Genomic DNA, 922,746 nt, shown 5'->3' on the forward strand with positions numbered 1-922,746 from the left:
GTTAGATACTGGTATTGCAAAAACAGTATTATCAGAAGATCAATAGATAAAGCAGCGAAGGCGATGAAAATACATCTTTGGCAAAATAAAATGCTTGATGTGAAAAATCATCGCCTTCTATTTTCAAAAAAGATATTCCACTCATCGTAGACGAGCATAAGCAAAAAGCTATGAAAGCCGAATGATAGGGGGATACATATGGAGAAAACGAAGTTACCATGGGATGAATTCTTTTCACTTAATAAAGATATAAATCATACTTACTTTACACCAGAAGATTTTTCAGGTGATGAAGATTTAATCGCAAAAACGACAGAACAATTCGTTAAACAAGAAATTGTTCCACAAATGGAGAATATTGAACAACATAACTATAAAGTTTCTCGTCAATTATTTGAGAAAGCTGGGGAACTTGGATTATTAGGCATTGAGGTACCAGAAGATTATGGCGGGTTCGAGTTAGGAAAGGCTGTCTCAGGTCTTGTAGCAGAGAAAATGGGTTACGCTGGTGCGTTTAGCGTTTCTTTTAATATACACGCTGGTGTCGGTACATTGCCTTACATATATTATGGAACGAAAGAGCAAAAAGAAAAATATTTACCGAAAATCGCATCGGGAGAATGGATTGGGGCTTATGCTTTAACAGAGCCAAATGCTGGTTCGGATGCATTAAGTGCAAAAACAAGCGCCGTATTGAATGAAGAGGGAACAGCTTGGAAGTTAAATGGTGAGAAGCAATGGATTACAAATGCTCATATGGCAGATGTATACGTTGTTTTTGCGAAGACAAATAAAGGAATGACAGCGTTTATTGTCGAAAGAACATGTGAAGGTGTATCTATTGGATTAGAAGAAAAGAAAATGGGGATTAAAGGTTCTTCAACAGCGACTCTTATTTTAGAAGATGTTGTCATCCCTGCTGAAAATGTTTTAGGGGAAGTTGGGAAAGGGCATCACGTAGCCCTTAATATTCTTAACTTTGCTAGACTTAAACTTGCTTTTGGAAATATTGGAACAGCAAAACAAGCAATTGGTTTGTCGGTTCAATATGGAAAAGAGCGAAAACAGTTCCAAACGGAATTAGTAGACTTTACGATGATTCAAGAGAAAATTGCAAATATGATCATTGCTACATATGGAGCCGAAAGTGCAGCTTATCGTACGGCAGGTGTAATCGATGAAGCAATTCATGAGAGCGATGAAGATCTTATGAAGAAAATGTCCCAATTTGCAATTGAATGTGCACTGAATAAAGTAAATGCTTCTGAAACACTTGCTTATATCGTAGATGAAGCTGTACAAATTCATGGTGGTTACGGTTATATGCAAGAGTATGAGGTAGAACGATTATATCGTGATGCTAGAATTAGTCGTATTTTTGAAGGAACGAACGAAATTAATAGATTAACAGTTGCCAAAATGTTAATGAAGCAAATCGAACAATTAGAAGATACTGAAGTAGAAAGTGATGTAGCAAATGTAGAAAGAAACCATCGTTACATTTTATTAGCGAAAAAATTGTTGAAACAATCTTTGAAAGCGCTCTCTAAAACTCCAGGTCTAAAAATTGACCAAGAACAAGAATATTCACGTGTAATTTCAAATATGTTGACGGACGTGTACGTCATGGAATCAGCGTTTTTACGTACGAGAAAAGCGGTAAGTAAAAATGGTGAGGAAAAAGAACGTACGAAGCAATTAATAACGGATGTTATTTGTGAAGAAGGATACCGTAAAGTAGAAGAAGCGGCGATTTCTGTACTTTCAGCGGCTGTCACAGAAGAACAAGATAGACATGTGATTTTAGCTGAAATCCGTCAATTATTAGTGCCTTTATACACGAACGTATTTACGAAGAAGAGAGAAATTGCGAAAGCTATTATAAATCGCGGGAAATATATTGTGTAAATAGGAGGAAAGCGATATGAAAAAGATTGGTTTTATCGGTTTAGGTAACATGGGCCTTCCAATGTCAAAAAATCTAGTTAAATCAGGTTACACAGTGTATGGCGTGGACTTAAATAAAGAGGCGGAAGCGTCCTTTGAAAAAGAAGGCGGAATTATCGGTCTATCAATCTCAAAACTAGCAGAAACATGTGATGTAGTTTTTACAAGTTTACCTTCACCTCGCGCTGTTGAAGCGGTATATTTTGGAGCAGAAGGATTATTTGAAAATGGTCACTCGAATGTAGTTTTCATTGATACAAGTACGGTATCGCCGCAGTTAAACAAACAGTTAGAGGAAGCTGCAAAGGAAAAGAAAGTAGACTTTTTAGCAGCACCTGTGAGCGGTGGTGTAATCGGAGCCGAAAACCGTACATTAACGTTTATGGTTGGTGGATCAAAAGACGTATATGAGAAAACGGAATCTATCATGGGCGTACTAGGCGCGAACATTTTCCACGTTAGTGAGCAGATTGATAGTGGTACAACTGTTAAGTTAATTAATAACTTATTAATTGGTTTTTATACAGCTGGTGTGAGTGAAGCTTTAACATTAGCGAAAAAGAATAATATGGATTTAGATAAAATGTTTGATATTTTAAATGTAAGTTACGGTCAAAGTAGAATTTATGAACGTAATTATAAAAGTTTTATAGCACCTGAAAACTACGAGCCAGGATTTACTGTGAACTTATTGAAGAAAGATTTAGGATTTGCAGTTGACTTAGCTAAGGAAAGCGAACTCCATTTACCGGTAAGCGAAATGTTATTAAACGTATATGACGAAGCGAGTCAAGCTGGATATGGTGAAAACGATATGGCTGCTTTATATAAGAAAGTTAGCGAGCAATTAATTTCTAATCAAAAATAAATTATACAAAGGAGAGAATACAATGATTACAACTGAAATTAAACGAGTAAAAAATCACATTAACGGTGAGTGGGTTGAATCGACAGGTACGGAAGTAGAAGCAGTTCCAAATCCAGCGACTGGAAAAATTATCGCTTACGTTCCACTATCTCCAAAAGAAGATGTTGAAAAAGCTGTTGAAGCGGCAAAAGCAGCATTCGAAACATGGTCTAAAGTACCAGTTCCAAATCGTTCAAGAAATTTATATAAATATTTACAGCTATTACAAGAAAACAAAGATGAGCTTGCAAAAATCATTACGCTAGAAAATGGTAAGACGCTAACGGATGCAACAGGTGAAGTACAGCGTGGTATTGAAGCGGTAGAACTTGCAACATCTACGCCAAATTTAATGATGGGTCAAGCACTTCCGAATATCGCTAGCGGAATTGATGGATCGATTTGGCGCTACCCAATCGGAGTTGTTGCTGGTATTACACCGTTTAACTTCCCGATGATGATTCCGTTATGGATGTTCCCACTTGCAATTGCTTGCGGTAATACATTCGTATTAAAAACATCTGAAAGAACGCCACTTTTAGCAGAGCGACTTGTAGAATTATTCTATGAAGCAGGTTTCCCAAAAGGCGTATTAAATTTAGTGCAAGGCGGAAAAGATGTTGTAAATAGCATTTTAGAAAATAAAGATATTCAGGCTGTTTCGTTCGTTGGCTCTGAGCCGGTAGCTCGTTACGTATATGAAACAGGTACGAAACACGGAAAACGTGTACAAGCATTAGCAGGTGCGAAAAACCATGCGATTGTAATGCCAGATTGCAATCTTGAGAAAACAGTACAAGGTGTAATTGGATCTGCATTTGCAAGTAGTGGAGAGCGCTGCATGGCATGCTCAGTAGTAGCAGTAGTGGATGAAATTGCTGATGAATTTATTGATGTATTAGTAGCAGAAACGAAAAAATTAAAAGTAGGCGATGGCTTTAACGAAGATAACTATGTTGGACCATTAATCCGTGAATCTCATAAAGAGCGCGTTTTAGGCTATATTAATAGCGGTGTAGCAGATGGGGCAACTTTATTAGTAGATGGCCGTAAAATTAATGAAGAAGTTGGAGAAGGTTACTTTGTAGGTGCGACAATCTTTGATGGCGTGAATCAAGAAATGAAAATTTGGCAAGATGAAATTTTTGCTCCAGTATTAAGTATTGTACGTGTTAAAGATTTAGAAGAAGGTATTAAACTAACAAATCAATCTAAATTTGCAAATGGTGCGGTTATTTATACGTCAAATGGTAAACATGCACAAACATTCCGTGATAATATCGATGCTGGTATGATTGGTGTAAACGTAAACGTTCCAGCACCAATGGCATTCTTCGCATTTGCAGGAAATAAAGCTTCATTCTTTGGTGATTTAGGTACAAATGGTACAGATGGCGTTCAATTCTATACACGTAAAAAAGTTGTAACTGAGCGCTGGTTTTAATATAGAGTAAACAACCAAATCAGTTATTAGATGAAAACCACCACTATTAATAGTGGTGGTTTTCGTCTTGTTAATTATTTTTTTCAAAAGCTAGTTTAATACCAAATCCAATTAGGACGACTCCTGTTAGCCCTTGAATATAACGTTGCGTCTTCGGTTTTTTCATAAAAGCACTAATTTTATCAATTAAAAATATATAAAATGCAAACCAAATGACTGTTAAAACGAGGTAAGTAAGGCCCATTACAAGAAGTTGAATAAATGTATTATGATTTGGATTTAAAAATTGTGGTAAAAAAGTTAAAAAGAAGACTGCTACTTTAGGATTTAATAAATTTGTAAGAAATCCTTGGCGAAAGCAAGAAGTATGTTCGTTTTCATTATTCAAAGATAGATCATTTGTATCTAAGTTTTCTTTGTTTCTTACTGCTAAAAGGGCTTTAATACCGATATATATTAAATAGAGAGCCCCAACGTACTTGAAAATAGAAAATAAAAGAGCTGACTTTACAATAAGTGCAGAAAGACCAATTACAGCAGCTAAAGTATGAATTAATAGTGCAATACATGTACCAAACACTGTTTTCACTCCACCGACTTTACCAGCAACCAATGTATTTTTCGTAGCCATTGCTGTATCTGGACCAGGTAAAATGATAAGGCAAATAGACATAATGATGAAAAGAAGATAATTTTCTATCATAGCCGCCCCTCCTTTTTATTTTTAGAATATTTGATTAAAATCAGTGTAGCACAAAAATGGATTTAATAAAATTAAATTTTATTAAAAATAATTAAATAAAAAAGGCTATATAGTAGCTGTAATTACACTACTATATAGCCTCGATTTTATACCGCTATTTGCGGGTAGTAAGATTTTCACCACACAAGATTTAGCTGAAGCAAAGAAGTTAGGTGGGGGATGAACAAAATATCCCCTCATGCCAATTTCATTTTATGCATTAAGTAAGTTAAAGAAACGATTCACATCTTCTTCTGAAACGTCACTTAACTGTTTATATTTATAATTCGGATTTTGATCTTTATCAACGACAACGGAGCGTACTCCTTCGAAGAAATCTTCATGTCTCATGAAGTTTTTAGCAAGTATAAGGTCCGTAGCGAAACATTCTTCAACGGATTTATCTTGTCCATCAATAAACTGTTTTAATGTTACTTTTAGTGAAATAGGGGATTTTGATAACAGTGTTTCTTTCGTTTTTAGAGCAAAGGAACTTTCATCTTTCTCCAATGAATGGATGATTTCTTCAATTGTATCGAAAGCAAAATGTGAATTGATTACTTCTAATGAAGGAGCGAGCTCGCTTTCTAAGTTTTGAGCAGTTGCAAATGTACGAATAACTTCTTTTAAATTAGTATGTACATCATCTTCTTTATGCCAATTTACACTTTCAAGTTCAGTAAGAAACTCTGGTAATGAATCAGATGTCATAAAGTAATCTGCAGCATTAATAAATAATACGTCAGAAGCTTTTAAAATAGATGCTGTTAAAGCAACGAATCGTCCTGTATATCCAGGCGCTTTATTTAAGAAATATGCAGCTCCGACGTCTGGGAAGAAGCCGATATTCATCTCTGGCATTGCCCATTTCGTACGCTCAGTTACAATGCGATACTTCGCACCATTTGTAAGACCGACACCGCCGCCCATTACAATTCCATCTAAACAAGCAATAATCGGTTTTGTATATTGATAAATATATGTATCAATTTCATACTCTTCTTCAAAAAAACGTTCTGCATGTTGCAATGCCACTTCATTGGAACGCGCTTCATAAAGAGTTTTAATGTCGCCACCTGCACAAAAACCTTTTGTGCCAGCTCCTTTTAACACGATAAGTGCAATACGCTCATCGTGTTCCCACTCTTTAAGTTTTTGTCCGATAGGTTGTAACATGTCATAAGATAAAGAATTAAGTGCTTTTGGACGGTTTAAAGTAATTGTCGCAACGCCGTTTTCACTAACAGAAAATAAAACTTGTTCAGTCATAATGCATCCTCCCTTACATATCTTCTTATTCTTAATTCTTGATATGTACTGAAATGTCCTTTATAAATTTTGTCAAAAGTTGACGGTAAATATTAATTTGGTCACTGCATATTTTGACGAGTTATCTTTGCAGGATTTCAGAGACTGAGGGGGAATATTACAACATTACTGTAAGTGTAATTATTTGAAGTTATAATGATAAAAGCGCTATTATATAGGTGTGAAATGTTCATTATCAATTCTAAAAGTGTGTTTGAAGAAAAAATAAATCGTACAATTGTAATAAAAAATTTTACATTGAATTAGAAATAGAGAAAGGAGAAATCGGAATGCCAGGACCTTTACTATTGTCGGTTATTATTTTGTCTTTTTTAATGATAGGAATAACGCAGTATTTTCATCATACAGATACGACAGAAGAAGTGAAGGATAAAGTACGTCTCGTATTTCCGATTTTTATAATATCTATTTCATTCTGTATTTTATTAAATAAAGATGGCTACATTGTCGCAGTGTTCTCATTTTTCGTCGCAATCGTCTTAATTACCGTTTTATATTATGTAATGAAAGACTTTATACAAAAATAAAGATGTCACAATAGGCATTTTTATTTTGGGGGAAATATAAAATTTCACATACCGTATTTTATATAAAATACATAAAGCATATAACAATAGAAAAGTGTGTACTTTGCTGTGTATGTACTTGTCAATCTTGCATAGCCACTATACTATTAAAATGTAGAGATTATAAAAAGGGGTTGTATCTATCATGAAATTTGAGATGCACACAAAAATTATTTCAAATGAAAAAGAAGTAAGATTACATATTGAAGAAAATATATTTCAATTAATATTGGATGGTTACCACTTATTTACAATTAAAGAAATATTGCCTTTATATAAATCAAATGAAGAAAGAATTGGAAGTGCAACGATATTGAAACTAGAGTGGGAGAACGGAAAAACTACAATAAACTATCAACTCGTTTCACTAAAATCAGTAAATTAAAAGGAGTAGAAAAATATGAAGTTATTTCATACAGCGGATTGGCATTTAGGAAAGCTTGTTCATGGCGTGTATATGACTGAAGACCAAAAGATTGTATTAGATCAGTTTGTACAGGCTGTTGAAGAAGAAAAACCAGATGCTGTAATTATTGCAGGGGATTTATATGACCGAGCAATTCCACCTACAGAAGCAGTAGACTTATTAAATGATGTGCTGCAAAAAATAGTTATTGATTTACAAACACCAGTTATTGCAGTAGCTGGTAATCATGATAGTCCGGATCGTATCCATTTTGGAAGTAGTTTAATGAAAAAACAAGGATTACATATTGCAGGTCAATTTCAATTCCCGTACGAACCTGTTGTACTAAATGATGAATATGGAGAGGTTCACTTCCATCTAATACCGTATGCAGACCCAAGCATAGTTAGACACGTGTTGAAAAATGAAGACGTACGTTCTCATGATGATGCGATGCGCATTTTTATGAATGAGCTCTCTGAAACGATGGATAAAGAAGCTAGACATGTATTTGTTGGACATGCATTTGTAACTTCTTCAGGAGAAGCGGAGGAGAATACAAGTGATGCAGAACGACCACTTTCAATTGGTGGTGCTGAATATGTAAATAGTCATTATTTTGATAAGTTTCATTACACAGCGCTTGGACATTTACATCAAGCGCATTTTGTACGTAATGAGACCATTAGATATTCAGGTTCACCACTTGCCTATTCAATTTCTGAAGAGAAACATAAAAAAGGTTATTACATTGTAGAACTGAATGAAACTGGTGAAGTAGCAATTGAAAAAAGGTTACTTTCACCACGTCGTAAAATGCGAACAGTAGAAGCGAAAATAGATGAATTATTACAGCATCCAGTAAGTGAAGATTACGTATTTGTAAAATTATTAGACGAAAACCCTGTCTTACAGCCAATGGAGAAAATACGATCTGTATATCCAAATGCAATGCACGTTGAAAGAGCGATGCAAAGGCGAGAACTCACAGATACAAATGAAGTAACGGTTTCAAGACATAAAACGGATGATTTATCTCTTTTAAAGGCTTTCTATAAAGAAATGAAAGGGTTAGATTTATCAGAAGAGAAAGAACGCCTATTTATAGATGTATTACAAACAGTGCAAGAACGGGAAGGTGAACGAGGATGAGACCGATTCAGCTTATTATGACAGCATTCGGGCCATATAAACAGAAAGAAGTAATCGATTTTGAAGATCTTGGAGAACATCGTATTTTCGCTATTTCTGGGAATACGGGAGCTGGAAAAACAACGATTTTTGATGCGATTTGTTATGTGTTATATGGTGAGGCTAGTGGAGAAGAACGTAGTGATACGAGCATGCTTCGAAGTCAATTTGCTGATGATAATGTTTATACAAGTGTTGAATTAACCTTTCAGTTAAAAGGGAAACGCTATGAAATAAAACGGCAACTTGGACATAAAAAACAAGGGAATAAGACCATTACAGGACATGCAGTAGAATTATATGAAGTTATTGATGGAGAAAACGTTCCAGCCGTCGATCGTTTTCATGTAACAGACGTAAACAAAAAAGTGGAAGATTTAATTGGGTTAAGTAAACATCAATTTAGCCAAATTGTTATGTTACCCCAAGGGGAATTCCGAAAACTATTAACATCTGAGACGGAAAACAAAGAAGAGATTTTACGTCGTATTTTTAAAACGGATCGTTATAAATTAATGCGTGAGTTACTTGATCAAAAGAGAAAACAATGGAAAGATGTCTTGCAAGAAAAACAAAAAGAGAGAGAGCTCTATTTCCGTAATGTTTTTAAATTACCAATCCGTGATGGAGCATTATTAGAGACATTAGTGGCACAAGAACATGTAAATACGCATCAAGTAGTAGAAGCGTTAGAACAAGAAACAACCGTGTATAAGGCAGAGGTTGAGCAATTACAAGTAGAACAAGATGTTCAAACGAAGCAATTAAAGGATGCAGAAACACGTTTTCATGCAGCAAAATCTGTAAATGAGAAATTTATAGATTTACAACAAAAGAATGAGAAATATAACACTTTACAAGAGAACCGTGCAGCAATTGAAAAGAAAGAAAAATCCTTTAAACGTGCGGAACAAGCAAAGCGCTTATTACCATTTGAACAATGGTATGAAGAAGCGATGGAAAATGAGCAGAAAGCTGAAAGTTTGTTAAAACAGATAAGCGTCAAACAAGAACAGATAATGAATAGCTTTGAACTTGCTCAGGAGAAGTATGAAGTAGTAAAGAATAAAGAAGCTGAGCGAGAAGAGGCTAAAAAACTTGTTCAAAGATTAGAAGAGTTACAAGCGATTATTGAATCATTAGCTGAGAGAAAGCTGAATTTACAAAATACCGAAATCCAAATAGGGAAATTAAAAGAAAGTATGCAAAAGTTAGATCAACAACTAGAAGAGCATACAAACAAAAAACAGAGAATGTCTGATGAATTGCAGCAATTAGAACAAGCACTTGAGCAATATGTAGCTAAAGTAGAAGAACTAACGAATATGCGAGAAGATGCAAAAGTTTTAAAGCAAGCATATGATGTTTGGCAAGAAAAACAAAAATTCGAGCAAGAAAAAGAAGCGGCAAATAATAAAATGCAAGTGGCAGTTCGTGCATATGAAAACATGGAGCGCCGCTGGTTAAGTGAACAAGCTGGTATATTAGCTCTTCATTTACATGACGGTGAATCTTGTCCGGTATGTGGTAGTACGAATCATCCGCAAAAAGCTACAGAGCAAAGTAATGCGATCGATGAAAAAGAGTTAAACGATTTAAGAGATAAGAAGAACATTGCTGAAAAATTACATGTGCAAGTAGAGGAGAAATGGAATTTCTATCGACTACAATATGAACAAGTGATAGAAGAAGTTGTGAAGCGCGGCTACAACTCGGAAAAATTAGCTGAAACATATAGTGCACTTGTTCAAAAAGGAAAACAATTAGCTGCAGACGTTAATACGTTAAAAGCAAGTGAAGAAACACGTAAGCAGATTGCTGCGAACATGAAAAGCGTAGAAGAAAAAATAGAAGAACTTCAGAAACAAAAACGAGAAGTGGAAACAATGCAGCACCGTACAGAAATGGAGTGTATGCAACTTCGTACGTCATATGAACATGATAAACGAAATATTCCAGAAAACTTACAAACAGTACAAGCTTGGAAAGCACAGTTTGACCAAGCTATGCAGGAACTTAGGTTAATGGAGGACGAATGGAAGAAAGTGCAGGAAGCGTATCAGCATTGGCAAAATGAAAATATACGTATTCAAGCAGAACAAAAAGGTGCTTCTAATCAATTTGAAAGTGCAAAATTAAAGAAAGAAGAGACTTTCGCACGCTTTATGAAAGAGCTAGAACAAAGCGGGTTTACAGACGAATTCACGTATAAAGAAGCCAAATTAAGCGATCACGAGATGGAAATGTTACAAAAAGAAATTCAAGGTTATTATTCATCGCTTGAAGTGCTTGCAAAACAAATTGAAGAGTTACAAGCTGAATTAAAAGATAAAGAGTATATGGATATTACAGCGTTAGGTGAACACATAACAGAATTACAAATTAATCTCGATATCATTAAAGAAAAACGTCAACGTGCGCAAAATGCGGTAACATATATTTCTGATTTACATGAAAACATTAGACGTATTGATGAGCAAATTCATGAGGAAGAAAAAGCTTTCCAAGAACTTGTTGACTTATATGAAGTAATGAAAGGTGATAACGAGAGCCGTATATCATTTGAACGTTACATCTTAATTGAGTATTTAGAACAAATTGTTCAAATTGCAAACGAACGATTACGTAAATTATCAAACGGACAATTTTATTTAAAACGAAGTGAACGAGTTGAAAAGAGAAATCGTCAAAGTGGATTAGGCTTAGATGTGTACGATGCATATACTGGCCAAACACGCGATGTAAAAACACTATCCGGCGGAGAGAAATTTAATGCATCACTTTGCCTAGCGCTAGGAATGGCAGATGTCATTCAAGCATATGAAGGTGGTATTTCCATCGAAACGATGTTCATCGATGAAGGGTTCGGTTCATTAGATGAAGAATCATTAACGAAAGCAGTAGACGCCTTAATTGACTTACAAAAATCAGGCCGATTTATCGGTGTCATTTCACACGTACAAGAGCTGAAAAACGCAATGCCAGCTGTATTAGAAGTAACGAAGCAGAAGGATGGGTGTAGTCAGACTAGGTTTGTGGTGAAGTAAGCTTAGAAAATGGAGTAGGGAATCTATCGATACTTTTAGTGTCATATGTATGAATAATAAAACGTCGTCTCTTCATTGGAGGCGACGTTTTATTTTATAAAATATCTATGAATTATCTGTAGAAGGCGGCGTATTCTCCAAACGATTATAAGCTTTAAAAGCTGAAATTGCCGATATAACCCCGCCTACTAAAAATAAAGTCGATCCTCCAACTAAGATGATACGACTGACATATGTTTCCCGTGCTTCTTCGACTTCTTCTTGTAACGCTGTAGGCATATGAATCCCCCTTTATAAAAGTTGTGTTATCTCGCTATTTGCCGTGCAGTAAGACCCACATCTAAAAATTCAGGGGAAGCAAAGAATTTAGGTGGGGCCCTGCTGCCCGTAAAAGCCCGATTGGTGAGGGCTGATAAGCAGTGGGGGATGAACAAAAGCCCCACTGATTAAAGTTTCACTTTATAAATAGTATATACAAACGCCTAAAATGTGTTAAAATAACTGATGATTTTACGCAGTGAGTAATTAGATGAGTAGGATGCGAGTGGCTAAGTAAATCTTCATCACAAATTTATGTGAACTTCACATAGAGCACATATTAACATTGTATTATGTATATGTACCAAATAAATAAATAAATAAAGTGAATGTAAGTTCTGTTTTCAAAAATTTAAAATCCTTTTATTTCTATATGAAAGTTTTAATCAAGGGTTTTAAAAAATTTGGAAATAGATCTTATGAATATGGAATTCATATAAAAGGGGAATGTCTTATGACAACATATACGAGTGAAATGAGAAAAACTTTAGTTTCAGAAGAAGATGTAGATATTTTAAAAATTATGGCGCATCCAATCAGACTGCAAATTGTAAATGAATTAAGTACGAGAAAAACTTGTAATGTAACACAATTAACAGAGTTACTGAATATTCCGCAATCTACTGTTTCACAACATTTATCAAAAATGAAGGGTAAAGTGTTACGAGCAGAGAGAAGAGGTTTAGAAATTTATTATCATATTAACAATTTAAAAGCGAGTAAGATTGTTAATGTTTTAGGGTATATAAACTAGTGAAATATTTTTATATAAAATAGCCCCTGCTGTTGAGCAGGGGCTATTTTGTGTTGTTTTATGTATTTGTATTTAAAACTTTATAGTTTTTATGATTTACAATTGTTCGATCAAATTCAAAAGTACCACCGCTTACATTTGTAATTTCAACTAAGACCGATTCAGTATAAAGTTTTAATACAGATCCTGTAATCTTTAAATTATTTCGTTGAAAAAGTATAGTATCCCCTACGTTTGCTTTCATAGTACCTCCTCATTAAAGACAGAAATATTTTTTTATTATATATATTAAACCACGGATAGATATATTAGTGAATATTTAGTTTTATTTATTGGGAAAAAATTTGTTCTCTAATAGAAGAGTATAAAGTACTCTTATGTTAAAAGTTATATTTTATTTAAGTTTATCCCGCTATTTGCTGGGCAGTAAGACCCCCACCTCAAAATTCAGTGGAAGAAAAGAAGTTAGGTGGGGGCCCTGCTGCCCATAAAAGCCCGATTGGTGAGGGGTGATTAAAGTTTCACTTTATTATAAGTAAATTGTTTTCAGCATTAGCGAAACAATATTTCTATGTAAATACTGCAGGGAAGCAAATTATTCAAAAAACAGACACTATGTAGCACAAAACGTAAAGTAGATAAGTAAAGTTTTTTTCAGGAGTATAAGAAAAATATACGTTTATTAATAAGATCTCTAATTGGTAAAATTCCAATTAAAAACATAGAAAAACTTTAATATAAAAAGGTAATCAATTAAAAATGGAGAAGTAATATATACGAAAGGAGAGATTTATATGAATAAAGGGAAAAAACAAGTTAGTCAACTTAGTTTTCTGGTGAATTTTATGAACGACAAGGGGAGTCTTGTGAAAATTTAATAGTATTATAGTATCCCCTTGTGAAAAAATGGTTGGGGGAATATATAAATGATAACAGAAATGAATATTAAAGTAGTTTGTGAAGAATCGTTTTCAAAAAGAGAAATAAAAATTTTAGAGACGTTTCTTTCAACTTTATCGGGGCATTCTAATGCTCTCGTTACAAAAGAGGGGATGTTTTTAAACCCATTAAGTAAAGAGAAGAGTGTGATTTATTATCACAACTTTGTATTTGTAAAATCACTTACAGAAGAAATGTGTGCAGAATTAAAAGAAGTTTTAACAAGACGTATTAAAAATGCTTTCATTATGATGGAATTTGTAGAGCCAATTGTTACATTTGAAGAAACAATTATAAACGTATAAAAAAAGTCAGGCTTATGAATTGACCTAATAAAACCGTCTCTTTAATAAATAGTAAAGAGACGGTTTTATTGTTTCACTTTTAAAAAAAGAGTTCAAAAATAAATGTAAATCGATCTTATACAAAAACTACTTATTAAATAAGTGTTACGTATTTAATAAGTAGTTTTTGTATTTCATCCTTCGTTTTTTGTAACTGATTCTACGTTTTTGACGCTCTGTCTTGTAAGTGCTTACATAAACAAAAACATCTTATACAATGAAGGTGTCAAATCAAAAGAGGTGACCAAAATGAACATAAAAAAAGTAAATTTAGCGAATAGCATTGAAATAGAAAGAGGAGGCGGAAAGGTATGAAAAAATCAACTGTTAATCCATGGTTTGTTGTCCTTGGCACAGTTATAGTACAAATGGGGCTTGGGACGATATATACATGGAGTTTATTCAATCAGCCTTTAGTTAGTAAATACGGTTGGAGTCTTAACGCTGTTGCGATAACTTTCTCAATTACTAGTCTTTCTTTAGCATTTTCAACTTTATTTGCGAGTAAATTGCAAGAAAAATGGGGACTTCGTAAACTTATTATGATAGCTGGATTAGCATTAGGACTAGGATTAATACTTAGCTCACAAGCATCCTCATTAATATTACTTTATGTACTAGCGGGAGTTGTTGTAGGTTATGCAGATGGTACAGCATATATCACTTCACTATCAAATTTAATAAAGTGGTTTCCAGAGCGTAAAGGTTTAATTGCTGGTATTTCTGTCTCTGCATATGGTTCAGGTAGCTTAATCTTTAAATACGTTAACGCACAGTTGATTGAATCAGTTGGTGTATCGCAAGCATTTATATACTGGGGTTTAATTGTTACAGCTATGATTGTAATTGGTGCTTGTTTAATCCATCAAGCTGCAGATCAAGGAGCAGTTCATGAAACAAAAACTAAGGAATACACAACGAAAGAAATGTTAGGCACAAAACAAGTATACTTATTATTTATCATGTTATTTACATCATGTATGAGTGGCTTATACTTAATCGGTATGGTAAAAGACATTGGTGTTCAACTTGTAGGACTTAGCGCAGCAACAGCAGCTAATGCGGTGGCTATGGTTGCAATCTTCAATACATTAGGTCGTATCATTTTAGGACCGTTATCGGATAAAATTGGGCGTTTAAAAATCGTTACTGGTACTTTTGTTGTTATGGCGAGTTCAGTCTTAGTTCTAAGTTTTGTAGATTTAAATTATGGTATTTACTTCGTATGTGTAGCAAGTGTAGCGTTTTGCTTTGGTGGAAATATCACTATTTTCCCAGCTATTGTTGGTGATTTCTTCGGTATGAAAAACCATAGTAAGAACTACGGAATTGTGTATCAAGGATTTGGATTTGGGGCGCTTGCAGGTTCCTTTATCGGTGCACTTCTAGGTGGATTCAAACCAACGTTCATGGTGATCGGTGTATTATGTGTCGTGTCATTCATTATCGCAATTTTAATTCAAGCACCTAAACAGAAAAAAGAACAAGAAGAAGAGTATCGCAGCGTAGCATAAGTATACAAATCTTCTATAACACTATGATTACGAAAAAGCATCCTATTCTATTAATTAGGATGCTTTTTTTATGAGTTATTTTAACAAGGTTAAATTACTTTTGTGATTTTTATAGATGTAAAAGTGAGTGGAATACCCATTTGGATTATATTGGAATATGATAAATTGATACATCATATTCGAAATATATATTAAATCTTAAATGATAAAGAAGACATTCATTAGTATTTGTAAGATATATTTTCAGAAAAATATTGAGAAAATATATACTTGAGTTTTTCATAAAGCATTGTAAATGAACGTATCTCTAGTTTATCTTCTTCAATTTTAAAAAGAGGAGTTTGAATTTTATTTATAATATAAGTACATTTAATGCGTTTAGGTATGATTTTATTAAGAAGCATTAAAATACTTTATCTGAAAAATAAAAAAAGATTGACAAGTTTATTGAGAAACATTATCATTTCGGTGTAAGATAGTAAATGAAAAACATTATCAATAAAATGGATTTTAAAGTAATGCGCACTTGACCAATTAGTTTAGTAAGTGTATTATTTTTTACAACATGAATGATAATGAAAATCAATATCATTTATGTTACTTAATGAAATTAATGTTTATGTGAAAGGATAGAGAAAATGAACTTAGGGGAATTTGATGGGCAAACAGTTTTAGTAACAGGTGCAGCACAAGGCATAGGCAGTGTTGTTGCCAAAATGTTTTTAGAAAGAGGAGCCACAGTTATTGCGGTCGATCAAAATGAAGAGGGGTTAAATGTACTCTTAAATCAAAATGAATTAAATAAAACACGTATGAAAACGTTTCGTTTAGATGTGAGTAATAGCGCTGCTGTTGAAGACATGGTAAATCATATTGCAAATGAAATAGCGCCAATAGATATTTTAATAAATGTTGCAGGGGTTTTACGTATGGGACCAATTCATTCGTTAAGTGATGAAGATTGGAATAAAACATTCTCTGTAAATACTACAGGGGTTTTCAATATGTCCCGAGCGGTAAGTAAAAATATGATGTTAAGAAAATCAGGGGCAATTGTTACAGTCGGTTCAAATGCGGCAAATACGCCGAGAATGGAGATGGCTGCGTATGCTGCGTCAAAGGCTGCAACGACGATGTTTATGAAATGTTTAGGACTAGAGCTTGCGGCATACAATATACGCTGCAACTTAGTTTCTCCAGGTTCTACTGAAACTGAGATGCAAAGATTACTATGGGCTGATGAGAATGGAGCTAAAAATATAATTGCTGGTTCTCAAAATACATATAGACTCGGAATTCCATTACAAAAAATTGCACAACCTTCAGAAGTTGCTGAAGCCGTGTTATTTTTAGCCTCAGATAGAGCAAGTCATATTACAATGCACAATTTATGTGTCGATGGCGGTGCTACGTTAGGAGTTTAATCAAAATTCAGGAGGTTATTATATTATGAATGAACATATAGCTGTAAAGGAATTGTCAGAAAAACTTTTAGGAGATTATAAGACTGAATCTTCATTCTTTTTTGCTTCACCAACTCGAACGATATTAGCAGAAGGAGAGTTTACTACAGTAAAGCATCGTGAAATTGAAAATTTCCCAGAGCTTGTGCAAGCGACATTAAGTAATGCGAAACAAGCTGGAAATCCAAATCCTATCGTTGTGGGTGCTTTGCCATTCGATCGTAGAAAAGAAGTCCAACTTATCGTACCCGAATATAGTAGGATTTCTGAGCGTTTACAATTGGATACAACAAATCAGCTTGAAACAAATGAGAACGTAACATTTGAAATGACGCCAATGCCAGACCCTGAAGTTTATATGAATGGTGTGAAGCAAGGAATTAAAAAAATACAGGACGGTGATTTAAAGAAAATCGTTCTATCTAGATCGTTAGATGTTAAATCTTCGGAAAAGATTGATAAGCAAAAACTTCTGCGAGAATTAGCAGAGCATAATAAGCATGGTTATACATTTGCTGTGAATTTACCGAAAGATGAAAAAGAGAACAGTAAGACGCTAATTGGAGCAAGTCCTGAATTACTTGTTTCACGTAATGGTATGCAAGTTATTTCTAACCCGTTAGCTGGTTCAAGGCCACGTAGTGAGGACCCAGTAGAAGATAAAAGAAGAGCAGAGGAATTACTTTCTTCTCCAAAAGATTTACATGAACATGCGGTAGTAGTGGAAGCGGTTGCCGCTGCACTTCGTCCGTATTGTCATACATTACATGTTCCAGAAAAGCCATCAGTTATTCATAGTGAAGCGATGTGGCATTTGTCTACAGAAGTGAAAGGTGAACTGAAGGATCCAAATACTTCTTCTTTACAATTAGCAATTGCCCTTCATCCTACGCCAGCAGTTTGCGGAACTCCGATGGAAAAAGCAAGAGAGGCTATACAGCATATTGAGCCATTTGACCGCGAGTTCTTTACAGGAATGCTAGGATGGAGCGATTTAAATGGAGATGGAGAATGGATTGTTACAATTCGTTGTGCTGAAGTACAAGAAAATACACTGCGTTTATATGCAGGAGCTGGAGTTGTTGCTGAGTCAAAACCAGAAGATGAGTTAGCAGAAACATCAGCTAAGTTCCAAACAATGCTAAAAGCTTTAGGGTTAAGAGATAGTTCACTTAATGAAAAATAGGGGGAAGAAAGAATGCTAGTAGGTTATACAGAATGGCCAAAAGAATTTGCCGATCGTTACCGAGAAGAAGGATGTTGGCTTGGTGAAACATTTGGAGGAGTGTTAAGAGAGCGGGCTGAGAAATATGGAGATCAAATCGCGGTTGTAAGTGGTAAGAAGCATATAACATATAGTGAACTTAATAAAAAGGTAGATCGTTTAGCAGCAGGTTTACTGAATTTAGGAATAAAGAAAGAGGACAGAGTTGTAATCCAGTTACCTAACATTATCGAGTTTTTCGAAATATGTTTTGCACTATTTCGAATTGGAGCGCTTCCTGTCTTTGCACTGCCGTCACATCGAAGCAGTGAAATTAGTTATTTTTGTGATTTTGGCGAGGCGAGCGCTTACGTTATTTCAGATAAGGCTCTCGGTTTTGATTATCGAAAACTAGCAAGAGAAGTGAAAGAGAAAGTGCCAAATTTACAACATGTAATTGTAGTGGGAGAAGAAGAAGAGTTTGTGAACATAAATGATCTGTATATGGATCCCGTCTCATTACCAGAAGTTCAGCCAAGTGATGTTGCGTTTCTCCAATTATCAGGAGGCACAACAGGTCTTTCTAAATTAATTCCTAGAACACATGATGACTATATTTATAGTTTACGTGTTAGCGCTAAAATTTGTAATTTGAATGCAGAAAGCGTCTATATGGCAGTTCTTCCAGTAGCACACAATTACCCAATGAGTTCTCCAGGGACATTTGGAACTTTCTATGCGGGTGGAAAAGTGGTATTGGCAACTGGTGGTAGTCCAGATGAGGCATTTGCTCTTATCGAAAAAGAAAAAGTTACAATTACAGCGCTCGTTCCGCCATTAGCAATGATTTGGCTTGATGCTGCATCTTCTCGTAATACCGATTTATCGAGCCTAGAGGTTATTCAAGTAGGTGGTGCTAAGTTTAGTGCTGAGGTAGCAAGACGTATACGCCCTACATTTGGATGTACGTTACAGCAAGTATTCGGTATGGCGGAAGGATTAGTGAACTATACAAGATTAGACGATCCGGAAGAAATTATTATTCATACACAAGGTAGACCAATGTCTGCACTCGATGAAGTACGAGTTGTTGATGAAAATGACAACGATGTACAACCGGGCGAAGTAGGTAGTTTATTAACACGAGGTCCATATACAATTCGTGGTTACTATAAAGCCGAAGAGCATAATGCACGATCATTTACAAAGGATGGGTTTTATCGCACAGGTGATCTTGTAAAAGTAAATGAACAAGGATACATCATTGTAGAAGGAAGAGATAAAGATCAAATTAACCGTGGTGGTGAGAAAGTTGCTGCGGAAGAAGTTGAAAATCATCTATTAGCACACGATGCGATCCATGACGTAGCAATCGTATCTATGCCTGACGATTATTTAGGTGAACGCACCTGTGCTTTTGTTATAGTTCGCGGACAAGTTCCGGCAGTAAGTGAATTAAAAATGTTTTTAAGAGAACGTGGTATAGCGGCTTATAAAATTCCAGATCGAATTGAATTTATTGAATCATTCCCGCAAACAGGAGTCGGAAAAGTCAGCAAAAAAGAACTACGTAAAGTCATTGCTGAAAAACTTATTACAGTAAAACAATAATAAAAATCGGAAGGAAGTGATTAGATGGCCATCCCATCTATTTCAGTATATAAAATGCCAATTGAATCAGAACTACCAAAAAATAAAGTGAATTGGACACCAGATCCGAAACGTGCAGTACTTTTAATTCATGACATGCAAGAATACTTTCTTGATGCATATAGCGATAAAGAATCACCAAAAGTAGAACTTATTTCAAATATTAAAATGATAAGAGAAAAATGCAAGGAACTTGGTATACCAGTTGTTTATACAGCACAACCTGGTGGGCAAACGTTAGAACAACGAGGTTTATTACAAGACTTTTGGGGTGACGGTATACCTGCTGGACCAGATAAAAAGAAAATTGTTGATGAACTTACTCCTGATGAGGATGATATATTCCTAACAAAATGGAGATATAGTGCATTTAAAAAGACAAATCTATTAGAAATTTTAAATGAACAAGGAAGAGATCAACTCATTATTTGCGGTATTTATGCGCATATTGGCTGTCTTTTAACAGCTTGTGAAGCATTTATGGATGGTATAGAGCCGTTCTTTGTAGCAGATGCAGTTGCTGATTTTTCACTAGAGCATCATAAACAAGCATTGGAGTATGCATCTAATAGATGTGCAGTAACGACATCAACAAACCTACTGTTAAAAGATTTACAAAGTGTAAAAGATGATGAGAGTGAAGGAATTACTATACAGGAAGTGCATGAACTAGTTGCACAACTACTTCGTGAGCCAGTAGAGAGTATTGATATTGATGAAGACTTATTAAATAGAGGGCTTGATTCGGTCAGAATTATGAGTTTAGTAGAAAAGTGGCGTCGTGAAGGGAAAGAAATCACTTTTGCAGATTTAGCAGAACGTCCAACTGTTGCAGGTTGGTACAGTTTACTATCTTCACAAACAGCACAGGTGCTGTAACAAATAGACTACATAATAAAGGGGTAGTAAAGAATGCCTAACAGTCAAAAGATTCGTCATTCGTTATCATCTGCGCAGTCTGGTATGTGGTTTGCGCAACAATTAGATCCGCTTAATCCAATTTATAATACTGGGGAATATGTAGAAATAAACGGAAATATTCATCAAGACATTTTTGAATTAGCTGTACGTAAAGTTGTAATGGAAACAGAAGCACTTCATGTTCGCTTCGAAGAGGATGAAATTGGCCCATGGCAAGTTATTGAAGAATCACAGTTTCATATGCATTTTATTGACGTTCGTAAAGAAGAAAATCCTGAAGAAGCTGCTAAAGTATGGATGAAAAATGATTTATCTATGCCAGTCGATTTGAAAAAAGATACTTTATTTACTGAAGCACTTATTCAAGTTGAAAATAATCGTTTCTTTTGGTATCAGCGCATCCATCACATTGTGATGGATGGCTATGGATTTTCACTTCTTAGCCAAAAAGTAGCGAATGAGTATACATCACTTATAGAAGAAACAAACAAGAATGAAAAACCATTTGGTTCTCTTGCAAAAGTCGTGCAAGAAGATATTGAGTATCGTGAGTCTAAACAATTTCAGGAAGATCGTACTTTTTGGTTAGAAAAGTTTGCAGATGCCCCAGAAGTTGTAAGTTTGGCAGAACGAGCACCGAGAACATCAAATGGATTTTCACGAGAAACAGCTTATTTATCTAGTTCTAGCACGAAAACTTTACTAGAAGATATCAATATTTCGTTAACAAGTTGGCCGGAATTCATTGTGGCTGTAACAAGTATTTATATGCATAAATTAACAGGTGAAAATGATATTGTTTTAGGTTTACCGATGATGGGACGTCTAGGTTCTGTATCTATTCATACACCAAGTATGGTAATGAATTTAGTTCCACTTCGTATTACAGTAACTCCAAATATAACTCTTGCGGAATTATTGCAGCAAGTTTCTAAAGAAATCCGAGATGTACGTCGCCATTATAAATACCGTCATGAGGAATTAAGAAGAGATTTAAAGTTACTAGGTGAAAATCAAAGGTTGTTTGGACCGTTAGTGAATGTTATGCCTTTTGATTACGGGCTTAATTTTGCTGGAAATCGTGGTATTACGCATAACTTATCAGCAGGACCTGTCGATGATTTATCGATAAATGTATATAAACGTTTTGATCAAAATGAGATAATGATTCATTTTGATGCAAATCCTGAAGTATATAATAACGCGGATCTAGCATTGCATAAAGAAAGATTTATGAATCTATTTGAATTAGTAATAAATAATTATGAGAAAAACGAGTCGATTGGAAAAATAAACATTACTCTGCCTGAAGAAAATCATAAAGTTTTATTGGAATGGAATGAAACGAAGGAAGACGATGAATTAATCAGTCTGCCTATATCATTTGAAAAACAAGTGAAAAAAAATCCCAATAAACTAGCGATTACTTGTGACGGTGTAATCCTTACGTATAAAGAGCTAAATGAACGAGCGAATGAACTAGCACATTATTTAGTAGAAGAAGGAATACGACCAAATCAGTTTGTAGCTTTAGTATTCCCTAGATCAATAGAAATGGTAGTTAGTATGCTAGCAGTCTTAAAGGCTGGTGCAGCGTATTTACCAATAGATCCAGAATACCCAGCAGATAGAGTTACTTATATAGTAAATGATGCAAAACCAGTTTGTATCATAACACATTCATCTGTTTCATCTAAGTTAGTTATAGAAAAGGATATGAAAAAAATTGTATTAGATGACGAAGAAACGAAACTAGCGTTACATACATATTCTCGTATGAATATAGCATGTAAGAATGATGTATCACTGTTAAACCCAGCCTATACAATATATACTTCAGGCTCAACAGGAAACCCAAAAGGTGTAATTGTTCCTATGAGAGGTTTAAGTAACTTTTTAATGGCTATGCAACAAAAGTTTTCATTAAATGAAAATGATCATTTATTAGCAGTTACAACGTTTGCATTTGATATTTCTGCACTAGAAATTTATTTACCTCTTATTAGTGGTGCAAGTTTAACAATTGCGCAAAAAGAAGACATACAAGAGCCTTCTGCATTAACGACACTTTTACATGAAGAAAGAGTGACCATTATGCAGGCTACACCGACGCTTTGGCAGGCGTTAGTAACTGATTATCCAGAGAAGCTACAAGGGCTAAGCATACTTGTTGGTGGTGAAGCTCTTCCAGCGCATTTAGCAAATAAATTACGAGAATTAGGTTGCTCAATAACTAATTTATATGGACCAACTGAAACGACGATTTGGTCTACTTTCATGAACATTGATGAAGGTGAAAAGGGCATACCTCCTATTGGAAAACCAATTTGCAATACAGAAGTGTATGTATTGGATGCAGGGTTACAACCAGTGCCACCTGGAGTTATTGGGGAATTATATATTGCAGGGGAAGGACTTGCAAGCGGATATTTAGGAAAACCTGAGTTAACAGCTGAACGGTTTGTTGCAAATCCTTATGGAGAATCAGGGAAGCGCATGTACCGTACAGGAGATCTTGTGAAATGGCGTAGTGATGGTGCGTTAGAGTACATTAGTCGCGCAGATCATCAAATTAAAATTCGTGGATTCCGAATTGAATTAGCTGAAATTGAAACGGTATTACAACGACATGAAAATATTCAACAAGCGGTAGTAATGGTACGAGAAGATCGTGCAAATGATAAACGCATCATTGCGTATATCGTTGCAGAAGAAAAGGAACCGATTAATCTTTCAGAAATTCGTTCTTATGTTTCAGAAAGTTTAGCGAATTATATGATACCATCGACATTTGTTGTGCTAGAAGTATTACCATTAACGCCAAATGGTAAGGTTGACAGAAAGAAATTACCTGCTCCTGATTTTAATGGAATGAACAATGAGAGAGTTGCTAGAAATCCGAAAGAAGAAATATTATGTGATTTATTTGCAGAAGTACTTGGTGTTTCTCGAATTGGCATTGATGATAATTTCTTTGAAATGGGTGGACATTCACTTCTCGCATCTCGTTTAATGGCAAGAATTCGTGAAACGTTAAGTGTGGAATTAGGAATTGGGAAACTATTTGAATCACCAACTGTTGCCGAACTGGCGAAACAATTAAACCATGCAAAAAGCGCAAGACCAGCTATTCAGAAAGCAAGTAGGCCAAATGAAGTTCCACTTTCATTTGCACAGCGCAGGTTATGGTTCTTAAATTGTTTAGAAGGTCCAAGTCCTACTTATAATATTCCGCTAGTCATTCGTATGAATGGAATATTGAATCGGGAAGCATTACAAGGTGCTTTTTATGATGTAGTTGAGAAACATGAAACACTTAGAACAATTTTCCCTAACGTATTAGGTAGTTCCTATCAGAAAATTTTAGATATGGAAAACTTAAATTTAGAAATGGTTATAACTAATACATGTAAAGATGAATTAGAAAGTGTACTTTCAGAGGCGGTAAGATATAGCTTTAACCTCGATTTTGAGCCGGCAGTTCGTTTGCAACTTTTTACAATGAGTGAAAACGAACATGTATTATTAATTCTATTACATCATATTGTAGGTGATGGCTGGTCATTACAGCCGTTAACGAGAGATTTTACAGCGGCGTATAAAGCGCGAAGTCAAGGTGACAGAGTTCAGCTGGAGACACTACCAGTTCAATACGCAGATTATGCACTTTGGCAACAGCAATTGCTAGGTGATGAAACGACACAAGAGAGTCTTATTTCAACACAATTAGATTTTTGGAAAGAAGAACTTAAAGGTTTACCAGACCAAATGGAGTTACCTACAGATTTCCAGCGTCCAATTGAGACGAGTTACCGCGGGGAAACAATTCATTTTCATATAGATGAAGGTATGCATAGTAGGTTAGTAGAGCTTGCACGTAAAAATGGAGTTAGTTTGTTTATGGTATTGCAAGCAGGGCTTAGTGCACTATTTACAAGATTAGGTGCAGGCACTGATATACCAATTGGAAGTCCGATTGCTGGAAGAAATGATGATGTACTTTCAGATATTGTTGGTTTATTTGTAAATACATTAGTGTTACGTACAAATACTTCAGGAGATCCAAGTTTTAAAGAATTATTAAATAGAGTGAAGCAGGTAAATCTTGCAGCTTATGAAAATCAAGATGTTCCATTTGAAAGGCTTGTTGAAGTATTAAATCCAGTACGTACTCGAAACAGCCATCCGTTGTTTCAAGTTATGTTAGCTGTTCAAAATACACCAGAAGCAACGTTTCATGTACCAGATTTAGAAGCGAGCCTTGAAATTCAAAGCGTTGGTTCTGCAAAATTTGATTTAACATTTGAAATTAGTGAGAGTAACGGGGTTGATGGTACTCCGAACGGTTTACATGGATTACTAGAGTTTAGTACCGATTTATATAAACGTGAAACGGTTCAAAAACTAATAGAACGATTCATTTTGTTATTAGATGATGCAACTACAAATCCAGATCAATCCATTGGCAGATTAGAAATATTAACTTTAGCAGAGAAAAATACAGTGTTAGAAAAGTGGAATGGTGGTTTTCAAATTGCACCAGAAATGACATTGCCACAATTGTTTGAAAAGCAGGCTCATATAAATCCAAATTCTATTGCTGTTGTCTTTGAAGATAAGAAATTAACTTATGAAGAGTTAAATAGAAAAGCAAATAAAATAGCTCGATTCCTAATAGCAAAAGGGATTGGTCCTGATCAACTCGTTGCTTTAGCGATGCCAAGATCATTAAACATGGTTGTAAGCTTATTAGCTGTTCTTAAAGCTGGTGCTGGATACCTTCCGTTAGATCCAGATTACCCAGCAGACCGTATTTCATTTATGCTACACGATGCGAAACCATCATGTGTTTTAACGAATTCAGAAGTGGAAATTGAATGTAATGAGGCACTAAAAGTTTTAGTTGATGATGTGAAAGTAATAGCAGAGGTTGAGAAATATAGTGAAGACAATATTGATGAAGTGGAACGAATTAAGCCATTATCTCCATCACATATTGCTTACGTTATTTATACGTCAGGGTCAACGGGCAGACCGAAAGGCGTTATGATACCTCATCAAAATGTAGTGAGACTTTTAGGAGCAACTGATCATTGGTTCCAGTTTGACGGAAACGATGTTTGGACGATGTTCCATTCATATGCTTTTGATTTCTCGGTTTGGGAAATTTGGGGACCTTTATTATACGGAGGGCGTTTAGTTGTAGTCCCACATACTGTAAGTCGCTCGCCGAAAGAATTTTTACAGCTTCTTGTTAAAGAAAAGGTTACGGTTTTAAACCAAACTCCATCAGCGTTCTACCAATTGATGCAAGCAGATCGTGAAAATGAAGAGATTGGCCAAAAATTATCTTTACGATATGTTGTTTTTGGAGGAGAAGCACTTGAGCTAAGTCGCTTAGAAGATTGGTATAGTCGACATCCTCATAACGCACCAAAGCTTATTAATATGTATGGTATTACAGAGACGACAGTACATGTTAGTTATATTGAATTAGATGAAACTATCGTCTCTTTACGGGCAAATAGTTTAATTGGGTGCAGTATACCTGACCTTAAAGTGTATGTGTTAGACAACTATTTACAACCAGTCCCACCTGGAGTAGTTGGAGAAATGTATGTTGCAGGTGCAGGACTTGCGCGTGGATATTTAGGAAGAGCAGGATTAACGGCTGAACGCTTTATCGCAGATCCATTTGGCAAGCCAGGTACAAGAATGTATCGTACAGGAGACTTAGCTCGCTGGCGTAATGATGGGACGCTAGATTATATAGGACGTGCAGATCATCAAATCAAAATTCGTGGATTCCGAATTGAATTAGGAGAAATAGAAGCAGTCATAATGAAGCACCCTAAAGCTGAGCAAGTAGCCGTTATTGTACGTGAAGATCAACCAGGGGATAAACGGTTAGTTTCTTATATCGTTGCATCAAATAATGAAGCAATTGATACGAATGAAATGCGTCAGTTTGCTAGTGGTAGTTTACCAGATTATATGGTTCCATACGCTTTTGTAGTAGTAAATGAGTTACCTTTAACTCCAAACGGTAAATTAGATAGAAAGGCATTGCCAGCTCCAGCATTTATCGCATCATCTTCTAGTCGTGGTCCAAGAACACCGCAAGAAGAAATGTTATGTGACTTGTTTACAGAAGTGCTAAGTGTACCTCAAATTGGAATTGATGACGGATTCTTTGATCTTGGTGGTCATTCACTCCTTGCAGTGCAGCTTATGAGCCGCATGAAAGAGGCGCTTGGAGTGGAACTAAACATTGGTACTTTATTTGCAGCACCGACTGTTGCAGGGTTAGCTGAAAGACTTGAGATGGGGAATGGTCAAAGTGCACTTGATGTGTTGCTTCCATTACGAGCAAGCGGGGATCAATTACCACTATTTTGTGTACATCCAGCAGGTGGATTAAGTTGGTGCTATGCAGGACTTATGAAATCTTTAGGAACAGATTATCCAATTTATGGTGTGCAAGCACGTGGTATTGCTAAAAATGAAGAACTTCCAAAAAGTTTAGAGGAGATGGCGGCGGATTACTTGAAACACGTTCGTGAAGTACAGCCTCATGGACCATATCGTTTATTAGGTTGGTCGCTTGGAGGAAATGTTGTGCATGCAATGGCGGCGCAATTACAAAATGAAGGGGAAGAAGTAGAATTACTCGTTATGCTTGACTCTTATCCTGGACACTTCTTACCGAATACGGAAGCGCCTACTGAAGAGGAAGCGTTAATTGCATTACTTGCTTTAGGCGGATATGACCCAGATAACATGGATGGTAAACCACTTACAATGGAAAGTGCAGTTGAAATCCTTCGTAAAGATGGAAGTGCATTAGCAAGTCTTGAAGAAGAGACTATATTGAACTTGAAAGAAACATATGTAAATTCAGTAGGGTTGTTAGGGAAATATGTACCGAAAGTTTATAACGGAGATATCCTGTTCTTTAGATCTACTGTTATACCAGACTGGTTTGATCCTATTTCTCCAAATACGTGGCTAAATTATTTAGACGGGCAAATTGTGCAGCACGATATTGATTGTAGACATAAAGATCTATGTCAGCCAGGTCCGCTTACGGAAATTGGACAAGTATTAGCGAAATATTTGCAGAATAAGAAAGGGGTAAGTAGAGTATGACGAATCCATTTGAAAATGATAATTACACATATAAAGTATTAATAAATGAGGAGGGCCAGTATTCTCTCTGGCCTGCTTTTCTCGATGTACCTATTGGCTGGAATATCGTATATGAAGAAGCTAGTAGGCAGAGCTGCTTAGAATATGTTGAATATAACTGGAAAGATTTGAATCCAAAAAGTAATCAAGTTCGCGAAAAAACATTAGCAGGAAAACGATAATGAAAGAAAAACTAAATCCAAAAGTAGTTGTAAGTATCGTTTATATAACTGCGATGTTTATGGCTGCGATGGACGCAACGATTGTAAATGTAGCACTGCAAACGATAAGTAGAGAACTACAAGTACCTGCATCTGCAATGGGGACGGTTAATGTTGGGTATTTAGTTAGTTTAGCTGTTTTCCTTCCGATTTCTGGTTGGTTAGGAGATCGATTTGGTACGAAAAGAGTATTTTTAATTGCTCTTTTCGTATTTACAATTGCCTCTGCTTTATGCGGAATGGCTAACGATATTACTTCATTGAATATTTTCCGTATTATTCAAGGTGCTGGTGGAGGGCTTTTAACGCCGGTCGGAATGGCAATGTTATTTCGAACATTTTCACCAGAGGAAAGACCGAAGATTTCTCGGTTCATTATACTTCCAATTGCTGTAGCACCAGCAATTGGTCCTATCATCGGTGGTTTCTTTGTAGATCAAATGTCTTGGCGTTGGGCATTTTATATTAATCTACCGTTTGGAATCGTTGCATTGCTATTTGGACTTCTATTTTTAGCAGAGCATGTTGAAAAATCAGCTGGTCGCTTTGATTCGCTCGGCTTTATTTTATCAGCACCAGGATTTGCGATGCTCATATATGCGCTCAGCCAGGGACCATCAAAAGGGTGGATTTCTCCAGAAATTATGAGTACTGGGATAGCTGGGGGGGTATTCATTACATTGTTTATAATCGTAGAACTGAAAGTAAAGCAACCGATGTTAGATTTACGTTTATTAAAAGAACCAGTGTTTAGAAAGATGAGTCTTATATCATTATTTTCATCAGCTGGTTTACTAGGAATGTTATTTGTTTTTCCACTTATGTATCAAAATTTGATAGGAGTTTCCGCGCTGGAATCAGGACTTACGACATTTCCAGAGGCGATTGGATTAATGATTTCTTCACAAATTGTGCCATGGTCATATAAAAAATTAGGAGCGCGAAAGGTAATTTCTATTGGATTAATTTGTACCGTGGTTATCTTTGTTTTATTAAGTTTTGTAAATCACGATACGAATCCGTGGCAAATCCGCGCATTATTGTTTGGTATCGGTATTTTCTTAGGTCAATCTGTCGGTGCGGTTCAATTTTCTGCCTTTAACAATATCACGCCGCCTTCTATGGGGAGAGCTACTACTATATTCAATGTGCAAAATCGATTAGGTTCAGCAATAGGAGTAGCTGTTTTAGCTAGTATACTAGCTGATTTTGGAAGTAATAACGCTCAATCCGATTTTTTACCATATCAAGCAGCATTAATTGGATCAGCAATATTTTTGCTCATAGCACTACTATTTTCTTTACGTATTTCGGATAAAGAGGTAATGTCAAAGAAGAAAGAAAAAACATTATCTGTATCAGAAAAAGAGAAAGTACTTGTCAATGAATAACAATATACGCATGCTTTCTTATGAAAATTGATATTCGTTGAATAAAGGAGAGTTTACATGATAGAAAGTAAAGTTGTAGATTCTATTCCAACTTTGAATGAGAATGATTGTCAAATATGGTGGGCAAGAATTTCGGATTTACAATCATGGCATTACAATTTACTAAATGATATAGAGCGAGAGAAAGCAAATTCGTATCATCATTCGGCAGATCGAGCTCGTTTTATAATAGGTTGCGTAATAAGTAGATTAGTTCTCGGTAAGATACTTTCTATGTCACCAGTCCAAGTACCAATCGATCGAATGTGCTCAGTATGTAAAGTGCAGCATGGAAGACCACAATTACCAGAAGGTATGCCGCAATTATCCGTTTCGCATTCAGGTGAGTGGGTTGTCGTTGCTTTTACAAAATCTGCACCTGTTGGCATAGATGTAGAACAAATGAATCCAAATGTAGATGTTATGAAAATGGCAGAAGGTGTATTAACAGACATTGAAATAGCGCAAGTTATGAAACTGCCAAATGAACAGAAAATAGAAGGATTTTTAACATATTGGACTCGAAAAGAAGCGGTGCTGAAAGCGACAGGTGAAGGACTAATGATTCCGCCAGTACATATTACAGTATCAGCTCCAAATGATCCTCCAAACTTGTTGGTTTTTAAGGATAGACAAGAGTTATTAAATAATACAATGATGGAAGATGTAAAGCCTAGTTTAGATTATAGGGCCTCTGTTGCAATATTCAGTAAGGAAGTAACTGAAATTACGCAATTAGATGCGGCAGCACTTTTAAATCTTAAATAAAAAAATTATAGAAGAGGTGTTCCTCATGTTAGTAGCGGAAAATAGAAAGAATGAATTCACTTATAACGTACAAGTAATTAAAAATATTTTATTTTCTGGAGATACATCATCCATTCATGCTTTAGAAAAGCTTTTAAATGATACAGTTCAGTTTGATGTTCTTGAACAAGAGGCACTTGGTAGACAGTACATTCCGAAAGAAGCAAAGAATTTCTTTGATAAAGATGGAACATTTCTTTACCGTGTATCTAATGTTAGTTATAAAGGCAAGGTGTTATCTGAAAATCTAATTTTTGCAGACACTTCGTTTTTACCGGACGCAATAAAGAGTGAATTAGAGAGTGGAAATATTCCTGTTGAAAAGCTTATAGAAAAGATGGAAGTAAGAAGAAATGTATTATATGAAGGATATCAGCCATCTGGAAATATTATTGAATTGTTTGATGGATGTTCTGTTACAGCGAATGTGTATCCAACTAGAAAGTATCAAATTGTAAGTAAATGCAAATGTGTATTTTATATTTGTGAAGTGTATCATGCAGAGAATATAAAGCAATTGCTTAAATAAAAACAAGAAACCAGCCTATAAAATGGCTGGTTTCTTGTTTATTTAACAGCTTCTTTTAATTCTTTACCTGCTTTAAATGCAGGAACTTTACCAGCGGCGATTTGAATTTCTTCGCCAGTTTGCGGATTACGTCCTGTACGAGCAGATCTTTCGCGCACTTCAAAAGTTCCAAAACCGATTAGTTGAACTTTATCTCCAGATTGTAATGCATTAGCAATTGTGTCAAATACGGATTGTACAGCTGCAGAAGCGTCCTTTTGAGAAATATCAGCTGATTGAGCTACGTTTTTAATTAATTCTGTTTTGTTCATGTTTTCACCTCATAAAAAAATTTTTGGAATGAATGTTTTAGTATAATAGATAGTAAAGATAAAGCTATCACTATGATTAGATAGAATACTATATAATTATGTTAATTTCGTTGCAAGAGACTGAATCCCTTCTATTATTTAGGGATTAATTAAGAATCGATGCATATAAAAAGCTTTAATATGAGGATGAGGGGGAATATATGAATGATTTTTCGTGAAAAAAATGAGAAGGAAAGTATATTAATTCGTCAACATGATCATGGTTTTTTAGCTGGAGAGATTGCAAAACATATAAAAGAAGACTTTTTTGAAAGTAAAACATATTTAAAAGAAACAGTTGATGCAATATATGAGCATGACAGAGGATGGATAGAGCTTGATAAAGTACCAATTTTGAATGATGCTAAAAATATTCCATATACATTTATGGATTGTCCAAGCCCATTACGTTTTGTTTTTTATGCGATTGGTTTGAATGAAATTGAAAATTCTAATCCATACGGGGCATTACTTTGTAGTAAACATTTTTTATCATTTCCACTAAACGAGGAAGATGAAGAGATGATGTCATTTTATAAACATGAATTAGAACGACAAAAAAGAATCTTGAAAACGTTAACAAAGGAACAGTTTGCGATGTTCGATAAACATTATAGATTATTAAAGTTTTGTGATGAACTTTCTTTATACGTATGTATGAATAAGCCTGGTGTCAAAAAGAAAGATGAAATTGATTTATTTAAAGATGGTTTTGAAGGAACAGAAATGTTTAATGGTAAAGAGGAGAAACTTATTCAAGCTGAATGGGTGGACGAGGAAACAATTCGGATTACACCATTTCCATTTCAAACGGAATTTTATACGTATGTAAAATATAAAACGATAAATGAGCATGAAATGAAAGAAAAAGGGATTGCAAAGGCTGATAGAGAATCAGAAATGAAGAAACAAACCATTCGTTTCATACAATAAGGAGGTAATATAAATTGAAAGATTATATATTAAAACAGTGTGATTATCATGCTTGGGCTAATACAAGATTATTCAATCGATTAAAAGAGTTACCAAACTATGAGACAATTTTTAAGGAGCAGATACAGAGTGTATTTCCATCCATTAAGGATACTTTTGTGCATATTTATATTACAGATCAAGTGTGGTTACATATATTGCATGGTAAAAGTATGAATGAAGCAATACAAGACCGAGAAGATTTACGAAAACAAATTGAAACTAAATCGTTACATGAATTAGAAAAAATGTTTGAAAACATGGCAAATCAATATAAAGATTTTTTAATTACAATACAAGATGTGAATGCTGTATTTGTTATTGAGAATCCATATGTAGGGAAATTAGAAACTTCGATTTTAGAATTAGTGCAACATGTCGTAAATCATGGTACATATCATAGAGGAAATATAACAGCGATGATCCGTCAACTTGGTCATTCGTCGACAATGATGGATTTTGTACTGTATTTACATATGGTTAAAAAGCAGGGAGAGTAATATAGTTTGTAAGAAGGAGAGGCTTTAATTATAGAAGTCTCTCCTTCTATTTTATTCCGCATTCATGGTAGATCGACTGATTAAAGTTTTCTTAAGAAGCTTTATTTTCTTGTAATTGCTTAGCGTATTGTACAGCCTTATATGCATTGACTCTACCGTTTTTCCAGTACGTACCTGTACCACTAATTTTATCAGAAGTTGACTCAATAATTTGGCGAATTTGTGTATTACTATATCCTTGATTTGCTAAAAGAGCAGCGACTCCTGCAACATGAGGTGTTGCCATAGATGTACCACTTAATGATTGATACGTGCTTCCTTTATATGTTGAATATATATTTGAACCTGGTGCTGCAACATCTACCCAGCTACCATAAGTAGAGAATGAAGATTTTCTATCTGATTGATCTGTAGAACCAACTGCAATTACTTCGCTGTAATAAGCAGGGTAATTAGCTTTTGTATTTCCAGCATTTCCAGCAGCTGCAACTATAACAGAGCCTTTATTCCATGCATATTGAACGGCTTGTTGTAATGCAGTACCACCATTTGGAGCTCCTAAACTTAAACTAATTACTTTTGCACCCGAATCAGCAGCTTCTCGAATACCTTGCGCTACAGCATCAAGAGTACCACTTCCTTGATTATCTAATACGCGGACAGCATAAATTGAAGTTTGTGGGGCAACACCAGCAATTCCGACGCTGTTATTCGTAAGTGCTCCAGTAATTCCAGCGCAATGTGTACCATGACCATTACCATCATCAGATGTATTGTCGTTATCAACATAATCATGCCCGTAAATTACTTTCGAAGCCAGATCAGGGTGTGAGCCTTGAACTCCTGTATCAATAATAGCTACTTTTACACCCGGATCACTTCGTTGGCTATCCCAAGCTTGTGGAGCTTGAATCTTTTGTAATCCATATTGATTATTAAAATATGGGTCGTTTGGAGTCCAAAAGGCGTGAACGTAATAATTTGGTTCTGCATATTCCACATCTGGATTATTTTTATAACTCTTTATTTTTTCTTTTACAGTACCTTTTGAAAATTGTACGACTTCAAAACCTAACTTATCATCTTTAGATAAGACATTAGCTCCGACAGATTTATGAAAAGATTGCACATTACTTAAAGATGCATTTTGTTTGAACTTAACGATTAATTGGTTAGGAACATAATCAGTAGATGATGTTTCAGCACTTGAAGTATTCGTGTTAAAGAAGAAACCACCAATAATAAATGATAAAACAGATAGGAAAACAATGATTTTGTTTTTCAAAAGATTTTTCCTCCCTTTTCTTGGATGAGTTTTTCAGCGACACTTTAATGTCGCATTCCTTTTCAACTATATAGTTAGACCATACGATTTATGACATTTATGTGAAAAACTTTTGGAGGAATAAAAAGGAGTAAATATTGATATAAATATATTTTTAATGATAGTAATTAAGTAAAAGAGGGGATGAAAAAAGGAATGCTCATCATGTATGAGTCATTCCTTTTTTCATAGATTAACTTGCCTGTTTTTTATTATTTTCTTTCAATTTCTCTGCTTGTAAAAAGCGATTCGTTTCAGCAACAACAATACTACTTAATCCAATCAGACCAATCAAGTTTGGAATTGCCATAAGTCCATTTGCAATATCAGCAAATGTCCATACGATTCCTAGCTTTAAATTAGCACCAATTGCAATCATGAAAATAAAGATTGCTTTATAATATTTAACTGCACTTTCTCCGAATAAATAAGCTACACATTTTTCTCCATAATACGACCAGCCTAAAATAGTAGAGTAGGCAAATAAAATAATTGCGATACCGAGAATCATACTACCAGCAGTACCGAATACAGATTGGAATGCAAGTGTTGTAGCTTCAACACCAGTTTTACCTGATTTCCAAGCGCCTGTAGTAATTAATACTAGTCCTGTAATTGTACATACAATAAACGTATCTAGAAAAGTACCAGTCATTGAAACTAAAGCTTGCTTTGCAGGCGAATCGGTTTTTGCCGCCGCCGCCGCAATTGGTGCACTCCCTAAACCAGCTTCGTTCGCAAATACACCACGCGCCATTCCGATTTGGATAGCTGATGCAACTGTTGCCCCAATAAAACCACCAGCAGCTGCTGTACCATTAAATGCACCAGAAAAAATAAGTGAAAATGCTTCTGGAATTTGGTCGTAGTGATAGAAAATAATTATAAGACCAGCAATTATATAAAAGAAAGCTTTAATAGGAACGACATATCCCGTCACTTTCCCGATTTTTTTTACACCGCCTAAAATAACAATTGCGATTAAAAATGACATTACTATACCAGTTAAAGCAGGAGGGAAAGAGAAATTAATTCGCATTGCCTCTGCAACTGAGTTAGATTGCACCATATTACCAATACCGAAAGAAGCAGTTGTACCAAATATAGCGAATAATATAGCAAGCCATTTCTTACCTAAACCACGCTCTAAATAATACATTGGTCCACCTGAATATTCACCATTTTCATTACTAACACGATATTTCACTGCAAGTATTGCCTCTGCATATTTTGTTGCCATACCGAATAAAGCGGTAATCCACATCCAAAATATTGCACCAGGACCACCAATTGTAACCGCTGTTGCAACACCGGCTATATTACCCATACCAATCGTTGCGGCCATAGCTGTCATGAGTGCTTGGAAGTGACTAATATCTCCAGAAGAAGAAGTATCTTCTGATTTTTTAAACGCTAGTTTGTGAGCGTATAATAGTTTACTAAACTGTAAACCTTTCAAACGCACTGTGAGAATGATACCTGTTCCAACGAGTAGCAACAAAGTTGGTAATCCCCACACGTATTGATTTAGTTGTTCTAATACTTTACTTACTGTCTCCATCTTTATTCTCCTTTTTTAGAAAAAATAAAAACCACTTCAAGTAAATGAAATGGTCTCTGGAGAAACAAGGGATAGAAAAATAAACCGATACAATCGGCTTTTTCTTTCGCTTGTCTCTGTCCTTTTACCTGAGAGATTATCCGCTAAAGTAGCGGATTTGCTCCTTCGGTGCTCGTTTTCCTCCGCGCTCTATGAAAGCGAGAGGGAGTCTCTCCAGAGATTCGTCCCCATGCAGTTCTACTTGTAACCAAGACCTGAGAGTTTCAAAGCTGGTATAACAACTTTTTGCCCCGTCGGTAGATCAATAGACCTTCTCCTGAATGGTTCATCCGAATTATAAAATTTATAAACACATTGATTGTAAATCAATAAAAACATTATAGACATACAAATTGTGAATTGCAATCATTTTTTATTTTAAAATAGTAAATAGTTTTATTTTTTTGTAAGTCCTAATTTATCTTCAACTTCATTTAAAGTAGATAAAGCGATGACAATATGTTGATCCGCAAGTCCTAAAGCTTGTTTTGTTTTTTCAATAGTTTCATTGGTTGGAGTAGAGTTATTTGCTCCGTCTATAATCAAATTTGCTGCATTTTTCATGAAATTTGATGCGGATTTAAACTGAGTTGTGAATTGAAGTAGTTGTTTTTGTATATCTATATCTGTTATGTTTTCTTCAATTTTAAGCGTGTCTATTTCGTTCATAATTGTTTCGTACTGTTTGGAAACAGCACTCATTGTAACTAATAGTTTATTTCGATCTACTGAATCTCCATTCGTGTTAATCTCTTCCCAGGCAGGTAACCAATCTTTTTCGATGATGTCATTATAATGAGTAGTCAATTCATGAATTTTAGGTTGTAATTTCGTTTTGAAAGTTTTTGTCTCCGCTGTTTCTACAGTTGCTTTTTCGTTGTTATTTTTAACATTAGTAACATAGAAAATCGTACCGAAAATGATGAAAATAGAAATAACAACTGTCCATTTAGTAAAAAGTAATTTCTGCAATATGTAACGCCTCCAAAATTTAAAAACTTATAATTATAATATATAACAATAATGTTGTTTAAAGTAGAGAAAATAGGTTAGAAATAATTTAAATTATGTCTTTTCTATACACGAATAATTAAATTTAGTAAAATGATGAAAGCTATATGCGAGAAAAGAGGGTTTTTAGTGAAAATGAATAGAAGAAAACTGGTTTTAAGTATTTCAATGGCTATGTTATTAGTTGGTTTATTTGCACTCATATATGTAGACAAAGAATCTAAAATTAAAGATTTTCCAGTGCCAATGTCAGCAATCCATATTAACGATGATAATGAAGAGGACTATCAATATATAAGTGTAATGCCTATTACAAAGGCAAATGGATGGGAGAACTTAGGGGAAAACGGGCATACTGTTAGTTTTAAAAAAGGGGAAAGGAAGGTAGCAGTAGTACATTATCCGGGAGAAATTACGTATTATTTATTTGAGAAAAAGATGAATAAGGGAGATTAGCTAAAGATGTAATTCATTAAGAGTTACATCTTTTTTTATTCTGAATCATTTGAAATTAAATTCGATAGATGTTTTGATAGATGTAGTGATAAATATGATTAGTTCTATATGTCTATAAAGAGTATTAGGGTGATTATAAAAATATTATGTGAACTAATTATTGTGAGAAGAAGATAAATTATATGCTAAAGGGGGAATTAAAAATGTTACTAAAAACAATCTACTGTAAGGTGGAAGAAGAGAAAAAGGAATTGTTTTCAAATGCGCAAGAAAAATGGAGTGATATACGGCATCTAGATGGTTTTCATGGACAATTTGGTGGATGGTATGAAGATGAGGCATGTGTATTTACTTTATGGGAAGATAGAAGTACATATCAATCATTTATGAATGGTGCTCACGATACAATTTATTTAAATAGTAATCAAGAGGATACGTTTCTTTCGTGTGAAATTGAATTATTCCAAACGTTGTATGATATAACTGATACGCATTTGAAAGACGTTGTTACAGAAGGATCATTCGTAAGAGTTGCTATATGTGATGTAAAGGTGGAAAAGGAAAAGTATTTTTTACATAAGCAAGAAACAATTTGGAATAAAGGAATGGAAAAAGCAAAAGGAATGTTAGGTGGAGTAGTTGGGAAGTCTTTAAAAAATGAAAATCGTTACATAGTGTTAACGTATTGGAAAGATGAACAGACGCATCAACATTATGTGGAAGAGATTTTCCCAGATTTATATAAATTAGCTAATATTCATGAAGATATAGAAGAGATAAAAGGAAAACAAGCTGTATGTAAGGAAGAATGGCTTGTATATTAAACGCTGAAAAAGTGTATAAATGAATGTATAATAAAGATATTTTCTTATAAACAAGTAATTAATAGAAGACGTTATATACCCTTCCATGTTAATATATTTAAGTTATAATAGGAGGCTTACCCTTTTGTATTGTACGGTAGAAGCAGTGTGAGCTTGAAATTTTTTTAGAAAAGGATGTGCCTAATTTGCGTATCAATAAATTTATTAGTGAAGCTGGAAAAGCGTCTCGACGTGGAGCGGATAAACTAATTAATGAGAGAAGAGTAATTATTAACGGTAAGGTTGCAAAAATTGGTGACCAAGTGAACCCAGGTGATGATGTACGAGTAAATGGAGAGCAGCTTCGAATTGCTCGAGACCACGTATATATCGCTTTAAATAAACCAGTAGGTATTACATGTACGAGTGAAAAATCAGTAAAAGGTAATATTATCGATTTAGTGAATCATCCTTTAAGAATTAGTCACATTGGACGTCTTGATAAAGACTCTGACGGTTTAATTTTGTTAACGAATGATGGCGATATTGTTAATGAGATTTTACGTGCTGAAAACAAACATGAGAAAGAATATATCGTTTCAGTAGATAAGCCAATTACACCTGATTTCTTAGAGAAAATGGCAGCGGGTGTTAAAATTTTAGGAACAAAAACGCTTCCTTGTGAGGTTACACAGTTATCAAAATATGAGTTCCAAATTATTTTAACACAAGGGCTAAATCGTCAAATTCGCCGTATGTGTGAAGCTTTAGGTTATCAAGTATACACGTTAAAACGTACGAGAATTATGAATATTGAATTGAATAATTTACCAGTTGGGCAGTGGAGAGATTTAACAAAGAAAGAGAAAAGACGTCTATTTGCAGACTTAAATTACGAACCACAAGATTGGTAAAATTGTGAAGTGAAACCAAAAAAATTTGGTTTCACTTTTTTAATTAAATAAATAATTTTTTTAAACACTTGCAAAAATAAAATGAATAAGATATATTAAATAACAATAAATGGATGTTTTACAAAAAGCAAAGAAAAGGACACGAGTTATTTTACCCGGTTATACAGAGAAGGAAGGAAAGCTGAGAACTTCCTAACGCAGAAAAATAACTTACCACCTTAGAGCTGCACTAGGGAAATTAAGTATCTAGTGCCGTGTATGCGACGTTATCGCAAAAGAAGCCATTATGTTTTTTGTGATGGGAATCTGGGTGGAACCACGGATATAAGCATATTCGTCCCTATATTTAGGGATGAATATGCTTTTTTGCATTCAATTTCATAATAAGCGAAGAAAAGGACACGAGTTATTTTACCCGGTTATACAGAGAAGGAAGGAAGGCTGAGAACTTCCTAACGCAGAAAAATAACTTACCACCTTAGAGCTGCACTGGGGAAATTAAGTATCTAGTGCCGTATAAACGACGTTACCGTAAAAGAAGCCATTGCATTTTGTGATGGGAATCTGGGTGGAACCACGGGTAAAAGCACGCTCGTCCCTATGTTAGGGATGAGTGTGCTTTTTATTATGAAATGGAGAGATGAAAAATGAAAGAACAAATGATTGAAATTAAATTTCCAGATGGTAGCGTGAAAGAATTTGTAAAAGGAATTACTTTAGAAGAAATTGCGGGATCCATTAGCAGTAGTTTGAAAAAGAAAGCAGTCGCGGGGAAAGTGAATGATGGGTTATATGATTTACGCCGAAATATTGAAGAAAATGCGGAAGTAGAAATCATTACTATAGATTCAAATGAAGGTGTAGAAATTACAAGACACTCTGCGGCACATATTTTAGCGCAAGCTGTAAAAAGAATGTATGGTGATATAAATCTTGGGGTGGGGCCTGTTATTGAAAATGGATTTTATTATGATATGGATCTTCCAAGTAGTGTAAACGTAGAAGATTTACGAAAAATCGAAAAAGAAATGAAAAAGATTATAAATGAAAATATAAAGATAGAACGAGTTGAGGTTTCTCGAGAAGAAGCAGCAAAACTGTTTCAAGAAATGAACGATCGCTTGAAATTAGAACTTTTAGAAGCAATTCCTAGTGGGGAAAGTGTAACACTATATAAACAAGGTGAGTTTGTAGATTTATGTAGAGGGCCACATTTACCATCAACAGGTTATTTGAAAGCATTTCAATTAACTCACGTTTCCGGTGCATATTGGCGAGGTGATAGTAATAACCAAGTGCTTCAGCGCATATATGGTGTTGCATTCTCTTCTCAAAAAGAATTAGAAGAGTATTTACATTTCGTTGAAGAAGCAACAAAAAGAAATCATCGTAAGTTAGGCAATGAGCTTGAGTTATTTATGTTTTCTGAAGAGGCTCCGGGAATGCCGTTTTATTTACCGAAAGGACAAATGATTCGTAACGAATTGGAAGCATTTTTAAGAGAAATTCAAAAAGAGTACAATTATCAAGAAGTACGCACTCCGTTCATGATGAACCAAGAAGTATGGGAGAGATCAGGGCACTGGGGACATTATAAAGATAATATGTATTTCTCTGAAGTAGATAATAAAAGTTTTGCATTAAAACCGATGAACTGTCCAGGGCACATGCTTATGTTTAAAAATAAATTGCATTCTTATCGTGAATTACCGATTCGTATGTGTGAATTCGGTCAAGTACATCGCCATGAATTTAGTGGTGCGTTAAACGGATTATTAAGAGTACGTACTTTCTGCCAAGATGATGCACATTTATTTGTAACTCCAAAACAAATTGAAAATGAAATCAAATCCGTAATGGCGCAAATTGATTACGTATATAAAACTTTTGGATTCGAATATGAAGTAGAGCTTTCTACTCGTCCAGAAGATTCAATGGGTGACGATAAATTATGGGAGCAAGCAGAAGCAGCATTAGAAAATGTATTACAATCGCTAAATTATAAATATAGACTAAATGAAGGTGACGGTGCATTTTACGGGCCGAAAATTGATTTTCATATTAAAGATGCTTTAAATAGAAGTCACCAGTGCGGAACAATCCAGCTTGATTTCCAAATGCCAGAGAAATTTGATTTAAATTATATAGATGAAAATAATGAAAAGAAAAGACCAGTTGTTATTCACAGGGCAGTTTTAGGGTCATTAGATCGCTTCTTAGCAATATTGATTGAGCACTTTGGAGGTGCGTTCCCGGCATGGGTGGCACCAGTTCAAGTGAAAGTAATTCCAGTTTCAAATGCAGTACATGAACAATATGCCAATGAGATTGCACTTAAATTAGCACAAGCTGGAGTTCGTGTTGAACAAGATGCACGAGATGAAAAATTAGGATATAAAATAAGAGAAGCACAAATGCAAAAAGTACCGTATGTTCTTGTTATTGGGGATAAGGAAATGGAAAACGGAGCTGTAAATGTACGTAAATATGGAGAAGAGAAGTCAGAAGTTATTGCACTAGATGTATTTGTGGCAACTATTGAAGAAGAAATAAAGAATAGAAAATATTGATTGTAAAGAAAACACACTATTAGAAATTAGCGTGTTTTCTTTTTTATCTTACAAAAATGTAAGGTAAATGTAAGCGAAATCGAGGGAACGAGTTGTAGAAAAATGAGAATATGAAGTAGGAAATATGTTCATGTTACAGGTGTAACTCTTATTGAATGAATAATTAAAAAAATCTTAAGGATTTACATGACAAAATAATAAGAAATATGTGAGAAATTAATTTTATACAAAAGGGATGGAGTGAAAGAGATGTCAACAAATGTAGTTACTGTAGAAAGTGTAGAAAAAACGTATGGAAAAAGAAATGAGAATCAGTCAAAAGCATTAAGGGGTGTATCGTTAAGTATTAAAGAAGGAGAATTTGTCGGGATTATGGGTCCTTCTGGGTCTGGAAAAACGACTTTACTTAATGTGATAAGTACACTTGACCAAGCGACAGGTGGTAGTGTGACGATAGCTGGTACAAATATTACTTCTATGAAGGGCAATGCGTTATCTGATTTTCGCTCTCAAAAATTAGGTTTCATTTTTCAAGATTTTAATCTACTAGAAAACTTATCAATTTATGAAAATATAGCTTTACCACTTTCTCTGCAAGGCGTACCATCAAGTGAGATTACTGGAAAGGTAAATGACGTTGCGAAGAAATTAGGAATTACTGAAATTTTAACAAAATATCCAACTGCTGTTTCTGGTGGACAAAAGCAAAGAACAGCGGCGGCAAGAGCTTTAGTACATAATCCAGCAATTGTATTAGCAGATGAACCGACAGGTGCGCTTGATAGTAAAAACGCAAAAAGTTTATTAGAAGCAATGCAAGATTTACATGAAAATCACAATGTAAGTATTTTGATGGTTACACATGATGCATTTAGTGCAAGTTATTGTGAGCGTATTTTATTTATTCAAGATGGTCTTCTTTATAAAGAATTAAATCGTCAAGGCACTAGAGAGAATTTCTATCAAGACATTTTAGGTGTGCTCGCTCATATGGGCTCAGCTGCTGAGTCTAAGTAGGGGGCGAAACTATGTTATTTAAATTATCACGTCATAGTATGAAAAAAATGTTAAAAGATTATATGGTTTTACTTATTGGCCTCGTTTAGTATTAGTATTTTCTATATGTTCCAAACGATGGCGATGAATAGTGAATTTACGAAAGATAATAGCCTAATTAGTAGTATTAGACTCGTCTTTTGGGTAGGTGCAATACTATTATCTTTCATTACTGTATTTTATATTATATATGCCAACTCTTTCTTACTCACGTTAAGAAGAAAAGAACTCGGTATGTACATGATGCTTGGTGCAAAAAAGAAAAAAGTAGCACAGTTATTATTTATTGAAACATTCGGTATGGGTATTGTCAGTATTATTATCGGTATTTTAGTAGGGATGTTACTTGCAAGTGTAGCAGGAAACTTTTTAATGAATGGAATGGAAATTTCAGCAAAAGGTAGTTATGCATCTGTATACACACCAGCAATTTTAGTTACAGCTATTTTCTTCTTAATACTATTTTTCATTACTGGCTTAATGAACAGTGTCCGATTGTTACGTAAAACTGAACTAGAGTTAATTCGTGAAGATGAAACACTAGATGAAGTCAAGAAAAGTAAAACTCGCATTATTATAATGACAGTACTTGGTGTATTACTAGTAAGTATAGGGTACTATTTTATGATGAATGTAAAAATATATGCTGAATTAGGTTTTATTATAGCAACCATCGTTACAACACTTGGAACATATTTTATCTTTAGTTCATTACTCCCATTTTTTGTGATGAAAATTAAGGGGAATAAAAAACGAAATGAAACTGGTCTAAATAGTTTTACATATGCACAGCTACGCTTTCGAGTAAATAGTTTATCGAGAGTATTAGGTACTGTAGCGATGTTAATTGCATTAGGCGCAGGTGCGATGACGGCAGGTATGGCTTTCCAAAAAAATGTAGGTATTATGACAGACTTTTCTCGTGTATATGATGTTGTAATTCATGATCCGAATGATCAAGACAAAGCTGCCTTAAAAAAAATGGAAATTGTTGAAGAAAGCAAGTACAACTATAAAGTAGATGGAGAAGCGGTTTATTATTTACGTAACGACTTAACTGCGAAACCACCACTTGTTTCAGACCATTTTGATACAAAAACGTTAAAAGAGCCTGTTCGTAAACGTGTAACTGAACCTTTAACAGAACCTGTATATTCAGCTTTAGAGGCTCCTGAATTAGCAAAATTCCCTCGTATGCCAAAGGATTGGGAAGACGCAGTTGTAAGAGAGATACAAATTACGCATAATCAATTTAACGGAAAACCAGTAAGAATTGCAGACGAAGAGCATTATAAAGGAATTCAAGGAACAGAACACACTGTAACATTAGCAAAAGTAGATGATATGAAAAAATATAAACCGTTATTGATCGAAATAGACAAGAGACAAAAAGCACAAATTGAAAAAGCAACAGGTGAAAAGGTAGACTTATTTACGAAAATGACAATTTATCAGTTTATGAACAGCTTCATGAGCGGAACAATGTTTATGGGATTTTTCCTCGGAATTGCCTTTTTAGCAATGATGGCAAGTTCCCTTATGTTCAAGATATTAACAGGTGCTTCTCGCGACGTACGCCGTTATGAAATGTTACGAAAAATTGGTGTGAGACGCAGTATGTTAACGAAAAGTATATATAAAGAAAGTTCATATTTATTTATCTTCCCAGCAATCATTGGCATTTCTCACGTTTTAGTAGGGCTTAACTTATTCAGCTTTATATTAGTTGACCCGTTTGTAAAAGTGTGGGTGCCAATTGGGATATTCTTAGTCATTTATTTCATCTATTACTGGATAACTGTTCAACTTTATAAAGGTATGGTAATGCCGAAAGAAGAGGTAGCTAAATAGTTTATGAAAAGAGTCCTTGTGTTGAGAATAAGGGCTCTTTTTTTATGTTTTTTATAAAGAAGGAAAAGATTGGATAATGGTCGAAAAATATATGTAACTTCCAATAAATGACTAAAACAATACTATTTTGTCGAGAGGAAGGATACGAAGTATGAAAGAAATGCTACAGTTATTTCGCAACAAAGTGTATGCACGTTTTTTCTAGCAAATATTTTAGAGCGACTCGGTTCTATGATTGCTGGAATTTCTTTAATGTTTTACTTGTTAGATCAATACGGAAAACAACCAGTTTACGCAACGATGACAAAAATTATGATTGCATTACCTGCATTAATCTTTTTTCTATTAGTAGGGACAGTAGTGGATCGATTTGATAGACAACGTATTTGTACAGTAAGTAACATATGTTGTTCGCTCTGTAATATTGGAATCCTAATTTCGCTTTATTACGGGATGATTATACTTGTCTTTATATTTTTATTTTTGGAAAATGCATGTATACAATTTTTCTCTCCATCAGAACAATCGATGATACAGGGAGTAGTTGAATCAGACCAATATGGTGCAGCAGCGGGTATTAATCAAATGGTAAATAGTTTGTATGCTTTGTTTGGTGTAGGAATTGCAACGATGGTGTACTGGACTTTTGGAATTTACGGGAGCATTTTAGTAAATATACTTACTTTTATTACGAGTGGTATTTTGATTCAAACGATCTCCATTCCAGAAAAAGTTCGTTTACCAAATGGTAGAACAAAATGGAAAGAAGTTAATTTGAAGATGTTAATAACAGAGTTTAAAGAAGGGATTAGGTATATATACCTAAATGAAACTTTAAAAAAATTACTTTTGGGATTTATCGTGTTTGGTTGATTATTTTTTGTTACGTGTTTATTCCAAGCTATTTTACTAAGTGGGAAAAAGAGAATTCAAGGTGTGGTTAAAGAGGTTTATTTTTTCTGAATATTCTTTTTAAAGGGGGTAATAGTTATGTTGATGCGAACTGCTAAGTGGTGTGGGATTACTTGTTTACAATTATTCGCTGCAATTCTATGTATAATCTGTTTAGGTGCGCTTCCTCGATTATTTAAGGGATTACAAATTGATTTAATTGGTTTTTGGAACACGATTGTGTTTATTGGAGGAAAGTTACTCCAACCTTGGGAAATTACATATGGATTTCGAGATTCGAGGAAATTATTTCCGCAAATATGGATTCATTATTTAGAGACAATGTTTGTATTTATTTCGGCATTTTTACTGTCATTACTTATTGCGTATGTTCTCGTTGTGTGGGTATTACAACGGTCTCAATCAAAGCAACGAATGTGGAATGGGATTTTTGTCGTACTTGAAAGCATCCCAGATATTTTAATAATTTTATTATCGCAACTTCTAGTCGTAATAATCTTTCAAAAGACAGGCTTTATGCCAGTGAAACTAGCGGGGATTGGGGAGGAAAGGGCTCACCTATTGCCAATAATATGTCTAACTTTGCCTACAACACTATTATTTATTAAGCTACTACTATTACGTTTCAGAGAAGAATTAGAGAAAGATTATAGTATATTTGCTAAAAGTAAAGGGCTTAGTTTACGACATATTTTAACAAATCATATTTCAAGAAATGTTTTGTTAACAACAATCTATTATGCAAAAACAAATATTTTATTTATGTTATCAAATTTATATATTATTGAATGGATATTTAATACGTACGGTATGTTTGTTTTTGTAAAAGAAAATTCAAAATTAGAAATATTTACAGTAAGTTTAATTATATTATACGTACCGCTTTTTATACTATTTCGTTTATTACATACGTTTTTACAAAATGTAATAAAGGAGCGTGTTTAGCATGTGGCAAGTTGTAAAAAGAGATGTGAGATTTTGGTTTGGTGTTACTTTTTTAAGCGTACTTATGATTGTTAGTATTGGAAATACTTTATTTTTCGATGGGAATATCCGTGAACTTACGATGATGTATAACGAAAAAGGAGAACTAGAGGCTGCTCCGTTTTCACCGTCGAATAAATTTTGGTTCGGTAGTGATGAGAAAGGACGCGATCTTTTCCAGCTAATAATAGAAGGAGCGAAATGGACAGTTGGTGCGAGCGTAATTATAGCGATTCTACGAGTTATAGTTGGAGGAGGTATTGGTTTGCTTCTTGGTATGTATAGCAAACGTTCTTTTCCAGTTATAGCATCTTTTTTTGATCCGTTCAGCATTGTACCTATGGTTATGATTTCTTTTTTTGTGTTAAAGGAAGTTTTAGTGTTTGAAAATGGGACAGTACCAGAGCCGTTTCATTTAAGGGTAATATTTCAAATGGTTATCCTTACATGTTTAGCGGTACCAACAATTATGTTATATACAGCGCAGGAAGTCCGTCGGATAAAAAGAGAAGAATTTATGATGGCAGCAACTGTGCTTGGGGGCAGTAAATGGCATAGAGTGAAAAATCACGTATGGCCACACGTATTACCATCATTTTTTTTACTTGTTGCTCAACAATTTGTGAGTACTTTATTACTTCTCTTGCATCTTGGCTTGTTAGAGTTATTTTTTGGTGGAACAATTATCTTTGGTACAGAGGCAGATAGTGTAACAAAAGAATGGACCGGCCTAATTGGTCAAAACTTCCGTCATTTAACTACTCATACATGGATTGTACTTATACCGATTGCTTTTTATAGTATGACAATTTTAGCTGGAAATCTAATTAGTAATGGCATGCAAGATGCGATTAAGTTAGGAAATGTGAGAAAGCTAGAGAGGGAAAGTAAAGAATTACAAGTAGAGAAACAAGTACAACCAACTATGAATGACTTTTCTTTTTATAGAGAGATACAAAAATAAAAAAGATAGCTGAAGACAAATTGTTTTCAGCTATCTTTTTTCGATTAAAGTGGAGGTAAATCAATCTTACCTTCTTCAAATAATTCTTTTATCATATGCTTCGTATAACCAGCGGCTTGACCAAATGTGATTTTTGCTGGCATTGGTGCTTCGTTAGCATCTACAACTACATCAATAATACACGGTTTATTTTGTTTTACTGCATTTTCGAAAGCGGGAAGGAGTTCATCTAAATTCTCAACACGGTATCCAATACCTCCACACGCCTCTGCATATTTTGCAAAATCAGGGTTCGTTAAATCTGTTTCGAATTCGATATTACCCATAACTTCTTGCTCGAATTTAATCATCGCAATTTTATTATTGTTTAATACGACGACAACGATTGGCAATTTATATTTTACAGCTGTTACGAAGTCATTCATCGTCATTCCAAATCCGCCATCACCACAAACTGCAAATACTTGTTTATCCGGGAATGCAATTTTTCCAGCAAGAGCACCAGGTAAACCGCAACCAAGTGTTGCGAGCCAGCTAGAAATGACAAATTGCTGGTTTGTCATACGGAAGTGTCTTGCGGTCCATACTGTTACATTTCCGACATCGACTGATAGAATTGCGTCATCATGTGCTACTTGCTGCAGAGCATGCATAACGCGTTGTGGTTTAATTGGAATGGAAGAGTCTTCTTCTTGATCGTGTAATTTTTCTTCCCACTTTTTCATCATTTCTTGGTGATGTTCTAAGAAGGAATGGTCTGTGTGTTCTTCAACATTTTCAATTAACCATCGTAATGTTTTATCAGCATCACCAGCTAAACCAATATCTGTCGCATAACGTTTCCCGATTTGGGCAGGATCTGTATCGATATGAATTGTTTTTGCTTTTTCAGGTAAGAAGCCGGTGAACGGATAAGAAGTACCGACCATAATTAAAGTATCTGCATGCTTCATTGCTTCATAAGAAGGTTTCGTTCCAATTAATCCTAATCCACCAATACAAAGAGGGTGTTCATCAGGAATAATTCCTTTAGCTGGTAATGTAAGTACGATTGGAGCACCAATATGTTCTGCCAATGCAAGTAAAGATTCTCTCGCATGTTTTGTTCCTTTTCCAGCTAAAATCACAGGCCTTTTCGCTTCATTTATTGCGAGTTTCGCTGCATCTAAATCGTTTTTTTGTGGAAACAACTCAGGCAAAGTAAAAGAAGTATTTGTAACACGGGCACCATTTTTTACTTCGAATTTAGGGACATCATCTGGAATTGTAAGAACGGATACACCTTTTTTCGTATAAGCCATTCGAATTGCTTGATTCACTACGGCAGGTAGTTGCTCTGCTGACATAATACGCTGGTTATAAACCGCAACATCATCAAACATTCTTTCTAAATTTACTTCTTGGAAAAAGTCCGTTCCAAGTAAATCGGTTTCTACTTGACCTGAAATTGCTAGAACAGGGGCTTTATCGAGTTTCGCATCATATAAACCATTTAATAAATGAATAGCACCAGGTCCTGCAATTGCCATACAAACGCCAAGTTTTCCTGTTAATTTCGCATAGGCAGCCGCTGCTAATGCACCAGCTTCTTCATGGCGAACTTGAATGAATTTAATTTTATCTTGTTTTTTTCTTAAAGCTTCAATGATAGAATTAATGGAATCTCCAGGCATGCCGTATATGTGTTCTACTCCCCAGTCAATTAATAAATCAACTAATGCTTCACCGGCTGTTTTCCCAAACATAATTGTTCCTCCTTATAATAGGTAGATAACATTATGTTTTGGAAAAATAGGAAAAATATACAAATAAGAAAATTTATCTGGTTATTTGTAATCCAAGAATCAGTGTGGGAGGAACAAAAGTTTCACTTTAGCAACTTTAATGATGACCAGCGAATAAAGTGAACACTGTTATTAGTAAAAAACCACTAGTTGCCCACATTAGAAATGTAAGGAAAGAGAGCTGTTTCTTAGCTTTCCAAAGCATTTCATGAATTGTGACATATCCAAGTGAACCAATAGCACTTCCCATAATGAGGCCTTGCAGGTGAAGAGCTTTTCCTTCCATCAAAATGCCAAAAACTGTGCCAGTACCGAGAATAAGAGAAAGTAATAAAGTCGTTAATAAAAAGGAAATATATTTATGTTTTGTAAAAAGAAATGGAATAATTAAAGCTAATCCTTCTGGAATATGGTGAACGACGATTGCTATTAAAAAGGGAATGGCAGAGTCATTATGATTTATAAAAGCTGTACCTAACGCAAATCCACTCGGTATATTATGAATAAATATAGCGAAAGAGAGAAAAAGAAAGGTTTGCCATGCTTGTTGATCTTTTTTATGTATCATTGGATGGTGACAATAGTTATCTAATAAGCCCATAACTAAAATACCGATAGCTATACCAAGTATAGGTCCAATCATTTCATAGCTTGAAAATGTTTCAGGAATAATTTCAAGTGACAATAACCCAAACAAAATACCGCCACATAATGCGTATAAACAATGCATCTTTTCTTCAATGAGTTGGCGTGTTGCTACTCCAACAGCACCGCCTAATAGTAATCCACCGAACGAAAAAAATGTTACAATCATTGGGATCCATAAACGTTCCATAGTATCACACTCCGATTCTATTCCCTTATTTTTAGCTTACGAAAAGAAAAGTTAGATTAGTCCAAGTAATTGTGTTTGAGTATAGAGAAAAAAGTAGTGATTCGTTATAATCTATATATTAAACTTAAGTGAGGAAATGAAAAGGGGAATTGGTTATGCAACAAATTAAAAAAATAGGAAACTCATTTTGGTATATGACACCTGTTTCTGAAACAGATAGACCTATATTAGGAATGGTTGTTGGAAAAGAAAAAACGTTAATGATCGATGCAGGGAATTCAGAAGAACATGCACAATTATTTTTAGAAATGTTAAAAGAACAAAATGTATCAAATCCTGATTTTGTAGCACTAACGCATTGGCATTGGGATCATATTTTTGGATTATCTGTATTACGGAATGCATTAACTATTTCGCACGCTGAAACGAAAAAAGAAATGCAGACAATAGTATCTTATGAATGGACAGATGAAGCGTTGGATGCACGCGTAAAAGAGGGTACTGAAATTGAATTTTGTGCGGATTGCATCAAGAAAGAGTTTGAAGAAAAAGCGAGAAATATTAACATTATTCCTCCGGCCTTAACGTTCCAGGATCAAATGGAATTAGATCTTGGTGAGGTGACATGCGTGTTAAAACATGTGGGCGGAGATCATGCACATGATTCAGTTGTTATGTACATAAAAGAAGAAAAGATATTGTTTTTAGGGGACTGTATATATGCAGATATTTTTTCCTCGAAGTGGAACTATACGACGAAAAGAACGTTTGCATTAATAGATGAATTAGAAAAATTTGATGCTGAGACATATATTCTTTCTCATGGGGAAGCGATAAATCGAGAGGAGTTTTTACAAGAGATTCGCATGTTAAAAGCAGTAGGAACTTATACAGAAGCTCATAAGGGCGATGAAGAGAAGATAAAGGCAGCGTACAAACAAGAACTAGATAGAGAATTAAATGAAGATGAGTTAGAAAAAATAACGTATTTTGTCAATGGTTATGAAATGAATAATCTGTAAGACACTACATTAATCAAATATAATTAAATTGCACAAAAAGAGTATTGAAATTTAATTCAATACTCTTTTAAATATTAAGTCCCAAGCAATTTCTAAATTTTTTGGCTGGTTCATCATCTGGATTTATACCACTTTCAAAACTGGTAGTGAAAGGTAACCACTGCCAATCTTCGCATCCTACAAAAGCTATTCTTGACCAATTCTCAATGAATTCAATGAAATTATTCGCAATCTTATACCCATGTCCTTCTCCATCGTCGTGGCTTAGGTAAATTATTGGAGCATCTATATCATCTTTCATATCAAATGCTAAATAATCTCCATTTCCCACTTCACAAAATGCTAATTTGTTGTGCCAAACTACATCATATTCATCATCTAAATTTGAAAAAAACTCGTCAACCAAGTCTTTACGTTCTTTTTCGAATTTAGAAAGACTTTCTAAACTCCAGTGGGGTGTTCCGCAAAAAATATCAGTAAATTCATTTGGTAGCTCTACATCGTCAGGTAAAAACCAGCGTAAGCTAAAATTTCCTGAGAACTCTAAAAGTACTTTTTTGAAGCTATTTGGTAGTTTAATATCCAGTTTTTCTTCTACTTGGATTATTTGTTCAAGGGAAGATGGTTCATCTATACAAACTTCTTGAACTTCACCACCTATGTATTTAATTCTAGAAGTTATAATTTCTATTCGTTCTTTTAGTAACTCATAATCCATCTTATCACCTCATGTTATATTAATTAAAGTATATCATTCTTAATAAATTTTTTTCGTGTTATTGAGGTTTCAAGTAGCAGCTTTTTTAGCTAATTTAGTAATATATTCAAAGAAAACATCGTGTTTTACATCGTAAACGACATTTACAGGTCGTCCATCAGCAGTTTCCTCTGTACGTCCTTGGCTTGGTCCGTATGTATGAACAATACTATTAATTGTTTCAGTTTTTGCAAGGTTAGTGTTTCCGACAAGCGCGGTAGTTAGTACATCCCATAAATAGTAGGTAGAGTTCGTTGAGAAGTGAACGAGAGGGGGAACCATTGCATAGCATTGACCAAGGAAATCCATACCAATATACTTTCGTTCTTTTGCCCATTGTTCACGTATGTTTATAGTTAACGGAACTTGGTTTGTACTTTCTAGTGTCACTAAGTCGATTTTAATTTTTGCATCCCATACACGAGCCACTGCTTCAGGGTCCCAAAACGAATTCCACTCAGCTGTTCCATCATGCTCTGGTTCATGTACATTGCCTGCTGTAAGAAATGTACCACCCATCCAAACGAGACGTTCAATTTTATCTTCGATGATGGGAGTTTCATATAATGCACGAGCAAGGTCAGTTAGGGGCCCGGTAAATAATAAAGTTGTTTTTCCTTCCGTTTGTAGGAGTGTTTCTATTAAATGGTGATGTGCAGGCTTTGCCACCACGGGTGTTACAACTTTTCCAGACTCATTTAAAATTGGTAAAGCATCTACATAAAATGCATGCATCCGCCAGTCTTTCGGAAACGGGTTTTGCCCGCGAGAGTTTGAAGCGGCTACGGCAATATTACCTTTGCCGAAACGATCGATAATTTTACGACTGGCAGACATTGCGGGTTCTAAATAGCAGTCTGCTGGGATAACAGATACACCGGTAAGTTCAACGTTTTCCATTTGAAGTAATAAAAATAATGAAATTAAATCATCTACGCCGCCATCATGATTGAAGTACACTTTTTTCTTCATTGTAATCTCCATCCTATATGATTTAGTTAGAAATTAAATATGAATTGAGGAGAAGTCATCAATAATTTCCACAACTTCAATTTCGCCATTAATCAGTAGCTCAGGAAGCTCATTTCTAATATTTCCTTTCCAATACTCTCTAGCTTGTTCGATTTTTTGAGAAAAAGGAATGCCATCTTCTTTCGGTAAAAGATTACCGTCACCTTCAAAAGAACTTCCGATTACTCGTAGTTTAACAATCTGTAAAACTTCTCGATTGTAAGAATCAAATAGCGCTCTCCATTTCAAAGCATCCTCATAGCTTTTAGCAGCGTATAAACAAGATAACCTGGAAGGGTATTCAGGGAATTCTTGTAGTCTAACCATTTCTACTATTGTTTCTCTAACTGCTCTAATTGTTTGATCCATATAACTCATAACTACTTTAGCATTTTCATTATTTATATGTAATTCGTCATTTTTATAGTGATTATTTAAAATTTGTATGCCATCTTCACCATTAGCATTTAATTGTTCTCTTTCAAAAAAGAAGTGATATAGAGTATTGTGTTGATTTTTGTTAAAAGGAATCATTTGTCCGATATGCATTTTTTTCCTTGTTACGATGTGATATGCGTAAAATTCTGCTTCATTCATGGTTATCCTCCTAGTAATAATGTAATGCAATGTTAAATTTAGTAATTCAACATTGAAATATATAAAACCTTTATAAGTAAAAGTGAGAATTTGAGTTGAAAGTAAAGAAAATACATGAAAACGTTTTAAATTTGTTCACAAAATGTTCACTTACGAAGGGGGTTCCAATGTCGATATAATGACAAAGACTCAAAGAGAGAGGATGATGAAATTCGCCAACAACAAGAAAGGAAAACCTCCAATTTGGCATGATGATGTGCCTTGGAATGGTTATCGTAATGACGTTTTACAATTTACTAATGAATGAAACAGGAGGATCAATTTATATTAAAGAGATTGCATTAGAACTATTAATTGGCTTTATTATTGCGCTATTAATTGAAATGTGTATAGTTGGACCTTGTGCGAAAAAAATTGTATTCATGTTGCCATTTGATAAATCTAAGAAAATAAATATTATCGTTGCAATGGCGACAACTATGGTAATTGGAATGGTGTTCTTTATGTCATTTTTTGGTATGGCTATGATGCATTTACATGGTGGACTACAAGGAGATTCATTTGTTTCAATTTATTTTTCGATTTTTATTAAAAATTTCATAATGGCATATCCATTACAATTAATTATTATGGGACCGCTTGTACGTTTCTTATTTGCAAAGTTTGTTATGAAAAAGAAATCTTTTAATGTAGCGTAATTTTTATTCGAAAAACATTATATACAAATAACCAAAAACACATCTCGCATTTTTGAGGTGTGTTTTTTTTCATTCCAAGTTATTTTCATAGTGATGTGACATTTGTCCTTTTGCCATTATAGGATTATAGCTTTTAATTAAGTCAGAAATAAAAGATGAGGAGATGATTTTTTGAAAGGTATTATATTTGCTGTTTTTGCGGGGATATTTATAACACTTCAAGGAACCTTTAATGCGAAACTTAGTTCACATATCGGTATATGGTCGACAAGTATTATAACCCATTTAATTGGATTCCTTATTGCAACAACTGTATTTTTGTTAAAGAAAGAAGAGAAAGTAACAGATTTAAAGAGTGTGAAAAAAGTATATTTAGCAGCGGGTGCATTTGGTGGATTCATTATTTGTGCAGAAACGATGGCGATATATTCACTAGGAGTTACATTGACAGCTGGCACACTAATGGTTGCTCAATTGTTAGCGGCAACAGTTATTGAAATGAAAGGACTGTTTCATATAAAAAAGATACAGATGGAGAGATATCATATTGTGGGAACAATAGTAATGATTATAGGTATTGTTGTATTTAATATGTAAATGAAAGGAGAAATGAATATGGAGGATAAATCAGGTTTAATTACGCATTATTTGAGAACCAATAAAACGCTCGAGATTTTTTCAGAAATAGATACAGCTTATTTTCAATTAAATCACTTTGAAAAAGGCGAGCTTATTTGCAATATAGATGACGAAATGGATCGTTTATATTTTGTTGTTAAAGGTAAAGTAAAAGTTTACACGATTACACCTGAAGGGAAGAAACTAATCCTTCGCTTTATCAATCCATTGGCCATTGTTGGTGATATTGAATTAATTCAAAATAGCAAAGCACATAATGTCGTTGAGGCTTGTTCAGATGTTGTAGCAATCTCTATTTCTAATACGGTTATTAGAAACAAGTTATTACATGATCCTATATTTATGAAGTTCTTGCTTGAAAATATTTCCAACACGTTAAAAATATCGACTCGTTTTACTGCTCTTAATTTACTTTATCCTGTAGAAGTACGTGTAGCTAGTTATTTGCTTTCAATTTCAACAGATAGTAATGGGAATATGTATAAAGGGGATTTGGATGCAACTTCAGTAACGAGTATTGCAGATTTTATAGGGGTAAGTTATAGGCACGTAATTCGGGTATTACAAAGATTTTATAATGAAAAACTAATTGAAAAGAGTAATGGAGTTATTGTAATTAAAGATTTTTCTAGAATGAAGGAAGTCGCTAAAAATAATATATATGAGCAATGAAAGGGAGAGGAAGATTTTGATTGGATTTAGTTTAGCTATATTAGCAGGAATATTAATTAGCGTACAATCTGTTTTTAATGCAAAAGTAAATGAAAATGTAGGACAGTGGTTAACAACTACATGTGTCCTTGGAATAGGTCTCATTAGTTCTATTCTATTTTATATCATTACAGAAAACAGTATTAACATTAAAGTGTATACTACAAATTATTTGTTTTATGTAAGTGGACTGTTTGGTATCGGGTTAATTATTTGTATAATGGGTGCAATAAAGAGCTTAGGCCCAGCATATACGGTGCTAATTAGTCTTATTACTCAATTGGTCGTTGCGTTATGCATTGATACATTCGGATTATTTGGAATGGAGAGTGTTCCATTACAAGTAAATAAATTAGTTGGTATAGGTTTATTAATTGTGGGAGTAGGAATTTTTAAAAATCTATTTTTGAATAAGAAAGCTATTCATATAAGAAAGGATAGGGTTTAAAGAATTTAAAGGTAAAAGCTGTTAATGGTCAGAACATATACATATAAATAGTAGTAAGTGATTCAATATATGTTGCAAGATGGTGTACATGATTTGAAAATCGATGAGATTCAACATTTTAGCTCCCACGTAAAGCGCATGCAAGATTTTATCCCGCATTAACGGGCAGTAAGACCCCCACCTGAAAATTCAGCGAAAGCAAAGAAGTTAGGTGGGGAGCGGGCTGCCCGTAAAAGCCTGATTGGTGAGGGCTGATAATCAGTGGGGGATGAGCAAAGCCCCATTGATTAAAGTTTCACTTCACAATTATGTTTCTGCCTTTGATTTTATTAAAATTAACATTTATGACCTAAGTATAAATGTATTGAGCTCTTCTTTACTTTTTATTTTTTGAACCGTAAATGAACAAACTTCAACATTTTTATTAAGTTTACAATTCTCATCATTATACGCGTACTACCGTCCCAATCTTTATTTGTAGCTATATCTTTAAAGAAAGGGGAGCAGCTCAATACTTTTATTGTAGAGGACCATTTTTCTATTGATTTTGGATTATTTACGTAAAAATACATCATAGCACCGTTATTACCAGATTTCTTTACAGTAGCATTCGAAAGATTCAGTGCGAACTTTGATTCAGCGTCAAAATATAATTCTCCTCCAGGGAAACGTTTTGACATAGCGACTACGATCTTTTTTAAATCTTCTTCTTTAAAGTAATAAAACACACCTGCTGATATAAAAAGAATACCGTCGTTTGGATTATATTTTATATCGTCAAACCAAGAAGTATCAAAAAATGATTTAGCAATGCTAATGTTTCTAGGGGTATCTTCAATTAAAGTTTTGCGAAAAGAGATTGCATCGGGCAAATCAAGATTGTACCAATGTATTGTACCGTTATCGATTCTTGAAAAAGTAGTGTCTAGTCCGGAACCGATGTTTACAATAGTAGCATTCGGGTGTTTTATTATAAATTGTTTTATCGTATCGTCAATTTTTCGTGCACGGGTAATGTATGTGATACATCCGTATTCGCCAAATGTATTTGCTATTGTTGAGAAGTCAAAATCACATTCTTTAATTATTCGAATAGCTTCTATATCATCTAAAATATCCTTATTTTTCTCACTGCCATATGCTCTTCCCCATAGTGGAATAAGCATTGTACCTTGTACAGATTGCAAATCTAATTCTTTAACCATGAAACATCCTCCGTTTAATAATAAACAATATATTTAGTCGTTATTTAACATTTTTGAGAGCATTGTATTTGTTTTATATAGTCCATAAGTTAAATCCCGCCTATCTTCTTCAGATAACTTTTCGAGGTTTACTGTGAAATTATTATATATTTGTTTCCATCTCTCATAATGTACTTTTTCAGCTTTTTCTGTCAGAGAGATTAATATAGCTCTTTTGTCTACCAAATCTTGCTTTTTTATGATGTATCCGTTTTGTTCTAAGTTACGCACTGTTACACTTAATTGTTGTTTAGGGATGTTTAAATAACTAGCAATCATTTTTAAGTTTACAGGCACCTTTTGCTGGGCGATATACTCTACTACGTGTTGTTCTAAATGTGTAAATTCTGAGGATTTCTCCGATAGTAATTTAAAAGTACCTGACATATTTAATAATAAATTCATGTATTCGTTTAATAATTCGTTTTGGTTCATTGTTTTTGATTCCTTTATGAATTTAGTTATTATTTTATTACTAAATTTACTATAAATCAATTGAAATTACTCTTTATAGTAAATGAACGTTTACTAATAACTGTTTTTTTGAATTTATGTGGAATGAATTATGGAGGTGCGAGAAGTGGTTTTAGGGAACGAGAATATAACCGAATATAAAATATTACTAAACATATATAACTAATGAATACAATGTCTTTTTCAGTTATTAAGTTGTAAAAGATTTTATGATAAAATCTTTTACATAATTTAATAAAGGGGTAGTTTTCAATGGGTTATTTCTCAAATGGTTTATTAGTTTTGTTTGTGCTAATCGTATGCAGTTGTATATTTTTTGGTTGATAATATAATGAGAGTCTTATATAAAAGAAGTTATCTTAAGTGAGATAACTTCTTTTTATTTTATGTTGAGAAGGAATTCTATCTTTCTTATTGAAGTTTGTTCTAGTTATTTTTACATCGATCAGATTTGTGTAATGGGAATTTTATGAAATATAAACAAGCCAGAGAATAGGGAGTATTTACATGGAAAATAGTATACGCTACACAAGTGAACAACCTACAGATTTTAATGGATTATTATCCTTATACGAATCTTTAGAATGGAATTCTCTTAAATTAACGGTTAACGAGTTAGAACGAATGTGTAAGCAAAGTTGGTATGCAATTTATGTTTTTGATGATAAGAGGTTAGTAGGGATGGGGCGTGTCATATCAGATGGAGTCATAACAGGCATTATTTGTGGAGTTGGTGTATTGCCAAAATATCAGTCTAGTGGCATCGGAAAAGAAATAGTGAAACGATTAATCCAGCACTGTGAACAAAACAAGGTTATTCCACAACTTATGTGTGTAGAAAAATTGCAATCTTACTATGAATCTATAGGGTTTGAGGCATTCTCTATTGGTATGACAAAACATATTATAAGATAGAGGTGCTTTATTCCGCTATTTGCCGGGCAGTAAAACCCCCACTGATTAAAGTTTCACTTTATATTTTCAGTTTACTCGTACATATTTTCAAACTTCAACATAAAGGAGAGTGGCTGTATGGAGATTGCTAAAGGGATAGAAATGTTACAAGTTGAATTTCAAGAATTTGTTATTCATCCAATTCTTTTATGGGATGATGAAATGGCAGTATTAATAGATACGGGTTTCCCAGGACAAATTGAAGATATACAAGTAGAGATGGAAAAGGTTGGGGTATCATTTGATAAGTTAAAAGTCGTGATTTTGACGCATCAGGATATTGATCATATAGGTAGTCTTCCGGAGTTGTTGCAGCGCTGTCGAAGTAATATTAAAGTTTATGCGCACGAACTAGATAAGCCATATATCGAGGGGGATTTACCTTTATTGAAGGACGGAAATGTAGAGAACCGACCAAAAGGAAAAGTGAGTGATACTATGATTGACGGGCAAGAACTTCCGTATTGCGGTGGAATACTAATTCTTCATACTCCAGGGCATACCCCGGGTCATATTAGTTTATATTTGAAACAAAGTAAAATTCTTGTTGCAGGAGACTCTATGTATAGTGTGAATGGGATGTTAGGAGGAATTCACGCCCCAACAACTATAAATATTAAGGAAGCACAGCAGTCTTTGAAGAAGTATTTAAATCTAGATATTGAATCTGTAGTTTGTTACCATGGGGGATTAAGTAAGGGGAATATAAAGATTCAACTTCAAAATTTATAAAAGTCGAAGATAATAATTTTTAGATAATGGATGCTAAATTATAAAAAAACATGTTTGAAAAAAATTCAAACATGCTTTTTTATTAAAGGAAATCTGTTTAATATGAATGACCTAATCCGTTCCAATAAAAAGAAACGATTTCTTGTGCTAATTTATCTATATTTGCAAGAATAGGATTGTGATTTTCATCTTTAAAATTCCCAATAGATAATAAAGATACGAAAGCATGAGCCGCAAATTTAGCGTTTCCTTTCGGAATTTCTCCGATGTGCATAGCATTATCGAGTGCTTTTTCTAGTACTTCATACATATTATCTTCAGCATTTTTTAATTGTTTCAATTGTTCTTCAGATAACGACAGTTTTGCATCTTTCATAAAATTTTTCATATCAATATCCATCGTTGCGTGTAAGTAAACTTTAGCGAAGTCTAATAATCTTTCTTCTAAAGTTTTGTTTGTAGAGAGTATTTGAGACATATTCTCACGTATACGTACCATCATTTCGATCATAGTAGCGGTAAATAAATCGGCTTTTGTTGAATAGTAATAGTAGACAGTTGCTTTCGTAACACCACAAACTTTTGCTACTTCCTCCATAGAAACGACTTGATAATTTTGAGTAAGAAATAACCGAGTTGCAACTTCTAAAATGGTTTCTTTTGTAGATTTTGTATTTTTATTTTGACGAGGCCTTCCAAGAGTGCGTTGTTTTTGTTCCAAATCCATTCGCTCCTGACATGTATTGTTTAGATAATTATAACATAATTTTTATTCATTCTTGATTAATTAACCGACCAGTATATATAATTAATAGTGGAGGAAAAAAGGAAGGTGGGTTTTTTATGAAAAAGCACCCGTTACATATGTTAGGGAGGCTTGTAGCAGGTAAAAATACGCAATGGATCACTTTATCGGTATGGATTCTTATTACATTATTACTTTCATTTACGTTACCACAAGTAAATAGTACGAAAGAACCGAACCCGAAAAATTTACCCGAAACAGCTATGTCGCAGCAAGCGGAAGCACTTATGAAAAAAGAGTTTCCGAATAATGCAGGGAATCCTTTATTAGTAGTATGGTATAGAGATGGTGGATTACAGTCGCAGGATTATAAACTCATACAAGACGTTTATAAAGAGTTAAAAGCTAGTCCTTTAAAGGAACAATCAACGTTACCACCATTTGATACAATCCCGGAACAAGTATTATCAAAAAGTGCGTCAAAAGATGGTACATCATTTGTTACACCGGTATTTTTTAATAAATCTGCTGGTACGGATATATTAAAAGGAAATCTTGAAGAGTTTAGAAAAATAGTGAATAGTAAGGTGGATGAAGATCCATTTAAACAAAAAATAAGTGAATCTGGTTTACATGTTCGATTATCAGGACCTGTAGGTATTCAAACAGATGCAGTTAGTTTATTTAGTCAAGCAGATGTGAAATTGTTAGTGGCTACTGTACTACTAGTGTTAGTTTTGTTAATTTTACTGTATCGTTCACCAATTTTAGCGATTTTACCTATACTTGTTGTTGGCTTTGCATACGGTATTATTAGTCCTACACTCGGTTTTTTAGCTGATCACGGATGGATTAAAGTAGATGCCCAAGCGATATCAATTATGACAGTATTATTGTTTGGCGCTGGAACGGACTATTGTCTATTTTTAATTTCGAGATATAGAGAGTACTTGTTAGAAGAAGAAAGTAAATATAAAGCGCTGCAACTTGCGATTAAAGCATCTGGCGGTGCAATAATAATGAGTGCGTTAACTGTTGTACTTGGATTAGGAACATTACTACTTGCTCATTATGGTGCCTTTCATCGATTTGCAGTACCATTTAGTGTTGCTGTATTTATAATGGGAATCGCGGCTTTAACAATTTTACCAGCACTATTATTAATTTTCGGTAGAATTGCATTTTTCCCGTTTATACCGAGAACAACTTCAATGAATGAGGAGTTTGCAAGAAAGAAAAAGAGGGCTGTAAAAGTTAAAAAATCAAAAGGCTCCTTTAGTAAAAAACTTGGAGATATTGTAGTACGAAGACCATGGACAATAATTATGCTAACTGTATTTGTATTAGGCGGATTGGCTTCATTCGTACCACGTATTCAATACACATATGACTTATTAGAGTCGTTTCCAAAGGATATGCCTTCTCGTGAAGGGTTTACGTTAATTAGTGATCATTTCTCAGCTGGTGAACTAGCACCAATAAAAGTTGTTGTTGATACGAAAGGCAAAGAGCTTCCTATTAAACAAGAACTAGAGAAATTTTCTTTCGTAAATACAGTGAAAGAGCCAAAAGAGGGAAAAGAAAATAAGCAAATACAAATGTATGAAGTTTCTTTAGCGGAAAATCCATACGCAATTGAAGCATTAGATCAAATTCCTAAATTGAAAAACCGTGTGGAAAAAGTATTAAAAGATGCTGGGATTAGTAATGCTGAAGAGCAATTGTGGATTGGTGGAGAAACAGCTTCATTATATGATACAAAGCAAATTACTGAACGTGATGAATCAGTAATTATTCCAGTAATGATTAGCATTATCGCGTTACTATTACTTGTCTATTTACGATCGGTTGTTGCAATGGTTTATTTAATTGTAACTGTTGTCTTATCATTCTTCTCAGCGTTAGGAGCAGGATGGATATTACTTCATTACGGTATGGGAGCGCCGGCCATTCAAGGTGCGATACCATTGTACGCATTCGTATTTTTAGTTGCTTTAGGTGAAGATTATAATATCTTTATGGTTTCAGAAATATGGAAAAACAGAAAGACACAAAATCACTTGGATGCAGTAAAAAATGGTGTAATACAAACAGGTAGTGTTATTACATCGGCAGGTTTAATTTTAGCAGGAACTTTTGCAGTGTTAGGTACACTTCCAATTCAAGTATTAGTTCAATTTGGTATTGTAACTGCAATTGGAGTATTATTAGATACGTTTATCGTAAGACCGTTACTTGTACCCGCGATTACAGTAGTTTTAGGCCGATTTGCTTTTTGGCCAGGTAAACTTTCAAGAAAGAGTGAAGAAATACAAAAGGTGGATGCATAGTTAAAAAAGCCAAGGATATTTTCCTTGGCTTTTTTCAATGTAGTTAATTAATTTTTTGAAGTCAAATCATCAGCTGCAGCGTGATCAGCATCTTCAATTGTTGTTTCGGGCATCCCGTATAAGCCGTTCATTGCTTGTTCTTCGATAGTAAGATTTGCAGTATTATTATTTTGAATAGATGTAGTGTTTTCAGTAACATTTTCTTTTTTATTCATATTTTTGTTATTCATGTATGTATCCTCCAAATTTCATTTGATTTATCTATAGTATGTGAATGGATTTCCAGAAATATGTGAATTGATTCTTACATATGTTATATAATTAAATGAATAATTAGGGTGAGTTGTAAACTGTTAGGAGTGAACAAGTATGGTAAGAGCAAGGGAATTAGCCTTCTAAAATAAAAAGAAAATTTTAGGAGGCTATTAGAATGAAGTTTCATGTAATTGATAGAGAAGATTGGAATAGAGAGCGGTATTTTGAGCATTATTTTAAGTTGAAATGTACATTTAGTATGACTGTGAATGTTGATATCACGATGTTATTAGAGGAAGTATATCAAAAGGGAATAAAATTTTATCCCGTTTTTATATATTTAATTTCTAGAGTAGTAAATAATCATAAAAAATTTCGAACATGTTTTAACGATGAAGGAGTTTTAGGCTATTGGGAGGAAATGATACCGAGTTATACAATCTTTCATAAAGATGATAAGTCTTTTTCAAGTATATGGACGGATTATTCAGGTGATTTCCGCACTTTCTATAAAAATTATGAAGACGATATGAGATGCTATGCTAGTGTTCATGGTTTTTTCATGAAAGAAAATATTCCGCCTAATGTATTTCCGATTTCTAGCATACCTTGGACTAGTTTTACTGGATTTAATCTTAATATTAATAATGATGAAAATTTTCTATTGCCAATTATAACTTGTGGGAAATATTTTAACGAAGGAAACAAGGTTATGCTACCAGTTTCATTGCAAGTACATCATTCGGTTTGTGATGGATATGATGCGAGTAAATTTATAGAAGATTTACAGCAGTTAAGTAATACTTGCAACGATTGGCTTAAGTAATATCTAATTTTTAATTATATAAAGTGAAACTTTAATCAGTGGGGTGTCAGCCCCCGCTGATTATTAGCCCGACCCCCACCTAACTTCTTTGCTTTCGCTGAATTTTGAGGTGGGGGTCTTACTGCCCGGCAAATAGCGGGATAAAATTGAAAATGAATAAAAGAAGAGAACATGTTTATATTACATGGTCTCTTTTTATTATTCATTAATACTAAGTAATCGTGGAAAATATAGGGTGATTTGTAGTTTAATAGTAAAGAGGGTGATTAGTGTTAATTTTCTTTGTTTTTAAAAATTTAATGATATAAATGTTTTAATAGGGGGTAATAAAGTGAAATTCATAAGCATTGAAAAAGATGAGATCCTAATTGAGAATATGGCAAAATTGTATTGTAAAGTATTTGAGAAAACAAATTTCAATGAAATGATCGAGCGAATGAACAGGCATATAGAATATACAGGTTTTAAAGGGATAGTAGCAATAAATGATGAAAATGAAGTAGTTGGTTTTACCTATGGTTATCGCTCAATCGAGGGACAGTACTATAACCAATTAATGAGAGAAGCGTTACATCTAGAACAAGTAGACGAATGGTTACAAGATTGTTTTGAATTTGTAGAGTTAGCAGTCCATCCACAATATCAAAATGAAGGTCTTGGAACGAAATTACATAATGAATTACTAGAAGGGATTCCAAATAGAACGAGTGTTTTAACAACACAAATAAACAATGAAAAAGCACGTTCGTTATATGAAAGATTAGATTGAGTAAATGTATTAGAACCATTTCATCCAAGTAAAAATGATGTTCCATATGTAATAATGGGAAAAGCATTAAAAACAAAAGTGAATTGATAATTATGCCATTCACAAAAATGGTTGGTTTGTAATAATGAAGGGGAAAACGAAAATGACGAAAATATCTATAGAAAAAGTTACAATTTTAGATGCTGAGAAATTAACAGAAATAATGAAAAGAACATTTGATGCAGAAGCAAAACAATGGCTATATGGCCAAGATGATGTCATTGATTATAACATTCAACCGCCAGGATATTCTTCAGTTGAAATGATGGAATATTCCATTGAAGAATTGGATTCTTTCAAAGTTGTAATGGATAAAGAAATAATCGGAGGGATAATAGTTACGATTTCTGGTAAGTCGTACGGTCGAATTGATCGTATTTTTGTAGATCCTGTTTATCAAGGAAAAGGAATTGGATCACATGTTATGAAATTAATAGAAAAGGAATATCCGAACATAAAGATTTGGGATCTCGAAACATCTAGTAGACAAATTAACAATCATCACTTTTATAAAAAGATGGGTTACCAAATGATTTTTGAATCGGAAGATGAGTATTGTTACGTGAAAAGAATAAAAACAAGCTCAAACAAAGCGAGTGTAGTTACAAATAAAGATATGAAAAATAGTCAATACGAAAACTGTAATTTAGCAAATACAGAGTATTATCAAGTGAATTTAAAAAACAGTTCATTTGTTGGTAGCAATATAATGAATATGAATATGAGTAATTGTAATGTAAGTCAATCCAAGTTTAGAAATATAAATTTTAGATGGTCATCATATGCAGATTTAAATCTTTCTGGTAGTAAATTTAATTTGGTGACTTTAGGTGGAGTGCAATTTAAAAATACAAGTCTCGGAGATGAGAAGAAACCTATTTTATTCGATAAATGTGATTTGGAAGGTAGCACCATAAGTAATAGTAATCTGAAAAATATTGAAATAGAAAATTGTGATATAGTCGGCATGAAACTAAATGGTATTCCAATTGAAAATTTGCTTAATTTATATAATAAAGTGAAAAGTTAACCATATATATATAGTCTTTAATCTTTTTGGAAATTAAGTATTATATCGAAATAATTATGTAAAAATGACATAAAGAAATACGGACGAGAAGGTCATTCATGAACGTTTCTAGAATACACACAAATATATTGTTATTTATATGGAGGAGAGAAAGATGGAGATCAACGTTAGAGCAGTAGAAATACAAGATGCTAGAGCAATTCATCGTATATGTATACAGGATGACGTTTTACCGTATATGGTTTTCTTACCTAGCATGCGTGTAGAAGCTATGGAAAATAGAATTCGAAATTTAGCACCAAATCAATTTGAATTTGTTGCAGAATATGATGGAGAAATTGTTGGGTTTGTAGGTTTAACACAAAGTCCGGGACGAAGATCTCATTCAGGCGATTTATTCATTGGGGTTGATAGTGAATATCATAATAAAGGAATTGGGAAAGCACTTCTTACGAAGATGCTTGATTTGGCTGATAATTGGTTAATGTTAGAGAGAGTAGAACTAGGTGTGTTAGAAACGAATCCAAAAGCAAAAGCTTTATATGAAAAATTTGGATTTGTAGAAGAGGGAGTAAAGATAGGGAATTTGAAAGCTCACGGAAAGTTTATTAATGAAATTATGATGAGTCGTTTTAGACCGGATGGTTTAATTGTACATAATTAGTAGTTAAAAGCATGACAGTATACTGTCATGCTTTTTTATTAGAATTTGGCTGTATTAAAAATAATACTAAACCAATAAAAATAACGGTAATTCCTAGTCCTTGTTGTAAAGAAATGGTCTCATGTAATATAAAGTACGCTAGTATACAAGTGCCAATTGTTTCACCTAAAATACTCATTGAAATTACAGTAGCACTTATCCATTTTAATAACCAATTAAAAATGGTTTGTCCTAAAATTGTAGCAATGAAAGCTAATCCAATAAAGCACAACCAAGTTTGTGTAGAGTAATGGATGAAAGATTCTTGTTGCGTGAAAGCAAATATGCCAAGAAAGCCAGCACTACTTCCATAACTAATTACCGAATATGGTATAAGTGACAAATCTTTACGAACGTGTTGGCTAATGAAAAAATAAGCAGTAATGATACCGGCAGCGATAAGTGCTAAAATATCTCCATATAAAGCTTCTCCACTAATTTGGAAATCTTGCCAGCCAATGATGATACTACCTGAAATAGCGATGAGGCAACCAATAACCGCTCCTTTCGTAAATCTCTCCTTAAATAAAAAATAACCACCAATCATTGAGAACAAAGGTTGTAACGTTACGATAACTGTAGAGCTTGCTACAGAAGTATATTGTAATGATTCAAACCATAGTACATAATGTGCAGCTAAAAATAGCCCAGATACGAATCCAAGTGCCCATTGTTTTTTCGTTAAAGTTTTTAGCTCATTTCGACTATTTTTATTAAATAGTAATAACGGTAACAGAATTAGTGTGGCAAAGAATAATCTGTAAAAAGCAATGATTGTCGCAGGAGCATCTGCCAATTTTACAAAAATAGCTGAAGTTGATAAGGCGAATACACCAAAAAATAAGATGCAATATGAAAGAATAGGTGATTTCAAAGTTTGTCCCTCCGATAGAATGTTTATTATAATAAACTTAATACGATATAATGTACAAAGGTAAGTATATAAGTCCCGAAGATAATAGGAAAGGATTATTTGCCTTTGTTTAGTATGTCAGCACAAAGACAATGAAATATGCATTATGATGGATGAAAGGAAGTTTTACTATGATACATGATAGGCTTGGACAAACAGTATTAAGTTATCGTAAGAAAAATAATATGACAATTCGTGAATTCGCTGATTATGCAGGAATTAGTACATCACTAATTAGCCAAATTGAAAGAGGACATGCTAATCCTTCTTTAAATGTTTTGGAGTTAATTGCAAAAGCATTAAATGTACCGCTGTTTACACTTTTTATTAACGATATCGATACAGATTCGCTCATTTCTAAGAAAAAAGATCGAAAAAAAGTATATCGGGAAAACAATGATCACATTGTATATGATGTATTAACACCTGATTTTATGAAAGCACGTATTGAAATGTTAATGATGGATTTAAATAAACAAGCAAACACAACAGAAAGCCATTATTCCCATGAAGATAAGGAAGAGATTGCTGTTATTATGAAAGGGGAAGTGTATGTGGAATTGGAGGGAAAAGAATATTTTTTAGAAGAAGGCGATGTTGTACGTATTCCACCGAATGTGAAGCATCGATTTTTGAATAAAAGTGATGAATCGAATCACATTTTATTTGTACTGACACCATCTTTAGGATGAAAATATAGTGATTTTTAATAGGGGAGAAAGAAAATGGAAAAAAGTATTTTGAAAGGCGGTCTTTCAATTATTTCTCAATGTAAAAAAGAAACAAATGATATTTGGCATGCACATTTTGGAGCAGCTGCAATTGCTAGTTATTTTTTTATGAAAGATAATAATATTGATGAAGAAACAGCTCGTAATATGTATTCGCAAACAAGGATGATGCTGAACAAGAAAAAAATTGGTGAGATGATTGATGATAAAAAAGAAATAGATTTTAAAATTGCGGAAAATATGATTATAAAATCTTTAGAACAAACGATTGATGAGCTTCATTGGGTGGGGCATAACGTCATTTATGCGTCATTAAGTTTATTAGCTATGAAAGAGCTACAAAAATGGGGTGATAATCAAGCAATTGAAGGGATTACTACTCTTATTTTATCATTTCGAAAAACAATTCCAGGTAGATCGTGGATTGGTTATACGACGAAAGAAGTAAAACAATTAAGTTTTGAAGAGGAGATACAAAGTGAATTGAGTAATCCAACACAAGTATCTCAGTTCATTTTAAATGAGTTATCGAAATTTAATAGTATTTATCGAGCGGAATCACATCATGATTTAATTGGGCATTTGCTTACATACTCCCACGCAATTAATATAATGTACGATTTAGGACATATAGATATATTTCAACGAGGGATACGTCCGCTGTTAAAACTAGTATACGTACTAAGAGCTAGCCAAAAGCTCAAGCTGAATACGGAAATAACTTTACACTCACCTATAGATCGATTACCTTTAATTCAATCTAAACGTGCAAATATTTTACCAACTGAAAATATATTTTGGATAAAAGACTATAGTGAATTCGATTGGGATTTTGGTCATGTATTTAAATTCTCATATAGTTATTTTAATCATATACAGAGAGCTCCAAATTATAAAGATATCACATTAGAAAAATTCCGTTATGTTATTCATTCTTAATGAACGTTAATGATCTGTAAAAGGATGTTTAATCTAGTTTCTTTTTTTGTTAGTAGTATATTATTTTTTCAAATATGTAAGATTTTACATGCGTATTTTACTTTTACTAATTATGTAAGTAGGCTATACTGAAATACATACATTTTATTTTTGGAGAGATGTAAAACGACATGGAACTAGCGAAATTGGAAAAAGTAATTGAAATAAAAAAAGAAGAACTTTTATATTTAGTATCGGATTATGGAATTCAACATGAAAAAGTATTGGCATCGAGTCAAGAACTAGACAAATTAATCAATTACTTTATGTTTTTAAAATAAAGAGAACTATGACGGGGTTTGTAAATGTTATAGTTCTTTTTTATTAGGTAATTAGACAATATATTAAAATATATTGTCTAATTTCTTACAGAATGCGCAACTTGCTAGTCGAATATAAGGACTTTTGGTTATAATAAAAAGGAATTATTAATTGTATCGGTTAGGAGCACAGCACATATGAAAACAGTTGTTGTTATCGGTGGAGGTATAACGGGACTTTCTACTATGTTTTATTTAGAAAAATTAAAAAAGGATTATAATATCGATTTAAATTTAATTCTTATTGAGAAAGAAGAGTATTTAGGTGGTAAAATCCATAGTGTGGAAGAAAAGGATTTCATTATGGAGTCAGGGGCGGATTCAATCGTTGCTCGTAATGAACACGTTATGCCACTTGTAAAAGATTTAAATTTAGAAGATGAAATGGTATATAATGAAACGGGTATTTCTTACATATATTCTGAAAACATGTTACATCCGATTCCTTCTGATACTATATTTGGGATACCGATGAGCGCCCAGTCGTTGTTTAGCAGTACGCTAGTCTCAACGAAGGGGAAAATCGTAGCTTTAAAAGATTTCATAACGAAAAATAAAGAGTTTACGAAAGATACATCACTTGCTTTATTTTTAGAAAGCTTTTTAGGGAAAGAGTTAGTGGAAAGACAAATTGCTCCTGTGCTTTCAGGCGTATATTCTGGTAAATTGAATGAGCTTACAATGGCATCTACATTACCGTATTTACTGGATTATAAAAATAAGTATGGAAGTATTATTAAAGGTTTTGAAGAGAATAAAAAACAATTTCAATCAGCAGGAAATAAAAAATTCGTATCATTTAAAGGTGGACTATCTACGATAATTAATCGCTTAGAAGAAGTGCTGACTGAAACTGTCGTAAAAAAAGGTGCTATAACGACGGCTGTAAGTAAACAAGAAGATCGATATGAGATTTCTTTTGCGAATCATGAAACAATACAAGCTGATTATGTTGTTTTAGCAGCTCCACATGATATTGCACAAACTTTATTACAGTCTAATGAGTTAAATGAGCAGTTTAATACATTTAAAAACTCATCTCTTATAAGTATTTATTTAGGATTTGACATACTAGATGAACAACTACCAGCTGATGGTACGGGGTTTATTGTAACGGAAAACAGTGATTTACATTGTGATGCTTGTACATGGACAAGTCGAAAGTGGAAACATACATCGGGTAAACAAAAATTATTAGTTAGAATGTTTTATAAGAGTACCAATCCGGTATATGAAACAATCAAGAATTACAGTGAAGAAGAATTAGTACGAGTCGCTTTATATGATATTGAAAAGAGTCTCGGAATTAAAGGTGAACCAGAAGTAGTTGAAGTTACAAATTGGAAAGATTTAATGCCGAAATATCATTTAGAACATAATCAAGCGGTTCAAGCATTACAAGAAAAAATGACGAATCTTTATCCAAATGTATATTTAGCTGGTGCCTCATATTATGGTGTTGGAATTGGTGCGTGTATTGGAAATGGAAAGAATATAGCCAATGAAATAATGGATACATTAAATAAATAATACTGTAGAATAAATAAAAACTGTCCCTTCAGCAAAATGGAGGAACAGTTTTTATTTATTTTATTTGAATGGAAATTGTATTGTTTTTTACATTGTTTTCTTTTATTGTTAATATTATTTCTCCAGACTCTTTAAATGAATACGGTGATAGTTGATAAATATCTTTTATATCAAGTTTTTCTTGTAATTTATTTACCGGTATTGATACGATATTTGGCTTCCATGTTTCTTGTTTTCCTGAAGGATATTCTATAAGTATTACCGGATTTTTTAACTTTATTGTTTTCCAAGAGACGAGATATAGTTGTACTTCTGTATCTTTTTTTAATAATTCTTCGGAGAAATAACCGAATTCGCCTACATTACCGAAAACAGTATAGTTTTGATTTTTTAATTTAATATCTAAATAACTAGGTTGATATGTTACTGCATGATAAGTTCCATATGAAAGTGAGAGTATGGCAGCGATTAAAATACCGATTGAAAATGTCTTAAAGCTATTGCCTTTAAAGCTAGTCATCATGAATGAGTTTGGTGTGAATTTTTTTGCGAATAAAAAAATAAGTAATATGAGTAAGAGGGATAAGCCGATGAATATATACATAGATTTTTACACCTCCATAGCGTAAAATAGATTAACTATATTTTACCATAAATGTATGGGTTAGGGTGGTTGTTTAGAAGGAAAAAATGAAGGAACAAATTCTTTACAGTTCTTGATAATTTAAAATTTGATTTATGGAAATTATAGCGTCATGTTTGAGTCGCAATCAGAAGGTATCCAATTCGTGTATATAGAATAAAGAGGGAATGCGCCATTAGAAATGTTTGACTTATGGAACAATAAGGACTTTACTAATTATACATATTTTTTCTGATATAATGAATGAGTAGAGAGAAAGGAGTGATCCTATGGCATTTCCTATATTAGAAACAGAACGCTTACGTTTAGTTGAAATAGAACAATCTTATTGTCAAAAAATATATGAAATCTTTTCATTGGATGAAGTGACGTGTTATTACGGTATGAATTCTTTTACGGAGTTTGGACAAGCTTCACGTATGATCGAATCTTTTTCAAAAAATTACTTTGAGAAAAAGGCAATACGATGGGGAATTGTGTTAAAAGAAACGAACGTTTTAATAGGAACAATTGGACTAAACAATTTACAATTATGGAGTAAACGATCTGAGATTGGATATGATCTGCATCCTCGTTATTGGGGAAATGGTTACGCTTCGGAAGCAGCTCGAGAAATTATTGATTATGGATTTAAAGATTTAGGTTTGTTTAGAATTGGAGCTATTACATATCCTGAAAATGATACTTCTTGTAGAATGTTATCTAAAATTGGCTTCCAAAAGGAAGGTCTATTGCGTGGATATATTCATCAAGGAAATAAGCAACACGATGCATTATTGTATTCTATAGTACGAACTGATATTGAGAACATAAATTTATAATAAAAAAAACCTCTTAATTAAAAGAGGTTTTTTTTATTATAAATTAACCTAATTTAGGTAATAAACGTTCTCCGCTTTTCATGCTACTTTTACATAAAGGGCATTTAGGCTCTTCTTCAAATGAAAAGTTCTTTCTCATCCATCCTAAACAATCCTCTGATTCACATTCCCAAACAGGGGTTTGTTCTGGTGGTACTTCTGCTACATCGTTCTTTCGATTGCGATACATGTAACCACTCCTTTTATGTAAAAAATTTTAGTTATATATTAAAAAGGTTGTTAACCTTGCTGGTAACAACCTTTTTATTGTTTGAATTATAGCTTTACAACGTTTTTAGCTTGAGGTCCGCGGTTACCTTCTTCAACTTCGAAGCTAACTTCTTGACCTTCGTCAAGAGACTTGAAACCGTCGCCAGTGATAGCTGAGAAGTGAACGAATACGTCGTTACCGTCTGCAACTTCGATGAAACCGAAACCTTTTTCGCTGTTAAACCATTTTACTTTACCTGTTAATGTCATGGTAATGCCTCCTAAAAGTAGAAAAATTACAATATGATCGGCCTTATTTGAATGAAAATAAAAGTTCACATATTATCAAAAACCCATAAGGAGTACAAAATGTCCCTGATTGATACTTGATAATATGCAAAGAAAATATAGTGTTAAATTGACCTTAATTACTATCTTACAACAAATGGTTGGAAATAGCAAGTGCTGGTAATACCACTGAGTAATCTGGGTGATAATAGTAAAGGCACAAAGGCACCTCTTTTATTTATATATTATTCCTAATTTGAATTTATTCCAAACAAAAATCATTTATATGAAAAAATAAGTTTAAATAAAAGGCTAAATATTATTTTAATATTGCTGATGAGTACCATAATTAGGAGGATAGAATATTGCAAAATAAACAATTTAAAATAATTGAAGCAGCAAAAGAAGGAAGAAGAAAAGTTCATCCTGTTTTTGCTGTCATACTCGCGATTATATTTTTAACTTTAGGTGAATTATTTATGTTGTTTATGCTGATTTTACCGAAAGCAGAAACAACTTTTATGAAGGCGATTTATAGCGACATTGAGATGATATTAATGTTTGGCGGCGCAATATTTTTTGTGTTTTTATGGATTAGATTTGTAGAGAAAAGATCATTTTCATCCATTGGTTTTTGGAGAAATCAATGGATAAGAAAATATTTGAGAGGTACATTAATAGGATTTGTTTTCATTTCAATACCAGTCATGCTACTTTTATTAACTGGAAATGTACAACTACAAATGCAACACATTACACCAACCGCTATACTTGGAATTGTGGGATCTTTAGTTGCTTTTTTAATACAAGGTGCAACAGAAGAAATTGTTGTTCGGGGTTGGTTATTTCCAGTTCTTTCTGTTAGAAGCCGTATATGGATCGGTATTGTTGTAACTTCATTTTTATTTGGTTTTCTTCATTTACTAAATCCAGGTATTACAATTCTTTCAATATCGAATATAATATTAGTTGGTGTGTTTGCAGCTTTTTACGTTTTGAAAGATAGTAGTCTTTGGGGGATATGCGCATGGCATTCCATTTGGAATTGGGCACAATATAACGTATTTGGTTTTGCAGTTAGTGGAATGACAATGTATTCTACACCACTTTTTAAACCTGTAACAACTGGATCGGAATTCCTTCATGGAGGCACGTTCGGAATTGAAGGTAGTATCATTACAACAATCATGCTCACTATCGCTTCAATTGTTTTATGGAGAAAGTTATGGGGAAGAAAAGCGAAACAACGAAATTTTAGTTAATGAAAGAGGGGGAAACTATGGGGATAATAGCATTTGAGGGAGCAAGCGCTGTTGGTAAAAGTACCACGTGCCGTGAATTAGAAAAGAATTATGGTGCTTATATAATACCTGAAGTGAATTTTTTATTTGAAAGGCCAAAAAATGAACATAGAACATGGTATTTTGAAAAACAAGTTGAGCGCTGGAATATAGCTGTTCAGAAGTCAGAGCAATATGAATTAGTAATACTCGATGGGGATATATATCAACCACTTAGTTATAATTGGTGCTTTCATTTTGATATATTTAATCAGCCATTATCTTTAATAGAAAATTTTTATAAAGAAAAGATGATAAATAGGGAAATTGGTTTTCCGGATCAATATTTTTATTTATATACGAACGATGAAGAACTTAGAAAGCGGAAAGTATCTGATGAGACGAAAAGAAGAAGAAACTTTAAAAAACATTTACATATATCAAAATCGTTTCAGCGTTATTATGAAAATTTAAATACTGTTACAGATGGGTATTGTAAATTAATTGAGGCGAAAAGTGTAAGAAATAATGAATTAGAAATAGTGAGAAACTCAAAAAATTTGAATGTGTGTGAAGAAAGACGTTTTGATGTTTCGAGGTTAGATGCTATTACGAAGTGGTTAGAAGAAAATCGTGCATAAAGTAAAAACAACGAGTGTTGTAGAACGCGCTCGTTGTTTTTTTTGTTTCTTTATAAATATAAAGGAAAAATTTGTAGAATATTTTCATTATTTAACAGAATAATCTTTCAATTTTAAAGAAAAAGAAATACAATATGAGGAAGTATATATAAATAATATGATAGGGGATGCGATATTTTGAATGAAGTAACAGTTTTTATATAAGAAATAATTAGGTAGTCAGAACAGAGATATTTGGGAGGAAACAAGCGAGATGAAAACATTTTTGAAAATAATAGGTGTTATAGCTGGTATGGCGGTAATCGGAGTAGGTTTAACATATGGTATGCTACATTATTTAAATAATAGTAAACCAGCTGCGAAAAAGGCATCACCAGCTGCTCCAGCAGTAGAAGTATTAGCTGATAGTAACGTAAAAGCAGAAGATGCAAAGCTTTTAGAAAATGGCAATTATTCATTGCCAAATAGTGGTTTTAATAAAAATTTTAAATGGACAGATGAGAACATACAGACAGCATTACATGAAATGGCACATCAAAAAGCGAAAGCTGATCAAAAGTGGGGCTATATTTTTATTACACAAGAGCGGATTGAAAGCTTAATTGATATTGTAAAGAGTAATGATCTTGTGCAGGGAAGTACATATGTAGAAATTTTAGAACGATGGAAACAAGGAAAATATGAAAAGGTTGATGGGGATCACAATAAGATTTGGAAATTACAAAGTGGGAATTTAGGAGAAGGAAAAGGAGTAATGTCGGAAGCTGAGCAAAAAGAATTAATTAATCAAGTGTTTATGAACAAAGGTACATATTCAGGTAGTAAATTAATTGCAGGTGGCGGACAGACTAATAAATAATATACTAATTAATGTAAGAGAGTAATTGCTTATTAGGCAATTACTCTTTTTAAATGTACTTCTTAATATCTTAATCTCGTTCAAGTAAGGAAAGAAACGACTGTAACACCGGGGAAATCCATCTGGATTTATGATAGATTACATGACTTTGAATAACGGATGGAGTTTCGATAGGCTGAAAACATAGTTGTTCTTTTTGACAACTTTCCTGTACAACGATATAAGGAAGAATTGAAATGCCTAACTCACACATGACGGATTGTTTAATGACTTCAACATTGGAAGTTTCAAATGTTTTAGCTGGAATATTTCCGCTTTGACGTAAAAAACGATCTACCATTGTCCTATAGCCGCAGCTTTGTTCTGTAAAAATGAACTGGGTTTCCTGTAATAACTGGAATGGATTTGTATGTGCAGCGGAATAAGCTGGTAAAATCCATCCAAATGTTTCATTACTAAAAGTACGCGTAATAAAATCATTATGTTCTATACTTTCTCCAATTATGAAGACAACGTCTGTTTCTCCTTCACGTAATTTTTGTAATGCTTGTTCATTTGTGTTCGTTTCAAGTACGATATTTACTTTCGGATTTTTCTGTTTGTAAGTACGTAATAATTGTGGTAATCGGTATACCGCTAATGATTCATTAGATGTAATACTTAATGTACCTTCTAAATAATCTGTATTTTGGGGGATTTCTTGCGCTTTTTCATATATTGAAAGTAATTCTAATGCATAAGGATGAAATTGATGACCGGCTTTTGTAAGTAGCACTTTTTTCCCTAACCGATCGAAAAGAGGAATATGTAAATCGTTCTCTAAAGCTTTCATATGTGCTGTAACAGTAGATTGCGCATAACCTAGCGCGTGCGCAGCTTTAGAAAAATTACCATACTTCACAATGGCGCAAAATGTTTTAACATGTCTCATTTCCATAAGCGATCCCTCTTTTATTATCATGATTTGTGAATGATTATATCATGTATTTTAATTTTCCAAATGATTAAATTCTGTATAAAATGAAATTGTAGAAATATTCATTCAGGTGATATTGGAGGAGAAAAGATGATCAAAAAGGGCTATCATGTAGCTGTTGTTGGGGCTACAGGTGCGGTAGGGCAAAAAATTATTGAACTGTTAGAGAATGAAATGAAGTTTAATATAGTTGAAGTTACATTGCTTTCGTCAAAACGATCCGCTGGTAAGAAAGTAAGATTCAAAGGACGAGAGATAATTATACAAGAGGCAAAAACAACTAGTTTTGAAGGTGTAGATATTGCCTTTTTTAGCGCTGGGGGAGAAGTATCTAGACAATTTGTAACTCATGCAGTTTCTAGTGGTGCGATTGTAATTGATAACACAAGTGAGTACCGAATGGTGCAAGATGTACCGCTCGTTGTTCCGGAAGTGAATGCGCACACTTTAAAACAGCATAAAGGTATCATTGCAGTTCCAAATTGTTCAGCATTACAGATGGTAACAGCACTTCAGCCGATTCGAAAATCATTTGGTTTAGAAAGAATTATCGTTTCAACATATCAAGCTGTATCGGGTTCTGGCATTCATGCGATTCATGAATTACGAGAGCAGGCTAAGTCTATACTTGCAGGTGAAGAAGTGAAGAGTGATATATTACCGGTGAAAAAAGATAAAAAACATTATCCAATAGCATTTAATGTACTGCCTCAAGTAGATATATTTACAGACAATGATTTTACTTTTGAAGAAGTCAAAATGATTCAAGAAACGAAGAAAATATTAGAAGATGAAAACTTGAAAATGGCAGCTACTTGTGTACGTGTTCCAGTTGTATCGGGGCATTCAGAATCGGTTTATATAGAACTGGAAAAAGAAGCAAGCGTTGCGGAAATCAAGGGAATACTAATGGATGCACCAGGTGTTATTTTGCAGGATAACCCTAGTGAACAGCTGTATCCAATGCCATTATATGCAGAAGGGAAAATAGATACATTTGTCGGAAGAATACGTAAAGATCCTGATACGCCAAACGGATTCCACCTCTGGATTGTTTCCGATAACCTATTAAAAGGTGCGGCTTGGAATTCAGTTCAAATTGCAGAGACTTTAGTGGAAAAGGGGATACTTTAATATAGTTTAAAAAACTGGGGAATCGTTAATGACTCCCCAGTTTGTATTTCATAATTGTTTTCTTTATTTCGGCCGACTTTAATTAAAATTAGTCGTTATTGAATTTTTATAAATGTCTACTTTATGTGCAGTGAAGCGTAAGGTTTTGGATTCTGCATGAATTGTAAGATTAATAATAATCGATAACGGCATTTCGACCGTTTTCACAATATCTTCTATAGCAATATACTCATTTTTTGCTTCCTTATAATAAACAACAGAACGAATTACGGCCTCGTCACCTTCAATATCAATTTCACACATCATAGGGAATTTTTCACCATTATGTAAGAATAATTCGCCTAGTACGATTGAACCGTTTAATTCTTCTGTAAAATTAGTAGTTGCCGCTGGTTTTACCCATGTTTCGTCATGTTCTTCGTGTTCCTCTTCATCTATTCCCCATTCCCAAATGGGGTTTTGTTTTAGGTCCTCAATAGTTAATTTATCAATTGGTTTGCAACTACTCATACATAAATTCTCCTTTTATTTTGATAAATAAGTTTTTTGATTTCATGAATTAGATGATTGCTTATAAGTGGGTTTAACAAAGTATTTTGCTCATTTGATATCCAAACTACTTTATTTTGAAATAAAGCTATTACAGCAATATTAACAAAACTTTAATTGTCTAGTAAATAATTATTAGTGGAGATATTAAAATGGGATGGTGTTAAAGAAAGATAGTAAAAAACATCAAGGATGAATGAAATCCATTTGGTACGATATGGATATATCCAATGTGAGGGGGAGTTTGATGTATCAAGTAAAGGGGTATTTTTCATCATTAAAAGGAAGTTATTATGAGATTGGAAAGCAACAAGGGGAATTCGTGAAACAAAATCCGTATCTCATCCCGCAATTTATACACGAAGAAAATGTAATATCTAATAACCATTGGACAGAATCGAGAAATATACTAAACAAACATTGTCCAGGCATAAATGAAGAAATTGAGGGGTTTTGTGAAGTGTTAAAAATTCCTTCAAAAAATATGATGTATTACTATCAAACACTATTGAAAGCAGGTTGTAGTCATTGTGCAGTATTACCTAAAAAGACCGATTTAGAGCACACATATGTATTAAGGAATTATGATTTGTCACCAGTAATAGATGATATGCGTTTTTGTTCAACTCATGTTGAAGGTGCGTATGCACATAGTGGCTTTTCTACTCAATATTTTGGCCGAACGGAAGGGATAAACGAGCATGGATTAGCTGTTACATTTTCAGCATGTGGTCAACCAGTAGGAAATATTGCAGGTTTAAGAAAGCAAATGGTGAGTGGTTTACAATGTTTTGCGGTAATTCGATTGTTGTTGGAGAAATGTAAAAATGTGCAGGAAGCTAAGTTACTAATAGAAGAAATCCCAATTGCTAGTAATATTAATTTAATAATAGCTGATCCTTTAAATGCAGCATATATTGAAATATTTGACGGTCATAAATCCACAATAACGATTGATGATGAAAAACAAGCTTTTATTGTATCAACAAACCATGCAGTTAGTTCATCAATTCAGAAATTAAATAATAGGAAATTAGAACAATCAACAAAGAGATATTACCTTTTACATGAGCATTTAAATAGATGTGAACAAGTAAGCATAGAGTCTTTAAAAAAGTTAGTAGAAGAAGAATATCCTGCTGGACTTACTGTGCATAACTATGAAGAATGGTTTGGAACTTTACATTCTGTATTATTCGATTTACATGATCGTACAATGAAGATTTGTTTCGGATCACCACTTTTAAACGACTGGTATTCATTGAAAGTTGGAGGAAGTATGCCGTTTTCTGAGGTGAACGTGAACTTTAAAAATAAAACTTATACTGACTTTTGGAAGGAAGATAAGAATGAATTGATACCTAAAAGATAAATGGGATAAGATGGTGATGTAAAGAGTGCATTTATACTGGAGGGATTATCAATACTAAAGGTTATGTTACCATTTGTTCTTATCTTTTTTCTTGTCATTGCGATGTATATTGCTTATCAAAAGAGAAAAAAGTCTGGGATAAAAGGATTGAAAAGTGCGGTAACTTCTATTTGCTTCTTTTCACTTGCAATCTTAAATATGTTTGCATATTGGTTTCATTTTGGCGGTGCTTTTACTTGGTTATTTTCAATTGTATTATTGCTAGTTGGTGCATATTTTACTAAATATATTCCAATATCTAAAAAGGTACATTAAAGTTTATAAGAGTTAAATATAATGTTTACTTTGTTTTGAAAAGAGATTATTCTACTAAATTGTTGTGAAACGGTTTCATAGGATAATCTCTTTTGTTTAGTTTTGGAAAGAACGTACTGTGATTTTTAGTTGCTCAATAAATTCTCGAGTTGCAGCACACATATATTTATCTTTTCTATAAATTAGCCCTATTTCAATTATTGGAGTAGGGTTTTCTATTTTAATAGCTTGAATGTTTTTATTTTGTAAAAAGTCTATATATGGTTTGGGTAACACTGTAATTCCCATTTCTTTGGAAACCATTTGGATTAAAGATTCCATCGTACTAATTTCTAAAATTGGCCTTGGTTTAAAGTTTAACTTTTGACAATGAGATGTAATTAGTTCGGTTAAAAAGAAATTTTTAGGTAAAAGAATTAAAGGGTAGTTCTGTAATTCAGCAATAGATACATGATTACGTTCAGCTAATCGATGACCAGTGGGCACGACCAATGTAAGATCGCTTTTGTATAGAGGGATGGAGATAATCTCTTTATCTTGCACCGGGAGAAATGTAATTCCAATATCTAGTTCGTTTTGTAATAATTTTTCACGAATATCTCCTGTACGAAGCCCTAATACAGAAAGCTCTATATTAGGATATAAATTATTAAAATTTAAAATAGCTGGTGGTAGTAAATAATTTACGACGGTTAACAAAGCCCCTATTGTTAAGGAACCTTGCTGTAATCCGTTTAGGTCTTGAATAGCTGAACGAGCTTGTTCGACTTCATGAAAAATGGTTTTACTATGTGATAATAAAACCTTCCCTGCTTCAGTTAAAGATATTTTTTTACCAATTCGATCGAAAAGTGGCATTCCTACTTCATGCTCTAATGCACGTATTTGTTGACTTAGTGAAGGCTGTGAAATATTTAATTTCTCAGCTGCTTTTGTGAAATGTAATTCTTTTGAAACAGCTAAAAAGTATTCAAGTTGTCGTAATTCGATTGGAATCACCTCAAGTATAATAATAGGTTATACCTATCATTATTATATAAATAATTGAATTGAACAATGATTTTAGAGGTTTTATAATCATCTTTATATAACAGAGAGGTTTGTAAAAATTAATCGAGAGAAAATACATGTAACACCTTTAAAGGAGGAAATAGAATGGCTAATGAATATCAATTATTATCTTTAAATATAGGATTACCAAAAGAGGTTACATACGGCGGAAAAGTAATTCATACAGGCATAAATAAGAAACAAGTAAAGGAACCGGTATATTTATCCTTTGTAAAATTTAATGGGGATGGACAAGCTGACTTAGTTCATCATGGAGGAGTAGATAAAGCAGTTTGTGTTTATACTGGTGATCACTATCCATATTGGGAAAAAGAATTGAATCAAGATTTTGTATATGGGGCTTTCGGAGAAAATATAACAGTTAGTGGTATGCGCGAAGAGGATGTTTGTATTGGTGATACGTTTGAGCTAGGACAGGCAATCGTACAGGTAACACAACCAAGGCAACCTTGTTTTAAATTAGCAAAAAAATATAATATTCCAAAGTTACCACTATATTTTCAAGAAACAGGATATACAGGATTTTATTTTCGTGTATTAAAAGAAGGATGGGTATCATCAGTCGATACCTTAAAAAAACTACAGTCTGATCCAAAAGGTGTTTCAGTAGCGTTTGCTAATCGTATCATGCATAAGGAAAAACAAAATATTGAAGGGGTAAAAAGGATATTAGAAGTAAATGCACTTTCATGTAGTTGGAGAAAGTCTTTTGAAAAGCGTATAAGTGGAGAAGAAATTAATACGAAGGAAAGACTTGAAGGAATAAAAGACTAAAAATATTTTATTATAAATAGTGTAATTTCTATTAGTAAAAGCTAATTAGAAAGCGCTATTTTTGTATAATAAACTAATTAATATCCAAAAATCTTAATATCGTTTTATTCGACTTATTTTCAAATAGTCAAAACATAAAATTAATTAGACTTTTTTTTTATGTTTTGTGATAGTATATTGATTGGTAAGACCTCTATTTTTAAGAGTAGGTCATATAAGTATATCTAATTTAATGGAATTTAACATTTGGAGGTACAACATGGGGAATGTTGAAAAATTGGCAAGTCTTCTAATAGAAGAACCGAAAAGAGAGCAGTTATTTCCTTTATTTGAAGAAGTGTTTGGAATTACAACTCAAACATTGAATGATTTTTCGGATAAAGGATATTGGGATGATACATATAAAGCTTTATCATTTTTACAAGAAGATAAAGTGATTGCAAATGTTGCGGCATTTTCACTCCCATTATTAATTAATGGTGAAAAAATAAATGCAGCGGGTATTCAATCAGTAATGACACACCCTAATTTTCGTAGACAAGGGTTAATGACACAATTAATGGGTAAAATGATAGAAGAAATCGATAAGAAATGTGAATGTGCATTATTGTTTACGGAAAACCCTGAACTATATACAGCATTTGGATTTAAAGTTGTGCAGGAATATTTGATGACTATACCATATGATAAAAATATTAATAATAACGATTCACTACTTAAAAAGTTAGATTACTATAATATAGAGAATAGACAGTTAATACATGAAACTATTGATAGTAGCCAAAGACTTTCAAATAGTTTTTCAACTTTAAACTTCCATCCTTCATTTTATTTGAATATGTATGATTCGGAATGGAATGAGAAATTGTATTATTCAGAGAAACTAGATGCTCTAATCGTTTATGAAGTAGAAAATGAAAAGTTGAAATTATTTGGAGTATTTGCGCCAGTACTTCCGGTTTTAGATGAATTATGTGGAGAAATCAATGAAAGGTTTACGGAAATCGAATTTTATTTTTCTCCGGATCAATTAGGGGTTGAGGAAGTACAGTTTACAGAAGTACAGTCTAGCAAGTATTTAATGGTTCGAAGTGATAAAGAGTTAGATTTTAAAGGTTATAAATTCCCAGTATTAGCGGAGTTTTAAATGTCTATATAAATGCTTTATTATGGAGGAGCTATGAATATATCGTATATACCAGAACATATTGAGCAACTCACTATAATGAATGTACCTGAATACTATAAAATTAATGATAATCATGCGTTTATTGTCCGTTCGAAAGCAGAAACTGATTTTTGGCTTAAAACACATTATGGTTTTGAAGTAATGAATGGTCATGTATTTTATAATGAGATGATGACAGACTTTCAAGCTGAAGTTCAGTTACGTATGAATCCAAATTCAAAATTCGATCAAGCAGGTCTTTTTGTTATGATTTCGGAGAACTGTTGGCTAAAAACATCTTTAGAATATATCCCCGAAGGGCCATCTCACTTAGGTGCTGTCGTAACGAATAATGGATATTCTGATTGGTCAACGCAAGATTATCCAACTGAAGCAGCTAAGCAACAACTTCGTTTTCGAATTATTCGAAAACGCGGTGATTATACAATATATGTGAAAAAGAGACATCAATGGGAACAAATAAGAATCGCTCATTTAATGGAGGATATAGGAAATGAGCCTATTAAAATAGGTTTTTACACGTGTAGTCCTTCTAAAAATAAGGGATTTGAGACTGAGTTTTTACATTTTACAATTGAAGAATTATAGATGAAAAACCGTATTCTTTTCATTAAGAATGCGGTTTTTGTATTTACATAATATAAAGCATATGTATTGACCAGAAAGTCATTAATACTTATCATTTAATAATGTTAAATATTAATTTACATAATATAATAGAAGTAATGAAGAAATTACAAAAAATATCGCTTAAATAAGGAGGGATATGAATTATTCAGTGGTAATTTCATGGGAAAAGGAGACTATGTATGAAATCATTTCGTAAGTTATTACAGTATTTAAAACCATACATGTTCTTCGCTATTATTGGACCGCTATTTATGGTACTTGAGGTTGCGATGGACTTAATTCAACCGACTATTATGCAACATATCATTGATGTTGGGATTGCAAATCGGGATTTAAATTATGTAATAAAAATGGGGCTTCTTATGATAGGAGCAGCAGCACTCGGTTTAGTTGGAGGGCTTGGGTGTATGATGTATTCTACAAAAGCAGCTGTTAATTTCGCTACTGACATACGAAAAGATGTGTTTGCGAAAATAGAAACATTTTCTAGTAATAATCGTGATTCATTTGGAACAGGTAAATTATTAACGATCGTGACGAATGATATCACTTCCATTCAATCAGCAATGACGATGACATTACGTGTTCTCGTTCGTGGTCCGCTGTTATTTATCGGAAGTATAATTATTGTTTTTGTAACAGCAAGAGAGTTATTTCCAATATTACTTGTAGTTGTTCCGATTTTATTACTTGCGATTATTTTAATTGCAAGTAAAGCAAGTGGTACATTTAAAAAGGTGCAAGAGGCATTGGACAAAGTGAATACAAAGTTACAAGAAAATTTATCTGGTGTACGTGTTATAAAAGCGTATGTAAGACAAAAATATGAAATCGCTCAATTTGGAAGTGTAAATACAAATTTAACGAAGATAAATATTCGAGCTGTGCAGCTTATTTCTTTAATGATGCCAATCATTATGCTAGTTGTAAGTGGCGGGATTGTCGCAACATTATGGATTGGTGGAGAAAAAGTATTCAATGGAACGCTTCAAGTAGGAGCGATTTTGGCATTTATTAATTACTTGAATATCATTTTAATGTCACTTATGTCGATTAGCATGGTATTTATTCAAATTGCGAGAGCTTTTCCATCTGCGGATCGTGTACAGCAAGTGTTAAATACCGAGGTTGATATAATAAGCGAAGCGAATGCAATCGAACCTGAGAAAATCGAGGGGAATATCGAATTTAAAAATGTTAGTTATAGCTATACGAAAAATAATGAATACGTTTTAAAAGATATTTCGTTTAACATACAAAAAGGTGAAAAAGTAGGGATTATTGGATCAACTGGAAGTGGTAAATCTACCTTAGCGAAACTGTTACCACGTCTATATGATGTGGATCAAGGTGAAATATGTATAGATGGAATAGATGTTAAAACATATGATTTGCAAAAACTCCGTGCTTCAATAGGGTTTGTACCTCAGAAGGCTTTGTTGTTCTCAGGTAGTATAGAAGAGAATTTACGTTATGGTAAAGAAAATGCAACACATGATGAGCTGGAAGTAGCAGCTGCATCAGCTTGTGCGACTGAGTTTATCAATAAGCTGGAAGAATCTTATCAATATAATTTAACACAAGGTGCGACAAATCTATCAGGTGGACAAAAACAACGTGTATCAATTGCAAGGGCACTTGTGAGAAAACCACCGATTCTCATATTAGATGATTCTACATCAGCAGTTGATGCAAAATCAGAGGCTACTATTCAAACAGCTTTAAAAACAAAATATAAAGGCACAACGACTTTATTAATCGCGTCCAAAATTTCTTCCATAATGGATGCGGATAAAATACTTGTATTAGATAATGGTGAATTAGTTGGCAATGGTACACATGAACAATTGTTAGAACGAAGTGAGGTTTATCAGGAAATTTATCTTTCCCAAGGTGGTAATTTAGATAAAGAAGGTGGGGAAGAACATGCGTAATTTTCAAGGGCAATTTGCTAATAAAGGTGGACGAAACACCCCAAAGATGGGAAAAGCTAAAAATGCTCAAGGAACTGTAATGCGGGTATGGAACTATATGGGCTATCAAAAAGCTGCTCTTATGTTTGTTATATTTCTAGTCGTTGTTACTACATTACTTGGATTATTAGGTCCCTATTTTATGGGAGTTATTATAGATCAATATATTGTACCGAAAGATTTAAGTGGTACAGCAAGAATGTGTATGTTACTTATCGCGATTTATGGTGTAACTGTACTTTTAACATGGTTACAAACGTTTGTCATGATTAACGTTGCATTAAAAACAATTCAAAAAATACGACAAGATATTTTTGAGAAAATCCAAACGCTTTCTTTACGGTTCTTTGATGTGCGTTCTCAAGGTGATTTAATGAGCCGTGTGACAAATGATATAGATAATTTGAATCAAGCTTTGACACAAAGCGTTGTACAAATTATTTCATCAGCATTAACTTTTATAGGTGTAACGATTGCAATGTTCGCCTTAAATTGGATTTTAGCAATTGTAACTTTAATTACAGTACCTATTATGTTTTACGTTACAAAAAAACTAGTTGCATATAGTGGTAAAAACTTTGCGAAGCGTCAAAAAGATTTAGGTGAATTAAATGGATTTATTGAGGAAGCAATTACAGGTGCGGATGTTACAACGTTGTACGGAAAAGAAAAAGAAACTGTACAAAATTTCAATAAAATTAATGAACAGCTAAGAGTTTCAGCTACGAAGGCTGATACATTTTCAGCTTTTATTTTTCCAAGTATGAACTTTATTAATAATTTAGGTATGGGCCTTGTCATTGGGACTGGATCAGTTATGGTCTTAAACGGAATGACAACAGTAGGAGTTATTGCGGCTTTTATTAATTATTCTCGTCAATTCTCAAGACCGCTAAGTCAATTTGCGACTTTAATGAATACAATTCAAGCGGCAGTTGCTGGTGGAGAACGTGTTTTTGAAATTATGGATGAGGTACCAGAAATTCAAAATAAAAAAGACGCATTCGTTGTACAAAATTTACAAGGGCATGTTGCACTTGAGAATGTTTCATTTGGCTACGCAGAAAATAAAACGATTTTAAAAGAAGTGAGTCTTAAAGCGCAGCCAGGAGAGACAATTGCTTTAGTTGGTCCGACTGGATCAGGGAAAACAACAATCATTAATTTGTTAACTCGCTTTTACGATATACAGCAAGGACAAATTCATATTGATGGAAAAGATATAAAAGATTATGATATTAATTCTTTACGAAGTAAAATAGGAGTAGTTTTACAGGATACGTATTTATTTGCTGGTTCGATTATGGATAATATCCGTTATGGAAGCTTAGATGCTACTGATGAAGAAGTTATCACTGCAGCTAAGGCAGCATCTGCACATTCTTTTATTAAGCATTTGCCAAATCAATATGAAACAGAAATTGCTTCAGAAGGATCGAATTTAAGTCAAGGACAAAAACAACTTCTAGCGATTGCACGAGCAATTTTAGCAGATGCAGATATATTAATTCTCGATGAAGCGACATCAAATATTGATACAAGAACAGAATTACAAATACAAGCAGGACTAAATAATTTAATGAGAGGTCGCACAAGTTTTGTGATCGCTCATCGACTTAAAACAATTGAAAAAGCAGATCAAATTCTTGTTATAAAAGATGGAAATATTTTAGAAAGAGGGAATCATGAATCTCTCATGGAAGATAGAGGGTTTTATTTTGATTTGTATACGAGTCAGTTTAAAATATAGTAAAAGCATTGATATGTTGCGGTTTCTCTTGAGAGGAGAAACCGCATTTTTTATATTTGCAAATATTACTATCCAAATGGTCTTTCACTACATATTTTAACAGCATCCACCTGCATTCCAGGCAAAACATGTGAATAGCGATTTAATGTTATGAACATATCTTTATAACTGAAGTGTTCACTTACAGTCTTTGGATGTATACCTTGTTTCAAAAGTAGCGTAGCATGTGTATAATAACGTAAATCATAAAATCGAATTTTAAAAATCGGAGTTTAAATAAAAAGAGCGCTGTTAAAAGCGCTCTGAGACAAACCATACATTTAGAGAGGAATCAAGATAATATATGGATATTGTGTGAGGATGTTGTAGGTTTTAATTAAAAATAAAGCACACATATAAGTGTGCTTTTATGAACGCTTTAGATTTGTATGACTATATAGTCATACAATAAAATATGCTTGTTTAATATAAATGTGTGTCAAATCTATAAAAAGATATTGTGTATAAGGAACAATAAATATTAATTAGCTAAGTCTTTTGTTTTTATCCTGCTATTTGCCGGACAGTAAGACCCCCACCTTAAAATTTAGCGGAAGCAAAGAAGTTAGGTGGGGGCTGGACTGCTCATAAAAGCCCATTGGTGAGGGCTGATTAAAGTTTCACTTTATTAACGAATTTGCACAACTGTTAACGCTGCAGAACGAATATCTACTGTACCTATTACTTCAACGGGGACAATTTGAATTAAATCACCAGGGTTTAAGTTAATTAGAATGACCCCACTTGATACATCGACTTCACCAGTTCCGATAATATTAGAACGGACTGCGGATCCGGATCCTGCAATAATATTAGTCGATGAATTTAATGTCAAGAAAAAGCGAGCTGCTTCCGGGGCTAATGGGACGTTATCAAGGCTAATCGTTAATGTATAGCTAATTTGATAAATACCAGCTACCTGAATTTTAATACCAGTTCCAGTACTAATTGTATCATTAATTACAGGGACAGTAATGTTAGGATTTGGGCCTGTACTAGGTAATAGTAGTGGTGTAAATAATGTTGCAAATTGAGGTGAAGTAGCATTGAAGGCAAAACCTAGGGCAGGTAGTGAACTAGGTGCTTGTGCTTCACAATTAAAATTAGCGAATTTACGAATGGATGAGCGCATATTTTCACTCCTTTCTTGTATTTAGATTTCGTGAGTATTAACTTCACATTTTGGACAAGCATAATACAATATATGAAAATTTATAGTAGATAGTGCACAAGCATTACTATTACGGATAAAGCTATGAATAATAATAAATACTATATGGAAAAAGCAGTTAGCTAATTTAACTAACTGCTTAGTCGGTTCTCCAAGAGCAAATAGGCGAAAAATTATTGCGCTATATAAAAGATCGCTATAGATAAGTGCTCTTTTTGAGAGTGAGTATAAAATTCTATCATTCTATCTAGTATGTGCACTGTATTATGTAGTTGCTACTAAAATTGATGTGAATTTTTAAAATTAGAGGTTTCTTTCAATGAAACCTCTAAAAAGACAACTAAATTTACGTTATAGTAAATTCAATTGCGATAGGAGTGCCTCCATCTAGGACTGCTCCTCCTACAATAGTAGCAGCTGTAGTAGTCACACCAGTAATAGTATCACCTGTTTGAATAACACCATTAATATAAAGTGTTAAAAAGGCATAAGAAGCAGGGAATGTTGTTACAGCACCAGTGTCATCAGTGAAGTCTGTGTTAGCAAAAGTTAAATCTGCTCCAGCAGCAGTTCCTGTTGCTGCTGTACTTACAAATCGTCTTCCTGCTATAAAAGGTTTAACGATAGGCATTTATATTCACCCCTTTTTGAGAATTAACTTAGACAAGTTTTTTGAAAGTTTTGTCCTGTATCGTATATTATGCTGTGCTTCTACTAAGAGATACGGCTTGTATACTAGTAAATAAATATAATTATTATGCGTTTTATAAGTTAGGTTCTTATAAGTAATTAAGTGGTTAAGGTTGGATTTTGTATATGGTATGTTTATGTTAAAAAAGAGAGCTCTTTTAGAAAGAGCTCTTAATCAAATTATTATCTTAGTGTTGGGGGGAACTGGCGGCCTCAGTGACAGATGGTAGAAATAATTTACGTGGTATTGTAATAAATTCAAGTGCAATTTGCTTTGGATAAAAAAGTATTTGAGTTAAATCTAGAGCATGTATTAATAGTATCATGAAGCTTGTAAGAATGATAAAACTACCCCAAAAGAAACTTTTTGAAGTGTTGCGGAAATCTTTTATTAAAGAAAAGAATGAAAAAAATGCGGTAACAATGAGAATAAAAAATTTATACTTATCAGCCATTGTGATCCTCCTAAAGAACAGTAATTTATATTATATCGTATTTTTCAATATTATTATAAAAAGATTTTAAAGTGAATAATAAGAAAAAAATAAAGCCATAACTTAAAATCTTAGTTTAGGTTCTATTGTTTGAATTCTTTGTTTTAGAAGGTATAAAATCTGAAATTGAAAATTTTCCAAATGAACTACCATTTTTTATTTCTGATCCAACATCAAGTGCTTAATGAAATGGTATGAAAGATTATAGGCTAGTGATACGAGATTAAATAAGAGGAATTTCCGTGCAGCAAGAGTTCTAGCTCAGATTTCTACTAGAGAAAAGTATTTAGTTGGAGTTGGTATGTTAATAAAAAACGGATGGATGTCGAAACTAAATATTCATGACATTAAGGACAAAGATCAGGAAATATAATTTGGTATTCTGGGAATAACCGGAGATCCGTAGTTAAGGTTGCATAGTATTTGTATTTTTTTTCTAATTTTTCAATTGTTGTTAAGTGATGAGAACCTAATCCGCGTCGTACACTATGTTGAGAAAGAGTAGGCCCGATTTGTAATTTTCGTTTTTTCATTGCATCGTTCCATGGACTATAAAAAAATTTAAAAATAAAAGCAGGTTCCATGTAAATGCTATAAGGATAATGCGAACCATGTCTCCCGACTCTATAGTTCCCGTGCGAATTATTGTGAATTAATCTACCGTTAAGATATAGTTGGTTTGGATTAGGTTGAATTATTATGCCGTGATAACGTTGTTTAACAAGCGGAGAGCTATATCTTGGATTAGTGTAGCCATGAGTGGGTTCATCAATCATCATAATCATTCTTATTGAAAACATATTGCCGCCCATAGTGTTAAGTGATTTGAAAAATTGTTCTTTATTATAACAGCATAGGAATTCTGTCGTATTCAATACCATTTTCCATCCTGTAATTTCTCTTTCAATTTCCATAACTTCTTGATCAACTAAATAAGCATCAAATTCGAATGATTTTGAGTTTCGTATTTCCCAATTAGGAGCGAATGTTTTACAGATTTCAACTGAACGATCAGTGGATCCACGGTTAATAAGAATGCCATGATCAAATAGCTTTGTATGGTGCATTAACCACCACGGAAGTAAATATTCTTCATTGTAAAAATGAGAAATTAAAGTAGTCTTAATCAAAATCACCTCCGTATTTAACCTGCTTCTTATTTAATATAATATGGAAGGAAACCTATTGTTAGAAGGTTTCCTCTTAAAAGTTTTAAACCACATAGGGTATGTGCATGGATTAGTATGTAAAGTAGTCTGAATGATAAAGAGTGGTATTAAAAAGTACAAAATCTAAAATGAGCATCGAATTAGTGTATAACGATTGAAACGGCACTGAAAACTAATAAAACAGCCATAATGATGTTAAATAATTGATTATGTTTTAATAAAAGTTTTTGGAACATGGAACCAAAAAGGCTCCAACTAAATGTACTCAGTAAACCGACTATACCTAGAAATAATGAGAAAAGTAGAAAACTTGAATATGAATTGTAGTAAGGGAGTATAAAAGTAGAGACTACTGTGAGTCCGAATAATATTCCTTTAGGGTTAATAAATTGAAGGAAAATACCCACTGTAAATAAGTTTTTATTATTTTTTTCATTGTGACCGGCACCGCCTTTACTAGTAATTATTTTAAAGGCTAAATATAGCATATACGCGACACCTAAAATTTTTAAAGGAAATTCAATTATAGGGATAATATTAATTAATACAATATTAAAGAAACTGCATAAAGAAGTGAGGATGAAAAAACCGAATGCTACTCCAAAGCAAAAGTTTATGCTTCTCTTTAATCCATGTTGATTTGCGTATGTCATAGCTAAGAAATTGTTGGGACCAGGTGTGAAGCTACTTATAAATACAAATAACAAAAAAGAAAATATAGGCATTTCAAAACCCCCTATTTTTTGTGTGTTATAATGACCGAAAAGAACAATATAACGTGTGCTTTTTATTATACATAACGGTCGTTATATTGTATACAGTGTAGGAGTGTTTTTTATGGAAGAAATTCAACTTATTCTGGCAAAAAATTTAAAATCAATACGTGAAAAAGAAAAATTAAGTTTAGAAAAGGTCTCTCAATTAACAGGTGTAAGTAAAACAATGATTGGACAGATAGAAAGAGGAGATTCAAGCCCGACACTAACAACAATATGGAAAATTGCTAATGGTTTGAAAGTATCATTTACCTCTTTAATTAATAATCCACAGCCTGATACGAAAGTAGTTTTACGAAATGATGTTCAAGTATTGTCTGAAGACAATGGGAGATATAAGGTGTATCCCTCATTTCCTTTCCAAGATAATAGGAATTTTGAAATCTATATGGTTGAAATTGATACAGGAGGGAAATTAAGTTCAGAAGCGCATAAAGAAGGAACAGAAGAGTTTATAACGGTATTTGAAGGGAAATTGACAATTGACATAAACGATTGTCAATATACGTTAAATAATGGAGACTCAATTCGCTTTAAGGCGGATAGACCGCATACTTATACTAATTCAGGAAGAACATTAACGCGGTTAAGTATGACTATTTATTATCCAGCTTTATAAGCTGGCAATAATATAAAGAGTAAATGTGTATTGTTAAAACCATCTATAAGAGATGGTTTTATTTTTTGAATATAAAAAAAGACACTCAATTGAGTGTCAATATAGTATTGCTCTCGCGTATAGGATTGGAGATGTTCCTCAAATACATATTGAGATGGTCTGTAAAGAAGAAACGATCTTCATCTTTAATGTAACACCGACATGGGGGAAGTGTAAATTGATAATATATATACGGAAAATTTAGTATAGATGTTTTCTACTATGGATATAGTACAATTTATTTTTATTACGTCATCACTCTCGTAATATTTACCAATTGAGTATTTAGATTGTTTATTATAAAAAGAATGAATCATTTTTTAATCAATTCGTATAATTGTAAGAGAGGCACCTGTTGATCCACCTCCAACTAAATTCACGACAGATAATATACCAAATAATTGTAGTGAAATTGTATTACCAGCATTTAAATTAGTAATTAAATTATTACTATAATTTGAAGTTGATAAAGCGGGAGAAAAAATAGAGCCAGGAATTGGCGTAGAAGCGTTTAATAGTAGTCTAGTTCCAGCAAGTAGAGCGGTTGTCGTATTAACTTGATAGGTTAAATGATATCTTCCAGTTACAGGAATTGTAAATACGTCATTTGAAGCGTTAACTGTAAAATTACCAAGACTTTGGTTATTTGAAAGTGGAATGTTTGTTCCTCCTAATATGACTGAAACAGGACCACCTGATGTATTATTAGCGAACATAGAGTTTGTTGTAACGATAGACCCAGTACTTCCGGTAGGCCCAGTACTTCCGGTAGGCCCAGTACTCCCGGTAAGCCCAGTACTTCCAGTAGGCCCCGTAGGTCCAGTAAGCCTGTAAGGGAAAATAATGTCAAGGGCCATTGACATTATTTCTTTTTTTCTAATTTCATTATTATCTTGAATATAAATCACCTGTTATGAAGTGACCTTTGTCAATAGTTTTTCACCCATAATATTTTTCTTGATGGCATACAAAAGCTTCAGAAATAAGATCTATCGACAGTTAACCACTCTGTTATTCGTGGATTGGTTACCTCAGGTTAATGGTTCGTCGTTAGGCTCTTATAATCTCACTGCGTGGATCACACCTTTTCAAATTCTAATAAATAGCTTGTTTATCAGAATTTCAGCCATGCCAGAAGAGGTGAGTCATAGATAGCCAGACCTGTAATTCACTATCTCTGAAGCTCATCTATGCCATCAATTGATACCTTTGGTTTCTAACTATGAATGAATCAATCAACTTCATATCCTTCCCTCTTTATTTTCGGTGAATTTTACCTGTTTCTAATCCCCATATAAAACACCCCAGTTCTCTTGCGATAGCTGTAACGGCAACATTTCTAGGTTTCCCTTGATATATCATGCGATAATATTTTCTTTGTAACCTTTCTACAGCCTGATCCGCATAAGCAATCACTTCGCTTCGTTGCCCTTTTTGTCTTGCTTTCACTCGCTTCGATTTTAATCCGATTGTTCCTTTTACCAACGCATTTGCACATTCTACAAGAGTAGACCTAACGGTCGAATTTCCTTGTTTTGTAATCGAACGTCGACTGATTTTTTCTCCACTTGAGCTTTCGCTTGGTGTCAATCCTACATAAGCCATAAATGCTTTAGCCGTGGGAAAACGAGTGAAGTCTGCAATTTCCACATGAACAGTCATTGCCGATGTTGTATCTATACCTTTTAAGCATCTTAAATTTGCGATTGGTTCTTCGTACCTTTCACGATGAGATAATTCTTCTAATCTCAGACTGAACCGCTCAATTTTATCGACTAGAACATCATACTGTAATAGGTATTCGCCTAACGTTTCTTTGAATAATCCTTGTAGATCAAGATTCTTTAACCATTTCATATAAGCGATTGTCCAGCTTGATTTCCCTTCATACACATAGCCATGCCTTAAAAGGAATGCTTTTATCTGTTGTTTTATTTTTTTCAAAGATGTTTTAAAATCACCTAACATGCGGATATACTCTTTCACGGCAACATCCTCTTCTTCTGGAACATATACTTCTTTATAGGTGCCATTTGCTAAATTAAGAGCAATCATTTTGGCATCGAATTTATCATTTTTAACCATTTTATTTTTTGATGAACTGTACATTGTTGTGGGAGCTAAAATATCACAATCAATTCCATTTTGTTCAAGAAGATTATGAAGTGAATACCCTAAACAACCAGCCTCATATCCAGCTTTAATTTTTATATCTTCACCATATTTTGTTTTCAGTTTCTCAACGAATTTTTTTACGAGAGATACATTTGAAGCACATCGTGCTTCTCTTACAATTTCCCCAGTTGTTCCGTGTAGTGCACATAAGCTAAAACTTTCCTTGTGGACATCCATCCCAATATAGATTATATTTTCCATAGTGGCCTCCTATTATCATAGGGTATAACCCCATTCATAATGTTTTCATTCATTATTATGGGTTAAAATCCCTGACTTGATAATCTAGGAGGTCGCTTCATATTATCTCATCTTTTTAAATAAGAATGTAATAGATTTAGTACTTTTTAAATAGAATGATTAATTTATTATATTAATTAAAGCGGTTATAGCAACGGTAAAATGTTTAATATATGTAATAATTCTTTGGGAAGAAAAAAGAGAATAGTTATAAAGTTATTCTTTAATGATAGGGTCATAATGATGTGTATGAATTAAAAAACATGTGGAATGAGGTATTAAATTGAAACGCAATGACAATTTATCATTGAATAAGGGGATGATAGGCCCAGAAAATATTGGACCTACATTTCCGATTCTTCCACCAATTTATATTCCAACCGGAGCAACAGGCCCGACTGGAATAACGGGGCCGACCGGAGAAACGGGGCCGACCGGAATAACAGGCCCAACCGGAGTAACAGGCCCAACCGGAATAACGGGCCCGACCGGAGCAACAGGTCCAACTGGAGAAACGGGCCCGACTGGAATAACGGGACCAACCGGAGCAACAGGCCCAACCGGAATAGCGGGCCCGACCGGAGCAACAGGTCCAACTGGAGAAACGGGACCAACCGGAGAAACGGGGCCGACCGGAGTAACAGGCCCGACTGGAATAACAGGCCCAACCGGAGCAACAGGCCCGACTGGAATAACGGGCCCGACCGGAGCAACAGGCCCGACTGGAATAACGGGCCCGACCGGAGCAACAGGCCCAACCGGAATAACGGGCCCGACCGGAGCAACAGGTCCAACTGGAGAAACGGGCCCGACTGGAATAACGGGACCAACCGGAGAAACGGGACCAACCGGAGAAACGGGCCCGACCGGAGTAACAGGCCCGACTGGAATAACAGGCCCAACCGGAGCAACAGGCCCGACTGGAATAACGGGACTAACCGGAGTAACCGGGCTAACCGGAGAAACGGGACCAATTGGAATAACGGGACCAACCGGAGCAACAGGTCCTACCGGGGGGATTGGCCCTATAACAACCACCAATTTGTTATATTACACTTTTGCGGATGGAGAGAAGCTTATATATACAGATGCTGACGGGATACCTCAATATGGTACAACGAATATTTTGTCTCCTAGTGAAGTTTCTTATATTAATTTGTTTGTTAATGGAATACTGCAGCCACAACCATTATATGAAGTGAGTACTGGTAAATTAACTTTATTGGATACGCAACCACCATCGCAAGGATCTTCAATTATATTACAATTTATTATTATTAATTAAAAGGACAGATCCTTAATGAAAAGGAATCTGTCCTTTTTGTTTTATATTTAAATAGTTAAAATTAAGTGAAGGTACATTCAATTTCTAGCTGTCATAAATGGTTGAATGATAGGAATTTTAACTTCAATTCTTTTCATAGTGTATTGGAATAAAATATAAAATGAATTTTTCAATATAGTATATGAGAGTTCTCTATAATACAAAGGGCTTCATGTTTAAAAAGAGAACACAATCTTAGTAAAGAAATAATGTATATTTATATGAAAAAATGGCACTGTTAATTGTTGAGTATATTCAAATTAATATGTGTATTTAAACCTAAGAGATAAACGTGGAAAAATAAAATAAACCCGTAAGTTTAGGTATTTAATCTAAGCAGTCAATTATTAAAAACATATAATTAATATGTGAGTCATGAACATAATTAAATAACGTTTTTAAGTTTAATTATATTTCATGTTTCCTATTTTAAGTCAATATATAACACATACTCTTTTACAACTTTATGATCCTTATAATAGGAAAAACTCAAATATAAAACAAGTAAGGAGGACATAAATGACAAGTAATAATTGTTTCGGTCATAACCACTGTAATAATCCGATTGTTTTCACTCCAGATTGTTGTAACAATCCACAAACAGTTCCGATTACTAGTGAGCAATTAGGTAGATTAATTACTTTACTAAACTCTTTAATTTCGGCTATTGCAGCGTTTTTTGCAAATCCAAGTGATGCAAACAGATTAGCTTTACTCAATTTGTTTACTCAACTATTGAACTTACTAAATGAATTAGCACCTTCTCCAGAAGGGAATTTCTTAAAACAATTAATTCAAAGTATTATTAATTTACTACAATCTCCTAACCCAAATCTAAGTCAATTACTTTCTTTATTACAACAATTCTACAGTGCTCTTGCACCATTCTTCTTCTCTTTAATTATTGACCCTGCAAGCTTACAACTTTTATTAAACTTATTAACTCAATTAATTGGTGCTACTCCAGGAGGCGGCCCAACAGGTCCAACAGGTCCAACAGGTCCAGGAGGTGGAGCAACAGGAGCAACTGGTGCAACAGGAGCAACAGGAGCAACAGGTCCAACAGGTCCAACAGGAGCAGGAGCAACTGGTGCAACAGGAGCAACAGGAGCAGGAGCAACAGGCCCAACAGGAGCAACAGGCTTAACAGGAGCAACAGGTTTAACAGGAGCAACAGGCCCAACAGGAGCAACAGGAGCAACAGGTCCAACAGGAGCAACAGGTCCAACAGGGGCAACAGGTTTAACTGGTGCAACAGGCTTAACAGGAGCAACTGGTGCAACTGGTGGCGGAGCTATTATTCCGTTTGCTTCAGGTACAACACCATCTGCGTTAGTTAACGCGTTAATAGCTAATACAGGAACTCTTCTTGGATTTGGATTTAGTCAGCCTGGTGTAGCTTTAACTGGTGGAACAAGTATCACATTAGCATTAGGTGTAGGTGATTATGCATTTGTAGCACCACGCGCAGGGGTTATTACGTCATTAGCTGGTTTCTTTAGTGCAACAGCTGCTTTAGCTCCATTATCACCTGTTCAAGTGCAAATACAAATATTAACTGCACCTGCAGCAAGCAATACGTTTACAGTACAAGGCGCACCTCTTTTATTAACACCAGCATTTGCCGCAATAGCGATTGGTTCTACAGCATCAGGAATCATTGCTGAAGCTATTCCAGTAGCGGCTGGAGATAAAATACTACTGTATGTTTCATTAACAGCAGCAAGTCCAATAGCTGCAGTTGCTGGATTTGTAAGTGCAGGTATTAATATCGTTTAATTTGTTACAATGTTTAGTAGGAAATTAAACAGGGGGTTTGTATATAGTCCTTCCTAATAAATTTAGGAAGGACTATATTTTTTGAGGAAATAAGTAATAAATCAATTGAACAATTACTCTTTATTAAGTTCGTATAAAAAAGTATAATTTACCCTTTCTCATTTAAGGCATAAGTTATGTAACTTTAAAAATTTCCGATCAGCAAAAAAAGATGAATTCTTTTAAAAAAGAATTCATCCATAAAATAAACTATTTATTTTTATTACAGTTACATCCTTTTTTCTTTACATAGCCTTGCTCGGCTAAGTCTCTTTGCGATTGGGAATTGGAAGATTGAGAATTGGAAGATTGAGAGGATGCTGAAGAGCTACTATTTTTATTATAAGAGTAGTTTTTTCGATAGTTATAATTACTCATAGTACTATCACCTCCAATTTAATATATAAATATTATATGTATGTACACTATCAATTGTTACTATTATTAATAGGAAGAGAACATACAATAAAAAAATCTCCTCGGTATTTTCCTAGGAGATAAATGATGATTCTTTTAAAAATTTACAAATTAATAGCCCCAGTAAAGAGGAAAGTAATAAGAATCTTGGGGATACGGATTATGTTGTTGAGGGAGGGGCTGGGTTGGGTAATTTTTCATTCCACGGTTTTGATTGCAGTTTGCCGGAGGGCCAATAACAGTAGTTGATTGAATAGGAGAAACCGCTTGTTTCCATTGTTGTTCATTGAGGCAGTAAGTATGGGCCATCATATGAGCCGGAGTTAATCTTAAAATATCAGAACCGAAAATAACTTCTGGCGCTGGGGCATTGAAAATAGCTAATAAATGAGTATTATCAGCTGTAGCAATTTCATAATGCCACCACGCTTGTGGAATGTTGGCAACTTGCCCCGGTTTTATCGGTAAGTTTAATATTTGATTCGTAAATGGATTAAGTAAAGAAACAACAGCAGACCCTGAAATACAATAAACAAGTTCAGCTGCATTTTGATGAATATGTGGTTCTACAACATTTCCTGTACTTAAATAAATATCTAATAAAGAAGTATTTTCTAAAGTGTTTAATTGTTTAATACCAAGTACATTTATATAATTTTGGGCATCTTTCCGAAAAAAATTACTTTTATTTACATCATAAGTAAAATTGGTTGAGGGGGAGGTATAGTCGATGTTGGCAGTCAATTGTATTACCCGCCTTTCTATAGGTAAGTTAGGTTACAAAATTAGGATATGTGTCTAGTCTTTGTTTTGTGCTGTTGTCGGTAGCTTAATAAATTCACTTATTCCATAAAGAATAAAGTATAAAGATTAAACTATATTCGTATTCCCATTCATACTTTGGATTGATGGAAAAAAGTAATGAAAATGTTAATTTAAAAGTACATCAATCATTTATAAGGAGTGAATGTTCATGTCATTTAGTGAAATGATTAGAAATGAAGTACTCAGCTGGGCGGGTGTTTCTGAAAAGCCGCATCGATTTGGTGGTATTGAAATAAATTATGGTAAGAAAGAACTTGGCCATCTTCATGGTGATAAATTAGCTGATTTACCATTTCCGAAGTTAAAGCGAGATGAATTAGTGAAGCAAGGATTGGTAAAACCACATCACGTATTACCTGAATCAGGATGGATCAGTTATTATATAAAGAGTGAAGAGGATATTCCATTTGCAATTGAGTTATTTCGTATGCAATATGACCGAATTAAAAAGTAATGAAATAAAGTAGGGTAATAAAAATTTATTTTCATGTCACATCCCTCCTTAATCGTTCGTCTTGTATGTAGAACGATAAGGAGGGATTTTATTATGAATACATTTGATGTAGCAATTGTTGGCGGTGGGCTTGCTGGATTAACAGCATCTATATATTTAGCGAAAGCTGGAAAGAAAGTGATTGTATTAGAAAAATCCAGTCAATTCGGTGGCCGAGGGATGACTATAAATAAAAATGGAATCTGCATGAATCTTGGTGCACATGCTTTATATAGAGGCGGGGCAGCGTTTATAACTTTTAATGAGCTCGGTTTGAATCTTCCAGGTGGAATACCATCTACAAAAGCACATGGAATATGGAAAGGGGATATATTCACCATCCCAACAGATTTTCGCTCAATTTTATCAACACCACTACTTTCGTGGTCTGCAAAAGTACAATTCTCACGTCTTATGATTCGTTTAGGAAATTTAGATGTAGGAGAAGTTCCGAAAATGAGTCTAACTACATGGGCAGAAAATGAAATAAAAGATCCAATGGTTCGTAATATATTTTATGCGCTATGCTGGACAACAACATATACGTTTGCTCCTACAATACAATTAGCATCATCTGTACTAAAGCAAATACAGCTTTCTATAAAAGAAGGAGTACTTTATGTAGATGGTGGTTGGGAGACGATAATAACAAAATTAAGAGATTTAGCGAATGATGTCGGGGTAAAATTTTTGGCTAAAAAGCATGTTTTGGAAATAGAGCATTATGAAGATAAACAAAGAATACATTGTGTTGATGATGAGGTTTTTGCAGTAGATACAGTCATCGTGACGACTCCGCCAAAAGAGGCTTGTAAAATAATAAAAGGTGCAGAAGGAACAAGTTTGCATAGATGGAATGAACAATCGGTACCGGTTACTGTTGCTGCATTAGATATTGGCTTGAGACAATTACCCAATCCTACACATCAATTTGTATTAGGATTAGATCAACCTATATTTTTCACAAATCAATCGAGAGCAGCTAAATTAAGTGAAGATGGATCAATTGCAGTGAGTCTAATTAAGTACCATAATCCTGTGCTAGAGATGAATCATATTCATGAAGATAAAGAACAGTTGGAAAGTACGATGGAGTTGTTACATCCAAATTGGAAAAGAGAAGTTGTTGCACAGCAATATTTACCGAAAATAACAGTAGTACATGATTTTCCTCATATTGACCGTGTTGAAAAGCCGGGTCCTAATATACCTGAAATGCCAGGTGTTTATGTTGCAGGAGATTGGGCAGGGCATGATGAAATATTAGCTGATGCTGCGGTAGCAAGCGGGAAACGAGCAGCGTTACACATTTTAAAGCAATATGAAAGTGAGGCAGTTCATCATGGAAACGGAGCAGTTATATGAAGCGTATCAACCATTATTATTTTCGTTAGCATACAGAATCCTTGGGAGTGTTATGGATGCTGAGGATATCGTTCAGGATGTATTTATCTCGCTAAATAATATAGAAGATCCTCAATCTATAGAAAATATGAAAGCATATTTATGTAAGATGGCGACAAATCGTTCAATTGATAAATTACGATCGGCAGCGCATAAACGTAACGTGTATGTAGGGATGTGGTTACCAGAGCCACTTGTAGACGAGAGTGATGAGCCATCAAAGTCATTTATAATGAAAGAATCCCTTTCCACCGCATATTTATTACTTTTACAACAACTATCTGAGGTAGAAAGGATTGTTTTCATATTAAGAGAGGTTTTCAGTTATGAATACGAAGAAATAGCTTCAATTGTTGATAAGAGTAGTGTGAACTGCAGGAAGATCTTTCAACGTGCACGAAAAAGCATGTTGGAGAAACCGAAGCAATCAAAATTAAGCACGGAGAAAATGGCTTCTTATGTTGAAAAGTTTGTAGCATCATTACAGTGTGGGGATACGGAAGGTATGTTGGAAGTATTAAAAACAGATGCTATACTCAAAGCTGATGGTGGAGGTAAAGTTACAACTGCGATCAATCCGATTTATTCTGCAGATCGAATTATTCGCTTGTTCTTTGGGATTGCACAACGATTGACAGAAGAGTACACTGTTGATTTTAAAATGGTAAATGGTATACCAGGAGTTATAGTTACAATAAATAATAAAGTAACGTATGTTCTTTCGTTTGCATTTGAGGATGAGAAGATTTCAAATATTTATATGATGGTTAATCCTGAAAAACTTATGCATTTAAATGTAAAAATATAAAAAAGCGCATTTCTTTAGAAATGCGCTTTTTTATTATTTTTCTAACATTTCAAGAGGTACATCTTTTTCGCCAGCTACCTCAAATTTAATTTCCCCGTCTTCTTCATAAATACGTGTAATAATCGGTATAGTAATCATTAATTTTTTATGCTGCTTTCGTTTTCGAGCAGCATCTAAGCTAATCACGTTCATTTGTAAGCATCCTTTCTTCTGGAAATATATAAACAAAGAAAATGCGTCCGAAAAGGGCGCTTAATTGAATTTGAAATACCGATTCATTTAAATGGGGTTTATATAATTTAATAACTGCAATTTTAATATGAAATAATATGAATGGAATAATTGCACGTAGAAATTAACTTTACCAAAAAACGAAACAATATGCTATAAAAAATTATAAATCTTTGTCATATAACGGGAAAAAGGATTTCGTTTCGCATATAATAAAAGTAGACGGGCAGCAAGAGCTTTTTCATCATATTGCTTGGAAAGGCGATGAAAAGAATGGATACGTTAGATTCATTATTACTTCAACTTGAACAATATGGAGAAGAGCATGATCGGAATAAAAAAATACGGGAAGAAAAATTACGGAATATTTCTCGTGAGATGGGGCAATTTTTATCAATTTTAGTAAAAGGGTGTAATGCAGAAAACATTTTAGAAATCGGAACTTCTAATGGTTATTCTACATTGTGGTTAGCTAATGCGGTAGAAGAAACAAATGGAAATGTAACAACTGTAGAGCTTTCTTCAGAACGAGTTGGAGAGGCACTTGTCAATTTTGAAAAGGCAAACCTTTTACAAAGGATTGATGTTCACAATCAAGAAGCAGGGGCATTTTTAGATTCCCAATTAGATCATTCATTTGATTTTATTTTCCTAGATTCAGAGCGCACGCAATACATGTGGTGGTTTGAGCATATAAAACGTATGTTACAGCCAAAAGGTTTTCTTGTTGTTGATAATGCAACTTCTCATGCAAGTGAATTAGATGAGTTTATAAAAATGATTGAAGAAGATGATACGTTTGAAACAGTGTTATTAGCGTTTCAAAAGGGAGCATTTGTAGCTCGCAAAAATAAATAGAAGTGAGTGTAATAGAATTATCACATTGAAAACGGGTGAATGTCAAAAGATTGAGTGTAGCACGATTAAAAGAACGTAAATTATTTAGGAAATATATGAAGAATCCGCCTTCAGCATGTAGTTCTCTAGGTCTTAAGTCTGAGGAAAATTATGTTGATTACAGGTATACTTATAGTAAGAAACAGGGAATGACTGCATAAACAGACATTTCTAAAAAAATCGATTTCAAGCAATCAGAATGTGTATGAAATACGATATAATTGATGAAATATAGTGCATATAAATTCGCACATATAAATAAAGGAGCGATTTTGTTGACTGAACTCGAGAAAAAAGAACCTGTATCCATTGTGAAAGATAATAATGTAGAAGTAGTGGTTGATACAGTTATAAAAGATGAAGAACTTGATGAATTAAATAAAGAAGCCGATCTTTATGTACAAAAGTTAAATAGCGAGCAAAATACAGATTTATCAAAAGTATTGTCGCAGCTAGGAGATTTGGGGGATAAAGAACAACAAGCAGCAGGACAAACGTTATCAGCATTAAAACGTCCTGTCACAGCGATGATGAATGGAAAGAATGAAGAAATTCCAAATACATTGTTAGAATTACGCAAAGTAGTATCAGAGCTTGATCCCAATTCACTTAAAGCAAGTGGTATGAAGAAAATTATGTTTAAAGTATTTAAGAAAAATCCACTTGAAACATACGTGCATAAATATCAATCTATAGATAAGCAAATTGAGGAAATTATTAGATCCCTTCTAATTGGTCGTGATAACTTACAAGAGGATACAGTTGGTCTTGAAATGTTAAAAGAACAATCGCACGATAAAATTCATGCTCTTGATAAACAAGTATACTTAGGGAAAAAGCTTGCTGGCATGCTTGAAGCTGAGAAACAAAACCCAGAGCGTCAAAGGGATATTCCGTTAATTAACGATGCATTAGAAAAGATACTTGTACGTACACGTAATATGCAGCAAGCGAAAAGTGTATTATTACAATCTATAGCTTCTGTAGACATCATTAAGAAAAATAATGAAAAATTAACAGAGGCGATACGTAATGCGATTACGATGACACAAAACGTTGTAACAGTTTCAGCTGCTATTCAGCTTGCATTAACGAATCAACGGAAAACAATTGATGCCGTAAATGCGACGAATGAAGCAATTGAATCGATGGTATTAAGTAATTCTCAAGCGTTAAAACAAAATACAGAAGAAACGACGAAATTGCTTGAAAACCCTGCTATTAGCATGGATAAATTACGTGAATCATTCCAAAATGTGTTCGCTGCAATTGAAGCATCTGAAAAATCGTCAGAACGTATTATTGAGTCAAGCAAGAAGTTCGTTATTGAACTAGACACATTTAATGATGAGATGAAGCAGAAACTCATTCAGCGTCCAAGGAAATAACGGATTATTAGGAGGTGAACAAATGAGTTTCATTCAAACAGTACTATTACTACTCGGTACATTGCTTTTAATAGCATTTACTGTCGTTGTTTTAGTCGTATACTTCGGGCGGAAACTGTATTTTTCATGGACGAAGCCATATAAAAGAGCGCAAGATTCTTTAGATAAGATATCAAACAAATCAATACCGTTTCTACAAGAATTTACACAACATCCACTGTTTTATCGCTGGATTCGCACCGAAGGAAAGAAAGAACAAAATACATTAAATACTCTATTTTGTGCATCAGGTCAACGTACGAGAGAGCAAGTCTTCTCGATGTTACCGAAAGAAAAGCAGAAAAAAGTGCATGTAATGGCAAAAACTACGAAAAAGCTTACAAATGAAGATATTGATGTGGCTGCGATGAAAGTGAAAGATTTCTTAAGACAAGAAGCGCAGCAAACTGTAAAACCGACAGACTTATCATTTTACAAATTGTATTTTTATGACCGTTATCCAGACGCATTAAATACAATTCAAGCGTATAAACGCTCAATAAATCCTTCATTACAAAGAACGGTTGATGATATTACAATTTCAGTATTAAATGCACTTCCGTACTATCAAGAGCAACGCATGTTTGAACAACAACATAAACTTGAAACATTCTTAATGAAAGATTTAACGGCCATGTTATCGTTGGTAGTACAATTACCACCTTCACAAAGACCAGAGAAGGAAGAAGAACTGAAGATCTACTTGGAAAATTTCAAAAAAGAAATGGAAGTAGTAGAGCGAGATATTCGCGACTCGATTGATCACGATTTAAATGTGAAGATGAGGGCAGCGACTGAGAAGTTTAAGAATAAATAGAAGAGATCGCCTAAAAAGTTGAATGTTTCAGCTTTTAGGCGTTTTTTTTTGTAAATTGAGAGAGTGCAATCTTTTGTGAAATTATATATACAAACGTTAATAAATGGTAAAATATAGAGTGTTTTTTTATACTTTGTGTAAACAATTATTATAAAAGGGGTATGATATTGTGCTATTTGAGTTAGTTATACTATTTGTAATTCTATTTATATTTCTTGGCTACCCTATTAGTAAAGCTTGGGATAGTTTCCAATCGAAGGAGGAGAATTCCTCAAGTATACTAAAGTTCGAGCCACAGGAAATATTATCACTGGGTTTGAGTTATTTTATCTTTGGTTTAGGTATTATGTGGAATGCAAATGATGTAAGAGCAGGAATACCATTACATAAATTTGAAAAGAACGGAATGATGTCTGATCAATATGCTTCTTTAGCCCATGACCACATTACGATAGTAGTTCTCTTAGTTATTTTAGGTGGAGTTTCGTATTGGAAATTAACAACAGGCTTAATAAAACTTTCACCAATATTTTATATTTTTTATAGTACTTTAATGATAGTAAACATTGTATATACATTCATCTATATTACCCATACAGGCTTTGCCTTTTATACGGAACTCGGGGGATTGAGATACATTCCAGTCTTTTGTATTCAAGTTGGAATGCTTGCCTTTAGTCTATTATTCTTAGCTAAATTAAGAAATACATTAGATTATTTCATACAATCTCAGAATGAGAAAGATTATACGCAGAGCAACAGAATTATATTATTGCTGTATCGTATTTCTTTTGGATATCAAAAAATGGCTACAGTCTGGATGATAAGTTTATTTCCTGTCTTGTTAATTGTTCAATTTATTTTAATACTGTTTGGCCAAAAACCAGATAGTTTTATAAGAGTGTTTATGGAAACAAGTAGTTTTAATTATTCTAAGATTCCTGCCCCAAGTCCTCAAATTGTCTCCGGGGATGGGCATTATTTATGTACAGTTTCTGTGAAAGGCCATAAAAACATCGTTAAGCCATTACGAGCAGGAATTAGGCATGGGGAAAGAATTACAGTTAATCGACAGTTATTAATTGCGAACGCTTTTGAAAATGTAATTGAGGAGCGGGTACCAAAATGTCATAAAGTGATTCGTAATTTTTATGATAAATACGGTTATCCGATTAGTAAACATATTAATACGAAATGGTCGGCTGATTTTGTTTATATTTTAATGAAGCCACTAGAATGGTTCTTCTTATTTGTACTTTACACAGTAGATAAAAACCCTGAGAATAGAATTCATATTCAATATAGTGAACTACGAAAATAAAAGTAAGAGCCCGCATTCAAAAAAATGGGGGCTCTTACTTTTATTTTGCTTGAATAGTAGATTTACTAGAAGCCACACTTTCATTATGCAATCGATCAACTGCAGTTACGACATAGGTATACGTTTCTCCGGAAATAGCGGTTTTATCTACATAAATTTCTCCAAGTTTTGTTTTTCTTACAGTAGTAAGTAAATTTTTGGGATTTTGTATATCCACTTCATTTTTCCCATTCACGCGGTAAATAGCGTAATAAGCAGAATCATTATCTCTATTGTCAATGATACCGATTGCAATACCTTCATCTCTTGGAATGGCGCCTTTTAAAGTCGGTTGTTTTGGTGGATCATGATCAAGCCAAGGCATAGGCGGGATTAATGCAGGATGTTTATATATGTTTTTTGAAAGGCTATCTTTAACTCCGAGTGGATTGTTATTAATATCTTTTAAGCTAAAATGCATACTACCTTTTATATCAGGATATAGCCGGTTTAATGCAATTTGTTTTGGATATTCTTCTGGATCAGACCAAGCAGGGACGGAGTTATTATTAATTTTATAGGCCGCTTGACCGATGTATAGGTGAAGCGGTTTGTTATTTGTTTCTTTAACCCACCAATCTACTAATATGTCATATGCAGCTGGGGTGAAACCTATATTCCAATATATTTGCGGTGTAATGTAGTCAATATATCCTTTTTGTATCCACTCACGTGTGTCAGCATAAAGGTCATCATAGTTTCTTTGGCCTGCGGTTGTGTTAGAGCCAGTGGGATCGTCAGCTATATTTCGCCATACGCCGAACGGACTAATGCCAAACTTTACATATGATTTTTCTTGTTTTATAGCAGTATTTAAATCTTTTACAAGTTCATTTACATTATTACGTCGCCAATCTTCTATATTTGTAAATCTACCATTATTATATGTTTCGTATGTTTTCTGATCTGGAAATTCTTCACCGGCTACTTTATATGGGTAAAAATAATCATCCATATGCAGCGCATCAATATCGTAATTTTGTACGATTTCTAAAGCACCTTCTGTTATAAATTTTTTCACTTCCGGAATACCGGGATTGTAATATAACTTTCCGCCATAAGGGACAACCCAATCGGGATGTTGCCTTGCAGGGTGATTATTTGATAATCGATTTATATCGGTGTGATTCATCGTTATTCGGTATGGGTTAATCCAAGCGTGGAATTCTATATTTCTTTTATGAGTTTCTTCAATCATAAATGCGAGCGGGTCATAACCAGGATCTTTTCCTTGTGTTCCTGTAATGTATTCAGACCAAGGACCGTAATTTGAAGGATAGAAAGCATCAGCGGTTGGTTTAATTTGTACAACAACTGCATTCATACCAGTGCTTTTTACATCGTCTAATAATCTTATAAATTCTTGCTTCTGTTTTTCAATAGGTAAGCCAGTTTTTGAGGGCCAATCAATATTCAGAACTGATGCGATCCATGCAGCACGTAATTCATGTTTTTTGTACGTAGTATTTACTTCAGCATAAGTAGAGTGAGGGGGAATGAAAGAGAAAGGGATGAACAAGATAACGATACAACATATCATTAATAAACGTTTAACGATCATTTATACGCCTCCCTATCATATGATTATTTAAAATAATATCTGAGGCGAGGTTGACCTTGCAATAGAGAAAATTGCATATTGAAACATTAATTTAATAAGAAAAATATTTTTAATGAAATTTACTTTCATTATAACTAAATTCATTTACTACTTCATATGCTTGTTAGTAAAGTGAAACTTCCTTTCATTTGAAGGGTAATAAATTATAAGTATAGGAGGATTAATAAATGAAAGTTTTGTTCGTCTGTTCTGGAGGAATGTCCAGTGCAATTGTTGTAAACGCTTTAAAAAAAGAAGCGGAGAAAAATGGTGTGAACATGGAAGTGCATGCAATTGGAACGAATGAGGTAGAGGAAGAAGTAAAGAATGGCTGGGATGTCGTAATGGTGGCACCTCAAATAAGACACCGATTTGACTCTGTAAAAAAATTTGCAGAGGAGGAATCTATTCCGTGTGGCATCATACCGCCGCAAGCATACACACCGCTTGGCGGCCCGACTTTATTAAAAACTGTAAATGAATTAATCAGTTAGGGGGAAACGTTATGAATAAGTTTGTCACGTTTCTTGATAAAAACTTATCTGGACCGATGGCAAGGCTTTCTGAGCAGAGACATTTACAAGCAATCCGTGATGGAGTTATTTCGGCGTTACCATTTATTATAGTAGGAAGCTTCTTTTTAATAGTAGCATTTCCACCACTGCCGAAAGATAGTTTCATATCAGTTTGGGCATTAAAGAATCAAACAAGTATATTGATACCATATCGTTTAACCATGTTTATTATGTCTTTATATATCGCATTTGGAATAGGATATAATTTAGCGAAAAGTTATAAATTAGATGCTTTATCAGGAGCACAGTTCGCGGTATGTTCACTACTTTTAACATTAACGCCTGAGTTAATTGATAAAAAAGGATTCATGCTTCCGATGACAAATCTCGGAGGTCATGGATTATTTGTGACGATGATTGTTTCTATTTTATCCGTAGAGATTTTAAGATTTTGTAAGAAGAAAAATGTAATGATTAAAATGCCAGAACAAGTACCGCCATCTGTATCGCGTTCATTTGAAGCACTTATACCTGCAGCATTCGTTATTATTATAATGAGTCTAGTAACTGTCGTTTTTAGCATTGATTTACACCATGTTGTTGATAAATTAGCAGCACCATTAGTAAAAGCTGGGGATAGTTACTTCGGTGTAATGATTCCAGTGTTTTTAATTACGTTTTTTTGGTCATTCGGAATCCATGGTGTGTCGGTTGTTGGAACTGTTGCTCGGCCATTATGGGAAGTATACCTAGGGAAAAATGGTGAAGCAGTTGCTAGTGGAGCAGATCAGTTGCCATTTATTTCACCAGAGCCGTTATATCAATGGTTTATATGGATTGGCGGTTCTGGTGCGACGTTAGGGCTTGTATTAGCTATGATTGTATTTGGTCGATCGAAATATTCGAAAGCATTATCAAGAACTTGTATTGTTCCGGGTATTTTTAATATTAATGAACCAGTCATATTCGGATTACCGATTGTACTAAATCCAATTTTAATTATCCCATTTATCATTACACCACTTGTAACAGCAACTGTTGCATATTCAGCAACTGCGATGGGATTTGTAACACCAACGCATATTATGCCGCCATGGACACTACCTGCTCCAATTGGTGCATATTTAGCAACAGGTGGAGATTGGCGTGCGATTGTATTAGTTTTTATAAATATAGCAATATCGTTCCTTATTTATTTACCATTCTTTAAAATGTACGACAAAAATATGCTTGAAATTGAAAAAAATGGTGACGGGGAATCTGTTAATCCTTAATCTGCACGCTGTTATTTTGAGTGATAGACTTTTTGTCTATCACTTCTTTCACATTAAAACTAGAAAGGGGGAAATAGAATGAATATAAAATTTAGTTATAAAGGCGTATTTTTATTATTATTTGGAGTGATTTGTGCAAATTTACTTTTTGTCCCTTTATTAGGCATGCTAAATCTATCACAAATGCATAGTATCTGGCTTGTTACAAGTATTGCGGCAAGCGTTTTGCTTACGGTAGTTGTTTCTTTCATTGATGGATCGTTTGCATCGAAAGCTCAGTTGTTTTTTAGATTTATATTGTTTTCGATTGGTTGTACGTTCGTTACTTACATGATTGTTTTTTAGTAAATAGGAGGTCATGCACGTTATGTATATTGCAGGGGTAATGTCTGGTACTTCATTAGATGGAATAGATGTAGCGCTCGTTCATATAGAAGGAAGTGGTGTAGATTCTAAAATCCAACTCATCCATTTTACTACTGTTCCATTTTGTAATGATATGAAAAATGAGATCCAACAAGCGTTATCAATTGAAACTTCGAATGTCCAACTTATATGTAGTTTAAATTTTAAACTTGGTTTATGCTTCGCCAATGCTGTAAAGGAAGTTTGTAAAGAGGCCAATTTTCCTTTGAGACAATTAGATTTAATAGGCTCTCACGGACAAACGATTTATCATCAGCCAAAGCAAGAAGGGAATATTATTTCTTCAACATTGCAAATTGGGGAACCAGCAGTAATAGCATATGAAACGAACACGACGGTTATCTCGAATTTCCGAACGATGGACATGGCGGCAGGGGGACAAGGTGCACCACTTGTACCATATTCAGAGATTATTTTATATCGGCATCAAACTAAAAATAGACTACTACAAAATATTGGTGGGATTGGTAATGTTACAGTGGTTCCAAGTAAACGAAGTAAAGAGAGTGTTATTGCTTTCGATACTGGACCAGGCAACATGGTAATCGATGAAGTATGTCAAAGATTATTTCATGTACCATATGATCAAAATGGTTGGATTGCAAAGCAGGGGGGAGTTGTAGATGAAATTTTAACATACTGTATGAACCATCCATTTTTGAACATGAAACCACCAAAAACAACAGGTAGAGAACAGTTTGGAGAAGCGTTTGTGACTGAATTATTGAATCGATTTAAAAAGCATAGTAAAGAAAATATATTGGCAACTGTCACGATGTTTACAGCATGTTCAATTGTTCATCATTATAAGGCGTTTATTTTGCCGTATTATGAAATTGATGAGGTGATTTTAGGTGGTGGTGGAAGTTATAATAATACACTTGTTGAAATGTTACGGAATGGATTAAGAGAAGAGAAATGTAGCATATGTATACAAGAAGATATTGGTCATTCTTCAGCAGCGAAAGAAGCAATTGCATTTGCTATTTTAGCAAACGAAACGTATCATCGTAATCCGAGTAATGTGCCGAGCGCAACAGGTGCTAAGAATTCCGTAATTTTAGGGAATATAACATTCCCTCCATACGCAGATGAAAATGAGGCGAACATATGAAGTATATGATTGGAGTAGATGGCGGGGGAACGAAGACCGAGGCAATTGCATTTGATAAAGACGGAAATGAACTTGTAAGAGCTACCAGTGGTTTTGGAAACATATTAATAGATTTTGAAGAAGCTCTTGTGCATATTATGGAAGCAATTAATCAATGCCAGAAGAGTTTAATAAATGGGCATTGTGTTTGTGTTTGTTTAGGATTAGCTGGTATAAGCGGAGCGAATACAAATGAATTAACATTACGTTTAAAAAAGAAATACGGAACAAAAATTGAAATTTTTAATGATGCAATGATCGCACATGCAGCTGCTTTAAAAGGTAAGGATGGAATATTAACTATAGGTGGTACAGGTGCAATTTGTATAGGAAAAAAAGGAGAAGTATATCAGTATAGCGGTGGATGGGGACATATTTTAGGAGATGAGGGGAGCGGATATTGGATTGCATTACAAGCTTTAAAGAAAATGGCAATTCAGTTCGATCAAGGAATCAGTCTTTGTCCATTGAGTTTGAATATTCAAAGGCAGTTTCAACTTTTGACACCGTCTCATATAAAAAGCTTAGTATATACTTCTTCTAAAGATAAAATTGCAGCAATCGCCCCATTAGTTATTCAGGAAGCGAGAGATGGCAATGATGATGCGCATGAAATTATGATGCAAGCTGGAAAGGAATTAGCAAGGATTACAGTAAATGTTTATAACAAGTTGAACTTTAAGCACTCAACGCCAATTGCAGTAAGTGGCAGTATATTGCGTTTAGTTCCTGAAATATTTGCTGTATTTAAGAAATGGTGTGAAGAAAGTATGAAAGAAATTACACTCGTATCACAAGCAGAAATGGCAGTGAAAGGAACATATTATTTAATGAGGGATATATATTTTTAAAAATAGGTATGAGAATTTTTGTATGATTTGTAAAAATATGATGTTAAAATGTATAAAGGGATGTATGTTAAAAACGTACAATATACGTAGTAATTGAATATTGTATATGTATTCCCATGTAGAAAGTGAATGATTACATGATTAATAGTATGCAGTTTTTATATTTGGTGGCTTCTTATTTAATTGGAAACATATTGACCGCTTATATAGTAACAAAATTGAGACATAACGTTGATATTAGGGATGAAGGAAGCGGAAATCCTGGCGCAAGAAATATGGGGCGCGTATATGGAAAAGGGTATTTCATTGCTACATTTTTAGGTGATGCAATTAAAGGGGCAATCGTTGTTGCTGTAGCAAAATACCTTTTTGAAGATCCTACATTCGTAATGTTAACATTATTGGCCGTTATTATTGGACATATTTATCCAGTTTTATTTAAAGGCAAGGGCGGTAAAGGTATTTCAACATTTATAGGAGGACTAATCGCATTTGATTATTTGATAGCGCTTACCCTCTTAGGCATTTTTATTGTATTTTATTTAATATTTAAAGGGTTTACGAAGCCAGGACTAATTACGATTGCTTGTTTACCAATTTGTATGATTCTTTATTCTTATTCTATTGTTACCACTATATTAAGTGGAATAATTATTTTACTCATTCTATATGTAAATCGAGAATAAAATGAATGTTTAATAAGTGGGGATAATCTCCACTTATCATTTTTTATTAAATAGATAAAGGAGATAAGGCATGGGGTTAATTTATAAAGTTGCTGATCAAGATTGGGAATTTGAAAGTATACATAAATTGAATTATAAAACTTTTGTAGAAGAGATACCACAACATGAAGAAACGAAAGAACGGTTTCGTATAGATCGGTTTCATATAGAAAATACATATTTAATTTGTTTAGATGAGGATAGATTAATAGGTATGGTCGCAGTGCGGGGAAAACGACCATTCTCGTTAGATTATAAAATTTCAAATTTAGATATTTATTTGCAAGAGCATGGAGAAAAAGTGTATGAAATTCGTTTACTTTCAGTAGAACGTGAATATAGAAATGGAAGAGCGTTGTTAGGATTAATTCGTTTTCTACATCGTTATTTGCTTCTAAATGGATATGAATTAGCACTCATTTCTGCAACAACACGTGAACTAGCTTTATATGAGCAAATGGGATTCAAATCTTTCCATACGTTAGTTGGTACAGAAGAAGCAGCCTTCCAGCCAATGTATGTTACCCCTGCTATGTTTGAAGAGTCGAGTGTTGGGGGGATTATGACGAAAGAATATACGTTTTTACCTGGTCCAGTAGATATTGAAGAGAACGTTCGAAAGGCATTTTCTACGCGACCTATTTCCCATCGCTCTAAGTCATTTCAAGTGACGATGGACAATGTGAAAAAACGGTTACTTCACATGACAAAAGCAAAACATGTACAGCTTATGTTAGGAACAGGGACGTTAGCAAATGATGCGATTGCTTTACAGTTACGTTCTTTAAAAGGGAAAGGACTAGTATTAACAAATGGGGAATTTGGTAATAGATTAGTTGGACATGCAAAACGAGCACGGTTACATTTTGATACGTATAAAAAGGAAATGGGAGATCCATTTATTTATACCGAATTAGAAGAAATTATGACAACTGGAAATTATGAATGGATTTGGTTTGTTCATCATGAAACATCTACTGGAATGTTAAACGATTTAAACGAGCTAAATACTCTTTGTAACGAGAATCAAATGAAACTGTGTGTAGATTGCATAAGCTCAATTGGAGCAATACCATTAGACTTGAAGGATGTGTATTTTGCAAGTGGTGTTAGCGGTAAAGCGATTAAATCATATACAGGAATTTCTTTCGTTTTTCATAACCACATTGTAAAAATAAACGAGGCTGTGCCGGCCTATATGGACATTGGCATGTATGAAGAAAATGAAAGTATTCCATACTCACAATCATGGAATTTAATTTATGCATTGCAAGAAGCGTTGAAGAGATTTGAAGATGAAAAGGCATTTGTAAAAATTAAAGAGACATATGATTATGTTGAAGAAGTTATTACTGATATGGGTTTAAAGCTTGTTTCACCTAAAGAACATGCCGCGCCAATTATACTTACTATTGTATTGAGCGAAGATTATTCTTCTAAAGTAGTAGGCGATACATTAGCATTACAAGGATACATCGTTCATTATGAGTCATCTTATTTACAAAAGAATAATTGGATCCAAATTGCATGTTTAAATCATTATAAAGAACGCGATATGAAGAGGATGTTAAATTGTTTGCAAATGTGTTTATTTCAGAGTGGGGTACATATATAAAGACTTTTTCTTTTCGTATAAAGGAGCTACGACTTACGAAAACTTAGGAATAGAACATTGGAAGAGGTGTCAGTATGATAACTAGAAAACTACCATTACATATAGACGATATTAAAAAAGCTCACAAAATTCTAGATAGAAATGCTCGTAAAACGCCATTAGTAAAATCTTTTTACTTGACTAGTAAAACGGGTGGAGAAATTCATTTGAAATTAGAAAATATGCAATTAACGGGTTCTTTTAAATTTCGTGGCGCATTTAATAAAATGTCGCGGCTCACGGATCAAGAAAAAGAAAGAGGTGTAATTGCATGTTCAGCAGGTAATCATGCACAAGGAGTTGCATTATCTGCTCATTTACTCGGTATTAAGAGTAAAATTGTTATGCCAATTTCTGCACCTCAGGCAAAAGTTGAAGCAACAAAAGGATATGGATCTGAAGTGATTTTACATGGTGAAACCTTTGATGATGCAAAGGTAAAATGTGAAGAAATTATAAGGGAAACAGGTGAAACATACTTACATCCATATGATGATGTAGAGGTAATGGCTGGTCAAGGTACAATTGGATTAGACATTCTTGATGATATGTGGGATGTAGATACTGTCATTGTACCAATAGGTGGAGGCGGAATTATTTCTGGTATTTCTGTAGCATTGAAATCTTTTAATCCATCCATTAATATAATTGGTGTCCAAGCAGATAATGTTCATGGAATGAAGGCATCTTACGATAAAGGAGCAATCGTAGAACACTATGAGGCGCCTACTATTGCAGATGGTTGCGCAGTTAAAATACCAGGTGAATTAACATTTGAAATTGTAAAAGAATTAGTAGATGATATTGTAACTGTATCAGAAAAAGAGCTGGAAGTAGCGATGAAAGATTTATTACAACGTGGGAAAGCTGTTGTAGAAGGTGCAGGTGCATTAGCAACTGCTGCACTTCTTGCAGGAAAAGTTGATAGTTATATAAAAGGGAAAAAAGTAGTGGCTGTTATATCTGGTGGGAACGTGGACTTACAGCGCATATCAAGTGTATGTGAGCACTTTTTTGTCGCTAATGAAGTGAAATAGTTTTATGAAAGAAGAGCTAAGAGAAATGATCTTAGCTCTTACTTTTTGTCTACCGTTTACTGTAAGTAGAAATAAACTTGCAAAATTTGCTGTTTAAAAATTATTTTATTTAAGCGCCTATTTTCACACATATCTTTAATGTTATAATAATTATTTCAATATTGTCGAAACGTAAGCAGAAATTTAATATAATAGTTTTAATGTGCTAATGAGCGGTGAGGAGGGCAGGGCATGAATAAAGAAGAACAGGTCATGAACGGTTTCAGGGAATTATATAATAAGCTGGTTTGGCTTAATAAAGATAAGATGGAAGAGGGTCTTAAAGGTTTTAAGTCTTCTGAAGTCCACTGCATTGAATATATTGAAAACAATGCAGATTCTAACGTGACACAACTCGCAGAGGCTTTTTATGTGACTCGCGGTGCTATAAGTAGAATGACTAAGAAGCTCATACAAAAAGGCCTTGTTGAAAGCTACCAAAAGTCAGAAAATAAGAAAGAAATTTATTTTAGGCTTACCGAACAAGGGAAAGAAATTTATAAAATCCATGAAAATTTGCATAAAGAGTTTCAAGAGCGAGATAAAGCTGTATTTGAACAAGTGACTGAAGAAGAATTCAACAGTATAATTAGCTTTGTGGAAAAGTATAGTAGACATTTGGATGCAGAAATAAAGAAACAAGGTATACATATTAAATCGTAATATATTTTAATAATAAAGTGAAACTTTAATCAGTGGGGGGCTTCATCTCCACTGATTATCAGCCCTCACCAATCGGGCTTTTACGGGCAGCCTTACTCTAATGAGAATAGGCTGCTTTTTTATTATTTTACTTTTGTTGACAAAGCAACAAAATTTTTAGGGGAGAAGTTAAATGTCTATATTTAGATCGAAAAATGAAAGGGGAACTGAAAAAAGCATAGATAAACATGCTTTACTATTCGGACTTATTTCTGTATTTCTTTGTGGTATAGGTTTCAGTATCATCATGCCTGTAGTCCCATTCTTAGTACAGCCATATACAAGTAATCCGGAAGAACAAGCATTGGTTGTTACACTACTAACTTCCGTATATGCGGCCTGCGTGTTTTTAGCTGCACCAGTACTCGGAGCTTTAAGCGATAAGTATGGCCGTCGTCCACTACTTTTAATATGCTTATTTGGTTCTGCAATTGGGTACTTAGTTTTTGGAATAGGAGGAGCTTTATGGGTACTATTTGCTGGACGCATAATAGAAGGAATAACAGGCGGGAGCATAAGTACTATCTTCGCATATTTTGCAGACATCATTCCAAAAGAACAGAGAACGAAATATTTTGGATGGGTGAGTGCAGTTGTAGGTGCGGGAACTATCATTGGCCCAACCATTGGGGGGATACTTGCCAAGTTTGGTGATACTGTACCTATATATTTTGGTGCAATCATAACGTTAATAAATGTTGTATATGGGATCAAATATATGCCTGAGAGCCTTGAAAAAAATAATAGGTTGAAAGAGATTACGTTTGTAAGGTTAAATCCTTTTGTACAGCTAGCAAACATACTTTCCATGAAAAATTTAAAGTGGTTACTTGTCTCAGCGTTTTTACTTTGGATACCTAACGGATCTTTACAAGCAATTTTCACGCAATTTACAATGGATACTTTCAGTTGGAAACCTGTATTAATCGGACTTATGTTTTCAATTTTGGGCTTTCAAGACATTGTTTCACAAAGTTTTATCATGCCAAAGCTTTTGATCAAGCTTAGTGATAAACAAATAGCAATTCTTGGGATGGTTTCGGAGATTATAGGATACAGTTTTATTGCGGCATCAGCTTTGTTTTCACTCTATCCACTACTTATCGCTGGGATGCTGATGTATGGTTTTGGGGATTCAATTTTCGGACCTTCATTCAACGGGATGCTTTCAAAGTCTGTCAGTTCTAGTGAACAAGGAAGGATTCAAGGTGGAAGCCAATCTATTCAAGCTTTAGCAAGAATGATTGGTCCTATTCTTGGAGGACAAATCTATGTATCACTTGGTCATGCCGCACCTGCTTTTATGGGTATGATTCTTATAGTAGCGGCAATAGCAGTTTTATATAAGGGAACGCATGAAACTGTATAACAGATAGATATAAGAATAAATAAAAGGGAGTCAGAACTTAGGAACAAGTGCTGATTCCCTATTTGTTTACGGTTTGAGAGCTAAGAGAAAAGTTTTTGTTTAGGAATTTATTCTGCTATGCTCTCATGGTGAAGGGTAATATTCAGTGAGGTGGAACTATCATTAATTACAGTTAGCTTTATTTGAAAGTAAAAAGGTAGGTAAATGACTAGATAGTTTCATTATGCTTGTGCTGAAGTAAATAATGACTCCATCTTTACTTTGCTCTTTTCTCGAATTTCAGCATCTGCGTGTCTCATAACGTATTTATGCGCTACAGCGATTGCTAAAACATCATCCAATAAGCCAATCCCAATAATAGCAGCTATATCTGGAATGAAATCGATTGTTAATACGTAATAAGATAAAGCGGCTAATATTATGAATTTCGCTTTAGTAGGTAATTCTTTCTTTTTCATTGTGTAGAATAAAATAATACTTTCATATACGCTAGATTTACCGAGGTTTACAGAGCTTTTTTTGAACTTTTTCCAAAGTGTCTGTTTCTCCATATAAACACTCCTTTTACAAAACATAGATTTTTTAAAAGGATGGACAAAGAAGTGAGAGATTAATCAATTTTATTGTTTTTCTTAATTATATATTTCCATAAAAATAGGGGATTACCTGTTTAAAATAATATAATGTGGATTATACAATGATTCACATTGTTCCGTTACATAGTATATATATTGTAAGATGTATGTGGATGATTTAGTTATTATTATGCATTTTATAAGCGGTATGGGGGAAGAAAAATGAAAATAATAGAACTACCAATTGAATTCGAATTTAACGGGCAAAAACAATGTGTTTATCCAAGTTTAATTATAGTACATAATGAATTAACATTAGTCGATACAGGATATCCAAGTTTTTTACCTTTAATTGAAAATGCAATATTAAAACATGGATATGAGATGAAAAACTTGAAAAATATAATTATTACTCATTATGATGATGACCATATAGGGTCTGTATACGATTTTAAAGTGAAATACCCAAATATTAATGTTATTGCTAGTGAAATTGAATCTAACTATATTAGTGGTGATATAAAATCAGAGAGGTTAGTTCAAGCTGAAGAAATGTTAGAACGTATGCCAAATGAAGAAAAAGAATTTGGTAAATGGTTTATACAACAGTTAAAAAATATAAAACATATTTCCGTCGATGAAAAAGTGCATGATGGTCAAATGATTTTGAATAATGAATGTCAAATAGTAGCGACGCCAGGACATACTTCGGGGCATATTTCATTATATTTTCCGAATTTAGACTGTGTAATTACGGGAGATGCGGCTGTTCAAGAGAATCGTGAGTTAGTAATAGCTAATCCGAATTTTTGTTTGGATATAGAAAAAGCGAAACAGTCTTTAAATAGGATTAAAAGTTTTAAAGCAGCACAGTATTATTGCTATCATGGAGGAAAGCTTACTGTATAAATTAATGAAAACCGGTCTTTCCTAAATCGAAAAGATCGGTTTTTTAGTTCATATATTTTGCGATTTCAACCAAATCAGTAACATTATATTTCGGTAAAATTGAAATATATATGTAAAGAAGAATATATATAATTTGAGCAAGGGTATAGGGGGGAGAAAATGGGTTCGTTATTTGATGTAATAGCAGATATCATTTTATTTTATCCTCGAAATGACATGAAATTGAAACACCATATCGCAAAATTAAGTGAATTAGAGTGGTTTCGAAATCTAAATGAAGATCCGAAGTATACAAGTTTAATTTGGAGTAATAGAAAAATTAAAAAGTATATTTTGTCTTCTACTAACATGGAAGCATTAATAAAATCTGAGAAAAAGCAAAAAGAATTTGTTCATCTAGTACAGGATGAATATAAAAAAAGAAGATAAGAATTTTTTTATTTTTCATATTTGGCGAAACAAATGGTACAATGAAAGCTAATGTGAAAAATAAGGAAAAGAAGTGGTCTATTTGAAAAACTTATTAGAATTAGGAATTAGTGAAACTTTTAATCATACATTACGTGAAAATGGAATTACAGAAGCAACACCAATTCAAGAGAAGGCAATTCCAGTTATTCTGTCAGGTAAAGATATTATTGGGCAGGCGAAAACAGGAACGGGTAAAACGTTAGCATTCGTGTTACCGATTTTAGAAAAAATCGATCCAGAATCTAGTGATGTTCAGGCCTTAATTGTTGCACCAACAAGGGAACTAGCTCTGCAAATTACAACTGAAATTAAAAAAATGCTTGTTCAAAGAGAAGATATTAATGTACTAGCGATTTATGGTGGGCAAGATGTAGCACAACAATTGAGAAAATTAAAAGGTAATACACATATTGTTGTTGCAACACCAGGACGATTATTAGATCATATACGACGTGAAACAATTGATTTAAGTAATCTTTCAACGATTGTACTAGATGAAGCGGATCAAATGCTTTATTTTGGTTTCTTATATGATATTGAAGATATTTTAGATGAGACACCAGGTAGTAAACAAACGATGTTATTCTCAGCAACGATGCCAAAAGATATTAAAAAATTGGCGAAGCGTTATATGGATGAACCGCAAATGATTCAAGTACAAAGTGAAGAAGTAACGGTTGATACAATTGAGCAGCGTGTCATTGAGACGACAGACCGTGCAAAGCCAGATGCACTTCGTTTTGTTATGGATCGTGATCAGCCATTTTTAGCTGTTATTTTCTGTCGTACAAAGGTTAGAGCAAGTAAGCTTTATGATAATTTAAAAGGACTAGGTTATAATTGTGCTGAACTTCATGGTGATATACCTCAAGCGAAACGTGAAAGAGTTATGAAGAGTTTCCGCGAAGCTAAAATTCAGTACTTAATCGCAACGGATGTAGCAGCTCGTGGACTTGATGTAGATGGTGTAACGCACGTATTTAACTATGATATCCCTGAAGATGTAGAAAGTTACATTCATCGCATTGGCCGAACAGGACGTGCAGGTGGATCAGGTCTTGCAATTACGTTCGTTGCAGCGAAAGATGAAAAACATTTAGAAGAAATTGAAAAAACGCTTGGTGCACCAATACAAAGAGAAATAATCGAACAACCGAAGATAAAACGTGTAGATGAAAATGGAAAACCGGTACCAAAGCCGGCTCCGAAGAAATCAGGTCAAAATCGTCAAAGAGATAGCCGCGAAGGTTCAAGAAGTGAATCAAGACGCGATTCGAGAAATAGCTCGAGAAGTGATTCAAGAAATAGTTCGAGAAATAGTTCGAGAAATGAAAATAACCGATCATTTAATAAGCCAAGTAATAAAAAAGGTAGTACAAAGCAAGGTCAGCAAAGACGTGGTCGTTAAATAGTTCTAATTGTAAAAGAGTCCCGAAATATTGTGGCTCTTTTTTTGTTTGTATACAACAAGGATGATGGCAAGAAAAAATTTCATTCACCGTATTTGAAATTTATAAAGGGAATTTTATAGTTCAAAACCAGTAGAGAAAGGGTATTACTGTCATTCAGCAGAACACTTTGGTTAAAAGAAAAGGTATTGAAGCGAGCGAGTATTTTCATTATACATTCCGCAATTATCGAAATAGAACAAGAGAAGTTTATGAAGGATTAAACTCGTATTGGTGTACGATCGTTGGAAACTGGAAAACTAATTTGTTAGTTTTTATCGATGAGGAACTCGAGAAGCACCACTGCCATCCTTATGGGGAAATTGCTTACGACGACGATGAAGGTAATGTAGTGATAATATGCGAAATAAGAAAAAAGGACTAGCAGTCGTACCTGCCGTCCTTTAATAGGAGAAAAAGTAATCTTGTTTAGAACTACGCATAAACAGAAAATCTGCTTGTAATTAGTTTTAACCTAAATATACGTGTCTATACAAAAAAGGGATAAGTAAAAAATACTTATCCCCGGAAGGGAAATCCCAAGTACCAAAATGGCTCGTATTGGTCTGCAGGTTCAAAAATAGTATATGTAAAACGAAAAATCTCATACAAAAAGCAGACAACGATTTTGGTTGTCTGCCAGTGAGTTCAATGAGTTAGCTAATTGTAATAATTTGCATCCCCATTGCGAGAAGAGTGAAGCTGCTAGTTCAAACAGCTTGTTGGTATTATTTTCGATTTCTTAAAAAATATACATCAAAAGAAAGAGGTATTAGCCATGGACACGGCAGCTTGAAAGTAGTATGTATTTTTATTTGAAAAATATTCAAGGGGTGAAGAAACATGGAATGTTTAATAAAGGTGTTTGTTTTATTAATCAGTTAATTAATAAAACAAAATAGTTATTTGGGAGAAAGGGAAAATGAATATGAGATGAATTGAAGCTGTTGAAAAATTACTTGAAGTGATGAAAGAATGCTTTTGGAACGGAACATCTTTAAAGGGTGAAGCTAATGATTTTAATATTGTATCTTGGCTGATTGAAGAAGCGACGCGTAAAACAAAATAAAAATTTCATTTTGTAGCAAAGGGGAATAGATATGTGTACTTATTGGGGAAAAGTAGATAAAGAGTTCTTTAAGAGGCAAGAACCGGAACAAAATAAAAGAGCAGCTAGCAAAAGCTAACTGCTCAATACAAGGAGATACAGAGAAGACTACTTTAAATGAATGTTGGCATACAGCCCACATTCAGTATTGACCGAATATTTATTTTAAATTCAATTTATTTAAAGTAAACATCCCAACAGATAAAATGGTTGCGCCTGCTACAGAACCTAGCCAGTCTCTCCAGCCTAATGTATTTAAAGATACATATGTTAAATCCGTAATTAAGAAGATAGCAAACATTAATACACCAAATGCTAAGCATCCCCAAAATGTTTGCAAATATTTAATCATCTTCTTTCGGAACTTGCTCATATAAATCACCCTTATTAATAATTTATATTTTTATAAATAAATTATTATATATAAAAAATAAAAGTACGAAATATGCAATATTACATATTGGAACTCAACAAAATACTCCATTGATAAGTACATAGATCGAACGGAGGCATCGTTCTTTTCCAAAAATGAAAGGTGACGATAAGAAACATGAGATACGTTTTAAACAAATTGAGCGGACGTTAAAAAATAAAAATTTATAAAGGAAATAGAAAGTATGGTGTTGTATATGTACGATAATAGGAAACTTTTTGCAAACTAAACATATAATTTTAATAGACCGACAGTCGGTCTGGTGGGAAGGAGAACTTGAATGCGAATTGTAAAGGAGTATGAGGAGCGTAGAAAGGAAATTTTAGAAACAGCTGAGCGTTTGTTTCTTACGAAAGGTTATACGAAAACAACCGTGAATGATATTTTAAAAGAAATTGGTATAGCAAAGGGGACGTTTTATCATTATTTTAAGTCGAAGGAGGAAGTAATGGATGAAATCATTATGAGGATTATTAAAGAGGATGTCACTAAGGCGAAAAGGATTGTCTCCAATCCCGATATCCACGTTTTAGATAAGTTATTTAAAATTTTAATGGAACAATCACCAAAATCAGGAGATGTCAAAGAAAAAATGATTGAACAATTCCATCAACCAAATAATGCAGAAATGCATCAGAAAAGTTTAGTGCAATCCATTATACATTTATCTCCTGTATTAACGGAAGTTTTAGAGCAAGGAATAGAAGAAGGCATATTTTATACTCCATACCCACAAGAAACAATTGAATTATTACTCTCTTCAGCACAAGTCATATTTGATGATGGTTTATTTCAGTGGAAACCGGAAGAAATGATGAGAAGAGCTAAGGCTTATATTAAAATGATGGAAGTATCTGTTGGAGCGAAAGAAGGGTCCTTTGATTATATGATCGAGGTTTTAATGAAACAGAAATAGCTTTTTTCTGTTTGGGTGTTATAGACCGGCAGTCGGTCTAGACTAAATGAAGGATGTGATGAGGATGCCAGCAAGTATTCAATCTTCCTTGAAAGATTTTCACTTAATGGTAAGTGGTCAAATTATTACTATTTTAGGTTCAACACTATTACGTTTTGCACTGTCTTTATATGTGCTAGATATAACAGGACGTGCCGATATATTTGCAGGGTTATATGCCATAACGAGTATCCCGTTTTTGTTAGCTCCTCTTGGCGGAGCGATAGCAGATCGTTTCAACCGCCGTAATGTAATGGTCATTTTGGATTTTATAAACGCTGCTATTGTATTAAGCTTTATAGTTTTGTTATTAACTGAATCGGTATCTATTTTATTGATTGGAACAATTATGTTTTTACTAGCAGTCGTTAGTGCAATGTACGCACCAGTTGTTATGGCAAGTATTCCGCAATTAGTTCCAGAGAAAAAGTTAGAACAAGCAAACGGTATCATAAATGGTGTGCAAGCATTATCTAATATAGTTGCACCTGTACTAGGAGGAATATTATATGGCATAATTGGTTTGAAAATGCTCGTCATAATAAGTTGTCTTGCTTTCTTTTTATCTGCAATTTTAGAAATGTTTATTACAATACCTTTTATAAAAAGAGCGCAAGAAAGCCATATCATACCGACAATTATAAAAGATATGAAAGAAGGTTTTCTTTATGTTTTAAAGCAATCTTTTATTTTGAAGGCTATGTTACTTGCAGCTTTACTAAACTTAATTTTGACACCGTTATTTGTTGTTGGAGGACCTATTATATTACGAGTAACTATGCAGAGTAGCGATACGATGTATGGAATTGGAATGGGATTAATTGATTTTGCAACCATATTAGGGGCATTGTCAATCGGTTTCTTTGCTAAAAAGTTACAGATGAAAACATTATATAATTGGATGCTTATCATAGCTTTATTAGTTATACCAGTGGCACTATCAGTTACACCGTTTACTCTTAATTTAGGATACTATCCACCATTTATCCTCTTTATACTTTCTTCTCTTCTAATCGCAATGATTATGACAATTGTATCCATCTATGTGATTACTGTAGTCCAAAAGAAAACACCAAATGAAAATCTAGGAAAAGTAATGGCAATTATAACAGCGGTATCTCAATGTATGGCACCAATTGGGCAAGTCGTATATGGTTTTATGTTTGAAGGATTCAGTACGAAAATTTATTTACCTATATTAGCTATAAGTTTCATAATGATAATAATAGCGGTGGTGACGAAGAAAATATTAAGAAATGAAGGGAACTAGCTTCATATGCTTAGAGTATTAGCGAAACCCAATCCTAATCAATTCTTTATCATTTATTTCAATTACGAATCTATATTCTTTGTCTAATATCCAGTAATAAAAACGGACTGCATCAACGTCAACTAATGATTGGAATACTTTATCAAGATTTGTACTTACTACAGGGATTTCATAGTTATCCCATATTATAAAAATCTGTTCGTCAAAATCTAGTTGGTTTGCTCTAATAAGGGAAATTAGTTGTTCTTTGTTCGAAGCTATGAATTGGTTATCTATCTGTTCCCAATCTATTCTTCCCGAGACAGTTATAGGAAATGAATTCATTAAAATAATAGCAATCTGCTGGCTTTTTTCTTGGGAGAAAATGAGAGTTTCGTTTCCTAGGGATTCAAGGCATTCACTAAACAAAGGGTTTGTGTCATTGTTGTTTTTGGTTTTCAGTGCTCTTAACTTTTGTCGCAATTTCCATTGTCTTGACGATCTATCATCCATTTTTAACATTCCTTATACAATTATTTAAGAATGAGTATAGCATATAAGGGAAGTCTTTATGAAAAGGAACTTTTTAAATATAAATTAAATAAAAGCGTTATTTGAAAAAAAGCCTTTTAAGGAAAGATAAGAGGCCATCAAAAAATATAACAACATGAAAGTTTTATATTATGTATATACAATTTAAAGAGTTAGTGGAAATAATAAAATGTATAAAATTCTTATAAAAAAGCCCTAGGATTAGGGGATCTAGGGCTTCCTCTGTTGGTATATCTCACACGACATTATAAAAAGAAAAGAACTTAATGAAGGTAACACATGAATGTTTCGTAAATGTATCAAAAAAGTGAACAAAAGCGTTATTTTATTAGAAAAGTATGATTGTATGAAATAACATGTATGAAAGAAGAGGCGTTAGCAAAAATATCCCTTAACGAAATCGGCTTTATTTTTCAGCAAAGTAACCTTCTTAAGTGACTCATGTTGTATAGGTAGCAGAGAAAACAGAAAGAGTTCTTTTTATGGAGGACGGAGAAGTTGTTAGTGAAATACAACTAGGCAAGTTTAGGAATGATGATTTAAAAGCGCGAGAAGAGAAATTGTTAAAATGGTTAGCTGTACTCGGATTTTAAAGACAAAAACTCCTATTGAATATAGGAGTTTTTTCTTTGTTTGAAAGTTCGAAAAGATATATAATAATTTTCTGACTATTAATTTATGGAGGGGTATTAATGAAAACTGAAACGTTACACACACAAGAAGACATTTTAAAAATGCTTGATTCATTATTAAGACCTGCAGAACCATTTTGGAATGATTTTTATGAGAATAGAGAAAAGGATGTTCCGTTTTTTGAAAATGTTCCAGATGAGAATCTAGTTTCGTATATACAAAAAGAGAGAGTTTCAAAAGGGAAGGTATTAGAACTTGGATGTGGTCCAGGTAGAAATGCCATTTATTTAGCGACTCAAGGATTTGATGTAACAGCAGTGGATTTATCTGTAGAAGGCATTAATTGGGCTAAAGAAAGGGCATTGGCAAAAGGGGTAGCAATTCATTTTATTTGTGATTCAATTTTTAATTTAGAGGTTCAAAACGAATTTGATTTTGTATACGATTCGGGCTGTTTGCATCACATTCCACCGCATAGAAGAATAAATTATGTGGATTTAATTAAAAACTCATTAAAATCGGGTGGTTATTTCGGATTAACATGTTTTGCGGCAGGCGATTTAGATGAGCGAAATGGATCGGAAATAACAGATTGGGATGTATATAGAGGATGGAGTCTACAAGGTGGTCTTGCATACTCGGAAGAAAAGTTAAGAGAGATATTTAAAGAATTTGAGGTAATTGAGATTAGAAGGATGAAACAAATGAAACAACCGAAAGAAATGTTTGGAGAATCATTTCTTTGGACAGCATTATTTAAGAAGAAATAATAAAGTAGATAATTGACAAACTCATCGTTTTTATAGACAATACACTTATAGGAATGTACGTTCGGTTTTTTGCCGACTTATGTTTTACATAAATATATAACAAGGGGCTGTCTCCATATGAGTAACACAAATCAAAAAATTACTACGTTTTTAATGTTTGAAGGCAAAGCTGAGGAAGCAATGAATTTTTATACGTCGCTATTTGATCAATCGGAAATTGTAAGTATTTCTCGCTACGATGAAAATGGACCTGGTAAAGAGGGAACTGTAATTCATGCAACTTTTACGCTAAATGGCCAAGAGTTTATGTGTATTGATAGTTATGTAAATCATAATTTTACATTCACTCCAGCTATGTCTCTTTATGTAACTTGTGAGACAGAAGAAGAAATTGAAACGGTCTTTCATAAACTAGCGCAGGATGGAGCAATTCTTATGCCTTTAGGTTCTTATCCGTTTAGTAAAAAGTTTGGCTGGTTAAATGATAAGTATGGTGTATCTTGGCAGTTAACTCTTCCTGAATAAAAAAGAAAAAGCGTAGCTTATTTTTGTTTGTAAAAGATGTTCATCTTGTATGGAATGAAGTTTCTAGGGTTTTAAAGAATAAAGGTATTCTTATTGCTGGATTTACAAATCCGTTACTATGGATTTTTGATGATAACCAAGAGCAAAAAGGTATTCTTGATGTTAAACATTCAATTCCTTCATCAACATTGGATTATTTACCAGAGGATGAAGTTCAAGATTACATCGATTCAAATCAAACAATAGAATATGCGCATACTTTAGAAGACCAAATCCAAGGCCAAATTGAAGCTGGTTTTGCTATAACAGGTTTTTATGAGGATGATTTTGGTGGAACAAGGATATTAGATAAGCATATTAAAACATTTATTGCGACAAAAGCTATAAAGTTAAAGATGGATTAAGAATTTTTGCTTGTCGCACGGGGCGTTAGTCGAAGAACGCTCTTAAAATAGAAAAGGATGGTGCTTTCCATCCTTTTCCTTATGTATTTTGAGTGTCGAAACTATTCTCAAAACAAGTTTTACACTATCAATTGTATAATTAGGTTATGCTTTTATATTAAGAATTTTGCTGACCAAATCTTTTTCCGAGTTTAGCTAACAATTCAGGTTGATCGCTTTGGCTCATTATAACTTCAATAAAGATAAGTTGATTCTTATTAAAAGTTATATTTGTTAAGACTGCTGCTAATTCTGCTTCATTTTCTACTTTAAATGTTAGACTTTTTTCTTCTGCCCCAAATACCATTGATAGTTTATTGTAATCCCACATTTGTATATCATTATAAAGTTGGTTTTGGCCGTGAATGGCACGTTCAACGGTGTATCCGTTGTTATTGATTAAAAATATAATCGGTTTTAAATTTTGACGTAATATAGTTGATAACTCTTGGGCAGTTACTTGGAAAGAACCATCACCAATAATTAAAATGTTGCGCCGTGATAAATTGGCGAGCTGTGTACCAAGTAGAGCGGGCAGTGTATATCCGATAGATCCCCATAACGGTTGTCCTACATATGCAGTGTTATTAGGTAGAGGGATAGCAGCACTACCAAAGAAAGGTGTTCCTTGCTCTACAATTAAGACGTCGTTTTCTTGTAAGAAATGGTACATTTGCTGCCAAAAACGTTTTTGTGTGACCATTTGTGCTTTTGGAATGAACTCTTCAGTAAAAGGTGAGGATTCTAAAATAAATGGCTTAACGTCAAGGGTATCTTTATTACGATGCGCAATTGAATCACTTAAATGTTGTAAAACATCCTGCATTACAACTGGACCGTATTTTTTATCTATAATTTTCACAGTGTAGGGATGGATTTCTATAACTTGTTCTTTTGTAAAACCTTGTGTGAAGCCGCCTGTAATAGTATCAGTTAACTTCACACCAATACTAATAATACAATCAGATTCATCAATTCTTTTTCGCAAGTACGGAGAACTTACATCACCAGTATAAATCCCTATAAATTGAGGGTGTTTTTCTGGGAATATTCCTTTTCCCATACTTAACGTCGCGATGGGAAACCCAGTTTTTTCTACGAATTGATGTAAATTTTCTTTAGCGTGAAATCGATCTACTTCAAAATCAGCTAAAATAACAGGTTTTTTGGCACTATTTATTTTTGAAATGGCATGTAGAAGCGTTTTATTTAATGCTTCTTTATTACTTAAAATAGGTTTATTTATAATAGGTTCTGTCGGTTTATTAATTGGTTTATTATACACATCAATTGGCAAATTAATATGAACAGGGCGTTTTTCATTCCAACATGCACGTAATACACGGTCAATTTCCTCAGCTGCATGCTCAGGTGTTACATTTGTTTGTGCCACAGTGATTTCTCGATACATATTGGAAAAGTGATCGAACTTTCCATCGCCTAACGTATGATGGACGATTGCTCCATTTTCCATTACTTTTGTTGGTGGCGTACCCGTGATTTTTATAACTGGCACGTTTTCTGCATATGAGCCAGCAATACCGTTAATGGCGCTTAATTCTCCGACACCGAAAGTAGTAAATAAGAGCAGCGATTCCTTTTATGCGAGCGTACCCATCTGCTGCATATGCAGCATTTAATTCGTTACAATTGCCAATCCACTTTAAATTTTCATGTGCTACCACATCATCTAAAAAGGCAAGATTATAATCACCAGGAACCCCAAATATATGTTCAATTCCTAATTCATGTAGTCTATCCAATAAATATGTACTTACAGTATATTGTTTTTTCAAATGAATCATCTCCTAATTGTGCAATGAATGTTTCAATAGACTAAATAAGTTCTAATGCGTTGATTAAAATATTCATTACTAGATTGTGGTATAATTTACATACAGGGGGAAAGTAGATGACACAACATAAAGAAGAACAGATGAATGAGGCATTAGCATTATTTTATTTTGCATATAAAACATTTACTGAAAAGCCAGATGAAATTATAAAAGAATATGGCATTCAACGAGTACATCATCGAATTTTATTTTTTATCGCACGTTTTCCAGGGATAAGTGTAAATGAGTTATTATCACTATTAGAAATAAGTAAACAAGCTCTCCACGGACCGCTACGTCAACTTGTGGAAAAGGGCTTAATTGAGAGTAATGAAGCTATGCATGATCGACGTGTGAAACAGTTGTCTTTAACAGAAAAAGGTACAGATTTAGAGAAAAAACTGAGTGATGTACAAAGACAACAAATGGGTGCTATTTTTTCAAAATTTGGTGAATCATGTGAGGACAATTGGCACCAAGTTATGAATGAAATGGCAAATAGCCGATCAGGTTTTGATGCTTGGATATCCAAACGTGAAATACCAGTCGATCAAAAATAATGAAAAAACTTCTGTTTTTATCGTTTGAAAAAGAACAAATTTTATCCATACATTTGGCAACTATGATTTGGTCATAGAGTGAATGGATAAAAAGATACATTACTAGATACTTTATACGTGTACGCAATGGAACAATAAAATTCACATTTCCGAAAGGGGAATTATAATGATAAAACTTGTACTTATTCGTCACGGACAAAGCTTATGGAATCTTGAAAATCGCTTTACGGGATGGACAGATGTTGATCTATCAGAGAATGGATTAAGTGAAGCGAGAGAAGCAGGAGCAATATTAAAGAAAAACGGATATACTTTTGATGTGGCTTATACATCAGTATTAAAACGCGCAATTCGGACGTTATGGATTGTACTTCATGAGATGGATCTTACTTGGGTTCCAATACATAAATCTTGGAAGCTAAATGAAAGACATTATGGTGCATTGCAAGGGCTGAATAAAGATGAAACTGCACAAAAATATGGTGAGGAGCAAGTTCATATTTGGAGAAGAAGTGTTGATGTAAGACCACCGGCTCTTACTGAAGACGATCCTCGATATGAAGCGACCGATCCAAGATATAAAACACTCAAAAAAGGTGAATTTCCATTAACTGAATGTTTAGAGGATACGGAGAAGAGAGTACTTGCTTATTGGCATTCAGAAATTGCGCCGACATTAAAAAGTGGTAATAAAGTAATTATTTCATCACACGGTAACACAATTCGCTCGCTAGTAAAATATTTAGACAACCTTTCAAGTGATGGTGTAGTTTCATTAAATATTCCCACTAGCATTCCGCTTGTTTATGAATTAGACGAAAACTTATGTCCGATTCGTCATTATTATTTAAGTATGGATGGAGAAGTACCTGAAGGGGAAATTCCGAAACATATTTCTTTTTAATACGAAAATTTGAAATGAATGCTTGTCTACATATACAATATAGACTCATGGTAAAGTGAAATTTTAATCAGTAGGGGTCTTATTTCCCACAAATAACAGGATAAAAGACGTGGTACTTTCTAATATATATGCGATGTAGCTAATTTTAGAAGCTTGTCCACGTCTTTTGTCATAAAGAGAGCAGCTTGCGCATGTAATGATATCGTGAGTAGTTTTTGAATGGAGGGTGATGTGATTAATGATCTCTAACATTCGAATTGGCTTATTTGTTTTAGCGATTGTCTTTGTAGTTCTTGTTTTCTTTTATTGGAAAAATGAGGAGTTGTACGAGGAGAAAAAGCAACGTATTAGAAAGACTTGGTATGGTTTGTTTATCATATCTGTCACCGTGTATTTCATGATAAAAGGAATTGATTTAACCCTCTGGAAAAATCTTTTAATGTTTACTGCAATGGTTATTTTTGTTGATATTGCGTTCATTTTAACGCCTAATATTTCAGAAATATGGGGTGCGAAATTTAGCGATATTGGCAAGACAGTTCAATCAATAAAACGATCATTAATTGCATCTAAAGCGAGAGGGGAAATATACACGACAATTATTCAAAATGTTAATCCAGCAGTATTCGGTACGATGGAATGGCATACGGAAGAGGAATATACAAAGAGCTTAAATGCATTTTTAGATTCATATGGGGAAAAGATTGGCGCGAAAATTGTTGTTTTTGAAGCCGCGAAAGAGTTAAATACAAACTTTCGTGGTATTCGCTCGCAATTTAGTATTATCGTTCCGTTAGAACATATCGAGCAATTGAATGAGCAGAAAGCGGTGCAAGTAGAAAATGTCGGGATTATACCAGCAAAAATAGTAAGTGACGTTTTCATTGTTATTGATGGAAAGAAAAATAACCTGCAAGATCGGGATTTTGAAAATGTATATAATTTAACAATACATCATAGTTATTTTAGTAAATAAGGACAGAATCTTTTTCTGTCCTTTTCTTCTATACATAAATTAAAAACAAAATCCGACAAAGTTGAATAAAATTGGACAATCATTCCTACACTAGCATGTAGAGGTGATTGTAGTGGTAAAAGATTATGACAATGATTTTTTTAAAGAAGGTAACGAAGATACAACAGATTTCTCTTTAATAAAAGGGGATACGTTGCAGCAAGTAGAAGAATTAGAAGAAGAATTAAAAAGAAAATCATAAGTGTACACTCTTTCTACATTTGCTATATAATATAAATAAAAGGTTGTATCTTTTTGAAAAGGGGGAGAAGAGATGGCTGAAGTCAATGTGCAAAAGTCTTCGTTTTTTAAAGAAAAAAAAGAAGAATCAAATACAGATTTCTCTCTTGTGAAAGGTGCATTAACGGAGAATATAAATCGGTTAGAGAAACTGATGAATAATAGTAGTTCAAAATATATACAGGTGAAAAGAACAAAAGAAAATGCATAGAGCATTTTCTTTTTTTTTATTTAATAGTAAACTTTTCTCTTATTTTTTCAGGCAAATCTGCTTTCTGAATCTCTTCATAGGACTTTACTTCAATTGATGATATTTCATTTTTATTATTATCATCTTGATCTACATAAAGGCGTAAAAACGCGTCTGCATTTAATTTATGATTGTTTTCTTTTTTTGTACTTCTAAATGTAATTTGTTTTTTGACGCCATCTTCATCATATGCGGGCAGCGTATAGTTTCGTAAGTTTCTACCATCTACCTTTTCGATAGTTCCTTCGCCTTTTATCTGCATGTAATATACATCTTTACCAATTCTATTTAGTGACGCTCTCTCACAGCCAATAGTAAAACTAGAAAATAATAAACATAGTGTAATAATTGCTAAAAACTTTTTCATTTTCTTTATCTCCTTTAATGTGTTTCTTTAAAAAGTATACGGCTATTATTAAATGAGAAAAATCGATATAGATTACAATGCCCTTACAATGTTGTAAGAGTGTTTTACATAAAATGAACAATAAAAGTTAAAAGAAAGGTAAAATAATGAATCATGGTATAATGATAAAAGACTTACATACTATTTTTTCATTTTGAAAGGAGCTTGAAAAATGTATTCTACTTTAGAACAATTAACAAAGCACCCTGTATTTTATCATTTTGCAGAAATTTCAAAGATTCCTAGAGGATCAGGTAATGAAAAGGAAATTAGTGATTATTTAGTGGGCTTTGCAAAAGAGCGTAACTTAGAAGTCATTCAAGATGAAGCATTAAATGTCATTATTAAAAAAGAAGCAACAGCTGGTTATGAAAATGTACCAGCTATTATTATTCAAGGTCATATGGATATGGTTTGCGAAAAAAATCAAGCAACAGTACATGATTTTGAAAAAGATCCAATTGAATTAAGAATCATTGGGGATATGTTATATGCAAATCAAACAACTTTAGGTGCTGATAATGGTATTGCAGTTGCGTATGCATTAGCTTTATTAGATTCAAAAGAAATTACGCATCCAGCACTTGAAGTCGTTATCACTACTGAAGAAGAAACGACAATGGGCGGGGCTTTTGCTATTGATCCAAATCATTTTGAAGGAAAGATATTTATAAATATTGATTCTGAAGAAGATCATAAATTACTTGTAAGTAGTGCAGGTGGTGCGAAAGCTGTTGAAACAATTCCCGTAATTTGGGATGAAACGCCAGCGAATATGGATGCATACCGTCTATATGTTGGTGGTCTAAAAGGCGGACATTCTGGTATGGAAATTGATAAACAACGCGGTAATGCGAACAAAGTATTAGGACGAGTATTACGTGATTTATCAGCACATACGGAGTTTAACATAAGTGAAGTTCACGGCGGATTAAAAACGAATGCAATTCCGCGTGAAAGTGTAGCTACAATTTTAATTCGTACAGAAGATGTAGGACAAGTAGAAGAAAAACTAGAATCATGGACACGTGTATTACAAGAAGAAATGCGTGCTGTTGATCCAGATGTTCATGTTACACTGACAAAATTGGATGAAACAGTTGAAAAAGTATTTGCTAAAGAGACACAAAAGCAGCTTATTTCATCATTATTCTTAATTCCAAATGGCATTCAAAGTATGAGCATGGATATTAAAGGTCTTGTAGAAAGCTCAACAAATTTAGGCGTTATTGAAACGTTGCAAGATGAAATTAAATTACGTAACGAAGTGCGAAGTTCTGTAAGTAGTTTAAAACAACATGTTGCAGAAGAAATCAAATATATTGCTGAATTAGTTGGTGCTACATTTGAAATAGAGTCAGAGTATCCAGAATGGCCATACAATCCAAACTCACAAATTCGTAATTTATTTGAAAAAGTGCATCAAGAAAAATACAATAAAGAAATTGAAATCTTCGCTGTGCATGCGGGGATTGAGTGTAGCGCATTCGTTCAAAAAATGCCTGAATTAGATGCAATTTCATTCGGACCAGACATTTTTAACGTCCACACTCCAGATGAACATATCAGTATCTCTTCTGTAGTGAATAACTGGGGATTCTTCATTGATGTAATGAAGGGTACAAAAGAATTAGCTAAGTAATAACGACGAAATAAAAAGGAGCCTATAAAAATTTATAGGCTCCTTTTTTGTATTGGAATTTATCCCGCTATTTGCAGAGCAGCCCGATTGGTTTAACTAACAATCAGTGGGGGATGAATAAAACCACTACTGATCAAAGTTTCACTTTATGAGAAGTCATTTTTCGTTAGTATGTAATATTAAGCTTGAACAATTAATAAGGATGAATTGTTGATGTTTTTTAGTACTGATGAAGGGGTGGAGAAATGAAGGGAAGAAAGCATTTTATTGTTTGTATGTTTTTATTGTTCTTCACATTTAGTTTTATTGGTGTTCAGAAAATAATAGCAGAGGAAGTTGAATTTACAGGAACAACAGCTCCATTGAATGTAAATGTTAGAGAGGCAAAAAGTTTGAATGCAAATATTGTAGATGTGATTCCCGGAAATACAACAGTATCTTTTAAAGGATGGGAGTATGGTGAAGCGGTTAAAGATTACTGGACAGGAAATTTAGATAATCGTTGGTTTTATTATTTTAAAGATGGAAAAAAAGTATATGTAACGTCAGCGTATATTAATGGAAATCCTCCAAATACATCAATAGATCGTAAATTATCTGTACCTAACATATTACAAGAAAGATCAAATTGGTGTTGGGCAGGCACTTCGGTTTCAGTTTTAAATTATTTTGGGAAAACTCCTTCACAAGATCAGTACGTTAGGTATGTTAAGGGTGGATCATATAATAATCCTGCAACTTCACGTGAAATACAATATGGATTATCAGGATATGGTGTTAGCTCAGCTATAAGTTCTGGAGCAAAATCATATGATTGGTTCAAAAGACAAATTAATAGTAATCAGCCGATGATTGCACTCATTATGTGGCAAAATGGAGCTAACATCGGACACTTTCTAGTACTTGATGGATTTTATAAAGGGACAAATGGAACAGATTATATAACGTACATGGACCCTTGGTATGGTGATCATTATAATCATAATTTCAGTACGTTCCATAACAATAATAATTTTTGGTGGAGTGAAACTGTTTATAATATCCATGCAAATTAATAATATTAAAAGCGGGGGTTCATAAATGGGAAAACTACTTAAGCTTGTGATACCGTGCATGTGCTTAATGACCGTTATTATTTTCGCTAGTAAAATTAGTTATGCATCAAAAAATAAAAGTGAATCAGTACAATCGATCGCATTAAAAGATTATCAATATAGTAAGGGAAGTTCTTCTGAAAATTTAAGTTTTGAAAAAATAACAACATCTCCATTTTCGTTACCAATCTATGCAACAATTCCAGCACAGCAAATTTTAAATAGCTCTGAATTTAAGAATTTACTATTACCAACAAATGAAAAGCTGTGGTTTATTATGAAGGGTGAGCAGCCAGAAGGACTAATTGTTGCGAATGATATTGAACCGATTCGAACGGGCGGAGAAAATAGAAGTAAAGATTTATATGGATTATATACAGCAATAAAGAATAATACAAATGAAACAAAAGATATTAGTTATTTCGAATTTGAAGGGCAAGGAATATTGGTAGTAAATCAAAATAATGATCAAGAAATATACCTTAGTAAAGGTGCCGCTGCCATATTAAAACTTCCTGCTGGTCAAAAAGTATTGAGCAGTGAAGTATTACAGAAAATGAAAGAGAGAATTGTAACTGGTTTTGAATAGTTAAATATAAACTGAAGAAATATATATGTATTTAATATGAAATTTCATGTACTGTATTATTTTCGAAAATAATACAGTACATGGTATAAAAAGGATAACAAAAAAAGAGTGTAAGATATTATGAAAAAATAATGATTATAGTAGGAATAGTTGATTCTTACTTGTTTTGTATAGAGTTCGATTCAAATTACACTTCACATTTAAAATATTTAAATAATTCGAACGGAAAAGCTTGACCTTCACACTATGTAAAGGTTTACAGTAAGACAGAAAAGACCTGCGGTAGTATGTCAACTGAGAAATAACAAAGTTTAAAGTTGCCAAAGGTCAATTTGTTTAAAAAAGGCATCACGAAACTAAACCAGTAACGAATGTAATTTACTGGAAAATAATGAAAGGTAGCGATGACAAAAATTTATGTCATTCTTTCACACACCTTCCAGGCGTAAAAAGTTGGTGGCTACGTAGTAGCGCATCCACCAATCGCACAAATTTTCTTGCGGTTAGAACGAGTGCACGTTTGTGTTGATGTTTTGGTACTTCATTATATTTTTTCACGTAATACTCTTGATAATCTGATACATGCTTTCTTACTGAATTGGCGGCTTCAACTAAGTAATAACGCAAGTAATGATTACCTGTACGGGATAATGAAGTATCTTCAGCTGTAAAACGACCAGATTGGTGCTTTCGCCAGTATAATCCAGCGTATTTGGCTATTTTTGTTTCATCGTCAAATCTTTCGATTTGGCCAATTTCAGCAATGATACCGGCAGCGAAAACAGGACCTACTCCAGGAATAGATTCAAGTGTTTGGGTCAAACCAGCCATGATTTTTTTAATAGACTTTTCTAATTCCTTGATTTGCTGTTGAAACGTACGAATGACTGCGATGGATGTACCTAAGATGACATCTATTGAATCTTCTACAACCTTATCCAAGCGATAAGAAGCTTTCACAGCTTTTTGAATGGATGCTGCTACGCATTTTGGATCACCAAAACGGTTTCGACTTTTTTCCTGTAGGAACTCAGCGAGTTCTTCTAAAGGCATATTAGCTAGTTCCTCTAAGCTGAATTTTTCAAGAAATAGTTCTGTCATGGCGCTACCAAATACGGAAGTATCCACCTCTTGTGAAAATGTATTACATTTAAAACTTAGGTGTTGAAGAAAGTGTTGTTTTTCTTTCGTTAACATTTTGACAAGTTGGTATCGTGATCGAGTTAATTGCTGCAGTGCCACGTACTGGCTTTCTTTTACGATAGACATTTGATTGCGGCCAAATCGTAAGTAATCAGCAATGACATAGGCATCAATCTCATCGGTTTTATTCATGTCAGAATAGCTTTTCTTAAAATTTGCGACTTGCTTTGGGTTTAGGAGAAATACTTTTGCTCCAAAACGCTGTAAATCTATATCATGGTGAAGAAACATAGAAGGATGAAAGCTGTAAACAGAGGTGGATTCTAGGCCAATCTTAAGGATGTCGACCTCTTTCCCTGCAACACACTGTAATAATTTTTCTTTGAGTGTAGTAGCTCCTGGTAGGTCATTACTGACCGAAAAAGAATCCAGTTTTTCTCCATCACCATTTAAAAAGCAAACTTTCATATCAAACGAACTTACATCTAAACCAACAAATAATCTCATGTAAGAGACCTCCCTTCTATATTAGAATCATTTCTTGGACGTCTCGAGATATCTCTAGTGTGTACGCCGACCAACAACCTCGTGTATGAGAGCTAGTCCTGAATCGAAAGCCGCCCTAGAGCTACTATCATCTAGGTTCGAGGGGCAGGCTGCTCAGCCTGCGAGTAGGGAGTCCCGCACGTTCACTGAGAAACACTCTTCAAATGTGGTAAATCCACAGGAGGTGAAAGAATTGTCCCAAATGATCCTACAATCATTATCTAGAAATATCTTGAGACGTCCAAGTATTTTTATTTATAGGGCTCTTATTAAGAAGAAAATCTAAGCCTGTAATAGGGCTTAAATATTAATATACGAGGAGGTTAAGAAATGAAAAAAATAACGAATTTGTGTATGAGTGCTATACTAACCACATCTATTTTCAGTGGCTATGCTCTAGGGAAAGGGATTGAGCAAGTTCAGGCGAAGGAAATTGAAAAAACGCAAAGAAAAGATATAAAGAAAGTAGAGGTGCGAAAACAAGTAGGAAAGTATACAATGCCAGATGAAAAAAGCAAACATGAAGGAACATGGCTACAATGGCCTCATGAATTTACATATGGGCAAAAATATCAGCAAGAAGTAGAGCCAATTTGGATTCAAATGACAAATGCTTTAAGCAAAGGCGAAAAAGTTCATATTGTTGCATATGATCAAGAAGAAAAAGAAAGAATTACTGAGGTTTTAATAGATCACGGGGTAAATATGGGGAAAATTGATTTCTTTATCGCACCTACTGACGATGTATGGACAAGAGATACTGGACCAATTTTTGTTTATGATAATGACAAAAATCTAAAGATATTAGACCCAGGATTTAACGGATGGGGAAAGAAAACACCATATAAGAAAGATGCTCGTCTTCGTGAGAATCTTAGTAAACAGTTAGGAATTGAAAGAATTGATTGGAATAAATTTGTTCTTGAAGGTGGCGCATTTGAATTAGATGGTAATGGAACTGTTTTACTAACTAGAAGTGCTGTGACGAATAAAAATAGAAATGCAAAATTGTCAGAAAAAGATATTGAAAAATATATTAGTGACCTTGGGGTAACAAATTTTATTTGGTTAGATGGAGTACCTAACTTAGATATTACTGATTTTCATATTGATGGATTTGCAAAATTCCACGATAAATCTACTATTATAACGTTAAACAAAAAAGATTTAGCTGAATGGGGAACGTCTGATAAAGATATTAACAAGTTGTTGCAGGCAAAAGATGCTGAGGGTAATAAGTACAAGTATGTATATCTGCCGTTAAGCAAGCATAATGTTACATTAAAAAACGGAAAGGAACTTGATTATAAAGGTTCATATATTAATTATTATATAGCGAATCAAGTTATCTTAGTTCCTAACTATAATGACCCTAATGATAAAATAGCAAATGAGATGATTCAAAAACTTTATCCTGATCGTAAAGTCGTGGGGGTTGATGTAAGAGAGCTTTATAAAAATGGTGGTATGATCCATTGTATTACTCAACAACAACCAATTAATTTAAAATAATATATTTATAGTGTTTAGGGAAGTTTTCTATTTCTTATGAGAACCTGTTTATCCATAGGATAGGTAAAGATGCGATGGCGTTTTTACCTATTTTATTGTATTTTTCATCCTGCATTAACGGGCAGCTTGAATGATTAAAGTTTCACTTTATAAGTTAAGTATACCTTTCCTATAAACTGAAGAAACCCACCCTTTTTGAAAAAAGCTTAATCAAAATGGATGGATTTTCTACATTAAAAGCTATACTTGCTGTTACGGAAGAAACATTGTCTAAGGTATGTTTTTACCTTTTAAAAGTCGTTTGAAGCCCTTCAATAAACCGTCTAAAGAGTCCTCTATTATTGGAATTTTAAAAGTTTCTGGTACAATTAGTCTTACTAAAATATCTAAATACAATCTATATTTTTTCTTTTAGCAAGTCATACATGCCCATTACCTTCAGAATACAGAATTACCTTGAATAATAAAAGTTCAGCGACTTTTCTGTTTTTATTTGTAAATGAAACACATTATACTTGGCCAATTATTGTGCAACCTTTTCGAATAAATGATTTTCTTTATTTGAAAATAAGGGTGCATCTATAAAACCATAATGATACACTAAAATACCTAATTCCACTCTAGAATTAATATGCCATTTTTCTTTAATATGATTAATTATCGTTGAAATTCTTCGAGGGGTAACATATATTTTTTTGGAAATTTCTGCATCTGTATATCCTTTTGCTACATAAATAGCTACTTCTAACTCTCTTTCGGTCAACATTCTTTTCATAAAATACGCTCCTTCGAAATTATTTATATAAAAATCAAAAAAAACTATTAAAAGAAATAAAGGTGAAAAATCATATTTATTTTAATCAGGCTATTTGCGGATAGTAAGACTCCCACCTCAAAATTTAGATGTGGCAAAGAAGTCGAACTCCCTGTAAAAGCCTGCCTGGAGTGGACTAATAATCAGTGGGGGGATAAAACTCCCATTAATTATTAGTGAACCATATTTTAATAATTTCTCGTATTGTAATACAAGTTTGTAAAAGAAACTATAAATCCATATAATTAGTAATTGTAACTATATTAATTTTACATTACATTAAAAGTTGGGAAATATTCTTATACTCATAAAGTGTTACATTTGAGGGAGGAAAGATGGAATTCTACAATCTTGGTATTATTATTAAAGAACTTAGAAAGAAAAAAAACATGTCACAATCTGAATTATGTCATGGAATATGTTCACAAAGTCAAATTAGTAAGATAGAAAAAGGTATTATTTATCCATCTAGCATATTGTTGTATCAATTATCTGAAAGACTTGGTATTGATCCAAATTATATATTCGCACTAACCAAAAATAAAAAAATAAAATATATTGAAAATGTAAAATGTGTAATGAGAGATTGTGTGAAACAAAAACAATATAATGAGCTTTACGAAATAGTAAAAAAAGAGAAAGATGAGAATAATTTTCAATCAAAAGAAGATAAACAATTTCTATTATGGCATGAAGCGATTGCTATATATTATGTAAATGGAGCAACAAGTAATGCCTTTGACATTTTAAATAGAGCACTAAAACAAACCTTAAGTAGTAGTAACTTTTTATCAGAAAAAGAAATAAGCATAATGAATTCAATTGCTATAATACATGCAGAAAATGAAGAGTATGAGAAAAGTATAAATATATTAAAACAAAGTTTAATTAATTTTAATAAGATAGAATTTCCTAGAGAAAAAGAAATCAAATTAAGACTCATTCATACGTTAACAAAATGTTTACACCTTGCAAATCAATATGAAGAAGCAATAAAGTATAGTGAAATAGGTATAAAATTAGCGATAAATATGAATACTTTATACTTATTAGGTGAATTATTTTTTGAAAAAGGTGCAATTTTATTGAAAGTTCAGCACTCTAATGAAGTTGGTTTAACAGACATAAAAAAAGCATTATTTATATTTGAACTAACTGAAAGAAAACAATATATAAAAATGATCAAGGAAAAATATATTAAAGATCAAGAATAAACAAGAAAGAATTCTAACATAAACTATTCCTAATTGTTATTTTTTTCTAAAAAAAGTACTGTAATACGAACTATTCCTAATTGTTGTTTATTGCTAAAATAAATACCGTAATATTAGATAAATATAAAGGGTGGCATTTTATGAAATCAAGAGGAATTACTCGTAAAGCAGATAGCATGGGACGTATTGTTATTCCAATGGAAATAAGACGGAGTTTAGGAATTGTAGAAAAAGATTCTCTTGAAATGTTTATAGAAGAGGACCAGATTATTTTACGAAAATATCAATCTCCAAGAGCTTGTGCACTTACAGGGGATATTTCAGACAGCAATATTTCGTTAGCGAATGGGAAGATTATTGTAAGTCCAAACGGGATGGAACTGTTAATAAAGAAGTTACAGCAATATCTTTTAAAATAAAGTGAAACTTTAATCAGGGGGAGTTTTGTTCATCCCCACTGATTATCAGCCCTCACCAATCTTGCTTTTATGGGCAGCCCGAACCCCCACCTAACTTCTTTGCTTCCGCTGTATTTTAAGGTAGGGGTCTTACTGCCTGGCAAATAGCGGGGTAAAAGGTAAGTAAGAACTTTAAAATAGAATATACTTGAAAAAAATTCCTCTATCAATTTAGGGGTTTTTTTATTGTTATCAATAAAATTGAGGGGCCGTAGTTTGTTCAATGGAATACGAATTACTTCATAAATAGTCTGACTATTTTTTATAAAAAAACTATTCATTTACATTTTTTGGTTTCGTGTTATATTTTTAATGTTAACATATTTGTATTGAAAATTCTGATTTTAAAATTAGGAAAACTTTAGAAAATGAAAGAGATTTTTAAATTAAATTTACCAATTCAATAGAGGTTCGTCGGGGAAATGTACCTAAGAAGAAATCTCTTATAATCCACGTTTTTTATTTGTAAATCGGTAATTCTAATAGCTCTGACGAAAAGTAAAGGAGTAAAAAAGAAGTGGATAGTTTGTTTAATAGAAGATAGGGTGTAAAAAATAAAACAACGGAGGTTTTATAATGAATAAAGGAATACTGCAGATTACAGAAATTGAAGAAATTAGCATTCCTAATGTATTGAAGGATAAAATGAAGAATCTGATAGAAAATGAATTGAAAACTCATAATCCTTATACTTGTGATCAAGAAATAGCAGCATATTTTTCAAAAGAGTGGCTTAATTGTTTGATTGACTATTCAAAGAAAAATCCGAATTCAGATATGAAAAACCTACTACATATGATAAAAATAGCGAATTGTGGCGGGAACGTACCACCTACTCTTATTAAAAATACTCCATGTGATCCTATGGAAACATTATTACCTGGGGAAAATCGCAGAGGTTTTAATTATGGCGAAGACGAACACGATAGAATGAAAAAATATTTTTATGCAGAATGGGTCACATGGCTTTTTGCTACACTTTTTAATTATGATGCTTTAATTCACCCATCCGAACATGCAGGGAAAAATAGATTTCATCTCATTTCACCTTTAAACAACGATGAAGTTTTGCGAAATGTCGGTGCAAGCACCGGTGGCGGGAACTTTTATCAACATAATGATGCCACAGTGTATACAGATATGAAAGACCAATCAGATATTGAAGCAAGATTGAAAACATTCAATACGAATTTAGAAATTGTATCAAATAGACTTAATAAATCCGTGGAACGAATAGTGTCTGAAATTACTTGTGGAAAATTTACTAGAGTTGATGCTCTTTTATTAAAAGGAGTGTTAAATTTAAAAACTCAAACTCATATTGGAACGCCAAAATTACTTCAAAAGCATCTTGAAGAAAATTTCTTCAGTAAAGATGACATATTGGCGGTAAGTAAAATGCCTATTGCTCATATCGCAGGAATGGCTGATGGTGAAATATCGGGATTTGTAGGAGAAATAAACCAAATTATATTTTTAGATGATAATGGTGATATTATTGCAACTTGTTTGAATGGAGCGGAAAATAGATTAATTTATGTGGGAGAAAGTGAAGAAGAAAAATTGAAATTTGACATGTTTTTAGAACTCTTACGAACAACGCCTACTTATAAGGTTCCACTTACATCTGAAGATTTATTACTTATACCAAATTCATACTATGGTAAACAAACAAATGTAACTCATGGTAGGGAAAGGTTATCTGAGGAAGAATATAAAATCCCGATTGGAAACAATAAATATGGAAGAAGAATTGTTTGCAGACAATACGTTTCCAGTCGATTACGTGATCAAAAAGAAAGTTACTTTACAGATTTAATTAACTAGTTTAAAGAGAGGAGGGACGATGGGGAGGTTTGGGTTATAATAGCTCAAGCCTTCCCATATTCTTTGTATGGATTTTACTATTGAATTACTTATACTACTATTTTTAGTAGCTGTATTAGCAGGATGGATAGATACGATTGCTGGGGGCGGTGGTATGATAACTATCCCGATAATGTTATTAGTAGGTATGTCTCCTTCTGTAGCGATAGCGACTAATAAACTACAAGGGAGTAGCGGAACTTTCATGGCAACAGTGTTTTTTATTAAGAAGAAAGAAATTAATCTTAAAGAAATGCGTTTGTCCATCTTAATGACCTTTTTGGGATCAGTTTTGGGTGGATGGCTTGTTTTACAGATACGAGCAGAATATTTAATCATGATATTACCTTTTTTACTTATTATTATTGGTCTTTATTTTCTATTATCTCCAAATATAGCAAACGAAGATCGACCGAGAAAAATAAGTATGTTGTTGTTTGCGTTAACAGTGGCTCCATTCCTTGGATTTTATGATGGTTTCTTCGGCCCAGGAACAGGTAGTTTAATTGCTTTAGCATTCATTCTTTTATGTGGATATAGTGCTACGAGAGCAACTGCAAATGCTAAAATCTTGAATTTTACAAGTAATTTCGCTGCTTTGTTATATTTTATTATTTTTGGCCAAATCGATTGGACAATTGGGTTGATTATGATGCTTGGTCAAATTATAGGATCGTATATTGGAGCGAAGATGGTGCTTACAAAAGGGACGTCATTAATACGACCAATAGTGGTTATTGTTTGCTTTGTCATGGCAATTAAAATTTTTTTACAAAATATAAACTAAATGTAATCAATATATTATTTGGATCAAAGTTAGAGTGTTTTCATGTTCTTATTGCAGTATTACGCTGTTTAAGATGTGTTCAAAATTACACAATTTGACTAGTGTAATATATTGCGTTATGCTTTTTTATAGTATAAAAGAAAGGCTTGAAGATAATGATTCGTCGTTTGAGAAAGCTAAAAAATGTAGCAGTCGTAGTAAGCTTCTAAGTAAATAGCAAAATATATAATACTTAGAAGCGAGGAATAAAGTTATGAAGTATCCATTATTTAATCATTGGTCAGAAACAAAGTATATAAAAGATATAGTAACAAATCCACTCATTGAAGTAGGAGAGTACTCCTATTATTCAGGCTATTATAGCCATCAAAATTTTGAAGATGGCTGTGTAAGGTATTTGTGGGGGGATGCTAAGTCTCAAGCACTTTTCAATCCAATTGAACAGATGGGATGGCATCTTGATAAACTCATTATTGGGAATTATGTTTGCATTGCAAGTGGGGTAGTCATTTTAATGGGTGGTAATCATAATCATCACTCAGAATGGATTACAGTATATCCATTCGCTGAGCAAATCAAACAATCATATGAACCAAAGGGCGATACAGTCATTCAAAGTGATGCTTGGATTGGAATGAATGCTATAATAATGCCTGGCGTGACTATTGGTGAAGGGGCAATTGTTGCTGCAGGATCTGTCGTAAGTAAAGATGTTCCGCCGTATACAATAGTTGGTGGAAATCCTGCTAAGGAAATAAAGAAACGATTCACTGATATAGAGATAAATATGTTAATGGAAATGCGTTGGTTTGATTGGGATAGGAAATTGATCGAGAAGGCAATTCCGCTGTTATCTAGTCCATCCATCGAACCATTATTTGCTTTTTATAAAAATGAAGTGAAAAATAAATAAATCAGTTAGAAAAACTACATCCAGTATAGGGTGTAGTTTTTTTATTACAAAAAACTAATAGTTTAGACTAAATAAAATTCATCTCTAATATAGGTCTAGCAAATAGCTGAATTGAATAATTAAAATCCTTGATAGCTAATAAAGCATTAACGGGCAGTAAGACTCCCACTGATTAAAGTTTCACTTTATTTTTTGTAAATATGGAACAAATGTAGCATCTAGATTGTCTATTAATTGTAATCCTAAAAAATATGAAAGTGCGAATCATTTTGAAAAATATAAGGGGATTAAAAATAGGGATATGTGTGGGAGTACAAAGTATCAGGGCACCTAAAAGTGTCGGATGAGATGGTCTATATGAAAGCGATCCTAACGTCTAATATGTATATATAATTTGAGAACACTGTCTATTTTTTTGAGATTATGTTAGAATAACGGTTTTTTTGAGTACAAAGGTATTGGAGGTAACAGAAGTGAAAGGTATGTTTTGCAAGAGATTTATTGCAATAGTAACAGTGCTTACACTATTTTTTAGCATGTTCGTTACATTTGGAAGAGCAGCAGCGGAAACAGTTTCTGCTATAGACGTTGAAGCGGGATCAGCAATTTTAATAGAAGCAAATTCCGGAAAAATTTTATATGAAAAAAATGCAGATGAATCATTGGCAATTGCTAGTATGACAAAAATGATGAGCGAATACTTAGTTCATGAAGCGGTGGATAAAGGAAAACTTAAATGGGATCAAAAAGTTAAAATCTCTGAATATGCACATAAGATTTCGCAAGATCGTTCATTATCAAACGTTCCATTAGAAAATGGTGGCTCTTATACGGTAAAAGAGTTATATGAGGCAATGGCAATTTACTCTGCAAATGGTGCAACAATTGCTTTAGTTGAACAGATTGCTGGTAAAGAAGTCAATTTTGTAAAAATGATGAACGATAAGTCGAAAGAGTTTGGAATGAAAGATTATAAATTTGTAAACTCTACAGGCTTAACAAATCAAGATTTAAAAGGATATCACCCAGAAGGGACAACTCTAGACGAGAAAAATAAAATGTCTGCAAGAGATTGTGCAATTTTAGCGCAACGTCTTATTCAAGATTTCCCCAAAATATTAAATACAGCAAAAATTCCTAAAAAAACATTCCAAGAGGGTGGTAAATATCCAATTGATATGGCGAACTTTAACTGGATGTTAAAAGGTTTAATTAAGCAATATGAAGGTGTAGATGGTTTGAAAACAGGAACGACTCCAGAAGCGGGAGATTGTTTCACTGGTACAGTAGAAAGAAATGGTATGCGCCTAATTTCTGTAGTGATAAAAGCAAAATCTCATACGGCACGTTTTGATGAAACAAAGAAATTATACGATTATGGATTTGCGAATTTTGAAGTGAAGAATGTCTACAGAAAAGATTCAGTAGTAAAAGGGCATGAAACAGTGCGAGTAGCAAATGCAAAAGACAAAGATGTAGTAGTTCAAACGAAGCAAGCTGTTTCACTTCCAATGCCGAAGGGCAATAAAGACATTTATAAAAAAGAATTTAAAGTATTGAATAAAAAACAAGAAGTGCCTATTAAAAAAGGTGTAACAATTAGTAAAATGATTATCTCGCCTAAAGATAATACAGATCCTGGGTTTTTATCAGGTAAATCATTACAAATAGACCTTGTAACAAAATCTGATGTGGAACAAGCAAAGTGGTTTACACGTTTTATGCGTAAAACAGGATCTTTTTTCAGTGGTATGTGGGATAGTGCGATTGATATAATAAAAAGCTAATTTTATAGGATACAACTAAATGTTTCACTTTATAAAAATTTAATAAAATCTTTTCTTTGTATTAAATGTTTTGTTTTAAATTATGTATATAAAGAAATGGAGGTAAAATTAACTTTGTACTGCTTATATTAGAAATTTAAAGAAACAATATGTACAATTCTACACTACATTCTTATAGTGGCCTTTATGAACAGCAAGATTTATATTTTACAAGGAGAACATTTTATGAGTAAGAGAATAAAAGAATTAGATTCCATACGAGGGTTAGCGGCACTTACTGTGGTATTTGGACATTTTTGTTTAATGCTACCATCGTTGCCTAATTCTATTAAATTTTCCCCGCTTAGGTTTTTATGGGCGGGTGGGGAAGCTGTTATTGTTTTTTATGTACTAAGTGGTTTTGTGTTATCTATGGCACTTTATCATTCAAAAACAAATTATTGGGGATATTTAATTAAGAGATTTGTAAGAATCTATATTCCTTATTATTTTTGGATAATCGTTACCTTTGTTTTATTTATTTTATTTTCGTCGTATGAAGTGGTAGGACTACGGGATTGGTTCTATGATAGGTGGCAAGGGTCTATAACGAAATTAGATATTCTAAACCACTTTGTGCTTCTTAATAACTTTTTTACGGAAAATTATAATCCAGTTATTTGGTCATTGGCTCAAGAAATGCGTATATCTATTGTGTTTCCTTTGTTATTCCTTCTTTTTTATAAACTGAATTGGAAGAAAACGATACTATTTGCTTTGAGCTTTTCATTAATTAGTGTTGTTCTTAATATGTTGCATATTGGGAAAGCTGAAGGATTTTATAATGGTTATGCTGATACACTGCATTTTACATCTATGTTTATGGTTGGAATGTTACTTTTTAAGTATCAGGAAAAACTTATCTACTCATATAGGAATATGAAAAAATTTAAAAAAGGATTTCTTATTGCATTAGGGGTTATCCTATATTTATATTCCATTTTAATTTATGGTTTTTCCCGTAATGATACAACTTTCTTATTAAAAGATTGGGGTGTCGTAATGGGGGTTAGTATATTTATTATAATGGCTATGAGTAACCTAAAAGTAAAAGCATTTCTAAATAAGAGTGTATTTGTATATTTAGGAGAAATTTCATACAGTATCTATTTGTGTCATTTTCCAATCATGATGGTACTATTTAAACTATTGTATACAAAGATACCTATCTTTTTCTTTCTTACTTTGTGCATTGCAATGACACTACTTTTTTCTATAGTTTCATATCATTTAATCGAAAAGAAATGTATCGACTGGGCAAAACAAAGAACAACAAATTTTTTGAAAAAAGTATAATTCCTAGATAGATTGTATTTCTTTAGTAAATATATGAATATGACCGATTCCTAAGTATACTTAGGAATCGGTCAATTTTGGATTCTAAATGTAAATATAGTAAAGTGGAATATAATCGAAATCGAAAACCACTTAGAAATAACAATTACGGTGTGAGCTATTGTATAGTATAGATATGGTTAACAATAAAGGGGGAATACAAATGTGGAAGCGATTTGTAGCAATTGGCGATAGTTTTACAGAGGGGATAGGGGATGAAGTTGAGGGAATTGCATTAAAAAGCTGGGTAAATCATTTTGTTCAACTGTGTGAAAACGATATAGAATATGCCAATTTTGCAAAGCGTGGGTTAGTAACTAAAGAAATTCAATCGCAGCAATTGGAAAAGGCGCTAACGTTTAATCCAGATTTGGTTAGTCTCATTGCAGGGGCAAACGATGTTTTAAAAGGACGTTGGAATCATGATGCATATAAGAACGATATGGAATTTATGATAGATACATTAAGTAAAGCAGGGGCTGATATTATTATAGCAAACCTTCCAGATTTTACAGTTAGGCTTCCTTTTGCTTCTGAAAAAAAACAAGTAATAAAAGAACAATTATTAGAGGCAAATGAAGTTATACATTCACTGAGCAGAGAGTATAAGCTTCATCATGTTGATTTTTGGAATCATCATTTAGTTAATGACAATACGCTTTGGTCTAAGGATTTAATTCATCCAAACTCAAAAGGATATGTAAAAGTTGCTGAACTAATTTTTAGTAGTCTGCCTGTACAGAAGACAAAATAATAGTTTGCAATGTAACGAATATGATATTAAGTGTATGAAGCTATGTTTTTTAGTAAATGGAAAGAACTAAACATTTAGCAAACAAAGCGTTTCTACGATATATTTCTACAGTAGTGCACAAATACAGAATCACAAAGAAAGATCACTTATGGAAATAGGTGATCTTTAAATGTTTTTATAACTAAATTAGTATATACTGTATTACTAACAGTTTCGTACTACATAAAAATTAAGTTCTCTTATAGAAAAACTGATTTTATATTATCTTAAAATATAATAAAACGTTCAAAACATATTTTGGGTATGTATCCTAATTGTGAATGATGTGTAATTTTTTTGAAGTATAAATATCCAATAAATAAAATAGGTAGTAGGTGCAGAAGTATTAATACTATATTATTCAATTCTTGTTATGAGTACATTAGTGATTGGTAATATTATATTTTTATTATCAAGTTTAGTTATTGGAATTAATTTGCATAGAAAATATGTAGGATAAGAAAAAAATATACTTTATTGTATATTTTTTTTGTTTAGTAGGATTTACGGTCTCTTTAAACTATTATGTTAATAAAATTAAAAAACTTAATTCTTGATACCCTTATGATTAAAGCTATCTATAAAATGAAAATATAAATAAATAATAGTTTGTTATGATTTGTGGATTTGGTTTTTTATCCGAATTTTCTGATTCAAATATTTCAACTTTATGAATATAGTAGGTGAAATATTTGTGTGATAGTATTTGAGATAGAAAAAAGCCAACTTTAAAAAGGATGTGAATTGAATGTGTAAACGACTGTAAAGGGTTATATTAAGGCAACGTTTAGCTGTTATTAGTGTAAGGTAAAGATATATTTTGTAACAGTTGATATAAAAATGAAGGAATAGGTACGCTTTCGTTTGTCTGACTATTTTAAATATACGAAAAATAAGACTGATTTGAGTTTTGACGAAGTTAAATTCTAGGTGAGGTGTCAATAATGATTAATTAGGTTTAATAAAGAGGTACCTTATACGCAAAAGCGTTTATATTAGTAACCTAAGGAGCTTGCTTTTATGAAAACTACTGATTCAAAAGGCCTATTAGGAAATAGGGTTTATTTACAAGTTTTCTCTGCCTATTCATTGCTTATGCTTGGTGTTTTTATTGATATGTTAGCGATTATGACTATAGTTGGGTTTGAATGGGAAGTAGATCCTACTATGATTGGATTGATTCCTGTTGCATATGCACTTCCTGGAATTATTTTTGGCTCATGGGCAGGTGTTATTGCAGATCGTTTTAGAAAAATTCCAATTATGATGTTCTGTAATCTAATGGTTGGTCTAATAACAATTGCTCTTTTATTTGTACAAGATATCCACTGGCTCTTAGTGGCATTAATGATTCGTTCTATTTTTATTGTTTTCTATTATCCTGCACAGCAAACACTAACAAGACAGATTGTATCCCCGGACTTGCTTACTAAAGCAGTAAGTATCAACGGAATAGTAGAGCAGGGTACAAAGATAGTAGGCCCACTTATAGGGGGCATGTTGCTGAGCTGGTTTCAACCAGAGTTCTGCCTCATTATAAGAGCTATAAGTTGTTTATTAGCTACCTTAGTTCTCATACCCACAATAAAATTTAAAGAAACTATATCGAAAGAATTTGTTGAAAAGCAAAAACAAAGTACTTGGACCGCTTGGGTACAAGGGTGGGGTTATGTGTTATCTAATCGGATAATATTATCAACCATGATTTTCGTTACAATAGCCATGGCAGTATTACAATTAGTAGACTCACAATTCCCAACTTTATTTAAGAGCTTATTCCCACATGATAAAAGTAAAATGGGATATATCATTTCTATTATTGGTCTTGGCGGAATACTTGGTGCATTACTAACTCAGAAATTAAAACAATTTCAATATGGCTGGGTAGTATGTGGAGGTATGGTTTTAATGGGAATTGGTTTTTGGGGGATTGGTTTGATAACGCCCGGTACGGTCTTCGTTTTAGCTTATTTAATTAGTTTTATCGCTGGTATCGGAAGTGGGCTGATGCTTGTATCTAATCAAGTCATTTTACAAATAGAATCCGATCAAGATCAAGTAGGAAGAGTATTTGGTATACAAAGCAGTTTAACAAACGCAGTTCTAATTATTTCTCCTGCTATGAGTGGTCCATTAGTGCATTTGTTTGGAGTAACTCAACTCTATGTTTATGGAGGGATTGGGCTTGTTATTATTGGAGTAATTGGAGTTTCACTGCAGAAATATTTATGGGCTAAACATAAACACGAACCTATAAGAGCAAATAATTTTTGAAGGGAAGATTTTTATGACCAATGAGGAATGCTATCCATTAAGCCATCCGCAGCGAAGAATATGGTATACAGAAGTCGTTCATTCTGATAAAGGAATATGTAATTTAAGATTTTTATTTAAACTTCATCGAAAAATGAATTATTCAAAATTAAACCAAGTTGTGAATCGCGTTATCAGTGAAAATGACGGTCTGTGCATTAGGTTAAAAGAAAATGGGCATCAGGAACCGAAACAATATTTTACTAAACATGAAGAACAAGAATTTGAGTTTTTTGATTTCAGTAATGTGGAGAATACAAATTTGCTTGAGGAATGGATTGAGCAGAAAACAAAAGAAACGTTTACATTATTTAATTCAAATTTATACTATTTCGCTTTAATAAAATTAAACGATAATGAATGTGCAGTCTTTGGAAATGTTCATCATATTATTATGGATGGTTTATCAATTCAAATATTTACTGAGCAGATTGCAAAATATTATTATGACATGCATAACGAGAATGAGGAAGGCGAAATTAAAAATTCATATGTTCAATTTCTGACCAACGAACAAACATACTTGAATAGTAGTCGCTTTCAAAAAGATCAAAAATTTTGGTTAGAGGAATTTAAAACACTGCCATCTGTGACTGGATTGAAGCCTTATAATACGTACCAAGTTAGTACAAAAGCATCACGTGAGACGTTTATATTAACGGAACATTTGAAGAGAAAGATGGAGAGATTTTCTGAAGATTACAAAAATAGTTTATATACTCTTTTTGTTGCTGCTTTTTCGTTGTCCATGTATCGGTGGACCTCATCGCTTGATATTGGTTTAGGAATGGCTTACGGCAACCGTATGACTAAAATGGAACGAAAATTGATTGGAATGATGGTGAGTACAGTTCCTTTAAGAATGGATATTGATCCAGAAGAAGAAGTACTTTCATTTATTAGTAGAGTGTCCAGAAAACAAAGTAAATCATTAAGACACCAGAAATATCCATTTGATTTGTTATTAAAGCAGATTAATAAAGAGAATAACAGTAATGTGAGACTTTTCGGAACTACGATTGATTATAGGGATCGTGATGAAAGTGGTGACTCACTATGGATTCCAAACCGTGAAGAAGTACAAGATTTTGCAGTTCATATTGAAAATCTAATTGATATAGACTCTTTACATGTACATATTGATTATCGTGAGGAGCTATTTTCTAAGGAAGAGATAGAACGATTCTTTAACGTTATGCTAGTGATACTGGAAAATATTTTTGAAAACCCAAAGCAGAAGGTGGCTGAAATAGAAATCATTTCTGAGGAAGATAAAAGAAAAAGTTTAGTTGAGTTCAACAATCCTAAACTGGATGTCCCACCTCAAGTAACTATTCATGAAATGTTCGAACGGCAAGCGATGATTTATCCAAATGCTATTGCAGTTACGTATGAAAAAGAAAAAATTACTTATAAGGAGCTTAATGAACGTGCAAACCAGTTAGCTCATTATCTGCAGAAAAAGGGAGTAGGACCTGATACTTTAGTTGGACTGTGCGTTGAACGTTCCCTCGAAATGATTGTAGGTATTTTAGGAATTTTGAAGGCTGGTGGGGCTTATGTTCCACTTGATCCAACATATCCAGAGCAGCGACTTCAATATATTTTAGAAGATGCTAGCATTCAGTTATTCGTAACGCAAGAAAGTTTAAAAGAATTGAACTGGTTACCAGAAAATGTTGAGTCGATTTGCCTGGATTGTGATCAAGATGAGATTGGGAAAGAAAGTAAGACTTTGCCGGTTTCTAGTGTCGGTCCCCAAAATCTGGCATATGTGATCTATACTTCGGGATCAACAGGAAATCCAAAAGGTGTTATGATAGAGCATCACAATGTTATACGGTTATTTAAATCGACGGATTGTTTGTATCAGTTTAATGAAAAAGATACTTGGACGCTTTTTCATTCGTATGCATTTGATTTCTCAGTATGGGAAATTTGGGGAGCGTTATTATATGGTGGAAAATTAGTTGTTGTTCCGTACTGGATTAGTCGATCACCTAAGGATTTTTATCAAGTATTGGTGGAGGAAGAAGTCACAGTTCTAAATCAGACACCTTCCGCATTCCGCCAATTAATACGAGTGTGTGAACAAGAAGATAAGAATAAAAATTTGCAGCTGCGTTACGTGATATTTGGCGGAGAAGCGTTAGAACCTATTGGCTTGTTACCGTGGTTTCAAAGGTATGGGGAGAAAAAACCACAGTTAATTAATATGTATGGAATTACAGAAACTACAGTTCATGTTACATATTATCCAATTACTCTAGATGATGTGCAGCATGCTTCAAGAAGTAATATTGGAAAGCGGATTCCCGATTTAGAAGTGTATATACTAGACGCTTATCAACAACCTGTTCCTATAGGTGTTGATGGTGAACTTTATATTGGTGGAGCAGGATTGGCACGTGGATATTTAAATAGACCTGAATTAACAGCAGAGCGTTTTATATCTCATCCATTTAGTAGTAATCCGAAAGCAAGATTATACCGGACAGGAGACTTAGCTAGGTATTTGCCAGATGGGAATCTAGATTATCGTGGAAGAATTGATCATCAGGTTAAAATACGTGGTTTCAGAATTGAGATTGGGGAAATTGAGTCTACTTTAAATACATATGCATCTGTAACAGAGGCAGTTGTAATTGTAAGAGAAGATCAGCCGGGCGATAAAAGATTAGTAGCATATGTTGTAGGAGATGGAAATGTAGATGCGTGGAGAGAGTATCTTAAAGCGAAACTACCAAGTTATATGGTTCCTTCGGGATTTGTGGCGATGGAAGCTATTCCACTTACAGCTAACGGTAAAGTTGATCGTGAGGCCTTACCTATGCCAGAGGAAAAGCAGATTAATAGTGAATGTGTTGGCTCTCGGAATAGTAACGAACAGATACTGACTACCATTTGGAAGCGAGTATTAGGTGTTAAAAAGGTGGGAATCTATGATAATTTCTTTGAAATTGGTGGCGACTCGATTCTCAGTATTCAAATCATATCTCAAGCAAGTCAAGTGGGGTTAAAACTTACTCCAAAGCAAATGTTTGAATGCCCAACTATCGCTGAGCTGGCACAAGTGGCTATAGAAACGCAGGGAGTACAAGCGGAGCAGGGAATTGTGATAGGTGATGTGCCTCTTACTCCAATTCAGTGCTGGTTCTTCGAGCAAGAACATCCACATACAGAGCATTGGAATCAATCAATGCTTTTAAGAGTAAAAGAAAGATTGAATGTGAAATTACTAGAGGGAGCGATATTAAATTTACTGAAACATCATGATGCTTTACGTTTCCGGTACGAACAGTTACCAAACGGAACGTGGAGGCAGAGAAATGAAGGGACTGATGAGCTGTCAGTACTCCATGTTGTAAAACGTAATCAAGTTAATGAAAAAGAGTGGAATAAAATAATACAAGAAGAGATGAACATTAATCAAGCTAGTTTCAATTTAGTTACTGGTCCGTTAATGAGAGTAGTGTACTTTGAAGATAACTTGACTGGAAATGATCGAATATTCTGGGTGATTCATCATTTAGTAGTAGATGGAGTGTCATGGAGGATTCTATTGGAAGATTTACAGGTGGTATATAACCAGATGAAACAAGGTCAAGAAGTTCGCTTACCTGCGAAAAGTACATCTTTTAAAGAGTGGTCTGAACGACTCCAGACATACAGTGATTCGGGGATTTCAAAAGAAGTACAAAATTATTGGAATGAACAAGTAGAAAAAGAAACGATGAAAATTCCAATGGACTATCCAATACAAGAAACAACAGAAGAATCGATTGATCAAGTGACGAGGACTTTAGGAATAGAAGAAACACAAACATTGTTACACGAAGTTCTAGTCACTCATAAGACAAGGATTGATGAGGTACTATTAACGGCATTAGGACAAGCTATCGTTGATTGTATAAATCAGCAAACCGTTTCTATTCATCTAGAAGGACACGGAAGAGAAGAGATGATTGAAGGTATTGATTTATCAAGGACAGTGGGCTGGTTCACGAGTATTTATCCCGTTCATCTCAATTTTCAAGGAACTCAGACACCTATTGAAGGGTTAAAGGCTGTCAAAGAACAATTACGTCGAATTCCACATCGCGGAGTTGACTATGGTATTTTACGTTACTTGAATAAAGGATTACTTCCGTTTTATCAGCAAAAGCCTTCAATAAGCTTTAACTATTTGGGCCAATTTGATCAGGTGTTTTCAAGGGACTCTTTGTTTATGCAAGAGACAGGATTTACATTTTTAGATCATGCTCCAGATTCCAAACCATCTCATCTAATTGAAGTTATCGGAATGGTGAAAGATGAAAAGTTACATTTTATTTGGATGTATAGTAGGGAACAGTTTTCTAAATTAAAAATTCAAGTGATAGCAGATGGTATGTTAAGGCATCTCCGTCAACTTATAAATAAACCAACAACAGAGTCTGCTTTTACGGTATCAGATTTTGCTGATGCAGAGGATCTTACGGAAGAAAGCTTAAGCAAAGTATTACTTAAATTAACAAAGAAGAGGGTGTAAAAATGGGAGACGTTATTGATATATATGGTTTATCACCTTTGCAAAAAGGAATACTGTTTCATACTTTATACGATCAAGATGATGAACATTCTTTTTCCTATATTGTACAAGTAGGTTTCTTGCTCGGGGGGCAATTGGATGTTGCTACTTTTGAAAAAGCTTGGGAATATGTTATTCAACGACATGAGGTTCTGCGCTCAGTATTTGTTTGGGAAGAAGTAGAAAAACCTCTACAAGCAGTTTACGAACGTCTTCCTTTTACTATTCATCAAGAGGATTGGAGTACCTATTCGCATGAGGAGAAGGAGAAGAAATTACAACAGTTTTTGACTGCAGATCGTAGGAAAGAATTTTTATTGGATGAAGCACCATTGATGAGAGTCACTGCGATTAAAGAAGCAAAAGAGGAAACGAGAATTATCTGGACACATCATCATATTTTGCTAGATGGATGGAGTGTGTCATTGGTCTTTAGTGAAGTGATGGAAGTTTATCTCAAGATGATAAAGGGAGAATTTTTGAATCTTCCTAAATCTCTTCCTTATAAAAAATATATTCAATGGATAAATAAACAAGATCAAAGTCAAGCAGAGGAATTTTGGAAAGAAGAATTAAAAGGATTCTATGCACCTACTCCATTAGCAATGGAAAGAAAGGATCAAGGACAAGAGAAGGGTTATGGGGAGTGTGCTTATCAAGTATCTGAGGAACTTACTGAGAATTTACAAGAGTGGGTACGAAATAGTCGATTAACGTTGAATACGTTAGTACAAGGTGCATGGGCTTATTTGATGAGTAGGTATAGCGGTGACAGTGACGTCGTATTTGGCGTAACTAGCGCTGGACGTCCTACTGATTTAATGGGAGCAGAGAATATGGTGGGGCTATTTATTAACACATTACCTACCAGAATTCGATTAGCGGATAATACATCAGTAGTAGATTGGCTTCGTAAAATACAAATGAAAGAAACGGAACGAAGACAGTATGAGTATAATTCGTTGATAGATATTCAAGGCTGGAGTGAGGTTCCGCGAAATAGCTCCTTATTTCATACCTTGTATGTGTTTGAAAATTATCCAATTCAAGGTGAGAGAAATGATGATTTAAGATTACTAGATGTTAAAAGCACGGAACAAACAAATTATCCTTTAACACTCATTGTAATGCCCGGTAAGAAAATTACTTTAAAGTTGATGTATGATCGAAGCTATTTTAATGAAGAAACAATAAATCTGATTCAGAATCACTTATTGCAAATATTAATTCAGATGACGAAGAGCCTAGACTCAAAACTATTTGAAATTACCCATTTAACAGAAGAAGAACAGATACAGTTACTAGAAGAATGGAATCATACTCAAGTTAATTATTCGGCTGAAGGCATGATTCATACGATGTTTGAGGAGCAAGTTAAAAAAACACCGGAAGCAATCGCGGCTAGTTACGAAAATGAACAAATTACCTATAAAGGGTTGGAGAAGCGTGCAAATCAGCTAGCTCATTATTTACAAAAGCATGGTGTAGGCCCAGAGTCTCTAGTTGGGGTATATATGGAACGTTCATTACAAATGATGATAGCGTTATTAGGTATTTTAAAATCAGGAGCAGCGTATGTTCCACTTGACCCTACTTATCCAGAGAGTCGACTTCGATATATATTAGAGGATGCTGGAATCGAAGTACTAGTGACGGAAGAGAATTCTAAAAATTTGTTTGTATCTGAAAATATAGAAACGATTTGTATGAATAAAGATTACACTGCAATTGAAAAAGAAGACACAACCCCATGTATAAGTGGTGTAACAGGAGAAAATTTAGCGTATGTTATGTATACTTCAGGATCTACAGGGAATCCAAAGGGAGTAATGATTGAGCATCATTCAGTAATTAATTATCTAGAATGGATGCAACATAAATATCCGCTTTCTGAAAAGGATGTGGTCTTGCAGAAAACGCCATTCTCATTTGATGTCTCTGTTTGGGAATTGTTTTGGGGCATTCACGTTGGTGCAAGTGTATCTTTCCTACCTCCAGGTGGAGAAAAAGATCCTTCTATTATAGCTGAAGTGATTAAACAACATCAGGTTACTATAGTTCAATTTGTACCTTCGATGTTATCTGTTTTCTTAGACCACTTCAATCATATTGAATTGAACATGAATTGTTCGTCCGTACGCCATGTATTTTCTGGTGGAGAAGAACTAAGTTCAGGGTTAGTTAGACGTTTTCAACAGAAATGGGATTATAGTGGACAAGTGAAATTAACCAACTTTTATGGGCCAACTGAAGCCACTATTTATGTGAATGCATTTGATATTCAGCCTAATCAAGAATTTGTTTCTATTGGGCAACCAATACAGAACACGCAATTATATGTATTAGACCAAAATCAACGCTTGCAATCAATAGGAATTGAGGGTGAGTTATATATTGGTGGTGCTGGTTTGGCACGTGGATACTTAAATCGTCCGAATCTTACTGCTGAAAAATTCGTTTCGCATCCATATCGATTTGGGGAACGACTATATCGAACAGGAGATTCAGTAAGATATCTAACTGATGGAAATTTAGAATTTATAGGTAGAATGGACCACCAAGTCAAAATGCGTGGTTTTAGGATTGAATTAGGAGAAATTGAAGCGACTTTAGAAAAATGTTCGTTTATTAAAGAGGCTGTCGTATTAGTTAGAGAAGATCGTCCAGGTGATCAACGATTGGTTGCATATGTAATAAGCGATGGAAATACCCAAGAGTGGAGAGAGTATTTACAAAAACAATTACCGACTCATATGATTCCAGCGCACTTTATAGAGTTAGAACACTTCCCGCTTACTCCAAATGGGAAAATTGACCGAAAGGCCTTGCCAGCACCTGATGAGCAAGTTATTGAAGATTTAAATGTGCTACCTCGGACGCCATCGGAAGAGCTTATTGCCTCGGTTTGGGGTCAAGTGTTAGGGATAGAAAATATTAGTATTCAGGATTCCTTCTTTGAACGTGGTGGGCACTCACTACTTGCTACTCAAATCGTCTCTAGATTGCAAGAACTGTTCCAAATTAAAATTCCATTACGTGAACTTTTCAAGCACGATACAGTGGAAGCATTGGCGAAACGAGTGGATCAGTTACGAAAAGAAGATAAAAAACGAGAGGTTGCTCCTCTTGTACCTATGAAACGAGAAGAAATTATCCCACTTTCCTATGCGCAGAAACGTCTATGGTTTATTGATCAATTAATGCCAAATAGTGCTATGTACAATATTCATGCAGCGTGTCGCTTAACAGGTAAATGGTCAATTGAAGCATTGGAGGTCGGATGGAATCAATTGTTGGAGCGTCATGAATCATTAAGGACGACAATTCTAGAACAAGAGGGTGAACCTTTTCAACAGGTTCAATCTCATGTGTTCAGACATATTCCTCAAACGAATCTAACAGATCTTTCTTTGGAAGATAGGGAAAAAGAAATGCAACGCCTTATTCAAAACGAGGCGGAGGAACCATTTCATTTTGGACAAGATCCTCTGATTCGAACACGAATATTGAAAGTGGACAGGGAAGAATGGGTTCTCATTTGTACGATGCATCATATTATTTCAGATGGATGGTCAATGGGAATCTTACTTGAAGAATGGATGGCTTTTTATGAAGGAGCACTAACCGGAAAACCAGTGGAATTGAAGGAGTTATCTATCCAATATGCAGATTTTGTCATGTGGCAGAAGGAATGGCAAAAAGAGGAGAATTTGAATCAGCATCTTCAATATTGGAAGGAAGAATTATCTGGGGAACTACCGGTTTTACAATTACCGATGGATCGTCTTCGACCTGCAGTTCAAACCCATCGTGGTGCAAGTCAGTCCTTAATAGTGGCGAATTCCCTACAGGAAAAGCTCAAAGATTTAAGTCTGCAAGAAGGATGCACTTTATTTATGACATTGATGGCAGCGTATCAAAGCTTCCTTTCTCGTTATACAGGACAGGACGACATTATAGTTGGAAGCCCAATCGCTAATCGAAATGTGAAAGAGATTGAGGGATTAATAGGATTCTTTGCAAACACGTTGGTTTATCGAGCTGATTTCAGTGAAAATCCGACGTTCCAAGAACTTTTGTCGCAGGTAAGAAAAAAAGCGCTAAAAGCATACGAGTATCAGGACATCCCATTTGAGAAAGTGGTAGAATCCGTAAAACCTGAACGGAATACAAGTCATTCACCAATATTCCAAACTATGTTTACTTTACAGAATACGAAACAAGAGTTTCTTCAGCTATCTGAAAGACAAATGGAACTCATGGAAAGCCATGCTTCTGTTGCCAAATTTGATTTGAGTTTATTTGCTTCTGAGACGGAAGAAGGATTATCACTAACCTTTGAATATAATACTGATTTGTTTAATGATACAACCATTGAGCGTATGGCAAGTCATTTTAAACATTGGTTAAATCAAATTGTCTCTCATCCAAAATGTGTACTATCAGAACTGAATATGTTATCGAAAGTAGAATATAAGCAACTACTAGAGGAATGGAATAAATCGCGTGTTATAGATATGGAAGAAAGTACGATTCATACAATGTTTGAAGAACAGGTGAAAAAAACACCAGAAGCAATTGCAGTAGTGTGCGAAGATGAAGAACTAACATATCGAGAGTTGGACGAACGCTCGAATCAGTTGGCACATTATTTACAAAAAAATGGTGTAACATGCGAATCATTAGTTGGGATTTGCGTTACACGTTCATCTGAGATGATTGTCGGTCTCTTAGGAATTATGAAGGCGGGAGGAGCATATGTCCCAATTGATCCAGCGTATCCGGAAAGTCGACTGCAGTACATTTTAGAAGATGCTCAAATAAAGGTACTGGTGACACAGGAAAAGTTACAACAAAAAATGGTTATACCTAAATTCGTCAACGTGATTTGTATTGATCGTAATCGAGCAGAAATAGAACAAGAAGTAACTACAGTATGTACGAGTGAAGTGACGGGCGATAACTTAGCCTATATTATCTATACTTCAGGTTCCACTGGAAATCCAAAGGGAGTAATGATTGAGCATCATTCAGTAATTAATTATCTAGAATGGATGCAACATAAATATCCGCTTTCTGAAAAGGATGTGGTCTTGCAGAAAACGCCATTCTCATTTGATGTCTCTGTTTGGGAATTGTTTTGGGGCATTCACGTTGGTGCAAGTGTATCTTTCCTACCTCCAGGTGGAGAAAAAGATCCTTCTATTATAGCTGAAGTGATTAAACAACATCAGGTTACTATAGTTCAATTTGTACCTTCGATGTTATCTGTTTTCTTAGACCACTTCAATCATATTGAATTGAACATGAATTGTTCGTCCGTACGCCATGTATTTTCTGGTGGAGAAGAACTAAGTTCAGGGTTAGTTAGACGTTTTCAACAGAAATGGGATTATAGTGGACAAGTGAAATTAACCAACTTTTATGGGCCAACTGAAGCCACTATTTATGTGAATGCATTTGATATTCAGCCTAATCAAGAATTTGTTTCTATTGGGCAACCAATACAGAACACGCAATTATATGTATTAGACCAAAATCAACGCTTGCAATCAATAGGAATTGAGGGTGAGTTATATATTGGTGGTGCTGGTTTGGCACGTGGATACTTAAATCGTCCGAATCTTACTGCTGAAAAATTCGTTTCGCATCCATATCGATTTGGGGAACGACTATATCGAACAGGAGATTCAGTAAGATATCTAACTGATGGAAATTTAGAATTTATAGGTAGAATGGACCACCAAGTCAAAATGCGTGGTTTTAGGATTGAATTAGGAGAAATTGAAGCGACTTTAGAAAAATGTTCGTTTATTAAAGAGGCTGTCGTATTAGTTAGAGAAGATCGTCCAGGTGATCAACGATTGGTTGCATATGTAATAAGCGATGGAAATACCCAAGAGTGGAGAGAGTATTTACAAAAACAATTACCGACTCATATGATTCCAGCGCACTTTATAGAGTTAGAACACTTCCCGCTTACTCCAAATGGGAAAATTGACCGAAAGGCCTTGCCAGCACCTGATGAGCAAGTTATTGAAGATTTAAATGTGCTACCTCGGACGCCATCGGAAGAGCTTATTGCCTCGGTTTGGGGTCAAGTGTTAGGGATAGAAAATATTAGTATTCAGGATTCCTTCTTTGAACGTGGTGGGCACTCACTACTTGCTACTCAAATCGTCTCTAGATTGCAAGAACTGTTCCAAATTAAAATTCCATTACGTGAACTTTTCAAGCACGATACAGTGGAAGCATTGGCGAAACGAGTGGATCAGTTACGAAAAGAAGATAAAAAACGAGAGGTTGCTCCTCTTGTACCTATGAAACGAGAAGAAATTATCCCACTTTCCTATGCGCAGAAACGTCTATGGTTTATTGATCAATTAATGCCAAATAGTGCTATGTACAATATTCATGCAGCGTGTCGCTTAACAGGTAAATGGTCAATTGAAGCATTGGAGGTCGGATGGAATCAATTGTTGGAGCGTCATGAATCATTAAGGACGACAATTCTAGAACAAGAGGGTGAACCTTTTCAACAGGTTCAATCTCATGTGTTCAGACATATTCCTCAAACGAATCTAACAGATCTTTCTTTGGAAGATAGGGAAAAAGAAATGCAACGCCTTATTCAAAACGAGGCGGAGGAACCATTTCATTTTGGACAAGATCCTCTGATTCGAACACGAATATTGAAAGTGGACAGGGAAGAATGGGTTCTCATTTGTACGATGCATCATATTATTTCAGATGGATGGTCAATGGGAATCTTACTTGAAGAATGGATGGCTTTTTATGAAGGAGCACTAACCGGAAAACCAGTGGAATTGAAGGAGTTATCTATCCAATATGCAGATTTTGTCATGTGGCAGAAGGAATGGCAAAAAGAGGAGAATTTGAATCAGCATCTTCAATATTGGAAGGAAGAATTATCTGGGGAACTACCGGTTTTACAATTACCGATGGATCGTCTTCGACCTGCAGTTCAAACCCATCGTGGTGCAAGTCAGTCCTTAATAGTGGCGAATTCCCTACAGGAAAAGCTCAAAGATTTAAGTCTGCAAGAAGGATGCACTTTATTTATGACATTGATGGCAGCGTATCAAAGCTTCCTTTCTCGTTATACAGGACAGGACGACATTATAGTTGGAAGCCCAATCGCTAATCGAAATGTGAAAGAGATTGAGGGATTAATAGGATTCTTTGCAAACACGTTGGTTTATCGAGCTGATTTCAGTGAAAATCCGACGTTCCAAGAACTTTTGTCGCAGGTAAGAAAAAAAGCGCTAAAAGCATACGAGTATCAGGACATCCCATTTGAGAAAGTGGTAGAATCCGTAAAACCTGAACGGAATACAAGTCATTCACCAATATTCCAAACTATGTTTACTTTACAGAATACGAAACAAGAGTTTCTTCAGCTATCTGAAAGACAAATGGAACTCATGGAAAGCCATGCTTCTGTTGCCAAATTTGATTTGAGTTTATTTGCTTCTGAGACGGAAGAAGGATTATCACTAACCTTTGAATATAATACTGATTTGTTTAATGATACAACCATTGAGCGTATGGCAAGTCATTTTAAACATTGGTTAAATCAAATTGTCTCTCATCCAAAATGTGTACTATCAGAACTGAATATGTTATCGAAAGTAGAATATAAGCAACTACTAGAGGAATGGAATAAATCGCGTGTTATAGATATGGAAGAAAGTACGATTCATACAATGTTTGAAGAACAGGTGAAAAAAACACCAGAAGCAATTGCAGTAGTGTGCGAAGATGAAGAACTAACATATCGAGAGTTGGACGAACGCTCGAATCAGTTGGCACATTATTTACAAAAAAATGGTGTAACATGCGAATCATTAGTTGGGATTTGCGTTACACGTTCATCTGAGATGATTGTCGGTCTCTTAGGAATTATGAAGGCGGGAGGAGCATATGTCCCAATTGATCCAGCGTATCCGGAAAGTCGACTGCAGTACATTTTAGAAGATGCTCAAATAAAGGTACTGGTGACACAGGAAAAGTTACAACAAAAAATGGTTATACCTAAATTCGTCAACGTGATTTGTATTGATCGTAATCGAGCAGAAATAGAACAAGAAGTAACTACAGTATGTACGAGTGAAGTGACGGGCGATAACTTAGCCTATATTATCTATACTTCAGGTTCCACTGGAAATCCAAAGGGAGTAATGATTGAGCACAGGAATACAGTAACAATGATTCATTGGGCGCATCATACGTATTCCCGAAAGGAATTAGCGGGAGTGTTAGCTTCAACTTCGCTATCTTTTGATTTATCCGTTTTTGAAGTATTTGTTCCCTTAACGATGGGTGGTAAGGTGATTGTCACTGAAAATGCTCTACATCTAGAGAAGTTGTCTACCAAAGGTGTAACTTTGGTTAATACTGTACCATCGGCAGCGAAGGAACTGGTTCGAGCAAAAACAATCCCTTCTTCGGTAAAGGTGATGAATTTGGCTGGAGAACCATTGCCATATTCGCTTGTTCAAGATTTATACGAGAGAAGTACGATCGAAAAGGTGTACAACCTATATGGACCGTCCGAAGATACTACGTATTCCACGTATATGGAACTAGAAAAGTGTGACATGCATAGGGTACCACCAATTGGTAAACCAATATTCAATACAGAAGTATATGTACTGAGTGCCGAACAAAAAATGGTTCCAATTGGTGTAGTTGGTGAGCTATACATTGGTGGATCAGGGTTAGCGCGTGGATATTTAAACCGCCCTGACTTAACGCAAGATCGTTTTATACCGCATCCGTTTAAAGAAGGAGAGCGAGTATACCGGACTGGAGATCTAGTAAGGTATTTACCAGATGGAAATTTGGAGTATGTTGGACGAATCGATCAACAAGTGAAAATTCGTGGGTTCCGGATTGAACTAGGAGAAATTGAAGCGACATTACAAAGGCATACACTGGTTAACGAAGTTATTGTGATGGTGCAGGAAGATTATCCTGGCGATCCGCGTTTGATCGCCTATGTTGTAGGAGACGGGGATGCTCAAAAGTGGCGTGATTATCTCAAGGATCAACTACCAAATTATATGATTCCAGCCTATTTTGTTGGATTAAATGCATTTCCACTCACTCCTAATGGGAAAATTGATAGGAAGGCCTTACCAGCACCAGAGAGACAGGAGATAGCAAGTGGTTATATTGCTCCTCGTACGTCTACGGAAAAAACAATCGTTTCGATATGGCATGAAGTTTTAGGTATGGAAAACATCGGAATTCAAGATTCATTTTTTGAAATTGGTGGCCATTCACTACTCGCTACGCAAGCTGTTTCCAATCTTAAAGAGGGTTTTGGAATCGAGATACCATTGCATGATTTATTTATGTTTCATACGGTGCAGCAATTGGCAGAACAGATTGATCAATTGCTCGATAACAAAAATCAAGAAATGCAGAATGATAGTAAGGAGAATGTAAGTCTTCAAGACTATGTTCAAAAAGAAGCAGAAGTCAGTAATGATGAAGAATTATTGGAACTACTTAAGCAATTAGAGGAGCTATCAGAGGAAGAAGCACAAGGGATATTCGAGAGTAATTTGATTGAGGAAGGGGTAAAAAAATGAGAAGTGATTTACTTGCAAAGCTGAGTTCACTTTCTCCTGAGAAGAGAGCATGGCTTCAGAAGCAAATGCAAAAAAAGGAGAATAAAGAAGCACTCCCGTTGTCTTATGCACAACAACGCTTGTGGTTTATGGACAGATTTAATCCAAACAGTTCTTTATATAATATTCCAACAGTATGGCATCTAAAAGGAAATTGGATACCTGAAGCATTAGAAAAGGGATTCAATCGACTCATTGAACGCCATGAATCATTACGAACTGTTTTTAAAGAAGTAGGAGAACAACCTGTGCAACAAATTGTCGAATTCCTTCCTAGAGCATTACCTGTAAGATATTACTCTCAACTTCCTCTAGAAGTAAAAGAAAAAGAGGTAGATAGTTTAATTGCGAGAGAAGCGCAAGAACCATTTGATTTAATGAATGGTCCTTTAATTCGTAATCAGCTTGTTCAATTAGAGAAGGATGAATGGTTATTACTGTGTACGATGCATCATATTATTTCTGATGCTTGGTCCATTGGTATATTCATGAATGAATTACTTGCTTTCTATGAAGAAGAAACGGGCGGAAATCATGCTAAATTAAGTTCACTATCCATTCAATATGCAGACTTTGCGAAGTGGCAAAAGGAGTGGTTGCAAGGTGATGTGCTAAATCGTCAGCTTACGTATTGGCAGGAAGAATTGTCTGGTGAACTTCCTATCTTACAACTGCCAGTGGATCGACCTCGACCGGTTAAACAGACTTACTCTGGGGCTACGCATCATGTAATTTTTCCTTATAAATTGCTCAGTCAATTGAAGGATATAAGTCGACAAGAAGGATCTACTTTATTTATGACTTTAATGGCCGCATACCAGAGCTTTCTTGCTCGTTATACGGGACAAAAAGATATTCTAGTTGGTAGTCCGATTGCAAATCGAAACCATAAGGGAGTAGAAGGATTAATTGGTTTCTTTGTTAATACATTGGTTTATCGATCAGATTTGAGTGGCACCCCTACTTTTCGGGAGATTTTGAACCAAACAAAGAAAAAGGCGTTAAAAGCTTACGAATATCAAGATATACCATTTGAAAAAATGGTAGAAGCTGTGCAACCTGAACGAAGCATGAGTCATTCCCCTATATTTCAGACCATGTTTACGCTACAGAATATAAAACAAGAACGACTAGATTTGCCTGATAGAAGTATTGAAATGGTAGAAAGTAATATGTCTATTGCTAAATTTGATTTGAGCTTAACTGCCTATGAAGTGGAAGAAGGTCTATTCGTCTCATTTGAATACAACACGGATTTATTTGATAGTAGTACCATTGCACGTATGGCAGGACATTTTGAGAACTGGCTAAATGAAATCACGTATCATCCAGATGAATCATATACAAAGCTGTCAATGTTATCGGATACTGAGCAAAAACAACTCTTAGAAGAATGGAATGATACGGACGTAGTTTATGGTCATGATTGTATGATTCATGAGCTATTTGAGCAACAAGTTGCACGGACACCTGATGCAGTGGCGGTAGTTTATGAGGGTGGAAAGCTAACGTATCAAGAACTAAATGAAAAATCGAATCAATTGGCACATTTTCTACAAAAACGAGGTATCGGACCTGAATCATTGGTTGGTATATGTATTGAACGTTCTCCTGATATGATTATCGGTCTCTTTGGGATTTTGAAGGCAGGTGGGGCTTATGTCCCACTGGACCCAAGTTATCCTGAAAACCGCCTGAGATATATTTTGGAGAATTCACAAATTCAAGTGCTGTTAACAAAAGAGGCACTACAGGACTGGTTACCTAAAGATATTCAAGCAATTTGTTTAGACCGGGATCAAGTGATGATTTCTAAAGAGAGTAATTTAGCTCCGGTAAGTGGAGTAACAGCAAATAACTTAGCCTATATTATATACACTTCGGGTTCGACGGGAAATCCAAAGGGGGTAATGATTGAACATCATTCCGTTATCAACCGCCTACAGTGGATGCAGAAAAAATACCCATTGTCCGGGGAGGATACAATCCTACAAAAGACACCGTTTTCATTTGATGTTTCTGTATGGGAATTATTTTGGTGGTCATTTGTAGGAGCACGTGTTTGTTTACTTCCACCAGGAGGAGAGAAAGATCCTGCGGTGATTGAGGAGTATATTGAACGATATCGCGTGTCCACCATGCACTTTGTTCCGTCGATGTTATCTACTTTCTTAGATTATATGGAACTATATAATTCGAAAAGGGATGTATCGTCTTTAATTCAAGTTTTTACTAGTGGAGAAGCGTTAAACACTGAGCAGGTTCGCCGGTTTAAGGGGATCTTTTACAATGTTCAGCAAACAAAGTTAATTAACTTGTATGGTCCTACTGAAGCAACTGTGGATGTGACTTATTACGATTGTGATTTAGAAAAAGAACCAATGCTTATTCCGATTGGTCGTCCGATTGATAATACAGAGTTGTATGTGTTAGATCAATATCAACAAGTCGTCCCGATTGGTGTGGCAGGGGAACTTTACCTTGGAGGAGTAGGATTAGCACGTGGCTACTTCAATCGACCGGATTTAACTACTGAACGTTTTATTCCGCATCCCTTTAAGGATGGGGAACGATTATATCGAACGGGTGACTTGGTGAGATATATGAATGATCGTAACTTAGAATATATTGGAAGAATAGATAACCAAGTTAAAATTAGAGGATTCCGAATTGAATTGGGAGAAATTGAAGCAGCTTTACATGATCACTCATCTGTAAAAGAGGCAGTCGTGTTGGTGAAGGAAGATCGACCAGGAGATAAGCAGTTAATAGCTTATGTAGTGGGTGAAGGCGATACTGGGGAGTGGCGTGAATATCTCAAGAAGCAACTGCCACATTATATGGTTCCGGCATACTTTTTCAAAATTGAAGTTATGCCACTCACTCCAAATGGTAAGGTGAATCGGAAAGCCTTACTGGAATTAGAAGAACAGTTCATAAGTGAAGATATTACTTCATCACGAACACCAGTGGAGGAGCTTATCGTTTCCGTTTGGAGCCAAGTGTTAGGAATAAAAAATATTAATGTTCAGGATTCCTTTTTTGAAATCGGTGGTCATTCACTACTAGCTACTCAAGTAGTTTCACGTTTACAGGGAATTTTTCAAATTGAATTACCAGTACGTGAACTATTTGAATATACAACGGTGGAGTCACTGGCAAAGCGATTAGATCAGTTACGTAAAGGAGATAAAAAACGAGAGATTCCGCCGCTGATACCAATGAAACGAGGAGAAGCTATCCCACTATCTTATGCCCAACAACGCTTATGGTTCATTGATCAATTTACACCTAATAGTGCCCTTTACAATATACCAATGGTATGCCGCCTTACAGGGAATTGGCTACTTGAAGCATTGGAAACGGGATGGAATCAACTAATAGAACGTCATGAATCACTGCGGACGGTCTTTCACGAAGTGAACGGTCAACCCGTACAGCAAATTGAACCGTATGCTTTTCAATCAATTCCGAAAACGGATTTAACTATGCTTTCTTCTGAAGACCAAGAAGAAGAAGTTAAACGTTTAATTCAACAAGAAACAGAAGTGCCATTTGATTTAACAGAGGGTCCATTAATCAGGACAAGTATTTTGCACGTGGGAGAGGAAGAATGGATACTCCTTTGTACTCTACATCATATCATTTCAGATGGATGGTCAATGGGAATCCTACTTGAAGAATGGATGGCATTTTATGAGAAAGCAACGGATGGAAAGGTAGCGGAACTTGAACCATTACCGGTTCAATATGCCGACTTTGCTCAGTGGCAAAAAGGATGGCTAAAGGAGGAGGTGCTTGATCAACAACTCCAATATTGGAGGGAAGAATTGTCTGGGGAGCTTCCTGTACTCCAACTTCCTGTGGATCGCCCGCGTCCCGCAATACAAACTCATCACGGGTCGATATACACTCTGGTTCTGCCAAGCACGCTACATGATAAATTGAATGAACTTAGTCGAAAAGAAGGGGCTACACTCTTCATGACGCTTTTAGCTGCATATCAAAGTTTTCTATCTCGTTATACGGGACAAGAAGATATCCTGGTCGGAAGCCCAATTGCGAATCGGAATTATAGAGAAATTGAAGGACTAATTGGTTTCTTCGTTAACACGCTGGTTTATCGAGCTAATTTAAGTGGTAGACCGACATTTCAAGATGTACTGTATCAGGTTCGTCAAAAGGCATTGAAGGCGTATGAATATCAAGATATTCCATTTGAAAAAATTGTAGAAGTTGTGCAACCGGAGCGAAGTACAAGTCATTCGCCAATCTTCCAGACTATGTTCATCTTGCAAAATATGAAACAAGAATTACCGGTGTTGTCTAGTAGAAGTATTGAAATGATAGAAAGCTATAGTCCAATTGCAAAGTTTGATTTAAGTGTAATGGCAGTTGAGACGGAAGAGGGATTACTTTTTACTTTTGAGTACAATAAGGATTTATTCAATGCTACTACTATTGAACGGATGGCAGGACACTTTGAGAAATGGCTACATGAAGTTTCTCATCGCCCACAAAATCCGTTGCATGACCTGAGCATGCTATCGGAACCCGAACGTACTTTGTTATTAGAAACATGGAATGACACTGTAATGGAAATGTCTCATCAGGGTCTTATTTGCGACAGATTTGAGGAGCAAGTAGCAAGGCGTCCGGATGCGATTGCGGTAGTTGATCAAACAAAACAGTGGACTTATGGTGAACTGGATACACAAGCAAATCAGTTGGCAAATGTTTTACGGCGAAAGGGAGTAGCCCCAGAGTCAGTGGTAGGAGTTTATCTTCCGAGGTCAGCTGAGCTGATGGCAAGTTTACTAGGCATTTTAAAAGCTGGTGGAGCTTATGTCGTTTTAGATCCGTTGTATCCAAAATCAAGGTTAGAATACATGATTGAAGATGCAGGAATTCAATTTGTAGTGACGGCGGAAGGGCAAGAAGGACATTTCGCACACGTCGAAATGGTGAGGCTAGAAGAATTAACGGTGGAAAGCGTAATCGCACCTACACGTCAAATAAATCCAGAGAACTTAGCCTATATTGTCTATACCTCTGGTTCTACAGGAAAACCGAAGGGTGTCATGGTTGAATATCGCTCATTAATGAATATGGTTTCTTGGCATCAGGAAGTTTATCATATTTCAGCAGAGGATCGTGCGACTCAGATTGCAGGGGTTGCTTTTGATTCGGCTGTCCAGGAGATTTGGCCGTATCTAACTGCTGGCGCAGCACTCTACTTGTCAACAGAGGAACTGAGAATTAATCCAGAAGCACTAAGGGACTGGCTCATCGATTCACGAATAACAGCTAGCTTTGCACCTACGCCTATTCTGGAAAGGCTCTTGAAATTATCTTGGCCAGATAAAACGGATCTTCGTTTTATCATTACTGGTGGGGATCAATTAACGCAGTACCCATCTAACGATATTCCTTTTGCGGTAATTAATCAGTATGGTCCATCGGAAAATACCGTTGTTACCACAGATTGTTATGTACCTGTAGGAGTGACAACAGGTACGCCATCGATTGGTCGACCGATTGCGAATACAGAAGTTTATGTGTTAGATTCTCATCTTCAGCTAGTACCAATTGGTGTAATTGGAGATCTCTATATTGGAGGGAAGAATCTTGCACGTGGATATGCTAATCGTCCGGATCTTACAAAGGAAAAATTTATTCCACATCCTTTCAAGTCAGGAGAACGTCTCTATTATACAGGAGACAAAGCAAGTTATCTTTCTGATGGTAATCTCCAGTTCCATGGCCGTATAGATGACCAAGTGAAAATTCGTGGTTTCCGGATTGAATTGGGAGAAATAGAAGCTGTTTTGCAGGCACATTCTTCTGTGAAAGAAGCAGTTGTATTGGTACGAGAGGATAATCAAGGTGACAAGAGATTAGTAGCTTATGTAGTTGGTGAAGGAAGTGTACATGAATGGCGAGAACATCTACAAACACATTTACCAAATTACATGGTTCCAACAAACTTTATTGAGATGGAAGTTTTACCACTTACACCGAATGGAAAACTTGATTTGAAGGCATTGCCTATACTTAGTGAACAATCCGCCGAAAATACTGTATACCCACGAACTCCGCTGGAAGAACTTATCGCTTCAGTGTGGAGGCAAGTGCTAGGAATAAAAGAAATTGGTGTTCAGGATTCTTTCTTTGAGCTTGGTGGTCACTCTCTACTTGCTACACAAGTGGTCTCACGCTTACAGGAAGTCTTTCAAATCAAATTACCGGTACGTGAACTGTTCGAATATTCAACGGTCGAGGCATTATCGAAACGAATAGATCAGTTACGTAAGGGGAGCGAAAAACGAGAAATTCCACCATTGGTGCCGATGGAACGCGGAAATAATATTCCACTATCTTATGCCCAACAGCGCTTATGGTTTATTGATCAATTTGCACCTAATAGTGCACTTTATAATATGCCAATGGCATGCCGCCTTACAGGGAATTGGTTACCTGAAGCATTGGAGTTGGGATGGAATCAGTTGATAGAGCGTCACGAATCTTTGCGGACTGTATTTTATGAAGAGGATGGCTATCCTGTGCAGCAGATTCAACCGTACGTTTTCCGTCCGCTTCTCCAAATGGATTTAACTAAGCTTTCATTAGAGGAGCGAGAAAGAAAGTTGGAGCAATGGATTCAAACTGAAGTCGAATCTCCATTTGATTTAGAACAAGGGCCATTGTTCCGTGGGAAACTCATAAGAATTTCAGAAGAAGAATGGGTTCTTCTGTGTAATATGCATCATATTATCTCAGATGGATGGTCGATGGAAATCTTACTTCAAGAATGGATGGCATTTTATGAGAATGCGATTGGTGAAAAACAAGCAGAGCTGGAACCACTACCAGTTCAATATGCCGATTTTGCTCAGTGGCAAAGAGAATGGTTGAAAGATGAAGTACTATATCAACAACTTGCATATTGGAAGGAAGAATTATCTGGTGAGTTACCAGTCTTAATGTTGCCAATGGATCGTCCGCGTCCGCCAGTGCAAACCCATCATGGATTAACTCATAATGTTTTGTTGTCACGCTCATTACTGGATAAATTAAACGAACTAAGTCGTCAAGAAGGGGCCACACTTTTCATGACCTTATTGGCATCGTATCAAAGTTTCCTTGCTCGTTATACGGGACAAACGGATATTATTGTTGGCAGCCCAATTGCAAATCGAAATTATCGAGAAATTGAGGGGCTAATTGGTTTCTTTGTCAACACCTTGGTTTATCGAGCTGATTTAAGTAATGCACCGGCATTTCAAGAGTTGTTATCTCAAGTACGGATAAAAGCATTGAAGGCGTATGAGTATCAAGATGTTCCGTTTGAGAAAATTGTAGAGGTTATCCAACCTGAACGAAATACAAGCCATTCTCCGATTTTCCAAACCATGTTTACTTTGCAAAATACGGGACAGAAGCTACCAGAACTACATGGAAGAAATATAGAAGTAATGGAAAGTAATGCTCCAATCGCTAAGTTTGATTTAAGTTTAACAGCTGCAGAAGTGGAAGAGGGTTTATTACTTACTTTTGTTTATAGAACTGATTTATTTGACAGCTTAACTATTGAATCCATGGCTGAACATTTTGGAAACTGGTTGAATGTAATCGTGGAGAATCCTGATAAATCATTAGCTAAGTTGCCTATATTATCAGGATTACAGCAAAAACAGTTGGAAGAGTGGAATAATAATGCTGTAGCATATCTACGGGAAAGTACGATTCATCAGTTGTTTGAAGAGCAAGTAAATCGTACACCTGATGCGGTAGCAGTGGTAGATGAAAAACAGCAGTTAACATATCGAGAGCTGAATGAAAAAGCTAATCAATTGGCCCACTATCTTCAGCAGTGTGGGATTGGGACTGAATCATTAGTTGGAATTTGCTTTGAGCGTTCAGTTGAGATGATTGTTAGTATTATGGGGATCTGGAAGGCTGGAGCAGCATATGTTCCATTGGACCCATCATATCCAGAAAGTCGCATACAATATATTTTGGAGGACACTGAAATTCAAGTATTAGTTACGAATGAGTCATTAGAAGGTTGGATCCCCAAAGAAGTCAAGGCAGTTTGTCTAGATAGGGATCAGGCAATGATTTCAAAAGAAAGCATTCTTTCACCAAAATGTGAAGTAACAGGAGAAAACCTAGCGTATGTTATCTATACTTCGGGATCGACGGGGAACCCAAAGGGGGTCTTGATACAGCATCATTCTGTAATAAACTTGTCGCATGGTTTACAAAAAGAGGTTTTCGAACATGAGATACCATCTAACATGCATGTCGGTTTAAATGCGTCAATTGCCTTTGATGCATCTATTCAGCAATTACAAATGCTGCTTTATGGTTCAAGTTTGTATATTATTCCAAGCGAAGTACGAAGTGATCCGGAGCAGTTTGTAGCTTATATTAGGGAGAACAAGTTAGAAATCTTTGATATAACACCTTCATTGCTTCAATTACTTATAGATGCCGGATTGTTAGAAACGTGCGATTGCGTTCATGTTCCAAGTAAGGTACTGGTTGGTGGTGAAGCAATTATGCCGTCATTATGGGAACAGCTAGTAGAGACTGATAAAATCCAGTTTTATAATGTATATGGTCCTACAGAATGTACGGTTGATGCAACATGCTATCATATCAAAAAAGATAGTAAGAGAGTAACAATTGGGCGTCCATTGCCTAACATCCAAACTCATGTATTAGATAGAAATAGGTTGCCAGTTCCAGTTGGTGTGATGGGGGAACTTTATATCGGAGGAGCAGGTCTAGCAAGGGGGTACTTGAATCGTCCAGAGTTAACATCCGAACGATTTATTTCTTATCCATTCAAAGAAGGCGAGAGGTTATATAGAACAGGTGATCTTGTGAGATATCTTCCTGATGGTAATATAGACTACTTGGGAAGAATGGATAATCAAGTGAAGATTAGAGGATTTCGAATTGAACTTGGAGAGATTGAGTCGACTTTACAAGAGCATGACTTGGTAAAAGAGGCAGTTGTAATGGTTAGGGAAAATCAGTCGGGAGATAAGAGGCTGGTAGCTTATGTAGTGGGCGAAGGCAATTTAGAAGAATGGCGAGAGTATCTTAAAACAAAGCTGCCAATCCATATGATACCTTCCTACTTTGTCGAAATGAAAGAATTACCGCTAACCATAAATGGAAAGATTGATCGGAAATCGTTACCTATACCAGATTATCAAGGAACACAAGAAGGATACGTGGCCCCAAGAAATGAACGTGAACATAAGCTTTCTATCATTTGGGAACGTGTGCTAGGTTCAAAACGTATTGGTATGAATGATAACTTCTTTGAAATTGGTGGAGATTCAATTCTTAGCATTCAGATTGTCGCGCGCGCGAAGCAAGCTGGTTTACAATTGACACCAAAACAAATATTTGAACACCAAACGATTGCTGAGTTGGCGCAAGTAGTCAAAGAAGAACAAGGTGTACAAGCTGAACAAGGAATTATAACTGGAGAGACGATACTTACACCTATTCAGCAAAGGTTTTTTGCACAAAATCATCCTAACCCACATCATTGGAATCAATCCATGTTCTTCAGAACGAAAGAGAAATTGGACATAGGATCACTGGAAAAGGCGGCAGGTAACCTTCTACTTCATCATGATGCTCTGCGTTTAAGATATGAACGTTTACCTAATGGGGTTTGGAAACAGTGGAATGAAGGAATAGAAGAACAATTGATGCTTACTGTCATTTCATTAGACGAAGTGCCGGAAGCGGATTGGCATCAGGTTATTCAAAAAGAGATTAATGTTGCACAAGAAAGTTTGAATTTACATGAGGGTCCGCTAATGAGAATGGTGTATTTTGATGAAGGTGAGCACGCTGGCCGATTATTTTGGACAATTCATCATTTAGCCGTGGATGGTGTTTCTTGGCGAATTTTATTGGAAGATTTGCAAACAGCATATACGCAAGTAGTCCAAGGTCAGAAAACTCAATTACCTATGAAGAGTACATCTTTTAAAGAATGGTCGGAGAAATTACATCATTACGCTGAAACTGGACTATCAAAAGAAGTGCTACATTACTGGGAGGAGCAGGCTGAACAAGACGTAGTTAAATTGCCGGTAGATGGTACTATAAGTAATCCAGTAAGCGCAGTAACTGAGGAAATTACTGTGGTGTTAAATGAGAATGAGACCCGTATGTTATTGCAAGAGACTTTAAGCATTCACCGTGTCCAAATCAATGAAGTATTATTAGCAGCATTAGTACAAGCTACGGCAGCATGTACGGGGCAGCCGATATTGAGCGTAGATTTAGAGGGACATGGTCGAGAAGAGATTATTGAAGATGTTGATTTATCGAGAACTGTGGGATGGTTTACAAGTATTTACCCAGTTCATTTAAATATTACTAGTGCTAATACCCCAATTGCAGCATTAAAAGCAGTTAAAGAACAAGTTCGCAAAATTCCTAATAAGGGTGTTGATTATGGGGTGTTGCGTTACATGAACACAACAATGTGTGAGCCATTAAGCTCCCAATATACACCGTCTATTAGTTTTAACTATCTTGGACAATTTGACCAAATGTTTTCTAGCGATGCAATGTTTATTCCGGAGAACGAATTTAAGCGTTTAGATCATGCTGCCGGTTCCAAGCGATCGCATGTAATTGATGTAATTGGGGTTGTAACGGATGGAAAACTTCAGTTCACTTGGGTATACAATGTTGGACAATTTGCCAAATCAACGATTCAAAGTATTGCACAGAATATGCTATATCAACTGAGTACATTGATTCAATTTTCAGATAGAGAATCTGCACTGACCATTTCGGATTTTGCAATGGCTAATCTTAGCCAAGAAGGTTTGACAAATGTACTAAACAAAATGCATCGCGGAAAGAACAATCAGATTACTGATTTATATCCACTATCACCTTTGCAAGAAGGTATGATTTTCCACACATTGCATGACCAAGGGGATGAACATGTTGCACCGTATATAGTGCAATTGAGTTTTATGATTCGAGGAAAAATGAATATTTCTACATTTGAGCAGGCGTGGAAATCTGTAATTCAGCGGCATGAAATTTTTCGTACAGCATTTGTATGGGACGAAATTGAAGAACCTGTACAAGTGGTTTATGAAAATATCCCATTTAAAGTGAACAAAGAAGACTGGCGTACAATGACAAGTGAAGAGATAGAGGAAAAAAGAAAAGTCTTTTTGGCATTAGATCGAAAACAAGCCTTCCAATTTGATGAAGCACCATTGATGCGGGTAACAGTCATTCAAGAAGGTGAGGAAGAATATCGGATTGTTTGGACCCATCACCATATTTTACTGGATGGATGGAGTTTACCATTAGTATTTAATGAATTACTTACAGTCTATCAGAAGAGAATGAATGGAGAAGCTGTGAAGTTACCTAAGTCCTCACCATATAAGAAATATATCCAATGGTTAAGAGAGCAAGATAAGGAGCAGGCGGAACAATTCTGGAGAGAGAAGCTAAAAAGTTTTACTGCGCCAACTTTGCTGGGCTTAGAAAGTAAAGAGGAAGAAAAAGGTTACACAGAGAAGGTTACGTATTTATCAGAAGAGCAGACTCAAGCGTTACAAGGATGGGCGAAACGCAATAAACTTACTTTGAGTACAGTAATTCAAGGTGCATGGGCATATCTCATGAGCCGATATAGTGGAGAAAATGACATTGTTTTTGGTGTAACAAGCTCAGGGCGTTCTACGGAGATTATTGATGTTGAAAACATCGTAGGTCCTTTCATTACAACGTCACCGACGCGAATTCAATTGATGGATGATATAAAATTAATAGATTGGTTGCAGAAGATACAAGAGGAAGAGATAGAAAGAAGACAATATGAGTATGCTTCTTTGACAGAGATTCAGGGGTGGAGTGAAGTTCCTAGAGGAATACCGCTGTTCAATAGTTTATATGTGTTTGAAAATTATCCAGTGAAAGAGGAGTCTTCAGAAAATCTGGAAATTGGTGAATTGGAAGGGGTAGAACAAACCCACTACCCATTAGGGTTAGCTGTAGTTCCAGGAATCCAGTTATCGTTAAAGTTAATGTATGACCGTAGTAAGTTTAATAGAGTAACCATTGAACGAATGCTGGGTCATTTACACCAAGTGTTAATGCAAATGCTCAAAAACATTGATCAAAATCTATCGGAGCTAGTATATATTACGGAAGCTGAACAAAGAAAGCTATTGGAAGAATGGAATAATAATACTATATCCTATCCACGTGAGAATGCAATCCATCAACTATTCGAAGAGCAAGTAAATCGTACGCCTGACGCGTTGGCAGTGGTAGATGAAAAACAGCAACTAACATATCGAGAGCTGAATGAAAGAGCTAATCAATTAGCCCATCATTTACAGAAATGTGGAATTGGGACAGAGTCATTAGTTGGCCTTTGCTTTGAGCGTTCAGTTGAGATGGTTGTTGGTCTCATGGGAATTTGGAAGGCTGGAGCAGCCTATGTTCCATTAGATCCATCGAATCCGGAAAGCCGCCTGCAATATATTTTAGAAGACACGGGAATTAGAGTGTTAGTTACAAATGAGGTATTACTAGGATGGATACCTAAAGACATCAAGACAGTTTGCCTAGATAGGGACCAAGCAATGCTTTCTCAAGAAAGCAAACTTTCACCAATATGTGAGGTAACAGGGGAAAACTTAGCGTATGTTATCTATACTTCTGGTTCGACAGGGAATCCAAAGGGGGCTTTAGTACAGCACCATTCTGTAATAAACCTATCCTATGGTTTACAAAAAGAAGTTTTCTCACATGACATACCTAGTAATATGCGCGTCGGTTTGAATGCGTCAATTGCCTTTGATGTATCTATTCAGCAATTACAAATGCTGCTGTATGGTTCAAGTTTATATATTATCCCAAGTGAAGTTCGCACTAATCCGGAACGATTTGTGTCTTATATTAGGGAGAATAAATTGGAAATGTTTGATATGACACCTTCATTACTTCAATTACTTATAGATGGAGGATTACTAGAAACAAGTGCTGATGTTCATGTACCAAGTAAGATATTAGTCGGTGGTGAAGCAATCATGCCGTCATTATGGAAACAGCTAGTAGAGACTGAAAAAATTGATTTTTATAACGTATACGGTCCTACAGAATGTACGGTTGATGCAACGTGTTATCATATCGAAACAGATAGTAAGAGAGTTACAATTGGACGTCCGTTGCCGAACGTTCAAACTTATGTATTAGATAAAAATTTGTTACCTGTTCCAGTTGGTGTAACAGGTGAGCTATATATTGGTGGTGCAGGTATAGCGCGAGGATACTTGAATCGTCCAGAATTAACAACAGAGCGATTCATCCGTCATCCATTTAATGAAGAAGAGCGTTTATATCGTACGGGAGATTTGGTTCGTTATTTACCTGATGGTAATTTAGATTACTTGAGAAGAATTGATAATCAAGTGAAAATTAGGGGCTTTCGTATTGAACTTGAAGAGATTGAAGCGAGTATAGAGAGGCATCCATTGGTAAAAGAAGCAGTAGTTTTGGTAACAGAGGATAAATTAGGAGAGCAGAGATTGGTTGCTTATGTAGTTGGAGATGGAAGTATGCATGACTGGCGTGAATATCTCAAGACACAAGTACCGAATTATATGGTTCCCGCACACTCTATAAAGGTAGACAAGATTCCTCTTACACCGAATGGAAAAGTTGATCGAAAGGCATTGAACAGTTTAACAATTCAAAGAGAAAATAATTTGTCTACACCAATCATTCCAAGGGATGAAATTGAATATCAGTTGATTAAAATCTGGCAGGATGTGTTACAGATAGAAGATGTCTATGTAAATGATGATTTCTTTAATAGAGGGGGACATTCTCTCCTTGTAATTAAATTGATTTCAAAAATTAAGGAGAAGTTTGGAAAAGAGATTAAGGTGTCTACATTGATTAAGAATCCAACAGTGGAAGGAATCGCATGCCTTATTCGTGATAAGCATGATATGACGAAATCAGTAGTAGCGCTAGTTCCACTACAAGAATCAGAGAAAAGACCTTTCTTCTGCGTTCATCCGTTTATGGGGAATGTATTCTGTTACATTCAACTAGCAAGATTGCTTAAGAACCATTGTTCATTTTATGGTTTACAGAATCCTCTTATAGAAAAGAAAGAAATTGACGAGTTAACTTTGCCGGAAGTAATTCAACTTTACACCGAAGAAATCAAACGTGTTCAGCCAGAAGGTCCATATCGTCTTGGAGGATGGTCTTTAGGCGGTGCAATTGCTTATAAAATCGCAACTGTACTAAAGAATCAAGGTGAGGAAGTTGAGTTGTTGATACTAATGGATACTAAAGTACCTTCAGAGCAGGACTATAAAACAAGAGAAGAAATGCTCTCATATATATATGAGCATTTCATTCCTAGAGATTTTACTGAGCAGGAAGAAGGCCTCATCCATAAACAAGATATGCTTGTGGAGCGATTAATTATGGAGGGAGTACTCCCGCCTGATGCAGATCTTATGAATTTGAAGCAAGTTATCAATGCTCATAGGAAATGCCTGAACTTAATGGCAGAGCATGATTTAATACCATACTCTGGAGAAGTTCTCTACTTTAGTGCTGAGGAAGGAAAAGAGTTGTTTACAGATTGGGGACCTTTATTAAAAGGTAGAGTAAATAGGTATTCAGTCCCTGGATCACATGAGGAAATAGTAGATTCACCTGCAGTTGAAAAAATAGCTATGTATCTACTAAATGAATTTGAAGGAATAAAAGAGAAGTCCATTTTATTAACGGAAAAGTAGAGAGTATAAAAGATGCAAAGCAATGAACGAAAAGGGGAGACCAATACCTGCATATCAAGTGTAGGGAATAATGAATATATTAAGAGCATTACTTTTTAAGGGGATAATGTAAAAAGTAATTGGTAGAGACATAGAAATCTTTGTAATAGAAGCGAATGCCTGATGATATCCCTGAGGGAAGGTGCATATTTTCATTGATATGTAAATATGCACCTTTTCTATTGTATATGCAATTTAATAAAGTTAATTTGAGTTTCTGTAACGTTCATATATGAAGCCATTCTTTAAAAAAGGACGTGATTTATCATACAAATTCACGCTGTGAAAATACCAAAGAATATTGAAAGTCATTTGTTTAAGAAACTTAGTAACTTGGTTTCAAATGGGAAGAAAGAGCGAATGAAGCGATTATTAAATTCATGCGACATTAATAGGACCCTGATAGGGGATTTACTAATCCGATCTCTAATCTGCCAAAAGTATAAAATTAATAATGAAGAAATTAGATTTATATATAATGAGTATGGAAAACCTTTTGTTGAAAACTTTTCTGACTTTCATTTTAATGTGTCTCATTCAGGAGAATGGGTGGTTTGTACTACTGCTAATTTTAATGTGGGTATTGATATAGAAAAAGTTTCAGAAATAGAGGCTTTTAAATTAGCAAAAGAATTTTTTTCAGCGGAAGAATTTTATGATATATCTAATATGAATTCTGATGAACAAATTAATTATTTTTATGATTTATGGACATTAAAAGAAAGCTATATAAAAACGATTGGAAAAGGGCTTTATACCCCATTAAATTCATTCTCTATAAAAAAAGAATCACGAACTTCAATTTCATACAAGCATATACCTAAAAACTTTTACTTTAAACAATATAACATTGATCCAAATTATAAGTTATCTGCTTGTGCAACAAGAGATGAATTTCCTCAAGAGATAATAATTAAAGACATTTATACAATTTGCCAAACTATATACAAATTTGAAAGTAAGGAGAAAATCAATGCAGAAGACTAAACTTTTTTGCTTTCCACATGCTGGGGGATCTGCGTTTAGTTACGCAAAATGGAAAAATCACTTTAATCCATATATTGAGGTAGTCCCGGTAGAGTTAGCTGGTAGAGGATATAGAATTGAAGAAAACTTGTACCAAAGTATGGAAGAGGCAGTAAATGATGTCTACAATAAAATAGTTATGCAGATAGATGATTCGCCCTACATTCTATTCGGGCATAGCATGGGAAGTTTGATCGCCTATGAAGTAGCCAGAAAAATAAAAGATTCTAAAAACGTATCGCCTGAATTTCTTGTTTTGTCCGGTAGAAATCATCCAAATAGTAAAATAAGAAATATCCGACATAATCTTTCTAATGAGCAATTTAAAAGAGAAGTTATTGCAATGGGAGGTACACCATCTGGGGTACTGCAATCAGAAGAATTAATGGAGATCTTTCTCCCTATTCTAAGAGCAGATTTTAAAATCGTTGAGACGTATATTCATGACAAAAATACACAACCATGTGATATTGATTTTCTTATATTTAATGGGGAAAATGATGAATTTACTACATATGATCAAGTAATAAAATGGGAACGATACACAAGTAAAACGTGTACTTTTCATTCTTTTGAAGGTAATCATTTCTTTCTAAATGAAAATATTGAAGAAATAGCAAATAGTATTAAAAGAAAGTTAGATTCTAAAAGATTATCAAATAGTTTTTAGAGTTTTATAAGTATGCTCATAGCTAAAAATATTAAAGGGTTTGAAGTATACACTTCTTGTGCAGATATGCATGGCAAAAAGACAATCGAGTACATTCGGTGGTCTTTTTCTATTTTTATGGAGTTTGTGGCGAAATGCTAGACTTGCTAGATTGTGGATCTAGTAGCCGTTGAATGTGCGGGTTCAAGTCCTGTCATTCCGACCACGAGGGGGTATAATTTAAGGGTAAAACAGGGGCCTCCAGAACCTCTGATGTGGGTTCAATTCCCGCCATCCACTTATACTTGTTCATTAAAAGGTTTCACAAAAAATATGTAATATGTTATGGGTACTTACATAAATTTATTGATTTTCAGTTAAAAAGTATTGTGCGATTATACACGTTATGTTACATTAATGTTACTAAGTTGTTACAATATATCATAAATGTTTCGGTATTATTTCTTGTTATTTCTGTAATGTTACAAAAAACTATAAATATTGTTATGTGTATAGGAGTGTGTGTAGTAAAAAGTCTGAGTTGAAAGTACGTGCACACTTTAAATTTCCTTTTTGTCTGAATGAAGAAGACTACCAACTAATTAAGGGCTTTAAAGTAACCACTTTAAATAAAATGTGCTTCCTTTCCCACACACAATTGAGTACATATTTAAAGTACAGTCTAATTGCTACACAGACTCTTGTACATATAAACATTAAGGTGAAATAGAGATAAGAATTCATTACATAAAAAGCATTACCAAGCTAAACGTACAAAATATCATCTGTGCATTTTGATGAAATGTTAAAATGCCTAGATGATATTTTTTTGAAGAATTCTTGGATATGTTTATGAATAACAATTCCTAATACTTAATGACTCTTTACTACTAAAACATCCGATAATTTATGTAATTAGATTTATAGGGTGTATGTACATTCACTTATATAGGGAAAATGAGGTTTTTCATATGAAGTATAGTTATAAAGTGTTTATATTTATTTGGACAATTATTTTATTGTTTTTTCTACTTTATTTTGGTTACAGTGAAATTTCCGAAAACGAGCAAATGCCAGTCATAACAATCAAACAATAAAAATAAGAAATGCTACAAAAGCAAAACATAATAAAAATAGATACCCGAAAATGTTTAAGAACAGGAACAATTACATGCATAAACAACCTTACGATTTCCATGCATACCCCACGTCATTTGGGCAATAGGGGAAAAGTATTATTATTTGGCGTGCGCAATCTTCCATCACTAGTAGAAACGGAAAGTTCCGTATACCTGCTGAAGGAGGAAGATGTCTACCTGCCAGGGGGCGGATCTATTCAGCATCTAGAAATATTGGAATTAAAAGTGTAGAAAACAAATAGTGAAAAGGGAACATATCTTGTGATTCCTTTTTTATTCTTGTAGATAAGTCTGGGGAGAAAACGGGGATTTCTGCACGCAACATAGATCTCATCGGTATACTAATTGTGTTTTACGTATAGCTGGGAGTTGGTGTGATGGTATTTGCAATGGATGTGAGATTCCGTCATTCTTTTCATGAAATTGAATCATTAGACATTCCAAATATATTGTTTCCGAGTCAGTGCAGGAAATTGTATCAAGTGATTGGAATCGGCATTCAAGAAGAATTCCGCAATCCCTATGTCATTATAAAAGAGCAACATGGTTCCGTTACATTCCGATTACCAGAAGAATTATCAACATGGGTGCAGAACAAATTATTACTTGTTAAAGGAGGCCAGTTTGTTTCCATACTGCATTTCAGTTAGCCATGCGAAGTTTTGTGCCATTTTTTGATCTCGGATATAAAAAGAATAGTCTGTCAGGTTAGGTGAGGAGATGCCACCTCTGACTTTCACATCATACGTAGGATGTGGTGTAACTTGAATCAATTCAGATTTATGATTCTGAATAAACATTCTAACCTTTTCAAACTTGTTAATTACGGGCTGTATCTCCATTTTAAACCGATCATAGGGATATGTTTTATTTTTATTGTAATACCTATCCAGTTCAATCAACTCTGACACTGCTGTATCAAATTCACTCTTTACTTCAGGATTTACTTTTTGCAACCATTCTTTTGCATAAGAGCGGAATGAAGATCTATAAAACAAATTCATATCAAAACCAGCTAATGTGAGTGGCTTTCCTTTTTCTTTTTGTTCTTTCATATAGGTAAATAATTGTTCAAGTTCCTCAGTTTTCCATACAGAGTATAAGGATTGTTTCATCGCTTCTGTAGCGGTTGAGTTATCAAAATTTTGCTGAACAGCTGCTGCTTCCCAAAGCCCTGTTTCAAATGCAATCACATTATATTCCAGGTGTAACAGCTTGAGAGGAAGTGCTGGAAGACGGGATCCCTAAGAAAGCAAAAAAACTAGGTGTGAAATAATCAGTTATTTGTGATGGTGGATTCTCCTAGGTGGAGGGTTCGCCGTTTTTTATTATATGTTATGTTGTGGTTTTTATATAAAGCATATTGAAAAGATGGATTAAATCTTCTGGAATGATGTCTCCATAATTAATAACTTGTACAATAACCTTTCAATTATCACTAAATCCATTCATATCAACAAGTTGTCCCATATATCCCTTTGTAGCAATATCTTTTAAAGTACGCTAAAAAATACCCTTTATTTTATCTTTATCTTATCTTTACCTTATCTTTAAATTTTTATATTAAACTTAAAACCTTAAAGTATTGATGTTTGAGTCTAAAAAGGGCGGGAGATAGATGTTCATTACATAGTTTGTAAATAACCAATTACCTTTGAAAAATTAAATTTTTTATACGAGGAGGAATATATGAAGGATACAAGTAAAAAACAAATTATAAAAGTGTTCCTTATTAGTATTTTAGGCTTAGTAATAATACTTGGAATGCTATATTTTAATTATAAAACCAATATTCAACAAAATAAAGCGCAAGCCACCGAAAAACGTGTATTGCAATATGAGTCTACCTTAAAAAAAGAATTAGAAAAATATAATTTAGGAGAGAAAACACCAATTTTATTAGGAATTATGTATCAAGAGAGTAGAGATAATATGAAGCGACCTCCTAGATTATCAAGTCAGGGATTTTAACCCATAATAATGAATGAAAACATTATGAATGGGGTTATACCCTATGATAATAGGAGGCCACTATGGAAAATATAATCTATATTGGGATGGATGTCCACAAGGAAAGTTTTAGCTTATGTGCACTACACGGAACAACTGGGGAAATTGTAAGAGAAGCACGATGTGCTTCAAATGTATCTCTCGTAAAAAAATTCGTTGAGAAACTGAAAACAAAATATGGTGAAGATATAAAAATTAAAGCTGGATATGAGGCTGGTTGTTTAGGGTATTCACTTCATAATCTTCTTGAACAAAATGGAATTGATTGTGATATTTTAGCTCCCACAACAATGTACAGTTCATCAAAAAATAAAATGGTTAAAAATGATAAATTCGATGCCAAAATGATTGCTCTTAATTTAGCAAATGGCACCTATAAAGAAGTATATGTTCCAGAAGAAGAGGATGTTGCCGTGAAAGAGTATATCCGCATGTTAGGTGATTTTAAAACATCTTTGAAAAAAATAAAACAACAGATAAAAGCATTCCTTTTAAGGCATGGCTATGTGTATGAAGGGAAATCAAGCTGGACAATCGCTTATATGAAATGGTTAAAGAATCTTGATCTACAAGGATTATTCAAAGAAACGTTAGGCGAATACCTATTACAGTATGATGTTCTAGTCGATAAAATTGAGCGGTTCAGTCTGAGATTAGAAGAATTATCTCATCGTGAAAGGTACGAAGAACCAATCGCAAATTTAAGATGCTTAAAAGGTATAGATACAACATCGGCAATGACTGTTCATGTGGAAATTGCAGACTTCACTCGTTTTCCCACGGCTAAAGCATTTATGGCTTATGTAGGATTGACACCAAGCGAAAGCTCAAGTGGAGAAAAAATCAGTCGACGTTCGATTACAAAACAAGGAAATTCGACCGTTAGGTCTACTCTTGTAGAATGTGCAAATGCGTTGGTAAAAGGAACAATCGGATTAAAATCGAAGCGAGTGAAAGCAAGACAAAAAGGGCAACGAAGCGAAGTGATTGCTTATGCGGATCAGGCTGTAGAAAGGTTACAAAGAAAATATTATCGCATGATATATCAAGGGAAACCTAGAAATGTTGCCGTTACAGCTATCGCAAGAGAACTGGGGTGTTTTATATGGGGATTAGAAACAGGTAAAATTCACCGAAAATAAAGAGGGAAGGATATGAAGTTGATTGATTCATTCATAGTTAGAAACCAAAGGTATCAATTGATGGCATAGATGAGCTTCAGAGATAGTGAATTACAGGTCTGGCTATCTATGACTCACCTCTTCTGGCATGGCTGAAATTCTGATAAACAAGCTATTTATTAGAATTTGAAAAGGTGTGATCCACGCAGTGAGATTATAAGAGCCTAACGACGAACCATTAACCTGAGGTAACCAATCCACGAATAACAGAGTGGTTAACTGTCGATAGATCTTATTTCTGAAGCTTTTGTATGCCATCAAGAAAAATATTATGGGTGAAAAACTATTGACAAAGGTCACTTCATAACAGGTGAGGGAAACGATCCTATGCAGTCATCTGAATCACTTGGATTAAAGCCAAATGAAATTCAAGAGACAAGCTTGAGCATTGAACAAGGGGTAAAACACTTTGCTAAAATGTACAAATATGGAACGGACAAGGATGTTAGCATGGATACAATTATTCAAAGCTATAATATGGGGCCAGGTTATATTGATTTTGTTGCTAGTCAAGAAGTTAAACAACACTCGGAGGATTCAGCCAAAAAGTTTTCTAAGATGAAAGTTGATCAAAATCCAGCGATGTATACTTGTGGTGGAAATAAAAATAATTTTAGGTATCCATATTGTTATGGTGATTTCACATATGCCACAAAGGTAAATGAAAAAACAAAACTTATTGAAGAACTTCTTCGAAATGTACATAGCTCTTCTAAATAAGTTGCAGAATAAAATATAATGATACCGTCAGTTAATAATAATAATAGCTAAGAAAAAACTACTTCCTTTCTTAATTCACATAATTTTCAAAAATAAATCCTATGGATGTTAATATTTGTTATATAATATATTTGTCAAAGCATTACCCCTAAAGTTTCTACAGTCAATCTGTAAGATAGTTTGTTTGGCTCGTATATTCACCTTAAAACAAAAAGAACTTGTAGAGAGTCCTACAAGTTCTTTTTGTTTTAAGGGTTAAATGTGGATTTAAAATATAGTTGCAATTTTTTGAGGGGGAAAAGTAAATGTTTATAAAAACAGAAAGATTATTAATACGGAAATTTGAGTTCAAAGATTGGCAAGCTGTTCATGAGTATACATCAGATATCAATGTTATGAAATACATACCTGAAGGGGTTTTTACTGAAGAAAATACAAGAAACTTTGTGAATGAAAACATTGGTGAAAACGCTAAGAACTTTCCTGTAGTATTAATTCATAAAGATATTCTGATTGGTCATATAGTTTTTCATAAATATTTTGGTGAGCATACATATGAGATTGGTTGGGTGTTCAATCCTAAATATTTCAATAAAGGATATGCTTCTGAAGCAGCACAAGCTACATTGGAATATGGCTTTAAGGAAATGAAATTACATAGGATTATAGCTACATGTCAGCCACAAAATACCCCATCATATCGAGTAATGGAGAAGATTGGAATGAGAAGAGAAGGCTATTTCAGGAAGTGTATACCACATGGGAATGAATGGTGGGATGAATATTATTACGCTATTTTAGAAGAAGAGTAGTGTTTCAGAATGCATTATTTAAATTGACACTCTTATTCCTAAATAGGCAAGTTGACTATCTTTATTGGGGATTCTTGCTACTAAAGGCGAAGTTTATTTCCGGTATCGCTGACGTGCAAAACTTTGTATAATCTGATCTTATCTCTAAATCACAACTGTTACCCCATCACCATCAAGTTAAAGTTTCATTTTATTTTGCTAACTTGAGGGTGATGTGACGTAACCTTAATTATTTAAAAATTTTAAAAAGGCCCCTTAGCCATGTTAAAGGGACCTTGATCACGCAAATGATCTGTAAGCCAATTCATTTTTGATATACAGATCATTTGTATGATAATTTTTATAAATAATTGCTAAATAGTGAATTTACATAAATGCTTTTAGAAGTTCTTGAATTAATGGGATTGCTCCACCTATAAATTTTAAAACTGCCATTGCGATTTCCATATTATTCTCTCCTCTTTTTCGTATTAAAATGTAATAAATCTTTATAACTTTATTATAGTAAGCGCTTACAATAATAACAATACATTTCCGTATGCAATATTGCATATTTATACATTAGATCTCTATTATTCATTTTTTAATGGTACTATAGCGAGGTGAGAGTCTTTAAGGGTTCTCCTTAATAGGAGGAAATATGGAAAGAGTGCAAGCGATTTACAGTAATCAAAAATTTAAGAGTTGGGTTAAACAGGTATTAGCTGTAGGAGGAGAATAGGGTGCTGTTATTTGGTGTTATATGTTTTCTGTTTCTTAGTTATCATGTAAATAGTATACAACTAAACTAGTAGAGTCTTGCCTAGAGAGGTAAGGCTCTTTTATTGTAGTACCTGGAGATGAGCAAACTACATACAATATCTCTCAGGTTTTTCAGATCACTTTGTAGGATTCCTTGTTTAGAACACTAATTCATATCATTGAAAACAGAATTCTATGGATAAAAAATATGTTTTTACTAGATACATACTAAAAAGATAAGCATAAATTATATTAGATTTTGGCAAAATCTTTTTGAATTGGAAAAGGATTTAAATCTTACTTATAGACTTGATTCCTTTTTATATACTATAATCCTTATATTGATACGTAAATATAATACAGTAACAATAAATTAAAAGCAAGAATTTTAGTAGCGGTACGTTCACACATCCATCAACTTAAGATTTTCAAACAAAAAATTCTTTTTTTAATTGATTAATAGTAAACGAGAAAGATTGGCAAATTAACAACTAAAGAGATTTCTTCAGGTAAAATCTATCAAAAGGTCCTTTACAAAATTTATACATAAGTCAATTATAAAAGCATGTAAATATTATGTATTTTTGTAAAAGAAATTCATTGACACTTGTGTATATAAGTAACTATACTCGTTACATCAAATTGAATGCGTGATAATACGATTTTATTATTATTACAAACATGTAAATATAAAAATAGAAAATCTCAATTTGATAAATACAATGGTAGAGGTGTTTATTTTAATGAAGCACAAATTAATTGCAACAGGTATCCTTGCAGGAGCTATATTATCCTATTCTTCTAATATTTTAGCAGATACTCATAAATTCCCTGATGTTCCTACATGGGCTGATAAATCCGTTAACTATTTAGTTGATAAACAGGTATTAAATGGTTATCCAGATGGAACTTTTGGTTCAAATGACTCCTTAGACAGAGCTTCGGCTACAAAAATTATGACAAAAGTTTTAGGTATAAAAATTGAGCCTAATGCAAAACCATCTTTTACAGATTCACAAAACCACTGGGCTACTCCTTATATTGCTGCTGCTGAAAAAGCTGGTATTGTTAAAGGTGAAGGTAATGGAATCTTTAATCCATCCGGAAAAGTAACTCGTGCTGCTATGGCTACCATGCTAGTAAATGCATATAAACTACAAAGCACAGCAAATCATAACGAGCAGGTTAGATTTGAAGATTTAAAAGGGCATTGGGGAGAAAAACATGCCAATATTTTAATAGATTTAAAAATTTCTAATGGTACCGAGAACGGTTGGCAACCAAATAGATTTATAACACGTGCTGAAGCTGCTCAACTTACTGCAAAAACAGATATGTTACAACAAAATTTAAACGATGAAAAAGAGGTTATTACTGCTACCTCATATGAAGATTTAAATTTAACAGTGGCTTCGAAAATTACAGCTCAAGAGATTGATAGTTTTATTGCAAAATATCATTCAGATAGTCCCTTAGTTGGACATGGACAAGATTTTATCAATGCGCAAAATCAATATGGCGTGAGTGCTCATTATTTAGCGGCGCATGCGATTTTAGAATCTGGATACGGAAAATCAGAAATCGCATATCAAAAACATAATTTATTCGGTCTACGTGCATATGATGGAGATCCGTTTAAATATGCGAAATATTTACCAAGCTACGGCGATAGTATTGCTTATAACGCTAATTATGTACGAGAAAGATATTTAGAAGAAAGTGGTATGTATTATAACGGGTCAACATTAACTGGCATGAACGTGAAATATGCATCAGATAAAGGCTGGGCTAAGAAAATTGCGGGTATTATGGAACGTATTAAACCGTTTCGTGTAGAAGACTATACATATGCAAAAAAATTACCAAAGAATCCTGAAACATTAGATGTCGACGCGTTATCTAATGAAATTCCATATAAAATGTATGCAGACGGTTCAAGCTCAAATGTTGTATCATCAGCTACTTACTATCAGGTACCTTATCCATTTAATTTAAAAATTAAAAGTAGACCAGATGTAGCTGTCGAGGAGAATAAAGTTGGTACAGTAACTCCTGGAACAACCATCTTTATTTATCGTGAAGATCCGAATGGATGGGTAGAATTCTCTTTTGAAGCTAATGGAGAAAAATATTGGACATTAAAAAATAAATTAAGTATGTAATTAAAAAGATCTATTTCACTAGTTTTAAAAGTATGGGATTGGACAATTGATTCTCTAGATTGGAAATACAATAAATTACCCGTTGATGTAGCAGCTGCAAAGATTATTCAAAATGTCTTAGCAGGTGCTACATCCGCATACTTTTTCGGGAAAATGTTGCGCAAAGTAGGTTCATTTTCAACACTATCTCCTGGTTCACCGTAATCTTCAATGATGTAATATTCTTTATCTTTAATGTATATATTGAATATACAAATATATTGTGTTATGATGTGAATTAGAAACTCGCGTGTTTCAAATACAACATTTTTATCTTTTTGATGACCTCTTATCTTTCCGTAAGAGGTCCTTTTTTATCCCTCCGTATTGCATAGCCGCTAAAATACTATGAAAAGATACTAGAGACTACTACAATGTGATATTCTCTAGTATTTTTTCTTTATCCATATTATCTATTGTTGGGTAATTGATGAATTATTAATTTTTGTATAATTTTCACAAAATAACTTTGAACCATTATTTATTTCAATATAAAATAATAAAGGTATATATATGAATAGGTATGTCCTTTTTATGTGATGATAATGCGAATTGAAGCGTAATACTGAAACGGTAAACGAGAAGAATCAGGGCCGAAACAGATAGTAAGGAGCAGACAATACTTATAATGAAAACGTTCATAATGGACTGTCTATGGATGGAGAAAAAATACGAAAAGATAAAAGGGGCAAATGAATATGAACAGAGCCTTTAAAGGTACCGTATTAGCAGGGATAAGTGTGGGTTTCTTGCTAGCTGGTTGTACAATAGAAACATATGTCCTAACGCAGTCCAGAATATAAGCAAGTAGATTAAGTATTCTAAGCAGATAAATGAAGACTATAGCGATGAAGAAATTGAAAGACAACTAAGAGGTATAGCATCCTGACTTTCTAAATAACATGAGTGTTTCTATAGAATGAATCCTTAGGAGGGCTATTGTGGAACCTTTAATCAATGCTATTTTATACTTTGTATTTTTATTTGGAGCACTGTTTCTTATACTGGGTACTGCATTGGTTTTATTAATCGTGGCTGCATTACCAGTAATCTGGAAGAAAAATCTATCATTCCTAATGATTAGCTTAGGTATAAATATACTTGTCATTCCATTGTCTTTTTTTATTGGCGGGATGGCAACAGATTCCCCTGGTAGTGCGATGCATGATTTTTGGGAAGTATTTTTGTTTATTCAGATATTTCCGTTTCCCCTAGTACTGCTATCTTTAGTTTGGTGGCTTGTGCGTCGAAAAAAAGAAAAAGTTCATGTGTAGCGTTTTTAATGCAAATAAGCTGTCCGTTTGGGCAGCTTATTATATTTATTACTAAGCGTGATTATTTCCAAAATGAATGCAATACCACTATACAGTTAAATTGAAGGTGAACCATATTGAAATCTTATCAAACTTTAGCCCACTTGTATGCATTAGGACTAGGCTGCGGACTTTGGAATAGAGAGGAGGTTATTTCATGGTGCGATAGGTTGATTGAAGCAAATGATCACCCGCCATATGAAATTATGGAGATATCTTTAATGTCTAAAGCAAAGCTGATATATATAGAATCGGCTTTACTGTCATATAGCCGCATAGTTGATGAAAACCCCTCGGTAAACATCCTTCTTTCAGTCTTAAATGAAAAGTTAGTAGCTCAGAAATGGAATATTAAACAAGCTATTACTTGCTCTACTCGATTACTAGTAAATAGAGGCCTGTATTGGGAAGAAGAATATTTTGATTTATACAGCCTTAATGATAGCTATGACTTAGCACAGGAAGGTATCCATTTTAATGAAAAAGATGTGATTTCTGCTTATATCGATACATTAGGTGTTTTTCGCGTCCATTTTAACGAGTTTGAAGATCTCTATTTACAAGTCATGAAACAGAAGTGGCAAGGGTAGAAGGCAGGAAAAAGAATCATTGAATCGTAAGAGTTACTTCCTGTATTTATCACCAAATTTATCTAGCCAAGACAAATCTGTCTTCGTGTTGATGAATTTTTGTCTCTTAATAACTTAATGCTATCGTTTTTATTTTTTCCGACAGCAAGCTAAGTTAGCATGTTTAATGCATAATGAGACGCCTGTAAATGAGCATTACTATTTAAATTTTTACCAGAGAGTAATTTAGTTAATTAGTAGAAAAAGGAAGGGGCCTATTTGGCTCCTTCCTTTTTCTCATACATACATAACGCTTGTTGACAACTTATGAAATAATAGCATTCATCGCTATTAAAATATAACATTAAAAGCAATTAATTAGATATGTAATTTTGCATATATTGTACTATTTCATGAATAGGAACAAAACTATTTATCTCTTTCTGTATGGAGACAAATAGATTTAGGTTTACTTAAGTTAAGAAGATCTGATCATTGATTACTGGTTAAACCATATTTCTACGTATTTGAAAAAAATTATATTACTGGATTGCATGTTAAAGAGAGTGAGGACTTTATGAAATGTAGGTTGTTCCTTGATTTCTTACTCGTGATTTTACTAGGAGGATGCATTGGAAAAGAAGTTACGTTATATACAATTTCAAAAGGGGATATTAGTCAGTGTATCCAAAGATGCGCTCCGTTTCCTGTTTCCTATTTCCTATTCTACTAAATTACCATTCCAAGCAAATTTCTTCTCTTTCAAACAATTCATTCATTGAATAAAGATAATTCGGCCATACGTATCGGAGGACAGGAAACTTTATTAATACCATTTGGAATATATTTCAATATACTTCCGATACTATAACAGATCGAAAATTTCTTTATTGGAGGTATATAATGGCATATCCATTTCGTAACTTAGTATTTGAAGGTGGCGGGGTAAAGGGAAGCGCTTATATAGGTGCCATCCGTGCACTAAATGAAGAAGGGATTTTATCAGAAATACAACGATTTGGGGGGACGTCAGCTGGAGCGATTACTGCATTACTTTTAGGTCTTTCCATTCCATTCGCAGATCTTGTAAAAATCCACAAAGACATGAATTTCAAAGCATTTAAAGATGATGATTTTTCGATTGTACAAGATAACATTCGTTTATTTTTTGATGGTTTTGGTATCTATAAAGGGGATTTCTTCACTGAGTGGGTAGGAAAAATCGTTGAAAAGTGGACAGGGAGTAAGGACACAACTTTTCAGCAGTTGTATGACAAAACAGGAAAAGACGTGTTTTTCCAAGGAACGAACGTTTCTACACACCAGCTTCGTACGTTTTCTCGCGAAACGACACCTGATGTCCCGTTAGTAGTTGCTGTGCGGATTTCGATGTCCATCCCATTCTTTTTTAAATCTGTGGAATGGGATAAAGATTATTATGTAGACGGAGGTGTACTCGATAACTACCCAATTCGTTTATTTGATCGGAAAAGTTTTGTGAATAAGGAAGAACACTTCACGACCACAGATACGATTGACGAGGTTAATAAACTGATAAGCAATATGGAGGATCATTCTACACTAAGAAGCTTACACACGAAATACAATGCATCTTTCTTTGATCCTACAGATGAAATTGTCTATAACAAAGAAACACTAGGTTTCCGTTTAGAATCTCAGGCCGAGGTTGCCATGTTAAAACATATCGCAACTTCAACAGAACATCATATTGGCCATTCTCTTATTCATTTTGCATGGAATTTGTCTCAAACCATGATCAAAGGTCATGAGAGTGGAAAAACAACCAAAGAAGATGCTGCCCGCACTGTATTTATCAATACATTCTTTACGCCGTCATTTAATTTCGATATCACAGAAGAAGAAAAGAAAACACTCATGAATTCAGGCTATACTTCTACTAAAGACTATCTACATCAGTTTAATACGTCTGAAGTAAAAATGTTTAATCGACCATAAAGCCGAGTGTAATTTAATGTGAAGAAATTAGGCTTTTTTATTTAGTGATGAAATCCATTATCACATTTCGTATCATGTGGCATAGGCCCATCCAGGGAATCCAGAAAGGCAACAGTCTGTTTGAGGTTTCTCAAAAATAAATGCGCAAGATCCATGGAAAATCCATTTCGAACCACAACTCGCATAATCGTCACCGTTTCCATATCTGGAGGCAATGGATAGGCGGGTACTTGCCAACCGAATACACGCAATTGTCGAGATAAATCATAAAGGTTCCAGTTTGATGTGTAGCCATCTTTCAGTCGCCAAGCGAAAACCGGAATGTCCGACCCATCAGACAAAAGTTCGAACGGTTCCATCTTCTGAATGGCCTTGCTTAGAAAAAGAGCGACTTTCTGTGAAGCCTTTTGAACATCATAGTACCCCTTTTTCCCTAAACGTAAATAATTATAATATTGCAGGAGCACTTGTGCGCCAGGACGAGAAAAATTCAGAGCAAAGGTCGGCATGTCTCCGCCCAAATAGGAGACATGGAAGATTAGATTTTCAGGGAGATCTTCAGCTTCCCGCCAAATTATCCAACCCAATCCAGGATAGACTAATCCATATTTATGTCCGGATACATTGATGGACTTCACCCTTGGTAATTCAAAATCCCAGACTAAATCTGGTTGGAGAAATGGTGCTATAAATCCTCCTGAAGCTGCATCCACATGCATGGGAATGTCAAGACCAGTCTTCGCCTGTAAATCATCCAACGCTTTCGCAATTGCGGCAACCGGTTCGTAAAGACCGGTATAAGTTTCACCGAGAATCGGTACTACACCAATCGTATTTTCATCCACGGCTGCGAGGACCCTCTGAGGATCCAATTGAGGATGTTCAGGGCTAACCTTCACATAACGTGGTTCAACCTCCCAATAATTCGCGAATTTTTCCCAAACGACCTGAACAGCAGAACTAAACACAATATTGGGACGATCCACCGGCTTCCCTTCGCTTTTACGTGCATTTTGCCATCGTCGCTTTAAGGCAAGCCCACCGAGCATACATGCTTCTGACGATCCAGTTGTTGAAACGCCCATAGTCGTAAGGGGGCTGGGCGAATGCCAGAGGTTGGCTAAGATACGGACACACCGCTCCTCAATTTCAGCTGTCTGTGGATATTCGTCCTTGTCAATCATGTTCTTGTCGAATGATTTTGCATATAATTGCTCTGCGGTAGGCTCCATCCATGTACTAACAAAAGTTGCAAGATTCAGGCGGGCGTTGCCATCAAGAGTAATTTCATCATGGACGATTTGATATGCTGTTTCTGGTAACATGCCTTCATCAGACATATGAAAGCGTGGAACGACGGATTCTCCTTTGCGGGCAAACAAAGGATTTACAGAAAATTCGTGAGGCAGCTCTTTTTGCATGTGAAGTGGTAGAGATTGTGAATTATCTGGCATAATAACTTTTCTTTCGTATGTATCGTTTTGAACTTCTGCTTTTCGATCCTGTGGCATAAAAGCCCCCCTTAATTAAGTTTTTAACAAACATATTATTTACAAAAAATCATTTGTTAAACCAAGGGGACATAAGGCTTCAAGCACTTTTCTATCAATCTTTATTTCAACGCTACACGGAAGCCTGTGGTTATAATTCAAAGGAGTGAACAGCCGATTTATTCCTTACTTTTATTATTCCCTACTGAAACTTTTCAAGCACTTTCTGGTTAATGAGGACATGTAACGTTCCTTGATTCAGATTGCCGCGATCCTGGTCTGGAGGGAAGGACTGTCCATTTCCAGACTACTGTGGTTCGCCAGCTCAAATGCGGATTTCGGGATGATTCCGATGCCGAGATTGTCTTTCTGACAAGTCTCGTGGATCATCTGGTAGAATCAGCGGTAAATGACCAGAGGTTGCTCGTGCAGCTCTTCGAATTATTGTTTTATGCTTTATTCAAGTTGTTGAAAGTAAATTTCTAATGTTGATGAATCAGAATATTCTTTCTGTTATTTCTACAGTTGGGATCTATTTACATATAAGGTTATAAGGATTATATTGGCAATGTAAGTGAAAACAATAGATGGAAGGGGATGTTTTTTATGTTTAAAAAAGCAGCACTAGGGATTTCATCGTTAGCAATCACAGCGTTCGTCGGATTAGGAATGGCAACAGAGGCTTCTGCTGGACCAGCAGCACCACTTACTTCATTAAACGTCGTACAAGTAGAATCTGAACTGGGCGGAGTAGAAACGATTAACCAGAACAGCTTTAGCACATCACGTAATCACGGAGGAAAATACTTATATATTACCACGAAAGAAATGGGATATGGCCAAAACCCATTTGCTAAAATGAATGGATCTAATGTAAAAAGTATTGGATCCACTATAATTGGTGGAAGACCGATCGTTGGCTGGTATTATAAATGGGATGCTTCTGGACACCAACAAGGAACATTTGAGTACCAAAAGACATCTATAAATGCACCATTTAATACAATGCGTACATCAATTTATATCCAATAGTTTTGAAAGCGTTCGCACATTTAAATAGTCAAAGAAAAGGCACTCCTAGGAGTGCCTTTTCTTTGACTTGAACCATGTTCATATATATATTCCCCATCCCATAAAATAGGATCCTAGACACCAATAGACTTTATTTGAAAAATAGTTTACATATAATAGAAGATGGATGGGAAATACAAATAGACAACAATGAGCAGCAGCAAGTATTAAAAGAAAAGTAGATACAATTAGGGGGCGTATTTCATGTATAACTTACAAGAAGATATGTATGAACAATTGAAAGAGAAAAAAGGGGAAGTTACTGTGTTTTTAAAGAATGGCGTTCCAGTACGTGGGCAGATCCTTGCAACAGATAAATCTGCCGTCCTAATGATGGTTCATGGTAAGCAACAACTAGCCTATAAGCAAGTAATTTCCACAATTCTTAAGTAATTCTTTTTCCTTTTTTCGAGAGAAGAGGAAAAAACACAAAAAAATAGAAGATTGAGATCAATCTTCTTTAAAAAAGGAACAGATGACAGATTACTACTCCAACTCTTAATCAATTATAAATAAGTACATGTAAATATTCAATCCATTCCAAGTTTTCTCAACATCTTTGTCTTATTTTTAAATTATAATATAAGTAATTCTTTTTATTATTATATGTTTGTTCTTTCCTGTTACAGAATCCTTAAGCTATTAAGGATTCCTTTTCTTGTATCTAAAATCCAAAAATAAAAAGATAAGATTCGGAAATACGATCTTATCTTTAGCACAAGGAGTAAACAAAAGGATAACCATCATATTGTTAGTATAATTTGTTTTTTTGTTAATTTTGAATATTAGAGCTGTAATTAACAAGTATATTTATATTGAGAAATTTATTACAAAATTAGTTACAAATGATTCAAAACTCCAATGTAAACTTTTATTTTATTGAAGCTTATTCCACAAACATACCCGTTTGTTCATTTTTTACTGTTTGAAAGCCATACTCTTTATATTGATTCATTTATTGGAAAAACCGAAAGTTTTAAACTCTCTCTATTACATATTTACTTTTGGAAAAATAGCCTAACTCCAAATACTAATAATACTGTGCCAGTAATACCCTCTATTGTACGGTTCACCTTTTCTTTTCTTAAAAAAGTTCTTAATTGACGTATTAGAGAGATATAAAATAAATACCATATTGCTGTCAAAGTCGTAAATGTGAATCCCAACAAAAGAAATTGGAAGAAATGACTTTGATTACTCACAATAAATTGGGGTAGAAAACTAAGGAAAAATACAGCCGTTTTTGGGTTTAAGATTGCCGTGGTAAATCCTTGTCTAAAACTTTTAACCGTTCCAATATCCTTAGAGTTTACTTCCACTGAACCTGACATATCTTCTTTTTTAGAAAAGGCACTTTTAATTGACTTTACAGCTAAATAAATTAAATAAAATGCCCCAGCATATTTTATTAATGTAAATAGCATAGCAAATTTCATTAAGATAGCAGAGAGTCCTAGTGTAGCCATTATTGTATGAATCATCATTCCAGATACCGTTCCTAAGACGGTCTTTATCCCACCATTTCTACCATGAGAGATAGTGTTTTTTGTAACTAAAGCAAAACCGGGACCAGGCATCATTATAATAAGGAGTGCTGTTAGGATAAATAGCAAATAATTTTCCATGTTCTGGTATTTCCCTTCTGATTTTTAGTTTCGCTTATAGTATAGCTTTTTTCCTTAAAACATTAAATATAAAAAGTGTGATCAGGATAGTATCATAAACTTTCAAGGTGTTGTAATTGATTTATAGAGGGCTTCACTTAAATAATGTTCTTCTGTAAATGAGCGTTTTAATGAAATGCCATTTATACAAATAATCAGATTTTTTATGGAATGATAACGCAATTAAATAAATTAAGAGCGTTTTTTAATTACTTTTTCTCGGAACAATCTTAATTTTCTTTTGTTTATTGAGGGTATTAGTATCAACTTGACCAAATATTATCCAAAAACTACATTGATAAAACAGACAGCAAAGCTATGCATACATTTTCTTTAGACAATTAGCTAAATATCATTTAAGCTGTAATTTTATGAAAATATAATAGCTGATTTCAAATATAATTGTAAATAAATGTAAGTATATGACCTGTTTTTACACGTATCTCGATTATACCCCATATTGATATAAAGGCGTTATCCTTTCCTATGATTTCTCAGAAAGAATACTGCCTTTTTCTTTTTAGGGGGTATTTTGTCTAGTTAGCTTGATAGCGATGTGGTTCTACCCCTTATAAATGTTACAAAAATCTTTCAAATAGCTCTAACTTGCACAATGCTTCCCGTTAATATAATACGCTGATTCTGTGAAAACCGTAAATACAACCTCTACTTCTGGAAGTCCCAAATCCATTATATATGTAGTAATGGCCTTGGCAAATCGATCACGAATTTCCTGTCCACGCTCGAACCATTTCACTTCAATAAGAGGAAACGCTTCTATTTCTTCTCCATTGAATATAAACGTAGAACTTGGTAGTTCCAACGTAAAATTATCCGTACCACACTCACAAATTTCTGCGAGCTCTTCTACTAATGGCTTACTTAAGTGTTTTAATTGTTCAGTAGTAATTCCACGAAACACAACATGCGGCATGTGAATCCCTCCGTTAGATAGCTTTATATTTGCTCACATCATAGCACAATTTATTTTGCTACACTAGAATCTATTGATACATTTCAATGACATTCTTAAGAATGATCATATGTTATTGAAGCAATACAAGTATTGTAACTATTTAAAACATATGAGTGCTCGGTAATTGGGTAAATAAAAAATGCCTTATCATTCTCCCTGTAAGGAGGCATGAGGGGGCCTCTATTAGAAAAGGGATGGTGCGCTTATATATTTTAAAAAGAAAAGACACCCTAAAGTGCCTTCCTCCGACTTGATAACCACTTTAATTTTAATAACATTGGATTCCCATCCGAATATTATTTTACCACGTTAAGTAATGTTAGTCATTGAGAAAGTCAAATACGTAGTGTTCATATATAGTGACCCCTAGGATCAAACAAGATTTAATACAGTTTTTTTGTTGATCCAAAAACAAACGATAAACCTAAAACCGCGCTAGAATAGAAATGTATGAAAAAATGCATAGGTCCATAGAACGAAAAAAGGAGGTTTCCTTGAGAGAGTAGGGTTCCTCTTTTTCCTTGCTACTTATAATGAGACGTTATATCAACCTAACATGTATAGGATATACACTGTTCCTTATTCAACTAAATGGCAGGTTAGTTGAATTGTATTTTGGTCAATATGGGAATTTTCGGATGCCCTCTAGAATATAAAAAATATAGATTGTATTATAGGGGGTATATAATGAAACAAAACATTTATGATAATCCGTTTTTCTTTAAAAAGTATAAGTCATTACGTGAAGCTGGATTTACCTTTAATGATTTTGTTGAACAGCCAGCAATTAAATCTATAATTGCTAATCTTACAGATAAGTCTGTATTAGATTTGGGATGTGGAACTGGTCACTTTTCTATGTACTGTGTAGAAAATGGTGCCTCGAAAGTTATGGGAGTGGACATCTCAAGAAATATGATTGAACAAGCTGAAATGTATAACAAAAATGAAAAAATAGATTATATGTGTGTACCAATAGAAGAACTTAATTTGCCAAATCAAAAATTCGACTTAATAACAAGTTCTTTAGTTATACATTACATAGAAGATTACTCACATCTAATTAAGAAAATAAGTGGTCTGTTAAAAAATGATGGTGAATTTATCTTTTCAACAGAACATCCAATAGTAACAGCTCGAAAGGAAATGAATAATTGGTTTAAGGATAATAATGGAAATAGATTACATTGGGCATTAGATAATTACCAAGAAGAAGGAAAAAGGGAGGAACATTGGTGGATAGATGGTGTTGTTAAATATCATAGAACAATTTCAACATTAATTAATACTCTAATAGACAACGATCTTGTAATAGAGAAAATTATTGAGCCAGAGTCAACTCCAACAGGATTAGAAAAAATGCCAGAATTAATAAATGAAAAACGGAGACCATCTTCTATTATCATTAAATCAAGAAAATATTAAGGTTGAACCCCCGTTGATTAACTACTGGCTTTATTTTTAAAAAAAGAGTAAAAATTTTTTCTAATTTTAAAAATAAGATTGTGAAGAAATACACTTAAACTAACGGGTGCTTTAAGTGAGCAAGAAATTAAAAACTTTTAACTTCAGCTTTCGAAAATTATGTAAATAAGTTGTCCATATGGACAGCTTATTGTGTTTTTAGCTTAGCGTGGTTTTTTTTCGAAATGCTGGCGGTACCCCATCGTCATCAAGCTAAAATTTTATAGTACCCTCAGAACAAGATTTTTTTCTAATTTGTAACTGAAAAAGATAACAGGATAATATACTAATCATTTAATGGGAAGGGGATGTGATTGAGGTGAATAATGCATATAATGAAAAGACGCATACATCGATTAAACAATTATTAAAAAAGTTTTCACCAAAAGCTCCTGGCTTTGCATATATTGCTAGTTTTGATAGCGTGGTAACTTATAAAGGTGCGGTTGCCTTAGCTACTATAGAGGGAAATATACCTATAACTACTAAAAATATTTTTAATATTGCCTCGGTTTCTAAACAATTTACTGCGTTTTCTATATTACTCTTAGAACAAGAGGGAAAATTGAGTTTAGATGATTCAATTGTAAGGTTCGTTCCTTCTATAGGAGCATATGCTGAACCTGTAACATTGAGACACCTAATTCATCACACTGGTGGACTAGTTGATTATATGGAATTGGCTGTATCAGCAAATATTAAATTTACAGATACATTAACTGTGGAAGAATCGTTAGAGCACCTTAAAAATCATCAAATTGCAAGGTTCCCAGCTGGCACAAAATTTGAGTATAGCAATACAGGATATTTTTTATTATCACAAGTGGTAGAGAAGGTAAGTGGCAAGTCTCTACGTCAATTTACAAAGGAGCGTATTTTTGATCCTTTACATATGAGAGACACAACAATTGTAGATTGCTACCCAACAACTATACCAATTATTAGTGGGTATTCGAAGAATGAGCAAGGAAAATATAAAATCTATGAAAGCCCTTGGGAACATACAGGTGATGGGGCAGTTCATACAAATGTTGAAGATCTTGTAAGATGGGGAGAAAATTTAACTACAGGCACTGTTGGTGGAAAAGAACTTGTTAAAAGAATGAGCGAAATAGGTCCGAAAATTTCTCCAACTGGGGAGACGATTATTGACAATGAAGATTATGCTTTTGGGCTAAGGCTTGCAGAAGGTTTTAACTGTCGATACTTGGAACATTCAGGTAGCTGGGCAGGTTATCGTTCACACTTCATGCGGTTTCCAAAAGAATATTTGACTGTTGTAGTACTAAGTAACTATGATGGATTTGACTCTAAAAAATGTGCTAATGAAATAGCAGAAATTGTTTTAGAAAAGTAAAAAATAGGGCGTAGAAGACAGTATCTAGATTTGGTTAACCTCACGTTGTTTTAGGTGTAATTGATTTTGAGAACGGAAGGCAAGCATATATTTATGCCTGCCTTTTTTCGTATTAAAACGAAGATAAATATTAATATTAATATTTATACAGTTAAAAAAATAATTAGAAATTTTTTAAATATAGATTAATTAATGAGGTCGAATTTTAAAATTTTTAAATCGATATATAAAAATTATATGTTATGATTATCAAACTCAATTTTATTAAAAATTGAAATGTTAATTAATATTCCTATTGCTATTAAATTGACCATTAAAGAACTTCCACCAAAACTTACAAATGGAAATGGGGTACCTGTAAGAGGAAATAGTCCTGTAATACCACCTAAATTTACAACAGATTGCATACCGATCATACATCCTATACCAATTGCTATAAAACTGCCAAATGGATCTACACATAATTGTGCAATTTTTAAGGAGCGAAGTACTATAGTCAAAACTCCAGCCAATATAATAAATACACCAATAAATCCTAGTTCTTCAGAAACTATTGCCATTATAAAATCTGTATGTGGTTCCGGAAGATAACCTGTTTTTTGTATGCTATTTCCAAATCCACGACCAGTGATTCCTCCGGAGCCAATGGCAATAAAAGAATTTACAAGCTGGTATCCATTTCCTTGCGCATCAAGAAATGGATTGAAAATCGTAGTAATACGTTTCTTTTGAACTTCTGACAAACTATTTTGAATCAAGAAATATAAAATAGGTAACCACAAAATAGAACTGATGATAATTCTTTTGATTAGTAGATTTATATTTATTCCTGAGCAAAGAAATATGCTAAAACCTATACCTAATATTAAAAGTGCAGATCCTAAATTTGGTTGTTTAAAGATAAGAAAAAAAATTGTAGCTAAAAAGAATAAAAGTTTTCCGATACCTCTCCAGTTATTTTTAGCTTGTTTTTGTCTTAATGCAAAAAAGCGGGCTGTTACAAGTATTGTTCCTAATTTAAGAAATTCAGCTGGCTGTATTCCAAAGATCCATGATTGGGCATTATTTACCACTTTTCCTTTCCATAAAACCATAATCAATAAAAAAATCCCCCCAACCATAATACAGATTGAGACTATTCGTTTTTTCCATATTTCATATGGGAGTAAAGCACAAACTATTAACCCTATTGTTCCTAAAAGTAGCTTTGTTAATTGAGAATCAACAAAATGTCTACTGTTATAACCGTAATGTTGGACAGCGACAATGGAGCTTGCACTATACATCATGATAATACCTAAAGTACATGTTATGAATAGAGGAAGGAGCAATAGATAATCGAGTTTTAATATTTTTTTCATTTTAATATCCTCCTGATTTAAAACAAAACATAATATTACATTTGCTTATGAATAGAATCTTGTTCTCGTCAATTACTAAATATGACTTTTGTTTAGGAAGATTCTATCGCTTACTCCCTGTTTTTTTACGCAAAAATCCCCCTAGTATGTAACTAGAGGGATTCAAAATGGCATGACTAAATAAGGCTTTTTTCCCCCTAGTAGAGCTTTGGCACTATACAACGTAAAGTAATGAAAATTCATTACTTAGCTATCTTAAGAAGAGCCTTAATCCGACAATTCCTGTTCTACCCATTGGCGTCTTTCGACATTTTTGGGCAATAGCCTGTGTTTGCATAGGAGCCTCACCTAACAGGTTAAGCAATATAAATTTTATGTGTTTGTTTCGTGTAGCAAGCATAAATATATTTTTTTTGCTTGTCAAGCAACCATATTGCTAATTTTATTTGTTTTATTGCTTTATAGTCCTTTGAGAAATGATTTGAAAAAATGTATGTAATCATTCCGTATAAGTACATATTTTTGACTTGTAGTGTATCGTTTGATTAAGTAGTTTAACCATATAAATTTGATAAACAGTAAAGAAGATTTTAATCATAAAAGAAGATTTTTTATGAATGTTCTTTTGATATACAGAATGACTAATTATTCATCTTTTGTTATAAAATTGGAATTTGATTAAAAACAATAAATTTCATATGTTTTATTACGTTTCTTTGAATTAAATCTATTTGAATTCTATGTTTTTTAAGGAGAATTTTAAATTTAAAATAAAATATAATTTCATTTTCTATAAAAGATTTTTTTATGAATGGAATTGAAAGTCAGTTGACAAATATTAAATTCTGGTTTAAATTTTGAAGTAATTCAATAAACTTTGTTAGGTGAGGCTCCTGTATAGAGAAACGCTGCTGCCCAAAAATGTCGAGAGACGCCAATGGGTCAACAGGAACGGTCGGATTAAGGCCCTTTTTAATGTAGCTGGTTATAAAAACCTATGCTATACAGTGCTAAAACTCAACGAGGGAGTGGTATACGATTTGATAGAAAGGCACCTCTGTGATTTTGGTAGGGCGGTCTTAATAATCATTTATTTGTATTGTGAAAAAACCTTTACTCCTTTTTGAGTAAAGGTTTTTCTGTTTAATTTTATTGTAACTACTCAGCCACCTTTCGGTGTCTTTTTTAAATTTTACTAGTTTCATATGCCTCCCATTTGTAAATACTGAGTATATCAAACAGGGGAGGTGAATCTTATGGTCGATCGAAAAATTATTTTAGATACATATAAAAAAGGACCTGAAGCTGTTATTTCTTTATTTGAAGAAACATTTTCTAAGTTAGAAAAACGTATACAAGAACTAGAAAATGCTTCAAAAAAAAACTCCAAAAATAGTCATAAGCCACCTTCTACAGATGGTTTGGGTAAGCCCGTTACAAAAAGTTTGCGCAAACCGTCTCATCGTCAAACGGGTGGCCAGTTGGGCCACAAGGGACATACTCTTGGTTTGACAGCGACTCCAGATCATACGATTACACATTCTCCTACATATTGTACTTGTTGTCATACTTCCTTGAACCACGAGCCTGTAAAAGGGTATCGCATTCGCCAAGTGTATGACTTACCACCTATTCAGATCGAAGTGACAGAACATAAAGTAGAACAGAAAGAATGCCCACATTGCCATTCTATCCAAGAAGCCCAATTTCCTTCGACAGTATCTCGTCCTGTTCAATATGGTCCAAATATAAAAAGACTGATTCCCTATTTAACGCATTATCAATGCATTTCTTTGAAGCGAACAAAAGAATTCTTTCAGGATTGTTTTGGACATTCTATAAGCGAAGGAACCCTGGTAAATCATACACAGGCTTTCGCTTCTCAATTGCAGCCATTCATAAAAGAAGTAAAGGAAAAGATTCTGCAGTCTCCTGTTGTCCATTTTGATGAAACTGGTATGCGTGTAGAAAACAAAACACAATGGTTACATACTGCCAGTACACCGGAGGTGACATTGCAACATATTCATCAAAAACGTGGAAAAGAAGCAATGGATGCTGGAGAAATCTTGCCATCTTTTTCTGGAATTGCGATGCATGATGGTTGGAAATCGTATGATGCGTATACAGATTGTCGTCACGTTTTATGTAATGCCCATCTCTTACGAGATTTACAAGGAATTATAGATAGTACTGGAGAACAATGGGCACAACAGATGCAGAAATTTCTAACGCAAGCGTTGACGATGAAAAAGCAATCCGAAGGTACCATGCCAAAAGCGACGCAAAAGAATCTGTTTATTATGTATCAATCCATATTGAAAGAACAACAGATTCTTTCCACGAAACAAAAGAAGAAAGGAAAGCAGACGCCTTCTCAAAATTTATGGAATCGCTTCGTCAAGTATTCTGACAGAATTCTAGCGTTTTTAGAACATCCAGCCATTCCATTTGATAACAATCAAGCAGAACGGGATATTCGGATGACGAAAGTAAAACAGAAAGTGTCTGGGACTTTCCGAAGTAAGAAAGGCGCAGAATCTTTTTGTCAGATACGAAGCTTTATGAGTACCATGAAAAAACAAAAACAATCGGTCTTACAAGCGATAAACCAAGTCATAGAAACTAGAACGGTTCCTTGGAATAACACGACTTCATAAGAGAATTTCTCTATTTGGCATAGATTCTTTCTCTGATTGGAGTATTTTCTTTTCATGTTTTCGAATCGGAAACATGTATTTGGCCTGTTTTTTTATTTGAAGAAGCTGAGTAGTTACATTTTATTTATTTTTATCTGGTCTATATTCAAAAAGGAGGTAATTCTAACTAATGAATTTATTGCAATGTAACTATTATTGCTCTAATAAAAAATTTAAGGCAGATAAAATAAAACAAAACCACTCATGAAACTCTAGAGTCTCCCTTAGCAATATGAGGAGGAGTTAACATGAAGAAATTATTAAAGGAATTACTTGTAACCAAAAATAACTTGGATGCAGAGAAAGTTTTACGTCATCCATCGTATGATATTGCACAAGAAGTAAAACAGTTTTCAATTGAAAATCAAGTCATATTGCTAAATACGATTCCTGTATTAAAAAGCTCTAAAATTCTTCAATATATGGGTGCAGAAGAAAAATATAATATCTTAATTCACTTATCTGAAAACAAAGCTAAAAAGTTACTAAATTTACAACCGATTGATGAATTAGTAGATTTACTGCTAGCGGTTCATCCGGAAAAACAGGCTAAATTAATGGCGTATCTAGATAAAATCACAAAACATAACGTGAAAAAATTGATGACCTTCAAACCTGAAACGGCAGGAAGTCTTGTAACAAGTGATTTTGTTGCAGTTAGAGGAAATTGGTCAGTAAAAATGACATTGAAGTACATTAGGGAACATTCTAAAAATGTAGAATCAATATCTTATAGTTATGTTCTTGATAGTCATGGTTATCTTGAGGGAATCGTTTCCATACATGAGTTATTACTAGCAGCAGATGAAGAGATATTATCTACTATCATGATTCAAGAGGTAATTTCAGTACACGCTGAAGTTGACCAGCAAGAAGTTGTAAAAAAGCTACTGAATTATAATTTAGCAGCAATACCTGTCACAACAGCAAATAATAAAATGATTGGTATTATAACATTTGATGACGTAATGAGTGTTATGGAAGCAGAAGCTACAGAAGATATTCAAAAGTTAGGCGGAAGTGAACCATTGAATCAATCTTACTTTGAAGCTAGCATTTGGAGTATTTTCTTAAAACGTCTACCATGGTTATTACTTCTTTTTGTTGCTGAAGCATATACAGGTACGGTATTAAAGTATTTTGAAGACGAAATTGAAACTGTAGTTGCCCTTGCTTTCTTTGTTCCATTATTAGTAGGTACTGGAGGGAATACAGGAACACAGGTTGTAGCAACAATTACTCGTGCAATTGGTATTGGAGAGGTGAAATTTAAAGACATTTTCCGTGTAATGAAAAAGGAGTTTGCAATTGGTATGTTTCTTGGACTTGCACTTGGGATAGCTGGGCTCACTCGCGCTTATATGTTAGGAGTTGGAACAGAAGTTGCACAAGTTGTAGCAATCACTTTATTATTTATTGTTATTTGGGCCTCTCTTGTTGCAGCTGTTTTACCTTTGATTCTAAGAAAATTAAAACTAGATCCTGCAGTTGTTTCAGGTCCATTTATTACAACATTTGTTGACGGGACAGGATTAGTAATTTATTTCATGGTTGCAAAAACGTTATTAAATTTGTAAGTATACACTCAAATAAATACGAAATGTAAAATAAGTATTTTGCATTGCTTGCTAAGACTTAGTGGGGAACTCGGGAATGAGGAAAATCAACGCTTTTGTCTTTATTAAAAAATATTTTAAAGGATTCATTGAATGTAATTAATACCGGAGGATAAAACTATGAAACATCTAAGAAAAATCTTCAAACGAATTTTGCTTCTATTTTCTATTTTCATGCTTATTGGCATAGGAATATTATTTGGTACTAGCTATGGCCGAGAGCTTCGTATAACAATCGCTGGAAGTATACTAACTTCTCAGCATCCACAATATGCGAAATATACATTCCTAACCCAAAAGGAACTAGATAAACTGCAAGATAGAATTAATCATCCGAAATGGTCAAACAGTGATGAGCATATTTATAAAAAAATAGCTGGAAAAAGATTAGAAGAATTAAAAAATCAGCCATTAGAAATTGATGTAGAAACAATTAAAAGCAATAAAGATAGTCGTTTTCTTTTCGAAGGAAGGTTAGTTACCATAAGCAATCCCTTCAATGTTAAACTTGTTAGTCATCTAGGAACACAGGGCGCTAACAGAGGAGAAAAAATTAGTGTAATGGCAAAACGTAATCATGCACTTGTTGCTGTGAATGCAAGTGGATTTGCTGATGAAACAGGGAGGGGTGGAGGAAATATGGCAACTGGCATAGTAATAGAAAATGGGAAAGCTATTGATACGAATATGGATAGAAATACCCCTACAATTATTACGGGTTTAACAAAGTTTGGGCAAATGATAACAGGAAATTATTCTACCCAACAACTTTTGGATAAACAAGTTGTTTCCGCAGCTGGATTTATGCCACAGTTAATTGTTAATGGAGAAAAAATGATTACAGAAGGAGACGGTGGTTGGGGTTCGGCTCCACGAAGTATTATGGCCCAAAAAGAAGATGGTACAATTATGTTTCTAGTTATTGACGGTAGACAGACGCATAGTATAGGAGCTACGTTAAAAGAGTGTCAAGACATCCTATATGAAAAAGGAGCTATAAATGCAATGGCAATGGATGGAGGTTCTTCTGCTACGCTATATTTAGGGGGAAAGGTTATAAATTCGCCTTCCACATTATCTCATGAAGATCGTTATTTACCGAATGCTTGGGTGGTAACAGCAAACCAAAAACAAAAAATAAAGATGACAATTGATGGGAGAAAAATAGATACCAAAACATCAGATGAATTTGATGCGAACATTTCAACGAATTTATGAATTATTAAAAATAGAACAAATACATGAGTTTTATCTCGTTAGTTGGAAAATTGAAATTATTTTTTGAAATTAGAAATTATTATTTCATATTCATGATTTGCACAATATCAAATGAGAGTGATGAGGATTCCAAATTTACGGAATTCTTATCACTCTTTTTTAGTTTTTTGTAAATATGGAACAATATCCTTACTTTCACTGTCTATTAAGCGTTAAAACATTTTTTATTAAATAAATTACGAAAGGAATCATCATTTTTAACTAAGGGAGAAGATTGAATTGAAAAAATTATGGATGCTGCTTTTCGTTTGTTTCGCAGTTTTGTTGGTAGGATGTAATAAAAACGAACCACCAAAACAAGCATTTGAAGAATATATCAATTTATGGAATGATAGAAAATTTGCAAATATGTATGATCATTTATCAGACCATGCCAAAAAATCGATTTCTAAAAAAGAATTCACAGAAAAATATCAAAAAATCTATGAGGGGATTGGAGCTAATAATTTAAAAGTTAAAATGAAAGGAGAGAATACGAAAGATAAAGAGCTTTTTCTTTTTGAAGTTAAGATGGATACGGATGTAGGACCAGTTTCATTCATCCATGAAGCAAAACTTGTGAAAGATAAAGAGTCTTGGGAAATAGATTGGACACCAGACTTCATCTTCCCAGGTATGAAAAAAGATTACAAAGTACGTATGCAAATAGAGCAAGGAAAACGCGGAGAAATATATGATCGAAATGGAAAAGGGCTTGCAACGAATGGTAAAGCGACTGAGGTTGGAATTATTCCAGAGAAACTAGGCGAAACAGCAGCGCAAACGAAAGAAATAGTAGCACAATTACTTGATATGTCTATAGAAGAGGTCGAACAAAAGCTCACAGCGAAATGGATAAAACCAGACTCCTTTGTACCAATTGGCATTTTAAAAGAGGGAACCAGACAGAATGATTATATTGAATTAGAAGGAGTTTCATCTCACCCAGTAAATATTCGTACGTATCCATTAGGTGAAGCAGCGGCACACTTAACTGGATATATAGGAAAGGTGAATGCGGAGGAGTTAAAATCACTTCAAAAACAAGGTTATCAAGCAGATGATTTAGTAGGTAAGACTGGTTTAGAGAAAGTGTTAGAAAATAAATTGCGTGGTGAAAAGGGTGGACGCGTATTTATAGAAGATGAGAAGGGGAAAGAGATTAAAAACGTAGCAAAAAAAGAAGCCAAAGAAGGAGAAAATGTTACGTTAACAATTGATGCTGCAATTCAAGAAAAAATCTTTAATGAGATGAAAACTGAAGCAGGGTCTAGTGCAGCGGTCAATCCTAAAACAGGTGAAACAATCGCACTTGTAAGTAGCCCTGCTTATAATCCAAATATAATAGTTAGAGGAGCATCGAAAGCCCAACGAGAAGCATGGAGTAACGACTCGAAACTACCAATGACGAATCGCTTTACACAAGCATTTGTACCAGGTTCCGTATTTAAAACGATCACAGGTGCAATTGGTTTGGAAACAAACACAATAAATCCGAAGGAAGAATTTAAAATTCAAGGATTGAAGTGGACAAAAGATTCATCTTGGGGAAATTACTATGTAACGCGTGTAAAGGATGCAAGTCCAATTGATTTTGATAAGGCAATGAAGTATTCTGATAATATTTATTTTGCTCAACAAGCTTTGAAAATGGGAAAAGATCAGTATGTAAAGGAATTTAAAAAGTACGGATTTTATGAAAAATTACCAATCGAATACGAATTTCCTATTTCAATCATTGCAAAAGATGGGATAAAAAACGATATTCAACTAGCAGACACGGGCTATGGACAAGGACAAGTATTAATGACGCCACTTCATTTAGCATTAACATATGCACCGATTGTGAATGAAGGGAATATTCCGTCGCCACATCTTTTAAAAGAAGCAAAAGTAGCAGGGAATTGGAAAGAAAATGTGGTTTCTAAAAAGAATCAAGAAATATTAAAGAGTGCATTAATCAAAGTCATTAATGACCCTGATGGTGCAGGGAGAATTGCAAAGGTTGATGGTGTAACGCTTGCTGGTAAAACTGGTACAGCAGAACTGAAAGAGTCGAAAGAAGCAGACGGAAAAGAACTGGGATGGTTCGCAGCTTTCGATGCAAATGCGCCAGACATGATTGTTACAATGATGATTGAAGATGTAAAAGGAAGAGGGGGAAGTAACGTTCCAGGTGAAAAAGTAAAACATGTATTTCAGAAATAATACTTAATTATAAGGTGAATTTTTTGACTACATTTATTACATGTTTGCTTAACTCAAAGATATAAATTGGTGAAAATATAGAGCAATGAAATTTCAAAAAAGCATTCTTTCTAATCGAGAATGCTTTTTTGCTGCGACTCTAGAAAGTTAATACCTTATCTTAATTTTCATTTCTGAAAAGTTGGCATTGCTAATGGTAAATAGAAGAGTATAGCAAGTTGAAATGGACAAGTGGAGTGTTACGTTAAATTCAAAAAACAGATTTTCATGAGTAGAATTTTATCATTGTATGCTTTACTTGTTTTTTAGTAGTATTATTCTGCTTGAAAAAAGATAAACAATGGAACAAATGAAACTTGTATCTTGTCTATATATTGAAACCATAATAAAAGTGAGGGCAGTTTTTATGTTTATTCAAATAAGTTTGAGGTGTGGAAATGGAACAGACGTTTATTGAAAAGTGTAATCATGATGAGCTGGACTATGTTATAAAAGACTATTGGCAAGATGTATGGAATTATTCATTTATTATTACGAAAGATCCACACTTATCAGATGATATCACGCAAGATGTATTTATAAAGGTGTTTAAAAATTGGAATTCATTTCGAAAGGAGTCATCTATTAAAACGTGGATTTTAAAAATCACAAGAAATACGGCAATAAACTATTTGAAATCCTCCTATTTTAAAAGGATATCTTTAATAGGATTTTTTAGTGACGATAAGCAATCCCTGTCAGCAGAACAAGAATTTTTTAACCAAGAAGAGATGAATGAGGTGTGGAAGGTTGTATTAAAACTACCTAAAAAGCACCGTGAAATAATTATATTGGACGCAAAATATGAATTATCATATGAAGAAATGGCTGAAACATTAGGAGTATCCATTGGAACTGTAAAATCGAGATTAAGTAGAGCAAGAAGTAAGGTTTCAAAATTAATAGGGGAGGGTAGTAGTGATGAACAATAAACAAAATCCTGACTGGTATAGAAAAATAAAAAAAGGCCCAATGGAGAATCGTAAAGATGAAGAAGAATTTATTTCTAAAATAAAGCAGTCTATATACGAAAATAATGAAGTGGATTTTGTAAAACATAAAAGACCATTTCATAAAAAAGCATTACCTATTGTAGTTGTTTTAGTTTGTACAATGTTATTTTTTATTGTTCAACAACCTTGGCTTGATGATAATAAATCACCAGTACAAAGTAGTACTCAAATTAAGCCTAAAACAAAAGATGAGTCTGCTCAAGATCCATCATTAAAACAATTTATGAATGAACTATATCAAAGTACGAACTCAAAAAATGAAAATGACTTGTACAAAGCGTTAAATGATGAAGTTCTATTTAAAGGGAAGAGTTATAAAAAGGATGAACTGAAGTTTGATGAAGATATTTTTCATGAGTTGCAAGTCGCCCTTACAATGGGGGGAGAGTTTGGAAATGATACAAAGCAAGTATATAAAGTACCAAGTGGATTGACGGAAAGTAACCAACCAAAGCAAGCACATTTTATATATGCAACTGTTACTGGAAATAAAACAAAAATTTTAGCAGAACCAAAGCGAGAATCACAAGTTTTATATGAAGTATCTAATGAAATGGTAAAAGCTTGGATTCCAGAAAAAGTGCAGAATGATGGATATATAAAAATATCGACAATTAACGGTAATACTGGATATGTACAGAAAGAGTACATTTTAACTGATATTAAATATTCATTTATGTTCGAAAAGAATAATGAAGGTATATGGAAAATAATAAATATAGATTCTATATGGTAAAAGAGGAAGGTTCACTTTAATGAACCTTCCTCTTTGTTTTTATTCTCTTTTTGAAGAGTATTCCAGTACTCTAAAATTTCTGATGTAACGAGAGCGGCAATGTTTTTTTCGGAATTACTGCCAGGAATAACGACAGAAACGGCAATTTGTGGATCTTCAGTAGGAGCATATGCAATGAAAAGAGAATGATTTACCATTCTTTCTTGCTCATTTGGAAAACCTGTAATACCTGTTTTACCTGCGACGTCAAAGGGCAACTTTTTAATTTCCTCTATATTTTGACTCATTCCACCTTGCACGACACTCCAAAAGTTCATCGGGTAACGATTTGAACTTTCTAAAATGGTTTTAAACTTTTTGGTTTCCTTACCATCTTGACCAATAATCGCACTTACGATTTGAGGTTTATATTTATCACCTTTACTTGCCAATGTTGCTGCATATTGAGCGAGTTGAAGAGGAGTATGCACTTCATTTCCTCCCCAAGAGGCATTTAATAAAGCAGAAATCCCATTTTCAAATTTATTAGATGGATGGAATTCATATTGTCCGTCTTCTTCAAAGGGCAAATCAATCCCGGTTTTAGAACGTAGGCCGAATTGCATTAAATAATCTGTCCATATATGTGCCACTTTTTCTATATTTCCATTATTTTGGTTGAATAAGGGCAGAGATACTTTTGCTGTCATAAATGTGTTAGATGAATTAATGATAGCCTGCCTCGGTGTAATCTCACCTGTTGGTGTTCCAGGTGCATTCGTAATGTTATTTTGATTATCATACTGAAAAGTACCTTTATCTAAATAAGTATCTTCGGGTTGAAAAAGTTTTTCGTTTAATCCAATTAAAATAGTAAGTGGTTTTATAGTAGAAGCCATATTTACATAAGATTCACCATACTTTAATTTTTGAATCGCTTTATTTTGCGAAAGAGATTTAATATTTTCTTTTCTAGAAGATACATGTGTATTTAATATATTTGGATCAAAAACTGTCGAGTTGACCATAGTTAAAATCGCGCCAGTTTTTGCATCGCTCACTACAGCATAACCAGCTTTAGCATCAGGTGTTTTCTTAATTTGCGATCTTAATGCTTCTTCTGCCTTTTGCTGCAACTCAGAGTCTAAAGCTAGCCGTACATCTTTTCCTTTTTGTACTTTTTGAATGTTCCATAAGAACTTTTTATTATTCAATTTAAAAATAAGAGTTTTACCTGGTTTTCCTTTTAAATCATTTTCATATTGCAGCTCAATCCCGCTTTTTCCAACAGCCATATGTTTTGAATTAAGGTCATTTTCTACATACCCAATTACTTGTGAACCAATTTCGTGTTTAGGATAATATCGAATCCATTCATCTTTAATTATTACATTATTGGGTTTGTTTTTGTTTATGAATGCAAGTTCATTCTCAGTTATATCAGAGTATAACGGTATATCATTCATAGTCTGCTTTTTACAAGATTGTTGTAATTGAGATTTTATGTTCTCTGTAGAAATATCATGTTGAAACTCGCTTGAAAATTGATTAAAAAAAGCTAATGTGCTTGATGTATCTTGTTTCGATAGCTTTTCATCATTAGAAGTGCAATATAGAGACTTAACTTTCTTATTTGTAGCTAGTATTGCACCATTTTGATCAAAAATCTTTCCTCTTTCAGCTGAAGAAGTTGCGATAGTAATTGAAATGAAGTTGATTTTTAATAAAATTAGTAAAATCAAACCTACAATAGAAAGAACCGCAAATAATCTCCATCTTTTTGTATGTAACATATAACCCTCCCTTATGTAGCCTACTTCATCTTATATTTAATTATTTTTTTTGTAAATGTGGAACAACTGTATTGTTTAGGTTGTCTATTAAGTATTACAGCATGAAGAAAGGAATAATCAATATGAAAAGTTACTAGCAAGCCTATGTGTAAAATATAATATGAGTCACATTGCAAGCGACAAAAAACAAGTGAGAAAAAAGGAAGGGAGATTTATCAATTACGCGGCTATACAAAAAGGAATTAATACTTACAAAGATTTAGAAAAAAAGATAAGACACTATTTATAACCGAATAATGGTTTCAAATATATAGGGAACGTTTAAGTATTAGTGAGGAGTTCCGGAAGAATTATATGGAGGATTTATGAAAGAACAAAAAGGAAAGAAACAGAAGACATATATATCTATTCGGTTAAATATTATGTTCCTTTGCATATTTTTACTATTCTCAGCTATTATTATGCAGCTAGGGAAAGTACAAATTGTGGAGGGAGAGGCTTATAGGAACCAAGTGGAAAGTAGTCAAAATGCAATAACTAGTATTCCAGTTCCACGTGGACAAATTTTAGATCGAGAAGGGAAAACAGTCGTTAATAATAAACCTCTTCGCACAATTACGTATACAAGGGTAAAGGGGATTACGAGTGAAGCTGTTTTAAAAACAGCAAAAGACTTGGCGGAAGTACTTGAAATGCCCGAACAAGACATAAATAAATTAACCGATATCGATAAAAAAGATTTTTGGATGCAGTTGAATTCGAAACGTGCGGAGACAAAGATTACTAAGAAAGATATAGAAAAGTTTAAAGAAAAGGGTATAGAGGGGAAAGAGTTAGATAAAAAAATAGAAGACTTAAGACGAGGTCGCGTTACAGAGGTAGAATTAGCAGAATTAACAGCACAAGATTTAAAGGTGTTAGCTATTAAAAGTAAAATGAGTTCAGGTTATCAACTAACACCACAAATTATAAAAAAAGATGTAACAGATGAAGAGTATGCGCGGATAAGCGAAAATCTTGGAGATTTTCCAGGAGTAGATGCCACTGTTGATTGGGAACGTAATTATGTAAATGGTAATTTATTTCGTTCTATATTAGGAAATATTACGAGTAGTGAAGAAGGATTACCGAAAGAAAATTTAGATTCTTATTTAGTACGTGGATATAACCGTAATGATCGTGTTGGAAAAAGTTATATTGAACAACGATATGAAGATGTATTACACGGCACGAAAGAAGAAGTGAAAAATATTACTGATAAATCAGGAAACATTGTTAGCACAGAAATAATCTCTAAAGGAAAAAGTGGTAATAGTTTAACATTAACGATTGATATGGAATTACAAAAGAAAGTGGAAGAAAGTATAGAGAAAAACTTGAGAGCTTTTAAGAGTTCAGAGCCACTGCTCGATCGAGCTTTTGTTGTCATGACAAATCCAAATAACGGACAAATTTTATCTATGGCAGGCAAAAAGATTGTAGAAAAAGAAGGGAAAATAGAGGTTGAGGATTTGGCGTTAGGTAACATGACAACTTCGTATGAGCTAGGGTCAGCTGTAAAAGGTGCTACTTTATTAACTGGATATGAGACAGGGGCAATACATCCAGGAGATCAATTTTATGACGCGCCGATGAAATTTAAAGGTACACAAGCTAAAAAATCGTGGAATGTATCCGGATTTGGTAATATTAATGATTTACGAGCTTTACAAGTATCTTCAAATGTATACATGTTCCAGACAGCTTTAAAAATTGCGGGAGTCAATTACGTACCAAATGGCTCATTGGATATTAAACAAGGAGCATTTGATACGATGCGCTATTATTTCAAGCAATTTGGTTTAGGTGTCCCAACAGGTATTGATTTACCGAATGAAATAATTGGACAAACGAGAAAAGTAGATAGTCAACCTGGGTTTTTACTAGATTTTTCTATCGGTCAGTATGATACGTATACGCCGTTGCAATTAGCGCAATATATTTCAACGATTGCGAATGGTGGTTATAGAATGCAACCTCAAATTGTACAAGAAATACGAGAACAATCAATAAAAGAAGAGGTTGGCAAAGTTATACGTTCCATAGAGCCTGTCGTATTAAATCGAATTGATATGAAGAAAGAACATATTGATCGGATAAAAGAAGGGTTTAGATGGGTATTCCAAGAAGGTGATGGAACTGGCGTGAAATATTTCAAAAACGCGCCATATAAACCAGCAGGAAAGACAGGAACAGCCCAAACTGTATATGGTGGAGATGACCCGATTGGTAGAAATGCAAAAGGAGAACGTATGGAATGCTACAACTTAACGTTAGTTGGATATGCTCCATATGATAATCCAGAAGTAGCATTTTCCGTAGTAGTTCCATGGCTTCATGATGATAAAAATGGAATTAATTCTATAATTGGAAAGGAAGTATTAGATGTATACTTTGATTTAAAACAGCAACGTATACATGGTGAAGCTACTAGTACAGGTAGTTCTAAGCAAAATTAAGATACTTTTCTCAGGGAAGAGAACCTGTTTGTATAAAGCCATTTATAAGAAAAAATGAAATGTGAAATAAGAGATAGCGGCGATCATAGCTACTATCTCTTATTTTGTTAATAACTCTCATACTAGCTATAAAATTTTTTTCAGTTTATGGAACAAATTTGGTTCGGTGATTGTCTATTATGTGTACGTATAAAAAGGTACTAAAAATTTGGAAGGAATGATGATTTTGAAAAATAAGAGGATGCTAAAAATAGGAATATGCGTTGGTATATTAGGTTTAAGTATTACAAGCCTAGAAGCTTTTACAGGAGGGGCACTGCAAGTTGAAGCGAAAGAAAAGACTGGACAAGTGAAACATAAAAATCAGGCGACGCATAAAGAGTTCTCTCAACTTGAGAAAAAATTTGATGCTCGATTAGGTGTATATGCGATTGATACTGGTACAAATCAAACAATCTCTTATCGATCTAACGAAAGATTTGCCTTCGCATCAACCTACAAGGCTTTAGCAGCAGGAGTATTACTACAGCAAAACTCAATTGATACATTAAATGAAGTAATCACATTTACGAAAGAAGACTTAGTGGATTATTCACCTGTTACAGAGAAACATGTAGATACTGGAATGAAACTAGGAGAAATTGCTGAGGCTGCTGTTCGTTCAAGTGATAATACTGCAGGGAACATTTTATTTAATAAAATAGGCGGACCTAAAGGATATGAAAAAGCGCTTAGAAAGATGGGGGATCGGGTTACTATGTCTGATCGCTTTGAAACAGAATTAAACGAAGCTATTCCAGGAGACATTCGTGACACTAGTACAGCGAAAGCAATTGCTACGAATCTTAAAGCTTTTACGCTCGGAAATGCACTTCCAGCTGAAAAACGTAAAATTCTTACAGAGTGGATGAAAGGAAATGCTACAGGGGACAAACTTATTCGTGCAGGCGTACCAACTGACTGGGTAGTTGGAGATAAATCAGGTGCTGGCAGTTACGGGACAAGAAATGATATTGCTATCGTTTGGCCTCCAAATAGAGCACCAATTATCATCGCAATTTTATCTAGTAAAGATGAGAAAGAGGCTACCTATGATAATCAACTCATTGCAGAGGCAACGGAAGTTATAGTTAAGGCTCTTAAGTAATAATCTTTCAATTCTTTATGTAATATAATTAAAAATAAAAACTTGGAAAGCGATTCTTTTTAATGTGAAAAGAATCGCTTTTTTTATAAGCATGTAAACTATTTATACCTATGTATTATAAAGATATAATTAATGTAGAAAAGAGGGTGAATAGTTATGGAGAATGACAATCAAGTCTTTTGGAGAACAGATTGTCTTGTTTTGAGAAGGTTTAGTATGGATGACACTAACTACTTTCATTTTTATCGTTCTAATCCAGAAGTGGCTAAATTTCAGTCATGGGTTAATTATCAATATCATGAGGCTAAAACGTTTGTAAATGAACAAGTTAAAAATAATCCTAATCTACCAGGTACTTGGTTCCAGTTCGCAATTGCTTTAACTGAAAATAACAAAATAATTGGAGATTGTGCACTTCACACACTTGTAAATGAACCTCGCATCGTAGAAATCGGATTTACTCTTTCTCCAGAATATCAGGGAAAAGGCTATGCAACTGAAGCTGTTTGTGCCTTATTGAGTTACATATTTCATTCATTAGGAAAACATAAGGTGATTGCATTTTCGGACGTTCGAAATAATAAGTCTATTTCTGTACTAGAACGAGTGGGGATGAGGAGAGAAGGTCATTTATTGCAGAATTACATGCTAAAAGGCCAGTGGATTGATGAATATCAATATTCAATATTGAAGTCTGAATGGAAGGACGCTACATAATTATAAAATTTAGAAACAATGAAGGAACTTATTCATGAAATTGATGAAAATGCCTTTGTCAATGTATATGATGTTGCGGAAGTACAAGGCGGAAACTTTAAAAAGCATGATATCCATTAAGGGTATTAACTAACTTAAATATTTTATACATAGTTGATTATTGAAAAAGATAAAAACCTCACCACATATAGATATACAACTGATATGTACTAAGTTGTATAACTGCAAGGTACATAGAACTAAAACTAAGATATTCATACGAACTCAAAAAGCTGAAATTCCTTAACTTGGGAATTTCGGCTTTAATGTTATATGATAGAGTTACGATTAGAACAGAACCGGGCATGTTTACTTCAACAGAGTGATATAAGTTCTTCAGTTCCTAAAATTAGAAACTTGTACTTGATTATCGTAGTTAAATCGATTTCACTTTAAAAGAGAACCGTTAGATAAAAAGAATAATCTATTGAAATGTTTTTGAGAATTGTAGTATTGATGAAGATTTTAGGAGGGAATATGAGCAAGAAGATTAAAAGAAGTATATTACTTATTGCTACATTAGTAGGTTGTAGTATCTTTTTATTTTTACAGAACAATTTAATAAGTATAACTGAGATTAAAATAACCTCTAGTAAAATACCATCCTCTTTTAAAGGGTATAAAATTCTACAAATTTCAGACTTACACAATAAAAAATTTGGCGATAATCAAGATGTGTTAATTCAAAAAATGAAAAGTATAGACCAGATATTATTGCAATTACGGGTGATTTAATTGACAGTAAATCATACGATGCAGAAGTTAGTATGCAATTAATACGAGAAATGGTAAAGAAGTATCCTGTATATTTTGTGACAGGAAACCATGAACAATGGTCTGGAAAGTATAACAGTTTAGAAAAAGAGTTGAAGAAATATGGTGTCAATGTTTTAAGGAATGAACATGTAGGCATTCGAAAGGATGAGCAAGAGATAAACTTGCTAGGTATTGATGATCCAGAGTTTGGTACTGGAAACCGTGATGAAGGAAATATTATAATAGATGAAATTAAAAAAGCAAAAATTGAAATGCAGCCAGATAGATATAATGTATTATTATCCCACAGGCCTGAATTTATAAAGGAATATACGAATGAGCGGTTGGATTTGGTTTTATCGGGACATGCTCATGGAGGGCAAGTTAGATTGCCATTTATCGGTGGATTAGTTGCTCCAAATCAAGGTGTTTTACCTAAATATACAGCGGGTTTATATGTAGAACAAAATACATCAATGGTAGTGAGTAGAGGATTAGGAAATAGTATCATTCCGCAAAGGATTTTGAATAGGCCAGAAATTGTAGTCGTGCAGCTAAATTAAGCTGTACGATTTTTTTTATACAAAAATGAGTAAAGGGGCTTTCTGTATTTTGCAGGAGTAAACATTACAATTTTGTTAAAAATTTTCTACGTTACATAAAGTAACAAAATTTGACCCTCAGTGTTTGTTATAGTGTAAATAATCAAAAAACTTAAAATTTGTCGAGTGAAAATTGTGATAAATAATTCATATAAAAAACTTAAAGGGGTGTACACATGCATAAAGAATATGAAATTGAAGAATACACGGCGATTGAGGAACAAATCCATTATTATTGTAAATGTTTATTAGTAAGTCATCCTGATCAAATAATAAAGTATTTAGAAAAAAGGTTAGAAAAATATGCAGAAACATTACAATATGCACATTTATATCCTGACACAGTTATTTTACCGTTACAGCAATTAGTTATCGAATATTCTTTAGACGTTGCTAGAATTCGGAAGTATATGAATTTAAAAACGTAAAGTGAAATTTATAGTTTAAATGAAACAGAGTCGACTTTAGGAAATGAAATTCTAATGTCGACTCTGTTTCATTGTTTAATATCGGCGGTGATTGAACATACATACTAATCAACGAAGTTTGACATATAATTAAGCAAGAGTAAAATAAAAGTGAGTACTCACTCATTTTTATTAGAAAAGGAGGATGAAACGTGCAACAACCTTCAATTATTTTACGGACTGTATCAAAAAGTTTTGGAAAAAAAGAAGTGTTACACAATCTTTCATTGCAAGTTGAAAAAGCAGAGATTTTTGGTTTTGTTGGACCTTCTGGATCGGGGAAAACAACGCTCATTAAAATGATTGCAGGTATTAATGAGGCAACGAAAGGTGAAGTGCTTGTTAATAATACTAATATGCCTAATTTAAATGAGATGAAACGAATTGGTTATATGGCCCAGGCGGATGCATTATACGAAGAATTATCAGCATATGAAAATGCAGATTTTATAGCAACGATGTATGGACTAAAGGGAAAACGTAAAAAGACAAGAATTGCAGAGGTTTTTGAACTTGTACAATTGTCACAGTATATGAAAAAGCAAGTACAACAATTTTCAGGTGGAATGAAAAAACGCTTATCATTAGCAATAGCGCTCCTTCACGAACCAGAAATATTAATTTTAGATGAGCCTACAGTGGGGATAGATCCGCTTCTTAGAAAAACGATTTGGGAAAAATTTTATGATCTTAAAAAGAAAGGCACAACGATTATTGTAACGACGCACATTATGGATGAAGCTGAATTTTGTGAGCGTCTAGGGTTAATTAGAGAAGGGAAACTAGTTGCGGTTGGAACAACTGAAGAATTGAAAAAACGCGTGTCATCTGGACGGATTGAAGATGTCTTTTTGCTAGAAGAGGTGGTGCCATCATGAGAGTTACTGGTGTAATCATACGTATTATTCGTCAATTTTTTCGAGATAAGCGTTCGTTAGCAATGATGTTTGGAGCACCGATGTTATTACTTTGGCTTTTGTCACTAGTGTTTACACAGAAAGACTATATACCGCAAATTGCTGTTGTTGATATGCCCGCTCAAATAGTAAAAGTGATGAAAAATCAAGAAGCGTCAATTTATGAATACAGTAAGGAAAAGGCGATTTCTGAGTTGGAAAAACAAAAGGTAGATGCAGTATTTCGAATAGAGAATGGAAAAATGAAACTTCTGTTGGAAGGTAGTGATTCGTCAAAAAATCGTGCTGTACTTCAAGTATTGCAAAAAAGCACAGAGAAGAATGATGTATCGATTATGAAACCTGAAGTAAATTATTTACATGGCTCTAAAGACTTTACGATGTTTGATGGGCTTGGTCCTGTATTAATTGGTTTCTTTACATTTTTCTTTGTATTTATATTATCAGGTGTATCTTTCGTAAGAGAACGTTTAAGTGGTACGCTAGAAAGGTTATTATCCACCCCAGTAAGAAGATGGGAAATAGTCGCAGGTTATATTATTGGTTTTGGAATCTTTGCCTTTATACAATCCATTATTATCGTAAGTTTTTCCGTTTATATTTTAGATTTATACGTAGCTGGCTCCATATGGCTAACGTTACTTATTACATGTATGCTCTCTTTAACTGCACTAACATTAGGTACGTTTTTATCGGCATACGCAAATAATGAGTTTCAAATGATTCAATTTATACCGCTTGTTATTGTGCCACAAATCTTCTTTTCTGGATTGTTTCCAATGGAATCTATGAACAAGTGGCTACAAATGTTAGGGAAAGTATTTCCACTCACATACGGCGCTGACGCAATGAGACAAGTGATGATTCGGAATCAAGGGTTTACAGAGATTGCATTAGATCTTACTGTGTTATTACTTTTTGCAATATTATTTGCAGTAGGAAATGTATTTGCTTTAAAGAAACATCGCAAAATATAATAATGACAAAAAGGAGCTTTATAAATGCAGAAGGATTGGCTGGAGGAATTAATAGCTGCAACTAATACGGATAAACGAAATGAACGTCAAATGCGTATATTAGAGGCGGCTGTTGATATGTTTGGAGAAAAAGGATACGCTTCAACTTCAACAAGTGAAATTGCAAAGCGTGCTGGTGTAGCGGAAGGAACCATCTTCCGCTACTATAAAACAAAAAAAGATTTATTACTAGCGGTCGTAATGCCAACTTTAACTAAGTTCGCTGCACCATTTTTCGTACAAACCTTTGCAAAAGAAATATTTAAATCGGATTATGAATCATACGAAGGACTTTTAAGGGTTGTAATTCATAATAGGTTTAAATTTGCTCAAAAACACTTTCCTATGATAAAAATATTAATTCAAGAGGTGCCATTCCAACCAGAACTGAAAAATGAAATACAGCAATTAGTAGAAACAGAACTGTTTTCACATTTCAAAAAGTTGATTGTGAAATTTCAAGAAGAAGGGGAAATTATTGAGATACCACCATCTTCCGTACTACGTCTTACTTTATCAGCTGTATTAGGTTTATTATTAACACGATTTTTATTATTGCCTGAAGAAAAATGGAATGATGAAGCGGAAATTGAAAATACGATTCAATTTATATTGTATGGATTAACTCCACGATTTTAATCGTTGAAGTGTGAATTACATACATTACTTTTAAGTAAAAATAAATCGCCTTTAAAAAGGCGATTTATTTTCATTATATATTTTTGATAAATAAGTACTTGTTTACTAAAAACATTCTAAATCAGCGTGTTTCTTTGTCTCTTCTTCTAAGACCTAATAATCCTGCTAGTCCTAATAAACCAAGCCAAGCCCAATTATTATTTTTATCACGATTATCATTTAAATCATTTGTTGTATTTACATTTCGAGTTCTTACATCATTATTAACTCTGTCTAAGTTATTGTCATTTACTCGAGTTGAAATATCAGTGTTATTAACTCTATTCATATTATTTCCATCGTATTCAGCTTGCGTAGATGTACCTAAAAACATAATAGATAGTGCTAAAACACTTAAAATAGATGATAATTTCTTTTTCATAACAATCCCTCCTTTCTTAATCATTAATTTCTCCGAAGCATGTGTGTATTATTCATTTCACAATATCTAAACCCTCATTAATAGGGCGCACATTTATAGAAAATAGAGTTGAATGATTGTTAATATATCATTGGATATATATTTCTCATAAAAATAACTGAATCAAACTTTGCTTAAAATGTTAATCTTAGTACAATTTATATTATACGGGCTAGCAATAAGGAGGTAATAAGATGCGACAATTTGCAAAACCTACAATCGTCGTAAGTAAATGTTTAGAATTTGATGCTTGTCGTTATAATGGAGAGATGATTCCAGATGTAACAATACGAAATTTGCAGCCATTTGTTACATTTATACCTGTTTGTCCAGAAGTGGAGATTGGATTGGGGACTCCTCGTGAAACGATACGAATTGTAGAAGAAAATGGTGAGAATAGACTTGTGCAACCGTCGACACGAGAAGATGTAACTGAAAAAATGGAGCAGTTTTCAAATGACTTTTTACAAACGATACCGGATGTAGATGGTTTTATTTTAAAGAATCGTTCACCAAGTTGTGGTACGCGTGATGTGAAAATTTATTCTGGTTTTGAAAAAGCGCCAGCAAAGGGAAAAGGAGCTGGCTTATTTGGCGGAGCAGTAGTAAAAAATTTTTCGCATCTTCCTATTGAAGAGGAAGGTAGATTGTCGAATTTTATTATTAGAGAGCATTTCTTTACAAGGTTATTTACAATCGCATATTACAAAATGATTAAACACAATAAAAATATGAAAGAACTTGTATCGTTTCAGTCGGACAATAAATATTTATTTATGGCATATAATCAGGTGAAACAAAAGGAATTAGGTCGTATAATTGCAAATCAAAAAAATGAAAAGATTGAAGTGGTATTTGAAAACTATGAGAAGACTTTATATGAATTATTTATGCGTGCGCCCCGTTATACATCGAATGTAAATGTATGCGAGCACATTTTTGGATATTTTAAAACAAAGTTAAAAAAACAAGAAAAAGATCATTTTATAGAACTGTTACAAAAGTATGCAGAAAAGAAAATACCACTTAGTAGTTTACTTACAATATTAAAATCATGGGCTATTCGATTTGATGAAAAGTATTTATTAAGACAAACGTATTTCGAACCATACCCTGAAGCATTAGTAGAAATTTCTGATTCGGGAAAAGGTAGAGATTATTAAACAATAAATTACATAATTCGACACAAAATCTCCTATGTTGTTGTAGAACAATGTAGGAATTTTTTTGTGCATTAGTACAGAATCTGTTTTAAAATTAAGTTATGACAGAATTGTAGCAATTGTCTAACTAATATTCTTGTCTTTTAAGTTGTTATGTTTGTAGTAGAAACTCGCACGCTGTCGAAACTCAATATTCGATAAGGGGTGTGTAGCGGAATGGAATTTACTCTAACTCGCGAAAAACAAATGATTAAAGAAATGGTACGTGACTTTGCTGAAAAGGAAATCGCACCGAAAGCTGTATATTATGACAAAACTGCAGAGTTTCCATATGAAACATTTCAAAAAATGGGCGAACTAGGATTATTAGGCATCCCATTCCCAGAAGAATATGGAGGTTCAGGTGGCGATACGGTATCGTATGCGTTAGCAGTTGAAGAAATTGGTCGCGCTTGTGGTGGCACCGGTTTAAGCTATGCTGCAACAATTTCATTAGGTGCTTCTCCAATTTATTATTTCGGTACAGAAGAACAAAAACAAAAGTATTTAGTTCCAATGGCGTCAGGTAAAACATTAGGTGCCTTCGGATTAACGGAGCCGAATGCTGGATCAGATGCAGGTGGTACTCAAACGAAAGCGGTATTAGATGGTGATGAGTATGTAATCAGTGGTGAGAAGTGTTGGATTACAAACGCAGAGTATGCAAATACAATTATTGTAACCGCTGTCAACGGTATTGAAGAGAATGGTAGAAAACGTATTTCTGCATTTATCGTGCCTACTACGAGTGAAGGATTAACGATTTCAAGTCCTTACGATAAGATGGGTGTTCGCGCTTCTAATACTTGTGAAATCGTACTTGATGGCGTTCGTGTACCGAAAGAAAATATTCTTGGTGATGTAAATAAAGGCTTTAAACAATTTTTATATACACTTGATGGAGGGCGTATTTCAATCGCAGCATTGGCAGTTGGTATTGCGCAATCAGCCTTTGAACGTGCATTACAATATGCGAAAGAACGTCAACAATTTGGAAAGTCAATCTCTAATTTCCAAGCGATTCAATTTAAATTAGCTGATATGGCGACTGAAGTAGAGCTAGCACGCAATTTAGTACATAAAGCAGCTTGGTTAAAAGATAACGATAAACCTTTCGGCAAAGAAGCGGCAATGGCAAAACTATTTGCATCGGAAGCAGCAAGCCGTATTGCGAATCAAGCAGTACAGATTCATGGTGGATATGGTTATATGCGTGAATATGAAGTTGAACGACATATTCGTGATGCGAAACTATTAGAAATTGGTGAAGGAACTTCTGAAATTCAACGTCTCGTAATTGCTAGACATTTAGGATGTAGATAAAAGGGAGGAATCACTATGTTTCAAAAAATATTAATTGCGAATCGCGGGGAAATCGCTGTTCGTATTATGAAAACTTGTCAAAAACTTGGCATTCGCACTGTTGCTATTTATTCTGAAGCAGATGAAAATGCCCTTCATGTGAAAATGGCAAATGAAGCTTACGTAGTAGGTGGACCGCGTGTTCAAGAAAGCTATTTAAACCTTGAAAAAATTATTGAAATAGCTAAGAAGACAAATGCAGAAGCCATTCATCCGGGTTATGGTTTATTATCAGAGAATCCGTCTTTTCCGGTTCGCTGCAAAGAAGAAGGAATCGTATTTATCGGTCCTTCAGAAGAAATCATTACGAAGATGGGAAGTAAAATTGAATCACGTATCGCAATGCAAGCAGCAGATGTCCCAGTAGTCCCAGGTATTACTACAAATATTGAAACTGCTGAAGAAGCAATTGAAATTGCAAAACAAATTGGTTATCCATTAATGCTTAAGGCATCCGCAGGCGGCGGAGGCATTGGTATGCAGTTGATGGAAACTGAGCAAACGCTCACCAAAGCGTTTGAAAGTAATAAAACAAGAGCGCAAAACTTCTTCGGTAACGGAGAAATGTATTTAGAGCGATATATAGCAGATGCGCATCATATTGAAATTCAGCTTTTAGCAGATACACATGGTAACACAGTGTATTTATGGGAGCGTGAATGTTCGGTACAGCGCCGAAATCAAAAAGTAATCGAAGAAGCACCTTCACCATTTTTAGATGAAGGTACACGAAAGGCGATGGGAGAAGTTGCTGTACAATCTGCCAAAGCACTTGGCTATACAAATGCAGGTACAGTTGAGTTTCTTGTAGATAATCAGAAAAATTTCTATTTCTTAGAAATGAATACGAGATTACAAGTAGAGCATCCAGTGACAGAAGAAATTACGGGATTAGACCTTGTAGAACAGCAACTCCTTATCGCAAGTGGAGAGAAACTATCATTTACTCAGGATGATGTAAAACGTAGTGGTCATGCCATTGAAGCTCGTATTTATGCAGAGGATCCGAAAACATTCTTCCCGTCACCTGGGAAAATTACAGATTTAACATTACCGTCAAATGTACGAATTGATCACTTCTTAGAAAATCATGTAACGATTACACCTTTCTATGATCCAATGATTGCGAAAGTCATTGCACATGGCGAGACTCGTGAAGAAGCAATTTCGAAATTACATGATGCTCTAGAAGAATTGAAAGTAGAAGGTATTAAAACGAACACGCCAATGCTACTGCAAGTTTTGGAAGACGAAGTGTTCAAAGCGGGTATTTATACAACGGGTTTTGTAACGAAACAACTCGTTAAAAAATAAGATCTAACAATATTAAGGGGGAAAAAATGATGACGAAAGTATACGCATCGATGGCAGGAAACGTTTGGAAGATTGTTGTAGGAGTAGGAGATACAGTAGAGGAAGAGCAGGATGTCGTCATTTTAGAATCTATGAAAATGGAAATTCCAATCATTTCAGAAGAAGCCGGCACAGTTATGAAAATTAATGTGCAAGAAGGCGATTTTGTAAATGAAGGAGATGTATTATTAGAAATTGAATAGGGAGATATAGGGGGAAGCGAATTGAAACTACCTAATTTTGCTGTCATTAAAGAAGTAGGACCACGTGATGGTTTACAAAATGAAAAAAAGATTGTTGGCACAAAAGATAAAGTAAAATGGATTCAACTACTTACAGAAGCAGGATTGTCGTATGTTGAAGTTTCCTCATTCGTTCACCCAAAATGGGTCCCAGCATTAGCGGATGCAAATGATGTGTTTTCTGAGCTGAAAAGAGATCCAAATGTTACATATGCTGCGCTTGTTCCGAACCAAAATGGTTTGGAACGAGCTTTTTTGCAAAATGTAGATGAGGTGAATGTTTTTTTATCAGCAAGTGAATCTCATAATAAAAGTAATATTAATAAATCGATTAAAGAAGCGTTAGTTGTAATCGAAGATATAACAAAACAGGCATTATTCGAAGGGAAAAAGGTAAGAGGCTATGTTTCTACTGTATTTGGATGTCCTTATGAAGGGGATATAAGTGTCACAGCAGTTGACGAATTATGTAATCAACTATTTTCATACGGCATTTATGAAGTTTCTCTTGGGGATACAATCGGTGTAGCGAATCCATTACAAGTAGAACAAGTATTAGAACATCTATTAAAGAAGTATGATGCTTCGCAGTTTGCCATGCATTTTCATAATACGTATGGAATGGCTCTAGCAAATGTAGTTAAATCATTAGAATACGGTATTACAACATTTGATAGTTCTTGTGGTGGACTCGGGGGCTGCCCTTATGCACCAGGAGCATCAGGTAATGTTGCTACTGATGACCTAGTACATATGCTCCATAAATTAGGAGTTCAAACGAATATAGACGAAGAAAAGTTATTGCGAGCTAGTCAATTTATTCAAAGTAAGCTAAATATCCAATTACCGAGTCATGTGTATAGAGCGCTTCAACATAAAACGATAAGTAGGTGAGAAGATGCTACAATTACAAAACATTTCAGTTGATTATGTAACACCTCACGTTGTAAAGATTTCGTTATATCGTGAAAGACAAGCAAACTCATTATCTTTAGCGTTATTAGAAGAGTTACAAAACATATTAACTCAAATAAGTGAAGAGTCCAATACGCGTGTAGTTATTCTAACAGGTGCTGGTGAAAAAGCATTTTGTGCTGGTGCTGATTTAAAAGAACGTGCTGGTATGAATGAGGAACAAGTTCGCCATGCTGTTAGTATGATTCGCACGACTATGGAGATGGTTGAACAATTACCACAGCCAGTTATTGCTGCTATAAATGGAATCGCACTTGGTGGTGGTACGGAATTAAGTTTAGCTTGTGATTTTAGAATTGCTGCTGAATCTGCAAGTCTTGGTCTTACTGAAACGACACTTGCAATTATACCAGGAGCGGGTGGTACACAGCGCTTACCGAGATTAATTGGTGTTGGTAGAGCGAAAGAATTAATTTATACAGGTAGACGTATTTCAGCGCAAGAAGCAAAAGAATATGGTTTAGTAGAATTTGTTGTACCAGCTAATTTACTTGAAGAGAAAGCGATTGAAATAGCAGAGAAAATTGCTAGTAATGGACCTATTGCTGTTCGATTAGCAAAAGAGGCAATTTCAAATGGTATTCAAGTTGATTTACATACCGGATTACAAATGGAAAAACAAGCGTATGAAGGTGTAATCCATACGAAAGATAGATTAGAAGGATTACAAGCATTCAAGGAAAAACGCACACCAACGTATAAGGGGGAGTAAATATGTTAGATCAAAAACAACAATCTAATTCATTTGAAGAACGAGTTGAAACGATTAAACAAGGCGGCGCACCAAAGTATCATGAACAAAATAAAGCAAAAGGAAAATTATTTGTTCGAGATCGTTTAGCGCTTCTATTTGATAATGGCGAATATGTAGAAGATGCATTATTTGCTAACTGTGAACAAACAGGCTTACCTGCGGACGGCGTTGTAACGGCAACGGGTAAAATACATGGTCGTACTGCATGTGTAATGGCCAATGATTCTACTGTAAAAGCTGGATCATGGGGATCACGCACAGTTGAAAAGATTTTACGTATTCAAGAAACAGCTGAAAAACTACGTGTTCCGTTATTTTATTTAGTCGACTCTGCTGGAGCGCGCATTACAGATCAAGTAGAAATGTTCCCAGGGCGCCGTGGTGCAGGAAGAATCTTCTATAATCAAGTGAAATTATCAGGTAAAGTTCCTCAAGTATGCTTATTATTTGGACCTTCTGCAGCTGGTGGTGCCTATATTCCAGCCTTTTGCGACGTTGTAATGATGGTAGAAGGAAATGCATCTATGTATTTAGGATCTCCTCGTATGGCTGAGATGGTTATCGGTGAGAAGGTAACTTTAGAAGAGATGGGCGGAGCTCGTATGCATTGCTCTGTATCAGGATGCGGAGATGTTTTATGCAAGACAGAAGAAGATGCGATTACACAAGCAAGACAATACATTTCATATTTTCCAAATAACTACTTAGAAAAGACTCCATTGGTTACACCTCAAGAACCGAAACAATTCGATAAAACGTTAGAACAAATCATTCCAGAAAATCAAAATGCTCCTTTCAATATGAAAGATCTCATTAATAGAGTTATTGATGAAGGTTCATTCTATGAAGTAAAAAAATTATTTGCTCAAGAGCTAATTACAGGCTTAGCACGTATTGATGGTAAGCCTGTTGGTATTATTGCAAATCAGCCGCGTATGAAGGGCGGCGTATTATTCCATGATTCAGCTGATAAAGCTGCTAAGTTTATTAATTTATGTGATGCATATCATATTCCATTATTATTCCTTGCGGATGTACCAGGATTTATGATTGGAACAAAAGTAGAGCGTGCTGGTATTATTCGCCATGGTGCAAAAATGATTTCTGCAATGAGTGAAGCAACTGTACCGAAGATTTCTATCGTTGTTCGTAAAGCATATGGTGCTGGTTTATATGCGATGGCAGGTCCAGCATTTGAACCAGATTGTTGCCTGGCATTACCGACAGCCTCTATTGCGGTAATGGGTCCAGAAGCTGCGGTTAATGCTGTATATGCAAATAAAATTGCAGCTTTACCAGAAGAAGAGCGTGCTAGCTTCATTGCTGAAAAACGTGAAGAGTATAAGAAAGATATTGATATTTATCATTTAGCATCAGAGATGGTGATTGATGGTATTGTTCATCCAAACAATTTACGTGAAGAATTAAAAGGACGTTTCGAAATGTATATGAGTAAATATCAAGTATTCACGGATCGTAAACATCCTGTATATCCAGTTTAAAAGCCCTATTTAGGGCTTTCTTGCTCAAAAAGTTAAGGAGGGGAAAACATTGAAACAAGCAGTTTGGTTTCCAACAGAAGAGTACAAGGAAAAAACACGTTTATATGGTTGGATGAAATCATTGGGATATGAAGATTATGAAACTTTTTATAATAAATCTATCGAGGAAACAGCTTGGTTTTGGGGAGAGGCAGAAAAGGCAATAGGCTATCAATGGATGAAACCTTATACAGACGTGTTAGATTTAGAAAATGGTACACCGTTTGCACAGTGGTATAATGGCGGAACATGTAACGTTGTAGAATCAGCTTTATCCCGCTGGCTTGCGGATGAAGAGACGAGAATACAGCCAGCACTTCAGTACGAAGGGGAAAATGGAACTTCAAAATCATTTACATATGAAGAGCTTGACAACTGGGTAAGTCGTGTTGCAAATGGTTTGAAACACGCGGGTATTGAGAAAGGTGACCGTGTAACAATTTATATGCCGATGATTCCAGAAACAGTTGTTGCGATGCTAGCTGTAATGAAAATCGGAGCAATTATTTCACCAATATTCTCAGGCTTTGCGTCTGATGCAGTCATGACACGTGTGCAAGCGGCAGGTTCAAAAATGATTATTACCGCAGATGGATTTTCACGCCGAGGTAAAATTGTTTCTTTAAAAGATGAAGTAGATAAAGCTTGTGAACATTGCCCAACTGTTGAAAAAGTTGTTATCGTTCGTCATGCAGGAAATGATTTTACACCACATAACTATGACTTTTCGTGGAGTACGCTAGAAAAAGAAAAACCATTCATACATGCCGAGGAAATGCAAAGTGATGATCCATTAATGCTCATTTATACATCAGGAACGACTGGTAAGCCGAAAGGAACAGTACACACGCATGCAGGATTTCCTTTGAAAGCAGCTTTTGATGCAGGATTTGGAATGAATATTAAACAAGGTGATCGTGTATTATGGGTAACTGATATGGGCTGGATGATGGGGCCGTTTCTATTATTCGGTTCACTCATTAATGGAGCAACGATGGTTATGTACGAAGGTGTTCCAGACTTCCCAGAAGCAGACCGGTTATGGGAGACAGTTGATAAATATGAGATTACTCATCTAGGTATTTCGCCAACGTTAATCCGAGCATTGATGGCAAAAGGTGATGAGTATGTCAATAAACATTCTTTAAAGAGTTTGGAAGTATTCGCATCAACAGGAGAACCTTGGAATCCTGATCCATGGATGTGGCTGTTTGAAACGGTTGGAAAAGGAAATGTCCCAATCTGTAACTACTCAGGTGGAACTGAAATCTCTGGTGGGATTTTCGGTAATGTTCTTATTAAGCCAATAGCACCGATTAGTTTTAACGCATCTTTACCAGGAATGGCCGCTGTCGTACTGGATGATCAAGGTAAACCCATTCGAGATGAAGTCGGAGAATTATGCTTAGAGAAACCTTGGGTAGGTATGACGAAAAGCTTCTGGGAAGATGATGAACGTTACGTAAACACATATTGGTCGCGTTTTGAAAATAAATGGGTCCACGGTGACTGGGTCATTTACGATGGTGAACAATATATCATCACAGGGCGTTCAGACGATACGTTAAATATTGCAGGTAAACGTATTGGACCTGCTGAATATGAATCTATTCTTGTGAAACATAACGATGTAATCGAAGCTGCTGCAATTGGTGTACCTGACGAAGTAAAAGGTGAAGTTTGTCATTGTTTTGTAGTGTTAAGAGATCATGTAACATTCACAGGAGAATTAAAGAAAGAATTAATGAGTTTAGTAAACTCTCATATTGGAAAAGCGTTGTGTCCTAAAGACATCCACGTTGTAGAAGATTTACCGAAAACACGTAATTCTAAAGTAATGCGCCGTGTTATTAAAGCAGCTTACTTAGGAAAAGAATTAGGTGATTTATCATCGCTTGTAAATCCTGAAGTAGTTCCGTTTATTCAGGGGTTACAGTCTAGTAAATTATAAAGTTAGAAAGGATCTCTATATAAATAGAGATCCTTTTTTTTATGTTTATAAAAAGAAAAGAAGTGAATTTGATGAAGAAGAAAAATTTTACTATTAGTGTTAAGTATGTTTTTTAGTTTTAATCAAAATACGATATTATGGAATGTCTATTCAATGTAGAAATACTAATTTACAACAACAAGGTGATGACAAAGCGTGACTGCTTATATGTCTGTTTAAACCTTTACGTGTTAATATATAAAAAGCTGACTATAATGAACTGCACCCCAATTGTTAGACACAGTCTAACAATTGGAGGTGCAGTTTTTTGTATGACAAAATTTACGAAGGATTTAAAGTTAACGCTCGTTCAAGGATTTAATCCGAAAATAATTTCTCAAGCAGAATATGCAAAACAGATGCATATTACAAAGGCACAATTTCAATACTGGTTACGCTTATACGAACTCCATGGAGAAGAAGGTTTACACGAGGTCTATACAAATTACACCGCAGAGTTTAAACTAGACGTACTAAATTTTATGGCTCAATCGGGTATATCGTTAATGGATACAGCGGCTATCTTCATGATTCCTTCTTTTACAACGGTTTATCAATGGAAGAAGCAATTTGAAGTAGGTGGCTTAGATGCCCTTGAACCAAAGAAAAAGGGGCGTCCATCCATGAAAAATAAAAACACAAAACATGATACTAAAAAGATTCCGGCAGAAGGTTCAGTTGAAGCGTTACAAGCTGAATTAGAACGCTTACGTATGGAAAATGCGTATTTAAAAAAGTTGAATGCCTTAGTTCAAAACAAGGAAAAATCACCAAACAAGACAAGGCACAAGTAGTCTATGAATTAAGGCATGAGTTTCAAGTGAAAGAATTAGTAAAGTTAGCGGATATCCCTCGAAGCACCTATTATTTTTATGTAAAACAAATGGATAGAATCGATCCAGATGCCGATTTAAAAGTAGAAATTAAAGCGATTTATGATGAACACGAAGGTCGTTATGGATATCGTCGTATTCGTGATGAGTTAGCCAATCGTAATCAAATAGTGAATCATAAAAAAGTGCAACGAATTATGAAAGAGTTAGGTTTAAAATGTCTTGTACGTATGAAAAAATATAAATCTTATAAAGGAACAGTCGGTAAAATTGCATCTCATATTTTAGAGCGTAAATTTACGGCAGATACGCCAAATGAAAAATGGGTAACCGATATTACAGAATTTAAATTATTCGGTGAGAAACTTTATGTATCACCTGTATTAGACTTGTATAATGGTGAAATCATTACCTATACAATTGGCTCTAGACCGACGTATTCACTTGTTTCAGAAATGTTAGAGACAGCATTAGAAGGTTTACCTGAAAATCACCAACTAATGATGCATTCAGATCAAGGGTGGCATTATCAAATGAAACAGTACCGTCACGCATTACAAAAAAGAGGTATCGTACAAAGTATGTCTCGTAAAGGCAACTGTTATGACAACGCAGTAATGGAGAATTTCTTTGGAATCATGAAGTCTGAGTTTCTCTACATAAAAGAGTTTGAAAGTGTAGAGCACTTCAAAATAGAATTAGAAAAATATATAGATTATTACAATACAAAACGGATAAAAGCAAAATTAAAAATGAGCCCGGTGCAATACCGGACTCATTTTTATCGAGCTGCCTAATGAAATAACCGTGTCTAACTTTTAGGGGTCACTTCATAAGCAGTCAGCTTTTTATATATTACATTCTAGTATTTGCCGGGCAGTAATGCCCCCATCTAAAAATTCAGCAAAAGCAAGGAAGTAGGTGAGGGATCAACTTTCCGGAAAAGCCCGATTGGTTCCAAAAGACATATTCTTTCCTTTACGTTGACATTAAAAATATTACCAATTTTTTCTTTTACAATGGCAACAAATAAAGAAACATTTACAACGACACTTATTTCGTTTAGAACTCCAATCATCATCACGATGACACTTTTCTTTAGATTTCCACCAATCATCATTACAATGTTTTTCCTGAGAACTCCAATCGTCATCACAATGACACTTTTCTTTAGATTTCCACCAATCATCATTACAATGCTTTTTCTGAGAACTCCAATTATCATCACAATGATGCTTTTCTTTAGATTTCCACCAATCATCACAACAATGCTTTTTCTGAGAACTCCAGCAATCATTTTTCCAGGACATTTATTTCTACCTCCTTTCAATAGTGTTCATATTATTCTATGTTTTAATAAAAAAATGGCTTGTTTATTAACCTACTATTTTATCTTTATATGATAGAGTGTCTTCTACTCGATATAGAATTCATACAAACTATGCTAATTTTTAAGAGAAAGTGGAGAGAACTACTACTAGTTATGGTATTTTTCAATAAACACTTGTTGAAGAAAATGTTCTGATTACAAATAATATCTTATTTTCGAGTACGCTTTTTAAATGTATATTTCATAATGAAAAATGGGAAATCCACAAATAAAGTCTATGTATATGTGAGTTAATGGGGAAATCTAGTGTGTTTTTAAGGGGCGTCTTATTTAAAAGAAAAAAGGTTTGTTTTAGAAAGTGGTGTCTAAACATTAAATGGAGTAGGACTAAATTCACGGCCGCTCATTAAAAAGCTTTTAATTAGGAGAAGTCTGTTTTTATAATGAATAATGAAAAGAAAGTTTGGTACAATTGTTTGTTTTTTTCTTTTTATGTGTTTGCCTCGTACCCTTTTAAGCTAGTGGACATACTTTACTAATAGAAAGGATTAGGGGGTGAGGTATTGGGTTCTCGATTTAATAATTGTAAAAAGAAGTGTACATGTAAACAAGATGATTGTTGGGAAGTATTCGAAGAGTGTAAAAAAGAACAGCATGAGAAATGTGATAATTCTTGTGTACAAGGAATTAGAGATGAACTTAAGAAATTAATTAATCGAACAGTTCAAATTAATACAGAGGGACGTACTTATGTAGGTACTGTTTCGTCTGTAAGTTGTGATGTAGTTAGGCTTGCGGCTATTCCTGGATCGGTTGGAGTAATTATTTCCATTTGCAAAATTGAAGCAATTTTCCCACCGGTTACAACGGTTACTGCTGACTTTGATTTTAATGGTATTGATGTAGCAAACAAAGCATAATTATGCTGCTTTTTTGTAAAGCCATTCACATGAATGGCTTTATTTTAATTTTATATAAAAGGAGAATATATTCTTTATATAGAAATAAGTTTGAGGTTATAAAGCATGATGTACGAAAGGAGCAAGGAAGTGATTAAACTAGAAAGCTTTAAGAAATCTGATTTTAAACAATTAATAAATTGGATTAATTCCGAAGAATTTCTAATACAATGGTCAGGAAATGCATTCACATTTCCTTTAGATGAACAGCAATTAGAGAAGTATATAGAAAGTGCAAATACACTCGCTTTCAAAGTGGTAGATGAAGAGACTTCAGACGTTATTGGACATATTTCGCTTGGCCAAATAGATAATATTAATAAGTCCGCTAGAATTGGAAAAGTATTAGTTGGTAATACGAAGATGAGAGGACGTTCTATAGGAAAACATATGATGAAAGCAGTACTTCATATTGCTTTTGACGAATTAAAACTACATAGAGTAACTCTTGGTGTGTATGATTTTAATACATCGGCCATTTCATGTTACGAAAAAATAGGGTTTGTAAAAGAAGGCTTATTAAGAGAGTCAAAAAGAGTAGGAGAAACGTATTGGAATTTATGGGAAATGAGTATGTTAGAATATGAATGGAAGAAGTAGCAACGATAGTAATTTATAATTATATTATGTTAATAAAGGGGTTTGGTGGGTATAGTGGATAATAAAACAAAAATAATTTCAATTGCAGCTGTTTCGGGAGGAGGTAAAACTACAATTACAGAAAGATTAAAGCATAAGTTTAAAAACTCAAAAGCTCTATATTTTGATAGTTATACATTTGATAACTCTCCTGCTGATATTTGTAAATGGATTGATGATGGGGCGAATTACGACGAGTGGGTATTAACACCATTAATTCATGATATTGAGCAACTTATACAAAATAATACCTTAGACTATATTATTGTAGATTATCCTTTTGCATACTTAAATAGTGAGATGCGAAAATTCATTGATGTAACTATATTTATTGATACGCCTTTAGATATTGCGATGGCTAGAAGGATTTTGCGAGATTTTAAGGAAGGTACAATAGATGAAATACATAATGATTTGGAACATTACATGACATATGCGAGAAAAGCTTATTTAGAGGCAATTCATACTGTTAAGCCGAATTCAGATATCATATTGGATGGTTCTTTATCTGTAAGTGAAATAATTAATCACGCTGTAGAGGAACTTGGCCGAAGAGAAGTGATTGTCAATGGTTAAATGTATAACAGATGCTGTTAGGTGGATAATTGAAGTAAGAGAGAGATAAATGTGTACACTTTATTTCAATATAATTGGCAAGTAAGAGATGATTGGTTTAAGTGGTGTGAACAACTTTCAGAGGAAGATTTACTTTGCAAACTGGGGGTATTTTAGAAACATTATTTCATATTGTAGATGTAGAGTATAGTTGGATTAGTGCTCTTCAAGGATAAGAAGATAGAGAACCGCAATTTAAAGATTATCAATCGATTCAAAAAGTGAAAGCGTTATCTGATTTATATAAACGAGAACTTGAAGTTTTTTTTGCAGTCATGATCATCTAGCCTAGAATGCTAGCACACTTAAAATAAGCCGTATAAAAAGTTAATCATTGTGTGCTTTGATTATATAACGTCGGCGAAATAAATAGTGTGAGGGACAGCTATTCTAACAAGTATTTTATGTAACGTTCGTATATTTAAATTTTCTTGTAATTAATCGAATTCTAATTTTTTAGAAACGGATAATGAGGTATGGGTGGAGCTCTTTTTTATTGAATAAAATGGGTTAATTTTTCGGATTTTCATTACAATATAAAAAATAAAATTTAAATTTTGTTTGTTTTTAAGAAAAGGTGAGAAGAAAATAAAAAAAGAGGGCTAATGCCCTCTTTTTTTATTAATTTGGTAATTAATCACAGATTGGTATCCCAAGCACTCTTAGAGCTAATGCTACTTGAAGGGAAATCTCTAATCTAGCAATTTCAATACCAGCTACTGAAAGAACTAAAAAAGGTTGTCCGTTTACAAATACAACGCAACTATCCATAGTTAAGCCTCCTTTCTAGTAATCTACTATAGTATATGAGTAGAACTTTAAAGTGTAATAGTTCAATTGTTGGATTTAATAGAATTAATAGATTAACCCATTTAAACTAAACAAACGAACACAACGAAAGGAAACAGAGATGGATGTATGCCTCAAAAAACATAGGTTTTAAGACATGTAATGGGATATTAAATTTATCATATTGGTCAGCTATCTATATGGGCGAGAGAGTTAAACTTGCAACCAGTTTCAGCAAATTTGCTTGGAAGAGGATGATAGAATTAAAAACCGACCTGCATCTCAAGCGCAAGTCGGTTCTATATATAAGAAGATTTCTTAATTGAAATCCTCGGATTTTTTCTGACGTATATGTAAAAACATTAAGGTGGTAATGATTAAAAAAATCATTATAGTTTGTATAATTAAATTTTTAAACTGAAGCAATATTGTCCAAGATGTAAGGGCGTCTTTAAAAGCTTGGAGTGCAGAGTACGAGGAAGGATCAAAACCATACTGTAGCAACTTTTTTGTTTCAATAAATGAAATGTTTTCTTCATCTGCATCTAATATTACTGAAATTAGTCTAGTATCTCCAAGTTTTGCTGTACTGACAAAACTATAATTACCGTTAGTTGAAAAACTAGTTTGTAAGCCATCAACACCTTGAAGTTTAATGTTTTCATTAAGGGAATATATCATTTTATTCGTATTGAAAACCTGGGAATCTTTGAAGGTAAATTGGTAAGAGGTTAGTTTCGTAATATTCAATACATCTGGAAAATCTTTTACTAATCGTGCTGCTAGTTTAGCTGCGTCTATCGCTGTTGTAGTTGATTGTTTATTTGTATTATTATTAATTCCAGTAGAGTTTAGAAATGGAGATGGTTGTAATAACTTTAGTTCTTTTGCTTTTTTATTCATTAATACTGTAAAGTTATCTTCATTTCCAGCAATGTGTTCTGCTAGAGCGAGTGCAGAACGATTATTCCCTGCCAGTAGCAATGCATGAAGTAAATCACGAACCGTTGTTTTATCATTCGATGTTACTTGTATAGGGCTTGTTTCTACTCGGAAAACTTCGTTACTTATTTGTACGAAGTCATCTAACTGTATCTTTTTATCATTTAGTTGCTCCAATACGATATATTCTGTCATTAATTTAGATAAAGCAGCTGATTGTACTGGGGTTTCTTCATTTTTTTTATAAACAATTTCACCTGAATTAGCATTTATTAAAATAGCTGATTTAGCTTGAATAATCGGACCATTTACATAAAGATAAAAATATAAAACGATAAGTGCAGTAATAAAAAAAGATAATAATAAAATAGCGAATTTCTTTAAGAATTGCATAAGCGATCCTCCTATTATGACATCAATAATAGTATTGTAAAAAGGAATGCTTAATTAGGAAGAAAGAAAAGGTAAAGAATTTCTAAAGAATTATAAAGGATTATTAAATTTAGGGTAATTATGGAAAAAGTTCAATTTCTTATATGGTAAGAAATTGAACTTTTTATTTGTAATATTAACATTTGTATGGGAGTAGTTTTACAGTGAATGTTGTTTTTTCGTCATCACTATATACTTCAATTGTTCCTTTATGCAATTCGACTATACTTTTTGCAATTGCTAATCCAAGTCCAGATCCACCAGTGTTTGTAGAGCGAGATTTCTCAACGCGATAAAAACGTTCAAAAATATGAGGTAAATCCGTACTAGGAATAGGTTGTCCGTAATTTGTTATATCAATTGTAATCATATTATTACTTTCATAAGCAGTAAGGTCAATATAGCGACCTTCGCTTCCATAAGCGATAGCGTTTATAATAAGATTTTCAAACACACGCACTAATTTGTCACCATCAGCTAATACCATGAGCTTTTGAGACGGGAAAGAAGGCCGACATTCTATATTAGCTTCTTGAACCTGTATGCGGAATTGAACAGTTAATTGTCCAAGTAACTCTACAATATCGATAGGAACAGAATACAAGCTTAATTCTTTATTTTGAACACGTGTATATTCGAACAAGTCATTCATTAATGCATTAAGACGAGTTACTTTATCGTAAATGACTTGAATATAGTATCGCAATTCCACTTCATCTCTATAATTATCATGATGGATTAAATTTACGTATCCAACTATAGAAGTAAGGGGAGTGCGTAAGTCATGTGATACATTTGTAATAAGTTCACTTTTTGCTTGTTCCGCTTGTCTTTCTTCATCAATTGAGACTTTTAATTGTTCAACAATTTCATTGACCCCGATTGCTAATTCTTCTAGATAATTATGATTTACAATAGAAACTTTATGATTGAAGTTTCCATTTGCAATATAACGAATTTCTTCTATCATTTTTTTTATACAAGTTTCATAATAAAGTTTTTTCTCGTGACGATAAAAAATGTAAAGATAGGATGAAAAAATAGAAAATAAAAACAAATAAGATACAATCATCATCCATAAAGACTCTTTAATCCCTTTATACTTTTCATAACCAAAAATTCGAATGAATTCTTTACCGAGTTCGGTTAGAGTAAGTGAACTTTCAATTACACTCGTAACGAGGCGATAAATAATTAGTTCAGTAATAGGAGTGAGTGTGATAGCTAATAAAAGCCAAAAAATAAGTTTCCATTTAGGAATATCTTTTAATATATCAAATGCTTCATTTCTCAATTTTATAGCCAACTCCCCAAACAGTATGAATAAATTTTTCTCCATTTATTACTGTTTCAAGTTTATCTCGTAAGTTGCTAATATGGACCATTACCGTCTTATTTGAACCATAACCATCTTCATTCCAAACGCGTTCGAAAATTTCTTCTGAACTAAATACTCTTCCTGTATTACTCGCAAGTAAATATAAAATATCGAATTCAATAGAGGTTAGTTTAATGTACTCTCCATTTACTTTAACTGTATGATTATGTTTGTGTATTTCAACAGAGCGAATACGAATAATACCATCTTCATTCTTTTGCGAAGTAGCATTTTGGAAAGAGGATCTTCGTAATAAAGCTTTCACTCTAGCTACTAATTCTAATGGATTGAATGGTTTGATCATATAATCATCAGCACCTGTCATAAGGCCTAATATTTTATCCATATCTTCTGCTTTTGCACTAAGCATTAGAATTGGTACAGTATTATTTTCACGCACTTCCTGACAAACTTCTAATCCGTTTCGTTTTGGCATCATAATATCCAAAATCATAAGGTCAACTTCATATGTAGAAACCTTTTGCAATGCTTCATCGCCATCATAAGCTTTATAAATGTTATAGCCTTCATTTCGCAAATAAACAGCAAGTAATTCAACAATTTCTTTATCATCATCAATAATTAATATATTTTTATTCATTGTGTAGTTCCTTTCCTTACAAATCATCAACATTACTATAATATCAAACATTTATGTACTTGTAGCGATGATTATGTATAAAATTTCATGTAACGTATTAAAAAGGAGTAAAAAGATTAATAACGAATATAAAATAACAAGGATATTTAGATTCTACATTATAATGAAAGTTAGTTATAAGGGGGATTTTCTATGTTATGTAATGATATATATTCATTTACTCCAACTGGAAAAATAGACAATGATATTAAAGCTTTTCTACTAAAATATAATAAAGAGTTTACATATAAACATTCAATTCGTGTGGCAAATGAGGCAAAAAAGATTGCAGAAAAGTTTCACGTAGATAAAGAAAAAGCAGCAATTGCAGGATATTTACATGATATTAGTGGCATTTTTCCAAACGAGGAGCGGATTGCAGTTGCTGAAGAATTTGGTGTAGAAATAGTGGAAGCGGAAAGAAAGTTTCCTATGATTATTCATCAAAAATTATCGAGGGTAATCGCAAAAGAAATATTTAAAGTCGAAGATGAAGAGATTTTAAATGCAATTTGTTGCCATACAACGTTGCGTAAACATGCAACGAAGATGGATTTAGTATTATTTGTTGCAGATAAAATAGAATGGGATCAAAAAGGGACACCACCATATTTAATAGAAATAAAAAAAGAATTGGGAAAATCTTTGGAAAAAGCAGCTTTTGTATATATTTCATATTTGTGGGAAAGGAAAGATACATTGAAAGTTATACATCCGTGGCTAGAAGAAGCATATTGGGATTTAAAAAGAATTGTACAGTAGAAAGGACAAGGAAATGCAATTAAAAGAATATATGAATCAAACATTTCCAGGAGTTACATTAGGACCCTACTTATATTCTCAGTGGGAAAATCATTTACATTTTGATTTCGGAAAAGATAAATATCAAATTGTAGAAGGAACCGACGATTTAAATATGGAATACTTTTCTCAACTTTGAAGACATATTTTCAAAAGAAGATGTAGTGTTTGTAGTGACAAATGTTTATAGATTTAAAAAGGAAAACATAAAAACTTCACAGAAAATAAATATATACAATAAATATATTAAGAAAAGAGATTTAAGATTTCATATAAGATAAGAAACGTTACCGTTTTTATTTGAAGATGAAGAAGCAGATTTATCCCGCTATTTGCCGGGCAGTAAGACCCCCCACTGATTAAAGTTTCACTTTATATTGTACATATCAATTTTCTTTTAAATGTCTTGCGGAAGATATTAAATATGAACCGCTGATACAAGCTGCTAATCATGAGGATTTTTCTGATCTGTATCTTCGATTTGGACGAAAAAAAGAAATCTCTTATCCAGATGTATTTCTCATAAATGCAAAGAAAGATATTGTGATGTTTATGTATGATGATAGAGGATGTGAAGTAATTGCGAAGAATAAAGAAATAATACGAGATTCATATAAGAAATACAAAGAATGGATTCCAGATTATGAACGAGAAAGTATAGATAACTTATTTAAATGACAATAGGGGAAGTGAAGCGTGTAATGAAACGTATTGCAATTGTATCTGCATGGGAACCAGAACTGACGTATTTGCATCAACATTATCCGAGTGAACGTGTTGAAAAAAGAGCAGCTTGGGAATTTCATTTTCATACTATTAATGAGCTGGAAATTATATCAGTTGTTACTGGTGTCGGTAAAGTAAGCTGCGCTAGTTGTGTACAATTGTTAATTAGTGAGTTTCAGCCAGATGAGTTGTTTATGACAGGAAGATGCGGAAGTTTATCAAACAAGGTGAAAAACGGTCATATTGTAGTGGCACTAAACGCAATACAACACGATGTTACTGCAGCTGGCTCAGGGGAAGATGTTTTTAATTTATATAACGGTAGAACAGCACCTATTGAAACAACAAAATCACTTGTAAGAAGAATAAAAAAAATACGATCATATGATCCAATACATTTCGGTACATTTTTATCCGGAGATCAACGTATTCGTAGTTCAGAAATGAGATATTTACTCCATACCGTATATGGAGCATTGGCAGTTGATCAAGAAGTAGCAGCTTTCGCCTATGTGTGTCAAATAAATAAAAAACCATTTCTCTGTTTAAAAGCTGCTTCAGATCAAGCAAATGATAAAACGAAAGAAGAACAAAAAATTTTTAAAATGCTAGCATGCGAAAGAGCATGTGAGCATTTAATTGCCTTTTTACGTGTTTATGAGATTAATGTAGTAAATAATAGATAGTTAGAGGGTTTTAAGCTTGGAAACTACAAATAAAATAGCTATTTTGGGTGCGAATGGAAAAGTCGGGAAATTCCTCATAAATGAAGCATTAGAACAGGGATTTCAAGTGAAAATATTAACGAGAAATTCTAAAAATATGCCGATAAATAATGAGAATATAGAGGTTATCATTGGAGATGCCCGTGATTTTTCTTCAATCCAGGAATTACTTCAAGGTTGTAGAGCTGTGATTAATGCTGTCGGTCAACCGAAAAATGAATCTTATATTTTTAGTACAGTTACAAAGCATATTTTAAAAGTAATGAAGGAATATGAAATAAAACGTTATATTCTTATTTCTGGTGGCTCTATAAATGTTGTTGGAGATCAGAAAGGGATTGTAAATAAAATGGGGGCTAACTTGTTTAAATTATTTTTACCAAAAATGATGCAAGATAAATATAAAGAGTTACAAATTCTCCAAAGTAGTGATGTAGATTGGACGGTTGTTAGATTACCATTTGTTATAGAGGGGAATGGTATAGGAAATATAAAAGAGAGTTTAGTGGATATGCCAGGAATTAAAATTCAAAATGGAGATATTGCACTGTTTGTTATAAAACAAATGAATAGTGGGTTATATGTAGGGAAATTTCCGTTCATTTCAAATTAAGAGCTGAAATTTATAATAGATGGAATATATTATATGGGTACATGTTGAGGTTAATACAAGCAATTGGAGGGCAATTTTATATGATTCAATATAAAAGGTGTAGTGAAGTGAATATTGATTTAGTATATGAAGCTTTTAAAGATGGATTTTCCGATTATATTATTAAGATGGAAGTTTCAAAAGGGGATTTTATACACCGTTTTTTGGGACCAGAAGGTAATTTGCTAGAACATTCTTTTCTTGCTTTAGACGGTGACAAATCAGTTGGCGTAATATTAGGTGGCATAAAGGATTATGAAAGTATTAAGACTATGCGCTGTGGAACATTAGCGGTTCATCCTAATTACCGCGGTATTGGTGTGAGTCAAAAATTATTTGAACTGCATAAAGAAGAGGCGATTCAACATGGATGTAAGCAACTTTTTCTCGAAGTCATTGTAGGAAATGACCGAGCGATTCATTTTTATAATAAGTTGGGCTATGAAAAAGTGTACGATCTTTCTTATTATAATTTAAATGATTTGACTAAAATAATGAATAAAGATTGTAAGGATATTGAAGTAAAACAATTAGAATTTCCAACTTTTAAAGATGAAATTCAGAAATGGTTAAACTTCCATATAAATTGGCAAAATGATATTGATTATATCAAAAAAACAAATAATGTATTTTATGGTGCATATGTCGATAATGACTTAAAAGGCTCTCTATGTGTAAATAAACAAGGTAAAATTAGTTTTATTTTCGTAGACAAAGATTATAGAAATATTGGTGTTGGGATGAAATTATTAGAAGTAGCAAGAGAAGAATTAAATTTATCAAGTTTATCAATTGGGTTTCCTAACAATAATTTACTGGAAGGTTTTCTTAAGAAATGTGGATTTGAAAAGAATTCTTTAGCGCAATATGAAATGTATTTATTACTCTAAGAGCGGAAAGATTTATTCTTTTCGCTTTTTATTTTGCTGTTATGTTGGTAAATGCTCCGCAACTATAATTTATAATGAGAGGGATTTTGTTTATCCTTAAGTTATTTTTTAAATTGTCAATTTCATGCTAATAATTTTCTTTGTATAATATTCTAATTTTATGTAGAATAGATACGATGGGAGGGGATGAAATGAATAATGGATTAAAGTTTAAGATTTTTGAATTGCATTGTCTCGTTCAAAAGACTTATTCTGATATTAAAATAGCGTGTGATATTGCTATTTATCAAGAAAACACTTCTAAATATTTAATTTCATTAGGATTTTTAAATAAATCATATATGACTTATATAGAAGCAAAAAGATTCTATCGCGAAAATGAAGAGCTTGTAAGTGTAGAATTTGATAATTTCTTTGATATGTATGAAAAATTAGAAAACGAATTAAAACAAGTTATTTCAACTGAAGATAAAAATCCTTCATTGTTACATAGCAGACTTGATCAGTTTCAGCAGAAAGTTGAAAATATAAATGACCTAATAAAAGTATTGCAAAATGCTCGTTAATGAATGCTTTTTTCTGTTTGTATAGAAATTATGTATTAAAAACATTTTAGGGATATTACATATTGAAGAGGTGGCTTTTGTAGATTACAAAAGTCATCTTTTTATGTTAGGAATAGATTGTATACATTTTAGCAGTTTCATATAAATAATAGAAATTTATACGAGGTAAATATCATGGGAAATAAAAAAGAAATAGCTATAGTTGCATTAACAACAGGATTCGTTTTAACAAGTGTAACACCATATGGAGTAGGTCATGCAGAGGAACCTGGTCATTGAAATTCAAGAGGATTCGTTCCGTACAGGTGATCTGACACAACCATCAAAAAAGGCACCAGAGAATGTAGTGAAAGATGCACTTAAGGAAAATACGGAGCATGCTTTGTCTCCAAAACAAGTTAGTGCAGAAACAGGAGTAGATTACAAGGTTCTTCAAAAACGTGGTTCTTATGATGGAACTACACTTGTGCGCATACAACAAATATATGAAGGAAAAGAAGTATATGGCCACCAGTTGACTGCTCACGTAGATAAAAAAGGTATTATTAAAAGCATTTCAGGAGCTAGCGCACAAAATTTAACACAAGAAGATTTAAAGAAACCTATTAATTTATCAAAAGAAGAAGCAAAACAATATATTTATAAAAAGTACGGAAACGATACTAAATTTATTTCTGAGCCAGAAGTTAAGGCAGTTATTTTTGTTGATGAAAATCATGGGCAGGCTAGCAATGCATATCAAGTTACATTTGCTGCTACAACACCAAATTATGTATCTGGAACTTATTTAGTGAATGCTCATAATGGTGAAATGTTAAAAGATATGGTACAAGAATCAAGTTTGAAAATAAGTGAAGAGTATGTTGAATCCGTTAAGGAAAATAAAACTAGCAATTTTACATCATTAACTGGAACAGGAAAAGATGATTTAGGCGTAACTCGTACATTTGGTATTTCTACACAGACCAGTGGGAATTATGCGCTTGCTGATTACACAAGAGGACAAGGAATTGAGACATATGATGTAAATTATAGAGATATTACAAATGAAGAAAGTTATTATCCTGGTATACTAGCAACTAGTGTTTCAACAACATTTAATGATCCAAAGGCGGTAAGCGCTCATTTCTTAGCAACAAAGGTATACAATTTTTATAAAGAAAAATATAAGCGTAATAGTTTTGATAATAAAGGAAAAAAAGTAGTTTCAGTTGTACATGCATGGGATTCTGGAGGAACAAATGATCCTGAAAATTGGGAGAATGCATTTAGTACTAATATTAATAACATTAGTATGCTTTTATATGGAGATCCCATGGTAAAAGCGTTCGATATAGCCGGTCATGAATTTACACATGCAGTTACATCAAGTGAATCTAACCTTGAATTTTCAGGAGAATCTGGGGCAATTAACGAGGCATTATCGGATATTATGGGAACGGCTATAGAGAAATACATAAATAATGGGGAATTTAACTGGACAATAGGAGAACAAACTGGATCGACTTTTCGTAATATGAAAAATCCAACTGCAATTAATTTTTCAGAAGGACTACCGTATCCGGATGATTATAGTAAATATAATGATTTAAATGGAGAGGATTATGGAGGCGTTCATTTTAACTCAAGTATTATTAATAAAGTTGCGTATTTAATGGCACAAGGTGGTACTCATAACGGTGTAAATGTAAATGGTATTGGTGAAGATAGAATGTTTGATATTTTCTATTATGCAAATACTGATGAATTAAATATGACTTCTAATTTCTCTGAATTGAAATTGGCATGCCTTAAAGTGGCAACTAATAAATATGGAGCGAACTCAATTGAAGTTCAAGCAGTCCAAAATGCTTTTGATGCGGCAAAAATTACAGGAACGGTGAAAGAGAACGAAAAAACAGCAGAAAACCAAGCTCCAGAGTTAACTGTACCGTTTACGATTACACTACGTGTAGGTGATACGTTTGATCCAATGAGAAATGTAAAAGCTGTTGATAAAGAAGATGGTGATTTAACAAATAAAGTAAAGCATAAAGGCGATGTAGATACTTCAAAACCAGGTACATACATTGTGGAATACATGGTTGTTGATTCTCAAGGGCGGAATGCAACGGCAACACAGACTGTAATTGTAGAGGGAAATGGAGAAACATCAGATTTAGAACCTAAATTAACAGTGCCTGTTGGAGCGACAATTCATGTTGGAGATTCATTTGTTCCAATGGCAGAAGTATTAGCTATCGATAAAGAAGACGGTGATCTCACTTCTAAAATCAAAGTTGATGGTGAAGTAGATACAACTAAAGCCGGTACTTACGTATTAACGTACACGGTTACAGATTCTAAAGGTCATGAAGTAACGGCGAAGCAAACTGTAACGGTCAAAGTTAGAGAAGAAGTTAAAAATGATAAACCAATACTAAAAGTACCTGCTACAACTTCAATTACTGAGGGTGATCAATTTGATCCATTGGTAGGGGTATCAGCTACTGATAAAGAGGACGGTGACCTTATTTCTAAAGTAGCGTATGAAGGAACTATAGATACAACTAAAGCTGGTACTTATGAAATAATATATAGTGTTAGAGATTCCGTGGGTAATGAGGTAAATGCAATACAAAAAGTATTAGTGAAAGATAAAGAAACTAGCAAAGCTAATGGCCTTGCTAATAAGGAAAATAAGAGTAATATCCCAAACAACAGTAATAGCGATAAAAAAGAATATACATATAAGGAGCTTCCAAAGACGGGTGTAAGTACAACTAACAGTGCAGCAATCGGCATATTGATGATTATTACAGGCACAGTACTCACTTTTGTTCGCAAATTTAGAAAGATACAAAAATAATAGTAGGGATCATTCGTTTGAAGAAAAGAGTTCATTATTCAAAAGAAATAAAGTAGAAAGTAAGTAAAACAAAATATGGATTTTTTACTTAATAAGATTTTAGTAGTTAAGCGGTGCATTTGGCTTCTATAAAAATTTGTAGTTGGATCATGTTCTGTCTACAAAACTACATTACATAAAAAACACGTTACTATTCTCATTAAAATAAAAGAATAGTAACGTGTTTTTTGGTTTGGAAAAAGCATAAATCCTATAGTTCATGAATCTGGGAGTGCTTCTAATCTGCCATTGATGAGTTACTGAAAACATTTTGTTTTAATGGAAGTTTCACTCTAAATGACAACATGAGATTTTCGATATTTACCAGGTGTTTCATTGGTGAATTTTTTAAAAATTTTAGTGAAATAACTTTGATCGCTAAAATTAAGCGAAGCGCATATGTCTGATAAAGGATAGGTGGTGAAAGTTAATAATTTCTTTGCTTCTTCTATTCGTTCACGTTGAATGTACTCAATTAATGAAATACCGACTTCTTTTTTAAATAATATAGATAAATAATCTGAATTCACATTTGCAAATTTAGCAACTTGTTTAACAGATATTGGATTGTAAATATTTTTAAAAATGTAGTTTTTGCAAATAGCAATAGTCTGTGAATGTTGCTGTGTTTTTTGTGCCTTTACACGGTCTGCAAAGGTACAAAAAGCATTTTTTAATAAATCCCAAACAGATTCTTTGTCTTTTAAATCTTCTGTTCTTTGAATATGTAAATCATAAATTTTGTAAGCAATCCCAGATGGAAGTCCCCCTTTTATCGCATATCTAGTAGCGAGCGTGATGGATGAAATACAAATGTTTTTATGACGTCTTAATTGATGGAATGAAGATAAAGATGAAAGAGTCTCTTGTTGGAATTCGTAATAATATTTGAGTACGGTTTCTTTATCCCCGTGTTCTATAGAACTAAGTAGTTGCTGCTCTATATATAAATTATGATAAATGGATTCGTCTTTTTGCATTGAAATATATACATCTTCGTTTAAGATGCTGCTATGACTTATATGAAGTGAGTCACTGTTATTTGAAAAGGTGCTTACATCTGAATTTTTTTTATAGAGAATGCTATAGAACAATATCGCTATATTTACAAAGAAATTTTGATCTTTGACTGACAATGAAAAATAATGGTCTCTTGTTCTTTTATAATTTGGAATAAAATTAAGGTTACTATCCGCTTTACTTGTAGAAGAATTCACATGTGTCAAGGGCCCAATAATAACAGTACCGTTCACCATATAATCGCTCTTTATGTGAATTAAAATAAAGTGCCCTAGATATTCGTGAGTTCTGAAGATGGGGGAATTATATGTATCATTTCTCTGAAAAAGCATATGTAACTGTTCTATTTTTGATGTATACAACGAATGTGAATCACTTTTTGATGTGAATTCTAAAAGAATATTTTTGTTACAATCTAAAAAACAAACTGGAATTTCAAAATATTGAAAAAACATATTGCAAATGTACTCTATCTCAACTAGACTGAGTTTTTTAGTCATATTCTTCCTCCTTACAGTTATGCGTAATAGTTAAATAAACATATATTCCTTTTTCATAAGTAGATACGGAAAACCTTTATCAATAAAAAATATAAATAAAAGTTATAAACTTCTAAGAATAATACCATAATTTAACATGAATAGCACGTATTATTTGAATATACAGGTAATAGTTTTGGACAGTAACGTAAAATATGAATCGTCACACTTATTTGTTGGTTATTACTTATATGTATTAAAAAATGATTAAGATTGGATTTTAAATAGGGATAGGAAGTGAGAAATGAATAGATTGACAGTAAGTGAATAGTCGAAATTAGCGGTGAAAGCTATTGTGTAACAAATGTAATGATTCTTGAAATAGGGATATACGTGTAATTTAGGGGAGAAAATTACATATATCATGTGGAGAGACAACGTAATAATAGAAGATAAGAAAAGTGAATAAGTGATTGTAAACAATGGATTGTTGGACGACTATGTTTTATGTTATTCGTTTAAATCTGATACTTGGCACACTATTGCTTTTAAGAAGGTAATAGTAATAAAGAAATTTTTAAAATGATAGAAGTAGTAAAGGGGATAAGAGAAATGAAAAAAATATTTAGTGTGCTTTTAGTGTTATTCTTAACATTTTCTACATGGTCTAGTGTATTAGTAAAGGCAGATTCACCATCTAAAGGTACTTTAACGATTCATAAGTATGAACAAGAAAAAGATGGAGCGCAGGGACTAGAAGGTGACGGTTCTGCAAATCAAGAGGTGCCAAAGGATGTGAAACCATTAAAAGGTGTAACGTTTGAAGTAAAAAGGGTTGCTTCTTTTGAAAAAATTTCAAACGATGGGAAAATCGTAAAAGAAGACGTGAAACCTGTAATGGGAGCCACTCCAAATCAAGTAGTAACAGATGATAACGGACAAGCTGTATTAAAAGATCTTCCACTAGGACGTTATGAGGTGAAAGAAGTGGCAGGACCTCCACATGTTAATCTAAATCCCAATACGTATACAGTGGATATTCCATTAACAAATAAAGAGGGTAAGGTGCTAAACTATGATGTTCACATGTATCCCAAAAATGAGATTAAACGTGGTGCAGTGGATTTAATAAAAACTGGTGTAAATGAAAAAGCATTAGCAGGTGCAGTATTCTCTTTATTTAAAAAAGACGGTACAGAAGTGAAAAAAGAGTTAGTAACAGATGCTAATGGTCATATTCGCGTGCAAGGATTGGTGTATGGAGAATACTATTTCCAAGAAACAAAAGCTCCGAAAGGCTATGTAATAGATCCAACTAAACGTGAGTTTTTTGTTAAGAACTGTTTAGTGCAAAATAAAAGTACAGAGTCGAGCAACGATTTTGTACATAGATAAAGTGCATAAAAAAAGGCTTGTCAGCTCTTAATAAATCCCTTACTGTTTTCGTTACCACACGAAACAGGAGGACTAGAAAGGATGCTAACAATGCCTGAAATTCATTATATCAAACATTTAAGAGAAAATGATGATTTAAGTATTTCTGAAATTGCAAGAAAACTAGGAAAGAATTGGAGAACTGTCAAAAAGTATGCTGATGAAGAAGTGTATCCTTCGGATACTGGTCCAGTTTGTACAAAAACAGGAATGATGTATGATAGTGAGTTTGGTGAAATTGTAGATTTATGGTTAGAGGAAGATAGTAAGCTTCGCCGTAAGGAACGAAGAACAAGTAAAAAGATATTTAATCAATTAAAAACAGAATATAAGTTTCAAGGTTCGTATCGAACCGTATGTGATTATATCCAACATCGAAGACCACAGATAAAAACAGCAAAAGAAAAACGTTACGAACGATTAGAACATCCTCCTGGAGAAGCACAAGTTGATTTTGGAAATATGACAGTTGTCAAAGATGGAGCATATAAAGATATTAAAGTACTATTGTTAAGCTTTCCCCATAGCAATACAGCATTTGCTTATCCATTACCAGCTGAAAATAAGGAATGCTTTTTAGAAGGCTTAAAACAGCTATTCCATCAAGCAGGTGGTGTACCAACACATCTTAGGATTGATAATCTATCCGCCGCTGTAATCACCATAGGAAAAGGTGAAAATCGTATTTATACAGAAGCGTTTTTACAATTTCAAATGCATTATAACTTTGAAACACAACCATGTAACCCTTATAGCGGGCATGAAAAAGGTAATGTTGAGCGTAAAGTTAGTTATACACGTAATAATTGGTTTACAACTTCACCGGTTATGGAAAGTTTTTCACAACTTGCACAGTGGCTAGAAGTACAAGCATTAGAGGATCAAAAACGACCGCATTATGATAAGAAAATCATGATAGAGGAGTTGTGGAATGATGATAAAAATGCATTAAAGCCATTGCCTTTAGAAGACCTATCGGTCTTTTCACTAGATACTACAACTGTAAATAAATATGGAGAAATTACAGTAGATCAAGAACGATTTGTTTTACGCAAAACAAATGTCAAACAAGTTATTGTCATAAAAAAAGAATGGGATCAATTTACATGTTTTACTTCTGAAGGAGAAGTAATCTTTAAAGAATATAGACCTTACATGCATACAAATAGGCCCATTCCTTGGGAAGAAATTTTTGAAGATTGGGAAAAGAAACCACGTGTAGTACGTTATTCAAGATATTTTAAATACTTACCTATGAGAGTTCAGGATTATCTCCTCTTCCAAACGGAAGAGCGTAAATCACGCTTAGTAGGGATAAAAAGATTGCTCAAAAAGTATTCTTTACAACAATTACATGTTGTTTTAGAAAATGAGGATTGGCTATCAAAAACCCCTTATGAACTTGATGGCATATTACAAGCGAAACAAGTAACTTATCCGCAGAAATGGGAAGAGAAACACACACCATCTGTTTTAGTGGATTATGAAACGGATTTAGAACAATACGATCGGAAACTCTGTCCAACTTTAGAGAGGAGTTCATTTTCACTATGATACACAGAAACCTACAAGAAGCTTGTAAAGTATTACATTTGAGTTCTATTCTAGAGCATTATGATGAAGTTGTATTTGAAAATAAAGAACAATTCTTACAGGATATTTTAAACTTAGAAATTGAAGCTCGACAAAGTAAAAAAGTATCAACTTTAATAAAAAAAGCAAAATTTAGAGAGTTAAAGTGGTTGAAAGATTATGAATGGGGTGAACAAATTCATTTACCTTCTACGACAAGCAAAGAACATATTAGTGAGTTGCGATTTTTTGAAGGAAAACAGAACCTTTTATTACTCGGATCTCCTGGAACCGGAAAAACACATTTAGCAACAGCTTTAGGTTTAAAGGCCTGTGAACAAGGATATCAGGTAAAGTTTTTTCGAGTAGCTGATTTAGTAGGCATATTAGAAGAAGCTTTAAAACAAGGGAATCTAACTCGTATAAAAAAACAAATTGAATCATGTGATCTCTTAATTTTAGATGAACTAGGTTATGTACCGTTTCAAAAGCAAGGAGCGGAGCTCCTATTCCATATTATTGCCGACTGTTATGAGCAAAAAAGTGTGATAGTTACTTCGAATTTAGAATTTGGTCAATGGAATCGTATATTTGGTGATAATCGACTTACTTCTGCATTGGTGGACCGTTTGGTCCATCATGCCCACATTATTGCATTTACGGGAGAAAGCTATCGTTTACGCAATGCGTTGTCTTCTGGAAACACTAAAATTACTATTTAAAAAATCGAGCTGCTAGCCTCTGCACTTTTCGCTGCAACTCTCTGTATTTTCTACTTGCACAAAACAGTTAAGAACTCCGGAACAATTAATGAAGATGGAACTATTACTTCTGGTACAGTAGTTAAATTAGAAGTGAAAAACTATGAAGAACCAACAATTGATAAAAAGATTAACGGAAAATTGGAAGCGTTACCAATCAATCCGTTAACTAATTATAATTATGATATTAAAACATTAATTCCAGAAGACATTAAGGAATATAAAAAATATGTGGTAACAGATACTTTGGATAATCGTTTAGTGATTCAAGGAAAGCCAATCGTGAAAATTGATGGAGCAGAAGTAAATGCAAGCATTGTAGAGGTAGCTATAGAAGGTCAAAAAGTAACAGCTACAGTAAAAGATTTCACAAAATTAGATGGTAAAAACGAATTTCATTTGCAAATTAAATCTCAAGTAAAAGAAGGAGTACCATCTGGTTCGGAAATTTTCAATACAGCAAAAATACATTTTTCAAATAAAAATGATGTAATTGGAGAAAAGGAATCTAAACCCGTAGTTGTTATTCCGACAACTGGAATAATTGAGTTAACAAAAATTGATGGTGCTAATAAGAATAAATTAAAAGGTGCAGAGTTTGTACTTAAAGATAATAATGGAAAAATAGTTGTCGTAGCAGGAAAAGAAGTAACAGGTGTATCAGATGAAAATGGTGTTATTAAATGGTCTAACATTCCATATGGAGACTATCAAATTTTTGAAACGAAAGCACCAACATATACAAAAGAAGATGGTACAAAAGCATCTTATCAATTATTAAAAGACCCCATTGATGTAAAGATTAGTGAAAATAATCAAACGGTTAAATTGACGATTGAAAATAATAAAAGTGGATGGATTCTTCCGGTAACGGGTGGTATAGAAACGACTCTTTTTACTGTAATAGGCCTTACTTTAATGCTTACAGCGGCATTTGTTTTCTTTAGAAAAAAGTTTGCTAGAAATTAAGATTTTAGGAACATGTAACCATATGAAAAGGGGAGAAGCAAAATGCTTTCCTCTTTTCGATATTTAAGCGTATACAGAGGTGGAAATATGAAACGAAATCTTGTTTTGGGAGGTATTTTCTTATTTGGATTAGGTATTTTTTTATATCCTACTATTAGTAATTGGTTGGCGACCCGTACACATTATTCTGAGATTAGCTCTTACGATAAGAAGATTAAAGCATTACAAAAGAAAGATGTCGAACGTAGGGAAAAAGAAGCAGTCGAATATAATAAACAAGTTCAAACTTCTGCGAAAATATTTACAGATCCATTTTCTGAAAAAAAAAGTAATCATCAAGCGTATGCTGATGCGTTAAATTTAGGAGATGTAATGGGGTATATTGAAATATCGAAAATTAATATAAAACTGCCAATCTATCAAGGGACCTCTGAGGAAGTATTAAGTCGCGGGATAGGTCATTTAGATTTTTCTTCGCTCCCGGTAGGTGGAGAAAATACGCACACTATTTTAACAGGGCATCGTGGTTTACCATCAGCAAAATTATTTACAGATTTAGATAAGTTGAGTGAAGGAGATCTTTTTTATATTCATTCTTTAGACAAAGTTCTTGCTTATAAAGTAGATCAAATTAAAGTAGTGTTACCACACGAAATGGAAGATCTACAAATTGTAGAAAATAAAGATTATACAACTTTAATTACGTGTACGCCTTATGGAGTAAACACCAATAGATTGCTAGTTCGAGGTGAGCGTGTGGAGTTAAACGAGAAAGAAAAACAAAAAGTGAGTACAGAGATATTTATGTTTAATAAGTGGACTGTAATAGTTCCACTCCTATTGTTATGTGTGTTTCTAGTCGTAATTTATAAGAAAAGGTTTACTCGATAGAATGTATGTATTTATCCTGCATTAATGGGAAGTGGGACCGTAAATTCAGAGATAAGTAAAGAAGGTATATAGGGGATTGAAGTAAATCATCATTAATAAAAATTTCATTTTATTCGACTATAGAAAAAATACGGTAAAGGTGGGAACAAAGGAATTGAGGCTACGATTAAAGCTGGTAAGTATTCATTTTATTGTTTTGTTAATGTTAAGTGTAAGTTTTGTCATATATGTACCAAAAGAAGTATATGGATCCACGACAAACTTAGAAGGTCTAGGTGATATATCGCGCTATAATGCTGTTGTCTTTGGTAACCATAAAGCAATAGGTGGCGACATTGAAGGAGCAATTGCAGTTCAAGGTGATATGGATGCATCGGGGTATACAATTGTAGGTGCTGCAGCGGGAACATCTAATATAGTAGGTGAAAAATGGGTTGATGAGGGATATCCGTCCTTGTTATTGTCTGGAAAATTTAAGAAATCAAGAGAAGAATCTTTTATCATTCAAAACGGAATAGTCGTAATGACAAAAGAGAGTGATCCAGATCGCATCATACAATCCTCTTATGATCGTATCGTTTATAAAGAAAAACTAGAAATTGACGCGAAATTTAATGAATTTCGCAATATAGTGAACCAAGTCAGTAAAAATGCAGGTCAATATAAAACAAATACCCCAATTCCAAATATGAGTCATGGAATCGGAAAAGATATAAACAATCCTAATATTTATGTTTCATCAGAATTGACAGGGAAAATTAATTTAGATATAAGAGATGTATTTTTACCGAGTGCTAAGGACAAAGATTTTATTGTTATGTATTCGGATGCAACAGAGGTTACATTTAAAAATGGGTCTATTCTATATGACACGAACAATATTGGAAGGGCTACAGATATAGTTCCTACATCACAACCATATTCTCCTAATTCCCCGTTTACTGAGCTATATGGGAAAGTGATTTGGGTTTTTCCAAATGCGAAAAAAATTATAACAGAGGGATATGGTGTCGTTGGTAGTGTGTTTGCCCCCAATGCTGTATTAGAAACAAAAGGCGGTTCGATTAATGGACAAGCATTTGTCGGTGCGGTACAACAAACTGGTGGATTTGAATTTCACAATTTCAAATTTAACTGGCAACATTGGAACAAGCCTAGTACAGGAAAAATAAAAATAAAAAAGGTTGATAGTAATAATGTTAATAAAAAATTGATCGGAGCAAAGTTTCATATAGAAGATTCAAATAAAAAAGTAGTTGGAGAACTAGTAACAAATGAAGAAGGAGAAGCGATATCAAAAGACTTACCAAAAGGAAACTATACCCTTGTAGAAATAGAAGCGCCAAAAGACTATGAATTATTAAAAGATAAAATAGCTGTAAAAGTAGAAAAAGATGCAGTAGTAGAAATTAAAATAGGAAATAAGAAATTGCCAGATCCAATGGGAAAAATGAAGTTAGTGAAAGTAGACATAAGTGATAAAAATAAAAAGCTAGCAGGGGCAAAGTTTCATATAGAAGATTCAAAAGGAAAAATAGTTGGAGAACTAGTAACAAATGAAGAAGGAGAAGTAATATCAAAAGACTTACCAAAAGGAAACTATACCTTAGTGGAAGTAGAAGCACCTAAAGGTTACGAATTATTAAAAGAAAAAATAACTGTAAAAATAGAAAAAGATGCAGTAGTAGAAATTAAAATAGGAAATAAGAAATTGCCAGATCCAATGGGGAAAATGAAGCTTGTGAAAGTAGACATAAGTGATAAAAATAAAAAACTAGCAGGGGCAAAGTTTCATATAGAAGATTCAAAAGGAAAAATAGTTGGAGAACTAGTAACAAATGAAGAAGGAGAAGTAATATCAAAAGACTTACCAAAAGGAAACTATACCTTAGTGGAAGTAGAAGCACCTAAAGGTTACGAATTATTAAAAGAAAAAATAACTGTAAAAATAGAAAAAGATGCAGTAGTAGAAATTAAAATAGGAAATAAGAAATTGCCAGATCCGACTGGGCAATTTGAAATTGAAAAAGTTGATGATATGGATAGTGAATTAAAGCTAAAAGGCGCTGTATTTCAAGTGTTAGATAAAGAAGGGAAAGAAGTTAGTAGATTAATAACGGATGAAAAAGGAAAGGTGATTTCCAACCAATTAGCAATTGGAAAGTATACGATTAAAGAAATAAAAGCACCGAACGGATACATGTTACTTAGAGATCCAATAGAAATAGAAATTACAGAAGCAGTAAAGACACAAAAAATAACAGTGAAAAATGCGAAGAATAACTGGGTAATTCCTAATACTGGTGGGAGTGGAACAACAATTTTTTACGTAATTGGTATTATGCTAATGTTTGCTGTGCTATATTTCTATAAGAAAAATCGTATATTATGAACTAATTTTATAGAGTTAGACAGATCGTTGCGTTAGAGAGTTTTTAGGACATGAGTTCGGTATTGTACTGGACTCATGTTACTAAATTTGTTGAAGGAGGAAGGATAATAGTAAACATAGAATATGTTAATGAATTAAAATATTCAAGAGGTGAACATGGTGGCAATAAAACAAGACGAAATTAAAGTAGTTGTCGGAGCTGGAGTGTTTAATAATAATCCAGGTTGGATTCAAACGCAAGAAGATGAACTTAACTTACTAGATAAAGCTACGTGGGAAGGAAGATTTGAATACAACTCTATTTCAGCTATTTTAGCTGAGCATGTATGGGAACATCTTACTTTTGAAGAAGGTGTAAGAGCAACTGAAATTTGTTATGAATTTTTAAAACCATCTGGTCATATTCGGTGCGGAGTCCCTGATGCATTCTTTCAGGATGAGGCATATCAAAATATAGTTCAAATAGGGGGCCCCGGTCCGAAAGATCATCCAGCAGCAAGTCATAAAATCGTTCATAATTATATAACATTAACGAAAATGTTTGAAACTGCTGGATTCGAGGTAGTTTTACTTGAATATTGTGATGAAAATGGTCGGTTTTATTACAACGAATGGGATGCAAACGACGGTGTTATTTTCCGTTCGAAAAGGTATGATTCTAGAAATAAAGGCGATAAACTTGGTTTTCCATCGCTAATTGTCGATGCGATTAAGCGCTAATCATTCAACAAAAAAGGAGTTAATCCTATGATTTCATAAGTCGCAAATGCGGCTTTTTTATTTGTACATAAATCTATATTTAATTTTCAATATTATATAACTCGATTTAGAAAATATTTAAGTTTTTCTCAGCACCATTCACTTTAAATTAACACTTCGTTGACATAAATATTTATTTTATATTTATATTCGTGTAAAATGAAATGGGAACATATATTCTATATAAGGAGACAATCAAAATGATAGCTGAAATTAGGAAACTAACTGATGGATATATTGTAAAATTTGAACGCCAATTTCCATATACGGCAGAAGAAGTTTGGTCTGTATTAACAGAAAACAGTTCATTCATAAATATTGATATTTTAGAGTGTCAACTAAACTCAGTACTTGAATTTACTTGGGATAAAGACCGTGTCAGATTTGAAATACATAATGAGGAAAATGGTACTCTTTTACTTCTTAAAGAGTACATTCATGAATTAACAGATCATACACCGAGAGATGTAGCTGGTTGGCATATTTGTTTAAATCTTTTTTCTTTCGTTTTAGAAGGAGAAGAGAAAGAATTTTCTAAAGATGAATGGCAACAGTGGTTTGAAATATACAAGGATAAGATTCATGAAGTGAGAGGATAATTGCATAATAGGTAATATTCATTATGTAATTATTATATTGTAAAATTGCTTTTGTGAATAAATAAGAATAGAGGTTAATATGAAAGTAAATCAATTAATTGCTAATAACATAAATAAATTAGATGCAACTATACCGTTTAATAAATCGTTTGGAATTGCTGGTTTATCTGGATCGGGTAAAACAACTTTTTGCCAAACAATTGGTGAAGAATCAAAAAAACGATTAGTTTCTTTATTACCAAAGGCTGAATATCAATATTTATTTCCTAACATTATGGAAACAAATTTTAGTGCCATTAAGATGGAAGAAATGCCTTTAGTACTTTTTCTAGGAAAATCATCGATTTCGTCTAATCCGCGTTCAACGATTGGTACTCATACTGGTGTTTTTACAGAGGTTCGGGAAAAACTTGCTGAAGTATTTAATCTTTCTCCAGAGGTCTTTTCATTTAATAATCAATTAGGCTGGTGTACTGGTTGTAAAGGCCGTGGTACTACAAAAAATGTTGAGTGTAAAAAATGTAAGGGAAAACGTTATAGTGAAGAAATTGAACAACATGAAATTGATTTGTTGGCCAAGCCACATTCAATTTCAAATATTAATGATTTAAGTGTTGAATCTATTCTTTCACTAGCAAAAGAGTTAAATATTAGTGAAGAAAAACAGCATATACTGCAAAATATTATTAATATGAACATTGGTTATTTAACATTAAATCGAATTATGGGTACGTTATCAGGTGGAGAGTTAACACGACTTTATTTGGCCGAATTCATGGCAGTAAGTGAAAATGCTGTAATTATTATTGATGAGATTTCAGTTGGACTTGATCATGAAACTTTATTACAAATTTTAGAAGAGATTAAACGATTAGGGTGTAAAAATCAAATTTGGCTTATTGATCATTCAGATACAGTACTAGATACATCTGATGAGCAATTGTTCTTTGGACCTGGTAGCGGAAAATATGGCGGGAAAATTGTGGAAGAATCACCAAGACCAAAGTCAATACTGTGGGATCGAAATAAAGAAATACCAACAGAATTTTATAGATTCTATGATTTATATTGCCGTAATATCCAAATGGAGGAGTTTCAAATTCCTAAAAACAGGCTTGTAACAGTTACAGGAGAATCAGGATGTGGGAAATCTACACTTGTCAACGAATGTCTAGCTACAGATTTTTTGAAACGATATCCAAAAGATAAATTAGTTATGGTAGGACAAGACCGAAATCAATCAATTACAAGTCGATCAACTGTAGCAACTTTCCTAGATATTAAAAAGAAACTGACAAAGTATAGTGAAGACATTGATGATATTTTTGAGCGCTCGATTGAGGATATTATTGATGAACTTCCAAATGAAGATATCGCTTATAAACGTTTGAGCCTACTAATTAAATTAGGACTTGGCTATTTAACATTAGAGAGAAAAACACAAACATTATCGACAGGTGAGTTTCAATGTGTTCATTTAGTTTCGGAATTATTTGCAAACACTAGAAATCCACATACATTATTCATTTTTGATGAGCCTTCAAAAGGTTTATCACAAAATATTTTAAATCAATTTATCGATAGTATTAGAGGTATTCTGCAAGATGAATCAGTTTCTATCATTATGATTGAGCATAATCGTTACATGTTAGAAAGCTCTGATTATATAGTTGATTTTGGAAAAAGGCAGAATGAATCTGTAGAGCATTTGGATGTTGTTAATCATGAGGATTACTATCGTCAAAAAAGTAATGTGAATAGCACAAAGAAAATAAATATCTCTTCAATGCTTAAGCAGAAAAAAGGAGTTCACTATTTAGAAGAAAATCATATTAACTATTTTAAAAATGCCGAAAATGTTTATAAGGGCGGTATTTTAAAAAGTTTATCATCAATGGCTAGGTTAATTTATGGTGAATATGAATCTGATACAATCGCACCTGTTATTGCTATTGATCTTGAAAGACATTTATATAGTCAATATAGTTTCTTATATGAGATTGGTGGATTAATTAATCATATTGTAGCTACTCATCCAATTAATAAAGATACGAGAAGTTTTGATTTCTATTCACAGGACAATCATTGTCCATCTTGTTCTGGACGTCTTCAAATTGAAGTTTTTGATAAAGATATTGCCATTCAAGATAAAAGTGTTCCATTTTGGGATGGGCTATTCGATCCAGAAATCATGAAGGTATTAAAATTTTATCAGCATGAAAAAATAGAATTTCTATTCGAAGAAATAAAAAATGAGCTTGGTCATGATTTGTCAAAGAGCTATAATGATATGTCAGAAGAAGAAAAGCATACGTTTTGGTACGGATATTTTGAAAAATCATTTTATGATAAAAAAGGAAAGACACGCAGAACATGGGTAGGATTTAATACAATTATTGGTGGATATATTGTTATTTCAAAAGCACCTATTAAAGAAGAAATTAAGAGTTCAAAAAAAATGATGAAATGTCCAATTTGTGAGGGGACGGTTTTAAATCATCATAAGCCACTTAAATTTGGTAACGTAGATATTCGTGAAATAATCAATCAGCCTATTAATAAAGTATTGAAAACAGTTGGTGATTTACCGGCACTTGTTAAATTGAAGTCTATTGTTGGTGGCGATATGGTATTGACAGAAGATGTTTCTTTATTGCCAAGAAAAGCACAAGTTGCACTGAAGATGTTTGAATTAGAACAAGCAAGCTTTTCAAACTATGAAATGGTGTTACAAAATGTCTTACCATTCTGGGGCGAAATAAAAGGAAATATCGAATCCATTAGTATTAATAATCAAGTAACTGTTTGTGATTTCCCTAATGTTTATGAAACGAGAGAAACCATTATAGATAAGTATTTCACAAATGGTAAATATAAAAAACTTACGTATGTATACGAAGCGTTTGGATACAAAAAATTAGTTACCCAAATTAATAAAATTAAAAAGAGTAATCCATGTCCATTTTGTAAAGGTAAGAAAGTGATAACCGAAGATAATCTACATGATGGTGTCTTTAAACTAACAATTCCATGTGTAACTTGTAATGCAAGTGGTATTAATGACGAAGGGTTAAAAGAAGTTGTTGAGGGCGTGGATGTACAAACGTGGTTAACTGGAAAAGTAAGTGATGTTGTGAATGAAAGCTTATTAACAGAAGCTGTTGGACAAATACCAATTTTTAATCGCATACGTGAGTTGGATAAACGAGATATGATGGCGGTTTATGAATGTCTTGAGAAAAATAACTAGTGATGGATTGTCAATTGCAGTAGTCATAAAAACAGGAATATAGGTTTTTAATTATATAAATATAACATGTTAAATTGTTATTTAAATCGTTAAAAATAGTTGACCCTCACACAATGTCATTGTTTAAGATAAAGTTGAGCTTCAAAGTAGATGTAACTTATAGGAGGAAATCATGTTTAAAATAGGGGATTTTTCAAAACTATCTTCCATTAGTATACGAATGTTGAGACACTACGATAAAGTGGAATTACTACAACCAGTAAAAGTCGATGAGCAGAGTGGATATCGATTTTATTCAGCAGACCAATTAAAAAAAGTAAATCAAATTCAAACGTTAAAAGCTATGGGGTTTAATATTGCTACCATCAAAGAAATAATAGAATGCGATAATATAGATACCATAAAAGAGCAATTTTTAAATCGTAGTGCTCAAATTAAAGAAGACATGAATAACCTCCAAAAACAATTACGTCTCCTCGAAGACTCAATGAAAACGATGAGAGAGGATGTTGTTGAGATGAATTATCATGTTTCAATAAAAGAAATTCCAGAAAGAACTGTAGCTAGTGTTAGAAAGATTATTCCATCGTATAATTGCGAAGGTGATTTATGGAGTGTATTAATGCAAGAAATTCAAATGAAAAATATTAGTATTGCCCAACCGAGTTATAGTATTGCGGTTTTCCATGATCGTGAATACAAAGAAAATGATGTAGATATAGAAATACAGCTAAGTATTCTAGGTAAGCACGAAAATACAAAAGACGTTACATTTAAAAATATGGAATCGACTAATGTAGCTTCTATAACAGTTAATGGAAGTTATGAACAGATGACAGCTGTAAATGAGGCTGCGGCAAAATGGATTGAGACAGAGGGTTATAAATTAGCAGGCCCGATGTTTAATATTTACCATGTGAGCCTAGCGATGGAAGCGGATCCTAATAAGTGGGTTACAGAAGTTTGTTATCCAGTTAAATGAAGATAAAGAAAAAAGGCATTATTTATATGTCTTTTTTCTTTATAAACTTATCCATAAATATCAAGATAAATTACTTCTTGATTTGATTCGTCAACTACTAGCACGATTGAATTTGCAAATGTACAAAATGAGCGGATTATAATGGATTCCTTTAATGAATCTTCTAAAAACCAACCTGTTGGTAATAAAGAAATGCAACCATCTTTTTGGAAATTTCAGCAATGTTTACATTAGCAACAAAATCCACCGGAATAAGGGGCTTTTCTCTTAAATAATTTAATGGTATGTGTACCCTCCATCAGGAAATAATACATTACCCGTAGTAAAACTATTTTGCATTAAATATAGGACAGTATGTGCAATTTCATCATTAAATCCAGCTCGTTGTACAAGTGAAAGAGATTTATAAGCTTCGTAAGCAACTAGTCTATTTTCATTTTGTTCATTTTCTCTTTGTATTGTTCCAGGAGAAACCACATTAACTCTAATAGGAGCTAATTCCACAGCTAAAGCCTTCCCTAAACTTTCAATAGCACCATTGCAAGCTCCATAAGCAGGAGCGCCTTTAAGTGGTCTTTGACTAAATGCACCAGACATTAACACAATCGATCCAGAGTTTGAAAGAAAAGGAATTGCATATTTTACGGCATAATATTGAGGCCAAAACTTTCCGATGAAGCTACTTTCAGCAATTTCCTCTGTAGAGGTAATCGGTCCAAGTGTGTAAGAGGCTCCCGGTGTGAATAAATGATCAAAGTTCCCAACTATCTTGAAAAAATTTTGTAATTGCTCTTTATTTTGATTATCCAATATATAAGTTTGAAGATGATTGTTATTTATTACTTCTCGAGCAACTTTTAATTTTTCTTCCGAGCGTCCGGCAATAATAACATGTGCGCCTTGTTTAATTGCTTGTGTTGCTGTTGCTAATCCAATACCAGAACTCCCGCCAATGATAACAATACGGCTATTTTTTAATGTAGTAATAGACATATTTTAGCCACTCCTTTAATAAAAAATTTAGAATATAACTAACTGTGCTATGCTTTTATTATTCGCTAAAAGGGAGCAAGTGAAAAGTACGCACTTTATATGTACATAGTCGCAAATTTCGTACTAATCGCTATACATGCGGATAAGTAATAGGAAAAATTTCTAAATATGGTTTATCCGGCATTAACGGGCAGTAAAACTCTCACCTGTTATGAAGTGACCTTTGTCAATAGTTTTTCACCCATAATATTTTTCTTGATGGCATACAAAAGCTTCAGAAATAAGATCTATCGACAGTTAACCACTCTGTTATTCGTGGATTGGTTACCTCAGGTTAATGGTTCGTCGTTAGGCTCTTATAATCTCACTGCGTGGATCACACCTTTTCAAATTCTAATAAATAGCTTGTTTATCAGAATTTCAGCCATGCCAGAAGAGGTGAGTCATAGATAGCCAGACCTGTAATTCACTATCTCTGAAGCTCATCTATGCCATCAATTGATACCTTTGGTTTCTAACTATGAATGAATCAATCAACTTCATATCCTTCCCTCTTTATTTTCGGTGAATTTTACCTGTTTCTAATCCCCATATAAAACACCCCAGTTCTCTTGCGATAGCTGTAACGGCAACATTTCTAGGTTTCCCTTGATATATCATGCGATAATATTTTCTTTGTAACCTTTCTACAGCCTGATCCGCATAAGCAATCACTTCGCTTCGTTGCCCTTTTTGTCTTGCTTTCACTCGCTTCGATTTTAATCCGATTGTTCCTTTTACCAACGCATTTGCACATTCTACAAGAGTAGACCTAACGGTCGAATTTCCTTGTTTTGTAATCGAACGTCGACTGATTTTTTCTCCACTTGAGCTTTCGCTTGGTGTCAATCCTACATAAGCCATAAATGCTTTAGCCGTGGGAAAACGAGTGAAGTCTGCAATTTCCACATGAACAGTCATTGCCGATGTTGTATCTATACCTTTTAAGCATCTTAAATTTGCGATTGGTTCTTCGTACCTTTCACGATGAGATAATTCTTCTAATCTCAGACTGAACCGCTCAATTTTATCGACTAGAACATCATACTGTAATAGGTATTCGCCTAACGTTTCTTTGAATAATCCTTGTAGATCAAGATTCTTTAACCATTTCATATAAGCGATTGTCCAGCTTGATTTCCCTTCATACACATAGCCATGCCTTAAAAGGAATGCTTTTATCTGTTGTTTTATTTTTTTCAAAGATGTTTTAAAATCACCTAACATGCGGATATACTCTTTCACGGCAACATCCTCTTCTTCTGGAACATATACTTCTTTATAGGTGCCATTTGCTAAATTAAGAGCAATCATTTTGGCATCGAATTTATCATTTTTAACCATTTTATTTTTTGATGAACTGTACATTGTTGTGGGAGCTAAAATATCACAATCAATTCCATTTTGTTCAAGAAGATTATGAAGTGAATACCCTAAACAACCAGCCTCATATCCAGCTTTAATTTTTATATCTTCACCATATTTTGTTTTCAGTTTCTCAACGAATTTTTTTACGAGAGATACATTTGAAGCACATCGTGCTTCTCTTACAATTTCCCCAGTTGTTCCGTGTAGTGCACATAAGCTAAAACTTTCCTTGTGGACATCCATCCCAATATAGATTATATTTTCCATAGTGGCCTCCTATTATCATAGGGTATAACCCCATTCATAATGTTTTCATTCATTATTATGGGTTAAAATCCCTGACTTGATAATCTAGGAGGTCGCTTCATATTATCTCAAAGTTAGGAAAATGCAAGGAAGTTAGGTAAGAGATCAATAGCCCGTAAAAGCCCGATTGGTTCAACTAATAATCAGTGTGGGATGAACAAAACCCCCACTGATTAAAGTTTCACTTTATGATATCTGAGGAGAGGTGAGAAAAATGGATTTACAAGAACCGAAGTTAAAAGGGGTAATAGCAACATTACAAATAATCGGTGGGAAATGGAAGCCACTCATTTTGTTTATTTTGCTAACAGATGGAATGAAACGTTTTGGTGAATTAAAGAGATTAATACCAGATATATCTCAAGGGACGTTAGCGAAGCAATTACGTGAATTAGAGCAAGATCAACTAATAAAACGCGAAATTTATCAAGAAATACCACCTAAAGTAGAATATAGCTTAACTGAACATGGAAAAACAGTCAGTACTGTTTTGGATAGTATGTGTAGTTGGGGAAGAGGGCATTTAGAATATATAGATAAAGATAAACCATAAAAATGTTATGTAAACTTATTGTAGTGTGAAGGGAAATGTTGTTTTAATAATTTGTATTTTATAATATATAATTAAGGAGTGTCGTAGGTTATTATACATATTTAATTTATTTTTACAAAGGGGAAGTAATAAGATGAACGAATTAGAGTATAAAAGCTTCTATAATAAAGTAGGAAGATTAAATGGATGGGATTTTAGCAAAATAAAATGTGAAACTGTAGGAGATACATGGGACTTTTATAGTGAGGTAAAAGAAAGGTGTAAACCATCACATATTTTACTTGATGTTGGTACAGGCGGAGGAGAAAATGTACTTAACATAGCATCATCAGCTAAATTGTTGATTGGAATTGATAATTCTAACGGCATGATTGCAACGGCACATTCTAACTTGAAAAAATCAGGTGTACAAAATGTTGAGTTTCTTCAAATGGGTTCTGAAGCTTTAACATTTCCACATGCACATTTTGATATTGCTTCAAGTTGTCATGCCCCGTTTCTGGCATCTGAGTTAGCGAAAGTAATGAAAAAGGGTGCCTTTTTCTTAACACAACAAGTAAGTGAGAATGATAAATTAAACCTGAAAGAAGCATTTGGTAGAGGACAATGCTTAGGTGAACGGGATGGTACTTTAAAAGAAAATTATATGAATGAACTTATTAGTGCAGGATTTGATCTCGTGCAAGTACGTGAATATGATGTTACTGATTATTACAGTAGGTCTGAAGATCTCATTTTCTTATTAAAACATACCCCTATTATTCCTAGATTCGGAGAACAGGAAGAGGATTTTACTATTTTACAAAAGTTCATTGATACGTATAGTTCTGAAAAAGGGATTCGTACGAATTCAAAAAGATTTATGATTATTGCTGTTAAATTATAATGTATTTTAGTGTAAAAGTTGCTTTTCATTTAAAGAAAAGCAGCTTTTTGTGTGGAAAAGAATACAGGAAATACTTGAAAATAATAGAAATAAATAAAATGTAAATTAAAAAATCAAAATATGGAGGATAAATGTTTTGAAACGTTACTATATTAGCAATGAAAAAATAAATGTACATATTACTGAATGGGGGAATAATGACAAGCCCGTTATCTTTTGTTTACATGGATTAGGTAGTACGAGTTTAAGTTTTATAGAAATTGCTGAGGAATTAAAAGAAGAGTATAGATTTATCTCCGTTGATGCACCTGGACATGGTAAAACACCCCCATTTGAAAGAACAGAAGATTATGAGATGCACAATTTAGCAAATTGGTTAAATGAAATAATAAATGAATTGAGAATCGAATACTTCTATTTTCTATCACATTCATGGGGAAGTTTTGTAGCGTTATTTTATTTGTTAAATCATCCAGAAAAAGTACAAGGAAGTATTCTTATTGATGGTGGATATCAAACAAAAAGGCTTCGAGAAGAAACGTTGGAAGAAGAAATTGCTTATTATGAAAAGGACTTTGATGAATACGTTTTTAATAATTGGGACGAATTTTTCAAAAGTGAAAAAGAAGCTTATACTAGGTGGTCTTCATTGTTAGAAGTTGCTGTAAAGGATCTAGGGATCGAAATGGATAATAAAGTATGGTGGCATGCCAGGGGGAATACAGCTAGTAATATAATAAGAGGTATGCATAAAGATGAAACAATAGATATATATGAGAAGCTACCGGCTAATATTGTATTACTTCGAGCTACAGTCCCACAAGTTTGGGCGGATTATAGAGATAAGACAGCAAATGTTTTTAAAGAGAAAACGGACAGTATAGTAAAAGTAATTCCTGATACTACCCACATGTTGCACTGGGATAAACCGGAAATTGTTATAGCGGAAATAAAAAATAATTGGAGCTAACATATTCATACTAAAGTTGTAGTTTCTATATGAAAAATCCATCCTTCCGTTTGATTTTATCTATTTATAAGTGTAATACAATACGAATAGATAATAAGAAATGAGGGGGAATGTAAAGTGATTACACATATATCAGATATAAAACTACAGACGGTTTCCATAGAAGGGGTAAAACAAGTTTATAAGAACATATTATCTTTTCCAATAAAAAAAGAAACAGCATCCTTCATTCAATTTGAAGTAACACCTTATACAACAATTAGTTTTCAAGAAGTGTATGAACCAATCGCACCTGCGCATTTTGCTTTTGAAATCCCATATTCAAAATTCCATGAAACAGCAAGGTGGTTAAACGACTCTGGATTACTCATTGTGAAATGGCAAAATGGAAATGTAATTGGTGAAGAGAATGGTCTATTCAATTTATACTTTAAAGACCGAGATGGAAATCTACTCGAAATTATTGCGCATAGTTATGTTAAAGAAGATGTATTAGTACCATATTCACCTTTAAACATTTTATACGTAAGGGAAATCGGTCTTCCCGTTAAGAGTGTACCTGTTTTTACGGAATGGTTAAAATCAAATCTAAATATGAAAACGATGGAAGATGGGGATATTTTTAACTTTGTTATAGGTGGCACTGCATATATCGTCGTGACTTGGTGGCAGCGACCTTGGATTCCAATTGCGATGAAAGCTCTATCACCGAAAGTATACGTTTCTTTCGGAACACCAGACGTCGCATTTTTACAGCGAATCCAAAATAACTTTAAGAAAAATAGTGTATCATTTGAATGTAAACGTAATGAAGTATCATTTATTGAGCAAGGATATACATTTTCAATTGTGCATACATCAGAGTTCCATTCGGATATTCCTAAACAATTAAACTTACCGCTTTCTATTTAAGGATGGAAAGCGGTAAGTTTTTTGTATATTCGTGAAGAAGGTTTTAGCTAGGATTATAGTGAATTTAAAGAGAAGTATAAGGTGTTATTCTAATTTATGTTAAGAGGGGAAATAAAGTGGTTTTAGGTAATCCAATTGCAAAAGGGAATACAGCAGAAATTTATTTAACTGATGATAAGGTTGTAAAATTATTTAAAGATTACCTCCCAGATACAGAGTCTATGAATGAAGCAAAAAAACAAAAATATGCGTATTCATGTGGGTTGCCAGTTCCAAACGTATTTGAAGTGAAAAAGATACAAAATAGACAGGCAATTATTATGGAACATGTAAAAGGGGACAACATTGGTGATCTTCTGCTTAATAATTTAAATGAGGCAGAGCGTTATATCAGCCTTTGTGTGAATGAGCAAAAAAAGATCCATGCTATACATGTAAATACAGATGAAATGGAGTTAATGAGGGAAAGGTTAGAGCGTCAAATTAAATCTGTGCATAAATTGGATGAACGCAAAAAGAAGGATATATTACAAAAATTAGATTTTATTACATTTGATTTTAGGCTATGTCATGGAGATTTTCATCCATTTAATTTGATTTTGAGTAAGGAAGAGAAAGTGAAAGTTATAGATTGGGTAGATGCTAGTTCAGGTGATATTCGCGCAGATGTATTTCGAACATATTTGTTGTACTCACAATCTTCGGTAGAATTAGCTGAGATGTATTTACATATATATTGCAGTCGTACCGGCATATCAAGAGATGAAGTTTTTCAATGGGCTCCTATTATTATTGCAGCTAGATTTTCTGAAAAAGTATCACCGCAAAATGAAGTGTATTTGAGAAGATTATTGAATCAGTATTTATAAGTCATAAAAAAGGTTGTCAGCTAATTAATAAATGCTGTTGTTTAACCAAAGTTTCCTTGCAGTTAAACAACGGCATTCTTAAATATTGATATAGGTATTCTTATTTTCGATCTTCATCCTATAAAGGTTCATAATCCGTACTTGTTCCTCCGTTAATTCTTCTTTATCCCAATACATATGCATTAAGCTATATTCAAAAATCTCCTTTAATTTAATAAATAACGGAAACTTGTCTTTCATCTCTTTTGGTAGCTCATTTTCCTCTTGGTAGCCTTCAAATAGTGCTTTTGTAATAGAATACTCATAGTCAACGATATTCCCATTTCCAGCAAATGAATATTCTATCGCACTATAAATAGGAACGGCTAAATCGAATATGTAAAAATGTTTTTGGAATGAATCCAAGAGAATATCAACTTAACAAAATGCCTATTCAATCATTTGTTAAACTAAATTTAAATAAAGAAGGGGCGTTTAAAATGAATATTTCTAGAAAAATAGAGGTTGAACAGTTACGAGACAGGAAGAGTGAGCTATTTGATAAAGAGGTACTTAACATATTAAATGGTCAAGTTATGTATGAAGAATTTAAAAATAAAAAGCTAATGGGTGATTCTGATTATGCACCATTTAATGAGGCAATGTGTGTGAACTCGGCTACTACTCAAGTTTTTAATGAAGAGTTTATTAAAACAAGAGCGAAAGGACATAACAGTTCAGTAGAAAGTTATATAAAAAAGGTTATAGATCCGTTAGAAAACCTTTTTACGAAAAAGTATAAATGTATTGTTCTATGGTTTGGTGAAGATATGTTTTGCCAAATGAACTTACTTACCATACTTTCTCACCTTGAACAGTCTGCTTATGAAGGGAAGGTATACTTAAATAGCTTTAGAGAGGATGAATTTAAAGTAAATCAAATTGAACTTGAATTGGGGAATTATTCTTCTATATACAATGAAGTACTAGTAAACCATAAAAAGACCTCTCATAAGGTGCCACCTGTAATGTATCAGGCTATAGACTTATTTTTAGAAATGTTAACAGAAGATAATGCAGTAATGAAATTCATCTCTAAAAATAAAGATTTATCAACTCGTGAATTATTAATAAAGTTGTTTTATCTTTTTCCAACAATCGGATATGGAGATACTCAGTACATAGAGCTGATTAATAAAATAAAGAAGAAAGCTACACCAAAAATATAGGTGCAGCTTTCTTCTTATAATTGCTCAAGTAATTCTAATTCTTTTTCTACAAATAGCATTAGTTCTTTAATTGTTTCACCAGAAAAATCAAAACGAATACCGGCTGCATCATACACTTCTTTTATAGATTGCGAGCTTTCTAGTGATAATGCCTTTTTATAATTTTCTAGCGCTTGCTTAGGATCCTCTTTATATTGTTTATACATTTGTAATGCACCAAGTTGGGCGATCGCATATTCAATATAATAAAATGGTACTTCAAAAATATGGAGTACAGGTAGCCAACTCGTTGCTATCCAGTTTTCGTAGCCATCAATATGTATGACGCTAGACTGATAATGTTTTTGAAGTTGTAAGTATTTTTCATTTCTTTCTTCAGAAGTATGACTTGGATTTTCATACAGCCAGTGTTGAAATTGATCGACAATAAGCATAATAGGTAAATATGAAATAACATCTTTAAAGAAGTTAATTTTTGCTTGTTTTAAATCTTTTTTGTCTGTATAGAAGGTATCCCAATAATTAAGCGAGAATAACTCCATTGTCATACTGGCTAGCTCAGCTGTTTCAGCTGGAATTTCTATATACTGTCGTAATTTTAATGGTTTTATGAGTTCGTTATGAATACTATGACCCATTTCATGTATAAAAGTGACAATATCATCTTGTGTATAATTTAAGTTCATAAAAATATAAGATAATTGTGAAGCTGGTAAGTACTCACAAAAGCCACCAGCTGCTTTTCCTTTGCGGCTTGTTAAATCAAGACAATTGTGTTTATACATTCGGTTTAAAAGTGCTGAAAATTCAACATCTAGTTTATTAAAGATATGAGTGCTCTTTTCAATTAAATCATTTTCATTTGCAATAGGTTTAAGTACTTTTTGATCTGGAGTTACAGCTGATACATCCCACGGGCAAAGCATATCCAATTGCAGTTTATCTTTTTTCTCAAGCAATATTTTATCTTTAAGAGGCACAACATACTTACGTATGGATTCAGCTAGTTCATAGCAATCTTTCGCTGAATAATCAAAACGCTCGTATTTTTTGAACATATAATCGCGATAATTCTCTAGTTGAATATTTTTTGCTTTTTGATGGCGAATTTCAATTAATTGATTTAATATATTTTGGAGTTCTTTTTCAACAGATAAAAATTGTTCAGAAATAATGGTTTTTGCCTTTTTACGGGTGTCACGATTCGAATCTTGTAAATAGGATTGTAATTCTGTTATCGTTTTTTCTTCTCCGTCCCAAATTCCACTTAATCCTCCAGTGATTTCAAAGTACTCTGTGACTAATTTGTCTTCCTGTATTTCTAATTCGATATTTTCCTCACAAAATAACTTTTGAGCATTTTTTATTTTTGTATCTAATAAACCATATACGTTAGAATCTAATTCCATTCGAAAAGGTGACTCTAAATATTTATTATCCAATAAATTTTGGTACCGCTTTAAAAGTGGCTTTACAAATTGTTGATCATGTTCAAAAGTATCCTTTATTTCTTCATCATCCGTATTACATTGAAAGGCGATGTAATGTGATGTTAATTGTTCTTCGATGTCCCAAATTACTTTTGACTGCTCTTTTAACCAATTTTCAAGGTCTAGTTTTGAAGAAATCATTTTATTTAATAAAGTCGAAAGAGTTTTTTCCAATTGTAGTACATTACTAATATCAATCGTATTTACATGTTGCATTATATATCCCTCACTTTTTATTTATTCATAGAGATATTCTATTTATTAATTGTAATTCCCTTGTTAAGTGGGGGAAATGTGAAATAATGTTAAATTTAATAATTAAAGAAGGTATTTATATGTCAAAGTAAAAAGTTTATCGTAAATGAAAATATATGGAGGGGTGCTGCATGAGAAAGGGAAAGAAGTTACTTGTATTTTTATTTCCACTTGCTTTATTATGTGCCTGTGAGAATGACATTGAAGATGCTAAAAGTGAAGAGTCTATAGTGATGGATATTGCTACAGCCGCGGTAAAGGAGGAATCTTTTTTTAGTGCTGCTATAAGAGATGAAAAAGAAAGAATATTAGATTTAGAGATTGCTGATAGCGAAGATGGTAACGAAATAAAAAATGATATTAATAAAAGATTGGTGATACAAGGTGTAACGTCTTATAAAATCAATATAACTCAAAGAAATAGAGAAGTTGTAAAGGCAGAGAGTAGATGGAATCAAGTTTTTGGACATATATTTGATGACGTATTCAGAAAAAAGGGATATGAAGGGTTTGGTATTCAGCAAATAAATTATAAAAAGAATCAATCTGTTACCATTGATATAAAAACTAAGATTAGCGATGATGAAGTAGGGGCGAGAGGACTTGGACAGAAAATAGAAAAAGAAGTTGAAGGGGTACTTAAAACAGAAGAAGTAAAGAAATGGATTGAAAATGATTCATATGCTATTGGGATTTACGATATAGATGATCGGAAAATTAACTAATTGAGGAATGAATGCTATATGAATGAAAAATCGATATAATTACTGGAGGTGTAATATGTATAAGTATTTACATATTTTAAACGACATAGAAAATATGATTCAAAATGGAGAAATAAGAGAAGGAAAGAAATTACCGTCTATACGGTCACTCGTTACGCAATATGAATGTAATAAGGCAACAGTTATACGTGCTCTTCATGAATTAGAAAAGCGTCACATTATATATTCTGTCCCTCAAAGTGGATACTACGTTGTTAAAAAATCAGAGAGTACTATAGAAAATAACGAGATAATTGATTTTGCCTCCTCAGCACCAGATCCAGATGTTTTTCCGTATTTAGATTTTCAACATTGTATTAATAAGGCTATTGATACGTATAAAAATGATTTGTTTGTATATGGAACGCCGAAAGGCTTACCATCTTTAATACCAGTTATTCAAAAACAACTAGCAAATTATCAAGTCTTTACAAAAGAAGAAAATATTTTTATAACATCCGGTGTTCAGCAGGCACTTGCTATATTAACTTCTATACCATTTCCGAATGGAAATGAAACTGTATTAATTGAACAACCAACATATCATCTATATATTGATTATCTAGAAATAAATAAAGTTCCTGTAATCGGTATTAAACGTACGAATGAAGGTATCGATTTGAATGAATTGGAGCAAATATTTCAAACCGGAAAAATAAAATTCTTCTATACGATACCGAGATATCATCATCCGCTTGGAACGTCTTATTCTAAAGATGAGAAAGAAAAAATCACACTATTGGCTAAGAAATACAATGTATTTATAGTGGAAGATGATTATTTAGCAGATTTAGAAACTGATTCAAAAGCAGATCCATTATATAGCTTGGATAATTGTAGTCATGTCATATATTTGAAAAGTTATTCGAAGATTATTTTTCCAGGTTTACGGGTTGGAGTTGCGGTCATTCCACCATCCATTGCAAATGCGTTCTATACATACAAAAAGATACTAGATATTGATAGTCCGATGATTTCTCAAGCGGCTTTAGAAATTTATATAAAGAGCGGTATGTTTGAACGTCATAAAAGTAAAATTAATTCTTCCTACTATAATAGATCAATAAAACTAGCAGAAACATTAGAAAAAGTGCAAAATGAAGATCCATCATTATTTACATATAATAGACAAAACACATTTGGAATACACACTTGTTTAGAAATGCAGAAAAACACAGTTACAGAAACACTTATACAAAAATTAGGTGACAGGCAAATAAGTGTCGATACTATTGATAAGAATTATATGAGGAATTTCCCTAAAGAAAAACTATTAAAGTTAAATGTTTCGAATGTAAAAGAAGATAAGATTGAAGAAGGTATTCGTAAAGTAATTGGGGAAATCAAGCAATTAAGACAGTTTAATTTTCAGTTTAGAAAAGAATAATTTGAATTAGGAGGTTTGTTTGGTTTTGAGGCGAAAAATCATTCTCTTGTTTGTATGTAGCGCTATAGTAGTTGGTGTAATGGTTGTGGCTAAATATAAAAAAAGAGAATGCATAGCAGTTGCAAAGTATTCAAGAGGTATTATCGTAGATTAAAATAACGAACCTATAACTAATGTGAAAATTTATGAAGATTCAATTGAAAGTAAGATGCGTAGTATTTCAAATGCACAAGGTGAATTTGAAATACCACATGGAGTTTGTGGTGAAATTGCATTAAAATTAGTTACTCAGAATGGGGAAGTCTATACGAGAAAATATGATAAGAATCATGTGTAAGAAGAAAACTAAAGGTGAATAAAATGAAACCATTACAGAGAAAAGTAGCAGTTGTGGACGGAGCAACTATATATGTAACTGAATAACTATATGTTTTTTAAGAGCGCTCTTAGAAAAGAGTGCTCTTTTTCATTAATGTAAATATTTACTTAGCATCTTTTTAAAATGATTTTTATCATAATTTACATATTGCGTAGCTGTATTTCGTATTGGATCTCCGGCATAAAATCTTTCATACAATTCGTGTCTAGATCCTAATGGACTTCCAATGATATCCCAGGCTAACTTAAATAATTTTGTGCGTTGTTCGGCATCTATATTCGTTCCTTTAAAGTGCTTTTTCAATAAATTAGCTATCGGACTTTGGAAGTCATTCGAGCTCGAAGGAAGTTGAATGAACCCACCTGCTCCAATTAATTGTAAAATTTCTATTGCACGGGGATAATATTTGGAACCAAGATTCCTTGCAGTTTCGATATATTTAAAATTCGGCAAATAAGTTTTCGTTTCATTTGTAGTACCTTCAACTTCTGCAGCAATTAAAAGTGCGCGAATTGTTTCGATTTGCATAATTAATTCCCCAAGCTTCTCTTGAACATGCAAATAAGTAGTAGCACCGATCGCTTCAGCAATTTCACAAGCAATTGCAGTTATAAATTCTAGCTTTACTACTAATCGTACAATTGCTTGGTGATAAGCTAAACTACTAGAAGCTACATCTGACTTTATTGCCCATAACGCTTCAGGGTTGTTATATAGTAAGACTCGTTCCCATGGTACAAATACATTATCAAAGATTAATAGTGCATCCATTTCATCGTACTGTGAGCTAAGAGGGGAATCAACTGTAATTGAATGTGTATTCGCAAATGGTTCTCTACAAACCATATGTAATCCAGGGGAATTGGCTGCCACGATGAGAAAGTGAGCTAAATCTTTTTGAGTATCAGTCAGTTTTGCTAATGGATAGATTAATAAATCATTTGAATAAGGAGAAGCAGTACCAATCATTTTAGCACCACTTAAATAAATTCCATCAGAAGTTTTTTTCGTAACTCTTAGTAATCCTAAGTCGTTTGTATTCAACATTGATTCTGTAGATCGATTTATTTGTGGATCACGTTGAACTACGCTTAAGAATAAGTGATTATCTCTTGCTTCTTCATAATAAGATGTAATTTTATCTGGAAACTGTGCATCGAATTTTTTATAAAAATATTTTGATACGTACCAGCCAGTAAGTCTCGATCTTGCGTAATCAGATAGTCTACTCATTACACCGTCTGTAGCATAACTCCACGTTTCAAAAGCGGTTCTCCTCATTAATAATTCGTTATAGGAATTCGGAACTAAAAAGGCTGTATGGACAAATTCTTTCGTTTTTGGACTAACATATCCAACAGAATCTCTTCGTATTGGATCATCAAACAATGTAAATAAATTAGAAATGGTACTTAATGTTCCTGCAAAATGTTTGTCTGTAGTTACATCTACTTTTTGTCCATAGAGCCAAACGTTACGACCATCTTGTAAGCTCTTTATATAGTAATCTTTCAAATTTTGCATATTTCCTCCTTCTAAAGACTATTCATATATTTGGACATCTTTTAATGGTGGGGAATATACGTGGAAAGTTATTACTGCTGAATCTGTAGCATTATACATTTTATGCACAGTATCTTTTTTTACTGTGAAAATATTTCCCTCTGTAAACTCTTCAATCCGCTCGCTATTATTTTCGTACGTTATATTTTGTAACGTACCATTGACTATTAGTATACATCCTACAGATATTCCATGATCGTGCACAAAGGTCTTTGCTTTGCTGGGGAAATTTAATACTAAAATCTCTACGAATTCAGACTGATAGATAACGTTCCTTCCGTATTCAAGATTAACTGGTGAAGTAATAAAAGGAGCTATTTTATGAAGTGAAATATTTAATGATTGAATAGTGTGTATTAAATTGAACGTATCGTAGTTACATAGGTTATTAAATGCCTTTCTTATGTTATGAATCAATTGCATGTACAACTTCCTCCTAAGCATTTGCAGTGAAAGAAAGTAATCTCCTATTATATCGTGTGTAGTCGATTACATAACATTGTATTGAATAAATTCAAAAAGGTGACTGGTTTTAATTGGGTAATATTTGCTCTGGACCGCATGGTAATTAATTCCTTTTTCATGGTATGCTTGAACTATAGCCCGCTTTCTATTGGAAAGGTGATGAAATAAATGGCAGTTCTTTTAGTGGATAATCTATATCAAATGTCTATTGTTTTACTGATCTTATGTTCATTTTGTTTTTATAAATATTTAAAGAAAATAAAAAGGGAAAGAAAGCTTACAGGTTTTGAAATTACGATGTATATCGTGACACAACTTGCTTATTTCATTTGGGCGGCAACGACTTTTCTTAAAATGTTATCAGAATAGTAATCTTAAAGTATTAGACGCTGAACAGAAAGGTACAGGAGCATTAAAGGTATAAACGTGGGCAAGGGTAATTTATCATCTATTAGGTAAATAAATTTAGTCGAAATCTAGATGGATAACAATATTACTTATAACATCTTTATAAAAAGAGAGGATATAAATGGAACAATATAAGTTAATTGTAAAAGGGCCTAAACAACTTAAGTGGGAAACAAATGAAATTAAGGACATACAGGACGATGAAATTATCGTTAAAACAATCGCAGGATCGATAAGCATTGGGGCCGAGTTACCACAGTATAATGGATCCGATGTTACAGATCCGCATCCTTTTTATCCAAGAAAAACTGGATATGAAAGTTATGGTGAAGTGATTGAAGTTGGTAATCAAGTAACACATGTAAACGTAGGTGATAAAGTAGTTTCTTTTTATGGACATGAAACGATAGGGATAGTTAAGGCGCATAAAGTAATTCGAGTGCCTAGTTCTATACAACCTAAAATTGCTTTATTATCTATTCTTTCATGTGATGCCGCTAAAGGAGTATTGAAACTAAACCCGCGACAGGATGAAAAAGTACTTATAATTGGAATGGGAGTTATTGGTTTACTCGCTTGTTATTTCTTAAAATACTATGTAGGCATTGAGCATGTGGATGTTGTTGAGCCTAATAAAAATAGAAGAGATTTTGCAAAGAAGTTTGGTACGAAAAACATATATGATTCAGAAGAGAAAATAATAGAAACATATAATTATGGTTTCGAATGTTCTGCTACAAATAGTGGGTTCCATACTTTGCAAAAAGCTCTTAAAACTAATGGTAAAATATGTATACTGTCTGATGGTAATATAGAAGAACTAACATTAACTGCTAACTTTTATCAGAAAGAATTACAAATTATTGGATCAAGTGACGGATACGATTATCAAAAACATGCAGATTGGTTTTTTGAAGAAATAGGAAAAACACCATTTATAGAGGAGATCTTTCAACATGAAATACATTATACTTCACTCATACAATGTTTTGATGAATTGAGTTTAGGGATAATTAAACCATTAAAAGTATATGTTTCATATGAATAACGAAAAAATGAGCAAATATTTGTCACATACCTTACAAATGTTTCGTCACATTTATGATTATTAAATGAGGAGGAACATATATGAAAATATTTGTAGCAGGTGCAACTGGTGTAATAGGACGTTCTTTATTGCCAATGTTAATAAAAAATGGGCATACGGTGTTTGCGATGATTCGTAATACTTCGCAAGTAGAAGCAATGAAAAGGGTGGGTGCCATACCAGTAATAGCTGATGTATTTAATAGAGAGGCTGTATTTTCTGTATTAGAAGAAACAAATCCCGATGTAGTTATTCATCAATTAACGTCATTGTCATCATGGAATTTTGAGGATAATGCAAAAATTAGAACAAAAGGCACTCGTAACCTTGTCGATGCCGCTAAAAATGTAGGGGTACAGAAAATAATCGCTCAAAGTATTTCATGGGCGTATGAACCAGGGGATACATTTGCGACTGAAAAAGACTCACTACATATTACTGCTTCTATGCCTCGGCAAGTCACTGTTAATGGCATATTGAAATTAGAAAAAGCTGTTACTGAGTTACCTGAATCGGTTATACTTCGTTACGGCACATTATACGGACTAGGAACATGGTATGCGGAAAACGGATTAATAGCAAATCAAGTTCGTAATAATGAAATTATCGCATCAGACGGGATAATCTCGTTTATACATGTTGAAGATGCTGCAAGAGCTACTATGCTATCCCTTAATTGGCCTTCAGGAATCGTAAATATTGTAGATAATTATCCAGCAACTAGTAAAGAATGGTTACCAATATATGCAGCAGCGATAGGGGCACATAAGCCTAAAGTTCAAGATGGGAAAAATAGTTGGGAAAGAGGAGCTTCCAATAATAAGGCACGTAAAGAGTATGGATGGACACCTTTATTTCCATCATGGTCTGAAGGATTTAACAACTTAATAGGTAAGTAAAACATACCTTTAATGGGAATGATAGTAAAATACACTATTAAAGGATTGGGTTATTATGAATATAATTTGGGAAAGTATTATATTAACTTTTACTGGAATAATTGTTTTGAAAATGACAGGTAGTACATCTGTGAGCCAAATGACAAGAGCTGAAATCATTATAGTTGTATCAATTGGCCGTATTATTGTAGAACCTGTATTAAGTAGAAAAGTAGTCCCATCTATATTCGCGGCTATCATATTTGCAAGCATACTACTTATCATTCATTTCTTTGAATTGAAATCAAGGAAGGTGGAACAATTTTTAAATGGAAGTAGCATTATAATTGTTGAAAACGGAGAGATTGTAAAAGAGAATTTGATGCAGGCAAAAATGTCGGAACAACAACTTTATATGCAATTAAGAGAAAAAGGGATTCATGACGTAAAGAGTTTACAGCAAGTTACAGCGGAACCGAATGGTCGTATTGGTTATCAATTAATAAAAGAAGCACAACCAATAACTTTAGAAATGTTAGAAAAAGTATTAGATCGGTACAATATAAAAAGATAATTTCTCGTGAGAAAAAGCCAATACTATAACGGAAGTATTGGCTTTTTTATTTTTCTACAAACGTAAGGATTAATAAAATAGGGTGGATTTTAAACCAATCATTATAATAGATATAGGCTTATAATTGTGCTATATTCAATGGACTTATAGTGAATGTGGTAAAAAACTAATTTGGCATAGGTAGACGCAGCGTTAAAATTTATAAGTTTTTCATGTGATACTAAAAATGGATTGAAAATAAGGAGATAGATACATAATGGAATTTTGGGAATCAAGTTTTATCGAAAAACAAACGATGTGGGGATTTGAACCTACAGAATCTGCAATTTTGACAAAAGATTTTTTTCTTGAAAAGAACGTTAAGAATATATTAGTTCCGGGTATTGGATATGGAAGAAATGCAAAGGTTTTTATCGATAATGGTATAAATGTAACAGGTATTGAAATTTCAAAAACAGCAATCGATTTAGCAAGAGAAAACGGACTAGAAGATGTTAGTATGTATCACGGTTCAGTAAACGAAATGCCTTTTGATAATAAACTGTATGATGGGATATTTAGTCATGCACTTCTTCATTTGTTGAATGAACAGGAAAGAGAGAAATTTATTGAAGATTGTTATAATCAGTTAAAACCAGGCGGATATATGGTTTTTACAACTGTTTCTAAAAAAGCTCCCATGTACGGAAAAGGAAAACAGTTGGATAAAGATTATTATGAGATAATGGAAGGTGTAAAAATGTTCTTTTATGATTCTGAATCTATAAAAAAAGATTTTAATCAATATAGATTAGTACAAGTTTCGGAAATTGATGAACCAAATAAGAACATGGCAAATAAACCTTCAATCAATTTCTTAATGATAAAATGTAAGAAAGAACGATAACTAAAAGTTATTAAGAATGATTAAAGATGTTTATATATTGATTATGCACAAATAAAAAGGACAAGCATATAATATAAATACCTTTTAACTTTAAGTAACCTTAACTTTCGTTAATAGGGTATCTCAAAATCCCCAAAAGAGCACTTGCGGAAACAAGTGCTCTTTTATTTTTTGTTTCATAAATATTTATAGTTGCAAATTTCGTGCAATAAAAATAAATATGAGAGAAATAATCATATCTTTATTATACGATTATTTCTGAACTACAAACGATATAGCATTTGTTTTTAATTGAATGTGTCTTTCATTTCGAACAATATCATAAGCTAATTCTTTTATTTCAACTTTTAGTTCTTTCCATTCTTTATAAATGCTTTTTAAAGTACTTATCATTTCTTCGGTTGAAAGATTAATTTCAATTAAAGCTTCTAATTCTTCATTCGTTATTGAATCAATTTCTTGTATGTTAGAGTTAATAATTAAACAATTAATACCGCCGTTTTTTGTACCTCTTTTCATAGAGTGGAGTACATTTTTAAAATCTTCTTCTGATCTGACATGTTCTAAACTTGATACTGCAACGATATAATCATAAGCGTTAGAGTCAATATGATAGTTTTCAATTGCTGCTTCTTCTGTTTTTATAGCCTCGCATACATCATGTTCTTTGCTATAAATTTGTAGCTTTGTTAAAGCGGAATTAAGTAAATCAGCACATGTAACGGTGCCGCGAGTATTTTTTATTTTTTTTGCAATTGGAATGCTATTTCTCCCAACGCCAGAGCCAAGGTCAAGTACTTGCAAGTTGTTTTGTCCGTCAAAGTGGTTCATCAAGTCCATAACCGTTTTAACTGGTTTGAAAAGCCAAGAGCCAGCTTCAAACAGTTTATATTGTTCATAGCAAAGGTCGTGATATTTCTTTTCTTCTTGTCTTATGTAATCGATACGGTTCACATTGTTTCAGCTCCAATATTTTTATTGCAAAATGAATAGGTGGGACAGCCTTTAACATTTGTTTGAATTCGAAAAATACCACCAGCATGTGGATACTCTTTTAATTCGTTATCACTCATTCTTGTTCTGGCTGTTGTAACATATAAATCTGTTAAATTAGGCCCACCAAATGTACATGATGTTACATATAACGCGGGAATTGGAATGCTTAATATTTGTTTTCCAGTAGAGGGATTCCATCTAGTTATTTTTGAACCTCCCCAATGTGCAATCCATAAACAACCTTCTTCGTCAATTGTCATACCATCAGGTAGACCATCATTTTCAGAGAAATTGATTACATCACTTGGATTATGAATGTCTCCAGTACGTATATTATATTGATAGCGAACCACTTTTTTAGTAGGTGTATCTATAAAGTAAAAGTATGTATGATCAGGTGACCAAGCAATTCCATTTGATGTATTTACATGTGAAACTTTTTTCTCTACACTTAAATTATGATGTAAACAATACAAGGAACCTGCAGCATTCATACCGTATGTATCTGTAGAACCTGCCCAGAAACGACCAGATGGATCACATTTTCCATCATTGAAACGATTTTCTATTAAATGTGGTTCAGGGTCAAAAATATGTGTCAGTTTTTCTGTATTTACATTAATAGAATAAAAGCCGTTTTCCATAGCTAAGAGTAGTACATCCTCTAAATATGGAACAACACAGCCAATTTGTTGATTGAGAACAATTACTCGGTTCGTATTAGCGGTAGGATTATATATGCATAATTTTCTCTCCATAATATCAACCCAATATAAAAGTTGCTTTTTTCCATTCCAACATGGTCCTTCAGCTAAACTTGCTTTAGCATCTAAAACTAATTCTATATTACTGAACAAGATGTTCACCTCGCGTTATAAGATATTAATATAATTCGATAAGAATAGAGGTAAACCTTTTAGTCAAAGGATATTAAAATTTATACTGTAGAAAAATGACCTTCTCAAGTGATTAAAAAAGTGTATAAACAAGGAAAGGAAAATGCATATGATGTTTTATGAGATTGTTTGCTTTTCTTGTAAGAATATATTTCGTGTTTACGAAGGCAGTGAAAAATATAAGCGATTTAAAGAGAAACCAAAAGGGGCATATTGTTGTGATGAGTGTAGCCACAAAATTCAATTAGAAGCGATAAAGAATTTTTTTAGATAATTTTACGATTTCGATTCGGAAAAGTTTGACAATAAAAGTGTTATAAATTATCATATTAAAAAACTAATATTTAAGGCATAGAAGAGAAGAGTAGTTAAGAAAGAATACGTACAGAGAGCTCTGGTAGCTGAGAAAGAGCGGTATACATCTTAATGAAAAAAGACTTGGAGCTGCGCAAGGAACTAATTTATTTAGGGATGGTGCGACGGGTTCTCCCGTTATAGAGATAGGGTATAAGCATATTTTGCCGTACCTGAAGAGGTTAATATGGTGACATATTAACAAACTGAGGTGGTACCGCGAAGCTAACAACTCTCGTCCTCAAGATGAATAATCTTGGGGGGTGGGAGTTTTTTTGTTGCATAAAACTGGAAATGAGAAACAAAAAATAATTGAGATAATATGAAGCGACCTCCTAGATTATCAAGTCAGGGATTTTAACCCATAATAATGAATGAAAACATTATGAATGGGGTTATACCCTATGATAATAGGAGGCCACTATGGAAAATATAATCTATATTGGGATGGATGTCCACAAGGAAAGTTTTAGCTTATGTGCACTACACGGAACAACTGGGGAAATTGTAAGAGAAGCACGATGTGCTTCAAATGTATCTCTCGTAAAAAAATTCGTTGAGAAACTGAAAACAAAATATGGTGAAGATATAAAAATTAAAGCTGGATATGAGGCTGGTTGTTTAGGGTATTCACTTCATAATCTTCTTGAACAAAATGGAATTGATTGTGATATTTTAGCTCCCACAACAATGTACAGTTCATCAAAAAATAAAATGGTTAAAAATGATAAATTCGATGCCAAAATGATTGCTCTTAATTTAGCAAATGGCACCTATAAAGAAGTATATGTTCCAGAAGAAGAGGATGTTGCCGTGAAAGAGTATATCCGCATGTTAGGTGATTTTAAAACATCTTTGAAAAAAATAAAACAACAGATAAAAGCATTCCTTTTAAGGCATGGCTATGTGTATGAAGGGAAATCAAGCTGGACAATCGCTTATATGAAATGGTTAAAGAATCTTGATCTACAAGGATTATTCAAAGAAACGTTAGGCGAATACCTATTACAGTATGATGTTCTAGTCGATAAAATTGAGCGGTTCAGTCTGAGATTAGAAGAATTATCTCATCGTGAAAGGTACGAAGAACCAATCGCAAATTTAAGATGCTTAAAAGGTATAGATACAACATCGGCAATGACTGTTCATGTGGAAATTGCAGACTTCACTCGTTTTCCCACGGCTAAAGCATTTATGGCTTATGTAGGATTGACACCAAGCGAAAGCTCAAGTGGAGAAAAAATCAGTCGACGTTCGATTACAAAACAAGGAAATTCGACCGTTAGGTCTACTCTTGTAGAATGTGCAAATGCGTTGGTAAAAGGAACAATCGGATTAAAATCGAAGCGAGTGAAAGCAAGACAAAAAGGGCAACGAAGCGAAGTGATTGCTTATGCGGATCAGGCTGTAGAAAGGTTACAAAGAAAATATTATCGCATGATATATCAAGGGAAACCTAGAAATGTTGCCGTTACAGCTATCGCAAGAGAACTGGGGTGTTTTATATGGGGATTAGAAACAGGTAAAATTCACCGAAAATAAAGAGGGAAGGATATGAAGTTGATTGATTCATTCATAGTTAGAAACCAAAGGTATCAATTGATGGCATAGATGAGCTTCAGAGATAGTGAATTACAGGTCTGGCTATCTATGACTCACCTCTTCTGGCATGGCTGAAATTCTGATAAACAAGCTATTTATTAGAATTTGAAAAGGTGTGATCCACGCAGTGAGATTATAAGAGCCTAACGACGAACCATTAACCTGAGGTAACCAATCCACGAATAACAGAGTGGTTAACTGTCGATAGATCTTATTTCTGAAGCTTTTGTATGCCATCAAGAAAAATATTATGGGTGAAAAACTATTGACAAAGGTCACTTCATAACAGGTGAGTAATATATGCATTGGGCGTATGAAGTAGCACATGAATTAATTAGGAAACATCCAAATAAAGAAACGTTTGTTTGTGCATCAGGAATTAGTCCGTCAGGTTCTGTTCATATTGGGAATTTTCGTGAAATCGTAACGACTTATTTCGTAGTAAGAGCACTTCAAGATTTAGGGAAAAAGACTCGTTTTATATTTTCGTGGGATGATTATGATAGGTTTAGAAAAGTTCCCCAAAATATTGATCCTTCTTTTGCGAAGTATATTGGTATGCCATACTGTGATATTCCAGATCCGTATGGATGTTATAACTCGTATGCGGAGCATTTTGAAAAAGAGTTTGAAAAATCGCTTCAAGCATTTGGAATTGAAGTGGAATTTATTTATCAACATGATGAATATAGAAGCGGAAGGTATAACAAAAATATTTTAGAGGCTTTGTATAAACGAAAAGAAATATATGATATTTTAATGGACTTTAAAACTGGAGAGTGTAGTGAAGAAGAGCGAAACAATTTTTATCCAGCTGCATTATATTGTGAGAGGTGTGGAAAAGATACAACAACTATTACACATTTTGATGAAGTATTAAAAACAGTCCGGTATGAATGTGAATGCGGAAATGAAAAAGAATTATCCGTATTAAATACAAATAAAATGAAACTAAACTGGAAAATCGATTGGCCGATGAGATGGATGATAGAGGATGTTATTTTTGAACCGGGTGGAAGAGATCATTCATCAGAAACGGGTAGTTATAATGTATCAAAAGAAATTGCAAGGAAAATATTCAATCGTGAAGCGCCTCATTACGTTGCTTACGATTTCATTGGTATTAAAGGAAATCATGAAAAAATGTCTAGCTCTTCAGGGAATACTATTACACCAAGTAATTTATTGAGAGTGTATATACCAGAAGTAATTCTCTTTATGTTTGCAAAATACAAACCAGGCGCTGCTTTTCATATTGGGTTAGATGAAGATGTGATTCGCAATTATACAGAGTATGAGCGATTGAAAGATAGCTATGAAAATAAAATGCTCAAAAATGAAGATTTATTTGATGCAATTAAAATCTCTAAAGTTGATAGCGAGTTTAACGAATATCCGAAATTTAATCAAGTAGCAGGAACGTTACCATTATTAAATTTTGATTCTACTATTTTACAGGGGATATTAAAGAAAATAGATAGGAGCTATGCATTAGATGAAATGAGAGCGATAAGTAATCGCGCAGAGTATTGGATAAGAAACTTTCAATCTGAAAAATTAATTGCGGTAAATCAGGAGAAAAATAAAGAGTTTTACTATACATTAGATGAAAGGCAGAAAGAATGGCTAGTAGAAGTTTGTAAAATACTTCGTTCTAATAAAGATTACTCTAACTTAATGGAGCAATTGTATTCGATTTGTCATCATGAAAATAAAAAAATAATGAAAGAAAATCAAAAACAATTATTCACTATTATATATAAGCTCATTATGAATCAATCAAATGGTCCTCGTATACCATTATTAATACATGTAGTAGGCATAGAAAATTTCATCACACTATTAGATTTCTAAAACACAGTTAAAAGCAACGCAAGTACCAAAATTTCTAAGTACTTGCGTTGCAAATTTTACTATCGTGAATACATTTTCGGACATTCATCACCACTTGGTTCATAAAAACAATGGCTTTTAAACTGTCCTACAAATGGCTGATTATACCATTCAGGTGGACAAGCTCCAACTGGACGGAAATACCAAAGAGCCCATCGTGCAGGCCAGCGCCATTCACCTTGTAAAACTTTTCGTGCGATTTCTTTTTCTGATTCACGAGCGCGTTGATAAAAATATCCATATTGTACTGCTTCAAATCCGCCGGGGCTTTGATATACAGCGTCGCGTACGGTACGGAGTTGTTTAAAATCTAAGCAATCACAAAATACACGGTTTACTACAACGCATCCAACTAACTCCTCACCTTGGCGACCTTCGCCTTCAGCTTCAGCACGAATTAAACGAGCTAGTAAATCAACATCACTTTCGTTGTATGGAATAAGGGGCATAGTGATACCACCTTTCTGTTATAGTAAAGAGTGTATGTTATAAAACAATCTGCGTGCTTTTTTACATAAAAATAACATTTAATTTTAAGAGGAGCTTGTATAAAAAGAGCTAATTAGTAATAGTAGATAAATATAAAAGGGAGAGGTATTATGTATCGAATTCATAAAGACCATATCATTTACTCAATGTCACCAGAAAATAAGCCGTGTATGGAAGTGGAAATTGGGAGCAGTCTTATATTTGAAACATATGATTGCTTTGAAAATCAAATCGATTCTGAAGATGTTGTGTTTCAAGAATTAGATTGGAACCGAATTAATCCAGCCACTGGACCTGTATATGTTAAAGGAGCAGAACCTGGCGATATATTAGCCGTAACGATTGAAAAAATTGAAATTGCAGAGCAGGGCGTTTTAACTACAGGTGCAAACCTTGGTGTAATGGGTGATGAGTTAAATGAAAATACAGTGAAAATTGTCCCAATACATAATGAATATGTTTTGTTTTCAAGTGAACTACAAATCCCGATTAATCCAATGATTGGGGTAATTGGTACTGCACCGAAAGAAGAGAGCATTTCATGTGGCACACCGCATGATCACGGCGGGAATATGGACTGTAAAGAGATTAAAGAAGGAACAACATTACTACTACCAGTTAATGTCCCAGGAGCACTATTAGCGTTAGGTGATTTACACGCAGCGATGGGTGATGGTGAAATTGGTGTTAGTGGTGTAGAGGTTGCTGGTGAGGTAACGGTAACAGTTCAAGTTATAAAAGAAAAGAAATGGCCGTTACCAATGGCTATTCAAAAAGAAAAAATGATGACGATTGCTTCAGAGAAATTGTTAGATGATGCAGCAAATCGTGCTGTACGTAATATGGTGACATTTTTACATGAAGAATTAGCAATGTCTAAAGCTGATGCAACGCTTTTATTATCGGCAGCAGGTAATTTAAAAGTTTGCCAAGTTGTGGATCCGCTGAAAACAGCGCGTATGGAACTAGGAATGGATTATGTGGAGAAACTAGGATTTACTTTTAGTAAATTTCATATTAAATAGATAAGGGACGAAAAAGGATACTTTTGTATAAAAGCATCCTTTTTTTAATTTACTGATTTTGTGAAAAGAGGTAGTATTTATTTTATATAAGTATATTTGAGATTGTGGATTAAAAAGGAGTTCAATAATGGTCAAAATTATGATTGTAGAAGACGATATGAAAATTGCAGAACTATTATCGACACATGTTGCGAAATATGGTTATCAAGGAGTTATTGTATCGGACTTTCAAAATGTATTAAACATTTTTTTAGAAGAACAACCAGAGTTAGTTTTATTAGATATTAATTTACCGAGTTTTGATGGGTACTTTTGGTGTCGTCAAATTCGGGGAGTTTCAACATGTCCGATACTATTCATTTCGGCCCGTGAAGGCACGATGGATCAAGTTATGGCGTTAGAAAACGGTGGCGATGATTTTATTCCGAAGCCTTTTCATTATGAAGTTGTAGTGGCGAAAATTCGTAGTCATTTAAGACGTGCATATGGAGATTATGCACCGAAATTAGAAGAACGAATGATTGAACAACAAGGTCTTTGTTTATATCCCGAAAGACTTGTATTGAAACTTAGAAATGACGAGATTGATATAACGAGAAACGAAGCCATTTTATTAGAGACATTAATGAAAAATTATCCGCGTGTTGTGAGTAGAGAAGTGTTACTTAATAAATTATGGGATAGTGAATCTTATGTTGATGATAATACATTAAGTGTAAATACAACACGTGTGCGTAAAAAGTTACAAACGTTGCATATAGAAGGTGCGATTGAAACGATTCGTAGTGTTGGATATAGATTTCATATTACTTGGGATAATGGTATAGAAAAATGATAAGGTTGTTTATACGTGATCATATACCACTTATTTGCTTTACCATAATTCAACTACTAGCTATATTTCTCGTATATTGGTTTGATGGGCATAATCATATTACAACGGCGTTATATGCAATGTTTCTAGGTGTTTTCTTTATGGGAAGTTATTTAGTGTTTCGTTATTTTACACATCGTTCTTTTTATGAGCGCCTAGCAAACCCGATGCAATCTTTGGATGAATCTGTTCAAAAATCTGATTTTGCAGCTGTATCGGCTGCTCTTCAAGAACTACTTGAGGTGCAATATCGACATTATCAAAATCAGCTGCAAATGCAAGAGAGAAAAAATAATGACCATTTAACCTTTATGAATCAGTGGATTCATCAAATGAAAACACCTTTATCTGTAATAGAACTAATTACACAGGATGAAGTAGATTCACGTTTTGAAAGTATAAATGAGGAAACTGATCGATTAAAAAAGGGATTAGAAATGGCTCTGTATGTCGCACGTTTAGAAGCATTTACACAAGATTTTTATGTAGAAAGAGTACAACTACATAAAATAGTGAATGATTCGGTACATGAGCATAAACGTTTCTTTATCCGGAATTTTGTATATCCAGAGCTTGAAATTGATAAGGACATTACTGTAGAAAGTGATGCGAAATGGTTACAATTTTTAATCGGACAAATACTATCGAATGCGATTAAATATTCATCAGGTAGTAGAGAGAAAATTAAAGTGAAAGCTTGTAAGGAAGGTAATAATGTTATACTTGAAATTGCTGATAATGGTGTAGGTATACCGAAGCAAGATTTACCAAGAGTATTCAAACCTTTCTTTACAGGAGAAAACGGTAGAGATTTTAAAGAATCAACTGGAATGGGGCTATATCTCGTATATGAAATTACGAAGCAATTAGGACATAGTGTAGAAATCTATTCAGAAGTTGGTAAAGGTACCGTTGTACGTATTATATTTTTTAATGTGTAAAATGACTCAGGCTAAAGAACTTTTGAAATAAGTTTTTTAGCCTTACTTTATATGGATTAAATGAAATGATATACAAGACTGGTATGATTCTAATAAAAGGTCGTGTAAGTATGTGTAATGACACAATAATAAATAAGGCTGTTAAATGAGAGGGATTTAATAATTTATTAATATATAAATAGTTTATTGTAAGAAAAAAGCTCGCCCTTTAAAAGAGCTAGCTTTATGAATTTTAATTAAGTAAACAAACTTAATAATTTATATCCAATTAATCCCAAAATAGTAATAGGAATCATCATTAAGAAAGAAGAAATTCGATGAGCATTAGAGCGTTCTAATACAAGAATCAAGATAATCCCGACTATGACTTCGGTATATCCAACAGGTAACATGTGACTATAGTCTTCAAAATTTAAAAGAATGTGAAGTCCATCCGTTACAAAAACTCCACTAATAAGTGAGCTTCCGAATTTATGAAGTGGATTTGTAGTATCTTTCCATAGAAAACCTGCAATTCCAAAGATAGTTCCTCCTATACATGCACATACAATCCATACAGATATAAAATAAATAGAGTGAGCTATATTTTTAATAACTATTGCATAACCATAGTAGCCTAATACCATTCCGAATAGTGCAAGGGTACCAGAAAGTATAGCTGTACGCTTAGAATAACTAAAGCTAGCCACAAAAAAGGATGGAACTAACCAAACGCTTCCTAGATTAGCTAATGAATTCCAATGTCCAGGAAGTATACTTTGCCCCAATTTAGTTAGTATACCAACAATTATCCCTACTATAATCGGGATGAGAAAAATCATTAAAAACATATTTAACTTTGTGATTTTTAATGTCCTGTCCATAAAATCAATCCTTACATTAATATTTTCTGTAAAAATATAATAGCTTATTACAAGGGGATAATCAATAAAAAATTATCGATAAACAATAATTTATTGTTGGGTAATGAATAATATTTTGTTTTTATACAAAATTTATCCCGCTTTAATGGGCAGTAAGACCCCCACCTCAAAATTCAGCGAAAGCAAAGAAATTAGGTGGGGGTCGGGCTGCCCATAAAAGTCCGATTGGTTCAACTAATAATCAGTGGGGATGAAGAAAACCCCCACTGATTAAAGTTTCACTTTATATAAGAGAGAGTGCTTAGAAGTTTACTATTGGGGAAATCTAAAGGACGTATTACAATCAATGTAATTTGTGCTTATTCAACATGAAGTTAAGGAATGATAAATAAACCTAAAAGAAAGCAATCTTTTTAACAGCACAAATAATTGCATTTACTCATACAGTACTAGTATGGTACAATATGGTTATTAATGACGGAAAGGAATGATGGGTGGACGATGATTAACTAATCTTATTTTTAAATGTTGAAATTCAATAAATTTCAATTTCTAAAAAATAGGATTAGTCTGCCCAATTCCAAACAACGGTATTGCTATTTATATTGCGCAATAGCTTATTTGGGTATAAATAATATAATGACTAATCCTGCCAAATTTATTTGGGAGGATTTTTTTATTCTCCCTTAATGAAAGGGATCGATATTTATGAAAGAACTATTAAAATTAAATGATGTTTATGTTGAAATAAAAGAAAATATGTTGTTAGAGAAAATGAATGTGACAGTAAAACAAGGGGATGTTATCGGATTAATCGGTAAAAATGGTGCTGGTAAATCAACGTTACTTCAATTAATAAATGGGAAGATTGAACCTTCAAAAGGTACTGTTGAATGGATGCAAATGAATATGACAACAGCATATGTTCAGCAAGAAATAGAATCTTTTATTAGTAATGATGTAATTGCAAAAGAAGCAGAACTTCTTGCGAAATGGGGCGTGCCAACGAACGATTTTCATACTTTAAGTGGTGGTGAAAAGCTGAAAATTCGATTAGCAAAAGGATTTGCTGAAAATCCTAATGTCTTAATATTAGACGAACCGACAAATCATTTAGATGAGATCAGTACGGGATTTCTCATTAAACAAATAAAAAACATGAGAGGTACAGTTATCGTTGTATCGCATGATCGATATTTTTTAGATGTTGTCGCAACAAAAATATGGTCAATTGAGGACAAAAAATTAATTGAGCATAGTGGTAATTATACGAGCTACATGAAAGCACGTGAGCAAAAAAGAAAGTCGCAGCAGCGTGAATATGAAAAGCAGCAAAAAAAGATAGAACAAGTAGAAACACATATAAAAGAATTGAGTTCATGGTCACAAAAGGCACACGCGCAGTCTACAAAACAAGAAGGTGTGAAAGAATTCTATCGTGTAAAAGCGAAGCGAATGGATGCACAAGTGAAGTCAAAACGAAAACGACTTGAAAAAGAGCTGGAGAAAGCGAAAGTAGAACGTGTGAAAGAAGAGTATTCAGTTGAGTTTTCTATTCAAGCGAACAAAAAAGTAGGAAAACGTTTTTTAGAAGTGAAGCAATTAAAAAAAGACTTTCATGGGAAAGTATTATTTGAAAACGTTAATTTTACAATTCAGCACGGTGAGAAAGTTGCGATTGTTGGACCAAACGGTAGTGGGAAAACAACATTACTGAAGATGATTATGGGAACGGAAACTGCTGAAGGAGAAATATGGATTTCACCATCTGCGAACATCGGCTATTTAACACAAGAAGTTTTTGATTTACCGCTTGATAAAACACCAGAAAATTTATTTTTTAAAGAGACGTTTGAAGAAAGAGGAAAAGTCCAAAATTTAATGAAACATTTAGGGTTCCAAGCTTCTCAATGGAAAGAGCCGATTGAGCATATGAGTATGGGAGAAAGAGTAAAATGTAAGCTAATGGCTTATATTTTAGATGAAAAAGATGTACTCATTTTAGACGAACCGACGAATCACTTGGATCTACCTTCACGTGAACAACTTGAAAATACATTAGCTGAGTATAACGGAACATTAGTAATTGTATCTCACGATCGATATTTTCTGGAGAAAACAACTAACACAAAACTCGTGTTTTCAAACAATACGATACAAAAGCAGCTAGAAGAACCTACGAAAACAAGAGATGATATTTAAGAGCTACGTTTAACGTTAGAAACAGAGAGACAAGAAGTATTAGGGAAATTAAGCTTTTTAACTTCTAACGACAAAGAATATAAAGCACTGGATGAACGGTTTATGGAACTTACGAAGCAGATTAAGGAGCTTTAATGTAAGTAAGGGGGATTAACATGGATGAAGAGAGATTCACTAAGTTATTTAAAATAGATTGTGGAGATATATACCTACAAGAGTTTACGGTCAAAGATGCAGAGAGTATTTATAACATATCCAATCAACCGGAAATAGAAAAGTTTTTACCGGACTGGAAATCGACGAAAGAACAAAGGGTTAATTGGGTTGTAAATTATGAAATACCAGAAAATAAAGCGTTTCTTCATGCAGTGAGAACTACGACTAACATAGATGATCACATATTAAGACTAGGAATATTTAAGAAAACCACAAATGAATTTATTGGATGGTGCTGCACAGGTATGAAAGAAGAACTCCCTTCACCAAACAGAGAGATAATGTATGCTATCTCAAATGAACATCAAAATCATGGCTATGCTACAAAAGCGACTAAAGGTTTAATTGACTTTTTGTTTAAAGAAACAAATTTAAATGTCCTTAACGCAATTGCTTTAATTAACAATGTAGCATCAAATAAAGTTATTGAAAAATGTGGGTTTATTTATAAGAGCCAACAGAGGATAGAAAATCAAATATATAATCATTATATATTGAGAAGATCTGAGTGGATAAAAATATAACGTTGGGTAGTAAAAGACCGATAAAGCAATCGGTCTTTTCTCATTTATATAATAAAGGTTTCATATACTTTGTATTTCCTGCTACTATACAATTATTATAAGATAGTTATGCGTTAATTTCAGTTTGAAAATAGTTTTATTATCAGTTTTTTTAGAAATCTTACAAGCGTGTAAGATAAATGAAAGACGAATCAATATGAGCTGTAAGACAATTCATTTACACTCTGTTATGAGACGTGCAAATGAAGGGAGAATATACATGGAAATTTTACATGCAAAAAGTATTAGTAAAGTATATAAAGGGAAAGTACCTTATAAAGCATTAGTTGATATTGATTTATCAATTCAAGAAGGTGAATTTGTAGGGATTATGGGGCCATCTGGTAGTGGAAAAACAACGTTATTAAATATGGTATCTACTATTGATTCTCCATCATCGGGAGAAATTTTAATAAATGGCACAAATCCTTTCCAATTATCATCAGAAGATTTAGCGTTATTCCGCAGAAAACAATTAGGATTTGTTTTTCAATCATTTAATCTTCTTAGCACACTTACTGTAAAAGAAAACATCGTATTGCCGATGACTTTAGATGGTGTTTCCGTGCAAGAAATGAACAAGCGATTGGAAGAGATTGCAGAGAAGTTAAATATTACAGATATCTTGAATAAAAGAACATTTGAAATATCAGGGGGACAAGCTCAAAGAACAGCAATCGCTCGTGCGATCGTTCATAAGCCGCAATTATTACTTGCAGATGAACCAACAGGGAACTTGGACTCTAAATCTTCAAATGATGTAATGGAGATGCTTGATACTCTAAATAAAGAAGAAAAAGCAACGATGATGTTAGTTACACATGATCCGTATGCAGCGAGCTTTTGCAGCCGAGTAATCTTTATTAAAGATGGTCAACTATATAACGAAATTTATTGTGGTGAAAGTAGGCAAACTTTTTATCAAAAGATTATGGATGTCCTTTCTTTGTTAGGAGGAAAAAGGCATGACTTTTCGTCAGTTCGCATTTAATAATATTTTTCGCAATAAGCGTACATATGCTGCTCATTTTTTAAGTAGTGCATTTTCTATTATGATTTTCTTTACGTATGCTCTTTTATTATTTCATCCTGATTTACAAGGTGAGTTGAAATCGACAAGTGCAACAATAAGTGCATTTGGTACATTGGGATTTTCAGTTTCGCAAGGATTGATTTTTGTATTTTCATTTTTCTTCATTTTATATTCAGTTAGTTCGTTTTTAAAAACGCGTAAGAAAGAATTTGGCGTTTTAATGATGCAAGGTATGTCAATGAGACAGCTTAAAAAGTTATTGTTAATTGAAAATATGTTAATTGGTTTTGGTTCAATATGTATAGGTATTCTTATTGGACTCATATTTTCTAAACTAGTTTTATTAATAAGCGCAAGTGTATTAATGATTAGTAACGGCTTGCCTTTTTATATACCAGTACAGGCTGTATTATTAACAATCATTACATTTCTGTTCTTATTTTTAATTGTTTCGCTAGTAACATTTAAAATGATAAAAGTTACAGAGCTTGTGGAACTGATTCAAGCAGGAGAAAAGCCAAAACCTGAACCAAAATCGTCAATTTTATTATCAATTTTTTCTTTATTTAGTATAGGGTATGGCTATATTTTAGTATTTCGCTTTATCCCAAATCATAGTTTTATTGTGCTAGGAATAGGAGTATTCCTGGTGATTATTGGAACGTACTTTTTATATACACAGTGTAGCGTTTATATATTGCATCTTGCTAAAAGGAGAGAAACTTTCTTTTTAAAGAGAACAAATATACTAACATTTTCAGAATTAATTTATCGTATGAAAGATAATGCAACAATGTTTTTTATAGTATCTATTATATCAGCAGTTGCTTTTACAGCAATTGGCACGACAGCTGCTCTTGGAAATAAAGATTTAGTAAGGATGACGAATCCGTATACATTACTATACATGGCTCCTGAAAACAACAAAATAGCGGATAAACATCTCTCTATTATAAAAAACCATCTGGCTGATGCTAATATTCCGTATCGAATGGCTTCATCTTCATATATATATACAGAAAGTAATGTATATGTAATGAAATTAAGTGAATATAACGAACTTGCGAGAGCGCTAGGGTATCAACAAGAAACGATTGAAAAAGAAGATGAAATGTTATTAATTCCTGGAATGGTATCACAAAAACAAGAATTTAAAAATGGTGATTATAAGAAGAATATTGAAGTCATTCAAGGCGATTGGACAAAGACATTTCATGTGAAAAAAACTGTCGATAATTTAGTTTTGCCACATGATACGAAAGGGATATATATTGCTATTCAAGATCATGTATATGATGGAATTCCACTTAATAGTGGTCCAGATAATGAAGATATTATTCAATATCGTACTTACGGATTTGTTGTAGATGATTGGATAAAAACGAAAGAGGTTTCAAACCAATTAAATAATATATTTGATCAAGAACCTAGAGATATACATTTTGAATTTAGAGCACTAACAATAGAGTTGTTAAGTGCAAAACAAACGAATGGGTTATTACTTATGGCTAGTGTTTTAGTCGGAATCGTTTTCTTCACATTTGCTGCTAGTTTTATTTATTTCCGATTATATACTGATTTGAATCGTGATCAACAGCAGTATAAAATGATTTCGAAAATGGGGTTAAGTAAACGGGAGCTAAAGAAAGTTGTAACGAGACAGTTATTATTAATGTTTTTCTTACCAATTGTCGTTGCAGTAATACATACTGTAGTCGCTTATATGGCATTACAACAATTAGTCGATTTTTCTATTCTAAATAGCTCTATCGTCATTTTAATTTCATTTATATGTATACAAGTTTTATATTTCTTTATAACTCGTTGGCGTTATTTACAAAAGCTTCATAAGACAATGGAACAATAGAGAAAATCAGCAAGTAAGATTGCAGAAAAGCATGTAAAAAAACAATTTGAAGTTATGGAAGGAACTGTGATGAAAAAACAATTATCTATTTTCATATTAAGTATATTATTGTTATTAAGTGTAAGTGCATGCTCTAAAAACGAAAACAGATTTCCAGCTAACGGTGTGTTAATCATTGGAGATGAGAATCATACTGGAGCAATTATGAATCGTTATAAGGAAAACACGAAAGAACAGGAAGCTTTTGCAGTGAAAACAGGTAGATTTGACCAAAAAAGGGTTCTGATAATAAATGAATCTACTGCACAAGCGATGATGAATGCAAAGCTTTTTCGTAAACGTGATCAAGCATCCCTTTCTAAAACGTTAGATACGTTGCCGAATTTTCCAAAAGAAAGTTCCCTATTATTTATAAATGAAGAAGAAAAGAATATAAAAAGTATTGAAATAGAAGGAAACAAGATACCTGTTACATATGGTAGTGATGCTTGGCTTGGCAATAAACGTGACTATGGAGCACTATGGTATATCGTTGTGGCGAAAAATAGTGTGTATAAAGAAATAAAAGCAAATGAAACGAATATGCAACTTCTACACTTGAAAAAGTCATTAGGTGATGAAAACCCTAAAATATCGACAGATAATATGTTGATTAATGAAAAAGTAAAAGTAAGAAAGTTAATTGAAGGTTATAGAGATGAGGTATCAATTCAGTTTGTAACGATTGGAGAAAAATCTTAAAAAAGAGCTCGAGGTTGATGGATACTTTATCAACCTCGAGCTCTTTTTAATACCGTTTAAATAACTTACATTACTTCATTTAATCGAGTCTCACTCGTTTCTTCAATCGCATTTGAATTTTGAACTGAATTATTTTGTGCTTCTTTTTCTTTACGAGCCTTTTGTAGCATTTCAAGTATAATCCATAAAGGAACACCTTTATCTTTTAGCATCTTCCATAAATCTAATTCATTAAATTTATGCTCAGGTTGTTTCATTTCTTTTTCAGATAAACGAATATCAAATTTGATGGAATCATTTGATTTTTTATCTTCAAGTTTAGTAGAAGAGATAGTATTATGCTCAAGATGAGATGGAGTTATTTTAGTAGGTTGAGATAATGTATGAATATTGAATCCGATTTGCATGCCTTTTCCTCCTTTTCAAGCAATGAGATTAGTTTTCTTATGGTTTTTAAATCTTTTTAACATGAGGAAACTATATCTAATTATAAATCTAAATAAATAGATTTACAAGTTATATTGTAAAAAGTAAATATTTGCTTGAATTAATATTTATCAACAGTTGTATATGTTTTCTATATATACAATGTATATAAAATACTTTACATTATGTTTAAGTTGTTAAATTATTCTGTTAATTTTTCAGGAAGAAAAATGTAAACGTTTTATTAGGGGGGAGAAAGTATGGGGAAGTTATTTTTAAAAATATGTTTTTTTGCATTAGTGACCGTATGTTCATTCGCAGCGAAAATATCATACGCTGAAGAGAGGCAACAAAATAATTATCCTATCATATTGGTGAATGGATTTGCTGGATGGGGTAGAGAAGAAATGCTTGGCGTAAAATATTGGGGTGGTGTTCATGATATACAGGAAGATTTGAAACGAAATGGTTATACGGTACATACGGCAGCTGTTGGACCTGTTTCTAGTAACTGGGATCGTGCATGTGAATTGTATGCACAAATTAGCGGTGGGACAGTAGACTATGGTGCAGTCCATGCTGAGAAACATGGACATAATCGTTTTGGCAGAACTTATAGTGGTTTTGCGCCGAATTGGAGTGAAACAAATAAAGTTCATTTAGTTGGACATAGCATGGGTGGACAAACGATTAGAACATTAGTACAGCTATTAAAAGAAGGTAGTTTTGAAGAAAAGAATTATGTGAAAAATCACCCAGACACCAAAATATCACCACTATTTGAAGGCGGAAAATCATACGTTCATAGTGTTACAACATTAGCAACCCCTCACAACGGTACAACACTTGCGGATGGTAGTCTTCTACTGCCGTTCGTTAAAGATTTACTCATTACAGCTGCAAGCTTTGGAGGAAACAATAATTTATCATTATATGATTTTAAATTGGATCAATGGGGTATAAAGAAGAATGCTGGAGAGTCCTTTTTCCAATATAGTAATCGTATTCTAAATAGTTCACTTTGGAAAAATACAAAAGATATAAGTCAATGGGATTTAAGTACAGATGGTGCAAAGGAGTTAAATAATTGGGTAAAGACGCAACTAGATGTGTATTATTTATCCTATAGTGGACATGCATCACAAGCAGCACCTATAACAGGTTTACATTTGCCTCATATAACGATGAATAAAGTGTTAATGGGAAATGCATTTTTCTTAGGTTCTTATGCGAGATATGAAGAAAACCGTCCGCTAGTTGATACTTCTTGGTGGCAAAATGATGGTGTAGTAAATACAAATTCTATGATTGCACCATCTTCTAATGTTACTGTAAATAATAATGAGTCATTACAGATTGGAAAATGGAATCATATCGAAACGAAAGCGAATTGGGACCATCTCGACATGATAGGGTTAAGTGTTTCAGACTCGTTAGGTTTTTCTAGCATTCAAGAGTTTTATAGAACAATTGCTGAAAAGCTATCACGTTTACCGAAATAGGTAATAATAAAGCGCTCTCGATGGAATTCGAGAGCGCTTTATATTATATTGAAAGAGGGATTTGGTAGAAAAATATGGGGGGATATTATGAAAATTCAAGTTGTATTATCAGGATACGGAACAGTAGGTAGAGAGTTTATAAAATTATTAAATGAAAAATATTCATATATATATGAAACATATGGGATTCAATTAGTTGTAAGCGGCGTATTAGGGAGAAATATTGCAATACATAATGAAGACGGCTTATCACTTCATCATTTATTAATGTATGGTGGCGGTACCGCTGCAATTGAAAAATATTTAGAGTATCATCCGAAGGAACGTGCAACAACTAGCATAAGTGGTACTGTATTGGTAGAATCAACAGTTACAAATCTTAAAGATGGAAATCCAGGGAAACAATATATGAAACAAGCGATTGAAAAACAGATGGATATAGTAGCAATTTCTAAAGGTGCGCTCGTTACAAACTGGAGAGAAATAAATGAAGCAGCAAAAGGCGCAAATATACGAATTCGATATAGCGGTGCAACAGCCGCTGCACTACCGACACTAGATATTGGACAAGTTAGTTTAGCCGGTTGCAGTATTGAAAAAATAGAAGGAATATTAAATGGAACAACTAATTATATTCTTACGAAAATGTATGAGGAAGATATGACATTTGAAGAAGCACTGAAAGAAGCACAAAATAAAGGAATTGCTGAGACAAACCCTATATTAGATATAAGTGGTTCAGATAGTGCGTGTAAATTGTTACTTTTGACAAACAGCTTAATAGAAACAGAGAAAACACTTACTGATATACATATAAAAGGAATCGAGCACGTTACAAAACAGCAAATTCGAAATGCTAAGGAACAACATAAAATTATTAAATTAATAGCATCAACATATAAGGATGAGGGAGGCAATGTGAATTTAAATGTTGAACCGTGCCAAATAGAAAAAGATCATCCGTTAGCAAAAGTAAATGGAACCGAAAAAGGAATTACGTTCTTTACAGATACGATGGGACAAGTTACTACAATTGGTGGGGCTTCTAATCCAAGAGGCGCTGCAGCTGCAGCTTTAAAAGATGTAATAAACTTATATCGAAAAGATTTGTAAGACCGTACCGCCCTTTATAAAAAATACATATGCCGTGGACCTTTTGAGAATGAAATAAATATGCAAAAATGATTGCAGGGGGTAAGAAATTGTTTAAGGATTTTAAAGTTGTTAAAGAACGTCCCGTTTATATTCAATTGAAAGATTATTTGAAGAAAATGATTATGAAAGGGCATTTGCTCGGGGATCAAAAAATCCCATCAACAAGGGAACTAAGTGAATTACTAAGTGTGAGTAGAAACACTGTACTCGCTGCTTATGCAGATTTAGAGCAAGAAGGACTCATTTATGCAGTTAAAGGAAAAGGGAACTTTGTTGCCAAGGTGGATATATCTAACACTTCGTCTGTTGAAATAGATTGGAAAAATAAACTTAATACAGTGACCGCATTAGCGGACGAATTAGATTTAATGAAACATGGTGTTCGTTGGGAAAAGGGAATGATTGTTTTTAATAGTATAGCCCCGGATGAGAAGCTATTTGATGTTGAAAATTTCAAAAGAGCTTTTCTTACTCGTATGTCCATTGAAGGGGACATCGTATTGAACTACGGATATGCAAAGGGATATAGACCGTTAATGAATTATTTACTTCATTACATGGAAATGAAAGGTGTAGACATTTCGAATAAAGATATTCTAATTACAAATGGATTTACAGAAGGATTGGATATTGTACTCTCTTCTTTATCAAAAAAATCCGGTCGTGTCATTTGTGAGAATCCAACTCACCATGCTGCACTTAAGCTTTTCCGTTTACATGGACTTGAAGTTCATGGGATTGATATGCATGAGGATGGTATTGATACGAATGAAGTTGAAAAAAGTTTGCGTGAAAAAGATTTTGATTTTGCTTATTTAATTCCTTCTTATCATAATCCAACCGGTATTGTTACGAGTTCAGAGAAAAGAACGGAATTGATGAGGTTATTCTCAAAATACAACGTTCCTATTATAGAGGACGGATTTAATGAAGAATTACGTTATTCAGGTTCACATTTAGCTCCATTATTAACTTTTGCGGGAGCTGGCAATAATGTGATTTATATTAGTAGCTTTTCAAAGGTGCTTTTCCCTGGTTTACGTGTAGGCTGGATTATTGCAGATAAAGAGCTGATTCATTATTTAGAAAGCGTAAAAAGAGCAAGAACGATTCACACATCTACGCTAGATCAAGCTGTTCTGTTTCAATATTTACATGAGGGATATTTTGAAAAATATTTAAAAAAGGCAAGATCTGTTTATAAGAAAAAATATGAGTTAGCTGTCGGGGCATGTAACCAGTACATTCCTTTTAAAAGAATGACTGGAGATGGTGGACTTCATTTATTTATAGAGCTAGAAGAGCATATGAATGCCCGCACACTTTTACAAAAGTGTTATGAGAAAGGCGTTACGTTTTCACCTGGAGATGTTTTTTACTCTGATGGAGAAGGAGCAAACACTTTCCGATTAGGGTTTTCGCGCTTGAAAGAAGAAGAAATAGTTCGTGGAATTAAAATAATTGGTGATACATTAAAAAATGAAATTTGGAGTTGAGAAAATGAAAATCGGTGTTATTATGGGCGGGGTATCGTCTGAAAAACAAGTTTCAATTATGACGGGGAATGAAATGATTGCTCATTTAGATAAAAATAAGTATGAAATAGTTCCAATTACATTAAACGAAAAAATGGATTTAATTGAAAAAGCGAAAGACATTGACTTTGCATTGCTCGCATTACACGGAAAATACGGAGAAGATGGGACAGTTCAAGGAACACTGGAGAGTTTAGGGATTCCTTATAGCGGAAGTAATATGTTATCTAGCAGTATATGTATGGATAAAAATATTTCGAAAAAGATTTTACGTTATGAAGGTGTAGAAACACCAGATTGGATTGAACTTACAAAAATGGAGGATCTAAATCTTGATGAGTTAGATAAGTTAGGATTTCCATTAGTGGTAAAACCAAACTCTGGCGGATCGAGTGTCGGGGTGAAAATCGTTTACAATAAAAATGAATTGATCTCAATGCTAGAAACTGTATTCGAATGGGATTCTGAAGTAGTAATTGAGAAGTATATAAAAGGTGATGAAATTACATGTTCTATTCTGGATGGAAAACAGTTACCTATAGTTTCAATTCGACATGCAGCCGAGTTCTTTGATTACAATGCAAAATATGATGATACTAGTACGGTTGAGGAAGTTATCGAACTTCCAGCAGAAATTAAGGAACGTGTAAATAAAGCTTCACTGACTTGTTATAAAGCATTAAAATGTAGTGTTTATGCAAGAGTTGATATGATGGTGAAGGACGGAATTCCATATGTAATGGAAATTAATACATTACCAGGGATGACACAATCAAGCCTATTGCCCAAAAGTGCAGAAGCAGCGGGAATTAGTTATAGCAAACTATTAGATATGATTATTGAAACATCATTAAAAGTTAGAAATGAAGAAGGGTTTTAAGGAGATTATATAACGAATTCTTTTGACAGTTTCACGAAGTATGCTATGATGAATACATTATAAAAACAAAATATTTATCCACTAGGGGGGCCTTTTATAGGCTGAGATCAAATGTGATTTTGAGACTCTTAGTACCTGATCTGGTTAATGCCAGCGTAGGGAAGTGGGAAAGACGTTGCTATTTAATGAGTAAATAAATACTGTCAATTTCACTTTCTTTACGCCTGTAAAGAAAGTTTTTTTATTTTACAGCTTTAATAATTGTGGATAAATACTTATATTTTATACATTATTGGAGGGATTTAAATGACTTTTTCACAATCATTACGTAAAGAAGTAGATTCAATTTGGGAAGCGAGTTTTAACCATCCTTTTGTAAAAAAACTTGGTGAAGGAACGTTAGATTTAGCTAGTTTTCGTTATTATGTGCTTCAAGATTCATATTATTTGAGTCATTTTGCTAGAGTACAAACTTTAGGAGCTGCAAAAGCTCTTGAATTAGAGACGACAGCTCGTATGGCACATCATGCTCAAAATACATATGAAGCAGAGTTATCTTTACATGAGAATTTTGCTAAAAAACTAGGGATAACGAAAGAAGAAAAAGATAATTTTATTCCTGCGCCAACTGCATATGCGTATACTTCACATATGTATCGTGCTGCGTATGAAGGGCATTTAGGAGATATCATTGCAGCAATTTTACCTTGCTATTGGTTGTATTATGAAATTGGCGAACGCTTAAAAGAGTGCCAGCCGGAAGAGCCAATTTATAACGAATGGATTTCTGCTTATGGATCTGATTGGTTCCGTACGCTAGTTGAAGAACAAATTACACGTTTAGATACTATCGCTGAAAAAGTAACAGAGGCAGACCGCAAACGTATGAAACAGCATTTTATTATTAGCAGTCAATATGAATATTCATTTTGGGAAATGGCTTATACATTAGAAAAGTGGCCAGTGGATACAGACGTAAAAGACGTAATTGGATAAAGAATAGAAGTAATGTTATAGATAGGTCTGGATCATACCTATCTATATATTTTTTCTTGTCAAATTTGCGTAAAGTCATTAGTGCTACGGATATGGCGAAATAGAATATCGATAATTTAGCTCATTTACTTGTCTACGCATTAACTGGATAAACTTCTGTCACATTTATTTTACAATTAAAGAACGTAAATGTTGGTGGTATGAAGTTAAATAAGAAAAGAAACCCGAGCTATTAGCTGTAACGGAGTTGTTTTTTCTTTGCAGGAATTTCTAAATTATCATGGAGTGTTGTTAATACGATATGCAAATATGCATATCGTATTTTTTTGAGCTCTTTATGTGTTAAAATTAGATATAGAGATATGTAAATATAAAGAAGCAAAAGCAGGAATATCCAATGAATTTTGAGAGGTGTTATATGTTTACAAATAAGAAATTAATTCGATTTGGTTTATCGTTGTTTGTATTTTTAGGGATAATTAATTTTACAATCAGCTATTTCCAAACATATCTTGAAACAGCAGCAGATATTAAATGGGTAATTCCAGAAATTTGGAAAACTATTTTGCTAGATGTTCCTCAAGGTATACTTGTTCTTTTAGGCGCAATTGCTTTATATGATTTCACAAAAGAGGCATCACAAAAAGACGCATCAATCTAAGTGTGTCTTTTTTCTATTAGGAATTTCATAGAGAGTTTTGCTGGAGAAATAGAATGAAAAGCCCTAATAAGGGCTTTTTTCTTTGTAGGAATTTCTTATCTGTCATAGAAACCGGTCACTTGGAGGTGTTATAGCGAAAGCCATTTACAGTACAGAAAAATCTAAGCAGCAGACGGAAATATATAGGACATGGCATCATAATTATTGAGAAATTAATTGAACTTAGTAAGTATGAAGATATGACGCTAGAATTCATATTTTTTAATTTTTATTTATCCCGCTATTTGCCGGGCAGTAAGCCCCCCACCTCAAAATTCAGCGGAAGCAAAGAAGTTAGGTAGGGGATGAACAAAACCCCACTGATTAAAGTTTCACTTTATAAAAATGAGCCCATAGTAAAAATAGGTATATGAACAAGGTGCATCATCTAGTGATAAGTCATACTTTGTTGGTGTACGTATTGAACTTAGTTTATAGCGCTATTTCTACTTAGATGTAACGAACAGGAATATAGGGAAGTATCGATGAGGTTGTATTTTATAAACGGAGGTTATGAAAATGAATCAGTTTCAACAAGAACTACAAGCGTTAAGCCTTAATGATTACCGGTCTGGAAATATTGTCTATTGGGACCAGCAAAACCAATATCCATATTACTATATTGAAGATGCTGCTCGTCGCTGTGGCGGTTGTGGTGGAGGTCGTTGTGGCGGCTTCCGTTGTGGTGGCTTCCGTTGTATTGGTTGCTTCGGTTGTTTTGGTTGCGGAGGCTGTGGCGGTTGTGGCGGCTGTGGTGGTTGCTCTAACTGTTTTGATGGTTTTACTGATACTACCGGTACTATTGTAACGTATGAATATTGATAACATCTATCTTGCTAGTTGCGGGCAGTAACATCCCCCAAAAAATTCAGCGAGAGCAAAGAGAAGTTAGGTGGCGGACTGCCCATAAAAGCCCGATTGGTGAGAGCTGATTAAAGTTTCACTTTATCAATAAAAAAACATTAGTTATATGTACGTGCCGACAAAGAATATAGCCATTTTTAATGGATATATTCAATCATTCAAGTGAAAGAGTAACAATAAGATATATAGATGTAATCAAGATGTGATGGATAAAGCAATGACTAGATTTAAAATCTAATCATTGTTTTTTTCTTATGGTTTTGTCATTAAATATCTGTCTAGTTTAGGCATTGCTTCCTTCTAGCTAACGAATTTATTACAAATTTGTAAGGTTAATGTAATGTTAATCGATAGTAAATGAAGATGCTTGAGTGTAATTTAAATAAGATTAAAAAGTACTGTTTATCTATAAAATAATCGGGTAAATACTATGTAATTAGGAAGTGTATGAATATGATTGAACTAAAATCTATTATCCATTCGTATAAACTAAAGAGAAAAATAGCTAAAGATTTATACGGAAAAAGAGATGAATTGACACTGTTATTAAATGAATTTAATAAAATGAAATGTACAGTAACATCTGAAAAGAAGAAAAATAATATATTATCTCGTTTGCAACTAATTTATCAAAATATGAAATCGGATAAGCAGTACCCTCTAGCAGTTGCTTTTGATAGTAAATTATTGGAGCGATTAGAAAAAGAACCTCTACATACTATTGAGGATGGTGTAACATGTTTACATCTAATGTTAGATGTGAATTATGAGAAAATAAAACAATATGGTTCGAGTACAAGTAGGTCATTTGTTCCATTATCGCAGTCTTCTATTTGTCTTGCTGATTGTATTTGTTTAACAGGAGTTGTAGTAGGTTTACTAGGAGCAATTTCATTTGGGGGATTACTGTTATCTATATGTTCAATTACATAAAGGTTGATATTTGTAAAAAGGGCACCGAATTAAGGTGTTCTTTTTTGGTTTTTTTGTAAAGATATTGTAAATGATAAGTACAATGCATTAAGTGTAATGTATAATTCGAATGTATCAAAATTCAAATATAATAGAGGTGTTATACATGATAATTACTTTGAATTTTTAAAAGAGTTGGTTTGATAATAATTTATGTAGATAAACAGTTTTTACGTTTCTTTTAAATACTTGGTTTAAATGGATTAGATTAAGTAACTATTGTTCTAGCTTTTTGATAATCAAGACAACTGAAGAAAGGAAGGAATCATTTTATGAAAAAATTAAGGCTGCTAACATTTGAAAATATAGTAGAACCCCTTTTAAATGAAAAGGTATCATTTATATACTTTCCTATTGAATGGCTGGACATGGTAGAGATACATTATAAGACATTTTTATTAACGAGTAAGTTGAAACGTTTGAATGAAAGATTGTATGATATGTTTTCGGATATATTGTTTATTCAGCATAACCCATACGTATTAAATGAAAATACACCATGGATTGTATCGAAAGAACCTATTAGACAAGAGCAGCTCGATTATATTTTTCAAAGTTGGTATGAGATTATTCATGATTGGAAACCAAATAGATTAGTAGAACCACCAAAATATGAATGGCAATCCGATTTGATTTCTAATTTGCCAGTACTACATGATAATGAAACGTATTCTAAGTGGGTGCCCGCTTTAATCTCACATATTTTTTGTGAGCGTCCTATATATTTAAAAAATACAAATGAAGAAGAAATCTATTTTTCCCCTCTTAGATCACAAAATATTTGTGAGGCGATGTCAGGGCCGATAAAAGATGAAAAAACACAAGATTTTTTCTCCTATGTATATCGATTCGAATGCATAACCCGCGGTGGTGAGAACGCTCCATTATTAAATATTTCAATAGGGATTCGGAGATTTTATCAAGAATATAATCACCCAGATATTCCTTTACTTTTAAGACGGAAACGAGGCATGATATTGATTTCTACCTCAGAGTTTGCGTCAAATAATAAAAAAATACGGTTTGTAAAACTAAAAATACAACAAGCTACAACCGGCATGAAATGGATTAAGATATTTAGAAATTTAAAAGATGATTTTCAAATAGGGGGAGAGGTGGATTTAGACCATATTCTCCAATATCCGAAAGATTATATTGTAGGAGAAAATAAAAGGGTGTTATTTCCATACAATGAGAGAATTTATAAAGTTCAAGGTACTAAAATAGAACCGGGTATAACAGTAAAGGAAAGAGAGTATTTATTTAAAGAATTTCAGCGTAAATTCTCTTATTTCACAATACTTCCAGAATGTAAAAAGGTAGCTACAAATAACAAAAATGAATTATTTCCTTTATTTGCCCCAAAAGGATTAGAGACATTAACATTAGAAGTTTGGTCTGAAGATATAGTGCTGGAAATAGAACAAACATTACTTGAGAGTCAAATTGTTTTGACTAAAGTTGGTGAAAATTCTTATGTATTGAATACAGATTTTCCAGTGTTATTAAAGATTGTGAGATACAATATTGAAAAGGTGTTACAAAATCCATATAAAATGCAATATTGCCAAAAATATAAAACAAATCTTGTAGATGATGTTACGAAAGCTGTCTATGCTACCGCGGGCGAGCGCAGTGATGCGACATTAGCATTAATCGCATTGAAAAATTGTGATGGACGAGAAAAAATTGATCCAAAACAAATCATTAGAGAGGGATTTGCACGAGCAAACCGTATTTCAACATTTATTAATTTATTTATAGGCCAAAGTGTATCTCGTAAAACAATTGTAAATAGTGTTTTTAGTTTATTAGAGCAAAAAGGATTTTTGAAGCGTAGTTGGAATAAGATAAATTTACCTTGTATATATGTTAATTTATCAATTGAACGAATATCGAAATTTGATTTCTTACCTATTCTTTCAAAAATAAAAGGAAAAGAAATTTTATATAAATTATATGGGAATACAGAATGGCAAACGATTGATTACGTATTATTAAATATAAATAAACATAATGCATTTTTACCACAACCATCAAAGAGAAATGATATGGGAGCTCTTTTTAAACAATATGTTTCCGAAACATTAATGGAAATTGTACAATATGCAAAAGAACAAAATGAACAAGTTTATTTCATTGTAGATGCAAATTTGAGAAGGTATTGGATAAAAGAGTTACAAAATAAAGAAATTAATACAGATATTTTACCTGATATTGTTGCAGAGGTGTTAAAGGTTCCAAATTTAAATATTATTAGAATAAATACAGGTTTTGATGTACCAAGTTACGGTGTAATAGAATCTGATGATGCTCTAGATAGCATTGGCTTATATACAGATCAAAAAGGGATGTATTATAGCACTGGTGAATATTCACTTAATTGTAGTGGGATTTTTCAGCGATATATACTTGAAATTTTACCATTGGGTGTAAAACCTGTAGAAAGGGATTATATCGCTAAAATGATACATTACATGTGCTGTAATTCTAGTATGCTTTCGAAAAAGAATGTACACATTACATATTCCATGCATATGGAAAAAGTAATAAAGAGTTATATTACTGACATAGATGCAAGAGAGTTTAAAGAATTTGATGATGAATTGGATGTAGATGTAGTAAAAGTAGAAAAGAAAGATTCAATTATTCTACTTTAAATACTAGTAAACAAATCCTGCTCGTTATATCGATCAGGATTTGTCATTTTTTTATGTAAATAAGGATATCCTTTGTCAAGTATCTTTTCGTTTACATATTTACTTTATGTGCAGACAGGATTAATATGTTTTTTAGAAATACAAAAACTATTTCATATGGAAAAACGATTTTTATTAATTGAAAAAATTTGAAAGGAATGGGGAATTGTGAAGAAATTAGATGTGCTCTTAATGCTATTGAGCGGCCTCTTTCCAATTGCAGGACTTACAAAGCAAATCCCTCTAGAACAATCTATATATATTGGAGGGCTTTTATTTTTTACTAGTTTCGGTAGTTATTTTGCTAAAAAGATGTATTCACGTATATGCAGTTGGATAGCGTATGCGCCATTTATAACACTACTGTTAGTTATTTGGCATCAAGATATTGCAACAAGCTCAATCATAGCAAATGCGAAAATTGCTGCATGTGTCGCGTTAATTCCATGTTTATTCCGTTTTCGTACATATGGACTTACTTTGGGCTTATTCTCATTATGGGCCGCTTTACTATGGGATATAAAAGAAGTACAGTCGTTAGTCATACTTGAACGCATAACGAGTTTAATGACAAGCCATTATGTATATATATTACTATTAATTGGAGGACTTGTATTAGGAGGATTACTTGCGATGTTCATTCACCGCAAAGAGAAAGATAATCAAGAAAATATAAATCTACTTGGACCAAAAAAGAAACGCAAAAGATTATCAATTAAGATTCGACTTCCAAGATTGCCGAAATTAAAGATGAAACTATTTAAGTTTGGTGGGAAAGAATCTAAAAGTAAAATGCCAGAAAAGATCCATGAGTATAAGTACGAAGAACCAGTTGCAACATATGAAATGACAGAGCAAATAGATCCATACAAAGAAAATGCAGTTCAAGGTCAAACAAGGATGGAACGCCGAAGAAATAGGTATAATGCATAATGAGGTTTAATAACCCCGTAATGACTTATCTTAATATTGATAAATCATTACGGTTTTTTTATGTAATGAAATGAAGGTTGCTAATGTGGGGGGAACAGCATATTTTATAGGTGGGAACCAAAATGAAATAAGGGGAGGATAAAATGCTTATCATTACATATATATCTGCTTGTATATTATTCTTAGTTAGTTTTTTACATGTATATTGGGCTTTCGGAGGTAATTGGGGGACAAATAGTGTTATTCCAACTAAAGCAGGGGAAAAGGCGTTTACACCTCGTGCCGGAATGACATTGGTCATTGCATTATTATTAAGTATGGCAGCAATAATTTTGTTGCAACAAGCAAATATTGTTCATTTTGCAGTTCCTAATGTTATTATTCAAGTCGGTTCCTGGATTTGTATGATCGTCTTTTCTATTAGAGTAATTGGTGAATTTAACTATTTTGGTATCTTTAAACGACAAAAAGATACGCACTTTGCAAGAATGGATACCGGTTTATATATTCCACTTTGTGCATTTTTATCTTTATCTTTATCTTTCTTATTAGCAATAATTTTGTGAGTGAATAATAGTAGTTTCCGTTCTCAAAATATATATAAACGTGAGAAATCTAAGAGGTAAATAAAAAGGATGTAAGCGCCTTCTTGTCGAAATGTAAATTATTATGAAAGGCGGTGACACTATGAAGTATGTAAAAGTTAGTATGAATGGTGGAAGTGAACATAAATTCTCAATGACTTTAGATCGGTTTGAAGAACTTATTACTACAGAGAATGGGATATTAGAAAATAAATTAGTATGTATTGAAAATGTAATGATTAATCCTACTAATATATCTTCTGTAGTTGAAAAAATTGGTGTACCGGCTAAGTTTATGGAAGCTTAAAATCTTTAGATAAAAAACATCCATTGAGGATGTTTTTTAATTTATAAATATGAAATTGTGCAGTGAAATTTTGAGTAGATTTTTTAGCAATGACTGTGCATATATTAAGTACCTGAACATGTTGCTTAATACATGCACGAAATAATAAGCACAAGCATATATTATGTAGTAGGACAAGATCTTCGTGTCCTACTTAATACTCAGAAAAAACCTCTAATCACATAAGAGCAGCTAATTGCAGGGTGCTCTTATTTTTTATGAAAATCTACTATGAGCCTTATTTTATAGTAGGATGCAATAATAAAGGGCTATTTTGAAATAGTGTTTTTTAGCCTTTAATTTTAAATTTATCTTTAACGTTAATAAATATTAAAAATAATATGATAGCAGAAATTAAGTTAGATAAGTAGAAATTTTGATGAAACAGTAGTTCAAAGATGACATCGAAAGTAACGAATAAGGCAATAGCAGGTAGTATGCAAATAAATATAAATCTCCAATTTTTTAAGTAATGTTTATAATTTGTAAGTACTTTATCCATAAATATAGCTCCTATATTTTTGTTTTTATATAATTATACATTTAGATACAAGGATTTTCAAAGTAAAAATATTTAGCAATTCAAAAATATAAGGAGAGCTTTTGTTGAAAATCCAGATTGCTGTAGTAATCTGGATTTGACTTTAAAGAACTATACTAAAATGATACACTATAATCTACGTTATTTTTGAAATGAATAGAGGGATTTGTGTGATAGATAAAATTAAAAATGCTGTAGAGGATATGTACGAAGATGAGGCTAAAGATTTACTTCAAAGTATTCTCATACAGTTAAACTTATTAGAAGAAAACTATAGTGAAGATACAATTAAAAATTTGATGGATATTCCGAAACAATTAACAAGTAATCCTACTTATAAAAGGAATGTAAAAGACAGTACGCACGTACATATTGCTTTTGATGATTCAACGGCTGGTTGCTTAAAATATATGTTAAGTCAAGAAGAATTATTTGAAGAGAGTGTTGTTGCTTTTTCGGAATTTTTTTCAATTGGACCGATATATAGGTTGCATACGAATGAGGGGCAACTAGCAAGACAGAAGTGGTTAATAAATAACTTAACTGCATATGATAGTTATTTTGAAGAAGAATATTTATCAAGATTTATAGCAACTATAGAAGAACTACATACTATTCCTGTTGAAACACCTATTACAATTTGGAAGGCTGATAATGCACATGAACATGTAGGCCTAAGTTTTGTAATAGCACAATTAAAGGATAAGAAAAACATTCGAGTTATTAATACGTCTGAAGCAAGCAGAGAAATATTAAAACAAGAGTATGATATTCGTGGAACGGGAGAATTACCACCTGAAAGTTTAGCTCTATTCCAAAAAAGTTTTATAAAGTTACCTTATTTAACTGAAGAGAAGCGAATGAAGTTTGAACATGAGTGGGATAGATTATCGGAAAGCATAGAATGTTTAAGAGTGTGGAAAGAAAATGAAGTGCATTTTGTACAAGAAGATTATTTTGATCAATTTATAATTGAATGCGCGAAAAGTGTGGGTGCTGATCGAGAGTTCCTCAAAGCTCCTAGAGTAATTGGTGAAGCACTTGGTCTTGTTGAACAATTGGTTGGAGATACATTCTTAGAATATCGCTTGAAACAATTAATTAAACAAGAAGTATTTGAATTTGAAGGTTCGTTAGATGAAATGCGTTTTTATAGTGTGAAGTTAAGGAAATAATAAACACATTCTATTTTTGAAAGGCTCGTATTTTTAATAATACGAGCTTTTTAAGTTGAATTTGGGCTATACATAAGCTTCCTAGAGAGGGCATATCACATATGAATGATAAAGGTAATGAATGAAAAGAAGGTGATTTGTTAATATGTATAACCAACAAAATTATCCATATGATCAAGCGATGTATTATAATCCACAAAACTACGGGTATGAACCTACAAATGAAGTGAGAGATATTGAACAAGAAGATTACAGACCAGATGATGCGGAGGATGCTCCAACGTCACCACCACCGTCACAAGCGCCATCGTTACCGTCTACATTTGCTTCTCCAGCACAACCAGGCAATATGAAATCATGGATGTGTAACTGTTTAGGAAGATGGGGCTATTTACGTTTACATCGTCCTGGACCTTTTGGAAGGGATTTATGGTTCTTTCCGACTGAAGTGAGAAGAAACGGAGTATCAGGTTACACTTGGCAAGGTGGTCGTCGTCGTAAAGTAAGTTATCGCTATCAACAAATTAGTAATTTTATGTGCTTCGCATAAAGAGAGGTGGGAGAGTAAAACGATTGTACTCTCTCACTTTTTTATTTTTCAATATACGAAGTAAGATTTTGATTAAAAATTTACAATTTTCACGTTTTTATTAGAGTATAATGCATATGTTGGTTGGTTTTCAAAAACAAATGAGAGTGAGGGAATACAATGTCAATGAAAAACAAAGTTGGGTTAAGCATAGAGGATGGCATTAATTTAGCTTCAGCTCAGTTTAAAGAAGATGCGTATGAAATTTATAAAGAATCGCGAAAAAAACAACCTATATTATTTGTAAACCAAGTTGAAATCGGTAAAGAATGGCTCATTACTAGATATGAAGATGCTCTGCCACTTTTAAAAGATAATCGTTTAAAAAAAGATTGGACAAATGTGTTTTCTCAAGATATAAAGAACATGTATCTTTCCGTTGATAATAGTGACCACTTAACAACACATATGCTAAATTCAGATCCACCTAACCACAGTCGTTTACGATCTTTAGTTCAAAAGGCTTTTACACCGAAGATGATTGCACAATTAGACGGAAGAATTCAGAGAATAGCAGATGATTTGATAAGTGATATAGAGCGAAAAGGTACATTAAAGCTTGTGGATGATTATTCATTTCCATTACCAATTATTGTAATAAGTGAGATGCTCGGTATTCCAAAAAAAGATCAAGCGAAATTTAGGATTTGGTCTCATGCTGTTATTGCATCACCAGAAACACCTGAAGAAATAAAAGAGACTGAAAAACAACTATCTGAATTTATTACATATCTTCAATATTTAGTTGATATTAAAAGAAAAGAGCCAAAAGAAGACTTGGTGAGTGCTTTAATACTTGCAGAGAGTGAAGGGCATAAACTTAGCGCTCGGGAACTATATTCAATGATAATGCTATTAATTGTCGCAGGACATGAGACGACAGTGAATTTAATTACAAATACGGTATTAGCACTTCTTGAAAATCCAAATCAATTACAGTTATTAAAAGATAATCCAAAACTAATTGATTCGGCTATTGAGGAAGGATTGCGTTATTATTCTCCAGTTGAGGTTACAACTGCAAGGTGGGCAGCGGAACCTTTTCAAATTCACGACCGAACAATTGAAAAAGGAGATATGGTTGTCATTGCCTTAGCTTCTGCAAACCGTGATGAAACTGTATTTGAAAACCCAGAAGTATTCGATATTACTCGAGAAAATAATCGTCATATTGCCTTTGGTCATGGTAGCCATTTCTGTTTAGGCGCTCCACTTGCGAGGTTAGAAGCAAAGATTGCTATTACTACTTTGTTTAATCGAATGCCTGAACTACAAATAAAAGGGAATCGTGAAGAAATTAAATGGCAAGGGAACTATTTAATGCGTTCTTTAGAGGAATTACCTTTAACTTTCTAGAATAGTTAAAAGGAGACATGCATACATCGAAAATGATTTACATAGAGTATGTATGTGTTATTTAAATTCGAAACGGAAGGGTGAAGACATCCCAATGATCAACTAATTCTATTTGTAAGAGATCTTCGTTAAAAAACGAAATATTCTTCTGAATAGGGTTAGTCTGTACATTTATAGAAAAGGGATGTATTTCGCTCTGCGAATATATAGTCTTTTTATATGATTTGTGCTGCCTCCTGTTCAGAACATGAAATAGGAGGCTTTTTTATGTCGACAAATGTAGTAACGAAACAAAACAATGGGGTATCACAAGTATTAAAAAATCGGTTTGTACAAGGGATTTTAGCATCAGCATTATTTTTACAAATAGGAATATGGGTTCGAAACTTTGCGGTATTACTATATGTAATGGAAATGACAAAAGGTGATGCTTTTGCTATTTCTATGATTTCAGTTGCTGAATTCGCTCCAATTTTTATTTTTTCATTTATTGGCGGTACCTTTGCTGATAGGTGGAAGCCAAAGAAGACAATGATATGGTGTGAAACGTTAAGTTCCATTTCAGTATTCGCTGTATTAATTACGCTTATGTTTGGAACGTGGAAAATTGTGTTTTTTGTGACACTCATCTCTGCAATCCTTTCACAGTTTTCACAACCATCTGGAATGAAGTTGTTTAAACAACATTTATCAACGGAACAAATTCAATTAGCGATGTCTATATATCAAACGATATTTGCAATATTTATGGTATTAGGACCAATTCTAGGGACATTTATCTTTCATAGTTTTGGAATTTATATTTCAATCATCATAACAGGTATCTCGTTTTTACTTGCGGCAGTTGTATTGTTATTTCTTCCGAAAGATCTTGAAAACGACGTAGAAAAGAAAGGTATCACTCTGCTGCAGGAGATGAAGGATGGTATTAAGTATGTCAAAAAGAAAAAAACATTAACTTTGCTAGGGCTTTGTTTTATGGCTGCAGGACTAGGTATAGGATTAATTCAGCCATTAGGTATATTTATTGTGACTGAGCAGTTAGGATTATCAAAAGAGAGTTTACAGTGGCTACTAACAGTAAATGGTGCGGGAATGATTGTTGGCGGAGCATTAGCAATGGTATTTGCGAAAAATGTTGCTCCGCAAAAGATGTTAATTATCGGTATGCTTGGTCAAGCAATTGGTATTGGCATTATAGGATATTCTACAAATTTATGGGTGACACTTACGGCGCAGCTTTTTAGTGGTTTAGCTCTTCCTTGTATCCAAATTGGTATTAATACGCTTATTATTCAAAATAGCGATACCGATTTTATAGGTCGTGTAAATGGTATTTTAAGTCCGCTTTTTACCGGTTCAATGGTAGTAACGATGAGTATAGCTGGTTCATTAAAAGAGATGTTTTCATTAAGTATGATGTATGAAGGGACGGCTTTACTTTTTATAATTGGATTATTGTTTATTTTACCTATATACAATTTAAAGCCAGTAATAGCGGTAGAAAGTGAAATAAGTGGTAAAGGAAGTGCCGTACAAAATGAATCCTAATCCAAATGTTAAATACCCTATTGAAGGAAATCAAAACGTTCAATTTATAAAAAATATAATAACAAAACCTAATATACTTGTTGGTGACTATTCTTATTTTGATGCAAAAGATGGAGAAACATTTGAAAATCGAGTATTACATCATTATGAATTTCTTGGAGATCGCCTTATTATTGGAAAGTTTTGTTGTATTGCATCTGGAGTTAACTTTATTATGAACGGAGCCAATCATCGGATGGATGGATTTTCGGCATATCCATTTAATATCTTTGGAAATGGGTGGGAGAAGTATACACCTAGTTTGTCTGATTTACCTTATAAAGGTGATACAGTTATAGGAAATGACGTTTGGATTGGTATGGATACAACAATTATGCCCGGAATAAAAATAGGGGATGGTGCAATCATTGCAGCTAAATCTGTTGTGACTAGAGACGTCGCACCATATACAATTGTTGGTGGAAACCCTGCAAATAAAATAAAAGAGAGATTTTCAAATGAAATAATTCAAGAATTATTGCAAATTCAATGGTGGCATTTTGATATTGAAAAAATAACTGGAAATATTGATGCTATTGTATGTGGAGATATTGAACCATTAAGAAAGCTAAAAAGGGAATAAAAAATGGATGACAAATAGTATCATACCTCCGAATTTTGTTAATGATAATAGAACGAGGAGGTGTGATACTATGGCACAAGACGTTTTATGTGAAGTAAATAACTGTAAATTTTGGGCGAACGGTAATAAATGTAGTGCAGAGGCAATTTACGTAGTAAGTCATAAAGGTAAACATGCATCTACAACGGAAGAAACAGATTGCAAAACTTTCGATCCAGAAGTGTAAATGTTTGAAGGGTAGCCAAATCGTGGTTGCCCTTTTATTAATTATAGTATTGATAATAAATATCATTTTCATTCATTGTTTTTAACTTTTCTTGTTATTTTTTCATATTTTTTTCATAAGTGATGTAATCCAACTCAATTCATGTTCAATTCGTGATTTACTAAATTCAATGACTTCAGTAATAAAAGATGAGGTAACATCTAGAGACTGAATAGCAGTAAGCTGATTATGTAGTACGTTTTGACGTACAGTCAAAATCTCTTTTCTATCCTCATAGTCAAGTTTTTCAAATAGCGCAATACGAACAAGAAATTCTGTATTGTTTGTCGCAAGTTTTTCGGGAAACTCTCGTAACATTTCAGAAAAAATTTCTTCTCCTGTTTCTGTTATATCGTACATATTTCGGTTTGGTTTTCCGACTTGTTTATGTGTTTTTTTCGTTATAGCACCCATATTTTCAAAGCGCCGAAGGGCTGGATAAAGCATGTTGTGATTTAATTCGAAATTTTCACCTAAACGATTTTGAACATTTTTTTTAATTTCATATCCATGTTTTGGTCCTGTTGTTAATTCTGCTAGTAGTAAAATGTCAACGTACATAAAAATCCCCCTTATATATTTCTCAAGTTCTCTAATGAAAAATCCCCTTTGGTATATGTTAAAATAACATATGATAGTTTATACAACTTTGGACTGCCGACCTATCACTTTTATTGTAAAAGAAAAGGGAGGAAAGAACTATGGCTTCACCTGAAAATGTTATTTTAGTTCATGAAATTTCAAAGCTAAAAACAAAAGAAGAATTATGGAATCCATATGAATGGTATCGTTTGATGAGGGATAATCACCCAGTTCATTATGATGAAGAGCAGGATGTATGGAATGTTTTTTTATATGATGATGTAAATCGTGTTTTATCAGATTATCGCTTATTTTCAAGTAGAAGGGAGCGCAGACAATTCTCAATCCCTCCTTTAGAAACTAGAATAAATATAAACTCTGCAGATCCACCAGAACATCGCAATGTACGTTCCATTGTTTCTAAGGCATTTACTCCAAGAAGTTTAGAACAGTGGAAACCTCGAATACAGGCTATCGCAGATGAACTTGTACAACATATCGAAAAATGTAGTGAAGTTAATATCGTTGAACAGTTTGCTGCACCTTTACCTGTTACCGTTATTTCCGATTTATTAGGAGTCCCAACAACAGATCGTAAAAAAATTAAAGAATGGTCTGATATTTTATTTATGCCGTATAGTAAAGAAAAGTTTAATGATCTGGATGCCGAGAAAGGGATAGCATTAAATGAATTCAAAGCATACCTTCTACCGATTGTTCAGGAAAAGAGATATCATTTAACCGATGATATCATATCTGATTTAATTCGAGCTGAATATGAAGGCGAAAGATTAACCGATGAGGAAATTGTAACCTTTTCATTAGGTTTACTAGCGGCTGGGAATGAAACCACTACAAATTTAATTATTAATAGCTTTTATTGCTTTTTAGTAGATTCACCTGGAATTTATGAAGAGTTAAGAAAAGAACCTAACTTAATTTCAAAAGCGATTGAGGAAGTATTACGCTATCGCTTTCCTGTTACATTGGCCCGGAGGATTACAGAGGATACAAATATATTTGGTCCTTTCATGAAAAAGGATCAGATGATTGTTGCGTGGGTTAGTGCAGCGAATTTAGACGAGAAAAAATTTTCACAAGCCTCTCAATTTAATGTACATCGAACAGGAAATGAAAAGCATTTAACCTTTGGGCAAGGTCCTCACTTTTGCTTAGGAGCACCACTTGCACGTTTAGAGGCTGAGATTGCATTAACTACCTTTATAAATACTTTTGAAAAAATAGAACTATCTCCATCTTTCTGTTTAGAAAAATGTATATTGGAAAATGAACAAACATTAAAATACTTACCTATTCGATTGAAAGCTAAATAAAAATCTTAACAAGGTGCATACATTTGCATCTTGTTTTTTGTTTCTCAATTGTGAGTTTTCCGAAATTACCTTAATATGGAATTGTATAAAACGTAGAGGAGGATTCTTATGTTGACTTGTAATGGAAGTAAATCATTTCAAAAGTTTATTAAAGGTGTTACAGATCTTATGGAAAACGGTTTATTTGAAGAAGAAATAGTGTGTGGCATTGAAAAGTTACTAGAAGAACTTTTAGAAAAGAAAACATGGCTTCCGTTAGATAAACAGAAGGCCAATTTGACTCAATATGCACGACATTTATTGTATGAAGATCCGCTCAAACGTTTTGAAGTACTAGCTCTCGTATGGAAAGATGGACAATCTACACCTTTACATGATCATGACGGCACATGGGGAGTAGAAGGCGTTTTTTCAGGAAGGATAATGGTGCAGAACTTTATACAAACGAAACAACTTGGAAATTCACTTGTTTATTTAACACATACAGGAAATCTTTATTTGGGAGAAGGAGAAACTGATAAAGTAATTCCACCAGCAGATTGTCATATTCTTGAAATTAGCACAAATGAAAGCGTTATTACGATTCATGTCTATGGAAAACGGTTAGAAAAGTTTAAAGTATATATCCCAACTGAAGAAAAAAATGTGTACATGTATGAGACAAAATACATTAGTTATAATTCATAGTTTAAAATCCAAAGCTTTTTAAAAAGAAAAGCTTTGGATTTTATTTTTAATTATTTCTTGACCTGAAACGCTTTTCATAAATTATAAATAAGAAGTACCACACGAGGATTGTATGAAAACGATACCTAATAATTAATTAGAACTCGTGTATTTATAGAAAGTGGTGAAGAAATAATGAAATTAATCGCAATTGATTTAGATGGAACTCTTCTTTCAGGGAATAAAATGATAAGTAAAGAAAATGCAGAAGCAATTCGAATATGTCAAGAAGCTGGCCATGTTGTAGCAATTTGTACAGGACGTTCTATTGTTGACATTGAGCGATTATTGTTAGAAGTTAATTTAGAGTGTCCAATCATTGCAGAAAATGGGGCTCTTATATATAAGGATAAAAAAATGATGAAGAGATATCCAATTCAAAATATGCAGGCACTTGAAATTGTAGCATATCTTGAAGAGAATGGTTTATATTATCAGCTTTATACTGATAAAGGTGTGTATGTACCGGATTATGGAGTAGAGAGTGTACGTAATGAAATTGAGTATGTGAAGAATTCAAAAGAAAATTTCGACTTGAAAGAGTTAGAAACAATCGCAGCATTATATCTTGAGCATACAGCGTTTCATAGTGCGGAAAGTTGTAAACCAATTGTAGAAACAGACATACATGTGCATAAACTATTACCATTTTCTTATGATATTGAGAAATTAAAAAAACTAAAAGAAACATTTCTTCATAATACAGATTTAGCAATTACATCTTCATATTGGCACAATTTAGAGATTAATCATCGAGATGCTCAAAAAGGGAATGGATTATATACTTTAGCAGAATATCTTAATATTCCGGTTGAAAACACTGTAGCGATAGGTGATGGACTAAACGATGTTTCTATGATGGAAAAAGCGAATATATCAATTGCAATGGGAAATGCAGTTGAAGAAATAAAAGCAATGTGTAAATACGAAACGTTATCAAATGAAGAACATGGTGTGGCACATGCTTTATATAAATATGTAATGTAATTAAAAAAAGAAAAAAGAATCCAAATGGATTCTTTTTTCTTTTTTATTAGGGGTAAGGTATTCTATGAGATTCATAGAAGCCTTATTACATTTTATTATATAGAATATATTGGAATAAATGTTTATATTTTTCATGGGAAATGTGAATATTTTATGAACTTTATACTTATTGCATGTTTATACCGCTATTAGTAACGTGTATGACTCTCGAGTAAAAATTCAGTGAATGTAAGGAGGAATTCAAGTTATCTAGATAATAAGTGAGGAATCAACGAAATATATACTAATTAAAGGTATATTCAGTATATATATTCTTTTCTTTTTTTAATTGAAAAATAAAATTTGTTCGAATAATTATTCTACAGCTATATACCTACACTAGCTTTCTTCGTATAATGGAGAAGTATGAATTTTAGATTTGTATTAATTTTACATATTGAGGTGAAAAAGGAATGAATTCGCGGCTAATGGAACTTATTGATGTGAGTACAATAGAAACCATGGCAGAACAATTTTATAAATTAACTAACATATCACATCAACTTCTTGATGCTGAAAAAGAGTGTGTTTTTTCATTCGGCATGAATGAGATAAAAAAGAGTAAACTTCCAAAGATTGAAATCCCCATTTTCTTATACAATCAACATTTAGGATCTTTTGTTGTATGGTCCAAAAAAAGTGAAATTTTCAGTTGTCAAAAATACTTTGAAATGCTCTCAAGTTTAATTTTAGATAGTGCAATAAAAGTATTTCAAAGTAAAAATACAACGTTGCTTTCTCAGAAAGAGGAGGAACTACATACGATTTTACAAAACATGCCTGTTATGGTCGATGCGCTTGATTATAATGGAGATTTTGTTTTGTGGAATCGAGAATGCGAAATTGTAACAGGTTATACCGCTGAAGAAATAATTGGAAATCCCAATGCACTGCAATTATTGTATCCTGATCATAATTATCGCCATCAAATACAAAAGAAATTTTTAACTTGTGGAAAAAATTCCAGAGATTGGGAAATGCACTTAACATGTAAAAATGGTGAAATCAAAACAATAATGTGGTCGAATATATCAGAACAGTTTCCTGTAACAGGATATAGTTATTGGGCTGTTGGTGTAGATATTACACATTTAAAAGCGATAGAAGAGCAGTTAAAACAACAAACATCTGAACTGGAATTAATTTTTAAAGCTTTACCAGATTTATGTTTCTTAACAGAAGATGATGGCACAATTATAGATTACAAGGCAGGATCTCCTACAAAGTTTTACGTACCCGCAGAAGCTTTTATGGGAAAAAAGTTTTACGAAGTATTACCAACGTCAGTAGCACAGCAGTTTCAGGAAGCCATTAATCAAGTGAAGGAAAAGGAACGAATGTAATTGTAGAATATCCACTCACACTTAATGGAAGTATTGATTTCTTTGAGGCTAGGTGCTTACCATTATTACATGATAAAATTATGATTATTGTACGCGACATTACAGAGCGAAAAAAGACAGAAGAATTGCTAAATAAATCAGATACGCTTGCAGCAATTGGTCAATTAGCAGCTGGCGTGGCTCATGAAGTAAGAAATCCTTTAACTGTAATTAAAGGTTTTATACAGTTATTTCAAATTAATAAAGAAGATCAAGAAAGATATTTTGATCTTATGCTTTCTGAAATTGAAAGGATAGAAGCAATCCTGCAAGAATTTCTATCAATCGCTAAAACAGATGAGATAAATACAGAAAAGAAAAATATTTATCGAATTTTTAAAAATGTCGTATCGTTAATGAATACAAAAGCAATTATGAAAAATATTCAAGTTGAACTATTTACGGATGACAAAGATATAATTATTGAATGCTCAGAAAATCAATTGAAACAAGTATTTATTAATATTTTGCAAAATTCAATCGAAGCTATGCCAAATGGTGGGGAAATTTCAATTCACATAAAAGAAATAAATGATGATGGTGTCATCATTCATGTAATAGATGAAGGAATAGGAATACCTGAAGAAAGAATTAAGAGATTAGGTGAACCTTTTTATAGTACGAAAGAAAAAGGGACTGGTATTGGATTAATGTTAAGTTATAAAATTATTGAAAGTCATCGAGGGACAATTAGTATCATGAGCGAGGTTGGTGTCGGGACAACAGTAACTATTTACTTACCGAAAGTACTAAGTAAACAATCTCTTTCTAATTGTGACGACAAATGTATAGCAATACGCACTAGTAGTAATTCTTAAATCAATTAATACCCAATAACAAAGCGATTAGTGAAAACTAAGCTTTTTGTTATTGGGTATTTTTTATATTTAATTTAGTAAACTTTACCTTTTCTTTACCTTTGTTTTAATTTCTATTAAGTTTTAAACATTATATTAATATTTGTACAAAGCAATGTATAGAAATTGTACATTACTTTTAATATAGAAATGTGATTATTATTTGAAATATTGTAAGGAGGAGATTATGACAAGGTGAAAAAGCAAGAGAAGAAAAGTGGTAGAGTAGTACCTCTCCGGTTAAATATTTTATTCCTTTGTGTATTTTTATTATTTTCTGGCATTATTATTCAGTTAGGGAAAGTGCAAATTTTTGATGGAGAAACATATAAAAATGAAGTAGAGAAGAGAGAAAATGCAACCGTGGGCCTTTCTGTACCACGTGGGAAAATATTTGATCGTGAAGGAAATCCAGTAGTTGATAATAAGTCTTTACGTACGATTACATATACAAAGGTGAAAGGTGTAAAACAAGAAGAAATATTAAAATCAGCAAGACAACTTGCAGATATTATTGAAATGCCACAAGAAGATATAGATAAGTTAACTGAGACTGATAAGAAAGACTTTTGGATGCAATTAAATCCAGAACTTGCTCAAGACTTAGTATCAAAAACAGAAATAGATAAGTTCCGAGATAAGGATATTACCGGAAAAGAGCTAGACAAAAAAATAGAAGATTTAAAAAGGAAACGCGTTACAGATAAAAATCTTCAAGAACTAACGGCTAAAGATATAGAAGTGTTAGCTATTAAAAGTAAAATGACCTCAGGTTTTCAAATGGCACCTCAAATTATTAAAAAGGACGTTAGTGAACAGGAATATGCGGTGATTAGTGAAAATTTAGCGAACCTTCCAGGAGTAGACGCATCAGTTGATTGGGAGAGAATCTATGTAAATGATGGATTATTCCGTTCTGTCCTTGGTAACGTTTCAAATGCTGATGAAGGATTGCCACGTGAACGATTAGATTATTATTTAGTGCGTGATTATAGCCGAAATGATAGGGTCGGCAAAAGTTATATCGAACAGCAATACGAAGATGTACTTCATGGTACAAAAAAAGAAGTAAGAAGCATTGCTGATAAACAAGGAAATACTATTAGAACGGAAACGGTTTCGGAAGGGAAAAGCGGTAAAAATTTAACTTTAACAATAGATATGGAATTGCAAAAAAAAGTAGAGGAGAGCATAGAAAAAATATTAAAACAATATAAAGGATCAGAATCAATGTTAGACCGTGCTTTCGTAGTGATGATGAATCCGAAAAATGGCCAAGTATTATCGATGGCTGGGAAAAGGCTTGTAGAAAAAGACGGGAAAATGGAAGTTGAAGATTATGCTTTAGGCACGCTGACAAGTTCATATGAGCTTGGATCAACGGTTAAAGGTGCGACAGTGTTAACAGGGTTTGAAACAAATGCAATAACTCCTGGAACACATTTTTATGATGCACCTATGAAATTTAAAGGAACTAAGGAAAAGAAGTCTTGGAAAAATTTTGGTGATATAGACGATCTAAGAGCGTTACAAGTTTCTTCAAACGTTTATATGTTTAATATAGCATTAAAAATTGCTGGCGTGGGTTATGTGAAAAATAGTTCACTAGATATTAAACAAGAATATTTTGATAAAATGAGGTATTATTTCAGGCAATTTGGACTAGGCGTACAAACTGGTATTGATTTACCAAATGAAACCGCAGGACAAATTGGAAGAAAAGATAATCAGCCTGGTTTCTTATTAGATTATTCTATTGGACAATATGATACGTATACACCACTTCAGCTTGCACAATATATTTCGACTATCGCAAATGGAGGGTATCGAATGAAACCACAAATTGTTCAAGAGATTAGAGAACAAACCGTTCAAAAAGATGAGGTTGGTAAAGTAGTACAATCAATAGAACCCGTTGTTTTAAATAGAATCGATATGAAACAAGAATATATTAATCAAGTAAAAGAAGGATTTAGAAAAGTATTTCAAGAGGGAGATGGAACGGGAGTAAGAGCATTCCAAAAAGCACCATATAAACCAGCTGGTAAAACAGGGACCGCACAAACTGTATATGGTGGAGAAAATGAAATTGGGCGAAATGCGAAAGGTGATCGTAGAGAATGTTATAACTTAACATTGGCTGGATATGCGCCATATGATGATCCAGAAGTAGCATTTTCTGTTGTAGTACCATGGGTTGAAAATGATAAATCGGGCATTAACTCCGATATTGGAAAAGAAGTTTTAGATGCTTATTTTGATTTGAAAAATAAGAGATTAACTGGTGAAGCGCCAAAAACAGATGCCTCTAAAGAGAATTAAAATGTACGAAACGTCTCTAGCATTCCTGTAAACTAGAGGCGTTTTTATCTGGGAATAGATTAGAAATGGGGTATATATGAAGCTGTTTATTCTAAAATATTGGAGGAACATATGTAGCTACATATTCATTATAATAGGGGTTATTTTTATTAATAAGTCCTTTTTATTTTGTATGGTAGAAGGAATTTCGATGCAACCTACTTTGAATGAAAAAGATTATATACTTGTTAATAAGGTAAACGTCTGTTTATCGTCTTTTCATCATGGAGATGTTGTCATTATAAAAAAAGAAGACGCGCCTACTTACTATGTGAAACGAATTATTGGATTATCGGGGGATAACATACAACTAAAAAAGGATGAGGTATTTATTAACGGTAAAAAGCGTGATGAGTCGTATATACATTTAGATATGTCACAAGTATCCAATCGTTTTTCAAATTTTAGAGAAATAAAAGTTCCTACGCATAAATTATTTGTGTTAGGTGATAATCGTAATCATAGTAAAGATAGTAGGAATACACTTGGACTTATTGATGAATCAAATATAATAGGTAAAGTAGAAATGGTATTTTATCCATTTGATCATATAAAATGGATAAAATAATTCTATTAACGATTCACATTTTATAAAATAAATCATATATTGATAGCATAGGACAAGCAGAAACGCTTGTTCTAACCTCACAGAACACTCCTTATCACGGTTAGGCATCTACATAGGTAGATGCTTTTTTTATGTTGATGACTGAAAATTATTTATCAATATAATGTAGCAAGCATATTAGAACTATTAGGGGAAGATTACTTGTACAAATAACAGTATGCTTAATTAAAACAGTGAAATGTAAGGAGTGAGGAATAAGTGCTAAATATTTTAGTAGTTAATTTTCCAGCAGAGGGGCATGTAAACCCTACATTAAATTTAGTAAAAGCCTTTACTGAACGAGGGGATAACGTACATTATATTACAACGGCAAACTTTAAGGATAGAATTGAAGATTTAGGAGCTACTGTACATACTCATCCGGATCTATTAAAAGAGATTTCTATTGATGCTGAAACCTCATCTGGGTTAAATGCTTTCTTTCATGTGCATGTTCAAACTTCTTTATATATATTAGAAATTACGAAACAATTATATGAAAGTATAAATTTTGATTTCGTAATTTATGATATATTTGGCGCAGGAGAGTTAGTAAAGGAATATTTACAAGTTCCAGGTGTAGTGTCCTCACCTATATTTTTAATTCCGCCAGAATTTTTGAAGACATTACCTTTTCATCCAAATGCAGATATGCCATTTCAACCAGAGGAAATCTCTGAAAAATTACTAAATCAGATGGAACATAAATTTGGAGTAAAACCAAAGAATAATCTTCAATTTATGAATAATAAGGGTGATGTTTGTCTCGTATACACAAGTCGTTATTTCCAACCTAATAGCGAATCGTTCGGGGAAAATAACATTTTTATTGGACCGAGTATTTCAAAGCGTAAAACAAATATAAAGTTTCCACTGGAATCACTTAAAGAAAAGAAAGTTATTTATATTTCAATGGGAACACTGCTTGAAGGACTCGAACCATTCTTTAATACTTGTATTGATACTTTTTCAGATTTTGATGGGATAGTTGTAATGGCAATTGGTGATAGAAATGATATTTCTAAAATTAAGGAAGCACCAGATAATTTTATAATTGCTCCATACGTACCTCAATCAGAAATATTAAATAAAGCAGATGTTTTTATTACACATGGTGGTATGAATAGTGTACACGATGCCATTCATTATAATGTCCCATTTGTAATAATACCGCATGATAAAGATCAGCCAATGATAGCGCAAAGATTAACTGAGCTTGAAGCGGCACATAGACTATTGAAAGAACATGTTAATGTACACACTTTAAAAGAGGCCGTAACAGATGTACTTTCAAATGAAAAGTATAAATATGGTATAAGAAAACTTAATGATAGCTTTTTAGAATGTGGTGGTTCAAAAGAAGCGATTGCAGTTATTGAATCTCTTTTAAATAAAGTAAAACTTTAATTGGTGGGGCTTTACTGCCTGCAAATAGCGGGATAAATAGTCGTAACTGTATACAAGCATAGAGGTTCTCACCTTTATGCTTGTGTATTCTTATCCAGCAAATTGTACAGCAATATTTGCATGTAAAAAAGCAGTATCAAAAACGGGAACAGTAAGATCATTTTGGGAGATGAGTAAAGGTATTTCAGTGCAGCCTAATAATATACCTTCAGCACCGTTTTGAATTAATGATTTTGTAATTTGTAATAACCTTTTTTTAGATGTTTCTGAAATGATCCCTCTACTTAATTCATCTAATATGACATGGTGGATAAAAGTTCTTTCCTCGTCATTTGGGATAATTGTCTCAATGTTATATTTCGCTAATCGTGATTTATAGAAATCTTGCTCCATCGTTTGTTTTGTTCCTAATAGTCCGATACGTTTTATATTCTGTTCTACCATTTCTTTAGCACTTACATCACCAATGTGAAGAAGCGGGATAGATATTGCTTGTTCTACCTCCTCGGCAAATAGATGTACAGTATTTGAACACATTAATAAACATTCAGCCCCAGATTTTTCAACTTTCTTTGCAACTGTAACTAGTTCATTTTTCACTTCTTCATATTGATGGTTTTGTAATAAAGTAGTTACTTCACCAAAGTCCATACTATATAAAATTAGCTTCGCATTTTGATCGTATTGAGAGAGTGTAAGTGTATTAATATGTTTATAGTATAATGATGTAGATTCCCAACTTAATCCTCCAATCAAACCAATAACTTTCATAATGCATTCCTCCCGAAACGATTTTGAATTCATTATTTCATAATTCCGATAAGAATACAATGATTTAAATGTGCTATTTAATAAAAAATAAAAATAGTAAGAAAAGTGTTGAAATTTACATTCTTCAGTGCCATAATACGAATTACAAATTAATACTTATCCAGAGAGGTGGAGGGAACGGCCCTAAGAAACCTCAGCAACCCCTATGCAATTTTATAGGAAGGTGCTAATTCCGCAGAGGACACGATGTGTTTTTTGAAAGATAAGAGGATTCTTGAAAGTGAAAGAAAGTGACCTCTTATGTAAGAGGTCATTTTTTTGTTGTATAGAAAGGGAGTGTCGATGCATAATTCATTTTTAAATTAAATATAGAGTAATAAAAGTTGACTAATATGAGAGGGGAATTGTCATGAATAAATTATCAACAAAGTTAGTAGTAGCAATCGGTATTGGAGCAGCATTATACGGGATATTAGGACTTTGGGGATTTTCTATTGCACCGAATACATTTATTAAACCAGCATTAGCTATATTAACTGTTTTTGGAGCATTATTTGGTCCAGTGGCAGGACTGTTAATCGGACTTATCGGTCATACCGTAACAGATACGATTGCTGGATGGGGTATTTGGTGGGGATGGGTTATTAGTTCAGGAATTATTGGTTTTTCAATGGGGCTTATTCAAAAAAGAGTTGGTTTTAGTGTGAAAAACGGGTCGTTTAACAAGGGGGATATTTCTTATTTAGCAATTACTGGGCTAGTTGGTATTGTCATTGCTATTATATTTGCTGGGGCATTCGATATTATTGTGATGGGAGAACCATTTGACAAAATTGTTATACAAGTATTAGGAGCAACAATTTCCGATGTCATCGTTTTCTTAGTACTTGGATTGCCACTTACAATTGGTTTGGCGAAATCCAATAAGAAACATACACATTTAAAAATTGAAAAGTAGGGATGTTAACATGCAACCAATTATTTCGTTTGAACAATTCACCTTTCAATATGGGCATGCTGCGCAGCCTACTTTAAGTGATATTACCTTTCATATATACCCTGGGGAAAAAGTGCTAATTGCTGGACGAAGTGGTTCAGGAAAGTCGACATTAGCTCATTGTATAAATGGGCTAATCCCATTTTCTTACGAAGGGAATAGCACAGGTAACGTTTTAATTGCCGGTAAAGACCCAAGGGAAGGAAGTATTTTTGAACAAAGTAAACAGGTAGGAACAATTTTACAAGATCAAGATGCTCAATTTATTGGTCTGACAGTAGAAGAAGATGTAGCTTTTTATTTAGAAAATGAATGTGTAAAGCAAGATAACATGAAAAAGATTGTTTCGGACTCATTAAGAAAGGTGAAGATGCATACGTTTCATAAACAAAGTCCACATGAATTATCAGGAGGTCAAAAGCAAACAGTTTCTCTTGCTGGTTTATTAACAACAAATGCGGATATATTATTGTTCGATGAACCATTAGCGAACTTAGATCCACTAAGCGCCATACATACGATAGAACTTATGAAAGATATACATGAGCAGTATAATAAAACGATTGTTATTATCGAACATAGGATAGAAGAAATTTTAAAACTGGATTTAGACAAAGTTATATTAATTGATAAAGGTAAAGTCATTGCGATGGGAACACCAAAAGAAATCTTAGCGTCAAATATATTACCACGTATTGGCTTAAGAGAGCCTATTTACATCGAAGCATTAAAGAGATTACATTTTGATCGTAATAATGGCGTAATATATCCAATGGAAAACCTTCAAAAAGAAAAGGTAAGCAACGTTATAAAAGAGTGGATGGAGAAACAAGTCATATTAGAAAGGAATGCTAAAAACAAGGAATTACTTAAAGTGGAGAATTTATCATTTTCATACCCTAATAAACAAAAAGTATTAGAAAATGTAAACCTTTTAATATATGAAGGAGAAATTGTGGCACTGTTAGGACATAATGGAGCAGGGAAATCAACATTAGCTCATAGTCTTATAGGTATAAACAAAATGAAAAATGGGAAAATTGTGTTAAAAGGTGAAGATATTAGTTCTTGGTCTATTCGTAAACGTGGGGAAATCATATCTTACGTGATGCAAAATCCAAATCATATGATTACACAGTCTACTGTTTTTGAAGAAGTTTCATTTACATTAACATTACATAATTTTTCTAAGGAAGAAATTAAGAATAAAGTAGAAGGGATTTTAAAAATTTGTGGTTTATATCCATTTCGTAATTGGCCAATTCAAGCACTAAGCTATGGGCAAAAAAAGAGACTAACAATCGCATCTGTATTAACAACAAATCCTAAGCTTATCATATTAGATGAACCGACAGCGGGACAAGATTATTATCATTATAAACAATTTATGTCGTTCATTAAAAACCTAGCTAAAAAGGGAATTTCATTTGTTGTTATCACTCACGATATGAATCTCGCGCTAGAATATACAGACCGTGCAGTAGTTCTACATGAAGGGAAAATTATTGCGGATAATACAGTGTTTGATGTATTAGGCAATCAAGAAACGTTACAAAGAGCCAACTTAAGAGAGAGTTCTTTAACCAAGCTTATTAAATTTAGTGGGATTGCATGTCCAGAAAAATTTATGGAGCTTTATTTAGACAGTAATAGGAGGGAGGAAGGTGCATAGTACATATTTTCATCGTATGGATGGGGTAGTGAAATTGTTTTTATTTATTTTTTGTATGACGCTTACTTTTTTGTTTTTTGATTTTCGGGTGTTGCTAATATTATTTATTATTGGGTGTATCGGACTCAGCATTGCTAAAATTCCATTTCGTAAAATTTTAATTGTTTTTAGTGTCATATTTACATTTAGTTTATTAAACTCTGTCATGATTTTATTTATTACACCAACTCATGGATCTGAATTAACTGAATCATATACCGCGTTTTTACATGTTGGATATGCAACGATTACATATGAAACATTATTTTATGCAGCTACACTTTCATTAAAGTATTTTACGTTATTACCATTTACACTTCTTTTTATTTACACGACAGATCCAAGCGAATTTGTAAGTAGCTTAAGTAAACTTGGTATTCATTATAAGATTACATATGCAATAAATATTGCACTACGTTATATTCCTGACATCCAGTCTGAGTATAAAATTATTAAACACGCGCAAGAAGCGAGAGGAGTGGCTTTTGAAAAAGGAGAAGCAAGTTTATGGGTTCGTATGAAGAACCGTGTTTTAATTTTCTGGCCACTAATCATTCATTCTCTAGAAAGAATAGATACGGTTTCAAATGCAATGGATTTAAGAGGATTTGGAAAGAAGGATAAACGTACATGGTTTTATACAAGTAAGGCGAAACGTGAAGATTTCATCGCTTTATTTGCCGGTATTTTCATATTTATTGTTGCGGTATATTTAAAATTAAACGTATTTCAAAACTTTTGGTATCCATTTTAAAGCACTCTTTAAACGAGTGCTTTTACTTATTTTTATGTAGACATGCTCAAAAAAGGGATATATACATAATGTATAATACGAACCAGTTAAAATGATCAACTACCTATTAGTTTTCAAACCAAAAGGAGGAGAAAATATGAGTTACGGTGGTTCTTGTGGTTTTGGTGGAGGTTTCGCTTTACTAGTTGTGTTATTCATTCTATTAATAATTGTAGGATGCAGCTGCTGGGGCGGAGGATACTAATTTTTAATTAGTCTTCACAAATGTAAACTAAAAAAACATTGAAGATACTTATGTATCGAAACAAATAAAAAAGGAGCAACTATGCTCCTTTTTTATTTGTTTAAATGCGTATTCTCACTATATTTCGGGAACGTAATCGTTAAAGTCGTTCCTTTACTAACGATACTTCGGATTTTTAAACTTCCATGCATCGTCTCAATAATCTTAACAGCAACCATTGTACCTAAACCAGTTCCTTTTGTTTTTGTACTAAAATACGGTTCACCGAATCGATGTATTTGCTCCTGTGACATTCCAACTCCGCTATCTTCAATTCGTATTTCAACTTTACTATTATTGATAGATGAGGAAATATTTAAGGTACCACCATTAGGCATTGCTTCAATACTGTTTTTTATTAAGTTTAAAAAACATTGTTGAAAGTGCTGTTTATTACCAACAATGGTTGCCTCAGAAAAATCCTGTGTAATATGTATCGTATTCATATTACACAATGGCAATATCATATTAATAACTCGATTTAACTCTTGTTTTACTGAAATTTGATCTAATTTTTCTGGAGCAGGTTTGGCAAACGTTAAGTAATCATCGATAATTTCTTGGGCACGATTTAACTCTTCAAGTATATGTTTAATATATTCGTCTCTTGATTCAGGAGTTAAATTTTGTGTTTTTAAAAGCTGTGTAAATCCTTTTACAACCGTTAAGGGATTCCTTACTTCGTGCGATATACTTGCAGCGAGTTGGCTAACAATCTCCATTTTTTCCATTTTAATTAATTTAGAGCGCATTAATACAGCATCCTTTATAACTTCATTTATATAAACAATAAATAACATTAAAGTAGTCGGTAATACCATGAAATAAATAATATACAAATTATTCACTTCAAAATCTGATAAAGTTAATACAATTAAAGTTGTAAATATTGCTAGGAAAAAGGTTAAAAACATGGAAAAAGCTACTTTAAGTTTTCTATTATATGTATTAAATTTTGAAGATGCGAGTGCTGTAACGATGAACATTATTCCGTAAACAACGACTGTTAGCATATTAAATCCATAAAATATAAATCTTGTAATTAATAAAATTGTAAACAATATGATACCGACAGGGAATCCACCATAAAGCGTAGCTATTATGACCGGAATTTGTCTTAAATCATGAATACAACTTTCATCCATATAGATAGGGTATCGCATACATAAAATAAGCGGAATACTAGAACAAAGGGTAATCAGTAGTATTTTATATTTCTTTAAATAGTGCCGGCTATCATATATGAAATAAAAAACAAATATACTACATAGAATGTATAGAAGATTATTTAACACGTTTTGATTAATATAAACAAAGTCCATAATATTTGCCTCGTTATTCTGAATTTACTTAACATATGTATTATACATGATAACATATGTTAAAGTGAATAAACCTTGTTAATACAAGATTTGTTTGGCTTTTTGATATAAAATGCAAACATTCTGCAAACGTTAGCTATCCAAAGATATTTTCACCAAAATTTTTTACTCCTTCTTCCTGCATGCTCGGTAAAACATGAGAATAAATCCTAAGAGTTAATGAATACACGGAGATTTCAAAGAGTTGTAGACAAGTTTTCCAATTGGGATACAGCTGAAGAATTGTGTAAGGCAGTGAGGGATAAAAAAGAAATAATTCCAGTAAGGGTTTATTTGGGAAGTGGCTTTAAAACTGATGTTGTCGAGTACATGCGGTAGTAAAAGGGAGATGGACATTTGAAAAAAGTAGAAATTGATGTTGGTAGCAACAAACTTTTAATAGTGAAGGGCGGAAATGTAACAGTAGTCAATCCACCAATGAGTGGATTTGGTGAGCAAGTCGCGGTTTGGATAAACGGTAAAGTTGATCGTGTAGATGTGAAGTGAAAATCGTAATAAAAAAGAGCCATGAGTGGAAAGGCTCATAGCTCTTTGTATAAGGGTAATAATTTTATAGGTAAATATTATCATGTAATTCCAAAAAAATCAATTTCAGTAAATTGATTGGTATTTGATTTGGATTTTATAGAAAGAGAGCAGCTAACAACAGCTAGCGGCTCGGCAGGTTCTGTAAGACAAAACAGAAAAGAATATTAACAGAATATAGAGGTTTATCCTGGTTGTTTGAACGTAGTTAAAGAAAGAATATCACATACTATCAATGTTAATAAAAACTATCTGTGGCTTTCATTTCTTTATTTTATTCACAAATAGTTCCAGTAGCTATTCCGGTTGGAGCGACACCTACTGGGATAGTAGTGATAATAGTATTCGTAGCAATATCAATAACGGAAACAGTATTACTAGCTTGATTTGTAACATATGCTCGAGTGCCATCAGGTATGATGGTTACTTGATCAGGAGATAAACCAACAGAAATTGTATCAATTACAGTATTTGTCGCCACATTTATTACAGATACATTATTACTAACTTTATTTACAACGTAAATAAGATTTCCCCCCGGTGTAATATCTATACCAACAGGTTCGATACCTACGTTAATTGTATTAATAACTGCATTGGTAGCGGTGTTAATAACAGAAACGGTATTGCTGTTTTGATTTGTGACATAAGCACGAGTACCATCTAGTGTGAAGACGATTATTCTAGGACGAATACCGACAGGAATGGTAGCGATAACTGCATTGGTAGCAGTATTAATAACAGAAATTGTGTTGCTTAATTCGTTTGCAACATATGCAAAGGTCCCATTTGGTGAAACAGTGATTCCTTGTGGAGCGAGGCCAACAGGAATGGTAGCGATAACTGCATTGGTAGCTGCATTAATAACAGAAACAGTATTATTACCATGATTTCCAACATAAACAGTTGTGTTATCCGGAGAAACAGCTACACCGATTGGATCAGTTCCAACGGGAATGGTAGCGATAACAGTATTCGAAGCAGTATCAATAACGGAAACGGTATCAGAAAAAATATTAGTAACATAGGCACGAGCTCCATTTGGTGAAACCGTTACTTCAAGTGGTGCATTACCTACAGTAATTGTATCAACTACTATATTTGTTCCGGTGTTAATTACAGATACTGTATCATTTGTAGGGTCATCTATGAGTCCTGCATTTGTAGCATATACTAGGAAATTACATGCAGGTCCGGTTGGCCCAGTAGGTCCGGTCGGTCCAGTAGGTCCCGGTGGACAATCACAATCTCCGGTAGGTCCCGGTGGTCCTTCCGGCCCTTGGATTCCTTGCACACCTTGAGGTCCAGTGGCTCCTGGTGGTCCTTCCGGCCCTTGAATTCCTGGCACACCCTGAAGTCCAGTGGCTCCTTCCGGTCCTTCCGGCCCTTGAATTCCTTGTACACCCTGAGGTCCAGTGGGCCCTTCCGGTCCTTCCGGTCCTTGAATCCCTTGGATACCCTGAGGCCCAGTAGGTCCCGGTGGTCCAGGAATTCCCATTCCGGTCCCTGAACCAGTAGGCCCAGGTGGTCCTGGTGGTCCTTGAATCCCTTGTACACCTTGAGGTCCTTCCGGTCCTTCTGGTCCTTCCGGCCCCTGAATTCCTTCTACACCTTGAGGTCCTTGAGGCCCTTCCGGCCCTTCCGGTCCCTGAATCCCTGGCACACCTTGAGGTCCTTCCGGTCCTTCTGGTCCTTCCGGCCCCTGAATTCCTTGCACACCTTGAGAACCCTGAGCGCCTCTAGGTCCAGTGGCTCCAGTCGGCCCCGGTGTTCCGATGTTACTTAATAGCGAACTATTTAAGATTCCTTGTAAAATTAAGTTGAATGTTTGCTGTAATAAGGGGTCCGATATATTTGAACAACTTATAAGTGAAGACAAGCTTTGGAATAGAAATTGGAATAATGCTGAGATTTGAGTGAGAGATGCGGTAGGTAAAGAATTAATTAATTGATTTATAGTTCTTATAACTAAATTTCTATTTGGTGTATTTGGTTGTACTGCTATTAATAAATCATTTAATGCCTGTAATGCTGATTGGAGTATTTGTATAGTTGTTGGATTTGGTGTTGTGAAAAAAGAAAGGATGGCTTGATTTAATTGATTTATTATTTGCAATAATTCTTGTTGTTGAGCATTCGAGAAAAAAACAGGTGTACAGCAATTACTTTGATCACAAGGGGATATAGAAACAAAGCAGGGTTGCTGAAATTTATCACACGAATTTGATTTTCGATTATATCTCATAAATACCTCCTTTAAAAAAATTAAATGTTAAGTAATTTTTGGTAAATTATTAGCAACTGAATTTGTAGGTATATGTTTAATTGAAATGTTTTTTCCTTCAAAGTATATGCCAATAAAATTGAGGTGTTCATATGGGGGATATAGCCAATACTTGGTTGCTAGGAGGAAAGTGTAATCATAGGAAAGGAAATGAAGGTTACAAAGTTTATAGAAAAACGATTGTATTTAAAAAAAGCGTTATTGTAATAAAAGTTGAAGTTTATTAAAAAGAAGGAATGAAGGAAGTTGTAAAAGATTTTGAAAGATCCATAAAAAAAGAATTCAGTCAAACTCAGAATTCTTCTACACGTATTTTTATTTGTTAATCCATTTAGAAATAATAGGATAATGAAAGTCCTTTTCTTGTAGCACATATAAAATTCCTTTTATAGGTCCAAAAATTAACAAGAGAAACAGTATTAGATATAAAGGAGCTACCCCGAAAATAATCAAAGTGTTATTTGAGGCCAAGTCTAAATTAGACCAAAATAGCATTAAGATTCTTATTATGAAAAGATTCCAAATTACTGTAATTATCCAAATGAATAGTTGGTAAAAAACAGCTTCAAGGATATTTTTCCGAATGTTTTGTGATTTACATACAAAATAGAAAACCAAAGGTATATAAAAAATTGTGACACTAAAGAAAATAAGAATAAAAAAAGATAATAATGTAAGAAAATGCATAATTAATTTTATGTTCTTTTCTTGAGTTAGGATCATTAAGGTCCTCCTATATTTATGAGATTTGTTGTGCCTATTAAAATATGTACTGTTGGTAATTATAACATGAAAATGAATTGTAATAGAATAATGCATTAAAAAGAACAAGTAATAAATTAAATAAAAGCTTTATTTTGTTATAGATAAATAGGTGACTCAGCAATTGTGTTAGTCGAGTCACCTAGTACTATCGAACCAAATAATGTTCTTTTTCTATATGTAGTTATGTGGAGTTCTTAGAGGCTAGCCCAATAGACAAATAAGAGACAAATAGAATCATTTTAGAGAGTTTTACATTTTATTATGTTAATGCTACAACAGCAAGAGTTAAGCCCAATGTATTTAATGTATTAGAATATGGTCCTACATTAACAGTAAGAGTACTTGTTATACCTGGAGGTGTAGTGAAAATTGCGGGGGCTGATACAGAAGTGAATCCGGCTGTATATCCTAGAGAAGTACCTGATCCAATGATTGGATTATTATTCAGATACATAGTGATACCTGCCGAATTACCTCCTGGTTGAATGATAACTTGCACTTCATAGATTGCCAAATAGGTTCTTCCACCTTCAAGTAAAACAGTTGTTGGTGGTGTGAATGAGATTGCCGTGCCATTAGAATTTACCACAGTATCTAGTGGAATCGCAGAGTTTACAGAAACTATTGATGGGGTAGTTTGAACAACATTTAAACTGTTAGCCGTGGGAGATGGACAAGAACAAGGTTTGTGAATGTTAGGGTTGTTATCATTTTGATAATTCACAAATAATCAAGCTCCTTTACGTAAGATAATTTTTTATCCTATATAAAACGTAGCTTTTTTGTATCTAAGTTATTTTTAATAAGTTTTTAAAGATAATTCGAATATTATTGGTCAGTCAACTCTTAAAAGTATTTGATACTCTGGGATTTAAAAGTGCATCTGATAAATATATATGAATGTTTTTTAAGGACATTACTGTAAGTTAGGAAACATAATAAAATCGTTATTTTAATAAAAAACGGGAAAATGAGGGGAGTAAAAGGAAAAGAACCCTTTATATAAAGGGTTTTTCTGGTGATTTAATCTATCAATTACATTCTTGGTAATATTCATCACATGAATCGTTATTATCGTTACAGCATATACAAAATGTTTTTTGAACAAATAAACTAACTACACTAGTAGAACCTTCCTGCTTTGTAAGAGTAAGACCTTGAAAATCTTCAACTTGAAATATTTTTGTTTGAACAGGTTGTAATGTAGTAGTAATTGGTACGCTAGATCTTCTTGTTAGAATAGTTACTTGAACGGGTGCACTCATACCGACAACGAATAACTGAATTAATGTTTTGTTATGATTGTTTGTAAAATCCTCAAATACAGTTTGTGGAGCGGTGGTTTCAAGGAAAACTGACACAGGTATATTTCCATTTTCATTTTCTGCAGAACCAGCTATCGTATGAGTTTCAATAAAACAGTTATTTTTTTGATTGTTGGAATGTGATTGGTTTTTATAATATTTTTTACCATCTTTATAAAAGTAATCAGCCATATGAATTTAAAGCTCCCTTCTTTTAAATATCTATATAGTCTATTTAATAAAGTGAAGTAGTGCTTGTACAACATAATAAAATCCGCTCTCGTAATTATCTAAAAATGTTATTTGGAAATTAAAGAGCGCCATTCAAGGCGCTCTCGGATAAACATTAATATTGAAAAAGAATACCACATTATATTTTATGCATGTTCTTAATAAATGTGTAGTTTTTTAGCAAAATCCTTATTTGAAAACAAGAAGCCCTAGAGTTAGGGCTCTAGGGCTTCTTATTTTGGTATTCTCACATGGTTTTTCAAAAAGAATAGAACATATTGAAGATAACATGTGAATGTTTCATAAATGTATCAAAAAAGTGAACAAAATTGCTAGTGGAGAAGAAGCAGAAATGAAGTTTCTAATACGTAAGTACGTGAAAGGTATTATTTCCAATGAATAAAATGCGCATGGGAAACCTAATCATTATTTTATCGGGGGAAAAGAATATGTTATGAACTTGGTTGAATGAAAAAATGAAAATTTTACTTTTAGAGTGAAACTAAACAAAAACGCTATTTTATTAGAAAAGGAGGATGAAAATGGAGGTCCAGTTAATTCACGAACAAACATATAAAAGTCAGTATGATTTAGAAAATACAGTAGAAAAATTCTACGATAGTCTCCCAGAAGAATTCGGAATGTTAGAGGACGAGGATATCAAGAAATTTGATCATATAAGCGGAGTATTTGAGGCGACGGCCGTAATGAAGAATGGTTTGAAATTGAAGGTAGAAATATTCTTTGCGGATTGACGCAGACGAAGATGAATCATGGGTTTGTAAAGCTTATCAAGTAGCTTAATAAAAACTTCATTTGAAAGGAAAGTGATCAAGGTGGAAGTTCAATACGATGCGCAGGGCCGAATGAAGTACCAACCGATTACCATCCGAATCATAAGAAGCCGTATACAACGAAAGAATTAGCCTACATATGTAAGTATTATGGATTCGGAAAGATGAAGGGAATTGCTTTAGCATTAGGAAGAACGGAATTAACGATAAGGCAGCTATTAAATACTCTCCGGAAGAATGGAATATTTGAAAAATATAAAACTATGGGTGAGTAATTACAATAAAAATTTCATTTTATAGAAATAAAAACCCTAGTTTCCTAGGGTAATGGTATAACAGCCAAATATATTTTATTCGTTTATATTGTAACTTAATATTACGTTAAATACATCAGGTAAATGAAACCAATTGTAGAAAATAAGAGCAGTTAGCAAAAGCTAACTGCTCTTCTCCAAGGGGAAACAAGGAGAAAATCTAATGTCATATATAGTATTGACGTAATATTTAGTTTTATTCGTGAAGAATTACGTTTAACTTAATGCATAACCAACGATTAAAGTTAGTGTTAAAAACACTGATAATAACAATGTTAGCAGAACTGTTACTATGCTTCTAAGCATTGCTATCCAATTACCTGCTTTAGAGAATCCTTTAATACCAGCAAAAAAAGTTCCTATTGAAAAAATGAGTACAAAAAATAAAGGGTGAAAATAAACGATATTTATAAACGACGTATTCATTTCAGGTGTGCATACTTCAAGATATAAAAGAAAAAAAGCAATGCAAACTAATGAAAAAAAAGACCATAGATTTATATTATGCTTCATAGGTTGCTCCTTTGTTATCAAAATATTGCTATTAAATTTTAATGGAAAATATAAGAAAAATATAGTGGTTATAAATTGGAATGAATTTTTAAACAAAATAATCCTTTTGTTTAAAGAAAAACAAGCTACCACGTTACAATGATTGGATATATTTTCCAATATATCCTTAAGAGGGTGGGAATAGAAAGAATATCTTCGAGAGGAAAGGAATTAATTTATATTAGGAAATTGGTTGGGTAAATTAAAATAACCTAAATGTATACAAAGATATAAACTTATTAATAGTCATGACAATGAAGATTTTAAAACTGGTAAGATGGGGATATTTAGTTATTGTAAATGTGAAAAGTGCTGGAATTGTTCTAAAGGAAGGAATATCTGAAATATAAATATGATTGAGGGGAGTGAAATAATAATGGAAACTAGTACTTTTTTAGGGCTGTTCTGGGGATGGATGACGGTTATCGTATCGGGAATACTTTTCGTCCGTCCATCTGTGCTACGTGACTTAAAAAAATTAGTGGTTGAAGACAGAGGATTTGGTATTATGTATGGTTTTCTATCGATTTTCCTAGGATTAGGTACTGTAATTCTACATAATGTATGGGTATTCAACTGGCAGGGATTCCTAACGGTTATTGCATGGCTTGCATTATTAAAGGGAATTTACATAATTGCATATCCTGAACCCTCCAAGAAAACAGACTTTGAAGTAAGGATACTATCAACACGTATAGTACTCGCTATCATTGGTGCTTTGGCTTTATGGATGCTTATAGTAATCTATATAAAATAATCTTTTTTTTATAAATAAAAGAGCCTGATATGAGAGAAAAGGCCTTTTCAAAAATTGCATATGAGGAAAATCAATGTCAATAGTTTAATACCAATAAATTAGAATTAATTCCAGGTATTAAGTATTGAGAAATAAAAAATATTTAACGCAACAAAGTGGTTAACTTTATGAGCTAACCACCTGTTCCACAAAAGAAAATTAGGCCCTACAAGTAATAGATGTGTAATTTAAAGTTACAGTTATAGTGTAGGCGAGATTGAAAATGTTATACGAAAGTAATTTTGTTTAAAAGTTTTATTTTGTCATAAATAAAAGAGCATTTAGCCCAGCCTAACTGCTCGATACAGAGGTAATAGTCTAGCTACATAGATATTATATGCTGAGTTATTGATTTTATTTGTGTAAAACACAAAAGAGCAGCTAACAAAACCTAGCCGCTCTAAACAGTGATGTGTCTCTAGATGTAGTTGTAGTATAAACAGAACGTTGAGTTTTATTCATAGGGAGGTAGAGATGGGCTTGAAAATAGAATATAGTCCGGCTAGAAAACTAGAGGACACCAATTTTTAGAACTGCGATAAAATTGTTTTAAGAAATGGTGTTCTCTTTATTTTGAAAGGGGATTTGGGAAATGAAGGTATTAGAATAGAAATGGTTAATAAACGCATAGATTGATAAAAAGTAAAGGGAAAATCCCTTATGAGAATAAGGAATATTATCATTTTCGTTACCATTTTCTTCTATATTTATATATAATTAATTTGTATTTTATATATAAATTAGGAGGGAATTTATGACTACAAATAAGGACTACATTCGTTATATCCGGGGAAAAGTAGGGCATGATTTAATATTTCTTAATTTTGCTGGAGGTATTGTTTATAACGAACGAAATGAAATTCTTTTACAAAAACGGGGAGATAGAAATGAATGGGGTATTCCAGGTGGTGCTATGGAACTTGGAGAATCTCTTGAAGAAACCGCTAAACGAGAAATATTTGAGGAGACAGGATTAAATGTTGAAGTTGAACATCTTATAGGTGTCTATTCTAAATATTCTGGTGAGTTTCCGAACGGAGATAAAGCTCAGACTATCACTCATTGTTTTCAATGTAAGCCAATTGGTGGAGAACTTACTGTAGATGGTATTGAGACTTTGGATTTAAAATACTTCTCAATAGACCAAACGACTTAAGAACATAAAATAAAATTTAGATGAGCAAAGCTATTTCAAGTGAATAGAATCCATTCTTTAAGAATACATAAAAAATATATATACAAGCGTAGTCTAATCACTACATCATTGGTGAAAGTAGAATTCTATAAATTTTTTGGAGGAAGAGATATGCAAAAAAAGGTTCTCCTGTTTACAGATTTAGGGATTGATGATGCCTTTGCTATACTGTACATCTTTTTTCGTAAAGACATTCAACTTGTAGGAATTGTGGCCGATTATGGAAATGTATCAAGAGAAAATGTAATAAGAAATATAAACTATTTAAAGTACATTGCGGGAAGAGAAGAAATACCTGTATTCCTTGGTGCTTCTGTACCGTTGACAGGTATATTAATTCAGTATTTCCCTGAGGTACATGGAAAAGTTGGATTAGGACCTATTATTCCACCTGAAATTTCATATCCAGTTTATCCTTTAAATGATATTTATCAAATTATAGAATCAAATTTAGAAGATCTTACCATTATCAATTTAGGAAGACTTTCTTCGCTAGCTACGACTTTTGTATTAAATTTAGAAACAATGCGAAATGTAAGAGAATGCATTTGCATGGGGGGAGCTTTTTTCTATCCAGGTAACGTAACTGCTGTGGCTGAAGCTAATTTTTACGCAGATCCTTATGCAGCAAACTTAATTTTACAGCATGCAAAGAACTTGACGATTATTCCTTTAAATGTGACTCAACATGCGATTGTTACACCCGAAATGGTCCAACAAATTGATGCATTTCATCGGAATACACAGGATCTTGCAGGACTCATCATCAAACCTATGTTAGATTATTATTATAATTTCTACTCCAAGTCTAATCCTGGTATAAGTGGAAGTCCTATGCATGATTTTGTAACGGTATGGTATTTGCTGAATCAAGAGGCTGTTAGTCTTTCAAGGGTACCCATTAAAGTAATTCCTGATCAAGGGGAAGGATTTGGTCAAAGCATTGCAGACTTTCGTTTTGTTACAAATCCAGGCTATAAAACGCATAATGTAGCTTTTCAGTTTGATTATGAATGGTTCAAGAAGGATATTATGGAAACGTTCCTAAAGAAGAGAGTGTAACAGACTTTATTCACTTTACTTAACGTATAGGAATCCGACTTTTTTAGGTTGAAATTCTCTAACATACAAAGCTTCCTAATTGTTGGTACATTAAAGTTTTAACTTGATGACTATGTTATTCTACCCCATTCTATACAGTTACTCATTTTTAATGTGTTGTGTAACTCAAAAGAGGAAGTGTTATGAAGCTATGAATATCAAGGGCTGTAGCATTTAAATTAGTTACACAAAATATAAGATATGGGTAAGTGAAGAAAAGGTATAAAAAAGAGCGTAGTTTGTCCAATAGATGTAATGCTCTATTACTATTAAGTTAAGAAATTCATTGTTTCCGATTAATTGCATCCGTTTTTTGTGATTGTTATTGATTTTAAAAAATAAAAAATCGCCTTATTAAAGGCGGTTCATTTTGCATTCTTTTGATAAATAAATATCTTTTAAAATTAAATACAATGTTCTACATTAACATGTTTCTGGATCTTTGTCTTTTTTTCTAAGACCAAATAATCCTAGTAGTCCCAATAAACCAAGCCAAGCCCAATTATTATTTTTATTCTGATTATCATTTAAATCATTTGTCGTATTTACATTTCGAGTTCTCACATCATTATTAACTCTATTCATGTTATAGTCATTAACTCGAGTTATAATTAGTACGAAACGTTCATAAAACCATTTTTAATATACATGATAATAGTATAAACTCTATATTTCTTTTAATAATTTAGGGTTATATCCTTTCCGCATTAGCCGCTTTTAACCACGCTTCATAGAATTCTATAACTGATGCATACCGTTCTGCTCGATTGGCATTTACAGCACGATACGCTACCTCATATAATTCCTTACTTGCTTCCCATTTTATAAAAGAACGATCTTTTTCACCGCCTAAAAGTGAGAAAGCCATTGCTCCCATATTAAATACATTTGTTCTTTCATCAATTGTTGCGTTTAGTTCAAATTCCTCTGGTGACATAAAACGGGAGGAACCCCATAGCCGGCCCATTTTATTTATGTAAGGTTTCTTACTGTATAAATCTATATCACAAATTTTTGTCTCGTTTGTATTAAAATTATATAGAATACTACCGTCATAAAAATCTATTGCTACATAGTTTTTCTTTTCTACATAAGTATGGAAAGAAAAAAGGGAATGTAAGGAATGAATTCGTTCTATAGCAGATAAATGTCTAAATTTATAAAATGGTGAGTTTGGATTTTTATATTTTTCAGGAGGTGGGAAACTCCAATGCGAATGAAGACATTCACCATCAAACCAATCGAAAATTAATACATATCCAGATTGGACTGGAAAATGATCAATTAGTCTTATGAGCGATTCATGCTTTAAATCTTCATAGATAGTAACTGAATTTTTTAGCCTTTTAATAGCGTGACCCGTTGTTCCTTCAAATGCAATTGTTTGTGCTCCTGCGTATTTGATAAATTTCTTATGCCCATCTTTTTCTACACCAAAACTTATATTACCTGAGTCTTGCTGGTCAAAAACTGCAAATACGGTCCCTAATTTAATAAGCCAATCAAAATTATGATATTCTTTTAATTGGAATGTTACGTTATTTAACTGAATTTCGACTGAATTATCTTTCATAGATTACCTCACATTTAATATAATTAAGTTGTACATTCCACTATTCGACATATTTTATGGAAATCCTATGCTAATAATATAAAATTTTATAAATATAATGATAAATACTTATAAAGAGGTGAATACAATGGATCAACAAATTGTTATTAAAGCATATCAAAAAGACTGGGGTGAAGAGTATATAAAAGAAAAAGAGAAATTTTGTTCCTTGTTAGGACAAGAAATAATTGCTGTTGAACATATAGGGAGCACAGCAGTAGAAGGATTAGGAGCTAAACCTCTTATTGATATGATGATTGGCGTAACAGAATTGCAAATAGCTGAAAAGTGGATTGAAGTTCTATCGGAAATTGGATATGAGTATGTTCCAAAAGATGCAACGAATTGGCGTTTTTTTAGAAAGGGAAAATGGAGAGCGGGTACTCATCATTTGCATATTTATATTTATAATAGTGATGAGTGGAGAAACAATATTTTATTTCGTGACTTTCTAATAAGCCATGAATGGGCACGTAAAGAATATAGAGAATTAAAAGAGAGGCTTGCTATTACATATGCTTTTGATCGTGTTTCATATACAAAGGCAAAAGCGCCGTTTATTCGAAAAATATTAGAATTGGCTAGAATTCAATAAATTTATAGATTCTTATCTAACTAGTTTTGAAACCTCTTCCTATACTTTTTATAGGGAGAGGATTTTTTTCATAACAAAATATATAATTTCTAATTATTGGAGGCAAACTATTTTATTTATTTTGATATTTCTAGTACATTGGAAATATTAAGGGGGAATTAAGCAATGAAAGCTATTGTACATCAATATGAAAAAGGATTAGAGGGGTTAGAATATAAATTTTCACCTGAGATAAGTCCTAATGCAGGTGAAGTAAAAATAAAGTTAAAAGCTGCAGGGTTAAATCATAGGGATTTATTTATTATAAACAATAGAAAAGAAATGGATCTACCATTAGTAATAGGTTCAGATGGCTCAGGAATTGTTACAGAAATAGGAGAAGGAGTTTCAAATATTACACTACATACAGAAGTTATTATTAATCCTAGTATTGGATGGGAACATGCTACTGAAGTACCGGAGTTACCGGAAGTACTAGGTGGGCCGAAAGATGGAACGTTTGCTGAATATGTAATTGTACCGGCTGAAAATGTAGTAGAAAAGCCGGCATATCTTACTTGGGAAGAATCAGGTGTTTTATCTTTATCCGCATTAACAGCATATAGAGCACTTTTTACAAAGGGTAGATTGAAGTGCGGTGAACATGTTTTAATTCCGGGAATAGGAGGTGGTGTAGCTACATTTGCCATGTTATTCGCGAAAGCAATCGGCGCAAAAGTGAGTGTTACTTCAAGGGTAGAGAATAAAAGGGAACTTGCTGAAAAATATGGTGCAGATATTTCTTTTAATAGTACCGGAAATTGGGAAGAGAGCTTACAAGGTGAAAAAGTAGATTTAATAATAGATAGTATAGGCCCGGCAACTTTCTTGAAATATTTTGATGTATTAAAACCAAATGGAAGAATCGTGAATTTTGGTGCAAGCTCAGGAGATAAAATTGAATTACCATTACGCGCATTATTTTATAATCAAATTGATATTATGGGAACATCCATGGGTAGCCGTGAGGAATTTAATGAGATGATAAAGTTTATTGAAAAATATCAAATTAAACCAATTATTGATAAGGTTTACTCGTTAGAAGAAGCAATTCGAGCACTAAGCCGTATGGAACATGGGGAACAATTCGGAAATATTGTACTTCAAATGAACTAAAAAATATGATTTTGCAATTAGTATATTTAAATGAATATGTTATGTATTTCAAACATGAAAAAAATACGAACCGCCTTATTATAAAGGCTTACCGGCTTTATACATAAATAGCGTATAAAATTTGTTTAATAATTGTCACATGAGTAATAGTAAAATGAGAATTAGATGAAAAAAGTTTAAGCCTATTTTCATAATGGTATTGTATACTGTGTAAATCAAGAACACTTGTATGTAAGGAGAGAGTTTAATGAATTACACAGTATTTCAGTGGTTTAATAATTTTGCTGATTCATCCAAACTATTAGATACGTTAATGATTGCTATTACAAATAGCGCTGCATACGTAGCCGTTCTATTTATGTTTATCTTATGGTTTAATAATGGAAAGAAAGAAAAGGCAATTAGAAAACAATATACAGTTTTATATACGACGCTTTCGGTTATTATTGCATTATTAGTAAATGTTCTTATACACGCGGTATATTACCATCCGCGTCCGTTCGTATCACATGATGTACATCAATTAGTACCACATGCAGCAGATTCATCATTCGTTAGTGATCATTCTGTACTTGTATTTTCAATCGCCTTCGTATTTATTCTTAGAGGAGAAAAACTGAAATATATCGCGCTATTATGGGCAGTACTAGTCGGTATATCACGTATGTACGTAGGTGTTCATTATCCTTTAGATATACTTGGTGCAGCATTCTTAACACTTATTACGAGTGCTTTAGTAATGCAAAGTACACGTATGTTTGAACCAATAGCGAAACTTGTATTCAAAATGTATGCATTAGTAGCGAGACGAATTCCTTTCTTAGCGAAATATAACCATATCGCATAATTTTCCTATAAAAAGTTCCCCTTTGGACATCCAGAGGGGAATTTTTTTATAGGAAATACGAAAAGAGTTTAGAGTGCTCTGTAATCAAGTTGTACTAATTAATATTCTGAAATTTCACGCACCGTATTTTAAATATATAAAATAATAACACAAAATAACAACAGTTAGTTTTGCATTGTTTTAAAGGAATTAAAAAGAAAACTTCGAAACATATAGTATCGTAAACAAAAACTACAAATTTTAAAACGGATCTTCGTACGAATCCATTCCAAAAGAGAGGAGATAAGTATGCAAAAACTCCAAACGAATAAAGGCGCTCGATATATGATGATTGCTTTTATTGTTTTGTTTCTTATTATGATTTTGCGTATATTCTATATTCAGGCAGTAGGAGTCGTGCATAATGTGAATGTAAAGGATCTCGCGAATGAACAACATAATAAAAAAGGTGTTTTAGAAGCGAATCGTGGCACTATCTATGATCAAACCGGAAAGGTGTTAGTACAAGATTCTACAACGTATCGAGTTGTTGTGAATTTAAAAGGAAAAGATAAAGTGAAAAATAAAGATGAAACCGCACAACAATTAGCCGATGCGCTTGAAATTGATAAAGAAGAAGTATTAAAAAACTTTCATGAAGGGCGTACGCAAGTTGAAATTGGGAAAATTGGTCGGAACTTATCTAGGGAAAAGAAGGAAAAAATTAATGATTTAAAAATACCAGGTGTATCTTTTATGTCGGAAAAAGCAAGAGTGTATCCGAATGAAGACTTTGCATCCTATATACTTGGTTTTGCTAGACCAGATGATAAAGGGAATACGGAAGGGAAGTTTGGGCTTGAAAAGAGTTTGGATAAATATTTGCACTCTACAAACGGAAATATAGAATATGTGGGTACACGAAGGGGAATTCCGCTTACAAATGATATAGGTAAAGTAGAACCAGCTAAAAATGGGAATAACGTATATTTAACGCTTGATAAACAAATTAATAGTTTTTTAGAAGAAGCGATGAACAAAGCGCAAGAACATTATGATCCTTCTATGTTAATTGGCATTATTGCTGATCCAAAAACAGGAAAGGTTTTAGCGATGTCTAGTAAACCTAGTTACAATCCTAATGTAGGTGATATCGAATACTTTTTAAATGACCCGATTGCAAATGCATATGAACCAGGTTCAACAATGAAAGTTTTTACATTAGCAGCTGCCATTAATGAAGGTGTATATAACGGAAAAGAATATTTTCAATCTGGAAAATATTCCGTTGGTTCATCTGATATAAAAGACCATAATGGTGGATTTGGATGGGGATCAATTACATTTGATGAAGGATTTGAAAGGTCATCAAACGTAGCTTTTTCTATTTTAGAAGATCAGTTACTGAAATCAAATAAATTTAAGCAATATATGAATAAATTTGGATTCAATCAAAAAACAGGGATAGATTTACCTGGAGAAAGGAAAAATACTTTATTATTAAATACACAAATTCAACAGGTTACAACTTCTTTCGGTCAAGGTTCTACAGTAACTCCGATTCAATTAATCCAAGCGGCTACTGCTATAGCAAATGACGGGAAAATGATGCAACCATATATCGTTGATAAAGTTGTAAATCCAACAAACAAAGAAGTTATTATGGAAAATCAACCGAAAGAAATTGGGAATCCGATAAAAAAAGAAACAGCGGACAAGGTTAGAAGCTTAATGGAGCGTGTTATAACATCTTCAAAAGGAACTGGTACAATGTATAAAGTGGATGGTTATCCAATTGGAGGTAAGACAGGAACAGCACAAATCCCGAATCCTGAAAATGGCCGATATATGGAAGGGAAAGAGAATTACATTTTCTCCTTTTTAGGAATGGCTCCAATTGACGATCCGGAGTTAATCGTATACTTAGCTATTAAGCAGCCAAAGTTAAAAGGAGATGAGTATGGAGCTCAGCCTCTTGCTGAAATATTTAAACCTGTTATAAAAAACAGCCTTGAATATTTAAAGGTGAAACCGTATACAGAAAAACAAATAGCTGATGCAGCGAAACAATCTCAATTAAAAGTACAAAATTATGTAAATCAATCGATGGATACAATAGAGAAAAGTGTAGAAAAAGAGAAGCTACAGCCGGTAATTTTAGGAGAAGGAAAAATAATAAAACAATATCCACAGTCTGGCGAGGTAATGAGTGAAGGTGATCGTATATTTTTATTAGGGAATAACGCACAAATGCCAAATGTAAAAGGTTGGTCCATGCGTGATATTATGTATTTCTCCAAGCTTTTGAAATTAGATTTGAAAACTTCGGGTACGGGTTATGTAACGAGCCAAAGTATTGAAAAAGGACAAGATTTACGAGAAGGAGATACACTAGAACTAGAATTAGAACCGCCGTTACAACCGTTAGCTGAGGCAAATACGAATTAATTCAAACTTGTTGAAGAACCTACATCCAATAGGTTCTTTTTTAAAAATTTATGAGTAATTTCACGCACCGTATTTTTCAGAAAAAATAATAAATAAAATGCTTAACAGTTACTAAAACAAAAAAACTTACATATATTGAAATTAGAACGATTGTTCAATTTTTGTATTAAACGATGGAAGGAGTCTACATTGAATAAAAGACGATATGATAGTGATTTAGCCAAAGAAATAATAGCAGAAAAAGCGATAGAGTTATTTTCCTTAAAAGGGTATACAAGAACCTCCATTGATAACATTGCTAAAGCCTCTGGTTATAGTAAAGGACATATATATTATCATTATAAAAATAAAGAAGAATTATTTGTTTATTTAGCTAAAGACAGTATGAAAAACTGGCATGATAAATGGGAAATAGCAGAAAAACAGTATACAAACGCAACTGAAAAATTATATGGAATGGCTAAATTTGTACTTTATAATTACAAAACGCCGTTATTAAGAGCGGGGCAAGAACTTGCCTCTGATCCGAGCACGAATCCTTCTACAGTTAAACAACTTTATGGTTTAGCTGTTGTCCCTTTAAAGGCATATCAACAAATTTTAGATGAAGGTATAAAAAGTGGTGAGTTTTATATGAAAAATGTTGAGGGTTCATGCCTTTTATTAGGTTCATGGCTAGGTGGATTATGTCAATTCATTCATTCAATTGAAATGGAGAAATTAGAAGTTTTATTTGAAGAAGCTATTAAAATTTTTTTACTCTCTATTTCAAACAAATTTATGTAGCGTGACACGCGAATTAGAACGATTGTTCAAATCCTTACACTCGTCCGTTTTCATTATATGTATAAACAACAGGAGGTTATTTATATGGATGAGCAAAAAATCGCAATTATAACTGGCGGCGCTTCTGGTATTGGTAGAGCTTTAGCCATTCAATTAGCAAATAAAGATATATTTGTAATTATCGCTGATATTAATGAAACTTGTGGCCAAGACCTTGTGAATAATATAAAAAATAATAATCAACTAGCTAGGTTCGAATATTTAGATGTTACTAACGCTGGATCCGTAGAAGAACTTATTATAAAAATAGTTAATGAGTTTGGTAGAATTGATTATATGTTTAATAATGCAGGAATTGCTATGTATGGAGAAGTATTCGATATGTCTTTGGATGATTGGAAACATATTATTGAAATAAATTTATTAGGAGTAATTTACGGAACACAATTGGCTTACCAATTCATGAAAAAACAAGGATTTGGTCATATCATTAATACTGCTTCTGCAACTGGTTTAGGACCAGCTCCCCTTTGTACCGCGTATGCAACAACCAAACATGCTATCGTAGGTTTAACAACTTCATTACATTATGAGGCGGAAGAATACGGTGTAAATGTAAGTGTGCTTTGTCCAACTTTTGTAGATACACCCATATTTGAAAAATCAATTGCAATTAATATGAATAAGAATCAAATTATAAAACAACTAAAAACAAATAAGCCAATTTCAGCTGACAAATTCGCTGAAATTGCACTGAAAGCTATTCATAAAAATAAATTAGTAATTTGTCCAATGCCATTAAAAAAAACGATGGACGTATTCTTCACTTTATTTCCTTATCTTCATAAAAAGCTAATGCGTTTCGTATGTCAAATTGGTCGTAAAGCAAAAATGACGAAAATATAAATATCTGATTATTGTTTATTTACAGTTAAATTTATATGTGATAATATGGAAAAAATAAATGCAGTGAAGAGAAGAGTAAATAAAATGAATTTTTCACAGAGAGCTCCATGTAGCTGAAAAGGAGTAAAAATTCTTTATTGAACCAAGCCTCTGAGCAGCACATCGGAACCTATTATTAGGGGATGGTGTGACGGGAGCTCCCGTTATAGAGCTATGGTATAAGCATGAATTAGAATGCAGTACCTGATAAGGTTAGTATGGTGACATATTAACAAACTAGGGTGGCACCGCGATGATAAATCTCGTCCCTAAGATTAAAAGTCTTGGGGGTGGGATTTTTTTATTGTTGTAAAACAATTTTGAAAGCGGGGGCCAAAAATGAAAAATTTACTTAAAGATTGGAAATATCCTTTATTACTATTGTCCGGAGTTGGTATTGCGAATTTAGGGGCATGGATTTACTTAATAGCACTGAATGTACTTGTCTATAATATGGGTGGCTCAGCCTTAGCTGTTGCTACTTTATATGTAATAAAACCATTAGCCACTTTATTTACAAACGCTTGGTCTGGGAGTATGATTGATCGTTTAAATAAACGGAAATTAATGATTCACCTCGATATATATCGTGCGTTATTTATCGCTATTTTACCTTTACTTCCGTCACTTTGGATTGTTTATGTATTCGTATTCTTTATAAGTATGGCCAGTGCAATTTATGAGCCAACTGCTATGACGTATATGACGAAATTAATTCCAGTAGAGCAAAGACAACGTTTCAACTCATTACATACTTTAATAGGATCTGGTGCATCATTAATTGGACCAGCAGTAGCGGGGGGATTATTAATTGCAGGTACACCAGAGTTTGCTATATATATGAATGCTATAGCATTTCTCTTATCAGGATTCATTACATTACTTTTACCGAATCTTGATAAGAAAGAAGATTCGGATACAACTAGTAATACATTATCACTTACAGTATTAAAAAAAGATTGGAACACTGTTATAAATTTTAGTAGAAAACATGTGTATGTCGTATGTGTGTATTTCTTATTTCAAAGTATGTTCGTATTAGCAACTGCTACTGATTCACTTGAACTATCGTTTGCGAAAGAGGTATTACTACTAACAGATAGTGAATACGGTTTTCTAGTTAGTATAGCTGGTGCAGGATTTATTTTAGGTGCCATAACAAATACAATTTTATCAAAGAAATTAGCACCTTCATTTCTAATTGGAATAGGATCACTATTCATCGCAATTGGTTATTTAATTTATGCTTTTTCAAATGTATTTTTAATAGCTGCTATTGGATTCTTTATTTTATCTTTCTCTATGGCATATGCAAATACAGGATTTTATACATTTTACCAAAATAACGTTCCCGTTCATATAATGGGACGGATCGGGAGCATATATGGACTTGTTATTGCGTTAGTAACAATCTTTATTACAATACTATCTGGTGTTGCGACTCAGTTCATTTCTATACAACTTGTAGTTATTGTAGGGTCATTAATAATGTTATTTATTACTATCGTCTTGTTTGTGTTTACTTTATTCCCATCACAATCTAAGTTGTATTCTACTGAGTCAATAAAGTGAAATTTTAATCAGGGGAGCATCCCCCACTGATTATCAGCCCTCACCAATCGGGCTTTTACGGGCAGCAGGGTCCCCACTTAACTTCTTTGCTTTCGCTGAATTTTGAGATGGGGGTCCTACTGCCCACAAATAGCGGAGTACATTCGAAATGAACTTTGTGTTCTCATTAACAATTTATCGTATTTAATAAAAGGGTTCTTTCCCCTTTATATGGAAAAATTAATAAGGGTAAAGAACAATACCGAAAGACAAGGGTGGTTGTCGTGATAAAAACAAAAGATGAAATTAATAGAATTGTAAAAGAAATACAAAAGAAAATAGATTTCTCTGGAGTAGTTTTAGTAAAAAAAGAAAAAGACTTAATCTATGAAAAAGCAATGGGTTACGCAAACAAAAGTGAATGTATAAACAATACGATACAAACAAGATTCGGCATTGCCTCAGGATGTAAAATTTTCACTGCAATTGGAATCTGTCAACTTGTTGAAAAAGGTGTTATTTCTTTTCATACAAAATTAAAGGATTGTCTAGAGATAAAACTTCCAAACTTCGATGAAGATATTACAATACATCAACTACTAACGCATAGCTCTGGTATACCAGATTATTTTGATGAAAGTATTATAGATAACTTCGAGGATCTTTGGAAACAAACACCTATGTATCTATTAAAGAGCTTAAAAGACTTTTTACCATTATTTCAAAACAATAATATGATGTTTGCACCTGGGAGTAAGTTTCACTACAACAACGCAGGTTTTATCATACTTGGATTAATAATAGAAGAACAGACGGGACTTAAATTTACGGAGTATATAGAAACAAACATTTTTAATTCGATTGGCATGAATGATTCTGGCTATTTTTCGTTAGATAAATTACCAAGACATACAGCTCTAGGATATATAAAGGACGAAACCAACCAAAATTGGAGAACAAACGCTTACTCTATACCAATAAAAGGAGGGGCTGATGGAGGTGCATATGTTACTGCACCAGACATGTTGAAATTTTGGGCGGCACTATTTAATAATGAAATTTTAGGAAAGGAATATACAAAGTTACTTTTAACTCCCCACATTTATGTAAATGATAAACAGTCTTACGGATATGGAATATGGATTGAAACACGAGAAAACAAGGTATTCAAATATCATGTAATGGGATATGATCCAGGCGTCAGTTTTCGCTCGGCCATATATCCAGAATTAGGAATCACTTTAGTTATTCCATCGAATAAAGAGGCAGGACCTGAAAAATTAATGACAGAAATAGAAAGAGCTTTTTAATTATATGGATATAAAAGAAGAGATACGAAAATAATTTAAACGGGTTTATGATTGTTTCTGTTCTGAAAAATATTTTAGTTAACGAGGAACCCTTTATTTATTAAATAAGGGGTTTTTGTAATTCTGCACAATTACATATGTTTATATGGATTTTTAAATTAAAAAATATTACTATATAATTGTAAATTTAAATTATTAATTCATATGAAAGGATGTGTTAACAATTTGTATATGATCAACGGTAGTTTGTTTATTATTTTAGGGGTTATTTGTTATTTAATTGTACGTGGAATATTAATTGGTACCAAAAATAAAAAACATGTGATTTGGTGGAAAGAAATAGTAAGTTTTTTATTCGTGGTTTACATTTGTATGGTTGTTGCAGTAACTTTATTCCCTTTACCAATCGGTTTTCCTTCTAATATTGAAAATCTGAATCGCTCGGTCAATATAATACCATTTGCATCAATTATTAAAGACATCAATCAAATTGGTAGTGCTTATGATGGAGATGCCCTATTTATGATTGGGCTAATTGTAAGAAATGTAGGCGGGAATATTTTATTATTAATGCCTTTAGGATTTTTAGCACCTATCCTATGGGATAAATATAAGAAATTCAAAAATACAATTTTATTAGGATTTTCTATATCAGCTAGTATTGAATTGCTACAATTAATTGAGTCTTTATTTAGTGGAGTGGGACGTATTACTGATATTGATGATGTGATTTGTAATGTTCTAGGTTCTATTTTTGGATATTGTATTTATAATATCTTTTTAAAAGCCATTAATAAATTTAACATTCGAGTGTTGGGTAAAACTAATTCTAAAGGTGTGGAATTAGTTGATAAATAGGAGTTTAAACGAGTTATTAAAGGCGTACGAGTAAAAAGTACGTCTTTTTTATTTTTATAAATAATGCTTAAGGCTGATGAGAAATCACATTTTCCATCTTACACTTGAAAGTAGCTATCGTATTTCAAGTATGGAGTGAAAAGAGGAGAATATAATCTTTAAAGATAAGCAAGTTTATAGGAGGATTCTAAATGGATATTTTACTTGTTGTTCTTATTATTGTTTTGATGCAAAGTAAAGAACGAAAAGTGAAAATAAACCGTATTTGGCTCATTCCGGCTTTGTTGTGCTTTGTAACAATCCAGTCCATTATTCATATGGGACAAATAACATCCCTTGTTTAACATTGCTAAGAACGGTAATACTAATTAACATTGAACTTTTACAACAAGGGATGATAATATGATATACATTTACACAGACTTCGGCGGTACTCATACAACTTCACTTGCTGCAGCGTATCATTTAAATAAATTACCAACGGATCGTAAGTTAACGAAAGAAGAAATTTTGAATGTAGATTACTTTAATAAATTGAAAACAGAAGATATGGGAAAAATTATTTTTCATGGAATCGATGAACATGGTCATCCTGTATATACGATTGGATGTGGCGCATCAAAAGTTGTTGTACCAGCGATGAAGCATTTAGGAGAAATCTTGCAAAAACATTATCAAAGCCATGAAAAGATTATATTTTCTAATACATCACCAACAGTGCCTTTACCAATGACTTTCGGTGGGCTGTTTTCTAGAAGGTTCCATATTGATTTTATTGGCGTACCTTTACTCGTATGGGGAGCAAAAATTTGCTGTGATAATATACAAAGGCTTGTTAGTTATACAAAAGAAGCTGGACGATTAACGAATGATTATGTAGTAATTTTAGATAATGAAACTTTTAAATAGTATATGATAAGAAGAAAATCGAGCAAATTCCTTGATTTTCTTTTTTATTTGTGAAATAGACAAGAAATAGTCACAATTAATATGCATCTACTATAGCCAAAACAATAAAGTCCTGTTACTATTACAGGGATATTCTCTTTTCGTAACATAAATATATAGAAAAGTCAGAAAAGAGGAATTGAATTAAGGGAGGAACAACATGAAGCGTGTTGCTTGGATTACTGATAGTACAACTGCGAGTTTTAAAACAGAAGGAGATAACTTTGTTATCCCAATTGAAGTTATTATTGATGGTGTGTCGTACAAAGATTGTGAAGAAGGTGTGCGTGAGCGCGTTTATAATGCTTTGAATGAAGGTAAAACTGTCACTACATCACAGCCTAACATAGGGGAAATGGTAGATTTATTTTCGAAATGCAAAGAAGAATATGAAGAGGGATTTGCAGTTGCTATTAGCGGAAAAGTAAGTGGAACCTATCAAAACATGAAGTTAGCTGCAGAAATGGCAGGTTTCCCATTAACGGTATTAGATAGCGAAACAACAAGTTATCCAATGGATGAACTAATTAGAAAAGCGAAATCGTTATACAATGATGGTATGACTTTACAAGATATACACAAAACATTAGTAGATGAAAAAAGAAGACCTTTCCATGTATTCCCGAAAAGTTTAAAAGGCCTTTATGCAAGTGGACGTGTAAAGGGAGTTCAATTTTTACTTGGAAGTTTATTAAGTGTCAACTTAATATTAGAAGTAAAAGGTGGAGAGCTTTTACTTGAAAAGAAAGTACGTAAAATCCAAAAATGCCGAGAATACATTAAAAATGAACTTGAAAAAGAATTGCCAAAAGTACTTCACATGTTCCATGCTAACGATAAAGATGGAGCTGAAGAATGGATTGCAGATATTAGACAAGCATTCCCTGAAATGGATTTCAAACTATATCCATTACCAATTTCATTTGCAGTTCATGCAGGTGAAGGTACAATTGCAATTAGTTATTAAAGTAAAACCCGTGAATAATTCACGGGTTTTTTATTTAATTAAAATGAAATGTGATCTCGACATATCTCCATCGAGGTTAGAAATCGATGGTCGAGCTACCTTCTCATAGATAACTGTGGAATGCCTTTTTTATGACTTATCCAATTATTTCTTACAAGATTTAAGGAGGATTGAGTTGAAAATGAATTGATTAAAGTGTAAAATTACACTAAATAACACATTAGTTACTTTTTGAGGGGGAGGTAAAGTGAATAAGGAGCATGCAATTGAACTTATTTCAACGAAAATAAAGTTAATACGCACTGAAAAAAGATATACACAAGATAAAATGGCTGAAGTTCTCGGCATATCAAAAAAAACGCTTGTTCAAATTGAGAAAGGGAGAACGAATGCAGGTTGGACCAACACTGTTGCTATTTGTGCATTGTTTAGAGATAGTGAAGTTTTACAGAATACTCTTGGGGATGATCCATTAGTAGTAATCGAAACAATGGCCCACAATAGCACTAACAACTTCAAAGAAAAAACATTGGGAGGAAAAGTCTGGTGGAAACAGATTCAAGAAAAAGGGAATTTTCGCTTACAACAAAATCTAATTAGTCAGCATTATCGTATTCTAGACAGACAGGATTACCGTTGGTTTAATTCGTTTGATTTAGAAGAAACGCTAAATCAACTTAATAAATTAGCAACGAATTCAGAACATCAAATAACCAGAACTACAATGAGCGAAAATAAATAGGAGGAAATTACATATGATCATCTTGCATTTTCTTTGGATTTACTTTATGCCAATTTACTGGTTATGTGGATTTATAGGTGGAATCTATTTAATTATTGCAGGTATCAAATATCTTAAATTACTTGTAAGTGTAATGGGATTACTTTGTCTTACCCTTGTCGTGTTACCTATTGTTTGTTGGGGGACAGGGATTAATGCGGAATTTCTTCTTACACCCGTTTCCAACTTTTCACTATTCTCTTTAAGTGGGTTAATAACAGGATTTATTGGATTTTGGTCAAAAATTAAAGGCATAAGAAATATGGGAGTTACTATTTTTACTTGTGGAGTAATAGGTGCCCTATTCTATTATTTAATGTCTATACCCGATTCATACTATATAGGATAGTTTTTCAAAACTCAGTTCATTTACAAACAAAAGGATAGTGAAACAAGAAAAACATTATTTCTATTCTTTCTGTCTAACTTATTAAATAAAAAGGAGATGCTATAGAACTGGTAGCGTCTCCTTTTTCACATGAATCATTTACCTATCAGATAGGTTGCGCTCCAGTACGTAGTAGGTAACATATCAATAGCTAGCTATAATTTCTACATTCTCTGACTTTAAATGATAAAGGAGATGTTATCACAGTTGTTCCTGCAAAGAAAAAATGAATAGTTGTAGTAAAAACATTCTAGAATACAGAATATTAGGAATATTGGATATAAAATATGATAAATACGAGGCGTAAGCCAGTTTACAATTTTTATGTCAACACTACAAACTTGACATGTGTGTATTTCGTTTTGCACTGTAAATCATTCATATTGAGTAATGGAATTGTAGAAATATATAATAGAATATTCGCACTAATATTTATAAAACTACAATCTATTTATATATAAGGTTATTAGGATTATATTGAAAATGAAAGAGAAAACAATAGATGGAAGGGGATGTTTTTTATGTTTAAAAAAGCAGCACTAGGGATTTCATCGTTAGCAATCACAGCGTTCGTCGGATTAGGAATGGCAACAGAAGCTTTAGCTGGACCAGCAGCACCACTTACTTCACTAAACGTCGTACAAGTAGAGTCTGAGCTAGGCGGGGTAGAAACAATTAATCAGAACAGCTTCAGTACATCGCGTAACCACGGGGGAAAATACTTATATATTACAACGAAAGAAATGGGCTATGGCCAAAACCCATTTGCTAAAATGAATGGTTCTAATGTAAAAAGTATTGATTCCACTATAATTGGCGGAAGACCAATCGTTGGCTGGTATTATAAATGGGATGCGTCTGGACACCAACAAGGAACTTTTGAGTACCAAAAGACATCTATAAATGCCCCATTTAATACAATGCGTACATCAATTTATATCCAATAATTTTGAAAGCGTTCGCACATGTAGAATAGTAAAAAAGGTACTTCTAGGAGTACCTTTTTTTGATTTGAATCACGTTCATCTATATTTACAATCCTGATTTCACAGCAAGAATACTTACCATGAAACAAAATCCTTAAACGTCTATAAAATTAATATGAACGCGTAGTACAAGTCCGCTACAGTTAAAGTACGTAACTTTACATATTTCAACTCAATGAAAAAGGAAGAAACTGCAGTACTTACGCCGCAGTTTTAAATTCATCCATGAACTCACAGTTTTTAGATATATAGACATAAACGTAATACCTGCGCCTCTTTTTTAAATTCAAGATTAAAAAAGAGGAGCTAAACTTATATAAGCTTAGCTTAATGGGGATGTGGCGGAACTTTAAAATTAATTACATCTTTTTCATAGCATAAATAATTTTGTATAGGGAGATGAAAGGATTTTTTAAAGTAATAAAGAAGTATGTATAAACAAATATATAAATGGTAGTGATTAGGATGAAAATCAGTAAGTTTGCAGAAGTAAATAATGTAAGTGTAGATACGATTAGACATTATATGGATCTCGGACTCGTTATTCCTGAGAAAAAAGGAAGTCACTATTTTTTTGACGAGTATTGTCAAAAGGATATAGAACTTATATTAGAGTACAAATGGATAGGGTTTAGCTTGAATGAAATTAAAGAACTGTTTCTTTATAAAAATTTAGGGAAATCCTTAGACTATGAAAAGGATATTTTTTATCAATCTTTATTTAAAGTAAAATATGAAAAGATTGAGCAAGAGATAAAAACCTTAAAGGAACGAAAAGATAAATTAAAGAAAACGTTAAATAATTTATCTATAGAAACTGAAATTTCGAGTTCAATTTTAGGGGTAGATTTAAAAGTACTTCATTTATTTAAATGTGTTAAGTGTAACGGAAATTTAATTCTTGAAGATGGCATTATTAATAAAAATCAAATTGTTGAGGGGAAATTAATTTGTAATTGTGGTGAAGAATACGCGATTACTTCCGGAGTTTTAACAGCTGGAAAATTATTTGAGGTGTATAAGAGGAAATCACTTGAAGATTCTATTTCAGATTATATCCATGAAACGGATACTGCTTTTTTGGAAAATGTTCAAAGAGGAGGAGAATGGGCGAAAAAGAAACTAATGCAATTAGATTTAAATGAAAAAATACTACTTGATTTAGGGTCTGGTATTGGGTTCTTTTTACGAAATATTTATGAAGAACTACCGGAAGAGTGTTTATATATTGCTGTTGATCGAGATTTGAATAAACTTTTACTTTTAAAAGATGTAATTGAGAGAAGAAATGTGAAAAGAAATATTGTATTTATCTGTGCCGACTTTCTAAACATACCTATTCAGAATAATTCTGTTGATATTGTAATCGATCAATCAGGTACAAGTAATTATAGTTTTGAATATGAGGAGTTCTTATTGTGTGAATTAAATTCCCTTTTTAAACACAATTGTTATTTATTAAGTTCATTTATTTTATTTAATAAATTCAGCATAAATAGCCAAATTGCACCTAGACTCAGAGAGAATTTTACATCTGCAAAAGTAACAAAAGAAATCGAAAATTTACAGTTTCAATCTATTGATGAAAGTACTTCAAATTATTTGATACGAGGGGGAAGGTACGAGGATTTCTTTGTTCAAGGAGAAGAAATTTATACATATTCATTTTTCGGAAAAAGATGGGGTTAACCCCATCTTTTATTTATTTCCCCTTAAAACTTTTCAAATCGTACATATTGCTATTGGGTTGACCCAAGAACTTACAATGTACGTAACACAAAGTTAGGTAGGGGGAAAAGTGATGGGAAGTTTACGATTACATATAGAAAATAAAAAAAGAAACCAAGAACTAAGAAATATGTGTCTCTATTCATTCGGGAAAACAGTATCAATATTTGGTAGCTCTATTTATAGTTTTGCATTAGGATTATATGTTTTACATATAACCGGATCAGCATTAAATTTTGCCATTACGCTTATTTTAGGAACTATTCCGATGATTGTTATGAATCCATTTGCTGGTGTAATTGCAGATAAAGTTGATAAAAAGAAATTGGTCATTTGTATGGATTTACTAAGTGGAAGCTTATTAATTACTGTTTATATATTTAGCAGTAATTATGGATTAGACTTATTCACCATTTATGCTACTACCTTTCTTATAACGGTATTTACAACATTTTTTGGAATAGGATTAGAAGCTGCAAAACCAAATATCGTCTCCAAAGAGAGGCTAATGAGTATTAACTCTATAAGTAAAATTATCGATTCTATATCTTTAATTCTAGGTCCTATGTTAGGTGGTATTGTTTTTGCAGTCTTTGATATTAAAATTTTTATAATTATAAACGGTATTTCATTTATCCTTTCGGCTATTTCCATATTATTTATTAACTTTAAATTGTTTGAGCAAAACATAAATGAGGAATGTTCAATTAGAAAAATTAATTTTATTGAAGATATAAAGGAGGGATACTCTTACTTAATGGAGCGGAAAAGCTTAAAAAATACGTTCAGTATTTTAATTTCACTTAATTTCTTCTTAGGGTTTGCTGTAACTGTTCCATTGCCATACATTATTAATACAGTTCTCGATCTTGGTTCTAAACAATTTGGTATGATTCAAGGGACTTTTCCAGTAGGCATGATAATTGGTGCGATTTTAGTAAAAAAGATAACCGATCGTTTTTCTTACGCTTATCTTTTGAAAAAGTTAAGCTTTATGTTGGCGGTTTTTATGATTATTTCAGGAATTCCAGTTTTATTCAAAAGTTTTGAGGTAAATGATTTTGTATACGTTATTACCTATTGTGTTGTTATGTTCTTTTTAGGACTAATTATAGTGCTTATTGATATACCTATAGCTTATTTCATGCAAAAAGAGATTCCTGATGAATATAGAGGGAGGGTTCTCAGCATTGGATTAAGTATAAGTAAAATGATGCTTCCTATAGCAATGGCGCTATCCGGTCTATTATTAAATTATATTCCAGCCTACATGATTACAATTGTAGGGGGAATCTTATATTTAATAGTAATTAAAGTTTCATCGAATTGTTTCATATTAGAAGTTCATTCGAAAGATTATAGCGCTTAGTAGATCTTAGATTATTTATAGAATGGTTACTGCTACATTTTTCAAGTTAAGAAATGCAAATACTATAAAACGAAAAAATGGGCTAATTTCCCATGAACAATTTTGAAAATATTACATATTCGTTTTGGAGAATACTTTAAAATTGTAGGTTGAGGGGATGAATATCGTTCCGAAATACAATAATAAAATTTAACTTTGTTGATTGACCTTCCCCTTACAGGAAGCAGTATATTTAAAATAATTAAATACAGGAGGTGAGTATTATGCTTTCAATTGGAGAGTTTTCAAAAATATCTCATCTTACAATGAAGACGCTGCGCTATTATGATGAAATTGGGCTTTTAAAACCAGCTTTCATAGACGCTAAGAATGGCTATCGCTACTATGAGATTTTCCAATTAGAAATAGCTTTATTGATTACACGATTAAAAACTTATTTATTTTCGCTGGAAGAAATTAAGGATATTTTAGAAGATCGGGAGAATACTGAATTGCTTAACTCTAAAATGAAAGGCAAACAAGAAAATCTAACACAGCAGATAACATATTATTCTTCTTTATTAAAAGAATTAAAGCTTGATATTCAACAATTAAATGAAGAGGAAAGTATCATAGGTTACTTAAATCGTATTGAGATTAATCTTGTAAATCACTTAACCTATAATATATTATCTCAGCGAAAACAAATTAATACCGCTGATTTCCTAATACACTTTAATGAGTTGTTTAGTAAAATTTTATTTGAAAATTTATTACCTAGTGCAAAACCACTTGCTATATTCCATAGTTCAGAATATGTACCTGAAAATTATGATGTTGAAATTGCGATTCCCCTTGCAGAAGCCACAAATAAAACAAAAGTGTTTAATCCCGGTCTTTGCGCAATGGCTACGCTTATTGGTTCTTACGAAGAATTACCTTTTATTCATACAAAGCTACATGTTTGGATTGAAGAAAATAACTATAAACTGAATGGAGCTCCGTTTGAAGTTTATAAAACGAATCCTTATAGCACACAGGAGGAGAATAATATCATAGAAGTTTATTTTCCTATAAAATGAATAAAGGAAGGAGCGTATCACAATGTATGGTATAAACCGGCCAACAATAAAAGAAAAAATATTAATTTTAGTTACTGAGATTATTTATCTAATCATTGCGTATTACTTACTTTTCATTACTTATTTCAAACCAGGCATTTCAATAGGGCTGTTTATAGCTTTGATTATCACCGCTTTACGATTAACGGCTATGATGTTTATATGGTTGCCTAGAGGGATTTCATGGCAAGAAGCCATTATGAACAGTATTGCTTTTGGAATTTATTATTTAGGTTTTCCAATCTTAATGATTACTAGTAATCAGGATCCTAATTTAATATTACTTACAATAGGTTGGATATTGTTTTTAGGAGGAAGTATGTTAAACACAGTTTCAGAGCTACTTAGAAAATCCTTTAAAGACAATCCTGTAAATCAAGGTAAGCTATATACAGGTGGTTTATTTAAATATGCGATTCATATTAATTATCTGGGGGATTGCCTTTGGGTGTTAGGTTTAGCATTTATCGCTAGCAATATTTATAGTTTATTTATACCTCTAGGCCTGTTCTTTGTATTCGTTTTTGAATATATTCCAAAATCTGATGGTTACTTACAGAAAAAGTATGGAGAACAATTTACAGTCTATAAACAGAAAACAAAAAAATTAATACCGTTTATTTGGTAAATCAGTTTCATAAATTATAAAAAGCGCAGGATCAGCATCCTGCGCTTTTCTATCGTAATTCAGCGGTTTTTCTAATGACAATCTTATCAATATCATCTTCTTCATCACCAATAAATAATCCGCGTTCTTTTAAATATGCTTCAAAATATAAATCTGCTTCAGCGCGTTCGTCATATGGCTTTACAGAGAGAACGAAACCTAATTTGTTTTGTTCTTCTAAGTGAGAAGTGGAGATGTAAGCCGGTACATTATGGCGTAAAAAGAGTTCTTTAACTGGAATAATCATATCTTTCATTAATTTCGTTAGCATACCCATTTCAAACTCGAAATTAAAGCGATCTATACTAGATAAATCAGCGAATACTACACCGATAAAACCTGTATTAAATACTTCTTGATATTCTACATCTTCATCATGGCCGCCATAAAAATTCTTTTCGATTAAATAATTTACAAAATAAGCAACGCCATCACTTTGTTCAAATGGTTTCGTTGAAAGAACAAAACCAATTTTCTTTTGTTTATGTAAATACACACATGACATGTATGCTGAAATGTTATGTTCTTTAAACAAAGCGCTTGTTGCTCCTGAGAGACCATCTAATACGTGATGAACAATTTGAAGTTTTTTACGAGCGAAATAATAGGATTTCTTTTGTAACTCCAATGTATCAATAAAGACAGAGCCGATAAAGCCTGTATTTGAAATAATAGGTGCTTGCTTTTTTCTTCCTCTGCGCTTTAATGGAGCCATTGTTAAAATCATCCCTTCATGTACGTTTAAAATAAAAAGAACATTTGTTCGTATATTTATATTTTACTATTAAAACGCTATAAAGTAAAGGGTTTTTGATGAAAATATAACAAAAAAGACACCTTATAAAAGGTGCCTTAAACGCTGTAGGGAATAGGGTTTATCCTAACTATTTATATTATGATACAGAAACAATCTCTTCTGTATCTTCTACATCTAAATGACAGTCCATAGTACGAACATCTTGATCTTCATGACTTCCGAAATAAATAGTAATTTTCATATGTATCGCTCCTTTATTCTAGGAATACCTAAAATAATTACTAGTAATGTTAATATTTATTATATACCACTTTTTTCATTCCGACAACGTTATATCATTTTTAATTATTTTAAACTATAGAGCACAATTTAAAGAGGTACTTTTTATAAAAAAAGGTAAATTTCTAATATGTTATATTTAATATAGAGGGATTCGAGTATTACTTTTTATGAAAAGGAGAACTATTGATGAATTATAAACAATTACTAATAGATAACTTTGCATTTAAAACTTCATATGTTGCGCAATTTGTGCCCGGAATGAGTATAAAAGAAACGAAAGATTATATTGCTGTTGATTGTGGATTACCTGCCGATACATTCAATATCATTACTCTACTGAACAATAATTTAACGGAAGGGGTCGAGAAATTACATAAGGAGGTAGAATACTATAATCAAAAGAAATTTCCAATGAGTGTTTGGTTATGGGATGAGGAGCAAGAGCGGGATATAAAAATCGGGTTAAAAGAAACGGAGCAAAATATTGCGATGGTAGCAGACTTAAAAACAATTTCTCCAACAATACACATGCCAGTAAGTTTTACAATTCAACAAGCATCTTCACCTGGACTAATAAAAAAATTTGGAGAAACGTTAGCTAATCTATTCGGCACATCGGAAGAAGGTATACATGTACAAGCATTCTATAATCAAATTTCTAATCTTGATTTATGGAACAGTGAGAATATGAAACTATTTTTAGGATTTTATGAAGGTGAAATCGTAACTGTTGGTTCATTGATATGTTCAAGAGATAGTATTGGTATTTATGACATCGCAACGAAAGAAGAAATGAGAGGACGAGGATTCGGATCTACTATGTTCAATTTCCTTCTGCAAGAAGCACAAAAATTTAAAAATACGTATTGTGTATTACAAGCTTCAACCGATGGAATCAATATTTATAAAAAATCGGGATTTCAAGCTATCGGCAAAATGACTGTATTGGAAAATCGACATTTAATTGAGTAAATCATTCAAGTTAAATTGTCTTTATATAGGAGCTTATAAATCGTTATGAAAAAGATATATCTCGTTACAATAATTTGTGCCTTTATAATAATAAGTATCTTTGTTTTTCAGAAAATTAATGAACATAAGTATACTAAAGCTATGAATCAATCAAATCATATAAAAAATATCGCACATAGAGGTGATTCTGCGTTCGCGCCTGAACATACAATAGCAGCATATCAATTAGGACAAAAAATAAATGGAGATTATATAGAAATTGATCTCCAAATGACAAAAGATGGGCATTTAGTGGCAATGCATGACGAAACCTTAAACCGTACAACAAATGGTACTGGGCTAGTGAAAGAGCATACATTAGAAGAAATAAAGCAACTAAATGCTGGTTCTTTTTTTAATGAAAAATATCCGAACTTAGCAAAGAAAGAATTTGAAAATGTTAAAGTCCCAACATTAACAGAAATTATTAAAACGTTTGGGCATAATGCGAACTATTATATCGAAACAAAATCACCTAATGAATATCCAGGAATGGAAGAAAAATTATTAGAAATTATTAATCATTATGAAATACAGGATAAAGTTATTATTCAATCGTTTAGTGAAGAAAGTCTACAAAAGATTCATGGCTTAAATAGTAATATATCCTTAGTACAATTATTACCTTATAAAAAAGCAGTTCAATTAACAGAATTAGAGATAGAAAAGTATAAAACGTACTGCATAGGTCTTGGTATGAATTACAAATATATTGATTCAGATTATGTAAAGAAAATAAAGAAAAGCGGATTAGAAGTTCATCCATTTACAGTAGATAATGAAAAAGATATGAAAAAGTTACTTTCATGGGGAGTCGATGGGATGTTTACTAATTATCCGGATCGTTTACATTCAATATTATTGGATTTGAAAAGTCATGAATAAGAAGTGTTATTCATAAAGGAGAAATTTACAAAACCTGCATATTAGGATTATCAATGCAAGAAGGCATGTAGCATATAAAAAGAAAATACCAAAAACCGCAACTTGAAGACTTAGGTTGTGGTTTTTTTATTGCTTCGATTTCAACTTACAAAGTTTGAAGCTAGAAGTGAAAACCTTTTTAGCTGAATTGGCTTCCTATGTATTTGTACTTCGTATCGTTCTAGGTATATGTACAACCCGTGAGACGAGTTTTGCATAGGATAATAGAAAAGGAGATGTTGCATATTGAAATACCACAATAGAAATGTAAGTAATCTGAATAAATTAGCGGATAATACGAAAGCTGCAGCTTTTAAGTGGTATCAGTACTGTATCGACAATGGAATTGAAGTATTAATTTATGAAACAATCCGTACGGTCGAGCAACAACGTGAATATGTTCGTAAAGGAGCATCACAAACGATGCGCTCATATCACTTAGTAGGACAGGCATTAGATTTTGTTCCAATTCAGTCGAATGGTACAGAAGATTGGAATGGCTATAATAAAGAACCGTGGGCTTCAGCAATTCGTTATGCTAAACAAATTGGTTTCGAATGGGGCGGTGACTGGAAAGGATTTGTGGATAGCCCGCATTTGCAATATAACTACAAAGGGTATGGAACGGATACTTTTGGAAAAGGTGCTCAAAACGTAGTGACTCCTCCCACGTCGAATGATAATGTAGGGGTTGCTTATATTAACGGTAGTAATGTAAATTTACGAAAAGGACCTGGTACTGGATATGGCGTTATTCGTCAATTAGGGAAAGAAGAGTCCTACAAAGTATTTGGACAATCAAATGGCTGGTTAAATCTAGGTGGCGATCAGTGGGTTTATAACGATCCATCATACATTCGTTATACGGGAGGAAATGTACCAGCAACTTCACAATCATCAAACGATGGTGTAGGTGTAGTTACTATAATCGCTGATGTATTGCGTGTTCGTACCGGCCCAGGAACAAATTACGGCATTGTGAAAAACGTGTACCAAGGTGAAAAATATCAATCGTTTGGATATAAAGATGGTTGGTATAATGTTGGTGGAAATCAATGGGTTTCTGGTGAATATGTTACGTTTGTAAAGTGAAAATAAGAGCCGTCCAGTTGGGCGGCACTTTATTTTAAATATTCATAGGGCGAACACTTATAATATCATTCGTGATACATAGAGTATAATTTTTCATTCTAATAATCAGAAAGTAATCAAAATGTAATTAATTTCAACTACGCTTTTTATATTTTTTTGATACACTGGCTACGAGGGGGATACCAATTAAGGTCGGTAAAAACCAAAACCATATTGGCGGAAGTAAATTTATAATGGGAATATGGATGCCGACATTTACTAAAAGCGCGGTGACTGCACCAATATAAGAACCTAACATGCCTCTAATGTGGTGATGGAGCCAATTTTTCCAACGTTTTTTTCGTGCAAGGTATCCATAAATCGCAAATGAATAAGAGAAGATTGCTACATAAAATAAATATGCGATTTTATCCCAGTTGATAATGGATAATATTATTGCCGTAAGGGTAATGACAACATAGGATGCATGATATATTTCGCCCCATTCGGTATGTTTTCCTTTCTTCTTTTGGGCAACCATCGCTACAATACCAGTGATTAAGCATATTGTTCCAAATAGGATGTGTATGGTTAAAAGAATGTTAAAAATGCTCATAATAATTCCTCCTTTTTTATTTTTATAGTATTGCAGTATAGGAGAAAAGTTGAAAAATATAGTTAGTTCGGCTTAATATATTGAAATAAAGGTACTCCTAGAACAAAACCCAATGATTTAAATATTTAGTGAGATGATTATTATGTTAAATGAAGGAGAGACTTCTATGTTTACATCTATTACATATTTACAATCTGGCAATGAGAAACAACAAAAAATATATGATGTTTTGAATAGCCTAAACATAATGGAGGATTTAGCTTTATATAATCCCGTTCTTTGCGGGACAATCCCTATAAGAATTGATACTCCTCAATCTGACTTAGATATTGTAATGGAAGTATATAATTTTGATGTTTTTGAGCAGGAAATGAGATCTTTATATGGTTCTTATGGAGGGTTCAACATAAAAAAGAAAAAATTAAAGGTACTGAATCGATAAAGGTGAATTTTGAATTCGAAGGTTTTGAATTTGAATTATTTGCTCAACCTAAGCCAGTGCGTAATCAAAATGCATATAGACATATGATAGTGGAGCACATGTTATTAATGCAGCATCCCCATATAAGGGAAGAAGTTATTCACTTAAAGGAACAAGGTTTAAAAACAGAACCTGCTTTTGCTCAAGTATTAAATATTGACGGAGATCCTTATGAAGAACTTATTTTATTAGGGCAGGAAATGAAATTGTGGTAAATAAGATACATAAAAAAATCCTCCAAAAACAAAAGAGGATTTTTTTATGCTGTTAACTTCCGAATTAATTCACTGAGCGATTTAATTCCGTTAGTCATTTGTTCTGGAGTAGCATATCCATATGATAAACGAATGTACTGATCTGATTCTTCTTCATAAATACGTCCCGGATTTAAAAGAATTCCTTTTGATAGTGCCTCTGAAAATAGTTTTTTCATCGGAATGTTATGTACAACCTTTAGCCATATAAAAAATCCACCACTAGGAATATCCCATGATGCAATATCTGCACAATATTTATTTAAAGCTCGTATCATTATTTGTCTTCGTTCTTTCAGGTGCATTCTTACGTTTGCTACATGTGCTTCATAAAAACCTTCATTTATCCATTTAGCAGCTACTCTTTGAGATAAAGAGCTGGATCCATAGTCTGTTTGCATTTTTATATCTGACAATCTATCAATAACAGGTTCTGGTCCGATTATCCATCCAATTCTAAGTCCTGGGCTAAGTGTTTTAGAGAGACTACCAATATATAATACATGTCCATGTTTATCCATCGACTTTAAAGGAGCTGGAGGTGATTCATCAAGCCATAACTCTCGGTAAATATCATCCTCGATGATAGGCAATTGCTCTTTTTCACATATTTTTAATATTTCTTTTCTTCGCTCTTTGGACATCAATATCCCCGTTGGATTTTGAAAACAAGGGATTGAATATAAAATATTATTCTTTTGACTATATTTAATTCGTTTTAATAGGTCGTTAGGTAAAATACCGTGATGATCCATTGATATACCTGATAAATTTATATTTGCTGATTGAAAAACATGAAGTGAATATAAGTAAGAAGGTTGCTCAAGTAAAACAGTTGATTTTCTATGTAAAAGACCAATCGATATTAATTGTAATGCTTGGAGTGCACCAGAGACTATTAATATAGAATCCGGTGATGCATGTATTCCAAATGATCTTACATATTTGCTTATTGCTTCACGTAACGGATAAATACCTTTTTGTTCTTCGTATCCGAAATAATCTAATTCCTCACTGACGTTTTTTATTATAGATTGCATAGTTTCGAGCGGGAAAAGATGAGGTGCAAGTTCACCTTTACTAAGATGGATAAGCGTTTTATTTGCTTCTGCTTCATTTATTTCTCGCACCATTAACTTACTTGGTTTATGAATACCGGCTTTTACATATTCACTCCAATCGGGCGGAGGATTAGTTGCTAATAATGACCATGTATTATTCATTACAATTGTTCCTGCTCCGATTTGTCCTTGAATTAAACCATCTGCTATAAGTTCATCTAGCGCAGTAATTACAGTACTTCGATTTACATGAAATAATTTTGCTAACTGCCGCTGACTAGGGATTTTACTTCCAATTGGCCATTCTCCGTTTTCAATTTTTTCTTTCATATAGTCTATTATCTGCTGATATTTGGGCACTTTTTTATCGGTCGTCATATAAAAAACTCCTTCGTTTATTTAAAAGATTCAAAGTGGTTGGTTTTTCCGATAAATAACTGGTTGAAGACATTGTATCAACTATTAAATATGATGAAAAGAAATAATTGGTAATTTAAAAATGGTTGTTTTTTTAGGGAAGGAGAGAAAATATGCATAATAAAAAATGGGATTTACGCATTATATGTGCTCACGCTTTTACAATTCTTATATGGGGAACTGCTTTTCCAGCAATTCGTATGGGGCTTGAATCTTATACGCCTGAACACCTTACTTTACTACGCTTATTAATCGCCTCATTTATACTTTTGTTATTTTCATTTATATACAAACTACGACTACCGGATTTAAAGGATATCCCAGCAATTTTTATATTTGGTGCTTTAGGGTTTACTATTTATCACATCGCATTAAATTACGGCGAAAAAACAGTAAATGCTGGATCTGCAAGTTTAATTATTTCAGTCACCCCAATAGTAACGGCAATTCTTGCTTCTGTTTTTTTGAATGAAAAAATGAAATTAAATGGCTGGATCGGTGGTGTCATGAGTTTTGCAGGAATTGCCTTAATTTCATTTAGCCAGGGCGATGCTATTCAATTGAATAGCGGGGGATTATTTATATTATTAGCGGCGATTTCAGAAAGTCTATTTTTCGTTTTCCAAACATCTTACTTAAAAAAATACGGCTTCTTACCATTTACCATATATACAATTTTGTCTAGTACTGTATGTATGCTTATTTTCTTACCCGGAGTTTATCAAGAAATACTAGCAGCTCCTCTTGAAGTTAACTTGAGCGTTATATATTTAGGTGTCTTTCCAACAGTACTCCCGTATATTGCATTGGCCTATATTATATTTCGTGCTGGTGCTTCTGAAGCAACAAGTTCTCTATATTTAACGCCAATAACTGCGTGTTTCATTGCTTGGATATGGTTAGGAGAAGTGCCAACTTTAGTTTCGATAATTGGCGGAGGAATTACTATACTTGGAATTGTGATTGCTCATATACCGGTATTAAGAAAAGAAAAACATAGGAATTTAGCAAATAATCAATCCGTATAATGTAATTCAATAATAATTTTATGATACTTTTTTATATAGTTTCTTTCTTATGTTGATAAATATAATATTTTGTATTTCAGTTAAATATTGTATGTTACATTTTATGTAGTAAGCATTTTAAAAGGAGCTGACAACATAATGAATGGAAAAAGAAATATTTTTACATGTATTTCTATTGTAGGAATCGGACTAGCTAGTTTTTCTAATTCTAGTTTCGCAGCAAGTGTAACGGACAATTCAATACAAAATTCTATTCCCGTAGTTAATCAACAAGTAGCTGCTGCAAAGGAAATGAAACCATTTCCCCAGCAAGTTAATTATGCAGGTGTTATAAAACCGAATCATGTTACACAGGAAAGTTTAAATGCTTCTGTAAGAAGTTACTACGATAATTGGAAAAAGAAATATTTGAAAAATGATTTATCTTCTTTACCTGGTGGTTATTGCGTAAAAGGAGAGATTACAGGTGATGCGGATGGGTTTAAGCCACTTGGAACTTCAGAAGGTCAAGGGTATGGGATGATAATTACAGTATTAATGGCTGGTTATGATTCGAATGCTCAAAAAATATATGACGGATTATTTAAAACAGCAAGAACTTTTAAAAGCTCTCAAAATCCTAATTTAATGGGATGGGTTGTCGCAGATAGTAAAAAAGCACAAGGTCATTTTGATTCTGCTACTGATGGAGATTTAGATATTGCGTATTCTCTTCTTCTTGCTCATAAGCAGTGGGGATCTAATGGAACAGTTAATTATTTGAAAGAAGCACAAGACATGATTACAAAAGGTATTAAAGCTAGTAATGTTACAAATAATAACCGACTAAATTTAGGAGATTGGGATTCTAAAAGTTCACTTGATACGAGACCATCTGATTGGATGATGTCACACCTTAGAGCATTTTATGAATTTACAGGTGATAAAACTTGGCTTACTGTTATTAATAATTTGTACGATGTTTATACGCAATTTAGTAATAAGTACTCTCCAAATACAGGACTTATTTCAGATTTCGTTGTAAAAAACCCACCACAACCCGCACCTAAAGACTTCTTAGATGAGTCAGAATATACAAATGCATATTATTATAATGCTAGTCGAGTACCTTTAAGAATTGTAATGGACTATGCGATGTACGGCGAGAAGCGAAGTAAAGTCATTTCTGATAAAGTCTCTTCATGGATTCAAAATAAAACGAATGGAAATCCTTCTAAAATTGTGGATGGTTATCAATTAAATGGATCCAATATTGGTAGTTATCCAACTGCTGTATTTGTTTCACCGTTTATTGCTGCAAGTATAACGAGTAGCAATAATCAAAAGTGGGTAAATAGTGGTTGGGATTGGATGAAGAATAAGAGAGAAAGCTATTTTAGTGATAGTTATAATTTATTAACTATGTTATTTATTACAGGAAATTGGTGGAAGCCTGTACCTGATGATAAAAAAACACAAAATCTAATAAATGATGCAATTTATGAAGGATACGATAATTAATTAAATTTGAGAATGGTTACTGAAGAAAGGAATTAGCATTCGCTAGTTCCTTTTTAATGTTTTGTAAAACATTATCCATTCTAAAATTCGCATAGATATACTTGCTTTTTTCATATACATAGTTATTGATGACTCTATGTTTTTATGAAGGGAGAGTATTTCTTGGAAAAAGTATTATTTTTCGGAGACCCAGGTATTGATGACTCATTTGCCATTATGTATGGTTTACTGCATCCCGAAATTGAAATTGTCGGTATTGTAACCGGATACGGAAATGTTGAGCATATACATGCTGCACATAATGCAGCGTATATTTTACAGTTAGCAAATAGACAAGACATTCCTGTCATTAGTGGTGCAACAAAACCACTTACAGAAGAAATCACTACGTACTATCCTGAAATTCACGGAGCAGAAGGATTAGGGCCCATCCATGTTCCAGAAAATATATTATCTATTCCAATATATAATTTCGGCAGTATTGCTGCGATTCTTATAAAGTACGGAAAAGATTTAACGATTGTTGATGTAGGAAGATCTACCTCGTTAGCAATTGCTTTTAATTTATGGAATGATTTAATGCTAAATGTAAAAGGAATCTATTTCATGGGTGGTGTTTTTTTAGAAGTAGGAAACGTTACGCCATTAGCAGAGGCAAACGTGTATGGAGATCCGATAGCAAGTAAAATTGTTTTCCATCAAGCAAAGAATTTATTCATATTCCCTTTAAATGTAACAAACAAAGCTGTGTTAACACCAAATGTATTTAACTATATTCAAGCTAATACAAAGAATCCATTTCATATGATAATGAAACCAATGTATGATTACTATCTATCCGCATACCAAAAACTTAATCCATCTATGGAAGGGCCTTTGCTACATGATGTGGTTGCAATAAGTGGATTAGTAAATCCAAGTTTTTTTGAATTTGTGCATCGTACAGTAAATGTAGATACATACGGAGATACGAAAGGACAAACATTTGCTGATTTTCGCCCTAGCTCTATATCTGATGGAGCCCATATAGCACTAGAAATAGATGAACAAAAATTCATTCAAGATTTTATGAAAATTATGTTATAAGTTGTTGTCGAAAAAGGGAATTATTTCACTACGTTGAATATAAACATACATCCTCTATATAAGGGAGCTTACAATATTGAATGTCCAGTTAAAGGTTGTTACGAGAGACAATTGGGAAGATGCATTAAAGTTACAAGTTAAAGAAGATCAAAGAAAATTTGTCCCCGCTGTAGCAGTTTCGCTTGCTAAAGTATATATAAAACCAGATGGTGACAATGTAGAGTACATACCATTTGCTATATACGATGGTGACCTTATGGTTGGTTTTGTTATGCATGCTGTTGTAATAGAGACATCGGATATGTATTGGATTAACGGATTTATTATTGATCAATCGCAACAAGGTAATGGTTATGGAAAAGCAGCATTACAAGAAAGTATTGATATAATAAAAAATACTTTTAAATCGTGTAAAGAAATAAGATTAACCGTACATAAAGATAATATCTCTGCAAAGAAATTATATGAACGATATGGTTTCATATCATTAGGACAGGAGTATGATGGTGAGCAAGTATACCGTTTATTTGTTTAACTATTAAGAAGTAAAGGTGTGAAATGAAATATGCAATTTACTGAAGTGAAAATTGAAGTGTTCATTCCTGAAGAATATATTGAAACATTAAGGGATGAATTAAATAAAATTGGAGCATGTAAAACGGGCGAATATGACCATTGTCTTTCCTATAGTTCAGTGAAAGGATATTGGAGACCTTTAGAAGAGGCATCTCCTTTTAATGGAGAAATTGGTCAAATATGCGAAGGACAAGAATGTAAAGTTGAAATAAAGTGTAAACGAGAACTTGTAAAAGATGCTCTTGAAGTTATTAATGATATTCATCCATATGAAACACCTATGATTTATATTATACCAATACTAAATGACTATTTTGAGAAACTATACATTAAATAACTAGGAGGAATATCAATTGAAAAGTAAATTTCATCATATTGTACGAGCAGTCATGATAAAAGATGAAAAATTATTAGTTGCTGAATATATCGGCCATCATTATTTTTTACCTGGTGGCCATGTTGAAATTGGAGAATCAGCAGAGAATGCATTAAAAAGAGAGTTAAGAGAAGAACTTGGAGTAAACTGTAGTATACAACAATTTTTAGGCGTCATAGAAAATCAATGGCAAGATAAAGAAGTGCTTCATCATGAAATTAACCACATTTTTGAAGTAGAGTCACAAGATTTACATACGGACTTAACACCGAAATCTAGCGAGTCTCATTTAGCATTTCACTGGATAGATTATAATAAAGAAGCCTTAAATCATTATGAAATCATGCCAATGCCTTTAGTGAAGGAATTACTAGAAAGAAAGTTAAGTGATGAACTACTAAATTGTTGGATTAGTAATTTTTAAATCACTTTATTTATAGTAAATACGTCCATCGAATGAATATAAAGAAAATAGGCTGAAAAACAAGGTACATCACCTAGTGTAAGTTCATATTTTGTTGATGTACGCATTTAGTCTATAGTCTTGTTTCTACTTTGTTTAAAAGAATTTATTAACTTTAATATTTGGACGGAATTTACATTTATAAATGGAGGGTTTCATAATGAATCAGTTTCAACAAGAACTACAATCATTAAACCTTAATGATTATCAAACTGGCAATGTTGTGTATTGGGATCAACAACAAAGTCAATATCCATACTATTACATTCAAGACGATGCACGTCGTTGCGGCGGATGTGGCGGTTGTGGTGGACGTTGCGGTGGATGTGGCGGTAGATGTGGTGGTTGTGCAGGTCGTTGCGGCGGATGCATAGGATGCGCAGGATGTTTCAGTTGCTTTAATTGCTGGAACTGGTGGATTATTTAAGTATAGAAAATTCAAGTTATTTTATATGAAAGAAAGGTGTAAAAACTATTTTGCACTTTTCTTTCATGCTGTAATTTTGATGTGTATTAAGGGGGATTTATTTGTATACATATGATAAGTTGATTTCTTGGGTAGAGGATATAAAAGAAAAAAATCATAGTTCTGCTACAGCACTTTGTATTATAAAAGATAATAAAATCGTACTAGAGCATTATAGTGGTTATCACTCAAATACATCTACAACCAAGAGAGTAACAGCATCTTCACAATTTAACGTTGCTTCTGCTAGAAAAAGTTATTTAGGATTAATGATAGCGTATGCGCTTTATGAGGGGAAAATAAACTCTATTGATGATGAAGCGATAAAATATTTTAAAGACTTTGATCCTGCATTGCTTAGTAAAACGACGATAAGACATTTAGTAACACATTCGCACGGATTAGAAGAAACGAATGACAGGACAATTTTTCGTGAATTTGCACCGGGACAATCATGGGCGTATAGAGATATTAATGTAAGAATGATGACACGTCTTATTTATCAGCTATATAACAAAAGTTTTCCTGAATTGTTAAAGGAGCGTGTGTTTAAGCCTGCTAATTTTCAAGAAACAGGTTGGAGAGTTCAGCGAGATGAAAATTTAGTTGACGTTGTTAATAATCCAAATGAAGACGCAATTAGTGAAATTGGTACGGTAGATGACGGTACTGAAAAAAATTTGTTTGTCTCAGCTAGAGAATTTGCGCAGTGGGGCAATCTTCATTTAAATCAAGGTGGGATAGATGGTAAACAAATTGTTCCAAAAGAAGTTATAAAAATCGCTACGAGTTTGCAGAGTCCAACATATATAAACAAAGAGCTACCACAAAATGGATTGTTTTGGTTCATCCAAAATGAGCCTGCGCAATTAAGCGAACTTGGTGAACGTGTTCCAAAAGGGTCGTATCAAATATTAGGGATTACTGGACCGACCATTTTAGTAATACCTGAATATAATGTAGTTGTTGCAAAAATGTATAACAAAAGATATAACTACGGCGGTGATAATTACTTATATTATCTACGTGAATTTAGTAATTTAGTCGCTGATACATTTAGTAACGGTAATAGGGCATAATTACTCCTATAACAAAAAGGAGTGATTGAAAGTGAAAGATAAAGTGAACAAAAATAAAAAACAAAATATAAAAGATGTAAATACAGAGCAAAATGCGATTTATAGCGATCCTAAAGATGCAGCTAATATGCAAACTGTACCGCAGCCGAAGGATTTTGATGAAATCGAATATTAATTTTTCATCCGACTATATGATGAATGAAAAATACGTCTTAAGTCTCATCACATATAAGAAATTATTTGATAACATATATACATAAGCATTTGAAAATGGCTTATCTTAACAAAGCTTTCTTTAGAAACATCTGATATAACCTGCAAAAGGCACTTCTTTATGAAGTGTCTTTTTGTGTATATGAACTTAATTACCATTTTCCGTACAGTATCTTGCAATTTATGATGGATATACTAACTGTGAAAATTCATGTCAAGATAAAAGAAGGGGACAGTTAGTATGAAACAAACTTCTATAAATCCGTTACTAATTGTTCTAGGTACAATCATTGTTCAAATTGGACTTGGAACAATTTATACATGGAGTTTATTTAATCAACCCCTTGTAAGTAAGTTTGGATGGAATCTTAATGCAGTAGCGATAACTTTCTCTATAACAAGTTTTTCTTTATCATTCTCAACTTTATTTGCAGCAAAGTTACAGAAAAAATTAGGACTTCGGAAACTTATTGCTACTGCAGGAATTGTTTTAGGACTCGGCTTAATACTTAGTTCACAAGTTTCTTCCTTACCACTATTATATTTATTAGCTGGTGTCGTTGTTGGTTATGCGGATGGAACAGCTTATATTACATCACTATCTAATTTAATTAAATGGTTTCCAAATCGGAAAGGGCTTATTTCAGGTATATCTGTATCAGCGTATGGAATGGGCAGCTTAATCTTTAGATATATAAACGGAAATCTTATCGATAACCTTGGTGTATCACAAGCATTCTTATATTGGGGTATTATCGTGTTACTTTTAGTGTTAATCGGATCGTTCTTCTTACGTGAGGCAATTGTAAGTAATGCTGTAACTGAAACATTACACAATGACTATACTCCGCGTGAAATGATGCGAACGAAACAAGTATATCTGCTATTTTTTATGTTATTCACCTCGTGTATGGGTGGTTTGTATTTAATCAGTATGGTAAAAGATATCGGTGTACAACTCGTTGGACTTAGCGCAGCAACCGCTGCAAACGCCGTTGCTATGATTGCGATCTTTAATACAGTAGGTAGAATCATTCTTGGGACGTTATCAGATAAAATCGGCCGAATGAAAATTGTCTCTGCAACGTTTATTATTATAGGTTTGTCAGTCTTTACTTTAAGTTTTATTCCGCTAAATTACGGAATCTATTTTGCTTGTGTAGCAAGTGTCGCCTTTTGCTTCGGCGGTAATATAACTATATTCCCAGCTATTGTCGGAGATTTCTTTGGATTAAAAAACCATAGTACAAATTACGGGATTGTCTACCAAGGTTTTGGATTTGGTGCGCTTGCAGGATCATTTATTGGAGCGATACTCGGGGGATTTCAACCAACTTTCATTATAATCGGTGTTTTAAGTGTTATTTCCTTCATTATTTCAATATTAATCCGTCCACCAAATGCAGAGAAGAAAAAGGAACTAAAACATTTACATCGGAAAGTGGCGTAATACTAAAAAGAGTCCTAATATAGGGCTCTTTTTAGTATAGAGAGAATAGAGTTATTTAATTTAAAATGAAATGATTTGAGAAGCCTCGATTCGTTCTAACAAAAGTAATGAAGTCATTGATAACACTTCTGAGTCATTATTTAAAGTAGCTACGATTACATTGGCTAATGGAGCTGACAATATCTCAATTTATATACCAATGTTCGCTAGTCAATCCTTGGAAGCAAATATCGTTACATTAATAATCTTTTTTCCATGATAGCGATATGGTGTTTTATTAGCTACAAATTGATAAGAACTCCTATTCTAGTTAAAGTACTTGAGAACAATTGTCATATTATTGTTCCAATTGTTCTAATTGGTTTAGGAATGTTCATTCTTTTTCGCAGTGATACAATTGAATTATTGTACTAATATGTTGAAACTTGAATTAAAAAGAATCAAACGCGGTAAAAAGCCATACTACAGATAAAATGTAGTACGGTTTTTTAAAATTTTAGTGAAATGAAACAGTGCACTACGACTATTAAGTTAGACAGGATATTACGATTATTAAATTGAATAGATACTTTAAAAGGAGCGTGATAATTAAAATGAAAATAGTAAAACAATGGGTCCAAGAAGATAGTGATTACATAAGAGAAAAAGTAATTGAATATAACCAAAAACATATTTCAGATGAAGAGAAAAAGCCTTCAGAAAAAATTAGTTTTATAGTGAGAAATGAAAAGGGAAAAATTGTAGGTGGAATAACTGCAATTACATTTTGGCACCACGTACATGTTGATTTCCTGTGGGTTTCTGAAGAATATAGACACGAAGGTTATGGAACCAAGTTAATAAAACTTATTGAAGAATTTGCAATTGAAAAAGGGTGTAGGTTAATTAATTTAGATACTTTATTCTAAAACTGCAAGAACGTACTTTGGATAATCTTCCTAAGGTACGTTCTTTTTTTATATCAGTAGCCTATTCTTATTAACTCCACCAATAGTGGTAAAGGCAAGACTTAACTAACTTATATATATTAAAAGGAGTTAATGGTAGAATGAATAGAAGACAGAAAATTCCTTTTATTTAAAATAGAGGAGGTACATATGAAAAAAGTTAATGTTACATACGCGATTTTGTACGATAAAACTAATGAAAAGATTTTAATGGTAAAAAACAAAGGGGAAAATGGTTCTTATTATACATTACCAGGTGGCGCAGTTAAATTAGGAGAAACATTGGAAGAAGCAGTAATTCGAGAAGTAAAAGAAGAAACAGGGTTACATATAAACGTAAAAGGGATTTGTTCTATCAGCGAAGCCTTTTTCGAGGAAAGAGATCATCATGCAATTTTCTTTAATTTTCTAGGCGAAATAATTGGCGGGGAGACATATATATCAAGACCAAAAGAAATCGAAGAAATTACTTGGATGGAATTACATATAGCAGCTCCATATTTACGCATACCAGAACATTTACTAGATTTATTACAAAGGAAAGAAACAGTACCGTACTTTTTTAACGGAACAATCGTTCATCAATCTTCATAAAAATATTATCTCATGTAAGGCGGGGAAAAAATGGAGTTTATCGTTAATCACAAACAATTCACTCAAGCACTTTCAGAAGTCAACAAAGCAATATCAACAAAATCTTTAATTCCTATATTATCTGGTATAAAAATAACTGCAGATCAATCTGGAATTACTTTAATTGCAAGTAACTCGAATATTTTTATTGAAAAATTCATTCCTGTTTTAATTGAAGACGAAAAGATTGCAACTATTTTAAAGGCAGGAACTATTGTTGTACCTGCAAAGTATTTTATTGAAATAATAAAGAAAATGCCAAGTGATATAGCAATAAAAAGTAAGAATGAGCAAATTATTAAGATACAATCAGAAGAAATCACATTAAGTTTAAATGGATTTCCTGCAGATGAGTTTCCGAATGTACCGCTTATAGACAATCATGCAGAAATCAAAGTAGAAACAGAGCAATTGATTGAAGTATTTAAACAAACAGTCTTTGCGGTAGCAAAAAATGAATCTAGACCTGTTCTTACTGGGGTGCATATAGAGTTATCTAATAATAAGTTTATTTGTGCTGCAACTGACTCACATAGACTAGCGATACGTGAAACGCGACTTTCCTCAGATGTAAAAGCAAATTGTATTGTACCAAGCGCAACCATTAATGAACTTCTAAAATTAATGAACAGCAATTCGAAATTCGTATATATCTACCTTTCAGAGAGTCATATTATATTTACGCTCGGAACAACTACATTATATTCAAGACTAATTGAAGGGAAATATCCTAATATTTCTAACCTTATTCCAAATGATTTTAAAACGATTATTAACGTAGATAGAAAAAAGATATTACAAGGTGTAGACCGATCAAGTTTATTAGCAAGTGAATGGGCCAATAACAATGTTAACTTAGAAATCATAAACGAATCTACAATTAAAATTTCTTCAAACGCTTCTCAAATTGGGCAAATATCCGAAACGCAACAAATAGATGCGATTCAAGGTGAAAAACAATTAAATATATCTTTCGATGGGCGTTTTATGGTTGATGCTTTAAGAGCAATAAAAGAAGAAACGATTACTTTAAGCTTTGGCGGTTCTATGAGACCGATATTGATTGAAGCAGGAGAACAATTTGCAGCAGTACATCTTATATCACCAGTAAGAGCTTATTAGGGATAGAGGAAGGAATTACATTATGTACAAGCAGACTTTTGTTTTATGAAATCATAAATCAATACATTATAAGAATGATGTATTAGTAAAGCAAACAGTTTACTAAATCCTACATAATATAATTCAATCATAGACAAAGCAGCAATGGTAATCTGAAATACAAAGCAAAATAATAATAACCTCAATATAAAAGCCATAGATTAATCGATATGGGGTGAGTATGATGAAGAAAATAATTGTTTTACTCATTGGTATAGTTTTAATTACTTTTGCTTTTTATCAATACAATAAAAAAGACTATGCAGCTAAAAGTACTAACTTGTATGTAGAAAACTTTAAAGGGGAAAATGATTCAATAAAAATACAATCTGCTATTAATAAAGCAGAATCTAGTAAAATTAAAACGGTATTACTTGATGATAAGAAGTATAAAATTACGTCACCAATCATTGTTAAAAAAGGTGTGAAATTATTATTTGGTTATGGATCCCAATTTGTAGTTGAGGGAAACTTTAGAGTTCTAGAACTGGAGAACAACGCATCCATTGAAGGAGCGTATATAGCTATTGACGATCCTAAATTTAGCTCTGAAGTTATTTATTTAGACGGTAAAAATAAATATTATAACACTTGGAACAAAACACAAATAAAAGATATAAATATTATCAATTGGACGGAAACGAATAAAGGTACCGGAATTTCTTTATACTCTGCTGGAAAAGAAAATGAAATTTCGTTTGTTAACTTCGAAAACATTAAAATTGTAGGAATGGAAACCGGACTAAAATTAGTAGCAAAAAAACCGAGCACCGGACAAGCTTGGATAAATGCCAATCGTTTTATGAACTTTTCTTTAGAAGACTGTGTGAATATGATTTATATGGATAGTCAAGTAACTACGCCAAATGAAATTAGTGGGAATCAATTTACAAATCTTCAAATACAGCCTTCAAATAAAACAAAAAGCATTATAAAAGTAAGTGGTCAGTATAATGAATTTCATGGGATGGTGTGGGATTTAAATAAAATAAAACATGAAAACGAACTCATTGAACTAACTGATAAAAGTATGAATACAGTGATTGAAATGTCCAGTGTACCAGCAAATAGAGTTTTAGATAGTGGGAAATCCAATATTGTGAAATAAGTTTAAATACAGAAAAAAGAGCGAATTCTTTATAAGAGGATTCGCTCTTTTTATATTTTAAAATTAAATTTCCTTCCACCAAGCGGATGAAGGATAATTTGTAGATTTTAACGTAATAGATTCACCAATTTGAGGCGTTGTAATTTTAACTCCTAAACGGTTAGCTTCTTTCGTAATACGTTCTATCGGGTCACTCCATTCGTGTAATGCTAACGTAAAGGCACCCCAATGAATCGGAAGAAGTAATTCTCCTTTAACATCAATATGAGCTTGTACCGTTTCTTCAGGCAACATATGAATAGCAGACCACCTCGGATCATATTGCCCGCATTCCATTAATGTAAGATCGAATGGACCGTATTTATCACCAATTTCCTTAAAGTGAGGGGCATAACCGCTATCACCACTAAAGAAAATTTTAGTCTCTTGACCAAGAATAAGCCATGAACACCATAATGAACGATCTCTATCTGTCATACCACGTCCCGAGAAATGCCTTGCAGGCGCACATACTAACTTAATATTATCAAACGTAATTTCGTCCCACCAATTATGTTCACTAATTTTACTAGGCGAAACACCCCATTTAATAAGATATTGTGCAACTCCAGTTGGAACATAAAAGTGCTTTGCGCGATCTTTTAACTGCATAATACTTTTGTAATTCAAATGATCATAGTGATTATGAGAAATGATAATCGCATCAATTTCTTGAAGGTCATCACGTTCTAAAGAAAAAGTACCACTATAGCGTTTACTATTAAACAAAGGAAATGGGGAAGAGGCATCTCCAAACACAGGGTCTAATAATAGTTTTTTACCTTCTATTTTCAAAAGAGAAGCAGAATGGCCAAACCATGTAACACTCTCTAACGATTCATTATCTTTATTTGATAAAACGATAGGCAAATCCTTTATAGGACGCAGCTTTGATTTTATTTTAAAGTAATCCGTCATTAAACTTATAATATCTTTCGGTTTAAAACTCATATCAGTATGAATTTGATTTGTATATTTCTTATTCATTCGTTCTCCTTTTTACGATTAACAATTTATGTATGTTGTTATTGTAGCTATTTGTAGTTTAAACTATATTATTTTACCTTTCATCTAAATTGCCTTGTATTTCATAAATTCGTCAAATTCATTATTTGTATCTATAAAGTACAAATTGCACAGTGGCAGCTAAAACAAATATTAAGTACATGTAAATTGTTTTTATTTAGTAAATTCCTTCTTATACGCAACAAAGAACATACGTTTCGTTGTATGTTATAGAAGAAAATATGTCTCTAATAAAAGAAAGGAAGGAGAGGATGTAAGTGCACATAGAGCGAAAAAAGAAATCAAAATGTAAACTATCAAAATCTGAAATCATGCATTTGTATACTGAAGGGAAGAGCACCTCAGAAATCGCCATGCTTGCTAATGTGTCTGCAAGGTATATTCGTATGGTTTTATCAGACAATAACGTACCAAGACGTGCTATAGGGAGTTGGAAGAGAAAGTATGACATAACAGAAGATTATTTTAAAACGTGGTCAAACAATATGGCTTATATTTTAGGGTTTATAGCAGCAGACGGTGCTATACCGAAAGAAAATCAATGTGTCAGTATATCACAAAAAGAAAGTTATATTTTAGAAGATATAAAACAAGAACTAAACACCAACCAGCCACTATATCGAAATAAAAAAACAGGCGTATATATGCTAAACATTAATAGCAAAACAATAAAAGACGACCTTATGAACATACACGGAATTATGCCATGTAAATCATTTAACATCGAATTTCCTTTTGTACCAGAAGAATATTTGCATCATTTTGTTCGTGGGTATTTTGATGGGGATGGTCATGTTAACTCTCACAAATACTTTGTTAGTTTTGTTGGCGGATCATATAATTTTATGAATTCTTTTAAAGATATCCTTGAGAATAATAAATTCCAATTAAGTTTTGTTGACAAAGAAAAACAATATCGTATTTACCTAAGTGGTAAAAATAATGTTAATAAATTTTCACGGTGGATTTATAAAGATAAAGGTTTACATTTAAAGCGTAAATACAATATTTTTCAAGAAAAAGAATAATTGTAATGATAATCGAATAATTCACAAACAAGTTCAATTATAAAATTAAAATTCACGATGAATTATTAATTGAAATCAAAGTAATTGCTAAAGCAAACAAATTATAAATATAGTTTAGTCAAATTCAAAGCAACTTGTTTAAATTTAATAATTAAACAAGTTGCTTTTTATTATGTTTTATTAATGATTATTTACGCTAATCCTGCATCAACGAACTATTCACTAATAAATAAAGAAAAGGGAAGTATACCAAATGAAACTAACCTATAATAAGTTTATTACTTTTTTCTAGTAGACATAATATATATTATAGGCAGTTATAGAAACAAAGCAATACCAGGTATCAAAACCCAAGTAAACTATACTTAATGAGACGAAACGGAGATTTTTGGTGAGATTTACATTAAATCTTATCTAAACAAATTTCTTCAGTTTTTATCGTTTTTATTTGTTATAAATTCATCACAGCAAATCTTAATCAATAATCGCTTAAGATTTAACGAATTAAAAACATTTTTGATTGGCAAGAAATTTTTATACAGAAAAATTATTTCTATACAAAATATAAATTAGTAATTTTATTTTATGTTTTACTTAATGAATTAATTGCTATTTGCACATGTTTTACAACTTTACATTATTTGTTGTTATTTCTGTCATTTAGGCTTAGTGACAGGGTAGCTGCTCTAGTCCGCAGGACTTTTTCCATTAATAGTAAAACAGGGTGTTCTTGAAGGTTATGCTCTCTCTCAATTATACTATTTATTAAATAAACGTAATGAGATGAGGGGAAATATTGAAAAAAAGTTGGACTGAAGAAGAATTATTAGAGAACTACATGCTGTTACCAAATGAACGTCATTTAGTATTGAGTAAAAAAACAAACGCCAATCGTCTGGGATTTGCTGTCTTACTAAAATATTTTCAACAGGAAGCTCGTTTTCCAAGCGAAAAACAAGATATCTCGAAAGATATTGTGCAACATTTAGCACATCAAATAGATGCTTTACCTGAAGATTTTTTTGAACATTATAAATGGGGCGGAAAAGAAAGAAGTTATACAGATCATCGAAAAATCATTCGTGATCTCTTTGGTTTCAGAGAGATCACTTCAAAAGATAATCTCCAATTGATACAATGGCTAAAAGAACAAGTACAACTTACACATGATATGGAAGATTTATCTGATCAAGCTTATCATTTATTTCGCAAATGGAAAGTAGAACCACCTTCTAAAGGTAGTTTAAAACGAATGATTCATTCCGCTATTGATACGTATGAGAAAGATTTATATTATACAATTTCCGAACATTTATCCGCTGAAACTTGTTGTCGATTAGATGCATTGTTAGCTGTGCAATCAAATGAGGATTTAGAAATTGTAGACATCATGTATGAAAAAACAAATTCAAATCAGTTATCTTTTCGATATCTTTTATCGTCTGCATGTAAACCGAGTGTAAATACTATGGAAACAGAATTAAAAAAACTGTTAGCCATCCAACGATTAGAAATTCCTCCTAGACTATTTCAGCATTTACCTCCAAAGTTAGAAAAGAAATATCGTTTCCGCGCAGCAACAGAAACTGTAACAGAATTACGTGCGCATCCGTCCCACATTCGTTATACATTATTAGCTATCCTTTTTTCACACCAATATGGGAAAGTCATTGATTCTTTAGCAGATTTATTAGATGAAATTACACTTAAAATCAAAAATAGAGCTAAAAATACAACTCGGAAAGAAGCCATTACAGAATTGGAACGGGTAAAAGGAAAAAATAAACATATTATAAGCTTATTAAAAGCAACTGTAGAACATCCCGAAGGGATTATTCAAGATACCCTATTTCCAATTGTTAGCGCTAACACAATTCAAGATATAATAAAAGAGATGACAAAAAATGATCGTGAATATAAAGAAAAAATTTATACTAGGATGCATGCTTCTTATGGCGGACACTATCGACGGACATTTATTGATATTTTGATGAATCTTACCTTCCGGTCTAATAACCAATTACATCAACCTGTAATTGAAGCTATTCAACTTATCCGAGAATATAAAGAAAGTGGCCAACGTTATTTTGCAATTGAAGATACTGTTCCAATTGAGGGTGTCATTCAACCTAAATGGAAAAATATCATTATCGAAGCGGATAGTCAGGGAGTTGAAAGAGTCAATCGAATTAACTATGAAATTGCAGTCATTCAATCTCTTCGTACGCAGCTTCGGTGTAAAGAAATTTGGATTGAAGGAGCAAATCGATATCGTAACCCGGATGAAGATCTTCCACAAGATTTTGAAGAAAATAAGGAAGAATATTTTGAAGCATTAAAGATACCACTTGATGTGAAGCCTTTTATTGAAAATATAAAGCAGTTAATGAAAGAAAAACTACAAATGCTTCATCAAGGATTAGAGAGTCAAAGCAATAAAAAAATAGTGATTACTACCAAAAGTAATAAAGGATGGATCCAAGTTACTCCCCTTGATAAACAACTGGAGCCTCCACTTGTACCAACTATTAAACAAGAAGTTAAAAATAGATGGAATGATATTAATTTATTAGATTTATTAAAAGAAACAGACTTTCATACAGGATTCACCAAACATTTTAAAACTACAGCTAACCGAGAAATATTAGATTCAGAAACGATTCAACGTCGTTTACTTCTTTGTTTATTTGGATTAGGAACAAACACTGGGTTAAAAGCAGTAGCTGCTGGAAACCCCATTGATAATTATCGAGAGCTTCGATATATGCGTCAGAAATTTATACATAAAGATCATTTAAGAAAAGCGAATGCAGAAGTAATCAATCAAATTATGAATCATCGAGAGAAAAATGTATGGGGAGAAGCTACCACTGCTTGTGCCTCGGATTCTAAACATTATGGCGCTTGGGATCAAAACCTACTAACAGAATGGCATCCTCGTTATAGAAAACATGGAATTATGATTTATTGGCACACAGATCGAAATTCTGCATGTGTGTATTCTCAAATTAAATCTTGTTTATCTTCTGAAGTAGCTGCAATGATGGAAGGTGTATTGCGCCACTGCACAGATATGGAAATTGATCGAAACTATGTAGATACGCATGGGCAAAGTGTGATTGCATTTGCCTTTTGTCATCTGTTAGGCTTCAAACTTATGCCACGTTTCAAGAATATTGGTTCTCAAAAATTGTATCGTCCTGAAGCTGGGATGAACGAAGAATACCCTCAGTTACATCCTGTTTTAAGTAGACCGATTAACTGGGATCTTATTCAACAACAATATGAAGAAATTGTTAAGTTTGCGACTGCCCTAAGACTGGGAACAGCTTCTGCTGAATCTATTTTAAAACGATTCACAAGGGATACAAAACATCCAACATATTTAGCATTATGTGAACTTGGAAAAGCAATGAAAACCATTTTTTTATGTGAATATTTACACTCCGAAGATATTCGTAGAGAAATTCAAGAAGGACTAAATACTGTAGAGCAATGGAATTCAGTAACTACTTATATTTTCTATGGGAAAAATAGTGAATTACGCTCCAATTCACTAGAGGATCAAGAAGTATCGGCCTTATCACTACAGCTACTTCAAAATTGTTTGGTCTATATGAATACCTTAATGGTACAAGAAATTCTATACGATAACCAACAATATTGGTTGAAAAAAATGACAATAGAAGATTTCCGAGGTTTAACCCCGTTATTTTATCATCATGTGAATCCATATGGAATTTTTAAATTAAATATGAATCAAAGAATACCAATTAAATTACAAGTAGCTTAAAAGTTATCATTCTTGTACAAACAGAGTCATAACTTTTAAGTTTTGACTCTGTTTTTGAAGTGCTGTAATATCAGTATGTAGACAGGTGTCATAACTTAAGGTCTAAAGTTACGGGGAAATAGGAGCGATTTTTATGAAATATGGCTATGCACGCGTAAGTACATTACACCAGGACCTGGGGTCCCAAATTCAAACATTGCAAAATGAAGGCTGTGAAGAAATTTATTCTGAAAAGTTTACTGGAACAAAAACAGATCGTCCAAAGTTTCAGGAATTATTATCTATATTAAAAACAGGGGATATGCTTGTTGTGACAAAACTAGATCGTTTTGCACGTTCAACCGTTGATGCGATACATATAATTAGAACGCTATTTGAAAAAGGTGTAAAGGTTCATATACTCAATATGGGATTAGTTGAAGATACACCAACAGGTAGGCTTGTATTCAATGTAATGAGCGCATTTGCTGAATTCGAAAGAGATATGATTGTAGAACGTACGCAAGAAGGAAAAGCAATCGCAAAGCTAAATCCTAATTTTAAAGAAGGGCGGCCAAAGAAATATAATAAGAAACAAATAGAACATGCCTTATTTCTTTTACATAATCATTCCTACAAAGAAGTGGAAGAAAAAATGGGTATTTCAAAAAGTACATTAATCAGAGCAAAGAGGCAATTAAAAAAAGAGAATGCCACAGAAAGTACAGTTACATCATAGTATGAATCTCCCTATTTACTTTTAATGGGAAAAGTCCTGCGGACTAGAGCAGCTACCCTGTCACTAAGCCATTTAGACTTGACTTTCATTACACTCATTGTTTTTTATTCTAGTTAACATAACGCTTATTTTTAACATAAAAAAATCCTCCTCACCTTCAGGAAGATTTTTTGTTTGCTATTATTTTATTTATATCTTCTAGTAACAATCCCAATTGTAAATGACATTGGAAAAATCTAGATTTAACAAATCTTCCTTACGTATAAAGAAATTAGCAACCCCAGAATCACCCCACATAATATTTAATGAATCGTCTGTATCGATTTGCATCAATAATATGTCATGTTGCTGGTATTTTTCTTCCCATTCCCTTGGATCTGTCTGTGTGAAAAATGGATAACCACCAATTTTATGTCCTTGATCCTTACATAAATCATCATACAGTTCGCCTAATTCTGTATTATTTTCTTCATCAACAATTTCTTCCCAATCAATGTTATCATTAAAAATCATTTCAAATCGATAATCTCTTGGTGTTACTGGTTGATATGCCAACTCAAACTTTAGTTTTGCTGCTTTGGGTATGATAAAATTCTCTAAATCTAAAGTGTTTAAATAACTAAAATCAGTAATCACCTTAGTTAAATCCGCTGTGATTGTAGAATGATAAACAATTCGAAAGTCTTTTTGGGTTGTGGGATGATCAAAATCTGCTCCAAAAAGATCTTCTTCAGCACTTATGAAAAACTGTAACATTCCATGTTGAGGCATATGTTCAATGTTTGGTATTTCTTCAAGGTTTAACTGCGCAAGTAGCATCATAGGTTGTCCGTTTGAGTCTTTAGGATGCTCTTGATCTATAGGTAAATACGGATATCCACCAAACTTACTTTCAAAAAGCGTTGTCTCTGCTAATGTTCCAGACACTTTAACATACGGTTTCACACTTTCTTCTAAAATACTACGATACTGTTCTAGTTCTTTCGGAATTTGAAGTTGATACGTATTCTTCACTATATTTGCCTCCTTTTAGTAATGAATTGAAAATGCCTAACTTAATTATATAGTAAGCGATAGCTTAATTGAAAATCGTTAAAAATCCATTTTCACCCTCATTTTTTGCGCGCTTGGTGGACAAAGTAGATTATGTTCTAATACCTTTTTATTAATAGTTCGAATTAAATCCGCTGCTTCTGCAGTATTTGTATTTTCTTTTAGCTTTTCTTTTAAATCATCAATTTCTTTTGAAAGCTCAATCCACCTAGGTAAAACGTGATTATTTGCTAAAGTTCTATAAAGTTGCTTTTCAGGATTGTACGAAAGATCTTTATCAAGATTAAGAGGTTTCCCTTTACCAGGTAAATGATCAAAAGCTCCTTTCTGTTCTGCTTGTTTAACGATAGAACTAATATGATCCTCATACGTATAAGACCAAACTTTCTCATCTTTTACTAAAATCTCTTGTTTTTTTAGTTTTTTATCTAGTTCTTCTTGATTCATAGATTCTCTCTCCTTTTTATTTTCTAATGTCGTTTTTGTAAATTCTAATGCCCTTAATCCATAGAATAGCTTTTCTCGCCACCATACGCTATCATGTCCACCTTGAAACTCTTCGTAAGTGGTTTGGTATTTCTTTGCTTCTAAAGCTTTATATAGCCGTCTATTAGCCGTTAAAAGAGGTTCGTTTTCGAGTTCGCCTACTGCTATGTAAGAATGTAGATGAGTCGCATTAGAATTTATTGATGAAATTTGATTTTCAATCCAAGGAATTGTATTTTCATAATTATCCTTTTTCCAATGTACGGATCCAGACATTGACAACACATTTCCGAAAATATGTGGATTTTGAAGTGCTGCATAAAAAGCTGCTAAGCCACCAAGACTGAAACCAGCAATTGTTGTATGATTCTTTTCTTGATAAACGTGATACTTAGCTTGAATCCACGGAAGTAATTCCTTCGTTAAAAATGCATTCATTTTATCGTTATAAGTTAGCTCTTCTAATCGATCGACAGGATCTATAGCAACAGCAATGCAAGATGGGATTTCTTTTTCGTAAATTAAATAATTAAGTGTTTTTTCAATTGAAAGGCTCTGAATGAATTCCCATCAAATACAATGAGAAGTTCTTGAAGATGTGGAGTGTGAGAATAATCATGAGGCGTATAAATATGAATTTTACGTGTGTTATTTAAAATCGAACTATGAAAAGAATATGTTTCAATTCTCCCAGATGGATAATGATTTGAAGGGAAACGACTGCTATACTGCATGTCCATACTTATTTTTAACACAGACGCTTTATTGGTACCTTCTCCAAATGTATTTTTATTAAATGGGTCTAATCGATACTGTTCACTACGCTTTATCCAATTATTTTCGAAAAAATCATTTACTGTAAAATAATAAGTTGAAATAAAACTCTTATTTGTTCTAAACGTAACATACCAAATATCTGTCTGTAACAATCGTTGTAATTGATTTACAGACAAATCCCAACCAGGAAAACTACCGAATACATAAACGTTTTCAGTGTTTTGATCCCCTAACCATATATACGTTATAAGCTTATACTGATTATCTGCAGGGCATTGTTCTATTAGTGGTGTGTGATTTGACTTTATTTCATGCAAAAAAGTATAAAGAGCTTTTTCGTTTCCATTCTTTAATTGATTTTTAAGCTTCTCTAACTTAGGACTGATTATTGTAGTCACCTCTCTTCCTCCTTTGTAGTATTCTATATGTAGTTTTTTTCATTAGAATCCCTATATAAAAGTAGTCGTAAGTTATTTGTTTAGCGAAGTTATTTATTAGAAAAATAATCAATTGCCTGAATAGAAAGTTCTAATGATTTTATTCTTCTTTCTAAAAGCGTTCTTTGAGGACTCCCAAGCTTTGACTTAACGTAAATCTTTTCAATTGATGGAAGCAAACCAATTAGAACATTACGAGCTTCTGCTAAATCTTCCTGAGTATAATGATGAGTTTCTTGCTTCCAAACACTTTCTAACATAGCTAAGCCGATACTAGCTGCTTTGAGTCTTTTTTTCACTAAAGTAGTATTTGATCCTTTTTGAGTCATCTGTGATAAGGCATTTTCAAGTTTACTAATTGTTGACTGTAAAGATTTTATTGATTCTACTTTATCTATATTTGATACGTTTTTCATGTTAATGTTATCCCTTCTACGTTGCTAACTTGTTTTGTTTAATGTTTAATGAAATCCTTAAAAGCTTGATTTCACTCGAAATATTTTAACATAAATAACTAACTGTATTCGAGTTGGACAATAACTTAAAGTAAAACAGCTATTCCTCTCTCCTCCCCTGTATCATTCTATTATCTTTACTTCTTTCTTCTCATTAGAATTCCTATATAAACTAGTTGTTAATATTGAATGTTTTATGAACAAAAAAACGTACAAGTAATGTAACCTGTACGTTTTCGCTTTTATTCAATAAGGTAATAAAGTAATAAAGTAATAGCTTCCTGGTCTTCTCATAACTTATGAAATCTCTATACAAAATGGGATAATTCACAATTTCTGTTTCTAGAAAACGATATTGCGGAAACCACTCAAAAAACGATTTTCTTAACCACTTTATTTGTTGAAACGTAATGTTCTGTTCGTTTCCATTTAGTATAGAATTTAAAGTAGCTGCTGTATGCATTCAATAATGATTAAAATCAGCGTTTATACAGTCATCTTCGGTAAATTTACTTTTTAAGTTTCGCTGCAATTTTGCTGTAGCACGATAAGGAAACGGTTTATGAAGTGGACTATGCATTTTCTGCAATTCCTTAAAAATAATTCGTTTTCCTAACTTCAACTTTCCACCCCTTTATTTATCTATCCAATTTAATAAGTTTTCATAATGATATTGAGCATCGATATACCCAAGATTATATAGATTAACGAGCTTTTCCTTATTTCTTTCTATTCCGCTTATAGGAAGCTGTACACTTGGTTGAATTACATAAAAATTATCTTTTTGTTCTTCTCGATTCATATAAGATATCGTCTCATTATAAAAACGATAATGGTCTACTAAATTCTCTGCGATTTTCGGATATTTTCTATATAAAATTTTAGCCAGGCCTGAAAATTTATTTCGCTGCTTCTCATATCCTTCTGGCTTTGTCATAATGACAACGTTCTTTTCATAACCATCCTTTTGGGCTTTCAAAACTGGTATAGGGTCTATAATCCCTCCATCTAATAATTTTCGATTATTATATTCTACAGCAGGTGCTATAAACGGTACAGAGCTTGAGGCGCGAATGATTTTTAAAATATCATTTCCATGTTCTGCTTTATTATAATAAATGGCTTGTCCTGATTCGCAATCAGTCGTCCCTATGACAAACTGTTCATTACATTTTAAGAAAGTTTGAAAATCAAATGGTACAATTTTATTAGGTACTTCATCAAATAAAAAATCCATTCCGAATAATTCACGTTTTCGAATTAAGTTTCGATAAGATATATACCTGTAATCTGATACTAGCTCTGTATTTACTTTCTTATTTCTACCTTTTTGACGTGACAAATAGGTTGCTCCCATACAGGCTCCAGCTGATACGCCGACTACATACGGAAAGAATAAGTTCTTTTCCATGAAATATTCGAGTACACCTGCAGTATATAAACCTTTCATTCCTCCGCCCTCTAATACTAAACCAATATTCTTCATGTTATATCCCTCTGCTTCTTTTTTCTTAATTTCATATTAGCATAAGATTTTAAGATGAGGTTATATAAACTAATTACAACAATAACCAGAAACTACTAAAGTAATGTCATAATATCTTTGTGAGTAACATGTTACAATATAAGTAATTCATTCCACATATATTAAAGGAGGAATTTAATATGGGTTTATTTAGCGGTATTTTAGGAAATGCATCAAATACGAGTTCTGAAAGTGTAGAACGTGATTTAGAGAAGATTATGCTAGATGATGAAAAAGTAGAGCATGCTTATAAATTAATTCGTGATCTAATCGTATTTACAAATCGTCGTCTTATTTTAGTAGATAAACAAGGAGTAACTGGCAAAAAAACAGAATACCATTCTATTCCTTATAAAAGTATTACACAATATAGCATCGAAACGGCTGGGCATTTTGATTTAGATGCAGAACTTAAAATTTGGGTGTCTAGTATGGAGGATCCAATTACGAAAGAATTTAAAGGTGACGATAGTATTTTAAGCATTCAAAAAGCGTTAGTAACCTTTACGACAAAGTAGTGGTTTTTGTATTTTTATTCATTTTTTAAAATTACTAACCCGAGTATTTCGGAAGAACATACATTGTTTTTGTATATTTAATCTAAAATAACATAAAAAGGTAAAGCGTATTTTATATGCTTTACCTTTCTTTTTTGTAATAAATAAGTGTAGTTTCATCATTTAATTTCTTTATAACTTCTGTTCTTTTATACTCCATCTTTTCATACAAAAAACAATTTTTCTCTTCTTCTAAAATAGTAGCAAGTTCCCAGCTCGTTGCTTCAGGAAACATTTCCTCAATTAATGTAAGTACCTTTTGGGCAATTCCTTTTCCTTGATAACTCGGGTGAATAAACATTGGACTGATCCAAAATTTAGAGGGTGTTTCTTTTTGTGAAATGCATATCGCTCCAACAAGATTCATTGCCACTATTATTTTATAGAAGCCACCGTCTACATGATTTATTCTACAAATAGTTTTTTCGATAGTTTCATTTGCTGGATTTGTTTCATAGTCTTTATATTTATGTAATAAAGGGCTAAATGAGTCTATTTGCATTTGAAATATAACTTCTGCATCACTTTCTGTCGCCTTCTCTAATGTAATCTCCATGTTACCAATTAAGTCGCTTTCTTAACGAGGTAATATGAGCGGTATGATGACGACCATGCCATGCGTATAGTCCTATTGCAACAGCAAGTTTTGTTTCACCAGTTTCAGGATGGTTAAATGTTTTTTCTAAATCTTCAATTTCTAGAGAATATAAAAGGTTAACCCATCTTTTATGTAATGAATCTAGCATTACTAGTGAAACATCTACCGGTAATTTTGAATCGGGTAACTCTGCCCACTTCTCTTCTTTATACGGCTTAATAGTGGGATTCTTTTCTGTCAGTGCTAATTTAAAGCGTATGTAGCTATTCATATGACTATCAACGACGTGATGAACTACTTGACGTACAGTCCAACCTCCAACGCGATATGGTGTATCTAACTGCTTCTGATCTAAATCTTTAATTGCCTTTGTTAGTTCATTTGGTAAATCTTCAATTTCTTGAATCCATGTATCAATCATTTCTTCAGTTATAGGACGTTTGTATGTAAATTGGCCAATTGGATAACGTAAATCATTCATGAATAAGTCCTCCTTATTATAAGCGTGAAGTATTTCTCCAAATATAGTGTACAAACTTCACATGTTCTCCATTTAATTCTACAGAAGTTGTATCTGATTCGTTTTGATAAGAAGAAAATCCGCTTTTTTCTAGTACAATTTGTGATGCGAGATTATTAGTCGTTGTTTTAGCATGAACTTCAGTAATTTCATTATTTTTCGCTACATCTAAAATTAATTTTACGGCTGCTGTAGCAACTCCTTTTTTAGTAAATTTTTCTCCGACCCGATACCCTAGCGAACTAATTTGAGTTTCTGTATCTATATCTACTAAATTTATTCGTCCTATAATTTCTTTTTCTTCATTACGAATTAAATAAAAATAAGAATCTCCATCTGCTTGTTCTATTAACAAATCGTCTAGTAGTTTTTGGAAATATTCAAATTCAAAATATTTCGAGCCGCGATTTGGTACCATTGTTTCAAAAAAATATTTATTCGTAAGTTCAAACGTAAATAAATCCTTAGCATCTTGTTTCTTTAGTTGCTCTATGTATATTTCCATCCCGTATTCTCCTTCTAGATTTACTAACTGTTATACATTCTTTTTTAATCAATTATATTCCTGCTATTACTTTCGATTAAGTAATACAGATAGTAGCACTTTCGGATGAAAAAGATGAAATGGACTACGAATTAAATTCATCACTCGTACTAACCGAATATAAACATCAGAATTACTTGCGGATAGTCGATATATTTGTTTCGTATACCATAGCTGAAATTTTTGTTTTGTAGTTAATTCTCTCTTTAGTTGCGGGTGACGTGATATTTCTGTTGTTGTCATATCCCAAGGGGTTTCTATTATAGTAGCTGCCTTTTTATAAAATTGTTGTGTAAATGTTTTATCAAGTTGTTTTCTATCTTGCAAAAGTAATTGCAATTGGTGAGCCTCCATAGCAGCAACTGATACGCCTTGGCCGAAAACGGGATCAAAACGACATTGCGCATCTCCAACAACTAATAATCCTTCTGGTACATTATTCACTAAATCAAATCGCCGGCGTACTTGATAAGGAATTTTGTATGTCTTTATATCAGTAATTCCCTCAGCCTTATTTAAGAAGTCTGTAACATTAGAAATTGATAGATTTTCAGCAAAATCATAAAACTCATCATCTGTTTGTGGTGCTTTCTCGTTTGCGTATCCACTGAAAGTAACAAAATAACGATTATCTTCTATCGTTTGAATAAGAACGCCATAAGGGTTATCAGGGAAACTCGGAGACATTAGCACATTGCAACAGTCTAATTTCTCATTTTCTTTAAGTTTGAACATTTTCGTTGCGTAAAATAAATCAATACGAACTTTCTCTTCTTGTACTTCAATTTCGTATTCTCGTAGCCACTCTATACTTTTTGAGCCAAATCCACTCGCATCAACTACAAGATCCGCATGAACTTCTTCTTGTGTGTTTGTCTCTAGATATTTAACTTTTACTCCACACACTTTGTTAAGCTTTGCATCTACCAATAACCCTTTAACCAATGTTTCATATTTAATAGTAATATTTGAAATTTGATGTATTCGTTTTTGAATATGCCATTCTAGCAAAGGACGACTTTGTTGAATCATATGTACTTCCCCTATGAATGGCTGTTTCCATAAACCAAATTGATGCCATTTTAAATCACGAGTAAAGTTATTTACGATACTACCTGCTTCTATTAATTCATTCGTAATACTAGGAAACAATTCTTCAATTGCGTTTTCTCCACCTTTTAATAACACGTGAGGATGATTACTTTGTGGAACTCTTTTTCTCGAAGACTTTCCATCCCATCTTTCACCAGCTTCTATAATGATTACTTCTTTAAAAGAAGTTGATAATGCTTTTGCTGCAAACTTTCCTGCCATACTTCCACCAATAACGATAGCCTTATTAAACATATTTTCCCCCTTAATAAAAAGAGATCCTGCCTTGTATGAATGAAACAGGATCTTAAACTAATTAACTTCTTTATCATTATACTTAAAATACATCAGTAAATTGCAACATTAAAATTAAAATACCTAATCCCCATACGTAATACGCGAATACTTTTAAGGAGTGACGTTTTAAATATTGAATCATCCATGAAACAGCTATGTATCCAAAAAACGCTGCTGATAACGTTCCGACAATTAAAGATGTACTAGAAATAGATTCTGCTTTCCCTTGAAAAACGTCTATAAATTGCAAAATGATAGCTCCAACAATGGCTGGTGTCGATAGTAAAAAAGAAAAGTAAGCAGCAGTTTCACGGTCTAATTTTCTCCATAATGCAGCGACAATTGTCATTCCAGAACGGGAAATGGCTGGAAAAATAGCAGCAGCTTGAAATGAACCGATAATTAATGCGTCTTTATATGTTATGTCATCCATTTTTTTACGACCATTCTTTTGTTTATCTGCCGTGTAGAGAAAGAATCCGGTCACTAAAAACTCCCAACCGATCGTGATTCCTGTTTTTGAAATATCTTCAAAGAAATCTTTAAACAATAAACCAATTACAACTGCGGGTATTGTCCCAACGATAAGTAATAACATGAGCTTTGAAAATGGGTTTTTAATTAAATATATAAATTCTTTTTTGTAATAAATAAAAACCGCAAGTAAAGTCCCAATATGCAGCATCGTATCTAAAAATAAGCCAGCCTCATCTAATCGGAACAAATGCCTTCCTAAATAAAGATGTCCGGTACTACTGATTGGTAAAAATTCTGTTAAACCTTGAATTATACCTAGTATGAAAGCTTCTAACCAATTCATGATGGTCTCCTTTCTCTTTTGCTTGTACCAATATATGAGGGTTAAATTTTCGATATGAAAAAAACTATATTTCTCTATGAATTTACTTTTCATTTATGGATATATATGTAAAGAGGGTTAAGGAGGGTTATTATGTGGAAGCACACAAAATTCGGTAATGTATTACTTTGGGTGGGCCCTATCCTTGTATTTTTAGGACTATGTATGACAAATGTTATTTCAGATATTCCTTTCTTTGAGGGAAAACATAAAACGGTTGGTATTGTACTTATATTTATAGGTGTAATCTGTTTTGTTGCTGCTAATCATTTGAAAAAAGGAGAAAGATATGAAGAATAAATCTAAATAAAAAACAATCCTGGCATATTAGCTAGGATTGCTTTTTATTAATGTTGATTATTTGTAAAATACTTTATCAACGTTATATTTCGCTTTGTATTCATTAATGATATATGTTTCGTAAATTTCTCTTTCTGTTGGATCTTCTACGATACATGCATCAATGCGGTATACTTCATCACGGTGATTTTTAATTGGTGAAACATTATCTTCAAAATGCTTCTTAATACGTTGTCTAATTTTACGAGCTTTACCTACGAAAAGAAGTTCGTCATTAATATTGTAAAACATAAAAATGCCGCCTTTATCTCTAGGGAACAAGTGGAAATCGATAAATCCATTAATTGGAGTAATGATTGGCTCGTCTCCTTTAATAACTTGTTTACGTTCAGTAATTGAAACATCAGCTTCAGGAATATTAATTTTAATCAAGTTCATTCACGTCCTCTTTTATTATAAAGATAAATAATAGCATACATAAGTAAGAAAAGCTATGTTCAGAGGCATATTTCATTTTATAATTCAAATATTATAGGTGTATCATGTAAACTTTTCTTCCAAATCATATGATCGCTGGATTCTCCCCAGTAATCTTTCAATACATAGCTAGGTTTTCCAAACTTTTTCGTCCATATACTTTGCGCATTTTTATATCCACTATCTAAACAATATTCTGTTATTCCTCTGCTAAGTAATGTAAGAAACATTGTATGTAGTAATAAACTCCCTATTCCCTTTCTCTGATACTCCGGAAGTATGAATACAGTTCCTATTTCATACAAATTTTTAAGTACACCACCTGTACAACTATTAATCAATGTACTTGCTGGACCGATTTCGATTGTTCCAATGATTTTATCGTTACTTGTATCAATTGCTAATAAAAAGTAACGACCTTCTCCGTTACTATCAAAATCACTTTTCAAATACTGCTTTTTTGAGTTAATTTCATTTTCTATGTCATCCAATGATTGTGACAATCCTTCATTTTTGTATGTATTCGTAATAACGATACGGAAAAATAAATATAGTTCATCTACATCATTCAAATTCGGTCTTCTAACTGCAACGTTAGTCATGAATTCAATCTCCAATCCTCATTATGCCATTGTCAATACAACACTTTATATAATCTATTCATCATTATTCTGCAAAAACCTGCATAAATCCAACAGTATAGAAAGCTCAGTATAAATATTAATAAAATAATTTTCATGTCCATAGTTGTATGAACAGCAGGACCAAGTACCGGAAAACGGAAAACATCGAGAACAATCATAATACCAATAATTAGACAAGTTGCTGAAAAGGAAACAATCCAAATTCTCCTCTTTAATTTTAAAAAGGATACTCCTAAGGCTAGACCTAATAAGCCTGTAGTAAAAGGAAAGACAATTAGTTCACTTGGCTCAATAATAAATAATAGAAAAATAGTAAGAATATAAGAAAGTATTCCCTCACGAATAGAATAGAAAATAGCAAAAAAAATCGGTAATGTCGAAAATGGACTAATGAGCAAACCTATACCAGGAACTAGGTTTCCTGCTGCTTGAAACATGGTGGCTAATGTACTCATCAAAGCTGTAAGTACTAACTTATTCGCAAGGGACAATTTTCTTTTATGAACAAAGCTCGTATCATGTTCTATCATCAGTTGATACCAATAACGTACAAACCAATTCATCAATATCTCCCCCTAAAGATGCCTCATTCATTACTTTCTATATTATTCATACACTAGTGGTTTATGAGCTGCTTTCTACTTGTTATGAATTACTATATAATAAAAGAAAAGGCTTTTAGGGGGATAAATTGTGCGTTTTGAAACAAAATAAATTCCTTGGATTATTAAACTACGAGTGTGTATCGTATCAGGGAATAATTTCAAAAATGGTACCTTTATTAAAATCAGTTACTTTCATAGAACCGTAAACTCCTAAATATAATTTAGTTTGATTCAAATTTGTTCCTAAACTCATATAATAAGCTGCTTGCGTACCAAAATCATAATTGGTTTCAATAGCATGAAAGTCAGCATGTTTACCGTCTGTACCTGCTCTAGTATAGGCTAAAACACCCTTAATTGGAGACTGAGATTCTCCTTTCTTGGCAAAGTCAGTAAAAACAACGCTACCTGTTAAATTTGGAATTGCATTTCCCATATATGGCTGAACTCCTGTAAGTGAAGTTCCTCCAAACTTATCTGTTCTAGAATCTTTATGAAAATAACTAAGTAGAGGCAGAATACGCTTCACTGAAGTTTGTATTGTTTCATCATAATAAACTATTGTTCTCTCATCCAAAGTCTGATTCTCAGAACAATGTCGTATAAAAGAAGTAGGTAAATCCCCTTCCCATCCTCGCCACCCAAAATTGATAACCCCATCTTGATTGGGAGTTAACCTCATAAAATGCATTTGAACAAGTTATGTAACCAAGTATGGATCAGCTTCATTCATTTTAGCAGTCATGATAGGAATTTTCGGTTTAGAGAATATCTTTCAATATGCTAGTCTAACAAATCATGCTATTTATCCATATTGGGGCAGTTTGAAGGCTGTTGTTATCGTTTTATCAGTCGTATTTCTATTTAAAAAAGGTGGTTTAACAAGGAAATATTGATTTTTAATGCGTTACATATTTTCTTGTTAAATTGCTTTTATTTTATAAAAGCAGAAATATTTATGTAAAAACACGAAGGGATGTGTTACATATGTCTATAAATATTATTTCAATAGTATCTATCATAATATGGATTTTGTTAATTATAGAACTTATAAAACCTTCAAAAGAACAGAATGGACGAAAAATAGTAACTTTAGTAACTGCTGGTTCCGCATCAACACTTATTTTGACGGTTTCATTTATTCAAAATATCCCGTTTTGGAATTGATAGTGATATAACTAACAAAAATATGTATAAATAAAAAGATTAGGATTCACTCCTAATCTTTTTATTTTTTGAGGTAACACCACATGCCCAGCAAGCTAAGGTCTTGGAGTAGCCCCTAAACAAAATTTGAAATTTTTCTAAAGTTATTTATGTGAATTTAACTCGTTTTCAGGAACATATGTGGTCCTTTTACAATTTGAATTTCTTTTTAAGCTTCTTATATTTTCTATACGAACGTCTAACAATGTTTAACATAAAATACGGTACTTTAATAGGGAAAGGCAATTTATATATGAAAGGAAAATAAAAGGTGAAATATGCCTTTTCTAGGTCTCTCCACTTACTATCTTCTTTTGTTTTTAAGAAATCAGATACATCGACTACATATCCCCTTCCTTTTTCCATCATCACATTTTTCCCGTGAACATCACAAGGAGTTAACCCTTGTTCCCTCGCATACTCTAAAGCCTCATTAATATCAAGTATTACTTGCTTAGGAATTTTAATCCCCTTATGAATAGCATCGTATAAGGTAATTTCTTTTAAACGTTTCAATACTATGAAATTTTCTCCTTTATATATAAGCTTTGAATAAGAAGGATGATTTCCGATTCTTCGGTATACTTCTGACTCTTTTTCAATTCCTTCTCCTTCTCGCACGTAAACTTTCACTACCCAATCTTTGTATTCTTTGTGCATGAATACTGCGGCATAATTACCTGTTCCTAAACACTTCCAAAGTCTAGGAATATCTTTAACTACTACAGGCTCGAATTCATCCTCACTTCTGATACTTACCTCTTTTAATAATTCGTCATTTATCAATCCCACAAAACTATTTATACTCATCATTCCCACTCCGGTTTTGCTAAAAGGGGGCCCACCCACATTTTAACGAAAATATACACTAAGCGAATTTTAGCATAAAACGAGTCATTTTTCTTCTTAAAATAAAAAGCTAACTCGTTTTATTTAAACTGTTGAATACTTAATATTTATTCCGTTATTCATAGCCAAAAACCGTACAATATAAAAATATTTCTAATTATTTTCATTTTTTCAGAGTCAACTGTATAGGGATTTTCTTAGTACAAGTTCTCTTCGTTCATTACCCATGCCAAATCTATAAAACATTGTTTAGAAGTGTAGCAAGGGTTTGTTAATGGTTCAATTCTTCTTCCACAACTATTTTTGTTAGCAAAAACTTTTATTGTTTTAATAGTCTTTTGTTTAATTCCCACAATGCTGTTTTATTGCTATCCCATTTCAAAAGCGTTACTGCTTCCTCAAAGCATAACCATTTATAATTAAAGTGTTCTTTAGATAATGATATGTTTTTTGTAGGGACTTTAACTCCAAAAGAAAATTCTTTTATTACATAAACCTCTTCTCCCCAAAGGAATCCTCCAACTACATCCTCTACTGGTAGCGAAGACACAGAATCTAATTGTATATATGGACATTCTCTTGTAATACCAGCCTCTTCAAACGCTTCCCGTTTTGCTGATTCAATAGGAATCTCACCGTCTTCTCCGCCACCAGCTATTCCTTGCCAATAACCATAATCACTTCGGTTAAAAATGGCATATTGAATAGAATCGGCAGTTTTTATATAAGGAAATATCAATACTTGATATGGCGCTCTCATTACTTAACCTCCTCTCGAAAATAAGTTTTAAATCAATATGAATAAAGAGCCGCCATCACAATTCTACATTATTAATGCAGGTTTATAATGTCGGCCCTCTATTTTTAAATAATTTTATTTTTCATAAACAGGCTTACTCTTAATAGAGGAAAAACTACTTATTCTCTGTCGAATTTGTTTAGCATGGTTTTTCATAAATGTTAGCAGTACTCCATATTATTCAATTGCGCCAGCAACGTCATAATCATTTAAATCTAATTCAATCGGTTGTCCGAGCGCTAGTTTAGCAAGTTCCGCTCCTAAGTATGGACCAGCTGTTAAACCCGAAGCCCCTAATCCATTCGCAACGAGAATTCCTTCAAATTTAGGTAGTGGTCCGATAACAGGTAAGAATCCTGGTGTGAATGGTCTGAATCCAACTCTCGTTTCAAGCATTGTAGCATTTTCTAAGCCAGGTGCAACTGCTAATGCCTTATGGAATACTTCATGTAAACCACCTGCTGTTACACGATGATCGAAACCAGTATCATTCTCATGTGTTGCACCAATTACGACATGACCATTGTCAAACGTTAAAATATATTGATCGTTTGGTGGCATAACAACTGGCATATTTTCTGTTGCTGTATTTTCAATTTGCAGATGAACAATTTGTCCTTTTTGGAATGTAACTAAGAAATTAATTCCTAATGGTTTCAAGATTTCATTCGCCCATGCGCCTGCAGTTACAATAACCTTTTCCGCTAAAATTGTTTCATCGTTTACTGTAACTCCCGTAATATGATTTCCTTCACGGACTAATATAGCATCGCCTTTTATGAAAGTTGCACCATGTTTTTTCGCAGCACTTATTAATGCATTGCGTAATAATCTTCCATTTACTCGTGCAGCACCACTAATATGAACAGAACTATATTCGTCTGATAATGCTGGGAATAATTTTTTTGTTTCTTCAGCTGATAAGCGAGTTATTTCACCAATCTCCGGGGCATCTTCACGTCGTTTATAAGCTCGCTCTTCCATTTGATCTAACTTTTTCTCGTCAGTATGTAAACTAATTGCACCTACACGATTATATCCTGTGTCAGTTTCACCGTCTTCTTCTAATTGCTGAATTAACGAAGAATAGTAACGTGCACCGCCTTTAACGATTTTATACCATGCTTTATTACGGCGCTGTGATAGCCATGGACATACAATACCTGCTCCTGCATCGGTTGCTTGCCCTAATTGTTGGCGATCCACGATAGTAACATTCGCACCTGCCTTAGCAAGATGATAAGCAGTAGACGCTCCTAAAATTCCTGATCCAACTACAATATACGATTTCATTTCAAACACCTTTTCTCTTTTGCTAATTATATAAATATAAGAACATTCCTTAGTATAATGGAAGGAATGCTTTTTTCAATGTACTCATCACAATTAATTGTTGCAGCATTGTGACTTCCTTAATCATTATTTTTTCTTCTTACGGAATAATTCAATTGTTTTGTAGCCTTGTGAAAGGATTTCTATCATTTTCTCTAGACGTTTTTCACGTGTTTTTTCTTGTTTCACAGAAAAAAGATTACGTGCCCAATCTTTTTGGTATCCAGGCGTTAAACTTTGATAAAACTTAAGTTCATTCGGATGATTAGCTAATAATGCTTCAACATCTTTAATTCGATCTGCATAATCGGCAACACATTGACTCATAGCAGATGTTTTTGTTGTTTTTTTCTTTTCACGTTTTAAACCAACAACAGTAAAGACTTCATCCATACTTACCATTCGTGCAAATTTAATATCGCTTTCTCCCACATAACCATCTTCTCCAACGTTTAATGCCGGAAACATCTCATCACGGTGAATAAACGTACTATAACGAGCATTACCTTTTTTCGGATATGCGAAGAATACGTAACCTTTTTCAATTAGTAATTCTTCATTACTAATAATAAAATTCGTTTGTTTCACCATTTCATCAAGCGTTTCTACAAATATAAAGATAGCATCGTGTTCTTTTGAGAATGCAGTTTCTTTACCTGTAAAAATGTCATAATCACTTGGTTCGTTAATAACGACCATATTTGTATACTTATTAAGTTTCAATTTATCAATAACTGACATAATAATCTTCCTTTACATTCAAAATTCATTGTACATACTTTTTCGTACTGTTCTAGTGTATTATATGTATTAAGAAAATCAAACTTTAAATCGTATTATTCTGCTGCAAAAGAACATAATTCTTTACTAGATGGGGTGGTTTTATGCCATATGTAATCCGAGATGAAGGGCTAGTTTTACAAGGGGATGATGGAAAAGAACCAATTTTTCATACATATGAAGAAGCTGAGGAAACATTAAAAACATTAACTATACCGCAGTTTCCGAAACATATTAGAAGAAAACCATTTACACCAAAAATAATAAAGATAGCCGCTTCTGAATAAGAACCGGCTATCTTTATTATTCATAACTTAATAGCAAATAAAGTATATAAAAACTCTTTATATTGATCTTCTGTAATTTCACGCTTAGTTTTTTCCCCATGAATAATTTCGGTTAAACTTGTATTCGTTAATGAAATATGGCCAGAGTTCGTCAACTTTACTGCAATTGGTCCTTTATTAAAAATAGACTTCTCATCTTCTATCACTCTTCTTTGAACATCATTTACTACTATCTCATCAATAATATGTTTATAAAAAGCATGACAAACTTTCCATTCTCCAGCAGCATCTATTCTTTCTAAAACATAATTTCCTTTATTCGTATCTTTCCGTCTCACCCGGTACGAACCATTTTTTGAAGAAACCGACTCGCCAGTAAAAGGTACAGGAACAAGAGGTACTAACGAAGCTATACCTATATCAATTAAATACTGTACATTATCATAAGTTAAAATAATTGTTATATGGCCATCCTCAAGTGCCCATGCATTTATATCGTTTTTATACACCGTACCTAATGCCAGTTGTACATCATAGCCACAGTCTCTTAAGAAATAGTAAAAAAGAGTATTTAATTCGTAGCAAAGTCCACCACGGGAACTAGTTAAAATTTTCTTTCGTAAGTTTTCCAGAGAGATTTGATTCGTATTTCGTGCTATAACATCTAAATTCTCAAATGGTATAGTATGCGCAAACGAAAAGAGTATGGTAGGTAATTCTTCAAACGTTACATCATTACGTTTTTTAAGATTTAATCTTGTGAAAAGCTGATCTTGTAAACTTGTCATATTTAGCACCCCTTAAAAATTTATAAGTTTAAATAATATATGCTGATTGTAAATTTTAAGGGGCACTGTAACAATGTACATTTCATTTAACTGTACCGGTACAAAAATTACGATTCACGAGGTAAATTAATAGAAGGCGTCATTACAAATGTCTTTTCTGTAATTGCTTCTTTTTGTGGCAAATCAAAAGCTACGAATATAAATTTAATAGTTTATCTATAGGCAAATTATTACTATCACTTAAATCAACAAAATATTGAAGTTGCCACGTTTGGCTCTTTTTAGCTTGATTACTAACAGTGGTATCCCAAACAGGATAAATCCTCATTGCCATTTTCCCTGTTTGACTTTGTGTTCTCAATATTTTTTCTTTAAGAAGAATCTCTTTAGGAAAAATGAATTGCCCTAGTTTATTATCAGCAATACAAGTGATTACTAATAAATCAGGAGCAGCTTCATAAGAGAAAGCTCTATTTCGCATATTTTCATCTTTCTCCCAAAAAGAAACAAATTGACCAATTTTATTAGGTGTAACTTTTGATTTTCTAAAACGAATGGTTTTGTTATTTAAGTGGAATAAACATCCGGCATATTCTGCGTTTTGCTTTTCTTCTTTTAGATTCGTAATCATTAAGTTGTTAGGTTTGTAAACTATATTATTTAAATTTTGGATTATATTATTAAAATTGTTCAAAAAAACTCCCCCTTTATTCATCTCTTAGTTTACCACAAACATCAGTTCTTCTATATCGTATATAATTATGAACTAAGTGAAATGGGGGAATTTAGCAGGATATAATTATTACTTTAATGTACTTAGTTTTTCAATTGCTTGTTGTTCAGTTGCTAAGTAAAAAATGTCATTTCCTTTATTACATTCATAAATAAAATCTTTTAAGCTTTTACTAGTATACATAGAGAAATCTCCAACAATAGCAATCTTTACCTTATAGTTTATAAACTTTTGAAGGATATCACCCGCAAGCCGTGTTTTTAGGTCAAAGAAATCTTCACTTATTAAAGATTTATGGATAATAATATGTTTCGCATCTACCTCATTTTGAACTGTTGCCATAGTATCTAATGCAGACTGAACATCCGATATTAATACCTTATCGTTTCTAATGACCGCAATATTGATTCCATCGATTACTAATTTCTTTATTTCCATAGTCCTCCCCCTTTATAATTTACACAGTATGAGTAAAATTGTTTTACAAAACTTCGTATTAATCATAGATTTAATTAGCCACAGCTATTAAAATGGCCTCTATTTTTTGTTGTAAATATCTATTTTTTATTACTAATACGGTCAATGAAATTAATGATAGTTTCTCTTTTTTTGTATTTTTAAATATATATATACGGAATTACTTTTACTTGTTATAAAAATATTGTGGAGTAACATAACTTAACAAACTATCCAAAGTGTTAATCTCGGCATACGGTTGTATTTTGGTAGTATTCTTGATCTTCTGAGGGTTAAACCACACACCTTTTATATTTACATTTTGAGGACCAGCAATATCCTTTTCTAAGTCATCCCCAACAAATAAAGTATTTTCCGGTTGTAAATTTAACTTATTTAATGCTAGTTCGAATATACGTTTATCAGGTTTACTAAATCCCACTTCTTCAGAAATAATGATTGTTTCAAAATACCTATTTAAATTCGTGTTAAATATTTTAGCTTTTTGCCTCTGAGTTGAGCCATTTGTTATAATTCCAACTTTAAAGTGCTTCTTTATTTGATTTAAGAAATGAATAGTATTTTGGTCTATTGAAAAACATCTAGGGAAATTATTATTCCAAAAATCTTGGATGTAATTGCGTGGCAATCTATACTTCGGCGTGAATTCATCAAACAATGATTCTAAAACTGTCGTTTTATTACTTATGCCATATTCTCTTTTATCGTATTCTTTGAATTTCTGTAACATGTTGCTTTTAGCCGCACCATCTACATTTTCATAACACTTTTCTAAAACAATTAAAAATAATGCCTCTACTGCTTTATCCCTATCAAGTAATGTATCATCTAAATCAAACAGCATCGCTTTATAACCCATCAAATCATTTCACAACCTTTCTAAATCTCTCCAAGTTTGTACCTTTAAACTTTTGGTTTAGCAAGAACATTGTTATGTAGTGATTAACGATTAAATAGAAACTAGATGAAAGAAATCCAAAGTTCTCGGCGCACACTCTAGTATTACGGTAGCTTCTTCTATATTGAAATTCCTTTTCCTCTTTTGGTAAAGAAGCAAAAGTATATTTTCGCGAATTTTAAGAAACTACATACAATTCACGTTATTATACATTAGTTTTTCGTAAATATTAATCGTACATCAATTCATACGATAAGTTTTTTAAAACAATTATTTCTCCATAAAAAAGTAATATAGCTAATAATATTTTTTAGTAGTAAACGTCCTATGAAGTTTACTACTGTATCTCCACATAAACTCCAGATAGTACGGCTATAATGACTACCAGAGGTGATATTATGAAAAACTATCATATTCTCGTGGTAGAGGACGATCAAGAAATTCAGGAATTAATTAAACAATTTTTAATGACACAGCATTATACAGTGGTAGTCGCTTCAGATGGACTAGAGGGTATGACACAATTTAATAAGCAATCATTTGATTTAATTCTTCTAGATGTCATGATGCCCAATCTTAATGGGTTTGAAGTTTCTAAAATGATTCGAAGTCAGTCAAACGTACCAATTATTATGCTAACTGCGTTGGAAGAAGAGGAAGATCAAATGAAAGGATTCGACCTTGGGATCGATGATTATATAACAAAGCCCTTTTCATTTCATGTTTTGATTAGACGAGTCGAAGCTGTACTTAGAAGAAGTTATGATAAAAATGTAAATAATCATTTGATATTTAAAGAAGTGCGTATCGATGTGGATGCATATAGAGTATATGTAAATGACGTTGAAATTATATTAACGACAAAAGAGTTTGAAATTCTACAACTACTATTTCAAAATGAGAGAAAAGTACTTACAAGAGAAAATATCGTAGAGAAGGTTTGGGGGTACGATTATTTTGGAGAAACACGAATAATTGATACACATATTAAAAATCTACGTAAAAAATTAGCTATCCCTTATATTAAAACAATAAAGGGTATTGGTTATAAAATTGATGAATAGTATTGTGAAACTCATGAAGATGAAGCAAATTACTTACAAACTCTTTATGACTACATCTCTCATTTTGTTATCCTTTGCAGTATTGATCTATTTAACTTTATACTTCTTTCTCCCTACGTTTTATGAGCAATATAAAACAGATCAACTTCAAACAGGGATAAACGAAATCATTGATAAATCTAAAAATCTTACGTTTCAAGATGCGATACCACTTTTTGATGAATACGCAAAAAAAAATAATGCGATGCTTTATCTTCAAAATAAAGAAGGAGTAATTATTTACTCTCCTTCATTTTCTTTTATTCAAAGTGGTACGCAAAAAACAGTAGTTACTAAAGCAACACGATTCGAGAATGCAAGTACCCTTAGCAATTCATATAACGCTACGAAACCAATTCAATTTCAAGATGGTAGTTTAACGCTTGTAGTGTTTGCTACATTTCAACCGATTGATGAAGCTTCACAGGTTTTAGTACGCTTTCTCCCCTATATTAGTATCATTGTGCTCGTTATTGGTATAGGGAGTGCTTATTTTTATTCCAGGTTTATTACAAAGCCACTTATTTATATTAATGAAGGTGCACAAAAGATGGCAAATTTAGATTTCTCCGAAAAAATTGAGGTTCGCTCTACAGATGAGTTAGGAGAATTATCTAATAGTTTGAATGACATGTCTATTAACTTGCAACAAGCTATGTTTGATTTAAAAAAAGCAAATGAACAATTAAAAAATGATATTGAAAAAGAAAGAGAAATAGAAACAAAACGCAGAGAGTTTTTTGCGATTGTAGCACATGAATTAAAGTCCCCTCTTACTGTAATGAAAGGATACTTAGAAGGAATGATATACAATATTGGCCCTTATCAAAATCGCGATCAATATTTAAAGAAGAATCATCAAATTATTGAAAGTATGGAACAATTAGTTCGTGAAATTTTAAGCGTATCGAAATTAGAACAACACACCTTCAAACTAAAAGTAGAGAAAGTTAATCTTTCAAAATTAATAGGGACAATTACAAAAGATCTCGAATTTTTTGCTTCTCAAAAAAACATCGAAATAATAAAAGAAATTGATTTTGGCCTTGCTATTTATACAGATTGTGCCCTTTTAGAAAAAGCATGTAAAAATATTGTCCATAATGCGGTTATGTATTCACCACATAATGAAAAAGTCTATATAAAGTTAAGTGAGGATTCTAAACAAAGTCAAATCGAAATGCAAATTATAAATACAGGTGTCAATATTAAAGATGAAGAGATACAACAAATTTTCAAACCATTTTATCGAATTGAAAAATCAAGGAATCGAAATACTGGAGGAAATGGTTTGGGGCTATATATTGTTAAACAAATTCTTGAAACGTTAGATATAAAGTATTCAATAAAAAATATGGAACATAGTGTACAATTTTGCATGAGTATTCCATTATCTAAACACAAAAACAAACAAACTCTCCTTTAAATAGGACGAGTTTGTTTGTTTTTGTGGTAAGTATAAACTTATTAACAGGTTTTTCGTTTAATGATATATATTGCTTCTTAAATGGTAATTATCATAAGTGGTGACAAACTGTATTCAATTTACATATTTATCTTTTACTATAACAGCAAAAACGAAATTCCGCTTAGCAGCAAATTAGATTCTCTTATTTGAGATGCATTTCATCTATGAAACTGAAAAGGAAGATGAAAAATGCATATTTCCCTCCATTTTTCAGATTAATTTAAAATTCTTTTATGGTAAGCTATATGTAAAGATTAAACATAAAACATAAAGGATGATTCGTATGCAAATAAGGCCACAAGTAAGTGAATATAACTCCTATTATGCAACGTATACCAACTTGGTATCAGACGGAAATATCATACATATTCTAGAACAACAAATGAAGGAAACGAATCTCTTATTAAAGGAAATTTCTGATAGTGAGGGACTTTTCCGGTATGCTCCTACTAAATGGAGTATAAAAGAAGTAATGGGTCATATAGCAGATACAGAACGGATTATGGCGTATCGATTGCTATCTATCGCTCGAGGCGAGACAGCAGAACTTCCAGGCTATAATGATGATATGTATGTTATTAGAGCTGCTTTTGATAAGCAATCTATGCAAGATCTTCTTGAGAATTTAATAGTTGTTCGCCAATCTACCCTGTATTTACTTAGAAGCTTAGATAAAGAAGCTTGGTCACAAAGAGGAAATGCGAATAATTCTGAAGTTACAGTTCGTGCATTAGCATACATCATTGCTGGTCATGAGCTTCATCATCTTCAAATTATAAAAGAACGTTACCTTGGTTCTGATGTATATCCAGCAACTTAATATTTGAAGAAAAAGAGTCCTATTTATGTAGGGCTCTTTTTCAGAATTTATAACGGATTAGCGCTTAGAACCATGGCAATTAAATGTCTTTATTTATAAAATTCACCACATAATATATATGTTATCCCCTCTTATTCTGTACATAATTTTATTTAGGCTGATATACTATAAACACAATAGTTCTGGAAAGGTGATGATATTATGTATGAACAACAAAATAATAGAGATAGAGATCAAAAAATGATGTTTTCTATGCAAGGAGTTCCCACAAATAAAATTAACATGAATCAATTACCTAAATGGATTAGTATTTTTGGCTATTGTGCCTTTGGTTGGATGATAGTATTTAGTTTAATTATGATTGTAGGTTTGATTCTACAATAACTATACAGATACACAGGTAAATGGGACAGCATTTAGATTATATATCTAGGTATTGTCCCGTTTTTTATGTGTAATTATCCCATGATAGGTAACCAATTATAATAAAAAGAACTTGTAGAATATCCTACAAGTTCTTTTAAAAATATTATTAAAACGGGAACGACAAACTATTTTAACATTCAGTACAGGGAGACCATTTTGATTATGGCTTGATTTTATTATAAATCAAATATAAGCTTTTGAAAGGTCTAGTTTTTGAAAAATATGTGAATTAAACAGCTACGATGTTTATATTAGATTTCATTTATGACTAACTTCTTCTTACTTAAATACACTGCACGATCTGATTTTTTAGCAACCTCCTGTGAGTGAGTCACAACAATAATGCATTTATTCTCTTTATGTGCAAGTTCTTGAAACAGTTCTATTATATCCATTGCGGTTTCCTCGTCGAGGTTTCCTGTCGGCTCATCTGCAATCAGTAAATCAACATTACAAGATAGTGCTCGAGCAATTGCTACACGCTGTTGTTGTCCACCGCTTAGTTGCAATACGTTTCGTTTCGCTTCAAGTTCTGTGAGTCCTACCCTCTTTAATAATTCTAATGCTCTTGCTGTTTTATTTTGCACTTTAACACCTGTAATTTCCATTGCTGTTAAGACATTTTGAAGAGCGGTCATATAGGTAATTAAGTTATAAGATTGGAAAATTACAGATACATTTTGATTACGGTATCGATCCAAACCAATTTTTCTAATATCTTTGCCATTATACAGTACATAACCATTTTTAGGGACATCCAGTCCACAACCTAAGCTCAGAGTTGTGGTTTTACCAGATCCAGATGGTCCTAAAATCGTGTAGAAATGTCCTTTTTGAAAAGAAAAGTTAACATTATCTAGTATCGCTACATTTTTCCCATTACTTTCATAATAATAATCCAAATTTTTAAACTGTAAAATCGTCTCCATATCGAGCCTCCTCATTCATCTTTTAAAAGAATTTGTTTTGGGTTTAAACGTAGAATAGATAATGCTGGAAGAAGCGTTGCTATTATAGCAATACCTAGTCCAATCCCCCCCATTTTCCCTACATCTTCTCCTGTTACACTTACATCAATTTTATCAATTGGATCTTCTTTTTGATTTTGTAGAGTACCACCAGGTCCAGCCATCATTACAGTACCATGTTGCGAGGTATCTGTTTCTTCGCTCGCAGTAGCAATTTCATTCGAAAGTAAATTATCCCCGATATATTGAGAAACTTTAGCTCCTGTTGTTATGGATAATCCAAATGCTAAAATAGCGACACACACTACTTCTACTACGAATTGCGCCATCAGTTTCCACTTTTTCTCTCCAATAGACAATAGAATTCCCATTTCTTTACGACGCCCTTTAATTGATAGCATAATGATTAATCCTAAAATGATCGCACCTGCAATCGATACAATATAAATGATCATTTGAGAAGTCGAAGAGATATTTTCAATAGGACCAATCATTTGCTTGTACAATGAATCATGCGCATCTAATTTATAATAATTAAAATCAATATTAGATTTTTTTGCTTCTTTTTTAAATGCATCAATATATTGTGGATCATTCAAAAAATACACGACTTGAACACTACTTATACCTTGGTCTACTTCTAATTTTTTCATAGTTGAATGCGGCATATATAGTTTATTAGCCGGATCCATAATAGGAGGAGCCTGTTGACCCATTGCTTGCTCATTTGTTTCGTAAATACCAATAATTTCAACCTCAAGGGTTTCCTTCTTATCCCCTGATTGCACTTTAACTTTGTCTCCTACTTTCAAATTGTTTAATTCCGCTAATCGTTTTTCCATTAAAGCTACATTCTGATTCTTCATTTGCTCTGTAATTGGTTTTCCATCAATGATTTTACTTTTTCCGTTTTTAAAGCTTTCTTGTAATGCAGTCTTGCGGACTCCCTCAATCATAAAAGAAGCATTCATATCTATTTCTGTACCAGAGCTTGAACCGCCTCGCACAGCCGCTATTCCCGCTTTACCTTTACCTTCTTCTCCTTCTGAAGCTCCTACTAGTTTAAGTCCATCAGAAATACCGAAAGTGTTAGCTATGTAATTATAGTCTTTTACATACTTGGACTTCGCTAATTGTTCTGTTTCTTTTGTATCGAGCTGCGGCGGACTTGGCATTTCTCCAGTTTCCTTAGCTTTTTGACCTAATTTGTCGAAATCAAGACCTAAAGTAACATCTGCACCAAGTTTTTTTCTCGCAGCATCCGCTGCTTTTTTTGACGCATTTTGGATTGTAAAACCTGAAAGAACCAAATTTGTAACAATCAGAAAAACTGCCATCAAAATTAATGATGTTCCTATCCTTTTTTTCATACTGAGAATTGCTCGTTTCATAAAATTCATTTTTTCTTACCTCCTTGATATCTTGTATTCTATATAGGTTATCTAGAGTTTATATGGAGCTAATCGGTAGTTTAACTAGAGATATAAGGAGTTTATGTGTAGTTATTTACCTGTTTCAGAAAAGCTAGAACACAAATTCAAAAACGCAGCCGTTTTTGAATATTGGTAAGGAGTTATTCCGTTTAATAAATTTATATAAAAGAAAAGGTTAAGATTAATTTAATGTATGTAGCACAAAAAATATTTACTGTGTAATTTCTATACAATAAATATAGAGAAACCTATTTGGATATCTATAATAGGGATTTTAATATAGTTACTGTATCTCATACAAATCACGTCACTTTAAAAGGTGCATCTTTTAATACGAAAATAAGCAATTTAATATTCTCTTATATAAATAAGAATATTAAATTGCTTTTTAGATTTTAGTATAATTTATTTATAGTTTTATTTTATTGCAAGCTTTATAATATGATATGCAAATTTATCACCTACTATTAGGAAAAGAGAATATTTTATAATTAATTTACACCATAAATTTTGTCCATGTTTTAAACAATATGTATTTTGGAGGAGGTTAATTTGATTTTTTCAAAACTCATTGATCGGTACGCCTTATATGATTTACACAAAAAAAGAAGTGTAGCGTTTCAGTATACTTCCCTTTCTAACACTTCATTAAATATAAAGGACATAGAATCTTTTTATAAAGTAAAACCATCACATATTCATTTTGACATTAAGCATTCAAAACAGGAAAAGGAATACATGGCTGGGCAATTCAAATATAAAAGCTCAGTTCAATCCGGTGATTCACGCAACGACTCTGTAACTGGGGAATTATTCTTACATAAAAATGAAAATGCACCTCATGTTATCTTTGTTCACGGTTGGAGAATGGATTCTAACGAACGTGTGAAAAGAATATTCCACGATCATATGACCAGCCTGAAGTGGAATATGTATTATTTCACTCTACCCTATCATTTTGAAAGAAAACCCGATCAATCCTTTTTCAGTGGAGAGTATATGGTAAGTGCAAATATTGAACGAACAGTACAAGCAACTAGACAAGCGGTAGCTGATTTACGAGCTTTGATTAAATGGATTAAAGCAAATAAAAATGGTCCCCTGATTCTAATAGGAATTAGTTTAGGTGGATTTATTACTAACTTAACCTCTCTTGTTGAAGAAGAAATTGATGTGTTAGCATCCATTTTCTATGCAAATCGACTCTCTTATTCAATTTGGAATACAACTCCAGGTAAATTTATTAGAGAAGACTTGGAACATCATGGTGTAACGTATGATGATTTAATAGATTATTGGAAAATCACTGAACCGAGTCAAGCATTACCAAAAGTAAAAAAAGAAAATATTTTATTAATTTCAGGTAAGCACGATCTATATGTGCATTCTGAGGATACAGACTACTTGTGGAAATCTTGGGAAAGGCCTACACGATATATTTATACATGTGGGCATGCCGGGATAGTTCTTAAACGTAAAAAAATTGCAACTGATACTATTGATTTTATTCAAAATCGATTGAACTCCCCACACTTATCAATGTCATGCCTTAAATCGCGAGATTACTAAGTACAAAATCTTATACTTGTATTGTTATATTTTTTACTAGTCACCTTTGTAAATCTTAGCCCAAGCCTTACACGATTGAAAATAAAATAAAATAAAATAAAATAAATAACTAAGGAACTAATTTACCATATGGAAAAACATTGCTCAGCATTTTCACCAGTGGTCCCTGTATATGAAATATTACATACAAAAATCTTTATGTATTACGTTATTAATTTAAAAATAAATTATTCATCCATTAATCTATACCATCCATATTTACAGTTATGGATACCCTAATTACATATGAAAAAGAGAGAAGAACATTGGTTAGTTCTTCTCTCTTTGTTTATTTTTAAGATAACCATCTATAAAATTTTGCTTTTCATAATTCTTCATGAGTCTAGAAAAGAAATTTTTCTAATGTACATAATTACAACGACATTAAACCTCTTTGCTCTTAAATCCACTACTTGTATTATTGATTGCATGAAACTCCTTCTTGAGAAAGGTTTTAATTTCCGAATATTCTGTTGACCGTTATAACATATCCAATTTACAATTTAATTGTGGTGTTCTTTCACAATTAAACTACTTAGAATACACTTCATTTATTTGAAAACAATTACAAATAGAGGTGCTAAAATGAAAACTAGAGTAAATCCAGAATTATTACAAGGGTTAGAGATGTTTCCGGATCTCGATTTACGCCCAGAAAATTTGCAATCAATCAGAGAAGGAATAGCTCAAATGAGACCACCTACCGTTGTTGATGACTCTCTTTCTTTAACAGATAAAGTCATTGTTGGGCCTGATGATAATCTGTTACCATTACGAATTTATCGTCCAAAATCAAATCATGAATCTTTACCTGTCTTATTATGGATACATGGTGGAGGTTATATCTTAGGGTCTATAGATGATAACGATGATACTTGTATGAGGTTTGCAAAAGAAGCTAGCTGTGTGGTCGTGTCTGTAGACTACCGCTTAGCACCTGAACACCCTTACCCAGCACCAATTGAGGATTGTTATTCAGCTTTAAAATGGATTGCTGATAATGCAAAGTCATTAAACATTGATTCGAATCGAATTGGGGTTGCAGGAGTAAGCGCTGGCGGTGGACTAACAGCAGCATTATCATTATTAGCACGAGATCGAAAATATCCTTCAATTTGTTTACAAATGCCACTATATCCAATGATTGATGACAGAAATGATACACCTTCAGCGAATGAAATTAAAGAGGGATTTGTTTGGAACCAAAAGGCAAATGAAGCTGGCTGGAAAATGTATTTAGGAGAAATGTATGGAACGGATCAAATCCCTGCCTATGCAGCACCTTCTCGAGCTGAGGATTATAGTGACTTACCGTATACTTACACATTTGTTGGTCAATTAGATCCATTCCGCAGCGAAACATTAACCTATGTAAGCAAACTAGCACAAGCTGGTGTTGATGTGGAGTTTCATTTATATCCAAATGCCTATCACTGGTTTGAAGGGTTAAATCCAAATGCCGATGTATCTATTTATGCTGTGAACGAAATAGTACAAGCAATAAAGACTGGTTTCAAACGAGTATCCAAGGTTGAGGCTTAATCCCATTACAAGAGAAACACTTATAAATAGTATATATGTATTTATCATTTAAATATAATAGCCGATTCTAAATAAGAATCGGCTATTAATATGTAAAATCCGCCTAATATATCAAGGTTGAGAAACAGATATAAGATGTTTAGGCGATGTGTTTATTTCCTCTGCTAATGCTTTTATGTTCATCATGATTTGAAGTATTTCTTCTTTTGTTGTTCTTGGGTTGATAGAGCAAAGTCGAATTACTACTTTTTCTTTTAATTTAGTCGTACTTAGCATAGCAAATCCTCTTTGATTAATTTCTTCCACCAATTTTTTGTTTATTTCATGAATTGTATCTGTAGATGTTAGCTCACATGGAATATAACGAAAAGTAACAATTCCTAATTGGGCAGGTGTTACTACTTCCCAATCTTTTTCTTTCCTTAAAAACTCTTCAACTTGTTCAGCTAGCATAATGCCATGATCAATTGCCTCACGAAAAGCTGTAACTCCGAATGCTTTAAAAGAAAGCCATACCTTTAATGCTCTAAATCTACGAGAAAGTTCAATTCCACGCTCCCCAAAATTCACTTTTTCTTCTATATTAGTTTCTGTATCCTTAATATACTCTGGGATCATACGGAATGTTTCACTTAAATATTGGCTATTTCGAATAAGTACACAACCAACATCATAAGGCTGAAAAAGCCATTTATGCGGGTCTAACGTTAAAGAATCGGCACGATGAATTCCACTTAATAACTCCCTTCCTTTTTCACTGAGAATTGCTGCAGCCCCATAAGCCCCATCCACGTGTAGCCATATATCTTCATCACCACATACATCAGCCAATTCATCGAGGGAGTCCACCGCTCCGCAATTCGTTGTCCCTGCATTAGCAATAACACAGAATGGTTTTTTCCCTTTTAATCGATCTTCTTTTATTTGTTTTCTTAAAGTACTAACTGAAATTTTTAAGTCTTCATCTGTCTCAATTCGGCAAATTTGATGCTGTTTAAAACCTAATACTTTAAGTGCTCGATCTACAGAAAAATGAGTTTGGTTAGAAAAATAAACAATCGCATTTTCTATGTCATTATTCAGCTTGACCTGTCTCGCTACAGTAAGTGCAGTCAAATTAGCCATGGAACCACCACTGACAAATAATCCTTCAGCTGAATCAGGGAATCCTAGCATTGATTTTAACCAGTTAATTGTCGTTAATTCAATTTGTTCGGCACCTGCACCTACTATCCAAGCTGTAGGAAATACATTAAACCCACTTGCTAAAAAATCTGCTAATACACCAACATAATTATTAGGACCTGGCACAAAAGCCATAAAATGAGGATGATCCACATGAGTAATTTGATTAAACACATTGTTATTAAGAAAATGAAGTAATTCTTTTGGATTAGATCCGTTTTCCGGAATCGTTTCAATTAGCTTGTCTCTAAAAATATTACTATCAATCGTTTCTGAAACTGGTTTACTTTTTAAATGATTCATATGATCAACAATTAAGTCAACCGCTTGATATCCTAACTGACGCATTTCTTCGGCTGATAACTGTAATTTTTTTGTCATTTGATTTACTCCTATTCTATTTAAAAAGGCGAGTTCTTGCTCGCCTTTTCATTTTTATAATTTGTAATCACAAATTGTTTGTATTGGATTTTGAAGAATCGTGTTGATTAACCCCTGGATGTGATTTAATATTTCCTGTATTTTCTCTGTTTCATATACCGTTTGATCATATCCAAACTTTATTGTAAGTCTTTCTTCAGGGAAGCACATAATTCCATACTTTACATGTGGCTCATCAACAACTTCGTAATCCGTGATAGCAAAATGTCTGTTTTCATTTGAAGAAAAGATTGCTGGATTAGTTGGATAGTTTTCAAAAACCCAAAGATGGTCAGTCAACTCAGTTTTTAATTCACTTTGCTTTTGTATATCAACAAATGAATAGTATGCATACTCATTACATTTCAATGTCTCTAGTTGTACCTTTTGCAGGAAGTCCACAAAAGATTGCGTTTCTGTCCATGCTAATCGGATAGGCAAAACATTTGTGAACAGACCGAACATATTTTCAATTCCTTCTACTTCGGGAGGTCTGACTGATACTAGGTTAGGCAATACTACTTCTCTCGTTCCGTTGAATTTGCCAAGCAATATTCCCCATACAGCTAGTAATGCCGTATTCATAGTTATATTATTTTTAGTTACAAATGTTTGTAACTGATCAGTCAAATCCTTATCTAATGTTAAATCCATAAAAGTGAAGTTTAACCCTTCACTTTTAGATGGGACTTTCTTTTTAGGAATACTAATTTTCTGATTGTATCCTGATAAATAATCTCGCCAAAAATGACGTGCTTTCTCATGATCTTGTGCCAAAGTCCAATCTATAAATGTTTCAAAAGGTTTTACCATGGGTAACCCCGCCGTAGTTCCGGCATTTGTAGTTTCGTAGAGCTGGAATAATTCGTCTATCAAAATGCTGACGCTCCAACCATCACATAATAGATGATGGGAACTCCAAATTACTTTATGCTCGTTATTACCTAGTTGGAATATACAGAGACGTGTCATAAGTTCATCATTTTTAAATCCTCGACTTAAATTTTCATTCATCCACTGTTTTAGGAATTCTTGCTGTTCTTGTTTCGTCATCTCAATCAAGTTTTTTATTTCTGAATTTATTTGAACATCATATAGAACAGCTTGCCAAGGTTTTGCTTGTTCATCTTGCACAATTATTGTTCTTAAAGAATCATGACGATCAACTAACTGTTGGAAACACTGAATAAAGAGTTTAATATCCAGCTCCCCCTCAAGTGCCCAAATTGTTTGTTCAAAATATGCATTTGTATCAGGTTCATTCGTAGCATGCTCATAAATAACTTCCTGGAAAGGTGCTAACGGGTAAATACGTTCTATTTTTATATCCGGCATTTTTTCTTGTATTTTGTTAAGTGTATGTTGATTAAGTTGTTTATCTTTAACATTTAGTAATGTAGCTTTATTATCGTTCATTATGTTTACATCATTTGTTTGTGAACTTGAAAACTGGTCTAGCTTTTTAACAAATTGAACCATGTCCCTTAATATAGGAAATGAAAATATATTTTTTGGTTCAAGCTCGAATCCTTGTCGATACAGTCTGACGGACACTTGAATCGCTTTTATCGAATCTCCACCTAAGGCGAAGAAATGATCATTTACTCCAACTTGATCTATTTTGAGTACTTCTTGCCAAATACTAGTTAATATTTTTTCCATTTCAGTTTTTGGGGCAATAAATACTTCATTTTTTTGTTTCTCCGGAGTAGGGAGCGCTTTTCTATCTAATTTCCCGTTTGGAGTCAGGGGTAATTGGTCCAAATAAACAAAATAAGAAGGAATCATATAATCTGGCAAGTGATCTTGCAAATGCTTTCGTAGTTCTGTTGTACTAATATTTTGCTCAGTTACCACATATGCAACTAAAAATTTTATTCCGTTCTCATCTGTTTGATCAATTACGACAGCATGTTCGACTTGTTTATAAGTTAGAAGACAATGAGAGATTTCTTCTAACTCTACTCGATATCCCTGAATTTTCACTTGGTAATCTTGGCGGCCTAAAAATTCAATATATCCCTCAGAATGCATTTTTCCACAATCCCCTGTTTTATATATAAGACCAAAATCAGGATGTGACACAAACGCTTCATTTGTTTTCTTTTCATCATTTAAATATCCTTTAGCAAGGCCCACTCCCCCGATATATAAATCTCCAATTACACCAACAGGGCACATTTTCTTTTCATAGTTCAACACATAATACGTTTGGTTTGCCAAGGGCATCCCGTATGGAATACTATTCCAATGTGATTCCACCTGTTTGACCGGATAATAAATTGACCAAATCGATGCTTCTGTTGCCCCTCCTAGTGAGACTACTTCTGCAATCGGAAAATGTCGTTTTATTTTTTCTGGTAAAGAAAGCGGAATCCAATCTCCACTATGTAAAACTAAACGTAAAGAAGGATATTCAAAATGAGAACCTACTTGCTCCAATGCCAAATCCATGATTGCAGGCACTGTATTCCAAATTGTAATCCCTCTACGTTCGACAGTGCGGATTAATTCTTGCATGTCTCTCGGATCACGAATCATTACTAACATTGCACCTGTGCTTAAAGCTCCGAAAATATCGTATACAGATAGGTCAAAACACATGGAAGAGATACCAATAATACGATCATCTTCATTCACCTCATATTTTTGATTTATGTCTTGAATAGTATTTGTAACCGCTTGGTGAGTAATAATTACTCCTTTTGGTTTTCCTGTACTTCCTGAAGTGTATATAATATAGGCAATATCTTCTGGACCAGCAATAGCGGGCATATCTTCTGTTGTATAAAATGACAAATGATTTTCTTCATAAAGACTAGGTTCTAATAAAAGCTTGCATGAGCTATTTTTTAAAATATATGTTTGGCGATCTAAAGGATGATCGGGATCAATCGGAACATAAGCGGCACCTGATTTTAAAACACCTAACATATTAACAATTGTGTCAACTCGCCTTTTTGCTAAAAGACCCACTTTGTCACCTAGACCAATACCTTGCTCTTTTAAGAAGTGGGCAATTTGATTAGAACGTTTATGAAGTTCCGAGTATGTTAACCATTCTTGTTCAAATACCACTGCTACTTCATCCGGTGTACGTTTTACTTGGTCTGTAAATAATTGATACAGAGTAGTTGAAGGTATTTTTTCTGTTGTTTCATTGTATTGCTTAATTAAAGTTTGATCCGATTCTTTCATCTGCAAAGATGTTATATCGCTTTGTTTCACCAATTGTTCCAATAAGTCAACAAATTGGGAAAACATTGCTTCTATTACATCAACATCAAACAACTCTTCAACATAGTTCCAGCTAATTAATAACTCTCCATTTTTTTCAATTACTACATTATCCAAATACACTTGTGGAGTCCGAGCATGAATATAGCGAAGAGAACCAAGTTGTTCCCAAGAGAAAGCACCTGCACCTGCTAACATCGAGGTGAAAACGATTGGCATAACTGCTTTTGGCGTCATTTGATGATATCGAGTAAAATCTCGAATAAAGTTAACTCCATCGTAATGACGATGTTCAAGGCCATCTAATAAAGTAGCTTGCGTTTCTTTTACTCTAGTAAAGAAAGTTTGCTCTGGTTTTACATCAACATCCAATAAAATAAGTGATGTGAAATCTCCAACAATCTGTTCTACTTCATCATGAACAGGATAACGGTTAAATACAGTCAAGTTAATTGCTAATCGACGTTGATTACTCCAATGTGCCAACACATCACCATATATTGTACAAAGTAGAGCGGAAGGCGTTACCTCTTTCTCTTGTGCTAACTTTCGTAGCTTTGTCCATTTTTTATTATCCAGGATTTTTGTAAGTGATTGGAATTTAGGAGTAGCAATCTCTGCTGGATCCTTTTTTAACAGCAAAGATGGTGCAAACGGAAAGTCAGGAAGCTTACTTGTCCAATAATCTTTTGCTGTTTTATATTCTTCGCTTTGTTCCATTTCATCATAGATAAACATATAATCTTGAAAATCAAAAGATAAAGATTCTAATTTTTGATTTGGTTTATAATAATAATGCAACAAATCCTGTCCAACAATGTTCATGCTTGCTCCGTCCATTAATAAAGCATCGTATCGAAAACATAATAAATACGTGTCTTCTTTTAAAAGAAAAGCTTTCAATTCAAACAAAGGCCATTGCCCCAAAGGGAATACATGGTTAGTCATTCGAGAACGCTCTTCTTGTAAGCGAGCATGTTGATTCCTATCATCTAAATCTATGAGACTCACTATTTCAATCTCGTAATCAGGAACGCTTTGTAATATTTGCTGTTTTCCCTCTGGTAAAATTACAGCTCGCAACATTGGATGACGATGAATTACCTTTTGAAAACTTTTTGAAAGACGATTGATATCCAAAGCTGTTTCATATTCAAAATATGTTTGAGGGGAAATACCACTTAATTCAAACTGTGAATTCCGTCCTATCATATACGCTGTCTGAACTTCTGTTAAGGAAAATGGCTTAGACAAATCTTTAACATGAGTTGGTCTACTTTCAAAGTTTTCCTCTTTATGCTCTAGCTTTACACAAGAACTCAGTTGAGCGATTGTGGGGTGCTTAAAAAAATCTGTTGTACTTATTTTTAAGCCGTCTTTTCTTAATAAATTAATTACCTGAAGTGCTTTAATAGATTCTCCTTTTAATGCAAAAAAATTATCATGAATACCGATTCCCTCGATCTCCATAACTTTTTCCCATGCACGCACTAATTTTTGTTCAATTTCATTGCGCGGAGCAAGGTATGGAATTGATACATAATCCGTTTGTGTTATATCCAACAATCTTTTTCTATCCACTTTTCCATTTGGATTCAATGGAATCTCTTCTACCTGAATCATTTTTTCAGGAATCATAAACTCAGGTAATTTATCACTTAAATATTTTCTGATTTCATCAAAAGACACCTTGTTATCCGATACATAGTAGGCAGCTAATAATTTCCTATTTCCATACACTTGATCAACAACGATAGCCTGGTTTATTTCTGGATATTCCCTTAATTGAGTTTCGATTTCTCTTAATTCAATCCGATACCCCCGAATTTTCACTTGATGATCCATTCTACCTAAATATTCAAGTTCTCCATTAGGCAACCAACGAACGAGATCACCTGTATGATACATCATTTCCCCTGCCGCAAAAGGACTCGGTACAAACTTTTCATCTGTCAGTTTATTTTTACCAAGATACCCTCGTGCTACCGCTACGCCAGCAATGCAGAGTTCACCGGGAATTCCAAATGGTTTTAATTGGCCATACTTATTCAATATATAGGAATGATAATTCGGGTTAGGTTTGCCAATCGTAACTTCTTTGGAAGTGCTCAAGTCTTTTACTGTTGCGCAAATGGTTGTTTCTGTGGGACCATAAATATTTAAAATTGTTGCTTCACTGATACAACGAATTTTTTCAACCAAATCAATGGAAAATGATTCTCCTGCTAATAAAATAGATTTTAAATCTTTTAGAAAAATCGCCCCTTCTGGATCACTCAAAATCACTTCCATTCGCGATGGCGTTGATTCCCATAAATCCACCTTATGTTTTTTGACCAAATGAGCCAATTCTTTTGTTGCAAACTGGTCCTCTGTAGCAATTACTACTTTTGAACCTTGCGTTAAAGGAAGACATATTTCTAACAAGGAAATATCAAAAGATACACTAGCAAGAAACAAGAATGATTGATTAGCTTTTACTTTTTCTCTCATTACATTTAAAAAATGAACTAGCGATTTTTGTTCTATCATTACCCCTTTTGGATTTCCTGTCGATCCTGATGTGTAAATAACATAAGCTAAATCATTAGGATTATGTTCTCGTACTAAATTACTTTCTTCACCTTGAAAAAGATATTCTTTATCAAGATACAGTACTTCACCTGCAAATTGTGGCAATACTTCCTCTGTTCGCTTACTAAGTAAATATTTTGCTTGACTATCTTGTAACATATATTCAATTCGTTCAGTTGGGTAGTTAGGGTCGATTGGTAAATACGCTGCTCCTGCTTTTAAAATCCCCATCATACCAATAATCATTTCTAATGACCGATCTACCATAACGCCAATAATACTTTCTTTTGAAACACCTTTACTTTGAAGAATCGAAGCCAATTGATTCGCTTTCTTATTCAATTCTCTATATGTCAAAGATTGATCATTACAAACAACAGCAATTTGATCTGGAGTTTTTAATACTTGCGCTTCAAACAAATCTTGAAATGATTGAAACAAGTCTATGCCCTTTTGAAAAGTATTCAATCCTTCTAACAACTCTTTTTCTTCTTCTGCAATAATACAAATATCTTTCAATGCCAAATTCGGATTTTGTGAAACTTGCTTTAAAACATAACAATACGAATTGGCAAACTGTTGCAAAGAAGAGAATGAACGGGACTTGCAAGAAATTTGAAATTCAAATTCATTATGTATTTCATTCCATTTTCTTCGTATCCATAGGGCTAAATTATTCTCTGCGTATTCTGCTAGCGAATTTTCATTATGTAATCCTTCCATCCCGATTACAATTTGAAAAGGAGTTAAATTGTGTTTAACTAATAATTCAGAGAGCGGATACTCCTGATTTTCATACCCGAATAAAGTCGTTTGTTCAATCTCATTTACTAATTGTTTAAAGGTGTGATGCGGCTGGATTTCACTTCCTAAAGGAATCAACTTATTAAGATTCTCACTTTGTTCAAGATTCTTTTCAATTATAGGAATACCAATAGTAATTCTTTCTTGATCTGTATAATGTGCCAAACAAACCCTTAAAGCGGCTTGAAACCAGCTAAATAATAATAAATCTTGAGACTTACTTATTTTTTGTATACTTTTACTAAATTCTACATTCACTATGACTTGAACGTATTCACAAGGTGTTTCTTTATTTAGTCGGTAATCGCTATTAAATTTAAATACAGAAAAATCGAGAATCTCGGAAGATAATTGCTCCTTCCAAAACGCTTCTACTTCTTTATTTTCATGAATCGAACTTCGATCTTTAATTTGCATTTTTATCTTTATCCCCCTAATATTCATTTCTTCTACTCGTTAATTTTCAAGCCAACTTCAAGCCCATGGAGAAACACTTGATGATTATCCAAACATAAAAATTGCTGAATCTCTTCAAATTTCATATGACCGACTGAACAAACCCCTAAATTTAATGTCTCAGCAACCATATTTAAGGTAGCAGTGATAATGCCTGACTCAATACAAGCAAATAAATATCCATCTGAACCGTATTTCGGGATGGAAGCGTTCGCATTATAAACCAAATAAACTGAGAAGGCAGATTGAGTAAATAAATCCTGATTAATTAACTCATGATCACTTTTGATTACTTGATCAATGTTGTTTACAATCACAAGACTATTTTTTGATGGGTTATAATAATAAAATCCAGCTTTCATATCCTCTATACGTTTTGGTTTTACATAAACAAAGATATCAATGGGATAGAGCCCGCCTGCACTTGCGTAATGATAGTATATTTTTTCTTCCCTAACCTGTTTTAGAGTTGATAAGAATCGGGAAAATTCCGAAAAACTAATATGTTTTTCCATATCAAATTGACGACAAGACCTACGTTCCTTGATTATAGTAGGTAGCTCATTTGTTGTTTCAAGTTGAATTTCGGTCGACCGTGCAGCAACGTGCGTGCGATTTAATTGTTTACTCATATACTTATCTAACTTTTCTTTAGAAAAGCGAATCTGGTTGCTATATGGATTTGAAAAAATCTTTTCTTGTGAAGAAAATACTTCTCTTGGGTGTAATATATTACTTACTAACACACGATTTTTTATCATGAGCTCTATGTTTTTTTGTGTCTCTTCTACATTTCCTAACGAAAAGCGCTCTACTAGTTCACTAATTTTCACACCTTTTTGAGCCATAAAATAAAAATCTGGAAACCACTCAGACAGAATACCTGTAAATCTCATTTCCCCTATCAAAACTTCATTATGCAACTTCTCCCAATGCTTAATCGGAGACCAGTAATAAATTTTCTCGCTCATATAACCCTCCATAAACGTTTAACTTATTTTTGAAATGCAATTTTCTAATTTACAAAAATTTTTTCGGATTCTGCTCCTTGTCTCATAGTGATTATAAATACATGCACTTTAACGAAAATTGAAAATAATGAAATAACTTTTTCTTCATTAAAATTTTTTATTTCATCATAAAAAATGATTTCTTTTTGGATATTTCACATCCTTTCCCATAGTAATCCTATAAGGTATAAACCATTTATAACATTGAGAATATTCATGTATTTCCAATGTGAAATTATTGTAATGGATTGGAGAGCGGTTGAATATAGTTATTAAATCAAATAATGTTGAGAAAATTTTATTTATTATATCGATAAAATTTTATGATGTAATTTATTACAAATAGATTAAGAAAAGAGTTTTAAATTTTTCTTAATCAGTTAGTGTGAAAATATCACATACTATTACATACAATCGAGTTACTTACATTTCATATTCAAAATAGAGAAAAGACACCTTGAATGGTGTCTTTTCTCTATTTTAATTCCATATACTTTTTACGCCTTTGTTATTTTTAAACGATTTGTAGGAGTTAATACAACTCGAACATCTAGTTCGTTATATGTTCGAATATATAATAAACATTATATGAATTACGAATGTATTTCAGGTAATTTTATAAATAAACTCAAAGATATCTTCTCCTCCTACTGTCATAAAAGAAATAATCTATTGCTTATTTCTTTTATTAAATTGTAATATAATTACAGTATGTGAAATTATATTACATTAACTTTAAAAGCGAAGTGAGAATAATCTTCACTTCGCTTTTTTCATTTGCAATCCTTATTAACTTTGCTCAATTCAGTATTTATTTCCACACTCTTCGCTTTTATTTAATTGGTTTTTCTGATTTTAAAACAATGGAACTTAATGCAGGAACTTTAATTTTATTGTCATGGACAACATAAAGTGGTTTACTTCCCGCCTGCTTGCCATCTACTAGTACTTTCCAAGGCCCTTTCGATGGAAGTGTTATTTCAACAGCTTCTCTATTTGCATTGTGAGCCACTGTAAAGTATTCATGTTTATTCCCCTCTATTATATAAGCTACAGTATTTTGGGGAGCATCAATAAATGATACGTGTGTTTTTATTTGCTCTGCAGATGTCATTCGAAAAGCTGAGTACTTTTTGCGTAATTCTATTAAACCCTTCATATAATCTACTTCATTATTAAACGTTGCACGGCGCAGCCAATCCATCTGGTTAATTGAGTCTGGAGATTTGTAACTATTATGATCACCGTATTTCGTCCGCATAAACTCTTGCCCTGCATGTAAAAATGGAATTCCTTGTGATGTTAATAAAATCGAAGAAGACAATTTGTGCATTTGTGTTCGCACTTCATCGCTGTCACCTGGATTAGTTAACTCAAGTTTATCCCATAATGTATGATTGTCATGTGCTTCCACATAAGTTAGCACCTGTTCCGGATCTTGATAGGTAGACGAATTTGTATCGTAGTCAATACCTGCCGTAATACCTTTTTTAATACGATCTTCCATATTTTCCTTTCCATTTATAAAACCATTTTCTTTTTCCTCAAATACACTACCTTTTAACCCATCACGTATATTATCGTTAAAATGAGCAATCCCTTTCATTTTCTCTGCATTTTTTTGATTTGCTTTCAGCTCAGCTGCAAGAGGTGTATTTAAATCCCATCCTTCTCCGTGTAGTATAATAGAAGGGTCAATTTGATTAACAGCTTTACGTATTTCATTCATCGTTTCATAATCATGAATACCCATTAAATCAAAACGGAATCCATCTAAATTGTATTCTTTTGCCCAATATGTGACGGAATCTATCATAAATTTCCTCATCATTTTTCTTTCTGAAGCAGTATCATTTCCTACTCCAGTTCCATTTGCAAATGTTCCATCTTCATTGTAACGATAATAATAGCCTGGAACTAACTTATGGAAATTAGATTCAGCAGCGTTATACATATGGTTATATACTACATCCATCACCACTCGAAGATTATTATCATGTAGTGTTTGAACCATTTGCTTTAATTCAGTTATTCGCACAGTTGGCTCATAAGGATTTGTAGAATAGGAGCCTTCTGGAACGTTGAAATTTTTAGGATCATATCCCCAGTTATATTGCGGTTCATTTAAAGTCTCTTCATTTACAGAAGCATAATCAAATATCGGTAAAAGCTGAACGTGAGTAACACCGAGATCCTTTATATGATCAAGTCCTGTTTTTACACCTTCTGGCCCTTTTGTTCCTTTTTCTGTTACACCTAAATACTTCCCTTTCTGTTTAATACCACTTTCAGGTTGAATGGAAAGATCGCGTACATGTAACTCATAAATAATAGCATCTTCCGGATTTTTAAATTTTGGCTTTTTGTTTGCTTTCCATTTTTTCGGATTTGTTTCTTCTAAATTAACGACTGCACCTTTATCCCCATTTACAGAAGCAGCACGCACATATGGATCAACCGCTTCAGTCCACTTATCACCAATTTTGACCTTATACGTATAAAAGAGCCCTTTTTGGTTCCCCTTTAGTTCTGATGTCCAAGTTCCCTTTTCACCTTGTTGCATGTTTATTTCAGCACCTATTTTATCGCTCCATTTTTTATATGTAACTAACTTCGCTTCGCTTGCAGTAGGAGCCCATAAACGGAACTTTGTATGTTGCGGAGTATATGTATTTCCTAAATCGTTACCACCATAATAAAATAAATTATCAAATTCTTCGCTACGAATGACTTTACCAATTTCAGTATTCGTATCAGCTAAGTTTTCTATTTTAACTTTGTATGTTTGTTTTAAATCAATTTTCTGTTCCGTAATTATTTTGACCTTATTAGTAATATCGCCACTGTTTATATCATAAGGAGTAATATTCTTAATTTTAATGCCTTCAATTTCAATTTTCTTTTCCTTAATATTAAACGGGACATTAGTCGTTACAGTAATTTCATGGAAACCATCAATAGTTGCTTTTTGAATTGAGAGATCCGATGAAGGCTTAGAGTTATATACTTTTTCATCACCCGAAAGGATCCATACTTCAGCACGACCGTCCTTTATATTTTCAATCCAACGATCCCCACCATCTTTTTCCCATTCATTTGTTCGAACTATAAATCCTACACGATTATAGTCACCGTCTATTTTTATCTTAGCGTATTTTCCAAATTCATCTTCACCAGTAAATTGATAAGATGTACCATTTGCATTTTCTCCCCATAACCAAAGATTCCAGTCTTTTGTATTTCCAAGCTTTTCTTTGTAATGAATGATAATTTCAGTTGTTTTCGAATTTGAAACTGCCTTCACACTCTGAAAGGAGAAAACAGATGATAACATAACGATTAAAGTAAGTAATAAAACTGTTTTGTTAATTAATCTTTTTGTAATTTGCATCACATACACCCTTTCTTCAAATATTACTAACGATTTATTATGCTTACACTGAATAACACTGCTTAAATTAATCTAGAAATCTCTTTTACTTCACCTCCATATCGGCTATTTTCACGTATGTATTTCAATGACCTTTTAATACGAAAACGTTTGCATTAGTACTTAAAAAAATAGATTTGTTTATGCCTTCATATATTTGTAAATACTAAAAGATCAGGGAAAACATTTTAAAGCAATCGTTTGTTATCGCTTTCATTTTATAGACTTTCTATCAAGAGGTCAATATATTATTAATTTTCTGTTTTTATATATTTTAAACCTTATTTATTTGTCACAACTTCTTACAGATAAAGTGCCTCATTATTGCTTAGTCAGTTTATTTTCAACGATACATTGCCACGTAAAAAACAGCTAATATCCTTAAAATGACATTAGCTGTTTTTCATAATGTATTAATATATGAATGATAACTATATTTCTAAATTACTTAATTTTTGCTGCATCAAATGCTTTTTGAACTGCTTGAACTTCAGCTGTATTCGCACCATATTTATTAGTTGCCACTCGAATACATGCTGATCTCAATTCTTTGAAATTAGAAGTCATGTTTAACTCATCTGTATTTGCATAATAGAAAATATCAAACATTTTATCTTCACCAATTCCTTTAACAGTTACTCCGTTATGAGTTCCGCCTTTTGCAATCAGATACGCAACTTTATTAATAATACTTGAATTAAAATGAACACCGCCTTGATCCCATCCATTAAAATCGTTAAATTCACTGTAATCATCTGGATAAGGCACTCCAAGTGAAGATGGAACAGAAGCTGGGTTTTCCATATCACGGAAAACAGATCCCGTTTGTTCTCCCATTGTCCAGTTAAAGTTTCCATTATTTACGTATTTCTCAATAGATGTTCCCATAATATCAGATAGCGCCTCATTAATCGCACCGGATTCCCCGTAATATTCAAGATTAGATTCGCTAGAAGTAACAGCATGTGTAAATTCATGTCCAGCTACGTCATATGCTTTAACAATAGGATCGCCATATACAAGCATACTTCCATTATTAGCACTTAATGCATTCTGCCAATTTTTCGGATCATTCGTCTCTTCAGAATCCCAAGCGTGTACAACTGAAACTACCTTTTGTCCCTTATTATCAAAGCTATTACGCTTGTATTTATCTTTATAAAAATCAAATACTTTTGTTGCTAAGTAATGAGCACTTACTGCTTTTGGATCGTTAAATGTTGCCGAAGTACTTGTCGCTAATGTACCAGGATAATAGCTTTCTTCTTTAGTAATATCTCTGTAATTCACATCATATGTTTCAATGCCTTGCCCTCTTGTATAATCAGCAAGAGCATATTTGCCATTACTTTGTTTAGAGATACCAAATGAACGATTAATACCTAAATCATCTTTTCCTGTTCCGGTTAATGATGTAAGACTGCTTTGTTTACTTTTCTTTAAAGCTCCAACTAGTTTGTCACTGGCCTTTAAGTTAGATTCTTGTACCATATTTTTTAACATATCACCATTTTGTGCATTTACTAAATAAGTACCAGAAACATAGTTTGGTGTTGCAGCTTCGAAGGTAACTTGGTATGCATTGCTAGCTTGTCCATTATTTTCATCAACAAAAATAACCTCTTTAACTTCTGGCTCAGAAATAAACTTGATATCGTTCCCGTATTTCGTATAAATATATTGTTTTGCTTCATCTTTTGATAGATTAATAGGTTTTTTCAATTCTTCTTGTTTTAAATTTTGCGCGCTATCACCTGAAACACTTTTAATAACACCCTTATTATCTACGTGTGCAGTTAATTGATGTCCATATACTTCTTTTCCTTCGTATGTTTGCTGCATACGCACAAGTGTAGTTCCATCATACGAACCACGTTTTTGAAGGACTTTATAATCTACTCCTGCTTCTCCATTGACTTGTTTTTGGGACAGAGCTTGTTCTGTTTTCTCCTTAAGTGCATCCTTTACTACATTTTCTGGTGCCTTTTGTGACGGCTGTGTAAGTTCACCCGAACGGAACGATTCCTCCTGAATTTGAACTTGTAGTTGATCTGTTTCCTCTGCATGACCTACCCCATATGGTGCCACAGCTGTTAAAGCTAATCCTGTTGTTAATGCTACCTTAGTTAATGTCTTTTTGTTTTTCATTATTTCACCTCGTATAATTTTTGAAATAGAAAGCTTGTACAAAGTATACTGTCTATTAATGTCTAAAAAAAGAGAAAATACACAATTTATGTAACATTATGCAAAATTACATAAATTGTGGTCAATATTATAAATAATGAACGGAACACATATGTACATTAATTTGAATAAAAGAGAGTCCTTATAGGTGCTCACCCAATTGGTTAGTTATTAATTATCTATATTCATTGTAATAAAAGTATACTTACCTCTACATAACAACATAAAAACCCACTCTTTACTATTGTAAGAGTGGGTTTAATGTTATTAAAATAACAATTACTATAAGAAATTTTATAATTTATATTCTTTTAGTAATCCTACTAAGTTTTTTGTAAAATTCACCTTTTGTCTTTACATGATTAAACTGATTTGGATTAATATTTGCTTTTTGTGAGAGTAATATAATCTCTTCTTTTGAAATTGAGTCTTTCGTATTTATAGATGCTATATTTGTGTATTTTCCGTCTTCTGTTTTTGGAATTTCTAAAATCCCTTTATTCACAAGATCAACTACCGCCTTATGCTCTGAAGAATGTAAATCTACACCAGTAATTTTCCAATTATGCATAACTTTTGGTGTGTATACACCGTTCTTTACCTCTTTTAAATATGTAATAGCAAGGTTACGAATGGTTCCGCCTGTTTCTCCAAATGCATTCTCTTGTTTAGATGACCAAATTTGTTCAAACTTACGCCCCTCTAAAGCTCCACCTTTTGCCTGAAGAGCCTCCATTCTATATGCATTCATTCCCAACGTCATAACATCGCTCATTTTGATTGGTTTGTTTGTACGAATAGAGCGTAAATTTGTAATTCTGCTTCCATATGGTTTTGTTAAGTCAATTTCGTATTTTACGCCTCCAAAGAAATCGTTCGTACTGTATTTAGATGCACGGCGGGTTTTATCAAAGCTAACGGTTACATCTCCGGCACGAGATGAGTTAAAATATCCTGCTGCCCATTCCATATAGTCTTTTAAATCTTTTCCAGAAATCTTATATACTGTAATTTCTCCCAAGGCATATTGGTAATTGTACGCAATATCTTTTTTCTTAATAGGGCCTGTATCTAAACGGGCATAATCATTATCAATTTGATGGGCTACTACATCTGCTTTACTGTAGTAGAGCATAACTTCATGAAAGAAATCTGATAAAGGTGTTTCTTGAATCTGAACACTTGGAATACCCTTTATTTCATTTTCAGGAACAAGATTTCTACCCTTTAATTGAGCGACTACAACATTTGCATCTCCTCTCGCATATTCGTGAAAAGGTGTTAATGTTTCTTCAAGTGTAGGATCGGATAATATCGTTGTCCCATCAGCATTTTTTACAGGTATAGCGGTAGCAGTTTTATTTTTTAAAGCCAACTTCCCATCTTGCTTTGTAAAAGTAAGGTCAATACGTGAAATATGTGTTCCATATTTATCTGGTTCTGTAATAATTACGCCATTTACAACTTCTTTTTTTACAAGTTTATGCATATGAGCCGCAAAAATAGCACTTAGTTCCGGACAAGCATTTGCAATATCTTGAACACCAGTACCAGGGATACCATTCTCATTTTCTAGTCCCATATGCATAACTCCTACCATTACATCTACTTTACCTTCTAATTCCTTAATTGCCTTTTTCGTCTCTTCTACCGGATTTTTCACCACTAAACCATTTAAGTGATCTGTCCCTTTTTCAAAATCACTAATCATTGGTGTATTCATACCAATAATCCCAACTTTAATTCCACCTTTTTCTACAATTGTATATGCAGGAAGAAAGCGCTCTCCATTTTCCTTATAAATATTTCCTGCTAACGTTTTTCCCTTATATTGCTCACTAACTTTTTTCAATGTATCTAATCCAAAGTTGAATTCATGATTTCCAAATGCCCAGGCATCATATCCCATTGTATTCATCGCTACCATCATTGGCGATTGTGGCTTATCGTTGAATAATTCTACTGAGTTTCCTTGAATTGTATCCCCGGCATCTACTAATATGGTATTTGGATTTTCTTGACGGACCTTCTTTATAACCGTATAAAGCTGCGTCAAACTTCCACTCATATTTGCTCCATCAAGCGCATAATCCCAAGGCATAAATCTACCATGAATATCTGCAGTACCTAACAATGTAATATTAACTTCAGATTCCTCAGCCTTAGAGATAGATGGTTTGACTATTACTGCCGTTCCAAGCAGTAATAAAATTACAAAGTAACATACATAGTTCTTCCATTTCATTTTTTGCATAATAATAATATTTCTCCCCTTTTTGTACTTTCATAAAGTTGCTTGAACTTTAAAAATGTAACTTATTATTCAGGAAACTTCAACTACAAAAGATAATTTTGAAGGTGGTTCTGTTGCAAAAATAAAGAGAATAAATTGCATACATCCCCTAACAGAATTGTATTTTATCGTTTTCTGACAGAATACTCCTTCCTTAAGCGTGTGAAGTGTACTTTCAAAAAAATAACCCCGCTCTTCATTTAAGACGGGGTTACACTTATACAGAAAATCGGATAGTTTCATATTTTCTTAAGCTTATTGGTCACTTTCAACTAATTTCATTCTATTTTTGTTTTCTTCTGAATCAATATGAATCAACCGTTTCCCCTGTTTATAATACGTATCAATAAATAGGGAATAATTTTTACTTTTCAATTTCACAAAGCAATTTTATCTCTTTTATTTGTGAAATATGACGCTGTTCATGTAAATAGATCAATTCTATCCACTGATCAAGGGATAATTCTCCAAGAGCTGGATGCATCACTGATTTTTTCGCTAATATAGACTCATCTTCTATTGTACTCAGGAAACGCATCAATTCTTTTCTTGATTCGTTTAGCATATTGAGCATTTGCTCCACTTCAAATGGTTCTATACTTGGTTCAATCATTTCTGGAGCTATAAACTTTTTCGTTCTATCTAATAAAATAGTGTGAATTTCTTTACGCTCATTTTGGGTACTATCTAACTTTTTTAACCCTGAGGAAATAACTGTTATCACTCTCTCATCTAATAAAACTAAATGATGACAAACTTGTGCAATACTCCATTTATCCTTATCTGGTTTCCTATTAAATTGAACATCACTCAACAAAGTAATTTCCTCAAATAATTGATCTCTCGTTTCATAAAACTTGTCATTTACAAATGTATCCATGTGGATTCTCCTTTCATTGCAACCTACATACTTAAATTTCTACGCTAGAGATATTATCTTCAAAAAAAGTTTTTCTTTCACTACTATTCCAATTTTATTTTAAAGCCACAAATGAACTTATTTGTTTTTTTATATCTTTTTAATTGGCACAAATAAATCAACCTTTAACTTTCCGTCTAGATCTTCAGCAACATTATTTAAGCAAAACTCTAAATTATCTCTATCATAATCTGCATCATACTCACTATTTGGTAGCCACTCTACATACATGTATTGATACGCTTCACTTAATTTATGAGGTTCATCATAGAACTGGTATAGACCATATGTACCTCCATCTAATTTTTTAAATTGCACATCATGATACTTTTCTTTATCGAAGTTTTCAGGAATCGTAACACATGCATCATGCCGGCACTTATGACTTGCAACAAGTTCAGGATTATCCAATGATATTCCGATAAATGATTGCTCTGGTGGATACAGTTTATTTTCAATTGACCAATTCAGTAACTTTCCCCAGTGATCTTGCGGTTCAAAGTAGCTACCAGTTCGTCTTATATACGCTACTTCTAATGGTGGTAATTTTTTTATAACAACTTTCATTTATATCTTCTCCCCTATAAATATGTACACTGTTTAATTAGCTTTCTTTAACATTTATTCCTTCTTAAATAAAAAGAATTCTCTAATCATATAAAGTGAAACTTTAATCAGCGATGGTTTTGTTCATCCCCACTGATTATTAGTTGAACCAATCGGGCTACCAGTTAATGCGGGATAAACTTTAATTGATAACATGTATAACAATCTTGAATAATAATGTCCTATCAATTTATCATTAAATAAATGTAAAAAATGACCCTATTTATTCATTTTTAATGCGTATGTATGTACATTTGTTAATTTATTCGATATATTATGGGTATTGAATGATTACGTGAAGTGTATAGGTCGCTTATATAACACCTTATATTTTTATATCCGTGAAAACTACAAAGTGTATGAAAATCCATTTGTCAAATGAATTTAGTGCGGAAGGAGGTTTGTGGTTACTTCATAGGGTATAATAATCAGTTTTTTACTGATAAAAATATAGGAGGCGACATAATGTTTCGTACGATTTCAAATTTCATGAGAGTAGCTGAGATAAGAAGGAAAATCCTTTTTACACTAGCGATGTTAATCGTTTTTCGAATTGGCACGTTTATTCCAGTTCCTCATACTAACGCAGAGGTATTAAAAGTACAAGATCAAGCTAACGTTCTAGGTATGTTAAACGTATTTGGCGGAGGAGCATTGCAACACTTCTCAATCTTTGCTGTAGGTATTACACCATATATTACAGCTTCCATCATAGTACAGTTACTACAAATGGATGTTATACCTAAATTTTCGGAATGGGCAAAGCAAGGAGAAATGGGCCGTAAGAAATCAGCTCAATTCACTCGATACTTTACAATCATTCTCGCATTCATACAGGCCATCGGAATGTCTTATGGCTTTAATAATATAGCAGGTGGACAATTAATAACAGATCAAAGCTGGACTACATACTTATTTATTGCGACAGTTTTAACTGCAGGTACTGCATTTTTACTTTGGTTAGGCGAACAAATTACCGCTAACGGAGTTGGTAATGGTATTTCGATGATTATCTTCGCAGGTCTCGTTGCCGCGATTCCAAATGTTGCAAATCAAATTTATTTACAACAATTCCAAAATGCTGGCGATCAGCTATTTATGCACATAATAAAAATTGTTTTAATTGGACTCGTAATTTTAGCGATAGTTGTTGGTGTTATTTACATTCAACAAGCTGTACGTAAAATACCGATCCAATATGCAAAAGCTGTTTCAGGAAACAATCAATATCAAGGAGCAAAAAACACTCATTTACCGCTTAAAGTAAATAGTGCTGGTGTTATACCAGTTATCTTTGCTTCTGCATTTTTAATGACGCCGCGTACAATTGCGCAGCTCTTCCCTGATTCAAGCGTATCAAAATGGTTAGTTGCAAATCTTGATTTCGCACATCCAATTGGAATGACACTTTATGTCGGTCTTATCGTTGCTTTCACATACTTCTACGCATTTATTCAAGTAAATCCTGAACAAATGGCTGAGAATTTGAAAAAGCAAAATGGATATGTTCCTGGTATTCGTCCTGGTAAAGCAACTGAACAATATGTAACTAAAATTTTATACCGTTTAACATTTATCGGTGCAATTTTCTTAGGTGCTATTTCTATATTACCGCTCGTATTCACGAAAATTGCTACGTTACCACCTTCTGCTCAAATTGGTGGTACAAGCTTACTTATCATTGTCGGTGTAGCACTAGAAACTATGAAGACGTTAGAAAGCCAGCTTGTAAAACGTCATTATAAAGGCTTTATTAAAAAAGTGAATTAATTATCAAAAACACAGTTGGTTATTTTTCCAACTGTGTTTTTGATTTTATCAGTCCTGTAATATACAGGGCTGTTGCTTTATTAAACTACATCTCCTTCTCTAATAACCGCCCTTTTTTGAAATAAGTCCGTAGTGTTGAACGATTGGCCAAAAATACACCAATCAATATAAGACAAGCCCCCATTCCCATTGTAGGATTTAAAGGCTCTCCTAAAATGATATATCCCACAATTATTGCAATTAATGGTGATACATATAACCACGTCGATGGAAATACTGGATTTGTTTTTGATAAGAGCCAGTAATATAATCCGTGTCCACCAATCGATCCGATAAATATGAGATATAAAATAGGCCATTGCACACTCCATGAAGTTAATACGGTTACATTTGGTTGTTCTACAATAATAGATGCGATGAGTAGTAAAATCCCTCCATAAAACATTTGAATACCGTTAATAAGAAATGGTGATACATTTGATAAATCTGACAGTATTTCTTTTGAACGAATAGAGCCTATTCCGTAAAATAGCTCCCCTATAACTAAAACAATACAAGCAATACTCCATATGAAACTTACTTGTTGATGCATTCCTGGTAAAGAAACAAATATAACACCTATTAGTGCAATAACTAAAGCAACGAGTTGTTCCTTTTGTAATTTCTCCCTATTCCTCTTTGCTTGTATTAATAAAATCATCATTGGTCCCGTAGCAGAAAGAACAGCAGCTAATCCCGAAGAAATATATTGTTCTGACCAATATAAACTTGCGAATGTCATAAATGTTAAACAAAATCCAGCATACATAATACGTTTTGAAAATATATGTGGCATAATTTCTTTTCGCTTTAATTTAAAAATAATCATAAGGATTATACCCGCTAAAAAGAAACGAATTCCTGCTGAAAACAACGGTGGCGCTCCTGCTTCAATTCCAATTTTAATCGTTAAAAATGTTGTCCCGAAAATAATACATACTAAAATGTAATTAAAAATGACCATTTTACTTCCTCCTTTTTACTCTTAAAATGAGTATAGAGGCTATGGTGTATAACAGTGTATCGGTACATATAACAGTTACTTCAAGTTGTAGTTGATTCCCTATATATTTTTCGCTTTAATTAAATTAAAAAGAAAAATAGGTGAACCTATGAAGATTGTATTGCGTAAAGAATCAAACATACCGTATTACAAGCAAATATATATGCAAATTGTTGAAAGAGTACAAAGTGGTATGCTTTCACATGGTGAATCCCTTCCTTCTTTACGTTGTATGGCCACAGATTTACAAATCAATGTATTAACTGTTCGTAAAGCTTATAAACAGTTAGAAACGAAAGGGTATATACGCATCGAACAAGGAAAAGGTGCTTACATATATAAACGTGTAAAGAAAGATTTCAAACCGATACCGTATAAATGGCAACAATCAAGATCTATTAATGTTATGCGTTCTCAATATGCAATGAATAAACACCGTAAATATTATGATTTTTCACAAGCAATTCTGTATACCCGTCTGTTACCGAATCCATTTTTGGCAGACGAAATGCATAAATTGCTGGATAAAAATCCGATGTTGTTAGCAACTTATGGGCCAGTTCAAGGCGATTATGAATTGCGAGTTGAAATAGCAAATTACTTAAATGAACACCAGAAATTAGTGACGGACCCATCTCAATTATTAATTACAAGCGGAGCACAACAAGGAATTGATTTAATTGCTCAAACATTATTAAAACCTGGAGATACTGTATTAGTAGAAAGTCCGTGTTACAGTGCCGCGCTTGATGTTTTCATCAATAAAGGTGTTCAAATCATTCCTGTTTCTCTTGATAATCATGGAGTTCGCTCCGACTTAATTGATGATATTTGTCAAAGTAAAAATCCCGTTTTATTGTATACGAATCCGACCTTCCAAAACCCGACAGGTACAGTAATGAGTAAAGAACGAAGAATGGAACTTATAGAACTAGCGGGGCTATATCAATTTTTTATCATTGAAGATGATTCTTTCGGAGAAATATATTTTGAAGATGCTGTAGTACCACCTCCAATCAAAAGTTTTGATAAGGATGGCCACGTAATATATATAAAAGGATTTAGTAAAACGTTAGCACCAGGATTGCGTATTGCAGCACTTATTGCCGATGGCCCTATTTTTGAGTGGCTATATGCAGTGAAAGGTTCAATGGATATCGGTAGTCCTTTATTAACACAAAAGGCACTTCTACCGTTTTTACGTGCGGAACGTATGAAAAATCATTTAGAAAAATTACGAACAGCTTTACAAATGAGACGTGATTTAACAATTGATATATTATCGCCATTAAAAGAACTAAACTTTGAAATACCAAATGGCGGTTTTAATTTATGGGTGACACTGCCTGATTCGATAGATCCCTTTACCTTATTACAAAAAGCAAATGAAGTAGATGTCTCTTTTTTACCAGGAACAGCTTGTCTATTAAATTACGAAACAAATGATAACCAATTAAGAATTAGCTATTCAATGTTAAACGAGAAAGATATGGAAATTGGATTAGAGAAATTACACGATACAATACGAAACAGTATTTATTAGAAGTAATATCACAATAGCCAACAATAAATAATACCTGCAAATGAAAATGTATAGTATGGGATATTATTTATTGTTGAGCTTTTTCGTTATTCAAATCTAGTTACTCTATAAGCTGTAATCTTGATTATCATTCCACTTTAACTACAATCTTTCCTCTAACATGTTGTCCTTCACTCAAAATATGAGCTTCTCGAACTCCTGCTTCATTAAATGGCACCACTTTACTTATGATTGGTTTGATTTTCCCGTTTACAATTAAAACTGATAATTCTTCTAATTGTTTTCCATTTGGTTTTAGCCATAAAAATCCTGATTTTATTCCTTCTACTTTTTGTAGTGGTTCATGAACAATGGAAACTAGAACACCACCAGGTTTAATAATTCGAAAACTTTTTTCTTGCACTTCGCCACCTATTGTATCTAACACAATATCAAAATCTGATACTAGTTCTTCAAATTTATCTTTTTTATAATCAATAACGAGATCCGCTCCTAAAGACTGTAAAAATTCTTTATTTTTTCTACTAGCAGTCGTGGCAACAAAAGCTCCAAATGATTTTGCGATTTGGATTGCCAAACTTCCAACGCCACTAGCTCCAGCATGAATGAATACACGGTCATTTTCTTTTATTTTTGCGTAATCTACAAGACTTTGCCACGCTGTAAGTCCTGCAAGAGGAATAGAAGCTGCTTCTTCGTAACTAATATTATTAGGCATATGTGATACTAAATCTAATTGTACTGCAATGAATTCAGCATAAGATCCGCTTCCTATATTTTCAGGTTTCGTAAACACTTTATCTCCTATATTGAAACACTCTACATCTTCTCCAACTTCTTCAATAACTCCAGCTACATCTAATCCTAAAGTGATTGGAAATGAAAAGCGTAACTGTTCTTGTAAGTCCCCTTTTCTTATTTTCCAATCAACTGGATTAACAGATGTTGCATGAATACGTAATAATACCTCATTATTCTTAACAACCGGTTTTAAAACTTGTCTTTCTTTTAATTCTTCAACACTGCCATATCGATCAATAACAATTGCTTTCATTTCCTCTCCTCCTTGCTGTTTATTTTAATAACATACAATTATTTCTCAAAATTTTTTGCCTTGAATTACCATATACTTATTTTTGGGGGTAATTATGCAAAAAGCATTATAAAGTAAAACTTTAATCATTCCTCACCAATCGGGCTCTTACTGCCCGGCAAATAGCGGGATGAATTTCAAAAAGAATCTTACACACATCTTAGAATTATTCAAAACTGTATTATTAATTAAATTCAAAAGAAATGGGGCTAACTTTATGAGTGAAAAGATATTTAAAATAAACGGTATTGATATATGTACAGAAAGCTTCGGTAACTCTAATGATCCCGCTATTTTATTAATTATGGGAGCTACTTGTTCAATGATATATTGGGATGAAGAATTTTGTGAACAGTTGGCGAACACAGGAAAATTTGTTATTCGCTTTGATAATCGCGATGTTGGACGCTCTGTTACATATGAACCTGGCACTTCAAATTATTCAGTAACAGATATGGCTGAAGATGCAATCGGGGTATTAGACGCTTATCATATTGATAAAGCCCATCTTTTTGGTATGTCATTAGGTGGTATGATTGCTCAAATTGCCGCTGTAAAACATCCCGAAAGAATTTTGACGCTAACTTTACTAGCGACTAGTGTAATAGGATCTGATAATAATACTCGCGATTTACCCCCAATGGATGAAAGGATTTTAACACATCATGTAAAGAGCGCAAGTATTGATTGGACAAATAAAAATGATGTGGCAGAGTATTTAGTTTCAGGATCTCGTCTATTATGTGGATCAGAACGAATATTTGATGAAAATAGAGTTTATACACAAGTAAAACAAGAAATAGAACGCGCAAACAATTTATTAAGTATGTTTAATCACGCTTTACTTCAAGGTGATGATGCATATGAAGGTGTACTTCACTCCATACAAGCACCAACATTGGTTATTCATGGAACAGACGATACAGCACTCCCATTTGAACATGGCCTCGCACTAATTGATGAAATTCCAAGCTCAGTACTATTAACTCTTAAAGGGGCAGGTCATGAAAATCATCCAAATGATTGGGAAAGCATAATTACTGCGGTTTCTAAACATACATCTGAAATTTAGACAAACAAATAATTAACAGAAGGGGGCACAAATTGTATTGTGCCCCCTTCCATTTACAAACAAAAACCCATCACTGTATTCGTATGTATAGTGATGGGACTTCTTATATTTTTCTATGTTTAAAAAAATGGACAATCTAATTGATCAACAGATTCCCATAATTTTTTTTTTGCATTTTCGGTGGATGTATTTGCTTCTAGTGTCATGTTTTTAAAAGGGTTTACTTCGACTTTTAATAAGGATGAAGGCTCCACATATAATGAGAAAACATGGCTGCTTGGTAAAGCTTTTGAAACGTCAATATCTCCTACTTGTTTAAATAATTGCTGCGCAGCAAAAAAGAAGAAATTAGTTGGATTTGATTGTTTATTCAGCCACGCAAGCATTTCAGGTGATACCGATTTATGAATATTGATTTTTACTCGATCACCACGTTTATATCGCCTAGATCGCATACTTCCACCAACTAACTTATCGTTAAGTTTGTAAATCCTAACTCTTTTTGCTTATGCTCTCTATATTTTGGCGAACAAGTATAAACTAATAATCCTCGTGCATTTGTAAATAACGGATTATCTACAAAGATTACATTTTTGAGTCGTCCTTTTTGCTTTAAAATCATTTTTAAACTGTTTTTAATAATTACTGCACCCCCGCCATAAATAAACACGTATGGATCGTCTTTCATATCATCAATTTTATTTATAATATCTGTTGCAACACGTGCTGCTAAACCTAATAGCGCTGGCTGTGATTCCTCAACTAATAAGGTATTTCTCGGATGCTTATCATTTAAATAAATTTGATTGAATTCTGTAATACTATCAATCGTCTTAGTTGGATACTTCCGGTTCCATCTCGTAATGATTTGTAGTAACGTCTCTTTTACACCATAAGATAAACCTTTACTTAGTTGCGGACGGAAATTTACCCCTAATGAAACGACTTCTTCTGTCGTCCCTGCACCAATATCAAAAGAGAGTAGAGTTTTATCTACAAAATCAATTTCAGAAACTTGATTTTGCTCACATTCTATTTTATGTTTCACAACATTTCCTTCTTCATCGTATACAATGCCCCACGTCCCAGAAGCACCCTCAGGCAGGCATTTACAATACTCAATTGAAACATTAATTGTCACATCGCGTCCGTTCGGATAATGGAAAATAACCTTATGATTTCCCATATAACGTTTTGCATTTTCAGCAGCTATTTCTTGTGTAATAAGCTGCATAGGAAGAGCGACAGATAAATCATAACGAATATTAATATGGCTAGAAGTTGGACTTTGACGCATAGCGCTTACCGCCAAACCTGATAGTATTGTAATAACCATTAACTCATCCGTTGACTTATTTGATTTCTTCTCTACCTCAGTACCTTTTAATTGATCTTGAATGACTTTTTCTCCAACGATGTATCGTACATTATTTAGCATTAACGATGGCGAACTTATAGTCACATCAATGTGGTTTTCTAATTCAGATAATGAAACATCTACCTCATCTAAGAGTCCTGTCGGCTCACCTATATATAAAGAATAAATACTCGGAATAAAAATAGGGTCTTGCCCTTTCACCATTAACTTCAAACCGTTGTTTCCTGCATCTGCACCAGCTTTTAAAAGTATAGACATAACTACCCCCTAAATTAATCTGACATCCCTTCCAAATATATGCGAGCCCATTCTTTTACATTCAAATGTATTGTAATTTTTTATTTATCATAAAACCAAAATATTGCATACTTACATATTATATGTAAAAAGTATTTGACATGATACTTTTCCAATTTTATACTTATATTTGTAAAGAGTTTTTTACAATCGAGGGGGGGCGATTATTTATTGAATACTAAAAAAACTATTTTTATAATCATTGTTTTAGCATTAATTGCAATACTAGTACATGGCACATATAAATACATCACTGAAGGTTCTATTTTGGGTGGTACGATTTTTGCTATCTCGTTAATACTTAGTAATTTAATTAATCACATTACTTGGGGAGATCCCCACGGTGTGTCAGAAGAAAGTCAAGATGAAATGGGCCAACAAATTACATATAAAAGCTTTAAAATTGCGTATTTTGTGCTTGTAGTTGTAATGTTCCTTTTATTAATCTTCTCCGAAGGATTTTCTATGGGGGCTAATTTAGATGGCGTTAAAAACCTCCCTCTGTTCATCGCAATTTGCTCTTCATTCTTTATTTATCCTATTGTCGAACTCATAGTTGCAAAACAATATAAGTAAAAAGATGAGGTTTTCTACATGTAGAAAACCTCATCTTTTTATATTTACATACTCTCTACAATTGCTTTTAATTTATTCACAGTCCGCCAATTCCTAACTGTAGCTGGTGTATGTAACTTCTGAAACTGGTTCATTAATTTAGAATTTCGAATGCTATTTTTGAAAAATAAATAAACGACCTTCTCATCTATATAGCAATCTTCAAGTTCACTTTTAAATGTAAGCAATTGACTACTCTCTTCTTCAGAAAGTACATTAGCTAAAAAAGCAATATGAACACTTTCTCCTTCTAACAATGAATGAACTTCATATGGACATTGTTTAATAATATTTATAAATTCATCATGTGTTCTTAGCATGACTGGAACATCGAAATCAAATTCTTTTTTTATTTCAGATTGTATTTGGTCCTTTAGAAAGTTTATACCTTCCTCAGATTCGAACACAATATTACCACTTTGTATATATGTTTTCACTTGTTTTAACCCTATTGATTCAAACACTCGTTTTAAATCAGCCATTTTGATTACTTTATGGCCACCGACATTGATTCCTCTTAGTAATGCAATATAAAGTGTCATATTATCCCCCCCACAGTAAAATGAACTTATCAATTGAATCGGTTTTCCCACTCATATTTCTCGGATATTTGTTTTAATTCTTCTAACATATCATGAATAGATAATACCTCAAATAAAATAATAGATTCACTTGAAAAATGGTGATGATAATGATTTGGTTTATAATCTTTTAAATCATTTTTATAACTCCAAGTTGGGATGTTAAAAAAAATCACAAACTAACACTGTAAGAAAAACTGCAATCCCAGTTTTAATCACTCTTCCTCCAACGATATTCCATTTTCTATCTTGATTCATTTTTTATATCCTTCATTCCTGTTTCATTTTATATACATATATTATATATTGTTAAAATAAAAAAACCTACTACTTGAATATTCAAGAGTAAGTTTTCTATCTCATTATTTCATTATAGGTAAATGCATTATTATTTGTTGGCCAATTGGTCCCATTCTTCTAAAACCTTTATCTTGGAAACCAACTTTTGCATATAAATTTTGTGCAGGAATATTTCTTTCATTCACAGCAAGTACAACTTCATTTTTTATTGGAAAATAACGTTTTACAAACTCTTCTAATAATAACAATGACTTTTTAGCGAATCCTTTTCTTTGTCTATTGTGATTAACAGAAAATGACGTTAAAAGTAAAGCATCCTCATTATCTGTGAACTCCTTTACTCTATCTCCCGTTTCCAATGCGAAAAGACCCACCGGTACCCCATTGTGATCTAAAATAACAATCACATTTTTTGTATAATCACTTTTTGCTTTCTCCAGTAATGCGCTTGGATCTGATGTAAACTGAACTTGTTCACTTGGTAAAGTAAATGTTTGTATAACTTCTTTATATTTCTCCTTATACGGAGCTAATTGAATTTCCCCTGTGTGTATGTTCATGCTAAACTCTCCCATTTTTTAGCTTATTAACTTATACCTTGCTTTGCTTTTGAATGCACTCTTCCATCTAAAAAGGTAATTTCAACAAATGAATTTGGATCGTTCCCTTTCCAAGCAAAAATTTGTTTAATTTGTGTAGAATGCTCTACCCCTTCTTCTATAAGTAAATCTCCTTCAAAACCAATTAAATCTTTCACTTCTGTATAAGTCATTCCTTCATTTATACTCGAGAAATGATTTATATTGATAGACTCTTTCTGTTGCCTTTCCATCACAGTAGAAGAAGTTGCTGTTTGGTTTTTCACTTCTTTTCTCTGTTCACACGCTGTCATACTGAAACCTAAGCATAAACTAAACAATATACATGCGCTTTTTTTCATCATAACAGTTGTCCCTCCCATGATAATTAAACCATATATTCCCTTAAAAATAAACTGAATATTTAATATTATATTTAAAAACCTCGTACAATTAAGTACGAGGCTAATTTCATTTATTCAAATGATTATTTGATTGATCATCCTGTTCTTTTCTTAACTCTTGTTCTTCATCTTTTGGTAATTGTTTATCATTATCTTTAATTGGATTCGTTTCTCTATTTTCTATCATATCATTTGGAACTTGTGGCATTACTCGGCCCACAATAGCGGCTAATTCATCTAGTATACCTTCACCTGTTTTTCCTTTTTTAATTTGCTTTCCGATTTGTTTGAGGCGTTCATACGTATCAACATCTGCTACAACGACTGCATTAGCACCGTCAGGGTCATTTTTTAAACTTTCTGCAACAGAGTATTTAATTGATTCAACTCGAGTTCGATCAAGTTTTGCTTTTACATCAATACCTACAATAGCATATTTTCCAACAACGACCGCTGTTGCATCATTCACACCTGGCACACTTGCTGCTAAAGATGCTAAATGATCTGCTGCTTTTTCATTTGGCTTATTTGATTTATTCGTATAATTAACATTTTTCATTGAAACATTTTTTTGTTCCGGCTTTTCGTTTGGATTGTCTTTTTTTCCAATACTGCATCCAGTTATAACGAAGCAAAGCATCAATATATATATTAGAGTTTTCATTATTTTCACCACTTCACTATTAAGGTTTAATCATAAATTTTTTCAACAGCTTGCATTTTCTTTACCTTTTCCTCGGCCCCGCTATTAGCATTAATGAATATTTGGTACGTATCTTTTCCTAAAGTGCCTACAAATTCATAGCAAAGCACTTCATTATGCAAATCATTGACTACTAAAGCTTTACGTTCTTCCATGACTTTTACATCCGGATTGATTTTCTTTCTTGCTTCTGCTGCAGTTAGCTTTGCCGATGGAACTGTTCGCTTTTGATGTGACGCTAAGTATTCTTTTGCTGAGAACCCAACGATAGAACCATCATCTAAAGCAATTTTCATTTGGATTGCTTCTGGATAAATTCGTACTCCATTTTCATTTACTACATACGTAAATACACCAACATTATCATATTGAGAGCTATCATAAAGCTCCATATTATTAAACTTATGGTCCTTTAAAAATTTCAAACCTTTGCTACCTGCATCGTTTAAACTAACTTTCTGTTCTTTAATTTCGCGGTTATTCATAACCCAAATTGGATATCCGCCTTTTCCGGTAATATCCATATAGAACTCATTGTTCGTTGCTTCATCTTTAATTTTCACACTATAGAAGGATTCTTTCGCACCTTTTCCGCTTTTCTCAACATCTACTTTTTCATTTCCTTTTAAATTCAAAAACGATTTGGCAATTTTCGCCGCTTCATCTTTAGAAATTGCCTTTCCTTCCGCTTCAAATCCACCTTTTTTATTTTTTTGCGCACTTGTAAAGGTCGGTCCGAAGTTTGTAGAAGAATATGATGTTACGTTTTTCTCTACAGTTTTCAATCCATCAATAATTGTGTTATCTGCTGGATCGCGATTTGATGCAAGTGCCATTTCTACATCCATCCAGCGTAAATTATTTTTCAAAACAAGATGTTGTACTTTTCTTAGTTCATCTTGTATATTTCCTGCATTTGAATATAAAGTTTGTAGCGTTTTATATTCTTGCTCATTTAACGGCTCTTTTTCTAAATCACGAATGGCTGCACGGTAACTGAAATCACCGATATTCGCTAAAAATTCTTCCGTTTTATTAAATGGCATTAATGTTAAAGGTAGTTGTCCTACATCTGAGCGAGCTTCAGATGTTAAACGCCATACATCCGCTAATGCAGGTGATAAAGATGATCGTGAATTCATCGCAAGTGTTGTGCCAATTTTATCGTGTAATAAATCGACTTCGTATGCTAAATCATGGAATGCACGTTGATAGCTATTTTCCGCTCGAATTAAAACCGCATTTTTCTCTTGGTGCTCTTTATAGCCCCAATAGCCTGTTCCTACTACACCGACTGTTAATAATACAATGATAATACCTCGTAACATTGTCCCACCTCCGCTCTATTTACAGAAAATATGTTTACCGATTTTTTTAATTTGTGGACGAGTCCAAATCCATTTACTAGTCGCAGTATCTGGATTGAAATAATATAAAGCATTTCCTGTTGGATCCCATCCGTTAATCGCATCTAAAACTGCTTTTTTTGCTGTTTCATTTGGTGTTAAATATATTTGTCCATCGGCTACCGCTGTAAATGCTCTAGGTTCAAAGATTACACCTGAAACAGTATTTGGGAATGACGCACTTGTAACACGGTTCAAAATAACAGCAGCTACTGCAACTTGTCCTAAATACGGTTCACCACGTGATTCTCCGTATACTGCGTTTGCCATCAGCTGAATATCATTTTGAGAATAACCGTTCGGAACATTTGTCCCTTTATTTTGAGGTGGTTTATTCTCTTGTGCAGTGCCACCACTATTTCCTTTATTCGTTGTCGTTCCTTTATTAGCAGTTGATTTGTCATACTTCGTTGCCTTCACGAGCATTTGCTTCGTTTTAGCTCCAGCTAAACCATCAACGGGTAATCCAAATTTCTCTTGAAAATTCCGAAGTGCCCAATATGTACCCCATCCGAAAACACCATCTACTTTTCCCGTATAAAATCCGTTATATTTTAAACGAGATTGCAGTTCAATGACATCTTCGCCCGATGCTCCTCTTTGAATAACTTGATTAGAAAAAGCTTCTACATTCTTTAGTTGTATACTACTGACCATTAAAGACAGTCCTATGAACGCAAGTAAAACCGCTATTTTAAAAATAGCTTTTTGGCGCATAATTTTCCCTCCTTAATTACGGAAATGATTTCTTGGTTATGTTTTGTAAAAGCCTCGCTTTTATGTAAAGAAGACAAAAAAATCCAAACTAATATCGTTGAAAAAATATGTAAACAATATAAAAAAAGGATAAAAGGAGTTCATCATGAAGAAATCGTTAAAACGCGTCGCACTCGTCATTCTGTTCCTAACAACATGTTCAAATATATATACAGGCTCATCAATTGTTCATGCGCAGCCGCCGTATGCCAAATGGGGTAAACTTGCCGTAGAAAAGACGAAAGAACAATACCCAAAAGCAGAAATTATTGACTATCTTCATATAGGTAGAAAACCAAAAACAGTTCAAATAACTGTTGAAAAATTTAAATTGTGGTTACGTGAAGATGGAAAAGAATATGGTGTTTTTGTTGATGTAGAATTTGAAACGAAGACGGAGAAATTTATAAAGTTGTCGTTTCAGAAGACGAGTAGATAAAGTGAAACTTTAATCAGTCCTCACCAATCGGGCTGCCCGTTAATGCGGGATAAAATGAAACCCCACTGTTAAAAATGGAAACAGTGGGGTTCCTTGCATTTCTAAAATTCTTTCCTAAAGTTTCGATTCCCTAAAAATCTTACCAATATACAAATAGCGCCAATTACTACAGCTATCCCTATACTATATAAAAGTACTTTACCATATCCACTTATTCTCGGATCTAAAAACGGATATGGATACCAATTCACGATTGGACCACGTATTAAGCTATATACAACGTAAAAACACGGGAATAAGAGCCAACTTGCAGCTTGTTTCCAAGTGATTTTCTTAATAGGTGGATTTAAAATCCAATCTAAAAGCATTGCAATCGGCATGATATAATGTAGCACAGTATTTACCCATGGTATTGCCGTTTGAAGTGACTCTTCTAACCCTCTTAGTAACAAAAAATAAACGAGTCCTGTCGTAAGTATGTATACCGTTGCCGCACCACGAAGTATACTAAACTGTTCTGAGCGACCAAATGTAGCTGTTCCGATACTGCTTAAAAGGAGAATACATGCAACTAAAATGTTACTTTCAATGGTGAAGAAACTAAAAAAGTTAACTGGATTAAACGGCTTCACTTGTGCCCTAATTATGAATTGCGTAATAATGGCGCTACACACTAGAAGACTTAAACATAATCTAAATAAAGATAAAATTTTTTCATCCTTCATACATTCCCTCCTTTTCTTATATATAATTAGAATTTACCTGTACATGCTCAATAAATAGTTTTAATGGAACGAGCCCACGTTTTGGCATATGACTACTTATAATAGCTACTATTTCTAACTGAGGAATGATAACGATGTATTGTCCGCCGTATCCCATAGCAAAATATATACAATACGGTATGTGAAATCTTCCGTTATGTAATACCCACCAGTGATATCCATATGCACCGACATGTTCATAGGTTTCAAATAGAGCCCTACTTGACTCTTCTAACCATTTCGCTGATACAATTTCTTTTTCATTCCAATATCCATTTTGCAAACATAATTTTCCTAATTTTAATAAATCGGTAGATTTCATTTTCATACCGAAGCCACCTACATATATACCCTGCGGATCTTGTTGCCACTCGTATTCGTTAATTTTTAATGGATCAAATAAATATTTCTTTGCAAACCGCTCTGTCGACATTCCAGTAGCTTTTTGAATAATATAGCTCAGTAAATGAGAAGAACCTGAATTATAATTCATTTTTGTAGCAGGTTCTTCAATTATTGGCTTTTCTAATATGTACTGTACCCAGTTCTCTGATTCTACAAAGTCATTTGGGAATACTACTCCATTCCCAAACTCTTTCCAGTCCTCACCAGTAGTCATTGTTAATAAGTGATATAGCGTTAAATCATGTTTTTCTCCAGGTACATTTTCAATCCACTCTGTAATTGATGTATGTATATCATTTATATAGCCCTTATCAATTGCAATACCAATTAATAAAGATATGATACTTTTTGTAATCGAATTTATTTTATATAAGTTATTTGCACATTCGGGTGTTTTATAATACTCAGTTGTTAATTCCCCTTTTTGATAAACAAGAAATGTATTCACTTTTTTCTTTTCGAATTTATTTTCTAGTTGCTTGAAATCCAAAAACTTTACCTCCATTTAAATAGTTACTCCATTTATTATATCTTGTTCCTTCATTTTAAACATAATTGTGCTCAAATAAAAATAAACCTGTCAGCCATAATGAACTGACAGGTTTATTTTTATAATTTCGTACGAACATTCCAAAGCTCTGGGAAGAATTGTTGATCAAGTACTCGCTTTAAATAAGAAACACCGGAGGATCCACCTGTACCCATTTTATGTCCAATAATTCTTTCTACTGTTTTCATATGACGGAAACGCCATTGTTGTAGCCAGTCTTCAATATCAATCAATTTTTCAGCAAGCTGATATAAATTCCAATATTTTTTCACATCCGCATACACTTCCAACCATGCTGCTTCTACTGTTGCATCTTCTTCATAAGGCTGCGTAATATCACGGTTTAACACATCTTTATGAATAGGGAATCCTTCTTTTACTAATGCTTGAATCGCGACATCATATAGACTTGGTGCATGTAGCGCTTTATGAAGTCGTGCATGTAATTCTGGATCCTTTTCATAAATTTTTAATGCGTGTGGCGTTTTATAGCCAAGTGCATACTCAATCATACGATATTGATACGATTGAAAACCTGAAGCTTGACCGAGTGAATCACGAAACTCAATATATTCTGATGGTGTTAATGTCGCAAGAATATCCCAAGATTGAATAATTTGAGACTGAACTTTTGATACACGTGCTAACATTTTAAAAGCTGGTTGTAATTTATCTTGTTTAATAGATTCAATCGCCGCATTTAGCTCATGTAAAATGAGCTTCATCCAAAGCTCACTTGCTTGGTGAATAACGATAAATAACATTTCATCATGATGGTCCGATAATCTTTTTTGAGAAGATAGTAAACTATCTAATTGTAAATACTCCCCATACGTCATATTCTCTTTAAAATCCGTATGAATCCCTTTTTCCATAATTACTTTTTCATTTTCTTTCATATTAGCCAAACGCCCCTTTTATATGATTCTACTTATATTGGTCTAATAACGGCTCGAACTGGACTTCCATCTGCATCAGTTAATGCAAGTGGTAATGCAATAAGTTCATAATCACCGTCTGCTACATGATCTAGTACGACATTTTCTAAAATATGAATTCCATGTTTAAATAATTGATGATGCGCTGCTAATTCTTTATCATCTAGCGGATCAACTGATGGTACATCTACTCCGATTAAACGAATACCTTTCTCTGAAAGAAACGACGCTATGTCCGCACGTAAATGAGGGATCACCTCTGGAAATTCTTCAGCTTTTCCATGTGAAGATGTACGTAATAATAATCGTTCTACACCTTCTAAATGAAAGCTTTCTAATTCCTTTTTCCCGATGCTTTCAAGATTAGAAACGTCAATAATCCGTGCTGGGCCAACATAAACTTGAACATCTAAATCCAATACTTTCTTTCCATCATTATCAAAATGAAATGGTGCATCAATATGAGTGCCTGTATGAATACTCATCGTTAACTTTCCGACATTTACTGAGCCACTTTCTTCTTTTGACCATGAAACTTCATACGAGAACGGTGTGTCTCCTGGCCACGTTGCAATATTATTATTTAGCGGTTGTGAAATATCAATCCACTCTGATGTTTTCATATTTATGCCACAACCTCTCGCTTATTTTCAAACTGCTTATACTCTTCATTTTTCATAATTTTCTTTAATATTTGTACAGATTTCCACACTTCTTCGTATGTGTTATATAAAGCGACCGGCGCAAGTCTCACCCCATTTGGCGCTCTAAAATCTGGAATTACTCCATTTGCTTTTAGTGCTTTACATATACGTGCTGCTTCTGCATGCTCTAAATAAATGTGCCCGCCTCGTTTTTCATCCTCTAATGGATTTCCAATTGTAAATTCGAAATCTTTTAATTCATGTCCAATTAAATTCAGCATGTATCTCGTAATATGTAAAGATTTCTCACGTAAACGCTCAATACCTGCATCTTTGAAAATTTCAAGTGAACCAATTAATGGTGCTGTACTTAAAACGTGCGGTGTACCAATTTGATAAGCACCTGCATGATCAGCAGCTGTTAATGTATGCTCCATATCAAACTGCTTATCTTTTCTAGAACTAAACCATCCAGACAACCCTGGTAGTCTATTAAAATGTTTATTATTCACATAAATTCCTGCAACGCCACCCGGTCCTGCATTTAAATATTTATAATTGCACCAAACAGCAAAATCGACATCCCAATCTTTGAAATGATGCGGAATAGATCCTATTGAATGGCATAAATCAAATCCAATGTGAATGCCGCGTTTATGAGCTTCCGTTGTTAAACGTTTCATATCAAGAATTTGACCACTTCTATATAAAACAGAAGGTAATAAAATTAAAGCGATATCATCTTCCATCGTATGGATAATATCTTCTTCAGAAAGTGTTCTACCATCTCGGCTTTTCACTCTTACTAAATGCTCCTCTGGATCTAATCCTTTTAAACGAATTTGACTTTGAAGTGCATAAATATCTGATGGGAAAGTTAATTCATCCGCAAGTATTTTTGTACGTATTCCTTTTGGTTCGTAAAACGTCGCAATAACTTGGTGTATATTTGTAGTTGTAGAACCGGTTACAATAGTTTCTTCCGGTAAAGCACCAATAAGAGGGGCTGTAAGTTTACCTAATTTCTCTGAAAGGAAAAACCACGGGTGCTCACCTTCTGTCCAGCCGTCAATGCCATACTCTTTCCACGAATCTAGCAACGTAAGTAATGATTTCTCTGCTCTTTTTGAAAGTAGCCCTAATGAGTTTCCATCTAAATATATAGTACCTTCTTTTTTATAGAATTCAGTTTGAAAATCTTTCAGTTCATCATGTTTATCACATTCAAGCGCATACTCATAAGTTGGTTGAAATGGTTCTTTATACATGGTGTCACCTTCTCTTAATTTTCTTTTTATTCTAACTAATTGAAATATATCACCTTAATTGATACAACGTCAATGATATTATGTCAGTTGACTTTATATATGAACTTCTTTTACAATACAGTTATATTTTCAGATATTTCAGTATAAAGAGGTGATTCTTTGAAAAACTCTACTCTTTCATCAAGAAAACACCGCTCCTTAGAAACGAAGAAGAAACTATTACACTCTGGTTACACTATTTTTATAAATAATGGATTTCAAAAAACGACAATTACACAAATTATTAAACATGCAGAAACTGGTTATGGAACAGCATATGTATACTTCAAAAACAAAGATGATCTCCTAATTAGTTTAATGGAAGATGTTATGAATCAATTTTATAATATTGCTGAGCGCTCTTTTTCTCCACAAACAAAAGAGGAAGCACGTATAATGATCCAAAATCAAGTTAGAGCATTCCTGCAATTAGCAGATGCAGAACGCGCTATTTTGCAAGTTGTAGAGGAAGCGATAGGATTATCAAGAGAAATACGGCAAAAATGGGATGAGATTCGGGAACGTTTTATAACAAGTATTAAACAGGATATTACTTACTCTCAAGAAAGTGGATTAGCACAACCTAATTTAAATAAAGAGATTGTAGCACGCGGTTGGTTCGCGATGAATGAATCGTTTCTTTGGACTATTACGCAAAATGATAAAAAGATTAACTTAGAGGAAATTGTGTATACGCTAACGGAGATGTATACGACCGGGTTATATAAATAACACACCTTCAATAAGTAAGGTGTGTTATTTTACATCTATAAAAATATATTATCTGGGTATGGTAGCGCTAAAGTAGGCTTTTCAGAAAATGAGAAATATTGTAGTTTTAAAGATTCACCATCTATCGATTTCAGTTTTCCACTAGTAATTTCACATTCAAACACAACAACAATATATTCTACTTGATCGCCATTCGGATATATATGACGGAACCTTTCCCCTCCAAATACCCCTTTTTGTTTTTTTACTTGCACTTTCAAACCCGTTTCTTCCCACACTTCACGAACTACCGCTTCTTCTGGAGTTTCTCCAGGCTCAATTGCTCCAGCTGGCAAACTCCAGTATTCCCCGCCAGGATATTGAAACAAAATATCTCCCTGCCCATTCTTTATAACAGCAGCTACACTCGGTATTAGAATTAGTTCATGGCCTAATTGCTCACGGATTTTTTTATAATATAGCGACATCGACATATAATTCTCTCCCACTCCAATAATAAACAACTGTATTTTCTGACACCTATTGTATAATAATACCAATAGCAATTTCTATATAGAAAGGATAAGAAAATGACCCAAGTACAACTAGTAAATAGCTTTCTATCATTTTTAGGTACGACAAAACAGCCTACTAGCTTAAAGTTTTTAAATGAGCTTATTAAAGCTCATCAAGAAAAAATAAAATGGGAAACCCTTACTAAAATAATTGACTGGGAAAAGGGTAATGAAACAGGTAATTATTTTCCTTCCATTGAGACATACATAAACCGTATTACAACAAAAGGTCTCGGGGGTCCTTGTTGGACGCACTCAATTGGATTCCATTGGTTATTATCAAATCTTGGTTTTAATATTCATTATATGTATATGGATCCCGGACATTTATGCTTACGGGTTAACTTAGACCAACCTTATTATGTTGATGTTGGTTATTGTGCACCTTTATTCCAAGCTTACCCACTTTATGAATCATTTCAAGTAAGTAATGTAAGAGAAACTTTCACTTATGAAGTCTCAAATAATAGGATTAAAATTGCTAGAAATCCAGGTCCAGCAAAAATCTTACATACAGATCCAATACATTTATCAAGTATGAAAGAACTCGTTAAAAAGTCTAACGATTGGCATACATCTCCTGTATTAAAGAAAATTCAGATTTTCGGTTATATCGATGGTATTCCAACTTCTATTAATGATAATGTTTTAAAACGATATTTCCAAGGTAAGAAAAGAGAACAAATCATTACATCTTCTGAACTTAATTATTGGATAACAGAAAGATTTTGTATTAATCAAGAAATATGTGAAAGAGCTATTGAGATTTTCAATGAAAAATCTTCAAATAGAATGTGGCCATAAAGCATACTCCTTATGATCTACATAACTAACAACATCCCATTTTAACTTTTCATTAATTTCACTCATAAGTTCGGGTATTACTACTTCACCATATTTTTTAAAACATTCATGAGTTTCTTCGTAATTTTAAAATAAAGTTTGATTAAAAATATCGTGTTAACCCGTATTCTATGGTAAATAAAAAGAATCCATTTTGAAAAAGATTGATCAAAATGGATTCTTATCCAGCAGGTTTATGTTTTGGTTTTATAAAAAAGTTTGATCATTTTCTATCAATGAAAACAATTCATTGACTATTTTTATTATGAAAAGGTCGGAGCAGGAAATTCATCAATTTTGATACGAAGTAAACTATAAGGTTTCTGTCGTAAGTCTTTTCCATAATGAAATCTAGGCTGTCGATGTAATTGGTTCACAATGACATACAAATATTGATCCGGACCAATTGAAAAAGTATCCGGCCACAAAATTCTCGGATCATGTGCGATAGTTTCCATTATGCCATTTGGCAATATCTTACGGATACTGTTGTTTTCATAATCTCCAGCATAAACAGTTCCCTTTGCATCAGTGATCATTCCATCAGACGCACCTTTTTCTCCCCAATACTCCACATGATAAGGTAAATTCATGTCCGGTATCGTTCTGTTTCTCAGGGCTTCTGTTGAGATCGAGAACAAATGCCGACTGGTTAGTGGAGCAAAAAATAATATCTTTCCATCGGGAGAAATCGCAAGACTATCAGACGCCAACCTAAATGGAGAAGTTGAACCGTCTTTGTTTCGATTCACTAAAATTTGACCTTCTACTTTCGGTAAAAAATAGGGATCGGGTGAAGTTGAATTTGCTCCATTTAACCGTCTGAACGCGTTTCCATTTGATAAATCTACGACGATAATAGCTCCTGGTCCTCTCGAAGAAGAATCCGTTATATAGGCATAACCTGCTTTTCCAACACGAAAATCAAAACGGACATCATTCAGATAAGTTGTAGGCAGGACAACATCTTCTGTAAAGGTATATACTTTTCTTATTGTATTGGTTTCTAAATCAACAGCGACTAATTTTGCTCCCCCTTTAATAGGTTCAGAAAAATTGGGTGCCGCTGTATCTAATATCCAAAGCGTTCCCCTTCCATCAGCAACTACACTTTGGACACTGATGAAAGTCATTGGGATATTCTCGGGGTTAGCTAAATTGGTTTGTAAATTAGGATAAGGCTGCAATTTATCCTCAAAAATTTCCGCCACCGTAAATTTAACATCGTCTCCCCATTTCGGAAAGCAAATGAAAATACGACCGGTTTCTGAAACAGTAACACCTGTAGGCATAGCCCCATAAAATGCATAAACTAGTTCTAAATTACCGAAATATTTTTCACTAGGTAACATAGGTTTCATAATATCCTCCTCAAGCATTCAAACGGGATATCTCCTATATATGATTTATATTTTTTCTAGTGCATGTTTCTTAATAAGTTTTTCTATACGAAAAGATGATTGAATTGATTGTTTTCGAAATTTAATAAGTCTGTCAGAAGAAAGGAAGCATTTTAATTTAAAGGTCTCCAGATGAAGTAGAATTCAATTAGCAGGTAGCGAAGTTCAATATTCCCGAATCAACGTTAAGCTGGTATAAAAAATGGGGAAATTTCCCCATTTAAATTTGTGAAAAAATGTACTTAAGCTAAACTGCCCGTTAGTTTAAGTGTAACACTTCACAAACAATATTTTGAGTATTCTTATTATTCCTGTTTCCTCAACAATCTGGCCCTTTAATTGAACAATAAAATAAAGGTGAGTACATATTAGTCATGTATAATATGCGCTCACCTTTATTTTTTTAGGATTTTTAGCTTTTAGGTCTTGATAATAATTTTTAGTGGTTTTATTAACAATTTATATTTAGTAAATGTGCTTTTCATGAATTTGATATAAGTCAAAAGAATTTCCTGTCCAATATAACTACGTATGTTAGCCCACTTCTTCTTTATCCAGTCTACTTACAATTCCAACTATAAATTTATATTCAACCCTCCTCTTCTTATCTTTCTTAAACCCCTCTTTCGTATCAAAAATAAAACAAGTTTTCCGAAACCAAATACGTATGTATAAAGACTCAAAATAAATAGGTTTTATAATTCCTCGTTCTTCAAATTCAGTTCCATCTTTATTTTCGGTTTCTGTTCGAACGAACCACCTATTCCCGATTCCAATTTCAATGTACTTCACACACTAACCCCCATTAGGAAATTTCCCTTCTAACAATTCTATTATTTCCCCGGTAAGCGCACATTCCGACAGAACATGAGCCCACAAAGAAAAAGTAGATTACAAAAATCTACTTTATAACTTATATTTTTGCATTCGTTTATAAAATGTACTACGGGGTACATCTAATAGTTTTGCAGCTAATGAAACATTTCCGTTTGTCTTTTGTAATGCTTCAATCATGCTATCACGCTGTATTTTTTCGCGAAAATGTAATGTCTGTTCTGTTTTATTTTCAACTTGTAACTCAAGTTGTTGTTGATTTCCCATCATTGTTTGTATCAAAAAAGCGACTTGTTTTTCGCATATTTCCCGTCCTTGCGACAAAATGTAAATGCGTTCTAATACATTTACTAGTTCCCGAATATTTCCGGGCCATGTATGTTGTAAAAATTGATTGCAAATACTTTTAGGAAATACAACATTCCAATTCTTCCGTTCGCAAAAGTGTTGTATAAAATATGGGATATCCTCTTTTCTTTCTAATAACGATGGAACATATAACGGATAAACGTGCAAACGATAATATAAATCTTGACGGAATTTCCCTTCTTCTACTAACCTTAGTAAATCTTTATGTGTGGCAGTAATAATACGAATATTTACTGGTACCTCTTTTGAACTTCCTATTGGAGTTATTGTGCGTTCTTGTAAAACACGCAATAAGGCTACTTGCATCTCTGGTGGTACTTCGCCAATTTCATCTAAAAACAGTGTTCCTCCATTCGCTTGTTCAAATTTCCCTTTATATCCTTGACGTCGCGCACCTGTAAACGCACCTTCAGCATAACCGAACAATTCACTTTCCATTAATTCTTTAGGCAAAGAACCGCAGTTAACAGCTATAAAGGGTCCGTCTTTTCTTGGACTATTTTCATGAATCGCTCTCGCGACATATTCCTTTCCTACTCCTGTCTCACCACATACATACACACTAGCATCAGTCGGTGAAACAAGCTTAATTTCTTCTAGTGTGTGTTGAAATGCTTTACTTGTCCCGGTAACTCCTGGAAAAGTAATTCCTTTTATAAATGTGAAAGCAGAATATGTATTCATTTGTTTGTTTTCCTTTAAATACATACATTTCCCGATCATTCTTTCATTACTATATACCGGTATTTCTAATTTAGTTTCCAATCCATGGTGCACTAAATCTTCAAGTTTCATTCTTGACCAATTAGTTACTCGTTCCCGAACGCTCTTACTCGCAGAAACGATAACATCACGATGATTACAAATAACTACTTGTTCATCACTATCAATGACATCTAAAAAACGATGGATTAAGTGTAATTCATTTTGATGAACTCTTATGCTACATTCACGTTCAATCGCATGTGCAATTGAAGTTACCATACCGAGCATATATGGATGTGAAAATTCAATTGGACAGGAGAAATCTAGAATACCAATTAATTTCCCGTCATCGTTATGAATGGGAGCAGCCGCACAACTCCAGCTATGAGATACCACGGAGTAATGTTCAGTACCACTTATCATAATAGCTTCTTCAATTTCTAGCGCTGTTCCTATTGCGTTTGTCCCCACAGCTGCTTCCGTCCATTTTACACCTTCAATAAAATTAATATGTTTCGCTCGCTTTAACGTTTGTTTATTTCCACTTAAGGATAGGACATAACCATCTGGATCGATTAATAATGCCATCATTTGTAGTTCATCAATGGTTTTTCTCATATTTTGTATTTGGGGTAATGCTATATCAAGGAAAATTTCACTCTTTTTCTTTTGTTCTCGAAAAATATGAGAAGACAAAACTTTCTGACCTTTATTCATATGAGGATTAACATTAGCCTGTTTACATCGATGCCACGATTCTGAAATTCTTTGATTTATGCGATTTGAATCAAGAACACCTTCATTAACAAACTTTTTCCATGTATGTAAGTAAAACGGTGAAGCTAACATTGTATCATCTCCCTTTTAATTGTTTTGGAGATTTATAAAACATAATTTTATTATAAAACTGAATAAAAGCGTTTTCAATACAACTAGCAATACGACACAAATATGTTAATAATTTGAATATCCTAATGCACTTCTTTATTCTTTTTTAGTAGCACTATATTTTGTATAATGGACGCAAAGAAAATACATAACCAAAACCACTTTTGTGGATTACCATTTATAAAGAAAACAATCACGGCTATTGCAAATAAAATAGCGGATGCTAAACTAAAATATAATTTTGTTTTAATTTCTATTATCCCTCACCCCTCTGTTACTTTACAGTACATACTAACTCTTCATTTTTCATCTCTACTATGTACTCCTGTAAAACATATTCTTTCCCGCCATGGTTTTCATACCATTCATGTATTCTTTTAATATGCCTCTCGTCACTTCTAATTTTCGATTCTATTTCATTATACTGTTCATAACTATCATATTCCCATATGGCAAATACTTCATACGTACCATTCTTATTATCTTTCATCCAGCGTCCTATTAGCCTAGAACCATGCTTTAATTGATTAGGTAAGTTCGTATTATTGAAATGATCATTAAATACTTCTATAAATTCATTTTTCACTACATAGTACTTCCTTCTGTAAAACATACTTCTTCACCTCTTTCATGAAAAGTATTAGTAAATCTTCCCATCACTACCGTATTATAATACTTTCCATCCGATAGTCTTTTGTCATTTTTCAAAATGCCTTCTACTTCAAAACCTAATTTTTTATAAAGATGAATAGCTTTCTCGTTTGTCTCTAATACTTGTAAAGATATTTTATTTACTGCATTTTCGTCAGCCCATTTAATAGATTGTTGTAATAGGCTCTTCCCCATTCTATATCCCCAAAACTCTTTTAAAATGCAAACGCCAAACTCCACTTTATGAGATAATCTCTTAAAATTTGATCCTTCACATCTTGAAAATCCAACGATTCGATTGTGCACTTCTGCAACTAAAAAGAGATTCTTAGTCTCTTCACTATCTGTTTTTATTATTTTTTGAAACCCTAGGTCATCTATAAATCCCTCTCCAGCATCTCTATCCATATTTTCAGTTTCTCCATCAATCTGAACTCTAGTTTTCGATAACTGCTCAGCATCTTTCTCAGCTGCAGAACGAATTGTATAAGTTAATCCATTTATATGAAACTCTTGTTCTTTTACAATCATGTCAAACTCCTTTCAAATGAATATAATGGCGCTATTACAACTTGTTTACCTTGTTTCTCAAATTCCTGAACAGTTTCTTTACTAGCCTCTTCATCAGTTATAATAAGGTCAATTTCTTTTAGAGACTCTCCTCTTATAAAACAATCTATTCCAAGTTTATTATGCGGAGCTAAACAAATATTTCTTCTAGCAATTTTATTTACTCTTTTACTAAAATAAGCAACTTCAGGTGTTGCAGTACTAATACCTTGTAATGAAATGCCTCCACCTGTAGAGAAATAAAGATCAATAGAAAATCTACTTATCAATTCAGAAGCAAGTGTATCAGTAATATTTCCTGAAGGTTTTACTTTTCCGCCAATTAAATACGTATCAATATTCTTATATTCTCGTAGATAACCAGCTATTTCTATAGAATTCGTAATAACCGTAAATGATACTTCCGGTAAATATTTCAGCATCGCATTATGAACGGGAGCCCCGCCAATAAAAATTGAATCACCTTCTTGTATATAAGATACCGCAACTCTTGCAATTGTGTCCTCATATATTGAGCTATCACTATAACGTTTAGTTGGTTCCGCAGCTAAGTTTCTCACTCGCGTAAGTTCAATTGCACCTCCGTGCGTTCTTTTTAATAAACCATCCTTTTCCATAATAGACAAATCTCTTCTTATAGAATCAATAGACATATCAAATCTTTCCGCAAGATCCTTTGCTATTACTCTTCCATCTGTATTAAGTCGTTCTAAAATTTTCTCTCGACGTTCTTCAGTAAACATGTTATCACCACCGTTATTGAAGGTTCAGAAACTTAAACTTTATTTTAATTATATGCATGCCTCTTCCGTTTTACAATATTTTCAATTCTTATTTATTCCGTTTTATACAGTCTTCTCCCTCTTTCTATCCTGTTAACTTGACAACCAAATAAATGTATATCTGTATATTACGCAAAAACACTTCCATTTATCTTCCTATTGATGTAAAATTATTCCTATGTTTTACTTTTTAATACAGAAAGGGATTACTATGAAATCATTAATCAAAACGACATGTACAGCATTATTATTTACTGGAATATTAACAGGATGTAATAGCAATACTACATCAAAACAAGAAAAGAGCGCTCTCGAAAAGAATGCAATGCACTATGGAGAAATAGTTAAAAACGAATACTATAGAGCGACAGTTGAGAATGCAAAGTTTGAAAAAATAGACAAAGAGCGGCGCCTTACTACTCGTGTTATGATTAATAATGTTCGAGACGATGGACAAACTATTGATCTTTCGGAAATAAAATATTTCATACAAGATGAAAAAACTGGTGAGAAATATGAAGGTGAAGCTCATCCGATAGATGACGAGCACTATAAAAATGTTCCACACGAGTTCTCTTTAACTACTGACGTTGTATTTGAACTGAAAACTTCACCAAAAGATTTAAATAATATGTATTTATACATAGATAGCAAAGCAGCGCCGTTAACAGATACATATTGGAAGCTTGATAATTTAGTATCTAAATAGAAAGACCAGTCTTACATGACTGGTCTTTTACATTCATACATTTAACTTTCATTAACACTTATATTCATTTTCTAATAACAACTTGAATAACATCAGCTAAACCAGTGTGCCCTTTCCCTTCAATTCGCTCTTGTTCGCCATTAAAGAAATGAATTACCTTATGTTTTTCACACCAAGTAAGGATATCAATTGGATCATACAGCATATCAACATCTTTTGGTCCACCAGTACCATAGTTTATTTGTTTTTTTGAGTAAACTTCAAACATAATTAAACCACCAGGCTTTATCGTTTGTATCATTTTACCTAATATCATTTTTTTATAATCATCATGAAAATGTCCAAATACCATAATTGCTGCATCATATTCATTTTCTGGCAAACTATCAGCTAATAAATCTACTTTTTTTGTATGCACGTTTACGTTATGCTTCTCTGCCAATTTTTTTGTCTTCTCTAATCCATCTTCCGAATAATCAATAGCTGTTACTTCGTTCCCTTGTCTTGCTAGAAATACAGCATTTCTACCTTCTCCCTCCGCGAAAGCTATTACTTTATTGTGATTTGCTAAACGAAATGCTTGTTCTTTAATAAATGTATTAGGTTCTTCCCCGTAAAAATATTCATCTGATTTATATCGATCATTCCAAAATTTAGTCATCATCTTCTCTCCTTCTTCATATCATTTTCTAACTACAATTAAAGATATCAAAGAGTCTTTTTATCCTTAATTAATTTAAAAATAAAAGCAGATTAAAAATCCACTTTTATTTTTTTCGCAAGATCTACGATTTTTTGATTTCGTAACTCTTCTTCCATTTTCTCTTCTGCTGCAAGCATTACTTCATTAATTAAACATCCCGGTTTGTCATGTAAACAACATTCAAACAATGATGTTTTACCTTCAATTGCATGTATAATATCTAAAAATGAAATATCTTCCCAATTCTTACTAAGCGAGTAACCGCCCTTTGGACCAGATGATGAATGTATCATCCCTTCCTTCGTCAACTTAGTTAGTATTTTAGACAAGTACGTTGGTGAAACATTTTGCATTTCTGCTAATTGGTGAACACTAACTAACCTATTTGGTGTAGCCTTTGCCAGAAAAAGTATTGTATGAAGAGCATAATTTGTAGCTTTAGAATATTTCATAGTACAGCCCCTATTGTAGACTTCATGTATCTACAATAACTTTATTTTTTTATTATGTCAAACGTTTGTAATGCTCCATAAAAAATTATTTATTCACAAGTAATACATCTGTCGCACAAATCGTCACTTCTCTAAATGGACAGTCAAATAAAACACCTAGTTCAAAACCATCTTCAGTAAGAGCTATTTCATGATATAACCACCAAGCATTTTCAAAGTTTTCCGGCATAGAACAATTTGTGACTCCTATAAAGGTTACTTCAAGTTTATCAAATTCACTAAAAGTACCACTGCAATCTAATACGATAGACAAAGTATCTTCTGATTCTCTCTTTATTACTTTAATTACACTATCGTGTAGTGATGTCTTGTGTAACTGAGCGACATTTGACGGAAGTTTTTTCTCAATGGAATTAAAATATTCTACGTATGATTGATCTAATTGTGCCATTCTTTTCTCATAATCTGTTGTCCACTCTTGCATACGTTTTTTCAGTTCACCTGATGGATATTCTGAATTAATTGTGATGTTTTGTATAATTGAGTATATCGATTCAGGAAGGAATTTTAATAAATCTATTTTCCTTTCCTCTATTTCTTCCTTTAAACTTTGTATATCCATTTCCGACCATTCTTTTATAGACTCTATAAAACTTACAAATTCTAAAACTTGCATTTTTTTATACCATTCTCTTGTAAAATATTTCAATGACACCTCTCCTAAAATATCTTTACATCCAGTAAAAGCAATACATCCACTTATTATATCATTCCAATAACCATTTTTTCTAAAGAAATAATGTAAAAATGTAAATATTCCGCCTATTATTTCTAAAACTTCAGAATATTTACAAAAGTATAAAATTAGAATACATTTTAGCTGTACAAGATTCACCTGTACAAAAATTCAAACAAAAAGGGATGGTTATATGTTGAAGAAATTAGTAGCAGGGACATTAGTAGCGGGTTTTGCACTAACTGGAGGACTAGGTGCGGTAAGTGCTGAAGAAAAAAGTAACACAATTAAGTCATTTGATTATTTAAAAGTGGATGAACAAAATGTTAATTCATTTGCAAAATTAAGTGATCAGGATAAGAAAGATATCCAAATTACTATGGTATTACCTAAGCAAAATGAAAATGGAGATTGGCTAGCTTATGGTTTTACTAGCCGTGAAACATTAGATGCGTATATTGAAAAGGATAAAAAAGCAATTAAAAATAAAATTAATCCTTTAGGTAGCGGTGCTGGTAGTACTGATTTTTATGAACATAAAGATAAAGGTGGCCAATATATTTACTGGAGTAGCGGCTTTAAAAACTTACCATCTAGCTGGAATGACAGAATTTCTTCTGTAAGTACAGCGTCACCTTCTGCAAGTTATTCAACGACACTTTGGGAGCACACTTCAACACAAGGATATGGAAAAGGCGTTTTATTTAAACATGCTGATTGGTACGGTAAAACTGCTAATTTAGCTGCTGATTGGAACGATATTACTTCAGCGATTGAAATTAAATAGTAATAAGATATTTAATTTCTTCTATAAAAATTCAAACCACTATTCTCTCTTTCGTTTAGAGAATAGTGGTTTATCATATTTCCATTTAAGCATGTACAGCATGTCCTACCGCTTGCATTAACGCTTCATGAATTGCTTCTGATAAAGTAGGGTGTGCTGCAATATAATCTCTCATTATATCAGCGGTAACTTCTGTATGAATCATTACGGTTCCTTGACCAATAAGTTCAGTTGCATGAGGACCGATAATAGAAATCCCTACAATTTCTTGGTATTTAGGTTCTACAATGACTTTTACTTTACCTACTTGTTCTCCTAAAATAAGAGCTTTTCCGTTCGCTGTAAAAGGAAATTCTCCGATGAGAATATCACCATATTGTTCTCTTGCACCTTTTTCACTTAACCCGACACTAGCTATTTCTGGAGCTGTGTATATACAACGGGGCACAGCGTGATAATTTACTTTCACGTCTTCTCCGCTTGCGTGTAATGCTGCTGTCGTTCCTTCATGGAAGGCAACGTGAGCAAGCTGAATTCCACCGATTACATCACCAGCTGCGTAAATATGCGATACGTTCGTTTGCATATGTTCATTCACAGAAATCCCTTTATTTGAAAACAGAACCCCTGCCTTTTCTAATCCTAATTGTTGCACTCGTGGTTTTCTTCCTACAGAAACAAGAACAAATTCTGGAGTTACTTCGTGAGTAATTCCCTCGTACTCAAATGAAGCTTGCTTCTTATAGTTATTTAATCCTTTTAAAACTGCTCCCGTAAAAATTTTCACACCATCTTTTTCTAATTTCTCTCTTAAAATATTCGCGATATCTTCATCTTCACCAGGTAGTAATTGCGGTGCCATTTCAACTATCGATACTTTTGTGCCAAGTCTACTATAAATACTTGCAAACTCACATCCTATTACACCACCGCCAACGATTAACAATGAAGATGGTACACTCTCAAGAGACATGGCATGGCTACTATTTAAAATCCATTTTCCATCGAACGGAGCGAATGGTAATTCTGTAGGTTCGGAACCAGATGTGATAATAAAGCTCTCTCCATCAACTACTTCTTCTTTATTTCCTTGTACAACTCGCACACGATGATCCGTTTCGAATTTCGCTTTTCCTTTTACAACTTTAATTTTATTTTTCTTCATTAAATATTGTATTCCTTGGACGAGTTGCATTACGATTTGTGATTTTCTCGCCTGTATTTGATCCCAATCAATTGATATACTTCCTGTATTAAGCGTAACTCCATAATCATTCGCTTTTCTCACAATGTCATGTACTTCAGCACTTTCTAACAGTGATTTCGTCGGCATACACCCAACATTTAAACATGTTCCGCCAAGGTCAGCTTCATCAATAAGAGTGACATCTTTGCCATTTTGAGCCGCGGTAATTGCTGCTACATAGCCAGCTGGTCCGCCTCCAATTACAACTAGTTTACTCATTCTCTCACCTGTTATGAAGTGACCTTTGTCAATAGTTTTTCACCCATAATATTTTTCTTGATGGCATACAAAAGCTTCAGAAATAAGATCTATCGACAGTTAACCACTCTGTTATTCGTGGATTGGTTACCTCAGGTTAATGGTTCGTCGTTAGGCTCTTATAATCTCACTGCGTGGATCACACCTTTTCAAATTCTAATAAATAGCTTGTTTATCAGAATTTCAGCCATGCCAGAAGAGGTGAGTCATAGATAGCCAGACCTGTAATTCACTATCTCTGAAGCTCATCTATGCCATCAATTGATACCTTTGGTTTCTAACTATGAATGAATCAATCAACTTCATATCCTTCCCTCTTTATTTTCGGTGAATTTTACCTGTTTCTAATCCCCATATAAAACACCCCAGTTCTCTTGCGATAGCTGTAACGGCAACATTTCTAGGTTTCCCTTGATATATCATGCGATAATATTTTCTTTGTAACCTTTCTACAGCCTGATCCGCATAAGCAATCACTTCGCTTCGTTGCCCTTTTTGTCTTGCTTTCACTCGCTTCGATTTTAATCCGATTGTTCCTTTTACCAACGCATTTGCACATTCTACAAGAGTAGACCTAACGGTCGAATTTCCTTGTTTTGTAATCGAACGTCGACTGATTTTTTCTCCACTTGAGCTTTCGCTTGGTGTCAATCCTACATAAGCCATAAATGCTTTAGCCGTGGGAAAACGAGTGAAGTCTGCAATTTCCACATGAACAGTCATTGCCGATGTTGTATCTATACCTTTTAAGCATCTTAAATTTGCGATTGGTTCTTCGTACCTTTCACGATGAGATAATTCTTCTAATCTCAGACTGAACCGCTCAATTTTATCGACTAGAACATCATACTGTAATAGGTATTCGCCTAACGTTTCTTTGAATAATCCTTGTAGATCAAGATTCTTTAACCATTTCATATAAGCGATTGTCCAGCTTGATTTCCCTTCATACACATAGCCATGCCTTAAAAGGAATGCTTTTATCTGTTGTTTTATTTTTTTCAAAGATGTTTTAAAATCACCTAACATGCGGATATACTCTTTCACGGCAACATCCTCTTCTTCTGGAACATATACTTCTTTATAGGTGCCATTTGCTAAATTAAGAGCAATCATTTTGGCATCGAATTTATCATTTTTAACCATTTTATTTTTTGATGAACTGTACATTGTTGTGGGAGCTAAAATATCACAATCAATTCCATTTTGTTCAAGAAGATTATGAAGTGAATACCCTAAACAACCAGCCTCATATCCAGCTTTAATTTTTATATCTTCACCATATTTTGTTTTCAGTTTCTCAACGAATTTTTTTACGAGAGATACATTTGAAGCACATCGTGCTTCTCTTACAATTTCCCCAGTTGTTCCGTGTAGTGCACATAAGCTAAAACTTTCCTTGTGGACATCCATCCCAATATAGATTATATTTTCCATAGTGGCCTCCTATTATCATAGGGTATAACCCCATTCATAATGTTTTCATTCATTATTATGGGTTAAAATCCCTGACTTGATAATCTAGGAGGTCGCTTCATATTATCTCTCTTTATAAAAGAATTGTTATAGGTTCTTCTAAATAATGTTTAATTGTGCGTAAAAATGCAGCTGCTGGTGCACCGTCTAGTACACGATGATCGAATGTTAAACTTAAAGGTAACATACTACCTTTTTTTAATTTTTTCCCTTTATATACAGGAACATGTTCAATTGCGCCAATACCTAAAATGCCAGTCTCAGGTGTATTTAATACCGGTGTGAAATATTCAATACCAAAGCTACCTAAATTACTAATTGTAAATGTCGTTCCGTGCATATCATCACTACTTAAGCTACCTGCTCGCGCCTTTTGTGCCACATTCTTAATCTCTTTAGACAATTCTACTAAAGATAAATTATTTGCAAAGCGAATAGCTGGAACGATTAACCCTTTTTCTAACGCGACTGCCATGCCTAAATGCACATGTTCAAATTGATGAATTGCATCATCTATATAAGCGCTGTTCATTTCTTTATGCTCTCCAAGTGCTAATACAGCAGCACGCGAGACAAAATCCGTAATAGTTAATTTATTATCATCTCTTTTTTGTACAACTTTCGCTATTTCTTTATGTAAAGCAACTAAATCTGTTACATCTACTTTCATCGTTAACGTTAATTGTGCGCTATTTTGTAAGCTTGCGTGCATACGATTTGCGATCGCTTTACGCATACCAGTAACAGGAATCACGTTACTTTCTTCTTGTTCAGATATTTCCGGAACGTTTACTCTTACCTCAAGTGCTTTTAATACATCTGCCTTTGTAATCCTTCCGCCAGGACCTGTACCAACTAATGCCTTGATATCCAGATTTTCAGACTTTGCAATTTTCTTGGCTACAGGTGAAATTTTAATTCTTTGCTTCGATACTTCTTTCCCATTTGCTTCTTGATTTTGTACATTTTGTACTTCTATATTAGATGTTTTTTCTTCTACAACATGTGTGCTTTCCTGCATTTCTACTTTTTCATTCGGTTTACCGATGTAGCAAATTACAGTACCAGGCGGCACTCCTTCATCTTCACTTACAGCTATATCAAGTACTGTACCATCAGCTGGCGCTTCAATTTCCGTTTCAATTTTTTCTGAATTAATACTAGCAATTAGTTCTCCTTTTGCTACATTATCGCCTGCTTTAATATTCCAGCTCGTAATAATACCTTCTTTCATCGCCATACCTAACTTCGGCATTACAACTTCTACAGCCATGTCTCTCTCTCCCTTCTCATCGTTTTATTACACATGTAATAAAGATTGGTCTCCGATCATTTCTGATACAGTTTCAATTACTTTTTCTGGTGTTGGCAAATACAACTTTTCAAGTGGTGGTGAGAACGGAACAGGTGTATGTGGTGCTGTAATTCGTTTAATAGGTGCATCTAACAAATCAAAACCTTTATCCGCTACAATTGCCGCAATATCTGTTGCCATACTACATCTAGGATTCGCTTCGTCAATGACGATAAGACGATTTGTTTTTTCAACAGATGATAAAATAGTATCTTCATCAAGTGGTGATAAAGATCGTGGATCAATTACTTCTACTTCAAGCCCCTTTTTCGATAATTGCTTTGCAGCTGCAAGCGCTGTATGAACTTGCTTTCCGATTGCGACAATTGTTACATCAGAACCTTCCCGTTTAATATCTGCTTTTCCTAATGGAATTGTATAGTATCCTTCTGGCACTTCACCTTTCATATTGTAAAGTGTTTTATCCTCAAAGAAGATTACTGGATCATCATCTTCAATTGCCGCTAATAATAAGCCTTTTGCATCATACGGTGTGGAAGGAACAACAACTTTAATACCTGGTATGCTCGTAAATAATGCGTACAAACTTTGTGAATGTTGAGCTGCTGCACTAAAACCAGCTCCATGCATCGTACGTACTGTAACGGGTACTTTTGCTTTACCTCCAAACATATAACGGAATTTCGCACCTTGGTTTAATACTTGGTCAAGACAACTACCGATAAAATCATTAAACATTAACTCAGCTATCGGACGTAACCCAGTTGCAGCAGCGGCCATCGCAGCTCCCATATAACCCGCTTCAGAAATTGGTGTATCCAATATACGATTTCGGCCAAACTCTTGTACAAGTCCTTTCGTAACACCAAGCACACCGCCCCAAGCTTCATCATCTTGCAGGTGATCAACTTGTGCACCGCCTGCAACGTCTTCACCTATTAAAATTACATTTTGATCACGACGCATTGAGATTTTCATTGCTTCATTAATTGCAGTTGACATACTTACTGTTCTAGTCATAATTTTTCACCCTCCTCTTATTTGTAAGAAACGTATACATCTTTTAATAATTCTTCATCGTCTGGGTATGGACTATTTTCACTAAATTCAATGGATCTTTGTACTGCATCATCTACTGCTTTTTCCATATCAACAAGTTCAGATTCCGTTAATAAACCTTCATGAATTAAATGCTTACGGAAATTCACAATTGCATCTCTTTCGTTTAAATGTTCTTCTTTTTCTTCTGATGTTTTATATGTTTGTGCTTCACCTTCGAAATGACCATAATTACGATATGTCATACATTCAATAATTGTTGGACCATCACCATTACGTGCACGTTCCACTGCTTCTGCAGCAGCTTTATATACAGCTAGAAGATCTTTTCCATCTACTTGAACACCTGGAATATTATAAGCTTTTGCACGATCAGCAATAGAATCACAACTTGAAGCATATTCAAATGTAGTTGCTTCACCGTAACCGTTATTTTCTGCAATAAAAATAACTGGTAACTTCCAAATCGCCGCTAAATTAACCCCTTCATGGAATGTTCCTTCATTATTTGCTCCGTCACCGAAGAAGCAAACACTTACATCTTTTGTTCCTTTATATTTAGCTGTTAATGCTGAACCGCAAGCAAGTGGGAAACCCCCGCCTACAATGCCATTCGCACCAAGCATTCCTTTATCTAAATCGGCAATATGCATGGAACCGCCTTTACCTTTACATAATCCTGTCGCTTTCCCGAAAAGTTCAGCCATCATACCATTTAAATCACAACCTTTTGCGATACAATGTCCATGACCTCTATGTGTACTTGTAATACTGTCACTATCCGTTAAGTGGGCACATACACCAACTGCTACCGCTTCTTCACCTGCGTATAAATGAACGAAACCTGGCAAAACGCCTTGCGCGAACAATTCATGCACCTTATCTTCAAACTTACGAATTTCTAACATTTTTTCGTACATCCAACGAGCTTGTTCTTTCGTAATTTCATTCCCTTTACTTTCAGTTGTTTTTAACATGTCCAGCCCTCCTATTTTCTTGTTCGTCCTTTATATTGCAAGTATTGTGCCAATTTCGAATCCTTGTTTTAATAGGTTTTCTCTATCTTTTAACAATAAAAAAGTGGACAAAATGAGACGTTTGTCTCGTTTTGTCCACTTTTGTTCCCTTAATAAGAGAATTGTTACTTTATTCATTATCAAAGCTCTTCTGTAATTTTCGGATGTAAATAATTTGACCAATATGATATGCATTATGAGTTGTTACATTCGCTAGCACTTCCCACCACTTTGCAGAAACAGGAAATCCCACTACATCACTTTCAACCTTTTCTTCATTTATGAGATTTTGCCATTGTAACAGTTTTTCTAGTAGTTTTTCCCGTAATTCATCGAAAGTTTGATTATCTGAGAGCATAAAACTTTTGTTATTATCTCCTATAGCGGGTACTGCATTCACATTTGATTCTTTATACCTAGTTTGCCAAGTAGAGTTCCAATACAGTAAATGTTGTACGATTTCAGCTATACTATTACTCTCTTCATTCGGTTTCCAGAAAGCTTCCCTCTCAGACAAACCCTTAACTGCATCTGAAAATGGCATATACCAACTGGGATCATTTGCATTTGCTAATAACTGATCTGCTAATACAGCTTTTACATGGACCATTTTTCTTCCCTCATTTCATTATCATATTAATATACACTACTCTATATACGCTGATTCCCTATAATCCCCTTTTTTTACATACAAATTGATTTCATACTAAATGTAAGAATAATAGATTTTCTTATCATAACTCGTTATGATAAAAGAAAAAGAAAGCTGGCGAAAAATGAATAAAAAAATCGCAATAATTACTGGAGCCTCAAGTGGATTTGGACTATTAACTACACTCGAACTCGCAAAAAAAGATTATTTAGTTATCGCTACAATGCGAAACCTTGAAAAACAAGGAACCTTACTATCCCAAGTTACTCAACTTAACTTACAGCACAATATAAAAGTTCAACAATTAGATGTAACAGATCAAAATTCTATACATAATTTCCAATTATTTTTAAAAGAAATTAATAGAATAGATCTCCTTATAAATAATGCAGGATATGCAAATGGGGGCTTTGTAGAAGAAATCCAAGTAGACGAATATCGAAAGCAATTTGAAACGAACCTTTTTGGAGCTATATCAATTACCCAGCTTGTTTTACCATATATGAGAAAACAAAGAAGTGGAAAAATCATTAATATAAGCAGCATTAGCGGCCAAGTTGGATTCCCTGGTTTATCTCCTTATGTATCTTCAAAATATGCATTAGAAGGCTGGAGTGAATCGCTTCGCTTAGAATTAAAACCTTTCGGAATAGATGTCGCTTTAATTGAACCTGGTTCTTACAACACAAATATATGGGAGGTTGGTAAACAACTAGCTGAAAACCAATCTGATACAACATCTCCTTACAAAGAATATATGGATAAAATACAAAAACATATTAATAGCGGTAGTGATACATTTGGTAATCCGATAGATGTTGCTAATAAAATCGTTGAAATTGCTGAAACAAAGCGCACTACTTTACGATATCCTATTGGAAAAGGTGTAAAATTTATGATCTTTACGAAGAAGATTCTTCCTTGGAGATTGTGGGAATACCTTGTTTTGAGAAGCTTTAAGAAGATGTAAATATAAAGAGTAACTATCAAGATAAATAATGGTAGCTACTCTTTTTAAATATTCATCATGAAAAACCAAAACGACATTAGTATGTAGAAAGAGGATCAAAATAAAGTAACATTGAAACCATAAAAACAAATGCAAAGAATCCAATTATAGAAAGAATATATTCCTTTGTCTCTCTGCTATACTTCCATTCCATCCATACGCGTAATAAGGAAATTGCTCCAAAATAAGTAAGTACAGCAATTCCTATATTAGCATTTTCTACTTTGAACAGATAAATAAAACTTACTATAAGATATACGATAAAAAGACCTATTTCTAATTTTACATGTAAACTATTTACATGCTTATATATCCAAGCATTGCCCTTTGGCATATTTAGTTTTTTTCTTAAAAACTTTTCTAAAAAATATCCTCCAATTATCATAATAATAACTATAATCCAAATAGTAGAGTTGCCCATTGCATTCCCTCCTATTAAATTAATTATGTTTTCGTAACAAAATGGATTATATATTTTTTAATATGTAGATAATGTATTCATTTTCTTTATCTTCTTTAGTAGTAGTTTTATCAAGACATGTTTTATGTATTTGTATAACAACAATCTATTTCCCATCCCTTTTGTTTCGGGATGTTTAATCCTTTTTCTTTCTATTTTTTCAAAAACGAATATAGATAGTACCGATAAAATTAATAGAGTTATTTTTATAATTGACAGAAAACCCTATCCTTTTATTTTCTTACTTGCATTTTCTCCGGCTGATCACTCGGATACGTGGCATTCCTTTTATTTTCTACGTCCCAACTGATGATGCACGTGTTCTAAAACATTGTGAATATTTTCTTTAAGTGTTTTATCATTTCTGTTCATAGCATTATACAAATTTACAGGTGTTTCATATCGGCGTTCCCCGCATTCTAATACTCCATCTGTCACCATCACAATTCGGTTCTTTCCAGTACGTAATTCACGAATACCTGATGAATAACAAGGAACAGGTAAATCAAATGTGTTTACATTTCCAATCCATTCGTAAAAATGACGTTGATTTAATGCATATTGTCCTAACTTATGTAACTCTTCATGAAATACATACACTAAACAATCACCAATAGAAATCCACCATATATAATTTTCTTTTCTTACACATAGTAAGCAAGCTGTTTCACCTTGTATTCTTTTGCACTTTTCCTTAAATGAAGATGACTGAAAAATTGTAAGTATATGATTTTCAACATACTGAAATACTGTATCAATTGGTTCATTCAAAATTACGCTTATATTTTCATATTCTTTTTCGATTGTATTTACTACTAAATCAACACTTTCTGCACTATTATGTCCATCTAATATAGCTGCAAATTCCCATTCACCATTTGACCAAACTAATGCACCATCTTCGTTCTTTTTTGCTCCGGCACTAATATTCCCACCATATGCACCGAGCACGATATCACCATATTGCTTTACCGAAATTTCGTCTAAACACATTTCTCTACTTCCAACCCATGAATGTTGTCTATTATTTTTTGTATGCATATTCACTCACCATATACTCTCGTATTCTTTCGCATAGTTTTTTGATTTTCGCTGCGTCACCATATGGTGCGCCAGTCCATTTCGCTATCTCGCTTGGTGACCAAAACTCTTTTGGTGTATTCGGATAACGCGGAATAATGTGCATATGCATATGTGGTACACCATTTCCTGAAACAAAAGTGTAAATATGCTCTGCACCTTCGCTTTCTTTTAGCGCTTTACTTACTCTACTTGTTATAAGTCCGAACGCTTTCGCTTCTTCATCTGTTAGTTCAGCAAGTCCAGGTACATGTCTTTTTATATCTATCATTACATAACCCAGGTATGTTTCTTCACTATCCCAGTGGACATGTCCAACGTAAACGAGTTCATCTTCGTAAATAGCTCCACCTGGAACTATAATATTTCCTTTATGCTTTTTGCAAATGAAGCAGTTTTGTTCTACTTGATTGTTTGTTGACATATTCATCACCTTCCTTTTCATATATAATATCACAAAAAAAGGAAAAACAGGTTTTGTATTCCGAATTTTCATTCTTTTGATACAGCAATTTTTGAAATGAATTTACACCTCATTATTTCTTCAAAAACGCAATCCCAATTATAATCCCAATCACAATTCCGATTACTAAATTATTTGTAAAGTGACCTTGAAATACACCAATTACAACCCCTATACCGACACCTATTGCCAAAGCATCATTTCTTTTTTTATTTTTAGCCAATATTGCATCTCCTCCTACCATTTCTCGCTAAATAGCATACATTTACTTGAATGTATTAATATACGCACTATCTCGCTTAAATATTTCTAAAAAATGTACTGTAACTTCACATATAATATTTTCCATTTTCTGTACATACTCCTTTTATATTGAAAAATTTTCAAGTAACTATTAATTATACATAGGCATTTACTATAAGAAAGCTTCGTAATTTATTGAAGGAGGAACAATTCAAATGTATCCTCATTGGAATCCAAATATAAATCAACAGTATGTTTATTCCACCCATCCCGCAAGGAATACATTGCATCATGATTCACAATATATGATGCGGCGTATCGTAAGTCTTGAAAGTCAATTAACTAAATTAATCTCATTAATCGAGGAAAATAATCAATTCATTAAATCAATGGAACAACAACAAAACCAAGTTTGTGCACCAGCTGGAGGTTCTGTTATCGTTCATATGTAATCTAGATGCAATAAAAAACACACTTTGTATTATAAAAGTGTGTTTTTTGGTCATTATTTTCTTTTCGTATGGAACCCTTGTGTAATTCGATCTAATATAATTGCGATTACTACGATAGCTAATCCAGCTTCAAATCCCATTCCGATATTAACTTGTGTTACAGAGCGATATACATCAACTCCAAGCCCTGGAGCTCCTACAAGTGATGCTGTTACAACCATCGATAACGAAAGCATAATGCTTTGGTTCACACCAGCCATAATCGTTCCGGTTGCAAGTGGTAATTGTACTTTAAATAGTTTTTGTGATGCTGTGGATCCAAACGCATTCGCTGCTTCAATTAAATCTTCTGGAACTTGTCTAATCCCTAAGTCAGTAAAACGAATTGTCGGTGGCATTGCAAAGATTACCGATGCAATAATTCCAGGTACTACACCAACTCCGAAAAATGTAATCGCTGGAATGAGGTATACGAATGCCGGCATTGTTTGCATAAAATCTAATGTTGGCTTTAAAAATTTTGAGAAACGCTCATTTTGAGATGCTAATATACCAATTGGAATTCCGACAATAATTGAAATAATAACAGACGTAAGTACGAGTGCTAATGTTTGCATCGTTTGTGCCCAGTAGTTAATATTCAAAATGAATAATAATCCAATAAGCGTAAAAATGACTAAAGATAATTTCCTCGTTGTGTACCAAATGAAGAAACACAAGATAATAATCATCAATATGGCAGGTATTATTGTTAAAAAATTAGTGAGTAAATCAACGAATCCACCAATAATATAAGAGAATCCTCGGAATAAGCCTTCAAAGTGCTCATATAAACTTGCAACAAATGAGTCGACCCATTCCCCTAATGGAATACGTGGTATACTATTCATCGTCTTTCACCTCTTCCTCAATGTTTCCTGCAAGAGCTTGAATGACACTTTCACGTTTAATAATTCCTCTTAGCCTTTTCTTCTCATCGATTACTGGTAAGGGATATTTCATCTCTGCCATTTTTGCATATGTCTCTTCCAGTAAAGTATCCAAATACACATGCGGAATATCATTAAGTAATAAATCAGCAATCGGCCACTGTTTTTGTACTGCTTTACTCGCATCATCCGCAGTTAATATACCTAAAAACTCATACTTTTTGTTTACAACATATACAGTTGAGACGCCTGCATTCCTCATAATTTGAAGAGCCACACGAGGTCCACGATCAATTAATAAAGTTTCTGGTCGTTTTAAAATAGACTCAGCCGTAATTACTTTTCCTAAATTCACGTCCGCAACAAACTTTTCTACAAATTCATTTGCGGGGCTCATCATAATTTCTTCTGGCGTTCCAATTTGGACGATTTCTCCATCTTTCATTAATGCGATACGATCTCCAATTCGAAGCGCTTCATCTAAATCATGCGTAATAAATATAATCGTTTTTTCCATTTTATCTTGTAACTCTAACAATTCATCTTGCATTTCTTTTCGAATAAGTGGATCTAATGCACTAAATGACTCGTCCATTAGTAATACATCTGGATTATTCGTTAGTGCCCTTGCGATTCCAACGCGCTGCTGCATACCACCACTAAGTTGACTTGGATAATTATCTTTATGATGATCGAGTCCTACTAACTGTAGCGATTCTAACGCTTTTTTCTCTCGCTCTTCAACCGGAACTCCTTGTATTTCTAAACCATATGCAACATTTTGTATAACTGTACGATGCGGAAATAGAGCAAATTTCTGAAATACCATACTCATTTTCGTTCTTCTTACTCTCCGTAACTCTTCTTTTCCCATCGTTGCGATGTCTTCACCATCTATATATATATGACCTGCAGTTGGTTTAATCAATTGATTTAACATACGAACTAGCGTAGATTTCCCGCTGCCAGACAAACCCATAATAACGAAAATCTCTCCAGAGTAAACTTCAAACGTTGCTTTTTTCACCCCAACGTTCATTCCTGTCTCTTTTAAAATTTCCGATTTACTTTTTCCTTCTTTTAATAAGGAAAGGGCTCTTTGCGGATGTTTCCCGAATACTTTTGTTACGTTTTCAACACGCACCTTTGTATTATCCATGTCACTACTCCTTTTCTACCCATCTATTCACATAGTGTTGCGATTTTACAAAGAAATATTACATAAAAATGACATTCATAAGATTTCTTTAAAATTCTCGTTTCCGTTCATAATAAGAATGCTTACTTATACATTTATTTTATAAGGCAAACGTTACTTAGGAGGTTTTCGATGCGAAAGAAAATTTGGTTTATATGCCTTGCATTATTTATTACTATGATTTTCACTTCATGTAATGCAACAAATGCAAATTCGAAAGGAAAAATTAAACTTGGTGTAACAAGTTGGAAAGAAAATATTGCAACTGCAAACATGTGGAAAGTTTTATTAGAAGAAAAAGGCTACAAAGTTGAGCTCATGTATTTAGAAAAAGCCGCAATTTGGACTGGTGTCGCTCGTGGCGATGTTGATGCGAATTTAGAAGTATGGCTACCAGTTACAGATAAACCGCTAAACGATCGTTATAAAGATGATATTGTCTTAAAATCAAAATGGTACGAAGGTACTGGACTAGGTTTAGTCGTCCCTTCTTATATGAAAAACATAAACAGTATCGAAGATTTAAATGCTCATAAAGATGAACTAGATAATAAAATTGTCGGTATCGAACCCGGTAGTAGTCTTATGAATTTAACGAATAAAGCAATGAAAGAATATGATATAAAACTAAAACTTGTCCAATCTTCTGAAGCTGCGATGATGAGTGAACTAAAGAAAGCATATACAAAAAAGAAACCAATCGCTGTTACGCTTTGGAATCCGCATTGGGGTTTTTCAGAATTTGACTTAAAATATTTAAAAGACCCTAAGAAAGTATATGGTGAAAAAGATGACATTTATTACTCCGTTCGTAAAGGTTTCGAAAAAGATCACCCAGATGTTATAAAATACTTTGATAAATGGAAAATGAACGATGAACAGCTCGGTACGTTAATGGTCATGTTAAATAAAACAAAAGATCCTGAAGAGGCTGCGCGAAAATGGATTAAAAAAAATCAAGCATTAGTTGATGAATGGGTAAAGGATTAATAAAAAGGCTAGAGAATTAACATATCCTCTAGCCTTTTTCATCTTATTTTTTCGTAACAACGTCATCTACAATCCCATATGCCTTCGCTTCTTCTGCAGTCATAAAATAATCTCTTTCTGTATCATGTGCTACTCTTTCAATCGGTTGGCCTGTTTTTTCTGCAATCATTTTATTAATATCATGCTTTAACTTTAATATTCTTTTCGCAGTTATTTCAATTTCTGTTGCTTGCCCTTGTGCACCACCAAGCGGCTGATGAATCATAATTTCACTGTTAGGAAGCGCAAACCGTTTTCCTTTTGCTCCTGATAATAATAACAATGCACCGAATGATGCCGCAAAGCCCATGCATAGCGTTTGCACATCTGGTTTAATTAAATTCATCGTATCTAATATTGCAAAACCTGCTGTCGTTGAACCTCCTGGGCTATTGATGTATAAATATATATCTTTTTCTGCATCTTCTGCTTCTAAAAATAATAATTGCGCTACGACACTACTCGCTACTTGATCGTTAATTTCTGAGCCGATAATAATAATGCGGTCTTTTAATAACCTTGAATATATATCATAGGAACGTTCTCCTAATTTTGTTTGTTCTACTACATATGGAATTGTATTCATTTTAAATCCCTCCAATACTTGTTATGCTGCGCAAAGCATACAACTGTAGGAAGAAGGGTTTTTCACATTAAATAATAACACTGGCTGTTTAGATGGTAACTTAGTAAAATCTATTGTCGGAAGAAGTTTCGTTAACAATTCTGGTCTTTCCTCACGAATAGATGTTACAACAACTTCAATATCCTCTGTGAATTCGACTATCTCAATCCCTTCTTCACTTACAGTTTTCAGCCTATTTCTACTCCGAAATAAAGAAGCCTTTACTGCACCTTCTGATACAGAACACACTTTAGCAATATCAGCGATACTATATTGAAAAACATCTTTTAATAATAAAATTGCGGATTGCTGTACATTTAATGAAGACAATACTTTCCCTACCATTTCATGCAAATCTGCAATGTTCTCATGTGGTTCTTCAAAAGTGATTTGTTCTCTTATTTTTTCATGAACAGACTTAGACTTTATCTGATCTAACCAACGATTTCTTGCTATTTTATAGACGAGTGTCATACAAATATCTTTATTTCTATATTTTCGAAGCACTTTACACACTGTTTCTTGGGCGAGATCTTCCCCATCCCATTTGTTTTTCGTTAAAAAAGTACAGTATCTTTTTAACTCTCCATATTGTTCAATTAAAAAGTTTATATTTGAATGATTCATATCGATATGGTTCTTTAAAACATGAGTTACTTTTGTGCACAAAATAACCACTCCTTTTCAGCGCTTACTTAATAAACGATTCAACATTAAAAAAAGTTACGGGGATATAAAAAAATAATGTTTATGTTCAATAATTCGCGGTCATAAATATGTTATGTACAATTTTACGTGAGGAGGAACAAATTTGCCAAAATTAACAATTGAAGGTGCGGGAACTTTTGATGTGAAAGAAGGAACAAAGTTAGTATTAGCAATTGAAGATAGCGGTGTCAACATTCTTCATCGTTGCGGCGGGAATGCACGTTGCACAACTTGTAGAGTAGAAATACTAGCAGGTGATTTCTGTGAAGCGAGTGCGAATGAGAAACATGCAATGACGGAAAAAGGGATTGAAGATCATTTACGATTATCTTGTCAAATGCGTGTACATAAAGATATAGTCGTTCGTCCGGTACTTACAGTTGAAAATTCAGGTCTTGATGCTGGACCGCGTCCGGCAGAGTAAAGCGATGAATTTAAAACAGCTCGCTGGCGAATATGCCGCTAACTTTGTAAATGATGGCATGAAGATTGGGCTTGGTACAGGTTCTACTGTATATTGGACAATACAAAAATTAGGTGAGCGTGTAAAAGAAGGATTATCATTTCAAGCTGTACCGACATCAAAGGAAACTGAAGCATTAGCACATCAACTAAATATCCCCCTAATTTCGTTAAATGACGTACAAAGTCTTGATCTTACAATTGATGGAGCGGATGAAATTGATTCAAATTTACAACTTATAAAAGGCGGTGGCGGTGCATTACTTCGTGAAAAAATCGTTGCCTCTTCCTCTAAAGAACTAATTATCATTGCTGATGAATCGAAACTTGTAACACATTTAGGTACTTTTCCATTACCTATTGAAATCATCCCTTTTTCATGGAAACAAACCGAAAATAAAATTCAGTCTTTAGGATGTCAAACAACATTACGTTTGAAAAATAATGAAACCTATATAACCGATAACAATAACATGATTATCGATTGTATATTCCCTAATCATATTTCTAATCCTGCCCATTTACACACTCAATTAAAAATGATTACTGGTGTAGTTGAAACAGGGTTGTTTATAAGTATGACGAGTAAAGTAATTATCGGCGCTAAAAATGGGATAAAGGAATTGTAATAAAAGCTAACTTTTTAAAGTTGGCTTTTTAGTATGTTCTTCTCTTTATAGTGCATTATTATGATATACTATGAAAACACAAGCTGATTACACTAGAAAGGACTGAACATTTTGCAATCCAAACTTATAACAGAACTTACTGATTTAGAAACTGCCTTTCATATTCGAAAAGAAGTATTTGTAAAAGAACAAGGTGTTCCTCTTACAGATGAATTCGATACATTCGATGAAATCGGAGAGCAATGTAAACATATTTTAGTTTATTATCATGAGCTTCCTGTAGGTACAGGGCGTATACGATTTGTTGATGGCGTCGGAAAATTAGAACGTATTTGCATTTTAAAAGATTATCGTACATACGGATTAGGTAAAGTCATCATTCAAACGTTAGAAGAAATTGCTCGTAACGAACAAGCTACAAAAGTGAAACTACACGGGCAAACACAAGCTGAAGGATTTTATAAAAAATTAGGTTATGAAACTTCTTCTGATATATTTATGGAAGATGGCATTCCGCATATACTTATGACGAAAGTGTTATCATAATAAAAAGGGTAGTATATGAATCTTATGTATTCATACACTACCCTTTTTTATAAATAGAAAAGTGAATTCTCAAGATTCTCTTTTGAAATCAAAGCCCATCATCTCTTAGTTCATATCTAGGTAAAGCTTACACTGTTTTCCATAATGATAATGCATAAATCCAGTTCGGATCACCATTTCCTTGATAACTCTGGACTGCTTCATATACTTTTCCTTCGTGTAGAACTCTATCTCCCTTTTTATATGCTTTTTTTGCATCCCACGCTTCATATGAAGCGTTTTCAGTTTTTGTAGTAATTGTGAATATATCACTCTGTACGGATTCATTTCCAGCTACATCAACAGCTTTTACTACATATTTATAAGTAGTATTAGCGAGCAGATTTTTATCCATATAAGAAGCTGTATTGGATGTTGCAATCTTTTTCATTGATCCTTCTGTTTCTCTATAAATATCGTAATGGTCTACACCAATATTATCGTCAGATGGACTCCACATTAAATCCACGCTTGACGCTGTCGTTCCCATACTATGTAATCCTTTTGGTTGTGTTGGTGCTTCTGTATCAGGAATCTCAACTGTTGTTTTTACTGTAAGCGCTGTACTTTCCTTCGATACATTGCCAGCTGCGTCAATTGCTTTTACAGTATAAGAGTATTCTGTGCTTGGTTGTAATTTCTTATCAATAAAATGAGTGCCTATTACTGTATCAATCATCTCTCCGTTACGGAAGATTTGATATCCTTTTACCCCTACATTATCCGTAGAAGCGTTCCATGTTAGTTCTACACTATTCGCTGTTACTTTTTGCGTCTGAAGTCCATTTGGAATACTTGGCGCTTCTATGTCTGGTTTCACATCATTAATAAGATTAACATCAATTACATTATAGAATGCATTTGCTGTATCAGCTACATCCCATACTGCTAAAATCACATGATATCCACTACGATCAGTAGGTACATTGATTTTATGAGTTAAATTATTTGAAGCTGCAGAACCATCATGTTGTACTGTTCCAATTGGTTCAAAATCTGCTCTTGTTAGCGCTTTATTTGGATTCCATCCTTTTTTAGTAATATAGTAATGCCACTTACTCGTTAAGTGAGGCGCAGTATACTTCCAAGTAAATGTATTTTCCCCACCAGTGATTGTATTTTTAAACCAACGATTTGCTGTTTGTTGATCTAAAATACCACCAAATTTTCCGCCTGCTGAAGCAATTTGTCCATCTACTGGACCACCTTGTGGGAACCCTTTTGGAGCTTCTAAACTTTGTGGTTCATACATAACACTTCCACAGTTTACATTTAGCGCACCATAAGTTGGACTACATAAAGCAGATCGGCTACCAGGCTTTTCAACAAAACCGTGCGCATAAGCATTTTGAGGAATAAGTGTCGTACTAATAATTCCAGCTGTTAATGCTACAGCTCCTAAACTTTTTTTGTTCATTTTCATATTTTGTAGTTGTTTTAAAAATCGATTATTCATGTTCATGTCTCCTTCTTGTTATACTTTGTAGTGGAATGTGGGCTTTGATGTAAAAGAATAACAAGAGACAAACTTGTACCGATGTATGTGTTAATTATGCATACACCGCAGTGAAATTATATTTTTCTTGTGGAATATCTCACTTTATGAATATATCATGACATAGAAATCACCTGAGTATGTGCAGAAGTTGTGCAGAAACAGTGAAATTATTACTAACATGTAAAACTAAGTCCTAACATTTTAAAATAAAATTTGAATATATTTATCTATCATCTTTACTTCATAATTGACAATACATTTAACAGGTTAACTTTTATTCTTATACTTATATCTCTCAGTGCCTTAGTTTTAACCATACTAGATATTAAAAATAAGAATTATAAAGTTAAATAAAAAGCATCCTATTTAGATGCTTTTCTAATGTATAATTTCATTTTTTCACTGACCTACAAATATAAAAATTTCATCAACAGCTTCCTTATATCCACCTGATTTTTGGAAAGATTTCTTCAAATTCAAAGCAACTTCTTTAAATGACGGATTATTTAATACCATTTCTACACTTTCACTTAGTTGATCCGCAGTTAATCCTTGCATTTGTAATTTTATTCCTGCTCCAAGACTCTCCACTTGCTTTGCGACTACTGGCTGATCTGCACTTTGCGGTATTACAACGAGCGGAACCCCGTTATACAGTCCTTCATGCGCACTGTTCATCCCGCCGTGTGTAATAAATAGTTTCGTATATGTAAGCAGCTCAGTTTGGGGTACATAGTTTTTCACAATGAAGTTTTTAGGAATTTCGCCTAGATCACTTATTTTTGTTTTACTACCAATAGACATAACAATTGTATGCTCACTATTCTCAAAGGCCTTCATACACAGTTTATAAAAGTCAATCGCTTCATTAAAAACAGTACCTAATGAAATATAAATCGGACTTTTTTCTTCAATTGAAGTAAAATCAACGTCTCTGTTTTTCATTTGTGCAGAGATAGATGGTCCTACAAATTTATATATTTCATCAAACGTATCACCAAAAGGCTGGAACTCCTTAATTGTATATACAATAGTAAGGGGTGCAGGATTACAGAAAACTTCATACGATGATTTTATTTCAACACCATATTTTTCAGCAATTCCCTTCGTTAAGTTTTGAAAATCATTCTGTATTTTATCATAAATTTCTACTGGGATATTTTTTGATAGATGACCTAACATTTGCTCAAAGGATTTTTCATCCTGCGCAAAAGATGTGCATGAATTTATGGCTGGAAGTTTAAGGATTTGAGCAATTAAATGGCCACAGCCAAACATAGAATCATGAATTATGTAATCAAAATGTTCACCTTCAATTTGTTCTAAAACGCTAGGTATTACAATATCCGCTGTATGTAGAAGGCCATTTATTCTTTCCTGTAAATAATTTCTGCCTCCAGATAGAAACGCTTTTATAAATTTTTGATCATCAATCGTTCGTACAGTAGCACCCGTCTTCTCAATCCGCTCCCTGAAAGCTTCTATTGAAAAATAAACGACCTCTTCACCACGAGAAATCAATTCATCTACAACTTGTAAAGTTGGATTTATATGTCCTTCTGATCCAGCATTAATAAATAAAACACGCGCCATAATAAACACTCCTTACGTTAAATCATTTCTATGTTGGCAAGAGTACGGATTCTCTCCATACTCTTTTCCTAGCTGTTCGTATCATGTTCCTACTAAATTGACCTAGCGAGTCTAAAACCGAGATCATCTATATGAAATGTAGGATGGCTTCGACGACGACAAGTAGCGCCGCACCCTCTCGCTGTTTCAGCCCAACTACCACCACGAAAAATACGGTATGATCCGTACACTGTTTCATCATACAAATCATAACACCATTCCCAAACGTTCCCTAGCATATCATAAAGTCCCCATGCATTCGGTTCTTTTTGGCCAACGTCATGAATCTCTCCATTTGAATTTTCATTATACCACGCTATATCATGAAGTTTCCCGTATGTATATCCGGTTGTACTTGCTTTACATGCATATTGCCACTCCGCCTCAGATGGTAATCGGTAGCCATTTGAACCTAAATTACATTTCACAATTTGACCACCATCACTAATAGAATAATATTCTTTTAATCCCGCTTTTTTTGAAAGTACATTACAAAACGAAATGGCATCGTTCCATGAAATATTGACAACTGGTTTATGATTTTCATCAAAATTATTTAATGTACTATTTGTAATAGCATCATATAGTTCCATTGTTACAGCATACTTTGCAAGAAGAAATGGTTGAATTTGTACTAGCCATTCTTTTTTTATTCGATCATCTCTTAATACTACCTCTCCAGCTGGAATATTGACCATTAATGAATCGATTAGTTGAATTAAATCGTTAGTCATTTTCTATTCCTCCAAACGTTCATTTTATATGAACTTAAAGTCATATACTCATTACAAAATACAATTTTCAAAAAGCGTTAAATTTTTCATAATAAAAAACGATTAGTTTTATTAAACTAATCGGTAAGATTCACAAAGAATTTTTGTGTTACATTCTATAATTATATGTGCTCTAAAAATTTCCGAACCTCATTTGGAGATTTTAAAACAATAACCTTTTTCTCTTCCGGCAATTGCTCTAACCCTTTTAAAATTGTAGGTCGTTTAGCATTAGGATATTCCCATATCCATTTAAAAAATTGCAAATCAAATCTTTCTTCACATCCCACGCCCATATCTGGTCTTATTTTATTCCGGTATTTTACAATTCTTTTAAAAGCACGATAAATACAAATTGTTCTATGAATATCAAGGAAGATAATTGTATCAGCTGCATTCAGTCTTATACCCATCGTCCCGCCATAATTCCCATCAATAATCCACTTCTCATCTTTAATTAAGTTATTTTGAACTGCTATTTGTTCTTCTCTCGGAACACCTTCCCAATTCGGTTTCCAAAATAATGCATCAAGATGATGCACCTTAATATTTAATTTATTTCCTAACTGCCTTGCTAATGTGGATTTTCCTGAACCGCCAGAACCAATTAATATGATTTTTTTCATACCTTTACGATACCTTCTATAATTTCTTCAATATCTTCCTTCTTAGCAAAAATCCAGAAGAACATTTCTTCATTTAACTTTAATAAATCTGGTAACTGGACAAAATAAGCAATAATATTTTTCTTTATATAATACATATTGTTCATCATTTTCTGTCTTTACTACTTTCTGTACTTTAATTCCCTTTTCATACAGTTGCTTCAAAACATCGAATTCAACTAGAAGTTGCTTTATCGATCCTGTTTTCTTTAAAATATACTCTTTATTCTTGCATAAAACCTTCGCTACTTTTGGTTGCATTACAGTAGCTGTGACATGTTCATTTTGAAACCAAAACTTTGCAATTTCCAGTGCTTGTTCCATTTACAAATACCCCTTTTGCAATTCTTATTTCTTCCGAAAAATAACCTCACACAGTATTCCCACTCCAACACCAATTGTATATGCCACTAAATCACTCCACAAAAAACCATATCCCAACACAAGTCCACCTAAAGTCGTTGCACGAATGCTGTCTATCCAATTTGCATGATACAATTGGCTCACTTCAATCCCATAGCAAAACATTAAACTAATAAAAGCCAACTTCTTCGTCTCTGTTTTAGGAAACAAAAGTCCAAAGCCAGTAAAAATCATTAATGCCCATAAAGCATCACCTAAATAATCATTTAATAGATGCGGTAGTGCAAAAGCAAACTTTCTTGAGCTAAGACCTAAAATAATAATAACTATAGTAAATAGTGCATATACTACTCTATTTCGTTTCGTATTCATTTTAAAGTCCCCTAATATGTAATGTAAAACTGTAAATAGCTAGTAAAACAAAGTTATTTTACTAGCTATTTATTAGTTGCTTTAATGATAAGAAAATGTGGATTCGTATTTAGATAATAATATGATTTTTCGTCTACTTCTTTCATTTTTTCAATTGCCTTCGGTTCTACTATCTCTTCTAATACAAAATAATTTGTAGTTTCATTTAGTATGTCTTGTAATGATCTTCTAAAAAACTTGACTTCAATAGTAATATTCGGTTTAACCCAAGTATCTATTAATAACTGTTTTTCAAAATAATTTTTACATGGAAACTTTGTGAAATCCATAAAAGGATGATGAATAGAATAAATAAGTTCCCCACCTTGCTTCAATACACGACGAAATTCTTGAAATACTTGATTCCAATTTTCTAAGTAATGAAGAGTTAACGAACTTACAATCACATCATACGTATTATCTTCAAATGGCAATGTTTCTTGCAGATCATGACAAAGGAACGTTGCTTCTTCTCCTATATTTTCTTTTGCTGCTTTTACCATTTCAGGACTTACATCAATTGCTGTAACATTTGCTCCTCTTCCTATGAATTGAGAAGTATACCATCCAGCTGCACATCCAGCATCTAATATTCTTTTTCCTTCTAGTTCCCTTGGAATAAGCTCCATCATCGCCGGTCTTTCATAATAACTGTTATATGGATTTGCAAAATCTAGATTTTCTTTATATGTACTCGCTAATTTATCATACGTATCTTTAATCGAATCTTTCATTACACACACTCCTAATACATATTAATCCATTAACTCCTGCTGCTTTTTCTTTGAAAATGATTGTAGTACTAGATCATACGACCAATCAATCATTTTATTAATTTGCTCCTGCTCTATACCCTTATGAATATAAACGGTATTCCAATGTTTTTTATTCATATGATACCCTGGAATAATTGTTTCTGGATAATCTTCTCTTATTCTTAATGCGACTTCTGGATCACACTTCAATGTAATCGCAGCTTTTTCGCCTTCTTCATGATTTACTATCGCAAATATTTTATTATTAAGCCTCATACATGTTGCACTCCAGCCATCTGGAGAATCTTCTGTCGCTTTTCTTTTCGATAAACAGTACGCTCTTGTTGCATTCATTTTAATTGGCACCTCTTATTCTTTCCCTGTTTGATTACGATGCATCACAATTTGCTTCGTTGCTTGAAATTGCTGCTCACCGTAAAACTTTATTAGCTGCTCACCGTAAAACTTTATTAGCTTCTCACCGCAAAATAGACTAACAATATCAATATGAGATATTTCTCGAAGTAATATTGTAAGCATTTTCTCTCCAATACCTTTATTTCTTACACTCTCATGTACGACAACATCTTCAATGTATGCTCGAAAAACACCATCAGAAACGACTCTAGCAAATCCAACTAATTCATTTTCTTCCCATACTCCAATGGCTATACTATTCTTTAACATTTTTTCAATATCGACTTCTTTTCTTTCTGGCCACCAACCGACAGAATCATAAAGCTTCTTTATTTTTTCTGCACAGATTGGTTGTTCTTGTTGCAATTTATACGTGTACATATGCTTTCTCCCATCAACCAGTATACATAATACTATTATAATCTCTTTTCAAAAAAGTGCTGACTATGACCTTTCGGATGATCTTCAACGACACCATACTCCCTGTAACCGTGCTTTTTATAAAATTCTGGCGCTTGAAAACTAAATGAATCTAGCAATATTAATCTGCACTCTTTTTCCTTCGCAATTTCTTCAATTTTATGTAAAAGTTGGCTACCATAACCGTCATGACGAACTGATTTATCAACCCATAAAAAGTCGATATGAAGATGATAAAAATACATCGTACCTGTTACACCACCAAATATTTTTCCTTCTTCATTTTTTACTACGAGGCTTACTTCTTCCATCGGCTGTTTTACTTCATCTGTTAAGATGGACATATTATATTGAATAACTTTATTTTTAATGTATTCTCCTTCAATACGTGTACCGTTCTCTATATGTTTCATATACATTGCTTCCTTTCAACTTAGTAAGCTACATTTTATTTTTCCCCTTTAAAATACTAATCAAAACGAATCCACCATATGTAACAAAGCATGAAAAGCTAATTATCCCTGGTACAGAGACATAGCCTACCCTTATGTAACTTATAACTGCAAAACAAGCGATAGACAATAAGATAGATGGCCAAAATATAACAGCTATTTTTCTTCGTCCTCGTTTCGATGTACTTTCTTTCTCTTCAGAAACACGTGTGCCAAAAAGCAATACAATACAAATAAGGATCGCTGCAAAGTAAATTGTATCTAATGACAAATTGTGATCATATAGTGCGATTCCAACTTCAAGAGCAATAACCGTTAAAATTAAAATAATGATTGTTGAAGTCTTTAAGTTTCTTTTCAATCGCTCACTCCTAGCATGCTTTCACTATATTCTTTGTATATGTACTTTAAAACTACTGCAAAAGCTTCATCTACCTCTTTATTTTCACGTCGATTCGGTAAATCTTTTCCCCCCATCACATAAAGAAGCGGAAATTCGTTAAACATTCCTATAATACCAATATTTATTGTAGCTGTGAGTAATCCACCTGTCATATGAGCTAAATGATAATATGGGATTTCTTCATACTCTCCTTGCTGTCTTACCATGCCGCTAATAATTGGTTCCCATAATTCTGGTTCTGATTTATAACCTTGAAAGGTTTGTATGAAAAGGGCAAGAACTTCACTTAATTCTCCAACATTTTTCTCATCTCTAGCATTCTCTTGTATATAAATTTTTGAAAAGTACGTTTGTGCGTACATTTTCACAGCATCCCATCCACCACAGTGCATTACAACTGACTGTGCAACGCAACTATCATGACAAGCAATCATTACCTCTACCGCTTGACTAAGTGTTAAAGAAGTTCTTCCTTGTAAATGCGGATATAACTGCCCACTATCTTCATGCGGATTAAATTTAATGTGATGAAGTATATCATTCCAATTATGTTTATTTTCCTTCACCATTTGCGTTACTACAAATCCAATGACTAATTTTGCTGCTGATGCTAACGGAATATTTAATTCATTATTATATGAAGCAACTATCCGATTATCTTTTGTAGAATAAATTGCCATTCCCACATAATTAGATTGTACCTCTTTTATTTTATTTATAACAGTTTCCATTTCCATCCCTCTTTTTATATCGTTATATTAACTTCTAATATTTCAACATTGAATGTAAAAAACCTTTTCATTAGCTATTAAAATAAGAAAAAGGTAGCATGAATTTTTTCTTGCTACCGAAAAATATTTATTCTTCTATAGGATTTTCAGGACCGTTAAGTTCCAGCTGATAAAAAGCTAAATCTAGCCATTTATTAAACTTATAACCAGCTTTTTTTATTGTTCCTGCATGAATAAATCCATAGTTTTGATGCAAGGCAATACTTTTCTCATTCTCTGCATCAATTCCAGCAATTAAGGTCATATACTCTCTTTCCTTTGCAATTTCGATTAATGTTTTCATTAAAGACGTCCCAATCCCATTTTTTCTATAATCCTTATCAACATACACCGAATGCTCAATTGAATATTTATAAGCAGGCCAAGCTCTAAATGGTCCAAATGTCGCAAATCCTACTACTTTATTATCTAATTCATATACGAAAATTGGATACCCTTCAGCCTTTTTTTGTTCATACCAATCTATTCTATTTTCAAGGGTTACAGGTTTATACGCATATACAGCTGTTGTATAAAGTATCGCATCGTTATAAATATCTAAAATGTATGCTAAATCTCTTTTCGTTGCTTCCCTTATCATTGTTTTCTTCCTTTCATCATGTTCATCTTATTTCACTATCTTTTCAATAGTTTTATTTTATCGAAATTTCCGATTTTTATCTACATACGAATACTAGCTTTTCGGAAACCATCAAGTATATTTATTGCAGCAGATAACATGTAGAAGAAAATTCCTCCCCCAATGAGCCACGTTTTAAACTCCTCTGGGGAAGTAGTAAATGCATTTGCCAAATACGTAATGAATCCTTCGTTTAATAAATGTGGATTTACTACAATTACAATGAATATGATTGTTCCGACTACTTGAAGAATAGCATTTCCAATTGCCAACCTTTTCGTCCATTGTCCCTGTACTAACTTATAAAGTGATATAGCTACTTCGAAAACGATCATAACCAAAATTAGGGGCCAGTATTGAAGCAAAACATCTTGATTAAACGTTGGCGCGACAAACTTCAATCCGTTTTCTGTACCATGATATACGCCTACAAGATGATTCGCATAAAAGTAAAGTGTAGTCCAAACTGCCGTCCACATTAAACCTCCAAAAACTTCAAACTTCGAGATTGCTTTTTTCTTTGGGATATACGAGATGTTTTTCAAATCATCTGGTGTCCATTTTTTTAAACTTGTCGTCAACGGCTCGATACCTTTGTCTTTATCTGTTCTTTCTAAAATAACAAACACAAGTGTCAACCAGAAAAATACATGGAGACCCACTTCAAAAATTTCCCCTATACCTTTACCTATCAATTGTAAAATAACATTTAATACCGCTTGATCACCATTATAGCCTATAAAATTTTCTGCAACCATTGAAATGAGCGCAATAACAGCTGCAATTGGTATAATCATTTTTAATAGCGTCGTATATACATCAAAATAACGTGGTCCAATTAAATGCATTGGTCTATCCAAGTACCCATTAGCCAATGAAACTGGACTTCCCAATTTTTCGAGTACGCTCTTCACATCTTCCTCATTATAATCGTCTGGTAACATATCCTCTATTGTTGACCGTAGTTCAAGTGTAATATCTTCACGATTTTGTTCAGGCAATCTCTTCGCAACTTCATGGACATACATATCAATCAAACTCATTTTCGTCCTCCTCCTTTAATAAGTTATAAAGTTCTTTCGAATCCTTTACCCACTGCTTTTTCAATTGTAAAAATATCTCTAATCCATATTCACTTAAAACATAATACTTACGAGGTCTACTCTCTGTTTTATCCCAACTACTCGTCACTAACTCCTGCTTTTCTAATCGGCGAAGTAGCGGATATAAAGTACTTTGATCAATTGTAATCCCTGATTGCTCCAATAACTGGACAAGTGAATATCCGTACTGCGGCGTTCTTAATTGACTTAAAACAGCTAACGTTAATGTCCCTCTTCTTAACTCAGTAATTAACGAGTTTAATAAAGTATCCATTCACTCACCTGTTATGAAGTGACCTTTGTCAATAGTTTTTCACCCATAATATTTTTCTTGATGGCATACAAAAGCTTCAGAAATAAGATCTATCGACAGTTAACCACTCTGTTATTCGTGGATTGGTTACCTCAGGTTAATGGTTCGTCGTTAGGCTCTTATAATCTCACTGCGTGGATCACACCTTTTCAAATTCTAATAAATAGCTTGTTTATCAGAATTTCAGCCATGCCAGAAGAGGTGAGTCATAGATAGCCAGACCTGTAATTCACTATCTCTGAAGCTCATCTATGCCATCAATTGATACCTTTGGTTTCTAACTATGAATGAATCAATCAACTTCATATCCTTCCCTCTTTATTTTCGGTGAATTTTACCTGTTTCTAATCCCCATATAAAACACCCCAGTTCTCTTGCGATAGCTGTAACGGCAACATTTCTAGGTTTCCCTTGATATATCATGCGATAATATTTTCTTTGTAACCTTTCTACAGCCTGATCCGCATAAGCAATCACTTCGCTTCGTTGCCCTTTTTGTCTTGCTTTCACTCGCTTCGATTTTAATCCGATTGTTCCTTTTACCAACGCATTTGCACATTCTACAAGAGTAGACCTAACGGTCGAATTTCCTTGTTTTGTAATCGAACGTCGACTGATTTTTTCTCCACTTGAGCTTTCGCTTGGTGTCAATCCTACATAAGCCATAAATGCTTTAGCCGTGGGAAAACGAGTGAAGTCTGCAATTTCCACATGAACAGTCATTGCCGATGTTGTATCTATACCTTTTAAGCATCTTAAATTTGCGATTGGTTCTTCGTACCTTTCACGATGAGATAATTCTTCTAATCTCAGACTGAACCGCTCAATTTTATCGACTAGAACATCATACTGTAATAGGTATTCGCCTAACGTTTCTTTGAATAATCCTTGTAGATCAAGATTCTTTAACCATTTCATATAAGCGATTGTCCAGCTTGATTTCCCTTCATACACATAGCCATGCCTTAAAAGGAATGCTTTTATCTGTTGTTTTATTTTTTTCAAAGATGTTTTAAAATCACCTAACATGCGGATATACTCTTTCACGGCAACATCCTCTTCTTCTGGAACATATACTTCTTTATAGGTGCCATTTGCTAAATTAAGAGCAATCATTTTGGCATCGAATTTATCATTTTTAACCATTTTATTTTTTGATGAACTGTACATTGTTGTGGGAGCTAAAATATCACAATCAATTCCATTTTGTTCAAGAAGATTATGAAGTGAATACCCTAAACAACCAGCCTCATATCCAGCTTTAATTTTTATATCTTCACCATATTTTGTTTTCAGTTTCTCAACGAATTTTTTTACGAGAGATACATTTGAAGCACATCGTGCTTCTCTTACAATTTCCCCAGTTGTTCCGTGTAGTGCACATAAGCTAAAACTTTCCTTGTGGACATCCATCCCAATATAGATTATATTTTCCATAGTGGCCTCCTATTATCATAGGGTATAACCCCATTCATAATGTTTTCATTCATTATTATGGGTTAAAATCCCTGACTTGATAATCTAGGAGGTCGCTTCATATTATCTCATTTCCATTACTATATGTCATACAGTATGTGTTTTATACTATGTATCGTACAGTATTAATGTGACAAAAACTATAATCATTTACCAAAAAACGGATAATAAAAAGCGCAAATTATATGATTTTTGCTTTTTTAGCTAAGTTATATATCTATAGCACTCTAAAAGGTAGCAACCTTAACTACTAATTTTGAAGTTCCAGTAATGCTATATTAAGTTACAAATATCGTATACATATGATGTGAACATAACATTTCACTATAGGAAGCTATAAAAATGGCGAATTACCATGCTTGAATGATTCCCGTTTTCAGCACCTAATCAACGTTATTTCCTTCATAAACTTCATCTTGTTCAAAATCTTTATTTTTGTTTGGTTTATTAGAGAAAAATAAAAAAACAATTAAATTAGGTTAATTGTTTTTCAAATGCAAAATCTTTATTTTTTTAAATAATCTATGATATTCGAAAAGACAAACTCTCCAAATGCAAGTGGTATATAAATAAACCATAACTTTAATATTGCCTTTGTTTCTTTGTGATCAGAATCCCCCATTAAAACCAGCCCAATCCTTTTTCTTCTAATATTTTCATTTTAATTCCAATAACAAGGAAATTATACCATTTATCAATATTATAGTCTATGTTTTCTAAAAATTAGATAAATAAAACTCTTGTATTCCCTCAACATTCAGATAAACATAATAATTTTTTTACGTTTCATCTTCAAAGTCTATAATGAGTCCTGTTAGAACTGCTTCATTACCAATCGATTGGATCCCGTGACCAATAAAATCCATCTTAAATTCTTCCCACTTTAATTTATGTAATGATATAATAACACTAAATTTTCAACACGTTCTTAATAGATTGGGGACTTATAATGGATAAACCTCTCACTACATTACAAACTATTATTATACATATGAATACAAATGAGCATTGGCATGATTTTATTTGTTACTGTCAGCATCGCGAAGCGGGACTTCGAAAATTAGCTTATAAACATTTAGAGACATTTATTTCAAATGCAAAGAAATGGGAATCAAAAGATCAAGAGGAGTTTGCCATTTCACTGTTTACTATTTTAGATGCATCAAACGAAAAAGATGAGGTGTTAACTTTCTCACTAAATAGTTTTCTAATTGACATTCTATATAGATGGACAGAAAACACCCCATTTGATTCAAGGCCTTTTAGATGGATAGGAATTTATATGGACTCTAGCAATAAAGAAGACGATTTAGAAAAATCCCTTCGAAAAGCGATTGAATTAGGTGGTGATACCGAACAAGAAGCCATGATATACCTAGTTTCTAATTACATCCATACTTTAGAATTTGGTACACATGAATTCCCTTCAGGTTATTGCGGAGATTTAAGCGAATGTATAGAAAAACTTCCCTATATGCTTCAATTAACTAATAGAATTCAGAATAAGAACATAAAGGAGCAAAACATTGGTCAAATACAAGAACAACTACACTTAATTCTAGATTGGTTAAAACATACACAAATTCCAGTAGATGCTGTTCGTATATGGGAAAAAGAACAAACTAAGGAATTAGAAATGGTCATTGTATATTATTTACACAACAGCTCAAGTCGTTAATTCATCTTGTACAGAGATAATAAAGTTGTTTAAAACATAATAAAATTGTTTGAAAAACGCCAGTCATGTTATTCAACAATCGGACTATATAATGGAATGAACCCTTGTAAAAATTAGAAATATTCGAAATAATCATTATTAAGTTGAAGCAGAACGATTGCAGAAAAAGGTGATACGACTTTTTCTTACTTAAGAATCGCGAAACAGTTGAAAATTTTAATTAATTATATTCCGAAAGGGTGTGTGTAGTATCTTATCAACTAATGTTTTTACTTATAAATCTAAGGATGGAAAAACAGTAATAATTAGAGAAGCTAAAGAACAGGATGCAGAAAGAATACTAGATTCTGCTTCAAAAGCTTTAATAAACGCTCCATACATGCTAAGTACGGTTGAGGATGTAAAAAAGGTACGTATCGATGCTATTCAAAAAACGTTAAAAGCTTATCATGAAAATCCAAATTATGTACAGTTTATTGCTGAAGTTGATGGTAAGTTAGTCGGTGCAATAGATTTTAAGAACGGAAACAAAGAAAAAATTAGTCATCAAGGGGCTTTTGCGATGACCATACTACCTGAATATCGAAATTATGGTATTGGAAGAGCTCTTCTAGAAACGTTAATCAATTGGGCTAAAAATAACAGTAAGATTGAAAAAGTTTGTCTTGAGGTAATGGAAGATAATCTAGGTGCAATCCAGTTATATAAGAATCTAGGCTTCTTTGAAGAGGGTAGAAAAGCAAAGGGTGTAAAATTGGATGATAGCTATCAAAATTTAATATTAATGGCTTTATTCGTTTAAAATTGAACATTATTTAAATGTAGTGTAGTGCTTTGATAAAAAAGGATAAATCTTTTACAAAAAATATCCCCTACTTTCTAAACCACGAGTAGAGGATTATGGCGTTTTAATAGACTTAGGAAGATAGATACAATTCGTTGCTAAAAGGACCATCATCCGTTGTGGATTTGAAATAAAGTTTGATCATTTTTTATCTATTTTATGCCACAATCGCACCCTTTAGTTGAATAAAGGAACGATTATCTATGAAGTGATCCTTTCTAGTAGTATAAAATTAAATGCAAATTAAGCTAAAAGTTATTATATTTCGTTATCACTGATTTAGCCCTTTCAATAAGCTTATTTTTTATGAAATCAGGTTCTATTATTTCTGCTTCTTGTCCAATATTCCAAAGTAGTTCAACATAAAACCACTCTTCTGAAGGGTTAATATTCTTTGTTATTTTCGCGGTTCCATCTGAATTGTATTCCATATTATCTCTTAACCATGATATGCTCTCAGCTTTTCTTTTTCCCTCTTTGCTTAAACTCACTTCGAGCTTTATGAGATTAGATTCACACTCAGAATACAGCCATTCTTTAACATTCAAATGGACATTAGTGGAATGAGAAGCAGAATTAATAATTGTTTTTTTTATTCGATCTACCCTGAAAAGCCTTATGCCTCTTCTCATTCTACAGTAAGCGGGACAATACCAATACCCGTTATATACGTATAAGCCCATAGGTTCTATCTCTCTATAGATTTCATCTTCAGTTGTTTCATATAAGATATTAACAGTTTTCTCTTCTACAGATGCATCATAAAGGTTTCTTAGCACCGTTTTATCTACTTTAATATTTGGTTGCCACATCAAGATTTTGTCTCTAGTATTCTCAATTGTATCGGAAGTTTCCTGAGGAATCATATTGAACAGTTTATTTAGAATTACTTTATATGAAGTAGAAAAAGGAGTGGCGCCAACATATTGCATGGCATCTATTGCAAAAAATAAAGCTATTATTTCATCCTCACTAAACCAAATAGGAGGGATCATTTTATTTTTTAGTGTACTAAACCCTCCATTTCTACCTCTTTCTGAATAGACTGGAAAGTAAATTTCACTTAGCTCCTGTATATCTCGGAGGATTGTTCTCTCTGAGACTCCTTCGGATTTAGCAAGTTCCTTTGCAGTAATGGAATTATTATTGTTTAATGCCAGCATGATTCTAATGATGCGTTTAGTTTTAGACATTTAATCACCTTTTTCATAAAATATGACAAAATCTGTCTTATTTATAGTATAAGCTAATTTTAAACTAAGTGAAGGAGGCTAATGCAAAAATGAATACCATCGAATATATTACTGAAACGAAAGAAGTATTATTTTCACGTAAAAACTTAAAAAATGAAGAGATATCTGCGAGATTAATAACTGATTACATTGTAAGTAATGGTGTAGTTTACGAGAATATAGGCTCTTGGGTTGATGATGTAGTGAGAATTAAACTTAAAAAGTTGAAGGAAGAAACAACTTACCTAACTCAATCAAAGAAATACAACTTTAGATGTGTTGAATACCGAAAATATGAAGATGAACCATCGCAAAGAGAGGTGCTTCATGTTCTTGAGAAAGAAAGTACTTCTGACTTACTACCTCATCTTTTAATTTTTAATCCTTCTCTACAGGCGAGACCATTAAAAAGATGTGCATCAGAAATAGACGAAGATCGGGAAATATTTATTGTATATTATTTAGATGATTGTGAATGTGAAAAATAAAGTGTATGCTAAAGAACCTACTTTCTCGATATTGAGAAAAGGCTTTTATTTTTTAGAACTCACATTTAAAAATAAATGTACATTTGTTCTCATTAAATTATATATTAATCATTATCTTTATTCATTATTATTTATTTCTACAGCTATAAATTAAAGACTTAAATTAGCAGCATGTAGTCTATTAAAAAGTACATTCTTTTTTAAAGCACTACAGAAACAACTTTATATTTTTAGGTGTAGTGAAGTATCTTATATCGAAAATTAAATAACTATGTTTTAACCCCGCCCTAAATTTAGAGCGGGGTTATACTTGTTTTTGGTTTTAAAATTAAATAACTTTATTGTTATTTTACACGTCTACTATTTCAATATAAAAAAGAGGATTTTCATACAGTACTAGAAAATCCTCTTTTTATATTTATCCCACATTAGCTTGCAGTAAAACTCCCCACTGATTATAGTTCCACTTTATTTTTATCCTTTAATTAAAGGTGACGCTTCCCCACTATAGAAAATCCATAAGTCATGAAGTGATCTCGTACATCCGACATATAGTAATTTTGCATCATGTTTTGTGTTTTTGTAATGTTCTTCATCCACATCAATTAAAAGCACCGCATCAAATTCTAAACCTTTCGCTAAATAGACAGGTACTACTGATATACCACCTTCATATTTACTTTGGTTTGCTTCAATTACGTTGACCGTTAATCCTGCATTTGTTAATTTCACATATATATCACGGCATTCATCTTCTGTTCTTCCGATTACCGCAATTGTTTTCACATCTGCATTTTGCAAATGTTTTACCGTCTTCACAATTTCAGTAAATTGATTTTCTGCATGAATTACTTTCACATCTTCTCCACTGCGGAAGACTGGTGTTGCGAGTCCTACTGGGATTTCTGCATTTTTAATTATTTCATTTGCAAATTCAATAATTTCTTTTGTAGAACGATAACTTCTTGTCAATTCATAATAACCGGTTTCTTGGAATACTTCCTTAAAAGCATTCCAATCTTCAATTCCTTGGTAATCATAAATCGCTTGCGATAAATCACCTAATATAGTGAAAGAATTACCTAATGTAATTTCTTTTAATACATAAACTTGGAAAGGCGAAAAATCTTGCGCTTCATCAATAACAACGTGATGAAACTTCTGCCCGATTTCAATCCCTGTTATACGATGATGTATGTATATTAAAGCTGGTAAATCTTCTACATACACTTCTTTTTTACGACAACTCTTTTCTGTTTCTTTAACAAGTTCTTCAGGTAATACCTCAAGTATTTCTTTACTTTTTACTATTGAACTATACAGTGAAAGAGCACTCATTTTCGGCCAAAACTTCATATATGCGTTCAGTCTCTTAGTCGCTTCTTTTTTAAGTAATTTTTTCTCGTTTGTTTCCCCGAATTTTTTAAGTTCAATTTCAATCCAGCGCTTCATTCGTCCTACTAATCGTTCTCTTCTTTTCTGTAAAGGATAATGTTTATATTCAACTTGCATCCATTTTTTAATATCTTCTACTGGAATAATCGCTCTATCCCACGCCTCAAAATCTTTTGTCGGAACTAACTCATTTTCAAATTGGATCATTCTCTCTTCAATAAACGTCTTAAATTCCAACGTACCTTTTAATTTACCTAGCATTACCTTCTTTTCATCACGATTAATTGAAAATGCTTCTTTCAATTTTTCTTCTGTCTGCTTTAGTTTCACTGAATCATCTAACGTACGTAATGCCCAATCCGGAAACGTTGTTTGATTAATATTCCCTACACCTAATTCAGGAAGTACACTCGAAATATAGTCTAAAAACAGACTATTCGGCGCAAATACGATCATTCTTTCTGCTTCTAGTTGTTCACGATATTCATAAATTAAAAAAGCAAGGCGATGTAAAGCAATTGTTGTCTTTCCACTCCCTGCAACCCCTTGAATAAGTAATGGTAAATTTCTTTCCGCTCGAATAATATCATTTTGTTCCGATTGAATCGTTGAAACAATATCCTTTAGCTTATTATCTTTATTCTCACCTAATCGATATAGAAGAAAATCATCGGCATGCGATACATCTTCATTTCCTTTTACATATGTATCAACAACACGTTCAAGTTCTCTTTTTCGAATGGAAATGTTTCGTTTTAAATACACATCACCTTCTACTAACCCATCTGGTGATTGATAAAATGCTAATTCGTCTCCACCGGTAAATGAATAAAACATACTTGCGACAGGCGCCCGCCAATCAATAATGATTGGCTTCATCGTGTCCATATCCGAAACCCCTACTTTTCCGATATAAATCGGCATAACTTCTTCTTTTCCATCTTCCTGAAAATCTAACCTTCCAAAGTACGGCTCTTGCACACCAATACGTAAGTTTTGTCTATTAGACTCCCTCATACTTTCAAGAATTTGCTCTTTAAAATCTTCTCCATAATAAACCGGGGTTTTTTCAAGCTTATCCAATTGCTCATCCATCGTATGTAAAGTATCCTTCATTTTTTGTAACTCATCTTCAAATATGTTGCTCATTTCGACGATTCCCTCCTGTCCGTTCTAATTTTTCAGTCGAAGTATCATTGTATTAAAAATCCAATCATAAAGTCAATAGTTTCCATTTAAATTTTCCGAAAAAACTTACTTTTCATCTTTCTAATTTAAAAAGAATATGCAACATCAAAATCACACAAATACACATATAGTATAGTGATGCATACAAAAGATACTACTTTCTATTTGTCTCCTATTTAATTTATCTATTAACAAATATTGTAAAAATCAAAGACTTTAATCAATGGGCGTTTTACTGCCCACAAATAGTAGGATAAATAAAAGTAAAGGAGGCTCTTCAAATGAATATTTTGAATCTATCTCAAGATTAAATATGCTTTTATCTGGCTGTATCCTTATGGTTTGTTGGTCAATTATGTATGTTGAAATATATAGACTTACAAAATCCGTCTGGCCATGTGTTATCATGCATGCGATCGAGGATGCTGTTCCTACTGTTTTAGTTACAATAACAGGGATTATTACTCTTACAAACAGTAGTGATTTTTGGTTAAATCCTACTAGCGGGGTCGCTGCTACTGTTTTATTTCTCGGAATTGGAACCGTACTAAGAACTATAAGAATAAAAAGAGAACGACAATTATTCACACAATAAAAAGCAGATAATGAATTCGTCATTATCTGCTTTCCAATTTTTAAAACTACCTTATTATATTTTTTGATACATAAGCCAGTCACCAGAGTCTATCACTTTCTTTAACATCTTTTTATCCTGAGCGATATACACATATGCCTCAATTTCCCCATCAGCAACATATACTGTTTGCGTGATTCGATCATATAAATCAGTCTCCCCATTGCCTGTATATTCTTCTAGTTCATCTAACTTACACAATATCTCATCATTTACTACATAAACTTCTCCATACACCTGTTCTTCAATCGAATAAGTCATGGCCGGATATCCTTCGTTCGTATCAAATAATTTTCCATATGTCCAAGCTCTGTCTGCGATACATGTTGCACCTAGCATATAATGAGCATTCGTTTGTCCTCTTCTTAACGTGCCATAAACGAAAACATGATACATAAATTCTTATCCCCTTTATATGCCTCTACTTTCTTATTTGTAAATAAGCACGAATCATAAAGTAACTCACTTCATTCGGAAGCTGTTCTTTAATAGATTTCAGACCACCATCTGCATTTTGAACGGCAGTTTCAATAAGAGATTCATACTCTGCTGGAACAAAGCTGTGCCAATCTACTTCCATTCCATCCTCATAGCAGCGAATTAAATGGTTTTCGATTGTTTGTCTTGATAAGTTACGTTCTTTTGCAATCTCATTCAAATCAATACCTTGTTTATACATTTCATACGTTTCTAAATGAGAATTTGCGGACGCTTTTCCTGACTTTTTACGCTCTGAAACTACTTCTGTCTTAATCGTTTCAGCATAATTTGGATTTTCCTCAATAAAATGCTGAACTGCTTGTAAGAAGTGCGAACCATATTTCACAAGTTTGTGTTCTCCGATACCTTTTACCGTCAACAATTCGGAATCACTTTGCGGCATTTTCACACACATATCTTTTAATGTTTGGTCAGAGAAAATAACGAACGGAGGTACACCTTCTCCTTGTGCAATTTCTTTACGTACTTCACGAAGCACTTCAAATAAAGGATGGTCTTGAACAATTTGTCTTGTCTCTACTCGTTCTTTTCGTAAAACATTCTCTTTACCAAGTAATACTTCTTTCCCTTTTTCAGTTACTTTTAACGTCGGATAAGTGCCATGTTCAACTGCAATTAACTCGTCTGAAATTAAAAACTCGATAAACTCACTGACCTCTTTTACACTACGGTTCGATAAAAGCCCATACGTTGGTAAAGTATGAAAATTAAATTCAATAACTTTCTTATTCTTCGACCCAGTTAATACTTGCGCTATCATTTGCTTTCCAAAGCGTTGGTTCGTTCTAATCATGCATGATAAAACCATTTGTGATTCCCTTGTCACATCGATGCTCTCGCGATTGTCTGTACAATTACCACAGCGTCCACAATCTTCTTTCGGTTCTTCTCCAAAGTATTGCAAAATGAATGATTGTAAACATTGTTCTGTATGACAGTAATCGGTCATATTTTGCAATTTTTCAAGTTCATTTGAAAAACGTGATTCTCCAGTTGATTGATCAATTAAAAAACGCTGTACTTGTACATCTTGAGAAGAATATAACAATATACATGTACTATCTAATCCGTCACGACCAGCACGTCCTGCTTCTTGATAGTAACTTTCCATATTTTTTGGAAGCTGATAATGAATTACGTAACGAATATTCGATTTATCAATACCCATCCCGAATGCAGATGTTGCTACCATTACACTTACTTCATCTCGTAAAAAGAGTTCTTGTTGCTCATTTCGATCAATATCACTCATACCAGCGTGATATTTTGATACAGAAACTCCTGCCTTCATTAAATCTTCATATAACTGATCGACTACTTTTCTAGTAGCTGCATATATAATCCCAGATTCCTTTTGATTTTGACGAATATAATCCGCCAAATATGCATTTCGATCTTGCCCTTTAATAACAGAAAACGATAAGTTCTCACGCTCAAACGTTGTCATAATTGTATTTTCTTGATTAATTTCAAGTGTATTACAAATATCATCACGTACTTGCGGTGTTGCTGTTGCTGTTAATGCTAATACAAGCGGCTTTTCTGGAAGATAATTTAATATGCGATGTATATGTAAATAACTTGGACGAAAATCATGTCCCCACTGTGAAATACAGTGTGCTTCATCAATCGCAATCATAGGGATTTTCATATCGATAAGTTGGTCAACAAACTCCATCGAATCAAGACGCTCAGGCGCGACATAAAGTAATTTGTAATGTCCTTGTTTCGCTAATTGAATTCGCTGATTTGCTTCAGCAATAGAAATAGAACTATTAATATATGTAGCTGAAATGCCATTCTGTACCAATGTATCTACTTGATCCTTCATAAGTGATATTAAAGGTGATATAACCAACGTCGTTCCTTCAAATACTAATGCCGGAATTTGATAACAAATCGACTTACCGCCACCCGTTGGCATAATACAAACCGTATCTTTCCCATCTAATACGTTTTTAATTGTTTCATCTTGTCCTCTTCGAAACGAAGAATAACCAAAGTAGGACGCTAAAAGTTCTTGTGCTTTAGTAAACAAAAAAGAGTCACCTGCTTTTCTTTATCTTTCATCTACTTCTATTATATCAATCACTTATGCGACTTGAAAGGGATGATTAGATGCTTATTGTTTTTTCATTATTCTATGTTTCTCCACCTATTTAATACTAACTAGCATCATTATTTTATATGTTTTACAACATTTATAATATAAATCCAGTACACAAGAAGAAAGAGTTTCAATTTAAACGTTCATTTTATTTCCCTTTCTTGAATACTACTAATCGTATACATATAAATTCAGGAGGTTACTATATGAAGCATCGTAATATGAGTTCCATCACGGCGAAAACGAAAACACAAAAACTCCAATTCTCTAATAATGATGCGTGGAAATATGAATCATACTATAAGTATCAGCCATTATTCTCTTATAAAAAGCTTTTTAATTTTCTTTCTCAACTTTTTAGACGTTAATATATGTGCAAAAAACATATCATTCACAGAATTTTTCTCAATATTAAATGTATAGACTTACTACAATTCAGTTGTTACCATATATAATAATCTGTTGGATAAACCCCTTAAGTTGACCTGCTTATATTAGCAGGTCTTTTTCATGATTACATACTTCTGTGTACCTCGATCTCACTTCCAAGTCTTTTCTCCATTTTATAACCATATTTAGATCCCAACAATTAATGATAATCATAAATTGTTGGGATTTAAATTGTTCACATATAATTATGCAATTCTTCTTTCTCAATACACAAAACACATTTTACTTGTTACTATAAAAGTACTCCAGATGAGTTTTTTGCTCATCGACATTATCTAGTTATTGGGGCCTGCCGCGGGAAGCAGGTCCCTTTGACTGTATGAAGGTCCCAATTTCATTTGGACACATTTACCAGGTTTTTTCAAAAGAATTTTATGATAACATTACGTAGTCGAGTCCGACATCTCGGCAATACCCTTTTGAGGGTCTGCAACTTCCCTTACAGACCCTCTTTTACTTTATATTCAATTTATTCATATATACCACAACACCATTCATTGAATTTCTCCATTTCAAATTCCCTAAAAATAATCTAGGACACGTAACTAAAAATAAATCTTCATCATACTTTGAGTTATACATGTTCAAAGGAGTGTTACTATTTATGTATTCTTATTGGCAATCGTATTACTCCCCCTACCATAACCCTTATGTAAACTATGATTTATCCGTACGGAACTACCGAATTAGTAAAAATGAGAATTTTTTAAAAGGGTATATGCGTTCTTTATGGGAACAACACGTCGCTTGGACGAGATTGGCTATTATAAGTATAGTATTTAATTTACCAGATGTTAATGTTACTGTTGGACGACTTCTACAAAACGCAACACATATGGGACTATCACTTGAACCATTTTACGGTGAGGATGCAGTGAAAAAATATAGTGCATTAATTAAAGATCACTTAGTAATTGCAGCGGATCTTGTTAAAGCCGCAAAAGCTGGTAATCAAAATGCAGCGGCCGCTATAGAGAAAAAATGGTACGCTAATGGTGACGCAATTATTGAATTCCTTAACAGAATCAACCCATATATAGATAAAGAAGAATTTAGAAAAATGTTTTATGAACATTTAGCACTAACGAAAGCAGAAGCACTTGCCTTCCTAAATAAAGATTATGAAGCAGGAGTAAAACTTTACGATAAAATTGAAAAAGAAGCATTAGAAATGGCTGACATGATAACAAACGCAATCGTAAAACAATTCCCGCAAGTATTTCAATAAAGTGAAACTTTAATCAGTGAGGGGTTTGTTCATCCCCCACTGATTATCAGCTCTCACCAATCGGCTTATTTAGTTTTTTCTCCATGATATTTCACCTCTCCTCTTTACATTTAGCTTATATCGATATATTTTATTAATATCCGTTTTTTATAGGAGGAAATAGTTTGATTAACGCGATTGGTCTCGTTTTTATACTTACAAATAAACACGAGAAAAAAAAGAAAGTTTACTTAAATGAAAAATTTGCACTAATAGATATTATTGATTCTAAAGAAGTATTTGATGATGAAGGGAATCCTTTAGTAGAACTAACATGTAAATACAGTATATATTTAGATGAAAAATATTACTGTAAATCTCTCGATGATTATACCGGACAAGTCTTTCCTTTCTTAAGTGCAAAAATAGGAAAAGGTCTTCTAAGAAACTTAAACTATTACTTTTCTTACGTTGATGCCTATGATAAGAAACCACCAGTTAAAGAAATAAGACCACTTATGAAACAAGTAACTAACAGATAGCCAAAAATACCAAAAAAAGAAAGCATCTAACCCTGGATGTTTTCTTTTTTATTAAAAACTCATTAACTTTCATCCTCTTCTAAAAGTATGTATCCAAGCATATTTTAAATTAAAAACATTGGAGGATTAGAGTGAATGAAATACTCAGAAACAATTATAAGCAAACGACTTCGAATACTTAAAATGACGGGTATGTTTTTCATGCTAGTGTTAATAGCATGGATTGGCTATACAAAATTACTTTATGAAAACGGCTTTCTTCAAGAAAAAAAGAATTCAGTAGAAGTAATGAACACTAGCATTACAGGAGAAATAGAGCAGCTTTTTCATATAAACTTGCAAGGTTATCGAAAAACAAGCCTTGATGCTGTTATAGAAGCCAGTAAAACCGATCCAAGTGAACTATCCTTAATTGAACTAGTCAACAAATCCTGCTCGCGAGATTGCATAGGTGAACCAGTTACATATGTAAACTCAAACAATGGATATATCTTTTATAAGGAATCTAATGGAACTAATGTAGCTATAACGGTTAAAAAGAAAGACACATGGGTAATTGTAAAGAAATCTGTTCAAGATGGAATATAATCACCCAAAAAAAGAGTACGCATCGTACTCTTTTTTATTATTAATACCCTTCCTCTTCATGCCTACAATGGCATTTCGCTTTTGTTTTACAATGACATTTTTTACACTCACACTTCGGTTTCTCTTTGCAACAACACTCGTGAAAATCATTGCGCTTACATCTACATCTCCCAAACATTAAATCATCCCAAAATTTATTACAATCTTGAAAATGTCCACAATGACAAGTATTTCTCATAAATATGCTTCCTCCTTGATAGAATTCATCATATTCTATGTTTGAAAGTATACAAAGGCTTGTTTATTAGTCTATTTTCTCCATATTATAAGTAGAGTTAAAAGATTAAATAAAAATAAAAACCGTCACATGACGGCTCTTATTTTTGCAAACTACTCTTTTGTATAAAAATATTTAATTCCTTTCATATCTAACCAAGCAGTTGCTTTGTCCAGTTCGTTCCCTTGACGATAATCTGTTTCGAAATACACAAGCCCTTGGTTATCTCCACGAGATATTATTTTAGAAGTATATCCAAGCTTATCCATCATTTGAATCATGTCAGAAATTAAATTTACACCAAATTCATAAGTAACTACTTTGCTATATTTATTCACTATAATTCCAACCCCTTCTTGTTTTTTTATCGGCTCAACAATTTGATTTGTAAACCAAGCTAACGGCTTATTTCCAATCAGCTTATTTAAATCACACTTGCCGATACCAGCCACATTGCCTGTCTCTGTGTATTGCCAAATATCACATGGATACGCCGGTTTGTTACCACCATAACGAGGAATCCATACAAAATCACAATTGACATTTTCCATTCCAAATGGAGTATACATATGATGAGCAATATATAAACCGACTTTCTTAGCTCCTAATCTGCGTAATTCATCAATAAAAGCTTGTGCACCCGCTCTCATATCGTTCATTGTTCTTACTTCTACGTCAGCTACCCAAACTGTTGCATTTTTATCACCACGGTTCCAAAAGTCTCTTGCTTCTATCCGTGCATCCTCTACTGAAACGAAACGACAGAACGCATAATTACCAAACGGAATATTCCTTGCTTTCATTGCTTGTACATAATTTTTATATAAAGGATCTACATAGTTTGAACCATCTTGCACACGTGCAATTACGAAATCTAATTGTGGTGCTGCGATATCCCAGTTAATGTCGCCATTCCATTTCGAAATATCTACAATATAACCCATTATTTAACATCTCCTTTTTCATTATTATATTCAAAGCTTGCTTTTTTGTTATTATCAACTAATAAATAGTATGAGAGGTATTATATTATTGGGTAATAATTTAAAATTCGGCTTATGTATTGAGAAAACAAAATATTATTACGGGTTTAATAAGTAAAGATTTACAAAACTCTAAACTATATAAAGTGAAACGATAATTAGTAGGAGGCTACGAGCAGTGTAATTCCCACCTAATTTCTTAGCTTCATCCGAATTTTGAGGTAAGAATTTTACTTCCCGCAAATAGCTTGATAAATAAAACCACCTTTCTGACAGGTGGTTTTGTGTACTAATTTACATATAAATTGTCCATATTTTTATAGTTACTTAATATACTTGTTAACTAAAAATAAGACAATTTTTAGTTTTTAATCAAACCAATTTTCGTTTTATCTCACGTACTCATAGTACCATTTACGTGCATCTAACCAAGCTGTAAATTTATCGATATTCCCGGACGGATAGCCATTCGTTATAGCATAACCAATGCCATCTTTTTGAACGACAATTTGTCCATCAATACCCGCATCAACCATAGCTTGAGCCAAATCTTGTAAATTACTAAATGCTACACCACCAGTTTTTACTTTGAGCAAATCCGCTGCACCTCCTCCAGTTTGTCCTGTAAGAGCAAATACAATAGAATTAGCGATTTTATCAACATTCCATTTTGCCATGTCGGATTCATTATCAATAAACCCTAATTCAATAAGAATAGCCGGTGCCTTCGTTCCATTTAATACCGCTAAATCTGTACGTTGTTTCGCACCTCGATCACGCCATCCAATATCTTTTGCTAGTTGAGCTGAGATTTTAGCCGCCAAATCTTTCTGATCATAATATAAAACCTCAACACCCTGTCCATTTCCATCACTTGCATTAAGATGAAAAGAAATAACTAAATCCACAGCATGGGAATTGCTATTCCGAATGATATTATTTAAATTTTGTGATTGAGTTGCCCCTACCTCGTCCGTATCGTCATAAACCGTGTGTCCTAGGGCTCTTAACTTAGCCGCCACGGCATCTTTAACTTGCCTATCTAGAACGTGTTCTTTCCGATTCCCGAAATTAGCACCTTGAACAATACTATTGTGTCCTCCGTGCAAACTATATCTAGCCATTATTCATCAACATCTCCTTTCTTAATATCTTATTCAAAACTTGTCTTATTGCTATTCCCACTTACAATCTTAACTGTGCCCATACGTCCTATATTTTCTAAAAGTGATGCAATTTGTTTTCGATATAAAAAAGCTATCGCTTCATAAATCGAATGATTTATTCTCTAAATTACTTTTACATGAATGACGACACGAACAAAAAAGCATCACCCTTTCGGCGATGCCTAAAAACTCTATTTTACTTTTCAGCTCCCTAAATAAATAGAGTTTAAAATCACTGAAACTACACCTATATTTCCTCCCTTTCCTTCACAGCTTCTTTCAACCTCTGCAACATATACCCAATTCCTTTACACCCCTCTAGCGGATATGTAATCATTTCTTCTGGATATAACTTTGTCACTACTTTTTTATGCTTCTTCCCTGCTAGTAAGACGATTTCGTCAAACTGTAGTAAACTTTTATCTACCATCTGTTTTTGTAATTGCTCTATACTTATTACCTCATCGCTTTTTGAATCAAATGCAAGATCATAGTTTTCTAATACAATATCACTTGGTCTTAAAAATCCATGTTTCGCTGATAATATAACCCAGTTTTCGAAAAACATAGTTGCGTACGCCTGACATGCTTTTCCGAACGGACTAATATATACATCTTTTGCTTCCATCGGTCCGTAGTCTGAATGTTTATCCCAAATTTTCTTTTTTCCGCATGGAATTATACATAGCCTTTTCATATATATTTCTACTCCCTTTACTTTGGTAAATAAAATTCGTTATTTTGTACATTTTTTCTCGAGATACCATATAATAATTCTGAAAGTTAAAATTACACATTTTACCATATGCGTACTATAGATTACTCTGATTGCAAATATTATAATACCATAAAAAATTTTTCATTTTTTCTTCAAAATAATGAAAATAAATTATAATACAAGTATGTATTAATAAAACAATAAAGGAGGTTCATAAAAATGAAAAATATTATTCCTGCACAATTAGTCTATTTTATCGTTTGCGTTATTTCCGTTATCATCCCAGCATCTGAAGGCTATAATTATGTCGGCTGGAAGTTATTTGTTGGGCAAGTGTATGCGATACCTATTTTCTTCATTACTACGATAATCACATTTTATATAAACAAGAAAAAATATTACGAATAAACGATTATAAGGATAGCTAACGCTATCCTTATTTTAATTCGTTAATCAAAACTTTATATCCTTTCTTCTAAAAAGTTAAACGCAACATCTGTATTTCAGCGTTTAAACGCAGTTCCTCCGAAATCCAGCTCTCTAATTTTGAAACAGATGCAATATTTTTTCAAAAAGCCCCTGTAATTTACTTTTCAATACTTCCATATCATTAAGCATACACAATGCGATTGTTTAAAAGTTAAAAATTTCTGCTTATTATAAATAAAAAAGGACAAATAGCCAATCTGACTACTTGTCCTTACTGTTCATCTGTACGCAATACGATTAAGCTTGGAATGCTTCTGTTAATACTGGTACGATTTGTTTTTTACGAGATACAACACCTTTTAAAGTAGCTGTGTTGTTTTCTAGTGATACGTTGTAAGCTTTCTCAACAACGTTTGCTGCTTTACCGATCGCAAGACCGACAGAATCATTAGTTAAGATATCAGTTACAACGAATAAGAATAGGTCTAAACCTTTTTCTTCTACTACTGCAGAGATTACTTTTTCAAGTTCCGCTTGGTGTACAAGAACGTCGTTTGTATCAACAGCGTTTACTTGTGCGATTTCAACTTTCGCATTACCCATTTGGAATTCTTTAGCGTCAAGAGAGATTAATTGCTCCATTGTTTTTCCGCTTAAGTCAGCACCAGCTTTTAACATTTCTAAGCCGTAGTTATCTGCATCTACACCAGCGATTTGCGCTAATTCACGAGCAGCTGCTACGTCTTGTTCTGTGCAAGTTGGAGATTTGAATAGTAAAGAATCTGAAATGATTGCAGATAACATTAAACCTGCAACTTCTTTACGAATTGTTACGCCATTTTCTTTGTACATTTTGTTTAAGATTGTAGCTGTACAGCCAACTGGCTCACAACGATAGTATATAGGATCGCTTGTTTCAAAGTTAGCAATACGGTGATGGTCAATAACTTCTAACACACGAACTGATTCGATATCGTTAGCACTTTGTTGACGCTCGTTATGGTCAACTAAAATAACGTTGTCCACTTCGCTTGCTACTGTCTCAACAAAACGCGGTCCTTCTACTTTAAAATAGTCTAACGCAAATTGAGTTTCACCGCTGATTTCGCCTAAACGTACAGGCTCAGCATTCATTCCTAATTCTTTTTTCAATTCTGCATAAGCAATTGCAGAACAAATTGCATCTGTATCTGGGTTTTTATGCCCGAAAACTAGTACTTTTTCCATGTTTTCCACCTCTTCATGAAAAGGATATCTTAAAGAAGCAAATATGACAATATTTAAAGCATATTTTTTTATAAATAATTGCACTTTCTTCTATATTTTTCATCATTTTCATAAAAAAATCATCTAAAATGAATTAGATGATCGAAATGTATGTTTCAATTAAAATAGTGTAGGAGCTTGCACTACATTGTTAAAAGCGAAATTTGAGGATAAGCCATTATTCAAAAGGTTTACATCTATAACTTGATAAAACGCATTTCCAGTGTCTGCAATTTCCCAAACAGCTAAAATAAGATGGTATCCACTACGGTCAGTTGGTACATTTGCTTCGTGCGTTACTGTCGTCCCTGGTCTAGCTCCACCGTCATTTTTCACATAGAATGGCACTAAATCTAAATCCGATCGCGTTAAAGGTTTATTTGGATTCCAACCTTTTTTCGTAATATAATATTTCCACTCTTTTGTACTATGAGGAGCCGTTAGTTTCCACTTGAATGTATTCGTCCCGCCATTTAACGTAACTTTCTTCCACCTATCTACAGTTTGAACATCTAAAGCGGGAAAATGACCAGCCCCTGCAATTTGTCCATCAGAAGGTCCTAGTTGCGGAAATCCACCTATCCCTTCTACGCTTTGTGGTTCATATTGAATCGGTCCACAATTTACATTTACCCCTTGCTTACATAAATAAGATCGGCTCGCTGGTGATTCTACATATCCATGAGCTGAAGCCTTTTCTGAAAATCCAAATGTTAATAATCCCGTAAGTAATACGCCACCACTTAAAATAACTTTCTTCATCTTTTGTAAACTATTCTTTTTCATACTTTCATCCCCTTCCGATAATAAAGCGAAAATAACTATAGTTGGCTAGTCATCTTCTCTACATTTATTATAAGACGAGAATCATTACTAAAAGAACCCTCTAAAAAATTTCTCAAATTCATTTAGTGCGTTAATTAGATTATAATTAACTATTTTAACACCGCCAGAAAAATATAGACTGTGTTAAAAATAGTTGTTTATTATTCACTTACTAATAATTAAGCACTCTCCCCGTTTGATTATACCTTAAATGTTTTTATAATAAATAACCGTAGCATCTAACTTACCATTCGGAGAAATTGCATACCCTGGTATTGTTCCAACTTCTTGGTAGTCTAGTGATTTGTACAGTTTATTGGAAGGATCTCCTTCTCTAGTATCTAATACTAAAAGAGACCTGTTTTCTTGCTTTGCTCGTTCCTCTGCTTTTTGCATAAGCGATCGTCCAATACCGTTACGTCTAAAGTTTGGATGAGTCATTAATTTGCAAATCTCGGCTCTATGAATTCCGTTAGGCTTAGTAACTAATTGTAATTGAATACTCCCTGCTACTTCGTTGTTTATTTTAGCCACATACAATATCACTTCTGGCGCTAATACTGTTTGCCAATACTTTGTTGCGTCTTTTTGTTCCAGTGGAGGCAAAAAACCAATTGATGCCCCATCATTTACAACCATTTTCAAAAGTTTCGAAAGTTCTTCCATATCATTTTCTAGTTGCTTTATTTCTTCAATTACTAAATTTCGCATTACTTTTCCCCCTTTTGTTTCATTGTAACAATTTTTAAAGAAGGAATAATGAAATAATAAGATGAATTTATAGAAAGATATGATTTTTTGTGAAAGGATAACGATATGAAATATATATTAGATAGAACGTACGCAAAAGAATTACTCGAATGGGCATATGAACAAAACCCGGGCCCTTGGTTTGAACATTCACTACATGTTGCTCATGCAACTGAAAACATAATTATAGAACTTATTAAAAATGGGTATAACCTAGATGCTGACATAGCATATAACGCTGCCCTTTTGCATGATATCGGAAGATACAAAGGTTTTACCAAATCGGTCATTCATTCCTATGATGGTTATATGTATATGAATGATTTAGGGTATACAGGAAACGCTGTTATTTGTGTGACACACTCATTCCCATGCAAAAATGAACATATAGATATCGCAGCGGAATGGAGTCTCGTTCCTGACCATATGAGAAGCCGGTTAGTTGAAATATTAAATGAACATTGTAACTACGACTTATACAATAAAGTAATTACTCTTTGTGACGCTCTTGCTGATGCGGGTGGCTTTACTACGCTGGAAAGAAGATTAATTTCTGTTGGTTTGCGTCATGGTACAACATCTCATACATCTTTACATTGGAAAGGGTTTTATGCGATTAAGAAAGAATTAGAAGCGTTAATCGGTAAGAGTATATACACAGTTCTTCCTGATGTAGAAAAATCTATTTATGAAGATATAGAATATTAAATTGAATACAAATTTAATTTCAAATAAAAAACGTTTTAAACATAAAGTTTAAAACGTTTTTTTATTCAATGCTTTTGATTTTTCAGTTCTGTTAAACACTCTTGCACTAAAGTTACCGCTTGACTCATCGCAGCTCCGCCAGCAAATGCTGCTGAAACACCACATGCTTCCAGAATCTCTTTATCTGAACATCCTTGATCAAGACAACCTTTTGTATGATAAATTGTACAATACTCATCTTGCGTTGCTAAACTAATTCCTAATGCAATAAGTTGCTTTTCTCTTTTTGTTAAAGCACCCTCTTGAAAACAAGCTTGCGTGAACGCATTATATGTCTCAGCGATTTCAGGAATTTGATTTGTAAAACTACCTATACCTTCTTTATAATGATGTAGAATATCATTTATCGAACTATGTTGCTCATGTTCCATCTTATTCCCTCCAGTCATATTATCCATACCTATTGTAGTATGTGATGAAATGGAGGCAATATACCTTCTTTTAAATTAAGAATTTTCAGTTAATTTACGTTATAATTTTAAATTATCATCTACAATAACTTTTTCTCTAGAACTTTTTCTTTCAACCTCTTTACTTCTTTCTTCCCAAAATGTTAATCCTTCAATCCCCACATTTTTAGGATTAAATACTGGATCTTTCCCTTCTTTTTTCTGCCTTTCATAGTCTTTTAACACTTTTAATGCGATTTTACTTAATAATAGAATCGCGATTAAGTTTAACCATGCCATACTACCGATTCCTAAATCTCCTAGATTCCATAAAAGCGACGCTGATTCAACACTACCGATGTAAACCATAATTAAAAATCCAAATTTTAAAACTGGTTTTAACCAGCCATACTTCAATTGACGATCTAAATAAGTAAGTGTCGTTTCAGCGATATAGTAATAAGCGAGTAACGTTGTAAATGCAAAAAAGAAAATCGCAATTGAAATAAATATTGGACCAAACCCTGTTATCACAGTTTCAACTGCTTGTTGTGTATAAATTGGACCAGCTTCCACATTTCCTATATTTTGTACAATAGCGGTTTTCCCTTCAGGTATAACATTATACATACCTGTTATTAAAATCATAAGAGCTGTCGCTGTACATACGACAATTGTATCGATATATACGGAAAACGCTTGAACTAATCCTTGTTTTGCAGGATGCGATACTTCAGCAGCCGCCGAACTATACGTCGCTTCTCCGACACCAGCAACGTTTGAAAATACAGCGCGTTTTACGCCCCATGCAATAGCTGCACCAACAATTCCACCAAACATTTCATTTACACCAAATGCACTAGAGAAAATTAAAGCAAACATACTTGGAATCTCCGTTACATTCGCAATTAATATGATACATGTAACAATTACATAACCAATTGCCATAAATGGCACAAGCATTTGAGAAACACCGGCAATTCTCTTTACACCACCAAAAATAATTGCTGCTAGTAACACGACTAAAAATATACCAGTTATATATTTGCTAATACCATTAGAGTTTTCGAATCCAACTGCGATACTACTAGATTGAATACCTGGTAATAACACGCCATATGAAAGTGTTACAACTACCGCTACAATGACTGCAAACCATTTCATTTTTAAACCTCTCTCAATGAAATATGGAGTACCGCCGCGATATTCATTCCCTACTTTACTTTTGTATACTTGAGATAATGTTGATTCTACAAACGCGCTCGCTGCCCCTAACAAAGCCATTACCCACATCCAAAATACAGCTCCAGGCCCGCCGAAAGCAATTGCTGTCGCTACCCCTGCAATATTACCAATTCCCACTCTTCCCGATAAGGCTAAACAAAATGCCTGAAAAGATGATATTCCCGTCTCTGAACTCTTTCCTTCAAATAATAGTTTAATCATCTCTTTAAAATAACGAATTTGCAAAAAGCGTGTTGCAATCGTGAAATATACGCCTGCCCCTAATGCAAAAACAACTAAACCGATACTCCACACTTGCCCTACTAACCATTCTACTAAATTCTCCATCCAAATCCCCCTTATCATTCATTGGAAAAGCAATTTTGTATATAAGAAAACGGACAACTATTATCAAACTTTCTAGTTGTCCGCATCTTTCATTATTTCATCCCTCAATTTTTGTCAGTAAAACACCCTATTACTTTATATTTACCCAAACACTTTTCACTTCTGTATAATTATCAAGCGCATATGAACCTAATTCGCGGCCAATACCAGATTGTTTGTATCCACCAAATGGTGCAGCTGCATTTTCTAAGTTATAATCATTAATCCACACTGTTCCTGCTTTTAATTTATTTGCCACTTGATGACCCGTTTTGATATTTTGCGTCCATACACCCGCAGCAAGGCCATAGGATGAGTTGTTCGCTCGTTCAATTACTTCTTCTGTCGAATCAAATGGCAGAACAACAACAACTGGTCCAAATATTTCTTCCTTAACGATTGTCATATCGTCTGTAACATCTGTGAATACAGTTGGCTTAACGAAATAACCCTTTTCAAGTGCACGTTCACCACCAGCCGCAACTGTAGCGCCTTCTTTCTTCCCTTGCTCAATGTAATGTAACACACGCTCTTGTTGTTTCTTAGATACGAGTGGACCCATTTCCGTTCCTTTCTCCATACCTGCTCCAAGTTTTACGTTGTTCGCCATTTTCACAAGTGCATCTACTACAGTTTCATAATGTTTACGATGAACAAATACACGTGATCCTGCGCTACAATTTTGACCGTGATTATACATAATACCTTGGAATGCACCATTAATTGCTTCTTCCAAGTCCGCATCTTCTAAAATGATATTTGGTGATTTTCCGCCAAGCTCTAACGTTACATGCTTAATCATTTCTGCAGACTGACGCATAATATACTTTCCTGTAACAGTAGATCCTGTAAAAGCAACTTTATTAATGTCATGATGATTTACAATTGCCGCTCCTGCATCAGGACCAAATCCTGGTACAAAGTTTACAACGCCGTTTGGAAATCCAGCCTCTTTAAAGAGTTTTGCTGTATATAGTAAGGATAAAGGTGTTTGCTCTGCTGGTTTTAATACGATCGTACAACCTGTCGCCAGTGCAGCTCCCATTTTCCAAGAAGACATAACGAGCGGAAAGTTCCACGGAATAATCTGACCTACAACACCTACAGGTTCATGTCTCGTGTAATTTAAGTAATCTTTTGAAATTGGGATTGTTTGCCCAATAATTTTTGTAGCCCATCCTGCGTAATAACGATAATTTTCTACAGTCGCTGAAATATCATCATCAAGTGCTACTTGATATGGCTTTCCATTATCTAAAGCTTCTAGTTGCGCTAATTCTTCTCTATGTTCTTCAATTAAATCTGCTAATTTATAAATAAGATGCGCTCTTTCAGCAGTAGTCATTTCTGACCACGGACCAGATTTAAATGCAGATCTTGCTGCTTTTACTGCAGCATCAATATCCTCTTCTTGCGCTTCACATACGACAGCTAGAACATCTTCTGTAGCTGGATTATACGTTTCAAACGTCTTTCCCCCAATAGCAGCAACAAATTCGCCATTAATAAACATTTTAATTTCTTCATTTAAAAACGCTTCCACTTTTGGTTTCAGCTCAATATTTGTCTTTAACATTATGTTCTCCTCCTTATTTAAACAGCTACATGAGCTGCAATATTTGATAAAATCGTTTGAAGCTTTTGATCTTCGTCAACAGTTAATCCTAGTCTTGGATAGCGAGAAGGTCCTCCCGCTTGCCCATGTAATTCCATGGAACGTTTAACGATTTGAACATATTTCCCTGATCCTTCAAGAAACTCGCAAAGTGGTAAAATAGCATCGTTTATTTCCCACGCCTTTTCTAATTCACCATTTTGAAAATGCTCATACATTTTTGTAACGAGACCGGGAACGATATTTCCTGCTACTGAAACCCATCCCGAAGCACCAACTAAATATGATTCCATAACTAAATCTTCAGAACCACAGAAGACTTGGAAAGCCCCTTCACTTTGTCTTACTAAATCTCTCGCTTTTCGAATATCTCCGCTAGATTCTTTAATATGTGTAACATTTTCACACTCTTTTCCAATACGGAGCATTAGCTTTGTACTCATATCAACACCAGAAGTAAATGGGTTATTGTATAGCATAATTGGTATATTTACAGAATTTGAGATTTCTTTAAAATGAAAATAAATCTCCTCTTCCTTCGGTTTACAATAGTAAGAGTTTATAATTAATGCACAATCCGCTCCGTGCGCTTCTGCATGTTTCGTATATTCAATTGTTTCTTTCGTCGTCTCTGCTGCAGTTCCAACAATGACTGGAATACGGCCATCAATTTCTTTCAACACGGTTTCTACCATTTTAAATCGTTCTTCTTTTGATAAACTTACAAACTCTCCTGTACTTCCATTAATGATGACACCTGCAACCTTTTGTTCGATAAAGTAATTTACATTTTGTTTTACCCCATCCCAATTAATTTCCTGAAATTCATCCATCGGTGTTATTAATACTGGAAATGCCCCTTTAATTTTTTGCATATTTATCTCTCCTTATCACATTTTATTTTAATAAGAAACCTGCCGGAAATGGATCCGTAGGGTCTAATAGAAACGTCTGCATTCCTGTAATAAATCCTCTACTTTCAAAACGGAAAATGTATCCTAGTTCCTCCTTCTTCACTTTTTCCACAGTTATAAAACTATTAAATATACTTTCATTTTTAAAAGGTTTATCCGCCATATAATCATTTTTAAATAACGCATGAACATAGGAAACGATAGTAGAAACAAAACCTGGAGAACGTACGATAAAGTTATCTTCATGAAATGTAATCGACTTTATATGGTTCTTTTCTTTTTGCGAAGGATCTACTAAAATAAGCCTTTTTATTAGCGACTGTTTTTGTATAGCCTGCAGTGTAGCTTCTCCCCATCTTTTCAATTCTGAAATGTTTTCAACACGAATTTCTGGCGAATACGCACCTTTTTCTACAACTGCATATACTTTATCTGCTTGTATGAGAGAATAACTTACATTACCAACCTGTAAATTTTCCTCAATCAAATAGCATAGTTTGCTTTCAAACGAAACCGATATAACTTCATCATTCTCTACATACGCATGAACTAAAAATATTCCAGATAACGTTTCAATTTTGTATTGATTGGACTCTCTCTTTTTTAAATACCCACTTTCGAGTAACATCGTTATTACTGCAACAATGCCTCCATAATGAAGCGGAATCGAACCTTCATGATTAAAAAATAATACAGCTGCATCCACTTCATTATGGATAGATGGAACGACAATACACCCATTCAAACCGATAAAACCACGTGGTTCATTTAATAAAAGCTTCATCTCTTCTGCTAATTCACCTGAAAATTGTTCATTTAATTGCTCCAAACTGTAGTAGTATTTGCATGGTACGTCTTTCATTACACGAAATGCCTCGCCATTTACATGTACGTCTACTGCTGTATACATTTTTTGAATGCTCATTTTATATCCTCCGTTTCATGTTCCATCGGCGGAATTAGCAAAAATCCTTCTTTAAGTGGATCCATTTCATTGTAAAAAAATCTATGCATACCCATAAGCCAAGCTGATCCCGTAATTTTCGTTATGACAGCTTCAATATTTTCAACATGTGTCGTATTCATGACATATCCTTTAAATAAAGAACCAACGATACTCTCATGAATGAACTCTTCACCAATTTCGATTTCTTTCTGAGCGTATAATACAGCTAGCTTCGCAGATGTTCCTGTACCGCATGGAGATCGATCTATTCCGCCTGGTGGTACAACAACTGTATTTTTCACATGCGCACATTCATGAGTAGGATCTGTATAAAATTCAACATGTGTTAATCCTCTTATAAACGAATACTCTGGATGAGTGATTTCAAACTTCTCATTAATTGTGTTTCTTATATGAATCGCCTTATCGATGATTGTAGATGCATTTTCTGGTACTAATTCTAGATCTACTGATTTCGCATCAATAATGGCATAAAAATTCCCTCCATACGCAATATCAGCTTCTATAGTTCCAATGTCTTTCACTTGTACAGTAATATTTTTCAATAAAAAAGCTGGTATGTTACAGAAAGATACTTCTTTTGCTTTTCCATCTTGAACAGCAATATCTACTTCCACTAAGCCAGCCGGGGTATCTAGTTTTAAAGAAGTAATCGGTTCAACTACTGGAATTAAACCTGATTCAACTAACGCTGTACATACACCGATTGTATCGTGACCGCACATCGGTAAGTATCCACCTGTCTCTATGTATATAACACCTATATCAGCCTCAGGATGACATGGGTCTGTTAATAATGCCCCTGACATTACATCATGACCACGCGGTTCATTCATTAACAATTTTCGAATCCAATCATATTCCTTTTTCATATGTAACATCTTCTCTGCCATCGTCTCTCCAATCAACTTTGGAAGTCCACTAATTAATGTCCTCGTTGGATTCCCACCTGTGTGTGTATCAATCGTCGTAAAGACTCTTTGTGACCTCATCTGTTTAACACCCTTTCTGTAAAACGACTCAAACGAAGTGGTTCAATAGGAATAATTGTCTCTTTTTCATTTAATAACTCTTCAATTACTTTTCCAGTAACTGCTGCAAGACTAATCCCATCCCCTTCATGTCCAGCGGCAATGAAATAATTCGGAATATGTTCCACTCGTGAAATAATCGGTAAATGATCTTCTGTCCACGGACGTAAACCAGCGTAAGAACGAATTACCATCATATCTGCCATTTTCGGATAAAAGCGAATCGCTCTATTTGCGATACATTTAATGACTTCATTGTTTATTCTCGTATGAAACCCTACAAATTCACGACTACTTCCAATTAAGAAATTTTGACTTTCAGTAGGCTCAAATACGAGCGCAACCCCGTATTTTTCAGTTAAAGCATCTACTTTTCTTTTTCCGCCAAATTTAGAAATTAAATAACCGAATTCCATTACTTTACGGCATCCTACATGTTGTTGCCTTGATGCTACTATAATATGCCCTTTTCTCGGTTCAATTGGTATATTTACATTTAACATCTGACCAATCTTAGGAGCCCACACACCGGCTGCATTTACAACTTGTTTTGCTGTAAAAGTACCATTCGTAGTTTCTACAACAAATGAACCATTCGTCTCTATTTTCATACTCTTTACTTCGGTCTGCTTAAAGGCTTTTGCGCCAAACTTTTGTGCCTCTGACAGAAGCGAGAAAGCAAGGAGATATGGATTCACAGTTGAATCCGTCGCACATTCTAAACCGCCTAATAAATCATCAGCAAAAAAAGTCGACTCTTCTCTTATATCTTGCCTATCAAGCATTCGAAACGGTAATCCAGCTTTTTTTTGCCGATTTACCCATTGCTGTGCAGCCTCCATCTCTTCGTCTGACTCACATACGAGAATACTTCCTGGTGCCCTATATTCAAATGAATGCTCTAATTCTTCACTTAAATCAGTTACTAATTTTTGACTTACTAAAGACATTTGACTATCAAACCCTGGGTCTTTATCAATGGCCAAAATATTCCCATCACACCGTGAAGACGTCCCGCTGACAAATTCTCCTTTTTCAATGATTGTTACGTCTCTTCCGTATTTTGAAGTGTAATAAGCGATAGAACACCCTATTATTCCACCACCTATAATTAAAACGTCGCAGTGCCTCACAATATACTCCTCCTTTCCCTAAACCTCTCACTTTCTTTTATGCAATTGACGTGCCAATTCTGCACATATACAATTTCCATAAACAATATTTTTATTTGTAAAAATAATTCAAATTTATAGTAAATAGGTGTATTATTTTTTTATCACTGTCAAAATTTTTATACATAACGGGAGGATATTATGGCATTTTCATTTCCGACTATACAAGAGTTTTTGGAAAGTATTTTAATCGATCATACATGTAGCCTTAATCACATTAAGCAAGTAAACGAAAGGTTTTATTATCTCCCTTCTACTACAGAAGAATATAATTGCGCCATTATTTATGTAGATGACTCATTCGCTGCACTAATTGACGCTTTTTCTTATGAATTAGCTGTTATCATCCTTAACGAAAACGATGAGCCGATATGCTGTATAACTTCTCAGCAAATGATTCCATTTCTTTATAAGTCCTACAATGAACTACAGGCATTTTATGACACCGTAATACTAACAACTGACTCTTCTGTTACAGTCATTGATAGTAAAGAATGCGTTCGAACTTGGACAGATGGTGCTGAAAAAATATTTTCAGTCAACCATAATGAAATTATTGGGCAACCGATTACTCGTTTTTTTGATTATAAAGACTTGGAAATTTTACAATCTTTACATGATGGAAAAAGCATAGTCGCTCAGTTCCATCAGCCTCGTCCCGATTTATTCGTATTAATTAATTCAAATCCAGTTTATTGTAATGATGAAATTATAGGAGCAGTCGTTTCAGAAACAGATGTTACAAATCAAGTCGCTTTAAATGAAAAACTATTTAATATGTCACATGAAATGCACCGTTTAGAACAAGAAGTGGCAAAGTATAAAGATGAATCCGATCCATTCCTTGCGATGAATGGGAAAAGTCCTGTTATACAAAGAACGATACAATTAGCTAGAAAAGTTTGTTCGGTAAAATCAACTGTTTTAATACTTGGGGAAAGTGGAGTTGGAAAAGAAGTATTTGCGAAAGCGATTCATGAAGCAAGTGAGGCAGCGAAGGCGCCTTTCATTTCGATTAACTGCGGGGCAATTCCAGAAGCGTTATTTGAAAGTGAATTATTCGGTTACGAGCGTGGGGCGTTTTCTGGAGCAAATAGTAAAGGAAAAAAAGGTAAAATTGAACTCGCGCAAGGCGGTACTTTATTTCTTGATGAAATAGGTGAAATGCCACTTGATATGCAAGTAAAACTGTTACGTGTACTGCAAGAGCGAAAGTATTACCGAGTTGGTGGTGAAAAAGAAATTAATATTGATTTCCGTATTATCGCTGCTACAAATCGTGATTTACAAGAAGAAATGAGAAAAGGAACTTTCCGAGAAGATTTATATTACCGCTTAAATGTAGTTAGTTTGCAGATTCCACCGCTGCGCGAAAGACGCGAGGATATTATTGAATTAACTTATTCTTTCTTAAACGATTTTTCAATCAACTACAACAGACCAATTCGTGACCTACCTTCAAGCATTATGCATGAACTGCTTCATTACAATTGGCCAGGTAATATTCGCGAACTTCGAAACGTTGTTGAACGGCTTGTGGTATTCGCAACAGACGGAATTATAAAACAAGAATATTTACCATTTCATACGACTGAAACTTTAGACAACCATACAGCTCATTCCCTATTACTCAGCAACAATAATACAATCCTTTCTTTACAAGAAGAGATGGATGAGCATGAGAAAAAAGTTATTGAAAGGGCTTTACGAATTTTAGATGGGAATAAATTAGAATGCGCAAAACAACTTGGTGTAACAAGGGCTACTTTATATAACCGTTTAAAGAAACTTGGACTTCAATAAAGAATCAGTATGCACCGATCAGGCGTTTACAGGTAGCCCTCTCTCCCTCCTCTATATTGGCATGATTTTTGCATATATAATTTGTGAAAATCGAACTAGAGGAGGAATACACATGACAAATAAAAACAACTTAATCGTTTGTCGTTGTGAAGAGGTTACATATGGGCAACTTCAATCGACAATTGCTGAATATAACTGCTCGGCAAGAGAATTAAAATTAAGAACACGTGCTGGCATGGGATTTTGCGGTGGTCGCACATGCAGAATAATGATAGATCGAATGATTGAAAATGTGAATCCTGACGTAACTCTTAATGAACTACCGTTAAAATATCAACCACCAATACGTGCAGTTACTTTTGGATCAGTAGGTGAAAGTAAATGAGTAGAATTACACATCACCCTATTTTAGGTACTTTACAAAGTAGTGAGCGTATTACCTTTCAATTTAACGGTCATCAATACGAAGCATATGAACATGAAACGATAGCTGCTGCCCTGTTAGCAAATGGAATAAGGACATTAAGAGTTCATGAAGATAGCGGAACACCGCGAGGTATTTATTGTAATATCGGGCACTGTTCCGAATGCCGCGTGACAGTAAATAATCAAACAAATGTACGCGCATGCTTAACTGTTGTAGAAGAAAACATGGTTGTTGAAAGCGGGAAACAGCATCCGAATATCGTGAGAGAGATGGTGAAAAAGCGATGAGTGATGTAATTATTATAGGTGCAGGGCCAGCGGGATTATCTGCTTCTATCTCTTGTGCTCGTTTCGGACTAAAAGTGCTCGTTATTGATGAATTTATGAAGCCGGGCGGGAGATTGTTAGGACAGTTGCATCAAGAGCCTACTGGAGAATGGTGGAACGGAATAGAAGAATCCAAGCGACTTCATGAAGAAGCAGAATCACTTTCAGTACATATCAGGTGCGGTGTTTCGGTCTATAATTTAGATAGAGATGAAAACAATTGGTTTGTACATACTAATATCGGTACGTTAGAAGCACCTTTCGTACTACTTGCTACTGGAGCTGCGGAATATTCTATTCCCCTTCCTGGCTGGACACTTCCAGGAGTGATGTCAATTGGAGCAGCTCAAGTTATGACAAATGTTCATCGGGTGCAAGTTGGAAAAAAAGGAATTATTATTGGTGCTAACATTTTGTCTTTCGCCATTTTAAGTGAATTGCAATTAGCGGGAATTACAGTGGATCATATTGTACTCCCTGAGAAAAGCGAGTTAAGTCAAAAAGCTGGTGAACCTGAAGAAGTTTTAAACTCTCTTTTAAATGCAGCTCACCTCGCTCCTTCTGCTTTCTTGCGAATAGGTAGCCACTTTATGAAATTTGATTGGATTCGAAAAGCTGGATTAACATTCTATCCAAACAACGGAATGAAAATAAACGGAACGCCACTTCACCTTCGGAAAGCAGCTCTTGAAATTATCGGAACAGATCAAGTTGAAGGTGTACGTATTGCTAATATTGACTCTAAAGGAAATGTTATTAATGGAACAGAGAAAATATACGAAGCAGATTTTGTATGTATTGCCGGGGGATTATACCCACTTGCCGAACTTGCAGCTGTAGCTGGTTGTCCCTTCCATTACATTTCAGAATTAGGTGGACACGTTCCTCTCCATTCTGAAGCAATGGAAACCCCTCTTCCAGGTTTATTTGTAGCCGGCAATATTACAGGCATTGAAAGCGGAAAAATTGCGATGGCGCAAGGAACAGTTGCAGGTCTATCTATCGCAAAATATGCAAGTAAAAAACGTGATATAGTCGACAAACAATTATCTCACGCCATTCAAAACGTTCACTTTGTTCGTCAGAAAGCTACAATTCAGTTTAATCCTATGCTAGATATCGGTAGACGAAAAATGAATGAAATTTGGCGTGATTATTCTTCTACATATGCACATACTAAAAAGAGCTGTTGAGATTATTCTCAACAGCTCTTTTTTCTAGTCATCTGAGTTATTAAATTTCGCTAATGCGTAAATGCCTTCTTCATCATCTAATTCAAGTTGTAATCTCGCTGCGAATGGATTGACATTATATTCTCTGTCAAGCAATAAGCGTAAAGCTTCGATTAAGTTTGCTTGAATTAAAATTTGCTGGCGACCATTTACCTCTACTTCCGCAGAGAAACCGTAGTCGTCATCATACATGAGTTCAACTAACACTTCTTCTGGACCCACTTGTCTTTTTTCAGCTATATATACGCAAAGCGCATTTATAAGCTCTTGTTCAGAAATTTTTATTGTTTCCATGCTACTTCATCTGCTTTCTTCTTACGTTGGTCTTTGAAGTATTTAAATGCACGAACTGCTAACATTACGATACCAGCCATTACTAACATATTTACCATAAACGCTAATACTGAACCAAGAGCTCCCATATTTGCAAATAAGCTACCCATTAGTAAACCACCAAGACCACCTAGTAATAAACCTTTCATAAAGCTTCCTTTATTACTTTTTGGTGCTGTGTTTGTTGCTTTCGTTTTTGAATCTGGAGTCGTTTTTTGAGAATTTACATTTGAGTCTTTTTTGTTTAAATCAACTTTTGACTTTTGACCTGAACTTGGTGTAAATGATTTTTTACCAGATTTGTAACTTTTCGCTGCCGCATGATCTACGAACATAAAGCTGCTAGCCCCAAAGATAACCATAAATGCTGTCATTACTGCTACAAGTTTTTTCAACATATTATATCCATTCTCCTTTTATATAGATATATGTGAAATCTATCTTTCTAGTAAATTCAGAATGATAGATTTATTTTTAAGAACATTTTAAAGGTTCTTATGAACTTATTATATGAACTTTTGTCGAAATATGCAAGTATTATTTACTTCCGACAGTTTGGTGACAAAGGAAAAATTAAGCAAAACAGAATTGACTTTAAATGAAACAAAACATATTATAAGTTCATAAGAACTTTTTATTATTTTGGAGGTGAAAAGATGGAAACATTTCATCTCACACGAAACGAAATGGCTACCCTTCTTCTATCACTAAGAGGATGGAATACGAAAAAGCCTCTCGGTATTTTACAGGAAGCTTGGGCAAAGTCACATAAAAAAGATATTGAAAGCGGACAAAGCGTTACAGCTTTTATTACTACCGCACTTTCACCTATTTTTGAAAAGCTGATTAAAATTGACGATACTGATGTCGGTTTTTCTTTAAATGAAATAGTTGCGCTTGGCAATCAGATTGAAAACACAAGTTTCTCTGTAACTGCTATGCAAAACTGGGTGAAACGAGATATAAAAGAAATGATTGGCTCTCCGCAAAAAGGGAAAAAATATTCAATTGAACAAGCAGCCTTACTATTTATTGTCGAAGATTTAAAAACAGCACTTGATTTTGAATCCATTCGTAAGCTATTACGCCTTATTGTAAATGACCCAGCCGATCGAAGTGATGATTTAATCAATCCTGTTCATTTATATGTAGCATACTCTTCTCTATTTGAAGAACTCAATCAAGGGAATTGCTTACAATTAAATGCAACAGATACCGTTCATACAATTGAAAACATCGTAAAAGAAAAAGCTGATAAAATCGCAAGCAAGTTCGATCAAATTAATAACGAACAACGCGAAGCAATTCGTAACGCTATTATCATTGCGACCCTTTCTGTACATACCGCTTATGTACAAATGTTAGCAAAGCGTTACGTAACAGCAACTTTATTTTTACAGAACTTAGATGTGAAGCCTTAAAAAATAGGAGCAGAAATGCTTCTATTTTTTATGAGAAATTTTTAATAATCTTTTCATTAACCCTTCATGAAAACGTGGCTTATATCTTTTACTATAATAATTATGAGAGACATAAAAGAATTGAAATAGCAATCCCCTATGTAAATAAGGTATAATCTACATATAGTGAACCTTTTACGTCATTAAATAAAAGGTTCTTATACTCAAAAATTCATAAACTAGAAGGTGCAACAATGTTAAGTAGTTTTATTCATTCAGTATTAACGTTTTTTGAAGGATTAGGTTATTGGGGCATTATGCTTGGACTTATGATTGAAATTATCCCAAGTGAAATTGTCCTTGCTTATGCAGGATACTTAGTATTCAATGGAAGTATCTCATTTATAGGCGCTGTTGTATTCGGTACAATTGGCGGTGTTATTGCTCAAATCTTTATTTATTGGCTTGGACGATACGGCGGACGCCCTATATTAGAACGTTACGGAAAATATATTTTCATACATAAAAAACAAATAGATGCTGCAGAAGATTGGTTTAATCGTTACGGAACTGGCGTCATTTTTACAGCACGCTTCATTCCAGTAGTGCGTCATGCGATTTCAATTCCTGCTGGTATTACAAAAATGCCATTACTACGTTTCACTACATTAACAGCACTTGCGATTATCCCTTGGTCTATTATTTTCATTTATTTAGGTGAAAAACTAGGTGAAAATTGGGAGAATATAAATGATATTGCTGGTCCGTATGTGAAATCATTCGCAATTGGTGGCGTCGTACTTATACTTTTATACTTCGTTATAAAAAAATGGACAAAAAAGCGTAAAAATCTCGCTTAAGAATATAATAAAAACCGCTATAAATTCATTCGGAATTATAGCGGTTTTTTATTTATATATGAATTAATCTTCAGGAATTATATAATACCTTTCCATCTACATTTACATGGATAAGCAACCATTTGATCATTTCTTTCGTATATTATCTCAAAAAGGAGTGATTCCCCTATGCATTGGCAGCAAAAAATACCGTACTTAATCGGACGCCCTATCGGCATTTCCTTCATAAATGGGCAAGGAACTTCTGGTGTATTATGTTCAGCGCATGATGGTCAATTATATGTGTATGAATACCTTTATCAAGCTCAGTTTGCAATGAAACATTATGATTATAGACAGATTCAAGATATACATGCATTCCCAAATTGTCCTCACCAAAATCCTCTATACTAAAAAAATCGGAACGGCTCATAGCCATTCCGATTTCTATACTTTATTTCTCAGAATAAAATTTCTGCACTGCTTCATCAAAATAAATCCAACCTTTCCAGCCCAAATGAATCGTATCTTTTAAGAAATACTTATCATATTCATGACCAGAGAAATCAATTACTGGATATCCTGCTTTCTCAACCTGTTCTCGAACTTTTTTATAATACACTTCACGGCGTTCTTTCGGGAAGCCAGTATAATCATACCAGGGCCCATTTACAGGTACAGAAATAAAGAGTGGTTTGACATTTTTCTCTTTAAATAACTCTAAAATAATTTGTAAATCATCGTATTCTGGTGATTCATCATATGTTTCATTTGCTCTAAAGTTTTTTAAACCTTTTAGTTTTTTCTTCAGATTATTCTTATGATAATACGGATTTTCAATTCCGAATGTATTTGTAGTAGACTCAGCTTTCCCTTCTTGTTCTGCGTGTTTACGTGCGTCTTCCCAAGAAATTGAACGAAGTCCGATATTTGTTTTCTCCTTCATCGGTTCGATTTTAAATAAAGAGTTAAATATATCTCTATGATCTAAAATATTTCGATGCATATAAGCAAGTGGTTTAACTAAACCTGCTTTTATGTTATGTTTCGTATCATTATATACAATACCTTCTAATGAATTTTTTAATATATCATCTTCTTGAACAACTTTATAATCTAATAGCCGTTTCGCGATTTGCTTTTTCATTTCTGGATTTATCTTATCATTAAAAATAAAATGATATGCTTGTTGTTTGGAGAAATTATTAGTGAAATCCCCTTGTGAGACACCAGTCTTTGTAAACCATTGTGGTGAAAGAACAAAGACTACTTTTTTACCTTCTAATTCATCCATAGTAGATGTCATATTTAAAATATGAGCTAAACTTTGTGTACCGCCAGTTCCAATTAAAAACGGTGTAAAACCAGCTGGATTTACTTTGAAATAATTAGACGGATGATATGCATCCATTCGTAAAAATTCTGATGAACCGTACATCGGTAAATACTGTGAATTCTCTAACATTTTTTGCTGTAAGAAAACACTTTGTAATTTCTCTTTTTGTAAAGAAGTTGCCGCATCTTCTACCTTCTTATCACTAATAAGCGATACTAAACTTTTCGATGGGATTAGAATGATAATGAAAAAAAGCACACATGCTAAAATTATAGGACCAAAAGCATGCTTCATTTTCATCTTCTGTCCCTCTTTCTATCGTTATTAAATTGTAACCCTTGTTTTTGACACGTCATCTTTTCTCTCCTTTGTCTCTATACATGTCCCATTCTATTTATCTATTATATACATGTATGTATTTCCTTCCTTGTTCTATTAAGCCCTATATAAATAGCGCAAGAAAATTTTTCCATAGAAACATGTTAATTATACAAGATTCTACATAAATTTCACACTGGAATTTTAGTAATAATTTTATTTTTTAACAATAAAAAAACATATGAAATGTCTAGAATTCTTCGGATGATGTATGAAGTTCAAAATATGATAATAAACGCCCGCTATGATTAACTTCATGAGTATATATAAACCCGAGCTTTCGTAAAAGTTTTTTCGAGCTCTCATTTGCTACTTTAACTCTAGCAATTATTCTTGTTACATTCAAAGTCTCTATTGCATATTTAATGGAAGCCTCTGCTGCTTCTAATGCATACCCATTCCTCCAATGTTCTGGGTCAAGGAGATACATAATTTCTATTGCACCTGTTTCATCTACCTTTCTTAAACCACAATGTCCTAAAAGCTTTCCTGTTTCACTATTAAATAACAACCATACCCCGAAGTCATACTGTTCCCAATGTAAGATAAGTTGCCCAATATAATCATTTGTTTCTTCCTTCGACATTCCTCTTGATTTAGCCAACCATTTGCCAACAGTATCTTTTTTTAATATGTTATAAAACTGATTAATATCTTCTACAATTGGTTTCCTCATAAATAATCTTTTTGTATAAATTACTTTCTCTTCTTCAAACATAGACATCATTTCCCCTCCAAATACTGTTTACAGACTAATAAATTATACCATGAACTATTTTTCTAACTTTAAATAAGAAAAACAGACTATCACATACATGAAGTCTGTTTCTCCATTCTTTTATTTTTGTACATCTGCCCATTTTAAACTTGTAGCTGGACCAAATTGATGTACATATAAATCTTTCACATATGGTTTTTGTAAGTAAGATAATCCGCGCTGGAATACCGGTGCAATTACTGCATCATCAAGTAGCATTTTTTCAGCATCTTGCATTGCTTTCCAGCGAGCCTTTTCATCATTACCTAATTCTGTTTTAATCTTCTTAATTAACGCATCATATTCTGGGTTTGCATATTCTGTATTATTGACGCTACTTCCAGAAAGGAATACTTCTAAGTAAGTCATTGGATCTGGATAATCTGGTAACCAGCGTGATAACGACATTTCATATTCTTTCTTCTTCTCAAGTGCTAATTTTTGCGTATGTGGTTGTAATTTCACATTCACTTTTAATCCTGGTAAGTTTTTCTCAAGCTGCTCTTTAATGTACTCTCCAACTTTTTTAAAGTTTTCCAAGTCATAATTTAATAGTTCTAACGTCACTTCATTTGTACCTGTCTCTTGTTTTGCTTTCTCCCAATATTCCTTCGCCTGTTTTACATTTGTCTTATTAAACTCACCAGCCGTACTTCTAAAATCTTTCTTATCTGGGCCCTTTAAAAATCCTTTTGGTACGTAATAGTTTGCTGCAACCGATCCATCATTTAAAAATGAATCTGCGAGTCCCTTCTTATCAAAAACTGTACTTAGCGCAAGACGTGCATTTTTATTTTTAAGAATCGGTACATTTTCATTAAATCGGAAGAAGTACATAACTGGATCTGTATATTGTTTTAACTCTTTATTATTTTTATATTTATCTACGAATTCTGTAGAAATAACAGCTCTATCAACTTTATCTGTTTCATATAAATTTACCGCAGTTGAAATTTCTTTTACAATTTGATAGTTTACTTCATCTAACTTCACTTCTTTTTTATCCCAATACTTATCGTTTTTCTTCATTGTAAAGCTAGCTTCATGCTTCCACTCTGATAATGTAAACGGTCCATTATATACCGCTTTATTTGCTTCTAATCCATATTTATCACCTTGCTCTTTCGCATATTTTTCGTTAATTGGATAGAAGGATGGTAAAATTAATAATTTCGTAAAATACGGTACAGGATGTTCTAGCTCTACGACGAATGTTTTATCATCCTTCGCTTTTACTCCTAATTCATCTAGACCTAGTTGTTTTTTATTTATCTTCTCAGCATTTTTTACATCGTACGCAATGTATGCATATTGAGAAGCAGTATCTGGATTTACCAATTGCTTCCAAGCGTATACGTAATCATGAGCGGTTACTGGCTCTCCGTTAGACCATTTCGCATCACGTAATTGGAATGTATATGTTTTTCCATCTTTACTCACTTCATATTTTTGTGCGCCGGCTTCAATTACTTCATCATTTTTCGATAGACGAAATAGTCCTTCCATTACGTTATTCAAAACGTTAAACGAGACTGCATCTGTTACTTTCCCTGAATTTAACGACGGAATTTCACCTGTTTCTAGTAACTGTAATACTTTCTTCTCATCTTTCGGCTTTGTTGCAGTTTTTTCTTTTGCGCAACCAACTAAAAATGAAGAAACTAATAGAGTACTAACTAATGAGTAACGAACAACTTTTTTCATTTAAAAACCCCCTTCTATTTTTAAGGTAAGTAACGACGAGCACCAGCGTATTCTTCTATATATCCTGGTGTATTTAGCGGTATAATCTCTACCGACCTTTCAGCTCTTGGTGAGTGAATCATATTGCCATCACCAATATACATTGCAACGTGATGGACACTACCTTTCCCTTGATCATGTGCAAAGAAAATTAAATCTCCTTTTTGTAGATTTTCTTTATCAACTGCAACCCCTGCTCTTGATTGCGGTCCAGAATCTCGCGGAATTGTAATGCCGTGCGATTTATAGATCGTATGTGTGAAGCCAGAGCAATCAAATCCAAAACCACTTGTACCAGCCCATATATACGGTAAGCCTAAAAACATTTTCCCTGTGTTAATTAAATCATTGGCCGCCGGAGTTGGAATATCAGTTTGAGATCGGTAAACTGTTCCATCATTTTTTCGTAGCCATGCTTTCTGACCATTTGGCAACAATACACGGTATGAAATTGTGTCTTCACTTAATAGCGGCAGTCTTGTATTATAACTGACTTCAAGTGATTTATGTTTTTCAGAAGGATTTATATATAAAATCGCTGTTGGTTTAGTTATTAAGACAAAAGGTTCATTTGTTTTATCTGCAAATTCTTGATTATATGTTAATTGTTTTTCAGGCATCCAGCCCGGATAACCTTCTTCATTTCGTGGTGTTGGCTGTCCATGCACTAATACCTTCACCCATTCGCCTTTCTTATCAATAACAGTTACTTCTTGACCGAGTAAAGCTTGTGTTTCTAATTTATTTGCATTTGTTAACCATAGTTTCTCGTCAAGTGTCATTGATTTCGTCCATTTCCATAGATCCACTGGATTTGTTGCACTCGGTGTATCGATTGGTCTTAATGAATCAGGTGCTGTCCATAACGTTGCAGCAGATACACCTATAAATGCTTTATTATCCTTCTTTTCTTCAGCATTTGCCGATGTAAACGATGAAAATATAAATAAAGTTGTTAAAAATGCAGTTCCTACTTTTTTCATATATATCCCCCTTAAAAGATAGTTTACTTGTCTCTTCTCCTAAGATTTACTATTCACTGTCGATTGAAGGTTTACTTTTGATCCAGAATAAGTCATTCCTTCTGGCTCTTCCATTAACCAAAGCGGTGCATCAAGATCAAAATAATGAATATTAGGATGCGCTGCCGCTAAATGCGCAACAGCACTAACGGAAAGTGAAGACTCCATCATGCTGCCCACCATACACTTCACACCAGCTGTTTCTGCGATATCAGCAATACGCCATGCTTCACGTATGCCACCACATTTCATTAATTTAATATTAATAAAATCTGCATATCTTCCTTGAACGAGCTTTAATGCGTCACTTGCTGAAAATATACTTTCATCGGCCATAATTGGCGTTTGCACACGATCTTTGACGTACTTTAACCCATCCCAATCTTTCGCGTGTACTGGTTGTTCAATAAATTCTATATTTAAATTACGATTTTCCATCTCTTGAATGATAGAAACCGCTTCTTTTGGACTCCAACCTTGATTCGCATCTAAACGTAATGTCGTATTTCTTGGTACCACATTTCGAATTGCCTCAATACGTTCCAAATCTAAATGCGCCTCTTTACCCACTTTAATCTTTAATGTTTGAAATCCTTTTTCTATATGTTTCTTCGCTTCTTTTGCCATTAATACAGGCTCATCCACACTCACTGTAATATCGGTATGAATTTCTTTCTTCCCGCCTAACAATGCATATAACGGCACATTTTGATATTGGCAATATACATCATATAAAGCGATATCTACCGCTGCTTTCGCACTTGAATTTCCAATACAACTCATTTGAATGCGCTGTAGTAACTGCTGAAATTGAATGATATTTTGACCAATTAAACATGAACGCATCGGCCCTAAAATCGCTTCTTCCATTCCGCTGGTGAAATCCCCCGTAATAACTGGCGTTGCGGCTGCAGCCCCCTTACCAATCACTCCTTCGTCTGTATGAATATAAACATCTATACTTTCAATTTCGGTTACAGTACGAAGCGCGGTTTTAAACGGTGTATGCAGTTTTACACGTCTACGATTTACTTTTACATCTGTAATTTTCATTTTGTTCATCCTTTCGTTCTCCAATGAAGTGAAATTTTAATCCACCGGAGGTTTATACCCACGGATTATTGGGTAAACCTATTGGGCATTTACTCTTCTATCTCTCTACTTTGTTTTCGTTTACTTTTAATGTAGGACGATAATGTGAAATAAAAAAATCCAGCCATAAGAATGATTCTTACGGCTGGATTTTGTCTATGATTGAGTAGACAAAGCAGCAATCTGATTATATTTTTTCTGTGCATCTTTTAGCGCTACAAGTAACGCTTTTTGAGAAGAACCGAAATATCGGTTCTTTACTTCCATTACTAACGCCGGGTCATTTATATTTTTATGTAGAAATAAATATTTAACAAATTGAGATGTTAATGCAATTGTCGCTGAGCAGTCTGCATCTACAATTTCCCCTGTATCCTTAACAAGTATAAATGCTACGAAATAGCTTTTAAACTTTTCAGTAATGGGATTATTTTGAGGTGCTTTCGCATCCCCTACGATATAAATTGTATTTGAAGCGTACACAGCTATCTTCCTTTCTTATACAAGGATAACGGGTTTCTTAATAGTCGTATGAGCGAGGAACTCAACGTTGATTAAAAAATGTATCCGCTTACCTTGTATTATAATATAATTGACAGAATTTTAACAACATTTATTTTAGTGCATATTCCATATTTATGAAAATAGCTTAAACTCTTTATTTCTACAATATGTGATTGTTCCTTGTACCATGACATTCATACATAAAAAACTGCACCCCCAATTGTTAGACGGTGTCTAACAATTGGGGGTGCAGTTCAATGGCTAACTGTTTTTATTACTTTGGCATCACAAATATAGTTTCATTTGACTTAGAAAATTGATACTCTTTTCTCGCTAACTTCAAAATTTCTTCCTCATCGTCTGTTAAATTTTCTATGTTAGTCTTTAAAGAACCTTTATCTTTCTTTAAAGATACTAATTGCTTCTTTTGATCCGTAATCGTATCTTTCTTTTTATCAATTACTTCTTGTTGTTTCGTTAAAATATATTGAACGTACAGAGTAGTTGCCGCAATAAAAAGGACCATTAAAATAAGTCGCCTTAACTTCTTTTTATTTATCCTACGCTTGTCACTAGGTTGTGATAATTGCTCTGGTATATTAGGAACATTTACTCGTTTGAGTTTCCTCATTCAAATCCCCCTAACCCATATTTTTCACTACCATCGGCACGTTTTCTTACTAAATTAAATTCTATTCTTATAAAATAAACTCCTTCACAAAAATATCCCATAAATTAACCAATTAAAGATAGCATTCGACGACATTTCCATATTTACACCGTTTTTTTTTATACATGCTGCTATAAAATAGTAGTTTCTGTAATTCTTTTTCTACTATTGTAGAAGAGTTTTTTCACACAAAAAATTCCTTGCCCACATATCCATGTTATAACATGCTTACAAGGAGGAGAAATATGCATTACCGCACATTAGGTAAAACTGGAATAACTGTTTCTGAAATAGGTTTTGGCGCATGGGCAATCGGTGGTGATGAATGGGGACCTGTTAACGATAAACAATCTATAACCGCTATAAAAAAAGCAATTGAGTGTGGTGTGAATTTTATTGATACTGCGGATGTGTATGGTTTAGGACATAGCGAAAAGTTGGTGGCTACCGCGATTAAAGGACATCGCAATGATATTATCCTATCAACGAAAGGTGGTTTAATCGGGCATCACTACGACCCTAATGGAGTTCCTGTATATGATACTCCCGAAAAAATCATCGCCGTATTCGAAACAAGTTTACAACGTCTTCAAACAGATTATATTGATCTTTATTTTTGTCATATTTGGTGGCATAATCGTAGGGAAACAGAAGCATTTCTACGTGCATTTGACATATTAAAACGTGATGGCAAAGTAAGAGCAGTCGGTGTTTCGACTCATGATTTACAATACATTCATCATTTCAATAACAACAACGAAATTGATATCGTACAGCTTGATTACAATATATTAAATCGAAAACCAGAAAAAGATATATTACCATTTTTACAAGAGAAAAATTTAGGAGCTGTTATTCGTGGTCCATTAAAAATGGGCATTTTAACTGGAAAATTCACAAATAAAACAATTTTTCCGGATGGAGATTTACGCAAAGATTGGCCAAATGAAACTTGGTTTCAAGAAGACTTACAAACTGTAGAGAAACTTCGGTTGCTCTCAAATAAAAATCAGACCTTAGGGCAACTTGCACTTCGCTATGTACTCTCTCATCCGGCAGTAAGTGTTGTAATTCCTGGTGCCAAAACAGGAATACAAGCACAAGAAAATGCAAATGCATCTGTTCGCCCTATGTTGAGTGATGAAGAGCTTAACTATATTCATTCAATATAAAAAGCCCAATTCGGGCTTTTTAATTTGGGAAACTAATATCATACTCCATTCGCTTCGCTGTGTCCTCCGCAACATGCACACCTAACAAGTTTTTCACAATATGAAATGCCATATTAATTCCAGCTGAAATTCCGGCAGATGTTATAATATGTCCTTCATCTACAAACTTTACATTTTCTATAACTTCAACATTTTGAAACTCATTTTTAAACTTTTCAATACTAGCCCAATGTGTTGTTGCTTTTAAACCTTCCAGTAAACCTGCTTTCGCCAGTAATAGCGCTCCTGTACAAACTGAAGTCATCAGCTTTACTTCTTTCATTTGTTGGCGAATCCATTTTATTACTATTTCATTTTTTATTTCATATTCTCTAGCACCTAGCCCGCCCGGAATTATTAAAATATCCACTGGTGGTAAATTTTCAATACTATAATCTGGCTGTACCTTCAATCCGTTCCTTGCTGTAATCATTTCCCCATTCTCGCTAACTGTATAAACAGTAAATGGTTTTTCCTCATTCACCTCAGTTACAGAAAAAACTTCAAATGGCCCTGCAAAGTCTAACACTTCTACTTCATTAAATAAAAATATACCAACACTCCATTTATTCATCATAAGTTCACTTCCTGTTTCAAATGATGTAATAGATGATCATATCCTTTTTCTAATGCAATATCATACGCTGTTTTCCCATCATTTTTCTTTATCATCTTATTAGCTCCATTTTTAAGGAGTAACATAATTATTTCTTCATTTCCTAATAATGCCGCTTCGTGAAGTCCTGTCCAGCCACCACTTTGCATAATATTTACATCTAATCCTTTTTCAATTAAGAAAGCAACATGTTCACTTTGCTTGTTCGCAATTGCTGCTTGCAAAGGCGTATTTTCATTTTCGTTTTTCGCTCTACTATGTATATCTGCACCACTTTCTAAAAGAAAACTCGCTATTTCTTTCTGTCCAAAATAAGCTGCTAAATGAAGTGGTGTCCATCCATCTTCACTACATTCGTTAACAATACTTGGACTCGCCTTTATAAACTTCACTACTTTTTCCTTATTACCACTTATAACAGCTTGTGCTATTGATTGTAAATGCTCCATAATAATCTCCCATCCTTCAAAATATTTAAGCATCTCCTTCTACATGTTCTATTCATTATTATATTTTCCTTTTAAAATCTTAAGTTTACATAATAATATTATATATCACTTTTTGTGCTTAATGCTGAATAGCAATAATGTTAAAAATACTGCCTTTAAACAATGAAGACCATGATTTCATTAGAGTGACTGAAAAAGCAAGCAAAAAACTATACACATAGTTTTCATCATATTTGTTCAGTTGCATGAACTAAAACAGGTAATGTTTATTCTGCTATTTATGCTTTCAACATATCAAATAATATTATTCCAATAAAAAACAATCCATTTTAAAAATGGATTGTTTTTTTATTTCTGTTTTATGCGGTTTATTTTATTTTTGTATTTTCAATGATAGAATAATTATATTTACAAAAATGAAACGCTACTATCTTAGCCCCTCTTATAGTAAATTTTTCGTTCGAAAACAAAAATACAATTTCACCTTACAATTGAAAAAACATATGTAAAAGTTTCTAAAACAGCTGCCTTATCATACTAATCTATAGCAATTCTGTCTTCTTCCCTTACCTGTTTCCTTTAACACATACGATTTTAAAACTAGCGCCGTTAATGCATCTGTTAATGTTTTATATGATAAATTTGATAATGCCAATAGATCGTTCGTATATAACATTCTATGCTTCTCTAATAATAATAGTACTAATCGTTCAGACGGTTTTAATGCCTCGTCACTTTCTAGTATAAAGTCTATATTTTTCATTTCTCTAATTACTACTCCTTATATAAAAAAATACTTTAGGTGCTAATTTAATATGAAAATAATACATAACAAAATTATAGATATATTAAAATAGTACCATCTAAAAACACTATTATACTATAACATAGAAGTAGTGTTTCCCCAAATAGGAAATGCTTTTTTTATATCGCTGTAAGATTCTTGCAAATGTACATAATATTTTGTACCATTACCCGCCAAGTTTTCTTCTAATTTCGCTGCTCATCTCGATGTATTGGTAATCAATGAAGTTCTTCTAAATTTATAAACAAATAAAAAACGGTTCGTCTATCATGCCCTAAACATGAATGACAACCGTTTTCTAGTTTCTTCTTAATTAACATGCTCTATCTTAAATATTTCTTGCAATATGCGGCTTACTGTAATGACTTGTTCCACCGCCACCTACAACTACTTTACCGCCTTTTTCGAAAATTAATAATTTACTTGAACCATCTGCAAGAAGCACTATTACTTCAGCATTATTACTTGTTGCTATATAAATTACATAACCACTCTTTGATATACAAGTTTCCCAATTCGCATCAAATTCTGATCTTACTACACGATTTGAATACACTTGATTTTCAATTCTATCTTGTTCTACGTTTTCCAAATTTATTCTCCCCTCTTCCCTGCATAGTTATATATATTAAAATAGCACCATCTAAAATAGTGACCGATTTTAACATAAATAGTATATGTAATTAGTAGGAGAATGCTTGGACAACGAAAACGAAATAAACTTACTAGCCTTTTTGCTTCTTTCGTACTGTAATCAAAAATTGGACTTACTAAATCAATTGTCATGTGGTTATGAAAAAGTTTTAAACCGGTTAATGTTGCTAATTCTTGCCCCACTGTCATTTTTCCAACTGCTTGTGGGCCAAATATTAATATAAGTTTCATTTATTTCCCTCCAATCTTTCTCTATAAACCATTACATAAAATAAAAAATAAGACAGCCGATTTTAAAACGATTGCCTTATTTTTTATTCATAGTTTTAGTTCTATTCTTTTCGCGCAGCTTCAAAAGTAATCGTTTGATTTGCATTTGACGGTTCTTTTTCATAATCATATTCGGCAGAGCAAGTAATGTTAGAGAAACCTATACTTTCTAAAAGGAGTTTAAACTCTACTATTCCATACCAGCGCAGCGCAAAACGTTGTAACTCTGTTTGTACTAGCTGTCCTTTACTCCACTTTTCATATTTCAAATATGATACAGTAACTTGGTTCAGCCAATCTATTTCAATTGATTTATTTTCTAATGTGATTCCGTCTCCACTCGGCAAAGAAAAAGTCGATGTATGAATTTCCCCAGTCTTCCAGTCATGCGGAAGCATAATATCTACGATTAATCGTCCGCTTGGATTAAGATGTTCATAAAAACATTTCAATGCGTTTATAGAATCCACACGATTTTCAATTAAACAAAAAGATCCAGTAGGAATGATAATTGCCTCATATTTATGCGGAATTGAAAATTGTTGCAAGCTTCCTTCATACAAATTAGGATGTAAGCCTCTCTCTTTACACCGTTTACGGCAAGAATCAAGCATTTCAGGTGAATAATCTATCCCATCCACTTTAAAACCAGCCTCTAGAAGCGGAATGATGACACGCCCTGAACCTACTGCAGCTTCGAGAATTCTACCTCTACAATCTTTTAAACGTTCTTTGTAATACTCAATATCACCATTTAAAGAATAACCGACTGGTTTTGTGTAATCATACAGTTCCGTACAAACTGTACTATAAAAACTAAACATTTATTTTCTCCTCCGTTTTTACGTACGGAAGATTCCAATTCAACTAATCTTCCTGTACCTCTAATTTTAATGCGCTTTCGAAAGAGCTGACTGTCATAATATATCACTCACTTTCCATAGAATATAATGATATTGTATTACATAACCTTCCAATTTGAAATATAAAATTAAAAATTCAGACTATAAAACAAAAAGCTTACTTTAGTAAGCTCTTTGGAAAAAATATTTATTTCACAATCGGCAATGTCACTTCACTTAATTTCACTGTAAGTTTCGTGCCCGCTTTCGGTCTAATTGTATAATCATAGTCGCTAGCAATTAAAACGACCCCTATTTGATGTCCAGCTTTAAAGACATAATCATCTGGCTGCATGTCCCATATAAATGTATAATCTTTGCCCGGTTGAATCGCTGTTGAATCTTCTATATTATTCAAGTTTTGTGGATCCATCCAGCCCCTCGTTACGATTTCCGGCTTCGTTCCTCCATAGTCAACAAGTAATGCTGTTAAATTTGATACAGATCGATCAATATTTCCTGTAATTGAAATCTTTGGTGTACCACTTATGCGTGTATCTTTTTGAAGTACAGGCATTGTATATACTAATCGATTGGCTACTTCTAATTCTGGGTTTGCTACTAATTGATTTGATTTCATTTGTGCATCATCTAAGAATGAGAAAACTTTATTAGCCGATCCCATACTTAGTGGAAAATTGACTGATTTATTACTTAAATACATACGGATTTTTGAAGGTACAGCCGCTGGATCTGGCCAATTTTTTATCTTTTGCCACGATTTATTTTCTCTTTGCACATCAACCATTGGTTCATCCATAATTCCATTTTCAATTCCGTACAACCAATAATCTAACCATTTATTTTGTGTTTGCTGCCAGTTATTACTTGATGTCCCACCATGACCACCTTGGTGTAGCCACATTTTACGAGGTACATGATTTTCTCCGAGTGCATCCCACCATTGCGCGAACTGCTTTGTCTTAACATTCCAATCATTTAAACCATGAACAACAAATACGCTTGCTTTTACATTTTTAGCATCTTTTACATAATTGCGTTTATCCCAAAAATCATTATAATTACCTGTTTTTCGGTCTTGTCCAGCCGTTAACTCTTTTATAACTTGTCCGCAAACTTCAGGATTTTCCCTTGTCAGTACTGCTTCTGCCATATTATCTGTATCTTCTCCTTGATATCCGCCTGGCGCAATTACTGCACCATTTGCACGATAATAATCATACCAACTACTAATTGCTGCGATTGGAATAATTGTTTTTAAACCTTCAACTCCAGTAGTCGCAACAGCATTTGGTAGTGTACCATTATAAGAAACTCCAGTCATACCTACATTTCCTGTAGACCAATTTGCCTGAACTTCCTCACCCTGTTCTGTAAATGCTTTCGCGCGACCGTTTACCCAATCAATAACAGACTTTGTACCGAGTATTTCTTGTTCATCTCCAGTTGTAGGGCATCCATCTGATTTTCCAGTACCGATACTTTCGCCTAGAATAACTGCATAACCTCTTGGCACGTAATAGTTCCCATACGAACCAAGATTAACCGCTCCATACGGTTTTCCTTCATACGCATACAATTCTTCATCTACATTATATACAGGAACATCTTTTAATCCAGATCGATATGGACTCATTTCATAAATAACAGGAACCTTCACATTCGAATCTGTCTTTGGACGCATAACTTTTATCGATACTCTGTCTTTCTTACCGTCGCGATCACTATCAACTTCTGTCTCTACATATAAATTTTCGATAATGGCTTCATCGAGAGAATAAATCGGCTTTGTCATCCCATTTTCTAATTCAATTTTCGTATTTTTAGTCTCTTCTTTCTTCTCTGCATGCACATCCATAGTAAAGCTAGGTATAATTGTTGCAGATAGCATTGCTGACAGTGTAATTGCCATTTTCTTTTTACTCAAAATGTTCCCTCCCCTTATTCGTTCTCTTTTACTATATAACAAAATAACTGAAAATTCAGTTTTATTTTTATATAATAGTTGAGAAACTCAAAGATTTCTTATTAAGTAAAATTCAATACAGGTGTGAAAGTATTTTCCCACTCCCAGCTTCTATATAAAGTGAGCCCTCACCAATCGGGCGTTTACGGGCAGCGGGGCCCCCACCTAACTTCTTTGCTTCCGCTGAATTTTGAGTTTTGGGGTCTTACTGCCCGGCAAATAGCCGGAAAAATAGAGAAAAAGACAACCGATATTTCTATCGATTGTCTTACATTCCATTTATTTTTTTTCTAACTCTTTAAAGGTATCTTTCAAGTCTTTATCAGATACTTTTATATCTGCATTTTTAAGCAGATCTCTAGTAACTTGTTGATGGAATTGAGGATCTTGTATACGTTGCTGTTCTAATTCTTTACGAATATTCTCTTTCTCTTCCTCATACGGTTTAAGCTCTTTTTTATCCGTTAGCTTAATAATATGATATCCGAAAGAGGATTTAACAGGTTCACTCAATTGACCAACTTCTAACTTATACGCAGCATCCTCAAATTCTTTCACCATCATACCAGGTCCAAATTCAGATAGTTCCCCACCTTTTTCTTTAGAACCTGGATCCTCTGAATATTGTTTAGCCAATGCCGCGAAATCTTCGCCACTATTTAATTTTTCTTTAATTTCTTTTGCTGTCTTTTCATCTTTTACTAAAATATGGCTAACTTGAAGCTTTGGCTTATAATGATCTTTAATATCTTTTTCCGTTACGGTTGCTTTAATAGCTTTTTCAAAAGCAAAAGTAAGCTTTAATTTCTCTTTCAACTGATCTTCATTTTTCACACCATTGGATTCCATATATGTATTAAAATTATCGCCCATCTTGTCTTTTAATTCTTTTAGTTGTTTCGTTACCTCTTCATCCGTAACTTTATATTTATCATGTAATACTTTTTCTACTACCATTTCAGATAAATTCTGTTTACCGTAGTTTTCTTTTAATTTTTTGTTAAAATCACTTTCTGAAATGCTTCCTGATTTTGTCGTTACAATATTATCTGATGAACCACATGCAGATAAAGATAACGTCATACCCATTAAAATGCTACCAATTACTAATTTCTTTCTTTTCAAATCTGAATACCTCACTTCATTAAATTCAAATATAACTATGTAAATATAACGTTTTCCTGTGAACTTCACGTGAATTTAATGAAAGTAGAACATTTGCTAATTCTCCATTTAATACATCAATTTCGAAAATTATGGTGATTCATCCTATATCGCTAATCTCTAAAGCTGCAAAAAGGACTAATATTTTCATTAGTCCTTTTTCACATTTATATAAAATTGAATTTCTCCATCTATAGAGGAAACTCCATATTCAAAACCATGCCTTTCTAAAATACTTTTCACTATCGCTAGTCCTAATCCTGTACCTGATTTTTCTTTACTACGAGAAGATTCTAGTACGTAAAAAGGCTCCCAAATTTTCTCGATATCCTTAATTTTATCCGTAGGAATGCCATTTTTTATTTGGAAATATATACTTTTATTTTTATCTTCTAATGTAATTATTATGTTTTGATTTGCTGTATATTTTATCGCATTAGAAATTAAATTTTGAAACACCATTCTCATTTTATTTAAATCTGCATAAACGATTGTATTGCCCGCATTACAATTTACTTGCAAGTTAATTTCTTTCGAATCCAGTTCAATCTGATGCTTATCTAATATACTCTGAACCAGTGGTTCAATGGGGAATTCTTCTTTTTGTAAAATATCTCTTTCTAGTTTAGAAAATCGTAATAGTTCTTCAATTAAGTTTGATATTTGATCTGTTTGTTTAATAATTGTATCTACATAAGTCCCATCATCTAATCCATCTTTAATCCCCATAGAGTATGCTTTTACTAATGCGATCGGTGTCTTTAATTCATGCGTTACATCACCCATAAATCGTTTTAAATGTTCATTACGATCAGTTAAGTCTTGATGTGCTTCATGTAGTTTTTCACTCATGATATTAATACTATTGGCCAACTCTCCTATTTCATCATTCGTTTTCACTTTCGTTCTTTTAAACTGCAAATGTGAAATATCCTGAGCCACATCACTTAACTCTTTCAGTGGTGTCGTTATTATTTTTGAAAGTATCCACACAAGTAAAATAATAAGAAGGAGCGAGAAACATAGGATATATAAGTAAAATGTATTTAACGTATTTATAATTTCATTTGAATTCGCAATGGAAGTCCCAATTAAAATTATCGTATCATCTTTCGCAATATATTTAGCAAAAAAACTCGCTTTTACCTTTCCTTGATCGTACAGTTTATTCGATTGCCCTTCCGTCTTCACTTTCATAACTTCGTCTTTCGTAATCCAAAGCTTATTTAACGTTATTTTCTTTTTCGTAAGTTGCATGCGTAACGCGTCGTTCATAGCATCTTCTGACTGATTAATTGGCGTATACGCAATTGTAACGTTATTTTCACTTTCAATTGTATGAATAACATCCTCTATATTTTCCACTGTTGTATTTTGTATTTGTGTTGTAAATTTATTTAAGTTTTCACGTGTTTTATAAATATTATAGTTCGGTAAGAGATTGTTAATGAATAATAATGAAATCATAAAGATGAGAATAACAGTTGCAGAAATACTTAAAAATAGCTTTTTCCCAAGTTTATTCACTTTGTTCCTCCAAACTATAACCCAGCCCACGATGCGTCTTAATAATATTTTCTCCAATTTTTTTACGCAGCCTTCTTACATGTGTATCAACCGTTCTCTCTTCTCCAAAATAGTCAAATCCCCATACAATGTCTAACAATTTTTTACGAGTTAAAATCGTTCCTTTATGATTTAAAAAGCATTTTATTAATTCGAGCTCTGTTTTTGTAATTTCTAACTCTATATCATTTTTATATACTTTATTTTTGGCAAAATTTATCTTTACATCTTGTACTTGAATAATATCATCATGCTGAATAAGTTTTTTCGCTCGCGTAATTAGTACTCCTGGATGAAATGGTTTTTTCACGTACTCATCTGCCCCACTTTGAAGCGCTGCTAATTCATCTTCACTTTCACTTTTCGCCGTAAGCATTAATACTTTTACGCTTGAATTCTTTTTTATTTCCTGACAGACAGTAATACCACTATGTTTTGGCATCATCCAATCCAAAATAGCTAAATCAATTTTTTCATCATAAAATATTTGAAGTGCTTCCTCCCCGTCTTTTGCTAAAAAAACTTCAAATCCTTCTTTTTCAAAATAAGCTTTTAAAATCCTTAACATATCTTGTTCGTCATCTGCAATTAAAACTTTCATATTTTTTCCTCCATTGCTTTTAAACAAAAACCAATTGTATCATACAACATCTTTGTTACATGAATGTGACAGAAAAATATTTAAAGCTTTTGAGGGGATAGTAATGGTGAGATAATATGAAGCGACCTCCTAGATTATCAAGTCAGGGATTTTAACCCATAATAATGAATGAAAACATTATGAATGGGGTTATACCCTATGATAATAGGAGGCCACTATGGAAAATATAATCTATATTGGGATGGATGTCCACAAGGAAAGTTTTAGCTTATGTGCACTACACGGAACAACTGGGGAAATTGTAAGAGAAGCACGATGTGCTTCAAATGTATCTCTCGTAAAAAAATTCGTTGAGAAACTGAAAACAAAATATGGTGAAGATATAAAAATTAAAGCTGGATATGAGGCTGGTTGTTTAGGGTATTCACTTCATAATCTTCTTGAACAAAATGGAATTGATTGTGATATTTTAGCTCCCACAACAATGTACAGTTCATCAAAAAATAAAATGGTTAAAAATGATAAATTCGATGCCAAAATGATTGCTCTTAATTTAGCAAATGGCACCTATAAAGAAGTATATGTTCCAGAAGAAGAGGATGTTGCCGTGAAAGAGTATATCCGCATGTTAGGTGATTTTAAAACATCTTTGAAAAAAATAAAACAACAGATAAAAGCATTCCTTTTAAGGCATGGCTATGTGTATGAAGGGAAATCAAGCTGGACAATCGCTTATATGAAATGGTTAAAGAATCTTGATCTACAAGGATTATTCAAAGAAACGTTAGGCGAATACCTATTACAGTATGATGTTCTAGTCGATAAAATTGAGCGGTTCAGTCTGAGATTAGAAGAATTATCTCATCGTGAAAGGTACGAAGAACCAATCGCAAATTTAAGATGCTTAAAAGGTATAGATACAACATCGGCAATGACTGTTCATGTGGAAATTGCAGACTTCACTCGTTTTCCCACGGCTAAAGCATTTATGGCTTATGTAGGATTGACACCAAGCGAAAGCTCAAGTGGAGAAAAAATCAGTCGACGTTCGATTACAAAACAAGGAAATTCGACCGTTAGGTCTACTCTTGTAGAATGTGCAAATGCGTTGGTAAAAGGAACAATCGGATTAAAATCGAAGCGAGTGAAAGCAAGACAAAAAGGGCAACGAAGCGAAGTGATTGCTTATGCGGATCAGGCTGTAGAAAGGTTACAAAGAAAATATTATCGCATGATATATCAAGGGAAACCTAGAAATGTTGCCGTTACAGCTATCGCAAGAGAACTGGGGTGTTTTATATGGGGATTAGAAACAGGTAAAATTCACCGAAAATAAAGAGGGAAGGATATGAAGTTGATTGATTCATTCATAGTTAGAAACCAAAGGTATCAATTGATGGCATAGATGAGCTTCAGAGATAGTGAATTACAGGTCTGGCTATCTATGACTCACCTCTTCTGGCATGGCTGAAATTCTGATAAACAAGCTATTTATTAGAATTTGAAAAGGTGTGATCCACGCAGTGAGATTATAAGAGCCTAACGACGAACCATTAACCTGAGGTAACCAATCCACGAATAACAGAGTGGTTAACTGTCGATAGATCTTATTTCTGAAGCTTTTGTATGCCATCAAGAAAAATATTATGGGTGAAAAACTATTGACAAAGGTCACTTCATAACAGGTGTTGTACTATGATAAAAAAAATCGGGGTCATTTCTCTTCTTCTATTTCTATTATCAACAAATGCGTTCGCAAATACAAATCAACAAATTGAAGTATTTGATTGTCAAAAAGAAATGGTCATTCAAAAGCAATCTTTAGATCCAGTAATCCAAAAAGAAGCAGTTCAATACGCTAAAGCAATAACTGGTCCATTTAAAAACTTAAATGTCGTTCCAAAAGATGGCTATATGATAAAAATCCCTTTATCTAAGCCGGTTTCTATTACTAATCAATGGTTACACACTACAATAGACGAAGTACTTATACTGCTCCCACTAAATGAAAAGCCTTATATTATGCTTTATGATGATGAAAATAATCCGCATTTTTATTATGTAAAAGGTAAACCAGGATTATTATTGAAACACATGAAGGTTAAGTTATAATGTAAGAAAGATCCCACAAATATGATTTGCGGGATCTTTCTTTATCAATTAACAATTTGATTTTCATTTAAAAAATGAATAACCTGTCTTTTATGATGGTTATCATGATCTACAAATTCTTTAATAATATATATAAGAGAATATGGCGTTCCGGTATGAGGACAATGTGATACTCCATTGGCCGTTAAAGGTTTCTTTAGATTTCCAGCAGATAGTAATCTAAGTTCTTTTACGAGTAACTCTCTTTTAGCTTTTGCTTCTTCAAGAAGTTTCATCTTAGATATACCGGATTTGGCATAACTAGATGCTAGTTTATTATATGTATCAAAATCAGGGAACTCCATTCCCTTCCCATCTCTCACTGATGATAATGTCTCACGTAATAGATAGTCATCCCAGTTCATAATATGAGATATTATTTCGCCAATAGTCCATTTCCCCTCTGATATTGGTGCCACCCACAATTCCTCTTTCATACCTTTCAATGTATTTATCCAAATTGAATATTCATTGAAATCATTAATAATTTTATTTTCTCCCATCATCCAATTCTCCATTCTAATATTAGATTCTTATAAATTATAACATCAATCTACACGAAACAGAACAAAAGTTCTACTGGAGAAGTAAACAATAATTCACTATATCCTTTTATATAAGTTCAAATAATGGCTCACTCCCATATATTTTGTCCCTTTCAGAAATCCACTCGAAGTATAAAATTTGTCACCCTGTACTGTATCTGTATTTAAAACAACAATATTAAAATGTTTTTTCGCATCGTTTATAATTCTCGCTAATAATAACCTCCCTAATCCTTTCCTTCGGTATTTTTTTGCAATATAAAATCTCCTTATCCTACCAATCTTATTGTTTATTGTATATGGATCCTCATTTAACCCTCCTATTCCAATTAACTTTTCCCCTTGAAAAATCCCATATAAGCATTCACCAGTTTTATTAAACGTGTTTATTTTATTTTCATATTCACTTATTAGTTTTATTAGGAAATAAAATCCTTCGTCTTTGCTTTCCTGAACAAGATAATCGTGTTCGTATATCATTAAATCTTCAATTTGTTGAATATGTATATCTTTCAAGTAAATCTCCCCTTACTATGAAAATACATAAAAATGCTCTAGAATTTTTGATTCTGAGCATTTTTATGATTGTTATCTTATTCAATTCGTAGTATGTGTATTCTTCACTTTAGATATAAATCGATAATATAGTTGTTTAATTCTTATTTAACTAAAGCATCTGTTTGTTTAAGTGTATACATTCACATTTATATTTTCTCTCAAATATACTATCAGTTTATATATTCCCCATTCTTCTCTAACAGGTTCAAGATAAATTGTAATTTGTTAATCAATATGTTTGTGTAACCACTGTTCAAATATTTTTAACTGTTCTTCAGTATGAAGGTAATGTTCACCCGTCTCCATAACTTCTAATTCACAACAATGTTTTTTTGTAAAATAGTTAATAGTTTCAAATTCGCACAGTTCATCCTTAGCTCCGTACATAATATATGTATCTGTATTCCATGTACTAATAGGATGCTCTTTTACATAGCATAAATAATCCCAATATAACTTTTGACCAATAGGTGTCTCTATAGTCATTTCTTTTTGTAAAAGCTCCGGTGTTACATTAAACCATTTCATCATATTTTCTATAATTCGTTCCATATTAACTACTGGTGATAAAAATAATGCCTTTTCTATCACATCATTTTGAAAAGCTAAAAGGCTAAAATATGCTCCCATACTACATGCAAACACGTTTATTTCTTTCCAATGTTCTTTTGCGTAGTTCATAATTATAGATAATTCATTAACACAAAACTGTACTTTACAAGGAGTGTTATCATTCTTTCTTTCTCCATGCTCAGGTAAATCAAAGCTTAATACTTGATAACCTTTTCGATCGGCTTCTTCAGCTAATATTTGAATAACTGCATCTTCCTTATTTGACATATTTCCATGTACTGCAATAAAAATTTTTTCACTCTTATCTCCCCACAAAACCGCAGGAATATTACTAATTTTAAAATTATTTTTAAGCATATTCCCCTCCATAAAATAAGACATATAGGACTCGAAAAAAATGCACACACTTTATTTATCTCTGTACAGCAGGCAGTATCCGCTTTAAATCTATTAAATCATCTATTACTATATCAGCCTGAGCAAGTTCATCTTCTTGCGCAAAATCAAAATTGCATCCAATTGCCAGTAAACCGTTGTCTTTCGCTGCATTTATATCAGATAGCCGGTCACCAACTACGGCTGCCTCTTTTATATCATATTTGTTCATAATACTTTTAACTAAGTCACCTTTATTTAGCGATTGTATTTGTTCGATACTAAACGTTTCAGTCACCCACTTGTCTAAAGCATAATAAGTTACGATTGCTCGTAAATATCCTTTCAAACCATTACTAGCAATGTAAATTGAACAATTATTTTCTTTTATATATGTAAATATTTCTTTTACATTTGGATATAAAGCGCCTTTTCCGCTTTTTATGTTTTCAATTAGTCTATCTAAAAAATATGCATCTGTTTGTTCTCTTATTTCAATAGAATGTTCCGGTAATAAAGCTTCCCAAACTTTCGGTAGCGGCACACCCATAATTTCACGGTATTTTTCAATCGGTGTTACCGTATCCCATAATTGAAGTGATCTTAAGTGATCAAAAGTATCATCTAACGATAATTCTAAAATTTTATCTGTTTGAAATAATGTTCCATCCATATCAAAAATTAATGCTTGTAACATTCTTATCTCTCCTTTTGGACTATAGTTTTACCAGATATATTTTTAAGAATCTCAATAATAATTTCCGAGCAATAATTTGCAGCAGTTTTCGCGAAATCATCATAAGAAACTTGAGCTTCATCATCTGCACTGTCAGAAATACATCGTATAACAAGAAACGGTATATCATTTATGTAGGCAACATGTCCAATTGCTGCACCTTCCATTTCTGTACAACGAGGTGCGTATTCGTCTATTAATTTTGCCTTTAACTTTGAATCTTCAACAAAACATTCACCACTTACAATTCTTCCTTCGTGAGCTTGAATATTTGAACTATTACTGTTACATGCTTTACGTGCTAACTCTATCAATTCCTTACTTGCAATAAACTCCTCTTGAAACGGGAATAATTTTTTCATTTGATTTTTACTTACATCATGATGGGTAACATTAGTTGAAATAACTACATCACCAACTTTTACATCTGGATGTAATCCACCAGCAACGCCCGTATTGATGATAGAGTCTACATTAAATTTATGAATTAATGTTTGCGCACATGCAGCTGCATTTACTTTCCCTACACCAGAACGTGCAATAATTACTTCTGTTCCCATGAATTCTCCAATATAAAATGGCATTCCCGCTATTGTCTGTTCTTCTTGTATTACTAGCTTTTCTAAAAGTAAATCTATTTCAATTTGCATTGCTCCGATAATGCCGATTCTGTTCATGTATGTAGTCCCCTTTATTAATTAATCCCTTTAATCCTCTCTGACATAACCGACAATAAAAATTTCGGAAGTACAAGTTGTCTCTTTAATCTTTTCGGCTGTGAGAGTAACCTATACAGCCATTCAGTTCCAGTATCCCTCATTATTTTCGGTGCTCTTTTTACAGTACCAGATATTATATCAATCATTCCTCCGATACCAATAGATAGCGGAACGTTTAATGTTTGTATGTTTTCATAAATGAACTCTTCTTGTTTTGGTGAACCTAGTCCTACAAGTAATAAATGCGGCTTGAATTGCTTAATTTTCATTTTTATTTCTTCTATTTCTTCACCATTTACAAAGCCATGCTGTCCTTTAAACTGTGCTCCTGGGAACTGCTCATTTAATTTTTCTATTTCCTTTTTATTACTTTCTGGCACAGCTCCAAAAAGAAAGACACGATATTCATTGTCGTTACAATATTTTATTAAATCGTGAGTTAAATCCGCCCCAGTAACACGTTCTTTCAAAGTTCCTTTTAATATTTTCGAGCCAATTATGACACCAATCCCATCCGCTGTTATTAAATCCGCAGATAGTAACATCTTTTTAAACTCCTTTGATTTTTCCGTATTTTCCTTTGCAGACATAACAATTTCAGGATTTGCAGTTACTACAAACCTTGGTTTCTCTTGTTGTTCATGTAGCCAACCTTTTAATAAACTTATAGCTTTTGCATATTCTAAAGTTGAAAAAGGTATACCTTTTATAAATTGCTGATCCACTGTACTCTCCCCTTACATAAGCTGCAAATATTCATCAATGTCTTTAGAAATTTGAATAAAAGCTTTATTCCAAAATTCATAATTTCTTATATCTATTTCAAAATGTTTTTTCATAAGCTCCTCTACTGGAGCCTTTCCTGTTTCTCGTAAGAACTCTTTATATTTCAAATGAAAAGTACTTTTACCTTCTTGAGCTATTTCTAATAAGCTAAAACTTACTAAATATCCAAACGTGTATGGATAATTGTAAAAAGGAACATCTGCTATATAAAATTGAATATATTTCATCCATACAAACGGCTGGTATTCACTTAAAGCATTTCCATAAGCTTCTTTTTGTGCAATTATAGATAATTTCTCAATTTCATCAGCACTTAAAGGACCCTCTTTACATTTTTCATAAAATGTTTTTTCAAACTGATACGATGCTCGTATTGCCATTACATAATTAAAACTATTTCTTATTTTCCAGCTAAGTAATGACTTTTTCGTATCTTTACTATCCGTTGTTTCAATTAGATAATTTAAGAGTACCGTTTCAAAGAAAATAGATGCTGATTCAGCCGTACTCATTGGCAAATAATCATCTAAAAAAGATGTAGATTGTTCAAAACTCATATTATAAAAATGCCAAGCATGTCCTAATTCATGAGCGAGCACTCTTACACTATTTATACTCCCATCATAACGAATGGAAATTCGCGATTCTTTCTCACTGAAAAATGGAGCACAAAACCCGCCTGGTGGTTTATTCTCTCTCGGTTCAGCATCTACCCAACCACTTTCTATCGCATTACGTGCAAATTCTGCTAATTCTTCATCAATATTCTTCCATGCATCATAAACGTTTTGTATTGCTACTGAAAAAGGAATCATGACCTCATTACTTTCCTTTACCGTCATAAGTGCATGCCATGTAATTGAAGCTTTCCCTTTCTTATACACGTTTAAAGCACTTACTAATTTATCAAGGTTTTCTTCTGTCGCATTCCACATTTGGAATAATACAGTTTCTGAAATGCCGTTCGCATGAAAAGATTGTGTTAAAATCTCTCTATCTTCTATTTCATTACTCTTTGCATTACGCAATCTCCCTACTTGATTTAATACAGTAGCAAAGATTTCTTTTTCCTTATGTAAAGCACATGTTAATGACTCGAATACTTCTAATCTTTCCTTTTCATTATCACTATTCATTGCAATAGTATTTGCTTGTCCAAAGGATAATAGTTTATTATTGTGCTCTATTTCTATCCTATCCCGTAATTGTATGTACATATTTTCCCACGCATTAAGTTCATCTTTTATTAACTTAGTATTATCTGAAGTTTCCACTTCATTATGTTTTATTACTTGCTGTAATTCACTTTTTAGTTCCTTCACTTTCACGGTCAATTTAGTAAGGTCAGATGGAACACTTTCTTCAACCGATCGACAGTACAAATAGTATTCTGCTTTTTCAATAACTTGTATAAGCTTTGAAAGAATCTCTACATCTTTTGTTACAAAATATTGCTCTTTCAACTCCAAAATCGGAAATAGAATATCCTCATTCAAATACAAGCGATTTAAATCCCATCTAGCACTTTCTTGCATTTTTATAGCCGCCTCCTATTTTTACAAATAGTTACAGATATTTCTCCCCACACAATTATATATGAAATGGCAAAATTTTGATATCTTCAAATATTTAAATTCCTATAAATATATTCTTATTTATACTCTTTTCTTCTACCATTAAGTATCATTACACATATAAAAAATACTTCCTCTACAAGATTGCATTTGATATAGGAAAACTTCAAAGATTTTATCTTCATCAATACCATATCGACCGATTATCACAGATTAAAAAATAAAAAAGGATTGATCAAAAGATCAATCCTTTACTCTACTTCATTTAAGAAAAATAACGTTATAACGCCAGGTCCTGTATGTGCACCGATTGCTGCACCAATTGTATTTACGATAAATACTTCACAGCCAAATCTTTCCGTAATTAATGATTTTAATGCTTCCGCTGTTTCTAAATCGTCACCGTGAGTCATACCGATTGTTTGACCTTTAAGGTCTTTACCACGTTCTTCCATAATATCAACAATACGGCTTAATACTTTCTTTTTCCCTCGTACCTTTTCAAGTGGTACAAGTTTTCCTTCTTCCACGTTTAAGATCGGTTTAATGTTTAGTAAACCACCGATAAATCCTGCGACTTTGCTTAAACGTCCACCTCTCACTAAGTACTGTAAGTCAGCTACAGTGAAGATATGTTCCATATGGCTCATTAGAAAATCAACACGCTTTAAAATATCTTCTTTTGATGCGCCGTCTTTTGCCATTTTAGCAGCTTCTAAAACGACAAGACCTTGACCAAGCGAAGCACATTTCGTATCAATAATTTCTAAATCTAAGTTAGCATATGTTTCTTTTACTTCCTCTTTAATGACAACTGATGATTGATATGTACCAGACAGTTCAGATGAAAAAGCTAAATATATACAAGGATTACCTTCTTTTGCATAAGAAACAAATTTTTCTTGGAACGTTTCAAGTGAAGGCAATGACGTTCTATAAACAGCGCCTTCTCTCATTTTTTGCAATAATGTAACTGACTCTAATGTTACTCCATCTAAATACTCTGTTTCTGCTTCATCATATACACGGAGTGGAATTAAATCAATATCATATGCTTGCAGCAATTCTACTGGTAAATCCGCCGCACTATCCGTAATGATTTTAACACCCATTTTTAAACCTCTATTCTGTTATAAATATAAAATAATAAAATAAAAATAGTACTTTTAAATTATATACGTAAAACTTAAATGAAGAAAGGAAAACACTTTATATTGTATGCACTATTCTTCAAAACTTGAACTATTAATGAAAATGATTCTATTTTAAACACCTTTTTCTTATTATTTTTCTAAAACACGAATAATTTTATAAGTATTTTGTATCATTATATTTTAATTCTTTATCTTAATATAATCTTTTCAAATTCATACTGTTTAAAATGTAAAAGCCAAATCCAATAAAGGAAATGGCTTTTACATTTTCATAAAATAACCAAACTTTATTTTCCATCAAATTGTTTGTTTACATTCATACTTTGGTGATGTTGAATATTAGTCCAGTTATGATAAATATTTATAGCCTGTACTATAATTAAAACAGTGAATATTCACCTGTAAGAATCACTAGATAAAAACAAGTTAAACATTTTATAAAATATTTAATTTTACTAGTAAAGCTAATAAAATTTGGAGAAGAATTTGAACATTTACTGCTATGTCTGTATCCGTAGTCGTAACTGTAACATTTCTAGAATTTCTAATAACAGTTTCTTGTTTATTAATTTGTTTAATAGATGATTTTTGAAACAATTCTTGTGCTACACGGTCAGCTTTTTCACTATCTGCTATAGAAATACTTATTATAACCACGATAGCTGCTTGTAATGCTGCTTGAATAGATAAAGCAGCTTTTGTATCTGTAGTAGTAACTTCTACATCTGCGGAATCTACAATTGTAATAGATTCTTCAGAAATTTGATACGTTTTACTTTCTTGCGCAGCTGCTTCTGAAACGCTAGCATTTTTAAAAGATGGATGAGGATTTGAGGAATCTAATGCACTCCACTTTTTATTTTCATCTGAATGACATGTTTTGTCCATGTGTTCACCCCCTTTCAATCTAAATAATTATTAACTTGTGATTGTATTTCAGAAACAATACTTTTAATTTGCTGCTTTTTTTCTGGTGATAAATTTTTTAGTTTTTCTTCATTTATCCCATGCCTATTAAAAATATCTGAGAGTAAAAGGTCTATAATTATATTCTTTTGATCCTTATCAAACTTAAAGGAAGAAAATTTATTTAAATCATCCATTTACAATATTCACTCCAATCAATTTTCTATAAAAATTTTAAATATCTACGAGCATTATATGTAATGAAATAAAAATTGCTTGGACAAGTAACTTAATCTTCTATTTTCACTTCTTTTTGCTAATAAAATCAAAAGCTGACTTCTAATAAGAAGACAGCTTTCCTTCACTTCACATAAATATAAGTTTCATTACTGTTAAATCATGTATTTTATCTTTATTTGTAGTTTTCCACACTTGCTTTACCATTAATCTTGAATATTAATTCAGTCATAATAAAAAGTCCAAGCTTGTACCACGTATTACAACAAAAAACATTTACTTAGAGTGAAAACTTATAGCTAAATATCAATAGGATAGACACTTTATAAAATGTTTAGTTTAACTAATAAAGCTAATAAAATTTGAAGAAGAATTTGAATATTCACTGCAATATCTGTATCAGTAGTTGTTACGGTTACGTTTCTAGAATTTTTAATAAATGTTTTTTGTCTATTAATTTGTTTAATAGCTGATTTTTGAAATAATTCTTGTGTTATTTTATCTGCCTTTTCACTATCTGCTATAGAAATACTTACTACAACTACGATAGCTGCTTGTAATGCCGCTTGGATAGATAGCGCAGCTTTTGTATCTGTAGTAGTAACTTGTACATCTGCTGAATCAACTATTTCAATATATTCCTCAGAAATTTGATCGATTTCATCTGTTTGTATAGCTTCCTCTAAAAAATTTGCATTTTTACTAAACGAATAATCATTTAATGATTCGCAATCTTCTTTTTTTGGCTCACAATCCTCTTTTTTTAGCTCACAATCCTCTTTTTTTGGCTCAGGAACTCGTTTTTTCGGCTCAAACTCCCGGTTTAATGGATCCCGATTTTTCTTTCGTCTACAAACTTCACATTCACACATAAAATCACCCCTTTTAGTCTTAAAAATTAGCAATATTAAAATATTGACTAACTAATAGCATTTTATGTATTTTTTTAAAATTTGTTTGGACAAGTAACTTAATCTTCTACTTCTTTTTCTAATAAAAAAAGCTGCCTTCTAATAAGAAGACAACTTTCTTTGTGACTACTCTAGAATAGATTTCATACAATATAATTGTTCCTTCCTTATAACCTGAGTTCGTCACTTTAGTTATAAAAATGTGGGTATATCCTATACCTTTTTAGGGACCATCCATAATTTATTTCATAAAAAGTGCTTTGTTTTACTGAAAGGTGGTTGCGGAAACAACCGCCTTTTTATTCGGAACAAAATAAAACTTTTATATAAAAGACCCATACTTAAATACACTAAACTTCATATAATATATTGCATCCTTTCTTTTTAGAATAAGTAGTCGTTTACTGAAGGGCACTTTTCGAAGTGCTCTTATCTTTAATCCCCCTCTTTTTCAGGAAGAGTTTTTTTACTAAACCCTAATATGATTTGTATCACTAAGGCTAGGGATTACGACATTTCCTTAATAACTTCAATGAATATAGTAGCTACTAATTAAAATACCCCTATGATCTTCTCTACACTTAAACCATCGTGCGTTACCGAACGCATGAATTAATTTTTATTTTGACTATGTAACACTAAATTCACAAGATTATTATCCTATGTTTGGTGAAGCCATCAATTCAATGCCAGCAACCCCACACTTTTAACTAATAACTTAAACAAATAGGCTACCTCAAGGTTCCTTTGATATAGTATCTTATGTTCTATATAATGAAGAGAGCGCTAGTATTCCGAAGGAGGATATATATGAGTATTCAATTGGCCACATCTAACGATTTAAAATGGATTAATAGTCAATATGACTCAATAGGATTTGTACGAAGTGATTTAAAGAGAGATAAAGTTGCAATTATTACATATAACAACGAGTATGCAGGTGTTGGCCGATTAGTCCAAATAGATGAAGATACTTTAGAAATGGGCGGGATTTTTATTCTGCCTCAATTTAGAGGGCTTCAATTAGCTGGTGAGCTTGTTTCATTTTTAGTAGAAACTGCGAAAAAATCACAAATACAAAATGTATATTGTCTTCCTTTTGAGGAATTAGAAAACTTTTATAAGAAATATGGATATACTGAAGTCGATACTACGACAGAAGCAGTCCATCCAATTATTCAAAAAAAATATAATTGGTGTTTGGAGAACTACGATAAACACGTTCTACTATTTAAATTGTAAATGTAATAAAGTGAAACTTTAATCAGTGGGAGTTTTAATCAAATCCCTCACCAATCGGGCTTTGATTAAAACTCTATGTTCCGTCAATACTATAGATAAGATGATTGTACTTCTCCATTTCCCCTTGGAGAGGAGCAGTTGGCTTTTGCTAGCTGCTCTTTTATTTTTTCAAAAAGTCACATAAATATCTTTAATTCCAAACATTCAAAAGATAAAATATGATATGATTGTTATGAAGATATTTACCAACTAATAAATGCGCCCTAGACTTACGTACTAGGGCGCATTTATTTTTTAGTATGTAACCCTTCACTCATCTATTATCCACAAAATAAGTATCATATGCCTTATCAAATTCATATCCTAACTTTTCTGCTAGTTTAGCAGATGTAGTATTCGCTGCGTCCCAGTTTGGATACTTTCCATTTTCTAAGCAATCCAATATAAGAGCTGCACTTACTACAGTTGCCAAGCCCTCTCTTCTATGATTGTGATCAGTTGCAACTTCAATTTCAATCCCATCATTATAAATACTATACGAGGATGCACCGCATACAACTTCTCCGTTATATAAAATGCTATAACCTATACCACGGTTTATATAATCTTCTACCGAATGAAATTGACTTGTGAAATCTTCAGATATCTTATGTAATGTAGGGCTATTTGCGATATGCTCGTCTATTCTTCTTAACTCATATTCTTTTGGAAGTGCTGATATAAAAGATTTTAATTTTGAACGATTAAAAACTTCTGGATTTCGTTTGAATTTATAACGTAAAAACTTATCTATTTTTCTTTCATGGAATGTTTCTAAGCGTTGTTTCCACTCTTCACTATTTACGATAACTAAAATTCTTTCTGGAATATTACGTAATAACTCTTCTGTTTCTTTCGTATTTGGGTCTCCAGCGTAAAATGTAAAAATCCCTACCGTAACTTGTGCTACTTTTGGATTTTCAAGATCATTTACCCAAGCAGTACCCATATGCCCTTGTAAATAAGAAAGTAAAACAACGTTATTGAAATCCTCAAACATAGAAACTAGTTTTTTTCTTGTATGTATATTCGCTTCATATATCATTTACATTCCCGCCTTCTTTAGAATCAACTACTCTTAACATTTTCATGAGCGCTCCATAATTCGTATTCATATACATACCCACCTGTTCATCATAAAAGCAATTGACTATTAAATTAAAACTTCGAATATTTATAAAATATCAGTAAACATAAAATGATTATAACATCTACTAACTATGAAATGATCAACATATAAAATAAGTCAACAATAAATATATTTCTTACCCGTTAACAAACGGTTTGAAGGACCAACATAATTAATTATGTAACAACCCTCAACAATAGTTTGAGGGTGCATTTAAATACATGTGTTATAACTCATTTTTATAAATAAAAGATTCCGTCTCACCGTTCTTATATACTTTAGTCAATTTAACAACTGATTTGTACGTGTTAACGTCATCCTCTATCATTTTTTTCATCTCTTCTATTTCGGCATCACCAGTTCCGCCCTCTATTTTTAAACAGTTCGAAATGGAAAGGTATCCGCTTGATGCCAATATAAAAATAAAAATCGTATCAGGAAAATTAATAAATAATAATCCGTAGTTTAAAGGGTCTCCAGCTGGATGTGATAAAAGTAATCGAAAACCTACCAGTTCAGGTACTTGAACAAAATCTCTAGAAACTCTCGCCTCACCTACTATAGTAATTTGCTTTACTACATTCCCGAGATCATCTGTAAATTCAGTACATCTAGGTGGATTAATTGTTGTTGCTTGGAAAGACACATTTAATTCAGGATTGTTAAAATCGAAAAAGATTGTACTCCCCTCTGTTAAACAATGCGGGCAAACATTTCCTAGCAAGCTAAAGTCCTCTTCAATATATTTAACTTTTGTTTTGCAGCTACATACTTTCCCTATTCGAATTGCATCAATCTTTGAACAATCGACAAATATAACCTCATTGTCTTCTTGTACGAATGATACGATACCTGTTTTCTTATTAAATGAAAGAAAATAAGATACAGCAATTTCGTTTCCTTCTATTATGATACTTTCAACTTTAGTATACGGTTCTAGACTTTGTAAAAACTCACATATACTATTTTGGCAACACCCACAATTACGTTTCGGTTCACACCCCACTTACACTCCATCCCTTCTCTATATAGAATTGCTACTACATATATATGAGAAGAAAATAAGAAAAGCTTGGACAATATAACGTTAACGTAGCAATATCGTTACCTAATCGTACATTTATATGGAAATCACACCATTTTTGAGTAAGGACACATAATTTTTACTATAAATACATATAACAATTTCATCTTTCATGAAAAAAACGTTATAATAAGGTGTAGCCTCTACGATTACGTTATAAAGGAGATTAAAACAATGGCTAAAATTAAAGTATACCAAGCAAAAGAGGAAAATATGGAAGCAGTAAAAAACATCATTGATGTTGAGGAACAAAACCCAACTGCTGAAAACTTACAAAATCTATACGCATGTGTATTAGATACTGAAGATATGGCATTGCCTGAATCATACATTGAAGAAGATATCTTAATTGATTCTATTGAAGTTATGGTTAACGCTTCTCAAAGCAAAGTAAGAGACTTAGGTGCTTACGATGTAATCGAAGTTCAAAACAAAGGTAAGAAAACACAAATTTTACTATTAGCAGACGAAGAATACGAAATTATCGAAGGCTAATCTAAATCTGTACATACGAAAAAGCTCCTTTCCAATTAGAAAGGAGCTTTTTCATTACGCTTTTGATGTTTCACTCTTTTTATTCGTTTGTTGTTTCTTAATTACCATGCGCTCATTTCCCATAAAGAAAATGAATATGAATGCTAATCCAGCTGGTACCAATGCCCACATGAATGTTTGAACAATTGAACTAGAAAGAGCGTCAATAATCTTATCTAATATTTGCGAAGGGATTTGAGATCTTGCTGATTCTGATAGAATAGCTCTTGAATCCCCTAAAGCGTTTGTATTCATTCCCCCGCTCATCCCTTTAAATGCTTCTTCTAATTGATCTTGGAAACCTGTTCTTTGGATCATTCCGAAGATTGTAATGCCTAGTGTCATTCCTAACGAACGAATGAAGTTACTCGTTGAAGTCGCAGACCCGCGCTGTTCCATACCGAAGTTGTGAATAGCTGCCATACTTAGTACAGAGAATGAGAAACCGACTCCAAATCCGATAATAATCATATAAACTGTTAATAATACACGACTTGTTTCTGGTGTTAACGTGCTTAATAAGAATAGTCCAATTAGCATAATAACCGCAGAAATAATCATAATGTTTCGGTAGCTAAGTTTAGTTGTTAAAAATCCGCCTAACTGCGCTGTTACGACTGATCCTAACATCATCGGTAAAAGTAATAATCCTGAGTTTGTTGCGGTACCACCGTATACACCTTGAATAAATAACGGAATGTACACAGTTGCTGACATAAATGCAGCACCGTAACATAAAGCAATAATTGTACTCATTCCGAATAAGCGCTGCTTAAACATCTCAAATGAAATAATTGGTTCTTCTACTTTTCGTTCAATAAAAATGAATGCGATGATTAAAATGGCGAATCCACCAAATAAGCTTAAAATAAAGCTAGAATCCCAATCATATTTTTGTCCACCTAGTTCTAAAGCAAACATTAAACAAATTACTGCACCAACTAAAGTAATTGCACCAAACCAATCAATCTTTTGCTTTCTATGAACGCGTGATTCTTTATAAAAGAATGTAATAAAAATAAGTGCTAAAATGCCAAGTGGTAAGTTAATATAAAATACCCAGTGCCAGCTAATGTAATCGGTAATATATGCGCCAAGTAATGGCCCGAAAATACTAGATAATCCAAATACCGCTCCGAATAAGCCACCCATTTTCCCGCGTTTTTCAGGTGGGAAAATATCAAAAACGATAGTAAACGCAATTGGCACTAATGCCCCGCCGCCAATACCTTGAATGGCACGATAAATACCTAACTGTGTAATATTTTCAGCAGTACCACAAAGTGCCGAACCAATCATAAAGACAATTAAACCGAAAATAAAGAATCTCTTTCTACCATACATATCTGATAGCTTACCGAAAATCGGCATGCCTGCCATTTCTGCGACCATATAGGCAGAAACGACCCATACAAAGTTTTCGAGGCCTCCTAAGTCACCAACGATTGTTCCCATCGCCGTTACGACAATGGTATTATCCATCGATGCCATTAAAATACCTAGCAATAAGCCCGCCACAACAAAGCCGAGCTTATTATTCTTCTCAACCATATCTCTTGCTCTCCCTCATACTACTTATATTTGTTTATGTTCTTTTACGACTGCATTACCTTTTTGATTAAAACTAGTATGATATTCTACAACACTAATTTCACATCCAGGACCAATTGTGACGTTGTTGCCTCTTACAACTTCAGCAATCGTATGTTCTAAATAGATATCATCTCCTTCAACAATCGAAGTTTGGAGGTTTCCAGCATGACTAGTAAAAGGAATAAATCTCGTTTTTTTACGAACAGTAATCTTTTTGCCACCAATTTCTCTTACCTTACTGCCTTCATAACGAAGTGAGATTTGAATATTTTCAGCATTAAGTAATCCAGCACTTTCAAGACCACCAGTTAATGATAAATCTTCTATTTCAATATCTCCCTTCACATTTAAAGCACCTTTTACATCTACGAAATCACCTGAAAACTTTCCTGCAATATCTATCATACCTCTAACTTTTGTTTTTTCAATATGAGCATCACCATGAATTTGTGTATTACCATATACTTTTACATATTCCGCATCTACATTTCCTTGTACTTCGTTATCTCCATACACGACATAGTTTTTCACTTTCACATTACCGCGTACATCACTCGTTCCGTACGTTTTAAACTCATTGCAACTCATATCATTCGTAATTGTTCCTTCACCGCGAATCTTCACTTTATTATAATCTCCGCCTGCTGAATTACCAGAACCATTTACTGTGAGACTATGTGGATGTTCCATATTGATTTCTCCCTTCCGTTAAACCTGCTTAATTTCTTTTACATTTGCATTTTTATCAACAGTAAGAACACCCGTATATTCAATCAGTTCAATCTCACAGTTTGCTCCTACTGTAACATTGTTTCCTCTTACCGTTCTTATGTGAGCATAATCAATATCGATATTGTCACCTTCTAATAGTTCAGCTTCTAACTGCAAGCCAAATACTGTTTTAAATAGCCTACTAAATGTACCTGATCTATGTCTTACTTTAATCGTTTGACCACCAATTTCTTTCGCTCGACATGTACCGTGAATATTTATATTAATTTCATCTGCGCTTAATAAACCACCGATTGTAAATTGTCCTTCTGAAGAAAAAGTATCCACTTCACAATTACCGTCAATTGTAGCTTGACCATTGACTTTAAATTCTTCACCAGTGACATTTCCACCTATCGTACCTTTTCCTGCAATTTTCAAACTGTTTGCTTTTACATTTTGCGTAATTGTTGCTTTTCCATCAATTCGCATCGTTTCAGCATGAACTGTGCCATCAACTTTACCAGATCCGCTAATTCGTGCACTGCTACTTTTCAAATCGCCAGTAACTGCACCGTAACCGTTACATTCAAATTGCTCACATTCAACATTTCCATTCACAGTTCCTTTTCCGTTTAATTGCACTTTATGAAACTCGCCACCATTCGATGAACCGTAACCATTTATAATCAAATTATCTGTACGCATACTTTCTCCTCCACTACAACAATTTAGTTTTTAATGCTTCGGTATATTTCATAATCGCTTCGCGTAAAACGATTTTGGTGCCTTTTTCAAAAATTAAATCGTCCACGTTTGAAACTAATAAACATGTAGAAATACCTAACTTTCGGACAATGATTAAGTCACAAGTTTTATGTTTCATTGCTTCATAATTTTCACGTAAAACTTGCAAGACCATTTTTCCTTCTTCTAAACTAATCTCTCCTGATTGTAGTAATTCTTCTAACATGTACACATAAAGAATGTCTACAAATTGAAACTCTGCTGTTTTATTCGTTTGTTCTATGAAAAATTGTAAAACTGGTTCTGATGCAATCCCCTTGCGTAAAATCTCTTCCTTTGTTAAAAGAATTTCTCTCACACTCGGTGAAAACATGTTCGCTAGTTCATCAAGTGATAAATCCTCTTTCATCGTTTGGATTTTATCGATACGCTCTAATATCTTTTCTTTCGGAAAAAATGTCTCTTGACCTGTAAACGTTGATTTTCGTACAAACCAATCTTCCGGAATTAAATTTTTTCTTTTCCACCTATATAACTGTCCGTATGAAATACCAGTTAGTTCTAATAAATCTTTTTTTGAAATTAAATCTGTACTCAACTGTATAACACTCCTTCCTGATAACAATGTAACATAACACTGTTACGCTGTAAATAGACTTTTATCACAAGTAGCGTAACAATGTGTAAAACAAACCTATTCTCACATACAAAAAGGCTCTTACACATCTTATGAAAATGTGCAAAAGCCCTTATATATCAAGATTTAAACCAAATATTATAAAAATCAATCCAACCTTGTGAATTAATCATTATATTTTGAACTTTTTCATGTGTACTTACCTCTTGTTTATTACGATATAAAGGAATAATATGAATTTGACGTAACAAAGTATCCTCGATATCGCGTAACAGTGTAACTCTTTTCTCTAATTCTTCTTGTCTAAAATAAGGAGACAACTTTTCATGAAAGTCCATGCTGCTTTGTCCATGAATAAAACTATTTTTTGTAAGAAACATATATAATAAACTATCTTCTATTCGTTCACTTATTGTGGCACTATCATGCATCATATCGGCCTTTTGTATCGTACTTACTTCCAATAGCTCTTCTATCTCAAGAAAATTATTTTCTACACGAATCCCGTACTTCGCACACTCTTTTTGTATCCATTGTGCATCTTCAACATGATCTCGTCCTGTAAATGTGTAGAGTTGTAGCACTTCACTATGATAAGTACTCCTTTTAATTAAACTTTCGATATCTTCGTCAATATCTACTATGCTTTCATTTGCTAATATTAGTTTCTTTGCCACTTCTCCACGTTCTCCGCCGAGTTCTTGAACGATTGTATAACCATGAATGATTTGATATAACGCTTTCCGAAATAACGCATCTTGCATTGGTCCTTCTTTCGTAAGATTACATGTTATATATGTCACGTTCGACTCAAGCCGAGACAATTCTTTATTATATTTTTCTTTATCTTTATACTGCGCCTTTACTAAAACATCGTATGTACTTACACCTTGTTCTACATTCCACAACTCAATACGATCTAAAAAAGGTCTTTCACGAAAATATAAAGGATGTCCTTCTAAAATGAACAGATTTTCATTACTTTTATATAATTGAAAAGGCCCTGTTCCAATTAACCCTCCTGCTTCATCTTCATTCACGATAGAACACTGTTCTGCACTTAGCATATGTAAAAACATTCGATTTTCCGTATGTAATTGAATTTCGAAAACGTAGTCATCCACTGAACGGATATTTTCAACGTGTTGTAACATCCATGCATGTGCATTATTTTCCAGCTGCATAAATCGATTCAACGAGTATATAACATCATGTGCAGTAAGTTGTTTTCCATTATGAAAGTGAACTCCTTTTCGTAAGTAAAACGTCCATATTTTTTCAGCGTCATTATATTCCCAGTGAAATGCAAGTCTTGGCTCTATAATGTTTGTATTACCGTCTACATACACGAGTGTGTCGAATATATGTTTTACCATATGGCATTCTGAACGCATTGTAGCGTATACAGGATCTAATGTGATATCTAAATTCATTTGTACTTGCAACCGGAGTACATCTCTTCTCCCTTCAGATGTCATTTCAACCTTATGACCAAATATTGAATCCACCCAGGAGTGATATTCTCCCTTTACCGATGGAAAATGTGAGCTATAGCGTTCCACAAATATGCTTCCGCTTTTCACATCCCCTTTTTTCGTTATTTCTTTTCCTCTATCTAAAATTAAAGACATCGGGTGCTTTTGAAATATTAACTTAGAACGATTTCCTCTGCCGCGACCTGGAAACCACTTAATCCAATTTAACTCATCTAATTTTTTTATAATTAATTTACTATTACGCTCTGTACAAAATAGTGTTCTAGATATATTTTGCACTGTTACTTCCAATCGTTCTCCCTCTTTTTTCCCTTTTCCATAAGCAATCCATAGTTCAATGTATTGATCTAAAATAAACATCATACTCCCCCTAAAAGGTGAAAAATACTCCCTATTGTTTCTACCCTTTTTCCAACTCTCCTTTCATCTTATCATTTCAATATAGAAAGGAGGAATTAATATTGAAGTATCTCTTACTTCGTTACAATAAACCTATTTTTATTAGACTGTGCGGTGAATTATTAACCCGAACGACTGAATCTATGTTAGCTCTCATTATGATTATTTACGTCAATAAAATGTTAAACGGCAATGTAATAATAACTATGCTGATTTTCGGACTGCAGCCACTTTCAGACATTTTATTTACACTTATTGCTGGAGGAATTACTGATAAATATGGCCGAAAAAAGATTATGTTACTCGGATTATTACTACAAGGTGTTGCAATCGGTAGTTTCGTTTTCGCTCAATCCGTTTTTATATTTGCACTGTTATATGTCATTAATGGTATTGGCCGTTCCTTATACATTCCAGCTCAGCGTGCACAAATTGCTGATTTAACAAAACAAGAGCAGCAAGCAGAGATTTTTGCTCTCCTACAAACGATGGGAGCAATCGGATCCGTAGTCGGCCCTTTAATCGGTGCAAGTTTTTATAATACTCACCCAGAATATTTATTTATCGTGCAAAGTGTAACTCTTACGATATATGCTGTTGTTGTTTGGACCCAGCTCCCAGAAACTGTTCCACCTATAAGTAAGTCGAAACAAACAGTTGAGGCAAGTTCACCAAAGCAATTTGTTTTTAAACATTACGCCATATTCGGTCTTATGGTTTCTACACTTCCTATTAGCTTTTTTTATGCACAAACTGAGACGAATTATCGTATTTTTGCAGAACATGTATTTCCTAATCTCGTATTCATACTCGCATTTATTTCAACATGCAAAGCCATTTTGGAAATCATTCTACAAATCTTCCTCGTAAAATGGTCTGAACGATTTTCTATGGCGAAAATCATCCTTATTTCTTACGCCTGCTATACAATAGCTGCAGTTGGCTTTAGTTATTCAACGACGATATTGTCGTTATTCTTCACCTTACTCTTTTTAGTCATTGGAGAAAGTATTGCTCTAAACCATTTATTACGATTCGTTTCAGAAATTGCACCTCATGATAAACGTGGTTTATATTTTTCAATTTACGGTATACACTGGGATATATCTCGAACGTGTGGACCAGTTATTGGTGCAGTTATATTAAGTAAGTTAAATGGAAGTATGCTGTTTTATATTTGTGCTAGCTTCTTATTAGTTGGAGGTATTGTTCAAGCGCTATTTGTTCAAAGTTTGGAACGTAAAAAAATCGTGAACCATCCTACACATAATTTATAGGTTACTACTTTTTCAGTAGATCAACATTTCTTATTGGATAAATGCTAAAAAATAAAAGTGAAGTATTTCGCATATGAAAGTATGTTTTATATGACAGGAGACGTTCCTTGTTTACAACTAAAAACACCTCACTTCAAGAAAGTGAGGTGTTTTTGAAATCACTTAATTTCTTATCCTGCCATTTTATTAATACTATCCTCTGGCGAAAATACGGAAATATGATCGACCTTACCAGTCGATTTTGGAATGACAAATTTCAATTCATACTGGTTATTTACTTTGTATACATATATTTTATCTTCACCATTCTCTTTAACTGAAGATGGTTTTCCTAATGCTTTTTCAATTTCTTGTAATGTAATCAATTTTAGTTCTGCATGATATGAGCGTACATCAAAAACTTGTGACCCTTTATTAAATCCGAAAACAACATTTTTATTTGTAAAATTTGCGTACATTCCATTCCCTGCATATTCGGTTTTATTTGCTTTCCCCCACGCTTTTTCAATTTCTTCAATATCCCCTGTATGGGCTCCAAATGGCACATTAGGTACCTTTCCTTCTTTTGCTAGTTCAAACAAATCTTTAACGTGGTTAATTGATTTTTGATTAAGTGTTCTATCTTTCGAATCTTGCTCAGCTGATGGTTTTGTTGTTTTTTCATTACTTGGTTTTGCTTCAAGATTTTTCTTTTCTTCTGAAGAATTGCTTTGTTCATTTTTATGATTTTCCGAGGCTGGATTTGCTTCCTTTTTTTCGTCTGTCCCTTTACATGCTGCTAATGCAAATGTGCATGTAAAAGCAAGAAATAACATAACTATTTTGAAATATACTTTCATCATTTTTACCCCCTATTGTATTTTATTCATTTCGATAATCAACCGGATGCGAAGTATAGTATTAATTAAGGACTTCTAATTCTAAATCGTCACTTTCCCATAATTTTAAAAAACTTGGAATTATATTGTTAATCATCGTATTCATCTCCTTCTTTAAACCTTCTCTTCTCGATGATAATATCCTCTATCTATAACTTAAAACATGCTGTCACAACAGCTCCTTGAAACAAAAAAACCAGTAGGAAGTGATTACTCTTTTCCTACTGGTTGAAATGAAATTAAACGGTAAATCTTAGCTTCTTAAAAAATGTAGCGATAGTGTTTTTTACTGTTTCAAAATTATAAGCAAACGTGTTATCTCCACTTAATGATGAAATACATATTAAACCTGCAGCTTTAATAAAAGCTTTTACATCTACAAGCATAGAATTAGCCTCCAAGAATTTAATTACAATCATTATAACAGGTGTTTTACGACGCTAACATGAAAGTAATAAATAAATTTCTATTATTAATTTATCCCGCTATTTGCCGGGCAGTAAGATCCCCACCTCAAAATTCAGCGGAAACAAAGAAGTTAGGTGGGGGCCCTGCTGCCCGTAAAAGCTAAATTGGTGAGAACTGATAATCAGTGGGAATGAACAAAACCCCCACTGATTAAAATTTCACCTTATTTAGCTTACAGTACACCATTTCAATGTCATATAAAAAAGCTGCCCAAAAAGAGCAGCTTCAAATATGTATATTACACTTCAATTGATTTACCATCTTCAACAATATGATAAAGTAAATGCGCTAAATGATGAATTGGACCGTATTCTTCCTCTTCCTCATCTGTTTCGCCTTGGAATTCAAGATCGTTTAAGTATAGTGCTAAAAATTGATAGTATAGTTTTAAATCAAATCCGTAGCATGCAGTTGGTTCTTCATGATCCCCTTCATATTGTAACATTAAGTATTGATCATTTCCTTCTGCATCTTCTGCATCAAAGAATACGAAGAAGCCAACGTTTGTATCTAAATCAAATAAATGACGAGTACCTTTTTCAGTTGCTTTATTGAAGTCCTCTTCACTTAATTTATGTACTGTTGTCGCTTTTGCATTATCTTCTTGATGGAAATTTACTGTAAATGATTTCAATGCTGACACCTCCTGATTGTATAATACTAGCATAACATATAAAAAGGACTGCTTACAAATGTAAACAGTCCTTACATTCATTTTCGCATTGCTCGTAATAAGAAGCTTACGATGAAAATTAAAATGATCGCACCGATTAAAGCTGGAATAATTGCATATCCCCCAATGACTGGACCAAAACTACCAAGTAATTTCGAACCAACCCAAGAACCGATAATACCAGCAATAATATTACCAATTACACCACCAGGTACGTCCTTTCCAGTAATTAAGCTCGCAAGCCATCCTAATATACCACCGACGATTAAAGACCAAATCATATAATAACCTCCTTTACATTTCACCAATCAAAATATAATTAGAAACAATTGCTTACCATTAGTTATGTGACATTTTTCATAAGTTATTCATGTTGTTCAACTTTAAGATTTTTGAGAATAATACACACAGATTAAACCTTTTTTTGAACTAACGATTTATCCGACTTGTTATTACACACATTAAGAACAATCTAGCTTCAATATTGTTCGCATAAACTCTTCTTTAAAAGCTGCATAGTTAAAACCAACAGCAATTCTTTGAATCGGCCGATCATCAAACCTTGTTGGCTCAGCTATTTTTCTAAAGTCTGCTACACTTTGGCCCCTAGTCACATCATTTGTCGTACTAATCCACACTGCCGATTTTTTATATTCGAAAATACTGTCATTTATAAACGAGATAAACGGTAGTAAATCGTGTATAGGACTTCCACCAATACCCGGATATTCTTTTTTATAGAAATTCTCATAATAAAAATCAATCATTGGTTTAATGAGTTTCGCCTGTCCAGTTCCTTGTTTATCTATTATTTTGGCCATTTCAGGCGTAATAAGCGCGCCCTGTGTTACATTTAACGGGTATATGCTAGCGTTTTTCGCATATTTCATAACAATATTTGCTGCAATTGGATCACCATAAAAATTCGCTTCAGATACTGGTGTAACATTACCTGGAAATAGGAAAGCGCCGCCCATTATATAATACGAACAAATACGATCCATTATATTTGGATACAATAAAAATAACGTAGCAAGCGTCGTTAGTCTCCCTGTCGCCACAATTATAATATCTTCTGGACAAGGTTCGATTAATTTGATTAATTCACAAAAATTTTCTCGTTTACAAATTCTCATCTCAGGTGGAATAATAGGACCTAAACCGTGATCCCCGTGGATTTCAGGGAAAAACAAAGGCTCTTCAGCTGTCATCGGTCTACTCGCACCTTCAATAATTTTCACTTGTGTAGCATAGTACCTTTCTAAAAAATAAACATTTTCCGTAACGATATCTCGTGATACATTCCCGTACTCAGCAACAATACCTAGAATATCTAATTTACATGTTTTATTTGCATAAATTAACGCTACGGCGTCATCAATACCAAAGTCTCCAAAAAAGATAATTTTCTTATTAACTATTCTCACCCCTCTTCAGCATAATCTACTATTATTATTATGTGAAAAAGACAAGGCGGTGAAACAGCGCAAACTAAAAAAGTCGCCTATTTATTGGCGACTTCAATCTTTTTATAAGACAAATATGCAAGTACATTTTTACTTGAATCGTATTTCGGGTTATTTCCTTTTCTCGGCTCTCTCATATGTGTCTTTTCAAATCCAGGAATGTCTGGCATTTTCCCCATAAATTCAAGTATTTCTTCCTCAGTACCTTCAATGCGTACACGAATCATTATAACTATTCCTCAATTCTCAGTTTCTCTGTACTAAGTATATCGTACTTCAGAAAGACTGCAACACATTTATCTTTTTAACGTTGTACTTTTTTTACATATAAACATAGCCATTTCAGTATAGAACGATTCTACTTTATTATTTTTAAATTGAATATTAAAATATCCCTTCATTTCGTTTGGTGCTTTCATCATACATTCTGTTAATTTTTCACGCTTTTGTAAAGGGACATCCATCATATTACACCACCAGTCAAAATCAAACTTCTTATCAAAAGTAAGACATGACTGCATTTGCAAACCGTTTTTTTCTAATAAAGTAAGCCATTCTGTCTTTTTTAGAGCTCGTTCATGACTTGGGTCTCGCTTTTTTTCTATAAAATTATAAAATGTATCATATTCATTATTTTCTGGCGAAACATTATCTATTAAGATGAATAATCCATTATCCTTCAATGTACGATTTACTTCATAAATAAATTGAGCCGGATTCGTAAAATGATGGGCTGCAATCCGGCATGTGATTGTATCAAAAAAATGGTCTGCAAATGGTAAATCCTCTGCGTTTCCTGCTACAAAAGATACATTTTCATGCCCATTCTGCTTTATAAAAACTTTTGCTTTTTCTAACATCTGTTCTGTTAAATCAAGTGCAACTACTTCTTCAAACATGGGTGCTAACATATTTGCCACATGTCCGCCACCAGTAGCAACATCAAGAAGACGATTATTATGACGAGACTCAACTTGTTGAACTACATATTGTAAATCCAGTCCTTTAGCATGTATTTTACTATTTACATATTTATCTGCATTACTGCCAAACTGTTTTTTCACAAGCTCTTCTTTACTCATATTATCATCTTCTTTCTATTGTTATTTACATATACGACTCATATAATTATTACAATTCTCTTCATGTATTTTCAAATCCTCTTTTCATCTCACTTCTCATCACGTTCCCTTATAATCAAAATAATATGATTATACGTTCTTCCATTAAACAAAAAAGGCTACGGGAACTTGCCCCCTAACCTGACTAAATATTTACTACATTTTTATTTCTTCATATATATCTATATAATATAAATCCTCTTTCAACTTCATAATAACATCTACTTCGTTATAAGTAGCCTCACGAGCATGTAAACCAAATTGATCCATACCAATCCATATCCACCCAGGTGTAAGATATAAAACATCTATATTAAAATAATCTAACTTAGTAAGCTCCGATGTAATAAATTTATCTTTATTAGCGATTTGTTTATCTATTAAACCATATTCTTTTCCATTTTCAAATAGCGATATAAATTTCCCTACAATCGGATGTTCACGAACAATAAAATGATATTCTTTTTCCTCTATATTTACCACAATCAAACGAGAAACAGATAAATCAGGCCCTGAATTCGACATATTTGTTTATTCACCTCCTTATATAGGCTTCTTAAATATGATAACAAATGAATATTCAAATTAAGTTAATATAATGTAAAAAATAAAAAAGCTGAATCCCCTTTAGAAATCAGCCTTTATAATTCGATCAACTTTATTCTTTTACAAATTATTATAATGTTTCTTTTTCCTCATCATTTCCGGAAACTAAATTTCCTATAGCATCCGCTGTTACTTCTACTACAAATTCACAAATACCTGCTACAACTTCTCCAATTACTTCATCCATCTTTTTACCCCCTTATTTTATGTAACTTATTTGTAGTATAGAAGAAATTAGCGAATGTAAACTATCGAAAAAGGTGACATAAACCTTACAGAATTGTAAGCTCTTTCATCCCTCTGCTTATCCCCTTTGAAACTCCAAGTATTTTTAGCAGACATATAGGCCATCATAAATATGAAGCAAGTAATAATCTAGTGTCAGGAGGCGTTTAATATGTATTACGTAAAATTAATTAAAGGTCAATCTTTCTACGCTTTTGACCATCGTTTCTTGGTGTCTGAAGAAGAAGAGGTTTCAGAGAAAATTTATAATTACTTACGACGTAATGAATTTTTTGAAGTACGTAAAGAAGAATACTCTGCTTAATTACAAAAAGCATTAAGAAAAATATCATCTTATTGTGATATATTCTTAATGCTTTTATGTGAATTTCTTCTTTTCAATAATTGTTGTTGACTCTATTAAATAATCTAGTATTTGTCCAAGCTAATTCTTCACTATTTTCATATTCTAGTATATGAGACCAACTATGAAAAGTCAACTGTAAATTAAAGTGAAAATATGGGTATTCAATTTAAAAAGCATAGGAAATAAGCCTTTATCGAAAGGCTGAAAAAATAGAGAGTGGTATATAACTTATTCTATATGTGGTGGAATTTCATATGGTTTATTACTTTTTAAAATGGCATAAATAATGTAACACAATTTCCTAGCTACTGCGCCAATACAAACATAATAATGCTTTCCTTGTGCTTTCTTTTTTTTATAAAACGCTTGTAACACTGGGTCACATCGATAGGCGGATATGGCAGCTTGAAATAAGGCACGTCGTAAGTGTGAAGAGCCACGTTTAGACATGCTACCTTTTGATGCTTCATATTGCCCAGATTGTGAAATGGAAGCATCAATTCCTGCATAGGCAACAAGCTTAGCTGGTTTATCAAAACGATGAATATTACCAATTTCACTTAGAATTGTGGCACCTAAAATGGGGCCAATCCCAGGTATGGTTGTGATAGGGGTGTCCAGTTCAACTAAATACTCTCCCATCTGGTGTTCACAATGCTTAATTTGCTCTTCAATAAATTTGATTTGTTCGAGTAACATTTTTAATTGAAATGAAAAAGCATCTTTACAAAATCTTACACCAAAGGACTGGGACGCGATTTGTAGGAGTTGTTTCGCCTTATTTTCGCCAATTCTTTTCCGACTAGCTTTTTCCATAAGTTCAGTTAGTTGTTCAATTGAGACATTTTCAAAATCGCTGGGAGTGGTATATTCCATTAAAATTTCGGAGGATGTTTTTCCAAAAATATCAGAGAATACCGTATGGTATTCCGGAAATGTTTGATCTAATACCACAATGGCTTTTCGTTTTAAATCACTCACGCTATGTACAAGCGAATATCTGAAACGACTTAGTTGTTTTAATGCCAGCATTGTTTCATCAGCTAAAGCGGTTTCTGTAAATCTTCCAAAGCGAATTACGTCTGCAATTAAGGTTGCATCAATGGAATCTGTTTTACGCTTTCGAATTTCTGTTCCCTTTCTCCAAGCATTGGTTTGAAGAGGATTTAATACAATGACTGAAAACCCTTTTTCTAAAAGAAACGAATAGAGGGCTAGCCAATAGTGTCCGGTTGCCTCCATTCCAATTAATACATCGGTAGGGTTATCCACGTATTGATGTATCCAGGCTAAAAGTTTATTTCCACCATCCGTATGATTTTGAAACGAAATGGGTCTAGTTAGTGCTTTTCCTGTTTGATCAATGATGGAAGCATAGTGTTTAAATTTGGCAATATCAATTCCGACATAGTACATGAGGTTCACTCCTTATTTTATAGCTATAAGATAGTTGTACATCCTCTAATCTAATAAGCGTTACTGCCTTGTTAGAGATACGAAGAATGACCAACGGTCAGCAACATCCAACTCATTCGTAAACTACTTATTAGATAGAGGTACCAGTCTCCAAGACGAATACAACGATTCAGGGAGGTGAACGGCAACACTCTATCTACAAGTAAGAGTATCTTACAATAGTTAAAATACCCTTGGGTTTATAGGTAAATCCCTTTCCTAAAAACCTAACTTAAACATACAAGGAGGTGAAGAATATGACTCATATCATTGATTACCAAGCTACTCAACCTATTAGTAAAACTGGTGAAACAACTTTTGCAATCCCAGCTTCTCCAAATAAAGCAATTTTAGCAAATTTGAAATTGAGAATTTCAAGTAGAGATTCACGTAATAATCGAGTAGAATTAATCGCTACAATTGGTGTAGAAGGAATAACTGGGACTTCACAAGTTTTATTCCGAATTTTCCGTGATAATATTGAAATTTTTAATGCACAAGTAGGTATTGAATCTACAGATTCTGAACAATTTTACGTACAAACATTTCAAGCTATAGATCAAAACGTTAGCAGTGGAACACACGAATATTCATTAACTGTAGAAAACCTTACTAGTGGTGCTAGTGCAGAAGTTGTTGGTCCTCTATCTTTTAGCGCTTTAGCTATTGGACAAGAGCGTAAATGTTGCTAAGTGAATCTAATATTTAGTTTTGTACTTGAGAAAAGCGAGGCGTAGTTATACGTTCTTGCTTTTTTATATGTATCCTTACTTTCTATTAGCTTTAATCATAAAATTTTTACGTTTTGATTCACTTATTTCAGCACTTAACACATCAAATTTTTGACAAATCAAAAAGATTGAAATCCACTTATGAAACACGTAATATAGACTCTGACTCTAAAAAAGTTCGTATAAAAACACTGCATAAATAAGGAGGTTTTATATACGCGTTTTTCATTTTAAAAGACGGAGAGGTTTTATGTTATGTGGCGTAATAAAAACGTTTGGATTGTTTTAATTGGGGAGTTTATTGCAGGTCTAGGATTATGGCTTGGTATTCTTGGCAACCTTGAATTTATGCAAAAATATGTCCCTTCTGATTTCATGAAATCAGTTATATTATTTATCGGACTATTAGCCGGTGTTCTAGTTGGACCTATGGCTGGCCGTGTCATCGATCAGTATGAAAAGAAAAAAGTTCTTCTTTACGCTGGGTTTGGTCGAGTTTTAAGTGTTATTTTCATGTTTTTTGCTATTCAATTTGAAAGTATCGCATTTATGATTGCATTTATGGTTGCTCTTCAAATTTCAGCAGCATTTTATTTCCCTGCATTACAATCTGTAATTCCACTCATCGTACGTGAGCATGAGTTATTACAAATGAACGGTGTACATATGAATGTTGGTACAATTGCTCGTATTGCAGGTACTTCACTAGGTGGAATTCTTTTAGTTGTGATGAGTTTACAGTACATGTATGCCTTCTCAATGGCAGCATACGCCTTATTATTCCTCTCGACTTTCTTCCTACAATTCGAAGACAAGAAATCAACAACACCAAGTAAACAAGCTGCAAAAGATAATAGCTTTATGGAAGTATTTCGTATTTTAAAAGGAATTCCTATTGCTTTTACAGCACTTATATTAAGTATCATCCCTCTATTATTTATAGCTGGGTTTAATTTAATGGTTATTAACATTAGCGAAATGCAACATGATCCTACGATTAAAGGGTTCATATATACAATTGAAGGTGTCGCATTTATGATAGGTGCCTTCGTAATTAAACGTCTATCTGATCATTTCAAACCTGAAAAATTACTATATTTCTTCGCAGTTTGTACTGCTTTTGCACATCTGTCATTGTTCTTTAGCGATATAAAATGGATGGCTCTTACATCATTTGGGTTGTTTGGGTTTAGTGTTGGCTGCTTCTTCCCTATTATGTCGACGATTTTCCAAACGAAAGTGGAAAAAAGTTATCACGGTCGCCTCTTCTCATTCCGTAATATGTTTGAGAGGGTTATGTTCCAAATCGTCTTACTTGGCACAGGCTTCTTCTTAGATACAATTGGGTTACAATATATGGTTCTCATCTTCGGAGTCGTTTCATTATTGATTATTTCTATTTCCCTCTCTAAGCAGAAACATTATGAAAAACAGCATTCGCAATCTGCGAATTTATAAAATAAACAAAGAAGTATGGATCTAATATTGAATCCATACTTCTTTGTTTTATAATACGCCTATTTATTACGTTTATTGAAATTAAAGGAGTATCCTCCTTTAATTTCGAATAGATTATAAAAAGTTCTCTTTATAAAAGGAGTGGTAAAATGTCTGGTGGCATCGAAGTATTTATTGTCCTGCTCTTTGCAATTGCTCTGTTTAGCATCCTAAACTTTTTAGCCATTTCCTTATCTGGACATAGTTTTAAAAAAAGAATCGTGGCAGGTTTCATATTTTTACTACTGACTCCCATTATCTTTTTGACTATCACAACATTTGCTTCTATATTCGATAAAGCAGGATTTGGCGCAGGTACGTTAGCCTTTATGATCGCAAGCGTATATATATTAAATGGAATAGTGCTTCTGCTTTCCTCTTTATTTATGCTCAAAAAAGACATAACATAGGCTATGGTACTAGCATGAATCTGACTTTACACTAGATTCATGCTTATTTAATTTCTCCTAAATTTTTATATGAAATTAAATAATTCTTTAAAAAAATTTAAACTTTATTTATTATAATATCCCTATCGTATTCGCACGTTTATTCAAATTTAAAAGAAAGGAGCACAAAATGAAAAAGGTTCTACTTACAATTCCTATACTAATCATTCTACTTAGTGGATGCAACAATAACGATATATACGGTTCTTGGGAAGTCGTTGACAATAAAAATGGTGAATGCCCTGTATATTATAAATTTGAAACAGTTGTCAAAAAAGAAAATAAAGAGGAAATTGTGCAAAATTTAGTAGAAATGCAAACAACAAAGAATAAAGACGATTTATATAAAGGCTCATTTGTCAAAAATTCTAATGTATATCACATTGATTATGGTAATTCATTTACATCGGACCAAACTTTAAAAGTTGCCGACGGTACACTAAATGTATACTTTTTGACAGCCGAAAAATTATGCACATATAAAAAGAAATGATTACATTTCAGAGGAGACGCAGAAAATATTTTCTGCGTTATTTCACTTTAGAAATCAGCCACAAAAATAGCCCTTGTTTTCGTATTCTTTTTCATTCAAAACATGAGAAATATACTTAATAAAAACTAGAGAATACCTTAAATTATATAAAATGAATCCTATAATAGACATTTCAATTAACACATCTACGCTATTTACATCGATACTTTTCAAAATAGGCTAATCCTTCCTCTAAATTTGTCAATCATTTTAATTTTCATAAAAAAATGATAAAATATAAACATGTGTTTTCAGAATAATTAAAAATGCAGAATGAAAGCACTGTTTTAGGAGGGGTTTTGATGACTTACACGTTAGCAACTAGAATGAAAGCATTCCAATCTTCTATATTTAGTGAATTAGGAGCCTATAAAAAAGAAAAAATTGCAGCAGGTCATAACATGATTGATTTGAGCATCGGAAATCCTGATATGCCGCCCGCTGATTTTGTAAGAGAAACAATGGTACATACAGCGAGTGAGAAAGAGAGCTACGGGTATACATTATCAGGTATTCAAGAATTTCACGAAGCTGTAACTGAATATTACAACAACACTCATAACGTGTTATTAAATGCGGATAAAGAAGTTTTATTATTAATGGGTTCACAAGACGGGCTCGTTCATTTACCTATGGTTTATGCAAATCCAGGTGATATTATATTAGTTCCTGATCCAGGATATACAGCTTATGAAACAGGTATTCAAATGGCTGGTGCAACATCTTACTACATGCCTTTAAAGAAAGAGAATGATTTCTTACCAGACTTAGAAGTCATCCCTGAAGAAATTGCCGATCAAGCGAAGATGATGATTTTAAACTTCCCAGGGAATCCCGTTCCAGCAATGGCTCATGAAGATTTCTTTAAAGAAGTAATCGCATTCGCGAAAAAGCATAATATTATCGTTGTCCATGATTTTGCTTATGCTGAATTTTATTTCGATGGTAATAAGCCAATTAGCTTCCTCTCTGTACCTGGTGCTAAAGAAGTTGGTGTAGAAATCAATTCTTTGTCAAAAAGTTATAGTTTAGCAGGTAGCCGTATTGGATATATGATTGGAAACGAAGAAATTGTTCGTGCACTTACTCAATTTAAATCTAATACCGATTACGGTGTATTTTTACCAATTCAAAAAGCGGCATCTGCAGCACTAAGAAATGGCGCTGCATTTTGTGAGAAAAACCGCAATATTTATCAAGAACGGAGAGATACTTTAGTCGATGGATTCCGAACATTTGGCTGGAATGTCGATAAGCCAGCTGGTAGTATGTTTGTCTGGGCAGAAATTCCACATGGATGGACTTCTCTAGACTTCGCTTATGCATTAATGGATCGTGCGAATGTCGTTGTTACACCTGGTCATGCATTTGGACCTCACGGAGAAGGCTTCGTACGTATTGCACTCGTTCAAGATAAAGAAGTGTTGCAACAAGTTGTTGAAAACATTAGAAATAGCGGCATTTTCGTCCTTGAAAAAGTAAATGAATTAGTTAAAAATTAATTCCGGCTCCCCTGCTTAACTTTAGCAGGGGTATTATTAATTGGAGGTACTTTCATATGCATATTAAAGACACACTTCCCCATCGTTATCCATTTTTAATGATTGATAAAGTAACAAATGTAAAACAAGATGAATTCGTTACAGGATATAAACTCATTACAAATAACGAATGGTTTATAAATGATAGTCACAAACATATGCCTCATATGTTAATTGTAGAAGCACTTGCTCAGCTTAGTGCATTTGTACATACAAGTGATTCTGAAGGACTAGGATTCCTCTCCTCTTTAGATGGAGTTGAATTCCACGGAAAAGCATATCCCGGTGATAAACTTGATTTACATTATGAGCTAACGCGCAATCGCCGAGGTTTTGTTCTTGGTAAAGGTATTGCAACTGTAAACGACCAGCCTATTGTAACTATTGAAAAACTATTAATATATCAAGCAGATTAAAGTGTTCCTTATATCAGTTGGAAATATCTATTCTCAACCGATTAAGTAAATAGGAAAACATATTACGTAGTTAGGAGCAGGAAAATGGAACGTACTATCGGTATCGATGCTGGAGGCACATTAACGAAAATAGCTTATTTTAACAAAAAAAAGCTATTAACTTTTGAAAAATTTTATTCGCATGAACAACATAAAATAATAGATTGGATTAAAAACAACAATGGCATAAAACAAATATGTATTACGGGTGGTAAATCGAAACTATTACAGCAACTGCTTACAGGTTCATATAAAATAATAGAGCTAAGCGAATTTGAAGCTACTCTTGCAGGTGTCCAATTCATATTAAAAGAAGAACAACATACTATAAACAATTTTATTTTAACCAATATCGGTACAGGTACTTCTATCCATTATGTTTATAATGAACAATATATTCGCGCTGGTGGAACCGGAGTTGGCGGTGGGACTATTATGGGACTCTCAAAATTGTTAACAAATATAGATCATTTTGAAGATATAATACCTCTAACAAAAGTAGGATCTAGAAAAGAACTAGATATTACGGTTGGAGATATTTATGGTGGTATTCTTTCCCCTATCGATAATAACTTAACTGCTAGTAACTTCGGAAAAGCAGCCATTACAGAATCAAATAATAGTAGCTCCGATATACTAGCTACTGTACAAGGACTTGTCGGTGAAGTCGTTACTGCATTAAGCCTTCAATTCGCTGAAACAAAAAACATTGAACATATTATTTATATTGGTTCGACTTTATGTAATAACGTACAACTTCAACATATTATTAGTAGCTACACCGAATATCAAAATAAAACACCAATCTTTTTACAAGATGGTGGTAATAGCGGTGCAATTGGTGCATTACTTCATGCTACGAAATAAAAAGCTGACTTTTGTCAGCTTTTTAGAAATGGCACTTCAAATTCAATAATTGATTCCCCGTTCTCTCCAATTCGCTCCACGCTTATTCTATCAATCACACAATTTAACTTCCCATGAAAACTAGGAATCTCCTTCACTACTTCAGCAGCTAATTCGGCACTTTCTTTTCTTCCGACTGTTACATGCGGGATGTACGGAATGTCTTCTTTCAAAAATTGTAATAAAGGTCCTGTATATAGAATATTATGTAGTTCCTCTATTTGTTCTTTCCCCTTTTCAACTCGTAAAAACAAATATTCTCTTTCACTTGTAATTTGATTCGTAAATTCAATTTCTATATTCTGTATCGGTTTTGATACATTTATAATATGTAATTTCAGCTCATCATTTGAAATCGAACTTTCAAATGGGAATACAATTGTAATATGCGGTGAAATTAATCCAAATAAAGGATCATGTTTTTGCCTAATGTCCTCGATTTCGCTAATGAACATGTTGTTTAGAAAAAGTAAAATTGTACGCATTTTTATCCCCTCAACTTTTCCTCATTATAATATGTATCATATTCTATGACAGCCTGCCCTTCAACAACTTGTTTTGCTTACCTGTAAAAATAAAAAAACTTCTCAAATGAGAAGTTTTCATATAGCATGATTATTATTTTCCCGCCAAACTTTCCTAAACTTTATATAACAGGCAATTCTCCAAGGAAAAATATACGATACTGCAACAACGTAAAATAATAAACCAATCGTTTGTTGATCTAAATCAACGATAAATTGTCTTGAACCATATCTTAAAAAGACAAGTGCAATAAAAGTAATTAAAAAAGCTGCACTTTTTTTCGTATAAATATTCCCATCATCTCTTCGTTCATAATTTGTTAATACTATAAGCGGTACAGCAAAAAGTACACCAATGAATACCGCTATAATTACTTGTAATATAGCTGGATGTACGGGACCTAAAAACCATACAATACCTGGTGTTAAAAATAGTAATGGCCATAAAATACGTTTTCCCGATCCCTTTATTGGCTTATGCATGGAGCGATAACGACGCCAAAATATCAGTAGTGCAATGCATAAAAAGACGGTTATTAGTGAGGACGTGTCTCCCATATATTTTCCTTCTCCCTAAAAGAATAATCTATCACTATTTTAAACTGTTCGTTCAAATGATACTTTACGAATAAATATACTACTAGTTATGATATAAAGAATTGTTAATCCAATTGAAATAACAATAAAATAAGGGATATCTATTAAAGATACATCATTTGTAAATAACAATCCTTTTATCCCTACTTCTCCATACAGCACACTATTTGTTGAAAGGAAAAGCGACCCACCAATCATGAGACCAATCCATTGAAATCTTTGCTTAAAAATTACTACTACTTGAAAGAAACATGCTATCGTAACATAAAATAAAAATTGTAAAATAAACTGTTGTATTAATTGCTCTCCAAAGTTAACATTTACTAAGTTATATTTTATATCTTGTAAAAACAGTATTTGAAGGAATGAAAACAATGCGGATTGCAACACAATATAGCAAATCGCTCCGATAAAATATTGTATTCTCGTTATACCAAATGAAACTGCTAAACGAAATAAATCATCTTGAACAATGAAAACACTCCCTACTATAAAAATCATAATTGCAATTGAAGGATTATTGATAATTTCGGGTAAATAACCAACTTTCGCTTCATTTAAATGAGCAGCATATAAAGCTCCTTTTATTAATAAAGCTACAATCCAAAATATTAAAATTGCTTTATAATGAAAATTTATATGTAACCTCAATTGTTTCATTAACATCGTCATTCCACTTCACCACCAGTCATGTGAATAAATAGTTTTTGTAATGTAATTCTATCAATTACTAAACCTTCTTTTTCAAGAGAGTAACAATCTTCATTAGAAAGCCCTTCCCATATAACAGCAATACCTTTATTCCCATAAATTTCTTTATTTATAACTTTTTTATTAATCAAGAACTCCTCCACTTTACCTTTTTGCCCTGAAATAATATGACCTTGTTGCAATAAATCTTCCACTGTTGATTGAACAACAAGTGCACCTTCTTTTATGATAATTACTTCTTCAATAACATGGGTTACTTCTTCTACCAGATGTGTTGATAATATAATTGTTCTGGGATACTCCCCGTAATCTTCTAGTAGTAAACTATAAAATAACTCACGATGTGCTGCGTCTAATCCTGTAGTTGGTTCATCAAAAATAGTAATTGTCGCTCTGCTTGCTAACCCTTTAATAATTCCTACAACTGTTTGCATGCCATGAGATAGTTTATGGTATTTCTCTGTTATATTAAGCTGAAATTTACCCGCCAGTTCTTCAGCAAACTTCTGATCCCAATTTTTATAAAACATGTTACATATCTTAAAAATTTCTTTTACGCTATAACTTAAATGAGACTCTTCTTTTACTCTAACGAAACAAATATTTTGCATCGCTTTACTATTTTCAAAAACATCTTCACCAAATATTGATACACTTCCACTACTTGAAGTAATTTGTCCTGCTAGTAAATTTAATAAAGTCGTTTTCCCTGCTCCGTTCCTTCCAAGCAAACCATATATTTTATTCTCTTCCAATGAAATCGTTACTTCATTTACAGCTATTTTCTTTTTATACTTTTTCGTTACATCTTTCGTTTCAAGTGCAATCATCCCTCTTTCCCCTCCTTCGTAATTTTTTGAATCATATCCATCAATTCATCTTTTGATATTTCTAGTACTTTCGCTTCTTCCCACACTTTAGGTAAATATTCAGTCATAAAAGTATTTTGTCTTTTTTTTAGTACAACTTCTTTTGCCCCTTTTGCAACAAACATCCCGATCCCTCTCTTTTTATATAAAATCCCCTCATCCACTAATACATTCACCCCTTTAGCTGCGGTAGCCGGATTTATTTGTAACATCTTCGCAAATTGATTTGTCGATGGAACTTGTTCTTCTTCAAGCAATATGTCTTTTAAAATATCAGATTCAATCGTTTCTGCAATTTGTATGTATATTAATTTATTTTGTTCTAGAGTCGGCTTCACATTTTCACCACCTTAGGTTCATAGGTTCATTACTTATGTAATTAACCATATCACATAGAATTATTTTTTTCCATAAATTTCTTTTACAAAAAAGAGAGTCATTCAATTAAGAATGTCTCTCTTTCTAAAAATTCGAAGTTTCAACTCTTGTTCTCAAATTCTTTTCATTTATACCATTTTGACAAAAATTAAACTGTTGTCCCTCAATACATTTTGTACGATCTACTACTTGCCCTAAATGATAGCTTGTATGCTCAACCAAATGTAATAGACTTTGAAGATCAATATGCCTTTTTTCTTCCCAGACCTGTATATATGCTTTGCCCCACTCATCAAATATTTCTTCAACAGTTTTTAACAAAGCTTCAGAGCTTATTTGTTTCACTGGAAAATATTCTTCAATTCCATTTTCAAAAACTATATTTGGATCCTTATAACGCCTTGTATTTCTCTGTAAATGTTCACAAATATGTAGTACGATTCCACCAATTGAATTAACAGAGGTCTCTTGTTTCCACAAATCTTCTTCACTAACGAGCCTAATTGCCTGTACTAACTTAGGTAAATAATGATCCTGCATTCTATGATAAGAAATTTTGTATACTAACTCCATCTTCTCCCCTCCATTATTTCAACTGGTTCACTTGATATTTAGCGAATAAAGATTTCCGAAAATCTTTATCTTCCACAAGCATTTTAATTTTTTCTTCATTGCCGTTAAAGAACTTTATAACTTTATTTTTATCCCATATATCTTTTTCTTTTGGAAAATCATCGAATTCCCTATGCAAAATTGATAACATTTCTTCCCTCGTTATCTTAAAGTTTTTATTTTCTATTTGAAACTCATAAGCTTTTGCGTTTGGTACTAAAATTACTAGATAGGTAGCATTAAAGAGAAAATTCTTCTTCATCGTATCTTTCTCATCAAACCAATACGTCTCAATCATTTCTTCTGTAAGAGCTCCACTCTCTTTTGCACCATAGTTCACTTTTATATTTTCATTTTCTAAACTTATACTTTGAACTGTTCCACCACCGGGTAAATGATTAATAATTGCAACCACATCTGAATTATTACCAACGTATGTCCCAGTATATTTCTTAAAATCATCTGACCTAACATCATATATATCTTTTATTCTTTCCCCGTTAGAACAAGCCGTAATGAATAAAAAAATTGTTAGCATAACGATTATGTTATGATGCATATATTTCATTTAGCATCCCCCATTTTTATCGATATTTCGTTAATTACAATATTTACTTTCAAATCCCTTTTTAAATATACGCATTTTAATCAAAATTAAAAATTTTCATTTTTTATGTTTACAATTATCCATTAATTGTATATACTTACTAACGTAAGAAAAAAATTCTAAAAGGAGGTCGAAGGAAATGATGAAATTACAATTACATGCATTAACTTTAGCGTTAACTGCACCTGTGTTTTCTGGACAATTAAATATGAATTCGACCACCCTAATGGAGAATTGAAAATCGTACTTTATTTCATTTAATTCATAAATTCGCCACAGGAGGTCGTATACTTTCCTGTGGCTTTTTCACGCCCAGCCATAGGAGAACTGTATCTTCCTGTGGTTTTTTTGCGCGATTTTTTAGTCTCTTACATTATTTTTCTAAGAAAGGAGCAACATTCAATGACTATTAGCGTATTGTTTTTAAGTATTACGATTCAAAGAAATACAATTTCCAAAGATGAAATTCTTCATAATGAGCAAATTGAAAAAGCTATGAATGATGTTAAGGAGCGCCAAGCACTTTACTGTGATCACCTGTAATTCCTTTTTGAAAGGAGGAATTCATTTATGACTTTTCATATTTTCTTTTTTACGACTGTGCTTCAAAAACATACTTTATCTGAAACTGAAATCAATCGTAAACAACAGTTAAAACAACTGACTGATAAAATAACTGACATTAAAAGTTCATACTACACTCAAATGTATTAAAAATATATTTTAAAGGGGTCATATATTCATGAAATTTAAAGCATTCTTTTTAACAATCACCATTCAAAAACGTAAGCTTTCACAGAAAGAGATTTTACGTGAACAACACATCCAAAGCATTATGGACGAAGTAAAAGAGCGCCAATCTTCTTATTACACTCGTTTTTTCTAAATCATTTATAAAGGGGCAATTATTTTATGAAATTTAAAGTATTCTTTTTAACCATTACCATTCAAAAAAATAAATTTTCTGAGTCTGAAATGCTTCATGAACGTCAAATTAATCAGGCTATGAATTCTGTAAAAGAAAGACAAAGTCATTACTGTAGTCATCTGTAATTCCAATTCAAAAGGAGGAATTCACATATGAAGTTTCACCTTTTCTTTTTAACGATTACGATTCAAAAAGAAACAATATCTCAAAATGAATTAAAACAAGAAAGACAATATAAACAAGTTATTGATGAAATTCGAGATCGTAGAAGCAAGTACTACACTCACCTTTAATCGTTTAACTATATAGAATTGAAAGGAGTCGATTATGATGTTGATAGCACGCTGTAAGGAAATAATTTGGATAGTTCAGAGGGATTCCACATAGTTTTATAGAGCTTATATCACACAAGTTTATCAATGAATTTGATGTATAAAAAATATATAATAAAATCAAATCAACCCACTTTTAATTATTTATTTATAAACAAAAGATACACCACTTAAAAAGCGGTGTATCTTCCTCAGTTTTTACTATTTTCGGTTACTTCTCTTCGTCTTAAACAATCTCACTAAGTTCGAAACAACTGTTTTTGTTACTGCATAAACTGGTACTGCTAAAATCATTCCGATAATTCCCGCAAAGTTACCTACCCCTAAAATTAAAATAATAATTGTTAGTGGATGAATATTTAATTTCGAGCTCATAATACGTGGTGAAATAATATTACTTTCAAACTGTTGTACAATTGTTACGATAATAATTACGTATAAGGCTTGCATCGGAGATACGAACAGTCCTACAATAACAGCTGGTGCTGCCCCGATAAATGGACCTAAGTTAGGAATGATGTTTGTAAATGCTGCGATAATTCCTAAAACGAAAGCGTACGGTAAATCAATAATTAAATAACCGATAAAAGTAAACGCACCTACAAATATACAAACGAGCGCTTGCCCTTGAATATATGCAGATAATGTTTCGTTCGTTTCCTTAATGATACGAAGCCCCTCTTCACGGTAAGACTCTGGTAATAAACTTACCGCTTTTCCTGGAAAGGCATGTCCATCTTTAAACATGTAAAATAAAATGAACGGTACAGTAAATACAACTAATGCAACGTTCGTGATAATACCAAATAAAGCCGTTGCACTCGACGTAATTGTATTTGGTATATCTTTTAAGTATTCAATCGCATTTTTTTCAATTGTTTCAATGGAAACGTAGTTTTGTGTAGATAACCATTCAAACAACCTATGATGTGATAATTCTTGTATGTATACTTTTCCCTCTTTTATGTAGCCTGGCATATTTTTTACTAAGTCCATTAGCTGTTGTGAAATCGTAGGAACAACTACTCCAACGCCAACCGCAGTTAATGTTATGATAAAAAGATATAACAGCAATATCGCTAAATTTCTAGGTACTTTTTTATTCTCCAAAAAGATTAATACAGGATTAAATATGAAGTATAAAAAAAGCGCGATTAAGATTGGGAAAAATAATGTTGATATGAAGATACCAATCGGTTGAAATAAAAATGATATTTTTGTGCAAATAAATATGATTCCTACAACCATTAGCACTTCTAATGTCCAAAAGTGCACTTTTGATTTCAAAAAAATGGCCTCCTTTAAACTAGCACTTCTCTTCATTGTACCAAAATAAGTATGAATTTCACATAATATTTTCCTTTACAATATTCCAAAATACCAATAAATACACTACAATGAGATTACATACAAATTTGCAGGTAAAGGTGATAAAAATGACACAATGCATCATTTGCAGAAAAGATACGAAAAAACTTAGTGAACAATATGTCATTCCAGAAATATTATGTGGATATTATTTCACAAACTCAATTTGTGATACTTGTCATGAACAAATGACAACAAATATTGATCGTCCTTTAATTAGGCATAAATTGAGTCAATTTAAGATTGAACAAATGAAAAGACAAATTGATTCCCCACTCTATACGAATGAGCACGGTGAGGAACTTGCGGCTGCTGAGACTGATGTTGTCGAAGTAAGCGACGAAATTCTTTATTCTAATGCATTAATTATGAAACTATGTAAAAAGCACGATATTTCCTTACATAATGAAATTTGGAAAGAGGAACGTGTAACGAAAGTAGCGAGTTCTATTCAACGTGAATTACTATTAGATAACCGTAAATATAAAATGAGTATATTAAAAATGGCTTATACATTCGCTGTACAAGCAGTTGATGGCTACTTTGAAGATCAAGATGCAATTGATATTTCTACCATTCTCTCAAATGCAGATTTCGTGGAACTAAAAGAAAAAAGCATTGTACGTGATTTAAGCAAAAGTTCTTTATGGAATACGCTAAATACAAGTAGTGAAAATCATTACTTTATTTTACTTAGCGATAAAGACGGTCTGTTTTGCTTCATTCGCTTGTTTGACATCTTTGATGTTGTCGTTCATTTATCAGAAAAAAGATTTGACCTTCCATCACCCATTGTCGGTGTAAATAATGTGAATACACAGAAATTTTATGTCCAAAGTTTAAAACAGTATATGGATGGGCTGTTCAAAGAAAAAGCACCTACTATATAATAGATACCAGAACATACGGTCTCCTTTCTTGATGAAAAGACACTGTGTTATAATGAGTATGAAAAGAACAATACAATCACATAAACCAATTATAAATTGTATATAAATAAAAAAGACTAGTGTGCGGCTACACACTAGTCCACGTAACTTAGCAGATTGGATTGTTCATTTATCCTATTTGTTTCTTACAAACAAAACAACCCACATTCTATAGGCATAGGTGGGTTGTTATTTTTTGAGCTTGTCTATTAAAACGACGACGAACGTTAACAATGCAACGAGAAACAGTCCACCCTGCAGTAGCAACGCTATTTCACTCACGTATTATCACCCCCCTCCTACTCGGAGAAGTGATAATTGAACAACCAACCGCACCTTAAGTTACCCTTTGATTTTACCATATTTTCTAATAATTTACGATGAAAACCCGCAAGCGAATAACTTGCGGATTTTTTATACCCTATTAACAGGCAGTAAACAAAATGAAGCAATAAATAAGTGAAACTTTATTTCTCACTATTTTTTTAATGCATATGCATCAGCAATCATTTCACCAACAATTTTATTTTCTTCTTTCTTCTTGTCTTTCAATAATGGGAATAACAATTCTGCCACTTCATACGCTTCTTCTAAATGCGGATATCCTGATAAAACAAACGTATCAATTCCTAACGATTCATATTCTTTTATCCTTTCTGCTACTGTATGCGGATCGCCTACAAGTGCAGTACCTGCCCCACCTCTTACAAGTCCGATTCCAGCCCATAAATTAGGGCTTATCTCTAACGACTCTCTCGTACCTTTATTTAAATGTGTCATCCGTTTTTGACCAACCGAATCATATCTTGCAAATGTCTTTTGAGCAAGCTCAATTGTTTCATTATCCACATATTGAATTAAATGTTCGGCCTCTTCCCATGCTTCTTCTTCTGTCTCTCTTACAATTACGTGTAATCTAATGCCAAATCGGACTGTACGCCCCTTCTCTTCTGCAAGTTTTCTTACTTCTTCTACTTTTTCTTTTACTTGCTCTGGCGGCTCTCCCCACGTTAAATATACATCACTATGTTCAGCTGCTACTTCTTTTCCAGCAGCTGATGATCCTCCGAAATATATAGGAGGATATGGCGTTTGAACTGGTGGGAATACAACTTTACTATCTGTAACTTGAATATGTTTTCCTTCTAAAGAGATCGTTTCACCTTGCAATGTCGATTTCCAAACTTTTAAAAATTCATCCGCTGCTTCATACCTTTCATCATGATCAAGATATAATCCATCTCCTTGTAGTTCAACTGGATCTCCTCCAGCTACTACATTAATAAGCAGTCTCCCATCTGAAATTCTATCAAATGTAGATGCCATCCTCGCTGCAACTGTAGGGGACATTAGTCCTGGTCTTACTGCTACTAAAAATTTTAGTTTTTCTGTTTCAGCAGCAAGAGCTGAAGCTAACACCCAAGGGTCTTCACATCCTTGACCAGTTGGAAGTAAAACACCCGTATATCCTAAATAATCAGCTGCCGCAGCAACTTGCTTATAATAACCATATTCAGCTGCTCTTCCTCGTTTTGTCGTTCCTAAATATCGACCATCTCCATAAGCCGGAATAAACCATAATAATTCCATGCCTTTACACACCCCTTATTTATTTTGAATCGTATACTAACACATTCTATATAAATTACCCCTAATAATTTATATGTTAATTCCCAGTCTCACCTTTAAAATTATCTCGCCATCTTAAAAACTTCGCTTCTAGTAAACGTACTAGAGAGTCAGAAAACTTCCCAACAAATGCAAAGATAATTATGCCGACAAATACGATATCTGTATTTGAAAATTGCCTTGCATCCATAATCATATAACCAATACCTTCTGTAGATCCCATAAGTTCTGCTACTACTAAACTCACCCATGCAACACCTAACGATAACCTTGCTCCTAGTAAAAGATTAGGCAATGCAGATGGTAAAATGAGTTTCGTAATTAGTTTTCTTTTGCTAAACTCTAACACTCTCGCAACATCAAATAACTTTGAATCCACACCTCTAATACCTAAAAATGCGTTTACGTATAAAGGAAAAAATGCACCATCTGCAATTAATAACACTTTCGATGTTTCACCAAAACCGAACCATAATACGAAAAGTGGCGCAACAGCTAGATGAGGTACAGTTCTTAACATTTGCACAGGTGGATCTAAATATTGCTCACTTCTCGTTGAAAATCCAACAATCGTTCCTAAAATGATTCCTAAGCCCCCACCAATAAAGAAACCAGCCGCAGCCCTGAATACACTAATACTTAAATGGCCGAATAACTCTCCTGTTTTAATAAGCTCTTGGAAAGCTAGAAAAATATCTAATGGTGTTGGTAAAACTGTTTTAGAAACAAGACCGAATACGCCAGCTAACTGCCAAATTATTAATATAATAACCGGTATAGTAATCGCCCTTACTAAAACTTTTACATTTAACTTTCGCACATTCTTAACTCTGTTTTTCTCAATCGTTATACTCGCTGGTTTAATAACAGCTTTCGTATTTTCCACTTTACAAAACCTCTTTTCACTTCGCTTTCAATGCTTTTTCTACGAAAGAATTATCTACAACTTTTTCCGCCTTAATTTCTTTCTTTATAGAACCGAGCTTATATTGAAAATCCGCTGTCTTTTGTTGTTCTGCTATTATTTCCTTCGTTACCGAAACTAAAATTGGTTTGTCGTGATTAAACACTTCTTTTACGATCTCCGCATCTATCTTTTTTACAGAAGTATATACTTTTATTGCTTCATCTAAGTTAGCATCTTGCCATACACGTGCTTTCTCATAAACTTTGAGGAATTTCTCAACTAATTCTGGATGTTCTTTCGCAAATTTTGTTCTCGTAATTAAAAATTCTGGTGAAGAGACATTTAATGTTTCACCGTCTGCAATCACCTTCGCACCTTTATTTAACGTATGTAATGATATGAAAGGGTCCCAAATCGCCCATGCATCTACTGATCCTGATTCGAATGCAGGCTGCGCTTCATCTGGTTGTAATTGAATGACATTTACCTCTTTTGCATCAATCCCTTCTTTATCAAGTGCTCGATACAATAAATTAAAGGCACTACTTCCTTTTGCTACTGCAATTTTTTTACCTTTTAACTCTTTTACACTCGCAATCTTGCTATCTTTTTGAACGAGAATTCCAGTTCCTTTTCTCGCATAACTTGTATTGGCGATTTCGGTAAATCCAATACCTGCTGCTTGCGCTGAAATGACTGGAGAATTCCCTACTTCACCAAAGTCTAATCGGTTTGATGCGATTGCTTCAAAATAAGGAGGTCCACTTTGGAACTCTGTCCATTTCACTTTAACTCCTTCTTTTTTAAACTCCTCTTCAAACCACCCCTTTTTCTTTGCTAGTAATAGCGGGCTTAACCCTTGCTGTATACCAATTTGTATTGTTACATCTTCTTTCTTACTACTTGCTGTACTTTTTTCACATCCTAATAAACATACTGATATAGCTAAAGCAAAAGAAAGAATTTTAAATTTTTTATACATATAAAATCACCCTTTTCCTATATACTTGTTTGAATCAACCCTCCATATTCAAACTGCTGTAATACTTTCGTTCGAAGTTGTTGGAACGATTGAGAAGTTTTATTTCGCGGATAAGGCAAATTATTTTCAATCACTTTATGTATTTTCCCTGGTTTTGCACTCATAATGATGATTCGGTTTGAAAGATATATCGCTTCGTCTATATCATGTGTAACGAATATCATTGTTGTTTTCTTCTGCTCCCAAATATTTAGCAATACTTCTTGTAAATGACTTCGAGTAAAAGCATCCAGCGCTCCAAAAGGTTCATCAAGTAATAATACATTTGGATCTCTTAATAACGCTCTCGCTATCGCAACACGTTGTGACATCCCGCCTGAAATTTCTTTCGGATACGATTTTTCAAAGCCATCTAACCGAACGATTTCAACCCATTCTCTCACCTTATCTTTCACATACTTATCTTTTAACGACAAATCTGCCGCTATATTTTCTTCAACTGTTAACCATGGAAAAAGCCTATGTTCTTGAAAAATAAAACCTTGTTTCTTGCTCGTTTTTAAGATAGGCTCCCCGTCAATAACAACTTCACCTTCAAAATCATTATCTAGACCTGCAACAATTTTTAGTAATGTACTTTTTCCGCACCCACTCGGACCAATTACTGTAACAAAATCCCCTTCCTCTAATTGAAAATTAATATTCTCTAGCACTTGAACCGTACCAGTTTGTTTCAAAAAATATTTTGATACCCCATCAATTGAAACAGTCATTTCTTCCCCTCCTTAAAATGATTCATATAAATGAACAGATTCAGTATTTGTGCAATAAAAAAACCAAAGGCATTTTATCTGTTGATAAAATGCCTTTGGTTTCTCCAATCAGCAATACGTTATGGAATTAAGTACATATTATACAAATATTTCCGATAAGTCAACTAGGTTTTATTAAAACATACATATGATTTGTTTGAACATTTTACTTTTGTTTATTTAAACGATATCGTTTACTTACTATTTTTTCTGATCTTTAATCCACTGTAACCAATAAGAAAACTCACACGCTAAATGCATTTGATGGGATTTAATTAGACTATTAGGACAAAGGGCTGGGAACTCAACAACTAGACTTACTTCTATCCCTGTATCAGTATCTTTAAATTGATGTCGAACTCCACCAATAGTAGTACCATCTTTCATACGTGCAACACCTGTTGATTGGTATTGATAAGATTTATCTCTCGGTGTTTTCAATCCGGTTTCGTCACCAAAAACAATGAAAAATTGAACTGGAAACGGAGAATTACCAGTAGTTTCGATAACCTCTAATTCATTTTCCCCAAAGGGTCTTAGTACATAGTGATCAGGACAAGCAGATAAATTCACTTTGTTATTTTCACGTGATTGTTCAAGCATCAAACTATCAATTCCATGTATAGCTACTTCTGCTGTAATCCCGTCTAAATAAATACTAGTTTTTGAAAATTTTCGTCTATCGCCAGATAAAAGAGTACAGATACGCATACCTAATGCACTTAATCTAAGTTTTGATTTCAACTTTTCGTACATTTCATTGTATGTATATCGCAACTTTATTTCCGTTAGCTGTTTTATCATGACGTCTGTATCATTTATTTCAAGCTCTTTATGTCCTAATGTATATAATACTTTTTTTATCCGTTCTCTTTTCCATTTTATAAGTTGCTCTTGTGAGATATTATTTCCATCGATAATAATTTTCATAAACTTTCTCCTTCCTTTTGATTGTATCGTAGTGTAGTTAATACTAAATTAACCATTTCATGTTTTGTATCTAGATTCAACTTTACTTCTGAATGAGCAATACTGTTAAGACCGTATAAAATAAATCCAGAAGCTAATAATGAGTTATCAGTATAAAAAATCCCTGTTTTCACTCCCTCTTCAATTACTTGTCTAATGAACGGTTGCATACGTGCGAATAATTTCTGTTCCAGTTGAAAATGTTGTTCCGTCTGAAACGAACTCACATTTTTATAGGGTGCTAACTTTTCAATAAATGTCCAAAATATATCTAGTGAATCTTTCATCTTTTGCATGACAGACCGTTCATTTGAAACAAGTATTTCTTCAATTAACTCCATATTTTTCACAATACAGTCATTTAAAACTTCATCAACAAAATTCTCTTTAGACTTGAAGTAATAATAAAATAAGCCCGTTGCTACACCTGCATGATTCACAACATCTTTTATGCCAAATCCTTTCATACCATTTTTCATATATAGTTCAAAACCAATATCCATTAACTCTTGGCGTCTTACATCTGGTTCTTTTGATATTCTTTTCATACGTCATCTCCTACAATGTTTTCACCACGACTGAATCTAATTCAATCATAAACGACTGAACTTGATTCAGTCAATATTATTTCATAAATTTAAAATCGATTTAATAACTAAGCGACGAAATTTCTACAAAAAAAAGAGTAATCTCAAGAGATATGCTACTAACCTTAGATTTATCAAAAAAGTTAGATCATATAACTTGAGACTACTCATTCCCATTCAAAATATTTATGTAATTAAATTTTATTTCCTCTGCACTCTGGCTGTCTCCAAAACTATTGGTGGCAGCTCTTTTGGAATGATTTCTTTTAATCCATAAAGAGCTTTCTTCACATAACCACCTTCGAAATTTCCTAATGGTTCTGGTAATTCATCCTCATCCAATATGAAGTATTCTCCATTTGGAAGTACCATAATATCGATGATTAAATCTTCAAAGGAAACCACTTCATCTTTTATTTGTGTGTTTTTTACGATATTAAAATAGGAACCTAAATACTTTCCTTTTATATCTCTCCATACGTATAAATTGTACGGACGATCTTTCCAGTAATATGCGATTGTATAACTCCCTTTTGGGATTGTTAACTTAGTATCATTTGCAGTCATTGTAAATGAATACTGCACCTCGTGAAATAAAACGATACTTTGTGATTGCTTTTCAAGTAATAAGCAATTGTGATCTACTATTGTTGAGTTATACCGGATTTTTCTTTCTATAATTTCAATTTTCGATGTAAGTAACTTATTCATTATTTTGTTTCCCCTTATGCTAGTTCTATCCTCAATTATATCCATTTATGTAGTAATAAAGAAGTGTATAGTTTTTTATATAATGATTTATACAAGTACATAATAAAAACTCCTTCTTATTTAGAAAGAGTTTTTCACTATCCATGTTTCATATTTTTTCACTTCTAACGGAAGCTCATTTGTTTTTATGCAACTAACAGTACTATTACTCATGTTTTAACTTTTCCTTAACCGCATCATAAAATTTTCGTTCTTCATCAACATTTAAGTAAACACGACTTACTGTTTTAGAAAAGCCGTATAACAACTGCGCTTTCACTGACTCTTTTAATGTTATTTCAAAAGTAGCAGGTTCTTTTATGAACTCCATAACAGTTGCATCCAATACCTGTCTCCCTTCTTTTGCCGTTAGCAATTCACCCTTGTAGAACGCAATATTATCAATTTGTGTAAATGGCACAACAATTTTCTTTCCTAATCCGATTTGAATGATTACTTGTTCTTCTGTTACGACAAGTGGATTTTTGCGCATCGCTTGTATTTCAGCTATAAAATAAATCATCGCGTATACATTTAAAATAAGTAAAATCCATGCTATTACTGGATTCCACTGATGTAGTAAATAATGAAAACCAATGCTTTCAATTGCTGTTGCATGAATAATCATGATATACACACCTATAGCACCAGTCTTTTTATGATATGAGTATACAGATTTACCTGTTGGTACTTTTTCACGCCACGATAAAAACGCATAATAGATTAACTTACACTCTGTTAGAATGACATCTATTAACTTACCTCTTTTCATAGTAGCGTCAAACGCTGCATCAATTGCATAAGAAAAGGAATAATTTTCTCTTCTATATTCTTTATATTTTTTTATTATTTTAGGAAGCACTCTAACAATTTTATAGAGAAGGAATAATTCTAGACCTACAAATGCAATTTCAGCCGCAACAATAATATAAGAGATGAATGAAAAAGCTTGTAAATAATCACTTGGAATAATAAATCTTGCAAAAATATAACCAGCTATTACAACAGGAACTATATATGTTAACGAGTATCTTTTTCGAATAATGAAGAAATACGTGATGATTGGAATGACAAACATGCAATCTAATAATGACCCAAGCACAACTTCTTTCGGCGCAACTGGTACAATTGGAAGGGCATACAATAAATAGTTTGATAGCATAATTAAAGAGACGAGTCCAATCCAAATACCTTTTCGCCTTCGTGATAGTGTAACCTTCATACGTTCACTCCTTTATTTAAAAACCTCATTTAAATGGTCTTTATAAAATGAAATGGCACGTTCAAATTCTTTTACTTCCTCTACTTTCACGACAGTTTCAAGTAATAATTTCATCGCTGATTCGTGATCGTTTACGTTATATTTTGCTAATGATAAAAATACTTTCATCGGAGCATTCTCTGGAAATTTTTTCACCCCAGCTTCTAATACTGTAATTGCCTTTTCATATTCCCCTATACAACGATATGTACTTCCTAAACCAATATAAGCACCGCAAAGCGATTCGCCATCAAGTCCATTTGCGATTGCCTGCTCATAATACGGAACTGCTTCTGTTTCTAGCCCCATTACATCATGTATCCACGCACATTGATACAGTACTTCTGCATCCTTTGTAAAGTTTGTTAATCCTATAAGCATCTCTTTAGACTGCGCATATTTCTTTTCATTTCTAAGTTTAATAGCTTGCTTTAATAAATGTTCCATAGAATCCACTCCTCACCAATTATTCTGTGTATAGCTCTTGATTGGTATACGCTTCACATTCGTGTAAAAGTAAAATTCCCACCAATTAAAGTTTCGCTTACTTATTACTATGCGGATTCATTCTCATCTAAAAACTTAATTTTAAAAAGCAGTGACACGATTACATAATACCTCTAAGCTTTTGACAATTTCTTTCGCTGTTTCATCTTTCCCATTACACAACTTCCCTTTACCATCCTGTCCAATTACATAATGCACAGCCCCGCGCGAATATAAAGAATGTGGTGAATTCGCAATCATTACATTCGCCCTTGCTTCTTTCATTCTATTTTTTGCTCTTTCAAACAGTTCTTCTTCATTTAAATCACTTTCAAGTTTAAAACCAACAAGTACTGTTTCTGGGTCCCATTCTTTTATTTGTTTTAATACCTTTGGAGCCTTTTGAAAGTGAATAATCGGTGCTATATCACTTGAAATTTTTCCGTTCATATTAAGAACATTACCATCTTGATCACAAATTTTCTCTACAATCCAATCTGATCCAGCCGCTGCCATAATGACTGCATCAACCTTTTCATGTGATATGATACTTTTCATTTTATCTTGTAAATCAACGATTCCTTCAAATGGATGTAATTCTAACCCTCTATGTACATCACTCGGTTTCTCCGCAAAATAACCGTGTAAATATATAACATGTGCCCCTTTAGCTAGAAGTTCTTCTGCGATTATCCTTCCGATTGTACCTTTGGCCATATTCGTATGCCCGCGTACTTGATCCCATTTTTCTAGACAACCACCGCTCGTAATTAATACCTTTTTCCCCTTCATTGTAACCATCCCTTACTAATTTTTCTTACGAAACCATTCTGTTCCAAAGTCAACTATATCACGCTGTTTCATTAGACGACACGTTGCATTCCCTATCTTCCCATTTTTTACAGTTCCTTTTCGCTCAAACTCCACACCAATTTCTACAAACTTCTCAGATTCGTAATCCATTTCAACAAACTCTTTCCACACTCTTTCACCGTTTTCTATAATAGGTGCTCCTACTTGTATTAACTCACATGCACCAGAACGCACCTCGGATAAATGAACAGACGTATTGGAATCATATCCAACACCAATTAATAATACGTACCCGTCTAAATCATATATTTTTCTTAATGGAGATTCTTCTCCAAAGCTCATTGATAACGAATGGTTCATTGTTATTCCTACTGCATGTTTTCCCCATGCAGCAAAACTTCCTAACGGATGATTACTACGTACTACATTCGGATATGTACGAAAACATTCAACTATTTCACCCATTCCCCTTGTTGGGGTTATACGTGAATCAAATGCTGGGACGTTATCTCGGATAATTTGCCACCAGTCTTCCGGTACAGGTGGTCTTGACCAATGTTTCGGATCGGACAAATCCGAAGATTGCGTTGGCATTATTATCGTTCCTTCTTCCGTAACAACTTTCATTAATGCTTCTACTACAGCAACGGCACCACCAGATATCCACCCGATAGAACTTAGTGATGAATGAACGATAATTGTCATTCCTTTTTCGACTCCTAATGCTTTTAAATCTTTTGTTATTGTTTCGATTGTATTTGGAAATTGTGTACTTGCTACTATTTCATTCATTTTCATATTGGTTCCCCCACTAGCCACGTAAATTTAAACTTTTATATAAATATATTATCATATTTTTCTTAATTTTTAACTTAATCATATTCATTACTACAAAAATATGTATATTATTATACTGAAGCCTCAAAACTCTATTAAAATCGTAGATAATGATGAGCGAGAGTTTTTTTGAAATGAAGAAAAATGTAAATCCTATTTTTTCAAACTATACTCCATATGCATATTTTATACTATTTTTCCATGTAACAATGAAGTCTTTCTATCCCTGGATATTTTTCTCCTAAACTTTTAACTTGAAAACCAATTCTTTTATAAAATTCTACCGCCCCATCGTCTGTCTCCGCTTCTATATAAGTCAATTGATATATCCTTACCACTTCTTTAATCATTTGCAGTGCAATTCCTTTTTGACGATAATCTGGAGCCACTGCTATATGACATATGCGTGCTTTAGTTTCTCCGATTATTTCAATACCTAGACAAGCTTTTTCTTCATATTTGTACAAAGTCCCTTTATTACTTTGATAAAATATTACTGCCTTCTTTAAGCTTATTTCATTTGGACCGACGGCATATTGTAGCACATTTAATATTGAATCTTTCTCAATTTGTTTAACACACTGTAAATTCATACTTTCATCCCTTTCTATGAAAAAAGACTAGCTCTTAATAAAAAGAGCTAATCTCATTACGCCGTTATTTTTTCTTCTTTTTTTACAACGACAGCCACATAACTATGAAGTATCATTCCAATAATAACGAGACTCATACCAATCCAAGATAATGATGATGGGATTGGTGCAGATAACCAGATCAACTCTCCTACTAGCGCAAATAAAACTTCACCAGACTGCGTCGCTTCCACTGTTGCTAATTTTTGCGGATCATCTTTCACAAGATCTGTTGCAAAGAAAAATAATACTGTCGCGATTAACCCAGAGCTAACTGCTACAATAAAACATTGAAAAACTTGGCTACTTGACGGTAATCCGCCTGTTGATACTTCGTAACCAGATAATAAAAACCAAAATGGTAAACTTGCTAATGTCATACCGAGTACTCGCTGAAATACATCTAATTCCCCTTTACAAACTTGCATCATTTTTCTATTTCCAAGAGGATACGCAAATGCTGCAATAAGTACAGGAACTACACATAAAACGGTTTCACGAATACCTAATGAAGAAGCATGTTCTACTTGCATGAGAACGACACCGAATAAAATAATGCCCGACATTACTAATTCCTTCATCGGAAGTTTTTTATGTAGTGGATCCACCGCAAAAAATGGTGTTAACAAAATCCCTGCAACGATTGTAATTTGCCATGTTGATGCAACGAGCCAACCTGGTCCGAACGCTCCAGCAAAACTAAGCGGTGCATAAAAGAGACCAAATCCAACGATACTCCACACTAACCATTCTTTCGGATTGTTTTTCATATATTGAAAGAGTTGCTTTAAGTTCCCTCTATACATAACAATAAGTAATAGCATTGGAACCATAAAATAATACCGTAATGATGCACTCCAAATCCAGCTTCCACCTTCTAAGTCCATTGCCCTGTTCAAAACAAAAGTAAAGGCAAAGAAAAATGATGCCAGTATTCCTATAACAATTGCTTTCATTGTAAAACCCCTTGTATTTAATTTTTTATCTCTATGACCTATATTTTAGTATACGCGATGAAAAATCTACATTCAAACTTACATTTCACTTTAGGATGATGAAGGAATTGTAGTAGATTTACATGGGAATAAAGTGCATTGGTATGAAATCGAGGCCATTACATATCAAAATTTTCAAGGGTCAAAATCTACTTTAATCTCGACCCACTATACTCACCATGAAAATATACGCATCCGCTATAAAAGATGGCTACCAACTATTGCACATTCAATTTACTGGTTTTCTATTGAGAAACCAAAAGATTATCATAAAAATTTAATGATAGCTTGGGAAGAAAAGCGAACGAATAAAAACAAACGCCTCCTTTAATTATTATTTAGGGGCGTTCGTTCATTCAAAAATTAAAGAATATGTAGTTTATATTCTCTGTATAATTTCCTCAATCGATTTATATGAGCTTGATGATACCGATTATGATCTGCTATATGCCATATTCCCCATCTTATTGTCGCAGTTTCGCCTTTTTCATACAAAACTTCCTCTCTTAAAAGAACAACACCATATGTTCATCATCACTATACACACCATTCATTTTTATAGCCCTTTTTTCAATTCCGTATGTTTTAAATCCCATTGATTCATATAATCGTTTGGCTGGTTCGTTCGTTGACACAACCCCTAAATTCAATTGCTCTAGCTTCATCTCTTTTGCCCTTTCAATTGCTTTACGTATTAAATCACGTGCAAGACCACTTCTTCGATTTTCAGTATCTACATACATTGCAACGATATGTCCTTTATGCTTATATGCGTCTTTTTCTTCTGTTAATAAAGTAACAACCCCAACTAAACGATTTTCATTATTAAAAGCACCAAATGTAAAACTACTGTTGGATGAAAGATTACTAGCAACTCGTTCAAGAGGGTTTTCTTGACGTACTGCTTCTTCATAAGTCGTTATAAATGCTTCTGGATTTACTTGTAGTGCTTGTAAACGCAACTCCCAATATTTTTTTGCATCCGCTTTTGTAAGTAATCGAATCATTTTATTTTCCCCTTTTTAATTTACATAATATTTTTATAGGTTATTAATTTTTGATTCATACTCTTCTTTTAATATACTGTAACGATAGCGATGAATGAACTTTCCCTGTCTCAATCGATCATTTCTCATTAACCCTTCGCATACAAATCCGGCACTTTCATAACTCTTTTTAGCTTTTGTATTATCTTCATCTACACGTAACCAAATTTTCTCCAATTCAAACTGAGAAAAACCTATTTGTAACATGCTGTTTAGAGCTGCCATTCCAAATCCTTTACCCCAATAGTCTTTATTTCCAATCGCAATTCCTAGTTCAGCATTTTTATTTGTTTTATCAAAATTTTTAAGGTCTACCCATCCAATATGTATACCTGTCTCAGTAACGATTGCCCTTTGTTCATAACCATTTTTTCGGCTTATACAAGCTTCAATCCAGTTTCTCGTATCTCCACGAGTGAACGGAGGATATTGATCTGGTAAAACTAAATGCTTTGTTACATCTCTATCTAATGACCATTGATAGCGATCTTCTACATCATCTAGTGTCAATTCTCTTAATTGAACATATGGTACATTCATTTTTTTCTCCTCTCTTTATTTACCAATAGAAAATCCTTCGAACACTCTTCCACCATACTGTTCTAACGTCTTTTCTATAAAATGAATTAATTCATTTTTCCCTCCCGTTTTATAAAAATGATCAAAAGCGGCTACAAATTTGTTTGCATATTGCTCATCATATCTTTTTAGCACTCTAATAAACCATTTTGAACTCCCAAGCCACTTACCATTTACTCTTAATACATATTCATGTACTAAATCGGCTAATAAATTAGCGATAAACAATTCTTCTTCTCTTTTTGTTGCACCAATAAAGTCATCTAAAGTATCCGTAATAAAATATCGCTTCTGCTTAATCGTTTCTTCGGTCCATTTAGCTGGTCCTTTATGTAGTAAATCATTCGCTTCTTTTTTTAATTTCTCAACAATTTCCTGTTCCCCTTTTAAGGCAATCCCCTCTGAAACTAATTGTGGTAACGACGGCCTTCCTCGATCACAATCCATTTTGAAAAAGGTTTTATATGTTTCGAAATTATGAACAAACACCTCAACAGGCCATCCATTACTATAGAAAGATTCTCTATAGCAAGAAGTTAAACTTTGATCGACTATTACAATGTCAAGGTCAGATGTTTTCGTCGCTTCTCCTCGTGCAACGCTTCCGCCGAGTAAAGCTACATCACAATTCGGAAATTGTAATGTAATTATGTTTTGTGCTGCTTCAATTGGTTTCATAACCGATCCTCTTTTCTTATTTCACTTTCTTTTTTTCAGCTCTTTCTCTCGCTTTTTTTATATAGCTTTCTGCATCTGGTGTTTTACATGATGTTGCACCATGATCAACCTCTATTTTTCCAATTTCACTTGCAATTTCAATCGCTTGTCGCTCTAAGTCTTCATTACGAATTCCTATTGCGATTAAAGCACTATTCATCGCTTCTTTTTTTCTATTTTTTTCATTATGTATATTTTCTTTAATCTCTTCTAAGTACGGAGAGAAGAAATCATCATGTAACGTTTTATTTTTAATCGCTATATTTGCTAATAAAGACCAGCCAGCTCTTCCAATCCATTCATCATTAGACTTTATCCACTCTTCCATTCTTTCTATTGCAATTGGCGAAGTACATATAGATGTCATCAGAACATCCATTAAACAGTAATAATCAACATCCTGAATCCAACTATTAAGCTGTTCTGTCGTTATTTTTTTCGGGTCTAAAATATAAGTTGCTAATGTCATTGCGTCCATATTTTTCGTTTCCCACAATTCAACTGCTAAATCGTGATCTTTTTTTATCTTCTTTTTTAACAATTTTAAATTCGCAAAACTAACTCCAAATAACGGCTCTTTCGCTCCGTGGTTTTTATACGTTTTTCGATTTTGTTCTGTTCCATATTCCTCTAGTTGCTGCATTACTTCCTCAAGTAACATATACCCACCTCTTTATCTTTTATGTTAACTGTATATATGTATGTACGATATATTCTACATTACTTTTTGTTTTTCCTATATTTATTTTTAAAATACGGTATGTGAAATTTCTAAACATTGCACAGCTATACCATCAAAAAACTGTACATGTTAAACATACAGTTTTTTGATGGTATCAATTTTGCGTAGAATAAGATATAAACTACGAAAGAACTTTTAATAAGATGTGTATTTCCAACATGTTTAGAAAACGCTTCAAAATGGTTTACTATCTTACTTTTATACCTCCTTCATAAATTATGTTTACTACATTTGTTCTTAGCCAAAATACTTTCTACATTTTAATAACTCTCTCAATAAAAATTTCTTATATAAAAATCCCTACAAACACTGTAGGGATTTATGTCTAAATCATTTTGTTACACTCTATTTCATATGAAAATAGTTTTCTTATTCAGATGCATTCATAAGCACAATTCTCCAACCGTCTGGATCCTCTATTGTGGTTCCTTTCTCTATCCAATACGGGTTTTCAGGTTCTACCTCATGATAGCCCATATTACTTAATCGATTCACTATCTTTTCAATTTCATCTTTAATAGGCATATAAAAAACTAGTAAATTATCTTTTGTCGGTGCCGGACATGGACTTCCATTAACATGTGTAGTAAACTCCAAATGATACTCTTCATCTGGTAAGCCAAACATAACCCCATCATATCCTTCATGATTGTGAAATTCCCCTATACGTTTTAAACCTAATCCTGTTTCATAAAAACTTATCACTTCTTCAAATTTATCTGTTGGTCTTGCAATTCTAAATTGAACCCAATTCTTCATGCAAATCTCCTCCTTTTCATTTTCCAAAGCTTTATAGTAATTAGTATAGGTTACATATATTCCCTTTAACATCCCTCATTAGTGTGAACTTCCTAAGTTGAAAGACCTATTAGTTAATAAACAATAGGACTTTAGTATAAAATTCATATAAAATTAGTTATATAAATATAGAGATGAATTACAAGCTATTACGTATGAAATAGTTCTCCTTGCAGGGCCTTTATATACCGATCAGCAGATCTTTGTACAGCTTTATTCGCATCTTCCACCACACCATGAAATGCATTATATAGTCGACTAAATTGGATATCTTTTACCTTCTCTGCCATATCTCTAACTTTATTCGCTGGTAATGGAATGAGATTGGGATAACTATACATAAAACTTACCCATTTTCGATCCGAAACTACTTGTATAATATCACCTGATAACAAAATACCTTTCCCTTCATTACCGTCTTTCCAATGTATAACAGTTCCACCCTTAAAATGGCCTCCTAAGCGATGCAATGTAAGTTCTTCCGATAATATCAGATGCTCCCCAGACCAAAATTTAATTTGCTTACTCGGACGAACCACCCACTCTTTATCATCTTCATGAATATAAATAGGTACATTGAATGTTTCCGCCCATTTAACTTGTGTAGAGTAATAATGTGGATGAGAAAGTGCTATTGCTTGAATACCACCTAAATCATATATACGTTGTATCGTTTTATCATCTAAATAACTAATGCAATCCCACATAACATTTAGAGTTTTACTTTGTATTAAAAATGCTGTTTGTCCAATCGCAAATTTAGGTTTAGTAGTAATGCTATACAAACCGCTTTCTTCTTTTATTATTTCGTTTTTGTATAAATTGCTATTTTGCATCGTTTCTAATGTTGTCCATGACTGCCCAATTGGATTAACATATTGTCTTTCCTCATTACAAATTTTACAGCGAGAAGGTGCTTCTTCATTTTCGGGATACTGTACTCCACATGTAGTGCAAATATAATTATCCATATTCCCACTCCTTTTTTCATGTAATTGTTTCTTTACCAATATTTTAATAAAAAACAAAAATATTCGAATCAATAATTGGAACGAAAACGAAGTGATACGAAAGTATGATTTGGTGATTGAAAGTTTAAATAATAAAGTTTAAATTCATCCTATTTTTCAAAACTGCAATTGATATAAAATCTTGCATACTTTTGAGTAAACTTTTTTACACTTGTAAAAAAGTTTTTTTGCATTTCCCTACCTATAATTGCTAATATAGTAGAGTAGAACTTTTATAGAGAGAAGGAAAATTATGCACAATGGAATTCGAATGACAACTTTAGTAAAAAGGGCTATGTTAGTTTGTGCGGGGGTATTATTCACATACGAAGTAGCTTTTGGATCAGTACATACTGCTCTAGCTAGTACAGAGGATGAAGCAAAATCTGTTCAACTTGTAAGTGAGATTCAAACATCTCTTGCTCCGAAAGAAGCTCCAAAACATTATAACGGGCAAGTTAGAAAAGTCGCTTATTTAACATTTGATGACGGTCCTGGAAAATACACAGCTGAGCTTTTAGATATGTTAAAGAAAGAAAATGCAAAAGCAACATTCTTCCTAATTGGTTCAAACGTAAAAGCTTTCCCTGATCTTGTAAAACGCGAAGATGCTGAAGGTCACTACGTTGGGATGCACAGTATGACTCATAACTACAAGAAACTTTACACTGAAGGTCATTACGTAGATGAAATGAAGGAAGACCAAGGCTTAATCGCTGGTGTTTTAGGTAAATCACCAGTATTAACTCGTCCATCTTACGGCTCTATGCCAGGATTAAACGAAGCTCTTCGCAACAAAGTTGTAGAAAATGGCTTAAAAGTTTGGGATTGGACAATTGATTCTTTAGACTGGAAATATAACAAAATGCAAGTTGATGCTGCATCTGCTAAAATTGTAGAAAACGTGTTACATGGTGCTACAAATCCAACAGAAGTTATCCTTATGCATGATATTCATCCACAATCAGTAAAAGCAGTTCCTGGAATTATTAAAGGACTGAAAGAAAAAGGATATGAATTAGAAGCATATAATGAGAACGAACACTTCCCATTAAACTTCTGGCATGATAATCGTATGTAATGAAAAGACTTGATTTCCTTTAGCTGGGAATCAAGTCTTTTTATCATTTTGGGAATTACTCCTCGTATATTCGACTCAAACTCCCCCTTCTCTAATATCAATAAAAATTCAAAATCACATGTTATACTATAATTTAGTTTAAATAAGTAGGTGCCATATGATCGTATATACAGTACAAACTGAAGAAGCATGGAAACAATTTAAGAAACTTGGTTATTTAGAAGGTAATAAAGAATTCATCGATCCAGACGATGTATATTCATATGACTGGATGGTGCGCGTCGCTAAAACAAGATTGCCTCATTACGAAGGTAACTATCCTATTTGGGTCTGGGAAGCAAATAATTACCCAAATCGAAATCATAAAGCTTGGGGTAGAACAAATTCAAAAATGGTAATTTTAACACTAGATGTACCGAAAGAATGGGTACTATGGAGCTATTTTGACTATTGGTGCTGTGCTATGACTGATGGATCAACATATTTACATACAAAAAATAAGTGTACTTTAGATGAATGGTATACATATATGGATAAAGAATACGGGATAACATTTGATTTCGACTATTTATTATCTCATCCTGATTGGTGTCTAGGTAAAGAGGATTCGTTAGAAAAACAAGGTGTTATCGGCAAAATACCCCTCTCCTTCGTGAAAAAAGTAAGACGTTTTCGTGCTAAGACAGATAAGTCTATTAGTAAAATCCGAAGTGATAACTGGGATAATAGAAAAGAAAACCGCATTAAAAAGATGAATCGAAAATTAAGAAAGCGAAACGATAAACAAAAAAGAATACAAAAGCGACTTATACGAAATTAAAACATATATCAAAATACAGTAAGAAATTATGGATTGAATATACAAATTCAATCCTATTTTTTATATTATCAACACTTTAGCACATATTACTCTTAAGGAGTGATATGTATATGGATTTTCTTTCAGCCGAATATTTGTCCGCCCTACTTGCCATCATTGTAATTGATTTAGTGTTAGCCGGTGATAATGCCATTGTAATTGGATTAGCAGCAAGAAGATTACCGAAAGTTCAGCAAAAGAAAGTTATTATATGGGGAACTATCGGGGCAATCGCGATTAGAGCCCTCGCTACCTTAGTTGTTGTTTGGTTGTTAAAAATACCAGGGCTACTTCTAATTGGTGGTGTACTCCTTATATGGATTGCTTATAAATTAATTGCTGAAGGCAAAGATCATGATATTAAGGCCGAAGAAGGATTTTGGTCTGCTATTAAAACCATTATTATTGCTGATGCGTTAATGGGCATCGATAATGTACTCGCTGTTGCAGGAGCTGCCCATGGTAACTTTTCTTTAGTAATCATCGGATTATTAGTGTCTATTCCAGTAGTCGTATGGGGCAGTACATTGATTTTAAAATGGGTAGATCGTTTTCCTGTCATCATTACGATTGGAGCAGCCGTTTTAGCTTTTACTGCCGCGAAAATGATTGTAGATGAGAAATGGTTCGCTGGATTTTTCGAAAGTAACCCTTTGGTTAAATGGGCATTTATCATTATTATCATCATCGGCGTAGTTTTCTTCGGAAAGGCTAAACAAAAAGCAACAGCTGGTTCTGTCTCATAATGATGGTATATTTACAAATAAAAGGCGCTATTCATATGAATAGCGCCTTTTATTATTTATTTAGCTTCCCCTTCCGGAGTCGTTTTTACCTTCGTTTTGTTTTTATCGCGGTTGTTATAGTTATACTTCGAACGATCTACTGGAGTGAATCCTTCCGGTGTGTAGAATCGTAATAAGTCACCATTCACGACTTGGTCAGAGTATTTTAGTGAGTTTTGAACCATTTGTTCATTTTTCTTTATTTCATCTGTAAATTCTACAGGTTTTCCAGTAGTTGTATCATAGTATTTGCCGTTTAGTGCAGTAACTGTTGGGCTTACGTAGTTACCGTTACGGAACGCAACGACTTGTTTATGATCTGGTGATAATAAATCAGAACCGAATTGAACATAATTCTTTGTATCTGTACCTAGTAAGTGTAATAGCGTTGGAAGAACGTCAATTTCACCACCGTATTGATGTTGTACGCCACCTTTCACTCCTGGTACACGAACGATTAATGGTACACGTTGTAACTGTGCATTTTCAAATGAGTTCATTTCTTTACCCATTACTTTTGACATTGCTGCGTTATGATTATCTGAAATACCGTAATGGTCTCCGTACATAACAATAATTGAGTTATCATATAAACCAGATTGTTTCAAGTAATCGATGAAGCCTTTTACAGATTCATCTAAATAGCGTGCTGTTTGGAAGTACGTATCTACTGATGAATCACCTGTTGTTGCTGGTTCAATCGTTGCTTCTGCCTTATCGATTGGATAAGGGAAATGGTTCGATAACGTAATAAACTTCGTATAGAACGGTTGTTTCAACGTTTGTAATAACGGAATAGATTCATTAAAGAACGGTTTATCTTTTAACCCGTAGTTTACTACGTCTTTTTCATTCATATCGTAGTATGACGCATCAAAGAATTTATTAAAACCAAATGATTTATAAATATCGTCACGGTTCCAAAATGTTTTGTAGTTACCGTGGAATACTGCTGATGTGTATCCTTGTTGTCCTAAAATAGCTGGTGCTGATTGATACGTATTATGAGATTTCGTTGTAAAGACAGAACCTTGCGGTAAACCAAACATTGAATTCTCTAACATAAACTCCGCATCAGATGTTTTCCCTTGTCCTGTTTGATGGAAGAAGTTATCAAAATAAAGTGTATTCGCATCTTTTGTAAATGAGTTTAAGAACGGTGTAACTTCTTGACCATTTAATTTGTAATCAATTAAGAAGTTTTGGAATGACTCTAAATGAATGTAAATTACGTTCATTCCCTTTCCTTTACCGAAATACTCAGGATTTGGACTTGCATAAGTTGATGTTAAATAATTTCGTACTTCTGTCATATTATCGCCATCAGCTAATGCTCGTTCTGTCGATGCTTTCGCACTTTGAATTCCATCATAAATTGTGTAGTTGTATGCACCTAAATATTTCACAATATAATTACGGTCAAACGTTCTTGTTAATAATTCAGGACGGTCAGACTCTGCAAGACCTAAGTTAACACTGAATAATAAAATACCTGCTACAAATACTAGAGATAATTTATGCTTCGCAACACGAATTGGTTTTGGATTTGCAAATTTTGTTGCGACTAACACAATTAATATAATCGTGTCTAAGAAGTATAATGGATCATAAAGATGTAGCAACGCAAGAATACTACCACCTAAATCTCCAAAGTTATTCGTTTGTGTTAATGTCGGGAACGTAATAAAGTCACTGAAAAAGCGATAGTATACTACGTTTGCGTATAAAAGAATCGACAATAACAAATTAATGATAATTAACCAAATATAAGATCGTTTCCCTTTTGCAAATAATGCAAGTCCTAAAAATAGAACTGCTGAACTAAGCGGGTTAAAAAACAGCAAGAATTTTTGAATTGTGTTTGAAATTCCTAAATTGAATTCCGTTACATAAGCTGCATATGTTTTGAGCCACAATAAAATAACGGCAAACAGAAAGAATCCAAAATGATTGCTTAACACACTTTTGCTCTTTAATAAGAACTGTTTCATTTCTCCACCTCTTTTGATCATCCAAGGCTTATTTTTTTATAAGTCTGTCTCTCTATTCAAATTTTCTTCTTCAAATAGATTATCTTTATTTAACTATATGAAGAATATTAGTAATTATAATTTGAAGCTAGTATTTATTCAACTATTTCTTTCTAGACATTTTGACCTTGGTTTCTATTTAACAAAATAAATTTGTAACATTTCCTGTTTTCTCCCAAGATTCATCCACTAATTATGACACCCCATACTATATACCTTTATAAACTCATTCGCAAACTATTCTATCTCCAAATTTGGTACATATTTCACATGACAAAATAATACGATTTGATTATATTACTCCACTTACATTTCCCTTCTTCAACTAACTCTTTAAATCTTAAAGTCATTACATCCCTTCATACATGAAAAAATTCTCCTGTTCATTAATATTATATTTGAATAATTATTCATTTGACCGACCAGCGATGTTACGTTTTCTCGACAAAAAAACTCGCTCTAAAAAGAGCGAGTTTTTTCATTATATATTATTGACCTTTGTACATTGCATCTAATTGTTTTTGAAGTTCCTCATTTTCTAAGAACTCATCATAAGTAGCCTCTTTATCGATTACACCGTTTGGTGTTACTTCGATAATGCGGTTTGCAATTGTTTGCACGAACTGATGGTCATGAGATGTGAATAAGATTGTACCTTTGAATGCAATTAAACCGTTGTTTAATGCTGTGATTGACTCAAGGTCTAAGTGGTTCGTTGGATCGTCAAGTGTGATTACGTTCGCACCACTTAACATCATTTTAGATAACATACAACGAACTTTTTCGCCTCCAGATAATACAGAAACGTTCTTTTTAACTTCTTCACCTGAGAATAACATACGGCCTAAGAAACCACGTAAGAAGCTTTCAGACTCATCTTGTGGAGAAAATTGACGTAACCATTCAACTAAGTTGTAATCACTATTCTCAAAGTACTTAGAGTTATCTCTTGGGAAGTAAGACTGAGAGGTTGTAACACCCCATTTGAATGAACCACTATCAGGCTCCATTTCACCCATAAGAATTTTAAATAATGTTGTCATCGCAATATCGTTACGGCCGATAAATGCAACTTTATCACCTTTATTTAAAGTGAAGTACACATTATCTAACACTTTTTCACCATCAATTGTTTTAGAAAGACCTTCAACAGTTAATAAGTCATTTCCTACTTCACGCTCAGGTGTGAAACCAACGAATGGGTAACGACGTGATGACGGTCTAATATCATCTAATGTAATTTTGTCTAATAATTTTTTACGAGAAGTTGCTTGTTTCGCTTTAGAAGCGTTTGAACTAAAGCGTGCAATGAAGTTTTGTAACTCTTTTACTTTCTCTTCTTTTTTCTTATTAGCATCTTGTGTTAATTTTAAAGCTAATTGGCTTGACTCATACCAGAAGTCATAGTTACCAACATAAAGTTGAATTTTACCGAAATCAAGGTCAGCCATGTGCGTACATACTTTATTTAAGAAGTGACGGTCATGGGATACTACGATAACTGTGTTTTCAAAGTTCATTAAGAAGTTTTCTAACCATTGGATCGCTTTTAAGTCCAAGTGGTTAGTAGGCTCATCTAATAATAGAATGTCAGGTTGACCGAATAAAGCTTGAGCAAGTAATACTTTTACTTTCTCTGCACCAGTTAATTCTGACAATTTCTTATCATGAAGATCTTCACCAATACCTAAACCTTTAAGAAGGATTGCAGCTTCTGACTCAGCTTCCCAACCGTTAAGCTCAGCGAACTCACCTTCAAGTTCAGCAGCACGCATACCATCTTCATCACTAAAGTCTTCTTTCATGTAAATAGCATTTTTCTCTTGCATTACTTTGTAAAGTTGCGTGTGACCCATAATTACTGTTTCTAATACTGGGAACTCTTCATATTCGAAGTGGTTCTGTTTTAATACTGCTAGACGCTCACCTGGCGTAATATGTATGTCACCTGTTGATGGTTCAATTTCTCCAGATAAAATCTTTAGAAATGTAGATTTACCAGCACCGTTTGCTCCGATTAAACCGTAGCAGTTACCTGGCGTGAATTTTATGTTAACATCTTCAAATAATTTGCGATCCGCGAAACGCAAACTAACGTTACTTACTGTAATCATTTGTGTCCTCCTACTAATACCGCTTATTTCAGCGTTTTCTCACCGATTGTCTTAAAAAATCGCATATTACGACTCAATTATTGTAGACTATAGCTATTATATAGTAGAAGCTGGATGAATAGCAACGGTTGATTGCTATTCCTTTCTTTCCAAACTCGAATAAAACCTTTGTTTTTAATTAGATTAAAGTTACATACACGTTTTAAAGAGGATTCATTTTGAAAAAACATTTATAATTGGAGCATTATGTTTATCAATTGAAATAACACAATAATTTGTATGCATTTCGCATTATAAATAGCAAACTAAAACGCTCAGAAAATATTCTGAGCGTTTTCATTTCCTTCTCCAACTAAAGCACCAGGTAGTGTAAAAAGCTATTTCACCATTTGTATTGTTAACTTATCTTTTAACATTGACCTATATGAGTCAATTTCATATTTTGTATTATTGATTTTTTCTTTTTTCATTTTTAACATATCGAATATTTCTAACTCTAAATTCCTTCTAGCTTCAAGAACTTTTATCGCTCCTTCTACCCCTGAATGGTTATGTTCTTTCCCATAGCCTTGGTTCGTGTAATAGTCGACAATTCCTGTGGACCATTCTGGATTTCTTTCTTTTAATGCCTTCCTAAATGAAAATTCAAGATCATCTTGTTCTACATAAAATAACATTGGATTTAAATTCTCTATGATTTTTGCAACTTTCATTACATAATTTATTATTTTTTCTTTTTGTTCACCGTATTTAATCATCCCAATTGTTAATGGATTTTGTATGAAACAACATTCAAAAATATAAACCTTATTATCTTCTAGAGCAATTTCAGCAAAGTCATTCCATTTGTCAGCAATTAATTCAACATTTTTATCGAATGGCAATTCATATATATCGTTTTTAAAAATATCATTACATAATTCGTCCGAAAACTGGTCACCAAACTCATTTTTTATCTTTCTGTATGGTAATAAATAATTGCTTCCTTTTTTTAAAACTCTTTTAAGAAGCACTTCTTTAAAATCTCCACTGTTAGATACTAATCTATCGAATTCAAATTTATTAAAACAAGATACACCATCATAGTCGGCGGGGTGATTCAAATTCCCCTCTAAAAATAGTTCAACTTCAATTTTATTTTGGCTTAGAATTTCATTTATTAGCTTTGCAGTGGTCGATTTTCCAAATCCAGGTAAACCTTCTACTATTATTAGTTTTGTATTCATATTTATAAATCCCTTCCTTCAAAGTATTTAACCAAGATTTAAAAAATTACTTACTCCACTGCAATCACTCCTTCAAAATACGATATTCAACATTTCCTTTGAAAAATCCTTCTTAAAGTAACCTGACCGTTAGTTTAAGAACATTTTTTTCACAATCTCTATCATTATTTTAACATAAATTTCCATTTACCTTTAAAAAAAAGATAGTCCACCATTATTTGAGTGAACTATCTAAAGTAAATTATATCTTTTAAATCAAATACTTTGTCAGTAATCCCCAATCGTTGCGCTGGTGTTTTTACTGTTTTCTTTTTCTCTTCCTTTGCAATTTAACTAGATAAAAGTACTTAAACAATGCAATAACAATTAAAAAAGGGATGCTAAATCATATGTGATTTACATCCCTAATTTGTGTGTTATTTTATATGTTCTCTCCCATAACTGAAACAGTTACTTTTAAAAGGGGATTCTTTTATTTTCTTTCACTTAATTTCTTTGCATAATTCTTCATTTTACTCGTTAAACCTATTAAAGCAGGTAACAATATTGGCATCACAATGATAGCTAATAGTAACAACGCAACGCCAACTACGGATGCTACTTGTATAAGCGTTAATACACCTGAAGGGATTAATGCAGCAAATGTACCACCTAAAATAAGTGCCGCTGATAATACGACTCCTCCGATATGACGAGAAGCAGTTACAATTTTCGTCGCTGGGTCCCCTTCTAACTCATTGTATCTCATCATTACAAAAATACTATAATCCACTCCTAAAGCGACAATCATTATGAAACTAAAGAATGGAACATTCCAGCTTAATGAATCTACATGTAAAATATGCGTACTAATTTGTTCACTTATCCCTAATGATGCAAAGTAAGCTAATAGTAACGATCCAATAATAAAGATGGTGTTTAATAATGAACGTGTAATCACAATTAATACAATCGCGATTCCAATTAACATAATTGTAGCTGTACGTAAGAAATCTTGCCCAGTTACTTCTTTTAAATCAACGTTTCTAGCTGTCGTTCCTCCGATTGCTGTTTTCGCATGATTTAATTCCGACCCCTTCAAAGTACCATCTATTGTGTTATTGATTTCTTGAATAATTGGCATCGCTTCTTTTGAATACGGATTTACGTCTAAAATGATTGTCATTTTAGCAGTCTTTCTATCATGTGACATGTACGTATTCAAAGCTTTTTGGAAATCTTCTCCCTCCAAAACTTCTTTTGGAATATAGAATTTCTCAGAGCTTTTTGATTCGTTCAGTTCTCCTAAATATTTCTGAGCATCCCCTAGGCCATTACTTACCTTTTCAAGGCCTTCTGTACTTTTAGTTAGTCCGGATTGTAATTGACCCATCTGTTCTTGCAAGTCTTTCAGTCCGGTTAATAGCTGACCTTGCCCATCGTTTATTTTCGTTAATCCGGTTTGTAACTCAGATGACTTGTTCGCAATTTGTTTTGAACCTGAAGCACCTTCATTTAATCCATTTTTAAGATCAGCTGCTCCTTTTTGTAACTTAGTAACTCCATTGTTCATTTCTTTTAAGCCATTATCCACTTTCAATAACGATTGATTCGCTTCTTTAAATGATCCCATCGCCGCATTATGCTGCGCTTTCAATTTATTTAATTCATTTGAAAGCCCACCTAATTGCTTTTGAGCCTCTTTAGCAATTCCTAACGTCTGCAGAATGTTAGGATCATTTGCTAATTCTGGTTTCGTTTGAATGAAATTGGTCATTAACATTTCAATTTGTTCATAACCTTTCTTCGCACCGTCAATCGCTTGAGAAATACTTCCGAAGTATTGATCGTAAGAACTTAAACCTTTTTCTAACTGTGTATAGCCAGCATGAAGTTGTGAAGTTGCTTGAGATAATACACTTATATTTTCATTTACTGAAGTTAACCCACTCTCAATTTGCCGCGCACCTTGTGCTCCGTCATTTATGCCATTGGATAGTTGATTTAAAGCTGTTCCTAATGCTGATACACCACTTTTCGCTTCATTTGTTCCATCAATTAACTTTTGAACGTTCGCAAGACTATTTGAGTCCTTATTACCCATCTTATCTTTCGCAGTAGTTAATCCATCATTAATTTCCTTTATACCACCATTGGCATCTCCTAAACCTGTATTTAGTTCACCCGCTTGTTTATTTATATATAGTTCTTTAATCCTATCACCAGTTGGACGTGTCGGTGAATATACTTCTGAAACACCTTTTACTTTCAAAATCTTATCAGTTAGTTCATCTAAAGTTTGAAGCGAACTCGCCTCATCTAACTTGTTATTCGATTGAATGACTAACGTACTTGGTGAAGAAAAACCAGGTGGAAAATGTTCTTCTATTACGTTAATCCCCATTTTCGACTCATATTTATTGTCTACTTCAAATAAATCGTTGTAATTAAGTGTATTAGAATACTTTGATATGAAAGGAATTGATATCACGAATACAATAATTAAAGCTACAAATGGTCTCACTACTGAGTTATTCGCAAAGAATCCCCATAGACGACTGTCTTCATGACCTTTAAATGTTTTAACGGGATAAAACATCCCTTTTCCTAAAAGCACCATAAAAAACGGATTTAACGTAGTTAATACTAGTAATAAAACTGCGACACCAATTGCTACCGCTGAAGTAGATTGATATAGTTTAAAACTCGCTAAAGCAAGAGATGCAAAACCAATTAGTACTGCTATCCCGCTATATAAAACGGTTTTCCCTGCCGATTTAAATGTTTCTTTCGTAGCCAAAAATGCGTTTTCTTGTTTACTTAATTCTTCTTTAAATCTCGTAAATAATAAAATGTTATAGTCTGTTCCAACCCCAAACAGGACAACAACGACAAACACTTGTGTAAAGTTAGAAAATGGAAAATTAAATTGATCTACTAAATGAGCAATAATCCCCATTGAAACTAAATATGATACCCCAACAGTAAGAAGAGAAACAATTGGAACAATAGGTGAACGGAATACAATGATTAATATTACAAGAATGAAAATGATTGAAATAACTTCAGTCTTTTTCACTCCCTCTTGAGAAGATGTAAGGAAATCTCCTGCTATTAAATCACTTCCTGTTAAGTACGTTGTTACCCCTTTCGTTTTCACTTTATTATGAAGGTTATTTGTAACTTTCGATATTTCACCATGCTTTTTATCTATCGATATTTGCGTTAAAATAGTCGTATTATCTTTAGAAACTAATTGTTTCTCTAATTCTTTATTATCTAAATGTGAAACAACTTCTTTAATTCCTAATTGTTCTTTTTCATTTTGCAAAGCGTTGATTGTTTTTATTATTTCCTCTTTTTGCTCAGTCGTTAAAGCTGTTTTACTGTCACTATTAAAAACAACTATAATGTCATGCTTTTCTGTCCCGTCTTTATCCATTTCTTTTATCATTTTGTCAGCAATACTACTTTGTTCTGTATTAGGAATCGTAATGTGCCCTTTTTCTTTCACTAATTTATCCATATTAGGCATCGTTACGATCATTGTAATGGTAATAACTATCCATAATAGAAAAGATAAACTTCTCCAATTTTTCAGCTTGCTCATTTGCATCATCTCCCGCGATTAAAATTTACGTTAGTTACGGAATAAATATTCATTCCTATTATTCTATTACATTATTTTGTAAACTCTATTAAACTAGTCTTTCCGGAATGAATATTCATTCCTTTAGTTGCACAAATACCCTCTCCTACTCTCATTTTTTAATTCTATTTAGGAATGAATATTCATTCCTGTCCTTATAAAGCTATAGAATCAAATGATTCTAATAGCGTTCCAAGAGCTTTCTTCCAATTCTTTTACTAACTCTTTCGAGTATTCTAATTGCCCTGTTGCAATTACTTTCGTTAATTTTTCTAACGGTTGATATACAATAATAATTAAAGCAACTGGAGGCAATGGACGAAGCAAACCTTTTGCGATTCCATCTTCAATAATATTCATAAAGAAGCCTATAAAATCGTCAAATATTTTCTTACTCTGCTCATCAAGAAAATAACTATCACAGTGAGAATTTGTAAATAAAAAAGCATCCACATTGTTTCTCGCAAATTCAAATAAACGGTTATACGTATGACTAAACTGTTCACGAATATTTGCTTCAACAGGAAAATCCGTTTTTATCATTTCAGAAAGCTGTAACATACTTTTTGAAAATAATGAGTTAACAAGCGCCTCTTTATTTTCAAAATAGCGATAAATAGTACCCGCACCGACATTTGCTTTTTCAGCGATCATTGGAATTGTCGTACCATCGTAACCACGCTCTGCAAAAAGTTGCATCGCAGCATCAAAAATATCCTCTTGTTTGTTTTTAGCCATTTTTTCCACCTCTATTTTCAGGAATGAAAATTCATTCCGTTTTTAATTATAAATTACAGGGAATAAAAGTCAAGTGCGTGACAACGTATAGTTGCGATTCTATTCTCTTGTATGTGAATAAAATTATATCAGCGATTTTCAGGATATATCAACTTACCGACAAAAATTAATACAATGAGATGGAGCTATCCCAAAATTTTGTTCAAAACAACTCCATCTTATATGCAAATTAAAAGAAATCATAAATAAACGGCTTGCGCACTGGTACTACATTCTCAAATGCCCGTATTTCCTCTTCGCTTCCGCTAATTAATTCTAATTCATTTAGTTCTAATGGGCGTTTGTATCCAAGCAGTATTGTAGATAGTGCATTTATATCTAGCTTGATCCCTTTATCCATTGGTTCTTCTATAATTGCTATTTCATAATTTGCAAGTCTCACCGATACATTATTCCACGGTGCAAATGAATCTGTAATATGTAAAATGACTTCTTGTTGTACATTGTTCCAGTTTAACTCATACTGTTTTAAGAACTGCTCTACATCTACAATTCTTCCCATAAAATATGGTTTTATTTCTGTTTTCACACGTGGTTCTTGCAATGTATATAACAACTGTTCGTTTTCACTTACTGTCATTTCAAGCTCTTTAATCATAGAATCATGCTGGCAAATAAAATTCCATAGACCATTTCGTGCTTCATTATGCAGTGGAACAAATTCATCTACTGTCATTTTATAGTTTTCTATTTTATATAACATATAGCCGGCTGCACTTTTATTTTCATCGTAATAAATTGCTAATGTTAAATCCTCATAAACAGCTTGTAACCACCATTTTTCATTGCGAACTAGCATACCAGAAAAATGTTCTGCAAATGTTTCATAAAGCTTCTCGACCTCTTCTGGGTGATTTTCTTTATTGAAACGTTTCACAGTACCATTCACTTGTTTTTTCATAACTAAATCACTCTTTGTCAAATGACATACGAGAAGATTCGCACAAAGTTCCCAGCCGTATTTACGGTAAAATGTAACAGCAAATGGGTGTAACATAGAGACTGTAAAGCCATCTTTTTTCATTGTTTGAAGTGAATGTTGAAGTAGCTCTTTTACATACCCACTTCTTCTGTACTCTGGATACGTCGCTACTCCTGCAACGCCACCCATTTTAAATTTTTCTTTACCTATGTAAATATGAAACGGGATGAGGTGTAGTTTTGCAGCTAAGTCCTCACCTTCCATAATACCGTATACTTCATGACTTTCCTTCATTTTTGTAAGTTGTTGCTGCATTCGTTCTTCTTCTACTTTATATTGAAAAGCGTATTCTGATAAGCGTAGTGCTTCTCTAAATTTATCTTCTTTTAATCGTATAACGTTCATATGTTTCTCCCCCCTCCTTTATTTGAATTGTACCATAATTTAAAATATTACAGTGCGGTGAATGAAATTATAATGACTTAACGACACAAATTCAATATAAAAAAGCAGATACATCCTGTATCTGCTTCTCATTACTTTATTTAGCTAACTTTTGAAGTTCTTCGAAGAATGTAGGATATGATACACCTACTGCTTCTGCATCTTCAATAATTGTTTTTCCTTCTGCTAGGCAGCCAGCAATTGCAAGCATCATTCCAATACGGTGATCACCATAACTATTTACTGTATTGCCTTTTAGAGCTGATTTTCCGTAAATGATCATACCGTCATCAGTTGCTTCTATTCGAGCTCCTAGTTTCGTTAACTCAGCAACGACTGTATCAATACGGTTTGTTTCTTTTACTTTTAATTCGTGTGCATCTTTAATTACTGTAATTCCTTCTGCTTGCGTTGCCGCTAATGCGATTACAGGAATCTCATCGATTAATCTAGGAATAATATCTCCGCCAATTTCAATTCCTTTTAATGAAGATGTTTCGATTGTAATATTTGCAGCTGGTTCTGATGCCCCTTCGTTAATTAGGTCTACAGTGAACGTAGCACCCATTTTTTCTAAAACATCAATAATACCTGTACGGGTTGGATTCATTCCTACATTTTGTAATACTAGTTTACTATTTGGGATGATTGCACCTGCTACTAAGAAAAATGCTGCTGATGATACGTCACCGGGCACTTGAATGTCTGTTGCTGTTAATTTTTGTCCACCTGACAGCTTCACTGTTTTCCCTTCGCGAGTTACTTTAACACCAAATGCTTCGAGCATTCTTTCCGTATGGTCGCGTGAAATATGTGGTTCTGTAACAGCTGTTACACCTTCTGCACGAAGACCTGCAAGTAAAATAGCTGACTTTACTTGTGCACTTGCAACAGGAGAAATATATTCAATTGCTTTTAAATCTCCGCCACGTATTGTTAACGGTGTAAATGTTCCTTCTTCTCGGCCGTCTATGTTTGCGCCCATTTGTTTTAATGGGTTTGTTACACGCTTCATCGGTCTTTTTGCGATAGATTCATCACCTTGTACGCAAGAGAAAAATGGTGTGTTAGCTAATATACCTGACATTAATCGGATTGTTGTACCAGAATTACCAACATCTAATACAGCTTTCGGTTCTTGTAAACCTTCTAATCCTTTACCAACTACAGTAACCTCATCACCGTTTTGCGTAATTTCTACTCCCATTTCTTTAAAACATGAAATCGTACTTAAACAGTCTGCACCGGGCAAGAAACCTTTAATTGTTGTTTTCCCTTCTGCAATAGAACCGAACATAACAGCACGGTGTGAAATGGATTTATCACCTGGGATTGTAATATTGCCATTCAATCCGTTATTAACAGGTTGTATTGTTCTTTCTTTCACGTTTTTCACCTTCTCATTTAAATTGTTTCATAAGTTTGGTATTCTTCTTCTCCAAGCGCTAGTTTTGCTTTCATACGATCTTCTTCCCTTTGGAAGCTAATACGTAATACCCCAAGCAGTCCTTCACGCGCTTCTAATATTTGCAAGTTCGTAATACTAATTTCCTCGCGCGCCAAAATACTCGTAATATGAGCCAATGCCCCCACCTTATCTAATACATCGACGTATAAGTCGTGATAGGCAGGAATTGCCCCTCTCTTTCTTACTGGTAAAGAATCACGGTATTCTTTCGCATCTGCAAAATAGTTTTGAATCTCGCATGCATCTCCGGTAGAAACTGTTTTATATAAATCTTCCATTTCAGAGATCCACTCTTTTAATAATACCATTAAATGCTCACGATTTTGCTTTACAATATCACTCCACATTTTCGGACTACTAGATGCGATACGTGTAATGTCTTTAAACCCTCCAGCAGCTAGCTGATGAATGAGCGGATTATCTCCTGCATGTTTCTCTACTTGCTTCACTAAACCTGCTGCGATAAGGTGCGGGAAATGACTAACGATCCCTGTTACATAATCATGTTCTTCTGTATTTAAAACAAGGAAATGTGATCCCGTTCCTTTTAACCAATCTTTTAACTCTTCCACATGTTCATTTGGCACATGATGCATCGGTGTTAAAATGTAAAATGCATTTTCAAATAAATGCGCTTTTGCACTTTCAACTCCCGTTTTATGAGAACCTGCCATTGGATGTCCACCAATGAAAGATACTTCCTTTGAAAATAAAGTTTCTGCTTCATTCATAATCGTGCCTTTTGTACTACCAACATCAGTCACTATAACATCTTCTCGTAAACGGAATGACGCAAGTTTGTGTAATAGCTTCTTCGTTTCTTCAACTGGAGAAGCAAAAACAATTAAATGTGCCTCTTCACATGCATGCTGTAAATCAACTGCTATTTCATCTACTACGTGTAATTCTTTTGCACGCTCTACTTGTTCTTGAAATATATCATAACCTGTTATCGTTACATCGTGCTCTTTCTTAATTGCTAATGCGAGAGAGCCTCCGATTAAACCAGTTCCAATTAATACTACCTTTTTACGCATTTTCCTCATCTCGAGACTTTCTTTTTTTATTTTCAAAGTGTTGTTGTAACACTGAAATCACCCCTTCATTTTGCTCCCTTGTTCCGACTGTAATACGGATACCATTCGGGAACGGACGAATAATAAATCCTGCATGTGCACAAGCTTCATAAATCTCTCCAGCATTCTCAACTGGCAAGAAGATGAAATTTGTTTGCGATGGATAAAATGGAATATCATTTTCCCTACAAAAGCTCTCGTATTGTTGTAATCCTTCTGTATTCACACGAACTATTTCTTCAATAAACTCGTCATCACCAAAAGCAATCGTCGCTGCTTTTTGCGCTAATGAAGATACGTTAAATGGCAAACGAACGACATTTAATTTTTCGATTAACTCTTCCTGTCCAACCGCATATCCAACGCGGAAAGAAGCTAATCCGTACGCTTTAGAAAATGTTCTAAGTACAAGAATATTTTTATGTTTTTCTAAAAGCGGTAATGTCTCTGGGAAATCTTTTGCTGTTACGTATTCATAGTACGCTTCATCAATGACAATTAACGTATTTTCACTAATACCTTCAATGAATTGAGTCAATTTTCGGTCATTCACATATGTGCCTGTTGGATTGTTCGGGTTACAAATCCATACAATTTTTGTATCGTTATCTACTACTGAAGAAATTTCTTCTAAGTCGTATACACCGTTATTTAACGCAATTTCCTTCACTTCGCAACCTTCTATAATGGCATGATGACGATACTGTGGGAATGTTGCACCCGCTGTTACAATGTTATCTCCCGCTCGTAATACGGCGCGGCTTATTATTTGAATGATTTCATCTAAACCACTACCACAAAGTACTTGTTCCATTTTCACATGTAACTTATCTGCGATTGTTTGACGGAGCGTTGTAGCACCTCCGTCAGGATATAAAGCATGTTCCAACCACGATTTTTGCAACTCATCTAAAACACGTGACGAACAGCCGAATGGATTTTCATTCGATGCTAATTTCACAAACGAATGATCTCCGTACACTTCTTTCATTTGTTCTGGTGATTTACCTGGTTTATATGGTTGTAATGATGATAGTTGATCTTTTACTTGCACGTTAAACCCACCTTTTTATTAAAATTCTTTTGCGTAGTTATTGTGTTGCATAATGTTTTGTTTTAATAATTCCATACGATCTTTTCCGAATTGTTCGACTAGTGCATCTGCAAGTTCCCATGCCACAACAGATTCAGCTACTACACCCGCCGCTGGTACTGCGCAACTATCAGATCTTTCAATACTCGCTTGGAATGCTTCTTTCGTATCAATATCAACGCTTGCTAACGGTTTGTATAAAGTAGGAATTGGCTTCATCACGCCTCTTACGATAATTGGCATACCTGTTGTCATACCGCCTTCTAAACCGCCGGCATTATTCGTTCTTCTCGTGTATCCTTTTTCTTCATCCCACAGAATTTCATCATGCACTTTGCTTCCTGGTTGTCGTGCCGCTTCAAAACCTACGCCGATTTCAGCACCTTTAAATGCATTTATACTCATAATTGCACCAGCAAGTTTTGCATCTAATTTACGATCGTAATGGACGTAACTACCGACGCCAATCGGCATACCTTCTGCAATGACTTCCACAATACCACCGATTGAATCTCCACTACTTTTTGCGTTGTCAATCGCATTCATCATTTCTTGCTCTACTTCTTTATCTAAACATCGAACTGGTGAGTTTTCAGTAATTGTTTGAATTTCTTCAATTGATAAGTTTGAAATATGTTTTGCTTTTACTCCACCAATTTCAAGAACATGTCCTGCAATTTCCACGCCTAATTCGCTTAAAATTTGTTTTGCAACTGCACCAGCAGCTACACGAACTGTCGTTTCTCTTGCAGATGACCGCTCTAATACGTTTCTTATATCACGATGACCATATTTAATTGCTCCATTTAAATCTGCATGTCCGGGACGTGGTTTTGTAATTGTACGTTTCATGTCTTTACTTTCTTTTTCCGAAATTGGCTCTGCACCCATTACTTTCGTCCAATGTTTGAAATCATCATTTTTTACAATTAACGTAATCGGTGATCCAAGTGTCATCCCGTGACGAACACCACTTACAATTTCAACTGTATCTGTTTCAATTTGCATACGTCTTCCGCGTCCATGACCTTTTTGTCTTCTTAATAATTCTTTATTAATATGTTCCGCCGTAAGTGTCAAACCTGCTGGTACACCTTCTAAAATAACTGTTAACTGCGGTCCATGTGATTCTCCAGCTGTAATGTATCTCATTTCTCTTGCCCCTTTACTATTTTTTTGTACAAAAAAGTCCCTACTGAGCGCTCAGTAGGGACGATGTTTATCGCGGTACCACCCTAGTTGTAGACTTCTTTCGTCTACCTCTCTTCTTCTTTAACGATCGTTTGACCGTCTTCCCCTCCAAAAGTTGTCGGGAAAGATGCTCCAAGGCTGTAATTCATGCTTACCTTTGTACTGATTCACACCGACCATCAGCTCTCTTTAACAGTGAGATAAGCACTACTGTTTCCTCTTCAACGCATATATGATATGGAATTAAGATAATTTATTTTTGAAACCTTTTAACTCATCCATGAATCTATGGAATTCTGGAATGTCCATTTGTTGTGCAGAATCTGATAATGCAACTGCTGGATCTGGATGAACTTCAGCCATTACTGCATCTGCGCCAATTGCAAGTGCCGCTTTCGCTGTTGGTAATAATAAATCTCTGCGTCCAGTTGAATGTGTTACATCAACGATAACTGGTAAATGTGTTTCTTTCTTTAAAATTGGTACTGCAGAAATGTCTAATGTGTTACGTGTTGCTCTTTCGTATGTGCGGATACCGCGCTCACAAAGAATAATTTGATCGTTACCTTGCGCAATAATGTATTCCGCTGCGTTAATGAACTCATCAATTGTTGCTGCTAATCCACGTTTTAATAATACTGGTTTGTTAACTTTACCTACAGCTCGTAATAAATCGAAGTTTTGCATGTTACGTGCGCCAACTTGAATTACATCAACGTAGTCTAATGCCATTTCAACATCGTTCGGATTTAAAATTTCACTAATAATTGCTAAGTCAAACTCGTCTGCTACTTGACGTAAAATTTGAAGTCCTTCTACTCCTAAACCTTGGAAATCATATGGAGAAGTTCTCGGTTTGAATGCACCACCGCGCATTAATTTTAAGCCTTGGTCTTTCATCGCTTGCCCTACTTGACGAACTTGTTCTAAACTTTCTACTGCACAAGGTCCCATGATGAACGTTTGTGTTCCGTTTCCAATCAATTCACCTTTTACATCAACGATTGTATTTTCTTGTTTCTTTTTACGTGATACTAGTAACGCTTTACGGTTATCATCTTCTTGTAACTCTAAGCTTGCTTTGAAAATCGTTTTGAAAATATGTTGAACTGTTGATGTTTCGAATGGTCCTTCGTTATGCTCTGCGATCATATCAAGTACTTCACGCTCACGTACTGGATCAAAGCGTTTCGTGCCTTGTACTTGCTTTTGCTCTCCAATTTTTTGAACAATTTCACCACGTTTGTTTAAAAGGTGTAATAGTTGTAAATTAATTTCATCTACCTGTTTACGTAATTGATCTAATTCATGATTTGCCATTTGGAAATCCTCCTCTAATGTTTTAAAAGTATAGTAAGAGAATAAAAAATTCTCTATTTTCTGAACTGACTAATTATACAAATTTATAGTGGAATCGATACCTCTTCTTATTTTAAACTAATAATTCGTACACAGACATAAACTACTAGTTAAAAATCCACTTTTTTGTACAAAAAAGCCCTACTGATCCAATCAGTAGGGACGATATTTATCGCGGTACCACCCTAGTTGTAGACTTCTTTCGTCTACCTCTCTTCATTGTTAACGATCATCTGACCGTCTTTCCCTTCATAAAGACAATACTATCTTTACTACGAAAAAGATGCTCTAGGACTGTAATTCGCTCTTGTTTATGTACTGGTTCGCACCAACCACCAGCTCTCTGTTACAGGGAAACAACAACTACTGCTTTTCCTTTCAATGCATGACTATTTAATTTTCAAGTTGGACCACTAAAATACAAAAAGTCCCTACTGAATAAATCAGTAGGGACGATATTTATCGCGGTACCACCCTAGTTGTAGACTAACTTTCCGTCTACCTCTCTTCACTGTTAACGATCAATTGACCGCTTTTTCCTCATAAAGAAAAACTATCTTTATTACGAAAAAGATGCTCCAAGACTGTAATTCATGATTATCCCTGTACTGGTTCACACCAACCACCAGCTCTCTGTTACAGTAAGACTAACCACTACTGTGATCTCTTCATTGCACTTTGTTTATTCAAATGTTTTTGAAATTGAATAAGTATGATTCGTATTATAGAACGCTTTTCAAAACACTGTCAACAACTTTTTATATATTTTTTTAAATTCCACTTTCGTCCTATAATTCTTTTTGTAAATCACCCATTACAATTCCTATGCGAATTATTTCATTTTCTAGTAAATGTAAAACATATTCCTCTACTTTATACTGAACTAATAATTCTTTTATTTGTATGATTTCTTTTTCGAATAACACGGCTTCGTGACATGTTTGTAGTAAAATAAAAAACACATTTGCAAACATTTCTTTATGCGCTTTCATACTTTCTTTTTTATGAAGCATTTCAATCAATAACCGCTTCATTTCCTCACCTGTACATTTACCATGTACACTTGAAAATGTACGAGACATAATACATAATCCTTTTTCTAATATTTCATCCATGTATAAAATAATACGTAAAAGCATTACATATTCTCTCGCAGTTATCTCACCCATTTTTGGTCGTTCTCGCAAAAATACACTGAGCCAAGCTGTCCAAAATTTTTGTTGTTCTTTTACGCTTAATGTTTTGACGTAATAGCATAAAAACTGCATAAACTTAATTTTATTTTCTTCATTTTCTAGTATGAGTAACGGGTATAACCAATCTGTTTTTTGCTCCCAATATAGTACACATTTAATAAATACAAAGCTAAGCCACTTCAAGAAAGCTTCTCTCGTATGCGGATGTAATACTTCCAAATGTTCTACCGCATACTTAATAAATCGCTTCATTTCTGTAAATAAAGGTAAATTTATTTGCGTGTAACATAAGCCGGCCCATGCATATTCCGTAATCTCATTTTGTTTTTTTAAATCTAAGTATGGTAACAAATATTTTCGGCACCATTGTTTTTCAATATGATATAGAAATGTAATATCTGCTATTAAACGAGCAAACATAAAGTTTGTTCGTTCCGAATTAACTCTTACTTGTTCTTCAAATAAAAATAAATATTCATATACATTACGATCGTATAAATGATCATATGATAACAACTTTAATAATACAGCTGTCATTTTTCCAACTGGATGCTGAATTGATTCATTGTAAAAATCTTGTTTCCCAAGCTTAAAGTCTGTATCACTCTTCATAACTTGAGGAAACACTGAAAAAGCAAATCGTTTTACAACACGTATACTATTCTCTTCTAACTCTTCTAGTCGATTACTAATTTCATATAGAAAACTACTAATTAACCAATGAAAAGCAGTATTTCTAACAAATTTCTGCAATAGCGGAATAATTTTTTGGATTTGATCATTTGTCAATCCTCGATTATTTCGCCATTCTCTAATACAAACAAACCATACTTCATTACTTATTTCTTGCACTCCTACTAATTGGTATGCAAATGAAATACTCCACTCTGTGTTTAATTTACATGCTTTTGATAACATCTCTAAAAAATGGCGTTGTTCCAAAACACGATCTTGCGAAAATTGCTGAACTTGCTTCATAATTTCAACATCTTTCAGTTGCAATAATCCGTCAGCAGTTACATTACAAGTAATACTTTGCTCTGTATCCTCTTTCTTTTGTACACTGTATCGTTCGGAATGAAAATGAGGATGCTTTTGCTTCATTAACTCATACCCATTTGCCGTAGATGGACTATTTGAATCACACTTGAATAATAAGTCTAATACGAGACATGCATCAAATACCCTCTCTTCTGTAAGATGCTTTATTACAGTTCGAGTGACTTCTTCTTTTGTTTTTTCTAAACAATGTGCATAATGCCTTTTTAAAAGTTGAAAAACTTCGTGTTTATAAGTGAAATCTAAAAGAAGTCCTTCATGTAACAACCATTTCATTTTGTCATCTACACGAACAAAAATATTTTTATTCATCGCATCAATTGCAATTTGCTTTTGAAGTACACTATTTGCTTCTATCATTTCTGTAATATAATAAGCCGCTTTTTTCTCATTGTTTTCGCATAAATAAGTTAGACACTCTTTTACAATTCGTATTAAAAATACAAGATCATTTTGATGAAACTCTTTCTCTATATTTTCCTTATTTCTTTTTTTCAGTGCCGTTTGTCTTAACGACAACATTCTCAATTTTTCTAATCCAATCATCATAATTGGAACAGCATAATAAGCGATATAAGGCCTCATCTTTTCGTTCCAAATTTGCTCCACATGAGAGAATGTAGATACTGGTAAGCGACTCGATTCCTCGAGTTCTATTGATTCTTGCGTATCATTTCCCCATTTTCTTACACGTTTTAACTTCAGTTTTCCGTCTAAAATAAAAGTTAGTATCAATAAGGCAATTTCCTTATGCTCAGGAAAAGAACATTTTTGCAGTAACTTAGAAATCTTTTCTATAGAGCTACTATCTTTTTCAGCTGTTTCTAATAAAAGGAGTGTCCACCTTGCAAACAACAACGGGTCCATCTTACTCTTCGTTTCGGTTAAGTAGTTACAAATTGTTCTCCATAATAACGGTGATATTTTAGAATAGTTTTTATAAATTAATTGAAATAATTCTTTCTGATGACTAAAAAGAAATTGTTCGACTAACCATTCTGCAAGTAATTCATCTACTTCATTATAGTTTGGCGTAAGCATAAACAAATTTTGTAATTTACCTTCTACTTCTAACCATTCGACCCATTCATAATCATGAGCAAATTCCACAAAGTAACGAACTGTTTCAATTTTTTTAATTGATTGCTTTATGTATGATAATTGTTCCTGTTCTACTGACGGGGGAACCGTTACAATATCCCGAATACGCATTCTTTTCGTAATATAATTATCACCCATTAATTCCGCCCAGCGTTTTACCGCTTTTACGAGAGATTGATGATTATTTACTTTATTCGGATACACAATTGGTCTTATCCCTAAATGTTCCCAGTGGTACGTATTTTCTCCTTGTGCGACAAAAGCAAATCGTCTTGTACTTGGTGGTAAACCAGTTGCTAAATATTTCATTACTGGGTCATTATGACTATATCCAACGAATAAAACGGTGTAATTTGAGAATAGATCAACTAAAAATCTTCTTGCCCACCCTTCTGTTAAGTAAGCCCTTCCAAAATCACCGTCTGTTAAAATTAAAGCCTCTTTCTCCTGTTCTACATTACCATGTATGTAAGCAAGACCTTTAAAAGCTCTCCCAGTCGGTAAAGCTGGAGCGTAATAAACATTGATATCTCTATTTATTTCTTTAATTGCAGTTGTAAAATGTTGATCAAAATTTGTTGTTACAATGCGGATATCTGTATCTAAAGGAAATAACCTTGGAATTGCATAATGCAATGGATTCGGTTTTGATTTCTCTATATGAACGAGATCTCTTGCGACTTGATGTACATCTTTTGTTTTCGCAATTTTACCAAGATAATAATCATGTGGCTCTGTTATTTCACGTTTTTCGACATATAACGTTTTTGCAATTTCATCAACTAAATCATCAAAATTCGGTAAGTTTGATTTCCCTTTCATAGAAACTCCCGCTCCAACAAATAACACTAACTTTCCTTGCTCAAGGTGATCAATTAACTCATCTGGAATTTCTACTTCTGAAGTAATCCACATTTTGGATTCCCCCTTACCTAAAAATGTCATACACTCTCATTTTACTATAACATTTTTTCATTGTTTTTATAATATTTAGACTAAATTCCGAACATGAAAAAGTTTTATGTAAATAAATCCGTTACAATGTATGAACTCCAGAATTTATTGAAAAACTATGTATAAATCGGAGGTGTAAATTTTGAATGATTTCACAGTAGTGCTTATCAAGTTTATATCGTGCATTATCGCATTTAGTATTGGGCTTGCTTTATTTTTCCCTGCAACGTTTGTTCAAATTATTTCATTCAGTCTCTTTGTTACAATCGTATCCTACATGTTCGTTGATAAAATTATTTTAAATCGAATTGGCAATACTGGTGCCATTATGTCGGATTTCTTATTAACATATTTAAGCGTATGGATTTTCGGTAATATTTTATTAGACAACTATATGCAAATTGCATGGGGCAGTATCCTTTCTGCCATCGTCTTCACTTTATCTGAAGTAATCGTTCATCGCTTCTCTAACTCTCATACAAGGCACAACAATGATAACATTCGTATTAATCGCCGCTTTGCATATGGTACAGAGTTTGCTGAAGAACAAAATATATTGGATAAAGATAAGAAAAAGTAACGTTTTAATGCAGGAGCGCCCTTTTTAATTATGTGGTGCTCCTTTTTTGTATTTTTTCATTATGGTACGTGAAATTATATAAGTGATTATTTCAAAATACCGACTTACTAACAATATTTGACGCTATTTTTTCTAATAAAAAGCTGCCTCTTATTTAGAGGCAACCACTTTTAAGTCTTTTACTGCAACAACATCCGCAAACGCTCCCAATACTGCGTTATGATGTTTCACAATATCTTCAGCACGTAACACTTCTGTATTAAATGTACTATGCGCATCACTCACTAACGTTACTTTATACCCTTCACTACATGCTCTGCGCGTTGTCGTATCTACACAATACTCTGTTTGCATTCCCGAAAGAATAACGTGTTCAATTCCTTTCTCTTGTAACACTTCGCTTAAGTTTGTATTATGGAATGAATCTGGAGTCGTCTTTTCAACTATATTATCTCCTTCTTGCGGAGCGATGGCCGCATGGATTCGCCATCCATCCGTACCTTTTTCTAACGGATGGTCTTTAGGACCGTTATGTTGGATATAAATAACCGGAATATCATTTGAACGACATTCCATAATAAGCTCTTGCAATGTTTGTAAAAACTTTCCCCCATTATGTACTGGCATTCCAGCTGTATACATACCCGCTTGCACATCAATTACGATTAATGCTTTTTTCATTTCACATATCCCCCTTTATTTGTATAAGCCATTATTATTGTTTATATTCCATCATCCAACAATCTTCTAATTTCCCCTCATGCAACTCATGTTCCTTTAAAATCTTTACTTTTTTAAATCCACTTTTTTCATAACACTTTATTGCTCGTTCATTATTTACTTTCGGATCCATTGCAATTGCTTCTGCTCCCATTTCACCCATAATATATGTAATTGCTGCCTGAACGAGTTTTGTTCCAATTCCCTTTCCCCAATAGGCTGGTTCACCGATAAATTGGTCCATACCCCATACATTTTGTGATTCTTTATAGCCATATAACGCTTTCCACTCTGAATCCACTGGGTACATTTGTATGTAACCAATCGGAATGGTATCAAATTCTATTAAACATCTTTTTTCATTACTGTTTGGACTATGTATAAAATGATCAAGCACCTTTTCTACAGATTGCGGATTATCTCGTCCTTCGTAATACCGCAGGACTGCTGGGTCCGTTAACCATTTAGAAATGATAGATGCATCATCTTCCATTACGTATCTAATCAATAAACCTTCTTTTTGAAAAAGCATATTATACCTCTATTATTTCTTTATATTTTTTCTTGCTGTTACATCTTTCATTGCACCTACTAATGCATATGGTAGTAATGTAATCGCAAAAAATGCTGTAAATACGTTAAATTGCGGGATTGTATAGAGTGTGAACCATTCAGTGAAAAATTGAGAATTTAATATTCTATTAAAAAACTCTCCGCCTGGCCTAAAGTTTGGTGCCCACCCAGTGATTTCACACAAAATAAACAGTAACTGAACAATAAAAAATGCCCCTAGATAACGAAACCAAGTCCGTTTCCATATTGGTTGTGCATTTTTTAATATATCCCCCATCTTACCCCCTCCTTAAATATCCATCATATTGATTATACACTTTCCTCACTTTATTTGTTAAAATTTTCTATATAATTAATACTGTTGGGGGGATACATTATGTCTAATCCTATATTTACATCCACTTTAATCATTCTTAGAGGAAACTCCGCAAGCGGTAAAACAACGATTGCAAAACAACTACAAGAACATTTCGGACAAGGGACACTTTTAGTATCACAGGATGTTGTACGTAGAGATATGCTTAGAGTACACGACACAATGGGTAATTTATCACATGATTTACTATTTGAAATTACGAAGTATGGAAAAGGAAAATGTGAATTTGTTATTTTAGAAGGTATATTGAACAGTCATAGGTATGGTGAGATGTTAAAAGAATTAATTCGTTATTTTGATGAAAATGCATTTGCATATTACTTTAATTTATCATTAGAGGAAACTATTAGACGACATAACACAAGGGACAAACGACACGAATTTGGTGAAGATTCCCTACAAAATTGGTATAATCCGCACGATACTATTAAGGTTGCCCGAGAAACTATTTTTACAGATAACTTTACGCAAAAAGATATATTTGATGCAATTCTTAATGATGTTGCGATCAAAAAACAAGCCTAACATAATATGTTAGGCTTGTTATATATTTTGTATTTCAGTTTTTATAATTAAACAATCTATACATAAATAATAGTATATATTCATTTCCCCAAACTGGAAATCAACTACTGAAATAAGTCCACGTTCCTCAATATCTTGAGTAATTGTAGCAACATATTTCATCTCTTTCGCACAAGTTGGACACGCCAAATCCTTTGGAAGATTATCATATAACGGTACCCCTAATAATCTACATACATATTCAGAACCGAACAAGTCAAAAGCTTCCCAGTAACTATCTTCATCTGTAGGTATATCTTCATTTTTCATATTTATAAGCTTTACCGTTGTTTTTGGTAATGAAACTGGTAACTTATCTTCCTCTTCCATTATCCATTCTTCTGTATTTTGCTGCTTTATGATTTGAACTGTTTTACCTCCATCACTTAACTGAAAATATTGCGGTTCCCACACCATCGCGCAGTTCAAGCATGAAACGAATGGTAAAATATTTAGTTCATTACTTTTAAGTTCAGCAAGTCTCCCATCTTTTAAATCAAAACAGAGAATTTGATGCATCTTCTCACCGCATAACTTACATACTGGCAAATTACAATCTTGACCGCCAAAGTAATGATTATATGAACCTCTTCCTTCAATTACTCTATACCCTTTCCGCTCATTACAATGTGCGCCATATAATTCTATTGTCATATTCTATCCTCGCCTTTTATAAGAATGATTCACAAAATGATAATAATTAAGACTAAAAAACATCGTCTTCCTGAATAGTTTCCATAATAAATTCTTTTAAACTCGGAGATATTTCTTCCATTTCGTCATCCGCGTGATACCAAATATATATTTTATCATCCATTTTCCCATTATTTATTTTAAAGCACAATTTATCCCCTGAACCATCGTCACCAATTATGATAAGGTTTTCTGGCATATACTCATCTCTCATGTCAACATTTTGTCTAACTATATCATCCCAAGTTTTCGTTACATTTCTATTATCTTTAATCGGATATAGTATCCATTCCCCTATTTCAGCATTATTAACTAATTTAATAAGATCCCTATATTGATTTGGGAAAGCAGCACCTAACTTTTCTTCAGTTTCTTTTATTTGCAACTCTAATACACCTTGTTTCTTTGTTTCAATATATTCTCTTACTTCTTTCATGAAATACACCTATCCTTTGAACTTAATTACACTATTATGATTGAAAGTGTTTAGTAAACAATTTGATCCAATTTATACATTTCATTATACGTTAATCCTTCGTTTTCAACATACTACTCTACTCTACTCTTCTCTTCTCTTCTCTACTTCCTTATCTCATTCTTAATAGTTTTATTTTCTAAACATCATACAATTTTTATGTTTTGTTACAGGTTTAGTAATAAGCCCTTTAAAAACCCTATTATCCTTCTACTAAAAAAATAAAAGCCAGCCTCAATAAAGAGAACTGACTTCTATTTGGATCATTATAGTTACTATAAAATTTTCACTTTAACAGTTTGTCTTCCCCAATTCATAGCTTTACTTTTTGAACCCATTAAAACATCAATACGATTACCTTTAATTGCACTTCCAGTATCACCAGCAATCGCTTCTCCATAGCCTTCTACCCATACTTTAGATCCTAATGGGATTACTTTCGGGTCAACTGCAATAATTCTCATATTCGGATTTGCCGTTAAATCATGCCCCATCGCAGTTAATACGCGTCCACCATATGTACCATTTTCACTTGGATCAGCAGTATACGCTGTCGCTACTACCGTTAATTCACGTTTAGCAGACTGTATGTTGTTTTTAGATACTTCTTTCGCTCTCTCTTCTTCTTTAGCCTTTGCTATTTCTCTTGCTTTCTCTTCTTCTTTAGCCTTTGCTATTTCTCTTGCTTTCTCTTCTTCTTTAGCTTTTGCTATTTCTCTTGCTTTCTCTTCTTCTTTAGCTTTTGCTATTTCTCTTGCTTTCTCTTCTTCTTTAGCTTTTGCTATTTCTCTTGCTTTCTCTTCTTCTTTAACTTTTGCTATTTCTCTTGCTTTCTCTTCTTCTTTAGCTTTTGCTATTTCTTGCGCTTTCTCTTCTTCTTTAGCTTTTGCTATTTCTTGCGCTTTCTCTTCTTCTTTAGCTTTTACTATTTCTCTTGCTTTCTCTTCTTCTTTAGCTTTTGCTATTTCTTGCGCTTTTTCTTCTTCTTTAGCCTTTGCTATTTCTTGCACTTTCTCTTCTTCTTTAACTTTTACTTCTTCTTTGATTTTTGCCTCTTCTTTAGGCTTTACTATTTCTTGCGCTTTTTCTTCTTCTTTGACTTTTGCCTCTTCTTTAGGTTTTACTATTTCTTGCGCTTTCGGTTCTTCTTTAACTTTTACTACTTTTGCCTCTTCTTTAGGCTTTACTATTTCTTGTGCTTTCGTTGTTTCTTTCGCTTTTGCTACTTTCTGCGTCTTTACTTCTTTCTTTTCTTTAACTGATTTTTGTACTTTCGCTACTTGCTTCGTTTTCTCTTCGGTTTTCTTTTCAGTTGGTGCTGTACTTGATAGGAAAGAAACGTTTGCATAAGCAGTTTTTCCTTTATACTCAAATTGCAGCCATCCGTCTTTTACTTGATGCGTTGATTCAATTACATCATCTTTTTTTAGTCTGCCAAGAATTTCTGAATCTGTGTTTGCTTCAGTACGTACATTTAACAAATTCGCCGTTACATGATATACATCTTTTGTAAACTCCGAACTTACAAACACTTCTTTACCATTCAACTCAATTTTTGACCAGCCATCTTCGGTATTTATGACTTTTAACTCTTGCCCATTCTTTACTTTTTCGACCACTTTTGATTCTGTAGTCGGTTTTTCACGTACGTTAAGTACATCTGCTGTTACGATTGTTTCTGCGGTAGCAGTTGTGGTAAACGCTCCCAATCCAAAAACAGTTGCTGTTGCTGCGCCAATTACTTTTTTCATATTAGCCTCCATTAAATTTTTTTGAATTTTATCAAATGCCTCCGTAAAATTGTATAATTTTACATAATATCAAAACATTTGCAACAGTATATTAATATTGTTTAATATACTGTTATTAAAACTTCTTACTCCAATACTATCAAATTCTTATTTCTAATTCTATATATTATAAATCTCCTTATCTTTTATAAAAGCTCCATGCCCTTCTTCACACTAAATAGTTGTGGCAATTCCCGCCAAAAATAAACTTACGATTGCTAAAATTTGAGTAGCGACAATAGCCCCTCTTAAATGAAACTTATAATCTTTATATCCTTTCATACCTTCCGTACTAGGAATCACAACAAACCTTGGAGTAATCCAGCAAAAAATTAGCCAATCAATTATAAGTAAATCTACTAAATTGAAAATCATTAAAATACCAAAAGTGTGTAAATAGGCATCCATATACATTAACTTTTCATGCTTATGTAGTATATATGTAGAAACGAAAGGAGTACCGAAAAGAATAGTATTATATACAATATTAAAATAAATGGTTTGCTTTTTTTCATGAATCGATTTTGGAAAAACTACTTTTTGAATATCTTTCGGATAATCAGTTAACGAAAGTCGAGGATTATAATATAAGGACCCTAAAATCATTACGGATAGTACAATAGACATGATGACACCAACGTACATCATTTGCTCAAATTGATTCATATGCTTCATTCACCCTTTTCTGTAATTACTATGATGGTCATTCACTTAATTACATATTGTATGTACGTACATAATCAAAAATTAACAACTAGCTTTAATAGCGAAGCAAAATTGTTGCAATGCAAATGCAAATTTAATACAGTGGAAGCCTAATTGATACAGATAGGATTGGTGAAACCTATGAAAATTGAACATATTGCAATTTGGGTAAATGACTTAGAATGTATGCGTGATTTTTATATGAAATACTTTAATGGTAAAGCAAACTCTTTATATCATAATAAAACGAAACAATTTGAATCTTATTTTATTACGTTCGAATCTGGAGCAAGACTTGAACTTATGCGTAAAAAAGGGATTGAACATAAGCCTAATTTAAACATAACCGGCTATACTCATATGGCTTTTTCTGTCGGTAGTGAAGAACGTGTGAATGAACTAACAAAGGTGATAAAAGATGCTGGTTATCCTTTATTAAATGGACCACGTTTTACTGGAGATGGCTATTATGAAAGTGTAATAGGCGATCCAGAAGGCAATCAAATAGAAATTACGATTTAACTTACCCTTTTCCACCACCTCCGTATTTTTCCACAGATTAGGCGGTGCTGTTGTTGAGGTGCCAAATGAGGCAACTGCTTACTTTTACCGAAAAGCACTATCAAACATGCCAATATTCGCTACTTGGGAACAGCCAGAAGGTGCTGGTGGAAGTATTCGATGGGTTGAAGACTTCCGCTTAGCAATGCTTCCATTTACAAAAGGTGTCTATGTTAATACTCCTGACCTATCCATTAAAAATTGGCCAGATGCATACTTCAGTTGCAACTTTGACCGATTAATGGAAGTAAAAGCGGAATACTTTGCGAAAAATGTCTTTAACTTTCCGCAAAGTATTCCGCTTTTTTAAACTATATATTCCACCTAATATATCAAAATATAAAACATCCATTTTTTTATGGGTGTTTTACAAAAAGAGTTTACATAATATAATTATTAGTTGCTTCTTTTACTAAATATCTATTCAACAATCGAAAGTAACACTTTCTCAAGGTCTTTTTTAGATAACATACTTTCGTTTATATAGCCATTCTTTTAATTGTACTTCATCCAAAGCTCCGTTCCCCTCTCGTAATCCTTCACACTATATTCGCTCGTTTTTCACAAAAGGTTCATTTTACATGAAAATTTATTTATTACAATAAAAATATAAGGTATATTTTTATGAAAAGGAGGAATTCAATAATGAATACAGAGGATAAAATTCACGCTGAAAAAGTGTTGAAAAATCTATTCATCGGATCACAAGTTGATGGATTACAATTTGGTATTTCTCCAGGCGCTATAAAGATTCATTTCACAAACTTTCACGACTCAGTTGATTATGACGGACAATTATATATCAATATCGAATCCAAATGGTGTTTATTTAATAAACCTCAAAAAAGCTACCCATTAAATGAAGATGAATTTGAAGTTTATTCTGAGAAAGAAGAATATGAAAGAATATGTAAGATAAGAAGACAAAAAGTTACCGATATACAACTTGGCTTAGAAAGCCCTCATTTAATTATTACATTAGAGAGTGGACAAATTATTTTTTTAAATGGTTTTCATGATTATTATGAATGTTGGCAAGCTGGTGTCCTATGTGAGCAATGGCTTGTAGTCGCTGCACCTGGGAATGAAATCGCCACTTGGGCTCCCGATGAGTTTACCGATAAGTAAACTGTCTTCACGAAGAAGAAACGAAGATATTTTATGAAGTACTATACTAATGAACTACATAATCATTTCTATTACACGTAAACAAAATGACGATTTTACTTCTCAAAAAAATTACGAAGATTATACACCAGAGAAATATCATTGTATATCTGTTGATGATGATATTATCAGTAGTTTAAATCAAAATTTATCAATTATGAAAACCTACTTCCATACAGTCAAAAATCAGAAATACGGTTTAGCTTATTGTGGTATTACAATTATCCCGCCTGAATCATTAGCAATTTTCTATGAAACAGTTACATCCTCAAAGTTCTTCAGAAAATCTGATGAGCTGAATGAGTTAGCTTCAAAAATTGTACAAGCTGCAGCAGAACAGAAGTACATGATCCATTATGGGGTTTAAATGTAATTCAAAAAATGCTTAGGATTTCTCCGAAGCATTTTTTGTATGTTACTAATACATTTATTCCTTAACCATTTAGTCAATGCTTGAGCCTATGGCCCCATCTTTTACAAGTGAGGGCGCCCCTATTAATCTAAATAAGCGTCTCATTTCCAATCTTCCAGCTAAACCATCTCCCATGCCCTTCTGTTTCTCCAACCGTTTCACGATATTCGTTTCCGTTAATATAATAATCAATATGAAGGTCACGATCCCACATGTTGTTATACAGGTGGAATACATCACGTTTTGCTCCAATTTCTTGTATTTGTTTTTCTAACTTATGTTTTACTTGTTCTGGTATTTGATTTGCAACATGTGTATGGAAAATACAAATAACAGCTTCTTCACTTATTTGTTCAATAATAGATGATAATAGCTCTACACCGTCTCCTTCTATTAATTGGACAGATTCATTTTTCACTAAAGATGCAGCTTGATCAAACATCTCAAGCCTTTCTTTATGTTCTGGCCAAATTAAAGCACGTAACCATAAATAATCTTCCTTATTATGTAAATCATTCACATGTAAGTCCAGTCCAATTCTTTCTACGACAGATGGGCTTTCTTTTAGAAAATGCGGCACATTCGTCCCTCTTATTTCAGAAGTTACATGCACATTTGAATTTATATTTCCGTACATTTCATCCGTCCCGTACGAATAACTATATTGGTCCCAGAACAGTTGCAACCCAGAACTTGTCCCAATTTCAATTAACGCTAACGGCTTCTTCACTTTGTTAAATATGTAGCAGAAACTTGGGTATAAGTATGCGCACCGTCTTACTTCATTTGTTTGAACGAGTTTCGTTTGTAACAAAGTAATGATTTCTTCTCGGTACTCTTTACAGAAATCTTTAAAATGATTAAAAGCTTTATCTAAATTTGTATCAGCATTTTCAACTAAACTACTATAATACGTTTTTAAATGATGTTCTTTCCCTGCTAGCAATAAATAATGTACTACACCTAATAGTAAGTTTGGGACTGGTTGACCTACCTGAGCATAGGACGATAGTGTAAGTACTTCCTCATCTTCAGCAATTTTCATTGATAAATATTCATATAAATCACTTGACCCTTTACATTCCTTTATTGAAAAGTTTCGAAATAAGTTTGAAATTTGTTCTTTTGTACACATTAGAGTCCCTCCTTTTTATTTTTCAGAATAATCTTACCATTACAGAAAGAATAATCCTATAAAAAGGTACTCGATTTAGTCACTTAAGGATACGTAAGCTTTTTCGAGATAATTTCAAACTGTAATTTTTTTCTATTTATCACCTTAAAAGAGCTTGTTAAATAAGATTTTTAGCGAATAAAACGTTAAATAGTTTAAAATTATCAGATAACACTAGATATTTTAGTCTATTAATTATTATAATAGAGTATGAGATGGTTATATAATTGAGACAAAAAAGGTATACACCTAGGTGGGGCCTAGGCGGTGTTTCTCTTTTACGGTTTAGACATAGAAAACACCTACACTTTTTTGCCAATATAGGGGATGGAGAGATTATCATGAGCAACATGCAGCAAAAAACAGACGTTATCTTAATTGGTGCAGGAATTATGAGTGCAACGTTAGGCTCATTACTAAAAGAATTAGCACCAGAATGGGAAATTAAAGTTTTTGAAAAACTCGCAAGTGCCGGGGAAGAAAGCTCTAACGAATGGAATAATGCAGGTACAGGGCATTCTGCGCTATGCGAACTGAACTATACTTCCGAAAAAGCTGACGGATCTATAGATATTAGTAAGGCTGTAAAAGTGAATGAGCAATTCCAGCTTTCAAGACAATTTTGGGCATATCTTGTAAAGAGCAAATTAATTCGTAATCCACAAGATTTTATTATGCCACTACCTCATATGAGTTTAGTACAAGGGGAAAAAAATGTTGAGTTTCTAAAAAACCGTTTTGAAGCGCTTTCAAAAAATCCACTGTTTCAAGGAATGGAATTTTCTGATGCTCCTGAAACATTAAAAAAATGGCTTCCACTCATTATGGAAGGCCGCACATCTAATGAACCGATGGCGGCAACGAAGATTGACTCTGGAACAGATGTTAACTTCGGTGCATTAACACGTATGTTATTTGATTACTTAAAAACAAAAAATGTCGAGCTAAACTACAAGCATAGTGTCGAAAATATTAAGCGCACGAAAAATGGTTTTTGGGAAGTAAAAGTACACGATATGAATAGTGGTAAAATTGAGCATCATACTGCTAAATTCGTCTTTATTGGCGGCGGTGGCGGTAGCCTACCTCTACTTCAAAAGACTGGTATCCCTGAATCAAAACATATCGGTGGATTCCCGGTAAGTGGACTATTTATGGTATGTAAAAACCAAAAAGTTGTAGAGCAACATCATGCGAAAGTGTACGGTAAAGCTAAGGTTGGTGCTCCGCCAATGTCTGTACCTCATCTAGATACGAGATATATAGACAATAAAAAAGCTTTACTGTTTGGACCATTCGCAGGCTTCTCACCTAAATTCTTAAAAACAGGTTCAAATCTTGACTTAATCGGTTCTGTAAAACCGAATAACGTCTTAACGATGTTAGCCGCTGGTGTAAAAGAAATGGGACTTACAAAATACTTAATTCAGCAAGTTATGTTATCACATGAAAAACGTATGGAAGAATTACGCGAATTCATTCCGAACGCGAAAAGTGAAGATTGGGATATTGTAGTTGCTGGGCAACGTGTACAAGTAATTAAAGATACTGATGCTGGTGGTAAAGGGACACTTCAATTTGGTACAGAAGTAGTAAGTGCAGCTGACGGCTCAATCGCCGCATTACTAGGCGCATCACCAGGTGCTTCTACTGCTGTTCACGTCATGCTTGAAGTATTAGAAAAATGTTTCCCAAGCCGCATGATAGAATGGGAAGAAAAAATAAAAGAAATGATTCCTTCATATGGCATTTCACTAACTGAAAATCCAAGATTGTTCCAAGATCTTCACACTTCTACTGGTCGTACACTTGGATTAAATGAAAAAGAAACTGTTCATAATTAATGAAGAAATAAAAAAACGTCCGATATATTCGGACGTTTTTTTGTCTACTAAAAATTATACTTATCAATATTATCTTTCGTAAATACAACTCGTTCTGGTAATACGATAATTCCATTCCCTTCTGCCTCATAATCATATCCTTGAATGGAGTTTGGCTCTACCTTCACTTTTCCAATTCCTTTTACTTCGAAGCTATCCCCTACTTTTAACTTCTTCCCTTTTACAACAATTTCATTTGCTACATACGTTGCGAGAGCACCTTGTTGTTTTACATCCCATAAACCAAATTGTGCTACTGTTCCTCGTTTTACGTAATCACGCATAACGTTTGGTGTAGAGAAGCCAGTTACGACAACCTTTTTATCCATTTTTAAATTTTCAGCTGCTTGTGCCATTGCCGGAAGTGCCGTTGCATCTGGACAAATGACTGCATTAATATCAGGATACGTTTTTAAAATATTCTCTCCTACTGACAAAGACTTTTGCGCATTATTTTCACCGTACTGCGTCGTTACAATTTCCCAGTTCGGATATTTCTTTTTAATAATTTCTTTCGCTTTCGTTACCCATTGGTTTTGATCCGTTACTGTCGGGCTAGAATAAAAGAAGGCTACTTTTCCTTTATCTCCAATTTGCTTTGAAGTCATTTCTATTAATAAATTAGCAAGTTGGTCTGGTGTTCCTTGGCTGATATAAAAGGAACGGTCTTTCGGATTCACATCAGAATCCCACGTTAAGACAGTCATTCCTTTTTTCTTAGCACGTTGTAGTGATTGCGATAAACCATCAACTGATGTAGAGGAAACCATAAGTGCATCATAGTTTTGGTTAATAAAATTATTTATATACTTTACTTGCCCGGATACGCTCGCTTCAGACGGTCCATCATACTTCACTTGCACGCCTAACTTATCTCCCATCTCTTTTGCCCCTTCACCACCCGATGTGAAGAAACCAACTCCTGTTAATTTCGGAATAAATGCAAATTTCACATCATCAACCTTTTTCTTATCTGCCGTTTGGCTAGAACACGCAATTAAACCGATTAAACAAATACATACAATCAATACAATCCCCAGTTTTCTCTTCATGACATTTCCCCCTTATGCAAATTCTTTCTTTTCTCCGCTAAGAATTGATGTAATTTGAAATGTCTCATAATAACTGAAAGAATAAGGATAATACCTATTACTACATTGGATTGTTCATTTGTTAAACCCGTCATTTGCAAGCCATACTGCATGAGCCCAATAAAAATACTCGCTAGTACAGTACCAATAATACTTCCTTTTCCCCCCGTAATAAGTGTCCCGCCTAATACGACTGCTGTAATGATTGGTAAAATTGTTTCACTTCCCATATCAGCACGTGCGGAACCAAAATATGCGGTTAAGAAAGCACCTCCTAATCCACCTCCTAACCCGGAAAGTATGTAAGCGATAATGACTACTTTTTTCGTTTTAATCCCGGTGTATTTTGCTGTATTTTCGTTCGCACCTGTTAATTTTACATGGCGCCCGTATATAGTTCGGTGAAATAATACAGTACATAAAACTGTTAATACGATCAGTAGCCATAATAAATTCGGTATTCCTATAAAACTACCGTTTGCCAGTTGTACAAATGTGTCAGGTAAACCGCTTATTCCTTCGTACCCAGAAGCACCTGCCCCTCCTGAAATGACGAGGGCAATTCCCCCGTATAAAAACATCGTTCCGAGTGTAACGACGAGTGGTTCTACATCCGTCATTTTTATAATCAGTCCGTTTAAAGCGCCTGCTAAACAACTAATTATTAGGGCGATTATAACAGCAAACAAAATAGGTATTCCGTTCATCCAAAGTACACCGATTAAGATCGAAGTGAGCCCCATTATTGAGCCGATCGATACATCAATTCCTCCTGTTACTATAACAAAAGTCATTGGTATCGCCGCAATTGCGATAAATAGGAAATCATTTGTACTAAAAAGGAGATTACTAATATTTAAGAAATCACTATTTATTAAACTAAAAAGGATGAATTCTACAAGAAGTAATACAATTAGAACCCCTTCCCATCTATATACATACTTCATAGATTCATCCTCCTTTCTGCCTTCCACTTTTTCATAACACTATCTAATATGATGATAAGTAATAATAAAAAACCTGAAATAGCATTATTCCAAAATGCTGGTATTTTTAAAAAGACGAGTGAGCTACTTATTGTTTCTAAAAATAACGCTCCTAATGCAGCTCCAAATAAAGATCCTGTTCCTCCTTTTAAATGAATTCCTCCTAGTACAGCGGCTGCGATTACTTGTAATTCTAATCCTGTACCTGTTTGATTTGGCACGAAACCGATATTCATAACAAATATGCAACCAGCGAGCGCAGCGCTTATGCCTGAAATCATAAACGCATATATCTTCACTTTATTTACAGGTATACCAATAAGCCTCGCGCCATCTTCATTATCACCTACCGCATAAAAGTATCTTCCCAATGGCACTTTTCTTAAAAAGAAGTATAGTAGTAGTAAAATAATAAGAACGAACCATACAGTTATAGGTAAACCAAGAATGATGATAGATGACAGCTGCTTAAAATCGTTTGGAATATCTTCAATCCACTTCCCGCCTGTGAAAATTAACATTGTACCTCTAATAATTCCTAACATGCCTAATGTCATAATAATGGCTGGTACCCGAAACTTCGCAACTCCAATACCATTTACGAAACCAATAATGGCCCCAAGTATAATAGCTACAAATATCGACAAGAATGCACTATACCCATTCGTTAACATCATTCCGCAAACTGCTGCACTTAACCCCATGCTTGAACCAACTGATACATCTATATTTTTCGTAAATAAGACGAACGATTGACCGATTGCTAGCACGACTAAAATAACGCTTGATTTCATCAGTAAAGATAACGAGTTAAATTGAATAAAACTAGGGTTTATCATTCCTACAATAGCTATATAAATTAGTAGTAACAGTATGATAGACGTTTCATGCATTTTTAACATATGTTTCATTCCGCTACACCTCCGTATGCAAGGCGTGTAACTTCATTCACACTCAGTTGTTCTTTTTCCATATGAGAAACAAATCGCCCATTTCTCATTACATATACACGGTTTACTAATTGGACAATTTCTTCAACATCTGAAGAGATTAATAAAATTGCGAGTCCTTCCCTTTTCATTTTTTTTATCGTCTCATACACTTCAAGCCTTGCTTTCGCATCAATTCCGCGAGTCGGCTCATCAAGAATAATAATTTTAGGATTACATGCAAGATACTTCGCAAGCACGACCTTCTGCTGATTACCTCCTGATAAAGATGCCAGTTCTTTATTCATATCCTGTACAACAATTCGGAACTGTTCTATAAACGAATTAACTAAAGCGCTTTCTTTTTCTTTATTTATAAAAAAGCGATTATTTTGATATAAACTTGCTGCTGCAATATTTTCTTTAACAGAAGCAATTGAGAAAATTCCATTCCTCGCCCTATCCTCTGGCACATAAACTAGTCCTTCGTCTAGCCTTTTATGCAAAGAACACGTATCAATTGATTTTCCACCCAATAAGATAGACCCTGATTTTATAGTTTTCAATCCAAATATCGCTTCTGCTAATTCCGTTCTGCCAGATCCTATAATGCCAGCAACACCTACAACCTCACCCGCATGTACAGTGAATGATATATTTTCGAATGCGTGACCATTTATATCAACCACTTCTAATATTTTTTTCGTCTTTACTGTCTCTTGAACTACTTCTATTTTCTCTTTCTGTTTATATCCTTTTGGCAATAGTCCCTCCATCAGCATGTCATATGTATAGTCACATACATCACCTTGGCTTACAACCATTCCATCACGTAGTATTGCTACTTTGTTGGCAATTTCAAAGATTTCTGGAAAACGATGCGTAATATAAATCATCCCAATTCCTTTTTCTTGTAAACTTTTCATCAACACAAAAAGACTCTTAATTTCGTGTGTTGTTAATGTCGATGTTGGCTCATCTAGAATAAGAATCTCAGCTTCTCTTATTAATCCTCTAACGATTTCTACTAACTGTTGTTGCGCAATCGATAATGTTCCTCCTAGTTTATTAAGGTCAATATCCCATCCTAAGCTGCTAATCAATTGCTGAATCTGTACTTTTAGTTTCTTTTTCTTTTCTTTTAACCCGATACATATATTTTCTTCAATAGTCATATGCGGAAAAATGAGTGGTTCTTGCGGTATTAAATAAATACCTTTTCGGTGTGCTTCTGATGGATTTGAAAACTGTTGCTTCCTTCCTTTTACATACATCTCTCCATCATCATACGAATATAACCCCGTTAATATTTTCATTAATGTTGATTTCCCGGCGCCATTTCCCCCCACTAAAGCGTATATATCTCCGCGCTCTACTTGTAAGTTCACTTCTTTTAATACAAGTTGATTTAAAAACGCCTTACTCATTTTCTTTACTTGTAATAAAGGTACGTTCTCCACATGATGTCACCTGCCTTTATCCAGAACATTTTTTGAGAAAATGATTATTTGTTCTACTTGTTTTGTAGCATTGTATATTCCTTTTTTTATATCTAGAACACTTTTTTCTACGTACTATTAATCGTTTCAACTGGAATAAACAAAATATATGGTACATATGTTTAAGCTGTGGTCAATTGTTGAAAGGGATGAAGAGTATGACTCAGCTGAACTTTGAAGAAAATTTATTAACTAAAGTAGCTTGGTACTATTATAAAGACCAATTAACACAACAGGAGATCGCGTCACTTCTTCATATTTCAAGAAATAAAGTCGTCCGGTTATTAGATAAAGCGCGGAGTGAAGGTATCGTTACATTTCACGTAAAAGGGACTGGTTTGCACTGTTTAAGTATTGAGCGTGACCTAATGAAAAAATTCCACTTAAAAGATGCTTTTATTATCCCTACCCCAGTAAACAATTATCACGCTTCTCTCGGAAAAGCTGCTGCACAATATTTAGAAACTCATCTCCAGCAAGGCGATTTACTCGGTATTGGCTGGGGAGAAACAATTAGCAAAATGCTAGAAAACATTCATTTTGAAAGTTCTATCAACCTTTCAATCGTAACGCTCACAGGCGGGGTAAATCACTATCTCCCGAGAAAACAAAACTATTTACACTACATGCAAGGCGAGCTTCACATTATCCCTACGCCGTTTCTAGCGTCTACAACCGAAATGGCACAAAGTATTCTATCAGAACCGAGTGTAAAAGATATGCTTCAAGTCGCTTCACTTGCTCATACGGCTGTTGTCGGTATTGGGGGATTATCTCAAGACGCTACGATTGTAAAAGAAGAAAAATTAACACTACGTGAGATGACATATATTCGTAGTCAAAACGGTGCTGGCGATATTTTAGGACAGTTTTATAATACAAATGGCGATTTATTAGAACTCTCGCATCACAATCGTCTAATTGGCACGCCCCTCTCTATTTTGCGCAATATGAAGCATGTCGTCGGTGTTGCTGGAGGTACTGAAAAGATAGATGCAATTTATGGTGCCTTAAAAGGAAAGTTTATTCATTCATTAATTACCGATGAGGAAACTGCCCTCTCCTTATTACGAAAGGATGGTGATTGTTAATGTCCCATTTATTAGCTTTCGATGCTGGTACAGGGAGCATTCGAGCAGTTCTTTTTGATTTACATGGTAATCAAATTGCAGTAAGTCAAAAAGAATGGATTCACAAATCTGACCTTCGTTATCCAGGCTCTATGAACTTTGATGTAGTAGAAAATTGGAAGCTAGTACAAGAATGTACGAAAGAGGTGCTTCAAAAAAGCAACACTCCTGCCTCTTCTATTCTTGCTATTAGCGCTACAAGTATGCGAGAAGGATTTGTTTTATATGATCAAGATGGGCAAGAAATATGGGCGTGTGCAAATGTTGATGGGCGCGCATCCGTCGAAGTTAGTGAATTAAAAGAAATTCGGTCACATCTTGAAAAAGATTTATATACAAAGTCTGGTCAAACTTTTTCATTAGGTGCTTTACCACGCCTACTCTGGATAAAAAAACATGAACCCGACGTCTATAATAATATTTACTCTTTTACAATGTTAAACGATTGGATTTTATATAAACTAAGCGGCGTACTACAAATTGATCCCTCAAACGGATGCACGTCAGGTATTTTTGACTTACAAAATAGAGTGTGGGATAACGATGTCGCTAAGGAGTGCGGTCTATCTTTGCCATTTTCACCAACAGTAAATGAAGCTGGTACAGTAATTGGCAACGTTACAAAAGAGTGTGCAGCATTAACTGGATTACGTGAAGGGATTCCTGTCGTCGCCGGGGGTGGAGATGCTCAAATGGCATCGCTCGGAACAGGAATCGTGAAACCAAATCAAACGTTAATATGCGGGGGTAGCTTTTGGCAACAAGAAGTGAATGTTACTGAGCCAATAACAGATCCACATGCTGCGATTCGAGTAAATTGTCACGTCGTTCCGAACCTATGGCAATATGAAACAATCGCCTTTTTCCCAGGTCTCGTTATGCGCTGGTTTCGAGACGCTTTTTGCCAAGAAGAAAAGAAACTTGCTGATAAACTTGGTGTAGATGCTTATGAATTACTAGAAGAACAAGCGAAAGACGTACCTGTCGGTTCACATGGCATTATCCCTACTTTTTCAAACGTTATGAACTACATTTCTTGGCGTCATGCCGCACCTTCATTCTTAAATTTAAGTTTAGACGCTGACAAATGCGGAAAAAAAGAACTGTTTCGTGCTATTGAAGAAAATGCAGCCTTCATTACACTTGGAAACTTAAAATTAATAAAAAATCTAACTGGCACATTCCCTTCTGAAGTTATTTTTGCTGGCGGTGCCGCTAAAGGAAAACTATGGCCACAAATTCTATCAGACGTACTCGGTATTCCTGTAAAAGTACCTGTTGTGAAAGAAGCAGCTGCTTTAGGAACTGCGATTGCTGCTGGAGTTGGTGCTGGCATATATTCATCTATGGAAGAAACTGCCGAAGAGTTTGTACAGTGGGAGCAAACATTCGAACCAGTTACTGAAAATCACGAACTATATAAAGAGTTCTATGAAACATGGAAAACTGTATATGACAGTCAGCTCGCTTTAGCTGATAAAGGGCTCACCTCACATATGTGGATTGCGCCTGGTGCACTGTAACACATTACATAAAGGAGTGAACTGTATGTTAAAAGCGAATGAAAATGACTTCTCCTATCGCTTCGGTGATAACGGGCCGAAATATTTAATACAAGGGCCAAATATTGATCTTGGCCTTGTTGTCATTCAACCGGGCCAGGAGTTTCAAAACCATTATCATACGACGTGCGAAGAGGTCTTTTATGCATTAGAAGGTGAAATAGACTTCTATGTAAATAACGAAAGAGTTCCGATTAAACAAGGTGATGTCCTGCAAGTTCGCCCTCATGAATCTCACTATCTGATTAACCATTCTGACAAACCTTTTAAAGCTGTTTTTATAAAGTCACCACATTTACCAAATAAAGATACGGTACAAACGGAAAATCCAACATTAACGAAGGAGTGATTTTGAATGACTTGGGGATTTAAAAATCGATTAAATACAATTTTACCTGATGGTAGAGCGGTTATGTTAGCAATAGATCACGGCTACTTTTTAGGGCCAATTCACGGGCTAGAACAACCACTTGAAACAGTTAAAAACTTACTTCCGTATACAGACTCCCTCTTTTTAACACGCGGTGTACTTAGTTCCTGCATTCCTGAAAACTGCAGCACACCGATGGTTATGCGTGTATCTGGTGGCGCTACTGTCGTCGGTAAAGATTTAGCGAATGAAACAATTGTTACACCTGTAAAAGAAGCAGTGAAGCAAAACGCAATTGGCGTTGGCGTTTCTGTTTTTGTCGGATCAGACTATGAAACACAAACTGTTACAAATCTCGCAAATGTAGTTTCTGAAGCTCATGATTACGGCCTACCAGTACTCGGCATTACCGCAGTCGCAAAGGAATTACAAAAACGTGAAGCTCGCTTTCTAGCACTTGCTTCCCGCGTATGTGTTGAAATGGGTGCTGATATTATTAAAACGTATTACTGCGAAGGATTCGAAAAAATAACGAGCACATGCCCTGCCCCAGTCGTCATCGCGGGCGGCCCAAAACTAGATTCAATTGAAGACGCATTAAACATTACGTACAATGCATTGCAAGAAGGAGCAATTGGAGTAGACATGGGCCGAAACATATGGCAATCCGAGCACCCAGCTGCGATGATCCAAGCAATACATGGCATTGTGAAAAATGGATTGAATGTGAAAGAGGCACTTGAACTTTATGATGATGTGAAGAATTAATGTGAAAAGACAGACTATTTATTAGTCTGTCTTTTTTACTTTACAGTGAAACTTTCATAATCCGTCTTCTAATATGATACATACTTAAATTTTATACACCTTCAAATGATTACTCTTGTTGATCGCTATTAAGCTTTGAAACTTTCTTACCTTCTCTATAATCAAGACAAGACACTTCAATTAATAAGCCATTAAATACTGTAAAATAAAAACCATAACTACTACCTCGCATCGAATAAGGTTCCTTATCTATTTCAATGCCGCCTGCTACTAAACGATTATACGCTTGATCAACTTCATTTGAAGTATCCACTAAAAAACCAATATGAAAAGCTTCAGGATACATCACTTCCTTATTTCCCTTAAATGCTTTTGGATCGCTCAGCACCAGTATAAATCCACTTTCATCACTCATTACTAATAATGCCTTTCCCTTTTGCTCTAAAAATTGAAAATCAAAAAATGTTTCAAAGAAATGTCTCGCTTCTGATAAATCATCAACACATAAATTCAAATGATTTAACTTCATTCACTCATCTCCTTTTAAGCAGAGGGTATGTAGACTCATTTTCATAACACTTAAATATGAAAGGTAAGATATTCAAGCGTTCCGTCTAAGACTATGCTTTATAAGTCTAATACTTTTCTCCATAGCCTAGAACGTTTTTTTAAATGTATGAAAGATTTCCTATCATTCCCATCCCCCCAGTCATAAAAAAGAGGATACATGATTGCTTCTACAACATGTATCCTCTACTTATATATTACGACTGTTGATAAGCCGATTTCGATGATTTCACATAATAAACTGCATGATCCACATTAATAATATGATCTGGCTTTGGTTTACCACGGCCCGCTCTATGTCCAGCTAAGTGTTCTTCACTTGTTTCCCAGTTTTTCCATGCTTCTTCAGATTCCCAGCGAATCATTACGACAACTTCTTCGTCGCCGCGTCTTACTTTTTTCACGAGAACACTTAAATCGATGAAGCCTTCAAATTTTTCAATAATACCTTCTCCAGTGAAACGTTCTACAACTATATTTGATGTACCTTCTTTTACTGTAAATGTTTTCGTTTCGATAAACATATATCCCACTCCCTCTTTGTTATACGAATACTAGTATTCTTCTATTATAATTGATTATGATAATTATTTTCAATTGTAAAGTTTTAATTTTTTGAATTATGCTGATTTCTTTTCTATCGCCTCATCTAAAAATTTGAAATATGGAAGTAACATCCCTATTAAAGATGTAACACATATAATTGCACCGATGATTACATATAGCGCTCTTACTCCCCACATTTCACTCAATATCCCCCCTACTAACACACCTAATGGCATAGCGGATCGTATAAAAAATAAACGCACTGAAAATACTTGTCCTATCATATTATTTGGGACGGTTTGTTGGCATATTGTCGTGTTATGAACATTGAAAAATGCAATACAAATCCCTGCTATTACTTCAATTATTATTGCAATGATAATACTATGATTGAATCCTAATGAAATGTATGTGAGTCCCCCTATAAACAATCCTCCAAGCATAAGTATACGCCGGCTTTTATATGTTACTTTTCCGACTAATACTGAGCCAATTACGTAGCCAAGTGGAAAACCTGCCATGAAATAACCGTACTCTGCATATCCCGCTGACAGCTCGTCTTTTATATAAGGAAGATTTGTGACCATCGTTACCCCTACTCCAAACTGCACGAAAGTAAGAAATATACCGAGCCAAACGATGATTGGTTTTGTGAAAAAATATGTAAAACCGTGAAAAAACTGTTCTAGCCACGTTTTCCGAATAGGTTGCGACGTTCTATTTTCTTTTATATAAAATAAGAAAGTGCCACTAACAAATAAACATATGCATACGAAAGATAATGTAAGTTCTGTTCCAATCAAATGAATGACTACTCCGCCTAATACTGGCGCAAGAAACATCATAAGGCGAGTCATTCCATCAATGTACGCATTTGCATCTTGAAGTTGTTCTTTCCCTACAATGCTCGGTGTAATTGCTTGACTTGCAGGTGTATAAAGTGGTGTAATAAGTCCCACTACAATTTGAACAACATAAATGTGCCAAACTTCTATACTACCCGAAACTAGCATCACCAAAGGTAATAAAAATACGGACGCTCGTATCCATTGTGAAAATATCATAATCCACTTCCGGCTCCATTTATCAATAAATGGGCCACTTATTAATTGCAATATGAGTGATGGGATGAAATATAATAACCACATACTACTTAAAGCCATTTCTGATCCTGTTAACTCATATACTAGAATTGAATTACATAACGTTCCGAAAGCCCCTCCTAATTCAGAGATTGCACTACCAATCCACATAAAAAAGAACGAACGATTTTTCAATATATTTTTCAATTTCACACACCAACTTTTCTTTTATATTCCTCCCTTTATGTACATTCTCGTTGTTAATTATCTATTCAAAAACATATCTAATTCTTTCGCTAAAGACTGTACTGCTTTCTTTCTTAATACATATTTTCCGTCATGTATATCAACTAACTTCGCTGCACGTAACAATTTCAAATGATGGTGTACAGTCGATTTACCGAGTTGCAATCTTTCCGTTATTTCCTGTAATGTACGTTCTTTTTCAAACAACATTTTTACAATTCGCAATCTCGCTTCATCTCCAAGAGCCTTATGTTTTTGAACTAAAAAATAATTCGGTTCATACGGATCTTCAGGATGAATACTTTCATTCGCAACTGGATAATGAAATACTTTCGTATCATCAATATCTGCTTCAATATTCCACGGTCTGTACGTCATTTGCGGAATAAGAAGTACGTGATGAACACTTGGCTCTGGCATATAGTTCACTCCGCCAGTCGCCCACTCGACAAACTCTTCCGGCTTCATCTTTTTATTCATTTCATTTTTTGCTTCATAATCTCGTTTTAATATAGAAAGTATTTCTTCTTCCTCACTCTTAATTACACTCTCATACCACCCTGTCATTACAGCGATTAAATGAGATTTCAGCACCTGTACATCTACATCACATATAAAGCGAATGTACGTAGAGAAAAACTGATGATCATGTGTTAATTCCTTTAGTTCATGTATTGCAGTTCCATCTCTACTTGCGGCTAAACGTCTTTTTTTCTCATATTTCTCCCCTAAAAACGGTAAACATGTATACTTCAAATCTTCTTCTGAAAGTGAATCGATTTTAGCATGAAACTGCGATACACCCTGTATGTCTTCTTCATACAACAACTGAAGCAATGCTTTCCACGTATTATTTTCTTCGACAAATTGTAAGTGCTCTCTCATTTCTTCTGTTAATGATTTCTTAATTTCTTCCCATTCATTTTGACTCTTTTCAAGTGTATCAATTAACCTCTTATGAGTAATTGCTGCAATGCCAAGCGCACATTCGAAAAGTATCGAATATTTCACTTGAACGTTATAAGTTTCCCTCTTTCTACTCGTTATGTGATAGACCTCCATTTTTATCCCCTCCTTGTTTGCTATATATCAAATTCTATTTTTATCGAATTTAACCTTCTATATTTTTAGAATTATTTTGCGACTTCAAAAAAACTCTAATCCATGAGCAAATAGAGAAAGGTTTATACTTTTTTTCATTCTGACTCAATTAAAGCCTTGATTATTAAGTATCATATTAAAAAGAAGTTTTTTAATGGCTCTGTTATAAGTTGTCTTTCACCCTCTTGTGCAACTATAGAAAAGGTTTATTGAAGAGAAAAGAGAATTGGTTTTATTAAGAAAAATGAACAGGAGGCTATACGAATGGGAAGAAAAGAAATGTTGCAAAATGGAGTCCAACAAGTTTTTTACGAAGAAGAATGGTACCCACCAATATCAGAAGCGTTAAAGAATCTTACGGTTGAACAAGCATGTTGGCAACCAGAAGGTGCTGCCAGTAATACGATTTGGGAAAATGTGAACCATTTATTAATCTTTAAAGAACGCCTACTTTCCCGTTTACATGAAGACGACACATTTGTTGCTCCACAAAATAATGATGAGACGTTTATCCAAGGTGGACCTAATGATGATGCCGCTTGGCAGCAAACCGTAAAGCGAACGCTTCAAGTACATGATGCCTTACAATCTTCATTAACCGCCCTTCAAGAAGCAGAACTAGATCAACTAAGTCCTTCTCTACCAGTTTGGCAACAATATATGAATATCCTTTTGCATGATGCTTATCATACAGGACAAATTATACAGCTTCGGAAACTTCAAGGTTCATGGCCAACTCACCGTTCTTATTTATAAAGTGAAATTTTAATCAGCTCTTACCAATCGGGATTTTGCGGGCAGCCCATCCCCACCTCACTTCTTTGCTTTCCTTGAATTTTGAGGTAAAAATCTTACTGCCCGTTAATGCGGAATAAACGATGTTTAAAATCGCATACGTTTAATATCCAACAAAACAATTGAAAACAGCTAATTGTTCGATAATTACTGCGATTGCTCAAAATAAAGCAAATTAAAATACATTGATTCCTAACATAACTTCTAATCATAATCCAAATTTGGAAGAATAGATGCTTTTTTATATACAAATAATAACTCTCAAGGAGTTGTTGACATGCATTTCATATTGAATATGTTAGGGATTTTCGTTGTCATATTAATCATTTTCTTATGTTCGCCTAATAAAAAACATATAAAATGGAGACCGATTGTAATTCTCATCCTATTGGAGCTTTTTATTACGTGGTTTATGTTAGGCACAAAGCTCGGCAGTATTATCATTAATAAAATTGCGTCATTTTTCAGTTGGCTACTAGCATGTGCGAATGAAGGTATTCGATTTGCATTTCCTTCAGCTATGGAAAGTCAGCACATTGATTTCTTCTTTAGTGCGTTACTTCCTATCATTTTTGTTATTACTTTTTTCGATATTCTTTCTTATTTCGGAATCTTAACTTGGATTATTGATAAAGTAGGTGCAGTTATTTCAAAGATTTCTCGTTTACCAAAGTTAGAAAGTTTCTTTTCGATTCAAATGATGTTTTTAGGAAACACCGAAGCACTTGCGGTTGTTCGTGATCAATTATCTGTTTTAAAAGAAAATCGATTATTAACTTTTGGAATTATGAGTATGAGTAGCGTTAGCGGATCCATTCTTGGTGCTTATTTATCAATGGTTCCAGCAACATATATTTTCAGCGCAATCCCATTAAACTGTATTAACGCATTAATTTTAGCCAATGTATTAAATCCTGTGGAAGTTTCGAAAGAAGAAGACGTTGTTTACACACCTTCAAAACATGAAAAAAAGGATTTCTTTTCTACTATTTCAAACAGTATGTTAGTTGGGATGAATATGGTTATCGTTATTTTAGCTATGGTAATTGGTTATGTAGCTTTAACAGCATGTTTAAATGGGATTTTAGGATTTTTTGTAACGGGGTTAACAATTCAAAAAATCTTCTCCATTATCTTTAGTCCTTTTGCATTTTTACTCGGTTTATCAGGCAGTGATGCTATGTATGTAGCTGAATTAATGGGGATCAAAATAACGACGAATGAATTTGTTGCAATGATGGATTTAAAATCAAACTTAAAGTCGCTACAACCGCATACGGTTGCGGTTGCAACGACATTTCTAGCTTCTTTTGCTAACTTTAGTACAGTAGGTATGATTTACGGAACTTACAATTCATTATTTGGCGGAGAAAAATCATCAGTCATCGGTAAAAATGTTTGGAAGCTTCTTGTTAGCGGGATGGCTGTTTCTTTATTAAGTGCTATGCTCGTTGGGCTATTTGTATGGTAATTAATTTTAATAATAAAAGACACCCAAGCCAATTGAGTGTCTTTTATTATTATTTTCGAATTTGTCCATTTCCACGAATCACATATTTTGTAGAAGTTAATGCTGGAAGCCCCATTGGTCCTCTTACGTGTAACTTTTGTGTACTGATACCAATTTCCGCTCCGAATCCAAATTCGGATCCATCTGTAAAACGAGTCGATGCATTATGATAAAGTGCCGCGGCATCTACAGAAGTAAAAAACTTGCTGACGTTTTCCTCGTTTTCAGTAATAATTGCTTCAGAATGCATAGATCCATACGTATTTATATGATGAATCGCTTCTTCAACAGTGGAAACCACTTTCACTGCTAGTGTGAGAGATAAAAACTCAGTTTCCCAGTCTTCTTCTGTCGCAAGTAAGATAGAAGAATCAATCGCCACTGCTTTATTATCACCACGTAGCTCCACTCCTCTTTCATTCAAGGAAGAAAACAACTCGCTACCATATTGCTCTGCCCAATTCTCATGAAGTACAATCGTCTCAATTGCATTACATACAGATGGACGCTGTGTTTTTGCATTTATAATAATATTAAACGCCATTTGTTTATCTGCTGTTTCATCAATGAATATATGACAATTCCCCGCACCTGTTTCAAGTACTGGAACAGACGCTTCTCTCACTACTGTATCAATTAATTGTTTACCGCCTCTTGGTATAAGAACATCCAAGTACTCGTTCAATGTAAACAACTGTTTTGCACTATCTCTCGTTGTATCTTCTATGAGCTGTACACTTTCTGAAGGCAAGCTAGTTTGCTTAAGCGCCCGGTGAATAACGCTAACGATGGCTTTGTTAGAATGGATAGCAGAAGAACTACCACGTAGTATTACTGCGTTTCCTGTTTTTAAACAAATTGTAGCAGCATCAACAGTTACATTCGGTCTTGCCTCATAAATCATCCCGACAACACCAAGTGGTACGCGCATCTCCTGAATAGATAGTCCATTTGGCCTTTCCCATGCACTTACACATTCTCCTACAGGATCACGTAATTCAATTAGCTGCTTAATCCCCTCTGTCATATCAATAATACGATTTTCAGTTAGCAGAAGACGATCAAGGAGTGAATCAGAAAATCCTTTTGCCTTACCTTCTTCAATATCCCTCTTGTTTTCTTCTAAAATATAAGCTGTTTCTAATATTAACTGATCAGCTATTGCGGAAAGTGCTTCGTTTTTTTGCTCTGTAGATTTAAGCACAAGCTCTCTAGCAACCTCTTTTGCTTTTATCCCCTTTGCCAACACTTCATTCATTTTTATTTCCTCCTTTTTAAAGTGAAACCCAATGATCCCTATGGATGACTTCATAACTATGTCTCTCGCCTCTTACTTGAATATCTTGGCTTTGCATACCTTTTACATCTATTAGTTCCTCTGCACTATATGTGCATTGTCCTTTTCCTATTACGCGCCCTTGTTGCGTTACAACCTCTACAACTTCACCCACTTGGAAAAATCCTGATACATTCGTAACACCAGCTGGAAGTAAACTCTTACCATGCTGAATGATGGCAGTAGCTGCCCCAGCATCTACTTCAATTTGTCCGCTAACAAGCGAATGTAAGGCAATCCATTGCTTGTTCATCTTCATTTCTTTTTGAGGAGCATTACCAACATACGTTCCATCACCCTTACCCTTCAAAACATCTACAAACTTTTCCTGTCCACGCCCTGTTCCGATAAATACACTCACACCAAGAGAGAGCGCTGTCTTTGCAGCGTCGATTTTTGATTTCATACCGCCAGTCCCAAGTTTTGAGCCAGCATCTCCTGCAAGAGAAGAAATTTCTTCCGTAACTTCAGGAAGAAAATAATATTTTTTTGCATCCGGATTTTTCTGAGGATTTTTGTCATATAACCCGTTCACATCCGTAAAGATCATAAGCATATCCGCCGAAACAAGCCCGCTTACTAAAGCTGACAGCATATCATTATCACCGAACGTCAGCTCCTCTAAAGAGATGGAATCATTTTCATTAATAATTGGAAGAGCGGAGCGGTTTAATAATTCTCCTAACGTAGCGTAAGCATTACTATATTGTTCTTTTCTAGAAAAATCACTCCTCGTCAGCAAAAGTTGCGCAGTAACGATGCCATATTTACGGAATTCCTCCGTGTACGCCTGCATTAACAAACTTTGTCCGACAGCTGCTGCAGCCTGTTTCCCTTTAATCGTTACAGGTCTGCTAGGATATCCTAGCGCTGAAAAACCTGCAGCGACGGCTCCAGATGTAATTAACACAACCTCGTGCCCATCTTCTTTCAACCGAGCCAATGCGGCAACGTGATCTGAAAGCTGTTCTGTAGAGATGCCTCCGTGACTATCTGCCAAGGAACTACTCCCAATCTTTACAACAACTCGTTGTTTTTTCACTTTTTTATCCCCCAAGTCTAAAATCAAAGTTTTTTATAAATTACACTTCATTCACTTTGTAACTATATCTATTCTCATCAATGCTGCAATGAGGTATTTAAGAGCAAAATAAAAATGACCGCTTCGCCCTTAATAAAATAAAAAGGACGAAACGGTCATTGTTCCGCGGTACCACCTTAATTGATATACATAGATATCCACTTGGTGCCTATAACGCAGGCGAACGCCTAAACTTTCATTTAAGACTCAGGGATAGGTTCGATATATTCTATACGAGGAATCTTTCAGCCGGTGAATTCCACTCTCTTTCGCAAGAAGACATATGTACTAGTTCCCTTCAACGATTTTCAATCTAATTTTTTTATATTATGCGATATAGTTCGATTCGGTGTCAAGAGGTATTTTTAAAAATAAATAGAGCCGCAAGTTATTTGTATGAAATTATCGCCCTACTGAATGAAAATACAAAATGATATAAGTTTAACTCATATTCATAAACATAAAACCTTACATTATAGTGTATATATTTACATAATGTCGAATATAATTAATTTTTATCTTTTAGTGTTGCAAAAAGGAATATATTCTCTTAGAATGTTTCTTTATATTGCACAGGGATGTTATTCTTATTCTAAGAAAATAATATCAAACAGATATAATTGATTATAAAAGGAGCAAGATTGAGTTATTATGGATAAACAAATTGGATTCATCGGTTGCGGAAATATGGGAATGGCTATGATTGGCGGAATGATAAACAAAAATATAGTGTCTTCAAATCAAATTATTTGTTCAGATTTAAACACTGCTAATTTAAAAAATGCTAGTGAAAAATATGGGCTAACTACAACTACCGACAACAATGAAGTAGCTAAAAATGCTGATATTTTAATTTTATCAATCAAACCAGACCTATACGCGTCAATAATTAATGAAATAAAAGAAATAATCAAAAACGATGCTATCATCGTTACGATCGCTGCTGGGAAAAGTATTGAAAGTACTGAAAATGCCTTTAATAAAAAAGTAAAGGTTGTAAGGGTAATGCCTAATACTCCTGCTCTTGTTGGAGAAGGAATGTCTGCATTATGCCCGAATGAAATGGTGACAGAAAAAGATTTAGAAGATGTACTAAACATTTTCAATAGTTTTGGTCAAACAGAGATCGTAAGTGAAAAATTAATGGATGTTGTAACATCTGTAAGTGGTTCTTCACCAGCTTATGTATATATGATTATAGAAGCGATGGCAGATGCTGCTGTACTAGATGGTATGCCAAGAAATCAAGCATATAAATTCGCTGCTCAAGCTGTGTTAGGCTCTGCAAAAATGGTACTAGAAACAGGAATACATCCAGGTGAATTGAAAGATATGGTTTGTTCTCCTGGCGGAACGACAATAGAAGCTGTAGCAACATTGGAGGAAAAAGGACTGAGAACAGCGATTATTTCAGCTATGCAGCGTTGTACGCAAAAGTCTGTTGAACTATCTGGTCAAACTAAAAAGTAAAACTGTAAAAGAGATCGCGTTAGCTATGAATTCATATGAATTTAATTAGAAATTCACTACATGATAAACGGCCAAACTCATATATAATTGAGTTTGGCCGTTTCAGTTTTAATTATATTAAAATAATTTTATTCAAATCTTCTTTACAGGTTCTGTTTTATCCCTTACCTATTCCCTACTATGATTGTGTAATTTTATTAGAAACTAATAATTTTTCAATGCACTTCGGTAACATATCTAATAGCGTTTCAAATGCGTAGTTTACATCTAGACGTTCTGTCCATTGATGTGCATCTTTTCCTACCGGCCCCATATTTAATACTGGAACATCAAACTCTTCTAATTCCTGAAGCGGAATTGAATAACCTTTATCCCATAATGGCATATTGTCTACAAGCGAACTCATTGAATCCAGTGGATACTGCAAGCCTACATAACTTAAATCTGAAATCCCCCCAAAATAATTTTGGTTTTCAAATGTAATTTTATGATTGTAGTGTGCATACTTTTCCATTTCTACAACTACCTCTTTTATTAAAGGATTGTTGCGTGAACTCACAGCTGGATAGTACGGCGGAGCGAAGAAAAGTACAATCATCGGTGCCTTTTCTTTACATAAAATCGCTAATTTATCTACTAAATCAATGGTTACCGCACGATCATCTTTATCTCCTCTATTTTTTATAATATTAGATTGAATATGATTTATTTTTCCTCGTCCATGTTGCTCAATTGCATATGTGATAAGCTCTTCATAAGTTAATACATTTACTTTGAGATTAGGTGGTATAAATGGATTATATTTAGAAAAACGATATGCATGTTTTTCATACGACTCTTCTATTTTCTCTGCTACTTTCGTTACTTTTTGACGTAACAATGAAACTACATCTGTCATTGATTTTTCTAATAAAAACAAATTAAATAATGTAACTGCACGATGCGGAATTTGTACAGAATAATCCTCTTTTAAGTCCCTTTGAAGTAAGTTAGTTGGCGGAGGACTCGCTTCCCCTTCTACAATATCACAAAGGTCTGTGTTTAACTCTAATTCTGCTGTTATTAATGAAGCCATATAACTCCCATTTAACCCTGCAAAAGGTTCACCTACATGTGTCTCTTTTCCGTAGCAAAGAAAACCAGGTAACACTTTACCAATAGAGCCAGTGTAAATATACTTATTTTGGTCACCAGGATGTCTTGAAAACATAGGCTCTGAGTTTAAGACCGTTTTATAATCTAAGTTATGCTCTCTTGCTAAATCTAACAGTCTCGGAACAGCGGCCCTCATCCCTACAGAATTTACTTCTTCATCTGGTACAGCCAATAAAAGAACATTCCCATCAAATCTTTCTTCGCAAGCTTGCTCAATCATTGCCATTTGTAATGCTAGACCGCATTTCATATCCATTGTTCCTCTACCAAACAGCCATTCTCCATGTTCTATATCTTCACGTACATGGTCTGGAAGTTCATCTTTATGAGAATAAAACATAGATGTTAACTTTTTAGGATTAAATGCATCTTCTTTCCATATTCCGTAATCTTGTACATCTACAACATCAAAGTGACTTACTAGAATTACAGTATTTTTTGTACTATCGCTTTTCTTTACTAGTGCTGTAACAAAATATCGTCCGTCCCCTGTCGGATTTTTTTGCAAATGGTGCGGGTTTTGTTTGAAATACTGTAAGTCAGATAATTGTTCCACAACAAAGTCTGGCAATATTACTTCAGCTTCTGAACCGGTAATACTAGGAATTTCAACAAGACTGCTTAATAATTGAACCAATTGTTCTTTTGATTGCCACTTTGACATATAAATCCTCCTATTTTCCGCATTATGAAAATTAATTCCAGTATATGAATAAAAAATGACGACAGCTATCAAAATTATAGTTCTGATGTACTGCCGATTTTTATTGATATTTCATGAGCCGCTTGTTTTACCTTGCTAATAAGAAAAGATAGTCGATCATCATTAATACGATGACTAATTAACCCAACACTTAATGCTCCTACTACTTTATGATTAAATCCAATAATAGGTGCAGCTACTGAAGCTGTCCCTTCTGTTTTTTCACCATAACTGACAGCATATCCTTCATTTTTTATTTGCTTTATTTGATTAAGAAGAATTTGCTTTTGTTCTGGTAATGAAGGAAGTAAATACTCTACAATATGTTCCATTTCATTCGTTTTCATATTGGCAAGCATCGTTTTATTTGCAGCACCAATTGAAAGTGGAATTTGTTCTCCTAGATTATCGATAACTCGAATTTTTAAAGGGCTATCAATTCTTTCAATGATAATAGAATGTGTTCCGTTTGGAATATTCAAATAGACACTTTCTTCCACTTCAGAAGCCAAACGTTTCATCACTTCTCTCGCAACAGATCTATAGTCTACCTTCTCCAATTGACGCAACCCTATTTCCATCCACATTGGTCCAATTTTGTACTGTTTTGTCTCTGTAATTTGTGTAACTAACCCATGCTCCATTAGAGAGTTAAGTAATCTATGTACTGTACTAACCGGGAGATGTGTTCCATCAGCTATATCAGAAATAGCCCAATACTCTTTTTCATTTGTAGAATTCAATAATTTAATAATACTTATCGCTCGATCAATGGACTGTACCATAACTCGCCTCAACTTTACTCGTAATATGTTAGTACGCTTAATTAACTATCAATTTAGCAAACATTCGAAATGAAATCAATCTATTTATTTAATTTTCTAACAATAAAAACATATCACTAACAACGAATTGAAAACGCAAACAAAAAAATATTGACTTTTCTTTTTAATTATCTGAAAATTATAACAAGATTTCACATCACGGAATACATTCCATAATACGGAAAAACATCAAACGTTATTCTATCAACTACGAAAGTGAGGAAAACAATGGCGCAAGTAAGCAATACAAACAATGAATTAAAACGTACGATGAAAAGTAGACACTTATTCATGATTGCACTCGGTGGTGTGATTGGAACCGGGTTATTTAACGGATCTGGCTTTATTATAAGTCAGGCTGGACCTGGTGGATCCGTACTTGCCTTTATTGCTGGTGGATTATTAATGTATTTCGTTATGCTATGTCTTGGTGAACTTGCTGTAGCCATGCCTGTTTCAGGTTCTTTTCAGGAATATGCTACTAAATTCATCAATCCTGCAACTGGCTTTACAATCGGATGGTTGTATTGGTTAAGCTGGGCGAATACGACCGGTCTTGAATTTACAACTGCCGGTATTACAATGCAGCGCTGGTTTCCTGATATTCCTGTTTGGGTTTGGTGTTTAATATTTGGCGTTACCATCTTCACTATTAACGCATTATCTGCTCGTAGTTATGCAGAAACAGAATTTTGGTTTTCAAGTATAAAAGTATCTGCCATTATAGCTTTTATAATTCTTGGTGGCGCCGCTATGTTCGGTTTTATTGATTTAAAAGGCGATGAACCAGCTCCACTTCTTTCAAATTTCGTAAATCATGGTGGTTTATTTCCGAATGGACTTGCAGCTATTCTATTAACAATGGTTACAGTCAATTATTCCTTCCAAGGTACAGAGCTTGTCGGAATCGCAGCAGGTGAAAGTGAAGATCCAGCAAAAACTTTACCTCGTTCTATTAGAAATATTATATGGCGCACAATGTTTTTCTTCGTCTTAGCAATCTTTGTTCTTGTTGCTTTAATTCCTTGGGAAGAAGCTGGATTAACAAAGAGTCCATTCGTTGCTGTTTTTGATAATATCGGTATTCCATATGCAGCTGATATTATGAACTTTGTTATTCTTACTGCTGTTCTTTCTGTCGCAAACTCAGGACTATACGCTGCTACTCGAATGCTTTGGTCTTTATCAAAAAACGAAATGGCTCCAGCATTTTTAAAGAAATTATCATCACGTGGGATTCCTCTCAACGCTTTAATCATGACAATAGCTATTTCTGCTTTTTCTCTTTTGACAAGTGTAGTAGCTGCTGAAACTGTTTACTTGTGGCTCATTTCAATTTCCGGAGTTATTACCATTATTGTTTGGATGTCAATTTGTGTTTCTCAATTCTTTTTCCGCAAACATTATTTAGCAGACGGCGGAAAATTAGAAGACTTAAAATTTAAAACGCCACTTTATCCACTCGTACCAATTCTTGGTTTTGGATTGTATGGCATTATATTAATCAGTCTTATTTTTATCCCAGAACAACGACTTGGAATCTATTGCACTGTCCCATTTATCATCTTTTGCTACACTTACTATCACTTTAAAGTTAAGAAAAGAAATTCTACTAACACTCATAGTGAAACTAAAATTAGCGAGACTTCGTAATATTTGACTATACATAAAAGACCACACATAGCGTTTCACTTCATGTGTGGTCTTTTTTCATTATTTTAATATGATTTCATCTGAATTTAATGAATATATCCCCTTTCCTACAAAAGTAGTAGAGTGTTCATTTAAACACTTACTACCTCAGTGGGATTTATCACATTCCAATTTCAATATAATAGTAAATAGGTATATCGGATATAGATGTACATTACTAGGCTTATACATATTTCAACTTTAGAATTATATTCACTATTCAATTGGTAGTTACCAATAAAGAAAGGAATGATCATAATAATACAGAACATATACGAAACTCATTTACATGTAAGAAATTTAGAGAAGGCAATAAATTTCTATCAAAACAAGCTAGGATTAACGTTAGCAAGAAAACTCTCCAAAAGAAGAGTGGCTTTCTTTTGGGTCGGAGAAAATAAACAACAAATGCTTGGACTATGGGAAGTACATAACATTGAAGACTTTGAGCCGAGACATTTTGCTTTTGGTGTAAATTTAGAGTTTTTAATGACTTCTAAAGCGTGGTTAGAGGAACATGGAATAGCAGTGATAGGAAGTCAAGGAAAAGGAAATCAAGAGCCAATTGTCCAAAGGTGGATGCCTGCTGCAAGTGTATACTTTCTAGATTGTGATGGAAACAAATTAGAATTCATTTCTATGCTACATGAGAATCCAGATGAATTAGAATATGCGTCCTATTTAAGTGTATGGAATGCGGAACACCAAGAAAAATGAATGGAATTTTCGTTCAAGTCTTTTCTTATTTTTGGATATAATGTTGTACGATCCCCCCTTTTACTATGAATTTGTTAACATAATGCATTTACTGTCATCTTATATTTGTACTTACGTACGAGCAATTCCTAATCTGCTTCAATTACAATTTGAATTATGTAAATTTTCCTCTTATCTGGCATCTACTCTTTAAACACAAACTCCCCTTAAATCGAAAATGATTAAGGGGAGTTTTATATACGATGCAATTATAGTTCAGATTTCACTCGAACAGAAACATTATTTTTAATTATATTTTTGACATCTTTAAAGCTAACAAAATTGTTACTTTTCTCATCCCAAAGACGGAAACGTAGTGATTGTAAGCTTGTAGCAAGCGTAATCGTTGGTACATTTTTTAACGGAAGCGTATTATTGTGTGCCTCTTCTAGTTTATAGTTAGGTACCCTTGGGCTTAAATGGTGAACATGATGGAATCCAATATTACCAGTTAAGAATTGCAAAATTTTAGGAAGCTTATAAAAAGAACTTCCTTCCACTGCCGCTTTCACATATTCCCAATCTTTATCCTCTTCAAAATAAGAATCCTCAAATGTGTGCTGTACGTAAAACAGCCAAATCCCTACTGAACCTGCTATTAAGAATATAGTACCATGTACTAACAGAAACGATTGCCACCCAATTGCCCAGCAAAGTATAGCTACTACAGCAACAATTATAATATTCGTCAAATAAGTATTCATACGTTCTTTCTGCCTTGCACCTTTTCGGTTAAATCTATTTTTAAGCAAGAAAACATAAATCGGACCTAATCCAAACATAACGAATGGATTGCGATACAAGCGATATGCTAAACGAAGTCTAAATGGTGCAGCTACATATTCATCAACTGTAAGCGTCCAAATATCCCCTGTACCCCTCTTATCCAAATTACCACTCGTAGCGTGGTGAATAGAATGTTCATGCCCCCACTGATCAAATGGGAATAATGTTAAAACACCCATACACGTTCCAACTATTCTATTTGCACGTCGACTTTTAAAGAACGAATAATGGGTGCAATCATGAAAAATAATGAAAATTCTTGTCATAAATCCAGCGGCTAACAGTGCTGGAACTAATGTTAACCAATAAGAAACTGACAAACTTTTATAAGCAAGGTACCATAAAATAATAAATGGCACGATTGTGTTGATCAGTTGCCAAACACTTTTTTTAATCGTTGATTTTTCAAAAGGAGCAACTTGTTTTTTTAAATTTTTAGTATTTTCTAAGGTCATTGTTCTAATTCCTTTCCTTTTTGTTGCTAATTCATATTATAGCACACTATTAGTATCAGGTGTTAAAAGTAGCTATAATAAATATTATATACTATGAAAATCTCTTTTTTCTTACTCATTACTTACAAATTACTTACGCCCAAAATAGCTTCTATAATTGGACAGGCGGAGTATTTTATTTATAAAAGAAACTTCGAATTTTTCCAATAAGTACATAAAAAAACAGCAAGTTTTTTCACAAGAAGAAAAAAGCTGCGATAAGTCAGTTTCACCGACTTATCGCAGCTCCTCTTCGTTTTACCTTATTTTATCGATGAAGCCACACTGCACCTGCAGACTTGTCTTCAGCTTGGCCTACCACTTCAAACTTCAGTCCTAGTTTCGGTAACTTACGTCCTGCATCAGGAATAATGCTGTTGATGTATTGCTTAGAATCATCAAATTTTGCCACTCCTGGTAATCCTTTATAATCGAAGATACCGCGAGTTGGTGAATTTACTTTCCATGCTGGTGTTTGATCAAATGAGAATGCCGCATCGGCAATTTGGTAACGCGTACTGCTCTTCACAGTAGGTTGTCCATTTAATGTCCCTACAATTGCCTCTGGATGAGAATCTACTACTCCTAAGAACCCTTCACCTGGATGAACGCCTACCCAGTTATCTGTAAAGCTTTGATCCGCATACCATACAACCATTCCTGTATTAAATACTGGGCCACGTGCATGTTGTAACGCAGTGTCAGAACCAGCGTAATTTCTCCACTCTACATAGTAATTATGTTTTTTCTGTTCAAATCCGTTAGACACAGTAAAGCCTTTTAACGTCATTGCTGGCTGACCTTCTGCATCATCAGAGAAAACAACTTTTCCATCTACAGTTAATGCTGCATTATCTAACGCAAACCCTTTATAAGCTACTGCAATATCTGTTAAGTACTCAAATTGCAGTTTTACTTTTTTTCCTTTGAATTGGCTTAAATCGTATGATTTATCAACCCACTTACCATCAGTTGTATCCGCGCCGCCTTTTACATCTTTTTCGCCCATTCTATCAATGCGTGTCTTCGTTCCATCTTCTGCAATCGCATATACGTCAAGGAAATCATACTTCGCTTCAAGTTCGTAAAATGCCTTATAATCGAACTTAGCATCCTTTGCATTTGTTAAGTCAAATACTGGTGTCTCAAGTGTTGTATGAATGTCATTTCCTTTTGTACTGTAATAGAACTTCTTACCAAACGCTGATTCGATATTTTTTATATCTTTGTCCGGCAAGTTAACACGAACGATTCCAGGTCGTTTAGATTTTGTAGTACTTTGATCTACATATGTCGCAACACCGATTCCTTTGCTAAGTTTGTCATAATCTACTTCAAGGATATTCGCCCAGTTCCCCTTCATATTCTTTTGGAAAAATTCTTTATTTTGTGGTGAGAAACTCGTTGGCTCTGTTCCTGCAATTTTTCCAGCCCAGCTACCACCACTCATAATAGACCATGACTCAACAGGTTCACCTTGTCCTGAGTACTTTGTATCATATTCATCTGGTAAGCCTAAATCATGGCCATACTCATGTGCAAACACACCAACTGCCCCGTCTTCAGGCTCGATTGTATAATCATATGCAGCCATCTTTCCGCCCCAGTTCGAAACAGAAGATTTCGTGCCATCAATTGCATATGGTTTTGAACCTAGTTTTGAACGATGTGACCAAATCGCATCATCTTTCAATTTACCGCCGCCAGCTTCTTGACCAACGCCAGCATGTACAACCATTAAATGATCAATAATGCCATCTGGCTCATTTTTATTTCCATCACCATCTTGATCGTATTGATCAAATTGGTCATAGTCTGCTAAATTGATTCCTTTTGCTATCGCTGCTTTTAATGCTTCTTTCACAAAATCTTTTGGTCCTAAAGGCCCCTTGTTATCATGCCCAGTACCCGCATCAGCACCATAATCTGATGCTTTTCCTGGAACAGTAAGCCATTCTGTTACAGTCCCATCAACTGTGTAGCTACCACCAGATTGTTCTTCATAATATTGCTTAAATGTGTTAATCTTCGATCCATCAAATAAAGTAAATGGTTCATCACCAAATAACATTTTTTGATAATGTTCACGATTAAAGTCTTTAGAATACATGTATCCTGGCTCTTGATCAATATTGTTATGCTTAAAATCGCTAAATTCTACAAGTAAAACAAGTACTTTATCTTTTCGAACAGCTCCATTGTATTCTTCTTGCTTCGCTGATGTAGTAGGTACTTTTCCATTTAATTTCCCAGGGTTCAATGCTGCACCTTGTCCAGCTACTGGGCCTACTTCAGGCTGCTGCGCCTGTTCATTTTCCTTCATTTTTGCATCTTTTACTTTTTTCATAAAATCAGAAGCTTCTTGCGTAAGACTATCTCCTGTTAAAATTTCTTTCCCAGGGTTTTCCCCTTTCTTTTTCTCAACATATTTTTCGACAGCCTTTGACGTCTCAGCTTGCGATGCAGATTGATCAATTACCCCCCGTTGTTTTAGCGCTTCAGCCAAGCGCTCCTCCGGTATTAAGTGCTCATCTATTGGTAGAGATGATGTCGGTGTCTCAGCATGCGCTGCGTGACCTCCAAAAACAAACGTACTACTTAGTACTGCTGCTGTTGTTAATACCGCTAATGGTTTTAATTTCTTTTTCTTTTTCAATGTATTTCCTCCCCAGTGTCTGCAAATTATCGTTTTTTGCCGATAACAACATAATATTCGTTATAATACGAATATTCAATCTTTTTCAACAAATAAAATGTTGAGAAATATTTTTTATGAAGGGTGAAATACATACGATAGAAAAACAAACTCACCTATAAATAACAGTGAACTTTTTTAGTAAAAATAAGAATTAAATATTCTCTATACTATTTAATCTATGGGTTACCATATTACTCACTATTCTCATTATTACAAGCTAATAGTGGTTCGTACATCATTATAGCGTGATTCTCTGTTACATATTGATCTTCTATTAACTGTTTCTGTAGATTATATACTTTACGTTGAATCACATTATGTCGTATATAACCGCCCCAGTATGCAGGTTGAATTGAGTGTTCTTTCTCATACACTTCATATTGATAAAGTTGCGGATAGACTGTTCTCCATTCACCAACTAAATGTTCATCTGTCATATAAAGGTGAAGTTGATACGGTTGGTCCGTTTCATTTTTAATTTGTAAATCCAAATAGTTATAGGAACAAGTCGCCCCACTCCCAAACGGTTGAGTTCGCCTAGAATCAGGAAAGACATCAAAGCTATGACGATATCGTTCGGTTACTGTCAGTGGTGTATGTAAAGTCATCCAATATATTAAATTCGAAAGCTGACAAAGACCTCCTCCAATGCCTGTTTGAAAAGATCCGTAGTGTAATACCATACCTTCTACATACCCTTTTTTCTTCGTTGGCTTACCTATTAAACGCCAGTAAGAAAATGTTTCTCCCGGTCTAATGACGATATCATTTAGTTTTTTAACAGCAATTTTCAAATTAACAACCTTATTCTGTTGATACCACATATCTACATCTTTGAGCTTACGAAGTAATATCGTTTGGTGCTGAATTGCTGTACAAGGTAGCTTTTCTTGTTGGAACCTTTTTGCATATGTTTTTCCGTCTGCTAACCACTGAATGTACCTCTTTGTAGAGTAATACCACTTCCCTAGCATAATGCGATACTTAGACCGCTGTTTAGGACGTAAGTGCACTATATTCATTTTATTCCCTCTCTCTTTCTTCAACTAAATTCTAATATATTTCTAATTCAATAAACTACAGTTTTCTTAGCTGCATAATAATTTTCGCAAAAAAAATAATAAATTTACTCTAGTGGAGATTTTATTTTGATGATTGCTTTATAATTATATAAAACTGCGCTGAAATACAATAAATTGAAATAAATACATTATAAATATAACGGATAACCTTAAATAAAAAATAATGAAAATTAAAGAAATTCTAAAGTATTAATATATTTTTCGTAAATATTAATTGATAACACATTAGACTTTACTATATGTATAAATTCTCTATTCTACAAAACGAAATTTTTTAATGTAAGAAAAAATATAACTCCCCTTTCACATTTATACAAGTCTCATCTGGAAAACTTTCCAAAACAATCCGAACCCTTATATTTAGAATAAACACAAAAAATTGCCAACCAGTTAGCTTAACTGGTTGGCAATTTTTTAACGAGAATGCTCTACAAATAGTTGAATTGCTTCTTCTGGTACATAGCACTTTCCATTACTCTCTACAATAATACTTTTTAATTCATACCCTTTACCATTGATACGAATTATATTTTTGTTACCAAATAATTGTGCTTCTACTTTATTATGTTTTACTACGAGTAACGGGTTTGCTCCTTCGGTTTTGTCGGCTGTTACAGTTGCACCGATTTTCTTAAAGGCTTGTTCACTCTCTAAAAATATTTTATTCGTTACTTCTTCTAAGTTAAAGCCCATCGCTTTCGCCATCGTCTTCGCAATGTCTGTATTTTGGATTAAGCCTTCTGGTTTTTGAGGTCCATAAGAATGTAAGAATACATCCTCACCTGTATGTCCTCCTGTCGTAAAGCCGATATTTGCACGATTAGCCAATAATGTAGTAAGAATTCGTCCTACATTCATTTTCTTTTTTGCCGCTTTTAATTTTTCTTTTTCATCATGAGTTAGATTATCCAAACCGTATAGTTTAGCTACATCTTCTACATTTGATAAATCAGATTTCAGTTTATTTATAGTTCCTTCAAGTGTCATTTTCGCCTTTTTCAATGGATCAATGTATGCAGAAACCGGTGTAGTATTGTATCCTTTTGTCGTATTCCTATTCCCTATAGAGATGCCGCTGTTACCATGATCAGTTAAAGCGATGAGCATCGTATCCCCATCTTTCTTCGCAAATTGTAACGCCTTTGCTACCGCTTCATCAAATGCCAATATATCACTAATCATCCCAATTGGATCATTAGCATGGGCTGCCCAATCAGGCTTACTACCTTCTATGAATAAAAAGAAGCCATCTTTATCTTTTGATAATGTTTGAATTGCTTTTTCTGTCATTTGAGAAAGTGTTGGTTGTTCTGGGTTTATTGCTATACGATCCATATCAAACGCAAGAGCATGATGTGAGAAAGAGCCCCAAATTTTATTAGATTTGGAGTTCAATAACGCATCTTTCGTTTCAACGAAATCGTATCCTTTGTCCTGAATCACCTTCACTAAATTTTCACCATCTTTTCGGATTCCATTACTTTGCATAGGTAGCAGCGCTGCTTTTCCCCCGCCTAATACGACATCTATATTTTGATATACTTGCTGCTTCGCAATTACGTCAAATTGCTTGCGATTGACATGGTGAGCCGAGAATCCCGCCGGAGTAGCATGCTGAATTTCAGATGTAGCAACAATTCCAGTTGCACGACCAGTACGTTTTGCCCCCTCTAATACGTTTGCGACCGGCCGTAACTTGTCCTCTTCTTTTATTGGCTCTAAGCTAGGCGAACTTACAATAGAAGGTAATACACCTACATATCCTGAATTTGATTTATTTCCAGTTGCTAATGCTGTTGCTGCTGGCGCTGAGTCTGTAATAGCTGATTCCGCCGAAAACGTACGAACTCCTCCTGTTACAATTTGATCTAACGTAAGCGGTGCCCCTTTATACCAGCGAGCCAATGTTGTCGCCGTTGAACTCGTTCCGTCCATAACCATCATAATTATATTTTTAGGCTGGTGTTCTATTTTTTTCACCTTAGCTTTGGCCGCATGATAATTCATCATACTTTCCGTACTTAATACGCTTACTATTATAGCTGCCACTAATAGCAACTTTTTCATCTTCACACCATAATTCAACATGATTGTTCCTCCATAAACTTTGCATTCATTTTAAATACACACTATTTCCTTTTCCATACCAAAACCTACATATGTTTTATTAGTTCCCAATTCTCATAAAGCTAACAATAGTTACTTTCCCTTTCTTTCCTTTATTAAATATCGGTATGTATCATCTATCTTATAAAAAAGATTTAACATCCTTTTCATTAATTACTTGTTTAACAATAAATCCTCGATCAAAATAAACAAAAATTTATTGTTAAACAATAAATTTCGTGTTAAATTAATAAGATATTAAATAAATGAGGTGCTTTTTATGAAACAAGGATCCACACTCTTTTTAAAGACCGTTGTGATTCTGATCGGAATCCCCGTTCTTGCTATGTGCATTTTTTTAGTCCCTAAAATAGGAGCTTTCGCTGCAGAATTATATCCAGATATTGCATATATTAAATATCTTGTATTTATCAATTTATATGCAACAGCAATACCTTATTACTTCGCACTGTACCAAACATTTAAGCTTTTAAACTATATTGATAAAAATAACGCATTCTCAGAGTTATCTGTTCAAGCTTTAAAAAATATTAAGTACAGCGCATTGGCAATTAGTGTATTATATGTATTAAGTATGCCACTTTTCTATCTCGTGGCAGAGAGAGATGACGCCCCTGGCATTATTATTATCGGAATGATTATGATTTTTGCTTCAATGGTAATCGCGGTCTTTGCTGCCGTTCTCCAAAGACTATTAAAAGATGCTATAGATATAAAATCAGAAAATGATTTAACGGTCTGAGGTGAATAATATGGCAATTATTATTAATATTGATGTAATGTTAGCGAAAAGAAAAATGAGTGTAACAGAGCTTTCGGAGAAGGTTGGAATTACAATGGCTAACCTTTCTATCTTGAAAAATGGAAAAGCAAAAGCAGTCCGTTTTTCAACTTTAGAAGCAATATGTAAAGCATTAGAATGCCAACCGGGGGATATTTTAGAATATCAACCTGAAGATACCGAGTAAAAAGAGTCCTTCATACGAGAAGGACTCTTTTTATTACACATTACGGCGCAAAACTAATTTGACCAGTAAACAATAGGATAATCGCTATGATCCAAAATATAAAAAATGATGAGGACAGTATTAATGAAAGAATAGCAATCCCCTTCTTCTCTGTTTTTTTCGTCATTGTGATTATTGAAAGTATGATCCCTACACCTGTCAGGGCAATTGTAATATAATCTCCAACTATATTACCTGCATTCGCTATCCTTGTTGGCGTTATAAAAACGAATAGAAAACACAAAATGCCGATGAGTAAAGATATATAGCTTATTATACTGTACTTCTTTTTAGGAACTATTTCTGTTTTCATACTAATCCCACCCCTTCTATATAGCTATGAGTTTATATTAGCATGAATAACCATAATTTGGTTATGATAAAAAGCAGATAAAACGGACACTATCACTTTATCTGTCTATTTCTATCTAACAACTAACCTGACTATTTCTTTACTAAAGATATACAATCATTCTTTAATCCACGGCAATTGGTATATAATAGCTCTAAAAAATAAAGACTGTACCTTTAAAATGAAAGATACAGTCTTTATTAATAACTTTTTTTATAAAGAAAACTCTCTATCACTCACTACCTTAAAAAACTCCGAGTAATGTGATAAAGAATAATCCGCTACATCACAATTACCTTGAAACATACATGTTGAAATACCTAATTCTTTTGCAGGTAATAAATCTAATTCTCTATCTCCAATAGCTAAATCAATATTGTATTTTTTATGCAGATGATTATAAGCTAAAGAGTTTGGCTTTCGAGGAAAGCCATCGTCAATTGTAACCATATCTACGAAGTATTTTTCCCAGCCGTAATATTTTAAAATGCCCATAACCCCTTCCCTATGTTTATGGGTCATAATCACATTTTTATTTGCAAATTTCAAAACCTCTTCGACACCTGCAAAAGGTTTCATATCTTTTGGCGTGAATTTCTCCTTCAAAACTTTAATCTTTTCTTCCTGCTCGCATGAAATATTATAATACTGAATTGCATGAGAGTATGATATTTTTAAGTTTTTGTATATTTCTTGTTTTTCTACTGAGTCACCTAATATTTCAGAAAGCATCATTGTATATGCAGGATACGTATCAAATAACGTCCCATCAAAATCCCATAAAATATTCATTCTATTCACCTTCTATTTTCAAATCATTCAATGACTAAATCCGCCCTATCCCTCGGCAATTCCGTTTCTAAGTAATAATCCTCTGCTTTCCAATACCTATTTTCAAATTTTGAAAGGTTTTTCTGTGTCTCCTCACTCTCACGTAGAAACCTTGTCTCTCTTGGACAGTCCAAATAGACCATATAATGAAAGAAATCTCTCCATTCTTTTCGCTGCAGAAAAACTCCTTCAATAACAATTACGCCTACAATAGGAATCTGTACTTTTTCCATTTCACATATATCTGTTTCTTCATGAAAGAAAGGTAATTTCAATTTTGTTTCATGTTGTAGCTTTTGAAAAAATTTCCGCCTTAGCCATTCAATGTCCCATTGTAAATAATAATACTCATACCATTCTTCATATCCAGTATGATATCGTTTATTACGCGCCACTATATGATCATCAATATGGAAAATACGAAACGGAATGCCTTCTTGTTTCATATTTTCTTTTAAATTGGCTACGAATGTTGTTTTTCCAGATCGACTTAAACCATCTATACCTAAAATGAATCTATTTTCCCTATGCTTCTTCATAATCGTTATAAGTTCGTTTGTACTCATTACTTCTTCCACTCTTCTTTTAATAAAGAATATAAAATGGTATCATGAGCAACTCCATTTTGAATCATATGTTTTCGAAGGAATCCTTCTTCTTGAAATCCTGCTTTTATTAACAATTTTTGAGAAGCTTTATTTTCTACATATACAACCGCTGCGATTCTTATTAGTTGCAGCATTTCAAATCCGTAAGCTAAAATCGCTTGTAATGCTTCCAATGCATATCCTTGTCCCCAATATGTATCATCTAATTCATAACCAATTTCAGCTCGTTTATGATGATTATTAATTAAATGAAATCCGCACGTTCCGATTAATTGGCCCGTCCCTTTTTTCTCGACTCCCCAGCGAAATACACTGCCCTCTTCATAACGATTTTTGAACGTTTGAATCGTTGTTTTCGCTTGCTCAATATTTTGGAAAGAATCCATTCCGAAATAACGTATAACTGATTCTTTCGAAAAATATTGGAACATCGTTTCTGCATCTAATAGTGTAAGTTCTCTTAAGAATAAACGTTCTGTTTCTAGTTTCGGAAATCCCATCTCTCTTTCTCCCTCTATTCTAATGAACTGCAAATTTCAATATAATTTCCATCTGGATCAGCAATGTAGGCAATTGTTTGTCCCCACGGTTTTACAATTGGCTCCACTAAAATTTTAATACCTTGCTCTCTAAATTGCTCAATCGTTTCTTGTACATTCTCAACAACGAATCCTAACTCGAAATGAGAAGACTGTAATTCACCTTCTGTAAGCGGTAGTCCTGTTAATTCTTTCACATCTTGCCGCGTATTCATCGCTAAAATGGTAGTTCCAGTATTAAATTCAATATATGTGCCGTGCTCTGCTTTTATAGGTAACTGTAAAATATCTTTATAGAACTTTAAACATTCCTCAAACTTTTCTACATATAAAATGATGTACTTCATTTTCAAATTCATTTTACATCCCCCTTTGTATCTATCCCTAAAATTTCGACAAAAGTCTCATAAAAACCTTGTTCCTTGTAGTAATGAGCAAAAAAAAATGAGGCCGATTTCTCGGCCCCCCAGCTTATTGGCATAAAACAGGAGATTTGGTTTGGACATAACCAGTTCGTACTTTTATTATATTTTATTTTTTCTGAATTTTAAATACATTAAACACCTATTTATATTGAGAAAGTTTTTTGCTTGCATAAAATTAAAGATTTTAAGAAATGATACAAATGGAGGTGTATACATATGGAACCAATGCTATGTCCAAGTTGTAAAACGAACCGTACTCGCTTTAATATTCTTGAGCAACAAGTAAAACCAGTCAAAATAAATCCACAAACTGGTCAAGTGGAAGAAGAATACACAAATGAAACGATGAATGCTTTTCATATGGCTTATCAAGGACCTACATACCGTGTCCAATGTGCTGTATGCGGACTTGTTGAAAACCCTGAACAATTTATTAAACCTGCGCAAAATCAGTCTTTCTAATAAAAATATGATTATCCCTTGTAGAAATAGATTTTTCTATAAGGGATTTTTTCGTTTAATACGTTAATTAAAAATGTATTTCTTCCTTATTATATGTTAAATTCCACACCATTTTAGTAATATTTATATAAGGGAGGTGAAACAAATGATTTTAAATAAAAAGATAATGCTTCCATCAACATTTCTACTATTAACTTGTCACATAATCATCTTTTACTTTTGGATTTCCGATTGGAAGAAAATCTCGAGTTCTTACGGTTTAGCTATATGGATACTTTCTACTATTTGTGGTCTTTTACTTTATTTCCTTTATAAAAAACAAAAATCTAATAAAGTGATATTCATTGCTAGTTCGTTATTATTAATTACTTCTTCATTTATGATTTTTTTAGGTATTGTTACTGGTATCATCTTTGTAACTGTTAGTTCTATGCCTTAAATATACAATATTTTATTATATAAAAAATATCCAACAAAACAAGGATATATAGAAATTAAAGAAGATGATTTCCATTCAATATACAACCATCTTCTTTAATAAACCCAATCTTTGTTACAATATTTCATTTTTTAACTTTTTAATCTTCCTAAATAAATTAATAAACGCATATAAATATATACAAACTAAAAACCCAACCATACCTTTATATAATCCTGATTCTGATACTCCAAGAAAACATAAGTAAAACACTGGAATTAACATTACAAACATAATTGCAACGAACTGTATCAATTCAACAAATTTTTGTATCTTCGTTTCTTTGTCTGAATAAATATCAGGTAACTCATTTTCCTCGTCTACTTCTTTACAAAAATAATTCCACTTCGCAAAACTCGTTACATGTTTCCATCCACACATTTCATATATTTCAATATATTCTTTTTGTTTTTCTTTTGAATCTTTATAATCCAGTCTAAAATCCGCTTTATATACTACATCTTTTGGTTCAGTTTTCTTAAACGTATACATTACATTATACTTTTGTAAAGCCCATCCCTTTTGATGCATTTTTCTTAAAAAAGCTTCTTCTTTTTCCAAGCTCCATATCGCAAAAGGTTTGAATATCTTCTTTGTCTCCATCTCTCATTCACTCCCCTAATATACTATTTCCATTCCTTACAGATCTCTGCAATCTGTTATACTCGAGCTCTAACACTTCTCTCCCAAACGGCGTTAACTCATAGCACTTCTTTCTGTCTGTAGAGGCAACTTCAACAATTAACTTCTCTTTTAGTAATTTCGTCGTATTTCCATATAAAGTACCAGGGCCGAGCTTTACTTCCCCATTTGTCATCTCTTCTACCATTTGCATAATTCCGTAGCCATGCAACGGCTTCACGAGTGACAATAATATGTAATATGTCGCCTCAGTTAACGGAATATATTTTTGCGCCTTCGCATTCATTATAACTACCTCCGATACATCGATATATGATATATCGACTCACGATACATCTTATATCGATATTGTATAATTATATTCCAAAATATGCAAGAGTAATTTAATAATTAAATATCCATTTATTTGAATTAAAAAATCATACCAATTTTCTGAATAATTTGTTAAAATATAGAAATATTAGCTCTTTTATAATGAAAGGAATGGTACATATGATAAATAAATTGAAAGAAAACATCGGATCTGTGTTTGTTGGTAAAGAAAATGTTATTGATCTACTGCTCGTTTCACTTCTTGCTGATGGACATGTACTACTCGAAGACGTGCCTGGTACTGGGAAAACGTTACTGGCGAAAACCATTTCAAAAAGTATTGGTGGTAGTTTTTCTCGCGTTCAATTTACCCCTGATGTACTTCCAAGTGATGTAACAGGTATTGAATACTTCAACCCAAAAACAAGCGAATTCGAATTAAGAATTGGACCAGTTATGACAAACATTTTGCTAGCAGATGAAATTAACCGTGCAATGCCGAGAACGCAGTCGAGTTTGTTAGAAGCGATGGAAGAACGACAAGTGACGCTGGAGAAGCAGTCAACTCCTCTTCCGAAACCGTTCTTTGTTATTGCGACGCAAAACCCAATTGAATCACAAGGGACTTTCCCTCTTCCAGATGCACAGCTTGATCGCTTTTTAATGACGATTTCAATCGGTCATCCAACTCCTAAAGATGAGTTACAAATGATGCGACGTTTTCGGAACGATTTACCATTAGAAAGTGTCACATCTGTCATCTCATTAGAATATATTTTAGAAGCTCAAAAACGAGTAAAAGAAATATTTGTTTCGGAACCGTTAGAACATTACATTATTAAACTTGCTCATGCTACAAGAAATCATGATTATATCGCTAACGGTGTAAGCCCACGTGCCACATTAGCTTTAGTACGTGCTGTTCAAGCTTTAGCCTTTTTACACGGGAGAGAATATTGCACACCAGAAGATATACAATTGTTAGTTCCTTCTGTTTGGAATCACCGTATCGTCTTATCAATGGAAGGTGCCCTGCGTACGACAAAGAATGATATTATGCAAAGTATTTTAAAAGAAGTTGACGTACCTGTGGAGATTGAACAAGCATGAATGGACAGCGTGTTGTAACTGTGCCTTTATTTTTTCAACTCCATATTATTCAACTAACCGTTCCAATCGCATTACTTTTCACATTCTTTTTCCCGCAACGAATGCTTATGTTTCTCTTTTTCTTCTATTATTTATTTGCGATTTTTATTTATAAATATGTCGCTTTCATAGAGAAGAAGTTTCAAATCATAAATGAGAAACAAACTACACGGATTTTTCCTGAGGAATCTGGACAGTTTTTTATTCATTTAAAAAATGGAGCCAGCATACCAATCGTTAATGGTGTTTGTTACTTTCATTTAAATTCGTCCCTTATACCGCATAAAGAGCAAGGCATTGAACAAATATCAAAAACGTTATTCTCTTTCCCATTTTCACAACCTGCACATTCGGCACAAAAATGGGGGTTAACATTAACCGCCACGAAGCGTGGTGTGTTTCAAATTGAACAATTTGAATGTGTATTAAAAGATCCATTTCATCTATTAACTGTACATTTACCTGTTTTTGATAAATTAAGGACTGAAATTATTGTGTATCCTTCTCCTAAAGAAGTAGCAGGTTTGCAAGAACTTCAGCAACTTTTGAATGGATCTTATCGAACGAATTTTTCTTTTTACAATGATGAAACATCTATTATCGGTGTAAAGCGATATGAGCGTGAGTCTTTCCGCTCTATTCATTGGAAGGCATCTGCTAAAATGCAACAATTACAGGCGAAGCAATATGAACCTGTAAAAAATTATAGTTGGACGATTTGTCTTTCTTTAGCTGCCGATCGTGGATTTGGTTGGAAAGATAATGTAGAAGAACTTATTTCATATGCAACATACATTTTCCAGTATGCAACGAAGCACCACATTCCGTTTGAATTGTTTATTAGTGTATTAGCAGAAGGCGGTGCATTACATGTACCGTTAAATGAAGGACAAACACAATATGCAAAAGCTTTAGAAGAATTAGCCCGTATTTCAGATGATAGTACGTTACTTCCAAAACAAGGATTCCTTCATTATGTAAAGAGAAAAAGAGAACGATCGTCTACAATGATATACATTGGTTTACAAAGAAATGAACTCCCTCTTCTCTCGCAGCCAACGTTTCTCATTACTAGTGAAGGGATGGTGGAACCAGTTGAAAACTTGGCTATATCACATTCATGATTTCATTCTGCTCCTTCTGCTTTCATTATTAACAGAAAGAGATGAACTAATTAGTATTGCAATATTTTTAACAACAGGCTATATTGGAGTATTTCTTATTCATAAATTTATGCAGAAAAAAACAACAGGATTTGTAATACTTTTAGTTCTTCAAATCGTTCTTTTCTCTTTATTTTTACCTTTTTCTCTATTTGGCACAATCATATTACCACTATTTTTCTTTATCGTACATGTGGTCGGACCTGGATATCCAGTTCAAAAATCTTTAGGTGGTATTGTATGGTTTGTCGTTTCAGCTATATTTTATGCACCCTTTCCACCGTTGTGGAAACTATTAATGTTAGCCTTGCATCTTATGATTACATTTTGGTTAACCGGGGCAAATCGCAAACAACAACTATTACGTTTTTCTTCTATCATTACGATTGGCTTAATGAGTATATTAATTGTTCAAGTATTTCCTTTCATTCGACTTATTTTTGGTTTTATAACGGAAGTAGTCGCATTAGGCTTCGGCTATGCTTTAATGCCATTAATTAAAGCAGCGGAATTAAAAGATACTGAAGATGTTTGGGCAAATAAAGGACTTCTCTTAAAACCAAAAATTGAAGACGGAAAAAAAATTCCTGATTTTGATCCAATACTCATAAATAGCACTACAATAATAGTCTGTACAGCTATCGCTATTTACGTCGTTTGGAAAATAGTAAAAAAACGAAAACATTTAAGTTTACCAAATATGCCCGCCTTCGAATCTACTATCATTACTGATAAAGAAGGAATGAGCCAAAATCGTTTTAAACGAAATAAACCGCCACATAACGAAATTCGGAAGGAAATTTTTAAGCTAGAGAGTAAGTTAACCCCTCCTTTAAATAGAAAACGGGGAGAAACTGTTGAGGCTTGGCTAGAAAGAATAAACGATGAAGAAGATGTAAATATTCAAAGTGATATTATTATAGATACTTATAATACGGTGCGTTATTCAAATAGTGCAAACACTGTACTTCTACATGAATTTAAGGAAGAGATTCATAAGCTTTATGCATATCAAAAAAGTTTGAAGAAATGAAAGAAATAACGTAACAAAAAGACTCCTATATTCATAGGAGTCTTTTTGTACTTCTACGTTGCTTTTTAAATGGAAGCATTCTTCCCTGCTTCAATTTCTAATGACTCTTCATGCCACCAAAGTGTTTCTTCAGGGTCTTCTTTAGCGATTTGGTGTGCTTCTTTTTTCGTTTCTACTGTAGGATATGAACCTTTTAGCGCACGCCCTGAAGTTGTAACGAATAGTACACTAAATACAACTAATCCAATAATACTTACACCTGCTAAATAAAATGCCGGTGCGAGCGGGTTACCAGTTGCATGAACTAAGTATGAACATACAAGCGGTGTTGTTCCACCGAATATCGATACAGAAATATTAAATGAGATCGAAAGTGCTCGATAACGTACATCAGTGAAAAAGAGTGATGGTAATAATGAAGGTAATGTTCCTTCATATACACTTAAGAAGAAACCTAGTACGAAAATACCTGCAAATATAGCTGCAATATGTCCGTTACCTATTAGTAAAAATGCTGGAATTGCAAATACAGTTAAACCAAGTAAACCAATTTGCACAACGCGTTTATTACCAATTTTATCACTTAATTTACCGAAATATAGTGCTAGTGGAATCATAAGTGCCATCGTAATAGAAATAATTAATAAGCCTGTTGTTTCTTCGACTTTAAGTACTTGAGTTAGATAAGAAGGAATATACGAAAGAATCATATAATTTGTAATATTAAAGAAGGCGACAATTACTGTGCTTAATAAGAAGTCTTTTTTGTGATATTTAATAATATCCATGAATGAAAATTGTTCATTGTCTTCAGATTCCTCTTGTGCTTTTTCCATCTCTTCAAAGATTGGAGATTCATCTAGATGACGGCGTAAGTATAAACCGACCAAACCAATTGGTGCAGCTATTAAGAACGGAATACGCCATCCCCAGCTGAGCATTTGCTCATCTGTTAACAATAACGTCAAAATGGTAACAATTACCGATGCAGCAATGTAACCTGAGAGTGTTCCAATTTCAAGACCACTACCGAGTATACCACGCTTTTTATCTGGAGAAGATTCTGCGATATAAACCATTGCTCCTGAATATTCGCCGCCTGTAGAGAAGCCTTGAATCATTCGGGCAACTAAAAGTAGTATTGGTGCCCATACACCAATTTGTTCATAGGTTGGTAGTAATGCGATGAATAATGTAGAAAGTGCCATTAAAATAATAGTAGTACTTAACACGATTTTTCGGCCGTACTTATCTCCTATTCTACCAAAGAATACACCTCCGATTGGTCGAACGAGAAAGGCTGCTGCAAATGTACCGAATGTAAGTACAAGTTGCAATCCACTATTATCAACACCAGAGAAGAATAATTGACTTAAAATTACCGCTAAATACGCGTATAATCCGAAGTCAAACCACTCCATTGCGTTCCCTATACCAGTAGCAATTACTGCTTTCCTGGCTTGTTTAGGATTAACAATATTAACGTCTTGAGGTTCAAAATTTAAATCATTATTTTGTTGCATATAATAAAACAGCTCCTTATTTAATTTAACTTCTTTAAGCACACCTTCTCTTATTGAATAAAATTAATTCGAAGCACTTAAGGAAAAGCAACGTCTCCTTATCTGTTATTATTATTTCACATAATTAATTATTTGTCCAATTAAATGCTCTTTTTATATAAAATTAAACCCTGTTTAACTTGTTATAGAATGACGTTCAGCTTATATAACACATACCTTTACACTACAAATGAAATTTTAATTTATTTATATCTATACGTTTCTGTAATTGCTTCCTTTAACCTAGAAATTAGTAACTTTTACTAAAGATTTGCATATATTTAAAAAGTGAACTCATTAGCTCGAATTTTGTCTTATTACATTCAACTATAGTATTATTATAGATTTAAAGGAGGCTATTTTATGTTGGAAATAATACTTTTACTTGCTACTGTTTCTTTTCTCTTCATTATTTCTGGATTTTTCATTACCTTAAAACAATATAAAGAAATAAAAAATATAAAGACTATATTAACTACAAAAAAAGAAAATGAGAAAACTACATCCAAAAACTCAATCCCTATGCAATTAGACCTGAGCGTTCTCAATAATTTACTCGCGTCTGGAATAAATAAAGGTTCCAATTCAAGTAATGAAAATTCTAAGTCTGATAAAACTAAATAGTCGTTACGTATATAATAAAATATATATCTCCTATTTTATCTAACCTTATTAATAACTACCTCTGATTCAAAAGGAGACTACTTATGTGTAAAAATCCGATTTCTATTATTATTCGTATACAGCATAACATAAAAGTTTTACCTGAAATTTTGAAAGCCTGTGAACAACTACAGCCTTTAGAAATTATCCTTACTATTAACGGATGTATCGATGATTCCATTGATATTGCACAATCTTACAATTGTAAAATTATCACACTAGAAGAACCGACAGAATCAAATAATTGTTATGTAATTGGTGCAAAAAAAGCAAAGGGTAAGTACCTCTTATTTTTAGATGCAAATTACATTATCCAATCTTCCTTACTTACACAATTTCTTCAACCATTACTAGACGAATCAGCTGACATAGTATTAAACAATTTAAATGACTTTTTTTATCAAAAGCAAAAGCCAACTATAGAAATGATTTGGCAGCAAGTTACGAATCATTTTTTTCATCGTCCAGATTTACATGTTAACTCACTATTATTTCCTCCCTATGCAATAACAAAAGAGATTCTTGATGCAATTACTCCAGAAAGTTTATTAAATCCGATATTGGCACAAATGAAAATTATTAAAAATAAATTTCGCATTAGCAATCATTTTAAAATTTCTATACCGCAAATTCCCTCCTTCCCCTCAAAACAACTCATTCGTTATCACCTAGAAGCAATTGAAAATTGGGTAAATATATTACAAAATTCAAGAGGAAACTATACTGATAATAATCGAAGGCGAGATATTATTTTAGAACTTCAAAACGGCGAACAAAGAGCTATACCCAAAATAATTACAGGTAAAAAGTTTTATTCAAATACTTATGGAAATAAACAATTATCCATCATTATCCCTGTTCAAAATGAAGAAAAAACGATAGAATCTATCATTTTTGAGGTTCAGAAATTAAAACCTTTAGAAATCATCATTATTGTTAATGGATCAACAGATAAAACAGAGGAATTGGCGAAGAATTGCGGTGCAACAGTTATTACTTACAAAGAAGCACTCGGCATTGATACCGGACGTGCCGTTGGTGCATATTTTGCAAAAGGTGATATATTATTATTTATTGATGGTGATTTCTTAATTCCTAGTTCTGATTTATTACCATTTGTACAATCTGTTCAAAATGGAACCGATTTAGCTTTAAATAAATTAGAGCACTACTACATGTATCGTGTTCCTTATACTATCGTAACTGCATGTAAGCATGTTGTTAATTTAGCATGTAATCGAAAAGATTTAGGTATGGGCTCCACAACTGCTGTCCCTCATGCTTTTAGTCGAAAATGCATTGATACAATTGGGTTTGATTCTCTTCTTTCACCAACCTTAAGTCAAGTTAAAACAATTTTAGCAGGATTGCATGTACAAAATGTTCATTCTATCGACGTTGACAAGATAAATCGAATTCGACCAGAAAAACACTTCTCGCAGGAAGGCTACCTTTCATTAGCAACGCAACAAATCATTGGTGATCATATAGAAGCAATTTCTTACCTCATTGAACAAAAAAGAAACACTGAATACTTTTAATTGTATATTCTTACCACCAAATAATATATGAATTCATTTTAAATATATAGCAAAATAAAAAAGATGGTTGTAACCATCTTTTTTATTTTTACATTAGATCAAAAGAAAAGTAGCAGGCAGGCTTTTCATTTCTGTATCTTTCTTAAGAAGTTTGAAAATAGAGGCTTGTTAATGAAGAGTCAACACTTAAATCATCTTTTAGTGCAATTGAGAAACATGCAACTAATGGTAAAGTAATAACAATTGATCCACTAGGACTAATTACAATAGTAGGACTTGTCCCACATGTGCCTCCACAATCGACTACTGCATCAATTCCACTACCAGGGGTAATTGTAATTTTAAGACACACATCTAAACAAACATTATTCGTAGTACATGCCATAACTCTCCCTCCTTTCTTTTAACAATATATGCAGTTAATTAAATTCGGACACAACTCTCTTACTAAGTCTTATAAATTAGATGTTATTTTATTATTAACTGCATAGAAAATTAACGTTTTATTAAACTATCTAAATCAACTAAAAAACTCAAATCATCCTTTACTGAAATAGAAACACATGCAATAAACGGTATTACATTAAAATTAGATAAACATTCATCATTGCACCTTACGAATATTTCTGCCCCACCATTTGGATTGACTTTAGTTTCTAAAGAAATATGAAAACAACTTTTATTGATGCAAGACAAGATATTCCCTCCTTTCTTATATCTAATATCAATTTATCCCAAAATAAAAATACCGTTACAACTTTATTTACTCTTTACCTTCCATACTTAAAATAAAAAAGATAAAAGCTTCTTCATATATATAAAGAAGCCTTTACCTTTTAGTTACTTGTTCATTTACTATCAGTCAGTGAAACATGCTCTTCACTTGTACCTGAGCTAAAAATAATAAAAATTTTTGATTTTAGTTTCATTGCAATACTAAATATCGTCAAGTTGCATAAATGAAATGTTTAAGTTACTCATTCAATAGACAAATTTACCTTTTAAAATAAATCTTTAAAATCCTTATTCTTCAATAAATATGAAAGTCCTTCTAAATGATCCCCAGTAATTCTCAATACAGCTGGTGGATGTCCTATCGTCGCAAAATGCTCTTGTGGCCGAATGCGATTTGGTTTCATTACATCTACAAAATGGACACATTCGACTTTATACCCTTCTAATATTGCCTTTACTTGTGCAACACACGCTGTGTGAAGAGTGTCCCAGCCAATTCCCTCTAAACATTTTCTACTAATAGCATGGGGAACAGCAATTGTAGATCCTACCCCTAAATCTTTACGGTTACAAGCAATATTCAACATATATTTATATAAACTTACAATATATAGAGGAAATCTAAGATTTAAATTTAAATCATTTAAAACCATATCAACACCATCCGCAACAGCTTGCGTTAACGGATGAAGATCTTTTGCTGGAATAGCAAAATCAGCATCAATAAAGAGAAGTATATCTCCTGTCGCTTCTTGTGCACCAATTGCCCGTCCTACATCATGCCCTAATCTTTCTTCATAAACAATTACTGTTGCCCCTGATTGCTTAGCAATTGCTTCTGTTTGATCTGTTGACCCATTAATGACAACAATTATTTCTTTCGGTTCAATTTTTCTTGCCTCAAGAATAACTTCTTTAATCGTTGATTCTTCATTTTGTGCTGGTATAATAATTGATAACTGTTTTCCATTATAAATAGAGGAATTCATTCCCCATCCTTTATGGAAACGTGAATAATTCTTTTGTTTTTTTAACTGCTCTATAATTTCTCTTTTTCTTCCTCCATCTGTATAATTACCTCTATCATCTTTTCGTTGTAACCAACTCTCCAAAGCTTTTATATTTTCTTTAATCTCATATACTTCTAATTTAGTTAATCCATTTTTATAGAAAGAGGTTTTGTTTGCAGGCATATTATTCAAGGAGGTGTTAGTGATGGCTGACGAGGATTGTAGTCGCCACCCTTTCTCAATAAGAGTTACTTGGGACAGAATAGGGTTCTGCAAGATATCATATCCAATGTCTTCAATTGCTTTTTTAGTAATAGCATATGGCATAGATAACATCGAATCATATTTTAAATCCATACGCCCCAATACATCGTTTACTATTTTTCTATACACCATAGCAATGCTTGGCCATTCTACTCTCATCTTTTCAAAACAAACCGAGTCTATATTATTTAAAATTACATCCTGTTCCTTTTTTAGTAGCGGTTCTATAAATCGTTCTAATTCTACCGAAAAAATAACATCTTCTCCATTTAAAAATAAGACTACATCACCATTGGCGACTTTTGCCCCATGAACTGGTGCTTTCCATTTACTTTTCTCCTCAATCACAACAACGTTACTTTCAACAAATGTTGGTATAGATTGTATCGCACTCATTCTATCATCAGCTACAATAATAATTTCTAGTGGTTTTATATGCTGCACTTTATTTAAAATTTGATTCAATTTTGATTTTTCTTCTCCTAAAACTATAACAACTGATAGGTCCACTTCTTTTTGTTCTTCTTTTACAGTCTGATTAGGTTTTACTTTTTTTATATATTCAATTGTTTCACCCTTCCCTACAGCTGCATGCCCTGCTTTTTTATCAAAATATAAGTCAATTATAATTTGATTTACTTCCGTGTCTTTATCAAGTTGCTCTAATTCGGAAATAAATGGTAGCAAATGATTTTGCACATCAAATTCACACGCGAAATTTTGCAAAAAATAAATATTCGGTACATATTTAATGTGATTAAAAAATTTCACAACATTAATTCTTTCACTAAATTTCTCTTCAACTTCTTCTCTTGATAAATTTGGATAAGACAAATCGAAAACTAGATTTATTGGTACAGGTATCCATTTTAATAAATTTGTTTGAGGATTATTAATGAAAGCTGTGGAGCCCTTAACGAATCCAGCTAAAATTAAAGACATAAATCCTCCCCCAGAACTGCCATAAAACAACACATTTTTCGAATCAACTTTTAACTTTACAAATACTATTTCTAAAATATTTGCTATATCTTGTAAATAAAATCTATTTAACTCTCCCTGTCCCCAACCTAAAGATAATTTTCCAAGATATAACGTAGGGTCATTATAATATATAACAGTATCTTCAAATTCATCCATCCAAGAATGTCGATGAAAAATAGGTGGACCAATTGGCTGTTCTTGAAACCCACCTGCTCCGGATCCAAAAACAATAGTGTTAGAAGCATCGGGCTTAATACGAATTAAAAATTCATACGTTACTTTATCCCAATCAACCTTGAGTATAAATGGTTCTGTAATTTGAAAATCCATTTGCCATAATTGTTCATATGAAATGTTAATTATTTTATACTGGTCTAACAGTTTAATCACCCTTTCCATCCATTTCGAGTTGTTCTATCAAGTAAGAGAGAGCTTCAACGTGATCACCAATGATTCTTAATACTGCTGGAGGATGCCCATTGTGACTTACATTTTCCTTTAAACGAATTCTATTCGGTTTTACAACATCAACGTAATGTACACATTCTACTCTATACCCTTGTAATATTGCTTTTACTTGTGCAATGCTAGGGCATAGTAAGCTTTCCCAGCCTATTGCATCTAAACATGATCTACTCATAGCATGTGGAATTGCTACTAATGAGCCATTGCTTAATTCTGGACGATTATATGCTAAATTAAGCATATATTTTACGACGTCTACAACATAAAACGGAGGGTGTAACATCGGATTCAAATCATTTAATGCTATGTCTACACCAGCTGAAACTGCTTTTGTAAAATGATGCAAATTACTTCCTGAAACACTAAAATCACCATCAATAAATAAAAGAATATCTCCTGTAGCTTCAAGCGCTCCAATAGCACGTCCAACATTATGACCAAGTCGTTCGTTATATTCAATAATAGTAACACCAAGTCTTTTAGCAATATTAGCCGTTTGATCTGTCGAACCATTTACAACGACGATGATTTCTAGTGGTTCTATTTTTCTCGCCTCAAGTATTACTTGTTCTATAGTCTCTTCTTCATTTTGTACCGGTATAATGACAGAAAGTTGCTTCCCATCATAAATTGAAGAATGCATTCCCCACCCTTGATGATAGGAAGGGTATCGCTTACATTCACCTAGTTTTTGAACAATATCTCTTCTTTTTCCTGCATCAGTAAACCCTACTCTTCTTCCTTTTTTCTCTATCCATTTAGCTATACCGCGTAAATATCTTTCTACTTTCTCTTTTTCATTTTTGGATAACTCTTTTTTTATTAAATATCCTCCTTCCTCTATAGTCTCATCTTTAGATAACGTATTGATTGCATATTGATCGTTAATCCGCCACCCTTGATTCACAATCTTCATATGAGATAGAACGATATCTTCCATATAATTAAAGCCGATATTTTCCACTACTTCCTTCGTAAGCGCATATGGTAACGAAAGTATTGAATTGCTTTTTAAATCTGGTCGACTTAAAATTTCATTTAACATTTTTCTCCATACAATATCCATATTTGGACATTTACCTATTTCTATCAATTTATCTATTTTATTTAAAACTACATCGGCTTGATTTGTAACAATTGGCTCAATAAATCTCTGCATTTCATTTGTGGATAATAAAAAATTACTATCTACAAATAACAATACATCTCCTTTTGCTGCCTTTACAGAAGCTTCATACCCATCATAATACGTACTATATTTATCCATCAAAACAATATGGCATTTATGTTTCTTTGCTATTTCATACAAATTACTTCTATCGTTAGGAACGAAAATTATAATTTCAAGAGGATTTAGCTTCCATATAGATTGAATTGACTCTTCTAATATTTGCTCTCTTTCACTGTACAAAATAATAACCGTTAACGATTTCATTACACGCCCCCTTTACACATCATGTGACATAAAATATTAAGTATTACCATTTCCTATGAATTTGCTACTTTATTAACATATTCAAAAGTGAATTATACTGTGTGAAAACAAACGTCTATTTTTAAAAATATAATTCTGCACTTACCTCCTTTCTCTTATCATTGTTTGTTACAACTCTCACCATAAAAAACAAAAAAAGTCCTAATTTCTTTAGGACTTTTTTAAATAAATTTATCAATATTATTAATTTTATATACTACCTTTTTCCATGTTATACCGCGATCTTTTGTAGTAAATATTCCTTTTTTATTACACGCCCAACCTTTACGCCGATTAAAAAAATGCAAACAAAATACATTTTTTAACAATGGATTGCTTGATACTTTAATCCATTTTGCTCCTTTTTTTATTATTTGATACACACTTCCATTTTCACTATTTATAACCCAGCCATAATAGGAACTAAAAAACGAAACAGCCACTTTACTAGTATTTATTGTTTTATTTGAAATATGCCACGAATTCCCCTTATCAAATGAGTAATTCATTAAAAATACATCATCATTCTTTTTAGTTGGTATTACTAATAAGTTATTTTTATAGATTGCTTTATAAGCCATAGCAGTCCCATTATTAATTCCTTCAAGACTTGGAATATCTTTTATAGGATGCCAACTTTCCCCACCATTTATTGTTTTAAATACCGTTGATGTTTCATAATGTTTTTGTAATGAAATAAACCCAATTAGATCGTTTATAAATGTTATCCCTGAAATACTATCACTAATACTTATATTTTTTATTACTTTCCAAACTTTCCCTTTCGTTTTCAAATAGTATAAATTATGTTCAAATTTATTTGATGCAAGCTTTCTAGATAATACAATCCATATACTATCCATATTCGTAGCATGCAATTGTACTTGAACATCAGTCGATTTCTCCCAATCTTCTTCAACCGGTAAAATAAACTCACTCCACCTTTCTCCTCTATTAACTGTATAAAATATAGCTGGCAATAAATCGTCATTCTTTTTTGTTAAACCATATGCCCAAGAGCTTCGAGCGTTTATTGGATACCCAAATAATACAATTGAATTAAGAGGATTGACAACATCCCATTCTACTCCTCTATTTTGAGTATATAAGATAGCCTGCTTTTTATTTGTATATTGAATACTAGCCCAACCATATTTATCCGTTCTCATTTGTAAAGAAGTAAATTGAATATCATTATTTTCCAATATATCACCTGTTATGAAGTGACCTTTGTCAATAGTTTTTCACCCATAATATTTTTCTTGATGGCATACAAAAGCTTCAGAAATAAGATCTATCGACAGTTAACCACTCTGTTATTCGTGGATTGGTTACCTCAGGTTAATGGTTCGTCGTTAGGCTCTTATAATCTCACTGCGTGGATCACACCTTTTCAAATTCTAATAAATAGCTTGTTTATCAGAATTTCAGCCATGCCAGAAGAGGTGAGTCATAGATAGCCAGACCTGTAATTCACTATCTCTGAAGCTCATCTATGCCATCAATTGATACCTTTGGTTTCTAACTATGAATGAATCAATCAACTTCATATCCTTCCCTCTTTATTTTCGGTGAATTTTACCTGTTTCTAATCCCCATATAAAACACCCCAGTTCTCTTGCGATAGCTGTAACGGCAACATTTCTAGGTTTCCCTTGATATATCATGCGATAATATTTTCTTTGTAACCTTTCTACAGCCTGATCCGCATAAGCAATCACTTCGCTTCGTTGCCCTTTTTGTCTTGCTTTCACTCGCTTCGATTTTAATCCGATTGTTCCTTTTACCAACGCATTTGCACATTCTACAAGAGTAGACCTAACGGTCGAATTTCCTTGTTTTGTAATCGAACGTCGACTGATTTTTTCTCCACTTGAGCTTTCGCTTGGTGTCAATCCTACATAAGCCATAAATGCTTTAGCCGTGGGAAAACGAGTGAAGTCTGCAATTTCCACATGAACAGTCATTGCCGATGTTGTATCTATACCTTTTAAGCATCTTAAATTTGCGATTGGTTCTTCGTACCTTTCACGATGAGATAATTCTTCTAATCTCAGACTGAACCGCTCAATTTTATCGACTAGAACATCATACTGTAATAGGTATTCGCCTAACGTTTCTTTGAATAATCCTTGTAGATCAAGATTCTTTAACCATTTCATATAAGCGATTGTCCAGCTTGATTTCCCTTCATACACATAGCCATGCCTTAAAAGGAATGCTTTTATCTGTTGTTTTATTTTTTTCAAAGATGTTTTAAAATCACCTAACATGCGGATATACTCTTTCACGGCAACATCCTCTTCTTCTGGAACATATACTTCTTTATAGGTGCCATTTGCTAAATTAAGAGCAATCATTTTGGCATCGAATTTATCATTTTTAACCATTTTATTTTTTGATGAACTGTACATTGTTGTGGGAGCTAAAATATCACAATCAATTCCATTTTGTTCAAGAAGATTATGAAGTGAATACCCTAAACAACCAGCCTCATATCCAGCTTTAATTTTTATATCTTCACCATATTTTGTTTTCAGTTTCTCAACGAATTTTTTTACGAGAGATACATTTGAAGCACATCGTGCTTCTCTTACAATTTCCCCAGTTGTTCCGTGTAGTGCACATAAGCTAAAACTTTCCTTGTGGACATCCATCCCAATATAGATTATATTTTCCATAGTGGCCTCCTATTATCATAGGGTATAACCCCATTCATAATGTTTTCATTCATTATTATGGGTTAAAATCCCTGACTTGATAATCTAGGAGGTCGCTTCATATTATCTCATTCTTATTATTTATATATTCGTATGCTATTATTTTCAAAACGTTCTATCATTAGTTATTTAAACCGTAAGGTAAGCACCCAGCGCCTTTTTGTATTTCTACAATAGGTTTCCAAATACTCCCTCCCAAACCGTACGTACCCCTCTCGAGGTATACGGCTTTCCACCTATCCATCTAATCTTCCTGCGTGTAGGTCTCGATGGCATTTTTCACATAGAGCTAACGTTTTTCGCTGTCTGGCTATCATTTGTTGTTCCCATAGCTTTTTCCCCTTTAAGTCTTTTAACTTTCTTATGTGATGAATATGAATTTTAATTCCTTTTGACTCACACCATTCACATTTTTCAGCCAAAAGTCTTTCAGTTAGGCTAGTTCGCCATGTGTATGTTAATGTATTGGGAATTTCATCAATATTTATATTTTTATCTTTAATACTCTTGACCCACTGAAATCCCTCATGATATAAGAATCGTGTTTTCATTCCATTTTTAGTTTTATATGTAACAGCGAATTTTCCATTAATGTTATATTTTTTACGTATTTTACCGATTGATGTTTTATATTTGGCCGCGAAAGTTTTATACATGCTATATTCCATAATGTATTTAAAGTTATTGAGAGTACTTACATTACAGGCTAGTTTGAAATAGTTATACAGTCCTCTAATTTCAGCATTATATATACTTAAAATTTCAAGGTCGTCTTTAGTGATTAAGTAAGCCCTATGTTTAGGTTTCCATGTATTCTCTTTTGTAATAAAAAGAACATCTAAAGCTAGTAACTTCTCAAACCATATGTCTTTAGATAGTTGTAAATGACATACTCCTAGCTGCGTTCTTCTAAGATAACCTCTTTTCGTTTTCTTTACTTGTAAGGAGCGATTTATTTTAATATCATAACTGAGAAATTTAGCTGCTTTACTACTATGCGTGATAAGAGTTTTATCTAGGGATAGCTCAAGACCGAGGTGATTTCGAAGAAATTTATGTATATCTTCTTTGAGTCGTATAGCCTCTTCTTTACTCCCTATTACTCCTAGAATAAAATCATCTGCGTATCTGACGTACTGTAGCCTTTTATAGTTTTCATCCATTGGTTCGCCCTGAGATATAGCTCTTTTCATACTTGATATTTCTTTACATTTTTTCTTAATTTCTTGTTTCTTTTTCTCATCTAATGTATGCCAATGTTCTCTACATTTCCTTTTCAATGTCATTTCTCTGGCATGCAACGTCCCATACTGCTTTGTTTGTCGTCTTTTCTGTCCCCTATCAAAATTAAGTTTATATTTTTCAATATATGTATCTAATTCATTTAGATATATATTGGCAAGAATAGGGCTGATAATTCCACCTTGCGGAGTTCCACTATATGTATTGTGAAATACCCAATTTTCCATATACCCAGCTCTCAGAAACTTCCAGATTAGGTTAATAAATTTTTCATCCTTAATATTTCTACGCAATAGTTTAATGAGTATATGGTGATGAATATGGTCGAAAAAACTTTTGATATCTCCTTCAATAAACCATTTGACTCCATTGAAGGTATTTTTACACTGCATTAAAGCAGTGTGGCAGCTTTTATTTGGACGAAATCCGTGAGAAGATGTAGAGAAATGCTTCTCGTAAATAGCTTCAAGTATGTTTTTTACTATTTCTTGTATGAGCTTATCCTCAAATGAAGGTATTCCCAATGGCCGTTTATTTCCATTTCTTTTAGGAATATATACTCGTTTAACCGGTGTAGGCTGATACGTTTGTGCTTTAAGCTGGCTAATTAACTCAGCAATTCGGTCCACATTCATTCCATCTATCGTTTTGTCATTTACTCCCGCTGTAAGATTCCCTTCTTTCGCATACATCTTCTGATAGGCCAAATAATAAAATTCTGGGTTATAGAGATTGCGATATAACTTTTCAAATACGTAATGCTCTTTTGTTGCATGGGAAGATAGATTATCTAAAACTATTTTTGGATTTCTCATAGCGTCTCACACACTTTCCAATTTTGTTTTAAGATAGAATAGGCTGTTTCCCTTCGCCATGTATTAGGCTTTCCCCAACTCAGACTACTACGAAAACTCCGTTACCTTGTCAATTTTTCATGAGTCACACTTCTTGGCAGTGCCTTGAAGTCATTCTCAATAGCCTGTAATAATATTAGGCATTTTGATTTAGGTAATCCCCGTTTATCACTTTAACAACTGGCTTTCTACAATATCGGGTGTGACTTTCGCCTTTTTCCTCTTATGGAGGATGGGTGGTCCTGGATCACTAGGATTAAGAACGCGGACGGTATTCTTTTCCCTGCATAGAGTTTGGTTCCAACTCTATTGGGACCATGTAACGTTTCTAACTATCTTTCGCTACTAGCGACATTATACTCCCTCAGGCTATCATTCAAGCAGTTTAGCTTTCATCCTTGTTTGTAGTATTTCACCTTGCTCTTCAGTCTTGACGGGATAGTTCGCCAACTTAGAGCTTTATCAACATGCTATTGTCCCCTTCCGATTTCTCTTTCAGGTTAGTTGATTGATGATAGGGTATACATGTGATCTTTCCCTACATTAGTGCCACCTAATGATTTGTTAAAGCGACCCTACGGGCGCACACCCGCTTTATCTACTATCTTTATACTTACTTTCCCTTTTCTTCACCACTCAAATATAACGAAATTCCTTCTATTTTTCCGTTATCATATACAAACGACTGTATTTTACAAAATTCAACTATAAAAAATGCACCCCAATTGTAAACTATCCCCAACAATTAGAGTGCACTTTATATAAAATATAGCTTTAATTTTTAAGCACTTACTACAGCAGCAACTTTATCTAAACAAATAATAAACTGATTCATAAATGCGTCAATTTCCTCTTTCGTAATAATATACGGCGGAAGTAATCGAATAATATTCCCTTTTGTTACATCGACTAACATTCCTTTATTCATTAGCTCAACCTGTAATTTCTTCACATTTTCATTCGTATCATTCAGACTAATTCCAAACATCATGCCAGCATGACGCACTTCCTGTATATAATAAGAATTTTCTTTCTGAATGTCTTGCAGTTTGTCATTCAAATATAGTGACGTTTCATAAGCTTCTTGCATTAACCCATCATCAAGTAATGTATTTAATACCGTTAAACCTAAAGCTGTTCCCATTGATGAATGAGCAAACGTTGTCCCGTGATCTCCTGGTGAAAATACATCACATAACTTTTCACCTACAATAATCCCTCCTAGCGGTATCCCACCTCCTGCTCCTTTACCAATTTGAATAATGTCCGGTGTGATATTAAAATTTTGATAAGCAAATAGTTTTCCCGTTCGACCCATACCACTTTGAACTTCATCAACGACAAGAAGTACATTATATTTTTCACATAAATTTTGAACACCATGCAAATATTTACTTGATAAAGGATAAATTCCCCCACTGCCTAAAACAGGCTCTAGCATAATCGCAATTGGTTTTTCTTTAATAATGGTCTCCTCTAATTGGTCTATATTCTCACGCTCTACTTCGTATACAGGAATAGATGTTTTAGGGAAATTTTGATATACCTTTTCTTGTCTCGTAAAATGTAGTGCCCCTAACGTCCTCCCGTGAAAACTATCTTTTAACACAACTACTCCGTCACGCTCTTCATTCGCAATAGATCTATATTTATCAATTAATTTTAATGTCGTTTCTGTCGCTTCCGTACCAGAGTTTGTAAAAAAGACTTTTCCGCTTTTTAAAGTACACTCTACTAATTTCTTTGCATACTCAATTGCAACTGGGTTTAAGAAATGAAACGGTAAATGCAACGATTTCACAACTTGCTCCATTGTCGTTTGTACAATTTTAGGATGATTGTATCCTAGTACATTTACTCCTACGCCAGAAAATAAATCTAAATACTCTTTACCATCTACATCATATAGTTTACATCCTTCTCCTCTTTCCATTGCAACCTCTGTCCGACAATATGTAGACATCATATATTCTTTATCTAATTGAAACCAATCCGACATGTTAAATTCCTCCTAGTTATTTTTCCTTTTTTAACGTTTATTCTCTATATAATCGTTTATAAATTAAGTTTTAAGATTGAAATTTTAATAGTGGTTTTCTTCCACATTTTTTATTAAAACGTGTGCTTTCTCTTCCCGATATTCATTTTTCCATAATTTCTTCTATTTCAACAGGTCCACTACATATATGTTTTTTTTCATCTAGCGGTATGTTACTGCTTTGAACTTTGTATGTCATACATAATCGAGACTATAAAATCATATTTAGTAACAATCGACGAAAAAATTTGGAGGCTATATCGATGAATGAAAAATATGATAAACATAGGAAAGAATTATTAGAAGAAGACTTTAATAAACATCGAGAACTTACTGAACCAGCTAAATTTCACTCTCAAACAGTTGGTTCACGTGGACCTGTACTAGAGCAAGATAGTGTACTGCATGAGTCATTACAACAATTTATTCATGAAAAAATTTTAGAAAGACCTGTTCATGTAAAAGGATTTGGTGCGTTCGGTTATTTTCAAACGATATATTCGATGTCTGAACATACTAAATTAAGTTTTTTACAAAATTCTAATGAGAAAGTTCCTGTTATGGTTCGATTTTCGTTAGCTGTTAGTACGAAAGGAACACCGGATACTGCTAGAAATGTACGCGGTTTTTCCACAAAATTTTATTCAAAAGAAGGCATTTTTGACCTTTTATGTAATCACATTCCTGTTTTTTCTGTCCGTGATCCAATGCGTTTCCCTGAAACGATTCAAGCATTATTGCCTTCACCTAAAAATAACTTAATAGACCCTAATAGATTTTGGAGTTTTGTCGCTAAAGCACCTGAATCTATTCATTTTGTTGTCCGTTTATACTCTAATAATGGTACGGCCAAAAGTCTTCGTCACATTCCAGGACATAGTGTTAATACATATGTATGGAGAAATGCGGAAGGTAATCGAAAGTATGTAAAGTATCATTGGTACCCGTTTGAAGGTGTACAGTACATTACTAGTAAAGAAGCAATTAAATTAGCTGCCGAAAATCCTGATTATAGCGGGAAAGATTTATATGATGCAATTGAAAATGGTAAACCAGTGGAGTATGGTTTATACGTCCAGCTCATGGATCCGAAAGATGAAGCGCATCTTTCTTATGATCCTTTAGATGACACAAAAGTATGGGATGAACAGACGTATCCTCTCATACCAGTCGGGAAAATGGTATTAAATAAAAATCCTGAAAATTTTATGGAACAAGTAGAAAAGGTCGCATTCTCTCCTTCTAATTTACTGGATGGTGCAGAACTATCAGATGATAAAATGCTGCAAGGGCGCGCTAACATTTACAGTGATTCACAAAGAAGAAGAATTGGTCCAGAATTTCGCAAATTAACGATTAACCAGCAGCAAGATTGGACACCTGCTAATCAAATTACAACCGGTGAAGGAAGGTACGTTGAAGGTAAACTTGAAAGAACTTCTATAATGAAACAGGATGACTTTACGCAGGCTGGTGAATTTTATACGAAGTTACAGCCAATAGAAAAAGAACATCTCGCTGAAAACTTAGCTAGTGATTTGAAAGTTATATCCGATGATATTAGGGAGATCGTTTTGGGGTATTTCAATCAAGTATCAACTGATTTGAAAACAAGCATTGAGACAAAAATGAAAGAGCATTAAGAAGATTAAAACATGCTTTACGAATGAGAATTCAAATCTATATTAATTATTTTCTTGTCAAAATCCAATGAGGTTATTTAATTTGAAAATATAAAGCCAACATATCCCTGTTCTATAATTAGAACAGGGATATGTTGGCTTAGTTTAATGTTTAACATTACATACTTTATTTCGCTAAAAAATGCGATAAGTAGCCTTTCAAAACAAACTATAGTAAACTATTTTACTTGTACCGTATAATTCCCTGTTCCACCACCATACTTATATACACTTAAGTAATATTTCCCTGGCTTTGCATTATAATTTCCAAGCAATTTGTTTCCATCACGTTTTGTTGCATAAGCTACATAATTATTTAAATCTGATTCAGAATATAATACCCAGTTCAGTCCAAGATTTTGTTCGTTCGTAACAGAAATTTGTAAATCTTTTTGATCCTTTACATCAATAACAAATTTATCCCCCTGATCTTGATCGCTCAAGGTTCCTCTTAACAAAATATTCAAAGATAGTGGGTTTGCTGTTTCAAATGAATTATTTGGTTCTTTTTCTACAGCCGTACCTTCTTCCGTATTCACTCCGCTAAACACAACATCATATTCAAATTGCCCAGCATTATTTACACGGTAATTTACAAAATAAGCAGTCAATGTTTTATATCCAGTCCACTCTTTTCCTGAAAGACGTTTCAACATATCATTTGTTGCTTCATTCATCACTTTCCAGTCCTCAACTTCTCCTTTAGCCACACTTCCTGTATATGTTCCCTGTAGTGTAAATGTATTAAAGAATTGTGATTTATTCTTTGTTACTTTCACATCTTTTAATTTCGCTTCATTCGTAATATCTGAAGTAACGTCCGAAAGCGATTTTGGATCATGTTGAGTTAAATACTCATCTGATACTTGTGGAATCGTATACTTATCGCGATTATCAATAAGCATTTGCATATAAGATTGATATTCTTCATTTAACTTATTATCTTTGCTTAATGTAGCACGGTATGCATCGTAACTTGAAACATCATTTGCGCGAATTAAATCATGTACTTTATCGAACATTTCTGGGCGCTTATTATACATATATGATTGCAGCGCAAACGAATAATTATAAAAATCCCACGTTCCATATTTCGCATTTAATGTTTGTGATGCTGTATAACGTTTTGCAGGATCATTAGATAACCCGCCAATTATACTTTTTCGCGGTACTACACTATCTAATCGCGTTGCACCTGCAAAGAACTCTGCATTCCCTTCTTCAAACCATGTTAAACGTTCATTTTGATACATTTCCCCTTGGCCCCATAATCCCTGAACTTCGTACCTTCCCTGTAAGTAGTGCGTAAATTCATGGCGGAACAATTCTTCCAGACTATAAATACTTTGCTCTGGTGTACGTTCATATGTAAAGAAAGTTCCTGTCCCTTCAATATAAATCCCACCATTATTCGTTTCATATCCGTACAGTTGACGATTAAATTGATACTCATCTGGGCTATTATAAATAACCATCGTTAACACATCATCAGCATGTCCACTTTCAAGTGGTTTATCGCTACCAACTGTACGATAAAATTGAGAACGCACCTCTTTTGCCGCCCAGTATAGACGTTTAATTTTCTCTTCGCTAACTTTATCCCCAGCTTTAAAGACAATTGCTCCATCATCAAACGTATACGTTTTCGGTAAATATTTCTTTTTACCTTCTTCTCGAATTTGATCTAAATTTACAGTTTTTCCATTCGCATCTATTCCTCCATAATTTGTAGTAATTTGTTCTGCCGCAACAAAGTATTGCTCTCCTAAATATGGATAAATTCGCATTGCATCTGTAACAACTTGTTGTCCTTTTGTCGGCGTGCTATGAAGCTTGCCCAATCGGCCAGCATAATAAATTCCATTATTAATTAACCATCCGTTTTTATTTGTTACTGTACCAAGTAGTGCAAAACGATTTACTTCATTAATAAAGTTATCGATATTCCGAAACCACATCGTATCTTTTGGCTCTTTTCCAGTCGTGTACATATCCGTCTGAATATCAAAGTCAATTCCCTTCATCAACTCATATATAGCGTCTCCTTTTGTTCGGTCTTCAATGAAAGTTGCAAGATTATCATTATATTGTTTAAAAATTTCACCTGCATATAAAACCGTTTCAACATCTGCTGATGCATTTCCAATTAATTTTCCATATGATGCAATTACTTTATTTTGTTCTGATGTACCAAGTTTGAAATTTGGATTTTTTGCAATTGTTTTTAAAGCTGGTAAACACTTATCATGGTAGCTACGCTCATTTAGTTTGCTTAATTCATCATGGTAAAAACCTAAATAAAATGCTGCACGTAGAGCTTCTACTAATGTTTCAATCCCTTTTGAATCATCTTTCGTATAAGCTTGTCCTTGTTCTGCTAGTTTATTAATAATTGCTTGCATTCGGCTATCATCTTGATAGAATTTAAGACTATCACTATTAAACTGAAATAATTCCGGAATTTGATACCATTTAATTGTCACAAGAAGATCAGTTAATTGTTTATTATTTAATTGATTTAACTCAGCCATTGAATACTTTTTTTCTTCAGCTAACGGTTTAATATTATCGGTTGGTGCTAGTGGGCGCTGTGATAAATCCGCTAATTTTAACCGTTTTGTAAAAGATGCATTTTCTTGTACTTTTGAAGGGTGCGCCAATTCATCAACAGATTTCTGTATTCCTACCGGCTCCATTTGTAATACGTTCTTCACATTTTGCTCTTTTGTCTCTGCTTGAATTTGCAAACCATTACATGTTATTGTCACTAATCCAACACCAAGAATCCACTTAGAAATTTTCGAATATTTAACCATCCCATTGCCCCCTAATAACTTAAAAGAAAATTCAGAATTTTAAATTCAAAAAAACCACTTATTTGTATGTATTTACAGTTCCGCTATAAATACAATTATGATTAATAATGCAATAGTAGCTTGTTTTATACTATTACTAGTACAGATTCCTTACATACAATCTCCCTTCCTTACATGTAATACAAGCAAAAACCGTGCCAATCATATTTCTTATGAATAGCCAACATTCTTTTATAAATACTGTAGAATAAAATATACATAGGTGGTTCGGTAATGTATAAATCATTTGACACAAAATCTAATGTTTATGAAGAACAAATTCATTGAATATTATAAGTTCATTAGCCAGTAAATAATCCCCAATTATTAAATCTCTCAAAAAAAGGTAAACAAACATATTCCATAAAGCTAATATGTTCGTTTACCTTTTTCTATTTCACATCAACAGCAAAATATCGTTGAATAAAAACAGTATGAATAAGTATTTTGTTATTCATTTCTCTTTTTCATATAATCTTTTTCACATTGCAACAGCTTGAATTTCACTTTTTTCCCTTTCTTCTTTTTCGTTTTTATAACGAGCCATTCCCCTTTTTCAACGTCTAGTTTTAGGCGTTTCATTACATTGATATTATCTTTTTCTTTATAAAGTAAAAATGCTTCTTGTGCCCTCACAAATAAGCTGGGCTGTTCGCTAAATCCACCACTATCATAAATTTTAGTTAGCGAATTATAATAAGAATCATTTTCCTTTCCACCATACATCAAATGAGCAGCCTCCAGATCTCTTTTACTTACTTCCCAAAAATTATGTTCATCAATATTTAAATTAAATGTGGATTTAATGTCCTGTATTATATTCTTCACATGCTTTTCATCTCTAACTTTTCTTTCTTCGAGACAATCCGAAGATAATTCTGGTGCATCTGATTGGGAATGTACAACGTGTTGTATCGATACACACAGAATAAATACGCTTAAAATGTAAAATATTTTTTTCATATTTACATATCACCTCAAATGATTTAGATACTATATCATTTGAGGCTTACAATATTCTTATGCTATAAAATTTTTATAGGATCTTTCCTTTTAATATTGCTTTATCAAATTCACGGGCGGGGCAACTACCTTACTACTTTTCACATCATATAATCCTATAGGTGTTACTCGTATAAAAGGCAAGTGCGTCGCAGAAAAGAATAAAATTGTAAATGCTGGATCATCATGCGCGTAGCCACGCTCTTGTAGTAATTTCACCATCTGTTTCTCTTCCTGTATTAATTCTCTCATTTTTAAATTAGACATAATCCCGAGCAATGGTAATGCTATTTCGTGTAACACTTCATTGTTTTCTGCTATGACCATTCCACCACCGAGCTCTTTTACTCTACGAAAAGCTGTAAGCATATCTTCTTTTCTTTTTCCGATAAGAATGATGTCACCTGTACCAGAATAAGAGCTAGCAAGCCCACCTAGTTCTTTCGCAAAACCTTTCACAGCTATATTCACTTGCCAACTGCCATCACGAGCAATCATCATAAAGAAACATTCATCATGATCTGTGGACAATTCATCACAGTCTATATTAATTTCACTAGTGTATGGTTTTGTAATAACGTTGTTTAATAAGTGTATCCCCGTTTTATTAGAGAAAATCATATCCTCTTTTTCTATTGACCAATCTAATAATAATGGAGTTACTTTATGTTTACTCCAGTCTATATGTAATGCTTCATGTGTATTTACACCGTCACGCTTCACCCATTTCCCCTTTGCAAGGGCACTGATTGGTACTGGGTTTTCTTTACTTTCTAAAATATTGATATTAGCAATTCTACCTGTCGCAATCGAACCATGTACATGTTCCATATTATAATAGCGAGCAATATTATAACTTGCCATATCGTATGCATCTATTACTGGTACTCCTTGTTTTATCGCGGTAGAAATCATAACGTTTGTCATTCCATTTTCATAAAACGAAGGATGTGAGCCGTCTGTTGTAAAAAAGAATCTATCAAACTGCTTTACGCCTAGTTCCAACAATTCTTTCAGTAAAACTTCTAAATCTGGGCGGATTGAAGAATTTCTTAAGGAAACAGTGTAACCTTGCATAAGACGAGTGAAAGCTTCCTGCCCTGTCATCGCTTCATGATCACAATCTGTACCTAACAGTTTTAACTTCGCTAAAGTCGTTTCAGATGCACCCGGAAAATGTCCTTCTACTTTCTTTTGCAATCGCTTCGTTTCCTGCACCCAAGTTAACATTTCATCATCGCCATGTAATAGTTTTGGCCATGCTGTTAGCTCGCCGCCTTGAAGAACCGCTTCATGCTGCAGCCACTCTATTATTTCTTCACGATTAAACAAAGATTCCCCGTTTTGCAATTCAGTCTGTCCGTCAAAACGGCACCACCAATACATACTTACTGGAATCTTATTGAATTCATCTAATAAACGAAATGCTTCTTCACGCTTTAATGTGAAAAATAAAGTTAAATTATCATTAATAAAAGTTGTTGTCCCAAACTGCATCGCATGATTCGCTAGCGTCTCTGGGTTATACAACTGATACGGATGTGCATGTGGTTCTATGTAACCGGGTACGACATACTTTCCTTCGCAATCAACAACTTCACACTCCGTTAATTGCTCTGGCAGCTGCTCCCCTACGTATACAATTCGATCATTATATATCCAAATATTCGCTGTCATCCACTCGCGCATATAAGAATTTAAATATGTTGCATTCTTTAATAATATGTGTGTGCTTCTCTTACCATCTAGTACTTCAACATGTTCTCGTAATTGTTTATTACTCCATTTATAATGATTTTTCCCCATTGTATTCAACTCCAAATCAACTCATAATTATTTTGATTAAAACGAGTAATATTTAACCAACTAAAGTATTTTCCATTCATAACTCCCCTATTGGTGCCCCTATACCCTTCATTATATGTAAAAATTCAAAAAATAACAATTTTCAGAACTATACACATACCTCTTTTATCCAAAATAAAAAGAATGTCATGTAACTGACATCCTTTTTTATTTTGTCGTAAGCATTAAGATTGATTTTCACTTTGGAATACACTTGATGTCATATCATAAATGCAACTACTGTCCATAGTTGCGAACTTAAAAAAGCACCTCTTTTAAATACAACTATAACAAAATTCTATTCATTTTCTTTTCATCTATTTATTAAATTCAATTTGCATCATTTTATTTAACTGCGGAACAATATCGACCCCACCTATTGAGTTAAGACTGATAGCTAATGTATGTTTGCCTCCAATTACTCCCCCAGCAAAAGTTGCAAATCCAGGAATTCCTCCTCCATGCCCCCAAACTGAAACACCGTTTGGAAGTTTAGTCTCATAGATTCCAAGACCGTATGCGTCACCAACCCCTTTGCCTTCTATAGGAACTGTAGTAAGCATTTCTTTTAGCTCGCGTTCCTTCAGTAACTTACCACCAAGTAAAGATGAAAAGAACTTATTTAAGTCATCCGCATTAGAAATCATATCTCCAGCTGCATTAGCTAAACTCGGATTATAATACGTAATATCTTTGAACTCGCCTGTCCCTTCCATTTTCACATATCCACGAGCATGATTCTTTCCTGGGATGACGGGTGAATTTCCTGGTAAAAACGTATTTGATAGATCCAAAGGTTCAATAATTCGCTTTTCGATTTCTTCCGCATAACTATTTCCAGTTATTTTTTCAATAAGCATTCCTAGTATTACGTATCCTGTGTTTGAATACAACCAATCTTTACCCGGCGAGAAATCTGGAGGCAGCGAAAGGCCTATTTTCACTATTTCTTCTGCTGTATACGTTTTTTTCGAATTCATTATGTCCGCGTCTTTTGACTTTAAGTATTCAGCGATACCACTCGTATGATTCAAAAGTTGTCGTATCGTAATTTGATTACCATCATACCCATTTCCTTGCACGAGACCTGGTAGCCACTTTTCAATTGGATCGTTAAGTTGTAAGCGATTTTCTCCTACTAATTGAAGCACAGTCGTCGCAGTAAACGTCTTCGTCACACTACCAATCCGAAAGCGATAATCCGAATTCACCGGTTTCTTTGTACTTAAGTCCGCCACGCCAGCAGTAAAACTACTAGTTTTTCCGTTGTTAGACGCCTTAGCTAATATTCCTACAGCACCAAGCTGTACTGTTTCCTGCATTACTTGTTTCCAGCCATTACGATTCTTTTGATCATGTACTTGTGACGAACTAGAAATATTTTGAGCTGACTCTGCAGTCACAGTAAAACCAGGTGTGAATAGAACAGTACCCGCTAATAAAACTGCAAAACTTGCTAACTTAATTGAATTACATTTTTTCATAAGGCTTTCTCTCCTCCATTAATATCGGATTGATTCAAGCTATACTTTCATCCTATATGATAAATCTCTCTTTTTTCTTATCCATTCCTTACGAAATACTTACGTTTAAATTTAAATACGGTAAACTGAGGAAGAGTTATGCATGCAAATAAAAAGAGAACATGTTTTCATTTTTTATGTAAACATGTTCTCTTAAACATTTAAAATTCTATATCAACTTTTCATCCTATTCTTTACACAACTAATTTATATTCCTTTTTACCAGCCCGCACTAGCATTCATACCATTTCCAATAATAGAAAGTAATAGCGGCCATAATACTGGTCCTAGTGTAAGAAATATATTTAGAAGTATGAGCATTCTATATCCAACGGTGAAATTGTGATTTTTACGATTAACAAATACTAAACTGATTAATGATATTATAGTTGTTAAAAATAATACTAACATTAGCAACCAATACCACACCATTAAACTAAGACTCCACGGTGTTAATAGCTCATGTATGATACAAAATGAGATTCCTAATACAGCAAAACTAAAACTAGTCACCGATGTTTTTATAAGCCATTTATTTATTTTTTTATCGTATGTATTTTTACAATATAAATCTATTAAAGTATATAAAGATAAATATGCCATTAATACACCTATCCAAGACAATAACCAGTCTCCGTCTCCTTTGAATAATACGTACAGTAACCAACACATACCTACTGCTGAAAAAACAAAGGAAATAAGTATGCTTTTTAATACCGATTTCATTACATTTTCACACCCTTAAAAAATCAAAAATTAATTATAATTTATAAAAATTAAGTATAGGTTAACATGTAATGAAGTATAAGTAAATAAAGTTAATTTTGTTTACCTATTTGAAGACGGTTTCATATAAGAAAATAATTCATGTTAATCAAATTTCCGTATAAAAATAGAAAAGGTGGATATTTATGTATCCACCTTCCCGTCTCCCTCTACCCACTTCATTATTTCTTCCACATCTAAATCCGTATACGTCTTTTCACCATAACGAACAGACTCATATAACGAGATAATATCCCTTGTTCTACAAATTCTTTTTAACCATTGTTGTATCGTTTCATAGGACCTTCTCTGTTCATGAAATGGTAATGTTCTTTCCCATTCAACTAACGTTTTTCTTATCTTATCTGTCGGTAACGGCCGTTCTAACTGATGAATGACTTTTTCATTCTTTATGCTTCTTACCGCAGTTTGCTTTGTGATCGATTCTTTCTCCTGTACTATTTCTGTTCTCGTCAATTTGTTCCTAATATACTTGCAGATGGCATATATAATTAATATTGCGATTATCACATAAAAAACTATAGTAATCCATACATTTGAAAGAACAGAAAGCACGGCACTCCATAGACTTTCTCTTTCGAAAGGTTGAAATTTTTTACCCGTTTTCGTTCTTATACCCGTATCTTTTACTTCTTCATATTCATCTTCATCTATTTTGGAATCATCAAAATTTTCACCTATACTAGTAAAGTCATAATTTCTTTCCGATATTGTCTTAGTCTTACTGAAAAAACGCTCTTTTACTATGTCTTGTACATACACAATACCTTGTGATAACGTTATCGCACTAATCGCAAAGAAAAGTATGATTAAAGTTCTCACACTCCATAACTTCACTTTCATATGTCGCTTTTTATTCACCATGACATAAGCCCCTTCTTATTCTTTCATTACAATCCATTTATTCGTTCTACTGTATTTCTTTGGTGAAGTACCAATAATTAAAGGAACCGCATCCAGTTCCTTTCGACGAAAGCCTGCTGTGTAAAAGTAAGAAGAAGATATAGGCGTATCTTGGTCTGATATCGAGGCAAGTATCCTTAATACATTTTGCAAATGTTTCCGATTATCCCCATTTTTTATATGTAGCAAACCGTTATCTTTTACACTATTGATCCATACTTCAAACGAACAGTTTTGCATAAGAAGTTGTTTGCATATACCTGCTGTTAATTCAATTAGTTCCTCTATATCATTTCGCAAAGAAACACCACTTTTATTTTGCAAGTTGAGATAAATCGCGTATTTATCACATTGTGTTCGCTCATACTTTTTCGCAATTATTGTCCCTGTTTTCGCTGTTGCACTCCAGTGGATGGAACGAAAATCTTCATTTTCATAAGACTTTACTCCCATTACTTTCGTTTCATCATATAAGGGTGAAGACATCGCTTTTCGAAATCCTCGTGACCATTCTTGTAATTCAGGAACTTGTATTTTCGGAACAGCTGGTAAAACTAAATAAGAGGGCGTATCAACTTGTTTATATGTTATATGGTTCGTTATAAATCCAAAGAGATCAGTAATAACAATTTCAACTTCTTCCCATTTCGCGATGCCTCTTTTTAACGCTACAGCTTGCAAATCAAATAAAACTGACTCCCTTCCTTTTAAATTAAAATTCATATAATAATTTGAACCTGTACTATGATTTTTGTTTATTTCATCATGATTCCAAGTTAGCTTATTTTCACATTTAAATCGAAATACGATATTAAGAATAGGAAATATCGACTTGTTTGAAATTTTCATTTTGCACATATTCGTTTCACCTATAAAAACATTCGAATTCCCTTGACTGTATTCCCATTCAACACGAGATACTTTACGTATATATACATGCATAGCACCTATTAAAATTACATATAAAAATACGAGAGATAAAAACAGTAGATTACTTGAAAATACACTTAAAATAACGGCTACAACTGACATAACCCCCATTACGAAAGGCTCCGCTAAAGGTGTATACACAAGCTGTTGATTCATCGTACATTCTCCACTGGCACACTAATCGTATGAAGAATTTCTTTCATAATTTGTTCTTTCGTCGTTTTCATCTCTCCCTCAATTGTTAACGTTAAACGATGAGCACAAACGGATGCAGCGAGCGTCTTAATATCATCTGGCGTACAGTAATCTCTTTCATTTAATATTGCCCGTGCTTGAATTGCTCTCATAAATGCCAACGTTCCCCGAGGGCTTACACCAATTTCAATTAACTCATGGTTACGAGTTGCTTCAATAATTTCAAGAAGATAATCTTGCACATCATTCCCTACTAACACTTCTCTTGCACGCTTTTGCATCGTAATAATTTCTTCACTTGAAATAATAGAGTGTAATGTTTCTAACGGATCATTCATTTGAAACCGATTCATCATTTCCTTTTCAGCTTCTCTCGTAGGATAACCTTGGCGAATCGTAAGTAAAAATCGGTCTAATTGAGCATCTGGTAAAGGAAATGTGCCCGCTGATTCGAGTGGATTTTGCGTTGCTATAACTAAAAAAGGTTCTGGTAATGAATGTGTCTGTTTCGCAATTGTAACCGTACGCTCTTCCATAACCTCAAGTAACGAAGATTGTGTTCTCGGTACAGCTCGATTAATTTCATCCACTAATACGATATTTGCAAAAATGGGTCCTAACCTTGTTTTAAAATCCGATTCCTTCACATCAAAGTATTCAAGGCCAATAACATCTCCAGGCAAAGTATCCGCTGTAAATTGTATTCTTTGAAATTTGGCGTCCACACTTTTAGCCAAACTTTTCGCTAATGTTGTTTTTCCTGTCCCAGGTACATCCTCTAATAAAATGTGTCCTCTTGCTATAAGAGCTATAGCTGCCAGTTCAATCGATTCATCTTTTCCTATAATAACTTTCGAAATATTGTTAGTAATCTTGTTTAATGTACTCATATATTATCTACCACCTTTTAATTTTCTAAAAATTAAGAATATATTTTTTCCAAATTATAACATGTAATTCAAATATGAAATAGAGCAAAAAGAAAACTTATATTTTTTCTTCACTGCACGCAAAAAAGCACCTATTGTCGTATATTGACAATGAGGTGCTTAACTCAATCCAACAGCCTTCTTTCCCTCTAATTTTTAGTAACAATACATCCTTTTTACTCCCACGCATACATTGTTTTCAATTAACTAGTAAAATGCATTCTAATATTACATATAATAAAAACCATTTCGATTTGTTCGTTATAGAACTTCCTGTACATCGACACTCTCAATCTTCACTTCATACATATTTGGGATGCTTGCTTCTTTTGGTACCCATGCATAATAATTTTGATCATTTTCTAATATAAATTGAACTAACTTTGTTTCTGAAACATTCCAGAAATTTTTAAGATTATCAATGTAGTCTTCTAAATCGTCTTTATAGTCCAGTTGTAATATATAATCTCTTACCGTCAGGGCAAACACAATTAAACTTCCTAATAGATTTTTTTGCTCATTTTCTTCTTCATACTCTTGTGGTAAGAACCACACTTGACCTATTCCTATCGTTTTTTTGTATTTTTCATAAAAACTACTATCATCCATATTCTCATAATCATGTATTAATTCATTGACCAATGAATGCCATTTTGGCGGAATAATATTTTCCAATGCAGGATTATGTTCAATTCCTTCTACTATATCCTCGATTTCTTCTGTCTCATCTTCATAGTGATATTCACTTAGGTCTATATGCTTGAATTTCATTTCATTTTTATAATGTGCCAAATCATATGGATAATGATTATTATCTTTTAAACTTGTATCATCAAGTCCGAGTATCTTTACTATTGCAGCTGTCTCAAAGCTCCAATACCCCACATATCCAGGTTCTTTATGTGCATTTTTCCATTCATAATCATAATGGCCTTTAAACCATTCTTTCTCCATGTACGTTTGCAATCTTTTAGACGCTTCTTTTTTATCTGTTTGTGCAAGTTCTATAATCTCTCTTGTTTTTGCATATGGATTTTCTTTATAATATCTGTTCGTCATGTTTGTGTATCCAATATCACTAGCGCATAAGAGGAAATCAATTACTGCGTCATTCATATTTTTTGTATCAACTATCTTTTTTAATCTTTCTATATTCTTTTTATCCGTTTCTAACAAAATTCCTAAGGAAATCATCCAAATCAGACTTAAATATCCAATTTCCCTACTTCCTGTATTCTCTAAATCATAAATTGCATTATGAAAATCTTTTTCTATTACACTAACATCTTCCCCTAAAGAATACTTTGCCCTAATATCCTCCATCTCATATCTAAAATTGGCTAGATATGTCCCTTCTATAATACTCTTATTATCTTTAGAATATCTTTGAATTCCATTTTTAGTATCTTCTTCTAAACTTTTAATATCTTCTCTATTTTCCTCTATAAACTCTTTATGATATTCAATTCCTTCTCTACACTTTTCTTCTATACATAAATAATCTCTCATACCATTCAATTCCTCCTCGCTTCTAAATTATGGCCATTCTCCAACAATGTTACCCTTTGCATCTATTCTAAATGTTTTCACATTTCCACTACTATCAACCTTTGATAACACTCTCTCAACTTCCTGATCTTGTAATGCTTTCGTAATCTTTGATGCTAATTTTGCATCTCCATCAACTGCCTTCAATATTCTATTTTTTCGGGTCTTCGCACCATTCAACCAATCATTTGACATTTGTCTTCCATCTTTAGTTTTACTTAGTTTAGCACCACCACATAATCAATTTGAACAGACGAAAGGTGAGCCCACATTTCTCGCAAGCCCACCCTGTCTATTTCTGATGCTTCTTCATTCATTTTTGCGCAATTAATTTCTTTATCTCTAAAAATATACATCGAGTACAATCCTTGTTCTTCACAGTATACTTTAATTTCATCTTTTTAATATCTGAAGCTACATCCACCTTTAACTTGCCCTAGTGTTGAAACTGGTTTATCCCTAGAAATTTTTAACTTTCATCTTCCTATTACATAAATTGTAATTTTCGTAACGATTTTTAACAAATATTCGGACATTTACCCTATGGAGTACACTCATAAAAGTTTTCTAAAGAGGGTCACTCTTTTTAATGAGACTACATTTTCGAACTGTACTCACTTCTTAACAACTACTAATCTACCTCTATTATTTGTATCCCTTCTTTGGTTTCTGGACAATCATTAATGCTTCTTTTTAATACTCATCTTCAAATAAACAATTATATATAGTAACACCTGTTTCCTTTAACTCTAACGAAACATCCTCCACTTCAATACTTAACGTTTCTTTATCAAGATTCTTTATTCCGTTACTATCTAATAATTTTAAAATACTACTTCCTATTTTCTTAGATTCATCATTGTATGGCGAGGACTCTTCAACTAGCTCGATTGTACCATTAGTGTATCTATATCTTAAATATTTAACCACTGCATATGGCGCGATTGCCGAAATCATTAGCATTACACAATTAATTTCTGATTGCTTCCGAACATACTCACTGAATTCTACACTACCAAAACGAAATTTCACATCTAGTGGTAGAAGAATGTAAGAAAAACATGATGAATAACTAAAATCAGTAATATTATCAACGTTTATATTTGATATTTTATTAATTTCTCCATCCCAGAAATGTTTATCAACAAATTTCCCCAAAACATATTGGAAATCACCTTGTTTATATAATTTATTAACAACTTTTAGTATCTCATCACTCATAATTATTCTCCTTTATTGTACAGGGTATCCATGTATATTTCCTTTACCATCCATATGAACCTTTACCCTCGTTTCTCCATTTGGACCTATTGGCTTTCCAAAATCATGCACTCTAACACTTCCGTCTGGCTTTACTGGTGTTCCTTTCACCCATGCTTCTTGTGTCTCTACTACTCCATTTTTCCCTGCTCCCCACTGCGATTTGGTTGAGACATTATTCCCATGACCAGGAACATGTTTACCCTGTTTTCCTGCATCAACTTTTGGAGCACCTGAAACGCCAGCATCAACATGCCCTTGACTTGCTAGTTTATCATTTTTTCCAATGTTCCCTGCTACACTGGCTCCCTGACCATCAACACCTGTACCCTTACCCCACCAGAAGACTGGATTTTTTGAAGAGTATCCTTAGCATTTTGAATCGATTTATTCCAAACAAATCCACCATGCGCAAAAAGACTAGCCCCAGCAGCTGTTGCTGCTATATCTAATGGAATAACAATTGGTGATGCTAACCCGCCAGTTCCTACTTCTGCCACGATAGTTAAGAAATTAGATCCGCCTATGAGCGAGATACCTTCAAACATTTCTAGAATGGACCCGGCTATTTAATAATTTTGCCCTGTTTTTTTTAATGTTTTTTGACATTGAAAAACATACTATATAGCATCAATTGAAGCCTATGTGCCTGTGAAATGCAAGGTACGAAAGTGCATTCGCTCAAATAATAATTTTCAATTTAAATCAACAAAAGAGACCTCAAATGTGAAGTCTCTCTTGTTGATTATTTTCCATAAGTAACTCGCCATTTATTTGTTTATTTTAAGACAGATAACATGGTTCATTCAAATATATATCCTAAAGAAAAAATTTTTCCTGCCGTCATAATCTAGTAGAATAGATTCAATTAATTCTTATTAATTGCGATAAACTCACTAGGAATCTCATCTGCTAACCAAACTTTTTCATTTCCTAAATAAAATTTAACGCCTTCTTCTCTAGCTTTTTTCAGTATTAACTTCTAAAATAATAGGATGCTTATCTTTTCTTTGTTCAAAGCCTTCAGAAGCAAAATCATGAATAAGTTGAACTTTACTTCCTTTGCCGATTTCAAAACATGCAGTATCATCATTATCAACTCTTTTAGCAAAAGGAATCAGCTTACGATTAGGATATCTTTTCTTCATACCAGAGTATATGTTAGTAGCCTGTTCTGATTCCTTTAAAAACCATATATCAAAATTAACTAGATCTAATTTGACTAATAAGGTAACAGTTTAAATGCCACCTATTATTTACACATTTTTCTTTCCCATACTCTTTTTCCGTCAGTTAAAAACACTGCACTTGGCGGATCATCATAGAGAGAAATTTCAACCAATGAACTTTTTTCTTGTTTTAACCAATTATATACAGTACCTTCGTTTGTATTAGGTCGAGATAAAATATTATTTACTCTAAATACAGCTGCATCATATTCTGTATAATTTATATCATCCTCATCTAGTCCATTGTCTGTTTCAAAAACTGTATCTAGTTCTCCAATAATCCTCAATCCACTTTTCCATTCTAGTATCATGTCACTATGTTCATAATTTATTAATGTTCCAATTAAAGAATCGTACCCCATTTGCATCCTCTTTTCTTATGATTTTTATGGTCTTGATGGTACTATATGAGCGCCATCTTTTCCATAATGGATCAACCCTTTAGTAGTCTCATAGTATTCACCAGTATTGCGGTCATAATATTTTCCTATTGGCTCACCAAAGTCTACTCTTTCTCTACCGTTTTTTAATAGTTCACCTTTCCCGGCGAACTTATCAAGCAATTCTTGCGCTATTTTATTATCGCCATAGAAAATGCTCTTATTTTTTCCATTTGCTAATTCTTGTTTATAGTTCGGTGTATCAGGAATATGCTTTTCTTGAGCTCCTGCTTTCACTTTTATTGGATAACCATTTACTTCACGGTATGGGCCTTTAGGTACAGAATCTTTTCCATAAGAAGGTATTCGATTACTCGCACCCTTACCTCCACCAGAAGACTGGATTTTTTGAAGAGTATCCTTAGTATTTTGAATCGATTTATTCCAAACAAATCCACCATGTACAAAAAGACTTGCCCCAGTAGCTGTTGCTGCTATATCTAATGGAATAACAATTGGTGATGCTAACCCACCAGTTCCTACTTCTGCCACGATAGTTAAGAAATTAGATTCGCCTATGAGCGAGATACCTTCAAACATTTCTACAATGGACCCGGCTATTTAATAATTTTGCCCTGTTTTTATTAATGTTTTTTGACATTGAAAAACAAACTATATACCTGCAATTGAAGCCTATGTGCATATTCTGTTAGCTTTAATTCATAAAAATAATTTCGATAAATTTATAGCTTACCTTTCAATTAAAAAAGCACTTATTGTCTCAAATAGACAACCAAGTGCTTTAAGTTCATATATTTTTAAGTAGCATAAATTTGTAAATTTTTACCATTCCAAGTCTTTAATATTCGTCGTACAGTAAAATGTCATCTCGCCTAAGCTCGTACCTCGTTTTCTATTTTCTATCATTGCACATAGCACTCTATGATGGTACAACCATCATGATCTATGAATTTCAAGAAAGTATCATTATATCCCATGGTTCTATACTTAAGCACACCAACTATTCCTTTAATTTAAGGATTTTCTATATAACTTTCTGCAATATCAATATCATTTGTCATTTCTAATTCTGGAAATTTTCCATCTAATTTTCTTAAGCAATTAATTAGTTCTTTACTTTGTATAATTTCTACTATATCTTCCAAAACTTCACTTATCCAATATAACTCTTCTTTACTACAGTTCTCTAAATATCTTATAGTATTTCCCTCATTTTCTGAGAGAACTTCTATTATTTCATTCCAACTTTTTTGTATCCCATAGTCATCATTCAAATTTAATTTTTTTCTTTCATTTAATATAACTTCCATTTTGTTTGCTATATCCATATTAATCCTCCAAACTCTATCTACGGTTGTTTAGTCGCATCTGGAAAAATAGTCCCTATCTCTCCATTTGTTTTTATAACTCCAACCCTAACCCCATTATACTCTCCAAAAATAGCCACACCATTTTCTGTATTCGCAAATCCGGGCAATTCAGCAATCTTAGCACCTGCTGCTGTAATATCAGACTCTGTCCAGCTTTCTGGAAACCATGATTGATTGGAACCTGTTCTTTTTGCTTTCACCTTGTGTCCAGGCACATTACCTACCCTAACACCGTTTTCGTATACTTTATTTATATTATAATCTACATTATTTTTTTCCAAAAATTCAATATTACTTTGTCCATGTCCTCCACCCTTCATTTTTGAAATATCTCCTGTTTTAGGATGTGTTGTAAAGTCACCTACATTTGAATGTTTAATGCTACTTTCGGGTATATTAACCTTGTTAGCCCGACTAGTTCCATTACTGAATCCACCCGTACCCTTACCACCATCTTTAGACTTCGCAAACTTATAATAAGCTTCTATCAATTCACCTTGTGGTATTTTGGTTATGATAGTTCCACCAACACTAGAGAATGCATAGGAAGCCTCTCTCTTAAATGATTGTAACATTTCAAGCGTAGGCTTCAATTCTTTTGCTAGTTTTACTGCATTAGCAAATGTACTTACTCCACTTGATGCTTTTGCTCCTTTTGTGATATGGCCTACTTTATTTAGTGCCCTATCGCCTAATATTGTGGTAGCTATTTGTGTTAATCCATAGGTAGTCAATTCTGTACGACTCTCTGCATCTCCCTCTATCATATCTCGTTTTATTTTATTTGAAAATGCATGCCACATATTTTTTGCAGTTTCATCCAAATGGAAAAGTGCATAGGTTACATTAATAAAAGTTCCTATGTCCATATTACTTAAAGCTATTGCGGACTCGATTTCATCACCAATAGCTTTCCCCGAGCCTCTTTGAATAGCTTCCCACATCTTTTTCGCTGTTTCAAACGTGCCAACTATACCGTCTGCCACATCGTCCCAAGCATTTCTAACCGGAGATTTCTCCTCAATTATGTTATTTGTTTCTATATCTTTAATTGACTGATCATTTTTTCGAGCTGTTTCTTCTATAATCCCCTGAATCGAACTCACCCAATCCATATTCAATCCTTGTATACTAAACGTCCCACTCACAGGGCTAAATCCTTTCCCACTTTGCACTTCAGCGAGTCCGGCTGTGATGCTAGCTGCTAATTGGAGAGCGGTGCTGTAGTTGTTGCTGGATGAATGATTGAATTCATATAAATGCTCTAGTTTTTCTTCCAGTTTTTTTCTCATTGCACCTAATACCGTTACAATTGCACCTACTCCGGGCATTGGTGTAAGTACTTCTATTGCTTCTATACTTGTAATCGATTGATTAATTCCCCTTATTTGTTCTCTTATTTCTTGTTCAATCACATCTGTCGAAGCAACTTTCGCTTGGAACTCATTTGGAAATGCTTCGTTTTGGCGAATTAATTCTTCACATAAGCATATAATTCCTTGCGCTAATGGCCGAAATGTTTGGACAAGGTAGGATTTTGCACTACTGTATGTTTGTCCTTGTAATACTGTGTCTATCGCAAAGGCATCAATAGATTGAATGACTTGTTCCATACTTTGAATCGTAGCATTACATATAGCGTTCATACTTTGAGTTTGACTTTGTACTTCTCCCAAATACATGTTTAAACTCATGTATTGGCCTCCCTTTGTAGTTGCTGCTGTTCATAGGAAAGGTCGTTTTCTTTCTCACTGAGATGCCGTTTTTCTTTAAGCAACGTCTCTTTTTCATTTTCTAATTCGAATGTAAGTTTTCTTTCATACTGTCCGATTTCTTGCCGCATATTCGTAAAAAGGTGAAACACTTCTTTGTCGCCGTGCCAAGTTTCTAGTATTCGGTTAAATAAACGATTACTTCTATTTTTCCATTCATGAAAACTAGCCTCAGCTCGTTCTTGATTTTGCAGCGCGATTCGGTTTTCATTTTGTTCTTCAAATATAATTCGTAATTTTTGATTACATTGATTGATTCTCGTTTCAATTCCTTGACTCATCTTTTCCCCCTACCTTTTCCCCTTTACGTAGGTTGTTACATTATTGAAAAGTCTTTTGAAGTCCTGTATCCATTTTCTCAAATTCATTTGCTACGGAATGGATATTATCAATTGTTTGTTGAAAAGCAGTACAAAATTGTTTCGTGATCTGTAAATTTTGTTGATTTGCTTCTTGTGCCTTGAAGTTCGCAGATAGTGTAGTACGCGTTGCCTTATTTATAGAGCGACTAGTAGCACTTTGCATTCTATCTGAAGCATTTCTCATTTTCGTTGCAAGTTGCGTTGCCGTATGCAAATTACTTTGAAATTCTCCCATTACTTACTCCCCTCTACCTTTTATTTACAAGAAAATTATACCACGGAAAAATATCCCAATAAACCGAATGTTCGAATTTAACATACAATTAAGCACTGTTACTGAGGATGCGAGCAACGCTTATCTATCAACATAACTGAGTCCAAAATGGATTCTACTTATACAAAAAAGATGACTTCAGCCATATGCTAAAGTCATCTTTTTCTACCTTATTATTTTACTAATTCTCCATTATAAGCTTTTATATTAAGCGGAGCAGTTAAAAATTGTGCTGCTTTACTAACGAAAGATGTGAAGTGTTCACTCGTATTATGGCTCGCAACTGCTGCTTCATCTTTCCATACTTCTACCATCGTATAAACACTTTCTTTTTCTGTATCTTTATATAAGTCATAAGATACATTGCCACTTTCTTCTCTTGAACCATGAATGAGTGGCTGAATTTCTTCTAAAAATGCTTGTTGTTTTGCTGGGTCTACTTGAAATATTGCGTGAATAATAATCATGGTGCTTCCCCTCTCATCTTTCACTTATTGAAGTTCTTTTATAAAATTATTTCCACTCTGCAACTTTTTCAATTGGAAGACGTACTGATTGGTAACCACTGTCTGCAGCTTTCCCGATTGAAATTAACATAACTGGTACGTAGCTTTCTTTATCTAGTCCAAATGCTTCTGCGATTTGATCTTTCTCAAATCCACCAATTGGACAAGTGTCATAACCGTGCGCACGAGCTGCTAGCATAAATTGCATTGCTACAAGACCACCGTCAATTAATACCGTATCTTTCATTACTTCTGGTGTAACCATAGAGAAGTAAGCTGAAAGTTTTTTCATTTGATCTTCTTTTACTTCTGCTGGCATAAGTCCACGCTCTACTGCTGTACCGTAAATTTCTTCTGCGTTATCAAAGTTGTTTAAATCACCAAATAAAGCAATCATTGCTGAAGACGTTTCTACTTGAGATTGATTGAATTTCGCAAGTGGCGCAAGTGTTGCTTTCGCTTCGTCACTTTCAATCACTACGAATCTCCATGGTTGCATGTTTACTGAAGATGGTGCAAGTGTTGCTTCTGTAAGAATTTCTGTCATTTCTTCTTTGCTAATTTTCACTGAAGGGTCGTACTTACGAATTGAACGACGTCCTGTTAAAATTTCGTTAAAATCATTTGTTTTTACTGAGTTAGTCATAGTTGTATTCTCCCTTTTTTATAATTCTTTTATATTTTCTTGAATGTGATTTAACATATTTAAAAGATTATCGCGTTCTTCCTCACTTAATCCTTTAAATGCAGATGCGGCAAAACGTTCTTTTTCCTCTTGAAACGCCTGAATTTTATTTCGTCCCTCTTCAGTAAGAGAAACTAACGTAATTCTGTTATCATCTGGATTTTTACGTCTTACAATCATTTCATTGGCCTCAAGCTGCTTTAAATGCCTTGTTATCGCAGCATTATCAATATTCACTTCTTGCTGAAGTGCTTTTTGACTAATTTCACCTACTTCAAATAATTGAAGTATAAGCTCTAATCGAGACTGGCTCATACCCGTACACCCTTCAAATTTCGAACTTACTTCTTTATTTAGAAAGTGTAATTTATATAAAATAATCGCTTCTTTTGAGCATGAACTTGTCAAATTAACCCTCCTTTACAATCAAAATAAAAACATTTGATGTATCAATAGTTGATATGTCAATTAATATAATCTATATCGATTTAGAATGCAAGCATTTTGTTTTCATTTTATTTTTTCCAAATTAAGGCGCTTTGTAGCGTTACAAATAATGTTAATTGCACTATAATAATACTAATTTAAAGAACTGGAGAGTGATTGATAATGCGGCAATATACAAATAGAAATGAGGAATTGAAAATGGAAAATGAAATGAGGATATTCACAAATGACAACAATAAATATAGGGATTGTCGCGCACGTAGACGCTGGCAAGACGAGTTTGACTGAGCGTATTCTTTATGAAACGAATGTGATTAAAGAAATTGGCCGAGTTGATAGTGGTAATACACAAACTGACTCAATGGAATTAGAAAGACAACGCGGAATTACGATTAAAGCATCTGTCGTTTCTTTCTTTATTGATGATGTAAAAGTAAATGTCATTGATACACCTGGACACGCTGATTTTATCGCTGAAGTGGAGCGATCATTCCGCGTTCTAGACGGTGCGATTTTAGTTATCTCTGCCGTTGAAGGTGTGCAAGCACAAACAAAAATTTTAATGCGAACATTACAGAAACTAAACATACCGACTATTTTATTCGTTAATAAAATTGATCGTAGTGGAGCAAACACTGAAAAAGTTATGAAACAAATAAAAGAGGTTCTTTCAAATGAAGCATTCCCCTTCTATTCTGTTCTAAACGAAGGAACGAAAGAAGCCCGGATCATTGAATACAAATCATATGACGGTTGTATGGAACTGTTAGCATCATTTAATGAATCATTACTTGAATCATATGTAAATAACGAAATAATACCGGACGCACTATTAAGAGAAAAACTAGAACAGCAAATACAGCAAGCAAATGTGTATCCAATCTTTTTCGGTTCAGCAATGACAGGTATAGGAGTAACTGAAATACTTGAAAAACTTCCGGCCCTAATGCCAGCTCTTACATCGGCACAAGAGGAACCATTATCCGGTGTTGTTTTTAAAATTGAACGTGAACCTTCTGGAGAAAAGGTTGCGTATATAAGAGTTTTTTCAGGTAGCTTACATGTTAGAAAATATGTTGATATACAGCGCGATGAGTCTCTACCACATAAAGAAAAGATTAAAAAAATGTGTATGTTTCATAGCGGAAATGCTGTTCAATCTACTATCGTTCCTAGCGGAGAATTTTGCAAAGTGTGGGGACTGAATGATATAAAAATTGGTGATATTATCGGTGAACGTACGGATTATATAAAAGATATTCACTTTGCCGAACCACAAATGGAAGCAGCGATTGATGCGGTACCTAAAGAGCGAATTCATGATTTATACGCTGCACTTATGGACCTCTGTGAAGAAGATCCACTTATTAAAGTGTGGAAAGATGATGTTCATAATGAACTTTATATTCGCCTTTTCGGTGAAGTACAAAAAGAGGTTATCGAAACAACACTTTATGAGAAATATAACTTACAGGTTACTTTCTCAAATACGCGAGTTGTATGTATTGAAAAGCCAATTGGCATTGGGAATTCCGTTGAAGTCATGGGTGAAAAAGCGAATCCATTTTACGCAACAATTGGTTTTAAAATTGAACGTGGTGAACTTAACTCTGGCATAACGTATAAATTAGGTGTTGAGCTTGGTTCATTGCCTTTAGCATTTCATAAAGCAATTAAAGATACAGTATTTCAAACGTTAAAACAAGGTTTATATGGTTGGGAAGTTACAGATGTTATGGTCACGTTAACACATACTGGTTATGCTAGTCCTGTTACAACAGCGAGTGACTTTAGAAATTTGACACCGATCGTATTAATGGATGCTTTAAAGCAAGCTGAAACATATGTATATGAACCAGTAAATGAGTTTGAATTAACTGTACCGGAGCAGGCAATTAGTACCGCAATATATAAGCTCGCTGCCGTTCCAGCAACTTTTAGAGAGCCTATATTAAGTAATAACTCTTACCAGTTAACAGGATCATTACCTGTTGCGAAAACAGAGAATTTTAAACGCATGCTTCATTCATTTACAGAAGGAGAAGGCATATTTACAACGAAGCCAGCTGGTTTCACAAAGCTTATGGCTCCCTTCCCTACTCGAAAACGTGTTGATTATAATCCGCTGAATCGTAAGGATTATTTACTTCATGTTTTGAAGGCTTATTAAAGTAAAAGAGGTGCAATTCGCACCTCTTTTGCATGTATTAATAGGTTAGTTTGTCCTAACAACTTCTTTAAGTTTTCCTATTATTTTCGCTATAGCCTCAATTGAATTTTCCGTTTCATATCCCCCAACATTTACAGAATGATTTACATTTTTGACAACTTCAATCTGTAAATTCGTTTTATATAACTGATCAATTTGACCTGCATTGTATTGGTGATCTTTATCCCCAATAACTAAAAACCCTTCGTGTCGACTATGTAAGATAGAATCAAAAATTGTATCAAACGTCAGTAAAGGTGTAAATAGTATCATTTTTGACTGCGCGAATTCTTCTCTCCTCATTAAATCATTTGCAATCGGAATTGTTCCGAGTGACTTCCCTAAAAACATAGTCTCGTTGTATTGCTCATCTTTTAATACTTCATTTATTACCGGATTAATATCATCCATCATTACTTTCGTTACTTCTTCCATTGGTTTATTCATTAATTGTCCATCATAAGAATAATGAATATGTACAACATCTATTTTATGTTCAAGCATTAACATCGTCGCGTAATAAAATAACGGCTTATCATAATTGTATCCTGAACCTGAAAACATAAAGCAAACGGTACTAGAACCTTTTTCGATATGTGTGTAATAAATTACTTTGTCATTTATATGTACCTCTTTTTTAGTTCCCTTCACCATTTTCCCCTCCGAATACATTTACTTTTGTAATACGATATGTTCTGTGTGAACTGATACATCCTTTACTTTCTCTTTTATAAATGCAGGCTGTAAGTTATATGTATGCAGTTCTTCTACTGGCACCCATCTAAACAAATACGTTCTACCCTCTTCTTCCAAAATATATTGATCCGCTCCACTCGCAGGTAACTCATGTAGCTCTACTTCATAATAAAAACTAATTTCATGAAACTTTCGCTCAGAAAGTGTAAAGAAATTTTCTACTGACCATATTAACCTTTTCCTTTTAATAGGAACACCTATCTCTTCCGCAAGCTCTCGTTTTAATGCATCTTCACTATTCTCTAGCATTTTTACTCTACCGCCGGGTACATACCAAAAATCTTCACCGTCACCTTGCAGAATGAGTATTTTATTATCATGTTTACAAATTGCTCCAACGCGGTAATTAAAACATGTTTCCTCAACTTTAAACGTAAGATCCATCCGTAACGCCCCCTTATATAAATATCGAATTATTACAAAACAATTATGTAATTACTGTACAAATAAGGTTACTAAATTTATCCACTCCATTCAATGGTTTTTGAATTTTCTAAACTATTATTTTTCATCATTACAAGTGTATATACATATGTTACAATCATATTGCACACTAGAAAACATTATGGGGGTACGGATGGAAACGTTATTAATCCAGCAAACTGAGAAATCAAATAAGTTTTGGAAAATCGTTGTGAAAGAAAAAGACTACGTTGTGTTTTACGGAAAAATCGGCACAGCTGGTAGTTTAAAAGCGAAAGAGTTTGAAACCGAAGAAGAATGTATGAAAGAAGCTAACAAACTAGTTGCTTCCAAACGTAAAAAAGGATATACAGACCCGTTCCCTGGGGAAGATTACATAAAAGAAAAAACGATAACAGAAGAAGAATTTTGGGAACTGCTTAATCGTGCAAAAACGAAAGGTGAAGACCAAGAAGAACAAATAGAATGGCTTACTTCCCACCTTGCTAAACGTACAGTACATGAAATTGTAGCTTTTGATACGCATATGCATCGCCTTTTGAAAGACTCCTATACCTCCCGTTTATGGGCAGCAGCCTATATTATTATGGGTGGCTGTTCAGATGATACTTTCGATTACTTCCGCGGATGGTTATTATATCAAGGAAGAGAGACATACGAAGCTTGTATTGAAGATCCAGAACGATTAATTCCTGTATTAGAAAATTTGAGTGAGTATGACGTCCCAGAGATTGAAGAACTTACTCTATATTTCGGGCAAGAAGTTTACATGGAGAAGACTGGGGATGAAGATGATACATACTTTACACTATACCATGTCTTAACAAATGAAGAGTTTGAGGAAGTTGATATCGAGTTAGATTGGGATGAAGACGATGAAGAAGGTTTAAAAAAGATGTTTCCTAAGCTATGGGAGATGTACGGGGAAGAACCGATTGAGTGGTAGATTCATATTAGGACTCTGTTTAACCAATAAACAGAGTCCTTTTTTCACAAGATTCTTATTTAAACTCTCTTTATTTCATACCACTTATCCAATAACACCTTTTCTCTTCCCCCTGAAATACCTGCTTTTAATTCCCATTCTTCCGTACTCTCCATCCACTCATACACATCTGTAACTGTCTCTTCTATTCTTCTAAAAGTAAGCCCTTCTTTCACAGCATTCTCGATACTTATAGTAAACCCGCCTTTCCACGGCTTCGTTTCCCCTTCTAATGAAAAAATTTCTGGAAGCCATAAAGGCATTTCTGTCCAAGGCTGCACATTATGTTCATTCATAAACGATTCGTCTACCCAAACAAATTCAGCATCGCTATTCGTAACCTTTTTACACGTATTTAATAGCTCTTCCATCGTCAATTCATCATTCGGACCTGTTATATTAAATGTTCCTGCTTTATTATGTTCTGCCATATTTAGCCCCCATCTCGCGACATCTTTTATATCAACTAATTGCACGGGACGAATTTTTCTTCCTGGTACTAATACTTTCCCACCCTTTGCTACACGCCCGATCCAGTATGGAAGTCGATCTGTATAATCAAACATTCCTGAAAGAAGTCCTGCTCTTACGTGTAATACACGCCCCGGCCAATACTTCTCTGCTTCTTTTTCACATAATACTTTCAGTGCACCATAATACTCATAAGGTGAAACTTCACCATTCTCTACAGCCTTTATTTGATCATCCGTCGGTTCTGGTTGTAATATATAGTCTTCTTTTATGTCATGCGGAATCCAATCTTTATATACGGAAAGGCTTGAGATGAATATATAGTGTTCAATATTATCTTTAAGTACTTCTCCAACATTTCTAATGTGATGCGGAGAAAACCCACATGTATCCACAACAACATCTCATTTTCGATTTTCTAAACTTGATACATCGCCATTTCTGTCACCGATCAGCTGCTCCACTTCAGGAAAAACTTCTTTGTTTGTTCCGCGGTTAAATAATGTAACTTCATGCCCTCTTTTCAAAGCCTCTTCTACCACAGCTCTTCCCAAAAATCGTGTACCACCTAGTATTAACATTTTCATGGTTCTCCCCCATTCGTGATAAAAAATCTATTCTTTTGTTTAACGATTTTTTGTTGTGAAAAGTTACGGGGATAATTAAATTTTTTCTACAAGTTCAATATATGCAATTTCGACACTTTTTCTATCTAAAAAACAATAATATGGAAATATTCATTCTGTCGATTTCCATTTCATATATAATTAAAATATCGGATATTCGATTAACCACTTATACATACTTAGGCAGGTGAAAAATATTAATAAACACATAGTTTATCATTCAACATTATGTATTTATTTTCTTACATCACTTGTATATATCATCTTGCTGAACATAGAAAATGGTCGTAATTATTTAGGGTTTACAATGGTTGTTCCGCTTTTAGCAGTTACTTCATATCAAACATTATATAAGAAACAAAAAATAGTTCATACACTAGGAATTTCACGTTCAAAAATAAAAACACTAATTTTCTCCATATTATTTCCACTACTTCTAGGGCTATGTCTCCATTTTTATTTTTATATTTATGATATAAAGTTCTTATATCATCATTGGAATGAAGTAGGATTTCTCTTGCTCGTTGGTCTTACAGTTGGATCTTTATCTGCATTATTAGAAGAGATTATATGGCGAGGGAATTTTCATTACTATTTACGAAAAAAATATACATTCATACAAACAGCTATTATTATAGCTTCAATTTGGTCTTCATGGCATTTACCAATAGCAATCTTTTATAAAAATTATGAGTTTCAGTTTGTAGGAATATTAAGTTATCTCTCTTTATTATTTATATTATCTATAATTTTAACGTACACGAGAGAATATGGCGGTTCTGTAATATCACCCGCATTTTCACATGGTATGTTTAATGTATTTTATTTAACAGATATAGTACAAAACAAGTGGGATGCCAGCCTAATAGAATTAATTAAATTTACCTTACTAGCAATTGTGCTGGGCACGATGTATCTCATACTTCACAAAGTTAAAAAATAGTTAAACAGCTAAGAAAAAAGATGTTTCTTCTTTTAGTTGAAAGCAGCTTTAATAGATTAAAAAGTACTTCAACACCTTGCAATTATTTAATAATGGTATAGGTGTTGAAGTTTTATAATCTTAGTTACATAACTTTGTTAACACAACACTTTTTTCTATCATGGAGAACAAAACAAGTTTAACTAAACCTTTCATTCTTATTTTTATAAAAATAACCATATTAATCTTTTAAATAAGGAAGTATGCACCCTTTAATTAATTCCCATCTATCCCGTGCATTCGGCTTAGCTTCAGAAGCAATTACTACAACCAAATCCTGCTTCGGAATACAACAAATCATATTCCCACCATCACCCATTGCACAATACGAATAGACACCCTCTTCTTCTCGTAACCACCATAAGTAACCATATTGATTTGAATTCATCGCTATTGATTCTTTTATCCATGATTTTGATAGAACTTGTTTTCCATTATGAATACCTTCATTCAAATACATCTGTCCAAACTTAGCCATATCCCTAACCGTTAACGTTACTCCCCAGCCGCCCGTCGAAATACCATTTGGATCGTGAACCCATCCTTTCACATCTTTTCCGAATAAGTCATCGAATCCAAATGCTTTCATATTGTAGTTTGGAATTTCGCTCATGCCGAGTGGTTGAAATAAGTACTCATTCGCAAATTCACGTGCACTTTTCCCTGTTGCATTCGTAATCATTGCTGATAGTAAATGCGCTCCTGCAGATGAATATTTAAAAGCTCCAATCTCTCCACCGTTCCCCATTCTATGAAGTGTATACTGTACCCAGTCTGGTTGTGTACATAATTCTTCTAACGGTTCCTGCCAGTCTACAAAAGGGTATGGAGCTGTCATTGTAAGTAGGTGTCGCACTGTTACTTCAGATGACTTTACTTTATATTCAGGGAAAAACTCTATTACTTTTTGATCAACACTTTTTATATAGCCCTTATCTATACATATTCCAATTAGCGCAGAGATTATCGTTTTTGTGACTGACGCTATGTGAAATGCATCATCTGGACCGGAATCGTTATAATATTTTTCAAAAATAACATTACCTTTCCGCACTACTAACATGCCATTCATATTTTTATATTCTTCTTGTATAATTTGATCTAACTTTTCAGCAGTTTTCATTATTCCTTCCCCTTTAACCTATAATTAAAAAGGTTCGATAGGTACATATATATCAACTATATGTTTATTTTCCGGGTGCTGCTTTGGATCATTTCTATATACTTCAAAAGGATACGAGTCTCTCGGTTTATATCCGCTATTTGGCAGCCATTCACCGTATAAGAAATCCCATGCTCCTTTATATTCATCTTGGCATATTTCAAAATGTCCTACTGCATACTTTCCAGAAGGTATTACCATTATTCCAACGTCGTTCGTTTCTACTGTGGATTCATCTGAAATTGTTATACATAAACTTGTTCTTAAATGATATTCCTCAGTAAATTCATGATGATCGTGGTAAATGGTTAATACTTTCGTATCATCAAATACATGATAGTTTTGCTTAGCTGCGTAATGAAATAGTTTTTCTATCATTTCTGGAAAAGCTATAGTTAACTCCTCATATGTACCGATATGTCTTATGTATGCGACGTTTATATCGTCCGCTGTTACAATTTCAACATTTCCTCGAACCTTCTTACATTCATTGTATTGAGAAATTCCCCTTACGTCTTTGCAATTCTTGCTATTATAGTTTCGATATTGAGACGGACTTACGCCGTAATAATTTTTAAATGTTCGGGAGAAAACTGCTGAATCTGTGAATCCGAAGTGATACGCAATATCTGTAATCGTCATATCTGTCCGATATGTAAGTAGATGTGTTGCCCTTTCTAACTTCAATCGGTTTACATACCGTGATAATGACTCGTTTACTATCCCCTTAAAAATCCGATGAAAATGAAACTTTGAAAATCCTGCTACATCCGCTAACTCTTCAATTGAAAGTGAATCATTTATGTTTGATTCTATATAATCTTGCACTTTATAAATGCGTCGTAAGTATTCATTTCTACTTTGTTTACTCTCCATACTTTTAGCTCCTCACAACAAAAAGAACCATCCTAGAATACTTTTAGGACGGCTTTCTATTCGTAATAGATTCTTCCATATTTTATTGTTAAATCGATATAATTTCACTATATTTTTTAAGCTGATGGTAATGTGGCGTTATCCTAATTTAATTTAAAGAAATAACTATTTTTTTATAGCCCTACGCAAGTTAATAATATTATTGGGATTTAGCTCCCATTGTCTCATAAGTTCTCTTTGTCTTGTTTTTAAGTCTTCAAATGGTTCTTCCACCATGTCGATTTTATTAAATTTCCCTTCGAAAACTAAAGCATTTTTTATCTTTTTATATCCACCAAAACCTAAGTCATCATTTAGTAACCAGACTACTCTCTGTATTTTTGCAAATAAAATACCACCTGTACACATTGGGCACGGTTCCAACGTGCTATAAATAGTAAACCTCTCATTTTTTATTTTTGCATCAAACATTGCTTCCCCTGCATTGCGAATAGCGTCTAACTCTGCGTGAGCTGTTATGTCTTTTTCTGGATGCACTCTATTCCTTCCTCTTGCAATGACATTATTATTTCCATCAACAATAACTGCTCCTACTGGATATGTGTTTTCTTTTAATGCCTTTTCTGCTTCTTCCAATGCCATCTGTAAAAAATATCTATCCCTCTCAAAATTCATATAGATCCCTCTTTTTTAGATGAAATTATGTTATGGAAATTCCTTTCGACTATCATACTAGCTTCTATCAAGCTAACAAAGTCAGCTATTCTTTATGCAACGGATAACATTTTCATATACATTTAACTCAGTGGGTTTTGGTAAAGCTTATTTTTCTACACATTTTTCAAAAATAAAACTCTACTACCGCCATTCCCATCATAATTTGTATGTACCGATACACCCTCTATCTCATCATCCCCAGCCTCAATTTGAAAGCCAATCTCCCTATGAAACTGTATCGATTTTTTATTAACTGGTGACGTAATTGCTTTTACAACTTTACAATTATTTGCACGTGCGACATCAAAGAAATACGAATACAATGTCGATGCAATTCCTCTTCTTCTATACTTCGGATTTACCCCGATAAAATGAACGTACGCTTCCTCTTTATGCGTTTGCGAAAAGAATCCGCATAAGAAACCAAACGTTTCGCCATCTTCTTCAATGATAAAACTCGTTTCTTGAAAGTGAACGAAAAACAATTTTGGCAACATGGCAGCCATGTCTCTCCCGCCCCACCAATCATTTAAAACAGAATGAATCTTTACATAATCTTCCCCTTGGATGTTTCTTACTCGCATATGTTTCTCCCTCTCACTCACTTCATTTTTTCATAAATTTTAATGACTGTTTCTACTAAAAGGATGAATACCCATATCCCGCAAAATACAAGAACAGACTGGAATAAAGAACCTAGCATAACAATACTTATTAAACCTAATTCTGGGCCTGAAATGGACATTTCATCAAATCCTATATGATGTATAAATGGACCGGTTGAAAAAGCCATTAAAATAGATGCTATTAAATAAATCACACTCATTATTTTTAATATTTTTATAGAAAGATACGAAGTTTGTTCTTGCTCCACTTGTGATAATTCGATTTCACCGCTCGCAATTCCTTTTTGTAAACAGTCCTCACATAGAAATTCTTCCTTAATTTTTTTACCACCGTGCAATGTACCTGTAATTTCTTTACAGCGCGAACACTTTCGATTTATCATTTTGTTATCACTCCAATCTCGTAAGATTATACTTATACAATTCTATTTTTACCTTATTATTCCTTTTGTGTATTTTATAGAGAGGTGACGTGTCTTATGATATCTAAACTTATTTTTGGTTATAAAAAGCCTACTGAGCAATATGTATTACGGCCTAGTTGTTATGCAATTATTTTTAACTCAACTTCTTCAAACATTGCTATTATCCAAAAAGGAGACCGTTATTTTTTACCTGGTGGCGGTATGGAAGGTACCGAAACAAAAGATGAATGCTTACATCGTGAACTACTAGAGGAATTAGGATGGGCAATTGAAATTAATCAATATATCGGTAATGCAATGCGATATTTTTATGCGGAAAAAGAAGATACATATTATTTAAACGATGGATTTTTTTATATTGCGAACATGGTGCAGACACAAACTGAAAACTATGAGGAAGATCATGTTTTGCGGTGGATGTCTCCTTTACTTGCTGTAGAGCTTCTCATTCATGATCATCAAAAATGGGCTGTTGAACAAGCGCTTTTATTACAAAAACCAAAAGGATCTCCTTCTATATGAAAGAGATCCTTTTTATTGTTAACTTACTTTTTTCAAATTGAGAGCTGGCTTTTTGATTCCACCCTTTTTTACAACATATAAGCCGATAAAGATTATAAGTCCGCCAACGAGTTGCATCATGTTGATTTGCTCTCCGATAGTTACTGCCGCGAAGATAACTGCGAACAATGGTACAAGATACATATAAACCATTACTTTCGTTGAGCCTATTTGACTAATACCGACATACCACATTGCTAGCCCAAAGATTGTCGCAAAAATAATTGAATATGCTAGTGAACCCCAACTTGGCATGTCTACTGGCCACGTTAATGTGTTTACGTTGAATAAACAGTATATAACGAGAGGTACAATTCCAATTAAAGTAGACCATGATGTGACTCTCATTGCGGAATATTTTGTTATAAGAGGTTGCGCTAATATTGGATACCATCCCCACGCAATCGCTGCGACTAATCCAATTATGTTTCCGAGCCACGCATATTCGTAAGTAGTTCCTCCTGTATGTCCTGTTAATAAAACGAATGCTGCACCAATAAACGCTACTATTGAACCAATTTGTACTTTCATCGAAAAACGTTCTTGTTTGTGCAATACTGCTAATATCCCTGTAAAAATAGGTGACATCGCAATTAATAATGAGGCGTTCGTTGCTGAAGTATATTTCACAGATAGCATAAACATCGTTTGATACATTGCCGTACCAACGATACCGACTGCTACTAATCGTAACCAATCTTTTTTTTCAATACGTAATGAGCGTTCCATCATAAAAGTGATAAGTAATAATACCGGTGATGCTACTAAAAATCGTAAACTATTAAATTGAATGGATGACATATATGCCACTCCATACTTTCCTATTGTATAATTTGCTCCCCATACTAATGCAACTGATACTAGGAGCCATTCCATTTGCCATCGTTTCATCCGAATCTCCCCTTCCCTATTTAGCATAGTAAAATTGGCTGGATATAACACCGTCCAATTGGCTGTTTTTTTACCCAGCCAATTTGCTATACTTGATGTATATAAGAGATACGGAGGCGTTTTTTATGGAATGGAAACTAGATAGTGACAGTAAAATCCCTATTTATCAGCAAGTTGTTGACTTTATTGAAAAACGTATTACATATGGAGAACTTCCTCCAGGAAGCTTCCTCCCTTCAGAACGGAAATTAGCTACGCAGTTAAATGTAAACAGAAGTACAGTAACGACTGCTTATAATGAACTACGTGCTATGGGAATTGTAGAGAGTACGACTGGTAAAGGAACACGCGTGAGTACACATATGTGGGGTGTTTCTCCAACATTAACGCCGAACTGGAGAAATTTCGTAGAAGGTGGTACTTTTTTACCAAACTTACCACTACTTCGCCATATTCGGGCAGAAGTACAACAAAATGAAAATATTATTGATTTTGCAAACGGAGAGCTCGGTTGTAATCTTTATCCCCACGATCAACTACAAGCGATTTTACGTGAACAACCGTTAACGCATTCATTAAGTTACGATCATCCGCAAGGCTATCTCCCGCTAAGACAAGCGGTCGTAAAATATATGAAGGAATATTTAAAAGTTGAGGCGACTGAACAATCCATTATGATTACATCTGGCGCACAGCAAGCACTTCACCTTATCGTGCAATGTTTATTAAATCCAGGTGATGCTGTTGCTTTCGAAAGTCCTTCACACTGTTATTCCCTGCCTCTATTCCAATCAGCAGGTATTCGTATTTTCCCATTACCTGTTGATGAACACGGCATTAACCCAGATGATGTACAGGAGTTATATAGAAAGCACCGCATTAAAATGATTTTTTTAAATCCAAATTTCCAAAACCCTACGGGGACGATGCTTCATCCAAACCGTAGAAAAAAACTATTATCACTTTGTGCAGACTTACGAATTGCGATTGTGGAAGATGATCCGTCTAGTTTACTTACGCTAGAAAAGAAACAACCTTGCCCTACTTTGAAATCAATTGATGAAAATGGAACTGTCATTTATGTACATTCTTTATCAAAAATGATTGCACCAGGCTTACGAGTTGGTTGGCTCGTTGCCCCGCAGTCTGTAGTAGAAAGGTTATCCGACGCAAGGCACCAAATGGAATTAGGTATGAGCATTTTCCCACAGTGGCTTATGCAACAATTTTTTGAAACTGTACCATTTCAGTCGCATATCGTACCGTTACGAAAACAACTAGCAGAAAAAAGAGACGTTATCGTCCACGCTCTAAACGAGCAACTTCATGATAAAATCTCTTTTTCAAATCCGACCGGTGGAATATACATATGGGGAAAATTAAAAGAACCGATAAACGAAAAACAACTTATTATGCAAAGTTTAAAACAAGAAATTGCTTTTATGCCAGGTAGTATTTTCGGCGCAAAAGATGGTTATATACGTTTATCTTATGGAAAAGTGAATATTAGTCAAATTGAGGAAGGTATTTCTCGTTTGCGGGAGGCTATTTTGGTTTGTGGGAAATAAAATAACTTTTTAATACATTTAAAACTTCTTTATTCATTAACTCCAGATAATAAGTAAGCAAAAAATAATGAAAAGAAGCTTCATTCCAAAATTAAATTATAAGAAAGCTCCTGATGATTGATACAGGGGCTTTCTTTTCGAAATTTTTCGTTTTTCTTTATCTTTCTTCCCTACTTCTAAGAATGATTCTTATAAATTGTAACTCATTATGATTAATTCACCTTTCCGCCCCATCCTTCTAACCCCATTATCACAAAAACCACATTTTTCATATAAAGATTGTGCAGCTACATTTTTAACGTTTACTGCTAAAATAATTTCATTTATACCTAAGAAGTTATTTCGGACAAAGTCAGGTAATATCTTTAAAGCTTGTTTTGCATATCCTTTCCCTTGATGGTGAAAATCTGTTGAAAATGCTCTTATTAAAATAGATTTTTCATTATTTGTATATGGTTTAACCCCGTCATTTTTATGTAAAACAAAAAACGTTACAAGCTCATTATCTTTCATAGCTAAAATTGAATGCCGATCTGAATCCTCACTCGATAGTTTTACAAGCTTTTTAGGTAAACCTGTATAACAAAGCTGCTCTTCTGACAATGTATATTGATTTATTGTATTTCTGAAGTTTTCATTATAAAAATATAACTGCATATAAATATCGCTCTCCTCAATAAATGGTCATTTCTATTTCGTTGTCTACAAGTTAAATAATAAAACTCATCCCCTATTTTCTGTAAAATATTCCTCTTTAATATTCTTAACTACATATCTATTATAAATACAGAAAAGCAACTCTCCATTCTCACAATCTAGCTGTATACTTAATAAATACTATGGGATTTGAAGTTTTTATCTCCACATTCTCACCCTCAAATATATACATTTGTTTATTTTCGATATCAATAAACACCATAAGTCCATTCTCATTATATGCTTCTGAATATTCACCATCTATTTTTATTCTTTCAAAAGAAGAAAAAGGGGAATGTACTACTTGATATTCGGAAAGCTTCATTATTCGCTTTTCTTCCGGTACGTGCACAATTTTTGGATCATCATCAGGTAAATATTCTAGCCCAATTTTATTCGGCGCAACGAAAATTAATAGATGCAAGGGTTCTGTTTCATTATTTTTATAGCCATGTATATGGTTCTTCCACCCAAACACAATCTCTCCTTTTGATGCACGAATCATTATTTTATTTGAAATATAATAATCCAAATGACCTGACAACACAACTGCACAATCTTCTCCAAATGGATGGCTATGAGGTGGTATGCCTTCATGCGATTGAAAAATCACTTCATACACCCAATACTTATTATCATTCGTTTTATAAATAAGATCATTTTTTGATATATTAATAGTTGTTTGTGATAAATCGAAACTCCTCATTCGGCCCTCCTGATTAATTTCAGACTTACTTATCTTTTGAAACCATTGCATAGAGCAGTAACATGAAATGATCCTCTAATTTAAAATACATTTTATTTATATATTCTATTGCTATTTTATCCAAATAAACACTATTAAAAATCAATCCGCAGAATGAAATTCAAATAAAACTTCCTAATACTTTCGTATTAAGAAATTTTCACATCACTACATATAACCACTTATTAAAATCTATAGTACATTCGTTATTTAGTTCGAAATATCCGTTTATTTTATAAAAATACATACGTATTAAATTGAGGAAGATATTACTCATTTGACAAAACCTAAATCTACCATTATTATCAACACGAACCTATTTATAGGAGTGATAAAAATGAAAATTTACGTTGATGCAGATGCTTGTCCTGTAAAAGATGTAATTATTTTTGAAGCTACGAATGCGGAAATTCCTGTTACACTCGTTACTAGTTTTTCTCATTATTCTAATGCAGAGCAGCCGAAAGGTGTGGAAACAATATATGTTGATTCCGGAGCAGATGCTGCTGATTACCGAATTATGCAGTTAGCAAAAAAAGAAGATTTAATCGTAACACAAGATTACGGTCTTGCTTCGCTCGCTTTAGCAAAAGGCTGTATCGTACTACACCATAAAGGCTATAAGTATACGAATGATAACATTGAACAATTGTTACAAACACGATATTTAAGTGCAATGGTTCGAAAAAGTGGTAAACGTACAAAGGGACCGAAACCATTTACAGCAGAAGATAAAGAGAAATTTAGAGCGCTCTTTAAAAGTATGATCGCACTTTAAAAATGAATCGTCTATTTGCTAGGAAAACTTCGCAAAATAAAGAAGAGAATATCGTAATGAACATTCTCTTCTTGAGGTTTACCCGTTTAAAATGAAGGTAAATTATCTAAGTTATTTTCTTTTATTCCATCAGGTTCACTACGTATAATATCTCTGCCATACTTATGAAATACGTCCACATGAGCTAACTTCCCTGATTTCGCTTCATTAAGAGCAGTCATATAATTTAACTCTCTCCCGCTACTTGTTTTAAAAGCAATCAAATCACCTTCATCATTTTTACGAACAGCAACAATTTGTTCTGCTCCTGAAGTAACTTCCTGAGCTATTTCAAATTGAGCGTGCTCTTCCCCTTGATGTAAATAATCATTGTATACTTTTTCAAAGTCTTTTTTGTCCATTAAACTCACCTCCAACACATTTTATTAGTATGGTTGGGAGATGTTGATTTTATGTACTTTTCTGTTAGAAAAAAGAATTTTTAATACCTACGCAAACCCTTCAAAGTCTCCAATATATCATCTGTAAAGGCTGTACTACCCTCTGTCTCTAAAACTCTGAAATATAAACTTCTTAAGAACGATCTAATATTTTGTACTAAAATAGCACGCTGCGGATGTCGGATGTCCTCAACAGTTGCTATACTATGTAGCCAATTGCTCCACTCTTCTTCAGTTAAAAGCTTTTGGTTATGTAACGACATAATTGGCTTTACTAATCTCTCATCCTCAAAGTGTACATATACGTAATCACTCAATCGAACCTTCTGACGAACAGCCGCAAGAATCGCATATGAAAACTCACGATTTTGAATTGTACGTGCTAACGCATCGAGCGCATCTGCTGCATGTGCAGTAGAGTGTGCCCAGCCTTTTCCTTCTACGTAGCCCCTTACATCTTCTTCTAAATATACATATTCCAACACTTGTTCTGCCACACTGTACAATTGTTCTTCCGATAACAACGGTTCTCTTTCATGAACAGATAAAATAAGTGGTGGAATTAATACGGAGAATGCACGTTTAAATACAGAGTCTGTTCCCTTTTCACCAATTTTATAAAATAAATAATCAGGACTAATTGCTTGTAACATTAATCCTCTTAACTCTTTTTGTCTAAATACATCATTTGTAATCCATGTGTGAAGCGTACTATAAATTAAATCATCACGTAATTCAGCATCTGGTGATCCGATATAATCTAGCATCCACTGCGCATATGGATATGCATCTACGTCTTCTGGTACAGCATAATTATTATTTTTAATTTGTAGTAGTTCTTCTTTTAGTTCTAGTACTTCTGTCATTTTTTTATCCCCTTTAAATTTCTCTTCCTAAATTATTCCCTATTAGTATCATAAAATTAAACCCATTCTTAACGCAATATAAAATGGAATCATTAATTATCTTCACTATGTAACAGTTCTTCCAATGTTGCTTTAACTTCTTCTTCTAATTCATTAATCGTTCCGCTATAAAGTGTTCCTATGCTACTACTTTTTCGATATCCTTGGTAATAATACCAAAGCGAAATAGTACAGACTTCCCATGATTTTGAAGCATCATATTCAAAATTAATTTCTGATCTATATTCATACTCTAAACAATTCTTAGATGTTAGTTCTTCTAATTCATCACCGTCTATATCTCTTTTAATTGACAGCTTCAAATTTAATTTACCATTTTGCGCAAAACGTTCTTCATATATTTTTTGATACTTACTGCAAATGTCTTCACTTATACTCTCTAGTTCCATTATTTTTTGTTTTAACTGTTCATTTATCTGTTCATTTTTGATTTCTAAATATTGTCCATCCTTCTCTTCATTCACTTTATTATTTTTTTGAAACCATCTAAACAAATGTTCATTCCCCCTATATAAACTGTATTAATGTCTTTTAAATAGAACTACTGGATCATCAAATTTACTATTTTCAAATAAAACATCTGCAAGTTCTTTCGGATTATGCTCATCTATATACAACTTACAGGCCGCATGATATCTGTTCAAAAACATCTTCTCTGCTTCTTCATAACTTCCAAAAGCTTCAGTTTCCCGCTTAGCACCACGTTTTCTCGCAATCTCAAAATTTGTATCTACAAAGATTTTGTAATCAAATAAATACGCAACGTCTTTTTTCAATAGAAACGTTCCATCTACTATTAATATCATATTTTGCGTGGCCAATAGCGGCTCATTATGTACAGGCATATCCGTTATTAAGTTATGAGAAATCGTTTCATACTGTAAATTTCCGTTAGGTCCTAAAGGCATTAATAATCTTTCTTTGAAAGCTGTATAATCGTGTGCATCTTCATAATACCCTCTTGCAGATTCTTTTCCTTTTGCATAGCGAATCACTCTTGGATTATGAAAATCATCAATGCTGGCGCGTGTTACTGGTAATCCTCGTTTTTTATTTCTTCCGCTAGTTCGTTTGCAAATGTTGTTTTTCCTGATGCTGTAATACCACTTACTCCAACTCTTGTTGGATAGGTTAAGTTTAGCTTTACAATATGATCTGCAATTTCTTTGATTCGTTGTTTTCGGTTCATGATATCTCCCTTTATAATTAGTTTACATAATATAATTATAAGTAACAATTCATGTCACTATTTGTCGGTAAATCGATATCCTTTGTCGAATCGTTGATATATCGAAAAAATCGTTGATATATTTTAAGTTATGATAGATATATTTGAAAAATCGTTGATATATTATTAGCTTACTTCCCCTTAAACCCCCGATATAAGGCCGTCCGTAACTCTTGCTTATACTCTTCAATTTCTGGCATTTCGAGTTCTTCTGCTAATCTGATAGCTAATTCAATATCATACGGTACTCGTACAAGTTGAATAGAAAAGCTCGCCGCTTCTTTTTCATTATATGTTCCTTCAAATATTAAATAGGAAGCTTGCGTTATTTCAAATGGGTTTCCTACGCTACCGGCATTACATAACGTTTTCCCTCTGAAATTTTGAACGAACGCTTGGTGAACATCGCCGTAACAAACGACATCTGGTTTTCTTTCTCCTTCTATATTTTCTGTCAGATCACTATTTTCGAACATACTAATACGTTCTTCTCTTGAAGCGTGTGGTTGAATTCTTTCATATAAACTTCTCGGTGAAGCGTGAAACATACGAATGAGTTTTCCACTCATAAAAAATTCGATTGAAAATGGTAAACTTCTTAAATAATCATTTTGTTCTTCCGATAATTGTTTTTGATGCCATTTTAATGCTTCAAATTCAGTCGGCTTTGTAATAAAATCATCCCAGTTTCCCATTACGACTACTTCACATTCTTTACGAATGATTTCAATTGCTTCACTGGAATGAGGTCCTTTTCCTACTAAATCTCCAAGGCAAATAATGCGCTCGATTCCTCTTAATTTAATATCATTCAACACGGATTCTAATGCTTGAATATTACCGTGAATATCTGAAATTACTGCTATTTTATCCATATAAATTACTCCTTTATTTATTAAATTCGCTTGATTGATACCATTTTGGAATATAGGATGAAAAATCATTATGATCTTCTAAAATTCCATTTAATCTTTCCTTCATATCATCTAATAAATATGGTGTGCTTCGGTTTGTCCATACGATATCAGCCGGGAATATCATTGCTGCATATAATGAGTACAGTTTCCAAAAATGTAGATCAGGTTCTCCTCCGCAATAACCGTGAACTTGTCCAACCGCAAATGGTTTGCTTATATTCGTTGTAAATAGTGCTACTTTATAAAAATCATGAATAGGATCACCAATATCGAATCTAGCAAAATCAATGACAGCCCGAAACTCATTTTGGTCAATCATTATATTAGCCGGATGAAAATCGTCATGTAAAAATACGATGGGACGATTTTTTAATAAATCTTTATGATTTCCTACAAAATCTATCACTGTATTTAAACGAAAAAAGTCTACTTCATATTCTTTCAACGCTTCTAAGTATCTCTCATATTTACTCCATATAGATATTTCCCATGAATTACTTTTATCTTCTTTTTCAACTAAATGAATCTTTTTTAGTACTTCTCCAGCCTTTTTTCCAGCCCTATACTGCTCTTCTGTAGACAACGTTCTTAATATATCTTCACCATCTAATCCATCAATCCATTCAAAAACTTGTACACATTTATTGAATTTAGTAAGACTAATAAAATGAATTAATTTTGGCATAGGAATATGTAAAGAATCTAGCTGCTGCATATATTCATATTCTTCCTGCTTCCGTTCAAAATATGATGAATCGCATACTTTAATAAAATACGAGGCCCCACTCTCTAATTCAATTTTATATTTCTCATCGAATGAAAAGCCTTTTGAAATAACAGTCGCTTTTAACATACGAGGCCATTCTAGTATTCTCTCTATCTCCCTAAGCATTTCTTTCACAACGTTCACCTCTATTAATATATGTACAAACTACCTAGCACTTCATGCTCTCGTTTATCTCCACCTTTAAACTCTACTGCAAATGGATATTCGCCATTCTTATTCAAATGTTCTAGTACTAGCCCTTCTCCAATCGGTTCACAAAACTGCACATGAATATTTCCAAACACTACACTTTGACTCTCAGCATTCCATTTTTCATTTTTCACAACTGAGCTTGTAGATAGTCCCATTACTTTTTTCCATTTCCTTACTGTTTCTCGAACGTTTTTTACTGCGTAATGAATCGTTTCAATTTGTTGCACTTTGTTTTTATGTTCAGTGATCATCCCACTGTTACGTAAATCGTTTCTTCTTTCTTCGTCCGTTTCATTCCACTGTATAAAGAAAGGTAATTTCGGTCCGTTCTCTTCTTGCTTAACAAATAACATTTTCCATTCTAAAAGCCGGCCATCTTTTCTCATGCGTTTCCCTTCAAATGGCCCTATCGTATGTAAGCCGTACTTATTAAAGTTAACTGCTAGCTCCTCAATTGCATCTGTTCGGATCGCGATTTGTAGCATTCCTTCTCCATTTTGTAGTTTCACCACTGTTTCTTGTACTAATGGATTTTCTGCTTCTTTCGCTTTTTCTTCATGCTGAACTGCTAAAAATTCTATGTATGATAAGTCAAAATAACTTAAACTATTCCAAGTACCCCAAGTAGTATGCTCTCCGCCTAATACAGTATGAAATCCAAGCTCCTGCATTTGTTTTGCCGCTTCCTCCGGTGTATATTGCACTGCGTGAACGAGATGATCAAATGCTAACATATTCTTTCTCCCCTTTCTCTCCATCCTTTTATTGTATATTTTATTTTTCTTTCATTCAATTCAAAAACTTTAAAACCTAGTTGATTTATACGATTAATATGTATTATAATGAAACAAATTTAATTATTGCTGATTGGAAAAACCAAAGGCACTTTTCTCATACGGGAAAAGTGTCTTTTTCATTTATTATTACAGGGGGATTATTTATGCAGAAATTAATTGTCTTTGCTATTATTGGATTTTTCGCTCAACTGATCGATGGAGCACTCGGAATGGCGTATGGGGTAACGTCTACTTCACTATTATTAATGTTTGGTATTGCACCGGCTGTAGCTTCCGCATCGGTTCATTTAGCTGAAGTCGTTACAACTGCAGCTTCTGGCGCATCTCATATCAAATTTGGAAACGTTGATAAATATACAGTTTCCAGGCTTACATTACCTGGGGCAATCGGCGCATTTGTTGGGGCATGTTTTTTAAGTAATTTGCCTGGAGATGTAATCAAACCGTACATTTCCGTATTTTTATTTACTTTAGGGGTTTATATTTTATTACGATTCATCATTCAAAAACAAATTGTCACTTCAAATAAGCGTATGTCTGCAAAACAACTTGTGCCGCTTGGTTTATTCGCTGGATTCGTTGATTCAACTGGTGGCGGTGGTTGGGGGCCGATTACGACACCTGTTCTTCTAGCAAGAGGAAATGAAGCTAGAAAAGTTATTGGATCTGTAGATACGAGTGAATTTCCTGTTTCACTCGCTGCAACAATCGGCTTCTTCATCTCACTTGGCTGGGAACAAGTAAGCTGGGTTTGGGTATTTTCTCTCATGCTCGGTGGTATCGTAGCGGCACCAATCGCGGCATGGCTAGTTCGCATCGTTCCTTCTCATTTACTTGGCGTATTAGTTGGTGGTCTTATTATCTTTACAAACATTCGTACACTGCTTACTACATTTAAAGTGGATCCAACTATTATTTCACTTTCTTACGTTGCAGTTGGTCTTGTCGTTATTATTTCTATTTTCATTGCTGTTCGTAATCATTCCAATCGTCCTAATACGTCAACGGCTGAGTATCCGAATGATCAGAAGCAAATGCTACCATAACTATAAAAAATACCGCTCAATTTAGAGCGGTATTTTTTATTTTTCTATTTTCCAATTAATCATCATTTCTGTAGCATTTACTCTCTTCATATGTAACTTTTCTAAAACACGCATCGAACTATAATTATCTAGAAGTGTCTCTGCAATTATTGTTTCTACCTCACCTGTTTTGAAAGCCCAATCGATTAGTTCTTTTACAGCTTCTGTTGCATAGCCCTGATTCCAATATTTCTCAATGAATCCATAGCCAATTTCTACTGTTTGATTCTCGTTTGGTTTCCCTTTAAACCCAATATCACCTAAAACGCTATCATCTTCTTTTCGAAGAACATACCACGCCCCCCATGGTAATAAAGCCTCATCTTGTTTCACATTCTCTACATGCCCTACAATATGCGGACCGCTATTATATCCTTGCTCGTTAGCGACTTGAATCCTCTCTTCTGTACACGGCACTATATAGAGCCTTTCTGTTTCTAATTTCATTTTGATTTCCCCTTTTTGCTTAAACGTTACTCTAATTATAACAAATAATATGACTTTATTATGAATGTCGAATTATATTTTTCTGAATTTTCTTTTAATTTAGAGGGTTTTTCAATATTTTTTGCGAAACATTTGTATAACAATTTTTTCTTTGCTTATTGCTACATAATAGTAGGTTCGGGTGGAGTTTCGCAAGCGTTTCCTATACAATAACCGATATTTTTTGACTTTTCCTAACAAAATATCTTGCAATATATTCAGAAAGTCATTACAATTTCCATATATTAAAAATCTTAGCAATATATAAATCCTCATCAATCCGATGAGGTAGAGGTTGCGACTTTTAATAGTAAAACGGACGAGACACAGAGAATGTCAGCTGACTCCGTTTGAAAGGAAAAGTTGCCGAAGTTTATATTTCTTCTCTGGAAATATGAGCTGGGGCTGTCTCCGAAAGGAACAGAACTGTCACGTTTACAAAATTACCGTGTAAACGTGGGGTGCTATCTTAACGGAAGGGTATGATGGGGTGGTTATTTGTGAAACGTTCCGCCAAATTCCTTTGGCGGTTTTTTGTATTTTTCTCCCCCGCTCCTTCCTAACCTACAAGAAAAGGAGTGTTGAACATGAATAGCGCAACAAATCAATCTACCTCTAAAACGCAAACTACACAAGGACAAGGTGAATTAAAACGCGGATTAAAATCTCGTCACCTTACGATGATTTCTCTCGGTGGTACAATTGGTACCGGACTATTTCTTGCCAGCGGTGGTGTCATCCATACAGCTGGACCTGGTGGCGCATTAATTGCATACGCCGCAATTGGAATTATGGTTTATTTTTTAATGACAAGCTTAGCTGAACTTGCAGCTTACATGCCTGTTACTGGATCTTTTAGTACGTATGCAACAAAATTTGTTGATCCATCACTTGGCTTTGCACTTGGATGGAACTATTGGTATAACTGGGCAATTACGATTGCTGCTGAACTTGCAGCCGTAACATTAATTATGAAATTTTGGTTCCCAGATACCCCTTCTCTTATTTGGAGCGGATTATGTTTAGCTATTATTTTCCTTTTAAACTATTTATCTGTTAAAGGGTTTGGTGAATCTGAATATTGGTTCGCACTTATTAAAGTAGTTACGATTATTATCTTTTTAATTGTTGGTTTCATGATGATTTTTGGAATTATGGGCGGTGAAACGGTTGGATTTAAAAACTTCACTGTTGCAGATGCACCATTTAACGGCGGTATCATGGCAATTATCGGTGTGTTTATGGCAGCTGGTTTCTCATTCCAAGGTACTGAACTATTAGGAGTAGCTGCTGGTGAAACTTCTGATCCAGAGCGTAATATTCCGAAAGCGATTCGTTCAATCTTTTGGCGTATTCTTTTATTCTATATCCTTGCAATTCTCGTTATCGGTTTATTAATTCCTTATACAACTGAAAGCCTTGCTGCAAGTGATGTTACAGTAAGTCCGTTTACACTTATTTTTGAAAAAGCGGGCGTTGCCTTTGCTGCTTCTGTTATGAACGCTGTTATTTTAACGGCAGTACTATCTGCTGGTAACTCTGGTATGTATGCATCAACTCGTATGCTTTGGGATTTAGCTCGCCAAGGAAAAGCACCAAAGTTTCTTGGTAAATTAGATAGCCGCGGTGTACCTGTTAACGCATTAATCGTAACATCGATTGTCGGTAGTATCGCTTTCATTGCTTCTTTATTCGGTGACGGTGTTGTATACATTTGGTTATTAAATGCATCAGGAATGTCTGGCTTTATCGCATGGGTTGGAATTGCAATTAGTCATTACCGTTTCCGTAAAGCATATATCGCACAAGGAAAAGATTTAAATGACTTACCATATAGAGCAAAATGGTTCCCATTTGGTCCAATCTTCGCATTTACACTTTGTATCATCGTAATTTTAGGACAAAACTACGGCGCATTTATGGGTGAATCAATCGATTGGAATGGCGTACTCGTTTCTTACATCGGTTTACCACTCTTCTTAGTACTATGGTTAGGATATAAATTTACGAAAAAAACAAAAGTGATTCCACTTGATAAATGTGAACTAAAATAAAGTGAAACGAGCAAACAAATTTGTTTGCTCGTTTTTTATTGCAAACCTCTTTGCTTCCCTATTGCTCCTGTTTTTGCCATAATAGAAGAAATATAAATAAAAGGTTGGGATACAATGAACATTCGCATTACTGATGAAGCAAAAGCAGCTATACATAGATTAGAACGTGAAGACAAAAAGATCATTCGCATTAGAGGAACAATGACAAATTCTTGTAGTATTTTCGTTGATGTCGATTTAATTTGGGATACATTTAACGCAGATGATGTTGTATATGAAGATGCGGAGCTTATCGTACAAATGGATTCATTTACAAAAGACTACACTGGTTATACAGTGAAGCTTGATTATAAGACGACAGGTTTTAGTATTACGACTCCGAGTGAGACTTTGGTTTATGGATTGTCGATTAAAAAATAAAAATTGTTTTCATTTGACCACCGAGGTGAAAAAATGGGTAAATATGTTCCGTTAAAATTTTTATTTAATGAAGAATTAGCCGAAAAAATAGCTGATTCTATTTGTAAACATGATCCTTCTTTCTCTAAAAGCATCTTTGTAGATTCGGTGACATGTAAAGTTGAAAATTTAGAGTTAAAGCAGCGTATAGAAGTAATAGCAGATGAATTACATAATGCATTACAAAAAGATTTTAATGAAGCAATACATATATTACTGAAAACATTAGGACCAGAAAATACAACAGAAGTAGGCACATTTACAAATGGATATATGTACATGCCTGTTGCAAAATACGTTGAAAAATATGGGCTTAACGATTTTAAAATCTCGTTTAATGCAATGTATGAAATAACGAAAAGGAATACTGCTGAATATGCCATTCGGCCCTTTCTTGAAACATACCATGAAGATACACTAAACATATTACAACAGTGGATTCATGACGAAAACAGCCACATTAGGAGATTAGTTTCTGAAGGTACAAGACCAAGGCTTCCTTGGGCTAAAAAAATAGGAGCTCTAAAAGGTGATTTTCAGTACAATTTACAACTTCTTGAACCATTAATGAATGACCCTTCTAAATATGTTCAAAAATCTGTAGCCAATCATATTAACGATATTACGAAAGAAGATAAAGAACTCGTTTTTCAGTGGTTACAGCAATTACGTGATAAACAGCATCCTATTAATCCTTGGATTATAAAACATGGGTTAAGAACAGTTATTAAAAATGGTACTTTACCAAAAGATTTTTGTTTTTGAGTATTTTAAACAAAACCGCTTATGCTTCAAAAATGAAGTATAAGCGGTTTTCCTTTTGAATACAGAAATAACAAACATAAAAAGTACTTTAAATTTCTTCTTTATATCATTATTTTACTAACTCTTCTATGTTATTACTTTCCTTAATTTTTTCGGATGATAGCCAGAGTGAATAACTTGTTCCATCCTTGTTCCTTAAATATATGTTAAATTCCTTATTATATAGTTCTTCTTTAAGAATAGTGACTACCTTTCTCAAATCATCTATTACATATGGATCATTTCTATATTTTATCTCACTGTCATTGAAAACTAATGTCAATTCATACTCTAGACAATTGCCGTCTTTCGGGTGTGGACAAGTAATATCCTCAATTTCAAAACGATCATTTTGAATTTCATTTAACCTTACGCCTACTTTTGTTTCAGTTTGAACCAAATATGTCCAATAACCGCTTACTGTGTTTTTCATTGTTAAAAGCAGTTCTTCTTTCGTTATAGCTTTTTGCACATTTTGAAAAGGCAAGCCTATAGATTCACCATTATAATCCTCAATTTCAAGTGTTGTTATCTTTCTATTACTCTTCTGAATGAATTGGATTAGAGCATATAAACGATCTAATTCTTTTGATTCAAATTGACTGTAATCAATCTTGTCACTCGTTTTTAAAGTTAATAATAACGTATCCGTTGGTTTCTCCTCTATATCATCATCCACTATATATTGAAAAACATTTTTATTTTCAGGTTCCACGTAACCTAATTTTTTAATTTCTTCTAGCATTGGTTTAAATTTCTTATATTCCTCATATGTTTTTTTTCCGTATTGATATTCATCACCTTTTATTCTTGAATATAAGAAGCCATCTACCTCTACTCTAAATTGAATATTTTTGTTATTTTTTGCTTGAACAGTATGATATGTATGCCCCATATTCCCTTCGTTTATAGCACCCCAATGTGTTACAATCACATCAATTCCGTGCTTTTTTTTCACATATTTTTTCACCTGATCGTCATCTTTATAATTACACCCACTTAAACATAAGAAACATAACAATAGTAACATTACATTTTTCATTCTTTTCATATAGCACCTTGCCCTCTTTTCGCATAAACAAAATATTCCATATATAAAGAATACTAAATCGCTGAATGTTTTCAAAGAATTAAAATATTTTTACACTCGGTTTATATATCTATTTCTTTTATTAATGGCTCTAATAAATTTTACTATTGATAATCGAATATAATAAAAAGAAACCTAAATTTAAGGTTTCCCATTTTTACCAATAATTCAGATTTTAATAGATATTTTTTAGCCAAGTAATAATTCGTAGTACCTGAACCGGCTCAAACCAAGTAATGAAAAACAGGACAACAAAGAAAAAGATAAGTGATATGAATTTTACTCTTCCATCTTCACGTCTAGCAATTGCTATAAAACTTAGAACCATTCCAATTTAAAAAGAAATATACCCTAATAGGATAATAGGCTCAGAATAGCTATCTATTATCCTATTTAATCCAAATAATAATAGTCCAAAAGTCATCAAGATTATTGAAAATACACTAAATTTTTTCATAATTCAACCTCCAATATAATTTTACTATTTTATGGAGAGAATAATTTTTTATGCGTATGAATGAACAATTACACTATAAAAATAGATAACTCAATTTATTTTTTCATTAAACAACTGCCTTCTTTTATTCCTTCAAAGGATTTCCACTCAATTATCCCGAATATATAAATAACCATTCTCACAAGGAGCGAATTTATATGAATCTATTCGAACACGAAACGTAAAACCGCTTCTCTTTCATAAGAGGTCCTCCCGTTCTCCTTTCTCATCATATCATTCATTGAAAAATAGGAGGACATAATTATGAAACGTGATCCATTATTTTTAACTTTATTAGAAAGTGCAAATACACATTTTAGCGGTTGGGATTTTTCTTTCATTTCAAAAACGGGTCGAATGAAGAGCGAGCCTTTATCGTGGTCGTACGGCAGTACTGCTTTCCAACTTATGCAACGCGCTAAATCAATGCTAGATATGGGGACTGGCGGCGGAGAGTTTTTATCTATGTTACAACCGTTCCCGTCAACTATTTATGCTACTGAGGGCTACGCTCCAAACGTGCCAATTGCTCGAAAGAAATTAGAGCCTTTAGGGGTTACTGTTGTAGAGGTGAACGATGATACTGCATTGCCATTTCAAGATGGTCAGTTTAATCTAATCCTAAACCAACATGAATCATATGCTGCTTCTGAAGTAAAAAGAATCCTTTCTCAAAATGGGATTTTCCTTACACAACAAATTGGTGGTCTCGATTGTGTGGAACTTAATGAGCAATTTAACGCACCGCTAAATAACGAATTTGCAAGTTGGTCACTTGAAGCAGCATGTAGTGAGTTAGAGGAAAATGGATTTACTATCTTAGATGCAAAAGAAGAATTCCCTTTCCAACGCTTTTATGATATTGGCGCTATTGTCTATTATTTAAAAGCGATTCCGTGGCAAATTCCTGATTTTACTGTCGAAAGGTATTATAAGGAACTATATCGTATACATGAAATCATCTTGCAAAAAGGATATTTTGATGTGAAGCAACATCGATTTATCATTAAGGCGATTCGTGACTAACGGAAAAGAGGTGGCAAAGCCACCTCCTTTTTTGTTCCGTTTACGTATGTTCTCTACTCTTTCACCATAAGAAAAGTTATATCATACATATTACAATTCTGACCAATAAATTGTATTTCTGAAACATATAATCACTTCGTATATATAATGAGAACAAAAACGTGATTTTTCACTATCCTCTTCTATTGAGAAATGAGTTGTTTTTCATATCGCTTGTTCGCATCATCTTCTGTCAAACATGCAGTTGTGTAATGAATAATATTCCGGTTATCATACGTAAACATATGTTCTAACTTACTTTCTTCTGTTAATACTGTCGGTAAGTATTTTGGTAAATTGCTAACTACACCTCTATTATCACCATCTAATATCCAATCAATTTCTTTCCATTCTAATAATCCTTCAGCCGTACGTAATGGTGTATTCATTTGCATTCCATCTGGAAAATCAGCAACGAACACATACATTCCTTCACTAGCCTGGGGCTCATCTTTACCTTTAAAAACAACAGTCCCTTTATACGTTACACTTGAAAGTTCTATACCCGTTTCCTCAAACGTTTCTCTAATTATTCCTTCGTATGGCGTTTCATTCTCTTCTATTTTTCCTCCAACACCATTCCACATCCCCATATTCGGCTTTTTATTTCTATTTAATAGCAGTATTTTATCGCTTTTTCTAATAAAACAAATTGTGTATTTGTACATACGATCATTTCCTTTCATTTTCCACATGAGTTATTTGGCTTATTTTCAAGTAAAAACACTCGCCTTACAATTCCTTACTACATAATATATAGTACAACTTTCATGCGTAAACACTTTACGTCAAACGAGAGAATCCTTTTTAGAAAGGAGAATTTAAAATCGATAATATAAGCAATGAATTTCTAAACCAATATTACAACAGCCTCGTGTGGTTAAACGATACACACTGGTTCGGGGTTCCAATCTGTAAACTTCCCTCTGATCTCTTTTTGTATCAAGAAATTATTTATGAATTAAAGCCCGATTTAATTATTGAATGCGGGACTTTTCACGGTGGTAGTGCACTGTATTTAGCTTCTATGTTAGATTTAATTGGAAAAGGTCACGTACTTACTATCGATATAACTCCGCAGCCAAATCGGCCATCACATAATCGGATTACGTATTTAACAGCATCTTCTGTTTCTGTGCAGGCCATCCAAACAATTGTAAGCATGCGCAAACCTGATGATGTGGTTTTAGTTATTTTAGATTCTGATCATAGTAAAGAACATGTCTCCAAAGAACTATTACTATATAAATCTATCGTCACTACTGGCAGTTATATGATTGTAGAAGATACCTCCATTAATGGAAATCCGCTTCTTCCCGATTGGGGTCCTGGCCCGATGGAAGCTGTGGATGAGTTTTTAACTAAAAATAATAACTTCATAATCGACGAGTCTAAACATAAATTTTTCATATCATTTAATCCAAAAGGTTTTTTAAAGAAAATAAAGTGAAACTTTAATAAGTGGGGTTTTGCTCATCCCCCACTTATTCTATCATTTTCATTTTTGAAAAAGGATAATATACAAATTCCACCTTGCCTATTATGTTATCTTCTTCAATATATCCTAAGCCATTTCGACTATCTCTACTTACTTCGCGGTTATCTCCCATTACAAATAACTTATTTGGCGGAATTTTTGTCTTTTGAAAATTATAAAATACTTGTGTGTTGTTAAATAAATCTTTGTTTGTATATGGTTCTTCTTGCTTTTTATCGTTCACATATACCTTTCCGTTCGTTATGTTAATTACATCACCAGGAAGCCCTATTACACGTTTCACATAATATTTCGATTCATCCTCTTCTTTTATAATGACAATTTCTCCGTGTTGTAAATTAGAAAGACGTACTACCGCTTTATTTACAAATACGTAGTCTTCTTCATATAAAGTCGGCTGCATCGATTCCCCTTCCACCTTACATAAAGTAAAAGAATGGTAGCCTATGACTATCACCAATATAAATAGTATGTACTTTCCCCAGCCTCTCTTAATCTCCTTTTTCATATCCATTCCCACCTTATAAAGCGCTTTTTAACTCAAAAAATATATCACTGCACAATATGTTTCCATGCAGTGATACTATTTTTACTGTGCCTTGTTCGGTTGTTCTACTGGAATTGAATTTGCATTTGATCTATTTGTTTTTAATTCAAAATACGCATCCAAAATCTCTTTACCAATCGCAGAATTAATTCCTGATTTATCATCATTCACCCATGGTACAACAACTGAAAAAGCTACTTCCGGATCCGCATCATATGGTGCATAACCGGCAAGAGTTAAATTATAACATTTTTTTCGGTTGTTGTTCTCATCTCTTCCAATATCACTTTCTCCACCATATACTGTCTCAGCTGTTCCTGTTTTTCCCGCTGGTTTATATGGTAGACCTTTAAACGTTCCGGTACCTGTTCCGTCAGCTTCTTGAAAAACTCTTCTAAATCCTTCTTTTACATGATTAATGTACGAAGTGTCCATATCCACTCTATTTAATACAACTGGTTCAATCGACCGAACGACTTTTCCTACATCCTCTGGTCTATTCGGTTGCTCTCTAACTTCTTGTACAATTTGTGGTTTCATTCGGTAACCGCCATTTGCAATGGTTGAAATATATTGTGCAAGCTGAAGCGGCGTATATGTATCATACTGTCCAATCGCGTAATCAAGTAAAAATCCGGGTATGTTATCAGTTCTACCTATTTGACCGATCGATTCATTTGGCAGGTCAATACCAGTCGACACACCTAGGCCAAATTGTCTAAAATAGTAGCGCATTTTATTAAATGTTTCTTGTTTAATATCTAATGGATTGTTTGGAACATAATTAATGCCTGCCATTTTTAAAGCTGTATTAAACATATAAACGTTCGATGACACTTGCAAAGCTCTTAAATCATCAATATCCCCAAATTCTTTCCACGATTTCTTCGGCTTAGAACTTCCTTTAAAATACATTGGCGCATCAAAGAAGTGTGTATACGGCTTAATCGCTTCTGTTTGATATCCAGTTAATAAAGTAGCCCCTTTTACAGTTGACCCTAACTCATAAGAACTTGTCATCGTTCCTAATGCATAATCTTCTATTTGCATACCGCCATCTTTATTTACAATTTTCTTTCCTGCCATTGATAAAATTTGACCGTTTTTCGGATTCATCATTACTACGAACGCACGATCCATCATCGGCTCTGCAGCATGAAAGGCTCGTAAATTCTTTTCAAGGCTGCCCTCTACTCTTTTCTGTAAATCCATATCGACTGTTAACATCAAGTTATTTCCACTTTTTCCTTCAGTCACTTTTTCTGTTCGAACAATCTTCCCTGCTTTATCCATAATATTTTTAGACTGTTCCTTCGTTCCATGTAGTGCATCTTCATATTGTTTTTCAATGTAACTTTTACCAATACGATCGTTTCGATTATAATCACGAACTAAATAATAATCTAATTGTTCTCTTGGCAATCCTTCATTTTCATTAGAAACGCTACCTAGTATAGAGCGCAGTATTTTATCATTTGGGTATTCACGTTCCCAATCTACTGTCGTATCTACCCCTGGTAAGCTTGCCAACCTTTCACTAACGACAGCATATTCATTTTGACTTACATCTTTTTTAACGATTTGCGGCGTCATTTTATATCCCGCATTCATTTTGCTTTTAATTACTAATACTTCTATATCTTCCTTTGAAAGCTCATTTAGTTCTTCTTGTGTAATTCTTTCCCGGCGCAGTTCTTCTACTTTTTTATCTAACTCTTTTCCTTCTATTTCTTGCTTTCTAAATTTACTCTCATCTTCTTTTGTTACTTTCGCCGCTGCCCGCTTTTCATTTAACTGCATCCAAAAATCTTTCTTATCTGTCTCTGTTAACTTATCCATGTCCTCTTGCGACATTTCAATTAGTTTGGCTAAATCTCTTGCTACTTGTAAAACTTCTTTCGAGTCTACTCCTCTCATTTTCGTATATGTAACGGTTCGCAATGGTTTATTATTTACAATAACGTGACCTTGCCGATCAAACATTTTCCCTCTAGGAACGGGAGTGCTTACCGTTACATCTTCCTTTTTATTTACTTCATTTCTATACGTTTCTCCATCAATGATTTGTACTTTACCTAATTGAATTATAATAGCTGAAAATAAAAGAAAGACAATAAAAAATAGTACATTTAACCGAAATGGAATATGAGTCTTTTTCTTTTTCGATTGTTTTTTCTGCTCCTTTTTCTGTCTCATTTCGCTCCCTCGCTTCATTCTATTAACATTTCTACGCAAAATCATTATGTATCAAATTTATTTATATGATATATATAGAATTTTATATTAATTATAAAAGAAATAAAAGATTTAATTTTCAGTTTTTTGTTTTTATACCCTATTTATTACCATTCCCTTAATGCACAATAACATGAATATTATTCTAAAAGAAAAATGGGCAAATTGATTTTTATAAATTATAGAGATGTTGTTACTACATTATCAAAATGTTTTCATATGGCTTAAAACAGTGATTACTCAAATAAAAAACTGAGGCAGATACCTCAGTTTTTTCGATAACTTATTTCATTGAAGATAACCCTTCAACAAACTCACCAATCTTATTTTGAAAAACAAAATCAAAGTTATATTCCTGTCCTGTTAACTCTTCATTTACTAAAATAGTTGTTGCTCCTACTTCCCTCTTTGCAATTTGCGGGAATGAAGCGACAGGCTGTACTTTTAGTGATGTTCCCATAACGATAAGCACATCTGTTTCATATAAACGTTTGATAGCATTTTGATATTGCGGCAATGTATCTCCGTATAAAACAACGTCTGGATTTAAAATGAAATTACACTTCTCACAACGCGGTACTTCATGATCAATCATATACTGTAAATCATAGCCTGATTTACATTTTGGACAATGTGCTGTTTGAAGTGTTCCATGTAAATCGATGACATGCTTACTGCCACCTAATTGATGTAAACCGTCAATATTTTGCGTTAAAATCGTAATATCTTTCCCTTGTTCTTCTAGCGCAGCTAAAAAGCGATGTCCACGATTTGGTTTATATTGATGGAACGTATTAATTTGAAAGATTTCTTTATAATGCTTCCAAAACTCTTTCGGACTTCGATTATAATACCCTCTTGATAAATACATCTCCACATTCGCATCAGCATACAACCCATTTGCTGAACGAAAATCTGGAATACCACTTTCCGTACTTGCACCAGCGCCTGTTAATACTGTAATTTTCTTCGCTTTTTCTAAAATTGAACGTACTTCTTCAAATTGTTGCACAAAAATCACCTCTATGTATTTTCCTATTCTTATTATACCAGTTGTTTACAGGAGGTGTTGTACAATTCATTTTACTTAATGCGTTGCGCCCCCAACCTCTACAATATCTACCTTAACTGTCGTCGTTACTTCGATTGCCAATTCTATCCCCTTACGAATAGTAGAAAGTGACATACTCGGTTGCCCTGGATAATTACTCGCTTGTTCTGGTAAAAACGGAATATGAATGAATCCGCCTTTTATTTTCTTATCATGTTTCTCTAGTTCATGCATAAGTCCATAGAATAAGTGATTACAAACGAATGTGCCTGCCGTCTGTGAAACAGATGACGGTATACCCTCTTCGCGAAGTTTTTTTACGATTGCTTTCATCGGGAGTGTAGACCAATACGCAATCGCTCCTTCTTCTACAACCGGTACATCTACCGGCTGATTCCCTTCATTGTCAGCGATTCTTGCATCATCAATATTAATTGCGATACGTTCTATCGTAATATCTGGTCTGCCCCCAGCTTGTCCAATGCATATAATAATTTCCGGCGCTAGTTCTTCTATATACTCTTTTAATACGCTTATTGATTTATGAAATACAGTTGGTACTTGTTTGCTTATTATCTTGTATTCTCCAATTGTTTTTTCATGCAAACCTTTTGCTACTTCCCAAGCTGGATTGATATTTTCTCCGCCGAACGGATCAAACCCTGTTAATAATACTGTTTTCATAGTTTTATCCTCCTAATTAGAAACGATATACTAGGCCGTACATAATAAACATATTTATGATAAAAATTGAAAGAGCAATTGGTACTTGCGCTTTAATAACCGCATTTTTATCCTTTAGCTCTAAAAGCATCGCAGGTACGATATTAAAGTTTGCTGCCATTGGTGTAAGCAGCGTTCCGCAATATCCAGCAAACATACCGAGCGCTGCCATAATTGCTGGGTTTCCGCCGTGCATTTGAACTATTAAAGGTAAGCCAATTCCGCCAGTAATAACAGCAAACGCTGCGAATGCATTTCCCATTACGACTGTAAATAGCATCATGCCTAAACAGTACGCCATAACGGCAACGAACGGATACTCTGTCGGTAGCACTTGTCCGACTAAGTCTGAAACAACTTGTCCAACGCCAGACTTCGCGAATATACCGCCAAGTGCTGCTAACATTTGTGGTAAAATTACAGCCCAGCCAACAGCTTGTAATAGTCTGCTTCCTTCTTGTACAGGTGTTGTTATTTTTGATTTTGTAATACGCATCGCCGCAACAAATGCGAGTAATGCACCAAGCGCTAGTGCAACTAATGTTACTTTATCTGGATCAACAAGAGAGACATTTCCCCATTTAATTTTCCCTAAGGTCAACGTACCGATAATTGTAAAAATAGGAATTAATAGTGCAGGCATAAAAATTTTATTTTTTAATTTCTCAGCATGTTTCACACGTTCTTGTACTGGAACTTCTTTTTCCTCTGATTTTGTTACTTTATTTAGCGAGGCTAAAACGACCATAGCGAGCACGATACAGCCAACGTAAAACGAAGGAATTACATTTCCAAATAAAAATGTAACTGCAAACAATGCCCAAAATAAACTAGAACCGAATCTGTTTGGATGTTCACGATCGAATGCGATACGAACAGCGATAAAAGCAACGATTATCCCTAATACATAATAGATTGTATCCATTGTGATGATGTTCATATTAAATTGCCTCCTTCTCTTCTTTTCCTTCTGTCTTCATTGTTTTCTCTATATATTTATCAAACCTTCTAAATCTAATCCAGCTTACAATAAGTGCAGATATTGCTGTCGGAATGCCCCAAAGTGCCATATCCCATACTCCGACATGCATACCTACTGAATCGAAGAATCCTTTCATTAATAAAATAGCTCCAGTTGCGATGAAAATATCTTCTCCGAAAAACCAAGCTGTATTTTCAGCAGCTGCTGCGTTTGCTTTAATCTTTTCTCTTAATTTTTCAGGAAGTTTACCGTATTTACCTTGCGCGGCCCCTTCTGCCATCGGTGCAACGAGCGGCCTTACTGTTTGCGCATGCCCACCAATATTAAGCCCTAGTGCTGCTGATGATTCTCTTATCGTAAAATATGACATTAATACTCTTCCAGTTGTTGCTCCTTTTGATTTCGTTATAAGTGCTTCTGCTCTTTCTTTTAAACCGTAACGCTCTAAAATTCCGATTACCGGTAAAGTTAATATAATTGGCATAGACATATATCTATTTTCTATGAAAAATTTACCGAACATGCTGATCACATCATAAAAACTTAATCCTGAAACCATACCAGTAACAATACCTGCAACCATAACTACTAAAAGTGTATTTAATCTAAATAAAAAGCCCACTGCAACAAGTAGTATTCCGATTAATTTAATCATCCCAGCACTTCCCCCTATTTTTTATTTCGGTGCACAAATAGAAATATCATTAAGTTTGAATGTTCTGTATATTCTTTTTGCAAATTGCACTGCTTTTTCCCCATCACCGTGTAAACAAATTGTTTGCGCCTGAACTGCTACTTTCTCTCCATTGACCGCATTTACATGGCCTTCTTTCACCATTTGAAGTACTTGCTTTATCGCTTCGTCTTCATCTTTTATAAGCGCATTTTCTTCTGTACGGCTCGTTAATGTACCATCTTGCTTATATGTACGATCCGCAAAAGCCTCTTGTACAAGAGTTACTTTGTATTTTTCTGCAGCCTGTATAAACGCCTCGCTATTTGCTAATCCATAAAGTAATAGACTTGGATTTATATGATAAATTGCCTTTGCAATTGCATCTGCAATTTCCGGATTAGACGCCGCCATATTATATAAGGCACCGTGCGGCTTTACATGCTGCATTTTCCCGCCTGCCGCTTTCACAAATGCGTCTAATGCGCCTGTTTGATATAGAACATAATCGTATACTTCACTTGCTGAAACATTCATGTTTCTTCTACCAAATCCAATTAAATCAGGAAATCCAGGATGCGCCCCTATTGCTACGTTATGCTCCAAAGCTTTTTCAACAGTTTGACGCATAATAGACGGATCACCCGCATGAAAACCGCAAGCAACGTTTATAGAGGAAACGAACGGAAGAATCTCATCATCATTCCCCATTTTATAAGCGCCAAAACTTTCTCCTAAATCACAGTTTAAATCGATTGTAGTCATAATGTATTCCTCCTAATTTCAGCTTCGTAAAGCGATGAATTTCTTTAATAAATTCATATTTACTTCTTGTTCTATGTACAATTGTTCCGCTTCTTCAAGCGTAATTTTCTCAAAAGAAACATAGTCCCCCGGCTTTAGCTGGGCAAGAAGAGGTAAATCTACTGAAATGATATTTCCCATTCTCGGATAGCCACCTGTCGTTTGCCTATCTGCCATTAATATAATCGGCTGTCCACCATTAGGAACTTGAATGGTTCCAAATGTAACAGGACTCGATAAAATCTCTTTTTCTTCATTCCTATTTAAAACCTCTCCCTCAACCCTATAGCCCATACGGTCAGCATAATTAGATACCTTATACTCTTTCGTAAAAAATGCCTTTCTACTTTCTTCTGTAAATTGATCGTATTCAAAGTCAGTTATGACACGAAGCTTTGGATGTTTCTTATACTTTGGTAGTACGCTGTTGCTAATTGCCCATTTCGTTTTTATTCTCGCATCTTTTTGTAAGTCTAGAATGAAACGACTCGCCATTTCTGGTTGTGCACCAATTTGGAAGTAGTCACCCTTTTTCAGCATTCTTCCTTCTATACCACCAATCGCAGCACGTATGTACGTACTTTTGCTTCCCATTGTACGCTCAATATGTATACCACCCGCAAAAGTTACATACGCTCTGCAACCACTTTTCACTTTTCCAAAACAAAGCATACTACCTTCTTCCGCTAAAATGGGACGCCATAACGGGATACGTTCTCCATTCAATAACGGTTCCATATCTGCTCCGCCAATCGCAAGTAAAGTCGTTTTCTTTATTAACAATTTAGGTCCCATAATCGTCATTTCGAGTCCCGCTTCATTCTCTTCATTACCAACTAACATATTGATCATCCGAAGTGCACTTTGATCCATCACCCCGCCAACTGGCACACCGTATTGTTGATAATGAGATCGCCCTAAATCTTGGACTGTTGTAAACATTCCCGCATGCAAAACCTCTACATCCATTTTTTAGCCCCCTCAAGCGATACGTACTCTTCCTTCGTTATTGGAATAAATCGTAAATACATACCACTTTGAATATATGTTGGTATTTCTTCTTCCGGATTAAATAATGAAATAGGAGTTCGGCCGATAATATTCCATCCTCCTGGTGTTTCAAGCGGATATATACCTGTTTGATTTCCGCCAATACCTACTGAACCAGGAGAGATTTGTAACCGTGGTGTTTCTTTTCTAGGTGTTTCTAATTCTTTTGAAAGTCCTCCTAAATACGGGAACCCTGGTGTAAAACCTAGCATATATACAAAATATGTAGTTTCACTATGTATTCGAATCACATCTTCTACTTGTAAACCGTGATAATGCGCGACTTCTTCTAAATCTGGTCCATATTCTCCCCCGTAGCACACTGGTATAGAAATATGTTTCACATCCTGTTTTACTTCTTCTTTATAAGAATCACACAGCTCCTTTATATACTGGCGAACGTAATCATGTGACCTTTCACTTCTCTCATTTCCCTTCCATACTTCGTATACATTGTAGTAAACAGCTAATGAAGTAAACGACGGAACGCACTCTATCATTCCTGCAAACGGATGTTGCTGCAGTGCTTGAAATAACCGCTGTACTTTCTCATATATATCCCTCTTAATTTCTTCACCAAATGTAACAATAATTGCTTGATCCCCTAACGCAGAAAATTTCATCCTACTCCCTCTTTCTATGCCAAAAAGCCGAGTTCTTTCGAAATGCGATGCGCTGTTTCTTTCACCTTCGCAATAAAATATGAAATGTTACTTTCGTTGTACTCAATTGCTAATCCCGAAATACTAATGCCTGCTACAACCGTTCCATCGCTCGCGAAAATGGGTGCTGCTATCGCGGCTGTATGATTTTCTAACTCAGAATAACTAATGGTGTAGCCTTCCTTTTTTGCCATTTGCAACACTTCTAACAATTGTTTCTTATCCACGATTGTTCCATCTGCAAACTGTTTTAAATCCACTTCCTCTATGTATCTCCGTTTCTCTTCCTCAGAGAAATACGATAGTAAAATTCTTGGACATGCGCCAGCATAAAGCGGTGCTCTTCTTCCAACCGCCGTATACACGCGTACCGGCTGAACACCTTCCATTTTTTCAACATAAATTGCGTCATTTCCATCCTGAATTATTAAATTAACTGCCTGTCCTAAACTATCTCTAAGTTCTTTCATATAAGGAATTGCTATATTTCTTACTGATAATCGGTGTGAAACAAGTTGACCGAACCGTAAAAATACGACCCCTAAACGATATTTCCCCTTTTCGTTTTTTTGTAAAAACTCCATCTCTTCCAACGAACCAATTAAACGATAAACAGATGTTTTCGGCATATTTGTAAGCTGAACCATCTCAGTTAAACTTAGCTCTTCATGCTCATAAAACAACTCTAAAATATCCATTGTCTTAACTGCCGTTTTATTTATACTCATTCTATCTCCCTTTCGTTCCGAATTACGGAACTTAAATTCCGTTTTTCGAAACAAACATATAATTTAAAATTATAAAATATTCTTTCAATTCAATCAATAGATTTTAAGCAAATAAAAAAGTATGGAAGAATATCTCTCCCATACTTCACCACACTTTATAACGCTCTTACTTGTTCCAACGGCCAGAAAACAGCTTGTCCTTTTCCGACAATTTCATCTTCTGAAATAAAGCCAAACATGCGACCATCCTTAGAAACTTCACGATTATCCCCTAAAACAAATACTTTGCCTTCTGGCACTTTCGTTTTCCCAGTGATTTGTTCTAACGTAAAGTCTGGAGTTAATACACGGCCTACTGCTTTTTCTTTAAACTGTTTTAAATATGGTTCTTCCATCGCTTTTCCGTTTACATATAAAACATCATTTTTATACTCAACTGTATCGCCTGGCAAACCAATTACTCGTTTTACTAAATCGTATCCTTCTTTCCCGTGGAAGACGATAATATCAAAGCGATCTAATCCACTTATACTATAACCAATCTTATTCACGAGAACTCTTTCGTTATTTTTTAAAGTGGGCATCATTGATTCACCTTGTACTAAAGAAGGTGTAAATAAAACACCGCGAATAATAGCAATTAATACAAGGGTAAAACCTATCGTTTTAGCCCAAGAGAATAATTCTTTCTTCGTATTTTCCTTCATCGTTTCTCCTCTTTCTTAAGCACTTATTTTATTATTTCAACTAATTCTTGTACTAAATTAGGATCTATTTCAGAAAAACATGATTTTCCTTCTCTTACCGCTGTACCGACATGCGCCTGCGTGATTCCAGTTTCATCTAGCAATCGCTTTATATTTTCTTTCGTCACGCCAGCTCCAGCTACAAGCTGAATTTGACCATCACTTACCTTTTGCATTTCTGTAAGCACCGGAATATTCTCTACTATATTTCCTTGTCCACCTGAAGTTAAAACGTGAGTCACTTTATGAAACTTCTTTAAAGTGCTCATCGCTTCTACTGGATTTTTTATATCATCTATCGCACGGTGGTACGTTACATTTATTCCATCTACAACAGATAGTAAATCCGCTAATTTCTCTTCATCCACTTCATTTCGTTCGCTTAATACGCCTAATACTACACCAGCTGCTCCTAACTTCTGTGCAACTATAATATCTTCTTTCATCATTTCAATTTCTTCTTCCGTATATGTAAAAGACTTCGCATGCGGACGAATCATAACATGAATTGGTATACTTACCACTTCTACCGCTTTTTTTATAAAAGCATAACTCGGTGTTAAACCACCTTCTGTATAAGATGAAATTAATTCAATCCGCTTCCCGCCAGCACTTTCAATTCGTTTTACATCTTCTAAACATGTTGCAATAACCTCTAGCATGAGATGACCTCTTTTCGTGCTTTTTTCTTATTATAACATTAGTAAAAATAAGAAGCCTAGCTTTCTCCTTTAAAACTTAAAAAAGAAGAATGAAAAGAAAGATTTTTTATTGGCAACGATTATTGGTAACATCCTATTATTCATGTACACTCCTACCATAATGAAAAAAGCCCTTCATTTTGACGGATTTTTCTAATTTCAAGCTTTTCTTTCCTCAGTTTTCAGATCAATGCCTAATTGATCTTCCAATAACTTTACACCTTTCTTTGTAAGATGGACAGCTCGGTTCTTATCCGTTTTCGTAATCCATCCCTGTTCAAAAAGCAGTTTTGCAATTGCAGACCCTAACCAACCAGAAATATGGTAACGCCGTTCACTCCAATCAAGGCAAGGTTTTGCAAATACCCTCCTTTTTGTATCTGCCTCATCAACATTTATTCCAAAATTCAGAAACCATTTCTTACCTTGTTCCGTTACAATGTATTCTCCATCCTCTAAAATTATAAATTGCCTATCTAGTAATTTTTCAGTTATCTCTACACCGAGTTTGCCTGCAAGATGATCATAACAAGTTCGAGCATAACGAATTTGTTTTAGTTGGCTTGATTGTTTTAAAGAGCGAACTTGAACTGTTGGTGCAATTGTCCCTAACTTTTCAAGCACTTCTGCAACTTCTTGATTAGCAAGTCGATAGTAACGATGTCTACCATGTTGTTCAACTGTAAGTAAATTCCCTTCTACTAATTTAGAAAGATGCGAACTAATTGTTGGATGTGACACTTTTGCCATATAAGCCAATTCACTAGCAGGTAGTGCCTGATTATTCATTAGACAATCTAAGATGATTGCTCTTGTAGGTTCAGCAATTAGTTTAGCTATATATGAGATATTCGGATATACATTCATATTTCGATGATACCCTAACTATTAAATTGATACAATTATTTTAAGTTTAATAGTAAAGGAGAATGTATTATGAATGCAATTGATCTTAGTATATTAAATTTAAAAGAAACGAGAAGGCGCTCAGAAAAATTATGGAATTCTCTTCCCGATAATTTTCTTAATTGGAAGCCTGATCCTGAGGCTATGTCCTTTGGTGAAATGATTCGTCACGTATGGAGCTCAACTTTTTACTATCATATGATTATAAAAAACAACGGTTCAATAAACGACATACGTACCCCGTATGATGACGAGCCAATTACTTGTGTAAAAAAAGAAATTGAATTGGCACAATCACACTTTACTGACTTCATAGAATATGTTCAATCAATAAGCATAGCCGAGCTAGATTCAAGACTTATTGATCGAAGCGATGTTGGCTATCAACGATATTTAGGTGATATGCTATTACGAATTGCCTATCATGATGCGGTCCATGCGGGTCAATTTTTACAATATTTGCGAATGGTTAACTTGGAAAGACCTTTAATTTGGGATTAAATACGAAAAATGTTTATACAGCCTCCAAACTGGCATTACAATAAGAATTTTTCAACAAGAAACAATCACAACACCATGATAATCATTTATATTAAAAACCTACATCTCCATTAAGTACTTCATACACATAAAAAGCACGGGTTTGATTACTAATCAAACCCGTGCTTTCAAAACAACTATAATATCCATAAACAATAAAATGTAAACTTCAAAAATCACGACCGAAACGCCGCATCCGCCAGCATAGACAATGTTGCATCATCCATCGGTGGATTGTGTAATCCTGCTCTGACGTTTAAATAGTAACGATGGAGCGGATTTTTTTCTGATAAACTTTTTGCTCCTACGATGCGCATCGATTTATCCACTATAGATATCGCCGCATTTGTTACAGCATATTTCACAGCTGCTAATTCTGCTTGCAGTGATAGTTTATCTTCTGCCTCATCGTACTTTTTCGCAATTTGATATAAAAAGACACGAGCTTGCATAAGCTCAAGTTCTAACTCTCCAACTAATTTTCTAACATTCGGCAATAAACTAATAGAATGATTTAAACTATTTGGCTTGTATGATTCCGCAAATTGAACTGCATAATTTCTTGCTGATTGTGCAATTCCTAAATAACATGCTGGTATATGTAGCAACCAGCCAATACCCTTTTGTTTCACTTTCCCGCCTTTTACATCCGTAAAAAAGCGGTTGTCTATCTCTACATTTTGTAAGACAAGGTCGTGGCTAGCAGTCCCTCGCATTGCAACGCTATCCCACGTTTCTTCAATAGATACACCGAGTGTATTTCTTGGAATAACAAACTCACCAACTTCTTCACGGCCTTCCATACTTGCTGAAATAATAAAATAATCAAGTGCTGGCGCCATCGTTGTAAAAGTTTTTCTTCCATTTATAACCCACTTCTCGCCTTGTTGAACCGCTATTGTTTCTGGTTTGCCGCCACGCGTCGGACTCCCTGTTTTCGGTTCTGTTGCTGCCCTGTTAAAGAGCGCACCATTACGTACTTCTTCGCAAAACCATTTGAACATCTCATCATTCCAAGAGCGATTTTCCGCTAGCTCCTTCACAATGCCAAGATGCCAGCCAATCGATAATGCAGTAGCTCCACAGCCTTCCGCGATTTTCTCTTGAAATAAAACGAAGTCATATAAAGAAATGGCACTACCACCAAATTCCTTCGGTAACGTTAATTTCGTATATCCGATATCTTTCAAATCATTTATATTTTCATACGGAAATGATCCTAATTCACTTAGCTGATGCTCCCTTTCCATGAACTTCGGAATCAATTTATTTATTTTCTCAATAATTAAAGACTGTTCTTCTGTTTCAACAAATGAGAGTGCCATACTATAATCTCCTTTATCCCGCTATTTACGGGCAGTAAAACTCCCACCTAAAAATTCAGGTGAAGCAAAGGAAGTTAGGTGGGAGATCAACTGCCCGTAAACGCCCGATTGGTTCAACTAATAATCAGTGAGAAACCCACCCACTGATTAAAGTTTCACTTTATGCTCGATTCATAAACCGTTCATTTTGTCATTATGATTATATGAAGCTACCTCTCTATTGTTTCACTATTCCGATAAAAATACAATGTTTTTGACTAATAAGAAAAGTTCCTATTTAAGGATAGATCCTTTTCTTATATTAGTCCCCCTTCAATGCTTTTAACGGCAAAGAGGTTACATATCCAATATACGAGAATAATTCTTTAAAGAAGAATGGTATTTCTGTATCTAACGTTTTATATGCTGATGTCGGCGTTGGTGAAGCATACGCTTCAATATTAATATGTTTTGCGATTCTCATTGCGCGTTTCATATGAAGTGGATCACTTACAATCGTGTATGTTTGTATGCCGTTCTCTATTCCAACTTGCTTCGCATTTTTTAAATTTTCTTCAGTGAAAAGGGATTTAGTTTCAATTAAAATATCTTCCTCTTTTACACCTTGTTTCATTGCATATACTCTTGCAGTACGTGCTTCCTCAAGTTCTGCCTCGAACTTTGTACCACCTGTAAAAATAATCTTTTTAATATTTCCGTTCTTATATAAAGAAATCGCATGATTAATTCTTTCTTTAAATACAGGAGATGGTTTTCCGTTCCATGAAGCTGCTCCTAGTACGATACCAGCATCCGTTTTCACGTCATCATTTGCTTTAAAACGATAACTCCAAATATCGTAAGCTGCATAACTTACATATAAAATAGCAGAACAAATCATTAGTAAAAATACTTGAAAGATTCGTCTTTTCTTACTCTTCTTATTTTCTTTCATTTGTAATTGCCTCCGTACATCATCCATACTTCTATAAAAAACATTTATATCAAATCGTTTTGTTTGAGTTTATTTAAAAGAAGGAACTTTACTTGTTATTTATGTATAAAAGGGTTTTCATTTAAAATTGAGGATTATCAATTCATTTTCATTTGCGGTTTTCATTACATTTTTTAAATTCATAAGTTTATTACCATACAACTACATTGTAACGAATTTTTTCTCAGAAGGGAACGATGAAACAAAAGGAATTAAAATAAAGTAGCATTTTGTAAGAAAAAAGGTATATTTTTCATATCTCACGAACAATATACCTTTCAAAACACGAATTATAACTTTTCTTTATACAACTCTAATTTTTCTAACAATTTTTCTTTTACGCTTGGCCATTCACTCGAGATAATACTGTACACCACCGCATCTCTCACATAACCATTCGGTAATTTTCTTTCATTTCGAAGCACACCCTCTTTTACTGCGCCTAACCTTTCAATTGCTCGTTGTGCTTTTTCATTTCTTGCATCCGTCTTAATTTGCACTCTCAGCATATGCAATTTTTCAAAAGCATACTGAAGAAGCATATACTTACACTCTGTATTTATACTCGTACGTTGCACACTCGGATGATACCACGTTTGCCCTAACTCAACTGTCTTATCTTCTACTGAAATATTATATAAACGTGTACTTCCTACAATCTTATTCGACTGTTGATCTACGACTATGAAAGGTATTTGAGTACCTCTTCCGTAACCCTTTATCGCTTTTTGAACGTATTGTTGCATATCTTGCACACTATCCATTTTAGAGATTAAATACGCCCAAATATCCCGATTTCCTTCTACAATCGAAAACAAAGTTTCGACATCAGTATTATCCATTAACCGCAACTTTGCTCTTTCGTGAATAATTTCCATTTTTAAGCCCCCTTTGTTGTTACTATATCATAAGAATCAAAAACGCATTATAAGAATAAAAAAATATAAAGAAAAGAATTCTTTTCAAATATATTCTTCTCGTATAAGGTAGGAAGACTCATCAGTAATCATTAAAAAAATAATTGTAACTACTCAGCTTCTTCAAATAAAAAAACAGGCCAAATACATGTTTCCGATTCGAAAACATGAAAAGAAAATACTCCAATCAGAGAAAGAATCTATGCCAAATAGAGAAATTCTCTTATGAAGTCGTGTTATTCCAAGGAACCGTTCTAGTTTCTATGACTTGGTTTATCGCTTGTAAGACCGATTGTTTTTGTTTTTTCATGGTACTCATAAAGCTTCGTATCTGACAAAAAGATTCTGCGCCTTTCTTACTTCGGAAAGTCCCAGACACTTTCTGTTTTACTTTCGTCATCCGAATATCCCGTTCTGCTTGATTGTTATCAAATGGAATGGCTGGATGTTCTAAAAACGCTAGAATTCTGTCAGAATACTTGACGAAGCGATTCCATAAATTTTGAGAAGGCGTCTGCTTTCCTTTCTTCTTTTGTTTCGTGGAAAGAATCTGTTGTTCTTTCAATATGGATTGATACATAATAAACAGATTCTTTTGCGTCGCTTTTGGCATGGTACCTTCGGATTGCTTTTTCATCGTCAACGCTTGCGTTAGAAATTTCTGCATCTGTTGTGCCCATTGTTCTCCAGTACTATCTATAATTCCTTGTAAATCTCGTAAGAGATGGGCATTACATAAAACGTGACGACAATCTGTATACGCATCATACGATTTCCAACCATCATGCATCGCAATTCCAGAAAAAGATGGCAAGATTTCTCCAGCATCCATTGCTTCTTTTCCACGTTTTTGATGAATATGTTGCAATGTCACCTCCGGTGTACTGGCAGTATGTAACCATTGTGTTTTGTTTTCTACACGCATACCAGTTTCATCAAAATGGACAACAGGAGACTGCAGAATCTTTTCCTTTACTTCTTTTATGAATGGCTGCAATTGAGAAGCGAAAGCCTGTGTATGATTTACCAGGGTTCCTTCGCTTATAGAATGTCCAAAACAATCCTGAAAGAATTCTTTTGTTCGCTTCAAAGAAATGCATTGATAATGCGTTAAATAGGGAATCAGTCTTTTTATATTTGGACCATATTGAACAGGACGAGATACTGTCGAAGGAAATTGGGCTTCTTGGATAGAATGGCAATGTGGGCATTCTTTCTGTTCTACTTTATGTTCTGTCACTTCGATCTGAATAGGTGGTAAGTCATACACTTGGCGAATGCGATACCCTTTTACAGGCTCGTGGTTCAAGGAAGTATGACAACAAGTACAATATGTAGGAGAATGTGTAATCGTATGATCTGGAGTCGCTGTCAAACCAAGAGTATGTCCCTTGTGGCCCAACTGGCCACCCGTTTGACGATGAGACGGTTTGCGCAAACTTTTTGTAACGGGCTTACCCAAACCATCTGTAGAAGGTGGCTTATGACTATTTTTGGAGTTTTTTTTTGAAGCATTTTCTAGTTCTTGTATACGTTTTTCTAACTTAGAAAATGTTTCTTCAAATAAAGAAATAACAGCTTCAGGTCCTTTTTTATATGTATCTAAAATAATTTTTCGATCGACCATAAGATTCACCTCCCCTGTTTGATATACTCAGTATTTACAAATGGGAGGCATATGAAACTAGTAAAATTTAAAAAAGACACCGAAAGGTGGCTGAGTAGTTACAAATAATTTTTTGATAATTTACAATAAATTCTTTTTTCAATGATAAACGGGAGGGGATAAAAAATGCTAGATCAAATTACTTGGGGAACTCCAGGCAGCTTATTATGCTTAGGATTCTTTTTTGCGGGACTAGGAATCTTCTTAAGAAGCGTTACGTCATATACGAAAAATAAATAAGAATATCCCGCTTTTAAACAAAAGAAGCCCTCTTTTTACAGACGGCTTCTTTTGTTTAACTTTATCTCATTAAAACTTCAAAGCAACAAATAAGCAATCGGCGTAATAATAAGCAACGTTAAAATCGTTCTCTGCACATACAGAATAATAAGTTCAGATACTTTTAACGGAATATCTGTTGATAATATACAAGGAATTGAAGCGGAGAAAAACAGTATAGATGATACGGAAACAACTGCAATGACAAACTTTGTCACAAGTGGCGCACTTACAACTAATAATGACGGTAAAAACATTTCTGCAATACCAACGGATGCCGCTTTAGCAGCTAAGTCTGCTTCCGGTAATTGTAATAGCCATGTAAACGGATAGAAAATATAACTGATCCAATCAAATATTGGCGTGAACTTCGCTAAGACGATACCAATTAATCCTACTGACATAATGGATGGTAAAATTCCCATTGTCATAATAAATCCGTCTTTTAAATTCACTGCAATATTTTTCATAATGCTCGGTGCAGACTTTGATACTTCTAACGCATCTTCCCAAGCACGTTCCAACATTTTCTCTTTATAAACAGGCTCTGGGAACCCTTCTTCTGTTACATATGTATCTGGTTTTCTACTAAGGGGCGGGATTCTTACGGTGATAGCAGTCACGATGAATGTTACAACAAGTGTAGTCCAAAAATAAACATTCCATAAATGCATAATATCTAATGTTTTTGCGATGATGATCATAAATGTAGCGGATACTGTAGAAAATCCTGTAGCGATAATCGCCGCTTCTTTTGTCGTATACTTTCCTTCTTTATACACGCGGTTCGTAATAAGAAGGGCAAGCGAATAACTTCCAACGAAGGACGCAACTGCATCAATCGCCGATCTCCCCGGCGTATTCCATAATGGCCTCATAATCGGACGACAAAATGTACCGATAAATTCAAGCAATCCATATCCGACTAATAACGCTAAAAACGCCGAGCCAATTGGAACGAGCAAACTTACTGATATGACTAGCTTCTCATACAAAAACGGCCCAATATCTGGCGCAAAGAACCAAGCTGGTCCTACTTTTAAACAATATAATATGCCAAAAACAACGCCAACTACTTTTAAAATAGAAAAACAAATGTCTACAATAGATGCATTCCATTTCTTCGTATAAAATGGATAAATCGCACCAATCGCCATAACAAATAATGCATAATAAGGTACTACGCCAGGAACCGAAGCCCTAATCCACGATACGATATGATCAATCATAATAGACGATGCACCGTTTATCGTAACAGGAACGAAAAACATAAACACCCCAACGAGACTAGCAAGTATAAACCGAAGAATAATCCCCTTCTCTCGCCCTGTCTTAATTACATTACTCTTTAATTCAATTTCACTCAAAATTCGACACCTCCCGTTATCTAAATATTCCGTACAATTATATTATATTCCTTCTTTCCATTTCTACTATTTAATCATATGAAAAAGCCTATTTTAAAATAGGCTTTTCTATTACCTCTCATAATCATCCACAATCACTTGAATGAAACGATACGACTCTTCTGCTACTTTTTCATTACTCTCCCTATTCGCATCATATGTAATTAACGCCTTCCAAAGTGCCCATCCTCTCGCTCTATTCCACGTTTCTTCATCCATGCGTAATACTTCTTTAAATACATTTCTACTATTTTCATCAAAAAACGTCCACGCCATCGCTGCATCACAAGCAGGATCTCCTACACCTAAAATACCAAAATCAATTACAGCACAAAGCTTTCCATCTTTAACGAGTAAATTCCCTGGCGCTACATCTCCATGAACCCAAACTGGCTTACGATCCCATGTTGAACTAAGTGCTACATTCCAAAGGTGTTTTAATAATGCCTCGTCAAAAACATCCTTATTATTTTCAATAGCAACTCTCGCCTCTTCATCATATACAGATATAAGTCCGCCTCGGTAAAAATTATGTGTTCCAGCTAAAGGTCCGTTACTCGCATTAATAGATTGCAATTCTACTAAAAAAGATCCTAAGTCCGCCGCAAATTCATTTAAATCCCGAACGTTTTGTTTCGTAACTGTTTCTCCCTCTATCCACTTATTAATAGACCAAGGCAATGGATACGCTTCAGACGGATTTCCTTTCGCAAGTGGGGTAGAAATCGGTAAAGAAAGCCCCTTATTTAATATAGGAAGCCAACTATTTTCTTTCTCTACTTGCGGTGCATATGCCACATCACTTGGCAATCTTACACTCATCTCATCCCCTAAGTGAAACGTCCTATTATCATGCCCACTAAACTTTACAGGTTTCACTTCTAAATGGGCCCATTCAGGAAACTGTTCCTGTATTAACTTTTCAACTAAACTTACGTTAATTGGATGCATTCACATTCTCCTTTTCTTTTGAAACTTACTAAGCCCATCCGTACTTCCAACATATTCAAAACTATTTTTCTTATAAAAATCATTCAACGTACGATTATGCCCCACGCAATCTAACTTCAAATACTCTTTATCACATTGCACATTCTCTTCTACCCACCGTAAAATCCATTCTCCTATTCCATTTTCCTTATACTTCCGTTTCACCGCAAATCTATGAATATATAATGAATTAGAAACTTCCTCTTTACCAAAAATATGTTCATCCCATTCATTTTGTTTAGGAGAAACTGTAACCGTACCAACTATTTCAGCTTCTTTCAGAACAACATATGTATATTTCTCTCTTATACATTCTAGTATTTCAGCCGTAGCTTCCTCTCCTAAAAGATACTGCCACTGATCCACTTCTTTATATTGTAGCCATTGTGCTACCTCTTTTAATAAAAGGATAATACTATCACTTTCATTTTCAGTAGCAATTCGAATTGCATATTCTTTACTTATATTTCTCTCCATATTGCCTTTCCCCTTTCAAATTGCTACCATACTGACAAACGAGTCCTTCCATCATTTTCATCTGTAATATATTCTACATAAAATCCTTGATTCACTGCGTTTTCATACATCATTTCAATCTCTTCTTGGTTTTTCGCATAAATTTGTATATACTCGCCATCCGCTACTAATACGACTACTTCACACTTACTCTCCTTAAATTCTTCAAATGTTGCAATTTCTCCTATTACCTCTCCTTTTGGACATGCTTTTAGATCTAAAAATAAAAGATAATATATGTTATCTTTTATTAGCTTTTTTAATTCTGATCCCTCCATGATCTCGTTATCTTCTGAAAATAATTCTGGACCTAATTCATTCCCTATTATTATATAAGCTTCCTCCCTTCCCATGACTTGCCAATCAAATACAGTAATATCAATTGGCTTTAATACTTTCCAAAGTAAATTATCATATCCATCTAGAATATCTACTGTAATCCCTCTTTTCATATACTTGCTCCTAACTTATTCATTTTCGTTTCATACATTATATATGAAATGTAATTACTATATTTTGTCGATACATAAGTACATCATAAAAAAAACCGCTCCACGACTAGCGAAACGGTTTCCTTCTGCTTACATTTAAATATTTCATTCAATTGTTGGACTACGTTTTAAAATATTTTTTAATATATGCACCACATCATTCGTTCATTCTTAATGCTCACTTCGACTTTACAAAGTAATATAAAAACCATACTGCATGATTTTGTTCATCCGCAGCTATTCTCCGTAACAACTCTTTCAAATGTACATCCGATGTCTCATCTGAAATTTCCAAATAAAAATCTACTGTTTTTTGTTCATCTTGTATAGCGAACTCTAATCCTTGTAAATACGTATTTGGGCAGTCTTCAGTAATTTGTGGTTTTGGCTGCCTACCAGTTAAGTTCGTATAAATTTGTACAAAGTTGTGGAAATGCTTTATTTCATCATTACGAATTTCAAGAATTTGTTTTTGTTCTACTTGATTTGGAGCCATATTCGCTAATTTTGCATAGCAGCTTATAGCGCTATACTCTCCATTTATAGCTTTTTCAATATCACTAATTAACTTATCATTCTGCCTATACCAATCATAATAATTCGAATTATACATCATATCCCCCCATACTTTCGCTTAACATTTTATGCATTTAGAAATAGTAGGAGCCTGTGTATATAACGGGACGGCTTTAGATTGAAAGAAAAGTTTGAGAAAAGGGTCTATTTTGTAAAGGAATTGCTTATTCATAAAGTGAAACTATAATCAGTGGGGATTTTACTACACGGCAAATAGCGGATAAAATATCACTATTTTTTTGTACGCTGTTGCTATAAATTCGCGAATGAATCAGGTTTCCAACCAGATGTGGTGTTGAGATGCGAAGCTATTATGAATCCAGTCATATAACTAGGAGGTACCACTATGCCATCTTTATTTAAAACTATGGCCTTCCAGCTGAAAACCGAAAGACTTGAGCTTAGTATGTGGGAGGAATCCGATTCCGTTTGGCTGAGCAAATTAATTGGCGAACGTGGCGTGGACATTCCAGCCGTTGATTCCGTTCGTAACCGGCTTATTGAGATGCGCAAGAAGGCAGACGAAAATGGTATTTCCCTTCTCACTATTCGAAGGAGAGACGAAGGCGATTTCATTGGGTACTGTGGCTTAATTATCGGTCGTTCCACACTTGAAGAGCCGGAGATTGCATACGAGTTGTTCCGCAGCGCTCATGGTAAAGGTTATGCGACTGAGGCCGCATCTGTTGTACTGGACGCGGCGATTGCTACTGGGCGCCAAAGACTTTGGTCGACTGTAGGTGCTTGGAATATCGCTTCCCTCCGGGTACTAGAAAAGATAGGATTTAAGCGGCATCACAGTACGTGGGATGATGAACGTGGTGAGATTGTTTGGAACGTACGCGATCTTTAAAGATTTCGCCTTAATTCTAAACACTACACTTTTCAACAATCAAGCATTTACATTGAGAAAAAATCACAAACAAGCCGTTTCACTAATTAGTGAAACGGCTTGTTTTTAAGCGTTCAATTCTGTTTTATGCCCTTTTACTACACTACGTTTGAGTGCAGTTGCTAATATAGTAACCATACTTACTATACCAATCCAAACGAGTACAGTAACAGGTGTATTCCAGCTTAACCCTTTTCCGAAGAAGAAGATTTCTCTTAGGCCTTCAATCATAAATTTCATTGGTAACCATGAGTAAACCCAGTCTTGATAAAACGGAGACAACATCTCAGGTGCTAATGATAATAACGGTGCCCCGAAGAATAGTAATAAAGCGAATAAACCGATTCCTTTTAGCCCAACTAATGATAGTACTGCAGATATCATTAAGAAGAAACTAAAAGAAGTAATGGATAAGAATAGAGCTGTATCCGTGAAGTTCGAAATATTTAACCCTACCATCCCATCTGCAATCCATGTAAGACCAAACCCAATTACAAGTGTCGCAATAGCTCCTGTTACGATTTGTTTTACTTTTAACAGAAAGTTTTCTTTTCTTGAGCTTACTGGCATTTTACTAATCGCAATAAAAATAATCGCTGCACTAGCTAAACTTGCAATCCATAACGGCTGGAATAATGATATTGGTGAGTTACCGTTCGCACTATTTTTGCCGACCCCATTCACATTTTTCACGTTCTTTACAATAGGTGTTACTAATTTCTCAGCTTGATTTGTTGTTACAGTAGCTCCTTTTGCTTTCAATCCTTCTAATATTTGTGTACGAACAGTATTGTTCATATTATCAACAATCGCCTGTAATATTTGCCCTGCCATAGTTGATGCAGCCGTATTCATTCCTTGATTAATATATATTTCTATCTCAGGTGAAGATGGCTGTGGTGTTCGTAACGACGCTTGTTTTGCGCTAAATTCTTTCGGGATGACTAATGCCGCGTAATACTCTTTATTGTTTAATCCCTTTTGAACGGCTTCTTTATTTTTTACTTCTACCCACTTCACTGCGGGTTCTTCCTCTGATTTCGCTGTTTTTTTCATGTTATCAACGATCGTTTGCCCCATATTCATTTTCGGTTGATTTGGAATTTCTACACCTTGATCCTCATTTACAATTGCAATTGGCAAGTTTTTCGGCTGCGGTTGAACAGTTGGAAATAGCGTTAATGAAAAAATAAAAACAACAAGTAGTGCAATAACTGGTGATAAAAATAAAAGTTTATTTTTAAACATTTTCTTTTCTCCTCCCTTAATTTGATCTATAATAACCAACAACGTGTTGTTTATTTATATTTTGAATTATATGTTCGAGTTGAACCTTATACAATAATCAAAAATCGTGAATGTGTTGGTTATAAGACACATTTTCCAAATGTGTTGAGTAAAATTAAGGAGGGATATGCTTTGCGCGATAATAATTTAGATTTGCGTGTTGTTCGTACGAAAACTGCCATACGAAATGCATTGGTGGAGCTAATTGAAGAAAAAGGTTTTGACGCCATTACAGTGAAAGATATTACAACGAAAGCAAACATTAATCGCGGTACTTTCTATGCGCACTATCAAGATAAATTTGATTTAATGACAAAATGCCAAGAAGACATTATGTACGAGTTTTCTAGCATTGCTAAACAGAAATTCCCGGAAGTTATTGCTGACCTTGGATCAAATCCTTCTCCAACAATGCCATTTATACTTATCACTTCTATTCTTGAATTTCTAAATGAAAATAGTGATTTTATGAGAGCTGTACTAAGTCCGAAAGGAGATTTATCTTTCCAAACAAAACTGAAAGACTTTATGTGGAAAACATTATTTGAAGATACGAATGGTCCTCTCATTAATAAGGAGAATTTACTTGTTCCAAGCGAATATTTAACTTCTTATATGGCATCTGCACATATAGGTGTCATCCAACAATGGTTAAATAATGGACAAAAAGAAACACCTGAGGAGATTGCTCGCTTTTTATCAACAATCGCAGTTCATGGACCTTTTTATGCTGCTGGCTTAAAGAAATAAGCCCGCTTGCTTAGTAATTTCTATTATTTTATTAATAACTTGAAATTTATGTTTCTGTAAAAAAAGCTGTTGAAAGGACTCCCCTTCAACAGCTTCTACATTATTAACGATATAAACGAACTGCACCTGCAGAATTATCATCTGCTTGTCCAACTACTTCAAATTTCAATCCAAATTTCGGTAATTTACGTCCTGCATCTGGGATTAAATCATTTATATACAATTTAGAGTCATCAAACTTCGTTACACCTGGTAATCCTTTGTAATCATATGTTCCGCGTGTTGGAGATACCACTTTCCATGCTGGCGTTTGGTTAAGGGAGAACGCAGCATCTGCGATTTGGAATCGTGTACTATTTTTAACAGTTGGTTTGCCGTTTAGTGTTCCAACAATTGCCTCTGGGTGAGAGTCAACAACTCCTAAGAAACCTTCACCTGGATGTAAACCAACCCAATTATCTGTAAAGCTAGAGTCTGCATACCATACTAGCAGACCTGTATTATATGGTACACCACTGCTATATTTTAACGCTTGATCAGCACCAGCATAGTTTCTCCACTCTAAATAGTAGTTATGCTTCTTCTTATCAAAACCGTCTGCTACAACAAAACCATTTAATTTAAATTTCGTTTCGCCTTCTGCATCATCAGAGAACACAACATTTCCATCTACAGTTAATGTAGCATTATCAAAAGTAAAACCGGTCGGCGCTAAACCACCATCTGTAATGTATTCGAATACTAATTTTACTTTTTGACCTTTGAATTTGCTTAAGTCATAAGACTTATCTACCCATTTACCATCTGTTGTGTCTAGACCATTTTTTACATTTTTTTCACCAATTCGATCCACTAACGTTTTCGTACCATCTTCTTTCACTGCATGTACTTCAAGGAAGTCATAATCCGTTTCAATTTCATACATTGATTTATAATCAAACCTCGCATTTGTTGCATTTGTTAAATCAAACACTGGCGTTTCTAATGTTGTATGAAGGTTATCACCTTTTGTACTATAGTAGTACTTCTTACCGAATGCAGGCTGAATACCTTTCACCTCTTTATCTGGTAAGTTAACACGAATCAGACCAGGACGATTTGATTTCGTTACACTTTGATCTAAATACGTCGCATAGCCAATACCACGATTTAATTTATTATAGTCAACCTCTACAATATTGGCCCAGTTTCCACCTATGTTCTTTTGAAAGAACTCTTTGTTTTGCGGAGAGAAACTCGGTGGCGTTGTTCCTGCAATTTTACCAGCCCAGCTACCGCCACTCATAACAGACCAGGAGTTAATTGGCTCACCTGCTCCTGTGTACTTCGTATCATACTCATCTGGAAGACCTAAATCATGACCAAATTCATGTGCGAATACACCAACCGCTCCGTCTTCTGGCTCAATTGTGTAGTCGTATGCTGCCATCTTACCGCCCCAGTTATCAACTTTTGCTTTTGTTCCTTCAATTGGATATGGTGTTCCAAGGTGCCAACGATGTGACCAAATTGCATCATCACCTAGTCTACCACCGCCCCCATCTTGCCCAACTCCAGCGTGAATGACCATTAAGTGATCAATCAGACCATCTGGTTCATTTTTATTGCCATCACCATTATTGTCATATTGATCGTATTCGTCAAATTCAGATAAATCAATACCACTTTCTACAGCCGCATTTAATGCCTCTTTTACAAAATCACGAGGTCCTTTTGGTCCCATATTATCATGACCGCCATCTCCTGCATCTGCGCCATAATCTGCCGCATTACCAGGAACTGTCAACCACTTTGTTACTGTGCCATCTACTGTATAACTACCGCCAGATTGCTCTTCATAATATTGTTTAAATGTTGGTACTTTTGAACCATCAAAGAGTGTAAATGGCTCATTACCAAATAACATTTTTTGATAATGTTCTGGATTAAAATCATTTGAATACATATAACCTGGTACTTGATCAATATTGTTATGCTTAAAGTCCGCAAACTCTACTAGCAATACGAGAACTTTATCTTTACGAACATCACCGTTATATTGTTTTTGCTTCGCTGAAGTAGTTGGTACTTGGCCGTTTAATCCCCCTTTAACCGGCTCTTGTCCCGCTACTGGACCACTAGCAGGTTGATCTGCTTTTTCTTTCTCATCTGCTTTTGCATCTTTAACTTTTTTCAAAAAGTCAGCCGCTTCTCTCGTAACACTATCCCCCGCTGCTGGTTCTTTTCCCGCATTTTCTCCTTTTTTCTTCTCTACGTATTTTTCAACAGCTTTTAATGTGTCTTCTTTCGACGTAGATTCATTAATTACACCGCGTTTCTTGAGCGCATCTGCTAAACGCTCCTCTTGAATTAAATTTTCATCAATGGGACTTAAAGTTCCTCCATTAGACGGCGTTGCCGCATAAACAGATTGACCCCCATACCCAAATGTGCAACTAAGCACAGCTGCCGCCGCAAGCGTAGACAGCACTTTAAAAGGTTTTTTCTTCATCCCTATTCCTCCCCAATATTAAATAAGATACAACGTTTATATATTACGGAAAATTCAGAAAATTATCAATGCATTGTCTGAATTTGTAATATTTTCGAAAAAATCCTTTGTTTTAGATGAACATACATTCTGATTCATCAATATTTCAGAAAATATTGATGAAAGTTGATAAAACTATTAAAATCATAAAGAAATCGTCCACTATATTTAGTGGACGATTTCTTTATTTATCTAAAATACAACTACAACACTTCAATATATCCTTCTGTTCCATGTACCCGAATTCGTTGCCCGTCTTTTATTAGTTTCGTAGCGTTCTCTACTCCAACAACTGCTGGCAGGCCATACTCACGTGCAATCACTGCTCCGTGCGTCATAAGCCCGCCGACTTCAGTGACTAACCCTTTTATAGAAACAAACAAAGGTGTCCACCCAGGATCGGTAAATGCCGTAACTAATATATCTCCATCTTCCAAATTCGCGTCTTCCATGTTTAAAATAACGCGTGCTCTCCCCTCAACCACTCCAGAAGAAACAGGCAAACCTACAATTGCTTCAGCCGGGAGATTTTCGCGTTTGTACTTACCTGTAATGATTTCTCCATCAGACGTGATAACACGCGGAGGTGTTAGTTTTTCATATAATTTGTACGCATTTTTTTGTTTATGAATAATCTTGTAATCTAGTTTATTTGTGCGGACGACTTCGTGAAGTTCTTCAAAAGTTAGATAGTATATATCTTCTATTTCATCCAGAACATTATTTTGCACAAGTTTCTCTGCTTCTTTCAGTAATGCCTGCTTATATATGAAATAACGATGAATCATGCCGTATTTCGGATATTCACGATAACCGATGAAATTGCGGAGGTTACAAATCATTCTCTTCGTCTCTTCTACTTTTTGTTCCCCATCCGGCAAGTGCTGCAATCGCTCTAACAGCTCTGCTTCTTTTTTCAAAGCTTCCTGCAGCCCTTCTTCAAACTTCCGCTTACTAGCACCATATTCAAAGTCCCTTATATGATTTAAAATCATCGGTATAATTGTAGCTGGCTGTTCACTCCAGCGCGTTTTCGTAATGTCAATTTCTCCGCTGCATCTCATTCCATATTTATTTAGAAAGGCATCGATTGCATCCCGAACTTTTTCCCCGCCTTTAAACTGAATTAATTCATCTAAAAATCTGTCATCTTCTACATGCTGTAAATACGCAATGACTTCCGGATACGGCCGGATCACATCTGCCACATCCAATAACGCTAGCCCCATTTCTGACGTAATATTATGTTGTACAGATTGTGAAAGTACATCTGCTGCATTCTTTTCCCCTAGCCATTGTTCTATTTTTTCATTGATCCATGATAAAGCATTCATACCTGCCATAATTACAGCCATACTTTGCGGATCAAATAATATTTTCTTTAATTGCTGGATATCTTCTAAAATAAAACTAAGTACATCTGATCCTGATTTCATTTGAATGTTTTGTTTTAACTCTTCGATCGATGCTTCACTATTCTTTATTAAATCCGTAACGATTGCTGGATCATTTTCGATTTGTGGTTGTGAGCCTGCAGGCGGCATTCTCTTACTATTTTCTTTTTCATCATCCGGTAACAATTTGATAAAATTATCTCGCTCTATTACAGTCATTAATGCATCTTTAATAAGCGGCTCCGACTCACCTATTGTATTTAATAAAAACTCCCTACTTGCAGGTGAAGCCAATCTTTGTGCAACATCAACAAACAACCTTCCCCCAGCTTGAAACCTTGGTCCGAAAGATGTTAACTGAAATAAAGACATTCCTAATGGCTTCAAAGGATCAGTCATCATTTGCTGGTGACCGACCGATACATATACGTGATTTTCCCCATCATTTACTTCTGGAATTGGATATAAAGTCGTAATCGGCCTACTTTGGACTATATAAAATGTATCATCAACTAAGCACCATTCAATATCTTGCGGACAACCAAAATAAGCTTCGATTTGTCTTCCGATGCGTGCTAGTTGTAAAATTTGTTGTTCAGTAAGTGTTTGAACTTTTTGCTGATTAGGAGAAATTTTCTTTCTCTCTGTTCCGCCTTCTTTTCGTCCATAGATGGCTAATTTTTTCGTTGCGATGACCTTTTCGACGATTTCGTCTTCTTTTACCTTATAATTATCGGCAGAAACCAATCCAGATACTAGCGCCTCGCCAAGTCCAAAGCTGGCATCGATTGACAACACCTTCCTATTCGAAGTAATCGGATCCGCAGTAAATAAAATCCCTGAAGCCTCAGGGAAAACCATTTTTTGAATGACAACACATATAGAAACTTGATTATGATCAAAACCGTTTTGCATTCGGTATATAACCGCCCGATCTGTAAACAAAGAAGCCCAGCATTTTTTAATATGCTGCAAAATGTTTTCTTTTCCAATAACATTTAAATACGTATCTTGTTGACCAGCAAACGAGGCATACGGTAAATCTTCAGCAGTAGCACTCGAACGCACTGCATATGCATGTTCATCGCCAAAGTGCGAGAGATAATGAGCTACTGATTCCACTACATCAACTGGAATTTCCACCGCCATAATGACTTCTCTAATCTGCTTACTAATTTCGCCAATTCGATCTCGTTCCTCAATTTTTAGCATTGCTAATTGATTCAATAAAGTTTGAAACGCTCCATTTTTTCCGATGGCCTGTTCATACCCTACCGTTGTAACACAAAATCCTTCTGGCACTTGTATCCCTTGAATATTGGATAACTCCCCTAAATTCAATCCTTTTCCACCAACGAGAAAAAGCTGCGTTTTTTCTATTTCCTGAAAATCGAGAACGAAAGAACTCATTTGGCACCTCTCCTTACTATTCATGTGTTCTTGATTGTAACAGTAGTAAATGAGAAGAAACAGTCTATTTCGAACGTAAATTACATGATATAATTAAGTTAGGAAGAGATCATCACTTCTATTTCCCCTCTAATTCACTTCAATTACATCACCAAACTTAAACATTCTTTTATTATGAAAAGCAATCATTAGACATAATGGATTTCTATCGAACTTTGTTATGTCTTTTTTATATAAATCCATATTGTAATATCTTTATAAATCTTTTATTAAGCCATAAATTCGCCTCAAGAATAGTAGAATCTGTGACTTTAAAAGCAATATTTTTTGTTTGCACTTTATATAAATTGATATGAATCCCTCTTAATTCTAGGACTAAATTATTGTTTTTTAATCCCGCATTAATTCTTTTCTCAAATTCGCCAAAATGAATTTTCAAGATTAGGGAACTATAATGTCGTATTAAAATATATTAAGGGGGAGAAAAATTGGACAATGAAATGAATTATGGAAGTGATTACAAGTTTATTCCAGCAACTTCAATTGAAAGTGGTCACGGCATCGAAGTATTGCCTGATTTATTTTGTTACACGATTCAAATCGTCAATATATGCTTTGTTGGAAATCCTAAGACCAATGATTTTGTTTTAGTTGATGCTGGAATGCCTAAATGTGCAAATGAAATTATCTCTATCGCTGAGGATCGATTTGGTACCAATAGTCGCCCAAAAGTAATTATTTTAACTCACGGCCATTTTGATCATGTTGGGGGAATAATTGAACTCATCAAGTATTGGGATGTTCCCGTCTATGCACATCAAATGGAGCTACCGTTCCTGACTGGACAACAAAGCTATCCAGAACCAGACCCTACAGTTGAAGGTGGTATGGTAGCGAAAATGTCTCCTCTGTTCCCAAACGAACCAATTGACTTAGGAAATAACGTAAAAGCGCTACCTACCGATGGAAGTGTTCCCCATATGCCAGAGTTTAGATGGATTCATACACCAGGACATACTCCAGGGCATATTTCATTATTCCGAGAAAAAGACCGAACTTTAATTGCTGGGGACGCTTTTGTTACAGTGAAACAGGAGTATCTATATAAAGTCATAACTCAAGAACAGGAAATAAGCGGTCCGCCTCGTTATTTAACAACAGACTGGAAAGCCGCTAAAGAGTCAGTTCTTAAGCTAGAGAAGTTAAAGCCTCTAACCGCTGTTACTGGACATGGAATACCGATGTCGGGTGAATTGCTATCAACAAGCCTCAAAACACTCGTTCAAGAATTTGATAAAATTGCTGTACCTGATTACGGAAAATATATAGATAAAAAGATGCATTAAACGCGGGAATACTTTGTTTATTTTTATATTAACGAATCAGAATATGATACAAAATCAAAACACCAAAAAATATTAAGTTTAATATGAAAAAAACTGTACTTAGGCAACCTCTCTATTATAAGAATGGAACTATCCTTTGTGAATAAAGCTCGATATTCCGCAAATACTATCCATAGTATAAGCCTGCTTCTTACCCAGGTTGTACCTCTTACCATTAAAGGGTGATTAAAACGGGTTACGCTATATAAAAGCATAATCCGTTTTTAATGAAATATTGTATTCCATATACATTTAAACAATGGAGGAAAATAATGAAACATATTGTTGCCTTATTAATTAAGTACACAGCGATAACTGCAGTATTGCTAATCATGCTCAGTATCTTTCAAGGCATTTCAATTCCTAAAGTATTATTAATTTCTCTTTTCCTTACGGGAACTGCCTATTTAATCGGAGATCTCTTCATTTTACCTAAATACGGAAATGCGATTGCTACAATGGCAGATTTCGGCTTAAGCTTTTTCGGAACTTGGTTACTAACATCCTTGTTTACTAATTTAGATGCTACTCGTAATATTGGATTTTCTTCATTTTTAGCTGCTTTAATTATTGGCGGAATAGAAGTTTTCTTCCATATTTATATGCAGAAGTTAGTACTGCGTAATGACAATAAATTAAGAGAACATAATCATATTCCCCATGATAAATACGCTATGGAGATATCAGATGAATATATGGATTCTTCCACAATAAATAAGTCCAAGCTTGAGGATACACCTAAAAAATAAAAAAGTGGCCAACGCCACTTTTTTATTTTTGTTTATTACGCTTGGTCAGAATTTCTTACATGTAATGGAGGTGGAACTACCCATCCCTTTTTCTTACTTAAACGTAGCAGAGTTACACCTGCCTGCGCTTTTTTCATATGAAATTGTCCGAATAACATACCTACATCTTCTCGAAGGCATTTTCCCATTACTTGACTACATGTCACAAGTCCAGCTGCTAATCCTGTAGAAACAGCTGCAGCAATTTCAACATCATTAATACGCGCTCCCGGAGGAATGTCTTCAATAGATGCAACTGGTCGTTCTGGAGGAGCAGGCGGTAAAGCGACCCCATTAATCTTTAAAAGAGCTTTTAATTCTTCTATTTCCGAATTCATATCATTTTCAATTAAGCCTTCTAAAAACTTCTTCAAATCTTCATCACCTGTGTGATTCATAAACACTTGATGACTTGCAATTGCACCCTGTGCAGCAAGAAGATAACTCCAAATGTGAAATACTTCTCCGTAATGTAAAGGTTCATTTTGAGGATTTCCACTTAATATACCCATTTTTAAATTCCTACCTTTCGAAAATATCATAATAAATATTGATTTCAATATTGAAATCAAATTTTTAAGTATGCTTTTTCCTGCAAAAGATTTTCTACTATGCATGGAAAACACCTTTCCAACACTGCGTGTTTATTGTTTAGGAAAGTAGTTTACAAATTAAATACTCAAAGATTATGAAAGAAGATTATCAATAATCTTTGAGTGAGAATCTGTTTAATATAAGGTTTTTTATTTTTATGAATACACAAAAGAAATTGATTTACATATTTGCTATATTTTAAGCCAATTTACTTAGCGGTTAGCTCTACCACCAAGTTGTTGTTCTGCCATTGCTACTAAACGTTTTGTAATTTCACCACCAACAGATCCGTTTGAACGAGCTGTTGTATCTGCACCAAGTTGTACACCAAACTCTTGTGCAATTTCATATTTCATTTGATCAAGAGCTTGTTCAGCGCCTCGAACTAATACTTCATTACGACTTCCACTATTATTTTTTCCCATATTGTTTCACCTCCGATGTTTTTAATATGCTACAAATTATGAAATAATAATTATCCTTTTTATGGAAATTAGATTATGAATAAAAATTGATTTTTTTCTTAAAGTAGGGCAAAACATATAAGAAAGAATAACTGATATAACATACTTTCATAACAACACTATGTATACTTTCTAATTCCCTTCAGTAAACAAAAGAAAGATTTCTATTTCACCAAGAGATTAAATAAAATTATGTTTTGAGACATAATCCAAAAGGAGATATGAGATGAAAGCTGTAACCTATCAAGGACCAAACCAAGTACAGGTTAAACAAGTGGATGATGCAAAATTAGAGAAAAAAGATGATATTATTGTAAAAATTACTTCAACCGCTATTTGCGGTTCTGATTTACATTTATATCAAGGCAACATGCCCTTACCTCAAGGATACATTATCGGCCATGAACCAATGGGAATCGTTGAAGAAGTCGGGCCAGATGTCACTAAAGTGAAAAAAGGCGATCGTGTTGTCATCCCATTCAACGTTTCTTGTGGACATTGTTTCTATTGCCAACATGAAATGGAAAGTCAATGTGATAACTCAAACCCTCATTACGATTCTGGTGGATACTTTGGTTATACAGAGAAATTTGGTAATCATCCGGGCGGACAAGCAGAATATTTAAAAGTTCCTTTTGGAAATTTCACTCCATTTGTTATACCGGAATCATGCGAACTTGAAGATGAATCCCTACTATTTCTATCAGATGTTTTACCAACAGCCTATTGGAGTGTAATAAACGCAGGCGTTAAGCCAGGTGATACTGTTATCGTCCTTGGTTGTGGACCTGTTGGATTAATGACACAAAAATTCGCTTGGATGCAAGGTGCTAAACGTGTAATTGCAGTGGATTACTTAGATTATCGGATGAATTATGCAAAAAAGATTAACAATGTTGAGGTATTTGAGTTTACAAAATTCCCCGATATGGGAGAACATTTAAAGGAAATTACACGTGGCGGTGCTGATGTAGTTATTGATTGTGTGGGGATGGATGGAAAAAAATCGCCTCTAGAATTTCTGGAACAAAAATTAAAATTACAAGGTGGAACTCTCGGTCCTATTCAAATCGCTACGAAAGCCGTAAGAAAATATGGAACGGTTCAAATGACCGGCGTTTATGGTGGCAATTATAACGCCTTTCCACTCGGTGCATTTTGGGTTAGAAATATTAATCTTAAAATGGGACAAGCACCTGTCATTCATTTTATGCCGGAACTATTTGAAAAAATAACAAATAAAGAATTTGATCCAAAAGAGATTATTACACACAAAATTCCCCTTGAAGAAGCGAGTTATGGTTATCAGATTTTTAATAATCGTGAAGACGACTGTATAAAAGTCATTCTGAAGCCTTAAAGCTACAATTCATTATTCTTAATGAAAAGATAAGATTACATTTCGTAATCTTATCTTTTTTTATTAAATGCTAAGTATCTATCCCCTATTTTCATCTCACATCTAAAATAGTTATTTTCAAAAACTTTGCATTTTGAGGTAATAAATAATTGGTAAAAACATGAATTAAAGTATTAAGTAACCAAATAGCGGACACGATAACAATGTTAACTAACTTAAAAGTGATGTTGATTATATTGCTGCTCCTCTTAATTTTGTTTCTATGAACTATTAAACGCCACTGTTACTTACTTATAATCTCCCTACCTCTATTCACATATAAAATCCCTATATTGTAAACAAAGAGGAGGGACTTGTCCCCCCTCTTCTTTTAATTTTTCTTTAAAAGAGTTGCTCCTGCAATCCCTGGATGTGTCATTTCGAATGGATCTAGAATTAACTCTAAGTCTTCTTGTGACAATACACCATTTTTCACACAAAGTTCTCGAACGGATTGGCCTGTTGCAATTGCTTCTTTCGCAACGCGAGCTGCTGCTTCATAACCGATATGAGGGTTCACGGCTGTAATAATTCCTACACTTTTCTCCACATACTCTTTTAAGCGATCTTCATTCGCTTCAATTCCTTTTAAGCAATTATCTGTAAAGGCACGGAAACCGTTATTCATAATGCTAATCGATTGCAGTAAGTTGAAAACAAGTACTGGTTCCATCACGTTTAATTCTAATTGTCCTGCTTCTGAAGCAAGGCAAATTGTATGATCATTACCTATTACTTGGAACGCAATTTGATTAATAACTTCTGGCATAACAGGGTTTACTTTCCCTGGCATAATAGATGAACCTGGTTGACGAGCTGGTAACATAATCTCTGCTAAACCAACACGTGGACCTGATGCCATTAAGCGAAGGTCATTCGCAATTTTAGACATATTCATCATACATACTTTCAGTGCTGCAGATACTTCTGTGTATGCATCTGTATTTTGCGTTGCATCTACTAAGTCTTCTGCACCAACTAGTGGTAGTTCACTAATTGCAGCTAAATGTTTTACAACTGCTTCAATATATTCTGGATCTGCATTTAAGCCTGTACCAACTGCAGTTGCTCCCATGTTCACTTCATATAAGTGTTGACGTGATTGCTGAATTCGTTTCATATCACGTTCAAGTACACGAGAGTACGCCTTAAATTCTTGTCCAAGGCGAATTGGCACAGCGTCTTGTAAATGTGTACGACCCATTTTAATCACATGGTCAAACTGTTCTGCTTTTAATTCAAATACATCATGCATATAACCCATCGTTTGTAATAAGCCTTCTAATGCATTTAATGTTGCGATATGAATCGCCGTTGGGAATGCATCGTTTGTTGATTGCGCCATGTTTACATGACTGTTTGGACTAATATAATGATAGTCTCCCTTTTCCATCCCTAATAATTCAAGAGCACGATTGGCAATGACTTCATTTGCATTCATGTTCATTGAAGTACCCGCTCCGCCTTGGATTGGATCTACGATGAAATGATCATGCCATTTTCCATCAAGAATTTCTTGAGCAGCCTCTGCGATCGCACCGCCCTTGTTCAATTCCAATCTTCCTACATCTGTATTCGCAAGCGCTGCTGCTTTTTTTACAATTGCGATCGCTCTAATTAAACTTTCATGAATTTTATACCCTGTAATCGGGAAATTTTCAACAGCGCGTAAAGTCTGAATTCCGTAATATGCCTCAATAGGTAATTCCTTTCCTCCCAAAAAATCATTCTCCACTCGCACGTTCTTGTTTGTCATTGCCATTTTAATTTCTCCCCCATATTAAATGTAAAACCTAAATAAATCATATGAAGTCATTACCAATCCTTATCAGATTTTATTGTTAAATCGTAGGCTAAAGGCTCTTCAATAATTTTTTTAATCTCTTCTAATTTATTAGTTTTCCCAAGCGCCCACATCAATTTTGCTATGATGGCTTCCGTATTCATATCTCCAGACAATATTACTTGATGTTGCGCCACTTTCCGTCCTACTTCATAGAGAAGTATGTCTTCTCCTTCTTCCAGGCATTGAGTAGTAATCACTACAGCAATCCCCATTTCAGTCAACTCTTGAATTTTCGAAAGCAAGTTCCTTCCTTCAAAAGGTAATCCACCGTTTCCAAAACTTTCAATAATAATCCCTTTATACAAATCTTTTAAACAATCAAATACCTCAGGCTTTGTACCTGGATACAATTTCATAAGAAAAACATCCGTACATAAATTAGTATTTATTGAAAGTTCACTATGTGAGGAAGTCGGCTTCCAATGATATTTCACTTCATCTTCATTTACCTCAGCAACATATGGATAATTCACACTTTCAAATGCATCATAACTTTTTGTTCGCATTTTAACTGCTCTCGTCCCAATAATCACCCTACTATCAAAAACAATAAACACACCGCCAACATCCTCACCGGCAAACCTAAGAGCATCAGCTACATTTTTCTTTGCGTCTGTCTTTTTAAAACTAATAGGTACTTGTGAACCTGTTAAAACAACTGGTTTTCTTAAACCTTGCAGCATATAAGATAACGCAGAAGATGTATAAGCTAACGTATCCGTTCCATGTGTAATCACAAACCCGTCATAGTCATCATAGTGATTAAAAACAGCATTAGCTATTTCTTTCCAGTGCTCAGGTTGCATATTGGTACTATCAATATTCATTAAGATTTTGCAATCTATTTCTAAGTTTCGAGAAGACTTAGAAAAATAATTCAATAATTCCTCAGCGGACAATCCTGGAACAAGCCCCTCATTCCCCTCCACAGATGCAATTGTCCCACCAGTTGCAAGTAATAAAATTTTCTTCATACACAACCCCTCCATAAAATAAACAACGATATATCGTTCGCGTAATGCGTATTTATATTTATCATTATAGAACTTAATTTGAATTAATCAAGATTTTGTATTCAATACGCGTACTTTTTTTCTATTCTTGATTCTTTTTCTATGTTATAATTAATTTAATAAAATTAGATGGGGTATGAGATGAATGCTGGAACGTTTATCTAAATTAAGAAAAAATCAAAAATGGTCCTTACAAGAGACAGCAGATCGACTTGGGATTGCGAAAAGCACCTATGCCGGGTATGAAAATGGTTATAGATTACCTTCATTACAATCTTTATCAAAAATAGCCGATTTATTTGATACATCTGTAGATTATATATTAGGCCGAATTGAACATTCACATCAAAACAAAGATGTAATTGATATTACAAGACTCCTAAACGATCCAGATCCAACACTTTTAATAGATGGAGAAGCACTGTCAACAGAAGAGATAATAGATTTTATTGCTTTTGTGAGAAGTAAACGAGAACTAAGTTCCAAGAGAATAGAAAATATTGAACCAACATGTAAAAGTTGATTCAATAAAAAACGAAGACACTGTACTCTTTAAACTTAGAAATACTTAGACAATTAATTTGCAAACGGTTTATATAATGAATTCTTAGCAGCTGGCCTCATTCGGGGACTTATACTTGGAAACAATCCCATTGGTTATATGATTCAATTATTTTTCATCATTTGTATAGTGGTAGCAGCTATTTTCGGAGGTTTCACATCCAATAAATCAATTATCATGAAACAAGGATTTCTCGCTATTTTAGCGTTGCTTGCCCTTTTATCTGTCATATAGAACTAAAACTTTTCAATAAAGGAACTCACTTTTGAAGAATACGCCATTCTTTCTGTAGATTTATAAGAAAGAATGGCGTTTTTGTATGTCTATTTCTGTATCGAAAGAATTTGAAAGTATAACAGAATTTAAACAAGAATTAGCAAAGTATATAAAATACTATAATCATGAAAGAATCAAGGAAAAATAAAAGGAAATGAATCCAGTATTGTACTAGGCTCATTCCCTAGAGGCTACTTAATAAACCGACCTTTCTAACTTTCGGGGGCACAGTCTAGTTGAAGTGCTACAAGCAACAAATTTACTACTTTAAAGTTAAGTGTTTAACCTTGAAGTACTGAAATTCTTTTTTTCCAGACAAAGCATACATTATATCTTGATGCTTTATTGTCCTCTTATAATTATGTGGTATCGGGAATTTGTTTCGTTGTTCTTTTATTATAATTATGATTACTATAAGTGATAAAGCTACAGGTATAAAAACGATTAACAAAGCATCTTACTATTTATGAAATTCTTTGTTAATCGTTTCTCTTCTCCCTAATCTCCTGCGAGACTATATTTTTTTATTAAAATTTTCCATATCTTATTTGATTTATTCTGTAACACCAGATTGGGTTACTTTTACATCAGCTGTTACACGAAAACGTAAATGTTTATAGGATTCTTCCCATTCTTGACTGTTCCATTTTCTTACGTGAGTTCTACCAAGCTTTCTAAGTCCTATAGGATCTGTGTCTTTTTTAATAAATCTCTTTATCAATGTAGTTGCTTTTTTTTCTATTTCTTTTTCCATAATTTTTTCTAATTTTTTTATTTCTTTAGGATTATCTAGATTTTTTGTTTTTGTAAATTCTTGAATTTCAGCTTTAACTTGAATATGAGCATTTACGAATGGATGCTTACTATTCCCCTCCATCTTATATTTTGTTCTAGCTTTTATATTCTCTATCGTGGCGTAAGTATTTGAGGAACCAGGTAGTTTGAATTGGTATGTACCTTGTTTAAAATTATCTGTCAACAATTTAAATACAAATAAATCTTTAGGGTTTACTTTATCAACCATTTTACATCTTTTAAAAAGTGCTATTCCATCTAACTCCAACACATTACCTTTTTTAGATATTATCGGTAAATATGAATCTCTCGCATCATCATTAAGTTGGTTTAAAAACATAAAAAAATTTGTTTTTGGCTGCGTTCCATTATCCATATTTTGCTCCAGTAAAGAGGATAGATAGGAAGCAATTTCTTTTTCTTCAGAATAATTCCCCTTTAATAGTGATTCCCCTTTTACATTTGTAATTGCTAAATAAATTGCATTTCCTACACTAGGATTTCGGTTCAAAGTCTCTAAAATTTCCTGCATTCCCTTATCAATTATTTTTTCATTAAATATAATAACACGCAATTCCCCCAACTCTAGAGGTCCAGAAGATTTTTCGGATGCTCTTGCAAGAACTTCTCTACCAGTCTGGCCTGATGCTGAATAGATTTTCGTTTCACCTTCCCCGCCTCCTTTATAAGCTGAAATCGCAAAGGTTCCTTTTAGCTTACCTTTTGCTTCGGTATCATATGCCGCAACTTGAACTAAGTCAATGTCATCCACAATTTTCGTTTTAGCACAACCTATTAAGAAGACACTTACTATAAGGAAAAGTATCCATCGCTTCATGTTTATCTCCTTAACTTTATTTTGGCGGTTTGAATTAGCCATAATATAGGTAGGTATACATATATATATACAAAGCCAATTTGACCTGTCCAAGTATTTAATAAGTTAATTTTATTACGGTTATTCAAGAAAAATGATAAAACAAAGATGAACAGGATGATAACTGGCAAAACATATTTTTGCTTTATTCCCAGTGCCTCTTTTATACCACGACTTACTCCCCATAATGTAAAGGAAACATTGGGTAATATAAAAAAAGCCCAAACAGAAACAATAATGTATTCAAACCGCTCTATAAAGGGAAATTGTATAATTTTAATCATGCTTAAATATGCCCATATCGCGCTCGCTAGTTGTTTTTCACTAAAAAACGCAAGAGTTAAAATCATAAGGTATGTGTAGACAATAGTCGTTACTAAATTTGCATAGTGCGCATATTTTTGAGACGTTCTTGCCTTTTTAATAAATGGGTAGTATAACAATAACATTTCAAATCCAAAAAAACTAAACATATTTCCTTTCATTCCTTTCATAATTTCTAGGAATGAATGCTGTGCAATTGGAAATAAATTTTGGAAATCTGCATACTGCAAAGGATAAAAAAATGTGAAGATTAGAATGCTTGGGATAACGATTCCAAAGAAGCCGATTCCAGCAACTACACGAAATCCTCCAGTCACAATGTAATAACATAGACCCAAAAAAGCCCCTGCTATAATCCAAGATGAAATGGAAGGAAACATCCAAACATGTACTACTTCGATATAGGTATGTAGTGTTGTTGCACCTAACAATACAATATAAGATAAAAAAATGAAGTTGAACAATCCACCAATCCATTTTCCAAGTACGTCTTGATTGATTGCAATGATATCTCCATTACCCTGATTTAAAATCTGATATATGATCCAAATCATAAGATTAACAGATATTCCAAAAAGCAGCGTGCTAATCCACGCATCATTTCCAACTAATTTTGCACTAATCCTTTCAAAACCAAGCATACCAACCCCCATCTGTATAGTAATAATTAAAAAAAACACCATATATGGAGAGACTTGATACTCAATTGGGATCTGTTTCATAATGCTCCTCCCTGTTAATTTCAATCATCAAAATCATTTCGTGATTTAATTTTATTTTTCTCTACCTCTTCTGGATTAAAACGAAAACGCTGTTTAGATCTTGAAAAAATAGGACGTCGAAACATCGCTGAGATCGGCAAACGGATAATGCTGTCTTTCCAATCTGTAGGGCGTGTAGGATAAAAAGGAAACAAATAAGGACGTCTTAATGATTCTGTACGTAATAAACGTGCTAAAAGCAAAGAGCTTGTTAAAACAATTCCTAATAAACCCAACAGGTGTGCAGATATTATAAAAGGAAAACGAATTACTCGAATTGTATTACCAATTCGATATATTGGTGCTGTAAATGAGCTAAGAGCTGAAAGTGCAACAATAATAATAAGTACATTACTTGTAAGACTTGCCTCTACAGATGCCTGTCCAATTACAATACCACCTACTATACCGACAGTTAGACCCACTTTAGTTGGTAAACGTGCCCCCGCTTCTCTCAGTAATTCAATCGTTATTTCTAAAAAAAGCGCTTCAATTAATGGAGGAAAAGGTACTTTACTTCTCGATATGATTAACGTTTCAAGAAGTTCTTTTGGAATAAGCTCGTAATGATATGTTAAGATTGCAACATATAATGGAGTCGTTAAGACAGAAAACATAAAAGCAAAAAGCCTTAATAGACGAAAAAAAGAGGCAATAATCCAAGGCATGGTGTAATCTTCTGTCGTAGAAAAAAAGTCAATTAATGTTGTTGGAAGAGTGATTGCATAAGGTGAGCCATCTACAAAAAGTGCAATTTTCCCTTCTGCCAATACAGCTGCTACACGGTCTGGTCGTTCTGTATTCAAAAATTGAGGAAATATAGAATTCGGGTTGTCTGCAATTAACTGCATCAAATACGTGCTATCCAAAACGTGGTCTGTTTTTATTAGACTCACCCTTTTTATAATTTCTTGTAGATTTTGATCATTTACAATTCCCTCAATATATACAATCGCAACGGTTGTGTTAGATAGAGAGCCTACTTTCAATTCCTTCATTTGTAAATAAGGTGTTGGAAGCTTTCTACGTACTAAATTTAAGTTTACATCTAAATCTTCAACAAACGCGATTTGTGGACCCACGATATTGTATTCAATTTCAGCTTTTGTAATATCTCTTTTTTCTTTCTTTGCCACATTGATTAACAAGCCATTTAATTTATCTGTATCGAACTGAATAAGTATATAGCCGTTTAAAATACTATCCTGAATATCTTCCATTTGATTTGTTATTTTTGAATTTTCAAAGGGTAAGACAGACCGAATATCTTGTAATGAATCGAAGCTCTTCTCTTTTATATAAGTTAAAACCTCTTCATGAAATATATTTACATCGATTAAGGTTCTAAAATATGAAATGACTATAGAGGATTTGTTTGAAGCGATCTCCAACGTTATAAAATCTTTAGATTTTTTTAGTAATTGCATTAATTCCTGCAAAGATTTTATAGAGTGAACAGGTACTTTTTCATGTGGTTTCAATTGATAATACCCTTCCTTTCAAAAAGAACCTATATATAGTTTTTAGAAATTTCTATTTTAAAAATGAGGGATATTTATATGTCAATATGCTCCTTAAAAATAATGCCTTTTTAACTAACTTAACCAAAATTAGTTAAAAAATGTATTACAAGTAAAAATTTGAAATGTCTCCAAGAAAAATTACAATATTAAAAACATCCTTTCTTTTGGTTCTAAAGAAAGGATGTTTTTATAACAGGCTTTTTCAAGTGGCTATTCTATAGGGGACATTTACCAGTGTTCTTCTCTTTATTATTTCATTAAGTAACATTGGCATTACATTCTGTATGGTTTCTTAAAAAATTTCAGTAAGAGAATATCTTAATTTTGAAGTGTACAAATAGGGAGAGTGACTTCAACTGTAGTCCCCTTATTCATTTCACTCTTAATAAATATCTTTCCCTGATGTGTTTCAATGATTTTATAACAGATCATTAATCCTAAGCCAATCCCCTCTTCTTTAATACTATAAAAAGGTTCTCCGAGGTATGGTATACGTTCTTTTGGAATCCCACACCCTTGATCGATAAAACGAATGCTTACTTGATTATTATCAAGTATATTTATTTGAATCAGAATTTCCCCTCCCATCGGCATAGATTCAATTGCATTTTTTAATATATTAACAAATACTTGTTTTAATTGATTTCCTTCACATGAAATCAATGGAATACCAGGGTTAAGATCGATTCTAAATTTTATATTATGCATCATTGCTTGAGGTTGTAGTAGCATTACAACTTGATCCATTAGCACACTAATGTTATTAGGTTGCATTTTTACTACCTGTGGTTTGGCTACCGCCATAAATTCAGTTGTTATGCTCTCTATACGCTCAATCTCTGATGATACTATATTAATATAACCCTGATTATTCTCATTTTCCGTTGATTTTAGTAATTGCATGAACCCTTTCATTGCAGTTAATGGATTATTAATCTCATGAGCCATTACAGTCGCTAATTGTCCTACAACAGCAAGTTTTTCAGATTTTCGTAATAATTCTTCTGTTTTTAGCCGTTCAGTGATATCACGAGAAATACTTAGAAAAACTTTTTTACCATTTAAGTTAAAAACACGAACACTAAACTCAGTTGTTATTACTTTTCCTGTTGGGAAAACATATTCATCTTGCAAAGTGAAGGAAGTTTGTCCTTTTTTAATTTTTTCTAATAACCTTACGATTATTTGAGAATCTTGTGGTACTATATTTGAAAATGATAATGAGAGCAACTCTTCTCTACTATATCCAAATCTTCTACACCCAACAGGGTTTACCTCAATAAATCGACTTGGAGCATTATCTTCATTCAGCTCTACTACATATACCGCATCAGTTGCTTGTTCGATTAGTGCACGGTACTTCATTTCACTATCTCTTAATTGCTGGTGTAATCGATGCCGTTCTCTTTCTGCTTGTTTTCTTTCAGAGATGTCTCTACATATTGCTGATAAAGCTATCACATTTCCTCTTACATCTAGTATAGGAGAAACTGTCAGACTGATATCAAGAAGACTCCCATCACTCCGTTGTCTAACAGTTTCTAATCTAGTAACCACCGATTCTCCTGTTAGAATTTTCTGAATATTTTCGAGCGATTCTTCCATTAAAAAATCCGGTACACAAGGTAATCTCTTACCTATGATTTCTTGTGATGACCACCCAAATATCTTTTCATAAGCTTTATTGGCTTGTAAAATATGCCCTTCTCGATCAGAAATGGTAATAGCATCTAGATTATGCTTTATAAATGATTCTAATAATTCTTTGGTAGCGCTTAATTCTGATTCTACCTTTTTCCTTTCGGTTATATCAACTGTAGAACCAACAACTTCAATAACTTGTCCATTTCGTTTAATTGGCCTAAGCGCAATAAGAATAATAGTTTTATCATTTGGCCAAGGTAATTCAAATATAATTTCTTTTCCTTCCCATGCCTGGAGATAGTACTTCATCAATTGTGGAACTAAATGTGGAGGAATAATAGAAGCATCAATAGTACGTAAGCTTTTTCCTACCACCTGTTCAGAATAAAATCCGTTTTGATAATAAAACTGTCCATCACATAAAGTGTGTATAAAGTGCTTATCCACTTTTTTAAATTTAAAAATTCCTCCTTGAAGCTCATGTACGGTATCTGTAAGTTCTTGCTTCGATTTTTTTAATTCTCGATTCATTTTAGATAAGTCCTGTGTTAAATAATACAATCTCTGGTAGGCTTCCATAAGAAATAGCCCAATTAAAAGTCCTAACGCTATATATAATAGGCCTCCTGTGTAAAGTAATGTAGTATTAAATAATACGCCAACTAACCACTTTATTCCAATAAAAACAGAAAAATATAACGATGCACTTTTAAAAGGATGTAGTTTTTTAAAATAAGTTTTAAAAGTAGAAAATAGAATCCCCATACATAAATAAGCAATCACAGGAGGTTCCCAATACTCTCCAATGTAAAAAATACGCATTAATATTATGCTAATTAGCGTAATCCAACCAGCAATACGACCAAAGTAAATAAAAGATAGAATAAGAGGAACAACTCGAAGATCGTAGGAAAATCCCATGTATGGAAAAGAAAAGAACATTAACGTAACTGCAATAATCCCTCCATAGAGCTTTTCGAAATATCGACTAGAATTAATTGTAAACACTTGAATAAATATTGCTGCGCTAACTAATAAAGAAAAAATAGAAAGGTTGATGAAATAATCTTTAATAATCATGTAATGTCCCTCCTTGCATTAAGTGTATTCGACAAAAAAGCTAAAAATCCTACAAATTGTATAAACAGTTCAAATGCATAAATTTTAAACTAGGATAAAATCTGGAAAAGTAAATAAGGAACACAGCAGATGGGATATTTTAATGAAAAATAGTTCAAAAAAGATAATAGTAACCGTTGACTACTATTATCTTTTTTCTTTAAGTTATCGTAATACGTATGAAACTCTAAGGGACGTGGTATGTCATTTCATCAAACAATGATTATATACTGAGTCATGAATATAGAAATTTCAGCAGTAATTTTTGAAAAATAACATAAAAAACAAAACTATCTTTGAAAATGGAAAAAATCTATATGAATGTCAACTAATCTATGTACAAAAACGTTCACTTAATTTTGCATAAAATCACTCCACTTAGGAAGCTAAGTAGTTCTTCAAGGTCGATAAGAACACCTGTAGATGCTTCAGGATAACTACATAATTGTATGGGTAATGTACTTGAAACCTTTCGGTAAAACCATACACATAATGCAAGTAACGCCTTGGTTCAATATTTACTTTTTCTTGAGCTAAGTATTCTAGGACATAAGGAGAAATATACCATTACAATTTTTCAATTAACTTGTTGTCTAGTTTATTGTCCAGCTCCAATTACTTCGTTACTTTCAGATTCAGTTCATTATATTTTGTACTTTGTCTTTATACACAACATATTCTTTACCATCCACTACTGCTACTACCGCAAATTCATCATTTGGATTGAATGAAAGCCAATCAGCCCACATGTTAGTATTAGCCCCTCCACTCCACATATTATGAACAGTGTTTTTAGTTAAATTCATAACTTTATAAGACGCATTTGGCGCATTTGTTCCAGTCTTTATTTCAAAAGTGTATGCGTTATGAATCTTTTTATAAAAGTAGAAAACGTTTGATGGACGAAGCTGATTCAAAAAATCCTGTTCTTTTTTCTCTGCAATTTTTATCCCTTCTTGCAAAGTGACAACATCTGTTTTTAATGTTTTCCAACTGTTTTTCGCTGCATTCAAGCTAGGGGTTAAGAATTTATATTTATTTTGATCAGCTTTTTGATCAGCTTTATCAATATGTCCCAGTACACCCGAATATTGAGAATCTAAATCCTCCCATTGCGTAGACATATAGGTAAGAGCAGTGATAGCACTATCAAGCATACTATGCATATCACTAATATTATGAAATGCAACTCCAACTACACGATTCAATGTTATTTTATAATCTACAGTCTGACGCAATTTTGCTAATTCAGGTTCTAGCCAACCTAACTTACCTCTTGCATCACCTATCATTATGCCACCAGCAATCAAGGTTGGAATAAAGGGGATTTTCACCATGTCTAACCCCTTAGATTCTATATCTTTCTGATATTTTACTTGTCCTAAAAGGTCCTCTAGACGTTTTTGGTCAGCCTCCACATCGGCACCTTGGTTTTTTAAAATCGATTGCAATGTCTCTTTATGACTTCCAAATGTTCTAACATCTTCTCCAATAGCATTTTTTAATTGCATTAATTCTTCTATTAATGCTTTTGCAGACTTTTGATTTTGTTGAATTCCTCCCTGTAAATCTGTAATCCCTTTTTTTAAAGTATCTCCATTTCCAGTATTGATCGCCTCTACTAATGTTTCATAATAATTTTCAAATTTTGTATCGTATTCTATAATGCCTGTCAATGTATCTAAAAGCTGTTTTTTTACTTGTGTATTCCATGTAACAGCATGTGCTCTTGCATTCTTTTGATCTTGTACAATTTTACTAGGTAAATCTGCATTTCCATTAATAGTTATTCCTTCAAAACTCACATCTGGATTATGAATTAGCAAATAAGAATATTCATTCATAGCTTTTGCAAATAAACCAGCATCTTGCAAAGCTTTTTTCATCTGTTCTTCATTTGCTGAAAGAGACATATTTTCAGTGTTCGTTTGTTCAATTTCAATTGCAAAAGTTTCTAGTGGTATGACTACATAAGTAGTTGTTATAGTTAAAAACGCTGATATAGCGAGTAGTTTATTAGGGATTTTTTTCATCATTTCGTATTCCTCCTATATAAGGTATGGTTTCAAGTTCTAATCTTATTAAAAAGCGATGTCTTTCAAAATGAGTTCTACATCTTTTATCAGTATCGTTTGAACTTTCTTTAGCAGCCTTCAAATCATTAAGTATTAAAGAAAATGTATATAATCTACTTCAAATTAACCGATTCTGTTGCAAATTTTAAAAAAGCAATTAAACTACAAGGTTATTTTTTATTCGAATCATACTTATATATAATTGAAAGGCGAAGTCTTTAATGAGACTCCGCCTTTCTGTTATATAAGGATTTATTAATTATTACTTTTCTGTTTAACAGTGTAATCATAGACTTTCCATGTTTTAGTTCACTTTACAACAGAATTAATATTTCCCTCTTTTTGTGGAGTAACAGTTTCCACTTTTAATTCCTTTATTCCTTCTTTTAATGTAACAGCATCTGTTCGTAATGTTTTCCAACTGTCTTTCGCTGCATTTAAATTAGGTTTTAAGAATTTAAATTTATTTTGATCGGCTTTTTGAGCTGCATTCTCAATATGCCCTAGAACGCCCGAATATTGAGAATCTAAATCATGCCACTGCGTGGACATATAAGTAAGAGCGTTAATGGCATCATCAAGCGCCTTGTGCATTTCATTAATATTACTGTAAGCAACTCCAACTACACGATTTAAGGTTACTTTATAATCCACGGTCTGACGTAATTCTGCTAATAAAGGCTCTAACTTACCTAAATTATCCCTTGCTACTCCCACTATAATACCGCCAATTATTGGTAGACCCAAAATAGCACCCTTCATTACATTAAACCCATCAGATTCTAATTGTTTATAATAGTTTACTGATCCTAATACTTCTTCTAGACGCTTTTGATCGGCATCAACATCTGCACCTTGATTTTTTAAAATTGACTGCAAGAGCTCTTTATTACTTCCAAATGCTCTAACATCGTGTCCAATAGAGTCTCTTAATTTAGTTAATTCTTCTATTAGTTGTTGTGCATACTTTTGATTTTGTTGAATTTCACCTCGTAAATCTGTAATCCCTTCTTTTAAAGTTTCTCCATCCCCTGTATTAATCGCCTCAATCATTGTTTCATAATAATTATCAAATGTTGTATCATATTCAACAATACCATTCAATGTATCTAAAAGCTGTTTTTTTACTTTCGTATCCCAAGTAACGGCATGTGCCCTTGCATTCTTTTGATCTTGTACGATTCTACCAGGTAAATCTACATATCCATTAATGGTAATTCCCTCAAAATTCACATCAGGATTCTTAATTAACATATAAGAATAGGCATTCATAGATTTTGCAAATAATCCAGCCTTTTGCAAGGTCTCTTTCATTCTCGCTTCATTTGCAGAAAGAGCCGTATCTCCATTATTCGTTTGTTCAATTTCACTTGCAAAAGTTGTTACTGGTGAAACTACATTAGCAGTTGTAATAGTTAATAGCGTCGATACAGCGAGTAATTTGTAAGGGATTTTTTTTATCATTTCATTTTCCTCCAATTTAGGTGTTAAATTTCAGTTCTACTCCTGTTTAAAAGCAATATCTTTTGAAATGAATTCTGCATCTTTATGAATATCATTCCAACTTTCTTTAGCGGCTTTTAAATCATCTGGTATTAAAGAGAATTTGTGGTCTTGCATAGAATCGATATTATCCAGTAAATCTGTATAATTTGCGCCCATTGTATTCCATTGCTTTTGAATATTTGTTAGAGACAATATCGCTTGATCTACAGTCTGATATAAATATGCCAATGTTTCTTTCGCGTTAGTAAGCGAAAGAACTGCTTGATTAGCACGATCTGCTTTCATACTTAATTCTCCGATTTTATTAGAAATTTCATTATAGGAGTCCATATGCTTAGATGCTGTGACACCAGCCGCAGTTCCTAGACCGATACCAGCTGCACCAAGAGCCGAGAGTCCACCAACAACAGCCGGTGTTGCTGTACCGCCAGTTACAACAATAACTACCGCTCCTCCAATAGCTGCAATAACTAAAATAGCTGCTCCCAATCCACCACCAATTGACCATGCTAATACATCATCAAAATGTTTTTTCTGAGTAGAACGAAGTTGCTCAATTTCAGCTTGAAGTTGTGGAATCGTTGCCTGTTGACCTGCTAATATTGCAGTTAATCCACCTTTCCCATCTGGACCACCAACATTATTTTTAAAATCTGTAGAATTTTGATATAGTTTCCCTTTGAAGTCTTGTAGCATCTTAATCACATCTGTAACTTCTTTTGAATTTGTATTGATTGTAGTAATTAAATCATTTATACCCTCTTTTAGACCTGCCTTATCTTTCTTTTGTACAGTTTCTACTAATGTGTCGTAATAATTTTGAAATTGTTCATCGTAATTTACAATATTACGAGCAGTTTTTTGAATCTGTGGCTTCGCTGTATCTAACCAGTAATTCGCATTGATTCGTGACAGCTCTTGATTAAGGTGAATATTTTTGAGCAACTCTCCCCCCTCTGAGCCTAAATCGATATTAGATAAATTTACATTTGGTTGCTTAATCATTGTTTTTGCGTATAAATCCATTACTAGAATATGAGACCCTGTTTCAGCTAATGCTTTCTTCAGTCCTTCGGGGCCTAATGCATAATTGCCTACTTTTTGTTCTTGAGCGGTCGTTTCTTGTGCAAATGCATGAATAGTGTTACCGGTAGTAGCAGTTATAACAGTTGCTAATGTAGCTAAAGTTAGTACTTTGAATGGAAATTTTTTCATGACTATTCTCCTTCTTTCGCTAAATGCTTATAATCTTTATGAATTCCGAAAAAACGCAATATTAAAATTTATATACTTGTTCTTCAAGGTAACTTATTACATTTTTTAATTGTCTTAATGTATCTTTTTGAGACTGCTCGCTAGTTGTATCAACATTAGTAGATAATTTTGTAATGCTATTTTTTATTAGATTTAAATCTTCTTTATAGCGCTTTAGTAGATCAAGTTCTACATCTACTTGATTTGCAAACGTATGCAAATCATTTTGTGTAAGAAGAAGCATTGATTTTTGTAAATCAGCTATTGATAATTTCGTTGTTAAATCATATATTTTTTGATTTTGTTTCTCTAAATCATCTAAATATGCTCGCTGTTCTGCTGTTAATTTATTTACTTCAGCAAAAACGCCAAATGTTTTCTTAATCTTTTCGGTATCAATGACCTTCATCAGGTCATACTCTTGTGTTTTTGCTGCGGCTGCGGCTGCTATTTCACCTTGTTTGCTTTTCTCAATTGCTTCACGAGCTGCTTTTTTTGCTGATTCAATCTCTAGAGCAGTTTTACCTTGTTCTGTCGCTTCTTGCGCCGCTTTTTTCTCCGCTTCTAAAATAGAGTTGTTAATTTCTTTTCCTTTGTTATACGCTGCCACCCCTGCTTGAGCAGCCGGTTCAATAATTTCTTTTGAAAGACTATAAACTTCTTTGAATATAGCAAATCCCTGTTCATTTAAAGCCCCTGGTATTAATGCAATTTGCTGTAAATCATTTTGAATTGCTTTTTTGGTATTTAATATTTCATTTTTTAACTGATCTATTTTTCCTGTTCCATCTGTACTTAGTATGCCTTGCGCAGTTGCCACATTGGTATCAAAATCTTTTAATTTTTTATCAAGCTGTAATTTAAGATCTGTTAATTCATTGATTTGCCGTTGCGTATTTTCTTGATTCGTCATAGCCATTTCTTGAAGTACTTCAAGTCTATCCGAAAACCCTTCTCTATCTTCTTTATTGTCTACAAACGATTTTAATGTCGGGTAATAGCTATTAAATTTTGTTACAAATCCTTTGCTTTTTGAATTTAATAGAATTAACTGTGGATAGAGTTCCGATGACCATTCCTTCATATCTTGTTTGATTAGGAATTGATTTGTATTTAAAGCTGTGACTTCCTCTAACTGTACATTAGGACTCATTAAAGATTGATCAATATACGTTTGGATTAATTTAGATTGCGCACCTAATTTTCGTAATGAAGAGGAAATATCCATGCCTTCCTGTTGAGTTTCCGCTTGAACGATTGGTGTTGCGAGAGTATTGATAGGAATATTCCCTCCAGTTACAATGGATGTGACTAATAATCCTGTAATTATTTTAGTTTTCATTCCGTACACTCCTTTACCATTGTTTTTATAACTTAATTCATATAACTTGTACGACCTCTCTCTTTGTAAACTGGTTAAGAAGGAGAAATCTTTCAGATAGGATAATATCGTTATTTTTTACTTCTAATAGGATGTAAGGATTTTACTTACTTCTCACTTCGATACTTTATTTTTTCAAATATAAATAACAAAAATTTATTAACTATATTTGAATCAAGCACCCTATGAATAGTAAATGAGTAATTCTTCCCTAGAATTGCGGTTTAACTTACAGAACTGCGAGAATCAATAAACCAATGCTTACAGTTAATCTTGTCATAACATTGTTTAATTTAAATTTAATAATATTACTCTTAGTTTTATCAGCAAGCTCCTTACTAGACTACAAAAGGTGAAATTATACTGTACATCGCTTATACTTTTATTGCGGAATAACTTCACTTTTGTTATGCAGAAACTTAGAACAGGTTTATTACAAATTTGATTCTTGACCTCTTGTAAATAAATTCACTATTTATAAAATTATTAACGACATAATGTTACTTACAACTTCACTATAATTCCTATTAGCGTAACCTTATCCTTTCTGTCTGGTCATACCAGTTATGTTGTTCATTAAAACATTAAATTTTTAATGCGTAAATAGAAAAATTTTGTCGATTACGATCGATAATTTACTGTTAAATAAAAATATGAACCGAAAAAAATTATATAAATATAGTTATTCGTAAATTTCATTTCTGTAATTGTAATGATTACAAATTAATGTGTATACGGTTAAAAATAACTATTTTAGCTCAACCAAGAAATTTTATTTTAGAAAAAATACTTATAGAATAATATAATAGGTCTTTTTATACTTTTTTACCTTTATTTAGTTATGTATAATTGCATAAAATGTAGATATATTTAGTAATATATGTTATATTGTTGATTTTTTCACAAAACATCCTAGTATCATTATTAACAAATATTCAGTATGAAGATATTAGTCTATAAACTTATCATCGTTATAAACATAGGTTTTAAATTACAAAAAAGCTGCAAAGCTTACTTGAAACACTTTGCAGCCTTCTGTCTTTTTGTTTTCTTTAGCAAAATAATGGTTAGTGTATTTTCATTTTTTGGGATACTTATACCCATGTTTAAGTCTTTACATTGAAGACAGCAGATAACAAGCTTATATTACTGTATATTTTTCACGGTACTGCCTAGGAGTCATACTAGTGATTTTTTTGAAAACTCTTATAAAATAACTTTGGTCATTAAAGTTAAGCCACGCACAGATATCTGATAACGAATAAGTAGTGAGTGTTAATAATTTTTTTGCTTCTTCCACTCTTTCCCTTTGAATATATTCGCTTAAAGTAATTCCCATTTCTTTTTTAAATAGTTTAGACAGATAAGTAGGCGTAATTTCTAAATGATTAGCAAGTTCATTCAGAGATATTCCATCGTAAACATTTTTATTAATATGTTTTATACATGTAGTAACCGCGTAAGAATACTTTTTTGCATTGTATTCTTTCACACGATCTGCAAAGGTACGTAAAGCGTCCCCTGATAATCGCTTTACAGATTCTACATTATCTAATTGTTCTAGGGTTTGTATATATAAAATACTATGGGCAAAAGCAATATCTGGTGGCAGGTTTCCTTCTATTGCATATCGAGTGGCTAAGGTAATCGCAATAATTCCAAGGTTTTTTTGATTCCTGAGCGGATCCTCTATTAGCATAAGTTCAACATCTTCTTGCGAAACCGCATACATATACTGTATTAACTTTTTTTTATTTCCTTCTTTAATAGTCGAAAAGAAATCATTTACTAATGCCATATTGTGCGTTTTAGGTTTGTTTTGTCGGCGTTTTAAAATATATAAATCCGGTTTCACAATTTTATTAGGAACTTCCTCTAGTACTTTATTTTTTTCCAAGACAATATCTACATCTAACTTTTCATTGAAAATCATGTAATGTAATAAAATTCCCATATCAATTAATGTAGTTTTTTTAATCTCAGATAAACACTGATAATAGGCAAGTCTTTCTTGAATGTTATCATTTGATTTAAATTCTTTCTGAAATTTTATGATCATATCATCTGAATCTTTTGAATGTATAGTAGGACCGATTATAATAGTCCCTTTAATATCATCATGATTTTCTATATGAATTAGAACAAAATTTTCAAGATAGTTGTTACTTCGGAAAAGTGGCAAGTTAAAGGGATCGTTTTCTTGATAAATATCAGTAAGATGTTCTTCTTTTGAAGAATAAAAAGGACTACAAACATTATCAGATGTAGAATGATATAAAATTTTTCTGTCTGCAGATAAAATATGTACAGGGGCATTAAATGCTTTATGTGCAAGATCACACAAGTGTTGTATATCGATAGAAGTATTCATTACATTCTCCTTTATAGATCTATAAAATATATTCTGTTATATATAATTCACGACAAATAATACTATAAAATATCAAATTAGTACAATTCACAACAAAATATTACTATATCTTTTTTATAAAAATCATATATTATTTAATTGTAGTTAGCATCTAAATATCAGAGTAGATAAGATAAGTAAAGGAAATAAGCTAAGTTCTTTTCTTAATTCTACAAGATATAATTATTGAACTTGAGAAAACAGTGAAATACTACAAAATACAGTGGTAGTCAATGCGAGGACCAAGCTGGAAAAAGATTTAAAATAAAGCGAAAGTAACAGGAGATACTGTACCACCGCAAGAAATAACAGTCAAAGTTCCAATTCAATCACTTATACAAATTGAATTCAAAAAAATAAATACTGCTAATTTAAATATGAAACTGAAAAACTATTCTGCTCCAAATTTTAAAAAAAGATAATAAAGAAGTTGTGAAATTGGAAACAGATGAAAGCGATACGGCTATTTTTGAAGCACTATGCTTTGAAAAATACAAGGTGGAGGAAATTCAAGTACTCAACTAAACATTTAATTGAGAGAAAGGTCTTTTCATCAACTAAAAATAAAAAAACGAATGGGATTTTCAAAAAAATGACACTATATTACTGGTCGCAACATTAGCTTACTTTCCACAAAAGAGGAAAATATATATAGACTTTACAAATACTAAAAATAGCAAACTAGATGGTTTTAGTACCGCATCACATAAAGTGAAACTTTAATCAGTGGGTGTTTTGTTCATCCCCACTGATTATTAGCCCACACCAATCGGGCTTTTACGGGCAAATAGCGAGATAAACTTATTATTAATTTCCAAATACAATAGTTGTTAATCAACCAAAAACTTCAATAACCAAGGTGCACAGTAAATTGACATCAAAACAATTCTTACTACAATATCAAGTTTTGCTTATTCTATAAAAAAAGAAATATCACTTAAAAACTATTCCTTTATATCGATTTAGACATAAAACATTTTATTATATCGGCTTAAGTATTATGGAATTAAAATTGCAAATAACACCAAAACTCTTTAAAGGGTTCATACATCGCTCGTATCGAATTTATCACCTTCCAATACCTACGTCATTAACATAACTAAAAAACATCATTACAAAAGAATCTGAGAGGTTTTTTCAATTTCGAAATTTATTTTTTTGTAAATTAAAGGAAAAATAATCCGTATATATACGGATTATTTTCTTAGTGTAGTCTGTATTGACCTGTTAACTGTTTTTCAGCCATTCAAACTAAGCGTTTTGTAATCTCTCCACCGATCCGAACCATTTGCAGATGATGTGATGTATCAGGTCCCCGTGTGACCCCTAGTTCAAAAGCACTTTCATACTTCATTTGCTCAATAGTACTTGTAGTAGCAGAAATAAGAATTTCATTTGTATTACTTTCGTATCTTTGAATATTTATAAATAACATGTACCTAATTATGCTATTTACGCATGAATAACCTAATTTATTCCAGTATTTTTATAGGAACCCTTTCCCTCCCCTTATTTCACCAATTAAATTTGAAACACAAATGTACATTGCATTTCAATATAACAATAAAAGCTACAAAAGCAACGAATTTACTATTTTAAAGTTAAGTGTTTAACCTTTAAGTACTTAAATTCTTTTTTCCAGATAAAGCATACATTATATCTTGATGTTTTATTGTCCTCTTATAATTATGTGGTATCGGGAATTTATTTCGGTGTTCTTTTATTATAATTAAAGTTTGAAGTTCTATGCTCAATACTTTTGCGAGGACATGATAGTTATATCCATTATTTAACAGAGAAATTATGTCATAAAACATAGTTTTTCCACCCACTAATTTTACTAATTTATTCTTTAACTCATCCCTTTTTTCTTTAGCTTCATCAATTTCTAACAACATAGATTTTTTATTTGTCTGCTTAATGTATTGAGTATACAACTCTGGGAATTCTTTTTGTACTTCTTTGTTTAATACTGGTTTATATTTAATCATGTAAGTAACTTGTAACAATGAGCGTTTTAACAAACTATCTTCAATGAGATACGCTACTTTATTAAATAAATGTACATATTCCTCAATATTGGAATAACTATTAAAATGAGCTAATACTCTACTTTTTATACTAAAAGCCTTGCCTACATAAATAATATTGTCATTATAGTCTTTAATGAAATAAATACCACTGTCAGATTTTTTCAATTTATTATCCAATTCTTCTATACTCATAAAATGCAATTCACTCATACTTCTCTCTCCTTAGCAGTTTTAAATCGTAAAAAACAAGCAAGGTTTCTAAAAAAGTACTTAGCTGCCCTAGCATCTCTTATTTTATCTCTTGCTAAATGTCAAAAAACTGCTTCTATGTTACTCAACTATCAATATGATTATTAATAAAATTTTCGATCGTTATTATCTCGCAATTTTATCATGTAATTTCGAGATCGTTTCCTCATTTAAATTACTGTATTTTATCGAATAAAGGAAATATACTACTACCCCAATAGTAATCCAAATACTAAAGTACACCCATGTCCTTAACGGTAAATTTAGCATTAAAAACACACAGCATACAATTGCAACGCATGGTAATACAGGTACAAAAGGTACCATAAATCCACGTTTTAAATTTGGATGTGATTTACGAAGGATAATAACTGATAGACAAACTAACGCAAACGTCACCAAACTACCGATATTAACTAAATTAACTAATTCTTTCAAATCAATAAACCCAGCTATTATAGAGCTCCCTATTCCTGCTAATCCAGTTATAAAAGTGGGTGCTCCAGTTTTCTTATTAACTTTCGCAAATGATTTCGGTAACAATCCATCACGACTCATTGCAAAAAATACTCGTGTTGCCGCATACATATTGGAAAAAATAACAGCCATAAGGCCAATTACAGCACCTGCAGCAATTGCACCAGCGACTTTTCCTTGTCCTACAACTTCCATTACATAAGCCATTGCCTCAGGAACATTTAATTCTTTATAGGAAACCATTCCTGTCATAACAAGGCATACCATAACATAAATAATTGTACATATGATTAATGATGCAATAATACCGATGGGAAGATTACGTTTCGGATCTTTTACTTCTTCTGCTGAAGTTGCTAATATATCAAAACCCGTAAAAGCGAATAAAATAGCTGCTCCACCCGTAAAAACTCCACTTAAACCGTATGGTGCAATTGGTATCCAGTTCATTGGTTTTACATAGAATATACCAACCGTAATAAACAACAAAATCATTCCAATTTTAATCAATACCATTATATTATTGATTCGTTTACTTTCTCTCGTACCACGAGATAACATCCATGCCAATATCAATGTAATAATTACTGCTGGTAGATTCACAATACCACCATGCGAAGGAATCGTTACTAGAGCTTTAGGTATCTCTAATCCAAATCCCTTTATTAAATTGTGGAAATAGCCTGTCCATCCAGCAGCGACAGCTGCTGTTGCCACGATATATATTAACAGCAATGACCAACCTACTAGATGAGCAACAAACTCACCAATTGTTGCATATGAGTACGTATATACACTACCAGACGCCGGGAGTGTAGAAGCAATTTCCGCGTAACATAATGCTATAAATCCACATATAATTGCTGCAAGTATAAATGAAAAAACAACTGCTGGACCAGCATTTGTTGCTGCTACTAATCCAGTTAACACAAGAACACCCGTTCCAACTATCGAGCCTACCCCTAACATAATTAAATCAAATGCTCCTAATGTTTTCGTTAAAGTCTTGCTTTGATTATGCTCTAACAATTGTGTAACGGATTTCTTTTTTAGTAAATTACTCATATTTTCTGTATCCCCTTTAAAATAAGGTTTGTTCTTCTCGTTAGTGTTGTATATAAATTTACTTAGTCATTAACTAGCCTCATAATATTTCTTTTACATTAAATAGATTTGAAATATTATATAAATTCGCTTCTCACTTACTAGTTAAACTAGACATTTCCATAGATTTTTGCGTACAACGTTTCATAGCTGAAATGATAGCTGTTCTTAAACCTTTTTCTTCTAGCGTTACTACAGCTTCTATCGTCGTTCCACTTGGGGAACAAACCATATCCTTCAATTCACCTGGATGTATTCCTGTTTCCAATACCATTTTTGCAGAACCTAATACAGCCTGAGCCGCAAATTTATAAGCTTGTTTTCTCGGCATACCGCCAAGTACAGCAGCATCTGCCATGGCTTCTATAAACATATACACATATGCTGGAGAAGAACCACTAATAGATGTAACAACATCCATTAGTTTTTCATTTATGACCTCCGTCTGGCCGAAAATATTAAATATGTTCAGTACCTCTTTTATATCTTTTTCTGTAACCATTTCATTAAAACATAACGCAGACATTCCTTCTCCAACAAGTGCCGGTGTATTAGGCATTACTCTAACAACCTTTAACTTTCTACCAAATTCATTCTCAGTGCTCTTAATACTTTTTCCTGCAGCAATAGTTACAATGATTACATCATTTTTTATTTGATCTTTTATTTGGTTAATTACCGATGAGTATAAATCTGGTTTGATTGATAAAATTAAAATATCAGCACTGTTAGCGACTTCATTGTTGTTAGTAGTTATAGTTATGCCATATTCATTACTAGCATTTTTTAAATTAATGACGTTTAAATCTGAACAAATTATTTGATCTGGAGAAACTATATTTTTTTTTATCATCCCACCTATCATAGCAATACCCATGTTTCCACATCCGATGAATCCTATTTGTTTATTCATAATAATTTGCTCTTGCTCCTTCTACTCTAAATTTTATTGATTTTGAAATTATTATTCTAAATAAGGGCTATTACAATTACTTGGTTTATCAATAGAATTTCAAAATTCTCCTTCCTATATAGAGCTTACATATACCTCTAATAACTTCTTTGCTTTCGCTGAATTTTGAGGTGGGGGTCTTGCTGCCCGGCAAATAGCGGGATAAAATCATTTCTTTAATCTATAATAAGAAGGACATAAAAAAACAAAAAGTTACTAAAATTTTTGTTTTGATGCAAATATAATTTCAATTAAGGTATCTCACCGTTTTAAACTTGACGCTCCATAATCTTGTATAGTTACATTTATATGATATTTAATCGGTACCTTACTAAATGTTTGATCCCAATTTTTTTTGACTTTCTCCCATGTTCTCGGGTGTTTAATTCTTAATTGGTTGCCAAAACCCGCAATATCGACTTGGTATTCTTTTTGTATTTTTTTTGTAACATGATGTACTAAGTGCTTTACTTCTTTTTCAATAGCTTTTTCTTCCCTTTTTAAAAATTCATTTTCAAAATCTTTTCCTGATTGTATCCAATTTTCAGACAAACGCCCTTCTGATTCAATGTTTACATCAAAGGAAATATTATTTCCGTTAACATGTGGTATGATTTTGCTTTTTATTGACTTTATTTCGTATATAATGAGTTTCTTTGATTCTTTATCAAAAGTTTTTACCACACCACCATTCCTTTTTCCGTTTATCCATACTACTCCTTCCAATTCCTGTTCATTTAAAAAGCCCATCAACTTTTTTGTCTTTCCTTTAATTACAGCAGCTCCTGCAAATTTTGTTTCTCCTTTTATCGAGATTACATTTTGCAAAAGAAAACTGGACCCTGACCGCATCTTTCCTTCCAATTTAGCGAGCGATACAGGAGGTAAAATCCTTGTTGTTCTATTTCTATTATCTGCAATTCCAGACAAACGAAATGCTGGGATTTCTCCTTTTTGTTTGATTCCAGTACCTCCTTCGCTAGACCCTTGCTAATTAAGAGCATACAGCTAAGCCGAACTTCATTGTCACGGAGATACTGTTCAAGTAATTGTTCTAAACTGTATGTACGTACAAGACTATCACTAATAACAATGTTTTTTAAATGTGGGCTGAACATTGTGCTCTCTCTTTTCAATGAAAACTCACGAACAATTTGATGAATGGAATCACCGGTCTCAGAAACATTTATATAACGTTTTTGTTGTCCATTTCCTTTACTTTGTGCTTGCGAACTAACAATTTGATAAGTAGCTGTTATAAGATTTCTTTTAGGATAACCTCCTTCCTCATCCTCTTTCTCAATTGTTGAATCCTTCCCTTTATCTAGTGCTATACCTGCAGTTAAACTCAACTCTTCTACTTCTTTACTGCTCCAACACCCTGTTAAAAATAGAAGCAAAAGCGTCCATAACAAAGCCAAATAGAACCGCATATAATTAAATTTATGTTTCACACTACTCCTCCTTTTAATCGCGTAATAATAAGAAGAAGCAGTGGTAGTAAACCAAATAAAAATAATGCAACATTACCGAGCATATCCCCCAATTTAAGCAAGTCATTTATATTTTTCGAAGTCATAGCAATGATGTAAATGATTGGAATCAAAGCAAAAATAAACGGATGAATACTCTTTTTAAAGAGTTGCGCTAATCCTAATGCAGCTGCATAATAACTAATCGTATAGGTAGCAAATATTTGCATAATCCATATTACAAGCAGTAAAGATTCAAAACGTTCAAATATCAAACCAGAAATTTCAAAACTGCGCATAAGGTCAATTGTCGGCCATGTTCTTGTTACAACCCCATCAACTGATAATGCACCAATGACCATTACAACAGTTATTACATAAAAGATTAACGGAATAGAAATTCCAACTAAAATAGCTTTTACTGCTTTCTTTCGTTGTTCCATAAATACCAAAAGAATTAACATAATTTCAGGACCTGTATATGCGAGAGACGTTGTTTTTATCCCATCTAACACTGGTTTAATTCCCAAACCTAATACGGGACGGAGATTATCTATCTCGAATATTCCGATACTCATAAAGGAAATGATTAAAAAAATAAAAACAGTAATAGGAAATATTATTTCAAACATCCGTGCAATTGAATTAATACCACCCATAATCAAATAGAGACCTATCCACATAAAAGGCATAACAATAGCCCATGTGGGGGTTCCTTCTAGTAAAAAAAAGCTTATTACTTCTGCCATTGAACGAATTTGAAATGCTGAAGTTGTAAGAAAATACCCTATAATAAGAAAACTAAGCAATCTCCCTATCCATTTCCCTACAATATCTTGACTGTATTGGTAAAATGTTTTTTCTGGAAACTGCTGACTTAATTTGACCATAATTACTCCTGAAACCATTGCCAGTATCCCACCTAATATCACACTTAACCATACATCTGGTGTTTTCACTTTTTCCACAGATGCTCTGGGCAAAGTAAGAATTCCTGTCCCAAGTATGTAATTTACAATAATAACAACTGCTTGTGAAGTTGTTATTCGGTCTTTAGGTATAGTAATCACTGAAGGCCACTTCCTTTCGTCATCAGCTACCTTTTGCGGATAGTTTTTTTGGTATGCATTATTTTCGGTCGACGTCTCATTATTTTTAATGGCATGCGAACCATAAAATCTTTCCAATCACTGAATCGATATGGAACAGCAGGGCTGGTATAAGGAACGCCAAAACTTTTCAGTTTCACTAAATGACTGCAAAGTAAAAGAAAGAAGAGAATAACTCCATACAAGCCAAATATCGCAGCACAAAACATAGCTATAAAACGAAGAATGCGTAACGTAATTCCCACACTATATTGCGGAATAGTAAAAGAAGAAATAGCTGTTACCGCAACAACGATAACCATTATTGGACTAACAATTCCTGCTTCTACGGCAGCCTGACCAATTATTAAACCGCCCACAATTCCCATTGCAGGTCCAATCGGTTTAGGCAGACGTAAACCTGCTTCTCGCAAAACTTCGATAGCTACTTCCATAATTAACGCTTCTATTAAAGCGGGAAAAGGAACTCCTTCTCGCGATCCGATAATAGAAATAGCGAGCTTAGTGGGAATTAATCCTGGATGAAATGAAATAAAAGAAATATACAGTGCTGGAGCAAATAATGAAACAAAAGCTGTCATGAAGCGTAATAAGCGGAGAAGCGTACCAGGAAGCCACCCTTCATAATAATCTTCTGGTGATTGCAGCAGCATACTAAATGTAACTGGAGCAATTAAAACAAATGGTGTTCCATCTAACAAAATAGCTACTCGACCTTCCATCAAAGCACTAATAACACGATCAGGTCGTTCTGTATTTTGAATCTGCGGAAAAGGACTGAGATAATTATCTTCAATAAGTTGCTCTATATAACCAGATTCGAGTACACTGTCTATGTCAATTTTCTGAATTCTGTTTTTTATTTCATCCACCAATTCTGTACTAGCAAGATCTTTAATAAATGCGACGACTAACTCTTTCTTTGCACGTTCTCCTACTGGTAGCTTTACTAATGATAAGCTCTCATCCGCACAGTGTCGTCGCAAAAGTGAGGTATTATCACTTAATACTTCAGTAAAACCGACCCGTGGCCCTCTGACTAATGCCTCCGATACTGGTTCTTCAATGTTTCGTTTATTTGCTTTTGTTGTACCAAGAATAAACACATCTGCTAAACCATCAATTAAAAGAGCTGTTGAACCTATCAATACTTTGGGTATTAAATCTTTTATGTAATGGACTTCTGCTACTTCACTAATTGTAAGAACTTTATTTTTAATATATTCTTTTGAAACAGTCCCCTCCACATAAGAAGATTCATTTTTATATTCATCAGAAAAATCATCCATTAGTAATTTCATAATATGTTTGTCAATTATCTCTTTATCTGATAGACCATCAACAAAAACGATCCCAGCCTGAATATCTGTGCGTCCAATATTAAACTTCCGAAATCGAACATCAGAATTATGTCCGATTTGTTGCTTTATAAGTTCTAAGTTAGAGGCAAAATCATTTGTGAAATGAACGTTTGTATTTTGAGATGGTTTATGCTCTTGTTTCGTTTTACTTTGAATATTATTTTTTTTCACTTGTTTGTCTCTTGACTTCCACCAACTCATTCTTCCCACTCTTTCTCTGACATACGAACCCAATGAAAAAATCTTGAGATAGTATACGGAATTAAAAACAAGATAAAAGCTTGTACAAAGACTTTCCAATCTGGAAGATAAGAAGTAATTATGTTCCACATTTTTATCACCCAATTTATATACTCTGCTAGGATTGAGATTTCTAAAAAACGATATGTACTTAATAAAAAATAACGATAAGATTAAAGAGCAGAAAAGCGAGACATTATGCTTATTTAGTACCAATAACCTAATTAGTATAAAAACATTTCTGACCTAAAATACCATTTCCAATTATAATTTGTTAAATATTATCTCCTTTTCCCCTATTTATATGCCCGCATTTGAATTTCAAATAATATAAGGATCAATGATATTTCCTCTTAAAGAAAAAAAGATGCCAGAAGATAGCATCTTTTTTTCAATTCAACTTACTATGTATTTATATTTTATTGTGAAAATACTCGTTTTTTTTAATGAATATTAATGTGTAAAAAATACATATTCTTTTGTTTTAAGTTCATACACTTCTACCGAATCGATACGGAATTTTCTGATTTTAAAGCCAATATGAAATAAAGGAAAATCCTCTCTTAGAAAAACTATATAAAACCAATAACATGAAAACAATTATCAATCTATCAATTGAAAATAATACTTAGCAAGAGTTTATTATCTTAACTCCAGGTGTATTCGTTTTGCTTCAAAATAAAGAACTTGAATAAATTTTTTCGTATCAATACGAGCAGGTAATGTTGGTTCATTATTCAATTCTGTCATCTTTCTCCTTACGGTAGTAAAATCAAAAAATCTAGAAGCATAATTTTCGAACTTCGGGTTTAAAAAATCAGTAAGTCCAAGGGATGCTAAATGGTTTAATGATTGATAAATTGCTCTCCGAATCCGTTGTTTGGAAGCTTCTATGAACCTTTTTAATTCGGCATCTTCAGCTGAATCCCCAAGTTTTTTTTGAGCCAAATTCATAAAAATCTCTTTTAGTGAGGGAAAGCCTTGTTCCAACGTGTTATCTTGTTCATATTTATATAAATAATCTAGCATATCCATTAAATCTTTACTTCCACTTTCACTGGCTATTCCTAATTCAGACAAAAGAAAATGAATGGAATTTTGAAAATGATTGAAAGTATTTAAATGTTTTTCACTACGGTATTTTTCTTGCGTACTTAAATTACTATCCAATTTTAGTACCATATTAAGCGATTCTTGAATGTTTTTTATTGATTTTTCCAAACGAATTCGTTCAATGACTTTCCGAACAACTGTTAATACTTCAATCCGGTTAATTGGCTTAATAATATAGTATTCAACACCAAGCGAATAAGCTTCAGCAATTAATTCTTTTGATTCTACTTGAGAGACCATGATGATTTTCCCTTTAAACGAAGGCTTTATTTGACGAATTGTTTTTATTCCATCTTGATTCGGCATTAACAAATCGATAAATAAAATGTCTATATTTTTAAGGATTACCATTTGTTGCTCTAAAGATAAACCATCCTCAGCTTCTCCTATAACCTCCCCAAGATCTTCATCCTCGATAATTTGAGCCAACATTGAGCGAACCGCTTTTTCATCATCTACTATATAAAAATACATAGAATCACCCTTTCGAAATTATATGATCAATCCCTAATCTAATTATAAAAATTGATCCTTTTCCTTCGGTTCTGTCCTCAAGCGTAACATCACCTTCAAGTTGTTCGACCATTTCTTTAACATACGATAATCCGATACCTGTCGATGGGTTGCCTAAATCATCATATTTAGAAGTAAACCCAGGCTCAAAAATTGAATCTTTATATTTTGAAGAAATACCAGGACCATTATCGCCTATTTGAAATTCAACAAAATGGTGGTCTTTATTAATGTCAATTGTGATGGTTCCCATACCTTGGATAGCTTCTACAGCGTTTGTAACGATATTATTTATAATAGATAAGATTGTGTAAATATGATAATGAGGATGCACACCATCAATTTTATACACAAATTGGATGTCTTTCTCTAGCAACCGTGCATATTTCGTATTTGCCCGTATAATGATATTTACTAGTTCATGCACAGACATATAATCTGTAAAACTTTCATCAGAAATTAATTTTGAAAGTCCCGCAAAAATACGTTGGTTATCCTTTTTAACGTCATGGACCTCACCAGCAATTTGTAATGCCTGTTGCCTTAAATCCTCAAACTGAAAATCCATCTGTTTGTGCTCAAAGGAGTCTAAGGTTTTATATAAATCATAGGATTTTTTTGTTATATTCTCAGCATCTTGTAATGTTTTCTTTAAATGAACAGCATCTTCATATAAATTAGAGATGAGCATGAGCATGTGTTCATTTTGCTTCTTTATATGTCTCTCCCTTGATTGCGCTTCATACAATTTCATCATATTGAAAAAGCTTAGAACTATAAAACTATGGGAACATGCGATAACAATGATCTCATTTATTGCCTCGGATGTGATCGATGTTTTTAATACGAAATATTGAATCATTAATTCCACACAGTCTGACAGTATTTCAATCATGCAACCAATAAAACCAATCATTAGTGGTTGATGATAAAAACGTTTGATTTTTGCTAAATGAAAGAGATACGAATAAGTAAAATAAAAGAAAAAACTAGGATAGTGAGTATGAAAAGCGGCTAGCCAATCCATATTTCCCTTTATAATGACATCCATTGAGATACGAAATACTACCACGACTATCGCTGTTAAAAAACCCGGTAAGAATGCTGGAATTCGTCGAAACAATAACAAAAAAAAGAAAAATGTTGGTGCGCCAAAGCTCATTCTAAATGTTTCATTTAAAGGAAATGACTTTATTTCACCTACTAAGGGTACTGTAAGTATCATTAAAACGAGAATATAGATGTCTTTTTTTACTAAATTACTAAGATTCAAAATAATCACTTCTCACTTTCGCCTAACAGTCAGTATACAAACCTATTTGCATTAATACAATACTTACTCTATTTTTTTCAAAAACTGATAAATAAGATATAAACGAAAGCATTCTAGATTGTGAGTATTCATTACACCCTTCTACTTTAGAAAGATACTTTATAACTCAAAAATGTTCAGACACAATATAAGGTCTGAACACTTTTGGACTCGCTCTAACACCAAAATATCTGTGCTCCTTTTTAAAATATACTTAAATCCCATTCTTTTGCAATATGTTCTAACAACATAATTCCTGGTAAACTATTCCCATATTCATCAATGGCTGGTCCGTAAATACCAATACCACATCCATCTTGAAACGATAAATCCTTCCTAGATTTTGAGGGAACAAGTGTCATAATTCCGCCCGATACCCCACTCTTAGCTGGTAATCCAATGAAAGCAGCAAATTTTCCAGAAGCATTGTACATTCCACAAGTTAGCATTAAAGCTTTTGTTAACCTAGCTACTTCTTTAGGGAGCACTTGTTCTTTGCGAATAGGATGATATCCATCATGTGCTAGTATAAGCCCTATTAAGGCAATATCTTCTGTATTTATTTCAATCGAACATTGTTTTAGGTAAACCTCTAGTGTCTCCTCCACATCTGATTCTAGAAAACCGTTCTCCTTTAAATAGTATGCTAATGCTCTATTACGATGAGCCGTTTCCCATTCTGATTGAAATACTATTTCATTAATAGCGGGACGCTTCTCTATCATTTTTTCAATTAATACGTATAGAGATTCTAATTTTTCTTGCACCGATGTCCCTGGCAAAAGTGAAGCTATCGTAATTGCTCCAGCATTAATCATAGGATTAAAAGGTTTTCCTGGTTTATGTATCTCTAAACGAATAATTGAATTAAAGGCATCTCCAGTTGGCTCTACGTCAACTCGTTCTAATACATAAGAAATACCGCGACTTAAACAAGCGGCTATAAAACCGATTACTTTTGATATACTTTGTAATGTGAAAGGTATCTCCCAATCTCCTGATTTTATCATTGTTCCATCTGGCTTTACTATACAAATACCTAACTGCGATACATTTATTTCCCCCAGAGCAGGAATATAACTGGCGCTTCGTCCCTTAGCTGCATACGTTCGATAATGAGCTACCCATTGATCTAAGCAAACTTTTTCTTGACCCTCAACTTGAACGCTAGAATCCTTTATCATTTAATCATATTCCCCCGTACTATTAACTTTATATAGAATGATTTTTTCTTTACTATAATCAATAATATTTGCACTAGAACCAAGAAAAATATTCAGACATATTGCAGTCTGAATATCCTTCTTATTACACACTTTTCTTTTTTGAAGTTTTCTCATAACTATCCCAACATTCAATATTTTCAAGCCCTTTAATGTTTTCTTTATAAAAAATAGGATCTTTACCAGCTTTTTTCTGGTTTATATAATCTTGTAACGCCGCAAATGCTACTTTTGAAAGTAAGGTAATAGCAATTAAATTAATAATAACCATAAAGCCCATAAATAAGTCCGCTAAATCCCATACAATTTGAATCTTTGCAACAGAACCAAATACAATCATAGCCAACACACTTATTCTGTATATCATTAACCACACTTTACTTGTATGTAAGAAGCGAATATTTGTTTCACCATAATAATAGTTGCCAATTAACGCACCAAATCCAAATAAAAAAACAAAGATAGCAAGACAACCCGATGCCCAAGGACCTATGTGTTCACTTAATGCTGCTTGTGTAAGTGCAATACCATTTAACCCCGGTTGTTTATATGCATCAGACAGCAAAATAATAAAGGCAGTGCTAGTACATATGATCAGTGTATCCGTTAATACACCAAATGCTTGAATCAGTCCTTGTTTCACCGGATGACTTGTTGTTGCTGTTGCGGCAACGTTTGGTGCACTTCCCATACCAGCTTCATTTGAAAATAAACCACGTTTAACTCCATTCATAAGTGCTGCACCAATTGAACCGCCTGCTATTTGTTTAAAACCAAATGCGTTTTGAACAATAAGAGAAAGAACTTCCGGCATTTTTGATATGTTGGTAACTACAACAAATAATGCAACTCCAATGTATAATACCGCTAAAAATACCACCTTGTATTCAGCCATTTTTGCAATACGTTGTACACCACCAAAAATAATCGCAGCGAAAGCAATGGCCATGATTATCCCAACTGTTAGACGATCTGTACCAAATGAGTTTTGAAAAGCAATTGTAACTGTATTTGATTGTACTGAATTGAATACAAGTCCAAAAGTAATTGTGATTAAAATAGAGAATAATACTCCCATCCAACGTTTATTCAATCCTTTTTCCATATAATAGGATGGACCACCGCGGAAACCAGTTTTATCTTTTACTTTATATATCTGTGCTAATGTGCTTTCGACAAAACTAGATGCCGAGCTGATAATAGAAATAATCCACATCCAAAATACAGCTCCAGGACCACCTAATGCAATTGCAATCGCAATTCCTGTAATATTCCCTGTTCCAACGCGGGCTGCCATACCAATACAAAACGCTTGAAAAGGAGAGACTTGATCTTTAGCACCACTTTTTCCCTCCATTAATACACGGACCATCTCTTTTAACATTCGAAACTGTACAAAATTCAATTTAAATGTAAAATAAATTCCGCAAATAACAAGCATAATAATTAACAATTTAGACCATAAAAAATCATTTGTTGATCCGACTAAATCTACAAAAAACCTTTCCATATCATCACTCCATACCAAAATTTATCTATCATAATCTATATAAAATCACCTATATTTCCTGGTATAAATACCTCTTTCATATTCAAATACAACAAGGATAAAAATTTTCTATATGAATCGGATTGGCCTGTTTAAGCAAACATCACAACATGTAACCGTAAAACTGAAATTTTGAAGTACTTAACGATTATACAAACGGATGCTCTACCCCTTTCTGCAAAACTAATATTTTTATCCACTAACATTGTTGTACTACTATGTTTGTTTCGTTTACCGGTGATTTAAATCATAATAATCAATAGTGATTAAGTGGTTTTTTGTTAATCTTCTCAAGAACATGGAAATATCTCCTTTCTCACTACTAATCTCAAAAATAGGCTAGGTAAAAACTTCGCGAAAACTCTATAAAGCGCTTTCACTATTCAACTAAGAAAATCTTGTCTTTAATTTATAATTAAACGTACAGAATGTTACGAAAAAGTACAGATTTTTATAAAAACAAAAAATATTTTAAGTTTTTTTCATCTAAAAAACACTGAGATTTTGTGAATTTTATACAGTATCCAAACGTCGCAGATTTTGTTCTACCTATCCCTTGACAAGCCTCTATTTTCTTCATAAAAACATGCATACTTTTTCTCTTTTAGAAGTTCATATAAAGTATTTGAAATCAAGAATCAATAGGATATTATAAGAATATTAAAAAAACAAAGCATTTAATTTATTTATGGTATCATACAAAAAACATTTGTTTTCTCAATTAATCCCCCTAGTTGGATTCGTCTATATTGCACATATTTACAACATGAAAGACACTAAGAAAAAAAAGGATTTTGTTGAAGGGATGAAACATTACAAAACTCTTATTTAGGACCTTATGACATCCTCTTTTCTAGCAATATCGAGTTATCCCAAAAAACGTATATTTACTAACATAGATTACAGGTGGTGTATTGTGAAAGAAATAGTATTCGTTCAAAATAAAAAAAGACTCCTTATGAAATTCGAATTTTTAAAAAAGGATTTAGTGCTTACCATTTCACTGATACTAGCAATTGTAAGCTGCTTAATACATTCGCCAAAGATCGAATATATTAACTTTGAAGTGTTAATTAGCTTATTTAATCTAATGGTGGCCATTAAGGCCTTGGAACAGCTAAAGATATTAGACAAACTTGCCGTTGCCATTTTAAATAAATGCAATAACAGCAGGTCAATATCTATTATTCTAATTTTGTTATGCTTTATTTGCTCCATGTTTGTAACAAATGATGTCGCTCTCCTCACTTTTGTACCAATAACACTTGTCATTAGTAAAAAAACACAAATGAACATGATGGATACAATCATCCTGCAGACAATTGCGGCAAACATCGGTAGTAGCTTGATGCCTATGGGAAACCCACAAAATTTATACCTATATTCTTACTATGGAATTAAGCTCATCCCATTTTTAGGTTCAATCCTGCTTTTAGCTGTACTTGGAATTAGTTTGTTATTTATATGTACTCAAAAACTTCAAAAAACAGATTTGAAAATAGAACTACCTGTTATTACCGTGAAAAATCGAAAAAAAGCTAACGTCTGGATTTTAATACTTATCACTATCATTGCATCTATTTTTGGTGTCATTAATTATTACATTGCACTAATAGTCACATTGATAGCAGCATTTACGTTAGATAGAAACTTACTATTTAAGATCGATTACTTTCTTCTAATAACCTTTGTCTGTTTTTTTATTTTCATCGGAAACATTTCACATTCGGATGCACTGGAGACATTTGCTCGCGCTAATTTAAGAGGAGATACTTCAGTCTTCTTTAGTTCCATATTTTTGAGTCAATTGATTAGCAATTTTCCTACTTCAATTCTTCTATCAAACTTTACTTCTGATTGGAAAGCTTTATTACTAGGAGTAAATATTGGAGGGCTCGGAACAATCATCGCATCTTTAGCCAGTGTAATCTCCTATAAACTATTCATTCAGGCCAATGTTAAAGAGAGCAAGGCATATTTAATTAAATTTAGCATTTACAACTTTTCATTTTTAATCATACTTACATGTATACAATACTTTATGTTTAAATTTCTAAAAATTTTTTAAAAAATTGATTCCTTTAGAAAAACCCAAATTTCTCAATTTAATGCTGAGATATTTGGGTTTTAATATAGGTATGTTTAAAGAGCTACAACAAAGTTACCATCAATTTAATATTTTGAGATGTTCTCACAGCGAAAATCTTTTAGCTTTTACGTTGTTTATTAGATTTCAGTTCATTTTTGAAATCTTCTTCACAAAATCCTTAATGTCCCTCAATTTTTTCCTGCTAATATTATCTTTAATGGTTGAATCTATTTCAATTTCTAATTTTGCAAATGCTGCTCCTACACAATTATAGATACTTAATCCAAAAGCAAGATGTCTTGCAGTACCACTAAATGCCTTTTTAATATCAATGTCAGGACGATAAACGTTGAATTTATCAGGCCTTTCAAATACGTTAGAGTCACAATTTGTTGCACCAATCATACAGTAGTATCCACATAACTAGTTACATTCTCCTTTTTTCTATTGTTAATAGCTTCGTAATAAAAGCTGTTAAACATCAAAAGTGCGAAGTCTTAAATTAAACTTCGCACCTTATACAAATTTACAATCCGTGACGATACCAATACAAATGCAATACTAGATACATACTAATCACTCATTATATCTGTTGCTCTTTTAATTGGCCAATGTATAAACAAATTCTTTTACTTAGCCATCCTTCATGATTGGCTTGATTGTTTCTAGATACTTAATCCCTCTATACTCATTTCAAGCGGTAATCCATTCCGATGGAAATTACAAATGACAAAATTTATCCGTTTTTCCTACTTGCTAAATTCAGCAAGTAAAATGTTTTTAAAAACTTCCGGGTTATTAATGTTTAAACTGTTCGAATTGATAGCGAGTGTATGTTTACCTCCAAGTGTTCCACCAGCAAAAGTGGAAAACCCTGGAACGCCCCCCCCTGTGTCCCCATACCGAGACACCGTTCGGAAGCTTAATTTCAAGTATTCCAAGACCATATCCGGTTCCCTCTCTATTTGTAGGAACTGTAGTAAGCATTTGTTTTAACTGCTGTTCCTTCAGTAATTTGCCACCTAGTAAGTAAGAGAAGAATTTGTTTAAGTCGTCAGCAGTGGAAATCATATCTCCATCCGAGCTACCTGGGTTAATATAAGTAACGTCTTTTAGCTCACTCGCTCCGTCTAGTTGCAAATAGCCACGGGCATGCTTGGTGCCTGGAATCACGCTTGAATTACCAGGTAGAAATGTATTTGACAAATCAAGCGGTTCAATAATCCGATTTTCAACCTCTTCCGCATAGCTGTTTCCTGTTACTTTTTCAATAAGGATTCCTAGTATTACATATCCTGTATTTGAATAAGACCAACCCTTTCCTGGGGCAAAGTCTGGGGGAAGTGAAATCCCCATCTTTACAAATTCTTCAGCCGTATACGATTTTTTTATATCCGTAATATCAAAGTCTTTTGAATTTATATAGTCAGCAATACCACTTGTATGATTCAATATTTGCCGGATCGTAATCTGGTTACCATCATATCCGTTTCCTTGAATAACACCAGGTAACCATTTTTCAATGGAGTCGTCTAGATTCAAACGGTTCTCTCCAGATAATTGAAGTAGAACTGTTGCAATGAACGTTTTCGTCACACTGCCAATGCGAAAGCGAAAATCTGCTTTCATTGGTTTCTTAGTTTTCAGATCCGCTACCCCAGCTGTATAACTCCAAGTTTTACCCCCCTTAGAAATTTTAGCGAGTATTCCCGGGTATCCAAGTTGCAGTTCATCTCGCATTGCTTTCTTAACGGAAGTACGATCGCTTTGCGTACTTGTTTGTAACGAACTAGATACATTTTGCGTAGGTTCTGCTTTTACAACTGATGTTGGTGTTATGTATAACAGGGAACTTCCACCTATTAAAAGTGCTAGACTTGCACATGTAATTTTACTGCGTGTTTTCATAAAGAATTCCTCTCTTCTATTAAAATTGTATAGATAGTTGATAGAAGTGTCATATACGAACCACACAGCTATCCATTCTCCAAATGATGAAAAGGCAACAATGCATTTGCAATCATTGTACTCATTATTTTCACAAAACACTCTTGTTACTGATTGTTTGTTTTATATGTAGGCCGTAATTGTTCCCCCCTTCACGCCTCCTTATATTTTTATCCTACACAATGAAAATCTCTTTTTTCTTACCTATTCCTTACAAATTCCTTACATTCAAAATTACTTGTACACTAGGGTTGAAGTAGCATCTGTGCCCGAAAGCGCAAAAAACACCGATGCTTTTCGCTTCAGTGTTTTTGCGCTTTACATATTGTAAGATTCGTTTTACTCTTAACAGGTTAAACTGCTGATTTTTTCTAATGCGATTATTCTTCTTGCTATATAAAACAAATTTCATTGTGTTATATGAAACACTATGAAATTTGTCATTAAGGCACATGATTCTAAATTTATTGATGTACTTGAGATGGACTCACTTTTTGAATTTGAACAAGTATATCAAACGCTTTACCTAATGATATATCAACAGTTTTTGGTATATCAGGCCCTTCGGTAGTTATTCCAGCGAAAATTGGATGTTGTTCGTTTAACCAAGTTTTTGTCACGCCGTTCGCCTTACGTAAATCAATAAAAAATTGATCTTTTTTAACTTGTCCAAAGATGTAGTTATAACTGTTTGGATCATCCGATTTTAATGTTCCATAGGGGCCAAATTCACCATTGCTATTCTTCACATTGTATTGTCCTTCATAAACTGACGTTCCAATAGATACGTACCGTTTTCCGTAATATTCTGCTAAATGCTGCCCTGCTACTTTAGGGTATATAAAAGAAAGCATATTTGTTTTCGAAACGTGTCCATTATGTCCCCATACAATGGTTTTTCCTAAATGTTCTTCAGTCCACTTCGCATTTTCATACATTGCAATATCATGTTTCAAATAAAAATCCGCTGGTTTATCAGGAGGTGTCGCTAACATTGTAGTAAACTGTTCAATAATACGAGCATTTTGCTTTATCCATACGAACTCTTTAGATTTCCCATTTAAATGACTTTTATTTTCCTCTAATAAAGCACTAATTTGTTTAGCATCTAAAACATACTTTTCTTTTTCTTCTTTCGTAAGGCTTTCAAAAGTATTCATATCCTTTGTTACAGGAATAAGCCCTTTTATCTTCTCTTCTACTCTAGGCAACAGTTTTGAATTGTTCGCTTTAATATATTCTATTATATTATTATAAACATTTTCGTTTACTGATTGAATGTCCATCCCGATGACACGTACTTTCGGTTTATGTTTTGGATTAGCATTATATTGCCGAATCCAATCAAGTAAATCTAGCATTTCTTTCGTCTTAAATACAGGTGTTAGATGTTGGCTTGGGTTTCCCTTACCAGTAAGAACATATCGATCAAGTTCCAAGGCCCTGTCCCATCCCTCTTCTAAAACTAGATTGGTAAAGCCCTTTTCAGATACTAAATACTTAACAATGCGGTGTTTCATCGTAAAAACTTCATGAGCCCCATGCGTAGCTTCACCTAAACCTACAATTGAAGCTGAACCTACCATATCCTTAAGTGGTTTCAAATCATTAAGAGATGCAGTTGGATTAGTTGTTTTTAAAGGCTTTGCATGTGCTTCTAACCATTTCGCTATTTGATTTGTATTATAGGGAGCTGTAACAGAAACCTCTGTTTTCGAATCTGCATAAGTATTTCCTACAAAATGAGTCATTGTTATAGCAGAAACAACAATTGCAATAATTATTTTCTTTTTCATAAAAAACCTCCTGAAATATTTACTTATAGCTTTTTGACATACTCTGCCAACTTCCGTTTAAAACATTCATTTTCTTATTACTGTTAAGATACATTTATTCTAGTTCCTAAAACTCACTTATTTCTTAATAGGTTCTTAAGAAATTCTTAATTCACTTATACGAATATAAAACTAAATAAGCTTCAATTCATTGTATTGTAAATTCCTCATTGCATAACATTATAATGTACAGATATTCGTTATAAATGATGTTATCTAAAGTATTCAATTTCAGTATGTATTATTAACGTAGTTAATATATGGTTAATATGAAGTTCCAAATTTTGATTGTTTGTAGTCTCTTTATCATAGAGTTAATTTAGGGGTTATTTTTTGTTCACTTCATTTTTTTCGGCACTCTGCATCTAGACGGTATACCCATTGGCCACAGTTAGACTATTTCAAATCAAAAAAATAGATTACCTGCACACTAAAGAGTATAGCGCACAGGTAATCTAGTTGTTTTTGAGATTAATAAAAAACTAATTTATCTTTTGAATTCTTCCATCAATAATAGACTGAATTGGTTCTTTTGATTTTTTTATATAATCTACTAATGCTTCAAAATCAGTTGGTCCTGTTTCAGCATCTTTACCGTTTTTAAAGGATACAAATCCATCTCCACCTGAAGCTAGAAATGCGTTCGCAACGACGCTGTAAGTTTTAGAAGGAATAATTTCTTCTCCATTTGTTAAGCGAATACTTGTTACTTTTTCTCCATTAGGCTTGTTCGCATCCCAAGTGTATTGGATACCTGAAATTTGAAGCATTCTTGTTATGTCTTTTTGCCATTGTTGATTTAAAATATCACGAATGTCTTGACCTGTTAAATTTACTTTTATTAATTGATTTCCGAATGGTTGAATACCATATATCTCTCCCCATGTAATATCACCAGCATCTAAGTCATTACGAATACCACCAGGATTCATAAGTGCAATTTGGGATTGCATTGTTGTACGCTGAGCATCAGCAACTAAATTTCCAAGAGTAGATTCACCAGCCATATTTTGTTTGCGATCTAGTGGAGCGATAGACTTACCTACAACTTCATTAACAAGAGGTGCGATTTTTGCTTGATATTTCTCCATCTTCTTCTTTATTTTTTTATCAGGCTCTATGCCTTCATGATAAGTTGTAACAATTTCTGCTTTTTTCTCAACAATATCTTGTGTCTTACGATCAATCTTTACATCAACATCAGCAAAAGCCATACCATAAGAATTTGCTTGTACGACAAGTTTATTATTAACAGTTCCATTTACATAGGTGTGGCTATGGCCACCAAAAATAACATCGACTTCTGGATCAGTCTCATTTGCTAATCGGACGATATCACCATTTGTTACGCCGTTCCCATCTGTTATACCTCCGTTATGTGCAAGAACAACGATAGATTTAACGCCTAGTTTTTTTAATTGCTTTACGGATTTGTTAATAGCTTCAACTTCATCTGTAATTTCTACATTCTTTAGCATAGTAGGCATAACAAGGTTAGGAACATCCGTTGTTACGACTCCGATAAAGCCAACAGGAACTCCTTGTACCTTTTTTATAGTGAATGGTGGTAAAAATAAACGACCGGTGGATTTATTATAGAAATTTGCAGCAACATATGGGAATTTTGCTCCTTTAAAATTTCCTGTTTTCTCATGGTATCCACCATAAATAAGGCGGTTCATTTCTTCAACACCTTCATCAAATTCATGATTTCCTATCGTTCCAACATCGAATTTCAAATCATTTAGAAATTCAATTGTAGGTTCGTCTTGTAATAATGCTGAAACAGGAGTACTTGCTCCAACAACATCTCCAGCATGTACCTTTAATGTATTTGGATTTTGTTTTTCACGATCACGTAAATAAGCCCCTAAGTACTCAATTCCCCCTGCATCTTTATTGTTAATTTTTTTTACAGTGTCTAGTTGCCCATGAAAATCGTTAATACCGAGCATTTGTACATCTATGTAGCGATTTTGTTCTGTACTTGCTTGGATTGAAGGCGCAGCAAATACACTAGTAAAAGTAACTGTACTTAATGCTAAAGCAACTGGAATAATTTTTTTCAACATAAAATTTCTCTCCCCTAATTAAAATCTGACATAATACGATGTTATTTTAATATATTAAGAGAATTATTTCCATGAAAATTCTACCAATTATAAAAATTAATAAGATTTTATTGTTTTCTGACAAGATATTTCTTCCTCAAAAAATGTACATTTCTTTGTTTTGAGGAAGAAATATTATCTTGATAGTAATATAGCAATACATCTAAAAGACCTAAAAAAACTCTAAACAATAAATTTTTGCTGTTAAGAAGAATATTCAATTCGAAACTAATGAAGATTTATCAACCTAACATATCAATACCACCATTTAAAAAGATGCTCCTGGATTTATCCAAGAGCATCTTTTATAAAGCTTTATTTTTTACTTATTTATAATTTATCAACTAACAATTATATAGTTGTAATCAGTCCTTTAAAAATAATAGGAGTGCTTCATTAAATTCTTTAGCATGCGTTGCATTTAGCCCATGTGGACCACCCTTTATTAAGGCTACTTTAGAATTAGGAATTGCTTCATGTGTTAATTTCCCACTATATTCATATGGTACAGTTGCATCAGAATCACCGTGAATAATAAGAGTAGGTATATTAAACTTCTCCAAGTCTTTTCTAAAATCTGTCTTACTAAAGGCGGTAATACAATCAAGTGTTCCTTTAGGTGATGCACTGGCTGCAATATCCCAATTATATAAACGGAATGGCTCACTAACTAAATCTGTTCGATTACCAGCCGCGAAAAATCCCTTAGTAAATTCATCAAGAAATGCAAGGCGGTCATTTATCACACCACTTTTGAATGCTTCAATTGTTGCATCATCTAAGGCCCCTTCAGGATGATCCTCTGATTTGTATAAATACGGAGGAACTGCCCCAGCAAAAACAGCCTTTTCAATACGATCTGTTCCATACGTACTAATATACCGGGCTACTTCGCCTCCACCCATAGAAAAACCAACAAGTGTGACATTTTGAAGCTCTAAATGTTCTAATAGTTGATGTAAATCAGAAGTAAAGGTATCATATTCATACCCTTCCCACGGCTGAGATGATTGTCCAAATCCTCGACGATCATATGTTATAACTCTGTATCCAGCCTCAACAAGAGCGGGAACTTGGTATTCCCAAGATCGACCACTTAACGGCCAACCATGAATGAGTACAACTGGTTTTCCTGTGCCATGATCCTCATAATATATCTCAATTGGTTCTTGCTTTTCGGTTCCTACAGTAATTTTAGCCATGCTTCTACCTCCCGAAAATATTCCAATATGTATCCTTTTCTTCAATAATCTGGATGAACGTCATAACCTATTCATGCACGTTTATGTTGTGAATTCTAAGTATGAAACTCTATTGTTCCAATGCATTCATTTTCTCCTTTTGGAACAATCCCCCCTCTAATACCTTTTGCATCATAAAATAATTACTGAACATTACTCCTATTCAATTGTAATAACAAAAATAGGTGACTATCAATATCGTTCTATCTATAGGATGTATAGGTAAAACCAATCTATTTTATAGTGAAAACAACTATAGTTACGACCTATACGAATTATAGATAATTTAGAATTGATTAACGAATCAGTTTTCAAATACTATAAATTTGTATAGCACTTCATGTTCTGTGAATGCTGCTATAACCAATATTATTGGTCAGCTTAGTTATAAACGAAGAAACTTATGATAGTATCCGACTATTTAAACTTTCTTCGATTACTTAATTTTTAGGAGGAATACATAATGACTGATCTCTATTCTCGTATTAACAAAGATGATGCTGTTGTGCTTTTAGTAGATCATCAAACTGGTCTTATGTCCGGACTAGTACGTGACTATGGTGTTGATGAATTCAAGAACAATGTTTTAGCTCTTGCTCATACTGCTAAGTTTTTTAATTTACCAGTTATTTTAACAACAAGTTTTGAAAACGGGCCTAATGGACCTTTAATGCAAGAATTGGTTGATCTCTTTCCTCATGCACCAAAAATAGCTCGACCTGGACAAATTAACGCATGGGATAATGATGATTTTGTAAAAGCAATCGAAGAAACTGGAAAAAAACAACTTATCATCGCAGGCGTAGTTACGGACGTTTGTGTTGCTTTCCCGGCACTTTCCGCTATAAAAGCTGGATATGAAGTATTTGCTGTTACTGATGCTTCAGGAACTTTCAGTAAACAAGTTGCAGATGCTGCCAATACACGTATGGCACATAGTGGCGTGCAACTTATGAACTGGTTTAGCGTAGCTTGCGAATTACAACGCGATTGGCGCAACGATGTCGAAGGTTTTGGCAATTTGCTTGCTAGCAATCTTCCAGGCTATCAAAATATAATTGGAAGCTATAGAGGAGCTCAGCGAGATCTTAGTAAACAAAATGCATAAATGTATCTCAAGGAAATAGCTTTAAATCACCTTTTTTAAAGTAGATAGTATAAATTTAGTGCTGATTAAATCAGCACTAAATTTAAATTAAAAAGTATAGTAGAGCTTCAATTGACAGAAGATACATTACTTTCAATAAACAATTGAAAAAGGAGCGTTTTATTATGAGTAATTTAGAATTGTTAAATCCGGAGAACAGTGCCTTAATTTTAATTGATTTTCAACCTCAAATGACTTTTGGAGTTGCAAGTATTGATAGACAAACATTGATTAATAACGTTATGCTACTTGCTAAATCAGCAAAAACTTTTAACGTACCTACTATTCTTACTACAGTTGAAACACGCAGCTTTTCTGGTTATTTTTGGCCACAAATTCTTGATATATTCCCAAACCATGAAATTATAGAACGTAGTTCAATGAACTCTTGGGAAGATCCGAAATTTGTTGAGGCAGTAAAAGCAACCGGTAGAAAGAAATTAATATTTGCAGCACTTTGGACTGAAGTTTGCCTTGCATTCCCTGTGCTTGAAGCAATTAAAGCTGGCTATGAGGTATATGCAGTTGATGATGCTTCAGGTGGTACTAGTTTGACAGCACATAACGCTGCTATGCGTCGTGTAGAACAAGCTGGTGCAATTCCAGTGACAGCAATTCAAGTTTTACTTGAATACCAACGTGACTGGGCACACAAAGACACTTATGATGCTGTAATGGAGATTGTAAAGGAACACACTGGTGCTTATGGTCAAGGTGTAGAATACGCATATACTATGGTGCATGGCGCGCTTCCAAGCAGGAAAATATGAAACAAGAAGGAGTAGCTGTCGAAGAGACTTATACAGGGAACACGATGGATGCTGGCAATCCAGTAACAACCATTGTTACATGGGAAATTCAAGAAGGTAGAGAAAAACAGTTTGAAACATGGAGACATGAAATTGAGGCTGCGGCTACTAAATTCCCAGGACATTTAGGTGTAAATCTAATAGTCCCAAGTAACGAATCCAGAGAGTATACTGTTATTTTTCGCTTTGATACGTATGAGCATCTACGTACTTGGCAAGAATCAGATGTTCGCCGGGATTTGTTAAAAACGGCGGAGCAATTTCAAGCCACTAATCCAACTTACAAAACTGAAAGCAGTTTGGCTTATTGGTTTGTTACTCCGAAAACGCCAGTTCCACCGCCAAAATGGAAAATGTCTATCGTTACCCTTCTGGGTGTATGGCCTCTTAGCATGTTAGTTCCTAAAGTGATAGGACCTATTATAAAACATATGAATCCTATTATGTCAGCTTTTTTTGTTTCTGTATGTATAGTGTCCTTGCTATCATGGGTAGTCATGCCGATTTTCGGTAAATTATTTCATCCATGGTTACAAAATAATAGAAAGTAGACGAGGTGTGAACATGAATTTACCGGATATGATCTTATATAACGGAAAAATTACTACCCTTGACCCTTCTCAGCCTGAGGTATCTGCTATCGCCATAACTGATGGTTTAGTCACTGCAGTAGGTGGAGATGAGCTTCTTAATAGTGCCACGGAAAAAACAAAAAAAATAGACCTTAAAAGAAAGAGAGCTATTCCAGGCCTGAATGACTCCCATATACACGTGATTCGTGGTGGTCTGAATTTCAATTTAAAGAGAGACGGATGCCAACATTAGAAGAGATTAATGCTGTTTCTGAAGACACGCCTGTCTTTGTGCTACATCTTTACGATAGAGCACTTGTAAATCGTGCAGGGCTACGTGCACTGGGATACACGAAAGATACTCCAGACCCTCCAGGCTGTTTAATTCAGCGGGATAAAAGAGGTAATCCAACGGGCCTTTTAATCGCTAACCCTAACGCTTCTATTCTTTATTCAAGTTTGGGTAAAGCTCCAGTACTTAATCTTGACGACCAGATTAACTCAACTCGCCATTTTATGCGTGAATTAAATAGATTAGGTATTACAAGTGCCATCGACGCAGGTGGTGGTTTCCAAAATTACCCTGATGACTACAAAGTTGTTGAACATTTAGCCGAGAAGGAACAATTAACTTTGCGTATTGCTTATAATCTATTTACGCAAAATCCTAATCATGAATATGAAGACTTTGCTTCATGGGCAAAAATTGTTTCTCCCGGTCAAGGAAATGATAAGTATAAAATGAATGGTGCCGGAGAAATGTTAGTATTCTCGGCAGCCGATTTTGAAAAATTTCAAATGCCACGGCCCGAACTAGCTACAGTAATGGAAGCCGACTTAAAGAAAGTAATTTCTCTATTGGTGGAAAACCGTTGGCCATTCCGTTTACATGCAACTTATGACGAGTCAATCACACGTTTCTTAAATGTATTTGAGGAAGTTAACAGAGAAATTCCTTTTAATGGGCTACGCTGGTGGTTTGATCATGCAGAAACAATCTCAGATCGTAGTATGGAACGTGTTAAGGCTTTAAATGGCGGTATTGCCATCCAAGACCGCATGGCTTTTCAAGGTGAATACTTTGTTGACTTATACGGAAAGGAAGCTGCAAAGCATACTCCTCCGATTTATCGTATGTTAGACCTTGGTATACCTGTTGGCGCCGGTAGTGATGCAACCAGGGTTTCCAGCTATAACCCTTGGGTTGCTCTTTACTGGATGGTTGCTGGAAAAACCATTGGTGGGCTTTCCATATACGATGAAAAAAATAAACTTGATAGAAAAGTAGCCCTGGAATTATATTCAAAAGGAAGTGCGTGGTTCTCTGGTGATAAAGGTAAAAAAGGAACCCTGGCAGTAGGTCAGTTTGCTGATATTGCTGTATTGTCTGCTGACTACTTTACTGTGCCGGAAGAAGAAATCAAAGACCTTGAATCATTGCTCACCATTATGGGTGGGCAGGTTGTTTATGGAAATAATGAATTTAAAAACTTATCACCTGAATTGCCGCCAGCATCACCTGATTGGTCACCGACGGACGTTTATGGTTATGGTGGTGCTAACCTAGCCAACACTATACTTTCTCACGATTCCCATGATAACAAGTTACATAGTTGTAGTAACCCTCTCCATCAACACACTCATACCGTAATAGGAAAAGATGGAACTAAATGGGGTATTGGTTGTACTTGCTTTGCTTTCTAAATCAAAACCACCGGTATAATGCCGGTGGTTTTCTTTCTACAATACGGATATATAAATTCAAAATAGCAGTGTATATCCCTACATGGAATCTGTTACTATGCGATAAGACCGAAGAATTGATTGATTAACTTAACTTGTTTTTGATAGCCTTCTCTCCTTGCAAAGTCTGTCCTTTTTTCTTTAATTAAAAGTCAATGGTATCCCCCTTTTTGATCGACTACACCACACATATAAATCCACTGTCCTTCGACTTTAATATAGATTTTAATTTTTTCAATTGTTACACTAGGATCATTATTATTTCTATTACACTGATACTTTTTGAGAATCATTTAACTTCTGCATAAAGATGCGTGCTGCAAAACTTAAAAATTTATCATCAAAGTGTATAAGATTAATATCTTGACTTGGTGTTGGATCAGTAATACGAACTATGCTCAAAGTATCATTATTAACAAAGTTAACCAGTGAAAGAGGTATTATGGCAACACCATGTCCATTGTATACAAGGCTCAATAGAGAAATAGAAGATTTTGTTTCTATATTTGCTTCAGATAAAGATAACCCTAAACTCTCACAATATATCTTAATAGATTCACGACAACTACATGAAACCATTACTCTACTGAGCCCTACTAATTCTCGAAAAGAAACAAATGATTTTTCATTCAAAGGATGATTTTTGGGAATTACAAGGACGAGCTCTTCACTATACAAAAGGGTGTTTGTTAATGTGTCTGGAATTTGAGCACTACGTGTAATCCCGAAATCAATATTTTTGTCAACGATTTGATTTACAGCAACTTCAGATTCTATAATCTTTACTACGATGTTGGGATAATGTTGTTGAAACTTCATAATATAAGGTGTTAAATAAGTGAGATCCTCTAATAAACCTCCTATAGTAATTACACCTCTTTTTACACCCTTTAATTCAAAAATTTCATTATAAACGTCATCAAATTGTTGCATGATAAATTTTCCTTTATCAAATAGCAGCTTACCCGCTTCTGTCATTTTGATACCTCTTCCAACTCGATGAAACAAGGGTGTATCAAGTTCACCTTCTAAAACTCGTATTTGTTGACTTAAAGTCGGCTGTGAAATACCTAAAACTTCCGCAGCTTTAGTGAAACTATTATTATTACAAACTTGAATAAAATACTCTAAATGACGTAATTCCATTCTTGATACCCACTCTCCGCTTTATGAAAGATTTATAATTTAAAGGACGATATGTATACGTTAACATAACAACTTTATTTCATACTATACCAATTGAAATTACATGTTTTATTCATTTTGTATTATAATAAATTTACTACCATTTATTAATTTTTCCTCCTATTTATTTAATTTATATTTAATTAGGACATTACTAATTCGAGATATATTTCTAAAAATTTATAGTTCGAGTGCATAATACCCTAATTTTTTCAACTTTTCGATTATCATTTTTTTCTCAATATAGTCCAAACCACCAAATATTTGCCGAATCGCCTCTTTATGCTGAGGAAAAATAATATCCATCAATTCAATACCTTCTGAAGTAATTGACGCATACGTGACACGGCGGTCTTTAGGACATGGTTTTCGTATTAAGAACCGCTTCTTTTCCAACTTATCCACTACATACGTGATACTACTACTTGCAAGTAATATTTTGTCTCCAATTTTTTGTATAGGCTGATCGCCTTTACTATATAGTAGCTCAAGCACTGCAAATTCAGTTGGATTAAGTCCATAACTTTTTATATCCTCTTCAATACGCTTAGTAATTGACTGTACTGCCCTTGATAATATAACAAATAACTTTAAAGATAAGCTCTCATCGTTAATCACGCTCATAATTACCAATCCTTTACAAGTTATCTTGAATTCGAGATTCATTATATTATCGTCAAAATATTATGTCAATCATTCATTTTAGCTTTATCAATCCAATCATAATTTATTTCTCAACATATGACATATGGAATTAGAAGAAAACAATTGTTACTATATAAGTATCTCAATTACGTTATTTCTTTTAAAGAGAGCTTGTTTTTAATGGCAAGTTCTCTTTTGCCATATTCTAAATTGAATCCGGACAAATTTCAGAGTATATGATATAGTTTTTAAACAAAGATTAGAGCTCTCCTACAAGAAGGAGAGCTCTAATCTTTCATATAAATATTCACCATTTTTATCATTACGGGGACATCAAAACTTTAACTTGATGGGGATATGGTGCTATCTCGATTAATAAATATTACAAATCATATATCTATCATATTTTTTATAAACAGGATTAATTAGATTTAAAAAAAGATTTCTTTTTCTTTACTCGTAATAAGTCACCTGTCCATCCTTTGAATCGCATATACATATACATCCCCCCTGTTGTGAAAATAATAAATAAGAGAGCGATTAAATAGCTATATTTCCATTCTAGTTCAGGCATGTATTTAAAATTCATACCCCATAATGCTCCTAAGGCTGTCAAAGGCGTACTCACAGCAGTTAATACAGTAAGAGCTTTCATAATTTCATTCCCACGATGAGAAGAAACAACTTCTTGCAAATGAATCATCGTGTCTAATTCTTCTTGGTACTCTTTAACGAGTTGTAATCCACGCTCTAATTTTACGCTTGTTTGTTTATAACAAAGGGTGTTTGTTAGTTTTTCTAACCAAGCTTCTTTTAGGCCTTGTAACACTTCTTGTATTAAGCGAAACACGTGTGTGTTCATAAATAATTCATGACGAATATGATAAATCCTTTCTAAAACTGCTATGTTATTATGATGATAAAAATCCCATAATACATTTCTGAAATTGTTTTCAAAGTAGTCAACCTTTCGCAAATAATGAGATATAAACATTGATAAGATAGCACATAATCCTTCAGCGGAACTATTACAATTTTTTGTACCCATAGGGAAATTATGTATTAATTTTTTGAAATCCTCTTCCTCTTTTTCCTGAACTGTTATCAGTATTCCATGAGCTACGAAATAATGAAGAAATTTTTGAATTTTGGCGTCCTTTTTATCTTGATCATATAAAAACGAACCATATACACAAGTTTGACTTGGTGATAACGTATAAACATATAATCCATTTTCACAAGGAGAACTTATTTTCTTTACAAATTGAGAGAAATAAGATGTTACATCACGAGGGATTATAGAAGAAAGTTTTTCAAGCTCACTAGTTTTCACATGATACCAACTCCATTTCGTCATTTTTATGCATTCCATATTATTCTTCCTTTCTAAATTGTTTTATGTTTAATCGAATCATAACCGTAATATGACATTTGTATGTAGGTATTCATGTCTTGGAGGAAAAGTTTTTAGATCATCTAAATTACAAAATAAATGACATAGGAGGCCTTATTCTTTTAAAAGGAAGACCCCCTATATTAGTTATTTTCATTCTCAATTTTAAACATTTCCTCTATACAAGCACTTTTTATCTTTTCTTATAAAGAATTTATTATATGTGGAAAAGAAGCTACATAATTTGGCACGTCTATTCAACGAACTCCATTTCAGTCGTTATTATAATTTGGATTCATATGCAGATTGATTGGTGATGTCGTCAAATACTTGACTCCCAATAATGTAGTATCCATGAAGTGCAGCCTCTTTCGAAGCGTCTACCATACGGAAAGAAGAAATTTCACTTTGCATTTTTTTAATTCGTTTTTTGTGGAGATCTACTATTCCTCCTGTCCAAATAATAGTATCATACTGTTCTAACGTAAATTGTTCTTGTAATACACGCACAACGTCTTGGAAGTGTGCATCCAACTCTTTTTGAATCAAAGTATGAACCTGACTTGTCTCAGGATTTTCTTCTCGACATTCATATCCTTTTTCTAATATGTTTGGCATGTCGTTAATATGCAATTGATTACTTTCACCCTCATGATTCTGCACGATATTCTTAATATTTTTCAAAGGCTTGCTACATCCTAGTTCCGTCTCATAATGATTTAAAATGAGATTCTGTTTCATATCTGTCATTTCTAATGTGCGAAATCCACCATCAATAATTAAGATGCGATCTCGTTCCTGAATGATTCCCTCTTTTAAGAAATAGGCATGTAAAGCGACCGGTTGCTGAAGAATCAAAGCATTTTCCACCGTAATATGAATAAATTTCCCATCAATTTGCACGGAAGTTTCTTTTTTTAGTGCACGTTGTAATTGCTCATGCTGACTACCAAAACAACTGATGGGAAGCCCGGTAACAACTAAAGGTAACACGACATTTTCTTTATAATCCTTTGCAATGCAACCAAATATTTGTTGTTTAAATCGTTCGCTTTCATAATAATTTTCTATTTCTTCGTCAAATGGAGGAAGAAATGAAGCGTCAGATTGATGTGCTTCATTTCCCATGTAGTATGCAAAGTCTAAGTCTATAAAACTTACCTTTGTTAAATCTTCACTTTCAGCATGATTAGGTACAGGGGCTAGTGTGGAAGCTTCACTCTTAACCGTCATCTCAGAATCTACATCCTGGCGATATGCCCTTTTGGTAAAGCCAATTCCTACATCAATTGCATACAGAGATTTCATACTTTTTTCCTCACTTTCTATTTTTAGAGTTACATCTAGGCACTCTCTTCTTTCCCTTCTTTCACATATTTCTTTTCATTCTTCGTTTTTTCCCCGTCTAAGTTCTTACTATTTTCATTTATTTCGTAATCCTTTTCATCTGTTTTCTTTTTATTATTTTCGTTTTCTGTTAAGTCTTTAATGGTAGAAATCACAACTGGTGTGGCTGTAAGCAGTTGTGGTAATGTTTGTTTTGCAACATTAGCTGCAGTTACAGAGAATTGTTTACTTGTCTCGGTTACCTTCTCTAATGTTTCCTTTATGTTTCCTTCTTGTAGTTTGTCTTTTACGCTTTTTCCTTTTGTTTGTATAGCTTTCCGATTTTCTTTTTTTAACAGAGATACCATGACTCCGGTCGTAATCCCAATCACAGCATATTTAAATATTGTATGTTTCATTTTTCTCACCCTTCTCTACTTTTATTTTCTTCCATGCTACAACCTAAAATAATTAACTTATCTATTTATCAGATATTGCAATCTATTAGAGAGAATGATAGTTTTGCGGCTGCCTATCACTCTCCGTTAGTGTTTCATCTGTTACTAGAAGTAAAATTCTCCCTTGATCTAGTTTTTCTTCATATAAGTTAGCTTCCTCCTTCGACAACCCCATTTCCTCCATTTGATTTCGGAGCTCGTCCCCTTTTTTGGAGAAAAAGTTGATAATACTTGTGCCCAACCCTTGTTCTTTTACTCCAATCGTATTTGTGTTTGTATCATCCGCAATCTTTTTTGTTATATGTTTTTCATGTGTTAAGACGTAAATGTCATCTTGGTGAATCCCTTTCAATTCTAGCTCTTTTACTTTCATAACTACTTCCTGTTCATTTTGATATTCATAAACCACCGGTTTTCTTTCATTCTTATGCATCGTATTTTTCCTCCCTTAGATTTTTTATTTTCTTATTTAGTTGTTATGTAATATGTAATACACCTATTTTAAAGATGTTAAACCTAAATTTTCAAAAAATTTCATACAATAGGTTATTCATGTTTTTAATATCAAAGAAATGTCACAAGAACTTTGCTTTGATAAAAGCGCTCCAAATAACGATTTGTTTGGAAGGTAAGCCCATTGTTTTATAGAAATCATAGAAAAATAAAAAAGCACTCCTTTTTAAAGAGTGCTTTTAAAAAACATATAACCTAATCAAAATATTTCTATTTTGATTACGGAAAGAAAGTTTTTATTAAAACATATGGTTGCTAATTTAATTGCGATCTGCCTTGCACCCAAGCAGCAATATCATTTATAACATACTCAGGGATATTAGCAGGACTATAATATTCATTTGGCTTACTTATTTCCCCTTCACCCTCTGTAAAGAAATGATTTAACTTTGGATATAGTCGATAATCTACGTTATCTCGTTCTTTTAATTGTTCTTTCCAAAGAGGAATTTCAATTTTTGATTGAACTTGATAGTCTCTTTCTCCTTGAATAATAAGAAGCGGTGTCTTTTGTTCTTTTGACATTTCTGCCGCTTTAATTTTCCGTATAGAATCCCAAAATACTGCTGACCCTAAGTAAAAATCTTTTGGGGGATTCTGACCAGAGAAGTTGGGATCATTTAATAATTCAAATTGCGATTTGTAGAATTTATATTGATCCAGGTTCATTGCTCCAATAGAGAAAAGGTACTCAAATTGATCTAAAACAACGTCTTGGATCGTACGAGCTGGCCCTCCCATTACAATTGCTCCAGCAATATTTTGATTTTGGTCTTTTTCAATCATTTTCGGAAGCATCATTCCACCTTGACTATGACCAAGAATATATATTTGATTCTTATTTATTAGAGGCTCATTTTTAAGAAATTGAGTTACAAGAAGAGCATCATCTGTTGTCTCTTTATCAACTGTATAGAAGGGACTGAATTGTGTTTTCAGCCCATGTTCATACGTTCGTTTATTATAGCGAAGGACAGCAATTCCCTTCGATGCAAGACCTTCAGCTAAATCGCGAAATGGTTTTAAAGCAAACGCTGTTTCATCCTGATCAGTTGCTCCTGATCCTTGAACAAGAATAACCGCTGGAAAAGGACCATTTCCTTTTGGAACCGACAATGTTCCTGGTAATGGAAATGCACCACTTCCAACTACTACTTCTTTATCAACAAATGATTCAGGCTTACTATATGATGGACGCTCAGCAACAGGACTAAACGACATGCTTAGTTGAAAATCGTCTATTTTTCCGGATGGATCTAGTTTAATTAGTAAAGGTACAGTCATTTTTTCAAAAACTAATTGAATCTCCACATTTGTATGAACAGGATTTGTCTCTTTTTGTGTAACCTCTCCAATTTCTATAAAAGAACCTGCTTGTAATTGAACTGGCAGTCCCTCCCAATAGCTCTTCAACCATTCTTCGGATATTATTTTCTGTAATGACCTTGAGGTTAAATCAAATGCAGATTTATAATCTTCACTATTCATATGGCGAATAAATGAAAGAGTAGTAGATATAACAGGATTTTCATCATCACTATTGTCTATTTTTTTTATATTTGTGTTTACTTCCTTTAATTTTGAAATAAATTGATGGTTAAATGGATTATTATATGTATTAGGATATAAATTTGTTTTCAAAATTTCCGTATTCCGTGCCTTATACAAATTTGAAGAACTCTTAAAATTTTCAGGTGAAATTACTTCCTCCGCATATGAGACTGAGGGAATTGCTATTGTAAAAATTGCACTGATAAGTAATAACTTATTACTTATTCTTCTTTTCTTACCCATACCTATTGATTCTCCCTTCAAAATTTAAAATTTCTAATACAATATGCCAACTATAAGGAAAATAAAAATTACCAAAGAGATTAATAATCTATTTTACGATCCCCCTCTCAAGTTAAAAATCTATCATTAACAAACTTCAATAAAAAACACCTTCCCCCTCTTTTTTTATTGTTGGATTTTCCAATGACCTAGAAGCACAGCACGAAATTACATGTAACCGACCCATGAGATTCTCTGTTTCAAAAGAAAAAAGCACCCCACTAGATGCTTTCTTTAATTGTTCTCACTATCATTTATTCAGGTAATTCTCTTATTACTATAAGATAAATTCATTCTATTTCCTAAACCTCACTTATTTCTTAATTCACTCATACCAATATAAAACCTAATAACCTACCATCAAAAAATAAAGAAAATAGGTTATTTGGCTATTCATTTCGTAAACTTAATGCTCAAATTAGTTTTTTTCACAAAGTTAAACTTTATTAAGAAAAACTTAAAGAATTTCCCTCTATATTCATAAGAACTTTTTTCTATACTCAAAAATGTAAATAGACAAAAGGAGAAACGATCATGAAGAAATTTGTAATTTGCATACTAGGAATAGGCCTCCCTATATACTTACTACCTTTCATATTACGTGGAGATTTAGACAGATTTAATCCGATTGCTGAAGAAAAAAATGTATATGCCGTTGCGAAAGGATATGGTGTTCCAGATTATCATCATAAAGGAAAAGCTATGTACTCACTAAAAGCTGTTGACGAATTAAGTAATGAAAAAGAATATACAGTTGGAACGAACACGCCTAATGATTTTATAAGAAAAACATACTTAAAAATTCATGTGAAAGGAAAATATGTGTATTCTTACGATATTATTTCTAAAGAGGATATTCCGGAGAAAATAAGGGGACAATTGGAGATAGCAAATAAATAAAAGAGCCACTTCGTACGATTTGGCTCTTTATTCTCTCTCCCATCTACCGCTAGGAGAATTCTTTCGGTAGATTTATTAAATTCGTTATCATTGTGTCAATAACCATTCTTCAATTACTTTCACTGTTTCATCTCGTTGTGCTTTTGGCGTAATTAAACTCGCATTATCACCTTTTTGCTCACCGTACATGCCAAAATTAGCATGATTCCCCCCTTTTATCATGTGCATAGTACTATTCTTTGACATTAACTTTTTATTGTTCTCTATTTTTTCTACAGTTGCTAAAGCATCTACTTCCCCGTAAATTGATAACATTGGAATCGATTTGGCAGAGAAATCATCTGCAGGATAAGAACCTAAGAAAATAATTCCGTCTACCTTTTCTTCATGTTGAAAGGCATACCTAGAAATCATAGCTCCGCCCATTGAATGCCCAGCAACATACCATTTTTGAACTTCAGGGTACTTTTCAATTACACTATCTACCTCATTTATTCCAAGTATCGCTAAGTTTAATGGTAACTTAGGCATTACTACAAAATGCCCATCTTTTGCAAGTGCTTCCCCTAAGTAACTATAAGCCTCGGCTTCTACTTTAGCTCCTTGATAAAAAATAACCCCTATATTTGCATCTTTCTCTCCAAAAGCTATATAATCTTCATCTTTTTTATCATCTACTAAAGACAAAGCCTCTTTCGTTGGTTTATAAGTAAACTGAGACCAAGTTAAAAAAGTAATACTTCCGATGAGTAAAATACCTAGTAAAGAGTACAGAACAATTTTTATCCATTTCTTCACATATATGACCTCCCTATGATGTGTATATTCTATACTTTAGATTACCATTAATAAACGTAAAAACTCGAGCATTTTCATTGTGCTCAAGTTTTCATTTACGTCTTTAATTTATACTATAAATTGTCCAAGATAAATATGTAGCAAATGTAGCCCATAAAAAATATGGGATTAGCAACCATGCCGATACTTTAGATAAATTGGAAGAAAACATAATGAGAAGTAACGTAGTAATAGCGACTAGTAAACAATCTACTGTTGCTAAAAACAAATTCTTTTGGCTAAATTGAAAGTAGCTGAACGCTTGATTGAATATATAATTTAAAAGGAATAAAAACCAAAATGTTTTTGGCTTGAATCCATAGTTGTTGTAAATAATTGCAACTGATAATGCAATAAGTCCAAATAATACAGCCCATATCATTCCGATTGTCATACCAGATGGTGTCCAAGACGGCTTTTCTAACGCATCATACCAAGTACGATCAATAGGGAATAAAACACTAGAAACATAAAACAAACCATATGTTAGTAAAAATACTATAATACTAGATTTTTTCATAAACATTCTCCTTTTTACTAGAAGACTATAGAAACTTTATATGATTAGTATGTCCTTGTAATGGATAAAATTCTAATATTAAAATTCAAAATACATATTGTTTAACCTATTTCATACAAATTCTTTCATACTTTTATATGCACAAAGGGCTCTCTCCCGTGCTGCCTTATGATCAACAATCGGAAAAGGATATGTATCCCCAAGTTTTATATTGGATTTTTGTAAAATATGCTCAGGTGCTTCCAAAGGCTTATGTATATATTTGTTTGGGATATCTCTTAATTCTGGTACCCATCTTCTTATATACTCTCCATTTTTATCAAACTTTTCTCCTTGTGTGATTGGGTTAAAAATACGAAAGTACGGTGATGCATCTGCTCCACTTCCAGCAACCCATTGCCATCCCATTGTATTATTTGCAATATCAGCATCTAGTAGTGTATCCATAAACCATTTTGCTCCTTCTTGCCACGGAATTAACAAATGCTTTACAAGAAAAGAGGCTACAGCCATTCTTGCCCGGTTATGCATAAAACCTGTTTGCCATAGTTCTCGCATTCCCGCATCAATAAACGGATAACCCGTTTTCCCCTTTTGCCATACTCTTAATAACTCCTCTTCCTTATCCCACGGGAAATTTTCAAAGCTCTTATTAAGAGGTTTATATACTGTAAATGGATAATGATATAGTAAATAATAAGAAAACTCTCGCCAAATTAATTGACGTATAAAGCTATTAACTTGTTTTTCAAAAAGACTACATTGTCTTTCGGTACTTTTATTTATTAAGTAATGAAACATTAGCTTTACTGATATTTGACCAAATGAAAGATACGGTGCCAACATCGAATGGACATTTTGACCTGGAAAATCTCTTCCTTCACTATAAGAGACTAATTTACTAGAGAAAAATTTCTTGAATGTTTTATATGCCCCTTCTTCTGTCGGATCCCATATTACTTCCATATGAGATGTCCACGGTATAGTCGGCAACAATTGTAATTCTGAAACAGATAAGCTTGCTGGTAAAGAGTTTCCCCACTTTATACTCTGCACTCTGCTAAAAGGTTTAGGTATTACCTGCTTTTGAAATGCATTGTAAAAAGGCGTAAACACCTTATATTCAGTGTTATCTTTCTTTTTAATAATCCACGGTTCTAATAATAAATGCGAATTAAATTCTTTACAGATAATACCTTTATCCTCTAACATCATTTTCATTTTTTGATTAGATTGTAATCTGTCCGGATCATAACAAATATTCCAATATACAGCCGTTATATCTAATTGCTCTATGAGAGAAAGTATTTCTTCCTCCGTACGTCCTTTACGAATTATTAAAGTAGAGCCCAATGCCTCAAGTTGCTTCTTTACATCTATTACAGCATGGTGCAACCACCACTTTGACGCACTTCCTATTGAAAAAGTTTCATCTTGTATATATACAGGAAGAACCTCACCAGACTGAACAGCCTCAAATAGAGCTGGGTTATCATATAAACGAAAATCTTTTTGAAACATAACAATAATTTTATTTTGCATGGCTATCCTTTCTAATTCTTAAAGCACAATTCATTCTTTATTAGAACAAATACTTCTGTTATTTTTAAATGATTATAAGAATCATTTTTTGTAATTGCAAACAAACTCTTCTATCTTTAATGGATTTTTCCAACTCTTAATAAAGATAAAAATATAATGCACTTTGTACTTATCTTAAACTCTTATAAAATAAAAAAGAAAATGGAGAGAAAGATGAAAAAACAATTTTATAAACAATCAAACTTAAATACATCTATAGATTCAACAATCCTGTGGACTTTTCAAAACCAAAATGCCATAAATACACTTTTGAATGAAGGTAAGCTTATAGCCGATCCTATTTTGTTAGTAAAGAAGATTGCACAGCATATAAATACATTGTAAGACACATGAAACAGAAAGGTATTGAATTTATTATAGATTTACCCATTTGGGCATGGCATTCATGCAATGGTTACCAAAAGAAGCCTACTTATGAGACTGCAAGAGAATTACTATCAGATATTCAATTAGAGAAAGAAATATACCTCATCGAATTCACATGTCCTAATTTTTTATTCATGTTAACAAACTATAGCGGATGGTGCGACATTTATTTTAAACTTACTGGCAATCCTAAAGCAAGTGTAACAAATGATGAAGAAAAATACTTATTTAATCTTTACCCTACCATTGAGGAAGAATGGGAATATCATCATATCCAAGCAACTCTACCCTACCTAAAAAAAGAATGGATTATACAAATAACTGAACTTAGTAAAATGAATGGATTTAACAAATAATATTGTTTATGAATGCTTTATTTAAGCATTCATAAACATAACAAATAGTCACATGAAACTAATACATTTAAAATAGCTTTTTTATAATGGAATCCTAAATATGCTCCTTACTACTATGATTTTGTATACATGCAGTTTACTCATTTAGTTTTGGTCTAGTTTGTAAATATAAATTCAAATCTGGACTTGAACCGTTAATAATTATATCTCGAACAATTTTAGAAAGTACCATACTATAAACTAATCCATTATCTCCATACGCATAGATAAAGTGACAATTTGGAAACTCTTCATACATTCCAATTATAGGTAAACCATCATGAGTACCACCATAAAAAGCACTTAAATAAAATTCAGGTTCAACTGTTATATTGGGAAAGAGCTTATTAAATTCATTTACTAATTTCTCTTTTTTATGGATTAATTTTGAATCTCTTTCTTGAGCAATGTTTGTATCTTCATCTAACCCACCTATAATAATCCTGTTATCTGCAGTAGTTCTCATATAAATATATGGTCTCGCAGTTTCCCAAATGAGAGTACGTTTATACCAAGAAGATAAATCTTCTACAGGATTAGTAACAACTGCATATGAGCTAATCAGTGTAGCGTTCTTTTCCTTTTTAAATTCCAACCCTTCATATCCTGCAGCCACAATTACTTTATTGGCAGTAATAGAATTGCCCCCCTTTGTATAAAAGATAGCACATTCTTTCTCTAACTTTTTGCCAACAATCTCTGTATCTTCATAAATTTGAACTCCTTTATTAGCAGCTTGTTCTAATAAACTATGTGTAAATTTATAAGGATTTATTTCACCATCATTATACGTATAAATAGCTGCACGTTTTTTAAATGGATATCTCTGTCCAATTTGTTTTTCTGATAACCAAGCCGCTTTAAAATCATGCTTATGTAAATAATACAGTTCCTTTTCTAATTTCTTTATATCCTCTTCATAACTTGCATAATATAAGCTGTCACGTCGTTTAAAGTCAGAGCAATAAGGCAAGTTTTGATCAGCATATTCAATATCATTAATAGCTTGTTCACATAATTTCATATGCTTAACTGCATACTCTTCCCCAAATGTATTTACCAGTTCAAAAAACATCTTATCACCTAAATATTGAATAAGTGCTGTATTTGTAAGGTTACTTCCATGTCCTACCTTTCTTTTATCAACGATAACAATATTTAAATCTGATTCACTCAAATAGTATGCTGATTGAGCACCCGAACTTCCTGCTCCTATTATTAGTACGTCACATTTTATATCTTCGTCCAAACGAGGATAAGAAGGTGTATTAGAAAAAGTCGTGTTCCAATATAATTTCCCTTTCTGTAAATCCATTTTAATTGCACCGTCCTAAATAAAATAGTTATATCCCCATCGGTATCTCCAAATCATTCTTACTATATACTTCTTATCAAAATTATCTTGCTATCATGAATAAAGGTTTTCATAAACCTAAAAGCCTTGTCTTAAAAATTTTTTTCGAAAAAACGTCAAATAATTTTTTATTTTTATTATAAAAAGAGCAAAAGATCTCCATTTATAGAAGATTTCTTTTACTCTTTTTAAAGGAAACAACTCCAAATATTTAACATATTATAGTATCTACCAAATAAAAGTTGCTTATCTATCGATAACTTACACATAAGAATGCATTTGTTTCACTACTTTATTAACAGAAACTTTAACAACCGTTTCTTTTTCCCCTGTTCTATCAATCTTGAAACCATGAACTTTAACATCAGACGGTACTAGTGGATGATGACAAATCATATCTATACTCTTCTCAATATTTTCACTAACATTTTCTTTTCCACTTAGCCATTCATCAAGGCTACCACTTGAAAATTCAGGCATGCAATTTTCAAAGAGATAGTCTAGTTCCCTGTTATTTTTTATGGAATCACGTTGAATTTGTAGATTAACTACATCAGTTTCTTTATCCTCTATTCCTACAACAAAAATTTCTTCAACATTTTCTTGATAAATAGCAATAATAATAGATCTCATTATATCTCCATAAGGATGTACAATTACAGAATCGTAGCTGTGTATAGTCAACATGTTTTCTTGTTGAATGTTAGTTACTTGTTGGATAATAGGCTCTATTTCATGTTTAATGTCTGTTAACAATAAAACTTTTTTATTCTTTGAATTCATATGGAGCACTCCTTCTTCATTATTGTATTTATGAAACTTTTAAGCTAGTAACAATAGTTGATAATTCATTACATGATTGTTACCAGTTTTTCCAGTGTCCCTCTGGATCAACACTTGCAAGTCTAACCCATCCATTTTGAACTTTTTCTCGAAATGTGAAATCATTATTTAGCAAACGTTCTATATATTGACTAGGCGCTTGAATTACAATTAGTAAACGAAGTGGTGAATGATACGTCTCACTATCTGACTGCATAACGGATTGCCAAGGTAAGCCTGGCAACAAATCACTTGCATTTCCCTGCATAACACCTAGACCCGCGGTTACAGTTTGGGTTGTTTTGTTTCCACTACCATAATAATGAGGAGCTACAGTTGAAGCGTAATATTGTAGATTTATCCACTGAGCTACTGTTCCTGGTCCTGCAATAATGTTAGCTAATATATCGCCACTTTCATCCTGTTTCCAATCATAATTATGAAGGAAAGCCCTACCTTCTAAGTCACAATCCTGAGTTAATTCTCGTTGCCCGATAATAAAAGATGCATTACGAGCTAATCCCCATTCTGGACGTATTTCACTCCAATCTTCTGCAAATCGATGTGCCTCTTTACTCGCATTTTTTATTTTCGTTTTAAAATTTGGTAATTGCGTTAAACGCTCTCTATTTGCATGTTGGCTCACATTTGGCATAATCGATTCGATACAATCAAATGCTTCTTGCGCAGTTTCCGAAAGTTCTGGGACGTAAATCCATTCCAATTCGTCCACTGTTGTTTTATGTTCAGCTGCTGCAAAAATGGTATCCTCAGGAATTTTAATACCTTCCGCAAACAACGCCTCTCTCACTTCTGGGAGATTACATAAAGTAGCAAAAACTCTTGCATTGAATCCTCCTGCTGCTCCGCCACAAGCACCACACTCAAGTGCTGCAGCATAAGGATTGTTCGTACTTTGACTACTATGTCCGCACATTACAAATAAAGGAGCAACTTTTTCTGTCAGTCCCACCATTTTTAAAGCTTGACGCACATAGTTCACTTTTTCTTCTTTCGTAAAACCGATAGGTATCTCGCCCTTTGTGTCATGAACATGATTAAGCGAGAATGTTGTATCAGGTTTTTGTAACATAGTTTTACGAAGGTTACGAATGAAACCACCAACTCCTCTTGGGACAAAGCTTCTTGTCACCATCTGTAGACCAAGTAAAGGACCACTTAACTCAGGTAGCGCCATACTTGTCAGTACGTTCTGTTTCATCGTTTTAAACGTATAACGTACCGAACTGCCTACCCTCTTACGTTGCTCATAAGATTTAAGTTCATTTTCATTTGTGAGCTCTTTTATTTGATGTTTCGGTTTGAGTATAACTGGCAAAGAAGGATGGTTGTTATTACTACCTAGTTCACTAGTTGCAATTGGTAACCCAAAGAAACCAGCTATTCCAAATGTTTCAAACGGACCTAATTTTTCAAGGTGGCGACGAAACGGTTCTGAACGTACATCAATACAGAATGCTAATTGAGCTAATACACGCTTTTTATCATTGGTTGCACGTTGTGTAGAAGCAATCTTCTCCCTTAATTGCTCTGCATGCGTTTGTTCCCAAGCTTCCAGCCAAAGTTTCTTGCGAATATTTTCATCAAAACGATAAGCGAATACTAATAATTCACTTTGTTCAGTAGCAGGCATTTGTAACCATTCCCGTGTTGAAATATTCCCCCAATAAATCCAAGAAGCTATAAGTGGGACGATCGAAACTTTTTTCTCAACCTTTTGATTTTTTAAAGGTAAATAAGGTTTTACAATAGCCAGCTCCATAGAAATTCGAACTGCTAAATATTCTATGAGAAGTTCCTGTTCCTGAATTGATTGTTGTGAGCGCCATCGTATCATTCCTGCCCACCCAGGCAAAGAAAGTAAGTGCCCTTCAAGGTAAGATTGTATGTTAGATTCAGAAATTCCTAGTTCAGATAATGCTCTCGCTAAAGCTACTTCGGCATCTTGTGGCCAATTTTTTAAAACTTTACGCTCATTTTTACTGAGCGCTGGATCAAATTTAATAAGGTGTTGCCATGCGCGATAAAAACCTTTCTCTCGATTTGGCATCGTCCAATTTGATCCGGATTCATCAAGATATAATTTACACCATTTAATGATATGATAATTAAGAACATCAGATAGGTTTTCACTATTTTGACTCTCTATAAGCGAACTTATTGGCTGCATAACAGAGGCTTGCATACTTGCTGTATTTATATAATTCATTTCTTCTGCCAATTTATTTACTTCTGGCGATGATAATAGACTAGAAGGTAATTTTTCTAACTTTAAAGCTGCTTGGCAAAATCGCTCTGCTTTCTCTCGCGGAATATGAAAAGATTGTGAATCCAGCCAACGAGACAAACTCATTTGTAAAAATGATTCCTCAATCTCACCTTTCGCTTTTGCCAAATGAATCATGGAGGCACTAGGATAAATATCCACATTACGAGCTTCTTTTAACCAATTTGCGACTTGTTCAAATGATTGCTTTTCAAGTCCCATCCAAGGGTGGTGAGCTGCAAACGTAGAGATAGGCCAAAGTGGCGCAATAACTCGGCTAGCAGATGCAACTAAATCATTTATATTATTTTCTTGCATATCAATGTTTGTATCTTTCTTTAATATTGACGGTATGCTCATCACGAATTACCTCCCTTTGATACATGATGTTTCAGATAGCTTGGGTGACTTTCTACTGACTTTCGTCTCGCCTCACCTACTCGAACTAACCAAAGATAAAGTACAGCGAATAAAGTAGAAGATTGATGACGAGTAACGAAAGTACTAATAACACTACTAAATAGTAAAATACATATAACAAAGATAACGGCTGGAGCTGAAGGTTGAACACTTTGATAAATATCAGTATGCAACCATTTATAAAGAGAATTATGAACGGTAAAGTAAATGAGAGAAAATCCAATCAAAACAATTACGCCAGCAATTCGTCCCATTCTTCCCTCTCCAAAAACAACAAGCTGTTTCCATGAAAAGTATAGTGACCAGCCTAAGATTAACGCACTAACTAGTTGATACCCCTCTCCAGAAGTCATAAACCAGAAAGTAATTGCTATAAATAATCCTAAAACACGCCCAACTATAATCCATAAATTGGACATCTTTTCATTAGACTGATTCACTACCCCAAAACGTTGCACGGAAGAACCAGCTTGTAAAAATAGTGTAGCTTTAAACAAACCATGTAAAATTAAATGAATAATAGCCGCTAAATAGGCGCCTAATGCACATTGAATAAGCATAAATCCCATTTGTGCAATAGTTGAACCTACTAGCTGACGTTTATAATCAACTTGGACTAAACTAATTCCTGTACCTATTAAGATAGAAATACTAGAGAAAATTAGTAAAATTATTTGTGCAATATCATCATGAAAAAGAGGTGAAAATCTAGTTAACATGATACCACCAGCATTTACTAAACCCGCATGCATAATAGCTGAAACAGGAGTTGGAGCAACAGCAGACTCAATTAACCATCTTTGAAAAGGCCATTGTGCTGCTGGAATCATCACCGCTAATATAATTAATAAGTTAATTCCTGTTCTCTCCAATGTTCCATGTAGCACTACATTTTCATTCGTTAAAACTGATGTTAACTGCCACTGTCCTGTTACTTGAAAAAGCCAAATGATAGCTGATAGTAAGGCAATCCAACTTATTGTAAATAGGTAGCCAGAGATTTTAGTTGCTTCACTAACTACTTTCCACCCTTTATTTAGCCCTATAAGTAGAACCAATCCTATAAGCGTTGCTCCCCAACAAATGAGCATTAAGCGAAGATCATCACTTAACCATGCAACCGAAGATACACCTGTAGTAAATGTAAAAAGTGCAAAGTATTTTCGATATGAGCGATCTCCCATTAAATAACGTACAGAGAAACGCTGAATGATTAAACCAATTGTAAGAACAAAGAAAGCCATTAACCAAGCTAAAGTATCTAGATGCCAAGGCCCCACAACTCTATCTCCATTGTTATTAACAAGTGCGAGTAAAGAAACCAATGAAGGTAAAGCAGCGATACCAATATGGATATGAACAAAACGTAAAGGTATCCTTGCATTTAAAAACAATAATCCACTTAGCCAAGAAGCACTAAGCGCCATAAAAAATAAAGTTAACAGTGTTGATGAACTCAGCGAAATTAACATGTTAAATACTCCCTTCTAAGCGAAAATAGCCTATAAAAATTCCTTTTCATTACGATAGTTTTTTTAATTTCAATTTTCATTCACTCTTTTTAGTACATCGTTTTTTCCCATAAAAAAAACCGACAACTTCCATAATTCAATGATTTTATATCATCATTGAATTATGGAGATTGTCGGTTTCACTTCAACTAACTTCAATAAAGTTTTTTGAAGAGCTCCCATTTTATAGAGGATAGTAATGTATGTATTACTCCTATTAAAAATAACAGTATATCTCTGATCTCCTAGATTATGCAATCAATATATCAATTTATGTTATGCGCTATCTTTCAATTAAGAAACTTTTTCATTTAGTCAATATTACATATTAAAAAAATGCTAAAGCCTTAATTATAGCAAACAGTTAAAATAAGCATCTATTAATTTTTTAAAACAATTATAAGATAAACTATATTAAGCAGTTTGTCAATTTATTTATCAGTTTTTTTGAGCGTTATTCCAATTAAAATTCAGTATACGTAAATAATTTCAAGTTATTAATTATTATCATGTTAATAAATTTAAATAAAGCGCAAAACTTTTAGGTTTCTTAATTATCTCCCACTAACCCTACAGTGGTTTTAATTTTCAAAATTTTTCCTCAAGATTATGAAACAATTTAAAAATCATTACTCATTCACCAGTACGGGAGCTTATATCCGTATGAAAACTTTTCACTTTTTCTCCAGTTAATTCTAGTATAATCTCTTTCAAATCTTCAATTCCAGATTCAACTAGCTCCGAACGATTTTTCTTTATCGTTAGCATACCGTCTTTTGTTTCGCAAACCGTATATTCAGCCGGCGTTAAAATACCTTGTAAATTTACGATAATCATATCCCGTAATATATCTGTCTTAACGGATATAGACCCGCGTCCTAGGTAGTCCTTTTCCCAGTGAGTAATTGCTTTGCTTATCTCTGATTCAATAGAGCCTTTTGAGTTTTTCATCTTTGTATCCTCCTTCAATAAAATGTAATTACATTTATAATTACAATAACAATATAATAATCTGGATTGATTTTATTTTCAATTATTGAGAAGAATTTATAGGAATCGTTGTCATGTATCCTTTAGTATTAAGGTGAATTTTTATATTGTAATATACATTTTTTGATTATCCCCCGACAAAATACTCTTACTATAAAGACTCTGTTGCATAGATTTCAAAAAGGACATTCCGGAGAAAATAAGAAATCGACTTTTGGCTTAGTTATTGATTTAGTAATGGAAAACACCTTTTTAAAATAATTATGTTTATACTATAGACGTTGATCTTTCTGGAAGTTTAGTTGAAAATGATCCGCTTCATTGTATACCCCGAATTCATATCCTTTTTCCTTATAAAATTTAATAATTTCCGGAAGCGCTTGTAATGTCTGTAGTTTTTCATGCATTAGAACTACTTCCACATCTTCTGTTGTTGTACGCTTTACATTTTCTATAATTTGCTGTGGGTTACCTTTTAATTTCCAATCATTTGAATCTATCGTCCAATCCCAAACTTTTATTCCTGCTTCTACAATTTTGTTACGAATGTCCTGCCCCTTTAATCCTGGTGCAGATCCATATGGCGGACGAACTAATTTAGGAGTTGTACCCGTAATATTATGAATAAGAGCTAACGTTTCTTTCATCTCCGTTACAAATTGTCCTTTTTTGTATAGCTTATCACTATTATGTGTCATACTATGTGCACCAATATAATGCCCTTCTTTTACTGCTCGCTTTACGTTTTCCTGAAAACCTGTATTTTGTAAATTGCTACCTTGCATAAAAAATGTCGAGGCGACATTTTGCTCTTTTAGTACATCTAAAAAATTCCCAGTTAGTTCGCTAGGACCATCATCGAATGTTAAATAAACAACCTTTCCCACCGGTTTTCCATCAGGTCTTTTCTGTTTTGCTGGTGGTGTTTCTTTTTTATTTTCTTGTTGTTGCGTGTTAACTTGATTACTACTTTCGTTAGCTATTCCCTTCGCTGGGATAGAGTTCCATTTTCCTATTAAAAAGAAGGTGAAAAAGGTCGTGGCTAAAACAACTCCTAGAGATATTATTACCTTAGTTAGTCGACTTGTTTTTTTCTTACTTTGTGATTCTTTCATTATTTTTCGATCCTTTCCCTATTAATTTTTATATTCATTATTTATACAGCTGAGCATTAACTCCAGCTGATGTTTACAATAAATAGATTAATAGAGGAAGGTGAAGATAAAATGCAGATAATGTCGAATTTAGTTAAAGAATAACGTATGGCATCCACTCTTTAAAAAAATATTTGTTTCTCTACTACAGTTAAATTTGAAAACTGGATATACATCCAAAATAAAAGATACTACTCTTTCTAAACAATATTTTCATATCAAGATAACAACATGCTGGTATAAAGATAAAATACAAAGATAGCCGTACTATTGAAATTCTATTATAATTTTGTAATTGGAATTCATTTGAACCAAATGAAGAACTAGAAGAAATATTATTATGTGGAGGTGCCCCGATGAACCTTGTAATTAGAGAGTTAGAAACAAATGATTTAGATAATCTCCCGGAGATTGATGACAGTTTTATAGTGAATGCTCGGTTAATTCTTTCTCTTTCCAATGGAAATAAACGTATAGAATATACAGTAGAAGACGTTCCGAGTTATGAAAAAAGTTATTTACAAAATCAAGATGATAATGAAGAACTGGCTTACAATGAATATATAAATAAACCTAATCAAGTCATTTACATAGCACTGTTACATAACCAAATCATTGGATTAATGGTATTGAAAAAGAATTGGAACCACTATGCTTACATAGAAGATATAACGGTAGATAAAAAATATCGTACACTCGGAGTTGGTAAAAGATTAGTTGATCAAGCAAAGCAGTGGGCAAAAAAAGGCAATATGCCAGGTATCATGCTTGAAACGCAAAATAATAATGTCGCAGCATGTAAGTTCTATGAAAAATGCGGATTTGTAATTGGTGGGTGTGATTTTCTTGTTTATAAAGGTTTGGATATTGAAAATGATGAAGTTGCAATTTATTGGTATTTGCATTTCAAATGAAACTGTTTTTAACATTAAACAAAGTCAAAATAAAAACCCCAATCTCTCTATATTAAAATTGAGAAACTGGGGTTAAGTTATTTAACCATATTTTTTATTTAAAACAAATAACTAATTAATAATCCTGCTGATAATAAGAAGCCAAAAATCGTATTTGTCATCGCTGTTGATTTCATTGCGATGCGCATATACCCAGGATCCTTTGCCCCTTTTTGGAAACTTTGAATCGCAGAAATTGGCTTTCTCAAACCTAGGAACATAACTAATGCCCAAGGGCTTATATAACCCATTAATACAATTACGGCAATCCATAAATACGCAATGAAAAAGGCTACCGCTAGTGTTACCACAGCTTTCTCTCTCCCAAGGAGGATTACTAATGTCTTTCTTCCACCTTTAATATCTTCTTCGATATCTCTGATGTTATTCGACATATTGATTGCACCGACTAAAATTCCAATTGGAATGGAAATCAATACACTTTCAATCGTTATCGTATTCGTTTGAATAAAGAAAGCAATGAGTACAAAACATGTCCCCATTAACAACCCAGAAACTAATTCTCCAAACGGGGTGTACGCAATTGGTAGTGGACCACCTGTATATAAATAGCCAACTGCCATCCCAATTAAACCAATAACCACTAACCACCAACTGCTATTCATACAAATATAAATGCCAATAAAAGCTGCTACGACATATAATAAAAGCGCAACTGTTAACACATTTTTTGGCTTCAATCCATGACGGACAATTCCGCCACCGATGCCAACGGATTCAGCGGTATCTAATCCACGTTTGAAATCATAGTACTCATTAAATAAGTTCGTTGCTATTTGCAGCGCTAAACATGCAAGCATCATCGCAATAAATAAAAGCCAATCAATTTTGGCAACATAAAGTGATGCCACTGTCCCTAAAATTACAGGAGAAAACGTCGCCGTTAATGTATGTGGGCGCGTCATCTTCCATATTAATTTAGCGGAACTAATTTCCTTTTCATTCCCCATAACTCTGTTCAATCTCCCTACATTTTAAGTATAAATTACTAGCAGTATCTTTCTATCTATTTCCTGCCACGCATCCATTCATTATAGCAATAAATGATTATCCTTTCTAACAAATCAACTTTTAATAAAGTAAAATTTATAAAATGAAACTTTACCATCTTCACATAATATTCTGTATTACTCCTAAGAGTGGTTTTAAAGCGATGCGATAAGTAAATGAAATACATAATAAAAAAGAGCCAATCTCCAACACAATAGAAGATTGGCTCTTTCCTTTATTTATTCCCCAATTTCAGAAAATCGTTTTATACGTTCACCAATTTCATCACGAACACGTTGAAATTCAGACCATTCTTTTCCTGCCGGGTCATCAAATCCCCAGTGAACACGATTTACGTGCGAAGGTGTCGAAGGACAAACAGAATCCGCATGACTACAAAGCGTAACGACTAAATCAGCATTATTTAAAATGTTTGCATCAATTATATCTGATGTTTGATTTGTTATATAGATATTCACTTCATTCATTGCTTTAATTGCGTTTGGATTCACTCCGTGTGCTTCGATTCCTGCAGAATATACATTCCACTTATCTCCTAAATATTGTTTGCCCCATGCTTCTGCCATTTGGCTTCTGCATGAATTTCCTGTACATAAGAAATAGATTGTCTTTTTATTTTCCATGTTGTTTTCCGCCTTTGTTTTTAAATTATACTGGTTGGTCATTAAAATATTTACGCTTAAACCAAAAAGCGACGTTTACAAGTGCAATCATGACAGGGACTTCAACTAACGGTCCGATAACAGCTGCGAATGCTGCGCCTGAATGAATACCAAACACACCAACCGCTACAGCAATCGCTAACTCAAAGTTATTACTACCTGCTGTAAATGCTAACGTTGTAGTCACCGAATAGTTTGCACCAATGTTTCTTCCCATAAAGAAAGAAACAAAAAACATTACAATAAAATAGATTAATAACGGAATCGCTATTCTTACCACATCTAATGGTACGCTAACAATCATCTCCCCTTTTAAAGAGAACATAATGATGATCGTAAATAGCAATGCAAGTAATGTAAGTGGACTAATTTTCGGTATAAACACCTTTTCATACCACTGTCTTCCTTTTAACTTAACGAGTACAAAGCGTGTCAACATACCTGCTATAAAAGGAATTCCTAAATAGATACATACTGATTTTGCTACTTCTATCATTGTAATATCGACAATAGCACCTTCAATCCCTAACCATTCTGGAATTACAGTTACAAATACGTATGCATAAACTGAGAAAAAGAGCATTTGGAATACCGAATTAAAAGCAACTAAACCTGCCGCATACTCTTTATCTCCATCGGCAAGATCGTTCCAAACAATGACCATTGCAATACAGCGTGCTAACCCAATCATAATGAGACCAACCATGTATTCTGGTTTATCAGGAAGAAAAATAATTGCTAACACAAACATAAGTACCGGACCAATAATCCAGTTTTGTACTAAAGATAGAACTAACACTTTTACATCTTTAAATACTCGGCCCATTTCCTCATAGCGAACTTTCGCTAATGGTGGATACATCATTACAATTAAACCAACAGCAAGTGGAATAGACGTCGTTCCAACCTGTAATGTATTTAGTCCGTCTACTACACTAGGAAACACAAACCCTAAACCAATCCCAACAGCCATTGCTAGAAAGATCCATAGTGTTAAATATCGGTCTAGAAAGGATAAACGTTTCATTTTATTTTCCAGCTCCTATTAACAACAAGAATTTTTTTCTACTACGGTAGGAGTCGTACAACAAGATGGATCTTCTATTTTATGAACATCACTATCTGCTTTTGTATAAAAGAACTCCCACTCATTACCATCGGGATCCGTTAGCCAAAACTTATCTTGTACTGCATAGCAACAAGTCGTATCCATCTCATCACGCGCGAAGAAACCTTCTTTTTCTAATCGTTCTTTATGCAATGTAATTTCTTCAGCTGTATCCACTTGGAAACCAAAATGATTTACCTGATTTCCCTTCACTTCATCTCGCACGTTCAGCGTGAAATTAAGTCCTGGCGTCTCTAATAAAAATTTTGCATAATCTGTTTTCACTTTAACTGGTGATACACCAAATACCTTTTCATAAAATTCAATAGACTTCTCTAAATTCGTAACGTTTATACCGATGTGAACATATCTCATACCTTATTCCTCCTCTTTATATATCATTAATCAATTTTTTTTGATTAATAACTCAAAATTTTAACAGCAACTACCTTTCCCTGTTTTTCTAAAGATACAGCACAATTCTTCTGATAATAAATTATTCACTTCCGCATCATTTAAATCATAATAACTCCACGTACCTTTTGTTTCTTTTACAATTAAACCCGCATCTAATAAAATCTTTAAATGATAGGACAACTTAGATTGCGTCATTTCAAAAACTTCTGTTAAATCACATACACACGTCTGGCCCCGCTGGCAAAGTTCATACATGATTTCTAAACGTTTTTGATCAGCCAACGCTTTAAACTTTTTCTCATAGAGCTGAAAATCTTGTACCACTGTAGTTCACTTCCCTTCATCAACTTTTTTTGATATTTATAGTATATACGCTAGTGAGTTCATTATGCAACTTATTAATCAAGTTTTTTTGATTTAGAAAAACTACGGTTCTTTTTACAACTTAATAGTTACAACATTTCCGAGAAATGGAGTCTCTATAACTATTTTAAATTTTAATTTGATCATTATAGAGTAGTGCCCCATCACCCTCAATCTAAGAAAAACAAATACCCCAAAATGAGAAAAATCGATATAACTCTTTCGCAAATAAAGATAACTCTTGTTTTTGGTACATATTCATAAAAAGCACGTCACCCTTTCTCATTAACATAAGAGAATAGTAACGTGCTTTTAATTTCAAAAATAGTCTAAGATGGTTGTGGGACGGGACCCCCATAAGAACGTTATCTAAGATTGTATGAGAGGTGTTAGTTCCATTCCAATGGCCTCAGCCGGCGATTAACTCAAATACCGATTTCGGATGATCCCCATGTGATGAAGCTCGTGTCCTGCGACGCCGTACGCGAGGGCGCGCGCCGTAATGCTTAGGTTGTTGGCTGTGCCCTTACGATTCCATGCCTCCGCCGGTAGCCCGCGCAGCAATGTAACCGTTGATTGCCGTACGGCCCGGTAGTCTTCGGCCAATTGCGCGGTTGTCCAGCTTCCGAAAGGAGGTATGAACAATTCCTGATCGAAACCAGTCAGAGGTGTCTGGTCCCCTCTTGCGAACCGGAGCAGGCGGTAGGTCATGACGCGTTCCGCGTCTGCAATGTGGCCCACGACTTCTTTCAGCGTCCATTTCCCTTCCGCATACCGATATGCGGCCTGGCTTTCGGTCAACGATGCCAGGAGCTCGGTCATTTGCTTTTCCTGGGCGAGCAGAATGTCGATGATGTTACCGTCCGGCACCAAACGGATATATTCGCCGGAGCTTCCGGCGTATTCTTCTTCTGACGGTCTTTGATTCATGCGTAGTCACCTCATTATGTAGATATAGAAAATTATAGCACTCGTCTATGTCTAATAAATTCGCGAAATAATAGAACTTCCCTTCTAATAATTGTGGATAAGCAACTATTTAGTTAGTCGCCACACTATCCTGATTCGTTAGCACAATAAGCAATGCTAATCAATAATGCATAAAAATTAGAAGTTATACAATATTTCAAAGTTATTAATATATATTAGGTTATTCCGAAACATATATAAATACATTTTGTCGAAACTATTAAAAAGGGAGAATTTCTCTAACTGGAGAATTAATAATTGTGTTACCAATATGTAAAAATCTCAATTTAAAATTAAAGGAGAACAAAATGGGACAAATAATTGTATCGATGTACCTCTCACTAGATGGTGTCATGGAGGAACCAGCTTGGACTGCTCCATATTTCAATGAAGAAGTAGCAAAGTTTCAATCCGATTTACTGTTTGAAAGTGAAGCGCTTCTACTAGGGCGAGTAACCTATCAAGGTTTTGCAGCTGCCTGGCCTTCTATGACTGATGAAGAGGGTTTTGCTGATAAAATGAACAGCATGCCTAAATTTGTTGCTTCAACAACTTTGGAAGAAACCGAATGGAATGCAAACCTTATCAAGGGGAATATTGTAGAAGAAATATCGAAACTGAAGGAACAGCCCGGTCAGAACCTTTTAATTTATGGTAGTGGTGAGCTTATACAGACATTGATGCAACACGACCTCATTGATGAATATCATTTTATGGTCAATCCTGTTATCGTGGGAAGCGGAAAGCATCTCTTTAAAACCGGAAACGATACAAAGGCTTTAAAACTGATCGAAACAAGAACGACTGGTTCAGGTGTCGTTATTCTTTCCTATCAGCCGGAGAAAAAAGAATAATTATTGATAAATTATATAAAAAAAGATTGACTCTTTCAGATCAGGAAAAGTTAAAAATAACTTCCAATAACGAGAATAATGTAAATAAGCTGTCCATGTAGACAGCTTATTGTTTTTTTGCTTAGCGTGCAAAATTCGCGTCTTGTTCGCGGGACTCCAAACAGTATGATTTTATTTCAAAGACACAACGATCTTACTACACACTTTTTATTTATCCCACACTCTCATTTGCTAGTATTACTATTTTTTATTACTAATGTTGCCGTTTCACTCGGGTGGCTAAGAGGAAAATGATGGCCATATGGAACAAAATCAACCTTACCAAGATGCGATGGAGCAGAATAGGCTCTGTCATAATCCCCCCAAATAATGTGAAGATTATACTTTGTTACTTCATTGAAATCACCTTGATCGTTTTTCAGTAGTAAACTGTTAAGCTGAACCGTAGTATTTAAAATTCTAGGAGAAGTAAAACTTTTACTTATCTTTTCAATATAATGTTCAGGGATGCTCTCCGTACTTTCAAACAAACCATTACTTAATAAATAACGCCCTATCAAATTAGTAGTTGCTAATTTTAATGTCCATTTGTTCATAACTTGAGGAACATTTAGCGATTTAGCATTTTTTTTAGCAACAGGTGGCTGAAGTAAAGTGATTGAATACTTCTTATCTATGTACTCTTGTACCAATGCTTCCAGAAGAATAAACGCACCGAATGAATGTCCAATTAGATGCGCACCATTCGTAGCTTTCTCCAATAACTTTTTCACTACATTCAAATAGATATTTAGAAGATTTTTCTCTTGTTTAAAAGGAGACCGTCCCAAACCTGGAAGATCCAAGATCCATACAGGTTGACCAGTTTTTTCATGAAGCTCTTGTGCTAAAGGAAATAAATCCTCTCCATCACTCAATAAACCATGTAATAAAATAAACGGTTTACCCTTTCCTTGTAATTGGTAAAGGGTAGTGTTATCGCATAATATTCGTTTAAATAAATGATTATGCCGGCCATTTTGATACATTATTCGATAATCCAGATCAGCTACTACGGCAGGGAAAAATTTCATTACACTCGTCTTCTTAAACCAATCTCCTCCCATAATTTTTTTCGCTGAAACATTTGAAAATTTTTGTTTTGTAATAAAATTCAGTCCATCAGAAGGAATTTTTGTTATTTTACTTCCTCCACTATTCATAATTGCTTTCATAAATGGCATTGGAACAGAGATTTTTGGTGCCCTCATATTCATACTTTCCGACATAATACTTAATAATTCAGCAATGTTTTGATCGTGCTGTTTGTCTTCAACAAGTGTATATGTTTGAATAGTCGGTTGCTCCAATCTGAAAACCTGCACAATAAACTTCGCAAGCTCATCGTTTGAAATAAGTGGTAACCTATATCCCTTACCTCCAGGAATCACTGGCATGAGCCCTCTTCGCATACTCATCACAAGCAAACCTAATCCTGCTATCTGCTCTGTACTCCCTGTTTTACTACTACCGACTACAGTTGGCGGATTAATTACAGAAAGCGGATAACCTACTGCTGATGCCTGCTGACGGATATAAAGATCTGCTAAAAATTTTGTTCTCTCATATGGATTTTTTATTTTCAAATAATTGTTTCCTTCTTTAAACACATCAATTGCAATCTTGCTATTTTTATCATCAAAGGGACTCATATAACCTACAACATGAATAAATTGTTGCAAACCCTTCAATTGATGAATACTTTTAGCTAATTCACTAATATGTTTGGCGCCATTTAAAAATACGGAAGCTGCCTCTTTACTTGTCGCTTGAATATCCATGGGGCCTCCTGCATGAATAATCACATCCGTTTTCAATACCCTCTCCTTATCTTCAGCACTTAGACCTAAATCTATTTTCGTCAAATCACCTTCAATAAAGTGCATAACTTCCTTTTTTAAGATGCCTCTTTCTTGAAAAAGGCGTGTTACTTTATTTTTCGACCTCACTAAAAGAAGAATTTTAACATCCTCTTTGGCTAATTCTTTTACTAATTGTTTTCCAATAAAGCCTGTTCCACCAGTTAAAAATACTGTTCTCATATAAAATCCCCTTTTAGTACTACTTAGTACTAATTTGATGTAAAAAAAATGCTTCTTTTATCGAAGCAATTTTAAAAAATGATCTGCTGTTTTCGTGATTACAGTTGCATCCTTCAATGTTTCTGAAATAAATAACGCTCCTTCAAGATTTGTAATAAAAAGTGATGCAACCTCATCAATATTAATCGTATTTCTGAATTCTCCATTCTCTACCCCTTGTTTAAGTAATAGAGAAACTTTCTTTTGTAATCCTGTAAAAAAAAGACCTATTTTTTCTTTTATTTGCGTGGCCTGTTTAGGACTTTGAATATAAAGAGTAATAAATGGACAGCTCCCCTTATACTCCCTCGACTGAACTCCTTGTGATAATTGCTTTAAAAACAGTTGGATACGATCTTCAACTAAAAATTGGTTCTGAGAAAGTATGTCATCAATTGCAGATTGATACATTTCAATCCAATAATCAACGACCCCTTCTAATAATACTTCCTTATTAGAAAAGTGATAATACACATTAGACTTTGAAACTTTGCTTACACGTACTAATTCATCCATACTTGTATAAGCAAACCCTTTTTCTAAAAATAATGTTGCAGCTACTTCAATCACACGTTTTTGATTCATTAATTTTACCTTTGTCATAACTAGAACTATATAGTACTAATTTAAACATTGCAAGTATTTATGTTAATTTTTAAAAAAGTTTGATTAAAAAAGTTCCACTAACATTGATTTTACTGCAAAAAAATCTTATTTTGAATAAAGTTGAACTGGACCCCGAAATTGTTAATTCACTATCGTCTAATAGAGATCACCATACATACCCATCAACTTAAGAAAAAGAAATGTCCCCTAAACGAAAAAATGAGCGGCTTCTCAGAATAGCTATCTGTAGAAAAAGAATTTTTTAATTTAGGGATATATGAAAGTATTAGCTTGATGGTGATGTGGCGGTACCTCAAATAAAGAAATTTTAAACATCTTAATCTGCCTTTCCTTTATGTAAATATAGGAATAATGAAATTACCCCAAGGATAGCTAAACAAGCTCCAATCCATAGAGGAGATACAAAACCATATCCTTTACTGATCCCAAGACCACCTAGTGACGAACCAATAAGAATACCTAGCGTAATAAAAGAACTATGAACGGTATTTATCATTATTCCATTACTAGCTGTTTTCATCACCCTCGCAACCATAGCTGGATTCAATGCTACACCAGTTAAACCAATAAAAATCGTAGAAATCACTGCAATGTATTTATTCTCTGCACTTAAAGCAAATAAAGACAACGCTATGATTAATATAATTAATCCACCCATAAGTATTTTCATTGTAAATTTATCAGCGAACTTGCCAATTATTATATTCCCAATTACGGTCGCACTACCATAGAGAGCAAGTAAATATGGAATACTTGCACTTGAAAAGCCTGTGACATTTGTAAAGATTGGAGTGAAATAACTAAATGCTGCAAACGTACCACCAATAATGAACATACTTGTTACGTACGCTGCCCAAAGATGAATATTCTTAAATCGCAGAAGTTCGTCTTTCCAATTTAATTGCTCTTTATTTGAAGATGATGGTAACAACCGTTGAATCATAATCCCTGATACTAGCACAAGAACAGAAACAGCCCCAAAACTAATACGCCAGCCAAAATATTGCGAAATAACGGTTGTTATAGGTAAACCTAATACAGTTGCGAACATTAAACCTGCAAGTACAATTGATGCAGCTTTTCCCCTTGAATCAGAGTGAACCAATGTCGCAGAAAAGGAAATCGCAACTCCAAAAGCTGAAGCTGAAGCAATACCAGTTATAATACGTGAAATCATCATAATATCATAGTTCCAAGCAATAGCTCCGAGCGATTGACCAATTAAAAATATGAACATTAAAAACAATAATGCTTGTTTGCTGTGCATTCGTAAGAGGATTGCAGTTAAAATGGGGCCTCCTATTACCATTGCTCCTGCATAAGCTGAAATTAAATACCCAATAGATGATACAGGAACCTGAAATGCAAGAGCAAGTTCATTCATCATACCTGCAACCATAAATTCTGATGTAGTCATACAAAAGATTGCTAAAGCTAATAAATAAATAATCGATGGCATAAAAACACTCCTTATTCATTATTGTAATGATCGGTACAAAAATAGTCCGAAAAAAGAGCGCACTAAGCGCCACAAATAGACTCTATTGTTCCTTTGATAACTTGTTCAGACAACATCCGATTTTGCATCGATACATTAAGAACACGGAATCCGTAATAACTGCTTAAAAGCAGACTAGCTAATTCCTCAGCTGATTGCTTCTTTAAAATTTCACCTGTTTGCAATCCTTCCTCCATCACTGTTTCAATAGCTTGTTTAAGAAGTTCAACATGCTTCGAGAAAATTTCTTGTACCATTAAATCGTTTTTAGCACGTTCTATACTGGCATTAATCAATAAACATCCTTTTTGATCCATATTCTCAAAGTCTTCTTTCAATGCCCATTCAAAAAAATTACTTAATCGTTCTTTAACTGGAATTGGAGTATGTAACAATTTCCTTTGTTCCCTAATCCCAATTTCATGGTAGCGTTCTAATACTTGTTTATACAGTTCATGTTTACTACCGAAAGTATTGTATAAACTTCCTTTTCCAAGTCCTGTATCACTGCATAAATCTTGTGTAGAACACCCTTCATATCCTCTTAACCAAAATGTTTTCATTGCAACATCTACAATTGAGGAATAATCAAACTCTCGAGGTCTGCCGCGTTTATTCAATCGTATCCTCCTCTCATTTTAAAGATAACATGAATAGAATACCCTTTTTGTACCATGCGGTCAATAATTTTGTTTTATTGTTACTGTAAAATAAAATTTGATTATTTTAGATTACGAATAATGAAAAATAGCCCCCTTATTCAAATTGCCTAGCGAAAAAATCACGTTTTAATAGACTTCTTTATCATCCCTACCTTTCTATAAATTACTAGTTATGAAACGAGGATCGTTTCATAACTAGTAATTTACTTGATTATCTTGATGGGTATGGAGTAGTGCCCCTATAAACAAAACCCACCAGAAACATCTAAAATCTGCCCCGTTACCCAGCGGCTATCAGAAGAAGCAAGGAATGCTACTGCATCTGCAATATCTTCAACTTGCCCTATTCGTCCGAACACAGATGAATTCGTAGCAAAATTCCGTATTTCTGAATCATCTAGCAATTTCGCATTCATATCTGTCTTCGTATATCCAGGCATAATTGTATTCACTGTTATACCTCTTTCTCCAAGATGTTTAGCTAGAGGAAGTGTCATCGTATTTAGTGCACCTTTACTTAAACCGTATGCAATGGACCCTGTAAAACCAAGTCTTACTTCCGCTGATGAAATTTCCGTTTGATGAATGCTATACTTATATTTTCATGCAAAAACCAATCATTTTAAATATAGATTTATAGGTAATTTAGTTCGTTCACTTATGATATTATAGTTATAATTTGCGATTTACTTTAGAAAACAAAATAAGGAGGCTACACAATGCAAAACGCCGTAAAACTGGATGAAATCGATCATAAAATTATGAACTTGTTGTATGAAAATGCGAGAATTTCTGTTTCAGAAATAGGTCGAATTATATCCATGACGCAACCTGCTGTAAAAGAACGTATTAACAAGCTTGAAGATCAAGGAGTTATAGCGGCTTATCGAACGAAATTTGAGCCTGCAAAAATTAATAAAAACATTCAAGCATTCATCATGTTTAAAACGAGCCAATGCTCTGATTTTATCCAGTATTGTAATGCAGCTCCTGAAGTAACAGATTTATTTCGAATTAGTGGGGAATTTAATTATATGATGAAGGTCATGAGCGATTCGATGGATTCTCTCGCTACATTTTTAGACTCTTTAATGCAATTTGGCTTGTCATCTCCTTTAATTGTTTTAAAGAGTGAGTTTGAGGAGAAATTGTCGTTCTAATAATGGATACGTATTATCCTCCGCTAACAGTAAAAGCTTTTCCTTTATGAGAAAATCCAACAAAATTAATGATTATTAAACAAAAAAGAACATTGATATTTCAATGTTCTTTTTTATATCTCTACTTATTAATTAGATTGCTATTCGAAAAAAGTACCTTAATCCCCTTACCCTTGATTCCTCTGCGCCTCTCTAAACTCCTCCTTCACCTTCTCTAACAACCCTTCTTCCGTAATTAATCGATACGCCGTATTTGCTAATGCTTTTGCCGATGTAATTAATGCTTTATCTCCAAGTTCTGAACGTGCTGCTTCTCTAAATTCATTCGTATGTGCAATTAAATCATCTGGTCCGATTTTAATGTACGGATGAATTGTCGGTACGACTTGACTTACGTTTCCTGCGTCGGTTGAACCGATCCCTACTCTTTCTTTACGATTCACATCTTCACCTAATAGTTCTAGTTCTTCCGCTACGATATCGTTATATGTTTTTGTTACGAGTAATTCATCGATTTCATTTTGGAATTGATGAATTTTTACTTTTGTACCTGTTGCTAACGCTGCTCCCTCAGCAATGTTTTTTACTTTTTCTGTTACTTCTGCACATCTTTTTCGCGTTGCTGCGCGGATGAAGAATCTTGCTGCGGCATAGTCAGGAATAATATTAGGTGCTTTTCCTCCCTCTGTAATGACGCCATGAATTCTCACGTCTGACGGAAGTTGTTGGCGAAGTGCATTAATACCGTTATAAAGCTGAATAACCGCATCTAATGCGTTAATCCCTTCTTCTGGCGAAGCTGCAGCGTGAGCTGTTTTTCCGTAAAAATGAAAATCAAGTGGATCGACTGCTAGTGAAGGACTCGTTGTTGCTGTCTTTCCGCTCGGATGAATCATAAGCGCTGCATCAATATTTTTAAATAAGCCTGCCTTTACATAACTCGATTTTGCGCTACCGTTCGGTCCTCCTTCTTCAGCTGGTGTTCCGAAAACGACAACTTCCCCGCCAATTTCTTCAAGCGTTTCTGATAATGCGATCGCTGCTGCAACGCTAATTGTGCCAATTAAATTGTGACCACACGCATGGCCAAGTCCTGGTAAAGCGTCATACTCAGCTAAAAATGCGATTGCTGGTCCTTGTTTTCCAGAGCTTTTTCGCGCGATAAATCCCGTTTCATGTCCAGCTATATTGTGCTGCAACTGAAACCCTGCACTACCTAGTAATAAACTTAACGTTCTTGATGCGTAAAACTCTTGGTTTCCAATCTCCGGATTCGCATGAATATCATGACTTGTTTCTATGTACTTTTCCTTATTTCTTTCGATACTCTCTTCAATTGTTTTTCTTTGTGACGCTACTCCTGTCGCTCCCATTTTTCTTCCTCCTTTTATTTTCACGTAAAAAAGCCTCTTTCTAAAAGATAGAAAGAGGCTTCTGTATATACAATCAAAATGAGCTTCTTTCTTATCTTTCAAGTTACCTTGCTGGAATTGGCACAGTATTCATAACGAATCCGCTGCCGAGGTATCATAGGGCCAGTCCCTCCACCTCTCGTGATAAGAATTTTCATAAAATTATATTAAATTATTTTTTATTCTAAGTTCATTCCAAGTAAAAGTCAAGGAATTCCTATCCGAATTTACCGAATATCTAAAAATCCTTTTAATACACCAATTGTCTCAGGTGCTTGCAGTCTTGCACATACGTACGGAAATTCCATACTACCTTCAAACATCATTTGAGATGTAAGCGGTGCGCCTGCCCAGAAGATTTCATCATCAATTACGATAAACGGGAATGCTTTATTTTGTCTTTGTAACTTTACATTTTTCAGTGGAACTGGTCCATCACTATACACTGTTATTTGCGCATTTGTACGCATTAACGCTTGCCATACTCGCTTATCCACTTGTTTTGTACTTGGAAGTGAAATAATAACTTTTCGTTTTGCGGCTAAAATATCTTTTAATAGCCCTTTCGGCTCTTCAAGATTCATTTCCATAAACCAGCGTAAACGTTTCGAAATTTTCCGTTCCCACAATTGTCTTGATGTCGTGCGATCATACACATCTCCGTGACGTTCTATATGAGCTGTTAATTGTGATAACGCTTGTTTTCTCGAAAGGTTTTTACGCATATAATGGCAATCTGATAATTGAATGAACTTCCCTCTCGCCCTTGTCACTGCTACATTGACGAGGCGATGGTTTTTATGGTCAAAGAATAATACGCCAGGTCGTTCTTGCGGATAACTGTCAACCGTATCAAAGATCATCATATCTCTTTCAGAACCTTGGAACTTATGAACTGTCGCCGCTAAAACTGGTATGTTTTGATATTTCGTTCTCTGCAACATTTCTCTAATACACGTCGATAAAAAGCGTGACTGCGCCCTGTAAGGTGTCACAATACCAATTGATTGAACACCGTCTAACAATCCGATTAACATCATTTGCATTGCTACTAAACCAGACATAATGTTAAAACGTGAACCAGAAGCAGCATCTTTTAACGAAAAAGCTCCCATTTGGCTCGTATCAAATAAAACACTCGCTTCATTTGCAAACGGCTGCAATTGCGCAAGTTCTTTACGCTCTGAAACAGACGGATGATCGTATACTCTATTTTTATAAATAAACGAATTCGTAAACTTCGATATATCCGCATGCATACGTCTTTGTTCCTGCAACATAAATAGGTTTGGGTGTGCTTCTGATTTATTAACAGACTCAACAATTCCAGCATGGTAAAACATATCTTCCCCAAGCCATTTGCGAACAAGTTCATGATTTGCCATCGCAATTGGAGGTAACTGTAAAAAGTCACCGCAAACGACGATACGTTTCCCAAGTGAAGCAGCTAATGCAATTTGCGGAACGAACGCCATACTCACCTCATCTACGACAACTAAATCAAATGTACGCTCATAAATTAGCGCATCAATGGCACATTTCGATAAAGTTGCGCCGATTACTTTCGCATTTTCAATATATTCTTTTTCTACTTCTTTAATTTTAGCCTTTTGCTTTCGAAGATCACTTTCAATCTCCTGCATACGCTTCTTATCAGAGGACGTTGCCTTATACGATAAGATTTTTTCACGAAGCTCTTGGCGTGTTTCTTCCAAGTAGAGTCTTTCCTCACCCCATGATCCGTTCGTCGTTTCAACTAACTTAGATGCAAGTAACGTTTCATGATTTCGTATATGTTCATGTTGACTATAACCGTAACGAACAATTTCGCCAGGCGTCCATTTCTTTTTCTTCTCAATTTGCTTCGTTACTTCACTCATTAATACGTCTACTGCCGCATTACTATGAGCTAACACAAGTACCGATTTTCCTTTTTGATAATGGGCCGAAATAATACGTGATAAATTGTAAGACTTCCCTGTTCCCGGCGGTCCCCATACGTACGTTGTCGGATTATAAAACGCGCGATATGCCAGTTCATTTTTTGGATTTTTCATCTTCTCAATATGTTTCGGGCTGCTCGTCCCATCAACAAGACGCTTTATACGATTACGTTTCAGCTTATCTTTACGTGCTTCTTTCAATCGCTCTTGCAGTTGCTCTAAAAGTTGCCACGGTTCACTGTATAAAACCGCTTCTCTTATTTCACCTTGTATATAATCATTTAATTTCAGTTCTATTTCTAATCCATGTACAGATAATACTTCTCCTGTCGCTTCCTCACCATCGAACTCAATTCGAATCGGTGAACCTTCAGGTAAGCTTACTTCCGAAATAAGCTGAAATACGTATACTGTACTTTCATAATCTGTATATAAAAAACGACCATTCATGATAGAAATTTTACTACCACCTATCGTTTTCCAATGTTTAATTTCATATGCTAATGCATAATGCCACTCTTTCATCGTTTCCGATAATGAAGGAGTTTGAGTAGTTGTATTCATCGTATAATCTCCTTCCTTCTCCCCAAACATACTTTCTCACTATACCATATAACACGCTAAAATTTGTAAGGTTTTTATCTTGCTTATTTTCTTAATTTTCAATAATATATTGTGTATAATTTTCAGAAAGAAGGAATCTACATGCCAGTTAGAAGAATAGAACACGTTGGACTTATGGTTGCAAACTTAGAAGCATCTATCTCATTTTATGAAGAAGTAGTCGGCTTACAGCTCCTTAAACGTATGGGGCACCCGAACCCAGACTTAAAACTCGCTTTTTTAGGTGTGGAAGAATCGAAGGAAACGATACTCGAACTCATTGAAGGTTATAACTCTTCTCTTCCGGCAGAAGGAAAAGTACATCACATTTGCTTTAAGGTAGACTCATTAGAGGATGAAATTGAAAGAATACAAAAACACGGCGTAACCTTTTTACTAGGAGAAGAAATCGAAACATTACCAGATGGAACACGTTACATATTCTTCGCTGGCCCTGATGGAGAGTGGATTGAGTTTTTTGAGACGGAGAGATAAAGTGAAACTTTAGTCAGCCCACAATAAACGGGATAATAACTTTATGATTCACATAAGGAGTAGAAACTGATGAATACAGTTTTTATTATCGTTTTTTGGGTACTTATACTATTTCCACTTCTTAATATAATTCTGATAAAGAAGTGGAATATAAGTCCCATTGATCTCATGGGGGTATTTGGCAATTTAAAAATGCTGTTTACTTATAGCACTTTTACGAATGCAAAAATAGCCAAAATACGCAAGCAGTTTCGCATAAAAACTTGCATATTTTAGGCTGTTTAATTGTACTCCTTATTTTGTTAAAGTTACCCGTCAGTTCAATTCCAAAGATCTCAGCTGACGATTAACTCAAGTACCGATTTCGGATGACCCTCATGTGATGAAGTTCGTGTTCTGTATCCGCTACACTATCTGTAGCAACAGTTGCTACCTCATTTTCTTCAACACTTGACAAGGTAAAACCTTCTTTTCAAATTCAAAGAAAAGTTTTTATTTTTCAGCATAAAGCATTATAACTCAACTGTTTTCATACAAAATTTTATGCAAAAAAAGAAAAGCGAGGCTCCCTCATATCCCCGCTACATCAATGATGTATAAAATCCTATATAAGAGATACATAGACCAAAAAACAAGATCCCCTGTACATACAAGGATTCTATGAAATTATTTGCTATCGATAATGGGACGTTATGTTAACTATATACGAATATCATATTCATCCAAAATTGCCCTTATTGATGGTACAATTAAAGTCTTGGAGGGGGATTATGGGAATTATTTTATATTTTGCATTTTATTTTGGAGTACTGTTTCTTATAATTGGTACTGCATTAGTTTTATTTATTATGGCTGCATTACCAAAAATCTGGAGTAAAAATCTATCATTCGTAATGATCGGTTTAGGGATAAATATACTTACTATTCCGTTGTCTTTTTTTATAGGTGGGATGGCAACAGATTCTCCTGATAGTACTAGGTTAGATTTCTGGAAAGGATTTTTCTTTATTCAAAAAATACCGCTCTTTTTACTGAGTTTTTTATTATTTTTAACTGTGGTGTTGTGGTTTATTCGTAAGAACAAGAAAAAAGTAAACATATAGAATTTCAAAACGACTTCCAATAACAAGAATTATGTAAATAAGCTGTCCATGTGGACAGCTTATTGTTTTTTTTGCTTAGCGTGCAAAATTCGAGTCTTGTTGGCGGTACCCCATCGCTATCAAGCTAAGTTCATACAACATCAAAGTCATTACAGCTCCATGAGTGCCTAATACTACTTTCCTTTTAAACATATAATTACATTTCTATTATTTATTTTACCACTTGTACAGATGCTGGTTTCCACCCTTGATTCTCTACCCAATCAATATTAACCTTATATTTTTTATTACTTTGTTTATCTCGTACATTACCGTAGGCTTTATTATTACCATTATTTCCAATAAAATCGAAAATCAATTGGCTCTCTGGAACATCAACAGCATAAGAGATTGCTTTTTTCATCTCACTCCAATCTACTGTTCCTTCTTTAAATTTCATATCAGGTTTTGCTCCTTGCTCTGTACCAATTGGCTTCCATGAAGGATTAGTTTGAGGATCCTTTTCTTGAGATACCGTTTTTTCTTCCTCTTTATTTTCAGTTCCGTTCGTTTTTACCGATTTTTCTACTTTTTGTTTCCCTTCTAACTGTGCTGCTTCTTTATCTTCGCTTTTCTTTTCTTCTATCTTTGCTATTTCTTTATCTTCAGTTTTCTTCTCTTCTAACTTTGTTGCTTCTTTATCTTCAGTTTTCTTCTCTTCTAACTTTGTTGCTTCTTTATCTTCAGTTTTCTTCTCTTCTAACTTTGTTGCTTCTTTATCTTCAGTTTTCTTCTCTTCTATCTTTGCTGTTTCTTTATCTTCAGTTTTCTTCTCTTCTATCTTTGTTACTTTCTTTTCTTGAGCAATTGCTTTCGTTGATGTATTAGAAGGGGTAAACAATTGGTATGTCACTATACCAACTGTCACTAATACCAAAGTAAATGCAATATTAAAAATTGCCTTTTGACGACGATTCTGTTGTTTTTCTTGAAATCTGCTTACTTGTCCCATTCTTCAAACCTCCGTGTTTACTTTCTCCTCTACTCTTTATGTATTATCCCTAAAATTCTTAATATTTTTATTAAACAATAGAAATAAACTACACTTTCCATACAGGATTTCATATCATAATAAAATTTGTGTTTTTTCAAGTATCTGACATATGTTATTCAAAATAGTTTAATACATTAAAAATTGATAAGCTTCTGCAATTAAGAAACCTTCAATTTTATTCAAAGGTGATTCCAATTACGTCCACATTAGATCTCCTGTAGAAAGCTTTTTAACAATTAAACCTCTTCTTCCCTTATTAATAATTTTAAAATTAAATTTCCCTCTATAGTATAATAAAGATGTTTCGTTTTCTAATGGGGTATGTCGTAAAATCAAAAGAGATTTTATCTCTTTTACCTTCTTTTCAGAGTAAAGTTCACCACTAGGAAATTCTATTATTCCTAATGTAATCTTTAATTCGCTCTCATCAAAAGCCCACTCTTTATTAAGTTCTCTTATCTTTTGTATAAAGCTTCTTTTAGTTTGTCCTATATAGAGCAATGTTACATTCTTAGCATATACTCTAGAGATTGCAAATATCCCCTTCTTAGAAGCTTCTTCCCTATTATAAAAGTCATTTATACTATACATGCCATACCACTTAATATGTACTGTTTCTATGAATCTCACCTCGTTTTTAGACAATATTATAATTTCTGAATGTTCAAATTACTATGGGTACATATGCTTGATTACTTGAATTATAAATTGTGCTTTTCAATAATACATTTTATTATTACTAATTTCAATAATGAAGAAAAAATACAATATTATAGTTTAATTACAAAGCTGTATAAAAACAAAGTGATGTCGTGCCACATATTTTCTTTTTTTACAATTTCAAACTATCGTGAACAAAATTTTAAAATTTATGGAATAAAAATATAATGTGTATGTACATACATTTCTATTAATTGAAGAAAAAGAGTAGAAATTTAATCTCTCTACCCTGTTAAAATTATTCAACTCCCAAAAAACTGTACATCTTCTAGAGATACTAATTTTCTAGTTTTGATGTTTTTATAGTGCTTGAGCGTGATATTATTCAAGTTTTTTCATTGATAATGCATAAATACAAACAAAACCAGTAATACATCTTTTCTGTGCCGTACTGGTTTTGTTTAGATCATCTTAAATTGTAGCTAGTTCACCGAGATTGCAAATTCCGATTTCGGTGCCCCAGCGAATACGATTGTTCCGTTCTTCGGCAGTTTCGCCTTGTTATTGCCACTCACGATGCTAAAGTTGATGCAAACTCCCTTCTCATCATACACCGCAAACGAACCCTTTGGTGGCAACGTCACGGTCATTCTTTTCTCTGTTGCCGCTTGTGGAATTGTAAACCATTTCGCATGCCCATTTGCATCCAACGTAACTTTGGATGATTGGCCTATATCAATTGGTTTTACATTTGATTCACTTACGTATAACAATCCAGCCATCTCCATATATTCATTGCCGCCTTCTGTATAGAAATGCGTTTCCGTCGTATCACGACCATTCATCACGGGTACTTGGATCTGATGCACCGCGGTGTTCGGACCTGTAATTTTTCTGCCATCCCAATAGCCTGCTGGGCCTTCCTTGCGAGTAATTTGAGTACTAAGATGTTTCGACTGAACAAGATATTGAATAGAACTAAATTTCTCGTTTACACGATAAAACTTGACACCTTCCCTCTTTGCCCATGCAGCAGCGGTTTTCTTCGAAAGCACGTTATCTTCTAGTTTCTCAGCTAAATAGTGGGTCATCACACTTTGCCCTAAACCTGGATGAGATTTATATGCGCTCTCCTTCAAATAAGTTCTTCCATTCTTCTCGGTTACGAAGTTGAGCTTGGAAGTACCCCCCTCATTAATAAAGCTTCCATCAGCAGTATATACATATTTTTTTTCTGGATTAGATGGTAAGAATAGTTCACCGTTCTTCGTAATTTCAATCTTGAAATGAGTTTCGCTATTACCATAAAATCCAGCTTTCTTTGCTACGCCTTGAGGCATTTTGACTTTGACCGGCTTACCAAAGGATTTGTTCGGCTTGATTTCCTTAATAGTACCTTTTTCTTTAAGCGTAGCGAGCAGCAATTCAGTTGCCATTAGCTGATTTGTAGAGCTCCGTCCACCAGATGTCAATACAGCCGCTGCTATTTTCTGTTCCGGAAGCACGACTAATATAGCATGTTGCAATGCCGTATCGCCGCCCTTAGCCAAAGCTTTGATCCCATATTCACTGAATGGGTATAGTTTCACACTATCCCAGCCAAGACCATAGTTAAAAATATTCTCGCCAGCCCCCGGCCACATTCCTTTTTTATATTCCTCTTGCTCCATTTCCTTAACTACCTTATCAGAGAGGATTCCTTTTCCCTGTCCCATAAATAGTTGTGAGAATCGCACCATATCTTCTGCCGTGGAAGATATACCTCCCGTACCAATAACATTCACCGATTCAATTGGAAGTTGCCCTTGGTACGCCGGGTAATATAGTCCAGCCCGATTTTCATCCCTCCATTTGTCCTGCGGCGTTTTCGTATGATTCATTTTTAAAGGCCCTGTAAAGTTTTGATGTAGAAATTCAGTAAAGCTCATACCACTAACTCTTTCCACCAAAATTTCGGCCAGCGTAAAACCATCGTTACAGTATACCGAGAAAGCACCAGGGTCCGCCTTCAAGTTTTGATTTGACAATTGCTGTAACAAGGTATCATGGGCATAGGTATCATTATCGTTAAATAAAAATGCATTACCTAACGTAGAACCTTGCAATCCAGAGGAGTGATTCAATAACATACGCGGTGTAATACGTTTGTATCGACCGTCCTTCATCTTAAAATCAGGAACATAGCGGACAACAGGAGCATCCAAATCGACTTTTCCTTCATCGACCAATTTCATTACAGCCGTTGTTGCATACATTTTACTAACTGAACCAATCCCTTATAAAGTATCTTTGGTTAGCGGCTTTTCCCCTTCCATATCGTTCTTGCCAGCCTGACCAGACAAAATAAGTTTTCCATTATCAATTAGTGCATACTGCACGCTAGCTGCCCCATGGGACTTCGTAAGTAGCTCCGCTTTCTCTGCTGCAATCTTCTTCAGTTCCTGACTAGCTACTTCTTCACCAGTTACAACAGTAGTCTTACTTTCAGAAAATGCTTTCGCTCCTGTTGGTAGAATCATAGTTACCGCTAATGCAGTGGCTAACACACCAGTTAGCTTATTTTTCATCACGGAATTACCTCCTTAAATAATTGATCGTTTTCATCATTCCTTTGTTTAACTATGAAACTATGATAAATTTTACCCGTTTTTACTTTTAGACTACTTGCTAAATTCAGCAAGTAAAATATTTTTAAAAGAATCAGGAGTATCAGCTTTAAGGCTGTTCAAATTGACTGCCAATGTATGCTTGCCTCCAAGTGTGCCTCCAGCAAAAGTTAAAAAGCCAGGAATGGTTCCTCCATGCCCCCATATCGATTCACCGTTTGAAAGCTTCATTTTGAAAATTCCAAGCCCGGAATCACCAAGCTCATCTACTCCTGTAGGGACTGTTGTAAGCATTTGCTTTAGTTGCTGTTCTTTCAATAACTTGCCCCCAAGTAAATAAGAAAAGAATTTGTTTAAATCATCAGCTGTAGAAATCATATCTCCGGCCGAGCTCCCCATACTTGGGTTATAATAAGTAACATCTTTTGGCTCACTTGCTCCGTCTAATTGGATATATCCACGGGCATGCTTGGTTCCTGGAATGACGCTTGAATTTCCAGGTAAGAATGTATTCGCTAATTCAAGTGGTTCAATAATTCGATTTTCAATCTCTTCCGCATAGCTGTTCCCAGTTACTTTTTCAATAAGAATTCCTAGTAATACATATCCTGTATTTGAATACGACCAGCTCTTTCCTGGGGCAAAATCTGGAGGCATGGATATTCCCATCTTTACTAATCCTTCAGCAGTATAAGATTTTTTTGTATCCATCATATTAAAATCCTTTGACCTTGTGTAATTAGCGATACCACTTGTGTGATTCAATAATTGCCGGATAGTAATCTGTTTATCATCATATCCATTTCCTTGAATGACACCAGGCAACCATTTTTCAATAGAATCGTCTAAATTCAAGCGGTTTTCTCCTGCTAATTGAAGTACAACTGTTGCAGTGAACGTCTTTGTCACGCTGCCAATTCGAAATCGAAAATCTGTTTTCATTGGTTTCTTGGTACTTAGATCCGCTACACCAGCCGCATAACTCCATGTTTTTCCACCCTTAGAAGTTTTAGCAAGTATCCCTGGATATCCAAGTTTCAAGGTATCCTGCATGGCCTCTTTGACGGAATTTCGATCTCTTTGGTTGCTTGTTTGTAACGAACTAGATACATTTTGAATGGACTCCGCTTTTACACTTGAGGTTGGAGTTGTATAAAACAGGGAACCTCCAGTTATTAAAAGGGCTAAACCTGTACATGTAATTTGACGATGCTTTTTCATCAAAATAATCCTCTCCCCTATTCATATTGTATAAATGGTTATTTGCTGTTTGGAACTAATCACACAGCTTTCTTCTTACCCCACTGCAAAAGGACGACATTGAATCTGTAATGTCTCTTTTCCTCCAAACAAGTCTTATTAATTGATTTGTTTTTTATAGAAATATATAGTATTTTTCTCCTCTCACTCTTCTTTACATTTTCATCTTACACAAGGAAAATCTCTTTTTTCTTACCTCTTCCTTACAAATTCCTTACGTTCAAAATCACTTTTATAATTGATTATTTTTTATGCGAGTCCCCTCACCATCAATTTAAGAATTAAAAAAAGAAGGGGATTATCCCCCTCCTTTTTACGCTTGCTCCGACTTTCGAAATTATTTAATATACCCACGATTCAGTTCCGTTAACTTTTCATTGATGTTAAAAATTTTCACTCTAATATCTTTTACACCAGCTGCTTCAAGTCTGCTCTTGTGCATTTCCGCGTATTTTTCAGCATCTTGTTTTTCTTCAAATACATAAATGCCTCCAGCTTCTTTTGTTTCTTCATTCTCAGTCCATATTTTCCAATGGAATCCTTCTTCTTCGTTAATACTTTTTGCTAAATCCCAAAATCCTTTTTCCATTTCTTCACCAAAAGGACCTTCAAACGGAAAATCGACTTGTAATAAATATGCCATTTTCACTCACTCCTATTTTTAATATAAAATTCTTGCCATTCTTTTACTGATTATGATCCGAATGATCGTAATGTCTAAATTCGTATTGCTATTATTATTCAAGCACTAATTTGAGAATCCCCTTATTTGTAACATAATCACATAATGATAGTAACTTGAACGCATAAAGTGAAAGTTTAATAGTTTTCAGTTATGTTTAAAAAATGTGATACAAACTTATCCCTAAACTAAGGACAAACAAAACAAGTGCAGGTATTGCTTTCTTAAAGGGATCTCTCGCTAATACAATTAGAGTTAATGCGGCTGCAAGCATCGTACCAGCTAATAACAATCCTGCCCATAAAGCTATTACTGGAATCCAGATTCCTATCAACATTCCAATCGCTCCTACAATCTCAAAAGCTCCAGTTAAGAAATTAAAAAACGAAGGTAAACCAAATCGTTTGAACTCATCTGCCATTTTCCCGGATATAATTTTCGTTCCTGTCATTAAAAAGAACAGAGACAACACTACTTTTACAATATTGATGAAAATTAAAATAGTAATCACACCTCTCTTATTATTTGGTAAAAACTCAGTATTGTTCAGATAATAGTCACTACCTTTATCCTATTTCCTGAGATTACCCGTATGGAAGTCGCTTCAATTTACATTACCCTTTTCAATATTAAAGGGCTGAAAATTATATGCTATAGCATATATAATACAAAAATTTGACTGGTACTAGGCAAAAAGTGAACCTGAATCAGATATCATACAAAATAAAGCTATCTTCCCATTCCTCAAAACAAACAAAAAATTATGTGCTATAGCATATATAATACCTAAAACAAAGTTTGTTCCTTATGAATAGCATAGCATCAATAAGGAACAAATATTAATAGCGTGTATCATACAATTTGTTTAATAACGATTGTAATACTTTAATTTCTTCCTCGCTCAAATTACTCGTAACGAAATGGTGAGCGTCTTTCACTACAGGCAAGATTGTTTTCTTTAACTCGTCACCTTTTTCAGTTAAAAAAAGGTTATGTGAACGCCTATCTTGGTCATTCAAAGCCTTCTTTACAATCCCTTTTCTCTCCATTGACTGTATCATTCTAACAACAGTAGTTTGATCTTTATCAATAGCTTCCGCCAACTCTTTTTGAGTAGTGCTCCTTTGGCTACAAAGAACACTAATAATCCCCCACTGCTCTGGCGTAACTCCATACGGCTTTAATTTCTTCGTAAAATAATTGGTCATTTTCACGTCAGTACGGTGAACAAGATAGCCTATTAAATCATGTAAGTTCATATATCACCTCTATAAATTAAGATATAAAAGGATATAGCATACCAGTCAATCATTCACAATGAATGTATTTGTTTCACCATATATATGCTATGGCACATATATTAAAGTAGATTATTTTAATTGTCAAATGATTTACCTATTATTTTTCGAAAACAAAATCGCACCCTTAGCTTATAGCAGGAATAACTAATCTGACGTATTTCTCTGGCGATTTCTCCCCTGTCGTTTTATGATATTCTAATAACATTTGATAAAATATGGTATCTACAGACTGTCAAACACCTTTCAAGATACCTCGTCCAGTTCTTGCTGTTACAAGATAAACAGCATATAATCAGTTAACCACCCACATTAGCAACGAAAACATAAAGAAAAGGCATTCCAAATATGAAACACCTTCTTTCGTTTTATAAAACCATCCACTTAAATCTATTTTACAAATATAACATTCAACACGCTGAAATCTTCTATTTAACGTAATCACTCATTTAACTAAAAAACTTAGTTAAATGCACAATGCTCTTCTCACTTTTCTTGCAAAATTTAGTGGATCATCAACGTCTTCGATATTAACGTAAATCAAATTTGGATCATCACATAACCACTCATTGTGTATAGACGAAACGATTATTCCTTGTTTAATAATTGTCGCCACAAATTCAGTGACTTCTTTTTGTAAGAGTGCTACTCGGCCTAGGCATAATGCCCGTCCAGTTTTATTGTCTCGTGATTCGAATGAAAAGGAAGTTGTTACTCTAAAACGTTTTCCTAAGATTGTTGCTCGTATTTCATCCCTGTTTATTGTTGCCACGCATTTCCCACCGGCGAATCCTTCTTGCCCGCCGATAATTCTTGCAAACTGTTGACAAATTAATTCATCATTAAACGCCATACCTTTAATCATCCCCCCTTTTACTGTTAGGTTATGAATGAATACATAGGTCTGAAACGGTAATGAATCTAATCTATAAAAAAATGATGGCAATCTACCGAGAGCTATTAGCTCAATTATTCTTGATCGTATGAATTGTTATCAGAGTTTAAATGGTGCAGAATTTTCATTTTATGTTTAATGGGCATTGGAGACTGAAAGCAAAACTCAGCTATTATATGGTAAGACATTTTTAAAAAGCATAAAAAAGACACCCTAAGGTGCTATCCTCCGACTTGAGAATCGTATCTATGTATGGAGAAATTTAGAAAAGACAAATACAAAAGAGAAGATTCTAACTATAATTTATAGAACTCTTATGCCATGAATTACTTACATATTTCCTTATTTACCAGAAGAAGAATCTCAGTTACATTATTTTCTGAACAGTCTCGTTAAAGCCATCCCAAGAAATCCAATGCCCATTCCTATTAGCCATCCAGTTTGGGCATTACCTAACATAGATCCCACTCCTCCACCAAGAAACATACAGCCAACGAATACTAATCCTCCAATTCCCCAATTCGGCCGTTCCATAATTCAATCACATCCTTTCAATAAAACATATGCGATTAGCTCCCTCAACTTTCTTCTATAGGATAGTTCATTATTTTGCTTAGGTTTAGCGCTATCAGGGAATTCGAAAATTTCTCTTTTTTATATAGACCATTCATTTGCCACATTTCTGTTTACTTATATTTTTTAAAAGAAGGTTTCCATTCTGTTAAATCCTGATAAACAAACGTTATATTGTTACATATTTCCTCTACAACTTCGTACATACGTTTCATATCACTAGTCGTAAATAATATAGATCCTTTGCGTTGAGTGCTATCTACAATAGGTGGTATGATGTCTCCCTCTTTTAGTAATAGATCAATTAATACGACCTCGGATATGTTACTTAACTCCTTATACTTGATTTCTTTTAAGCAACCTGGTTTTGGAATCAAGCTTAAAGACATAGCATGACATTTTGAAGATACACATCTAAATTCATCTATAGTCTCAGTAGCTAACGCATCATAATAGTATCCAAATTGGGATATGCCGGTTGTTAGTTCCACCATCTTCCAGATATTACCACCACCTATCCTAACTTGAGATTCTATAATTATCGGCTTATTTTTTTTGTCTATCTTTACTTCTGTATGAGTAATGCCGTTTTCCATTTGCATGTCGTCCAAAAATAGCATTACTTTTTCCATAATTAATTGTTTTTGAGATTCATCTATAGGTGCTGGCATAATAGTATAGTTTATTATAAACGTACCTTCTTTAAATACTTCAGCTGATATCGCTAGTATAGAATGTTTTTTGTTATAAGAAACGGCTTCGACCGTATAAACTACATCACCTTCAATGTACTCTTCCACTAAAACAGGTAGTTGAATACCATTTTCTTCAAAAAATACCTCTACGTCATCTCCCGTGTCTAGCTTAGATACACCTTTACCACCTGCGCCAATCGGGGGCTTTATTATAATACTATCTTTTTTGTTCAAAAATTCATTAATGTCTTCAATAGTATTGCAAACTGTCGAATCTATCGAAAAGTCTTTACCTGCTAGCATTTCACGCATCATGTCTTTATTGCGGGTTATCATATTAGCATTGTAAGAAGGCCCTTTAACATTAAAAATCTTTGCAATTATGCAAGCTGTATCTAATGCTGTTTCGTTGAAAGATACAACCACATCAAATGGTTTCTCTTTGAATAATTCTTCAGCATAGTATATAGACAAGGGTATATTTGTCGTGTCTAATTCTTTTTTATAGAAACATTTTTCTAAGATAGTCCCATCAAAATATATGTGTTTAGCGTACGATCCTATGTACGAAACAATATAGCCACTGTCTAATGCATCTTGTATAGGCTTTGTCCATCCCCCTATAAATAAAATGTGGGGTTTATTTTCTATGTCAGTTCCTTTTAATACCTTATGCATCACAATCATCTCCTCTAAAATGAACTCGTATATTCAATATCATTTCCTTTTGATACGCCACGTCTTAACAACGCCACTAAACAAAATGTTGTTCCGAATCCCCCTATGAATAACGTAGTTTGAAGCCCAAATATTGAAACTAAAAATGCACTAGCAAAACTTCCTAATGCCCAAGCCCCCCAATTCAGCGTACGTTGTACAGCATTTACTCGGCCTAGCATGTGACTTGGTGAGGCAAGTTGTCGTATGGTTGCAGCGTAAGGGCCAAATACACCTTCTCCCATACCATGTATGATACTTGCAGCTACTATACCGATAATGGTTCCCATATATCCCATTATCGGTATAAAGGCCAAACCAGTAACTGATACAGTAGCGCTATAAATAAGCATTTTTGTATTATTAATTTGTTGACTTTTTTTCATGAGTATCGTGTTACCTATTAAAAATCCCACCGCTGCTGAGCCTACAACAAACCCTATTTCAAGTTCAGATAGACCCATTACCTTATACAGGAATATTACTAAAATACTATTTAGTATGTATTTAAAAAAACCGTAAACAGCGCCACAGGTTACAATTGGTTCTAATACAGGGTGTTTTTTAAAATATACCAAGCCTTCATATATGTTTTGGTATATGGATTTTATATTTACGTCTTTTAAAGAGCCCTCTGTATGCGGTTTAAACTTGGAAATAAATAATACAAATGCAAAACAAACAAAATACGTTACTGCGTCAATAGTAAAAGAGCCTGTTAATCCAAATAGAGTAATGATGATTCCTGCTAGCATAGGACCAATTACTACAGAAAGAGACTCCGAAAGTGCTAGTTGAGCATTTCCTTTTTTTAAATAGTCTTTATCTGTTACTATTTCAGGTAAGAAAGAAGGAATGGCAATGTTGTAAAACGTGGTAAATATCCCATTTAAAAACATGATAAATACCAGTAAAGGGAACGTTATAATATTTGTTACAGTCAGTATGAATACTGATAAAAACAATACTCCTTGACATAAACTACAAATTAGCAAGACATTTTTCCTATGAAAAATGTCTATTAAAGCACCGGCTACTAACCCGAAAATTAGGTAGGGTACAAATATAATCCCACGAAGCATGGCAGCATTTGCCTCGCTTGTTTGTAGCACCTCTAATGCAAAAAGAGGCAAAGCTACCATTGTAAGCTGGGTACCTAACAAACTTATAGACTGTCCTAGCCAAAGCTTGTGAAAATTAAAACGTTTGCTATCTTTCATAATATCCCCCCACTAAATTCATATTTATAAATTATCAAGTTAACGATATAAATAAGAACAGGAAAAGCCTATCTTTCAACTAATGTCTGTACCACATAAAAATTCGAAGCCTAATATAAAAGCGATTTTAGTTTCAAAATGAAGACTTGATCTTTAAAGCTCTCTTGGCTATTAAAAAGCTCATTTTCCGATTTTATGTCACTTTGAATCACCTCCAGCATCAGTATAACCTTGAAGGCACGCTGTTGTACGCATTTTGGAATGTAACAGCAAGATATCAAAGTTACGATGACAAGTTTTTATGTAATTATACGTAATCAAATCTGCACGATTTGAGGAAAAGAACAATCTGTGAATCTAAGGTATTAAGTTTGAATTCAACTCGTCACAAATATACATTTGGATTGGAACGATACTTTTATAGCGGTGATATATCAAGTTACCCTTTCCTAGGATTCTTCAGAAAGAACAGCGTATTTTTTCATATTAGGTGTTATTTTGTTTTGTTAGTTTAATAGCGATGTAGCACTCCCCTTTCAAAATAGTAAAGTATAAACATGAAAAAACTCCAAACAAATTTTGTTCGGAGTTTTTTCAAATACGCGATATTTATTTAATCTTCATTATCAATTTCTATTGTACCTGTCCTTGCACTAACTTTTAAAATATTTAACAGATTATCAGGTGTCTTGATTTCCACTTCATATTCAAATTTTGATTGTGCTAAGTTGTCATCTTCTAATTCGAATTCTTTTTTCACATTCATAATTTCTCCATTTGTATGAGCTAAAGAAATTTCACGAACTTGTTTCTCTGTGTAGTTTTCATTCTTTTTTGCATAATTGTAACCCATGCCATAATATCCACTAATAATAGCAATACCACTTACTAAAATAGCAATTACACTTATAATTATTTTCTTTTTATATTTTAACATTTTCATCCACTCCTTAATGATTAATCATCTATTCCAAATCTTGCTTCAAGTGCATTTTCTGCTTGCTCTAATTGATCTTCCAGTATATCGTGTTCTTTTTCTTGCGTTTGATATTGCTCAACAGTTATCGTTCCAGCGTGATAATCTGCTTCTAGCTGATTATCAGATAGATCTATCTTGTCATCCAGTTGGTCAATTTCTTTTTTTACTGCTAAGTACGTATTTAGGTTTTCTTCTTTTGCTCCAACTGGTTTCGTGTTATTTGCCTTTTCTACAATAGATGTGACTTCGGTTTTGAAATCTTGTGTTTGCTTCGTATCATTCGTAGCAGGCCCTATTTTGCTTGGTTCTTGTTGTAATTGAGCGACTTCTTTTTGTAATTTATCATTTTCCACTTTCAGTTGTTGTACTTCTGTATTGTTATCAGCTTGAGTAGAACAAGCTGTTAAGAATAAACAGGACATTGCTCCAATCAGCATCCATTTTCCCATTCTGTTTTCCTCCCTTTACATGTGCACCTTATCCTTGCCTTTATATTACTGAACAAACATTAAAGGAAGATTAATATACAAAAAAATAAAGTGAAGGCTTTTACAGGCAGTTAATCCCTACCTCCCTCGCATTCACCGAATTTTGAGGGAGGAGTCTTACTGCCCGTTAATGCGGGATAAAATGATATAATTAACTAGTTTCTAATCTTTCTTTAATGTTTTGGAATTATAGTGATACATATTAATAAGAAGAAAAGGAGAATGTTAATGCGAGTTCTTATCGTCGAAGATGAACAAGACTTACAAAATATATTGGTGAAACGATTAAATGCAGAACATTATAGTGTCGATGCATGTGGGAATGGAGAAGATGCCCTGGATTATATAAACATGGCTACCTACGATTTGATTGTCCTTGACATTATGATTCCCGGAATAGATGGTTTACACGTATTACAAAGATTACGCGCGGACAATAATGCAACTCCTGTCTTGCTTCTTACAGCTAAAGATACAATTGATGATCGTGTAACAGGACTCGACTTAGGTGCAGATGATTATTTAGTAAAGCCGTTTGCTTTTGATGAACTGTTAGCAAGAATTCGAGTGTTAATGCGAAGAAAAACAGGAAATACATCTAATGTGTTTGAAATCGCTGACCTAGTGGTAGATTGCAATATGCATAAAGTAACAAGAGGAGACCAAGTTATCACTCTTTCCAGTAAAGAATTTGCTATTTTAGAATATATGATTCGTAATAAAGAAGTTGTGCTGACACGAGATAAAATTGAGCAACATGTGTGGAATTACGACTATGAAGGCGGATCGAATATTATTGATGTTTACGTCCGCTATCTGCGTAAAAAAATTGATAGCCAGTTTGAAACAAAGTTAATTCATACAGTGCGCGGAACTGGTTACGTATTGCGAGTAGAATCATGAAAAGACTATCAATAAAAATGAGAGTGACCCTGTGGTATACGGGGCTAATTGTAATTATTATGGCACTCGTGTTAGCTTTTATTTTAACTTCTTCAGATAAAATTTTGCTTTTTAATATGAAAGATCAATTAAAGAGCACAGTAAAAGAAAGCATGGAAGATATCGAATATAAGCATGGGCAGTTAAAGATTGACGATGATTTTGAAACCTTAGAAGATGGAGTAAATATTAGTATTTATAGTAAACAAGGTGAGCTGTTGGTAGGACATAGTCCAACAAGCTTTAATAAAAAGATATCGCTTAAATCCGATGAAATACAAACCATTAAAGACGGCAATAAAGAATGGATAGTATATGATTTTCTCCATAATGCAGGCGGCGATGAGCAAGTCTGGGTTCGTGGAATAATGACTATGAACCAATTATCCTCAACGATAAATACGCTTATCGTGGTAACAATCATCTCATTCCCATTACTTATTCTTATTGCGGCATTCGGGGGATATTTTATCACGCAAAGAGCTTTTCGACCTGTGCAACAAATGAGTGATTCAGCTAGTAAAATTGGTGATGGTAAAGACCTTTCGAAGAGAATTAATTTACAAGGTTCACCGAAAGACGAAATATATCATTTAGCACAAACCTTTGACAAAATGTTTGTGCGATTGGAGACATCATTCGAAAGTGAAAAACAATTTACATCTGACGCATCTCATGAATTAAGAACACCAACATCTGTTATTATTTCACAATGCGAATACGCTTTATCGCAGAGGAATCACCCGAAAGAAATGGAAGAATCGTTAGAAGTAATTTTAAAGCAATCACGTAAAATGTCCGCTCTAATCTCACAACTCTTATTATTAGCAAGAGCTGACCAAGGAAATCATAATACTTTCCAATTTGAATGTATCAATATGAGTGAATTAACGGAAATCGTTGTAGAAGAGCTTTCATTAATGGTTCAAGAAGCTTCGATTGATATAACAACTAATATAGAGGAAGACCTATTTATTAAAGCAGATCAAACATTGATGATGCGTTTATTAATGAATTTACTAACGAATGCGATTGCTTATAGTAAAGCGAGCGGAACTGTGCATATGCAACTATTCCGTGATGAAACCAACATAATAGGTAAAGTCTCCGATAATGGCATCGGCATCAGCGAGCAACATATTACTAAAATATGGGACCGCTTCTATCGAGTTGACGCAGCACGAACATCTTCAAACATCGGAAACACAGGTTTAGGATTGTCGATGGTAAAATGGATTGTCGAACTACATGGAGGAGAAATTACGGTTGAAAGTAAATTAGGAGAAGGCAGTACTTTTACATTTAAACTACCAATTGAAAAAAGAGCATAATTTATACGTGTCTGTCGCTTCAGAATAAAGATTGATTCAAAGGCTCTCAACAATCCTTATGTAAAAATAACTGACGCATTTTAAACATCATCGATTTTATCATTTTGGACAACCTATTCTGTTAAATTAATATACATGCGAAAAAACTATCAAAATAAAACCCCAGAAATCCAATGGTCTCTGGGGCTTCATTATATATTTAGCTCTTTTTGCTTTTTGTTTTGTTTATGTCTATACAGTAACTTTCGACTTATTAGAGAAATCACTAATAAGGTCAGAATTAATAAGATAAGTTGCATAAATGATAAATCAAAATATTTAGCACCTGTAGCGATTAAAAGTGTAGAAATCGTGCCTTTTACAACGAAAAAAATAATAACCCATAATCCGCCTTTTTTCCAGTTCATTTTATATTACCCTTTCCTACGTTTAAATTCTTAAAATATTTAATGATAGTTCGTAAATATGACAACTTAATAGAAATCTATTATATTAACAAAAAATTCATGTCTAATTAAATGCGACGATTCTATATTAAGTGAAAATGATATTCATTGTCAATTTTATTGATTATTTGAATACTTATTCTTAATCTCTTTCTACTTTGTTTCTTATAAGCAATACACTCTTGTATTCAAACAAAAACACCTCCATTGCATTTGCACACTTAGTATGCGAATGCAAGAGGTGTTTATTCATATACCATCAGATAAGATTTCCTGCTTTGTTTATTTCTTGATACGTAGCTATTTTCTAGTACACGATAACTGGATCATACGTGTTCAAACTATCATATACAGTTTTTGCAACATTAGGAAGAAGGTTCACACATCCACCTGATCCTCCTGTTAAATAAGCATTATTTCCCCAGTCTTTCCGCCAGCCGGCATCGTGGAATCCTTGACCACTATTTGTGAATGGAACCCAGTAATCTACTTTAACCGCATAATCAGCTTTTCCTACTGCGTTACCTCTTAGCGTATATGGTGTTCGTTTATATAGGACGTACCACACACCTGGTGATGTATCTTCACCAGTACTATGTTTACCAGTTACTACATTTGTTGTAACAACTAATTTTCCATCTTTGTAAATCCAAATTTGTTGCTCTGCAATTGAAACTTCCGCATACGTGTCTCCGATGCCATTATTCGCTGTTGTTTTATAACCGATACCTTCCTTCTCCCAACCATTTCCGTGAATATTAGAAGCAGAAAGCGCCTTTTCGCCTTTCTCAAAGGCTTGTTGAACTTGTTTAGTTTCTTTTTCAACATCTAGTGCCCAGCCGTAGCCTTGCCCTTTTACTGATATGACTGAACCGGAATGCGTTTTAAATGAGAAATCTTTATTTAATGTTGATTTGGCATTATTAATTTCAGTAATTTTCTTCTTAATGTCACTCGCATCAATTGTAACTTTCATATCCTTTGACATAGAGGCATTTTGAATTAAATCTTTCGCTTTTAAAGGATAAACTTCATCCTGCACTTTATACTCAACAGACTGCCCAAGAAGATTCTGTAGTGCTTTCTCCTCTTTTTTGACAATCGGATCGTCTTCTTTAATAGGTTTTATGTATGCAGACTTCAGATGAATTTCGCTTTTAGATTTTTGCTTATCGTAATCTTTCAGTAGACTAGTAACGTCATACTGTTTTCCTTCAACACTTTTCGAAATAACAATTTTCCCTTGTTCTAGCTTCGCCATAGCATCTTGAGGCGCTTTTAATTTTTCATTCATAGAGATGAGCGTTTCTTCTACAAGTTTTTTCATCGTTTCACTACGATACTGATCTGCCTTCTCTGGTAGTAATGAATAATTTTCTCCCTTTGAGGAAGGGAAAAATGTCCACTGACTTTTTAATAGTTTCTTAACTTGAGGCAAATCTTTTTCCGTAAGTTCCGTTTTTGTATCTTTTTCATCTAAAATTTGTTGTTGATCAACATAGACTTTGTTTGCTAGTCCAGATGTCTTTAATTTTTGTATTGCCTGATTAGCGCTCAGACCACCAACTTTTGTGTCATTAATTGTAACATTCGAATTGAAGTGAGTTGCCTGATAATAACTCATTCCCCCAATAAGAAGTGCAATTACACCAATACCCGCTGCGATAAACTTCCAATTTGTATAACGTTTTTTTGATCTTACTCGTTTTTGATCAATTTCTTCAACTGATTCATTTGTTGTATTGTTGTTCATCAATCTTTCCCCCGTATGCATTAACGTCAAACGATTTTCAACTAAAATCATAGACTAGTGTACCTTATTTTTCCTAAAATTTCATTATTTCCGACCACATTTTATCGCAATTTAATGATTTAATTTAGATTTTTTAATAGTACGATGCATTGAACAGCCCTTTACAAGTCATAAAGTGAAACTTAAATTAACCGTCACACCAAGATATTTAGCTTAATATTCTAGGGGGAAATTTTTCTCTTTACGTAAAATACGAATTATATTATCCATTTTCATGAACATCAATCCCTAATTTTGTCAAAAAAATAAACGATAGTCCTTCTACATTTTTGATAAAAGGACTATCGTTTTTTCAGTTAGAGTATTTGTATAATCGTTTAACTTTTTATTTCCTGAAGGTCTAATGTGATGAAGATGATGAAATTTCATCTCATAGCCTTTAAATGAAAAACATTATTTTTTTATGACAATCAAGTTTATTTTTATAAATTAAACCCTTAGCTTGATGCCTTCCATATATCCAGCAGCCTAAGATTAAGTAAGAGTCTGTTCAACTAGATTTTTTCTAATATTTTTAGGAGCATCTTATTTCAGCCTCGTCATATTACACTAATTGAATTTAAAACAAATCCGTATGCTATTTAGTAAAATTTACGATTCGAGACATAATTATTGCAGTAGCCAAGATAATAATAGCGGTTATCAAACCAGATTCTCCAATCCAAATCTCAGTTTGATCTCCTGTACTTGCACGTGCGAAAAGTCCTTGAATAACGGCATTCCAAGTAGTATGAATGATAACCGAAGGCCAAACGCTACCTGTGATAAGTCGTAAATAAGCTGTAATATAACTGAATGGCACAATACAAAAATAGATGCCAAGTACTGAAAGTAGGGCAGATGTTCCTTCTACATATAGACCAGCAATAACAATTGGAACATGCCACGTTGCCCAAATCAATCCGCTAATAAGGATTGGGCGTGAAAACTCTGCATCGATTAGTCTTGTAAGCATATAACCTCGCCAACCCATTTCTTCTCCCATAACTGGAATTAAGTTAAGCAAGCTACCTAATACTCCGCTCAATACTACTATAAAAATGAAACTTAATGGTATCGGTAGATACTGAAATCCAAGTATATTGTAAATAGTTTCTAGCATACCACCTTGCGGGGGCTGAAACCTCGCAATTCCGCTCAACCAGGCGATAGAATAAGTAATTCCACAAATAATCATAGGTATTAGCAGAGCAAAACCAATCCCCTTCCATATCTTTAAGTTACCGAGACTAAAAGATACATCTTTAAACCCTTCTTTCAATATTATGCGAGTCAAAATAGAAGAAAATGCCGGGGTAAACATATATACCACAATAAGCGGCATACTTTTAGTAATCATTACTAGTACATTTAGGATAATAGAAGTAATAGTTAAGATACTTAGAAAAAGTTGAAGTCCTATTTTAGCACGATGGATTTTATCTTTATTGTGGAACGATTTTGCGTGTAATAACATTGTAATCCGCCCTTCCCCTTTTATTCATTTGTTTATCAAATTTACTTCCTGTCATTTCAACAGCTACAACTTAGAATAAAAATATTTTGACATACAGATCATTCATCTTTAAAATCCCTCCCAAATTCATAATCTAGTCTTACTTGCGATTCAACAATTTAATTATTATTTATAAACTGTCATAGCCGATAGTACAAAAGTGTAATGATTAACCTATGACTTGTGTCAATTAATCTTATGACAATATGTAACTAGAAAATATGATATGGAATAAATAACAATTAAATTAAGGCAATTGATTCGTGCAAGTACATGAATCAATCTTGTTTATAAAAATAATTCAATTGAGGTGGGCAAAAATGAATAAGAAAATAATGATTGCAATGGTTAGTACAGCTTTATTAGTCACAGGATGCGCGGAAGTAGGAAACGCTCAAACTGTAGCAGTCGAAAATTCAGGTCAATCAGTCCAAAAAAATATAGTTAAATCAATACAATCACAGGCTAACCCATTAAAAACGATAGAGCCGTCAAAACCATTTGAAGATTTAAAACCACTTAAGAAAATGATTGGGAACGCGCAATATGTAGGATTAGGAGAGAATACTCATGGAAGCTCTGAAATTTTTACTATGAAGTTTCGCCTTGTGAAATATTTGGTTACTGAAATGGGTTTTACGAATTTTGCAATGGAAGAAGATTGGGGAAACGGCTTAAAACTAAATGAATATATCCAAACAGGAAAAGGAAACCCTAGGGAATTTTTAAAATTGTTATATCCTACTGATGAAATTATAGCCATGATTGAGTGGATGAAAGATTATAATGCTGATCCATCCAATAAAAAAAAGATCCAATTTATTGGGCTCGACTTAAAGACATTGGACCAAGGTAGCTTTAATAAAGTAATTGATTATGTAAGGCTCCATCGACCAGATTTGCTGGCAGAAGTAGAAGAAAATTATAAAGAATTGTCTTCTTTTACTGGAAGTATACAGGAATATATGAAACTTGCTCCTGAAAGAAAAGAGAAGTTTAAAGCAAACGCTGAGAGAGTAGCCCGATTACTAAAAGATGAGAATGAGCAAGCCAACACAGAAATAATTCCATCCGAGTACATCTGGGCGAAAGCAGCGGCAAGTGCAATAGAGAAATTTACCACAATGCTACTCCCTAACGACTATCCAAGTATAATAAAACTACATGAACAATACTTGGCCGATCATGCAATGTGGGCACAAGAGACATTTGGTGGTAAAACGATGGTATGGGCACACAATATTCATATAGCTAAAGGAATTATCGATGAGAAATTATACCCTTATGTTGCGGGGCAGTTTTTGAAGGAACGTTTAGACAATAATTATGTCACAATTGGTAGTTCAACTACGGAGGGGAATTTTACCTTATACAGCGAATATGATCCTTCCACTGGAGGTAAGATTACAACCGACACTATTCCACAAGATGTAAAAAGTTTCAATTATACTCTCGGAAAAGTGCCATATAAAATGTTTTTATTGGATAACCGTCACCTTAAAGGACAAGCAGAAAAATGGGTTAAAGCAAAAAGACCATTACTAAGTATAGGGGGACAAATCCTCCCGAACAGTTCGGTGTATTTTGATACTTCATTGCTTGAGCAATTTGATATTATTTTTCATATTCGAAAAACAAGTCCATCTCATATTAAATAAAAGTACAAAGCAATCCCGTTCTTGCAGATGTAAGAACGGGATTGTTTTGTGAGGATTAATAAAGTGAAACTTTAATCAACAGGTTTTTGTTCATCCCCCACTGATTATTAGCCTTCACCAATCGTGCGTTTACCGGCAGCCCGCCCCCCACCTAACGCTGAATTTTGAGGTGGGAGTCTTACTGCCCAGTAAATAGCGGGATAAAAGCATCTTTTTTAACCAGAAGTAAGCTGCTCTCCCCTTTTTAACATCATTTAGAACTGTCATATGACACTTTTACACTAGTGAGAATGACAAAAAAAGCAGTATGATTCGGTTATTACACAGATAGGAGCGATGAACTTTATGAAATCAAGATTCATCCAGAATGGTTATTTTTTATTGCTAACTTTCGGTACAGGATTGTTTTATTTTTGTTTTTACCTAATAGCTCTGCTATTTAGTTTAACCCTTTCATTTACTGTTGTTGGGATTCCATTAATTATGCGCGTACTACAGACTACCACACCCTTTATCCAATTCGAGCGCATACAGACGAAAATTTATACAGATATTTCAACAGACTCTTACGATAGAAGTATAACAATGGATACATCGAACTGGTCTCAGGTGAAATTAGTGCTAACAGATCGTCGCACTTGGTGTGCTGTCTATTGGCTAATGCAGAAATTTACGATTGGCATTTTCAGTCTCATTAGTGCAATCATTTTTTACGTAATGCCACTTATGTTCCTGTTGGCACCACTACTGTATCGATACATCGATATGAATATTATATTTATACAAATAGATACTTTTGCCAAGTCACTCTTTGTAATGTTTATGGGTATAGTATTTACCGCCATAAGTATTAGAATAGTCGATGGTTTGACAAAGAAAATTGGGGGCTATACACGTAGTATGATTCGGCAACTAAATCAATAGAAGTTTGCAGTCTGTGAGTAGTATCGTAGTTTTAAATTAAAAAGTATAATAAGGCAGGAAGGATTAAATTATTATGTAGGAAGTAAAATGGTAGGCTATTTAGGGGGTAAAGGACTTGTTAGATATGGTTAAGTATTGGTTTTGGTATGATTGGATTATGTTAGGGGTACGCCTACTTGCTAGTGTGTCTATCATTCTAGCTACATTAAATTTTCAGGATGGTTTAACATTACCACTTTGGATTATTATTCTTTGGGAAATTATTGCCTTCTCTGTTCCATGGGTAGCCTTACTATTCAATTATAAATATTATTTGTTCACAGAAATACTGCTATATGGTGGACTATGTATATATTTAACCCTATTATTTCCAGAAGCTTACAACACATTTCTTATATCGGTGTTTCTAATTGCTGCGAATAGTAAGCATTTGTCCTATTATTGGACAGCTCCAATAACGGTTTTTATAACAACTGGAATTTTCTATGCGGTTGCGCCAAGTAATAGCTATTGGATTATGGTCACCTATTATGGATTCGCATATGTAATGGGCTTCGCTTTTCATTTATTAATCGTCAATCATAAACAAAATGAATCAATTCGTAAACAAAACGCGGTACTTGAGCAATATATGTCTCAGATTGAACGCATTACACTGGCGGAAGAACGAAACAGACTGTCGAGTGAGCTTCATGATACAGTTGGTCACGCTTATACTTCTATTATTATGGGGATGGAAACGTTGCGCACCGAACTTGCTACTGAAATGGGTATACAGAGGCTAGATTCTCTGCTTGAAATGGGACGTAAAAGCATCGAGGACGTGAGAGGTTACCTACATCAAATGGAGTCTCCTTGTCAATCGCCTTCCTTAATTCAATCTCTCCAAAATCTTGGAGCCGAATTTCAGGAGCACGCTCTGGTTAATGTAAGTTTTCGGGCATACGGAGAGGAATATGAATTGTCTCGGCAAGCGAAGATAGCGTTCATTCGTTGCTTACAAGAGTCCCTTACGAATGCAGTACGTCATGGTCAGGGAACTGAAATTATAGTTTCATTGCAGTTTGAACAACAATATACGAGATTAGAAGTTCAAGATAATGGAAAAGGAAATGTAGAATGGCAAGAAGGCTTCGGTATGAATGCGATGAAAGAACGAGCAATGAATTTGCAAGGTCAATTGTCTGTATATACAAAGCCAGATGAAGGAATGCTTGTTACATGTACCATACCGCGACAAACTGAAATAAAAGATGGACTTATTCGTTTGTTAATTGTAGACGACCAGCCGTTTGTTCGGGAAAGTTTGAGGACACTACTCGATAGATATGAAGATTTAAATGTAGTCGGTTTGGCCAAGGATGGCAATGAAGCCATCGATTTGTGTGGGCGCCTTCAACCTCATGTTATACTTATGGATTTAGATATGCAACACATGGATGGAGTCGAAGCAACCAAAAAGATTAAGCAACAATGGCCACATATCCGCATATTGATTTTTACCACTTTTCAGGATACCGAACAGGCGTTGGAATCGCTTCGCAACGGTGCGGATGGTTTTTTACTCAAATCTATTGAAACATTGGAGCTAGCTAATACGATCCGACTTATTCACAAAGGTGGGACACTGATTGATCAGGGAATGTCTCACAAAATATTTGAAAAGTTTGATGCGCAAAAAGAGACACCACAATCAAAAGCAACCGCTTATGAGCTAACAGCTAGGGAGATAGAAATATTGCAACTAGTAGCCAAGGGACTTCGATACACTACCATAGCATCAAGGTTATATTTATCGAATGGTACGGTCAGAAATTATGCTTCCACAGCTTATACAAAGCTAGGAGTCCGCAACAAAGAAGAAGCTGTGCAAAAGGCTCTAGAAATTGGAATTATTGAATAAGAAAAATGTTTTTTTGTTTCTCTACAGCAAGGTAAAATGTAGTTACAAGGTACAGTAGAAGATAAAGTGAAACTTTAATCAGTGGGGTTTGTTCATCCCCCACTGATTATGAGCCCTCACCAATCGTGCTGCCCGTTAATGCGGGATAAACAACATCATTACATTAATCTTTTTTAGGGAGTACAATTCCTTTAAATAATTGAACAGTAATCCAGTAATACATCGAGTAAATTACTACAAAAATAACAAGTGGTAACCAAATGCGAGAGTACGGATCGATTACAAGAGGGCTAAACATGTTCATACCAACTAATATATGAGTAATCCCTACAATTGCTGGGAATAAGAATATGAAGAATAACTCTTTATAAATCGATTTTGTTAATAACTCTCGGCGAACACCAATTTTATGAAGCATTTGATAACGTGTTACATCTTTTGATGCTCCCGACAGAACTTTAAACATTAAGCAGCTTGCCATCATTGCTAAAAATGCAATTCCAACGAAGAAACCCATAAACATTAGTCCGCTGGCAAAATCATGACTCATAATATATGTTTGATACTTACTACCCAATTCTTCCGCTTTCACATTTTTATATTTTGCTATCTGTAATTCATCAAGTTTTTTCCATTCTTTTATGTATGATCCAAAATCATCTGTTTTCCCCATAAACACAATACTTTCTTTCCCCTTCAATCCATTGTATATGTTATAATCTACAATTTTTATTTCATAATCAGGATATAAATAATTGGGCTGGATCGTTCTGAAAACCTGAATCCATTGTTTTGTGTCTGTCTCTCCTTCAGCCCGTTTTATTGAAAATGCACCAATTGGTATTTCCTCTGAAGCTTTCTCTATTTTCATACCTTGCAAGAAAGGGCGATTTTTCTCTACATCTTCTTTAAGATAATAAACATATCTATCATCAACTTTGTAATGATATTCAAGTTTTTCTTGAAATAAGATACTACCCAAAATTGTCTTTTCTTCCACTGTTGGATTATGAATGACTGAATCGTAAATTTGTATTTGATCTGTAATTTTTAGGATGTTGTTTTTAAATGCCATACCACAAGCAATTCCACCAGCACCAAGAGCCACTAAAATTGCTACTGTTGCAAGCACATTTGTTAGACTATTAATGCGGAAATTTAATTGTGCAAAAGTAAAAGCATTGAGGCCTTTTTCACTACGTTTTTTATTACTCTTTAGCTTGTTAATCATAACTGGAAGAAGTGATCCAAATATAAGGTAAGTACCAACAGTTGCTGAGATTAATCCAACAGCCATTAATCCCAAAACAATTAGCGAATTTGCATATGATATATAAATAAGTGATGCATAACCAATACCCAATAAAAGAATACCAAGGAATGCAACTACAACTGTCATTTTTCCTTTTATGGCAACACGTTCTGTTTGTTCATCAGCATGTACAAGTTGCAGTACAGAAATACGAGATAATTTAATACTATTCATAATTGCAGATAATACAAAGAGTGCAAAGAAGAAGATGCAAGTAATAGCTATAGATGGCAGATAAAAAGCTTTATAACCTTCGCCAGCAAACTCGAGTTGTTTCATTAATAGCTGACCGATACCTTCTGCAAGTCCTACACCAATTGTAATTCCAATCAAAAGAGAGGTGGCACCTAATATGATTGTTTCAATGAACATAAGTAAGGTAACTTTATGCTTTTTTGCTCCTAACATCATATACATACCAAATTCTTTTTGACGAAGAGCTGATAAGAAAGAGTTTGCATATAAAATATAGAAAAATGTGATAATCGCTAACAAAACGGAACCAATTTTAAAGACAGCCACAATATCCCTAATAGAAGAGTTAGATTCAAGGAACGTTTTATTGGATGCTAGCGTTTGAAACATATAAAAAGTTGAAATAGAGACAATAAGACCAACAAGTAAAACAATGTAATCTTGCAACTTACTTTTTAGGCCTGACATAGAAAGCTTAAATAACATGATTGAACTTCCTTCCTTACGCTTTTTGTGTGCCTAAGTTTGCAAGCACATCTAAAATTTCTTTATAGAATTCTTCACGGGTACTACCGCGATGAATTTCTTTATATAACTCACCATCTTGAATGAATAAAATACGTTGACAGTAACTTGCGCTGTAAGGATCATGCGTAACCATCATAATGGATACACCTTGCTCTTTATTTAAGCTTGTCATGGCATTAAGTAAACTCGTTGCATTTTTAGAATCTAGAGCTCCAGTCGGCTCATCTCCCAAAATAATTGCTGGTTCATGAACTAACGCACGTGCTGCTGCGGAACGTTGCTTTTGTCCACCAGATACTTCAGAAGGATATTTTTGAAGTATCGCTGTAATGCCTAACATATCAGCTACTTTTTCTACTTTCTTTCCAATATTACGAGATGAAACACCTTGAAGTGAAAGTGGGAGTGCGATATTTTCATAGATAGATAGATAAATTCTCCAATAAGTTAAAGTCTTGGAAAATGAATCCTAACTTTTGTGAACGAAAATCAGAAAGTTCCCCCTGCTTCATCCTCGTAATATCCGTTCCTGCAATTTCAACAACGCCGCCTGTCGCTTTATCTAACGTTGAAATTACATTTAATAATGTTGTTTTACCAGAACCAGAAGGCCCCATAATACCAACAAACTCTCCCTCTTGAATTGAGAATGATACACCTTTTAATGCGTGTGATTGATTCTCACCTTTTTTACCGTACAATTTTTGAATGTTTTTTACATCTACAACTGGCTTTATCATTTATATCCTCCTACATTTTTTTATTTCATTACAATAAGCTACTAAATTTGTTTACTACTAACAAAATAGACATGTTTCCTCCACACTTAAGCTACAATGAAATCTTTCCTTTTATCTTCTTTGCTCACCTGTTATGAAGTGACCTTTGTCAATAGTTTTTCACCCATAATATTTTTCTTGATGGCATACAAAAGCTTCAGAAATAAGATCTATCGACAGTTAACCACTCTGTTATTCGTGGATTGGTTACCTCAGGTTAATGGTTCGTCGTTAGGCTCTTATAATCTCACTGCGTGGATCACACCTTTTCAAATTCTAATAAATAGCTTGTTTATCAGAATTTCAGCCATGCCAGAAGAGGTGAGTCATAGATAGCCAGACCTGTAATTCACTATCTCTGAAGCTCATCTATGCCATCAATTGATACCTTTGGTTTCTAACTATGAATGAATCAATCAACTTCATATCCTTCCCTCTTTATTTTCGGTGAATTTTACCTGTTTCTAATCCCCATATAAAACACCCCAGTTCTCTTGCGATAGCTGTAACGGCAACATTTCTAGGTTTCCCTTGATATATCATGCGATAATATTTTCTTTGTAACCTTTCTACAGCCTGATCCGCATAAGCAATCACTTCGCTTCGTTGCCCTTTTTGTCTTGCTTTCACTCGCTTCGATTTTAATCCGATTGTTCCTTTTACCAACGCATTTGCACATTCTACAAGAGTAGACCTAACGGTCGAATTTCCTTGTTTTGTAATCGAACGTCGACTGATTTTTTCTCCACTTGAGCTTTCGCTTGGTGTCAATCCTACATAAGCCATAAATGCTTTAGCCGTGGGAAAACGAGTGAAGTCTGCAATTTCCACATGAACAGTCATTGCCGATGTTGTATCTATACCTTTTAAGCATCTTAAATTTGCGATTGGTTCTTCGTACCTTTCACGATGAGATAATTCTTCTAATCTCAGACTGAACCGCTCAATTTTATCGACTAGAACATCATACTGTAATAGGTATTCGCCTAACGTTTCTTTGAATAATCCTTGTAGATCAAGATTCTTTAACCATTTCATATAAGCGATTGTCCAGCTTGATTTCCCTTCATACACATAGCCATGCCTTAAAAGGAATGCTTTTATCTGTTGTTTTATTTTTTTCAAAGATGTTTTAAAATCACCTAACATGCGGATATACTCTTTCACGGCAACATCCTCTTCTTCTGGAACATATACTTCTTTATAGGTGCCATTTGCTAAATTAAGAGCAATCATTTTGGCATCGAATTTATCATTTTTAACCATTTTATTTTTTGATGAACTGTACATTGTTGTGGGAGCTAAAATATCACAATCAATTCCATTTTGTTCAAGAAGATTATGAAGTGAATACCCTAAACAACCAGCCTCATATCCAGCTTTAATTTTTATATCTTCACCATATTTTGTTTTCAGTTTCTCAACGAATTTTTTTACGAGAGATACATTTGAAGCACATCGTGCTTCTCTTACAATTTCCCCAGTTGTTCCGTGTAGTGCACATAAGCTAAAACTTTCCTTGTGGACATCCATCCCAATATAGATTATATTTTCCATAGTGGCCTCCTATTATCATAGGGTATAACCCCATTCATAATGTTTTCATTCATTATTATGGGTTAAAATCCCTGACTTGATAATCTAGGAGGTCGCTTCATATTATCTCATCACTTTGAATACACCCATGATAAACTATGAAAATTAGGAAACACCCCGTAAAATCCTTAAGATTTCTTAAGTTTTAAAAAAAGCTTATGGAACCTGTAGTTCCATAAGCTTTCTATCTAATTGAATGTTCAACAATAAAAGACATCCAACCATCTTTATATTCTGCATGTATATTACCATGATGAAGTTCAACAATTCTTTTTGAAATAGCAAGTCCCAGTCCATTTCCCTGGTCATCTTTTCTTGCCTTGTCCCCCCTGAAAAACCTTTCAAACAATTTATTTGGATCGCTAACAGGCGGTTTCTCGACTTTATTTGATACTTTCAACATTGCCTTGTTACCTATTAGTTCAAGACATATAGATAATTCGGATGGTTTCATGCTGTACTTTATCGCATTCATAAAAAGATTTTCATAAACACGTACCATTTTTTCTACATCTATGAAGATAGGTATTGTTTCTTGCGTAATTGATTTTTGAACGATTAAACTTTCCTTTTCAAATATAGGTATGTATTCTCCAACTATTTGTTCCAACAAACCTGATAAATCAACTTCATTAAGGTTTAACTTAGCATCTATACCTGATAAACGAGTATACTCAAACAGCTCATCAATTAAATATTTCAGTCTCTGTGACTTTGAATACGTGGTTTCAAGGTATTCCTGTAATTGTATGTTACTGTTGTATTGCCCTCTTTTTAATAAATCTATATAGCCAATAATAGATGTTAAAGGTGTGCGTAAATCATGAGATACATTGGTGATAAGTTCATTTTTTGTACGTTCTAATTGTCTTTCTTGTTCAAATGTATTCTCCAATTCCTTGGACATATAGTTGATATTTTGAGCAAGTTGGGTCAATTCGTCCTTCCCCTTAATCCCAATTGTTATACCCAGTTTTCCATTTGCAATATCATTCACATTTTCCGAAATGAGCTTCAAATATACTATTTTCTTTCGAACCAATAGCAAAAAGATTACTATAAAGTTTAAGATTGCGAACGTAAATAAGAACAACATTGCGAGTCTCACTTCAAACATGCCAAAATCTTCGTGTTTTATAAAAAATGGATCTATGACGTATTGCACAATGAGGATTGTTAAACCAAATGAAATAAAAAAACTAATTGCAACAGCACCAAGAAGTTTTATAATAATCTTATTTCTGAAACTAACATTCTTCATATTTTATACCCAATTCCCCAAACAGTTTTAATATAAATGGGATGTTTAGAATCTTCTTCAATTTTGTCTCTTATTTTTGTAATATGCACCATGACGGTATTATCTGATTTATAAAAAACCTCTTTCCAAACTGCTTCATATATTTTTGCTACACTCAGGACAATCCCTTTGTTACGGGCGAGTAGTTCGAGAATAGCAAACTCTTTTGGAGTTAACCTTGTTTCTTTTCCCCTTACCCATACTTGACGAGTATCTGTATTCACGGTTAAGTCACCAATTTCTAGAATACTTTTATTATGTTCTATGGACGTATTGTATTTTTTAAACCTTCTTAATTGGGATTTTACCCTAGCAATTAATTCTAGTGGGTTAAACGGTTTTGATAAATAATCGTCTGCACCAGAGGCTAGGCCCTGAATTTTGTCTATATCCTCAGATTTTGCAGATAGCATAATGATAGGCATATTGCGATCTTCCCTAATTTTCATACATGCTTCAATGCCATCCATATTCGGCATCATAATATCTAAAATAATCAAATCAAATTCCTTTTCTTCTAACAGTTGTAAAGCTTGTATAGCATCTTCTACCTTTTGAGTTTTTAGGCCTTCATTTTCCAGATATACAGAGATAAGATTTCTAATCTCTTTATCATCATCAACAATAAGAATTTTTGACTCCATATTATTCCTCCACATTAAATGCAATAAGTATCCAATAAAGCATATATTTGTTGTTACTTAGTTAATAAACTTAATAGAGATGGTTTCTATCTTCTTTCTTTACTTAAGACGATCTTTTGTAAAATACACAAAAAGACCGTCACAGTATTGTGACTAAAAAACAAGAAAATTTCAATAACTAATACTATTATTATTTATTTTTAGCTTTTAAGACACCCAGCGCTATTTTGGTTGCTTCTGCAATAAGCTTATCATCGTATTTAGCATCCTCTTTATCATGATTAGAAAGTATCGCAAGAACAATTGGCTTTTTATTTGGTGGCCAAATAATTGCGATATCATTTCTGGTTCCATAAGATCCTGATCCAGTCTTATCAGCTACTTCCCATCCTCCTGGAACTCCAGCACGAATTAAGTTGTCTCCCGTAGTATTCCTTTTCATCCAATCTATTAATAAATCCCGTTTCTCAGTTGAAAGTACATCTCCTAGCGCAAAAGCCTGAAGACTAGTAGCTAATGCCTTTGGGGTACTAGTATCATGTACGTCTCCTGGATGCACTTCGTTTAACTCTGGTTCAAAACGTTCAGGATTTGTAACGGTATCTCCTATTTCTCTCAGTGATTTTTTGAATTCACTAGGTCCACCTAATTGTTTAAGAATAAGATTTTGGGCAGTATTATCACTATATCGAAGGGAAGCATCTGCAAGCTCTTTCAGAGTCATACCCCTATCAACATACTTTTCTGTAATTGGATTGTAATTAACAAGATCTTCACGAGTATACAAAACTCTTTGATTTAGATCTTCTATTGATTTCTTTTGTAAAAGTACTCCCACAGCTAAAGCTTTGTGGGTAGATGCGTATGCAAACCGTTTATCTGATTGATACGTAACGGTTTGATTCGTATCAGTGTCCAATGCATAAATACCGAGTTTAGCATCAAATTCTTTTTCAAGTTTAGCAAAAGAATCATTACCAGTAGTTTCTTGTTTGGTTTGATTTGTTTGTTTTGTTTGTTTAGGTAATTCAGACTGAGTATTGCCATCGGAACAGCCTATAAGCGTTGCACATGAAAGAAATACTACAGGTACCATCTTTTTGTAATGTAAAATGTTAAAAAACTTGTTTAAGACTATCATACATTTTCAACCTCTTTCAAGAATATATAGTTTTTCTAGGTGTTATACATATCGATACAATTAAAGAGTGTATCGGATATCACTCTTCTTGCATCTCACTTTTCATCAAATGATTGAACTATCATGAACACCTGTTTTATACGTATACTTAATAGACAACCTAAGTAACAAGTTTGTTCCATTTTTATCAGTAGTCGTATCTAGAAACCTAAAAAAGTCCATTTAGAAGATCTAAATGGACTTTTTCACTCATATAATCCTATCTATAGTTAAACGAATAAGATTAAATACATTTAAATTTTCTTGTTTTATCTACTAAACTGTTTAGGCATTTCTTTAACGTGCTCATCATCATCACGCCAATCATAGGTTTCTTTCTGTGAAATATCTAAAGTTTGATCTCCAATTCTAACAATATTCTTATTTACCCATTCAATATATGGATCGGTATCTGGATAATTCCAATATATATTTTTCTCTGAATCTGTATCAAGGTTAACTAATTCACCCCTAACAGCATCCGCACTTAATGATCCTGCATTATGAAAATAAGTCTTGATGAGATATTTTCCATCTGGAGATTCCACTGTTCGAATTAATTCCCCTTTTGGAACACCTTGCAAACTAAAAAGTTTCCAATATCCAAATCCAATTATAATTACTAACATAGTAAGTATAGTTAGTAATACTTTTCTTTTCGTTTTTTTAATTTCACCTTTTGTATTTATAATACTCATTCAACTCCATTCCACAGAACCAATACCATATTATACCACCAAATAAATGGTATAATATATCAAAAATAAAAATCCTCCCGTAATTGTATTATAAAAAGGGCATGTGATGATCTCCCTATTTATAAAGTGAAACTTTAATCCCCCTCACCAATCGGGCTACCCGTCAATGCGGGATAAACATGAAAATTCCCCTTTAAGAAAAATATAAAAAATCAGACAGTATACTTGAATTGCTCTTCGCATGAGAATATACTAATAGAGCAGGCTATGACGTTCCTTCCTTCTAACTTCTTTGGCGAAATAGGGATGTTACTTTCCTGCTAAACACATAGGCTATGACAATTCTTCCTTCTTTGTAGAAATTTCAAATTGTTTTAGAATTGTCAATTCCCTATGAAAAATAATTAGACTATAAAACCTCTTTCTTCTTTGGGATTGAATAAACTTTAGTTTATCAACCATTGATGTAGAGGTTTTCTTTTCTTAATTAACAAATTACCACTTAACAACTAAATGTTATACCCCTAATTTTTCACTAAAAAATAGCTTTATACCCTCAGTGCATTTCTCTACAATTAGTGTGTTTATGCATGTAAAAATAAAAATCTACCACTGAAAGGAGGACAGTCAGACTATTCCCCTCTTTTATAAGGAGTGAATAGCTGGCGTTCTCATGAAAAATTCTATTTACATAAGAAGAAGTTTGAAAGTAATTATAAAAAGAGAAGAAAATAAACTACCGAACATGTATTTAGCCACTGTTTTAAAAAACTTGGAAAGTTTAGGATTTACTTTTTCTGAGCCTTTAATAGAAGAGTTGCAAACACTTTCGGTTGGTGCATTCACATCGTTTTACAAAGAGTTGGTAAAACATTTAAAAGAAATGGTTGGTGCACATATTCAGTTTACTCCTATGTATCCAAACTTTCCGCAACAAATGATGGATTTAAGTGACGCTGATTTATACATCAATGCCGTTATTCATTATGTGACGTTGCGCCTACCTGTATCAAAAGTAGAAGAACGACTTCCTCTTTTAGATAGCGTTGATTTGAAAGTGATTGACTTAGGAAGTGAAGAAGATTTCAATCAAATGATTTCTCAATTGATTCGTGCAAACAGCTCTATTTCCTCAACTGATAAGACAGATGTAGAATGGGCTATTACACACACTGAAGATGTTTCCTGTTTTCTACCTAATGTAATCCCTCATAAGGAAAATATGTCTTTTATAATTGGGGTTTTATTAATAAACAGAAAAATATCAGCCGATGCTGCTGCAAAGTATTTTAAAACAGCAACTGATGTTCTTCGCCTTGCAGTTGCTTTATCTGAAGGCGATGTGAGTTTAGCATCCTCCGTTCGATTCAAGAAGTTTAACCGAGCAGAAAGACGCTTCCTTTTAGGATTGTTAGAGCAATGCGGAAACATTACCGAAGATATGCTTCGATACAAAAAACGTTGGATTCGTTTAGGTGAAATTCTTCATCCAGCAGAATATCATACTCGTTTCCCAAAAACCCACCGAGCATTTGAGATTCTTCGCAACAACATTAAAGTTGAAACATTTAATGGAAAAATAGAAGCAGCTTTGTTGAATCGTGATATCATGACAGCGAAAAATCTTTTAAAAACTCGCCCGGGGGAATTTGCCAGACGCTTGGATCATTTAATCCGTTTATGTAGTGATACGTCAACAGATGTTTTCAATATTCTCGAAGAGTTTCTAAGTATAATAGGAGACGTTTCTACTCCTGTATTACTTCAACTCACGGCTCATTTTAAGCATCGAAATGATAAAAATGAATTTCGCACCTTTTTTCCAAAGGGAAATGTAGCAAAAGCTATAGGTATTGAAAATACACTTCCATTTATCTCAGAGGATATTTGTTTAATGATTGTAAAAATGTGTGAAGATACTTTAAAAAATCGCTTCGCAGAACTTCCAAGTCTCGGAAAAGTATTTTTGGATGAACAGTTAAAAAATCACTTAGTTCCCTTCTCTCAACGTTCAGCCAGCAAAGCGCTTCGCACATTATCTCGAGGAAGTAAAGTAGATTTGCCAGAAGGAGATACGATTCGTTTTTTCCTATGGTGGAAAGAAGGCTATGTGAATGGACAACATACAGGACGTGTTGACATTGATTTGTCTGCTGCAATGTACGACGAAGATTGGCAATACAAAGAACATGTATCCTTCACGAACTTACGTTCAAAAAATTTCAAAGCCTACCATAGCGGAGATATTACTTCTGCACCAAAGGGAGCATCTGAATTCATTGATTTCGATATTCCGTCTGTGCTGAAATATGGTGGACGCTATGTAGTTATGACTTTGCTTTCTTACACAGACCAACCATATAAAGATTTACCAGAATGCTTTACTGGTTGGATGGTTCGTCAATATCCTGGTTCAGGTGAAATATTTGAACCTTCTACTGTTCAAGATAAAGTGGATATTACTGCCGACACCCAAATCTCTATTCCAGTTATTTTAGACTTAAAGGAACGAAAATTGATTTGGACAGATTTGTCTCTTACAAGAGATCTAACTTATGATAATACCATCGAGGCTAATCAAAAAGGTATGATACTTGTTGGAAAGGCTTTAACTAATTTAGTTAAACCGAATTTATATGACTTGTTCCGATTACATATTGAAGCTAGAGGTGAACTCGTTCAAGACATCGAAGAAGCAGAAAGCATTTTTTCTTTGGATAAAGGGATTACTCCTTTCGATATTGAAAAAATAATATCTGATTTTATTGCTGACCCACAAGACTAACTACATTACAAACATTGATAATGTGTGGAAAATATCCATATATAATGTCTATGTGAAACAGGACCTGATAGATGAATATCAGGTCCTGTTTTTTATTTAGTAGATACTAAATAGTCCGGTTAATCACTATTCATCTAAATACACTATACTAATAAAGTGAAATTTATTCGAAAGAAATTCATTAGTTAATACGTAACTAATTAAGAAACATTCATATACCAGCCCAAACATCTTTTCCATATCGCCCTTCATCTTGCACACGATCCAACCAATTTCTTGCTTCTTGTTCACTGACTTCATGAATTTCTTGATATGCTTGACAAAGGGTATCTTCTACATCCGGAGCCATTTTACTTCCATCACCACATATATAAAGATGAGCTCCATTATCTAATAACGAAATTAAATTGATTCTATCTTGTTTTATTAAATGCTGTACATATGTTTTTGGATGTCCCTCTAGACGAGAAAAAGCTGTGTGTAAAGAGATTAATCCATCTCTTTCATCATTTTCTAATTCTGTACGATAGAGATAATCTTTTTCAGGATGACGACAACCAAAATATAGATGCGCTTGTCCTAAGTTAATACCTTTTTGCTTTTGAACACGACGCGCTTGCAAGAATCCACGGAATGGTGCAATTCCAGTACCTGGCCCAACCATAATAATTGGTGTTTCTGGATCTTTAGGTAATTCAAAGTTTGATTGTGGCGTTCGAATGAAACAGATAATCTCATCTTTATTATGACGCTGAGCTAAGTAATTAGAAGCGACTCCTTCATATGTCCCTTCCCCACTCCATGCAGGCGCATTAACAACACCGACCGTAATGCTCAGACGATTGTGTGCAACGAGTGGAGAGCTTGAAATAGAATAGTAACGCGGTTTGAGCGCAGGAAGAAGTTCTAAAAAGCGTTCAAATCGGATTTCACAAGCCTCATACCTTTCAAGAAGGTCCAACATTGAAATCCGTTTCTTTAATATTTGTTCATGATAAACTCCTTCTTCTAATAATGCTTCCAATTCTTTTTTATGAGGAGGACATGCTGTGAATGTTACCATTTCTCGTATTTGTGCTCGAGTGGCTGCTTCTTGAACTTCAACACTATAACTAAGAAGGTCCAATAAACTAACAGGACTGTCTAAAGGTATGTGATTTATACTTCGTCCACTTGCACTCAGTATAACTTGATCCTTCCCATTTAATCCAAAACGTTTTAAAATTCGGTTGATATTTTTCTCGCTATTAACTGGCAACACTCCAAGGTGGTCTCCTTCTTTATATGTAGCGCCTTCTGGCAAAGATACCTCGATATGTCGTGTACTTCTATCACTGCTGGATGATTGGAGTTCACGATTTTCTAGTATAGATGCATAAACTGCTTCATATATTCGTGCAAGAGGAGATCCTCCAAGACGACTAACAAATTGCAGACTCAAAGTACTGCGCTCTTTTTCCATATTTTTGTTGAGCTCCAATCCAAACGCCTTCATCGCATCAGACCACATGTTTTGTTTCCATTGCTCAAGCTGTTCCTCGAAATCACCACTTGCATCTGCTTCTCCGCGTTTAGAAAATCTTGTTGCTCCTTTTTGAGCCATCTGCTCATCAATGTATCTTGGAATCCGTTGGTAGGTACTAGCCCAATTATGATCTCCACAACCAAAAACTGCGTATTGAACCCCTTTTAGCTCATCTGGTTTTAGTTCCTCCAACCATTGCACAAACTGCCCTGCATTACTTGGCGGTTTTCCATTATAAGAAGAAGTCACAATAAGTACCGCTCCTTCTTTTGGCAAACTTCCAATTCGATCGTTAAGAGCTACCACTTCCGTTTGAACTCCTTCTAAACTAGCTGTATCTGCTAATTCTCTTGCAATACCTTCTGCTACACCTGTATCCGAGCCATACAGAACAAGAAGTGAAAGATTATCGGCCCCAATAATAGAAGGTGTCTTCTGGACGTGCTGCTTAATTTCATCGTTTTTCAGCTTGTCCTCTGTAGATGCAAGAACAGTAGGATGACTAATAGTTTGTTTTCGGGGTAGAATCCTAATCTTAAAATCACCGGGCTTTAGCGTTAATGTTTGTTTTACGTCCAGCTGATAGTTTTGATAATCGATTAATTCAAAATGTTGAAGAAGCATTCCCATTACAAGAGTGGCTTCATGAAGTGCAAATTGCATACCGATACATGCTCTCTGGCCATTTCCAAATGGCTTATAAGCATGATGAGGAACCTTATCCAGCTCTTCAAATCGTTCAGGTTGGAATTCTTCCACATTGTCTCCCCATGCATCTTTATCCCTATGTAGCTGTGGAATAAGAACAGAAATACGATCTTCTCCTTTCTTAATTGGGTATTTCCCGCCAATAACTGTATCTTCTTTTGCATAGAGACTGAATGCTGGAGCGGTAGGCCATAGACGTAGCGATTCATTTAAAATCATCCGTATATACTTCAGTTTCATAACTTGTTGGTATGTTGGAGTAGGATCTGTCAAAACACGGTCTACTTCTTCATAGGCTTTTTTCAACTTATCCGGATTCTTTAATAAAAAGTAAATTGCAAAAGATAACAATCCACTTGTTGTCTCATGTCCAGCTATTAAAAAAGTGATAATTTGGAAACGAATATTTTCATCATCTAATTTTTCACCAGTTTCCGGATCTGGCACATTTAACATACGGGAAAGTAAATCATTTTCTTCCTGATTCCCATTACTTTTACGTTCAGCAATAATATTATCTACTAAAGAAAACATAGATTGAATATCATGCTGAAATTGACGTTTCGTTCTCCACATGAGTTTATCTTCTATATCCAGCCTCTGTAATTGGTGCATCGCCTCATCTAGAGCACGGGTCATGCTAGTAATAAAAGGATGAGGTGTCTCACGATAAAAGCTATTGAATCGGTAATTAAAACCACATAGACCAATTGTATCTAACGTAAGACGAGTCATATCCTCCGGAACATCTACGTTTTCATTCGGATTAAGCCGTGCCCATTTTTGAACGAGTTGTACAGCAATATCGACCATCATGGCATGGTAATCTTTCATTGCCCGTTGGCTGAATGTAGGCATCAAAATATTATGAGCTTTTTTCCAGTTAGGCTCGTGAGTCTCGCTAGTAAATAATCCGTCTCCAGCAAAGGCACGAACTTTTGCTAAAGCACCCTCTATACTTTTATCGAACCGTGTTTCGTCACAAACTTCTGCTACCAATTCATGTCCAGAAACGACAATGATGGTATCACTTAAAGTTTGAATTTGAAAAATGGGACCATACTCTTCCGCTATCTTGATAAAGGATAGGGTCGGTTTATCTTTATCGATTAATGGGAGATTACCCAGCGGTCCATATGTTTTCGGCTGAGGAATGGCAGATACTTTTTTTTCCATTAAAAACACCCTTTCAAAAAAGCATGAAATAAAGATATGTAATTGATTACCTTATTTTATCTTTTCCCTAACTATTCATGATTATGATATTGCGTATAAGCTTGGCAATTAGATTTATAACTTGTAGAAAAATACTAAATTAAAATGAAGCGAATAAATATAGTTGGAGCCTTTTAATGTTGGTATTAAAAGATAATCTAAACTTGTAATGTTTATGAGAAATTGCAAACGGATCTCATCTCTTGTATTTGTTTATAAAAACGATTATTTTGATTTATTTTCTTCTAAAACACCCCAAAATAGAGAAGTTGACGAGCTTAAGATTGTAGTATTTGAAAAATCAGTGGTTTAGTTAAACCAATACAATAAGCAATATACCGTGTTACTAATGAAAGAGGACCTGATATGAACATCAGGTCCTCTTTCACTATATAATTATGTCACTGCTTCTTTCAGTTCTTTTCCCATTTTAAATACCGGCGCCTTAGTAGCAAAAATTTGTATTTCTTTATAGTTTATCTAATCAGCAAACAACTTGTAGGAATCATTATCTAACGTTTTATTCTTCTCTACCGATTTAACTTCTCGACAGCTTCCGCACTTGTATCTACACGTTTAACGAAAAAAACTAATAGTAGTGCAACAACATTCATGCCAAGCGCTACATAAAATGAATATTGAATTCCAGATAATAAAGCCTTCTGAGTTACTATTGCCTTCGTAGTTTCTGTAAAGGTTGTTGGATCTATATGAGACATTAAACTTTCAGCTTTTGTTTTTGTTACAGAGTTCATAATCGTAACAAGAATAGCAGTACCAATCGAACCGGACACTTGTTGAGCCGTATTATTAACAGCTGTACCGTGCGGATTTAAGCGAGTTGGCAATTGATTAAGACCATTTGTCATAAGTGGCATCATAACCATCGCCATCCCAAACATCCGCAGTGTGTAGATAAGAATAATATGTGTGTGACTAGAGTCAATTTGCAGACTTGCCAACATATAAGTTGAAACAGCTGTAATGGAAAGCCCCACTATGCCAAGAATCCGAGGACCATATTTATCAAATAGTTTACCTGTAATTGGTGACATAATCCCCATTATAACCGCACCTGGAAGCATCATCAGCCCAGAGCTCAGCGGCGAAATACCACGGACGTTTTGTACATAAGCTGGTGTTAAAATCATACCCGAAAACATGGCCACCGCGTTAACAATTGCAATTACAGACGCAAGTGCAAACATTGGGTACTTGTAAACACGTAAATCCAATAACGGCTCATCCATTTTTAATTGACGAATAATGAAAGCAATTAGGGCAATAGCGCCTATGATTAAGGTTGTTAAGACAAATTTATTTGTCCAACCATCGGAGCTTGCAGAACTGAATCCATATAACAAACCGCCAAAACCGACAGAAGATAATAGTAATGAGAGATAATCAAGTTTTGCATTTTTGTTTTGTTTCATGACATTCTCAGATTTCCAAATCCCTAACAGTAAGCTAATGATTGCTAGCGGTAAAATCATTTCAAACAGCAAACGCCAGTCATAATACTCTACAATATAACCTGATAGTGTCGGTCCAATTGCTGGAGCTGTAATCATAACTAGTCCAAAAATCCCCATTGCTGTTCCCCTTTTTTCTCTCGGAAAGCTTACTAGCATAATATTCATTAACAAAGGCCCCATAACTGAAGAGCCTGCCGCTTGAACCATCCGACCAGTAAGTAATAAACCAAAGTTCGGTGCTACAGCCGCTAAGGCAGTACCAAGAATAAAAATCACCATAGATGTAATAAATAGGCTCCTATTTGAAAAACGCGTTATTAAAAATGCTGATGCCGGAATTAATATACCACTTACAAGCATATACCCTGTAGAAAGCCACTGGATCGTTGAATAATCTTGAATGTTTAAATCTTTCATTATTGATGGCAAGGCTACATTTAAAAGGGAGTTATTTAGAAATGAAACAAATGCCCCAATAAAAAGGATTACAAGCATTAAATATGGTGGTTTTCTTTTATGTAATGTTTCACTCATATATTTAATTGCCCCTTCATTATAAATTTCATTGATTCGTTTAAATCATTTACATATTTGCACAAGAAAACATTACCCTTGCAGTATTTTGCCAAACTCTTCGAATGGATATTCTCTTTTTAGCAATTCCACTTGCTCAACATACCATTTTAAAATCTTTTTGTTGATGAAACCTTTATAAAAACGTTTGTTAACGGAATTTAAATTAGGCTGAAATACACAAAATAAGCAACTGAAAATCCCCTTCTAAAATAAAGTGAAACTTTAAATCAATGGGAATTTTACAGGCAGTGAGAAAAATCAACAAGACCACGCACCCATTCCTTTAAATACAGGCTTGTAGATCTAGTTATGTAACCATCCAAAAAAAGGAATATTACATAGGCTAAGTCTAACATTACATTTTTAAAGTGAGGGGAATTAGCGTATGCACCAATATTGGTATTTGAAGTCACAGGGAAACGGGGAACAATATAATAACAAAATTTCATTATATTCACAGCCCGAAATAACTAAATTTGAGGTAATGAATGATTTGAAGCTTCCTGAGAATTGGAGTTACCGAGTTTATCAAGTTAGTTGGGATTCATCAGCCAATTATACGGGGTTCAATCCCCAACCTCCTCCCTTCTCTTTGGGGCAGCAGCCAATTAATTATGCAGGGATAATACCACAAGGTCACCCTGCTAATTGGACTCCATTACCAGGTCATGCAGGTTTTAATTTTCAAAAACCTCCCTTCCCCTGGGCGCAACCATTCAATCATACAGGGATGTTCGCACAAGGTCATCTTGCAGCTTTACTATCGCCGCCAGCCAAGCCTTTTCATTTCAATACCAATAACTCGGGTGTTTTTGGAAACCCTCCAGGATGGGGTGGTCCGTGGGCCCCAATAGGATGGGGAAATAACGGAGGTAACGGTCAGCTAGGACTGCTTGGAAACTTACTTACAGCAGGAAAAGGCACCATGAGTGGAATAGGAATGATCAGTAGTTTAATCGGGATGGGGAAGTTCTTCTTTTAGTTAATTAAAGTGATAGAATTGGTCCGCAGCTCAAATAGTCCAGTATATAACAAAAAAGCATTGGATACCCAATGCTTTTTACACTTACGCAAATAGAGACGTATTCGCATATAAAGCTGGTGAACCACCTGAATGTACGAATAAAATATTGTCTTCCTTATTAAATTTACCTTTTCTAATTAAGTCGATTAATCCCGCTACTGCCTTACCTGTATACACTGGATCAAGTAAAATACCTTCTGTTTTCGCAAGTAACTGAACTGCCTCTACCATTTCCGGCGTTGGTAACGCATAGCCTGGTCCTACATATTCATCAAAGCACGTAACAGCGTCGCGCGAGATAAAGTTTGGAATACCAACGTGTGCTGAAGTTTCATCTACAAGTTTTGCTACTTTCTCTTCTTGCTCAGCTTTTCCTCTACTTACATTAATCCCGATTACAGGAATATGGCTTTGTGTTCCAGAAAAACCAGTAATTAAACCAGCATGCATACCGCCGCTACCACTTACACAAACAACTGAACTGAAATCAATTCCTTGCTCAAATGATTGCGCCATAATTTCTTGTGCACAAGCAACGTATCCCATAGCGCCTGTAGGGTTTGATCCACCAACTGGAATTACATATGGTGTATTTCCTTTTTCACTTACTTCTTTTGCTACTTTATGCATTTCTTCCATCAGGTCTGCTCCGTTCGGTACAACAATGACGTTTTCAGCACCTAATAAGTGATATAAGAAATAGTTTCCGTTAAAGTCTCTCTTCTCTTCTGGCTCAAGCCCTTCCTCTAATACAAGAATACATTTCATTTTTTCTTTTACCGCAGCAGCAAGTGTCAGGCGGCAATGATTTGACTGAATACCACCAGCTGTAATTAACGTATCTGCACCCTTTTCCTGTGCATCTGCAACTAGAAATTCTAACTTTCTCGTCTTATTGCCACCGGCTGTTAAACCAAGTAAATCATCTCGTTTAAAATAAATAGTCGGACCACCAAGTGCTTCAGAAAAATTGTTTAACTTTTCAATTGGTGTATATGATTCTGTATATTTTTTTCTCGGGAATTTAGCTAAATTCATTGTAACGCTCCTTTTGTACTTCTTTCACAATATATGTAACGTTACTATTATTACACGTAAAAATGGTGAAGTCATCTTTCTCGGTTAAAAATGTATTAGAATTTCATTTTGATAAGTAAAACCGTATTAATGATTTTAACTTAATTACGGTACATGAAATTTATATCAACGATTTTTTAAATATATCGTTCATTACTTACAATATATCAACGATTTTTCAAATATATCGATCGTAACTTGCAGTATATCAACGATTTTCTTAATATATCGATCTATCGACAAAAAACGACAGCCAGGCAACCCCTTTCTCATCAACAAAAAAAGAGCCCACACATTCAAATGTGGGCTCCCTCCAATCACTTATTGACCGAAAAACGAAGTAACTGTGTTAATCCCGGCTCTAAATTCATTTCACCTTTGTGGCGTACGTATACGACTTTATCCCCATCAAAATTCGGAGGGTTTGCTTTACTATACGTATGCCACTCATTCGTTCCTTCTATAGAATACTCCATATATTCAGTTGCACCGACAATTATATTTTTACTATCATCTGCCGTTACATTTGGTGCCATCTGCGCAATTTTTGAATCACTAATTAATAACTTCTTTATATCCTTATCACGTTTGTAATCGTAAGCTGTCACAATTACATCGTTACCATATGCTTTCACTTGTAACCCTTGTTTAAATGAATAGCCATCTGGAGCAGTTTTCTCTCCTCCATTTGGTCCTGCTGACATCCAGCCTGTTTCAATCCCGCCCGTATTTACAACAGTGAAACCTTTTTCATCTCCGCCTTTAATTTTCTTTTTACCAGCCCAGTCAGGTAAGTTTAAATCCCAATGCGTATGACTCGTGAAGAAAACAACTTGCGGATAGTCTTTTAATATATCGTACAATTTATCGACGTTTAAATAATCTTGTAAGTACGGCGATTGCCTTGATCCAGATACTGTATCAGGTAAAACGTGATGAGAGAAAATGAAGATTGGCTTATTTTTATCTTTTTGACTGTACTCTTCTAAATTTTGTTTTAACCAACCTAATTGCTCATCACTCATATATACTTCGTCCCACATTTTTGAATCGTGGTATTTCATATATTTTTCAGTTCCTAAAAATAAAAGTGGATACCCATCTAATTCTTTTTTATGATATACCTTTTCTTGTCCACTAAATTGTAAGTAGCGACCAAATAGTGTTTCTTCCGTTACACCATTTGGCCATGTACTTTGAGAAAGTTTCCCATCTGCTGTCCATTTACCAGCATAAAACTCATGATTCCCAACAGTAGACCATACATTTTCTGGATGCTTATTTTTATTTAACACACGCTTTACATCATCATATTGTGACTGTTGTCCAGTCGGCGTTATATCCCCATTCATAATAAGCGCTCTAGAAAGTGGCGTCACTTTGTTCATATCTTTTAGCACATGATCAAAATCCCCTAAATCACCTTGAATATCACTAATAACATTAAAAGTTGTAGCTGATTTTCGGGCTTGCTCTTTCCCTTCCGCATGTGCTGAAAACGTCGGTAATAATGCCGCCATAACTGCTAACGAAGCAACTGTCTTTTTCATACAAATTCTCCCCCCTAATAATAGAAAGTACAAACTGACATGTTCTGCTTTCTCTTAGGTGCTTGTCCAATTCACATTATAGGGGGCGATTGTAAAGATTAATGGAATAAAAAATTAAGTGTTTTTTAAGAGATTTTGTCTTTTTTACATACTCCACAATTAGCAATTCGCGCCAATCTAGCTTTCTAGCCTTTTACATTACATACATGTAAATGAATATGATGAATCTCTTAGTTTAATATGTTGTCTTTTTAATCTCTGTTATATAACCGCCACAAAATATGCTATCTTTTCAAGTTCTCTTTCTTTAATAAACATTACTCCTCTTTTAATTCGCCTTAAAATTGTAAAGTGGCTTAATAATATGTTTAATATCAATTGTTTCTTTTGTATTCTCAATAATTTCATCCATTGGCTTATATACCATTGGTGCTTCATCTAAAGTACTTTCTGCAACAGATGTAGTCCAAACCTCTGCCATTGTATTTTGAAAATCCTCTAAGTTAAGTACTTCTTTCGCCTTCTTACGGCTCATAATACGTCCTGCTCCATGAGGGCCAGAAAAGTTCCAATCTGGATTCCCTTTACCAAATGCAATGATAGAACCGTCTCTCATATTAATTGGAATGATTACTCGTTCATCTTTCTGAGCTGAAATGGCACCTTTTCGTAGAATCATATTTTCCATATCGATGTAGTTATGAATTGTAGTGAATTGATCGGTTACTTTCCAATCCATTTTAGTGACGATTTCATCAATCATTGCTTTACGATTTAACTCCGCATATTTTTGAGCAATTTTCATATCATTCATGTAATCTTTAAATCCTTGTCCTTCTAAATAAGCTAATTCTTTGCGAATCACCGGTTTCTTAATTTCACGTAAAGCTTCATGTATTTCTTGTTGTCTACCTTCTTTCGTTAAACGCTCAATAATTTCTTCTTTAATAGATTTAACGTTTATAAGTTGCTCGTAAGCAAAGTTTTGATAATACTCTGCTACTTGTTTCCCTAAATTACGCGAACCACTATGAATGACAATGTATACATTTCCTTTATCATCCTCATTCAGTTCGACAAAATGATTGCCCCCGCCAAGTGTACCAATACTTTTTTGAGCACGTTGCAATGTAAACGGGGCTCTTACACTATCAAAATCAATCATTTTTGAAAATCTATGTTCCTTATCTCGAATACGAAAACCACTTGGGACAAATTTACGTATCGTTTCGTCTAAGTGATCGAAGTTGATTTCCTCTTTTTTCTTATTAATCATAACAACTTCCATGCCACAACCAATATCGTACTTACCTCTCAGTTTCCTGAAAGAGTGGACTATACCTTCTCTACAGTCATCGAGATATGCAGTCTCTACTGTAGGCTCACCGTATTAATTATTCCTCTTCAATTCAAAATGGATGAGGAATAATTCTGTACCTTAGTCTGCTAACATGGTACAAGTCTCTGAACCATTCGATTATGTCACCATAACCACTGGCTGCTGATTGCCCTCGCCTTTTATCGTTAGGGTTCCCAGTCAATTGAGTGAGTAGTTTAAAGTCTGAGCCGATTAGTTAACCCCGACTAAATTAGGAACAATCTTATCTTGAATTGTCATTGTTGTCCCAATCGTACAACCTGCACCCGCATGTGTATCTGGCATAATACGAATCTTGCTATCCTTTACGAATTCTTGGTTACAAAGATCAATAATTTGACCTGCTGCAGTTTTTTCTACATTCGTAGTAAACACTTTCGCTTCGTTGTATTTCCCTTGTAATTTCAACATCTTCTATTTCCCCTTTCCTTTAGTTTCTACAAAAAATCAATTCATACATATTATATAAATATATTTCCCACCACTACATCTCATTTCCTTTTTTATAAAAAAAGACACAGAGATTCCTCTCCATGCCTGTTAATTTCCTACCTCTTCACCGCATGCACATAATGTACCGTCTCGAAAGCTTTCAAATAATCATTTCTTCCGGCAAAATATAATGTATTTATATCCTCTGGTGATAAGTGCTCATAAATGAGTAAGCCCGCCTTCTCTAACAGTGCTTCCATTTCAGCATAAGAATAACATGATTTCATCGGTTCTCCGCCTACCGCAGCCATTTTCAACTCGATTGGACAGTCCCTTTTCCGTAAACAAATTTTCATCGGGATAATCAAAAACGATAGAACTACCTGCCGGAACCATCTCGAATAAACATTCTAATAAACTAGCAAGTTCCTCTTTCGTTAAATAGTACGTAACACCTAAAAGGCTAAAGAAAGTCTTTTTATGTTCAAATCCTTCATTGCGTAACTGTTCATAGGAAAATCCTTTCGTAAAATCCATTGAAACAAAATGAAGGTTTTTTGGAACTTCAAGTTCTACTTCTTTTATTCTTTCCTTCTTAAACGCCTGTGTAGAAGGATGATCCACTTCAAATATTTCTATTTTATTTTCTAATTCTCGGTGTCTAAAACTGAACGTATCTAAGCCTGCACCGAGTATGACGTATTGTTTCGCTCCTAATGTAATTTCATGTAGTAATACTCTTTCACAATATGCGGCACGTGCTAAAGGTGTTGGCGATAACTGAACTTGCGTAATCCATTTTAATATTTCTTTTGGATTGTCTTGAAACTGCTCTGCAATGTCTGTATTGAAAAAGTGAATCCCTTGAACCATGTTCGTTTCAATATTGTTACGTTCTTTTTGTGAAATGAACTCTTTAGCTACATAATCATCAAAGATTTTCGGATTATCAAATTCACTATGATATGCCCTGCTGAAAGCTGATACTAACGACGTTACACTTGCTTCACCTTGTTTCACGCACATACACTCTCCTTCATTTTCACAACAAAAATAGGGTTCCCCTGGCCAGGAGAACCCTATTATACACCTTATTTTTATATTGGTAAATTATAGCACAAATAAGTTTTTTTGTCAAATTTCCAGCCTACTAACTCTCCAATAATTTGTGTAATCTCTAGCAGGAAGATTTCGATCTACACCGAATATTCCAGTTTATAACAACACAAATGGAGGGCGTCATGAAAAGATTAGTTATCATTACAGTTGGAAAAACACACAGTGGAAAAACTACATTTGCAAGAGCATTAGAAAAAGAGTTACCCCACTCTTTCGTTATGGATCAAGATAATCAAGCTGAATTTATTAACACGCATCACGAAAAATTACAGCCGGCTAAAGGCCCTAATACATTTAAGCACTGTCTTTCTAAATTCATTGTTGATTATGCGAAAGAACATACAAATTTACACCTTATTATTTGTAATTCCAATCGCAGTAAAAACGGAAGATTCTATTTACTAAACGAATTATTTCCACAGAATGAATATGTACGCATATTAGTTCATTTTGACATTCCAGATGATGTACTTTACAAAAGAGTGGCTCGAAGCACGCGAAGTACGAATATTTTTAGAGGTGGATATTCTAGTTTCAAAGAAGTACTTGATCGACAACAAACTGAATTACTTCACGATGATGTAGTAGATCCTATAGAAAACGAGGTTGATTATTTGTTTGTTATTCGTAACAGTAAGGATGGAAACTCTACTATATTAAAAATTGTCCATCTTGCTAAAGAGTTCTCCCCTATCCGAAATAAGAGATTATAAAAATTACATAATCATAGATTATTATGCAAATACTTCCTCTAGACGGCGCAGATGGTATATAATGATGGAAGAATCTACTTCTATATGCTCAATTTTACACAAAACAGCTCATGCATATGAAAGAAAAGAGGTACAAAAATATGAAAACAAAACAAACAATTGCTGCGTCTACACTAGCTTTAGCAATGATTGCTGGCGCGAACTCTGCTCATGCGGAAGTAAATGATGCTACTCCTCAGCAAAGTACGGGAGATCGATTAGCTGAAATTAAGCAACATAAACAAGAGTTAGATGCGAAATTACAGCAACACAAAGAAAACGTGGATCAAACATTAAATGAACTTAACAAAGTTAAGGAAAATGTTGATACTAAGGTGAATGAACTACATGAACGTAAACAAGTTGCTGATGAAAAGATTAACGAGATTAAACAACATAAACAAGAGTTAGATGCAAAACTTCAGCAAG

The 922,746-nt window shown here is 33.7% G+C and carries 828 protein-coding genes, 57 pseudogenes, 7 riboswitches and 8 other annotated features (2 of these 900 cut by a window edge); of the genes and pseudogenes, 409 read left to right on the plus strand and 476 right to left on the minus strand.

What is annotated here, in order from left to right:
* From prpB to MHH55_RS05730, 4 genes are all read left to right on the plus strand, one after another.
* On the plus strand, positions 1-46 hold the 3' portion of the coding sequence (prpB, locus tag MHH55_RS05715; protein ID WP_000312639.1) for a methylisocitrate lyase. It extends 863 nt beyond the left edge of the window; only the last 46 of its 909 coding nucleotides appear in the window; its start codon lies off the left edge, out of view; the stop codon is at positions 44-46.
* Between the two features lie 152 nt (positions 47-198).
* Entirely contained in the window at positions 199-1,908 is a 1,710-nt protein-coding gene (locus MHH55_RS05720; protein WP_078187701.1) for an acyl-CoA dehydrogenase family protein, read from the plus strand.
* A gap of 16 nt (positions 1,909-1,924) precedes the next feature.
* Positions 1,925-2,815, plus strand: coding sequence for an NAD(P)-dependent oxidoreductase (locus MHH55_RS05725; protein WP_000719409.1), 891 nt, complete (start codon positions 1,925-1,927; stop codon positions 2,813-2,815).
* Between the two features lie 22 nt (positions 2,816-2,837).
* A complete protein-coding gene (locus MHH55_RS05730; RefSeq protein ID WP_000633344.1) occupies positions 2,838-4,298 on the plus strand; it encodes a CoA-acylating methylmalonate-semialdehyde dehydrogenase in 1,461 nt (486 codons plus the stop codon).
* 70 nt (positions 4,299-4,368) lie between these two features.
* Here the strand turns inward: MHH55_RS05730 and MHH55_RS05735 are convergent, their stop codons facing one another.
* Positions 4,369-5,001, minus strand: coding sequence for a LysE family translocator (locus MHH55_RS05735; protein WP_000572360.1), 633 nt, complete (start codon positions 4,999-5,001; stop codon positions 4,369-4,371).
* Positions 5,002-5,253: 252 nt separating this feature from the next.
* Positions 5,254-6,309 (minus strand): enoyl-CoA hydratase/isomerase family protein, encoded by a 1,056-nt coding sequence (locus tag MHH55_RS05740; protein ID WP_078188171.1) that lies wholly within the window; start codon positions 6,307-6,309, stop codon positions 5,254-5,256.
* Positions 6,310-6,638: 329 nt separating this feature from the next.
* On the opposite strand from MHH55_RS05740, the gene MHH55_RS05745 reads away from it, so the two are divergent.
* The 4 genes from MHH55_RS05745 to MHH55_RS05760 all read left to right on the plus strand — a co-directional run bounded on the left by MHH55_RS05745 (position 6,639) and on the right by MHH55_RS05760 (position 11,579).
* Positions 6,639-6,896: a hypothetical protein gene (locus MHH55_RS05745; RefSeq protein ID WP_001119404.1), complete on the plus strand. Its 258-nt coding sequence runs from the start codon at positions 6,639-6,641 to the stop codon at positions 6,894-6,896.
* Between the two features lie 184 nt (positions 6,897-7,080).
* Positions 7,081-7,320, plus strand: a complete 240-nt coding sequence (locus tag MHH55_RS05750) for a DUF2584 family protein (RefSeq protein ID WP_000667342.1) — start codon at positions 7,081-7,083, stop codon at positions 7,318-7,320.
* Between the two features lie 15 nt (positions 7,321-7,335).
* The gene (locus tag MHH55_RS05755; RefSeq protein ID WP_000765150.1) at positions 7,336-8,493 is read left to right on the plus strand and encodes an exonuclease SbcCD subunit D; all 1,158 of its coding nucleotides are present in this window, start codon (positions 7,336-7,338) and stop codon (positions 8,491-8,493) included.
* Complete coding sequence (locus MHH55_RS05760) at positions 8,490-11,579, plus strand: AAA family ATPase (RefSeq protein WP_001247463.1); 3,090 nt, start codon at positions 8,490-8,492, stop codon at positions 11,577-11,579. The genes MHH55_RS05755 and MHH55_RS05760 overlap by 4 nt, the downstream gene beginning before the upstream one ends.
* A 105-nt stretch (positions 11,580-11,684) precedes the next feature.
* On the opposite strand, the gene MHH55_RS05765 is transcribed toward MHH55_RS05760, so the two are convergent.
* Positions 11,685-11,858 (minus strand): hypothetical protein, encoded by a 174-nt coding sequence (locus MHH55_RS05765; RefSeq protein ID WP_001141668.1) that lies wholly within the window; start codon positions 11,856-11,858, stop codon positions 11,685-11,687.
* Between the two features lie 493 nt (positions 11,859-12,351).
* Here MHH55_RS05765 and MHH55_RS05770 point away from each other — a divergent pair, with 493 nt between their 5' ends.
* A complete protein-coding gene (locus MHH55_RS05770) occupies positions 12,352-12,651 on the plus strand; it encodes an ArsR/SmtB family transcription factor (RefSeq protein ID WP_000214801.1) in 300 nt (99 codons plus the stop codon).
* 58 nt (positions 12,652-12,709) lie between these two features.
* On the opposite strand, the gene MHH55_RS05775 is transcribed toward MHH55_RS05770, so the two are convergent.
* The gene (locus tag MHH55_RS05775) at positions 12,710-12,895 is read right to left on the minus strand and encodes a YkvS family protein (RefSeq protein ID WP_000646793.1); all 186 of its coding nucleotides are present in this window, start codon (positions 12,893-12,895) and stop codon (positions 12,710-12,712) included.
* A gap of 682 nt (positions 12,896-13,577) precedes the next feature.
* Between MHH55_RS05775 and MHH55_RS05780 the strand changes: the two genes are divergently transcribed.
* From MHH55_RS05780 to MHH55_RS05830, 11 genes are all read left to right on the plus strand, one after another.
* A complete protein-coding gene (locus tag MHH55_RS05780) occupies positions 13,578-13,895 on the plus strand; it encodes a hypothetical protein (RefSeq protein ID WP_000627302.1) in 318 nt (105 codons plus the stop codon).
* Positions 13,896-14,245: 350 nt separating this feature from the next.
* Complete coding sequence (locus MHH55_RS05785) at positions 14,246-15,448, plus strand: L-lactate MFS transporter (RefSeq protein ID WP_000750111.1); 1,203 nt, start codon at positions 14,246-14,248, stop codon at positions 15,446-15,448.
* 638 nt (positions 15,449-16,086) lie between these two features.
* Entirely contained in the window at positions 16,087-16,872 is a 786-nt protein-coding gene (gene dhbA, locus MHH55_RS05790; protein ID WP_001048437.1) for a 2,3-dihydro-2,3-dihydroxybenzoate dehydrogenase, read from the plus strand.
* Positions 16,873-16,897: 25 nt separating this feature from the next.
* Positions 16,898-18,097, plus strand: a complete 1,200-nt coding sequence (gene dhbC, locus MHH55_RS05795; RefSeq protein WP_001002080.1) for an isochorismate synthase DhbC — start codon at positions 16,898-16,900, stop codon at positions 18,095-18,097.
* A gap of 12 nt (positions 18,098-18,109) precedes the next feature.
* Positions 18,110-19,726 carry a (2,3-dihydroxybenzoyl)adenylate synthase gene (locus tag MHH55_RS05800; protein ID WP_000960124.1) on the plus strand — a complete coding sequence of 539 codons (1,617 nt, stop codon included), beginning with the start codon at positions 18,110-18,112 and terminating at the stop codon, positions 19,724-19,726.
* A 24-nt stretch (positions 19,727-19,750) separates the two neighbouring features.
* Positions 19,751-20,644, plus strand: a complete 894-nt coding sequence (locus tag MHH55_RS05805) for an isochorismatase family protein (RefSeq protein WP_071740458.1) — start codon at positions 19,751-19,753, stop codon at positions 20,642-20,644.
* Positions 20,645-20,677: 33 nt separating this feature from the next.
* Positions 20,678-27,835 (plus strand): amino acid adenylation domain-containing protein, encoded by a 7,158-nt coding sequence (locus MHH55_RS05810; RefSeq protein WP_078186898.1) that lies wholly within the window; start codon positions 20,678-20,680, stop codon positions 27,833-27,835.
* Complete coding sequence (locus MHH55_RS05815) at positions 27,832-28,056, plus strand: MbtH family protein (protein ID WP_000184055.1); 225 nt, start codon at positions 27,832-27,834, stop codon at positions 28,054-28,056. Before MHH55_RS05810 ends, MHH55_RS05815 begins: the two co-directional genes overlap by 4 nt.
* Complete coding sequence (locus MHH55_RS05820; RefSeq protein WP_078186899.1) at positions 28,056-29,486, plus strand: MDR family MFS transporter; 1,431 nt, start codon at positions 28,056-28,058, stop codon at positions 29,484-29,486. The genes MHH55_RS05815 and MHH55_RS05820 overlap by 1 nt, the downstream gene beginning before the upstream one ends.
* Positions 29,487-29,543: 57 nt before the next feature.
* On the plus strand, positions 29,544-30,293 hold the full coding sequence (gene sfp / locus MHH55_RS05825) for a 4'-phosphopantetheinyl transferase Sfp (RefSeq protein ID WP_000573004.1): 750 nt from the start codon (positions 29,544-29,546) through the stop codon (positions 30,291-30,293).
* Positions 30,294-30,318: 25 nt separating this feature from the next.
* Positions 30,319-30,861: a cold-shock protein gene (locus MHH55_RS05830; protein ID WP_078186900.1), complete on the plus strand. Its 543-nt coding sequence runs from the start codon at positions 30,319-30,321 to the stop codon at positions 30,859-30,861.
* 38 nt (positions 30,862-30,899) lie between these two features.
* On the opposite strand, the gene MHH55_RS05835 is transcribed toward MHH55_RS05830, so the two are convergent.
* Complete coding sequence (locus tag MHH55_RS05835) at positions 30,900-31,172, minus strand: HU family DNA-binding protein (protein ID WP_001043905.1); 273 nt, start codon at positions 31,170-31,172, stop codon at positions 30,900-30,902.
* A gap of 204 nt (positions 31,173-31,376) precedes the next feature.
* On the opposite strand from MHH55_RS05835, the gene MHH55_RS05840 reads away from it, so the two are divergent.
* Both MHH55_RS05840 and MHH55_RS05845 read left to right on the plus strand, forming a co-directional pair.
* Complete coding sequence (locus MHH55_RS05840; protein ID WP_078186901.1) at positions 31,377-32,144, plus strand: DUF3891 family protein; 768 nt, start codon at positions 31,377-31,379, stop codon at positions 32,142-32,144.
* A 14-nt stretch (positions 32,145-32,158) separates the two neighbouring features.
* Positions 32,159-32,683 carry a DinB family protein gene (locus tag MHH55_RS05845; RefSeq protein ID WP_000656263.1) on the plus strand — a complete coding sequence of 175 codons (525 nt, stop codon included), beginning with the start codon at positions 32,159-32,161 and terminating at the stop codon, positions 32,681-32,683.
* A 91-nt stretch (positions 32,684-32,774) separates the two neighbouring features.
* Here the strand turns inward: MHH55_RS05845 and MHH55_RS05850 are convergent, their stop codons facing one another.
* The 3 genes from MHH55_RS05850 to MHH55_RS05860 form a co-directional block, all read right to left on the minus strand.
* Entirely contained in the window at positions 32,775-33,968 is a 1,194-nt protein-coding gene (locus MHH55_RS05850) for a S8 family peptidase (protein ID WP_000790938.1), read from the minus strand.
* A gap of 232 nt (positions 33,969-34,200) precedes the next feature.
* Positions 34,201-35,568, minus strand: coding sequence for an alanine/glycine:cation symporter family protein (locus MHH55_RS05855; RefSeq protein ID WP_000451037.1), 1,368 nt, complete (start codon positions 35,566-35,568; stop codon positions 34,201-34,203).
* Positions 35,569-35,674: 106 nt separating this feature from the next.
* Positions 35,675-35,795: riboswitch (glycine riboswitch) on the minus strand.
* 208 nt (positions 35,796-36,003) lie between these two features.
* Entirely contained in the window at positions 36,004-36,579 is a 576-nt protein-coding gene (locus MHH55_RS05860) for a hypothetical protein (RefSeq protein WP_001170889.1), read from the minus strand.
* Between the two features lie 132 nt (positions 36,580-36,711).
* Between MHH55_RS05860 and MHH55_RS05865 the strand changes: the two genes are divergently transcribed.
* The 9 genes and pseudogenes from MHH55_RS05865 to MHH55_RS05905 all read left to right on the plus strand — a co-directional run bounded on the left by MHH55_RS05865 (position 36,712) and on the right by MHH55_RS05905 (position 47,128).
* The gene (locus tag MHH55_RS05865; RefSeq protein ID WP_002197739.1) at positions 36,712-37,074 is read left to right on the plus strand and encodes a hypothetical protein; all 363 of its coding nucleotides are present in this window, start codon (positions 36,712-36,714) and stop codon (positions 37,072-37,074) included.
* A gap of 203 nt (positions 37,075-37,277) precedes the next feature.
* Positions 37,278-37,898, plus strand: a complete 621-nt coding sequence (locus tag MHH55_RS05870; protein WP_000925164.1) for a YdbC family protein — start codon at positions 37,278-37,280, stop codon at positions 37,896-37,898.
* A 185-nt stretch (positions 37,899-38,083) separates the two neighbouring features.
* A complete protein-coding gene (rluF, locus tag MHH55_RS05875; protein ID WP_001222171.1) occupies positions 38,084-38,791 on the plus strand; it encodes a 23S rRNA pseudouridine(2604) synthase RluF in 708 nt (235 codons plus the stop codon).
* Between the two features lie 121 nt (positions 38,792-38,912).
* Positions 38,913-39,136, plus strand: a binding site (T-box leader).
* Positions 39,137-39,172: 36 nt separating this feature from the next.
* Positions 39,173-39,394, plus strand: a binding site (T-box leader).
* A 44-nt stretch (positions 39,395-39,438) separates the two neighbouring features.
* Entirely contained in the window at positions 39,439-41,361 is a 1,923-nt protein-coding gene (thrS, locus tag MHH55_RS05880) for a threonine--tRNA ligase (RefSeq protein WP_000663062.1), read from the plus strand.
* A 249-nt stretch (positions 41,362-41,610) separates the two neighbouring features.
* Positions 41,611-42,378, plus strand: a complete 768-nt coding sequence (locus MHH55_RS05885) for an ABC transporter ATP-binding protein (protein ID WP_000106426.1) — start codon at positions 41,611-41,613, stop codon at positions 42,376-42,378.
* Positions 42,379-42,389: 11 nt separating this feature from the next.
* A pseudogene (locus MHH55_RS05890) lies at positions 42,390-44,268 on the plus strand (FtsX-like permease family protein).
* A gap of 151 nt (positions 44,269-44,419) precedes the next feature.
* Positions 44,420-45,138: pseudogene (locus MHH55_RS05895) on the plus strand (MFS transporter); the annotation flags it as partial.
* 120 nt (positions 45,139-45,258) lie between these two features.
* Positions 45,259-46,125: an ABC transporter permease subunit gene (locus tag MHH55_RS05900; RefSeq protein WP_000929103.1), complete on the plus strand. Its 867-nt coding sequence runs from the start codon at positions 45,259-45,261 to the stop codon at positions 46,123-46,125.
* A gap of 1 nt (position 46,126) precedes the next feature.
* A complete protein-coding gene (locus MHH55_RS05905; protein WP_000267876.1) occupies positions 46,127-47,128 on the plus strand; it encodes an ABC transporter permease subunit in 1,002 nt (333 codons plus the stop codon).
* A gap of 44 nt (positions 47,129-47,172) precedes the next feature.
* Here MHH55_RS05905 and MHH55_RS05910 read toward each other — a convergent pair whose 3' ends face one another.
* On the minus strand, positions 47,173-48,873 hold the full coding sequence (locus MHH55_RS05910) for a pyruvate oxidase (protein WP_000467241.1): 1,701 nt from the start codon (positions 48,871-48,873) through the stop codon (positions 47,173-47,175).
* 136 nt (positions 48,874-49,009) lie between these two features.
* Entirely contained in the window at positions 49,010-49,747 is a 738-nt protein-coding gene (locus MHH55_RS05915) for a ZIP family metal transporter (protein ID WP_078188027.1), read from the minus strand.
* Between the two features lie 155 nt (positions 49,748-49,902).
* Between MHH55_RS05915 and MHH55_RS05920 the strand changes: the two genes are divergently transcribed.
* A complete protein-coding gene (locus MHH55_RS05920) occupies positions 49,903-50,769 on the plus strand; it encodes an MBL fold metallo-hydrolase (RefSeq protein WP_001184098.1) in 867 nt (288 codons plus the stop codon).
* Positions 50,770-50,836: 67 nt separating this feature from the next.
* Here the strand turns inward: MHH55_RS05920 and MHH55_RS05925 are convergent, their stop codons facing one another.
* The 3 genes from MHH55_RS05925 to MHH55_RS05935 all read right to left on the minus strand — a co-directional run bounded on the left by MHH55_RS05925 (position 50,837) and on the right by MHH55_RS05935 (position 53,134).
* A complete protein-coding gene (locus MHH55_RS05925; RefSeq protein ID WP_000384347.1) occupies positions 50,837-51,487 on the minus strand; it encodes an SMI1/KNR4 family protein in 651 nt (216 codons plus the stop codon).
* A 69-nt stretch (positions 51,488-51,556) separates the two neighbouring features.
* Positions 51,557-52,510, minus strand: coding sequence for a nucleoside hydrolase (locus MHH55_RS05930; protein ID WP_085964407.1), 954 nt, complete (start codon positions 52,508-52,510; stop codon positions 51,557-51,559).
* Positions 52,511-52,531: 21 nt separating this feature from the next.
* The gene (locus MHH55_RS05935) at positions 52,532-53,134 is read right to left on the minus strand and encodes a DUF2441 domain-containing protein (RefSeq protein WP_006918613.1); all 603 of its coding nucleotides are present in this window, start codon (positions 53,132-53,134) and stop codon (positions 52,532-52,534) included.
* A 248-nt stretch (positions 53,135-53,382) separates the two neighbouring features.
* Here MHH55_RS05935 and MHH55_RS05940 point away from each other — a divergent pair, with 248 nt between their 5' ends.
* From MHH55_RS05940 to MHH55_RS05955, 4 genes are all read left to right on the plus strand, one after another.
* The gene (locus MHH55_RS05940; RefSeq protein ID WP_048538742.1) at positions 53,383-53,832 is read left to right on the plus strand and encodes a hypothetical protein; all 450 of its coding nucleotides are present in this window, start codon (positions 53,383-53,385) and stop codon (positions 53,830-53,832) included.
* 171 nt (positions 53,833-54,003) lie between these two features.
* Complete coding sequence (locus MHH55_RS05945) at positions 54,004-54,429, plus strand: DMT family transporter (RefSeq protein WP_017657649.1); 426 nt, start codon at positions 54,004-54,006, stop codon at positions 54,427-54,429.
* Between the two features lie 18 nt (positions 54,430-54,447).
* On the plus strand, positions 54,448-55,143 hold the full coding sequence (locus MHH55_RS05950; RefSeq protein WP_017657650.1) for a Crp/Fnr family transcriptional regulator: 696 nt from the start codon (positions 54,448-54,450) through the stop codon (positions 55,141-55,143).
* A 16-nt stretch (positions 55,144-55,159) separates the two neighbouring features.
* Entirely contained in the window at positions 55,160-55,630 is a 471-nt protein-coding gene (locus tag MHH55_RS05955) for a DMT family transporter (protein ID WP_017657651.1), read from the plus strand.
* A 383-nt stretch (positions 55,631-56,013) separates the two neighbouring features.
* Here the strand turns inward: MHH55_RS05955 and MHH55_RS05960 are convergent, their stop codons facing one another.
* Together MHH55_RS05960 and MHH55_RS05965 are read right to left on the minus strand one after the other, a co-directional pair.
* Positions 56,014-56,835 (minus strand): class I SAM-dependent methyltransferase, encoded by an 822-nt coding sequence (locus MHH55_RS05960; protein WP_043938702.1) that lies wholly within the window; start codon positions 56,833-56,835, stop codon positions 56,014-56,016.
* Positions 56,836-56,868: 33 nt separating this feature from the next.
* The gene (locus tag MHH55_RS05965) at positions 56,869-57,309 is read right to left on the minus strand and encodes a MarR family winged helix-turn-helix transcriptional regulator (protein ID WP_048538740.1); all 441 of its coding nucleotides are present in this window, start codon (positions 57,307-57,309) and stop codon (positions 56,869-56,871) included.
* Positions 57,310-57,855: 546 nt separating this feature from the next.
* Between MHH55_RS05965 and MHH55_RS05970 the strand changes: the two genes are divergently transcribed.
* Both MHH55_RS05970 and MHH55_RS05975 read left to right on the plus strand, forming a co-directional pair.
* Positions 57,856-58,263, plus strand: coding sequence for a GNAT family N-acetyltransferase (locus MHH55_RS05970; protein ID WP_017657653.1), 408 nt, complete (start codon positions 57,856-57,858; stop codon positions 58,261-58,263).
* A 117-nt stretch (positions 58,264-58,380) separates the two neighbouring features.
* Positions 58,381-59,034: an MBL fold metallo-hydrolase gene (locus MHH55_RS05975; RefSeq protein WP_078187601.1), complete on the plus strand. Its 654-nt coding sequence runs from the start codon at positions 58,381-58,383 to the stop codon at positions 59,032-59,034.
* A 97-nt stretch (positions 59,035-59,131) separates the two neighbouring features.
* Here MHH55_RS05975 and MHH55_RS05980 read toward each other — a convergent pair whose 3' ends face one another.
* A complete protein-coding gene (locus tag MHH55_RS05980; RefSeq protein WP_000436047.1) occupies positions 59,132-59,755 on the minus strand; it encodes a TetR/AcrR family transcriptional regulator in 624 nt (207 codons plus the stop codon).
* A 122-nt stretch (positions 59,756-59,877) separates the two neighbouring features.
* Between MHH55_RS05980 and MHH55_RS05985 the strand changes: the two genes are divergently transcribed.
* On the plus strand, positions 59,878-62,109 hold the full coding sequence (locus MHH55_RS05985; protein WP_069358047.1) for an MMPL family transporter: 2,232 nt from the start codon (positions 59,878-59,880) through the stop codon (positions 62,107-62,109).
* Between the two features lie 47 nt (positions 62,110-62,156).
* Here MHH55_RS05985 and MHH55_RS05990 read toward each other — a convergent pair whose 3' ends face one another.
* Positions 62,157-62,339: a DUF4021 domain-containing protein gene (locus MHH55_RS05990; protein ID WP_001060657.1), complete on the minus strand. Its 183-nt coding sequence runs from the start codon at positions 62,337-62,339 to the stop codon at positions 62,157-62,159.
* A gap of 200 nt (positions 62,340-62,539) precedes the next feature.
* Between MHH55_RS05990 and catA the strand changes: the two genes are divergently transcribed.
* The 4 genes and pseudogenes from catA to MHH55_RS06010 all read left to right on the plus strand — a co-directional run bounded on the left by catA (position 62,540) and on the right by MHH55_RS06010 (position 65,692).
* Positions 62,540-63,190 (plus strand): type A chloramphenicol O-acetyltransferase, encoded by a 651-nt coding sequence (catA, locus tag MHH55_RS05995; protein WP_069358048.1) that lies wholly within the window; start codon positions 62,540-62,542, stop codon positions 63,188-63,190.
* A gap of 331 nt (positions 63,191-63,521) precedes the next feature.
* A pseudogene (locus tag MHH55_RS06000) lies at positions 63,522-64,046 on the plus strand (GNAT family N-acetyltransferase).
* Positions 64,047-64,083: 37 nt separating this feature from the next.
* Positions 64,084-65,028: a GNAT family N-acetyltransferase gene (locus MHH55_RS06005; protein WP_002197749.1), complete on the plus strand. Its 945-nt coding sequence runs from the start codon at positions 64,084-64,086 to the stop codon at positions 65,026-65,028.
* A gap of 154 nt (positions 65,029-65,182) precedes the next feature.
* Complete coding sequence (locus MHH55_RS06010; protein WP_000405225.1) at positions 65,183-65,692, plus strand: GNAT family N-acetyltransferase; 510 nt, start codon at positions 65,183-65,185, stop codon at positions 65,690-65,692.
* A gap of 25 nt (positions 65,693-65,717) precedes the next feature.
* On the opposite strand, the gene MHH55_RS06015 is transcribed toward MHH55_RS06010, so the two are convergent.
* A complete protein-coding gene (locus tag MHH55_RS06015) occupies positions 65,718-66,605 on the minus strand; it encodes a DMT family transporter (protein WP_000841797.1) in 888 nt (295 codons plus the stop codon).
* Between the two features lie 170 nt (positions 66,606-66,775).
* Here MHH55_RS06015 and MHH55_RS06020 point away from each other — a divergent pair, with 170 nt between their 5' ends.
* From MHH55_RS06020 to MHH55_RS06035, 4 genes are all read left to right on the plus strand, one after another.
* Positions 66,776-67,336, plus strand: coding sequence for a helix-turn-helix domain-containing protein (locus tag MHH55_RS06020; protein WP_000581029.1), 561 nt, complete (start codon positions 66,776-66,778; stop codon positions 67,334-67,336).
* A gap of 33 nt (positions 67,337-67,369) precedes the next feature.
* On the plus strand, positions 67,370-68,314 hold the full coding sequence (locus tag MHH55_RS06025) for a hypothetical protein (RefSeq protein WP_000415694.1): 945 nt from the start codon (positions 67,370-67,372) through the stop codon (positions 68,312-68,314).
* A gap of 170 nt (positions 68,315-68,484) precedes the next feature.
* Positions 68,485-68,634 (plus strand): aspartyl-phosphate phosphatase Spo0E family protein, encoded by a 150-nt coding sequence (locus MHH55_RS06030; RefSeq protein WP_340880475.1) that lies wholly within the window; start codon positions 68,485-68,487, stop codon positions 68,632-68,634.
* Positions 68,635-68,811: 177 nt separating this feature from the next.
* Positions 68,812-70,203 (plus strand): protoporphyrinogen oxidase, encoded by a 1,392-nt coding sequence (locus MHH55_RS06035; RefSeq protein WP_000860347.1) that lies wholly within the window; start codon positions 68,812-68,814, stop codon positions 70,201-70,203.
* 55 nt (positions 70,204-70,258) lie between these two features.
* Here the strand turns inward: MHH55_RS06035 and MHH55_RS06040 are convergent, their stop codons facing one another.
* Positions 70,259-70,807: a hypothetical protein gene (locus tag MHH55_RS06040; protein WP_000275241.1), complete on the minus strand. Its 549-nt coding sequence runs from the start codon at positions 70,805-70,807 to the stop codon at positions 70,259-70,261.
* A 308-nt stretch (positions 70,808-71,115) separates the two neighbouring features.
* On the opposite strand from MHH55_RS06040, the gene MHH55_RS06045 reads away from it, so the two are divergent.
* A complete protein-coding gene (locus MHH55_RS06045; RefSeq protein WP_000885397.1) occupies positions 71,116-71,667 on the plus strand; it encodes a GNAT family N-acetyltransferase in 552 nt (183 codons plus the stop codon).
* Positions 71,668-71,710: 43 nt separating this feature from the next.
* Here the strand turns inward: MHH55_RS06045 and MHH55_RS06050 are convergent, their stop codons facing one another.
* Both MHH55_RS06050 and cspD read right to left on the minus strand, forming a co-directional pair.
* Entirely contained in the window at positions 71,711-71,896 is a 186-nt protein-coding gene (locus MHH55_RS06050; RefSeq protein ID WP_000286203.1) for a cold-shock protein, read from the minus strand.
* Positions 71,897-71,982: 86 nt separating this feature from the next.
* Positions 71,983-72,186 (minus strand): cold-shock protein CspD, encoded by a 204-nt coding sequence (gene cspD / locus MHH55_RS06055; RefSeq protein WP_000176366.1) that lies wholly within the window; start codon positions 72,184-72,186, stop codon positions 71,983-71,985.
* Positions 72,187-72,569: 383 nt separating this feature from the next.
* Between cspD and MHH55_RS06060 the strand changes: the two genes are divergently transcribed.
* From MHH55_RS06060 to MHH55_RS06070, 3 genes are all read left to right on the plus strand, one after another.
* Positions 72,570-73,466, plus strand: coding sequence for a CPBP family intramembrane glutamic endopeptidase (locus MHH55_RS06060; RefSeq protein WP_048519261.1), 897 nt, complete (start codon positions 72,570-72,572; stop codon positions 73,464-73,466).
* Positions 73,466-74,125, plus strand: a complete 660-nt coding sequence (locus MHH55_RS06065) for an AAA family ATPase (RefSeq protein WP_139362481.1) — start codon at positions 73,466-73,468, stop codon at positions 74,123-74,125. Before MHH55_RS06060 ends, MHH55_RS06065 begins: the two co-directional genes overlap by 1 nt.
* A 253-nt stretch (positions 74,126-74,378) precedes the next feature.
* Positions 74,379-74,984 carry a PRK06770 family protein gene (locus MHH55_RS06070; RefSeq protein WP_000846982.1) on the plus strand — a complete coding sequence of 202 codons (606 nt, stop codon included), beginning with the start codon at positions 74,379-74,381 and terminating at the stop codon, positions 74,982-74,984.
* 70 nt (positions 74,985-75,054) lie between these two features.
* Here the strand turns inward: MHH55_RS06070 and MHH55_RS06075 are convergent, their stop codons facing one another.
* Positions 75,055-75,921 carry a LysR family transcriptional regulator gene (locus MHH55_RS06075; protein ID WP_000425898.1) on the minus strand — a complete coding sequence of 289 codons (867 nt, stop codon included), beginning with the start codon at positions 75,919-75,921 and terminating at the stop codon, positions 75,055-75,057.
* Positions 75,922-76,050: 129 nt separating this feature from the next.
* Here MHH55_RS06075 and MHH55_RS06080 point away from each other — a divergent pair, with 129 nt between their 5' ends.
* Positions 76,051-77,094, plus strand: a complete 1,044-nt coding sequence (locus MHH55_RS06080; RefSeq protein WP_000591715.1) for an aspartate-semialdehyde dehydrogenase — start codon at positions 76,051-76,053, stop codon at positions 77,092-77,094.
* A 78-nt stretch (positions 77,095-77,172) separates the two neighbouring features.
* Here the strand turns inward: MHH55_RS06080 and MHH55_RS06085 are convergent, their stop codons facing one another.
* Complete coding sequence (locus tag MHH55_RS06085; protein WP_078187109.1) at positions 77,173-77,604, minus strand: hypothetical protein; 432 nt, start codon at positions 77,602-77,604, stop codon at positions 77,173-77,175.
* 286 nt (positions 77,605-77,890) lie between these two features.
* Here MHH55_RS06085 and MHH55_RS06090 point away from each other — a divergent pair, with 286 nt between their 5' ends.
* On the plus strand, positions 77,891-79,015 hold the full coding sequence (locus MHH55_RS06090) for a C45 family autoproteolytic acyltransferase/hydolase (protein ID WP_078187108.1): 1,125 nt from the start codon (positions 77,891-77,893) through the stop codon (positions 79,013-79,015).
* Between the two features lie 63 nt (positions 79,016-79,078).
* Positions 79,079-79,330 (plus strand): hypothetical protein, encoded by a 252-nt coding sequence (locus MHH55_RS06095; protein WP_000936604.1) that lies wholly within the window; start codon positions 79,079-79,081, stop codon positions 79,328-79,330.
* 96 nt (positions 79,331-79,426) lie between these two features.
* On the opposite strand, the gene MHH55_RS06100 is transcribed toward MHH55_RS06095, so the two are convergent.
* Complete coding sequence (locus tag MHH55_RS06100; RefSeq protein WP_078187107.1) at positions 79,427-80,329, minus strand: LysR family transcriptional regulator; 903 nt, start codon at positions 80,327-80,329, stop codon at positions 79,427-79,429.
* A 156-nt stretch (positions 80,330-80,485) separates the two neighbouring features.
* Between MHH55_RS06100 and MHH55_RS06105 the strand changes: the two genes are divergently transcribed.
* From MHH55_RS06105 to MHH55_RS06125, 5 genes are all read left to right on the plus strand, one after another.
* Complete coding sequence (locus MHH55_RS06105) at positions 80,486-81,175, plus strand: MOSC domain-containing protein (RefSeq protein ID WP_001262990.1); 690 nt, start codon at positions 80,486-80,488, stop codon at positions 81,173-81,175.
* Positions 81,176-81,434: 259 nt separating this feature from the next.
* A complete protein-coding gene (locus MHH55_RS06110) occupies positions 81,435-82,322 on the plus strand; it encodes a GNAT family N-acetyltransferase (RefSeq protein ID WP_000528674.1) in 888 nt (295 codons plus the stop codon).
* A gap of 33 nt (positions 82,323-82,355) precedes the next feature.
* A complete protein-coding gene (locus tag MHH55_RS06115; RefSeq protein WP_001027672.1) occupies positions 82,356-82,952 on the plus strand; it encodes a DUF1349 domain-containing protein in 597 nt (198 codons plus the stop codon).
* Between the two features lie 221 nt (positions 82,953-83,173).
* Positions 83,174-84,928 carry an ABC transporter ATP-binding protein gene (locus MHH55_RS06120; RefSeq protein ID WP_000834782.1) on the plus strand — a complete coding sequence of 585 codons (1,755 nt, stop codon included), beginning with the start codon at positions 83,174-83,176 and terminating at the stop codon, positions 84,926-84,928.
* Positions 84,921-86,717, plus strand: coding sequence for an ABC transporter ATP-binding protein (locus MHH55_RS06125; protein ID WP_001243562.1), 1,797 nt, complete (start codon positions 84,921-84,923; stop codon positions 86,715-86,717). Before MHH55_RS06120 ends, MHH55_RS06125 begins: the two co-directional genes overlap by 8 nt.
* A gap of 667 nt (positions 86,718-87,384) precedes the next feature.
* Here MHH55_RS06125 and exsF read toward each other — a convergent pair.
* The 5 genes from exsF to MHH55_RS06150 form a co-directional block, all read right to left on the minus strand.
* Positions 87,385-87,888 carry an exosporium protein ExsF gene (gene exsF, locus MHH55_RS06130; protein ID WP_001257871.1) on the minus strand — a complete coding sequence of 168 codons (504 nt, stop codon included), beginning with the start codon at positions 87,886-87,888 and terminating at the stop codon, positions 87,385-87,387.
* Between the two features lie 385 nt (positions 87,889-88,273).
* Positions 88,274-88,558: a DUF4183 domain-containing protein gene (locus MHH55_RS06135; protein ID WP_001123247.1), complete on the minus strand. Its 285-nt coding sequence runs from the start codon at positions 88,556-88,558 to the stop codon at positions 88,274-88,276.
* Between the two features lie 247 nt (positions 88,559-88,805).
* Positions 88,806-89,072 carry a hypothetical protein gene (locus MHH55_RS06140; protein WP_139362480.1) on the minus strand — a complete coding sequence of 89 codons (267 nt, stop codon included), beginning with the start codon at positions 89,070-89,072 and terminating at the stop codon, positions 88,806-88,808.
* A 386-nt stretch (positions 89,073-89,458) separates the two neighbouring features.
* Positions 89,459-90,241 (minus strand): glycosyltransferase family 2 protein, encoded by a 783-nt coding sequence (locus MHH55_RS06145; protein WP_000598280.1) that lies wholly within the window; start codon positions 90,239-90,241, stop codon positions 89,459-89,461.
* Between the two features lie 179 nt (positions 90,242-90,420).
* Complete coding sequence (locus MHH55_RS06150; RefSeq protein WP_001121273.1) at positions 90,421-91,005, minus strand: LysE family transporter; 585 nt, start codon at positions 91,003-91,005, stop codon at positions 90,421-90,423.
* 55 nt (positions 91,006-91,060) lie between these two features.
* Here MHH55_RS06150 and MHH55_RS06155 point away from each other — a divergent pair, with 55 nt between their 5' ends.
* Positions 91,061-91,675 (plus strand): helix-turn-helix domain-containing protein, encoded by a 615-nt coding sequence (locus tag MHH55_RS06155; protein ID WP_002197759.1) that lies wholly within the window; start codon positions 91,061-91,063, stop codon positions 91,673-91,675.
* A gap of 359 nt (positions 91,676-92,034) precedes the next feature.
* Here MHH55_RS06155 and MHH55_RS06160 read toward each other — a convergent pair whose 3' ends face one another.
* Both MHH55_RS06160 and MHH55_RS06165 read right to left on the minus strand, forming a co-directional pair.
* On the minus strand, positions 92,035-92,622 hold the full coding sequence (locus MHH55_RS06160; protein WP_078187106.1) for a BclA C-terminal domain-containing protein: 588 nt from the start codon (positions 92,620-92,622) through the stop codon (positions 92,035-92,037).
* 349 nt (positions 92,623-92,971) lie between these two features.
* Positions 92,972-94,090, minus strand: a complete 1,119-nt coding sequence (locus MHH55_RS06165) for an IS110 family transposase (RefSeq protein WP_340880263.1) — start codon at positions 94,088-94,090, stop codon at positions 92,972-92,974.
* Between the two features lie 322 nt (positions 94,091-94,412).
* On the opposite strand from MHH55_RS06165, the gene MHH55_RS06170 reads away from it, so the two are divergent.
* Both MHH55_RS06170 and MHH55_RS06175 read left to right on the plus strand, forming a co-directional pair.
* On the plus strand, positions 94,413-95,414 hold the full coding sequence (locus MHH55_RS06170; protein ID WP_139362595.1) for a DUF4183 domain-containing protein: 1,002 nt from the start codon (positions 94,413-94,415) through the stop codon (positions 95,412-95,414).
* Between the two features lie 558 nt (positions 95,415-95,972).
* On the plus strand, positions 95,973-97,232 hold the full coding sequence (locus tag MHH55_RS06175; protein ID WP_078188199.1) for an exosporium glycoprotein BclB-related protein: 1,260 nt from the start codon (positions 95,973-95,975) through the stop codon (positions 97,230-97,232).
* 567 nt (positions 97,233-97,799) lie between these two features.
* Here MHH55_RS06175 and MHH55_RS06180 read toward each other — a convergent pair.
* Positions 97,800-98,432 carry a cupin domain-containing protein gene (locus MHH55_RS06180; RefSeq protein ID WP_000126322.1) on the minus strand — a complete coding sequence of 211 codons (633 nt, stop codon included), beginning with the start codon at positions 98,430-98,432 and terminating at the stop codon, positions 97,800-97,802.
* Between the two features lie 229 nt (positions 98,433-98,661).
* On the opposite strand from MHH55_RS06180, the gene MHH55_RS06185 reads away from it, so the two are divergent.
* The 3 genes from MHH55_RS06185 (at position 98,662) to MHH55_RS06195 (ending at position 101,218) form a co-directional block, all read left to right on the plus strand.
* Entirely contained in the window at positions 98,662-98,967 is a 306-nt protein-coding gene (locus MHH55_RS06185; RefSeq protein WP_000010317.1) for a luciferase domain-containing protein, read from the plus strand.
* 93 nt (positions 98,968-99,060) lie between these two features.
* Complete coding sequence (locus MHH55_RS06190; RefSeq protein ID WP_078187124.1) at positions 99,061-100,371, plus strand: phytoene desaturase family protein; 1,311 nt, start codon at positions 99,061-99,063, stop codon at positions 100,369-100,371.
* A complete protein-coding gene (locus MHH55_RS06195; protein WP_000447148.1) occupies positions 100,349-101,218 on the plus strand; it encodes a sigma-70 family RNA polymerase sigma factor in 870 nt (289 codons plus the stop codon). Before MHH55_RS06190 ends, MHH55_RS06195 begins: the two co-directional genes overlap by 23 nt.
* A 33-nt stretch (positions 101,219-101,251) precedes the next feature.
* Here MHH55_RS06195 and MHH55_RS06200 read toward each other — a convergent pair whose 3' ends face one another.
* A complete protein-coding gene (locus tag MHH55_RS06200; RefSeq protein WP_001100984.1) occupies positions 101,252-101,410 on the minus strand; it encodes a hypothetical protein in 159 nt (52 codons plus the stop codon).
* A gap of 303 nt (positions 101,411-101,713) precedes the next feature.
* On the opposite strand from MHH55_RS06200, the gene MHH55_RS06205 reads away from it, so the two are divergent.
* The 4 genes from MHH55_RS06205 to MHH55_RS06220 all read left to right on the plus strand — a co-directional run bounded on the left by MHH55_RS06205 (position 101,714) and on the right by MHH55_RS06220 (position 105,911).
* Positions 101,714-102,307 carry an O-methyltransferase gene (locus tag MHH55_RS06205; RefSeq protein ID WP_074554437.1) on the plus strand — a complete coding sequence of 198 codons (594 nt, stop codon included), beginning with the start codon at positions 101,714-101,716 and terminating at the stop codon, positions 102,305-102,307.
* 314 nt (positions 102,308-102,621) lie between these two features.
* Entirely contained in the window at positions 102,622-103,734 is a 1,113-nt protein-coding gene (locus tag MHH55_RS06210) for a toxic anion resistance protein (RefSeq protein WP_000137402.1), read from the plus strand.
* Between the two features lie 22 nt (positions 103,735-103,756).
* The gene (locus tag MHH55_RS06215; protein ID WP_000008369.1) at positions 103,757-104,590 is read left to right on the plus strand and encodes a DUF3974 domain-containing protein; all 834 of its coding nucleotides are present in this window, start codon (positions 103,757-103,759) and stop codon (positions 104,588-104,590) included.
* A gap of 169 nt (positions 104,591-104,759) precedes the next feature.
* Positions 104,760-105,911, plus strand: a complete 1,152-nt coding sequence (locus tag MHH55_RS06220; protein WP_000895912.1) for a DUF6688 domain-containing protein — start codon at positions 104,760-104,762, stop codon at positions 105,909-105,911.
* 40 nt (positions 105,912-105,951) lie between these two features.
* On the opposite strand, the gene MHH55_RS06225 is transcribed toward MHH55_RS06220, so the two are convergent.
* Positions 105,952-107,511 (minus strand): glycoside hydrolase family 10 protein, encoded by a 1,560-nt coding sequence (locus MHH55_RS06225; protein WP_078187125.1) that lies wholly within the window; start codon positions 107,509-107,511, stop codon positions 105,952-105,954.
* Between the two features lie 227 nt (positions 107,512-107,738).
* On the opposite strand from MHH55_RS06225, the gene MHH55_RS06230 reads away from it, so the two are divergent.
* From MHH55_RS06230 to MHH55_RS06275, 10 genes are all read left to right on the plus strand, one after another.
* Positions 107,739-108,044, plus strand: a complete 306-nt coding sequence (locus MHH55_RS06230; protein WP_000865907.1) for a PTS sugar transporter subunit IIB — start codon at positions 107,739-107,741, stop codon at positions 108,042-108,044.
* An 11-nt stretch (positions 108,045-108,055) separates the two neighbouring features.
* Positions 108,056-109,339 (plus strand): PTS sugar transporter subunit IIC, encoded by a 1,284-nt coding sequence (locus MHH55_RS06235; protein ID WP_074554425.1) that lies wholly within the window; start codon positions 108,056-108,058, stop codon positions 109,337-109,339.
* A 78-nt stretch (positions 109,340-109,417) separates the two neighbouring features.
* Positions 109,418-109,684, plus strand: a complete 267-nt coding sequence (locus tag MHH55_RS06240; protein ID WP_001021963.1) for a hypothetical protein — start codon at positions 109,418-109,420, stop codon at positions 109,682-109,684.
* A 22-nt stretch (positions 109,685-109,706) separates the two neighbouring features.
* On the plus strand, positions 109,707-110,879 hold the full coding sequence (gene anmK, locus MHH55_RS06245; protein WP_075677017.1) for an anhydro-N-acetylmuramic acid kinase AnmK: 1,173 nt from the start codon (positions 109,707-109,709) through the stop codon (positions 110,877-110,879).
* The gene (locus MHH55_RS06250) at positions 110,876-111,769 is read left to right on the plus strand and encodes a BadF/BadG/BcrA/BcrD ATPase family protein (RefSeq protein WP_000876589.1); all 894 of its coding nucleotides are present in this window, start codon (positions 110,876-110,878) and stop codon (positions 111,767-111,769) included. The genes anmK and MHH55_RS06250 overlap by 4 nt, the downstream gene beginning before the upstream one ends.
* 137 nt (positions 111,770-111,906) lie before the next feature.
* Complete coding sequence (gene plsY / locus MHH55_RS06255) at positions 111,907-112,455, plus strand: glycerol-3-phosphate 1-O-acyltransferase PlsY (protein WP_000610869.1); 549 nt, start codon at positions 111,907-111,909, stop codon at positions 112,453-112,455.
* 70 nt (positions 112,456-112,525) lie between these two features.
* Positions 112,526-114,109 (plus strand): aminotransferase class V-fold PLP-dependent enzyme, encoded by a 1,584-nt coding sequence (locus MHH55_RS06260; protein WP_074554419.1) that lies wholly within the window; start codon positions 112,526-112,528, stop codon positions 114,107-114,109.
* A 74-nt stretch (positions 114,110-114,183) separates the two neighbouring features.
* On the plus strand, positions 114,184-115,185 hold the full coding sequence (gene tdcB, locus MHH55_RS06265) for a bifunctional threonine ammonia-lyase/L-serine ammonia-lyase TdcB (protein ID WP_000632959.1): 1,002 nt from the start codon (positions 114,184-114,186) through the stop codon (positions 115,183-115,185).
* Positions 115,186-115,416: 231 nt separating this feature from the next.
* Positions 115,417-115,887, plus strand: coding sequence for a MarR family transcriptional regulator (locus MHH55_RS06270; protein WP_001030904.1), 471 nt, complete (start codon positions 115,417-115,419; stop codon positions 115,885-115,887).
* 172 nt (positions 115,888-116,059) lie between these two features.
* Complete coding sequence (locus MHH55_RS06275) at positions 116,060-117,295, plus strand: MFS transporter (protein WP_063219928.1); 1,236 nt, start codon at positions 116,060-116,062, stop codon at positions 117,293-117,295.
* A 221-nt stretch (positions 117,296-117,516) separates the two neighbouring features.
* Here MHH55_RS06275 and MHH55_RS06280 read toward each other — a convergent pair whose 3' ends face one another.
* Positions 117,517-117,846, minus strand: coding sequence for a YkvA family protein (locus MHH55_RS06280; RefSeq protein ID WP_000415089.1), 330 nt, complete (start codon positions 117,844-117,846; stop codon positions 117,517-117,519).
* Between the two features lie 246 nt (positions 117,847-118,092).
* On the opposite strand from MHH55_RS06280, the gene MHH55_RS06285 reads away from it, so the two are divergent.
* The 3 genes from MHH55_RS06285 to MHH55_RS06295 all read left to right on the plus strand — a co-directional run bounded on the left by MHH55_RS06285 (position 118,093) and on the right by MHH55_RS06295 (position 120,658).
* On the plus strand, positions 118,093-118,779 hold the full coding sequence (locus MHH55_RS06285; RefSeq protein WP_074554417.1) for an MBL fold metallo-hydrolase: 687 nt from the start codon (positions 118,093-118,095) through the stop codon (positions 118,777-118,779).
* Between the two features lie 159 nt (positions 118,780-118,938).
* Positions 118,939-119,208 carry a hypothetical protein gene (locus MHH55_RS06290; RefSeq protein ID WP_000535038.1) on the plus strand — a complete coding sequence of 90 codons (270 nt, stop codon included), beginning with the start codon at positions 118,939-118,941 and terminating at the stop codon, positions 119,206-119,208.
* A 73-nt stretch (positions 119,209-119,281) separates the two neighbouring features.
* Positions 119,282-120,658 carry a DEAD/DEAH box helicase gene (locus tag MHH55_RS06295; RefSeq protein WP_078188071.1) on the plus strand — a complete coding sequence of 459 codons (1,377 nt, stop codon included), beginning with the start codon at positions 119,282-119,284 and terminating at the stop codon, positions 120,656-120,658.
* Positions 120,659-121,966: 1,308 nt separating this feature from the next.
* Here the strand turns inward: MHH55_RS06295 and MHH55_RS06300 are convergent.
* Positions 121,967-122,179: a hypothetical protein gene (locus MHH55_RS06300; protein WP_000033160.1), complete on the minus strand. Its 213-nt coding sequence runs from the start codon at positions 122,177-122,179 to the stop codon at positions 121,967-121,969.
* Positions 122,180-122,519: 340 nt separating this feature from the next.
* On the opposite strand from MHH55_RS06300, the gene MHH55_RS06305 reads away from it, so the two are divergent.
* Positions 122,520-123,155: a TetR/AcrR family transcriptional regulator gene (locus MHH55_RS06305; protein ID WP_001223578.1), complete on the plus strand. Its 636-nt coding sequence runs from the start codon at positions 122,520-122,522 to the stop codon at positions 123,153-123,155.
* A 64-nt stretch (positions 123,156-123,219) separates the two neighbouring features.
* Complete coding sequence (locus MHH55_RS06310; RefSeq protein ID WP_134207937.1) at positions 123,220-124,464, plus strand: MFS transporter; 1,245 nt, start codon at positions 123,220-123,222, stop codon at positions 124,462-124,464.
* A gap of 18 nt (positions 124,465-124,482) precedes the next feature.
* On the opposite strand, the gene MHH55_RS06315 is transcribed toward MHH55_RS06310, so the two are convergent.
* Positions 124,483-124,956: a CDI toxin immunity protein gene (locus MHH55_RS06315; RefSeq protein WP_130055558.1), complete on the minus strand. Its 474-nt coding sequence runs from the start codon at positions 124,954-124,956 to the stop codon at positions 124,483-124,485.
* A 491-nt stretch (positions 124,957-125,447) separates the two neighbouring features.
* Between MHH55_RS06315 and MHH55_RS36380 the strand changes: the two are divergent.
* From MHH55_RS36380 to MHH55_RS06335, 4 genes and pseudogenes are all read left to right on the plus strand, one after another.
* A pseudogene (locus MHH55_RS36380) lies at positions 125,448-125,588 on the plus strand (ABC transporter ATP-binding protein); the annotation flags it as partial.
* Between the two features lie 99 nt (positions 125,589-125,687).
* On the plus strand, positions 125,688-126,398 hold the full coding sequence (locus tag MHH55_RS06325; protein WP_025688183.1) for a class I SAM-dependent methyltransferase: 711 nt from the start codon (positions 125,688-125,690) through the stop codon (positions 126,396-126,398).
* A 117-nt stretch (positions 126,399-126,515) separates the two neighbouring features.
* Complete coding sequence (locus tag MHH55_RS06330; RefSeq protein ID WP_078187383.1) at positions 126,516-126,923, plus strand: VOC family protein; 408 nt, start codon at positions 126,516-126,518, stop codon at positions 126,921-126,923.
* Positions 126,924-126,946: 23 nt separating this feature from the next.
* A pseudogene (locus MHH55_RS06335) lies at positions 126,947-127,327 on the plus strand (SAM-dependent methyltransferase); the annotation flags it as partial.
* A gap of 157 nt (positions 127,328-127,484) precedes the next feature.
* On the opposite strand, the pseudogene MHH55_RS06340 reads toward MHH55_RS06335, so the two are convergent.
* Positions 127,485-129,171: pseudogene (locus MHH55_RS06340) on the minus strand (alpha-keto acid decarboxylase family protein).
* A 107-nt stretch (positions 129,172-129,278) separates the two neighbouring features.
* Between MHH55_RS06340 and MHH55_RS06345 the strand changes: the two are divergent.
* The 5 genes from MHH55_RS06345 (at position 129,279) to spoIISB (ending at position 132,131) form a co-directional block, all read left to right on the plus strand.
* On the plus strand, positions 129,279-129,761 hold the full coding sequence (locus MHH55_RS06345; protein ID WP_000191888.1) for a MarR family winged helix-turn-helix transcriptional regulator: 483 nt from the start codon (positions 129,279-129,281) through the stop codon (positions 129,759-129,761).
* A gap of 166 nt (positions 129,762-129,927) precedes the next feature.
* Positions 129,928-130,665 carry a 2,3-diphosphoglycerate-dependent phosphoglycerate mutase gene (gpmA, locus tag MHH55_RS06350; protein ID WP_078187382.1) on the plus strand — a complete coding sequence of 246 codons (738 nt, stop codon included), beginning with the start codon at positions 129,928-129,930 and terminating at the stop codon, positions 130,663-130,665.
* A 238-nt stretch (positions 130,666-130,903) separates the two neighbouring features.
* Positions 130,904-131,641, plus strand: coding sequence for a type II toxin-antitoxin system SpoIISA family toxin (locus MHH55_RS06355; protein WP_000624977.1), 738 nt, complete (start codon positions 130,904-130,906; stop codon positions 131,639-131,641).
* Between the two features lie 112 nt (positions 131,642-131,753).
* Entirely contained in the window at positions 131,754-131,882 is a 129-nt protein-coding gene (locus tag MHH55_RS06360) for a hypothetical protein (protein WP_000237819.1), read from the plus strand.
* A 72-nt stretch (positions 131,883-131,954) separates the two neighbouring features.
* A complete protein-coding gene (gene spoIISB / locus MHH55_RS06365) occupies positions 131,955-132,131 on the plus strand; it encodes a stage II sporulation protein SB (RefSeq protein ID WP_000852629.1) in 177 nt (58 codons plus the stop codon).
* 16 nt (positions 132,132-132,147) lie between these two features.
* Here spoIISB and MHH55_RS06370 read toward each other — a convergent pair whose 3' ends face one another.
* Positions 132,148-132,537 (minus strand): YxeA family protein, encoded by a 390-nt coding sequence (locus MHH55_RS06370; protein WP_000713869.1) that lies wholly within the window; start codon positions 132,535-132,537, stop codon positions 132,148-132,150.
* A 211-nt stretch (positions 132,538-132,748) separates the two neighbouring features.
* On the opposite strand from MHH55_RS06370, the gene pepD reads away from it, so the two are divergent.
* The 3 genes from pepD (at position 132,749) to MHH55_RS06385 (ending at position 135,901) form a co-directional block, all read left to right on the plus strand.
* A complete protein-coding gene (pepD, locus tag MHH55_RS06375; protein WP_000287548.1) occupies positions 132,749-134,218 on the plus strand; it encodes a beta-Ala-His dipeptidase in 1,470 nt (489 codons plus the stop codon).
* 245 nt (positions 134,219-134,463) lie between these two features.
* The gene (locus tag MHH55_RS06380; RefSeq protein WP_000678369.1) at positions 134,464-135,273 is read left to right on the plus strand and encodes a papain-like cysteine protease family protein; all 810 of its coding nucleotides are present in this window, start codon (positions 134,464-134,466) and stop codon (positions 135,271-135,273) included.
* A 25-nt stretch (positions 135,274-135,298) separates the two neighbouring features.
* Complete coding sequence (locus MHH55_RS06385) at positions 135,299-135,901, plus strand: hypothetical protein (RefSeq protein WP_074554409.1); 603 nt, start codon at positions 135,299-135,301, stop codon at positions 135,899-135,901.
* A 420-nt stretch (positions 135,902-136,321) separates the two neighbouring features.
* Here the strand turns inward: MHH55_RS06385 and MHH55_RS06390 are convergent, their stop codons facing one another.
* Complete coding sequence (locus MHH55_RS06390) at positions 136,322-137,551, minus strand: IS110 family transposase (RefSeq protein WP_340880302.1); 1,230 nt, start codon at positions 137,549-137,551, stop codon at positions 136,322-136,324.
* A 369-nt stretch (positions 137,552-137,920) separates the two neighbouring features.
* Between MHH55_RS06390 and MHH55_RS06395 the strand changes: the two genes are divergently transcribed.
* Positions 137,921-139,102: an agmatine deiminase family protein gene (locus tag MHH55_RS06395; protein WP_100651609.1), complete on the plus strand. Its 1,182-nt coding sequence runs from the start codon at positions 137,921-137,923 to the stop codon at positions 139,100-139,102.
* Between the two features lie 523 nt (positions 139,103-139,625).
* Here MHH55_RS06395 and MHH55_RS06400 read toward each other — a convergent pair.
* Positions 139,626-139,877 carry a response regulator transcription factor gene (locus tag MHH55_RS06400; protein WP_048538843.1) on the minus strand — a complete coding sequence of 84 codons (252 nt, stop codon included), beginning with the start codon at positions 139,875-139,877 and terminating at the stop codon, positions 139,626-139,628.
* 374 nt (positions 139,878-140,251) lie between these two features.
* Between MHH55_RS06400 and MHH55_RS06405 the strand changes: the two genes are divergently transcribed.
* From MHH55_RS06405 to MHH55_RS06475, 16 genes and pseudogenes are all read left to right on the plus strand, one after another.
* Positions 140,252-141,130, plus strand: a complete 879-nt coding sequence (locus MHH55_RS06405) for a helix-turn-helix domain-containing protein (RefSeq protein WP_340880512.1) — start codon at positions 140,252-140,254, stop codon at positions 141,128-141,130.
* A 140-nt stretch (positions 141,131-141,270) separates the two neighbouring features.
* Positions 141,271-141,549, plus strand: a complete 279-nt coding sequence (locus tag MHH55_RS06410; RefSeq protein ID WP_000842216.1) for an AbrB/MazE/SpoVT family DNA-binding domain-containing protein — start codon at positions 141,271-141,273, stop codon at positions 141,547-141,549.
* Between the two features lie 615 nt (positions 141,550-142,164).
* Positions 142,165-143,415: a hypothetical protein gene (locus tag MHH55_RS06415; protein ID WP_001032360.1), complete on the plus strand. Its 1,251-nt coding sequence runs from the start codon at positions 142,165-142,167 to the stop codon at positions 143,413-143,415.
* Positions 143,416-143,482: 67 nt separating this feature from the next.
* On the plus strand, positions 143,483-144,241 hold the full coding sequence (locus tag MHH55_RS06420; RefSeq protein ID WP_000347981.1) for a TSUP family transporter: 759 nt from the start codon (positions 143,483-143,485) through the stop codon (positions 144,239-144,241).
* Positions 144,242-144,494: 253 nt separating this feature from the next.
* A complete protein-coding gene (locus MHH55_RS06425; protein WP_000876937.1) occupies positions 144,495-145,154 on the plus strand; it encodes a CatB-related O-acetyltransferase in 660 nt (219 codons plus the stop codon).
* A gap of 473 nt (positions 145,155-145,627) precedes the next feature.
* The gene (locus MHH55_RS06430; protein ID WP_078187935.1) at positions 145,628-146,941 is read left to right on the plus strand and encodes a D-alanyl-D-alanine carboxypeptidase family protein; all 1,314 of its coding nucleotides are present in this window, start codon (positions 145,628-145,630) and stop codon (positions 146,939-146,941) included.
* A gap of 186 nt (positions 146,942-147,127) precedes the next feature.
* Positions 147,128-148,276, plus strand: a complete 1,149-nt coding sequence (locus MHH55_RS06435) for an acyltransferase family protein (protein WP_173602636.1) — start codon at positions 147,128-147,130, stop codon at positions 148,274-148,276.
* A 202-nt stretch (positions 148,277-148,478) separates the two neighbouring features.
* Complete coding sequence (locus MHH55_RS06440) at positions 148,479-149,069, plus strand: SGNH/GDSL hydrolase family protein (RefSeq protein WP_048538848.1); 591 nt, start codon at positions 148,479-148,481, stop codon at positions 149,067-149,069.
* A 1,059-nt stretch (positions 149,070-150,128) separates the two neighbouring features.
* A complete protein-coding gene (locus tag MHH55_RS06445; protein ID WP_017658009.1) occupies positions 150,129-151,382 on the plus strand; it encodes an MFS transporter in 1,254 nt (417 codons plus the stop codon).
* Positions 151,383-151,395: 13 nt separating this feature from the next.
* Entirely contained in the window at positions 151,396-155,952 is a 4,557-nt protein-coding gene (locus MHH55_RS06450; RefSeq protein ID WP_078186869.1) for a non-ribosomal peptide synthetase, read from the plus strand.
* Positions 155,953-155,954: 2 nt separating this feature from the next.
* Positions 155,955-162,269, plus strand: a pseudogene (locus MHH55_RS06455) (amino acid adenylation domain-containing protein); the annotation flags it as partial.
* Between the two features lie 63 nt (positions 162,270-162,332).
* A pseudogene (locus tag MHH55_RS36385) lies at positions 162,333-165,611 on the plus strand (non-ribosomal peptide synthetase); the annotation flags it as partial.
* On the plus strand, positions 165,608-180,490 hold the full coding sequence (locus tag MHH55_RS06460; protein WP_078186867.1) for a non-ribosomal peptide synthetase: 14,883 nt from the start codon (positions 165,608-165,610) through the stop codon (positions 180,488-180,490). The pseudogene MHH55_RS36385 and the gene MHH55_RS06460, both read left to right, overlap by 4 nt.
* A gap of 321 nt (positions 180,491-180,811) precedes the next feature.
* The gene (locus MHH55_RS06465; RefSeq protein ID WP_002042141.1) at positions 180,812-181,516 is read left to right on the plus strand and encodes a 4'-phosphopantetheinyl transferase family protein; all 705 of its coding nucleotides are present in this window, start codon (positions 180,812-180,814) and stop codon (positions 181,514-181,516) included.
* Positions 181,503-182,225, plus strand: coding sequence for a thioesterase II family protein (locus MHH55_RS06470; protein ID WP_001172947.1), 723 nt, complete (start codon positions 181,503-181,505; stop codon positions 182,223-182,225). Before MHH55_RS06465 ends, MHH55_RS06470 begins: the two co-directional genes overlap by 14 nt.
* A 1,495-nt stretch (positions 182,226-183,720) precedes the next feature.
* Entirely contained in the window at positions 183,721-183,993 is a 273-nt protein-coding gene (locus MHH55_RS06475) for a hypothetical protein (RefSeq protein ID WP_002164541.1), read from the plus strand.
* On the opposite strand, the gene MHH55_RS06480 is transcribed toward MHH55_RS06475, so the two are convergent.
* Entirely contained in the window at positions 183,946-184,536 is a 591-nt protein-coding gene (locus MHH55_RS06480; RefSeq protein ID WP_078186866.1) for an erythromycin esterase family protein, read from the minus strand. The two genes, MHH55_RS06475 and MHH55_RS06480, sit on opposite strands and share 48 nt — an antisense overlap.
* Before the next feature lie 496 nt (positions 184,537-185,032).
* Here MHH55_RS06480 and MHH55_RS06490 point away from each other — a divergent pair.
* From MHH55_RS06490 to MHH55_RS06505, 4 genes and pseudogenes are all read left to right on the plus strand, one after another.
* Positions 185,033-185,299 (plus strand): annotated as a pseudogene (locus MHH55_RS06490) (lysozyme family protein); the annotation flags it as partial.
* Between the two features lie 77 nt (positions 185,300-185,376).
* Entirely contained in the window at positions 185,377-186,495 is a 1,119-nt protein-coding gene (locus MHH55_RS06495; RefSeq protein WP_340880263.1) for an IS110 family transposase, read from the plus strand.
* 348 nt (positions 186,496-186,843) lie between these two features.
* A pseudogene (locus MHH55_RS06500) lies at positions 186,844-187,254 on the plus strand (lysozyme family protein); the annotation flags it as partial.
* 305 nt (positions 187,255-187,559) lie between these two features.
* Entirely contained in the window at positions 187,560-188,066 is a 507-nt protein-coding gene (locus MHH55_RS06505) for a GNAT family N-acetyltransferase (RefSeq protein WP_000470150.1), read from the plus strand.
* Between the two features lie 366 nt (positions 188,067-188,432).
* Here MHH55_RS06505 and MHH55_RS06510 read toward each other — a convergent pair whose 3' ends face one another.
* On the minus strand, positions 188,433-188,618 hold the full coding sequence (locus MHH55_RS06510; protein ID WP_001987408.1) for a hypothetical protein: 186 nt from the start codon (positions 188,616-188,618) through the stop codon (positions 188,433-188,435).
* Positions 188,619-189,550: 932 nt separating this feature from the next.
* On the opposite strand from MHH55_RS06510, the gene MHH55_RS06515 reads away from it, so the two are divergent.
* Entirely contained in the window at positions 189,551-190,969 is a 1,419-nt protein-coding gene (locus MHH55_RS06515; RefSeq protein ID WP_000680977.1) for an S-layer homology domain-containing protein, read from the plus strand.
* A 24-nt stretch (positions 190,970-190,993) separates the two neighbouring features.
* Positions 190,994-191,107, plus strand: a pseudogene (locus MHH55_RS06520) (polysaccharide deacetylase); the annotation flags it as partial.
* Here the strand turns inward: MHH55_RS06520 and MHH55_RS06525 are convergent.
* A pseudogene (locus MHH55_RS06525) lies at positions 191,095-191,202 on the minus strand (peptidase M56); the annotation flags it as partial. The pseudogenes MHH55_RS06520 and MHH55_RS06525 sit on opposite strands and share 13 nt — an antisense overlap.
* Before the next feature lie 747 nt (positions 191,203-191,949).
* On the opposite strand from MHH55_RS06525, the gene MHH55_RS06530 reads away from it, so the two are divergent.
* From MHH55_RS06530 to MHH55_RS06540, 3 genes are all read left to right on the plus strand, one after another.
* Positions 191,950-192,282 carry a hypothetical protein gene (locus tag MHH55_RS06530; RefSeq protein ID WP_137396814.1) on the plus strand — a complete coding sequence of 111 codons (333 nt, stop codon included), beginning with the start codon at positions 191,950-191,952 and terminating at the stop codon, positions 192,280-192,282.
* A 116-nt stretch (positions 192,283-192,398) separates the two neighbouring features.
* Positions 192,399-192,911, plus strand: a complete 513-nt coding sequence (locus MHH55_RS06535) for a hypothetical protein (protein ID WP_000844534.1) — start codon at positions 192,399-192,401, stop codon at positions 192,909-192,911.
* A gap of 882 nt (positions 192,912-193,793) precedes the next feature.
* Positions 193,794-194,867 carry a patatin-like phospholipase family protein gene (locus MHH55_RS06540; RefSeq protein WP_048656296.1) on the plus strand — a complete coding sequence of 358 codons (1,074 nt, stop codon included), beginning with the start codon at positions 193,794-193,796 and terminating at the stop codon, positions 194,865-194,867.
* Positions 194,868-194,908: 41 nt separating this feature from the next.
* Here the strand turns inward: MHH55_RS06540 and MHH55_RS06545 are convergent, their stop codons facing one another.
* On the minus strand, positions 194,909-196,378 hold the full coding sequence (locus MHH55_RS06545; protein WP_078187433.1) for a glutamate decarboxylase: 1,470 nt from the start codon (positions 196,376-196,378) through the stop codon (positions 194,909-194,911).
* A gap of 585 nt (positions 196,379-196,963) precedes the next feature.
* Between MHH55_RS06545 and MHH55_RS06550 the strand changes: the two genes are divergently transcribed.
* Entirely contained in the window at positions 196,964-197,389 is a 426-nt protein-coding gene (locus tag MHH55_RS06550) for a DUF4879 domain-containing protein (protein WP_000472918.1), read from the plus strand.
* 243 nt (positions 197,390-197,632) lie between these two features.
* Complete coding sequence (gene hfq / locus MHH55_RS06555) at positions 197,633-197,821, plus strand: RNA chaperone Hfq (protein WP_078187432.1); 189 nt, start codon at positions 197,633-197,635, stop codon at positions 197,819-197,821.
* A 605-nt stretch (positions 197,822-198,426) separates the two neighbouring features.
* Here the strand turns inward: hfq and MHH55_RS06560 are convergent.
* Entirely contained in the window at positions 198,427-199,053 is a 627-nt protein-coding gene (locus MHH55_RS06560; protein ID WP_078187431.1) for a LysE family translocator, read from the minus strand.
* A gap of 640 nt (positions 199,054-199,693) precedes the next feature.
* Positions 199,694-200,026: a DUF1904 family protein gene (locus MHH55_RS06565; protein WP_001120963.1), complete on the minus strand. Its 333-nt coding sequence runs from the start codon at positions 200,024-200,026 to the stop codon at positions 199,694-199,696.
* Between the two features lie 729 nt (positions 200,027-200,755).
* On the opposite strand from MHH55_RS06565, the gene MHH55_RS06570 reads away from it, so the two are divergent.
* Both MHH55_RS06570 and MHH55_RS06575 read left to right on the plus strand, forming a co-directional pair.
* Positions 200,756-201,493: a class I SAM-dependent methyltransferase gene (locus MHH55_RS06570; protein ID WP_074553486.1), complete on the plus strand. Its 738-nt coding sequence runs from the start codon at positions 200,756-200,758 to the stop codon at positions 201,491-201,493.
* Positions 201,494-201,851: 358 nt separating this feature from the next.
* On the plus strand, positions 201,852-202,889 hold the full coding sequence (locus MHH55_RS06575) for a serine hydrolase domain-containing protein (RefSeq protein WP_078187430.1): 1,038 nt from the start codon (positions 201,852-201,854) through the stop codon (positions 202,887-202,889).
* Positions 202,890-203,122: 233 nt separating this feature from the next.
* Here the strand turns inward: MHH55_RS06575 and MHH55_RS06580 are convergent, their stop codons facing one another.
* Positions 203,123-204,250, minus strand: coding sequence for an FtsW/RodA/SpoVE family cell cycle protein (locus tag MHH55_RS06580; protein WP_074553482.1), 1,128 nt, complete (start codon positions 204,248-204,250; stop codon positions 203,123-203,125).
* Positions 204,251-204,436: 186 nt separating this feature from the next.
* Positions 204,437-204,613, minus strand: a riboswitch (M-box (ykoK) riboswitch).
* Between the two features lie 506 nt (positions 204,614-205,119).
* A riboswitch (M-box (ykoK) riboswitch) is annotated at positions 205,120-205,285 on the plus strand.
* A gap of 221 nt (positions 205,286-205,506) precedes the next feature.
* Here MHH55_RS06580 and tnpC (MHH55_RS06585) point away from each other — a divergent pair.
* The 6 genes from tnpC (MHH55_RS06585) (at position 205,507) to MHH55_RS06610 (ending at position 213,818) form a co-directional block, all read left to right on the plus strand.
* Complete coding sequence (gene tnpC / locus MHH55_RS06585) at positions 205,507-206,910, plus strand: IS66 family transposase (RefSeq protein WP_100910632.1); 1,404 nt, start codon at positions 205,507-205,509, stop codon at positions 206,908-206,910.
* Positions 206,911-207,197: 287 nt separating this feature from the next.
* Positions 207,198-208,526, plus strand: a complete 1,329-nt coding sequence (gene mgtE / locus MHH55_RS06590) for a magnesium transporter (protein WP_078186952.1) — start codon at positions 207,198-207,200, stop codon at positions 208,524-208,526.
* Positions 208,527-208,685: 159 nt separating this feature from the next.
* Positions 208,686-209,783, plus strand: a complete 1,098-nt coding sequence (locus MHH55_RS06595; RefSeq protein ID WP_078186951.1) for a phosphodiester glycosidase family protein — start codon at positions 208,686-208,688, stop codon at positions 209,781-209,783.
* A gap of 279 nt (positions 209,784-210,062) precedes the next feature.
* A complete protein-coding gene (locus tag MHH55_RS06600; protein ID WP_000737758.1) occupies positions 210,063-212,030 on the plus strand; it encodes a penicillin-binding transpeptidase domain-containing protein in 1,968 nt (655 codons plus the stop codon).
* A 437-nt stretch (positions 212,031-212,467) separates the two neighbouring features.
* Entirely contained in the window at positions 212,468-213,001 is a 534-nt protein-coding gene (locus MHH55_RS06605) for an RNA polymerase sigma factor (protein ID WP_000438330.1), read from the plus strand.
* On the plus strand, positions 212,991-213,818 hold the full coding sequence (locus MHH55_RS06610) for an SH3 domain-containing protein (protein WP_074553476.1): 828 nt from the start codon (positions 212,991-212,993) through the stop codon (positions 213,816-213,818). Before MHH55_RS06605 ends, MHH55_RS06610 begins: the two co-directional genes overlap by 11 nt.
* Before the next feature lie 11 nt (positions 213,819-213,829).
* Here MHH55_RS06610 and MHH55_RS06615 read toward each other — a convergent pair whose 3' ends face one another.
* Positions 213,830-215,590 (minus strand): peptidoglycan D,D-transpeptidase FtsI family protein, encoded by a 1,761-nt coding sequence (locus MHH55_RS06615; RefSeq protein WP_078186950.1) that lies wholly within the window; start codon positions 215,588-215,590, stop codon positions 213,830-213,832.
* 365 nt (positions 215,591-215,955) lie between these two features.
* On the opposite strand from MHH55_RS06615, the gene MHH55_RS06620 reads away from it, so the two are divergent.
* The 9 genes and pseudogenes from MHH55_RS06620 to MHH55_RS06660 all read left to right on the plus strand — a co-directional run bounded on the left by MHH55_RS06620 (position 215,956) and on the right by MHH55_RS06660 (position 224,388).
* Positions 215,956-218,088 carry a peptidoglycan D,D-transpeptidase FtsI family protein gene (locus tag MHH55_RS06620; protein ID WP_000662981.1) on the plus strand — a complete coding sequence of 711 codons (2,133 nt, stop codon included), beginning with the start codon at positions 215,956-215,958 and terminating at the stop codon, positions 218,086-218,088.
* 220 nt (positions 218,089-218,308) lie between these two features.
* Positions 218,309-219,235, plus strand: coding sequence for a class A beta-lactamase Bla1 (bla, locus tag MHH55_RS06625; RefSeq protein WP_139362463.1), 927 nt, complete (start codon positions 218,309-218,311; stop codon positions 219,233-219,235).
* A gap of 156 nt (positions 219,236-219,391) precedes the next feature.
* On the plus strand, positions 219,392-219,952 hold the full coding sequence (locus MHH55_RS06630; protein ID WP_017656373.1) for a GNAT family N-acetyltransferase: 561 nt from the start codon (positions 219,392-219,394) through the stop codon (positions 219,950-219,952).
* Positions 219,953-219,970: 18 nt separating this feature from the next.
* A pseudogene (locus MHH55_RS06635) lies at positions 219,971-220,072 on the plus strand (DUF2179 domain-containing protein); the annotation flags it as partial.
* Positions 220,073-220,468: 396 nt separating this feature from the next.
* A pseudogene (locus MHH55_RS06640) lies at positions 220,469-221,310 on the plus strand (metallophosphoesterase).
* Positions 221,311-221,525: 215 nt separating this feature from the next.
* Positions 221,526-221,777, plus strand: a complete 252-nt coding sequence (locus tag MHH55_RS06645; protein ID WP_000548621.1) for a hypothetical protein — start codon at positions 221,526-221,528, stop codon at positions 221,775-221,777.
* A 191-nt stretch (positions 221,778-221,968) separates the two neighbouring features.
* Complete coding sequence (locus MHH55_RS06650; protein WP_001187071.1) at positions 221,969-222,694, plus strand: ABC transporter ATP-binding protein; 726 nt, start codon at positions 221,969-221,971, stop codon at positions 222,692-222,694.
* The gene (locus MHH55_RS06655; protein ID WP_001266727.1) at positions 222,691-223,710 is read left to right on the plus strand and encodes an ABC transporter permease; all 1,020 of its coding nucleotides are present in this window, start codon (positions 222,691-222,693) and stop codon (positions 223,708-223,710) included. The genes MHH55_RS06650 and MHH55_RS06655 overlap by 4 nt, the downstream gene beginning before the upstream one ends.
* A 24-nt stretch (positions 223,711-223,734) precedes the next feature.
* Positions 223,735-224,388 carry a TetR/AcrR family transcriptional regulator gene (locus MHH55_RS06660; RefSeq protein ID WP_001168184.1) on the plus strand — a complete coding sequence of 218 codons (654 nt, stop codon included), beginning with the start codon at positions 223,735-223,737 and terminating at the stop codon, positions 224,386-224,388.
* A 121-nt stretch (positions 224,389-224,509) separates the two neighbouring features.
* On the opposite strand, the gene MHH55_RS06665 is transcribed toward MHH55_RS06660, so the two are convergent.
* Entirely contained in the window at positions 224,510-224,809 is a 300-nt protein-coding gene (locus MHH55_RS06665; protein ID WP_000728157.1) for a WGxxGxxG family protein, read from the minus strand.
* 233 nt (positions 224,810-225,042) lie between these two features.
* On the opposite strand from MHH55_RS06665, the gene MHH55_RS06670 reads away from it, so the two are divergent.
* The 9 genes from MHH55_RS06670 (at position 225,043) to MHH55_RS06710 (ending at position 235,897) form a co-directional block, all read left to right on the plus strand.
* A complete protein-coding gene (locus MHH55_RS06670; RefSeq protein ID WP_001248640.1) occupies positions 225,043-226,011 on the plus strand; it encodes a YbgA family protein in 969 nt (322 codons plus the stop codon).
* Positions 226,012-226,227: 216 nt separating this feature from the next.
* Positions 226,228-227,373, plus strand: a complete 1,146-nt coding sequence (locus MHH55_RS06675; RefSeq protein WP_000397279.1) for an acyl-CoA dehydrogenase — start codon at positions 226,228-226,230, stop codon at positions 227,371-227,373.
* Positions 227,374-227,388: 15 nt separating this feature from the next.
* Positions 227,389-228,726 (plus strand): acetyl-CoA carboxylase biotin carboxylase subunit, encoded by a 1,338-nt coding sequence (locus MHH55_RS06680; protein ID WP_078186946.1) that lies wholly within the window; start codon positions 227,389-227,391, stop codon positions 228,724-228,726.
* A gap of 26 nt (positions 228,727-228,752) precedes the next feature.
* Positions 228,753-228,968, plus strand: coding sequence for an acetyl-CoA carboxylase biotin carboxyl carrier protein subunit (locus tag MHH55_RS06685; RefSeq protein ID WP_001987345.1), 216 nt, complete (start codon positions 228,753-228,755; stop codon positions 228,966-228,968).
* Between the two features lie 21 nt (positions 228,969-228,989).
* The gene (gene mvaB / locus MHH55_RS06690) at positions 228,990-229,901 is read left to right on the plus strand and encodes a hydroxymethylglutaryl-CoA lyase (protein WP_000775436.1); all 912 of its coding nucleotides are present in this window, start codon (positions 228,990-228,992) and stop codon (positions 229,899-229,901) included.
* A gap of 4 nt (positions 229,902-229,905) precedes the next feature.
* Positions 229,906-230,694: an enoyl-CoA hydratase gene (locus tag MHH55_RS06695; protein ID WP_000939818.1), complete on the plus strand. Its 789-nt coding sequence runs from the start codon at positions 229,906-229,908 to the stop codon at positions 230,692-230,694.
* A gap of 2 nt (positions 230,695-230,696) precedes the next feature.
* Entirely contained in the window at positions 230,697-232,238 is a 1,542-nt protein-coding gene (locus MHH55_RS06700) for an acyl-CoA carboxylase subunit beta (protein ID WP_000886744.1), read from the plus strand.
* A 49-nt stretch (positions 232,239-232,287) separates the two neighbouring features.
* Complete coding sequence (locus tag MHH55_RS06705) at positions 232,288-234,228, plus strand: AMP-binding protein (protein ID WP_000806468.1); 1,941 nt, start codon at positions 232,288-232,290, stop codon at positions 234,226-234,228.
* Positions 234,229-234,539: 311 nt separating this feature from the next.
* Positions 234,540-235,897, plus strand: a protein-coding gene (locus MHH55_RS06710; protein ID WP_139362596.1) for an IS3-like element ISBce18 family transposase whose coding sequence is annotated in 2 segments (ribosomal slippage) — positions 234,540-234,996 and positions 234,996-235,897 — 1,359 coding nt in all. Because the reading frame shifts where the segments join, the coding sequence is not laid out codon by codon here.
* 95 nt (positions 235,898-235,992) lie between these two features.
* On the opposite strand, the gene MHH55_RS06715 is transcribed toward MHH55_RS06710, so the two are convergent.
* Positions 235,993-236,430, minus strand: a complete 438-nt coding sequence (locus MHH55_RS06715; RefSeq protein ID WP_170879447.1) for a hypothetical protein — start codon at positions 236,428-236,430, stop codon at positions 235,993-235,995.
* Positions 236,431-236,993: 563 nt separating this feature from the next.
* Here MHH55_RS06715 and MHH55_RS06720 point away from each other — a divergent pair.
* The 4 genes and pseudogenes from MHH55_RS06720 to MHH55_RS06735 all read left to right on the plus strand — a co-directional run.
* A complete protein-coding gene (locus MHH55_RS06720) occupies positions 236,994-237,350 on the plus strand; it encodes a hypothetical protein (RefSeq protein ID WP_000535577.1) in 357 nt (118 codons plus the stop codon).
* 105 nt (positions 237,351-237,455) lie between these two features.
* Positions 237,456-237,989, plus strand: coding sequence for a GNAT family N-acetyltransferase (locus MHH55_RS06725; protein WP_000990082.1), 534 nt, complete (start codon positions 237,456-237,458; stop codon positions 237,987-237,989).
* A 45-nt stretch (positions 237,990-238,034) separates the two neighbouring features.
* Complete coding sequence (locus MHH55_RS06730) at positions 238,035-238,604, plus strand: AAA family ATPase (protein ID WP_000513268.1); 570 nt, start codon at positions 238,035-238,037, stop codon at positions 238,602-238,604.
* A gap of 51 nt (positions 238,605-238,655) precedes the next feature.
* A pseudogene (locus MHH55_RS06735) lies at positions 238,656-238,918 on the plus strand (DinB family protein); the annotation flags it as partial.
* Between the two features lie 358 nt (positions 238,919-239,276).
* Here MHH55_RS06735 and MHH55_RS06740 read toward each other — a convergent pair.
* Positions 239,277-239,414 (minus strand): DUF3956 domain-containing protein, encoded by a 138-nt coding sequence (locus tag MHH55_RS06740; RefSeq protein ID WP_000376554.1) that lies wholly within the window; start codon positions 239,412-239,414, stop codon positions 239,277-239,279.
* A 165-nt stretch (positions 239,415-239,579) separates the two neighbouring features.
* On the opposite strand from MHH55_RS06740, the pseudogene MHH55_RS06745 reads away from it, so the two are divergent.
* Positions 239,580-239,690, plus strand: a pseudogene (locus tag MHH55_RS06745) (DinB family protein); the annotation flags it as partial.
* Between the two features lie 60 nt (positions 239,691-239,750).
* Here the strand turns inward: MHH55_RS06745 and MHH55_RS06750 are convergent.
* The 3 genes from MHH55_RS06750 to MHH55_RS06760 form a co-directional block, all read right to left on the minus strand.
* Complete coding sequence (locus MHH55_RS06750) at positions 239,751-240,767, minus strand: D-alanyl-D-alanine carboxypeptidase family protein (protein WP_001160045.1); 1,017 nt, start codon at positions 240,765-240,767, stop codon at positions 239,751-239,753.
* A 175-nt stretch (positions 240,768-240,942) separates the two neighbouring features.
* The gene (locus MHH55_RS06755) at positions 240,943-242,100 is read right to left on the minus strand and encodes a sensor histidine kinase (protein ID WP_001243312.1); all 1,158 of its coding nucleotides are present in this window, start codon (positions 242,098-242,100) and stop codon (positions 240,943-240,945) included.
* Positions 242,090-242,785, minus strand: a complete 696-nt coding sequence (locus tag MHH55_RS06760) for a response regulator transcription factor (RefSeq protein ID WP_001038807.1) — start codon at positions 242,783-242,785, stop codon at positions 242,090-242,092. The genes MHH55_RS06755 and MHH55_RS06760 overlap by 11 nt, the downstream gene beginning before the upstream one ends.
* Before the next feature lie 192 nt (positions 242,786-242,977).
* Between MHH55_RS06760 and yqeK the strand changes: the two genes are divergently transcribed.
* From yqeK to MHH55_RS06795, 7 genes and pseudogenes are all read left to right on the plus strand, one after another.
* Positions 242,978-243,586 carry a bis(5'-nucleosyl)-tetraphosphatase (symmetrical) YqeK gene (gene yqeK, locus MHH55_RS06765; protein WP_000882441.1) on the plus strand — a complete coding sequence of 203 codons (609 nt, stop codon included), beginning with the start codon at positions 242,978-242,980 and terminating at the stop codon, positions 243,584-243,586.
* 13 nt (positions 243,587-243,599) lie between these two features.
* Positions 243,600-244,303, plus strand: a pseudogene (locus tag MHH55_RS06770) (DUF3885 domain-containing protein).
* Positions 244,300-245,037, plus strand: a complete 738-nt coding sequence (gene mtnN / locus MHH55_RS06775; protein ID WP_139362550.1) for a 5'-methylthioadenosine/S-adenosylhomocysteine nucleosidase — start codon at positions 244,300-244,302, stop codon at positions 245,035-245,037. Before MHH55_RS06770 ends, mtnN begins: the two are co-directional and overlap by 4 nt.
* A gap of 16 nt (positions 245,038-245,053) precedes the next feature.
* On the plus strand, positions 245,054-245,689 hold the full coding sequence (locus MHH55_RS06780) for an SDR family oxidoreductase (RefSeq protein ID WP_000450432.1): 636 nt from the start codon (positions 245,054-245,056) through the stop codon (positions 245,687-245,689).
* A gap of 80 nt (positions 245,690-245,769) precedes the next feature.
* Positions 245,770-246,618 (plus strand): GNAT family N-acetyltransferase, encoded by an 849-nt coding sequence (locus MHH55_RS06785; protein ID WP_075677043.1) that lies wholly within the window; start codon positions 245,770-245,772, stop codon positions 246,616-246,618.
* A gap of 191 nt (positions 246,619-246,809) precedes the next feature.
* Entirely contained in the window at positions 246,810-247,184 is a 375-nt protein-coding gene (locus MHH55_RS06790) for a hypothetical protein (protein ID WP_001059024.1), read from the plus strand.
* Positions 247,185-247,358: 174 nt separating this feature from the next.
* A pseudogene (locus MHH55_RS06795) lies at positions 247,359-250,032 on the plus strand (M4 family metallopeptidase).
* Between the two features lie 332 nt (positions 250,033-250,364).
* On the opposite strand, the gene MHH55_RS06800 reads toward MHH55_RS06795, so the two are convergent.
* Positions 250,365-251,591: a helix-turn-helix domain-containing protein gene (locus MHH55_RS06800; protein WP_139362562.1), complete on the minus strand. Its 1,227-nt coding sequence runs from the start codon at positions 251,589-251,591 to the stop codon at positions 250,365-250,367.
* 591 nt (positions 251,592-252,182) lie between these two features.
* Between MHH55_RS06800 and MHH55_RS06805 the strand changes: the two are divergent.
* The 10 genes and pseudogenes from MHH55_RS06805 to MHH55_RS06850 all read left to right on the plus strand — a co-directional run.
* Positions 252,183-252,911, plus strand: a pseudogene (locus MHH55_RS06805) (MSCRAMM family protein); the annotation flags it as partial.
* 135 nt (positions 252,912-253,046) lie between these two features.
* Entirely contained in the window at positions 253,047-254,558 is a 1,512-nt protein-coding gene (gene istA / locus MHH55_RS06810) for an IS21 family transposase (RefSeq protein WP_078188121.1), read from the plus strand.
* The gene (istB, locus tag MHH55_RS06815) at positions 254,555-255,298 is read left to right on the plus strand and encodes an IS21-like element helper ATPase IstB (protein WP_172404313.1); all 744 of its coding nucleotides are present in this window, start codon (positions 254,555-254,557) and stop codon (positions 255,296-255,298) included. The genes istA and istB overlap by 4 nt, the downstream gene beginning before the upstream one ends.
* A 66-nt stretch (positions 255,299-255,364) precedes the next feature.
* A pseudogene (locus tag MHH55_RS06820) lies at positions 255,365-256,306 on the plus strand (isopeptide-forming domain-containing fimbrial protein); the annotation flags it as partial.
* Positions 256,307-256,393: 87 nt separating this feature from the next.
* On the plus strand, positions 256,394-257,197 hold the full coding sequence (locus MHH55_RS06825) for a class C sortase (protein ID WP_078187698.1): 804 nt from the start codon (positions 256,394-256,396) through the stop codon (positions 257,195-257,197).
* 154 nt (positions 257,198-257,351) lie between these two features.
* Complete coding sequence (locus tag MHH55_RS06830) at positions 257,352-259,589, plus strand: MSCRAMM family protein (protein WP_086408042.1); 2,238 nt, start codon at positions 257,352-257,354, stop codon at positions 259,587-259,589.
* A gap of 156 nt (positions 259,590-259,745) precedes the next feature.
* Positions 259,746-260,309, plus strand: a complete 564-nt coding sequence (locus tag MHH55_RS06835; protein WP_000225733.1) for a class I SAM-dependent methyltransferase — start codon at positions 259,746-259,748, stop codon at positions 260,307-260,309.
* Positions 260,310-260,548: 239 nt separating this feature from the next.
* The gene (locus MHH55_RS06840; protein WP_078187697.1) at positions 260,549-260,947 is read left to right on the plus strand and encodes an activator of Hsp90 ATPase 1 family protein; all 399 of its coding nucleotides are present in this window, start codon (positions 260,549-260,551) and stop codon (positions 260,945-260,947) included.
* A 79-nt stretch (positions 260,948-261,026) separates the two neighbouring features.
* Positions 261,027-264,197, plus strand: a complete 3,171-nt coding sequence (locus MHH55_RS06845; RefSeq protein WP_000867747.1) for an excinuclease ABC subunit UvrA — start codon at positions 261,027-261,029, stop codon at positions 264,195-264,197.
* Positions 264,198-264,369: 172 nt separating this feature from the next.
* A complete protein-coding gene (locus MHH55_RS06850) occupies positions 264,370-265,179 on the plus strand; it encodes a MerR family transcriptional regulator (RefSeq protein WP_078188097.1) in 810 nt (269 codons plus the stop codon).
* A gap of 276 nt (positions 265,180-265,455) precedes the next feature.
* On the opposite strand, the gene MHH55_RS06855 is transcribed toward MHH55_RS06850, so the two are convergent.
* Positions 265,456-266,172 (minus strand): SDR family oxidoreductase, encoded by a 717-nt coding sequence (locus tag MHH55_RS06855; RefSeq protein ID WP_000029108.1) that lies wholly within the window; start codon positions 266,170-266,172, stop codon positions 265,456-265,458.
* 555 nt (positions 266,173-266,727) lie between these two features.
* On the minus strand, positions 266,728-267,846 hold the full coding sequence (locus MHH55_RS06860) for an IS110 family transposase (RefSeq protein WP_340880263.1): 1,119 nt from the start codon (positions 267,844-267,846) through the stop codon (positions 266,728-266,730).
* A gap of 253 nt (positions 267,847-268,099) precedes the next feature.
* On the opposite strand from MHH55_RS06860, the gene MHH55_RS06865 reads away from it, so the two are divergent.
* From MHH55_RS06865 to MHH55_RS06885, 5 genes are all read left to right on the plus strand, one after another.
* On the plus strand, positions 268,100-268,438 hold the full coding sequence (locus MHH55_RS06865) for a winged helix-turn-helix transcriptional regulator (RefSeq protein WP_000365520.1): 339 nt from the start codon (positions 268,100-268,102) through the stop codon (positions 268,436-268,438).
* A 133-nt stretch (positions 268,439-268,571) separates the two neighbouring features.
* Positions 268,572-269,324, plus strand: coding sequence for a class I SAM-dependent methyltransferase (locus MHH55_RS06870; RefSeq protein WP_001003886.1), 753 nt, complete (start codon positions 268,572-268,574; stop codon positions 269,322-269,324).
* 136 nt (positions 269,325-269,460) lie between these two features.
* Positions 269,461-270,294, plus strand: a complete 834-nt coding sequence (locus tag MHH55_RS06875) for an alpha/beta fold hydrolase (RefSeq protein ID WP_078187929.1) — start codon at positions 269,461-269,463, stop codon at positions 270,292-270,294.
* 117 nt (positions 270,295-270,411) lie between these two features.
* Positions 270,412-271,206 (plus strand): VOC family protein, encoded by a 795-nt coding sequence (locus MHH55_RS06880; protein ID WP_078187931.1) that lies wholly within the window; start codon positions 270,412-270,414, stop codon positions 271,204-271,206.
* Positions 271,207-271,322: 116 nt separating this feature from the next.
* A complete protein-coding gene (locus tag MHH55_RS06885) occupies positions 271,323-272,075 on the plus strand; it encodes an aminoglycoside phosphotransferase family protein (RefSeq protein WP_071730565.1) in 753 nt (250 codons plus the stop codon).
* A 78-nt stretch (positions 272,076-272,153) separates the two neighbouring features.
* Here MHH55_RS06885 and MHH55_RS06890 read toward each other — a convergent pair whose 3' ends face one another.
* Positions 272,154-272,480 (minus strand): hypothetical protein, encoded by a 327-nt coding sequence (locus MHH55_RS06890; RefSeq protein ID WP_002006075.1) that lies wholly within the window; start codon positions 272,478-272,480, stop codon positions 272,154-272,156.
* Here MHH55_RS06890 and MHH55_RS06895 point away from each other — a divergent pair.
* Positions 272,471-273,283 carry an AraC family transcriptional regulator gene (locus MHH55_RS06895; protein WP_226794329.1) on the plus strand — a complete coding sequence of 271 codons (813 nt, stop codon included), beginning with the start codon at positions 272,471-272,473 and terminating at the stop codon, positions 273,281-273,283. The genes MHH55_RS06890 and MHH55_RS06895 overlap by 10 nt on opposite strands.
* Positions 273,284-273,297: 14 nt before the next feature.
* Here MHH55_RS06895 and MHH55_RS06900 read toward each other — a convergent pair whose 3' ends face one another.
* Positions 273,298-274,989: a M3 family oligoendopeptidase gene (locus MHH55_RS06900; protein WP_340880540.1), complete on the minus strand. Its 1,692-nt coding sequence runs from the start codon at positions 274,987-274,989 to the stop codon at positions 273,298-273,300.
* A 170-nt stretch (positions 274,990-275,159) separates the two neighbouring features.
* Here MHH55_RS06900 and MHH55_RS06905 point away from each other — a divergent pair, with 170 nt between their 5' ends.
* The 3 genes and pseudogenes from MHH55_RS06905 (at position 275,160) to MHH55_RS06915 (ending at position 277,516) form a co-directional block, all read left to right on the plus strand.
* Positions 275,160-275,753: a DUF4030 domain-containing protein gene (locus MHH55_RS06905; RefSeq protein ID WP_078187659.1), complete on the plus strand. Its 594-nt coding sequence runs from the start codon at positions 275,160-275,162 to the stop codon at positions 275,751-275,753.
* 55 nt (positions 275,754-275,808) lie between these two features.
* Positions 275,809-277,179, plus strand: coding sequence for an aminotransferase-like domain-containing protein (locus MHH55_RS06910; RefSeq protein WP_078187660.1), 1,371 nt, complete (start codon positions 275,809-275,811; stop codon positions 277,177-277,179).
* 25 nt (positions 277,180-277,204) lie between these two features.
* Positions 277,205-277,516, plus strand: a pseudogene (locus MHH55_RS06915) (hypothetical protein).
* 132 nt (positions 277,517-277,648) lie between these two features.
* Here the strand turns inward: MHH55_RS06915 and MHH55_RS06920 are convergent.
* Positions 277,649-279,082 carry a 4-hydroxyphenylacetate 3-hydroxylase family protein gene (locus MHH55_RS06920; RefSeq protein ID WP_001180384.1) on the minus strand — a complete coding sequence of 478 codons (1,434 nt, stop codon included), beginning with the start codon at positions 279,080-279,082 and terminating at the stop codon, positions 277,649-277,651.
* An 18-nt stretch (positions 279,083-279,100) separates the two neighbouring features.
* Positions 279,101-279,544 (minus strand): cysteine dioxygenase, encoded by a 444-nt coding sequence (locus MHH55_RS06925; protein WP_001176009.1) that lies wholly within the window; start codon positions 279,542-279,544, stop codon positions 279,101-279,103.
* Between the two features lie 210 nt (positions 279,545-279,754).
* On the opposite strand from MHH55_RS06925, the gene MHH55_RS06930 reads away from it, so the two are divergent.
* The 5 genes from MHH55_RS06930 to MHH55_RS06950 all read left to right on the plus strand — a co-directional run bounded on the left by MHH55_RS06930 (position 279,755) and on the right by MHH55_RS06950 (position 283,419).
* On the plus strand, positions 279,755-279,955 hold the full coding sequence (locus MHH55_RS06930) for a hypothetical protein (RefSeq protein WP_000279688.1): 201 nt from the start codon (positions 279,755-279,757) through the stop codon (positions 279,953-279,955).
* 160 nt (positions 279,956-280,115) lie between these two features.
* Entirely contained in the window at positions 280,116-281,042 is a 927-nt protein-coding gene (locus MHH55_RS06935) for a zinc-dependent alcohol dehydrogenase (protein ID WP_078187661.1), read from the plus strand.
* An 80-nt stretch (positions 281,043-281,122) separates the two neighbouring features.
* The gene (locus MHH55_RS06940) at positions 281,123-281,980 is read left to right on the plus strand and encodes an NAD-dependent epimerase/dehydratase family protein (protein ID WP_078187662.1); all 858 of its coding nucleotides are present in this window, start codon (positions 281,123-281,125) and stop codon (positions 281,978-281,980) included.
* A gap of 55 nt (positions 281,981-282,035) precedes the next feature.
* On the plus strand, positions 282,036-282,533 hold the full coding sequence (locus MHH55_RS06945; RefSeq protein WP_001021703.1) for a DUF421 domain-containing protein: 498 nt from the start codon (positions 282,036-282,038) through the stop codon (positions 282,531-282,533).
* Between the two features lie 256 nt (positions 282,534-282,789).
* On the plus strand, positions 282,790-283,419 hold the full coding sequence (locus MHH55_RS06950) for a class I SAM-dependent methyltransferase (protein WP_000397612.1): 630 nt from the start codon (positions 282,790-282,792) through the stop codon (positions 283,417-283,419).
* Between the two features lie 252 nt (positions 283,420-283,671).
* On the opposite strand, the gene MHH55_RS06955 is transcribed toward MHH55_RS06950, so the two are convergent.
* Complete coding sequence (locus MHH55_RS06955) at positions 283,672-284,373, minus strand: class I SAM-dependent methyltransferase (RefSeq protein WP_078188116.1); 702 nt, start codon at positions 284,371-284,373, stop codon at positions 283,672-283,674.
* Complete coding sequence (locus tag MHH55_RS06960) at positions 284,370-285,272, minus strand: SMP-30/gluconolactonase/LRE family protein (protein WP_078188115.1); 903 nt, start codon at positions 285,270-285,272, stop codon at positions 284,370-284,372. The genes MHH55_RS06955 and MHH55_RS06960 overlap by 4 nt, the downstream gene beginning before the upstream one ends.
* Before the next feature lie 142 nt (positions 285,273-285,414).
* On the opposite strand from MHH55_RS06960, the gene MHH55_RS06965 reads away from it, so the two are divergent.
* The 3 genes from MHH55_RS06965 to lysS all read left to right on the plus strand — a co-directional run bounded on the left by MHH55_RS06965 (position 285,415) and on the right by lysS (position 289,121).
* Entirely contained in the window at positions 285,415-285,585 is a 171-nt protein-coding gene (locus tag MHH55_RS06965; protein ID WP_000551042.1) for a DUF2197 domain-containing protein, read from the plus strand.
* A gap of 69 nt (positions 285,586-285,654) precedes the next feature.
* Positions 285,655-285,911, plus strand: a binding site (T-box leader).
* A 177-nt stretch (positions 285,912-286,088) separates the two neighbouring features.
* Entirely contained in the window at positions 286,089-287,207 is a 1,119-nt protein-coding gene (locus MHH55_RS06970) for an IS110 family transposase (protein WP_340880263.1), read from the plus strand.
* Positions 287,208-287,567: 360 nt separating this feature from the next.
* Entirely contained in the window at positions 287,568-289,121 is a 1,554-nt protein-coding gene (lysS, locus tag MHH55_RS06975) for a lysine--tRNA ligase (RefSeq protein ID WP_078187492.1), read from the plus strand.
* A 59-nt stretch (positions 289,122-289,180) separates the two neighbouring features.
* Here the strand turns inward: lysS and MHH55_RS06980 are convergent, their stop codons facing one another.
* Positions 289,181-289,609 carry a cell wall hydrolase gene (locus MHH55_RS06980; RefSeq protein ID WP_001128398.1) on the minus strand — a complete coding sequence of 143 codons (429 nt, stop codon included), beginning with the start codon at positions 289,607-289,609 and terminating at the stop codon, positions 289,181-289,183.
* Between the two features lie 150 nt (positions 289,610-289,759).
* On the opposite strand from MHH55_RS06980, the gene MHH55_RS06985 reads away from it, so the two are divergent.
* The 3 genes from MHH55_RS06985 (at position 289,760) to MHH55_RS06995 (ending at position 292,489) form a co-directional block, all read left to right on the plus strand.
* Positions 289,760-290,674, plus strand: coding sequence for an acetamidase/formamidase family protein (locus MHH55_RS06985; protein ID WP_078187493.1), 915 nt, complete (start codon positions 289,760-289,762; stop codon positions 290,672-290,674).
* Positions 290,675-290,801: 127 nt separating this feature from the next.
* Complete coding sequence (locus tag MHH55_RS06990) at positions 290,802-291,509, plus strand: response regulator transcription factor (RefSeq protein WP_000238994.1); 708 nt, start codon at positions 290,802-290,804, stop codon at positions 291,507-291,509.
* Positions 291,506-292,489, plus strand: a complete 984-nt coding sequence (locus tag MHH55_RS06995; RefSeq protein ID WP_002183605.1) for a sensor histidine kinase — start codon at positions 291,506-291,508, stop codon at positions 292,487-292,489. Before MHH55_RS06990 ends, MHH55_RS06995 begins: the two co-directional genes overlap by 4 nt.
* 236 nt (positions 292,490-292,725) lie before the next feature.
* On the opposite strand, the gene MHH55_RS07000 is transcribed toward MHH55_RS06995, so the two are convergent.
* Entirely contained in the window at positions 292,726-293,352 is a 627-nt protein-coding gene (locus MHH55_RS07000; protein ID WP_078187494.1) for a DUF6518 family protein, read from the minus strand.
* 708 nt (positions 293,353-294,060) lie between these two features.
* Here MHH55_RS07000 and abc-f point away from each other — a divergent pair.
* The 5 genes and pseudogenes from abc-f to MHH55_RS07025 all read left to right on the plus strand — a co-directional run bounded on the left by abc-f (position 294,061) and on the right by MHH55_RS07025 (position 299,974).
* A pseudogene (gene abc-f, locus MHH55_RS07005) lies at positions 294,061-295,689 on the plus strand (ribosomal protection-like ABC-F family protein).
* A gap of 20 nt (positions 295,690-295,709) precedes the next feature.
* Positions 295,710-296,294: a GNAT family N-acetyltransferase gene (locus tag MHH55_RS07010; RefSeq protein WP_000343079.1), complete on the plus strand. Its 585-nt coding sequence runs from the start codon at positions 295,710-295,712 to the stop codon at positions 296,292-296,294.
* Between the two features lie 259 nt (positions 296,295-296,553).
* Positions 296,554-297,324 (plus strand): ABC transporter ATP-binding protein, encoded by a 771-nt coding sequence (locus MHH55_RS07015; RefSeq protein ID WP_000404283.1) that lies wholly within the window; start codon positions 296,554-296,556, stop codon positions 297,322-297,324.
* Positions 297,299-299,233 (plus strand): ABC transporter permease, encoded by a 1,935-nt coding sequence (locus MHH55_RS07020; protein ID WP_000144159.1) that lies wholly within the window; start codon positions 297,299-297,301, stop codon positions 299,231-299,233. Before MHH55_RS07015 ends, MHH55_RS07020 begins: the two co-directional genes overlap by 26 nt.
* Before the next feature lie 69 nt (positions 299,234-299,302).
* On the plus strand, positions 299,303-299,974 hold the full coding sequence (locus MHH55_RS07025) for a lipoprotein BA_5634 family protein (protein WP_139362509.1): 672 nt from the start codon (positions 299,303-299,305) through the stop codon (positions 299,972-299,974).
* Positions 299,975-300,039: 65 nt separating this feature from the next.
* Here MHH55_RS07025 and MHH55_RS07030 read toward each other — a convergent pair whose 3' ends face one another.
* Entirely contained in the window at positions 300,040-300,381 is a 342-nt protein-coding gene (locus MHH55_RS07030) for a DUF3914 domain-containing protein (RefSeq protein ID WP_001165456.1), read from the minus strand.
* A 279-nt stretch (positions 300,382-300,660) separates the two neighbouring features.
* Here MHH55_RS07030 and MHH55_RS07035 point away from each other — a divergent pair, with 279 nt between their 5' ends.
* From MHH55_RS07035 to MHH55_RS07095, 13 genes and pseudogenes are all read left to right on the plus strand, one after another.
* Positions 300,661-301,902 (plus strand): esterase/lipase family protein, encoded by a 1,242-nt coding sequence (locus MHH55_RS07035; protein ID WP_078187722.1) that lies wholly within the window; start codon positions 300,661-300,663, stop codon positions 301,900-301,902.
* An 87-nt stretch (positions 301,903-301,989) separates the two neighbouring features.
* The gene (locus tag MHH55_RS07040; RefSeq protein ID WP_000701758.1) at positions 301,990-303,015 is read left to right on the plus strand and encodes a homoserine dehydrogenase; all 1,026 of its coding nucleotides are present in this window, start codon (positions 301,990-301,992) and stop codon (positions 303,013-303,015) included.
* 89 nt (positions 303,016-303,104) lie between these two features.
* Positions 303,105-304,553 (plus strand): MocR-like pyridoxine biosynthesis transcription factor PdxR, encoded by a 1,449-nt coding sequence (gene pdxR, locus MHH55_RS07045; protein WP_000471644.1) that lies wholly within the window; start codon positions 303,105-303,107, stop codon positions 304,551-304,553.
* Positions 304,554-304,557: 4 nt separating this feature from the next.
* Positions 304,558-305,472 (plus strand): D-alanine--D-alanine ligase, encoded by a 915-nt coding sequence (locus MHH55_RS07050; protein WP_000690435.1) that lies wholly within the window; start codon positions 304,558-304,560, stop codon positions 305,470-305,472.
* 73 nt (positions 305,473-305,545) lie between these two features.
* Positions 305,546-305,651: riboswitch (TPP riboswitch) on the plus strand.
* A gap of 127 nt (positions 305,652-305,778) precedes the next feature.
* On the plus strand, positions 305,779-306,468 hold the full coding sequence (gene tenA / locus MHH55_RS07055) for a thiaminase II (RefSeq protein WP_000144509.1): 690 nt from the start codon (positions 305,779-305,781) through the stop codon (positions 306,466-306,468).
* 397 nt (positions 306,469-306,865) lie between these two features.
* Positions 306,866-307,129, plus strand: coding sequence for a DUF3937 domain-containing protein (locus MHH55_RS07060; protein WP_002082716.1), 264 nt, complete (start codon positions 306,866-306,868; stop codon positions 307,127-307,129).
* Between the two features lie 558 nt (positions 307,130-307,687).
* Positions 307,688-307,990, plus strand: a complete 303-nt coding sequence (locus MHH55_RS07065; protein WP_060852103.1) for a heterocycloanthracin/sonorensin family bacteriocin — start codon at positions 307,688-307,690, stop codon at positions 307,988-307,990.
* Positions 307,991-308,135: 145 nt separating this feature from the next.
* A pseudogene (locus tag MHH55_RS07070) lies at positions 308,136-308,270 on the plus strand (site-specific integrase); the annotation flags it as partial.
* 209 nt (positions 308,271-308,479) lie between these two features.
* Positions 308,480-308,965 carry a hypothetical protein gene (locus MHH55_RS07075; RefSeq protein WP_002182774.1) on the plus strand — a complete coding sequence of 162 codons (486 nt, stop codon included), beginning with the start codon at positions 308,480-308,482 and terminating at the stop codon, positions 308,963-308,965.
* 311 nt (positions 308,966-309,276) lie between these two features.
* Positions 309,277-311,664, plus strand: a complete 2,388-nt coding sequence (locus MHH55_RS07080; RefSeq protein WP_340880551.1) for an RNaseH domain-containing protein — start codon at positions 309,277-309,279, stop codon at positions 311,662-311,664.
* Between the two features lie 207 nt (positions 311,665-311,871).
* Positions 311,872-312,636 carry a DUF3959 family protein gene (locus MHH55_RS07085; protein WP_000732180.1) on the plus strand — a complete coding sequence of 255 codons (765 nt, stop codon included), beginning with the start codon at positions 311,872-311,874 and terminating at the stop codon, positions 312,634-312,636.
* A 143-nt stretch (positions 312,637-312,779) separates the two neighbouring features.
* Positions 312,780-313,202 (plus strand): DUF3995 domain-containing protein, encoded by a 423-nt coding sequence (locus MHH55_RS07090; protein ID WP_078188120.1) that lies wholly within the window; start codon positions 312,780-312,782, stop codon positions 313,200-313,202.
* A 121-nt stretch (positions 313,203-313,323) separates the two neighbouring features.
* Positions 313,324-313,527, plus strand: a complete 204-nt coding sequence (locus MHH55_RS07095; protein WP_000878369.1) for a hypothetical protein — start codon at positions 313,324-313,326, stop codon at positions 313,525-313,527.
* A gap of 328 nt (positions 313,528-313,855) precedes the next feature.
* Here MHH55_RS07095 and MHH55_RS07100 read toward each other — a convergent pair whose 3' ends face one another.
* On the minus strand, positions 313,856-314,068 hold the full coding sequence (locus MHH55_RS07100) for a hypothetical protein (protein WP_000362067.1): 213 nt from the start codon (positions 314,066-314,068) through the stop codon (positions 313,856-313,858).
* Between the two features lie 209 nt (positions 314,069-314,277).
* Between MHH55_RS07100 and MHH55_RS07105 the strand changes: the two genes are divergently transcribed.
* From MHH55_RS07105 to MHH55_RS07130, 6 genes are all read left to right on the plus strand, one after another.
* Positions 314,278-315,282 (plus strand): DUF1835 domain-containing protein, encoded by a 1,005-nt coding sequence (locus tag MHH55_RS07105; protein WP_078187646.1) that lies wholly within the window; start codon positions 314,278-314,280, stop codon positions 315,280-315,282.
* Between the two features lie 145 nt (positions 315,283-315,427).
* Positions 315,428-315,832 carry a hypothetical protein gene (locus MHH55_RS07110; protein ID WP_000282687.1) on the plus strand — a complete coding sequence of 135 codons (405 nt, stop codon included), beginning with the start codon at positions 315,428-315,430 and terminating at the stop codon, positions 315,830-315,832.
* A 159-nt stretch (positions 315,833-315,991) separates the two neighbouring features.
* Positions 315,992-317,227 (plus strand): cytochrome P450 family protein, encoded by a 1,236-nt coding sequence (locus MHH55_RS07115; RefSeq protein ID WP_078187645.1) that lies wholly within the window; start codon positions 315,992-315,994, stop codon positions 317,225-317,227.
* Positions 317,228-317,494: 267 nt separating this feature from the next.
* A complete protein-coding gene (locus MHH55_RS07120; protein WP_078187644.1) occupies positions 317,495-318,778 on the plus strand; it encodes an MFS transporter in 1,284 nt (427 codons plus the stop codon).
* On the plus strand, positions 318,768-319,400 hold the full coding sequence (locus tag MHH55_RS07125; protein ID WP_001069245.1) for a Vat family streptogramin A O-acetyltransferase: 633 nt from the start codon (positions 318,768-318,770) through the stop codon (positions 319,398-319,400). The genes MHH55_RS07120 and MHH55_RS07125 overlap by 11 nt, the downstream gene beginning before the upstream one ends.
* 70 nt (positions 319,401-319,470) lie before the next feature.
* Complete coding sequence (locus MHH55_RS07130; RefSeq protein ID WP_000046095.1) at positions 319,471-319,626, plus strand: DUF1540 domain-containing protein; 156 nt, start codon at positions 319,471-319,473, stop codon at positions 319,624-319,626.
* A gap of 102 nt (positions 319,627-319,728) precedes the next feature.
* On the opposite strand, the gene MHH55_RS07135 is transcribed toward MHH55_RS07130, so the two are convergent.
* The gene (locus MHH55_RS07135) at positions 319,729-320,226 is read right to left on the minus strand and encodes a PadR family transcriptional regulator (protein WP_078187643.1); all 498 of its coding nucleotides are present in this window, start codon (positions 320,224-320,226) and stop codon (positions 319,729-319,731) included.
* Positions 320,227-320,366: 140 nt separating this feature from the next.
* Here MHH55_RS07135 and MHH55_RS07140 point away from each other — a divergent pair, with 140 nt between their 5' ends.
* The 7 genes and pseudogenes from MHH55_RS07140 to MHH55_RS07170 all read left to right on the plus strand — a co-directional run bounded on the left by MHH55_RS07140 (position 320,367) and on the right by MHH55_RS07170 (position 329,947).
* Positions 320,367-321,581 (plus strand): cytochrome P450, encoded by a 1,215-nt coding sequence (locus tag MHH55_RS07140; protein WP_078187642.1) that lies wholly within the window; start codon positions 320,367-320,369, stop codon positions 321,579-321,581.
* A gap of 108 nt (positions 321,582-321,689) precedes the next feature.
* Positions 321,690-322,268 (plus strand): cysteine dioxygenase family protein, encoded by a 579-nt coding sequence (locus MHH55_RS07145; protein ID WP_000954438.1) that lies wholly within the window; start codon positions 321,690-321,692, stop codon positions 322,266-322,268.
* Positions 322,269-322,442: 174 nt separating this feature from the next.
* Positions 322,443-323,294, plus strand: coding sequence for a Cof-type HAD-IIB family hydrolase (locus tag MHH55_RS07150; RefSeq protein WP_078187641.1), 852 nt, complete (start codon positions 322,443-322,445; stop codon positions 323,292-323,294).
* 452 nt (positions 323,295-323,746) lie between these two features.
* Positions 323,747-325,533, plus strand: a pseudogene (locus MHH55_RS07155) (ATP-binding protein).
* A gap of 234 nt (positions 325,534-325,767) precedes the next feature.
* Complete coding sequence (locus tag MHH55_RS07160) at positions 325,768-327,894, plus strand: peptidoglycan D,D-transpeptidase FtsI family protein (RefSeq protein ID WP_000743775.1); 2,127 nt, start codon at positions 325,768-325,770, stop codon at positions 327,892-327,894.
* A gap of 76 nt (positions 327,895-327,970) precedes the next feature.
* Positions 327,971-328,501: a signal peptidase I gene (gene lepB, locus MHH55_RS07165; RefSeq protein WP_078404617.1), complete on the plus strand. Its 531-nt coding sequence runs from the start codon at positions 327,971-327,973 to the stop codon at positions 328,499-328,501.
* Positions 328,502-328,759: 258 nt separating this feature from the next.
* Entirely contained in the window at positions 328,760-329,947 is a 1,188-nt protein-coding gene (locus MHH55_RS07170; protein WP_078187833.1) for a macrolide family glycosyltransferase, read from the plus strand.
* A 90-nt stretch (positions 329,948-330,037) separates the two neighbouring features.
* Here MHH55_RS07170 and MHH55_RS07175 read toward each other — a convergent pair whose 3' ends face one another.
* On the minus strand, positions 330,038-330,718 hold the full coding sequence (locus tag MHH55_RS07175; protein WP_075677068.1) for an aspartate/glutamate racemase family protein: 681 nt from the start codon (positions 330,716-330,718) through the stop codon (positions 330,038-330,040).
* A gap of 153 nt (positions 330,719-330,871) precedes the next feature.
* A riboswitch (SAM riboswitch) is annotated at positions 330,872-330,987 on the plus strand.
* A 140-nt stretch (positions 330,988-331,127) separates the two neighbouring features.
* On the opposite strand from MHH55_RS07175, the gene MHH55_RS07180 reads away from it, so the two are divergent.
* The 4 genes from MHH55_RS07180 to MHH55_RS07195 all read left to right on the plus strand — a co-directional run bounded on the left by MHH55_RS07180 (position 331,128) and on the right by MHH55_RS07195 (position 334,424).
* The gene (locus MHH55_RS07180; RefSeq protein WP_001038210.1) at positions 331,128-331,676 is read left to right on the plus strand and encodes an ECF-type riboflavin transporter substrate-binding protein; all 549 of its coding nucleotides are present in this window, start codon (positions 331,128-331,130) and stop codon (positions 331,674-331,676) included.
* A 10-nt stretch (positions 331,677-331,686) separates the two neighbouring features.
* Positions 331,687-333,387, plus strand: a complete 1,701-nt coding sequence (locus tag MHH55_RS07185) for an ABC transporter ATP-binding protein (RefSeq protein ID WP_078187831.1) — start codon at positions 331,687-331,689, stop codon at positions 333,385-333,387.
* Positions 333,380-334,180, plus strand: a complete 801-nt coding sequence (locus MHH55_RS07190; RefSeq protein WP_000556372.1) for an energy-coupling factor transporter transmembrane component T family protein — start codon at positions 333,380-333,382, stop codon at positions 334,178-334,180. The genes MHH55_RS07185 and MHH55_RS07190 overlap by 8 nt, the downstream gene beginning before the upstream one ends.
* Positions 334,181-334,316: 136 nt before the next feature.
* A complete protein-coding gene (locus MHH55_RS07195; protein WP_000120182.1) occupies positions 334,317-334,424 on the plus strand; it encodes a YjcZ family sporulation protein in 108 nt (35 codons plus the stop codon).
* 92 nt (positions 334,425-334,516) lie between these two features.
* Here the strand turns inward: MHH55_RS07195 and MHH55_RS07200 are convergent, their stop codons facing one another.
* The gene (locus MHH55_RS07200) at positions 334,517-335,785 is read right to left on the minus strand and encodes a LytS/YhcK type 5TM receptor domain-containing protein (protein WP_000348330.1); all 1,269 of its coding nucleotides are present in this window, start codon (positions 335,783-335,785) and stop codon (positions 334,517-334,519) included.
* A gap of 396 nt (positions 335,786-336,181) precedes the next feature.
* On the opposite strand from MHH55_RS07200, the gene MHH55_RS07210 reads away from it, so the two are divergent.
* Positions 336,182-336,331 carry a DUF3954 domain-containing protein gene (locus tag MHH55_RS07210; RefSeq protein WP_000754941.1) on the plus strand — a complete coding sequence of 50 codons (150 nt, stop codon included), beginning with the start codon at positions 336,182-336,184 and terminating at the stop codon, positions 336,329-336,331.
* A gap of 313 nt (positions 336,332-336,644) precedes the next feature.
* Here the strand turns inward: MHH55_RS07210 and MHH55_RS07215 are convergent, their stop codons facing one another.
* The 4 genes from MHH55_RS07215 to MHH55_RS07230 all read right to left on the minus strand — a co-directional run bounded on the left by MHH55_RS07215 (position 336,645) and on the right by MHH55_RS07230 (position 340,915).
* Positions 336,645-338,615, minus strand: coding sequence for a YVTN family beta-propeller repeat protein (locus MHH55_RS07215; RefSeq protein ID WP_078188073.1), 1,971 nt, complete (start codon positions 338,613-338,615; stop codon positions 336,645-336,647).
* 354 nt (positions 338,616-338,969) lie between these two features.
* A complete protein-coding gene (locus MHH55_RS07220) occupies positions 338,970-339,377 on the minus strand; it encodes a DUF4870 domain-containing protein (RefSeq protein WP_000604159.1) in 408 nt (135 codons plus the stop codon).
* A gap of 301 nt (positions 339,378-339,678) precedes the next feature.
* On the minus strand, positions 339,679-340,143 hold the full coding sequence (locus MHH55_RS07225; protein WP_001109239.1) for a hypothetical protein: 465 nt from the start codon (positions 340,141-340,143) through the stop codon (positions 339,679-339,681).
* Positions 340,144-340,450: 307 nt separating this feature from the next.
* On the minus strand, positions 340,451-340,915 hold the full coding sequence (locus tag MHH55_RS07230) for a hypothetical protein (protein ID WP_000796392.1): 465 nt from the start codon (positions 340,913-340,915) through the stop codon (positions 340,451-340,453).
* 581 nt (positions 340,916-341,496) lie between these two features.
* On the opposite strand from MHH55_RS07230, the pseudogene MHH55_RS07235 reads away from it, so the two are divergent.
* Together MHH55_RS07235 and MHH55_RS07240 are read left to right on the plus strand one after the other, a co-directional pair.
* A pseudogene (locus MHH55_RS07235) lies at positions 341,497-341,758 on the plus strand (hypothetical protein).
* Between the two features lie 32 nt (positions 341,759-341,790).
* Positions 341,791-342,023 (plus strand): annotated as a pseudogene (locus MHH55_RS07240) (DNA-entry nuclease).
* A 255-nt stretch (positions 342,024-342,278) separates the two neighbouring features.
* Here MHH55_RS07240 and MHH55_RS07245 read toward each other — a convergent pair.
* Positions 342,279-342,575 (minus strand): hypothetical protein, encoded by a 297-nt coding sequence (locus tag MHH55_RS07245; protein WP_000682204.1) that lies wholly within the window; start codon positions 342,573-342,575, stop codon positions 342,279-342,281.
* 415 nt (positions 342,576-342,990) lie between these two features.
* Between MHH55_RS07245 and MHH55_RS07250 the strand changes: the two genes are divergently transcribed.
* The 3 genes and pseudogenes from MHH55_RS07250 to MHH55_RS07260 all read left to right on the plus strand — a co-directional run bounded on the left by MHH55_RS07250 (position 342,991) and on the right by MHH55_RS07260 (position 345,667).
* Positions 342,991-343,371 carry a hypothetical protein gene (locus MHH55_RS07250; RefSeq protein WP_000450247.1) on the plus strand — a complete coding sequence of 127 codons (381 nt, stop codon included), beginning with the start codon at positions 342,991-342,993 and terminating at the stop codon, positions 343,369-343,371.
* Between the two features lie 793 nt (positions 343,372-344,164).
* Positions 344,165-344,557: pseudogene (locus MHH55_RS07255) on the plus strand (NUDIX hydrolase); the annotation flags it as partial.
* A 159-nt stretch (positions 344,558-344,716) separates the two neighbouring features.
* Positions 344,717-345,667, plus strand: a complete 951-nt coding sequence (locus tag MHH55_RS07260; protein ID WP_001170283.1) for a nucleoside hydrolase — start codon at positions 344,717-344,719, stop codon at positions 345,665-345,667.
* Positions 345,668-346,129: 462 nt separating this feature from the next.
* On the opposite strand, the pseudogene MHH55_RS07265 reads toward MHH55_RS07260, so the two are convergent.
* Positions 346,130-346,318, minus strand: a pseudogene (locus MHH55_RS07265) (WGxxGxxG family protein); the annotation flags it as partial.
* 79 nt (positions 346,319-346,397) lie between these two features.
* Positions 346,398-347,279, minus strand: coding sequence for a protein kinase domain-containing protein (locus MHH55_RS07270; protein WP_000654534.1), 882 nt, complete (start codon positions 347,277-347,279; stop codon positions 346,398-346,400).
* A gap of 127 nt (positions 347,280-347,406) precedes the next feature.
* Here MHH55_RS07270 and MHH55_RS07275 point away from each other — a divergent pair, with 127 nt between their 5' ends.
* The 19 genes from MHH55_RS07275 (at position 347,407) to MHH55_RS07365 (ending at position 366,687) form a co-directional block, all read left to right on the plus strand.
* On the plus strand, positions 347,407-347,913 hold the full coding sequence (locus tag MHH55_RS07275; RefSeq protein WP_000372673.1) for a GrpB family protein: 507 nt from the start codon (positions 347,407-347,409) through the stop codon (positions 347,911-347,913).
* 165 nt (positions 347,914-348,078) lie between these two features.
* Positions 348,079-349,068 carry a zinc-binding dehydrogenase gene (locus tag MHH55_RS07280; protein ID WP_000644511.1) on the plus strand — a complete coding sequence of 330 codons (990 nt, stop codon included), beginning with the start codon at positions 348,079-348,081 and terminating at the stop codon, positions 349,066-349,068.
* Positions 349,069-349,315: 247 nt separating this feature from the next.
* A complete protein-coding gene (locus MHH55_RS07285; RefSeq protein WP_001110124.1) occupies positions 349,316-349,915 on the plus strand; it encodes an undecaprenyl-diphosphatase in 600 nt (199 codons plus the stop codon).
* Between the two features lie 288 nt (positions 349,916-350,203).
* Positions 350,204-352,342 carry a penicillin-binding protein gene (locus MHH55_RS07290; RefSeq protein WP_078186998.1) on the plus strand — a complete coding sequence of 713 codons (2,139 nt, stop codon included), beginning with the start codon at positions 350,204-350,206 and terminating at the stop codon, positions 352,340-352,342.
* A 189-nt stretch (positions 352,343-352,531) separates the two neighbouring features.
* Positions 352,532-353,128 (plus strand): TetR family transcriptional regulator C-terminal domain-containing protein, encoded by a 597-nt coding sequence (locus MHH55_RS07295; RefSeq protein WP_060852092.1) that lies wholly within the window; start codon positions 352,532-352,534, stop codon positions 353,126-353,128.
* A gap of 84 nt (positions 353,129-353,212) precedes the next feature.
* A complete protein-coding gene (locus tag MHH55_RS07300; protein WP_078186997.1) occupies positions 353,213-354,034 on the plus strand; it encodes an SDR family NAD(P)-dependent oxidoreductase in 822 nt (273 codons plus the stop codon).
* A gap of 54 nt (positions 354,035-354,088) precedes the next feature.
* Positions 354,089-354,347: a binding site (T-box leader), on the plus strand.
* Between the two features lie 65 nt (positions 354,348-354,412).
* Positions 354,413-355,645 (plus strand): MFS transporter, encoded by a 1,233-nt coding sequence (locus tag MHH55_RS07305; RefSeq protein WP_078186996.1) that lies wholly within the window; start codon positions 354,413-354,415, stop codon positions 355,643-355,645.
* A gap of 263 nt (positions 355,646-355,908) precedes the next feature.
* Positions 355,909-356,934, plus strand: a complete 1,026-nt coding sequence (locus MHH55_RS07310) for a serine hydrolase domain-containing protein (RefSeq protein WP_000598059.1) — start codon at positions 355,909-355,911, stop codon at positions 356,932-356,934.
* A 225-nt stretch (positions 356,935-357,159) separates the two neighbouring features.
* Positions 357,160-357,792: a VanZ family protein gene (locus MHH55_RS07315; protein ID WP_048519293.1), complete on the plus strand. Its 633-nt coding sequence runs from the start codon at positions 357,160-357,162 to the stop codon at positions 357,790-357,792.
* Positions 357,793-357,983: 191 nt separating this feature from the next.
* Positions 357,984-358,136 (plus strand): hypothetical protein, encoded by a 153-nt coding sequence (locus MHH55_RS07320; RefSeq protein WP_000353713.1) that lies wholly within the window; start codon positions 357,984-357,986, stop codon positions 358,134-358,136.
* Between the two features lie 58 nt (positions 358,137-358,194).
* Positions 358,195-358,701, plus strand: coding sequence for a DUF3189 family protein (locus MHH55_RS07325; RefSeq protein WP_000639421.1), 507 nt, complete (start codon positions 358,195-358,197; stop codon positions 358,699-358,701).
* A gap of 199 nt (positions 358,702-358,900) precedes the next feature.
* Positions 358,901-359,707 (plus strand): DegV family protein, encoded by an 807-nt coding sequence (locus MHH55_RS07330; RefSeq protein WP_078186995.1) that lies wholly within the window; start codon positions 358,901-358,903, stop codon positions 359,705-359,707.
* Between the two features lie 247 nt (positions 359,708-359,954).
* The gene (locus MHH55_RS07335; protein WP_001031007.1) at positions 359,955-360,449 is read left to right on the plus strand and encodes a helix-turn-helix transcriptional regulator; all 495 of its coding nucleotides are present in this window, start codon (positions 359,955-359,957) and stop codon (positions 360,447-360,449) included.
* A 13-nt stretch (positions 360,450-360,462) separates the two neighbouring features.
* Positions 360,463-360,837, plus strand: coding sequence for a hypothetical protein (locus MHH55_RS07340; protein ID WP_000584711.1), 375 nt, complete (start codon positions 360,463-360,465; stop codon positions 360,835-360,837).
* 560 nt (positions 360,838-361,397) lie between these two features.
* The gene (locus tag MHH55_RS07345) at positions 361,398-361,823 is read left to right on the plus strand and encodes a DUF4879 domain-containing protein (RefSeq protein ID WP_000472909.1); all 426 of its coding nucleotides are present in this window, start codon (positions 361,398-361,400) and stop codon (positions 361,821-361,823) included.
* Between the two features lie 504 nt (positions 361,824-362,327).
* The gene (locus MHH55_RS07350; RefSeq protein WP_000703280.1) at positions 362,328-363,551 is read left to right on the plus strand and encodes a MerR family transcriptional regulator; all 1,224 of its coding nucleotides are present in this window, start codon (positions 362,328-362,330) and stop codon (positions 363,549-363,551) included.
* Between the two features lie 112 nt (positions 363,552-363,663).
* Positions 363,664-364,959: an MFS transporter gene (locus tag MHH55_RS07355; protein ID WP_000535174.1), complete on the plus strand. Its 1,296-nt coding sequence runs from the start codon at positions 363,664-363,666 to the stop codon at positions 364,957-364,959.
* 263 nt (positions 364,960-365,222) lie between these two features.
* Entirely contained in the window at positions 365,223-366,020 is a 798-nt protein-coding gene (locus MHH55_RS07360) for a MerR family transcriptional regulator (RefSeq protein WP_000948767.1), read from the plus strand.
* Between the two features lie 22 nt (positions 366,021-366,042).
* Positions 366,043-366,687 carry a methyltransferase family protein gene (locus MHH55_RS07365; RefSeq protein ID WP_000274258.1) on the plus strand — a complete coding sequence of 215 codons (645 nt, stop codon included), beginning with the start codon at positions 366,043-366,045 and terminating at the stop codon, positions 366,685-366,687.
* A 49-nt stretch (positions 366,688-366,736) separates the two neighbouring features.
* On the opposite strand, the gene MHH55_RS07370 is transcribed toward MHH55_RS07365, so the two are convergent.
* Positions 366,737-367,441: a hypothetical protein gene (locus MHH55_RS07370; RefSeq protein WP_000035355.1), complete on the minus strand. Its 705-nt coding sequence runs from the start codon at positions 367,439-367,441 to the stop codon at positions 366,737-366,739.
* A 510-nt stretch (positions 367,442-367,951) separates the two neighbouring features.
* On the opposite strand from MHH55_RS07370, the gene MHH55_RS07375 reads away from it, so the two are divergent.
* The 3 genes from MHH55_RS07375 to MHH55_RS07385 all read left to right on the plus strand — a co-directional run bounded on the left by MHH55_RS07375 (position 367,952) and on the right by MHH55_RS07385 (position 370,792).
* Positions 367,952-368,737 (plus strand): GNAT family N-acetyltransferase, encoded by a 786-nt coding sequence (locus MHH55_RS07375; RefSeq protein WP_139362485.1) that lies wholly within the window; start codon positions 367,952-367,954, stop codon positions 368,735-368,737.
* A 45-nt stretch (positions 368,738-368,782) separates the two neighbouring features.
* Entirely contained in the window at positions 368,783-369,661 is an 879-nt protein-coding gene (locus MHH55_RS07380; RefSeq protein ID WP_078187137.1) for a glycerophosphodiester phosphodiesterase, read from the plus strand.
* Between the two features lie 285 nt (positions 369,662-369,946).
* On the plus strand, positions 369,947-370,792 hold the full coding sequence (locus tag MHH55_RS07385) for a M15 family metallopeptidase (protein ID WP_078187138.1): 846 nt from the start codon (positions 369,947-369,949) through the stop codon (positions 370,790-370,792).
* A 133-nt stretch (positions 370,793-370,925) separates the two neighbouring features.
* Here the strand turns inward: MHH55_RS07385 and MHH55_RS07390 are convergent, their stop codons facing one another.
* Complete coding sequence (locus tag MHH55_RS07390) at positions 370,926-371,387, minus strand: DUF2306 domain-containing protein (protein WP_000021744.1); 462 nt, start codon at positions 371,385-371,387, stop codon at positions 370,926-370,928.
* 166 nt (positions 371,388-371,553) lie between these two features.
* Here MHH55_RS07390 and MHH55_RS07395 point away from each other — a divergent pair.
* Positions 371,554-372,083 (plus strand): annotated as a pseudogene (locus MHH55_RS07395) (DUF4269 domain-containing protein).
* A 44-nt stretch (positions 372,084-372,127) separates the two neighbouring features.
* Here the strand turns inward: MHH55_RS07395 and norG are convergent.
* Positions 372,128-373,561, minus strand: coding sequence for an efflux pump transcription regulator NorG (norG, locus tag MHH55_RS07400; RefSeq protein WP_078187141.1), 1,434 nt, complete (start codon positions 373,559-373,561; stop codon positions 372,128-372,130).
* A gap of 152 nt (positions 373,562-373,713) precedes the next feature.
* On the opposite strand from norG, the gene MHH55_RS07405 reads away from it, so the two are divergent.
* From MHH55_RS07405 to MHH55_RS07475, 15 genes and pseudogenes are all read left to right on the plus strand, one after another.
* Entirely contained in the window at positions 373,714-374,628 is a 915-nt protein-coding gene (locus MHH55_RS07405) for a DMT family transporter (RefSeq protein ID WP_078187142.1), read from the plus strand.
* Positions 374,629-374,766: 138 nt separating this feature from the next.
* On the plus strand, positions 374,767-376,128 hold the full coding sequence (locus MHH55_RS07410) for a glycosyl hydrolase family 8 (RefSeq protein ID WP_078187143.1): 1,362 nt from the start codon (positions 374,767-374,769) through the stop codon (positions 376,126-376,128).
* Between the two features lie 162 nt (positions 376,129-376,290).
* Positions 376,291-377,214 carry a nucleoside hydrolase gene (locus MHH55_RS07415; protein ID WP_078187144.1) on the plus strand — a complete coding sequence of 308 codons (924 nt, stop codon included), beginning with the start codon at positions 376,291-376,293 and terminating at the stop codon, positions 377,212-377,214.
* A 76-nt stretch (positions 377,215-377,290) separates the two neighbouring features.
* On the plus strand, positions 377,291-377,749 hold the full coding sequence (locus MHH55_RS07420; RefSeq protein WP_001102670.1) for a GNAT family N-acetyltransferase: 459 nt from the start codon (positions 377,291-377,293) through the stop codon (positions 377,747-377,749).
* Between the two features lie 30 nt (positions 377,750-377,779).
* A complete protein-coding gene (gene cutA, locus MHH55_RS07425) occupies positions 377,780-378,127 on the plus strand; it encodes a divalent cation tolerance protein CutA (protein ID WP_001160791.1) in 348 nt (115 codons plus the stop codon).
* A 16-nt stretch (positions 378,128-378,143) separates the two neighbouring features.
* On the plus strand, positions 378,144-378,590 hold the full coding sequence (locus MHH55_RS07430) for an NUDIX domain-containing protein (protein WP_000836832.1): 447 nt from the start codon (positions 378,144-378,146) through the stop codon (positions 378,588-378,590).
* Positions 378,591-378,789: 199 nt separating this feature from the next.
* Positions 378,790-379,056: a heterocycloanthracin/sonorensin family bacteriocin gene (locus MHH55_RS07435; protein ID WP_001071389.1), complete on the plus strand. Its 267-nt coding sequence runs from the start codon at positions 378,790-378,792 to the stop codon at positions 379,054-379,056.
* A gap of 101 nt (positions 379,057-379,157) precedes the next feature.
* A complete protein-coding gene (locus tag MHH55_RS07440; RefSeq protein WP_000288894.1) occupies positions 379,158-380,174 on the plus strand; it encodes a serine hydrolase domain-containing protein in 1,017 nt (338 codons plus the stop codon).
* 31 nt (positions 380,175-380,205) lie between these two features.
* Entirely contained in the window at positions 380,206-380,349 is a 144-nt protein-coding gene (locus MHH55_RS07445) for a hypothetical protein (protein WP_000653680.1), read from the plus strand.
* A 279-nt stretch (positions 380,350-380,628) separates the two neighbouring features.
* A complete protein-coding gene (locus MHH55_RS07450) occupies positions 380,629-381,837 on the plus strand; it encodes an L-lactate MFS transporter (protein ID WP_025687535.1) in 1,209 nt (402 codons plus the stop codon).
* An 85-nt stretch (positions 381,838-381,922) separates the two neighbouring features.
* A pseudogene (locus tag MHH55_RS07455) lies at positions 381,923-382,251 on the plus strand (cadmium resistance transporter); the annotation flags it as partial.
* A 179-nt stretch (positions 382,252-382,430) separates the two neighbouring features.
* Complete coding sequence (locus MHH55_RS07460; protein ID WP_075677086.1) at positions 382,431-382,745, plus strand: GNAT family N-acetyltransferase; 315 nt, start codon at positions 382,431-382,433, stop codon at positions 382,743-382,745.
* 189 nt (positions 382,746-382,934) lie between these two features.
* Positions 382,935-383,378: an NUDIX hydrolase gene (locus MHH55_RS07465; RefSeq protein WP_048656831.1), complete on the plus strand. Its 444-nt coding sequence runs from the start codon at positions 382,935-382,937 to the stop codon at positions 383,376-383,378.
* 30 nt (positions 383,379-383,408) lie between these two features.
* Entirely contained in the window at positions 383,409-384,539 is a 1,131-nt protein-coding gene (dnaN, locus tag MHH55_RS07470; protein ID WP_078187145.1) for a DNA polymerase III subunit beta, read from the plus strand.
* A gap of 223 nt (positions 384,540-384,762) precedes the next feature.
* A complete protein-coding gene (locus tag MHH55_RS07475; protein WP_130055546.1) occupies positions 384,763-385,686 on the plus strand; it encodes a hypothetical protein in 924 nt (307 codons plus the stop codon).
* A 63-nt stretch (positions 385,687-385,749) separates the two neighbouring features.
* Here the strand turns inward: MHH55_RS07475 and MHH55_RS07480 are convergent, their stop codons facing one another.
* Positions 385,750-386,712 (minus strand): MBL fold metallo-hydrolase, encoded by a 963-nt coding sequence (locus MHH55_RS07480; RefSeq protein ID WP_078187146.1) that lies wholly within the window; start codon positions 386,710-386,712, stop codon positions 385,750-385,752.
* A 296-nt stretch (positions 386,713-387,008) separates the two neighbouring features.
* On the opposite strand from MHH55_RS07480, the gene MHH55_RS07485 reads away from it, so the two are divergent.
* The 3 genes from MHH55_RS07485 (at position 387,009) to MHH55_RS07495 (ending at position 392,290) form a co-directional block, all read left to right on the plus strand.
* Positions 387,009-387,779, plus strand: a complete 771-nt coding sequence (locus MHH55_RS07485) for an LAGLIDADG family homing endonuclease (protein ID WP_000546825.1) — start codon at positions 387,009-387,011, stop codon at positions 387,777-387,779.
* 838 nt (positions 387,780-388,617) lie between these two features.
* Positions 388,618-391,572 carry a Tn3 family transposase gene (locus tag MHH55_RS07490; protein ID WP_445661833.1) on the plus strand — a complete coding sequence of 985 codons (2,955 nt, stop codon included), beginning with the start codon at positions 388,618-388,620 and terminating at the stop codon, positions 391,570-391,572.
* 133 nt (positions 391,573-391,705) lie between these two features.
* Positions 391,706-392,290 carry a recombinase family protein gene (locus MHH55_RS07495; RefSeq protein WP_078187806.1) on the plus strand — a complete coding sequence of 195 codons (585 nt, stop codon included), beginning with the start codon at positions 391,706-391,708 and terminating at the stop codon, positions 392,288-392,290.
* Between the two features lie 198 nt (positions 392,291-392,488).
* On the opposite strand, the gene MHH55_RS07500 is transcribed toward MHH55_RS07495, so the two are convergent.
* The 5 genes and pseudogenes from MHH55_RS07500 to MHH55_RS07520 form a co-directional block, all read right to left on the minus strand.
* Positions 392,489-393,304: a YwqG family protein gene (locus tag MHH55_RS07500; protein ID WP_000799806.1), complete on the minus strand. Its 816-nt coding sequence runs from the start codon at positions 393,302-393,304 to the stop codon at positions 392,489-392,491.
* Positions 393,305-393,382: 78 nt separating this feature from the next.
* Positions 393,383-395,004 (minus strand): annotated as a pseudogene (locus MHH55_RS07505) (DnaJ family domain-containing protein).
* A gap of 89 nt (positions 395,005-395,093) precedes the next feature.
* The gene (locus tag MHH55_RS07510) at positions 395,094-395,459 is read right to left on the minus strand and encodes a hypothetical protein (protein ID WP_000800305.1); all 366 of its coding nucleotides are present in this window, start codon (positions 395,457-395,459) and stop codon (positions 395,094-395,096) included.
* A 301-nt stretch (positions 395,460-395,760) separates the two neighbouring features.
* A pseudogene (locus MHH55_RS07515) lies at positions 395,761-396,120 on the minus strand (YxiJ-like family protein); the annotation flags it as partial.
* A 12-nt stretch (positions 396,121-396,132) separates the two neighbouring features.
* On the minus strand, positions 396,133-396,984 hold the full coding sequence (locus tag MHH55_RS07520; protein ID WP_000789276.1) for a patatin-like phospholipase family protein: 852 nt from the start codon (positions 396,982-396,984) through the stop codon (positions 396,133-396,135).
* A 179-nt stretch (positions 396,985-397,163) separates the two neighbouring features.
* On the opposite strand from MHH55_RS07520, the gene MHH55_RS07525 reads away from it, so the two are divergent.
* Complete coding sequence (locus MHH55_RS07525) at positions 397,164-397,541, plus strand: PH domain-containing protein (protein WP_000522472.1); 378 nt, start codon at positions 397,164-397,166, stop codon at positions 397,539-397,541.
* A gap of 121 nt (positions 397,542-397,662) precedes the next feature.
* Here MHH55_RS07525 and MHH55_RS07530 read toward each other — a convergent pair whose 3' ends face one another.
* The 5 genes from MHH55_RS07530 to MHH55_RS07550 form a co-directional block, all read right to left on the minus strand.
* A complete protein-coding gene (locus MHH55_RS07530; protein WP_000406643.1) occupies positions 397,663-398,136 on the minus strand; it encodes a GNAT family N-acetyltransferase in 474 nt (157 codons plus the stop codon).
* A gap of 1 nt (position 398,137) precedes the next feature.
* On the minus strand, positions 398,138-398,659 hold the full coding sequence (locus MHH55_RS07535; RefSeq protein ID WP_000999070.1) for a YfiT family bacillithiol transferase: 522 nt from the start codon (positions 398,657-398,659) through the stop codon (positions 398,138-398,140).
* A 16-nt stretch (positions 398,660-398,675) separates the two neighbouring features.
* Positions 398,676-399,203, minus strand: a complete 528-nt coding sequence (locus tag MHH55_RS07540; RefSeq protein WP_000409245.1) for a GNAT family N-acetyltransferase — start codon at positions 399,201-399,203, stop codon at positions 398,676-398,678.
* Between the two features lie 66 nt (positions 399,204-399,269).
* Positions 399,270-400,589, minus strand: a complete 1,320-nt coding sequence (locus MHH55_RS07545; RefSeq protein WP_000482061.1) for an FAD-dependent oxidoreductase — start codon at positions 400,587-400,589, stop codon at positions 399,270-399,272.
* Between the two features lie 82 nt (positions 400,590-400,671).
* Positions 400,672-401,451, minus strand: a complete 780-nt coding sequence (locus MHH55_RS07550) for an undecaprenyl-diphosphate phosphatase (protein WP_001104303.1) — start codon at positions 401,449-401,451, stop codon at positions 400,672-400,674.
* Between the two features lie 132 nt (positions 401,452-401,583).
* Between MHH55_RS07550 and MHH55_RS07555 the strand changes: the two genes are divergently transcribed.
* Positions 401,584-401,790 (plus strand): hypothetical protein, encoded by a 207-nt coding sequence (locus MHH55_RS07555; protein ID WP_000265477.1) that lies wholly within the window; start codon positions 401,584-401,586, stop codon positions 401,788-401,790.
* A 57-nt stretch (positions 401,791-401,847) separates the two neighbouring features.
* Here the strand turns inward: MHH55_RS07555 and MHH55_RS07560 are convergent, their stop codons facing one another.
* The 4 genes and pseudogenes from MHH55_RS07560 to MHH55_RS07575 form a co-directional block, all read right to left on the minus strand.
* Positions 401,848-402,228 (minus strand): nucleotide excision repair endonuclease, encoded by a 381-nt coding sequence (locus MHH55_RS07560; protein WP_001048941.1) that lies wholly within the window; start codon positions 402,226-402,228, stop codon positions 401,848-401,850.
* Between the two features lie 77 nt (positions 402,229-402,305).
* On the minus strand, positions 402,306-402,869 hold the full coding sequence (locus MHH55_RS07565; RefSeq protein WP_000185966.1) for a GNAT family N-acetyltransferase: 564 nt from the start codon (positions 402,867-402,869) through the stop codon (positions 402,306-402,308).
* Between the two features lie 32 nt (positions 402,870-402,901).
* Positions 402,902-403,474 carry a hypothetical protein gene (locus MHH55_RS07570; RefSeq protein ID WP_001103999.1) on the minus strand — a complete coding sequence of 191 codons (573 nt, stop codon included), beginning with the start codon at positions 403,472-403,474 and terminating at the stop codon, positions 402,902-402,904.
* 187 nt (positions 403,475-403,661) lie between these two features.
* Positions 403,662-404,216, minus strand: a pseudogene (locus MHH55_RS07575) (PQQ-dependent sugar dehydrogenase); the annotation flags it as partial.
* Positions 404,217-404,229: 13 nt separating this feature from the next.
* On the opposite strand from MHH55_RS07575, the pseudogene MHH55_RS36390 reads away from it, so the two are divergent.
* A pseudogene (locus tag MHH55_RS36390) lies at positions 404,230-404,412 on the plus strand (hypothetical protein); the annotation flags it as partial.
* Between the two features lie 91 nt (positions 404,413-404,503).
* Positions 404,504-404,683 carry a hypothetical protein gene (locus MHH55_RS07580; RefSeq protein ID WP_000026313.1) on the plus strand — a complete coding sequence of 60 codons (180 nt, stop codon included), beginning with the start codon at positions 404,504-404,506 and terminating at the stop codon, positions 404,681-404,683.
* Positions 404,684-404,872: 189 nt separating this feature from the next.
* On the opposite strand, the gene MHH55_RS07585 is transcribed toward MHH55_RS07580, so the two are convergent.
* The 4 genes from MHH55_RS07585 to MHH55_RS07600 form a co-directional block, all read right to left on the minus strand.
* Complete coding sequence (locus MHH55_RS07585) at positions 404,873-405,541, minus strand: serine/threonine protein kinase (protein ID WP_002041240.1); 669 nt, start codon at positions 405,539-405,541, stop codon at positions 404,873-404,875.
* A 349-nt stretch (positions 405,542-405,890) separates the two neighbouring features.
* Complete coding sequence (locus MHH55_RS07590; protein ID WP_001202586.1) at positions 405,891-406,331, minus strand: NUDIX hydrolase; 441 nt, start codon at positions 406,329-406,331, stop codon at positions 405,891-405,893.
* A gap of 216 nt (positions 406,332-406,547) precedes the next feature.
* Positions 406,548-407,663, minus strand: coding sequence for an NAD(P)/FAD-dependent oxidoreductase (locus tag MHH55_RS07595; protein WP_000844380.1), 1,116 nt, complete (start codon positions 407,661-407,663; stop codon positions 406,548-406,550).
* Between the two features lie 126 nt (positions 407,664-407,789).
* Entirely contained in the window at positions 407,790-408,443 is a 654-nt protein-coding gene (locus MHH55_RS07600; RefSeq protein ID WP_000110844.1) for a YdeI/OmpD-associated family protein, read from the minus strand.
* Positions 408,444-408,586: 143 nt separating this feature from the next.
* Between MHH55_RS07600 and MHH55_RS07605 the strand changes: the two genes are divergently transcribed.
* Complete coding sequence (locus MHH55_RS07605) at positions 408,587-408,769, plus strand: hypothetical protein (RefSeq protein WP_001147158.1); 183 nt, start codon at positions 408,587-408,589, stop codon at positions 408,767-408,769.
* A gap of 20 nt (positions 408,770-408,789) precedes the next feature.
* On the opposite strand, the gene MHH55_RS07610 is transcribed toward MHH55_RS07605, so the two are convergent.
* From MHH55_RS07610 to MHH55_RS07625, 4 genes are all read right to left on the minus strand, one after another.
* A complete protein-coding gene (locus MHH55_RS07610) occupies positions 408,790-409,557 on the minus strand; it encodes an arylamine N-acetyltransferase family protein (protein ID WP_074555084.1) in 768 nt (255 codons plus the stop codon).
* A gap of 190 nt (positions 409,558-409,747) precedes the next feature.
* Positions 409,748-410,251, minus strand: a complete 504-nt coding sequence (locus MHH55_RS07615) for a MepB family protein (RefSeq protein WP_001058863.1) — start codon at positions 410,249-410,251, stop codon at positions 409,748-409,750.
* Between the two features lie 108 nt (positions 410,252-410,359).
* Positions 410,360-410,728 (minus strand): DUF4180 domain-containing protein, encoded by a 369-nt coding sequence (locus MHH55_RS07620; protein WP_074555078.1) that lies wholly within the window; start codon positions 410,726-410,728, stop codon positions 410,360-410,362.
* A 205-nt stretch (positions 410,729-410,933) separates the two neighbouring features.
* Complete coding sequence (locus MHH55_RS07625; protein WP_000540709.1) at positions 410,934-411,626, minus strand: HAD family hydrolase; 693 nt, start codon at positions 411,624-411,626, stop codon at positions 410,934-410,936.
* A 437-nt stretch (positions 411,627-412,063) separates the two neighbouring features.
* Here MHH55_RS07625 and MHH55_RS07630 point away from each other — a divergent pair, with 437 nt between their 5' ends.
* From MHH55_RS07630 to MHH55_RS07645, 4 genes are all read left to right on the plus strand, one after another.
* On the plus strand, positions 412,064-412,729 hold the full coding sequence (locus MHH55_RS07630) for a response regulator transcription factor (protein ID WP_000800727.1): 666 nt from the start codon (positions 412,064-412,066) through the stop codon (positions 412,727-412,729).
* Between the two features lie 13 nt (positions 412,730-412,742).
* The gene (locus tag MHH55_RS07635; protein WP_033695141.1) at positions 412,743-414,194 is read left to right on the plus strand and encodes a sensor histidine kinase; all 1,452 of its coding nucleotides are present in this window, start codon (positions 412,743-412,745) and stop codon (positions 414,192-414,194) included.
* Between the two features lie 325 nt (positions 414,195-414,519).
* Positions 414,520-415,056, plus strand: a complete 537-nt coding sequence (locus MHH55_RS07640; RefSeq protein ID WP_074555073.1) for a DinB family protein — start codon at positions 414,520-414,522, stop codon at positions 415,054-415,056.
* Positions 415,057-415,257: 201 nt separating this feature from the next.
* The gene (locus MHH55_RS07645; protein WP_000273239.1) at positions 415,258-415,440 is read left to right on the plus strand and encodes a hypothetical protein; all 183 of its coding nucleotides are present in this window, start codon (positions 415,258-415,260) and stop codon (positions 415,438-415,440) included.
* A gap of 293 nt (positions 415,441-415,733) precedes the next feature.
* Here MHH55_RS07645 and MHH55_RS07650 read toward each other — a convergent pair whose 3' ends face one another.
* Together MHH55_RS07650 and MHH55_RS07655 are read right to left on the minus strand one after the other, a co-directional pair.
* Positions 415,734-416,411 carry an ABC transporter ATP-binding protein gene (locus MHH55_RS07650; protein ID WP_000447856.1) on the minus strand — a complete coding sequence of 226 codons (678 nt, stop codon included), beginning with the start codon at positions 416,409-416,411 and terminating at the stop codon, positions 415,734-415,736.
* 11 nt (positions 416,412-416,422) lie between these two features.
* Positions 416,423-417,850: an ABC transporter permease gene (locus tag MHH55_RS07655; protein WP_001010221.1), complete on the minus strand. Its 1,428-nt coding sequence runs from the start codon at positions 417,848-417,850 to the stop codon at positions 416,423-416,425.
* A 585-nt stretch (positions 417,851-418,435) separates the two neighbouring features.
* On the opposite strand from MHH55_RS07655, the gene MHH55_RS07660 reads away from it, so the two are divergent.
* Positions 418,436-419,452: an alpha/beta hydrolase gene (locus MHH55_RS07660; protein ID WP_000577716.1), complete on the plus strand. Its 1,017-nt coding sequence runs from the start codon at positions 418,436-418,438 to the stop codon at positions 419,450-419,452.
* A 624-nt stretch (positions 419,453-420,076) separates the two neighbouring features.
* On the plus strand, positions 420,077-421,033 hold the full coding sequence (locus MHH55_RS07665; RefSeq protein ID WP_000857937.1) for an alpha/beta hydrolase: 957 nt from the start codon (positions 420,077-420,079) through the stop codon (positions 421,031-421,033).
* A 111-nt stretch (positions 421,034-421,144) separates the two neighbouring features.
* Here the strand turns inward: MHH55_RS07665 and MHH55_RS07670 are convergent, their stop codons facing one another.
* From MHH55_RS07670 to MHH55_RS07705, 8 genes are all read right to left on the minus strand, one after another.
* Positions 421,145-422,599 (minus strand): pyridoxal phosphate-dependent decarboxylase family protein, encoded by a 1,455-nt coding sequence (locus MHH55_RS07670; RefSeq protein ID WP_000162820.1) that lies wholly within the window; start codon positions 422,597-422,599, stop codon positions 421,145-421,147.
* A gap of 54 nt (positions 422,600-422,653) precedes the next feature.
* Positions 422,654-429,670, minus strand: a complete 7,017-nt coding sequence (locus MHH55_RS07675; RefSeq protein ID WP_139362502.1) for a non-ribosomal peptide synthetase — start codon at positions 429,668-429,670, stop codon at positions 422,654-422,656.
* A gap of 32 nt (positions 429,671-429,702) precedes the next feature.
* Positions 429,703-430,680, minus strand: a complete 978-nt coding sequence (locus MHH55_RS07680; protein WP_001290968.1) for a SagB/ThcOx family dehydrogenase — start codon at positions 430,678-430,680, stop codon at positions 429,703-429,705.
* Between the two features lie 871 nt (positions 430,681-431,551).
* A complete protein-coding gene (gene pulA / locus MHH55_RS07685; RefSeq protein ID WP_074047805.1) occupies positions 431,552-434,110 on the minus strand; it encodes a type I pullulanase in 2,559 nt (852 codons plus the stop codon).
* 483 nt (positions 434,111-434,593) lie between these two features.
* A complete protein-coding gene (locus MHH55_RS07690; protein WP_000791447.1) occupies positions 434,594-436,297 on the minus strand; it encodes a M4 family metallopeptidase in 1,704 nt (567 codons plus the stop codon).
* 340 nt (positions 436,298-436,637) lie between these two features.
* Positions 436,638-438,590, minus strand: a complete 1,953-nt coding sequence (locus tag MHH55_RS07695; protein WP_001171090.1) for a bifunctional metallophosphatase/5'-nucleotidase — start codon at positions 438,588-438,590, stop codon at positions 436,638-436,640.
* A gap of 403 nt (positions 438,591-438,993) precedes the next feature.
* Complete coding sequence (locus tag MHH55_RS07700) at positions 438,994-439,509, minus strand: DinB family protein (protein ID WP_000379368.1); 516 nt, start codon at positions 439,507-439,509, stop codon at positions 438,994-438,996.
* Between the two features lie 129 nt (positions 439,510-439,638).
* Entirely contained in the window at positions 439,639-440,115 is a 477-nt protein-coding gene (locus MHH55_RS07705; protein ID WP_000869612.1) for an AraC family transcriptional regulator, read from the minus strand.
* A gap of 504 nt (positions 440,116-440,619) precedes the next feature.
* Here MHH55_RS07705 and secY point away from each other — a divergent pair.
* Positions 440,620-441,924, plus strand: a complete 1,305-nt coding sequence (secY, locus tag MHH55_RS07710) for a preprotein translocase subunit SecY (protein WP_000490135.1) — start codon at positions 440,620-440,622, stop codon at positions 441,922-441,924.
* A gap of 85 nt (positions 441,925-442,009) precedes the next feature.
* Here secY and MHH55_RS07715 read toward each other — a convergent pair whose 3' ends face one another.
* Positions 442,010-442,927: a DMT family transporter gene (locus MHH55_RS07715; RefSeq protein ID WP_000234337.1), complete on the minus strand. Its 918-nt coding sequence runs from the start codon at positions 442,925-442,927 to the stop codon at positions 442,010-442,012.
* A 148-nt stretch (positions 442,928-443,075) separates the two neighbouring features.
* On the opposite strand from MHH55_RS07715, the gene pdxR (MHH55_RS07720) reads away from it, so the two are divergent.
* Positions 443,076-444,509 (plus strand): MocR-like pyridoxine biosynthesis transcription factor PdxR, encoded by a 1,434-nt coding sequence (gene pdxR / locus MHH55_RS07720; RefSeq protein ID WP_078187983.1) that lies wholly within the window; start codon positions 443,076-443,078, stop codon positions 444,507-444,509.
* Between the two features lie 127 nt (positions 444,510-444,636).
* On the opposite strand, the gene MHH55_RS07725 is transcribed toward pdxR (MHH55_RS07720), so the two are convergent.
* Complete coding sequence (locus MHH55_RS07725; protein ID WP_078187984.1) at positions 444,637-445,563, minus strand: NADP-dependent oxidoreductase; 927 nt, start codon at positions 445,561-445,563, stop codon at positions 444,637-444,639.
* Positions 445,564-445,819: 256 nt separating this feature from the next.
* On the opposite strand from MHH55_RS07725, the gene MHH55_RS07730 reads away from it, so the two are divergent.
* The gene (locus MHH55_RS07730; RefSeq protein WP_001290786.1) at positions 445,820-446,674 is read left to right on the plus strand and encodes an alpha/beta fold hydrolase; all 855 of its coding nucleotides are present in this window, start codon (positions 445,820-445,822) and stop codon (positions 446,672-446,674) included.
* A gap of 119 nt (positions 446,675-446,793) precedes the next feature.
* Here MHH55_RS07730 and MHH55_RS07735 read toward each other — a convergent pair whose 3' ends face one another.
* Together MHH55_RS07735 and MHH55_RS07740 are read right to left on the minus strand one after the other, a co-directional pair.
* On the minus strand, positions 446,794-447,129 hold the full coding sequence (locus MHH55_RS07735; protein WP_001257761.1) for a hypothetical protein: 336 nt from the start codon (positions 447,127-447,129) through the stop codon (positions 446,794-446,796).
* Positions 447,130-447,140: 11 nt separating this feature from the next.
* Positions 447,141-448,310 (minus strand): ParM/StbA family protein, encoded by a 1,170-nt coding sequence (locus MHH55_RS07740; RefSeq protein WP_000025622.1) that lies wholly within the window; start codon positions 448,308-448,310, stop codon positions 447,141-447,143.
* Between the two features lie 210 nt (positions 448,311-448,520).
* On the opposite strand from MHH55_RS07740, the gene MHH55_RS07745 reads away from it, so the two are divergent.
* Positions 448,521-448,925 (plus strand): hypothetical protein, encoded by a 405-nt coding sequence (locus MHH55_RS07745; protein WP_001093141.1) that lies wholly within the window; start codon positions 448,521-448,523, stop codon positions 448,923-448,925.
* A gap of 44 nt (positions 448,926-448,969) precedes the next feature.
* Here MHH55_RS07745 and MHH55_RS07750 read toward each other — a convergent pair whose 3' ends face one another.
* The 7 genes from MHH55_RS07750 to sleB all read right to left on the minus strand — a co-directional run bounded on the left by MHH55_RS07750 (position 448,970) and on the right by sleB (position 453,653).
* On the minus strand, positions 448,970-449,506 hold the full coding sequence (locus MHH55_RS07750) for a DUF1697 domain-containing protein (protein WP_000177387.1): 537 nt from the start codon (positions 449,504-449,506) through the stop codon (positions 448,970-448,972).
* Positions 449,507-449,535: 29 nt separating this feature from the next.
* Complete coding sequence (locus MHH55_RS07755; protein WP_000575901.1) at positions 449,536-449,721, minus strand: hypothetical protein; 186 nt, start codon at positions 449,719-449,721, stop codon at positions 449,536-449,538.
* Positions 449,722-449,907: 186 nt separating this feature from the next.
* Entirely contained in the window at positions 449,908-450,420 is a 513-nt protein-coding gene (locus tag MHH55_RS07760) for a GNAT family N-acetyltransferase (protein ID WP_130055555.1), read from the minus strand.
* Between the two features lie 11 nt (positions 450,421-450,431).
* Positions 450,432-450,788, minus strand: coding sequence for a hypothetical protein (locus tag MHH55_RS07765; protein ID WP_048656491.1), 357 nt, complete (start codon positions 450,786-450,788; stop codon positions 450,432-450,434).
* Between the two features lie 106 nt (positions 450,789-450,894).
* Positions 450,895-451,491 carry a YhcN/YlaJ family sporulation lipoprotein gene (locus MHH55_RS07770; RefSeq protein ID WP_000854053.1) on the minus strand — a complete coding sequence of 199 codons (597 nt, stop codon included), beginning with the start codon at positions 451,489-451,491 and terminating at the stop codon, positions 450,895-450,897.
* Positions 451,492-451,517: 26 nt separating this feature from the next.
* A complete protein-coding gene (ypeB, locus tag MHH55_RS07775) occupies positions 451,518-452,858 on the minus strand; it encodes a germination protein YpeB (RefSeq protein ID WP_000943727.1) in 1,341 nt (446 codons plus the stop codon).
* A 15-nt stretch (positions 452,859-452,873) separates the two neighbouring features.
* On the minus strand, positions 452,874-453,653 hold the full coding sequence (gene sleB / locus MHH55_RS07780; protein WP_001249053.1) for a spore cortex-lytic enzyme: 780 nt from the start codon (positions 453,651-453,653) through the stop codon (positions 452,874-452,876).
* Positions 453,654-453,798: 145 nt separating this feature from the next.
* Between sleB and MHH55_RS07785 the strand changes: the two genes are divergently transcribed.
* Positions 453,799-454,131 carry a DUF3889 domain-containing protein gene (locus tag MHH55_RS07785; RefSeq protein ID WP_000749154.1) on the plus strand — a complete coding sequence of 111 codons (333 nt, stop codon included), beginning with the start codon at positions 453,799-453,801 and terminating at the stop codon, positions 454,129-454,131.
* A gap of 101 nt (positions 454,132-454,232) precedes the next feature.
* Here MHH55_RS07785 and MHH55_RS07790 read toward each other — a convergent pair whose 3' ends face one another.
* The 5 genes from MHH55_RS07790 to kynU all read right to left on the minus strand — a co-directional run bounded on the left by MHH55_RS07790 (position 454,233) and on the right by kynU (position 458,700).
* Positions 454,233-454,856, minus strand: a complete 624-nt coding sequence (locus MHH55_RS07790) for a Pr6Pr family membrane protein (RefSeq protein ID WP_078187598.1) — start codon at positions 454,854-454,856, stop codon at positions 454,233-454,235.
* 16 nt (positions 454,857-454,872) lie between these two features.
* The gene (locus MHH55_RS07795) at positions 454,873-455,790 is read right to left on the minus strand and encodes a serine hydrolase domain-containing protein (protein ID WP_078187599.1); all 918 of its coding nucleotides are present in this window, start codon (positions 455,788-455,790) and stop codon (positions 454,873-454,875) included.
* 119 nt (positions 455,791-455,909) lie between these two features.
* Positions 455,910-456,749 (minus strand): tryptophan 2,3-dioxygenase, encoded by an 840-nt coding sequence (gene kynA / locus MHH55_RS07800; protein WP_078187600.1) that lies wholly within the window; start codon positions 456,747-456,749, stop codon positions 455,910-455,912.
* Between the two features lie 32 nt (positions 456,750-456,781).
* On the minus strand, positions 456,782-457,411 hold the full coding sequence (kynB, locus tag MHH55_RS07805; RefSeq protein ID WP_000858074.1) for an arylformamidase: 630 nt from the start codon (positions 457,409-457,411) through the stop codon (positions 456,782-456,784).
* Positions 457,412-457,413: 2 nt separating this feature from the next.
* Positions 457,414-458,700 carry a kynureninase gene (gene kynU / locus MHH55_RS07810; RefSeq protein WP_000276299.1) on the minus strand — a complete coding sequence of 429 codons (1,287 nt, stop codon included), beginning with the start codon at positions 458,698-458,700 and terminating at the stop codon, positions 457,414-457,416.
* Between the two features lie 159 nt (positions 458,701-458,859).
* On the opposite strand from kynU, the gene MHH55_RS07815 reads away from it, so the two are divergent.
* On the plus strand, positions 458,860-459,471 hold the full coding sequence (locus tag MHH55_RS07815; RefSeq protein ID WP_000798536.1) for a TetR/AcrR family transcriptional regulator: 612 nt from the start codon (positions 458,860-458,862) through the stop codon (positions 459,469-459,471).
* Positions 459,472-459,506: 35 nt separating this feature from the next.
* Here the strand turns inward: MHH55_RS07815 and MHH55_RS07820 are convergent, their stop codons facing one another.
* Entirely contained in the window at positions 459,507-459,944 is a 438-nt protein-coding gene (locus MHH55_RS07820; RefSeq protein WP_000062938.1) for an NUDIX hydrolase, read from the minus strand.
* Positions 459,945-460,040: 96 nt separating this feature from the next.
* Here MHH55_RS07820 and MHH55_RS07825 point away from each other — a divergent pair, with 96 nt between their 5' ends.
* Positions 460,041-460,829 carry a hypothetical protein gene (locus MHH55_RS07825; protein WP_074553899.1) on the plus strand — a complete coding sequence of 263 codons (789 nt, stop codon included), beginning with the start codon at positions 460,041-460,043 and terminating at the stop codon, positions 460,827-460,829.
* Positions 460,830-461,131: 302 nt separating this feature from the next.
* Here the strand turns inward: MHH55_RS07825 and MHH55_RS07830 are convergent, their stop codons facing one another.
* The 6 genes from MHH55_RS07830 to MHH55_RS07855 form a co-directional block, all read right to left on the minus strand.
* Positions 461,132-462,229 (minus strand): L-dopachrome tautomerase-related protein, encoded by a 1,098-nt coding sequence (locus MHH55_RS07830; protein WP_078187595.1) that lies wholly within the window; start codon positions 462,227-462,229, stop codon positions 461,132-461,134.
* Positions 462,230-462,802: 573 nt separating this feature from the next.
* Positions 462,803-463,060, minus strand: a complete 258-nt coding sequence (locus MHH55_RS07835) for a DUF3977 family protein (protein WP_000873841.1) — start codon at positions 463,058-463,060, stop codon at positions 462,803-462,805.
* Positions 463,061-463,174: 114 nt separating this feature from the next.
* Positions 463,175-465,025, minus strand: a complete 1,851-nt coding sequence (locus MHH55_RS07840; RefSeq protein WP_078187594.1) for a sigma-54-dependent Fis family transcriptional regulator — start codon at positions 465,023-465,025, stop codon at positions 463,175-463,177.
* Between the two features lie 313 nt (positions 465,026-465,338).
* Complete coding sequence (locus tag MHH55_RS07845; RefSeq protein ID WP_025687589.1) at positions 465,339-465,677, minus strand: NIPSNAP family protein; 339 nt, start codon at positions 465,675-465,677, stop codon at positions 465,339-465,341.
* Complete coding sequence (locus MHH55_RS07850; RefSeq protein WP_071740726.1) at positions 465,650-466,246, minus strand: GNAT family N-acetyltransferase; 597 nt, start codon at positions 466,244-466,246, stop codon at positions 465,650-465,652. The genes MHH55_RS07845 and MHH55_RS07850 overlap by 28 nt, the downstream gene beginning before the upstream one ends.
* Positions 466,243-467,028, minus strand: a complete 786-nt coding sequence (locus tag MHH55_RS07855; RefSeq protein WP_071740727.1) for a DeoR/GlpR family DNA-binding transcription regulator — start codon at positions 467,026-467,028, stop codon at positions 466,243-466,245. Before MHH55_RS07855 ends, MHH55_RS07850 begins: the two co-directional genes overlap by 4 nt.
* Before the next feature lie 250 nt (positions 467,029-467,278).
* Here MHH55_RS07855 and MHH55_RS07860 point away from each other — a divergent pair, with 250 nt between their 5' ends.
* Complete coding sequence (locus MHH55_RS07860; protein WP_000838466.1) at positions 467,279-467,776, plus strand: hypothetical protein; 498 nt, start codon at positions 467,279-467,281, stop codon at positions 467,774-467,776.
* A gap of 64 nt (positions 467,777-467,840) precedes the next feature.
* Here MHH55_RS07860 and MHH55_RS07865 read toward each other — a convergent pair whose 3' ends face one another.
* The 3 genes from MHH55_RS07865 to MHH55_RS07875 form a co-directional block, all read right to left on the minus strand.
* The gene (locus tag MHH55_RS07865) at positions 467,841-468,440 is read right to left on the minus strand and encodes a class I SAM-dependent methyltransferase (RefSeq protein ID WP_071740728.1); all 600 of its coding nucleotides are present in this window, start codon (positions 468,438-468,440) and stop codon (positions 467,841-467,843) included.
* 89 nt (positions 468,441-468,529) lie between these two features.
* Positions 468,530-468,931, minus strand: coding sequence for an Rrf2 family transcriptional regulator (locus MHH55_RS07870; protein WP_071740729.1), 402 nt, complete (start codon positions 468,929-468,931; stop codon positions 468,530-468,532).
* A gap of 85 nt (positions 468,932-469,016) precedes the next feature.
* Entirely contained in the window at positions 469,017-469,640 is a 624-nt protein-coding gene (locus MHH55_RS07875; protein ID WP_000873453.1) for a DUF4085 domain-containing protein, read from the minus strand.
* A gap of 220 nt (positions 469,641-469,860) precedes the next feature.
* Here MHH55_RS07875 and MHH55_RS07880 point away from each other — a divergent pair, with 220 nt between their 5' ends.
* On the plus strand, positions 469,861-470,454 hold the full coding sequence (locus MHH55_RS07880) for a hypothetical protein (RefSeq protein WP_000914438.1): 594 nt from the start codon (positions 469,861-469,863) through the stop codon (positions 470,452-470,454).
* 85 nt (positions 470,455-470,539) lie between these two features.
* Here the strand turns inward: MHH55_RS07880 and lpdA are convergent, their stop codons facing one another.
* The 7 genes from lpdA to MHH55_RS07915 all read right to left on the minus strand — a co-directional run bounded on the left by lpdA (position 470,540) and on the right by MHH55_RS07915 (position 477,434).
* Positions 470,540-471,919, minus strand: a complete 1,380-nt coding sequence (lpdA, locus tag MHH55_RS07885; protein ID WP_078187592.1) for a dihydrolipoyl dehydrogenase — start codon at positions 471,917-471,919, stop codon at positions 470,540-470,542.
* Positions 471,920-472,276: 357 nt separating this feature from the next.
* Positions 472,277-473,395 carry an IS110 family transposase gene (locus MHH55_RS07890; protein ID WP_340880263.1) on the minus strand — a complete coding sequence of 373 codons (1,119 nt, stop codon included), beginning with the start codon at positions 473,393-473,395 and terminating at the stop codon, positions 472,277-472,279.
* Between the two features lie 112 nt (positions 473,396-473,507).
* Positions 473,508-474,707 carry a dihydrolipoamide acetyltransferase family protein gene (locus MHH55_RS07895; protein ID WP_000257774.1) on the minus strand — a complete coding sequence of 400 codons (1,200 nt, stop codon included), beginning with the start codon at positions 474,705-474,707 and terminating at the stop codon, positions 473,508-473,510.
* A gap of 27 nt (positions 474,708-474,734) precedes the next feature.
* The gene (acoB, locus tag MHH55_RS07900; protein ID WP_078187985.1) at positions 474,735-475,769 is read right to left on the minus strand and encodes an acetoin:2,6-dichlorophenolindophenol oxidoreductase subunit beta; all 1,035 of its coding nucleotides are present in this window, start codon (positions 475,767-475,769) and stop codon (positions 474,735-474,737) included.
* Between the two features lie 17 nt (positions 475,770-475,786).
* Positions 475,787-476,785 (minus strand): acetoin:2,6-dichlorophenolindophenol oxidoreductase subunit alpha, encoded by a 999-nt coding sequence (acoA, locus tag MHH55_RS07905; RefSeq protein WP_000921277.1) that lies wholly within the window; start codon positions 476,783-476,785, stop codon positions 475,787-475,789.
* Positions 476,786-476,815: 30 nt separating this feature from the next.
* Complete coding sequence (locus tag MHH55_RS07910; protein WP_162900592.1) at positions 476,816-476,962, minus strand: hypothetical protein; 147 nt, start codon at positions 476,960-476,962, stop codon at positions 476,816-476,818.
* Positions 476,955-477,434, minus strand: coding sequence for a DinB family protein (locus MHH55_RS07915; RefSeq protein WP_071713672.1), 480 nt, complete (start codon positions 477,432-477,434; stop codon positions 476,955-476,957). The genes MHH55_RS07910 and MHH55_RS07915 overlap by 8 nt, the downstream gene beginning before the upstream one ends.
* Positions 477,435-477,600: 166 nt before the next feature.
* On the opposite strand from MHH55_RS07915, the gene MHH55_RS07920 reads away from it, so the two are divergent.
* Complete coding sequence (locus tag MHH55_RS07920; protein ID WP_001034794.1) at positions 477,601-478,446, plus strand: oxidoreductase; 846 nt, start codon at positions 477,601-477,603, stop codon at positions 478,444-478,446.
* 76 nt (positions 478,447-478,522) lie between these two features.
* Here MHH55_RS07920 and MHH55_RS07925 read toward each other — a convergent pair whose 3' ends face one another.
* The 4 genes and pseudogenes from MHH55_RS07925 to MHH55_RS07940 all read right to left on the minus strand — a co-directional run bounded on the left by MHH55_RS07925 (position 478,523) and on the right by MHH55_RS07940 (position 480,732).
* Positions 478,523-478,906 (minus strand): DUF4181 domain-containing protein, encoded by a 384-nt coding sequence (locus MHH55_RS07925; RefSeq protein ID WP_000528448.1) that lies wholly within the window; start codon positions 478,904-478,906, stop codon positions 478,523-478,525.
* Between the two features lie 272 nt (positions 478,907-479,178).
* Positions 479,179-479,938, minus strand: a pseudogene (locus MHH55_RS07930) (PP2C family serine/threonine-protein phosphatase).
* Positions 479,939-479,969: 31 nt separating this feature from the next.
* Positions 479,970-480,470 carry an HIT family protein gene (locus MHH55_RS07935; RefSeq protein ID WP_071739455.1) on the minus strand — a complete coding sequence of 167 codons (501 nt, stop codon included), beginning with the start codon at positions 480,468-480,470 and terminating at the stop codon, positions 479,970-479,972.
* A 91-nt stretch (positions 480,471-480,561) separates the two neighbouring features.
* Complete coding sequence (locus tag MHH55_RS07940) at positions 480,562-480,732, minus strand: hypothetical protein (protein ID WP_033689096.1); 171 nt, start codon at positions 480,730-480,732, stop codon at positions 480,562-480,564.
* 214 nt (positions 480,733-480,946) lie between these two features.
* Here MHH55_RS07940 and MHH55_RS07945 point away from each other — a divergent pair, with 214 nt between their 5' ends.
* Positions 480,947-481,183 carry a hypothetical protein gene (locus MHH55_RS07945; RefSeq protein ID WP_048656175.1) on the plus strand — a complete coding sequence of 79 codons (237 nt, stop codon included), beginning with the start codon at positions 480,947-480,949 and terminating at the stop codon, positions 481,181-481,183.
* A 53-nt stretch (positions 481,184-481,236) separates the two neighbouring features.
* On the opposite strand, the gene MHH55_RS07950 is transcribed toward MHH55_RS07945, so the two are convergent.
* Positions 481,237-482,073, minus strand: coding sequence for an ABC transporter permease (locus MHH55_RS07950; protein ID WP_001084759.1), 837 nt, complete (start codon positions 482,071-482,073; stop codon positions 481,237-481,239).
* Complete coding sequence (locus MHH55_RS07955; protein ID WP_000370606.1) at positions 482,066-483,271, minus strand: quaternary amine ABC transporter ATP-binding protein; 1,206 nt, start codon at positions 483,269-483,271, stop codon at positions 482,066-482,068. The genes MHH55_RS07950 and MHH55_RS07955 overlap by 8 nt, the downstream gene beginning before the upstream one ends.
* Positions 483,272-483,442: 171 nt before the next feature.
* Here MHH55_RS07955 and MHH55_RS07960 point away from each other — a divergent pair, with 171 nt between their 5' ends.
* A complete protein-coding gene (locus MHH55_RS07960; RefSeq protein WP_001227615.1) occupies positions 483,443-484,300 on the plus strand; it encodes a glycine betaine ABC transporter substrate-binding protein in 858 nt (285 codons plus the stop codon).
* A 43-nt stretch (positions 484,301-484,343) separates the two neighbouring features.
* On the opposite strand, the gene clpP is transcribed toward MHH55_RS07960, so the two are convergent.
* Complete coding sequence (gene clpP, locus MHH55_RS07965) at positions 484,344-484,925, minus strand: ATP-dependent Clp endopeptidase proteolytic subunit ClpP (protein WP_001092372.1); 582 nt, start codon at positions 484,923-484,925, stop codon at positions 484,344-484,346.
* Between the two features lie 21 nt (positions 484,926-484,946).
* Positions 484,947-485,633: an RNA polymerase subunit sigma-70 gene (locus tag MHH55_RS07970; protein WP_078187195.1), complete on the minus strand. Its 687-nt coding sequence runs from the start codon at positions 485,631-485,633 to the stop codon at positions 484,947-484,949.
* Between the two features lie 142 nt (positions 485,634-485,775).
* On the opposite strand from MHH55_RS07970, the gene MHH55_RS07975 reads away from it, so the two are divergent.
* The 3 genes from MHH55_RS07975 to MHH55_RS07985 all read left to right on the plus strand — a co-directional run bounded on the left by MHH55_RS07975 (position 485,776) and on the right by MHH55_RS07985 (position 487,309).
* Positions 485,776-486,096, plus strand: coding sequence for a 2Fe-2S iron-sulfur cluster-binding protein (locus tag MHH55_RS07975; RefSeq protein ID WP_001125388.1), 321 nt, complete (start codon positions 485,776-485,778; stop codon positions 486,094-486,096).
* Between the two features lie 4 nt (positions 486,097-486,100).
* Positions 486,101-486,763, plus strand: a complete 663-nt coding sequence (gene rpiA, locus MHH55_RS07980; protein ID WP_001049982.1) for a ribose 5-phosphate isomerase A — start codon at positions 486,101-486,103, stop codon at positions 486,761-486,763.
* Positions 486,764-486,874: 111 nt separating this feature from the next.
* On the plus strand, positions 486,875-487,309 hold the full coding sequence (locus MHH55_RS07985; protein WP_001190883.1) for a GNAT family N-acetyltransferase: 435 nt from the start codon (positions 486,875-486,877) through the stop codon (positions 487,307-487,309).
* 127 nt (positions 487,310-487,436) lie between these two features.
* Here the strand turns inward: MHH55_RS07985 and MHH55_RS07990 are convergent, their stop codons facing one another.
* The 16 genes and pseudogenes from MHH55_RS07990 to MHH55_RS08065 form a co-directional block, all read right to left on the minus strand.
* The gene (locus MHH55_RS07990; protein ID WP_075677130.1) at positions 487,437-488,804 is read right to left on the minus strand and encodes a lytic polysaccharide monooxygenase; all 1,368 of its coding nucleotides are present in this window, start codon (positions 488,802-488,804) and stop codon (positions 487,437-487,439) included.
* 441 nt (positions 488,805-489,245) lie between these two features.
* Positions 489,246-490,439, minus strand: coding sequence for a macrolide family glycosyltransferase (locus MHH55_RS07995; RefSeq protein WP_000124880.1), 1,194 nt, complete (start codon positions 490,437-490,439; stop codon positions 489,246-489,248).
* 92 nt (positions 490,440-490,531) lie between these two features.
* Positions 490,532-491,212, minus strand: coding sequence for a formylglycine-generating enzyme family protein (locus MHH55_RS08000; RefSeq protein ID WP_048538310.1), 681 nt, complete (start codon positions 491,210-491,212; stop codon positions 490,532-490,534).
* A 161-nt stretch (positions 491,213-491,373) separates the two neighbouring features.
* Positions 491,374-491,877 (minus strand): DNA topology modulation protein, encoded by a 504-nt coding sequence (locus tag MHH55_RS08005; RefSeq protein WP_048538309.1) that lies wholly within the window; start codon positions 491,875-491,877, stop codon positions 491,374-491,376.
* A gap of 102 nt (positions 491,878-491,979) precedes the next feature.
* Positions 491,980-492,240: pseudogene (locus MHH55_RS08010) on the minus strand (aminoglycoside phosphotransferase); the annotation flags it as partial.
* A gap of 24 nt (positions 492,241-492,264) precedes the next feature.
* Positions 492,265-492,651 (minus strand): ribosomal maturation YjgA family protein, encoded by a 387-nt coding sequence (locus MHH55_RS08015; RefSeq protein ID WP_017656467.1) that lies wholly within the window; start codon positions 492,649-492,651, stop codon positions 492,265-492,267.
* Between the two features lie 65 nt (positions 492,652-492,716).
* The gene (locus MHH55_RS08020) at positions 492,717-493,424 is read right to left on the minus strand and encodes a class I SAM-dependent methyltransferase (RefSeq protein WP_017656468.1); all 708 of its coding nucleotides are present in this window, start codon (positions 493,422-493,424) and stop codon (positions 492,717-492,719) included.
* A gap of 21 nt (positions 493,425-493,445) precedes the next feature.
* Complete coding sequence (locus MHH55_RS08025) at positions 493,446-493,799, minus strand: MmcQ/YjbR family DNA-binding protein (RefSeq protein WP_000994622.1); 354 nt, start codon at positions 493,797-493,799, stop codon at positions 493,446-493,448.
* Between the two features lie 15 nt (positions 493,800-493,814).
* Entirely contained in the window at positions 493,815-494,243 is a 429-nt protein-coding gene (locus tag MHH55_RS08030) for a GNAT family N-acetyltransferase (protein WP_340880580.1), read from the minus strand.
* Between the two features lie 35 nt (positions 494,244-494,278).
* Positions 494,279-494,695, minus strand: coding sequence for a GNAT family N-acetyltransferase (locus MHH55_RS08035; protein WP_000680416.1), 417 nt, complete (start codon positions 494,693-494,695; stop codon positions 494,279-494,281).
* A 28-nt stretch (positions 494,696-494,723) separates the two neighbouring features.
* Positions 494,724-495,095 carry a hypothetical protein gene (locus MHH55_RS08040; RefSeq protein ID WP_000828004.1) on the minus strand — a complete coding sequence of 124 codons (372 nt, stop codon included), beginning with the start codon at positions 495,093-495,095 and terminating at the stop codon, positions 494,724-494,726.
* On the minus strand, positions 495,092-495,868 hold the full coding sequence (locus MHH55_RS08045) for a serine hydrolase (RefSeq protein ID WP_000450747.1): 777 nt from the start codon (positions 495,866-495,868) through the stop codon (positions 495,092-495,094). The genes MHH55_RS08040 and MHH55_RS08045 overlap by 4 nt, the downstream gene beginning before the upstream one ends.
* Positions 495,869-495,995: 127 nt before the next feature.
* Complete coding sequence (locus MHH55_RS08050) at positions 495,996-496,508, minus strand: GNAT family N-acetyltransferase (protein WP_000617521.1); 513 nt, start codon at positions 496,506-496,508, stop codon at positions 495,996-495,998.
* An 80-nt stretch (positions 496,509-496,588) separates the two neighbouring features.
* Complete coding sequence (locus MHH55_RS08055; RefSeq protein WP_000052355.1) at positions 496,589-497,590, minus strand: HAAS signaling domain-containing protein; 1,002 nt, start codon at positions 497,588-497,590, stop codon at positions 496,589-496,591.
* A complete protein-coding gene (locus MHH55_RS08060; RefSeq protein ID WP_000380296.1) occupies positions 497,577-497,924 on the minus strand; it encodes a PadR family transcriptional regulator in 348 nt (115 codons plus the stop codon). The genes MHH55_RS08055 and MHH55_RS08060 overlap by 14 nt, the downstream gene beginning before the upstream one ends.
* A 357-nt stretch (positions 497,925-498,281) precedes the next feature.
* Positions 498,282-499,400 carry an IS110 family transposase gene (locus tag MHH55_RS08065; protein WP_340880263.1) on the minus strand — a complete coding sequence of 373 codons (1,119 nt, stop codon included), beginning with the start codon at positions 499,398-499,400 and terminating at the stop codon, positions 498,282-498,284.
* Positions 499,401-500,388: 988 nt separating this feature from the next.
* Between MHH55_RS08065 and MHH55_RS08070 the strand changes: the two genes are divergently transcribed.
* Positions 500,389-501,117, plus strand: a complete 729-nt coding sequence (locus tag MHH55_RS08070) for a hypothetical protein (protein ID WP_078187623.1) — start codon at positions 500,389-500,391, stop codon at positions 501,115-501,117.
* A 241-nt stretch (positions 501,118-501,358) separates the two neighbouring features.
* The gene (locus tag MHH55_RS08075; protein ID WP_000337118.1) at positions 501,359-501,919 is read left to right on the plus strand and encodes a GNAT family N-acetyltransferase; all 561 of its coding nucleotides are present in this window, start codon (positions 501,359-501,361) and stop codon (positions 501,917-501,919) included.
* 290 nt (positions 501,920-502,209) lie between these two features.
* Here MHH55_RS08075 and MHH55_RS08080 read toward each other — a convergent pair whose 3' ends face one another.
* Positions 502,210-503,154, minus strand: a complete 945-nt coding sequence (locus tag MHH55_RS08080; protein WP_063245509.1) for a helix-turn-helix transcriptional regulator — start codon at positions 503,152-503,154, stop codon at positions 502,210-502,212.
* An 89-nt stretch (positions 503,155-503,243) separates the two neighbouring features.
* Here MHH55_RS08080 and MHH55_RS08085 point away from each other — a divergent pair, with 89 nt between their 5' ends.
* Positions 503,244-503,681 (plus strand): hypothetical protein, encoded by a 438-nt coding sequence (locus MHH55_RS08085; RefSeq protein ID WP_078187624.1) that lies wholly within the window; start codon positions 503,244-503,246, stop codon positions 503,679-503,681.
* A 474-nt stretch (positions 503,682-504,155) separates the two neighbouring features.
* Here MHH55_RS08085 and MHH55_RS08090 read toward each other — a convergent pair whose 3' ends face one another.
* On the minus strand, positions 504,156-506,225 hold the full coding sequence (locus MHH55_RS08090; RefSeq protein ID WP_078187625.1) for a HelD family protein: 2,070 nt from the start codon (positions 506,223-506,225) through the stop codon (positions 504,156-504,158).
* A gap of 319 nt (positions 506,226-506,544) precedes the next feature.
* Here MHH55_RS08090 and MHH55_RS08095 point away from each other — a divergent pair.
* Positions 506,545-506,859, plus strand: a pseudogene (locus MHH55_RS08095) (CPBP family intramembrane glutamate endopeptidase); the annotation flags it as partial.
* A 54-nt stretch (positions 506,860-506,913) separates the two neighbouring features.
* Here the strand turns inward: MHH55_RS08095 and MHH55_RS08100 are convergent.
* Entirely contained in the window at positions 506,914-507,294 is a 381-nt protein-coding gene (locus tag MHH55_RS08100) for a gamma-glutamylcyclotransferase family protein (RefSeq protein ID WP_078187626.1), read from the minus strand.
* A 25-nt stretch (positions 507,295-507,319) separates the two neighbouring features.
* The gene (gene recQ, locus MHH55_RS08105; protein WP_078187627.1) at positions 507,320-509,437 is read right to left on the minus strand and encodes a DNA helicase RecQ; all 2,118 of its coding nucleotides are present in this window, start codon (positions 509,435-509,437) and stop codon (positions 507,320-507,322) included.
* Between the two features lie 275 nt (positions 509,438-509,712).
* On the opposite strand from recQ, the gene MHH55_RS08110 reads away from it, so the two are divergent.
* The 4 genes from MHH55_RS08110 to MHH55_RS08125 all read left to right on the plus strand — a co-directional run bounded on the left by MHH55_RS08110 (position 509,713) and on the right by MHH55_RS08125 (position 512,293).
* A complete protein-coding gene (locus MHH55_RS08110; protein ID WP_000682743.1) occupies positions 509,713-509,874 on the plus strand; it encodes a hypothetical protein in 162 nt (53 codons plus the stop codon).
* Between the two features lie 686 nt (positions 509,875-510,560).
* On the plus strand, positions 510,561-511,184 hold the full coding sequence (locus MHH55_RS08115) for a hypothetical protein (protein ID WP_000287725.1): 624 nt from the start codon (positions 510,561-510,563) through the stop codon (positions 511,182-511,184).
* Positions 511,185-511,348: 164 nt separating this feature from the next.
* Positions 511,349-511,705, plus strand: coding sequence for a hypothetical protein (locus tag MHH55_RS08120; protein ID WP_000606231.1), 357 nt, complete (start codon positions 511,349-511,351; stop codon positions 511,703-511,705).
* A gap of 135 nt (positions 511,706-511,840) precedes the next feature.
* On the plus strand, positions 511,841-512,293 hold the full coding sequence (locus tag MHH55_RS08125) for a hypothetical protein (RefSeq protein WP_000877572.1): 453 nt from the start codon (positions 511,841-511,843) through the stop codon (positions 512,291-512,293).
* Here the strand turns inward: MHH55_RS08125 and MHH55_RS08130 are convergent, their stop codons facing one another.
* The 4 genes from MHH55_RS08130 to MHH55_RS08145 all read right to left on the minus strand — a co-directional run bounded on the left by MHH55_RS08130 (position 512,294) and on the right by MHH55_RS08145 (position 515,416).
* Entirely contained in the window at positions 512,294-512,467 is a 174-nt protein-coding gene (locus MHH55_RS08130; RefSeq protein WP_000503011.1) for a hypothetical protein, read from the minus strand.
* Between the two features lie 216 nt (positions 512,468-512,683).
* Positions 512,684-513,514, minus strand: a complete 831-nt coding sequence (locus MHH55_RS08135; protein WP_078188085.1) for a GH25 family lysozyme — start codon at positions 513,512-513,514, stop codon at positions 512,684-512,686.
* Positions 513,515-513,942: 428 nt separating this feature from the next.
* Positions 513,943-514,677 carry an N-acetylmuramoyl-L-alanine amidase gene (locus MHH55_RS08140; protein WP_000135278.1) on the minus strand — a complete coding sequence of 245 codons (735 nt, stop codon included), beginning with the start codon at positions 514,675-514,677 and terminating at the stop codon, positions 513,943-513,945.
* A 289-nt stretch (positions 514,678-514,966) separates the two neighbouring features.
* A complete protein-coding gene (locus MHH55_RS08145) occupies positions 514,967-515,416 on the minus strand; it encodes a DUF6884 domain-containing protein (protein ID WP_000824873.1) in 450 nt (149 codons plus the stop codon).
* A gap of 240 nt (positions 515,417-515,656) precedes the next feature.
* Here MHH55_RS08145 and MHH55_RS08150 point away from each other — a divergent pair, with 240 nt between their 5' ends.
* Positions 515,657-515,845 (plus strand): DUF4017 family protein, encoded by a 189-nt coding sequence (locus MHH55_RS08150; protein ID WP_078187170.1) that lies wholly within the window; start codon positions 515,657-515,659, stop codon positions 515,843-515,845.
* Positions 515,846-516,163: 318 nt separating this feature from the next.
* Here the strand turns inward: MHH55_RS08150 and ppaC are convergent, their stop codons facing one another.
* From ppaC to MHH55_RS08165, 3 genes are all read right to left on the minus strand, one after another.
* Positions 516,164-517,093, minus strand: a complete 930-nt coding sequence (gene ppaC / locus MHH55_RS08155; RefSeq protein ID WP_000416873.1) for a manganese-dependent inorganic pyrophosphatase — start codon at positions 517,091-517,093, stop codon at positions 516,164-516,166.
* Positions 517,094-517,252: 159 nt separating this feature from the next.
* Entirely contained in the window at positions 517,253-517,918 is a 666-nt protein-coding gene (locus MHH55_RS08160) for a lytic polysaccharide monooxygenase (RefSeq protein WP_000742279.1), read from the minus strand.
* Positions 517,919-518,164: 246 nt separating this feature from the next.
* Positions 518,165-518,668 (minus strand): GNAT family N-acetyltransferase, encoded by a 504-nt coding sequence (locus tag MHH55_RS08165; RefSeq protein ID WP_001245258.1) that lies wholly within the window; start codon positions 518,666-518,668, stop codon positions 518,165-518,167.
* 105 nt (positions 518,669-518,773) lie between these two features.
* Here MHH55_RS08165 and MHH55_RS08170 point away from each other — a divergent pair, with 105 nt between their 5' ends.
* Positions 518,774-519,415 carry an HD domain-containing protein gene (locus tag MHH55_RS08170; RefSeq protein ID WP_000875112.1) on the plus strand — a complete coding sequence of 214 codons (642 nt, stop codon included), beginning with the start codon at positions 518,774-518,776 and terminating at the stop codon, positions 519,413-519,415.
* A gap of 65 nt (positions 519,416-519,480) precedes the next feature.
* Here MHH55_RS08170 and MHH55_RS08175 read toward each other — a convergent pair whose 3' ends face one another.
* From MHH55_RS08175 to MHH55_RS08205, 7 genes are all read right to left on the minus strand, one after another.
* Positions 519,481-519,873, minus strand: a complete 393-nt coding sequence (locus tag MHH55_RS08175) for a carboxymuconolactone decarboxylase family protein (protein ID WP_001999958.1) — start codon at positions 519,871-519,873, stop codon at positions 519,481-519,483.
* 72 nt (positions 519,874-519,945) lie between these two features.
* Positions 519,946-521,436 carry an alanine/glycine:cation symporter family protein gene (locus MHH55_RS08180; RefSeq protein WP_000429527.1) on the minus strand — a complete coding sequence of 497 codons (1,491 nt, stop codon included), beginning with the start codon at positions 521,434-521,436 and terminating at the stop codon, positions 519,946-519,948.
* Positions 521,437-521,566: 130 nt separating this feature from the next.
* Entirely contained in the window at positions 521,567-523,051 is a 1,485-nt protein-coding gene (locus MHH55_RS08185) for an aldehyde dehydrogenase family protein (protein ID WP_078187169.1), read from the minus strand.
* 17 nt (positions 523,052-523,068) lie between these two features.
* Positions 523,069-523,965 (minus strand): 4-hydroxy-tetrahydrodipicolinate synthase, encoded by an 897-nt coding sequence (dapA, locus tag MHH55_RS08190; RefSeq protein ID WP_001169456.1) that lies wholly within the window; start codon positions 523,963-523,965, stop codon positions 523,069-523,071.
* Between the two features lie 22 nt (positions 523,966-523,987).
* On the minus strand, positions 523,988-524,929 hold the full coding sequence (locus MHH55_RS08195) for a proline racemase family protein (protein WP_078187168.1): 942 nt from the start codon (positions 524,927-524,929) through the stop codon (positions 523,988-523,990).
* The gene (locus MHH55_RS08200; RefSeq protein WP_001257540.1) at positions 524,926-525,963 is read right to left on the minus strand and encodes a proline racemase family protein; all 1,038 of its coding nucleotides are present in this window, start codon (positions 525,961-525,963) and stop codon (positions 524,926-524,928) included. Before MHH55_RS08200 ends, MHH55_RS08195 begins: the two co-directional genes overlap by 4 nt.
* Positions 525,960-527,135: an NAD(P)/FAD-dependent oxidoreductase gene (locus MHH55_RS08205; protein WP_078187167.1), complete on the minus strand. Its 1,176-nt coding sequence runs from the start codon at positions 527,133-527,135 to the stop codon at positions 525,960-525,962. Before MHH55_RS08205 ends, MHH55_RS08200 begins: the two co-directional genes overlap by 4 nt.
* Positions 527,136-527,315: 180 nt before the next feature.
* On the opposite strand from MHH55_RS08205, the gene MHH55_RS08210 reads away from it, so the two are divergent.
* The 4 genes from MHH55_RS08210 to MHH55_RS08225 all read left to right on the plus strand — a co-directional run bounded on the left by MHH55_RS08210 (position 527,316) and on the right by MHH55_RS08225 (position 530,923).
* Positions 527,316-528,977, plus strand: a complete 1,662-nt coding sequence (locus tag MHH55_RS08210) for a sigma-54 interaction domain-containing protein (protein WP_078187166.1) — start codon at positions 527,316-527,318, stop codon at positions 528,975-528,977.
* 112 nt (positions 528,978-529,089) lie between these two features.
* Positions 529,090-529,362: a (2Fe-2S)-binding protein gene (locus MHH55_RS08215; protein ID WP_000182620.1), complete on the plus strand. Its 273-nt coding sequence runs from the start codon at positions 529,090-529,092 to the stop codon at positions 529,360-529,362.
* Complete coding sequence (locus MHH55_RS08220) at positions 529,359-529,691, plus strand: (2Fe-2S)-binding protein (protein WP_000087065.1); 333 nt, start codon at positions 529,359-529,361, stop codon at positions 529,689-529,691. The genes MHH55_RS08215 and MHH55_RS08220 overlap by 4 nt, the downstream gene beginning before the upstream one ends.
* Positions 529,688-530,923 (plus strand): NAD(P)/FAD-dependent oxidoreductase, encoded by a 1,236-nt coding sequence (locus MHH55_RS08225; RefSeq protein ID WP_078187165.1) that lies wholly within the window; start codon positions 529,688-529,690, stop codon positions 530,921-530,923. The genes MHH55_RS08220 and MHH55_RS08225 overlap by 4 nt, the downstream gene beginning before the upstream one ends.
* A gap of 24 nt (positions 530,924-530,947) precedes the next feature.
* Here the strand turns inward: MHH55_RS08225 and MHH55_RS08230 are convergent, their stop codons facing one another.
* On the minus strand, positions 530,948-531,256 hold the full coding sequence (locus tag MHH55_RS08230; RefSeq protein WP_000447758.1) for a YxcD family protein: 309 nt from the start codon (positions 531,254-531,256) through the stop codon (positions 530,948-530,950).
* Positions 531,244-531,693 carry a hypothetical protein gene (locus tag MHH55_RS08235; protein ID WP_000914478.1) on the minus strand — a complete coding sequence of 150 codons (450 nt, stop codon included), beginning with the start codon at positions 531,691-531,693 and terminating at the stop codon, positions 531,244-531,246. The genes MHH55_RS08230 and MHH55_RS08235 overlap by 13 nt, the downstream gene beginning before the upstream one ends.
* Positions 531,694-531,951: 258 nt before the next feature.
* Here MHH55_RS08235 and MHH55_RS08240 point away from each other — a divergent pair, with 258 nt between their 5' ends.
* The 3 genes from MHH55_RS08240 to MHH55_RS08250 all read left to right on the plus strand — a co-directional run bounded on the left by MHH55_RS08240 (position 531,952) and on the right by MHH55_RS08250 (position 533,948).
* A complete protein-coding gene (locus MHH55_RS08240; RefSeq protein WP_000447231.1) occupies positions 531,952-532,716 on the plus strand; it encodes a DUF1836 domain-containing protein in 765 nt (254 codons plus the stop codon).
* Between the two features lie 233 nt (positions 532,717-532,949).
* Complete coding sequence (locus MHH55_RS08245; RefSeq protein WP_000952913.1) at positions 532,950-533,555, plus strand: DedA family protein; 606 nt, start codon at positions 532,950-532,952, stop codon at positions 533,553-533,555.
* A 168-nt stretch (positions 533,556-533,723) separates the two neighbouring features.
* Positions 533,724-533,948, plus strand: coding sequence for a hypothetical protein (locus tag MHH55_RS08250; protein WP_000558689.1), 225 nt, complete (start codon positions 533,724-533,726; stop codon positions 533,946-533,948).
* A 40-nt stretch (positions 533,949-533,988) separates the two neighbouring features.
* Here the strand turns inward: MHH55_RS08250 and dltD are convergent, their stop codons facing one another.
* The 7 genes from dltD to MHH55_RS08285 all read right to left on the minus strand — a co-directional run bounded on the left by dltD (position 533,989) and on the right by MHH55_RS08285 (position 540,997).
* Positions 533,989-535,170: a D-alanyl-lipoteichoic acid biosynthesis protein DltD gene (dltD, locus tag MHH55_RS08255; RefSeq protein WP_000782309.1), complete on the minus strand. Its 1,182-nt coding sequence runs from the start codon at positions 535,168-535,170 to the stop codon at positions 533,989-533,991.
* A gap of 268 nt (positions 535,171-535,438) precedes the next feature.
* Positions 535,439-535,972 (minus strand): GNAT family N-acetyltransferase, encoded by a 534-nt coding sequence (locus MHH55_RS08260; protein WP_000061617.1) that lies wholly within the window; start codon positions 535,970-535,972, stop codon positions 535,439-535,441.
* Between the two features lie 114 nt (positions 535,973-536,086).
* On the minus strand, positions 536,087-537,709 hold the full coding sequence (locus MHH55_RS08265) for a peptide ABC transporter substrate-binding protein (protein WP_000758260.1): 1,623 nt from the start codon (positions 537,707-537,709) through the stop codon (positions 536,087-536,089).
* Positions 537,710-537,729: 20 nt separating this feature from the next.
* Positions 537,730-538,731, minus strand: coding sequence for a C40 family peptidase (locus tag MHH55_RS08270; RefSeq protein WP_078187317.1), 1,002 nt, complete (start codon positions 538,729-538,731; stop codon positions 537,730-537,732).
* A 39-nt stretch (positions 538,732-538,770) separates the two neighbouring features.
* The gene (locus MHH55_RS08275) at positions 538,771-539,832 is read right to left on the minus strand and encodes a dipeptide epimerase (RefSeq protein ID WP_001038463.1); all 1,062 of its coding nucleotides are present in this window, start codon (positions 539,830-539,832) and stop codon (positions 538,771-538,773) included.
* Between the two features lie 186 nt (positions 539,833-540,018).
* Complete coding sequence (locus tag MHH55_RS08280) at positions 540,019-540,345, minus strand: DUF3870 domain-containing protein (protein WP_000271312.1); 327 nt, start codon at positions 540,343-540,345, stop codon at positions 540,019-540,021.
* A 295-nt stretch (positions 540,346-540,640) separates the two neighbouring features.
* Entirely contained in the window at positions 540,641-540,997 is a 357-nt protein-coding gene (locus MHH55_RS08285; protein ID WP_078187318.1) for an FtsB family cell division protein, read from the minus strand.
* Positions 540,998-541,281: 284 nt separating this feature from the next.
* On the opposite strand from MHH55_RS08285, the gene MHH55_RS08290 reads away from it, so the two are divergent.
* On the plus strand, positions 541,282-542,208 hold the full coding sequence (locus tag MHH55_RS08290) for an aldo/keto reductase (RefSeq protein ID WP_000559357.1): 927 nt from the start codon (positions 541,282-541,284) through the stop codon (positions 542,206-542,208).
* A 19-nt stretch (positions 542,209-542,227) separates the two neighbouring features.
* Here MHH55_RS08290 and MHH55_RS08295 read toward each other — a convergent pair whose 3' ends face one another.
* From MHH55_RS08295 to MHH55_RS08340, 10 genes and pseudogenes are all read right to left on the minus strand, one after another.
* Complete coding sequence (locus MHH55_RS08295) at positions 542,228-542,824, minus strand: DJ-1/PfpI family protein (RefSeq protein ID WP_000981423.1); 597 nt, start codon at positions 542,822-542,824, stop codon at positions 542,228-542,230.
* The gene (locus tag MHH55_RS08300) at positions 542,821-543,312 is read right to left on the minus strand and encodes an ankyrin repeat domain-containing protein (RefSeq protein WP_000400679.1); all 492 of its coding nucleotides are present in this window, start codon (positions 543,310-543,312) and stop codon (positions 542,821-542,823) included. Before MHH55_RS08300 ends, MHH55_RS08295 begins: the two co-directional genes overlap by 4 nt.
* A gap of 532 nt (positions 543,313-543,844) precedes the next feature.
* Positions 543,845-544,075 carry a hypothetical protein gene (locus tag MHH55_RS08305; RefSeq protein WP_000789029.1) on the minus strand — a complete coding sequence of 77 codons (231 nt, stop codon included), beginning with the start codon at positions 544,073-544,075 and terminating at the stop codon, positions 543,845-543,847.
* A 370-nt stretch (positions 544,076-544,445) separates the two neighbouring features.
* Positions 544,446-544,709 (minus strand): hypothetical protein, encoded by a 264-nt coding sequence (locus MHH55_RS08310; RefSeq protein ID WP_000432421.1) that lies wholly within the window; start codon positions 544,707-544,709, stop codon positions 544,446-544,448.
* Between the two features lie 119 nt (positions 544,710-544,828).
* Positions 544,829-545,002: pseudogene (locus MHH55_RS08315) on the minus strand (shikimate kinase); the annotation flags it as partial.
* Between the two features lie 101 nt (positions 545,003-545,103).
* The gene (locus MHH55_RS08320) at positions 545,104-545,865 is read right to left on the minus strand and encodes a class I SAM-dependent methyltransferase (RefSeq protein WP_078187320.1); all 762 of its coding nucleotides are present in this window, start codon (positions 545,863-545,865) and stop codon (positions 545,104-545,106) included.
* Positions 545,866-546,091: 226 nt separating this feature from the next.
* Entirely contained in the window at positions 546,092-547,831 is a 1,740-nt protein-coding gene (locus MHH55_RS08325) for a Xaa-Pro dipeptidyl-peptidase (RefSeq protein WP_063245521.1), read from the minus strand.
* A gap of 318 nt (positions 547,832-548,149) precedes the next feature.
* Positions 548,150-548,995: a peptidylprolyl isomerase PrsA gene (locus MHH55_RS08330; protein WP_063245547.1), complete on the minus strand. Its 846-nt coding sequence runs from the start codon at positions 548,993-548,995 to the stop codon at positions 548,150-548,152.
* A gap of 189 nt (positions 548,996-549,184) precedes the next feature.
* A complete protein-coding gene (locus tag MHH55_RS08335; protein ID WP_078187321.1) occupies positions 549,185-550,561 on the minus strand; it encodes a sensor histidine kinase in 1,377 nt (458 codons plus the stop codon).
* On the minus strand, positions 550,554-551,201 hold the full coding sequence (locus MHH55_RS08340) for a response regulator transcription factor (protein ID WP_000865970.1): 648 nt from the start codon (positions 551,199-551,201) through the stop codon (positions 550,554-550,556). Before MHH55_RS08340 ends, MHH55_RS08335 begins: the two co-directional genes overlap by 8 nt.
* 217 nt (positions 551,202-551,418) lie before the next feature.
* Between MHH55_RS08340 and MHH55_RS08345 the strand changes: the two genes are divergently transcribed.
* Both MHH55_RS08345 and MHH55_RS08350 read left to right on the plus strand, forming a co-directional pair.
* Positions 551,419-552,537, plus strand: a complete 1,119-nt coding sequence (locus MHH55_RS08345) for an IS110 family transposase (protein ID WP_340880263.1) — start codon at positions 551,419-551,421, stop codon at positions 552,535-552,537.
* Between the two features lie 359 nt (positions 552,538-552,896).
* Entirely contained in the window at positions 552,897-553,313 is a 417-nt protein-coding gene (locus MHH55_RS08350; protein ID WP_000591763.1) for a hypothetical protein, read from the plus strand.
* Positions 553,314-553,357: 44 nt separating this feature from the next.
* Here MHH55_RS08350 and MHH55_RS08355 read toward each other — a convergent pair whose 3' ends face one another.
* The 11 genes from MHH55_RS08355 to MHH55_RS08405 all read right to left on the minus strand — a co-directional run bounded on the left by MHH55_RS08355 (position 553,358) and on the right by MHH55_RS08405 (position 562,387).
* Positions 553,358-553,855, minus strand: a complete 498-nt coding sequence (locus tag MHH55_RS08355) for a DinB family protein (protein WP_000504410.1) — start codon at positions 553,853-553,855, stop codon at positions 553,358-553,360.
* A gap of 99 nt (positions 553,856-553,954) precedes the next feature.
* Complete coding sequence (locus MHH55_RS08360; RefSeq protein WP_000651656.1) at positions 553,955-554,413, minus strand: GNAT family N-acetyltransferase; 459 nt, start codon at positions 554,411-554,413, stop codon at positions 553,955-553,957.
* Positions 554,414-554,680: 267 nt separating this feature from the next.
* Positions 554,681-555,385, minus strand: coding sequence for an alpha/beta hydrolase (locus MHH55_RS08365; RefSeq protein WP_048656226.1), 705 nt, complete (start codon positions 555,383-555,385; stop codon positions 554,681-554,683).
* Positions 555,386-555,440: 55 nt separating this feature from the next.
* Positions 555,441-556,100: an HAD hydrolase-like protein gene (locus tag MHH55_RS08370; protein ID WP_078187705.1), complete on the minus strand. Its 660-nt coding sequence runs from the start codon at positions 556,098-556,100 to the stop codon at positions 555,441-555,443.
* Positions 556,101-556,102: 2 nt separating this feature from the next.
* The gene (locus tag MHH55_RS08375) at positions 556,103-556,816 is read right to left on the minus strand and encodes a 5'-methylthioadenosine/adenosylhomocysteine nucleosidase (protein WP_078187707.1); all 714 of its coding nucleotides are present in this window, start codon (positions 556,814-556,816) and stop codon (positions 556,103-556,105) included.
* 17 nt (positions 556,817-556,833) lie between these two features.
* The gene (locus tag MHH55_RS08380) at positions 556,834-557,583 is read right to left on the minus strand and encodes a WecB/TagA/CpsF family glycosyltransferase (RefSeq protein ID WP_074555692.1); all 750 of its coding nucleotides are present in this window, start codon (positions 557,581-557,583) and stop codon (positions 556,834-556,836) included.
* Positions 557,584-557,595: 12 nt separating this feature from the next.
* Positions 557,596-559,179: a M3 family metallopeptidase gene (locus MHH55_RS08385; RefSeq protein ID WP_001158173.1), complete on the minus strand. Its 1,584-nt coding sequence runs from the start codon at positions 559,177-559,179 to the stop codon at positions 557,596-557,598.
* A gap of 290 nt (positions 559,180-559,469) precedes the next feature.
* Positions 559,470-560,330, minus strand: coding sequence for a DegV family protein (locus MHH55_RS08390; protein ID WP_000538278.1), 861 nt, complete (start codon positions 560,328-560,330; stop codon positions 559,470-559,472).
* Between the two features lie 477 nt (positions 560,331-560,807).
* Positions 560,808-561,260: a spore coat protein gene (locus MHH55_RS08395; RefSeq protein ID WP_000361676.1), complete on the minus strand. Its 453-nt coding sequence runs from the start codon at positions 561,258-561,260 to the stop codon at positions 560,808-560,810.
* Positions 561,261-561,274: 14 nt separating this feature from the next.
* Positions 561,275-561,475: a spore coat protein W gene (locus MHH55_RS08400; protein ID WP_000342253.1), complete on the minus strand. Its 201-nt coding sequence runs from the start codon at positions 561,473-561,475 to the stop codon at positions 561,275-561,277.
* Positions 561,476-561,838: 363 nt separating this feature from the next.
* Positions 561,839-562,387: a spore coat protein gene (locus tag MHH55_RS08405; protein ID WP_078187070.1), complete on the minus strand. Its 549-nt coding sequence runs from the start codon at positions 562,385-562,387 to the stop codon at positions 561,839-561,841.
* Positions 562,388-563,236: 849 nt separating this feature from the next.
* Here MHH55_RS08405 and MHH55_RS08410 point away from each other — a divergent pair.
* Positions 563,237-563,668 carry a GNAT family N-acetyltransferase gene (locus MHH55_RS08410; protein ID WP_078187069.1) on the plus strand — a complete coding sequence of 144 codons (432 nt, stop codon included), beginning with the start codon at positions 563,237-563,239 and terminating at the stop codon, positions 563,666-563,668.
* A gap of 313 nt (positions 563,669-563,981) precedes the next feature.
* On the opposite strand, the gene MHH55_RS08415 is transcribed toward MHH55_RS08410, so the two are convergent.
* Together MHH55_RS08415 and MHH55_RS08420 are read right to left on the minus strand one after the other, a co-directional pair.
* Positions 563,982-564,752 (minus strand): GNAT family N-acetyltransferase, encoded by a 771-nt coding sequence (locus MHH55_RS08415; protein ID WP_000638727.1) that lies wholly within the window; start codon positions 564,750-564,752, stop codon positions 563,982-563,984.
* A gap of 310 nt (positions 564,753-565,062) precedes the next feature.
* Positions 565,063-565,842 carry a BC_2878 family exosporium-associated protein gene (locus MHH55_RS08420; RefSeq protein ID WP_078187068.1) on the minus strand — a complete coding sequence of 260 codons (780 nt, stop codon included), beginning with the start codon at positions 565,840-565,842 and terminating at the stop codon, positions 565,063-565,065.
* Positions 565,843-566,094: 252 nt separating this feature from the next.
* Here MHH55_RS08420 and MHH55_RS08425 point away from each other — a divergent pair, with 252 nt between their 5' ends.
* Complete coding sequence (locus MHH55_RS08425) at positions 566,095-566,415, plus strand: hypothetical protein (protein ID WP_001062733.1); 321 nt, start codon at positions 566,095-566,097, stop codon at positions 566,413-566,415.
* A 54-nt stretch (positions 566,416-566,469) separates the two neighbouring features.
* Here the strand turns inward: MHH55_RS08425 and MHH55_RS08430 are convergent, their stop codons facing one another.
* The 5 genes from MHH55_RS08430 to MHH55_RS08450 all read right to left on the minus strand — a co-directional run bounded on the left by MHH55_RS08430 (position 566,470) and on the right by MHH55_RS08450 (position 571,998).
* On the minus strand, positions 566,470-568,005 hold the full coding sequence (locus tag MHH55_RS08430; RefSeq protein ID WP_078187067.1) for an MDR family MFS transporter: 1,536 nt from the start codon (positions 568,003-568,005) through the stop codon (positions 566,470-566,472).
* A 24-nt stretch (positions 568,006-568,029) separates the two neighbouring features.
* Positions 568,030-568,737 (minus strand): hypothetical protein, encoded by a 708-nt coding sequence (locus MHH55_RS08435; protein ID WP_017673238.1) that lies wholly within the window; start codon positions 568,735-568,737, stop codon positions 568,030-568,032.
* An 18-nt stretch (positions 568,738-568,755) separates the two neighbouring features.
* Positions 568,756-569,466 carry a bactofilin family protein gene (locus MHH55_RS08440; RefSeq protein WP_001258384.1) on the minus strand — a complete coding sequence of 237 codons (711 nt, stop codon included), beginning with the start codon at positions 569,464-569,466 and terminating at the stop codon, positions 568,756-568,758.
* Between the two features lie 13 nt (positions 569,467-569,479).
* Positions 569,480-570,103, minus strand: coding sequence for a YhbD family protein (locus MHH55_RS08445; RefSeq protein ID WP_000102257.1), 624 nt, complete (start codon positions 570,101-570,103; stop codon positions 569,480-569,482).
* 158 nt (positions 570,104-570,261) lie between these two features.
* Positions 570,262-571,998, minus strand: a complete 1,737-nt coding sequence (locus MHH55_RS08450; RefSeq protein ID WP_078187066.1) for an ABC transporter substrate-binding protein — start codon at positions 571,996-571,998, stop codon at positions 570,262-570,264.
* A 101-nt stretch (positions 571,999-572,099) separates the two neighbouring features.
* Between MHH55_RS08450 and MHH55_RS08455 the strand changes: the two genes are divergently transcribed.
* Positions 572,100-573,314: an MDR family MFS transporter gene (locus MHH55_RS08455; RefSeq protein ID WP_078187065.1), complete on the plus strand. Its 1,215-nt coding sequence runs from the start codon at positions 572,100-572,102 to the stop codon at positions 573,312-573,314.
* Between the two features lie 170 nt (positions 573,315-573,484).
* Here MHH55_RS08455 and MHH55_RS08460 read toward each other — a convergent pair whose 3' ends face one another.
* The 8 genes from MHH55_RS08460 to MHH55_RS08495 form a co-directional block, all read right to left on the minus strand.
* Positions 573,485-574,156, minus strand: a complete 672-nt coding sequence (locus tag MHH55_RS08460; RefSeq protein ID WP_139362476.1) for a DUF4309 domain-containing protein — start codon at positions 574,154-574,156, stop codon at positions 573,485-573,487.
* Between the two features lie 275 nt (positions 574,157-574,431).
* Positions 574,432-574,578 (minus strand): chorismate mutase, encoded by a 147-nt coding sequence (locus MHH55_RS08465; RefSeq protein WP_078187063.1) that lies wholly within the window; start codon positions 574,576-574,578, stop codon positions 574,432-574,434.
* A gap of 320 nt (positions 574,579-574,898) precedes the next feature.
* Positions 574,899-575,294: a hypothetical protein gene (locus tag MHH55_RS08470; RefSeq protein ID WP_000834883.1), complete on the minus strand. Its 396-nt coding sequence runs from the start codon at positions 575,292-575,294 to the stop codon at positions 574,899-574,901.
* A gap of 77 nt (positions 575,295-575,371) precedes the next feature.
* Entirely contained in the window at positions 575,372-575,614 is a 243-nt protein-coding gene (locus tag MHH55_RS08475) for a GlsB/YeaQ/YmgE family stress response membrane protein (protein ID WP_000638306.1), read from the minus strand.
* A 180-nt stretch (positions 575,615-575,794) separates the two neighbouring features.
* Entirely contained in the window at positions 575,795-576,760 is a 966-nt protein-coding gene (locus tag MHH55_RS08480; protein WP_078187062.1) for a nucleoside hydrolase, read from the minus strand.
* A 77-nt stretch (positions 576,761-576,837) separates the two neighbouring features.
* The gene (locus MHH55_RS08485; protein ID WP_078187061.1) at positions 576,838-577,026 is read right to left on the minus strand and encodes a YvzF family protein; all 189 of its coding nucleotides are present in this window, start codon (positions 577,024-577,026) and stop codon (positions 576,838-576,840) included.
* 69 nt (positions 577,027-577,095) lie between these two features.
* On the minus strand, positions 577,096-577,881 hold the full coding sequence (locus MHH55_RS08490) for a class I SAM-dependent methyltransferase (RefSeq protein ID WP_075677168.1): 786 nt from the start codon (positions 577,879-577,881) through the stop codon (positions 577,096-577,098).
* A gap of 195 nt (positions 577,882-578,076) precedes the next feature.
* Positions 578,077-578,445, minus strand: coding sequence for a hypothetical protein (locus tag MHH55_RS08495; protein ID WP_000071478.1), 369 nt, complete (start codon positions 578,443-578,445; stop codon positions 578,077-578,079).
* A gap of 478 nt (positions 578,446-578,923) precedes the next feature.
* Between MHH55_RS08495 and MHH55_RS08500 the strand changes: the two genes are divergently transcribed.
* A complete protein-coding gene (locus MHH55_RS08500; protein ID WP_000291905.1) occupies positions 578,924-579,076 on the plus strand; it encodes a YqbF domain-containing protein in 153 nt (50 codons plus the stop codon).
* Between the two features lie 270 nt (positions 579,077-579,346).
* Here MHH55_RS08500 and MHH55_RS08505 read toward each other — a convergent pair whose 3' ends face one another.
* Complete coding sequence (locus MHH55_RS08505) at positions 579,347-580,534, minus strand: IS110 family transposase (protein WP_078187060.1); 1,188 nt, start codon at positions 580,532-580,534, stop codon at positions 579,347-579,349.
* A 296-nt stretch (positions 580,535-580,830) separates the two neighbouring features.
* On the opposite strand from MHH55_RS08505, the gene exsC reads away from it, so the two are divergent.
* The 7 genes from exsC to coaW all read left to right on the plus strand — a co-directional run bounded on the left by exsC (position 580,831) and on the right by coaW (position 586,645).
* Positions 580,831-581,265, plus strand: a complete 435-nt coding sequence (exsC, locus tag MHH55_RS08510) for an exosporium protein ExsC (RefSeq protein ID WP_000148799.1) — start codon at positions 580,831-580,833, stop codon at positions 581,263-581,265.
* Positions 581,266-581,559: 294 nt separating this feature from the next.
* Positions 581,560-582,762: an MFS transporter gene (locus tag MHH55_RS08515; protein ID WP_000269258.1), complete on the plus strand. Its 1,203-nt coding sequence runs from the start codon at positions 581,560-581,562 to the stop codon at positions 582,760-582,762.
* Positions 582,763-582,911: 149 nt separating this feature from the next.
* Positions 582,912-583,211, plus strand: a complete 300-nt coding sequence (locus tag MHH55_RS08520) for a hypothetical protein (RefSeq protein WP_078187059.1) — start codon at positions 582,912-582,914, stop codon at positions 583,209-583,211.
* Positions 583,212-583,380: 169 nt separating this feature from the next.
* Positions 583,381-583,743, plus strand: a complete 363-nt coding sequence (locus MHH55_RS08525; RefSeq protein WP_063245536.1) for a hypothetical protein — start codon at positions 583,381-583,383, stop codon at positions 583,741-583,743.
* A gap of 341 nt (positions 583,744-584,084) precedes the next feature.
* Positions 584,085-585,284 carry an LL-diaminopimelate aminotransferase gene (locus tag MHH55_RS08530; RefSeq protein ID WP_139362427.1) on the plus strand — a complete coding sequence of 400 codons (1,200 nt, stop codon included), beginning with the start codon at positions 584,085-584,087 and terminating at the stop codon, positions 585,282-585,284.
* A gap of 56 nt (positions 585,285-585,340) precedes the next feature.
* Entirely contained in the window at positions 585,341-585,739 is a 399-nt protein-coding gene (locus MHH55_RS08535) for a 3-hydroxyacyl-ACP dehydratase FabZ family protein (protein WP_000547649.1), read from the plus strand.
* Positions 585,740-585,823: 84 nt separating this feature from the next.
* Positions 585,824-586,645, plus strand: a complete 822-nt coding sequence (gene coaW, locus MHH55_RS08540; protein ID WP_000442501.1) for a type II pantothenate kinase — start codon at positions 585,824-585,826, stop codon at positions 586,643-586,645.
* Positions 586,646-586,659: 14 nt separating this feature from the next.
* On the opposite strand, the gene MHH55_RS08545 is transcribed toward coaW, so the two are convergent.
* From MHH55_RS08545 to MHH55_RS08575, 7 genes are all read right to left on the minus strand, one after another.
* Positions 586,660-587,169: a 2'-5' RNA ligase family protein gene (locus MHH55_RS08545; RefSeq protein WP_001259199.1), complete on the minus strand. Its 510-nt coding sequence runs from the start codon at positions 587,167-587,169 to the stop codon at positions 586,660-586,662.
* Between the two features lie 117 nt (positions 587,170-587,286).
* On the minus strand, positions 587,287-587,766 hold the full coding sequence (locus tag MHH55_RS08550; RefSeq protein WP_000502963.1) for a CcdC family protein: 480 nt from the start codon (positions 587,764-587,766) through the stop codon (positions 587,287-587,289).
* A gap of 39 nt (positions 587,767-587,805) precedes the next feature.
* Positions 587,806-588,477, minus strand: coding sequence for a DUF4052 domain-containing protein (locus tag MHH55_RS08555; RefSeq protein WP_000178200.1), 672 nt, complete (start codon positions 588,475-588,477; stop codon positions 587,806-587,808).
* Positions 588,474-589,346: an ABC transporter ATP-binding protein gene (locus tag MHH55_RS08560; RefSeq protein ID WP_000560923.1), complete on the minus strand. Its 873-nt coding sequence runs from the start codon at positions 589,344-589,346 to the stop codon at positions 588,474-588,476. The genes MHH55_RS08555 and MHH55_RS08560 overlap by 4 nt, the downstream gene beginning before the upstream one ends.
* Positions 589,343-589,723 (minus strand): GntR family transcriptional regulator, encoded by a 381-nt coding sequence (locus MHH55_RS08565; RefSeq protein WP_000805185.1) that lies wholly within the window; start codon positions 589,721-589,723, stop codon positions 589,343-589,345. The genes MHH55_RS08560 and MHH55_RS08565 overlap by 4 nt, the downstream gene beginning before the upstream one ends.
* Before the next feature lie 124 nt (positions 589,724-589,847).
* Complete coding sequence (locus MHH55_RS08570; protein WP_000424643.1) at positions 589,848-590,336, minus strand: DinB family protein; 489 nt, start codon at positions 590,334-590,336, stop codon at positions 589,848-589,850.
* Between the two features lie 13 nt (positions 590,337-590,349).
* Positions 590,350-590,943, minus strand: coding sequence for a DUF4825 domain-containing protein (locus MHH55_RS08575; RefSeq protein ID WP_063245537.1), 594 nt, complete (start codon positions 590,941-590,943; stop codon positions 590,350-590,352).
* 441 nt (positions 590,944-591,384) lie between these two features.
* Here MHH55_RS08575 and MHH55_RS08580 point away from each other — a divergent pair, with 441 nt between their 5' ends.
* From MHH55_RS08580 to MHH55_RS08600, 5 genes are read left to right on the plus strand one after another with little or no spacing between them, the layout of a single operon-like run.
* Positions 591,385-591,525 (plus strand): YrzI family small protein, encoded by a 141-nt coding sequence (locus MHH55_RS08580; protein ID WP_000156193.1) that lies wholly within the window; start codon positions 591,385-591,387, stop codon positions 591,523-591,525.
* Positions 591,526-591,552: 27 nt separating this feature from the next.
* On the plus strand, positions 591,553-591,696 hold the full coding sequence (locus tag MHH55_RS08585) for a YrzI family small protein (protein WP_000142712.1): 144 nt from the start codon (positions 591,553-591,555) through the stop codon (positions 591,694-591,696).
* Positions 591,697-591,724: 28 nt separating this feature from the next.
* Entirely contained in the window at positions 591,725-591,868 is a 144-nt protein-coding gene (locus MHH55_RS08590; protein WP_078186513.1) for a YrzI family small protein, read from the plus strand.
* Positions 591,869-591,894: 26 nt separating this feature from the next.
* Positions 591,895-592,035 (plus strand): YrzI family small protein, encoded by a 141-nt coding sequence (locus tag MHH55_RS08595; protein WP_000669806.1) that lies wholly within the window; start codon positions 591,895-591,897, stop codon positions 592,033-592,035.
* Positions 592,036-592,062: 27 nt separating this feature from the next.
* A complete protein-coding gene (locus tag MHH55_RS08600; protein ID WP_000668497.1) occupies positions 592,063-592,203 on the plus strand; it encodes a YrzI family small protein in 141 nt (46 codons plus the stop codon).
* Positions 592,204-592,443: 240 nt separating this feature from the next.
* Here MHH55_RS08600 and MHH55_RS08605 read toward each other — a convergent pair whose 3' ends face one another.
* The gene (locus tag MHH55_RS08605) at positions 592,444-593,529 is read right to left on the minus strand and encodes an AI-2E family transporter (RefSeq protein WP_000837892.1); all 1,086 of its coding nucleotides are present in this window, start codon (positions 593,527-593,529) and stop codon (positions 592,444-592,446) included.
* A gap of 149 nt (positions 593,530-593,678) precedes the next feature.
* On the opposite strand from MHH55_RS08605, the gene MHH55_RS08610 reads away from it, so the two are divergent.
* On the plus strand, positions 593,679-594,500 hold the full coding sequence (locus MHH55_RS08610) for an HNH endonuclease (protein WP_078186512.1): 822 nt from the start codon (positions 593,679-593,681) through the stop codon (positions 594,498-594,500).
* A 228-nt stretch (positions 594,501-594,728) separates the two neighbouring features.
* On the opposite strand, the gene MHH55_RS08615 is transcribed toward MHH55_RS08610, so the two are convergent.
* The 21 genes and pseudogenes from MHH55_RS08615 to MHH55_RS08715 all read right to left on the minus strand — a co-directional run bounded on the left by MHH55_RS08615 (position 594,729) and on the right by MHH55_RS08715 (position 611,052).
* Positions 594,729-594,821: a putative holin-like toxin gene (locus tag MHH55_RS08615; RefSeq protein WP_001289320.1), complete on the minus strand. Its 93-nt coding sequence runs from the start codon at positions 594,819-594,821 to the stop codon at positions 594,729-594,731.
* 195 nt (positions 594,822-595,016) lie between these two features.
* Positions 595,017-596,129 (minus strand): FMNH2-dependent alkanesulfonate monooxygenase, encoded by a 1,113-nt coding sequence (gene ssuD / locus MHH55_RS08620; protein WP_078186511.1) that lies wholly within the window; start codon positions 596,127-596,129, stop codon positions 595,017-595,019.
* A gap of 76 nt (positions 596,130-596,205) precedes the next feature.
* Positions 596,206-597,054 (minus strand): ABC transporter permease, encoded by an 849-nt coding sequence (locus MHH55_RS08625; RefSeq protein WP_048538286.1) that lies wholly within the window; start codon positions 597,052-597,054, stop codon positions 596,206-596,208.
* Positions 597,055-597,070: 16 nt separating this feature from the next.
* Positions 597,071-598,057 carry an aliphatic sulfonate ABC transporter substrate-binding protein gene (locus MHH55_RS08630; RefSeq protein ID WP_063245540.1) on the minus strand — a complete coding sequence of 329 codons (987 nt, stop codon included), beginning with the start codon at positions 598,055-598,057 and terminating at the stop codon, positions 597,071-597,073.
* A 17-nt stretch (positions 598,058-598,074) separates the two neighbouring features.
* Entirely contained in the window at positions 598,075-598,830 is a 756-nt protein-coding gene (locus MHH55_RS08635) for an ABC transporter ATP-binding protein (RefSeq protein WP_000218576.1), read from the minus strand.
* A 240-nt stretch (positions 598,831-599,070) separates the two neighbouring features.
* Complete coding sequence (locus tag MHH55_RS08640) at positions 599,071-599,799, minus strand: hypothetical protein (protein ID WP_000691336.1); 729 nt, start codon at positions 599,797-599,799, stop codon at positions 599,071-599,073.
* A complete protein-coding gene (locus MHH55_RS08645) occupies positions 599,796-600,386 on the minus strand; it encodes a TetR/AcrR family transcriptional regulator (RefSeq protein ID WP_063245541.1) in 591 nt (196 codons plus the stop codon). Before MHH55_RS08645 ends, MHH55_RS08640 begins: the two co-directional genes overlap by 4 nt.
* 240 nt (positions 600,387-600,626) lie before the next feature.
* Positions 600,627-601,136, minus strand: coding sequence for a DUF402 domain-containing protein (locus MHH55_RS08650; protein ID WP_063245542.1), 510 nt, complete (start codon positions 601,134-601,136; stop codon positions 600,627-600,629).
* A gap of 205 nt (positions 601,137-601,341) precedes the next feature.
* Entirely contained in the window at positions 601,342-602,397 is a 1,056-nt protein-coding gene (locus MHH55_RS08655) for a hypothetical protein (RefSeq protein ID WP_063245543.1), read from the minus strand.
* Positions 602,398-602,409: 12 nt separating this feature from the next.
* Positions 602,410-602,883 (minus strand): tetratricopeptide repeat protein, encoded by a 474-nt coding sequence (locus MHH55_RS08660; RefSeq protein ID WP_000400636.1) that lies wholly within the window; start codon positions 602,881-602,883, stop codon positions 602,410-602,412.
* A 141-nt stretch (positions 602,884-603,024) separates the two neighbouring features.
* Entirely contained in the window at positions 603,025-603,714 is a 690-nt protein-coding gene (locus MHH55_RS08665) for a phosphopantothenoylcysteine decarboxylase domain-containing protein (protein ID WP_000676726.1), read from the minus strand.
* Between the two features lie 15 nt (positions 603,715-603,729).
* Positions 603,730-604,533 carry an aminoglycoside N(3)-acetyltransferase gene (locus tag MHH55_RS08670; protein WP_000783347.1) on the minus strand — a complete coding sequence of 268 codons (804 nt, stop codon included), beginning with the start codon at positions 604,531-604,533 and terminating at the stop codon, positions 603,730-603,732.
* Between the two features lie 230 nt (positions 604,534-604,763).
* Positions 604,764-605,165: a GNAT family N-acetyltransferase gene (locus tag MHH55_RS08675; RefSeq protein WP_001053116.1), complete on the minus strand. Its 402-nt coding sequence runs from the start codon at positions 605,163-605,165 to the stop codon at positions 604,764-604,766.
* 56 nt (positions 605,166-605,221) lie between these two features.
* Complete coding sequence (locus tag MHH55_RS08680) at positions 605,222-606,160, minus strand: DMT family transporter (protein ID WP_000644594.1); 939 nt, start codon at positions 606,158-606,160, stop codon at positions 605,222-605,224.
* A 402-nt stretch (positions 606,161-606,562) separates the two neighbouring features.
* Positions 606,563-606,709: pseudogene (locus tag MHH55_RS08685) on the minus strand (DinB family protein); the annotation flags it as partial.
* Positions 606,706-607,206, minus strand: a complete 501-nt coding sequence (locus MHH55_RS08690) for a GNAT family N-acetyltransferase (protein WP_000620314.1) — start codon at positions 607,204-607,206, stop codon at positions 606,706-606,708. The pseudogene MHH55_RS08685 and the gene MHH55_RS08690, both read right to left, overlap by 4 nt.
* Positions 607,207-607,239: 33 nt before the next feature.
* The gene (locus MHH55_RS08695; RefSeq protein ID WP_001102490.1) at positions 607,240-607,785 is read right to left on the minus strand and encodes a GNAT family N-acetyltransferase; all 546 of its coding nucleotides are present in this window, start codon (positions 607,783-607,785) and stop codon (positions 607,240-607,242) included.
* A pseudogene (locus MHH55_RS08700) lies at positions 607,742-608,502 on the minus strand (nucleotidyltransferase domain-containing protein). The gene MHH55_RS08695 and the pseudogene MHH55_RS08700 overlap by 44 nt, the downstream one beginning before the upstream one ends.
* A 16-nt stretch (positions 608,503-608,518) precedes the next feature.
* Positions 608,519-609,202 carry a DNA alkylation repair protein gene (locus MHH55_RS08705; RefSeq protein WP_000923448.1) on the minus strand — a complete coding sequence of 228 codons (684 nt, stop codon included), beginning with the start codon at positions 609,200-609,202 and terminating at the stop codon, positions 608,519-608,521.
* Positions 609,203-609,652: 450 nt separating this feature from the next.
* Positions 609,653-610,042 (minus strand): VOC family protein, encoded by a 390-nt coding sequence (locus MHH55_RS08710; RefSeq protein WP_000800667.1) that lies wholly within the window; start codon positions 610,040-610,042, stop codon positions 609,653-609,655.
* A 188-nt stretch (positions 610,043-610,230) separates the two neighbouring features.
* Positions 610,231-611,052: an MBL fold metallo-hydrolase gene (locus MHH55_RS08715; protein ID WP_000371021.1), complete on the minus strand. Its 822-nt coding sequence runs from the start codon at positions 611,050-611,052 to the stop codon at positions 610,231-610,233.
* Between the two features lie 292 nt (positions 611,053-611,344).
* Here MHH55_RS08715 and MHH55_RS08720 point away from each other — a divergent pair, with 292 nt between their 5' ends.
* From MHH55_RS08720 to MHH55_RS08730, 3 genes are all read left to right on the plus strand, one after another.
* The gene (locus MHH55_RS08720; RefSeq protein ID WP_000551452.1) at positions 611,345-612,172 is read left to right on the plus strand and encodes a peptidoglycan-N-acetylglucosamine deacetylase; all 828 of its coding nucleotides are present in this window, start codon (positions 611,345-611,347) and stop codon (positions 612,170-612,172) included.
* A 157-nt stretch (positions 612,173-612,329) separates the two neighbouring features.
* On the plus strand, positions 612,330-612,992 hold the full coding sequence (locus MHH55_RS08725) for a DUF3841 domain-containing protein (RefSeq protein WP_000637706.1): 663 nt from the start codon (positions 612,330-612,332) through the stop codon (positions 612,990-612,992).
* A 110-nt stretch (positions 612,993-613,102) separates the two neighbouring features.
* Positions 613,103-613,777 (plus strand): TerC family protein, encoded by a 675-nt coding sequence (locus MHH55_RS08730; protein WP_078186509.1) that lies wholly within the window; start codon positions 613,103-613,105, stop codon positions 613,775-613,777.
* Between the two features lie 56 nt (positions 613,778-613,833).
* Here the strand turns inward: MHH55_RS08730 and MHH55_RS08735 are convergent, their stop codons facing one another.
* The 12 genes from MHH55_RS08735 to MHH55_RS08790 form a co-directional block, all read right to left on the minus strand.
* Complete coding sequence (locus MHH55_RS08735) at positions 613,834-615,807, minus strand: LTA synthase family protein (protein WP_000808770.1); 1,974 nt, start codon at positions 615,805-615,807, stop codon at positions 613,834-613,836.
* A gap of 527 nt (positions 615,808-616,334) precedes the next feature.
* A complete protein-coding gene (locus MHH55_RS08740) occupies positions 616,335-617,960 on the minus strand; it encodes an ABC-F family ATP-binding cassette domain-containing protein (RefSeq protein WP_078186508.1) in 1,626 nt (541 codons plus the stop codon).
* 377 nt (positions 617,961-618,337) lie between these two features.
* Complete coding sequence (locus tag MHH55_RS08745) at positions 618,338-619,186, minus strand: hypothetical protein (RefSeq protein WP_001093195.1); 849 nt, start codon at positions 619,184-619,186, stop codon at positions 618,338-618,340.
* 472 nt (positions 619,187-619,658) lie between these two features.
* Positions 619,659-622,775: an MMPL family transporter gene (locus MHH55_RS08750; RefSeq protein ID WP_000040228.1), complete on the minus strand. Its 3,117-nt coding sequence runs from the start codon at positions 622,773-622,775 to the stop codon at positions 619,659-619,661.
* 210 nt (positions 622,776-622,985) lie between these two features.
* Entirely contained in the window at positions 622,986-623,552 is a 567-nt protein-coding gene (locus MHH55_RS08755; protein WP_001107309.1) for a TetR/AcrR family transcriptional regulator, read from the minus strand.
* Between the two features lie 229 nt (positions 623,553-623,781).
* Positions 623,782-624,939: a GNAT family N-acetyltransferase gene (locus tag MHH55_RS08760; RefSeq protein ID WP_078186506.1), complete on the minus strand. Its 1,158-nt coding sequence runs from the start codon at positions 624,937-624,939 to the stop codon at positions 623,782-623,784.
* Positions 624,940-625,075: 136 nt separating this feature from the next.
* Positions 625,076-626,365: a 3-phosphoshikimate 1-carboxyvinyltransferase gene (aroA, locus tag MHH55_RS08765; protein WP_000664631.1), complete on the minus strand. Its 1,290-nt coding sequence runs from the start codon at positions 626,363-626,365 to the stop codon at positions 625,076-625,078.
* Between the two features lie 17 nt (positions 626,366-626,382).
* The gene (gene tyrA / locus MHH55_RS08770) at positions 626,383-627,483 is read right to left on the minus strand and encodes a prephenate dehydrogenase (RefSeq protein ID WP_001228137.1); all 1,101 of its coding nucleotides are present in this window, start codon (positions 627,481-627,483) and stop codon (positions 626,383-626,385) included.
* Positions 627,476-628,576: a histidinol-phosphate transaminase gene (hisC, locus tag MHH55_RS08775; protein ID WP_001197280.1), complete on the minus strand. Its 1,101-nt coding sequence runs from the start codon at positions 628,574-628,576 to the stop codon at positions 627,476-627,478. Before hisC ends, tyrA begins: the two co-directional genes overlap by 8 nt.
* Before the next feature lie 18 nt (positions 628,577-628,594).
* Positions 628,595-629,767, minus strand: a complete 1,173-nt coding sequence (gene aroC, locus MHH55_RS08780) for a chorismate synthase (protein ID WP_001269425.1) — start codon at positions 629,765-629,767, stop codon at positions 628,595-628,597.
* Positions 629,768-629,820: 53 nt separating this feature from the next.
* Positions 629,821-630,040, minus strand: a binding site (T-box leader).
* 9 nt (positions 630,041-630,049) lie between these two features.
* Complete coding sequence (locus tag MHH55_RS08785; RefSeq protein ID WP_001273575.1) at positions 630,050-631,126, minus strand: bifunctional 3-deoxy-7-phosphoheptulonate synthase/chorismate mutase; 1,077 nt, start codon at positions 631,124-631,126, stop codon at positions 630,050-630,052.
* A 194-nt stretch (positions 631,127-631,320) separates the two neighbouring features.
* Positions 631,321-631,556, minus strand: a binding site (T-box leader).
* A 54-nt stretch (positions 631,557-631,610) separates the two neighbouring features.
* Positions 631,611-631,846: a binding site (T-box leader), on the minus strand.
* A 107-nt stretch (positions 631,847-631,953) separates the two neighbouring features.
* Positions 631,954-635,436 carry a DUF4020 domain-containing protein gene (locus MHH55_RS08790; RefSeq protein WP_139362426.1) on the minus strand — a complete coding sequence of 1,161 codons (3,483 nt, stop codon included), beginning with the start codon at positions 635,434-635,436 and terminating at the stop codon, positions 631,954-631,956.
* A gap of 181 nt (positions 635,437-635,617) precedes the next feature.
* Between MHH55_RS08790 and MHH55_RS08795 the strand changes: the two genes are divergently transcribed.
* Positions 635,618-636,055 (plus strand): YndM family protein, encoded by a 438-nt coding sequence (locus MHH55_RS08795; protein ID WP_000997702.1) that lies wholly within the window; start codon positions 635,618-635,620, stop codon positions 636,053-636,055.
* 150 nt (positions 636,056-636,205) lie between these two features.
* Here the strand turns inward: MHH55_RS08795 and MHH55_RS08800 are convergent, their stop codons facing one another.
* From MHH55_RS08800 to MHH55_RS08810, 3 genes are read right to left on the minus strand one after another with little or no spacing between them, the layout of a single operon-like run.
* Positions 636,206-636,736 carry a cysteine hydrolase family protein gene (locus tag MHH55_RS08800; RefSeq protein WP_078186504.1) on the minus strand — a complete coding sequence of 177 codons (531 nt, stop codon included), beginning with the start codon at positions 636,734-636,736 and terminating at the stop codon, positions 636,206-636,208.
* Positions 636,737-636,770: 34 nt separating this feature from the next.
* Complete coding sequence (locus MHH55_RS08805; protein WP_000898772.1) at positions 636,771-637,307, minus strand: GNAT family N-acetyltransferase; 537 nt, start codon at positions 637,305-637,307, stop codon at positions 636,771-636,773.
* A gap of 12 nt (positions 637,308-637,319) precedes the next feature.
* Positions 637,320-637,625 (minus strand): YfzA family protein, encoded by a 306-nt coding sequence (locus MHH55_RS08810; RefSeq protein ID WP_071740751.1) that lies wholly within the window; start codon positions 637,623-637,625, stop codon positions 637,320-637,322.
* Positions 637,626-637,724: 99 nt separating this feature from the next.
* Here MHH55_RS08810 and MHH55_RS08815 point away from each other — a divergent pair, with 99 nt between their 5' ends.
* Positions 637,725-638,249: a kinase gene (locus MHH55_RS08815; RefSeq protein WP_078186503.1), complete on the plus strand. Its 525-nt coding sequence runs from the start codon at positions 637,725-637,727 to the stop codon at positions 638,247-638,249.
* A gap of 18 nt (positions 638,250-638,267) precedes the next feature.
* Here MHH55_RS08815 and MHH55_RS08820 read toward each other — a convergent pair whose 3' ends face one another.
* The 4 genes from MHH55_RS08820 to MHH55_RS08835 all read right to left on the minus strand — a co-directional run bounded on the left by MHH55_RS08820 (position 638,268) and on the right by MHH55_RS08835 (position 641,912).
* Positions 638,268-638,942 (minus strand): hypothetical protein, encoded by a 675-nt coding sequence (locus MHH55_RS08820; protein ID WP_060852018.1) that lies wholly within the window; start codon positions 638,940-638,942, stop codon positions 638,268-638,270.
* 52 nt (positions 638,943-638,994) lie between these two features.
* Positions 638,995-639,417, minus strand: coding sequence for an SMI1/KNR4 family protein (locus tag MHH55_RS08825; RefSeq protein ID WP_000665937.1), 423 nt, complete (start codon positions 639,415-639,417; stop codon positions 638,995-638,997).
* Between the two features lie 314 nt (positions 639,418-639,731).
* A complete protein-coding gene (gene entB, locus MHH55_RS08830) occupies positions 639,732-641,207 on the minus strand; it encodes a cell wall-binding protein EntB (RefSeq protein WP_078186502.1) in 1,476 nt (491 codons plus the stop codon).
* 213 nt (positions 641,208-641,420) lie between these two features.
* Positions 641,421-641,912, minus strand: coding sequence for a hypothetical protein (locus MHH55_RS08835; RefSeq protein WP_001071244.1), 492 nt, complete (start codon positions 641,910-641,912; stop codon positions 641,421-641,423).
* A gap of 180 nt (positions 641,913-642,092) precedes the next feature.
* On the opposite strand from MHH55_RS08835, the gene MHH55_RS08840 reads away from it, so the two are divergent.
* The 4 genes from MHH55_RS08840 to MHH55_RS08855 all read left to right on the plus strand — a co-directional run bounded on the left by MHH55_RS08840 (position 642,093) and on the right by MHH55_RS08855 (position 644,046).
* Positions 642,093-642,473, plus strand: a complete 381-nt coding sequence (locus MHH55_RS08840) for a VOC family protein (RefSeq protein WP_074555200.1) — start codon at positions 642,093-642,095, stop codon at positions 642,471-642,473.
* A 58-nt stretch (positions 642,474-642,531) separates the two neighbouring features.
* Positions 642,532-642,822 carry a BBE domain-containing protein gene (locus MHH55_RS08845; RefSeq protein ID WP_002041349.1) on the plus strand — a complete coding sequence of 97 codons (291 nt, stop codon included), beginning with the start codon at positions 642,532-642,534 and terminating at the stop codon, positions 642,820-642,822.
* A gap of 335 nt (positions 642,823-643,157) precedes the next feature.
* Positions 643,158-643,640, plus strand: a complete 483-nt coding sequence (locus MHH55_RS08850) for a hypothetical protein (RefSeq protein ID WP_001090913.1) — start codon at positions 643,158-643,160, stop codon at positions 643,638-643,640.
* A gap of 49 nt (positions 643,641-643,689) precedes the next feature.
* A complete protein-coding gene (locus MHH55_RS08855) occupies positions 643,690-644,046 on the plus strand; it encodes a hypothetical protein (RefSeq protein ID WP_001106576.1) in 357 nt (118 codons plus the stop codon).
* Between the two features lie 133 nt (positions 644,047-644,179).
* Here MHH55_RS08855 and MHH55_RS08860 read toward each other — a convergent pair whose 3' ends face one another.
* Positions 644,180-645,226, minus strand: coding sequence for a DUF2332 domain-containing protein (locus MHH55_RS08860; RefSeq protein WP_000337443.1), 1,047 nt, complete (start codon positions 645,224-645,226; stop codon positions 644,180-644,182).
* Positions 645,227-645,606: 380 nt separating this feature from the next.
* Here MHH55_RS08860 and MHH55_RS08865 point away from each other — a divergent pair, with 380 nt between their 5' ends.
* Entirely contained in the window at positions 645,607-647,109 is a 1,503-nt protein-coding gene (locus MHH55_RS08865; protein ID WP_078186907.1) for a malate:quinone oxidoreductase, read from the plus strand.
* A gap of 47 nt (positions 647,110-647,156) precedes the next feature.
* Here MHH55_RS08865 and lsrB read toward each other — a convergent pair whose 3' ends face one another.
* From lsrB to MHH55_RS08885, 4 genes are read right to left on the minus strand one after another with little or no spacing between them, the layout of a single operon-like run.
* Positions 647,157-648,200: an autoinducer 2 ABC transporter substrate-binding protein LsrB gene (gene lsrB, locus MHH55_RS08870; protein ID WP_000823665.1), complete on the minus strand. Its 1,044-nt coding sequence runs from the start codon at positions 648,198-648,200 to the stop codon at positions 647,157-647,159.
* Positions 648,197-649,186, minus strand: coding sequence for an ABC transporter permease (locus MHH55_RS08875; protein WP_000878521.1), 990 nt, complete (start codon positions 649,184-649,186; stop codon positions 648,197-648,199). Before MHH55_RS08875 ends, lsrB begins: the two co-directional genes overlap by 4 nt.
* On the minus strand, positions 649,183-650,136 hold the full coding sequence (locus MHH55_RS08880) for an ABC transporter permease subunit (RefSeq protein ID WP_000682144.1): 954 nt from the start codon (positions 650,134-650,136) through the stop codon (positions 649,183-649,185). Before MHH55_RS08880 ends, MHH55_RS08875 begins: the two co-directional genes overlap by 4 nt.
* The gene (locus tag MHH55_RS08885) at positions 650,133-651,614 is read right to left on the minus strand and encodes a sugar ABC transporter ATP-binding protein (protein WP_000432615.1); all 1,482 of its coding nucleotides are present in this window, start codon (positions 651,612-651,614) and stop codon (positions 650,133-650,135) included. Before MHH55_RS08885 ends, MHH55_RS08880 begins: the two co-directional genes overlap by 4 nt.
* Positions 651,615-651,811: 197 nt before the next feature.
* On the opposite strand from MHH55_RS08885, the gene MHH55_RS08890 reads away from it, so the two are divergent.
* Genes MHH55_RS08890 through lsrF form a run of 4 tightly spaced genes read left to right on the plus strand, consistent with a single transcriptional unit; the run spans position 651,812 to position 655,483 of the window.
* A complete protein-coding gene (locus MHH55_RS08890; RefSeq protein WP_000192709.1) occupies positions 651,812-652,744 on the plus strand; it encodes a sugar-binding transcriptional regulator in 933 nt (310 codons plus the stop codon).
* The gene (lsrK, locus tag MHH55_RS08895; RefSeq protein WP_000018815.1) at positions 652,744-654,306 is read left to right on the plus strand and encodes an autoinducer-2 kinase; all 1,563 of its coding nucleotides are present in this window, start codon (positions 652,744-652,746) and stop codon (positions 654,304-654,306) included. The genes MHH55_RS08890 and lsrK overlap by 1 nt, the downstream gene beginning before the upstream one ends.
* 25 nt (positions 654,307-654,331) lie before the next feature.
* Positions 654,332-654,694 carry a cupin domain-containing protein gene (locus tag MHH55_RS08900; protein WP_000909986.1) on the plus strand — a complete coding sequence of 121 codons (363 nt, stop codon included), beginning with the start codon at positions 654,332-654,334 and terminating at the stop codon, positions 654,692-654,694.
* A 6-nt stretch (positions 654,695-654,700) separates the two neighbouring features.
* A complete protein-coding gene (gene lsrF, locus MHH55_RS08905; protein ID WP_000219782.1) occupies positions 654,701-655,483 on the plus strand; it encodes a 3-hydroxy-5-phosphonooxypentane-2,4-dione thiolase in 783 nt (260 codons plus the stop codon).
* A 109-nt stretch (positions 655,484-655,592) separates the two neighbouring features.
* On the opposite strand, the gene MHH55_RS08910 is transcribed toward lsrF, so the two are convergent.
* The 4 genes from MHH55_RS08910 to MHH55_RS08925 all read right to left on the minus strand — a co-directional run bounded on the left by MHH55_RS08910 (position 655,593) and on the right by MHH55_RS08925 (position 658,986).
* Positions 655,593-656,012, minus strand: coding sequence for a VOC family protein (locus tag MHH55_RS08910; RefSeq protein ID WP_000773073.1), 420 nt, complete (start codon positions 656,010-656,012; stop codon positions 655,593-655,595).
* A 235-nt stretch (positions 656,013-656,247) separates the two neighbouring features.
* On the minus strand, positions 656,248-656,574 hold the full coding sequence (gene hmoA / locus MHH55_RS08915) for a heme-degrading monooxygenase HmoA (RefSeq protein WP_000469498.1): 327 nt from the start codon (positions 656,572-656,574) through the stop codon (positions 656,248-656,250).
* Positions 656,575-656,670: 96 nt separating this feature from the next.
* Positions 656,671-657,891 (minus strand): MFS transporter, encoded by a 1,221-nt coding sequence (locus MHH55_RS08920; RefSeq protein WP_000769173.1) that lies wholly within the window; start codon positions 657,889-657,891, stop codon positions 656,671-656,673.
* Between the two features lie 51 nt (positions 657,892-657,942).
* On the minus strand, positions 657,943-658,986 hold the full coding sequence (locus MHH55_RS08925) for an ArsR/SmtB family transcription factor (RefSeq protein WP_017673827.1): 1,044 nt from the start codon (positions 658,984-658,986) through the stop codon (positions 657,943-657,945).
* A 303-nt stretch (positions 658,987-659,289) separates the two neighbouring features.
* Between MHH55_RS08925 and MHH55_RS08930 the strand changes: the two genes are divergently transcribed.
* On the plus strand, positions 659,290-659,781 hold the full coding sequence (locus tag MHH55_RS08930; RefSeq protein WP_000532733.1) for a DinB family protein: 492 nt from the start codon (positions 659,290-659,292) through the stop codon (positions 659,779-659,781).
* Positions 659,782-660,097: 316 nt separating this feature from the next.
* Complete coding sequence (locus MHH55_RS08935) at positions 660,098-661,291, plus strand: NupC/NupG family nucleoside CNT transporter (RefSeq protein ID WP_000545479.1); 1,194 nt, start codon at positions 660,098-660,100, stop codon at positions 661,289-661,291.
* 49 nt (positions 661,292-661,340) lie between these two features.
* Here the strand turns inward: MHH55_RS08935 and MHH55_RS08940 are convergent, their stop codons facing one another.
* Positions 661,341-662,588 carry a glutamate-5-semialdehyde dehydrogenase gene (locus MHH55_RS08940; protein WP_025687458.1) on the minus strand — a complete coding sequence of 416 codons (1,248 nt, stop codon included), beginning with the start codon at positions 662,586-662,588 and terminating at the stop codon, positions 661,341-661,343.
* 16 nt (positions 662,589-662,604) lie between these two features.
* Positions 662,605-663,708, minus strand: a complete 1,104-nt coding sequence (gene proB / locus MHH55_RS08945) for a glutamate 5-kinase (protein ID WP_078186906.1) — start codon at positions 663,706-663,708, stop codon at positions 662,605-662,607.
* A gap of 139 nt (positions 663,709-663,847) precedes the next feature.
* Positions 663,848-664,058, minus strand: a binding site (T-box leader).
* Between the two features lie 340 nt (positions 664,059-664,398).
* Between proB and proC (MHH55_RS08950) the strand changes: the two genes are divergently transcribed.
* A complete protein-coding gene (proC, locus tag MHH55_RS08950; RefSeq protein WP_000360723.1) occupies positions 664,399-665,217 on the plus strand; it encodes a pyrroline-5-carboxylate reductase in 819 nt (272 codons plus the stop codon).
* A gap of 178 nt (positions 665,218-665,395) precedes the next feature.
* Here the strand turns inward: proC (MHH55_RS08950) and MHH55_RS08955 are convergent, their stop codons facing one another.
* The gene (locus MHH55_RS08955; RefSeq protein ID WP_078186905.1) at positions 665,396-667,036 is read right to left on the minus strand and encodes a M20/M25/M40 family metallo-hydrolase; all 1,641 of its coding nucleotides are present in this window, start codon (positions 667,034-667,036) and stop codon (positions 665,396-665,398) included.
* Positions 667,037-667,110: 74 nt separating this feature from the next.
* Positions 667,111-667,860, minus strand: coding sequence for an IclR family transcriptional regulator (locus tag MHH55_RS08960; RefSeq protein WP_000250758.1), 750 nt, complete (start codon positions 667,858-667,860; stop codon positions 667,111-667,113).
* Between the two features lie 267 nt (positions 667,861-668,127).
* Between MHH55_RS08960 and MHH55_RS08965 the strand changes: the two genes are divergently transcribed.
* Positions 668,128-669,552, plus strand: coding sequence for an amino acid permease (locus MHH55_RS08965; RefSeq protein WP_000079991.1), 1,425 nt, complete (start codon positions 668,128-668,130; stop codon positions 669,550-669,552).
* Positions 669,553-669,849: 297 nt separating this feature from the next.
* The gene (locus tag MHH55_RS08970; RefSeq protein WP_060852533.1) at positions 669,850-670,308 is read left to right on the plus strand and encodes a VOC family protein; all 459 of its coding nucleotides are present in this window, start codon (positions 669,850-669,852) and stop codon (positions 670,306-670,308) included.
* 248 nt (positions 670,309-670,556) lie between these two features.
* On the opposite strand, the gene MHH55_RS08975 is transcribed toward MHH55_RS08970, so the two are convergent.
* The 4 genes from MHH55_RS08975 to MHH55_RS08990 all read right to left on the minus strand — a co-directional run bounded on the left by MHH55_RS08975 (position 670,557) and on the right by MHH55_RS08990 (position 677,495).
* Positions 670,557-671,588 (minus strand): fatty acid desaturase, encoded by a 1,032-nt coding sequence (locus tag MHH55_RS08975; RefSeq protein ID WP_000171504.1) that lies wholly within the window; start codon positions 671,586-671,588, stop codon positions 670,557-670,559.
* A gap of 307 nt (positions 671,589-671,895) precedes the next feature.
* Positions 671,896-674,283: an immune inhibitor A domain-containing protein gene (locus tag MHH55_RS08980; RefSeq protein WP_078186903.1), complete on the minus strand. Its 2,388-nt coding sequence runs from the start codon at positions 674,281-674,283 to the stop codon at positions 671,896-671,898.
* A 233-nt stretch (positions 674,284-674,516) separates the two neighbouring features.
* Positions 674,517-675,347 (minus strand): VanW family protein, encoded by an 831-nt coding sequence (locus MHH55_RS08985; protein WP_001028241.1) that lies wholly within the window; start codon positions 675,345-675,347, stop codon positions 674,517-674,519.
* A gap of 474 nt (positions 675,348-675,821) precedes the next feature.
* Positions 675,822-677,495, minus strand: coding sequence for an alkaline phosphatase (locus MHH55_RS08990; RefSeq protein WP_074555177.1), 1,674 nt, complete (start codon positions 677,493-677,495; stop codon positions 675,822-675,824).
* Positions 677,496-677,793: 298 nt separating this feature from the next.
* Here MHH55_RS08990 and MHH55_RS08995 point away from each other — a divergent pair, with 298 nt between their 5' ends.
* Both MHH55_RS08995 and MHH55_RS09000 read left to right on the plus strand, forming a co-directional pair.
* The gene (locus MHH55_RS08995; protein WP_016122723.1) at positions 677,794-678,276 is read left to right on the plus strand and encodes a DUF2975 domain-containing protein; all 483 of its coding nucleotides are present in this window, start codon (positions 677,794-677,796) and stop codon (positions 678,274-678,276) included.
* Between the two features lie 10 nt (positions 678,277-678,286).
* Positions 678,287-678,502, plus strand: coding sequence for a helix-turn-helix domain-containing protein (locus MHH55_RS09000; protein ID WP_000974619.1), 216 nt, complete (start codon positions 678,287-678,289; stop codon positions 678,500-678,502).
* Between the two features lie 40 nt (positions 678,503-678,542).
* Here MHH55_RS09000 and MHH55_RS09005 read toward each other — a convergent pair whose 3' ends face one another.
* From MHH55_RS09005 to MHH55_RS09025, 5 genes are all read right to left on the minus strand, one after another.
* The gene (locus tag MHH55_RS09005) at positions 678,543-678,854 is read right to left on the minus strand and encodes a hypothetical protein (RefSeq protein ID WP_074555174.1); all 312 of its coding nucleotides are present in this window, start codon (positions 678,852-678,854) and stop codon (positions 678,543-678,545) included.
* Positions 678,855-679,106: 252 nt separating this feature from the next.
* Complete coding sequence (locus MHH55_RS09010) at positions 679,107-679,685, minus strand: HAD-IA family hydrolase (protein ID WP_001024236.1); 579 nt, start codon at positions 679,683-679,685, stop codon at positions 679,107-679,109.
* Between the two features lie 23 nt (positions 679,686-679,708).
* On the minus strand, positions 679,709-680,290 hold the full coding sequence (locus MHH55_RS09015; protein WP_074555171.1) for a kinase: 582 nt from the start codon (positions 680,288-680,290) through the stop codon (positions 679,709-679,711).
* Complete coding sequence (locus MHH55_RS09020) at positions 680,290-680,832, minus strand: GNAT family N-acetyltransferase (protein ID WP_078188031.1); 543 nt, start codon at positions 680,830-680,832, stop codon at positions 680,290-680,292. Before MHH55_RS09020 ends, MHH55_RS09015 begins: the two co-directional genes overlap by 1 nt.
* Before the next feature lie 14 nt (positions 680,833-680,846).
* Positions 680,847-681,230 (minus strand): glyoxalase/bleomycin resistance/dioxygenase family protein, encoded by a 384-nt coding sequence (locus MHH55_RS09025; protein ID WP_001049849.1) that lies wholly within the window; start codon positions 681,228-681,230, stop codon positions 680,847-680,849.
* A gap of 282 nt (positions 681,231-681,512) precedes the next feature.
* Here MHH55_RS09025 and MHH55_RS09030 point away from each other — a divergent pair, with 282 nt between their 5' ends.
* Together MHH55_RS09030 and MHH55_RS09035 are read left to right on the plus strand one after the other, a co-directional pair.
* Complete coding sequence (locus MHH55_RS09030; RefSeq protein WP_000433602.1) at positions 681,513-681,758, plus strand: hypothetical protein; 246 nt, start codon at positions 681,513-681,515, stop codon at positions 681,756-681,758.
* Positions 681,759-681,903: 145 nt separating this feature from the next.
* Positions 681,904-682,197, plus strand: coding sequence for a hypothetical protein (locus MHH55_RS09035; protein ID WP_000602672.1), 294 nt, complete (start codon positions 681,904-681,906; stop codon positions 682,195-682,197).
* 114 nt (positions 682,198-682,311) lie between these two features.
* Here MHH55_RS09035 and MHH55_RS09040 read toward each other — a convergent pair whose 3' ends face one another.
* Both MHH55_RS09040 and MHH55_RS09045 read right to left on the minus strand, forming a co-directional pair.
* A complete protein-coding gene (locus MHH55_RS09040) occupies positions 682,312-682,767 on the minus strand; it encodes a DUF2812 domain-containing protein (protein WP_306292317.1) in 456 nt (151 codons plus the stop codon).
* A 79-nt stretch (positions 682,768-682,846) separates the two neighbouring features.
* Entirely contained in the window at positions 682,847-683,164 is a 318-nt protein-coding gene (locus MHH55_RS09045) for a PadR family transcriptional regulator (protein WP_000991882.1), read from the minus strand.
* A gap of 206 nt (positions 683,165-683,370) precedes the next feature.
* Between MHH55_RS09045 and MHH55_RS09050 the strand changes: the two genes are divergently transcribed.
* The 3 genes from MHH55_RS09050 to MHH55_RS09060 are packed head-to-tail and all read left to right on the plus strand — an operon-like array spanning position 683,371 to position 686,535.
* Positions 683,371-684,300: an AAA family ATPase gene (locus MHH55_RS09050; RefSeq protein ID WP_078187949.1), complete on the plus strand. Its 930-nt coding sequence runs from the start codon at positions 683,371-683,373 to the stop codon at positions 684,298-684,300.
* The gene (locus MHH55_RS09055) at positions 684,297-685,463 is read left to right on the plus strand and encodes a DUF58 domain-containing protein (protein ID WP_001014398.1); all 1,167 of its coding nucleotides are present in this window, start codon (positions 684,297-684,299) and stop codon (positions 685,461-685,463) included. Before MHH55_RS09050 ends, MHH55_RS09055 begins: the two co-directional genes overlap by 4 nt.
* Positions 685,435-686,535: a DUF4018 domain-containing protein gene (locus MHH55_RS09060; protein WP_048538281.1), complete on the plus strand. Its 1,101-nt coding sequence runs from the start codon at positions 685,435-685,437 to the stop codon at positions 686,533-686,535. Before MHH55_RS09055 ends, MHH55_RS09060 begins: the two co-directional genes overlap by 29 nt.
* A 65-nt stretch (positions 686,536-686,600) precedes the next feature.
* Here MHH55_RS09060 and MHH55_RS09065 read toward each other — a convergent pair whose 3' ends face one another.
* Positions 686,601-688,058, minus strand: a complete 1,458-nt coding sequence (locus MHH55_RS09065; RefSeq protein ID WP_001186926.1) for an MFS transporter — start codon at positions 688,056-688,058, stop codon at positions 686,601-686,603.
* A 402-nt stretch (positions 688,059-688,460) separates the two neighbouring features.
* On the opposite strand from MHH55_RS09065, the gene MHH55_RS09070 reads away from it, so the two are divergent.
* Both MHH55_RS09070 and MHH55_RS09075 read left to right on the plus strand, forming a co-directional pair.
* Positions 688,461-688,721 (plus strand): hypothetical protein, encoded by a 261-nt coding sequence (locus MHH55_RS09070; protein ID WP_000889743.1) that lies wholly within the window; start codon positions 688,461-688,463, stop codon positions 688,719-688,721.
* 83 nt (positions 688,722-688,804) lie between these two features.
* On the plus strand, positions 688,805-690,301 hold the full coding sequence (locus MHH55_RS09075; RefSeq protein WP_000335245.1) for a glycosyltransferase family 2 protein: 1,497 nt from the start codon (positions 688,805-688,807) through the stop codon (positions 690,299-690,301).
* Between the two features lie 142 nt (positions 690,302-690,443).
* Here the strand turns inward: MHH55_RS09075 and MHH55_RS09080 are convergent, their stop codons facing one another.
* From MHH55_RS09080 to MHH55_RS09115, 8 genes are all read right to left on the minus strand, one after another.
* Positions 690,444-690,686 (minus strand): hypothetical protein, encoded by a 243-nt coding sequence (locus MHH55_RS09080; protein WP_000752474.1) that lies wholly within the window; start codon positions 690,684-690,686, stop codon positions 690,444-690,446.
* Positions 690,687-690,796: 110 nt separating this feature from the next.
* Positions 690,797-690,997, minus strand: coding sequence for a hypothetical protein (locus MHH55_RS09085; protein ID WP_001277646.1), 201 nt, complete (start codon positions 690,995-690,997; stop codon positions 690,797-690,799).
* 305 nt (positions 690,998-691,302) lie between these two features.
* Positions 691,303-693,624 (minus strand): glycosyltransferase, encoded by a 2,322-nt coding sequence (locus tag MHH55_RS09090; protein WP_139362531.1) that lies wholly within the window; start codon positions 693,622-693,624, stop codon positions 691,303-691,305.
* 52 nt (positions 693,625-693,676) lie between these two features.
* Positions 693,677-695,194 (minus strand): glycosyltransferase, encoded by a 1,518-nt coding sequence (locus tag MHH55_RS09095; protein WP_078187724.1) that lies wholly within the window; start codon positions 695,192-695,194, stop codon positions 693,677-693,679.
* 221 nt (positions 695,195-695,415) lie between these two features.
* The gene (locus MHH55_RS09100; protein WP_078187726.1) at positions 695,416-696,438 is read right to left on the minus strand and encodes a hypothetical protein; all 1,023 of its coding nucleotides are present in this window, start codon (positions 696,436-696,438) and stop codon (positions 695,416-695,418) included.
* 357 nt (positions 696,439-696,795) lie between these two features.
* Positions 696,796-697,914: an IS110 family transposase gene (locus MHH55_RS09105; RefSeq protein ID WP_340880263.1), complete on the minus strand. Its 1,119-nt coding sequence runs from the start codon at positions 697,912-697,914 to the stop codon at positions 696,796-696,798.
* A 275-nt stretch (positions 697,915-698,189) separates the two neighbouring features.
* The gene (locus MHH55_RS09110) at positions 698,190-700,010 is read right to left on the minus strand and encodes a reverse transcriptase/maturase family protein (protein ID WP_078186893.1); all 1,821 of its coding nucleotides are present in this window, start codon (positions 700,008-700,010) and stop codon (positions 698,190-698,192) included.
* An 820-nt stretch (positions 700,011-700,830) separates the two neighbouring features.
* A complete protein-coding gene (locus tag MHH55_RS09115) occupies positions 700,831-702,048 on the minus strand; it encodes an aspartate aminotransferase family protein (RefSeq protein ID WP_001286473.1) in 1,218 nt (405 codons plus the stop codon).
* 302 nt (positions 702,049-702,350) lie between these two features.
* On the opposite strand from MHH55_RS09115, the gene MHH55_RS09120 reads away from it, so the two are divergent.
* The gene (locus MHH55_RS09120; RefSeq protein WP_001003610.1) at positions 702,351-703,730 is read left to right on the plus strand and encodes a catalase; all 1,380 of its coding nucleotides are present in this window, start codon (positions 702,351-702,353) and stop codon (positions 703,728-703,730) included.
* A gap of 218 nt (positions 703,731-703,948) precedes the next feature.
* On the opposite strand, the gene colA is transcribed toward MHH55_RS09120, so the two are convergent.
* The 24 genes and pseudogenes from colA to MHH55_RS09240 all read right to left on the minus strand — a co-directional run bounded on the left by colA (position 703,949) and on the right by MHH55_RS09240 (position 724,552).
* Positions 703,949-706,585 carry a collagenase ColA gene (colA, locus tag MHH55_RS09125; RefSeq protein ID WP_069358092.1) on the minus strand — a complete coding sequence of 879 codons (2,637 nt, stop codon included), beginning with the start codon at positions 706,583-706,585 and terminating at the stop codon, positions 703,949-703,951.
* 489 nt (positions 706,586-707,074) lie between these two features.
* Positions 707,075-707,587, minus strand: coding sequence for a hypothetical protein (locus MHH55_RS09130; protein WP_078186742.1), 513 nt, complete (start codon positions 707,585-707,587; stop codon positions 707,075-707,077).
* Positions 707,588-707,677: 90 nt separating this feature from the next.
* Positions 707,678-709,432, minus strand: coding sequence for an adenine deaminase (locus MHH55_RS09135; protein ID WP_075677240.1), 1,755 nt, complete (start codon positions 709,430-709,432; stop codon positions 707,678-707,680).
* 356 nt (positions 709,433-709,788) lie between these two features.
* Positions 709,789-710,955 (minus strand): serine hydrolase domain-containing protein, encoded by a 1,167-nt coding sequence (locus MHH55_RS09140; protein ID WP_016124771.1) that lies wholly within the window; start codon positions 710,953-710,955, stop codon positions 709,789-709,791.
* Between the two features lie 258 nt (positions 710,956-711,213).
* On the minus strand, positions 711,214-711,720 hold the full coding sequence (locus tag MHH55_RS09145) for a DUF3902 family protein (protein ID WP_000843838.1): 507 nt from the start codon (positions 711,718-711,720) through the stop codon (positions 711,214-711,216).
* Positions 711,721-711,903: 183 nt separating this feature from the next.
* Entirely contained in the window at positions 711,904-712,644 is a 741-nt protein-coding gene (locus MHH55_RS09150) for a hypothetical protein (RefSeq protein WP_078186743.1), read from the minus strand.
* Between the two features lie 15 nt (positions 712,645-712,659).
* Positions 712,660-713,769 carry a DUF58 domain-containing protein gene (locus MHH55_RS09155; RefSeq protein ID WP_078186744.1) on the minus strand — a complete coding sequence of 370 codons (1,110 nt, stop codon included), beginning with the start codon at positions 713,767-713,769 and terminating at the stop codon, positions 712,660-712,662.
* Positions 713,766-714,698 carry an AAA family ATPase gene (locus tag MHH55_RS09160; protein ID WP_078186745.1) on the minus strand — a complete coding sequence of 311 codons (933 nt, stop codon included), beginning with the start codon at positions 714,696-714,698 and terminating at the stop codon, positions 713,766-713,768. Before MHH55_RS09160 ends, MHH55_RS09155 begins: the two co-directional genes overlap by 4 nt.
* Positions 714,699-714,998: 300 nt before the next feature.
* Complete coding sequence (locus MHH55_RS09165) at positions 714,999-716,246, minus strand: PoNi-like cognate immunity protein (RefSeq protein WP_001205863.1); 1,248 nt, start codon at positions 716,244-716,246, stop codon at positions 714,999-715,001.
* Positions 716,247-716,273: 27 nt separating this feature from the next.
* Entirely contained in the window at positions 716,274-716,480 is a 207-nt protein-coding gene (locus tag MHH55_RS09170; protein ID WP_078186746.1) for a hypothetical protein, read from the minus strand.
* Positions 716,481-716,978: 498 nt separating this feature from the next.
* On the minus strand, positions 716,979-717,506 hold the full coding sequence (locus MHH55_RS09175; RefSeq protein ID WP_001278747.1) for a hypothetical protein: 528 nt from the start codon (positions 717,504-717,506) through the stop codon (positions 716,979-716,981).
* 12 nt (positions 717,507-717,518) lie between these two features.
* A complete protein-coding gene (locus tag MHH55_RS09180; RefSeq protein WP_000679167.1) occupies positions 717,519-717,656 on the minus strand; it encodes a hypothetical protein in 138 nt (45 codons plus the stop codon).
* 185 nt (positions 717,657-717,841) lie between these two features.
* Positions 717,842-718,093, minus strand: coding sequence for a hypothetical protein (locus MHH55_RS09185; RefSeq protein ID WP_002041383.1), 252 nt, complete (start codon positions 718,091-718,093; stop codon positions 717,842-717,844).
* A 320-nt stretch (positions 718,094-718,413) separates the two neighbouring features.
* Positions 718,414-718,558 (minus strand): annotated as a pseudogene (locus tag MHH55_RS09190) (RNA 2'-phosphotransferase); the annotation flags it as partial.
* Positions 718,547-718,741 (minus strand): annotated as a pseudogene (locus MHH55_RS09195) (hypothetical protein); the annotation flags it as partial. The pseudogenes MHH55_RS09190 and MHH55_RS09195, both read right to left, overlap by 12 nt.
* Before the next feature lie 56 nt (positions 718,742-718,797).
* Positions 718,798-719,136 carry a hypothetical protein gene (locus MHH55_RS09200; protein ID WP_000540189.1) on the minus strand — a complete coding sequence of 113 codons (339 nt, stop codon included), beginning with the start codon at positions 719,134-719,136 and terminating at the stop codon, positions 718,798-718,800.
* Between the two features lie 24 nt (positions 719,137-719,160).
* Positions 719,161-719,775: pseudogene (locus MHH55_RS36395) on the minus strand (polymorphic toxin type 50 domain-containing protein); the annotation flags it as partial.
* A 413-nt stretch (positions 719,776-720,188) separates the two neighbouring features.
* Positions 720,189-720,503, minus strand: coding sequence for a hypothetical protein (locus MHH55_RS09210; RefSeq protein WP_000350221.1), 315 nt, complete (start codon positions 720,501-720,503; stop codon positions 720,189-720,191).
* 20 nt (positions 720,504-720,523) lie between these two features.
* Entirely contained in the window at positions 720,524-722,239 is a 1,716-nt protein-coding gene (locus tag MHH55_RS09215; protein WP_000056122.1) for an EndoU domain-containing protein, read from the minus strand.
* Positions 722,236-722,598, minus strand: coding sequence for a DUF3958 family protein (locus MHH55_RS09220; RefSeq protein ID WP_000077520.1), 363 nt, complete (start codon positions 722,596-722,598; stop codon positions 722,236-722,238). The genes MHH55_RS09215 and MHH55_RS09220 overlap by 4 nt, the downstream gene beginning before the upstream one ends.
* 40 nt (positions 722,599-722,638) lie before the next feature.
* A complete protein-coding gene (locus MHH55_RS09225) occupies positions 722,639-722,914 on the minus strand; it encodes a TIGR04197 family type VII secretion effector (RefSeq protein WP_000503636.1) in 276 nt (91 codons plus the stop codon).
* A 212-nt stretch (positions 722,915-723,126) separates the two neighbouring features.
* Entirely contained in the window at positions 723,127-723,420 is a 294-nt protein-coding gene (locus MHH55_RS09230) for a putative quinol monooxygenase (RefSeq protein ID WP_000583805.1), read from the minus strand.
* A gap of 46 nt (positions 723,421-723,466) precedes the next feature.
* On the minus strand, positions 723,467-724,105 hold the full coding sequence (locus MHH55_RS09235; protein WP_000185393.1) for a nitroreductase family protein: 639 nt from the start codon (positions 724,103-724,105) through the stop codon (positions 723,467-723,469).
* An 18-nt stretch (positions 724,106-724,123) separates the two neighbouring features.
* On the minus strand, positions 724,124-724,552 hold the full coding sequence (locus tag MHH55_RS09240; protein WP_000204162.1) for a MarR family winged helix-turn-helix transcriptional regulator: 429 nt from the start codon (positions 724,550-724,552) through the stop codon (positions 724,124-724,126).
* Positions 724,553-724,817: 265 nt separating this feature from the next.
* On the opposite strand from MHH55_RS09240, the gene MHH55_RS09245 reads away from it, so the two are divergent.
* Positions 724,818-726,761, plus strand: a complete 1,944-nt coding sequence (locus tag MHH55_RS09245) for an elongation factor G (RefSeq protein ID WP_078186747.1) — start codon at positions 724,818-724,820, stop codon at positions 726,759-726,761.
* Between the two features lie 45 nt (positions 726,762-726,806).
* On the opposite strand, the gene MHH55_RS09250 is transcribed toward MHH55_RS09245, so the two are convergent.
* Both MHH55_RS09250 and MHH55_RS09255 read right to left on the minus strand, forming a co-directional pair.
* Positions 726,807-727,472 carry an alpha/beta hydrolase gene (locus tag MHH55_RS09250; RefSeq protein ID WP_121868300.1) on the minus strand — a complete coding sequence of 222 codons (666 nt, stop codon included), beginning with the start codon at positions 727,470-727,472 and terminating at the stop codon, positions 726,807-726,809.
* The gene (locus MHH55_RS09255; RefSeq protein WP_000366230.1) at positions 727,473-727,940 is read right to left on the minus strand and encodes an NUDIX hydrolase; all 468 of its coding nucleotides are present in this window, start codon (positions 727,938-727,940) and stop codon (positions 727,473-727,475) included.
* Positions 727,941-728,133: 193 nt separating this feature from the next.
* Between MHH55_RS09255 and MHH55_RS09260 the strand changes: the two genes are divergently transcribed.
* Positions 728,134-728,925 carry a DUF4240 domain-containing protein gene (locus tag MHH55_RS09260; RefSeq protein WP_078186748.1) on the plus strand — a complete coding sequence of 264 codons (792 nt, stop codon included), beginning with the start codon at positions 728,134-728,136 and terminating at the stop codon, positions 728,923-728,925.
* Between the two features lie 59 nt (positions 728,926-728,984).
* On the opposite strand, the pseudogene MHH55_RS09265 reads toward MHH55_RS09260, so the two are convergent.
* A pseudogene (locus MHH55_RS09265) lies at positions 728,985-730,022 on the minus strand (SDR family oxidoreductase).
* 226 nt (positions 730,023-730,248) lie between these two features.
* On the opposite strand from MHH55_RS09265, the gene MHH55_RS09270 reads away from it, so the two are divergent.
* Complete coding sequence (locus tag MHH55_RS09270; RefSeq protein WP_071739202.1) at positions 730,249-731,004, plus strand: CPBP family intramembrane glutamic endopeptidase; 756 nt, start codon at positions 730,249-730,251, stop codon at positions 731,002-731,004.
* A 220-nt stretch (positions 731,005-731,224) separates the two neighbouring features.
* Here the strand turns inward: MHH55_RS09270 and MHH55_RS09275 are convergent, their stop codons facing one another.
* The 5 genes from MHH55_RS09275 to MHH55_RS09295 form a co-directional block, all read right to left on the minus strand.
* A complete protein-coding gene (locus MHH55_RS09275; protein WP_078186749.1) occupies positions 731,225-732,166 on the minus strand; it encodes a serine hydrolase domain-containing protein in 942 nt (313 codons plus the stop codon).
* Positions 732,167-732,190: 24 nt separating this feature from the next.
* Positions 732,191-733,081 carry an AraC family transcriptional regulator gene (locus tag MHH55_RS09280; RefSeq protein WP_000444285.1) on the minus strand — a complete coding sequence of 297 codons (891 nt, stop codon included), beginning with the start codon at positions 733,079-733,081 and terminating at the stop codon, positions 732,191-732,193.
* 165 nt (positions 733,082-733,246) lie between these two features.
* Positions 733,247-733,756 carry a nucleoside deaminase gene (locus MHH55_RS09285; protein ID WP_001008618.1) on the minus strand — a complete coding sequence of 170 codons (510 nt, stop codon included), beginning with the start codon at positions 733,754-733,756 and terminating at the stop codon, positions 733,247-733,249.
* A 155-nt stretch (positions 733,757-733,911) separates the two neighbouring features.
* A complete protein-coding gene (locus MHH55_RS09290) occupies positions 733,912-734,382 on the minus strand; it encodes a GNAT family N-acetyltransferase (RefSeq protein WP_078186750.1) in 471 nt (156 codons plus the stop codon).
* A 17-nt stretch (positions 734,383-734,399) separates the two neighbouring features.
* On the minus strand, positions 734,400-734,807 hold the full coding sequence (locus MHH55_RS09295) for a DUF3980 domain-containing protein (protein WP_060851980.1): 408 nt from the start codon (positions 734,805-734,807) through the stop codon (positions 734,400-734,402).
* Between the two features lie 96 nt (positions 734,808-734,903).
* Between MHH55_RS09295 and MHH55_RS09300 the strand changes: the two genes are divergently transcribed.
* Positions 734,904-735,371 carry an NUDIX hydrolase gene (locus MHH55_RS09300; protein WP_025687521.1) on the plus strand — a complete coding sequence of 156 codons (468 nt, stop codon included), beginning with the start codon at positions 734,904-734,906 and terminating at the stop codon, positions 735,369-735,371.
* Positions 735,372-735,389: 18 nt separating this feature from the next.
* Here the strand turns inward: MHH55_RS09300 and MHH55_RS09305 are convergent, their stop codons facing one another.
* On the minus strand, positions 735,390-736,301 hold the full coding sequence (locus MHH55_RS09305) for a DMT family transporter (RefSeq protein WP_000832976.1): 912 nt from the start codon (positions 736,299-736,301) through the stop codon (positions 735,390-735,392).
* A gap of 125 nt (positions 736,302-736,426) precedes the next feature.
* Between MHH55_RS09305 and pdxR (MHH55_RS09310) the strand changes: the two genes are divergently transcribed.
* On the plus strand, positions 736,427-737,869 hold the full coding sequence (gene pdxR / locus MHH55_RS09310; protein ID WP_048519370.1) for a MocR-like pyridoxine biosynthesis transcription factor PdxR: 1,443 nt from the start codon (positions 736,427-736,429) through the stop codon (positions 737,867-737,869).
* Between the two features lie 189 nt (positions 737,870-738,058).
* Here the strand turns inward: pdxR (MHH55_RS09310) and MHH55_RS09315 are convergent, their stop codons facing one another.
* Entirely contained in the window at positions 738,059-738,526 is a 468-nt protein-coding gene (locus tag MHH55_RS09315; protein ID WP_001177782.1) for a GNAT family N-acetyltransferase, read from the minus strand.
* 151 nt (positions 738,527-738,677) lie between these two features.
* Entirely contained in the window at positions 738,678-739,271 is a 594-nt protein-coding gene (locus MHH55_RS09320; protein ID WP_001255984.1) for a cupin domain-containing protein, read from the minus strand.
* A 376-nt stretch (positions 739,272-739,647) separates the two neighbouring features.
* On the opposite strand from MHH55_RS09320, the gene MHH55_RS09325 reads away from it, so the two are divergent.
* Positions 739,648-740,088, plus strand: a complete 441-nt coding sequence (locus tag MHH55_RS09325) for a YaiI/YqxD family protein (protein WP_000708761.1) — start codon at positions 739,648-739,650, stop codon at positions 740,086-740,088.
* Between the two features lie 86 nt (positions 740,089-740,174).
* On the opposite strand, the gene MHH55_RS09330 is transcribed toward MHH55_RS09325, so the two are convergent.
* From MHH55_RS09330 to MHH55_RS09360, 7 genes and pseudogenes are all read right to left on the minus strand, one after another.
* Positions 740,175-740,489: a DUF3892 domain-containing protein gene (locus tag MHH55_RS09330; RefSeq protein ID WP_078187480.1), complete on the minus strand. Its 315-nt coding sequence runs from the start codon at positions 740,487-740,489 to the stop codon at positions 740,175-740,177.
* 80 nt (positions 740,490-740,569) lie between these two features.
* The gene (locus MHH55_RS09335; protein WP_078187479.1) at positions 740,570-741,394 is read right to left on the minus strand and encodes a DUF2785 domain-containing protein; all 825 of its coding nucleotides are present in this window, start codon (positions 741,392-741,394) and stop codon (positions 740,570-740,572) included.
* A gap of 92 nt (positions 741,395-741,486) precedes the next feature.
* Positions 741,487-741,948 carry a hypothetical protein gene (locus MHH55_RS09340; RefSeq protein WP_000490271.1) on the minus strand — a complete coding sequence of 154 codons (462 nt, stop codon included), beginning with the start codon at positions 741,946-741,948 and terminating at the stop codon, positions 741,487-741,489.
* A 27-nt stretch (positions 741,949-741,975) separates the two neighbouring features.
* Positions 741,976-742,643: pseudogene (locus MHH55_RS09345) on the minus strand (hypothetical protein).
* Between the two features lie 170 nt (positions 742,644-742,813).
* Positions 742,814-743,557: a metallophosphoesterase family protein gene (locus tag MHH55_RS09350; RefSeq protein ID WP_078187481.1), complete on the minus strand. Its 744-nt coding sequence runs from the start codon at positions 743,555-743,557 to the stop codon at positions 742,814-742,816.
* 13 nt (positions 743,558-743,570) lie between these two features.
* Positions 743,571-744,500 carry an aminoglycoside phosphotransferase family protein gene (locus MHH55_RS09355; protein WP_072770002.1) on the minus strand — a complete coding sequence of 310 codons (930 nt, stop codon included), beginning with the start codon at positions 744,498-744,500 and terminating at the stop codon, positions 743,571-743,573.
* A 14-nt stretch (positions 744,501-744,514) separates the two neighbouring features.
* Positions 744,515-745,312: a VOC family protein gene (locus MHH55_RS09360; RefSeq protein ID WP_000879130.1), complete on the minus strand. Its 798-nt coding sequence runs from the start codon at positions 745,310-745,312 to the stop codon at positions 744,515-744,517.
* 98 nt (positions 745,313-745,410) lie between these two features.
* On the opposite strand from MHH55_RS09360, the gene MHH55_RS09365 reads away from it, so the two are divergent.
* Positions 745,411-746,421, plus strand: coding sequence for a sulfite exporter TauE/SafE family protein (locus MHH55_RS09365; protein ID WP_002024365.1), 1,011 nt, complete (start codon positions 745,411-745,413; stop codon positions 746,419-746,421).
* A gap of 36 nt (positions 746,422-746,457) precedes the next feature.
* On the opposite strand, the gene MHH55_RS09370 is transcribed toward MHH55_RS09365, so the two are convergent.
* Complete coding sequence (locus MHH55_RS09370) at positions 746,458-746,907, minus strand: GNAT family N-acetyltransferase (RefSeq protein ID WP_000764601.1); 450 nt, start codon at positions 746,905-746,907, stop codon at positions 746,458-746,460.
* Between the two features lie 320 nt (positions 746,908-747,227).
* Positions 747,228-747,421: riboswitch (Lysine riboswitch) on the plus strand.
* 112 nt (positions 747,422-747,533) lie between these two features.
* On the opposite strand from MHH55_RS09370, the gene MHH55_RS09375 reads away from it, so the two are divergent.
* The 3 genes from MHH55_RS09375 (at position 747,534) to MHH55_RS09385 (ending at position 750,224) form a co-directional block, all read left to right on the plus strand.
* Positions 747,534-749,000, plus strand: coding sequence for an amino acid permease (locus MHH55_RS09375; protein WP_001083397.1), 1,467 nt, complete (start codon positions 747,534-747,536; stop codon positions 748,998-749,000).
* A gap of 114 nt (positions 749,001-749,114) precedes the next feature.
* Complete coding sequence (locus tag MHH55_RS09380; RefSeq protein ID WP_078187478.1) at positions 749,115-749,420, plus strand: iron-sulfur cluster biosynthesis family protein; 306 nt, start codon at positions 749,115-749,117, stop codon at positions 749,418-749,420.
* A 33-nt stretch (positions 749,421-749,453) separates the two neighbouring features.
* Positions 749,454-750,224: a DNA alkylation repair protein gene (locus tag MHH55_RS09385; RefSeq protein ID WP_078187477.1), complete on the plus strand. Its 771-nt coding sequence runs from the start codon at positions 749,454-749,456 to the stop codon at positions 750,222-750,224.
* Positions 750,225-750,333: 109 nt separating this feature from the next.
* Here MHH55_RS09385 and MHH55_RS09390 read toward each other — a convergent pair whose 3' ends face one another.
* Both MHH55_RS09390 and MHH55_RS09395 read right to left on the minus strand, forming a co-directional pair.
* Positions 750,334-751,314, minus strand: coding sequence for a hypothetical protein (locus tag MHH55_RS09390; protein WP_000827149.1), 981 nt, complete (start codon positions 751,312-751,314; stop codon positions 750,334-750,336).
* Between the two features lie 214 nt (positions 751,315-751,528).
* A pseudogene (locus MHH55_RS09395) lies at positions 751,529-751,810 on the minus strand (hypothetical protein).
* Positions 751,811-752,113: 303 nt separating this feature from the next.
* Between MHH55_RS09395 and MHH55_RS09400 the strand changes: the two are divergent.
* Positions 752,114-752,875: a class I SAM-dependent methyltransferase gene (locus MHH55_RS09400; protein WP_078187864.1), complete on the plus strand. Its 762-nt coding sequence runs from the start codon at positions 752,114-752,116 to the stop codon at positions 752,873-752,875.
* Between the two features lie 182 nt (positions 752,876-753,057).
* Here MHH55_RS09400 and MHH55_RS09405 read toward each other — a convergent pair whose 3' ends face one another.
* Positions 753,058-753,582: an NUDIX hydrolase gene (locus tag MHH55_RS09405; protein ID WP_078187866.1), complete on the minus strand. Its 525-nt coding sequence runs from the start codon at positions 753,580-753,582 to the stop codon at positions 753,058-753,060.
* Between the two features lie 158 nt (positions 753,583-753,740).
* On the opposite strand from MHH55_RS09405, the gene MHH55_RS09410 reads away from it, so the two are divergent.
* Positions 753,741-754,364, plus strand: coding sequence for a cephalosporin hydroxylase family protein (locus tag MHH55_RS09410; protein ID WP_265736937.1), 624 nt, complete (start codon positions 753,741-753,743; stop codon positions 754,362-754,364).
* Between the two features lie 34 nt (positions 754,365-754,398).
* On the opposite strand, the gene lepB (MHH55_RS09415) is transcribed toward MHH55_RS09410, so the two are convergent.
* The 13 genes from lepB (MHH55_RS09415) to MHH55_RS09475 form a co-directional block, all read right to left on the minus strand.
* Positions 754,399-754,920, minus strand: a complete 522-nt coding sequence (gene lepB / locus MHH55_RS09415; RefSeq protein ID WP_002094069.1) for a signal peptidase I — start codon at positions 754,918-754,920, stop codon at positions 754,399-754,401.
* Between the two features lie 81 nt (positions 754,921-755,001).
* Entirely contained in the window at positions 755,002-757,155 is a 2,154-nt protein-coding gene (locus tag MHH55_RS09420) for a peptidoglycan D,D-transpeptidase FtsI family protein (protein ID WP_001249190.1), read from the minus strand.
* Between the two features lie 322 nt (positions 757,156-757,477).
* Entirely contained in the window at positions 757,478-758,206 is a 729-nt protein-coding gene (locus tag MHH55_RS09425) for an NAD-dependent protein deacylase (RefSeq protein ID WP_001183793.1), read from the minus strand.
* 75 nt (positions 758,207-758,281) lie between these two features.
* Positions 758,282-758,929, minus strand: a complete 648-nt coding sequence (pcp, locus tag MHH55_RS09430) for a pyroglutamyl-peptidase I (protein WP_000859708.1) — start codon at positions 758,927-758,929, stop codon at positions 758,282-758,284.
* A gap of 16 nt (positions 758,930-758,945) precedes the next feature.
* Complete coding sequence (locus MHH55_RS09435) at positions 758,946-759,908, minus strand: DUF979 domain-containing protein (RefSeq protein WP_001021658.1); 963 nt, start codon at positions 759,906-759,908, stop codon at positions 758,946-758,948.
* Between the two features lies 1 nt (position 759,909).
* Positions 759,910-760,605 carry a DUF969 domain-containing protein gene (locus tag MHH55_RS09440; RefSeq protein ID WP_000593393.1) on the minus strand — a complete coding sequence of 232 codons (696 nt, stop codon included), beginning with the start codon at positions 760,603-760,605 and terminating at the stop codon, positions 759,910-759,912.
* Between the two features lie 21 nt (positions 760,606-760,626).
* Positions 760,627-761,388 carry a 5-oxoprolinase subunit PxpA gene (gene pxpA, locus MHH55_RS09445; RefSeq protein ID WP_000207317.1) on the minus strand — a complete coding sequence of 254 codons (762 nt, stop codon included), beginning with the start codon at positions 761,386-761,388 and terminating at the stop codon, positions 760,627-760,629.
* A gap of 18 nt (positions 761,389-761,406) precedes the next feature.
* Positions 761,407-762,396 carry a 5-oxoprolinase subunit C family protein gene (locus tag MHH55_RS09450; RefSeq protein ID WP_000382245.1) on the minus strand — a complete coding sequence of 330 codons (990 nt, stop codon included), beginning with the start codon at positions 762,394-762,396 and terminating at the stop codon, positions 761,407-761,409.
* Entirely contained in the window at positions 762,387-763,100 is a 714-nt protein-coding gene (gene pxpB, locus MHH55_RS09455; RefSeq protein ID WP_000672280.1) for a 5-oxoprolinase subunit PxpB, read from the minus strand. The genes MHH55_RS09450 and pxpB overlap by 10 nt, the downstream gene beginning before the upstream one ends.
* Positions 763,101-763,114: 14 nt before the next feature.
* Positions 763,115-763,867 (minus strand): IclR family transcriptional regulator, encoded by a 753-nt coding sequence (locus MHH55_RS09460; RefSeq protein WP_000026361.1) that lies wholly within the window; start codon positions 763,865-763,867, stop codon positions 763,115-763,117.
* Between the two features lie 155 nt (positions 763,868-764,022).
* Positions 764,023-764,574: a signal peptidase I gene (gene lepB, locus MHH55_RS09465; RefSeq protein ID WP_078187762.1), complete on the minus strand. Its 552-nt coding sequence runs from the start codon at positions 764,572-764,574 to the stop codon at positions 764,023-764,025.
* A gap of 23 nt (positions 764,575-764,597) precedes the next feature.
* The gene (locus tag MHH55_RS09470) at positions 764,598-765,275 is read right to left on the minus strand and encodes a copper homeostasis protein CutC (RefSeq protein ID WP_000895122.1); all 678 of its coding nucleotides are present in this window, start codon (positions 765,273-765,275) and stop codon (positions 764,598-764,600) included.
* A 198-nt stretch (positions 765,276-765,473) separates the two neighbouring features.
* Positions 765,474-766,181, minus strand: a complete 708-nt coding sequence (locus MHH55_RS09475; protein ID WP_001103806.1) for an ArsR/SmtB family transcription factor — start codon at positions 766,179-766,181, stop codon at positions 765,474-765,476.
* A 69-nt stretch (positions 766,182-766,250) separates the two neighbouring features.
* On the opposite strand from MHH55_RS09475, the gene MHH55_RS09480 reads away from it, so the two are divergent.
* The gene (locus MHH55_RS09480; protein WP_000991272.1) at positions 766,251-766,721 is read left to right on the plus strand and encodes a DinB family protein; all 471 of its coding nucleotides are present in this window, start codon (positions 766,251-766,253) and stop codon (positions 766,719-766,721) included.
* A 215-nt stretch (positions 766,722-766,936) separates the two neighbouring features.
* Here MHH55_RS09480 and MHH55_RS09485 read toward each other — a convergent pair whose 3' ends face one another.
* The 9 genes from MHH55_RS09485 to MHH55_RS09525 form a co-directional block, all read right to left on the minus strand.
* Positions 766,937-768,085, minus strand: coding sequence for an acyl-CoA dehydrogenase family protein (locus tag MHH55_RS09485; protein WP_078188064.1), 1,149 nt, complete (start codon positions 768,083-768,085; stop codon positions 766,937-766,939).
* Between the two features lie 301 nt (positions 768,086-768,386).
* A complete protein-coding gene (locus MHH55_RS09490) occupies positions 768,387-769,019 on the minus strand; it encodes a YdcF family protein (protein ID WP_000662215.1) in 633 nt (210 codons plus the stop codon).
* Between the two features lie 329 nt (positions 769,020-769,348).
* Positions 769,349-769,936 carry a GNAT family N-acetyltransferase gene (locus MHH55_RS09495; RefSeq protein ID WP_000402586.1) on the minus strand — a complete coding sequence of 196 codons (588 nt, stop codon included), beginning with the start codon at positions 769,934-769,936 and terminating at the stop codon, positions 769,349-769,351.
* A gap of 262 nt (positions 769,937-770,198) precedes the next feature.
* Positions 770,199-771,602: an IS66 family transposase gene (gene tnpC / locus MHH55_RS09500; RefSeq protein ID WP_100910632.1), complete on the minus strand. Its 1,404-nt coding sequence runs from the start codon at positions 771,600-771,602 to the stop codon at positions 770,199-770,201.
* Between the two features lie 356 nt (positions 771,603-771,958).
* Positions 771,959-773,287 carry a YjiH family protein gene (locus MHH55_RS09505; RefSeq protein ID WP_001289416.1) on the minus strand — a complete coding sequence of 443 codons (1,329 nt, stop codon included), beginning with the start codon at positions 773,285-773,287 and terminating at the stop codon, positions 771,959-771,961.
* 111 nt (positions 773,288-773,398) lie between these two features.
* Complete coding sequence (locus MHH55_RS09510) at positions 773,399-774,277, minus strand: aminoglycoside phosphotransferase family protein (RefSeq protein ID WP_033695842.1); 879 nt, start codon at positions 774,275-774,277, stop codon at positions 773,399-773,401.
* Positions 774,278-774,793: a GNAT family N-acetyltransferase gene (locus MHH55_RS09515; protein WP_033695841.1), complete on the minus strand. Its 516-nt coding sequence runs from the start codon at positions 774,791-774,793 to the stop codon at positions 774,278-774,280. It lies immediately after the preceding gene.
* A 23-nt stretch (positions 774,794-774,816) separates the two neighbouring features.
* Positions 774,817-775,284, minus strand: a complete 468-nt coding sequence (locus tag MHH55_RS09520) for a DUF2691 family protein (RefSeq protein WP_033695840.1) — start codon at positions 775,282-775,284, stop codon at positions 774,817-774,819.
* Between the two features lie 217 nt (positions 775,285-775,501).
* Positions 775,502-775,936, minus strand: coding sequence for a ferritin-like domain-containing protein (locus MHH55_RS09525; RefSeq protein WP_000282831.1), 435 nt, complete (start codon positions 775,934-775,936; stop codon positions 775,502-775,504).
* Between the two features lie 309 nt (positions 775,937-776,245).
* Between MHH55_RS09525 and MHH55_RS09530 the strand changes: the two genes are divergently transcribed.
* On the plus strand, positions 776,246-776,752 hold the full coding sequence (locus MHH55_RS09530) for a GNAT family N-acetyltransferase (RefSeq protein WP_001139523.1): 507 nt from the start codon (positions 776,246-776,248) through the stop codon (positions 776,750-776,752).
* 105 nt (positions 776,753-776,857) lie between these two features.
* Here MHH55_RS09530 and MHH55_RS09535 read toward each other — a convergent pair whose 3' ends face one another.
* Positions 776,858-778,039 carry a YhgE/Pip domain-containing protein gene (locus MHH55_RS09535; RefSeq protein ID WP_033695839.1) on the minus strand — a complete coding sequence of 394 codons (1,182 nt, stop codon included), beginning with the start codon at positions 778,037-778,039 and terminating at the stop codon, positions 776,858-776,860.
* Between the two features lie 171 nt (positions 778,040-778,210).
* Between MHH55_RS09535 and MHH55_RS09540 the strand changes: the two genes are divergently transcribed.
* Complete coding sequence (locus MHH55_RS09540; RefSeq protein WP_001205505.1) at positions 778,211-778,828, plus strand: TetR/AcrR family transcriptional regulator; 618 nt, start codon at positions 778,211-778,213, stop codon at positions 778,826-778,828.
* A gap of 103 nt (positions 778,829-778,931) precedes the next feature.
* Here the strand turns inward: MHH55_RS09540 and MHH55_RS09545 are convergent, their stop codons facing one another.
* Together MHH55_RS09545 and ppsA are read right to left on the minus strand one after the other, a co-directional pair.
* Positions 778,932-781,319, minus strand: a complete 2,388-nt coding sequence (locus MHH55_RS09545) for an immune inhibitor A domain-containing protein (protein ID WP_000728991.1) — start codon at positions 781,317-781,319, stop codon at positions 778,932-778,934.
* A gap of 242 nt (positions 781,320-781,561) precedes the next feature.
* Positions 781,562-784,162, minus strand: a complete 2,601-nt coding sequence (ppsA, locus tag MHH55_RS09550; protein WP_000094183.1) for a phosphoenolpyruvate synthase — start codon at positions 784,160-784,162, stop codon at positions 781,562-781,564.
* A gap of 488 nt (positions 784,163-784,650) precedes the next feature.
* Here ppsA and MHH55_RS09555 point away from each other — a divergent pair, with 488 nt between their 5' ends.
* Positions 784,651-785,508, plus strand: a complete 858-nt coding sequence (locus MHH55_RS09555) for an MBL fold metallo-hydrolase (RefSeq protein ID WP_063245350.1) — start codon at positions 784,651-784,653, stop codon at positions 785,506-785,508.
* A gap of 311 nt (positions 785,509-785,819) precedes the next feature.
* Positions 785,820-786,296, plus strand: a complete 477-nt coding sequence (locus MHH55_RS09560) for a YndM family protein (RefSeq protein ID WP_000680665.1) — start codon at positions 785,820-785,822, stop codon at positions 786,294-786,296.
* Positions 786,297-786,331: 35 nt separating this feature from the next.
* Here the strand turns inward: MHH55_RS09560 and MHH55_RS09565 are convergent, their stop codons facing one another.
* Entirely contained in the window at positions 786,332-786,847 is a 516-nt protein-coding gene (locus MHH55_RS09565; protein ID WP_078186777.1) for a DUF3231 family protein, read from the minus strand.
* 294 nt (positions 786,848-787,141) lie between these two features.
* The gene (gene sasP / locus MHH55_RS09570) at positions 787,142-787,354 is read right to left on the minus strand and encodes a small acid-soluble spore protein, SasP family (protein ID WP_000517671.1); all 213 of its coding nucleotides are present in this window, start codon (positions 787,352-787,354) and stop codon (positions 787,142-787,144) included.
* Between the two features lie 265 nt (positions 787,355-787,619).
* On the opposite strand from sasP, the gene MHH55_RS09575 reads away from it, so the two are divergent.
* Positions 787,620-788,753, plus strand: coding sequence for a zinc-dependent alcohol dehydrogenase (locus tag MHH55_RS09575; RefSeq protein WP_000649086.1), 1,134 nt, complete (start codon positions 787,620-787,622; stop codon positions 788,751-788,753).
* Between the two features lie 370 nt (positions 788,754-789,123).
* Here the strand turns inward: MHH55_RS09575 and aspA are convergent, their stop codons facing one another.
* Both aspA and ansA read right to left on the minus strand, forming a co-directional pair.
* Entirely contained in the window at positions 789,124-790,554 is a 1,431-nt protein-coding gene (gene aspA, locus MHH55_RS09580; RefSeq protein ID WP_078186776.1) for an aspartate ammonia-lyase, read from the minus strand.
* A gap of 53 nt (positions 790,555-790,607) precedes the next feature.
* Complete coding sequence (gene ansA, locus MHH55_RS09585) at positions 790,608-791,612, minus strand: asparaginase (RefSeq protein ID WP_078186775.1); 1,005 nt, start codon at positions 791,610-791,612, stop codon at positions 790,608-790,610.
* Between the two features lie 184 nt (positions 791,613-791,796).
* Between ansA and ansR the strand changes: the two genes are divergently transcribed.
* The 3 genes and pseudogenes from ansR to MHH55_RS36400 form a co-directional block, all read left to right on the plus strand.
* A complete protein-coding gene (gene ansR / locus MHH55_RS09590; RefSeq protein ID WP_000893569.1) occupies positions 791,797-792,174 on the plus strand; it encodes an HTH-type transcriptional regulator AnsR in 378 nt (125 codons plus the stop codon).
* 57 nt (positions 792,175-792,231) lie between these two features.
* Positions 792,232-792,447: pseudogene (locus MHH55_RS09595) on the plus strand (DUF1304 domain-containing protein); the annotation flags it as partial.
* Positions 792,448-792,550: 103 nt separating this feature from the next.
* Positions 792,551-792,637: pseudogene (locus tag MHH55_RS36400) on the plus strand (IS3 family transposase); the annotation flags it as partial.
* Positions 792,638-792,762: 125 nt separating this feature from the next.
* Here MHH55_RS36400 and MHH55_RS09600 read toward each other — a convergent pair.
* From MHH55_RS09600 to MHH55_RS09645, 10 genes and pseudogenes are all read right to left on the minus strand, one after another.
* Positions 792,763-792,895: pseudogene (locus tag MHH55_RS09600) on the minus strand (excinuclease ABC subunit C); the annotation flags it as partial.
* A 147-nt stretch (positions 792,896-793,042) separates the two neighbouring features.
* A complete protein-coding gene (locus tag MHH55_RS09605; protein WP_340880635.1) occupies positions 793,043-794,122 on the minus strand; it encodes a Ger(x)C family spore germination protein in 1,080 nt (359 codons plus the stop codon).
* A gap of 2 nt (positions 794,123-794,124) precedes the next feature.
* Positions 794,125-795,207 carry a GerAB/ArcD/ProY family transporter gene (locus MHH55_RS09610; protein WP_000809697.1) on the minus strand — a complete coding sequence of 361 codons (1,083 nt, stop codon included), beginning with the start codon at positions 795,205-795,207 and terminating at the stop codon, positions 794,125-794,127.
* Between the two features lie 20 nt (positions 795,208-795,227).
* Complete coding sequence (locus tag MHH55_RS09615; protein ID WP_000802295.1) at positions 795,228-796,727, minus strand: spore germination protein; 1,500 nt, start codon at positions 796,725-796,727, stop codon at positions 795,228-795,230.
* Positions 796,728-797,087: 360 nt separating this feature from the next.
* On the minus strand, positions 797,088-799,493 hold the full coding sequence (locus MHH55_RS09620) for a PAS domain S-box protein (protein ID WP_078186774.1): 2,406 nt from the start codon (positions 799,491-799,493) through the stop codon (positions 797,088-797,090).
* Positions 799,494-800,167: 674 nt separating this feature from the next.
* Positions 800,168-801,568, minus strand: a complete 1,401-nt coding sequence (gene hblB, locus MHH55_RS09625; RefSeq protein WP_078186773.1) for a hemolysin BL regulatory component HblB — start codon at positions 801,566-801,568, stop codon at positions 800,168-800,170.
* A gap of 348 nt (positions 801,569-801,916) precedes the next feature.
* A complete protein-coding gene (hblA, locus tag MHH55_RS09630) occupies positions 801,917-803,071 on the minus strand; it encodes a hemolysin BL binding component B (protein ID WP_078186772.1) in 1,155 nt (384 codons plus the stop codon).
* Positions 803,072-803,107: 36 nt separating this feature from the next.
* The gene (gene hblD / locus MHH55_RS09635; protein WP_000714435.1) at positions 803,108-804,328 is read right to left on the minus strand and encodes a hemolytic enterotoxin HBL lytic component L1; all 1,221 of its coding nucleotides are present in this window, start codon (positions 804,326-804,328) and stop codon (positions 803,108-803,110) included.
* Positions 804,329-804,389: 61 nt separating this feature from the next.
* Entirely contained in the window at positions 804,390-805,709 is a 1,320-nt protein-coding gene (gene hblC, locus MHH55_RS09640; RefSeq protein WP_078186771.1) for a hemolytic enterotoxin HBL lytic component L2, read from the minus strand.
* 1,180 nt (positions 805,710-806,889) lie between these two features.
* Positions 806,890-808,119, minus strand: coding sequence for a helix-turn-helix domain-containing protein (locus MHH55_RS09645; RefSeq protein WP_001097917.1), 1,230 nt, complete (start codon positions 808,117-808,119; stop codon positions 806,890-806,892).
* A gap of 435 nt (positions 808,120-808,554) precedes the next feature.
* Between MHH55_RS09645 and MHH55_RS09650 the strand changes: the two genes are divergently transcribed.
* Positions 808,555-808,683 (plus strand): hypothetical protein, encoded by a 129-nt coding sequence (locus MHH55_RS09650; protein ID WP_003288606.1) that lies wholly within the window; start codon positions 808,555-808,557, stop codon positions 808,681-808,683.
* 721 nt (positions 808,684-809,404) lie between these two features.
* Here the strand turns inward: MHH55_RS09650 and MHH55_RS09655 are convergent.
* The 11 genes and pseudogenes from MHH55_RS09655 to MHH55_RS09705 form a co-directional block, all read right to left on the minus strand.
* The gene (locus MHH55_RS09655; protein ID WP_000897408.1) at positions 809,405-809,593 is read right to left on the minus strand and encodes a small, acid-soluble spore protein, alpha/beta type; all 189 of its coding nucleotides are present in this window, start codon (positions 809,591-809,593) and stop codon (positions 809,405-809,407) included.
* A gap of 181 nt (positions 809,594-809,774) precedes the next feature.
* Complete coding sequence (locus tag MHH55_RS09660) at positions 809,775-810,401, minus strand: excinuclease ABC subunit C (RefSeq protein WP_001292161.1); 627 nt, start codon at positions 810,399-810,401, stop codon at positions 809,775-809,777.
* Between the two features lie 165 nt (positions 810,402-810,566).
* A complete protein-coding gene (locus MHH55_RS09665) occupies positions 810,567-811,982 on the minus strand; it encodes an amino acid permease (RefSeq protein WP_000067463.1) in 1,416 nt (471 codons plus the stop codon).
* A 133-nt stretch (positions 811,983-812,115) separates the two neighbouring features.
* The gene (proC, locus tag MHH55_RS09670) at positions 812,116-812,934 is read right to left on the minus strand and encodes a pyrroline-5-carboxylate reductase (RefSeq protein WP_078187596.1); all 819 of its coding nucleotides are present in this window, start codon (positions 812,932-812,934) and stop codon (positions 812,116-812,118) included.
* A gap of 300 nt (positions 812,935-813,234) precedes the next feature.
* A pseudogene (locus MHH55_RS09675) lies at positions 813,235-814,427 on the minus strand (Ger(x)C family spore germination protein).
* Positions 814,424-815,515: a spore germination protein gene (locus MHH55_RS09680; protein ID WP_000628609.1), complete on the minus strand. Its 1,092-nt coding sequence runs from the start codon at positions 815,513-815,515 to the stop codon at positions 814,424-814,426. The pseudogene MHH55_RS09675 and the gene MHH55_RS09680 overlap by 4 nt, the downstream one beginning before the upstream one ends.
* 26 nt (positions 815,516-815,541) lie before the next feature.
* The gene (locus tag MHH55_RS09685) at positions 815,542-817,116 is read right to left on the minus strand and encodes a spore germination protein (protein ID WP_139362519.1); all 1,575 of its coding nucleotides are present in this window, start codon (positions 817,114-817,116) and stop codon (positions 815,542-815,544) included.
* A 681-nt stretch (positions 817,117-817,797) separates the two neighbouring features.
* Positions 817,798-818,742: a response regulator gene (locus tag MHH55_RS09690; protein WP_000274085.1), complete on the minus strand. Its 945-nt coding sequence runs from the start codon at positions 818,740-818,742 to the stop codon at positions 817,798-817,800.
* Positions 818,743-818,746: 4 nt separating this feature from the next.
* Positions 818,747-820,063 carry a sensor histidine kinase gene (locus MHH55_RS09695; RefSeq protein ID WP_000584790.1) on the minus strand — a complete coding sequence of 439 codons (1,317 nt, stop codon included), beginning with the start codon at positions 820,061-820,063 and terminating at the stop codon, positions 818,747-818,749.
* Between the two features lie 233 nt (positions 820,064-820,296).
* Positions 820,297-821,277 carry a glutaminase GlsA gene (glsA, locus tag MHH55_RS09700; RefSeq protein ID WP_000588656.1) on the minus strand — a complete coding sequence of 327 codons (981 nt, stop codon included), beginning with the start codon at positions 821,275-821,277 and terminating at the stop codon, positions 820,297-820,299.
* A gap of 124 nt (positions 821,278-821,401) precedes the next feature.
* Complete coding sequence (locus tag MHH55_RS09705; RefSeq protein WP_000439275.1) at positions 821,402-822,826, minus strand: alanine/glycine:cation symporter family protein; 1,425 nt, start codon at positions 822,824-822,826, stop codon at positions 821,402-821,404.
* Positions 822,827-823,781: 955 nt separating this feature from the next.
* On the opposite strand from MHH55_RS09705, the gene MHH55_RS09710 reads away from it, so the two are divergent.
* Positions 823,782-824,933 carry an anion transporter gene (locus MHH55_RS09710; RefSeq protein ID WP_000659279.1) on the plus strand — a complete coding sequence of 384 codons (1,152 nt, stop codon included), beginning with the start codon at positions 823,782-823,784 and terminating at the stop codon, positions 824,931-824,933.
* A 165-nt stretch (positions 824,934-825,098) separates the two neighbouring features.
* On the opposite strand, the gene MHH55_RS09715 is transcribed toward MHH55_RS09710, so the two are convergent.
* The 5 genes and pseudogenes from MHH55_RS09715 to MHH55_RS09735 all read right to left on the minus strand — a co-directional run bounded on the left by MHH55_RS09715 (position 825,099) and on the right by MHH55_RS09735 (position 832,049).
* Positions 825,099-825,359 (minus strand): cytochrome P450, encoded by a 261-nt coding sequence (locus tag MHH55_RS09715; protein ID WP_002164511.1) that lies wholly within the window; start codon positions 825,357-825,359, stop codon positions 825,099-825,101.
* Between the two features lie 344 nt (positions 825,360-825,703).
* Positions 825,704-826,862, minus strand: a pseudogene (locus MHH55_RS09720) (serine hydrolase domain-containing protein).
* A gap of 503 nt (positions 826,863-827,365) precedes the next feature.
* Positions 827,366-828,697, minus strand: coding sequence for an erythromycin esterase family protein (locus MHH55_RS09725; protein WP_017657506.1), 1,332 nt, complete (start codon positions 828,695-828,697; stop codon positions 827,366-827,368).
* Between the two features lie 521 nt (positions 828,698-829,218).
* Complete coding sequence (locus tag MHH55_RS09730) at positions 829,219-830,808, minus strand: bifunctional metallophosphatase/5'-nucleotidase (RefSeq protein ID WP_000913780.1); 1,590 nt, start codon at positions 830,806-830,808, stop codon at positions 829,219-829,221.
* 404 nt (positions 830,809-831,212) lie between these two features.
* The gene (locus tag MHH55_RS09735; RefSeq protein ID WP_001074300.1) at positions 831,213-832,049 is read right to left on the minus strand and encodes a bromoperoxidase; all 837 of its coding nucleotides are present in this window, start codon (positions 832,047-832,049) and stop codon (positions 831,213-831,215) included.
* Positions 832,050-832,551: 502 nt separating this feature from the next.
* Here MHH55_RS09735 and ycaC point away from each other — a divergent pair.
* The 4 genes and pseudogenes from ycaC to MHH55_RS09755 all read left to right on the plus strand — a co-directional run bounded on the left by ycaC (position 832,552) and on the right by MHH55_RS09755 (position 836,320).
* Positions 832,552-833,196 carry an isochorismate family cysteine hydrolase YcaC gene (ycaC, locus tag MHH55_RS09740; protein ID WP_000131227.1) on the plus strand — a complete coding sequence of 215 codons (645 nt, stop codon included), beginning with the start codon at positions 832,552-832,554 and terminating at the stop codon, positions 833,194-833,196.
* Positions 833,197-833,360: 164 nt separating this feature from the next.
* Positions 833,361-834,005: a hydrolase gene (locus tag MHH55_RS09745; protein WP_000067162.1), complete on the plus strand. Its 645-nt coding sequence runs from the start codon at positions 833,361-833,363 to the stop codon at positions 834,003-834,005.
* Positions 834,002-834,595, plus strand: a complete 594-nt coding sequence (locus tag MHH55_RS09750; protein WP_000806860.1) for an antibiotic biosynthesis monooxygenase — start codon at positions 834,002-834,004, stop codon at positions 834,593-834,595. Before MHH55_RS09745 ends, MHH55_RS09750 begins: the two co-directional genes overlap by 4 nt.
* 13 nt (positions 834,596-834,608) lie before the next feature.
* Positions 834,609-836,320 (plus strand): annotated as a pseudogene (locus MHH55_RS09755) (amidohydrolase).
* A gap of 306 nt (positions 836,321-836,626) precedes the next feature.
* On the opposite strand, the gene MHH55_RS09760 reads toward MHH55_RS09755, so the two are convergent.
* The 7 genes from MHH55_RS09760 to MHH55_RS09790 form a co-directional block, all read right to left on the minus strand.
* Entirely contained in the window at positions 836,627-837,505 is an 879-nt protein-coding gene (locus tag MHH55_RS09760; protein WP_000423188.1) for a LysR family transcriptional regulator, read from the minus strand.
* A 219-nt stretch (positions 837,506-837,724) separates the two neighbouring features.
* Complete coding sequence (locus MHH55_RS09765) at positions 837,725-838,168, minus strand: MarR family winged helix-turn-helix transcriptional regulator (protein ID WP_000111426.1); 444 nt, start codon at positions 838,166-838,168, stop codon at positions 837,725-837,727.
* 442 nt (positions 838,169-838,610) lie between these two features.
* Positions 838,611-839,561, minus strand: coding sequence for a magnesium transporter CorA family protein (locus MHH55_RS09770; RefSeq protein ID WP_000388933.1), 951 nt, complete (start codon positions 839,559-839,561; stop codon positions 838,611-838,613).
* A gap of 303 nt (positions 839,562-839,864) precedes the next feature.
* A complete protein-coding gene (locus MHH55_RS09775) occupies positions 839,865-840,890 on the minus strand; it encodes a ParM/StbA family protein (protein ID WP_078186635.1) in 1,026 nt (341 codons plus the stop codon).
* 35 nt (positions 840,891-840,925) lie between these two features.
* Positions 840,926-841,327: a hypothetical protein gene (locus MHH55_RS09780; RefSeq protein ID WP_063245393.1), complete on the minus strand. Its 402-nt coding sequence runs from the start codon at positions 841,325-841,327 to the stop codon at positions 840,926-840,928.
* 85 nt (positions 841,328-841,412) lie between these two features.
* Positions 841,413-841,799: a general stress protein gene (locus MHH55_RS09785; RefSeq protein WP_048657111.1), complete on the minus strand. Its 387-nt coding sequence runs from the start codon at positions 841,797-841,799 to the stop codon at positions 841,413-841,415.
* Positions 841,800-842,134: 335 nt separating this feature from the next.
* Positions 842,135-843,673 (minus strand): alpha/beta hydrolase, encoded by a 1,539-nt coding sequence (locus MHH55_RS09790; protein WP_139362441.1) that lies wholly within the window; start codon positions 843,671-843,673, stop codon positions 842,135-842,137.
* A 573-nt stretch (positions 843,674-844,246) separates the two neighbouring features.
* Here MHH55_RS09790 and MHH55_RS09795 point away from each other — a divergent pair.
* Positions 844,247-844,612, plus strand: a complete 366-nt coding sequence (locus tag MHH55_RS09795) for a YxeA family protein (protein ID WP_000714887.1) — start codon at positions 844,247-844,249, stop codon at positions 844,610-844,612.
* An 87-nt stretch (positions 844,613-844,699) separates the two neighbouring features.
* Here MHH55_RS09795 and MHH55_RS09800 read toward each other — a convergent pair whose 3' ends face one another.
* The 3 genes from MHH55_RS09800 to MHH55_RS09810 all read right to left on the minus strand — a co-directional run bounded on the left by MHH55_RS09800 (position 844,700) and on the right by MHH55_RS09810 (position 847,511).
* Positions 844,700-845,410 carry an alpha/beta hydrolase gene (locus MHH55_RS09800; protein ID WP_078186636.1) on the minus strand — a complete coding sequence of 237 codons (711 nt, stop codon included), beginning with the start codon at positions 845,408-845,410 and terminating at the stop codon, positions 844,700-844,702.
* A gap of 103 nt (positions 845,411-845,513) precedes the next feature.
* Positions 845,514-845,969: a TspO/MBR family protein gene (locus tag MHH55_RS09805; RefSeq protein WP_000749755.1), complete on the minus strand. Its 456-nt coding sequence runs from the start codon at positions 845,967-845,969 to the stop codon at positions 845,514-845,516.
* A gap of 111 nt (positions 845,970-846,080) precedes the next feature.
* Positions 846,081-847,511, minus strand: coding sequence for a cryptochrome/photolyase family protein (locus MHH55_RS09810; protein WP_078186637.1), 1,431 nt, complete (start codon positions 847,509-847,511; stop codon positions 846,081-846,083).
* A gap of 213 nt (positions 847,512-847,724) precedes the next feature.
* Between MHH55_RS09810 and MHH55_RS09815 the strand changes: the two are divergent.
* Positions 847,725-848,293: pseudogene (locus MHH55_RS09815) on the plus strand (DUF3841 domain-containing protein).
* A 136-nt stretch (positions 848,294-848,429) separates the two neighbouring features.
* Here the strand turns inward: MHH55_RS09815 and MHH55_RS09820 are convergent.
* From MHH55_RS09820 to MHH55_RS09845, 6 genes are all read right to left on the minus strand, one after another.
* Positions 848,430-849,647: an NAD(P)/FAD-dependent oxidoreductase gene (locus MHH55_RS09820; RefSeq protein ID WP_078186638.1), complete on the minus strand. Its 1,218-nt coding sequence runs from the start codon at positions 849,645-849,647 to the stop codon at positions 848,430-848,432.
* A 300-nt stretch (positions 849,648-849,947) separates the two neighbouring features.
* Positions 849,948-850,469: a carbonic anhydrase gene (locus MHH55_RS09825; RefSeq protein ID WP_001086255.1), complete on the minus strand. Its 522-nt coding sequence runs from the start codon at positions 850,467-850,469 to the stop codon at positions 849,948-849,950.
* A gap of 79 nt (positions 850,470-850,548) precedes the next feature.
* A complete protein-coding gene (locus tag MHH55_RS09830) occupies positions 850,549-853,155 on the minus strand; it encodes a DUF2309 domain-containing protein (protein WP_078186639.1) in 2,607 nt (868 codons plus the stop codon).
* A complete protein-coding gene (locus MHH55_RS09835) occupies positions 853,155-854,687 on the minus strand; it encodes an NADH dehydrogenase subunit 5 (RefSeq protein WP_078186640.1) in 1,533 nt (510 codons plus the stop codon). Before MHH55_RS09835 ends, MHH55_RS09830 begins: the two co-directional genes overlap by 1 nt.
* Before the next feature lie 672 nt (positions 854,688-855,359).
* Positions 855,360-855,677, minus strand: a complete 318-nt coding sequence (locus MHH55_RS09840) for a DUF2294 domain-containing protein (protein WP_078186641.1) — start codon at positions 855,675-855,677, stop codon at positions 855,360-855,362.
* Between the two features lie 311 nt (positions 855,678-855,988).
* Entirely contained in the window at positions 855,989-856,831 is an 843-nt protein-coding gene (locus MHH55_RS09845) for a polysaccharide deacetylase family protein (protein ID WP_074555246.1), read from the minus strand.
* A gap of 395 nt (positions 856,832-857,226) precedes the next feature.
* Between MHH55_RS09845 and satA the strand changes: the two genes are divergently transcribed.
* Entirely contained in the window at positions 857,227-857,784 is a 558-nt protein-coding gene (gene satA / locus MHH55_RS09850) for a streptothricin N-acetyltransferase SatA (RefSeq protein WP_078186642.1), read from the plus strand.
* 98 nt (positions 857,785-857,882) lie between these two features.
* On the opposite strand, the gene menA is transcribed toward satA, so the two are convergent.
* The 6 genes from menA to MHH55_RS09880 form a co-directional block, all read right to left on the minus strand.
* A complete protein-coding gene (gene menA / locus MHH55_RS09855) occupies positions 857,883-858,794 on the minus strand; it encodes a 1,4-dihydroxy-2-naphthoate polyprenyltransferase (protein WP_074555250.1) in 912 nt (303 codons plus the stop codon).
* A 279-nt stretch (positions 858,795-859,073) separates the two neighbouring features.
* Complete coding sequence (gene arsC / locus MHH55_RS09860) at positions 859,074-859,478, minus strand: arsenate reductase (thioredoxin) (protein ID WP_074555253.1); 405 nt, start codon at positions 859,476-859,478, stop codon at positions 859,074-859,076.
* 25 nt (positions 859,479-859,503) lie between these two features.
* A complete protein-coding gene (arsB, locus tag MHH55_RS09865) occupies positions 859,504-860,544 on the minus strand; it encodes an ACR3 family arsenite efflux transporter (protein ID WP_074555256.1) in 1,041 nt (346 codons plus the stop codon).
* A gap of 18 nt (positions 860,545-860,562) precedes the next feature.
* Complete coding sequence (locus MHH55_RS09870; protein ID WP_074555258.1) at positions 860,563-861,000, minus strand: ArsI/CadI family heavy metal resistance metalloenzyme; 438 nt, start codon at positions 860,998-861,000, stop codon at positions 860,563-860,565.
* A gap of 60 nt (positions 861,001-861,060) precedes the next feature.
* A complete protein-coding gene (gene arsR / locus MHH55_RS09875) occupies positions 861,061-861,366 on the minus strand; it encodes an arsenical resistance operon transcriptional regulator ArsR (protein WP_002182884.1) in 306 nt (101 codons plus the stop codon).
* Positions 861,367-861,825: 459 nt separating this feature from the next.
* Positions 861,826-862,335 carry a DinB family protein gene (locus MHH55_RS09880; RefSeq protein ID WP_074555261.1) on the minus strand — a complete coding sequence of 170 codons (510 nt, stop codon included), beginning with the start codon at positions 862,333-862,335 and terminating at the stop codon, positions 861,826-861,828.
* A gap of 347 nt (positions 862,336-862,682) precedes the next feature.
* On the opposite strand from MHH55_RS09880, the gene MHH55_RS09885 reads away from it, so the two are divergent.
* Positions 862,683-863,228 (plus strand): dihydrofolate reductase family protein, encoded by a 546-nt coding sequence (locus MHH55_RS09885; RefSeq protein ID WP_075717170.1) that lies wholly within the window; start codon positions 862,683-862,685, stop codon positions 863,226-863,228.
* Between the two features lie 224 nt (positions 863,229-863,452).
* On the opposite strand, the gene MHH55_RS09890 is transcribed toward MHH55_RS09885, so the two are convergent.
* The 5 genes and pseudogenes from MHH55_RS09890 to MHH55_RS09910 form a co-directional block, all read right to left on the minus strand.
* Positions 863,453-865,309 (minus strand): alpha/beta fold hydrolase, encoded by a 1,857-nt coding sequence (locus tag MHH55_RS09890; RefSeq protein ID WP_078186643.1) that lies wholly within the window; start codon positions 865,307-865,309, stop codon positions 863,453-863,455.
* 57 nt (positions 865,310-865,366) lie between these two features.
* Positions 865,367-865,933 (minus strand): TetR/AcrR family transcriptional regulator, encoded by a 567-nt coding sequence (locus MHH55_RS09895; protein WP_001072312.1) that lies wholly within the window; start codon positions 865,931-865,933, stop codon positions 865,367-865,369.
* Positions 865,934-866,291: 358 nt separating this feature from the next.
* Positions 866,292-867,434 carry an MFS transporter gene (locus MHH55_RS09900; RefSeq protein ID WP_078187617.1) on the minus strand — a complete coding sequence of 381 codons (1,143 nt, stop codon included), beginning with the start codon at positions 867,432-867,434 and terminating at the stop codon, positions 866,292-866,294.
* 62 nt (positions 867,435-867,496) lie between these two features.
* Positions 867,497-868,093 carry a TetR/AcrR family transcriptional regulator gene (locus tag MHH55_RS09905; protein ID WP_001042193.1) on the minus strand — a complete coding sequence of 199 codons (597 nt, stop codon included), beginning with the start codon at positions 868,091-868,093 and terminating at the stop codon, positions 867,497-867,499.
* A 281-nt stretch (positions 868,094-868,374) separates the two neighbouring features.
* Positions 868,375-868,707 (minus strand): annotated as a pseudogene (locus tag MHH55_RS09910) (SDR family oxidoreductase); the annotation flags it as partial.
* 147 nt (positions 868,708-868,854) lie between these two features.
* Here MHH55_RS09910 and MHH55_RS09915 point away from each other — a divergent pair.
* Positions 868,855-869,295 carry an Lrp/AsnC family transcriptional regulator gene (locus MHH55_RS09915; RefSeq protein ID WP_001178564.1) on the plus strand — a complete coding sequence of 147 codons (441 nt, stop codon included), beginning with the start codon at positions 868,855-868,857 and terminating at the stop codon, positions 869,293-869,295.
* 167 nt (positions 869,296-869,462) lie between these two features.
* Here the strand turns inward: MHH55_RS09915 and MHH55_RS09920 are convergent, their stop codons facing one another.
* Entirely contained in the window at positions 869,463-870,668 is a 1,206-nt protein-coding gene (locus MHH55_RS09920) for a M20 family metallopeptidase (protein ID WP_078187616.1), read from the minus strand.
* An 88-nt stretch (positions 870,669-870,756) separates the two neighbouring features.
* Positions 870,757-870,858, minus strand: a riboswitch (SAM riboswitch).
* A gap of 76 nt (positions 870,859-870,934) precedes the next feature.
* On the minus strand, positions 870,935-873,244 hold the full coding sequence (locus MHH55_RS09925) for an AAA domain-containing protein (protein ID WP_139362521.1): 2,310 nt from the start codon (positions 873,242-873,244) through the stop codon (positions 870,935-870,937).
* A gap of 111 nt (positions 873,245-873,355) precedes the next feature.
* On the opposite strand from MHH55_RS09925, the gene MHH55_RS09930 reads away from it, so the two are divergent.
* Together MHH55_RS09930 and MHH55_RS09935 are read left to right on the plus strand one after the other, a co-directional pair.
* On the plus strand, positions 873,356-873,748 hold the full coding sequence (locus tag MHH55_RS09930) for a VOC family protein (protein ID WP_001145268.1): 393 nt from the start codon (positions 873,356-873,358) through the stop codon (positions 873,746-873,748).
* Between the two features lie 770 nt (positions 873,749-874,518).
* Positions 874,519-874,851, plus strand: a complete 333-nt coding sequence (locus MHH55_RS09935; protein ID WP_000511402.1) for a hypothetical protein — start codon at positions 874,519-874,521, stop codon at positions 874,849-874,851.
* A gap of 211 nt (positions 874,852-875,062) precedes the next feature.
* Here the strand turns inward: MHH55_RS09935 and MHH55_RS09940 are convergent, their stop codons facing one another.
* The 13 genes and pseudogenes from MHH55_RS09940 to MHH55_RS10000 all read right to left on the minus strand — a co-directional run bounded on the left by MHH55_RS09940 (position 875,063) and on the right by MHH55_RS10000 (position 887,918).
* Positions 875,063-875,842 carry a YrrS family protein gene (locus MHH55_RS09940; protein WP_078187614.1) on the minus strand — a complete coding sequence of 260 codons (780 nt, stop codon included), beginning with the start codon at positions 875,840-875,842 and terminating at the stop codon, positions 875,063-875,065.
* Positions 875,843-876,079: 237 nt separating this feature from the next.
* Positions 876,080-876,514: a hypothetical protein gene (locus tag MHH55_RS09945; protein WP_002164503.1), complete on the minus strand. Its 435-nt coding sequence runs from the start codon at positions 876,512-876,514 to the stop codon at positions 876,080-876,082.
* Positions 876,515-877,026: 512 nt separating this feature from the next.
* Positions 877,027-879,111 (minus strand): annotated as a pseudogene (locus MHH55_RS09950) (serine hydrolase domain-containing protein).
* Between the two features lie 93 nt (positions 879,112-879,204).
* On the minus strand, positions 879,205-880,371 hold the full coding sequence (locus MHH55_RS09955) for a serine hydrolase domain-containing protein (RefSeq protein ID WP_078187012.1): 1,167 nt from the start codon (positions 880,369-880,371) through the stop codon (positions 879,205-879,207).
* 376 nt (positions 880,372-880,747) lie between these two features.
* Complete coding sequence (locus tag MHH55_RS09960; protein WP_000323757.1) at positions 880,748-881,053, minus strand: monooxygenase; 306 nt, start codon at positions 881,051-881,053, stop codon at positions 880,748-880,750.
* Positions 881,054-881,249: 196 nt separating this feature from the next.
* Positions 881,250-881,600: a DoxX family protein gene (locus tag MHH55_RS09965; RefSeq protein ID WP_074555409.1), complete on the minus strand. Its 351-nt coding sequence runs from the start codon at positions 881,598-881,600 to the stop codon at positions 881,250-881,252.
* Positions 881,601-881,931: 331 nt separating this feature from the next.
* Positions 881,932-882,351 (minus strand): MarR family winged helix-turn-helix transcriptional regulator, encoded by a 420-nt coding sequence (locus tag MHH55_RS09970; protein WP_078187011.1) that lies wholly within the window; start codon positions 882,349-882,351, stop codon positions 881,932-881,934.
* Between the two features lie 505 nt (positions 882,352-882,856).
* Positions 882,857-883,255, minus strand: a complete 399-nt coding sequence (locus tag MHH55_RS09975; RefSeq protein WP_078187010.1) for a DUF1259 domain-containing protein — start codon at positions 883,253-883,255, stop codon at positions 882,857-882,859.
* 402 nt (positions 883,256-883,657) lie between these two features.
* On the minus strand, positions 883,658-883,819 hold the full coding sequence (locus MHH55_RS09980; RefSeq protein ID WP_000441009.1) for a hypothetical protein: 162 nt from the start codon (positions 883,817-883,819) through the stop codon (positions 883,658-883,660).
* Between the two features lie 152 nt (positions 883,820-883,971).
* Positions 883,972-885,240 carry an ATP-grasp domain-containing protein gene (locus MHH55_RS09985; protein WP_078187009.1) on the minus strand — a complete coding sequence of 423 codons (1,269 nt, stop codon included), beginning with the start codon at positions 885,238-885,240 and terminating at the stop codon, positions 883,972-883,974.
* Between the two features lie 5 nt (positions 885,241-885,245).
* Positions 885,246-886,490 (minus strand): MFS transporter, encoded by a 1,245-nt coding sequence (locus tag MHH55_RS09990; RefSeq protein WP_078187008.1) that lies wholly within the window; start codon positions 886,488-886,490, stop codon positions 885,246-885,248.
* 613 nt (positions 886,491-887,103) lie between these two features.
* Positions 887,104-887,427, minus strand: coding sequence for a PepSY domain-containing protein (locus MHH55_RS09995; protein WP_078187007.1), 324 nt, complete (start codon positions 887,425-887,427; stop codon positions 887,104-887,106).
* Between the two features lie 20 nt (positions 887,428-887,447).
* Positions 887,448-887,918 carry a hypothetical protein gene (locus MHH55_RS10000; RefSeq protein WP_078187006.1) on the minus strand — a complete coding sequence of 157 codons (471 nt, stop codon included), beginning with the start codon at positions 887,916-887,918 and terminating at the stop codon, positions 887,448-887,450.
* A 267-nt stretch (positions 887,919-888,185) separates the two neighbouring features.
* Here MHH55_RS10000 and MHH55_RS10005 point away from each other — a divergent pair, with 267 nt between their 5' ends.
* Positions 888,186-888,860: a response regulator transcription factor gene (locus MHH55_RS10005; protein ID WP_001264516.1), complete on the plus strand. Its 675-nt coding sequence runs from the start codon at positions 888,186-888,188 to the stop codon at positions 888,858-888,860.
* On the plus strand, positions 888,857-890,230 hold the full coding sequence (locus MHH55_RS10010; protein WP_078187005.1) for a sensor histidine kinase: 1,374 nt from the start codon (positions 888,857-888,859) through the stop codon (positions 890,228-890,230). Before MHH55_RS10005 ends, MHH55_RS10010 begins: the two co-directional genes overlap by 4 nt.
* A 191-nt stretch (positions 890,231-890,421) precedes the next feature.
* On the opposite strand, the gene MHH55_RS10015 is transcribed toward MHH55_RS10010, so the two are convergent.
* The 3 genes from MHH55_RS10015 to MHH55_RS10025 all read right to left on the minus strand — a co-directional run bounded on the left by MHH55_RS10015 (position 890,422) and on the right by MHH55_RS10025 (position 893,945).
* Positions 890,422-890,637: a hypothetical protein gene (locus MHH55_RS10015; RefSeq protein WP_078187004.1), complete on the minus strand. Its 216-nt coding sequence runs from the start codon at positions 890,635-890,637 to the stop codon at positions 890,422-890,424.
* Positions 890,638-890,983: 346 nt separating this feature from the next.
* On the minus strand, positions 890,984-892,429 hold the full coding sequence (locus MHH55_RS10020; protein WP_139362469.1) for a L,D-transpeptidase family protein: 1,446 nt from the start codon (positions 892,427-892,429) through the stop codon (positions 890,984-890,986).
* A gap of 637 nt (positions 892,430-893,066) precedes the next feature.
* Positions 893,067-893,945 (minus strand): CPBP family intramembrane glutamic endopeptidase, encoded by an 879-nt coding sequence (locus MHH55_RS10025; RefSeq protein ID WP_078187002.1) that lies wholly within the window; start codon positions 893,943-893,945, stop codon positions 893,067-893,069.
* Positions 893,946-894,304: 359 nt separating this feature from the next.
* Between MHH55_RS10025 and MHH55_RS10030 the strand changes: the two genes are divergently transcribed.
* The 3 genes from MHH55_RS10030 (at position 894,305) to MHH55_RS10040 (ending at position 898,469) form a co-directional block, all read left to right on the plus strand.
* Positions 894,305-895,642: an erythromycin esterase family protein gene (locus MHH55_RS10030; RefSeq protein ID WP_078187001.1), complete on the plus strand. Its 1,338-nt coding sequence runs from the start codon at positions 894,305-894,307 to the stop codon at positions 895,640-895,642.
* Positions 895,643-895,987: 345 nt separating this feature from the next.
* On the plus strand, positions 895,988-896,566 hold the full coding sequence (locus MHH55_RS10035) for a sensor domain-containing protein (protein WP_000842192.1): 579 nt from the start codon (positions 895,988-895,990) through the stop codon (positions 896,564-896,566).
* Between the two features lie 115 nt (positions 896,567-896,681).
* Entirely contained in the window at positions 896,682-898,469 is a 1,788-nt protein-coding gene (locus MHH55_RS10040; protein WP_078187000.1) for a helix-turn-helix transcriptional regulator, read from the plus strand.
* 163 nt (positions 898,470-898,632) lie between these two features.
* On the opposite strand, the gene MHH55_RS10045 is transcribed toward MHH55_RS10040, so the two are convergent.
* From MHH55_RS10045 to MHH55_RS10075, 7 genes and pseudogenes are all read right to left on the minus strand, one after another.
* Positions 898,633-900,462 (minus strand): FtsX-like permease family protein, encoded by a 1,830-nt coding sequence (locus tag MHH55_RS10045; protein WP_000897821.1) that lies wholly within the window; start codon positions 900,460-900,462, stop codon positions 898,633-898,635.
* Positions 900,463-900,478: 16 nt separating this feature from the next.
* Positions 900,479-901,244 (minus strand): annotated as a pseudogene (locus MHH55_RS10050) (ABC transporter ATP-binding protein).
* 477 nt (positions 901,245-901,721) lie between these two features.
* A complete protein-coding gene (locus MHH55_RS10055; RefSeq protein WP_340880263.1) occupies positions 901,722-902,840 on the minus strand; it encodes an IS110 family transposase in 1,119 nt (372 codons plus the stop codon).
* Positions 902,841-903,063: 223 nt separating this feature from the next.
* Positions 903,064-904,140 (minus strand): HAMP domain-containing sensor histidine kinase, encoded by a 1,077-nt coding sequence (locus MHH55_RS10060; RefSeq protein WP_078186541.1) that lies wholly within the window; start codon positions 904,138-904,140, stop codon positions 903,064-903,066.
* On the minus strand, positions 904,137-904,823 hold the full coding sequence (locus tag MHH55_RS10065; protein ID WP_000444089.1) for a response regulator transcription factor: 687 nt from the start codon (positions 904,821-904,823) through the stop codon (positions 904,137-904,139). Before MHH55_RS10065 ends, MHH55_RS10060 begins: the two co-directional genes overlap by 4 nt.
* A gap of 190 nt (positions 904,824-905,013) precedes the next feature.
* Positions 905,014-905,964 (minus strand): class A beta-lactamase, encoded by a 951-nt coding sequence (bla, locus tag MHH55_RS10070; RefSeq protein ID WP_016512586.1) that lies wholly within the window; start codon positions 905,962-905,964, stop codon positions 905,014-905,016.
* Between the two features lie 308 nt (positions 905,965-906,272).
* On the minus strand, positions 906,273-906,701 hold the full coding sequence (locus MHH55_RS10075) for a DUF5412 domain-containing protein (RefSeq protein ID WP_048657193.1): 429 nt from the start codon (positions 906,699-906,701) through the stop codon (positions 906,273-906,275).
* A 673-nt stretch (positions 906,702-907,374) separates the two neighbouring features.
* Here MHH55_RS10075 and MHH55_RS10080 point away from each other — a divergent pair.
* A complete protein-coding gene (locus MHH55_RS10080; RefSeq protein WP_100655062.1) occupies positions 907,375-909,486 on the plus strand; it encodes a TerD family protein in 2,112 nt (703 codons plus the stop codon).
* A 211-nt stretch (positions 909,487-909,697) separates the two neighbouring features.
* Here the strand turns inward: MHH55_RS10080 and cypD are convergent, their stop codons facing one another.
* Entirely contained in the window at positions 909,698-912,895 is a 3,198-nt protein-coding gene (cypD, locus tag MHH55_RS10085) for a bifunctional P-450/NADPH--P450 reductase (protein WP_074555304.1), read from the minus strand.
* Positions 912,896-913,464: 569 nt separating this feature from the next.
* Positions 913,465-914,943: a DHA2 family efflux MFS transporter permease subunit gene (locus MHH55_RS10090; RefSeq protein WP_000005108.1), complete on the minus strand. Its 1,479-nt coding sequence runs from the start codon at positions 914,941-914,943 to the stop codon at positions 913,465-913,467.
* 427 nt (positions 914,944-915,370) lie between these two features.
* On the opposite strand from MHH55_RS10090, the gene MHH55_RS10095 reads away from it, so the two are divergent.
* Positions 915,371-915,967, plus strand: a complete 597-nt coding sequence (locus MHH55_RS10095; RefSeq protein ID WP_000554419.1) for a hypothetical protein — start codon at positions 915,371-915,373, stop codon at positions 915,965-915,967.
* A gap of 84 nt (positions 915,968-916,051) precedes the next feature.
* Here the strand turns inward: MHH55_RS10095 and MHH55_RS10100 are convergent, their stop codons facing one another.
* From MHH55_RS10100 to MHH55_RS10120, 5 genes and pseudogenes are all read right to left on the minus strand, one after another.
* Complete coding sequence (locus MHH55_RS10100) at positions 916,052-917,047, minus strand: D-cysteine desulfhydrase (protein ID WP_078186540.1); 996 nt, start codon at positions 917,045-917,047, stop codon at positions 916,052-916,054.
* A gap of 356 nt (positions 917,048-917,403) precedes the next feature.
* Positions 917,404-918,636 (minus strand): DUF4073 domain-containing protein, encoded by a 1,233-nt coding sequence (locus tag MHH55_RS10105; RefSeq protein WP_060851926.1) that lies wholly within the window; start codon positions 918,634-918,636, stop codon positions 917,404-917,406.
* A gap of 328 nt (positions 918,637-918,964) precedes the next feature.
* Positions 918,965-919,924, minus strand: coding sequence for an RNA-splicing ligase RtcB (locus MHH55_RS10110; protein ID WP_017657535.1), 960 nt, complete (start codon positions 919,922-919,924; stop codon positions 918,965-918,967).
* A gap of 282 nt (positions 919,925-920,206) precedes the next feature.
* On the minus strand, positions 920,207-920,425 hold the full coding sequence (locus MHH55_RS10115; RefSeq protein WP_000916240.1) for an RtcB family protein: 219 nt from the start codon (positions 920,423-920,425) through the stop codon (positions 920,207-920,209).
* Positions 920,426-920,562: 137 nt separating this feature from the next.
* Positions 920,563-921,472: pseudogene (locus MHH55_RS10120) on the minus strand (class I SAM-dependent methyltransferase).
* A gap of 215 nt (positions 921,473-921,687) precedes the next feature.
* Between MHH55_RS10120 and MHH55_RS10125 the strand changes: the two are divergent.
* On the plus strand, positions 921,688-922,278 hold the full coding sequence (locus tag MHH55_RS10125; protein ID WP_078186539.1) for an AAA family ATPase: 591 nt from the start codon (positions 921,688-921,690) through the stop codon (positions 922,276-922,278).
* 140 nt (positions 922,279-922,418) lie between these two features.
* Positions 922,419-922,746: the 5' end (the start) of an LPXTG cell wall anchor domain-containing protein gene (locus tag MHH55_RS10130; RefSeq protein ID WP_078186538.1), read on the plus strand. The gene runs 785 nt beyond the window's last position; 328 of the gene's 1,113 nt are visible here — the first part of the coding sequence; its start codon is at positions 922,419-922,421; the stop codon falls past the right edge of the window.

The organism is Bacillus sp. FSL K6-2944 (assembly GCF_038005385.1).
Lineage (GTDB): Bacteria > Bacillota > Bacilli > Bacillales > Bacillaceae_G > Bacillus_A > Bacillus_A cereus.

Excerpts from the sequence above, each read along its gene's own strand:
- MHH55_RS05720 (WP_078187701.1), top strand. The coding sequence starts at position 199 with ATGGAGAAAACGAAGTTACCATGGGATGAATTCTTTTCACTTAATAAA.
- MHH55_RS05725 (WP_000719409.1), top strand. The coding sequence starts at position 1,925 with ATGAAAAAGATTGGTTTTATCGGTTTAGGTAACATGGGCCTTCCAATG.
- MHH55_RS05730 (WP_000633344.1), top strand. The coding sequence starts at position 2,838 with ATGATTACAACTGAAATTAAACGAGTAAAAAATCACATTAACGGTGAG.
- MHH55_RS05735 (WP_000572360.1), bottom strand. The coding sequence starts at position 5,001 with ATGATAGAAAATTATCTTCTTTTCATCATTATGTCTATTTGCCTTATC.
- MHH55_RS05740 (WP_078188171.1), bottom strand. The coding sequence starts at position 6,309 with ATGACTGAACAAGTTTTATTTTCTGTTAGTGAAAACGGCGTTGCGACA.
- MHH55_RS05745 (WP_001119404.1), top strand. The coding sequence starts at position 6,639 with ATGCCAGGACCTTTACTATTGTCGGTTATTATTTTGTCTTTTTTAATG.
- MHH55_RS05750 (WP_000667342.1), top strand. The coding sequence starts at position 7,081 with ATGAAATTTGAGATGCACACAAAAATTATTTCAAATGAAAAAGAAGTA.
- MHH55_RS05755 (WP_000765150.1), top strand. The coding sequence starts at position 7,336 with ATGAAGTTATTTCATACAGCGGATTGGCATTTAGGAAAGCTTGTTCAT.
- MHH55_RS05760 (WP_001247463.1), top strand. The coding sequence starts at position 8,490 with ATGAGACCGATTCAGCTTATTATGACAGCATTCGGGCCATATAAACAG.
- MHH55_RS05765 (WP_001141668.1), bottom strand. The coding sequence starts at position 11,858 with ATGCCTACAGCGTTACAAGAAGAAGTCGAAGAAGCACGGGAAACATAT.
- MHH55_RS05770 (WP_000214801.1), top strand. The coding sequence starts at position 12,352 with ATGACAACATATACGAGTGAAATGAGAAAAACTTTAGTTTCAGAAGAA.
- MHH55_RS05775 (WP_000646793.1), bottom strand. The coding sequence starts at position 12,895 with ATGAAAGCAAACGTAGGGGATACTATACTTTTTCAACGAAATAATTTA.
- MHH55_RS05780 (WP_000627302.1), top strand. The coding sequence starts at position 13,578 with ATGATAACAGAAATGAATATTAAAGTAGTTTGTGAAGAATCGTTTTCA.
- MHH55_RS05785 (WP_000750111.1), top strand. The coding sequence starts at position 14,246 with ATGAAAAAATCAACTGTTAATCCATGGTTTGTTGTCCTTGGCACAGTT.
- dhbA (WP_001048437.1), top strand. The coding sequence starts at position 16,087 with ATGAACTTAGGGGAATTTGATGGGCAAACAGTTTTAGTAACAGGTGCA.
- dhbC (WP_001002080.1), top strand. The coding sequence starts at position 16,898 with ATGAATGAACATATAGCTGTAAAGGAATTGTCAGAAAAACTTTTAGGA.
- MHH55_RS05800 (WP_000960124.1), top strand. The coding sequence starts at position 18,110 with ATGCTAGTAGGTTATACAGAATGGCCAAAAGAATTTGCCGATCGTTAC.
- MHH55_RS05805 (WP_071740458.1), top strand. The coding sequence starts at position 19,751 with ATGGCCATCCCATCTATTTCAGTATATAAAATGCCAATTGAATCAGAA.
- MHH55_RS05810 (WP_078186898.1), top strand. The coding sequence starts at position 20,678 with ATGCCTAACAGTCAAAAGATTCGTCATTCGTTATCATCTGCGCAGTCT.
- MHH55_RS05815 (WP_000184055.1), top strand. The coding sequence starts at position 27,832 with ATGACGAATCCATTTGAAAATGATAATTACACATATAAAGTATTAATA.
- MHH55_RS05820 (WP_078186899.1), top strand. The coding sequence starts at position 28,056 with ATGAAAGAAAAACTAAATCCAAAAGTAGTTGTAAGTATCGTTTATATA.
- sfp (WP_000573004.1), top strand. The coding sequence starts at position 29,544 with ATGATAGAAAGTAAAGTTGTAGATTCTATTCCAACTTTGAATGAGAAT.
- MHH55_RS05830 (WP_078186900.1), top strand. The coding sequence starts at position 30,319 with ATGTTAGTAGCGGAAAATAGAAAGAATGAATTCACTTATAACGTACAA.
- MHH55_RS05835 (WP_001043905.1), bottom strand. The coding sequence starts at position 31,172 with ATGAACAAAACAGAATTAATTAAAAACGTAGCTCAATCAGCTGATATT.
- MHH55_RS05840 (WP_078186901.1), top strand. The coding sequence starts at position 31,377 with ATGATTTTTCGTGAAAAAAATGAGAAGGAAAGTATATTAATTCGTCAA.
- MHH55_RS05855 (WP_000451037.1), bottom strand. The coding sequence starts at position 35,568 with ATGGAGACAGTAAGTAAAGTATTAGAACAACTAAATCAATACGTGTGG.
- MHH55_RS05865 (WP_002197739.1), top strand. The coding sequence starts at position 36,712 with ATGATGAAAGCTATATGCGAGAAAAGAGGGTTTTTAGTGAAAATGAAT.
- MHH55_RS05870 (WP_000925164.1), top strand. The coding sequence starts at position 37,278 with ATGTTACTAAAAACAATCTACTGTAAGGTGGAAGAAGAGAAAAAGGAA.
- thrS (WP_000663062.1), top strand. The coding sequence starts at position 39,439 with ATGAAAGAACAAATGATTGAAATTAAATTTCCAGATGGTAGCGTGAAA.
- MHH55_RS05885 (WP_000106426.1), top strand. The coding sequence starts at position 41,611 with ATGTCAACAAATGTAGTTACTGTAGAAAGTGTAGAAAAAACGTATGGA.
- MHH55_RS05900 (WP_000929103.1), top strand. The coding sequence starts at position 45,259 with ATGTTGATGCGAACTGCTAAGTGGTGTGGGATTACTTGTTTACAATTA.
- MHH55_RS05905 (WP_000267876.1), top strand. The coding sequence starts at position 46,127 with ATGTGGCAAGTTGTAAAAAGAGATGTGAGATTTTGGTTTGGTGTTACT.
- MHH55_RS05910 (WP_000467241.1), bottom strand. The coding sequence starts at position 48,873 with ATGTTTGGGAAAACAGCCGGTGAAGCATTAGTTGATTTATTAATTGAC.
- MHH55_RS05915 (WP_078188027.1), bottom strand. The coding sequence starts at position 49,747 with ATGGAACGTTTATGGATCCCAATGATTGTAACATTTTTTTCGTTCGGT.
- MHH55_RS05920 (WP_001184098.1), top strand. The coding sequence starts at position 49,903 with ATGCAACAAATTAAAAAAATAGGAAACTCATTTTGGTATATGACACCT.
- MHH55_RS05925 (WP_000384347.1), bottom strand. The coding sequence starts at position 51,487 with ATGGATTATGAGTTACTAAAAGAACGAATAGAAATTATAACTTCTAGA.
- MHH55_RS05930 (WP_085964407.1), bottom strand. The coding sequence starts at position 52,510 with ATGGAGATTACAATGAAGAAAAAAGTGTACTTCAATCATGATGGCGGC.
- MHH55_RS05935 (WP_006918613.1), bottom strand. The coding sequence starts at position 53,134 with ATGAATGAAGCAGAATTTTACGCATATCACATCGTAACAAGGAAAAAA.
- MHH55_RS05940 (WP_048538742.1), top strand. The coding sequence starts at position 53,383 with ATGATGATGTGCCTTGGAATGGTTATCGTAATGACGTTTTACAATTTA.
- MHH55_RS05950 (WP_017657650.1), top strand. The coding sequence starts at position 54,448 with ATGGAGGATAAATCAGGTTTAATTACGCATTATTTGAGAACCAATAAA.
- MHH55_RS05960 (WP_043938702.1), bottom strand. The coding sequence starts at position 56,835 with ATGGTTAAAGAATTAGATTTGCAATCTGTACAAGGTACAATGCTTATT.
- MHH55_RS05965 (WP_048538740.1), bottom strand. The coding sequence starts at position 57,309 with ATGAACCAAAACGAATTATTAAACGAATACATGAATTTATTATTAAAT.
- MHH55_RS05970 (WP_017657653.1), top strand. The coding sequence starts at position 57,856 with ATGGAAAATAGTATACGCTACACAAGTGAACAACCTACAGATTTTAAT.
- MHH55_RS05975 (WP_078187601.1), top strand. The coding sequence starts at position 58,381 with ATGGAGATTGCTAAAGGGATAGAAATGTTACAAGTTGAATTTCAAGAA.
- MHH55_RS05985 (WP_069358047.1), top strand. The coding sequence starts at position 59,878 with ATGAAAAAGCACCCGTTACATATGTTAGGGAGGCTTGTAGCAGGTAAA.
- MHH55_RS05990 (WP_001060657.1), bottom strand. The coding sequence starts at position 62,339 with ATGAATAACAAAAATATGAATAAAAAAGAAAATGTTACTGAAAACACT.
- catA (WP_069358048.1), top strand. The coding sequence starts at position 62,540 with ATGAAGTTTCATGTAATTGATAGAGAAGATTGGAATAGAGAGCGGTAT.
- MHH55_RS06005 (WP_002197749.1), top strand. The coding sequence starts at position 64,084 with ATGAAGGGGAAAACGAAAATGACGAAAATATCTATAGAAAAAGTTACA.
- MHH55_RS06010 (WP_000405225.1), top strand. The coding sequence starts at position 65,183 with ATGGAGATCAACGTTAGAGCAGTAGAAATACAAGATGCTAGAGCAATT.
- MHH55_RS06020 (WP_000581029.1), top strand. The coding sequence starts at position 66,776 with ATGATACATGATAGGCTTGGACAAACAGTATTAAGTTATCGTAAGAAA.
- MHH55_RS06025 (WP_000415694.1), top strand. The coding sequence starts at position 67,370 with ATGGAAAAAAGTATTTTGAAAGGCGGTCTTTCAATTATTTCTCAATGT.
- MHH55_RS06030 (WP_340880475.1), top strand. The coding sequence starts at position 68,485 with ATGGAACTAGCGAAATTGGAAAAAGTAATTGAAATAAAAAAAGAAGAA.
- MHH55_RS06035 (WP_000860347.1), top strand. The coding sequence starts at position 68,812 with ATGAAAACAGTTGTTGTTATCGGTGGAGGTATAACGGGACTTTCTACT.
- MHH55_RS06040 (WP_000275241.1), bottom strand. The coding sequence starts at position 70,807 with ATGTATATATTCATCGGCTTATCCCTCTTACTCATATTACTTATTTTT.
- MHH55_RS06045 (WP_000885397.1), top strand. The coding sequence starts at position 71,116 with ATGGCATTTCCTATATTAGAAACAGAACGCTTACGTTTAGTTGAAATA.
- MHH55_RS06050 (WP_000286203.1), bottom strand. The coding sequence starts at position 71,896 with ATGTATCGCAATCGAAAGAACGATGTAGCAGAAGTACCACCAGAACAA.
- cspD (WP_000176366.1), bottom strand. The coding sequence starts at position 72,186 with ATGACATTAACAGGTAAAGTAAAATGGTTTAACAGCGAAAAAGGTTTC.
- MHH55_RS06065 (WP_139362481.1), top strand. The coding sequence starts at position 73,466 with ATGAAAGAGGGGGAAACTATGGGGATAATAGCATTTGAGGGAGCAAGC.
- MHH55_RS06070 (WP_000846982.1), top strand. The coding sequence starts at position 74,379 with ATGAAAACATTTTTGAAAATAATAGGTGTTATAGCTGGTATGGCGGTA.
- MHH55_RS06075 (WP_000425898.1), bottom strand. The coding sequence starts at position 75,921 with ATGGAAATGAGACATGTTAAAACATTTTGCGCCATTGTGAAGTATGGT.
- MHH55_RS06080 (WP_000591715.1), top strand. The coding sequence starts at position 76,051 with ATGATCAAAAAGGGCTATCATGTAGCTGTTGTTGGGGCTACAGGTGCG.
- MHH55_RS06085 (WP_078187109.1), bottom strand. The coding sequence starts at position 77,604 with ATGAGTAGTTGCAAACCAATTGATAAATTAACTATTGAGGACCTAAAA.
- MHH55_RS06090 (WP_078187108.1), top strand. The coding sequence starts at position 77,891 with ATGTATCAAGTAAAGGGGTATTTTTCATCATTAAAAGGAAGTTATTAT.
- MHH55_RS06095 (WP_000936604.1), top strand. The coding sequence starts at position 79,079 with ATGTTACCATTTGTTCTTATCTTTTTTCTTGTCATTGCGATGTATATT.
- MHH55_RS06105 (WP_001262990.1), top strand. The coding sequence starts at position 80,486 with ATGGCTAATGAATATCAATTATTATCTTTAAATATAGGATTACCAAAA.
- MHH55_RS06110 (WP_000528674.1), top strand. The coding sequence starts at position 81,435 with ATGGGGAATGTTGAAAAATTGGCAAGTCTTCTAATAGAAGAACCGAAA.
- MHH55_RS06115 (WP_001027672.1), top strand. The coding sequence starts at position 82,356 with ATGAATATATCGTATATACCAGAACATATTGAGCAACTCACTATAATG.
- MHH55_RS06120 (WP_000834782.1), top strand. The coding sequence starts at position 83,174 with ATGAAATCATTTCGTAAGTTATTACAGTATTTAAAACCATACATGTTC.
- MHH55_RS06125 (WP_001243562.1), top strand. The coding sequence starts at position 84,921 with ATGCGTAATTTTCAAGGGCAATTTGCTAATAAAGGTGGACGAAACACC.
- exsF (WP_001257871.1), bottom strand. The coding sequence starts at position 87,888 with ATGCGCTCATCCATTCGTAAATTCGCTAATTTTAATTGTGAAGCACAA.
- MHH55_RS06135 (WP_001123247.1), bottom strand. The coding sequence starts at position 88,558 with ATGCCTATCGTTAAACCTTTTATAGCAGGAAGACGATTTGTAAGTACA.
- MHH55_RS06140 (WP_139362480.1), bottom strand. The coding sequence starts at position 89,072 with ATGGCTGATAAGTATAAATTTTTTATTCTCATTGTTACCGCATTTTTT.
- MHH55_RS06150 (WP_001121273.1), bottom strand. The coding sequence starts at position 91,005 with ATGCCTATATTTTCTTTTTTGTTATTTGTATTTATAAGTAGCTTCACA.
- MHH55_RS06165 (WP_340880263.1), bottom strand. The coding sequence starts at position 94,090 with ATGGAAAATATAATCTATATTGGGATGGATGTCCACAAGGAAAGTTTT.
- MHH55_RS06175 (WP_078188199.1), top strand. The coding sequence starts at position 95,973 with ATGACAAGTAATAATTGTTTCGGTCATAACCACTGTAATAATCCGATT.
- MHH55_RS06185 (WP_000010317.1), top strand. The coding sequence starts at position 98,662 with ATGTCATTTAGTGAAATGATTAGAAATGAAGTACTCAGCTGGGCGGGT.
- MHH55_RS06190 (WP_078187124.1), top strand. The coding sequence starts at position 99,061 with ATGAATACATTTGATGTAGCAATTGTTGGCGGTGGGCTTGCTGGATTA.
- MHH55_RS06195 (WP_000447148.1), top strand. The coding sequence starts at position 100,349 with ATGGAAACGGAGCAGTTATATGAAGCGTATCAACCATTATTATTTTCG.
- MHH55_RS06200 (WP_001100984.1), bottom strand. The coding sequence starts at position 101,410 with ATGAACGTGATTAGCTTAGATGCTGCTCGAAAACGAAAGCAGCATAAA.
- MHH55_RS06205 (WP_074554437.1), top strand. The coding sequence starts at position 101,714 with ATGAAAAGAATGGATACGTTAGATTCATTATTACTTCAACTTGAACAA.
- MHH55_RS06215 (WP_000008369.1), top strand. The coding sequence starts at position 103,757 with ATGAGTTTCATTCAAACAGTACTATTACTACTCGGTACATTGCTTTTA.
- MHH55_RS06225 (WP_078187125.1), bottom strand. The coding sequence starts at position 107,511 with ATGATCGTTAAACGTTTATTAATGATATGTTGTATCGTTATCTTGTTC.
- MHH55_RS06230 (WP_000865907.1), top strand. The coding sequence starts at position 107,739 with ATGAAAGTTTTGTTCGTCTGTTCTGGAGGAATGTCCAGTGCAATTGTT.
- MHH55_RS06235 (WP_074554425.1), top strand. The coding sequence starts at position 108,056 with ATGAATAAGTTTGTCACGTTTCTTGATAAAAACTTATCTGGACCGATG.
- MHH55_RS06240 (WP_001021963.1), top strand. The coding sequence starts at position 109,418 with ATGAATATAAAATTTAGTTATAAAGGCGTATTTTTATTATTATTTGGA.
- anmK (WP_075677017.1), top strand. The coding sequence starts at position 109,707 with ATGTATATTGCAGGGGTAATGTCTGGTACTTCATTAGATGGAATAGAT.
- MHH55_RS06250 (WP_000876589.1), top strand. The coding sequence starts at position 110,876 with ATGAAGTATATGATTGGAGTAGATGGCGGGGGAACGAAGACCGAGGCA.
- plsY (WP_000610869.1), top strand. The coding sequence starts at position 111,907 with ATGATTAATAGTATGCAGTTTTTATATTTGGTGGCTTCTTATTTAATT.
- MHH55_RS06260 (WP_074554419.1), top strand. The coding sequence starts at position 112,526 with ATGGGGTTAATTTATAAAGTTGCTGATCAAGATTGGGAATTTGAAAGT.
- tdcB (WP_000632959.1), top strand. The coding sequence starts at position 114,184 with ATGATAACTAGAAAACTACCATTACATATAGACGATATTAAAAAAGCT.
- MHH55_RS06270 (WP_001030904.1), top strand. The coding sequence starts at position 115,417 with ATGAATAAAGAAGAACAGGTCATGAACGGTTTCAGGGAATTATATAAT.
- MHH55_RS06275 (WP_063219928.1), top strand. The coding sequence starts at position 116,060 with ATGTCTATATTTAGATCGAAAAATGAAAGGGGAACTGAAAAAAGCATA.
- MHH55_RS06280 (WP_000415089.1), bottom strand. The coding sequence starts at position 117,846 with ATGGAGAAACAGACACTTTGGAAAAAGTTCAAAAAAAGCTCTGTAAAC.
- MHH55_RS06285 (WP_074554417.1), top strand. The coding sequence starts at position 118,093 with ATGAAAATAATAGAACTACCAATTGAATTCGAATTTAACGGGCAAAAA.
- MHH55_RS06290 (WP_000535038.1), top strand. The coding sequence starts at position 118,939 with ATGGGTTCGTTATTTGATGTAATAGCAGATATCATTTTATTTTATCCT.
- MHH55_RS06300 (WP_000033160.1), bottom strand. The coding sequence starts at position 122,179 with ATGAGCAAGTTCCGAAAGAAGATGATTAAATATTTGCAAACATTTTGG.
- MHH55_RS06305 (WP_001223578.1), top strand. The coding sequence starts at position 122,520 with ATGCGAATTGTAAAGGAGTATGAGGAGCGTAGAAAGGAAATTTTAGAA.
- MHH55_RS06310 (WP_134207937.1), top strand. The coding sequence starts at position 123,220 with ATGCCAGCAAGTATTCAATCTTCCTTGAAAGATTTTCACTTAATGGTA.
- MHH55_RS06315 (WP_130055558.1), bottom strand. The coding sequence starts at position 124,956 with ATGGATGATAGATCGTCAAGACAATGGAAATTGCGACAAAAGTTAAGA.
- MHH55_RS06325 (WP_025688183.1), top strand. The coding sequence starts at position 125,688 with ATGAAAACTGAAACGTTACACACACAAGAAGACATTTTAAAAATGCTT.
- MHH55_RS06330 (WP_078187383.1), top strand. The coding sequence starts at position 126,516 with ATGAGTAACACAAATCAAAAAATTACTACGTTTTTAATGTTTGAAGGC.
- MHH55_RS06345 (WP_000191888.1), top strand. The coding sequence starts at position 129,279 with ATGACACAACATAAAGAAGAACAGATGAATGAGGCATTAGCATTATTT.
- gpmA (WP_078187382.1), top strand. The coding sequence starts at position 129,928 with ATGATAAAACTTGTACTTATTCGTCACGGACAAAGCTTATGGAATCTT.
- MHH55_RS06355 (WP_000624977.1), top strand. The coding sequence starts at position 130,904 with ATGATCTCTAACATTCGAATTGGCTTATTTGTTTTAGCGATTGTCTTT.
- spoIISB (WP_000852629.1), top strand. The coding sequence starts at position 131,955 with ATGGCTGAAGTCAATGTGCAAAAGTCTTCGTTTTTTAAAGAAAAAAAA.
- MHH55_RS06370 (WP_000713869.1), bottom strand. The coding sequence starts at position 132,537 with ATGAAAAAGTTTTTAGCAATTATTACACTATGTTTATTATTTTCTAGT.
- pepD (WP_000287548.1), top strand. The coding sequence starts at position 132,749 with ATGTATTCTACTTTAGAACAATTAACAAAGCACCCTGTATTTTATCAT.
- MHH55_RS06380 (WP_000678369.1), top strand. The coding sequence starts at position 134,464 with ATGAAGGGAAGAAAGCATTTTATTGTTTGTATGTTTTTATTGTTCTTC.
- MHH55_RS06385 (WP_074554409.1), top strand. The coding sequence starts at position 135,299 with ATGGGAAAACTACTTAAGCTTGTGATACCGTGCATGTGCTTAATGACC.
- MHH55_RS06390 (WP_340880302.1), bottom strand. The coding sequence starts at position 137,551 with ATGAGATTATTTGTTGGTTTAGATGTAAGTTCGTTTGATATGAAAGTT.
- MHH55_RS06395 (WP_100651609.1), top strand. The coding sequence starts at position 137,921 with ATGAAAAAAATAACGAATTTGTGTATGAGTGCTATACTAACCACATCT.
- MHH55_RS06400 (WP_048538843.1), bottom strand. The coding sequence starts at position 139,877 with ATGAAAAGAATGTTGACCGAAAGAGAGTTAGAAGTAGCTATTTATGTA.
- MHH55_RS06405 (WP_340880512.1), top strand. The coding sequence starts at position 140,252 with ATGGAATTCTACAATCTTGGTATTATTATTAAAGAACTTAGAAAGAAA.
- MHH55_RS06410 (WP_000842216.1), top strand. The coding sequence starts at position 141,271 with ATGAAATCAAGAGGAATTACTCGTAAAGCAGATAGCATGGGACGTATT.
- MHH55_RS06415 (WP_001032360.1), top strand. The coding sequence starts at position 142,165 with ATGAATAAAGGAATACTGCAGATTACAGAAATTGAAGAAATTAGCATT.
- MHH55_RS06420 (WP_000347981.1), top strand. The coding sequence starts at position 143,483 with ATGGATTTTACTATTGAATTACTTATACTACTATTTTTAGTAGCTGTA.
- MHH55_RS06425 (WP_000876937.1), top strand. The coding sequence starts at position 144,495 with ATGAAGTATCCATTATTTAATCATTGGTCAGAAACAAAGTATATAAAA.
- MHH55_RS06435 (WP_173602636.1), top strand. The coding sequence starts at position 147,128 with ATGAACAGCAAGATTTATATTTTACAAGGAGAACATTTTATGAGTAAG.
- MHH55_RS06440 (WP_048538848.1), top strand. The coding sequence starts at position 148,479 with ATGTGGAAGCGATTTGTAGCAATTGGCGATAGTTTTACAGAGGGGATA.
- MHH55_RS06445 (WP_017658009.1), top strand. The coding sequence starts at position 150,129 with ATGAAAACTACTGATTCAAAAGGCCTATTAGGAAATAGGGTTTATTTA.
- MHH55_RS06450 (WP_078186869.1), top strand. The coding sequence starts at position 151,396 with ATGACCAATGAGGAATGCTATCCATTAAGCCATCCGCAGCGAAGAATA.
- MHH55_RS06460 (WP_078186867.1), top strand. The coding sequence starts at position 165,608 with ATGAGAAGTGATTTACTTGCAAAGCTGAGTTCACTTTCTCCTGAGAAG.
- MHH55_RS06470 (WP_001172947.1), top strand. The coding sequence starts at position 181,503 with ATGCAGAAGACTAAACTTTTTTGCTTTCCACATGCTGGGGGATCTGCG.
- MHH55_RS06475 (WP_002164541.1), top strand. The coding sequence starts at position 183,721 with ATGGTATTTGCAATGGATGTGAGATTCCGTCATTCTTTTCATGAAATT.
- MHH55_RS06495 (WP_340880263.1), top strand. The coding sequence starts at position 185,377 with ATGGAAAATATAATCTATATTGGGATGGATGTCCACAAGGAAAGTTTT.
- MHH55_RS06505 (WP_000470150.1), top strand. The coding sequence starts at position 187,560 with ATGTTTATAAAAACAGAAAGATTATTAATACGGAAATTTGAGTTCAAA.
- MHH55_RS06510 (WP_001987408.1), bottom strand. The coding sequence starts at position 188,618 with ATGCAATATTGCATACGGAAATGTATTGTTATTATTGTAAGCGCTTAC.
- MHH55_RS06515 (WP_000680977.1), top strand. The coding sequence starts at position 189,551 with ATGAAGCACAAATTAATTGCAACAGGTATCCTTGCAGGAGCTATATTA.
- MHH55_RS06540 (WP_048656296.1), top strand. The coding sequence starts at position 193,794 with ATGGCATATCCATTTCGTAACTTAGTATTTGAAGGTGGCGGGGTAAAG.
- MHH55_RS06545 (WP_078187433.1), bottom strand. The coding sequence starts at position 196,378 with ATGCCACAGGATCGAAAAGCAGAAGTTCAAAACGATACATACGAAAGA.
- MHH55_RS06550 (WP_000472918.1), top strand. The coding sequence starts at position 196,964 with ATGTTTAAAAAAGCAGCACTAGGGATTTCATCGTTAGCAATCACAGCG.
- hfq (WP_078187432.1), top strand. The coding sequence starts at position 197,633 with ATGTATAACTTACAAGAAGATATGTATGAACAATTGAAAGAGAAAAAA.
- MHH55_RS06560 (WP_078187431.1), bottom strand. The coding sequence starts at position 199,053 with ATGGAAAATTATTTGCTATTTATCCTAACAGCACTCCTTATTATAATG.
- MHH55_RS06565 (WP_001120963.1), bottom strand. The coding sequence starts at position 200,026 with ATGCCGCATGTTGTGTTTCGTGGAATTACTACTGAACAATTAAAACAC.
- MHH55_RS06570 (WP_074553486.1), top strand. The coding sequence starts at position 200,756 with ATGAAACAAAACATTTATGATAATCCGTTTTTCTTTAAAAAGTATAAG.
- MHH55_RS06580 (WP_074553482.1), bottom strand. The coding sequence starts at position 204,250 with ATGAAAAAAATATTAAAACTCGATTATCTATTGCTCCTTCCTCTATTC.
- tnpC (WP_100910632.1), top strand. The coding sequence starts at position 205,507 with ATGGTCGATCGAAAAATTATTTTAGATACATATAAAAAAGGACCTGAA.
- mgtE (WP_078186952.1), top strand. The coding sequence starts at position 207,198 with ATGAAGAAATTATTAAAGGAATTACTTGTAACCAAAAATAACTTGGAT.
- MHH55_RS06595 (WP_078186951.1), top strand. The coding sequence starts at position 208,686 with ATGAAACATCTAAGAAAAATCTTCAAACGAATTTTGCTTCTATTTTCT.
- MHH55_RS06605 (WP_000438330.1), top strand. The coding sequence starts at position 212,468 with ATGGAACAGACGTTTATTGAAAAGTGTAATCATGATGAGCTGGACTAT.
- MHH55_RS06610 (WP_074553476.1), top strand. The coding sequence starts at position 212,991 with ATGAACAATAAACAAAATCCTGACTGGTATAGAAAAATAAAAAAAGGC.
- MHH55_RS06615 (WP_078186950.1), bottom strand. The coding sequence starts at position 215,590 with ATGTTACATACAAAAAGATGGAGATTATTTGCGGTTCTTTCTATTGTA.
- MHH55_RS06620 (WP_000662981.1), top strand. The coding sequence starts at position 215,956 with ATGAAAGAACAAAAAGGAAAGAAACAGAAGACATATATATCTATTCGG.
- bla (WP_139362463.1), top strand. The coding sequence starts at position 218,309 with ATGATTTTGAAAAATAAGAGGATGCTAAAAATAGGAATATGCGTTGGT.
- MHH55_RS06630 (WP_017656373.1), top strand. The coding sequence starts at position 219,392 with ATGGAGAATGACAATCAAGTCTTTTGGAGAACAGATTGTCTTGTTTTG.
- MHH55_RS06645 (WP_000548621.1), top strand. The coding sequence starts at position 221,526 with ATGCATAAAGAATATGAAATTGAAGAATACACGGCGATTGAGGAACAA.
- MHH55_RS06655 (WP_001266727.1), top strand. The coding sequence starts at position 222,691 with ATGAGAGTTACTGGTGTAATCATACGTATTATTCGTCAATTTTTTCGA.
- MHH55_RS06660 (WP_001168184.1), top strand. The coding sequence starts at position 223,735 with ATGCAGAAGGATTGGCTGGAGGAATTAATAGCTGCAACTAATACGGAT.
- MHH55_RS06665 (WP_000728157.1), bottom strand. The coding sequence starts at position 224,809 with ATGAAAAAGAAATTATCATCTATTTTAAGTGTTTTAGCACTATCTATT.
- MHH55_RS06670 (WP_001248640.1), top strand. The coding sequence starts at position 225,043 with ATGCGACAATTTGCAAAACCTACAATCGTCGTAAGTAAATGTTTAGAA.
- MHH55_RS06675 (WP_000397279.1), top strand. The coding sequence starts at position 226,228 with ATGGAATTTACTCTAACTCGCGAAAAACAAATGATTAAAGAAATGGTA.
- MHH55_RS06680 (WP_078186946.1), top strand. The coding sequence starts at position 227,389 with ATGTTTCAAAAAATATTAATTGCGAATCGCGGGGAAATCGCTGTTCGT.
- MHH55_RS06685 (WP_001987345.1), top strand. The coding sequence starts at position 228,753 with ATGATGACGAAAGTATACGCATCGATGGCAGGAAACGTTTGGAAGATT.
- MHH55_RS06695 (WP_000939818.1), top strand. The coding sequence starts at position 229,906 with ATGCTACAATTACAAAACATTTCAGTTGATTATGTAACACCTCACGTT.
- MHH55_RS06700 (WP_000886744.1), top strand. The coding sequence starts at position 230,697 with ATGTTAGATCAAAAACAACAATCTAATTCATTTGAAGAACGAGTTGAA.
- MHH55_RS06725 (WP_000990082.1), top strand. The coding sequence starts at position 237,456 with ATGATGTACGAAAGGAGCAAGGAAGTGATTAAACTAGAAAGCTTTAAG.
- MHH55_RS06740 (WP_000376554.1), bottom strand. The coding sequence starts at position 239,414 with ATGGATAGTTGCGTTGTATTTGTAAACGGACAACCTTTTTTAGTTCTT.
- MHH55_RS06750 (WP_001160045.1), bottom strand. The coding sequence starts at position 240,767 with ATGCAATTCTTAAAGAAATTCGCTATTTTATTATTATCTTTTTTTATT.
- MHH55_RS06760 (WP_001038807.1), bottom strand. The coding sequence starts at position 242,785 with ATGAATAAAAATATATTAATTATTGATGATGATAAAGAAATTGTTGAA.
- yqeK (WP_000882441.1), top strand. The coding sequence starts at position 242,978 with ATGTTATGTAATGATATATATTCATTTACTCCAACTGGAAAAATAGAC.
- mtnN (WP_139362550.1), top strand. The coding sequence starts at position 244,300 with ATGACAATAGGGGAAGTGAAGCGTGTAATGAAACGTATTGCAATTGTA.
- MHH55_RS06785 (WP_075677043.1), top strand. The coding sequence starts at position 245,770 with ATGATTCAATATAAAAGGTGTAGTGAAGTGAATATTGATTTAGTATAT.
- MHH55_RS06790 (WP_001059024.1), top strand. The coding sequence starts at position 246,810 with ATGAATAATGGATTAAAGTTTAAGATTTTTGAATTGCATTGTCTCGTT.
- MHH55_RS06800 (WP_139362562.1), bottom strand. The coding sequence starts at position 251,591 with ATGACTAAAAAACTCAGTCTAGTTGAGATAGAGTACATTTGCAATATG.
- istA (WP_078188121.1), top strand. The coding sequence starts at position 253,047 with ATGCTAACAATGCCTGAAATTCATTATATCAAACATTTAAGAGAAAAT.
- istB (WP_172404313.1), top strand. The coding sequence starts at position 254,555 with ATGATACACAGAAACCTACAAGAAGCTTGTAAAGTATTACATTTGAGT.
- MHH55_RS06825 (WP_078187698.1), top strand. The coding sequence starts at position 256,394 with ATGAAACGAAATCTTGTTTTGGGAGGTATTTTCTTATTTGGATTAGGT.
- MHH55_RS06835 (WP_000225733.1), top strand. The coding sequence starts at position 259,746 with ATGGTGGCAATAAAACAAGACGAAATTAAAGTAGTTGTCGGAGCTGGA.
- MHH55_RS06840 (WP_078187697.1), top strand. The coding sequence starts at position 260,549 with ATGATAGCTGAAATTAGGAAACTAACTGATGGATATATTGTAAAATTT.
- MHH55_RS06845 (WP_000867747.1), top strand. The coding sequence starts at position 261,027 with ATGAAAGTAAATCAATTAATTGCTAATAACATAAATAAATTAGATGCA.
- MHH55_RS06850 (WP_078188097.1), top strand. The coding sequence starts at position 264,370 with ATGTTTAAAATAGGGGATTTTTCAAAACTATCTTCCATTAGTATACGA.
- MHH55_RS06855 (WP_000029108.1), bottom strand. The coding sequence starts at position 266,172 with ATGTCTATTACTACATTAAAAAATAGCCGTATTGTTATCATTGGCGGG.
- MHH55_RS06860 (WP_340880263.1), bottom strand. The coding sequence starts at position 267,846 with ATGGAAAATATAATCTATATTGGGATGGATGTCCACAAGGAAAGTTTT.
- MHH55_RS06865 (WP_000365520.1), top strand. The coding sequence starts at position 268,100 with ATGGATTTACAAGAACCGAAGTTAAAAGGGGTAATAGCAACATTACAA.
- MHH55_RS06870 (WP_001003886.1), top strand. The coding sequence starts at position 268,572 with ATGAACGAATTAGAGTATAAAAGCTTCTATAATAAAGTAGGAAGATTA.
- MHH55_RS06895 (WP_226794329.1), top strand. The coding sequence starts at position 272,471 with ATGAATCCAAGAGAATATCAACTTAACAAAATGCCTATTCAATCATTT.
- MHH55_RS06900 (WP_340880540.1), bottom strand. The coding sequence starts at position 274,989 with ATGCAACATGTAAATACGATTGATATTAGTAATGTACTACAATTGGAA.
- MHH55_RS06905 (WP_078187659.1), top strand. The coding sequence starts at position 275,160 with ATGAGAAAGGGAAAGAAGTTACTTGTATTTTTATTTCCACTTGCTTTA.
- MHH55_RS06910 (WP_078187660.1), top strand. The coding sequence starts at position 275,809 with ATGTATAAGTATTTACATATTTTAAACGACATAGAAAATATGATTCAA.
- MHH55_RS06920 (WP_001180384.1), bottom strand. The coding sequence starts at position 279,082 with ATGCAAAATTTGAAAGATTACTATATAAAGAGCTTACAAGATGGTCGT.
- MHH55_RS06925 (WP_001176009.1), bottom strand. The coding sequence starts at position 279,544 with ATGCAATTGATTCATAACATAAGAAAGGCATTTAATAACCTATGTAAC.
- MHH55_RS06930 (WP_000279688.1), top strand. The coding sequence starts at position 279,755 with ATGGCAGTTCTTTTAGTGGATAATCTATATCAAATGTCTATTGTTTTA.
- MHH55_RS06935 (WP_078187661.1), top strand. The coding sequence starts at position 280,116 with ATGGAACAATATAAGTTAATTGTAAAAGGGCCTAAACAACTTAAGTGG.
- MHH55_RS06940 (WP_078187662.1), top strand. The coding sequence starts at position 281,123 with ATGAAAATATTTGTAGCAGGTGCAACTGGTGTAATAGGACGTTCTTTA.
- MHH55_RS06945 (WP_001021703.1), top strand. The coding sequence starts at position 282,036 with ATGAATATAATTTGGGAAAGTATTATATTAACTTTTACTGGAATAATT.
- MHH55_RS06950 (WP_000397612.1), top strand. The coding sequence starts at position 282,790 with ATGGAATTTTGGGAATCAAGTTTTATCGAAAAACAAACGATGTGGGGA.
- MHH55_RS06965 (WP_000551042.1), top strand. The coding sequence starts at position 285,415 with ATGCATATGATGTTTTATGAGATTGTTTGCTTTTCTTGTAAGAATATA.
- MHH55_RS06970 (WP_340880263.1), top strand. The coding sequence starts at position 286,089 with ATGGAAAATATAATCTATATTGGGATGGATGTCCACAAGGAAAGTTTT.
- lysS (WP_078187492.1), top strand. The coding sequence starts at position 287,568 with ATGCATTGGGCGTATGAAGTAGCACATGAATTAATTAGGAAACATCCA.
- MHH55_RS06980 (WP_001128398.1), bottom strand. The coding sequence starts at position 289,609 with ATGCCCCTTATTCCATACAACGAAAGTGATGTTGATTTACTAGCTCGT.
- MHH55_RS06985 (WP_078187493.1), top strand. The coding sequence starts at position 289,760 with ATGTATCGAATTCATAAAGACCATATCATTTACTCAATGTCACCAGAA.
- MHH55_RS06990 (WP_000238994.1), top strand. The coding sequence starts at position 290,802 with ATGGTCAAAATTATGATTGTAGAAGACGATATGAAAATTGCAGAACTA.
- MHH55_RS06995 (WP_002183605.1), top strand. The coding sequence starts at position 291,506 with ATGATAAGGTTGTTTATACGTGATCATATACCACTTATTTGCTTTACC.
- MHH55_RS07000 (WP_078187494.1), bottom strand. The coding sequence starts at position 293,352 with ATGGACAGGACATTAAAAATCACAAAGTTAAATATGTTTTTAATGATT.
- MHH55_RS07010 (WP_000343079.1), top strand. The coding sequence starts at position 295,710 with ATGGATGAAGAGAGATTCACTAAGTTATTTAAAATAGATTGTGGAGAT.
- MHH55_RS07015 (WP_000404283.1), top strand. The coding sequence starts at position 296,554 with ATGGAAATTTTACATGCAAAAAGTATTAGTAAAGTATATAAAGGGAAA.
- MHH55_RS07020 (WP_000144159.1), top strand. The coding sequence starts at position 297,299 with ATGACTTTTCGTCAGTTCGCATTTAATAATATTTTTCGCAATAAGCGT.
- MHH55_RS07025 (WP_139362509.1), top strand. The coding sequence starts at position 299,303 with ATGAAAAAACAATTATCTATTTTCATATTAAGTATATTATTGTTATTA.
- MHH55_RS07030 (WP_001165456.1), bottom strand. The coding sequence starts at position 300,381 with ATGCAAATCGGATTCAATATTCATACATTATCTCAACCTACTAAAATA.
- MHH55_RS07035 (WP_078187722.1), top strand. The coding sequence starts at position 300,661 with ATGGGGAAGTTATTTTTAAAAATATGTTTTTTTGCATTAGTGACCGTA.
- MHH55_RS07040 (WP_000701758.1), top strand. The coding sequence starts at position 301,990 with ATGAAAATTCAAGTTGTATTATCAGGATACGGAACAGTAGGTAGAGAG.
- MHH55_RS07050 (WP_000690435.1), top strand. The coding sequence starts at position 304,558 with ATGAAAATCGGTGTTATTATGGGCGGGGTATCGTCTGAAAAACAAGTT.
- tenA (WP_000144509.1), top strand. The coding sequence starts at position 305,779 with ATGACTTTTTCACAATCATTACGTAAAGAAGTAGATTCAATTTGGGAA.
- MHH55_RS07060 (WP_002082716.1), top strand. The coding sequence starts at position 306,866 with ATGAATTTTGAGAGGTGTTATATGTTTACAAATAAGAAATTAATTCGA.
- MHH55_RS07065 (WP_060852103.1), top strand. The coding sequence starts at position 307,688 with ATGAATCAGTTTCAACAAGAACTACAAGCGTTAAGCCTTAATGATTAC.
- MHH55_RS07075 (WP_002182774.1), top strand. The coding sequence starts at position 308,480 with ATGAATATGATTGAACTAAAATCTATTATCCATTCGTATAAACTAAAG.
- MHH55_RS07080 (WP_340880551.1), top strand. The coding sequence starts at position 309,277 with ATGAAAAAATTAAGGCTGCTAACATTTGAAAATATAGTAGAACCCCTT.
- MHH55_RS07090 (WP_078188120.1), top strand. The coding sequence starts at position 312,780 with ATGCTTATCATTACATATATATCTGCTTGTATATTATTCTTAGTTAGT.
- MHH55_RS07095 (WP_000878369.1), top strand. The coding sequence starts at position 313,324 with ATGAAGTATGTAAAAGTTAGTATGAATGGTGGAAGTGAACATAAATTC.
- MHH55_RS07100 (WP_000362067.1), bottom strand. The coding sequence starts at position 314,068 with ATGGATAAAGTACTTACAAATTATAAACATTACTTAAAAAATTGGAGA.
- MHH55_RS07110 (WP_000282687.1), top strand. The coding sequence starts at position 315,428 with ATGTATAACCAACAAAATTATCCATATGATCAAGCGATGTATTATAAT.
- MHH55_RS07115 (WP_078187645.1), top strand. The coding sequence starts at position 315,992 with ATGTCAATGAAAAACAAAGTTGGGTTAAGCATAGAGGATGGCATTAAT.
- MHH55_RS07120 (WP_078187644.1), top strand. The coding sequence starts at position 317,495 with ATGTCGACAAATGTAGTAACGAAACAAAACAATGGGGTATCACAAGTA.
- MHH55_RS07125 (WP_001069245.1), top strand. The coding sequence starts at position 318,768 with ATGAATCCTAATCCAAATGTTAAATACCCTATTGAAGGAAATCAAAAC.
- MHH55_RS07130 (WP_000046095.1), top strand. The coding sequence starts at position 319,471 with ATGGCACAAGACGTTTTATGTGAAGTAAATAACTGTAAATTTTGGGCG.
- MHH55_RS07135 (WP_078187643.1), bottom strand. The coding sequence starts at position 320,226 with ATGTACGTTGACATTTTACTACTAGCAGAATTAACAACAGGACCAAAA.
- MHH55_RS07140 (WP_078187642.1), top strand. The coding sequence starts at position 320,367 with ATGGCTTCACCTGAAAATGTTATTTTAGTTCATGAAATTTCAAAGCTA.
- MHH55_RS07145 (WP_000954438.1), top strand. The coding sequence starts at position 321,690 with ATGTTGACTTGTAATGGAAGTAAATCATTTCAAAAGTTTATTAAAGGT.
- MHH55_RS07150 (WP_078187641.1), top strand. The coding sequence starts at position 322,443 with ATGAAATTAATCGCAATTGATTTAGATGGAACTCTTCTTTCAGGGAAT.
- lepB (WP_078404617.1), top strand. The coding sequence starts at position 327,971 with ATGAAGCTGTTTATTCTAAAATATTGGAGGAACATATGTAGCTACATA.
- MHH55_RS07175 (WP_075677068.1), bottom strand. The coding sequence starts at position 330,718 with ATGAAAGTTATTGGTTTGATTGGAGGATTAAGTTGGGAATCTACATCA.
- MHH55_RS07180 (WP_001038210.1), top strand. The coding sequence starts at position 331,128 with ATGAATAAATTATCAACAAAGTTAGTAGTAGCAATCGGTATTGGAGCA.
- MHH55_RS07185 (WP_078187831.1), top strand. The coding sequence starts at position 331,687 with ATGCAACCAATTATTTCGTTTGAACAATTCACCTTTCAATATGGGCAT.
- MHH55_RS07195 (WP_000120182.1), top strand. The coding sequence starts at position 334,317 with ATGAGTTACGGTGGTTCTTGTGGTTTTGGTGGAGGTTTCGCTTTACTA.
- MHH55_RS07200 (WP_000348330.1), bottom strand. The coding sequence starts at position 335,785 with ATGGACTTTGTTTATATTAATCAAAACGTGTTAAATAATCTTCTATAC.
- MHH55_RS07215 (WP_078188073.1), bottom strand. The coding sequence starts at position 338,615 with ATGAGATATAATCGAAAATCAAATTCGTGTGATAAATTTCAGCAACCC.
- MHH55_RS07220 (WP_000604159.1), bottom strand. The coding sequence starts at position 339,377 with ATGATCCTAACTCAAGAAAAGAACATAAAATTAATTATGCATTTTCTT.
- MHH55_RS07230 (WP_000796392.1), bottom strand. The coding sequence starts at position 340,915 with ATGGCTGATTACTTTTATAAAGATGGTAAAAAATATTATAAAAACCAA.
- MHH55_RS07245 (WP_000682204.1), bottom strand. The coding sequence starts at position 342,575 with ATGAAGCATAATATAAATCTATGGTCTTTTTTTTCATTAGTTTGCATT.
- MHH55_RS07250 (WP_000450247.1), top strand. The coding sequence starts at position 342,991 with ATGGAAACTAGTACTTTTTTAGGGCTGTTCTGGGGATGGATGACGGTT.
- MHH55_RS07260 (WP_001170283.1), top strand. The coding sequence starts at position 344,717 with ATGCAAAAAAAGGTTCTCCTGTTTACAGATTTAGGGATTGATGATGCC.
- MHH55_RS07270 (WP_000654534.1), bottom strand. The coding sequence starts at position 347,279 with ATGAAAGATAATTCAGTCGAAATTCAGTTAAATAACGTAACATTCCAA.
- MHH55_RS07275 (WP_000372673.1), top strand. The coding sequence starts at position 347,407 with ATGGATCAACAAATTGTTATTAAAGCATATCAAAAAGACTGGGGTGAA.
- MHH55_RS07280 (WP_000644511.1), top strand. The coding sequence starts at position 348,079 with ATGAAAGCTATTGTACATCAATATGAAAAAGGATTAGAGGGGTTAGAA.
- MHH55_RS07285 (WP_001110124.1), top strand. The coding sequence starts at position 349,316 with ATGAATTACACAGTATTTCAGTGGTTTAATAATTTTGCTGATTCATCC.
- MHH55_RS07290 (WP_078186998.1), top strand. The coding sequence starts at position 350,204 with ATGCAAAAACTCCAAACGAATAAAGGCGCTCGATATATGATGATTGCT.
- MHH55_RS07300 (WP_078186997.1), top strand. The coding sequence starts at position 353,213 with ATGGATGAGCAAAAAATCGCAATTATAACTGGCGGCGCTTCTGGTATT.
- MHH55_RS07305 (WP_078186996.1), top strand. The coding sequence starts at position 354,413 with ATGAAAAATTTACTTAAAGATTGGAAATATCCTTTATTACTATTGTCC.
- MHH55_RS07320 (WP_000353713.1), top strand. The coding sequence starts at position 357,984 with ATGGATATTTTACTTGTTGTTCTTATTATTGTTTTGATGCAAAGTAAA.
- MHH55_RS07325 (WP_000639421.1), top strand. The coding sequence starts at position 358,195 with ATGATATACATTTACACAGACTTCGGCGGTACTCATACAACTTCACTT.
- MHH55_RS07330 (WP_078186995.1), top strand. The coding sequence starts at position 358,901 with ATGAAGCGTGTTGCTTGGATTACTGATAGTACAACTGCGAGTTTTAAA.
- MHH55_RS07340 (WP_000584711.1), top strand. The coding sequence starts at position 360,463 with ATGATCATCTTGCATTTTCTTTGGATTTACTTTATGCCAATTTACTGG.
- MHH55_RS07345 (WP_000472909.1), top strand. The coding sequence starts at position 361,398 with ATGTTTAAAAAAGCAGCACTAGGGATTTCATCGTTAGCAATCACAGCG.
- MHH55_RS07350 (WP_000703280.1), top strand. The coding sequence starts at position 362,328 with ATGAAAATCAGTAAGTTTGCAGAAGTAAATAATGTAAGTGTAGATACG.
- MHH55_RS07355 (WP_000535174.1), top strand. The coding sequence starts at position 363,664 with ATGGGAAGTTTACGATTACATATAGAAAATAAAAAAAGAAACCAAGAA.
- MHH55_RS07360 (WP_000948767.1), top strand. The coding sequence starts at position 365,223 with ATGCTTTCAATTGGAGAGTTTTCAAAAATATCTCATCTTACAATGAAG.
- MHH55_RS07365 (WP_000274258.1), top strand. The coding sequence starts at position 366,043 with ATGTATGGTATAAACCGGCCAACAATAAAAGAAAAAATATTAATTTTA.
- MHH55_RS07370 (WP_000035355.1), bottom strand. The coding sequence starts at position 367,441 with ATGGCTCCATTAAAGCGCAGAGGAAGAAAAAAGCAAGCACCTATTATT.
- MHH55_RS07375 (WP_139362485.1), top strand. The coding sequence starts at position 367,952 with ATGAATTATAAACAATTACTAATAGATAACTTTGCATTTAAAACTTCA.
- MHH55_RS07380 (WP_078187137.1), top strand. The coding sequence starts at position 368,783 with ATGAAAAAGATATATCTCGTTACAATAATTTGTGCCTTTATAATAATA.
- MHH55_RS07390 (WP_000021744.1), bottom strand. The coding sequence starts at position 371,387 with ATGAGCATTTTTAACATTCTTTTAACCATACACATCCTATTTGGAACA.
- norG (WP_078187141.1), bottom strand. The coding sequence starts at position 373,561 with ATGACGACCGATAAAAAAGTGCCCAAATATCAGCAGATAATAGACTAT.
- MHH55_RS07405 (WP_078187142.1), top strand. The coding sequence starts at position 373,714 with ATGCATAATAAAAAATGGGATTTACGCATTATATGTGCTCACGCTTTT.
- MHH55_RS07410 (WP_078187143.1), top strand. The coding sequence starts at position 374,767 with ATGAATGGAAAAAGAAATATTTTTACATGTATTTCTATTGTAGGAATC.
- cutA (WP_001160791.1), top strand. The coding sequence starts at position 377,780 with ATGCAATTTACTGAAGTGAAAATTGAAGTGTTCATTCCTGAAGAATAT.
- MHH55_RS07435 (WP_001071389.1), top strand. The coding sequence starts at position 378,790 with ATGAATCAGTTTCAACAAGAACTACAATCATTAAACCTTAATGATTAT.
- MHH55_RS07450 (WP_025687535.1), top strand. The coding sequence starts at position 380,629 with ATGAAACAAACTTCTATAAATCCGTTACTAATTGTTCTAGGTACAATC.
- MHH55_RS07460 (WP_075677086.1), top strand. The coding sequence starts at position 382,431 with ATGAAAATAGTAAAACAATGGGTCCAAGAAGATAGTGATTACATAAGA.
- MHH55_RS07465 (WP_048656831.1), top strand. The coding sequence starts at position 382,935 with ATGAAAAAAGTTAATGTTACATACGCGATTTTGTACGATAAAACTAAT.
- dnaN (WP_078187145.1), top strand. The coding sequence starts at position 383,409 with ATGGAGTTTATCGTTAATCACAAACAATTCACTCAAGCACTTTCAGAA.
- MHH55_RS07475 (WP_130055546.1), top strand. The coding sequence starts at position 384,763 with ATGAAGAAAATAATTGTTTTACTCATTGGTATAGTTTTAATTACTTTT.
- MHH55_RS07480 (WP_078187146.1), bottom strand. The coding sequence starts at position 386,712 with ATGAATAAGAAATATACAAATCAAATTCATACTGATATGAGTTTTAAA.
- MHH55_RS07490 (WP_445661833.1), top strand. The coding sequence starts at position 388,618 with ATGCTGTTACCAAATGAACGTCATTTAGTATTGAGTAAAAAAACAAAC.
- MHH55_RS07495 (WP_078187806.1), top strand. The coding sequence starts at position 391,706 with ATGAAATATGGCTATGCACGCGTAAGTACATTACACCAGGACCTGGGG.
- MHH55_RS07510 (WP_000800305.1), bottom strand. The coding sequence starts at position 395,459 with ATGAAAAACGTATCAAATATAGATAAAGTAGAATCAATAAAATCTTTA.
- MHH55_RS07520 (WP_000789276.1), bottom strand. The coding sequence starts at position 396,984 with ATGAAGAATATTGGTTTAGTATTAGAGGGCGGAGGAATGAAAGGTTTA.
- MHH55_RS07525 (WP_000522472.1), top strand. The coding sequence starts at position 397,164 with ATGGGTTTATTTAGCGGTATTTTAGGAAATGCATCAAATACGAGTTCT.
- MHH55_RS07530 (WP_000406643.1), bottom strand. The coding sequence starts at position 398,136 with ATGGAGATTACATTAGAGAAGGCGACAGAAAGTGATGCAGAAGTTATA.
- MHH55_RS07535 (WP_000999070.1), bottom strand. The coding sequence starts at position 398,659 with ATGAATGATTTACGTTATCCAATTGGCCAATTTACATACAAACGTCCT.
- MHH55_RS07540 (WP_000409245.1), bottom strand. The coding sequence starts at position 399,203 with ATGGAAATATACATAGAGCAACTAAAGAAACAAGATGCTAAGGATTTA.
- MHH55_RS07545 (WP_000482061.1), bottom strand. The coding sequence starts at position 400,589 with ATGTTTAATAAGGCTATCGTTATTGGTGGAAGTATGGCAGGAAAGTTT.
- MHH55_RS07550 (WP_001104303.1), bottom strand. The coding sequence starts at position 401,451 with ATGAATTGGTTAGAAGCTTTCATACTAGGTATAATTCAAGGTTTAACA.
- MHH55_RS07555 (WP_000265477.1), top strand. The coding sequence starts at position 401,584 with ATGTGGAAGCACACAAAATTCGGTAATGTATTACTTTGGGTGGGCCCT.
- MHH55_RS07560 (WP_001048941.1), bottom strand. The coding sequence starts at position 402,228 with ATGAACTTGATTAAAATTAATATTCCTGAAGCTGATGTTTCAATTACT.
- MHH55_RS07565 (WP_000185966.1), bottom strand. The coding sequence starts at position 402,869 with ATGACTAACGTTGCAGTTAGAAGACCGAATTTGAATGATGTAGATGAA.
- MHH55_RS07570 (WP_001103999.1), bottom strand. The coding sequence starts at position 403,474 with ATGAATTGGTTTGTACGTTATTGGTATCAACTGATGATAGAACATGAT.
- MHH55_RS07580 (WP_000026313.1), top strand. The coding sequence starts at position 404,504 with ATGTCTATAAATATTATTTCAATAGTATCTATCATAATATGGATTTTG.
- MHH55_RS07590 (WP_001202586.1), bottom strand. The coding sequence starts at position 406,331 with ATGAGAGCGCCATATCAAGTATTGATATTTCCTTATATAAAAACTGCC.
- MHH55_RS07595 (WP_000844380.1), bottom strand. The coding sequence starts at position 407,663 with ATGAAATCGTATATTGTAGTTGGATCAGGAATTTTAGGAGCGTCTACT.
- MHH55_RS07600 (WP_000110844.1), bottom strand. The coding sequence starts at position 408,443 with ATGTCAGTTATTGATAAATTGAAACTTAATAAGTATACAAATATGGTC.
- MHH55_RS07605 (WP_001147158.1), top strand. The coding sequence starts at position 408,587 with ATGCCATATGTAATCCGAGATGAAGGGCTAGTTTTACAAGGGGATGAT.
- MHH55_RS07610 (WP_074555084.1), bottom strand. The coding sequence starts at position 409,557 with ATGACAAGTTTACAAGATCAGCTTTTCACAAGATTAAATCTTAAAAAA.
- MHH55_RS07620 (WP_074555078.1), bottom strand. The coding sequence starts at position 410,728 with ATGGAAATAAAGAAATTAGTAATCGATGGAATCAATATTGCGGTCATT.
- MHH55_RS07625 (WP_000540709.1), bottom strand. The coding sequence starts at position 411,626 with ATGGGTTATAAAGCGATGCTGTTTGATTTAGATGATACATTACTTGAT.
- MHH55_RS07630 (WP_000800727.1), top strand. The coding sequence starts at position 412,064 with ATGAAAAACTATCATATTCTCGTGGTAGAGGACGATCAAGAAATTCAG.
- MHH55_RS07635 (WP_033695141.1), top strand. The coding sequence starts at position 412,743 with ATGAAGATGAAGCAAATTACTTACAAACTCTTTATGACTACATCTCTC.
- MHH55_RS07640 (WP_074555073.1), top strand. The coding sequence starts at position 414,520 with ATGCAAATAAGGCCACAAGTAAGTGAATATAACTCCTATTATGCAACG.
- MHH55_RS07645 (WP_000273239.1), top strand. The coding sequence starts at position 415,258 with ATGTATGAACAACAAAATAATAGAGATAGAGATCAAAAAATGATGTTT.
- MHH55_RS07650 (WP_000447856.1), bottom strand. The coding sequence starts at position 416,411 with ATGGAGACGATTTTACAGTTTAAAAATTTGGATTATTATTATGAAAGT.
- MHH55_RS07655 (WP_001010221.1), bottom strand. The coding sequence starts at position 417,850 with ATGAATTTTATGAAACGAGCAATTCTCAGTATGAAAAAAAGGATAGGA.
- MHH55_RS07665 (WP_000857937.1), top strand. The coding sequence starts at position 420,077 with ATGAAAACTAGAGTAAATCCAGAATTATTACAAGGGTTAGAGATGTTT.
- MHH55_RS07670 (WP_000162820.1), bottom strand. The coding sequence starts at position 422,599 with ATGACAAAAAAATTACAGTTATCAGCCGAAGAAATGCGTCAGTTAGGA.
- MHH55_RS07675 (WP_139362502.1), bottom strand. The coding sequence starts at position 429,670 with ATGCAAATTAAAGATCGAAGTTCGATTCATGAAAATAAAGAAGTAGAA.
- MHH55_RS07680 (WP_001290968.1), bottom strand. The coding sequence starts at position 430,680 with ATGAGCGAGAAAATTTATTACTGGTCTCCGATTAAGCATTGGGAGAAG.
- pulA (WP_074047805.1), bottom strand. The coding sequence starts at position 434,110 with ATGCAAATTACAAAAAGATTAATTAACAAAACAGTTTTATTACTTACT.
- MHH55_RS07690 (WP_000791447.1), bottom strand. The coding sequence starts at position 436,297 with ATGAAAAACAAAAAGACATTAACTAAGGTAGCATTAACAACAGGATTA.
- MHH55_RS07695 (WP_001171090.1), bottom strand. The coding sequence starts at position 438,590 with ATGCAAAAAATGAAATGGAAGAACTATGTATGTTACTTTGTAATTTTA.
- MHH55_RS07700 (WP_000379368.1), bottom strand. The coding sequence starts at position 439,509 with ATGGATACATTTGTAAATGACAAGTTTTATGAAACGAGAGATCAATTA.
- MHH55_RS07705 (WP_000869612.1), bottom strand. The coding sequence starts at position 440,115 with ATGAAAGTTGTTATAAAAAAATTACCACCATTAGAAGTAGCGTATATA.
- secY (WP_000490135.1), top strand. The coding sequence starts at position 440,620 with ATGTTTCGTACGATTTCAAATTTCATGAGAGTAGCTGAGATAAGAAGG.
- MHH55_RS07715 (WP_000234337.1), bottom strand. The coding sequence starts at position 442,927 with ATGGTCATTTTTAATTACATTTTAGTATGTATTATTTTCGGGACAACA.
- pdxR (WP_078187983.1), top strand. The coding sequence starts at position 443,076 with ATGAAGATTGTATTGCGTAAAGAATCAAACATACCGTATTACAAGCAA.
- MHH55_RS07725 (WP_078187984.1), bottom strand. The coding sequence starts at position 445,563 with ATGAAAGCAATTGTTATTGATCGATATGGCAGTGTTGAAGAATTAAAA.
- MHH55_RS07730 (WP_001290786.1), top strand. The coding sequence starts at position 445,820 with ATGAGTGAAAAGATATTTAAAATAAACGGTATTGATATATGTACAGAA.
- MHH55_RS07735 (WP_001257761.1), bottom strand. The coding sequence starts at position 447,129 with ATGCGATCTAGGCGATATAAACGTGGTGATCGAGTAAAAATCAATATT.
- MHH55_RS07740 (WP_000025622.1), bottom strand. The coding sequence starts at position 448,310 with ATGTCTATACTTTTAAAAGCTGGTGCAGATGCAGGAAACAACGGTTTG.
- MHH55_RS07750 (WP_000177387.1), bottom strand. The coding sequence starts at position 449,506 with ATGACACTTTATATTGCATTACTAAGAGGAATCAATGTCGGTGGCCAT.
- MHH55_RS07760 (WP_130055555.1), bottom strand. The coding sequence starts at position 450,420 with ATGGGAGAGTTTAGCATGAACATACACACAGGGGAAATTCAATTAGCT.
- MHH55_RS07765 (WP_048656491.1), bottom strand. The coding sequence starts at position 450,788 with ATGATGAAAAAAAGCGCATGTATATTGTTTAGTTTATGCTTAGGTTTC.
- MHH55_RS07770 (WP_000854053.1), bottom strand. The coding sequence starts at position 451,491 with ATGAAAACTCTAATATATATATTGATGCTTTGCTTCGTTATAACTGGA.
- ypeB (WP_000943727.1), bottom strand. The coding sequence starts at position 452,858 with ATGTTACGAGGTATTATCATTGTATTATTAACAGTCGGTGTAGTAGGA.
- sleB (WP_001249053.1), bottom strand. The coding sequence starts at position 453,653 with ATGCGCCAAAAAGCTATTTTTAAAATAGCGGTTTTACTTGCGTTCATA.
- MHH55_RS07785 (WP_000749154.1), top strand. The coding sequence starts at position 453,799 with ATGAAGAAATCGTTAAAACGCGTCGCACTCGTCATTCTGTTCCTAACA.
- MHH55_RS07790 (WP_078187598.1), bottom strand. The coding sequence starts at position 454,856 with ATGAAGGATGAAAAAATTTTATCTTTATTTAGATTATGTTTAAGTCTT.
- kynA (WP_078187600.1), bottom strand. The coding sequence starts at position 456,749 with ATGAAAGAAAATGAAAAAGTAATTATGGAAAAAGGGATTCATACGGAT.
- kynB (WP_000858074.1), bottom strand. The coding sequence starts at position 457,411 with ATGAAAACATCAGAGTGGATTGATATTTCACAACCGCTAAATAATAAT.
- kynU (WP_000276299.1), bottom strand. The coding sequence starts at position 458,700 with ATGTATAAAGAACCATTTCAACCAACTTATGAGTATGCGCTTGAATGT.
- MHH55_RS07820 (WP_000062938.1), bottom strand. The coding sequence starts at position 459,944 with ATGTCGATGTCGCTATATTATAAAAAAATCCGTGAGCAATTAGGCCAT.
- MHH55_RS07825 (WP_074553899.1), top strand. The coding sequence starts at position 460,041 with ATGACCCAAGTACAACTAGTAAATAGCTTTCTATCATTTTTAGGTACG.
- MHH55_RS07830 (WP_078187595.1), bottom strand. The coding sequence starts at position 462,229 with ATGAAACCTATGTTACCTAGTGAAAAATATTTCGGTAATTTAGAACTA.
- MHH55_RS07840 (WP_078187594.1), bottom strand. The coding sequence starts at position 465,025 with ATGTTAGCTTCACCGTTTTACTTACATACATGGAAAAAGTTTGTTAAT.
- MHH55_RS07845 (WP_025687589.1), bottom strand. The coding sequence starts at position 465,677 with ATGTTTTACAGAAGGAAGTACTATGTAGTGAAAAATGAATTTATAGAA.
- MHH55_RS07850 (WP_071740726.1), bottom strand. The coding sequence starts at position 466,246 with ATGATTGTAAAAGAACAAGAGTTTCATATAAATGGATTAACTTATACA.
- MHH55_RS07855 (WP_071740727.1), bottom strand. The coding sequence starts at position 467,028 with ATGTTTACTGAAGAACGTCGAGAGAAAATTTTAGAACGACTTAATACA.
- MHH55_RS07860 (WP_000838466.1), top strand. The coding sequence starts at position 467,279 with ATGAAATCATTAATCAAAACGACATGTACAGCATTATTATTTACTGGA.
- MHH55_RS07865 (WP_071740728.1), bottom strand. The coding sequence starts at position 468,440 with ATGATGACTAAATTTTGGAATGATCGATATAAATCAGATGAATATTTT.
- MHH55_RS07870 (WP_071740729.1), bottom strand. The coding sequence starts at position 468,931 with ATGAAATATTCTAAAGCTACAAATTATGCTCTTCATACAATACTTTTT.
- MHH55_RS07880 (WP_000914438.1), top strand. The coding sequence starts at position 469,861 with ATGTTGAAGAAATTAGTAGCAGGGACATTAGTAGCGGGTTTTGCACTA.
- lpdA (WP_078187592.1), bottom strand. The coding sequence starts at position 471,919 with ATGAGTAAACTAGTTGTAATTGGAGGCGGACCAGCTGGCTATGTAGCA.
- MHH55_RS07890 (WP_340880263.1), bottom strand. The coding sequence starts at position 473,395 with ATGGAAAATATAATCTATATTGGGATGGATGTCCACAAGGAAAGTTTT.
- MHH55_RS07895 (WP_000257774.1), bottom strand. The coding sequence starts at position 474,707 with ATGGCTGTAGAAGTTGTAATGCCGAAGTTAGGTATGGCGATGAAAGAA.
- acoB (WP_078187985.1), bottom strand. The coding sequence starts at position 475,769 with ATGACTAGAACAGTAAGTATGTCAACTGCAATTAATGAAGCAATGAAA.
- acoA (WP_000921277.1), bottom strand. The coding sequence starts at position 476,785 with ATGTTAAAAACAACTGAAAGTAAAGGGAATGAAATTACGAAAGAACAA.
- MHH55_RS07910 (WP_162900592.1), bottom strand. The coding sequence starts at position 476,962 with ATGAATAAAGTAACAATTCTCTTATTAAGGGAACAAAAGTGGACAAAA.
- MHH55_RS07915 (WP_071713672.1), bottom strand. The coding sequence starts at position 477,434 with ATGGTCCATGTAAAAGCTGTATTAGCAGATCAGTTATTAGCAAATGCA.
- MHH55_RS07920 (WP_001034794.1), top strand. The coding sequence starts at position 477,601 with ATGAATAAAAAAATCGCAATAATTACTGGAGCCTCAAGTGGATTTGGA.
- MHH55_RS07925 (WP_000528448.1), bottom strand. The coding sequence starts at position 478,906 with ATGGGCAACTCTACTATTTGGATTATAGTTATTATTATGATAATTGGA.
- MHH55_RS07935 (WP_071739455.1), bottom strand. The coding sequence starts at position 480,470 with ATGAAAAGGAAGGTGATGAATATGTCAACAAACAATCAAGTAGAACAA.
- MHH55_RS07940 (WP_033689096.1), bottom strand. The coding sequence starts at position 480,732 with ATGGTAGGAGGAGATGCAATATTGGCTAAAAATAAAAAAAGAAATGAT.
- MHH55_RS07945 (WP_048656175.1), top strand. The coding sequence starts at position 480,947 with ATGTATCCTCATTGGAATCCAAATATAAATCAACAGTATGTTTATTCC.
- MHH55_RS07950 (WP_001084759.1), bottom strand. The coding sequence starts at position 482,073 with ATGAATAGTATACCACGTATTCCATTAGGGGAATGGGTCGACTCATTT.
- MHH55_RS07955 (WP_000370606.1), bottom strand. The coding sequence starts at position 483,271 with ATGGATAATACAAAGGTGCGTGTTGAAAACGTAACAAAAGTATTCGGG.
- MHH55_RS07960 (WP_001227615.1), top strand. The coding sequence starts at position 483,443 with ATGCGAAAGAAAATTTGGTTTATATGCCTTGCATTATTTATTACTATG.
- clpP (WP_001092372.1), bottom strand. The coding sequence starts at position 484,925 with ATGAATACAATTCCATATGTAGTAGAACAAACAAAATTAGGAGAACGT.
- rpiA (WP_001049982.1), top strand. The coding sequence starts at position 486,101 with ATGAATTTAAAACAGCTCGCTGGCGAATATGCCGCTAACTTTGTAAAT.
- MHH55_RS07990 (WP_075677130.1), bottom strand. The coding sequence starts at position 488,804 with ATGAATAATCGATTTTTAAAACAACTACAAAATATGAAAATGAACAAA.
- MHH55_RS07995 (WP_000124880.1), bottom strand. The coding sequence starts at position 490,439 with ATGGCGCGTGTTTTATTTATTAATGCTGGATCAGAAGGACATATAAAT.
- MHH55_RS08000 (WP_048538310.1), bottom strand. The coding sequence starts at position 491,212 with ATGACTAACGATTTAATTCAACTAATCGATTCATTAATGGTCAATATT.
- MHH55_RS08005 (WP_048538309.1), bottom strand. The coding sequence starts at position 491,877 with ATGAAAAAAATCATATTAATTGGTTCTGGCGGTTCAGGAAAATCCACA.
- MHH55_RS08015 (WP_017656467.1), bottom strand. The coding sequence starts at position 492,651 with ATGAATACGAAACGAAATAGAGTAGTATATGCACTATTTACTATAGTT.
- MHH55_RS08020 (WP_017656468.1), bottom strand. The coding sequence starts at position 493,424 with ATGAAAGATTCGATTAAAGATACGTATGATAAATTAGCGAGTACATAT.
- MHH55_RS08025 (WP_000994622.1), bottom strand. The coding sequence starts at position 493,799 with ATGAATGCAACAAGAGCGTACTGTTTATCGAAAAGAAAAGCGACAGAA.
- MHH55_RS08030 (WP_340880580.1), bottom strand. The coding sequence starts at position 494,243 with ATGTACACGTATAAATTGCAACAAGAACAACCAATCTGTGCAGAAAAA.
- MHH55_RS08035 (WP_000680416.1), bottom strand. The coding sequence starts at position 494,695 with ATGAAACATATAGAGAACGGTACACGTATTGAAGGAGAATACATTAAA.
- MHH55_RS08045 (WP_000450747.1), bottom strand. The coding sequence starts at position 495,868 with ATGGAAACTGTTATAAATAAAATAAAAGAGGTACAATCTAATTATGTG.
- MHH55_RS08050 (WP_000617521.1), bottom strand. The coding sequence starts at position 496,508 with ATGATAAGGGAAGCAACGAAAAGAGATTTAGCATACATTTTAGATATT.
- MHH55_RS08055 (WP_000052355.1), bottom strand. The coding sequence starts at position 497,590 with ATGAGTTTGATTGATATGTATGTCCATGAAGTTGCGAAGAGATTGCCT.
- MHH55_RS08060 (WP_000380296.1), bottom strand. The coding sequence starts at position 497,924 with ATGGATACTTTATTAAACTCGTTAATTACTGAGTTAAGAAGAGGGACA.
- MHH55_RS08065 (WP_340880263.1), bottom strand. The coding sequence starts at position 499,400 with ATGGAAAATATAATCTATATTGGGATGGATGTCCACAAGGAAAGTTTT.
- MHH55_RS08070 (WP_078187623.1), top strand. The coding sequence starts at position 500,389 with ATGGATAAACCTCTCACTACATTACAAACTATTATTATACATATGAAT.
- MHH55_RS08080 (WP_063245509.1), bottom strand. The coding sequence starts at position 503,154 with ATGTCTAAAACTAAACGCATCATTAGAATCATGCTGGCATTAAACAAT.
- MHH55_RS08085 (WP_078187624.1), top strand. The coding sequence starts at position 503,244 with ATGAATACCATCGAATATATTACTGAAACGAAAGAAGTATTATTTTCA.
- MHH55_RS08090 (WP_078187625.1), bottom strand. The coding sequence starts at position 506,225 with ATGAGCAACATATTTGAAGATGAGTTACAAAAAATGAAGGATACTTTA.
- MHH55_RS08100 (WP_078187626.1), bottom strand. The coding sequence starts at position 507,294 with ATGTATCATGTTTTCGTTTATGGCACGTTAAGAAGAGGACAAACGAAT.
- MHH55_RS08110 (WP_000682743.1), top strand. The coding sequence starts at position 509,713 with ATGAAGCATCGTAATATGAGTTCCATCACGGCGAAAACGAAAACACAA.
- MHH55_RS08115 (WP_000287725.1), top strand. The coding sequence starts at position 510,561 with ATGTATTCTTATTGGCAATCGTATTACTCCCCCTACCATAACCCTTAT.
- MHH55_RS08125 (WP_000877572.1), top strand. The coding sequence starts at position 511,841 with ATGAAATACTCAGAAACAATTATAAGCAAACGACTTCGAATACTTAAA.
- MHH55_RS08135 (WP_078188085.1), bottom strand. The coding sequence starts at position 513,514 with ATGGGTTATATTGTAGATATTTCGAAATGGAATGGCGACATTAACTGG.
- MHH55_RS08140 (WP_000135278.1), bottom strand. The coding sequence starts at position 514,677 with ATGGCTAGATATAGTTTGCACGGAGGACACAATAGTATTGTTCAAGGT.
- MHH55_RS08145 (WP_000824873.1), bottom strand. The coding sequence starts at position 515,416 with ATGAAAAGGCTATGTATAATTCCATGCGGAAAAAAGAAAATTTGGGAT.
- MHH55_RS08150 (WP_078187170.1), top strand. The coding sequence starts at position 515,657 with ATGAAAAATATTATTCCTGCACAATTAGTCTATTTTATCGTTTGCGTT.
- ppaC (WP_000416873.1), bottom strand. The coding sequence starts at position 517,093 with ATGGAAAAAGTACTAGTTTTCGGGCATAAAAACCCAGATACAGATGCA.
- MHH55_RS08160 (WP_000742279.1), bottom strand. The coding sequence starts at position 517,918 with ATGAAAAAGAATAGTTTACAAAAGATGAAGAAAGTTATTTTAAGTGGT.
- MHH55_RS08165 (WP_001245258.1), bottom strand. The coding sequence starts at position 518,668 with ATGCGAAATTTAGTAATTGAAGAAATAAAGCAACTAGAAAATGATATG.
- MHH55_RS08170 (WP_000875112.1), top strand. The coding sequence starts at position 518,774 with ATGAAATATATATTAGATAGAACGTACGCAAAAGAATTACTCGAATGG.
- MHH55_RS08175 (WP_001999958.1), bottom strand. The coding sequence starts at position 519,873 with ATGGATAATATGACTGGAGGGAATAAGATGGAACATGAGCAACATAGT.
- MHH55_RS08180 (WP_000429527.1), bottom strand. The coding sequence starts at position 521,436 with ATGGAGAATTTAGTAGAATGGTTAGTAGGGCAAGTGTGGAGTATCGGT.
- MHH55_RS08185 (WP_078187169.1), bottom strand. The coding sequence starts at position 523,051 with ATGTTAAAGACAAATATTGAGCTGAAACCAAAAGTGGAAGCGTTTTTA.
- dapA (WP_001169456.1), bottom strand. The coding sequence starts at position 523,965 with ATGCAAAAAATTAAAGGGGCATTTCCAGTATTAATAACACCGATGGAT.
- MHH55_RS08195 (WP_078187168.1), bottom strand. The coding sequence starts at position 524,929 with ATGAGCATTCAAAAAATGTATACAGCAGTAGACGTACATGTAAATGGC.
- MHH55_RS08200 (WP_001257540.1), bottom strand. The coding sequence starts at position 525,963 with ATGAGGTCACAAAGAGTCTTTACGACGATTGATACACACACAGGTGGG.
- MHH55_RS08210 (WP_078187166.1), top strand. The coding sequence starts at position 527,316 with ATGGCATTTTCATTTCCGACTATACAAGAGTTTTTGGAAAGTATTTTA.
- MHH55_RS08215 (WP_000182620.1), top strand. The coding sequence starts at position 529,090 with ATGACAAATAAAAACAACTTAATCGTTTGTCGTTGTGAAGAGGTTACA.
- MHH55_RS08220 (WP_000087065.1), top strand. The coding sequence starts at position 529,359 with ATGAGTAGAATTACACATCACCCTATTTTAGGTACTTTACAAAGTAGT.
- MHH55_RS08225 (WP_078187165.1), top strand. The coding sequence starts at position 529,688 with ATGAGTGATGTAATTATTATAGGTGCAGGGCCAGCGGGATTATCTGCT.
- MHH55_RS08230 (WP_000447758.1), bottom strand. The coding sequence starts at position 531,256 with ATGGAAACAATAAAAATTTCTGAACAAGAGCTTATAAATGCGCTTTGC.
- MHH55_RS08235 (WP_000914478.1), bottom strand. The coding sequence starts at position 531,693 with ATGTTGAAAAAACTTGTAGCAGTAATGACAGCATTTATGGTTATCTTT.
- MHH55_RS08240 (WP_000447231.1), top strand. The coding sequence starts at position 531,952 with ATGGAAACATTTCATCTCACACGAAACGAAATGGCTACCCTTCTTCTA.
- MHH55_RS08245 (WP_000952913.1), top strand. The coding sequence starts at position 532,950 with ATGTTAAGTAGTTTTATTCATTCAGTATTAACGTTTTTTGAAGGATTA.
- MHH55_RS08250 (WP_000558689.1), top strand. The coding sequence starts at position 533,724 with ATGCATTGGCAGCAAAAAATACCGTACTTAATCGGACGCCCTATCGGC.
- dltD (WP_000782309.1), bottom strand. The coding sequence starts at position 535,170 with ATGAAAATGAAGCATGCTTTTGGTCCTATAATTTTAGCATGTGTGCTT.
- MHH55_RS08260 (WP_000061617.1), bottom strand. The coding sequence starts at position 535,972 with ATGTCTATGTTTGAAGAAGAGAAAGTAATTTATACAAAAAGATTATTT.
- MHH55_RS08265 (WP_000758260.1), bottom strand. The coding sequence starts at position 537,709 with ATGAAAAAAGTTGTTCGTTACTCATTAGTTAGTACTCTATTAGTTTCT.
- MHH55_RS08270 (WP_078187317.1), bottom strand. The coding sequence starts at position 538,731 with ATGAAAAAAGTAGGAACTGCATTTTTAACAACTTTATTTATATTTTCA.
- MHH55_RS08275 (WP_001038463.1), bottom strand. The coding sequence starts at position 539,832 with ATGAACAAAATGAAAATTACAGATGTAAAAGTAAATCGTAGACGTGTA.
- MHH55_RS08285 (WP_078187318.1), bottom strand. The coding sequence starts at position 540,997 with ATGAGGAAACTCAAACGAGTAAATGTTCCTAATATACCAGAGCAATTA.
- MHH55_RS08290 (WP_000559357.1), top strand. The coding sequence starts at position 541,282 with ATGCATTACCGCACATTAGGTAAAACTGGAATAACTGTTTCTGAAATA.
- MHH55_RS08295 (WP_000981423.1), bottom strand. The coding sequence starts at position 542,824 with ATGATGAATAAATGGAGTGTTGGTATATTTTTATTTAATGAAGTAGAA.
- MHH55_RS08300 (WP_000400679.1), bottom strand. The coding sequence starts at position 543,312 with ATGGAGCATTTACAATCAATAGCACAAGCTGTTATAAGTGGTAATAAG.
- MHH55_RS08305 (WP_000789029.1), bottom strand. The coding sequence starts at position 544,075 with ATGAAAAATATAGACTTTATACTAGAAAGTGACGAGGCATTAAAACCG.
- MHH55_RS08320 (WP_078187320.1), bottom strand. The coding sequence starts at position 545,865 with ATGTTTAGTTTTTATAGTACAGTTTGTACGGAACTGTATGATTACACA.
- MHH55_RS08340 (WP_000865970.1), bottom strand. The coding sequence starts at position 551,201 with ATGAAAGTTTTAATTGCAGATGACGAACAAGATATGTTAAGGATTTTA.
- MHH55_RS08345 (WP_340880263.1), top strand. The coding sequence starts at position 551,419 with ATGGAAAATATAATCTATATTGGGATGGATGTCCACAAGGAAAGTTTT.
- MHH55_RS08350 (WP_000591763.1), top strand. The coding sequence starts at position 552,897 with ATGATAAAAAAAATCGGGGTCATTTCTCTTCTTCTATTTCTATTATCA.
- MHH55_RS08355 (WP_000504410.1), bottom strand. The coding sequence starts at position 553,855 with ATGGGAGAAAATAAAATTATTAATGATTTCAATGAATATTCAATTTGG.
- MHH55_RS08365 (WP_048656226.1), bottom strand. The coding sequence starts at position 555,385 with ATGCTTAAAAATAATTTTAAAATTAGTAATATTCCTGCGGTTTTGTGG.
- MHH55_RS08370 (WP_078187705.1), bottom strand. The coding sequence starts at position 556,100 with ATGTTACAAGCATTAATTTTTGATATGGATGGAACATTATTTCAAACA.
- MHH55_RS08375 (WP_078187707.1), bottom strand. The coding sequence starts at position 556,816 with ATGAACAGAATCGGCATTATCGGAGCAATGCAAATTGAAATAGATTTA.
- MHH55_RS08385 (WP_001158173.1), bottom strand. The coding sequence starts at position 559,179 with ATGCAAGAAAGTGCTAGATGGGATTTAAATCGCTTGTATTTGAATGAG.
- MHH55_RS08390 (WP_000538278.1), bottom strand. The coding sequence starts at position 560,330 with ATGGGTGTTAAAATCATTACGGATAGTGCGGCGGATTTACCAGTAGAA.
- MHH55_RS08395 (WP_000361676.1), bottom strand. The coding sequence starts at position 561,260 with ATGGACAAAACATGTCATTCAGATGAAAATAAAAAGTGGAGTGCATTA.
- MHH55_RS08400 (WP_000342253.1), bottom strand. The coding sequence starts at position 561,475 with ATGGATGATTTAAATAAATTTTCTTCCTTTAAGTTTGATAAGGATCAA.
- MHH55_RS08405 (WP_078187070.1), bottom strand. The coding sequence starts at position 562,387 with ATGTGTGAATGTGAAGTTTGTAGACGAAAGAAAAATCGGGATCCATTA.
- MHH55_RS08410 (WP_078187069.1), top strand. The coding sequence starts at position 563,237 with ATGAGTATTCAATTGGCCACATCTAACGATTTAAAATGGATTAATAGT.
- MHH55_RS08415 (WP_000638727.1), bottom strand. The coding sequence starts at position 564,752 with ATGATATATGAAGCGAATATACATACAAGAAAAAAACTAGTTTCTATG.
- MHH55_RS08425 (WP_001062733.1), top strand. The coding sequence starts at position 566,095 with ATGGCTAAAATTAAAGTATACCAAGCAAAAGAGGAAAATATGGAAGCA.
- MHH55_RS08430 (WP_078187067.1), bottom strand. The coding sequence starts at position 568,005 with ATGGTTGAGAAGAATAATAAGCTCGGCTTTGTTGTGGCGGGCTTATTG.
- MHH55_RS08435 (WP_017673238.1), bottom strand. The coding sequence starts at position 568,737 with ATGGAACATCCACATAGTCTCACAGTAAATGGTTCTGGTAATTCAGCA.
- MHH55_RS08440 (WP_001258384.1), bottom strand. The coding sequence starts at position 569,466 with ATGCGTACAGATAATTTGATTATAAATGGTTACGGTTCATCGAATGGT.
- MHH55_RS08450 (WP_078187066.1), bottom strand. The coding sequence starts at position 571,998 with ATGTTTATTTTAGATCAATACATTGAACTATGGATTGCTTATGGAAAA.
- MHH55_RS08460 (WP_139362476.1), bottom strand. The coding sequence starts at position 574,156 with ATGATGAAAGTATATTTCAAAATAGTTATGTTATTTCTTGCTTTTACA.
- MHH55_RS08465 (WP_078187063.1), bottom strand. The coding sequence starts at position 574,578 with ATGCTTGTAGATGTAAAAGCTTTTATTAAAGCTGCAGGTTTAATATGT.
- MHH55_RS08475 (WP_000638306.1), bottom strand. The coding sequence starts at position 575,614 with ATGATTTGGTCTTTAATCGTCGGTGGTATATTAGGATGGCTTGCGAGC.
- MHH55_RS08485 (WP_078187061.1), bottom strand. The coding sequence starts at position 577,026 with ATGATTCGTGTACGCATTGAAGGTACTGAGGAAGAAATACTTGAATTT.
- MHH55_RS08490 (WP_075677168.1), bottom strand. The coding sequence starts at position 577,881 with ATGAGTAAAGAAGAGCTTGTGAAAAAACAGTTTGGCAGTAATGCAGAT.
- MHH55_RS08495 (WP_000071478.1), bottom strand. The coding sequence starts at position 578,445 with ATGTCGAATTCAGGGCCTGATTTATCTGTTTCTCGTTTGATTGTGGTA.
- MHH55_RS08500 (WP_000291905.1), top strand. The coding sequence starts at position 578,924 with ATGTATTACGTAAAATTAATTAAAGGTCAATCTTTCTACGCTTTTGAC.
- MHH55_RS08505 (WP_078187060.1), bottom strand. The coding sequence starts at position 580,534 with ATGTACTATGTCGGAATTGATATTGCCAAATTTAAACACTATGCTTCC.
- exsC (WP_000148799.1), top strand. The coding sequence starts at position 580,831 with ATGACTCATATCATTGATTACCAAGCTACTCAACCTATTAGTAAAACT.
- MHH55_RS08515 (WP_000269258.1), top strand. The coding sequence starts at position 581,560 with ATGTGGCGTAATAAAAACGTTTGGATTGTTTTAATTGGGGAGTTTATT.
- MHH55_RS08520 (WP_078187059.1), top strand. The coding sequence starts at position 582,912 with ATGTCTGGTGGCATCGAAGTATTTATTGTCCTGCTCTTTGCAATTGCT.
- MHH55_RS08525 (WP_063245536.1), top strand. The coding sequence starts at position 583,381 with ATGAAAAAGGTTCTACTTACAATTCCTATACTAATCATTCTACTTAGT.
- MHH55_RS08530 (WP_139362427.1), top strand. The coding sequence starts at position 584,085 with ATGACTTACACGTTAGCAACTAGAATGAAAGCATTCCAATCTTCTATA.
- MHH55_RS08535 (WP_000547649.1), top strand. The coding sequence starts at position 585,341 with ATGCATATTAAAGACACACTTCCCCATCGTTATCCATTTTTAATGATT.
- coaW (WP_000442501.1), top strand. The coding sequence starts at position 585,824 with ATGGAACGTACTATCGGTATCGATGCTGGAGGCACATTAACGAAAATA.
- MHH55_RS08545 (WP_001259199.1), bottom strand. The coding sequence starts at position 587,169 with ATGCGTACAATTTTACTTTTTCTAAACAACATGTTCATTAGCGAAATC.
- MHH55_RS08550 (WP_000502963.1), bottom strand. The coding sequence starts at position 587,766 with ATGGGAGACACGTCCTCACTAATAACCGTCTTTTTATGCATTGCACTA.
- MHH55_RS08555 (WP_000178200.1), bottom strand. The coding sequence starts at position 588,477 with ATGACGATGTTAATGAAACAATTGAGGTTACATATAAATTTTCATTAT.
- MHH55_RS08560 (WP_000560923.1), bottom strand. The coding sequence starts at position 589,346 with ATGATTGCACTTGAAACGAAAGATGTAACGAAAAAGTATAAAAAGAAA.
- MHH55_RS08570 (WP_000424643.1), bottom strand. The coding sequence starts at position 590,336 with ATGGAGTTAGTATACAAAATTTCTTATCATAGAATGCAGGATCATTAT.
- MHH55_RS08575 (WP_063245537.1), bottom strand. The coding sequence starts at position 590,943 with ATGAAATATATGCATCATAACATAATCGTTATGCTAACAATTTTTTTA.
- MHH55_RS08580 (WP_000156193.1), top strand. The coding sequence starts at position 591,385 with ATGACTATTAGCGTATTGTTTTTAAGTATTACGATTCAAAGAAATACA.
- MHH55_RS08585 (WP_000142712.1), top strand. The coding sequence starts at position 591,553 with ATGACTTTTCATATTTTCTTTTTTACGACTGTGCTTCAAAAACATACT.
- MHH55_RS08590 (WP_078186513.1), top strand. The coding sequence starts at position 591,725 with ATGAAATTTAAAGCATTCTTTTTAACAATCACCATTCAAAAACGTAAG.
- MHH55_RS08595 (WP_000669806.1), top strand. The coding sequence starts at position 591,895 with ATGAAATTTAAAGTATTCTTTTTAACCATTACCATTCAAAAAAATAAA.
- MHH55_RS08600 (WP_000668497.1), top strand. The coding sequence starts at position 592,063 with ATGAAGTTTCACCTTTTCTTTTTAACGATTACGATTCAAAAAGAAACA.
- MHH55_RS08610 (WP_078186512.1), top strand. The coding sequence starts at position 593,679 with ATGACACAATGCATCATTTGCAGAAAAGATACGAAAAAACTTAGTGAA.
- ssuD (WP_078186511.1), bottom strand. The coding sequence starts at position 596,129 with ATGGAATTATTATGGTTTATTCCGGCTTATGGAGATGGTCGATATTTA.
- MHH55_RS08630 (WP_063245540.1), bottom strand. The coding sequence starts at position 598,057 with ATGTATAAAAAATTTAAAATTCTTTCTTTTGCTTTAGCTATATCAGTA.
- MHH55_RS08635 (WP_000218576.1), bottom strand. The coding sequence starts at position 598,830 with ATGACTGTTTCAATTGATGGGGTATCAAAATATTTTTTGAAACAAACT.
- MHH55_RS08640 (WP_000691336.1), bottom strand. The coding sequence starts at position 599,799 with ATGAAAATTATTATCGATGGAAATAATATCTCACAAGAGCAACTTATA.
- MHH55_RS08645 (WP_063245541.1), bottom strand. The coding sequence starts at position 600,386 with ATGAAAAGAATATCAAAAGAACCAGATGTAAGACGCCAAGAGTTAATG.
- MHH55_RS08650 (WP_063245542.1), bottom strand. The coding sequence starts at position 601,136 with ATGAATAAGTTACTTACATCGAAAATTGAAATTATAGAAAGAAAAATC.
- MHH55_RS08655 (WP_063245543.1), bottom strand. The coding sequence starts at position 602,397 with ATGAAGGTTACACTATCACGAAGGCGAAAAGGTATTTGGATTGGACTC.
- MHH55_RS08660 (WP_000400636.1), bottom strand. The coding sequence starts at position 602,883 with ATGGAACATTTATTAAAGCAAGCTATTAAACTTAGAAATGAAAAGAAA.
- MHH55_RS08665 (WP_000676726.1), bottom strand. The coding sequence starts at position 603,714 with ATGAAGGGGAAAAAGGTATTAATTACGAGCGGTGGTTGTCTAGAAAAA.
- MHH55_RS08670 (WP_000783347.1), bottom strand. The coding sequence starts at position 604,533 with ATGAAAATGAATGAAATAGTAGCAAGTACACAATTTCCAAATACAATC.
- MHH55_RS08675 (WP_001053116.1), bottom strand. The coding sequence starts at position 605,165 with ATGAATTTACAGTGTGTTAAACAAATTGAGAAAGATTCAATATTAAAT.
- MHH55_RS08680 (WP_000644594.1), bottom strand. The coding sequence starts at position 606,160 with ATGAAAGCAATTGTTATAGGAATACTGGCATCATTTTTCTTTGCCTTT.
- MHH55_RS08690 (WP_000620314.1), bottom strand. The coding sequence starts at position 607,206 with ATGATTCGATTACTTACAAAAGCGGATGCAAAAAAATATTGGGAGTTG.
- MHH55_RS08695 (WP_001102490.1), bottom strand. The coding sequence starts at position 607,785 with ATGAATGTACCATATGTTCAATTAAGAGAATTGACACTAGATGATGTA.
- MHH55_RS08705 (WP_000923448.1), bottom strand. The coding sequence starts at position 609,202 with ATGTTACTTGAGGAAGTAATGCAGCAACTAGAGGAATATGGAACAGAA.
- MHH55_RS08710 (WP_000800667.1), bottom strand. The coding sequence starts at position 610,042 with ATGAAGAATTGGGTTCAATTTAGAATTGCAAGACCAACAGATAAATTT.
- MHH55_RS08715 (WP_000371021.1), bottom strand. The coding sequence starts at position 611,052 with ATGGATAATTATATTTGCACTACATGTGGAGTACAGTATCCCGAAAAT.
- MHH55_RS08720 (WP_000551452.1), top strand. The coding sequence starts at position 611,345 with ATGCACAATGGAATTCGAATGACAACTTTAGTAAAAAGGGCTATGTTA.
- MHH55_RS08725 (WP_000637706.1), top strand. The coding sequence starts at position 612,330 with ATGATCGTATATACAGTACAAACTGAAGAAGCATGGAAACAATTTAAG.
- MHH55_RS08730 (WP_078186509.1), top strand. The coding sequence starts at position 613,103 with ATGGATTTTCTTTCAGCCGAATATTTGTCCGCCCTACTTGCCATCATT.
- MHH55_RS08735 (WP_000808770.1), bottom strand. The coding sequence starts at position 615,807 with ATGAAACAGTTCTTATTAAAGAGCAAAAGTGTGTTAAGCAATCATTTT.
- MHH55_RS08740 (WP_078186508.1), bottom strand. The coding sequence starts at position 617,960 with ATGATTACAGTAAGTAACGTTAGTTTGCGTTTCGCGGATCGCAAATTA.
- MHH55_RS08745 (WP_001093195.1), bottom strand. The coding sequence starts at position 619,186 with ATGAATACAAAACTAATAATAGTAGAAGGTTTACCTGGATTTGGAAAA.
- MHH55_RS08750 (WP_000040228.1), bottom strand. The coding sequence starts at position 622,775 with ATGAGCAAGCTGAAAAATTGGAGAAGTTTATCTTTTCTATTATGGATA.
- MHH55_RS08755 (WP_001107309.1), bottom strand. The coding sequence starts at position 623,552 with ATGGCTAAAAACAAACAAGAGGATATTTTTGATGCTGCGATGCAACTT.
- MHH55_RS08760 (WP_078186506.1), bottom strand. The coding sequence starts at position 624,939 with ATGAACGTTATACGATTAAAAGAAGATAAATTTAGAGAAGCACTACGC.
- tyrA (WP_001228137.1), bottom strand. The coding sequence starts at position 627,483 with ATGCGTAAAAAGGTAGTATTAATTGGAACTGGTTTAATCGGAGGCTCT.
- aroC (WP_001269425.1), bottom strand. The coding sequence starts at position 629,767 with ATGAGATACATTACAGCTGGAGAATCACATGGACCGCAGTTAACAGTT.
- MHH55_RS08785 (WP_001273575.1), bottom strand. The coding sequence starts at position 631,126 with ATGGCAAATCATGAATTAGATCAATTACGTAAACAGGTAGATGAAATT.
- MHH55_RS08790 (WP_139362426.1), bottom strand. The coding sequence starts at position 635,436 with ATGTGGATTACTTCAGAAGTAGAAATTCCAGATGAGTTAATTGATCAC.
- MHH55_RS08800 (WP_078186504.1), bottom strand. The coding sequence starts at position 636,736 with ATGAAAAAAGCATTAATCGTAATTGATGTGCAAGCGGGTATGTATACA.
- MHH55_RS08805 (WP_000898772.1), bottom strand. The coding sequence starts at position 637,307 with ATGCTTTTTCAAAAAGAAGGTTTATTGATTAGATACGTAATGGAAGAT.
- MHH55_RS08810 (WP_071740751.1), bottom strand. The coding sequence starts at position 637,625 with ATGGGGGATATATTAAAAAATGCACAACCAATATGGAAACGGACTTGG.
- MHH55_RS08815 (WP_078186503.1), top strand. The coding sequence starts at position 637,725 with ATGTCTAATCCTATATTTACATCCACTTTAATCATTCTTAGAGGAAAC.
- MHH55_RS08820 (WP_060852018.1), bottom strand. The coding sequence starts at position 638,942 with ATGACAATAGAATTATATGGCGCACATTGTAATGAGCGGAAAGGGTAT.
- MHH55_RS08825 (WP_000665937.1), bottom strand. The coding sequence starts at position 639,417 with ATGAAAGAAGTAAGAGAATATATTGAAACAAAGAAACAAGGTGTATTA.
- entB (WP_078186502.1), bottom strand. The coding sequence starts at position 641,207 with ATGAAAAAAGTAATTGGCGCAGCAACAGCAACTGTTTTTGGATTGGGA.
- MHH55_RS08835 (WP_001071244.1), bottom strand. The coding sequence starts at position 641,912 with ATGAATCAATTTGAGCAAATGATGTACGTTGGTGTCATCATGTCTATT.
- MHH55_RS08840 (WP_074555200.1), top strand. The coding sequence starts at position 642,093 with ATGAAAATTGAACATATTGCAATTTGGGTAAATGACTTAGAATGTATG.
- MHH55_RS08850 (WP_001090913.1), top strand. The coding sequence starts at position 643,158 with ATGAATACAGAGGATAAAATTCACGCTGAAAAAGTGTTGAAAAATCTA.
- MHH55_RS08855 (WP_001106576.1), top strand. The coding sequence starts at position 643,690 with ATGAACTACATAATCATTTCTATTACACGTAAACAAAATGACGATTTT.
- MHH55_RS08860 (WP_000337443.1), bottom strand. The coding sequence starts at position 645,226 with ATGTGTACAAAAGAACAAATTTCAAACTTATTTCGAAACTTTTCAATA.
- MHH55_RS08865 (WP_078186907.1), top strand. The coding sequence starts at position 645,607 with ATGAGCAACATGCAGCAAAAAACAGACGTTATCTTAATTGGTGCAGGA.
- lsrB (WP_000823665.1), bottom strand. The coding sequence starts at position 648,200 with ATGAAGAGAAAACTGGGGATTGTATTGATTGTATGTATTTGTTTAATC.
- MHH55_RS08875 (WP_000878521.1), bottom strand. The coding sequence starts at position 649,186 with ATGAAGTATGTATATAGATGGGAAGGGGTTCTAATTGTATTACTTCTT.
- MHH55_RS08880 (WP_000682144.1), bottom strand. The coding sequence starts at position 650,136 with ATGAAACATATGTTAAAAATGCATGAAACGTCTATCATACTGTTACTA.
- MHH55_RS08890 (WP_000192709.1), top strand. The coding sequence starts at position 651,812 with ATGACTCAGCTGAACTTTGAAGAAAATTTATTAACTAAAGTAGCTTGG.
- lsrK (WP_000018815.1), top strand. The coding sequence starts at position 652,744 with ATGTCCCATTTATTAGCTTTCGATGCTGGTACAGGGAGCATTCGAGCA.
- MHH55_RS08900 (WP_000909986.1), top strand. The coding sequence starts at position 654,332 with ATGTTAAAAGCGAATGAAAATGACTTCTCCTATCGCTTCGGTGATAAC.
- lsrF (WP_000219782.1), top strand. The coding sequence starts at position 654,701 with ATGACTTGGGGATTTAAAAATCGATTAAATACAATTTTACCTGATGGT.
- MHH55_RS08910 (WP_000773073.1), bottom strand. The coding sequence starts at position 656,012 with ATGAAGTTAAATCATTTGAATTTATGTGTTGATGATTTATCAGAAGCG.
- hmoA (WP_000469498.1), bottom strand. The coding sequence starts at position 656,574 with ATGTTTATCGAAACGAAAACATTTACAGTAAAAGAAGGTACATCAAAT.
- MHH55_RS08925 (WP_017673827.1), bottom strand. The coding sequence starts at position 658,986 with ATGGAGGTCTATCACATAACGAGTAGAAAGAGGGAAACTTATAACGTT.
- MHH55_RS08930 (WP_000532733.1), top strand. The coding sequence starts at position 659,290 with ATGGGAAGAAAAGAAATGTTGCAAAATGGAGTCCAACAAGTTTTTTAC.
- MHH55_RS08935 (WP_000545479.1), top strand. The coding sequence starts at position 660,098 with ATGCATTTCATATTGAATATGTTAGGGATTTTCGTTGTCATATTAATC.
- MHH55_RS08940 (WP_025687458.1), bottom strand. The coding sequence starts at position 662,588 with ATGAATGAAGTGTTGGCAAAGGGGATAAAAGCAAAAGAGGTTGCTAGA.
- proC (WP_000360723.1), top strand. The coding sequence starts at position 664,399 with ATGGATAAACAAATTGGATTCATCGGTTGCGGAAATATGGGAATGGCT.
- MHH55_RS08955 (WP_078186905.1), bottom strand. The coding sequence starts at position 667,036 with ATGTCAAAGTGGCAATCAAAAGAACAATTGGTTCAATTATTAAGCAGT.
- MHH55_RS08960 (WP_000250758.1), bottom strand. The coding sequence starts at position 667,860 with ATGGTACAGTCCATTGATCGAGCGATAAGTATTATTAAATTATTGAAT.
- MHH55_RS08965 (WP_000079991.1), top strand. The coding sequence starts at position 668,128 with ATGGCGCAAGTAAGCAATACAAACAATGAATTAAAACGTACGATGAAA.
- MHH55_RS08975 (WP_000171504.1), bottom strand. The coding sequence starts at position 671,588 with ATGACCTTAGAAAATACTAAAAATTTAAAAAAACAAGTTGCTCCTTTT.
- MHH55_RS08985 (WP_001028241.1), bottom strand. The coding sequence starts at position 675,347 with ATGAATATAGTGCACTTACGTCCTAAACAGCGGTCTAAGTATCGCATT.
- MHH55_RS08990 (WP_074555177.1), bottom strand. The coding sequence starts at position 677,495 with ATGTTGAATTATGGTGTGAAGATGAAAAAGTTGCTATTAGTGGCAGCT.
- MHH55_RS08995 (WP_016122723.1), top strand. The coding sequence starts at position 677,794 with ATGAAACAAGGATCCACACTCTTTTTAAAGACCGTTGTGATTCTGATC.
- MHH55_RS09000 (WP_000974619.1), top strand. The coding sequence starts at position 678,287 with ATGGCAATTATTATTAATATTGATGTAATGTTAGCGAAAAGAAAAATG.
- MHH55_RS09005 (WP_074555174.1), bottom strand. The coding sequence starts at position 678,854 with ATGAAAACAGAAATAGTTCCTAAAAAGAAGTACAGTATAATAAGCTAT.
- MHH55_RS09010 (WP_001024236.1), bottom strand. The coding sequence starts at position 679,685 with ATGAATATTTTATGGGATTTTGATGGGACGTTATTTGATACGTATCCT.
- MHH55_RS09015 (WP_074555171.1), bottom strand. The coding sequence starts at position 680,290 with ATGAGTACAAACGAACTTATAACGATTATGAAGAAGCATAGGGAAAAT.
- MHH55_RS09020 (WP_078188031.1), bottom strand. The coding sequence starts at position 680,832 with ATGGGATTTCCGAAACTAGAAACAGAACGTTTATTCTTAAGAGAACTT.
- MHH55_RS09025 (WP_001049849.1), bottom strand. The coding sequence starts at position 681,230 with ATGAATTTGAAAATGAAGTACATCATTTTATATGTAGAAAAGTTTGAG.
- MHH55_RS09030 (WP_000433602.1), top strand. The coding sequence starts at position 681,513 with ATGGAACCAATGCTATGTCCAAGTTGTAAAACGAACCGTACTCGCTTT.
- MHH55_RS09035 (WP_000602672.1), top strand. The coding sequence starts at position 681,904 with ATGATTTTAAATAAAAAGATAATGCTTCCATCAACATTTCTACTATTA.
- MHH55_RS09040 (WP_306292317.1), bottom strand. The coding sequence starts at position 682,767 with ATGCATCAAAAGGGATGGGCTTTACAAAAGTATAATGTAATGTATACG.
- MHH55_RS09045 (WP_000991882.1), bottom strand. The coding sequence starts at position 683,164 with ATGAATGCGAAGGCGCAAAAATATATTCCGTTAACTGAGGCGACATAT.
- MHH55_RS09050 (WP_078187949.1), top strand. The coding sequence starts at position 683,371 with ATGATAAATAAATTGAAAGAAAACATCGGATCTGTGTTTGTTGGTAAA.
- MHH55_RS09055 (WP_001014398.1), top strand. The coding sequence starts at position 684,297 with ATGAATGGACAGCGTGTTGTAACTGTGCCTTTATTTTTTCAACTCCAT.
- MHH55_RS09065 (WP_001186926.1), bottom strand. The coding sequence starts at position 688,058 with ATGCAACAAAATAATGATTTAAATTTTGAACCTCAAGACGTTAATATT.
- MHH55_RS09070 (WP_000889743.1), top strand. The coding sequence starts at position 688,461 with ATGTTGGAAATAATACTTTTACTTGCTACTGTTTCTTTTCTCTTCATT.
- MHH55_RS09075 (WP_000335245.1), top strand. The coding sequence starts at position 688,805 with ATGTGTAAAAATCCGATTTCTATTATTATTCGTATACAGCATAACATA.
- MHH55_RS09080 (WP_000752474.1), bottom strand. The coding sequence starts at position 690,686 with ATGGCATGTACTACGAATAATGTTTGTTTAGATGTGTGTCTTAAAATT.
- MHH55_RS09090 (WP_139362531.1), bottom strand. The coding sequence starts at position 693,624 with ATGGATTTTCAAATTACAGAACCATTTATACTCAAGGTTGATTGGGAT.
- MHH55_RS09095 (WP_078187724.1), bottom strand. The coding sequence starts at position 695,194 with ATGAAATCGTTAACGGTTATTATTTTGTACAGTGAAAGAGAGCAAATA.
- MHH55_RS09105 (WP_340880263.1), bottom strand. The coding sequence starts at position 697,914 with ATGGAAAATATAATCTATATTGGGATGGATGTCCACAAGGAAAGTTTT.
- MHH55_RS09110 (WP_078186893.1), bottom strand. The coding sequence starts at position 700,010 with ATGAGAAATCCAAAAATAGTTTTAGATAATCTATCTTCCCATGCAACA.
- MHH55_RS09115 (WP_001286473.1), bottom strand. The coding sequence starts at position 702,048 with ATGTCGGATTGGTTTCAATTAGATAAAGAATATATGATGTCTACATAT.
- MHH55_RS09120 (WP_001003610.1), top strand. The coding sequence starts at position 702,351 with ATGAATGAAAAATATGATAAACATAGGAAAGAATTATTAGAAGAAGAC.
- colA (WP_069358092.1), bottom strand. The coding sequence starts at position 706,585 with ATGGTTAAATATTCGAAAATTTCTAAGTGGATTCTTGGTGTTGGATTA.
- MHH55_RS09130 (WP_078186742.1), bottom strand. The coding sequence starts at position 707,587 with ATGAAAAAAATATTTTACATTTTAAGCGTATTTATTCTGTGTGTATCG.
- MHH55_RS09135 (WP_075677240.1), bottom strand. The coding sequence starts at position 709,432 with ATGGGGAAAAATCATTATAAATGGAGTAATAAACAATTACGAGAACAT.
- MHH55_RS09140 (WP_016124771.1), bottom strand. The coding sequence starts at position 710,955 with ATGAAAAAATGTAATTCAATTAAGTTAGCAAGTTTTGCAGTTTTATTA.
- MHH55_RS09145 (WP_000843838.1), bottom strand. The coding sequence starts at position 711,720 with ATGAAATCGGTATTAAAAAGCATACTTATTTCCTTTGTTTTTTCAGCA.
- MHH55_RS09150 (WP_078186743.1), bottom strand. The coding sequence starts at position 712,644 with ATGGTGAATAAAAAGCGACATATGAAAGTGAAGTTATGGAGTGTGAGA.
- MHH55_RS09155 (WP_078186744.1), bottom strand. The coding sequence starts at position 713,769 with ATGAATCAACAGCTTGTGTATACACCTTTAGCGGAGCCTTTCGTAATG.
- MHH55_RS09160 (WP_078186745.1), bottom strand. The coding sequence starts at position 714,698 with ATGAGTACATTAAACAAGATTACTAACAATATTTCGAAAGTTATTATA.
- MHH55_RS09165 (WP_001205863.1), bottom strand. The coding sequence starts at position 716,246 with ATGAGAGATTATTTATGTATAGAAGAAAAGTGTAGAGAAGGAATTGAA.
- MHH55_RS09170 (WP_078186746.1), bottom strand. The coding sequence starts at position 716,480 with ATGTCAAATGATTGGTTGAATGGTGCGAAGACCCGAAAAAATAGAATA.
- MHH55_RS09175 (WP_001278747.1), bottom strand. The coding sequence starts at position 717,506 with ATGAGTGATGAGATACTAAAAGTTGTTAATAAATTATATAAACAAGGT.
- MHH55_RS09185 (WP_002041383.1), bottom strand. The coding sequence starts at position 718,093 with ATGTTTGAAGGTATCTCGCTCATAGGCGGATCTAATTTCTTAACTATC.
- MHH55_RS09200 (WP_000540189.1), bottom strand. The coding sequence starts at position 719,136 with ATGGGGTACGATTCTTTAATTGGAACATTAATAAATTATGAACATAGT.
- MHH55_RS09210 (WP_000350221.1), bottom strand. The coding sequence starts at position 720,503 with ATGGATATAGCAAACAAAATGGAAGTTATATTAAATGAAAGAAAAAAA.
- MHH55_RS09215 (WP_000056122.1), bottom strand. The coding sequence starts at position 722,239 with ATGAGTTTAAACATGTATTTGGGAGAAGTACAAAGTCAAACTCAAAGT.
- MHH55_RS09220 (WP_000077520.1), bottom strand. The coding sequence starts at position 722,598 with ATGAGTCAAGGAATTGAAACGAGAATCAATCAATGTAATCAAAAATTA.
- MHH55_RS09225 (WP_000503636.1), bottom strand. The coding sequence starts at position 722,914 with ATGGGAGAATTTCAAAGTAATTTGCATACGGCAACGCAACTTGCAACG.
- MHH55_RS09230 (WP_000583805.1), bottom strand. The coding sequence starts at position 723,420 with ATGATTATTATTCACGCAATATTTCAAGTAGACCCAGCAAAACAACAA.
- MHH55_RS09235 (WP_000185393.1), bottom strand. The coding sequence starts at position 724,105 with ATGACTAACTCAGTAAAAACAAATGATTTTAACGAAATTTTAACAGGA.
- MHH55_RS09245 (WP_078186747.1), top strand. The coding sequence starts at position 724,818 with ATGACAACAATAAATATAGGGATTGTCGCGCACGTAGACGCTGGCAAG.
- MHH55_RS09250 (WP_121868300.1), bottom strand. The coding sequence starts at position 727,472 with ATGTATTCGGAGGGGAAAATGGTGAAGGGAACTAAAAAAGAGGTACAT.
- MHH55_RS09255 (WP_000366230.1), bottom strand. The coding sequence starts at position 727,940 with ATGGATCTTACGTTTAAAGTTGAGGAAACATGTTTTAATTACCGCGTT.
- MHH55_RS09260 (WP_078186748.1), top strand. The coding sequence starts at position 728,134 with ATGGAAACGTTATTAATCCAGCAAACTGAGAAATCAAATAAGTTTTGG.
- MHH55_RS09275 (WP_078186749.1), bottom strand. The coding sequence starts at position 732,166 with ATGAAAACTGCTGAAAAGTTAGATCAAATTATACAAGAAGAATATAAA.
- MHH55_RS09280 (WP_000444285.1), bottom strand. The coding sequence starts at position 733,081 with ATGGAGAGTAAACAAAGTAGAAATGAATACTTACGACGCATTTATAAA.
- MHH55_RS09285 (WP_001008618.1), bottom strand. The coding sequence starts at position 733,756 with ATGAATTTTGAGAGGGATAGATATTTTTTACAGATGGCATTGGAAGAA.
- MHH55_RS09290 (WP_078186750.1), bottom strand. The coding sequence starts at position 734,382 with ATGCGAGTAAGAAACATCCAAGGGGAAGATTATGTAAAGATTCATTCT.
- MHH55_RS09295 (WP_060851980.1), bottom strand. The coding sequence starts at position 734,807 with ATGATAAATCGAAAGTGTTCGCGCTGTAAAGAAATTACAGGTACATTG.
- MHH55_RS09300 (WP_025687521.1), top strand. The coding sequence starts at position 734,904 with ATGATATCTAAACTTATTTTTGGTTATAAAAAGCCTACTGAGCAATAT.
- MHH55_RS09305 (WP_000832976.1), bottom strand. The coding sequence starts at position 736,301 with ATGAAACGATGGCAAATGGAATGGCTCCTAGTATCAGTTGCATTAGTA.
- pdxR (WP_048519370.1), top strand. The coding sequence starts at position 736,427 with ATGGAATGGAAACTAGATAGTGACAGTAAAATCCCTATTTATCAGCAA.
- MHH55_RS09315 (WP_001177782.1), bottom strand. The coding sequence starts at position 738,526 with ATGCAGTTATATTTTTATAATGAAAACTTCAGAAATACAATAAATCAA.
- MHH55_RS09320 (WP_001255984.1), bottom strand. The coding sequence starts at position 739,271 with ATGAGGAGTTTCGATTTATCACAAACAACTATTAATATATCAAAAAAT.
- MHH55_RS09325 (WP_000708761.1), top strand. The coding sequence starts at position 739,648 with ATGAAAATTTACGTTGATGCAGATGCTTGTCCTGTAAAAGATGTAATT.
- MHH55_RS09330 (WP_078187480.1), bottom strand. The coding sequence starts at position 740,489 with ATGGACAAAAAAGACTTTGAAAAAGTATACAATGATTATTTACATCAA.
- MHH55_RS09335 (WP_078187479.1), bottom strand. The coding sequence starts at position 741,394 with ATGACAGAAGTACTAGAACTAAAAGAAGAACTACTACAAATTAAAAAT.
- MHH55_RS09350 (WP_078187481.1), bottom strand. The coding sequence starts at position 743,557 with ATGGATAAAATAGCAGTAATTTCAGATATTCACGGTAATATTCAAGCA.
- MHH55_RS09360 (WP_000879130.1), bottom strand. The coding sequence starts at position 745,312 with ATGTTAGCATTTGATCATCTCGTTCACGCAGTGCAATATACACCGGAG.
- MHH55_RS09365 (WP_002024365.1), top strand. The coding sequence starts at position 745,411 with ATGTATTATAATGAAACAAATTTAATTATTGCTGATTGGAAAAACCAA.
- MHH55_RS09370 (WP_000764601.1), bottom strand. The coding sequence starts at position 746,907 with ATGAAATTAGAAACAGAAAGGCTCTATATAGTGCCGTGTACAGAAGAG.
- MHH55_RS09375 (WP_001083397.1), top strand. The coding sequence starts at position 747,534 with ATGAATAGCGCAACAAATCAATCTACCTCTAAAACGCAAACTACACAA.
- MHH55_RS09380 (WP_078187478.1), top strand. The coding sequence starts at position 749,115 with ATGAACATTCGCATTACTGATGAAGCAAAAGCAGCTATACATAGATTA.
- MHH55_RS09385 (WP_078187477.1), top strand. The coding sequence starts at position 749,454 with ATGGGTAAATATGTTCCGTTAAAATTTTTATTTAATGAAGAATTAGCC.
- MHH55_RS09390 (WP_000827149.1), bottom strand. The coding sequence starts at position 751,314 with ATGAAAAGAATGAAAAATGTAATGTTACTATTGTTATGTTTCTTATGT.
- MHH55_RS09400 (WP_078187864.1), top strand. The coding sequence starts at position 752,114 with ATGAAACGTGATCCATTATTTTTAACTTTATTAGAAAGTGCAAATACA.
- MHH55_RS09405 (WP_078187866.1), bottom strand. The coding sequence starts at position 753,582 with ATGTACAAATACACAATTTGTTTTATTAGAAAAAGCGATAAAATACTG.
- lepB (WP_002094069.1), bottom strand. The coding sequence starts at position 754,920 with ATGAAAAAGGAGATTAAGAGAGGCTGGGGAAAGTACATACTATTTATA.
- MHH55_RS09420 (WP_001249190.1), bottom strand. The coding sequence starts at position 757,155 with ATGAGACAGAAAAAGGAGCAGAAAAAACAATCGAAAAAGAAAAAGACT.
- pcp (WP_000859708.1), bottom strand. The coding sequence starts at position 758,929 with ATGAAAACAGTATTATTAACAGGGTTTGATCCGTTCGGCGGAGAAAAT.
- MHH55_RS09435 (WP_001021658.1), bottom strand. The coding sequence starts at position 759,908 with ATGAACATCATCACAATGGATACAATCTATTATGTATTAGGGATAATC.
- MHH55_RS09440 (WP_000593393.1), bottom strand. The coding sequence starts at position 760,605 with ATGATTAAATTAATCGGAATACTACTTGTTGCAGTGGGCTTTTTATTT.
- pxpA (WP_000207317.1), bottom strand. The coding sequence starts at position 761,388 with ATGACTACAATCGATTTAAACTGTGATTTAGGAGAAAGTTTTGGCGCT.
- MHH55_RS09450 (WP_000382245.1), bottom strand. The coding sequence starts at position 762,396 with ATGGATGTAGAGGTTTTGCATGCGGGAATGTTTACAACAGTCCAAGAT.
- pxpB (WP_000672280.1), bottom strand. The coding sequence starts at position 763,100 with ATGAAATTTTCTGCGTTAGGGGATCAAGCAATTATTGTTACATTTGGT.
- MHH55_RS09460 (WP_000026361.1), bottom strand. The coding sequence starts at position 763,867 with ATGAGTATAAATAAAACGGCAGTTAAGACAATGGATATTTTAGAGTTG.
- lepB (WP_078187762.1), bottom strand. The coding sequence starts at position 764,574 with ATGAAGGAAAATACGAAGAAAGAATTATTCTCTTGGGCTAAAACGATA.
- MHH55_RS09470 (WP_000895122.1), bottom strand. The coding sequence starts at position 765,275 with ATGCTAGAGGTTATTGCAACATGTTTAGAAGATGTAAAACGAATTGAA.
- MHH55_RS09475 (WP_001103806.1), bottom strand. The coding sequence starts at position 766,181 with ATGAATGTATATCCGAATATCTCATATATAGCTAAACTAATTGCTGAA.
- MHH55_RS09480 (WP_000991272.1), top strand. The coding sequence starts at position 766,251 with ATGAATGCAATTGATCTTAGTATATTAAATTTAAAAGAAACGAGAAGG.
- MHH55_RS09485 (WP_078188064.1), bottom strand. The coding sequence starts at position 768,085 with ATGGCACTCTCATTTGTTGAAACAGAAGAACAGTCTTTAATTATTGAG.
- MHH55_RS09490 (WP_000662215.1), bottom strand. The coding sequence starts at position 769,019 with ATGAAAGAAAATAAGAAGAGTAAGAAAAGACGAATCTTTCAAGTATTT.
- MHH55_RS09495 (WP_000402586.1), bottom strand. The coding sequence starts at position 769,936 with ATGGAAATTATTCACGAAAGAGCAAAGTTGCGGTTAATGGATAATACT.
- tnpC (WP_100910632.1), bottom strand. The coding sequence starts at position 771,602 with ATGGTCGATCGAAAAATTATTTTAGATACATATAAAAAAGGACCTGAA.
- MHH55_RS09510 (WP_033695842.1), bottom strand. The coding sequence starts at position 774,277 with ATGCATCCAATTAACGTAAGTTTAGTTGAAAAGTTAATACAGGAACAG.
- MHH55_RS09515 (WP_033695841.1), bottom strand. The coding sequence starts at position 774,793 with ATGGAGAGAAATATAAGTAAAGAATATGCAATTCGAATTGCTACTGAA.
- MHH55_RS09520 (WP_033695840.1), bottom strand. The coding sequence starts at position 775,284 with ATGAAAAGAGGGATTACAGTAGATATTCTAGATGGATATGATAATTTA.
- MHH55_RS09525 (WP_000282831.1), bottom strand. The coding sequence starts at position 775,936 with ATGTATAATTCGAATTATTATGATTGGTATAGGCAGAATGATAAGTTA.
- MHH55_RS09530 (WP_001139523.1), top strand. The coding sequence starts at position 776,246 with ATGCCATCTTTATTTAAAACTATGGCCTTCCAGCTGAAAACCGAAAGA.
- MHH55_RS09535 (WP_033695839.1), bottom strand. The coding sequence starts at position 778,039 with ATGTTTAAAAATAAACTTTTATTTTTATCACCAGTTATTGCACTACTT.
- MHH55_RS09545 (WP_000728991.1), bottom strand. The coding sequence starts at position 781,319 with ATGAAGAAAAAACCTTTTAAAGTGCTGTCTACGCTTGCGGCGGCAGCT.
- ppsA (WP_000094183.1), bottom strand. The coding sequence starts at position 784,162 with ATGAGTTCTTTCGTTCTCGATTTTCAGGAAATAGAAAAAACGCAGCTT.
- MHH55_RS09560 (WP_000680665.1), top strand. The coding sequence starts at position 785,820 with ATGAAACATATTGTTGCCTTATTAATTAAGTACACAGCGATAACTGCA.
- MHH55_RS09565 (WP_078186777.1), bottom strand. The coding sequence starts at position 786,847 with ATGGGTATATTAAGTGGAAATCCTCAAAATGAACCTTTACATTACGGA.
- sasP (WP_000517671.1), bottom strand. The coding sequence starts at position 787,354 with ATGGGAAAAAATAATAGTGGAAGTCGTAATGAAGTATTAGTTCGAGGC.
- MHH55_RS09575 (WP_000649086.1), top strand. The coding sequence starts at position 787,620 with ATGAAAGCTGTAACCTATCAAGGACCAAACCAAGTACAGGTTAAACAA.
- aspA (WP_078186776.1), bottom strand. The coding sequence starts at position 790,554 with ATGGCAATGACAAACAAGAACGTGCGAGTGGAGAATGATTTTTTGGGA.
- ansA (WP_078186775.1), bottom strand. The coding sequence starts at position 791,612 with ATGAAGAAAATTTTATTACTTGCAACTGGTGGGACAATTGCATCTGTG.
- ansR (WP_000893569.1), top strand. The coding sequence starts at position 791,797 with ATGCTGGAACGTTTATCTAAATTAAGAAAAAATCAAAAATGGTCCTTA.
- MHH55_RS09605 (WP_340880635.1), bottom strand. The coding sequence starts at position 794,122 with ATGAAGCGATGGATACTTTTCCTTATAGTAAGTGTCTTCTTAATAGGT.
- MHH55_RS09610 (WP_000809697.1), bottom strand. The coding sequence starts at position 795,207 with ATGAAACAGATCCCAATTGAGTATCAAGTCTCTCCATATATGGTGTTT.
- MHH55_RS09620 (WP_078186774.1), bottom strand. The coding sequence starts at position 799,493 with ATGATTATTAAAGATTATTTCATCAACCTTTCTATTTTTTCTTTATTA.
- hblB (WP_078186773.1), bottom strand. The coding sequence starts at position 801,568 with ATGATGAAAAAAATCCCTAATAAACTACTCGCTATATCAGCGTTTTTA.
- hblA (WP_078186772.1), bottom strand. The coding sequence starts at position 803,071 with ATGATAAAAAAAATCCCTTACAAATTACTCGCTGTATCGACGCTATTA.
- hblD (WP_000714435.1), bottom strand. The coding sequence starts at position 804,328 with ATGAAAAAATTTCCATTCAAAGTACTAACTTTAGCTACATTAGCAACT.
- hblC (WP_078186771.1), bottom strand. The coding sequence starts at position 805,709 with ATGAAAACTAAAATAATTACAGGATTATTAGTCACATCCATTGTAACT.
- MHH55_RS09645 (WP_001097917.1), bottom strand. The coding sequence starts at position 808,119 with ATGAATACTTCTATCGATATACAACACTTGTGTGATCTTGCACATAAA.
- MHH55_RS09655 (WP_000897408.1), bottom strand. The coding sequence starts at position 809,593 with ATGTTATTTATAAATATTCAAAGATACGAAAGTAATACAAATGAAATT.
- MHH55_RS09660 (WP_001292161.1), bottom strand. The coding sequence starts at position 810,401 with ATGAGTGAATTGCATTTTATGAGTATAGAAGAATTGGATAATAAATTG.
- MHH55_RS09665 (WP_000067463.1), bottom strand. The coding sequence starts at position 811,982 with ATGAGTAATTTACTAAAAAAGAAATCCGTTACACAATTGTTAGAGCAT.
- proC (WP_078187596.1), bottom strand. The coding sequence starts at position 812,934 with ATGAATAAACAAATAGGATTCATCGGATGTGGAAACATGGGTATTGCT.
- MHH55_RS09685 (WP_139362519.1), bottom strand. The coding sequence starts at position 817,116 with ATGAGTTGGTGGAAGTCAAGAGACAAACAAGTGAAAAAAAATAATATT.
- MHH55_RS09690 (WP_000274085.1), bottom strand. The coding sequence starts at position 818,742 with ATGTATTTTTATATAGTAGATGATGAAAAAGCGGTTCGCTCAATGTTG.
- glsA (WP_000588656.1), bottom strand. The coding sequence starts at position 821,277 with ATGATAAAGGATTCTAGCGTTCAAGTTGAGGGTCAAGAAAAAGTTTGC.
- MHH55_RS09705 (WP_000439275.1), bottom strand. The coding sequence starts at position 822,826 with ATGGAAAGGTTTTTTGTAGATTTAGTCGGATCAACAAATGATTTTTTA.
- MHH55_RS09715 (WP_002164511.1), bottom strand. The coding sequence starts at position 825,359 with ATGATTGGTGCAACAAATTGTGACTCTAACGTATTTGAAAGGCCTGAT.
- MHH55_RS09725 (WP_017657506.1), bottom strand. The coding sequence starts at position 828,697 with ATGAAAAAGAAAATAATTATTGCAATTGTTGTTTCTGCTATAACAATG.
- MHH55_RS09730 (WP_000913780.1), bottom strand. The coding sequence starts at position 830,808 with ATGTTGAAAAAAATTATTCCAGTTGCTTTAGCATTAAGTACAGTTACT.
- MHH55_RS09735 (WP_001074300.1), bottom strand. The coding sequence starts at position 832,049 with ATGGCTAAAATTACTGTAGGAACCGAAAAGCAAGAACCAATTGAGATA.
- ycaC (WP_000131227.1), top strand. The coding sequence starts at position 832,552 with ATGACTGATCTCTATTCTCGTATTAACAAAGATGATGCTGTTGTGCTT.
- MHH55_RS09745 (WP_000067162.1), top strand. The coding sequence starts at position 833,361 with ATGAGTAATTTAGAATTGTTAAATCCGGAGAACAGTGCCTTAATTTTA.
- MHH55_RS09750 (WP_000806860.1), top strand. The coding sequence starts at position 834,002 with ATGAAACAAGAAGGAGTAGCTGTCGAAGAGACTTATACAGGGAACACG.
- MHH55_RS09760 (WP_000423188.1), bottom strand. The coding sequence starts at position 837,505 with ATGGAATTACGTCATTTAGAGTATTTTATTCAAGTTTGTAATAATAAT.
- MHH55_RS09765 (WP_000111426.1), bottom strand. The coding sequence starts at position 838,168 with ATGAGCGTGATTAACGATGAGAGCTTATCTTTAAAGTTATTTGTTATA.
- MHH55_RS09770 (WP_000388933.1), bottom strand. The coding sequence starts at position 839,561 with ATGGAATGCATAAAAATGACGAAATGGAGTTGGTATCATGTGAAAACT.
- MHH55_RS09775 (WP_078186635.1), bottom strand. The coding sequence starts at position 840,890 with ATGAAATCTCTGTATGCAATTGATGTAGGAATTGGCTTTACCAAAAGG.
- MHH55_RS09780 (WP_063245393.1), bottom strand. The coding sequence starts at position 841,327 with ATGAAACATACAATATTTAAATATGCTGTGATTGGGATTACGACCGGA.
- MHH55_RS09785 (WP_048657111.1), bottom strand. The coding sequence starts at position 841,799 with ATGCATAAGAATGAAAGAAAACCGGTGGTTTATGAATATCAAAATGAA.
- MHH55_RS09790 (WP_139362441.1), bottom strand. The coding sequence starts at position 843,673 with ATGGGTAAGAAAAGAAGAATAAGTAATAAGTTATTACTTATCAGTGCA.
- MHH55_RS09795 (WP_000714887.1), top strand. The coding sequence starts at position 844,247 with ATGAAGAAATTTGTAATTTGCATACTAGGAATAGGCCTCCCTATATAC.
- MHH55_RS09805 (WP_000749755.1), bottom strand. The coding sequence starts at position 845,969 with ATGAAAAAATCTAGTATTATAGTATTTTTACTAACATATGGTTTGTTT.
- MHH55_RS09810 (WP_078186637.1), bottom strand. The coding sequence starts at position 847,511 with ATGCAAAATAAAATTATTGTTATGTTTCAAAAAGATTTTCGTTTATAT.
- MHH55_RS09820 (WP_078186638.1), bottom strand. The coding sequence starts at position 849,647 with ATGGATTTACAGAAAGGGAAATTATATTGGAACACGACTTTTTCTAAT.
- MHH55_RS09825 (WP_001086255.1), bottom strand. The coding sequence starts at position 850,469 with ATGAATTCAAAGAATAAAAAAGTTTTATTGTTAACAGACATTAAACAT.
- MHH55_RS09830 (WP_078186639.1), bottom strand. The coding sequence starts at position 853,155 with ATGAGCATACCGTCAATATTAAAGAAAGATACAAACATTGATATGCAA.
- MHH55_RS09835 (WP_078186640.1), bottom strand. The coding sequence starts at position 854,687 with ATGTTAATTTCGCTGAGTTCATCAACACTGTTAACTTTATTTTTTATG.
- MHH55_RS09840 (WP_078186641.1), bottom strand. The coding sequence starts at position 855,677 with ATGAAAAACTCAAAAGGCTCTATTGAATCAGAGATAAGCAAAGCAATT.
- MHH55_RS09845 (WP_074555246.1), bottom strand. The coding sequence starts at position 856,831 with ATGAAAGAATCACAAAGTAAGAAAAAAACAAGTCGACTAACTAAGGTA.
- satA (WP_078186642.1), top strand. The coding sequence starts at position 857,227 with ATGAACCTTGTAATTAGAGAGTTAGAAACAAATGATTTAGATAATCTC.
- menA (WP_074555250.1), bottom strand. The coding sequence starts at position 858,794 with ATGGGGAATGAAAAGGAAATTAGTTCCGCTAAATTAATATGGAAGATG.
- arsC (WP_074555253.1), bottom strand. The coding sequence starts at position 859,478 with ATGGAAAATAAAAAGACAATCTATTTCTTATGTACAGGAAATTCATGC.
- arsB (WP_074555256.1), bottom strand. The coding sequence starts at position 860,544 with ATGAAACGTTTATCCTTTCTAGACCGATATTTAACACTATGGATCTTT.
- MHH55_RS09870 (WP_074555258.1), bottom strand. The coding sequence starts at position 861,000 with ATGAGATATGTTCACATCGGTATAAACGTTACGAATTTAGAGAAGTCT.
- MHH55_RS09880 (WP_074555261.1), bottom strand. The coding sequence starts at position 862,335 with ATGAATCAAAGACCGTCAGAAGAAGAATACGCCGGAAGCTCCGGCGAA.
- MHH55_RS09885 (WP_075717170.1), top strand. The coding sequence starts at position 862,683 with ATGGGACAAATAATTGTATCGATGTACCTCTCACTAGATGGTGTCATG.
- MHH55_RS09890 (WP_078186643.1), bottom strand. The coding sequence starts at position 865,309 with ATGAGAACAGTATTTTTAACTGGTGGAACAGGCTTTATTGGAAAACAA.
- MHH55_RS09895 (WP_001072312.1), bottom strand. The coding sequence starts at position 865,933 with ATGAATCAAAAACGTGTGATTGAAGTAGCTGCAACATTATTTTTAGAA.
- MHH55_RS09900 (WP_078187617.1), bottom strand. The coding sequence starts at position 867,434 with ATGCCATCGATTATTTATTTATTAGCTTTAGCAATCTTTTGTATGACT.
- MHH55_RS09915 (WP_001178564.1), top strand. The coding sequence starts at position 868,855 with ATGCAAAACGCCGTAAAACTGGATGAAATCGATCATAAAATTATGAAC.
- MHH55_RS09920 (WP_078187616.1), bottom strand. The coding sequence starts at position 870,668 with ATGGGAGCGACAGGAGTAGCGTCACAAAGAAAAACAATTGAAGAGAGT.
- MHH55_RS09925 (WP_139362521.1), bottom strand. The coding sequence starts at position 873,244 with ATGTTTGGGGAGAAGGAAGGAGATTATACGATGAATACAACTACTCAA.
- MHH55_RS09930 (WP_001145268.1), top strand. The coding sequence starts at position 873,356 with ATGCCAGTTAGAAGAATAGAACACGTTGGACTTATGGTTGCAAACTTA.
- MHH55_RS09935 (WP_000511402.1), top strand. The coding sequence starts at position 874,519 with ATGGGAATTATTTTATATTTTGCATTTTATTTTGGAGTACTGTTTCTT.
- MHH55_RS09940 (WP_078187614.1), bottom strand. The coding sequence starts at position 875,842 with ATGGGACAAGTAAGCAGATTTCAAGAAAAACAACAGAATCGTCGTCAA.
- MHH55_RS09955 (WP_078187012.1), bottom strand. The coding sequence starts at position 880,371 with ATGAAAAAGCATCGTCAAATTACATGTACAGGTTTAGCCCTTTTAATA.
- MHH55_RS09960 (WP_000323757.1), bottom strand. The coding sequence starts at position 881,053 with ATGGCATATTTATTACAAGTCGATTTTCCGTTTGAAGGTCCTTTTGGT.
- MHH55_RS09970 (WP_078187011.1), bottom strand. The coding sequence starts at position 882,351 with ATGAACTTACATGATTTAATAGGCTATCTTGTTCACCGTACTGACGTG.
- MHH55_RS09975 (WP_078187010.1), bottom strand. The coding sequence starts at position 883,255 with ATGATTAAAGGTATGGCGTTTAATGATGAATTAATTTGTCAACAGTTT.
- MHH55_RS09980 (WP_000441009.1), bottom strand. The coding sequence starts at position 883,819 with ATGGAACGGCCGAATTGGGGAATTGGAGGATTAGTATTCGTTGGCTGT.
- MHH55_RS09985 (WP_078187009.1), bottom strand. The coding sequence starts at position 885,240 with ATGATTGTGATGCATAAGGTATTAAAAGGAACTGACATAGAAAATAAA.
- MHH55_RS09990 (WP_078187008.1), bottom strand. The coding sequence starts at position 886,490 with ATGAAAGATAGCAAACGTTTTAATTTTCACAAGCTTTGGCTAGGACAG.
- MHH55_RS09995 (WP_078187007.1), bottom strand. The coding sequence starts at position 887,427 with ATGTTAAAATATAAAAAGAAAATAATTATAAGTGTAATTGCTATTTTA.
- MHH55_RS10000 (WP_078187006.1), bottom strand. The coding sequence starts at position 887,918 with ATGGGAAAATGGATGCTGATTGGAGCAATGTCCTGTTTATTCTTAACA.
- MHH55_RS10005 (WP_001264516.1), top strand. The coding sequence starts at position 888,186 with ATGCGAGTTCTTATCGTCGAAGATGAACAAGACTTACAAAATATATTG.
- MHH55_RS10010 (WP_078187005.1), top strand. The coding sequence starts at position 888,857 with ATGAAAAGACTATCAATAAAAATGAGAGTGACCCTGTGGTATACGGGG.
- MHH55_RS10015 (WP_078187004.1), bottom strand. The coding sequence starts at position 890,637 with ATGAACTGGAAAAAAGGCGGATTATGGGTTATTATTTTTTTCGTTGTA.
- MHH55_RS10020 (WP_139362469.1), bottom strand. The coding sequence starts at position 892,429 with ATGAACAACAATACAACAAATGAATCAGTTGAAGAAATTGATCAAAAA.
- MHH55_RS10025 (WP_078187002.1), bottom strand. The coding sequence starts at position 893,945 with ATGTTATTACACGCAAAATCGTTCCACAATAAAGATAAAATCCATCGT.
- MHH55_RS10030 (WP_078187001.1), top strand. The coding sequence starts at position 894,305 with ATGAATAAGAAAATAATGATTGCAATGGTTAGTACAGCTTTATTAGTC.
- MHH55_RS10035 (WP_000842192.1), top strand. The coding sequence starts at position 895,988 with ATGAAATCAAGATTCATCCAGAATGGTTATTTTTTATTGCTAACTTTC.
- MHH55_RS10045 (WP_000897821.1), bottom strand. The coding sequence starts at position 900,462 with ATGTTATTTAAGCTTTCTATGTCAGGCCTAAAAAGTAAGTTGCAAGAT.
- MHH55_RS10055 (WP_340880263.1), bottom strand. The coding sequence starts at position 902,840 with ATGGAAAATATAATCTATATTGGGATGGATGTCCACAAGGAAAGTTTT.
- MHH55_RS10060 (WP_078186541.1), bottom strand. The coding sequence starts at position 904,140 with ATGAAGAATGTTAGTTTCAGAAATAAGATTATTATAAAACTTCTTGGT.
- MHH55_RS10065 (WP_000444089.1), bottom strand. The coding sequence starts at position 904,823 with ATGGAGTCAAAAATTCTTATTGTTGATGATGATAAAGAGATTAGAAAT.
- bla (WP_016512586.1), bottom strand. The coding sequence starts at position 905,964 with ATGATAGTCTTAAACAAGTTTTTTAACATTTTACATTACAAAAAGATG.
- MHH55_RS10075 (WP_048657193.1), bottom strand. The coding sequence starts at position 906,701 with ATGAGTATTATAAATACAAAAGGTGAAATTAAAAAAACGAAAAGAAAA.
- MHH55_RS10080 (WP_100655062.1), top strand. The coding sequence starts at position 907,375 with ATGAAAAATTCTATTTACATAAGAAGAAGTTTGAAAGTAATTATAAAA.
- cypD (WP_074555304.1), bottom strand. The coding sequence starts at position 912,895 with ATGGAAAAAAAAGTATCTGCCATTCCTCAGCCGAAAACATATGGACCG.
- MHH55_RS10090 (WP_000005108.1), bottom strand. The coding sequence starts at position 914,943 with ATGAGTGAAACATTACATAAAAGAAAACCACCATATTTAATGCTTGTA.
- MHH55_RS10095 (WP_000554419.1), top strand. The coding sequence starts at position 915,371 with ATGCACCAATATTGGTATTTGAAGTCACAGGGAAACGGGGAACAATAT.
- MHH55_RS10100 (WP_078186540.1), bottom strand. The coding sequence starts at position 917,047 with ATGAATTTAGCTAAATTCCCGAGAAAAAAATATACAGAATCATATACA.
- MHH55_RS10105 (WP_060851926.1), bottom strand. The coding sequence starts at position 918,636 with ATGAAAAAGACAGTTGCTTCGTTAGCAGTTATGGCGGCATTATTACCG.
- MHH55_RS10110 (WP_017657535.1), bottom strand. The coding sequence starts at position 919,924 with ATGGAAGTTGTTATGATTAATAAGAAAAAAGAGGAAATCAACTTCGAT.
- MHH55_RS10115 (WP_000916240.1), bottom strand. The coding sequence starts at position 920,425 with ATGTTGAAATTACAAGGGAAATACAACGAAGCGAAAGTGTTTACTACG.
- MHH55_RS10125 (WP_078186539.1), top strand. The coding sequence starts at position 921,688 with ATGAAAAGATTAGTTATCATTACAGTTGGAAAAACACACAGTGGAAAA.